This is a genomic window from Agarivorans sp. Z349TD_8 (genome assembly GCF_050870825.2).
Lineage (GTDB): Bacteria > Pseudomonadota > Gammaproteobacteria > Enterobacterales > Celerinatantimonadaceae > Agarivorans.
Map to the genome: position 1 here is coordinate 4091635 of NZ_CP194037.2, position 922746 is coordinate 5014380.

The 922746-nt window shown below is 45.5% G+C and carries 851 protein-coding genes, 8 tRNA genes, 9 rRNA genes, 1 other RNA gene, 7 pseudogenes and 2 riboswitches (1 of these 878 only partly in view); of the genes and pseudogenes, 342 read left to right on the forward strand and 534 right to left on the reverse strand.

The features are described 5' to 3' along the window. Positions 1–534 carry the 5' portion of a transporter substrate-binding domain-containing protein gene (locus ACRRS1_RS18315; RefSeq protein ID WP_432456076.1) on the reverse strand. Its footprint begins 174 nt before the window's first position, so 534 of the gene's 708 nt are visible here — the first part of the coding sequence; the start codon lies at positions 532–534; the stop codon falls past the left edge of the window. Positions 535–722: 188 nt separating this feature from the next. Here ACRRS1_RS18315 and argR point away from each other — a divergent pair, with 188 nt between their 5' ends. Further along, positions 723–1190, forward strand: coding sequence for a transcriptional regulator ArgR (argR, locus tag ACRRS1_RS18320; protein ID WP_432456075.1), 468 nt, complete (start codon positions 723–725; stop codon positions 1188–1190). 23 nt (positions 1191–1213) lie between these two features. On the opposite strand, the gene ACRRS1_RS18325 is transcribed toward argR, so the two are convergent. The 15 genes from ACRRS1_RS18325 to ampD all read right to left on the reverse strand — a co-directional run bounded on the left by ACRRS1_RS18325 (position 1214) and on the right by ampD (position 22937). Further along, positions 1214–2266 carry an ABC transporter ATP-binding protein gene (locus tag ACRRS1_RS18325; RefSeq protein ID WP_432456074.1) on the reverse strand — a complete coding sequence of 351 codons (1053 nt, stop codon included), beginning with the start codon at positions 2264–2266 and terminating at the stop codon, positions 1214–1216. A gap of 15 nt (positions 2267–2281) precedes the next feature. Next, the gene (locus tag ACRRS1_RS18330; RefSeq protein WP_432456073.1) at positions 2282–3958 is read right to left on the reverse strand and encodes an ABC transporter permease; all 1677 of its coding nucleotides are present in this window, start codon (positions 3956–3958) and stop codon (positions 2282–2284) included. A 94-nt stretch (positions 3959–4052) separates the two neighbouring features. After that, positions 4053–5081: an extracellular solute-binding protein gene (locus ACRRS1_RS18335; protein WP_432456072.1), complete on the reverse strand. Its 1029-nt coding sequence runs from the start codon at positions 5079–5081 to the stop codon at positions 4053–4055. A 138-nt stretch (positions 5082–5219) separates the two neighbouring features. Continuing rightward, the gene (locus ACRRS1_RS18340; protein ID WP_432456071.1) at positions 5220–6491 is read right to left on the reverse strand and encodes an ammonium transporter; all 1272 of its coding nucleotides are present in this window, start codon (positions 6489–6491) and stop codon (positions 5220–5222) included. Positions 6492–6539: 48 nt separating this feature from the next. After that, on the reverse strand, positions 6540–6878 hold the full coding sequence (locus ACRRS1_RS18345; RefSeq protein WP_016400812.1) for a P-II family nitrogen regulator: 339 nt from the start codon (positions 6876–6878) through the stop codon (positions 6540–6542). A 596-nt stretch (positions 6879–7474) separates the two neighbouring features. Beyond that, positions 7475–7822, reverse strand: a complete 348-nt coding sequence (locus ACRRS1_RS18350) for a YacL family protein (RefSeq protein WP_432456070.1) — start codon at positions 7820–7822, stop codon at positions 7475–7477. 10 nt (positions 7823–7832) lie between these two features. Next, positions 7833–8651, reverse strand: coding sequence for a winged helix-turn-helix domain-containing protein (locus ACRRS1_RS18355; RefSeq protein WP_432456069.1), 819 nt, complete (start codon positions 8649–8651; stop codon positions 7833–7835). Positions 8652–8890: 239 nt separating this feature from the next. Continuing rightward, positions 8891–11488, reverse strand: a complete 2598-nt coding sequence (gene acnB, locus ACRRS1_RS18360) for a bifunctional aconitate hydratase 2/2-methylisocitrate dehydratase (protein ID WP_432456068.1) — start codon at positions 11486–11488, stop codon at positions 8891–8893. Positions 11489–11720: 232 nt separating this feature from the next. Next, positions 11721–13940, reverse strand: coding sequence for a patatin-like phospholipase family protein (locus tag ACRRS1_RS18365; protein ID WP_432467207.1), 2220 nt, complete (start codon positions 13938–13940; stop codon positions 11721–11723). Positions 13941–14015: 75 nt separating this feature from the next. Beyond that, a complete protein-coding gene (lpdA, locus tag ACRRS1_RS18370; RefSeq protein ID WP_432456066.1) occupies positions 14016–15446 on the reverse strand; it encodes a dihydrolipoyl dehydrogenase in 1431 nt (476 codons plus the stop codon). A 132-nt stretch (positions 15447–15578) separates the two neighbouring features. Beyond that, positions 15579–17444, reverse strand: coding sequence for a pyruvate dehydrogenase complex dihydrolipoyllysine-residue acetyltransferase (gene aceF / locus ACRRS1_RS18375; protein ID WP_432468951.1), 1866 nt, complete (start codon positions 17442–17444; stop codon positions 15579–15581). Positions 17445–17456: 12 nt separating this feature from the next. After that, positions 17457–20114 (reverse strand): pyruvate dehydrogenase (acetyl-transferring), homodimeric type, encoded by a 2658-nt coding sequence (gene aceE, locus ACRRS1_RS18380; protein WP_432468950.1) that lies wholly within the window; start codon positions 20112–20114, stop codon positions 17457–17459. 48 nt (positions 20115–20162) lie between these two features. After that, a complete protein-coding gene (pdhR, locus tag ACRRS1_RS18385; protein ID WP_432468949.1) occupies positions 20163–20927 on the reverse strand; it encodes a pyruvate dehydrogenase complex transcriptional repressor PdhR in 765 nt (254 codons plus the stop codon). Between the two features lie 522 nt (positions 20928–21449). Beyond that, entirely contained in the window at positions 21450–22304 is an 855-nt protein-coding gene (ampE, locus tag ACRRS1_RS18390) for a regulatory signaling modulator protein AmpE (RefSeq protein ID WP_432468948.1), read from the reverse strand. Positions 22305–22379: 75 nt separating this feature from the next. Beyond that, the gene (ampD, locus tag ACRRS1_RS18395; RefSeq protein WP_432468947.1) at positions 22380–22937 is read right to left on the reverse strand and encodes a 1,6-anhydro-N-acetylmuramyl-L-alanine amidase AmpD; all 558 of its coding nucleotides are present in this window, start codon (positions 22935–22937) and stop codon (positions 22380–22382) included. Positions 22938–23082: 145 nt separating this feature from the next. Between ampD and nadC the strand changes: the two genes are divergently transcribed. From nadC to yacG, 8 genes are all read left to right on the forward strand, one after another. Continuing rightward, on the forward strand, positions 23083–23925 hold the full coding sequence (gene nadC, locus ACRRS1_RS18400; protein ID WP_432468946.1) for a carboxylating nicotinate-nucleotide diphosphorylase: 843 nt from the start codon (positions 23083–23085) through the stop codon (positions 23923–23925). Between the two features lie 247 nt (positions 23926–24172). Further along, positions 24173–24631, forward strand: a complete 459-nt coding sequence (locus ACRRS1_RS18405; protein ID WP_432468945.1) for a pilin — start codon at positions 24173–24175, stop codon at positions 24629–24631. An 11-nt stretch (positions 24632–24642) separates the two neighbouring features. Continuing rightward, positions 24643–26346, forward strand: coding sequence for a type IV-A pilus assembly ATPase PilB (gene pilB / locus ACRRS1_RS18410; RefSeq protein ID WP_432468944.1), 1704 nt, complete (start codon positions 24643–24645; stop codon positions 26344–26346). A 74-nt stretch (positions 26347–26420) separates the two neighbouring features. Further along, positions 26421–27665: a type II secretion system F family protein gene (locus tag ACRRS1_RS18415; protein ID WP_432468943.1), complete on the forward strand. Its 1245-nt coding sequence runs from the start codon at positions 26421–26423 to the stop codon at positions 27663–27665. A 1-nt stretch (position 27666) separates the two neighbouring features. Beyond that, positions 27667–28545: a prepilin peptidase gene (locus tag ACRRS1_RS18420; protein WP_432468942.1), complete on the forward strand. Its 879-nt coding sequence runs from the start codon at positions 27667–27669 to the stop codon at positions 28543–28545. 43 nt (positions 28546–28588) lie between these two features. Continuing rightward, positions 28589–29191: a dephospho-CoA kinase gene (gene coaE / locus ACRRS1_RS18425; protein ID WP_432460125.1), complete on the forward strand. Its 603-nt coding sequence runs from the start codon at positions 28589–28591 to the stop codon at positions 29189–29191. A gap of 56 nt (positions 29192–29247) precedes the next feature. Beyond that, positions 29248–29988 carry a cell division protein ZapD gene (gene zapD, locus ACRRS1_RS18430; protein ID WP_432468941.1) on the forward strand — a complete coding sequence of 247 codons (741 nt, stop codon included), beginning with the start codon at positions 29248–29250 and terminating at the stop codon, positions 29986–29988. Further along, entirely contained in the window at positions 29988–30188 is a 201-nt protein-coding gene (gene yacG / locus ACRRS1_RS18435) for a DNA gyrase inhibitor YacG (RefSeq protein WP_432456053.1), read from the forward strand. The genes zapD and yacG overlap by 1 nt, the downstream gene beginning before the upstream one ends. A gap of 5 nt (positions 30189–30193) precedes the next feature. Here yacG and mutT read toward each other — a convergent pair whose 3' ends face one another. The 3 genes from mutT to ACRRS1_RS18450 all read right to left on the reverse strand — a co-directional run bounded on the left by mutT (position 30194) and on the right by ACRRS1_RS18450 (position 34474). After that, complete coding sequence (mutT, locus tag ACRRS1_RS18440; RefSeq protein WP_432460127.1) at positions 30194–30601, reverse strand: 8-oxo-dGTP diphosphatase MutT; 408 nt, start codon at positions 30599–30601, stop codon at positions 30194–30196. Between the two features lie 193 nt (positions 30602–30794). Continuing rightward, positions 30795–33515, reverse strand: coding sequence for a preprotein translocase subunit SecA (gene secA / locus ACRRS1_RS18445; RefSeq protein ID WP_432460128.1), 2721 nt, complete (start codon positions 33513–33515; stop codon positions 30795–30797). 35 nt (positions 33516–33550) lie between these two features. Next, on the reverse strand, positions 33551–34474 hold the full coding sequence (locus tag ACRRS1_RS18450) for a M23 family metallopeptidase (protein WP_432460129.1): 924 nt from the start codon (positions 34472–34474) through the stop codon (positions 33551–33553). Between the two features lie 21 nt (positions 34475–34495). On the opposite strand from ACRRS1_RS18450, the gene ACRRS1_RS18455 reads away from it, so the two are divergent. Beyond that, positions 34496–34951 carry a DUF721 domain-containing protein gene (locus tag ACRRS1_RS18455; RefSeq protein WP_432460130.1) on the forward strand — a complete coding sequence of 152 codons (456 nt, stop codon included), beginning with the start codon at positions 34496–34498 and terminating at the stop codon, positions 34949–34951. Between the two features lie 18 nt (positions 34952–34969). Here the strand turns inward: ACRRS1_RS18455 and lpxC are convergent, their stop codons facing one another. From lpxC to rsmI, 18 genes are all read right to left on the reverse strand, one after another. Then, positions 34970–35887, reverse strand: a complete 918-nt coding sequence (lpxC, locus tag ACRRS1_RS18460) for a UDP-3-O-acyl-N-acetylglucosamine deacetylase (RefSeq protein WP_432468940.1) — start codon at positions 35885–35887, stop codon at positions 34970–34972. A gap of 109 nt (positions 35888–35996) precedes the next feature. Continuing rightward, positions 35997–37145, reverse strand: a complete 1149-nt coding sequence (gene ftsZ / locus ACRRS1_RS18465; RefSeq protein WP_432456047.1) for a cell division protein FtsZ — start codon at positions 37143–37145, stop codon at positions 35997–35999. 38 nt (positions 37146–37183) lie between these two features. Then, a complete protein-coding gene (gene ftsA / locus ACRRS1_RS18470; RefSeq protein WP_432460131.1) occupies positions 37184–38440 on the reverse strand; it encodes a cell division protein FtsA in 1257 nt (418 codons plus the stop codon). Beyond that, positions 38421–39176: a cell division protein FtsQ/DivIB gene (locus tag ACRRS1_RS18475; RefSeq protein WP_432460133.1), complete on the reverse strand. Its 756-nt coding sequence runs from the start codon at positions 39174–39176 to the stop codon at positions 38421–38423. The genes ftsA and ACRRS1_RS18475 overlap by 20 nt, the downstream gene beginning before the upstream one ends. A gap of 2 nt (positions 39177–39178) precedes the next feature. Beyond that, on the reverse strand, positions 39179–40102 hold the full coding sequence (locus ACRRS1_RS18480) for a D-alanine--D-alanine ligase (RefSeq protein WP_432456044.1): 924 nt from the start codon (positions 40100–40102) through the stop codon (positions 39179–39181). Further along, positions 40102–41550, reverse strand: coding sequence for a UDP-N-acetylmuramate--L-alanine ligase (murC, locus tag ACRRS1_RS18485; RefSeq protein ID WP_432468939.1), 1449 nt, complete (start codon positions 41548–41550; stop codon positions 40102–40104). Before murC ends, ACRRS1_RS18480 begins: the two co-directional genes overlap by 1 nt. Next, complete coding sequence (murG, locus tag ACRRS1_RS18490) at positions 41551–42636, reverse strand: undecaprenyldiphospho-muramoylpentapeptide beta-N-acetylglucosaminyltransferase (RefSeq protein WP_432460136.1); 1086 nt, start codon at positions 42634–42636, stop codon at positions 41551–41553. After that, positions 42629–43837: a cell division protein FtsW gene (gene ftsW, locus ACRRS1_RS18495; RefSeq protein WP_432460137.1), complete on the reverse strand. Its 1209-nt coding sequence runs from the start codon at positions 43835–43837 to the stop codon at positions 42629–42631. The genes murG and ftsW overlap by 8 nt, the downstream gene beginning before the upstream one ends. Continuing rightward, complete coding sequence (murD, locus tag ACRRS1_RS18500) at positions 43834–45138, reverse strand: UDP-N-acetylmuramoyl-L-alanine--D-glutamate ligase (RefSeq protein ID WP_432463802.1); 1305 nt, start codon at positions 45136–45138, stop codon at positions 43834–43836. The genes ftsW and murD overlap by 4 nt, the downstream gene beginning before the upstream one ends. Positions 45139–45159: 21 nt before the next feature. Beyond that, positions 45160–46242, reverse strand: coding sequence for a phospho-N-acetylmuramoyl-pentapeptide-transferase (gene mraY / locus ACRRS1_RS18505; protein ID WP_432456039.1), 1083 nt, complete (start codon positions 46240–46242; stop codon positions 45160–45162). Continuing rightward, positions 46236–47615, reverse strand: a complete 1380-nt coding sequence (locus tag ACRRS1_RS18510; protein WP_432456038.1) for a UDP-N-acetylmuramoyl-tripeptide--D-alanyl-D-alanine ligase — start codon at positions 47613–47615, stop codon at positions 46236–46238. Before ACRRS1_RS18510 ends, mraY begins: the two co-directional genes overlap by 7 nt. Next, on the reverse strand, positions 47612–49084 hold the full coding sequence (murE, locus tag ACRRS1_RS18515) for a UDP-N-acetylmuramoyl-L-alanyl-D-glutamate--2,6-diaminopimelate ligase (RefSeq protein ID WP_432460139.1): 1473 nt from the start codon (positions 49082–49084) through the stop codon (positions 47612–47614). Before murE ends, ACRRS1_RS18510 begins: the two co-directional genes overlap by 4 nt. Next, positions 49074–50804 (reverse strand): penicillin-binding transpeptidase domain-containing protein, encoded by a 1731-nt coding sequence (locus tag ACRRS1_RS18520; protein ID WP_432456036.1) that lies wholly within the window; start codon positions 50802–50804, stop codon positions 49074–49076. Before ACRRS1_RS18520 ends, murE begins: the two co-directional genes overlap by 11 nt. Then, positions 50804–51121 (reverse strand): cell division protein FtsL, encoded by a 318-nt coding sequence (ftsL, locus tag ACRRS1_RS18525; protein WP_432456035.1) that lies wholly within the window; start codon positions 51119–51121, stop codon positions 50804–50806. Before ftsL ends, ACRRS1_RS18520 begins: the two co-directional genes overlap by 1 nt. Continuing rightward, the gene (gene rsmH, locus ACRRS1_RS18530) at positions 51121–52056 is read right to left on the reverse strand and encodes a 16S rRNA (cytosine(1402)-N(4))-methyltransferase RsmH (RefSeq protein WP_432456034.1); all 936 of its coding nucleotides are present in this window, start codon (positions 52054–52056) and stop codon (positions 51121–51123) included. Before rsmH ends, ftsL begins: the two co-directional genes overlap by 1 nt. 1 nt (position 52057) lies before the next feature. Continuing rightward, entirely contained in the window at positions 52058–52513 is a 456-nt protein-coding gene (gene mraZ, locus ACRRS1_RS18535; protein ID WP_432456139.1) for a division/cell wall cluster transcriptional repressor MraZ, read from the reverse strand. Positions 52514–52854: 341 nt separating this feature from the next. Further along, positions 52855–53251: RNase P RNA component class A (gene rnpB, locus ACRRS1_RS18540), an RNA gene on the reverse strand. Between the two features lie 52 nt (positions 53252–53303). Next, positions 53304–54143, reverse strand: a complete 840-nt coding sequence (gene rsmI, locus ACRRS1_RS18545) for a 16S rRNA (cytidine(1402)-2'-O)-methyltransferase (protein WP_432456033.1) — start codon at positions 54141–54143, stop codon at positions 53304–53306. A 140-nt stretch (positions 54144–54283) separates the two neighbouring features. On the opposite strand from rsmI, the gene ACRRS1_RS18550 reads away from it, so the two are divergent. Genes ACRRS1_RS18550 through dolP form a run of 4 tightly spaced genes read left to right on the forward strand, consistent with a single transcriptional unit; the run spans position 54284 to position 57643 of the window. Further along, a complete protein-coding gene (locus ACRRS1_RS18550; RefSeq protein WP_432460140.1) occupies positions 54284–56134 on the forward strand; it encodes a penicillin-binding protein activator in 1851 nt (616 codons plus the stop codon). Then, positions 56076–56474, forward strand: a complete 399-nt coding sequence (locus tag ACRRS1_RS18555) for a YraN family protein (RefSeq protein WP_432456031.1) — start codon at positions 56076–56078, stop codon at positions 56472–56474. Before ACRRS1_RS18550 ends, ACRRS1_RS18555 begins: the two co-directional genes overlap by 59 nt. A 2-nt stretch (positions 56475–56476) precedes the next feature. Further along, positions 56477–57067, forward strand: coding sequence for an SIS domain-containing protein (locus ACRRS1_RS18560; protein ID WP_432456030.1), 591 nt, complete (start codon positions 56477–56479; stop codon positions 57065–57067). Between the two features lie 3 nt (positions 57068–57070). Beyond that, entirely contained in the window at positions 57071–57643 is a 573-nt protein-coding gene (dolP, locus tag ACRRS1_RS18565; protein ID WP_432463805.1) for a division/outer membrane stress-associated lipid-binding lipoprotein, read from the forward strand. 41 nt (positions 57644–57684) lie between these two features. On the opposite strand, the gene ACRRS1_RS18570 is transcribed toward dolP, so the two are convergent. The 8 genes from ACRRS1_RS18570 to zapE all read right to left on the reverse strand — a co-directional run bounded on the left by ACRRS1_RS18570 (position 57685) and on the right by zapE (position 63752). Continuing rightward, entirely contained in the window at positions 57685–58095 is a 411-nt protein-coding gene (locus ACRRS1_RS18570; protein ID WP_432461083.1) for a ClpXP protease specificity-enhancing factor, read from the reverse strand. A gap of 11 nt (positions 58096–58106) precedes the next feature. Beyond that, complete coding sequence (gene sspA / locus ACRRS1_RS18575) at positions 58107–58742, reverse strand: stringent starvation protein SspA (protein WP_432456028.1); 636 nt, start codon at positions 58740–58742, stop codon at positions 58107–58109. A gap of 85 nt (positions 58743–58827) precedes the next feature. Beyond that, positions 58828–59562, reverse strand: a complete 735-nt coding sequence (locus tag ACRRS1_RS18580) for a cytochrome c1 (protein ID WP_432456137.1) — start codon at positions 59560–59562, stop codon at positions 58828–58830. Further along, complete coding sequence (locus ACRRS1_RS18585) at positions 59562–60773, reverse strand: cytochrome b (RefSeq protein WP_432456027.1); 1212 nt, start codon at positions 60771–60773, stop codon at positions 59562–59564. Before ACRRS1_RS18585 ends, ACRRS1_RS18580 begins: the two co-directional genes overlap by 1 nt. A 1-nt stretch (position 60774) precedes the next feature. Continuing rightward, entirely contained in the window at positions 60775–61365 is a 591-nt protein-coding gene (petA, locus tag ACRRS1_RS18590) for a ubiquinol-cytochrome c reductase iron-sulfur subunit (RefSeq protein ID WP_432456026.1), read from the reverse strand. Positions 61366–61606: 241 nt separating this feature from the next. Further along, positions 61607–61999 (reverse strand): 30S ribosomal protein S9, encoded by a 393-nt coding sequence (gene rpsI / locus ACRRS1_RS18595; protein ID WP_432456025.1) that lies wholly within the window; start codon positions 61997–61999, stop codon positions 61607–61609. 17 nt (positions 62000–62016) lie between these two features. Then, positions 62017–62445 carry a 50S ribosomal protein L13 gene (gene rplM, locus ACRRS1_RS18600; RefSeq protein ID WP_432456024.1) on the reverse strand — a complete coding sequence of 143 codons (429 nt, stop codon included), beginning with the start codon at positions 62443–62445 and terminating at the stop codon, positions 62017–62019. Between the two features lie 191 nt (positions 62446–62636). Beyond that, positions 62637–63752 (reverse strand): cell division protein ZapE, encoded by a 1116-nt coding sequence (gene zapE / locus ACRRS1_RS18605; RefSeq protein WP_432456023.1) that lies wholly within the window; start codon positions 63750–63752, stop codon positions 62637–62639. 107 nt (positions 63753–63859) lie between these two features. Between zapE and ACRRS1_RS18610 the strand changes: the two genes are divergently transcribed. The 3 genes from ACRRS1_RS18610 (at position 63860) to degS (ending at position 66905) form a co-directional block, all read left to right on the forward strand. After that, entirely contained in the window at positions 63860–64267 is a 408-nt protein-coding gene (locus ACRRS1_RS18610; RefSeq protein ID WP_432460142.1) for a YhcB family protein, read from the forward strand. Positions 64268–64343: 76 nt separating this feature from the next. Further along, positions 64344–65711: a Do family serine endopeptidase gene (locus ACRRS1_RS18615; RefSeq protein WP_432456021.1), complete on the forward strand. Its 1368-nt coding sequence runs from the start codon at positions 64344–64346 to the stop codon at positions 65709–65711. Between the two features lie 99 nt (positions 65712–65810). Continuing rightward, entirely contained in the window at positions 65811–66905 is a 1095-nt protein-coding gene (degS, locus tag ACRRS1_RS18620) for an outer membrane-stress sensor serine endopeptidase DegS (RefSeq protein ID WP_432456020.1), read from the forward strand. Here degS and murA read toward each other — a convergent pair. The 7 genes from murA to ACRRS1_RS18655 are packed head-to-tail and all read right to left on the reverse strand — an operon-like array spanning position 66889 to position 71393. Beyond that, complete coding sequence (gene murA, locus ACRRS1_RS18625; protein WP_432456019.1) at positions 66889–68154, reverse strand: UDP-N-acetylglucosamine 1-carboxyvinyltransferase; 1266 nt, start codon at positions 68152–68154, stop codon at positions 66889–66891. The two genes, degS and murA, sit on opposite strands and share 17 nt — an antisense overlap. 11 nt (positions 68155–68165) lie before the next feature. Then, entirely contained in the window at positions 68166–68420 is a 255-nt protein-coding gene (locus ACRRS1_RS18630) for a BolA family protein (protein ID WP_432468938.1), read from the reverse strand. A gap of 22 nt (positions 68421–68442) precedes the next feature. After that, a complete protein-coding gene (locus tag ACRRS1_RS18635; RefSeq protein WP_432456017.1) occupies positions 68443–68721 on the reverse strand; it encodes an STAS domain-containing protein in 279 nt (92 codons plus the stop codon). Continuing rightward, on the reverse strand, positions 68718–69350 hold the full coding sequence (locus tag ACRRS1_RS18640; RefSeq protein WP_432468937.1) for an MlaC/ttg2D family ABC transporter substrate-binding protein: 633 nt from the start codon (positions 69348–69350) through the stop codon (positions 68718–68720). The genes ACRRS1_RS18635 and ACRRS1_RS18640 overlap by 4 nt, the downstream gene beginning before the upstream one ends. After that, complete coding sequence (gene mlaD / locus ACRRS1_RS18645) at positions 69350–69817, reverse strand: outer membrane lipid asymmetry maintenance protein MlaD (RefSeq protein WP_432456015.1); 468 nt, start codon at positions 69815–69817, stop codon at positions 69350–69352. Before mlaD ends, ACRRS1_RS18640 begins: the two co-directional genes overlap by 1 nt. Before the next feature lie 14 nt (positions 69818–69831). Continuing rightward, positions 69832–70608: a lipid asymmetry maintenance ABC transporter permease subunit MlaE gene (mlaE, locus tag ACRRS1_RS18650; RefSeq protein ID WP_432456014.1), complete on the reverse strand. Its 777-nt coding sequence runs from the start codon at positions 70606–70608 to the stop codon at positions 69832–69834. Beyond that, a complete protein-coding gene (locus ACRRS1_RS18655; RefSeq protein WP_432456013.1) occupies positions 70605–71393 on the reverse strand; it encodes an ATP-binding cassette domain-containing protein in 789 nt (262 codons plus the stop codon). Before ACRRS1_RS18655 ends, mlaE begins: the two co-directional genes overlap by 4 nt. Positions 71394–71554: 161 nt before the next feature. Here ACRRS1_RS18655 and ACRRS1_RS18660 point away from each other — a divergent pair, with 161 nt between their 5' ends. The 12 genes from ACRRS1_RS18660 (at position 71555) to mgtE (ACRRS1_RS18715) (ending at position 80927) form a co-directional block, all read left to right on the forward strand. After that, positions 71555–72526, forward strand: a complete 972-nt coding sequence (locus ACRRS1_RS18660) for a calcium/sodium antiporter (RefSeq protein ID WP_432456012.1) — start codon at positions 71555–71557, stop codon at positions 72524–72526. 38 nt (positions 72527–72564) lie between these two features. Then, positions 72565–73530: a KpsF/GutQ family sugar-phosphate isomerase gene (locus ACRRS1_RS18665; RefSeq protein ID WP_432456011.1), complete on the forward strand. Its 966-nt coding sequence runs from the start codon at positions 72565–72567 to the stop codon at positions 73528–73530. Continuing rightward, a complete protein-coding gene (kdsC, locus tag ACRRS1_RS18670; protein ID WP_432456010.1) occupies positions 73530–74081 on the forward strand; it encodes a 3-deoxy-manno-octulosonate-8-phosphatase KdsC in 552 nt (183 codons plus the stop codon). The genes ACRRS1_RS18665 and kdsC overlap by 1 nt, the downstream gene beginning before the upstream one ends. Beyond that, positions 74078–74635 (forward strand): LPS export ABC transporter periplasmic protein LptC, encoded by a 558-nt coding sequence (gene lptC, locus ACRRS1_RS18675; protein WP_432456009.1) that lies wholly within the window; start codon positions 74078–74080, stop codon positions 74633–74635. Before kdsC ends, lptC begins: the two co-directional genes overlap by 4 nt. Then, a complete protein-coding gene (gene lptA / locus ACRRS1_RS18680) occupies positions 74598–75143 on the forward strand; it encodes a lipopolysaccharide transport periplasmic protein LptA (RefSeq protein WP_432468936.1) in 546 nt (181 codons plus the stop codon). Before lptC ends, lptA begins: the two co-directional genes overlap by 38 nt. After that, the gene (gene lptB, locus ACRRS1_RS18685; RefSeq protein ID WP_432456007.1) at positions 75140–75865 is read left to right on the forward strand and encodes an LPS export ABC transporter ATP-binding protein; all 726 of its coding nucleotides are present in this window, start codon (positions 75140–75142) and stop codon (positions 75863–75865) included. The genes lptA and lptB overlap by 4 nt, the downstream gene beginning before the upstream one ends. A gap of 51 nt (positions 75866–75916) precedes the next feature. Then, on the forward strand, positions 75917–77422 hold the full coding sequence (locus ACRRS1_RS18690; protein ID WP_432456006.1) for an RNA polymerase factor sigma-54: 1506 nt from the start codon (positions 75917–75919) through the stop codon (positions 77420–77422). 26 nt (positions 77423–77448) lie between these two features. Continuing rightward, on the forward strand, positions 77449–77736 hold the full coding sequence (gene hpf / locus ACRRS1_RS18695) for a ribosome hibernation promoting factor (RefSeq protein WP_432456005.1): 288 nt from the start codon (positions 77449–77451) through the stop codon (positions 77734–77736). Between the two features lie 8 nt (positions 77737–77744). Next, positions 77745–78188 (forward strand): PTS IIA-like nitrogen regulatory protein PtsN, encoded by a 444-nt coding sequence (gene ptsN, locus ACRRS1_RS18700; protein WP_432456004.1) that lies wholly within the window; start codon positions 77745–77747, stop codon positions 78186–78188. A 26-nt stretch (positions 78189–78214) separates the two neighbouring features. Further along, positions 78215–79072 (forward strand): RNase adapter RapZ, encoded by an 858-nt coding sequence (gene rapZ / locus ACRRS1_RS18705; protein WP_432456003.1) that lies wholly within the window; start codon positions 78215–78217, stop codon positions 79070–79072. Then, entirely contained in the window at positions 79059–79328 is a 270-nt protein-coding gene (locus ACRRS1_RS18710) for an HPr family phosphocarrier protein (protein ID WP_432463808.1), read from the forward strand. Before rapZ ends, ACRRS1_RS18710 begins: the two co-directional genes overlap by 14 nt. A 237-nt stretch (positions 79329–79565) precedes the next feature. Beyond that, entirely contained in the window at positions 79566–80927 is a 1362-nt protein-coding gene (gene mgtE, locus ACRRS1_RS18715) for a magnesium transporter (RefSeq protein ID WP_432456001.1), read from the forward strand. A 177-nt stretch (positions 80928–81104) separates the two neighbouring features. Here the strand turns inward: mgtE (ACRRS1_RS18715) and pmbA are convergent, their stop codons facing one another. Next, on the reverse strand, positions 81105–82442 hold the full coding sequence (gene pmbA / locus ACRRS1_RS18720) for a metalloprotease PmbA (RefSeq protein WP_432456000.1): 1338 nt from the start codon (positions 82440–82442) through the stop codon (positions 81105–81107). A 374-nt stretch (positions 82443–82816) separates the two neighbouring features. Here pmbA and yjgA point away from each other — a divergent pair, with 374 nt between their 5' ends. Beyond that, positions 82817–83323, forward strand: coding sequence for a ribosome biogenesis factor YjgA (gene yjgA, locus ACRRS1_RS18725; protein WP_432455999.1), 507 nt, complete (start codon positions 82817–82819; stop codon positions 83321–83323). 24 nt (positions 83324–83347) lie between these two features. Here yjgA and tldD read toward each other — a convergent pair whose 3' ends face one another. From tldD to ACRRS1_RS18885, 32 genes are all read right to left on the reverse strand, one after another. Further along, a complete protein-coding gene (tldD, locus tag ACRRS1_RS18730) occupies positions 83348–84793 on the reverse strand; it encodes a metalloprotease TldD (protein WP_432455998.1) in 1446 nt (481 codons plus the stop codon). A gap of 5 nt (positions 84794–84798) precedes the next feature. Next, the gene (locus ACRRS1_RS18735) at positions 84799–85623 is read right to left on the reverse strand and encodes a carbon-nitrogen hydrolase family protein (RefSeq protein ID WP_432460145.1); all 825 of its coding nucleotides are present in this window, start codon (positions 85621–85623) and stop codon (positions 84799–84801) included. Next, a complete protein-coding gene (locus ACRRS1_RS18740; RefSeq protein WP_432455996.1) occupies positions 85623–89486 on the reverse strand; it encodes a YhdP family protein in 3864 nt (1287 codons plus the stop codon). Before ACRRS1_RS18740 ends, ACRRS1_RS18735 begins: the two co-directional genes overlap by 1 nt. Before the next feature lie 4 nt (positions 89487–89490). Beyond that, entirely contained in the window at positions 89491–90960 is a 1470-nt protein-coding gene (rng, locus tag ACRRS1_RS18745; RefSeq protein ID WP_432455995.1) for a ribonuclease G, read from the reverse strand. Between the two features lie 6 nt (positions 90961–90966). Further along, on the reverse strand, positions 90967–91557 hold the full coding sequence (locus tag ACRRS1_RS18750) for a Maf family protein (protein ID WP_432460146.1): 591 nt from the start codon (positions 91555–91557) through the stop codon (positions 90967–90969). Beyond that, on the reverse strand, positions 91542–92027 hold the full coding sequence (mreD, locus tag ACRRS1_RS18755) for a rod shape-determining protein MreD (RefSeq protein WP_432455993.1): 486 nt from the start codon (positions 92025–92027) through the stop codon (positions 91542–91544). Before mreD ends, ACRRS1_RS18750 begins: the two co-directional genes overlap by 16 nt. Before the next feature lie 28 nt (positions 92028–92055). Further along, positions 92056–92871, reverse strand: coding sequence for a rod shape-determining protein MreC (gene mreC, locus ACRRS1_RS18760; protein ID WP_432455992.1), 816 nt, complete (start codon positions 92869–92871; stop codon positions 92056–92058). Between the two features lie 80 nt (positions 92872–92951). Further along, the gene (locus tag ACRRS1_RS18765; RefSeq protein WP_432455991.1) at positions 92952–93995 is read right to left on the reverse strand and encodes a rod shape-determining protein; all 1044 of its coding nucleotides are present in this window, start codon (positions 93993–93995) and stop codon (positions 92952–92954) included. A 596-nt stretch (positions 93996–94591) separates the two neighbouring features. Continuing rightward, on the reverse strand, positions 94592–98164 hold the full coding sequence (locus tag ACRRS1_RS18770) for a DUF6701 domain-containing protein (RefSeq protein ID WP_432468935.1): 3573 nt from the start codon (positions 98162–98164) through the stop codon (positions 94592–94594). After that, on the reverse strand, positions 98161–98628 hold the full coding sequence (locus tag ACRRS1_RS18775) for a hypothetical protein (protein WP_432460148.1): 468 nt from the start codon (positions 98626–98628) through the stop codon (positions 98161–98163). Before ACRRS1_RS18775 ends, ACRRS1_RS18770 begins: the two co-directional genes overlap by 4 nt. Beyond that, positions 98600–99412 carry a PulJ/GspJ family protein gene (locus ACRRS1_RS18780; protein ID WP_432468934.1) on the reverse strand — a complete coding sequence of 271 codons (813 nt, stop codon included), beginning with the start codon at positions 99410–99412 and terminating at the stop codon, positions 98600–98602. Before ACRRS1_RS18780 ends, ACRRS1_RS18775 begins: the two co-directional genes overlap by 29 nt. Next, the gene (locus ACRRS1_RS18785) at positions 99412–99960 is read right to left on the reverse strand and encodes a type IV pilus modification PilV family protein (RefSeq protein WP_432468933.1); all 549 of its coding nucleotides are present in this window, start codon (positions 99958–99960) and stop codon (positions 99412–99414) included. Before ACRRS1_RS18785 ends, ACRRS1_RS18780 begins: the two co-directional genes overlap by 1 nt. Continuing rightward, positions 99950–100432, reverse strand: a complete 483-nt coding sequence (locus ACRRS1_RS18790; protein WP_432468932.1) for a pilus assembly FimT family protein — start codon at positions 100430–100432, stop codon at positions 99950–99952. Before ACRRS1_RS18790 ends, ACRRS1_RS18785 begins: the two co-directional genes overlap by 11 nt. Before the next feature lie 37 nt (positions 100433–100469). Continuing rightward, positions 100470–100949 carry a prepilin-type N-terminal cleavage/methylation domain-containing protein gene (locus tag ACRRS1_RS18795; protein ID WP_432460153.1) on the reverse strand — a complete coding sequence of 160 codons (480 nt, stop codon included), beginning with the start codon at positions 100947–100949 and terminating at the stop codon, positions 100470–100472. Positions 100950–100984: 35 nt separating this feature from the next. Next, positions 100985–101662, reverse strand: coding sequence for a pilus assembly FimT family protein (locus tag ACRRS1_RS18800; RefSeq protein ID WP_432468931.1), 678 nt, complete (start codon positions 101660–101662; stop codon positions 100985–100987). Then, positions 101659–102123, reverse strand: coding sequence for a hypothetical protein (locus ACRRS1_RS18805; protein ID WP_432455983.1), 465 nt, complete (start codon positions 102121–102123; stop codon positions 101659–101661). The genes ACRRS1_RS18800 and ACRRS1_RS18805 overlap by 4 nt, the downstream gene beginning before the upstream one ends. 19 nt (positions 102124–102142) lie before the next feature. Then, on the reverse strand, positions 102143–103372 hold the full coding sequence (locus ACRRS1_RS18810) for a type II secretion system F family protein (protein ID WP_432460155.1): 1230 nt from the start codon (positions 103370–103372) through the stop codon (positions 102143–102145). Then, on the reverse strand, positions 103372–105120 hold the full coding sequence (locus tag ACRRS1_RS18815) for a GspE/PulE family protein (protein ID WP_432468930.1): 1749 nt from the start codon (positions 105118–105120) through the stop codon (positions 103372–103374). The genes ACRRS1_RS18810 and ACRRS1_RS18815 overlap by 1 nt, the downstream gene beginning before the upstream one ends. 2 nt (positions 105121–105122) lie before the next feature. Then, entirely contained in the window at positions 105123–106322 is a 1200-nt protein-coding gene (locus tag ACRRS1_RS18820; RefSeq protein WP_432460157.1) for a tetratricopeptide repeat protein, read from the reverse strand. Next, positions 106319–107224 carry an ExeA family protein gene (locus ACRRS1_RS18825; protein ID WP_432460159.1) on the reverse strand — a complete coding sequence of 302 codons (906 nt, stop codon included), beginning with the start codon at positions 107222–107224 and terminating at the stop codon, positions 106319–106321. Before ACRRS1_RS18825 ends, ACRRS1_RS18820 begins: the two co-directional genes overlap by 4 nt. 9 nt (positions 107225–107233) lie before the next feature. Next, a complete protein-coding gene (mshL, locus tag ACRRS1_RS18830) occupies positions 107234–108928 on the reverse strand; it encodes a pilus (MSHA type) biogenesis protein MshL (RefSeq protein ID WP_432455978.1) in 1695 nt (564 codons plus the stop codon). 3 nt (positions 108929–108931) lie between these two features. After that, entirely contained in the window at positions 108932–109270 is a 339-nt protein-coding gene (locus ACRRS1_RS18835; protein WP_432455977.1) for a hypothetical protein, read from the reverse strand. After that, positions 109263–109916, reverse strand: coding sequence for a hypothetical protein (locus ACRRS1_RS18840; RefSeq protein WP_432468929.1), 654 nt, complete (start codon positions 109914–109916; stop codon positions 109263–109265). Before ACRRS1_RS18840 ends, ACRRS1_RS18835 begins: the two co-directional genes overlap by 8 nt. Next, positions 109909–110520, reverse strand: a complete 612-nt coding sequence (locus ACRRS1_RS18845) for a PilN domain-containing protein (RefSeq protein ID WP_432460161.1) — start codon at positions 110518–110520, stop codon at positions 109909–109911. Before ACRRS1_RS18845 ends, ACRRS1_RS18840 begins: the two co-directional genes overlap by 8 nt. Beyond that, a complete protein-coding gene (locus ACRRS1_RS18850; RefSeq protein WP_432468928.1) occupies positions 110517–111398 on the reverse strand; it encodes a hypothetical protein in 882 nt (293 codons plus the stop codon). The genes ACRRS1_RS18845 and ACRRS1_RS18850 overlap by 4 nt, the downstream gene beginning before the upstream one ends. A gap of 350 nt (positions 111399–111748) precedes the next feature. Continuing rightward, a complete protein-coding gene (locus ACRRS1_RS18855; RefSeq protein ID WP_432460163.1) occupies positions 111749–113641 on the reverse strand; it encodes an EAL domain-containing protein in 1893 nt (630 codons plus the stop codon). Between the two features lie 343 nt (positions 113642–113984). Then, entirely contained in the window at positions 113985–114479 is a 495-nt protein-coding gene (gene ilvN, locus ACRRS1_RS18860) for an acetolactate synthase small subunit (protein WP_432468927.1), read from the reverse strand. Continuing rightward, a complete protein-coding gene (locus ACRRS1_RS18865) occupies positions 114479–116197 on the reverse strand; it encodes an acetolactate synthase 3 large subunit (RefSeq protein ID WP_432455971.1) in 1719 nt (572 codons plus the stop codon). Before ACRRS1_RS18865 ends, ilvN begins: the two co-directional genes overlap by 1 nt. 281 nt (positions 116198–116478) lie before the next feature. Continuing rightward, a complete protein-coding gene (locus ACRRS1_RS18870) occupies positions 116479–116634 on the reverse strand; it encodes a hypothetical protein (protein WP_432455970.1) in 156 nt (51 codons plus the stop codon). 18 nt (positions 116635–116652) lie between these two features. Further along, a complete protein-coding gene (locus tag ACRRS1_RS18875; protein ID WP_432460164.1) occupies positions 116653–117759 on the reverse strand; it encodes an MJ1255/VC2487 family glycosyltransferase in 1107 nt (368 codons plus the stop codon). 18 nt (positions 117760–117777) lie between these two features. Then, the gene (locus tag ACRRS1_RS18880; protein ID WP_432455968.1) at positions 117778–118266 is read right to left on the reverse strand and encodes a phosphatase PAP2 family protein; all 489 of its coding nucleotides are present in this window, start codon (positions 118264–118266) and stop codon (positions 117778–117780) included. 264 nt (positions 118267–118530) lie between these two features. Beyond that, positions 118531–119178, reverse strand: coding sequence for a short chain dehydrogenase (locus ACRRS1_RS18885; RefSeq protein ID WP_432455967.1), 648 nt, complete (start codon positions 119176–119178; stop codon positions 118531–118533). Positions 119179–119362: 184 nt separating this feature from the next. Here ACRRS1_RS18885 and leuA (ACRRS1_RS18890) point away from each other — a divergent pair, with 184 nt between their 5' ends. Next, the gene (leuA, locus tag ACRRS1_RS18890) at positions 119363–120937 is read left to right on the forward strand and encodes a 2-isopropylmalate synthase (RefSeq protein WP_432463823.1); all 1575 of its coding nucleotides are present in this window, start codon (positions 119363–119365) and stop codon (positions 120935–120937) included. A gap of 22 nt (positions 120938–120959) precedes the next feature. Further along, positions 120960–121925 (forward strand): hypothetical protein, encoded by a 966-nt coding sequence (locus ACRRS1_RS18895; RefSeq protein ID WP_432460166.1) that lies wholly within the window; start codon positions 120960–120962, stop codon positions 121923–121925. Here ACRRS1_RS18895 and ACRRS1_RS18900 read toward each other — a convergent pair. From ACRRS1_RS18900 to ACRRS1_RS18925, 6 genes are all read right to left on the reverse strand, one after another. Further along, positions 121909–122181 carry a PilZ domain-containing protein gene (locus ACRRS1_RS18900; protein WP_432455964.1) on the reverse strand — a complete coding sequence of 91 codons (273 nt, stop codon included), beginning with the start codon at positions 122179–122181 and terminating at the stop codon, positions 121909–121911. The genes ACRRS1_RS18895 and ACRRS1_RS18900 overlap by 17 nt on opposite strands. 11 nt (positions 122182–122192) lie before the next feature. Then, the gene (locus ACRRS1_RS18905) at positions 122193–123578 is read right to left on the reverse strand and encodes a PhoH family protein (protein WP_432463824.1); all 1386 of its coding nucleotides are present in this window, start codon (positions 123576–123578) and stop codon (positions 122193–122195) included. Positions 123579–123914: 336 nt separating this feature from the next. Beyond that, positions 123915–124030 (reverse strand): 5S ribosomal RNA (gene rrf / locus ACRRS1_RS18910). 110 nt (positions 124031–124140) lie between these two features. Continuing rightward, a 23S ribosomal RNA gene (locus ACRRS1_RS18915) occupies positions 124141–127028 on the reverse strand. A gap of 242 nt (positions 127029–127270) precedes the next feature. After that, positions 127271–127346, reverse strand: a tRNA-Glu gene (locus ACRRS1_RS18920). A gap of 105 nt (positions 127347–127451) precedes the next feature. Further along, a 16S ribosomal RNA gene (locus ACRRS1_RS18925) occupies positions 127452–128994 on the reverse strand. Together the 16S, 23S and 5S rRNA genes with 1 tRNA gene alongside form the textbook arrangement of a ribosomal RNA operon. Before the next feature lie 598 nt (positions 128995–129592). Here ACRRS1_RS18925 and rapA point away from each other — a divergent pair. From rapA to ACRRS1_RS18945, 4 genes are all read left to right on the forward strand, one after another. Next, entirely contained in the window at positions 129593–132511 is a 2919-nt protein-coding gene (gene rapA / locus ACRRS1_RS18930; protein WP_432468926.1) for an RNA polymerase-associated protein RapA, read from the forward strand. 71 nt (positions 132512–132582) lie between these two features. Beyond that, positions 132583–133233, forward strand: a complete 651-nt coding sequence (locus ACRRS1_RS18935; protein WP_432455960.1) for a pseudouridine synthase — start codon at positions 132583–132585, stop codon at positions 133231–133233. Between the two features lie 64 nt (positions 133234–133297). After that, a complete protein-coding gene (locus tag ACRRS1_RS18940) occupies positions 133298–134065 on the forward strand; it encodes a DUF3530 family protein (protein ID WP_432460173.1) in 768 nt (255 codons plus the stop codon). 65 nt (positions 134066–134130) lie between these two features. Beyond that, positions 134131–135078, forward strand: a complete 948-nt coding sequence (locus ACRRS1_RS18945; protein ID WP_432455958.1) for a D-2-hydroxyacid dehydrogenase — start codon at positions 134131–134133, stop codon at positions 135076–135078. Positions 135079–135084: 6 nt separating this feature from the next. Here ACRRS1_RS18945 and djlA read toward each other — a convergent pair whose 3' ends face one another. The 3 genes from djlA to ACRRS1_RS18960 are packed head-to-tail and all read right to left on the reverse strand — an operon-like array spanning position 135085 to position 137561. Beyond that, positions 135085–135891, reverse strand: coding sequence for a co-chaperone DjlA (djlA, locus tag ACRRS1_RS18950; protein WP_432468925.1), 807 nt, complete (start codon positions 135889–135891; stop codon positions 135085–135087). Positions 135892–135900: 9 nt separating this feature from the next. Next, positions 135901–136575 (reverse strand): N-acetylmuramate alpha-1-phosphate uridylyltransferase MurU, encoded by a 675-nt coding sequence (gene murU, locus ACRRS1_RS18955; RefSeq protein ID WP_432468924.1) that lies wholly within the window; start codon positions 136573–136575, stop codon positions 135901–135903. Then, positions 136572–137561 (reverse strand): aminoglycoside phosphotransferase family protein, encoded by a 990-nt coding sequence (locus tag ACRRS1_RS18960; RefSeq protein WP_432455955.1) that lies wholly within the window; start codon positions 137559–137561, stop codon positions 136572–136574. Before ACRRS1_RS18960 ends, murU begins: the two co-directional genes overlap by 4 nt. A gap of 148 nt (positions 137562–137709) precedes the next feature. Between ACRRS1_RS18960 and lptD the strand changes: the two genes are divergently transcribed. The 6 genes from lptD (at position 137710) to ACRRS1_RS18990 (ending at position 144362) form a co-directional block, all read left to right on the forward strand. Next, complete coding sequence (gene lptD, locus ACRRS1_RS18965; protein WP_432468923.1) at positions 137710–139983, forward strand: LPS assembly protein LptD; 2274 nt, start codon at positions 137710–137712, stop codon at positions 139981–139983. Between the two features lie 61 nt (positions 139984–140044). Next, positions 140045–141322 carry a peptidylprolyl isomerase SurA gene (gene surA / locus ACRRS1_RS18970; RefSeq protein ID WP_432455953.1) on the forward strand — a complete coding sequence of 426 codons (1278 nt, stop codon included), beginning with the start codon at positions 140045–140047 and terminating at the stop codon, positions 141320–141322. Further along, positions 141319–142317, forward strand: coding sequence for a 4-hydroxythreonine-4-phosphate dehydrogenase PdxA (pdxA, locus tag ACRRS1_RS18975; RefSeq protein WP_432455952.1), 999 nt, complete (start codon positions 141319–141321; stop codon positions 142315–142317). The genes surA and pdxA overlap by 4 nt, the downstream gene beginning before the upstream one ends. Then, positions 142310–143140: a 16S rRNA (adenine(1518)-N(6)/adenine(1519)-N(6))-dimethyltransferase RsmA gene (gene rsmA, locus ACRRS1_RS18980; RefSeq protein WP_432468922.1), complete on the forward strand. Its 831-nt coding sequence runs from the start codon at positions 142310–142312 to the stop codon at positions 143138–143140. The genes pdxA and rsmA overlap by 8 nt, the downstream gene beginning before the upstream one ends. Next, positions 143133–143516, forward strand: a complete 384-nt coding sequence (gene apaG, locus ACRRS1_RS18985; protein ID WP_432455950.1) for a Co2+/Mg2+ efflux protein ApaG — start codon at positions 143133–143135, stop codon at positions 143514–143516. The genes rsmA and apaG overlap by 8 nt, the downstream gene beginning before the upstream one ends. Before the next feature lie 15 nt (positions 143517–143531). Beyond that, the gene (locus ACRRS1_RS18990; RefSeq protein WP_432460178.1) at positions 143532–144362 is read left to right on the forward strand and encodes a symmetrical bis(5'-nucleosyl)-tetraphosphatase; all 831 of its coding nucleotides are present in this window, start codon (positions 143532–143534) and stop codon (positions 144360–144362) included. Here ACRRS1_RS18990 and folA read toward each other — a convergent pair. The 6 genes from folA to rplU form a co-directional block, all read right to left on the reverse strand. Next, a complete protein-coding gene (gene folA / locus ACRRS1_RS18995) occupies positions 144359–144847 on the reverse strand; it encodes a type 3 dihydrofolate reductase (protein WP_432455948.1) in 489 nt (162 codons plus the stop codon). The two genes, ACRRS1_RS18990 and folA, sit on opposite strands and share 4 nt — an antisense overlap. 31 nt (positions 144848–144878) lie before the next feature. Further along, positions 144879–145346: a threonine/serine exporter family protein gene (locus tag ACRRS1_RS19000; RefSeq protein WP_432455947.1), complete on the reverse strand. Its 468-nt coding sequence runs from the start codon at positions 145344–145346 to the stop codon at positions 144879–144881. Between the two features lies 1 nt (position 145347). Continuing rightward, positions 145348–146172, reverse strand: coding sequence for a threonine/serine ThrE exporter family protein (locus tag ACRRS1_RS19005; RefSeq protein WP_432455946.1), 825 nt, complete (start codon positions 146170–146172; stop codon positions 145348–145350). A gap of 37 nt (positions 146173–146209) precedes the next feature. Further along, entirely contained in the window at positions 146210–147376 is a 1167-nt protein-coding gene (cgtA, locus tag ACRRS1_RS19010; RefSeq protein ID WP_432455945.1) for an Obg family GTPase CgtA, read from the reverse strand. Between the two features lie 122 nt (positions 147377–147498). Then, a complete protein-coding gene (rpmA, locus tag ACRRS1_RS19015; protein WP_248712985.1) occupies positions 147499–147756 on the reverse strand; it encodes a 50S ribosomal protein L27 in 258 nt (85 codons plus the stop codon). Between the two features lie 18 nt (positions 147757–147774). Then, positions 147775–148086, reverse strand: a complete 312-nt coding sequence (gene rplU / locus ACRRS1_RS19020) for a 50S ribosomal protein L21 (protein WP_248715663.1) — start codon at positions 148084–148086, stop codon at positions 147775–147777. A 243-nt stretch (positions 148087–148329) separates the two neighbouring features. Between rplU and ispB the strand changes: the two genes are divergently transcribed. Beyond that, a complete protein-coding gene (ispB, locus tag ACRRS1_RS19025; protein ID WP_432460181.1) occupies positions 148330–149301 on the forward strand; it encodes an octaprenyl diphosphate synthase in 972 nt (323 codons plus the stop codon). A 67-nt stretch (positions 149302–149368) separates the two neighbouring features. Here ispB and ACRRS1_RS19030 read toward each other — a convergent pair whose 3' ends face one another. The 11 genes from ACRRS1_RS19030 to ACRRS1_RS19080 all read right to left on the reverse strand — a co-directional run bounded on the left by ACRRS1_RS19030 (position 149369) and on the right by ACRRS1_RS19080 (position 160848). Next, positions 149369–150664 (reverse strand): adenylosuccinate synthase, encoded by a 1296-nt coding sequence (locus ACRRS1_RS19030; protein WP_432455943.1) that lies wholly within the window; start codon positions 150662–150664, stop codon positions 149369–149371. Positions 150665–150751: 87 nt separating this feature from the next. Continuing rightward, on the reverse strand, positions 150752–150940 hold the full coding sequence (locus ACRRS1_RS19035) for a DUF2065 domain-containing protein (RefSeq protein WP_432455942.1): 189 nt from the start codon (positions 150938–150940) through the stop codon (positions 150752–150754). 38 nt (positions 150941–150978) lie between these two features. Next, on the reverse strand, positions 150979–151851 hold the full coding sequence (hflC, locus tag ACRRS1_RS19040; RefSeq protein WP_432455941.1) for a protease modulator HflC: 873 nt from the start codon (positions 151849–151851) through the stop codon (positions 150979–150981). A gap of 3 nt (positions 151852–151854) precedes the next feature. Next, the gene (gene hflK, locus ACRRS1_RS19045) at positions 151855–153042 is read right to left on the reverse strand and encodes an FtsH protease activity modulator HflK (protein WP_432455940.1); all 1188 of its coding nucleotides are present in this window, start codon (positions 153040–153042) and stop codon (positions 151855–151857) included. Positions 153043–153070: 28 nt separating this feature from the next. Next, the gene (gene hflX / locus ACRRS1_RS19050; protein WP_432455939.1) at positions 153071–154363 is read right to left on the reverse strand and encodes a ribosome rescue GTPase HflX; all 1293 of its coding nucleotides are present in this window, start codon (positions 154361–154363) and stop codon (positions 153071–153073) included. Between the two features lie 50 nt (positions 154364–154413). Then, the gene (gene hfq / locus ACRRS1_RS19055) at positions 154414–154662 is read right to left on the reverse strand and encodes an RNA chaperone Hfq (protein WP_432455938.1); all 249 of its coding nucleotides are present in this window, start codon (positions 154660–154662) and stop codon (positions 154414–154416) included. 86 nt (positions 154663–154748) lie between these two features. After that, positions 154749–155675: a tRNA (adenosine(37)-N6)-dimethylallyltransferase MiaA gene (gene miaA / locus ACRRS1_RS19060; RefSeq protein ID WP_432463828.1), complete on the reverse strand. Its 927-nt coding sequence runs from the start codon at positions 155673–155675 to the stop codon at positions 154749–154751. After that, entirely contained in the window at positions 155668–157515 is a 1848-nt protein-coding gene (gene mutL / locus ACRRS1_RS19065) for a DNA mismatch repair endonuclease MutL (protein WP_432468921.1), read from the reverse strand. The genes miaA and mutL overlap by 8 nt, the downstream gene beginning before the upstream one ends. A gap of 4 nt (positions 157516–157519) precedes the next feature. Continuing rightward, entirely contained in the window at positions 157520–158869 is a 1350-nt protein-coding gene (locus ACRRS1_RS19070) for an N-acetylmuramoyl-L-alanine amidase (RefSeq protein ID WP_432463830.1), read from the reverse strand. Next, positions 158859–159329, reverse strand: coding sequence for a tRNA (adenosine(37)-N6)-threonylcarbamoyltransferase complex ATPase subunit type 1 TsaE (gene tsaE, locus ACRRS1_RS19075; RefSeq protein ID WP_432463831.1), 471 nt, complete (start codon positions 159327–159329; stop codon positions 158859–158861). Before tsaE ends, ACRRS1_RS19070 begins: the two co-directional genes overlap by 11 nt. Then, on the reverse strand, positions 159310–160848 hold the full coding sequence (locus ACRRS1_RS19080) for an NAD(P)H-hydrate dehydratase (protein ID WP_432468920.1): 1539 nt from the start codon (positions 160846–160848) through the stop codon (positions 159310–159312). Before ACRRS1_RS19080 ends, tsaE begins: the two co-directional genes overlap by 20 nt. On the opposite strand from ACRRS1_RS19080, the gene queG reads away from it, so the two are divergent. Continuing rightward, on the forward strand, positions 160847–161980 hold the full coding sequence (queG, locus tag ACRRS1_RS19085; protein WP_432455932.1) for a tRNA epoxyqueuosine(34) reductase QueG: 1134 nt from the start codon (positions 160847–160849) through the stop codon (positions 161978–161980). The two genes, ACRRS1_RS19080 and queG, sit on opposite strands and share 2 nt — an antisense overlap. 58 nt (positions 161981–162038) lie before the next feature. Continuing rightward, entirely contained in the window at positions 162039–162776 is a 738-nt protein-coding gene (gene ppgK / locus ACRRS1_RS19090) for a polyphosphate--glucose phosphotransferase (protein ID WP_432463833.1), read from the forward strand. A gap of 93 nt (positions 162777–162869) precedes the next feature. Here the strand turns inward: ppgK and ACRRS1_RS19095 are convergent. The 4 genes from ACRRS1_RS19095 to orn form a co-directional block, all read right to left on the reverse strand. Further along, positions 162870–162945, reverse strand: a tRNA-Gly gene (locus ACRRS1_RS19095). A 51-nt stretch (positions 162946–162996) separates the two neighbouring features. Next, positions 162997–163072 (reverse strand) — tRNA-Gly (locus ACRRS1_RS19100). A 51-nt stretch (positions 163073–163123) separates the two neighbouring features. Next, positions 163124–163199 (reverse strand) — tRNA-Gly (locus ACRRS1_RS19105). A gap of 365 nt (positions 163200–163564) precedes the next feature. Next, positions 163565–164119, reverse strand: a complete 555-nt coding sequence (gene orn, locus ACRRS1_RS19110) for an oligoribonuclease (protein ID WP_432455930.1) — start codon at positions 164117–164119, stop codon at positions 163565–163567. A gap of 90 nt (positions 164120–164209) precedes the next feature. Between orn and rsgA the strand changes: the two genes are divergently transcribed. The 4 genes from rsgA to ACRRS1_RS19130 all read left to right on the forward strand — a co-directional run bounded on the left by rsgA (position 164210) and on the right by ACRRS1_RS19130 (position 171270). Next, entirely contained in the window at positions 164210–165259 is a 1050-nt protein-coding gene (gene rsgA, locus ACRRS1_RS19115; protein ID WP_432455929.1) for a small ribosomal subunit biogenesis GTPase RsgA, read from the forward strand. A 12-nt stretch (positions 165260–165271) separates the two neighbouring features. After that, positions 165272–166117, forward strand: a complete 846-nt coding sequence (asd, locus tag ACRRS1_RS19120) for an archaetidylserine decarboxylase (protein WP_432463834.1) — start codon at positions 165272–165274, stop codon at positions 166115–166117. A 115-nt stretch (positions 166118–166232) separates the two neighbouring features. Then, positions 166233–169520: a miniconductance mechanosensitive channel MscM gene (gene mscM, locus ACRRS1_RS19125; protein WP_432468919.1), complete on the forward strand. Its 3288-nt coding sequence runs from the start codon at positions 166233–166235 to the stop codon at positions 169518–169520. 346 nt (positions 169521–169866) lie between these two features. Next, a complete protein-coding gene (locus ACRRS1_RS19130; RefSeq protein ID WP_432468918.1) occupies positions 169867–171270 on the forward strand; it encodes an SLC13 family permease in 1404 nt (467 codons plus the stop codon). Positions 171271–171361: 91 nt separating this feature from the next. On the opposite strand, the gene ACRRS1_RS19135 is transcribed toward ACRRS1_RS19130, so the two are convergent. Next, positions 171362–171709 carry a hypothetical protein gene (locus ACRRS1_RS19135; RefSeq protein ID WP_432463836.1) on the reverse strand — a complete coding sequence of 116 codons (348 nt, stop codon included), beginning with the start codon at positions 171707–171709 and terminating at the stop codon, positions 171362–171364. A gap of 127 nt (positions 171710–171836) precedes the next feature. After that, positions 171837–172811 carry an elongation factor P--(R)-beta-lysine ligase gene (gene epmA / locus ACRRS1_RS19140; RefSeq protein WP_432455924.1) on the reverse strand — a complete coding sequence of 325 codons (975 nt, stop codon included), beginning with the start codon at positions 172809–172811 and terminating at the stop codon, positions 171837–171839. 196 nt (positions 172812–173007) lie between these two features. On the opposite strand from epmA, the gene frdA reads away from it, so the two are divergent. Genes frdA through frdD form a run of 4 tightly spaced genes read left to right on the forward strand, consistent with a single transcriptional unit; the run spans position 173008 to position 176292 of the window. Further along, positions 173008–174801 carry a fumarate reductase (quinol) flavoprotein subunit gene (gene frdA, locus ACRRS1_RS19145; protein WP_432455923.1) on the forward strand — a complete coding sequence of 598 codons (1794 nt, stop codon included), beginning with the start codon at positions 173008–173010 and terminating at the stop codon, positions 174799–174801. Between the two features lies 1 nt (position 174802). Then, a complete protein-coding gene (locus tag ACRRS1_RS19150; protein ID WP_432455922.1) occupies positions 174803–175537 on the forward strand; it encodes a succinate dehydrogenase/fumarate reductase iron-sulfur subunit in 735 nt (244 codons plus the stop codon). A 2-nt stretch (positions 175538–175539) separates the two neighbouring features. Beyond that, positions 175540–175929, forward strand: coding sequence for a fumarate reductase subunit C (locus ACRRS1_RS19155; RefSeq protein ID WP_432455921.1), 390 nt, complete (start codon positions 175540–175542; stop codon positions 175927–175929). Between the two features lie 9 nt (positions 175930–175938). After that, positions 175939–176292 (forward strand): fumarate reductase subunit FrdD, encoded by a 354-nt coding sequence (gene frdD / locus ACRRS1_RS19160; protein WP_432455920.1) that lies wholly within the window; start codon positions 175939–175941, stop codon positions 176290–176292. An 18-nt stretch (positions 176293–176310) separates the two neighbouring features. Here the strand turns inward: frdD and ACRRS1_RS19165 are convergent, their stop codons facing one another. Beyond that, positions 176311–176529: a hypothetical protein gene (locus tag ACRRS1_RS19165; RefSeq protein ID WP_432455919.1), complete on the reverse strand. Its 219-nt coding sequence runs from the start codon at positions 176527–176529 to the stop codon at positions 176311–176313. 355 nt (positions 176530–176884) lie between these two features. Continuing rightward, complete coding sequence (gene efp / locus ACRRS1_RS19170; RefSeq protein ID WP_432455918.1) at positions 176885–177451, reverse strand: elongation factor P; 567 nt, start codon at positions 177449–177451, stop codon at positions 176885–176887. Between the two features lie 34 nt (positions 177452–177485). Here efp and epmB point away from each other — a divergent pair, with 34 nt between their 5' ends. Both epmB and ACRRS1_RS19180 read left to right on the forward strand, forming a co-directional pair. Further along, positions 177486–178508 carry an EF-P beta-lysylation protein EpmB gene (gene epmB / locus ACRRS1_RS19175; protein WP_432463839.1) on the forward strand — a complete coding sequence of 341 codons (1023 nt, stop codon included), beginning with the start codon at positions 177486–177488 and terminating at the stop codon, positions 178506–178508. Positions 178509–178594: 86 nt separating this feature from the next. Further along, a complete protein-coding gene (locus tag ACRRS1_RS19180) occupies positions 178595–178909 on the forward strand; it encodes a hypothetical protein (RefSeq protein WP_432455916.1) in 315 nt (104 codons plus the stop codon). Between the two features lie 219 nt (positions 178910–179128). On the opposite strand, the gene ACRRS1_RS19185 is transcribed toward ACRRS1_RS19180, so the two are convergent. From ACRRS1_RS19185 to ACRRS1_RS19205, 5 genes are all read right to left on the reverse strand, one after another. Beyond that, entirely contained in the window at positions 179129–181033 is a 1905-nt protein-coding gene (locus tag ACRRS1_RS19185) for a putative bifunctional diguanylate cyclase/phosphodiesterase (RefSeq protein ID WP_432468917.1), read from the reverse strand. Positions 181034–181044: 11 nt separating this feature from the next. After that, a complete protein-coding gene (locus ACRRS1_RS19190; RefSeq protein ID WP_432455914.1) occupies positions 181045–181536 on the reverse strand; it encodes a molybdopterin-binding oxidoreductase in 492 nt (163 codons plus the stop codon). A 479-nt stretch (positions 181537–182015) separates the two neighbouring features. Then, positions 182016–182189: an AraC family transcriptional regulator gene (locus tag ACRRS1_RS19195; protein WP_432468916.1), complete on the reverse strand. Its 174-nt coding sequence runs from the start codon at positions 182187–182189 to the stop codon at positions 182016–182018. A gap of 369 nt (positions 182190–182558) precedes the next feature. Further along, a complete protein-coding gene (gene groL, locus ACRRS1_RS19200) occupies positions 182559–184214 on the reverse strand; it encodes a chaperonin GroEL (protein WP_432455913.1) in 1656 nt (551 codons plus the stop codon). Positions 184215–184261: 47 nt separating this feature from the next. Then, positions 184262–184552: a co-chaperone GroES gene (locus tag ACRRS1_RS19205; protein WP_432455912.1), complete on the reverse strand. Its 291-nt coding sequence runs from the start codon at positions 184550–184552 to the stop codon at positions 184262–184264. A gap of 328 nt (positions 184553–184880) precedes the next feature. Here ACRRS1_RS19205 and ACRRS1_RS19210 point away from each other — a divergent pair, with 328 nt between their 5' ends. Continuing rightward, positions 184881–185063 (forward strand): hypothetical protein, encoded by a 183-nt coding sequence (locus ACRRS1_RS19210; RefSeq protein ID WP_432455911.1) that lies wholly within the window; start codon positions 184881–184883, stop codon positions 185061–185063. Positions 185064–185118: 55 nt separating this feature from the next. On the opposite strand, the gene ACRRS1_RS19215 is transcribed toward ACRRS1_RS19210, so the two are convergent. Further along, entirely contained in the window at positions 185119–185601 is a 483-nt protein-coding gene (locus tag ACRRS1_RS19215; protein ID WP_432455910.1) for an FxsA family protein, read from the reverse strand. 408 nt (positions 185602–186009) lie between these two features. On the opposite strand from ACRRS1_RS19215, the gene ACRRS1_RS19220 reads away from it, so the two are divergent. The 6 genes from ACRRS1_RS19220 to ACRRS1_RS19245 all read left to right on the forward strand — a co-directional run bounded on the left by ACRRS1_RS19220 (position 186010) and on the right by ACRRS1_RS19245 (position 191687). Further along, entirely contained in the window at positions 186010–187797 is a 1788-nt protein-coding gene (locus ACRRS1_RS19220) for a protein-disulfide reductase DsbD (RefSeq protein ID WP_432468915.1), read from the forward strand. Positions 187798–187907: 110 nt separating this feature from the next. Then, positions 187908–188684 carry a substrate-binding periplasmic protein gene (locus tag ACRRS1_RS19225; protein WP_432455908.1) on the forward strand — a complete coding sequence of 259 codons (777 nt, stop codon included), beginning with the start codon at positions 187908–187910 and terminating at the stop codon, positions 188682–188684. 175 nt (positions 188685–188859) lie between these two features. After that, positions 188860–189756 (forward strand): LysR family transcriptional regulator, encoded by an 897-nt coding sequence (locus tag ACRRS1_RS19230; RefSeq protein ID WP_432468914.1) that lies wholly within the window; start codon positions 188860–188862, stop codon positions 189754–189756. 70 nt (positions 189757–189826) lie between these two features. Next, positions 189827–190201, forward strand: coding sequence for a DUF5522 domain-containing protein (locus ACRRS1_RS19235; RefSeq protein ID WP_432463844.1), 375 nt, complete (start codon positions 189827–189829; stop codon positions 190199–190201). Between the two features lie 150 nt (positions 190202–190351). Next, on the forward strand, positions 190352–190960 hold the full coding sequence (locus ACRRS1_RS19240; RefSeq protein ID WP_432455905.1) for a LysE family translocator: 609 nt from the start codon (positions 190352–190354) through the stop codon (positions 190958–190960). A gap of 67 nt (positions 190961–191027) precedes the next feature. Beyond that, complete coding sequence (locus ACRRS1_RS19245) at positions 191028–191687, forward strand: response regulator (RefSeq protein WP_432455904.1); 660 nt, start codon at positions 191028–191030, stop codon at positions 191685–191687. 50 nt (positions 191688–191737) lie between these two features. Here ACRRS1_RS19245 and ACRRS1_RS19250 read toward each other — a convergent pair whose 3' ends face one another. After that, positions 191738–195271, reverse strand: coding sequence for a PAS domain-containing hybrid sensor histidine kinase/response regulator (locus ACRRS1_RS19250; RefSeq protein ID WP_432455903.1), 3534 nt, complete (start codon positions 195269–195271; stop codon positions 191738–191740). 306 nt (positions 195272–195577) lie between these two features. Here ACRRS1_RS19250 and ACRRS1_RS19255 point away from each other — a divergent pair, with 306 nt between their 5' ends. The 4 genes from ACRRS1_RS19255 (at position 195578) to ACRRS1_RS19270 (ending at position 200808) form a co-directional block, all read left to right on the forward strand. Then, entirely contained in the window at positions 195578–197377 is a 1800-nt protein-coding gene (locus ACRRS1_RS19255; RefSeq protein WP_432463845.1) for a DUF294 nucleotidyltransferase-like domain-containing protein, read from the forward strand. 8 nt (positions 197378–197385) lie between these two features. After that, the gene (locus ACRRS1_RS19260; RefSeq protein ID WP_432468913.1) at positions 197386–198018 is read left to right on the forward strand and encodes a 3'-5' exonuclease; all 633 of its coding nucleotides are present in this window, start codon (positions 197386–197388) and stop codon (positions 198016–198018) included. 194 nt (positions 198019–198212) lie between these two features. Beyond that, positions 198213–200165 (forward strand): acetate--CoA ligase, encoded by a 1953-nt coding sequence (gene acs, locus ACRRS1_RS19265; RefSeq protein WP_432460222.1) that lies wholly within the window; start codon positions 198213–198215, stop codon positions 200163–200165. 277 nt (positions 200166–200442) lie between these two features. Beyond that, positions 200443–200808 (forward strand): rhodanese-like domain-containing protein, encoded by a 366-nt coding sequence (locus tag ACRRS1_RS19270; protein WP_432455899.1) that lies wholly within the window; start codon positions 200443–200445, stop codon positions 200806–200808. Between the two features lie 174 nt (positions 200809–200982). Here the strand turns inward: ACRRS1_RS19270 and ACRRS1_RS19275 are convergent, their stop codons facing one another. Together ACRRS1_RS19275 and ACRRS1_RS19280 are read right to left on the reverse strand one after the other, a co-directional pair. Further along, on the reverse strand, positions 200983–204162 hold the full coding sequence (locus ACRRS1_RS19275) for an efflux RND transporter permease subunit (RefSeq protein WP_432468912.1): 3180 nt from the start codon (positions 204160–204162) through the stop codon (positions 200983–200985). Positions 204163–204166: 4 nt separating this feature from the next. Beyond that, entirely contained in the window at positions 204167–205405 is a 1239-nt protein-coding gene (locus ACRRS1_RS19280; protein WP_432468911.1) for an efflux RND transporter periplasmic adaptor subunit, read from the reverse strand. 174 nt (positions 205406–205579) lie between these two features. Between ACRRS1_RS19280 and ACRRS1_RS19285 the strand changes: the two genes are divergently transcribed. Continuing rightward, the gene (locus tag ACRRS1_RS19285) at positions 205580–206209 is read left to right on the forward strand and encodes a TetR/AcrR family transcriptional regulator (protein WP_432463849.1); all 630 of its coding nucleotides are present in this window, start codon (positions 205580–205582) and stop codon (positions 206207–206209) included. On the opposite strand, the gene ACRRS1_RS19290 is transcribed toward ACRRS1_RS19285, so the two are convergent. Beyond that, positions 206206–207054: an AraC family transcriptional regulator gene (locus ACRRS1_RS19290; RefSeq protein ID WP_432463850.1), complete on the reverse strand. Its 849-nt coding sequence runs from the start codon at positions 207052–207054 to the stop codon at positions 206206–206208. The two genes, ACRRS1_RS19285 and ACRRS1_RS19290, sit on opposite strands and share 4 nt — an antisense overlap. A 132-nt stretch (positions 207055–207186) precedes the next feature. On the opposite strand from ACRRS1_RS19290, the gene ACRRS1_RS19295 reads away from it, so the two are divergent. The 9 genes from ACRRS1_RS19295 (at position 207187) to fis (ending at position 214673) form a co-directional block, all read left to right on the forward strand. Beyond that, complete coding sequence (locus ACRRS1_RS19295) at positions 207187–208572, forward strand: MATE family efflux transporter (RefSeq protein WP_432468910.1); 1386 nt, start codon at positions 207187–207189, stop codon at positions 208570–208572. Positions 208573–208715: 143 nt separating this feature from the next. Beyond that, the gene (gene aroQ / locus ACRRS1_RS19300) at positions 208716–209162 is read left to right on the forward strand and encodes a type II 3-dehydroquinate dehydratase (protein ID WP_432455893.1); all 447 of its coding nucleotides are present in this window, start codon (positions 208716–208718) and stop codon (positions 209160–209162) included. Positions 209163–209199: 37 nt separating this feature from the next. Next, on the forward strand, positions 209200–209637 hold the full coding sequence (gene accB, locus ACRRS1_RS19305; RefSeq protein ID WP_432468909.1) for an acetyl-CoA carboxylase biotin carboxyl carrier protein: 438 nt from the start codon (positions 209200–209202) through the stop codon (positions 209635–209637). Positions 209638–209649: 12 nt separating this feature from the next. Beyond that, on the forward strand, positions 209650–210993 hold the full coding sequence (gene accC / locus ACRRS1_RS19310; RefSeq protein ID WP_432468908.1) for an acetyl-CoA carboxylase biotin carboxylase subunit: 1344 nt from the start codon (positions 209650–209652) through the stop codon (positions 210991–210993). Positions 210994–211368: 375 nt separating this feature from the next. After that, the gene (locus tag ACRRS1_RS19315) at positions 211369–211776 is read left to right on the forward strand and encodes a hypothetical protein (protein WP_432455890.1); all 408 of its coding nucleotides are present in this window, start codon (positions 211369–211371) and stop codon (positions 211774–211776) included. 98 nt (positions 211777–211874) lie between these two features. Further along, the gene (locus ACRRS1_RS19320) at positions 211875–212255 is read left to right on the forward strand and encodes a hypothetical protein (protein ID WP_432455889.1); all 381 of its coding nucleotides are present in this window, start codon (positions 211875–211877) and stop codon (positions 212253–212255) included. Between the two features lie 83 nt (positions 212256–212338). Further along, complete coding sequence (gene prmA / locus ACRRS1_RS19325; RefSeq protein ID WP_432468907.1) at positions 212339–213217, forward strand: 50S ribosomal protein L11 methyltransferase; 879 nt, start codon at positions 212339–212341, stop codon at positions 213215–213217. A 163-nt stretch (positions 213218–213380) separates the two neighbouring features. Beyond that, entirely contained in the window at positions 213381–214337 is a 957-nt protein-coding gene (gene dusB, locus ACRRS1_RS19330) for a tRNA dihydrouridine synthase DusB (protein ID WP_432455887.1), read from the forward strand. Between the two features lie 36 nt (positions 214338–214373). After that, entirely contained in the window at positions 214374–214673 is a 300-nt protein-coding gene (gene fis, locus ACRRS1_RS19335) for a DNA-binding transcriptional regulator Fis (RefSeq protein WP_016402072.1), read from the forward strand. A 152-nt stretch (positions 214674–214825) separates the two neighbouring features. On the opposite strand, the pseudogene ACRRS1_RS19340 reads toward fis, so the two are convergent. Beyond that, positions 214826–215005: pseudogene (locus ACRRS1_RS19340) on the reverse strand (integrase core domain-containing protein); the annotation flags it as partial. Between the two features lie 63 nt (positions 215006–215068). Here ACRRS1_RS19340 and ACRRS1_RS19345 point away from each other — a divergent pair. The 4 genes and pseudogenes from ACRRS1_RS19345 (at position 215069) to ACRRS1_RS19360 (ending at position 218449) form a co-directional block, all read left to right on the forward strand. Beyond that, positions 215069–216218: pseudogene (locus ACRRS1_RS19345) on the forward strand (IS3 family transposase). An 83-nt stretch (positions 216219–216301) separates the two neighbouring features. Continuing rightward, complete coding sequence (locus ACRRS1_RS19350) at positions 216302–216811, forward strand: type VI secretion system amidase effector protein Tae4 (RefSeq protein WP_432468906.1); 510 nt, start codon at positions 216302–216304, stop codon at positions 216809–216811. A 6-nt stretch (positions 216812–216817) separates the two neighbouring features. Further along, a complete protein-coding gene (locus ACRRS1_RS19355; RefSeq protein ID WP_432468905.1) occupies positions 216818–217045 on the forward strand; it encodes a hypothetical protein in 228 nt (75 codons plus the stop codon). Positions 217046–217296: 251 nt separating this feature from the next. Next, positions 217297–218449, forward strand: a pseudogene (locus ACRRS1_RS19360) (IS3 family transposase). Between the two features lie 12 nt (positions 218450–218461). On the opposite strand, the gene ACRRS1_RS19365 reads toward ACRRS1_RS19360, so the two are convergent. Next, on the reverse strand, positions 218462–218734 hold the full coding sequence (locus ACRRS1_RS19365) for a hypothetical protein (protein WP_432468904.1): 273 nt from the start codon (positions 218732–218734) through the stop codon (positions 218462–218464). A 160-nt stretch (positions 218735–218894) separates the two neighbouring features. On the opposite strand from ACRRS1_RS19365, the gene ACRRS1_RS19370 reads away from it, so the two are divergent. Continuing rightward, positions 218895–219245 carry a hypothetical protein gene (locus tag ACRRS1_RS19370; protein ID WP_432468903.1) on the forward strand — a complete coding sequence of 117 codons (351 nt, stop codon included), beginning with the start codon at positions 218895–218897 and terminating at the stop codon, positions 219243–219245. Here ACRRS1_RS19370 and ACRRS1_RS19375 read toward each other — a convergent pair. Then, a protein-coding gene (locus ACRRS1_RS19375) for an IS3 family transposase (RefSeq protein WP_432468902.1) occupies positions 219228–220336 on the reverse strand; the annotation gives its coding sequence in 2 pieces (ribosomal slippage) (positions 219228–220087 and positions 220087–220336; 1110 coding nt in all). The genes ACRRS1_RS19370 and ACRRS1_RS19375 overlap by 18 nt on opposite strands. 249 nt (positions 220337–220585) lie before the next feature. Here ACRRS1_RS19375 and ACRRS1_RS19380 point away from each other — a divergent pair. After that, positions 220586–220912, forward strand: coding sequence for a hypothetical protein (locus ACRRS1_RS19380; RefSeq protein WP_432468901.1), 327 nt, complete (start codon positions 220586–220588; stop codon positions 220910–220912). Positions 220913–221185: 273 nt separating this feature from the next. On the opposite strand, the gene ACRRS1_RS19385 is transcribed toward ACRRS1_RS19380, so the two are convergent. Then, positions 221186–221926: a hypothetical protein gene (locus tag ACRRS1_RS19385; protein WP_432468900.1), complete on the reverse strand. Its 741-nt coding sequence runs from the start codon at positions 221924–221926 to the stop codon at positions 221186–221188. A gap of 202 nt (positions 221927–222128) precedes the next feature. Here ACRRS1_RS19385 and ACRRS1_RS19390 point away from each other — a divergent pair, with 202 nt between their 5' ends. From ACRRS1_RS19390 to ACRRS1_RS19400, 3 genes are all read left to right on the forward strand, one after another. After that, on the forward strand, positions 222129–222611 hold the full coding sequence (locus tag ACRRS1_RS19390) for a hypothetical protein (RefSeq protein ID WP_432455874.1): 483 nt from the start codon (positions 222129–222131) through the stop codon (positions 222609–222611). A 1-nt stretch (position 222612) separates the two neighbouring features. Further along, on the forward strand, positions 222613–223128 hold the full coding sequence (locus tag ACRRS1_RS19395; RefSeq protein ID WP_432468899.1) for a hypothetical protein: 516 nt from the start codon (positions 222613–222615) through the stop codon (positions 223126–223128). Between the two features lie 268 nt (positions 223129–223396). After that, positions 223397–223978, forward strand: coding sequence for an excalibur calcium-binding domain-containing protein (locus tag ACRRS1_RS19400; RefSeq protein WP_432468898.1), 582 nt, complete (start codon positions 223397–223399; stop codon positions 223976–223978). 56 nt (positions 223979–224034) lie between these two features. Here the strand turns inward: ACRRS1_RS19400 and ACRRS1_RS19405 are convergent, their stop codons facing one another. The 9 genes from ACRRS1_RS19405 to ACRRS1_RS19445 all read right to left on the reverse strand — a co-directional run bounded on the left by ACRRS1_RS19405 (position 224035) and on the right by ACRRS1_RS19445 (position 232069). Next, a complete protein-coding gene (locus ACRRS1_RS19405) occupies positions 224035–224601 on the reverse strand; it encodes a hypothetical protein (RefSeq protein ID WP_432468897.1) in 567 nt (188 codons plus the stop codon). 39 nt (positions 224602–224640) lie between these two features. After that, positions 224641–224868: a hypothetical protein gene (locus ACRRS1_RS19410; RefSeq protein ID WP_432468896.1), complete on the reverse strand. Its 228-nt coding sequence runs from the start codon at positions 224866–224868 to the stop codon at positions 224641–224643. Positions 224869–225047: 179 nt separating this feature from the next. Then, entirely contained in the window at positions 225048–226412 is a 1365-nt protein-coding gene (locus tag ACRRS1_RS19415) for an aminotransferase class III-fold pyridoxal phosphate-dependent enzyme (RefSeq protein ID WP_432455865.1), read from the reverse strand. After that, positions 226413–227180, reverse strand: coding sequence for a carbon-nitrogen hydrolase family protein (locus tag ACRRS1_RS19420; RefSeq protein WP_432455864.1), 768 nt, complete (start codon positions 227178–227180; stop codon positions 226413–226415). A gap of 28 nt (positions 227181–227208) precedes the next feature. After that, positions 227209–228234: an extracellular solute-binding protein gene (locus ACRRS1_RS19425; RefSeq protein WP_432455863.1), complete on the reverse strand. Its 1026-nt coding sequence runs from the start codon at positions 228232–228234 to the stop codon at positions 227209–227211. 16 nt (positions 228235–228250) lie between these two features. Beyond that, a complete protein-coding gene (locus ACRRS1_RS19430) occupies positions 228251–229069 on the reverse strand; it encodes an ABC transporter permease (protein WP_432456136.1) in 819 nt (272 codons plus the stop codon). After that, positions 229069–229992, reverse strand: coding sequence for an ABC transporter permease (locus tag ACRRS1_RS19435; RefSeq protein ID WP_432455862.1), 924 nt, complete (start codon positions 229990–229992; stop codon positions 229069–229071). Before ACRRS1_RS19435 ends, ACRRS1_RS19430 begins: the two co-directional genes overlap by 1 nt. Continuing rightward, entirely contained in the window at positions 229992–231062 is a 1071-nt protein-coding gene (locus ACRRS1_RS19440) for an ABC transporter ATP-binding protein (protein WP_432455861.1), read from the reverse strand. The genes ACRRS1_RS19435 and ACRRS1_RS19440 overlap by 1 nt, the downstream gene beginning before the upstream one ends. 203 nt (positions 231063–231265) lie before the next feature. After that, the gene (locus ACRRS1_RS19445; protein WP_432455860.1) at positions 231266–232069 is read right to left on the reverse strand and encodes a helix-turn-helix transcriptional regulator; all 804 of its coding nucleotides are present in this window, start codon (positions 232067–232069) and stop codon (positions 231266–231268) included. 165 nt (positions 232070–232234) lie between these two features. Here ACRRS1_RS19445 and ACRRS1_RS19450 point away from each other — a divergent pair, with 165 nt between their 5' ends. Next, positions 232235–232444, forward strand: coding sequence for a hypothetical protein (locus ACRRS1_RS19450; RefSeq protein ID WP_432455859.1), 210 nt, complete (start codon positions 232235–232237; stop codon positions 232442–232444). Between the two features lie 266 nt (positions 232445–232710). Here ACRRS1_RS19450 and ACRRS1_RS19455 read toward each other — a convergent pair whose 3' ends face one another. From ACRRS1_RS19455 to udp, 11 genes are all read right to left on the reverse strand, one after another. Beyond that, on the reverse strand, positions 232711–233625 hold the full coding sequence (locus ACRRS1_RS19455) for a LysR family transcriptional regulator (protein ID WP_432455858.1): 915 nt from the start codon (positions 233623–233625) through the stop codon (positions 232711–232713). A gap of 152 nt (positions 233626–233777) precedes the next feature. Further along, positions 233778–234779, reverse strand: a complete 1002-nt coding sequence (locus ACRRS1_RS19460) for an isoaspartyl peptidase/L-asparaginase family protein (RefSeq protein WP_432455857.1) — start codon at positions 234777–234779, stop codon at positions 233778–233780. A gap of 34 nt (positions 234780–234813) precedes the next feature. After that, entirely contained in the window at positions 234814–235635 is an 822-nt protein-coding gene (locus tag ACRRS1_RS19465) for a M55 family metallopeptidase (protein ID WP_432455856.1), read from the reverse strand. Continuing rightward, complete coding sequence (locus ACRRS1_RS19470) at positions 235632–236699, reverse strand: P1 family peptidase (RefSeq protein ID WP_432460237.1); 1068 nt, start codon at positions 236697–236699, stop codon at positions 235632–235634. Before ACRRS1_RS19470 ends, ACRRS1_RS19465 begins: the two co-directional genes overlap by 4 nt. A 99-nt stretch (positions 236700–236798) precedes the next feature. Then, positions 236799–237680, reverse strand: coding sequence for an ABC transporter permease subunit (locus ACRRS1_RS19475; protein WP_432455854.1), 882 nt, complete (start codon positions 237678–237680; stop codon positions 236799–236801). A 9-nt stretch (positions 237681–237689) separates the two neighbouring features. Next, positions 237690–238610: an ABC transporter permease gene (locus tag ACRRS1_RS19480; protein ID WP_432468895.1), complete on the reverse strand. Its 921-nt coding sequence runs from the start codon at positions 238608–238610 to the stop codon at positions 237690–237692. Between the two features lie 19 nt (positions 238611–238629). After that, a complete protein-coding gene (locus ACRRS1_RS19485; RefSeq protein ID WP_432455852.1) occupies positions 238630–240174 on the reverse strand; it encodes a glutathione ABC transporter substrate-binding protein in 1545 nt (514 codons plus the stop codon). Positions 240175–240235: 61 nt separating this feature from the next. After that, a complete protein-coding gene (locus tag ACRRS1_RS19490; RefSeq protein WP_432455851.1) occupies positions 240236–242074 on the reverse strand; it encodes an ABC transporter ATP-binding protein in 1839 nt (612 codons plus the stop codon). A gap of 21 nt (positions 242075–242095) precedes the next feature. Further along, on the reverse strand, positions 242096–243073 hold the full coding sequence (gene dgcA / locus ACRRS1_RS19495) for an N-acetyl-D-Glu racemase DgcA (protein ID WP_432455850.1): 978 nt from the start codon (positions 243071–243073) through the stop codon (positions 242096–242098). Beyond that, complete coding sequence (gene dgcN, locus ACRRS1_RS19500; RefSeq protein ID WP_432460239.1) at positions 243066–244076, reverse strand: N-acetyltransferase DgcN; 1011 nt, start codon at positions 244074–244076, stop codon at positions 243066–243068. The genes dgcA and dgcN overlap by 8 nt, the downstream gene beginning before the upstream one ends. Positions 244077–244737: 661 nt before the next feature. Further along, complete coding sequence (udp, locus tag ACRRS1_RS19505) at positions 244738–245511, reverse strand: uridine phosphorylase (protein ID WP_432455848.1); 774 nt, start codon at positions 245509–245511, stop codon at positions 244738–244740. A gap of 265 nt (positions 245512–245776) precedes the next feature. Here udp and ACRRS1_RS19510 point away from each other — a divergent pair, with 265 nt between their 5' ends. Beyond that, on the forward strand, positions 245777–246187 hold the full coding sequence (locus tag ACRRS1_RS19510) for an META domain-containing protein (protein ID WP_432468894.1): 411 nt from the start codon (positions 245777–245779) through the stop codon (positions 246185–246187). Positions 246188–246221: 34 nt separating this feature from the next. Here ACRRS1_RS19510 and ACRRS1_RS19515 read toward each other — a convergent pair whose 3' ends face one another. From ACRRS1_RS19515 to ACRRS1_RS19525, 3 genes are all read right to left on the reverse strand, one after another. Further along, a complete protein-coding gene (locus ACRRS1_RS19515) occupies positions 246222–247268 on the reverse strand; it encodes an SO_0444 family Cu/Zn efflux transporter (RefSeq protein WP_432455846.1) in 1047 nt (348 codons plus the stop codon). After that, entirely contained in the window at positions 247255–247662 is a 408-nt protein-coding gene (gene zntR, locus ACRRS1_RS19520) for a Zn(2+)-responsive transcriptional regulator (RefSeq protein WP_432455845.1), read from the reverse strand. Before zntR ends, ACRRS1_RS19515 begins: the two co-directional genes overlap by 14 nt. 831 nt (positions 247663–248493) lie before the next feature. After that, a complete protein-coding gene (locus ACRRS1_RS19525; protein WP_432455843.1) occupies positions 248494–248910 on the reverse strand; it encodes a VOC family protein in 417 nt (138 codons plus the stop codon). 147 nt (positions 248911–249057) lie between these two features. Between ACRRS1_RS19525 and soxR the strand changes: the two genes are divergently transcribed. The 10 genes from soxR (at position 249058) to ACRRS1_RS19575 (ending at position 261293) form a co-directional block, all read left to right on the forward strand. After that, positions 249058–249507, forward strand: a complete 450-nt coding sequence (gene soxR / locus ACRRS1_RS19530) for a redox-sensitive transcriptional activator SoxR (RefSeq protein WP_432455842.1) — start codon at positions 249058–249060, stop codon at positions 249505–249507. 122 nt (positions 249508–249629) lie between these two features. Continuing rightward, a complete protein-coding gene (locus tag ACRRS1_RS19535) occupies positions 249630–249830 on the forward strand; it encodes a DUF6435 family protein (RefSeq protein ID WP_432455841.1) in 201 nt (66 codons plus the stop codon). Between the two features lie 116 nt (positions 249831–249946). After that, a complete protein-coding gene (locus ACRRS1_RS19540) occupies positions 249947–251689 on the forward strand; it encodes a diguanylate cyclase (RefSeq protein WP_432468893.1) in 1743 nt (580 codons plus the stop codon). 263 nt (positions 251690–251952) lie between these two features. Next, a complete protein-coding gene (purH, locus tag ACRRS1_RS19545; RefSeq protein ID WP_432455838.1) occupies positions 251953–253545 on the forward strand; it encodes a bifunctional phosphoribosylaminoimidazolecarboxamide formyltransferase/IMP cyclohydrolase in 1593 nt (530 codons plus the stop codon). A gap of 87 nt (positions 253546–253632) precedes the next feature. Continuing rightward, complete coding sequence (purD, locus tag ACRRS1_RS19550; RefSeq protein ID WP_432468892.1) at positions 253633–254928, forward strand: phosphoribosylamine--glycine ligase; 1296 nt, start codon at positions 253633–253635, stop codon at positions 254926–254928. A gap of 148 nt (positions 254929–255076) precedes the next feature. Next, positions 255077–255673, forward strand: a complete 597-nt coding sequence (locus ACRRS1_RS19555; RefSeq protein WP_432455836.1) for a YitT family protein — start codon at positions 255077–255079, stop codon at positions 255671–255673. An 8-nt stretch (positions 255674–255681) separates the two neighbouring features. Next, positions 255682–256899, forward strand: coding sequence for a class I SAM-dependent methyltransferase (locus ACRRS1_RS19560; protein ID WP_432468891.1), 1218 nt, complete (start codon positions 255682–255684; stop codon positions 256897–256899). 173 nt (positions 256900–257072) lie between these two features. Further along, complete coding sequence (locus tag ACRRS1_RS19565; RefSeq protein WP_432468890.1) at positions 257073–258596, forward strand: succinylglutamate desuccinylase/aspartoacylase family protein; 1524 nt, start codon at positions 257073–257075, stop codon at positions 258594–258596. A 54-nt stretch (positions 258597–258650) separates the two neighbouring features. Beyond that, the gene (locus ACRRS1_RS19570; RefSeq protein ID WP_432455833.1) at positions 258651–259244 is read left to right on the forward strand and encodes a DNA-3-methyladenine glycosylase I; all 594 of its coding nucleotides are present in this window, start codon (positions 258651–258653) and stop codon (positions 259242–259244) included. A 1071-nt stretch (positions 259245–260315) separates the two neighbouring features. Further along, a complete protein-coding gene (locus tag ACRRS1_RS19575; RefSeq protein ID WP_432468889.1) occupies positions 260316–261293 on the forward strand; it encodes an NADPH:quinone reductase in 978 nt (325 codons plus the stop codon). Positions 261294–261518: 225 nt separating this feature from the next. Here the strand turns inward: ACRRS1_RS19575 and aqpZ are convergent, their stop codons facing one another. Then, a complete protein-coding gene (aqpZ, locus tag ACRRS1_RS19580) occupies positions 261519–262220 on the reverse strand; it encodes an aquaporin Z (RefSeq protein ID WP_432455831.1) in 702 nt (233 codons plus the stop codon). Between the two features lie 260 nt (positions 262221–262480). Between aqpZ and ACRRS1_RS19585 the strand changes: the two genes are divergently transcribed. Beyond that, positions 262481–263020 (forward strand): YfaZ family outer membrane protein, encoded by a 540-nt coding sequence (locus ACRRS1_RS19585; RefSeq protein WP_432460244.1) that lies wholly within the window; start codon positions 262481–262483, stop codon positions 263018–263020. A gap of 442 nt (positions 263021–263462) precedes the next feature. After that, a complete protein-coding gene (gene leuA, locus ACRRS1_RS19590) occupies positions 263463–265136 on the forward strand; it encodes a 2-isopropylmalate synthase (protein ID WP_432460245.1) in 1674 nt (557 codons plus the stop codon). Positions 265137–265173: 37 nt separating this feature from the next. Here the strand turns inward: leuA (ACRRS1_RS19590) and ACRRS1_RS19595 are convergent, their stop codons facing one another. Beyond that, positions 265174–265653, reverse strand: a complete 480-nt coding sequence (locus tag ACRRS1_RS19595; protein ID WP_432455828.1) for an FKBP-type peptidyl-prolyl cis-trans isomerase — start codon at positions 265651–265653, stop codon at positions 265174–265176. 235 nt (positions 265654–265888) lie between these two features. Here ACRRS1_RS19595 and ACRRS1_RS19600 point away from each other — a divergent pair, with 235 nt between their 5' ends. Continuing rightward, positions 265889–266323, forward strand: a complete 435-nt coding sequence (locus ACRRS1_RS19600) for a hypothetical protein (RefSeq protein ID WP_432455827.1) — start codon at positions 265889–265891, stop codon at positions 266321–266323. On the opposite strand, the gene ACRRS1_RS19605 is transcribed toward ACRRS1_RS19600, so the two are convergent. From ACRRS1_RS19605 to ACRRS1_RS19620, 4 genes are all read right to left on the reverse strand, one after another. Next, positions 266293–266664: a sirohydrochlorin chelatase gene (locus tag ACRRS1_RS19605; RefSeq protein WP_432460246.1), complete on the reverse strand. Its 372-nt coding sequence runs from the start codon at positions 266662–266664 to the stop codon at positions 266293–266295. The two genes, ACRRS1_RS19600 and ACRRS1_RS19605, sit on opposite strands and share 31 nt — an antisense overlap. A gap of 521 nt (positions 266665–267185) precedes the next feature. Next, a complete protein-coding gene (hupA, locus tag ACRRS1_RS19610; protein WP_432455825.1) occupies positions 267186–267458 on the reverse strand; it encodes a nucleoid-associated protein HU-alpha in 273 nt (90 codons plus the stop codon). Between the two features lie 166 nt (positions 267459–267624). Continuing rightward, the gene (locus ACRRS1_RS19615) at positions 267625–268209 is read right to left on the reverse strand and encodes a YjaG family protein (RefSeq protein ID WP_432460247.1); all 585 of its coding nucleotides are present in this window, start codon (positions 268207–268209) and stop codon (positions 267625–267627) included. A gap of 371 nt (positions 268210–268580) precedes the next feature. Beyond that, positions 268581–268820 (reverse strand): TIGR02922 family protein, encoded by a 240-nt coding sequence (locus ACRRS1_RS19620; RefSeq protein ID WP_432455822.1) that lies wholly within the window; start codon positions 268818–268820, stop codon positions 268581–268583. Positions 268821–269061: 241 nt separating this feature from the next. Here ACRRS1_RS19620 and ACRRS1_RS19625 point away from each other — a divergent pair, with 241 nt between their 5' ends. Together ACRRS1_RS19625 and ACRRS1_RS19630 are read left to right on the forward strand one after the other, a co-directional pair. Further along, positions 269062–269274 (forward strand): DUF4177 domain-containing protein, encoded by a 213-nt coding sequence (locus ACRRS1_RS19625; RefSeq protein ID WP_432455821.1) that lies wholly within the window; start codon positions 269062–269064, stop codon positions 269272–269274. A gap of 4 nt (positions 269275–269278) precedes the next feature. Then, positions 269279–269662, forward strand: coding sequence for a TM2 domain-containing protein (locus ACRRS1_RS19630; RefSeq protein ID WP_432460248.1), 384 nt, complete (start codon positions 269279–269281; stop codon positions 269660–269662). Here ACRRS1_RS19630 and ACRRS1_RS19635 read toward each other — a convergent pair. The 5 genes from ACRRS1_RS19635 to nudC all read right to left on the reverse strand — a co-directional run bounded on the left by ACRRS1_RS19635 (position 269659) and on the right by nudC (position 273392). Then, positions 269659–269832, reverse strand: coding sequence for a PLDc N-terminal domain-containing protein (locus ACRRS1_RS19635; protein WP_432455819.1), 174 nt, complete (start codon positions 269830–269832; stop codon positions 269659–269661). The genes ACRRS1_RS19630 and ACRRS1_RS19635 overlap by 4 nt on opposite strands. A gap of 269 nt (positions 269833–270101) precedes the next feature. After that, positions 270102–270887 (reverse strand): sulfite exporter TauE/SafE family protein, encoded by a 786-nt coding sequence (locus ACRRS1_RS19640; protein ID WP_432455818.1) that lies wholly within the window; start codon positions 270885–270887, stop codon positions 270102–270104. A 229-nt stretch (positions 270888–271116) separates the two neighbouring features. Then, complete coding sequence (locus ACRRS1_RS19645) at positions 271117–271263, reverse strand: hypothetical protein (protein WP_432455817.1); 147 nt, start codon at positions 271261–271263, stop codon at positions 271117–271119. A gap of 168 nt (positions 271264–271431) precedes the next feature. Continuing rightward, positions 271432–272496 (reverse strand): uroporphyrinogen decarboxylase, encoded by a 1065-nt coding sequence (hemE, locus tag ACRRS1_RS19650; RefSeq protein ID WP_432460249.1) that lies wholly within the window; start codon positions 272494–272496, stop codon positions 271432–271434. 104 nt (positions 272497–272600) lie between these two features. After that, positions 272601–273392: an NAD(+) diphosphatase gene (gene nudC / locus ACRRS1_RS19655; RefSeq protein ID WP_432468888.1), complete on the reverse strand. Its 792-nt coding sequence runs from the start codon at positions 273390–273392 to the stop codon at positions 272601–272603. Between the two features lie 181 nt (positions 273393–273573). Between nudC and rsd the strand changes: the two genes are divergently transcribed. Beyond that, entirely contained in the window at positions 273574–274053 is a 480-nt protein-coding gene (gene rsd / locus ACRRS1_RS19660; RefSeq protein ID WP_432455814.1) for a sigma D regulator, read from the forward strand. Positions 274054–274153: 100 nt separating this feature from the next. Here rsd and fkpA read toward each other — a convergent pair whose 3' ends face one another. After that, positions 274154–274963: an FKBP-type peptidyl-prolyl cis-trans isomerase gene (gene fkpA / locus ACRRS1_RS19665; RefSeq protein WP_432455813.1), complete on the reverse strand. Its 810-nt coding sequence runs from the start codon at positions 274961–274963 to the stop codon at positions 274154–274156. Positions 274964–275104: 141 nt separating this feature from the next. On the opposite strand from fkpA, the gene ACRRS1_RS19670 reads away from it, so the two are divergent. Genes ACRRS1_RS19670 through ACRRS1_RS19680 form a run of 3 tightly spaced genes read left to right on the forward strand, consistent with a single transcriptional unit; the run spans position 275105 to position 276824 of the window. Continuing rightward, the gene (locus ACRRS1_RS19670) at positions 275105–276082 is read left to right on the forward strand and encodes a WD40 repeat domain-containing protein (RefSeq protein WP_432455812.1); all 978 of its coding nucleotides are present in this window, start codon (positions 275105–275107) and stop codon (positions 276080–276082) included. Positions 276083–276086: 4 nt separating this feature from the next. After that, positions 276087–276308, forward strand: coding sequence for a SlyX family protein (locus tag ACRRS1_RS19675; protein WP_432463879.1), 222 nt, complete (start codon positions 276087–276089; stop codon positions 276306–276308). 21 nt (positions 276309–276329) lie between these two features. After that, positions 276330–276824: a GNAT family N-acetyltransferase gene (locus ACRRS1_RS19680; protein WP_432460250.1), complete on the forward strand. Its 495-nt coding sequence runs from the start codon at positions 276330–276332 to the stop codon at positions 276822–276824. 21 nt (positions 276825–276845) lie between these two features. Here ACRRS1_RS19680 and ACRRS1_RS19685 read toward each other — a convergent pair whose 3' ends face one another. After that, complete coding sequence (locus tag ACRRS1_RS19685) at positions 276846–277046, reverse strand: YheV family putative zinc ribbon protein (RefSeq protein WP_432455809.1); 201 nt, start codon at positions 277044–277046, stop codon at positions 276846–276848. A 101-nt stretch (positions 277047–277147) separates the two neighbouring features. Here ACRRS1_RS19685 and ACRRS1_RS19690 point away from each other — a divergent pair, with 101 nt between their 5' ends. Further along, positions 277148–279067 (forward strand): ABC transporter ATP-binding protein, encoded by a 1920-nt coding sequence (locus tag ACRRS1_RS19690; protein WP_432460252.1) that lies wholly within the window; start codon positions 277148–277150, stop codon positions 279065–279067. Between the two features lie 71 nt (positions 279068–279138). Beyond that, positions 279139–279486: a hypothetical protein gene (locus ACRRS1_RS19695; RefSeq protein ID WP_432460253.1), complete on the forward strand. Its 348-nt coding sequence runs from the start codon at positions 279139–279141 to the stop codon at positions 279484–279486. A gap of 47 nt (positions 279487–279533) precedes the next feature. Here ACRRS1_RS19695 and mgtE (ACRRS1_RS19700) read toward each other — a convergent pair whose 3' ends face one another. From mgtE (ACRRS1_RS19700) to metA, 3 genes are all read right to left on the reverse strand, one after another. Next, a complete protein-coding gene (mgtE, locus tag ACRRS1_RS19700) occupies positions 279534–280871 on the reverse strand; it encodes a magnesium transporter (RefSeq protein ID WP_432455806.1) in 1338 nt (445 codons plus the stop codon). A 231-nt stretch (positions 280872–281102) separates the two neighbouring features. Then, positions 281103–284732: a methionine synthase gene (gene metH / locus ACRRS1_RS19705; RefSeq protein ID WP_439036019.1), complete on the reverse strand. Its 3630-nt coding sequence runs from the start codon at positions 284730–284732 to the stop codon at positions 281103–281105. Positions 284733–284867: 135 nt separating this feature from the next. Next, the gene (metA, locus tag ACRRS1_RS19710) at positions 284868–285809 is read right to left on the reverse strand and encodes a homoserine O-succinyltransferase MetA (protein ID WP_432455805.1); all 942 of its coding nucleotides are present in this window, start codon (positions 285807–285809) and stop codon (positions 284868–284870) included. A gap of 156 nt (positions 285810–285965) precedes the next feature. On the opposite strand from metA, the gene ACRRS1_RS19715 reads away from it, so the two are divergent. After that, the gene (locus ACRRS1_RS19715) at positions 285966–287228 is read left to right on the forward strand and encodes an HD-GYP domain-containing protein (protein ID WP_432455804.1); all 1263 of its coding nucleotides are present in this window, start codon (positions 285966–285968) and stop codon (positions 287226–287228) included. A 425-nt stretch (positions 287229–287653) separates the two neighbouring features. Here the strand turns inward: ACRRS1_RS19715 and rplQ are convergent, their stop codons facing one another. From rplQ to ACRRS1_RS19830, 23 genes are all read right to left on the reverse strand, one after another. Continuing rightward, complete coding sequence (gene rplQ, locus ACRRS1_RS19720) at positions 287654–288046, reverse strand: 50S ribosomal protein L17 (protein ID WP_221075767.1); 393 nt, start codon at positions 288044–288046, stop codon at positions 287654–287656. Positions 288047–288086: 40 nt separating this feature from the next. Further along, positions 288087–289073, reverse strand: a complete 987-nt coding sequence (locus ACRRS1_RS19725; protein ID WP_432455803.1) for a DNA-directed RNA polymerase subunit alpha — start codon at positions 289071–289073, stop codon at positions 288087–288089. A 23-nt stretch (positions 289074–289096) separates the two neighbouring features. Then, on the reverse strand, positions 289097–289717 hold the full coding sequence (rpsD, locus tag ACRRS1_RS19730; protein ID WP_432455802.1) for a 30S ribosomal protein S4: 621 nt from the start codon (positions 289715–289717) through the stop codon (positions 289097–289099). 26 nt (positions 289718–289743) lie between these two features. Further along, on the reverse strand, positions 289744–290133 hold the full coding sequence (gene rpsK, locus ACRRS1_RS19735; protein WP_016402131.1) for a 30S ribosomal protein S11: 390 nt from the start codon (positions 290131–290133) through the stop codon (positions 289744–289746). A 13-nt stretch (positions 290134–290146) separates the two neighbouring features. Continuing rightward, on the reverse strand, positions 290147–290503 hold the full coding sequence (gene rpsM / locus ACRRS1_RS19740) for a 30S ribosomal protein S13 (protein WP_016402132.1): 357 nt from the start codon (positions 290501–290503) through the stop codon (positions 290147–290149). Positions 290504–290610: 107 nt separating this feature from the next. Then, a complete protein-coding gene (gene rpmJ, locus ACRRS1_RS19745; RefSeq protein WP_000868186.1) occupies positions 290611–290724 on the reverse strand; it encodes a 50S ribosomal protein L36 in 114 nt (37 codons plus the stop codon). A 40-nt stretch (positions 290725–290764) separates the two neighbouring features. Then, positions 290765–292090 (reverse strand): preprotein translocase subunit SecY, encoded by a 1326-nt coding sequence (secY, locus tag ACRRS1_RS19750; RefSeq protein WP_432455801.1) that lies wholly within the window; start codon positions 292088–292090, stop codon positions 290765–290767. A 9-nt stretch (positions 292091–292099) separates the two neighbouring features. After that, positions 292100–292534: a 50S ribosomal protein L15 gene (gene rplO, locus ACRRS1_RS19755; protein WP_248713124.1), complete on the reverse strand. Its 435-nt coding sequence runs from the start codon at positions 292532–292534 to the stop codon at positions 292100–292102. 2 nt (positions 292535–292536) lie between these two features. Next, positions 292537–292719 carry a 50S ribosomal protein L30 gene (gene rpmD / locus ACRRS1_RS19760; RefSeq protein ID WP_248713125.1) on the reverse strand — a complete coding sequence of 61 codons (183 nt, stop codon included), beginning with the start codon at positions 292717–292719 and terminating at the stop codon, positions 292537–292539. 7 nt (positions 292720–292726) lie between these two features. Further along, positions 292727–293230: a 30S ribosomal protein S5 gene (gene rpsE, locus ACRRS1_RS19765; protein ID WP_432455800.1), complete on the reverse strand. Its 504-nt coding sequence runs from the start codon at positions 293228–293230 to the stop codon at positions 292727–292729. Positions 293231–293240: 10 nt separating this feature from the next. Continuing rightward, positions 293241–293591, reverse strand: coding sequence for a 50S ribosomal protein L18 (gene rplR / locus ACRRS1_RS19770; protein WP_432455799.1), 351 nt, complete (start codon positions 293589–293591; stop codon positions 293241–293243). A gap of 9 nt (positions 293592–293600) precedes the next feature. After that, positions 293601–294128 carry a 50S ribosomal protein L6 gene (gene rplF, locus ACRRS1_RS19775; protein ID WP_432455798.1) on the reverse strand — a complete coding sequence of 176 codons (528 nt, stop codon included), beginning with the start codon at positions 294126–294128 and terminating at the stop codon, positions 293601–293603. Between the two features lie 15 nt (positions 294129–294143). Further along, entirely contained in the window at positions 294144–294536 is a 393-nt protein-coding gene (rpsH, locus tag ACRRS1_RS19780) for a 30S ribosomal protein S8 (RefSeq protein WP_137673761.1), read from the reverse strand. Positions 294537–294562: 26 nt separating this feature from the next. Then, entirely contained in the window at positions 294563–294868 is a 306-nt protein-coding gene (rpsN, locus tag ACRRS1_RS19785) for a 30S ribosomal protein S14 (protein ID WP_432455797.1), read from the reverse strand. 13 nt (positions 294869–294881) lie between these two features. Next, the gene (gene rplE, locus ACRRS1_RS19790) at positions 294882–295421 is read right to left on the reverse strand and encodes a 50S ribosomal protein L5 (protein WP_432455796.1); all 540 of its coding nucleotides are present in this window, start codon (positions 295419–295421) and stop codon (positions 294882–294884) included. Positions 295422–295433: 12 nt separating this feature from the next. Then, positions 295434–295748: a 50S ribosomal protein L24 gene (rplX, locus tag ACRRS1_RS19795; protein WP_432455795.1), complete on the reverse strand. Its 315-nt coding sequence runs from the start codon at positions 295746–295748 to the stop codon at positions 295434–295436. Between the two features lie 10 nt (positions 295749–295758). Beyond that, entirely contained in the window at positions 295759–296127 is a 369-nt protein-coding gene (gene rplN, locus ACRRS1_RS19800; RefSeq protein WP_137673757.1) for a 50S ribosomal protein L14, read from the reverse strand. Between the two features lie 323 nt (positions 296128–296450). Further along, a tRNA-Thr gene (locus tag ACRRS1_RS19805) sits at positions 296451–296526 on the reverse strand. Between the two features lie 41 nt (positions 296527–296567). Beyond that, positions 296568–296683 (reverse strand): 5S ribosomal RNA (gene rrf, locus ACRRS1_RS19810). A gap of 110 nt (positions 296684–296793) precedes the next feature. After that, positions 296794–299681, reverse strand: a 23S ribosomal RNA gene (locus ACRRS1_RS19815). Positions 299682–299916: 235 nt separating this feature from the next. Next, positions 299917–299992: transfer RNA gene (locus ACRRS1_RS19820), tRNA-Ala, on the reverse strand. Between the two features lie 23 nt (positions 299993–300015). After that, positions 300016–300092 (reverse strand) — tRNA-Ile (locus ACRRS1_RS19825). A gap of 75 nt (positions 300093–300167) precedes the next feature. Then, positions 300168–301710 (reverse strand): 16S ribosomal RNA (locus tag ACRRS1_RS19830). Positions 301711–302340: 630 nt separating this feature from the next. On the opposite strand from ACRRS1_RS19830, the gene ACRRS1_RS19835 reads away from it, so the two are divergent. Then, positions 302341–302802: an RNA recognition motif domain-containing protein gene (locus ACRRS1_RS19835; protein WP_432455794.1), complete on the forward strand. Its 462-nt coding sequence runs from the start codon at positions 302341–302343 to the stop codon at positions 302800–302802. Here ACRRS1_RS19835 and murI read toward each other — a convergent pair. The 3 genes from murI to ACRRS1_RS19850 form a co-directional block, all read right to left on the reverse strand. Continuing rightward, positions 302799–303584, reverse strand: a complete 786-nt coding sequence (murI, locus tag ACRRS1_RS19840; protein WP_432468887.1) for a glutamate racemase — start codon at positions 303582–303584, stop codon at positions 302799–302801. The two genes, ACRRS1_RS19835 and murI, sit on opposite strands and share 4 nt — an antisense overlap. 99 nt (positions 303585–303683) lie before the next feature. Continuing rightward, entirely contained in the window at positions 303684–305513 is a 1830-nt protein-coding gene (locus ACRRS1_RS19845) for a TonB-dependent receptor domain-containing protein (protein WP_432468886.1), read from the reverse strand. A 38-nt stretch (positions 305514–305551) separates the two neighbouring features. Then, a riboswitch (cobalamin riboswitch) is annotated at positions 305552–305779 on the reverse strand. A 55-nt stretch (positions 305780–305834) separates the two neighbouring features. Then, on the reverse strand, positions 305835–307022 hold the full coding sequence (locus tag ACRRS1_RS19850) for a DUF5610 domain-containing protein (RefSeq protein ID WP_432468885.1): 1188 nt from the start codon (positions 307020–307022) through the stop codon (positions 305835–305837). A 145-nt stretch (positions 307023–307167) separates the two neighbouring features. Between ACRRS1_RS19850 and trmA the strand changes: the two genes are divergently transcribed. Together trmA and ACRRS1_RS19860 are read left to right on the forward strand one after the other, a co-directional pair. Next, positions 307168–308271 (forward strand): tRNA (uridine(54)-C5)-methyltransferase TrmA, encoded by a 1104-nt coding sequence (gene trmA, locus ACRRS1_RS19855; protein ID WP_432468884.1) that lies wholly within the window; start codon positions 307168–307170, stop codon positions 308269–308271. Between the two features lie 64 nt (positions 308272–308335). After that, a complete protein-coding gene (locus tag ACRRS1_RS19860) occupies positions 308336–308797 on the forward strand; it encodes a YHS domain-containing (seleno)protein (RefSeq protein ID WP_432455789.1) in 462 nt (153 codons plus the stop codon). Positions 308798–308807: 10 nt separating this feature from the next. Here ACRRS1_RS19860 and ACRRS1_RS19865 read toward each other — a convergent pair whose 3' ends face one another. Next, the gene (locus ACRRS1_RS19865) at positions 308808–309146 is read right to left on the reverse strand and encodes a DUF1422 family protein (RefSeq protein ID WP_432455788.1); all 339 of its coding nucleotides are present in this window, start codon (positions 309144–309146) and stop codon (positions 308808–308810) included. 9 nt (positions 309147–309155) lie between these two features. Continuing rightward, the gene (gene fabR, locus ACRRS1_RS19870; protein ID WP_432455787.1) at positions 309156–309776 is read right to left on the reverse strand and encodes an HTH-type transcriptional repressor FabR; all 621 of its coding nucleotides are present in this window, start codon (positions 309774–309776) and stop codon (positions 309156–309158) included. Positions 309777–310049: 273 nt separating this feature from the next. On the opposite strand from fabR, the gene ACRRS1_RS19875 reads away from it, so the two are divergent. Continuing rightward, positions 310050–311681, forward strand: coding sequence for an alpha-amylase family glycosyl hydrolase (locus ACRRS1_RS19875; protein ID WP_432468883.1), 1632 nt, complete (start codon positions 310050–310052; stop codon positions 311679–311681). A 134-nt stretch (positions 311682–311815) separates the two neighbouring features. On the opposite strand, the gene metL is transcribed toward ACRRS1_RS19875, so the two are convergent. Continuing rightward, positions 311816–314230, reverse strand: coding sequence for a bifunctional aspartate kinase/homoserine dehydrogenase II (metL, locus tag ACRRS1_RS19880; RefSeq protein ID WP_432468882.1), 2415 nt, complete (start codon positions 314228–314230; stop codon positions 311816–311818). Positions 314231–314250: 20 nt separating this feature from the next. After that, positions 314251–315417: a cystathionine gamma-synthase gene (gene metB / locus ACRRS1_RS19885; protein WP_432455784.1), complete on the reverse strand. Its 1167-nt coding sequence runs from the start codon at positions 315415–315417 to the stop codon at positions 314251–314253. 153 nt (positions 315418–315570) lie between these two features. Here metB and metJ point away from each other — a divergent pair, with 153 nt between their 5' ends. Beyond that, the gene (gene metJ / locus ACRRS1_RS19890) at positions 315571–315870 is read left to right on the forward strand and encodes a met regulon transcriptional regulator MetJ (protein WP_432455783.1); all 300 of its coding nucleotides are present in this window, start codon (positions 315571–315573) and stop codon (positions 315868–315870) included. 104 nt (positions 315871–315974) lie between these two features. Here metJ and ACRRS1_RS19895 read toward each other — a convergent pair whose 3' ends face one another. Next, complete coding sequence (locus ACRRS1_RS19895; protein WP_432455782.1) at positions 315975–316652, reverse strand: PEP-CTERM sorting domain-containing protein; 678 nt, start codon at positions 316650–316652, stop codon at positions 315975–315977. 942 nt (positions 316653–317594) lie between these two features. After that, positions 317595–317807 (reverse strand): 50S ribosomal protein L31, encoded by a 213-nt coding sequence (gene rpmE, locus ACRRS1_RS19900; protein WP_432455781.1) that lies wholly within the window; start codon positions 317805–317807, stop codon positions 317595–317597. A 205-nt stretch (positions 317808–318012) separates the two neighbouring features. Here rpmE and priA point away from each other — a divergent pair, with 205 nt between their 5' ends. The 9 genes from priA (at position 318013) to rraA (ending at position 327104) form a co-directional block, all read left to right on the forward strand. Further along, positions 318013–320250, forward strand: a complete 2238-nt coding sequence (priA, locus tag ACRRS1_RS19905; protein ID WP_432460265.1) for a primosomal protein N' — start codon at positions 318013–318015, stop codon at positions 320248–320250. A 173-nt stretch (positions 320251–320423) separates the two neighbouring features. Continuing rightward, on the forward strand, positions 320424–322178 hold the full coding sequence (argS, locus tag ACRRS1_RS19910) for an arginine--tRNA ligase (protein ID WP_432463888.1): 1755 nt from the start codon (positions 320424–320426) through the stop codon (positions 322176–322178). A 2-nt stretch (positions 322179–322180) separates the two neighbouring features. Further along, on the forward strand, positions 322181–322747 hold the full coding sequence (locus ACRRS1_RS19915) for an SPOR domain-containing protein (protein ID WP_432468881.1): 567 nt from the start codon (positions 322181–322183) through the stop codon (positions 322745–322747). Positions 322748–323062: 315 nt separating this feature from the next. Next, positions 323063–323365, forward strand: coding sequence for a PilZ domain-containing protein (locus ACRRS1_RS19920; protein ID WP_432455777.1), 303 nt, complete (start codon positions 323063–323065; stop codon positions 323363–323365). Between the two features lie 108 nt (positions 323366–323473). Beyond that, on the forward strand, positions 323474–324142 hold the full coding sequence (locus ACRRS1_RS19925; RefSeq protein ID WP_432455776.1) for an AAA family ATPase: 669 nt from the start codon (positions 323474–323476) through the stop codon (positions 324140–324142). Then, positions 324129–324452, forward strand: coding sequence for a replication protein RepA (locus ACRRS1_RS19930; RefSeq protein WP_432455775.1), 324 nt, complete (start codon positions 324129–324131; stop codon positions 324450–324452). Before ACRRS1_RS19925 ends, ACRRS1_RS19930 begins: the two co-directional genes overlap by 14 nt. Positions 324453–324560: 108 nt before the next feature. Beyond that, complete coding sequence (gene hslV, locus ACRRS1_RS19935; protein WP_432460268.1) at positions 324561–325091, forward strand: ATP-dependent protease subunit HslV; 531 nt, start codon at positions 324561–324563, stop codon at positions 325089–325091. 19 nt (positions 325092–325110) lie between these two features. After that, the gene (gene hslU, locus ACRRS1_RS19940) at positions 325111–326442 is read left to right on the forward strand and encodes an HslU--HslV peptidase ATPase subunit (RefSeq protein ID WP_432455773.1); all 1332 of its coding nucleotides are present in this window, start codon (positions 325111–325113) and stop codon (positions 326440–326442) included. A gap of 173 nt (positions 326443–326615) precedes the next feature. After that, positions 326616–327104 (forward strand): ribonuclease E activity regulator RraA, encoded by a 489-nt coding sequence (gene rraA, locus ACRRS1_RS19945; RefSeq protein ID WP_432455772.1) that lies wholly within the window; start codon positions 326616–326618, stop codon positions 327102–327104. 19 nt (positions 327105–327123) lie between these two features. On the opposite strand, the gene zapB is transcribed toward rraA, so the two are convergent. Beyond that, positions 327124–327330, reverse strand: coding sequence for a cell division protein ZapB (zapB, locus tag ACRRS1_RS19950; protein ID WP_432455771.1), 207 nt, complete (start codon positions 327328–327330; stop codon positions 327124–327126). A gap of 190 nt (positions 327331–327520) precedes the next feature. On the opposite strand from zapB, the gene ACRRS1_RS19955 reads away from it, so the two are divergent. After that, positions 327521–327739 carry a DUF1653 domain-containing protein gene (locus ACRRS1_RS19955; protein ID WP_432455770.1) on the forward strand — a complete coding sequence of 73 codons (219 nt, stop codon included), beginning with the start codon at positions 327521–327523 and terminating at the stop codon, positions 327737–327739. Position 327740: 1 nt separating this feature from the next. Here ACRRS1_RS19955 and cysE read toward each other — a convergent pair whose 3' ends face one another. The 3 genes from cysE to ACRRS1_RS19970 form a co-directional block, all read right to left on the reverse strand. Beyond that, positions 327741–328466, reverse strand: coding sequence for a serine O-acetyltransferase (gene cysE, locus ACRRS1_RS19960; protein ID WP_432456133.1), 726 nt, complete (start codon positions 328464–328466; stop codon positions 327741–327743). 91 nt (positions 328467–328557) lie between these two features. Beyond that, positions 328558–329460: a cation diffusion facilitator family transporter gene (locus ACRRS1_RS19965; RefSeq protein ID WP_432468879.1), complete on the reverse strand. Its 903-nt coding sequence runs from the start codon at positions 329458–329460 to the stop codon at positions 328558–328560. 46 nt (positions 329461–329506) lie between these two features. Beyond that, entirely contained in the window at positions 329507–330034 is a 528-nt protein-coding gene (locus ACRRS1_RS19970) for a Spy/CpxP family protein refolding chaperone (RefSeq protein WP_432455768.1), read from the reverse strand. 159 nt (positions 330035–330193) lie between these two features. Here ACRRS1_RS19970 and ACRRS1_RS19975 point away from each other — a divergent pair, with 159 nt between their 5' ends. Genes ACRRS1_RS19975 through trmL form a run of 3 tightly spaced genes read left to right on the forward strand, consistent with a single transcriptional unit; the run spans position 330194 to position 332711 of the window. Continuing rightward, on the forward strand, positions 330194–330880 hold the full coding sequence (locus ACRRS1_RS19975; RefSeq protein ID WP_432460270.1) for a response regulator: 687 nt from the start codon (positions 330194–330196) through the stop codon (positions 330878–330880). A gap of 2 nt (positions 330881–330882) precedes the next feature. Then, on the forward strand, positions 330883–332220 hold the full coding sequence (locus ACRRS1_RS19980; protein ID WP_432455766.1) for an ATP-binding protein: 1338 nt from the start codon (positions 330883–330885) through the stop codon (positions 332218–332220). Between the two features lie 26 nt (positions 332221–332246). Next, positions 332247–332711: a tRNA (uridine(34)/cytosine(34)/5-carboxymethylaminomethyluridine(34)-2'-O)-methyltransferase TrmL gene (trmL, locus tag ACRRS1_RS19985; protein ID WP_432455765.1), complete on the forward strand. Its 465-nt coding sequence runs from the start codon at positions 332247–332249 to the stop codon at positions 332709–332711. Between the two features lie 177 nt (positions 332712–332888). On the opposite strand, the gene dinF is transcribed toward trmL, so the two are convergent. From dinF to ACRRS1_RS20015, 6 genes are all read right to left on the reverse strand, one after another. Beyond that, complete coding sequence (gene dinF / locus ACRRS1_RS19990) at positions 332889–334232, reverse strand: MATE family efflux transporter DinF (protein WP_432468878.1); 1344 nt, start codon at positions 334230–334232, stop codon at positions 332889–332891. Positions 334233–334391: 159 nt separating this feature from the next. Continuing rightward, complete coding sequence (gene cyoE, locus ACRRS1_RS19995) at positions 334392–335303, reverse strand: heme o synthase (RefSeq protein WP_432455763.1); 912 nt, start codon at positions 335301–335303, stop codon at positions 334392–334394. Then, entirely contained in the window at positions 335272–336294 is a 1023-nt protein-coding gene (locus tag ACRRS1_RS20000; protein ID WP_432460274.1) for a COX15/CtaA family protein, read from the reverse strand. The genes cyoE and ACRRS1_RS20000 overlap by 32 nt, the downstream gene beginning before the upstream one ends. A gap of 30 nt (positions 336295–336324) precedes the next feature. Continuing rightward, complete coding sequence (locus ACRRS1_RS20005) at positions 336325–336849, reverse strand: hypothetical protein (RefSeq protein ID WP_432468877.1); 525 nt, start codon at positions 336847–336849, stop codon at positions 336325–336327. Continuing rightward, complete coding sequence (locus tag ACRRS1_RS20010; RefSeq protein WP_432460276.1) at positions 336846–336977, reverse strand: hypothetical protein; 132 nt, start codon at positions 336975–336977, stop codon at positions 336846–336848. Before ACRRS1_RS20010 ends, ACRRS1_RS20005 begins: the two co-directional genes overlap by 4 nt. Further along, on the reverse strand, positions 336974–337702 hold the full coding sequence (locus ACRRS1_RS20015) for an SURF1 family protein (RefSeq protein WP_432455759.1): 729 nt from the start codon (positions 337700–337702) through the stop codon (positions 336974–336976). Before ACRRS1_RS20015 ends, ACRRS1_RS20010 begins: the two co-directional genes overlap by 4 nt. Between ACRRS1_RS20015 and ACRRS1_RS20020 the strand changes: the two genes are divergently transcribed. After that, positions 337695–337898, forward strand: a complete 204-nt coding sequence (locus tag ACRRS1_RS20020) for a DUF2909 family protein (RefSeq protein WP_432455758.1) — start codon at positions 337695–337697, stop codon at positions 337896–337898. The two genes, ACRRS1_RS20015 and ACRRS1_RS20020, sit on opposite strands and share 8 nt — an antisense overlap. Before the next feature lie 8 nt (positions 337899–337906). Here the strand turns inward: ACRRS1_RS20020 and ACRRS1_RS20025 are convergent, their stop codons facing one another. The 8 genes from ACRRS1_RS20025 to ACRRS1_RS20060 form a co-directional block, all read right to left on the reverse strand. Next, positions 337907–338782 (reverse strand): cytochrome c oxidase subunit 3, encoded by an 876-nt coding sequence (locus ACRRS1_RS20025; protein WP_432468876.1) that lies wholly within the window; start codon positions 338780–338782, stop codon positions 337907–337909. Next, positions 338766–339347, reverse strand: a complete 582-nt coding sequence (locus ACRRS1_RS20030; protein WP_432463897.1) for a cytochrome c oxidase assembly protein — start codon at positions 339345–339347, stop codon at positions 338766–338768. The genes ACRRS1_RS20025 and ACRRS1_RS20030 overlap by 17 nt, the downstream gene beginning before the upstream one ends. A gap of 1 nt (position 339348) precedes the next feature. Then, positions 339349–340938, reverse strand: coding sequence for a cytochrome c oxidase subunit I (gene ctaD, locus ACRRS1_RS20035; protein ID WP_432455755.1), 1590 nt, complete (start codon positions 340936–340938; stop codon positions 339349–339351). Positions 340939–341041: 103 nt separating this feature from the next. Beyond that, on the reverse strand, positions 341042–342109 hold the full coding sequence (gene coxB, locus ACRRS1_RS20040; RefSeq protein ID WP_432456132.1) for a cytochrome c oxidase subunit II: 1068 nt from the start codon (positions 342107–342109) through the stop codon (positions 341042–341044). Between the two features lie 349 nt (positions 342110–342458). After that, positions 342459–343100 (reverse strand): transcriptional repressor LexA, encoded by a 642-nt coding sequence (gene lexA / locus ACRRS1_RS20045; protein ID WP_432455754.1) that lies wholly within the window; start codon positions 343098–343100, stop codon positions 342459–342461. 146 nt (positions 343101–343246) lie between these two features. After that, positions 343247–344331, reverse strand: a protein-coding gene (locus ACRRS1_RS20050; protein WP_432462919.1) for an IS3 family transposase whose coding sequence is annotated in 2 segments (ribosomal slippage) — positions 343247–344082 and positions 344082–344331 — 1086 coding nt in all. Because the reading frame shifts where the segments join, the coding sequence is not laid out codon by codon here. 376 nt (positions 344332–344707) lie between these two features. Beyond that, on the reverse strand, positions 344708–346057 hold the full coding sequence (locus ACRRS1_RS20055) for a Fic family protein (RefSeq protein ID WP_432468875.1): 1350 nt from the start codon (positions 346055–346057) through the stop codon (positions 344708–344710). Positions 346058–346976: 919 nt separating this feature from the next. Next, positions 346977–348275 (reverse strand): aminotransferase class I/II-fold pyridoxal phosphate-dependent enzyme, encoded by a 1299-nt coding sequence (locus ACRRS1_RS20060; RefSeq protein WP_432468874.1) that lies wholly within the window; start codon positions 348273–348275, stop codon positions 346977–346979. Positions 348276–348412: 137 nt separating this feature from the next. Here ACRRS1_RS20060 and ACRRS1_RS20065 point away from each other — a divergent pair, with 137 nt between their 5' ends. After that, a complete protein-coding gene (locus ACRRS1_RS20065) occupies positions 348413–349306 on the forward strand; it encodes a dihydrodipicolinate synthase family protein (RefSeq protein WP_432468873.1) in 894 nt (297 codons plus the stop codon). Between the two features lie 421 nt (positions 349307–349727). Here ACRRS1_RS20065 and ACRRS1_RS20070 read toward each other — a convergent pair whose 3' ends face one another. The 11 genes and pseudogenes from ACRRS1_RS20070 to ACRRS1_RS20120 all read right to left on the reverse strand — a co-directional run. Next, positions 349728–350237 carry a DUF4844 domain-containing protein gene (locus ACRRS1_RS20070; RefSeq protein ID WP_432468872.1) on the reverse strand — a complete coding sequence of 170 codons (510 nt, stop codon included), beginning with the start codon at positions 350235–350237 and terminating at the stop codon, positions 349728–349730. Positions 350238–350618: 381 nt separating this feature from the next. Continuing rightward, positions 350619–352817, reverse strand: a complete 2199-nt coding sequence (locus ACRRS1_RS20075) for a DEAD/DEAH box helicase (protein WP_432468871.1) — start codon at positions 352815–352817, stop codon at positions 350619–350621. Beyond that, positions 352814–354121: an ATP-binding protein gene (locus ACRRS1_RS20080; RefSeq protein WP_432468870.1), complete on the reverse strand. Its 1308-nt coding sequence runs from the start codon at positions 354119–354121 to the stop codon at positions 352814–352816. Before ACRRS1_RS20080 ends, ACRRS1_RS20075 begins: the two co-directional genes overlap by 4 nt. A gap of 3 nt (positions 354122–354124) precedes the next feature. After that, the gene (locus ACRRS1_RS20085; protein WP_432468869.1) at positions 354125–356443 is read right to left on the reverse strand and encodes a TerB N-terminal domain-containing protein; all 2319 of its coding nucleotides are present in this window, start codon (positions 356441–356443) and stop codon (positions 354125–354127) included. Between the two features lie 240 nt (positions 356444–356683). Continuing rightward, positions 356684–356926 (reverse strand): transposase, encoded by a 243-nt coding sequence (locus ACRRS1_RS20090; protein ID WP_432468987.1) that lies wholly within the window; start codon positions 356924–356926, stop codon positions 356684–356686. A 102-nt stretch (positions 356927–357028) separates the two neighbouring features. Further along, positions 357029–357169: pseudogene (locus ACRRS1_RS20095) on the reverse strand (IS256 family transposase); the annotation flags it as partial. Positions 357170–357256: 87 nt separating this feature from the next. Further along, positions 357257–357718 carry a hypothetical protein gene (locus ACRRS1_RS20100; RefSeq protein WP_432468868.1) on the reverse strand — a complete coding sequence of 154 codons (462 nt, stop codon included), beginning with the start codon at positions 357716–357718 and terminating at the stop codon, positions 357257–357259. A 7-nt stretch (positions 357719–357725) separates the two neighbouring features. Further along, the gene (locus ACRRS1_RS20105; protein WP_432468867.1) at positions 357726–358511 is read right to left on the reverse strand and encodes a hypothetical protein; all 786 of its coding nucleotides are present in this window, start codon (positions 358509–358511) and stop codon (positions 357726–357728) included. Between the two features lie 54 nt (positions 358512–358565). Next, positions 358566–359087, reverse strand: coding sequence for a hypothetical protein (locus ACRRS1_RS20110; protein ID WP_432468866.1), 522 nt, complete (start codon positions 359085–359087; stop codon positions 358566–358568). 488 nt (positions 359088–359575) lie between these two features. Next, positions 359576–360481 (reverse strand): bifunctional helix-turn-helix transcriptional regulator/GNAT family N-acetyltransferase, encoded by a 906-nt coding sequence (locus ACRRS1_RS20115; protein WP_432455737.1) that lies wholly within the window; start codon positions 360479–360481, stop codon positions 359576–359578. Positions 360482–360895: 414 nt separating this feature from the next. After that, positions 360896–361372: pseudogene (locus ACRRS1_RS20120) on the reverse strand (transposase); the annotation flags it as partial. 179 nt (positions 361373–361551) lie between these two features. Here ACRRS1_RS20120 and ACRRS1_RS20125 point away from each other — a divergent pair. From ACRRS1_RS20125 to ACRRS1_RS20135, 3 genes are read left to right on the forward strand one after another with little or no spacing between them, the layout of a single operon-like run. Continuing rightward, complete coding sequence (locus ACRRS1_RS20125) at positions 361552–362439, forward strand: hypothetical protein (protein ID WP_432468865.1); 888 nt, start codon at positions 361552–361554, stop codon at positions 362437–362439. An 8-nt stretch (positions 362440–362447) separates the two neighbouring features. Continuing rightward, complete coding sequence (locus tag ACRRS1_RS20130) at positions 362448–362993, forward strand: hypothetical protein (protein WP_432468864.1); 546 nt, start codon at positions 362448–362450, stop codon at positions 362991–362993. Beyond that, positions 362980–364080 (forward strand): ISAs1 family transposase, encoded by a 1101-nt coding sequence (locus ACRRS1_RS20135; RefSeq protein ID WP_432468863.1) that lies wholly within the window; start codon positions 362980–362982, stop codon positions 364078–364080. Before ACRRS1_RS20130 ends, ACRRS1_RS20135 begins: the two co-directional genes overlap by 14 nt. Before the next feature lie 279 nt (positions 364081–364359). Here ACRRS1_RS20135 and ACRRS1_RS20140 read toward each other — a convergent pair whose 3' ends face one another. From ACRRS1_RS20140 to ACRRS1_RS20175, 8 genes are all read right to left on the reverse strand, one after another. Next, positions 364360–364926, reverse strand: coding sequence for a class I SAM-dependent methyltransferase (locus ACRRS1_RS20140; RefSeq protein WP_432455732.1), 567 nt, complete (start codon positions 364924–364926; stop codon positions 364360–364362). 50 nt (positions 364927–364976) lie between these two features. Continuing rightward, a complete protein-coding gene (locus tag ACRRS1_RS20145; RefSeq protein ID WP_432463907.1) occupies positions 364977–365441 on the reverse strand; it encodes a MarR family winged helix-turn-helix transcriptional regulator in 465 nt (154 codons plus the stop codon). 156 nt (positions 365442–365597) lie between these two features. Next, on the reverse strand, positions 365598–366395 hold the full coding sequence (locus ACRRS1_RS20150; protein ID WP_432463908.1) for an MBL fold metallo-hydrolase: 798 nt from the start codon (positions 366393–366395) through the stop codon (positions 365598–365600). 576 nt (positions 366396–366971) lie between these two features. Further along, positions 366972–367184: a hypothetical protein gene (locus ACRRS1_RS20155; RefSeq protein WP_432463909.1), complete on the reverse strand. Its 213-nt coding sequence runs from the start codon at positions 367182–367184 to the stop codon at positions 366972–366974. Further along, on the reverse strand, positions 367168–367515 hold the full coding sequence (locus tag ACRRS1_RS20160; RefSeq protein WP_432468862.1) for a hypothetical protein: 348 nt from the start codon (positions 367513–367515) through the stop codon (positions 367168–367170). Before ACRRS1_RS20160 ends, ACRRS1_RS20155 begins: the two co-directional genes overlap by 17 nt. Before the next feature lie 311 nt (positions 367516–367826). Continuing rightward, on the reverse strand, positions 367827–368474 hold the full coding sequence (locus ACRRS1_RS20165; RefSeq protein WP_432468861.1) for an START domain-containing protein: 648 nt from the start codon (positions 368472–368474) through the stop codon (positions 367827–367829). 408 nt (positions 368475–368882) lie between these two features. Continuing rightward, on the reverse strand, positions 368883–369443 hold the full coding sequence (locus ACRRS1_RS20170; RefSeq protein WP_432468860.1) for a rhomboid family intramembrane serine protease: 561 nt from the start codon (positions 369441–369443) through the stop codon (positions 368883–368885). Positions 369444–369586: 143 nt separating this feature from the next. Beyond that, positions 369587–369994: a PH domain-containing protein gene (locus ACRRS1_RS20175; protein WP_432455725.1), complete on the reverse strand. Its 408-nt coding sequence runs from the start codon at positions 369992–369994 to the stop codon at positions 369587–369589. Between the two features lie 423 nt (positions 369995–370417). On the opposite strand from ACRRS1_RS20175, the gene ACRRS1_RS20180 reads away from it, so the two are divergent. Together ACRRS1_RS20180 and ACRRS1_RS20185 are read left to right on the forward strand one after the other, a co-directional pair. Next, a complete protein-coding gene (locus tag ACRRS1_RS20180) occupies positions 370418–371437 on the forward strand; it encodes a patatin-like phospholipase family protein (protein ID WP_432468859.1) in 1020 nt (339 codons plus the stop codon). Between the two features lie 337 nt (positions 371438–371774). Further along, positions 371775–372377 carry an alpha/beta hydrolase gene (locus ACRRS1_RS20185; protein WP_432455723.1) on the forward strand — a complete coding sequence of 201 codons (603 nt, stop codon included), beginning with the start codon at positions 371775–371777 and terminating at the stop codon, positions 372375–372377. Between the two features lie 99 nt (positions 372378–372476). On the opposite strand, the gene ACRRS1_RS20190 is transcribed toward ACRRS1_RS20185, so the two are convergent. Then, on the reverse strand, positions 372477–372962 hold the full coding sequence (locus ACRRS1_RS20190) for a MarR family winged helix-turn-helix transcriptional regulator (RefSeq protein WP_432455722.1): 486 nt from the start codon (positions 372960–372962) through the stop codon (positions 372477–372479). A gap of 123 nt (positions 372963–373085) precedes the next feature. On the opposite strand from ACRRS1_RS20190, the gene ACRRS1_RS20195 reads away from it, so the two are divergent. The 7 genes from ACRRS1_RS20195 (at position 373086) to ACRRS1_RS20225 (ending at position 379581) form a co-directional block, all read left to right on the forward strand. Further along, a complete protein-coding gene (locus ACRRS1_RS20195) occupies positions 373086–373991 on the forward strand; it encodes a DMT family transporter (protein WP_432455721.1) in 906 nt (301 codons plus the stop codon). Positions 373992–373993: 2 nt separating this feature from the next. Next, positions 373994–374587, forward strand: a complete 594-nt coding sequence (locus ACRRS1_RS20200; RefSeq protein ID WP_432468858.1) for an NADPH-dependent FMN reductase — start codon at positions 373994–373996, stop codon at positions 374585–374587. Positions 374588–374973: 386 nt separating this feature from the next. Next, positions 374974–375924 (forward strand): LysR family transcriptional regulator, encoded by a 951-nt coding sequence (locus tag ACRRS1_RS20205; RefSeq protein ID WP_432468857.1) that lies wholly within the window; start codon positions 374974–374976, stop codon positions 375922–375924. A 74-nt stretch (positions 375925–375998) separates the two neighbouring features. Continuing rightward, on the forward strand, positions 375999–377024 hold the full coding sequence (locus ACRRS1_RS20210) for a TRAP transporter substrate-binding protein DctP (RefSeq protein ID WP_432455718.1): 1026 nt from the start codon (positions 375999–376001) through the stop codon (positions 377022–377024). Between the two features lie 55 nt (positions 377025–377079). Next, positions 377080–377553, forward strand: coding sequence for a TRAP transporter small permease (locus ACRRS1_RS20215; RefSeq protein ID WP_432455717.1), 474 nt, complete (start codon positions 377080–377082; stop codon positions 377551–377553). Beyond that, complete coding sequence (locus ACRRS1_RS20220; RefSeq protein WP_432468969.1) at positions 377553–378830, forward strand: TRAP transporter large permease; 1278 nt, start codon at positions 377553–377555, stop codon at positions 378828–378830. Before ACRRS1_RS20215 ends, ACRRS1_RS20220 begins: the two co-directional genes overlap by 1 nt. Positions 378831–378834: 4 nt before the next feature. Continuing rightward, a complete protein-coding gene (locus ACRRS1_RS20225; RefSeq protein WP_432455716.1) occupies positions 378835–379581 on the forward strand; it encodes a M15 family metallopeptidase in 747 nt (248 codons plus the stop codon). A 14-nt stretch (positions 379582–379595) separates the two neighbouring features. Here the strand turns inward: ACRRS1_RS20225 and ACRRS1_RS20230 are convergent, their stop codons facing one another. Then, entirely contained in the window at positions 379596–380309 is a 714-nt protein-coding gene (locus tag ACRRS1_RS20230) for a PEP-CTERM sorting domain-containing protein (protein ID WP_432455715.1), read from the reverse strand. 222 nt (positions 380310–380531) lie between these two features. Here ACRRS1_RS20230 and plsB point away from each other — a divergent pair, with 222 nt between their 5' ends. Then, a complete protein-coding gene (gene plsB / locus ACRRS1_RS20235) occupies positions 380532–382925 on the forward strand; it encodes a glycerol-3-phosphate 1-O-acyltransferase PlsB (protein ID WP_432468856.1) in 2394 nt (797 codons plus the stop codon). A 6-nt stretch (positions 382926–382931) separates the two neighbouring features. On the opposite strand, the gene ubiA is transcribed toward plsB, so the two are convergent. Next, positions 382932–383771 carry a 4-hydroxybenzoate octaprenyltransferase gene (ubiA, locus tag ACRRS1_RS20240; RefSeq protein ID WP_439033360.1) on the reverse strand — a complete coding sequence of 280 codons (840 nt, stop codon included), beginning with the start codon at positions 383769–383771 and terminating at the stop codon, positions 382932–382934. Between the two features lie 31 nt (positions 383772–383802). Continuing rightward, positions 383803–384357, reverse strand: a complete 555-nt coding sequence (locus ACRRS1_RS20245) for a chorismate--pyruvate lyase family protein (protein WP_432455713.1) — start codon at positions 384355–384357, stop codon at positions 383803–383805. A 223-nt stretch (positions 384358–384580) separates the two neighbouring features. Between ACRRS1_RS20245 and ACRRS1_RS20250 the strand changes: the two genes are divergently transcribed. Then, positions 384581–384982, forward strand: coding sequence for a flagellar basal body-associated protein FliL (locus ACRRS1_RS20250; protein ID WP_432455712.1), 402 nt, complete (start codon positions 384581–384583; stop codon positions 384980–384982). Here the strand turns inward: ACRRS1_RS20250 and glpG are convergent. From glpG to prlC, 9 genes are all read right to left on the reverse strand, one after another. After that, on the reverse strand, positions 384963–385805 hold the full coding sequence (glpG, locus tag ACRRS1_RS20255) for a rhomboid family intramembrane serine protease GlpG (protein WP_432468855.1): 843 nt from the start codon (positions 385803–385805) through the stop codon (positions 384963–384965). The two genes, ACRRS1_RS20250 and glpG, sit on opposite strands and share 20 nt — an antisense overlap. After that, on the reverse strand, positions 385802–386128 hold the full coding sequence (gene glpE / locus ACRRS1_RS20260; RefSeq protein WP_432455710.1) for a thiosulfate sulfurtransferase GlpE: 327 nt from the start codon (positions 386126–386128) through the stop codon (positions 385802–385804). Before glpE ends, glpG begins: the two co-directional genes overlap by 4 nt. Before the next feature lie 211 nt (positions 386129–386339). After that, positions 386340–387041, reverse strand: a complete 702-nt coding sequence (locus ACRRS1_RS20265; protein WP_432455709.1) for an ABC transporter ATP-binding protein — start codon at positions 387039–387041, stop codon at positions 386340–386342. A 20-nt stretch (positions 387042–387061) separates the two neighbouring features. Beyond that, positions 387062–387826 (reverse strand): high-affinity branched-chain amino acid ABC transporter ATP-binding protein LivG, encoded by a 765-nt coding sequence (gene livG, locus ACRRS1_RS20270; RefSeq protein WP_432455708.1) that lies wholly within the window; start codon positions 387824–387826, stop codon positions 387062–387064. Continuing rightward, positions 387823–389094 (reverse strand): high-affinity branched-chain amino acid ABC transporter permease LivM, encoded by a 1272-nt coding sequence (locus tag ACRRS1_RS20275; protein ID WP_432455707.1) that lies wholly within the window; start codon positions 389092–389094, stop codon positions 387823–387825. The genes livG and ACRRS1_RS20275 overlap by 4 nt, the downstream gene beginning before the upstream one ends. Next, positions 389091–390017 (reverse strand): high-affinity branched-chain amino acid ABC transporter permease LivH, encoded by a 927-nt coding sequence (gene livH / locus ACRRS1_RS20280; protein ID WP_432455706.1) that lies wholly within the window; start codon positions 390015–390017, stop codon positions 389091–389093. The genes ACRRS1_RS20275 and livH overlap by 4 nt, the downstream gene beginning before the upstream one ends. A 101-nt stretch (positions 390018–390118) precedes the next feature. Continuing rightward, positions 390119–391237: a branched-chain amino acid ABC transporter substrate-binding protein gene (locus tag ACRRS1_RS20285; RefSeq protein WP_432468854.1), complete on the reverse strand. Its 1119-nt coding sequence runs from the start codon at positions 391235–391237 to the stop codon at positions 390119–390121. A 498-nt stretch (positions 391238–391735) separates the two neighbouring features. Next, positions 391736–392821, reverse strand: coding sequence for a mechanosensitive ion channel family protein (locus ACRRS1_RS20290; RefSeq protein ID WP_432468853.1), 1086 nt, complete (start codon positions 392819–392821; stop codon positions 391736–391738). Between the two features lie 82 nt (positions 392822–392903). Beyond that, complete coding sequence (gene prlC / locus ACRRS1_RS20295) at positions 392904–394937, reverse strand: oligopeptidase A (RefSeq protein WP_432455703.1); 2034 nt, start codon at positions 394935–394937, stop codon at positions 392904–392906. A gap of 185 nt (positions 394938–395122) precedes the next feature. Between prlC and ACRRS1_RS20300 the strand changes: the two genes are divergently transcribed. Both ACRRS1_RS20300 and gorA read left to right on the forward strand, forming a co-directional pair. Beyond that, positions 395123–397138 carry an ATP-binding protein gene (locus ACRRS1_RS20300; protein ID WP_432468852.1) on the forward strand — a complete coding sequence of 672 codons (2016 nt, stop codon included), beginning with the start codon at positions 395123–395125 and terminating at the stop codon, positions 397136–397138. Between the two features lie 60 nt (positions 397139–397198). Then, positions 397199–398545: a glutathione-disulfide reductase gene (gorA, locus tag ACRRS1_RS20305; RefSeq protein ID WP_432468851.1), complete on the forward strand. Its 1347-nt coding sequence runs from the start codon at positions 397199–397201 to the stop codon at positions 398543–398545. Between the two features lie 549 nt (positions 398546–399094). On the opposite strand, the gene trpS is transcribed toward gorA, so the two are convergent. Both trpS and ACRRS1_RS20315 read right to left on the reverse strand, forming a co-directional pair. Further along, complete coding sequence (trpS, locus tag ACRRS1_RS20310; protein WP_432468850.1) at positions 399095–400117, reverse strand: tryptophan--tRNA ligase; 1023 nt, start codon at positions 400115–400117, stop codon at positions 399095–399097. A gap of 229 nt (positions 400118–400346) precedes the next feature. After that, positions 400347–401555 carry an IS256 family transposase gene (locus ACRRS1_RS20315; RefSeq protein WP_432468849.1) on the reverse strand — a complete coding sequence of 403 codons (1209 nt, stop codon included), beginning with the start codon at positions 401553–401555 and terminating at the stop codon, positions 400347–400349. A gap of 761 nt (positions 401556–402316) precedes the next feature. Here ACRRS1_RS20315 and ACRRS1_RS20320 point away from each other — a divergent pair. After that, positions 402317–402691, forward strand: a complete 375-nt coding sequence (locus ACRRS1_RS20320) for an HNH endonuclease (protein ID WP_432468848.1) — start codon at positions 402317–402319, stop codon at positions 402689–402691. Positions 402692–403087: 396 nt separating this feature from the next. Here ACRRS1_RS20320 and ACRRS1_RS20325 read toward each other — a convergent pair. Then, positions 403088–403270: pseudogene (locus ACRRS1_RS20325) on the reverse strand (group II intron maturase-specific domain-containing protein); the annotation flags it as partial. Between the two features lie 17 nt (positions 403271–403287). Here ACRRS1_RS20325 and ACRRS1_RS20330 point away from each other — a divergent pair. Next, positions 403288–403774 (forward strand): annotated as a pseudogene (locus ACRRS1_RS20330) (IS3 family transposase); the annotation flags it as partial. 900 nt (positions 403775–404674) lie between these two features. On the opposite strand, the gene ACRRS1_RS20335 reads toward ACRRS1_RS20330, so the two are convergent. Both ACRRS1_RS20335 and ACRRS1_RS20340 read right to left on the reverse strand, forming a co-directional pair. Further along, positions 404675–405799 (reverse strand): M14 family metallopeptidase, encoded by a 1125-nt coding sequence (locus ACRRS1_RS20335; protein ID WP_432468847.1) that lies wholly within the window; start codon positions 405797–405799, stop codon positions 404675–404677. 280 nt (positions 405800–406079) lie between these two features. After that, positions 406080–406805, reverse strand: coding sequence for a hypothetical protein (locus ACRRS1_RS20340; protein WP_432460313.1), 726 nt, complete (start codon positions 406803–406805; stop codon positions 406080–406082). Positions 406806–407190: 385 nt separating this feature from the next. Between ACRRS1_RS20340 and ylqF the strand changes: the two genes are divergently transcribed. After that, positions 407191–408123: a ribosome biogenesis GTPase YlqF gene (gene ylqF, locus ACRRS1_RS20345; protein WP_432455698.1), complete on the forward strand. Its 933-nt coding sequence runs from the start codon at positions 407191–407193 to the stop codon at positions 408121–408123. 60 nt (positions 408124–408183) lie between these two features. Here the strand turns inward: ylqF and ACRRS1_RS20350 are convergent, their stop codons facing one another. The 3 genes from ACRRS1_RS20350 to nudE all read right to left on the reverse strand — a co-directional run bounded on the left by ACRRS1_RS20350 (position 408184) and on the right by nudE (position 410113). After that, entirely contained in the window at positions 408184–408594 is a 411-nt protein-coding gene (locus ACRRS1_RS20350) for a c-type cytochrome (protein ID WP_432455697.1), read from the reverse strand. 136 nt (positions 408595–408730) lie between these two features. Continuing rightward, positions 408731–409546 (reverse strand): 3'(2'),5'-bisphosphate nucleotidase CysQ, encoded by an 816-nt coding sequence (gene cysQ, locus ACRRS1_RS20355; protein WP_432455696.1) that lies wholly within the window; start codon positions 409544–409546, stop codon positions 408731–408733. 3 nt (positions 409547–409549) lie between these two features. Next, positions 409550–410113: an ADP compounds hydrolase NudE gene (gene nudE / locus ACRRS1_RS20360; protein ID WP_432468846.1), complete on the reverse strand. Its 564-nt coding sequence runs from the start codon at positions 410111–410113 to the stop codon at positions 409550–409552. A gap of 75 nt (positions 410114–410188) precedes the next feature. On the opposite strand from nudE, the gene yrfG reads away from it, so the two are divergent. Continuing rightward, complete coding sequence (gene yrfG, locus ACRRS1_RS20365) at positions 410189–410872, forward strand: GMP/IMP nucleotidase (RefSeq protein ID WP_432468845.1); 684 nt, start codon at positions 410189–410191, stop codon at positions 410870–410872. On the opposite strand, the gene ACRRS1_RS20370 is transcribed toward yrfG, so the two are convergent. From ACRRS1_RS20370 to gspC, 12 genes are read right to left on the reverse strand one after another with little or no spacing between them, the layout of a single operon-like run. Then, positions 410861–411616, reverse strand: a complete 756-nt coding sequence (locus tag ACRRS1_RS20370) for a type II secretion system protein N (RefSeq protein WP_432468844.1) — start codon at positions 411614–411616, stop codon at positions 410861–410863. The genes yrfG and ACRRS1_RS20370 overlap by 12 nt on opposite strands. Beyond that, on the reverse strand, positions 411613–412086 hold the full coding sequence (locus ACRRS1_RS20375) for a type II secretion system protein M (protein WP_432460316.1): 474 nt from the start codon (positions 412084–412086) through the stop codon (positions 411613–411615). The genes ACRRS1_RS20370 and ACRRS1_RS20375 overlap by 4 nt, the downstream gene beginning before the upstream one ends. After that, positions 412083–413285 (reverse strand): type II secretion system protein GspL, encoded by a 1203-nt coding sequence (gene gspL, locus ACRRS1_RS20380; RefSeq protein WP_432460317.1) that lies wholly within the window; start codon positions 413283–413285, stop codon positions 412083–412085. Before gspL ends, ACRRS1_RS20375 begins: the two co-directional genes overlap by 4 nt. Next, the gene (gene gspK, locus ACRRS1_RS20385; protein ID WP_432460318.1) at positions 413282–414265 is read right to left on the reverse strand and encodes a type II secretion system minor pseudopilin GspK; all 984 of its coding nucleotides are present in this window, start codon (positions 414263–414265) and stop codon (positions 413282–413284) included. The genes gspL and gspK overlap by 4 nt, the downstream gene beginning before the upstream one ends. Continuing rightward, a complete protein-coding gene (gspJ, locus tag ACRRS1_RS20390; RefSeq protein WP_432460319.1) occupies positions 414265–414963 on the reverse strand; it encodes a type II secretion system minor pseudopilin GspJ in 699 nt (232 codons plus the stop codon). Before gspJ ends, gspK begins: the two co-directional genes overlap by 1 nt. After that, the gene (gspI, locus tag ACRRS1_RS20395) at positions 414963–415325 is read right to left on the reverse strand and encodes a type II secretion system minor pseudopilin GspI (RefSeq protein ID WP_432455688.1); all 363 of its coding nucleotides are present in this window, start codon (positions 415323–415325) and stop codon (positions 414963–414965) included. Before gspI ends, gspJ begins: the two co-directional genes overlap by 1 nt. Next, the gene (gene gspH, locus ACRRS1_RS20400; RefSeq protein WP_432468843.1) at positions 415322–415912 is read right to left on the reverse strand and encodes a type II secretion system minor pseudopilin GspH; all 591 of its coding nucleotides are present in this window, start codon (positions 415910–415912) and stop codon (positions 415322–415324) included. The genes gspI and gspH overlap by 4 nt, the downstream gene beginning before the upstream one ends. 2 nt (positions 415913–415914) lie before the next feature. Further along, the gene (gene gspG, locus ACRRS1_RS20405; protein ID WP_432455686.1) at positions 415915–416355 is read right to left on the reverse strand and encodes a type II secretion system major pseudopilin GspG; all 441 of its coding nucleotides are present in this window, start codon (positions 416353–416355) and stop codon (positions 415915–415917) included. 28 nt (positions 416356–416383) lie between these two features. Further along, entirely contained in the window at positions 416384–417601 is a 1218-nt protein-coding gene (gene gspF / locus ACRRS1_RS20410) for a type II secretion system inner membrane protein GspF (RefSeq protein WP_432455685.1), read from the reverse strand. An 8-nt stretch (positions 417602–417609) separates the two neighbouring features. Then, positions 417610–419148, reverse strand: a complete 1539-nt coding sequence (gspE, locus tag ACRRS1_RS20415; protein WP_432463931.1) for a type II secretion system ATPase GspE — start codon at positions 419146–419148, stop codon at positions 417610–417612. Further along, the gene (gene gspD, locus ACRRS1_RS20420) at positions 419148–421268 is read right to left on the reverse strand and encodes a type II secretion system secretin GspD (protein ID WP_432468842.1); all 2121 of its coding nucleotides are present in this window, start codon (positions 421266–421268) and stop codon (positions 419148–419150) included. Before gspD ends, gspE begins: the two co-directional genes overlap by 1 nt. Before the next feature lie 18 nt (positions 421269–421286). Further along, positions 421287–422171: a type II secretion system protein GspC gene (gspC, locus tag ACRRS1_RS20425; protein ID WP_432460322.1), complete on the reverse strand. Its 885-nt coding sequence runs from the start codon at positions 422169–422171 to the stop codon at positions 421287–421289. Positions 422172–422426: 255 nt separating this feature from the next. On the opposite strand from gspC, the gene hslR reads away from it, so the two are divergent. From hslR to pckA, 3 genes are all read left to right on the forward strand, one after another. After that, positions 422427–422822, forward strand: coding sequence for a ribosome-associated heat shock protein Hsp15 (hslR, locus tag ACRRS1_RS20430; RefSeq protein ID WP_432455681.1), 396 nt, complete (start codon positions 422427–422429; stop codon positions 422820–422822). A gap of 12 nt (positions 422823–422834) precedes the next feature. Continuing rightward, the gene (hslO, locus tag ACRRS1_RS20435; protein WP_432455680.1) at positions 422835–423716 is read left to right on the forward strand and encodes an Hsp33 family molecular chaperone HslO; all 882 of its coding nucleotides are present in this window, start codon (positions 422835–422837) and stop codon (positions 423714–423716) included. A 179-nt stretch (positions 423717–423895) separates the two neighbouring features. Next, positions 423896–425521, forward strand: coding sequence for a phosphoenolpyruvate carboxykinase (ATP) (gene pckA / locus ACRRS1_RS20440; protein WP_432460323.1), 1626 nt, complete (start codon positions 423896–423898; stop codon positions 425519–425521). A gap of 157 nt (positions 425522–425678) precedes the next feature. On the opposite strand, the gene ACRRS1_RS20445 is transcribed toward pckA, so the two are convergent. The 15 genes from ACRRS1_RS20445 to ACRRS1_RS20515 form a co-directional block, all read right to left on the reverse strand. Further along, positions 425679–425930 carry a hypothetical protein gene (locus ACRRS1_RS20445; protein ID WP_432455678.1) on the reverse strand — a complete coding sequence of 84 codons (252 nt, stop codon included), beginning with the start codon at positions 425928–425930 and terminating at the stop codon, positions 425679–425681. A 393-nt stretch (positions 425931–426323) separates the two neighbouring features. Beyond that, positions 426324–427733 carry an O-antigen ligase family protein gene (locus ACRRS1_RS20450; protein WP_432468841.1) on the reverse strand — a complete coding sequence of 470 codons (1410 nt, stop codon included), beginning with the start codon at positions 427731–427733 and terminating at the stop codon, positions 426324–426326. 8 nt (positions 427734–427741) lie between these two features. Further along, a complete protein-coding gene (locus tag ACRRS1_RS20455) occupies positions 427742–428530 on the reverse strand; it encodes a tyrosine-protein phosphatase (RefSeq protein ID WP_432455676.1) in 789 nt (262 codons plus the stop codon). Next, positions 428517–428933 (reverse strand): VanZ family protein, encoded by a 417-nt coding sequence (locus tag ACRRS1_RS20460; RefSeq protein WP_432455675.1) that lies wholly within the window; start codon positions 428931–428933, stop codon positions 428517–428519. The genes ACRRS1_RS20455 and ACRRS1_RS20460 overlap by 14 nt, the downstream gene beginning before the upstream one ends. Next, complete coding sequence (locus ACRRS1_RS20465; RefSeq protein WP_432460325.1) at positions 428924–429691, reverse strand: hypothetical protein; 768 nt, start codon at positions 429689–429691, stop codon at positions 428924–428926. Before ACRRS1_RS20465 ends, ACRRS1_RS20460 begins: the two co-directional genes overlap by 10 nt. A 59-nt stretch (positions 429692–429750) precedes the next feature. Next, positions 429751–430824 carry a glycosyltransferase gene (locus tag ACRRS1_RS20470; protein WP_432460326.1) on the reverse strand — a complete coding sequence of 358 codons (1074 nt, stop codon included), beginning with the start codon at positions 430822–430824 and terminating at the stop codon, positions 429751–429753. After that, positions 430821–431897: a hypothetical protein gene (locus ACRRS1_RS20475; protein WP_432468840.1), complete on the reverse strand. Its 1077-nt coding sequence runs from the start codon at positions 431895–431897 to the stop codon at positions 430821–430823. Before ACRRS1_RS20475 ends, ACRRS1_RS20470 begins: the two co-directional genes overlap by 4 nt. Continuing rightward, the gene (locus ACRRS1_RS20480) at positions 431881–432891 is read right to left on the reverse strand and encodes a hypothetical protein (protein ID WP_432468839.1); all 1011 of its coding nucleotides are present in this window, start codon (positions 432889–432891) and stop codon (positions 431881–431883) included. The genes ACRRS1_RS20475 and ACRRS1_RS20480 overlap by 17 nt, the downstream gene beginning before the upstream one ends. After that, the gene (locus ACRRS1_RS20485) at positions 432892–433956 is read right to left on the reverse strand and encodes a polysaccharide pyruvyl transferase family protein (RefSeq protein ID WP_432460329.1); all 1065 of its coding nucleotides are present in this window, start codon (positions 433954–433956) and stop codon (positions 432892–432894) included. It lies immediately after the preceding gene. A 92-nt stretch (positions 433957–434048) separates the two neighbouring features. Continuing rightward, positions 434049–436346, reverse strand: a complete 2298-nt coding sequence (locus tag ACRRS1_RS20490; RefSeq protein WP_432460330.1) for a GumC family protein — start codon at positions 436344–436346, stop codon at positions 434049–434051. A 31-nt stretch (positions 436347–436377) separates the two neighbouring features. After that, positions 436378–436911, reverse strand: a complete 534-nt coding sequence (locus tag ACRRS1_RS20495) for a polysaccharide biosynthesis/export family protein (protein ID WP_432460331.1) — start codon at positions 436909–436911, stop codon at positions 436378–436380. Further along, positions 436912–438108 (reverse strand): outer membrane beta-barrel protein, encoded by a 1197-nt coding sequence (locus tag ACRRS1_RS20500; RefSeq protein ID WP_432460332.1) that lies wholly within the window; start codon positions 438106–438108, stop codon positions 436912–436914. A gap of 41 nt (positions 438109–438149) precedes the next feature. Then, on the reverse strand, positions 438150–439562 hold the full coding sequence (locus ACRRS1_RS20505) for an undecaprenyl-phosphate glucose phosphotransferase (RefSeq protein ID WP_432468838.1): 1413 nt from the start codon (positions 439560–439562) through the stop codon (positions 438150–438152). A 90-nt stretch (positions 439563–439652) separates the two neighbouring features. Then, positions 439653–440240, reverse strand: a complete 588-nt coding sequence (locus tag ACRRS1_RS20510) for a PEP-CTERM sorting domain-containing protein (protein ID WP_432455665.1) — start codon at positions 440238–440240, stop codon at positions 439653–439655. A gap of 728 nt (positions 440241–440968) precedes the next feature. Further along, complete coding sequence (locus ACRRS1_RS20515; RefSeq protein WP_432455664.1) at positions 440969–442066, reverse strand: extracellular solute-binding protein; 1098 nt, start codon at positions 442064–442066, stop codon at positions 440969–440971. A gap of 308 nt (positions 442067–442374) precedes the next feature. On the opposite strand from ACRRS1_RS20515, the gene ACRRS1_RS20520 reads away from it, so the two are divergent. The 4 genes from ACRRS1_RS20520 to ACRRS1_RS20535 all read left to right on the forward strand — a co-directional run bounded on the left by ACRRS1_RS20520 (position 442375) and on the right by ACRRS1_RS20535 (position 445479). Then, a complete protein-coding gene (locus ACRRS1_RS20520) occupies positions 442375–442734 on the forward strand; it encodes a TraR/DksA family transcriptional regulator (protein ID WP_432455663.1) in 360 nt (119 codons plus the stop codon). Positions 442735–442839: 105 nt separating this feature from the next. Then, the gene (gene pyrB, locus ACRRS1_RS20525) at positions 442840–443772 is read left to right on the forward strand and encodes an aspartate carbamoyltransferase (protein WP_432455662.1); all 933 of its coding nucleotides are present in this window, start codon (positions 442840–442842) and stop codon (positions 443770–443772) included. After that, positions 443772–444230 (forward strand): aspartate carbamoyltransferase regulatory subunit, encoded by a 459-nt coding sequence (gene pyrI, locus ACRRS1_RS20530; protein WP_432455661.1) that lies wholly within the window; start codon positions 443772–443774, stop codon positions 444228–444230. Before pyrB ends, pyrI begins: the two co-directional genes overlap by 1 nt. Before the next feature lie 247 nt (positions 444231–444477). Continuing rightward, positions 444478–445479, forward strand: a complete 1002-nt coding sequence (locus ACRRS1_RS20535; protein WP_432460334.1) for a DUF2860 family protein — start codon at positions 444478–444480, stop codon at positions 445477–445479. Positions 445480–445648: 169 nt separating this feature from the next. Here ACRRS1_RS20535 and ACRRS1_RS20540 read toward each other — a convergent pair whose 3' ends face one another. After that, on the reverse strand, positions 445649–446575 hold the full coding sequence (locus ACRRS1_RS20540; RefSeq protein WP_432455659.1) for an exo-alpha-sialidase: 927 nt from the start codon (positions 446573–446575) through the stop codon (positions 445649–445651). Between the two features lie 179 nt (positions 446576–446754). Here ACRRS1_RS20540 and ACRRS1_RS20545 point away from each other — a divergent pair, with 179 nt between their 5' ends. Both ACRRS1_RS20545 and ACRRS1_RS20550 read left to right on the forward strand, forming a co-directional pair. Then, positions 446755–447141, forward strand: a complete 387-nt coding sequence (locus ACRRS1_RS20545) for a DUF3302 domain-containing protein (RefSeq protein ID WP_432468837.1) — start codon at positions 446755–446757, stop codon at positions 447139–447141. Further along, positions 447141–448283, forward strand: coding sequence for an HlyD family secretion protein (locus tag ACRRS1_RS20550; RefSeq protein ID WP_432455657.1), 1143 nt, complete (start codon positions 447141–447143; stop codon positions 448281–448283). Before ACRRS1_RS20545 ends, ACRRS1_RS20550 begins: the two co-directional genes overlap by 1 nt. A 346-nt stretch (positions 448284–448629) precedes the next feature. Here ACRRS1_RS20550 and ACRRS1_RS20555 read toward each other — a convergent pair whose 3' ends face one another. Then, positions 448630–449262 (reverse strand): YceH family protein, encoded by a 633-nt coding sequence (locus ACRRS1_RS20555; RefSeq protein WP_432468836.1) that lies wholly within the window; start codon positions 449260–449262, stop codon positions 448630–448632. Positions 449263–449559: 297 nt separating this feature from the next. Here ACRRS1_RS20555 and ACRRS1_RS20560 point away from each other — a divergent pair, with 297 nt between their 5' ends. Together ACRRS1_RS20560 and ACRRS1_RS20565 are read left to right on the forward strand one after the other, a co-directional pair. Beyond that, positions 449560–450705, forward strand: coding sequence for a GGDEF domain-containing protein (locus tag ACRRS1_RS20560; RefSeq protein ID WP_432468835.1), 1146 nt, complete (start codon positions 449560–449562; stop codon positions 450703–450705). 130 nt (positions 450706–450835) lie between these two features. Beyond that, complete coding sequence (locus ACRRS1_RS20565; protein WP_432455654.1) at positions 450836–451621, forward strand: ABC transporter permease; 786 nt, start codon at positions 450836–450838, stop codon at positions 451619–451621. 15 nt (positions 451622–451636) lie between these two features. Here the strand turns inward: ACRRS1_RS20565 and ACRRS1_RS20570 are convergent, their stop codons facing one another. The 7 genes from ACRRS1_RS20570 to ACRRS1_RS20600 form a co-directional block, all read right to left on the reverse strand. Further along, complete coding sequence (locus ACRRS1_RS20570) at positions 451637–452071, reverse strand: GNAT family N-acetyltransferase (RefSeq protein WP_432463945.1); 435 nt, start codon at positions 452069–452071, stop codon at positions 451637–451639. An 85-nt stretch (positions 452072–452156) separates the two neighbouring features. Beyond that, positions 452157–452363, reverse strand: coding sequence for a hypothetical protein (locus tag ACRRS1_RS20575; protein ID WP_432455652.1), 207 nt, complete (start codon positions 452361–452363; stop codon positions 452157–452159). 210 nt (positions 452364–452573) lie between these two features. Continuing rightward, positions 452574–453773 carry an ABC transporter permease gene (locus ACRRS1_RS20580; protein WP_432455651.1) on the reverse strand — a complete coding sequence of 400 codons (1200 nt, stop codon included), beginning with the start codon at positions 453771–453773 and terminating at the stop codon, positions 452574–452576. Then, positions 453770–454981, reverse strand: a complete 1212-nt coding sequence (locus ACRRS1_RS20585) for an ABC transporter permease (RefSeq protein ID WP_432468834.1) — start codon at positions 454979–454981, stop codon at positions 453770–453772. The genes ACRRS1_RS20580 and ACRRS1_RS20585 overlap by 4 nt, the downstream gene beginning before the upstream one ends. Continuing rightward, positions 454968–455663 (reverse strand): ABC transporter ATP-binding protein, encoded by a 696-nt coding sequence (locus ACRRS1_RS20590; RefSeq protein ID WP_432455649.1) that lies wholly within the window; start codon positions 455661–455663, stop codon positions 454968–454970. The genes ACRRS1_RS20585 and ACRRS1_RS20590 overlap by 14 nt, the downstream gene beginning before the upstream one ends. Then, entirely contained in the window at positions 455656–456780 is a 1125-nt protein-coding gene (locus ACRRS1_RS20595) for an efflux RND transporter periplasmic adaptor subunit (protein ID WP_432455648.1), read from the reverse strand. The genes ACRRS1_RS20590 and ACRRS1_RS20595 overlap by 8 nt, the downstream gene beginning before the upstream one ends. A 398-nt stretch (positions 456781–457178) precedes the next feature. Then, positions 457179–458132, reverse strand: a complete 954-nt coding sequence (locus tag ACRRS1_RS20600; protein ID WP_432468833.1) for a hypothetical protein — start codon at positions 458130–458132, stop codon at positions 457179–457181. A 573-nt stretch (positions 458133–458705) separates the two neighbouring features. On the opposite strand from ACRRS1_RS20600, the gene ACRRS1_RS20605 reads away from it, so the two are divergent. After that, positions 458706–459131: a DoxX family protein gene (locus ACRRS1_RS20605; RefSeq protein ID WP_432455646.1), complete on the forward strand. Its 426-nt coding sequence runs from the start codon at positions 458706–458708 to the stop codon at positions 459129–459131. Between the two features lie 401 nt (positions 459132–459532). On the opposite strand, the gene ACRRS1_RS20610 is transcribed toward ACRRS1_RS20605, so the two are convergent. Further along, the gene (locus ACRRS1_RS20610; protein ID WP_432455645.1) at positions 459533–460324 is read right to left on the reverse strand and encodes a helix-turn-helix transcriptional regulator; all 792 of its coding nucleotides are present in this window, start codon (positions 460322–460324) and stop codon (positions 459533–459535) included. A gap of 3 nt (positions 460325–460327) precedes the next feature. Beyond that, positions 460328–460864 (reverse strand): YbhB/YbcL family Raf kinase inhibitor-like protein, encoded by a 537-nt coding sequence (locus ACRRS1_RS20615; protein WP_432463951.1) that lies wholly within the window; start codon positions 460862–460864, stop codon positions 460328–460330. A gap of 448 nt (positions 460865–461312) precedes the next feature. Between ACRRS1_RS20615 and ACRRS1_RS20620 the strand changes: the two genes are divergently transcribed. Next, positions 461313–462719 carry a PocR ligand-binding domain-containing protein gene (locus ACRRS1_RS20620; protein ID WP_432468832.1) on the forward strand — a complete coding sequence of 469 codons (1407 nt, stop codon included), beginning with the start codon at positions 461313–461315 and terminating at the stop codon, positions 462717–462719. A gap of 70 nt (positions 462720–462789) precedes the next feature. On the opposite strand, the gene ACRRS1_RS20625 is transcribed toward ACRRS1_RS20620, so the two are convergent. Next, positions 462790–463695 (reverse strand): LysR family transcriptional regulator, encoded by a 906-nt coding sequence (locus ACRRS1_RS20625; RefSeq protein WP_432468831.1) that lies wholly within the window; start codon positions 463693–463695, stop codon positions 462790–462792. Between the two features lie 100 nt (positions 463696–463795). Between ACRRS1_RS20625 and ACRRS1_RS20630 the strand changes: the two genes are divergently transcribed. Beyond that, on the forward strand, positions 463796–464590 hold the full coding sequence (locus tag ACRRS1_RS20630; protein ID WP_432455641.1) for a TSUP family transporter: 795 nt from the start codon (positions 463796–463798) through the stop codon (positions 464588–464590). 54 nt (positions 464591–464644) lie between these two features. On the opposite strand, the gene ACRRS1_RS20635 is transcribed toward ACRRS1_RS20630, so the two are convergent. The 3 genes from ACRRS1_RS20635 to ACRRS1_RS20645 all read right to left on the reverse strand — a co-directional run bounded on the left by ACRRS1_RS20635 (position 464645) and on the right by ACRRS1_RS20645 (position 466785). Next, the gene (locus ACRRS1_RS20635; RefSeq protein ID WP_432455640.1) at positions 464645–465190 is read right to left on the reverse strand and encodes a DUF2301 domain-containing membrane protein; all 546 of its coding nucleotides are present in this window, start codon (positions 465188–465190) and stop codon (positions 464645–464647) included. Between the two features lie 21 nt (positions 465191–465211). Beyond that, positions 465212–465742, reverse strand: coding sequence for a hypothetical protein (locus tag ACRRS1_RS20640; RefSeq protein WP_432468830.1), 531 nt, complete (start codon positions 465740–465742; stop codon positions 465212–465214). A gap of 152 nt (positions 465743–465894) precedes the next feature. Then, complete coding sequence (locus ACRRS1_RS20645; protein WP_432455638.1) at positions 465895–466785, reverse strand: LysR family transcriptional regulator; 891 nt, start codon at positions 466783–466785, stop codon at positions 465895–465897. A gap of 96 nt (positions 466786–466881) precedes the next feature. Here ACRRS1_RS20645 and ACRRS1_RS20650 point away from each other — a divergent pair, with 96 nt between their 5' ends. Together ACRRS1_RS20650 and ACRRS1_RS20655 are read left to right on the forward strand one after the other, a co-directional pair. Continuing rightward, positions 466882–467841 (forward strand): nitrilase family protein, encoded by a 960-nt coding sequence (locus ACRRS1_RS20650; protein ID WP_432468829.1) that lies wholly within the window; start codon positions 466882–466884, stop codon positions 467839–467841. Positions 467842–468293: 452 nt separating this feature from the next. Next, complete coding sequence (locus ACRRS1_RS20655; protein ID WP_432468828.1) at positions 468294–468821, forward strand: GNAT family N-acetyltransferase; 528 nt, start codon at positions 468294–468296, stop codon at positions 468819–468821. A gap of 72 nt (positions 468822–468893) precedes the next feature. Here ACRRS1_RS20655 and ACRRS1_RS20660 read toward each other — a convergent pair whose 3' ends face one another. The 12 genes from ACRRS1_RS20660 to ACRRS1_RS20715 all read right to left on the reverse strand — a co-directional run bounded on the left by ACRRS1_RS20660 (position 468894) and on the right by ACRRS1_RS20715 (position 486345). Next, positions 468894–470240: a class II 3-deoxy-7-phosphoheptulonate synthase gene (locus ACRRS1_RS20660; protein ID WP_432468827.1), complete on the reverse strand. Its 1347-nt coding sequence runs from the start codon at positions 470238–470240 to the stop codon at positions 468894–468896. A gap of 276 nt (positions 470241–470516) precedes the next feature. Next, positions 470517–471122 (reverse strand): GNAT family N-acetyltransferase, encoded by a 606-nt coding sequence (locus ACRRS1_RS20665; RefSeq protein WP_432455634.1) that lies wholly within the window; start codon positions 471120–471122, stop codon positions 470517–470519. Positions 471123–471298: 176 nt separating this feature from the next. Further along, a complete protein-coding gene (locus ACRRS1_RS20670; protein ID WP_432455633.1) occupies positions 471299–472435 on the reverse strand; it encodes an ABC transporter ATP-binding protein in 1137 nt (378 codons plus the stop codon). 1 nt (position 472436) lies between these two features. Further along, positions 472437–473777, reverse strand: a complete 1341-nt coding sequence (locus ACRRS1_RS20675; protein WP_432455632.1) for a GH1 family beta-glucosidase — start codon at positions 473775–473777, stop codon at positions 472437–472439. Positions 473778–473781: 4 nt separating this feature from the next. Then, positions 473782–474633 carry a carbohydrate ABC transporter permease gene (locus tag ACRRS1_RS20680; protein ID WP_432455631.1) on the reverse strand — a complete coding sequence of 284 codons (852 nt, stop codon included), beginning with the start codon at positions 474631–474633 and terminating at the stop codon, positions 473782–473784. Position 474634: 1 nt separating this feature from the next. Then, a complete protein-coding gene (locus ACRRS1_RS20685; protein WP_432460341.1) occupies positions 474635–475636 on the reverse strand; it encodes a carbohydrate ABC transporter permease in 1002 nt (333 codons plus the stop codon). A 49-nt stretch (positions 475637–475685) separates the two neighbouring features. Then, positions 475686–476933 (reverse strand): extracellular solute-binding protein, encoded by a 1248-nt coding sequence (locus ACRRS1_RS20690; RefSeq protein ID WP_432455629.1) that lies wholly within the window; start codon positions 476931–476933, stop codon positions 475686–475688. A 24-nt stretch (positions 476934–476957) separates the two neighbouring features. Next, positions 476958–477965: a LacI family DNA-binding transcriptional regulator gene (locus ACRRS1_RS20695; protein WP_432455628.1), complete on the reverse strand. Its 1008-nt coding sequence runs from the start codon at positions 477963–477965 to the stop codon at positions 476958–476960. A gap of 372 nt (positions 477966–478337) precedes the next feature. Continuing rightward, complete coding sequence (locus tag ACRRS1_RS20700; protein WP_432460342.1) at positions 478338–480740, reverse strand: GH36-type glycosyl hydrolase domain-containing protein; 2403 nt, start codon at positions 480738–480740, stop codon at positions 478338–478340. Between the two features lie 47 nt (positions 480741–480787). Further along, positions 480788–483952 carry a GH116 family glycosyl hydrolase gene (locus ACRRS1_RS20705; RefSeq protein ID WP_432468826.1) on the reverse strand — a complete coding sequence of 1055 codons (3165 nt, stop codon included), beginning with the start codon at positions 483950–483952 and terminating at the stop codon, positions 480788–480790. Positions 483953–484192: 240 nt separating this feature from the next. Beyond that, complete coding sequence (locus ACRRS1_RS20710) at positions 484193–485104, reverse strand: MalM family protein (RefSeq protein ID WP_432468825.1); 912 nt, start codon at positions 485102–485104, stop codon at positions 484193–484195. Positions 485105–485163: 59 nt separating this feature from the next. Then, positions 485164–486345, reverse strand: a complete 1182-nt coding sequence (locus ACRRS1_RS20715; RefSeq protein ID WP_432468824.1) for a carbohydrate porin — start codon at positions 486343–486345, stop codon at positions 485164–485166. Positions 486346–486682: 337 nt separating this feature from the next. Here ACRRS1_RS20715 and ACRRS1_RS20720 point away from each other — a divergent pair, with 337 nt between their 5' ends. From ACRRS1_RS20720 to ACRRS1_RS20730, 3 genes are all read left to right on the forward strand, one after another. Next, entirely contained in the window at positions 486683–488692 is a 2010-nt protein-coding gene (locus ACRRS1_RS20720; RefSeq protein WP_432468823.1) for a methyl-accepting chemotaxis protein, read from the forward strand. Positions 488693–488718: 26 nt separating this feature from the next. Further along, on the forward strand, positions 488719–490983 hold the full coding sequence (locus ACRRS1_RS20725; protein ID WP_432468822.1) for a glycoside hydrolase family 9 protein: 2265 nt from the start codon (positions 488719–488721) through the stop codon (positions 490981–490983). 226 nt (positions 490984–491209) lie between these two features. Continuing rightward, positions 491210–491452 carry a GlsB/YeaQ/YmgE family stress response membrane protein gene (locus tag ACRRS1_RS20730; protein ID WP_432455621.1) on the forward strand — a complete coding sequence of 81 codons (243 nt, stop codon included), beginning with the start codon at positions 491210–491212 and terminating at the stop codon, positions 491450–491452. A gap of 55 nt (positions 491453–491507) precedes the next feature. Here the strand turns inward: ACRRS1_RS20730 and ubiK are convergent, their stop codons facing one another. The 3 genes from ubiK to ilvY all read right to left on the reverse strand — a co-directional run bounded on the left by ubiK (position 491508) and on the right by ilvY (position 493433). Further along, positions 491508–491762, reverse strand: coding sequence for a ubiquinone biosynthesis accessory factor UbiK (gene ubiK / locus ACRRS1_RS20735; protein ID WP_432468821.1), 255 nt, complete (start codon positions 491760–491762; stop codon positions 491508–491510). A gap of 302 nt (positions 491763–492064) precedes the next feature. Beyond that, positions 492065–492538: a Cys-tRNA(Pro) deacylase gene (gene ybaK, locus ACRRS1_RS20740; protein ID WP_432460347.1), complete on the reverse strand. Its 474-nt coding sequence runs from the start codon at positions 492536–492538 to the stop codon at positions 492065–492067. Between the two features lie 13 nt (positions 492539–492551). Continuing rightward, a complete protein-coding gene (gene ilvY / locus ACRRS1_RS20745; protein WP_432455617.1) occupies positions 492552–493433 on the reverse strand; it encodes an HTH-type transcriptional activator IlvY in 882 nt (293 codons plus the stop codon). A gap of 201 nt (positions 493434–493634) precedes the next feature. On the opposite strand from ilvY, the gene ilvC reads away from it, so the two are divergent. After that, a complete protein-coding gene (gene ilvC, locus ACRRS1_RS20750; protein ID WP_432460348.1) occupies positions 493635–495116 on the forward strand; it encodes a ketol-acid reductoisomerase in 1482 nt (493 codons plus the stop codon). Positions 495117–496009: 893 nt separating this feature from the next. Here the strand turns inward: ilvC and ACRRS1_RS20755 are convergent. Continuing rightward, on the reverse strand, positions 496010–496810 hold the full coding sequence (locus tag ACRRS1_RS20755) for a helix-turn-helix domain-containing protein (protein ID WP_432468820.1): 801 nt from the start codon (positions 496808–496810) through the stop codon (positions 496010–496012). A gap of 97 nt (positions 496811–496907) precedes the next feature. Here ACRRS1_RS20755 and ACRRS1_RS20760 point away from each other — a divergent pair, with 97 nt between their 5' ends. The 4 genes from ACRRS1_RS20760 to ACRRS1_RS20775 all read left to right on the forward strand — a co-directional run bounded on the left by ACRRS1_RS20760 (position 496908) and on the right by ACRRS1_RS20775 (position 500838). Further along, positions 496908–498302, forward strand: coding sequence for an SLC13 family permease (locus tag ACRRS1_RS20760; RefSeq protein WP_432468819.1), 1395 nt, complete (start codon positions 496908–496910; stop codon positions 498300–498302). Positions 498303–498485: 183 nt separating this feature from the next. Next, positions 498486–499430, forward strand: a complete 945-nt coding sequence (locus ACRRS1_RS20765) for an ADP-ribosylglycohydrolase family protein (RefSeq protein ID WP_432468818.1) — start codon at positions 498486–498488, stop codon at positions 499428–499430. After that, positions 499427–500257: an NAD(+)--dinitrogen-reductase ADP-D-ribosyltransferase gene (locus ACRRS1_RS20770; RefSeq protein ID WP_432468817.1), complete on the forward strand. Its 831-nt coding sequence runs from the start codon at positions 499427–499429 to the stop codon at positions 500255–500257. Before ACRRS1_RS20765 ends, ACRRS1_RS20770 begins: the two co-directional genes overlap by 4 nt. 71 nt (positions 500258–500328) lie before the next feature. After that, positions 500329–500838: a GNAT family N-acetyltransferase gene (locus ACRRS1_RS20775; RefSeq protein ID WP_432468816.1), complete on the forward strand. Its 510-nt coding sequence runs from the start codon at positions 500329–500331 to the stop codon at positions 500836–500838. Positions 500839–501364: 526 nt separating this feature from the next. Here the strand turns inward: ACRRS1_RS20775 and ACRRS1_RS20780 are convergent. Both ACRRS1_RS20780 and ACRRS1_RS20785 read right to left on the reverse strand, forming a co-directional pair. Then, entirely contained in the window at positions 501365–502321 is a 957-nt protein-coding gene (locus tag ACRRS1_RS20780) for a choice-of-anchor A family protein (RefSeq protein WP_432468815.1), read from the reverse strand. 271 nt (positions 502322–502592) lie between these two features. After that, positions 502593–503351, reverse strand: coding sequence for a GNAT family N-acetyltransferase (locus tag ACRRS1_RS20785; RefSeq protein ID WP_432468814.1), 759 nt, complete (start codon positions 503349–503351; stop codon positions 502593–502595). 295 nt (positions 503352–503646) lie between these two features. Between ACRRS1_RS20785 and ACRRS1_RS20790 the strand changes: the two genes are divergently transcribed. Together ACRRS1_RS20790 and ACRRS1_RS20795 are read left to right on the forward strand one after the other, a co-directional pair. Then, positions 503647–504483 carry a phosphate/phosphite/phosphonate ABC transporter substrate-binding protein gene (locus tag ACRRS1_RS20790; RefSeq protein ID WP_432468813.1) on the forward strand — a complete coding sequence of 279 codons (837 nt, stop codon included), beginning with the start codon at positions 503647–503649 and terminating at the stop codon, positions 504481–504483. Further along, the gene (locus ACRRS1_RS20795; protein WP_432468812.1) at positions 504484–506022 is read left to right on the forward strand and encodes a diguanylate cyclase domain-containing protein; all 1539 of its coding nucleotides are present in this window, start codon (positions 504484–504486) and stop codon (positions 506020–506022) included. It begins immediately after the preceding gene. Between the two features lie 52 nt (positions 506023–506074). On the opposite strand, the gene ACRRS1_RS20800 is transcribed toward ACRRS1_RS20795, so the two are convergent. Together ACRRS1_RS20800 and ACRRS1_RS20805 are read right to left on the reverse strand one after the other, a co-directional pair. Further along, the gene (locus tag ACRRS1_RS20800) at positions 506075–507640 is read right to left on the reverse strand and encodes a carboxylesterase/lipase family protein (RefSeq protein ID WP_432460357.1); all 1566 of its coding nucleotides are present in this window, start codon (positions 507638–507640) and stop codon (positions 506075–506077) included. 21 nt (positions 507641–507661) lie between these two features. After that, positions 507662–508162, reverse strand: coding sequence for a phenolic acid decarboxylase (locus ACRRS1_RS20805; protein WP_432455606.1), 501 nt, complete (start codon positions 508160–508162; stop codon positions 507662–507664). Between the two features lie 133 nt (positions 508163–508295). Between ACRRS1_RS20805 and ACRRS1_RS20810 the strand changes: the two genes are divergently transcribed. Next, entirely contained in the window at positions 508296–509159 is an 864-nt protein-coding gene (locus ACRRS1_RS20810) for a LysR family transcriptional regulator (protein WP_432468811.1), read from the forward strand. Between the two features lie 27 nt (positions 509160–509186). Here ACRRS1_RS20810 and ACRRS1_RS20815 read toward each other — a convergent pair whose 3' ends face one another. Genes ACRRS1_RS20815 through ACRRS1_RS20825 form a run of 3 tightly spaced genes read right to left on the reverse strand, consistent with a single transcriptional unit; the run spans position 509187 to position 511855 of the window. Continuing rightward, positions 509187–510302 (reverse strand): DNA alkylation repair protein, encoded by a 1116-nt coding sequence (locus ACRRS1_RS20815; protein WP_432468810.1) that lies wholly within the window; start codon positions 510300–510302, stop codon positions 509187–509189. Positions 510303–510345: 43 nt separating this feature from the next. Next, on the reverse strand, positions 510346–510786 hold the full coding sequence (locus ACRRS1_RS20820) for an HNH endonuclease (protein WP_432468809.1): 441 nt from the start codon (positions 510784–510786) through the stop codon (positions 510346–510348). A 34-nt stretch (positions 510787–510820) separates the two neighbouring features. Then, the gene (locus ACRRS1_RS20825) at positions 510821–511855 is read right to left on the reverse strand and encodes an acyltransferase (RefSeq protein WP_432468808.1); all 1035 of its coding nucleotides are present in this window, start codon (positions 511853–511855) and stop codon (positions 510821–510823) included. A 175-nt stretch (positions 511856–512030) separates the two neighbouring features. On the opposite strand from ACRRS1_RS20825, the gene ACRRS1_RS20830 reads away from it, so the two are divergent. Then, on the forward strand, positions 512031–513494 hold the full coding sequence (locus tag ACRRS1_RS20830) for a sensor domain-containing diguanylate cyclase (RefSeq protein WP_432463971.1): 1464 nt from the start codon (positions 512031–512033) through the stop codon (positions 513492–513494). A 53-nt stretch (positions 513495–513547) separates the two neighbouring features. On the opposite strand, the gene ACRRS1_RS20835 is transcribed toward ACRRS1_RS20830, so the two are convergent. Beyond that, positions 513548–514075: a DUF4136 domain-containing protein gene (locus ACRRS1_RS20835; protein ID WP_432463972.1), complete on the reverse strand. Its 528-nt coding sequence runs from the start codon at positions 514073–514075 to the stop codon at positions 513548–513550. 242 nt (positions 514076–514317) lie between these two features. Between ACRRS1_RS20835 and tcdA the strand changes: the two genes are divergently transcribed. Then, a complete protein-coding gene (gene tcdA, locus ACRRS1_RS20840) occupies positions 514318–515106 on the forward strand; it encodes a tRNA cyclic N6-threonylcarbamoyladenosine(37) synthase TcdA (RefSeq protein WP_432468807.1) in 789 nt (262 codons plus the stop codon). Between the two features lie 298 nt (positions 515107–515404). Here tcdA and ACRRS1_RS20845 read toward each other — a convergent pair whose 3' ends face one another. From ACRRS1_RS20845 to ACRRS1_RS20855, 3 genes are read right to left on the reverse strand one after another with little or no spacing between them, the layout of a single operon-like run. After that, positions 515405–518476 (reverse strand): efflux RND transporter permease subunit, encoded by a 3072-nt coding sequence (locus tag ACRRS1_RS20845; RefSeq protein WP_432468806.1) that lies wholly within the window; start codon positions 518474–518476, stop codon positions 515405–515407. A gap of 11 nt (positions 518477–518487) precedes the next feature. Beyond that, positions 518488–519609: an efflux RND transporter periplasmic adaptor subunit gene (locus ACRRS1_RS20850; RefSeq protein WP_432468805.1), complete on the reverse strand. Its 1122-nt coding sequence runs from the start codon at positions 519607–519609 to the stop codon at positions 518488–518490. A 16-nt stretch (positions 519610–519625) separates the two neighbouring features. Next, the gene (locus ACRRS1_RS20855; protein WP_432460361.1) at positions 519626–520192 is read right to left on the reverse strand and encodes a TetR/AcrR family transcriptional regulator; all 567 of its coding nucleotides are present in this window, start codon (positions 520190–520192) and stop codon (positions 519626–519628) included. A 177-nt stretch (positions 520193–520369) separates the two neighbouring features. On the opposite strand from ACRRS1_RS20855, the gene rep reads away from it, so the two are divergent. Beyond that, on the forward strand, positions 520370–522388 hold the full coding sequence (gene rep, locus ACRRS1_RS20860; RefSeq protein WP_432468804.1) for a DNA helicase Rep: 2019 nt from the start codon (positions 520370–520372) through the stop codon (positions 522386–522388). 207 nt (positions 522389–522595) lie between these two features. After that, the gene (locus ACRRS1_RS20865) at positions 522596–523696 is read left to right on the forward strand and encodes a phosphotransferase (protein ID WP_432468803.1); all 1101 of its coding nucleotides are present in this window, start codon (positions 522596–522598) and stop codon (positions 523694–523696) included. A gap of 17 nt (positions 523697–523713) precedes the next feature. Here the strand turns inward: ACRRS1_RS20865 and ACRRS1_RS20870 are convergent, their stop codons facing one another. Next, positions 523714–524433: a substrate-binding periplasmic protein gene (locus ACRRS1_RS20870; protein ID WP_432468802.1), complete on the reverse strand. Its 720-nt coding sequence runs from the start codon at positions 524431–524433 to the stop codon at positions 523714–523716. Between the two features lie 300 nt (positions 524434–524733). Here ACRRS1_RS20870 and ACRRS1_RS20875 point away from each other — a divergent pair, with 300 nt between their 5' ends. Next, positions 524734–525924 carry an ROK family protein gene (locus ACRRS1_RS20875; RefSeq protein ID WP_432460364.1) on the forward strand — a complete coding sequence of 397 codons (1191 nt, stop codon included), beginning with the start codon at positions 524734–524736 and terminating at the stop codon, positions 525922–525924. A 55-nt stretch (positions 525925–525979) separates the two neighbouring features. Here the strand turns inward: ACRRS1_RS20875 and ACRRS1_RS20880 are convergent, their stop codons facing one another. The 3 genes from ACRRS1_RS20880 to ACRRS1_RS20890 are packed head-to-tail and all read right to left on the reverse strand — an operon-like array spanning position 525980 to position 527174. Continuing rightward, positions 525980–526402 carry a DUF6691 family protein gene (locus ACRRS1_RS20880; RefSeq protein ID WP_432455591.1) on the reverse strand — a complete coding sequence of 141 codons (423 nt, stop codon included), beginning with the start codon at positions 526400–526402 and terminating at the stop codon, positions 525980–525982. After that, positions 526395–526823, reverse strand: coding sequence for a YeeE/YedE family protein (locus ACRRS1_RS20885; protein WP_432468801.1), 429 nt, complete (start codon positions 526821–526823; stop codon positions 526395–526397). Before ACRRS1_RS20885 ends, ACRRS1_RS20880 begins: the two co-directional genes overlap by 8 nt. Before the next feature lie 54 nt (positions 526824–526877). Beyond that, positions 526878–527174, reverse strand: coding sequence for an ArsR/SmtB family transcription factor (locus tag ACRRS1_RS20890; protein ID WP_432455589.1), 297 nt, complete (start codon positions 527172–527174; stop codon positions 526878–526880). A gap of 137 nt (positions 527175–527311) precedes the next feature. Between ACRRS1_RS20890 and ACRRS1_RS20895 the strand changes: the two genes are divergently transcribed. From ACRRS1_RS20895 to ACRRS1_RS20910, 4 genes are all read left to right on the forward strand, one after another. Next, on the forward strand, positions 527312–527497 hold the full coding sequence (locus ACRRS1_RS20895; RefSeq protein WP_432455588.1) for a YgaP family membrane protein: 186 nt from the start codon (positions 527312–527314) through the stop codon (positions 527495–527497). 86 nt (positions 527498–527583) lie between these two features. Then, entirely contained in the window at positions 527584–529272 is a 1689-nt protein-coding gene (locus tag ACRRS1_RS20900; protein ID WP_432463974.1) for an FAD-dependent oxidoreductase, read from the forward strand. Positions 529273–529325: 53 nt separating this feature from the next. Continuing rightward, entirely contained in the window at positions 529326–530348 is a 1023-nt protein-coding gene (locus tag ACRRS1_RS20905; RefSeq protein ID WP_432460366.1) for an efflux RND transporter periplasmic adaptor subunit, read from the forward strand. 2 nt (positions 530349–530350) lie between these two features. Beyond that, complete coding sequence (locus ACRRS1_RS20910; protein ID WP_432468800.1) at positions 530351–533527, forward strand: efflux RND transporter permease subunit; 3177 nt, start codon at positions 530351–530353, stop codon at positions 533525–533527. A gap of 313 nt (positions 533528–533840) precedes the next feature. Here ACRRS1_RS20910 and ACRRS1_RS20915 read toward each other — a convergent pair whose 3' ends face one another. Continuing rightward, positions 533841–535883 (reverse strand): starch-binding protein, encoded by a 2043-nt coding sequence (locus ACRRS1_RS20915; RefSeq protein ID WP_432468799.1) that lies wholly within the window; start codon positions 535881–535883, stop codon positions 533841–533843. Between the two features lie 416 nt (positions 535884–536299). On the opposite strand from ACRRS1_RS20915, the gene ACRRS1_RS20920 reads away from it, so the two are divergent. Beyond that, a complete protein-coding gene (locus tag ACRRS1_RS20920; protein ID WP_432455583.1) occupies positions 536300–537940 on the forward strand; it encodes a glycoside hydrolase family 13 protein in 1641 nt (546 codons plus the stop codon). Positions 537941–538032: 92 nt separating this feature from the next. On the opposite strand, the gene ACRRS1_RS20925 is transcribed toward ACRRS1_RS20920, so the two are convergent. Together ACRRS1_RS20925 and ACRRS1_RS20930 are read right to left on the reverse strand one after the other, a co-directional pair. Next, complete coding sequence (locus tag ACRRS1_RS20925) at positions 538033–538284, reverse strand: DUF2498 family protein (protein WP_432455581.1); 252 nt, start codon at positions 538282–538284, stop codon at positions 538033–538035. A gap of 111 nt (positions 538285–538395) precedes the next feature. Next, entirely contained in the window at positions 538396–539298 is a 903-nt protein-coding gene (locus ACRRS1_RS20930) for a DMT family transporter (RefSeq protein ID WP_432468798.1), read from the reverse strand. A gap of 247 nt (positions 539299–539545) precedes the next feature. Here ACRRS1_RS20930 and yegD point away from each other — a divergent pair, with 247 nt between their 5' ends. Next, a complete protein-coding gene (yegD, locus tag ACRRS1_RS20935) occupies positions 539546–540919 on the forward strand; it encodes a molecular chaperone (RefSeq protein ID WP_432468797.1) in 1374 nt (457 codons plus the stop codon). A gap of 28 nt (positions 540920–540947) precedes the next feature. On the opposite strand, the gene ACRRS1_RS20940 is transcribed toward yegD, so the two are convergent. The 4 genes from ACRRS1_RS20940 to ACRRS1_RS20955 form a co-directional block, all read right to left on the reverse strand. Next, a complete protein-coding gene (locus tag ACRRS1_RS20940; protein WP_432468796.1) occupies positions 540948–542216 on the reverse strand; it encodes a sensor domain-containing diguanylate cyclase in 1269 nt (422 codons plus the stop codon). A 66-nt stretch (positions 542217–542282) separates the two neighbouring features. Continuing rightward, the gene (locus ACRRS1_RS20945) at positions 542283–543227 is read right to left on the reverse strand and encodes a substrate-binding domain-containing protein (RefSeq protein ID WP_432468795.1); all 945 of its coding nucleotides are present in this window, start codon (positions 543225–543227) and stop codon (positions 542283–542285) included. Positions 543228–543475: 248 nt separating this feature from the next. After that, the gene (locus ACRRS1_RS20950; RefSeq protein WP_432468794.1) at positions 543476–545302 is read right to left on the reverse strand and encodes an ABC transporter ATP-binding protein; all 1827 of its coding nucleotides are present in this window, start codon (positions 545300–545302) and stop codon (positions 543476–543478) included. A 155-nt stretch (positions 545303–545457) separates the two neighbouring features. After that, a complete protein-coding gene (locus tag ACRRS1_RS20955; RefSeq protein ID WP_432468793.1) occupies positions 545458–546336 on the reverse strand; it encodes a LysR family transcriptional regulator in 879 nt (292 codons plus the stop codon). Between the two features lie 288 nt (positions 546337–546624). Here ACRRS1_RS20955 and ACRRS1_RS20960 point away from each other — a divergent pair, with 288 nt between their 5' ends. The 8 genes from ACRRS1_RS20960 (at position 546625) to ACRRS1_RS20995 (ending at position 553559) form a co-directional block, all read left to right on the forward strand. After that, a complete protein-coding gene (locus ACRRS1_RS20960; protein ID WP_432468792.1) occupies positions 546625–547929 on the forward strand; it encodes an HD domain-containing phosphohydrolase in 1305 nt (434 codons plus the stop codon). Between the two features lie 64 nt (positions 547930–547993). Beyond that, positions 547994–548143, forward strand: a complete 150-nt coding sequence (locus ACRRS1_RS20965; RefSeq protein ID WP_432460374.1) for a hypothetical protein — start codon at positions 547994–547996, stop codon at positions 548141–548143. Between the two features lie 46 nt (positions 548144–548189). After that, positions 548190–548537: a DUF413 domain-containing protein gene (maoP, locus tag ACRRS1_RS20970; RefSeq protein WP_432468791.1), complete on the forward strand. Its 348-nt coding sequence runs from the start codon at positions 548190–548192 to the stop codon at positions 548535–548537. Positions 548538–548582: 45 nt separating this feature from the next. After that, the gene (rimK, locus tag ACRRS1_RS20975; protein WP_432455573.1) at positions 548583–549488 is read left to right on the forward strand and encodes a 30S ribosomal protein S6--L-glutamate ligase; all 906 of its coding nucleotides are present in this window, start codon (positions 548583–548585) and stop codon (positions 549486–549488) included. Positions 549489–549520: 32 nt separating this feature from the next. Continuing rightward, positions 549521–550555, forward strand: coding sequence for a succinylglutamate desuccinylase/aspartoacylase family protein (locus ACRRS1_RS20980; RefSeq protein WP_432463979.1), 1035 nt, complete (start codon positions 549521–549523; stop codon positions 550553–550555). Between the two features lie 43 nt (positions 550556–550598). Next, complete coding sequence (locus ACRRS1_RS20985) at positions 550599–551030, forward strand: ATP-dependent zinc protease family protein (protein ID WP_432455571.1); 432 nt, start codon at positions 550599–550601, stop codon at positions 551028–551030. 160 nt (positions 551031–551190) lie between these two features. Beyond that, a complete protein-coding gene (locus ACRRS1_RS20990; protein WP_432455570.1) occupies positions 551191–552561 on the forward strand; it encodes a magnesium transporter in 1371 nt (456 codons plus the stop codon). A 26-nt stretch (positions 552562–552587) separates the two neighbouring features. Further along, entirely contained in the window at positions 552588–553559 is a 972-nt protein-coding gene (locus tag ACRRS1_RS20995; protein WP_432460378.1) for a magnesium transporter CorA family protein, read from the forward strand. A gap of 72 nt (positions 553560–553631) precedes the next feature. Here the strand turns inward: ACRRS1_RS20995 and ACRRS1_RS21000 are convergent, their stop codons facing one another. Together ACRRS1_RS21000 and ACRRS1_RS21005 are read right to left on the reverse strand one after the other, a co-directional pair. Then, the gene (locus tag ACRRS1_RS21000; RefSeq protein ID WP_432460379.1) at positions 553632–554522 is read right to left on the reverse strand and encodes an aspartoacylase; all 891 of its coding nucleotides are present in this window, start codon (positions 554520–554522) and stop codon (positions 553632–553634) included. Positions 554523–554651: 129 nt separating this feature from the next. After that, a complete protein-coding gene (locus ACRRS1_RS21005) occupies positions 554652–555830 on the reverse strand; it encodes a XylR family transcriptional regulator (protein ID WP_432455567.1) in 1179 nt (392 codons plus the stop codon). Between the two features lie 238 nt (positions 555831–556068). Here ACRRS1_RS21005 and ACRRS1_RS21010 point away from each other — a divergent pair, with 238 nt between their 5' ends. From ACRRS1_RS21010 to ACRRS1_RS21030, 5 genes are all read left to right on the forward strand, one after another. After that, on the forward strand, positions 556069–556383 hold the full coding sequence (locus tag ACRRS1_RS21010; RefSeq protein WP_432455566.1) for a hypothetical protein: 315 nt from the start codon (positions 556069–556071) through the stop codon (positions 556381–556383). Further along, complete coding sequence (gene xylB / locus ACRRS1_RS21015; RefSeq protein WP_432455564.1) at positions 556362–557813, forward strand: xylulokinase; 1452 nt, start codon at positions 556362–556364, stop codon at positions 557811–557813. The genes ACRRS1_RS21010 and xylB overlap by 22 nt, the downstream gene beginning before the upstream one ends. A gap of 559 nt (positions 557814–558372) precedes the next feature. Continuing rightward, positions 558373–559332, forward strand: a complete 960-nt coding sequence (tal, locus tag ACRRS1_RS21020) for a transaldolase (RefSeq protein ID WP_432455563.1) — start codon at positions 558373–558375, stop codon at positions 559330–559332. Positions 559333–559533: 201 nt separating this feature from the next. Beyond that, positions 559534–560271 (forward strand): substrate-binding periplasmic protein, encoded by a 738-nt coding sequence (locus tag ACRRS1_RS21025; RefSeq protein WP_432468790.1) that lies wholly within the window; start codon positions 559534–559536, stop codon positions 560269–560271. 255 nt (positions 560272–560526) lie between these two features. Then, a complete protein-coding gene (locus tag ACRRS1_RS21030; protein WP_432455561.1) occupies positions 560527–561555 on the forward strand; it encodes a LacI family DNA-binding transcriptional regulator in 1029 nt (342 codons plus the stop codon). 206 nt (positions 561556–561761) lie between these two features. Here ACRRS1_RS21030 and ACRRS1_RS21035 read toward each other — a convergent pair whose 3' ends face one another. Both ACRRS1_RS21035 and ACRRS1_RS21040 read right to left on the reverse strand, forming a co-directional pair. Then, the gene (locus tag ACRRS1_RS21035) at positions 561762–563129 is read right to left on the reverse strand and encodes a sucrose-specific PTS transporter subunit IIBC (RefSeq protein ID WP_432455560.1); all 1368 of its coding nucleotides are present in this window, start codon (positions 563127–563129) and stop codon (positions 561762–561764) included. Positions 563130–563213: 84 nt separating this feature from the next. Further along, positions 563214–564320 carry a carbohydrate porin gene (locus ACRRS1_RS21040; protein ID WP_432455559.1) on the reverse strand — a complete coding sequence of 369 codons (1107 nt, stop codon included), beginning with the start codon at positions 564318–564320 and terminating at the stop codon, positions 563214–563216. A gap of 295 nt (positions 564321–564615) precedes the next feature. On the opposite strand from ACRRS1_RS21040, the gene ACRRS1_RS21045 reads away from it, so the two are divergent. The 3 genes from ACRRS1_RS21045 (at position 564616) to xylA (ending at position 568703) form a co-directional block, all read left to right on the forward strand. Beyond that, positions 564616–566040: a sucrose-6-phosphate hydrolase gene (locus ACRRS1_RS21045; protein WP_432455558.1), complete on the forward strand. Its 1425-nt coding sequence runs from the start codon at positions 564616–564618 to the stop codon at positions 566038–566040. Then, positions 566033–566944 carry an aminoimidazole riboside kinase gene (locus ACRRS1_RS21050; RefSeq protein ID WP_432455557.1) on the forward strand — a complete coding sequence of 304 codons (912 nt, stop codon included), beginning with the start codon at positions 566033–566035 and terminating at the stop codon, positions 566942–566944. Before ACRRS1_RS21045 ends, ACRRS1_RS21050 begins: the two co-directional genes overlap by 8 nt. Positions 566945–567380: 436 nt before the next feature. Beyond that, on the forward strand, positions 567381–568703 hold the full coding sequence (gene xylA, locus ACRRS1_RS21055; RefSeq protein WP_432455556.1) for a xylose isomerase: 1323 nt from the start codon (positions 567381–567383) through the stop codon (positions 568701–568703). Positions 568704–568817: 114 nt separating this feature from the next. Here the strand turns inward: xylA and ACRRS1_RS21060 are convergent, their stop codons facing one another. Further along, positions 568818–569177 (reverse strand): GFA family protein, encoded by a 360-nt coding sequence (locus ACRRS1_RS21060; protein WP_432455555.1) that lies wholly within the window; start codon positions 569175–569177, stop codon positions 568818–568820. 81 nt (positions 569178–569258) lie between these two features. Between ACRRS1_RS21060 and ACRRS1_RS21065 the strand changes: the two genes are divergently transcribed. Then, entirely contained in the window at positions 569259–570104 is an 846-nt protein-coding gene (locus ACRRS1_RS21065; RefSeq protein ID WP_432455554.1) for a DNA ligase, read from the forward strand. A gap of 106 nt (positions 570105–570210) precedes the next feature. Here the strand turns inward: ACRRS1_RS21065 and ACRRS1_RS21070 are convergent, their stop codons facing one another. The 8 genes from ACRRS1_RS21070 to ACRRS1_RS21105 all read right to left on the reverse strand — a co-directional run bounded on the left by ACRRS1_RS21070 (position 570211) and on the right by ACRRS1_RS21105 (position 578524). Next, positions 570211–570747: an ATP-dependent zinc protease family protein gene (locus tag ACRRS1_RS21070; protein WP_432455553.1), complete on the reverse strand. Its 537-nt coding sequence runs from the start codon at positions 570745–570747 to the stop codon at positions 570211–570213. A gap of 147 nt (positions 570748–570894) precedes the next feature. Then, positions 570895–572007 carry a 2-iminoacetate synthase ThiH gene (gene thiH, locus ACRRS1_RS21075; protein WP_432455552.1) on the reverse strand — a complete coding sequence of 371 codons (1113 nt, stop codon included), beginning with the start codon at positions 572005–572007 and terminating at the stop codon, positions 570895–570897. 12 nt (positions 572008–572019) lie between these two features. Then, positions 572020–572787 (reverse strand): thiazole synthase, encoded by a 768-nt coding sequence (locus ACRRS1_RS21080; protein WP_432455551.1) that lies wholly within the window; start codon positions 572785–572787, stop codon positions 572020–572022. A 14-nt stretch (positions 572788–572801) separates the two neighbouring features. Then, positions 572802–573008, reverse strand: a complete 207-nt coding sequence (gene thiS, locus ACRRS1_RS21085) for a sulfur carrier protein ThiS (RefSeq protein ID WP_432455550.1) — start codon at positions 573006–573008, stop codon at positions 572802–572804. Positions 573009–573014: 6 nt separating this feature from the next. Next, entirely contained in the window at positions 573015–573776 is a 762-nt protein-coding gene (locus tag ACRRS1_RS21090) for a HesA/MoeB/ThiF family protein (RefSeq protein ID WP_432463984.1), read from the reverse strand. An 8-nt stretch (positions 573777–573784) separates the two neighbouring features. Further along, a complete protein-coding gene (gene thiE, locus ACRRS1_RS21095; RefSeq protein ID WP_432468789.1) occupies positions 573785–575329 on the reverse strand; it encodes a thiamine phosphate synthase in 1545 nt (514 codons plus the stop codon). Next, a complete protein-coding gene (gene thiC / locus ACRRS1_RS21100) occupies positions 575319–577268 on the reverse strand; it encodes a phosphomethylpyrimidine synthase ThiC (RefSeq protein WP_432463986.1) in 1950 nt (649 codons plus the stop codon). The genes thiE and thiC overlap by 11 nt, the downstream gene beginning before the upstream one ends. A 113-nt stretch (positions 577269–577381) precedes the next feature. After that, a riboswitch (TPP riboswitch) is annotated at positions 577382–577497 on the reverse strand. 115 nt (positions 577498–577612) lie between these two features. After that, on the reverse strand, positions 577613–578524 hold the full coding sequence (locus tag ACRRS1_RS21105; protein ID WP_432468788.1) for a 1,4-dihydroxy-2-naphthoate polyprenyltransferase: 912 nt from the start codon (positions 578522–578524) through the stop codon (positions 577613–577615). A gap of 117 nt (positions 578525–578641) precedes the next feature. Here ACRRS1_RS21105 and ACRRS1_RS21110 point away from each other — a divergent pair, with 117 nt between their 5' ends. The 8 genes from ACRRS1_RS21110 to ACRRS1_RS21145 all read left to right on the forward strand — a co-directional run bounded on the left by ACRRS1_RS21110 (position 578642) and on the right by ACRRS1_RS21145 (position 588467). Next, positions 578642–579967 carry an isochorismate synthase gene (locus ACRRS1_RS21110; protein ID WP_432468787.1) on the forward strand — a complete coding sequence of 442 codons (1326 nt, stop codon included), beginning with the start codon at positions 578642–578644 and terminating at the stop codon, positions 579965–579967. Next, on the forward strand, positions 579954–581687 hold the full coding sequence (gene menD, locus ACRRS1_RS21115; RefSeq protein WP_432468786.1) for a 2-succinyl-5-enolpyruvyl-6-hydroxy-3-cyclohexene-1-carboxylic-acid synthase: 1734 nt from the start codon (positions 579954–579956) through the stop codon (positions 581685–581687). Before ACRRS1_RS21110 ends, menD begins: the two co-directional genes overlap by 14 nt. Beyond that, positions 581677–582456: a 2-succinyl-6-hydroxy-2,4-cyclohexadiene-1-carboxylate synthase gene (menH, locus tag ACRRS1_RS21120; RefSeq protein ID WP_432468785.1), complete on the forward strand. Its 780-nt coding sequence runs from the start codon at positions 581677–581679 to the stop codon at positions 582454–582456. The genes menD and menH overlap by 11 nt, the downstream gene beginning before the upstream one ends. A gap of 9 nt (positions 582457–582465) precedes the next feature. After that, a complete protein-coding gene (gene menB, locus ACRRS1_RS21125) occupies positions 582466–583311 on the forward strand; it encodes a 1,4-dihydroxy-2-naphthoyl-CoA synthase (RefSeq protein ID WP_432460395.1) in 846 nt (281 codons plus the stop codon). 66 nt (positions 583312–583377) lie between these two features. Continuing rightward, on the forward strand, positions 583378–584334 hold the full coding sequence (gene menC / locus ACRRS1_RS21130; RefSeq protein WP_432460396.1) for an o-succinylbenzoate synthase: 957 nt from the start codon (positions 583378–583380) through the stop codon (positions 584332–584334). Positions 584335–584708: 374 nt separating this feature from the next. Then, a complete protein-coding gene (gene xylF, locus ACRRS1_RS21135) occupies positions 584709–585701 on the forward strand; it encodes a D-xylose ABC transporter substrate-binding protein (RefSeq protein ID WP_432460397.1) in 993 nt (330 codons plus the stop codon). A gap of 60 nt (positions 585702–585761) precedes the next feature. Beyond that, on the forward strand, positions 585762–587285 hold the full coding sequence (locus tag ACRRS1_RS21140) for a xylose ABC transporter ATP-binding protein (RefSeq protein ID WP_432455539.1): 1524 nt from the start codon (positions 585762–585764) through the stop codon (positions 587283–587285). A 3-nt stretch (positions 587286–587288) separates the two neighbouring features. Continuing rightward, a complete protein-coding gene (locus tag ACRRS1_RS21145) occupies positions 587289–588467 on the forward strand; it encodes a sugar ABC transporter permease (RefSeq protein ID WP_432455538.1) in 1179 nt (392 codons plus the stop codon). Positions 588468–588511: 44 nt separating this feature from the next. Here the strand turns inward: ACRRS1_RS21145 and ACRRS1_RS21150 are convergent, their stop codons facing one another. The 4 genes from ACRRS1_RS21150 to modF all read right to left on the reverse strand — a co-directional run bounded on the left by ACRRS1_RS21150 (position 588512) and on the right by modF (position 593728). Next, on the reverse strand, positions 588512–590242 hold the full coding sequence (locus tag ACRRS1_RS21150) for a diguanylate cyclase domain-containing protein (RefSeq protein WP_432468784.1): 1731 nt from the start codon (positions 590240–590242) through the stop codon (positions 588512–588514). 2 nt (positions 590243–590244) lie between these two features. Beyond that, on the reverse strand, positions 590245–591279 hold the full coding sequence (locus tag ACRRS1_RS21155; protein ID WP_432468783.1) for an extracellular solute-binding protein: 1035 nt from the start codon (positions 591277–591279) through the stop codon (positions 590245–590247). Positions 591280–591480: 201 nt separating this feature from the next. Continuing rightward, complete coding sequence (locus ACRRS1_RS21160; protein WP_432468782.1) at positions 591481–592290, reverse strand: CLCA_X family protein; 810 nt, start codon at positions 592288–592290, stop codon at positions 591481–591483. Then, positions 592283–593728: a molybdate ABC transporter ATP-binding protein ModF gene (modF, locus tag ACRRS1_RS21165; protein ID WP_432468781.1), complete on the reverse strand. Its 1446-nt coding sequence runs from the start codon at positions 593726–593728 to the stop codon at positions 592283–592285. The genes ACRRS1_RS21160 and modF overlap by 8 nt, the downstream gene beginning before the upstream one ends. A gap of 322 nt (positions 593729–594050) precedes the next feature. Between modF and ACRRS1_RS21170 the strand changes: the two genes are divergently transcribed. From ACRRS1_RS21170 to ACRRS1_RS21195, 6 genes are read left to right on the forward strand one after another with little or no spacing between them, the layout of a single operon-like run. Then, a complete protein-coding gene (locus ACRRS1_RS21170; protein WP_432455533.1) occupies positions 594051–595178 on the forward strand; it encodes a D-alanine--D-alanine ligase in 1128 nt (375 codons plus the stop codon). A 10-nt stretch (positions 595179–595188) separates the two neighbouring features. Beyond that, entirely contained in the window at positions 595189–596970 is a 1782-nt protein-coding gene (locus ACRRS1_RS21175) for a lysophospholipid acyltransferase family protein (RefSeq protein WP_432455532.1), read from the forward strand. Continuing rightward, positions 596954–597466, forward strand: a complete 513-nt coding sequence (locus ACRRS1_RS21180; RefSeq protein ID WP_432455531.1) for a hypothetical protein — start codon at positions 596954–596956, stop codon at positions 597464–597466. Before ACRRS1_RS21175 ends, ACRRS1_RS21180 begins: the two co-directional genes overlap by 17 nt. Continuing rightward, positions 597467–598252, forward strand: coding sequence for an NRDE family protein (locus tag ACRRS1_RS21185; RefSeq protein WP_432455530.1), 786 nt, complete (start codon positions 597467–597469; stop codon positions 598250–598252). Positions 598253–598262: 10 nt separating this feature from the next. Next, positions 598263–598697: a YHS domain-containing (seleno)protein gene (locus ACRRS1_RS21190; protein WP_432455529.1), complete on the forward strand. Its 435-nt coding sequence runs from the start codon at positions 598263–598265 to the stop codon at positions 598695–598697. Beyond that, complete coding sequence (locus tag ACRRS1_RS21195; RefSeq protein ID WP_432455528.1) at positions 598694–599089, forward strand: hypothetical protein; 396 nt, start codon at positions 598694–598696, stop codon at positions 599087–599089. The genes ACRRS1_RS21190 and ACRRS1_RS21195 overlap by 4 nt, the downstream gene beginning before the upstream one ends. Positions 599090–599407: 318 nt before the next feature. Here the strand turns inward: ACRRS1_RS21195 and ACRRS1_RS21200 are convergent, their stop codons facing one another. The 4 genes from ACRRS1_RS21200 to ACRRS1_RS21215 form a co-directional block, all read right to left on the reverse strand. After that, positions 599408–599650, reverse strand: coding sequence for a GNAT family N-acetyltransferase (locus ACRRS1_RS21200; protein WP_432468780.1), 243 nt, complete (start codon positions 599648–599650; stop codon positions 599408–599410). A gap of 335 nt (positions 599651–599985) precedes the next feature. Beyond that, the gene (locus ACRRS1_RS21205) at positions 599986–600477 is read right to left on the reverse strand and encodes a hypothetical protein (protein WP_432455526.1); all 492 of its coding nucleotides are present in this window, start codon (positions 600475–600477) and stop codon (positions 599986–599988) included. Positions 600478–600565: 88 nt separating this feature from the next. After that, positions 600566–602389, reverse strand: a complete 1824-nt coding sequence (locus ACRRS1_RS21210) for a diguanylate cyclase domain-containing protein (RefSeq protein ID WP_432468779.1) — start codon at positions 602387–602389, stop codon at positions 600566–600568. A gap of 7 nt (positions 602390–602396) precedes the next feature. Further along, positions 602397–603428 carry an ABC transporter substrate-binding protein gene (locus ACRRS1_RS21215; protein WP_432468778.1) on the reverse strand — a complete coding sequence of 344 codons (1032 nt, stop codon included), beginning with the start codon at positions 603426–603428 and terminating at the stop codon, positions 602397–602399. Between the two features lie 448 nt (positions 603429–603876). Between ACRRS1_RS21215 and ACRRS1_RS21220 the strand changes: the two genes are divergently transcribed. Next, a complete protein-coding gene (locus ACRRS1_RS21220) occupies positions 603877–605124 on the forward strand; it encodes a methyl-accepting chemotaxis protein (protein ID WP_432455523.1) in 1248 nt (415 codons plus the stop codon). 175 nt (positions 605125–605299) lie between these two features. Beyond that, positions 605300–606739 carry an MBL fold metallo-hydrolase RNA specificity domain-containing protein gene (locus tag ACRRS1_RS21225; RefSeq protein WP_432464003.1) on the forward strand — a complete coding sequence of 480 codons (1440 nt, stop codon included), beginning with the start codon at positions 605300–605302 and terminating at the stop codon, positions 606737–606739. Here the strand turns inward: ACRRS1_RS21225 and trhA are convergent. Further along, on the reverse strand, positions 606736–607368 hold the full coding sequence (trhA, locus tag ACRRS1_RS21230) for a PAQR family membrane homeostasis protein TrhA (protein ID WP_432455521.1): 633 nt from the start codon (positions 607366–607368) through the stop codon (positions 606736–606738). The genes ACRRS1_RS21225 and trhA overlap by 4 nt on opposite strands. Positions 607369–607690: 322 nt before the next feature. Between trhA and ACRRS1_RS21235 the strand changes: the two genes are divergently transcribed. Further along, positions 607691–608866 carry a hypothetical protein gene (locus tag ACRRS1_RS21235; protein WP_432468777.1) on the forward strand — a complete coding sequence of 392 codons (1176 nt, stop codon included), beginning with the start codon at positions 607691–607693 and terminating at the stop codon, positions 608864–608866. A gap of 202 nt (positions 608867–609068) precedes the next feature. On the opposite strand, the gene ACRRS1_RS21240 is transcribed toward ACRRS1_RS21235, so the two are convergent. The 8 genes from ACRRS1_RS21240 to urtA (ACRRS1_RS21275) all read right to left on the reverse strand — a co-directional run bounded on the left by ACRRS1_RS21240 (position 609069) and on the right by urtA (ACRRS1_RS21275) (position 619851). Next, positions 609069–610082 carry a D-alanine--D-alanine ligase gene (locus ACRRS1_RS21240; RefSeq protein WP_432468776.1) on the reverse strand — a complete coding sequence of 338 codons (1014 nt, stop codon included), beginning with the start codon at positions 610080–610082 and terminating at the stop codon, positions 609069–609071. A gap of 429 nt (positions 610083–610511) precedes the next feature. Next, positions 610512–611591, reverse strand: a complete 1080-nt coding sequence (locus ACRRS1_RS21245) for a hypothetical protein (protein WP_432455519.1) — start codon at positions 611589–611591, stop codon at positions 610512–610514. Between the two features lie 258 nt (positions 611592–611849). Next, positions 611850–613733 carry a methyl-accepting chemotaxis protein gene (locus ACRRS1_RS21250; protein ID WP_432468775.1) on the reverse strand — a complete coding sequence of 628 codons (1884 nt, stop codon included), beginning with the start codon at positions 613731–613733 and terminating at the stop codon, positions 611850–611852. Between the two features lie 365 nt (positions 613734–614098). Continuing rightward, on the reverse strand, positions 614099–614794 hold the full coding sequence (gene urtE, locus ACRRS1_RS21255) for an urea ABC transporter ATP-binding subunit UrtE (protein ID WP_432455517.1): 696 nt from the start codon (positions 614792–614794) through the stop codon (positions 614099–614101). An 81-nt stretch (positions 614795–614875) separates the two neighbouring features. After that, positions 614876–615634 (reverse strand): urea ABC transporter ATP-binding protein UrtD, encoded by a 759-nt coding sequence (gene urtD / locus ACRRS1_RS21260; RefSeq protein ID WP_432455516.1) that lies wholly within the window; start codon positions 615632–615634, stop codon positions 614876–614878. Beyond that, positions 615627–616835, reverse strand: a complete 1209-nt coding sequence (urtC, locus tag ACRRS1_RS21265) for an urea ABC transporter permease subunit UrtC (protein WP_432455515.1) — start codon at positions 616833–616835, stop codon at positions 615627–615629. The genes urtD (ACRRS1_RS21260) and urtC (ACRRS1_RS21265) overlap by 8 nt, the downstream gene beginning before the upstream one ends. A 3-nt stretch (positions 616836–616838) precedes the next feature. After that, the gene (gene urtB / locus ACRRS1_RS21270) at positions 616839–618446 is read right to left on the reverse strand and encodes an urea ABC transporter permease subunit UrtB (protein ID WP_432460411.1); all 1608 of its coding nucleotides are present in this window, start codon (positions 618444–618446) and stop codon (positions 616839–616841) included. A 109-nt stretch (positions 618447–618555) separates the two neighbouring features. Next, positions 618556–619851 (reverse strand): urea ABC transporter substrate-binding protein, encoded by a 1296-nt coding sequence (gene urtA / locus ACRRS1_RS21275; protein ID WP_432460412.1) that lies wholly within the window; start codon positions 619849–619851, stop codon positions 618556–618558. Between the two features lie 390 nt (positions 619852–620241). Here urtA (ACRRS1_RS21275) and ACRRS1_RS21280 point away from each other — a divergent pair, with 390 nt between their 5' ends. From ACRRS1_RS21280 to menE, 9 genes are all read left to right on the forward strand, one after another. Next, positions 620242–621126 (forward strand): urease accessory protein UreD, encoded by an 885-nt coding sequence (locus ACRRS1_RS21280; protein WP_432468774.1) that lies wholly within the window; start codon positions 620242–620244, stop codon positions 621124–621126. Positions 621127–621150: 24 nt separating this feature from the next. Then, the gene (gene ureA / locus ACRRS1_RS21285; protein WP_432455511.1) at positions 621151–621453 is read left to right on the forward strand and encodes an urease subunit gamma; all 303 of its coding nucleotides are present in this window, start codon (positions 621151–621153) and stop codon (positions 621451–621453) included. Between the two features lie 35 nt (positions 621454–621488). Further along, positions 621489–621812, forward strand: a complete 324-nt coding sequence (locus ACRRS1_RS21290) for an urease subunit beta (RefSeq protein WP_432455510.1) — start codon at positions 621489–621491, stop codon at positions 621810–621812. Then, entirely contained in the window at positions 621809–623515 is a 1707-nt protein-coding gene (gene ureC, locus ACRRS1_RS21295; protein WP_432455509.1) for an urease subunit alpha, read from the forward strand. Before ACRRS1_RS21290 ends, ureC begins: the two co-directional genes overlap by 4 nt. An 11-nt stretch (positions 623516–623526) precedes the next feature. Then, positions 623527–623973, forward strand: coding sequence for an urease accessory protein UreE (gene ureE, locus ACRRS1_RS21300; RefSeq protein ID WP_432468773.1), 447 nt, complete (start codon positions 623527–623529; stop codon positions 623971–623973). Then, positions 623973–624641, forward strand: a complete 669-nt coding sequence (locus ACRRS1_RS21305; RefSeq protein WP_432460416.1) for an urease accessory protein UreF — start codon at positions 623973–623975, stop codon at positions 624639–624641. Before ureE ends, ACRRS1_RS21305 begins: the two co-directional genes overlap by 1 nt. A gap of 31 nt (positions 624642–624672) precedes the next feature. Beyond that, positions 624673–625317 (forward strand): urease accessory protein UreG, encoded by a 645-nt coding sequence (ureG, locus tag ACRRS1_RS21310; RefSeq protein ID WP_432455506.1) that lies wholly within the window; start codon positions 624673–624675, stop codon positions 625315–625317. A gap of 12 nt (positions 625318–625329) precedes the next feature. After that, complete coding sequence (locus ACRRS1_RS21315) at positions 625330–625893, forward strand: HupE/UreJ family protein (protein WP_432455505.1); 564 nt, start codon at positions 625330–625332, stop codon at positions 625891–625893. Positions 625894–625989: 96 nt separating this feature from the next. Then, on the forward strand, positions 625990–627399 hold the full coding sequence (menE, locus tag ACRRS1_RS21320) for an o-succinylbenzoate--CoA ligase (protein ID WP_432468772.1): 1410 nt from the start codon (positions 625990–625992) through the stop codon (positions 627397–627399). On the opposite strand, the gene ACRRS1_RS21325 is transcribed toward menE, so the two are convergent. Then, positions 627369–627578, reverse strand: a complete 210-nt coding sequence (locus tag ACRRS1_RS21325) for a hypothetical protein (RefSeq protein WP_432455503.1) — start codon at positions 627576–627578, stop codon at positions 627369–627371. The two genes, menE and ACRRS1_RS21325, sit on opposite strands and share 31 nt — an antisense overlap. 281 nt (positions 627579–627859) lie before the next feature. Here ACRRS1_RS21325 and ACRRS1_RS21330 point away from each other — a divergent pair, with 281 nt between their 5' ends. The 4 genes from ACRRS1_RS21330 (at position 627860) to ACRRS1_RS21345 (ending at position 632198) form a co-directional block, all read left to right on the forward strand. Then, positions 627860–628714: a LysR substrate-binding domain-containing protein gene (locus ACRRS1_RS21330; RefSeq protein WP_432460418.1), complete on the forward strand. Its 855-nt coding sequence runs from the start codon at positions 627860–627862 to the stop codon at positions 628712–628714. Next, on the forward strand, positions 628704–629489 hold the full coding sequence (locus tag ACRRS1_RS21335; RefSeq protein WP_432460419.1) for a hypothetical protein: 786 nt from the start codon (positions 628704–628706) through the stop codon (positions 629487–629489). The genes ACRRS1_RS21330 and ACRRS1_RS21335 overlap by 11 nt, the downstream gene beginning before the upstream one ends. Positions 629490–629570: 81 nt before the next feature. After that, complete coding sequence (locus tag ACRRS1_RS21340; protein ID WP_432460420.1) at positions 629571–630194, forward strand: tRNA-uridine aminocarboxypropyltransferase; 624 nt, start codon at positions 629571–629573, stop codon at positions 630192–630194. A gap of 315 nt (positions 630195–630509) precedes the next feature. Continuing rightward, positions 630510–632198, forward strand: coding sequence for an NAD-dependent malic enzyme (locus tag ACRRS1_RS21345; RefSeq protein ID WP_432455499.1), 1689 nt, complete (start codon positions 630510–630512; stop codon positions 632196–632198). 179 nt (positions 632199–632377) lie between these two features. Here ACRRS1_RS21345 and ACRRS1_RS21350 read toward each other — a convergent pair whose 3' ends face one another. The 3 genes from ACRRS1_RS21350 to ACRRS1_RS21360 all read right to left on the reverse strand — a co-directional run bounded on the left by ACRRS1_RS21350 (position 632378) and on the right by ACRRS1_RS21360 (position 635337). After that, entirely contained in the window at positions 632378–633670 is a 1293-nt protein-coding gene (locus ACRRS1_RS21350) for a TRAP transporter large permease (protein ID WP_432455498.1), read from the reverse strand. Positions 633671–633696: 26 nt separating this feature from the next. Further along, positions 633697–634197 carry a TRAP transporter small permease subunit gene (locus ACRRS1_RS21355; RefSeq protein ID WP_432455497.1) on the reverse strand — a complete coding sequence of 167 codons (501 nt, stop codon included), beginning with the start codon at positions 634195–634197 and terminating at the stop codon, positions 633697–633699. Between the two features lie 66 nt (positions 634198–634263). Then, the gene (locus ACRRS1_RS21360) at positions 634264–635337 is read right to left on the reverse strand and encodes a TRAP transporter substrate-binding protein (protein ID WP_432455496.1); all 1074 of its coding nucleotides are present in this window, start codon (positions 635335–635337) and stop codon (positions 634264–634266) included. Positions 635338–635580: 243 nt separating this feature from the next. Between ACRRS1_RS21360 and ACRRS1_RS21365 the strand changes: the two genes are divergently transcribed. The 3 genes from ACRRS1_RS21365 to ACRRS1_RS21375 are packed head-to-tail and all read left to right on the forward strand — an operon-like array spanning position 635581 to position 637862. Beyond that, a complete protein-coding gene (locus tag ACRRS1_RS21365; protein ID WP_432468771.1) occupies positions 635581–637011 on the forward strand; it encodes a cache domain-containing protein in 1431 nt (476 codons plus the stop codon). Next, complete coding sequence (locus ACRRS1_RS21370) at positions 637008–637631, forward strand: response regulator (RefSeq protein ID WP_432468770.1); 624 nt, start codon at positions 637008–637010, stop codon at positions 637629–637631. The genes ACRRS1_RS21365 and ACRRS1_RS21370 overlap by 4 nt, the downstream gene beginning before the upstream one ends. Before the next feature lie 54 nt (positions 637632–637685). After that, on the forward strand, positions 637686–637862 hold the full coding sequence (locus ACRRS1_RS21375; protein ID WP_432468769.1) for a hypothetical protein: 177 nt from the start codon (positions 637686–637688) through the stop codon (positions 637860–637862). Between the two features lie 116 nt (positions 637863–637978). Here the strand turns inward: ACRRS1_RS21375 and ACRRS1_RS21380 are convergent, their stop codons facing one another. After that, positions 637979–639655 (reverse strand): DUF342 domain-containing protein, encoded by a 1677-nt coding sequence (locus ACRRS1_RS21380; protein ID WP_432455492.1) that lies wholly within the window; start codon positions 639653–639655, stop codon positions 637979–637981. A 357-nt stretch (positions 639656–640012) separates the two neighbouring features. Between ACRRS1_RS21380 and ACRRS1_RS21385 the strand changes: the two genes are divergently transcribed. Beyond that, positions 640013–640519, forward strand: a complete 507-nt coding sequence (locus ACRRS1_RS21385) for a hypothetical protein (protein ID WP_432464016.1) — start codon at positions 640013–640015, stop codon at positions 640517–640519. A gap of 57 nt (positions 640520–640576) precedes the next feature. Here the strand turns inward: ACRRS1_RS21385 and ACRRS1_RS21390 are convergent, their stop codons facing one another. The 4 genes from ACRRS1_RS21390 to ACRRS1_RS21405 all read right to left on the reverse strand — a co-directional run bounded on the left by ACRRS1_RS21390 (position 640577) and on the right by ACRRS1_RS21405 (position 646152). Further along, complete coding sequence (locus ACRRS1_RS21390; RefSeq protein ID WP_432455490.1) at positions 640577–643159, reverse strand: S8 family peptidase; 2583 nt, start codon at positions 643157–643159, stop codon at positions 640577–640579. A 285-nt stretch (positions 643160–643444) separates the two neighbouring features. Next, positions 643445–644158, reverse strand: coding sequence for a hypothetical protein (locus tag ACRRS1_RS21395; RefSeq protein WP_432455489.1), 714 nt, complete (start codon positions 644156–644158; stop codon positions 643445–643447). 13 nt (positions 644159–644171) lie between these two features. Further along, the gene (locus ACRRS1_RS21400) at positions 644172–645386 is read right to left on the reverse strand and encodes a flagellar assembly protein T N-terminal domain-containing protein (protein ID WP_432455488.1); all 1215 of its coding nucleotides are present in this window, start codon (positions 645384–645386) and stop codon (positions 644172–644174) included. Between the two features lie 7 nt (positions 645387–645393). Further along, on the reverse strand, positions 645394–646152 hold the full coding sequence (locus tag ACRRS1_RS21405; RefSeq protein WP_432455486.1) for a flagellar basal body L-ring protein FlgH: 759 nt from the start codon (positions 646150–646152) through the stop codon (positions 645394–645396). 1102 nt (positions 646153–647254) lie between these two features. Between ACRRS1_RS21405 and ACRRS1_RS21410 the strand changes: the two genes are divergently transcribed. Further along, positions 647255–648868: a methyl-accepting chemotaxis protein gene (locus tag ACRRS1_RS21410; RefSeq protein WP_432455485.1), complete on the forward strand. Its 1614-nt coding sequence runs from the start codon at positions 647255–647257 to the stop codon at positions 648866–648868. Between the two features lie 392 nt (positions 648869–649260). Here the strand turns inward: ACRRS1_RS21410 and rrf (ACRRS1_RS21415) are convergent. The 4 genes from rrf (ACRRS1_RS21415) to ACRRS1_RS21430 all read right to left on the reverse strand — a co-directional run bounded on the left by rrf (ACRRS1_RS21415) (position 649261) and on the right by ACRRS1_RS21430 (position 654340). Further along, positions 649261–649376, reverse strand: a 5S ribosomal RNA gene (rrf, locus tag ACRRS1_RS21415). 110 nt (positions 649377–649486) lie between these two features. Then, a 23S ribosomal RNA gene (locus ACRRS1_RS21420) occupies positions 649487–652374 on the reverse strand. Positions 652375–652616: 242 nt separating this feature from the next. After that, positions 652617–652692: transfer RNA gene (locus ACRRS1_RS21425), tRNA-Glu, on the reverse strand. Between the two features lie 105 nt (positions 652693–652797). Beyond that, positions 652798–654340, reverse strand: a 16S ribosomal RNA gene (locus tag ACRRS1_RS21430). Positions 654341–654989: 649 nt separating this feature from the next. Between ACRRS1_RS21430 and ACRRS1_RS21435 the strand changes: the two genes are divergently transcribed. Beyond that, complete coding sequence (locus ACRRS1_RS21435; protein ID WP_432460431.1) at positions 654990–655520, forward strand: gamma carbonic anhydrase family protein; 531 nt, start codon at positions 654990–654992, stop codon at positions 655518–655520. Positions 655521–655586: 66 nt separating this feature from the next. Here ACRRS1_RS21435 and ACRRS1_RS21440 read toward each other — a convergent pair whose 3' ends face one another. Beyond that, positions 655587–655847, reverse strand: a complete 261-nt coding sequence (locus tag ACRRS1_RS21440; RefSeq protein WP_432460432.1) for a DUF1488 domain-containing protein — start codon at positions 655845–655847, stop codon at positions 655587–655589. 90 nt (positions 655848–655937) lie between these two features. Between ACRRS1_RS21440 and ACRRS1_RS21445 the strand changes: the two genes are divergently transcribed. Continuing rightward, entirely contained in the window at positions 655938–656387 is a 450-nt protein-coding gene (locus ACRRS1_RS21445) for a GNAT family N-acetyltransferase (RefSeq protein ID WP_432460433.1), read from the forward strand. 33 nt (positions 656388–656420) lie between these two features. On the opposite strand, the gene aroE is transcribed toward ACRRS1_RS21445, so the two are convergent. From aroE to znuC, 6 genes are all read right to left on the reverse strand, one after another. After that, a complete protein-coding gene (aroE, locus tag ACRRS1_RS21450; RefSeq protein ID WP_432455481.1) occupies positions 656421–657239 on the reverse strand; it encodes a shikimate dehydrogenase in 819 nt (272 codons plus the stop codon). 108 nt (positions 657240–657347) lie between these two features. Then, the gene (gene maoP, locus ACRRS1_RS21455) at positions 657348–657734 is read right to left on the reverse strand and encodes a DUF413 domain-containing protein (protein WP_432460434.1); all 387 of its coding nucleotides are present in this window, start codon (positions 657732–657734) and stop codon (positions 657348–657350) included. A 123-nt stretch (positions 657735–657857) separates the two neighbouring features. Continuing rightward, the gene (hemF, locus tag ACRRS1_RS21460; protein WP_432455479.1) at positions 657858–658796 is read right to left on the reverse strand and encodes an oxygen-dependent coproporphyrinogen oxidase; all 939 of its coding nucleotides are present in this window, start codon (positions 658794–658796) and stop codon (positions 657858–657860) included. Positions 658797–658816: 20 nt separating this feature from the next. After that, entirely contained in the window at positions 658817–659398 is a 582-nt protein-coding gene (locus tag ACRRS1_RS21465) for a Sua5/YciO/YrdC/YwlC family protein (RefSeq protein ID WP_432468768.1), read from the reverse strand. Beyond that, positions 659398–660186 (reverse strand): zinc ABC transporter permease subunit ZnuB, encoded by a 789-nt coding sequence (znuB, locus tag ACRRS1_RS21470; protein WP_432455477.1) that lies wholly within the window; start codon positions 660184–660186, stop codon positions 659398–659400. The genes ACRRS1_RS21465 and znuB overlap by 1 nt, the downstream gene beginning before the upstream one ends. A 3-nt stretch (positions 660187–660189) precedes the next feature. Beyond that, a complete protein-coding gene (znuC, locus tag ACRRS1_RS21475; protein ID WP_432455476.1) occupies positions 660190–660939 on the reverse strand; it encodes a zinc ABC transporter ATP-binding protein ZnuC in 750 nt (249 codons plus the stop codon). Positions 660940–661060: 121 nt separating this feature from the next. Between znuC and znuA the strand changes: the two genes are divergently transcribed. Beyond that, a complete protein-coding gene (gene znuA / locus ACRRS1_RS21480) occupies positions 661061–661951 on the forward strand; it encodes a zinc ABC transporter substrate-binding protein ZnuA (RefSeq protein ID WP_432455475.1) in 891 nt (296 codons plus the stop codon). 51 nt (positions 661952–662002) lie between these two features. On the opposite strand, the gene hemN is transcribed toward znuA, so the two are convergent. The 5 genes from hemN to ACRRS1_RS21505 all read right to left on the reverse strand — a co-directional run bounded on the left by hemN (position 662003) and on the right by ACRRS1_RS21505 (position 665732). Next, the gene (gene hemN, locus ACRRS1_RS21485) at positions 662003–663376 is read right to left on the reverse strand and encodes an oxygen-independent coproporphyrinogen III oxidase (RefSeq protein WP_432455474.1); all 1374 of its coding nucleotides are present in this window, start codon (positions 663374–663376) and stop codon (positions 662003–662005) included. 11 nt (positions 663377–663387) lie between these two features. Continuing rightward, positions 663388–663834 (reverse strand): DUF2489 domain-containing protein, encoded by a 447-nt coding sequence (locus ACRRS1_RS21490; protein ID WP_432455473.1) that lies wholly within the window; start codon positions 663832–663834, stop codon positions 663388–663390. A 5-nt stretch (positions 663835–663839) separates the two neighbouring features. Continuing rightward, the gene (gene yihI / locus ACRRS1_RS21495) at positions 663840–664367 is read right to left on the reverse strand and encodes a Der GTPase-activating protein YihI (protein ID WP_432455472.1); all 528 of its coding nucleotides are present in this window, start codon (positions 664365–664367) and stop codon (positions 663840–663842) included. A gap of 12 nt (positions 664368–664379) precedes the next feature. Then, positions 664380–665012 carry a class I SAM-dependent methyltransferase gene (locus tag ACRRS1_RS21500; RefSeq protein WP_432455471.1) on the reverse strand — a complete coding sequence of 211 codons (633 nt, stop codon included), beginning with the start codon at positions 665010–665012 and terminating at the stop codon, positions 664380–664382. A 108-nt stretch (positions 665013–665120) separates the two neighbouring features. Then, positions 665121–665732, reverse strand: a complete 612-nt coding sequence (locus ACRRS1_RS21505; RefSeq protein WP_432464021.1) for a c-type cytochrome — start codon at positions 665730–665732, stop codon at positions 665121–665123. Positions 665733–665876: 144 nt separating this feature from the next. Here ACRRS1_RS21505 and yihA point away from each other — a divergent pair, with 144 nt between their 5' ends. Beyond that, a complete protein-coding gene (gene yihA, locus ACRRS1_RS21510) occupies positions 665877–666497 on the forward strand; it encodes a ribosome biogenesis GTP-binding protein YihA/YsxC (RefSeq protein WP_432468767.1) in 621 nt (206 codons plus the stop codon). 789 nt (positions 666498–667286) lie between these two features. On the opposite strand, the gene polA is transcribed toward yihA, so the two are convergent. From polA to recQ, 4 genes are all read right to left on the reverse strand, one after another. Continuing rightward, positions 667287–670046, reverse strand: a complete 2760-nt coding sequence (gene polA / locus ACRRS1_RS21515; protein WP_432468766.1) for a DNA polymerase I — start codon at positions 670044–670046, stop codon at positions 667287–667289. 385 nt (positions 670047–670431) lie between these two features. Beyond that, complete coding sequence (locus tag ACRRS1_RS21520; protein ID WP_432460440.1) at positions 670432–670740, reverse strand: DUF3630 family protein; 309 nt, start codon at positions 670738–670740, stop codon at positions 670432–670434. Continuing rightward, a complete protein-coding gene (locus tag ACRRS1_RS21525; RefSeq protein WP_432464023.1) occupies positions 670728–672149 on the reverse strand; it encodes a protein adenylyltransferase SelO in 1422 nt (473 codons plus the stop codon). Before ACRRS1_RS21525 ends, ACRRS1_RS21520 begins: the two co-directional genes overlap by 13 nt. Before the next feature lie 30 nt (positions 672150–672179). Next, positions 672180–673967 (reverse strand): DNA helicase RecQ, encoded by a 1788-nt coding sequence (recQ, locus tag ACRRS1_RS21530; RefSeq protein WP_432455465.1) that lies wholly within the window; start codon positions 673965–673967, stop codon positions 672180–672182. Positions 673968–674109: 142 nt separating this feature from the next. On the opposite strand from recQ, the gene ACRRS1_RS21535 reads away from it, so the two are divergent. From ACRRS1_RS21535 to rarD, 3 genes are all read left to right on the forward strand, one after another. Further along, positions 674110–674574, forward strand: coding sequence for a thioesterase family protein (locus tag ACRRS1_RS21535; RefSeq protein ID WP_432455464.1), 465 nt, complete (start codon positions 674110–674112; stop codon positions 674572–674574). 237 nt (positions 674575–674811) lie between these two features. After that, complete coding sequence (locus ACRRS1_RS21540; RefSeq protein ID WP_432455463.1) at positions 674812–675423, forward strand: AbiTii domain-containing protein; 612 nt, start codon at positions 674812–674814, stop codon at positions 675421–675423. Positions 675424–675545: 122 nt separating this feature from the next. Further along, positions 675546–676412, forward strand: a complete 867-nt coding sequence (gene rarD / locus ACRRS1_RS21545; RefSeq protein ID WP_432460443.1) for an EamA family transporter RarD — start codon at positions 675546–675548, stop codon at positions 676410–676412. Between the two features lie 19 nt (positions 676413–676431). Here the strand turns inward: rarD and uvrD are convergent, their stop codons facing one another. Genes uvrD through lptM form a run of 7 tightly spaced genes read right to left on the reverse strand, consistent with a single transcriptional unit; the run spans position 676432 to position 683218 of the window. After that, a complete protein-coding gene (uvrD, locus tag ACRRS1_RS21550) occupies positions 676432–678606 on the reverse strand; it encodes a DNA helicase II (protein WP_432460444.1) in 2175 nt (724 codons plus the stop codon). A 33-nt stretch (positions 678607–678639) separates the two neighbouring features. Next, a complete protein-coding gene (locus tag ACRRS1_RS21555; RefSeq protein ID WP_432468765.1) occupies positions 678640–679347 on the reverse strand; it encodes an HAD-IA family hydrolase in 708 nt (235 codons plus the stop codon). 14 nt (positions 679348–679361) lie between these two features. After that, positions 679362–680255 (reverse strand): tyrosine recombinase XerC, encoded by an 894-nt coding sequence (gene xerC, locus ACRRS1_RS21560; protein ID WP_432464025.1) that lies wholly within the window; start codon positions 680253–680255, stop codon positions 679362–679364. Positions 680256–680263: 8 nt separating this feature from the next. Then, positions 680264–680968 (reverse strand): DUF484 family protein, encoded by a 705-nt coding sequence (locus tag ACRRS1_RS21565; RefSeq protein WP_432455458.1) that lies wholly within the window; start codon positions 680966–680968, stop codon positions 680264–680266. Then, positions 680965–681795, reverse strand: a complete 831-nt coding sequence (dapF, locus tag ACRRS1_RS21570) for a diaminopimelate epimerase (protein WP_432455457.1) — start codon at positions 681793–681795, stop codon at positions 680965–680967. The genes ACRRS1_RS21565 and dapF overlap by 4 nt, the downstream gene beginning before the upstream one ends. A 4-nt stretch (positions 681796–681799) precedes the next feature. Beyond that, entirely contained in the window at positions 681800–683053 is a 1254-nt protein-coding gene (lysA, locus tag ACRRS1_RS21575; protein WP_432460447.1) for a diaminopimelate decarboxylase, read from the reverse strand. Between the two features lie 27 nt (positions 683054–683080). Further along, a complete protein-coding gene (gene lptM / locus ACRRS1_RS21580; protein WP_432455455.1) occupies positions 683081–683218 on the reverse strand; it encodes an LPS translocon maturation chaperone LptM in 138 nt (45 codons plus the stop codon). Positions 683219–683297: 79 nt separating this feature from the next. Between lptM and cyaY the strand changes: the two genes are divergently transcribed. Then, positions 683298–683615, forward strand: coding sequence for an iron donor protein CyaY (cyaY, locus tag ACRRS1_RS21585; RefSeq protein WP_432456128.1), 318 nt, complete (start codon positions 683298–683300; stop codon positions 683613–683615). Between the two features lie 49 nt (positions 683616–683664). Here the strand turns inward: cyaY and ACRRS1_RS21590 are convergent, their stop codons facing one another. Further along, positions 683665–686139, reverse strand: coding sequence for a class I adenylate cyclase (locus ACRRS1_RS21590; RefSeq protein ID WP_432460448.1), 2475 nt, complete (start codon positions 686137–686139; stop codon positions 683665–683667). A 298-nt stretch (positions 686140–686437) separates the two neighbouring features. Here ACRRS1_RS21590 and hemC point away from each other — a divergent pair, with 298 nt between their 5' ends. From hemC to ACRRS1_RS21610, 4 genes are read left to right on the forward strand one after another with little or no spacing between them, the layout of a single operon-like run. Continuing rightward, positions 686438–687319: a hydroxymethylbilane synthase gene (gene hemC / locus ACRRS1_RS21595; RefSeq protein ID WP_439036020.1), complete on the forward strand. Its 882-nt coding sequence runs from the start codon at positions 686438–686440 to the stop codon at positions 687317–687319. 6 nt (positions 687320–687325) lie between these two features. Continuing rightward, positions 687326–688096 (forward strand): uroporphyrinogen-III synthase, encoded by a 771-nt coding sequence (locus tag ACRRS1_RS21600; RefSeq protein WP_432468763.1) that lies wholly within the window; start codon positions 687326–687328, stop codon positions 688094–688096. Next, the gene (locus tag ACRRS1_RS21605) at positions 688083–689246 is read left to right on the forward strand and encodes a uroporphyrinogen-III C-methyltransferase (protein ID WP_432455452.1); all 1164 of its coding nucleotides are present in this window, start codon (positions 688083–688085) and stop codon (positions 689244–689246) included. The genes ACRRS1_RS21600 and ACRRS1_RS21605 overlap by 14 nt, the downstream gene beginning before the upstream one ends. Next, positions 689246–690415, forward strand: coding sequence for a heme biosynthesis HemY N-terminal domain-containing protein (locus ACRRS1_RS21610; protein WP_432455451.1), 1170 nt, complete (start codon positions 689246–689248; stop codon positions 690413–690415). Before ACRRS1_RS21605 ends, ACRRS1_RS21610 begins: the two co-directional genes overlap by 1 nt. A gap of 54 nt (positions 690416–690469) precedes the next feature. Here ACRRS1_RS21610 and fre read toward each other — a convergent pair whose 3' ends face one another. From fre to trxA, 5 genes are all read right to left on the reverse strand, one after another. Continuing rightward, a complete protein-coding gene (gene fre / locus ACRRS1_RS21615; protein ID WP_432455450.1) occupies positions 690470–691165 on the reverse strand; it encodes an NAD(P)H-flavin reductase in 696 nt (231 codons plus the stop codon). A gap of 240 nt (positions 691166–691405) precedes the next feature. Beyond that, positions 691406–692872, reverse strand: a complete 1467-nt coding sequence (ubiD, locus tag ACRRS1_RS21620) for a 4-hydroxy-3-polyprenylbenzoate decarboxylase (protein ID WP_432455449.1) — start codon at positions 692870–692872, stop codon at positions 691406–691408. Between the two features lie 36 nt (positions 692873–692908). Next, the gene (locus ACRRS1_RS21625; protein ID WP_432464029.1) at positions 692909–693811 is read right to left on the reverse strand and encodes a hypothetical protein; all 903 of its coding nucleotides are present in this window, start codon (positions 693809–693811) and stop codon (positions 692909–692911) included. A 38-nt stretch (positions 693812–693849) separates the two neighbouring features. Next, positions 693850–695115 carry a transcription termination factor Rho gene (gene rho, locus ACRRS1_RS21630; protein ID WP_432455447.1) on the reverse strand — a complete coding sequence of 422 codons (1266 nt, stop codon included), beginning with the start codon at positions 695113–695115 and terminating at the stop codon, positions 693850–693852. A gap of 200 nt (positions 695116–695315) precedes the next feature. Further along, positions 695316–695642, reverse strand: a complete 327-nt coding sequence (trxA, locus tag ACRRS1_RS21635; protein ID WP_432455446.1) for a thioredoxin TrxA — start codon at positions 695640–695642, stop codon at positions 695316–695318. 194 nt (positions 695643–695836) lie between these two features. On the opposite strand from trxA, the gene rhlB reads away from it, so the two are divergent. The 5 genes from rhlB (at position 695837) to ACRRS1_RS21660 (ending at position 701607) form a co-directional block, all read left to right on the forward strand. Beyond that, positions 695837–697132 (forward strand): ATP-dependent RNA helicase RhlB, encoded by a 1296-nt coding sequence (rhlB, locus tag ACRRS1_RS21640; protein ID WP_432455445.1) that lies wholly within the window; start codon positions 695837–695839, stop codon positions 697130–697132. A 14-nt stretch (positions 697133–697146) separates the two neighbouring features. Beyond that, positions 697147–698640 (forward strand): guanosine-5'-triphosphate,3'-diphosphate diphosphatase, encoded by a 1494-nt coding sequence (gene gppA / locus ACRRS1_RS21645; protein ID WP_432455444.1) that lies wholly within the window; start codon positions 697147–697149, stop codon positions 698638–698640. 391 nt (positions 698641–699031) lie between these two features. Then, positions 699032–699529 (forward strand): 5-(carboxyamino)imidazole ribonucleotide mutase, encoded by a 498-nt coding sequence (gene purE / locus ACRRS1_RS21650; protein ID WP_432460454.1) that lies wholly within the window; start codon positions 699032–699034, stop codon positions 699527–699529. A 13-nt stretch (positions 699530–699542) separates the two neighbouring features. Then, entirely contained in the window at positions 699543–700619 is a 1077-nt protein-coding gene (gene purK / locus ACRRS1_RS21655) for a 5-(carboxyamino)imidazole ribonucleotide synthase (RefSeq protein ID WP_432460455.1), read from the forward strand. A gap of 88 nt (positions 700620–700707) precedes the next feature. Next, positions 700708–701607: an EamA family transporter gene (locus tag ACRRS1_RS21660; protein WP_432468762.1), complete on the forward strand. Its 900-nt coding sequence runs from the start codon at positions 700708–700710 to the stop codon at positions 701605–701607. Here the strand turns inward: ACRRS1_RS21660 and ACRRS1_RS21665 are convergent. Together ACRRS1_RS21665 and hemB are read right to left on the reverse strand one after the other, a co-directional pair. Next, positions 701604–702914, reverse strand: coding sequence for a hypothetical protein (locus ACRRS1_RS21665; RefSeq protein ID WP_432468761.1), 1311 nt, complete (start codon positions 702912–702914; stop codon positions 701604–701606). The two genes, ACRRS1_RS21660 and ACRRS1_RS21665, sit on opposite strands and share 4 nt — an antisense overlap. A 46-nt stretch (positions 702915–702960) precedes the next feature. After that, on the reverse strand, positions 702961–703929 hold the full coding sequence (gene hemB / locus ACRRS1_RS21670) for a porphobilinogen synthase (protein WP_439033362.1): 969 nt from the start codon (positions 703927–703929) through the stop codon (positions 702961–702963). A 451-nt stretch (positions 703930–704380) separates the two neighbouring features. Between hemB and ACRRS1_RS21675 the strand changes: the two genes are divergently transcribed. Next, positions 704381–705391: a substrate-binding domain-containing protein gene (locus ACRRS1_RS21675; RefSeq protein ID WP_432455438.1), complete on the forward strand. Its 1011-nt coding sequence runs from the start codon at positions 704381–704383 to the stop codon at positions 705389–705391. A 143-nt stretch (positions 705392–705534) separates the two neighbouring features. On the opposite strand, the gene ACRRS1_RS21680 is transcribed toward ACRRS1_RS21675, so the two are convergent. From ACRRS1_RS21680 to ACRRS1_RS21690, 3 genes are all read right to left on the reverse strand, one after another. After that, positions 705535–706812: an NAD(P)/FAD-dependent oxidoreductase gene (locus ACRRS1_RS21680; protein ID WP_432455437.1), complete on the reverse strand. Its 1278-nt coding sequence runs from the start codon at positions 706810–706812 to the stop codon at positions 705535–705537. 14 nt (positions 706813–706826) lie between these two features. Then, positions 706827–707573 carry a gamma-glutamyl-gamma-aminobutyrate hydrolase family protein gene (locus tag ACRRS1_RS21685; protein ID WP_432468760.1) on the reverse strand — a complete coding sequence of 249 codons (747 nt, stop codon included), beginning with the start codon at positions 707571–707573 and terminating at the stop codon, positions 706827–706829. A gap of 371 nt (positions 707574–707944) precedes the next feature. Continuing rightward, the gene (locus ACRRS1_RS21690; RefSeq protein ID WP_432455435.1) at positions 707945–708205 is read right to left on the reverse strand and encodes a hypothetical protein; all 261 of its coding nucleotides are present in this window, start codon (positions 708203–708205) and stop codon (positions 707945–707947) included. A gap of 367 nt (positions 708206–708572) precedes the next feature. Between ACRRS1_RS21690 and ACRRS1_RS21695 the strand changes: the two genes are divergently transcribed. Further along, positions 708573–709631 (forward strand): DUF2914 domain-containing protein, encoded by a 1059-nt coding sequence (locus ACRRS1_RS21695; RefSeq protein ID WP_432468759.1) that lies wholly within the window; start codon positions 708573–708575, stop codon positions 709629–709631. Between the two features lie 244 nt (positions 709632–709875). Next, positions 709876–710121, forward strand: a complete 246-nt coding sequence (locus ACRRS1_RS21700) for a DUF6868 family protein (protein WP_432455433.1) — start codon at positions 709876–709878, stop codon at positions 710119–710121. Here ACRRS1_RS21700 and ACRRS1_RS21705 read toward each other — a convergent pair. The 7 genes from ACRRS1_RS21705 to ACRRS1_RS21735 all read right to left on the reverse strand — a co-directional run bounded on the left by ACRRS1_RS21705 (position 710118) and on the right by ACRRS1_RS21735 (position 714750). Next, positions 710118–710597 (reverse strand): DUF3299 domain-containing protein, encoded by a 480-nt coding sequence (locus ACRRS1_RS21705; RefSeq protein ID WP_432455432.1) that lies wholly within the window; start codon positions 710595–710597, stop codon positions 710118–710120. The genes ACRRS1_RS21700 and ACRRS1_RS21705 overlap by 4 nt on opposite strands. Before the next feature lie 14 nt (positions 710598–710611). Next, positions 710612–711838, reverse strand: coding sequence for an ABC transporter permease (locus ACRRS1_RS21710; protein ID WP_432455431.1), 1227 nt, complete (start codon positions 711836–711838; stop codon positions 710612–710614). Beyond that, entirely contained in the window at positions 711825–712541 is a 717-nt protein-coding gene (locus ACRRS1_RS21715) for an ABC transporter ATP-binding protein (RefSeq protein ID WP_432455430.1), read from the reverse strand. The genes ACRRS1_RS21710 and ACRRS1_RS21715 overlap by 14 nt, the downstream gene beginning before the upstream one ends. Position 712542: 1 nt before the next feature. Further along, positions 712543–713220, reverse strand: coding sequence for a ZrgA family zinc uptake protein (locus ACRRS1_RS21720; protein WP_432468758.1), 678 nt, complete (start codon positions 713218–713220; stop codon positions 712543–712545). A gap of 40 nt (positions 713221–713260) precedes the next feature. Continuing rightward, positions 713261–713551, reverse strand: coding sequence for a hypothetical protein (locus ACRRS1_RS21725; RefSeq protein ID WP_432455428.1), 291 nt, complete (start codon positions 713549–713551; stop codon positions 713261–713263). A gap of 35 nt (positions 713552–713586) precedes the next feature. Next, positions 713587–714408 (reverse strand): DUF2797 domain-containing protein, encoded by an 822-nt coding sequence (locus ACRRS1_RS21730; RefSeq protein ID WP_432455427.1) that lies wholly within the window; start codon positions 714406–714408, stop codon positions 713587–713589. A 69-nt stretch (positions 714409–714477) separates the two neighbouring features. Next, entirely contained in the window at positions 714478–714750 is a 273-nt protein-coding gene (locus ACRRS1_RS21735) for a hypothetical protein (RefSeq protein ID WP_432468757.1), read from the reverse strand. A gap of 122 nt (positions 714751–714872) precedes the next feature. On the opposite strand from ACRRS1_RS21735, the gene ACRRS1_RS21740 reads away from it, so the two are divergent. Next, complete coding sequence (locus ACRRS1_RS21740; RefSeq protein ID WP_432452595.1) at positions 714873–715973, forward strand: ISAs1 family transposase; 1101 nt, start codon at positions 714873–714875, stop codon at positions 715971–715973. On the opposite strand, the gene ACRRS1_RS21745 is transcribed toward ACRRS1_RS21740, so the two are convergent. The 3 genes from ACRRS1_RS21745 to ACRRS1_RS21755 all read right to left on the reverse strand — a co-directional run bounded on the left by ACRRS1_RS21745 (position 715968) and on the right by ACRRS1_RS21755 (position 718353). After that, complete coding sequence (locus ACRRS1_RS21745; protein ID WP_432468756.1) at positions 715968–716423, reverse strand: hypothetical protein; 456 nt, start codon at positions 716421–716423, stop codon at positions 715968–715970. The genes ACRRS1_RS21740 and ACRRS1_RS21745 overlap by 6 nt on opposite strands. A 74-nt stretch (positions 716424–716497) precedes the next feature. Next, positions 716498–717445 carry a chemotaxis protein gene (locus tag ACRRS1_RS21750; RefSeq protein ID WP_432455425.1) on the reverse strand — a complete coding sequence of 316 codons (948 nt, stop codon included), beginning with the start codon at positions 717443–717445 and terminating at the stop codon, positions 716498–716500. A gap of 59 nt (positions 717446–717504) precedes the next feature. Continuing rightward, entirely contained in the window at positions 717505–718353 is an 849-nt protein-coding gene (locus ACRRS1_RS21755) for a LysR substrate-binding domain-containing protein (RefSeq protein WP_432460469.1), read from the reverse strand. Positions 718354–718457: 104 nt separating this feature from the next. Between ACRRS1_RS21755 and ACRRS1_RS21760 the strand changes: the two genes are divergently transcribed. Then, positions 718458–719078, forward strand: coding sequence for a glutathione S-transferase family protein (locus ACRRS1_RS21760; protein WP_432464039.1), 621 nt, complete (start codon positions 718458–718460; stop codon positions 719076–719078). A 39-nt stretch (positions 719079–719117) separates the two neighbouring features. Here the strand turns inward: ACRRS1_RS21760 and ACRRS1_RS21765 are convergent, their stop codons facing one another. After that, the gene (locus ACRRS1_RS21765; RefSeq protein WP_432460471.1) at positions 719118–720113 is read right to left on the reverse strand and encodes an NADP-dependent oxidoreductase; all 996 of its coding nucleotides are present in this window, start codon (positions 720111–720113) and stop codon (positions 719118–719120) included. A gap of 129 nt (positions 720114–720242) precedes the next feature. Between ACRRS1_RS21765 and ACRRS1_RS21770 the strand changes: the two genes are divergently transcribed. From ACRRS1_RS21770 to ACRRS1_RS21810, 9 genes are all read left to right on the forward strand, one after another. Further along, positions 720243–721142, forward strand: coding sequence for a LysR family transcriptional regulator (locus ACRRS1_RS21770; RefSeq protein WP_432455421.1), 900 nt, complete (start codon positions 720243–720245; stop codon positions 721140–721142). 446 nt (positions 721143–721588) lie between these two features. Continuing rightward, positions 721589–722698, forward strand: coding sequence for an ABC transporter ATP-binding protein (locus ACRRS1_RS21775; RefSeq protein ID WP_432455420.1), 1110 nt, complete (start codon positions 721589–721591; stop codon positions 722696–722698). Positions 722699–722721: 23 nt separating this feature from the next. Next, positions 722722–723768, forward strand: coding sequence for an ABC transporter substrate-binding protein (locus tag ACRRS1_RS21780; RefSeq protein ID WP_432455419.1), 1047 nt, complete (start codon positions 722722–722724; stop codon positions 723766–723768). Positions 723769–723820: 52 nt separating this feature from the next. Then, positions 723821–725062, forward strand: coding sequence for an ABC transporter permease (locus tag ACRRS1_RS21785; protein WP_432455418.1), 1242 nt, complete (start codon positions 723821–723823; stop codon positions 725060–725062). 3 nt (positions 725063–725065) lie between these two features. Next, positions 725066–725923, forward strand: a complete 858-nt coding sequence (locus ACRRS1_RS21790; RefSeq protein ID WP_432455417.1) for an ABC transporter permease — start codon at positions 725066–725068, stop codon at positions 725921–725923. A 471-nt stretch (positions 725924–726394) separates the two neighbouring features. Further along, positions 726395–727123 carry a glutathione peroxidase gene (locus ACRRS1_RS21795; RefSeq protein WP_432455416.1) on the forward strand — a complete coding sequence of 243 codons (729 nt, stop codon included), beginning with the start codon at positions 726395–726397 and terminating at the stop codon, positions 727121–727123. A 72-nt stretch (positions 727124–727195) separates the two neighbouring features. Beyond that, positions 727196–728668 carry a dihydrolipoyl dehydrogenase gene (locus tag ACRRS1_RS21800; protein WP_432468755.1) on the forward strand — a complete coding sequence of 491 codons (1473 nt, stop codon included), beginning with the start codon at positions 727196–727198 and terminating at the stop codon, positions 728666–728668. A gap of 163 nt (positions 728669–728831) precedes the next feature. Next, on the forward strand, positions 728832–730478 hold the full coding sequence (locus ACRRS1_RS21805; RefSeq protein WP_432468754.1) for a diguanylate cyclase domain-containing protein: 1647 nt from the start codon (positions 728832–728834) through the stop codon (positions 730476–730478). A 308-nt stretch (positions 730479–730786) separates the two neighbouring features. Next, on the forward strand, positions 730787–731227 hold the full coding sequence (locus ACRRS1_RS21810; protein WP_432468753.1) for a GNAT family N-acetyltransferase: 441 nt from the start codon (positions 730787–730789) through the stop codon (positions 731225–731227). Between the two features lie 384 nt (positions 731228–731611). Here the strand turns inward: ACRRS1_RS21810 and ACRRS1_RS21815 are convergent, their stop codons facing one another. Both ACRRS1_RS21815 and ACRRS1_RS21820 read right to left on the reverse strand, forming a co-directional pair. Then, positions 731612–732304 carry a class I SAM-dependent methyltransferase gene (locus tag ACRRS1_RS21815; RefSeq protein ID WP_432468968.1) on the reverse strand — a complete coding sequence of 231 codons (693 nt, stop codon included), beginning with the start codon at positions 732302–732304 and terminating at the stop codon, positions 731612–731614. 120 nt (positions 732305–732424) lie between these two features. After that, positions 732425–735586 (reverse strand): ABC transporter substrate binding protein, encoded by a 3162-nt coding sequence (locus tag ACRRS1_RS21820; protein ID WP_432468752.1) that lies wholly within the window; start codon positions 735584–735586, stop codon positions 732425–732427. Between the two features lie 133 nt (positions 735587–735719). On the opposite strand from ACRRS1_RS21820, the gene ACRRS1_RS21825 reads away from it, so the two are divergent. The 5 genes from ACRRS1_RS21825 to ACRRS1_RS21845 are packed head-to-tail and all read left to right on the forward strand — an operon-like array spanning position 735720 to position 741056. Then, positions 735720–737522 (forward strand): polysaccharide deacetylase family protein, encoded by a 1803-nt coding sequence (locus ACRRS1_RS21825; RefSeq protein WP_432468751.1) that lies wholly within the window; start codon positions 735720–735722, stop codon positions 737520–737522. Positions 737523–737554: 32 nt separating this feature from the next. After that, a complete protein-coding gene (locus ACRRS1_RS21830; RefSeq protein ID WP_432455410.1) occupies positions 737555–738469 on the forward strand; it encodes a glycosyltransferase family 2 protein in 915 nt (304 codons plus the stop codon). Then, positions 738466–739320: a glycosyltransferase gene (locus tag ACRRS1_RS21835; RefSeq protein WP_432468750.1), complete on the forward strand. Its 855-nt coding sequence runs from the start codon at positions 738466–738468 to the stop codon at positions 739318–739320. Before ACRRS1_RS21830 ends, ACRRS1_RS21835 begins: the two co-directional genes overlap by 4 nt. A gap of 24 nt (positions 739321–739344) precedes the next feature. Next, positions 739345–740127, forward strand: coding sequence for a hypothetical protein (locus ACRRS1_RS21840; RefSeq protein ID WP_432468749.1), 783 nt, complete (start codon positions 739345–739347; stop codon positions 740125–740127). Positions 740128–740129: 2 nt separating this feature from the next. Continuing rightward, complete coding sequence (locus ACRRS1_RS21845; RefSeq protein WP_432468748.1) at positions 740130–741056, forward strand: hypothetical protein; 927 nt, start codon at positions 740130–740132, stop codon at positions 741054–741056. A gap of 237 nt (positions 741057–741293) precedes the next feature. Here ACRRS1_RS21845 and rffA read toward each other — a convergent pair whose 3' ends face one another. From rffA to ACRRS1_RS21870, 5 genes are all read right to left on the reverse strand, one after another. Further along, entirely contained in the window at positions 741294–742445 is a 1152-nt protein-coding gene (rffA, locus tag ACRRS1_RS21850; protein ID WP_432468747.1) for a dTDP-4-amino-4,6-dideoxygalactose transaminase, read from the reverse strand. 32 nt (positions 742446–742477) lie between these two features. Next, entirely contained in the window at positions 742478–743032 is a 555-nt protein-coding gene (locus ACRRS1_RS21855) for an acyltransferase (RefSeq protein WP_432468746.1), read from the reverse strand. Positions 743033–743125: 93 nt separating this feature from the next. Continuing rightward, positions 743126–744172: an L-threonine 3-dehydrogenase gene (gene tdh, locus ACRRS1_RS21860; protein WP_432468967.1), complete on the reverse strand. Its 1047-nt coding sequence runs from the start codon at positions 744170–744172 to the stop codon at positions 743126–743128. Positions 744173–744174: 2 nt separating this feature from the next. Then, positions 744175–745368 carry a glycine C-acetyltransferase gene (locus tag ACRRS1_RS21865; RefSeq protein WP_432468745.1) on the reverse strand — a complete coding sequence of 398 codons (1194 nt, stop codon included), beginning with the start codon at positions 745366–745368 and terminating at the stop codon, positions 744175–744177. Between the two features lie 82 nt (positions 745369–745450). Further along, positions 745451–746095 (reverse strand): TetR/AcrR family transcriptional regulator, encoded by a 645-nt coding sequence (locus ACRRS1_RS21870; protein WP_432455403.1) that lies wholly within the window; start codon positions 746093–746095, stop codon positions 745451–745453. 156 nt (positions 746096–746251) lie between these two features. Here ACRRS1_RS21870 and rfaD point away from each other — a divergent pair, with 156 nt between their 5' ends. From rfaD to waaA, 4 genes are read left to right on the forward strand one after another with little or no spacing between them, the layout of a single operon-like run. After that, on the forward strand, positions 746252–747208 hold the full coding sequence (rfaD, locus tag ACRRS1_RS21875) for an ADP-glyceromanno-heptose 6-epimerase (RefSeq protein ID WP_432455402.1): 957 nt from the start codon (positions 746252–746254) through the stop codon (positions 747206–747208). Between the two features lie 43 nt (positions 747209–747251). Next, positions 747252–748289 carry a lipopolysaccharide heptosyltransferase II gene (gene waaF, locus ACRRS1_RS21880; protein WP_432455401.1) on the forward strand — a complete coding sequence of 346 codons (1038 nt, stop codon included), beginning with the start codon at positions 747252–747254 and terminating at the stop codon, positions 748287–748289. 13 nt (positions 748290–748302) lie between these two features. Then, positions 748303–749346 (forward strand): glycosyltransferase family 9 protein, encoded by a 1044-nt coding sequence (locus tag ACRRS1_RS21885; protein ID WP_432468744.1) that lies wholly within the window; start codon positions 748303–748305, stop codon positions 749344–749346. Between the two features lie 11 nt (positions 749347–749357). Continuing rightward, positions 749358–750614: a lipid IV(A) 3-deoxy-D-manno-octulosonic acid transferase gene (gene waaA / locus ACRRS1_RS21890; protein WP_432468743.1), complete on the forward strand. Its 1257-nt coding sequence runs from the start codon at positions 749358–749360 to the stop codon at positions 750612–750614. Here the strand turns inward: waaA and ACRRS1_RS21895 are convergent. Further along, positions 750611–751330 (reverse strand): 3-deoxy-D-manno-octulosonic acid kinase, encoded by a 720-nt coding sequence (locus tag ACRRS1_RS21895; RefSeq protein ID WP_432468742.1) that lies wholly within the window; start codon positions 751328–751330, stop codon positions 750611–750613. The genes waaA and ACRRS1_RS21895 overlap by 4 nt on opposite strands. Positions 751331–751419: 89 nt before the next feature. Here ACRRS1_RS21895 and ACRRS1_RS21900 point away from each other — a divergent pair, with 89 nt between their 5' ends. Then, positions 751420–752466, forward strand: coding sequence for a glycosyltransferase family 9 protein (locus tag ACRRS1_RS21900; RefSeq protein WP_432464045.1), 1047 nt, complete (start codon positions 751420–751422; stop codon positions 752464–752466). Further along, positions 752463–753242 carry a glycosyltransferase family 2 protein gene (locus ACRRS1_RS21905; protein ID WP_432455396.1) on the forward strand — a complete coding sequence of 260 codons (780 nt, stop codon included), beginning with the start codon at positions 752463–752465 and terminating at the stop codon, positions 753240–753242. Before ACRRS1_RS21900 ends, ACRRS1_RS21905 begins: the two co-directional genes overlap by 4 nt. A gap of 2 nt (positions 753243–753244) precedes the next feature. Here the strand turns inward: ACRRS1_RS21905 and ACRRS1_RS21910 are convergent, their stop codons facing one another. Next, on the reverse strand, positions 753245–754318 hold the full coding sequence (locus ACRRS1_RS21910) for a glycosyltransferase family 9 protein (RefSeq protein WP_432455395.1): 1074 nt from the start codon (positions 754316–754318) through the stop codon (positions 753245–753247). Then, positions 754315–755358 (reverse strand): glycosyltransferase family 9 protein, encoded by a 1044-nt coding sequence (locus ACRRS1_RS21915; RefSeq protein ID WP_432468741.1) that lies wholly within the window; start codon positions 755356–755358, stop codon positions 754315–754317. The genes ACRRS1_RS21910 and ACRRS1_RS21915 overlap by 4 nt, the downstream gene beginning before the upstream one ends. A 121-nt stretch (positions 755359–755479) precedes the next feature. Between ACRRS1_RS21915 and coaD the strand changes: the two genes are divergently transcribed. Continuing rightward, complete coding sequence (gene coaD / locus ACRRS1_RS21920; RefSeq protein WP_432455393.1) at positions 755480–755965, forward strand: pantetheine-phosphate adenylyltransferase; 486 nt, start codon at positions 755480–755482, stop codon at positions 755963–755965. Positions 755966–756002: 37 nt separating this feature from the next. Here the strand turns inward: coaD and mutM are convergent, their stop codons facing one another. From mutM to radC, 5 genes are all read right to left on the reverse strand, one after another. Further along, positions 756003–756815: a bifunctional DNA-formamidopyrimidine glycosylase/DNA-(apurinic or apyrimidinic site) lyase gene (gene mutM, locus ACRRS1_RS21925; protein ID WP_432460480.1), complete on the reverse strand. Its 813-nt coding sequence runs from the start codon at positions 756813–756815 to the stop codon at positions 756003–756005. Continuing rightward, on the reverse strand, positions 756815–757276 hold the full coding sequence (locus tag ACRRS1_RS21930) for a hypothetical protein (RefSeq protein ID WP_432460481.1): 462 nt from the start codon (positions 757274–757276) through the stop codon (positions 756815–756817). Before ACRRS1_RS21930 ends, mutM begins: the two co-directional genes overlap by 1 nt. Before the next feature lie 136 nt (positions 757277–757412). After that, positions 757413–757568 carry a 50S ribosomal protein L33 gene (gene rpmG, locus ACRRS1_RS21935; RefSeq protein ID WP_285762680.1) on the reverse strand — a complete coding sequence of 52 codons (156 nt, stop codon included), beginning with the start codon at positions 757566–757568 and terminating at the stop codon, positions 757413–757415. 23 nt (positions 757569–757591) lie between these two features. After that, on the reverse strand, positions 757592–757828 hold the full coding sequence (gene rpmB / locus ACRRS1_RS21940) for a 50S ribosomal protein L28 (protein WP_432455390.1): 237 nt from the start codon (positions 757826–757828) through the stop codon (positions 757592–757594). A gap of 133 nt (positions 757829–757961) precedes the next feature. Then, positions 757962–758636, reverse strand: coding sequence for a RadC family protein (gene radC / locus ACRRS1_RS21945; RefSeq protein WP_432455389.1), 675 nt, complete (start codon positions 758634–758636; stop codon positions 757962–757964). 119 nt (positions 758637–758755) lie between these two features. Here radC and coaBC point away from each other — a divergent pair, with 119 nt between their 5' ends. From coaBC to mscS, 4 genes are all read left to right on the forward strand, one after another. Beyond that, positions 758756–759979, forward strand: a complete 1224-nt coding sequence (coaBC, locus tag ACRRS1_RS21950) for a bifunctional phosphopantothenoylcysteine decarboxylase/phosphopantothenate--cysteine ligase CoaBC (RefSeq protein WP_432468966.1) — start codon at positions 758756–758758, stop codon at positions 759977–759979. 5 nt (positions 759980–759984) lie between these two features. Next, on the forward strand, positions 759985–760440 hold the full coding sequence (gene dut, locus ACRRS1_RS21955; protein WP_432455388.1) for a dUTP diphosphatase: 456 nt from the start codon (positions 759985–759987) through the stop codon (positions 760438–760440). A 50-nt stretch (positions 760441–760490) separates the two neighbouring features. After that, positions 760491–761084 (forward strand): nucleoid occlusion factor SlmA, encoded by a 594-nt coding sequence (slmA, locus tag ACRRS1_RS21960; RefSeq protein ID WP_432455387.1) that lies wholly within the window; start codon positions 760491–760493, stop codon positions 761082–761084. 294 nt (positions 761085–761378) lie between these two features. Then, positions 761379–762209, forward strand: coding sequence for a small-conductance mechanosensitive channel MscS (gene mscS, locus ACRRS1_RS21965; RefSeq protein ID WP_432460483.1), 831 nt, complete (start codon positions 761379–761381; stop codon positions 762207–762209). 63 nt (positions 762210–762272) lie between these two features. Here mscS and ACRRS1_RS21970 read toward each other — a convergent pair whose 3' ends face one another. Next, positions 762273–762728 carry a hypothetical protein gene (locus ACRRS1_RS21970; RefSeq protein WP_432468740.1) on the reverse strand — a complete coding sequence of 152 codons (456 nt, stop codon included), beginning with the start codon at positions 762726–762728 and terminating at the stop codon, positions 762273–762275. A gap of 211 nt (positions 762729–762939) precedes the next feature. On the opposite strand from ACRRS1_RS21970, the gene ACRRS1_RS21975 reads away from it, so the two are divergent. After that, positions 762940–763608, forward strand: a complete 669-nt coding sequence (locus ACRRS1_RS21975; protein ID WP_432455383.1) for a potassium channel family protein — start codon at positions 762940–762942, stop codon at positions 763606–763608. Positions 763609–763671: 63 nt separating this feature from the next. On the opposite strand, the gene pyrE is transcribed toward ACRRS1_RS21975, so the two are convergent. Continuing rightward, a complete protein-coding gene (gene pyrE / locus ACRRS1_RS21980; RefSeq protein ID WP_432456123.1) occupies positions 763672–764316 on the reverse strand; it encodes an orotate phosphoribosyltransferase in 645 nt (214 codons plus the stop codon). Positions 764317–764330: 14 nt separating this feature from the next. Then, on the reverse strand, positions 764331–765047 hold the full coding sequence (gene rph / locus ACRRS1_RS21985) for a ribonuclease PH (protein ID WP_432460484.1): 717 nt from the start codon (positions 765045–765047) through the stop codon (positions 764331–764333). 125 nt (positions 765048–765172) lie between these two features. Between rph and ACRRS1_RS21990 the strand changes: the two genes are divergently transcribed. The 13 genes from ACRRS1_RS21990 to ACRRS1_RS22050 all read left to right on the forward strand — a co-directional run bounded on the left by ACRRS1_RS21990 (position 765173) and on the right by ACRRS1_RS22050 (position 776331). Next, complete coding sequence (locus ACRRS1_RS21990) at positions 765173–766033, forward strand: YicC/YloC family endoribonuclease (RefSeq protein WP_432468739.1); 861 nt, start codon at positions 765173–765175, stop codon at positions 766031–766033. A 171-nt stretch (positions 766034–766204) separates the two neighbouring features. Next, positions 766205–767431, forward strand: a complete 1227-nt coding sequence (locus ACRRS1_RS21995; protein WP_432468738.1) for a tyrosine-type recombinase/integrase — start codon at positions 766205–766207, stop codon at positions 767429–767431. Further along, positions 767424–768206, forward strand: a complete 783-nt coding sequence (locus ACRRS1_RS22000; protein ID WP_432468737.1) for a DUF6387 family protein — start codon at positions 767424–767426, stop codon at positions 768204–768206. The genes ACRRS1_RS21995 and ACRRS1_RS22000 overlap by 8 nt, the downstream gene beginning before the upstream one ends. Before the next feature lie 96 nt (positions 768207–768302). Next, a complete protein-coding gene (locus ACRRS1_RS22005; protein WP_432468736.1) occupies positions 768303–768605 on the forward strand; it encodes an AlpA family phage regulatory protein in 303 nt (100 codons plus the stop codon). A 252-nt stretch (positions 768606–768857) separates the two neighbouring features. Further along, complete coding sequence (locus tag ACRRS1_RS22010) at positions 768858–769262, forward strand: hypothetical protein (protein ID WP_432468735.1); 405 nt, start codon at positions 768858–768860, stop codon at positions 769260–769262. A gap of 234 nt (positions 769263–769496) precedes the next feature. Then, a complete protein-coding gene (locus tag ACRRS1_RS22015; RefSeq protein ID WP_432468734.1) occupies positions 769497–769697 on the forward strand; it encodes a hypothetical protein in 201 nt (66 codons plus the stop codon). Between the two features lie 11 nt (positions 769698–769708). Continuing rightward, the gene (locus tag ACRRS1_RS22020) at positions 769709–770326 is read left to right on the forward strand and encodes a tyrosine-type recombinase/integrase (protein WP_432468733.1); all 618 of its coding nucleotides are present in this window, start codon (positions 769709–769711) and stop codon (positions 770324–770326) included. Between the two features lie 84 nt (positions 770327–770410). Next, positions 770411–770926 carry a hypothetical protein gene (locus tag ACRRS1_RS22025; RefSeq protein WP_432468732.1) on the forward strand — a complete coding sequence of 172 codons (516 nt, stop codon included), beginning with the start codon at positions 770411–770413 and terminating at the stop codon, positions 770924–770926. Positions 770927–771000: 74 nt separating this feature from the next. Beyond that, the gene (locus ACRRS1_RS22030; protein WP_432468731.1) at positions 771001–771429 is read left to right on the forward strand and encodes a hypothetical protein; all 429 of its coding nucleotides are present in this window, start codon (positions 771001–771003) and stop codon (positions 771427–771429) included. Between the two features lie 1028 nt (positions 771430–772457). Further along, positions 772458–773498: a hypothetical protein gene (locus tag ACRRS1_RS22035; RefSeq protein ID WP_432468730.1), complete on the forward strand. Its 1041-nt coding sequence runs from the start codon at positions 772458–772460 to the stop codon at positions 773496–773498. A 2-nt stretch (positions 773499–773500) separates the two neighbouring features. Beyond that, on the forward strand, positions 773501–773914 hold the full coding sequence (locus ACRRS1_RS22040) for a hypothetical protein (protein WP_432468729.1): 414 nt from the start codon (positions 773501–773503) through the stop codon (positions 773912–773914). A gap of 4 nt (positions 773915–773918) precedes the next feature. After that, positions 773919–774728, forward strand: a complete 810-nt coding sequence (locus ACRRS1_RS22045; protein ID WP_432468728.1) for a hypothetical protein — start codon at positions 773919–773921, stop codon at positions 774726–774728. Between the two features lie 304 nt (positions 774729–775032). Further along, positions 775033–776331, forward strand: coding sequence for a restriction endonuclease (locus tag ACRRS1_RS22050; RefSeq protein WP_432468727.1), 1299 nt, complete (start codon positions 775033–775035; stop codon positions 776329–776331). Between the two features lie 98 nt (positions 776332–776429). On the opposite strand, the gene ACRRS1_RS22055 is transcribed toward ACRRS1_RS22050, so the two are convergent. The 4 genes from ACRRS1_RS22055 to ACRRS1_RS22070 form a co-directional block, all read right to left on the reverse strand. Further along, positions 776430–777638: an IS256 family transposase gene (locus ACRRS1_RS22055; protein WP_432467449.1), complete on the reverse strand. Its 1209-nt coding sequence runs from the start codon at positions 777636–777638 to the stop codon at positions 776430–776432. A 110-nt stretch (positions 777639–777748) separates the two neighbouring features. Continuing rightward, positions 777749–779455 (reverse strand): response regulator receiver domain, encoded by a 1707-nt coding sequence (locus ACRRS1_RS22060; protein ID WP_432468726.1) that lies wholly within the window; start codon positions 779453–779455, stop codon positions 777749–777751. Further along, on the reverse strand, positions 779455–782478 hold the full coding sequence (locus ACRRS1_RS22065) for an ATP-binding protein (RefSeq protein ID WP_432468725.1): 3024 nt from the start codon (positions 782476–782478) through the stop codon (positions 779455–779457). Before ACRRS1_RS22065 ends, ACRRS1_RS22060 begins: the two co-directional genes overlap by 1 nt. Before the next feature lie 59 nt (positions 782479–782537). Then, positions 782538–783710 (reverse strand): DNA cytosine methyltransferase, encoded by a 1173-nt coding sequence (locus tag ACRRS1_RS22070; protein WP_432468724.1) that lies wholly within the window; start codon positions 783708–783710, stop codon positions 782538–782540. A gap of 758 nt (positions 783711–784468) precedes the next feature. On the opposite strand from ACRRS1_RS22070, the gene fic reads away from it, so the two are divergent. Continuing rightward, on the forward strand, positions 784469–785572 hold the full coding sequence (fic, locus tag ACRRS1_RS22075; protein ID WP_432468723.1) for a protein adenylyltransferase Fic: 1104 nt from the start codon (positions 784469–784471) through the stop codon (positions 785570–785572). Between the two features lie 331 nt (positions 785573–785903). On the opposite strand, the gene ACRRS1_RS22080 is transcribed toward fic, so the two are convergent. The 7 genes from ACRRS1_RS22080 to ACRRS1_RS22110 form a co-directional block, all read right to left on the reverse strand. After that, positions 785904–786200: a helix-turn-helix domain-containing protein gene (locus ACRRS1_RS22080; protein ID WP_432468722.1), complete on the reverse strand. Its 297-nt coding sequence runs from the start codon at positions 786198–786200 to the stop codon at positions 785904–785906. 310 nt (positions 786201–786510) lie between these two features. After that, entirely contained in the window at positions 786511–787629 is a 1119-nt protein-coding gene (locus ACRRS1_RS22085) for a hypothetical protein (protein ID WP_432455377.1), read from the reverse strand. Between the two features lie 10 nt (positions 787630–787639). Beyond that, positions 787640–788650 carry a YecA family protein gene (locus ACRRS1_RS22090; RefSeq protein WP_432468965.1) on the reverse strand — a complete coding sequence of 337 codons (1011 nt, stop codon included), beginning with the start codon at positions 788648–788650 and terminating at the stop codon, positions 787640–787642. Between the two features lie 65 nt (positions 788651–788715). Then, entirely contained in the window at positions 788716–790041 is a 1326-nt protein-coding gene (locus tag ACRRS1_RS22095; protein ID WP_432468721.1) for a type II toxin-antitoxin system HipA family toxin, read from the reverse strand. Continuing rightward, positions 790031–790321 (reverse strand): helix-turn-helix domain-containing protein, encoded by a 291-nt coding sequence (locus tag ACRRS1_RS22100; RefSeq protein WP_432455373.1) that lies wholly within the window; start codon positions 790319–790321, stop codon positions 790031–790033. The genes ACRRS1_RS22095 and ACRRS1_RS22100 overlap by 11 nt, the downstream gene beginning before the upstream one ends. 437 nt (positions 790322–790758) lie before the next feature. Then, positions 790759–791181, reverse strand: coding sequence for a helix-turn-helix domain-containing protein (locus ACRRS1_RS22105; protein WP_432468720.1), 423 nt, complete (start codon positions 791179–791181; stop codon positions 790759–790761). 49 nt (positions 791182–791230) lie between these two features. Next, complete coding sequence (locus ACRRS1_RS22110; protein WP_432455370.1) at positions 791231–791503, reverse strand: type II toxin-antitoxin system HigB family toxin; 273 nt, start codon at positions 791501–791503, stop codon at positions 791231–791233. Positions 791504–791889: 386 nt separating this feature from the next. Between ACRRS1_RS22110 and ACRRS1_RS22115 the strand changes: the two genes are divergently transcribed. The 3 genes from ACRRS1_RS22115 to ACRRS1_RS22125 all read left to right on the forward strand — a co-directional run bounded on the left by ACRRS1_RS22115 (position 791890) and on the right by ACRRS1_RS22125 (position 794230). Then, positions 791890–792852, forward strand: coding sequence for a MerR family transcriptional regulator (locus ACRRS1_RS22115; protein ID WP_432468719.1), 963 nt, complete (start codon positions 791890–791892; stop codon positions 792850–792852). A 345-nt stretch (positions 792853–793197) separates the two neighbouring features. After that, positions 793198–793683: a DUF4234 domain-containing protein gene (locus ACRRS1_RS22120; protein WP_432468718.1), complete on the forward strand. Its 486-nt coding sequence runs from the start codon at positions 793198–793200 to the stop codon at positions 793681–793683. 190 nt (positions 793684–793873) lie between these two features. Continuing rightward, a complete protein-coding gene (locus ACRRS1_RS22125) occupies positions 793874–794230 on the forward strand; it encodes a DUF6172 family protein (protein ID WP_432468717.1) in 357 nt (118 codons plus the stop codon). Positions 794231–794309: 79 nt separating this feature from the next. Here the strand turns inward: ACRRS1_RS22125 and uxuA are convergent, their stop codons facing one another. The 6 genes from uxuA to exuR all read right to left on the reverse strand — a co-directional run bounded on the left by uxuA (position 794310) and on the right by exuR (position 801293). Continuing rightward, positions 794310–795374 (reverse strand): mannonate dehydratase, encoded by a 1065-nt coding sequence (gene uxuA / locus ACRRS1_RS22130; protein ID WP_432468716.1) that lies wholly within the window; start codon positions 795372–795374, stop codon positions 794310–794312. A gap of 77 nt (positions 795375–795451) precedes the next feature. Continuing rightward, complete coding sequence (locus ACRRS1_RS22135; protein WP_432468715.1) at positions 795452–796945, reverse strand: mannitol dehydrogenase family protein; 1494 nt, start codon at positions 796943–796945, stop codon at positions 795452–795454. 132 nt (positions 796946–797077) lie between these two features. Continuing rightward, positions 797078–798043, reverse strand: coding sequence for a TRAP transporter substrate-binding protein (locus ACRRS1_RS22140; protein WP_432455360.1), 966 nt, complete (start codon positions 798041–798043; stop codon positions 797078–797080). Positions 798044–798070: 27 nt separating this feature from the next. Then, entirely contained in the window at positions 798071–799384 is a 1314-nt protein-coding gene (locus tag ACRRS1_RS22145) for a TRAP transporter large permease (protein WP_432468964.1), read from the reverse strand. 44 nt (positions 799385–799428) lie between these two features. After that, the gene (locus ACRRS1_RS22150) at positions 799429–799959 is read right to left on the reverse strand and encodes a TRAP transporter small permease (protein WP_432455358.1); all 531 of its coding nucleotides are present in this window, start codon (positions 799957–799959) and stop codon (positions 799429–799431) included. 560 nt (positions 799960–800519) lie between these two features. After that, a complete protein-coding gene (exuR, locus tag ACRRS1_RS22155) occupies positions 800520–801293 on the reverse strand; it encodes a transcriptional regulator ExuR (RefSeq protein WP_432455357.1) in 774 nt (257 codons plus the stop codon). A gap of 545 nt (positions 801294–801838) precedes the next feature. Here exuR and uxaC point away from each other — a divergent pair. Genes uxaC through ACRRS1_RS22170 form a run of 3 tightly spaced genes read left to right on the forward strand, consistent with a single transcriptional unit; the run spans position 801839 to position 806203 of the window. Next, positions 801839–803254, forward strand: coding sequence for a glucuronate isomerase (gene uxaC / locus ACRRS1_RS22160; protein WP_432468714.1), 1416 nt, complete (start codon positions 801839–801841; stop codon positions 803252–803254). Further along, on the forward strand, positions 803254–804711 hold the full coding sequence (locus ACRRS1_RS22165; protein ID WP_432455354.1) for a tagaturonate reductase: 1458 nt from the start codon (positions 803254–803256) through the stop codon (positions 804709–804711). Before uxaC ends, ACRRS1_RS22165 begins: the two co-directional genes overlap by 1 nt. Continuing rightward, on the forward strand, positions 804704–806203 hold the full coding sequence (locus ACRRS1_RS22170; protein ID WP_432455353.1) for a UxaA family hydrolase: 1500 nt from the start codon (positions 804704–804706) through the stop codon (positions 806201–806203). Before ACRRS1_RS22165 ends, ACRRS1_RS22170 begins: the two co-directional genes overlap by 8 nt. Positions 806204–806350: 147 nt before the next feature. Here ACRRS1_RS22170 and ACRRS1_RS22175 read toward each other — a convergent pair whose 3' ends face one another. Both ACRRS1_RS22175 and ACRRS1_RS22180 read right to left on the reverse strand, forming a co-directional pair. Next, positions 806351–807511: an endonuclease/exonuclease/phosphatase family protein gene (locus tag ACRRS1_RS22175; RefSeq protein ID WP_432455352.1), complete on the reverse strand. Its 1161-nt coding sequence runs from the start codon at positions 807509–807511 to the stop codon at positions 806351–806353. A gap of 198 nt (positions 807512–807709) precedes the next feature. Then, positions 807710–809272 carry a M14 family zinc carboxypeptidase gene (locus tag ACRRS1_RS22180; RefSeq protein WP_432455351.1) on the reverse strand — a complete coding sequence of 521 codons (1563 nt, stop codon included), beginning with the start codon at positions 809270–809272 and terminating at the stop codon, positions 807710–807712. A gap of 576 nt (positions 809273–809848) precedes the next feature. On the opposite strand from ACRRS1_RS22180, the gene ACRRS1_RS22185 reads away from it, so the two are divergent. Next, positions 809849–810832 carry an SLAC1 anion channel family protein gene (locus ACRRS1_RS22185; RefSeq protein WP_432455350.1) on the forward strand — a complete coding sequence of 328 codons (984 nt, stop codon included), beginning with the start codon at positions 809849–809851 and terminating at the stop codon, positions 810830–810832. 169 nt (positions 810833–811001) lie between these two features. Next, complete coding sequence (locus ACRRS1_RS22190) at positions 811002–813116, forward strand: methyl-accepting chemotaxis protein (protein ID WP_432455349.1); 2115 nt, start codon at positions 811002–811004, stop codon at positions 813114–813116. Between the two features lie 135 nt (positions 813117–813251). Here the strand turns inward: ACRRS1_RS22190 and ACRRS1_RS22195 are convergent, their stop codons facing one another. Then, entirely contained in the window at positions 813252–814088 is an 837-nt protein-coding gene (locus ACRRS1_RS22195; protein WP_432455348.1) for a mechanosensitive ion channel family protein, read from the reverse strand. A gap of 649 nt (positions 814089–814737) precedes the next feature. Between ACRRS1_RS22195 and ACRRS1_RS22200 the strand changes: the two genes are divergently transcribed. The 3 genes from ACRRS1_RS22200 (at position 814738) to ACRRS1_RS22210 (ending at position 818751) form a co-directional block, all read left to right on the forward strand. Beyond that, positions 814738–816693 (forward strand): PTS mannitol transporter subunit IICBA, encoded by a 1956-nt coding sequence (locus tag ACRRS1_RS22200; protein ID WP_432455347.1) that lies wholly within the window; start codon positions 814738–814740, stop codon positions 816691–816693. Between the two features lie 59 nt (positions 816694–816752). Further along, positions 816753–817913 carry a mannitol-1-phosphate 5-dehydrogenase gene (locus ACRRS1_RS22205; protein ID WP_432455346.1) on the forward strand — a complete coding sequence of 387 codons (1161 nt, stop codon included), beginning with the start codon at positions 816753–816755 and terminating at the stop codon, positions 817911–817913. Positions 817914–818217: 304 nt separating this feature from the next. Beyond that, positions 818218–818751, forward strand: a complete 534-nt coding sequence (locus ACRRS1_RS22210) for an MltR family transcriptional regulator (RefSeq protein WP_432455345.1) — start codon at positions 818218–818220, stop codon at positions 818749–818751. Positions 818752–818783: 32 nt separating this feature from the next. On the opposite strand, the gene ACRRS1_RS22215 is transcribed toward ACRRS1_RS22210, so the two are convergent. Both ACRRS1_RS22215 and ACRRS1_RS22220 read right to left on the reverse strand, forming a co-directional pair. Next, entirely contained in the window at positions 818784–820142 is a 1359-nt protein-coding gene (locus tag ACRRS1_RS22215) for a GGDEF domain-containing protein (RefSeq protein ID WP_432455344.1), read from the reverse strand. A gap of 69 nt (positions 820143–820211) precedes the next feature. After that, positions 820212–821567 carry a GGDEF domain-containing protein gene (locus ACRRS1_RS22220; protein WP_432455343.1) on the reverse strand — a complete coding sequence of 452 codons (1356 nt, stop codon included), beginning with the start codon at positions 821565–821567 and terminating at the stop codon, positions 820212–820214. Between the two features lie 481 nt (positions 821568–822048). On the opposite strand from ACRRS1_RS22220, the gene ACRRS1_RS22225 reads away from it, so the two are divergent. Continuing rightward, on the forward strand, positions 822049–822219 hold the full coding sequence (locus ACRRS1_RS22225) for a hypothetical protein (RefSeq protein ID WP_432455342.1): 171 nt from the start codon (positions 822049–822051) through the stop codon (positions 822217–822219). A 193-nt stretch (positions 822220–822412) separates the two neighbouring features. Here ACRRS1_RS22225 and ACRRS1_RS22230 read toward each other — a convergent pair whose 3' ends face one another. The 4 genes from ACRRS1_RS22230 to ACRRS1_RS22245 all read right to left on the reverse strand — a co-directional run bounded on the left by ACRRS1_RS22230 (position 822413) and on the right by ACRRS1_RS22245 (position 824884). Continuing rightward, the gene (locus ACRRS1_RS22230) at positions 822413–822991 is read right to left on the reverse strand and encodes an HD domain-containing protein (RefSeq protein ID WP_432455341.1); all 579 of its coding nucleotides are present in this window, start codon (positions 822989–822991) and stop codon (positions 822413–822415) included. 167 nt (positions 822992–823158) lie between these two features. After that, on the reverse strand, positions 823159–823947 hold the full coding sequence (locus ACRRS1_RS22235; protein ID WP_432455340.1) for a DUF2971 domain-containing protein: 789 nt from the start codon (positions 823945–823947) through the stop codon (positions 823159–823161). 152 nt (positions 823948–824099) lie between these two features. Then, the gene (locus tag ACRRS1_RS22240; protein WP_432455339.1) at positions 824100–824450 is read right to left on the reverse strand and encodes a hypothetical protein; all 351 of its coding nucleotides are present in this window, start codon (positions 824448–824450) and stop codon (positions 824100–824102) included. Positions 824451–824677: 227 nt separating this feature from the next. After that, positions 824678–824884, reverse strand: coding sequence for a hypothetical protein (locus ACRRS1_RS22245; RefSeq protein WP_432455338.1), 207 nt, complete (start codon positions 824882–824884; stop codon positions 824678–824680). A gap of 229 nt (positions 824885–825113) precedes the next feature. Here ACRRS1_RS22245 and ACRRS1_RS22250 point away from each other — a divergent pair, with 229 nt between their 5' ends. Continuing rightward, positions 825114–825995, forward strand: coding sequence for a site-specific integrase (locus ACRRS1_RS22250; protein WP_432468713.1), 882 nt, complete (start codon positions 825114–825116; stop codon positions 825993–825995). Positions 825996–825997: 2 nt separating this feature from the next. Beyond that, on the forward strand, positions 825998–827038 hold the full coding sequence (locus ACRRS1_RS22255) for an IS91 family transposase (protein WP_432459226.1): 1041 nt from the start codon (positions 825998–826000) through the stop codon (positions 827036–827038). Positions 827039–827294: 256 nt separating this feature from the next. On the opposite strand, the gene ACRRS1_RS22260 is transcribed toward ACRRS1_RS22255, so the two are convergent. The 4 genes from ACRRS1_RS22260 to ACRRS1_RS22275 all read right to left on the reverse strand — a co-directional run bounded on the left by ACRRS1_RS22260 (position 827295) and on the right by ACRRS1_RS22275 (position 832806). Continuing rightward, positions 827295–828449: an MFS transporter gene (locus tag ACRRS1_RS22260; protein ID WP_439022892.1), complete on the reverse strand. Its 1155-nt coding sequence runs from the start codon at positions 828447–828449 to the stop codon at positions 827295–827297. Positions 828450–828679: 230 nt separating this feature from the next. Beyond that, positions 828680–829417, reverse strand: a complete 738-nt coding sequence (locus ACRRS1_RS22265) for a glucose 1-dehydrogenase (protein WP_432468712.1) — start codon at positions 829415–829417, stop codon at positions 828680–828682. 419 nt (positions 829418–829836) lie between these two features. Next, positions 829837–830238, reverse strand: coding sequence for a hypothetical protein (locus ACRRS1_RS22270; protein WP_432468711.1), 402 nt, complete (start codon positions 830236–830238; stop codon positions 829837–829839). A gap of 108 nt (positions 830239–830346) precedes the next feature. Continuing rightward, complete coding sequence (locus ACRRS1_RS22275; RefSeq protein ID WP_432468710.1) at positions 830347–832806, reverse strand: TonB-dependent receptor plug domain-containing protein; 2460 nt, start codon at positions 832804–832806, stop codon at positions 830347–830349. Positions 832807–833201: 395 nt separating this feature from the next. Here ACRRS1_RS22275 and ACRRS1_RS22280 point away from each other — a divergent pair, with 395 nt between their 5' ends. The 6 genes from ACRRS1_RS22280 to ACRRS1_RS22305 all read left to right on the forward strand — a co-directional run bounded on the left by ACRRS1_RS22280 (position 833202) and on the right by ACRRS1_RS22305 (position 839613). After that, on the forward strand, positions 833202–835916 hold the full coding sequence (locus ACRRS1_RS22280) for an insulinase family protein (protein WP_432468709.1): 2715 nt from the start codon (positions 833202–833204) through the stop codon (positions 835914–835916). A gap of 3 nt (positions 835917–835919) precedes the next feature. Further along, on the forward strand, positions 835920–836921 hold the full coding sequence (locus tag ACRRS1_RS22285; protein WP_432468708.1) for a putative transporter: 1002 nt from the start codon (positions 835920–835922) through the stop codon (positions 836919–836921). After that, entirely contained in the window at positions 836911–837528 is a 618-nt protein-coding gene (locus ACRRS1_RS22290; protein ID WP_432468707.1) for a MotA/TolQ/ExbB proton channel family protein, read from the forward strand. The genes ACRRS1_RS22285 and ACRRS1_RS22290 overlap by 11 nt, the downstream gene beginning before the upstream one ends. After that, a complete protein-coding gene (locus ACRRS1_RS22295; RefSeq protein WP_432468706.1) occupies positions 837521–837937 on the forward strand; it encodes an ExbD/TolR family protein in 417 nt (138 codons plus the stop codon). The genes ACRRS1_RS22290 and ACRRS1_RS22295 overlap by 8 nt, the downstream gene beginning before the upstream one ends. A gap of 9 nt (positions 837938–837946) precedes the next feature. Continuing rightward, entirely contained in the window at positions 837947–838756 is an 810-nt protein-coding gene (locus tag ACRRS1_RS22300) for an energy transducer TonB (protein ID WP_432468705.1), read from the forward strand. A gap of 356 nt (positions 838757–839112) precedes the next feature. Further along, complete coding sequence (locus ACRRS1_RS22305; RefSeq protein ID WP_432468704.1) at positions 839113–839613, forward strand: hypothetical protein; 501 nt, start codon at positions 839113–839115, stop codon at positions 839611–839613. A gap of 1160 nt (positions 839614–840773) precedes the next feature. Here the strand turns inward: ACRRS1_RS22305 and ACRRS1_RS22310 are convergent. The 4 genes from ACRRS1_RS22310 to ACRRS1_RS22325 form a co-directional block, all read right to left on the reverse strand. After that, positions 840774–841874: an ISAs1 family transposase gene (locus tag ACRRS1_RS22310; protein WP_432468703.1), complete on the reverse strand. Its 1101-nt coding sequence runs from the start codon at positions 841872–841874 to the stop codon at positions 840774–840776. Between the two features lie 131 nt (positions 841875–842005). Continuing rightward, positions 842006–842779 (reverse strand): hypothetical protein, encoded by a 774-nt coding sequence (locus ACRRS1_RS22315; protein WP_432464069.1) that lies wholly within the window; start codon positions 842777–842779, stop codon positions 842006–842008. A gap of 833 nt (positions 842780–843612) precedes the next feature. Beyond that, positions 843613–845073 (reverse strand): P-loop ATPase, Sll1717 family, encoded by a 1461-nt coding sequence (locus ACRRS1_RS22320; RefSeq protein WP_432468702.1) that lies wholly within the window; start codon positions 845071–845073, stop codon positions 843613–843615. A 278-nt stretch (positions 845074–845351) separates the two neighbouring features. Next, a complete protein-coding gene (locus ACRRS1_RS22325) occupies positions 845352–846581 on the reverse strand; it encodes an ISL3 family transposase (protein ID WP_432467308.1) in 1230 nt (409 codons plus the stop codon). Positions 846582–846695: 114 nt separating this feature from the next. On the opposite strand from ACRRS1_RS22325, the gene ACRRS1_RS22330 reads away from it, so the two are divergent. Then, entirely contained in the window at positions 846696–847322 is a 627-nt protein-coding gene (locus tag ACRRS1_RS22330) for a phage integrase N-terminal SAM-like domain-containing protein (protein WP_432468701.1), read from the forward strand. 725 nt (positions 847323–848047) lie between these two features. On the opposite strand, the gene glmS is transcribed toward ACRRS1_RS22330, so the two are convergent. After that, entirely contained in the window at positions 848048–849880 is a 1833-nt protein-coding gene (gene glmS, locus ACRRS1_RS22335) for a glutamine--fructose-6-phosphate transaminase (isomerizing) (protein ID WP_432455331.1), read from the reverse strand. 22 nt (positions 849881–849902) lie between these two features. Next, complete coding sequence (locus tag ACRRS1_RS22340) at positions 849903–850667, reverse strand: DeoR/GlpR family DNA-binding transcription regulator (protein WP_432468700.1); 765 nt, start codon at positions 850665–850667, stop codon at positions 849903–849905. Positions 850668–851105: 438 nt separating this feature from the next. Here ACRRS1_RS22340 and ACRRS1_RS22345 point away from each other — a divergent pair, with 438 nt between their 5' ends. Beyond that, entirely contained in the window at positions 851106–852467 is a 1362-nt protein-coding gene (locus tag ACRRS1_RS22345) for an MFS transporter (RefSeq protein WP_432455329.1), read from the forward strand. A 67-nt stretch (positions 852468–852534) separates the two neighbouring features. On the opposite strand, the gene ACRRS1_RS22350 is transcribed toward ACRRS1_RS22345, so the two are convergent. From ACRRS1_RS22350 to ACRRS1_RS22370, 5 genes are all read right to left on the reverse strand, one after another. Beyond that, positions 852535–853032, reverse strand: a complete 498-nt coding sequence (locus ACRRS1_RS22350; protein ID WP_432460516.1) for a DUF1456 family protein — start codon at positions 853030–853032, stop codon at positions 852535–852537. Positions 853033–853139: 107 nt separating this feature from the next. Beyond that, a complete protein-coding gene (locus ACRRS1_RS22355) occupies positions 853140–854135 on the reverse strand; it encodes an ABC transporter substrate-binding protein (RefSeq protein WP_432468699.1) in 996 nt (331 codons plus the stop codon). Between the two features lie 70 nt (positions 854136–854205). Next, the gene (locus ACRRS1_RS22360) at positions 854206–855195 is read right to left on the reverse strand and encodes a glutathione S-transferase family protein (protein WP_432455326.1); all 990 of its coding nucleotides are present in this window, start codon (positions 855193–855195) and stop codon (positions 854206–854208) included. 22 nt (positions 855196–855217) lie between these two features. After that, positions 855218–856057 carry a pirin family protein gene (locus ACRRS1_RS22365; protein ID WP_432460519.1) on the reverse strand — a complete coding sequence of 280 codons (840 nt, stop codon included), beginning with the start codon at positions 856055–856057 and terminating at the stop codon, positions 855218–855220. Positions 856058–856118: 61 nt separating this feature from the next. Continuing rightward, the gene (locus ACRRS1_RS22370; protein ID WP_432455324.1) at positions 856119–856502 is read right to left on the reverse strand and encodes a DoxX family protein; all 384 of its coding nucleotides are present in this window, start codon (positions 856500–856502) and stop codon (positions 856119–856121) included. Between the two features lie 157 nt (positions 856503–856659). Here ACRRS1_RS22370 and ACRRS1_RS22375 point away from each other — a divergent pair, with 157 nt between their 5' ends. The 4 genes from ACRRS1_RS22375 (at position 856660) to ACRRS1_RS22390 (ending at position 859867) form a co-directional block, all read left to right on the forward strand. Then, the gene (locus tag ACRRS1_RS22375; protein ID WP_432464075.1) at positions 856660–857604 is read left to right on the forward strand and encodes a LysR family transcriptional regulator; all 945 of its coding nucleotides are present in this window, start codon (positions 856660–856662) and stop codon (positions 857602–857604) included. Between the two features lie 210 nt (positions 857605–857814). Beyond that, positions 857815–858750 carry an SPFH domain-containing protein gene (locus tag ACRRS1_RS22380; RefSeq protein ID WP_432460521.1) on the forward strand — a complete coding sequence of 312 codons (936 nt, stop codon included), beginning with the start codon at positions 857815–857817 and terminating at the stop codon, positions 858748–858750. Positions 858751–858753: 3 nt separating this feature from the next. Next, positions 858754–859212 carry an NfeD family protein gene (locus tag ACRRS1_RS22385; protein WP_432460522.1) on the forward strand — a complete coding sequence of 153 codons (459 nt, stop codon included), beginning with the start codon at positions 858754–858756 and terminating at the stop codon, positions 859210–859212. 169 nt (positions 859213–859381) lie between these two features. Beyond that, positions 859382–859867 carry an LEA type 2 family protein gene (locus tag ACRRS1_RS22390; protein WP_432460523.1) on the forward strand — a complete coding sequence of 162 codons (486 nt, stop codon included), beginning with the start codon at positions 859382–859384 and terminating at the stop codon, positions 859865–859867. Between the two features lie 62 nt (positions 859868–859929). On the opposite strand, the gene ung is transcribed toward ACRRS1_RS22390, so the two are convergent. After that, positions 859930–860616 (reverse strand): uracil-DNA glycosylase, encoded by a 687-nt coding sequence (ung, locus tag ACRRS1_RS22395; RefSeq protein ID WP_432468698.1) that lies wholly within the window; start codon positions 860614–860616, stop codon positions 859930–859932. 55 nt (positions 860617–860671) lie between these two features. Then, a complete protein-coding gene (ppk2, locus tag ACRRS1_RS22400) occupies positions 860672–861451 on the reverse strand; it encodes a polyphosphate kinase 2 (RefSeq protein ID WP_432455318.1) in 780 nt (259 codons plus the stop codon). Between the two features lie 232 nt (positions 861452–861683). On the opposite strand from ppk2, the gene gmk reads away from it, so the two are divergent. The 4 genes from gmk (at position 861684) to trmH (ending at position 865620) form a co-directional block, all read left to right on the forward strand. Further along, complete coding sequence (gmk, locus tag ACRRS1_RS22405) at positions 861684–862310, forward strand: guanylate kinase (protein ID WP_432455317.1); 627 nt, start codon at positions 861684–861686, stop codon at positions 862308–862310. An 83-nt stretch (positions 862311–862393) separates the two neighbouring features. Then, positions 862394–862669 (forward strand): DNA-directed RNA polymerase subunit omega, encoded by a 276-nt coding sequence (gene rpoZ / locus ACRRS1_RS22410; protein ID WP_432455316.1) that lies wholly within the window; start codon positions 862394–862396, stop codon positions 862667–862669. Between the two features lie 107 nt (positions 862670–862776). Next, a complete protein-coding gene (gene spoT, locus ACRRS1_RS22415) occupies positions 862777–864888 on the forward strand; it encodes a bifunctional GTP diphosphokinase/guanosine-3',5'-bis pyrophosphate 3'-pyrophosphohydrolase (RefSeq protein ID WP_432460524.1) in 2112 nt (703 codons plus the stop codon). 15 nt (positions 864889–864903) lie between these two features. Beyond that, positions 864904–865620 (forward strand): tRNA (guanosine(18)-2'-O)-methyltransferase TrmH, encoded by a 717-nt coding sequence (trmH, locus tag ACRRS1_RS22420; protein WP_432455314.1) that lies wholly within the window; start codon positions 864904–864906, stop codon positions 865618–865620. A 101-nt stretch (positions 865621–865721) separates the two neighbouring features. Here the strand turns inward: trmH and ACRRS1_RS22425 are convergent, their stop codons facing one another. Next, positions 865722–865961: a hypothetical protein gene (locus tag ACRRS1_RS22425; RefSeq protein ID WP_432455313.1), complete on the reverse strand. Its 240-nt coding sequence runs from the start codon at positions 865959–865961 to the stop codon at positions 865722–865724. 35 nt (positions 865962–865996) lie between these two features. Continuing rightward, positions 865997–866431 carry an HIT domain-containing protein gene (locus ACRRS1_RS22430; RefSeq protein ID WP_432455312.1) on the reverse strand — a complete coding sequence of 145 codons (435 nt, stop codon included), beginning with the start codon at positions 866429–866431 and terminating at the stop codon, positions 865997–865999. Between the two features lie 418 nt (positions 866432–866849). Between ACRRS1_RS22430 and ACRRS1_RS22435 the strand changes: the two genes are divergently transcribed. Further along, positions 866850–868526 (forward strand): ABC transporter substrate-binding protein, encoded by a 1677-nt coding sequence (locus ACRRS1_RS22435; RefSeq protein WP_432468697.1) that lies wholly within the window; start codon positions 866850–866852, stop codon positions 868524–868526. After that, positions 868514–869245, forward strand: a complete 732-nt coding sequence (locus ACRRS1_RS22440) for a substrate-binding periplasmic protein (protein ID WP_432468696.1) — start codon at positions 868514–868516, stop codon at positions 869243–869245. Before ACRRS1_RS22435 ends, ACRRS1_RS22440 begins: the two co-directional genes overlap by 13 nt. A gap of 177 nt (positions 869246–869422) precedes the next feature. On the opposite strand, the gene ACRRS1_RS22445 is transcribed toward ACRRS1_RS22440, so the two are convergent. The 8 genes from ACRRS1_RS22445 to ACRRS1_RS22480 form a co-directional block, all read right to left on the reverse strand. Beyond that, positions 869423–870031: a thiol:disulfide interchange protein DsbA/DsbL gene (locus ACRRS1_RS22445; RefSeq protein WP_432455309.1), complete on the reverse strand. Its 609-nt coding sequence runs from the start codon at positions 870029–870031 to the stop codon at positions 869423–869425. A 245-nt stretch (positions 870032–870276) separates the two neighbouring features. Continuing rightward, positions 870277–871938 (reverse strand): AMP-binding protein, encoded by a 1662-nt coding sequence (locus tag ACRRS1_RS22450; protein WP_432455308.1) that lies wholly within the window; start codon positions 871936–871938, stop codon positions 870277–870279. 108 nt (positions 871939–872046) lie between these two features. Then, positions 872047–872520, reverse strand: coding sequence for a CYTH domain-containing protein (locus ACRRS1_RS22455; RefSeq protein WP_432455307.1), 474 nt, complete (start codon positions 872518–872520; stop codon positions 872047–872049). A 1-nt stretch (position 872521) separates the two neighbouring features. Further along, entirely contained in the window at positions 872522–873493 is a 972-nt protein-coding gene (locus tag ACRRS1_RS22460) for a serine/threonine protein kinase (protein WP_432460530.1), read from the reverse strand. Between the two features lie 80 nt (positions 873494–873573). Further along, entirely contained in the window at positions 873574–873969 is a 396-nt protein-coding gene (locus ACRRS1_RS22465) for an MAPEG family protein (protein ID WP_432460531.1), read from the reverse strand. Between the two features lie 6 nt (positions 873970–873975). Further along, positions 873976–875391: a cytochrome c oxidase accessory protein CcoG gene (gene ccoG / locus ACRRS1_RS22470; RefSeq protein WP_432460532.1), complete on the reverse strand. Its 1416-nt coding sequence runs from the start codon at positions 875389–875391 to the stop codon at positions 873976–873978. Positions 875392–875472: 81 nt separating this feature from the next. Beyond that, on the reverse strand, positions 875473–875739 hold the full coding sequence (locus ACRRS1_RS22475; RefSeq protein ID WP_432456120.1) for a YihD family protein: 267 nt from the start codon (positions 875737–875739) through the stop codon (positions 875473–875475). Between the two features lie 2 nt (positions 875740–875741). Next, positions 875742–876890 carry a diguanylate cyclase gene (locus tag ACRRS1_RS22480; RefSeq protein ID WP_432455303.1) on the reverse strand — a complete coding sequence of 383 codons (1149 nt, stop codon included), beginning with the start codon at positions 876888–876890 and terminating at the stop codon, positions 875742–875744. A gap of 288 nt (positions 876891–877178) precedes the next feature. Here ACRRS1_RS22480 and pgi point away from each other — a divergent pair, with 288 nt between their 5' ends. From pgi to ACRRS1_RS22505, 5 genes are all read left to right on the forward strand, one after another. Continuing rightward, the gene (gene pgi, locus ACRRS1_RS22485; RefSeq protein ID WP_432455302.1) at positions 877179–878831 is read left to right on the forward strand and encodes a glucose-6-phosphate isomerase; all 1653 of its coding nucleotides are present in this window, start codon (positions 877179–877181) and stop codon (positions 878829–878831) included. A 142-nt stretch (positions 878832–878973) separates the two neighbouring features. Then, positions 878974–879594 (forward strand): acyltransferase family protein, encoded by a 621-nt coding sequence (locus ACRRS1_RS22490; protein WP_432468695.1) that lies wholly within the window; start codon positions 878974–878976, stop codon positions 879592–879594. A gap of 113 nt (positions 879595–879707) precedes the next feature. Continuing rightward, a complete protein-coding gene (locus tag ACRRS1_RS22495; RefSeq protein ID WP_432468694.1) occupies positions 879708–880052 on the forward strand; it encodes an acyltransferase family protein in 345 nt (114 codons plus the stop codon). A gap of 152 nt (positions 880053–880204) precedes the next feature. Continuing rightward, positions 880205–882547, forward strand: a complete 2343-nt coding sequence (locus tag ACRRS1_RS22500) for a DNA polymerase II (RefSeq protein ID WP_432460533.1) — start codon at positions 880205–880207, stop codon at positions 882545–882547. A 173-nt stretch (positions 882548–882720) separates the two neighbouring features. Beyond that, a complete protein-coding gene (locus ACRRS1_RS22505) occupies positions 882721–882858 on the forward strand; it encodes a hypothetical protein (RefSeq protein ID WP_432455299.1) in 138 nt (45 codons plus the stop codon). Here the strand turns inward: ACRRS1_RS22505 and glgX are convergent. The 3 genes from glgX to ACRRS1_RS22520 form a co-directional block, all read right to left on the reverse strand. Beyond that, entirely contained in the window at positions 882855–884945 is a 2091-nt protein-coding gene (gene glgX / locus ACRRS1_RS22510; protein WP_432460534.1) for a glycogen debranching protein GlgX, read from the reverse strand. The two genes, ACRRS1_RS22505 and glgX, sit on opposite strands and share 4 nt — an antisense overlap. A gap of 177 nt (positions 884946–885122) precedes the next feature. Further along, positions 885123–885305 (reverse strand): hypothetical protein, encoded by a 183-nt coding sequence (locus ACRRS1_RS22515; protein ID WP_432455296.1) that lies wholly within the window; start codon positions 885303–885305, stop codon positions 885123–885125. 79 nt (positions 885306–885384) lie between these two features. Further along, positions 885385–886506, reverse strand: a complete 1122-nt coding sequence (locus ACRRS1_RS22520; protein WP_432455295.1) for a 1-acyl-sn-glycerol-3-phosphate acyltransferase — start codon at positions 886504–886506, stop codon at positions 885385–885387. A gap of 168 nt (positions 886507–886674) precedes the next feature. Between ACRRS1_RS22520 and ACRRS1_RS22525 the strand changes: the two genes are divergently transcribed. Continuing rightward, positions 886675–888033: an MATE family efflux transporter gene (locus ACRRS1_RS22525; RefSeq protein ID WP_432460535.1), complete on the forward strand. Its 1359-nt coding sequence runs from the start codon at positions 886675–886677 to the stop codon at positions 888031–888033. 1327 nt (positions 888034–889360) lie between these two features. Here the strand turns inward: ACRRS1_RS22525 and ACRRS1_RS22530 are convergent. Further along, entirely contained in the window at positions 889361–889981 is a 621-nt protein-coding gene (locus ACRRS1_RS22530) for a trimeric intracellular cation channel family protein (RefSeq protein WP_432460536.1), read from the reverse strand. Between the two features lie 104 nt (positions 889982–890085). Beyond that, a complete protein-coding gene (gene nadE, locus ACRRS1_RS22535) occupies positions 890086–890916 on the reverse strand; it encodes an ammonia-dependent NAD(+) synthetase (protein ID WP_432455292.1) in 831 nt (276 codons plus the stop codon). A gap of 623 nt (positions 890917–891539) precedes the next feature. On the opposite strand from nadE, the gene pyk reads away from it, so the two are divergent. Beyond that, positions 891540–892976 carry a pyruvate kinase gene (pyk, locus tag ACRRS1_RS22540; RefSeq protein ID WP_432460537.1) on the forward strand — a complete coding sequence of 479 codons (1437 nt, stop codon included), beginning with the start codon at positions 891540–891542 and terminating at the stop codon, positions 892974–892976. A gap of 161 nt (positions 892977–893137) precedes the next feature. Here the strand turns inward: pyk and ACRRS1_RS22545 are convergent, their stop codons facing one another. Both ACRRS1_RS22545 and ACRRS1_RS22550 read right to left on the reverse strand, forming a co-directional pair. Next, on the reverse strand, positions 893138–893824 hold the full coding sequence (locus ACRRS1_RS22545; RefSeq protein ID WP_432455290.1) for a DUF2786 domain-containing protein: 687 nt from the start codon (positions 893822–893824) through the stop codon (positions 893138–893140). Between the two features lie 217 nt (positions 893825–894041). After that, entirely contained in the window at positions 894042–895739 is a 1698-nt protein-coding gene (locus ACRRS1_RS22550; RefSeq protein WP_432468693.1) for a mechanosensitive ion channel family protein, read from the reverse strand. A gap of 182 nt (positions 895740–895921) precedes the next feature. On the opposite strand from ACRRS1_RS22550, the gene ACRRS1_RS22555 reads away from it, so the two are divergent. Beyond that, positions 895922–896749 (forward strand): hypothetical protein, encoded by an 828-nt coding sequence (locus ACRRS1_RS22555; protein WP_432468691.1) that lies wholly within the window; start codon positions 895922–895924, stop codon positions 896747–896749. A 50-nt stretch (positions 896750–896799) separates the two neighbouring features. Here ACRRS1_RS22555 and trpB read toward each other — a convergent pair whose 3' ends face one another. The 16 genes from trpB to mioC form a co-directional block, all read right to left on the reverse strand. Beyond that, positions 896800–898023 (reverse strand): tryptophan synthase subunit beta, encoded by a 1224-nt coding sequence (gene trpB / locus ACRRS1_RS22560; RefSeq protein ID WP_432468690.1) that lies wholly within the window; start codon positions 898021–898023, stop codon positions 896800–896802. 154 nt (positions 898024–898177) lie between these two features. Beyond that, positions 898178–899539, reverse strand: coding sequence for a bifunctional UDP-N-acetylglucosamine diphosphorylase/glucosamine-1-phosphate N-acetyltransferase GlmU (glmU, locus tag ACRRS1_RS22565; protein WP_432468963.1), 1362 nt, complete (start codon positions 899537–899539; stop codon positions 898178–898180). 157 nt (positions 899540–899696) lie between these two features. Beyond that, the gene (locus ACRRS1_RS22570) at positions 899697–900122 is read right to left on the reverse strand and encodes a F0F1 ATP synthase subunit epsilon (RefSeq protein WP_432455286.1); all 426 of its coding nucleotides are present in this window, start codon (positions 900120–900122) and stop codon (positions 899697–899699) included. Between the two features lie 31 nt (positions 900123–900153). Next, positions 900154–901530 carry a F0F1 ATP synthase subunit beta gene (gene atpD, locus ACRRS1_RS22575; protein ID WP_432455285.1) on the reverse strand — a complete coding sequence of 459 codons (1377 nt, stop codon included), beginning with the start codon at positions 901528–901530 and terminating at the stop codon, positions 900154–900156. A gap of 35 nt (positions 901531–901565) precedes the next feature. Next, positions 901566–902429, reverse strand: a complete 864-nt coding sequence (gene atpG / locus ACRRS1_RS22580; protein ID WP_432455284.1) for a F0F1 ATP synthase subunit gamma — start codon at positions 902427–902429, stop codon at positions 901566–901568. A gap of 29 nt (positions 902430–902458) precedes the next feature. Continuing rightward, positions 902459–904000 (reverse strand): F0F1 ATP synthase subunit alpha, encoded by a 1542-nt coding sequence (gene atpA / locus ACRRS1_RS22585; protein WP_432455283.1) that lies wholly within the window; start codon positions 903998–904000, stop codon positions 902459–902461. A gap of 14 nt (positions 904001–904014) precedes the next feature. Next, positions 904015–904545 carry a F0F1 ATP synthase subunit delta gene (gene atpH / locus ACRRS1_RS22590; RefSeq protein WP_432455282.1) on the reverse strand — a complete coding sequence of 177 codons (531 nt, stop codon included), beginning with the start codon at positions 904543–904545 and terminating at the stop codon, positions 904015–904017. Between the two features lie 20 nt (positions 904546–904565). Beyond that, positions 904566–905039 carry a F0F1 ATP synthase subunit B gene (gene atpF, locus ACRRS1_RS22595; RefSeq protein ID WP_432455281.1) on the reverse strand — a complete coding sequence of 158 codons (474 nt, stop codon included), beginning with the start codon at positions 905037–905039 and terminating at the stop codon, positions 904566–904568. A 33-nt stretch (positions 905040–905072) separates the two neighbouring features. Then, complete coding sequence (atpE, locus tag ACRRS1_RS22600) at positions 905073–905327, reverse strand: F0F1 ATP synthase subunit C (RefSeq protein ID WP_432455280.1); 255 nt, start codon at positions 905325–905327, stop codon at positions 905073–905075. 45 nt (positions 905328–905372) lie between these two features. Further along, positions 905373–906185: a F0F1 ATP synthase subunit A gene (gene atpB / locus ACRRS1_RS22605; protein WP_432455279.1), complete on the reverse strand. Its 813-nt coding sequence runs from the start codon at positions 906183–906185 to the stop codon at positions 905373–905375. Continuing rightward, on the reverse strand, positions 906175–906579 hold the full coding sequence (locus ACRRS1_RS22610) for an ATP synthase subunit I (protein ID WP_432455278.1): 405 nt from the start codon (positions 906577–906579) through the stop codon (positions 906175–906177). Before ACRRS1_RS22610 ends, atpB begins: the two co-directional genes overlap by 11 nt. Positions 906580–906862: 283 nt before the next feature. Beyond that, positions 906863–907783, reverse strand: a complete 921-nt coding sequence (locus tag ACRRS1_RS22615) for a ParB/RepB/Spo0J family partition protein (protein ID WP_432468689.1) — start codon at positions 907781–907783, stop codon at positions 906863–906865. 17 nt (positions 907784–907800) lie between these two features. Beyond that, positions 907801–908592: a ParA family protein gene (locus tag ACRRS1_RS22620; RefSeq protein ID WP_432455276.1), complete on the reverse strand. Its 792-nt coding sequence runs from the start codon at positions 908590–908592 to the stop codon at positions 907801–907803. Positions 908593–908603: 11 nt separating this feature from the next. Next, a complete protein-coding gene (gene rsmG / locus ACRRS1_RS22625) occupies positions 908604–909230 on the reverse strand; it encodes a 16S rRNA (guanine(527)-N(7))-methyltransferase RsmG (RefSeq protein WP_432468688.1) in 627 nt (208 codons plus the stop codon). A 9-nt stretch (positions 909231–909239) separates the two neighbouring features. Then, a complete protein-coding gene (gene mnmG, locus ACRRS1_RS22630) occupies positions 909240–911129 on the reverse strand; it encodes a tRNA uridine-5-carboxymethylaminomethyl(34) synthesis enzyme MnmG (protein WP_432468687.1) in 1890 nt (629 codons plus the stop codon). 373 nt (positions 911130–911502) lie between these two features. Further along, positions 911503–911940, reverse strand: coding sequence for an FMN-binding protein MioC (gene mioC, locus ACRRS1_RS22635; RefSeq protein WP_432455273.1), 438 nt, complete (start codon positions 911938–911940; stop codon positions 911503–911505). A gap of 354 nt (positions 911941–912294) precedes the next feature. Between mioC and ACRRS1_RS22640 the strand changes: the two genes are divergently transcribed. Continuing rightward, entirely contained in the window at positions 912295–912615 is a 321-nt protein-coding gene (locus ACRRS1_RS22640) for a heavy metal-binding domain-containing protein (protein ID WP_432455272.1), read from the forward strand. 96 nt (positions 912616–912711) lie between these two features. On the opposite strand, the gene ACRRS1_RS22645 is transcribed toward ACRRS1_RS22640, so the two are convergent. The 10 genes from ACRRS1_RS22645 to urtA (ACRRS1_RS22690) all read right to left on the reverse strand — a co-directional run bounded on the left by ACRRS1_RS22645 (position 912712) and on the right by urtA (ACRRS1_RS22690) (position 922492). Further along, on the reverse strand, positions 912712–913716 hold the full coding sequence (locus ACRRS1_RS22645; RefSeq protein ID WP_432455271.1) for a cytochrome d ubiquinol oxidase subunit II: 1005 nt from the start codon (positions 913714–913716) through the stop codon (positions 912712–912714). After that, positions 913713–915104 carry a cytochrome ubiquinol oxidase subunit I gene (locus ACRRS1_RS22650; RefSeq protein ID WP_432468686.1) on the reverse strand — a complete coding sequence of 464 codons (1392 nt, stop codon included), beginning with the start codon at positions 915102–915104 and terminating at the stop codon, positions 913713–913715. Before ACRRS1_RS22650 ends, ACRRS1_RS22645 begins: the two co-directional genes overlap by 4 nt. Positions 915105–915130: 26 nt before the next feature. Next, positions 915131–915694 (reverse strand): GbsR/MarR family transcriptional regulator, encoded by a 564-nt coding sequence (locus ACRRS1_RS22655; RefSeq protein WP_432455269.1) that lies wholly within the window; start codon positions 915692–915694, stop codon positions 915131–915133. A 266-nt stretch (positions 915695–915960) separates the two neighbouring features. Beyond that, positions 915961–916317, reverse strand: coding sequence for an FmdB family zinc ribbon protein (locus ACRRS1_RS22660; protein WP_432468685.1), 357 nt, complete (start codon positions 916315–916317; stop codon positions 915961–915963). Positions 916318–916329: 12 nt separating this feature from the next. Then, positions 916330–917565: a formamidase gene (fmdA, locus tag ACRRS1_RS22665; protein ID WP_432455267.1), complete on the reverse strand. Its 1236-nt coding sequence runs from the start codon at positions 917563–917565 to the stop codon at positions 916330–916332. A 38-nt stretch (positions 917566–917603) separates the two neighbouring features. After that, positions 917604–918293 (reverse strand): urea ABC transporter ATP-binding subunit UrtE, encoded by a 690-nt coding sequence (gene urtE, locus ACRRS1_RS22670; protein WP_432468683.1) that lies wholly within the window; start codon positions 918291–918293, stop codon positions 917604–917606. An 11-nt stretch (positions 918294–918304) separates the two neighbouring features. Continuing rightward, positions 918305–919057, reverse strand: coding sequence for an urea ABC transporter ATP-binding protein UrtD (gene urtD / locus ACRRS1_RS22675; RefSeq protein ID WP_432460545.1), 753 nt, complete (start codon positions 919055–919057; stop codon positions 918305–918307). Then, complete coding sequence (gene urtC, locus ACRRS1_RS22680; RefSeq protein ID WP_432468681.1) at positions 919044–920228, reverse strand: urea ABC transporter permease subunit UrtC; 1185 nt, start codon at positions 920226–920228, stop codon at positions 919044–919046. The genes urtD (ACRRS1_RS22675) and urtC (ACRRS1_RS22680) overlap by 14 nt, the downstream gene beginning before the upstream one ends. Positions 920229–920239: 11 nt before the next feature. Further along, complete coding sequence (gene urtB, locus ACRRS1_RS22685; RefSeq protein WP_432460547.1) at positions 920240–921166, reverse strand: urea ABC transporter permease subunit UrtB; 927 nt, start codon at positions 921164–921166, stop codon at positions 920240–920242. 63 nt (positions 921167–921229) lie between these two features. Continuing rightward, the gene (urtA, locus tag ACRRS1_RS22690) at positions 921230–922492 is read right to left on the reverse strand and encodes an urea ABC transporter substrate-binding protein (protein WP_432460548.1); all 1263 of its coding nucleotides are present in this window, start codon (positions 922490–922492) and stop codon (positions 921230–921232) included. Positions 922493–922746: the final 254 nt, after the last annotated feature.

Sequence of the window (922746 nt, forward strand, 5' to 3'; positions counted from 1 at the left end):
CCAATAATGCGCCGCAGCAGAATCCAGCAGCACAGCATCAATACGATCTTGCAGCAAATCCTGCAAAGCCAATTGATAACTAGGGTAAGAAATAGAGAATATGGCTTTACGTTGGCGACGCAAGAAACGCTGGAAACTGGAACCATTCTGTACTGCAACCACCGACTGAGATGTGAGCTTATACTCAGCTTTGGTAATATAGACTGCGATATTGTCAAAATAAGCGTGGCTAAAATTCACTAAACGCTGGCGAGGCTCAGTAATATCCAAGGCTGAAATCGCAAAATCATAGTGCCCGACCGCCACACTGCCCAATAGACTATCGAAGGGTTGGTGATAAAACTGACACTCTCTTTTCATCTGCATACAGAGGGCCTTCGCGAGATCGATATCAAAACCCACCAGCTGCTTATTTTGGTCAAACGACTCAAAAGGCGGATATGAAGCTTCGGTGACAACCCGTAATGGTAGCTCCTCTGCCTGAGCAAAATGTATCAATATTAAGGATAGAAATAACAAAAATTTGCAGCGCATAAGTGATTACTCATCATGTCTTTACAACTATGATAATGCAGCTTTGCTCACTCGAACAACTCATAGCGAGAACTTCACTACCGAATAGTGTGCCAAACTATGCATTTATATGCACAAAAGGGGAATAAAGTTGATATAAGAGTTAAAGTTGGCGACAATAACTGCGGATTTATAAGCTCGGATCACCGATGAAATATAGCGATAAACAAGAACAGTTAATAAAAGCCTTTAAATCACTGTTAAAAGAAGAACGATTTGGTTCGCAAGCTGAAATCGTTACCGCCTTGCAGGAGCAAGGTTTTGAAAACATTAACCAATCTAAAGTCTCACGAATGTTGAGCAAATTTGGGGCGGTTCGCACCCGCAATGCCAAGATGGAAATGGTTTACTGTTTACCTGCCGAATTGGGGGTCCCGACCGTTTCTAGCCAACTTAAAATCTTGGTTTTAGAAATGGACTTCAACGATGCACTAATTGTCATTCATACCAGCCCAGGGGCTGCACAATTAATTGCTCGCCTATTGGATTCTTTAGGTAAGGCCGAAGGGATCCTTGGCACCATTGCCGGAGACGATACCATTTTTATCACCCCTACCCGTCAAATTGACATTGCTGACGTATTTCAATCAGTCAAAGAACTATTCGAAATCAGTTAGCACCTAATGGCCCCTTCCCCAAACTAAGCTTTGGGGAAGACAAAAGCCGCTAAATGTTCCACCGATAACCAAACTTTAACCCCAGGTTCAGCCTGCCAATGATCGCGCATGCGAGCATGTAAAACCTGCTCTGGTAGCGCGGCTAATCGCAGCCTAAAATGGGTTTCGTTACCCATGGGATGAACTGAAATGATAGTTGCTTCAATCATCTCACTATTTTCGAGTTGATGAACCATGACATCTTTGGCCCGCACGATCACTTCAACTGCTTGCTCGTCGGCAAATTGCTCTGCCGCAAATGAGCCCAGAGCCGTCACCACTTTTCCTTGCCGCACCTTGGAGGAAAATCGATTACTCGGGCCAAATAAAGCGGCAACAAAAGCATTCTTTGGCTGATTGTAGAGTTGTTGTGGCGTGTCATCTTGAATGATTTTACCCTGCTCCATCACGACAATTCGATCGGCAATAAACATTGCCTCGAAAGGATCATGGGTGACCATTAACGCCGGCGTATCACTCTTCTTTAAAATATCGAGGGTTTCTTCTCGCACCTGTTGACGTAAATGCTCATCTAAGGCCGAGAATGGTTCGTCAAGTAGCAGCGTACTTGGCTCAGGAGCAAGCGCCCGAAGTAAGGCGACACGTTGCTGCTGACCTCCGGATAAAGTGTGTGGGAAGCGCTCCAGCAAACCGTTCATGCCCATGTTTGCTAAGCTATCTTGAACCCATTGACGTCGTTGCGGTAGGTCTTGACGAGTAGCGAAACCATATTCAATATTAGCGCGAACAGTCATGTGCGGAAAGAGCGCGTAGTCTTGGAACATCATGCCTATCGCACGTTGCTCAGGAGGCAGATGAATCCCTTTAGCGGGCGCTGCCACTAATTTTTGTTGCAAATAAAGCTCACCGCTTTGCAAACGTTCTAAACCTGCAATCAATCTTAGTAAGGTGGTTTTTCCACAACCTGATGGCCCAAGTAAGGCAACAATTTGGTGGCTATCCACCGTTAAACTAACATCTTTTAGTGCTTGCTGCTTACCGTAGTAATGATTAACTTGGCGTAACTCTATACTCATGGAGGCTAAACTTCCTTATCGACGAGGCTCTGATAAACCAATATTGCGACTCATGATGATCACCGGAATAATACCAGCCAGCAAAATGGTGAGTGCCGCCAAAGCACTCTGTTCTAACTGTTCTAATGAGGCTAAGTCCCACACTTGGGTGGACAAAGTATTAAAATTGAATGGTCTTAGAATAAGAGTGATGGGCAGTTCCTTCATGCTATCGACAAAAACCAACAACATCGCCGTCAGTAAGCTTGGTCTGAGCAAAGGGAAGTGAATACGCCATAAGGTTCTTCCCGAACGACTGCCTAATACCCGCGAAGCATCATCCATCTCAGGGGTGATTTTAGTCAAACTGGCATCTAGCGTTCGATAACTTAAGGCGATAAAACGCAAGGCGTAAGCCAATACCAATGCAGCACTGCTGCCAGTAAATATTAATCCAACCGGATGTTCCAGCCAGGCGATCATCAAACCATCGATGGCGTTGTCTAGTAAACCCAAAGGATAGAGGATCCCTACCGCTAATACCGCCCCCGGAATGGCATAACCTAGAGTCGCTAGTTCAGCTAAACTGCGCATCTTATGGCTTTTCGATAGGCGAACACCGTAAGCCAGCAGCAAACCTAAAGCCGTTGTAAACAACGCTGCCATGGCTGCTAAAGAAAAGCTATTCCAAGCATTACTTAAATATTGTTCCAGGCCAGCGTCAAGATTACCCAAAGCATAATGAATCAGCACCGTTACTGGTAATATAAAACCGAGACCGATTGGCAATACACACAGAAAGGTGGCGAGATAGGCTTTACTGCCAGTTAGCGGCTCAGCAAACATGGCAGTGGATTGGCCAGTCAATTTATAAAACTTGCCCGCATGCCGGCTATAACGCTCTAAAGCAAGTAAAATAATCGAAAAACTAACTAACATTAAAGCCAGTTGCGCTGCAGCAGACAAACTACTCATGTTAAGCCAGACATCGAAAATCCCTGCGGTCAATGTTGGCACCGCAAAAAACTCCACCGTGCCAAATTCATTAATAGTTTCCATCAATGCTAAGGTAACCCCGACAATAATCGCGGGTCTGGCTAAGGGCAAAGCGACTCTAAAAAAACTTTGCGTCTGGCTTTTACCCAAACAACGACTCATCTCATACAACTGCGCTGCTTGCTCAACAAAAGCCGCCCGAGCCAATAAATAGACATAGGGATAAAGCACTAAACTTAGTACTGTAATTGCCCCTTCAATAGAGCGGATCTCAGGAAACCAATACTCGCGCGCTGTCTGCCAGCCAAACAGCAGTCTTAAGCTTTTTTGAACAAAGCCTGCGTACTCAAGCTGATCGGTAATCACAAAGGCTAAGATATAACTGGGCACAGCTAGCGGCAGTAATAAAGCCCACACCAGTAACGACTTTAAAGGGAAATCAAAGCGCGTGACTAACCATGCTGCACCAGTTCCAATGACACTAGTGAATAGTGCAACGCCCAGGCACAGTATTAAGGTGTTTTTTAAATAAACCCAAAATACCGTATCCAATAGATGCTGCCAGATCTGCTGATTGCTTGCCCAGGCTAAAGTGAACAAAGTAGCAATAGGCATCAGTGCCAACAATGCGATAACCAAACCACACCAAACCCAAGGATCGGTCAGCACCCATTTTGCCAAAAAACGCCTCTGCGTAAACTTGGTAACGATGTTCATAGTTTCCTAAATACGATGACGGCGGATTGAATCGCAAAAGCTGACCAAGGGCCAGCTTTGATTCACTAACAAGGAGCTAAGGCTTAAACATGCCTTACAGGTCGAAACCCACTCGATCCACGAGACGAGCAGCTGCAGCACGCTGCTCAGCCACGGCTTGTAAAGAAACTTGGTCAATTTTAAACTGACCAAAACTCTCAATATACTCGTCAGTTTGGATCCCTTGACGAACCGGCTCTTCAAAATTAGCAGTTGCGTATAAGGTTTGCGCTTGTTCGCCCACCAAAAATTCCAGCAACTTAATTGCATTTTGTTTGTGTTTAGCGGTTTTCAGTAAACCCGCCCCCGAAATATTGATGTGCTGACCGCGCCCACCCACTTGTTGATCCAGATATACAACTCGCACCTGTTCGGCCCATTCTTGCTGCTCAGGACTCTTAGTGTTGTAGTACATTTTTCCCATATAATAAAGGTTTGCAATAGCCAGATCACATTGACCTTCAAAAATCGCTTTGGCCTGAGCACGGTCATTCCCCTGAGGTTTACGCGCTAAATTGGCCTTTAAGCCACGTAACCAACTTTCCGCAACAGCCTCGCCATCTTCAGCAATCACTGAGGCGATCAGACCAATGTTATAAACATGTTTACCTGAGCGAGTACAGATCCGCCCCTTCCACTTTGGATCGGCTAAATCATTCAAGGACTGGAGTTCACCTGGAGCGACGCGATCTTTGTCGGCATAAACCACCCGAGCCCGGGTAGTAAGCGCAAACCAAAGATTGTCTGGCTGACGTAGATTGGCAGGAACAACCGAATTTAGGATGGGAGAGTCAACCGCGGCAAATAAACCCGCCGCGCGAATTTCTTCTAAACGACCGATATCGACAGTAAGAACCAAGTCAGCTGGATTGTTCGCCCCAGCGGCTTTAATTTTCTCGACTAAGCCTTTTTCAGCATGCACCACGTTCACTTTAATTCCCGTTTGCTGGGTAAAAGCGTCAGTTAAAGGTAGCAATAAACTAGGTTGACGGTAAGAGTAGAGATTGACTTCCTGCGCTGCAAATGAGGGCTGAGCCAGCAGACTAGTCAACATCGTTATAATTAAAAACACTGAATATTTCACAACACCATCCTTGTCATACAGATATTAAATAAAAACGATTTGCATTTAACTTAATGTTAACATGGGTTCGTTAAATCCACCATCTGCAAAAAACAAAAAAGGCTCGCAGATGCGAGCCTTAATGATAGCATTTAGAATTTAGCTAGAAGACTTAACCGTAACAAACTCAGGATAAGCATCGATACCACAGTCATGCATATCCATACCGCTCATCTCTTCTTCTTCAGAAACTCGGATCCCCATGACCGCTTTCAAGATACTCCATACGATGAAGCTCGCTGCGAATACCCAAACAAAGATGGTTAATGCACCCGCTATTTGACCCGTAAAGCTTGTACCATCATTAGTCAATGGAACAATCATCAAACCAAATAGACCAACCACACCATGAACCGAGATAGCTCCGACTGGATCATCAATCTTAACTTTATCAAAGAACACAATTGAAGCAACAACCAATACACCAGCAACCGCACCAAAAATACTTGCTTCAAGCGCTGTTGGCGTAGAAGGCTCAGCAGTAATCGCGACAAGACCAGCCAAGGCACCATTTAATAACATAGTTAGGTCAGCTTTGCCCCAAGTCAATTTGCAGACGATGAGCGCAGAGATAGCACCAGCGGCCGCAGCAGCATTGGTGTTCAAGAATACCATTGCAACTGAGTGAGCGTTGGCAGCATCGGCTAATTTCAACACCGAACCACCGTTGAAACCAAACCAACCCATCCATAAAATGAAGGTACCAACTGTCGCCAATGGCATGTTAGAACCAGGAATTGGGTTAACCGCACCGTTTTTGCTGTATTTCCCCTTACGAGCACCCAGTAATAAAACGCCAGAAAGTGCCGCAGCTGCGCCCGCTAGGTGAACAATACCAGAACCTGCGAAGTCAGAGAAACCAAGGTCGCCTAAGTTGTATAAACCAAATACATCAGCACCGCCCCAAGTCCAGCTACCTTCTAGCGGATAGATGAAACCAGTAAGAACAGCGGCAAATGCTAAGAATGCCCAAAGCTTCATACGCTCAGCTACAGCGCCCGATACGATTGACATTGCGGTTGCCACAAATACCACTTGGAAGAAGAAATCTGAAGCCGCTGAATAGACACTACCACCGTCAAAGCCTGCTTCTTGCTTAGCTGACAAAACACCCGCCAAATCGAAGGCTTCTATACCAGAGAGGAATATACCGCCGCCATACATGATTGAGTAACCACAAATCAAATACATGATACAAGCGATTGCGTAAAGCGCGATATTTTTGGTTAAAATTTCAGTGGTGTTTTTAGCTCGAACCAAGCCAGCTTCTAACATTGAGAAACCAGCAGCCATCCACATCACCAGCGCGCCACACACCAAAAAGTAAAAGGTGTCCATCGCATATTGCAGTTGATAAATTTCGTTTTCCATAATTATTACTTCCCCGTAATCCTTATTAAATAGCTAGTTAAGTTGTACTTAAATAGCCTCTGCATCCATTTCGCCAGTACGAATCCGTACCACATTGCTTAAGTCGTAAACAAAAATCTTACCGTCACCGATCTTGCCGGTGTAAGCCGCGCTAGAAATTGCCTCGATAATGCGATCGACATTTTCAGAGCTGGTTGCGATTTCCAGTTTAACTTTGGGTAGAAAATCTACTTGGTACTCTGCACCGCGGTATAATTCGGTATGACCTTTCTGACGACCAAAGCCTTTCACCTCTGATACAGTCAAACCATCAACACCTACTTCAGCAATGGCTTCTCGCACGTCATCCAATTTGAATGGCTTGATTATCGCGCTTATTAGTTTCATTTGAGCTCCTCCAAAGAGTCATCGATTAACGTTTCTCATATAAGTACTAACAAACGCCATGCCAATACGATTTTAAGCATTAAATTCAATAAGTTAACAATATATTGTATTCGAATGAAATAGTCGTTCGCACCAATTAGGTGCTATTATTTTTCTGCTTGACCCAAGTTGGGTCACACTGTCGCAGGTATCCATTGACAAGCACTAATTAAGTGCACTTGGCTGCCGTTGATGGAAATATGAGCCAAATAACAAGCTCGAATGAAGTCGCTAAGTCAATCAATAGGAAAGGGTCCTAGATGAGGATCTATACAAAGATCTCAAATAGAAGAAAGGTGACAGCTTCTAGCATAAACCCAGGAGAAAACTGAACCGTCGCAGGAACAATTTAGCACCAGAAAGCAAACGGGGGGGTGGCTTGAACGACTCAAGCACCCAAGTTGAAAAACTATCACAATAAAAATTAGCTTTATTGATGTTAAATCGCAGATATAGTTAGTTGAGGGCTCTGAACCTTAAGACAAGCCCTCAAACACCTCATTAGGCAAACCATCTTCTGGCATACCAGTCATAAGATAGTTGCCAGATAACGCCCTTTAATAGCGAATGATGGCCTGTAACAAGGCAATGAAATCTTCATATCCACAGGCACTCTGCGCGGTATCAAGGTTCAATTCATGCTCGAAAGCTTGCGATGACTCGCTGATGCCATCGGTCGATATCGAAATCACGACTTCATCAAGGTTTGCTACAAACCGAAACTCAGCACTATCGATACGCAGTTCATCTAAGGCCTTTAATGATTCAAGCTGTTCAAGCAAATGCTGAACAAAATGCTGATCATGATTAAGCTCACGCTCCAACCACATCGAAAAGCAGCGTTGTTCGTCTCCACAATCAATAAAAAAAACGCCGTCTAAAGAACGACGTATTGTCAATTCCATAAGTTTTAATCTAATTACATATACAGGGTGTCTGTAAGCTTACCTCGACACGACTATGAAGCAAAGTAGGCACTAACTCATAAGCAGCATTTGGCTTCAGTTTAAAACGAGTCAACATAGCTGATTTAATCTGTTTTTCAAGTAACGCACCATTGAATGGCTTTAATACTAAGCCTTGTACGTCCATTAATACATTAAATCCAAGTAGTTGATTATTAGCTTCAGAGGATACAGCTAATATTGCAATATCAGAACTAAGCAAGCTTTGGCCAGTACGGGTAGTTTTAATCAACTGAGGCCCAGCACCTTGCGGTAGATCCATATCAACAATAATGACTTGGTATTCATTAACCATTAAATGTTCTGGTAAGCGAGCAATGTCGGAAAACGTATCGAGGCCTTTCAGCTCGCCTTCACTTTTCATCGTTCGAACCAATTGGCAAGTTTTCAGATCACTAAGCAATAAAGCCTTCGGCTGAGTCACCACCAACTCAGGTTTACTGCTGGCTTGTTTAGCAAGCGTTTCACAACGCGCAATGTAGCCCTTCTTTGGAATCGTTGCGATAGTTAAATCAGTATTATTTAAAGTGGTAATCACCTTACGTAACTGGGATATGTGCTGATTAATCGTATGGTCGGAAACGCTGCGCCCCCATACGGCGTCAGACAAGTCATCTCTTCCTACAACTTGATTCACGTGTTTACACAAATATCCCAACAGGTGGGTTCTTAATGGTCCCAAGTAGGCACTTTTATCCTTAAACGCAATACTATTTTGACTCATATCTACGGTCAAAGGACCGACTATAACAACATCATTAAAGGACATATTGTTTCCCAAAAGCAAGCAAATGAGCTAGTCAAGTCTAGCTCACCCTTTATACCAGTAAATGCTAAAGTTATCCAACATCGGTAGTGTATAATATCGTTTATTATGAAAATTTTATGATTTATCATTAAATGTTTTACAAAAATATACTATTTCGACAGTAAATCTAATGATTTTTTTATAAATTAAGAAAAAAAACGCAGCCTTAAGCTGCGTTTTAGTGAACAACGGCATTTAATTTACACTGCGGTTTGAATAATCACCTCATCCGCCACCTTGGTGTAGTCCCCTATTTGATCAAAGTTTAAATAACGATAAGTGTCAGCAGCCGTTGCATCGATCTGCTTCGCGTAAGTTAAATACTCTTCTGGTGTAGGCAACTTCCCTAAAATAGCTGCAACCGCAGCCAACTCGGCCGATGCCAAGTATACATTGGCCCCGGTGCCAAGACGATTTGGAAAGTTACGAGTAGAGGTTGAAACTACCGTAGAATTATCGGCAACACGAGCCTGATTCCCCATACACAAAGAACAACCCGGTATTTCGGTACGTGCGCCTACACGACCATAAATACCATAGTAACCTTCCTCAGTAAGCTGTTTTTGATCCATCCTTGTCGGTGGCGCAACCCACATCCGAGTTGGCAGCGCACCTTTATGCTTATCGAGCAACTTACCTGCGGCACGGAAATGACCAATGTTAGTCATACACGAACCGAGGAAAACTTCATCGATTTTTTGCCCTGCAACGTCTGATAACAAACGCGCATCATCCGGATCATTAGGCGCACACAGTACTGGCTCAGAGATGTCGGCTAAATCGATTTCAATCACTTCAGCATATTCAGCGTCTTTATCTGCTTCCATCAACTCTGGATTAGCGATCCACTCTTGCATCGCAGTCACACGTCGCTCAATGGTCCGACGATCACCATAACCCTCGGATATCATCCATTTCAGCATCACAATGTTCGAGTTTAAGTACTCTATAATCGGCTCTTTCGCCAATTTAATGGTACAGCCCGCAGCACTGCGCTCTGCTGAAGCGTCAGATAGCTCAAAGGCTTGTTCAACTTTTAAGTTCTCTAAACCTTCAATCTCTAAAATACGACCCGAGAAAGCATTTTTCTTACCTTGCTTCTCAACCGTTAACAAACCAGACTTAATTGCCGCATAAGGGATCGAGTGTACCAAGTCTCGTAAAGTGATCCCCGGTTTCATTTCTCCCTTAAAACGAACCAAAATAGATTCAGGCATATCTAAGGGCATCACGCCAGTCGCGGCCGCAAACGCAACTAAACCAGAACCCGCAGGGAATGAGATACCAATAGGAAAACGAGTATGCGAATCCCCACCAGTTCCCACGGTATCAGGCAACAGCATCCGATTTAGCCAAGAGTGGATCACCCCATCCCCTGGGCGTAACGACACGCCACCACGATTCATAATGAAATCGGGAAGAGTATGGTGAGTGGTCACATCAACTGGTTTTGGATAGGCAGCAGTATGACAAAAAGACTGCATAGTGAGGTCTGCAGAGAAGCCCAAACAAGCCAAATCTTTTAACTCATCGCGGGTCATTGGCCCAGTGGTATCCTGTGACCCAACAGTCGTCATTTTAGGTTCACAATATTGACCGGGACGAATACCGTCAACACCACAGGCTTTACCGACCATTTTCTGCGCTAAGGTGAAACCTTTGCTAGAAGCGACAACATCTTGCGGACGCTTAAATACCTCTGAAGGCGCCAAACCCATTGCTATACGCGCACGATCCGTTAGGCCACGACCAATAATCAGTGGGATCCGACCACCAGCGCGAACTTCATCGAGTAATATGTCGGTTTTCAGTTCAAAAGTCGTAATCAGCTGATCGGTTCCAGCTTTTTTTACTTCTCCAGTGAATGGGTAAATGTCGATCACATCCCCCATATTCAGCGCTTCAACATCAAGCTCAATGGGTAAGGCTCCAGCATCTTCCATGGTGTTAAAGAAGATTGGTGCAATTTTTCCACCTAAACAAAAACCACCCGCTCGTTTATTAGGAACATAAGGAATATCATCCCCCATTAACCACAATACTGAGTTAGTTGCCGATTTACGTGAAGATCCGGTTCCCACAACATCACCCACATAAACTAAAGGATGGCCCTTCTGTTTAAGTGCTTCAATTTGTTTCATCGGACCGATATTACCTGCATCATCGGGCTCAATACCATCACGAGCATTTTTCAGCATCGCCAGCGCATGTAAGGGAATATCAGGGCGCGACCACGCATCGGGGGCTGGAGATAAGTCATCGGTATTGGTTTCGCCAGTCACTTTAAATACCGTTAACGTAGACTTTTCGGCGACTTGAGGACGACTCAGGAACCAATCGGCATCGGCCCAACTTTGCATCACCTGCTGGGCAAAAGAATTCCCCGCTTTGGCTTTTTCTTCCACATCATGAAAGGCATCAAACATTAATAAGGTATGTGATAATGCTTTAGTCGCAATCGGAGCGAGTTGCTTGTTCTCGAGCAAACTAATTAAAGGTTGGATATTATAGCCACCTTGCATAGTGCCTAATAACTCGGTAGCGTAACTCGGAGAAACAATAGGTGAGCTAACTTCCCCGGCAGCTACAGCAGCAAGAAAGCCTGCTTTAACGTAAGCGGCTTCATCAACACCTGGTGGAATTCTATTGGCTAATAAATCTAGTAAGAATGCTTCTTCGCCAGCAGGGGGAGCTTTTAATAACTCGACCAATCCGGCAGTTTGTTCAGCATTGAGGGGGTTAGGTACTATACCTTCAATAGCACGCTCTTCGACGTGTTTACGGTAGCTTTTTAGCACGACTCACTCCTTATTGTAATAATGCCCCTAAGGGATATCCGTATTCATATGCCATAGATATGGCTGGCGAACAGGCTAACATTATAGCCTTTTTAACCATAAATTAAAATATAACGCTCATAGCTAAAACGCCAGTAAAATCATTTAACTCTTATATAACAATAGATTAAGATTAATATTATACTTTAGCCACAGAGCTAAAAGTTACAATTTGTTCACATTTAGTGGATTTTTAGAAGTCATTGCCAATAAATATATATAAGGATTGCTGTTGCCGATTATGCCCATAGGACAAGACCACAGGGCCCAATAAGCTGGTATCTAAGGCGACAAAAACACTACCGGCCCAAATTGAACTCCCCAGAGAGATATCTGCGGACTCGTTCCAAACACCACCATTTTCCAAAGAACCACCAACAAACATCGGTGCCTGCAATATCGGGGATTGATAATCGTGCAACTGATAAAAGTACATCAAACCACTCAAGGCCTTATAACGTCCAGATAAGCGTTCATATTGAAAACCCGATAAACGTAAGAAGCCGCCTAAATCTTGGGCGTCAGTTGGAATAATAAAGTCACTACCGGTACTACCGTATTCACCAAACCAATTAAAATGATGTTGATCTTGACCAAAGGGCAATTTCCAGCGCGCCTCAAAGCTAGGCGCAAAAGCACTGGAGTAGTCATCAATATTTTCGTGATCAATATACAAGCTGGCCTCAAATAATTTACCGTCCGTAGGAAAGGCCCAACTATTTAAGGTATCGAAACTAAAGCTGAAGTAAGGCCCGTACAACCAATAATTGGCCGCTGCATTCACACTTGCAGCTTTAACCTCCCCTCGTGTAACCGCGACCCCCATCACCCATTCCTGCCAAGGTCTTCGATTCCACGCCAGCTCGCTAGCTAAATTGGTGTCGCTAAAGTCTGCATCAAGATACTCACTACCTTCTATCTCGTCATATAGTCGGCGACTGCGTTTTTCATATTCAGCTGAAAGAGCCCAAGAATAACGCAAATTATCACTCATTGGCGTGTAAAACTCAGTAAAGACTCGTTTTATCTCGCCCATCTCGATTTCGCTTCGCCATTCGGCCCCTAAATCATTTAAGTTGCTTAAGCTAAACCCCAAGCCCAAATTAACCTCGGTTCGATCGACAAAGTTCTCTTGTAAAGCAAACTTCATATCGAAATAGCCAGGTCCCCAACTTTTTTCTTGGGTGTCGAGGTAGATGACATTATCGCCATGGTCGCTACTGATCCGGTAATCAACCCGTTCAAAGGTACCCAAAGCATATAGTTGCCGGATCCGCTGTTCCAATTCGGCCTTCGATAACAACTCCCCGGTTTGCAGCTGCAAACGGGTTAATATCACTTGGTCACTTAAAGCTGAATGATTATTTAACTCAACCCGACTGACGAGGAAGCGCTCATGCAGCTTCAATTGTGCCCGTCGCTGAGCCACCTGTTGTTGATACTTAGCATAATCTTTAGCTGGTGCAGATAAGTTTAAACGTTTAGCTAATTGTTCGATGTGATCACGCGCGGTCTGCTTACCGCGTTCGACCGCTAGCGGCATCAAGCCAAAGTCAGCGGTATCGATGCCACTCATGTCCGGACTGATTAACAGATCATCAGGACCAAGCAATGCTATTTGCCGCTCGGTGCCGGAACGAGTCAAGAAGGTCGATAGCTGGTCGACCATCGCCATCGCGGTAGACAATTCACTTTGTGGTTTAAGGTGGTCACCAATGTCTACCGCGATAATAATATCTGCGCCCATCTGCTGCAGCACATCGACTGGCAGGTTATTTACAACCCCACCATCAGATAATAACTTACCATCCAGCTCTACAGGACGAAGCGCCCCTGGTACCGACATACTAGCCTGCATTGCCACCGCCAAATCGCCGCGACCTAAGATATAAGGCTGCATCGTCGCCATATCGGTAGCAACCGCGCGATAGGGAATCGCTAATTGATCGAAACTGCTCAGCGCCTCCAAATTACCACTTGCATCTCTTAATAATTCAGCCATGGTTTGCCCCTGCACTGCCCCCTTAGGCATCTGCAAACCTTGCTTATTCAATCCTATCGGAAGTGGGATCTGATAATTATCTTGCTGTTTCTTGCTGCGTAACGACAGTTCACTGCGCGTCACATCATCCACAAAACCACGTGCCCAATTCAGCGCAAAAGTGCGCTGCTCAATTTCTTGAGCGCTGTAGCCCATTGCTAGCATCGCTCCAAAATACGCCCCCATACTGGTGCCTGCGACATAGTCGATGGGCACATGATATTCTTCAAGTAACTGAATCACACCAAGATGAGCGGCACCTTTTGCACCTCCTCCACTTAAGGCTAAACCGATTTTGGGTCGAGCCATAAGGCTGGACGAGACACTCACCAAAACCAGAAAAACCAAGCTATTGCATAGCGTCCGCATCATTCATTCCTTGAAAATAAAAACAATAAAGGCAGCCGAGGCTGCCTTTATTAAACTATATATTTAGAGGTTTTCGGTCTATTTTTTCTTTTTCTTGGCTTTAGCATTTGGTAAGTCGGTAATACTTCCCTCAAATACTTCAGCAGCCAAGCCAACCGACTCATGTAAAGTTGGGTGAGCATGAATGGTCAAGGCAATATCTTCGGCATCACAACCCATTTCGATTGCTAAACCAATTTCACCGAGTAATTCACCACCGTTAGTCCCCACAACGGCACCACCAATCACTCGACCTGATTCTTTATCAAAAATCATTTTGGTCATCCCATCGGGACAATCAGAAGCAATCGCACGACCAGAAGCGGCCCATGGGAACACCGAGGCTTCGTAGTTAATACCTTGCGCCTTGGCTTCTTTCTCGGTTAAACCAACCCATGCCATCTCTGGCTCGGTGTAAGCAATCGAAGGAATAACTTTAGGATCGAAGAAATGTTTCTTACCAGAAATCACTTCCGCAGCCACGTGGCCTTCGTGCACCCCTTTATGCGCCAACATCGGTTGACCCACAATGTCACCAATCGCATGAATATGTGGTACGTTAGTACGCAACTGTTTATCCACTTCGATAAAGCCCCGCTCCGTCACTTCGATACCGGCTTTTTCCGCATCTAAGCCAAGACCATTTGGAACCCGACCTACTGCAACTAATACAGCGTCGTAACGCACCGGCTCATGTGGCGCTTGCTTACCTTCGTAAGTCACATATAGACCATCGGTCTTCGATTCGACGGCTATCACTTTCGTTTCTAGCATAATGTTGAACTTGCTTTTCACCTTCTTGGTGTATGCCCGCACTACATCTTTATCGGCAGCTGGAACTAGTTGGTCAGCAAATTCTACAACATCAATTGCACTGCCTAAGGCTCCATATACTGTGCCCATTTCTAGACCAATAATACCACCACCTAGCACTAGCAACTTACCCGGAACTTCTTTCAGCTCTAAAGCATCAGTTGAGTCCCATACGCGCGGATCGTTATGCGGGATAAATGGCAACTTCACAGGACGCGAGCCTGCGGCAATAATCGCATTGTCAAAGTTAATGGTAGTGACACCCTCTTCACCTTCAACTTCTAAAGAGTTTGCGCCAGTAAATTTACCCAATCCTTGTACAACTTGAACCTTACGCATTTTAGCCATACCAGAAAGGCCAGTCGTCAACTGGCTAATCACTTTCTCTTTCCAGGTACGGATTTTATTAATGTCAGTCTGAGGCTCACCAAAAACGATGCCATGTTCGGCCAGCGATTTTGCTTCTTCAATCACTTTAGCAACATGCAATAATGCTTTTGATGGAATACAGCCTACGTTTAAACAGACTCCGCCAAGGGTTGCGTAACGTTCTACAATTACAGTTTCCAAACCTAAATCAGCAGCACGGAAGGCGGCAGAGTAACCTGCAGGGCCTGCTCCTAGTACTACCACCTGGGTCTTAATTTCCTTACTCATCGATGACCTCTTGGTATTGTTATGTTGTTAAGCCGCTGTAGGGTATTTGTATTCGTACATACAGCTCAACTGAGTTTACGGTTAATCACGATAAAAAAGAAGAGCTGGATGCAAAACACCCAGCCCAACTGACTAAAGTACTAATCGGCGAATATCGCCCAATAAACCACTCAGCGTAGAGATGAAACGAGCACCATCAGCGCCATCAATCACTCGGTGGTCGTAAGATAATGCCAATGGCAACATCAACTTAGGCACAAAGTCTTTGCCATTCCACTTTGGCTTCATCTCGCTACGCGATACCCCTAATATTGCCACTTCTGGCGCATTCACAATAGGTGTAAATTGCGTTCCGCCAATTCCGCCTAGGCTAGAAATAGTAAAACAGCCGCCTTGCATATCTGAAGCCGTCAACTTACCCGCTCGTGCCTTCTTAGAAATCTCAACCAGCTCTTCAGAGAGTTGATAAATACCTTTCTTATTGACATCACGGACCACCGGTACGACTAAACCGTTTGGCGTATCTACCGCAATACCAATATGAATGTACTTCTTCATAATTAGGCTATTGCCATCATCCGATAAAGCCGAATTAAACTTGGGTAAGCTTTCCAAAGTTTTCGCAGCAGCTTTTAACATGAACACCAACGGGGTAATTTTGAACCCCATTTGTTGCTTCTCAGCAATCACATTTTGCTCTTTACGGAAAGCTTCCATTTCGCTGATATCAGCTTCATCAAACTGAGTAACGTGTGGAATTTTAACCCAGTTACGGTGCAGTGCAGGGCCCGATATTTTCTGAATTCGGGAAAGTGGCACTTCTTCCACTTCACCAAACTTCGAATAATCTACACTTGGCCACGCCATGACGTCCATACCAGAACCGCCGCCAGCCTTGGCGCCCGACTCTAATAGTTTAACGGCTTGCTTAACATAAGCTTGTACGTCTTCTTTAACGATGCGGCCTTTACGGCCCGAGCCTTTAATCTTAGCGAGATCAACGCCAAACTCACGGGCTAAACGGCGGATCACCGGAGAGGCATGGAAGTAAGCGTTATTTTCGACAAATTCGCTGGCCTGCGCCGATGCTGAAGCCGCCACTGGTGCTGGGCTTGGTTTCGCCGCAGGCGCTGCTGCTGGGGCGACTGTTGGAGCTGGAGCCTCAGCAGCGGCCGCTTCTACTTCAAACAGCATGATCAACGAACCCGTTTTCACTTTATCGCCAACAGCAACCTTAAGTGCAGTCACAACGCCAGCAAACGGTGCCGGAACTTCCATCGCCGCTTTGTCGCCTTCAACCGAAATTAAAGTTTGCTCCAGTTCAATGCTGTCACCGACCGCGACCGCAACTTCAGTCACTTCAACTTCATCATCACCAATATCTGGAATAACGACTTGTTGTTCTTGTTTCGCGGCAGGGGCTGCTGGCGCAGAAGCTGCAACAGGAGCGCTAGCCGCAGGTGCACTACCCGCCACTTCAAATTCCATAATCAACGAACCGGTGGTCACCTTATCGCCAACTGCAACACTAATCGACTTCACGGTTCCGGCGATAGGCGCAGGAACTTCCATCGCCGCTTTATCACCTTCAACAGAAATCAGGGTCTGTTCCGCTTCAACCACATCACCCACTTTCACTGCGATTTCAGTAATTTCTACTTCATCATCGCCGATATCGGGAACATGAACAGGCTCAACCGCACTGGCAGCAGGCTCGGCTGCAACTGGAGCAGCCGCCTCAGTTGAGACCTCCGCAGCGGTACTACCTGCCGCTTCAAAAATCATAATCAAGCTGTTGGTGGCAACACTGTCACCCACCGCAACTTTAATTTCTTTCACCACACCAGCCTGCGATGCCGGAACTTCCATCGCAGCTTTGTCGCCTTCAACCGAAATAAGCGATTGCTCTAACTCTACACTGTCGCCTACTTGGACAAGAACTTCGGTCACTTCGACTTCATCGGCACCAATATCAGGTACAAAAATTTCAATACTCATATCACTTCGCCCTTACGCGTAGAGAGGGTTAACTTTGTCAGCATCGATGCCATATTTTTCAATTGCTTCAACAACTAACTTCTTATCAACAGTACCTGCTTTGGCTAGTTCAGCTAGCGAGGCAACCACAATATAATCGGCATTCACTTCAAAGTGACGACGCAAGTTTTCACGGCTATCACTGCGGCCAAAACCGTCAGTTCCCAAAACTTTATAGCTACCCGGCACATAGGCTCGAACTTGCTCAGCGTATTGCTTCATGTAATCGGTAGCCGCAATTGTTGGCAAATCACTTAAAGTTTCGGTGATAAATGGAACTTGCTCAGCAGCTTCAGGGTGCAGCATATTGGAACGCTCAATCGCTTGCCCTTCACGAGTTAACTCGTTGAACGAAGTCACACTAAATACATCAGACGCAATATCGTATTCTTCGCTTAATACCTTAGCCGCTTTTAATACTTGCTGCATGATGGTACCTGAACCCAGTAATTGAACACTGGCTTTACTACCCTGATTACTTTCAAACTTGTAGATACCTTTACGAATACCTTCTTCTGCACCTTCTGGCATCGCAGGTTGATGGTAATTCTCATTCATTAAGGTCAAGTAGTAATAAACATTCTCTTGCTCACCATACATCCGACGTAAACCGTCTTGTAATACAACCGCCACTTCAAAAGCAAAACTTGGGTCGTAAGAAAGACAGTTTGGAATGGTATTCGCTAAAATTAAGCTGTGACCATCTTCATGTTGCAAGCCCTCACCGTTCAAGGTGGTTCTACCTGCCGTGGCACCCAATAAGAAACCACGTGCTTGTTGGTCACCGGCCATCCAACACATATCACCGACACGTTGGAAACCAAACATAGAGTAGTAAATGTAGAACGGGATCATGGGTACATCGTTAGTGCTGTATGACGTTGCAGCTGCAACCCAAGAACTCATCGCCCCCAGTTCGTTAATCCCTTCTTGCAAGACCTGACCGCTGGTATCTTCTTTATAGTAAGACACCTGCTCTCTATCTTGCGGGGTATAAACCTGACCACCTGGATTATAGATACCCACTTGGCGGAACAAACCTTCCATCCCAAAAGTACGCGCTTCATCGGCAATAATTGGTACAATATTTTTGCCAATACCTTTGTTTTTCAACATCACATTCAAGGCTCGAACGTAAGCCATCGTAGTTGAAATTTCGCGTTTTTGTTCACCTAATAAGGCATCAAACTCACTCAACTCTGGAATATCTAAAGCTTGACTAAACTTAGTTAAACGAGTTGGCGTGTAACCTTTCAATTCGCTACGGCGAGCATGCAGATAATCGTGCTCTGGAGTGCCGGGCTGTAACTCAATGTAAGGCAAGCTAGGTAAATCATCATTGCTCACATCAACACCGAGACGATCACGGAATTGCTGAACATAGTTCATATCCATTTTCTTCACGCCGTGCGCAATATTCTTACCTTGTGCAGCTTCACCCATGCCATAACCTTTCACGGTTTTAGCTAAAATAACCGTTGGAACACCTGAAGTTTTACGTGCTTTATCAAAGGCGGCGTAAAGTTTAACTGGATCATGTCCGCCACGACGCAGGGCAAAAATCTCATCGTCAGACATGTCTTTAACTAGCTCAGCGGTTTCGCTGTACTTGCCAAAGAAGTGCTCACGCACATAGGCACCATATTTAGCCTTAAAGGTTTGGTAATCGCCATCAATGGTTTCGTTCATCAATTGCAATAATTTACCGGAGCTATCTTTAGCCAGTAGGCTATCCCATTCGCTCCCCCAAACAACCTTAATCACATTCCAGCCAGCACCTCTGAATAGGCCTTCAAGCTCTTGAATGATTTTACCGTTCCCCATAACCGGACCATCAAGGCGCTGCAAGTTACAGTTAATCAAGAAACATAAGTTGTCTAACTTCTCGCGTGCAGCAAAAGAAATCGCGCCTCGTGATTCTGGCTCATCCATCTCGCCATCACCCAAGAAGGCGTATACCCGTTGTTGGGTACAATCTTTAAGACCACGTCCTGTCAGATATTTTAAGAAACGAGCTTGATAAATCGCAGAAATAGGACCCAGACCCATCGATACTGTTGGGAACTGCCAAAACTCTGGCATTAACTTGGGATGCGGATAAGAGCTCAGGCCATTACCACCCACTTCCTGGCGGAAGTTATCAAGCTGTTCGGCAGTTAAACGCCCCTCAACAAAGGCTCGAGCGTAAATCCCTGGAGAAATATGCCCTTGATAATAAACTAAATCACCACCGTCTTGCTCATTACGCGCACGGAAGAAGTGGTTAAAACAAACTTCATAAAAGGCCGCTGAAGACTGATAAGAAGCCATATGGCCACCAAGGTCTAAGTCTTTTTTAGAAGCACGCAATACGATCATAATCGCATTCCAACGAATGATAGAACGAATCCGACGTTCAATCACGCTGTCACCAGGGTATTCAGGCTGTTCACCAACCGCAATAGTGTTGATGTAATCCGTGGTAATGGCCCCGCCAGCGGCAGATAAACCATCAATCTTAGCGTTAGCGATAACCTGCTCTAACAAAAACTGGGCACGCTCTACGCCTTCTTCTTTGATCACAGATTCTATGGCATCTATCCACTCAGCAGTTTCGACTGAGTCGATATCATGCTTCAGTACCTCTGACATGGCTGTTTCCTTATCAGTAATTTATGATTATCCAAACCGAAGCTTGGGCTAAACTTTCAATTGTTTTAAACGACGATTAGAGCGCTCAACTCGGCTCTCTTCTCGCTCGATTTCCAATAGCGTTTCTTCAATAAACGCCAAATGTTTATGTGAGGCTTCACGGGCATCATCAGGTTTGCTATCGAGTATAGCTTGTAGCATCAAGCCGCGGTGGTAACGGATTTTCTCCGCAACATTTGGACGCCGATACAAAACCTGAAAATTGTCCATGATGTTTTTTTCCAACAGTGGGCTTAAACCTCTAATTAAATGAAACAACACTAAGTTATGTGAAGCTTCGGTAATCGCTTCATAAAAACTTAAGACTGCTTTTGCTTCATTGGTCGTATTTCCATCTTGTTGGGCAAGTTCAATTTTCTCATGGCAAACTTGGATTTTTTCCAAATCGGCTTCAGTGCCGCGTAACGCAGCGTAGTAAGCTGAAATGCCTTCGACGGCGTGACGAAACTCTAGTAAATCAAGTTGGCTTTCATCATGACTCGCCAACAACTCAAACAAAGGGTCGGTTAAGGCTTCGCGCAACTTCTGTTGTACATAAGTCCCGCCGCCTTGTTTACGAACCACTAAACCTTTTGCTTCTAACTGCTGAATCGCCTCACGCAAAGATGGCCGAGACACGTCAAACTGTTTCGCCAGTTCTCGCTCCGCAGGTAAGCGTTCTCCTGGTGGTAAACTACCTTCTAAGATCATTCGCTCCAGTTGCTTTGCAATCACTTCAGCAAGTTTTAGCGGCTTAATTCGTTGGTAGCTCATCTATTCCCATCTAGTTAATGATTGGTATTACCAATTTACCCGAAGCAAATTAACAAATAGGAAACACCTTGTCTAGAAAAATTGATCTACATCAAATAGCCCCACAACAAAGCCAATTCATTGTAAATGCATTTGTCGTACAAATATACTTGGTCAGACCTTTTTTTGTGATATAGATCACTATGATGTAACAACAAAACCAAAGATAGGGGGATAATGTGAAATAAATATGTCGTCGCGTTATGCACCACCAGCAGCCAATCAAAACCTCAGAGAACTTTAACAAGCGCTGGTCGTGTATATTTGTGATTTATTTAAGCACAGCGAGTGCTGCAAATAACCGGATGAAATGTATCCATTGGGATGAACGCCATCGACTTCACAGCTGCTTAATCAGTTTAATTCAATTTGACTTGTTCGCAGTAAAAGCCAATCGACTACGAGCGCTTCGTTGAGGCAAATCAATGCGCTGATCTGCGCCCCCAATCGATAAACAAAATCTACGGCTTGCAGGCTAGAATCCTAAATCAACCATCCACCAATGGTGAGTGCGGCAATCACAGCAATCGCCAATAAGATGCCATGTTTAGCCAGACTCACAAAACGACTGGTGGTTGTCACGCATAACATGTCGCTCACTAAATCGCTGTTGGAGAGCTCAGCGGCAACCGCCACCTTGCTTAACCAGTAACCATTGCTGTGTTGGCGATCGGTTAATGAGCGCAACCAAATCGGCAGCGCGGGATGAGTATGACCAACCGTTAAATAACACAGACTCGCCAAGCGACTTGGCAACCAATCAATATAATGCATAAACACATTCACCGCAGGAGACAAAGCCTGAACTTCAGTGCTCTTATGCAAATATAAGCTACGACAACAGCCATAAAATACCGCGCCTGCGGGCCCCGCCAGTACATAGAAAAATATCACTGCAAAATAATAACGATAATTCAACCACATCAGTTGCGTTCCGGTGGAGACCGCCAAGGGCTGATTCTCCTCTACTTGATGCATGGGATGCATTTGATTGAGCAATAATTGATTAAATTCGAGACAAGCCTGTTGCTTACCAGCGGCAGCTAAACGTAAATAGTCCCGGTAAGCCTGTTGTAAAGGCGGACAACCTAGCGTAAATAGCGGCACAAAGATCCACAACAACAAACTAGGAATACCAAATAACCAACCGCTTAAGCCAAACTGCAAACCCGCAAGCAATCCGGTGGGGAAGATCACCGTCATCATAATTTGCCAAAATGCCGTCTTACTATCGAAGCGCTGCAACCACCAATGAAAGACATGCTGCCACCACCAATTAGCACCAATCCGTCTGGCCCGCTCTAAACTTAATGCTAATAATAGTGATATTAATGACATCTGATTGATTGCTCTCCATAAATGTCTGCCATGCAAACAAATAGTAAGTCAATTCTCATGGCAAACCAAGCGTGCTCATAAAGCCGCGAGATACGCCTCCCAATCAAACGCCTCTCCGGGATCTGATTTTCTTCCCGGCGCTATCTCACTATGCCCAACAATCGCTTGCTTGCTCATTTGTGGATAATGCGCCAATAGTGTTTGAGTCACCGCAACCAAGGCTTGATATTGAGCCTGAGTAAAGGCGCTATGGTCGGTTCCTTCTAATTCAATCCCAATGGAAAAGTCATTGCAAGCTTCCCGCCCACGGTAAGTCGATACCCCAGCATGCCAAGCACGTCGATTAAATGGTACATATTGTTTCAATTGACCGTCACGCTCAATCAACAGGTGCGCAGAGACCTCTAAGCCAGCTAAATCGGCAAAACTCGGCTCTGCACTACTCTCTAAAGTACCGCTAAACAGCTGATCAACATAGCCATTGCCATAAACACCCTGTGGCAAACTGATACAATGCACGACCAATAGGCTGATCTCATCTTCGGGTCGCTGATTATGAAATGGGCTTGGCAGCTGCTGCGCCTGTACCAGTTGATGCTGCTGATTAATCTGCAAAACTCTCTCCTTAGCCATAAAACAATAGCGCCTGACAACTCGCTTATCATAAAGCCAATATTTGCCCATGCAAGCTTAAGCCTTCTAAGTTAGAATGCGCTACATGCTAGGGTATATACTCTACAAACCATCATCACTATCGCAACTATCAGAGAATCGATGCATGAACCTCGAACAATTGCGCGCTAATGTCAGCGCAGCCCTCATTGAAGATTTAAGTCACTTAGACCCGCAGCTAGATATCACCGCGGGGCTGATTCCCGAACAACAAGTCAATAAGGCTAAAATTATCAGCCGCGAAGATGCGGTGTTTGTGGGTCGCCAATTTGCCGATGAAGTGTTTCGCCAACTCGGTGGGCAAGTCAGCATAGAGTGGTTGGTTGAAGATGGCGACAAGGTTGTCGAAAACCAAAGCCTTTGCTATTTAAGTGGTCCTGCACGGATTTTATTAACCGGTGAGCGCTGCGCACTCAACTTTATCCAAACCCTATCCGGAATTGCCACGCAAGTGGCTGCCTATTGTGACTTGCTTACTGGCACCCAATGCCAATTACTGGATACCCGAAAAACGCTACCGGGCTTACGCTTTGCCTCAAAATATGCGGTTCGCTGCGGCGGCGGTCATAATCATCGTTTCGGACTGTTCGATGCTTTTCTCATAAAAGAAAACCACATCATGGCCTGTGGCAGTATTAAAGCTGCAATAGACCAGGCGCGCCAGTTGTCACCAGGGAAAAAAGTGGAAGTGGAAGTAGAAAACCTCGACGAGTTAAACCAAGCGCTTGATGCAGGCAGCGATGTGGTAATGTTAGATAATTTCAGCGTCGAGTTGATGCGTCAAGCGGTTGAGCTCAACCAGGGCCGCGCAAAGTTAGAGGCTTCTGGCAATATGACCCTAAGCACCATTCGTCAGTATGCCGAAACAGGCGTTGATTATATTTCGGTAGGCGCTTTAACCAAACATGTCAAGGCGCTAGACCTAAGTATGCGCTTTGTCGCCGAATAACATCGATTAGTGAAACAAGGCTGTATAAATACATTTACAGCCTCTCAGATCAAAGCCCCCCTAAGATCACGATTTAATTGTCTTTTTCTAAAAATAACTATACTTATAACATTCGTGTGCTTTAATCAGTATAGATTTGCAGCACCGTACAGTAAGGGATGTGGCTGAATTAACGGCGTTAATTTATTGCAACCCGATAATAAAACGGTAGATAAACAACTTAAAACTTGTGTAAAGGAAAGACGCAATGAAAACAGTCCAAAACCTTCAAATCAAAGTAGCCAACAAACAAAGCGGTTTTACGCTCATCGAATTAATGATCGTAGTAGCCATCGTAGCCATCTTAGCGGCGGTCGCGCTGCCTGCTTATCAAAATTATACGAGAAAAGCCCGCTACACAGATATCATTAGCGGAGCTCAAGGAATTAAGACAACCGTTGAAGTTTGTCTGCAAACCGACATAACAACATGTGCTACAACGACCTCTAACGAGGTAAATGATGCAGCAGCAGCTGCTGCTGGACGAGACCTTATCGCTACTGCGACAGCAACTCAAGATGGAACGACTAATGCTGTAACTATTACTCTAACTCCTGACCCTGCAAATGGAATACTTGCTACAGATACATATATTTTAGTCGGAACACCAAATGCTAATGGAGGAGTTGGTTGGACCATCACTTGTTCGAACACAGACCTTTGTTAATTTAGAAATCTATGTCTAATTTAAGTTTAAACGGCCTAGCATCAAGCTTGGCCGTTTCTTTTCCCGACAAAGAACAACGACTCGTCGAACTGTATCAACGCAGTAAGCAAGAGCAACGGGCATTTACCAGCGTATTAGTCGAGAATGAACTGCTCTCCAGCAAACAGCTGGCGGATTTTTGTGAGAGCCAGTTTGGCATTCCACTGCTAGATTTAGATGCCATCGAGCTTAGTGAGATCCCGCAGAAATATCTCAACGAAAAATTGATTTTTAAACACCACGTCTTGCCAGTTTATAGCCAGGGACAGACCCTGTATGTGGCAATGGCCGATCCCAGTAATGTGACTGCCCTCGAAGATTTTGGCTTTAGCTTCGGCCTGCACGTCGAAGCGCTGCTGGTTGAAGAAAACAAGCTATTTAACGCCATTCAATCGCTAGTCGATGACAGCGCCAACCTCGATTTAGGCGAGATTTCTGATGACGATATCAATGATTTAGAAGTTAGTGATGAAGGCTCTCGCCTCGATGAGCAGCAAACCAATAAACAAGACGATGCGCCCATCGTAGTTTATATCAATAAGATCTTGATGGATGCGATCCGCCGCGGCGCTTCCGATTTACACTTTGAGCCCTATGAGCATAAATACCGGATCCGATTTCGCATCGACGGACTGTTACACGAAATCGCCAGCCCACCGATTAACCTGGCCAATCGCTTCTCGGCTCGGCTCAAGGTAATGGCGCGAATGGACATCGCCGAACGTCGACTACCACAGGATGGTCGAATCAAACTCAAGACCGGCCGTAACAAGGCTATCGACATGCGGGTGAATTCTCTGCCCACCATGTGGGGCGAAAAAATCGTGATCCGGATCCTCGACTCTTCGGCGGCCAAGCTAAACATCGACGCGCTTGGCTACGATGAGCAACAAAAAAAGCTATATTTAGACGCCTTAGCTCGCCCGCAAGGGATGATTTTAGTCACCGGCCCCACCGGTTCCGGTAAAACCGTGTCGTTGTATACTGGCTTAAGTATTCTCAATACCAGTGAAATTAATATTTCCACCGCCGAAGATCCGGTGGAGATTAACCTGCCAGGGGTTAACCAAGTACAGATTAATAATCGCGCCGGACTAAGCTTTGCCAGCGCTCTACGCGCCTTTCTACGTCAAGATCCTGATGTGGTAATGGTTGGGGAGATCCGCGATTTAGAAACCGCAGAAATATCGATTAAAGCGGCGCAAACCGGCCACTTAGTGCTGTCGACCCTGCATACTAATTCCGCCGCCGAAACCCTGACCCGAATGCTGAATATGGGGGTCCCGGCCTTTAACATCGCATCCTCGGTCAGCTTGATCATCGCCCAGCGTTTGGCGCGACGACTCTGTGAACACTGTAAAAAATCGAAGATAATCGAGGCGCATTTATTACCCAAGATCGGCTTTAATCAAGACCAAATCAGCGCAGGAGTTCAATTATTTGAACCGGAGGGTTGTGATAAGTGTACCGGCGGTTATAAGGGACGAGTAGGGATTTACGAGGTGATGCCCATGAGCAGTGCAATTGCTAAACTGATTATGGAGCAAGGCAATTCCATTCAAATCGCCGAACAGGCGATTAACGAGGGGATGTATTCGCTGCGCATGTCCGCCTTAGAAAAAGCCCGTTTAGGCGTCACCAGCTTAGCAGAAGTCGAGCGAGTCACAAATGTATGATTCACCCAAACGGCACCGTTAATTATTTGATAAATTAAACCTATGAATTAAGACTCATTGTTTGCAGGGATGTTATGGCCGCCACAAACACCAAGCGTAAAGTCGCCGTTAAAAAAATCAATGCCTTTAGCTGGAGTGGGATTAATCGCCGAGGCGGTAAGGTGAATGGCGAGTATCAAGCCGAGACGATCAGTCAAGTACGAGCCGACCTGCGTCGCCAGGGCATCACCGTTACCAAAATCAAGAAAAAAAGTGAGAGTTTTCTTAGCCAATTGGGTAATAAGATCAAGCCGATGGACATCGCGGTGGTATCTCGGCAAATCGCCACTATGCTGTCGGCTGGCGTGCCACTGGTGCAGAGTTTTAATATTATCGCCAAGAGTGTCGAAAAGCCGGCGATGCGCCAACTGATCGGAGAGATTAGCGCCGAAGTAGAATCAGGCACCGCACTTTCCGAAGCCCTGCGTAAACATCCTCGCTACTTCGATGATCTCTACTGTGACCTGATCGATGCTGGTGAGCAAAGTGGAGCTCTCGAGACGATTTATGATCGGGTGGCCATCTATAAGGAAAAGGCCGAATCGCTGAAGTCCAAAATTAAGAAGGCGATGTTTTATCCAGTCTCGGTAATCATCGTCGCCATCATCGTGACCACCATTTTATTACTATTTGTGATCCCCCAGTTTGAAGAAATTTTTGCCAGCTTTAATGCCGAACTCCCGGCTTTTACACTATTCGTTATCGGGATCTCACGCTTCCTGCAAGATTATTGGCCGTTCCTCTTTGGCGGGATTTTTGCGGCAGGCTTTGGCTATGTGCAAGCCTTTCGCCGCTCGCAGGGGGTGAAAGATGCCACCGACCGCTTTATTTTAAAAATTCCGGTGATTAATCCCATCTTACACAAGGCTGCGATGGCCCGTTTTGCGCGCACCTTGTCTACCACCTTTGCCGCCGGGATCCCGCTAATCGATGCGCTGCGCTCCGCAGCTGGTGCTTCTGGTAACGTAGTCTACCGCAATGCTATCAACGCCATCCGGGTGGAAGTCACCGGTGGGATGCAGATGAATGTGGCGATGCGTACCGTCAACATCTTTCCCGATATGGTGACCCAGATGGTGATGATTGGCGAAGAATCAGGCTCATTGGATAGCATGCTCGATAAAGTCGCCAATATCTATGAACAGCAAGTTGATGATGCGGTTGATGGCCTCACCAGCTTAATCGAACCCTTGATTATGGCTGTGCTTGGGGTATTAGTTGGTGGTATGGTAGTGGCCATGTATTTACCTATTTTCAAACTGGGATCGGTCGTCGGTTAAAATGCAAGAGTTCATTGAATTTTACCCAGCCTTAGCGCTGGGTTTCTGTTTGTTAGTCGCGCTGTGTATCGGCTCTTTTAGTAACGTGGTGATCCATCGCCTACCGGTGATGCTCGAGCGACAATGGAAACAAGAGTGTCGACAGTTTTTAGCCGATGAGCTTAATGACGATACGCCAGTTTCTCCCCAAACTTATAATTTAGCGCTACCGCGCTCAACTTGTCCGCACTGTCATCACTTAATTCTGGCCTGGCAAAATATTCCACTCATCAGTTGGTTGCTACTACGCGGTAAGTGTGCCAACTGCAAAGCGCCAATCAGTATCCGTTATCCATTGGTAGAAGCAGCATGTGCGGCCTTAACCCTAGCCTGCTGGTGGCAGTTTGGTTTTAGCTTGCCATTCATCTTCGCCAGTATCTTTTGCATGCTGCTACTGTGTTTAGCCTTAATCGATTTAGATACCATGTATTTGCCCGACCAACTCACCCTACCCGGCCTGTGGTTTGGCCTGCTGCTGAATCTCGTCGGCGGCTTTGTCAGCCTTGAAAGTGCAGTGCTCGGCGCAGCAATTGGCTATGGTTTCTTATGGTGCTTATTTTGGCTGTTTAAACTACTGACGGGCAAAGAAGGCATGGGCTACGGAGATTTTAAACTATTGGCGATGATTGGCGCATGGTTTGGTTGGCAGGCCCTACCGCTAACCATCCTGTTATCATCACTGATCGGCGCGGGTATTGGCATTGCACTGATCTTGTTCGGCCGACATCAACAACAAAAACCGATTCCCTTTGGTCCCTATTTGGCAATTGCTGCCGTCACCTATCTATTTTTTGGCCAGAGTATTCAAGATTGGTACTTCAACTACATCGGTTTAGCGTGATGGCGGGCCTCATCTCCGAGCATCGCACACGAGGGCACCGTGCATGATCATTGGATTAACTGGCGGCATCGCCAGCGGTAAGAGTCAAGCATCCGCCCTGTTTGAAGCGCTTGGGGTGGCGGTGGTGGATGCTGACGTTGTTGCTCGGCAATTGGTTGAACCCGGCCAGCCAGCACTAAATCAGATCATCAAGCACTTTGGCCCGCAGCTACAGCTTGCGAATGGTCAATTGGACCGAGCCGCATTACGCAAGATTATTTTTAGTGAGCCCGAACAAAAAACTTGGCTGAACCATTTGCTTCATCCACTAATCCGCCAACAAATGCAACAACAGCTTGACGCTGCAGAAGGCCCCTACAAGATCTTGGTTGCCCCGCTACTCCTAGAAAACAAGCTGGATAAACTTGTCGATCGAGTGCTCATGATCGATACGCCAGTTGCCCTACAAATTGCCCGAACCATGGCGCGCGACAAGGTCAATCAAAGCCAAGCCGAGCAAATTATTGGTGCCCAAATGGATCGAGAGGCTAAACTCGCCGCCGCTACAGATATCATCGTAAACGATGGCGAACTGTCGTTATTAGCCGACAAAGTAAAGGAATTTCACCGCATTTACCTTAATCTTGCCAAAAGCCATGACAGTTGAAAGATCAGTGGGTACACTAGTTTAGATAAGTCTTTAACTTAGTGTAATGAATCGTCATGGCCGCACTCATATTCGAGCACCCTTTAAATGAGAAAGTAAGAAACTACTTACGCTTAGAGCAGTTATTTGAGCAACTCATGTTGGCTAAACCCCTGCAACACCCTTTGCAACAACAGCAATTTTTTCGGATTTTGTTTGAAGTTGCCGAAGTTTTAGAACGCTGTGAATGGCGCAGTGATTTACTCAAAGATTTAGCGACTCAAACCGAAAAACTAGATCAATGGGCATCCATGCCAAATGTTGATACCAGCAAAATAGAGCAGCTAATCCTTGAGGTTAAAAGTCTGTCGGTAGCCATCAGTAAACATGTTCGCGTAACCGACCACCTTAAAAATGACCGTTTATTAGCCAGCATTCGCCAACGTTTAGCCTTACCGGGCGGGAATAGTAGTTTTGATCTTCCCTACCTTCACTACAGGCTAAATCAACCACCGTCACAGCTTAGAGCTCAAGTAGAAGGGTGGCTACAACCCTTTCAAATGGTCGTTGAAGCGATTAAGCAGTTGCTCAAACTTGTCCGCGAGCAACATCAAGCCATTGAAGTGATTGCCAACAAGGGCTTCTATCAAGGCGTAGCACAACACTGTGGTCTATTACGGATCGAAGTCGATACCGACTATCAAGCCTATCCAACCGTGAGCGGACATAAACACCGCTTTGCTATCAAATTCATCAGTGCGGCCAATCTAGAAATAGACAATATTCACTGCCGCCTTTATTGCTGTAAGATCAACTAATGAAAAACCAGAATCCCCCAGTAGTTAAATGCCCCACTTGTAACGACGACGTCATCTGGCAAAGCAGTAGCGAGTTCAGACCCTTTTGTAGTGAGCGCTGTAAACTCATCGATTTAGGGGAATGGGCAAACCAAGAGAAGGCCATTCCCGGACAGCATATTGTAGAAGATGAAGATAAACCTGACAGCTGGGAGTTTTAACGGCCTCAGCTCTGATTCGTCTCTAAACGCCCAATCGCCTGCAAAATAGCAAGATTTGCCTCAGGAAAAGTGTAATCACTTAAATTCTTTGCCATCACCCAGCGTATTTCCTGCTGTTCTGCGCCTTGTGCCTCTCCTGTAAAGCGTTCAATGGTATAAACGTGTAAACACACACGTTTATCGACATAATCGTGCTCAATACGAGTCAACGCTTTACAGCTGCTCACATCAATATCGATCAGCAGTTCTTCTTTTAGCTCACGGGCTAAAGCTTCAAGCACCGTTTCTTCAGGCTCAACTTTTCCTCCGGGAAACTCCCACTTTCCTCCCTGATGCTGCGCTTGGTGCCTTAAGCTCAACAAAATTTGTTGTTGCTTGAAGATAACCCCTACCGCCACATTCACTGTTTTCATTGCTACTCCCAAATTTAGCCCTTAACCGTTGACGGCGCGTCTAAACCAAAAACGACACCGAATTTCACTCTCGTGGCGCATATAACCAACCTCCCCCCAAGAGCTGCGCTCACAAGCACAATCTAAACCGCAGCTCACATCAACAAAAAGGAGAGCCAAGGCTCTCCTTCTTTACAGCATAACTATCCTCAAATCAGGATAACTTACCATGGCATTGCTTATATTTCTTACCGGAACCACAGGGACAAGGATCATTGCGCCCCACTTTTTGCCCTTCACGAACAACCGGTTGATTTGATGCCGTTGTTGCTTCATCCTCGAGCTGATTTTGAGCTTGTTGATGACGATATTCCATAGCGCGTTGTTCGGCTTCACGACGTTTCGCTTCCATCGCTTCCACTTCTTCTGGCGCTTGAACCTGCACCCGACTCAAAATACTAATCACATCTAGCTTGAGTGCTTCAAGCATCTGGGTGAATAATTCAAAAGATTCCCGTTTGTATTCTTGCTTAGGATCCTTCTGAGCATAACCACGTAAGTGGATCCCTTGACGCAGATGATCCATCGCTGCGAGATGCTCCTTCCAAAGCTGATCAAGAGTTTGCAACATCACCGATTTCTCAAACTGTTTGATACTATCCGCGCCCACTTTATCAATTTTATCTTGGTACTCTTTCACGGCTGCTTCGATAACTCGCTCACGCAAGCTTTCTTCATGTAACTTATCGTCTTCATCCAGCCATTTTTGAATTGGTAAATCCAGTCCAAAATCACTCTTCAAACGTTGTTCCAACTCAGTGATTTGCCACATTTCGTCGAGAGACTGAGGGGGAATGTATTCATCAAGCACCGCTGAATATACATCTTGACGGATCACTTCGATGGTTTCAGAAATACTTTCACTATCCATAAGATCGTTGCGTTGCTCGTAAACAACCTTGCGCTGATCGTTAGCCACATCATCAAATTGCAGCAAAGACTTACGCACATCAAAGTTACGCCCTTCAACTTTACGCTGAGCATTTTCAATGGCGCGAGTGACCCAAGGATGCTCAATCGCTTCACCCTCTTCCATGCCGAGTTTTTTCATCATTCCGGTCACTCGATCTGATGCAAAAATACGCATCAAGCTATCTTCCATCGAGAGGTAGAAGCGAGTCGAACCGGGATCCCCTTGGCGACCCGAACGACCACGAAGCTGGTTATCAATACGACGGGATTCATGACGCTCGGTGCCAATAATATGTAAACCACCACTGGCTAATACTGCATCATGACGCTGCTGCCACTGGTGTTTAATCTCGGCAATTTGCTGCTCGCTCACTTCCTCACCTAAAGCACTCAGCTCGGCTTGAAGGCTACCGCCCAACACAATATCTGTTCCCCGGCCCGCCATATTCGTGGCGATGGTCACCGCACCAGCCATACCCGCTGAGGCGACAATTTCCGCTTCCTTCTCATGGAACTTAGCGTTCAGCACGTTATGTTTAATTTTTTCTTTGTTTAAAATATTCGACAATAGTTCCGAATTTTCGATCGATACGGTACCGACTAACACTGGACGCTGAGCCTTCACACACTCGCGAATATCCTCGACAATGGCGTGATATTTCTCTTCTGCGGTCAGATAGACTAAATCCCCTTTGTCATCACGAACCATCGGTTTATTGGTTGGTACAACCACCGTATCGAGGCCGTAAATAGATTGAAACTCAAAAGCTTCGGTGTCGGCAGTACCAGTCATTCCAGACAGTTTTTGATATAGGCGGAAATAGTTTTGGAAGGTGATTGACGCTAAGGTTTGGTTTTCATTTTGAATTGCCACCCCTTCTTTCGCTTCCACCGATTGATGTAGCCCTTCGGACCAACGACGCCCTGGCATGGTACGGCCGGTGTGTTCATCAACAATCACGATCTCGCCACTATCACTCACGATATAATCGACGTTACGTTCGAATAAGGTATGCGCGCGTAGACCAGCATTCACATGGTGTAACAGGCTAATATTGGCTGCATTATAAAGTGAATCCCCCTCTTCGAGCATGCCCCGCTCAATCAAGGTTTCTTCGACAAAAATTTGACCAGTTTCGGTCAAATGAACCTGCTTATTTTTTTCGTCGAGGGTGTAGTGACCGTCACCCGTATGTTCTTCAGTATCTTCTTCCTCTTGGCGAACCAAAAGTGGGATCACATCATTAATTTTTTTATAAAGCTCTGAGCTATCTTCCGCTGGACCAGAAATAATCAACGGTGTACGAGCCTCGTCGATGAGGATCGAGTCGACTTCATCCACAACTGCATAATTTAAAGGTCGTTGCACTCGTTGCTCTGGCGCAAAAGCCATATTGTCACGCAGATAATCAAAACCAAATTCGTTGTTAGTACCATAGGTAATATCAGCGGCGTAGGACGCCTTCTTGGCTTCATGGTCCATTCCCGCAATATTCACTGCAACGGATAAACCTAAGTATTCAAATAGAGGGCGATTCCATTCCGCATCACGTTGTGCCAAATAGTCATTCACGGTAATCACATGCACGCCCTTACCGGTAATCCCGTTCAGGTAAGCAGGCAAAGTTGCGGTCAAGGTTTTACCTTCACCAGTGCGCATCTCTGCGATTTTATTATCGTTAAGAACCATGCCACCAATCATCTGGACATCGAAATGACGCATTTCGAATACCCGTTTTGAGGCCTCACGAACCACCGCAAACGCTTCTGGCAAAATTGACTCTAGCGTTTCACCTTGCTCCACCCGCTCTCTAAATTCGACGGCCTTCGCTTTGATGTCTTCTGCTGACAATTTTTCGTATTCGGGCTCTAGGGCGTTAATAGCATTTACTATTTTACGCATCTTCTTGATGGTACGGTCGTTTCGGGTACCAACTATCTTTGTTACTAATTTACTAATCATGAAAAACTACTTCTGCTAAGACGAAATCCAATTTTCTATGCACTGGCTTTGCGATAAATAAATTTACTGGGATTCAGAGGTCGGCCATTTTTAAGCACCTCAAAATGCACATGAGGACCGGTTGAGCGGCCAGTACTGCCCATCAACGCGATCTCGTCCCCTTTATTTACCACATCACCTTCTTTTACTAATACTGCTTTAGCATGCCCGTAACGCGTTACCATTCCGTTACCATGCGCTATTTCAACGAAGTTGCCATAACCAGAACGCGTTCCGGCCCAAACAACCACGCCACTACCCACTGCGTAAATCGCTGTCCCTTCCTTCCCAGCAATATCGACTCCATTATGCACCGACAAGCGCTGCGTAAAAGGATCGAGCCGCGAACCAAAGGGTGAAGAAATCCAAATGCCGGGGCCTTTTGCCGGCCAACCAGAGATAAAACTATTGTCTAATAAATGGAGACTTTGTTGCCAAGATTCAAGCGCGGTAAGAGATTTTTTGTTTTTACCAAGCTGTTGTTCTAGTTGATACAGGCCAAACAACAAATGGCTATCGCGTTCACGACTGCTGTCAATGTCCATCATCGGCCCGCCAATAGGAGGTGTATGAGAAAAATCAAACTCTGCGGCAAGTTCGCTATCTTCCACTAAGCGAGCGCCAAGGGCATTCAAACGGGTCATCTCGACTTGCATTTGCCCCACTCGAAGCGCTAACCCACGATAACGCTCACGTAATTGTTGCTCAAACTGATGTAGCTTTGGTTCCGCTTGTAAACTATCCAACTGACTAATCAACCGCGCCTGTTGCTGTGCTAAGTCTCGATACTGTTGAACACCCCACAAACCAATACTGGACAATAGCAGTGCCAGCAGAAATCCCAGCCATAATAAACGGAAGGGATTTACGCGAATGGTTCTGGTCTCGCCTTTATGGGCGTATACTAAACTTAACTTCATATTGAAAATATACTAATTATTATGTCCAAGCGACAACACCAACCGATTTCGATTAATCGTCTGTTTCATCAGAAACAATTTTCGCAAATCGAACAGCCCTTACAACGCCGACTTCAGCTGCAACAACTGGGCAGCGATATTTTGGCACACTACAAACTACAGCAATGCCGTATCGTTAATATGCGTCAAGGAGTCGCTATTATCGAAGCACCGAGTTCCGCTTGGCTCACTCGACTAAAACAGTTCCGATTTGAACTACTGAGTGACTTACGCAAAGCTATCCCGGGGGTTGTCAGTTTAGAATTAAAAATAAATCCGGAGTTAAAGCACATTAAACCAGAACCTGAAGTAAAAAGCACTGGAAAACGCCAGCTAAGCGCTGAAGCAGCTAGACATATCACAGAATTATCCAAGCATGTGCCTGATGAACTGAAGGAAAAGTTGAAAAAATTAGCGGCGCTGAGCGGAGAGAGTTAGCCAGCGCCGACCAAATAACTAGAAACTGAATACCGGCAGTTGGTATGCAGCAGGCGCTTCGGACTTGTCTTCAAAAGTGACAATTTCCCAAGCATGTTGTTGCTCAAGCATTGCTCGAACCAGATTATTATTCAAGGCATGACCCGATTTATGTGCTCTTAAGTGACCCAAGATGGGTAAACCAGCCATAAACAAATCACCCACCGCATCGAGTAACTTGTGTTTAACAAACTCATCTTCATAACGAAGGCCATCTTCGTTAAGAATCCGGTAATCATCCAGCACAATTGCATTTTCTAATCCGCCACCTAGGGCTAGATTTTTAGATTGCAAATACTCAATATCACGCATAAACCCAAAGGTTCTAGCACGGCTGATTTCTTTCACAAACTTATCGGCAGAAAACATCATCGAAATCGCCTGATTACGGCCTTCCATCGCAGGATGAGCAAAATCAATAGAGAAATCGATTTTAAAGCCGTCGTTGTTCGGCAGTAACTCGGCCCACTTATCTTCATGTTCAACACGAATAGCTTGTTTAATTCGAATAAACTTCTTCGCCGCAGATTGTTCTGTAATACCAGCCGATTGCAATAAAAATACAAAGGGGCTAGCACTACCATCCATCACTGGAAGCTCTGGCGCATCGACATCAATAATTAAATTGTCCAAACCTAGGGCTGCAATTGCCGCCATTAAGTGCTCAACTGTTGAAATACGGTTACCCGCATCATCAATCAGACAAGTACAAAGCATGGTGTCGCGTACCAATTCTGCTTTTGCCGGGATCGTGACAACCGGATCCAAATCGGTACGATTGAACAGGATACCGGTATTCGCTGGCGCGGGACGCAAGACGATCGTGACCTTGTGCCCAGAATGCAAACCGATCCCTGTCGCTTGTACTGACTTTTCAAGAGTCCGTTGTTTAAGCATAAAAATTCCTCTGCTTTACGACCAAATAAATGTTAATGGTCGGACATCTTAGCATAAGTTTGAAATACACCACAAACTTTTGGCTAAATCTCCAGCATTAACCAACAGATTAATCTGCCTGACGACGCAAAAATGCTGGGATGTCTAAATAATCACCATCACTACTCGCCCGACTAGGTTCCGCATTTACCACCGCAGCGGATTCATCCATCATCGGTGCAGAATCGGCTGGTAAGGTACGCGTAACTGGTTCCGCATTCACCGCTTGTTGTGGTTTAACAATAGAAATATCAGGGCGGCGTTCTGCACCAATACCAGTCGCAACCACGGTCACTCTTAATTCATCGCTCATTTCTGGGTCAATCACGGCCCCAACCACAACAGTCGCATTCTCAGAGGCAAAACCTTTCACGGCGTTGCCCACCGTTTCAAACTCTTCAATGCTCATATCGAAACCAGCGGTGATGTTGACCAAAATGCCACGCGCACCAGCTAGATCTACGTCTTCCAACAAGGGGCTAGAAATAGCAAGCTCGGCAGCTTCTTCAGCGCGGTCTTCACCAGAAGCGATCCCGGTCCCCATCATTGCAGTGCCCATTTCACGCATCACCGTGCGAACATCGGCGAAATCCACGTTAATTAAGCCAGGGCGAGTAATCAACTCGGCGATCCCCTGCACGGCACCTAGTAATACGTTATTTGCGGCCTTAAAAGCATCCAGCAGAGACACCCCTCGACCCAATACTTTTAACAGCTTATCGTTAGGGATCGTAATTAATGAATCAACACTCTTACTCAGCTGCTCAATCCCCTGCTGAGCATAACTGGTGCGTTTTTTGCCCTCAAAACCGAAAGGTTTAGTCACTACCGCTACGGTTAGGATCCCTAGCTCTTTAGCCACTTCCGCAACAATCGGAGCGGCACCAGTACCAGTCCCGCCTCCCATTCCGGCAGCAATAAACACCATATCTGCGCCTTGTAATTGGCTCATGATCGCATCTCGATCTTCCATCGCTGCTTCACGACCTACTTCTGGGTTTGCACCCGCCCCTAAACCTTTGGTGATGGCCCCACCAATTTGTAAGGTATTATCGGCACCAGAGTTACGTAGCGCTTGCGCATCGGTATTGATCGTGATGAATTCCACCCCTTCAATCGACTGCGCCACCATGTGCTCAACGGCGTTACCGCCACCACCGCCAACACCAACCACTTTAATAACCGCTTCATCGGTATGACTATCCATAATCTCAAACATAGTTCTCTCTCCGCTTTATTTTCGCCAATTAGCAAAAACTAAAATTCACCTTTAAACCAACTGTGTAAACGCTTCGCGATATTACCAACGCTGCTTATATTTTTCGCTTCAATTGGCTTTTCAGTTTGATTTTCCATTCCGTAATGTAACAAGCCTACAGCTGTTGAGTAGGTAGGCGCTTGTACATATTCGGTAAGACCAGCTACTTTATTGGCAGAACCAACTCGCACCTGACATTGTAAAATTTTCTCGGCGCATTCAACAACGCCCTCTATCTGTGCTGCACCACCGGTTAAAACCACACCGGCACCCAACTGCAATTTAGTACCTTGCGCTTGTAAATCATCCGCAAGCTCATCCAGCTTGACTTTAATCATCGCAAACAGCTCACTATATCGAGGTTCAATCACCTCCGCCAAAGTTTGCCGTTGCAAGCTACGAGACGGACGTCCTCCCACACTGGGGACTTCAATGGTATCGTCTCTACTCACCATACTGCCTAAGGCGCAACCATAACGAACCTTGACGGCCTCAGCATCATTTAATGGCGTACCAAATACGGTCGCTATATCACGAGTCACCGAATTACCAGCAAATGGAACCACTGAGGTATGACGCAAAGCGCCGCTAGTATAAACCGCAATATCCATGGTGCCAGAGCCAATATCAACCACACACACACCAAGCTCTTTCTCGTCTTCAGTAAGCACCGCATAACTTGAAGCCAAGGCAGAAAAAATCAGTTGATCGACTTTAAGATCACAACGCTCAACACACTTCACGATGTTCTTCACCATATCGTTATGGCAAGCAATAAGATGCACCTTGGCTTCCATACGAACTCCCGATAAACCAATCGGGTTTTTGATACCTTCTTGGAAATCGATGGCAAACTCTTGCGGCAATACATGCAAGATGCGGTGTTCATCGGGCAGTTTCACCGATTTAGCAGTGTGGATGGCGTTATCCACATCATCCTGAGTCACCTCTTCATCACTAATCGGCACCATGCCTTTTTCATTTAAACAACGGATGTGGCGTCCCGAGACCCCCAAATACACCGAGCTAATCTTGCAATCGGCCATTAACTCCGCTTCTTGCAGTGCTCGCTGTACGGTTTTAACCACCGAATCAAGGTCGTTAACCCCGCCTTTATCCATACCCTTTGCCGGATGACTGCCTACACCGATAATGCTCATCTCGTTGCTCGGCAAGACCTCACCGATCAATGCGGTGATTTTTGCGCTGCCAATATCGAGGCCAACGATCAGTTTTCTATCCGTTACTTTGGTCATTAATTACCAAACCTTCTTGTTTCTTCCAACCTACGGCAAAGCCGGTGTCATAACGTAAATCAACATAAGCGACTGCCGCATTCTTCAACTGCGGGTAAATATCGACAAAACGTTCAATACGATTGAACTTATCTTCTTTTCCTAAATGCAGTCGCATACCACCAGCCAGTTGTATTTGCCAAGCATGGCGCTCATTTAACGCAAGGCTTACAATATTTAAATTTCGACTCTGCAAACGCTGTTGCAATTGTCGAAAGGTGCTCAATACCATTTCAGCCTGCTCATCCGGACCACTTAAAGATACCAAGGCCGTTTTTACACGTTGCTGTGGCGCATCAAATATCTGACCTTGCTGATTAAGCAAAGCGGCATTATTCCAACGAGCAACGACTTGCTGCTCTTGTAAAGCGATCGATAACTTATCTGGCCACTGCTTACGTACCGTAACCTGCCGTACCCAAGGCAAGTGTTCAATCTGTGCTTTCACTTGCGACACATCCAAGCTAAAAAAATTGCCAGCCTCAGGTAATGCCGCTAAGGCATGCTGTAATTCTTGATCTAATACATACTCGCGCTGACCCGATACCAATAAGCGATTCATCGGGCTAAGCCGTTTATCACTCACCCCTCGATATACCGAGTAAGCCGCATAACTCAATACTAAAATAACCGACACAAAAAAGGTCACTCCCGCCCAATAGGCCCAAAGTTGCTTTTGTTGATGGGTCATTTGCATAATTAATGCGCCAAATCCAAAATACTCGCGACTAACTGATCAAAACTCAGGCCTGCCTGTTCAGCCGCCATCGGTACTAAACTTTTTTCGGTCATTCCCGGGGACGTATTCACTTCGAGTAAATACCAATTCCCTTGTTGATCAGCCATCAAGTCAACTCGTCCCCACCCTTCACAGTCAGTGGCTTTAAAAGCTTGCATCGCAATCTCTGCCAATTGTTGCTCTTGTTGCGCGTCCAAACCGCTTGGGCAAAAATACTCGGTGGAAGCGCTTTGATACTTCGCCTGATAATCGTAAAAGGTATGTGGTGTTTGCATCCTAATCGAAGGTAATACCCGCTCCCCAACAATGGCTACCGTATATTCAGCACCGCTAATCCACTGTTCGATTAGTACTCGAGTATCATATTCAAAAGCACTCACTATCGCTTGTTGCAATTGCTCAACCGTCTCCGCCTTGGCCATTCCAATGCTTGACCCCTCTAAAGCGGGTTTAACAATCACTACTCCCGATAACTGTTGCAAAATATCTTCCGCCTGAGCAGCTTGATAAGAGGCTTGATCAACAATCCGATAAGCAGCCGTAGGCAGACCAAGAGTTTGCCAAATTTGCTTACAACGGATTTTATCCATCGCCAAGGCAGAACCAAGTACCCGACTGCCGGTATACGGAAGCCCCAGATATTCTAAGGCACCTTGCAAAGTACCGTCCTCACCACCTCGTCCATGCAAGGCAATAAACACATGACTATAGTGATTCTGTTTTAGCGTGTTTAGATCAAAACCTTGAGTATCGATACCTTCCGCATGAATACCTGCTCGAAGCAAACCCGATAACACCGCGCGCCCCGATTTAAGTGATACTTCACGCTCGGCTGAATCACCACCAAACAGCACCGCCACTCGTTTCATAACTAAACTACCCATTAATTATTCTTCATTCTATTGATGTTGAGCTGCAGCTCACCCAAGTGCCGCGCCAAGACGCCAATATTACCAGCACCTTGGGTTAATACGACATCACCATCTTCGATCACGTCAGCAAGCAAACTCGCCAATTCATCGGGTTGTTTCACATAAATAGGCTCTAAACCTCGTTGGCGTAGACTACGGCATAATGAACGACTATCCGCACCAGCAATCACATCCTCACCTGCCGAATACACTTCCAAAAGCAATAAGCTGTCCACTTGAGCCAATACATCCACAAAATCTTCGTATAAATCACGCGTACGACTATAACGGTGCGGCTGAAACGCCATCACCAAACGCCGCTCTGGCCAAGCAGCTCGCGCCGCTTTCAGAGTTGCCAATACCTCGGTTGGGTGGTGACCATAATCATCCACCAACAGAGCAGAACCATTGCCGGTGGCAAATTCACCATACTGCTGGAATCGACGACCAATACCTTCAAAACCATTCAAAGCATCAATAATCGCCCGATCTTCGATACCATCTTCGCTCGAGACCGCGATTGCAGCCGCCGCGTTAAGCGCATTATGCTGCCCCGGCATATTAAGCTCAATCTCTAAGGCTGGACGACCAATGCGCTGCACCGTAAACGAGCAACGGTCACCTTGTTGCACAAATGCCTGAACCCGCACATCCGCCTGCTCTGAAAAACCGTAAGTAATAATATGTCGACCAATTTTAGGCAATAGCTCCTGCACGCCAGGATCATCAATACACATCACCGCCACGCCATAGAAAGGCAGGTTATGTAAAAAATCGATGAAGGTGGCATGCAGCTGAGCTTCATCACCACCATAAGTTTCCATATGGTCTGGTTCAACATTGGTGACCACTGCAACCATCGGCTGCAAGTGCAAAAATGAGGCATCACTTTCATCAGCTTCGGCGATAAGGTAACGGCTACTGCCCAAGCGTGCATTGGTACCCGCGCTATTTAGCAAACCACCAATCACAAAGGTGGGGTCACGGTCAGCCTGCGCATAGATACTGGCAAGCAAACTAGTCGTAGTGGTTTTACCATGGGTGCCCGCAACGGCAACGCCATGCCGATAGCGCATCAATTCAGCCAACATTTCTGCGCGACGAACCACCGGAATCCGAGCAGCTCTTGCAGCAACAACTTCTGGGTTATCGTCTCGAATCGCAGTTGACACCACCACCACGTGTGCCCCCGCAATGTTGCTTGCAGCATGACCAACATAAATTTCAGCACCGACCGTCAGCAAACGATCCGTCATTGTATTTTTCGCCTGATCCGAGCCTGAGATTTGATAACCTTCATTAGCCAATACTTCGGCAATCCCCCCCATACCTGCACCTCCAATCCCCACGAAGTGAATCCGCTTCACCTTGCGCATCTCTGGGATCATGGTCCGTAATTTGGCTAATTCAATTTTACTCATCTAACTACTCTTCATTAAGTCTTGGCAAACTGCGGCGACTTTCTCTGTCGCATCAATGGCCGCCTGCTTTCTCGCATTACAACCATAACGATGGCGCAATCCCGGATCAGCAAATTCATTTAATATCGTCGCTATCCGCTGTGACGAAAAATCGCTTTGAGCCAACAATTGGGCAGCCTCTGCATCCACCAAATATTGGGCATTTTTAGTTTGATGATCGTCCACCGCATAGGGAAGCGGAACAAAAATCGCAGCTAAACCCGCGGCCGCCACCTCCGACACCGTGAGCGCGCCAGCGCGACAGAGTATCACATCCGCCCACTGGTAAGCTGCTGCCATATCATCAATAAACTCGACTATTTTCGGCGCTTGACTCAAGTGTTCTTCAAGCTTGGCATCCTGATAAGCTTGTTCGGCACTTGCCAACTTATTTTTACCCGCTTGATGACAAATACGAAGATCTAAACCACTGGCTTTAATTCCAGCAGCCAAATGCTGATTAAAAACTTGCGCCCCTAAACTTCCGCCAATCACTAGCAGATTATAATCGCGACTTTCGCTTAAGCTTTTTTCAGGTAATGCCAATACCGCAGGTCTCACCGGATTACCCACCACTTTGCCCTTAGCGAGAGCACCAGGAAAAGCAATCAAAGTCTTAGTGGCAATTTTGGCCAACATTCTATTGGTTAATCCGGCGGCGGCATTTTGCTCATGTAATACCAGAGGTTTTCTCATCAACCATGCCGCTATTCCACCGGGTCCACTGGCAAAGCCGCCCATGCCAAGCACCACATCAGGTTGCAAACGCAGCATCAGCAACAGCGCCTGCCTTATCGCATTCAACAACTTAAAAGGCGCGGCTAGCTTACGCAACAGGCCATTGCCACGAACCCCCTTGATACTTATAAAATCAATAGCATAGCCATGTTTCGGTACCAACTGAGCTTCCATTCGTTCGGCGGTTCCCAACCACGATATCTGCCAACCTTGCTGACACAGATGATCCGCTACCGCCAAACCAGGAAATACATGACCACCAGTCCCGCCGGCCATAACCAATAACTTGGGACGCTTCTGTTCAGCCATGGGAGTCCCTCGTATAGGCTTGGCAACGAGCCAAACGGAACTCATGGTCAATGCGCAATAACACTGCGACCGCTATCGACATCACCAACAAACTGGAACCACCATAACTCACCAAAGGTAAGGTTAAGCCTTTGGTCGGCACCAAGCCCGATGCAGCCCCCACATTCACCATCGTTTGAAAACTAAACCAAATACCAATGCCGCAAGCTAAGTAACCCGCAAAAGCTTGTTCTGCTAATAAAGCCTGCTTGCCTATTTTCATCGCTCGGCTAACCAATAAAATGAGTAACAGGAGTACCGCACAAACCCCCACAAAACCAAGTTCTTCCGCAAGCACCGCCACCACAAAATCGGTGTGGGCTTCAGGTAAGTATTCAAGTTTTTGAATTGAGTTCCCCAAACCTTCCCCCAACCAATCTCCGCGACCAAAGGCCATCAGAGATTGCGTGAGTTGATAACCGCTACCAAAGGGATCTTGCCAAGGGTCCAAGAACGAAGAAACTCGACGCATTCGATAAGGTTCGGCAATCACCAAAGTCACCACCGAAACCACACCGGTAAACATTAAACCAAAGAACTGGATCAGCTTCGCGCCAGCTAAAAACAACATGCCCACCGTCGTCACAAACATCACAATCACGCTACCCAAATCGGGTTGCGCCAATAGTAAAACAGCCATCAGAAAAAACACCACTAGCGGCTTTAAGAAACCTTTTAAATTCTCTCTTACCTGTTCATGACGGCGAACCAAATAACCAGCCAAGTAGGTAAACAGCGCCAGCTTTGAAAACTCAGCGGGCTGGATATTAATCGGACCAAAACCTATCCAGCGACTACTACCGTTAATATTCCGCCCCACCAATAACACCAACACCAGCGCGAGCCCCGCCAGCAGCAAAAATGTTGCGTTATGTGACTGCCACCAGGCGATCGGGATCTGCACCACCACCGCCATCGTCGCTAAGCAGATCAGTAGGTAGATACCATGACGCTTGGCAAAACGGAACGGATCGTCATTGATGGCAATACCTTCTGGGATAGAAGAAGACGCCACCATCACTAAACCAAATACCATCAAACATAGCGCTAACCACAATAAGTGACGATCGAATAACTGTGGTTCGGCACGCGCTGCAGGCTCCACCTGAAACCGACTGACCAACAGTTGAAATCCTAAGCGTGGTTTAGCAAGTAAATTCATAGCGCCTCCACCAATTGGCAAAAGTGCTCACCGCGCGCTTCAAAATTACGATACATATCCAGACTGGCACAGGCAGGCGATAACAATACCGTATCACCAGCTCTAGCTTGTTCAGCGCACCAATTCAACGCTCCAGATAGGTCATCAACTAAGACGACTTGCGGATCCAATTGTTGAAAACGCAACTTATCTCGACCAAAGGCAACCACCCCTGCCACTTCAGAAAATGCAGACTTAAGCTCACTTAAATCGCCAGCCTTACTATCCCCGCCCACAATCAACCAGAGTTGAGCCGCGCTATCTTTCAGTCCGATGAGCGCCGCCAAAGTGGCGCCAACATTGGTAGCCTTAGAATCATTAATCCACCGGATATCTCTTTTACGAGAAACCAATTGGCAGCGGTGGGTTAAGCCAGCAAACTGCTTTACTGCGGCTAAGCAAGCTTGCATGGGAATGGCGAGCGACTCAGCTAAGGCGAGAGCTGCCAGTATATTGGCATAATTGTGGGTTCCAACTAAGGCCAAATCGCTAATATCAAGCAGTACTTTAGTTCCGCGAAGTAACTGTTTTTGATCGCAGCTAAGACAAAAGTCGGCGGGTTGAGTGACAGAAAAACTAAGTCTATTTTCAGTCGTGGTAATTGGTGTCGATTGAACATCATCCAAGTTCACAACTGCGGTCATCGCGTGCTGATAAACTTTTTGCTTCGCTGCAATATAAGCATCTAAATCATCATAGCGATCCATATGATCTTCGCTAACATTGAGTAGAGTGGCCGCTGCCGTCTGCAAATGTTCGGTGGTCTCTAATTGGAAACTTGATAACTCCAATACATATAGCTGCACCTCATCATTGAGCAAATCCAACGCGGGCACGCCAATATTACCGCCAACCGCCACCTTAAGACCGGCCTGTTTAGCCATTTCGCCTAGCAGTGTAGTAACGGTACTCTTGCCGTTAGAGCCAGTAATCGCCACCACTGGTGCTGCCGCATAATGACTAAACAACTCCACATCACCGATCAAAGCAATGCCTGCTTTGGCAAGGGTTTGTAGAACCGGGTGGGCCAAGGCAACACCAGGACTGACAATCACCACATCACAATCGAGTAATTGAGCCAGAGGCAGCTCGCCACAAATTACTGGCAATTCAGTGGGCAAATTAACCAAACCCGGTGGCTCTGCTCGGGTATCACAAACCAAGGGAGAAATCCCGTGACGCAGCAAAAAACGGACACTACTGAGTCCGCTAGCACCAAGGCCAACCACCGCATATCGCTTTTGTGACTGTAATTTACTCACCAACCCACTCAATCCTATCTGTTATCTTACTTTTAAAGTCGCAAGACCAATCAACACTAAAATCAATGAAATAATCCAAAAACGCACAATCACTCGAGGCTCAGGCCAGCCTTTCAACTCATAATGATGGTGAATTGGAGCCATACGGAAAATCCGCTGACCACGCAGCTTATAAGAGCCAACCTGTAAGATCACCGAAACCGTTTCCATTACGAACACGCCCCCCATAATCACCAACAGCAACTCTTGGCGCACCAGCACCGCAACCGTACCTAAGGCTGCCCCTAAGGCAAGCGAGCCAACATCGCCCATGAATACTTGGGCTGGATAGGTATTAAACCAAAGAAAGGCTAAACCAGCCCCGACCATCGCGGTACACACCACCACCAATTCACTGGCGGCAGGAATATAAGGAATGAACAAATAACTTGAGAAATTAACATGTCCGGTAAGATAAGCGATTAAGGCAAAGGCCGAGGCCACCATCACACTGGGCATAATTGCCAAGCCATCTAAACCATCGGTTAAGTTAACGGCATTACTGCTACCAACTATGACGAGGTAAGTCAGGGGAATAAATAACCAGCCAAGCTGTGGCATCACATTTTTGATAAATGGCAACACCAACTGGGTATGCGCTGCTGAATCTGCGCTCCAAAATAGGTAAAGCGCCACCACTAAAGCAACCACCGATTGCCAAAAATACTTCCAGCGCGCGATTAGGCCAGCTGGATCTTTGCGGATCACTTTGCGATAGTCGTCGATAAAACCAATGGCGCCGTAACTGCCAAACACAAACAGCATCACCCACACGTAAGGATTGTCTAAACGAGCCCACAACAGGGTCGATAAAAATACCGAAGCGATGATCAGAACGCCGCCCATGGTCGGTGTCCCAGATTTACTTAAATGAGATTCAGGACCGTCGTTACGTACCGTTTGTCCAATCTGCAAACGTTGTAAACTACGGATAAGCTTCGGTCCCATCCACAGGCCAAACACTAAGGCAGTTAAGATACTCACAATCGCCCTAAAGGTTAAATAACCAAATAGCGAAAATCCGCTGTAATATTGCTGCAGATATTCAGCTAACCAAACTAACATTCGAAACCCTTCTTATAATATTGTTGTAAGTGCTGGACCACCGTTTCCATTTTGCTTGAACGAGAACCTTTCACCAATATCAAACAAGCCTGATTAGGCGCCTGATTCAAGTCCTCAATCAGCTGCGAAATTAAATGCTCGTGGGAGTCAAAAACCAGCTCTGAACGTCCTAAATCGGCCAGCGCCGACTGAAAAGACGCGCCATAAGAATACAAGCTAATGTTTCTGTCAAGTGCTTGCGCAATTAAGTCTTTGTGCGCCAGTTCCGTTTGCTCGCCCATTTCTCCCATGGCGCCAGCGATAAGCAAGCGCTTACCCTCAAAACTGGCTAAAATATCGACAGCCGCCTTAAATGAAGCGGGATTGGCGTTATAACTATCATCAATCAACTGAAGCTGTGGACTAAGCGTCTGCACATTCACCCGCCCAGGGACTTCCTCCAAGTCGGCCAAGCCTAATTTCACCTCGCTTAAACTCGCCCCCATCGCGATAGCCAAAGCAGACGCAGCCACCGCATTCTTCACATTATGTTGACCCGCAAGGTTTATCTGCACTTGCACTCGACCTTGGGGTGTATTGAGGGTGAACCGACTTCCCGAGAGACCCAATGAGTGGATCTCACTGGCGTAAAAATCAGCATTCGGCTGATCCAAAGAAAATAGTTGAACCTTGGCTGGGCTGGCCGCATCCATCAGCGGCTGCTGATAATCAGCGCCAGCTTCACAGATCGCCACTTGGCCCTTCGCCAAACCAACAAACAACTCTGATTTAGCGCGTAATACCCCCGTTTGATCGCCAAAACCTTCAATATGCGCGGCTGACACATTATTGATCAGTGCTGCCCGCGGTTTCACCAAGGCCACGGTATAGGCAATTTCACCCATATGATTCGCGCCCAGTTCAAGCACGCCCACTTGATGTTGTTCGGTGGCTCGCAATAACGACAGGGGAACACCGATGTCATTGTTAAAATTACCTTGAGTAGCTAACACCGATTTAGCCTGCGCTAAAATCTTTGTCGTCATTTCCTTCACGGTAGTTTTGCCATTACTGCCAGTGATTGCGCAACAAGGCAAGCTCAATTTTTCACGTAAATAACTCGCGAGCAAACCTAGGGCTATTCGGCAGTCAGCGACCACTAATTGCGGTACATCGAGCGGCAGAAGCCGTTCCACAACCAAAGCAATAGCACCTTGTTCGACGGCTTTCCCAGCGAAGTCATGGGCGTCGAAACGTTCACCGCTTAAGGCGACAAACAGACTTTGTGGCATCGGCTTACGAGAATCAGTATCAACCCTCAGTATGGTCTGATCATCACCGATTAGTTTAGTTTGCAAGGGCTTGAGCAGCTCAGACAGCTTCAATGGGATCATTGTGCTCTCCCGACTAAGCTTTGTACGACCGCCCGCTCGTCATAATCGAGAACTTGCGCAGCAATAATTTGATAACTCTCATGGCCTTTTCCTGCCACCAAGATGATGTCTTGTGAACCACTTTGCTGAATGGCCTGTTGAATCGCGACGGTCCGTTGATGTTCAACCGCGACTCGCTCAGGATGACAAAAGCCCGCCATGATATCTTCAACAATCGCCACCGCATCTTCGTAACGAGGATTGTCATCCGTCACGATGACTTGGTCAGCTTTTTGCTCGGCAACCGCCGCCATTAAAGGCCGCTTGCCTTTATCACGGTCGCCGCCACAACCAAAGATACACCACAACTTCCCGCGACAATGTAAACGTAAGGCCGTCAAGGCTTTATCTAATGCATCCGGAGTATGCGCATAATCCACCACTACCGAAGATTTTCCGACAAACAACTCCATCCGACCCGGTACTGCATTTAAACAAGGAAGTAAATCCATTAGTTTTGCTAAATCGACCCCAAAGTGGTGAAGACAAGCAATCGCACTGAGCAAGTTCTCGGCATTGAACCGCCCCAATAGGGGACTGTGTAACGCAACCCGTTCATGGCTTGCCTCGGGACTTAGCAAGTAACCACGAACACCGCGTTCACTAAAGTGTAAATCAGCGATCTGCCATTGTGCTCTGCTATCTTCTAAGGACAAAGCTTGGGCATCAGGGTAATGCTGCAGTAATTGCTTTCCGAAACCATCGTCAGCATTAATCAGACGACACTGCAAACTTGGCCAGTCAAACAAGGCCTGCTTAGCACGGCCATATTCAGCCATACTGCCATGATAATCGAGGTGGTCGCGACTGAGATTGGTAAAAATAGCGACCGAGAAAGGAACACTTGCAACCCGTTGTTGTACCAAACCATGGGAAGATATTTCCATCGCCACTAATTGATAGCCCTGTTGCTGCATCTCACTCAACTGACGTTGAATCGTAATCGCATCAGCGGTGGTATTATGGCTCTGCTCGAGCTGACCAGGCTTACCATTTCCCAAGGTCCCCATCACTGCAGCTTTAATACCGCTTAAATTGGCCAGATTAGCAATCAGATGAGTGACAGTACTCTTACCATTGGTTCCAGTCACTCCGACCAGATTTAAGTGATTCCCCTCAGGAAAGTATCTGGCAGAGGCTAACTGAGAGAGTTGCTGACTTAAACGCCAGAAGGCAATACAGGGGATCTCTCCACGCCATTCAATTTGACCATGCTGTTGTTCAGTATCAGCTTCAACGATCACAGCTACGGCACCCGCAATAATGGCTGCATCGATGTAATCACGACCATCGACCTGATGACCATGAATAGCCACAAATACATCGCCAGAACGAAGCTCACGACTATTCAAGGATAAGTGCTCAAAGCTCAGCTTAGGCGCCTGAGTCACGGCAAATTTTGCGAGTAGTGCTGATAAATCAGGTTTCACTATCAACGCCCCCACTCAACTTCACAATACGACCGTCATCGTCATCTGGCGCGACATTTAAATATTGCAATCCAGCCTGCATCACTTTAGAAAATACTGGTGCCGCAACCACGCCACCGTAATAGCTGTCCGTTTTGGGCTCATTCACAAACACCACGACCGCAAGCTTAGGGTGACTCGCAGGCGCGACTCCAGCAAAGATCGCCACATAATCATCACCATAGCCACCACGAATCGCTTTACGGCTAGTTCCGGTTTTACCGGCGATACGAAATCCAGGCACAGCAGCTTTAAGCCCTGTGCCACCTTCATGGACCACAGACTCCATCATCTGTAACACCGCTTTGGCAGTGGATTCTTTAAAAACCCGTTCACCCGGCGCCGCTTTTTGTAACTTAATAATCGATGCGGGGCGAAATATGCCACCAGCGCCAATCGTGGCATAGGCTTGTGCCAATTGGAGCGGCGTGACCATTAAACCGTAACCAAAGGACAAGGTTGCCAATTCAAAATCAGACCAGCGTCGACGTTGTGGCATCAATCCAGCCGATTCCCCCACCAAGCCTAAGCCTGCACCATTGCCAAAACCGACGCGATAAAATGTATCCAGCAAACCCTCAACACCAACTTTTAGTGCCAACTGGCTGGTTCCAACATTACTCGACTTTTGAATCACTTTAGTAAGACTGATTTCACCATAATTATGAGAATCACGGACTCGACGGCCACCAATGCGCATCCACCCGGGATTGGTATTGATCATACTATTGGTTTTAACATGACCAGCTTCCAATGCTGCAAGTACCGATAAGGGTTTGACCGTCGAACCTGGTTCATAACTGTCGGAGATCGCGCGATTACGATAGCGATAACTTTGAAATTCATTGCGATTGTTCGGATTAAATGAAGGACTATTGACCATTGCCAAGACTTCACCGGTGTCGATATCTAATACCACAACGCTCCCCGAAGTCGCTCGGGTATCAGCCACTGCTTTCTTCAACTCACGATATGCTAGGGCTTGAATACGCTGGTCAATGCTCAAGGCAATATCTTGCGCTTGCTTGGCTTGATGGATAACCGCAAGATCTTCAACCACACGACCCAGTCGATCTTTTCGAACTTGGCGCTTACCCGGTTCACCGGTAAGCCAGTCGTCGTAACTTCCCTCAATCCCTTCCAGACCATGGTCATCAATATTAGTAAAACCAACCAAGTGAGCACTCACTTCGCCAGTAGGGTAGAACCTTCTTGATTCAGGTTTGAGATAAACACCTTTGATTTTGAGTTTATCAACATAATTCGCTACTGCGGAACTTACCTGTCGCTGTAAATATACAAAACGCCGATGCGGATCGCTGACACGGCTCTGTAAACTAGCGACATCGGTCTCTAACACCTTGGCTAAGGCGGCCCAAGCTTCACCATCTGCGAAGCTATTTTGCTCAACCACATGCTTCGGATCCGCCCAAATAGCACGAACAGGTACACTTACCGCAAGTTCGTTACCAAAACGATCGGTAATCACACCTCGTTCCGCATAACCGGTTTTGGTACGAATAGAACGTAAATCCCCTTCGTAGATCAGTTTATCCGGTGCGATCACCTGAATATAAGCGGCACGACTTACTAGGGCAGTAAATACCAAACAAACCACGACCATCACTAGCACAAAGCGCCAATGGATGAACAGTCCTTGTTTATTTGCCTTATTGCTCATTACTTACTAATTACCACTTGTTCTTCTAACTTGGGTCGATGCATCGCCAAACGCTTTCGAGCGATACTCTCTATACGGCTATGTTCTGCAAGTGTATTTTGTTCAATGAGTAGGTGCCGCCACTCCACATTGATTGCATCGCGATTCATCATTAAACGTTCTCTTTGCTCAACAAACATCCGCGTATGATGGGTTGTCCAAACCACTGCAAAAGCAGAGATCACTACCAGTATCAGTAGCCCTAGCTGCTGCTTATGACGCCAAAAATCTTTCAGTATCGCCCGTAACAGATTGGGCTGGCGGTTAACTTCGCTCATTACAAGCGACGAGCTATCCGCAATACCGAGCTACGCGAGCGCGGATTAACTTCAATTTCGGCAGCACTCGGTTTAATCGCTCGCCCAACACTTTTTAAATAACGACCGCTGGCTAACTGTTGTTCAGTTAACGGAAATCCTCGCGGGAATTGCTCACCCTTCTCTTGTTTTCGAATAAAACGTTTGACCATCCGATCTTCTAAAGAATGGAAGCTAATCACAGCCAGACGACCATCGGTGGCTAAGCAGTTCATTGCACCTAATAAGGCCTTTTCGATTTCATCAAGTTCACTATTGATATAAATACGAATCGCCTGAAAACTGCGGGTCGCAGGATGTTTATGTTTATCTTTAACCGGACAAGCTAAATCGATAATTTTGGCGAGCTGCAGGGTACTGGTTAGCGGTTCCAATTGACGCGCGTTAACAATGCCGTGTGCGATCCGCTTGCCAAATTTTTCTTCACCAAAGGTTTTAATCACCCAGGTAATGTCTTCTTCCGCAGCATGGGTGAGCCACTCTCCAGCCGTTTGGCCTCGCGATGTATCCATCCGCATATCCAAGGGACCATCACGTAAAAAGCTGAAACCTCGCTCTGCATCGTCGAGTTGTGGCGACGACACCCCTAAATCCAGCAATACACCATCAATCTTTTTAGCTAAACCTAACTCGCTAATATATTGCTCGATGCCAGAAAAGGGACCATGAACAATCTGAAAACGCGGATCATCGGCAAATTGTTTCGCTGCTTCAATCGCTCGAGGATCTCTATCGATAGCGATCAAACGCCCCTGCGGCCCAAGCGCCTTTAAGATCTCACGGCTATGGCCTCCTCGACCAAAAGTACCATCGACGTAAATACCATCTTTTTTGATGGCTAAACCATCAATACACTCTTGCAAAAGTACCGAGGTATGGGCAAATTCATTACTCATATTAAAGTGAAAAATCTTTTAGGTTATCGGTTAACATATCAACATCCTCATCTAAGGCGATATCGGCAGCAATCTGTTGCTGCCATTGCTCTTCAGACCACAGCTCAAACTTATTGAGTTGGCCGACCAGCATAATTTTTTTCTGCAAACTCGCATGTTGGCGTAGTGGAGGGGGGATCAACAAACGGCCATTTTTATCCATCTCACAATCATCCGCATAACCTAACAACAAGCGCTGTAAGCGACGCTCAGCTGGATTCATACTTGATAATTTCTTCAACTTCCGCTCAATCTCTTCCCACTCGGCCAGTGGATAAAGTAATAAACAGCGATGATTGATATCAATGGTGCACACCAACTGCCCTTGGCACTCTTCAATCAACCACTCACGATAACGCGTGGGCATTGTCATTCGCCCCTTCGCATCGAGATTGATTGAACTTGCGCCGCGTAACATCCGGTGTTGACTCCCCTCACATGCTAATATCAGATTTAAAGGGGTAATAGATCCACTATGATCCACTTTATCCCACAATTCACTAAGTTTAAGGACGAGTCTCCCCCTTTGCAAGCGACCATGAGCAAGAAAATGAACAAAATTCCACCAAGGATTCAAAGACCTCAGCTAAAGGGCTGATATACAAAGCAACCGGGCCTACAAATGAGTAAAAATAAATCGTTTTATTTAGTAAAAAGTTATCAAGACTAGAATCACAAGGGTCAATGTCGGAGGGGATAGCGAGCATTTACTTATCAAAAATTAAAAAAGCCCCGTTTTAGCAACGGGGCTTTTAAAGAAGTAGAAGTTGGCCGATAAGCCGGGTTTTGTCGTGAACAATCATTCGTCTAGGCCGTTAATCGCTTAACGGCTCAAGCAGCCTACCCGCCCCCAACGCGGGTCGCGCCTTAAGGGGGCCTATTTGGCCTTGCTCCGGGTGGAGTTTACCTCGCCACAAAATGTTACCAGTTGTGCGGTGCGCTCTTACCGCACCCTTTCAGCCTTACCTGTATCAACCCTTTCCGAAGAAAGAGTCGCCATCGGCGGTCTTCTCTCTGCTGCACTTGTCGTAGGCTTGCGCCTCCCAGGCGTTACCTGGCACCCTACCCTATAGAGCCCGGACTTTCCTCCCCTTCGCCCGTTTGCCACTCCCGAAAGAGTACACAACGACGAAGCAGCGATTGTCTAGCCAACTCCGGTGGCGGACTATAGCAAACTCCTGCACTTAAGAATAGCGCTTTCTCCGCCCTTACTTCGAGTGATTTAGGCCATGTTCGTAAAGCGCATTTTTCTTTAAACCATAAATTTTAGCAGTGAGAGCGGCGGCTTTTTTTAAAGGGAGTTCTTGTTGTAACAAACTCAAGGTATCTAGCGCTTCCACAGGCAAGCCCTGAGTGGATTTGTCAAAACCGGCCACGATCAAGACCATCTCACCTTTTTGCTGATTTGGATCGGCCTGTACCCATGCCAGTAATTCAGCAGCAGCTAAAGATTTCACCGTCTCAAAGGTTTTCGTCAGCTCACGCGCCATCACGACTTGGCGCTCCTCACCCAAACATTGAACAATATCTTTTAAGCTTTCGACAATACGATGTGGCGACTCATAAAAAACCACGGTACGAACCTCTTGACGTAACTCAGCCAATCGAGCTTGACGCGCATTACTTTTCGCCGGCAAAAATCCTTCATACAAAAAACGGTCGGTGGGTAAACCGGCGACAGATAAAGCTGCAATTGCAGCGCAAGCACCAGGCAACGGCACCACCGTGTAGCCTTTGGCACGAAACGCTGCCACCAGGTGATAACCCGGATCGTTAATCAGTGGTGTGCCTGCATCCGAAACAAGCGCAATGTCTTGCCCTTCCAACAAACATTTCTCCAACCAAGCGATTTTTTGTTGCTCGTTATGATCATGTACTGCCACACAACGAGTACCAATTTCGTAGTGAGCCAACAGACGACCTGTATTACGAGTATCTTCTGCAGCAATCATCGACACGCTCTTGAGTACGTCTAATGCACGCAAAGTAATATCGGCTAAATTGCCAATTGGAGTTGCAACAATATATAAAGTTCCAATTGCGGACATAGGGAGTACCTCTCGTTAATTCGGCCCCTACTTTAATGAAAAGACGGGCTAGCCTCAATCTTTCAACACCGCGATTGTGGATTATTTGTCGCGAGCCTCTTACTATATGCACTATTGAAACGATACTGGTGGTATAGACTTTGAAAACGAACCTGATTTCAGCACTACGTTATGTCAGTTTAACGGTGGTGCTTTTATTAGCGGCTTGTAGTACTGGCCCAACAAAACAACCGATTACAGCTATACCTCTACCGTCCTTAGCTTCAACTTTAGAGCACAATGCTCAATTTTATTTAGACCAGGCGGCTATCGCAGAGTTACAGCATACTTATGATTGGGAATTACTCGCAGCGAAGGCTTACTACCAGCAGGGCTTATACCAAGCTGGTGATGCGATTGTTTCATCGTTAAAGGCTCAAACCAACAGCCCACAACGTATCGCTGCGCTTCGCTTAGTTCAAGGCTACGCTCTGCAGCGTCAAGGCCACTATTCCCAAGCCTTAGAATTATTAGACTTTGACCCGATATGGGATTTGCCTCGTGATTACTGGCAAAGCTATTACCAAACGCGTGGTGATATCTTTAAACAACAAAACAACCCATTAGCCGCTGCAGGCGCTTATATAGAACTGGACCGTTATTTACCAGAAGCGCTGCGCGCCACAAATCATCAAGTGATTTGGCAACAACTCAAACCACTCACCGCATTTACCCTTCGTAGCTTCCAACAGGTCTCTAGTGACTTAAAAAATGGCTGGTTAGAGATTGTGGCTATCAGCAATGAGCCTAAACCATCCCCTGCGGCTCTAATTGCCGCATTGCAGCAGTGGAAACGTGACTATCCTAATCATCCTGCTCTCGATTATATTGATGGAGATCTAGCAAAAGCTTTAAGCATTGAACCCTATTCACCGAAGAAAATTGCGGTGCTCCTCCCCTTGTCTGGAAAATATAAAAATAACGGTTTAGCGCTAAAAGATGGCTTGATTTCGGCTTACTTAGACCAACAGCAAAATAACGCAAGCGATACCCAACTGATATTTTTTGATACGCAAACACAAGCCATGGCAAATTTATATGCACAATTGGAAGAACAGCAAATCAACTTTATCCTCGGTCCGCTGCTTAAATCTCAATTAACCAATCTACTTACGCTACAACCAACTATTCCGCTGCTGGGCTTAAATGATGTGCTCAGTAGTAACACCGAACAACGCTTTTTCTTTCCTTTGTCTCCCGAAACAGAAGCCAAACAGGCTGCACAATTCATGGCTCAGCGAGAAGAAACGAACCCTTTGTTATTAGTCCCTCAAAATAACTTAGGAGAGCGTATGGCAGAAGCATTTAGCCAGCAATGGCAAATGCTTTCTTCCGCGCCTGTTGATGTGGTGTATTACGCCAATCGTAGCCAATTACAGGCGGCCGTAACCAAATTATTGCATACCGACCAAAGCCAACAGCGCATCAATCAATTTAAACAAATAATTGGTCAAAACCTGAAAACCGAACTGCGCTCGCGCAGCGATGCACAAGCCTTATATTTAGTTGGCGATAATACCGAGACTAAACTCATCAAAGCCTTTATTGATGTAACGGTGAGTCCCTTTGCTATGAGCCCACGCTTATATGCAAGCTCTCGCAGCTATAACAAAAATGACCAGACCAGCGAGAACGAACTTGATGGTATGCTAATCAGTGAAATGCCTTGGGCGCTAGATCTACAATCGGTTAACGCAATTCGTTACCAACAGCTTTGGCCCAGTTCAACAGATACTCAAAAACGGCTTTACGCTTTGGGTTATGATGCCTTCAACCTAATTGGTCAATTAGCCCAAATGCGCGGCTATTCCGACTATCAATTTCAGGGACTTACTGGCAACTTAAGTGTTGATCCAAAAGGTCTCGTTGCTCGACAGCTGATCTGGACTCAATATGAAAATGGCAAACTGGTTCCCTTGGACATCCAAGCAAAACCAAAATCCCTTGAATAGTGGGCAACAAGCAGAACAGCAAGCAGCTCGTTACCTAACACAACAAGGTTTAAAGCTGATTGAAAAAAATTATCACTGCCGCCGCGGCGAGATAGATTTAATTTGTAAACAAAACGATATTTGGGTATTTGTCGAAGTAAAGTATCGTAGTGCGAATACTTTTGGAGGGGCGGTCGCGGCCGTTGACCAACATAAGATCCGCCGAATTATACTAAGTGCTCAATACTACTTACAGCAACAAAATTTAAACCAATTTGATACAGCCATGCGTTTCGATGTGATCGCCATACAAGCACAAGCTCCCTATCTAGAATGGTTCCAAAACGCATTTGGGGAATAAACATGCAAGAACGTATTAAAGAGATATTCCGAGAGAGTATTCAAACCAAAATCGCTGCTGCCGAAGCGCTACCAGACGCCATCGAAAAAGCAACCATTATCATTGCTCACGCCCTGCTAAATGGGAATAAATTATTAATTGCTGGCAATGGTTCGGCGGCTGCCTTAGCCCAGCAATTTGCCGCAAGTTTAGTAAACCGTTTTGACACCGAACGCCCAAGCCTCCCAGCCTTAGCCCTCAACACCGATAATTCCTTATTATCAGCAATCGCCAATGATTATTCGTTTGACGAAGTATTTGCCAAACAAATTCGCGCCTTAGGACAACAAGGTGATGTACTGGTTGCTATTTCTGATTCTGGTAACTGTCGTAATGTAATTAAAGCAATGGAAGCTGCGGTGAACCGCGACATGAGCATTATCGCTCTCACCGGAAAAGATGGCGGCGAAATGGCCGGATTACTGAGCGAGCAAGATGTTGAAGTTAGAGTCCCAGCAGAGCAAAGCATAAGAATAAACGAGGTACACCTGCTGGCCTTAAATAGTTTATGTGACTTAATCGACCGAACCTTATTCCCCCAACAAGAGGATTAGAGAATGTTGCGAATTATCGCCATTGTAGTACTAGCAGGCCTATTACAGGCCTGTGCTGGAGCAGTCGTTGTAGGGGCCAGCGTCGCCGCTGGTGCGGCGACCGACCGACGAACCATCGGCACCCAAATCGATGACCAAACCATTGAATTACAAACCCTCAGCGCACTGGGTAAATCAGAAAAAATATGGCAAGAAAGTAAACTTTCGATCGTCTCTTTAAGTGGCCGAGTTTTGATTGTTGGACAGACTCCGAGTCAAGAAAATTACAACCAAATAACTCAAATCGTTCGTGCCACAGAAGGTGTTCAAGAGGTATTGAACGAAGTTCGAATCAAAGATCCTGTGTCGTTAAGCACTCGCAGCAATGACGCTTGGATCACCACTAAAATCAAGCTAAAAATCTATGGTGATAATGAATTAGCACCGGGAAAAATAAAAGTAATTACCGAAGATAGCGAAGTGTTTTTGATTGGATTTGTCACCGAACAAGAACAGAGTTTAGCAATTAATATTGCCCGTAATGAAGCCGGTGTGAGCAAGGTAGTGAAATTATTTGAACTGGTGATAGACGATTAAATAATCGCTAAGCAATAAAAAAGCGCCAATAGGCGCTTTTTTTATTTTACGATGGTTAAGCTTGGCTTTTTAGGTGCGTCGTCAGTCCTTTTTTCAGGCGACTCAGCCTGTTCAGCAGATTCGACTTGCTCCGCCTCATAAGCGGCTTCCGGCTCAAATACCATGCCGGCACCATTTTCACGCGCATAAACCGCAACCACTGCCGACATAGGTACATAAATTTGAAATGGTTTACCGCCAAAGCGGGCATTAAATCCCACATGGTGCAGGTCCATATCAAATGCTACGACTGCCGAAGGTGCAATATTTAACACGATTTGACCATCGTTCACAAACTGAGTAGGGACTGTCACATTCGCCTGTGTCGCGTCCACAACCAAGTGTGGCGTAAGCTCATTGTCTAACAACCAATCAAAAAACGCCCGTAACAAATACGGTCGATTTGGCGTCATTTCAATATTCATTAGCCAAGAAACCCATCGCGTATTTCACGTTCGGAATCAGTCAATGAAGCTTGGAAAGATTCACGATCAAATACCCGGATCATATACGATTTGATTTCTTTCGCACCGATACCTTGTAGTTCAATACCTAAAGTCGGCAAACGCCACAATAAAGGTGCTAAATAACAATCTACGAGGCTAAACTCTTCGCTCATGAAATAAGGCATCTCAGCAAACACCGGAGCGATAGTTAATAGACTTTCAGTTAATTGTTTACGTGCAGCATCCGCATTTTGATCTTTCTCAATTTGCGCCACTAGGCTGTACCAATCATTCTTGATGCGATGCATCATCAAACGACTAGAACCACGAGATACGGGGTAAACAGGCATTAATGGTGGATGAGGAAAGCGCTCGTCCAGATACTCCATGATGATCTGTGATTGGTATAAAACTAATTCACGATCAACCAAAGTAGGAACTGAGCTGTACGGATTCAGATCAATTAAATCTTCCGGCAAGTTATCCGGGTCAACTTGATTAATCTCTACGCTGACGCCTTTTTCGGCTAAAACGATGCGTACCTGATGACTATATAAGTCGTTAGCACCAGAGTATAGCGTCATTACCGAACGCTTATTGGCAGCTACAGCCATTGAACCCTCCAAAAACCATAAAAAAAAATACACAAACGGCAACAGCATAACTGCTGTTGCCGATCACTGAACACTCGCTTACGACTTAATGTATGTCGCGCCAGTATTCTCTCTTCAATAAATAACTAACGATGAAGAAGATAAATAAGAAACCCAACACCCAGTAACCCAAGCGCTTACGTTCAAGTTGAATAGGCTCAGCAGAATAAACTAAAAAGTTAACTAAGTCTAAAACCGCTTGATCATATTCATCATTACTCATCTCGCCGCTACCATCAGATTCGATGCCAACATAGACGTGATGTTCTTCACCATCGATCATTTTCTGCTCATAGACCGCGCTAGGCACCCCTTGCAGCTCTTGCAAAACATGCGGCATGCCGACACTTGGGAAAACTATATTGTTCACCCCAAATGGGCGGCTCTCATCAACATAAAACGAACGTAAATAAGTATAGATCCAATCTGCACCTCTGACTCGAGCAACTAACGTTAAGTCAGGTGGCGCAGCGCCAAACCATTTGGCAGCATCTTTCTCTGGAATAGCATTTTCCATTAATTGGCCCGGTTTTACCCCGGTGAAAATCAAGTTTTCTTGCATTAAATTAATAGGAATACCCAAATCTTCGGCCACTCGATTATATCGTTGGTACTGAGTACTGTGACAGCCGAAACAATAATTCATGAACAATTTGGCGCCATTTTGTAATGAGGCTTTATCGCTTAAATCATAATTGGCTTCATCTAAGTGTTCATTGCCGCCAGATGCAAATGCTAAACTAGGAACAAGTAACACGAATGCTAAAAAAAAGTTCTTCATCATTTGGTCACCCTGTCTGGAAGTGGCTTGGTTTTTTCGTTTTTACTGTAAATCCACAGCAGTAAAAAGTAAGCAAAATAACCAAATGAAGTGACTTGCGCCAATACCGTTAAAGCGGGTGTCGATGGCAAAGCCCCCAGAACGCCCAAAATCACAAAACAAATAATAAACTGAGCAATATTCAATTTATGCAAGGTACTGCGATAACGTATCGATTTCACTTTACAGCGATCTAACCACGGCAACACAAACAGGATCACAATGGATGCCCCCATCAAGCCAACTCCCGCCAACTTGTTCGGCACCGCCCGTAAAATTGCATAAAACGGGGTAAAATACCAAACGGGTGCGATATGAGGCGGCGTTTTCAACGGGTTAGCGGCTTCAAAGTTTGGCGCTTCCAAGAAATAACCTCCGCCATCGGGGAAGAAAAACATCACCCAACAGAAGAAAAATAAGAAACCAACAATGGCGGCTAAATCTTTAACCGTAAAATAAGGATGGAAAGGAATACCATCTTTCGGCCAACCATTCTCATCTTTGTTCGCTTTGATCTCGATACCATCGGGATTATTAGAGCCAACTTCGTGTAAGGCGACAATATGCAAGAACACCAACATCACCAATACTAATGGTAAGGCAATCACATGTAAGGCAAAGAAGCGATTGAGCGTGGCCCCAGAGATTACATAGTCACCTCGGATCCACAGGGTCAAATCGTCGCCAATCACCGGAATTGCGCCAAACAGTGAAATAATCACCTGCGCGCCCCAATAGGACATTTGTCCCCAAGGCAGTAAATAACCCATAAATGCTTCGGCCATCAACACTAAGAAAATTAACATGCCAAACAGCCATATTAATTCACGAGGTTTTTGATAGGAGCCGTAAATCAAACCACGATACATGTGCAGATAAATCACCACAAAGAAAGCCGAAGCCCCGGTGGAGTGCATGTAACGTAATAACCAGCCGTAATCGACATCACGCATGATGTATTCGACCGATGCAAATGCCCCATCACCCGATGGGTTATAGTTCATAGTTAACCATATCCCAGTAAGAATTTGGTTAACTAACACCACCATGGCAATGAAGCCAAAAATATACCAAAAATTAAAGTTTTTCGGTGTTGGATACTGACCTACGTGCTTATTGTAGGTTTTCGTCAACGGGATCCTTTCGTCGATCCAAGCGATAAGTGCTTTCATCTTATGCTTCTCCCTGGTCCAAACCAACTAAAACGGTTGTCTCATCAATGTAATAATGAGGAGGAATAACCAAATTTAGGGGGGCAGGTACGCCTTGAAATACACGTCCAGCCATATCAAATTTAGAGCCATGACAAGGACAGAAGAACCCGTATTCCACGCCTTCTACTTGTTCGGCGAAACTGCCCGGCAAGTAGGTAGGAGAACAACCTAAATGAGTACAAATCCCGACACTAATAAACAACTCGGGCTTAATAGAACGGTACTCGTTGGTGGCATAATCGGGTTGCTGAGGTTCCTCTGATTGAGGATCCCGTAACTTATCACCAATAGTGCTTAAATTATCCAAAACAGCTTGAGGGCGTTTCACCACCCAAACAGGTTTTCCGCGCCATTCAACACGAAGTAACTGTCCTGGTTCTATTTTACTAATATCCACTTCCACTGGTGCACCTGCTGCTTTAGCTTTAGCACTAGGGTTCCATGAACTGATAAAAGGTACTGCGGCAAACGTTGCACCTACACCACCGACAACAGCTGTTGTCCAGGTGAGGAAACGACGTCGGCCAGCGTCGACTGGAGCGTTGCTCATCCAATGTCTCTCCGGTAAGGATCCGCGCAATTATTGTAATTTTCCTTGCGGCTTACTGCACAAGGTAGCGTTTTTCTGCTACTGGTTGCATTTACGTAGTACTACATTATTGCAGATAAATGCGAACAAAATAGTAATAAAAAACACACAAATTGACAAGGGAAATCAAAGATTTTAACGTTTCAGAATGAAGAAAAGCCCGGCATAGCCGAGCTTTTTGTAACATATCGTGTGATAGCAATTAACGTTTAGAGAATTGCGGACGACGACGTGCTTTACGTAGACCCACTTTCTTACGTTCAACTTTACGAGCATCGCGAGTAACGAAGCCAGCTTTACGTAATTCAGGACGTAGACTTTCGTCATATTCCATAAGTGCACGAGTGATACCGTGACGGATAGCACCAGCTTGACCTGTAGTACCACCACCTTTAACAGTGATGAGCAAGTCAATTTTCTCTGACAATTCAGTCAACTCTAGTGGTTGACGAACAACCATACGAGCTGTTTCACGGCCAAAGTAAACTTCTAAAGTGCGGTCGTTTACTGTGATTTTACCACTACCTGCTTTCATAAATACGCGAGCAGTAGAGCTTTTGCGACGGCCAGTGCCGTAGTATTGATTCTCAGCCATTATTAAAATTCCGTAACTTAAATGTCTAATACTTGTGGTTGCTGAGCCGCATGAGTGTGCTCAGGTCCAGCGAATACTTTCAGTTTACGGAACATTGCACGGCCTAGAGGACCTTTTGGCAACATACCTTTCACTGCAGACTGGATAACACGCTCAGGTGCTTTCTCAATCAACTTTTCAAAGCTAATTGATTTCAAACCACCAGGGTAACCAGTGTGCGAGTGGTAAATTTTACCTTTCGCTTTGTTGCCTGTTACGGCTACTTTCTCTGCATTAACAACGATGATGTAATCACCAGTATCAACGTGAGGAGTATATTCAGCTTTATGCTTACCGCGTAGGCGAGAAGCGATTTCAGTTGCGATACGACCCAGAGTTTTACCATCTGCATCAACAACATACCAGTCGCGTTTTACGCTTTCTGGTTTGGCTACAAAAGTTTTCATTTGTATATATAACCCAAAATAACTGTTACACACGTGTTTGTGAAACCACAAACGTGAAAATAGCCACTCATTATATCCCTTCGAATACGGAGTAAGCTGGACTGTTAGTATCACCAAATCGGTGACATGTAACGTGGGGTTGCAAGATTATAGGGGAAGTACAAAAAAAAACCACCCCTAATCGACTTTATTTACGGTAAATGTTCTCTCTCAAGATATTCGTGGGATTGCATTTCTTGTAAGCGAGATAAGCAGCGTTCAAACTCGAAACTTAAGCGTCCCCCCTGATACAGTTTTGACATTTCGACTTCGGCAGAAATAATCAAGGCCACATGACGCTCATAAAACTCATCAACCAGGGCAATAAAACGGCGTGCTGCATCATCATTTTTAGCGTTCATCGAAACCACCCCAGACAACAACACGGTATGATAAAGCTTAGCCAATTCAATATAGTCAAGTTGACTACGAGCCCCTTCACATAGCTCAGCAAATTCCAGATGTATGACGCTGTCGGCTTCGTTGACAAAACCAATCATCCGCTGATTAATTTCAATCTCGCCTAAATGTTGCCTCGGCTCATTGGACAATTGCATAAAGTAATGAGCCAAATTTTGCTCCGCCGCCTCACCTAAAGGGTAGTGATATATCTCTGCTTCGGTAAGCGTACGCATTCGATAATCATGACCGCCATCCACATTAATAACCTGACAATGCTCTTGAATCAGAGTTATCGTTGGGAGAAAGCGCTGACGTTGTAATCCATTTCGATAGAGCTCTTCTGGTGGGATATTAGAGGTTGCGATCAAGGTAACCCCTTGCGCAAACAAGGCCTCAAATAAAGTTCCCAATAACATTGCATCGGTAATATCTGATACAAAAAACTCATCAAAGCAGATCACTTCCGCCTCTGCTCGGATCCCGGCAGCAACCGCTAACAGCGGATCTCGATGGCCAGCAAGTTGCTTTAAGTCTTGATGAATTCGTTGCATAAAACGATGAAAATGCACCCGCATTTTGTTTTCAACAGGCAGACAGTTAAAAAAGGTATCCATTAAATAGGTCTTACCTCTACCAACGCCGCCCCACATATATAAACCCTTGACCCTTGGCTTATTTAGCTTTGGAGGGCTCACAAAACGCTTTTTAAATTTGCCAAATAATGATGGCGACTCGATTTCAAGCTGAGTATTATCAGTTAATTGCTGAAAAATCTGCTGAAGTTGAGCAACTGCATAGGCTTGCGCCTTGTCATGGATAAAATCACTGCGCTGTAAATCTTGTTGGTATTGAAGCTGTGGTGTCATCCTTTCCCTATTCCTAAAACCCACTAAAATTAGAGCAGAATTGATAGTACCATGTGAAAGCATTCTCAAGTATATTGAAAGTTCATCAAGATCAACAAAGGAATAATATGAGCGCAATTAGCAGTATAATTTTTCTTCTTATTGGTGTCGCTATTGGCTTCTTCCTTAGTCGTGTCGCGTCTAAGCCTGTTGTTAACGATGCCAAAATGAAACAAGAATTCGAGAACAATAAAGCCGAATTAGACAGCTATAAGGAACAAGTTCAGCAACATTTTTCTGCCAGTGCCCAGTTATTAGAAGACATGGCCAAGCAATATCAAGGCATGTATGAGCATATGGCGAGTCAATCGAAAGCTTTAATCGGTGATGAAGTCGCTCAACCGCAATTATTTGCCGACTATCAGCAAAAGTTAGAATTAGATGACACGGTGGCGACAGAAACAGAAGCACAACCTAAAGACTACTCTAACGAACCATCAGGTTTATTTACCGAAGCGCAACGTAAAGCGGGCTAATTCGTTGAACTTTATTAGCTAAGCTAGATCTAACAGATCCAGCTTAGCTTAATATATTTGTCTATCGAGGGTATTTATGCACTATCGCACCAAGAAATTCGCTATCTTGTGCTTATCATTAGTTTTTGGATTTAATACACTACCAGCGCAAGCCGCGTTACCCATGGCCGTTGGTGAACAAGAGCTCCCCAGCCTAGCGCCAGTCTTAGAGCAAGTGACCCCAGCAGTAGTCAGCATTTCGGTCGCAGGGACCAAAGTCTCGCAACAACAACTTCCAGAATTATTTAAATATTTCTTTGGTCCAGGAGAAGCCCCAAGCAGTGCAGAACAAAAGCAGCCTTTTCAAGGCCTCGGTTCTGGGGTGGTGCTTAACGCCAGCAAAGGTTATGTGATCACCAACTATCATGTGATCCATCAGGCCGACGAGATTGTCGTCAGCTTAAAAGATGGCCGCAGCTTCGATGCCAAAGTATTAGGCAGTGACCGCCAAACCGATATCGCACTACTGCAAATTGAAGCTGATAACTTAACCGATATGAAACTCGCCGATTCTGATGAATTGCGGGTCGGTGATTTTACCATTGCCATTGGTAATCCCTTCGGCTTAGGACAAACGGCCACCTCAGGTATTGTGAGTGCTTTAGGTCGCAGCGGTTTAAATATTGAACATTTAGAAAACTTTATTCAAACCGATGCTGCAATTAATAGCGGCAACTCTGGCGGAGCTCTCATCAACTTACGTGGTGAACTGATCGGTATTAACACCGCCATCATCGCCCCCAGTGGCGGCAATATTGGGATAGGATTTGCCATTCCCAGTAACATGGTGAGCAACCTTAGCGCTCAGATCATTGAATTCGGAGAAGTACGCCGTGGGATATTAGGCGTGACAGGTGGTGAGCTTAACAGTGATTTAGCAAAAGCCTTTGGTACCGACTCCAAGCATGGCGCCTTTGTGAATCAAGTCATGCACGGTTCAGCAGCCGACAAAGCTGGTGTGAAGGCTGGCGATATTATTATCGCGGTTGATGGTAAAAAAGTGAAAAGTTTCGCTGAATTACGCGCCAAAATTGGCACCATGGGCGCAGGGAAAAGTATCCTGATTGGTGCGATTCGGGATGGTAAACCGATTGACTTCAAAGTCACTTTGCAACAGGCCGAAGAGCAAAATATAAATGCTAAAATTATGCACCCAGCCTTAGATGGTGCAAGTCTTAGCTCTACCGACAAAAACGCACCAATGGCCGGTGTACTGGTCAACAAAGTAGAACGAAATTCGCGGGCTTTCGCCAATGGTTTTGAGCAAGGTGATATCATTATCGGTATCAACAAAACTCGCATTTCCAGTATCGCTGATTTACGCGAATTACTCGAGAGCGAGCCAAGAATCTTGGCGATAAATATCCAGCGCGGTGAAGAAAACCTCTATCGGATCATTCAGTAAGCCTGCTCCACGCAATCAACAAAGGCGACATATTGCTCGCCTTTTCTTTTGTCTGCACAAGTCGCGTGCTATGCTGGGTTGGTCGCTGGAGAAGAACAATTGTTAGCTATAATCAAGTATTTACTCAAACCCGCTATTTTTGGTTTAGCCATGGCTATCGGCATTCTATTTGCTTTCCCTGAATTTAGGGAAAATAGTAAACAGCTGTTAAATGACTATACCGAAACCCCACTCGGTAGTTACGCCCTCGCTTCGAGACGAGCTGCCCCCGCAGTCGTTAACATTTACACCCGTAGCTTTCTACAATCTTACGTGAAGGCCGATACTCAATTGGAATCTCAAGGCTTAGGCTCTGGGGTGATTATGTCTAGTCAAGGTTTCGTACTGACTAATCTCCATGTCATCGCAAATTCCGATCAAATTGTCATCGCTTTACAGGATGGACGCATTTTTAATGCTGAATTAGTCGGAGGTGATGTTGTGACTGACTTAGCGGTGTTAAAAATCGATAACTCTTCTGACTTACCCGTCATCCCACAAGATGATCAACTAACCACTCAAGTCGGCGATATCGTTCTCGCCATCGGCAATCCCTATAATGTAGGTCAAACGATCACTCAAGGGATCATTAGTGCGGCTGGACGCAGCGGCATGAGCTCTACCGGTCGACAAGACTTTTTACAAACCGATGCCGCAATTAACCGTGGAAACTCTGGGGGTGCATTAGTCAATACCCGTGGCGAACTGGTGGGGATTAATACCTCTGCTTACCACCTAAACGATGCTACAGATACCTATGGGATTAGCTTCGCTATTCCTTATTTGCTGGCTAAAAAGATCATGCAGAGTCTGATTAAAGATGGCACTATCGTGCGTGGCTATCTGGGTTTAGACGGACAAAAAATCACCCCACTTCTCGCTTCTCGCTTAAAATTACACGATACCCAAGGGGTCATTGTAAGCGGTGTAGATCCTGTGGGGCCAGCCAGTAAAGCAGGCATCCAAGCCAACGATATTCTAGTCAATATTGCCGGCCAAGAGATTGTCTCAATCAAACAGGCGATGGATATTGTTGCCGAAACCCGACCGGGTAGCGAAATTCGAATACGCCTATATAGAAACGGGGAACAACTAGAGCTCCCCGTGACCGTAACCGAATTGAAATTACCAACCCGGCCTAAGAACGTTCATTAAACCGCGTAATATTGGCTCCTAGCCGCGCAAACTTAGTTTCGATGTCTTGATAGCCCCGGTCGATATGATAAATCCTATCGACCACGCTCTCACCTTCTGCAACTAAGGCTGCTATCACCAAGCTCGCAGAAGCACGTAAATCGGTAGCCATCACCTGTGCACCACTGAGTTGCTCGGTGTGCTTACAAATCGCCGTATTACCCTCCAGCTCTATTTCGGCCCCCATGCGCGTCAATTCAGGCACATGCATAAAACGATTTTCAAAAATCGTCTCGGTGACATGACCAGTTCCCTGAGCGAGAATATTCAATACTGTAAACTGGGCTTGCATATCAGTAGGGAAGGCCGGGTGAGGTGCTGTTTTCACATTCACAGCTTTAAGCTCGCAGCCTTGCATATCCACTTCAATCCAGTCCGAACCACTGCTAAGCTTAGCGCCAGCTTCCGCTAACTTCGCCAATACCGCATCCATTAATGCGGGATCGGTATTGGTACAACGGACTTTTCCACCCGTCACTGCAGCGGCCACCAAGTAGGTCCCCGTTTCAATCCGATCGGGGAGTACACTGTACTCACCGCCATGCAACTGCTCCACACCTTGAATCACAATGGTATCACTTCCGGCACCTTGAATATCCGCCCCAAGAGTGTTTAAGAAGTTAGCCAAATCAACCACTTCAGGTTCGCGGGCTGCATTCTCAATAATCGTTTGACCCTCAGCGAGAGCCGCCGCCATCATCAAGTTCTCGGTGCCTGTAACACTCACCATATCCATAAAGATCCGCGCGCCTTGTAATCGGCCAGAAACTCGCGCTTTTACATAACCATCTTCCACATTCATATCGGCTTGCATCAACTCTAAGCCATGAATATGCAGATTTACCGGACGAGCTCCAATTGCACAACCACCAGGCAAGGATACATCGGCCTCACCATAGCGAGCGACTAAAGGGCCAAGCGCCATGATTGAAGCACGCATAGTTTTGACCAACTCATAAGGCGCAACAAAGTCGTTGGCTTTACCCGCCTTCACTGTGACAGTTTCACCATCGACCAGCACTTCACGGCCCAAATGCTGTAACATCTTACAGGTGGTGCCAATATCTCTTAACTGAGGCACATTGTGTAACACCACTTGCTCTTCACATAACAAGGTAGCAAACAAGATCGGTAGCGCGGCATTTTTTGCCCCAGAAATAACAACTTCGCCTTGTAAACGACAGCCGCCTTGTATTCTAAATTTATCCACTTCAACTCCTACTACAGTTGGCCAAATTTTTGTTGTTTTTGCCATTCATCAGGAGTGAAAGCCTTAATCCCCAAAGCGTGAATTTCGTTACTCGCAATGTAGTCTTTCAATGGTGCATATATCGCTTGTTGCTTTTTAACCCGCGATAATTCCTGAAACATGTTACCCACGGCAATCACCTGAAAGTGATTGCCTTCTCCAGTTACCTGCACATGTTCCAGTTCAAGCGTTTGCATTAATATCTGTTCAATTTGTTCGGCTTGCATAATGACGCTCCGCAAAAGTGCTTTATTTTTCAAACTGCAGCAAAGGATTAAGTTCATAGAGCTCAAAAAGTTGCTTCGCCTGCTCTGGGCAGTGTTCGATTTTTAAAGGATGACTAGGTTCTGGTTTTAAGGCGGTGATAATAGCGGCTATTCCAGCAGAGTCAATCCGCTTTAACTTGGACAAGTCGAGCGTAGCGGCCTGACACTCGGCCAGTAGCGGCCACTGACTAACAACCTGAGAAACCGTCCAGTCACCACGGATCGTTAAGCGTTGCGGGTCAATTTGTAAAATTGCACTCATTTTGACGGCCCAACAGATTCAAAATTCTTTTTCTCTAAGAGTTCAATCACTTCATCCACACTGCTAGAGCGGATCAAACTGTCTATTTCTGATTGTTTGGTCGCCAGCAAACTAACGCCTTCCGCAACCAGATCATAAGCTAACCATTGATCTTTATTTCTCAGCTTTCTAAATTTAAAAGACAAGTTGATCGGAGGCCGCTCACCATCAATAAATTGAGCTTTTACGGTGACCTTAGTTTGCCCCTCGACCGATCGTTCCGGTTCAATGAGTACTTTCTGTTGTTTATACTGAGCTAATGCTTGGGTATAAGTTGCAACTAAATACTCCTGAAATGCCTTAATGAACCTAGCACGCTGTTGTTCATCAGTTTTTTTGAGGTGTTTACTCAATACCACCAACGCGGCGTAGCGATAATCAATATGAGGCATCAGCTGCTGACGCACAATATCTTCGACTTGCTGATCCACGGTAGAGCTATCTCGGTCAATTTTAGCCAAGCGACTAAAAGTTTGCTCAGCAACGTAGTTCATCAAACGGTAAGGGTTTTGATCCACATTTTCCGCTTGGCTTGTGGCACTAAACAAACTCGTCAGCAACAGCAAAAATACTACTCTAATGGTCATCATTACTTCTCCTTGGCTGAATATAAAAATTGGCCAATCAAATCTTCCAACACCAACGCTGATTTAGTATCTTCAATCAACGCACCATCATTGAGGTGCTCAATACCTTCAACGACAAAGCCAGGGGTGAGACCAATGTATTGCTCTCCTAACAAGCCCGCGGTAAGGATCGAAAGAGAACTTGTCTCTGGGTAAAAACCGTATTGGCGATACATATTTAAAGTCACCTTTGGCATATAATCATCAACATCAAGTTCAATCGCTTCAACTCGACCAACCACGACCCCTCCCACTTTTACTGGCGCGCGTACTTTAAGCCCTCCAATATTGTCAAACTTAGCATACAGCGTATACAGATCATTACTGCTACTAAACTGACTATTCGCAATTTTCAACGACAAGATTAATAGCGCAGCGAAACCCAGTAATACAAACAATCCAACCGACAACTCAACTTTATTTACTTTCATGTTATTCCCTAAACCTAGCTGCCAAACATTAGTGCAGTTAATACAAAATCTAAAGCCAAAACCAGCAACGAAGCATGCACCACACTTCGCGTCGTCGCCTGACTAATCCCCTGAGCACTAGGGGTTGAGTCGTAACCATTGAATAATGCTACCCAAACCACCGTAATCGCAAACACCGCACTCTTGATAATCCCATTACCAATATCTTGACCAAACTCTATGGATGCTGCGGTAATCGACCAAAAGCTGCCGTTATCGACCCCCAACCATTCCACGCCAACTAAGAACCCGCCCCAAATACCGACCAAATTAAACATCAGCGTTAATAAGGGCATGGCAATAAACCCAGCCCATAAACGCGGCGCTATCACCCGCTTAAGTGGGTCAACGGCCATCATCTCCATGCTGGATAATTGTTCAGTAGTTTTCATCAAGCCAATTTCTGCGGTGAGCGCAGAGCCAGCCCGCCCAGCAAACAACAAAGCGGTCACCACCGGACCAAGCTCCCGAAGTAGCGATAACGCAACCATAGGACCAAGACTGGTTTCGGCACCAAAATCGACCAAAATATGATAGCCCTGCAGAGCCAGAACCATCCCAATAAATAAACCTGAAACCAAGATAATGGGCAGTGACTGCACCCCCACCACATAGATTTGATAGATCGTATCTTTCAGCAATTGCCGACTTGGCCAGCTCGATAAGGCATGCCATAACATTAAGCTCGCTCGGCCGAGCGAGGCGAAGCGTAATAGGGTCTTACGACCTAATAGCGCAATAACGTCAATCATAAGGCCGCCTTAAGTGCTTGTGCATAATCGTCTGCTGGATAATGAAAAGCCACCGGGCCATCGGCTTGACCATTGAGAAATTGCGCCAAACGCGGATTCGGATTTGACGCAATTGCTTCGACGCTACCTTGGGCTAATACGCTATGGCCATCAATTACAAACACGTAATCAGCGATACTAAGAACTTCACTAACATCATGAGAAACTATCACCGAGGTCAATTGTAAACTTTGGTTCAAGCCTTGGATCAATTTAATCAATACCCCCATTGAGATGGGGTCCTGACCAACAAAGGGCTCATCGTAAAGAATTAGCTCGGGCTCCAAGGCAATCGCTCTTGCTAGCGCCACTCGACGCGCCATTCCGCCCGACAAATCACTCGGCATCAGCTGCGCGGTGCCACGTAGACCCACGGTTTGTAACTTCATCAACACCAAGTTTCGCAATACCACTTCCGGTAACTGAGTATGTTCTCGTAAAGGAAACGCGACATTCTCAAAAACATTAAGATCACTAAACAAAGCACCACTTTGAAATAACATGCCGATCCGTTTACGTAACTTGAATAATTCGCGACGTTTCAGCTGATGCACATTTTGCTGGTCGATCAGCACTTCACCCGACTGCGGCTTTAGCTGCCCAGCAATCAGTTTAAGTAAGGTCGTTTTACCGATCCCGCTAGGCCCCATAATTGCGGTAATTTTACCGCGCTGAATACGCAAATCGAGGCCTTCAAAGATAACTTTGTCACCGCGCTGAAATGCTAATTGTTTTACTTCAATCAAATTTTTAGCCACTCCATCAGCAATCTTGACTGTTCAAGGCTGCCATATTATTGAGATAATTGATGACACTCAAGGTTAAACTCTTCCCTTTTGTCAGGAAAATGTTGACAATGCTTGCTATTTTGTCCGCATCACTGATATTTGTTGATCCAAGGAAACCCATGTTCGTTGAATGTTTATTATTAGTTGTTGGTTTAGCGCTCTTAGTTTGGAGTGCTGATCGTTTTGTTTTTGGCGCTGCCGCTATTGCTAACAATTTTGGTTTACCGCCGATGATTATTGGCCTAACCATCGTCGCGTTGGGCTCCTCCGCCCCAGAAGTTATGGTTTCAGCAACCGCCGCCTTAGAAGGCAAAATGAATACCGCAGTGGGAAATGTAATCGGCTCCAACATTACCAATATCACTTTAGTTCTCGGCGTGACCGCCTTATTCAAACCTTTATTCGTTTCATCATCAACGTTATTTAGAGAATTACCGATGGTGTTAGCCGCCACGGCATTTGCTGGTTGGATATTACATGACCAACATCTTGGATATATAGAAGGTACCTTATTATTGACGATATTTGTAACCATGATGGCCTTTCTCATCATCGGCTCGCTACGTCAACGTAACAACGCCAAACTAGATCCAATGATGGAAGAAGCCGCTTCGGAAGTCCCCAAAGATGTAGCAACCAGCAAAGCTTTGTTGTGGCTTGCGGTTGGTTTAGTATTATTGCCGATAAGTGCTGACATATTAGTCGGTTCAGCCTCAGAAATCGCGCGCTATTTTGGGATCAGTGATTTAGTGATCGGCTTGACCATCATCGCCATCGGCACCAGTCTGCCAGAACTAGCTGCTTGTATCGCAGGGGTCATCAAAAAAGAAGATGACCTGGTTCTGGGTAATATTATCGGCTCAAACCTATTCAATATTTTAGCCGTATTAGCGGTCCCCGCAATGCTCGCCCCCGGTCCAATTGACGCCCTTGCTGCCGAACGTGACTTCTATGTCATGATGGGGGTAACCTTATTACTGTTTGTGATGTCAATGAGCTTCTTTGGCAGAAGTCGCAAAATATCACGTTGGGAAGGCGCAATATTATGCTGCAGCTTTGTTGCCTATCAACTGTTATTATTCTCGGCTTAAGCGACTATTTTTATTCAGCATTATTTGAGGGAAATTGAGTGTCAATTGATTATATCGCCACCGCTAAACAGGTTTTAGAAATCGAAGCTTTGGGCATCGAAAATCTGCACCAATACTTAAACCAAGATTTTAGTGCAGCCTGTGAGTTAATCTTAGCGGGTAAAGGTAAGGTCATTCTTACCGGGATGGGGAAGTCGGGTCATATTGCCAATAAAATAGCCGCGACTTTAGCGTCGACCGGGACCCCAGCTTTTTTTGTGCACCCTGGCGAAGCCTGTCATGGTGATTTGGGCATGATATCCGCCGATGATATTGTTATTGCGCTCTCAAATTCTGGAGAGTCAGAAGAGATCCTCTCCTTATACCCGGTGTTCAACCGTATCGGTGTACGCTCAATTGCACTCACCAGTAACCCTCTCTCAAGTATGGCGAAATTGGCCGACTACCACCTGTGTGTTGCCGTTCCCCGTGAAGCGTGCCCTCTCGGCTTAGCGCCAACCGCGAGCTCTACCGCTACGCTCGTCATGGGAGATGCTTTAGCCGTGGCGCTACTCCAAGCTCGAGGCTTCACTGCCGATGATTTTGCACTATCTCATCCGGGTGGCAGTTTAGGCAAAAAACTGCTATTGAGTGTTCACGACATTATGCTCAGCGGGGAACAAATTCCTTTAGTTGTAGTCGAACAAACTATTCGAGAAGCACTATTTGAAATTACCGCCAAAGGTTTAGGTATGGTTGGCGTCGTCAATCAGCAGCAACATTTAGTCGGAATTTTTACCGATGGAGATTTACGCAGGATCCTAGATCAGCGTATCGATATTCATGAAACGCCTATTGGTCAAGTGATGACACACAACCCTAAAGTAATAGAAGATGATTGGTTAGCCTTTGATGCGCTTAAACTGATGAAGAAAGACTCAATTAACGGTTTATTTGTACTCCATCAACAAACCGTAATTGGCGCTTTTAATATGCACACCTTACTGCAAGCAGGAGTCTATTAGTGAGTGTTGAAACGCCCTACGGGGCGGTCACCCAGCAAAACTATAGTTTAGCCAGAAATATAAAATTGCTCATTTGTGATGTCGATGGCGTATTCTCCGATGGTCGGATCTACCTCGGTAATGATGGCGAAGAATTAAAGGCCTTTCACACCCATGATGGCTTTGGTATTAAAGCATTACTCAATGCAGGTATTGAGGTTGCGATTATTACCGGCCGCCAATCAAATTTAGTCAGCACCCGCATGCAAGCTTTAGGTGTGCAGCATATATTTCAGGGCCAGCAAGATAAAATGCAAGCCTATCGACAATTACAACAAAAGCTAAGCTTAAGCCCCGAATACTGTGCCTATATCGGCGATGACGTGGTCGATGTTCCAGTCATGAATGCCTGTGCCTTAGGGGTTGCTGTATATGACGCCCATCCATTATGTAAACAAGCTGCCAAATTAGTGACTAAAACCGCTGGGGGTTATGGTGCAGTGCGGGAATTATGCGATTTAATTCTTCAGGCACAAGGACAGCTACAAAATGCTCAGGGCATGAGTATATGAATAAACCCACTTGGTTTTTTGCGGTTTTATTTATGGTGGCTTTGGTGCTTTGGCAGCTCAGCCCGTCAGATACCCAACAACTGACCGAAACTCGCGAAATCAATAAACCCAATTTTATTGCCGAACAGCTATACAGTGTTAGTTTTGGCGAACAGGGAAGGCCCCGCTATCGTATTTATGCCGAACAGATGGCGTATTTTGAGCAACTCAAGCACACCACTTTCAGCCAACCAAAAATCTTGGTATATCCCGATCCCAAACAACCTGTATGGCAAATCGTGGCCGATCAAGCTACAGTACAGCAGCAACACACGGTCATGTTAAATGACAATGTAGTAATTAAAAACTTAAGTCGCAGCAAATACGTTCGTGACTTAATTACAGACAGCTTGGAAATCGACCTGCAAAACGAAACCATGCATAGTGATAAACTCGTTACCGTTTATGGCCCATCCTACGAATTATATGGACGCGGAATGAACGGTGATTTAGCCAATGAAATAGTGACTTTATTAAATGATATCGAAGCGGTTTACCACAATCCACAAGAATAAATTAGCCTTTTTAGCAAGCCTGTTACTCATCAGTTGGGGGGCTCAAGCGCTTGAAGACGACTTCAATAAACAAATTGTCGTCGATGCCGACCGTCAACAGGTTAATATCAAAGAAAATCGCGTCACTTTTTATAATAATGTCGTCGTGACTCAAGGCTCGATAAAAATGCGCGCCGAAGAACTGAGCGTTATCGGAAGTGAGCAAAAAGGCAGCGAAGTGATGATAGCAAAAGGCAAACCAGCCACCTTCTATCAGCTCTTAGATAATGGTAAGCCCATTGAAGCAGAGGCGAACGAAGTGCGTTACGATTTGAAGACTCAAACGCTTACGCTTACTAACAATGCACTGCTGAAGCAAGAAGAAAGCTTAGTCAAAGGTCAAATGATTAAATACAGCATTAACAAACAAGAAATGGTTGCTCAGGGCGACCAAAACAATCGGGTGACCACCATTTTCTTACCCCAACAACTCAACAAAGTTGCCCCCAAGGCCACGCCTCAACCATGAGTACCTTAATTGCAGAAAACCTTGCCAAAAGTTACAAAGGGCGCAAGGTCGTTAAAAACGTGAGTCTCAATGTTGAAACTGGAAAAATTGTCGGTTTATTAGGGCCCAATGGCGCTGGAAAAACCACCACTTTTTATATGGTGGTTGGTTTAGTCCCAAGGGACCAAGGGCGGATCCTAATTGACAACGAAGATCTGTCAAGTACCGCCATGCATACCCGGGCTCGCAAAGGCATAGGTTACCTACCGCAAGAAGCATCTATCTTTCGTCGCCTCTCGGTAGAAAAGAATATTTTAGCGGTCTTAGAAACACGTAAAGACCTCGATAAACAACAACAAATGGGCGCGCTCGATGACTTACTTGAAGAGTTTCATATTGGTCATATTCGCAAGAATTTAGGCATGAGTCTGTCGGGCGGTGAACGTCGCCGAGTAGAAATTGCCCGCGCTCTAGCTGCCGCACCTAAGTTTATTTTGCTTGACGAACCCTTCGCAGGCGTGGATCCTATTTCTGTTATCGATATAAAAAAAATCATTGAACATCTTCGTGATCGCGGTCTGGGTGTATTGATCACCGACCACAATGTAAGAGAAACACTAGATGTTTGTGAGCACGCCTATATCGTTAGCCAAGGCGAACTGATAGCCTCAGGAAAACCTGAGGAGATACTTAAAAATGAGCATGTGAAACGAGTTTATCTCGGTGAACAATTCAAGCTATAGTTAAAGTATGTCCTCAAACGCGATAATAAAAAGAAGGAACAGCGGTAATTAATGAAAGCATCTTTGCAGTTGCGTCTTGGTCAGCAATTAACCATGACCCCCCAGTTACAACAGGCCATACGCTTACTCCAGCTTTCGACGCTGGATCTGCAGCAGGAAATCCAAGAAGCTTTGGAGAGTAATCCTCTGCTAGAAGCAGATGAAGCGCAAGCAAATGACGCAGACTCGGCTGAATTTAAATCAGCCAGCGAGCAAAATAGTGATGCAAACAATAGCCAAACGGAGATCGATAGCAGCCAGATGGAAACTGGCGATGCGATTAGTCAAGATACCGTCGCAGACGATCTTCCGGTTGACTCAACTTGGGATGACATTTACAGCGCGAGTTCGGCTCCTGCCAGCTCTTCATCCGGTAGCAGCAGTGATGACAACGACATGTTGTTTCAAGGTGAAACCGTTGACTCCTTACAAGATCACTTGCTCTGGCAAATGCGCCTCACGCCTTTTAGTGAAATAGACCAAGCGATCGCCCTCGCCATCATCGACGCAGTCGACCAATCAGGTTACCTGACCCAAGATTGTGAGCAATTACTTGAGGGACTACGTTCGATTGAAAATAATGATTTAGATGTCGAGTTAGATGAAATTGAAGCAGTACTTAAACGTATTCAGCACTTCGATCCAGTTGGTATTGCTGCCCGCTCTCTACAGGAATGCTTACTCATCCAATTAAGTCGTTTCAGCGAACAAACACCTTGGCTGAATGAAGCGAAAGACATCGTATCGAATCATATTGATGTATTAGCAAATCGAGATTTTCGTTTATTGGCCCGTAAAACCAAGTTAAAAGAGGAGCAGCTACGCGAAGTGATGCGGCTGATTCACACCTTAGAGCCAAGACCTGGTAATGCCGTCGAACCAAATCAAGCCCAATACGTAATTCCCGATGTCTCGGTGATTAAACGTCAAGGTCGCTGGGTGGTTGAACTCAATCCTGACGCGATGCCAAAACTACGCATCAATTCACATTATGCATCGATGACTAAAACCTCGACCAACGCCAACGATACCCAGTTTATTCGCAGCCATCTGCAAGAAGCAAAATGGTTCATCAAGAGTATTGAAAGCCGTAACGAAACCCTACTGAAAGTCTCTAATTGCATCGTGCATCACCAACAAGCTTTCTTTGAATATGGTGAAGAAGCCATGAAACCGATGGTATTGAATGATGTTGCCGAAGCGGTTGAAATGCATGAATCCACGATCTCTAGGGTCACGACTCAAAAATTCATGCATACCCCTCGCGGGATCTTCGAACTCAAATACTTTTTCTCTAGCCATGTGGCTACCGATGGTGGAGGAGAATGCTCCTCAACAGCCATTCGTGCATTAATTAAGAAACTGGTTGCTGCCGAGAATACCAGTAAACCACTCAGCGATAGTAAAATCGCTGATATTTTGGCAGATCAAGGCATCAAGGTGGCTAGGCGTACGATAGCTAAATATCGTGAGTCATTGGCTATTCCACCTTCTAACCAACGTAAGAGCCTTATTTAAAGGCCACTATAAAGGGGACGACATCTATGCAAATTAACCTTACTGGACACCACGTAGAAATCACTGAGTCTTTGAGAGAATATGTCCACACTAAGTTTACTAAGCTACAACGACGATTCGACCAAATTAATAATGTCCATGTTATTCTCAATGTCGAAAAACTGAATCAGATTGCCGAAGCCACTATACACCTAAATGGTGGTGAATTATTCGCCACTTCAGAACACGCTGATATGTACGCGGCCATCGATAGCCTCATCGATAAGCTCGATCGCCAAGTCATTAAGCATAAAGAAAAACTCACCAAACATTAGTCATAGTAATGCAAATAGATAAAGTACTAAGCTTGGACTGCACCCAAAGTGCAGTCCAATGTTCGTCAAAAAAACGAGCATTGGAATTGATCAGTGAACTGGTTGCGAAGCAACTCGACACCACATCTAAAAGTATATTTGAAAGTTTATTAAATCGTGAACGCATGGGCAGTACTGGCATTGGCCAAGGCATCGCGATCCCTCACGGTAGAATAGGCAATCAATACCATGCGACCGCAGTATTATTACGCTGTACTCCGGCGATTTCCTTTGACGCCATTGACAATCAAGCCGTTGATTTAATATTTGCCTTACTGGTTCCCGAAGACCAATGTCAACAACATCTAAATACTCTCGCTCAAGTTGCTGAAAAACTTAACGATAAGCAAATATGCAAACAACTTCGTACAGCACAAAGTGATGACGAATTATACACGATCATGATAGCCTAAGACTCTAATCGTTATTAGGGGTTATCATGGAACTGATTATCGTTAGCGGGCGCTCCGGTTCAGGTAAAACGGTCGCACTACGAGTATTAGAAGATTTAGGTTATTACTGTGTCGACAATTTACCAGTCGTATTATGGCGTCCTTTAATTGAACACCTAAAAAGACAGTACACCAAAGTCGCCATTAGCATCGATGTGCGAAATTTACCTGATGAACCCTCACCCATCGGTCAACTAATTCGCGATGAAGGCTCTGAGCTTAACCTATTAAGTATTTTTCTCGACGCGAAAGATGATGCGCTGATCCGCCGCTACAGTGAAACTCGGCGGGTTCATCCACTGAGTCAAAACGACATGTCTCTAGCCAAGGCCATAGAATCTGAAACCGCCCTGCTCGCCCCCATTTCTCGCAATGCTGACCTAAGAATAGATACCTCGCGTTTATCCGTACATGAATTGAGTCAGCTCATTCGATCGCGAGTGACCGGAGAACAACAACAGCAATTAATTATGGTGTTTGAGTCCTTTGGCTTTAAAAATGGCGTACCCAATGATGCCGATTACCTATTTGATGCTCGCTTTTTACCGAACCCGCACTGGCAAGAAGAACTACGACCTTTATGCGGTCTCGATCAAGCGGTTAAAGATTATTTAGCCAAGCAGCCTCTTGTAGAGCAGTACATCCAGCAAATCGCTGATTTATTAGGATCTTGGCTGCCGCATTTAGAAGCCAATAATCGCGCCTATCTGACCATCGCAATTGGTTGTACTGGCGGACAACATCGTAGTGTTTATGTCGCCGAACAACTGGCTGAACACTTTAGTCAAAAACGTAAGGTGCAGCGGCGCCATCGAACTTTGGAACATAAACTTGAAACTCACTAGACAAGTCGTCGTAAAAAACAAACTGGGCTTACACGCTCGCCCAGCCACCAAACTGGTCGAATTGGTACAAGAATTTGAAGCTGAAGTAAGTATTATTGACGGGGAAAAAACCGCTTCGGCTGCCAGCGTGATGGGATTGCTGGTATTGGCAAGCGCTCAAGGCAATACCCTCACGATAATCTCTGAAGGTAACGATGCAGAGGCTGCTCTCGATGCCATACAACAACTCGTTGAAGCAAACTTCGACGAGGAATAACGCGAATTTATTGATGCAACTGCTACACTAAGTCCTGTTGCATTTTTAGTGAATATTTATATCGTAGCGGACAAGGCAGAGCCTATCGCGTAGAAACAGCACTGATGCAGGTACTCAAGCCGTAAACTGTGACACATGTTACCCAAAGGGTTCCGCTGAAAACCTTTGTACCATCCGCGACAGGTTCACCCGCTCTAAAAGCGTGGTTTAATCTTTACACGACTATAAGGACCGCTTATGCCTGAAGAGATGGAGTTAAATCCTAATCAACACAAACGCCTACAGGAGCTAAACCAAGCGCTCGATAGTGGTATGTTTGTGCATGTTAGGCGAATGCTTCATCAGATGCCGCCTTGTGATGTCGCTCTACTATTAGAATCTAGCCCTCCCGCAGGTCGAAAAGTATTATGGCAACTCACCGATCCGGAAAAGCACGGTGAGATCCTCGAAGAATTAAACGAAGATGTCATGGAAGGGGTACTCCAATTAATGGCCCCCGAAACCCTTGCTGCAGCGACCGAGGGAATGGACACCGATGATATCGCCTACGTGCTTCGCAGCCTACCCGATAGTGTCTATCAAGAGGTATTGTCGCAAATGGATGGCCAAGACCGCCATCGAGTCGAAGCTGCGCTCGCTTATCCAGAAGACACCGCTGGCAGTATCATGAATACCGACACCATCACCCTGCGGGCAGATGTCAGTATTGATGTTGTATTGCGCTATTTGCGGCTTAGGGGCGAACTTCCTGAAGCAACGGATGCACTTTATGTTGTCGATGAGAATGATTTACTACTCGGCGATATCCCACTATCAACCTTGCTCACCGTTAATCCAAGCGTCAACGTCAGAGAGGTAATGGATAGTAATGCTGAAACCATACCGGTCGCCATGGATGAAGATGACGTGGCTTCCCTGTTTGAACGCCACGACTGGATATCTGCCCCAGTAGTTGATGAACAAGGGCGCTTGTTAGGCCGAATTACCATCGATGATGTGGTGGATATTATTCGTGAGCATGCGGAACACTCGATGATGGGGATGGCGGGGATGGACGATGACGAGGATACCTTCGCCCCGGTCTTAAAAAGTACTCAACGGCGCACCGTCTGGCTAGCGGTGAATCTTTGTACGGCTTTAATTGCAGCGTCGATTAGCAATATGTTTGAATCAACGATTGAACAATTGGCAACGCTAGCGATCTTAATGACTATTGTTCCTAGTATGGGTGGCATCGCTGGTAATCAAACTTTAGCGCTCGTGATCCGGGGGCTTGCGGTGGGCCACATTGGCGAGGGCAACTCTCGCTGGTTGATCGGTAAGGAAGCCGCAATCGGTATGTTAAATGGCTTAATTTGGGCGAGTGTTATTTCGGTAGTGATCACCCTATGGAAAGGTGACTGGACTTTAGGCATTATCATCGCTGGGGCGATGTTCATTAATATGTCCTTAGCCGGATTAGCCGGGGTTAGTATTCCCTTATTAATGAAAAAATTTAATATCGACCCCGCTTTAGCGGGGGGAATGGCCTTAACCACCATCACCGATGTGATGGGCTTGTTCTCCTTTTTAGGTATGGCCACCTTAGTATTAGCTTAAGGCAGGAGTATCTAAATCGCAGCTCCTACTAAATATCAATCTGCCTAAGCGCTGACGAAAAATTTATCTTTGAAGCAAGCTTGAGCTGTATTTTCGGAGAAAACAAAGCGGCATACCACAGGCCGCTGTTAAAATGCTTATCTTAAACAGAAATAGACGCTGAAAGAGTAACAAGTACTAGCTACCCGCAATCTTCATCGAAGAAATCAATATTGAACCGGTTTGAATTGAGCTTTCTTTATCGAAGTCATCCGCAATGGCAACTATATTGGCAAACATCTCTGGCAAGGTACTGGCTACCGTAATCTCATGTACCGGAAAAGCAATTTCACCATTTTCAACCCAATAACCAGCCGCGCCTCGAGAATAATCACCGGTGACCAAATTAACGCCTTGGCCCATCAGCTCTGTCACCAATAAACCGGTTCCCATTTGCTTCAGCAAATCAGCCCGATTGATCCCACTGTGCTGCACTAACCAATTATGGATCCCACCAGCATGACCGGTACTTTGCATGCCCAGTTTACGTGCCGAGTAGCTGGTTAACAAATAGCTCTCTAAACGCCCATCAGCAATAATATGGGTCGCTTTCGGGGCCACGCCTTCGCTATCAAAAGGAGTACTTGATAAGCCTTTTTTAATAAAAGGGTCCTCGTAGATCGACAACCAACTAGGGAACAGCTGACTGCCCAAACTATCGAGTAAAAAAGACGAACGGCGATACAAATTACCACCACTAATCGCCCCCACGAGGTGGCCAAATAAGCCACTCGCGACCTCTTGGTCAAACACCACCGGCACCTCACAAGTCGCTATTTTACGACTACCGAGGCGACCTAAGGTTTTACTAATCGCCTTGTCGGCCAGTTGTTGAATACTGTCTAAATCGGCAAAATCACGCGCCACGCTATAGGCGTAATCACGCTGCATCTCTTTATCACCGGCGATCAACATGCAACTAATGCTATGGCGGCTGGTTGGATAGCCTTCAACAAAACCATGGCTGTTTCCATAAACCTTCACCCCGTAGTGACTATTCACATTCGCCCCGTCACTGGCCTTAATCTGCGAATTGCTCAAAGCTAAGCCTTCACATTGCTTGGCTAATTCAATAAATTTTTCAGGCTCCAATGGGTGAGGATGAAATAATTCTAGATCCGCAATATCTGTTGCTAGTAATGCTTTATCTGCAATCCCTGCCGCTTTATCCGCCGATGTATATTGAGAGATATCATAAGCCGCTTTCACCGCATTGGTGATAGCTTCTGGACTCAGATCTGAGGTTGAGGCACTGCCCTTACAATTCGCCGAATACACCGCAATCCCCAGCGCACCGTCATGATTAAACTCAAGGGTTTCCACTTGTTGATCACGAGTCGCAACACAAATTCCCGTTTGTTTCGAAATCGACACTTCGGCTTCATCCGCGCCAAGTTGTTTTGCTTGCTTAATCGCAAACTCAACAGCTTGTTTTAATTGACTGAGTTCTTGGCTCGATTGTTTTTCAGGGCTCATTTTGATTTTTTAATTTCCATGTATGGCCCTCGGGCCTGTTGAACTATAGCGGTCAATTTTCGTTCGAGATCTTAGGATGTTATCCCAGCTCAAGTGATGCAGCTTAGCATTCTAAGCAAACACCTCGCAACAATAAGTAAACGCCTTACAACAAAGAGTCAAAGGTTTTAGCCAAAGCCATGATCCAGCGTTTATAAGCGCTTACTGCTTGGCACAGAGAGACAAGCTAACAACAGCCAAAGCACCGTTCAAAAATCCACCAGCCAAGTCCCAAATGTAAGCATTAAAGATAAACCCTCTTCACCACAAAACTCATCGAGCGGCCATAGCCAAGAACTGGTAAGATATGCGAAAAGTGCTATGAGTAACAGAAAATGAGTAATGACCCGTCCTTTACAGACGAAGATGAGTGGATTAGTAAATCAGAAATCAAGCGTGAAGCCGATAAACTGAAAAAATTGGGCGTCGAATTAGTGGGTTTAACCAACCCACAAATAGAGTCCATCAGCATGAGCGCAACCTTAAGAGAAGCAATTGCCCTTGCCAAACGCTTGAAAGATAAACGAGAAGCGGCACGCCGCCATATGAATTACATCGGTAAAGTACTAAGAACCGAAGACATTGAAAGCATCAATGCTGGCTTAGATAAGATCCGCAACAAACACATTTATCAAGCACAGGCCCAGTTAGCTCTAGAGAAACGGCGAGAGCAGCTAATAGAAGAAGGGGATCCTGCGATTAATGCCTTAGTCGAAAAAAATCCAGCGTTAGAGCGTCAAAAATTGCGCCAGTTGGTCCGCCAAGCCAAAAAAGAATTAGAGCAGCAAAAACCAGCTAAGGCTCACCAGGACTTGCTTAAATATCTCAAATTACACTCTTAAAAAAAGGGCCAAGGCCCTTTTCATTTATGCAGTGCCACCAACGGTAAGCTGATCAAGTTTCAAACTCGGCTGGCCAACCCCCACAGGAATGCTTTGTCCTTCCTTACCACAGACTCCAACCCCTTGATCCAAACACAGGTCATTCGCCACCATCGACACTTGTTGCATCGCTTCAGGGCCACTACCAATTAAGGTTGCCCCTTTTATTGGCGTAGTAATCTTACCATCTTCAATGAGGTACGCTTCCGAAGCCGAAAAGACAAACTTACCCGAGGTTATATCCACCTGACCTCCGCCAAAATTAGGCGCGTAAATGCCTTTTTTCACCGAAGCGATGAGTTCTTCAGGCTCACTTTCACCACCTAACATATAAGTATTGGTCATGCGAGGAAGCGGCAGATGTGCATAAGACTCTCGGCGTCCATTTCCAGTCGACTGAGTATCCATCAGTTGAGCATTATGCTTATCTTGCATATACCCTTTCAGAACACCGTTTTCAATTAATACATTATATTGCCCAGGCGTACCTTCATCATCAATACTCACCGATCCCCGACGGTTGGCAAGCGTACCATCATCAACAATAGTACATAATGGCGAAGCTACCTGTTGTCCGATACAACCAGAAAATGCCGAAGACCCTTTACGATTAAAGTCACCTTCCAGACCATGTCCCACCGCTTCGTGCAGTAACACACCTGGCCAGCCAGCACCGAGTACTACTGGCATCAGTCCGGCTGGGGCATCCACCGCTTCTAAATTCACTAAAGCTTGGCGTACCGCTTCTTTCACATAAACCATCGCCCGTTCACAGCCATCAACTTCTTCAAGGAAATAACTATAATTCTGACGTCCACCACCGCCCGCAGATCCGCGTTCACGGCGCTGTTTACGTTCGACTAAGACACTACAATTGAAACGAATTAATGGCCGAATATCCGCAGCTAAGGTACCGTCACTAGCTGCGATTAATACTTCTTCGTAGACCCCACTCAAGCTCACGATCACTTGGTTAACCGCAGGATCTAAGCTACGAGCATACTTGTCGGCGCGTTCTAATAAGGCAATCTTCTGTTGATTAGATAAACTAACCAAGGGGTTATTGGCCTGATAATACTGTTCCGCTGCGACCCGTTTAAAAGGCTTTAAATTGCCCCTTGAGGCTGGCGAGCTGATCCCTCTGGCCGCCTGACAAGTCTGCATTAAAGCATTGGGATTAATCACATCCGAGTAGGCGAAACCGGTCTGCTCTCCACTGATCGCACGAACCCCAACCCCTTGTTCAATGTTATAGCTGCCTTCTTTCACGATGCCATCTTCTAAAACCCAAGATTCATGTCGACTATGTTGAAAGTACAAATCGGCATAATCTATTTGGTTCTTCGCCACTTCAGCCAGCGCTAAGCTCAACTCTTGTTCGCCAATGCCACTTGGCAAGAGTAAGGATTGACTGACTTTTTCAAACGACATAGTGATTATTTTCTCCACCCTAAATGTAATTGCCCGTGCAACGACACTGGCATACTGCTTCTCACTTGTTGAATTAACTGCGGATTAAATTCGGCTCGCGCCATAGACTCTCCGCTCGCTTGTATATCTAAACAACGTCCCCAAGGGTCAACTACCATCGAATGGCCCCACGTTTGGCGCTGGTTATGGTGGGTGCCAGCTTGATTAGCCGCCACCAAATAAAATTGATTTTCGATCGCTCGGGCCTGTAATAAAGGTCCCCAATGCGCCTCTCCCGTCACTGCGGTGAATGCAGCTGGTAGTAATACAATATCACAGCCCTGTTCGCGCAACAGCTGAAATAAATAAGGGAAACGCAAATCAAAACAAATCGCCATCCCAACTCGATATTCACCAATATCAAACCACGCCAAATTCTGACCCGCGATAAAATAATCTGACTCTCGATAAGCCCCCACATTGTCGGCGACATCAACATCAAATAAATGCAACTTGTGGTAATGCTGAAGTAATTTGCCGTGAGGGGAAAAAGCCAAAGATGAGGTATAGCAACGGGTGTCATCTTCGGCCAGCGTTGGCATACTGCCTGCCACCAAATATATTCCATAGCGCTTAGCTTGCTCGGCGAGCCATTGTTGGATCGGTCCATCGCCTAAAGCTTCCGCCAGCTGCATATATCCCTGCTCCCCTGCCCCATAAGCCGCAAAATTTTCCGGCAAAAGCACTAAATCTCCGCTTTGTGGTTTAGCCTGAGCGAGCAAGCGCTCTGCCTGTTGTAGGTTGTCAGCTAAGTTGGCACTCGAATTCATTTGTAAGGCAAGTAAATTCATTAACGTGCGTTCTCCTTTCTAAACTCATCGGGGACTTCAATTTTTTGTTTCACGCGTTCTAATTCAATTAATTCAGGCTGGCGAATATTACCTTTAAGAGCAAAATCAATTTGAGTCACCACTTCCACCACCGGCTCAAGTAACTTCGATAGCGCAAGTACTGCAACCCCCGTCACAGGGGTAACCAAAAAAGCGGCTAAAACGGGTAAGCTAGAAGTCACTTTAGGTGAATAACTTACTAAATAATCAACTTTACCATCCCCAAAATCAACTTTTCCTTTACCACGCATGGTACCGGCGACCCCATCTAAATAAAAATCTTGGTTATCAGCTACCCCATGTTTTAAATTGATCGAGCCACTCATTGAATCAAAGTGCAGGCCCTTCTCAAACACGTCACTAAAATCAAGTTTCAAACGTCGTCGAATCGTATCGAGACTAGCTAAAGTCAATAAGCGAGTACCTTTATCGCTCATTTCGGTGAGGGCACCACTACCTGTTTTCATCGATAGTTTGCCATCTAGAGACCCTTTTTGAGGCCGATAAAGTGCATCTTGCCAGCTAAGGTCAAAGCTAAAGTTTGCCGGCGTTCTTTTGAGAGGGCTGGTTATGCCCATCGTTTCAATCATCTGCTCCATGCTGTCACTATTCAAAGTTCCAGCCACTCCCGCTTGTTCTCCGTGTTCGCTTTCGGTCCAAAACAACGCAGAAGTGAGCTGACTATGTCCCCAATCAATCCATAAGCGACCATTTTCCAGACGATGATCCACTATTGGCATATCCAGCTTAAGCTTACCCAGACGATAATCTGCAAATTGGCAAGCATCACATTCAAGCACAAAAGGCGGTAATCGTTGCAATAACGAAACTGGCTCAGGGGCGAACAATGATTCCGAATCCGCCGACTCAGAGGCGCGGTTGTCAGGCTCAAGACTAAACTTCAAATTCGGTAATATGGCTTTTTCAATCTTGACCTGTACTGGCATTTCGAGACTGGGCTGAGAGGGCGCAGCAATACTTGCCAACAATTGATCCGAACTAATTTGCAACTGAGTTTTACTCAAAGGAAGATAGGCAAAATCAAAATTATCGAGATCTTGTTCCAATAAATGAGCTTGCTGAACCTTGCCGCGAATAAACATGAGGGGCGGGCGCTCAAAACTCACGTTGCGAAAGTCACTCAGTTTTTCTTGCGGAACAAAATTAGCTTGTTGTTTCATCCACTTCAACCAAGGTTGCAGTTCAAGTTCAGCAAAATCAAAAGACATCGCTAAACCATTGCCCTGCCAAAGCAGATCATTATTGGCGCCCAGATTCAGTAGACCATGAGTGATTTTTTTCTGCTCATTTTGATAACTTAATGTCAGCTCTGCGGAGACCAACTGATTGCTTTCCAAACGAATATCACTGGCTTGATTATTACCACTCACACTTAAGGCTGTCGGCCAGAGCTGCGTTTTAGTTTTCCCCAAGGGCGCGGGAAGCCGTGATGCTAAACCCAGTAATTCAGAGCGAAAATCACCACGATAGTCAAATAAGCCTTGCGGCTTCAACTGAATATTTAGATCACCCTGCCAGGCTAAGTCACCTGTCGCATACTCGCTTAAAGGTAAACCAAAAGCGCGCTCTGCTGCGTTGATTTTCCAACGCCCAGCGAGATCGAAATCAAGCTGATAATGAGCCGCTTGTGCCTCAGTCTTTAATTTTACATCCAGCGGCATGCCACGCCAAATCGCACTGAGTTTATTACTATGCAACTTCTCATTTTGAAAAGACAGCCGTCCTTTGAGTTGGTTAAGCTTCATCCCAGTAGGAATAATGGCCAAATTATTCCCCAAAAAGTCAACATGACCATTCACTTCTACTTCGCCGCCAGATAAGGGGATATGAAGATACACCTGCCCCGCAACATCACCATTGCTTAACGGCAGTTGCTGCAAGCTACTACTTAAGGCTGTGACCGGAGATTGCATCAAATAGTCAGCCACGGCCTTTGCGGGCGCCTTGATATCACCAGTGATAAATAACTCTGAATCATGGTGAAATTCAGGAATACTCGCAGTAATCCGTTGTGCTGGTACCGCTCCCAAGAGCGCTTGGTTGCTTTCCATAAACAAGCCATCATTTTGAAACAGTAGATCAAGCTGCAGCTTCTCTAGGTTTGGCCAATGAGGGTCAAATTTAAAACGGGCATCTTTCAGTGGAACAAAAGCTTGAAAGATACCATCGTGTTGCTGATAGGGGTAATGATTGAGTTGTCCGTACCACAACACCTGACTATGCTTGGCTTGGCCCGCTAATAAGGCTGGTTTAAGGTAATCGAACACCTTACCCGGCATAATTTTGGGGTAATAACGATAGGCTTTTGCCGCATCTTTAACTTCTGCGTTGGCGATTAGGCTGAGTAATGGCCATTGACCCTGCTTTGGCCATTGCAAAGACCACTGGGCGAGCAGATCTAATTCAGGGGTTCGTAACTGAGTATAGGCACTACTTAAGCGAAGCGCTGAATCAGCAAAATCGATATTTACCACTGAATCAAAAGCCTCGATTTCAAAGGTTTCAGAAAATTGAACCGCCAGGCCAAACTTCCCCTGTTGTTTAAAATGCACTTGAGCCCTTTGTTCATCACCCGCTAAGTGAACATTTAACTGCTCAAAACTTGGAATAAAAGACTGCCCTTGAGCGCTTAAATCCGATAGTTGCGCCTGATATTGCCACCGCTTGCTAAGCGGTAAGTATTCAAGCTTCAATTGCTCCAGAGTACCCGCCTGTAGCAATTTCGACCATGCAATATCTTGCTTATCGGCAGCCAACCAATCTATCGCGCCAGACCAGGCTGCAAGATCCAAATGTTGGATCTGCCAAAGTTGCCGCTGTTGACTCACCACAGCCTGTAAGTCAAAGTCACTGTTGGGCTGACCATTCATGTTCAGTACCCACGGCAGTTTATCCACCCGCCATTGTTGACCCACTTGCAGCGCCTGTAACAAACCACCATTAATGTGCAGCTGCTGTAATTCTTCTGCTCCCCAGAATACACTACTCGGCTGCCATTGCATGACCCAACGTTGCTGCTGTTTCGCACCAAAATCGCCCCATAACGAAAGATTTAAGTCACTGCTCAATTGGCTGGAAACTTTCCCAGAAAGTAGCGGGATGGTATTTACATTAAGATGTTCCGCTTCCGCGAAAAAATGCCCGCTCAACTGCTTTATTTGACTGGCATCACCGCTTAAGTCCACTCGAAATTTAACCCGTCCACTCTCCAAACCTTGACCGATCCGCACTTCTCCATCGCCCTGATGGAGGCCATTACTATTCAGCCAATCCAAATTCGCAATATCGAGTTTAAGTTGATGCTCAGGGAAGTTCAGTAGGATGATACTATTGGTGAGGCTAAAACGAGTTAACTGCTCCAAAAAGGTATCAGCAATCGCTTGATAAGAATGTGAGTAATCGATCGTTTCTTCTGATTCAGAAGGTGCTACATCCAGCTGAAAACTCAAGCCATCTAGCACCAAATCTTTAAACACCACCTTTCTCTGTTCCAGTGTTTGCCAAAGATCTAGTTCTAGCATTAAGGCATCAACGTGAAACTGAGTATCACGATCTTTACCGATGGCAATTTGGCTATTTTCAAATACCAACATCGGACGGAAATTATGTAAACGAGCATTAAGCTGACCAATACTCAGGCTAGCGTCCTGCCCTTTAATCAACCAAGCGGCAATGTCATCTTTATAATGGCTGGCAAATGCTAAAATGCCGCGAGCTAAACTTAAGCACACGGCAACAATAACTAATAATAGCGCTAAACCATGCCAACATTGACGAGCACTTCGGGAGAAAGCCTTCAACATAGATCTACATTAAGACCACATCGAATTGTTCTTGGCTATACATCGGTTCAGTTTGGATCTTCACTTGCTTGCCAATAAACACCTCTAGCTCCGCCAAACTATGGGACTCTTCACCCACTAACATCTCCGCAACTTGAGTCGACGCATACACGATGAAATTATCAGCATCATAAGCTCTGTTCACCCGTATAACCTCCCGTAAAACCTCATAACAAACCGTTTCTACTGTTTTCACAGTTCCACGACCACGACAGGTTGGACACTCGCCGCAAAGAATATGTTCAATACTTTCTCGAGTACGCTTACGCGTCATCTCCACCAAACCAAGCTGTGAAAAACCACTGATATTGGTTTTCGCACGATCTTTTGCTAAGGCGAGCTCTAGACTATGCAACACTCGGCGCTGGTGTTCCGTCTCAGACATATCGATGAAGTCGATGATCACAATACCACCTAAATTACGTAAACGTAATTGACGAGCAATTGATTGTGTCGCTTCGATATTGGTATTAAAAATTGTTTCTTCAAGATTTCGGTGGCCGACAAAAGCGCCGGTATTAATATCAATGGTGGTCATCGCTTCAGTTTGATCGATGATCAAATACCCACCCGACTTTAAATCAACTCGGCGTTTTAAGGCACGTTGGATTTCGTTTTCAATATCAAACAAATCAAAAATAGGTTGCTCACCGGCATAGTACTCTAGGATCTCGGTAAACTCGGGCACAAATTCAGCACAAAAAGAAATCAACTGTTCATAGGTTTCCCGAGAATCTACTCGGATCCGATCCAAGTGAGTGCCGACAAAATCACGAATAATACGCAGAGCTAAATTTAGCTCTGCGTACAACTGGCTTTTGCAGGCGGAGCTTTCTTTTCGTTGTAAAACTTTACGCCATACCCGCTTTAAGAAAGCAGCATCTCGCTCTAGCTCTTCTGCGCCAACCCCTTCGGCTGCAGTACGAATGATAAAACCACCCAGTTCGTCCACAAAATCGGCACAAATATCTTTCAGCCGTTCCCGTTCTTCCTCGCTCTCAATACGTTGTGAGACACCAACATGGCTGCTGCCCGGCATAAAAACTAAATAGCGTGAAGGCAGCGTAATATCGGTGGTTAAACGAGCCCCTTTAGTGCCTAAGGGATCTTTCACCACCTGCACCATAATATCTTGACCTTGGCGAACCAATTCGGCGATATTACCCACTTGGAAGTGTTCTTGCTCGGTAACATCCACACATTCGGTATGGGGCACAATATCCGATGCATGCAAGAAAGCCGCTTTATCTAAACCGATATCAACAAATGCTGCTTGCATTCCAGGTAGCACTCGGCTCACTCGCCCTTTATACATGTTGCCAACAATTCCACGACGCGCATCACGCTCAACATGCGTTTCTTGCAAGATCCCGCTATCGACTAAAGCAACACGGGTTTCAGTTGGAGTGACGTTAATCAATAATTCTGCTGACATAGTAACCTAGCAAGTTAAATAACAATGAAGTAAACGATCGGTTTCAACTAAGGGAAGCCCGACCACCGAGCTATAGCTGCCCTCAATCGCTTCAACAAATTTACCACCGATCCCTTGGATCGCATAACTCCCTGCTTTATCGCAGGGTTCGCCGCTGGCCCAATAGTCGCTCATTTGCTGCATAGAAATAGCACAGCACTTCACCTGAGTGGTGACCAATTCGGTATGGGGCTGATCTTGATAATACAAACACACAGCAGTCATCACTCGATGCTGCTTGGCACTTAACAACTGAAGCATTCGTTGACTATCGGCCTGATCTTTTGGTTTCCCTAAAATCTGCCCCTGACAAACTACGATTGTATCCGACCCCAGCACTGCGCTGGTCGCATCCGTTTGCTGACGATATATAACCGCCGCCTTTTGCTCGGCTAAACGCCTCACTAATTGCTCTGGCGTTTCATTTGCTAACACCGCTTCATCAATATCGGCCGCTTGCACACTAAAGGCCCAGCCCAACTGAGTGAGTAACTCGATTCTTCGGGGGGAGGCCGAAGCCAAAATCAGCGGGTAAGCTTGCTTCACGTTATTTTCCATTGGCGACGCAATTTACGTAACAATAAGAATATCCATGGCCAAGCAACCGCAGAAGTAATCACAGGATAGAAATACCCCTCAGGCAGATGTATATCCAGCACTAAATATTCGGCCCAAAATACCACCAACTTCGCAAGGGCAACCATCACAGCTACAACCAAGGCTTGTTGCCACACCGAAAAATTGCGTAAACGGGTAAAATTGGTCGCCGCAAGATAGGCGACGATCGACATCGCAAGCGCCCTAACTCCCAAAGTTGAACCCAGCAGAATATCAAGGATAAATCCGACTAAAAACGCACTCCCCACATTACTGCGATGTGGTAAGGCAATGGTCCAATAAAACACCCCCAGCAATACCCAGTCGGGACGAAAAGCATCGGCGACCAAAGGCAAGGGAATAATCGCCAATATTAAGGCAATTAAATGACAACAGAGAATGGTCCCGCGACCATTAATTTTTTCTAACATGCAAAAGCCTTTGTTGCCGAACCCACTATCACGGCCAAATCAATAATAAATAACGTAAACGATCTAACTGAACCAAGGGCGTCGCAACCACATCAGCATAGGGCTTGCCCTCTTGATAAGCAAAACGACTAATCAGCGCAACCGGATATCCTTCAGGAAATACCCCTCCCAAACCAGATGTGACTAATACATCGCCTTCAACAATATCAGTACTACGCGGAATATGCGGTAACTGTAACCGACCCAGCTCTCCGGTGCCATTCGCCACCGCCCGGATGTCATTACGGGCAATCCGCACCGGAATGCCATGACTGGCATCGGTGATCAATAGTACTCGACTGGTGGTGGTGCCCACATGTAGTACCTGGCCAATCACTCCCACATCGTTAATCACCGGCTGACCTTCGAACACACCATCAAGTTGACCTTTGTCGATCACCACTTGATGAGAAAATGGATCCGAATCCACCGCCATAATTTCGGCCACCAGCTTGCGACTATCGTGACGCACAGGCGAGCCCAGCAAGGCGCGTAAACGAGCATTTTCCTTGGCTAAACTTTCCAACAATAACTGATCCGCCCGATTCAGCAACAGCTGTTCTTTTAAGATGTTATTCTGCTGTTTTAGCTGTTGACGAGTCTCCAACTGATCAGACATTGAATCCATCAACTGACCCGGCATATTGGCAATATATTGCAAAGGACTGACCAATGAATGCAAATAGATCCGCCAAGGCTGAAAGGCCAATAGTTTACTGTCGGCGAAGATAAGAAATAAAGACAAGGCAATCGCCAATAAAAGGCGAAGTTCTATAGATGGACCTGAGCCGAAGATGGGTTTCATCGGTCTTTACCTGAATAATTTTCTGAGTGATTTAGAAGAGAAATGGCGAGGCTAATCAAGCACTCGCCATTGCAGCGGATTTATTCGTAATGAAATAAATCGCCGCCATGCATATCGATCATTTCAATGGCCTTACCACCACCACGAGCAACACACGTGAGCGGATCATCAGCAACAACAACCGGAATACCGGTTTCTTCCATGAGTAAACGATCTAAATCACGCACCAAAGCACCGCCACCGGTCAATACCATGCCACGTTCAGAAATATCTGAAGCTAACTCCGGCGGGCTTTGCTCTAAGGCAACCATCACCGCACTCACAATGCCAGATAAAGGCTCTTGCAGGGCTTCTAAAATTTCATTGCTATTCAAGGTGAAACTTCTTGGCACACCTTCCGCTAAATTACGCCCGCGAACTTCTATTTCGCGCACCTCATCGCCAGGATAGGCAGAACCAATCACGTGTTTAATGCGTTCTGCAGTTGCTTCGCCAATCAAGCTGCCATAATTGCGGCGCACGTAATTAATAATCGCATCGTCGAACTTATCACCGCCGATCCGTACCGAAGATGAATAAACCACTCCATTCAATGAGATAATAGCCACTTCGGTGGTCCCGCCACCAATATCCACGACCATCGATCCGGTCGCTTCCGATACCGGTAAACCTGCACCAATCGCAGCGGCCATTGGCTCATCAATTAAATACACCTCTCGGGCACCTGCACCCATCGCCGATTCACGAATGGCGCGACGCTCAACCTGAGTAGAACCACAAGGCACACACACCAAGACCCGTGGGCTTGGGCGTAAAAAGTTATTATCGTGAACCTGTTTGATGAAATGCTGCAACATTTTTTCGGTCACATAGAAATCGGCAATCACACCGTCTTTCATAGGACGGATCGCTAAAATATTACCGGGAGTACGCCCCAACATTTGCTTGGCGGCATGTCCTACAGCCGCTACACTTTTAGGGCTACCACCACGTTCTTGACGAATCGCGACAACTGAAGGCTCGTTAAGCACGATCCCCTGATCTTTAACATAAATAAGTGTATTAGCTGTTCCTAAGTCAATAGACAAATCGTTAGAAAACAAGCCTCGAAGCTTTTTAAACATAGCTAGGCAAATCCTGAGAAGAAATAGTATCGATGATAAGCGATTAAAACTTGGCTCACTTTACCAATGCAGGCCAAGATGAGCAAGCATACTCTGGTTTCAAACAAAGTATAGTGAGGACTATCACCGAAGATCAGACTTCACCACAGCGGTGTTGCACATTTTATAAACAAAACAGCAGGATCGATAGACTTTCAAGCTGATGAGTAAGGCCGTATATCAATTGAGCCCCATAGCTGCGACTCATCTGGTGATACTGATCGCTCGTTTGGCGAAGCCAAGCCAGTAAAGTGCAACCGCGAATCTGAATTGGCTGATGCCGTATCAATCCACCGAAGCCTCAAGCTTGAGCTCCAATCGCTCTACTTTTGTTATAAAACATGGCTTAAGTCTCGCCTCTTAACAGCCCTTACAACAAGCGACCACTCACTTTGAAACAAAAAAAACCGCAAAAAAATTAAGCGAAGCCTAGCAAATAAAAATAATATAAATCATAAGCTTGCACTAAGAAAGTCCCAACAACTGCATCAAGCTGATTGACCAAAGCGAGACACAGACCTTAAGTTCTGATGCTCACTGAACACAAAACGCTTTATTTAATAGAGCATCCGTCGCTCAATCACGCGCTCACTCTGGCGGAAGATCCCAAAACTCACTTCGCCTGCGCCAGCTTGATCATCACTCACTTTGCCTGCACCAGCTTGATCATCATTGTCATCGTAACGGCCGTTACCATTCCAGTCATCGCGTAACCAAAGATTATCAGGATTGAAATCTAACCAATACTGCACGCTGCCGGTGTTATTTTGCCCCGGAGAAGCAAAGTCAAACCACAAAATGCCCTGATTTATCGCAGACGACCTGACCTTCACACGGCTGGTTCCTTCCCCCACAACAGCAATTGTTTCTAAATTCGGGGGCAGTACCGCCGCTTCGTCCACAACCTGTAGTATATTCTGACTCACATCGGTACAAGTATCCTCAGTATTGGCTTGATAACGGCCATTTAAGAAATATTGCACCTCACCAGTTGCCGCGATCGGCTGCAACTCAGAGCCATAAGCATTGTTCAAACGCAAACGCCCGTGGCGAAACTCCGGCGCTTGACCTAAGGAACAACTACCATCGTCATTACAGTTAAACTGCGCGCCATCTTGGTCGATTAAAACCAGTCCAATCTCCATGTCGCGAATCGGCTCTTCGCCAACCACATCTTCGCGCTTAGTTAAACCGGAACTTACGGGGGAAGAGAGCTCAAACCAGCCCTGCGACCAGCCTTGCGGCACCAGGTCGATGAGCCAGCGTTGATTCACCTGCTCATCACTCAAACCACTTAACTGCCAATGATCCTTGGGCTCCCCGCCCTGAGCCACCACCTGCACCCGATCCCGATAATCGGTAGCTGAATCATAATTCTTAACCAAGTCTCCACCAGTATTATAGGCGCCAATCTTCCAGCTTAACTGTTGTTGCGGTTGACCCAAATAAGTAAAACTGCCACAGCCCGCGCGAATCTCTGAGGAGTCAAGGCCATAATATGCCGGATAAAAGCGGCCTACATCAACGCTGCCTTGCGGCGTAAATACCTCACCATTGGCCGCGGTCAGTGGAAAAGTATAATCGAGATAAGAGACAAGCTGCGCCTTTAAGGCGATACTCCCCACCTCATCCCAGGCTAAACCCTCATAAGTCACCCGCCCATTTCCCCAAGTCACATCGCCAGGAACCGTTAGCTCACCATCAAACACCTCTATCGGGCCACTCTCATCGGGATCAAGTGGAAAAATTAATTTATGGCTGACTTTCACTGGCTGATTCGACTCGGGCTTAAAATTAGCGGTAATACAATATCTAAGCTGGTCAGGAAGCTGGTCATAGCTGCAATGACTCAGCGCCACCAGTTCAGCTTCAAAGGGCGCGCCGGCGGCAGCAAAGCCATCCCCGCTTAAGGCCGTCCCCTGCGGGTTCTCCTTCCCGCTTGGGGAGCGAACATCGCTCCAAACAAAACGCTCTGGCAGCCAATCCAGGTTGACACTGGCCCGTAAGGTCTGCAGACCCTCATCATCTATACTGTCATTTTTATCCCAAAAATTTACCGCAATCTTGCCAGCATCGGGATAAACCAAGGCGATGTTCTCACTTTGACCAGCGGTAAACTGAACCTTCACATCGCTCGCCTCACCCTCTGCTGCGCCCACTAAAGTCCCCTTCACACTCAAGCCCTGCGAGCCCTGACTGGGGTTTAGGTAGTCACTCCAGAAAGATAGCGATTTCTCGCCCGCATAATTGACGATCTGCGCACAGCCCGGGCCATCTTGATTTTTACCCACGGCGGTTAAGCGCAAACGCGCATCGGTATTCGCGATATGCGGGTTCTCCCCATAGCTGCCGCTTAGTTCAGTTTTGAAACCGTAGGCTTTAAAATCAACATTCTGACTATCAAAAATACTGCCATCCTGAGCTTTCAGGCTGGTCTGCCCCTCAAGGGCATGAAAGATACTCAGCTGCACTTGGCCTTGATCATCGGCTGCAAAAGTATACTGAGCCGCACCATTAATACTCGGGCTTAAGCTGCCATAACCGTTGTTGGCCGGATTGAGGATTGCCCATTCGCCATTACCGCTACTGCTGCTTAAATCCACCGAGCCGAGAAAGCTTTGATCAACCGCACCATCCAGCAGCGCGGTTAAAGTAACGGTATGCGCTTCACAACTTAAGCCGATAGAGGCCACTTCCAGTTTTAGCGCCGCCTCCCCCACCGGCGGGTCACCAATACAGGTTTGAAATTGACTCGCAGGAATAATAGTTAAGCGATGCTCACTAGGTTTTTGCCAATACAGATAATAATACTCATTACCTGTATGTTCATGATATCGAAACTCAACTTTGTGCCAACCTTTTGCCAAGTTCAGAGACACTCGATTTTGCGGTTGTTCAGATTTACTATGTAGACCATAGTAGCCAGTGACCACTTGCTCATCAATCAGCAGCTCAACTGCATCATCCCCATCCACCGCAAACTGGTAAGTCCCTGATTCTGGGGCATTCAAATAACCGCTGATAATTCCCAGGTAGTAATCTTGTTGTGAACTGTGAGGATTCACATCTCGGCCGCCACCATTAATCCGAGTTAAAATAGAGCTGCCTAAATAGTATTTCTCTACCGCTTGTTGCTTAACAAGCTTCTGGTACTGCTTAGCATTTTCGGGCGAACGCTGTTTTCGCTCACTATTCCAAGGGCGACTATCATAAGTAGAAAAATTCAAGCCCGCAGGACAAACTGGCGGTGGGGTATATGTGCCTTCACACATCGGCGAAAAATCGACTTCGCCAGCATTTGCAACACCGTAAACTTTGCTGCCTTGGGCTAAGTCTATAATTTTGTGTCGAGAGAATAAGGCTCCGCTGACTTCGGCTTGGTACTCTAGGCGAATATTTTTTCGAGCATAAGCAACAAATGCAGCTTTGGTCTCCTGAGCTAACTCAATTCTGTCTCGCGTATAAATCGCTAATCGTAGTGGATTGCCATTGAAATTAAGTTGCGATTGATAGCCAGTAATAAAGTGTTCTTTAACAAAGATTTTAACGGTACCGCTGTTGCCCAGCACTTCGAGCTTTGCATTACCCCCGAGATCAAAATTTCCATCGATCCAATAGCTTCCTGGTGAAAGGCGCAAAATACTCTGGTAATCCAGAGCAATATTTTTGATGAAATACTCATCGCGTTGGCTTGAAAAAGTAATGACACTTCGCGTGCCGCCTCGAATATCGCCAAAATTATCGGTGTTGTAGGCCTCGCCACCAAGCGTAATGCTCTCTTGATAACCAACATTGACGGACTGGCCTCGACTTTTTTTCTTAACGGCAACATTAGTCCCGTCATTAGCTAACTCACCGCTTACCCGGCACTCTCGGTTGGCGTCAGGACAGGTATATGTGAAAGAACCCTCGTTATCTATATCCGCAACATCCAACTGACCTTGATTGGAACCAAATATTTGCGCTTCATAACCGATGGAAAGTACCGAATTTGGCGCTGAAGACGCGATTGGCCCTGAGAACACTTCACCACATTCCACCGCCCAAACACTGTGTGACACCAATAAGCTTAAGGCCAAACCAGAAGCACCATCAAACAACAAACGAACAACCTGCTTTAAATAGTTCATAAGGAACTCCGGGTCTGTACCCTTTGGCTGCGTTGTACCGCCACCCCACCTGCGCCACAGCTGGCGGTGGCGCTCAAATCAAAAAAGCGCGTATCAGATAACCCCACCGCCGAGACCGCCAGGCGATTACAGCGAAGCTGCACACGACAGTTGGCAAAACCTTCACCGGTCAACGTGGGATTTAAGTTCACGTCGGCACAATCAGCAGGATTAGGCAGATTAAGCGGAAATAACTCGGACAAGGCCTGCTCCAAGCCCGATGCCGCGGCTAGGTTGGCCCGGGTGCCCAAGACCTCCCAGGCGGCATTGCGCGAAGTATCTTGGATCATGCTGCTTAAGCCCGCCCCCAGCAGCGCCATCACCACAATCACAAACAAAGCCACCAGCAAAGCGCTACCGCGCTGGCGGTCGCACCGACTGGGTAAGCGATACAAACTACGGTTGGTTGAGCACCACAATGTCATGATTAAATTCCACTACTTCATTATTTTCAACAAAGGCCAGGCGCAGATTCACTAAACCGTTTCGGGTTAAGCTGGGCTCAACTACCCGAAACGGCTGAACCGAGCTTGGCATCTGTAGTTTACTTGCCATCAACACCCCATTGGTAGCACTCGCTGGCTGGTAACGGATTAAATTGCTGCCTTCGACACAGTAGCGCACCGGCTCACTAAGAATAAACAAACGCTGCGCTGGAGAACCACTGGCAAAATTCACCGGATTAGCAAAATTGAGCGTACTCAGCCCTGAACCCGCATCTGCGCTCATGCTATTTAGACAAAACACTTTGCCGGTCTCTAAATCACAGCCAGCATCGAGCAACTGACCCGCGCCATTTAAAACTTCATTGCTACTTAATACATAAACACTAGCCCAAGCATTGCCCTGCGCCGCGACCACCGGCTGGCTCGGGGAAGTGACCACACTGGCAGAAACTGCACTATTCGGGGCAATGGGCAGGTCAATATAGGTATGACTGGAAAGCGTTGGCACAAAACTCAGGCAATAGTCAGCTTGATTATTCTTATTGGGATCCAAGCGAGCACTATTGGGTAGGCTATTATGCAACTCCCGACTCAAGCGCTGCAGGGCAAAACGAGCCTCGCCGAGCAATACCTGGCGGTCGGCCCCTTGGCGATAAATTAAGCTACCGGTACGAATAAAATCACTGCTGGCGATGGCTAAAATCGCCAGCAGTACCATGGTGAGCACTAATTCGATGAGGGTGAAACCGCTCGGGCGCTTCATCAGTAATTCCACCGATAGGCACTAAAAGCATAGTCTACCGAATTAGGTGCTCTCACCCACAGGTCAATCCGTTTCGCCTGATTTTGCCCATGCTCCGAACTATCAATCGCCACTCGATAACTATAATGACGATACACATCGGCTAAATCGACGCCCAGACTATCGTCGATGGTGATATACCGACCATCGGTCACATAATCATCCACATCGTTATACTGCGCACGGCTCTCGCCATCGGGACCATAATTTGCGCGAGTCGTACAAACTTGAGAAGCGGTTGGTGCAGACGCTTCGCCGCAACGCCAGAGGCCTCCGCCCGTATGATCAGAGCGCTGGTCAAAGGATTTGGTCAAGATCTCATTCATCAGACTGGATCCCAACTCAGCGGCGCGGATCTGATAAACCGGATCGATGCTACGCCGCGCCAAAGGCGCCACAAAAGAGCTAATCACCACCAGTGCTATCGCCATGACCACCATGCCAACCACCAGCTCAATCAGGGTAAACCCGCGCACCACCGCACGACTCACAACATGCTTATTCGGCATGAATGTAACCCTCCGCCTCAATCACAATGGCTTGGCTTTGCTCTCCCTGAATAGTAATGCGGCAAGGCAGGCGACGACACAGGCTGGAGTCGGCGAGAATGACTCGCCCCATGCCATCAAATACCAGCTTTCCCTGACTCACCGTGAGTCGCTCGGAGAACTCGACCGTGGTCGGACCGATGGGCTGGTCACGGCAACGACCACTCGAATCAATTTCACCAGAATAATAGGAGTGGGCATCAATTTGCAGGAAGAAGCAGCGCTGATAGTGATTCATCGCCTGAGTTTGCACCAACTGCAAACGACTCACCAGTTGCTCGCGTAAACTCAGTTCATCAACACCACTACGTAAAAACTTTGGGGCCACCGTCACCGCCAAAATAGCGATTAAGATGAGAGTAATCACCAGTTCAACCAGAGTGAAACCGGTATAACGGCAATGAGGTCTAGCGGGATATGCAAGTGCACCCAAAATTAATAAAGGCTAGCCGAAGCTAGCCCTTAACTCATTAACAGCCATCTGTTGTCGATGTTACATCTGGAGCATCACCAGAGTTTACGGCAGGCGTATAAATCACTTGGCAAGACTTGCCCGTTGGCGGAGTATAATCTGCGGGGACAAAGGTTACTGCGGTATTCACTGCTGGTGTTGAAGGCGTAACAGTCCAATCAGCCAAGGTAACATCTAACCATAAATTTATTTGAGTACTACCAAATGCAGTGCCATCAGGGTAGCCAAAACGGACGGCTACCGCAGGATCTGTCAAGGTTACCGCTGATGATTTCTCTTGTCCTGCAATAGCAGCCTTACTGTATACCAGATTTGCCCCTCCCTTGAGTGCAGCTTCCAAACCTTTGACTGTAGAGGTTCGCGCATCATCAGTGAGATTCAGAAATTTTGGTGCGGCGGTCACCGCCAAGATCCCCAAAATAATAATCACAATCACCAATTCGATGAGCGTAAAGCCTTGTTGTTTCATTGTTTTCATTTCTATATCCTTAGAAAATTATTGATTTAAAATCGTTAGTTAGGAATATTGGTAAATACCCGCCCCGCGGCAGGCTGATAGCTAAAATTATTGGATGATGTTTCATCACTTCCTGGGTTTAAATAACTGCCATCGCCACTTTTTGCCAAGGAATTCACCTGATAAAAGATACAACGGCTGGCTTCTGCTGCACCGGTCACGGTGGCATAATACTTATAGTAATCGCCTTGGGTCGCCACTTCGCTAAAATTGGCGGTAGCTCTTGCTGGATTCTGTAAGATTGCCTCCCATACCTTAATACATTTGCTGCCCGAAATCGTCCCCGGGTCCACCGCCTCATTGTCACTACTCATTGGATAGCCGGGAGCCACACTGCCATTACTAATTTGCGCCGCCGTTGGCGTGGTTAAATACAGTTGCTGGGCGTCATAAATCACTTTATTTTTACCGTTTTCACTGGGACGGCCTTCGGCTTCCCACTGCGCTCGAGCTAAGGAGACCCCTGTCGCAAAACCACCTGCAACGCCCTCTAAACTTGCGATTTTGGCCTCATCGGTAACATCTAAAAATCGGGGTAAAGCAGTCGCCGCCAAAATGCCGAGGATCACAATCACAATCACCAATTCAATAAGCGAGAAACCACTTTGCTGAGTCCGCAGCGCGCCTGCTGTTGAATATTTCGTCACCTGCCATCCACTCCCATCAATCATCATCGATTTGTCACCAAGCCCTGGCTTGCGTGGTAAATAATTTCACCTTGCGGCGCCAAATGGTAATAACAGCGCTGCTGCTGATACTTGGCCTTGGCTTGCGCTTCAAGACTGAATTCAAAACCAATCATATACCGCCACAATTGCAAACACTGTGCAGTTGAACTCACTTGTGGCCAACCAGCATCATTCATCTCCAGCCTAAAACTATCGACGTCTGCCGCTTGCGGATGCTCTAAAGCTTGCTGATATAAATTTAAGCTTAGCTGCTTGGGTCGCGACTGGGCCAACCACAAACCATGAAACACTCCTAACTGAGACTTCCAAGTTTGCGTATACTCTTCTACAAGCTGTTGTTCTGCATGGTTTATTGTCCTCATTAGGCTGGCTAAAAGCAACCATACAAGCAACAAAACAATGGATAGACTCACTAGCCAACGAAAACGAGCCGAGTGAGAAGACATTTTGCGGTTCTCCCGCTGTCTAGCCACCCCTGACAGCTCGCATCATATCCCACATTGGGGTAAAGATCCCCAGCGCTAAAATCAACACCATCACCGCAACAATGCAGATTAAAATAGGTTCGATCCGCGCGGTCAAACTCTTCAAATCATAGTCCACTTCACGTTCGTAAAAATCAGCGGCTTCGGCGAGTAGTTCATCCACTTGACCAGTCTCTTCTCCCACCGAGATCATTTGCAGTACCAATGGCGTAAATAAACCACTCGCGGTGGCGTTACGCAGTAAGCTTTCGCCCCGTTCAATCCCACGCCGCATGTCAACGATCCGCTCAGCCATGAAGGCATTATCTACCGCCGCCGCCACCAGCGATAAGGCTTGGTTAAGCGGAACACCGGCGCCAAGCATCATCGAAAAACTACGCGAGAAACGGGCTAACAATGAACGCTCAATCACCGAACCCACCACCGGTAAACGCAAGCGGGTTTTATCCCAACGCAGCCGCCCCGCTGGCGTGGCTAAATACCCACGAACCGCAAAAATTGCAGCCACCACAGCCACCAATAACCAGGGCCAATAGTTCACAAAAAAGTTCGAGGTGCCAATTAATATTCGGGTTGCCAAAGGCAGCTCCGCATTAAAACGACCAAAAATTTCGGCAAACTTAGGGATCACAAAAATATTAAGGATCACCATTGCGATCACAATTGCTAAGATCACAAAGGTTGGATAACGCATTGCCGTTTTAATCCGTTTACGGGTATCCATCTCCAACTCAAGATATTGGGATAGCTGCAAAAATGCTTGCTCCAACTGACCGGTATTTTCGCCAACATGCACAATACTAACAAACAGCTGCGAGAACACTTTAGGATACTCCGCCATCGCTGTCGAAAGCGTTCGTCCACTACTGAGCGAATCGTAAACGCCAGCCAATGCGAGTTGTAAACTCTTGCTATGCGCGCTCTCGGCTAAGCCATTAATCGCTCGCATAATTGGGATCCCAGCCTTGGTCAGCGAATACATCTGCCGCGTAAATACCACCAGCTCATCTAATTTGATCCGCCCTTGCCATAGGCCACTTAAATCGAGCGTGCTCAAGCCCTGACCCTTGGCTTTTATTTCGGCAATTTTTATCGGCGTCAATCCTCGGCGAAGCAAACTTTCTGCCGCTGAATTTTGCGAACTCGCCTCTAGCTCGCCATCGATTAAGCGACCACTACTATCACGAACTTGATAGTGGAAAATAGCCATTAGTGGGCCTCATCCAAATCGCCCACGACCGAGCCGTAGAGATCAATCTCTTCCACTAAACGTAATACCTCTTCAACCGAGGTAATGCTTTGCTTCGCATAATCTAGCGCCGCCAAAGAGAGCGGACGGTAGGAAGCAGCGGCTTTGGCCACTTTGGAAAATTCGTCAGGGTTTTCCCGTCGTAAACATTCCATCATTGCTTCGTTTAATTCCAGTAATTCAAATACCCCAACACGACCTTTATAACCGGTGTAATTACAACTTTGACAACCGCGCCCATGATAAAATTTGCTCTCTGACAAGTTGTCATTGCTCAAATGTTCTAACCAAACCTTCTGTTCCGAAGTTAATGGCTGCGGGTGTTTACAGTTTTCGCATAAACGGCGCACCAAACGTTGAGCAATCACCGCTCGCAAGGAACTCGCCACCAAATATCCTGCCGCACCCATATCAATTAAGCGTAGCGCACTGGTAATGGCATCGTTGGTATGTAAGGTGGTTAAAACCAAGTGACCGGTTAAGGCGCCACGCAGGCCTATTTCTACGGTTTCTTGGTCACGCATCTCCCCGACTAATAAGATATCGGGATCTTGACGTAAAGTGGTCCGCAGAATGCTCGAAAAATCGAGGCCGATCTTAGTGTTAACTTGCACCTGGTTAATCCGAGGCAATCGATATTCCACCGGATCTTCCACGGTGATAATTTTAGCGCCGGGTTGATTTAATTCGGTTAAGGCTCCGTATAGAGTGGTGGTTTTACCACTCCCGGTTGGCCCCGTCACCACAATCATGCCATGTGGGCGATGCAGCTGACGACGAACTCGCTCCATGATGTCTGTGGGCATGCCCGTTTGTTCTAACGAAAGGATCCCTGTGGACTGATCCAGCAAACGCATCACCACCGATTCTCCGGCTTGAATGGGCATCGTAGATACCCGCACATCGATGGAATGACCCCGAACCTTAATATTAAATCGGCCATCCTGAGGGAGACGTTTTTCCGAAATGTCCAGGCCCGACATCAGCTTCAAACGTAGCACTAAGGCAGAGGCTATTTGTACTTCGTTGAGCACGCTTTCTTGTAAAACTCCATCAACCCGTTGCCGGATCCGCAATACTTTTTCGTCAGGTTCGATATGAATATCAGAGGCCCCGACCTGCACTGCATCTTCAAATAACGACTGCAGCAATTTAACCACCGTGGTTTCGTTGCTCTCATCATTGGCGGTAACCAAACCAATATTGAACTCATCGCTACTGGCATATTCTTCTTTTAATTCTTGAGCAAAACCTTCAATTTCACGGGTTCGACGATAAAAGCGATCAAAAGCCTCTAGTACTTGAGACTCTCGAACCACTACATATTCAAGCTGATGCGGAGACAATAAACCCGCCAGGGTATCGGTCGCCGAGAGATCAGCCGGATCGGAAATAGCCACGGTTAATACATCAGCATCTTTATGGATCACCAATGCTCTTAAACGTCGAGCATGTACTTCACTCAGCAATACCGCAGCATTGGCATCCACCGCAATTTGTCCTAAATCAACAAAGGGGATCCCTAACTGGCGCGCTAAAAATTCTAACAGCTGAATTTCGCTAATCACACCCAACTCAATCAGCGCTGCGCCCAATTTTTGTCCGGTTTGTTTTTGTTTGGCTAAGGCCTGACTTAGTTGTACATCGCTAATCACCAGTTCATTAACTAACAAGTCGCCTAAGCGCATACGTAATTTTGGTTGCGCCATCGTTATTGCTCCAACTGCCGAATACGGCTGGTGACAAAATCACCGGTTTGACTAGAAAGTTGCCCCATTTGTTCGGCTTGATGATAAGCCGCCAACGCTTCTTTATAATGACCCAGTTTATCGTTGGCAATCGCGTAACCCAGCCACCAACGCGCGCGAGAAGGTTGTTGTTTTAGTAACAAGCGATAACTATCAAAGGCTAACTCGGTTTTATTTAAGCGCTGCGCCAAACTCGCTAACATGGCGTAATAATCAACGTTCCCTGCCACCTCTGGCCGCTGCGCATCAAGGTAGAACAAAGCCTGCTGCCAATTCTGTTGTTGAACAAAGATCCGCGCCAACATCAAACGAAATCCACTATGTTGCGGACTCAGTTGAATCCCCGCTTCAAGTAAGCCAACCGCACGACTAACATCGCCACGACCAAACTGTAAGGCAGCCAATTGTTCGCGAACCGAATGCGCACGAGGATCTAATTGCAAGGCCTTACTAAACTCACTGCGTGCTTGCTCTAAACGTTTGTTATCCAAGGCCTCCATAGCGCGTCGGGTGTATAAGTCAACGCGCTGCTCCAAGCTTAAGGTAATGGGGGTGATTTGCAAACTGGCCGTTGTCGATGCCGTGTCTAACGGCTTCGCTTGAACTTGTGTCTTGTGCGGATCATCAAGCGCAGCAACCGAGCGCGGCGCAAACTTTTCGACTGACTTGCGGGGAATGGCAGCGGATGTTTCTTGGCCGACCTCAGTGGCGACGGACCGACTCTGCTCTGCGGGCTGAACCACGGCGCTTGTTTTCACCGAAGCAGCCTTGATCATCGGCTTTGATGGCATCGCTTCACCAGGCGCGACTAGCAATGAAGGCGTCTCGGCGGCAATACTCGGACCCTTTTCAACGATAGGCAAAGTGACAGCCATTGCGCTAGCAACTGTTTGTAAATTTTGTTCTTCTACTGATGGCGTTACAGACGACTGAGGCCCTGAACTATCTGCTTGAGTCAGCACCTTTACATCACTATCAATATGAATGCTCTGAAAATAACGCAGTGCTAACCAGGCAGCAACGGAGAGAGCGAGCAAGACCACCGCCATCAGTAAGTAGGCTCGTAGACTACGCCCCGAATCGTCCACCAAAGGTGACATACTCTGCGGATTGGTCTGCTGTCGTTTATCTAAATCTTTCAGCATTTGATTAATCACACTCATTGCCTGAGCCCCCACCAGAAAGCAGCGGCAATACCAAGTCCAAGAGTGATGACCAAGCCCATCACCCCCAAACTATTGCGCCTAAAGCTTGCATCCTCGGTATCATCAATCGCCTGCTTCACCATTGCCACACTCACTTGCTGAGCACCTTGCCCATAACACAACATCAATACTTTATGGGCGAGGATATTGATCAATCTGGGGATCCCGCGACTGGCGTCGGTTAACATGTTTAAGGAAGCCGCGGTGAATAATGGCCCTCCGCGATAACCACTCAAATGCAGGCGATGTTGAATATAACTGGCCACTTCATCTTTTTGCAACGCTCGTAAACGATATGAAAAAGTGATCCGTTGCCTTAATTGACGTAATTTGGGGCTCGCTAAACGCTCGTCTAGCTCCGGCTGTCCAAATAAAACCACATGTAATAACTTACGCTGTTCGGTCTCTAAATTACCGAGTAAACGGATCACTTCGAGCGCCTCATCGCTGAGTGCTTGGGCCTCATCAATAAGCAATACAACCGGCCGATCTTGGCTGGCGAACTCTATGAGTCGATGATTCAGCAGTTCCAACAACTGATGAGCTGAACGCTCAGTTTCAAGCATCAGACCCAGTTCACTGGCTAAAGCGGCATGGATTTGTTCAGCGGATAAACTGGGGTTAGGCAAATAAGCAAATTGATATTGCTCGGCCATCTCGTTAAGCAGCTTACGGCACAATAAGGTTTTACCGGTGCCGACTTCACCACTCACTTTAATAAAACCTTCCCCCGAAGCAAGTGCCGTTTCTAAGACCTGAATCGCTTCATGGTGGGGCAACAGCGCTTGATACAGGCCGGTGTTTGGCGTTAAACCAAATGGCGCTTGAGAAAGGCCAAAATACTTAAGATATACCGCCACTAAATCCGCCTAATTATCTTCTGGGTACCATGTATTGAGCAGCTTTTGAGACTTCTTCAGCTCATTCTGCCAAGTTTGTTGTTGCACCACCGTAGGCTGGATTAAAATAATCAGTTCAGTTTTAGAGCTTGCCTTAGAGCGGTTGGTAAATAACTCGCCGAGGCCAGGAATAGAACCAATAAACGGAACCTTGGAGACTAATTCTTGCTGCTTACTACGCATCAAACCACCAATCACCACCACATCTCCAGAATGAGCCTTAATCACCGTGTCCGTCTCGCGAATATCACTTTGTGCCAAGGGTAAGTCCAAACTCCCCATTTCGCTGCCAAAGTTAATCTCTTTACGCTGCTCAACCACATCGGTTACCGAGGGGTGAACATGTAACAGTACTTGACCATTATCATCAATTTGTGGTGTCACATCTAAGGCCACGCCAGAAAAGAAGGGGGTCAGCTCTACGGTCGGAGTGGTTACCGTTGAAGTACCACTAATCGTGGTACTGGAGACATCAGTCACAAAATATTCGTCGGTCCCGACTTTAATCACCGCCTTTTGATTGTTCGAGGCCGTAATTCGTGGACTGGAAAGCACATTCACATCACCTTGAGTTTGCAGCAAGTTGACCACTGACTGGAAGTTACCTTCAGTAATCGTGAGCGCCCCTCCTCCCCCAAGAACACTGCTAATCGCATTACCCGGTAGCTGTGACACACTGTTAAATAAAACCTCGGTCGAGCCGATTAAATCACCCGCGTTGGTCCAATCAATGCCCTGTTGGTAACCATCACTTAAGGTCACTTCGATAATTTTTGCTTCGAGGATGACTTGGCGTTGTAAGTTAGTTTCTGACTGATTCAAGAAAGCCTTAATGGTACGTATTTCATCAGGAAAAGCCCGAACCGTGACTAAGCCGGCTTGGGGGCTCACCACGACCATTCTGCCATCCTCCGCATAGGCTGAAGCGCCATCATTACGGCTATTCAAGCCAATCATGCCGCGTAATGAGTCTTCCAACTCTGACCAAAAGCGCGTTTCAGTTGAAGATTCAATGCGAGTACCATCAAAACTATCGCTACGACTCGAATTGCTATTTGAACTATTTGAACTATTCGAATTGCTATTTGAAGAATTGTTCGAATCACCGCTACTAGAGCCATTGTTACTATCTTGATTAGCCGTAATCCCTCCAGAGCTAATCCGAGTTCGCGTATAGCCATAACGCTCGAGCATCAAATAATTTAGCGGTATGGTTTCAATACGCATCCCCGCAGGGTAAACATGTAACACTTTACCGCGTCGTTGAATATCATAACCATACATATCGGCGACCACATCAATGGTCTCTTTGAGCGTCACCTCTTTCAGCTGAAGGCTTATTTTTCCTTCAACTCCGGGATGTATCGCCACACTTAACGGGGACCCCTGAACTAAGGCAGGAAAAAATGCCTTGGCTTCGACATCACGCGCATTCACATCAAAGCGGTGCTCTGTCTGCAATAAATCATCTTGTTGTAAAGCTAACTCAGGCATCAGTTCCGCCTGAACAGCATCGGGCAAATCTAAAGCAGGTTTAGGTATATCACTTTGCTGCTGAGCTTCCGTGATCGCTTGCTTCGCTTCGCTGGGATTGGGGCGAGGAGTTGTTTGACAAGCATTTAATAGAACTGCCGCCAGGCCTACAAAAATCCATTTCATATACATCTATTACTGCCCCTGTACCACGGAATCTTTCACTGAAACTGTATCGAGTTGAATTCGATATGATTGATTTGATTTCACTAAAACGACATAACCTTGGGCAACGCGAACTAAGCTAAACCCATCAATCTTCTGATTTAATGCCACAAAACGCTGATTAAGAACCGCACCAGTTTGAGAACCGCCCACAATCACCGCCTGCAAACTCGGTAACACTAATGTCGCCTTCGCGATTGTCTGACCCAGCTCACGAGGTGGCGCAGTTGGATCACTTAAACTGTTCGCCCAAGCGACACCTTGTATCATTGTCGCTATCATCACAATAGCCATCATTTGCTTAAGCACTAATAAAGTCCTTATGACTACTTAAGGTGTAAATATCGATAGTAATATTGGCCCGCGGATAAGCATCAACCTGATACTCAATTAATTGCCACAAGAATCGTTGCGGTAAGGCTTCTACTTTTTGTAAATATTTTAATAGAGGAAAGTAGCCCCCCGTAAGTTTAAGCCGGATCCCATGACGATAAAAATTCAAGCTATTATCACTCTCTTCCTCGCGAGTTAATACCGGTTCTGGTGCGATGGAATCTAGCGACAACAGTTGCAAACCTTCACTATGTTGCAGTAATTGTTCTAAAACTTCGGCCATTTCCCCAACTGGAATTAAACCCGCTTGCTGAATAGCCAACTGACGGTCAATCTGGCCAGACTGCGCTCTTAGCTGAGCGACTTGGCGCTGAAGCTCTGCATTGGGATCTTCAGCGAGTTTACGCTGACTATAATCGATCTGTATTTGGTTTTCTTTTAACTCGGCACTCAGTCGAATAAACGCTGTCTTAGCCTTAGCTTGCTGCAAGCTCATTGGTTCTAACCAGAAATAATAAGCCGGAAAACTCAATACCACGAAACCCGAGATAAGGATTAAGGCTCGCTCTCGTAAACTTAAGCTGGCAAAGCGCTGTTGCCATTGCTGCCAACGCTCAGTCATGCGCCCCCCTCAAGTCAGGCTGAAGTTCGGCGGAAGCACTCAAACTAAACTGTAATTGCTGTTGCTCATCGCGCTGAATCGTTAAAGCCGAAAATTGTCGTTTAGCCAGTTCCGGATAATCCTGAAACTGCTTTAACCACTTAGGCACGGCATCACTAGTTGCTGACTGACCGCTTAATGCCATGGTGTCACCTTGAATATAAATGCGACTCAACCAAACCTTATTATCATGGATCGAGGCAAGCGCTCGCAGCGTCGCTGAAAATCCTTTATTGGTATCAGTCTGATTTTTTAAACGCTGTTGCAGCAAACGCTTCAATTTTAATTGTTGCTGTTGTAAGGCCGAGTCGCGCTGTAAGTCTGGGTTTAGCGAGCGAGCTTCGAGCGCCTGTTTTAATGTGCTCAATTCCTGACTTTGTAAGGTCACTAATTGTCGCTGCTGGCTCGCCTTATCAATCGCGATTTGAGTTTGCGTTTGCAGCCAAAAACCATACGCTATCAGCACAATCCCAAGCACGAACCAAAGCAGTATGCTTTGTCTTAATGACACTCGCTCCTTTTGTGGGTGAAACTCCTCGGTATAGAAGTTAATTCTGGTTTTCACGACAATACCCCAGCATCAAGTCCGCCAAGCACTGGTAAACGATAGTAATGTTCGCTCTCGCCAATGGCATCCAGAGACAATAAATTCACTTTGGGCCCCAGGTTATGTTGCAATTGAACGGCAATTTCGTCACAGAAACGGCTCGGGATCGCTAATTGAATCAAACTCACTTCAGGCAGTTTGAGAGTCGCACTGATGTAGTCAATGGAACGCTGCAATTCAAGGCTTAAACTATCAAAAAAGTTTTGCGTAAACTCTATCTCCTGCATTCGACCTAAACTAGAAAATGCTCGCAGCTGGCGACTAAAGCAGATCTGACCTTGACGCACCACGCTTAATTCAAGATCACGCCCCTTGGCTTGCCACAGCAACATTTGACAACGTTCATTGGCTTCCAACAAGTTCGCGGTTGCAATGCTTTCGATGGTGATCCCTTGAAGCTTCAGTCCTTGTTCTTTAGCTAAAGCAACTAATTGGCGAATAATCGGTTTACTCACACAAACCACATTCAGCTTTTCTGCAGTCATCGGTGCAACTGGTATTTGGTAGTAATCGACCACTAATTCTTGAACTGGTTCCGCCACCATATCCTTAATGGTCCAAGGAACTGCATCCGCCAGCTCCTCTTGCGCGACATTAGGCTTTTCGACTTGAAACTGCTGATAGTGCTGATTGCCCAAAACAAATACAATTTGATGCTCGTTGCCAATGCCAGCCTCTTTACATAAAGATGCAAAAACTTCAGGCCACTGCTCTATGGAAGTCACCGCCTTCTCAAAAATCTGCTGCTGTTGATTGGCTACCACCACCAGATCAGATCGCATATAGGCGCTGCTACAAAGTTTGCTTTTTTTGCTTCGCCAAAATGCTAAGTCCATCGTATATTCCCATCGCCCGCTTGCGCTTCTATGTCTCAATTTAGTCTAAACTTTTCTTTTATTTTTGAAAGCATTGGCTAACAAATATGTGCTAGTTCTCCAGATAATAAGCCCTTAAGTCCGGTTTCTCTTTCAAGATGTTTACCGAGGATTTAGCAAACCTTGATACAAGACAGAGCTTGGGTAATATTAGCATTCAACTTTAGCTGAACATAAGATCTGGAATATAAAGCCCAAACCTAGCCAGAAAACTAAACGAAGCGTAGTTTATGGCTATTTTATTCCCAGAAACGATTCAATGATATTCACTTCGCTCGGCACTTCAAACTTAACTCAGGGCCTAAAATGAATTAAATCGCTTCCGGTTTGGAAAATAAAAAGCCCTGCACGCAATGAATACCTAGACGTTGTAATACTCGCCACTCTTCGTTGCGTTCAACCCCAACAGCGATCACTTTCACCCGACCCGCACAACTGGCGATAATAGAGCTTACCGCTAATTGATTGACCTGACGAATTTGAATATCACGCACTAAGCTGGTATGTAACTTTAAATACTCCAGTGTAAGCTCACCAAGGTACTGGGTACTAACGACTTGCTGACCAGCCCGCTCTACAGCGAGTTTAATGCCCTTTTTATTGAGCGCTTTGAGCCTAAGCATCTGGGTATCATTTAACTGAGAGAGTTGAATTTCGGTGAACTCTAAAATCAGCTTTTGACACTCTCTAGCTGGGCGGTCAAAAATCCATTGCAATAATTCGCGCATCACCGACTGTTTGATAACCGTTGCAATATTTAGATTCACACTAATCGGATCACTTGAGAACCTCACTTGTTGCATCGCAAAACTGAGCGCATGATGGTCAAACTCGGCCTGTAAACCACTTTTCTCTGCCCAAGGTAAAAATACACCGGCATTAATCACTTCCCCTTGATAATCGGTGATCCTCGACAACAGCTCTTGATAACACACATCACCGTCTTCATCATATACCGCCTGATGATAGTAATGCAGACCATCATTACTCAGGACATGCTGTAACAAGGTTCGCCAGCGAACCGAGCCCTTTCCTGTTTGAGTTGAATTCAACTTACGAGAGATGACATGCCAAGCATTATGACGTTGCATCTGTGCCACACGCAAAGCGTCTTCGGCTTGTTCAATGACCTGTTGTGCACCATCCCCATATTGATAACCAGCAATACCGATATAGAAAAAGTCATCGGCATTAACCACTTCTGGCAACGCAATCCGCTCCAACAATTTTAAAATGCCAGCAGCAGTATCTTCCGCTTCATCCAAAGTCGACAGCGGTAATAACAAAGCAAAGGCATCACCACTATAACGAGCCAAATTCACTTCGATATTGCGTTGCGTATATTGTTTTAAAACCTGGGCGCTTTGCTGCAAAATAGCGTCACCTTCACTACGCGCGTACTGGTAATTTACATCGTCCATACCGCGCAAATAAATCAGCAGCACTGCACCCGTGTGGGCATCAGCGTCGGTAATTTCGGCTTCCAATTGATTATAAAAATGAGTGCGATTAGAGAGTTGGGTGAGTTCATCAACAAAGGCATTATTACGAATAATACAATCAAAACGACTCCGCTCTTGACGCGCCTCTATCAACTCGGTAATTAATTGTTCCAATGCCTTGCTGGCTGCATTCGGCCACTCTTTTGCACTGCCAACTTGCGCATCTCGCAAGCGCCCAGCCAAGATGCGATTACCTCGAGTCTGTAATAACTCTGCGCCATGCATGATATTTTTCAACCAACGAAATACCACAACCAAGCCCAGGGCAACAATCACTAAACCGCCACCAATCCCAAGCATGGCCTCCGGCTCATAAGTCAATTGCTTAAACGGTCGTTCCACCCAGATTTGTACGCTGAAGTCAGGGTGAGCCACTAAAGGATAGCGGTAAGAAATTAAGCGATTACTGTTCCCCGTATAATTTAGTTCACGAAAGGTATAGAGCACACCACCACGATTAGACACTTCTAAAGCCTGAATATTATGCGCTCTTAACCAACTGGGTAACCACTGCGCAAATTCCGGAGTATCGGGTTGTACACTTAACTGACCATCAATCACTTCTACAACGGAGTGCAATTGCTGTTGTTGTTGATTGAAGGCTAACTGACGAAAGGTTAATCCACCACCAAGTAATACCAACAATACTGCAACCACGACGCAGCTAATGGTAAAAATAATAATCCGATTGGAGAATTTCATGCTTGGTGTTCCTCACCATCTAGGCCGTCGATTTACCATCCCTTAACATCAACAAGGCCTGTTGGTCTCTGGAGGTCAGTAATTTTTGTTCAAGTCACTGCTTTTTAAGCATGAAGAAAAGTTTGCCACAGCGTAAACCAAATCAATACTTATCAATTTCCTTTCAATAAGAAAACAGTCGCGCCTTCGGACGGAACTCGTCGCCCATCAATGCAACATTTACGGTGATCCGTATCGATAGAACACATCAGCTTCTAGAGTATATCAGTTATTCATCAAGGAGTTGTCTGTACAAATAAAAAAGACCAGCCAAGGCTGGTCTTCAACCTAGAATTTAAGCAAGCTATGGGCGTAGCATACGCTCACCACGGCTAATACCACATACGCCACTTCGCACCACTTCTAAGATTTCGGTGGATTGAGACAGGGTCTTCAAGCAAGCGTCTAACTTGGCACTGTCACCACTAAGCTGCATTACATACAGACTCGGAGTCACATCGACAATTTGCCCGCGGAAAATATCACAAGTTCGCATCACCTCTTCTCGCAGATTACCTGCGGCTCGAACCTTAACCAACATGATCTCGCGTTCCACATGGTCCGCTTCGGTAAGGACCGATACCTTAAGCACATCAACTAACTTGTTTAGCTGCTTGGTAATTTGCTCAATTGTATTGTCATCACCAAAGCTACAAATACTCATTCGTGACAGAGTGGGATCTTCGGTGGTAGATACCGTAAGTGAATCGATATTAAAACCGCGCTGTGAGAATAAACCAGTTACTCGAGATAAAGCACCGGCTTCATTTTCTAATAAAACTGAAATAATTCGGCGCATTATGTTCTCTCCGTTTTACTTAACCACATATCTTTCATCGCTTCGGTTTTAATTTGCATCGGATAAACATGTTCTTCTGGATCAACTAAAATATCCATGAATACCACCCGATCTTTCATCGAAAAGGCTTTTTCCATTGCAGCATCTAGCTCATCAGGATGGTTCACTTGGATCCCTACATGACCATAAGCCTCGGCCAACTTCACAAAATCAGGCACCGAGTCCATGTAAGAGTGAGATTGGCGACCATCGTAGAACATTTTCTGCCACTGCTTCACCATACCTAAAGAGCGGTTATTAAGAGATACAATTACAACCGGCACATTGTACTGCAAGCAAGTCGACAACTCTTGAATGTTCATTTGAATCGAACCATCTCCCGTCACACAGGCGACGGTGGCGTCAGGGAAGGCAAATTTAACCCCCATTGCCGCAGGAAAGCCAAAGCCCATCGTTCCCAAACCGCCGGAGTTGATCCAACGACGCGGTTTATCAAAAGGATAATAGAGCGCAGCAAACATTTGATGCTGACCAACATCGGAGGCGACATAAGCCTCTCCTTTGGTTACTCGGTACATCGATTCAATCACTTGCTGTGGTTTAATCAAGCTATCGCTTTTTGCATAAGTTAAACATTCACGAGCACGCCACTGTTCAACTTTTACCCACCACTGTTCAATCGCATCCGCATCATTTTTTGCGCCCGTTTCTTCGATCAAATCAAGCATTTGATTGAGTACCGCATCTACCGAACCAACGATTGGAATATCAGCATGCACTGTCTTCGAAATTGAAGTGGGATCAATGTCGATATGCAAAATAGTGGCATTAGGACAAAACTTAGCGACATTGTTGGTCACTCGGTCATCAAAGCGAGCGCCGACGGCAAAAATTACATCGGCATGATGCATGACCATATTCGCTTCATAGGTGCCATGCATCCCCAACATACCCAAAAAGCGAGGATCAGTTGAAGGAAACGCACCTAAACCCATCAATGTTGAAGTGACAGGCACATTCAGCAAATCGACCAGTTTACCGATCTGTTCACCAGCATCGGCAGTAATCGCACCACCACCAATATATAAGACCGGTTGTACGGCCTGATACAGAGCCTTAACGGCTTTCTTAATTTGTCCTTTATGGCCAGTCAGCGTCGGATTATAAGAGCGCATACTCACTGACTTAGGGTATTCATAAGGAAATTTAAGTAATGGATTTTGCACATCTTTTGGCAAATCAATCACCACCGGACCAGGACGCCCTGTGGCAGCGATGTAATAGGCTTTCTTAATTGCCGCTGGAATATCTTCAGCTTTTTTGACTAAAAAGCTATGTTTGACCACTGGTCGAGAGACACCGATCATGTCAGTCTCTTGGAACGCGTCTTGGCCGATCAAAGTGGTTGGCACCTGACCCGATAAAATCACCAACGGAATTGAATCCATGTAGGCTGTGGCAATACCTGTAATCGTATTCGTCGCGCCAGGGCCAGAAGTCACAAGCACGGTACCAACTTCTCCAGTTGCACGTGCGTAACCATCGGCCATATGGACCGCGGCCTGCTCGTGTCTAACCAAAATATGCTCAATATCACTGCTATCGAAGAGTGCGTCGTAAACATCTAGTACTGAGCCGCCAGGGTAACCAAAAATATGTTTAATACCCTGATCTTGCAAACAGCGGACGACCATTTCGGCGCCGGATAACTTCTCCATGTTCAAGCCTCCAGGCTTTATTTATTGTCATTGTGGGATAACTTCATTGTGTTGCGGAAAATGGGACATAAAATCCAGCCTTCCAAGGCTAGCACTGTAACGTTTCTTGCCCCCTAGCGTCTACGCTTTTGTCTGCTCTTTCTGCGGTTTTCGGTGGCAAATCATATAAATTCTTCATCCCTTACTAGGCAACAATAAGTTGATTAACCTAAAATAAAAACAAAAAACCAGACAGTAATCTAATACCATCTGGCCTCTCAGTACGTAACATAAGTTGTTTTTCAATTTATAGCATCATGCTCTTCCGTTAACCATATTTTTTGCTCGGGATCCGTATCCTCACTCAAAGAAATACTGACCCCCATATCATATAATTCTTGAATGGTCATATTATTGGCTAATTCCATGACTTCGCCGTCTTCATTAATGAAACGCATCTCTCTCTCCTCGTAGCACTAACCCCATACTTTTATTTTAGACAATGTATTCTCGCTTGCGGTTTTATCTTGGATAATATTTGTCATCATCTGTTGGCTGCTCGCAGGATAACTCACTTGCCGCCACATGGCGCTAGCCATTGATGACAGTTCAAGCCACTCTCCAGACTGAATATATTCCGCTAAAATGGCCGCAACATTGGGATAATGGACTGGCTCAGCTTGCTCCTGCTGCAACCAAGCATCCAATTGATAAGGGTCTAAGCTATCGGTTACCTGAGCCAAATTTAGGCTTTGTAGAGTATAAGCATTACTCTGCTGCTCAAACTGGCCGATCAGTGGTTTCACTAATAGTTTTTTACCTGCAGCCATTGCTTCAGATGGCAACTCAAACCCTGCATTACAAAATACCCCGGCGCAGGCACTCAAATGAGAGAGAAAAGTCTGCCTAGCGATGGGTTGAAATTGAATATTCTCATCTTCACCTACATGGCTGATATCTGGATGAAAACAAACAAACTGATAAGTACTAAAACGACGCAGTAATAGTTTGATCTGTGCTAAAGATTCAAAGGGTAAATACACCAGTATCTTGCCATGATTACTAATATTGCTTAAAGGCTCGACTAAAGGCGGAATAATAGGCTGCTGGTTATCACACCAATGTACACCAAGGTTATACTCACAAGGTGCAAAGTAGCGGATCAACAATTGATTCCAATAGCTCATTTGTTTACAGGGTACATCGTATAAAAACGCAGCTTGATGAGAGATCGATAAACTCTTCAAGCCTTGTTGCTTCGCAGCCCAAGCACTGACTGGTTCAAAATCATTGATCAGTAGATCATAAGCAGATAAATCTAAGCCCGTGACATCCTTTCTAAATTGCTTGAGCGATAAGTTTTTTAAGGTCTCCCAACGATCAATCTTACCGCCATGGTGATAAAAACTAATCCCTTTCACGGCGCGATAATCATCAAACTCTGGTACTTCTGGCAATGCTCCTACTCGTCCAGACATCAGCACATCGAGCTTAATACCACGCTGCTTCAACGCAGCACAAAGTAGCCTAGCGCGTGTAATATGACCATTACCAGTACCCTGGACACCATAAAGAATTCGCATCGTTGTCATCACCTAATTCTAATTTATGCTACTTACAATCAGCAGACCCAAACCAGCGCCAGCAACCACATCACTAATAAAATGAACGCCAAGCAATACCCGGGAACAGGCGATTAAACTCGCCCAGGTAAATGCAAACATCCCCCATGTAGGGAACACCTGAGCGATACAACTCGCCATCACAAAAGCACCGGCACTATGCCCTGAGGGAAAACTGAAACGATCGGAAGGGCGAATAAACACTGGCAGCGCTTGCGGCCGGTCACGACGAAACACTTGCTTAAGCAATAAATAACACAACAACTCCAAGGCGTAAGCGGGTAGAGATAAACTGATGAATGCTTCGGCGTGGGAGGTGAAAGCAATCACGCCTGCAAATAAGGCGTAGTAATAACCATCTCCGGAATGTGACACAATTTTAGCCAAACTAGCGACTTGCCGATTAAAGCGATGCCCTAAACAGCTAGCTGATATGGCGTAATCCCACTGGTGTAATCGTTGTAACATAGCAAGCTCCATCCATGAGTTTTAACTCCAGACTGAAGATATTGCTTTACCGGGAAATGAACATAGTTTGACAAAACGATGACAAGAGACCTACAGTTGACAATAAGCACAATAAAATAAGCATTCTCTCGGTAGTAACGCGAACAACAAGTTTCTACTGGGGCCATGCTCACAGCAAGAAACGAAAAACGAAGCGATCATTTAGCTGAATAACCCGGCTCGCCCATCCAACCAGTCCGATTGATTCGAATCAACAACCAACGATTAATACAGCGCCTCACCTTGGAAGATCTGCTTTTGCTGCGGTGCTGTATCATTCGCATGACGCAACATACAACGGGCAAGGCTGTTGGCAGAAGTGCCTCGCCACGCCCTAAATGGAGAATACTGAGCACGAAATAGCGGTTGTAACACCGCAACCAGTTGTTCCGAAGTTCTTGGTTCCCGACGTTGACCCAGTAAAGGCCCTGGGCGAAAAATCATTAGCCGTTTAAACAACAAATGCGTGAGCGCTTGTTCTAGTTCGCCTTTGATTCTTAGATAATGAAAAACAGATGCAGGATTCGCCATGCGACTGGAAATTAACAAACAATCTTCAATACCATTGCGCTTCGCCGCAATCGAAAAATCTAGCGGTAACTCGTAATCAATCTGTCGCATTGCCGCTCGGCTCCCTGCTTGACGCAAAGTCGTTCCTAAGCAGATAAACAAGCTATGCCCTTTAATCTGTGATTGCCAGATGGGCAGTTGGGTAAAATCAACTACATGTAGGTCTAGCTTCGACGAATTTAGATCCATCGACCGGCGACTAAATACCTTCACCTTTGCCCATTGCGGATCAGCGAGTAACTGTTTAACCAGCGCCAATCCGACGAGGCCCGTGGCACCGATCACGATAGCAGTTTTATTCAAATTGTTACTCCATACTCAATGCTGCTCAAAGAGATTAGTTGAATTAGATGTTAGCCAGTAAGATGTGGGCTTGCTAAAATAGCAAAACAAGATTGCATGGCCAGCTAAGCGAAAAAAATAATAAACCGTAATAACGGTCCATGCTGTTACGCAAACACCACTAATCATAGACAAGGATTAATGAATGTCAGACCTAGTCAAAATTTTTGATACGACGCTACGTGATGGCGAACAGGCGCTCGCCGCCAGTTTAACCGTGAAAGAAAAGCTACAAATTGCTTTTGCCTTAGAGCGTTTAGGTGTCGACATCATGGAAGTCGGCTTTCCTATATCCTCACCCGGTGATTTTGAATCAGTGCAAACCATTGCGCGCGAAATCAAAAATTCCACGGTATGTGCTCTGTCTCGCGCCCTCCCCAAAGACATTGATGTCGCAGCAGAAGCGTTAAAAGTCGCCGAAGCCTTCCGCATCCACACCTTTATTTCGACTTCAACCGTACACGTCGAAAGCAAACTCAAGCGTAGCTTCGATGACGTATTGGCGATGGCTGTATCCGCAGTCAAGCATGCGCGAAACTATACCAATGATGTTGAGTTCTCCTGCGAAGACGCGGGACGAACCCCGATCGATAATTTATGTCGCATGGTCGAGGCGGCAATTAAAGCCGGTGCCACGACGGTCAATATTCCTGATACCGTGGGCTACACCGTCCCCAGTGAGTTCGGCGGAATCATCAGCAAGCTATTTAACCGAGTCCCCAATATCGACCAAGCCATAATTTCTGTTCACTGCCATGACGATTTAGGGCTCTCGGTAGCCAACTCCATTAGCGCCATTCAACAGGGGGCACGACAAATCGAATGTACCCTAAATGGAATAGGTGAACGAGCAGGTAACTGTTCTCTAGAAGAAGTGGCCATGATCATTAATACCCGAAAAGATCAATTGGACGGCCTTCGCACCAATATTAAGTCACAAGAAATTTACCGTGCAAGCCAACTGGTAAGCCACTTATGCAATATGCCAGTGCAAGCTAATAAGGCCATTGTTGGTAGTAATGCCTTCTCGCACTCTTCCGGGATCCACCAAGATGGTATGTTGAAGAACGAAAATACCTACGAGATCATGACCCCTGAAAGCATCGGCTTAAATAAAAATAGTCTTAACCTGACCTCTCGCTCTGGTCGCCATGTGATAAAACACCGAATGCAAGAGTTAGGATATAACGAAACCGACTACGATCTCGACGAACTCTACGAGAGCTTCTTAGGCTTGGCCGACCGCAAAGGTCAAGTATTTGATTATGATCTTGAAGCTCTCGTCTTTTTTAATAACTTACAAGATGATACCGAGTTCTATCGGTTGGACTACCTAAGCGCTCAAAGCGGCTCAGATGTGGTCTCAACTGCAACAGTGAAACTGGTCGCAGGTGAACACACATTCCTAGAGGCATCCACTGGAAACGGCCCCATTGATGCCGCATATCGTTGCTTACGAAAAATTACCGGTTACGATATAAAAATAGATGACTACACCATCGAAGCGGCGGGAGGCGGTACCACCACTGCAGCCAAAACAGATATAAAAGATGCTTTAGGGAAGGCTGATATTGTTGCGAACTATCAAGGACGTAAATATCATGGCATGGGACTCGCGACCGACATTGTCGAAGCCTCAGCCAAAGCTTTTGTGCATGTTTTGAACCACATTCATCGTGCCGAGCAAGTCGCGAAACAAAAGCAGTCTAGACTAGGCTAATAAAAACCACACTGGAGAAGCAATGCACAAAACTTGGCTATGGCTATTGATCTTCTCCAGTATTTTGACGCCCTTGAGTCAAGCCAAACAATTGCTCTTCGAACGTAAGCAAAGCCATTATCAATATTTATGGCAAGATCACCAAGGCCAAAAACAACAACTACAGTTCGAACTGCTCGGCTACCCGATTCAACTGACTAAATTCATCCAATACCGACCCAAACAGGCACAGCAATATATTTTAAATAAACTCAAACCAGAGTTGGATAAGCTCGATCCTAAGCAGGCAAGGGTTAGCATAAGTAGCAGTCATAACCAGTTCAGTTTTCAAATACAAGGCTATGACCAAGTCTTCATTGACCAGCTAGTGGCGCAGATCAACAGCCACAGTGACAAGTTCTATCAAGACTATCTACAGCAGCAATATTTTATTGAACAAACCATCAGTGATAGTAGCACTGCAATCATGCCTGATCACAATCGATTCGCGAAAGAGAGTGCGAAGTATCTAACAAGTTGGCTCAACAGTAGTCTCAATGCCATCAACAAAGACCCAGTTCCGCTGAGAGAGATAACTAATTACTTACTGAGTTTTGTTCAATCGATCCCCTACAATCAACTCCGTTCGAAAGATAATCTACGCGGAGCTGGTTATCTCACTCCCATTCAAGTGCTGCGGAATAATCAAGGAGACTGTGATAGCAAAACCACGCTACTCGCCAGCGCGTTGAAATATTTATATCCGCGCTTGGGGGTCGCTATTATCTATGTACCGAACCATGCCTTGCTCGCCTTAGGTATTCCCCCACGAGCAAACGATGAAACGGTAAACGTTGCGGGAAAAACCATGGTTTTAGCCGAACCAACAGGCCCAGCCTTGTATCCACTCGGTAAAGTTGCCGACAGCAGTGCGCAAGCCATACGCTCGGGGATCTACAGCTACCAGCGCATGGATTGGGTGCCGCCAAAATTTAAGAGAGAGAAGTAAACTCTATCGCATAATCAGCACTACTATTAGCACGAACCACTTTTCCTTTGGCGGAAAATGGTGCCACACCTTGGCCACTCAGAGCAACTTCCACCTCATCACCAAGTTGCAGTGTGAGGTCTTTGACACTAATCCCCATACCCGTTGCACTTAAGTCTTTACACAGGCCAGCATAACTATGCTGACCCACCCAAATCTTCAGCTCTGCATTAATCAACATACGATGAAATGCGCGCTTCTCCGCTTCTCCGATCATTGCCTTACCTTCTATAGTTTTTCTTCAGCAAACGAGGCTAAACGGCTCCTCACTACACCATTTAAGTAAACGTTCGCGCTCCCTTCAAAATCTTTAAAACGCTCTACGATATAGGTTAAACCGGACGTAACTGCCGATAAATAATTACTATCGATTTGCGCCAGATTACCACAGCATACCAATTTGGTGCCCTCACCGCAGCGGGTAATAATCGTTTTCAGCTGGGAAGCTGTCAAATTTTGACACTCATCCAAAAAAACAAAGGAATTTTGAATGCTGCGTCCGCGCATAAAGTTCACCGACTTGAACTGAATATTAGCCTTTTCCATAATATAACTCATCGAACCTGACATCGATTCATCATGCTTATGTAACACTTCCAGAGTATCCGTGATAGCGGCTAGCCATGGTGCCATTTTCTCCTCTTCAGTACCCGGTAAGAAGCCAATAGACTCGGCGATTTCAGGTGTATTACGAGTCACGATAATCTTATCGTAAATGCCTTTCTCAACAACCATTTCCAAGGCTGCTGCCATTGCCAGTAGAGTTTTACCACAACCAGCTGGCCCAGTCAGAATAACCAAATCTATCGTCGGATCGAGTAGCGCATCAAAAGCCATTCCTTGATATATATTCTTAGGATGAACTCCCCAGGCGTGTTTGCCCATTAAGCGTTCATAGCCCAAATCAAGCAACTCAGTCTTATCTTCGGTCTTACTCATAACCCGCGCTGCGAAGCTTTTCGTATCATCGATCAAGTATTGATTCACATAGCAAGGCCCAACAATTTCTGTATCAATCACATGATGAGTATCACGTCCTTCAGAGCTACTATCACAATCCTTCACTCGTCCCCAGAAACTACCTTCAAATTCAACGAAGCCTTTAGCTAACAAACGAATATCATCAATTAATTGATCCGTACGATAATCTTCAACATGTTCGAGCCCAGCCCCTTTGGCTTTAAGCCGCATATTAATATCTTTGGTGACCAATACAACTTGGCGAGACGCATGTTTTTGTTGCAAATAGATCGCCGCATTAATAATCCGGTTATCCGGCTCATCAGCGGTAAAGTTACGCTGTTCTTTTTCTAAGGTATGATCCGCAAAAATAGAGATCTTACCATTGACTTGATTATCAGCATCATTTTTAAGTTCTACACCATGAATAATCTGTTCTGGAGTAGCTGAAGCGAACACATCTTCCAAGGCCCGGATCGCCACCCGAGCATCACGAGCAACATCTTTTTGGCGATCTTTGATCCGGTCCAACTCTTCTAACACCGTCATCGGGATGACAACGTCATGTTCTTGAAATGAATATATTGCGAGGGGTTCGTGCAGCAGCACATTGGTATCGAGGATGAACAGTTTACTTGAGGAATCATTTTCCATATTTGCCCTCCATAGGCTCATAGGCGATCTAACAATCGTGCAAACCTTCAATCTCAAGTTAAAACATCTTTATCCGCTTTACAAACATTTCGGCATGACAAAAACCTGATCGTTCAAATATCAAACAAATATGGAAAATCCGCTAGCTCTCCATGCATCCCCTCCCCATTTCACATTCAGCATCGGCCTGTCCGCGCTCAATCCCAGACATAAAAAAAGCCTATCCCGTGAGGATAGGCTTTCTCTCAATAGGCGCCTGGCAATATCCAGCCTACTTTCACATGGCAATTTCAGACATAAAAAAACCCAGCACATAGCTGGGTTTTTAAAATAGGCGCCTGGCAGTGACCTACTTTCACATGGGGAGACCCCACACTATCATCGGCGCAGTTGCGTTTCACTTCTGAGTTCGGCATGGGTTCAGGTGGTTCCACAACGCTATTGCCACCAGGCAAAAACTTGTTGTCTTTAACATTCGAAAAAACTGATATATCCCACGAGCATAACAAGCACTCTTGGTTCTAAAATAAAGTATCTATAAGCAACACCCTTTAGGTGTTGTATGGTTAAGCCTCACGGGTAATTAGTACAAGTTAGCTCAATGCCTCACAGCACTTACACACCTTGCCTATCAACGTTGTAGTCTCCAACGGCCCTTCAGAGGACTTAAAGTCCTAGTGAGAATTAATCTCAAGGCCTGCTTCCCGCTTAGATGCTTTCAGCGGTTATCAGTTCCGAACGTAGCTACTGGGCAATGCTATTGGCATAACAACCCAAACACCAGCGGTTCGTCCACTCCGGTCCTCTCGTACTAGGAGCAGCTCCCTTCAATTCTCAAACGCCCACGGCAGATAGGGACCGAACTGTCTCACGACGTTCTAAACCCAGCTCGCGTACCACTTTAAATGGCGAACAGCCATACCCTTGGGACCGACTTCAGCCCCAGGATGTGATGAGCCGACATCGAGGTGCCAAACACCGCCGTCGATATGAACTCTTGGGCGGTATCAGCCTGTTATCCCCGGAGTACCTTTTATCCGTTGAGCGATGGCCCTTCCATACAGAACCACCGGATCACTATGACCTACTTTCGTACCTGCTCGACGTGTCTGTCTCGCAGTTAAGCTGGCTTATGCCATTGCACTAACCGTACGATGTCCGACCGTACTTAGCCAACCTTCGTGCTCCTCCGTTACTCTTTGGGAGGAGACCGCCCCAGTCAAACTACCCACCAGACACTGTCCGCATCCCGGATAACGGGACAACGTTAGAACATCAACACTACAAGGGTGGTATTTCAAGGTCGGCTCCACATCATCTAGCGACAACGCTTCAAAGCCTCCCACCTATCCTACACATGTAGGGTCAATGTTCAGTGTCAAGCTGTAGTAAAGGTTCACGGGGTCTTTCCGTCTAGCCGCGGGTACACCGCATCTTCACGGCAATTTCAATTTCACTGAGTCTCGGGTGGAGACAGCTTGGCCATCATTACGCCATTCGTGCAGGTCGGAACTTACCCGACAAGGAATTTCGCTACCTTAGGACCGTTATAGTTACGGCCGCCGTTTACCGGGGCTTCGATCAATAGCTTCGCTTGCGCTAACCACATCAATTAACCTTCCGGCACCGGGCAGGCGTCACACCGTATACGTCATCTTTCGATTTAGCACAGTGCTGTGTTTTTAATAAACAGTTGCAGCCAACTGGTATCTGCGACTGCCGTCAGCTCAGGGAGCAAGTCCCATCACCAACAGCAGCGTACCTTCTCCCGAAGTTACGGTACCATTTTGCCTAGTTCCTTCACCCGAGTTCTCTCAAGCGCCTTGGTATTCTCTACCCAACCACCTGTGTCGGTTTGGGGTACGGTTTCGTATAATCTGAAGCTTAGAGACTTTTCCTGGAAGCAGGGCATCAACCACTTCATCACCTTAGTGACTCGTCATCAATCCTCAGCCTTAGACACCCGGATTTTCCTAAGTGTCCAGCCTACAACCTTAAACGCGGACAACCAAACGCCGCGCTGGCCTAGCCTTCTCCGTCCTCCCATCGCAATTATACGAAGTACAGGAATATTAACCTGTTTCCCATCGACTACACTTTTCAGTCTCGCCTTAGGGGCCGACTCACCCTGCTCTGATTAACATTGAACAGGAAACCTTGGTCTTTCGGCGAGGGGGCTTTTCACCCCCTTTATCGTTACTCATGTCAACATTCGCACTTCTGATACCTCCAGCAATCCTTACGAATCACCTTCAACGGCTTACAGAACGCTCCTCTACCGCACTTGCAAAGCAAGTACCCGTAGCTTCGGTGCATAGCTTAGCCCCGTTACATCTTCCGCGCAGGCCGACTCGACCAGTGAGCTATTACGCTTTCTTTAAATGATGGCTGCTTCTAAGCCAACATCCTGGCTGTCTAAGCCTTCCCACATCGTTTCCCACTTAGCTATGACTTTGGGACCTTAGCTGACGGTCTGGGTTGTTTCCCTTTTCACGACGGACGTTAGCACCCGCCGTGTGTCTCCCGGATAGTACTTAGTGGTATTCGGAGTTTGCAAAGGGTTGGTAAGTCGGGATGACCCCCTAGCCTTAACAGTGCTCTACCCCCACTAGTATTCGTCCGAGGCGCTACCTAAATAGCTTTCGAGGAGAACCAGCTATCTCCCGGTTTGATTGGCCTTTCACCCCCAGCCACAAGTCATCCGCTAATTTTTCAACATTAGTCGGTTCGGTCCTCCAATTGGTGTTACCCAATCTTCAACCTGCCCATGGCTAGATCACCGGGTTTCGGGTCTAATCCCAGCAACTATGCGCGCAGTTAACACTCGGTTTCCCTACGGCTCCGCTATTCGCTTAACCTTGCTACTGAAATTAAGTCGTTGACCCATTATACAAAAGGTACGCAGTCACCCCACAAAGAGGCTCCCACTGCTTGTACGTATACGGTTTCAGGTTCTATTTCACTCCCCTCACAGGGGTTCTTTTCGCCTTTCCCTCACGGTACTGGTTCACTATCGGTCAGTCAGGAGTATTTAGCCTTGGAGGATGGTCCCCCCATATTCAGACAACATATCACGTGTGCCGTCCTACTCGTTTTCACTTCAAATCACCTTTCGTGTACGGGGCTATCACCCGCTACGGCCAAACTTTCCAGCTTGTTCCACTAAATTATAAGAAGCTTAAGGGCTAATCCGGGTTCGCTCGCCGCTACTACCAGAATCTCGGTTGATTTCTTTTCCTCCGGGTACTTAGATGTTTCAGTTCCCCGGGTTCGCCTCGTAACGCTATGTATTCACGTTACGATACTGCATAAAATGCAGTGGGTTTCCCCATTCGGAAATCCATGTCTATTGCGTCTTTTATCGACTCAACATGGCTTATCGCAGATTAACACGTCCTTCATCGCCTCTGACTGCCAAGGCATCCACCGTATACGCTTAGTCACTTAACCATACAACACCTAAATGTTGTCGCTTAAATCACTTGAATGGTCAGGCTGTATAAATCCTGCCACTCGAGTACGATCACCTTATTTTTTTGAATACCAAAAACACTTGTTATTTAACTCGTATTTTTGAGATATTTTTTATCAGCTTTTCCAAATTGTTAAAGAGCATTCGGCTTCTTAGAAACCAAAGCTAAGCACTGTATCAACATAATGCTTAGCTTTATTTTCTTAAACCAAGAGAGAAATGGTATCCCGTACGAGATTTGAACTCGTGTTACCGCCGTGAAAGGGCGGTGTCCTAGGCCTCTAGACGAACGGGACACTGCGTTAGCTGTTCTCGTTGGTTCTAAACCACACTAGAACTTCTCTCTTTATCTTCTATCAAGCAATCTGTGTGAACACGTCACAAAACATAAACGTTCATAATAAGGAGGTGATCCAGCCCCAGGTTCCCCTAGGGCTACCTTGTTACGACTTCACCCCAGTCATGAACCACAAAGTGGTGAGCGTCCTCCCGAAGGTTAAACTACCCACTTCTTTTGCAGCCCACTCCCATGGTGTGACGGGCGGTGTGTACAAGGCCCGGGAACGTATTCACCGTGGCATTCTGATCCACGATTACTAGCGATTCCGACTTCACGGAGTCGAGTTGCAGACTCCGATCCGGACTACGACATGCTTTCTGGGGTCCGCTTGCTCTCGCGAGTTCGCATCCCTCTGTACATGCCATTGTAGCACGTGTGTAGCCCTGCCCGTAAGGGCCATGATGACTTGACGTCGTCCCCACCTTCCTCCGGTTTATCACCGGCAGTCTCCCTAGAGTTCCCACCATCACGTGCTGGCAAATAAGGATAAGGGTTGCGCTCGTTGCGGGACTTAACCCAACATCTCACGACACGAGCTGACGACAGCCATGCAGCACCTGTATCTAAGCTCCCGAAGGCACCAATCCATCTCTGGAAAGTTCTTAGTATGTCAAGGGCAGGTAAGGTTCTTCGCGTTGCATCGAATTAAACCACATGCTCCACCGCTTGTGCGGGCCCCCGTCAATTCATTTGAGTTTTAACCTTGCGGCCGTACTCCCCAGGCGGTCTACTTAATGCGTTAGCTGCGTTACCCACGGGTTAAACCCACAGACAACTAGTAGACATCGTTTACGGCGTGGACTACCAGGGTATCTAATCCTGTTTGCTCCCCACGCTTTCGTACATGAGCGTCAGTTTTTGTCCAGGTGGCCGCCTTCGCCACTGGTATTCCTTCAGATCTCTACGCATTTCACCGCTACACCTGAAATTCTACCACCCTCTACAAAACTCTAGCTTCCCAGTTCCAAATGCCATTCCCAGGTTGAGCCCGGGGATTTCACATCTGGCTTAAAAAGCCGCCTGCGTACGCTTTACGCCCAGTAATTCCGATTAACGCTCGGACCCTCCGTATTACCGCGGCTGCTGGCACGGAGTTAGCCGGTCCTTCTTCTGTCGCTAACGTCAAACAATATACGTATTAAGCATATTGCCTTCCTCACAACTGAAAGTGCTTTACAACCCGAAGGCCTTCTTCACACACGCGGCATGGCTGCATCAGGCTTTCGCCCATTGTGCAATATTCCCCACTGCTGCCTCCCGTAGGAGTCTGGGCCGTGTCTCAGTCCCAGTGTGGCTGATCATCCTCTCAAACCAGCTAGGGATCGTCGCCTTGGTGAGCCATTACCCCACCAACTAGCTAATCCCACTTGGGCTAATCTCTACGCGAAAGGCTCCGAAGAGTCCCCTCCTTTGGTCCGAAGACATTATGCGGTATTAGCAGTCGTTTCCAACTGTTGTCCCCCACGTAAAGGCATATTCCCAAGCATTACTCACCCGTCCGCCGCTCGTCATCTTCTAGCAAGCTAGAAATGTTACCGCTCGACTTGCATGTGTTAAGCCTGCCGCCAGCGTTCAATCTGAGCCATGATCAAACTCTTCAATCAAAGTTTTTTCGCTCAAAGTAAATACTGAAATTATTACTGTTAAAACAGTGTGTCACTCCAGTCCACTTAAGCTAATTTTTTTCGCTTAGTGCTCTGTGAGTGCTCACACAGATTGCTTGATAAATTGTTAAAGAGCGTTGCTTCTTGCGAAGCGAGGTGCGCATTCTACGCCATCCTCGGTGACTGTCAACCGCTTTCTTCAATCTTTTCCGAAGAACTTTTCTAAGGAAAGTTTGAAGCGTTTAACCGTCGCTAATAAAGACTCAGACCTTACCAACCCTGACCGCTTGCTGCTGCGCTATTGCGTGCTGCCCGCCGTGTCAGTGGAGTCGCATTATAGGGATCCGCGCTTACGGTGCAAGCCTTTTTTGAAGAAAATCACAGTTTTTTGTTTAACTGCTCAAAGCAGCAACAAATTGTGCTCTTTTTAAGCAATTCGCACACCTCAGGGATAATAACTATAGTTAAGTTTTAAGTATTTGCCCCTTTAATCTGTGCTTTCTTTTATATGGAACAGCAGATTAGTTTCATTCTTGGGTTTACTTCACGAATGTATTGGATACCATAGCCGCCCTTTTTCCTTTGGAGTCTCTTGCTGATGTCATTTTCTATCGGCCAACGCTGGATCAGTGATTCAGAATCTGAGTTAGGTTTAGGAACCGTTGTTGCAATCGAGGGCAGAATGGTCACTTTGCTCTTTCCTGCAACCGGTGAAAACCGATTCTATGCAATGGCCGAAGCGCCTATCACTCGAGTTATATTTAATACGGGTGATGAGATCACCAGCACCGATGATTGGTCAATGACCATTACCCAAGTTGAAGAAGCAGATGAGTTGATTGTTTATCACGGTGTCCGCAATGATACCGAAGAACAAGTACAACTCCGCGAGATGTTTCTTAGCCATTTTTTAAAGTTTAATAAGCCGCAAGATCGTTTATTTGCAGGCCAGGTCGACCGCTTCGATAGCTTTGTGATCCGCTACCAAACTCAATTGAAGCGTTTTACTGAACAACAATCAGAGTTGAAAGGATTAATGGGCGGTAAAGTCAGTTTAATCCCCCATCAACTTTATATTGCTAGTGAAGTTGGTCGACGAATTTCTCCTCGTGTCCTGCTTTCAGACGAAGTCGGCTTAGGTAAAACCATTGAAGCTGGTTTGATCATCCACCAACAACTGATTGCAGGTTTAGCCAAACGCGTATTGATTGTCGTGCCCGATGCTTTGCAGTACCAATGGCTAATTGAAATGCTACGCCGTTTTAATATGCACTTTAGTTTATTTGACGAAGATCGTTGTGTAGAAGCCTATGCCGAAGCCGACAACCCTTTCGACACCGAACAATTGGTACTGTGTAGCTTAAATTTCTTACGTAGTCGTAAAAAACGCTTTGAACAGATACTAGCTACCGAATGGGATTTAATGATCGTCGATGAAGCCCATCACTTAAAGTGGGACAAACAATCACCGAGCCGTGAGTATCAAATCATTGAAGCCTTATCTCAGCAAATTGCTGGCGTATTATTACTCACAGCAACCCCCGACCAACTCGGACATCAAAGTCATTTTGCTCGCCTACGGCTACTCGACCCAGATCGCTTCTACGATTATCAAGCATTCATCGAAGAAGAGCAGCATTACCAGCCTGTTGCCACTGCTGCCCAGTCGCTACTCGAACAGTCGCCACTACTCGCCGAACAAGCCAATCATTTAACCGAACTACTCAGCGAAAATGATATTCAACCCTTATTGCTAATAATTAACGACCCGACATCGAGTTACGAACAACAGCAACAAGCACGTGAAGAATTATTACAACACCTACTCGATCGACACGGTACCGGCCGAGTTTTATTTAGAAACACCCGCAGTGCCATGCAAGGTTTTCCGCTACGCCAATTGAGCAGTTACGCCTTAACGCTACCGAGCCAGTATCAAACAGCCCTGAAAGTGCATCAAATGATGCAAAGCAAAGCATCCAATAATGTCATGCAATTAATGTTTCCAGAAGAACTGTACCAACAGTTTGAAGGAGAAGCGGAGGGTGAAGCAAGCTGGACTAAATTTGACCCGCGCATCGATTGGTTACTAGGATTTTTACTGGCACACAAGCAAAAGAAAATCTTGCTGATTTGCGCCAAGGCGGCCACCGCCCTAGCCATTGAAGATGCGGTACGCACCCGAGAAGGGATCCGAGCGACCGTTTTCCATGAAGATATGTCTTTACTGGAACGAGATAAAGCTGCCGCTTACTTCGCGCAAGAGGAGGCGGGAGCCCAACTAATGGTTTGTTCAGAAATTGGTTCTGAAGGCCGTAACTTTCAGTTTGCTCATCATATCGTGTTATTTGATTTACCAATTAACCCTGATTTACTCGAACAACGGATCGGTCGATTAGATCGAATTGGCCAAAAAAATGATATTCAGATCCATGTCCCTTATTTGGCGAAAACGCCTCAGCAAACGCTTTTACGTTGGTATCACGAAGGTTTAAATGCATTCGAGCAAACCTGCCCGGCTGGCGCCGCCATCTATGCCGAATTTGGCGAAAGCTTAAATGCCCTGCTGATACAAAACCAACCGGATGAAGCCGTTCTCGAGCAACTGATTGGTGACTGTGCCAAACGTTATCAAGCAATTAAGCAAAAGCTCGATGCAGGACGAGATCGGCTATTGGAAATTCACTCTGGCGGCGGTAGTAAAGCCAACGATTTAGTCGAGAAGATCCAGGCTGCTGAGCAAGATCCACACTTTGTCACCTTTAGCTTACGGCTGTTTGATACCGTTGGCATCAACCAAGACGATAAAGGCGAGAATGCTTTGGTCTTGCATGCCAGTGAACAGATGATCGTTCCCTCCATCCAAGGTTTACCTGAAGACGGTTGTACCATTACTTATGATAGAGACACAGCCTTAAGTCGCGATGAAATACAACTCATGTCGTGGGAGCATCCTTTATTGCAAAGCTGTATCGATACCATTTTGGGCGCCGACCTAGGTACCACATCAGTCGCCTTATTAAAGAATCGAGCACTACCGGTAGGTAGCTTATTTGTTGAAGGGATCTTCATTATTGAGACCAGCGCACCTGCGCAGTATCAAATCGAACGTTACTTGCCTGCCACGCCAGTGCGAATTTTGCTGGATAAAAATGGCGGTAATCTTTCAGAAAATGTGAGTTTTGATCAGTTTAATAGTCAGCTTTCGGCGGTAAATCGTCATTTGGCGGCCAAACTAGTCAGTGCATCACAAGCTCAGATCCATCCCTTATTGCACCAAGCCAACGAACTGGCTCAGCAACAGCTAGACCGTATTGTGGCGGATGCCAGCAAGACCATGCAACAAAGCTTAAATACTGAACTAGAACGACTCGAAGCATTAAGCGCCGTAAATCCCAGTATTCGTCAAGATGAACTGGATACGCTACGCGAGCTACGCGACACGGCTGATAATTACCTGCAAAAGGCGCAAGTAAAATTAGATGCTTTACGAGTGATTTTAGTGTCACATAACTAAGCATCATTTCACTGATTTATTCCAAACAAGGCCTCAGGTACACTGAGGCCTTATTTTTTAGAGCCCATGTCATGCCAAACTTTGTTTATCGTCCGCCAATGTCTCCTTATATCAGCATCGTCTATCAAGATGATTCGGTCGTAGTATTTAACAAAGCCAGTGGCTTATTGTCAGTACCAGGACGAATAGAAAAGGATAGTTTATGGCAACGAGCTCAGCGTGTATGGCCAGAACTCAAGATAGTTCACCGCCTCGATATGGCCACCTCGGGGCTAATTGTAATGGCCCTCGGTAAACCAGCACAAAGCCATTTAAGTCGACAATTTCAACAACGTAAAACAGCGAAGACTTATTACGCAGAAATATTTGGCCACCCCCATACAACTCAGGGAGAAGTCAATCTGCCTTTACGTTGTGACTGGCCCAATCGCCCCAGACAAATGGTTGATCTTGAGCTGGGCAAAGCAGCCCTTACCAAATGGTTTCTATTGGAAAAACGCCAGCACACCTCTCTGGTGGAGTTACAACCTATTACTGGTCGAACTCATCAACTTCGGGTACACATGCAACAGATCGGCTGTCCAATAGTCGGTGATGGTTTTTATGCCAGTGCTAAGGCTATTGCACTTAGCGAACGCTTACATTTACATGCAGCGAAGCTTGGCTTTTTTCACCCCATCACTGAACATTGGCTAGAATTTGACTGTGAACCGCCTTTTTAACTAAAGCTTCAATGGTTTGCTTCCGATATAGGATCAACTCTGTTCAACCTTGGGCTGCAATCAAGTGCGGATCTACAAACTGTTTTGGTTAATCACTGTACTTAGCACCATGGCGTGGGCACAGCCTCAATCTCTGGATTTTTCGCAATGGCCTGTCAAGGGTGAGCTAAAATCACTCACCGTAGAACAACGCCAATTTGTAAGTCTATGGATAGAACAACAGACCCCACAACAGCGAGGAACGGCGATTTTGCTTCCCGACTGGGGGAACTCTCCCAGTAGCGAGGATATGATCGATAGCTTACGCCAAACGCTTCCCTCCTTAGGCTGGCAAACCGGCGCGATTCTTCCACCAGCCCCCCAAGCCAGTCTGATGCAAGACAGTGAACCGCAAGATCAACAAAACACTTACCAACAACAACTAAGCGAAGTCATCGAAGCCGCTCGACAAACCCAAGCTCAGCCATTTGGATTTCAACTGTTGATCGCGCAAGGGGTGATGGGCGCCTGGCTGGTCGAGTTGCTCGCCGAACAGCAATTAAGCCCACCCGATGGGCTTATCTTAATGAGCGCCTACTACCCCAACCAAGCCCTAAATCAAAGGCTTGCCAAACAGCTCGCGCGGCTGAGCATTCCGGTACTCGACATCTATGATCCAAATTATAATCAATGGCAATTCGAAGCTGCCCAGCAACGCTTGATTGCCAGCAATAAAAGTCAGAAATTAAACTACCGACAAACACAGCTACCGGTCTCTGCCGAAACCGCACCTAACCATGCCTTACTCACGAAAAGCATTTATGGCTGGTTGAACGCCTTAGGTTGGTACTAGCCAAGAGCTTAAACGCTGGTTAAACTGAACAACAGTTTCCCCATTCACAATATGTTGATTTATCGATGAATATTGTATTTTTAGACCGACAGACCCTAACTGACGATGTAAATTTAAGGCGTCCTCGCTTCCCCCATACTTGGCAAGACTATGCCAGTACCAATCCCGAGCAGCGATTAGCCCATGCGCAACATGCTGATATTTTGATAGTCAACAAAGTAAAACTCGATGCTGCTATTCTTAAGCAGCTTCCCCGCTTAAAATTGATTGCGGTGGCCGCAACTGGCACCAACAATGTAGATTTAGCTGCCGCAGCTCAACAACAGATCATCGTTTCAAATATTCAAGATTATGCCGCCCAGAGCATCGCCGAGCATAGTATTGGCTTGATGTTTAATTTACGTCGCAATATAACCGCCTACCATCAGGCCGTTCAACAGGGACGCTGGCAACAGTCACAGCAGTTCTGCTTTTTTGACTATCCCATTGATAATTTGGCAGGTCAAAAATTGGTGATTATTGGCGCAGGCAACTTAGGTCAAGCCACTGCTAAACTTGCGAAAAGTATCGGTATGGAAGTGATATTTGCCGAACGTAAAAATCAAGCTCCCCGAACCGGAAGGGTTGATTTTATGGACGCCTTGGCCTGCGCAGACGTGCTAAGTATCCACTGTCCACTCAGTTCCGAAACGGCAGATCTCATCACTCACACCGAATTAGCGTTAATGAAACCCAGCGCATTATTAATTAACACTGCTCGGGGCGGTATCGTGAACGAGGCCGCCTTACTCGAAGCTCTACGCTCCGGAGGCATTGCCGGCGCCGCTTGTGACGTTGTCAGTCAAGAGCCCCCTTCCAGCGACAACCCTTTATTACAAGCCCAGGCGTTAAGCAACTTTATCCTCACGCCACATGTAGGCTGGGCAAGTAGTCAAAGCATGCAAAGCCTGGCCGACCAACTGATTGACAACATAGAAGCCTTCTCCGCAGGTCAGCCTCGCAACCAAGTATAGAGTTATCTAAGCCACTTTCGCTTTGCGTTGTAGCTTAATCACTTCATAGGCACGTTGAATATCTTGAGTTCGCTGCTTAGCCAGCTCCATCATCTCCGGTGGCAGACCTTTTGCTACCAGCTTATCCGGGTGATGCTGGCTCATCAGTTTACGATAAGCGCGCTTCACTTGTTGCTCGCTGTCTTGGTCCGTGACCCCAAGAATTTGGTAGGCTTCGTCCAACTGTTTTGCACTTGATTGCGTCGATTGCTGTTGACCACCGCGACGATGGAAGTTGAGCTCGGCTTCCCAGCGAGAAATCATCGCGTCTAACTCTTGCGCAGAAAAACCTAAGGCATTTGCAACACGTTGCAACAATGCCCGTTCGCTGTCATCCACCACACCGTCGGCGAACACCCCCTGCAACTGAATTTCCATAAACATTTGCAATAAATCGCGACGCCCCTGTACCACTTTTACGAAGCGGGCTACCTGTTCTTCTAGCGGAAAACTGGCATCTTTGCCTTGCCGAAAAGCATCTTGAGCCTGACGGCGAGCCTCGCCTTGTAGACGCATTTGGTCCATCAAAAAATTGGCGACTTGAATTTCTTGCTGAGTCACCACACCTTTTGACTTAGCGATATGCCCCAACACAGCAAAAGTCGAAAACAAAAACTCTTGTTGTACCACTTGGCTATTCGCGCTAGAAAAAACGAAGCCTTGACCCATCGCCTCGTCAAAACGGTGACCCAACCACAAACCGAGTAAGGCGCCAAACCAACTGCCAAACATCAGACCAAAAAATACTCCTAGGAGTTTTCCCAAAAACCGCATAACTATTCTCTATTTACTTGTTAATTGCTGATCTAACTGCGCCAAACGTTGTGGCGTCCCCACATCAATCCACTGACCAAACTGCTGCTGCCCTGTCACTCGCTTAGCTGCTATTGCCGTCCTCAGTAAAGGAGCAAGCGCATGCCTCCCCGGAACCAGTGTCTCAAAAAAGCGCTGACGATAAACCGCCACCCCACTAAAGGTCAATTCGGGGCGGTCCACCAAACGTATACCATCAATCGCAAAATCCCCCTTGGGATGATGCTCGGGATTCGCCACTAACAACAAATGTGCATCGGCATCACCAATCTGCAACGACGCAAGCCGCTGGTAATCCCAATCATTCCAAATATCACCGTTAATCACCAGAAAAGGATCTGCTTTTATTAAGGGCAAAGCCTGTAAGATCCCTCCTGCCGTTTCAAGCGCTTGAGGCTCATGACTATATAACAACTGAATCTTCCAGCGTTGGCCATCACCCAATGTTGCCTCAATTTGCTCCCCTAAATAGGCGGTATTAATAATGATCCGCTGAAAACCCACAGCCACTAGTTTTTCAATATGCCATTCAATTAAAGCTTTGCCCGCCACCTTTAACAAGGGCTTGGGACAAGCGTCGGTAAGTGGACGCATCCGCTCACCTCGCCCAGCCGCCAAAATCATTGCAGTATCTAAACCACTCATCGATGAAACCCCTTTGCGATGGGAGCCAACCATTGATTAAATGCTGAAAATTCAGAATAAGTAGCGCTCACCCGCTGGATGTAATCCAAAGTTTGCGGAATCGCTTCACGGTAGCCTTGTTTCCCATCACGGTGGGCTAAACGACAAAATATTCCAAGCGCCTTAAGATGACGTTGTAAGCCCGTCAAATCAAACCAGCGTTGCCATTGCGCCATGCTAATATCTTGATTAATGCTTAGACGGGAGAAAAATGACTGACTCAAGTGTTGCACCATCTCTTCAGGCCAAGCGATGTAGCAATCTCTTAGCAACGACACCACGTCATAACTAAGTGGCCCCAAAACCATATCTTGAAAATCGATCATCACCATTTGCTGCTGATGAAGCATCAAATTTCGACAATGAAAATCACGATGCATCGCAACATAAGGTTGTTCTTGGATGGCGACGCTGAGCTCTTCACAAAGACTCTGCCACTGCGCAGCCGCTTGCCATTCAGTTCCACTAAGCTGTAATTCTTTCGCCACAAACCACTCGGCAAAAATATCCAACTCTCGCTGAATAAAAGTCTGGTCAAAATATTCCAAAGAAGGCAGCTCAGAAGGTTTAAGTGCTTGTAATTGAACGATCAGGTCTAAGGCTTGTCTATAGTATTTGTCGGCACTATCAAGACTTAAGCAATCTTCTAACATGGTGGTGCCGAGATCTTCAATCGCCATAAAACCTTGCTTAAGATCTGCGGCTAGGATCTTAGGAACGGGGAGCTGGTGACGGCTTAGTGCCGACGCTAAATCAACAAATTGTTGGTTTTTTTCGGTAAGAGGAGGCGCATCAACCGCAATGGCGGTAGTGCTTAGATCATAATCAAAACGAAAATAGCGGCGAAAGCTTGCATCACCACTGATCATCGTTAACTGAGGAAGTCCCATGGATAAACTATTAGACAACCATTGTTGTAAAGCTGATTCGCGCACTATATTACTCATATTTCTATATTAAATGACGGCCTTTAAATAGCCGCCCACCGATAAATCCAGTATTATAAGCCGCTAACTTTAACCACAGAATTCATAAAGCACAACGTTGATACTCTCGCTTGGAATTTTAATACGTCAGGGAATGGTCCAAATTCATATGTTGTTAATTAAACGGAATCTGCCACGACTAGGATTGGCAATCTTCTTGCTAAGCCCTAACGCCAAGGCAGAAACCCCGTTAGCGCTGGCTCAGTGCCGAGCTTACATACCGGAACGTACTCAGTCAGGTCCCGTCGACCCCACTGCACCATACGTGATAGCGGCCGACTCACTACATGCAAAGCAAGGTGATAAGGCAAGTTTTACCGGTAACGTTGAATTTTCTCAAGGTCCCAGAGTACTCAAAGCTGATAACACAGTACTCGATGAGCAAGCTCAAACACTGAAGGCCGATGGTAAAATTGAGTTTCAAGATAACTTGGTCAGCGTCAAAAGTGATAGCTTCGATGCAAATTTAAAAAATCATCAGGCGAAACTAAATTCAGCTGAATATCAGTTGTTCGAGCAGCAAGGTCATGGTGAAGCGCATAATTTAATCATCAACGATGAGCAAAACTTATCCTTGGAAAACGCCAGCTACACCGCCTGTCCTCCCGGAGATGTGAGCTGGGAGATCCACGCCGAAAAAATAGATATCGACACCGAAAATCAATGGGCGACAACCAAAAACGCAACAGTAAGATTAATGAACGTCCCCGTTCTTTACTTACCTTACTTCTCCTACCCAATTGGTGGCCAGCGTCATAGCGGCTTTTTATTTCCAAGCATATCAACCTCCACCACCAATGGTATGGATATTTCCACGCCCTATTATTGGAACATTGCACCTAATTTTGATGCCACCATAACTCCGCGAGTCATGTCGCGCAGAGGCCTGCAGTTACAATCCGAGTTTCGTTACTTACTTGGCCAGCAAACCGGTATCGTCAACGCTGAGTATATCGCCAACGACCGAGAGTTTGACGACTCGCGTTATTTGTTGCACTGGGATCATCAAGGTCAATGGCGACGCAACTGGCGTTTCAACACTGACTATACCCAGATTAGTGATGACAACTACTTTAACGACTTAGGCGATATTTTAGGTAAGAATAATGAAAATCAACTGCTACAAACTGGGGATGTGGGCTACCACACCCAAAACTGGTACGGCAAACTACGGGTACAAGATTTTCAAGTCTTAGGGGATACCGAGCAGCCGCACACCTTGCTCCCTCAACTGAGTTTTAGTGGCGATTGGGATCTCGACTGGCAAACATTACAATTTGGTTTTGATAGTGAACTAAGTAATTTTTCGCATAGTGATGCTAGCATGTACACCGCCAAGCGACTCCATCTAGAGCCTCATTTGCGCCTGCCTTACGTGGTACCCGAAGGTTTTTTCCAAGCCGACCTTGCCTTAATGCATACCTATTATCAACAAGATAAAGGTAGTAATCCGGACAACAACTACCTAGGTGAAGACATTCGTCGTACCCTACCTAAATTAAGCGTCAAAGCAGGCCTCAATTTTGACCGCAAAACCAGTTGGTACGGTGCGAACTATACTCAAACTCTTGAGCCGGTGGTGAAGTACTTATATATCCCCTATCGAGATCAAAGCGACATTGGTCTATATGACACCGCCAACCTACAACAAGACTATTATGGCCTGTTCCGAGATCAGCGCTATAGCGGGCTAGACCGGATCGCCGATGCCAACCAGTTAACCTTAGGGGTTCATTCTCGGTTCTTATCCGCTGAAAATAAGGAGACCTTACGCTTTAGTCTTGGACAAATCATCTATCTTGATCCAAGCCGCACAACGCTATTACCGGATAGCAAGTCATCCACCAATTCCAGTTCGGCCTTAGCATTTGAAATTGACGCGAATATTCAACAAGACTGGTATGGTCACACCGGCTTACAGATTAATACGCTCGAGGGTAAGCTTAATAAGGCCAATGCCGCTATCGAATGGCGCCCAGAAGTGCAAAAATTAGTTCAATTAAACTACCGCTACTCTCAAGCCGACGAGACAATGCTCAGTGACATAAACCAACTGGGTAGTAAAATTGCGTGGCCACTGCGAGACAATGTTTCTGCTGTTGCCAGCTATTATCGAGACATGAAGCTCGATCGAAGTGTCGAGAGTTATCTAGGACTACAGTTTAATTCCTGCTGCTGGGGGATCCGTCTTACTTACCAACGCAGCTTACAAAGTAATTATGTCGACAATACATCAGGAATTGATCGCGTTGGCGTATTTGACAGCTCCTTCCGCTTAGACTTTGAAATAAAAGGATTAGGTGGCAATGATACTAGCAGTCAAGAAAAAATGTTAGATGGTGGCAACTTTAAATACGGGCGCCCCTTTTACCTCAACAATTAAAACCTTTAGCCCAAATATGATAGAGTAAACGGCGTTTTGCTCGTAGTAATATAGGAACCGAATGAAAAAATTAATTTTGCTTAGCACCTGCATGTTGATGCTCGTGGCTGGCTTAGTTCAGGCGAAAGAACAACTGCTCGATAAGGTTGTTGCTATCGTTAATAATGACGTGATTACTCAAACCCAAGTGGATGAGCTAAGCGCCAAAGTATTACGCAATGCAAAAACCAGCGGACAAACTCTGCCTCCACAAGCAGAATTGCATCAACAAGTGATGGACCGCTTAATTACTGAAAGCTTACAGCTGCAACTCGCAGACAGACTTGGTATCAAGATCAGTGATAGTCAATTAGAAAACACGATTGATAATATTATCCAAGGCGAGAAAAAGACCCGCGACGAGTTTCTACAACAACTCAGCAGTGACGGTGTCAGCTACCAGCAATTTCGCGAAGATATACGCAAAGAAATTATTCTTGGTGAAGTAGGCAGAAGCCAGGTACAACGACGTATCAGCGTCTCTCAACAAGAAATAGATGCCTTAATGAAACTAATTGCCGAGAAAGATAAAGGCAGTATCCGCTACCATGTTGGACACATCCAATTGCGACTTGGAAGTGATGAAGTCAAAACCCAACAGCTGGCGGAAACCATAGTCAAGCAATTAAAAGCTGGAGAAAATTTTAACCAACTAGCAATGACTTATTCTCAAGGTCCAAAAGCTTTAGAAGGCGGTGATTGGGGATGGATGACTCTAGAAGAGATGCCAACTCTGTTTGCAGGCGTGGTTAATAAACAACCTAAAGATACCGTGCTCGGCCCGATCCGTACCGAATCTGGACTACACATTGTGATGGTATTAGATACCGAAGGTCTACAAAAAGTAGAAACCTTAGAGGTAAATGCACGACACATTTTGATTAAGCCATCGATTATTCTAAGTGATAAAAAAGCCCAAAGTTTACTGGCTAAATTACGCCAACAACTAGTAAGCGGAGAAGCTAGTTTTGCCGAATTAGCCAAACAGTATTCAGAAGACCCTGGCTCTGCAGTCCGTGGCGGTGAACTCGGTTGGTCGGACCCAAATGTGTTTGTGCCGGCCTTCCGCGATACAGTCAACCACTTAGCCGTGGGTGAGATTAGCCAACCTTTTCGCTCAACCTTTGGTTGGCATTTATTAGAAGTGCTCGACAAACGCACCACCGATACCACCAATAAAGCCAGCGAAAACCGAGCTTATCAAATGATTTTCAACCGTAAATTCAACGAAGAAACGCAAGCTTGGCAAGATGAGCTTCGTGAAGAAGCCTACGTTGAAATTTTGGATGGTGATTCATGAGCGACGCAATAGCAAGAATTGCGATTACCCCTGGTGAGCCTGCGGGCATTGGCCCTGATTTAGTGCTCGCAATTAGTCAGCGTAGCTGGCCGATGGAGCTAGTCGTTATCGCCGATCCTCGTTTGCTCAAAGAGCGGGCGAAACAATTGGGCATCGAAGTAAGTTTATTGTCCTACCAACCAGAGCAAGCCCCCCAAGCACAGGCGGCTGGAACTTTAACCGTGGCACCCATCGCGATGAGTGTGCCTGCAATTGCCGGCGAACTCAACGAAGCCAATGGACACTATGTATTAAATACCCTTAAATTTGCTTGTGAAGGCAATATGAATAGCCAATTTGCAGCGGTTGTTACCGGCCCGGTGAACAAAGGCATCATTAACAAAGCAGGCGTTTCATTTAGCGGCCATACTGAGTTTTTTGCTCAACAATCAAGTACCGCCGATGTGGTCATGCTGTTGGCCACCGAAGGTTTGCGGGTTGCTCTGGCGACCACTCACCTCCCGCTGGCTTATGTCGCAAAAGCGATAACTCACGAGCGGCTGTACAATATCATCACGATTTTACATCACGATTTACAAACTAAATTTGCGATTAAGCAGCCGAAAATTTTTGTTTGTGGGCTTAATCCGCATGCCGGAGAAGATGGTCATTTAGGTCGTGAAGAATTAGATATCATTATTCCTTTATTAGATGAAATGCGCAGCGAACATGGCATGAATTTAATCGGGCCACTCCCTGCCGATACCTTGTTCCAATCCAAGTATTTGGACGAGGCTGACGCGGTCTTGGCAATGTACCATGACCAAGGCCTACCAGTAATAAAATATAAAGGGTTTGGCAAATCGGTCAACATTACCTTAGGACTCCCCTTTATTCGAACCTCAGTCGATCATGGAACAGCACTTGAGCTGGCGGGCACTGGGCAAGCCGATCATGGAAGTATGCTAACCGCAATCAAACAAGCCATCGATATGGTAGAGCGAGAACATGAATAAACAAGTCCATCAAGGGCACCGCGCCCGTAAACGCTTCGGCCAAAACTTTCTGAATAACGACTCGGTCATCAGCCAAATTGTCGCCACTATCTATCCTCAGCCCGGCGAAAACCTGGTCGAAATTGGTCCTGGCCTAGGCGCCTTAACCGCCCCTGTAGCGAATGCTGCGGGTCAGCTACAAGTGGTAGAGTTGGATCGCGATTTGGCTCAACGCCTGCGCGAGCATCCAACCCTAGCAGAGAAATTGACCATCCATGAAATTGATGCGCTTAAATTCGACTTCATGCAGTTGAGTCGACCCGAGCAAAAGATGCGTATCTTCGGTAACTTGCCCTATAACATTTCTACACCATTAATTTTTCATTTGCTAAGCTTCACTAGCGCCATTTCCGACATGCACTTTATGCTACAAAAAGAAGTGGTAAAACGGATGGCCGCAGGACCTCACTCGAAGGCCTATGGTCGACTCAGTGTTATGACCCAAATACAATGTAAAGTAATGCCTGCCTTAGAAGTACCTCCAGAAGCCTTCATGCCGCCTCCTAAAGTCGACTCGGCGGTCGTTCGCCTAGAGCCTTATGCCAGCACACTTTACCCTCTGAACTCATTAAAAACCCTCGACACAGTCTGTAAAGAGGCCTTTAATCAGCGACGCAAAACAATCCGAAATGCACTCGGCAACCTGTTAAGCCTTGAGCAACTTGAGGCTTTAGGTTTACAACCAAGCTTGCGGCCAGAAAATTTAACTATTCAGCAATTTTGTGATATTGCTAACTACATAGATAAAGAACAATTATTGCAGGCTAACAACGTTAATGAGTAACACACCTGAATACCAATTAGATATTGAAGTTGAATCTGGATTCTTGCCTGAGCACTCTGCTCCTGAGGAACATAAATTTGCCTTCTATTACACCGTTACCATTCGTAATTGTGGTAGCCAAGCACTTCAGTTAATGCGTCGTTACTGGCTGATCACCGATGGCAATGGCGATGAGAATGAAGTAACGGGAGACGGTGTAGTCGGTAAACAACCACACCTACAACCAGAAAAGTCATTTACTTATACCAGCAGTGCACTACTCGCAACCGAGGTGGGGGTGATGCAGGGCTACTATACCTTGGTGGATCCAGAAGGTAATGAGTTTGAAGCTGAGATCCCAGCTTTTCGCCTGTCCTTACCGAATAAATTACATTAACCAAGGTAAGTTGTTATGGCTACCTATTTTGTTGGTGATATTCAAGGCTGCCTTGATGAACTCAAGGCGCTACTTGAACAAGTCAAATTTTCTAAAAAACGTGATCAGCTATGGTTAGCAGGCGACTTAGTGGCCCGCGGACCTCAATCCCTAGCCACGCTGCGTTTTGTGAAACAGCTCGGCGATGCAGCACAAATAGTACTGGGCAACCATGACCTACACTTACTCGCCGTGGCGAACGGTATTCACCGCGCCAAGCGACGAGACAAACTACAAGACTTGCTAGAAGCCCCAGACAAAGACGAGTTACTCGATTGGTTAAGAAAACAACCGCTGATAGTGAAACACCCCGAATTTGACTTAGTCATGGTACATGCAGGCATTTATCCAAAGTGGAAAGTTGCTAAGGCCTTAAAGCTCGGCAAAGAGGTACAAAAGAAACTTTCTGGTGATCACTACCTTGAGTTACTACAAAATATGTATAGTAACGAACCAGCTCACTGGAGCGACGAGCTAGTCGGTTATGATCGACTGCGCTACATCATTAATGTCTTCACCCGCATGCGTTACTGTTTTCCAGATGGCAGCCTCGATTTCGCCCTGAAAATTCCACCAAATAAAAATACTAATCCCAACTTAGTCCCTTGGTTTAATCTTCCAGGAAAGCATCTTAAGCACACCCACATTATCTTTGGTCACTGGGCGGCGTTGATGGGAGAAAGCGCTCACCCCTTGGTTGACGGGCTAGATACTGGTTGTGTTTGGGGGAATCATTTAACGATGCTGCGCTGGGAAGACCAGCGCTTTTTCACCCAAGACTGCTTAAACGAGATAAGCAAAGATTAACGCAAACGATGTAAATTTATAAATTCATAGGGGTGTGGATTTTTATCATCTGCCGGATGCTGTTCGCGAGCCATTTCTTGCCATTGATATTGGGTGTAATCAGGGAAATAAGCATCGCCTTCCAAGTCTTTATCAATCAAAGTTAGATATAACTTATCGGCCAATGCTAGGCATTGTTGATAAATATTCGCGCCACCAATAATCATTACTTCCGCTTGATCGGCCACCAATTGAAGCGCGTCTTCAAGTTGATTGACAACTGTCACGCCCTCGATGCTTAAGTGTGGATTACGACTCACCACTATATTCAAACGTCCTGGTAAAGGGCGCCCAATCGACTCATAAGTTAAACGCCCCATCACGACAGGCTTGCCCATTGTGACGGTCTTAAAGTGCTTTAAATCGGCCGGCAAGTGCCATGGCATTTGATTATCTAAGCCTATCACTCGACCCTTTGCCATCGCAGCTATCATTGCAACTTTCACGACTTAACCTTCTCCAAATCTTATAAAATCATTAAACAATAGGGCGCCCTCGATAAATCACCACCGATGGGATCGCGAGACCAAAACTCAAAGCCATTAAAATAAACATGGTTCGTAAACCATTTTCAAGAATGGTTGCTAATAACGGGTCACTATAACCATTACTATATAAACTAATAATGCCAACCATGGTGGTAAACGCATAACTCCCAGGGATCATCGGAATAATTGAAGCCACGGTAAACACTGGTCGAGGAATGATATAGCGTCGTGACCAGTAAACGCCGAGTAAGCCAACACTGGTTGATGCAACTAATGTCGCCCATTCTAAAGGCACCCCCCAATGAATACACAAAGTACGTAAGCTATGCGCAAAAGCACCACCAATCGCGCAAAAGCCAAGCATTCGTGTGGGCACATTAAAGACCATGGCAAAACCAACTGCAGGCACCGAAGCGAACGCCGCATCTTCAAGCAGTAAGAGTATTAAATCGAGCATCTTATAACCACCCACTCACGCCAGTTGCCCACATCGATAAGGCGATCCCCATTGCAACCCCAAGCGTTAACAAGGACGCAAAAAACCAACGGGATATGCCCATGCTAATGTGACCTTTCACCATATCTGAGACCGCATTAATCAAAGGAAACCCAGGAACCAACAACAACACTGATGCAGCCATCACAGTTTGCGGTTGATTACCAATATCATAACGCACCGCTAAGCCCGCAATTGTGGTAGCAACAAATGCAGTCATACCAAAGTTAAGAATTGGATTATGATGGCGGTGCGCCATCTCTTGACGAAAAGTCATCGCCGCCGCAGAAGCAATAAATGTCATACCAAATACAGACCAATCGCCACCAAATAAATGAGCAAAACAAGCGCAAGAAAGGCCAATCATCAATACAACTAACCAGCGATTATGTTTAAACGGAACCAAGCGTTCTAAACGTTTCACCACATCATCTACATCCAGCAGTTGTTTCTCTGCCATGATGGTAATGCGTTGCACCTCACACACCATATGCATGTTAATGCCCCGATCGTAAACTCGACGCGTGGTCGTGATGCAGCGGCTTTGAGCCAAACCAGTTAAAATCAGGGCATTAGCGGTAATGGCCAACTCAACGCTGTCTAAGCCCAGCGCCTTACCTAAACGAACGATGGTTTCTTCGATCAACTTACTTTCGGCACCATGCTGTTGCATGATCCGGCCAGCCTGCACCGCAACACGACAGATCCTTGTCTGTTGCTCGTGAGTAATAACCCGTTCCGGAGCCTGAACAGGCGCCGGAGGTTTTATAATAAAAGAGCGTAACATCTAACAATCCCAGTAAACCAATTACAAAATGAGTTTACTATGGCTGGTAAATAACCTCTACACCATGATCGTCGTCATCATCATCCCAATCATCATCATCCCAGTCTTCTTGATTAGCCTGGTCAATTTGTTCTTGGTGATAATCATCCCATTGGAACTTCACTTCTTCGCGCTCGGCCATCTCTTCTTCAATCATCGGCAATGTTTCGATGAATTGACCGATAGCTTTACAAAGCTCTTTAGTGCCTTTGCCTTCAAGCGCAGACAAAGAAAACACCTCACCCTGCCAATCAAGTGCTTTAATCACCGACTGACGAATTTCTTCGGCTTCGTCTTCCAACACTAAATCTACTTTGTTGAAGATCAACCAGCGTGGTTTTTCGAATAACTTTTCACTGTATTGCGAGAGCTCATTAATAATGGTTATGGCATTCTCAGCAGGATCACTACCATCGGCCGGCAATACATCAACCATATGCAACAATACCCGACAACGTTCCAAGTGCTTCAGGAAGCGAACCCCTAAACCAGCACCTTCGGCAGCACCTTCGATCAGCCCGGGAATATCGGCAATCACAAATCCGCGATTTTCCGATTGGCGTACCACTCCAAGGTTCGGGATCAGTGTGGTAAATGGATAATCAGCAACTTTAGGTCTTGCCGCAGAGACACTACGAATAAAAGTCGATTTACCAGCATTTGGTAAGCCTAACATCCCCACATCCGCCAACAGCAATAACTCTAATTTGAGGTTGCGAACTTCACCAGGCGTACCGTTGGATTTGCGACGAGGCGCTCGATTGGTACTGCTCTTGAAGCGGGTGTTTCCCAAACCATGAAAACCACCTTTTGCCACCATTAAGCGTTGCTTGTGTTGCGTTAAATCACCTAATAATTCGCCAGTATCTTGATCGCGAGCACGAGAACCAACCGGCACTGGCAATTCTAAATCTTCACCGCGTTTACCGGTACAATTAGAGCCTTGACCATTCTCACCGCGTTCCGCTTTATGAAAACGCTCAAAGCGATAATCGATCAAAGTATTCAAATTTTCGTCAGCGACCAGATAAACACTGCCACCGTCACCACCATCACCACCGTCTGGGCCACCTCGTGGCACATATTTTTCACGGCGAAAACTAATGACGCCATTGCCACCGTCTCCGGCGTCAACCTTGATTACTGCTTCATCTACAAATTTCATAATCTACTCCAGTATTATCGCTAACTATAATGCACCGCATTTAATTCGCGACAGCAATACTTAAGCCTTAGAAAAAAAAAGCCCCGCTTATAGCGGGGCTTTAAAAATATTGAGTTGGTTGTTTATTCAGCTACGATGCTAACAAACTTGCGGCTTTTAGCGCCTTTAACCTCAAATTTCACTTTGCCTTCAGCAGTTGCGAAAAGTGTATGGTCTTTACCAATACCAACATTTGAGCCCGCGTGGAATTTAGTACCACGTTGACGAACAATAATACTACCCGCTAAAACAGACTCGCCACCGAAACGTTTAACACCTAGGCGTTTACTTTCTGAATCACGACCGTTACGAGTACTACCACCAGCCTTTTTATGTGCCATGAGTATATTCCTCTAAAATTAACCGTTAATGCCTGTAATGCGAACTTCAGTGAACCACTGACGGTGGCCCTGTTGCTTACGTGAATGCTTACGACGACGGAACTTAACGATTTTAACTTTATCGCCACGACCATGAGATACAACTTCAGCTGTAACTTTGGTACCATCTACATAAGGTGCGCCAACTTGAACATCATCGCCATTAGCAACTAGTAATACGTTATCAAATTCAACTGTTTCACCAGTCTCAACGTCTAGTTTCTCAAGGCGAAGTGTTTGACCTTCGGCCACACGGTGTTGTTTACCACCACTTTGGATAACCGCGTACATTTTTTTCAAACTCCGCTGTACACCTAGTATTTCAAGGTGTATATAATTCTTAACAATGACGGCGGATTCTACGGAAAAAGATCTGTTCTCGCAAGCGGAAAATCAAAAAAGTTTAAAAATCACGCAAGGCCAAGAATTTTACCCAGCTAAAGCTGTGAATAGGCAGGAATTGCGATACTATTGCAACATTATATTATCATCATAAATTGCTGAATCATCGGCATGACAATCTAATAAGACATTATGCAATTGGATGCGATAAAAAAGCTGTCTGAACAAGACATGGCTGCGGTAAACGCACTTATTTTTAAAGAGCTAGAATCAGATGTAGCGCTGATTAACCAAATTTCATTCTATATCGTAAATAGTGGCGGCAAACGGATCCGTCCTTTACTCACCGTATTAGCGGCTAGAGCACTCGGAGACCAGCAACAGCAACATATAAAGTTGGCGGCTATCATCGAGTTTATACATACTTCTACACTGCTTCACGATGATGTTGTGGACGAATCAGAATTGCGGCGCGGTAAAGATACTGCAAATGCTCGATTTGGTAATGCCGCCAGCGTTTTAGTTGGCGACTTCCTTTACTCGCGCTCATTCCAACTAATGACTCAATTGCAAAACTTACAAGTGATGGACATTCTTGCCGACGCAACCAATGTGATTGCCGAAGGAGAAGTCTTACAGCTAATCAATTGCAATGATCCCGACACTGATGAGGCGCGTTATTTTGAAGTGATCTATTGTAAAACAGCCAAGCTATTTGAAGCTGCAACTCGGCTTGCCGCGGTTATCGGTAACCAAGATTCAACCATAGAACGAGCGATGCAAGACTACGGAAAATATCTTGGTACCGCTTTCCAAATTATGGATGATGTCTTGGACTACACCGCTGACAAAGCAGAGATGGGCAAAAATGTTGGTGACGACTTAGCAGAAGGTAAGCCAACACTGCCACTCATTTATGCAATGGAACACGCCAATCCAGCGGATAGAGAGTTAATCGCGAATGCGATTAAACATGGAGGTTCACGCGATCAACTGGAACCGATTTTGCGGATCCTAGATAAGACCAAAGCCTTAGAATATTGTCACTCTCGTGCAGCTGAAGAAGCTCAGAAAGCTATCGACGCCTTAGTGCATATAAATGACGGCGAATATAAGCAAGCCTTAATTAGCCTCGCCAACATTGCAGCTGATCGCGTCGCATAATAAAAAGGGCGACCCACAAACAAAAAAAGCTGCCAATAGCAGCTTTTTTATTCACGATTTGCCTCAACTAAGCAAACGGGTGACGTAGAATCATCGTTTCCAAACGATCAGGACCAGTAGAGATAATATCAACCGGAACTTCCAGTAATTCTTCAATCCGAGCTATATAAGCTAAAGCCGCTTCAGGAAGTTGTTCACGCGCAGTTAAACCGAAAGTATTTTCCGACCAACCAGGCATCGTTTCATAAACAGGAACAGCCACCTCATAACCTTCGGCTGCCATTGGTGGTACTTTGAGCACATCACCGTTTGGCATCTGATAACCAGTACAAATTTTCAATTCAGCTAAGCCGTCAAGCACATCAAGCTTAGTCAGACATAAACCTGAGAGGCTATTAATTTGCACTGCACGACGCATCGCGACGGCATCTAACCAACCGCAGCGACGTTTACGGCCAGTGGTAGCACCAAACTCATGTCCTTTCACACCAAGGTGCTCACCCACATCATCATCAAGCTCGGTAGGGAATGGCCCTGCCCCAACTCGAGTGGTGTAAGCTTTAGTGATACCTAATACATAATCTAAATGACGAGGACCAAAACCGCTGCCCGTGGCTACACCACCCGCTGTGGTATTAGAAGATGTCACATATGGGTAGGTGCCATGATCCACATCGAGTAAAGTCCCTTGAGCACCTTCGAACATTACCGAATCACCACGACGACGCGCCTGATCTAAGAGATCTGCAACATCGGCAACCATAGCAATCAGCACTGGGGCCATCTGAGTCATTTGCTCAAGCACTTCTTCATAACTCACGCTAGGGGCGTCATAGTAATGATTTAATTGGAAGTTATGGTATTCCATCACTTCTTTAAGCTTGCTAGCAAATTGCTCCATGTTGAACAAATCACCAACTCGCAAACCACGACGCGCCACTTTATCTTCGTAAGCGGGACCAATACCTCGGCCGGTGGTTCCGATAGCGTTTTTACCGCGAGCTTTTTCTCGTGCGATATCTAATGCAACATGGTAAGGCAGGATTAATGGACATGCCTCACTAATCACGAGTCGTTCTTTTACCGGAACGCCACGCTCTTCAAGCATCGCCATTTCTTTAAACAGAGCATCTGGAGCCAATACCACGCCGTTGCCAATTACACAGGTAACGTTGTCGCGCAGCACACCAGAAGGTATCAGGTGGAGGACGGTTTTTTCGCCGTCAATAACCAAGGTATGACCCGCATTGTGACCGCCTTGATAGCGAACCACGTAATTTGCTTTGTCAGTAAGTAGATCAACGATCTTACCTTTTCCTTCGTCTCCCCACTGGGAGCCAAGGATAACTACATTCTTTCCCATTGTCTTTTGTCGTCTCAGTTAAAAAGCGATTCTAGCAGAAATCGGACACTCAAGGGGTGCAAAATATACCGATATTAGCTTATTAGGTCAAAGATTGATCACATATATCAGTACGATTGCGGTCCCAACTAAATACAATCCAATTTTTCGGATACTGCTCGCTGGCGATTCAGAAATCATTTTTAATAGATTTTTCCATCGTTTAGGAAACAGTAATGGACCAAGCCCTTCAATTAAACAAACCAGAGCGAGTGCTAATAAAGTGGAATCTTGCATAAGAAAGCCCAGCAATAAACTGGGCCCCCATTCATAGTCTACTGATTAGGTTCTTTCATGTACTGGAAGAATTCACTATTTGGATCTAATACCATCAAGTCTCCTCCATTATCGAAGCTATTACGGTAGGCAGCCATGCTCCGCCAGAATTTATAAAACTCTGGGTTTTTCTGATAAGCATGAGCATAAATCTTGGCGGCTTTTGCATCACCTTCACCACGCATTTCTCGACCCCGCTTATCTGCATCAGCCAGTAACACGTTCACTCTGCGATCCACGTTAGCCCGAATAATCTCAGACTGCTCTTGACCTTGAGAACGATGTTCTTTTGCCACAGCTAAACGCTCTGCTCGCATCCGTTGGTAAATACTGTTACTCACTTCGTCAGGTAAATTGATTTGCTTAATACGTACGTCCGTCACTTCAATACCAATCTCTGAAGAACGCGCCATTTGTTTCAAAGCATCTTCCATTACTTGACCACGTTCGCCAGACACAATATCGCGAATCGTCCGAGCACCAATTTCACTACGTAAACCATTATTAATTTTACGCTTTAGCAAAGACTCAGCTTGTATCACCGAACCGCCAGTAGAGAGATAAAATTTAGAAAAATCTTCAATTCGCCATTTAACATAGGAATCAATGATTAAATCTTTTTTCTCCGAGGTGACAAAACGGTCAGCATTACCATCCAAAGTTTGGATCCGTGAATCCAATACTCTCACCGAATCAATAAACGGAACTTTGAACTGCAAGCCAGGCTCATACACTTTGGTTGCACCATCGTCAGTACGTTTAACTTTCCCGAACTGAATAACAATGCCTCGTTCACCTTCTTTCACAACAAAAATAGATGAGTACGCTACCAACAAGGCCAAAATCACGCCAAAAATAGTAAACTGTTTCATGGCTTAATTTCTCCCCGAATTACTACGGTCGCTGCTTCGAATTGAAGTAGGGCGAGATGGAATAGAGCTACCAGATTCTGAGTTCATCGTTGATGATTTACTCGTATTACCACTAGTGCCAGTACTGGTCGCCGGCTTTTGATTCTGCTCCATTAGTTTATCGATCGGCAAATACAACATGTTGTTATTATTTGAACCATCAATTAATACCTTGTTAGACTTCGCGTAAACTTGCTCCATCGTTTCAAGGTAGAGGCGATGACGCGTCACATCTGGCGCAGCTTCATACTCTGGGAGCAACTGTTCAAAACGAGCAACCTCACCTTGCGCTCTTAACACGATCTGCTCTTGGTAACCTTGCGCTTCTTGTTCAATACGTTGAACTCGGCCACGTGCACGGGGTTCAATTTCCCGTTGATAAGCTTCCGCCTCACGGATAAAGCGCTGCTCATCTTCTTGGGCTGAAATCGCATCATCGAAAGCATCTTTTACTTCCTCCGGCGGACGAGCTGGCAAAAAGTTAACATCAACCACTTGTATACCCAACTTATAAGGTTCGATGATTTTATCAAGTAAAGCCCAAGTCTCACTTCTCACCACTTCACGACCAGTCGTCAAAATATCATCCATGGTCGTATGCCCAATGACATATCGCAGCGCGCTATCGGTGGCTTGCGCTAAGCTATCATCTGGCGAAGTCACGCTAAACAGATAGTTCTTTGGCTCTACGACTCGATATTGCACGTCCATTTCGACCCGTACAACATTCTCATCTTCAGTCAACATAAATCCAGAAGCAGGCAATGAACGAATCGTTTCCACATCCACTGGCAGCACTTCTTGAACAAAAGTTGCTTTCCAATTCAAACCTGGCTGTACTGGGCCGGCTTCATTGTCATACTTACCGAAAGTAAGCTTTACACCACGCTCGGCTTCAGCAATGGTATAAAAGCCGCTGGCAACCCAAATAATACCAAGTATCACCAGAACTACAGCGATCCCAAAACCGCTCACACCACCACTTCCAATTGATGGTTTTTTATTTCCACCGCCAAAAATACCGCCAAACTTACGTGTAAGTTTAGTGATCACTTCATCTAAATCAGGGGGACCCTGATTACCTTTCTTATTGTTATTACCCCAAGGGTCGCGATCACCGCTACCTTTGTTGCCAGGCTCATTCCAGGCCATCTGTGTCTCCAGAAGTTAAAGTAAATGCCTACTCACATTGAGTAATAAAACTATCTAAACTATGGTCAAATTGTTTATCCAAGCGCTGCCATGAAATGGCATCTAATCGGATATCAACAACGATATTTCCAGTATCGTCTAAACGCTCACCTGCTACGCAGTCTAACTGATATAAGCGACTACGCAAGCGGCCTTCACTGGGTGGCAAACGTAAAGTGTGGTTAACCATGTCACCAACTAAACGTTCACTGATCGCCTTATACAATAAAGGCAAACCCTCTCCCGTTAACGCCGATACCCACACTTTCTGAGGTAAGCCTTTTTCGTCGCGTTCAATACGCGGACTCACATCAGCAAGTTGATCAACTTTATTGTATACCTGTAAGAATGGGATCTCACCAGCACCAATTTCGTCTAATACCAGCTCCACTTGTTCAATATTCTCAGCCACTCGTTCATCACTGCAATCGATCACGTGCAACAATAATTGGGCTTCTCGCGTTTCAGTTAATGTCGCTTTAAAAGCCGCAACCAAATCGTGAGGAAGATGACGAATGAAGCCAACTGTATCCGCTAAAATTACCTTACCAACATCTTCTATCTCAATTTTACGCAATGTTGGGTCAAGCGTCGCAAACAACTGATCTGCTGCATATACCTTAGATTCGGTAATTCGATTAAACAAGGTCGATTTACCAGCATTGGTATAACCCGCCAAAGATACGGTTGGTAGTTCCGCCCGTTGGCGAGCTCGCCGACCTTGCTCACGCTGCTTACCCACTTTATCTAAACGCTGAGTAATTTGTTTAATACGCGCCCGTAGCAAGCGTCGATCAGTTTCAAGTTGCGTTTCACCTGGACCACGCAAACCAATCCCACCTTTTTGACGTTCTAAGTGAGTCCATCCGCGAATCAGACGTGTCGACATATGACGCAATTGGGCCAACTCAACCTGCAACTTACCTTCATGGGTACGTGCTCGCTGAGCAAAAATATCTAAAATGAGGGTGGTACGATCAAGTACCCGAGCCTCGCAAAGATGCTCTAAATTACGTTCTTGTGCGGGCGACAAGGCGTGATTAAAAATAATCACGTCGGCTTGAGCACTTTTTACAATTTCTGCGATTTCTTCGGCTTTCCCCGTCCCCACAAAATATTTGGGATGGGGAGAAACCCGACTACCGGTGATAGTAGCAACCGCATTGACCCCAGCCGAACTGACTAGCATCTTCAGTTCTTCTAGGTCCTCACGCTCATCTTCGTCATTAAAATTAACATGAACTAAGATGGCCTGCTCACCAGCTTCATAACGGTCAAACAAGCTAATTTACTCCTTGGCACTTACCAAGGCTAATAAGCCTCAGCAAATTGCTATTCTTCGTTCTTTGCTTCACTAGGTACAGGACTATGGTGTGGCACTGCGCGTGCAGGAACCACGGTGGAGATAGCATGTTTATATACCATTTGGCTGACAGTGTTTTTCAACAAGATAACAAACTGATCAAATGATTCAACTTGGCCTTGTAACTTAATACCGTTTACTAAATAAATTGAAACGGGAATACGCTCACGTCGTAACGCATTCAAAAATGGGTCTTGTAATGATTGCCCCTTCGCCATGTTATTGTTCCTTTTTTCTTATAAATTAATTGGCACAGATCAAATTCGATTATATACCACTAACTTGGAGCCTTATAGAGACATTTTCAAGTGTCACCGAGTGAATTCGCCATTATTTGGCTATTTTCCGATGTTGCACTTCGTAGCCAAGTTAGAGAAGGCCAGCTTTTTAGCCAGTTCATTTGTTTCTTAGCAAGCTGGCGTGTTGCCACAATACCGCGAAACACCATTTCATCATAATCTATTTCTCCGCTAAGGTATTGCCACATCTGGCGATAACCCACACTACGCATCGACGGCAGACTCAAATCTAAATCGCTTCGTTGCATCAGCCCTTCGACCTCAGCTTCGAAGCCAAGTTCCAACATTAAGTGAAAACGCCGCTCAATGAGTTCGTGCAATTGACTTTTTTCGGTCGGTGCAATGGCAAACTGATGCACCTGAAATGGCAAAGGTGGTAAAGGCATACGATTAATTTCGGTGAGCGACTGACCCGTTAAGCGATAAACCTCAACCGCTCGCATCAAGCGCTGATGGTCATTCACACTAATTCTTGCCGCACTCAGCGGATCATAACTTTGCAACTGTGCATGCAAGGCTTGCCACGAGCTCACCGCAGCCTCTTGTTTAATTTGTTCTCTAAGCTGCAGATCTGCTTCAGGTAAGGGCGCAATACCTTCAACCAATGCTTTGAAATACAACATCGAGCCCCCCACCAATAGCGGAATATTACCGCGTTGATGAATCGCTGCGATCTGAGTCAGAGCATCTTGGCGAAAGTCTGCTGCAGAATAGACTTCGGTAGGATCACAAATATCAATCAAAGCATGAGGTGCCAAGGCTTGCTCGGCCGCCGTAGGCTTCGCCGTACCAATATCCATGCCGCGATAGATAAGTGCCGAATCAACACTGATAAGCTCCATTCCAAACTGTTGATGAAGCTCAATGGCTAAGGCGGTTTTACCGGAAGCCGTTGGCCCCATAAGAGTCACAATCGGTAAACGCTTAATCATGACTAAATCCTGCGATAGTTTTGCTTAAATCAACAGATTGCCAAAATCGCTTCGGTAACCCTTGAGGGTACTCACCGCATAACTGCTGGCAACAGTCCAAGGCTTGTGCCCAAGTAAATTGCTGGGGTTTAAGCTGTAGCTTAATCAAGCCACTCAGTAAGGCTTCTGGCTGTTGCCACTCGTCTTGCGGTAATTGCTGCATCGCTGCCAACAAACGCGGAAGCAACTGAGCAAAATCAGCTTTTCTAAATAACTTGGGAACTTGCGTGACGATAAGCTGAGTACGATTTTGCTGATTTAAGGTAAAGCCTAAACGACCCAATACGCTCTGCTGCTGCACCGCAAGAGCACATAAATCATCGCTCATCGTTAACTTTAAGGGGAGCAATAAAGGTACGCTATCTAAACCTTGTTGCCATTGGCTCAAAGCCTGATTAAAACTGAGGTGCTGTAAACTCGCCCATAAATCAATTAAGCCTAACTGGCTGGCTTGCCGCGCTAATAAATAGCCCTCTTCAATCATATGTAATGGATGAAGGCTTAACTCATTCTGTGGCTTTGTGTTTGTCGCAACAGCGCTGTATTCGGCACTTAACTCAGCGCTACGACTGAGCCAATTCTGATTTGCAGCGACTTGACTCACACTCGGTTTATCGGCTCGTTGTAAATGAGACTGGTAGTAATGGCGGTCTTCAGCGACCCGACTCGAATTTGATTCACGCACTTGAACTGGATCTGCACAGCGCGTATTTTCGCTAGCAACAGGGGCTCCTGATGATCGGTGCTCAGGCGCACTCGCAATGTTAATATCTTGCGGTGATACGGACGAAATTGGGGGGTTCGGAACATGGCTTAAAGCTGAACCCAATACCTGTACAATATAATCATGAACTAAGCGAGCCTGATGAAAACGCACCTCATGTTTAGCCGGGTGCACATTCACATCAACCTGGTCAAGCGGCAATTCAAGATACAACACATAGCAAGCATATTGCTGTTCATCCAGATAACTCGCGAAAGCCTGGCGAATGGCGTGTTGCAATAACTTATCGCGCATCATTCGACCATTTACATAAAAATACTGCTGATCATTTTGGGCTCTCGCAGCCTCAGGTAAACCCAGCCAGCCATGTAAGCGTAGCTGATCATGTTGATTGTCAATATGCAAACAGTGATGACTAAAAGCAGGGCCTATCACCGACGCCACGCGTTTTAATTGTTTATCTAAATTATCAGCGATACGATATTGTCGGGTCAATTTACCGTTGTGCTTCAGGCTTAAAGCAACATCAAAACGGCTCAAAGCTAAGCGTTTTAGTAACTCATCTATGTGCGAAAATTCAGTTTTCTCGGTACGCAAAAACTTCCGACGCGCAGGAGTGTTAAAAAACAAATCTAAAACTTCAACCGAACAGCCCACCGGATGAGCGCAAGGTTGCAAACTAACCTCCATATCACGGCCTGCCGCCTGAGCCTGCCAAGCCTGAGCTTGTTCAGCAGTTCGAGAGCTCAAACTTAAACGTGATACCGAGCTAATACTAGCCAGAGCCTCGCCACGAAAGCCTAAGGTGGCAATGCAACTTAAATCATCCAAACTATCAATTTTACTAGTCGCATGACGGCTTAGCGCTAAACATAACTGTTGTTGCTCAATGCCTGAGCCATTATCACGGATCAAAATCCGTTTCGCCCCCCCTTTATCGATTTCGACCTCGATACGAGTAGCCCCTGCATCTAGGCAGTTCTCGATCAACTCTTTCACGACTGAAGCAGGGCGTTCCACCACTTCTCCAGCCGCAATTTGGTTGGCTAATTGTGCTGGTAATATTTGAATCGGCATCTAATCAACTATTAGGAATGGTCAAAACCTGACCAATTTTGAGCGTATTTGAAGATAACTTATTGGCTTTTTTTAAACCGGCGACGCTAGTCTTATAACGAGAGGCTAATACCGACAAAGATTCACCTTTTTTAACCGTGTGCTTTTTTACACCATAGGTTTTCGCGTACAAAGTTCCAGATAAAGGTTTCATCTGATAATACTTTTTAATCCCAGATACAATGGCCTTAGCAAGTTTTTGTTGATGGTTACCAGAGCGCAATAAGTTCTCTTCTTTGTGATTCGTAATAAAACCAGCTTCAACCAAAATCGATGGAATGTCGGGCGATTTTAACACCGCCAAACTCGCATGTTCTGGCTTTTTCTTATGTAAAGTAGTGACCTTACCGAGTTGGCTTAAGACCTGTGTTGCCACTTGATAAGCGGTATTCATCGAATAATCCATTTGCATGTCAATCAGGGCAAAGTTGAGATGCGCATCATTGTCAGTATTACTCATTAACTCACCAACCCCTCCCAATAAGTCTGATTCTGCTTCGTGATCTTCCAGATGTCTGCCTACCTCACTCTTTGCACGGCGAGTAGATACGACCCATACCGAAGCCCCCTTAGGCTGCGAAGAAGTAAAGCCGTCGGCATGAATAGAGACCAGAAAATCAGCTTTACTCTTACGTGCGATTTGCGAACGTTTATTTAAATTAACGAAGTAGTCCCCTTGGCGAATTAACACGCCCTTCAATCCCGACTCTTTATCAATTAAACGCTGTACTCGCTTAGCAATGGCTAAAGTGACACTTTTTTCATAAGTTTTACGGCGACCAATCGCCCCAGGATCTTCGCCACCATGGCCAGCATCAATCGCAATGATAATGTCTCGATTCCCTTCCAACTGCTGCTGAGTTTTAGTTTTCGAGATCTGCTGTTGTTTCTTTTTTGTGGCCGCGGAACCTACCTTGTCAGGTAAATCAATCACTAAGCGATGGCCATAATTACCCGTTGGTTTAAGCGCAAATACCACTGGCGTAACTGGCTGATTCAGCTCAACAACCAGCCGATAAGCGTCCTTTTCTTTAGGGGTACTCGCTCGAACTTTTTTAACCAATCGACCAGAGATATCGACTTTGCTCAGTTCAACCTTCATTTGGCTATTCTTTAAATCAAGCACCAAACGATCCGGCTTTTTTAAATTAAAGTAGCTAAACTCAGGTGCGGCTGAAAGGTCGAGCACGATCCGAGTATTATCTGGACCACTCCATACCCTAACCCCCGAGACGGAGCTACCTGCGTAGGCCAAGCAACTCACTAAATAGAGACTGAGCCACAACCAGCGACCAGACAAAACATTAAACCGCATCTTGACTCAACTGCTCCACGATACTCTCTCCTTGAACACTGAGGGCCTTCACTTGGGCGCAACGCTGCTCCCCCTGATATGCCAACTCAACTAGCAAATCTGGCTCGGGTAAAAAACCAAGCCCTTTCTCTGGCCACTCAACGATACATAAACAATCTTCACCAAAATAATCGCGGATCCCTATAAATTCTAGCTCCTCTGGATCGGCTAAGCGATATAAATCGAAATGGTTGACTCGCCACTCACCCAGTTGATAAGGCTCAACCAGAGTGTAAGTTGGACTTTTTACCTTACCTTGATGCCCTTTACCTTGGACAAAGCCTCGCGTGAGTGTTGTTTTACCTGCGCCAAGATCACCCGCCAGATAAATCACCAAGGCTTGCTCACAAGCTTTCGCGAGGCGGACACCTAAAGCAACCGTCGCTTGTGCGTCATTTAATTCAGTTTGCCAGATTTTCATTACTATTTGGATTCACCAGTTGTCTTATATAAGGCATCAAATCGGAGGCTAACATGCCTCTTTCACCTTGCTCCGCAACGAAGTCTGCCGCCATGCCATGAATACTAACGCCAAGGCAGGCAATATCAAATAAACCATACTGCCCACTCAATTGCGCAATCAGACCGCCGATGATACCAGACAATACGTCTCCCATCCCCCCCGATGCCATTCCCGGATTACCGAAGGTCGATATTTTTACCTTCTTACCATCACCCGCAATAATAGTACCAGCACCTTTAAGAACACAAACGCCGCCAAAGCGCTGCTGGATCTTCAGTGCTGCAGCAATCCTATCTTGTTCAACCTCCAACACGGAACACTGCAGCAAGCGCGCCGCCTCGCCTGGATGTGGTGTAAGTACCCAGTTGTCCCGCCTTTCAGGCTGCTGTGCTAACAAATTTAAAGCATCTGCATCAACCAATAAATTGCATTTCCGAGCCAAGGCTTCTGTCCATAGAAAACCAGCCCAACGATCTTGCGCGAGGCCCGGTCCAACGACCAAGCTATTTGCTTTGGCTAATAAATCTTTCAGTAATAACCTCTGTTCAAGCTCAACGCCCATCACCATCAATTCGGGTCGCCCCGCCAACATCAACGCAAGATGTTCTGGTTTAGTGAGCACATTGACCAAACCTGCACCAGTGCGCAAACTTGCTTCTGCAGCCAAACGGATTGCCCCCGGCATACCGAGGTTCCCCCCCAGCAGAGCTAAGCGACCACATTGGCCTTTGTGTGCCACGCGACTGCGTTTCGCTAATAAAGTCCACAATGGAGCGGGTAAATTTCGTTCCACTCGACTGCGATTCATTTGGGAAAAATCATCTCCAATCCCCAATCCAGCGAACACCAAATCTCCCACATAATCAGCAGATTGGCCGGTAAATAAGCCCTGTTTTAAACCAACGAAACTAATCGTTGCGCTAGCTTTGAGTGCAACGCCAAAAATACGCCCTGTATTAGCACACAAACCGGAAGGAAGATCTAAGGCTAACACTGGTGCAGATAATTGGTTAATCTTCGTCAGCAAGCCTGCAATAGGTTCACGTATTTCACCGGCAAGCCCAGTTCCGAATATACCATCAACAATCACATCACATGGGCCCTCAAAGGCCGCCATAGAGTCGAGCGTTCCACCGACCGCTAACCATGCCTGTCGAGCCAATCGGGCCTCTTCAGGCAAGCGTTCGGCCAAACCAAGTTCAATCAATTGAATTTGTAAATGGGCTTGCTTCGCGAGTCGCGCTAATACATAGGCATCCCCACCATTATTACCGCCACCAGCAAATACCAATAAACGCCGTGCATTGGGCCAACGATGTTGCAGAAATGCAAAAGCTGCTTGCCCTGCACGCTCCATCAGCGTGAACAAACTAAGCCCTTGTTTTATGGCCAATACTGCTTCTTGAGCTTTCACCGCTTCGGCTGACCACAAACTTTGTGGTAAACTTGCGGTAAATAAACCGTGCTTTTGCCCCATGCCCCTACCATCCGAAATAGACCTGAATCAGCTGGTTCAACATATCAAGCTCACTGCTAAATCGCTAGGTTTTCAGCAAATTGGCATTACAGATGTGGATCTTAGTCAACATCATCAACAGCTGGAACGCTGGTTAGAAAAAGGCTACCACGGCGAGATGGATTATTTAGCGCGCAATGTCGAGCTTCGCAAGCATCCTGAGTTATTGCATGAAGGCACTATGCGCATCATTTCAGTTCGTATGGATTATTTGCCTGAACACGCCCAATTTGCCCAAAGTTTAAACCATACCGAACAAGCCTATATCAGCCGTTATGCTTTAGGCCGAGATTATCATAAATTAATGCGTAAACGACTCAATCAGCTGGGCAAGGCCATTAGCCAATATTGCGATAGTGAGCTAAACATGCGTCCCTTTGTCGACTCAGCCCCAGTTCTAGAACGTCAACTCGCCACCAAAGCGGGTTTAGGTTGGACCGGCAAGCATAGCTTACTCATTAATCAGGATGCTGGTTCTTGGTTTTTTTTGGGAGAACTGTTTATCAACCTCCCCCTGCCTTGCGACCAGGCGGTTGAACATCAGTGTGGTGATTGTGTGGCTTGCTTAACCATCTGTCCAACTCAGGCCATCGTCGCGCCCTATCAAGTTGATGCTCGGCGCTGTATATCTTATCTCACCATCGAATATGACGGCGTGATCGATGAAGACTTGCGCCCTCTTATGGGCAATCGAATTTATGGCTGCGACGACTGCCAGCTGGCATGTCCTTGGAATCGCTATGCTCAGCTAAGCCAAGAACCAGACTTTGCCAAGCGGGAACAACTCAACCAACCAGACCTCTTAGCTCTATTCGCATGGACTGAAGCGGAATTCTTAAGCAAAACTGAAGGCTCTGCCATTCGACGCATCGGCCATCAACAATGGCTACGTAACATTGCAATTGCATTAGGTAACGCGCCTTACTCCGAGCAAATATTGCAACAACTACAAAATAAACAAGGCGTCACCGAGCAAGTACAACAACATATCGACTGGGCCATCAAACAACAACAAAACAGGGCTGCCCAAGCCTCCCGCAAAACGGCCAGATTGATCCGTATTGTAGAGAAAGGATTATCTCGTGATGCCTGATGTTTCGCTTATGCAACTTCTGTTACACTTTTTGTAACCCATAGAATGGAAGCAACTCATGCATATACTTGGCGTAGATATTGGTGGCACAGGCATTAAAGCCGCCATCGTAGATTCAAAAACTGGACAGTTAATTAGCCAACGACACCGAATCACCACACCGCAACCAGCCACACCTCAAGCCGTTGCTGCTTGCATGAAACAAATGGTAGCTTTTTTTAATTGGCAAGGACCCATTGGTTGTGGCTTTCCCGCCACCGTGCATCACGGCGTCGCCCAAACGGCATCAAACATCGACCAGAGCTGGATTGGCACCAATGTTGAGTCGCTATTTACTGAATATACCGATTGCCCCTGCTATGTACTCAACGACGCGGATGCAGCTGGTATGGCTGAAATGGCCTTTGGTGCTGGGATTCAACACCGCGGTGTCGTACTAGTCGTAACGGTAGGCACCGGCATTGGTAGTGCGGTCTTTGTCAATGGTCAGTTACTCCCAAATACTGAATTGGGTCACCTCATTCTCAATCATCAAGTCGCTGAACATTACATCAGTGCACGAGTGCGTGAGACCGAAGATTTGAGCTGGAAAAAATGGGGAAAGCGCTTCGACCTATATTTACAACGCTTAGCATTTTTAATGTCTCCCGATTGCTTCATTATTGGTGGAGGGGCCAGTAAGAAATTTGAAAAATATTCGGCTCAACTCACGGTAAAAGCGGAAGTATTACCGGCCCAAGGACTCAATCAGGCGGGGATTGTAGGAGCTGCAATGTATGCTCTGCATCAACAGTAGCAAACAAGACTGAAACCGACGTTAGCTGAACAACAGAAGCCGTTTTACTCAGGACATAAAAAAGCCCCACATCATCGATGCAGGGCTTTCATTTGGAGCGGCACATCGGGTTCGAACCGATGACCTCAACCTTGGCAAGGTTGCGCTCTACCAACTGAGCTAGTGCCGCTTAAATCTTTCTTACCGCTTCAATTATCTGTAAATAACTAAAACTTTAAATTGGAGCGGCACATCGGGTTCGAACCGATGACCTCAACCTTGGCAAGGTTGCGCTCTACCAACTGAGCTAGTGCCGCTTAAATCTTTCTTACCGCTTCAATTATCTGTAAATAACTAAAACTTTAAATTGGAGCGGCACATCGGGTTCGAACCGATGACCTCAACCTTGGCAAGGTTGCGCTCTACCAACTGAGCTAGTGCCGCTTAAATCTTTATCACTATTTAACATGAGTGAGTATTCAACCAAGGTTGCGCTACTCTTTATTCCCACACTGAGCTAGTGCCGCTTAAATCTTTATCACTATTTAATATGAGAGAGTGTTCAACCAAGGTTGCGCTACTCTTTATTCCCACACTGAGCTAGTGCCGCTTAAATCTTTATCACTATTTAATATGAGTGAGTATTCAACCAAGGTTGCGCTACTCTTTATTCCCACACTGAGCTAGTGCTGCCTACATAAAAACGTGAACCGAAACAGTTCATGTCTTTCAGGGCTGCGAATTATACGAGGAAAATTCGCCTTTGCAATAGTTCCTCGGTAAAAAAACAGCCCGAAGCAACTGTTTGCTTAGTTTTCGCCCAGCTTGAAGAAAGTTTTTTGATAATGACGCATTTCAGCAATCGATTCGCGAATATCATCTAAGGCTAAGTGGGTGCCACTTTTGCTAAAACCATCTAAAATCTCAGGTCGCCAACGACGAGCTAATTCTTTGACCGTACTCACATCAATGTTGCGATAATGAAAAAACTTTTCGAGTTCTGGTAAATAGTGATGCATAAAACGGCGATCCTGACCGATACTATTACCGCACATCGGGGATACCCCCTGAGGCACCCATTGTTTAATAAAATCGATGGTTTGCAAGGCAGCTTGCTGTTCATCAATCGTGCTAGCTCGAACTCGTTTAACCAAACCGGAGCCATTGTGAGTATTAGTGCACCATTCGTCCATCCCCGCCAGTACCGCGTCAGATTGGTAAACAGCTATCACTGGCCCTTCGGCAAGGATATTTAATTGAGCATCGGTCACAATACTCGCAATCTCCAAGACACGATCATTCATGGGCTCGAGACCAGTCATCTCCATGTCCACCCAAATTAAATTCTGTTCACTAACAGTCATGTTGCCCCATTATATTTGGAAATATTTTCCGCAAAGCTTTGTTAAGCGGTATCATAGCGATTTATTACCCTTACTTGAATAGCAGTTTTCGTGACCAAGAGAAAGAAACTGAGCCAAGGACAACTTCGACGTGTACGAAGTAACCAACAAAAGCGCTTAAAAAAAGAAGATAATCACCAATGGTTAGATGAGCAATTAGGCTCTCAACAAGAAGGAACGATCATCAGCCGCTTCGGTCAACATGCCGATGTGGAGGCCAACGACGGAGAAATCTTTCGTTGTAATATGCGCCGCTCAATTGATTCTCTGGTAACTGGTGATGAAGTCGTATGGCGCGCCGGAAACGAAGAACAGTCTGGTATTCGAGGGGTCATTGAAGCCCGCCACGAACGACGCTCGGTACTCACCCGACCTGATTTTTACGACGGTATCAAAGCCATTGCGTCCAATATCGATCAAGTCGTCATCGTCTCCGCGGTACTACCTGAATTTTCAACGAATATCGTCGACCGTTACCTTGTCGCGGTAGAAGATGTCGGTTTAGAACCCGTTATTTTACTGAACAAGATAGATTTATTAGATCCCGAGCAACAAAAAATCATCCATACGCAACTCGAGAACTATCGGCACTTAGGTTACAAAATAATTTATGCCAGTACCAAGCAAGAACAAGGCTTACAAGAGCTAGCCCAACATTTGGTCAACAAAACTAGTATTTTTGTGGGCCAGTCTGGCGTCGGTAAAAGTTCTTTAGTAAATAGTTTACTACCTGAACAAAGTATTGATACCAAAGAAGTATCCGAACAGTCTGGCTTGGGTCAACACACCACCACGACCGCGCGTTTGTATCACTTAAACTGCGGAGGAAGACTCATCGATTCTCCGGGAGTTCGCGAATTTCAACTGTGGCATTTAGAAAAAGAACGAGTGGCATGGGGATTCATCGAATTTCGTCAATGGTTAAATCAATGTCGTTTTCGAGACTGTAAGCACCAAGGAGATCCCGGTTGCGCTATACAAGAAGCCATAGAATCAGGCAAGATCAAACAACAGCGCTTTGACAGTTACCTACGTTTATTAGAAACAATGGAAAATAATAAGCCGCCTCGAACCATTCCCGGAAACAAATTCAATCAATAACGAGAACTCAGAGTGTTAGATAAAATTAAAGTTGCCGCCCAATACTGCTTCCCACAACATGGATTGTCACGTCTAGTCGGCAAGTTGGCTCAAGCTGAAGCTGGCAAATTTAGTCATTGGCTGATTAAAAAATTTATTAGTCGCTATCAAGTTGATATGCAAGACGCCTTAAACCCCGATCCCGCTAGCTATCCAAGTTTTAATGCCTTTTTTACTCGCCCGCTAAAACCTGACGCTCGTCCCATTGTAGATGGAGCGCAAAACCTTGCACATCCAGTCGATGGTGCAGTGAGTCAACTCGGGCCAATTCAGCATGGCCGAATTATTCAAGCGAAGGGTCATGACTATAGTGCCTGCGAACTACTTGGCGGAAATAAAGCCTTAGCGGAAGAATTTTCTGATGGTGATTTTGCAACCATTTACCTCGCACCAAAAGATTATCATCGTATTCACATGCCCTGCGATGGCAAACTGAGAAGTATGATCTACGTCCCTGGTCAGTTATTCTCAGTCAACCCGCTAACTGCCGCCAATGTGCCCAATTTATTCGCCCGTAACGAGCGAGTGGTCGCAATTTTTGACACCGAATTTGGCCCGATGGCGATGGTCTTAGTTGGAGCAACCATTGTTGCCAGCATAGAAACCGTTTGGTCGGGAACCGTCACCCCACCTCGCGGCAAGCAAGTTTTTAGTTGGGATTACCAAGACCTTCACTTCGCTAAAGGCGACGAAATGGGACGATTTAAGCTGGGTTCGACGGTCGTCATGTTGTTCGCTAAAGACGCCATCGAATTTGAATCATCACTGGCAGAAAGTATACCAACGGTCATGGGGCGCCATTTCGCCTCCAAAGCCTAAAATTGAAGCCAAAATATGTTTGACCAGTCATCCCGCATATTTTGGCTTTATCCCATTATTTATTCTGATTAAAAACTTAATGCAAGTTCACTTGCTTTAATCTTGGCGACCAAAAATGAATCTAACTGTTGTCACTCGCAGGCTCATCCTATCGATACTATTATTCAGCGTTAACGTGAGTGCAAATATTGGTGGTGATACTCAACTGCAAGGACTGATTAACTCGATAGACGTTCAGCCAAATAACCTCAATAAGCAACAGCAACAACTCATATACGAAGAATCCTTAGCCCTATTGCATGAGGGAGACAGCTATCGCGAACAGGCCAAGCGATATCGCGATGTGATCAACAATTTTTCAAGCCTACGGTCAGCGCTGCAAAATCAACTCAACCACTATCAAGCGCCCGAACTCGACTTAACGATATTAGATAATAACCAGATTAACCAACAATTAAGTCAATGGCAGAATAAACTCAACCAAACAAATACTCGGATAGACGAACTAAAACAAAATCAGTATCGAATAGATTTAGACGTCAGTGAGAATCACCAGCGTAGTGGACCTCTGAAACAACAGCTTACGAACGTACGCAACAAGTTAGAAAAACTTCAATTTGGTGTACTCAGTGACATTGAAGAAGCACAACGAGTCAAAGCGCAAGTTACCGAGGCCAGTTTAACTGCCCAACTGGCAATGCTTGAATTAGCAGCGCAAAGTGCCAATCACCGCAATGAATTGTTGCAACTTGAAATTACTCTAGCGCAACGTAAACAGGTAGCCGAAAAACGCTTAGTAGAACAGCTCAAGAACCAAATGGCTATCGGGCATCGTGCAGAAACCAAGCGTCTCTCCGCCCAATTAGCTTTTGAAGCACCTGAACTGCTCAAACAGGTTTATGTAAAAGACTTAGTCGCACAAAACCAAAACCTTCAAGCCCAACTGGCCGCACTATTCGAGCAAGGCGAACAAATTGCTCAGCAACAACAAGCCGTGAATGATGAGTTAGAACATATCAAGCTCACCTTCGCCAACTTCAAAGAACAAGTCTCGTGGTTAAAAGTTACCCGTTCCTACGGAGAATATTTACGCGAGCAAATCGCCCGCTTACCCAAGCCAAAGACACTCGCGCCCATAGAGCAACAAATCGTAGACGTGCGGATCAACAAACACCGCCAACAAAATGTCTTGTATAGCCAACGAAATCAAGCAGAGGTAAGCGAACGACAAAAGGTATTAGCGCAGTTGAGCCCTTCCCTACAAGACGTGGTTAATCAACAGCTTCGTCTAAATCAACAGCTATCCGACAAGTATCTCTTAGAATTAGACACTCGCCTATTTGAACTCGCTCGTTTAAAACTCGATTATTCCCGCCTCAATGATGAACTGAGTACCATTCACCAAGAAGCTAACCAAGAACTGTTTTGGACCGCGGATGTCAAAGCCATCGATCTTAGTTTTTTTACCGAGCTGCGAGATGCGGTTTTATGGTTACTTCATCCCCAGCAACGCATGCAAGTGGTTCAGGCAATACAACAATTGTCTTGGCTATGGCTAATTTGGTTAAGCACATTAGCTGCCAGCGCAGTCTATGTGGCCTATTTGAAAAAGCATTGGCTAAAAGGTTACCTGCAACGCATCGACTCAAAAACCGGCAATATTACTCGGGATAAATTTGCCTACACCCTCAGTAATATGCTGTTAAGCGCCGCCGTTGCCACGCCTCTCGCTCTATTGATTGGGAGTGTCGGCTTTGCTTTAAGCTATGACTGGCAATATGCCTTTGCTCGTGATTTTGGTAAAGGCTTAATGAGCGTTGCTACGACGCTTTGGTTATTCCATCTGGTGCAACAATTTTGCCAAAAGAATGGCTTACTTAATACCCACTTTAAGTGGCCACTGGTCAACATCAGCCAAGCGATAAACCTGATCCGTCATGTGACCTATATCAGTTTACCGCTCATATTTGTGCTAAAACTGTGTATCGTGCAAACCAGCCAACCCGCTTATAGCGCCTTGGCTCGCCTAGCTTTCATCAGTCTACTCATTTGGCTTGCTTATGGCTTTCATCGACTCTATCGCATCAAGTTACCCGTCAACTACCGTTTAGATATTTTTAAGGCGCCACAATTAGCTCAGAGGCTAATTTGGGGAGCCGTCATAAGTATTCCCTTACTCGCCGCATTCGCTGCAGCGGCTGGTTTTTTTGCCACTGCATATACCGTCTATTGGCAAGTCCTTGTGAGTACTATTATCGCCAGTGTGTTCCTTCTAGCCTATTTCCTGAGTCATCGCTGGATGTTATTACAGCGTCGCAGAATTGCCTTCGAACGTGCCAAAGCTCGCCGCGCAGAGATGATCGCACAACGCCTAGCGGACCAGGGTGAAGACGAAAACCTGCAGCTATCGAATGAAGGCGCATTCGATGCCATTGAAGAGCCAGAAATCGACTTAGATACAATTAGCGCACAATCCTTAGGCCTATTACGGGCGGTACTATTACTCGCCTTGATTTTAGTGTTGCTGTGGAGTTGGTCTGAAATGACCAGTGCCTTTTCGTTTTTAGATAACATCACCCTATGGGAAAGCAATACCAGTCGTGCGGGCGTAGCGATGGTTGACCCGATCACGCTACGTTCGTTAGGCTCCGCCTTATTAGTATTTTTATTTGCAACTCTATTAATTCGCAACTTGCCTGGCCTACTAGAGCTCATGGTATTACAGCATTTATCGCTCAGCCCCGGAACTGGCTTCGCCATTACCACCGTGATCAATTACTTAGTCATTCTATTCAGTATTTTCACTGGATTTGGATTATTAGGCATCGAATGGGCGAAACTACAATGGTTAGTGGCCGCACTAACCGTTGGCTTAGGTTTTGGTTTACAAGAAATCTTTGCCAATTTTATATCTGGTTTAATCATCTTATTTGAAAAACCAATCCGCATCGGTGATACCGTCACCATTCGTGAACTCACAGGGAATATTTCAAATATTGAAACTCGCGCAACAACCATTGTTGATTGGGACAGAAAGGAAATTATCGTTCCAAATAAGGCATTCATTACCGAGCAATTTGTTAACTGGTCACTCACCGATCCCATCACCCGCGTGGTATTAACGGTGCAAGTCAAACAAGGTAGCGATAATCAATTAGTTACTCAGCTATTACAAGACGCAGTCAATCATAATAGTCTGGTACTGGCTAACCCAGCTCCCGAAGTTCACTTTACCGAGTATACAGATCATGGAATGAAATATGAGATGCGAGTCTACGTAAGTGAGATGCGTTATCGTTTACCAATGGCTCACGAGTTTTACACTTTGATCAACGACAAGTTTACGACAAATAACATCGATATCGCCTACCCACAATTAGATGTATCTCTCAATAAGCCATAGGTTGTTTGGGTAATGTAGATGCTGTTCATGGCTTCTGACACTCGATTATTCTCGGGTCGATTAACCTTTACTGGTTGTTTTTTCAGCCGTAGCTTACTCATTTTAACAAGACCGACCGATGCCAATAAGCACCAGAATGAATCGCAGAAGAACGCAGTATATATGAGCAATAAGCGCTACCCGAAGGGTTCGGCCAAAAGCGTTTGAGATCTTCACTTAAATAAGGAAGATTGAGAGGTGTTCACTTAGCTCGCTAAGTAAATATACCTGTCATTTCAAATAAGACGCTTTTATCTCGAACAAAAATTGACCTAAAAGATCAACGGCCCCGAGAGATATATAAAGTATGACCTCATCTAAAAATATAAAGCTTGTTGTTTGTTTCATCATCCCACTCATTATTTTAGCGCTCCCCACGAGCCTGATCCCACTACCTGAACTCACCGTGGTTCAACACCGTATCATCGCCATATTCGTGCTAGCAGCCTTATTATGGATTTTTGAACCGGTGCCAGTATTTGCCACTTCACTTCTAATTATTACACTAGAATTAGTGTTGATCTCCAATCAGGGGGTCAGTGCCTTCATTACCGATACAGGCCCAAGCCCCATGGGTGATTTATTGCCCTACACAAGCATTTTTGGCGCTTTTTCTTCGCCCATAATCATGTTATTTATGGGCGGATTTTCGCTCGCTATCGCCGCCTCAAAGTTTGAGCTAGATAACAACCTCGCTCGAGTACTACTGAAACCCTTTGGTAAGCGGATCCCTATGATAATGCTTGGGATTATGTTAATCACTGCAGTCTTCAGTATGTTCATGAGCAATACTGCCACTACGGTAATGATGCTTGCGATTGTGGGGCCTATCATTGCCACAGCGCCACGTACCGACTTAGGGATGAAAGGCTTGGTTCTAGCCATTCCTGTTGCCGCTAATACGGGGGGAATAGGCACCCCCATTGGCACACCACCCAATGCCATCGCCCTACAATATATTCCTGAAGGGCAAATCACATTTGCATCTTGGATGGCCTTTGGCATTCCTTTTGTGGTGATCCAGCTGGCAATTGCCTGGGTCATCTTATGTAAACTTTATCCTTCTAAAACAGGGATATTAGAACTCAAGCTAAGCGGTTGTTTTCAACGCAGTGCTCGCGCTTATATTGTTTATAGTACCTTTGCTCTGACCATTTTATTATGGTTAAGCACCGCTTGGCATGGCATGAATAGTTATGTGGTCGCGATTATCCCACTCGCAATATTTACCCTCACCGGTGTGATCGGTAAAGAAGATTTGAAACTGTTCAACTGGGATGTCTTATGGCTGGTTGCAGGCGGTATCGCCATGGGAATGGCCTTGGAAAAAAGTGGTTTAGCATCCAAAATCGCCACCTCTATCGACTTCACGAGTTTGCCAACCTTAGCGGTGATTGTGGTGTTATCACTCATTTGTGTGGTCATGGCCAACTTCATGTCAAATACCGCGACAGCAAACTTAATCATGCCCATTGCTGCAGCAGTAGCCACCAGCTTAAACGGATTAGACGGCGACGCTGGTATTACAACACTGCTAATCATTGTCGCCTTATCAGCCTCACTCGGCATGATGCTTCCGGTTAGTACACCACCAAATGCTTTAGCCTACTCAACTGGCTTTATCGAAACCAAAGACCTAATTAAAGTTGGCGGGATTATTGGAGCAACCGGACTTAGCCTGCTCTACATCGCAATGATGCTGTTCCTGTAATATTAACGCCTCAAACAACGGATTGGTAAAGTTGACGGCTTTTTGGAACAAAAAAGGTGACCGCTTTACCAAGTCCGCGCGCTTTGATTTGTTACATTTTGACCGTAAAACCATTGCAAATTACCTCTAGTTGCCCGTTACCGTTAAAATTGAACTTGAAGTGTTTGCACTCTTCTTGCTCTCCGACTTCACCTTGCTTTATATGCTCAGCCAGCCAAGATGAATCTTTAATCAAATGGCTTCTATCGTATTCTTCGCCTTCGATGAAGGTTTCGATCGTTTGCCATTTAAAGGCAACAACATCAGAAAAGAAAACTTCACGTTGGACTTCTTGCCAATCTTTGAATCTCAGGACTAAATCCCCCTCAACTATATAAATGTCTGGGAATTCAGAATCAGCGGTGGAAAACCCTGAATCGATTATTTCTGCTCGTTCCATGCTCGCTCATTTTTGAAATGTAACAGCATACTTGCACGCTTCTAAAACGCTTAAACAAGTAGATAAGTACCTACCAGAATAAATATTAAACCGATAAGCGGGAATTTAAGTGAATGAGTATATTGAACTAGGCACGCTCAATACTAAAGCTTTGCACCTGCTGGATATGGGTTTGCCCAAACGCTAACATCAACAAACGGTCGATGCCCAGAGCGACACCAGCACAAGCTGGCAAACCAGCTGCTAGGCCCGCTAAAAATCGTTGGTCAAGCTCAGCTTCAGCTAAGCCATTTACTTTTCGATAAGCCTGATCGTTCGCGAAGCGTTCTGCTTGTTCTTGGGCGTCGGTCAACTCATGAAAACCATTGGCTAATTCTATCCCCTTGTAATACAGCTCAAAACGCTCAGCCACTTGCGGATCAGTACTAGATATTTTAGCTAAGGCAGCTTGTGAGGCTGGAAAATGGTATACAAAACAGGGACGCTGCTGCGCAATATGAGGCTCTACGCCGAGACTAAACAACAACTGTAAAATCGTATCGCGTTCAGGTTCTTTAGCCACCAAGTCAGCCACGCCTAATTCTTTCGCCGCCACCATAAATTGAGCGTGCTCAGCCTCCAGAGGATTAAAACCTAAGTGTCGCTCAAAAGCCTGCCGATAGCTTAAGCGCTCACAAGAACCACAGCCTAATACCAACTCCAACAACTGTTCCATTTCATCCATTAACGCGAAATGGTTATAACCAACGCGATACCACTCCAGCATCGTAAATTCAGGGTTATGGTAGCGCCCAGCTTCTTCATTTCGAAATGCCTTGGCAATTTGATAAATACAACCACTCCCCGCAGCCAGCAGACGCTTCATATGAAATTCAGGCGAAGTTTGTAAATATAAAGGCATAGTTTTTGGCGCGGCAGGGCCGCTTAAAGTGGTGCAAAAACTATGTAAATGGATATCACTCACACAGGCTTGACTCAATGCTGGAGTATCCACTTCCATCACCTGACGCTGATAAAAAAAATGTCTTATTTTACTAATAATTTCAGAACGTTGTTTTAATAATTCTACACTTGCAGAGGGTTGCCAAAGAGCTTCAGACATGCAATCTATTCCTAAAATAAGTTATTTTTTGAGCGCCATTTTCTGGCATTTTCGCATCTAAATCGGGAGTTATATCGCAAAAGCCAAATTATCTCCACTGAGCACCCAAAGTAGCGCTACTTTTTGATTTTAGTCAAACGGCAAAAACTCAATAGCTTCACAATCAACTGTAGGCTTATTTCGTATGGAGAAAAGCGTGGAAGTAATCAAAACCGATGTCGCCATTGTTGGCGCTGGGGGAGCAGGCTTAAGAGCTGCGATAGAAGTTGCCGAGCAACACCCCGAATTACAAGTAGCTTTAATTTCTAAAGTATATCCAATGCGCAGTCATACAGTTGCCGCCGAAGGAGGGGCTGCAGGTGTTGCTCAGGATCACGATAGTTTCGATAATCACTTTAACGACACCGTCTCTGGTGGCGATTGGTTATGTGAGCAAGACGTCGTCGATTTTTTCGTTGAACGAGCCCCTAAAGAGCTCACCCAACTGGAACATTGGGGTTGTCCTTGGTCTCGTCGCCCGGATGGGAGCGTCAATGTACGACGTTTCGGTGGCATGAAAATAGAACGCACCTGGTTTGCCGCCGATAAAAGTGGTTTCCATATCCTGCACACCTTATTTCAAACTTCAACCAAATATCCCAGCATTAAACGTTTCGATGAACATTTCGTGCTCGACTTAATTGTTGAAGACGGGCAAGTGAAAGGTGTCATTGCATTGGATATCGCTGAAGGTGTCGCTAAACTCATCCAGGCAAAATCGGTGATCATTGCCACTGGTGGTGCTGGCAGAGTTTATCGTTTCAATACCAATGGCGGGATTGTAACTGGCGACGGTATGGCCTTAGCCTATCGTCATGGCGTGCCGCTACGCGACATGGAATTTGTCCAGTATCACCCAACTGGTTTACCCGGTTCAGGCATCTTAATGACCGAAGGTTGTCGCGGCGAAGGTGGGATCCTTACCAATAAAGATGGTTATCGTTATCTACAAGACTACGGTTTAGGGCCAGAAACACCTGTCGGCGAACCTAAAAACAAGTATATGGAATTAGGCCCTCGAGACCGACTCAGCCAATGTTTTTGGCAAGAAGCACAAAAAGGCCGCACTATCGAAGGACCGAATGGCGACTATGTGAACCTCGATCTCACTCACTTAGGCGAAACTTACCTGCACGAGCGCCTCCCCTTTATCTGTGAACTAGCCAAAGCCTATATGGGTGTTGATCCCGTAAAAGAACCGATCCCGGTTCGCCCAACGGTGCATTACACCATGGGTGGGATTGAAACCAACGGTCGTTGTGCAACCTCCATGAAAGGCCTTTATGCCGCTGGAGAATGTTCTTCGGTTGGTTTACACGGTGCCAATCGTCTGGGCTCAAACTCTCTGACCGAAATCACCGTATTTGGCCAGGTGGCCGGTGAAGAAGCAGCCAAGCATGCAATAAGCAGTGAACATAGCGACAGCAGCAGTTTACTGGTGCAAGCGGAGCAAACGCTCGCCAAGTATCAAGCGCTAAAACAAACTCAAGGAAGTGAAAAACCAACTGATATTCGCAATGAACTAGGCAGAACCATGGAAGCGGGAGTGGGTATTTACCGCACCGAAGAAACCATGCAACAAACTATCGATAAAATTGCAGAATTAAAACAGCGCTACAAAAATATTCAATTAGTGGATGATAGTGAAGTATTTAATACCGAATGGCTGTATGCCATTGAACTGGGTTACTTACTAGACGTAGCTGAAACAATGGCGATATCTGCAATTAATCGGAAAGAAAGTCGTGGATCTCACCAACGGATCGACGGATACGAGCAGCGCGACGATCAAAACTACCTCAAACATACCCTCGCGAAATATCGTGCCGATATGGCACCCGAAATTAGCTATAGCGATGTGAAAATTACCAAGTCAGCTCCCGCGGAACGCGTTTATGGTGCGGCGGCCGATGCCCAAGATGCAGCGAACAAAAAAACGGAGGCAAACTAATATGGCTGAAGTGATGAAAATTAACATTCTTCGGTATCGCCCCGAAACCGATAACGAACCCGTGTGGCAAAGCTATGATGTTCCCTATACTCAGGAAATGTCGGTATTAGAAGCCTTGGCATATATTAAAGATGAATTGGACCCAAGCCTTAGCTATCGCTGGTCTTGCCGAATGGCTATTTGTGGTAGTTGCGGCATGATGGTCAATGGCATTCCAAAGTTAGGCTGCAAAACTTTTTTGCGAGACTACCCCAAAGGAATGAAACTGGAAGCTTTAGCGAACTTCCCAATCGAGCGCGACCTAATCGTTGATATGAGTGACTTCATCGCGAAACTTGAAGCCATTAAACCCTATATTATTAATGACCAAACTCGCGCTATTGAAGATGGTTGCCACAATCAGTCACCCAAACAAGTGGCGCAATATCGTCAATTCTCGATGTGTATCAACTGTGGTTTATGTTATGCCGCCTGCCCTCAATATGGTTTGAATAAATCCTTCACAGGACCTGCCGCTCTAGCGTTATTGCACCGCTATAACCAAGACAGTCGTGATGCAGGTAAAGCTGAACGGATGAAAATTGTAAACGCTGAAGAAGGCGCTTGGGGATGTACTTTTGTGGGTTATTGCTCCCAAGTTTGTCCTAAAGATGTCGATCCCGCAGCAGCCATTCAACTCGGTAAAGTCGACAGTGCGAAAGACTATGTCATTGCCATGTTCAAGCCAGGAGAATAGTCATGACAAAACGTAAACCTTATGAACGTAAGATGGGCGCGACCTGGTGGCTAAAAAATACCTTTCACACTAAATACATCATTCGTGAAGGCTCCAGTTTAGTCATCGCTATCTATAGCTTTGTCTTGTTATTTGGCCTATTTCGCTTAAGCCAAGGCAGCGAAGCCTTCAATGGTTGGTTGGACACCATGAGCCACCCCTTATGGCTAGCATTTCATCTGCTCACGCTGGTATGGACGCTCTACCATAGTGTGACTTGGTTTAGTTTAGCACCTAAAGCTGCAAACCTTTGGCTGGGACAGAAACGAGTACCCGACAGCTGGATCATCTCCAGCTTGTATGCTGGATTAGCCGTCGTCAGCTTAATTGGTTTAATCTTAGTTTTGATATAGGAGACAACAATGAAACGTTCAAACGAACCAGTGTTTTGGGGCATGTTTGGAGCCGGCGGCATGGTTGCAGCTCTGTTCACTCCCATCGCTATTTTAATTACCGGAATACTGGTTCCAATGGGAATCATCCCAGTCGAGCAGTTTTCCTATGAAAGACTACTCGGCTTTTCACAAAACTGGATTGGAGCAGCCGTTATTTGGCTTGTGATTAGTTTACCACTATGGCTATGTATGCACCGCCTCTACCATACCTTACACGACTTTGGTATTCATGCCGGGAACTTGGTTAAGGCGATATTTTACGGAGTGGCTTTTGCTGGCTCGGTAGTCTGTGCAACCTTATTACTACTCGGTTTGTTGTAGAAAAAGCGGGCTAATAATTTAGCCCGCCTTTATATCTCGCTGACAATTGATTTTAAGAGAGGCAATTTCCAAAGCTAACTTTCGTTCTCGCTGCTTGAGCATATCCAACTCAGCTTCCTTACAAGCTAACTGTTCAAATACTCCGGTCGGATAATCACCCGAGTAATTAGCAAAACTGATTTTATTTGAGTACCTTCTATTCACATGGCCAATGGACGAATCAGACACAACTTTCATTAGGTAACCTTTTTATCATTAAAATACCGTGAGTTAATCATTGCAGACAATGCTGAATTACGCAAAGTACAAAATTGATCTAAATCAAAAATATTTTATTCGCAAATTTTTTCAGCTGGCAAAGATAATTTTCTACTAAGAAGCCAGTTTATTTCACTAGATGTATTTATCTTTGAAGGGCATCTAACAGCGCTTAAGGCAAGGTAAATTGTGCGCGGTTCATAAGCTATCAGCAGCAAGCACCACACCGTCCGAAATTTTTTCTAAAGCATTGAATACATTATATTTAAAGAGAAACAAAAAATATAAAAAAAAGGAGCATCAAGCTCCTTTAAATCCAACCTTAAGAAGGCTCTTATTTCACTCGTCCAACATACTCAGCACTACGCGTGTCGACTTTAACCACTTCACCAATTTGAATAAACAAAGGAACTCGCACCACGGCACCCGTACTCAGGGTTGCGGGTTTGCCGCCAGTACCAGCTGTATCGCCTTTAAGGCCAGGATCTGTTTCAGTGACTTCAAGCTCCACAAAATTAGGCGGAGTCACTGCAATAGGGTTTTCATTCCAAGTCGTAATAACGCAAAGATCTTGTTCAACCAACCATTTGGCTGTATCCCCAACCGCTTTTTCGTCAGCCGCAACTTGCTCAAAAGTATCATTATTCATGAAATGCCAAAACTCACCATCGCTGTACAAAAATGCAAGCTCGTGATCCATGACATCGGCGGCTTCCACCGACTCACCTGATTTAAAGGTTTTCTCCAATACTTTTCCGGTTAACAGACGACGCAGTTTAACTCGGTTAAACGCCTGCCCTTTACCGGGTTTGACAAACTCGTTTTCCAAAATTGCATAAGGCTCGCCGTCGAGCATTAATTTTAGCCCGCCGCGGAATTCACTGGTACTATATGACGCCATTTAGTCCTCTACATACAAGGTTATTTCAAATTCAATGCTGCGAATAATAACGCGAAACGACTCAACTGTGCAGGTTAATTGGCAAAAAGAACTTGCAAATGCAGTAACAGATCCCAAACAGCTGTTGCAATACTTAGATCTGGACCCTGAAAATTACCAGCAACACTTCGCTGCACGTAAGTTATTCCCGGTACGAGTCCCCTTGAACTTTGTGAAACGGATGCAAAAAGGTAATCCAGAGGATCCGCTGCTACGTCAGGTTATGCCCTGTAGCGATGAGTTTCTCGACAGTCCAGGATTTAGCATCGATCCTCTCGGAGAACATCAAGCCGCGCTTCCCGGTCTATTACATAAATACACAAGCCGAGTGCTATTTATTGTTCGCGGTGGTTGCGCGATAAACTGCCGCTATTGCTTTCGCCGTCATTTCCCTTATCAAGATAACAGTCCTAACAAAGCAGGTTGGCAACAGGCACTTGAATACATTCGCCAAGATAGCGCAATTAATGAAGTCATTTTTAGTGGGGGCGATCCGCTAATGGCCAACGACCATCAACTGGCTTGGTTAATTAAACAACTAGAACAAATTCCACACCTTAAACGTTTACGGATCCATAGTCGTTTGCCGGTTGTGATCCCTTCTCGCATTACCGATGAATTGGTAACATTACTTGCAAGTTCTCGCTTAAGGTGCATCGTGGTAAGCCACATTAATCACCCCAACGAGCTAAACCAAGAACTCAGCCAAGCATTTTTAAAATTGCACGATGCTGGGATTTGCTTACTCAACCAAGCGGTATTGTTGAACGGGGTGAACAACGATGCGCAAGTCTTAAGTGAGCTAAGCGAAGCCTTATTTGCCGCACATATCATGCCCTACTATTTATTTTTATTGGATAAAGTCTCGGGTGCGGCCCACTTCGACGTTGACCAAGCGCAGGCGATTGCTATTATGCAGCAACTTTATCAAAGACTGCCTGGATTTTTGGTTCCACGACTCGCTCGCGAACAAGCCGGAAAAGCCAGTAAAACACCGATAGACATCGGCTTAGATTAAACAAAAACAGTGCTCGCTTTGTTGAATAGGCACATTTTAGTGCTTCAAGCTAAGCTATATTAAACACCAAGATAGTGATAAAAATCATGGATAAAACCAAGCTCATTAAACAGATCCAGCAAAATTTAAAAGATATTTACCACAAAGCCATTGATGCAGATGAACTGCTTAAGCAACAACAAGAACAAGGAAAAGCAAAGTTTAGCGCCCTCTTTAAAGAAAGTTTATTTAAACTGCAGCATCGGCATTTTCTACCTTATGTTGAAGAGCTTGCCAGTGACTTAGTGTTATTACAAGAATGCGAAGACGACGAACATTTTGTGACTCAGCTTAAACTCATCGTCGCCAAACTCGAACAACTACATAGCTTACTTGCAAAATTTAAATTCCTTACTCATTAGAGCCGTTCGCACTTTTCTGGGCATCATGGTTAGAGACAGAACAAGTTACATGTGCAGCCCCTCGAAATCAGCTAAGTCAGTACTGCTAGTTTTACCTAGGCAAGAAGTTCTAGGGCCACTTAAAATCGCACTTATAACAAGTGGCCCCATAATTTACATGTGATCTGCATGGCTTTAGCTCAATAAACTAGCCATAACAGTAAAACCAATGACCGAGGCTCAACGGTCTGCCCTAAAATCATCACCTAAGTTAGCTTGAAACCGTTCAGCTGGTGCCCAATCCGCGAAAGCCGCACCTAATACAAAAACGTCTTTGGTTATCGCTTTTAGGTGGGCTAAATGTTGTTCATTATCAACTGCCGATACGATCAACTTCACCCCTAAACGATTCGCAAACAACACTGTCGCGGTCAGTAATGGTTGTTCATCGACAGCGCTTAAAAGCTCAGACATCAGAGACTCCGCTCCCCGTAAATATTGCACCGGAAGATGATTCAGTAATTCAAGAGGACACTCTGCACTGCCAAAGTTGTCTAACGACAAACTCACCCCTATACGACGTAATTCACGGATCGCTTCCACACTATCCAATAACATATGTTGATTACTATCGATAATATTGATGATCAAGCGATGGGGTAAGATCCGACTCTCAACCAAGACTTTATTCACCAATACTAAAAAATCGTTATGGAGCGTACTGGATGAAATAGAAACCGCTAGCTGCAAGTTAGCACTATACTCATGTTGCCAAAGTTTCAACTGTTGGGTCGCTTCTCGAAGCACCCATGACTCTAAAGCCACCACACAACCACAGGCTTGTGCAAGCTCGAGCAATTCAGTTTGTTTGACCATCCCATAGACTGGGTGCTGCCAACGCACCTGAACTTCAGCACCAACAACCTGCAATTTAGACAAGTCAACGATCGCTTGATAGAACAAACAAAGCTGATGCTGCTCCAATGCCTCTCGTAGCTGACTCAGCAACAATTGTTCTCGCTCTTGAGCTAATTGCATCTCCCCTGCAAAAAACTGCCAAGAACTCCCACGCGACTGCTGCTTTGCCAAATACATCGCAGTATCGGCCTGACCCAGTATCGTTAACCAATCATAGTCATTCTCTAGCGCTAAACTAATGCCGATACTGGTTCCCACAAAACATTCTCGCCCTTTTAAAGACATCGGTTTTTCAATTACTTCAATTAAGCGCTGGGCAAAACCAGCGCTATCCTCTTGCAAACGCACTCGCGTTTGCACAATCGCAAACTCATCGCCTCCCAAGCGGACCGCAAAATCACACTGGCGCATTTGTCCCTGTAAACGCTGCCCGACCAAATTTAAAATCTGATCGCCGTATTGATGGCCATAGCTATCGTTAATACCTTTGAAGCCATTCAAATCCATCACCATAATGGCGTAATCACGACGATTGTTTTCCAAGCTAGTAATAAATTCGCGTAAACCAGCCCGATTAGGCAAACCCGTTAAGATGTCATGATTCGCTAAATAGCGATTCAAATGATTCTCTCGAACAATCCAAATAATCAAGATCGAGCCACAGATCAGTAAAGCACCAATCGAAAAAGACAGAATTAATTGCAACTGCAGTAAGCGAATATCCGTTTTATAATCAAATTCGCTATTACGTTGAAATTCTTTATTCACAAGAGAGTTGAGAGGTGTTGAATAAGACTTCAGGCGCTCCACCAAGCGTCCAAGTTTGGTATTATCGGGAGTAAAGGCTTGCAATAAAGGCTCAATTCGCTGGATCTCTTTAAATAGCTCTCTGACCAACTGAGTGGCATTTTTATCGCTTTGAAATCCAGCAGTTTCCTCACCTTCCAAAAGCACAGGGATCCGACTCCATAGGATGTCATAACGCAACATCAGCTCATCTTTCTCTATCCCTCCCAAACGATAAAGCCGCAATGCGCTAATAAAGCGCCGGTGTTCGCTTTGCAACTGCACCACTGACCACGAGGTGGTTGATTTAGGGGACTCTAATAAACGAATAATATGGCGTAGCTGGTAAACACAAACCAATGCGCTCACGATAAACAGCATAATCACCAATGATAGTAAAAAGCTCTTATACTGTTTGGGTAATCGAAGTAACCAATTCACAAGTCAGCAACTCACTTAACAATAATTTTGCGTAATTGCCAAATCATAAAATCATTATATGGCATTTGTAACAGCTCTGGATGCTGATCAATCGGTAACATTAACCATAGCGGGCCTTTCTCGCGCACTCGCATAAGATGTTCGTTATCAGACCAAGCTAAGATTGGATCAAACTGACTGATATCGGAGAAATCAATTTCCACCTCATAGTCATTTAAAGCAACCATGATCAAACGAGTCGACTCCGCGCCAACAAGCTCAAGTATGTCCGCCACTCGAGGGCCTCGATAATGGTGACGACTTTCAACCCAAGGATTACGCGTCACGATAGAGTATTGCGGTAAGTCCTGTAACATCTTTAAGTCAAAATCAGCAGCGCCTTGATTGTTACCTTGTGTAATGGCACCAGCCAGAGTCAATACCGGTGGGCCATTCGGTTTGGCTAAATCAGCAGACACCATCACTGAGTACAACAACATACTTAATGCCATCAGATATCGCATAACTCGTCCTCCTTAACGTGCTTGGTAATGCGCTTACAATATGAACTGTTTTAGCCTGACAATCCACACAGGCCGCAGTCATCGTACCATTGAGTATGGATGAACAATACTCAATAAAAAAGGCAAGCCAGCCCCTACTGAAGATTATTCATTGTTTTCCAGCAAGCGGGAGCAATGCACCACGACACAAAGTAAAATTAGCTAAGGTTAGCGCGAGTTAGGTAAACACTTATGTAAAGAGGCCTTTAAGATGAGTGAGTATAGCACTCAAAGCTGATAGGTAAGTTTGATAACTTATTAAACCAGAACTTAAATCTTGTTACAGCTAAGCAAGTTTGGACAGCACAGGATAGGCAAGCTATTTAAGCGCAGATGAAACTTGGATGTCCTCGCTCTGGTCATCTATTTGTATTCCCGCCGTGTCGTTGCTGGGCATATTGATAAACGCATGACGATTGACTTGGTGATCTCCTCCATTTTCATTCTTTAATCATCGCATAGACACTATCGTCAGTTTCCTCCTTGAATAAACGAGTGAAATGGAACTTCGACAAATGGAAATAGCGCGCTACATCTTCTACTTTTAATTCATTCTCAAGGTTATCAACGATGTAATCTATTCCTCTATTTACATATTTGTTTTTAATTTCCACCGGCTCTCCAAGAAAACAGTCTATTAAACTACGACGCACGCGATTAGTGACTTAGCAATATACCGCTAGCAACAAATAGAAAGAAGCGTTTCTTGAAGAAAGCAATACAACAGCAAATAGTATAAAAGAGAGCAAATATAAAAGGCTCCCTCAGCAACTGAGTCAATTTATTTGACTTACTCAACATGCTTTAGGATACCTTCTGTTACCCACAGGCCGCTGGGCATTGCTAGTTCATTCTTAAAGCTTTCACTCCAGGGCACCCAGCCTTTGAAAGAGCAAAGACTTAAGAAACAAAAAAGCCCGTAAAGCAATGCCTTACGGGCTTTCTGAAACTTTATGAGTTTCTATGGATAGCTGGCGCTATGATTACATCATGCCGCCCATACCGCCCATTCCACCCATACCGCCCATGCCACCCATATCAGGTGCACCAGCAGCTTTATCTTCAGGCTTATCAGTGATCATGCACTCAGTGGTGATCATTAAGCCTGCAATCGATGCAGCGAATTGAAGGGCACTACGAGTCACTTTAGTTGGGTCAAGAATACCCATTGCTAACATGTCACCATATTCACCAGTACCAGCATTGTAGCCGTAGTTAGCTTCACCTTCTTTCACGTTGTTACATACCACTGATGATTCATCACCTGCGTTATCAACGATTTGACGAAGTGGGGCTTCCATCGCGCGAAGCGCAACACGAATACCAACGTTTTGCTCTTCATTATCACCTTTAAGGTCAATAATTTTAGCCGCAGCTCGAACCAACGCAACACCACCACCGGCAACCACACCTTCTTCAACCGCAGCGCGAGTCGCATGTAGCGCATCTTCAACACGCGCTTTCTTCTCTTTCATTTCAACTTCAGTCGCAGCGCCCACTTTAATCACGGCAACACCGCCAGCAAGTTTAGCAACACGTTCTTGAAGTTTTTCACGGTCGTAGTCAGAAGAGGTATCTTCAATTTGTTGACGAATTTGTACAACACGTCCTTCAATCGCAGCTTCTTCACCTAAACCATCAATAATGGTGGTGTTATCTTTAGTAATCACTACACGCTTAGCGCTACCAAGATCTTCTAAAGTCGCTTTTTCAAGTTCCAAACCAACTTCTTCTGAAATCACTGTACCGTTGGTTAGGATCGCAATGTCTTGTAACATCGCTTTACGACGGTCACCAAACCCAGGGGCTTTTACTGCTGAAACTTTCACAATACCACGCATGTTGTTAACAACTAGTGTGGCTAAGGCTTCGCCTTCAACATCTTCGGCAATAATCAGTAAAGGTTTGCCCGCTTTCGCCAAAGCTTCTAACAATGGAAGTAACTCACGGATGTTAGAAATTTTCTTATCAGCCAATAAAATGTAAGGGCTATCTAGCTCTACGCTGCCATTTTCTTGGTTATTGATGAAGTAAGGAGACAGGTAACCGCGATCGAACTGCATTCCTTCAACAACGTCTAGCTCATCAGTCAGAGCTTGACCTTCTTCTACAGTAATAACGCCTTCTTTACCTACTTTTTCCATTGCTTCTGCAATGATATTACCCACGGTGGTATCAGAGTTAGCAGAGATAGTCCCAACTTGAGCAATCGCCTTAGTATCGGCACAAGGTGCAGACAAGTTTTTAAGCTCAGCCACAGCTGCAACAACAGCTTTGTCGATACCGCGCTTCAGATCCATTGGATTCATACCTGCGGCAACGGCTTTTAGGCCTTCGTTAACGATACACTGCGCAAGTACAGTTGCAGTAGTTGTTCCATCACCAGCGGCATCATTGGCTTGAGAAGCAACTTCTTTCACCATTTGAGCGCCCATGTTTTCAAACTTATCTTCTAGCTCAATTTCTTTTGCAACCGAAACACCATCTTTAGTGATAGTCGGTGCTCCAAAAGATTTGTCTAAAACAACATTACGACCTTTCGGACCTAAAGTTACTTTTACTGCGTCTGCTAGAATGTTTACGCCCGCTAACATTTTGCCGCGAGAATCATTACCAAATAATACGTCTTTAGCTGCCATGATTTTTTCCTAAAATGAGTTCTGTTTTCTCTATCGAAAAAGGGAGATTATTCTACAATTGCAAGAATGTCTGATTCAGACATAATCAATACTTCTTCACCGTCAACTTTCTCAGTTTTAGTGCCGTAGCCTTCGTTAAATATAACGGTGTCACCCACTTTTACATCTAGGGCAAGTAACTCACCATTTTCTAGCATACGACCTTTACCTACAGCGAGTATTTCGCCACGGCTTGATTTTTCTGCTGCAGATCCTGTAAGCACGATGCCACCAGCTGATTTACTTTCTTGATCTTTACGTTTGATGATAACGCGGTCATGCAACGGACGGATATTCATTGCGATCTCTCCTTTAAAAAAACAATCGTGTTTTGTTCATGTATATGTAACTCAGAGTTACAAACTTAATCTTGCAAATAAGATGGGGGTCGTTAGTTGCGCATACAAGGGGGGGATAGAAAATTTTTTATTTTTTTATCGAAAAAATATAACTGAAATCAATCTGAAAACATTTTCATCGACAAGTTGTACAAAAAACGCTTGAATTTAAGCTAAAATTTGAGCAGGATCACACCGACTGGTCATACAAAACATCATTTAACACAAAACTATAACAACTTAATAACAACCAGTTCAGTTTATTAGCGTAATAACGGGAGCACTAAGCATGCAGCCAATTTATATTGCCTTCGAGCGTTTAAGCGGTTTCTTTTCTAAAGAAAAAACCGTCTATGTACCTTTTCAAGGTAGCGTAGCAGAAGCGGAAGAACATCTTCGCTCCGACGAGTTTGGTAGTTTTTTGTCAACGAGCATGGGGATGAACCCTAGAGTCGTAACCACTAAACACTAACATCGATTGCTCAACCAAGCATACTCAAAAATAAGGGCTATAAGCCCTTATTTTTTTAATCATCTTTTCTTTCGAACTCACCTTCAATCACATTTCCAGACTTGTCGACATCTTTGATATTGGCTGGCCCCGTTTCTTGTTCTTGCCCAAAGTCTGGTGATTGATTTCTCATGGTTTGCATTTTTAATAGTTGCGATTTCAAAAATCGAGCCGCCAAAGCTGCGCGTAGTGGCGGGAACAATAACAATAAACCGAAGAAATCAGTAATAAATCCCGGCATCACCAACATCACGCCAGCAACAATCAGCATCAGGCCTTCAAACATTTGTTGCGCAGGTGTTTCGCCTCGCTCCATCGCCGCTCGTGCTTGGAAGGCGGTTTGTAGGCCTTGACTACGAACTAAAGAAGCTCCGACGACTGCGGTGAGGATCGTCAATCCAATCGCAGGAAGCGCTCCCATCAAACTACCCACCTTAATTAGTACAAAGATTTCAGCGTATGACAGACCCGCAAATAACAAAAAAATATATAAAAACAAGGGAGAAATCCTCTTCAAATGGCAAAGCACTAAACAATGCTTTATCTGCTAAGACTAAAATATGGGGAGCATCAGCGCAAATTTAAAGGCTGTCTGCTTGATATCGTCAGTGCTATTTATCTTGAATGATACACATTATTACGCTAAGAAATGAATACCTCGAAAAATGAACAAGCCACATTTATAAAACCAATCAGCAAAATGCAACGATTTCGAACAAAATCCTCAGCAAGCAAAAAAATCAGGGTTTGTGTTATTATTTTGTCGCAACTGAGGTCTGTCTATCATGAGTCGTAAAAAAGTACTTCCAAGACCGATGCTCTCGTAAGTATTGATTGAACGGCATACTGATTTTCGGATGACCTTTATAGGGTTGTATATTGATTAGGGAGCGAGAAAAGACCTCACATGGCAAAACGAATTTTTATCATCATACTGGCATTTTACTTCAGCTCTACACTGCATGCCGAAAGTCTGCTTAATCAATTACCAGGACTCAAGCCTTCGGTGACGAGTAATGCAGAAGAATTCTTGCCCGTCGATAGTGCCTTTGCCTTTAATTTTCTAGAACAAGATGGTGGCTTGCAACTTAACTGGCAAGTGGCCCCTCACTACTATCTTTATCAGCGGCAATTTAGCGTGAAGGTCAATGATAAGCCAATCGAGCTCAGTCACTACTTACCTCAAGCACAGCCCTATGATGACCCCTATTTTGGCCAAGTGCAGATTTACCCACAGGATGTGAGCTTCACCATCCCACTCGCACAACTCGGCGATGCCTCTCGCATTGAAGTCAGTTATCAAGGCTGTGCAAAAGCCGGTTTATGTTATCCACCGCAAATCAAAGAAGCCTTTCTTAGCAATCATATCGAGCCATCCACCACAGTTCCTGTAGCGCAAGCAACGCCAAGCCCCTCCGGCCTCAAGGTAAGTGAGCCGATTAGCCAGCAATGGGTATTGGCCGAGCGACTCACCAACAACAACATTTGGTTGAATATATTACTCTTCTTTATTTTGGGGCTCGGTTTAGCATTTACCCCCTGCGTTTTCCCCATGTACCCTATTTTAACTGGGATTATTGCTGGCCCGGGTAAACAACTTAGCACTCAGCGCGCTTTTCGCCTATCTTTGGCGTACGTGCAAGGCATGGCGCTCACCTTTACGAGCTTAGGTTTAGTGGTTGCCAGTGCTGGCCTACAGTTTCAAGCCGCGCTACAACATCCTGCTATTTTGGCTAGTTTAGCATTGTTATTTGTACTATTAGCCCTGTCCATGTTTGGCGTTTTTACCCTACAACTCCCCGGTCGCATCCAACAAAAACTCAACCAGCTCAGCCATCAGCAACAAGCTGGCTCTCTCTCCGGTGCTGCTATCATGGGCATGATATCGGGTTTAGTGGCGTCTCCTTGCACTGCTGCGCCCTTATCAGGGGTTCTCATTTATGTGGCACAAACAGGGGATCTCGCGCTCGGGGCTCTGATCCTTTATAGTTTAAGTCTTGGTATGGGCCTGCCCTTACTGTTACTAGGCGCCAGCAGTGGCAAATTATTACCCAAAGTCGGCGCTTGGATGGTACACGTGAAGACCTTCTTTGGAGTGATGTTATTAGCCGTAGCTATTTTGCTATTGGAACGCTTTATTCCCGAATCACTCGTTCAAGGGCTATGGCTGTTGCTGATTCTCGGGGCCAGTGGCTATTACTACCATCAAAATCGGCTGAGCCCGCTCAGCCCTTGGCAAACACTGCGCCAATTACTGCTTCTTGGTTGCATGCTGATTAGCCTATTGTGGGCCAGCCAAACTTGGTGGCATGAAGCGCCCAATATGCCACAGGGGAAATTTATTCAAGTGGCTAATTTGCAGGAAATGCAACAGCAGCTCGATTTAGCCGCGGCCCAGGCAAAACCAGTACTAGTTGATTTTTATGCTGACTGGTGCACCGCCTGTAAGGCCTTTGAAAAAGAGACTTTTAGTGATCCATTGGTCGCTGCACAGCTCAACAACATGGTATTGCTACAAGCCGATGTCACAACAACCGACGCCACTTCGATCAAATTACTCACACATTACCAAGTATTAGGCTTGCCCACTCTGCTATTATTTAATGCAAGCGGAGAAGAGCTACGGCAAGCGCGCATCACTGGATTTATGAACGCCGAAGCTTTTAATGCGCATTTACTGCTAAACGGCTTATAAATTAAGCTAAATGAGCAGCACAACAGCCCCGTAATGATCCGTAATTGCAGTGCAAGGGCTGTGGCGCTGGCGTAAACCAAAAGGCCGGCGCACAAGTAACAGGATGGTATATGCGCATAAAATTACTCCTTTTGATATGGCTATGCTGTAGCAATATTGCGCTGTCTGTCGCCACTGACAAACCAGGCATGCTACTGGTAACCGAGGAATGGGCTCCGTTTAATTACCAAGAAAATGGCAAACTGGTAGGCTTCTCTACCGAAATAGTAGCAGGCATCCTCAAGCTACTGAACGAAGACTATCAGATCCAACTGCTACCAAGCCTGAGGAGCACCCGCGTCCTTAATTCCCGTCCTCAAACCATGATGTTTTCGCTGTTTCGCACCCCCAGCAGGGAACAGCAATACAAATGGATTGGTCCACTCAGTGACGGCAGCATTTACTTCTATAAGCGCAGAGGCCATCGCATTCCTGTAGACAGTTTAGCCGACCTTAAACGCGTTAAACGTATTGCGACTCGCCATCAAGGCATCATCCCCAGTCTGTTATTAGAGCAGGGCTTCGAGAACCTTGATATGACAGCCACCAGCAGCATGCAGGTGTATCAGAAACTCCTGCTAGGGCGCGCAGATATTGCCATAAGCGATACCGACTTAGGGGTAAGCCATAACATGCGTATGCTGGCCGTCGATATGCGGCGCATCGAGAAAATACCGATTCAGGTATTTCGCTCCGACTTATATATCGCCGCTCACAAAGACCTGCCGGATAGTGAAATTCAGCGCTGGCAAGCCGCTCTGGACACCCTAAAAGCCAACGGTAGTTATCAAGCTATTTTTGATAAGTACATGCAAACAAGCTTAGCAACCTCTCGCCCCACTCAGTGACAGGCTGTATATTTATTTTGGCTGATGCCGTCAGGGGGCGGTCAGCTGCTTGCTCGAACAAACCAGGCGCGTGACAAGCAGCCCTAGCGAGCCACTCATTGGCGGAATTCAAGCGCACTATACAGCGAACCGCGAGCCAGTTAAGCTAAGCCCCCATCCCTACTTGAGGCGACCTATGCAACCTGGAAGAATTAATTTAAACCTGCTCAGTGCCTTATATTATCTGTTGCAAGAACAAAGTGTGACTCGTGCAGCCGAAAAAATGCACCTGAGTCAATCAGCCATGAGCAAGCATTTAGCCAAATTACGCGATGTTTTTGGCGATCCCCTATTAGTTCGGGTGCAAGGACAATTACAAACCACGCCTAAGGGCCTCGAATTAAAAGCACAAGTAGCCCCGTTATTAGATTCAGTAGAAAGCCTGTTGCATCAACAAGCCTTTGAGCCCAGCCTTTGCCAACGTACTTTTTGTATTGCAACCTCTGACTATGTCAGCGAACATTTATTACCCAAAGTCTTAAGTAAAATTTACCAGCAAGCCCCCCAACTCAATGTTGAACTATGTAACTGGGACCACACCACCAGCCGTTTATTACATAGCGGTGAAGTTGACCTAGGTTTAACCTTGCCACCACAAGATAGCAGTGAGTTGCACGCCATCACTTTAGGCAGCGATCATCTCGTCTGTTTGATGCATAAACATCATCCTTACCTCGATATCAGTTCGCCCAGCGCAGCCGATTATTGCCGTTATCCACATGCAATCATCACCACTGGCGCCGATAAAAACTCGCAAATCGACCGTTACCTCAATCAACAAGGTTTACAACGGCAAATACAGCTCAAAGCTTCATCGTACTTCGCCACCCTGCAGATCTTAACCGAGACTCGTTTCATTCTAACCATGCCAGCCCAAATTGCTGAGCAGTTAATCAAACAACGTCCGCTATCGATTGTCGACTTACCTTTTACTGCGAGCGGCTTCGACTACTCACTGATTTGGCACCATCGTAACCATCACGATCCCGCCCATAGCTGGTTTAGGCAGCAACTACACCAAGCAATGACTTAGCCCAGAGAAGCCGTTAAGCTAAAACAAGCCACTGGGCCACATTTATAAGTTAATCGAGTAGAGAGCAGATATGAGCCAGCACACTTGTCCCGGCTGTGGACAAGCCCTCAATTGCAGTGCCGACAAAAATTGCTGGTGTATGAAGATGCCCAGTATCTTGCCGGTGAGTGCCGATTTAAGTGAGCAAAGCTGTTATTGCGCCCCTTGTTTGGCTAAAAAACTCAGCCAAAAACTAGACCAATTATGCCAAACCATGCCACACCATGAGTTATTAGCCTTAGCTCAACGCTACCAAAATAATCAAAGCCCGCTACAGCAGCACATCGATTATCAAGAAAAAGACGGATTAATGGTGTTTAGTGCTTGGTATCATCTAAAGCGAGGCAGTTGCTGTGGCAATGGCTGTAGAAACTGTCCCTATCCTAAGCGCCAACGGCCAAAATAAATACCCAGCCAACACCAACCCTCTAAGCCTCACCAAAGAATTCCAAAATGGAATACTTTAGATATCAATAATTCCATTTTAATATTTCACTTAAGTTCTTACACTAGCCGCTGTTTCATCTGTAGCTCTTTAATTGCAAGGATTAATCCGGTGTTCGAAGCCTTAAGTGCATTATTATTAATTAACCTACTCGGCATGCTCAGCCCCGGCCCAGACATGGTGATGGTGCTTCGCCACGCGACCCAAAGTAAGCGCCAAGCCAGTCTATGTGCATGTGGTGTGTTATTAGGCTTTAGCATTCACATTTGCTTCGCTATCGCGGGTTTATCACTGCTCATCCAACAATCCCCGCTACTATTTGAAATCCTGCGTTGGAGTGGCGCAGGTTTCTTGATCTTCATCGGTCTTAAAACCCTACTCAGTCGCCCACAAGGACTTAAAATTGGCAAAGCTTCACAGCCCCAGGCGGGTAAAAAAGTCATCCTGAGTGGCATTGCCTGTAATTTGCTAAATCCTAAAATTCTGGTCTTTGTGGTCAGTGTCTTTAGCCAGTTTATCGGTCGCGAGACCGCGTTTAGCGACAAGTTGATTTTGGCTGCCGCCTTACTACTCGAAACCAGCCTGTTGTGGTGTTTGTTGGTACATTTGTTATCTCATCATCGAGTACAAATGAAACTGCAGCGCTACCAACAATGGGTTAATCGTTTTAGCGGTTCAAGCTTACTCGGGATGGGAACTTTGCTCGGCCTTCACAGTTAACCAGTAAGCAAATTGAATCCACAAGCGCTTGGTGCTATGGTCAAAAAAAAGGCTGAAACACCTGATTATGGACGATACCTACAAGATCATTATTGCGGATGACCACCCCTTGTTTCGTAGTGCGCTGCAGCAGGCGGTGCATACCGCTGTCCCCGATGCACGATTGCTCGAAGCAGAAAACGTAAGTGATTTACTTGAATTGCTCGATAGCCAACGCGAGCCTGACTTATTATTACTCGATTTAAAAATGCCCGGAGCAAATGGTTTTTCGGCATTTACTCATTTACATGGCCAATATCCTGATTTACCGATTGTTGTGATATCTGCCAGTGAAGAAACGAGCGTTGTACAAAAAGCCAAGCAACTTGGGGCGACAGGCTTTATTCCAAAATCGACCCCCTTGCAGCAATTGGTTGCGGCGATCCAACATATTATCGAAGGGGATGATTGGTACCCCGAAGGTATTAGTTTTGCAAAAAGTGCCGAACAAGATCCACTTGCGGAGCGTTTGGCCAGCTTAACGCCTCAGCAATACAAAGTTTTGGTGATGCTCAATGAAGGCTTGCTAAATAAACAAATTGCCTATGAGCTGAATGTCTCTGAAGCGACAATTAAAGCGCACGTGACCGCGATTTTCCGCAAACTCAATGTAAAAAACCGGACTCAAGCCGTGATCGCCCTACAGCAATTAGAACTAGAGCCTAGACCCGAAGATAGCCCTCTTTAAGCCGAAGAGATCACATCCCCCAAATCATCCGACTCGATGATATTCGGGACTTAGGCATTTGGTTTCAGCCAATAGTTGGCTGCGGTTTTACTGTTCAGCAATTGTTGGCATAATTTTTTCAAACGCAAAGGTCGTAGTGGTTTACTTAAGTAAGCAAAGCCTTGAGCGCGCACCCGGTCAATCAAGTCGGTATGACGATCGGCACTAATCACGATGCCATGACAGGACAGCTTCCCTTGATGGATCAGCCGCTGTAGCGCCTCGAGACCCGTTTTATCATGATCAAGATGGTAGTCACTTAGAATCAGCTCAGGGATCCAACCATCGGCAATCAACGCTTCCGCTTCTTCGACCGCTTCACAACACAGCACTTGGTAACCCCAACGACTCAACAAACTTTCCATGCCAACTAAGATCTCGGGCTCATTATCGATGCACAGCACCTTGGCCCCTTGGGTAACATTAATATTGTCATGTTCAACGGGGCTTAATTTGTGGACATTAAGCGCCTCCACAACGGGCACTGTCACATAGAACACCGAGCCTTTGCCGGGGGTTGATTCTACCCCAATCGGAATTTCTAATAATTCAGCAAATCCTTGAGCAATCGCCAAACCAAGACCCAAGCCTTCATCTCTCGCTCGGCCCGATTTATTGAGCTGTTGAAATTCTTCAAAAATTTGCTGCTGCTTGCTTTTCTCGATACCGGGACCGTTATCCCAGACTTCCAAGCGCAGGTAATTACCTTTGCGGCGAGCGCCCAATAGTACTTTCCCTTGAGGGTTGTAACGTAAGGCATTGGTTAAAAAGTTTTGTAAGATCCGCCGCAGCAACTTGCTATCGGTACTCACCGTTAGTCTGCTGGCTTGCAACTTCAACTCAACCCCTTGTTGTTGCGCTAAAGGCAAAAATTCTGCATGAATATGGTCCAGCAAGTGGCCAACCTCAAACTGTTCATTACTCACCTCCACCCGACCCGATTCCAAACGCGAAATATCTAGTAAATCACTAATGATCTCTTCCGCCGAATACAACGACTTATCAATGCTTGCCGCTAAAAATTCAGCTTCTTTACTCATCTCTGATTCCAGTAAGGAACCCACAAATAGTTTGGCCGCGTTCAGCGGTTGCATCAGATCATGGCTGACCGCCGCTAAAAACCGAGACTTGGATTGATTCGCCTGCTCAGCCGACAGTGTTGCCTGTACCAATTGCTGGTTGATCGAAGACAATTGCTGAGTGCGCTGAGCAACTCGCGCCTCCAATATTTCATTGGCCTGCTTGAGCATATCTTCGGCCTGCCTGAAGGTTGTGATATCACTAAAGGTCATCACATAACCACCGTTAGGCATCGGGTTCCCCTGCACCTGAATCACGCGTCCGTCTAAACGGACACGTGAAGAAGTATGGCTGGAGCCACGGCGTAAATGTTCCACCCGCCGCTCAACATGTTCTTCAATATCACCCGGCCCACACAAACCATTAATCGCATTATGACGGATCACCTCTTCAATAGGACGCCCGACCACTAATAGGCCATGAGGAAATTCAAACAATTCGGTATAACGACGATTCCAAGAAACCAACTTCAACTCGATATCAACGATAGCAATCCCTTGGTCGATATGTTCTATCGCCCCCTGCAACAAATGTTTGTTGTATTGCAACAATCCAGATGCTTCTTCAGCGATTGAAGCAAACTCTTCCAGCTGAACTTGCTTCCCCTGTAATACCGAACCAAGCACTAAACGAGCCGAAGAAGAGCCAAATACCCCGCCCAACATCCGCTCCGTTTCAGCAATTAATTCTACTGGGGCCTGTTGGTTAGGGCTCAGTTGCAAGCCTCGAGAAGCCGCGTACTTTTGAAAGCTCTCGTTAACGCGCTGTGTCCCAAGGAAACGAGACGACAGCATGTGCAGCTCTTCAACACTCACCTTCGACTGATAGAGCGCCCCAGCATCATCCGTCTTACCAATTTGCCCCACAAAGCTGCTGGCCTGTAGCCATTCAGAAACCGCCGGACTGGATAATTTAGAGCCGAGTAAATAGGCCAGCAAATTACACACTAAGCTCAGTACAACCCCCCAGTTATTATTCGAGATTAAGGGTTGACCATCCCACTGTGGAGCGGTCAGTCCCTCGACAATACTCTGCATTAGCCACCAATTTGGCCATAGATGCGGCAAACTATCGGTAATATTCAATAAATTGAGCAACCACAACAGCATGCCCACCGATAAACCAGCATACACACCAGTGCGGTTGCCTTCTCGCCAATACAAACCAAAAACCAAGGGGATCGCTAACTGAGCGATTGCGGCAAACGACAAGAAGCCAATATCGGCCAAATTCCCGACCTCTCCAAGGATCAAGAATGCGCCCCAGGCCAATAACAAGATCACTAAGATAGTGGTACGGCGTACGTTTAATAACAACTCACTAAACTGAGCAAAGTTACGTTGACTTAATCCGCCTTGTTTCAGTAATAAGGGCAACACCAGATCGTTGCTTACCATAATCGCTAAGGCGATGGTCGACACCACCACCATACCGCTGGCCGCAGAAGTCCCACCCAAAAAGGCCGCCATCCCAAGGATCTTATGCCCAGCCGCCAGCGGCAGGCTAATCACAAAATTATCGGCAGGAGTTCCCGCAGGCAATAAATAGTCTCCAGCAAAAGCGATCGGCAATACAAAAACCGCCAACAGCAATAAATAAGCGGGAAATAACCAACGTGCGGTCTGTAGGTCGTTCACCTGATTATTTTCAACCACCGTGACATGAAACTGCCTCGGCAGACAAATTACCGCCGACATAGCCAACAATGTCGCCACCACCAAATCGCTCACATTGGCGATACTCAGTTGCTGCCATTTATTGCCCATTGAGGCGCCTACCGCCTGCTGAGCCTCTACAGGTAAATCCCACAGCAGGCTAATAGCCAACAGCCCGACACAAACAAAGGCCAGCAATTTAATCAAAGACTCGAAGGCGATCGCGACAATAACTCCGCGGTGATGCTCCGTCGCATCAATATGGCGGGTTCCAAACAACATGGTAAAAATCGCCAGCGCGATGCTCACAAACAAGGCAATTTGTGAGCTACTGCCCTCGCCGACCGCTTGTCGCATTGGCTCGCCACCAAACAAATCCAAACCCATCACAATAGCCCTCAGCTGCAACGAGATATAGGGCAAAATACCAATGATACAAATTAAGGAAATCACCACAGCCAGAGTTTGCGATTTACCGTAACGGGCAGCAATAAAATCAGCGATGGTGGTAATATGTTCACGCTTGGCAATTAAGATCAGCCGCGCTAACAGCTTCCAGCCAAATAGAAACAACAAGATTGGACCAAGGTAAATAGGAATAAACGATAGCAGGTTTTCGCTAGCTTGCCCCACCGTGCCGTAAAACGTCCAGGAGGTACAGTAGACCGCGATCGAAAAGCTATAAAAAGCCGGTTGCCAACGCAGCCGCTCACTCTGGTTTTTATCGGTATAGTAGGCAATGACAAACAAAGCCCCCAAGTAAACCAACGACAGCGGAATCACTAACCAACCTTCGCTTACCATTTCCATCTTGAATCCGTTCCTTGTGACTCGCAGAGATCCTATCTAGCCCTAAAGCTGGCTATCTTTGGTGGTCGATTTTAATTCGACATAAAAGCACTTTTATCACGGCAAAAATGCGACGGCCTCAAAAACCAAACAAATCCCTCACTCATTCCTAACAAGGGGCAGGGGCTGGCGCAAATCGCTATCGCGCCCCCCTTTCAGGCCGCGCTTTAGCATGATTTAGACTAAAGTCGTCTAGGTAAAACTAACAAAAAAAGACATGCTTATCTGTGACCAAGACATAGAGTTATCCTACCCCATGGTGAGGCGATGAGCACAGATTTCAACTTCCAGCACCCACCTTTTGACCAACTAGAGCCTCAGCAACGGCAACTGGTCAGCAGCAATTTAGATATTCATTATTTTCAAAGTCAGCAGAAAATAGTGACTGCTGGCACCGAAGCAGAAGCGCTGTTTATTATTATTAAGGGGCAGGTTGAAGAGCGAGCGGACAACAATGATGAAGTGTTCGCTCACTATACCCATGAAGATTGGTTCGACGTACGCTCACAGTTTGGTGGTTACGCCAAACATGACTACCTCGCCTTAGAGGAAACCCTCTGTTATGCCTTGCCCAGCCGTATTTTTCGTCAGCTAGTCAGCGAAAACAGTGATTTTGGTGATTACTTTCAGCGCGATTTGGCGACTCGCCATCAATTAGTAGAATCCCGTGAAGGCAATAAAAATCTAGCCGAATTCATTTTAACCTGCATCGATGAGCGTAACGTGCAGCCAGCGGTGGTGATTGAAGGGGAAACCTCACTCCAACAAGCCACTTTTATCATGCGTGAACAAAAACTCGAATCTCTATTAGTTAATCACGATGGTTGCTTCGGTATGTTAACTGGTACTGATTTACTACACGCTGCAGTATTAGTGCAGCAATCGCTGGATACACCAGTTAGCCAGTTAGCTAATTTCAACTTAATTAGTGTCAATAAAGGCGATTTTTTATTTAATGCCATGTTGTTGATGACTCGTAATAACATCGAACGAGTCGTGGTAAAAGATGAGCAAAAAATCATTGGCGTGATGGAAATGTCTCACCTGCTCAGCCTCTTCTCCACTCATTCCCATGTATTAGCCTTACGTATTGCACGAGCCTCAAGCATTGAAGAACTCAGCGAAGCGGCCCTCACTCTCAACCGCCTCGTGGAAAATCTCTGCAATAATGGTATTCGCACCTTATTTGTGATGAAGCTATTGGCCACCATGAATGAACAAATCATTCATCGGGTATTTGATTTATCCATCGACCCAGAGCATCACAGCCATGTGTGTTTAATGGTGATGGGGAGTGAAGGGCGCGCAGAGCAAATCATTAAGACCGACCAAGACAACGGTCTGGTGCTCGAAGATGGTTACGATTGGCCGGAAAAACAACAGCAGCTAGAGCAGTTCAGCGATTACCTGCTACAACTAGGTTATCCGCCTTGTCCTGGCAAGATCATGGTCAACAATCCGCAATGGGTACAAAGTCAAAGTCAATGGAGTGAAACCATCGCCAACTGGGTTGAAATTGGCCACGGTGAAGCCATGATGAACATCGCCATTATCTTGGATGCCCATGCCATTGCTGGCAATAAAAGCCTATTACGGCATATGCGTAAAGATTTAATGGCGCAAATGGCCAAACGCAGCGTGACTCTGGCGTTTTTTGCTCAACCGGCCTTAAAATTTCACACGCCACTAACCCTATTTGGCAAGATCAAATCGAAACACGCTGGTTTAGACATCAAGAAAGGCGGCATCTTCCCCATTGTTCATGGCGTGAGAGCTCTCGCCCTAGAGCAATCAGTCATCCCCACCAATACCCTAGAGCGAATTGAATGTTTGGCTCAACTTAAGATCCTAGAAGCCGACATGGCCGCTAATCTCACCGAAGCTCTCTTATTGTTTTTCAAATTACGTATTCAACAGCTATTCCCGATCGACGAAGAGCATGACTATCACACCCTTAAACTGGAACAATTGAATCATAGTCAACGGGATCTATTGCGCCACGGTTTACATGTGGTGAAAAAGTTTAAGCAGCAATTGGCCTTACACTTCAATATCCGCGATTACTAGGCGAAGTAATGCTGCAACGTTTTCTGTATCAGCGTAAATATAAACACAGCGACTTCGCCGAGTTATTTCAACGTTATCGTGGTCAGCAATATGTCGCGCTCGATCTGGAAACCACCAGCTTAGACACCCGCCAAGCCGACATTGTTTCGATAGGTGCGGTACTGATCGATGAAAATAAAATCTTAACTAGTCAGCCCTTCGAAGCGAAGATCCAAGCCACCGATAAACTGGCTGGTGACTCAATTAAAATTCACCGGCTACGTCATCGTGATTTACAGCAAGGTTGTCGTATCGAAGACGCTCTGCCAGCCTTGCTCAAATTTATTGGCCCACGAGCCATCGTGGGTTACAACATCGGCTATGACCAACGCATTCTCAATCGCCATTGTCGACAATTGTACGGTTTTAAATTACTCAATCCACTCATCGATGTGGGCAGAATGTTTGCCGACAAGGTACATGTCGAGCATGTGGGGATCAGTCCCAACCTCGACCTGGAACATATTTGTAATAGCCTGAATATTCCGCTGTCGGGACGTCATCAAGCGATTGACGATGCAATAACCGCCGCGATGATTTATTTACGTTTAACCTACGGCCCCCGCCCCACCATGGCACTCCCCAAGCTAAGGTCTGGTTAGCACCGTGAGCAGGCTCTCAATTATCACCGATAACAATCAGAAGCACTTTGATTAATAAAACATTTCACTATTCTTTACAAATAATTAACCAAAAGTCTAATTGTCGACACGCGACGTCAGTGCGAATCTTATATCAAAATCCGAAACGTCATTGACGATATCCCGCCTCATCATGAGGAAGCAAGGAGAGGAACATGAGTGAACACAAGCTGTACCCAGTTAAAGCAAATATCGCTGAAGACTGCCTACTAGACAATCAACAATACTTAGACATGTACCAACAATCAATTGAACAGCCCGAACTGTTCTGGGGCAAGTACGGTAAAGAACTGCTGGATTGGATCGAACCCTTCAGCAAAGTGAAAAATAGCAGCTTCGATCCCGGACACGTCAGCATTAAATGGTTCGAAGATGGTCTACTAAATGTCAGCGCTAACTGTATCGACCGTCACTTACAACAACGCGGTAACGAAGTCGCAATTATTTGGGAAGGTGATAGCCCAGACGAAGACAGCAAGCTCACCTACCAAGAACTCTATGAGCAAGTCTGCAAATTTTCCAATGCACTAAAAGCCCAAGGCGTAAAAAAAGGTGAAGTGGTTTGCCTATATATGCCAATGGTTCCCGAAGCCGCGGTGGCCATGCTGGCTTGTACCCGAATTGGCGCAGTACATTCCATCGTGTTTGGTGGTTTCTCTCCAGAAGCGCTTGCAGGACGCATTATCGACTCGAATTCAAAATACGTGATTACTGCCGACGAAGGTTTGCGGGGTGGTCGTGGTGTACCTCTCAAAGCAAACGTTGACCAAGCTTTGGAGCACCCCGAGTGTGAGTTTGTGAAAAGCGTGGTGGTCCTCAAACGAACCGGTGCAGAAGTCGGCTGGCACGACAAGCGCGACGTTTGGTGGCACGAAGCCTGCGAAAATCAAGCCGCCGAGTGTCCACCAGAACCCATGAACGCGGAAGATCCTTTATTTATCTTATATACCTCGGGTTCAACGGGTAAGCCCAAAGGCGTACTGCACACCACTGGCGGCTATTTACTGTATGCCACCATGACCTTTAAGTATGTTTTTGATTATCACCCAGGTGACATCTATTGGTGTACCGCCGACGTTGGCTGGATCACAGGTCACAGCTATTTGGTTTATGGCCCGCTTGCCAATGGCGCAACCACCATTTTGTTTGAAGGGGTGCCAAACTACCCAACTTCGGCACGCATGAGCGAAGTCTGCGACAAACATCAGGTAAGTATTTTATACACCGCTCCCACCGCAATCCGGGCCCTAATGGCTCAGGGCGATGCAGCGATCGAAGGCACCAGCCGCAGTAGCCTACGGATTATGGGCTCGGTGGGTGAGCCCATCAACCCAGAGGCTTGGGAGTGGTATTACCGTACCATTGGCGATCAACGCTGCCCAATTGTTGATACTTGGTGGCAAACCGAAACTGGCGGGATCCTAATTACGCCCCTTCCAGGAGCCACCGAACTCAAACCGGGCTCTGCGACTCGCCCCTTCTTTGGCGTTCAACCTGCTTTGGTCGATAATGAAGGCAATGAGCTGAGCGGTGCCGCCGAAGGAAACTTGATCATCAAAGACAGCTGGCCAGGACAAATGCGCACCGTTTATGGTGATCATGAACGGTTTGAACAAACCTACTTCTCCACATTCCCCGGCTCCTATACCACTGGTGATGGCGCTCGCCGCGACGAAGATGGTTATTATTGGATCACTGGTCGGGTCGATGATGTATTAAACGTGAGTGGACACCGAATGGGCACTGCCGAAATTGAAAGTGCCTTGGTCGCGCATCCGAAGATTTCAGAGGCCGCTGTGGTAGGCGTGCCCCACGAAATCAAAGGACAAGGCATCTATGCCTACATCACCCTCATGGCTGGCGAAGAACCCAGCGCCGAGCTACACAAAGAGGTCAAAGCTTGGGTGCGCAAAGAAATTGGGCCAATTGCCACCCCCGATATCCTGCACTGGGCAGAAGCACTACCAAAAACCCGCTCTGGTAAAATTATGCGTCGTATTTTGCGTAAAATTGCCACCAACGAAACCGACTCTTTGGGGGATACTTCAACCTTGGCGGATCCATCGGTGGTTGATAAGTTAATTCAGGAAAAATCGAACGCAGCTTAAATCTAAGTGCGATATTCAGCCGTTTGCATCGACTGCAAACGGCTTTTTTGTTCATAAGAGAAAACCACAGCGTAGAAACTGGCATTTCTACAAAACAGCCTCCTATTTTTAAACGACTCACCACTATCAACCTAAGGCTTGGGATCAAAATCCAGCGGCCAAGCTAAACCTGCTGTAGTGGAACCAGATCAAACTATCCGCGGTCACTTAAGATTAAACTGAAACCAAATCAAAATTGATGTTTTTATATAGGACTCACTTCATGGTAGGGAAAAATATGAACAAGACTAAAATTGTGGCAATTCTGCTGCTGTTATCCAGTAGCGTTGTAAGCTTTACCAGCTTAGCCACTGAACGAGCCGAGCAGGCCTGGCAATACATCACCGATAAACAGGCATTGCTAATTGATGTCCGTAGCCCTCATGAATTCCAACAAGGACACTTAAACGGCGCCCAAAATATGCCTCATCAAACTGTCGCCGCCCATATTGAACAACTCACCACAGACAGAAACCAAGCGATAGTCGTTTATTGTCGCTCAGGAAATCGGGCCAATTACGCCTTACAGGTATTACAACAAATGGGCTACCAGCAAGTGGTTAATGGCGGCGGCCTACAAGAAATGCTGGCTGAAAAGCCCTAAACGGCGTTGCTCGATAACGGCTGGTTGATACTACTCTGCATCTTAGATGCTTGATTCAGTCTAACTTCAGACAATAAACCCGCTGCGCCAGTAAACCATCCTTAAAGATCAGTCGTCCAGTAATAACAAAGGCAGGCGATTTAGCCTGCCTTTAGTGAATGATACAACAAGCGCTTATTTTGCGATCAAATGAGTCTCATCGAATACTGCCGATTGACTATCCAGGCTTACCTTAGGTACTCGCCGCGCGAGTAAATAGTAAAATAAGGGGGTGAGTAACAAACCAAATACAGTGACCCCAATCATGCCATAAAATACTGCCACACCAATTGCCTGACGCATCTCAGCCCCTTCTCCAGTAGAATAGACCATCGGCACCACCCCCATAATAAAGGCGATGGATGTCATTAATATTGGCCGCAAGCGCAGGTGAGCCGCTTCCAAGATGGCGTCCATCACCGTACGACCTTGATCCTGCAATTCTTTGGCAAATTCGACAATTAGGATCGCGTTTTTGGTGGCTAAAGCAACCAACACAATTAAACCTATTTGAGTAAAGATATTGTTGTCCCCTCCCGATAACAATACCCCACTAATTGCCGAAAGTAAGGTCATCGGAATAATCAAAATAATGGCCATCGGCAAGCGTAAACTTTCGTATTGCGCGGCTAATACCATAAACACCAACAAAATAACCAAGGGATAAACAAACATCGCGGTATTCCCAGAAAGCTGCTGCTGATAACTTAGCTCGGTCCACTCATAACTCATCCCTATCGGTAGCGTCTCCGCTAAGATTTTCTCAATCGCGGCCTGCGCTTCCCCCGAACTGTAACCCGCTGCCGCACTACCGTTGATTTCAGCAGTGGTATAGGCGTTGTAATGCATCACCCGATCGGGGCCCGTAACCGAGTCTATTGACATAAACGATCCAAGGGGGATCATCACACCATCACGATTACGCAACTTAAGCTGGCTAATCTGCTCTGGCGACTGCCGGAACTGCTCATCTGCTTGCATATTTACCTGATAGGTACGTCCAAATTTATTGAAGTCATTCACATAGACCGAGCCCATATAAGCTTGCAAGGTAGTAAAGACCTCATCCAGAGACACTCCCAGCTGCATCGCCTTGGTTCTGTCTAAATCCAACTGTAACTGGGGCACCTTCACCTGATAACTCGAAAATATCCCCGCTAAGGCCGGATCCGCCCAAGCTTTTTGCATCACTTGCATGGTGACATTCGCCAGCGCTTCATAACCTAAGTTGGCGCGATCTTGGATCTGCAACCTAAAACCACCAATGCTGCCTAAACCTTGCACTGGCGGCGGCGGGAAAATCGCAATAAAGGCTTCTTGGATGCCCGCAAATTTTTGATTCAACGCGCCAGCAATCGCATTCGCACTCAAACTCGGATCTTGGCGTTGAGAAAAATCAGTTAAAGGCGTAAACACAATCGCACTATTCGGACTATTGGTGAAACCATTAATACTTAAACCAGGAAAAGCCACCGCGTGCGCAACTCCCGGCTGGGCGAGAACTATGTCTGTCATTTGTTTCACCACGGCTTCGGTGCGCTGTAGTGATGCCGCATCGGGCAATTGAGCAAAGGCAACTAAATATTGCTTATCTTGGCTAGGTACATAACCAGTTGGCGTATTCATAAATTGATAGCCAGTCAACCCGAGCAAAGCCACATAGATAATCCCAACCAGTGCCGCTAAGCGAATGATTTTTTTAATCATCACCGCATAGACGCTGGCGCCTTTATCAAACAGTCGATTAAACGGTGCAAAAATCAATTTACCGAACAGACCGTCCATGATCCGAGTCAAACGGTCTTTAGGCTGATCATGCCCTTTCAATAATAAGGCCGACAAGGCAGGGCTCAAGGTCAATGAGTTTAGCGCGGAAATAAAGGTCGAAATGGTAATGGTCAAGGCAAATTGCCGATAAAACTGTCCTGTTAAACCAGACATAAAGGCCGTCGGAATAAATACCGCCGCCAAAACCAAAGTGGTCGCGACAATCGGGCCCGTCACTTCCTTCATCGCTTGCTGAGTTGCAGCAACCGGGCTTAAGCCATTGGCAATATTTCGCTGGACATTTTCCACCACGACAATCGCGTCATCTACCACAATACCGATGGCCAGCACTAAACCAAATAAAGACAGCGCGTTTAGCGAAAAACCCAGCAAATGCATGAAGGCAAAAGTTCCCACCAGCGATACCGGTACCGCCACCAAAGGAATAATTGAAGCGCGCCAAGTTTGTAAGAACAAGACCACCACAAACACCACCAGCAACAGAGCTTCAAACAGTGTTTTAACCACCGCCTTAATTGAGCCACGAACAAATACCGTGGGATCATAAACCGTGGCGTAGCTTAAACCCTGCGGAAATCCCTTCGCCAATTCGACCATTCTCGCTCGTACATCTTCCGAAATTTGAATCGCATTGGAACCCGAAGCCTGAAATACCCCAATTGCAATAGCATCCTTATTATCCAACATCGACCCCAGCGCATAGCTACTGGCACCTAATTCCACCCGAGCCACATCTCTTAAGCGGCTAATCTCGCCCTGATCGCCTACTTTGATGATGATGTCTTCAAATTCGTCTACATTGTCTAAGCGCCCCTTCACATTGATTAACAACTGAAAGTCAGACTCGCCGCTGGGTTGTGCTCCTAAACTGCCTGCTGCAGCTTGTTGGTTTTGCTGACGAATCGCGGTGATAATTTGGCTGGGGTTTAAACCTAAAGCCGCCACTTTATTGGGATCGAGCCAAACTCTTAAACTGTATTCTCCAGCACCGAATAGACGCACCGCGCCCACTCCTTCGATGCGCGCCAGCTCATCTCGAACATTTAATGCCGCATAATTAGATAAATAGAGTAAGTCATAACGTTCATCCGGCGAAGTCAGGTGAACGACCATGGTCAGATCAGGCGAAGACTTTTCGGTGGTGATCCCTAAACGTTGCACCACTTCTGGCAAACGCGGGGTGGCTCGGTCAACCCGACTTTGCACTTGGGCTTGCGCCTGTTCGACATCACTGCCAATGGCAAAAGTCACAGTGAGGGTCATTCGGCCATCGGAGGTGGCTTGAGAAGACATATACAGCATGTTTTCCACACCGTTAATTTCTTGCTCCAGCGGAGAGGCGACAGTGTCAGCAATCACCTTCGGATTGGCACCAGGATAATTGGCCGTCACCACCACCGTAGGCGGTACAACTTCCGGATATTCAGTAATTGGCAATTGCCACACCGCAATAGCGCCCGCAATAAACACCAATAACGATAACACCGCCGCAAATATCGGTCGTTTGATAAAAAACTGAGAAAACATGGGGCTATCCTTGCTGAGCAGAAATATCAGGATTTGAACTTAAGCGTTGATACTGTTGCTGAAATAAACGCTGAGAGTCATGCAGGGTGGAGAGCACCGCTTCACTAGCCATGCTACGCGCCACCGGAGTGACCTGCATTTGTGGGCGAACTCGTTGTAAACCATTTACCACGATCCGCTCTGAGCCCGACAAACCTTGGCTGACGATTCGTAAGCCATTGATCTCTTCGCCCAGAACCACTGGGCGATACTGCACCACATTGTGCTCATCTAACACCAATACAAACTGATTGTTCAAATCAGTGCCCACCGCTCTATCATCGATCAATATTGCTTGATAACTACTGCTGCCTGCGATCCGTAAACGGGTATACATGCCCGGTAATAACGCGCCATCTGGATTCGCAAAACGAGCTCGCAAACGGATCGTACCAGTGTTTTGACTCAACGCATTATCAATGAAGTCAATCCGCCCTAGATGACTAAATTGAGACTCATTCGCCAAAGCCATTTGCACCACCGCGACACTATCTGCGTTTCCAGCTTGTGGTAAGACACCCGTTAACTGTTGATACTTGAGAAAGCTCTGTTCATCCACATCAAAGTAAGCATACATATGCTGGGTGGAGACAATACGTGTGAGTGACGTTTCACCCAAATTGACATAGTTGCCTGCCGTAATAAGAGCATTCGAAACGCGCCCCGAAATCGGCGCGCGCACATCACAAAAGGCGAGGTCTAGGCGCGCGCTTGATAAAGCAGCATTAATCGAGGCCACCGACGCAGCGCCTTGCTCTTGAGCAGAAAACCGACTGTCGAGCAATTCATCGGCTATCGCTTGTTGACGACTCAAGGCTTGCGCTCGCTGGTAGTTTTTCTTGGCTAAGGCAAAACTACTTTTAGCGCTGGCCAATTCGGCCTCTAAGCGAGCCACTTCTGCAGCAAAGACGCGGGCATCAATTTTAAATAACACCTCGCCCTTTTTCACCACACTACCTTCCGTAAATAACACCTGCTCGATATAGCCAGAAACCCGTGGCATCACCATCACGGTTTGCGGCGCTTGCAGACGACCGGTATATAAGTCTGTTTCGGTAATTTTCTCTAGCAACACCTTAGCCACCTCAACAGAGGGTGGTGGAGGTGCAACATCACCTGCGGCCTCAGACTTTCCACATGCGACGAGGCTAATACTAAGTACGCCCATGCAGAACAATTTGACTAAATCGAAAACAGAAGCCATGGCAGGTCCCTCAAATAATAAATGTGGTGAGATAAATCCATTTTGTACTGCTCGGTATAATAGTATTGAAACGTGACCGGGTTCAAGCTGTTTTTTGTACCGAGTGGTATTTAATTGTTTGAACCGCTTAAAGTGGTAAGATGAGAACGATTAATAAAAACTTAAGGATCATTGATGTCATTGAAATGCTGTGGCAATCCAGGTCGCCCCCGTAATTTTGACCCGGCGAAAGCTTTAGCCGCTGCACTACAAGTGTTCTGGGAAAAAGGTTATGAAGGCGCATCCTTAAATGAATTAACTCAGGCCATGGGGATTAACAAACCCAGTATGTACGCCACTTTTGGTAATAAAGAACAGCTTTTTTTTAAAGCCATCGAACTTTATGAGCAGCGGCCTAACGCCTATTTCTATCCAGCCTTAGCAAAAGCAACAGCTTATCAGGTGGCTGAACATATATTGCAGGGGGCTATTACCAACCTTAGCGACCCCACACAACCTCAGGGTTGCGTTGTCATACAAGCGGCCCTGTCTTGTGGACAATCAGCCAATAGCATTAAAGAAGCCCTCAAAGACCGACGTAACCAAGCAGGAGCAGCCTTATTACAACGCTTTCAACGAGCCCAACAAGAACAAGACCTAAGGGCCGACGCGAGCCCCGAAGCATTAGCGCATTATTTAGCAACAGTACTACAAGGTTTGAACGTACATGCCACCAACGGTGCCAGCATCCAACAACTAGAACTAATTGCAAAGCTCACACTGGCAACCTTTCAAAACGCCACTCGAGATCCTGCTACAGACTAAGTATTCGCTTGTTTATCACGACGATAACGTCCTGGAGAAATAGAAAAGTACTTTTTGAAACGATGTGCAAAGGCAAAACCATCTTGATAGCCCAGTTGACTCGCGATGACCTCTATCGACCAATTACTCTCACGCAATAGATATCGAGCATGCTCCAAACGCAAACGGGTTAAATATTGCTTAGGGCTGGTTTGAAATTCTTGTCGGAACAAACGGTAACAATGGGCTTCTGATACCGACAAACGCTGCGCCATATCAGTCACCGACCAAGGGTAATGTAGCGAAGAACGCAACTGTTGCTCTAAATTATGCAAAGGATTGGGCGCTTCGCCCTTTAGTGGTTTAAGTAACTGCAATAAATAACGTTTGAGTAGCTGGGTTAAGGCTGCCTCAACCAAAGGATCGGCCTGTTGTTTTACTTCTTCATCCAGTAATAGCTTTAAACACTGATCGATACTTTGGCCAGAATCTATTTGTATTACTTTCGCTTGCGGTGGGAAACGATACCAACTCAGATCAGCCGAAAATAATAACCAATTATGTCGCCAAAAGTGACTCGCCAGGCTAATCGAATAATGTGCCCCCGCAGGTAACAACAGCATTTCATTCGGACCGATCCGCTGCTGGCCTTGCGGGGTATGCAGGCGTCCGGCCCCCGCCATCGATAACACCAACAAATGTTCCTTGGGTGCCCGCCGACTCACAAAATATTCCCCACGAAGATAAGAAACCCCCGCTAAACTCACCTGTAATTCAGCCAACTCCGAAAATCGTTCGGTGGTGAGGAAGCGCTCGACACAACGAGGGCCGATGTCGAGCTTGTCTTGCCAATGACGAAGATTCATAAATGATAGTTTTAAACATATTATGGATAGCTTCAATTATGTGTCATGCGGAGCAAATAAGATAGGATCCCGCCGTCTATCGTTACTTGCTAGATAGCTTCAATCAGATGAAGCTCACGTTTTGAGGTTTTTATGCACACATCTTCCAATTCATTAAATCGCGCTTGGTTAGAGCAGTTTTGGCGTCTCGCTTGGCCGATTTCGCTACAAGCTGTATTGCTCAGCTTATTAAGCTTAGTCGATGTGCTCATGGTAGCGACCATCGGAGACGCCGAAGTGGCTGCGGTGGGTTATGCTGGCCGCGCTTTTTTTGTTGCGATTATTATTTTAAACGGTTTCTCTACCGCCTGTGCCACACTCAGTGCCCAGCATTGGGGCTCAAAAAATTGGCCCGCCATTGGCCGTACCGTAGCGCTGTCGTTTTACGCAGGATTACTGTTTACCGCTATCGCTCTTGGCCTCATGCTGCTAAGCCCAACAACCATTATGCAATGGGGAAGCAGCGATGCCCAGCTCATCGCAATTGGTGCCGATTACATTCAAGTCACCGCGCTGATGCTGTTATTTACCTTACCGGTCACTCTCGTTGAATCCGCCTTACGGGCGAGCGGAAACACCAAACTGCCACTGTACATTAGTATGTTTGCGGTCGTGACTAATATCGCATTAAATCAAATACTTATCTTCGGTTTAGGGCCAATTCCAGCAATGGGCGTTGTCGGCGCAGGGATCGCCACAGTTGTCGCTCGAGCATTACAACTATTGATTCTGTCGGTTATTTTAAAGTTACAAGACCACCCGCTACTGAAGGTGAGTTTCATCGGCTTCTGGCAACTCCATAAAACTGAATGGCTCAACTATGCCAAACTGGCGGTCCCCTTAGTTATCAATTTTGGTATTTGGTCGATTGGGGTATTTGTTTATGCCACCTTATATGGGCAACTGGGAACAAATGCTCTAGCAGCGATGAGTTTAATTAGCCCGATTGAAGGGATCGCAATTTCTTGCTTTATTGGCTTTTCAGCTGCCTGCTCGATCATGATTGGCAATAAATTAGGTGTAAACCAATTTACTCAAGCATGGAAAGATGCTCGCGCGTCGCTCATCGTAAGCCCTATTGCAGCGATGGGAATTGGCGTGCTGGTATGGTTACTAAGCTATCCATTACTCAACTTATTTGGAGCCCTAGAAAGTGACACCCTAAACTTGGCTCGACAGTTAATATTAATACTCGCGACAACCACCTGGATCCGTATATTTAATATGGTGTTAATTAATGGGATCCTGCGTAGTGGTGGCGACAATGGATTTTGTCTGATGTCCGATACATTTTGCCAATGGGGCGTGGGCTTAATGGCCACATCTATTGCCATTTTAGTGTTTGATGTTAGCCTGTTAACCGCCTATTGCATCGCTCTAAGTGAAGAAGTTTGTAAGGCTCTCCTGTGTTTTTGGCGGATGAATCAGAAAAAATGGTTGCGCAACCTAACTACCGGTTCATTTGCCGAAACGAACTGATTAGACCAGAAAAATGCTGCCATTTTCTGCGAAAACACTATAATCATCGAAAATTAGAGTTAGTTAGCATATTTATTTTCAAAAAATGTGCTAATCTTTCTTAAATTACCAGTTCCATAACTTAAGTAGAATTTTCAACGAAAATGTCTAACAAATTCTCTATTTTGCTGCTCAATGGCCCAAATCTAAACTTACTCGGAAAACGAGAGCCAGAAATTTATGGTCGACAAACTTTAGACGATATTGTGCAGCTCTTACGTACCCAAGCCGAAGCGCAGGGTGCCAGCCTTGATGATTTTCAGTCCAATACTGAAGGCGAACTAATTAACCGGATCCATCAAGCCATGGGAGAAGTTGATTTTATTTTAATCAACCCTGCGGCGTTTACCCATACCAGTGTAGCACTACGTGATGCCTTGCTCGGTGTAAACATCCCATTTATAGAAATCCATCTATCTAACGTGCATGCACGTGAGCCCTTTCGCCATCATTCTTATCTTGCTGATAAGGCCGAAGGCGTGATCTGTGGTCTAGGTAGCCAAGGATACCAATTTGCTTTAACTGCTGCGCTCGCCCAGTTGCAGCAGTAGCCATTTAATTAACCTAATACGATAAAAGAGAGCCCCTATGGATATTCGCAAGATTAAAAAATTAATCGAATTAGTAGAAGAGTCAGGTGTTGCCGAATTAGAAATTACCGAAGGTGAAGAATCGGTACGCATTAGCCGCAATTTTAGTGGTGCTGCGCAACAAACAATCTATGCGCCAGCCCCCGTAGCTGCGCCAGTTTCCGCACCAAGCGCAGCCCCAGCAGAAAAAGAAGTCTCATCAGGTCATCAACTGCTATCGCCTATGGTTGGCACTTTTTACCGCTCGTCTTCTCCAGAAGCACAACCATTTGTACAAGAAGGTCAGCAAGTGAATGTGGGTGACACACTTTGCATTATTGAAGCGATGAAGATGATGAATCAAATCGACTCTGACAAAGCCGGTGTTGTGAAGGCGATATTAGTTGAAGACGGTAATCCTGTAGAGTTTGATGAACCGCTATTCATCATCGAATAAAGAGGCATTTGTATGCTAGATAAAGTTGTTATCGCTAACCGTGGTGAAATTGCCCTACGGATTTTGCGCGCCTGTAAAGAGCTCGGTATTAAGACTGTTGCCGTACACTCAACCGCAGACCGCGATTTAAAGCACGTCTTATTAGCCGATGAATCCATTTGTATTGGTAAACCCGCTGCAAGTGAAAGTTACTTAGATATTCCACGCATTATTGCCGCAGCTGAAGTCACCGATGCAGTCGCTATTCACCCGGGTTATGGTTTTCTATCAGAGAATGCCGAATTCTCTGAAATCGTCGAGAAAAGTGGTTTCATTTTTATTGGCCCCACAGCTGAGACCATCCGCATGATGGGTGATAAGGTTGAAGCGATTAAGGCGATGAAAAAAGCGGGTGTTCCCTGTGTACCTGGCTCAGACGGCCCGCTTAGTGAAGATGAAAAGAAAAATATTCAAATCGCCAAGCGAATTGGTTACCCAGTAATCATTAAAGCCGCTGGTGGTGGTGGTGGTCGTGGTATGCGCGTGGTTCATCAAGAAAGTGAATTAGTACAAAGCATTGCGATGACCAAAGCTGAAGCCGGAGCGGCCTTTAATAATGATATCGTCTACATGGAAAAATACTTGGAAAATCCTCGCCATGTAGAGGTTCAAGTATTATCCGACGGTCAAGGCAACGCAATTCACTTAGGTGAACGAGACTGTTCGATGCAACGCCGTCACCAGAAAGTCGTAGAAGAAGCACCAGCGCCGGGTATTACCGAAGACATGCGGCGCTACATTGGTGAACGTTGTACCCGTGCTTGTTTAGAAATTAACTATCGTGGTGCTGGTACTTTTGAATTCTTATATGAGAATGGTGAGTTCTACTTCATCGAAATGAATACCCGTATTCAGGTTGAACACCCCGTCACCGAGATGGTGACAGGCATCGACCTAATTAAAGAACAACTGCGGATTGCAGCAGGTCAACCGCTGTCCTTTAGTCAAGATCAGGTGAAAATTGCGGGCCACGCCATCGAATGTCGGATTAATGCCGAAGATCCAGTAAGCTTCATTCCTTCACCGGGTCGCATTAACCGCTTCCATCCTCCGGGTGGCATGGGGATCCGTTGGGACTCTCACGTATATGCCGGTTACTCAGTGCCGCCTTATTACGACTCAATGATTGGTAAGTTGATTACCTACGGCGAGAATCGTGATATTGCGATTGCACGCATGAAAAATGCCTTATCGGAGTTAGTTATCGATGGTATAAAAACCAACGTGCCTTTACAGCAAAAAATCATGCAAGACGAAAATTTCCAATTTGGTGGTGCCAACATCCACTACCTTGAGAAAAAACTCGGTCTTCAGTAAGCGTAAACGAATAGAAAATAACAAGCCCTCGAATTAATACGGGGGCTTTTTTTTGCCCAATTCCCCCTTAAAAACATAAACTTTGATCCCATTAAAAGTCGATTTTCGTTGATTATATGCTGGTTATCCAAGCTTTGAACCATTGACTATTAGCTAAATAAACCAAGCCATTGGGTATACATATCGCGTGGCTAAACCCTCGAGCTGCGTCGCATAAGTGTAAGGCAATTGTTACACTCAGGTTAAGCGTTGTGGCATTTGTAAACGGCGGCATCTATATTTATGGCTTACACTAAGAATGCGGTAACTCAAATTGGGTGGCGCGTTAATTGTTGATGTTTTCATTAGTGAATCAAGGACAGATAGCTTTAGGTCATGATTATTAAGCCAATATACGAAATACTGCCAAGCCTTTACCTGACTGCTGGTTCAGGTTCAGTGATCTGGCTAGACTCTACCCTTGGAATCGCAGGCGGTATATTGCTATTTTGTTTGGGGGCCATCGTTTGGGTAATGCGCTCCAACTGCCGCCGTTTAGATGAGGTAACCACTCTCTCGAAACGCATCACTCTGCCAGAGTCTTTATACGAGTTTACCCCCTTCTTTTTAATTGGGATCGCCTTAAGTCTTATTTCCAGCCAACAGCATATTTGGGCCTATATTCTTGCCGTATTTTGCTTATATCGCGGCACACAACTACTGTATCTGCGACATCGCTATCGCAGCTACGCTTGGCAGAAAGCCCAAAGCAGCTCAGTCGCAAATAAAAGAGCACAACCATAAATGAAGCAAATTTTACAACCAAGAACGACGTACGACCCTTTTCTTTGGGAAGTACTAATATTTAAGTAAGTGTATCAACCAACAGATAGGAGTGTTCAATGCTACCCAAAGTTATATACGAATTACTTCCTAGCGGCTATTTATCTGCTGGTACCGGGTCGATCTTATTGCTAGACCCATGGTTAGCCAATCTTGGCGGTGCAATACTATTTGCCATGGGCGCTCTCATTTGGGTGATACGCTCAAATTATCGGCGAGACGACCGCGACCGCAAATCATTTATTACTAAACATAAAGTACTGCCAGAAGCGCTCTACGAATTCATCCCCTTTGCCTATTTAGCAAGCGCAGTATTGCTACTCAGTCTACTCTCCAATACTCCTTCGCTATTTTTAGCGCTCGTAGCCTGTTATCGGGGCCTGCAATTGCTTTATAAGCGCTCACAGTATCGAAACCATAGACTAAGCAGAGCCAATTAGACTGAGGCACCCGCACAATTTTTAGATGCTAAGCACAATCTAACGCAGTACACTGGCCGGCTAATCGACTAGAGGAGCGGACGATGCCTTGGATCCAGCTAAAAATTAACGCCACAAAAGACAGTGCCGAACAGATCAGCGACTTATTAATGGAGACCGGCTGCCAAGCCGTCACCTTTTTAGACCGTCATGACACCCCTGTATTTGAGCCCCTATTAGGAGAAACACCACTTTGGGGCGATACCGACGTGCAAGGCTTGTACGATGCATCCGCCGACATGGCACCAGTTCTCGACTTTTTGCGTCAAGCCAAAGTCGTGGATGACGACAACTACAAACTCGACCAGCTTGAGGATAAAGATTGGGAGCGCGAGTGGATGAAAGACTTCCACCCGATGCAGTTTGGCGAACGCCTATGGGTATGCCCAAGCTGGACCGATGTGCCCGATCCCAAGGCCGTTAATGTGCTGCTAGACCCTGGACTTGCCTTTGGTACAGGCACCCACCCCACCACTGCTCTCTGTTTAAAATGGCTCGACCAGCTCGATCTCAGTGGTAAAACCGTGGTCGACTTTGGTTGCGGTAGTGGCATCCTCGCCATTGCAGCCATCAAACTAGGTGCCGAGCGGGTGGTTGGCATCGACATTGATCCTCAAGCGCTGCTGGCCAGTAAAGATAACGCCGAGCGTAATGCTGTGGCCGAAAAACTCGAACTTTACCTGCCCAAAGATCAACCCAGCGACTTTAAAGCCGACATAGTGGTGGCTAATATTCTCGCTGGGCCACTCAAAGAACTATCGGATATCATTCTTGCCTACTTAAAACCGAAGGGCAGCATTGCGCTCTCAGGCATCTTAGAAGAACAAAGCGAAGCGGTATTAGCAGCCTACCAAACACAATGTGATATGGATGCCGTTGTTCTTGATCAAGAATGGTGTCGTTTAAGCGGAATAAAGCGCTAAGTTCACCTTTTATGTGGTAGGTTCCTCGTTTTACCGAGCTTCCTGCCATATTATCCAACTAAAAATCCAGCTTTTTTTTTAAGAAATGTTCAAATAATAGCCTTTTCAGCGTGCTCAAAAAGTCGTAAACTACGCCGCCCTGAGATTGAGAAGAACGCGAGTCATGAGAATAGGTCGTTATCAACTGGACAATCCGGTGATATTAGCACCCATGGCTGGCATTACCGATCAACCCTTTAGGCGTTTGTGTTGGCGCCTAGGCGCGGGGCTTACGGTTTCAGAGATGTTGTCGAGTAACCCTCGGGTATGGAACAGCAAAAAATCGCTAAACCGAATGGTTCACCTAGATGAATGCGGCATACGCAGTATTCAGATAGCTGGAGCGGATCCAGAATTGATGGCGCTAGCTGCCCAGCACAATGTGGCAAATGGTGCGCAAATTATTGACATCAACATGGGTTGCCCAGCAAAGAAAGTAAATAAAAAATTAGCTGGCTCGGCGTTGTTACAGCAACCCGAACTAGTCGCAAAAATCCTTAATGCTGTTGTACAGGCCGTTGATGTACCAGTGACCTTAAAAATCCGTACTGGATGGTCACCCGAACATCGCAATGCTTTGGCGATTGCCAAACTTGCAGAGGCGGCGGGAATTCAAGCCCTAGCGATTCATGGTCGGACGCGAGCATGTATGTATAAAGGTTTGGCTGAATACGACACCATAAAAGCAGTAAAACAAGAAGTCTCGATACCTATTGTGGCAAATGGCGACATCACCACACCGGAGCAAGCCAAGCATGTCTTGGATTACACTGGCGCGGACGCCATCATGATCGGTCGTGGAGCTCAAGGTAACCCTTGGCTTTTCAGAGAAATTAACCACTACTTAACCAGTGGCGAGCACTTAAGTGCTCCTGCGGTTGAAGAAGTGAAGGAAGTCATGCTTCACCACTTAGACAACCTATATTCGTTTTATGGGGAGTACCAAGGGGTTCGTATCGCCCGCAAACATGTGGGCTGGTACTTGAAGCAAATCGCGGACACGGACAAGTTTCGTTGTCAGTTTAACCAGCTTGAATCAGCCCTGGCACAAACGTCCGCAATTGAGCAGTTTTTCGAATAATTGTTGATCATTAATTAAATAAAAAGAGCGTCAAGTATGTTTGATTCAAATACCACCACAAACACACTTTCTACTATGACTAGCAGTGCTACGAGTACTGAAGTGAAAGAACGTCCATTGCGCGATTCTGTTGAGCAAGCTTTGCGCAACTACTTTGCCCAGTTAAATGGCGAAGATGTGTCTGAATTGTACGAATTAGTACTATCTGAAGTTGAAGCCCCGTTGCTTGACGTAGTTATGCAATATACCCGCGGCAACCAGACCCGTGCTTCAATCATGTTAGGTATCAACCGCGGTACTTTACGCAAAAAACTAAAAAAATACGGCATGAACTAAACACTAGTTTATAAGCTATTGATTAAAAAGCCAAAGTGGTTAATTTCGCTTTGGCTTTTTTGTGTTTGCTACACACCGCGTTACACATGGGAAAGTGTGTAAAATGGCTGCTATAAGCCAAAACCACCTTAAAAAGATTGTCCACTTCCCCATTAATGAGACAGTTCTAAAGTAGAGTTTTCCAGTTTTGCTCGGTAAGCTGCCGGTGGCAAATTACCGAGACTTTCATGGGTTCGTTCTTCGTTGTAATCCAAACGCCAGAACCAAGCCATTTCTCGGACTTGCTCTAGCGATTCAAATAAATACGCATCTAAAAATTCTCGACGGAATGTTCTGGTCTAATTCCATCGGACACTTAATTTTGAGACAGTATGTTAATGAATTAAGAGGTCTATATGAGTTTGAAAAAATCACACAAGAGTTATCCACAAGAATTTAAAGATGAAGCGGTACTAATGGTGTTGGAGCAAGGTTACAGTGTTGCTGATGCTGCAAAATCTCTAGGGGTTGGCACTAGCCTGCTTTACAAGTGGAAAGAAAGGTACGAAGTCCAACGGCAAGGCATCACCCTAGAAGAGTCTGAGCGTGATGAACTCAAGCGATTACGCAAAGAAAACAAAGAATTACGCATGGAGAAAGAAATACTAAAAAAGGCAAGCGCCTTCTTTGCGAAAGAAATGAAGTAAAATGTCGCTTCATAAAAAAACACTCAAATCAGTTCCCTGTTGCGCAGCTATGCCGAGTCATGAACGTAAGTAAATCAGGCTATTACGATTGGCTTAAACGCCCTGCGAACGTGATAGGCCTTGATACTTTGAAGCTTTATCGCCGTGTTCGCCAGTTATTCAAGAAAAGCCGAGGTAGCCTAGGGGATCGTGAGATGGTGAAGAAATTGCGCAAGGAAGGCTACCAAGTAGGCCGCTATGCTGTCCGTACAATGATGCACTGAAAGTGACCCAACGGCAAGCTTATAAAGTGACAACGCAGCGTAAACACTCTGACGCAGTCGCTGATAACCTGCTAAATATGAACTTTAACCCAAGCGCTGCTAATCAGGTTTGGGCTGGTGATGTGACCTACCTAAAAACAGGCGAGGGTTGGATGTATTTAGCAGTCGTGATGGATTTATACTCTCGCAGAATTGTTGGCTGGCATATTGATAAACGGATGACTACAGACTTAATTTCCAAAGCACTCATTAAAGCCTACAACTTACGGCAACCACCTAAAGGCTTAGTCTTTCACAGTGATAGAGGCTCACAGTACACCAGTAAACAATATCGTAAGCTATTAGTTGGTTTTGATATTCGAGCCAGTATGGGCGATGTAGGAGCGTGTTGGGATAATGCTGTTGTTGAACGATTCTTCGGAAGTTTAAAACACGATTGGCTGTTTAAAGTTAATCAGCCAACACGAGAATTTATGAAGCAAGATGTGGCTGCTTATATGAAGTATTACAACTTAGAGCGGCTTCATTCGGCCAATGGTGATTTATCACCGGTGGCGTTTGAAAATTCTCAACTAAAAGTGTCCAGTTTGGGTTGACCAGTACAAATTGACTTTTAAATAGAAGTCCAACCCCATTAATGATAGATTAATCATTTTATACAGGCGCACAAGGATGATTAATGCCTAGCTTCGATACAATTTGGAAAAGCTTCCCAGACAAAAGCCTCATTAAAGCAAGATGCCAAAACAAACAGGCTACTAGCTCTAAACCTTTCGGAAACTATTGTGCAATAATGTTGAGTGACGCACTGATTAAAGCAGGTGTTTCAACCGTAAATAGCAAAACAAAAACTTGTTGGTCTCATTCAGGTATGAAACATATTCTTCTTGCTGAAGAAATGGCTCACTGGCTAAAGAGATCTCAATTTAGTTGGCTAGGAAAGTTGGAAAAAATCACTCCAGCTACATTCCAAGATGATTTAGATGGCCGAACGGGGATCATTTTCTTCAAAGATTATTGGCAGCGTGGCAATGAGTCTTTTGAAAGACGTAGTGGAGATCATATAGACCTATGGAACAAGGACGAAATAACCAGTTCTTCGATGTTTACAAGAAGCATACTTGAGTTCTTAGGCCGGGTAAGTGACTTTAATGAATCTCGTGAGATTTGGTTTTGGGAGGTTAAGTAAACCAATATGAAAACAGTACTTACCTATATAGCACTAGCGATTCTTAACTTTGTTGCCAACTTTGCTATTTTCAACTATTCGTTTAACTCTCAAGCGACACCTTTCTTACTCGAAGAGCAGAGAGTTGATAGCGCTATGTTGTCATTGCAAACAACGCTACCTGCCTATATCGCTTCTGCGATTATGACTGCCTTAATTTTCTATTGGGTAGCCAAAAAGAAAAAAACTCAGTAGGAGTAATAAGAAAAATTTCCCGACGACGATAGGATGATGTAATAAAGCCCTGCATCATCCTTTTTGCATTTAGCTTTCAGTTAGAGCCCTAACAGGCGAGCTGATCATCTCGCCCGACATTCAAATCACTTAGCAAAAGCGTCAATAATCAAAGAACGCGTATCTTCAAGCTGTTCAGCTAAATGGTAAGGCCTGAAAACACCCGACACTTTTTATGGTAAAAATGTAACTTCACTATAAAAGGTAAAACCATGACCAAAGGCACACGCTATTCAGCAGAGTTCAAACAAGAAGCTGTTAATCAAATTACTGTTCACGGTTATCCCGTTGCAGATGTCGCTGAGCGCTTAGGCGTAAATACTAAAGCCTTGTATAACTGGATGCGTATCTATGCAAAACCGCCTAAACAGCGTGTTCAAGAGCAAGACCTTCAGGCTGAAGTCGCTAGGCTTAAGCGAGAGCTTAAACGCACACAGCAAGAGAGGGACATTTTAAAGGAAGCCGCCGTGTTCTTTGCAAGCGAGTCAAAGAACGCTACCCGTTCATAAAATCTCTTAGCAATCATTATCCCGTTCGGCTGCTGTGTCGGGCTTTGCAGGTGCACCCTAGTGGTTATTATGACTGGCTTAAGCAGCCACTAAGCCAACGAGAAAGTGCAGATAGAAAACTGCTAGGCCAGATAAAACAGTTCTGGATTGAGAGCGGTGGGCATTACGGTTATCGCAATATCCATAAGGATTTACTTGAAGCACGCATTACCTGTGGCCGAGACCGAGTGCTGCGATTAATGCGTCAAGCAGGGTTAAAAGCACAGCGTGGCTATCAGTCACCGAAGGGCTGTTATGGCGGTAAACCAGACATTATTGCAGCTAATACGCTTAATCGTGAATTTGCTGTAGAGGAGCCTAATCAATGGTGGGTCAGCGATATTACTTATATCCATACTCAAGAAGGCTTCCTGTTTCTTGCTGTAGTGATGGACCTCTATGCTCGCAACATCGTTGGGTGGTCTATGGGCGAACGTATGACAGAAGACTTGGTGCTTGATGCCTTAACTGCTGCGTATTGGCGGCGAAAGCCGAACAATACGGTGAACCTACATACTGATCAGGGCTCTCAATACTCCAGCCGTAACTTTAGAAAGCTACTGACTGAATTGGATATAAAGCCCAGTATGAGCCGTAGGGGAAATTGTTGGGATAACGCAGTGGCAGAAAGCTTCTTTAGCAACTTAAAGAAAGAAAAGTACGCAAAACTAAGTACAAAACGAGGGATGAGGCTAGACAAGCTATGTTCCACTATATCGAAATGTTCTACAATCCGAAACGTCGACATACTAACAATGACCGTATGTCTCCTGCGGACTTCGAGCAACAGTATTTTGAGAGCCTAGAAAGTGTCTAGGATTCTCAGGCCTTACCATACATCGCCATAGGCGTTGGTCTTGCATTCGCCCGTTTCGGTATCTACAGTTTGTTGGTAGTACACCCTTAATGGCCGATTGGCTAACTTGCACCACACACCGCCCATTACTTTGGTGAATTCTTTCCAGTTGGCGGTATCAGCGGCTTTAAAGGCTTGTTGGATGATTTCATCAAACTGACAAACTTTCGTAAATCGACGAAGCTCTCGCCATACGGTGACCGATGCCCCGCCCACTTGTTGAAACTGCCTTATGCGCCAGCACACCGGCCATACGTTAACTCTAGTGGCGGCTTCTATGGGCTACGCAATTCAACAACGTAAACGGTCGTTAGCTTGGAGGGGCGCTTAAGATTTTTCATTGCTAGTGCCCCGGCAAAATGCTTTAATGTTAAAAATATTAATAACTTATTTTAAGGAAAACATATTGAAAAGCTCAATCATGGCTTTGACTATGTTGATTTCAACGTTTACTTTCGCTGGTGAGTTGGTTGTTTCACCATCTTTTAAAATTACTTATCCGGAGCCGGAGTTAATTTCTCACAGCGCAGACACTCTGATTCTAAAGTATGGCGATTGGAACTTTTCCCACGCAATCATCAACCCTGAAACCATGTACGCATCAATTGACTTATCAGGGCTTGAACTTGCATTCGTAAAGTCGATTTTTTCTCCAGAAGTAAGAGAAACACAAGCAACATGGTTAGCAGCATTAGCGGCCGAGCAAGCAGCAACATTTGGACTACTGTCCACTTCCCCATTAATGAGACAGTTCTAAAGTAGAGTTTTCCAGTTTTGCTCGGTAAGCTGCCGGTGGCAAATTACCGAGACTTTCATGGGTTCGTTCTTCGTTGTAATCCAAACGCCAGAACCAAGCCATTTCTCGGACTTGCTCTAGCGATTCAAATAAATACGCATCTAAAAATTCTCGACGGAACGAGCCATTGAAGCGTTCCACAAATCCATTTTGCTGAGGCTTACCTGGCTGGATATAAACCAGTTGAATATGGTGCTGTTCACACCAATCGGTCAGCCTTGCCGAGATAAGCTCAGACCCGTTATCGACTCGTAATTGAACCGGTAGACTACGCTCAGCTTTAAGTTGCTCAAGTACGCGTACAACGCGCTCTGCTGGCAATGACGTATCCACCTCAATGGCAAGGCATTCCCGTGTACCTTCATCGACCACATTCAGTGTGCGGAAGCGTTTCCCGCAATACAGTCCGTCATGCATAAAATCTAAGGCCCATTGATAGTCGGCTTTCGCTTCAACCTGTAATGGTTGCGCAATTCGCTTCGGTAATACCCGTTTAACCCGCCGTTTAAGGTTGAGTCCCATTTGGCAATACACGCGATAAACGCGCTTATGATTGAATGGATAACCTTTGTAACGCAGTCGGCCAAAGCACTTCCAAAAGCCCGCTCTCGGGGACTTCTTAAGCTCAGTATTCAGTGCATCAATGACAGCAGCATCCCTTTGTCGCCAATCGACTAATGGCCGGTAATAACTTGAACGGCTGATGTCAGCCAAGGCACAGGCTTTCAGAATGCTCAAGCCTGCATCAACCAATAATTGGGCACTGCTCCGTTTTTCTGCTGTCACCAGCCCTTTTTTGCGAAGAGCTCCTTCATCGCATGATTTTCCAAACTGACTTCGGCAAATAGCTTTTTCAGCTTCAAATTTTCCTCTTCCAACTCTTTGACTCGCTTGAGTTCAGAAGCATCCATGCCACCGTACTTTGATTTCCACTTATAGTACGTAGCGTTACTCATGCCGTGTTTACGACAGATATCTTCGACCTTCATCCCCGCGTCAGCTTCTTTGAGAATGTTGACGATCTGCGTTTCAGTAAAGCGTGATTTTTTCATGGCGTTCTCCTACGTTAATGAGTGTAGAAAACTCCATTTAAATTTGTGTCATTTTAGGGGAAGTGGACACTACCAGCAAATAAAGCGATAGAGAAAACTCTAGGCACCGCAAAAATCTATGCTGTCTATAGCGCTGATGAAGCTATGGGGCATATTTTCTTAGTCGAAGAAGAACAGGCTCACTACCTAACAATGTTAGGCAATAAAAAGCGATTCTCAGAACTATTGTCGGCAATCAAGGAAAGATAAATGGCGCTCGACACAACAGACAAACAACAACTTAAAACCTTTCTTGTTTCAGAGTATGGCCAGCAGGTGAGAGGCTGGGCGGTTAACGATAAGACTTTTGACTTAACTTACAAGCTATTGAGCGAATCTAGAAAATGCTCCGATCTGATGGATTTAGTACCAAGGCCTATGCCCTATGGTCAAGCACCGATCAAGTGGCTATCAAAAGAAGTGCGCAAAGCCATTCTTCGAAAGGTAAATAATAGCCCTAAACACTACTCCGCTTGTGTAAAAACCAGTGCGTTAAAGATGAAAACTCAATTCATCATGATTGCTAATGGTTTATAATAGTCAATTGAGCTAGAACAGAGGGCGTTCAGAATTCTGTGTCAGCTAATTTTTCCTAGATATCTAAGGCATCATCCAAGCGCCTCAAAGCGGATCGCCAGTTTGAATACGGTGCCTGTCAGTTTAGATTGAGCTAAGTTCTTCTCAGCCCAAATCGATTTCCGATCAGTAATGTCGCCAGTGGTGTGCCTTATGCGCCAGCACACCGGCCATACGTTAACTCTAGTAGCGGCTTCCGACAACAATACAAACTTTTCCCAAACAACTCCTTTGTTAGTTCTCTTCATCCGGTTTAGTTCCAAAGCGGATTTCATATTTAAGTCCGTCAGTTGGGAATATTTCCGTAGATTCACCATTCCAAATGGCTATATCAGAAGCTGATTTAGCCAACAGTAACCCTTCAGCAAAAAGCTCATTATCTTTGGACAAGAAAATACATTTCTGTTTTTGACTAAGCTCAGATTGCTCACAACCGTGAAAACTATCCAGATCTCTTTCGGCAGAAGCTTTACCTTGCCACACTCCCGCAGCTGGAAGCAGAAGCAACAACCAAAATAAACAAATTAAGCCATATGGAAAAATGGACCCAAGAAAAGCCCCGATAGCAGGGAAAATAACGTAGCTTTCAAATTGCTCATAAAACCCTTTTCTTTCAATGAAGGAAACCAAAGAGTTTTTCATTGGATTCCGGAACCCATACATGAGAGCAAAAAACGAAATAAACCCCACGCCCCCAGAGATAACCAAGAACCACACATTATTATTAAGATACTTATATGCATTTGAAACAACAATAAACATGAAAACAAACGCACCAACTAAATGGTCTTGAATTGAGCGTGGGAAAAAATCACTGTTAACTCCAAACCCATCTAAGTAGCTATAATGATAAAAATACCCCATCAAATAGAGCACTGGCACTGAAATGGTCATTAGGCCAACAATACGATTTAACGTAAATAGCCTCAAAATAGGATGCTTACCCTGTTCAGCGGCCTTAACTTCAACTTCCATGTATTCGCCTAATCTACAGAACAGCTATTGATATATAAAATGATAAATCATGTTAAGGCATTGAAGCAATTGGACATACCTCGATATGGTTAACAAAAGTAAATTATTCGAACCCTCACGACTTTGTTAACGCTATTTCTTGCACCAAAGCTGCCTCAGCAATATACTGACTTTACTATCAGTAATCAGTCAAGGAATGACGGTGCGAAAACAACTAAAAAATTTCAGTCCAAGTGAAATACTCATCACTGCTGATGATGCCCGACTTATACTCAAGTTTATTTTTAAGCCTTCTGAGCACTCAATAATTGATCAGCTTCCAATGAACCATAGAGAACTGAATCTAGCTCAAGGTCTATTGGTTGAAGCTATTGATGCTTCGTACTCCATTGGATATGTCGAGGCTTTGTTTAGAAGTACCGCAAATCCCTCAGCTAAAGCCTTTAGCATAATGAGAAAGTTTGCTAAATCATCGAAAAAGCATTGGTATAAACATGCTACGTCCACAGACCTACTAAGCATCAAAATTTATGACTTTGTCGTGAACGAATTAGCAAGAAGGTTTAAAAGCTTGCTAGCCATTTACTTAGTAAAAAAAGTAGATACAAACGAAAAAAACCTCCCGTTAACGGCATTTCTCGATTACAAGATTCCTGCTAACCATTTACCAAAACTGTGGAGTTAATATGTCTATAAAATCAAAAATAACTGCACTGGTAACAACGGTTGCATTGTGCTCAATAGGTTTAGCTCTATATTCATTATCGGTGATGAGTACATATCAACTCATCATGTGCTCTACAGGTGAACAAGGATTTCGCGCCCCTCCAAGCGCTTGTGACGTTTACCTAAAGCAATTTAGATACAATGAGCAGGGCGTTAACGATTTAGCCGAAGGTGGATTAGACCCAATACTCAACCTTGATGGAAACCTTAAGTACGATATAGCTCAAGCATTTATCAATGAAGGACTAGAGGTAGATGCCGGTAATAGCTACCTACCCTCACCTCACAACACTCTAACTCCATTACAGATAAATGTAATAACGAAGAATGTCGCTAACCTTAAATTTCTGTTAAGTAATGGCGCAAGCGTAGAGTCGTCACTAGACCTAGTTAACTCATTGATGATGAAAGACTCTGACCCAGCTCTAGTAGAAATAAAGAAACTACTAAGCGATTCAACTAACGTGAACAGCTAGTTGCTTGGTGGGGCGATTAAGAGGCCAATATGAAACAAACAGTTGGCCTTTGACCATTTTTCTTAGCTAAAGCAGAAGTGGATATTTTTTGTGTCATTTGGCAATCCTTAGCATACTTCAACAGACGCAACTGTTTACTTGAGACTCAATTAGATATGCTAACAATATGAAAATAAACAACAAGAGTGAAGCAAGTTGATACAAATCATGATAATTAACTTAAGTATCTATATAGAATGTATTATTGCTCTTAGGATGCGGGGTAAATATGGAAAAAGGCGTACTGAAAAAATGGGATAACATCAAAGGATTTGGTTTCATATCCGTAACTGGTGAACCCAAAGATGTGTTTATCCATATATCATCTTTAAAATTAATGCCCAGAAAACCGCGTGTCGGCGATACGATTCAGTTTCAAATAGAACATCAACCCAATGGAAAAACCAAAGCCTACAACTGCAGTATTCAAGGGCTTCCCCCCACAAGCTCCAATAAGCCTTATAACCATTCACAGCAAAGGAAAATAGATCGCAATAAAAAGCCAAGTGTATTGACAATATTGATCCCTGCTCTTGCGGTTATAGGTGCGATTTTTCTGTATCAAACATTTGCTCCTCAATACTCGACTACTGAGAGCCCATCACTTCTCCCCAATATAGAAAGTTCTGCATTTGAGAACTCTTCAAGCTTTTCTACCAGTAGCAACTTTAGCTGCGAAGGAAAAACACATTGCAGCCAAATGAATTCATGCGAGGAAGCCAAATTTTACTTAGCAAACTGCCCTAATACTAAAATGGACGGTGATGGCGATGGGGTGCCGTGCGAGCGACAGCACTGTACTTCTTTCTAGAATTGAGATTAAGGATAAAATCTATTTGCCTAGTGCTTTCATAATGAGCAGCAGAGCTATAGATTGAGCTGTTTAATAATCGCAAGTAAGTCAAAAGGTTTGTTAAGCTGAGGCTCTTTTAGAAAAGCGATTAACTCTTCAGAATTAAGCGCATCAATATCATTCGCTAGCTCTTCGGGTTTAAAATTCTGTTTTATTTGTAGCCACTCTTCGAGTTGCTTTTTATCTTCAGTTTGAGCCGCATATTCAACGAGTGAAAGGGAGTATCCATCGACCTGCACTTGAGTACAACGCTCCATCGCTTCGTGGCTGGCAATGAGTAGTACGACCTTTTTACTTTCTGATGGTAAGTCTGCAAACCATTTGCTGGTTAGCTTATCTACTTCTATCTGGCTTCTACGGCCTTCTCTGCAAATCTCAGTTTTAGCATTTAAGGCTTGGTACTTAAGCTCCAAATCTTTTGCTAGATCTTCATTGCTTGTAAGCAAAGACGCAGAGGTAGCAGCCGCTGAAAACGTAAGAGTTAAGCACATTGTTAATAATATAAGCCTATAGAGCATTGTATACGCACTCCCAAAAACGCCTTTCTTTACCGTGAGTGTAAATAGATGCGGTGCCTGCAATGTCTTCTAGCTTTTTCCGTTTTATTTCGGGAATACTTTTTAAAGCGTTGGCGTACAACTCCCAGTTGTAATTTGATAACCCGTAGAGCTCAACTCTGCCGTTTTATAGGTGCCTCGACCTGCAAATATCTGAAAAAACGGTACGATGCTAATGAGCTTATCCAACAAACTCGCCATCTCAACGGTATCGTTCATCTGCTCGATGTATCGTAGCGTTCTATCGCTAGGCTCAAAGCCCTGCAAATGACAGTAACGTCTCTTATTCATAAGGCCTCCACAAAATAATTGTCAACCCTATCAGTAGCACACCTCCCAATCAATTTAAATGTGTCTGACGATTTAGTTTTGCTTTATCTTGTGAGTTGGCAGCAAAACGATTGGATATACCTCTATATGGTTAACATAGCAGGGCACCCTATGATGCCCTGCAATTTATTAGCCCCCATCTATATGCTAGAACTCACTTCAATGATGCTTTCTCGCAAGATGTCATAAATGCTAGCAATGATCTTCTCATCAAGAATTAGCGGTGGCGAGAGGATCAGACAATTGCCCAGAGGACGGGCGATAAGACCGCGCTTCTGGGCCGCCTGCGCTACTTTCATTCCCACCATCTCCTGCTCTGCAAATGGCGTTTTATTCGCTTTATCTTTAATAAATTCGATGCCAATCATGAAGTGGCTACCACGAACTTCGCCGACCAGTTCAAGGCTCGCTAATTCTTTTAGTGAATGCTCAAATAGCTTGCCTGTTACTCGAACTTGCTCTGGGATCCGTTGCTGCTCCATCAGTGCGATGTTTGCCAATCCGGCCGCAGCGGCTGCAGGATGACCGGAATATGTCATACCGTGTAAAAAGGTCTCGCCTGGCCGAGAAATCACCTCATGAATTTCATCGGAAATAATCGTCGCCGACAAGGGCTGGTAACCAGACGTTAAACCTTTTGCGGTGGTAATGATGTCTGGCGTAATACCAAACACATCCTTAGATGCGAAAAAGTGACCCAGTCGACCAAAGGCGGTCACCACTTCATCGGAAATATATTTAATATCGTTTGCTGCACATACTTCTGCCATACGCACATGATAACCGTCTGGCGCGGTGATCACCCCCCCCGCCCCCATAATCGGCTCCGCAATAAATGCTGCTATATTTTCGGCGCCGATGTCGTGAATATTCACTTTAAGATCGGTGATCAAGCTGTCAAGGAATTCGGCTTCAGTCATGTCACCGCCTTCCTTCCAAAAATGCGGGCATTTAATATGATGAACTAACTCCGAAGCACTGTCCCAGCCCTTACTGTAAGCGGGCGTGGTCATCGCCATTGATAGGTGCGTAGACCCATGATAGGCACCGATGCGACTGAGTACTTTTTTCTTGTTCGGGCGACCGAGGCGATTATTGTAGTGATGCAGCATCCGAATAGCGGAATCATTGGCAACAGAACCTGAGTTGGCGAAATACACATGGTTAAGATGACCGGGGGCAAGTTCGGCAACTTTCGCGGCTAATTTTGCGGCTGTCGGGTGGGTAAAATTGTAGAAAGTCGAGTAGTAATCCAGGGTATTAAGCTGCTCGCTAATCGCATCGATAATTTCTTTACGCTTGTGCCCAACATTCACACACCACAAGCCGCCGATTCCGTCGATGAGCTGGTTTCCGTCACTTTCTTTAACGTAATACCCTTCTGCCTCAGTAATCACCGTCAACGAGTCTTGGTCTTTTAAGCTATTTAGATCGGCAAAAGACTGGATCAAGTGTTCATCTGCAGCCAGAACTGCCTTTCTGTCTGTCGGTAGATTAATTGTCATTTATATAACCTCTAGGTAATCTTCAAGCTGTGTCGAGTTGGCATTCATCGCAGCTTTAATTGGGCTGAGATCGGTGATAAACAGAGTCTCGGTCGATCCGGCCATCGCTATCGGCTGTGAATCTGAGCCAACAATCAAAGACAGGCCTGCGTACTGCAGTCCCTGCTCGATTCCGCAGTAATTTGCATAAACGATGGTGAGTCCCATTTCTGCCGCTCTGGCTGGAACCAAGGTTCGGGACACGTGTTCGAATCCCATCGGGTTTGCTGTCGGAACTAAAATAAGCGTAACGCCTTGCTCAGCTAAAGCCCGGCAATGCTGTGGAAACTCAATGTCGTAACAAATCAGCAATGCAACTTTTTGTCCGTTCCAGTCAAAAGTTTGATAAGCCTCTCCTGCGGTAAAGCTTTGCTTTTCCATTTCGCCAAACAGCTGAATTTTTCGATAATGAGCCAGAATTTTCCCTTTTTGGTCGAAACAACTGGCTGAGTTATAAACCTTATTTCCGCTGGCTTCGGCCCAACCCAGAGTCAGACCACAACTATATTTTTGGGTCAGTTCAGACAATGTTTCGATCCAGATGCCATCGACCGTTTGTGCCAACGGTCGATGTAAGTCAGGCTGGTTGTAACCGGGGAAATAAAGCTCAGGGAATACAAGCATCTCGGCTCCGCCTTTGGCGGCGACTGAAAGACAATTTTCTACAGTCGAAAATCCTTTTTCGATATCGCCGTTGATAGGTAAACTCTGACAAAGACCAATTCTCATGGTTGATTCCCTTATTACTTTTAATTATTTATTTCTTTAAACGAGTCCAGATAGCGTCGTACATCTCTTGTACTTTTTGATCGCAGACTTGGATAAACACCCCTTTAGAGCCTTTCGGCGGGTTAGATTCGGGTGAGTTTTTCACCGCATCAGAGAGATAAGGCGTGGTCCCTTTTACTCCAGAAGAATATTGCGCATAATTTGTCACAGCGGCCGCGTTTTCCGGCTCAAGTAAGAAGTTCATAAACTTCAGCGCATTGTCGCGATTCGGGGCATCTTTCAGCAGCACGACGTTGTCCATCCAGACAATGTAGCCTTCTTTGGGAAATGCATATTCAATGTTTGCGCCTTCGGCTCTAGCTCTGGCGGAAAATCCAGACCAGATCATACCGACCGCAGCATCACCGGAAACCAGTACATCTTTCGCCACATCGGAACCAAAAGATGCCCAGTCTTTCTTGGCTTTGTTGACTAACTGGCTTAACTGTTTTAACTGGGATTTATCGGTACTACATTGCGGAATACCGAGGTGTAAGGAAGCAAGAGTGAGGGTTTCTCCTGCGGTATCGAGAACATTAATTTTGCCTTTCAGTGCTTCGGGTGGCTCAAAGATAAGTGCCGTTGAATCGATAGGGCCTTGGTAAACATCTCGATTCACTGAAAATGAGGTGGTTCCCCACTGATAAGGAATAGAGCTTTTCCTTCCGGGATCAAAAGAAACCTCAAGCCACTGCTTATCGATATTGCTAAAGTTAGGCAATTCCTCTGGTTTAAAGGTGTCGAGCATCCCTTCACCTTGCATAATTTTAACCATGTAATCGCCTGGTACCGCGACATCATAGCTGCCTAATTTCCCAGCTTTAAGTGAGGCCAATAAGGCTTCATTGCTGTCGAAGGTGTCCATCGTTACTTCGACATCATATTCTTTTGAGAACTTGTCCAATAATTCCTGAGGAATATACTCAAACCAATGGTAAATCGATAATTTTCCGGCTGCTTGCACATTCGCAGAAAGTGCCAGCAATAACATAGATGCAATCGTTGTTTTTTTCATAAGTCTTTCTTCCCTGTTAAGATTTTGATGTTTTTTCTGGTCCTGTGCGTCCAATAAACCAGGACAGAGCAACCAGAATCACCGATACGCCGAGCATGAGTGTGGAAATGGCCATAATATTTGGCTTAATTCCCTGTTTAACCGAGCCAAAAATGGCCGTTGGCAGGGTTTCTACGCCCGCACCTTTTACAAAATTGGTAATCAAAAAGTCGTCTAAAGAGATAATGAAGGCCAGTAGAAATCCAGACAAAATACCGGGCATCATCATCGGCAAAAGTATTTTAGTGAACGCCTCTTTGGGAGTTGCGTATAAATCCATTGCAGCCTGTTCATACATCGAAGGAATACTCTGCATCCGGGCAGAAATAGGCAAATAAGCGAAAGGAATGCAAAACACAATATGAGCGAGAAGGATCGTGAGTAAGCCTCCTTTAAAGCCAATTGCTGAAAAGAAAACCAAGCTAGCCACTGCGGTAACGACTTCTGGCACCATCAGCGGTAGGTTAATCAAAGCAAAACCGGCTATTTTGCCTCTAAATTTGCCTGCTCTTGTCATGGCAACGGCGGCGGCCAATGCAATCATGGTTGCAACACTTGCAGCACAGATAGCAATTACAATTGAATTAATTGCCGCCATTTTGAATTTAGGTGCTTCTGGGCCGGTAAAAACTTCCCGGTACCAATTCAACGACACGCCTCCCCAATTGGTTATGGAAGGGGATGCATTGAACGAATAAATCGCAACGATAACCAGCGGTGCATAAAGAATCACTAGGCAAACAAGGGTGATTTCCCGAAAGCCTGCGAATCGTTTTAAATCCGTCATTCCTTTCATCACTTCTGCTCCTGTTTATACTGACTTCTGGCGTAAATAATAAGAACCACCATCACGATGGTTAATAGAATTATCGAAATTGCTGCACCAAAGGGCCAATTGCCTGCCGCACCTTTGAACTGCTCTTCAATGAGAGAGCCGATCATGAAGTTTTTTGCGCCGCCCAAGAGGTCCGGTGCTAAAAAGGCCCCCAAAGATGGAACAAATACTAGGATGCAACCTGCAATGATCCCCGGTTTTACGACCGGGAGAATGATCAGTCGCAATGTGGTCCAAGCACCGGCATATAGATCTGCTGCGGCTTCGGATAAGCTGAAATCATAACGCTCTACAGACGCGTAAATCGGAAGTACCATAAACGGCAGATAGCTATAAAATAGTCCTAGCTGCACTGCGAAATCGGTGTTGATTAAGCCCAAAGGCTCCGATATCAGCCCACTCCAAAGTAAAAACTCGTTCAAAGGTCCGCTGTCTCTAATCAGAAACTTCATTGATACGGTGCGGATCAGCAAGTTTACCCAGTACGGAATGGTGATTAGAAACAGCCATACCGGTCTCGACTTTTCGTTACGGGTGGCGATAAACCATGCGGTAGGAAAGCCGATGATCAAACACAGAAAGGTGGCTATCGCGGCCTGTTGTATCGAACGGAAAAAGATATTGATATAGGTCCATTCGATGGTGGGTGGTTCATCACCAAACAACCCTCGGTCGAGGAAAAATTGGTCATAGGACGCGATGGAAAAATCCCACAGCACGCCACCGCGAAACTCTTTAGTAAGAAAGGAGTAAACACCGATTAAAATCACTGGGATCAATAAAAAGATACCGATCATCACCCAGCTTGGAAGCATAAGGCGTAAGGCCTTACCTTTATATATATTTGAAGAGAGGTTAGCGCCTAAAGACGCACCAGCAGCCATTAGTCAATCAACAGGCTTGCAGCACCTGCCTCCAGCTTTAAGCCGACCAATTGACCAACCGCAGGAATTGCCAACGCTGCAGAGTTTTGCATTCGAATGGTCATCTCCTCGCCATCAATCAATTTTAGCTGCACATGGGTGTCGGTTCCCAGATAGATTTGAGCCGTAACCGCGCCTTGTAAATCACTTTGCTCTGCTGAACACAAGCTGATTCGCTCCGGCCTAACAGATAAATGTCCGCTCCCCTGACCCACTTTGGCAGCCGCAGGACAAGAAAATGAATGCCCTCCAGGCAGGATGATCTGTGCAGTTCCATTGGTAACCGATTGCACCTCAACATCCAAAAGATTCGTTTCACCGATAAAATCAGCCACAAACCGATTAACGGGTACTTCATAAACCTCTTTTGGTGTTCCGACCTGCTGAACATGTCCGTTCGACATCACAGCAATGCGATCCGACATCGTTAATGCCTCTTCTTGATCATGAGTCACAAACACAAAAGCAATACCAGTTTCCCGTTGGATCTCTTTGAGCTGAACACGCACAGCCTGACGTAACTTCAGATCGAGAGCCGAGAGAGGTTCATCAAGAAGCAATATTTTAGGGCGAGGCGCCAGAGCACGGGCCAAAGCGACCCGTTGCTGTTGGCCACCAGATAATTGGGTAGGTTTACGATCGGCATATTCGGCCAGTTGAACCAGCTTCAACATGTCATCTGCTCGGCGAACGGCCTCTCGTCGATCCCAGCCACTACACAACAGACCAAACATCACATTCTGTTCTACCGTCATATGCGGAAACAGAGCGTATTGTTGAAAAACCGTATTAACCGGGCGTTGATGCGCTTGCAAACCAGTAAGGTCTTTATTATGCAGGCGAATGCTCCCCTCACTGACATCTTCGAAGCCAGCGATACACCTTAATAAAGTTGTTTTTCCGCAGCCGGATGGTCCAAGCAGGGTAAAGAACTCGTTTTCCCGTATATCGAGAGAAACGCCATGTAAAGCAGTGAAGGATCCATAGCGCTTAACCACATTATCAATCCCCACCGATACATTGTGTGCCATCGTTAATTATCCCCTTGATACCCCTTAGATTCATGTTTTAACGATATAGCAACTGAATTTAGGGGTATATAACCCTAGAGGGTTATGAAACATATTGAGCAAACATTAAACAGTGGTAACTCAATGAGGAAAGGACTGACGGATATGGCTAGCAAACGAAGGAACAAGCACCACTCACCATCAAGTGGCATGAATATTGGAGTCTAAAGGGTTGAAATAACCGGCATTAACAATGCAAACAATTCCGCTTGTGAACTAATTTTGCATTTAGAGTACAGTTGTTTACGAAATACTTTCACGGTCTCTTTACTGATACTGAGGTTGAGAGAGATGGATAACGATGAATGCCCCTGTAATATATAGAAGGCAACTTCTGCTTGGCGAGGACTAAGTGTGATGCGATACTGGCTTGTCATTGCATCGCGAAGACGCTCGGTGACAGGAGGTAAGACAACATTTTTACCCTCTTTGGGCTGATAGCCTTTCCAATGTTGTGAACATAGCGCAGACAATACGTTTTCAAGTGATTTTATATACTTTAACTCGACTTTACTATACGGGATCCCTCGTACTTTATCCCTTCCAAAACAAGCCGTTAAAGTCGATTCATGCCCAAGTCGGGCAAGTAAAGCAAATTCATCGATCAGAGTGGTTTGATTATAATATTCACTGAAATAACTAGTATGTTTAAACTGATCTGGCGCAAGATCAAAAATATTATGGATACCCGTTTGAATACCTCTGCATACAACATGATAAAACGGATCCAACATGTAGGCACCGCTTAAATAATGGGTCTGCATTTTTTCGTATACTTGTGGATTATTTGACTCTCTGTAGAGCTCTTCTGGAGTATGGTCCTTGTGGTATACAATGATGATAAGGTTGTCAAAATTAACCAACTTACCTACAAAATGACTCAGCGCCTCAGGAAAACTAGCACTACCTAAAGAACAGACTAAGTCAGCCAGTGCTTTATCATGCTTGGCACCAAATATCTTGCTCATATTTAGTCTTCTCCTGAAATGCCTTCGCCACTATTTAAGCATACTATGCTGGAGTTATATCCCCCCAAGATTGCATGTTTTATGACTTTTTAACGAGTTTACAGCTTATGTAACCAGCAACAAACATAGAGTTGATGTGATTAGCCCTAATCATAGAGCCAAGCGATGGCTGCCAACACTATTGAGTCAAATTCTCAGTTCGGTAGAAAACGCCGCAACAACATCATCGAAGAACTGGCTCAACTTGTCGCTCACAATAGTACTTCTGGCAATCAGAAAGCGGTTCAATCTAACATCAAAAAAGCTTACCAAGCAGTTCTCGGTGTAAATCAAACCATTGCACGAAGCCAAGGAAGTGACGACCTTACGATTTAAACTCAGGAATACAATTAAGCTGACCATCATCGCCATATGATCTCAGCCATTGGTGACCACACGCTTATATTAAAAATCACTGCAATAGATGTGGCTGAATGATTTCCCGCAAGAATATACGACAAGCCCAGCAGTAAATACCGTTGCAAGAAGACCTGCCGGAACACTTCACGGATGATGAGTTGAGCGAAGTAAGTCGGTGACGCCTATGACACGAAAGCCGCTTTCCAGCCAAGCGTCATTTCCACTTGGCAAATTGAAAAACCTTAACTGGCAAGTTCTAATACGCTAGCTAAGGCTTGCTGTGCCACCAATTGGCACTGCATTTTGAGTTGCTGTTTCAACTTAAGCGTAGCGGGAGATTGCGGGCTCCCCACACGGCTAAGAAACATCACTTCAAAGGGTAAGGCTTGCGCTATTGGTACAATCTTTAATTTTTGTTCATAACAGCGGGCAGTGAACACATCCACGATCCCAACCCCTCCGCCTGATAACACCATGTCAGCAATCACCGAATAGGTTTTCACGTGTAGTGCCGAACGCGGGGTAAGTTTTTTATCATCGAGGGCACGATGCAATACTCGACCTAAGGGGTCATCACGTTGCATCATGATTAAGTCATGTTCACACAACCAAGATAAACTGACCACTGGAGGCGAAGGCATCTCCTCTGGCAATACCGCAACCATCACCGACTGAAACAAGGGCTCAGCAAACAGCTTCGGTGCCACATGCTGGCCAAATACCAGCGCAAAATCTAATTCCTTCGAGAGTACCAATTGGCTGAGCGCGGCAAAATGCTCGGTTACTAAGTTAACCTGCACCGCATGATCTTGCTTACAAAAGGCAACCATACTGGGTGCAACCACCATTTGACCAAAAGCATGCGCTGCACCAATTTTGACCGTCTGCACCTTATTTTTGCGCAATGACAGTGCTAATTCAGAAATTGATTGTAGCTTATCGTAAACCTGTTCAATTTCGGGCAACAACATCTGCCCTTCTTCCGTCATGCGCATCCCTTGGGCATGCCGCTCAAACAAGCTGAAGCCCAATTGCTGTTCGGTATGATTCAAGATGCGACTCACATTGGGCTGAGAGACATTAAGTAAACGGGCTGCCCCGCTAATAGTTCCAGCCTGAACAATAGCCTGAAAAATTTCAATTTGGCGTAATCTCATATTGCTTTACCCTCAACGGCAGGGAATACCACTCACAATCAATGGTTTGTTAAAGCAATAATTAGACCGATAAAACGTGATTTTGTTATTAATACGACACGCGATTAAAGGCGGAATATCCGCCTTCGAGATATTCAAGGCCCTTAAATAAGCTAGCTTTCAGGATCGCCATAGATCCCTACTTTCGGTAAGCCACCAACATAACCATAGCCACGATACATCCCCTCACTATTAAACGGTAAGGCGATGTTGCCAGCAGCATCAACCGCGATCATCCCGCCACTTCCATCCAGTTTAAGTAATTTATCCATCACCACTCGCTGCGTTGCCTCAGCCAAAGACAAATCCGCATATTCCATCAAGGCCGACACATCATAGGCGGCAACAGCTCGCATAAATGCTTCTCCGGTACCGGTACTGGAAACCGCCACCGTTTGATTGTTTGCATAACACCCCGCCCCCACGATTGGTGAATCGCCGATCCGCCCAAGCATTTTATTGGTCATGCCCCCAGTGGAGGTTGCCGCTGCGAGATTTCCCTTGGCATCAATCGCCACGGCTCCCACCGTACCGTATTTCTTATCTGGGTCTAAAGGCTCATCATGATCGTCCAAACCACGAATAGGGCTCTCACTGAGGCGCTGACCATCATGATCTAAAGCGATTTGATATGTATCGCTGGCTTGCACTCGAATGAGCTGTTGCAAGCGCTCATCTGTAGAAAAAAAGTTTTCGTCGACCATTGCCAGACCTTGCGCAGCGGCGAAGTCTTCTGCACCTTGAGCGCTCAGCAGCAGGTGAGGACTGTGTTCCATCACCGCCCTCGCGGCTAAAATAGGATGACGAATACGCGCCACACCACACACCGCTCCGGCTTGCAGATTTCGTCCATCCATCACACAAGCGTCTAGTTCATGGGTTTGCTGATGGGTAAACACCGAGCCGTAACCGGCATTAAATAAGGGATCTTCTTCCAGTAAACGCACCGCTTCGGTCACTGCATCGAGCGCGCTACAGCCCGCTGCGAGTATGGCTTGTCCGGCGGCTACTATCTGCGCCAGCGACTGCCGATAGGTTTGCTCTTTTTGCGAGCTCATGCTGTTACGCGATAAAGCGCCTGCGCCACCATGGATAACAATCACTGGTGTTGTCATACCGTCTTCCTCAACCTTGTCATTTCTACTTCAACTAATTTTGGCTGCTTGCCATATACGAAAACGCACTCAGTAAGCTCACTAGCTCGCCCATTGAATCACTGGTAAATGACACCGTGCGCGCATCCAACATTTTAACTCCTGGAACTAAACTAAATAGATCGGCAAATACCGGTCTGCTAGTCGCCAACTCCAAACAATAAGGAGCAGATAGCCGTGAGGTCTGACTTGAATTAGCCTCGATAACCGCTAACCGAGCCTGTTCACGGATCAAGGCTTGGGCGGTTTGCGGGCTCAACGAGTCCGCAGCGGTACTTGAAATCATCCGTTTCACGCAAGCGTAATGGGCCGTGGGATAATACTGTTGGACCCATGTTTGTAGCTGATCATCGCCACTCACTAACCACAGCGGTGTATTATGCTCAGCCGCAGCAGCGGCATAGATATCGGCCTCAGCCATCGCTTCACCGTTGATCTTAAGCTGATAAAAAGCGCGACCATTGATGGTATGCGCCAATACGCCAGCCTGACCTGCGCCGCTATGAAAACCAATGAAAAAAGCGCCATCATAGTGATGCCGTTCCAGTCCGTCAACCATCGAGAGTGGCCGTGGTTTACTCTGCACTAATCGAGCGCGAGCATCGATCTGGGCAGCCCGCAGATTTGTCATACTGGCGTGACTATCAGCCACCACCACTTCGCTGGCCCCACCGTCAAATGCGCCAGCAATCGCCGCATTCACTTCTTGCTCCATCAATGCCCGAGCCAACTCATGCTCGCGATGACCCGGACTACATTGCTCGGGGCTGACCACCCCGGCAATCCCTTCAATATCTGCTGAAATAAAAATTTTCATGACTGCTCCTGAAACTGCGCCGCTAGCTCATCTAAGAGCTGAGCCAGTGCGGGGCGAAAATGCCCCTCAAATCCAACGACTGAAGTGGCCTGCATGAGGGCGTCTAAAACGGCAAACTCAGTGGCATCTGCCGCAGCACACAACATTTGTTCCAGCTCTTGATCGGCGATCGATTCACCAAGCGAATGGGCGGTAGAAAACGCCAATGCAATATCCCCGGAACCATGCCCCCAATAACTGCCTAAACGACCTAAACCTGCTCCAGCTCGTTTTGCCACGCGCTTCAATTGGCGAGCACTGAGCGGCGCATCGGTCGCCATAATAATAATGATTGAACCTGCGTCGCGTTGCGCCGCTAAATCGGGTAAATGCGGGGCAATCGCCTCCCCCATCACAACCCCATCCAGGGTCAGCGAGGATAAGCTACCAAAATTGGCCAATACCAACACCCCCAAAGTGGCCGCCAGCGATTCAAGTCGACGCGAACTGGTGCCGATCCCACCTTTCAGGCCGAAACAGCTCATGCCTCGCCCTGCACCCACACTACCTCTCGCAAATTCGGCACTGGCCTGGTAAATCGCTTGCTCGGCAAATGCCTCACTCACCGCGATGTTTTGAATATCGTTTAAGAAACCATCGTTACATTCGAGCACCACTGGATTCACCGTGGCTTGCTGGCGACCTAATTGCGGATTGGCGCGTTTACAATGCGCCACCAAAGCGCTAAACATCCGCCCCACCGCCAAAGTATTCCCCAGCAAAATTGGGGTTTGTAACTGACCTAACTCTTCTATTTGGGTCAAACCTGCTGGTTTAGCAAAACCATTCAATACCGCCGCGCCACAGGGCAAAGGATGGGTAAATAGATTATCAGAACTGGGGACGATCGCCGTCACCCCGGTTTGCAACTCTGCTTGAGCCAGGGTCTGATGCCCTACACTCACCCCCGGCACATCGCTGATGCGGTTATACTGGCCACAGGGTAAACGCGGATGACCGATGGTCCGCTCCGTTTGCCAACGCTGTAACAATAGTGCGACTCGTTGGGCTTGATATTGATCCATAATTCATTCACTCACTTATTACTTGGCCGCACTCTGCTCTGGCGACGCCACGAGTCGGCCCACTCATCACCCGACGCTCAGATTTAAAGCGATCTCTGGCTAAACCTTCAATTTGGGGTCGAGAGTATCACGCAAGGCATCCCCCAACAGGTTAAATGCTAAAACGCTGAGGAAAATAGCCAGACCAGGGAACATACTCACATGCCATACGCCAGCCATCATCATACTGCGCCCCATCGCCAGAATATTACCCCATTCAGGCACATCTGGTTCGGGCCCTAAACCAATAAAACTCAAGCTAGCTGCAGTTAAAATACTGGAGCCTATGCGCATCGTAAAAAACACAATCACGTTGGCCAGAGTACCCGGTAAGATATGACGTAGCAGGATTAGCCGATCATTGGCTCCTGCACAACGCACCGCTTCAACATAAGGGGCTTCTTTCAAGGCCAGGGTGGAAGCTCGTACAATTCGAGCGAACACTGGCACACTAAACACCGCAACTGCCACAATCACATTATTCAATCCGGGACCTAAAATAGCCACCACCGCTATCGCGAGCAACATCCCAGGAAAAGCAAATAATACATCGGCGCCCCGCATAATAAACATGTCCAGCCAGCCACCATAATACCCCGCAAACAGGCCAAGCAAAATGCCAAAAATCATCCCGAGAGTGACCGACAGCAGGCCAATATAAAGGGAGATCCGAGCCCCATAAATAATCCGGCTGAGCACATCTCTGCCAAGGTCATCGGTGCCCATCCAGTGCTGAAAATTAGGCCCCGTGGATAGAGCCGACCAGTCCGACTGCATCGGATCCCAAGGTGCTAACAGAGGGGCAAACAGAGCAATCAGCACTAAAATTGCGACAAAACCACCCGAAAACAAGGCCATCGGATTGCTAAAAAAGCGTTGCCAAAAATCTCGCCAGGGGGAGCGAATAGGTCCCTGCTGCTCTAGCTCCGTTAATACTTCCATCACTGATTCCTAACGCAAACGAATGACTGGGTTAATCACCGCATAGAGCAGATCAACCAACAAATTAATCACAATAAATTCCAATACAAACAGCATCACCAATGCTTGAATCACCGGTTGGTCTTGGGTCTGGATCGATTGAATCAATAGCCAACCTAAACCAGGCCAGCTAAAAACACTTTCCACCACTATCGAGCCGCCCAGCAAGAATCCAAACTGCAGCCCCAGCATCGTTACCACCGGGATCAAGGCATTACGCATAATATGCTTCCAGGTTACCAAGCGGGCCCGTAGCCCTTTCGATTTCGCAGTACGCACATAGTCTTCTTGGGCCACTTCTAAAAAGGCTGAACGAGTAAAACGCGCCATCACCGAGGCAACCGAGGCACCTAAGGTAAAGGCAGGCAAAATGATATCCGAGGGTTGATTAAAACCACTCACCGAAAAGATCCCAAAGGGCATCGCCACAAATTGGATCAGCAATAAACCCAGCCAAAATGGCGGCAACGAGATCCCGCCAATCGCCAGGCTCATTAAGGTCCAATCTTGCCATTTACCGCGCTTCAGCGCCGACAATACGCCAACCAGCAAGCCCAAGATCACCGACCAAACAAAGCCAGCTAAGGCCAACCATAAGGTAGGCATAAAGCTTCTGCCAATCACTTCGGTCACCGGTTGCTGAGTTCGGAAAGTCACCCCCAGTTCGCCATGGAATAAATCACCCAACCAGTTCACATATTGGGTGACTAAGGGTTTATCTAAACCAAGATGCACCCGAGCCTCTTCAATCGCTTCGATGGGGGCGTCTATCCCGGCATAGATACGTGCCGGGTCGCCAGGCAAGAGCTTAATAAAAGCAAACACCAGAAGGGAGACCACCAGCAGCACAGGGATCATTTCCAGAATTCGGCGGACCACATAAGCTAACATCGTGTTCTCCCTCTATCTCTTACTTATACTGCGCTTGTGCAAACAACAACGAGCCATCGGCTAACATCGACACCCCTTGTAGGTTTTTCTGTTTACCCACTAAATTATCTGGGGTGCCCAAAAAGGCAATTGGCGCATCCTGCCAAATTAGCTGCTGGGCAGACGCATAAGCCTTAGCGCGTAACTCAGGATCAGCGGTCTCTAATCCACCCATGATGGCTTTATCCACAGCGGCATTGCTGTAGTAAGACACGTTATAGGCTGTTGGGACCCAAGATTCTGTGGCAAATAGTGGACGTAATGCCCAATCGGCATCACCCGTTGAAGGCGACCAGCCACCATAGTAGAGGTCGTACTCAGCTTTCTTCGGATCACTCACACTCCATAACTTGTCGTTACGAGTGCCTGAGTCCATCGGAACTACGGTAACTTTAATACCGACTTGGCCTAGCTGCTGTTTTAAGAACTGAGCGCTACGAACCGAGGCAGTGGCATTCGATACCCATAGTTTTAAGTTCAAACCATCCGCGTAACCCGCTTCTTTGAGTAGTTGTTTGGCAGTACTTAATTTATAGCTGTAATCCGGTGAGCTTTGCTTCGCGAAGAACTGCACATTAGGTGCAATCACCGATTGTGCCGCCACACCCATTCCAGCAAAACCAACTTTTAACCACAGTTGACGATCGATTGCATAGTTTATCGCTTGACGTACTTTTAACTTCGCCAACGGTTTATGCTGGGTATTTAGCGCCATGTAGTACATGTAAATACTTGGATCACGCTGTACCGCTAATTGACTATCGTCAGCAACGGTTTTTACCAAATCGGCAGGCAAAGGATAAATCGCATTGACTTGTCCCGATTTAAGCGCTGCGACCCGAGTGGCGTCTTCCGGCGCAGGATAGAAAGTCACACTGTCGACCTTTGGCCAACCCGCCTTCCAGTAATGTTGGTTTTTCACTAACAAAACTTCTTTACCCGGTTGCCAGTCTTTAAACTCAAACGGCCCAGTCCCCACAGGGTGTTTACGCAAATCGGCTTCTTTGTCATATTTAGCCAATACTGCGGGGCTCCACATCACTGCAGACGGGTGAGCCAAGGTATTGATAAAGGCACCAAAGGATTGATTGAGCACCACACTTACGGTATCTGGTGACAGGACATTCACCTGCTTGACCATTTTGAATAGGCTATTTCTTCTCAGCCCAAGCGACTGATCGGCTAAACGCTCCAAGTTAGCCTTAACCGCAGCCGCGTCAAAAACCGTCCCATCCTGAAAGGTCACCCCTTGACGCAAATGCAACACAAACTCAGTTGCATCCTCGTTACTGGTGTAACTGGTCGCCAACTGGGAGACTAACTTCATGCTAGCGTCAAATTGGAAGAGCCGTTCAAAAATACCACTTTGTACCGAGTAACTGACGTTATCAGAGGTATCATGTGGGTCGAGGCCGGTAATATCGGCGTACATTGAAATTTTTAAGTCCTCAGCATGGGCAACAGAGCCTAAACTTAGCGCTAAGCCCAAAGCCACAGCAGTATGGCGAACTAGTGGTGTCATCATATTTCTCCTGATCGTTCATTATTCAAACAAGTAGCAACCTACAATCTCAGTTTTTCCCTCACTAAGATCCTTCAGCCACCCAGTGTTGTGGCACTACCTCTCGGTAGCATAATTTGGCCACTTCCGCGCCCACCGGACGCATCGGGGAAGGGGCCAATTCGGTATCGTCCAACAGACGCAAACCTCGGCGTGCCGGGTCTGCAACTGGAACAGAAGCTAATAAACGTTGGGTATAAGGGTGTTGAGGATTGTTAAATACCGCTTGGCGACTCCCTTGCTCAACAATTTGCCCCAAATACATCACTGCAACTCGGTTGGCGATACGTTCAACCACTGCCATATCGTGAGAAATAAAAATCCACGACACGCCAGTTTGCTGTTGCAAGTCCATCATCAAATTGATCACCTGAGCTTGAATCGAGACATCTAAAGCCGATACCGCCTCGTCTGCTATAATCACCTTCGGCTTCAGCGCCATGGCTCGGGCAATCGCTATCCGTTGCCGCTGTCCACCGGAAAACTCATGTGGGTAACGACGAGCATGTTCAGCCTTAAGGCCAACACTCACCAATAGGGCTTCTACCTGAGGCGTCGCTTCGGCCAATGACTTGACCAAGCCATGAATTAACAGCGGTTCAGCAATCGTAAAACCAACCGTTAAACGAGGATTTAACGAGGCATAGGGATCTTGAAACACCATCTGCATCTCACGACGCAAGGGCTTAAAGGCGGCATCGCTTAGTAAGGAGATCTCTTTCCCCTGAAAATGAATCGTTTCACTATTACCATCCACCAGCCGCAACAAAGCCCGGCCAGTGGTCGACTTCCCACAACCGCTCTCCCCAACGATGGCTAAGGTTTCCCCGGGATATATTTTAAGGTCAATTTGCTCAACAGCATGAATATGGTGAGTCACCGCAGACAACCAGCCATGACGGAGTGGGTAATAGACTTTTAGGCCTCGCACATCCAGTAAGGGTTTTTGCGAATAGTCTGCAGTACGGTGATCTTCCGGGGCCTGCTGCGCGGCATCACCAACTATCGGAAAACGAGCAGGCCAAGCGCGCTTACTCATATCCCCCAATTTGGGCACTGCGGCCAGCAAAGACTGGGTATAAGGATGCTGCGGTGCCTTAAAAATTTGTTCAACCGTACCCGTTTCAACCACTTTACCGCGTAGCATCACCACCACCCGATCAGCGATTTCTGCCACCACCCCCATATCATGGGTAATAAACATCACCGCCATATCTCGCTGCTGCTGTAACTCGCGTAATATCTGTAATATTCTCGCTTGCACCGTGACATCTAAGGCGGTGGTTGGCTCGTCGGCAATTAAGATACTGGGATCACAAGCCAGTGCTTGCGCAATCATCACCCGTTGCCGCATGCCGCCAGAGAGCGATTGCGGATAGCTTTTCATCACCCGTTCCACATCGGCAATCCGTACTCGCTGTAATAACTCACAGGCTTTTTGATAAGCACTGCTTTGATCGCATAGCTGATGATCACGCAGCGCTTCGGTGAGCTGATCCCCCACCTTTAACACGGGATTTAAGGAGGTCATTGGCTCTTGAAAAATCATTGCCAAAGATTGACCTCGTAACTTGCGACGCGGTTCTTCACCGAGGGTCAGTAGATCGTAGCCAGGCTTATCCAGGTGTGGTTGGTAAATCACTTTACCTTGCTCTATCTCGGCGTTATCGGCCAATAAACCCATCAACGATAAGGAGGTCACCGACTTACCGGAGCCACTCTCTCCTACCACAGCCACCACTTCCCCTCGATATAACTCAAAGGAAACGCGGCTCAAAGCTTGCTGATTTCCACTGCGACTGCGAAAGCTAACGCTGAGATCTTGAATACTTAATAGTGGTGGTGTTTGCTTCGCTTGCGGCATCTTCATCACTCCTTGATTGTGTTACGGGTATATACAGCCATTTTGATAAACTAAGTGGGGCGCGCTATCGGCGGCTAACCAAAGCGGGCCATCGAGGTCGACAAATTCAGCATCGGTAGCCACTGGCAATGCAGCTTCCATGGCCAGCGATGATCCCAACATGCATCCCACCATCACCCCCATTTCTCGCCGCTGGGCAACTTTAACCATTGCCAAGGCTTCACTGAGGCCGCCACATTTATCCAGCTTGATATTAATCAGCTCATAACGACCACTAAGCCCCGCAATGTCGTGACGATCATGGCAACTTTCGTCGGCACATAGGGGGATTGGATGCTGAAACTTACTTAAGGCTTGGTCTTGCCCTGCGGGCAATGGTTGTTCAACCATTGCAATCTGATGATATTGAAGCGCCACCAGCAATGGCTCTAAATCCAGGCTGCCCCAAGCTTCGTTAGCATCAATAATTAATACCGTGAGAGGAGCGACCGCTCGAATTGCCGCCACTTTTTCCAAGACCTGTTGAGCATCCAGCTTAATTTTTAGTAGTTTGGCGCCACGAGCCACGGCTTCACGAGCGGCCTCCACCATCGCCTCCAGCGAAGCGAGGCTTAAGGTCTCGGCCGCCACAATCAATCGAGGCTGAGCCCGTTGAGTCAAAGACCATAGGGAAGTGCCAGATTGAGCCGCAGTTAGCCGCCATAATGCACAATCAAGAGCATTTCTCGCCGAACCTCGGGGTAATAAATCGGCTAACTGTTGCCGAGTCGCCCCCGCTTCAATTGCGGCTTGCACTCCTTTTAACTGTGCCACCACGGTTTCTGCCGACTGCTGATAGTGGGCTGTGGGCGTACATTCCCCCAAGCCAATCAGGCCTCCTTCTTCGATGGCGACTCTCACCACCGTGACGGCATTACGAGTTCCGCGTGAAATCGCGAAGGGCTTCGCCAGCGGCAATTCCACGACCTCGATTTGTAGGCTGCGAGTCAATTTATTCATGAGCGTTGCGTAAGTAACAAGCGATATCGTCAATCCCATAACGCACCGGATCGGTCGCAGGCACACCAAAACGTTCACTCAGTTGCTGACAGAACTCTCGAGCTTCCTGGTCCGAAAACTGCGAAGTATTAATCGCAAAACCAGCGAGTTGAATCTCAGGACTGGTGACTTTGGCAACTCGTAGGTTTTCAGCAACACATTCTGCGATGTCGACCAAGGGGTGATGCGGCAGATGACGCGTGTGAGGACGCCCCATTTCATGGCACATCACCAACCACTGTGGTTGAGCGCCATGCAATAAACCGAGGCTCACGCCTGCATAAGAAGGGTGAAACAGCGAGCCCTGCCCTTCGATAATGTCCCAGTGATCCGGCTCGTTCGCGGGTGCGATTTGTTCCACCGCACCGGAAATGAAATCGGCTACCACCGCATCAATCGACAAACCTTCACCAGAAACCAATACCCCGGTTTGACCGGTCGCACGAAATTGCGCCTTCATTCCTAGTTGAAGCATGGCTTTTTCTAAAGCCAACGAGGTATACATCTTGCCAACAGCACAGTCGGTCCCCACGGTGAGTACACGATGACCAGTCCGTGGCAATCCAGTCCCCACCCGGAGCGCCTGTTCACTATGGCGCACATCAAATAACTGCACCTGATGGGTCTTGGCTAGGTCCCGTAATTCAGCAATATCGTTTAAGCGCTGATGTAAACCACTGGCCACATTCATACCGGCACAAATCGCTTGGCGAATCGTCTGTTGCCAGTGCTCAGGCAAAAATCCGCCCGCATTGGCAGTTCCCAGAACTAGGGTTTTGGCGCCTGCGCTCTTCGCTTGTTCGATGCTCACATCGGGAAGGTCTAAGGCGACGGTCGCACTTGCTAAACGCAATTGACCAATACATTGCTCGGGGCGCCAGGCAAAAATACCTCGTGCCGTTTTCGCCGCCAAAGGGTCGGTAACATCACCAATAAATAAAAGATAGGGTTGCGGTATTTGCATTCTCGTTCACTCACAATCACGCTGCTCATTGAATGAATTTGATTGTTCCATAGCCCTCAAGTCCATGACGAATGCTAATATGTGGCAAGGGTATAACCCTTAGGTTATAGCCAACCGACAGCCCCCATAATGACTAACTCCAACTGAAAACCAGAGCTCAATAAAAGAGCTACAAATTATAAAATTGGTTCAGGATCGACGCTTGTTATCGGCATACATAGGAAGATTGATGAGCTAAACCGAGCCATCCAATGAGTGGCCAGAAAACGATTAGGCGAGCATATGCAGACCATTGTTCAAGTCAGCGTGTTGCAAAAATGAGGCTTGTAAACATGTCACGATGGTGAAGAACATACCACTAGCGGTGTTTCTACGGTGGAACTTAGAAGCAAACCAATATGCAGGAACACTCGGCTTAGTGAACATTTAAGCAACAGATGTTGCTCCAGATGAGAGTTTTTTATTGTGGTAACAAATTGCGACTCAGTGAGTGAAGCAAATACAACTTAGCCTTCCACTCAAAGATGAAAGGCCCAAATGATCTGAGCCCACCTTTAAGCCGCATTTGTGGCTCATCGTTTTAACCCCCAATGGATCTCAATCGCATCGGTTCGGCCTTGCTGAATAAGCCGCAAATGACTGTCTTCAAACGGCTGAAGTATTAAACCGTAGCGAGTAACTTACGCGCGGCCTCTACTACAATACTAACCGCTTTATGTTCGGTGTTTTTCATTAAGCTTTCATCGGGAATTTCTTGTTGAGTCCGATTCACAATCACCCCAGCAACACAGCCAGCCTTAAGACCCTGCGAGGCACACATGGTAAATAAGGTCGCACTCTCCATTTCAAAGTTAAGTACCCCCATGGCTTGCCATTCTTCCATCGAACCCTGCAAGGCTTTGGTTACTCGACCAGAAAAAGTGTCGTAGCGCTCTTGGCCCGGGTAAAAGGTATCGCTGGATGCAGTAACCCCCACATGACAGTTTGCCTTGGCTTCTAAGGCTGCACTATGCAAAGCTTGCATACACGAAAAATCGGCCACGGCGGGAAACGTCATCGGCGCAAAATGTTGGCTGGCGCCATCTAAACGAACCGAAGCCGTGGTGACAATGACGTCCCCCACATTGATGTGGTTCTGGATCGCGCCAGTGGTGCCCACACGTAAAAAAGTTCGCACCCCTAATTGTGCTAACTCTTCCACAGCTATAGAGGTAGAAGGCCCACCAATCCCGGTGGAGCATACCACCACGGGGGTTCCATCCAATTCACCCAGATAAGAGGTAAATTCTCGCTGAGAGGCTAATAACTGCGGATTATCTAATAACGAAGCGATCCGCTCGACCCGCTGAGGATCACCGGGAATAATCGCCAAGCTGGCTCCTTTTAACATCTCAGGGTTTAACCCTAAATGAAATACACTTGCGGCTTGATTCATGCTGACTTCCCTAATTGAGTCGAATAATTAATGCCCTGAGCATAGGGGCTGAACTGCTGAATAAGTGTGAAACATCTCGCATTTAGCTGTAAGTGAAGCTAAAAACAGCTCATTATCACCGCTTATGTTGAAATAACTTTCACCTTTGTAACCTGATCTAAAACGCAACAATCCACCGATTTAAACCATAAACAAATGAATCATTAGCATGTCTATAAGCCGCTGTTCTACAATCAGTAGAATTATTTTAGCCAGAGAAGTAACAATGAAAAATCTGCGTGTTATTTATGTAGCGATATTACTGGGTTTAAGTGGCTGTGTCAGTCATCAATCGGAAGGAAATATGAACTTGGCCAATAGCCGCTGGTATATGAGCGCCGACGACTACCAAATAGCCGATATCAAACTGCCCGCCTTTCACTTAGAAGAAACCCAACAAGGCTACAAAATTTCTGGATCCACGGGTTGCAATAACTTTTTTGCCAGCGCAAGTTGGGATGGCAAGCAACTCAGCCTCACCCAACCGATTGCGATGACACGGATGATCTGTGCTGCTCCTCTGAACAAGATTGAAATGGAATTTATGCAAGCCGTAGAGCAGCCAATCATCAGAGATGGCGAAACACTGCGCTTAACTAATGGCGCGGTATTTAAGCGCATTCCAAACAAATCCTAACCACCATCAGTAAGCGAAGCACTTCGCTTACTCGTTAAGCCCTTTTTCTAAACCAGCTTTGCCGTAAGTCTTGCCAACTCGCATAAGCCACCAGTGCCGCAATCATACTACTGCTAGCGAGTACCCAAGTGGTGGCAATGAACTGTTGTTGTTGCCAAGCCACCGGATCCACCGGCCAATGCCAATAGCCAATAGCCCAATCCAGGCTCCAACCAAAGGCCATCGCTGTCACAATCACCCCACTTAAATAGGCGACCAAGGCTCGCATGCCCATCTCCTGGCGCACTAACATCAGCGTTGCAATATTGGTCGCTGGCCCGGCTAACATAAACACCAAAGCTGCCCCCGGTGAAATGCCAGCGATAATCAAGCCCGCGGCTATCGGTGTCGAGGCCGTTGCGCAGATATACATAGGGATCCCGACTAAGACCATCACCACCATGGTGCCCCACCCCTGCCCCCACCGGGTCATAAAGCTTTCTGGCAAATAAGTTTGAATCAATGCAGCAAATGCCAAACCCACAAACAACCATAGGTAGCTATCCCGTACCATCTCAAGCAAGGCATCTGCCCAGCGCCGTAAACTGCTACGCCAGTCTGCTGTGGGAGTCTCGGCGGGCGATGATTGACTAGCGCACTGACCACCGCTGCAGCAACTCTTAACCACAGTTTTTGGCGCTTGACCAGCTTCACTATTACCAACTAAAAGGCCCGCTACGATGGCACTCACAATCGCCGCAATAGGACGAATAATTGCCATCACCGGCCCCAACAGCGCATAGGAAATAGCCACCGAATCAACTCCAGTTTCCGGTGTTGCGATTAGAAAAGAGGTGGTGGCACTATTCGAAGCCCCAGCACGGCGTAGACCCAGCGCAGCGGGGATCACCCCACAAGAGCACAATGGCAAAGGCGCGCCAATAAACGCTGCTTTTATTGTTGTACTCGGTCGGTTATTACCTAAATGCTTAGCCAACCAACGACTCGGTAAGCCCAGTTTCAAGCTGGCGGCAATCACAAAGCCTAGTAATAACCAAGGCGCAGCACTTAGAAATAATCCAATAAAATTAGTCAATAACATCTTCTAAAGCCTTTAATATTGAACACTGGGCAGCACTTTCACTGCCACCACAACAAGTCTCATGTAATTGGCGCAAAGTCGCTTCAAAAGCCTGTAGCTGAGCGAGTTGCTGCTGTACCTTGACCAACTTTTGTTCGATAAGGACGCTCACATCGTGACAACTCACCTGCTCGGCTCGCTCTCGCAGGTTCAGTAATTCAGCGATATCTTTAATTGATAAACCAGATTGCTTTGCCCGCTGCACAAAGCGCAATCGAGCTACATCTGTCTCACTATAAATACGATATTGGTTGGCCTCGCGCGCGGGCGTTTTCAGTAGCCCCTTGCGCTCATAAAAACGCAAGGCCTCGACACTTAAGCCACTTAGCTTGGCTAATTCCCCGATCCGATACATAAATACCTCCCATTCACTACAGGATAAACCCTATAGCTAGGTTTAGGGTCAACCTTTTTTTTCTGGAATGATAAAAATCTCTTGGTTCAATGCAGAGTCTAAGCCTGCTGACGGGATAATTTTATTAGAGTATATGATGCAAGTTGATGACTTTTAGTGCACCAGCTAAAGTGGCACATACAAATATCTGCCAGAGTGACCATGCTCAAGCTGTTACTTTGCTGCCTTCTCTTAATTAAGGGCCACTGCAATTAGTATCAATGCTAAGGCAATCCAAGTATTCAGAGCCACATTTTCGTTAGCAAAGATAACACCGATCAAGACACCGAATGTGGGGACTAGATCGTTGGTGAGTGAGGTACATACTGGCCTGTTTCCGATATGAGAAGCATATAAAGAAAGTAAACAACTCCGGCCCACATAGCCCCAGATAGATAATAAAAAGAATCGTATCTAAAGTTACATGGCTTAGGAGTTGGCTATCAGAAAACAAGAATATAAGTAATATCTGTAGGCTGGCTGCACCCAATACATTCCTTGCCACAATCAGAGGGGGCTCGTCCCCACATTTGAGTGTTCGTGGAAAATCCGGCGAGCATTGCCGAGCTTATTTAAAAAACCATTGATACTAAATAAAGCAATGCCAATACCAAACTCTAGTGTTTAAACAGAGTTCATATTTACGCCACATAGGACGATAGCATTTTATTTCAGTTAGTCTGGGATGTAGGCAATCAACCGAGAATTGCCGCCAGCTAAGCCTACATCTACGGCTAGACAAATCATCCAAATAAACCAAGTGATGAGAGTCTCCGCCCACAGCTGACAGGTTTATAAATATTGATTTCGCTCTGCGGGAATATCGGACAGATATTGTACAAATTCAAGCTCAAAACCATCGGGATCTAGAAAGTATACATTTTTACGATATTGTGTCGCCGCGCCCTGGTTGTGAATCGGAAAACCAGCTTGCAGCAAACGCTGGCTCAAGGCCTCGATATTATCGGTAACAAAAGCGAAATGTGCCAAGCCCAGTTGGTTACTTGTCAAAGACCGATTTTCCCCTCGACCACTATCGTTAAAAGTTAAGTAATGCGTTTCATCACCAAAGTGAACCCAATTCCTTGGGGTTCCATGCCATAACTGATGACCTTGTCCTCTAATATACCAGTGGGGAAAAGCGGCCCCGTAAAACTTAAGCGTAGCATCAAGATCGCTCACCACTAAATTCAAATGTTCTAAATACATTGTGATTTCCTTCGTTATTGATCAGTGCTGTGAACACCAGCGAATCGACGACTCGGTGATATTTGTGTTTAGCATAAAAGCTCAAGTGAACTTGAGGTAAAGGAGTTTTTTTCTTATCCTCAAACAATATTCATTTGAGGAAAAGCGATGACCAGCACTCCACCAAAAGCCCTATCGGTAGGTTTTGTCGCCAAACGCTGTGGCGTGAAAATATCGACACTGCATTTTTACGAAAGTAAAGGGCTGATCCAAAGTTGGCGTAACCAGGGCAACCAACGCCGTTATCGGGCCGATGTACTACGACGGGTCTCGGTGATCAAAGCCGCACAAAAATTGGGGATCAGTTTACAAGACATTAAGCTGGCCCTCGCCAGCCTGCCCGATCAACGCACTCCAACCAAACAAGACTGGCAGCAGCTGTCAAAGGTCTGGCGCCAACAATTAAATCAACGGATCCATCAACTAGAAAAGCTTAGGGATTCTCTCAACGGCTGTATTGGTTGTGGTTGCCTCTCCATGCAGAATTGTCCGCTCTACAATCCCGATGACATCCTAGCTGAACAAGCGCAAGGACCTGTTCTATTAGACCGAGCATAAACTTGCACCATAGCGACCAAAATCGCAGCTTGAATCAAAAGCGCCCTTTATCGATAAAAATAAGCATGCCAAAGAACTTTTTTAATACTTGCAACGTTATTCCTTTTAACCGAGGAGTAACTATGTTTAATTTTTTAAAAGTAAATCCATTGAAACGTAAACGAAAAAAATATGATGTTTTACTGGAATCGGCAATGCTCGCGCAAAGACGAGGCGACATTATGAGCTATTCGATGCTAAGTGCCGATGCGGAGCAACTATGGAAAGAAATCAAAGAGTTAGAGTTGAAAAATCAGTTGCCCAATACACCAAGTGAAAAGTGACAAGTAAATCATTAAAGCATCCAGCTATTGACAGGAAAATTATTAAATATCAGTAATTTGAGCTAAACAGAGTCGGCGTCCATACTTAATGAACGCCGGCCAAATTAGCGACGAACATGCCAAATAAAGTCAGTCAAGTTATCAACAAGCGAACGAAGCCCAACGTGGTTAAGCTCGGCTTGGGTGCTGCCTTATTAGCCTTTTTCAGCCTCGCGATCCTCGCCATTGTATTTACTGCGTTAAACAATGTTGATCGTGAAATTAAAAACAAGGTAAAAAAATCTCTATTAACCACTCTGCATACCACCCAACAAGCTCAGCATATTTGGCTACAACACCGACTGACAGAATTAGATAACATCACCCGCTCTCAATCACTGCGCAGCATTGCGCAGACCTTCACTCGCAGTAAACCTAGTCCCTCGCAATTTGCCAAAGCAGAACAACAGCTGGCACAAAGTCTGCGTTTTATTATGGAAAGTTATCAAGATCAGAACTATTGGCTGACGCGCCGCAATGGTCAAATCCTCAGTTCGAACCTCACCCAGCAAGCCACACGCCACCCTTTATTTGAATTAAGCTCACAAGCGATACAAGAGGTATTAGCTGGTGAAACTCGTTTTATCACAGGCTCAGCCAAAACCGAGCACGACACCCAAAGTCACATTTACTTTTGTTCACCAGTGTTCGATGAACAACGACAGGTGATTGCCGTTCTGATCATCGGTGCCGATCAACATAAACACTTTAATACGATCACCCAACTTGGCAACATCTGGGACAGCGGTGCAACTTATGCCTTTGATCAAAATGGTGTAATGCTTTCAAATTCTCGTTCCGACGAGCAACTTCATCGAGTCGGTTTGTTAGCGCCCGCACAAAGTGCCATCAACACCATTCGAATCACCGATCCCGGTAGCAATATCTTGGAGAGGCGAGACCAAAAACTATCTAAACTACCACTCACACTGATGGCACAAAGCGCCACTCGAGGGCAAACGGACTTCAATATAGAAGGTTACCGAGACTACCGAGGTATATTGGTATTAGGCGCTTGGAGTTGGCAAGCCAACTATGGCTTTGGCCTTGCCACCGAAATCGACAAATCCGAGGCATATAACGTTTATGGTAGAACCAAAAACATCGTATTAATTGGCATCATTAGTTCTTTAGTGGTGACTTTTAGCCTATTTATGTTGCTGTATATCAGCCTCCGTAACGGCAAGCGCAGCTTATATCAAGCCCAACTGGTATTAGAAGATAGGGTTAAACAACGAACCGCCAACCTAGAGGCGGCTCAGCAGCAACTGCGCGCCGCCTACCAAGAACTCGAGCAAGTATCTATCACTGATAGCCTGACCGGCATCCCCAATCGACGCTGCGCCGATACTTTTTTAAATAGTGAGTGGCGCCGCGCACAACGCGATGGATATCCGATTACTATTATGCTGATCGACATCGACCATTTTAAGCAATATAACGATCACTATGGTCATCCCGCGGGCGATATTTGCCTGGAGCTTGTCGCTAGAACCCTAATCGACAGCCAAATTTGTAAACGTCCGGGGGATCTAATTGCACGCTATGGTGGCGAAGAATTTATCGCCATATTAAGTAATAGCGATCAACAATATGCCACACTTGCCGCGAACAACTTACTTGAAGCCATCCGTAAAGCTGCCATCCCCCATAATTTCACTTTAGTTGAAGATCAAACCATGCTGACCATCAGTATTGGGGTATCCATTGCAGAAAACATCGACACCAGCCTGGAAAAAGTTGTGAGTTTAGCTGACCAAGCGCTGTACATCAGTAAACAAACTGGACGTAATCGCTATCACCTGAAACTCCCCCAATAGTGCAACTGAGCGGCTCCCCCAAGCTAAAATAAACCAATCCGTCCATTAATCACCACCTTGAACAGCAATCGAAGTTGCTGTTTTCACATAAATTTCAATAAAAAATAAGGACTAAACAATGCTACCTACGGATGATTAATCTACTAAAAATTGCACATTCTTAAGACTTTTCCTGTAAAATGCGCGCCTCAAACCTAAGTTGTTTATTTTTCGGGCAACTTGTACCGCTAGCGCACATAACTGCTAATGAGGATAAAACCCCAATGGAAAACGCTCGACCGATTCGACGTGCACTGATCAGTGTTTCAGATAAAACAGGCATCATCGAATTCTCTCGATCTTTAGCCCACCAAGGCGTAGAGATCTTATCTACTGGTGGCACCGCTAAATTACTGGCTGATAACGGCATCGCCGTGATTGAAGTCTCAAACTACACAGGCTTCCCAGAAATGATGGATGGACGGGTAAAAACACTCCATCCTAAAGTACACGGTGGCATTTTAGGTCGACGCGGCACCGATGACCAAGTCATGGCTGAACACGACATCAATGCCATTGATATGGTGGTGGTCAACCTTTACCCATTTGCAGCAACCGTGGCAAACCCAGATTGCAGCCTGGCCGATGCGGTAGAAAACATCGACATTGGCGGACCAACCATGGTGCGCAGTGCAGCGAAAAACCATAAAGACGTGACCATCGTGGTGAACGCTTCGGATTACGACCGCGTATTGGCAGAAATGGCTAATAACGATAAATCGTTAACTCAAGCCACTCGATTCGACCTCGCCATTGCCGCTTTCGAACACACCGCCGCCTACGACGGGATGATTGCAAACTACTTCGGTACCATGGTCCCAAGCTACGGCGACAACACCGAAGGTGATGAAGAAAGTAAGTTTCCACGAACATTTAATAGCCAATTCATTAAAAAGCAAGATATGCGCTATGGCGAAAACAGCCACCAAGCAGCCGCTTTCTATGTAGAAAAAAACATTGAAGAAGCCTCGGTATCGACTGCCACTCAGCTGCAGGGTAAAGCCTTGTCATTCAACAACATCGCCGATACAGACGCCGCCCTTGAGTGTGTAAAAGAATTTGCTGAGCCATGTTGTGTCATCGTGAAACACGCCAATCCTTGCGGCGTTGCTTTAGGAGATGACATTCTGCAAGCTTACCAGCGCGCTTATCAAACCGATCCTACTTCAGCCTTTGGTGGCATTATTGCTTTTAACCGAGAACTCGATGCCGATACCGCCGAAGCCATTGTCTCTCGCCAATTTGTGGAAGTGATCATTGCACCTAAAGTTTCTGAAGCAGCAGCACAAATTGTTGCCGCGAAGAAGAATGTGCGTCTGCTGCAATGTGGCGAGTGGTCAACTAAAACCACCGGTTTACAACTGAAACGGGTAAATGGTGGTTTATTGGTGCAAGACCGCGATCAAGGCATGGTCGGTCAAGAAGAGCTAAGCGTCGTCAGCAAACGTCAACCCTCAGCAGAAGAACTACGTGACGCGCTATTCTGCTGGAAAGTGGCTAAATTCGTGAAATCGAATGCCATCGTTTACGCCAAAGGGAACATGACGATTGGGGTCGGTGCTGGCCAAATGAGCCGTGTATACAGTGCTAAAATCGCTGGTATTAAAGCCGCCGATGAAAATCTGGAAGTCGCCGGAAGCGTGATGGCATCCGATGCCTTCTTCCCGTTCCGCGATGGCATCGATGCCGCTGCCGAAGCGGGCATCACCTGCGTCATTCAACCCGGTGGCTCAATGCGTGATGACGAAGTCATCGCGGCTGCGGATGAACACGGCATGGCCATGCTATTCACCGGCATGCGCCACTTCTACCACTAAACGAATAACAGCCAGCCTTACGCTGGCTGTTTTATATTGTGGCTTGGCGTGACCAAGCCAGGTTTGCTCAGTATTGGATAAACAAAAATGAACGTACTTGTGATTGGCGGCGGTGGCCGTGAACATGCGCTGGCTTGGAAGGCCGCCCAGTCTCCTTTAGTTGATAAAGTCTTTGTGGCCCCCGGCAACGCTGGTTCGGCGCTTGAGCCAAAGCTGGAAAATGTTGCAATTAATGTTGAAGATATTGCCGGCCTACTGAGCTTTGCGCAACAGAACCAAGTTGAACTGACCATTGTCGGCCCTGAAGGCCCCTTAGTGATTGGCGTGGTGGATGCTTTTCGCGCTGCGGGTCTAAAGATCTTCGGCCCCACCGAAAAAGCAGCACAGCTTGAAGGCTCTAAATCTTTTACCAAAGATTTTTTAGCCCGTCACAACATCCCAACGGGTTACTACCAAACCTTTACCGAAGTTGAACCTGCCATTGCTTATGTTAAGCAGCAGGGCGCTCCCATCGTGGTAAAAGCCGATGGTTTAGCAGCAGGTAAAGGCGTGATTGTGGCGATGACCGAAGCCGAAGCAATCGCGGCAATCGAAGATATGCTCGCCGATAACGCCTTTGGTGAAGCAGGTTCACGCGTGGTAATTGAAGAGTTCTTAGATGGCGAAGAAGCTAGCTTCATCGTGATGGTGGATGGCAGCAACGTATTAGCCATGGCCACCAGCCAAGATCATAAACGAGTTGGCGACGGTGACAGCGGCTTAAATACCGGCGGCATGGGGGCTTACTCACCCGCACCGGTAGTAACTCCTGAAATTCACCAACGCATTATGGATCAAGTGATCATGCCGACAGTAAAAGGCATGGCTGCTGAAGGCAACGAATACACTGGTTTCTTATATGCTGGTTTGATGATCATGGCTGATGGCATGCCAAAAATCATCGAATATAACTGTCGCTTCGGAGATCCAGAAACCCAACCGATAATGATGCGAATGCAATCTGATATCGTTGAGCTATGTTTAGCCGCCGTTGATCGTAAACTCGATAGCAAAACTGCCGAATTTGACTCTCGTGCAGCCATGGGTGTGGTCCTCGCCGCTGCAGGCTACCCAGGTGATTACCCGAAAGGGGATGTGATTAACCTACCCAGCTTGAGCGAAGAAAGCCTAGACGCCAAAGTATTCCACGCAGGGACTAGCGAAAAAGACGGTCAGCTCCTGACTAGTGGTGGTCGAGTGCTGTGTGCTACCGCCTTAGGCAACAGCGTGACAGAGGCTCAAGCCAATGCCTACGCCTTAGTCAAAAAAGTGTCTTGGAACGGTATGTTCTATCGTCACGACATCGGCTACCGCGCTATCGCCCGAGAAAAAAGCCAAGGCTAAGCCTTAAGCTGAATGCTAATAACATATAAAACCACTAAATGATCGATATTTAGTGGTTTTTTTTGTATTTTTCACATGATGCAAAGCTTAATCTCAATATTACTCAAGCAGTGCTATTATTCACTGTCATCATTGCGAAGAGCGTAACATGGAAAAGCATAATTTATTAGAAGATGGTTTAGCCCTATTAATTGGCAGCCTGATGGTTTCCTTAGGACTATTTTTCTTTAAACAGACTCAATTACTCACTGGTGGTACCGCGGGTTTGGCTCTGTTATCCAGTCAATTTTTTAAGTTAAGCTTTGGTCAAATATTTCTACTCATTAACTTACCCTTTTTTATTTTGGGTTTTGCCAAGATGGGCAAAAGCTTCACTTTTCGCACCGTCGCTTGTGTATTGCTGGTCTCTTTGTTTACCGATTATATGCATCTGGTCCTCAGTGTTTCACATATTGAGAGAAGTTATGCATCACTCTGTGGCGGTTTCTTAATTGGCACTGGTATGCTGATCCTGATCCGCCATAAAGGCAGCTTAGGCGGGGTGAATATTCTAGCCTTATATTTACAACAACGTTTTAATATTCGTGCAGGTCAGGTGCAAATGGGGCTCGATATTATGATTGTTGCTGCCTCTTACTTCCTCGTCCCATTAAGCGTTTTACTATGGTCCATTGTTGGCGCGGTCGCGCTCAATATCGTGATATCATTGAATCACAAAAGTGGACGCTACCAAGGTCTATCTTAATTAAACCAATGACATTTACTTCTGCGTTCATCTCGATAGAACAAACTCAGCGTTTGTTTGCTTGCTATGATCAATGGCTTACAGATTACCAAGACTATTGGCAATTCAGTCCTTTTGCCCATCACACATTCCCTTGGCCAAAGCCCTTACTCAAACACAGCTTAGAACAACTAAGCCTTGAGCAGCTGACCCAATTTGAACAACATCCCACGCTGGCTAGAAGCTATTTTGCTGAGTATTTCCCAGAACTAACGCAAAACCAAGAATCATGGCCCTTAACGGTTCCTCAAACGCGCAGTTTAATCAGCCCATTTTGGTTGAGTAACGGTATTAAAGGCCGTAAATTGGAACAAATTGCAGCCTTTTGCCAACAATTACACGGCGAGACAAGACCAGTATTGGAGTGGTGTGCAGGCAAAGGTCACTTGGGGCGCTTCATTAGTTACCATCACCAGCTGCCCGTCACCAGCCTAGAGTGGCAGGCACAGCTCTGTGAAGAGGGGCAACAGTTGGCCCAAAAATTAAACTTAAGCCAACATTTTGAACACTGTGATGTATTAGCTGAGCCACCCCAAGCCACGCTCAACAAGCAACAACATGTAGTGGCCTTACACGCTTGCGGTGAGTTGCACCTACAGCTACTTCGCTTAGCCAGTCAGCAGCGACCACAACGACTCAGCCTATGCCCCTGCTGCTATCACCTCATTAGCACCCCTTACTATCAGCCGCTCTCCGAGCAGGCTCAACAAAGCTCCCTTCAATTGAGTAAAGCGGACTTACGCTTGGCCGTGGCTCAGTCGGTTACCTCGGGTCAGCGGGTGCAAAACCTACGTCAAACCGAGATCCATTGGCGCTTAAGTTACCAATGTTTACGCGAGCAAGTGACTGGGCAAAGCGACTACCAAGCGTTGCCGTCGGTGGCGAAACACTGGTTTGCTCAAGGGAGTAGCTTTGCCGATTTTGCCCAATGGGCGAGTCAACAACACCAACTGGCGCTGCCAGAGTCCATCGACTGGGCAGATTATTTAAACTTAGGACGAGAGCGCCATCTTCAAGTACGTAAAAGTGAACTGATACAACAACTATTTAGACCCATCTTAGAGCGCTGGCTGATTCTGGACCGTTGCTTATTTTTACAAAAGCATGGCTATCAGCTAAAACTCGTGGAACTTTTCCCCTTTCAAACTAGTCCACGTAATGTACTCATTCAAGCCGAGTTGCCTTAAGGCGCTTCAACCGTAAGGCTCTAATCAATACCTTAAGTACTGTTTATTGGTTTTTAACCCTTACGATATAGCCTCTGCTCTAATAAGCAATAAGGCCTTTTACTGTGATAATTGTTACACTTACCAATATTGGATAGGTATCTATCCTTGACTCATTGATAACTGGAAACTTTATGTTGCTTCGTATCCCGCTATGCTTCACCTTGCTTTGCGTTAGTTCTATGCTGTTTGCCACCGAACAAGAAGAACAATATGAAGAAGCGCTCAATCCCGCACTTATTGAAAACGACACGGCATCGAGTGAACCACAACCAATCCCCGAGCCTAAACCAAACATCCTCCCAGAAACCGAGTCGCAGGGAAAGTCAGTCGAAGCAAACCCTACCGAGCTGGACCTGCAACAAAAGTCAGGCGATGACAAACAAGCTTTGCCGGCCCAACCCGAAAACATTATTCCGATAGTTGTTGGCAACGATCCGCTCTCGAGCAAAACTCAGAAAAATTTAGCCGAGCCGCCCCCAGAGCAAGCGACATGGGGACCGCTTCATTTACTCAATACCGAGCTCTCACCGAACAGCAAAGCCACCCTAGATTGGTTTTCCGGTCACCTGCCTGGTGGCTTCGAAATGGCCACCCCGGTCGTGGTATTGCATGGTAAAGAAGCAGGGCCAACCGTATGTTTAACTGCCGCGATCCATGGTGATGAGGTCAACGGGGTTGAAATTGCCCGCCGAGTCGTACAAAACCTAAAACCAGAAAATCTCAAAGGCAGCATTATCTCGGTTCCAGTGGTCAATATTGACGGACTATGGCGCAAAGATCGCTATATGTCAGACCGACGTGATCTTAACCGCGCCTTTCCTGGTAATGCTAACGGCTCAACCGCCTCTCGCGTCGCTTATAGCTTATTTACCAGCATTATCCGTCACTGTGACAGTGTCATTGATCTGCATTCTGGCTCAATGTTTCGGGAAAATGTGACTCAATTACGGGCCGATATCACTCTAACTTCGGTTGCGGAATTAACCAAACAATTTGGTGCGGTTTCGGTACTACAAAGCATTGCTCCCCCAGGCAGCTTACGTGGCGCAGCAACCGCCGCTGGGATCCCCGCGGTGGTGATGGAAGTGGGAGGTCCTTTCACCGTTGATGTAAAAATGGTTGAAACTGGCGTCAAAGCGCTACGCAGTTATTTAAGTTCCATCGGTATGTTGCCGCGCTCTTTCTTTTGGTCTTCACCACAACCGGTATTTTATGCCTCCGAGTGGCTGCGCTCTCGCCAAGGCGGGATCCTGATAAACAAAGTCAACCTAGGGCAAAAAGTAAACAAGGGGCAACTGTTAGGTGAAATTAGCAACCCGATTAATAATGAAATCGAGAATCTATACGCACCTTTCAATGCCGTCGTTCTTGGCCGTGCTCAGGACCAATTTGTCAGCGCTGGTTACGCTGTGTTTAACCTTGGTGAACGCCGAAGCATAGAAGCTCTTGAACAACAGGGTGAACAAGTGAAGAAAAAAGTTGTCGAGAATAATGCGGAACAGATGGGGCTAACACCCAGCCTAAACCAGAATGATGCCACCCCCCAAGTTACAGATGATGAGGCGACCACGCTGCCACCTAAACCCGAGAGCCCCTCGCGGCCAACACCAACGGGGCATCAAATCCCCGATATGGATGATGTTCCAGAAGATTAGCCAAGCCTTATCAAGGCGAGCAATAGCCAAGAATTCTTTTAAGGAGTAATCACGATGACCCAAGAGGCTTTAATCAAACGCTGCACATGGTGTGGTGACGCCCCAGATTATCAACATTATCACGACCATAGCTGGGGGCGGCCAGTTTATGACTCAAAAGAACTATTTGCTAAGCTCTGTTTAGATGGACAACAAGCCGGTTTGTCATGGATAACCATTCTGCGTAAACAGCAAAACTACTATCAAGCCTTTGCTCAATTCCAACCAGACAAAATCGCTCAATACCAAGACCAAGACTGCGCCCGCTTAATGGAAAACAAAGGGATCGTACGCAATAAGCTTAAGATTAATTCCATTATTAAGAATGCCAGAGCCTATTTAGCGATAGAGGCACAAGGCCAAACTTTTAGCGACTATATTTGGAGCTTTGTAAACGGCAAAACCATTGTAAATCGCTATACCCATATGCAAGACATTCCAGCTGAAAGCCCAGAATCACAAGCAATGTCGAAAGCCTTAAAAAAAGCAGGATTTAATTTTGTTGGACCCACGATTTGTTATGCCTTTATGCAAGCGGTGGGTATGGTGAACGATCACCTGGTGGATTGCCATGTCTATCGAGAGTGTGTCGAGTTAGCCAAACGTTAAGCTGCTTCATACTGGCCAGAAGATGTTATAGCAATCTAATTAATTAGATGAGCAATTTATTACGCAGAATTAATTTACCGATAATCAGCCAGGAAGTGCAGTAGCTAGTGGCTCTAATGACAAGATACATCACGCAGTTAGCGGTGATCTAGGCTAGCAAAAATAAACCAGTAATGGTTAGATTAGTATTCGATGGGCTGCTCATCAGTCATCAATACGGTGAGTCGTAAGTGATTCGACCAAGGGCCTTATTCGCTCGCTGTTGAGCGCATGTGACTGGTTGCAGTCAATCTAAATAGAAGGTGATTTAGGCCACCCTGAACGGGGAAGCTTTCGCCTGATCGGCGATGATCTCTGTGTGACAATTATTGAGTGTTAGTATAACTGAACGAAGTCTTACAAATTAACGAGTTAACTCCGCGAAACGTTGTTCTTCAGTCTTTTTGTTTTGTAAGTAGCTTAATGCCACCAAACCCATTAATTCCATCATAATTTTTCTCTCTTTAGTAAAAGTTTAACTCAGTTGATCAATCAGATTAACGATTCAGTTGCTTAACACTGGCGTCATCGTGTTTTTTGTAACCTAGGTAGCTAAGGGCGACCAATCCAAATAAATCGTACATAATATTTTCCTTTTGCTTGTAAATGACTAGCGATTACGTTGCGCTTGGCTTTGTTGATTATTGTTTGCTTGTGATTGTAATGCGTAAAATAAACCAAATAATTCCATAATATGTTCACCTATTGTTTTGTTTGCTTCAATCTTAAAAGTCGCTAACTATGTAAAGTGTTTTTGTTAGTAACTTTCTCTCTTGGGATTAATATTATGCGACACAGCACACAATTAACATTATGTTTTTTCATTTTGTACTTACTAAATTTCACTTTAAGTAATTAAATTACCAAAAAATCATTTGAAAGGCTTTCCAAACCACAGCGCAGAGCGAATTTGTGAAAATTGTTAACTATTGTTTGATAAAAAATTTCGCAAGTATTTTCTTAAACCGTTACAAATGAGAAAACTGCGGTATGCTAATCCACTAACCGTCACTGCTATATAAGGGAGAAACGATGCAGGCAATACAAGCGCAATTCCATGGCGACCAACTGAAGCTCAATCAACTGCCAGACCTTGTTGCAAATCAACAACAAGTGCTAATCTCAGTCAAGGCTGCTGGGGTCAACCCAGTAGATACTTATATCGTAGCCGGTAGTAATAACTACACCGCCAACTTCCCACACACGCCTGGAAAAGATGCCGCAGGCGTGATCATTGCCGTGGGTGCTGACGTCACAGGCCTAAGTCCCGGACAACGAGTTTATTGCGCAGGAACACTCAGCGGTGCCAGCGCTGAACAATGCTTGGCCAGCCCGCAACAGGTTTATCCTCTATCGAATCACTTAAGCTTCGAACAAGGTGCCTGTTTAGGTACACCATATGCTACAGCTTGGCGAGCTCTGTTTATTCGAGCCCATGCTCAAGCCGCAGAAACGGTGTTTATTCACGGCGCGAGCGGAGGCGTCGGACTCGCCGCAATTCAACTCGCCAAAGCTGCGGGTTGTCGGGTTTTTGCCAGCGCTGGCAGCGAAGCCGGTTTAGCACTACTCAAACAACAAGGTGCCGATGTGGTAGTAAACCACCATCAAACGCAACACTACCAACAACTGCAACAAGCCGGTGGGGTGGATGTAATATTAGAGATGCTAGCGAATCAAAACTTAGGCGATGATCTACCGCTACTCAATGCAAGAGGACGCGTGGTTGTGATCGGTAGCCGAGGCAGTGTAGAGATTAATCCTCGAGATCTCATGGCTCGAGATGCTTGTATTATGGGAATGGCCTTAGCGCACGCCGATAGCGCACAGCTAAAACAGATCCATACGGCCCTTTATGCAGGTGCCGAAGCGGGATTTGTTCGCCCTGTGATAGGACAAAGTTTTGCTTTGGCCGAAACCAGCGCCGCTCATCAAGCCGTGATGCAAGCAGGCGCTCACGGCAATATTGTGATCGACACCCAGCAGACTAAGGATACCGTTAGTCACCAGTAACTCGACGACATAAATAGCCCGTCTCTCAATTGGTCCCGCTGCGACCACTCTCGATGCGCAGCGGCTCTAGAAATAAGATAAACCTTGAGGGCTATTTTATAGACTCGAGGCGTGAGGCGAAAAAGTAAGCCTAAGAAATATTGCTTCCCCTACTCCCTCGACAACCAAAATCTGTTGATCCTTGGAATAACATGAGTGATGAAGGATCAACAGCCCAAATCAAGTTCATTCTTTCTTCGCGGCAATTTGTTTATACATCAAACCAGCACAAACCGCCCCAACGAGTGGTGCAAGCCAAAACAACCATAATTGACTTAAGGCAATCCCCCCTTCGATTAAGGCAGGCGCAGTGCTACGAGCCGGATTCACCGAGGTATTACTCACCGGAATAGATATTAAATGGATTAAAGTTAATCCCAAACCAATCGCCAAGGGGGCGCCCCCCACTGGTGCACGCTGATCAGTAGCCCCTAAAATGATGAATAAAAACATAAAGGTCATCACTATTTCACAAATAAAGGTTGCGACTAAACTATAGCCTCCTGGTGAATGCAGGCCGTAACCATTACTCGCCAAACCATGGCTAGCCAAATCATAATCAGCGCTACCACTGGCAATCAAGTACAAAATAATTGCGCCCACAAATCCGCCAAGTAACTGGGCACAAATATAAGGGAATACATCAAACTTAGAAAAACGCCCTGCCACCATTAAACCGATGGTGACCGCAGGATTAAGGTGACAACCAGAGATATGCCCAATGGCATAAGCCATGGTGAGAACGCTCAGACCAAAGGCTAGTGATACCCCAACCAAGCCAATCCCTACCTCAGGAAAAGTCGCCGCTAATACAGCACTACCACAGCCCCCTAAAACCAACCAAAAAGTACCAATCCCTTCTGCAACTAAACGATTGAATAACGGCATGTTTGCTCTCCTTTTCAAACATAGGCTTCACAGTAGCAACTTGCCACTGTCGCCTAAATATAGGCCACTCCTGCCAAGCCTACCGAGTTTTTACTCCCTTGCCCGTTCAGTTCGATACAGTTTCTCGCTTAACAGATACAAGACGAGAGAAATCGAAATAAATACAAAGAACTAAAAAACACAATAGTAAAGACAAATATAAAAAATATAGCTACCATTGCCACACTTTAATCCGAAAATAATTCATTAATAGGACGTTCATGTTTAGAACTTATATTTTAGCGGTTTACATCACCATACTCACTATTCCTACTGTCTATGCGAGTGAATTTAACTTTGAACTGAATGATGATGCCTTCAGAGCTGGTTTTACCAGCGCGATAGGGCCTGCAGCTGAGGTGTCGGCAAACTATATGTACTCTCGACCTGAAGGCGATTTAGCAGAGCTAGGGATCAAGGCAACCCACCAGCAGGACAATCATAAATTTGCAATTGGCACTAAGTTCAACACATTGTGGGCAAATCATCACGCGAACGCGCATGCCGTAACCATTGGAGGAAACTACGCCATTCTCATTGCCCCAGATTTAACAATTTCAGGAAGTGCTTACTACGCACCTTCGGTGTTAGCCAGTCATGAATTAAGTCGTTACTACAACTTAGATGCAAGAGTGGCTTATTCGCTGATGCCCCATGCTAACGTGTACTTAGGTTACCGTAGCATTCAGTTTCACTATCGTTCTGCAAACGATTTAAGCTTTAATAAAGGTTTCTATATCGGCGCAGTAATTAAGTTCTAGTCCTCAGAGGCCTGTTATGTTCAGCTCTGAGATGAAAAACAGGCCAAGTGCGACGCCATTCCTGATGTTTCTTGATTCACCATCTAGTCCGTATCTATCTAGCCACAGCGCCTAGCTCTTTTCAGCGTCGACAGTGAAGCAGAGCCCCCAAAAACAAATGCCATAGCTTTAAAATTCAATCAAAAGCTTCTAGAAGGGATAATAAAATCAAAAAAGCGTTATAAATTGAAATAAATAACCCTAAATTAACTTTATTAAACCATAACTCGCAAACACTCACTCAGCAGATCTCCTTATACTTTGTTCATCACTCTCCACTTGAGAATTTTAAATGAAATTACCATTTGCCATATTTCGATTAATTAGCCGTCAGCGCACTCTCTTGCCTCGCGCTGGCGGTCCGTTGGGCTAAATTCATTCAATTCAACTGTAGAGATAAATCATGTCCACTTTTAATTATAAAAAATACCAAGCCTTTCAGAAGGTTCACTTACCTAATCGACAATGGCCCAATAACAGTATCAGTCAAGCACCACAGTGGTGTAGTGTGGATCTTCGCGATGGCAATCAGGCCTTGATTGAACCGATGTCGGTGGAACAGAAAAAAACCTTGTTTGCGCTTCTGGTGAAGCTCGGCTTTAAACAGATCGAGGTTGGTTTTCCTGCCGCATCAACCACCGACTACGATTTTGTGCGATGGTTAATCGAGACCAATCAGATCCCGGAAGATGTCTCCATTCAAGTATTAACTCAGGCCCGTTCGGGCTTAATCGAGCGCACATTTGAAGCACTAGCCGGAGCGAAAAACGCGATTGTGCACCTCTATAATTCAACCTCGAGAACACAGCGCGAGAAGGTATTCAAACTGGATAAAGCGGGTATCATTAACATAGCCGTCACTGGTGCAAAAGAACTACAGCGGCAGGCCGAATGTTACCCAGAGACTAATTGGCAATTTCAATATTCACCAGAAAGCTTTACTGGAACCGAACTCGATTTCTCGGTGGAAATTTGTAATGCGGTGGTTGCCCAGTGGCGTCCTTACACCAACAATAAAATAATCATTAATATTCCAGCCACAGTTGAAATGTCGATGCCTAATGTTTACGCCGATCAAATAGAATGGTTTATCCAGCACATCGACCATCGCCAAGATCTCGTGATTAGCCAGCATACCCACAATGACCGCGGCTGTGGGATCGCCGCAGCTGAATTGGGGCAACTTGCCGGAGCCGACCGAGTGGAGGGCACCTTACTCGGCAATGGCGAGCGCACCGGAAATATGGATATCGTGACGATGGCAATGAACCTATACAGTCAAGGGATAAATCCGGAGTTGGACTTGGCCAATATCGATGAAATAGTACAAGTGGTCAAACACTGTACCCAGTTGCCAGTACATCCGCGTCATCCCTATGTTGGTGAATTGGTATTTACCGCTTTCTCTGGCAGCCATCAAGATGCCATTAAGAAATGTTTAGAACAGCAGCAAACTGGCGCGCCTTGGGATGTGGCCTATTTACCGATCGATCCTAGTGACTTAGGTAGAGATTATCAGGAAGTGATCCGTATCAATAGCCAATCAGGCAAAGGCGGGATCGCCTATATCCTTGAGCGAGACTACGGCATTCAACTGCCTCGTTGGGCGCTCATTGAGTTTAGTGCAGTGGTACAACAAGACGCCGAGAAAACGGGTGAAGAAATCACCCCAGAAAAAATATGGCAGCTATTCCAGCAGACTTATTTAAAGCAAAGCCATGCCTATCAACTTGGCCACTACCAAATCAGCTACCAACAGCAAGAACATTTACAGGTTGTATTACAACGGGATGAGCAAACCTGCAGGATTGAAGCCAATGGCAATGGCGCACTGGCCGCCTTTGTCAACGGACTACAGCAGGAATTTGGCTTCACTATCGAGGTTCTCGACTACACTGAACATGCCTTAAGTAGAGGAGCTGAAGCGGAAGCGGTATGTTACATTCAAACTAAGATCGCGAATAAACGCTATCTTGGGGTCGCCATCGATAAAGACATTCTCACCGCAAGCTTAAAAGCGATGTTATGTGCCTTAAATCAAGAGCTGAGCATATCCGCTCAGCTGGAAATGGTCTAGTTAGCTGCGCCATCTGATGTACGCTCAGCCATAAGACTTAATGGTGATGCCCACCCGCACCGTGGGCATGACCATGCGCCAATTCTTCAGCGCTTGCTGGACGAGCCTCAATTAATTTGATAGCAAAGTCGAGATGTTTACCCGCGTAGGGATGGTTGGTATCAACGGTCGCCATAAACTTCCCAACCTTAACCACGGTTACCTGACGAGGGCCTTGCTCAGTTTCCAAGAGCGCAGCCATCCCAGCTTTCCAATGCTTAGCGCCTTGCAAGTGTTTTACCGACACGCGCTGCTCTGCATTTTCATCACGCACACCGTAGCCATCTTCAGGCGCCAAACTTAGCTTGATTTCTGCGCCAGCTTCTAGGCCTTCTAAGGCCTGTTCAATCGCAGGAATCATCGAATTATGGCCGTGCAGGTAAGCGACCGCATCTTGGTCGGTCGCTTCCAATAACGCGCCGTCGGTTTCATGCAGAGTATATTCAAAACGCACCACACTATCTTTTACAACTTTCATGGTCTTCTCTCAAGATGGAAATGTTGCGCTACTACAGCAGAATCGGCGGAGTTTGCCAAGTATTATAGTTATCTTAGGGAAAATGGAAGTAAACAATAGCGAAACGTATTTGTGTACAGCTCAACAAATTAATGTATAACTATTGACCAGCATTCACCGATCAGCCAGTATATTCATAGGAAGCCTATACAATGTCGTAAATCAACAAGGAGGTTACTACCGAGAGAAGTTGATTGTGAGTATAGATAGCAGCATAAACACCCCAGACGATTACAAATTTCAGTGCTCTACATCTAACGAGTTAGCTGAAGCCCTATTTTCTCTACATTCCCTCCCTAGCCAAGCGAATATCGATGAATTGGCTCAACTGAGTTTACAAGTCAAACAATTAAGCCCAGTAAAGCAGCTCAAGCGACTGCATCATGCAGCAGAGCAACAACAACTATTTAAGTGCTTCACTGCTAGTCCTTGGTTTTTTCAAGAAGGTGCCGACTATTTATATCGCCCAGAGCTATTGCTGAATGCGCCACTGACTCAAGTAATTTTGTTGCTTAAAGAAACCTTAGGTCATCGCCATTGGCACAACTTATTACAAATGGCACATCCTCATTATGTTCCGCAGTTACTGGCACGCTTACGTCAATTTGCCACGGATTGTTCTAGGGATTGACACACAAATGTAGCTAAGCCATCAAACCCTCCCAAGTGTGGTAACAAGGTGATGTTTAAGCCCGCATGACTTGCTTCAGCTTGCTGAATAATTCTTGGTAAATCATTCACCACATGCGTACCCGCAGCCAAAAAATGAGGATATAAGGTAATGTTAACAATACCGGCAGCGACACACATATTGATCTGCTGACTAATTGATGGTTCGACTAATTCTAAAAATGCCGCATGAGTTTGCTGATAGCTAGGCAGCTGCCCTGCCATTTGAGCCGCTAAGTCAATCACTTCTTGATTCGATTGCTGACGGCGGCTGCCATGAGCGACAACTAATAACGCTTTCATATACTTCCTTAATTTAGAATTCAACGATGGCAAAGATTCATCACCGCCAGAAAGAGATACCCAATAATACCAATCTGATTCACTATATGAACAACTTATTGCGTAGAATAAATCTGCCGATAACGAGGCATCGAATGCAGTAACTAGTGGCTCTAATTACAAAATACATGACGCAATTAGCGGTGATTTAGGCCAGCAAAAATCAACAGATAATGACTTAGATTGATATAAGCCTTCACTGAAATAAACAGAAATGCCAATGCAGCTAAGACAGCATGACTATATTGGAAAAGGTCGTGGAGAGGAAAGTCTAAAGGAGAGCGGTGAGAAAAGAAACACTAGCCCTTAAAGGGCTAGAGCTAGGGGTTAAACTTTCGAGAACCATAATCAGCACTTAAAGCTTTATGGAGCGCTATTGGCTTAGCGGCCTAAGCTAGATACCGCTCGTCGTGACGAAAATGTTTTTATCTCGAACAAAAATCAAGCACGAAAGCTCAACATGCCCTAGTGTCAAAGCGCTATTATTTAACAGCTTCTTTTAAAGCTTTACCAGCGACGAACGCAGGTACATTAGCAGCAGCAATTTGGATCTCAGCACCAGTCTGAGGATTACGACCGGTACGTGCTGCACGGTGGTTAACTTTGAATGTACCAAAGCCGATTAGCTGAACTTGATCGCCTTCTTTAAGTGCGTCGGTCACAGCACCTAAAGTTGATTCCAAAGCCAATTTAGCTTGAGCTTTTGATAGGTCAGCTTTTTCTGCAATCGCATCAATGAGTTCAGTTTTATTCATAATATCTAAATCCTTTACGTTCGTTTAAATAATCCAGCTTCACTTTAAGAGAAAAAAAAACCCTGCGCAAAGAATTTTTCCACTTTCACGCCTTATTTGACGGGGCTTTAACCAATTTATGCGTAAATAGTCACAAAATCATCCATAATCTTGGCGACGACACCATTTAATTGTCTTCTAAACAGATCCCCAGATTACTCACACCTTGGTTCAACGCGAAGGTTTTCAAAATTTCTACCCCCGATTTCCCTTTCTCTAAATGGTCGATCATATCCAGTAAATCAGTTTGAAATTCTAGCTCTTGTTGGACTAAGTCTTGCCGCAGCATCGCATCTTCATCGAGTTCCCCCAACTGCAATTCTAAGAGGCTCAAAACACTCGCTAAGGAAGTCTGACTAGCTTGTTCTGCTTCCTGGCCTGTCGGCTCAAGTAAACAACTCAATAAGCATTCAACCACCACACAACAATCTAACGCTGGATATACTCCATACATGTCAAACAATTGAGGATCTGGGATCAGCGTTTCGAAGCGCTCTCGCTGAACCGAAAAGTTAATTTTAGTTTGCGGGTGCAAAGCACTTTCCCAAAATAACGCCAGTAAACGACGAAAATCAGCCTCATGAACTTGTTCTGTCGCCTGACAAAACAATAAATAATTAGGCGACATTCGCTGAAGTAGGGCCAAACAATATAAGGATTGCTGCTTAGTCGATAACTTCGCTAAGCGGTCGAGATCACAAGGGGTTAGCATTATTTGCTCCACACTAAGTAAAACGATTAAGGTCATCAAATGCTGATTAGCTTACCATCAACCGCCCTGGTTCACTAAATTTTGAGCCCCCGGTGAGGCTGGATAATACAGATGACAATAAGAAAATATGAGCTGAAAATCATCCGCAGAGGAATTGACCTAGCCACTTCTGAAAGCGTAATTTTTTGCGATGTGCCCCTTATATGCAGCAAGCCCGCTCGTAACTGAACGGAATAAATGGCTAGGAGATTAACTTAACAACTCAGACCAAATATTGAGAGCGACTATTTGGTAAATTGCTAGTTTTTGCAAGAGTATAAAAAACAATGAACCGCGATAGTCACTCGCGGTTCATCTACGGTGGAATAGATTTATTCCCCTCCATCATCAAAGGCAATTTGCTTCTCTAAGTCAAAAGCCGCGAAAGCCCGGTCTCCTAAAGAGTTCAGAACCTTCACCTCACCTTCCAAAATAGCGATAATAATCTTCCCAGCTTTCTTTTCGTTAGGGATAACCACTCGACCTTTTTCACTCTGACCTAAATCAGACAAAACCTGCTGCTGTAACAACAAGGGATTATCTTCGTCGTAATACAGCATCGTTACTTTCATAGCTTATCCCTAACAATTGAGGGTTAATGAATTCAATTTGAAACCCCATATGGCAATCGCAGTATTATATAACAAATATGTAACGTCAACCAAAGTAGTCTCATTCTCTCGCCCTGCTTCACGGCACAAAGGCCCCCTTTCGAGCAAACTTAACCCACACTTGTGATTGAACTATAACTATGGTTTTGACTATAAGCTTAGCTTATAGTCAGCCAATTACTATTTTAGATTAGGAATCATCATGGCTTATCAAGAATACAAAGTTATCGCTATTACCGAAGGTGCCTTAGGGACCTTATTTCTTGGCGCTTCCGGTATGCCCTTGCAAAAAGTAGAGGCAACGCTTAACAAAGAAGCCAGCAATGGCTGGCAATTAGTATTTCAAGTAATTGAAAATAGACGATTTTGGCTATTTTGGTCTAGAGAAACAGTGATCGTCACCTTAGGTCGCTAAACGAATGACCCGACGTGATGATTTAGAAGTACAACAAGAACAACTACGCGCAGAAATACGTCAGCTGCCCGCCCCCTTACGCCAACAATTTTACCAATTGTGGGAAAAACAAGTAAAAGATCCCGACAGCTATGCTGTTCTCAACTATCTATTTATCGCGGGTTTACATCATTTCTATTTGGGTAAATGGCAACGAGGCCTAATCAATTTAACGATATCATTAATGGGACTAAGTATATTGTTTAGTCCCTACTGGATATGGGGGGTGAGTCTATTGTTGCTGGTCAGTCTAATTGAACTTCCAGCATTATTTAGAGCCGAGCTGATCTTATTAGAACATAACAATAAGAGCATGCAGACTCTATTGAAACAAATCGTTAAGCGCTAATCCTTGGGGCCTTTAAACAGCCACAGTAGCAAGCCAAGTATCGGTAATAAGCAAATTAAAAATACCCACAAGTATTTGCGTCCGACTTCGGCGCCACTTTTTAATGTACGAATGATAGCGAACACGTCGCCGATTAAAATCAGCATCGCGATTAGCAATGACAATGACATTGTGATTCCTCTATTTTCAATTTGAAACGTTTATCATAATACTCGCGCTGATTGTGATTGACCCAGCGCATTCTAAATCAATTTGTTGACGTCACTCTATCACGATTTGCGAACATGGGCTGGCCATCATATCTTAGGGATGCAACTGCAATTGCTAGACGAGTAATTACGGCTCACAATAAATCCAACGACAGACAAATACACCATAACGTATCTCTAAACCATTCGTGACTAGGCGGGAATAACGTCATCTGATTGCTCAGCCAAAGCTAAGTACTCAATAGTTTGATTGCCATCAGTAATAATAACACAGCAAAAGCTTGTTTTAATCGCTTCGCTGGCAATCGATACGCCAAGCGACTCCCCACTCGAGCAAACACCGAACTCGTCAATACAATGCCCAACCACGCCGGTAAATAAACATAGCCAATGCTTCCAGGCGGTAGTTCAGCCAGTCCCCAACCGTTGTAGATATAGGCTGAAGCCCCGACCAAGGCAATAGGAATACCACATATCGCAGAAATCGCTACCGCTTTTGGCGCAGCTAAGCCGTACCAGCTTAAGCAAGGAAACAAAATAGTCCCCCCGCCGATGCCAAACATCGCAGAAATGCCGCCAACAAGCGCACCCAGCACACTGGTCCCCCACTGCTGAGGAAGACTTCGTTGTGCCTTCGGTAAACGCCCAAAGCCCATATACCATGCCATGAGTAACAGAAATCCGGCAAAATAATAGCTTAAATGCCGAGCTTGAAGCTGCCCGGCAAGCCACGCCCCCGCGCCAGCACCAAGCAGCAGCCCCAGCATTAAACGGCGAGCGATCAACCAATCAATCGAACCTCGACGATAGTGAGCATAACTAGCGCTACTCGCGGTAAACAAAATCGTCGCCAAGGAGGTGCCTATCGCTAAATGAATTGCCGATTCGCTAGCAAAGCCCATCGCAGCAAAACTACTGATAAGCACTGGCACAATCACCAAGCCACCACCGATCCCAAACAACCCCGACATCAGCCCAGCAACCGCACCAATCAATAAAAAACTAATGAACGTCACGACCTAACCAACACTCCACCTGATAATGCCGCATAGTCTGCTTGAAACAATGCAGTGGCGCAAAGTTTTCTAAAGATTTCGGAGCGAAGTGAGCGTTCGGAATGAATTTTGAGCATCGTTGCCGCGATGTACTCGCTGTTTTGCAACCTTAACCAACTTCATCTTACCCATATTCGTTTGGATAAGTCGCGCATCGCGATCTGCTTTTAATATCAAATCAACCCAGAGCCTATCTCGACAGATCGATAGGTTCCTGATCTAAATATTTTGGTAGGTAAGATAATACTTGAGGCTCACCAATGCTTTTCAGTTTTACCATGGCAATCACGAGTAACACCAGCATCAGTACGACGATTAATTGAAAGGGTGATTTCATAACAACAAATTCTCTATTACGACCTATAAACCACTTCATCCGTAAAGAGTTCCACGACAGCGGCTACTATAGCAAAATCCGTTACTATGGCATAGCGAAACAAAATAGCAGCTGCGCGAAGCGCATCTGCTATTGGCTGATTCATTCCCGCGAATCAAACACAAACCGTTATTGGTGATAACCACGACTCAGTTCGTGTACCGCATCGATAAACGCCCCCGCATGCTCGGGATCAACATCTGGGTGAATACCATGTCCCAAGTTAAATACATGCCCAGAACCTTCACCAAAACCGTCTAAAATATGCTGAACCTCTTGTCTAATACGAGAAACCGGAGCATATAACATCGATGGATCCATATTGCCTTGTAAAGCGACCTTATCTCCCACACGTCGCTTAGCATCGGCGATATTAATCGTCCAGTCTAAACCAACTGCATCACAACCAGTCGCCGCGATCTGCTCTAACCACTGCCCACCATTTTTGGTAAAGAGAGTCACAGGAACCGCCCGGCCGTCGGCTTGACGGGTCAAACCATCGACAATTTTATGCATATAACGCAATGAAAATTCATGGTAGTCGCGCTCCGATAATACGCCGCCCCAAGTATCAAAGATCATTAACGACTGAGCTCCGGCCGCCACTTGGGCATTCAAATACAAGATCACCGAATCGGCTAGTTTGTCGAGTAGCAAATGTAGAGTTTGTGGCTCACTGAAGGCCATCTTTTTAATACCACTGAAAGACTTAGTTGTACCACCTTCCACCATATAAGTGGCGAGCGTCCAAGGGCTACCAGAAAAGCCAATCAACGGCACCTCACCCTTTAGCTCACGCTTAATGGTACGAACTGCATTCATTACATAAACCAGCTCTTGCTCAGGATCGGGGATCGGTAAGGCTTGAACAGCGGCAAGGCTGGTCACTGGCCGTTCAAACTTCGGCCCCTCACCACTGGAAAAATACAAACCTAAACCCATCGCATCAGGAATGGTTAGAATATCGGAGAATAGGATCGCAGCATCCAGCGCAAAACGACGTAAAGGTTGCAACGTCACTTCACAGGCCAAATCTGCATCACGGCAAACCGTCATGAAATCACCAGCATCCGCTCGTACTGCGCGATACTCTGGCAGATAACGACCCGCTTGACGCATCATCCACACAGGGGTGGTATCGACAGGTTGCTTCAACAGAGCTCTTAAATAGCGATCGTTTTTCAATGGCGACATTGGCTTTTCTGATTCCTTATAATTTTTAGCTAGAGCATTGTAACGAGCTACTTTAACAACTCAAGACATTAGTTTAACAATTCAAACACTCCCATGAATCACATTTAAAGTGAAGTTTGGGCTAACCAATGTTCAATCATATCGCGAGCAACCGTTCCAAGAGGCGGCAAATGAGGTAAATCGTTCGCCTCAAACCACTGGGCATCAGCTAATTCTCGGCGATCAATCTTTAGCTCACCATCGGCATATTCTGCAAAATAAGCCGCCATCAATGAATGAGGAAATGCCCAAGGCTGACTCTTCCAATAACGCAAATTTTTAAGTTTAAGCCCGGTTTCCTCATGAGTTTCACGATGTACAGTTTGTTCTAAGGTTTCTCCCGCTTCGACAAAACCTGCAATCGCGGTATACATCGGTTGGGCTTGTTTTTGATGACGACGATGATTAGCCAGTAATAACTGAGAACCATGACTAATTAATACGATAATGCAGGGCGAAACCCGCGGATAGGCGCGAAATCCACACGCCGAGCATAACATGGCTAACTCCCAATCTACTCGTGTCATCGCATGACCACAACAACCGCAAAATTGATGAGTTTTTAAAAACAAAGCAAACTGCTGCGCCTTACCGACGAGGTTAAATAGTTGCGAGTTAAGCAGCGACATGCTGCTACGCAGATCAACCCACTCGCCCATCCCGAGATCCTGAGGATGCTCGAGTTCTAAACGCAAGCAGGGCTCACCTTTATAGCTAGCAAATTGCTCTACTCGACTAAACTCTAATGCAGGTAACGGCAAATCATCAATATCTCCATAGGGCAAGCGTTCACCCTGCGCAATCACCAAAATTTGCTCACCACAAGTGAAAAACCACCAGCCAAATTGCTTACTCACACCACGTTCCTTGCTCTTAAATTTGCTTTATTAGCAAATAATGAACAAGCTTAAACAACTTAACAAGCTTTCCCTGCAGCAAATGTTTAGCCACTCCGCAGTTAAACTAAATATCAGTTGACGAAAGCTTCGATTTTCTTTAGTTATAGAGCTAACGTTAATAGTTTCAGGAGCCATGCCAATGCTAAGAAAACTAGAACAAGCCCAAGCCAAATGGGGCGGTGCGAGTCAAGTCATTGATGCTTGGTTACTCGCCAGAAAGCAATTACTTATCACTTATTGTAATCTCGCGGGGCTACCTCCCTATGAAAGTAAGGAGCGTTCACTGCCGAGTCCCGAAACAATTAGTCATTTTTGCGAACAACTCGTTGATTATGTTTCCACGGGCCACTTCGAAGTTTATGAGCAAATTGTGAGTGGATGTGCTGGTGAAGGCGATAGCCAACCCGCTGAAAAATTACTGCCACAGATCAGCGCAACCACCGAAACCGCGCTCCGTTTTAATGATCAGTATGCCGAGGTCAATGAAGACTTAGAGTTTGCCAGCTTTGATAGAGATTTATCAGAACTTGGGCAGGAAATGGAAGAGCGTTTTGCCATTGAAGACCAATTACTGGACCATTTATATCAGCATAGTCAGCAAAGTGCTGCGGCCAAATAATCAAGTTGCTCACGATTTAAATACGACAAGTTTTAACTCTAAAAACAAAAATGCAGTGCTAGGCACTGCATTTTTAGTATTGCTCAATGCTTAATTAAACTTAACTTGCTGGTTGCTCTTTCGCAGCAGGAGCATCAGCTTTTTCAATATCAAGCAACTCAACTTCAAATATTAAAGTAGAATTTGGCGGGATACTGCCTGCACCATTTTCACCATAACCTAAGTCTGAAGGGATAAAGAACTTGTATTTCGCGCCCTTAGACATCAATTGAACGCCCTCGGTCCAACCAGGAATCACTCGGTTTAATGGGAAGGTTGCTGGCTCGCCACGATCATAAGAGCTATCGAAAGTTGTGCCATCGGTTAGCGTCCCTTTGTAATGCACAGTCACCGTATCTTCTGCGCTCGGTTTATCACCTTCAGCGGCGGTCAAAACTTCATATTGCAAACCAGACTCGGTCACAGTCACGCCTTCACGCGCGGCATTGTCAGCTAAAAACTTATCACTCTCAGCTTTTGCCACAGCAGCGTCTGCTGCCGTCTTCTTCTCGACTAAACCGGCTAGTTTTTCGTCTAATTCTTTTAAAGTAGTTTGAATGTCTTCTTCAGACATCAAAACTTCACCGCCTAAACCATCTTGCATTCCTTTGAGCACTAAAGCGTTATCTAACTCAAGGCCTAGCTCTTTCTGCTGCTCTAAAGTACTCGCAATATAGCGTGATACTGATGCACCGATCGCGTAGGCTTGTCGCTGCTCGGCACTTTCAAAGGCAGCTTTAGCTACCGTGCCCGCGTCAGTTTTCTCGAGGGAAACTTGCTCTACCGCGGGCGCTTCAGCTTTTTCGTCTTGACAACCAGTAACAGCAAAAATAGAGGCGGCCAAAACCGACACGGCAAAATACTTTTTCATTCAATTTCTCCAATAGAATCGCATTAATCTGCGGCTTAGCGAACAAGATCACTATGAATTATTAAACACTTAGCCTACAAAACTCTTATACTAACCCTATTAGTCAACACAACCTAGCGACAGTTCCGTAAAAAACAAAAAATGACATTACTTAAGTGGTTTGTGATTTTCAGCTTTTCTATCCTGACAGCGGCTTGTAGCGAAGAGGCTCCGCCTTCGGCGAGTTGGCAACAAGCGCTGGATGGAGCCTATGCCGCCGATATTTCAGCGGATGGGCAACTGAGCCTAGTGTCTTCAATACACCATGGTTTGACTCTTTGGAATATTAAACAACAACGCCAATTGTTTCAGTGGAACCATCAAAACCAAGAGAATAATCAAGTATTCTTAGTCAAAATCGCCGATGGTAATCGCTATGCGATTAGTGCCAGTCGCGATGATTTTGTGATTTGGGACATCGCCACTGGCCAGGCTCAGGGCTATTGGAAGATCAGTGAATCTAGTATCAGAGATATTGCCCTATCCAGCAACGGCAAGCAGGTCCTGATCGGCCTTGGTGATGGTAAAGTGATTCACCTTGATCTAGTCACTGGCCGACGGTTAGAGTTTCTAGGGCATAGCGAAAAAATCAACTCAGTTGCCTTATCGGCTAACGGCCGCTACGCCTTGACTGGTGGTAACGATTATCAAGCCTTGTTTTGGGATACCCAAACGGCGCAGGTATTACTGCGCTTTCCTCAACAGGGGCGCGTATCGATGGTCGCTCTAGAACCCGATGGAAAATATGCCTTCACCGCAGACAATGGCAAACTTGCCCGAATATGGGCACTTCCCAGCGGTGAGCGAGTCAGCCAACTGAAACTCACCGCCCGACAAAGCCTATTTTCCTATGTTCGTTTTGCCAAACAAGGCGAATGGCTTATCACAGGTTCTGCGGCCCGAAAACTGAGCCTCTGGCATGTAGCCAGCGGCCAAGCCCTGCAGCAATGGTTGGTCACTGCGAAACAAAAAACCCGACCGAAAAGCGCTGTTGTGTATAGCGCGGCGATGCTTGATAATAGCCAGCTGGTGAGCGCAAGCTCTAGTGGTTTCGTTGAAATTTGGGATATAAAGAATTAGCACTATGGATCAGCAAGAACTATTTAGCATGATTGAGCGTCTCGAAACAAAATTGGCCTTTCAGGAAGACACCATTGAACAGCTCAATCTTGCGTTGCAAAGTCAACAACAACAGTTGGATACCCTACAGCACCAATTTAAGCTGATCCGCGGCAAACTCTTCGAGACCGACAATGGCTCGGCGGTGGCACCGCTAGAACAAGAAACTCCGCCGCCTCATTACTAAGCCCTAGGTTTGGATTTGAGCATGTCTTTTCAATTTCGTTTAGCGCTAGAAAGTGACCTTCCCTGTATTGTTGATATCTACAATTCGATCATTGAATCGCGCCAAGTCACCGCCGATACCAAACCACAAACGGTAGCTTCGCGCTTAGACTGGTTTAAGCAACACCAAAAACCTCAACGTCCTTTGTATGTAATAGAACAGCATGGTGAAACCATTGCCTGGTTAAGTTTTAGTGATTTCTATGGCCGCCCCGCCTATCAACACAGCGCCGAAATTAGCCTTTATTTAGCCGAGCAGCATCGCGGTAAAGGCTTAGGAAAAGCCATATTACAAGCCGCCGAACCGATCGCCAAAACATTGGAGATTGAAATTTTACTGGCTTTCATTTTTAGCCATAACACACCAAGCCTGGCTTTATTCGATAAACTCGCTTACCAACTTTGGGGCCAGCTACCCAGCGTCGCGAGGATGGACCAGCAAACCTATAACCTCACAATTTTGGGTAAACAATTATAAATCGGTTTGCCACTAGGATGCTTAGGGCTTAAACAAACCAATTAGCTCAGCATCTGTCGACTCACTCGCTTGCCCTTCTGGACGCTCGGCATGATAGCCACAACTAACACATTCCACCGACTCTAACGTGAGCCCTTGCTGCTCCACGATGATCAGTTTTAAGGAATCGAGTTCTCCGCACTCGGGACATACCGCACCCGCGATAAAACGATGTTTTGCCATAATTCACTCTACTTTGTTCTGCGCTGTCGCTATGCGCCATAAGCTGCATCAGGTATCATAGCGGCATTATTGCACATTTTTAGTAGCGCATAGCAACAACCATGATCGTAGCCAACAGTATTAGCCTTCAACGCGGTAGCAAATTTCTTTTAGAGGAAACCAATCTCACCATCCATCCCGGACAAAAAGTAGGTTTAGTCGGCCAAAATGGTTGCGGTAAATCGTCTTTATTTGCTTTGCTAAAGCAGCAACTGCATGTCGATGCTGGAGAATTGAGTGTCCCCAGCAAATGGCAAATTGCCAGCGTTGCGCAAGAAACCCCTGCGCTAAACCGCAAAGCCATCGATTACGTAATTGATGGTGATTTTGAGTTCCGCAAAGTGGAGCAACAAATTGCCGATGCCGAATCTGCCGGGAATGGTGAACTCATCGCGACCCTACACAATAAATTAGATACTATTGGTGGTTATCAAATCCGCGCCAGAGCGGCCGAATTATTGGCCGGCTTAGGATTTAGCGAAGCAGGACAACAGCAGAGTGTCAGCGATTTCTCCGGTGGATGGCGAATGCGACTCAATTTGGCTCAAGCTTTATTGGTACGCTCAGACTTATTACTACTCGATGAACCAACTAACCACCTTGATCTAGATACCGTTGTCTGGTTAGAACAGTGGTTAAAGCGCTACCCCGGCACCCTCATCTTAATCTCGCATGACCGTGACTTTCTAGACAACATCATTAACCGAATTGTGCACATTGAAAATCGCCAGCTAAATGAATATACCGGCAGTTATTCTGATTTCGAACAAATGCGAGCAACACACTTGGCTCAACAGCAGGCAATGTTTGAAAAGCAACAACGTGAGCGCGCCCACATGCAAAGTTTTGTGGACCGATTCCGTTACAAAGCCAGTAAAGCCAAACAAGCACAGAGCCGACTAAAAGCCTTAGAAAAAATGGAACTGATTAGCCAAGCGCATGTGGATTCACAGTTTAGTTTTCGCTTTAGAGAGCCCGACAGCCTACCTTTACCCTTGTTAACGATGGAAAAAGTAAGTGCCGGTTATGCCGACAAAACCATTCTTGAACAAGTCGAATTCAATTTAGTACCGGGCAGCCGGATCGGCCTACTGGGGCGCAACGGTGCTGGTAAATCCACCTTTATCAAGTTGTTATCCGGTGAGCTTAAAGCTTTAGCTGGCGATGTTGAAATTAACAAAGCAGCTAAAGTGGGTTATTTCGCCCAACACCAATTAGAAACATTGCGCCCCAACGATACCCCAATGCAGCATCTACAACGACTCGCGCCCACCACCACCGAAGCCGATCTGCGTAAATATTTAGGTAGTTTTGGGTTTCAAGGCGACCAAGCCCTAGAGCCTGTAGCTCCCTTTAGCGGCGGCGAAAAAGCCCGCTTGGTTCTCGCTTTAGTCGTATGGCAAAAGCCAAATTTGTTACTACTCGATGAGCCCACCAACCACCTCGATTTAGAGATGCGTTATGCGCTCACCCTCGCCTTACAAGAATTCAATGGGGCAATGATCATCGTCTCTCACGATCGGGCACTACTACGAGCCACAACCGATGAATTTTACTTAGTCGATAGCCAACGAGTTTCTCCTTTTGCTGGCGATTTAAACGATTATCAGCAATGGCTAAGCCAAGCCAACCGCGCAGAGAACACCAGTAGTACCGGCACCGCTGGGACGAATTCGATTGCTCAACGCAAAGAACAAAAACGTAAAGAGGCTGAGTTTCGCCAGCAAACCCGCGGTATTCGCAAACAGTTGGAAGTGCTTGAAAAACGCAGTCATAAAGCCCAGCAAGCCCTAACTGAAATAGAGCAACGGATGGCCGATCCTGAACTGTACACCGCCGACAACAAACAACAACTGCAACAGTGCTTACAACAACAGGCAACACTAAAAATTGAATTAGAAGAAACGGAGCTGCAATGGTTTGATCTACAAGAACAGTTGGAACAGCAACAACAAGCCTTTGGGATCAGTGCCGAGGAATAACTTTACTTGACCGATTACACCACTCAGGTAAGGTTAACAACAATACTATTAATAATAAATCAAGGATGTCTATGAATGCCACGCAAGATCGCCCCAGTTTATTGATTGGTTTATTGCTGATCATTGTCGGTATTGGGGTAATTGCTTACGTACTACCGCAGGCCGTCAACCTCATCACCCTACCGCAAGATGCCCCCTTTATGCAGCATTTCTTTAGCTGGTTAATGGCCGATACAAATGCGATTAACAGTCAAGTGAGTGAAGAGTTTTTCGAAATATTTCAAACATTTATTAAGGTGATTGTGCTCATCGTATTTTTATATGTTTGCTTAAAACTAGTCAGTATTGGCTTATTAATTATAAAAGAAGGGGTGAGCCTGATTCGACCTCAACCGCAAACCAGTAAAGATAAAAACTAAACGGCTTCTCTTTGGCAGGTCATCGTGACCCGCCAGATTTTCTTTTGCTACCAATGCAACAGAACACTGGCTAAGCTAAAGTACACTAATACCCCAGAGACATCGGCAATAGTGGCAACCAATGGCCCAGAAGCGGTGGCAGGGTCTAGCTTCATTTTGTTTAATAAAAACGGCAAACTAAGACCGACCAAAGATCCGACCAATACGATAACCACCATCGACATCGATACTATCAACGCCACTTCTGGGCCGCCACGATATATACCCACCCCATAGACAGCAATCGCCATCGTCATACCAAGCGCCAAGCCAACCAGTAATTCGCGACTAAATAACTTCGCCCAGTCACTTTTATCGACTTCACCAGTAGCTAAGGCTCGCACCATTAAGGCTGCGGCTTGAGAACCGGCGTTACCGCCGCTACCGATTAATAAAGGTAAAAAGAATACTAAGGCCACATGGCTGGCAATGATGTCTTCGAAATGCGCAATTCCTGCGCCGGAAAACATCGCACCAAATACTAATAATACTAACCACAGCACTCGCTTACGGTACAGTTCCCAGATGCTCACTCGGTCGACGGTTTGATCCAGCTTCCCCACTGAAGCACTCTTTTGCGCATCCTCGGTGGCTTCTTCCACAGCCGCATCCATGGCATCGTCATAGGTGACAATACCCACCAGTTTGTGCTGCTCATCTACCACTGGTAATGCCAGCAAATCATAATGACGGATCTGCTGACTGGCGTGCTCTTGACTATCCTCGACCGCCATTGCAACCACTTCGGTACGCATCAACTCACTTACCTGCTTATCTGGCGAGGCTAGAATCAATTCACGTAAGGAGATCGTCCCCAACAAGCGACGTTGCGCATTAATCACGTAGGTTTGATAAATGGTTTCCTTATCGGGCGCTTCTAAACGCAACTGCTTGAGCGCTCGGCTCACTAACCAATGCTCCTTCAGCGTAGCGTAGTCAGAAGTCATAATCGCACCAACCGTTCCCTCCGCATAACTGGCGAGTTGACGTAGATCTTCACGTTCAGCCTGCGCTAAACCAGGAAGCACCATCGCCTGTTGTTCTTCATCTAGATCATTGTACAAATCAGCTCGTTCATCAGCATCCATTCGGGAAAACAAAGCCGCTAATTTATGTCGTTTCATCAAGCCTGCAACTTCAGCTTGCAAATAAGGAGGAAGATAAGAAAAAACTTTGGCTCGATCTGCCAAAGAGAACATCGAAATTAACGGAAGCGCTTCTTTAGGGTCAAATTCAGCGAGTGCTTTACCAATATCGGCAAGGTGGTAATCGTCTAAAGTTGCACGCAAACTTGATTTATCAAGACTAACTAAGGCAAGCTCTAATTTTTGGTGAAGATGTGCCATTAACTGCTCCAGCTATCGCATAGAGCTCGGCGAAAAATGACCGACTACGCGATTAAAAACGGTGATAGAAAATAGGAAAAAGAATTTAAATGTCGACTGTCGGGGTCAGGGGTCATAAACAAATCTCGATGACAAAATCGGCGCAAATTGTAGGAGGGTTATGCTTTTAATACAAGGAATTTATGCCGCTTATCAGGCGAAATAAGCGGCAGGAAAACAAATGACTAAACGCTAGTAACCCAAGTTAGGCGCCAGCCAACGCTCGGCTTGCTCTAAACTCATATTTTTACGTTGCGCATAATCCTCTACCTGATCGCGTTGGATCGAAGCCACTGCAAAATAGCGACTATCAGGGTGAGAGAAATACCAGCCAGACACAGCGGCTCCAGGCCACATCGCATAGCTATCCGTTAACTGCATCCCAATCCGTTGCTCAACCTCTAACAGCTCCCAAATCAAGCCTTTTTCAGTATGTTCCGGACAAGCAGGGTAACCCGGCGCAGGGCGGATCCCTTGATAGTTTTCACGGATTAGCTCTTCATAAGCGAGCCTTTCATCGGCCGCATAGCCCCAAAACCTTTTACGTACCTGAGCATGCAAGTATTCAGCAAATCCCTCCGCCAAACGATCAGCTATCGCCTTCACCATGATCGCGTTGTAATCATCGCCTTCTGCTTTATAAGCCTCCGCCAATTCATCTTCACCAAATCCACCAGTGACCGCAAAACCACCAAAATAATCGGCTTTACCGCTAGATTTAGGTGCGATGAAATCAGCCAAACAATAGTTAGCCGCTTTCGCCTTCTCGGTTTGCTGGCGAAGTTGGCAGCTTAGCCCCAATAACTCAGAGCGAGATTCATCACGGTAAATTTCTATATCATCACCCACACTATTGGCTGGGAACAAACCAAATACACCAGAAACTTTAACCTCACGTTTTTGTTTAAATCGCTCTAACATTGCTTTGGCATCGGCAAATAAGCGTTTGGCCTCTTCGCCAACTACTTTATCTTCTAGAATACGTGGATATTTTCCGGCCAAAGACCAGGTCATGAAGAATGGCGTCCAATCAATGTAAGGTTCAATCTCTGAGATAGCGACGTCTTCGAAATGCTGGATCCCCAATTGCTTCGGCACTGGCGGCGTATAATTTTCCCAATCAAGCTGCAACTTATTGGCGCGGGCGACTTCAAGGCTGACAGGTGGGGTACGCGGACGTTTGCGCGCATGTTGCTCTCGAACAATCTCATAATCTTTGGCTAACTTTTTAACAAAATCCGGCCGCTGTTCATCAGATAATAAACTTGCACATACCCCAACCGCTCGTGAGGCGTTGGAAACATAGACCACCGGATGTTGGTAGTTTTGCTCGATCTTCACCGCTGTATGCGCCTTGGAGGTTGTTGCACCACCAATCAGTAAAGGGATATCCATGCCTGTACGTTGCATTTCTTTAGCGACATGCACCATTTCATCTAGCGACGGAGTGATCAGCCCTGATAGACCGATCATATCCACATTTTCTTCTTTAGCGACTTTTAAGATCTTATCGCAAGGCACCATCACCCCGAGATCAATAACCTCAAAATTATTACACTGCAGCACTACTCCAACAATATTTTTACCAATATCATGCACATCACCTTTTACGGTGGCCATCACAATTTTACCGTTAGAGCGCTTCCCCTCACCTTTCTCCGCTTCAATAAAGGGTTGCAGATAAGCCACCGCTCGTTTCATCACTCGCGCCGATTTAACCACCTGCGGTAAAAACATTTTCCCTTCACCAAACAGATCGCCGACCACATTCATGCCATCCATCAAGGGCCCTTCAATCACATGTAAAGGGCGCTCTGCAGCTTGACGGGCTAATTCGGTATCATCTTCGATGAATTCTGTGATCCCCTTCACCAAGGCGTGCTCAAGACGTTTGTTAACCGGCCAACTCCGCCATTCTTGGTCTTGACTATTCTCTTGCTGACTCCCGTCACCACGATACTTCTCGGCAATTTCGAGTAGTTCTTCAGTCGCATTGTTATGCGTATTAAGAACAACTGCCTCGACTTTATCTTTTAGTTCCTTAGGAATGTCTTCGTAAATGGCCAGTTGACCTGCATTAACAATCCCCATGTCCATGCCATTTTTAATGGCATAATACAAAAACACCGCATGAATCGCTTCTCGAACTGGATTATTCCCGCGGAAGGAGAAACTAACGTTAGACACTCCACCTGAGATCATCGCGTGGGGTAGATTTTGTTTAATATCTTTGACCGCTTCGATAAAATCAACGGCATAGTTATTATGCTCATCAATACCGGTCGCAACCGCAAAAATATTGGGGTCAAAAATGATATCTTCCGGTGGAAAACCCACCTGATTCACCAAAATATCGTAGGACTTGCTACAGATCTCAAACTTACGCTCACGGGTATCTGCCTGGCCCTCTTCATCAAAGGCCATAACAATCACCGCAGCACCGTAGCGACGTAAAATTTTAGCCTGACGAATAAAGGGCTCCACGCCTTCTTTCATGGAAATGGAGTTCACGACGGGTTTGCCCTGGACACACTGCAGACCCGCTTCAAGAATCTCCCACTTAGACGAGTCGATCATCACCGGTACCTTAGCGATATCAGGCTCACCGGCGATCATATTCAAAAAGCGCACCATCGCAGCTTTTGAATCCAACATCCCCTCATCCATGTTGACATCAATGATTTGCGCGCCGTTTTCCACTTGGGTCAGTGCTATTTCAATCGCTTTATCGTAATTTTCCTCGACGATTAACCGTTTAAACATCGCCGAACCGGTCACGTTATTCCGTTCACCAACGTTCACAAATAGTGTTTCAGGCGTGATCGTGAGCGGTTCCAAACCAGACAAACGGCAGGCCACTTCAATTTCAGGTCGTTGACGCGGCGCAACCCCTTCAACAGCCTCAGCCATCGCCTTAATATGCTCCGGCGTGGTCCCACAACATCCACCGACAAGGTTTAGGAAACCGGCACGAGCCCATTCACCAATGTGTTCCGCCATTTCGGTCGCTTCAAGATCGTATTCACCAAAAGCATTCGGCAGGCCGGCATTCGGATGAGCCGATACATAGCTTTCACTCACCCGGCTAAGCTCTTCCACATACTGACGCAGCTCATCAGGCCCCAATGCACAGTTAAGTCCCATACTAATCGGTTCTGCGTGGCGTAAGGCATTATAAAATGCTTCTGTGGTTTGACCGCTCAAGGTTCGACCAGAGGCGTCAGTAATGGTGCCAGAGATCATAATCGGCAGTTCGATAGACAATTCATCAAAGACGGTTTTAACCGCGAATACCGCAGCTTTGGCATTTAAGGTATCAAAGATCGTCTCGATAAGAATTAGGTCACAACCCCCTTCAATTAACGCGATAGTCGATTCCTTATAGGCTTCGACTAACTCATTAAAAGTGACATTACGAAAGCCGGGATCATTCACATCAGGAGAGATAGAACAAGTACGGTTAGTTGGCCCTAATACCCCAGCTACAAAACGTGGGCGCTCAGGCTGAAGGGCCGTCACCTCATCGGCCACCTGCCTAGCTAAACGTGCGGCTTCGCGATTGATTTCAGCAGAATAATCCTGCATATCATAATCAGCCATGGCGATAGTGGTGGCATTAAAGGTATTGGTTTCGAGAATATCGGCGCCCGCTAACAAATACTCACGATGAATATCTGCAATAATCTTCGCTTGGGTCAGCACCAACATGTCGTTGTTGCCTTTTACATCGGTATGCCAATCAGCAAAACGCTCCCCACGATAGTCAGCCTCTTGCAACTTATAAGACTGGATCATGGTGCCCATACCACCATCAATAATCATGATTCGTTGCAATAATTGTTTTTCTAGTTCAAGCCTTACTGACACGGGAACATCCTATTGGTATTGCAGAGATTTAAAAAAAGGCAGTGTAGCACACTGCCTATCGGGGCTTTGCTGGCTTAAAGTTATATGAAATTATTTCAAGATATTATCGGATTTAGGCTGCAGTTCAGCCAAATTGTAAGGGGTGATTTGATAAACACAGTAATTCAACCAGTTGTTATATAAAAGATGCCCATGACTACGCCAAGTCGCACAAGGCGTGGCTTGGCAATCATCATTAGGGTAATAATTTTCTGGTAACATCGGCGCGAGCCCTTCTTGCAAATCTCTCAAATACTCATTATGTAAAGTATCTGCGGCATACTCTGGATGACCCGTAATAAATACTTGACGAAAATCCTCACTGGCAAATAGATAACTTCCCGCCAGCTCACTATCGCCTAACACCTGCAAATCTGTATCTTCGGTGATCCTATTTGAATCAAAATGAGCAAAACGCGATAGCGGGGCGAGAAAAGCATCGTCAAAACCACGAACCAAAGGATTGTGTTTGTGCTTGGTCTGATGCCAATAAACGCCCGATAACTTGTCTTCACGAGTTTGCTTTTCCAAACCATACAAATGATATAAGGCAGCTTGTGCAGCCCAGCATAAAAACAGAGTCGAGGTAACGTGGGTGGTAGACCAATCGATAATCTCCTTGATTTGGTCCCAGTAATATACCTCCTCAAAGGGAACTTGGCCCAAAGGGGCCCCAGTAATAATCAAGCCATCGAAATTACGTTCTCTTAACTTATCAAAATCTCGATAAAACCTATCGATGTGCTCCTGCGGAGTATTCTTAGAGACGCGATGGTCAATACGCAATAACCTTACATTCACTTGCAACGGCGAGTTCGATAACAAACGTAGCAACTGATTTTCAGTCTCAATTTTCTTCGGCATCAAATTAAGTAGGAGCACCTCCAAAGGACGTATATCTTGATGCGCTGCGCGACTCTCTGGCATCACAAAAATATTTTCATTGCGCAACACCTCCGCGGCGGGCAACTGGTCCGGAATGCATATTGGCATGATTTACTCCACTTTAACTACAAGTTTGAATGTCTAGACATCTAGAGGCCTATTGTAATTGGATCTATCTATAAGTCTAGAACTTGTTAAAATCAGCTGCTTTTGTGTTGATATTTATTCATAATGCAATAAGTATTTTTTGAGTTGTAAAGGCAAATGGCCGAAATAAAACTAAGTGTAGAACGTTTACAAACAGGTGTTTTCGTTAAACTTCCCGTAAAATGGGGAGAACACCCTTTCATGTTCACTAGTTTCAAAATAAAAAGCCAAGACCAGATCGAAGTGATTCGAAATCTGGGATTAAAACATGTCATCGTAGTTCCTGAAAAAAGCGATAACGCCCCCTTACCTGTCGACCAGAGTAAAGAGCAGGGAAATAATGATAACAAGGACGCATCAAATAAAGCTCAGGAAGCACTTTGGCAGGAAAAGCGTTCTCGTATCGAGGAGCTGAAAAACTATCGTCGAAATTTAATGAAGGTGGAGAACGAGTTCGACCGTTCTATGGCTCAAGTTCGAGCGGTGATGGGAAAATTAAAAAATAGACCGCTCAATGCGGTGAACGATGCCACCGCGCTTATTGACAATCTAGCGGAAGATCTACTCTCTGGTGAGAACGTCGTCTTACATTTAATGAATGACAGCAAAGATGCTGATAGCTTCTATTATCATAGCCTCAACGTTTCCATTTTATCGATGATGCTAGCTAAAGCTGCGGGTTTTTCTGAGCGAGACATCAAAGTTCTGGGTATAGCAGGCTTATTTCATGATGTCGGGAAAATGAAGATCCCTGATAAAATTCTACGTAAACCCGGGAAACTGACCCCTCAAGAAGCAAATTTATTAAAACTGCATACCAAGTACGGTGCCGATTTTTTAAAACTATCTTCGACCCTTCCTCCGCAAGTAAAAACAATTGCCTTCCAGCATCACGAATATCTCGATGGCAGCGGTTACCCACAGAAATTAAAGGGCGATGAAATCGATCGTCTCGCCCAATTAATCGCGGTCGTCAATGATTACGACAGCCTCTGTCATCCCCGAGATCCGCGACTGTCACGTATTCCATTTACGGTTATTGCTTATATGTATAAGCAACGTAAACAACAACTTAACAACGCTGATTTAGGGGTGTTGATCCGTTTATTAGGGATCTATCCACCAGGCAGTGTTGTGCAATTAAGCTCTGGGCAGTTTGGTCTAGTCATGTCAGTCAATTCAGAACGTTTATTGTATCCAACGGTGCAAGTATATGATGCCAATATTCCTCGTACCGAAGCCCCCATTATCGACTTGGAAGCTGCGGGCCTCACCATCGAAAAAGCGGTAAAACCTAGCGCATTACCCGAAGAAATATTTGAATACTTAAATCCACGTGCTCGGATCTCCTACTTTTTTGACAACAACAAGCACCTATAGAGCAGACACCATGAGATAAGCGATGAAGACGACGCAGCAAATATACACATGGCTTTGCTAAGTCCCTTTGGAGTCTGTAACTAAGCTAACATTTGTCAGCTTACGACTGATACCAGCCCAATCCATTATCTGTTGATTGTTGCTGGCCAAAATCAGTGCGAATAGGGTTATCTATCTTGTAATTAGAGTCACGAACAACTGCACTTTATGTCTGGTTATTGACAGAGCTATTCAGCGCAATAAGTTGAATATATAAGTAATCAATTAGTATGAAATAGATTTGTGATGAATGTCGGCCGTTTAAAATCAATAGCAGACAGAGGCTAAAAAACTGTCAATCGGCAGAGTGACTCGCTCGAGTGTCAGCCATATTTAAGGCAAAAAAAAGCCGGACCTAAGTCCGGCTTTTAAAGCGTTGTCCGAGTTTACTCAGCTGCTTCTTCAGCAACTTCTTCAACTTCTGGACGGTCTAGCAATTCAATGTATGCCATAGGGGCATTGTCGCCAGCACGGAAACCACATTTTAAAATGCGAGTATAACCGCCTGCACGTTCTTTGAATCGTGGACCAATTTCAGCAAATAACTTACCAACCACTTCTGCATCACGAGTACGAGCAAAAGCTAAACGACGGTTGGCAACACTGTCATTCTTAGCCAATGTAATCAATGGCTCAACAACACGACGAAGCTCTTTGGCTTTAGGCAATGTTGTCTTGATAACCTCATGGCGAACCAATGAACTGGCCATATTCCGGAACATAGCCTGACGATGGCTACTATTTCGGTTCAATTGACGACCACTCTGACGATGGCGCATGACCTTATCCTTCTATAATAAGACGTTAAAACTAGTGACTTTACTTATCAGCGATACTAGCTGGCGGCCAATTTTCTAGGCGCATACCTAGAGAAAGACCACGTGATGCTAGAACATCTTTGATTTCTGTAAGCGACTTTTTGCCTAAGTTAGGCGTTTTAAGTAGCTCAACCTCGGTACGCTGTACCAAGTCACCAATGTAATGAATCGCTTCTGCCTTCAAACAGTTAGCAGAGCGAACTGTCAACTCTAGATCATCGACAGGACGAAGCAGGATTGGATCAAACTCTGGCTTCTCTTCTTTTTCTTCTGGTTCACTTACATCACGTAAGTCAACGAAGGCATCCAACTGCTCAGCAAGAATTGTTGCGCTGCGGCGGATGGCTTCTTCTGGATCAAGAGTACCATTGGTTTCCATATCGATAACCAATTTGTCCAAATCAGTACGTTGTTCAACACGAGCAGCTTCCACAGTATAAGCAATACGCTCAACTGGGCTGTAAGCCGCGTCAACAAGCAAACGACCGATAGGACGCTCTTCATCTTCAGAATGAACCCGAACTGAAGCTGGTACGTAACCGCGACCACGTTCTACCTTGATTCGCATGCTGATTTCAGCGTTGCTGCTCAAGTGACAAATAACGTGCTCAGGATTAGTGATTTCGACATCAGCATCATGCTGAATGTCGCCTGCAACCACAGGACCTGCTCCAGACTTGGTAAGACTAAGGGTAACTTCGTCTTTACCTTCTAACTTCACAGCAATACCTTTGAGGTTTAGCAAGATCTCCAAGATGTCTTCTTGAATGCCTTCCTTACTGCTGTACTCATGCAGCACGCCATCGATTTCCACTTCCGTTACCGCACAACCAGGCATAGAAGATAAAAGAATACGACGAAGAGCATTACCTAAAGTGTGGCCAAAGCCACGCTCTAATGGCTCAAGCGTAACCTTTGCACGAGTTGGGCTAACTTGTTCGATCTCAACTAGCCTTGGTTTTAGAAACTCTGTTACAGAACCCTGCATTGTGTCCTCTCTATAATTCAACTTTACTTAGAGTAAAGTTCGACGATCAGCTGTTCGTTAATTTCCGCAGACAGGTCAGCGCGCTCAGGTAAGCGTTTGAAAACACCTTCCATCTTAGTTGCGTCTACTTCTACCCACGTTGCCGCTTCACGTTGTCCGGCGATTTCTAATGAAGCAACAATACGCGCTTGCTTCTTAGATTTTTCACGAACACTAACAACGTCTTCAGCTAATACCTTGTAAGAAGGAATATTAACCACTTTACCATTAACTAGGATAGCTTTATGGCTAACTAGTTGACGAGCTTCAGCGCGAGTTGCACCAAAACCTAAACGATAAACAACGTTGTCTAAACGACTTTCCAACAATTGCAGCAAGTTTTCACCGGTGTTGCCTTTTAAGCGAGCAGCGGCTTTATAGTAATTGCGGAATTGTTTCTCAAGAATGCCGTATAAACGACGAACTTTTTGCTTCTCACGAAGCTGTAAACCGTAGTCTGAAAGACGCGCTTTACGAGCACCATGTTGTCCAGGTGCTGTATCCAGCTTACACTTTGTGTCGATCGCACGGACACCACTTTTCAAAAAAAGATCGGTACCTTCACGACGGCTAAGTTTAAGCTTTGGACCTAAATATCTTGCCATTTTTCTTTCTCCAATCTATCCAGAAACTACACGCGGCGTTTCTTCGGTGGACGACAACCATTGTGTGGAATCGGAGTCACGTCGGTGATGTTAGTCACGCGGAAACCAGCAGCATGTAATGCGCGGATTGAAGACTCTCGACCAGGACCTGGGCCGTTTACAAACACTTCTACGTTCTTAAGGCCGTAGTCTTTAGCTGCTTCCGCAGCACGTTCAGCAGCAACCTGTGCAGCAAACGGAGTAGACTTACGAGAACCACGGAAACCTGAACCACCTGCGGTAGCCCAAGAAAGCGCGTTGCCCTGACGATCAGTGATAGTCACGATAGTATTGTTGAAAGAGGCGTGGATATGAGCCATGCCATCAGCAACTTGTTTTTTTACGCGTTTACGAGCGCGAGTCGGAGTTTTAGCCATTTTCACTCACCCCTTATTTCTTAATAGGTTTGCGAGGACCTTTACGGGTACGCGCATTAGTTTTAGTGCGCTGACCGCGAAGGGGCAAACTGCGACGATGACGGAGTCCGCGGTAACAACCGAGGTCCATCAGGCGCTTAATGTTCATGGAAACTTCACGGCGTAGATCACCTTCAACGGTGAATTTAGCCACTTCGTCACGAAGTTTGTCGATCTGTGTTTCGTCAAGTTCTCTGATCTTAACATCTTCAGCAATACCAGCTGCCGCACAAATTTTTTGTGAACGGGTTAAGCCGATGCCGAAGATTGCAGTTAAAGCGATAACTGCATGCTTCTGATCAGGAATGTTAATGCCGGCTATACGGGCCATTGGCACACTCCTATTTTTTCGTGTAAACGAAGGCCATCTGTGAAAAGCCCGTAAGGATACTCAACAGATGACCACATTGCAAATAATATTGTCTTGAAATCTACTAACTAGCCTTGGCGCTGTTTATGCTTTGGCTCACTGCAAATTACCCGCACAACACCGTTGCGCTTGATAACTTTACAGTTACGGCAGATTTTCTTAACGGATGCACGTACTTTCATTGCTATCTCCGTAAAAGTTAAAGTCCAATCCCAAGGGAGCCTAACGGCCGTAACCTTTAAGATTAGCTTTTTTCAGAACCGAACCATATTGATGAGACATCAAATGGGTCTGGACCTGAGCCATAAAGTCCATGATGACCACTACAACGATAAGTAACGAAGTACCACCGAAGTAAAACTGAACATTAAGTCCAAGCATCATAAACTCAGGAATTAAACATACAAACGTGATGTACAAAGCACCAGCTAGGGTTAAACGAGTCATCACCTTGTCTATGTATCGCGATGTTTGTTCACCAGGGCGAATACCCGGAATAAACGCGCCACTCTTCTTCAAGTTGTCTGCTGTCTCACGAGGGTTAAATACCAACGCAGTATAGAAGAAACAAAAGAAGATAATGGCTGATGCATACAAGAACACATATAACGGTTGCCCGGGTTGTAGCGTCAGTGATATCTCAGACAAAAACGACAAGCTTTCGTTTTGACCAAACCACTGAGCGATAGTTCCAGGGAACAGAATAATACTTGAAGCAAAAATTGCTGGGATAACCCCGGCCATGTTTACCTTAAGTGGTAAATGTGTACTTTGCGCAGCAAACACCTTGCGACCCTGTTGACGTTTAGCGTAGTTAACAACGATACGACGTTGTCCACGTTCGATAAACACCACCAAGAAGGTCACAGCGAACACTAGAGCAATGATTAACAAGAGTAACAATAGGTGTAACTCTCCTTGACGCGCCTGTTCAGCCGTCTTACCGATCGCTGCAGGCAACCCTGCCACAATACCAGCAAAAATCAGAATCGAAATCCCGTTGCCAATACCACGTTCGGTAATTTGCTCACCTAACCACATCAGGAACATTGTTCCTGTTACCAAACTAACCACCGCAGTGAAATAGAATGGTAGACCTGGGTGAATCACCAGACCCGCCATCATATTTGGTAAGCCTGTGGCAATACCAACAGCTTGGAAAGTTGCTAAAACCAGCGTGCTATAACGCGTGTACTGACTAATTTTACGTCGACCCGACTCGCCTTCCTTTTTAAGTTCGGCAAGCGTTGGGTGAACCACAGTCAATAACTGGATAATAATCGATGCCGAAATATATGGCATGATTCCTAACGCGAAAATAGAAGCACGTGAAAGTGCACCACCTGAAAACATGTTAAACATTTCCAGAATGGTACCCTTTTGCTGATCAAACAACGCGGCCAGTACAGCGGCATCAATCCCAGGTAGCGGCACAAAGGAGCCGGTTCGGAACACAATAATGGCCCCGAGCACGAATAGTAAACGACTCTTAAGCTCGCTTAAGCCACCTTGTGCACTTGCTGATGCTGTTCCTGGATTCTTAGCCATGTTTTGTACTTATTCCTCGATTTTACCGCCAGCAGCTTCAATTGCTGCTAGTGCGCCTTTAGTTACACGCAGGCCACGTAAGGTAACTGGTGCTTTTACTTCGCCAGATAGTACTACTTTTGCAAACTTAATGTTGCGAGTAATAAGACCAGCCGCCTTCAAAGCGTCCAAATCTACCACGTCAGCGGTAACTTTAGCTAGCTCACTAGTGCGAACTTCTGCAGTTACCATTGATTTACGTGAAGTAAAACCAAATTTAGGCAAACGTTGTTTCAATGGCATTTGACCGCCTTCGAAACCAGGACGCACACTACCGCCAGAACGAGATTTCTGACCTTTGTGACCACGACCACCGGTTTTACCTAAACCAGAACCAATACCACGTCCTACACGTTTAGCAGCTGGCTTAGAGCCTGCCGCTGGAGAAAGAGTATTCAAACGCATGATTATTCCCCCTCAACCTTAACCATGTAATAAACTTTATTAATCATACCGCGAATACAAGGAGTATCCTCAAGTTCAACAGTATGATTAATACGGCGAAGACCTAAACCAGTTAAGGTTGCGCGGTGCTTAGGCAAACGCCCAATACTGCTTTTAGTCTGTGTTACTTTAATTTTGTTCGACATGGCTTTATTACCCCAGAATTTCTTGGACGCTTAGGCCACGCTTCGCAGCAACGTCTTGTGGAGAATGCATATTCTCAAGAGCGTCGATAGTAGCGCGAACAATGTTGATTGGGTTAGTAGAACCGTATGCTTTTGACAATACGTTCTGCACACCAGCAACTTCTAGAACAGCACGCATCGCACCACCGGCAATAATACCAGTACCCTCTGATGCAGGTTGCATGTAAACACGCGACCCAGAGTGGCGACCCTTAATAGGATGCTGCAGTGTAGTGCCTCTCAGCTGTACACTAGTAAGGTTACGACGCGCTTTTTCCATTGCTTTTTGAATCGCAGCTGGAACTTCACGTGCTTTACCATAACCAAACCCTACGCGACCGTTACCATCACCCACTACGGTTAACGCAGTGAAACTGAAGATACGACCACCTTTAACTACTTTTGACACACGGTTTACGGCGATAAGCTTTTCGTTCAGATCACCACCGGCCTGTGCTTCAAATTTAGACATGACTCACTCCTTAGAACTGAAGACCAGCTTCACGTGCAGCTTCTGCAAGCGCAGCAACGCGGCCGTGATACTTAAAGCCAGAACGGTCGAAAGCTACGCTTGTAATGCCTTTCTCAACAGCACGCTCAGCAATTGCTTTGCCCACTGCTGCAGCGGCAGCTACATTACCTAAACTTTCAAGCCCTTCACGAACGGCTTTATCTACTGTAGATGCTGTGGCAAGAACCTTAGCATCAGGTGCAATCACCTGCGCGTAAATATGGCGCGGAGTACGGTGAATCACCAGGCGGGTTTTACCCAACTCTTGCATAGCTTTGCGAGTGCGTGTTGCACGACGCAGACGAGCAATTTTCTTTTCCATAGTGTTAACCTACTTCTTCTTAGCCTCTTTACGGCGGACATTTTCATCTGAGTAACGAACACCTTTACCTTTATAAGGCTCTGGTGGACGGAACGCACGAATGTCTGCTGCGACCTGACCAACGACTTGCTTATCAGCACCTTTCAGTACGATTTCAGTCTGTGATGGACACTCTGCTGTAACACCTTCTGGTAAGGTGTAATCTACAGGATGAGAAAAACCTAAAGTTAGGTTTACAACGTTGCTTTTAACAGCAGCACGGTAACCTACACCTAATAATGTAAGTTTTTTCTCAAACCCAGTTGTAACGCCAACAACCATGTTGTTGCTTAGAGCACGAGCTGTACCAGCTTGAGCTGTTGAAGCGCCTTCAACAACTGCAAACTTAAGTTCGCTCTCTTCTTTGGTTACAACTACCGCGTCATTAAATACGCGAGTCAATGTACCTTTGCTACCTTTAACCGTTAATTCTTGGCCGTTGAGAGTTACTTCAACGCCAGCAGGAATTGCAACGGGAGCCTTGGCTACGCGAGACATATTACCTACCTCCGGTTAAGCTACGTAACAGACGATTTCACCACCCATGCCGGCTTTACGCGCCGCACGGTCAGTCATCACGCCTTTTGATGTAGAAATGATTGCAACACCAAGGCCACCCATAACTTTAGGTAGGTCTTTAGCACCTTTATAAATGCGTAGACCTGGACGGCTTACACGTTCAATCTTTTCAATAACTTTTTTACCTTCAAAATATTTGAGGGTAACTTCTAATGACTTTTTCACGTCACCAGTCACAGCGTAGCCAGTGATATAACCTTCTTCTTGTAACAAGTTAGCAATCGCCACTTTTACTTTAGATGAAGGCATAACAACAGATACTTTATTTGCCGATTGACCGTTGCGAACGCGAGTCAACATATCCGCAATAGGATCTTGCATGCTCATAATCGTTTACTCCGTAATTAAGTGGATTACCAACTGGCTTTCTTAAGACCAGGAACCTCACCGCGCATCATAGCTTCACGCAATTTAATACGGCTTAAGCCGAATTTGCGTAAGAACCCATGAGGACGACCGGTTACGTTACAGCGGTTACGCTGACGAGACCGACTTGAATCACGAGGTAACGATTGCAATTTTAGAACTGCGTCCCAACGCTCTTCATCTGAGCTGTTCACGCTGCTAATAATCGCTTTAAGCGCTGCGCGCTTTTCTGCGAAACGAGCGACAGTTTCTGTGCGCTTAGCTTCACGAGCTTTCATTGATTTTTTAGCCATAACTAACTCTACCTTACTTACGGAATGGGAAGTTAAAGGCAGCCAGCAGAGCGCGGCCTTCCTCGTTGGTTTCGGCTGTCGTAGTGATAGTAATATCCATACCACGAACCTTATCAACTTTGTCATAGTCAATTTCAGGGAAGATGATTTGCTCACGCACACCCATGCTGTAATTACCACGGCCATCGAATGACTTAGCATTCAAACCACGGAAATCTCGAACACGAGGAATTGCGATTGAAATCAAACGCTCTAAAAACTCCCACATACGCTCACCGCGTAGAGTCACTTTACAACCAATCGGGTATCCATCACGGATCTTAAAGCCTGCTACAGATTTACGAGCTTTGGTAGTAAGTGGTTTTTGACCAGAGATAGCAGCTAGATCAGCAATCGCGTGCTCTAGTACTTTCTTGTCATTCACCGCTTCACCCACACCCATGTTAAGGGTGATTTTCTCAATCCGAGGGACTTGCATGATGGATTTGTAACCGAACTCCTTTACGAGTTCAGGCGTCACACTTTCCTTATATAGGTCATGCAGTTTCGCCATCGTTAACTCCAGTTACTTTACAATTTCATTAGACGATTTGAATACACGAACTTTTTTGTCGTCTTCAAATCGAAAACCAACGCGATCACCCTTGCCTGAGGCTGGGTTAAAAATCGCTACGTTTGATGCATCAAGGGCCGCTTCTTTCTCAACAATACCGCCTGCAACACCCAACTGAGGGTTTGGCTTTTGGTGTTTCTTGATTAAGTTGACGCCTTCAACGAATAGTTTACCGGTTGGTAAAACTTTGGTTACGCTACCGCGTTTGCCTTTGTCTTTACCTGCAATAACTATTACTTCATCGCCTTTTTGGATTTTATTAGCCATTTTGGACTCCTTAAAGTACTTCTGGCGCTAGAGACACAATTTTCATGAACTGTTCGTTGCGCAGTTCACGTGTCACAGGACCAAAGATACGAGTACCAATAGGCTGATTGTTTGCATTCAGAATAACCGCAGCATTGCGGTCAAAACGAATTACAGAACCATCAGGACGACGTACGCCTTTTCTAGTACGCACTACCACTGCATTCATTACGTCACCTTTCTTAACTTTACCGCGTGGAATTGCTTCCTTTACAGTAACTTTAATGATGTCGCCAATTCGTGCATAGCGGCGGTGCGAACCACCTAGGACCTTAATACACTGTACACGGCGCGCGCCGGAATTATCCGCCACGTCCATAGTAGATTGCATTTGGATCATTTCAGTGCTCCGCTATATGTTACAACTGATCCCAACAATTAGCGCTGAGATCTCTGGCTGCCTAATTAAAGGGCGCGAAATTATAACACCCTAGATTTTGAATTGGTAGGATTGTCTAAAATTTGTTTAAAAATATAAATAAACAGATATAAAACAATAGGTTACTAACAAAAAACCCACCTAAAAAAGGTGTTTCATGGGCGTAATTTCACTTGAATCGCTAGATATCCTGTCAAGAAACATTTATCTAACGGCTAAACTCGGTTAATAATTAAACCGATAGAAACAAAAAAGCCCAGCTTAATGCCGGGCTTTTCTGAATATGGTGCTGATAGGCAGATTCGAACTGCCGACCTCACCCTTACCAAGGGTGCGCTCTACCAACTGAGCTATATCAGCGAAATAAAAACCCAGCACATAGCTGGGTTTTTAAAATAGGTGCCTGGCAGTGACCTACTTTCACATGGGGAGACCCCACACTATCATCGGCGCAGTTGCGTTTCACTTCTGAGTTCGGCATGGGTTCAGGTGGTTCCACAACGCTATTGCCACCAGGCAAAAACTTGTTGTCTTTAACATTCGAAAAAACTGATATATCCCACGAGCATAACAAGCACTCTTGGTTCTAAAATAAAGTATCTATAAGCAACACCCTTTAGGTGTTGTATGGTTAAGCCTCACGGGTAATTAGTACAAGTTAGCTCAATGCCTCACAGCACTTACACACCTTGCCTATCAACGTTGTAGTCTCCAACGGCCCTTCAGAGGACTTAAAGTCCTAGTGAGAATTAATCTCAAGGCCTGCTTCCCGCTTAGATGCTTTCAGCGGTTATCAGTTCCGAACGTAGCTACTGGGCAATGCTATTGGCATAACAACCCAAACACCAGCGGTTCGTCCACTCCGGTCCTCTCGTACTAGGAGCAGCTCCCTTCAATTCTCAAACGCCCACGGCAGATAGGGACCGAACTGTCTCACGACGTTCTAAACCCAGCTCGCGTACCACTTTAAATGGCGAACAGCCATACCCTTGGGACCGACTTCAGCCCCAGGATGTGATGAGCCGACATCGAGGTGCCAAACACCGCCGTCGATATGAACTCTTGGGCGGTATCAGCCTGTTATCCCCGGAGTACCTTTTATCCGTTGAGCGATGGCCCTTCCATACAGAACCACCGGATCACTATGACCTACTTTCGTACCTGCTCGACGTGTCTGTCTCGCAGTTAAGCTGGCTTATGCCATTGCACTAACCGTACGATGTCCGACCGTACTTAGCCAACCTTCGTGCTCCTCCGTTACTCTTTGGGAGGAGACCGCCCCAGTCAAACTACCCACCAGACACTGTCCGCATCCCGGATAACGGGACAACGTTAGAACATCAACACTACAAGGGTGGTATTTCAAGGTCGGCTCCACATCATCTAGCGACAACGCTTCAAAGCCTCCCACCTATCCTACACATGTAGGGTCAATGTTCAGTGTCAAGCTGTAGTAAAGGTTCACGGGGTCTTTCCGTCTAGCCGCGGGTACACCGCATCTTCACGGCAATTTCAATTTCACTGAGTCTCGGGTGGAGACAGCTTGGCCATCATTACGCCATTCGTGCAGGTCGGAACTTACCCGACAAGGAATTTCGCTACCTTAGGACCGTTATAGTTACGGCCGCCGTTTACCGGGGCTTCGATCAATAGCTTCGCTTGCGCTAACCACATCAATTAACCTTCCGGCACCGGGCAGGCGTCACACCGTATACGTCATCTTTCGATTTAGCACAGTGCTGTGTTTTTAATAAACAGTTGCAGCCAACTGGTATCTGCGACTGCCGTCAGCTCAGGGAGCAAGTCCCATCACCAACAGCAGCGTACCTTCTCCCGAAGTTACGGTACCATTTTGCCTAGTTCCTTCACCCGAGTTCTCTCAAGCGCCTTGGTATTCTCTACCCAACCACCTGTGTCGGTTTGGGGTACGGTTTCGTATAATCTGAAGCTTAGAGACTTTTCCTGGAAGCAGGGCATCAACCACTTCATCACCTTAGTGACTCGTCATCAATCCTCAGCCTTAGACACCCGGATTTTCCTAAGTGTCCAGCCTACAACCTTAAACGCGGACAACCAAACGCCGCGCTGGCCTAGCCTTCTCCGTCCTCCCATCGCAATTATACGAAGTACAGGAATATTAACCTGTTTCCCATCGACTACACTTTTCAGTCTCGCCTTAGGGGCCGACTCACCCTGCTCTGATTAACATTGAACAGGAAACCTTGGTCTTTCGGCGAGGGGGCTTTTCACCCCCTTTATCGTTACTCATGTCAACATTCGCACTTCTGATACCTCCAGCAATCCTTACGAATCACCTTCAACGGCTTACAGAACGCTCCTCTACCGCACTTGCAAAGCAAGTACCCGTAGCTTCGGTGCATAGCTTAGCCCCGTTACATCTTCCGCGCAGGCCGACTCGACCAGTGAGCTATTACGCTTTCTTTAAATGATGGCTGCTTCTAAGCCAACATCCTGGCTGTCTAAGCCTTCCCACATCGTTTCCCACTTAGCTATGACTTTGGGACCTTAGCTGACGGTCTGGGTTGTTTCCCTTTTCACGACGGACGTTAGCACCCGCCGTGTGTCTCCCGGATAGTACTTAGTGGTATTCGGAGTTTGCAAAGGGTTGGTAAGTCGGGATGACCCCCTAGCCTTAACAGTGCTCTACCCCCACTAGTATTCGTCCGAGGCGCTACCTAAATAGCTTTCGAGGAGAACCAGCTATCTCCCGGTTTGATTGGCCTTTCACCCCCAGCCACAAGTCATCCGCTAATTTTTCAACATTAGTCGGTTCGGTCCTCCAATTGGTGTTACCCAATCTTCAACCTGCCCATGGCTAGATCACCGGGTTTCGGGTCTAATCCCAGCAACTATGCGCGCAGTTAACACTCGGTTTCCCTACGGCTCCGCTATTCGCTTAACCTTGCTACTGAAATTAAGTCGTTGACCCATTATACAAAAGGTACGCAGTCACCCCACAAAGAGGCTCCCACTGCTTGTACGTATACGGTTTCAGGTTCTATTTCACTCCCCTCACAGGGGTTCTTTTCGCCTTTCCCTCACGGTACTGGTTCACTATCGGTCAGTCAGGAGTATTTAGCCTTGGAGGATGGTCCCCCCATATTCAGACAACATATCACGTGTGCCGTCCTACTCGTTTTCACTTCAAATCACCTTTCGTGTACGGGGCTATCACCCGCTACGGCCAAACTTTCCAGCTTGTTCCACTAAATTATAAGAAGCTTAAGGGCTAATCCGGGTTCGCTCGCCGCTACTACCAGAATCTCGGTTGATTTCTTTTCCTCCGGGTACTTAGATGTTTCAGTTCCCCGGGTTCGCCTCGTAACGCTATGTATTCACGTTACGATACTGCATAAAATGCAGTGGGTTTCCCCATTCGGAAATCCATGTCTATTGCGTCTTTTATCGACTCAACATGGCTTATCGCAGATTAACACGTCCTTCATCGCCTCTGACTGCCAAGGCATCCACCGTATACGCTTAGTCACTTAACCATACAACACCTAAATGTTGTCGCTTAAATCACTTGAATGGTCAGGCTGTATAAATCCTGCCACTCGAGTACGATCACCTTATTTTTTTGAATACCAAAAACACTTGTTATTTAACTCGTATTTTTGAGATATTTTTTATCAGCTTTTCCAAATTGTTAAAGAGCATTGGTTCACAAAAAAACCAAAGCTAAATGGCCATCTTTTGGCGACTTATCTTTGGTTTTTAGGTAAGAAGTGGTGGAGCTATGCGGGATCGAACCGCAGACCTCCTGCGTGCAAGGCAGGCGCTCTCCCAGCTGAGCTATAGCCCCATTTCTTACTAAAAGTTGCACCTTGGTAGGTCTGGGCAGACTTGAACTGCCGACCTCACCCTTATCAGGGGTGCGCTCTAACCAGCTGAGCTACAGACCTAAACAGGTGTCAACTTCTCTCTACTTTCTATCAAGCAATCTGTGTGAACACTTCACAAAACATAAACGTTCATAATAAGGAGGTGATCCAGCCCCAGGTTCCCCTAGGGCTACCTTGTTACGACTTCACCCCAGTCATGAACCACAAAGTGGTGAGCGTCCTCCCGAAGGTTAAACTACCCACTTCTTTTGCAGCCCACTCCCATGGTGTGACGGGCGGTGTGTACAAGGCCCGGGAACGTATTCACCGTGGCATTCTGATCCACGATTACTAGCGATTCCGACTTCACGGAGTCGAGTTGCAGACTCCGATCCGGACTACGACATGCTTTCTGGGGTCCGCTTGCTCTCGCGAGTTCGCATCCCTCTGTACATGCCATTGTAGCACGTGTGTAGCCCTGCCCGTAAGGGCCATGATGACTTGACGTCGTCCCCACCTTCCTCCGGTTTATCACCGGCAGTCTCCCTAGAGTTCCCACCATCACGTGCTGGCAAATAAGGATAAGGGTTGCGCTCGTTGCGGGACTTAACCCAACATCTCACGACACGAGCTGACGACAGCCATGCAGCACCTGTATCTAAGCTCCCGAAGGCACCAATCCATCTCTGGAAAGTTCTTAGTATGTCAAGGGCAGGTAAGGTTCTTCGCGTTGCATCGAATTAAACCACATGCTCCACCGCTTGTGCGGGCCCCCGTCAATTCATTTGAGTTTTAACCTTGCGGCCGTACTCCCCAGGCGGTCTACTTAATGCGTTAGCTGCGTTACCCACGGGTTAAACCCACAGACAACTAGTAGACATCGTTTACGGCGTGGACTACCAGGGTATCTAATCCTGTTTGCTCCCCACGCTTTCGTACATGAGCGTCAGTTTTTGTCCAGGTGGCCGCCTTCGCCACTGGTATTCCTTCAGATCTCTACGCATTTCACCGCTACACCTGAAATTCTACCACCCTCTACAAAACTCTAGCTTCCCAGTTCCAAATGCCATTCCCAGGTTGAGCCCGGGGATTTCACATCTGGCTTAAAAAGCCGCCTGCGTACGCTTTACGCCCAGTAATTCCGATTAACGCTCGGACCCTCCGTATTACCGCGGCTGCTGGCACGGAGTTAGCCGGTCCTTCTTCTGTCGCTAACGTCAAACAATATACGTATTAAGCATATTGCCTTCCTCACAACTGAAAGTGCTTTACAACCCGAAGGCCTTCTTCACACACGCGGCATGGCTGCATCAGGCTTTCGCCCATTGTGCAATATTCCCCACTGCTGCCTCCCGTAGGAGTCTGGGCCGTGTCTCAGTCCCAGTGTGGCTGATCATCCTCTCAAACCAGCTAGGGATCGTCGCCTTGGTGAGCCATTACCCCACCAACTAGCTAATCCCACTTGGGCTAATCTCTACGCGAAAGGCTCCGAAGAGTCCCCTCCTTTGGTCCGAAGACATTATGCGGTATTAGCAGTCGTTTCCAACTGTTGTCCCCCACGTAAAGGCATATTCCCAAGCATTACTCACCCGTCCGCCGCTCGTCATCTTCTAGCAAGCTAGAAATGTTACCGCTCGACTTGCATGTGTTAAGCCTGCCGCCAGCGTTCAATCTGAGCCATGATCAAACTCTTCAATCAAAGTTTTTTCGCTCAAAGTAAATACTGAAATTATTACTGTTAAAACAGTGTGTCACTCCAGTCCACTTAAGCTAATTTTTTTCGCTTAGTGCTCTGTGAGTGCTCACACAGATTGCTTGATAAATTGTTAAAGAGCGTTGCTTCTTGCGAAGCGAGGTGCGCATTCTACGCCATCCTCGGTGACTGTCAACCGCTTTTTTCAATCTTTTCCGAAGAACTTATCTAAGGAAAGTTTGAAGCGTTTAACCGCCGCTAATAAAGCCTCAGGCCTTACCAACCCTGACCGCTTGCTGCTGCGCTATTGCGTGCTGCCTGCCGTGTCAGTGGAGTCGCATTATAGGGATCCGCGCTTACGGTGCAAGCCTTTTTTGAAGAAAATTGCAGTTATTTTGAGATATTTTGATTGCCCCCAACAAAGCCACAGAATATCCACAAACTTATCCACAAAACTGCACCTTTTGGGTAAAACAAGGCTATGAATTAATAGTAATTGTGTCATTTAGCATGTTTCTGCTAGAGAAATTGTACATTTTCTAGCTTATCCGATAAAAGCTGGCTAACATGATGTCGCAATTTTGTTAAATTAAGTTGCTTTCCATTATTTCGAATACATTGAGCATTGAATTTATTATGAAAAATCCTAGTCTATCCATCGTGTTTCTAATTGCAGTCGCAATTGCAGCCTATTTCGTCGCTGGCGCGGTAGCACCTCTCCAACCTTTATATTTGTCAGTCGCAGTGATTGTTGGAGGAGCCATTGTATTATTAAGCTCCGCTGGCCCATCAAACAGTGAACCACAAACTGATTCAACTGAAGACAACTTAGGCGAAGCCATTGATACCCAAACGCTATACGTCGGCAATCTGCCTTATCGTGCTAACGAATCAGCTATCCGCAAGTTATTTTCTGAGTATGGTCAAGTAGTCTCAGTTCGATTATTGAAAGATAAACAAACTGGCAAACGTCGTGGCTTTGGTTTTGTGGAAATGGCTAGCGAAGATGCAGGCAAAGCGGTCGCAGCCTTAAACGAATACGAGTTTCAACAACGTACCTTAAAAGTTCGCGAAGCCAACGAACGTAAAGAAGCTTAGTCTATTAACTGTAAAGAATTGATCCCATAAGCAGTTAATTGGTCAACTAGGCCTGTATTAGCGGAAGTTAAAGTGCAGTAAGCACTAACTTCCGCTTTTTTATGGTCGAATACAATGCGATTGCAATCACCAGCTAAGTGTTGCACTCGTTTGGCGATGGCTGGACCAGAATCGATTAATTGAACCTTTTCACCTAATACTTGGCTTAGCTCGTCTTTTAGTAGAGGGAAGTGAGTGCAACCGAGTACCACTGTATCTAAATCTTCCATGGCTAACCATGAAGCAACAATGTCATGCACTGCTCTGCTGTCGATGAACTCTCCCGCTAACTTACGCTCTGCCAATACCACCAATTCAGTGCTGCCAATCAGTTCAACTATACAATTCGCTGCAAAGTCCTGAATTAGCTGTGCCGTATATTGACGCTCTACCGTTCCCGGCGTTGCCAATATGCCAAAGTGTCCCGTTTGACTCCTACTTGCCGCTAATTTTATCGCTGGCACCACCCCAACGATTGGAATGGCATGCTGCGAACGCAATTTGGGTAGCGCTAAGGTACTGGCCGAATTACAGGCGATCACCACCATATCTATCTGTAGTTTCGCCACTGCGACCGCAACTAGCTCACAAACCCGTTCAATTAACTCCGGCTCGCTCAGTTCACCGTAAGGAAAATAATGGTTATCAAACAAATAACTATATTGCAGATGTGGATTAAGTAATTGAACAGACTCAAGGACCGAGAGACCGCCGACTCCGGAATCGAAAACAAGCACATGCATCGCGTAAATAAACCCAATTCGTAAATCACCAGCGCTAGTGTAATCACGCTAACGCTGGCTGGCAATGCGAAGTGTTTAGCAAAGCACTAGTCGTTTACTTTAGAACTGATAGCTTGCTGCTAACTCAAAGCTGCGACCTTGGGCTTGATAATTGCGCACTGTGGCATATTGCTTATTAAATACATTGGCTAACTTGGCATCGAGCTTAAAGCCGTTCGCAAAGCGATAATTCGCACCAATATCCCAAGTACTATAACTATCCAACACAAGCGTATTTGCGTCGTCATTATAAGACTCGCCTCGCCATAGATAATCCACCACCACTTGCAAAGCATGCCACTGCGCATCTAGCTTGTACTTGACTTGCTCCTGTGGACGACGCACCAAGTATTTATCGCTTTGACGATCTTTCGCGTCAAGATGCTCGAGAATAACCCGATGATTCAGCCAGGCGGTCGAAAAATCGCCCTGTACTTCAATGCCCTGGATCCGAGCATCAGAGACATTTCCTGGTTTCCATAAACCACCCTCCCCCGGCGCCCAAGCAATCAAATCGTCAACATCATTACGGAAGATATTAAACTGCCACTGACTTTGAATTAAGTCTAAAGCAAAACCAAATTCCGAATTACTGGAAGTTTCGGCTTTAAGATTGGGGGTTTCACTGCCCGGGTAGTATAGATCGTTAAAGGTTGGCGCTCTAAAGGCAGTGCCATGCAAGGCATTAAAACGTAAATTATCCTGTAACTGCCAAGCCCAAGCCAGGTTATAGGTGGTGTGTTCACCATAGTGCTGATTGTTATCCTGGCGTAAACTGGCTTCCAGTAAATGGCGGATGTAATCGGCACGAACCCCGAGGTAGGCGGCTTTATTATTACGAGTACTTTTTAAATATGTAGTTTTGGAACCTGAGATATCATCTTTTTGATAATCTAAACCACCTTGTAACAACCAGTTGTTGTTCAATTGACGCGCTAACAACCAATTCGCACTATGCCGCTCCGTCACATAACGATAAACCACCGCATATTGATCAGCGGGGCCGTCATTGGAACGGTTTTCGGTATAATTCAGTGCTAGATGGCTAAACCAAGCGTCATCACTGTAATCAAGATTCACAGCATATACTTTCTGCCTTTGTTTGGTTTGCCATTTTTCATCGTAGGGATTATAAGATGAATCGTACTGCGTGGAGATATACTCATTTTCGCCATCATTCATCAATATCATGGCCCCGCCCGACCAAGCTTCACTGAACTGATGCTCGATGCTCAGTAAGCCACCGAAGGATTCATATCCATAAACCTCGTCCAGTTCGCTGCTTGGTCTAAAATTATAACCTTCACTACGCTCACCATTGAGGATCGCATTCAACTGAGTCGACTCACCAATCGGGGTATTAACTCGCCCAGCTAAACGTCGACTCTCATGATTGCCAAGCGCAGCTTTTATCCCAAAATACTGACTACCAAACTCCGGCCGCGTGATAATGTTGATGACCCCACCCACAGCATCTGCGCCATATACTGACGCACGAGCCCCTCGTATAATCTCAATGCGCTCAACGAATTCTAATGGCAGTAATGACATTTGAGCGCCACCACTAGTGGCAGTATTAATACGTACGCCATCGATGAGGTACAAAGATTGTGCAGAGCTTGAGCCGCGAATAAACACACTCTCGTTTTGTCCTTTACCGCCATTACGGTTGACACTAATACCAACCTGTTGGTTGAGAATACCAACAATATCTTGCGCACCACTACTTTCTATTTCACCGCGACTGATCACCGTGAGTGGCGCGATTACGCTCGTAGCACTTTGCTGTATACGATTGGCGGTCACCACCATGGTCGTTTGTTCTTGAGGGGTTTCTTGGGCATAGCCGAAAGCTGGCGCTACTGCGGCCAGTAATATGAACTTCTTCATCGATATAATCCTAATTCTCGCGTCGTAGTTTGCTGCTAAATAGCATGTGCGATGTGGCAGGTATTCGGACTTAGAGGCGGGGGGACTTTATTTACTACGGCTACGACTTCCCGTTTGCGGACAAACAGTGTCTGGAGATCCTTGGAAAAGGCCAATCCTTGAGCTTTCGTTCCTCTTTACCGCTGCGCGTCAGTTCTGGACTTTAACCAGATTCCCTATTAAGCCTGAACTTCGCTAGCTCAAGCACCACAGCGGGCGAGAGTATAAGCCAGCACTTGGTGAATGAACAGCCTATTTCATTTACTTTATGCAAACATGAAATTAACTAATAGTGCCGGATGTCGCTTCATCCGCCGCGCGTTTTTGATTATATTCAGCAAGCACATCGGCCATACGCTCAGCGAAACCTTTAAACCGTTCAACATCGGCTTGTTTCGCTTCTCCTTCCGAAGGGCTAGAAACAGGTAAAACCCCATTAAGTAGGGTTTCGGCCGCGGATTCTGGTTGAGCAAACAAAGCGCTCATTTTGGCTTGAATGTCCTGCCAAGCACCTAAAAACTCACTTAAGTCGGGGACTAGCTCTGAACCAGCAGTGCTATTCTCAGCGCTTTTCTCCGCTGTTTGTTGGTAGGCCTGAGTCACCGCCACCGTTTGTTGTTGCTGGTAGTTCACCGCAAAACCAACTAACTGTTGCTCATCAAACCCAATGTTTAAGGCCTGATCAAACGCCTGATCCAGATTCCCCGAGAAAAACTGCTGCCCCACTTTATCCACTTGTTTCACTAAATCGGCGATCGCAGCCAACTCATCATCATTCAGGTCGCCTTCAACGGAAAAACTAAACTGCTGCTGTGAAGAAAACGATGCCTGAAAAGATGACTGATCTTCTCGGTAACTGGCTGCCAACTGACTCCCATAACTAATGGTAACTTTGTCACCCTCTGCCGTTTCCAACTCCATGCTTGCCGATTGACTATTTCCCATGGCGAGTTGACTAAATATTGGAGAGTTTTGTATCTCGTAGTCACCCGCTTCGATTTTTTCTAAACCGTCTTGGATCAAGTCATAACTCTTATCAATGCCTTTTTCTAACTCTTCATTAAGGATCCCTGAGTCACTAAGGTCTTCACGGGCTCCAGCAAACCCCATATCCACACCCTTACGCGCTTGAGCCATCATTTCTTGCAACTGTTCTTCTGGCATCCCAGCCTGCTTGGCACCATATAAGGTCGTTGCAACAAAATTAAGCACATTCTTCGCCACTTCTTCGGCATCAAATATACTGGGTTGTTGTGGTTTGGCTAAACTAACCCCACCACCAGCAATCGACAAGGTATGCTTTTCAATCGAACTCAACAATACATGGCTGGCCACCAGGTCCTGCTGATTAAAACTAGCCTTATCATTAGCTAATTGATTGCCCTTTGCGATAGTCGGCGTGGACTGCTGCAATAAGCGCTCAGCATATTGCTGGATTGGCGAATTGCCTATGCCTTTAAGTTCGTTCATAACGCCCCCTGGATTTACCCTAGTCACAACTTATCGGCGACTGTATTTAAAACTTTAGAAATAATCTCACTATTATTGTAGATAAACTGGACAAGCAAGCAATGCGCCTTTAAATTGCGCTCCTTGCTAAATTTGAGGAGCGGTCATGAGCGCAATTGCATACTATCCAGAAAAATACCAACAACTGTTGGCCGAAAAGGTCGCTAAACGCCGCGAACAATTTGCTGAATTTAATCCTCCTGAACCTAGCATTTTCAGCTCAGCCAGCAAACATTATCGGATGCGTGCCGAATTTAGAATGTGGCACGAAGGTGATGACCTCTACTACATCATGTTTGATCCAGCAACCAAACAAAAATTCAGAGTCGACAGCTTTCCGCCGGCAAGCGCGTTAATTAACCGCCTAATGCCGCTATTAATCGAACAGCTCAAATCTGAGCAAGTTTTGCGTCATAAACTATTCCAAGTCGACTTTCTTTCCACTCTTAGTGGCGAGGTAATCGTGAGCTTGCTTTACCATAAACCGATTGATGAAGCATGGCGGACCGCTGCCGAGCAACTAAAAGCAGAACTATCGAAGCTATTTTCACTACAACTGATCGGTCGCTCACGTAAGCAAAAAATATGTTTGGAACAAGATAGGGTTAACGAAGTACTTGAAGTTGCCGGTAAGCAGCTCATTTACCAGCAAATTGAAAATAGCTTTACCCAGCCAAATGCCGTCGTCAACCAACATATGTTGGAATGGGCGTTACAGGCAACTGCCAACAGCCAGGGCGATCTGCTCGAACTCTACTGTGGTAACGGCAATTTTTCACTAGCACTTGCGAAAAACTTCCAACGCGTTTTAGCCACCGAGATAGCCAAGCCCTCAGTTGAAGCCGCACAATACAATATCAAAGCCAATCACATTAATAATGTGAAAATTCTTCGTCTATCCGCCGAAGAATTCACTCAGGCCATGTTAGGTGAACGTGAGTTTCGCCGCCTAAAAGAAGCCCAAGTAGACTTAAGTGATTATCAGTGCGACACCATATTAGTTGATCCACCTCGTGCCGGTTTAGATGACGCCACCTTAAGGATGGTGCAAGACTACGACAACATCGTCTACGTATCTTGTAATCCCAATACTCTATATAACAACCTGCAAGTCTTAAGTCGTACCCATCAGATTAGCCATTGGGCTCTATTTGACCAATTTCCTTACACCGATCATATAGAAGTGGGGCTCTATCTGCAGCGTCGTTAGGCATATTAATGAAAGCGCTTCTTAAGCAGCCCGGTCTATCAGATATAGATCTGATAGGGGGCTTATGTTTCATTCAATTATTACTGGAATTATTTTTGTAATTAGCTTGAATTGCTATGCTGGCGAGCCAGTAAGTAAAAGTTTTTGGAGTGATAAGGCTATCGGTGGTGTCGATGTGCTAAGCCAACACCGCGCCCACCAGCTTGGCGCGCGCCGTATTTTACAGGGTAAACAAGATTATTTAGTCCGTTGGAATAATGCCGATTGGTATTTTGCAAGTCAGCAAAGTGCCAATAAATTTGCCGAAGATCCAGAACGATATCGTCCTCGCTACAATGGCTTTTGCGCTAACGCCCTATCAACGGGCGAAGGTTTAGTCGCCACTAATGGGCAAGTCTGGGAATTTTTTGACGACGAACTGCACTTATTTTATGCAGAGAAAGGCCGCCAACGTTGGCTAAAGGGACACTGGCAGACCTATCAAGCCACCGCAGACAAAGCTTGGCAGCAACAATTGAACCATTAGTTGGTGTAGATTAGCGCTTAAAACCGCCCAATCTAAACATCAACCAAAGACCGATCGCAAGACATAAAATCAATACTAACAAGTTACTCCCGATTTCCGGGAATTGAGTTCGTAACATTGCAGAGTAAGCCAACGCCCCCAATAAAAATGCAGCCACACTCGTTAGAGGAGAGTCTTCACTCAGATCTTGATGTAGATAAATCTGGTACAGTTGCGTCACCGCCAATATAAACGCAATAATAGGAAATATCGAAAATGCTTGCTCGGCAACAGTAAACAGAGCAAGACTAGCATTACCACTCACACCAGCAATAAACGACAACAATAATAAAGTTTTACTGACTTGCATATGCACCTCTTAACTCAGTGTTTGAGAACGATTATACAAAGCGGCACCTTTTGCCACAATCCGAAGTTGTTTGATGGTTTTCTCGGCCAATTGTTGGCGATCAAACTCAGCTAAATCTAAAGCTGAAGCCCCAGCATTAAACACAATAATCACCATCGCTTCGGCTTGCATCTGCGCGTCTTCTCTTGGACAGCGATATTGATGTTCTAAATAGTCAGTCAGCTCTGCAATAAAATGCGCTATTTCTCGCGCTACGGCAGCCCGAAATGCTGGCGACGTTCCCGAACGCTCACGTAACAACAAGCGGAATACATTGGGGTTATTGTAGACAAATTCCATGAAAGTCGCGACCGAGGTTCCAATAACACTACCTCCGGTGGCAATAATGCGTTGCCGGGCTTGGCGCATTAACTGGCGTAAGGTTAAGCCCCCCTCATCAACCAGGGTTAAACCCAACTCTTCCATATCAGAGAAATGACGATAGAAAGAAGTCGGTGCAATCCCCGCTTCTCGAGCGACTTCGCGCAGACTTAAACTGGAAAAACTGCGCTGCGCACTTAATTGGCTAAACGCGGCTTCGATAATCGCTCTGCGTGTTTTTTCTTTTTGCTGTGCCCTAACGCCACTCATAGCTTCCCCTCTACTTATATGCTGCATCATACCTAGCACTGAAAAAAACCCAAGTTGAAACTGATTAAAAACATCACATTTCGTCTCCACAGACAAGCGTAACTTGTTTACCTGACATGAAAACCCTTTCAAAAAATTCTTTATTTATCAATAACAAAAAAGATGCGAGCCAGCTCAATTTTCTATTATCTTGAAAACGTTACCGAGTATCTAGTCATGCAAAGCTGTGATTAACTTGCCCTTTCCCCTTATGGTATTTATCAAGGAAGTAAAATGAGTTGGTTAAAAAGCATTTTATCGATCTCTATCATCATCAGCTTAAGTGCTTGTGGTGGTGGCAGTGATGCTGGAAATGGAAATAGCACCACACCAACCAATGACGCCATCAACATCACCAGCTCGGCCGAGAGTGCTCAACAACGCCTGCCCTGTGAAAACGCCACTGGTGAATTTTGTGATTTGCGCATTTATCAAGTCATGACCGAATCCTTTGTTGATGGAGATAGCTCGTTTGATTATGGTGCTGGTTATGGCACCAGCCATCACAACGGCGACTTGCAGGGAATTATTGATTCTCTTGACTACATTAAAGCCTTAGGCATGAATGCCATCTGGCTCACCCCGATCTTTGAGTCTATTGCGACCAACGGCCAAGATGAATGGACAGACAAACTAGATGCTACAGGTTACTTTGCCAGTAACTACTTTAAGATTGATCCTAATTTCGGGACCAAAGCGCTGGCTGAAGAATTAGTGACTAAAGCTCATGAAAAAGGCTTATACGTATTCTTTGACGGTGTTTTTGGCCACCATAAAGGCAACCTTGTCACTTCTCCAAAAGGGCTCAGCCCTGCCGGAGGCTCAAATCCTGTGGATTATTCCAACAGCGATACCCTCGCTTTTTACCAGGAAGTGGCGGAATACTGGACCAGCGAATTATGTTTAGACGGATGGCGTTTAGATCAAGCCTATCAAGTCCCGCTCAGTGCCTGGCAACAAATTCATCAAACCGTCAAAGATGCCAGTGCCAACAATGCCAAGGCCAGCAAGTGCCAGGTCAACGGAAATCAATGGGGCACCCTAGGCTATATGGTTGCCGAGGTATGGAATGGGAATAGTGAAATCGTAGCTAGCGCTTATGGCAGTAATTCGTCTCCAGCCCTGCCCTCGGCCTTCGATTTTAACCGTCGTTATGCGCTCGTACAGACCTTAGCGGTAGAAGAAAGTGGCTCAGGGGATCACGATGCCAGCACCTTAACCGCCAGCTGGAGCGATCATAATTCTTATCCTGATCACGCCCAAGCTAATTTAATGCTCGGCAACCATGATTTAGTTCGCTTCGGCGATCTGATTCAGCGTGGTGGCTTAAGCCATTATTGGGAGAGACATAAAGCGGCTTTCTCTTATATGGCCGCCTATAGCGGACCGATTACCTTGTACTACGGTGATGAGATTGGTGATGAAGTTGCCAACTTTGCCGCGCAAGTAGACAACAGCGTATGCGCAGCACAAGGTTTATGTGACGACCATGTTGCTCGCTCCAGCGCTCATATAAAAGGGGTTACCGATGGTTTCACCCCAAGTCGTGAACAGCAAGCGCTGATGGACTATGTTAGTCAATTGATGGGAGTTCGGCAAAATAATCCAGCACTATATCAAGGTAGCGTACAGAACCTCTACGCCGACAAAGATCTATTAGCCGTATTAAAAACGACTAAAGAACAGCAAGTTGTGTATTTATTAAACGTTTCATCAGATGAAAAAAAGGTCCGTCTGGCCGCTGATTTACTGGATGATACCCGTACCCTTATCGACTTAATCACAGGCGCAGAGATCGTCATTGATATAGACCATTTCGAAATAGCAGTAAGTGGATTGAGTGGGCGCTTGCTGCTAGTTAAATAGCACTTTACCTTCTCACGTTTGTACACCCTTATATACCCTGTTTGGCCTCCTGTTTAGGAGGCCTTTTTTATGTGAGATTTCAATTCTCTAATCTAAGCGAAACAGCTCGAGCAAAGCCACAATGCTAAATTCACTTAAGCCAAATACTGACAAAGACTCACTAAATCGGCTTGCAGCGCTCCTGCGGTCACGGCTCTGCCTGCTCCGGGACCTTGAATGACGAGAGGATTTTGCTGGTACCACTGACTTTCAACCGCAAAAACATTGTCACAGGGTTTGAGGTTGGCAAATGGATGCCGTGCATCTATCGCCTGTAAACCGACCTCAGCCTTGCCCTGATGGTCGACTCTGGCGAGATAGCGGATCACCTTGCCTTGACGCTGGGCATCCTGCACCGCCTGCAACATCGGCTCATCTAAATCACTCAGCTGTTCAATAAACTGCTCAAGTTCTAATTCTGCTAAGGCTTCTGGCACCAGAGAAGCTAATTGAATATCCGCTAACTCAAGCTTGAGACCAGCCTCTCGGGCTAAGATCAGTAATTTTCGCTGCACATCCTTACCCGAAAGATCATCTCGAGGATCGGGCTCGGTCAACCCTTGATTGAGCGCATCCACCAGCAACTCAGAAAATGGACTAGAACCATCATATTGTTGAAATAACCAACTTAAAGTACCGGAAAATATTCCAGAAATAGCAAGGATCTGATCCCCCGCTTGCCGCAACTGCTGAATACTCGACTGGATTGGCAGTCCCGCACCAACCGTGGCATTGGCTAACCATTTGCAGCCATGGTCACGAAAACTCTGACTGAGCTGCTCAAAATTCGCTGAAGCACTGGCTCCGGCAAGTTTATTGGCGGTAATCAGATGCAGACCAAGCTTGGCAAACTCATGATAATACGCGCTTAAGGATTCACTGGCGGTAATATCCAACACCACTAGTTCATTAAAAGGATGCCGCTTCAGTTGCGCCAATACTTCCGGCCATAACAAGGGCTGAGCTAAACTATCATCGAAGGCTTGCGCAAGGCTCAAGCCAGCAAAATCGAGTTGTCCTGATTGGCTAGTAAACACTCCAGCGAGACAAAGCTCGAGTTTATATTGTTGCTCCAACAAACTTTGTTGCTCGTTAAACAAGCTCAGCCACTGAGCCCCAATGTTGCCTTTGCCAAACACCACCACACCAACCTTACGGCGCTGTTTAAATAAGTTACTATGAAGCTCGATTAATACTGGCTCCAAGGTAATTTTACGTACCACCGCACACAGGCTCATTTTATCGGAGCTGGAATGAATAAACTCTAAAGGTTGCTCGGCTAGTTGCTGAAAGAACAAGTAACATTGTTGAGGATTATCACAAACCCCAGCGCCGACTAAGGCCACTAAACAATAACCTTCGGTACGTTCGACTTGTTGCACCTGATACTGCACCGCCAACTGGTCAATCTTGGTCAATGCCTCCGCAACTAGCTCGCGCGTGTAGGCCATCCGTAGCGAGCCAGTTTCAGTATGTTTATGACGCGTGGTCGGGGCCAGCTGCACACTTGCCAACGCACTTAACAGCGCGCTGGCATTTTGCTGGAAATGTTCAGTAAATGTCAGCTCTAACAACACCACGTCATCCACCGAGGTGACTATTTTTGCGGCGGTTTTTTTGGCTTCTTTCCGATGGATTTGAGTTTGTCCATCATTGGGAGCATAACTACAACGTAAGCTTAAGCGTTGCCGAGAGCGAGCCAGCGGCTCTAGCGTTCGAGCATGAAGTACCGAGGTACCAATCCTTGATAATTCAGCGGCTTCATTTAAAGCTAAATGATCTAACAAATGAGCATCTTTCACTAAGCGCGGGTCGGCACTGTAAATTCCCGCAACATCACTCCAAATCGTGGTCGAGACAGCATCGGCTAAAGCCGCCAATTCGGTTGCAGAGTAATCACTGCCATTACGCCCAAGCGTCACCGTGCGTTGTTCGCTATCACTGCAAATAAAACCTGTCACCACAATTCGGCAAGCGGGTTTATCCGCTAAACACGCCGCCAACAAGGGGGTACTGCGCGCAACATCTACCTGCGGTTGGGCCGCTAATTCGGCTTTGAAAAACTGTCGTGAATCCATCCACTCCGCAGCACAGTCTTGTTCGCTTAAAAGGGCGGCCAATAATCTTGCTGACCAACGCTCACCATAAGAGAGTAGTTCGTTAATGATAAAGGCATTAATATCCGCCTCTAGCAAATGAGCAATTTGTCGATGCTCTGCGACAAGCTCTCGCTCGATCACTTGCGCCCTCGATTCACTCAATAAATCCTTAACTAGCTGCGCCTGAAACTGAATCAAAGCGGCTAAAGCTTCCGCAGCGGCATTATCGGCTTGTTTCGCCAAATCAATGATATTCAACAAACGATTGGTGGTTTTACCCGCAGCCGATACCACAATGAGATCTTGCGCTTGCGAATGCTGCGCAACAATACCCGCCACTCGTTTGAAACAGCTAGCGTCAGCGAGGCTACTGCCACCAAATTTATGGACATGTCTATTAACTACCGACATGAAGTTCTCCTGTACAACTTTTAGCCAAACGAAAGATTGGCAAATGCCTGCTGTAAATCATTCACTAAATCTTCCGCTTCTTCTAAACCAACCGATACCCGTAACAATTGCGCCGATATTCCCGCTTCGGCCAATGCCTCAGGCGACATTGCCGCGTGGGTCATAGTTGCTGGATGAGCGATTAAACTCTCTACCCCGCCCAAAGACTCAGCCAAAGAAAACAACTGTAAGCCTTTCAGAAATTTCACCATTTGAGTTTCATCTAGCGCAACTTCAAAGCTTAACATAGCTCCAAAGCCAGATTGTTGTTGTTGGGCTAACGCATGACCGGGGTGCTCTGCTAAGCCGGGATAATAAATCGCAGACACCAAAGGCTGCTGCTGCAGGCATTGAACAATAGTTTGAGCATTGTGTTGGTGAACATTCATCCGAGCTTTCAGAGTTCTTAAGCCCCGCAGAGTTAAATAGGAATCAAAGGCTGAGCCTGTTAAACCTAGACAATTCGCCCACCAGCTCAAGCTTTCTGCCAATAACTCAGTTTTTGCCACAACCATACCCGCCACCACATCAGAGTGACCATTAATATACTTAGTCGCCGAATGCACCACAATATCGGCCCCCAGTAAAATTGGATTCTGTAATACAGGCGACAAAAACGTATTATCCACAACTACCAAAGCCCCCACAGCATGCGCTTGTTGAGCTATTTTTTGAATATCCACAATCCGCAATAACGGGTTGCTGGGAGTTTCTAACCAAATTAACTTTGGTTGCTTGGCGAGGGCGGTTTGCAAGCTCTCGCTATCATTTTGATCGATAAACTCGACTTCAAAGGCCTGCTTCTTCGCCAAACTGTCAAACAGGCGATAACTTCCGCCATAACAATCGTGCGGTGCGATCAACAAATCGCCAGGCGCTAACAAAGCGGTCACTAAATGAACGGCCGACATGCCGGTATTGGTGATCACCGCCCCTGCACCATGCTCTAGGTTGGCAATCGCATCGGCTAATATTTGACGGGTTGGATTACCAGAGCGACTGTAGTCAAACTGCCGCTTTTGCTTAAAATCGGCGAAACTATAATTACTCGACAAATAAATTGGCGGAACCACCGCTCCGTGTTGGCTATCACTCTCAATACCACTGCGAACCGCAATGGTGGCGGCGTGAAGATCTTTTAATGACATGTGTTCACTGACTCCCTCTAATTATGCTGCCACTTTACCACTCCCCGTAAAGACGTCAACACTTCTAGACGTCTAAATGTCTTTGCTCTTGGATTGCTAAGTGGCTTTTCCCCCGTTACAATAGGGTTTCTTTGGTTTGGTGTGTATTCAAGTATGTCGACAGATTGGAATGGTGAGTGGATCAGCCCTTATGCTGAACACGGAAAAAAAAGCGAACAAGTAAAAAAAATAACGGTATCAATACCTTTAAAAGTATTGAAAATACTGACCGATGAGCGTACCCGTAGACAAATTAACAATCTACGACACGCCACCAACAGCGAGTTGCTCTGCGAAGCATTTTTACACGCTTACACTGGGCAACCCCTGCCCGATGATGCCGATCTACAAAAAGATAGACCCGACCCGGCCTTAGAAAAAGCCACCGAAGCTGAATTGGATAAAGAAGATTAAGATTTTGCAAAGCCGCTCATTGAGCGGCTTTTTTGTTAAATACTAGACAAACACTTTTGAATAAGCTCACTTATCTTGCAGGAACAACCGCCCACGGCAGAGAGTTAAGCACTTGCTTGTACTTTATATGACTTTTTATTTCGTCTAAACATACATAAGCCAGCAATACCAAATGCCGCAAGAAATATCGTGGATGGCTCGGGAACAGATGAAACACTAATGTTATCGAAACTTTGACCGAGTCTGTTATTAAACAAGCCAACTTGTCCTTGGCTGTACAAACTGCTGGTTAAGGTAGTGACCAAAGTACCATTCACAAATGCTGAGTAGGTATCTCCGAACACATCGATTTTTAAATGAATATCACTTTTAGATGGGAATAATGCACCAGAATGCTTTAAAGCTGGTGAATTGCCACCATTTACGAATTCGTGCCAGTAAACCCCGGTACCTCCACCACCAAGACCTCCTGTGATTAAGGCTATTCCGTTAAAAAGCCCCCCATTGTATGAACTACGAAGAACTACACCGCCATCCCATACATCATTAATATCCAATTCAACAGAAAAATCCCTTAAATCTGTCGGTAACAAGCTAAATGCTTGATTCCCTGATGTAGACTGGTATGCACCACCTTTATCATTCCAGCTACCCTGTTCATTTCCCCATAAAGGAGATGCGGCAGAATCAAAATCATCTGTAAATATGACTGCCGCAATGCTTGACCCAGCAATCGACCAGATTAAAATAACCTTAACTACAAATTGAAAATATATTTTCATTGCAAAAATTCCTTTTAATTGTTTAATTCTAAATTACGACTGTTGACACTGCTATATAACGTCCCAACACAATCCTTCAAAAATTCAATATGGTTTTCTCCCTCTAAATAAAGAAACTATATCTACAGATTCATTCCGCTTAAACATTCTCAAAAAAAACATAACCTATTGAATTTAAAGTGCATGTCAATAAAAACATTATAATAAGAAAGGTTATGTGAATTTAAAAACATAGAGGCGACTACTTTTACTCAATCACCTTAGATAGAAAGGGCGTTGTTGCAGGGCAAACAGCTTCGTAATAACCCCTGAGCTACAAGGTCGTCTAGACAATGCAATTCAGTAATCCATTCGACATAACTACCAAGTTGCTTATTATTCACTTGCAACTACGGTTCTTAGCGAAAATGGAATTATGTTTTAATAATAAGAATGATACTACTCTACACTGCCCCTGATTTTTCTCTCAGGATGCACGAGCACAGAAACAAGCTCTGAAATCTCTTCAACTATTCTCGATTACGGAATATATGGACAGTCAAGAATTACAAAGGAACGCCCTGAAAAAATATTCCAAATAACGCAGTGCTGTCAGGGAAGAGAGGTAAAGTGACCCTACAAGCAACTGATATTCCCGCACAGATCGGTACAACTTTTTACTACTGTTTCGAAATAAAAGTCTAAGAAAGAGAAATTGAACTGACAAAACTATACCTGCCCAAAAATGGTGGATGGCAACGACAAGCATTATAGATCTAGCTATATGGCAAAACCCTAAAACTCAAAAAAGGTAAAGCGACTTTCTGAAAAACGATTTGAGCGAAAATAAATACAAATCTGCTATGAGCAAAATTGCTTTATATCTCATTCGCATCATGACCAGACACAAAAAAAGCGCCTTTCGGCGCTTTTTCTTTACTGTAAAGCTTAAATAAGGCTGGCTTATTTTTTGCCCAATACAGCGAATTTTTTGTTGAAACGATCAACACGACCACCAGTATCAACGTTACGTTGCTTACCAGTGTAGAATGGGTGACATTTGTCACATACGTCTAGGAACATAGTACCAGTACGAGTCGATTTAGTTTCGATTACGTTACCGCAAGAACAAGTCGCAGTAAGTAGTTCGTAAGTTGGATGGATATCAGTTTTCATGGATTACCTCAATACTTGGGCCGCGTCGCCATTTGATCACCACTATTGGCACCAAACACCACACGAAAGCAACTCTATCAGAGCCTATAAATTTTAGGTGGCGGATCATATAGGATGGCTCCGCGCTTAGCAAGTATTCAAGGTCTATTCGCGGATAAAAAAACACCAGCGACTTCATTTGCCCCATGCATAGTCAAGCTTTAGAATGAGGCAGGTTTTTTCATGGGTTCATAAATTTGTGTTAATTGTTCGTGTTGCTTTAGCAATTCCATTGCGTCGACTATTTGATTATCGAGTATCCGATGACTCGGCAATACCAGTGATCGGTGCCCGGGTCAAAGTCCCCTTTGGTAAAGGTGAAAAAGTTGGCTTGGTGGTGGAGCATCCCGATGATAGTGACATCGATAGCGACAAATTAAAAACCATTAGCCAAATTGTCGATCAACAGGCCTTACTTCCCGCGAGTCTATTTAAACTATTAAATTGGGCCAGCAGCTACTATCACCATAGTTTGGGTGACGTACTGAGCCAGGCCTTGCCCAGCCTGTTACGTAAAGGCGAACCCGCACAGGCCAAAGCGATTGTCGCCTGGCGCCTTAGTGAACAAGGCAAGCAAGCTAAGCTCGCAGAATTTAAGCGTGCTCCCAAGCAAGGTGTAGTCATTGGCGCGCTGCAACAACAAGCCGATTTTCAATTAAACGATGAACAAGCCAAACAACGAGACTTCTCGCGTTCTGCGCTCACCGCCTTACAGCAAAAAGGCTTGCTAGAAAAAGTCACAGCACGCGCAACCGTGCCAGATTGGACTCAACAACAGACCAACAAAAGCCAAGCCTTGCAGCTCAATCCTGAGCAAGCAATTGCGGTAGCGGCCATCAACCAAAGCCTATCGAGCTTTCAGGCCTTTCTCATTGAAGGTATTACCGGATCCGGTAAAACCGAAATCTATCTCAATGTAATTGCCGAAGTTCTGGCGAAGGGCCAGCAGGCTTTAGTTCTGGTTCCCGAAATTGGCCTCACGCCACAAACCTTGGCTCGTTTTGCCGAACGCTTCGAAGTTCCAGTTTATGCGATCCACTCGGGCCTGAATGATAGTGAAAGGCTTAGTGCTTGGCTCAAGGCGAAGCAAGGCGAAGCTGGCATCATCATTGGCACCCGATCGGCGGTGTTCACTCCGATGGCCAAGCCTGGCGTAATCATCATCGATGAAGAGCACGATAGCTCCTTTAAGCAACAAGACAGCTTTCGTTACCACGCCCGCGATTTAGCCATTGTACGCGCTCGATTAGAACAAATTCCTATCATCTTAGGCTCGGCCACACCTTCGTTAGAGAGCCTGCACAATGCCCTGAGCGGCCGTTATGTTCATCTACAACTCAAACAACGAGCAGGTAATGCAGTATTAGCCAAGCAACAATTGCTGGATATTCGCCATCAACCGCTCAACTCGGGGCTTTCTCCCGCCTTAGTGAAAGCAATGCGCATGGAGCTAAAGGCTGGTCGTCAGGTGATGCTGTTTTTAAATCGCCGAGGTTACGCGCCAGCCCTGCTCTGTCATGAGTGCGGGCACGTCTGTGAGTGTGAACGCTGCGAGTCATATTTTACCTACCATCAGCAGCCCCGTCACTTGGCCTGTCATCACTGTGGCAGCCAACAACCGGTGCCACATCAATGCCAACAGTGTGGTTCCACCAATCTGGTCACCACTGGCCTTGGTACCGAACAACTGCAAGAGGCCTTACTGGAGATCTTCCCAGAATATAAAGTGGCACGGATCGACCGAGACAGTACACGACGCAAAGGCAGCTTGGAGCAATTGTTGGAACAGATCCATAACAATCACTATCAAATTTTGCTGGGAACCCAAATGCTGGCCAAGGGACATCACTTCCCTAATGTAACCTTAGTTGCCCTACTCGATATCGACCATGCCTTGTTCTGTTCCGACTTTCGGGCCCCAGAACGCCTGGCCCAACTATATGTGCAGGTAGCTGGCCGAGCAGGGCGCGCCAACTTAGAAGGGAAAGTGATGTTGCAATCTCATCACCCTGAGCATGAACTGCTGCAAGACTTGATTAATAATGGTTACCAACACTTTGCGCGCTTTGCCCTTAATGAACGCAAAGACACCGAACTTCCCCCTTTTAGCTTTCAAGCGCTATTTCGCTTAGAAGCAGTGGATGGTCAGGCGGTGCATGACTTAAGCCAGCAGCTCTATCAACTAGCCCAGCCACTACAGCAGGCGAATAGCTGGGTTTTTCCTCCCTGCCCAGCGCCACAAGCACGTCGCGCAGGAAAATTTCGGATGCAACTATTAATTCAAGCGGAACAGCGCACCAGCCTACATCAGCTTATCCATCGGCTGTTACCACAATTGGAGAACTTAAAACTCAGCCGTAAAGTTCGTTGGTCCTTAGATATAGACCCTTATGATATGCAGTAATCACACGCCTCTTTACGCAAAGCAGCAACATCAACAACCAAGCGCGTAGCGATTTGCTCCAATCAAATCAAATCACACCGAATTAGCCTAGATAAGAGATAGTTTTCAGCGGCAATTGTCGGTAAAATGCCCGCCTTGTACATTTTATTTACGCGAGATTGGTGTCAACCTACATGAAAGAGCTTATTCAACAACTTCTGGAACAAACGGTCATTGCCCTGAAACAACAACAGGTGCTCCCTGAAGGATTCGAACCTCGGATCCAAGTTGACCGAACCAAGGATAAAGCTCACGGCGACTTAGCGACCAACCTTGCCTTAATGGCCGCCAAACCCGCTGGGAAAAATCCTCGTGAACTAGCTCAGTTGATTGTCGATAATTTACCAAGTTCGACACTCATCGATAAAACCAGCATTGCCGGCCCAGGTTTCATTAATTTCTATCTTAATAATGATTGGCTGGTCTCTCAAATTGAAGCCATGTCGAGCTCTCCTTCGGCGAATGTAAAATTGGCAGAACAAGCACAAACCGTTGTGGTTGACTACTCTGCGCCAAACGTTGCGAAAGAAATGCACGTGGGCCACCTGCGTTCTACCATCATTGGTGATGCGGTGGTTCGCACCCTAGAGTTTTTAGGCCACAAGGTGGTTAGAGCCAATCACATCGGCGACTGGGGAACTCAATTTGGCATGTTAATCGCCAACTTGGAAGAAGTTGAAAAACGCGGTACTGACGCAGGCGATATTGAATTAGCCGATTTAGAAGTGTTCTACCGTGAATCTAAAGCGCGTTACGACAGCGATGAAGCTTTTGCCAAGCGCGCGCGCAACTACGTGGTGAAACTGCAAAGTGGCGATGAATACTGTAATACCATGTGGCGCAAATTGGTCGACATCACCTTGAATCATAACCAATCTGTTTACGACCGTTTAAATGTATCGCTAACTAAAAACGACGTGATGGGCGAAAGCATGTATAACCCCATGCTGCATGATGTGGTTCGCGACTTAAAGCAACAAGGTTTAGCAGTTGAAGACAACGGGGCAACCGTGGTTTACCTCGACGAATACAAAAATAAAGATGGCGACCCAATGGGCGTGATCATTCAGAAAAAAGATGGTGGTTTTTTGTACACCACCACCGATATAGCCTGTGCTAAATACCGTTACCAAGACTTAAATGCCGACCGAGTTTTATATTTTATCGACTCCCGTCAGCATCAACATCTAATGCAAGCCTGGAACATTGTGCGCAAAGCTGGTTATGTGCCAGAGTCGGTGCCACTAGAACATCACGCCTTTGGCATGATGCTAGGCAAAGATGGCCGCCCCTTCAAAACCCGCAGTGGCGGTACCGTGAAGCTGGTCGATTTACTAGAAGAAGCGGAACAGCGAGCACAAGTTATTGTGGCTGAAAAGTCTCGAGATCTGGATGCGGAGCAACAACTAGAGGCCGCCAAAGCAATCGCGATGGGCGCGGTGAAATACGCCGATTTATCGAAGAACCGTACCACCGACTACATCTTCGATTGGGAAAACATGTTGGCCTTCAACGGCAATACCGCACCGTACTTACAGTATGCTTATACTCGGATCCAATCTATTCTTCGTCGCTCAGCAATCGACCTCGACAGCCTTGAGCAAAACATTATATTGGCTGAAGACGCCGAAATCGCTCTCGCACAAAAATTAATTCAGTTTAGCGATGCGGTCAACAATGTAGCCGATAAAGGTATGCCACACATGATGTGTAATTACCTCTACGAGCTCGCGGGTGCATTTATGACTTTCTATGAAGCTTGCCCAATCCTTAAGGACGATGTTGAGAGCGAGGTGAAACATAGTCGTCTGCGCTTAGCAGCTTTAACAGCGAAAGTGTTAGATCAAGGTCTTTCATTATTAGGGATCGAGACTTTGGATCGGATGTAAACATGGCAAAGGACTATGTAGGGCGCAGCAAGCCTAAGAAAAAACCCGCGGCTAGATCTAGCCGCGCGGTCAGTCATCAAAAACGCTTCCCCTTCGCCTTAGCTCTCGCGGTGATCGCAGCGATCGTGGGTTTCTCGGTATTGCTATTTAATATTAAAGGTAGCGCGCCCACGCCAGCTCCCGAGCTCAGCGAGTTGGTAAACCCACAACCCATCGCAAAGCCAAAGGCCAAAACAAGTCTGCCAGAGCCACCAAAAGAGCGGAGCTATGTTAAAGAGCTAGAACACAAGCAAGTAGAAGTTGAGCCGGCCGCCAAACCAAGCCAGCCGGCCATCCCTTACCAAATGCAGTGTGCTTCTTTCCGTAGCCGAGACCGCGCCGAAGAGAGTAAAGCCTTAATTGCCTTTGCAGGCCTGGAAAGTCAAATTAAGCGCACCGAAGGGGAAAATGGCGCCTGGTATCGCGTGGTGTTGGGCCCCTATCCCACCAAGCGAGATGCTGAACGAGATCGGCATATATTACAACGCGCCAAAATCAATGGTTGCCAAATTTGGCATTGGAGCTTTTAAGTAGGGAGCTTTTAAGACATCCAAACTATATACAAGCCAACAGAGATGTTGGCTTTGATTGATACTAAAGCATATATGAATAAAGACGCCCTTATCCACCAACAGCCATAACCTTTAACCATAACGTAAAATCTTGTATAAAGGCCTTAAAGTAGCTAATTATTCAATTACTGCCTGTGCTAAGCGCTTAAAAATATTACTTATTTGACTTATATCCCAACTATGTTATAAAAATGTAGCTATTCTAATAAATCAGTTTTGACTAAAAACGGCAAAATAAGACCAAGACCGTGACTCAAATAGGAACGCGATACTATGAACAACACGGAACTACAGCAACTTGAGCGACGAGGCTCAATGCGACTCGATTTGGAAAACGAACCGGTGCAGCTCATTTTGACCAATAACGAAGACGATGAAGCAGTGATTGAAGCCACTTGTATCGACATCTCTCGCCGTGGCATGTTGATTGTTCATGATAAAGATTTAGCGATTGGCACCAAACTTAAAGTTAAATTTACTGCGAAACATTCCGCTGAAGCGGAAATGAAAGTAAAGGTAGCGCGTTGTCATCGTAAGAACTTCTCTAGCTATAATATGTTTTTGTTAATACTGTAAAATTCTCGTCCAGATAAGCAAACATGTCAGTTTGTCTTATACTTAATAAACTTGTACCACAAAGCCAGTAATTATAATTGGTCGCAAGTTGCAGAAGAGGGATGAACCATGTTGATACTTGTTGGTGGGGAAAAGGGTGGTAGTGGTAAAAGTTGCTTAGCACAAAATATTGCCGTTCACCTGAAAACCGAATTTGACGCAAATATCTTAATGGTTGATTGCGACCCGCAGCGCACTACCTCCGATTGGATCCAAGCCCGCAACGAAGATGAATCCCTACCAGGGATTAACTGTATTCAACTCTACGGAAAAATCCGCAAGGACTTACTCAGCCTAGAAAATGGCTACGATTTTGTGATTGTGGACTGTGGTGGTCAAGACAACTTAGCCATGCGTGCAGCAATGTCAGTCGCAAAATATGTATTAATTCCACTACGACCCAAACGCCGTGACCTTAAAACTCTTCCGCATATGGAAGACATGCTCAGTACCTGTAAAATGGTCAACCCTAAAATGGTCGCTAGTTTTGTCATCACCCAATGCCCATCTCTGCCCAACCAAGCAAATCGGATCCTCGACGCCAAAGAAGTTTGTCGCTCCTTCGGCTTACACGTGCTCGACTCCGTGACCTTCGCTCGCAATCTCTACGATGATAGTGAAGAAAGTGGCCGTTCGGTGTTAGAGATAGAGCCCGAAGGTAAAGCTGCCAATGAGATCAAAGCGATAGTGACTGAATTACTCGCCATCCAGCAAGAAGACTCCCATGAGTTTAACTGATTTAAAAAAGCAACCGCATCGCCGCCGCCAAGCCAAAAAGATAAGCGTCGAACAATTCATCGATGATGCCGAAAACTATGCACTAGGAAAACCGAGCCTCAATCCAAAAAAGGCTCCCGCCGACAAGCCTAGCAGCACCTTTCGGCACTGTACTTTCACCTTTGATGCCTCCGCAATAAACCAGTTACAATACGCTTCTCAGCAGCATCAACTGGCAAAATCCAAATTATTACGGGTACTATTGAGTCACTTCGCATCACTCAACGATGAACAACAGCAACAGTTGTTGAAATTATTTAATCACAACTAAAGCACCACAGTTTTTGGCTTATACCTTGAAAAATTATCGACGCCCCCCCACTTCATTGAGATAGCCAAGTTAACTCTTATGGTTAGCTGTATAAACTGAGGAAATATCGTGACTACTATCGTCTCCGTACGCCGCAACGGCAAAGTGATCATTGCTGGCGATGGCCAAGTTTCCCTTGGCAATACCGTGATGAAAGGCAACGCAAAGAAGGTTCGCCGCCTTTATCACGGTCAAGTGTTGGCCGGATTTGCTGGCGGCACTGCCGATGCATTTACCCTATTTGAACGTTTCGAAGCAAAACTAGAAATGCATCAAGGTCACCTTACCAAGGCAGCTGTAGAGCTGGCCAAAGATTGGCGAACCGATCGCATGCTACGTAAACTAGAAGCCCTACTGGCAGTCGCAGACAGCGAAGCATCATTAATCATTACTGGTAACGGTGACGTGGTTCAACCTGAGCACGACTTAATCGCCATCGGTTCTGGAGGGCCTTTTGCTCAGTCTGCGGCTCTCGCCCTATTACAAAACACCGATTTAGGCGCACGTCAAATTGCTGAAAAAAGCCTGAGCATTGCCGGTGACATTTGTGTGTTTACCAACCAGTACCATACTATTGAAGAATTAGACGCGAAAGCTTAAAGCTTTGCAGGAAAAAATTATGTCTGAAATGACCCCCAGAGAAATTGTCTCCGAATTAGATAACCACATCATCGGCCAATCTGAAGCCAAACGCGCAGTGGCGATTGCCTTACGCAACCGCTGGCGCAGAATGCAACTCAATGATGAATTGCGCCATGAAGTTACGCCTAAAAATATCTTAATGATAGGCCCAACAGGCGTCGGTAAAACCGAAATTGCACGGCGCTTGGCGAAACTAGCGCACGCCCCATTCATTAAAGTAGAAGCTACAAAATTCACCGAGGTCGGTTATGTTGGAAAAGAAGTTGAGACGATTATTCGCGATCTCGCCGATGTTGCCTTCAAAATGACCCGCGAGCAAGAAACCGAAAAATTTCGTTTTCGAGCCGAAGACCAAGCAGAAGATCGGATCCTCGATGCTCTACTGCCCCCAGCAAAAGACAGCTTTGGTCATGATGAGAAGAAAGAAGACAACTCGACTCGCCAGGCTTTTCGTAAAAAACTGCGTGAAGGCCAACTTGACGACAAAGAAATTGAAATTGATGTGGCTCAGCCACAGATAGGTGTCGAAATCATGGCCCCTCCGGGCATGGAAGAGATGACCAATCAATTACAAGGTATGTTTCAAAACCTATCTGGCAGCAAAGATAGCAAGAAACGTAAACTCAAAATTAAAGAAGCTTTCAAATTATTGGTGGAAGAAGAAGCCGCTAAAATGGTCAACCCAGAAGAGCTCAAAGAAAAAGCCCTGTACGCGGTTGAAAACCAAGGCATCGTATTCTTAGATGAAATCGATAAAATTTGTAAACGCGGCGATGTTTCAGGCCCAGATGTAAGCCGAGAAGGTGTGCAACGCGACTTACTACCACTGGTTGAAGGCTCAACTGTAAGCACCAAACATGGCATGGTAAAAACCGACCACATCCTGTTTATTGCATCCGGCGCTTTTCAGGTCGCGAAACCTTCCGATCTGATCCCTGAATTACAAGGGCGTTTGCCGATCCGTGTTAGTCTGAATGCACTCAGTGCAGATGATTTTGAGCGGATCCTCACCGAACCTAATGCTTCATTAACCGAACAATACAAGGCGCTAATGGCCACCGAAGGCCTAGACGTTGAGTTCACCAAAGAAGGGATTCGTCGGATTGCCGATGCGGCATGGCAAGTGAATGAACGCACCGAGAATATTGGCGCTCGTCGGCTACACACGGTGATGGAAAAATTAATGGAAGAATTAAGCTTTGTGGCCTCTGATAATTCAGGTCAGAAAGAGATCATCGACGCCGATTACGTCAATAAATCTTTAGACGAATTAGTCGCCGACGAAGATTTAAGTCGTTTCATTTTATAAATACCTCGCAGAGTTATCAATTTGATGACTCTGCTAATCCCCTTTAAGCCCCGTAATGCGGTCTGCAGCCGGGTTATTTTGCTTTTCTAGCTTAGTTATTATTTCTTAATTGAAAACCGCGACTTAGTGTTTATACTGGTAGCGATAACTCGGGCCAATTTAGGATCCAGACCATGGAATATAACACCTCTGAACTTTGTGACCTATACGCAGATACGGTTGATGTCGTCGAACCCATGTTTGCCAGTTATGGTGGCAGAAACTCTTTTGGGGGAGAAATTACCACCATCAAATGTTTTGAAAATTCAGGCTTAATTGCTCAGGTCGTTCAGGAGCCTGGCACCGGTAGGGTATTGTTGATAGACGGCGGCGGCTCATTGCGACGCGCCTTGCTCGATGTAACCATCGCCGAAGCTGCAGCCGAAAATGAATGGGATGGCATTATTGTTTACGGTTGTGTTCGAGATGTGGACGCGCTTGAAGATTTAGATATAGGGATCCAAGCACTGGCTTCCATTCCTGTTGGTGCTGACGCCGAAGACGAAACTGGTGATGTGAATATTCCGGTCAATTTTGGTGGCGTCACTTTTTTACCGGAAGATCATATTTATGCCGACACCACTGGCGTGATTTTATCGCCTGAACCACTCGATATCGAATAAGGTCCAAGCGAATTTAAGCTTACTCGGCTTGAACGTCTTCGATACGCCCTAACAAGGCAGTAAGGCGTTCTTGCCAAGCTTGTTGTTCTTGTAACAGATGACTATTCTCATCACTCAGCTTACTATTTTGTTCTTTGAGTTCTTCAATTTCCATACGTAGTAATTCAATACTATCGACTGCAATTTGAACCTTTGCTTCTAATTTTTCCAATACGTCAAAAGACATCAACCTACTCCCGTTAATCTGTTGTTAACCTCACTCTAGATATTCTATCTACAGTCAGTCCTCATGGATAAATGAACCCTAATCGTGTTCACATATTGATAAAGACTTACTTTAAAGCAGCATACTCTTGTCATCTATGCCCAACAAGGGTAGAACTCTATTTACCTAACTAGTTGTCGAATTTATAAACATGAAATTAAAGAAAGGTCGATACCGACATTACAAAGGTCCGGAATACCAAGTGATCGATACCGTGACCCATTCTGAAACCGAAGAACAGTTGGTACTTTACCGACCTTTATACGGAGAAGGTAAACTGTGGGTTCGGCCCTATCATATGTTTGTTGAAGAGGTCGTTGTGGACGGCCAAACAATGCCGCGCTTCGCCTATATCGCCGCCACCGACTAAATTAGATATTTTGCCCCATATCAATGGCTGGCATCTCACAACTGGGTCTGCCCACCACCTTTGCTGGTACGCCAGCAACCGTGGTATGCGCTGGCACATCCTCGAGAACTACACTACCCGCCCCTACTTTTGCGCCGCGTCCCACTTCAATATTGCCAAGGATCTTTGCACCCGCACCAATCAACACTCCTTGACGAACTTTTGGATGTCGATCGCCTCGGTCTTTCCCGGTTCCCCCTAAAGTCACCGATTGTAAGATTGATACATCATCTTCAATCACCGCGGTTTCACCGACCACGATGCCAGTGGCATGGTCGAACATGATCCCTTTACCGATGGTGGCCGCCGGATGAACATCTACAGCAAACACCGCCGAGATTTGGTTTTGCATATAACGCGCTAATGCCAAGCGCCCACGATGCCACAACCAATTTGCCACACGGTAGCCCTGTAAAGCATGAAAACCTTTCAGATATAACAAGGGGATCGCGTAGTATTTTACTGCCGGGTCACGATCTTTCACTGCCACAATGTCAGCCGCCACTGCTTCCAAAATATTCGGATCAGCCAATAAAGCTTCTTCAATAAATTCACGCAACAAGATCGCCTGTACCGTTGAGCTATCCAACTTACTTGCTAATTGGAAGCTCAAGGCCGAGGCCAGCGTATGGTGGTTCAAAATCGTCGAATAGAAGAAGCTGGATAACATCGGCTCATCTTCAGCCATTCGGTGCGCTTCATCACGAATTTGCAACCAAACGGTTTCGGCTAACGTTTGTTTAATTTGATAATCCCTTAGCTTTGCCACTTACTTCACCTTACAAAAACTGTTGTTTCTTTTCTTCTGGCACCACCGACTGGGGATCCTGATGGATCAAGATATCGGCTTCTGGCCACTGCGCTAACAATGCCGCCTCTACCTTATCGGCAATATCATGAGCTTGGTAAAGGGTGAGTTTATCATCTAGTTCCAGATGGAGTTGAATAAATTTAGTCTGACCCGACTGGCGAGTTCTAACATCATGTACTCCCAACACGCCAGCAAGCTTCAAAGCAATTTGATAAACCTGAACTTGGAAAGCCCGAGGAAGCTCTCTATCCAATAAATTTTGCACTGCATCTGTACCAATTCCAAAAGCACCATAGCAAATATATAGGGCGATCAACACTGCAAACAATCCATCGGCCCAATACCATCCATATTGACTAAGAAATAAGGCTACAAGCACTGCCACATTCATAAAAACATCCATCGCGTAATGCATCGAATCAGCTTTAATTAAACTGTTATTAGTTTTCTTAACGACATATTTTTGGAAAAGTACTAAGGCAATTGTAATCAAAGTAGAAACGATCATGACCCAAATACCTAACTGACTGTGCTGTAAAGCTTGCGGGCGCATTAACTCGGTCGTACCGCTATATAGCAACATGAAAGCCGAACCCACAATGAAGGCAGCTTGCACGATACTCGCGAGATGTTCAGCCTTTCCATGACCAAAACGGTGCTCTTTATCGGGGGGTTGTAGTGCGTAACGCACCGCCAATAAATTAACCAAGGACATGCCAATGTCCATGAGTGAATCAATCAACGACGCCAAAATACTAATTGCGCCAGTATATAAATAGGCACCACTTTTTATCAGTAATAAAAACAACGCTACACAGCTTGCAAGCTGTGTAGCGCGGGTCACTAAACGCTGGTAATTTTGTTTTTCCACTTTACAAATTCACGGGAAAGTTTTGTAAAGTATAGAAGCTGCTCCCTTAAGTGCTAGCTTTAGCGTTTTTGTGTTGCTTTTCACCTTGTTGGTAATTTTGGTGTTTACCATCTTTTTTCATTTGCCCGCGTTTTTCCATACGCTGTTCTGTTAACTGCTGGAACTTCTGTTGTTGTTCCGGAGTCAGTATTTGGTATATCGCATTCTGCGAACGCATCATATGTAAAGCGCGTTGTTGATGCTTCTCTTGCTCTTTTTTAAGTAAGTTTTTGGCTGCGTTTTCATCAAAAGTAGCCGAAGTCACAATCGCCATATGTTGCTGATGCATCATGTTACGCTGAGCTCGCTCACCATCTCGCTGCTTTGTCTCACCGCTTGGCTTATTGGCCTGCATAATTTCTTTAACTTGTGCTTTCTGCGCAGCAGTTAAATCAAGTTCGCGCATTAAATGCATTCGCGGATGGCCATCTCTATCACGCATACCTTCACCATCGTGTCGATTGCCATTGGCAGCAAAAGCAGCAGGGGCAAGAATCAGGGTTCCAAGTAAGGTAGTCACAAGTAGCTTTTTCATTTTTAAATCCTCGTATGTTTCAGACATTTTCAGTATATAGCGGCCAATGCAAACTAATGGCAAGGAAGTGTAAAGCTATGTAAATGAGCCTATGATAGATCCGCAAAGCCAAGGAATTTTTGTACACTTTAGCTATCAATGATCACCTAGGAATCAACTGTGAAGCTGCTTTTAATTGATGACGACAAAGAACTCACCGAATTACTCGGCGAATTATTGGCCTTAGAAGGATTTGACTGTGAAGTATGCAACGATGGTCTGAGCGGCTTAAAGCAACTGCAACAAACAAGTTATGATTTAGTACTACTAGATGTGATGATGCCTGGGAAAAATGGCTTCGAAGTCTTAAAAGAGCTTCGCAAAGACAGCCAACAGCCGGTATTAATGCTCACCGCTAAAGGCGATGAAATTGACCGAGTCCTTGGCTTAGAGCTTGGCGCCGACGACTACCTAGCCAAGCCATTTAGTGAACGGGAATTATTGGCAAGGATCCGAGCCATCTTGCGCCGCACCCAAAACGCGCCCAGCTCTGAAGCACATGGCGATTTAATTTGCCATCAAGACTTAACACTGTCGGTTGCCAAACAACAGGCGCATTGTGAAGATGTTGAACTAGACCTCACCAGCACTGAATTACTGTTGTTGCAGCAACTGCTGGAGCATCCAGGCCAACTATTAGATAAGAATAAGCTGAATCAAACCGTATTAGGTAAACGGCTGCAGGCCTTCGACCGCAGCTTAGATATGCACATCAGCAATCTAAGAAAAAAAATCCCACCAAGAAAAGACCAACTCCCAAGAATAAAAACCGTGCGTGGTAAAGGTTACATGTGGTTGGAGTGGTAAACATGAAACGACTACTCAATAATCTATTTGTCAAAATATTCGTGTCCTTCTGGTTAATTTTGCTGATAACCGCCTTTGTGGCATTTAACATGTCACGACTGGTAAGCACCGATAACTTTGCGGCGCCGGAATGGGCACTGAAAAACTTACAAGACTTCGAACAGCGGATCCAAAACAACCCGAACAAAGCCTTCAATCAACGCCCCGCCCCGCATAGTGGCGGACGTTTTACCATGCCTTTTCTGGTCGATGAACAAGGCCTGGTGGTAAATCATCCGCAAGTAGACCGCGCCATACGCCGCTTTATTGCCAATCACGACCAGGTCAACAATCCACGGATTATGCTCGACCGTGATCGGGTGTTTATCGGACCAAGGGCAATCACCTTGGATGACAAAACCTACTTGCTTTACCTCGAGCGCCGCCGAAGCCCAGAGCTCATGAACAACCTGCTCCCGTTACACGGCTCTTCCCCCTGGGTTCTCGCAGGGGTAGCCATCCTGCTAAGTCTGGCACTGTGTTTCTTGCTGACCCGACATATTGTGAGTCCCCTCAAACGGCTACAGAGCGCTGCCAACAAGCTGTCACGGGGGCAATTAGACACCCAGCTGCCAGAAATTAATCGCGGTGACGAAATTGGTCAGCTCTCAGAAAGTTTACAACGCATGGTCGACACGCTGAATCAGGCGATTAGCAACCAACAACGTTTATTAAGTGATATATCTCACGAGCTGCGTTCACCACTCACCCGTCTCAATATGGCGCTGGCTTTACACAAAAAACGCCAAAGCAGTAGTGCCGAAGTCGAACGCATCGAACGTGAATCACAGCGTTTGGCCGAGATGATTAACGCCTTATTATCCCTATCAAGAATGCAAGTAAACGCGCAACGACAGCAAGCTCAGCTCGATGAACTCATGATTGATTTAGTCGATGATTGCAACTTCGAAGCGGAACAACTGAGTAAGAAATTTAAGGCCACATATCCTGAACATTTAAGTTTGCTTTGTTACCCGCAATTACTCAGCTCCGCCTTAGAAAACATCTGCCGCAATGCGTTAAAGTACGCCGAACAGCAAGTTACGCTTGAGGCCAGCATCGAGCAACAGTACTTAGTCATTGTCATCCGGGATGATGGTCCGGGGATTGACGAGAGTGAATTAGACAATATTTTCCGCCCCTTCTATCGCTGTGGCGAAGCACGCGATCGAGATAGTGGTGGTGTTGGCCTCGGCTTAGCGATTGCCGAATCGGCGATTCGCCAGCATGGTGGCAGTATTAGTGCGCATAATCATTCCGGTAAAGGGCTGGAAGTTAGCCTACGCTTGCCACTACAATAGCGCTTTTGCAACGACTGGGACCGACCATGATTAATATTGTGCTATTTGAACCCGAAATTCCGCAAAACACTGGCGCAATTATCCGTTTAGCGGCCAATAGTGGCTGCAGTTTGCATCTAATCGAGCCCTTGGGTTTCGCCTGGGACGACAAAAAAGTAAAACGCGCAGGGTTGGATTATCACGAATTTGCCGAAGTGAAACGCCATGCCAACTATCAGGCTTTTCTAGAGAGCGAACAACCAGCACGCTTGTTGGCTTGCACCACCAAAGGCAGCGGGTTTCATAGCGACTTTCAATTTGCCGAGAATGACTATCTGATGTTTGGCCCAGAAACGCGGGGCTTGCCCGATGCGATTTTAAGCCAAATTGACAGCACTTATCGATTACGGATCCCGATGTTAGCCAATAGCCGTAGTATGAATTTATCGAATGCGGTTTCAGTATTTGCCTACGAGGCTTGGCGTCAGTTGGGATATCACAACGCGGTTTAGCAAACCACCCCTGCGAAATGAAAATGAATAAACAACAGCAATCAACCAGAGAGTGGTTTATTGCTGTTGTATTCCCCTCAGCAACAGTGCTGCAAAATCCTCGTCTTGCTCACTCATCAATTGATGGCTGGATTAACATTGACCGGTCAAATCCCGTTGTCGCTAGGCCCCGAAGATTCATCCCACTGGCGTGGCTTTAAACCACCAATGTCGATTTAAGGCCAGTCGATAAGTGTAGGCTAAACTTAAGCCCCGGGCAGCCATAAAGCTGCACATGGCGAGCCACAAAGCATGGTTCCCCCAATCTTGGCTCAACCACCATACTGGGAAAAATACCCCAACACTGGCCAACAACATCGAATTACGCATCATTTTGCCTTCCGCTGTCGCAATAAAGATGCCATCAAAAATAAAGCACCATACCGCGGCCACAGGCAGCACGAACATCCAAGCCAAGTATTGATTAGCGGTCGCTCTAATCTCGCTAATATCGGTGAGAAGATTGATTAAGCTGGGACCAAATAAATAGAAACCAAGACTAAACAACAAAGCGAATATTGCGGCTAACAGTAAACAATCGTTTATCACCCCAACAAACTGGGCTCTATCTTGAGCTCCCTTGGCTTTCCCCGCTAAGGCTTCCACCGCATAGGCGACCCCATCGAGAGCAAAAGAGACAAACATCAGAAAATTAAGCAGTACCGCATTGGCCGCCACAATATTTTCACCCAGCCGGCTGCCTTGAAACGTCATAAAAGCAAAACAGAGCTGCAAACTTAAAGAGCGAAAGAAAATATCCAGATTAAGACGCAGTAAACGGCTAAATTGATCGAAGGCTAAGCCCCTGAGTGCCGTAGCAATGTCGGTCATACTCAGCCCCAAGCGGGTTAAGGATTGACGGCACAAATATAAGCCCAGAGCAAGACTAAGGTAGTCGGCGATGACAGTGGCTAAGGCGGCGCCCTGCACCTTCATATCCAAGCCCAAGACCAGCCAAAGGTCTAAGCCAATGTTCAATGAATTCCCGACGATGAGTAATACCATTGGAGCACGGGCATTTTGTAAGCCCAGTAAACAACCTAACAACACCAAATTTAGCAGTGCCGCTGGGGCGCCCCAGATCCGTGTTGAAAAATACTCGGCGGCGTAGTGCAAACTAAGTTCCCCACCACCAGCCAAACTCAAGCCTAGCGACAAAATTGGCTGCTGAAACAACACTAATAAACAACCGAGTAACACAGCCAGTAAGACCGAACTCAACGCGACCTTCAGCAACGCGGTCATATCAGCCAAACCCACTGCCTGAGCAACCAGCCCGGTGGTCGACATTCGCAAAAAGCCACATAGCCAATATACGAGGCTGATCATCATTGAACCCAGCGCAACCCCAGCCAGATAATGCGCTTGGTCTAAATGACCAATTACAGCGGTATCCACCAAGCCTAACAAAGGAATAGTAATGTTCGATAAAATCATTGGTAAAGCGATGGCGGCGATCGCCTTAAGTCGGACAGATCTCATGACTACTTAGCGTTAATAAACCAAAATTCAGTGTAAAAGTTACCCCGCAGTGGAGCAACTCTTAAAACCGAATCAAGACAAATAAGCAATCACTCACCCAATCGTCCTAACACTCAACCAAGATAAATCAAGGCTGGCAGCCTTTGACTTTAGCCCAGACTATAACAAGGAAAATAGCCAATGATCCGCGAGCAGGGCCAAAAACAACAACATCAGATACACGATGGAAAAACCGAATAGGCGCATCGCGTCGGTGTGGTTATCGCCGCCATATAAACGCCAAGCGAGTTGAATAAAGCGCAGGTTCAACAGACAGCTGAAGGCCAAATACAGGCTGCCGCTCATGCCGACCAAAAATGGTAGCCAAGCCACTGCAAACAGCAATACGCTGTACATCAAGATCAACAATTTGGTAAAAGCCACCCCATGGGTCACCGGCAACATCGGAATATTCACCTTAGCATATTCTTTACGCCGAGCGATGGCAAGGGCCCAGAAATGTGGCGGTGTCCAAGTAAAGATCAACATCACCAACAATAAAGGCTCAGCCGAAATACTATTATTAACCGCCGTCCAGCCGAGTAAAGGTGGCATCGCTCCTGCTAAGCCACCAATCACGATATTTTGGGGAGTGGCACGCTTTAACCACAAGGTATAAACCACTGCATAACCCACCAAACTGGCGGCAGTTAACCAAGCGGTCAAGGGATTAACCCCAAAGTACAACAGCACAAAACCCAATACCGACAGAGCCGAAGCCCATAGTAGCGCCAAATAATTGGATACTGCGCCAGTGGGCAGCGGACGTCCCTGAGTTCGCCCCATTTTGGCGTCGGCTTCACTATCGATGTAGTGATTAAAAGCCGCCGCGCCTGCCGCCATTAAACCGATCCCAAGATTCCCCAGCAATAAGGCCTGCCAAGGCGGTAAACCAGAAGTCGCTAAACAGGCTCCGACCACCGCCGTTAATACAATCAGTGCCACCACCTTGGGTTTGGTCAGCTTATACAGCGCTCGCCAATTAATATTGATTAAGGGTTTAGACCAGCTTAGGGTATTCAACTTCGCCATAAAGCCTCTCCTTCTCGCGCGGCGCAGTCACGCCGCCCTTTTGATAACACGCCAATAGCAGACTCAGCGCACTCAATAACAACAACGCGGCCACTAAGTTGTGTGCCACCGCCACCAACAAGGGTAGCTGCCACCAAACATTGGCCAGCCCCAACCCCAACTGAGTGAATAATACCAACAGTAAACGCGAGGCGCGGCGACGCTCTAGCGCGCTGCTCGGGCGTAGCAAATAACTCATGGCGAGCAGCAACCAATATAAGGCGGTAACGCCAGCCCATATTCGGTGACTTACATGCACTGTGACCCGCTCGGGATGACTCAATACACCAAATTCATAATTGCCGGTAGGGGAATGAGGCAGGGGATCGAAGGCCTTTAACTGATAAAGCTGCTGCCAGTCTTCATGGCACAGCGGAAAGCCCTGACAAGAAATAGCTGCATAATTGGCCGAAGTCCAGCCACCAAGGGCCAGTTGCAGCACCAATATTGCCAAGCCCAAAACCAGCGGCCAGATCCGCGATCGCGATTTAGCAGGCGGATATTTAACCCGGTTATACCAGCAAAACAATAGTGCTAACACCGAGAAGCCCCCCAGCAAATGACCCATTACGATTAAGGGCATTAAGCCCTTGGTAACGGTGAGCATCCCCAAAATAGCTTGAAAACCAATCAACAAGCAAACCAACAAAGCGATGCCTCGCTGTTGTTTGCGCCAGCAAGCGCAGCCCGCTAAAGCCAGCACTAATAAACCCAGCGCACCGGCAAAATAACGATGGATCATTTCATGCCAAGCTTTCTGTCTTTCTAAGGGACGCTCGGGGAAATGGACCGCTGCATGCTGTAATTGTGCTTCAGTTTGCGGCACCGCAAAATGCCCGTAGCAACCAGGCCAATCCGGGCAACCCAAACCCGCATCGGTGAGACGGGTAAAAGCGCCAAGGCCAATCACCACTAGGGCCAATAACATTGCAGCCATTAATCCTTTTTGCATTGTCATCCTCCTCTGCTCAGCCCCCCTCTTTTATTGGTAACGGGAGTTTTTAATCAAACGCTGCAGGTCGGAAATAAGCCCCTTTACCTGCGTATAACCTTGCTGTGGCTGATAGCTCATAATGACCCAGCCTGTAGGATCGACCACCAACCAGCGTTGATCGTATTGTGCCCAAGCTTGCTGCTGGTTATTGGCCAAGCTCAATGCAGCAATCTGGGTCTCCTCAACCAAGCTCGAACCTTCATCTAAAGCGGCGGCCTTGGTCAGCAAGGCCAAGCGCTGGGTCTTTTGCTTGGCTATCCCTAAAGCCATCCAAGCCTTGGAGAGCAGCTGGAATTGCTGCAGACAATCCTGCTCACAGGGTTTGGCCACCACCTGCGCAATCGACCACTTCCCCTGCGGATAATCACTCAATTGCACTGGCGGCTCTAGCCATTCGCCATGGCTTAAGGTACCCCGCTCAAACCACCCCATTTTTAGCACTAACCAAGCCAACAGTATCGGCACCAAAAACACCGCCACTAACTTGAGCATAGTTTTCTGTTGGCTGATCATCGCAACTCCTTCACATAACTGCGTTTGATGAAATCAATATTGAACAAGCTGTCAGCCCTGCCATTTACAGGCAGAGGTAACAAGAATACTGCCGCTAACTTGAGCACAGTTTGCGATTGGCTGCTCATCGCGACTCCTTTCCGTAGCTACGTTTAAGGAAGTAAATACTAAAGCCGCACGCCACTACCGCCATCAATAGCCATTGCAAGGCATAGGCCTGATGCTTTTGCACGGGCATTGCAATTAACTGTTGCGGCGAAGTGTCAATTTGGCGATCCAAGATAAACGGCAGTAAGTGAATTCCCCATTGCTGGGCAAGACCCGCGAGGTTGAGCTGCTGAGCGCGTAAACCTTGTGGTAATACCTCTAACCACTGCTGTGAATTGGCCAATATCGGTAAGCTAATATAACGAAGTCGATAAACTTCGGCCTGCTGATCTCCCTCGACTGGCCACAGCAGTTGCTGGCGATCATAACTGGCTGGTTGCCAGCCTTGGCGGATCAAAACCTTACCTTGTGCAGTTTGCGCCAATGAATATAAATCGTAACCCACTCGGCCCTGCTGAATTTGATTGTCTAACCATAGGCGCGGACCAAGCACTTTAAGCTCGCCCGGGGTCACTAATTGAAAAGCCTTGCCGCCCTGCGCCACCGCCTCAGCTAAACTAATAATTTGCTGTGATTGCTGCTGATACTGATCTAACAAAACTTGCTTTTGCTCCGCCCGTTGCCATTGCCATAAGCTAAGCTTGAGCATAAGTGCGATGAGCGCCACCATCAGCACAACAAACGACAGTAGCCGATAAGACACTGGTTTTTTATTCATCGATGAAGAGAGCTTAGTGATGTTCATAAAAATAGTGATTACCGTATTTATCCTAATTGTGATGCTTAATATGCTGATGGCGCTGCGGGTAATGCTTAAAGGCGGTGATAAACCAATGAGTCATTACCTTGGGCGACGTTTGCTATTCAGCGTGCTAATTATCGCCCTGATCTTACTTGCCCTCGCCACTGGCCTTATTCAACCTCATCCTCGCCCCTACTAAACGGACACTTACAACACGTAAACAAATAGAAATAGGCACAACCACACCACATCAACAAAGTGCCAATACCAACTGGCCGCCATAAACGCAAAATGTTTATCGCCACTAAAATGCCCCTTTAAAACCCGCAGCAGCATCACCGTTAACATCAAGGCACCAAGGGTGACGTGTAAACCGTGAAAACCAGTGAGCAAGAAGAAAGTATTACCGTAAATACCGGAGTCTAAACGCAAGTCCAATTCCTGATAGGCATGTAGGTATTCTTCAACTTGAAAAAACAAAAAGGAAAAGCCCAATACCAAGGTGAGGGCTAACCACAACTTCAAGGACGTGCGTTTATCTTTTTCTAAACTGACATGAGCGAAATGCAAGGTAACTGAAGATGTCACCAAAATAAGTGTATTCAACAATGGTAAGCCGTACCAACCCATGGCCTCAGTTTGGATCCCCCCAGGGGTATCGAGTAATGGCCAAATGGCTTCAAACTCAGGCCACAATACCGCTGCGGTCATGGCATTATTGCCGGCACCGCCAAGCCACGGCACCGCAATCATTCGGGCATAAAACAAAGCGCCAAAGAAGGCACCAAAAAACATCACCTCAGAGAAAATAAACCAGCTCATGCCTTGGCGAAACGAGCGATCCATTTGCGCGCTATAGTGGCCTTGCATGCTTTCGCTAATCACATTGCCAAACCAGCCAAACAGCATGCTAATCAGCACCACAAAACCACAGCCTAAGATCCACAAACCATAGTTAAGTTCTGAGCCCATTTGTTGTACTGTAAAGCCCGCCCCCATCGCGGTTAAAAATAAGCCCACAGCCCCCATAATTGGCCACACGCTCTGGGCGGGAACATAATATTTTTCATAAGGCTGCGTCATTGCTCTGCTCTCCATCGGCACGCTGTTGCGCCGTATTGCTCAGCTCCGGCTCATCCGCACTAACCGCAAATAAGGTGTAAGCCAAAGTGATGGTGGTAATGTCTCTGGGTAACTCTGGATCGATATAAAAATTCAGCGGCATCGTTTGCCGCTGCCCCGGGGTAAGCGTTTGCTGTTGAAAACAAAAACAGCTGATCTTTTTAAAATGATTGGCCGCCAAACCGGGGCTGACCGAAGGTACCGCTTGCACCGTGGTAGTCAGGGCACTCTGATTGGTCGCGCTAAAGTCAACCAATAGGCTTTCCCCTGGGTGAACCTTAATTCGATTTACGGTCGCGCCAAATTGCCAATTTAAGGCGCGCGGTACATAGGTGATAAACTCCACCGTGACACTGCGTTTCTGAGGTGCAATAGTGCTTAACTCACTGGCCTGATTGGCGGTTTTACCATTAATCCCTGTCACCTTACAAAACACATCGTAAAGCGGAACCAAAGCAAAACCAAAGCCGAACATCGCCACCACCACCAATAGCAGCCGAAGCACTAAACGGCGGTGGGCAGCCATGTTATTTAATCTCCGGCGGCGTAGTAAAACTATGGTAGGGCGCAGGTGATGGCAAATTATCCCACTCTAAACCTTCCGCGCCTTCCCAAGGCTTCGCTGGCGCAGGCTCACCGCTGCGAATACACTTGATCACCAGATACAGGAAGATAAATTGTGACAAACCAAAGGCGAAGCCACCAATACTGACGATGGCATTCACATCGGCAAATTGCAGCGCATAGTCGGGAATACGCCGCGGCATACCACTTAGACCAAGAAAGTGCATCGGGAAAAACAATACATTCACCGATATCAGCGAGCACCAAAAATGCAGGCGCCCCAGCCCCTCGTCATACATCTTGCCACTCCATTTCGGCAGCCAATAATAGGTGGCCGCCATAATCGAGAAGATAGCCCCCGTCACCAACACATAGTGAAAATGCGCCACCACAAAATAAGTATCATGGTATTGAAAATCCACTGGCGTGATCGCCAGCATCAAACCAGAGAAACCGCCAATGGTAAAAAGTACGATAAAGGCCACGGCAAATAGCATCGGCGTTTCAAACGTCAGGCTGCCGCGCCACATGGTGGCAACCCAATTGAAGACCTTAACCCCGGTTGGCACCGAGATCAGCATGGTACAAAACATAAAGAATAACTCGGCTTCCACCGGCATCCCCGTGGTAAACATATGGTGGGCCCAAACCACAAAACTTAAACCGGCAATCGAGGCAGTGGCATACACCATCGATGCATAACCAAAGAGTTTCTTCCGAGAAAAAGCGGGAATAATCGCCGAAATAATGCCAAATGAAGGCAAAATCATGATGTACACTTCGGGGTGGCCGAAGAACCAGAAAATATGCTGAAACAATACTGGATCGCCCCCGCCTGCGGCATCGAAGAACGAAGTGCCGAAGTATTTATCGGTAAGCACCATGGTCACAGCTCCCGCCAACACCGGCATCACCGCAATCAACAAGAAGGCGGTGATCAACCAAGTCCAAACGAACAAGGGTAATTTCATATAAGTCATACCGGGGGCACGCAAATTCATGATGGTCACAATCACATTAATCGCGCCCATAATGGAGCTGATCCCCATGATATGTACCGAAAACACAAATAAGGCGGTGCTATCGGGACTATATTTGGTGGAAAGTGGCGCGTAAAACGTCCAACCAAAGTTAGGCCCACCCCCCTCCATAAATAACGAGGCTAATAACATGGTAAAAGCGAAGGGTAAGATCCAAAAGCTCCAGTTATTCATACGAGGCAAGGCCATATCGGGAGCGCCAATCATCATCGGTACCAACCAATTAGCTAAGCCAGTAAAGGCGGGCATCACCGCGCCAAACACCATGATTAAGCCGTGCATGGTGGTCATTTGATTAAAAAAGTTTGGCTCCACCAATTGCAGGCCCGGCTGGAATAGCTCTGCACGGATCACCATCGCCATCGCGCCGCCGGTAATAAACATGGCAAAGCTAAACCACAAATACATTGAGCCAATGTCTTTGTGGTTGGTGGTTAATACCCAGCGCAATAAGCCACGCGGTGCGTGGTGATGTTCTACCTGTTGCGGGTTAAGCTCCGTGGTCGCGCTCATCTAACTCTCCCTTCTATTGCCTATTGCGCCGCGTCGTGTCGTACTTGAACATGGCAACGTCCTTAGTCGTTCCGCTATCACCAATCGATTTATCCAACCATGGCTACTTGGCCGCGTCTTGTACTGCCGCGACATCCTTAGCCTGCACCATATCGCCCGTATCATTCCCCCAAGCATTCCGCTCGTAGCTAATAACTGCCGCTAATTCTTTCAGACCGAGTTGCTTACCAAAGGCCTGCATCGCGGTTCCTGCCACCCCATGCACCACCATGTCGATATGTTGGTTCACATCACCGGTCGCAACTGGGCTGCCTTTTAAGGCAGGGAATACCCCTGGCAGGCCTTCTCCATTGGCTTGGTGGCAGGCGGCGCAAGTCTTCTCATAAACGCTTTTGCCTAAGGACATCAGCTCCTCGTTATCCATGGTCAACGCCACCATGGCCAACTCTTGTTGCTGCTTCTCTACGTAAGCGGCTTCGGCCTGAGCCAACCAAGCAAGGTACTCCTCCTGAGGTTTGGCAATCACCACAATCGGCATAAAGCCGTGGTCTTTACCGCAAAGTTCGGCACATTGGCCGCGGTAAATCCCCGGCTGGTCAATTTTGGTCCAGGCCTCGTTAATAAAACCCGGATTAGCATCTTTTTTGACCGCAAAGTCGGGTACCCACCAAGAGTGGATCACATCCTCCGAAGTCATTAAAAAACGAACCTTCTTGCCGACTGGCAGCACCAGTGGATGATCTACTTCCAATAAGTAGTTATCGCGCTTAGCAAGCTTGCCCTGTACTTGCTTCATATCCGAGGCCAAAACGCTGTAGTATTCCAGCTCATGATCAAAATAGCGGTAGTGCCACTTCCACTGCGAACCAGTGACTTGAATAGTGAGATCGGCATCGGAAGGATCTTCCATCGCTAATAAGGTTTTTGTGGCAGGAATCGCCATGCCGATCAAAATGATGAAGGGAATTATCGTCCAGACAATTTCAACTTTGGTGCTCTCATGAAATTGTGCGGCAACGGCTCCCTTGGACTTTCGATGATGAAAAATCGCCCAGAACATCACCCCAAACACCACCAGCCCAATGACACAACATATATAAAAAATAGTCATGTGCAAGCCGTAAACCTGCTCACTAATGGCGGTGACACCAGGGCGTAAATTGAACGACATCGTTTGTTGTGCCCATGCTTGATTCACCCAACATGCCAGCAATACTAGCGGTATCCATCGGCCCACAGCGCTCTCCTTTGCTCGTAGCCAAGGCCGGTCACTTCATTGCAAACATCGCTGCTTACAATAATAAAGTGGCCGCAAAATAAGGGAAAACTCCCTTCCCAAAGCAGCAAGGCTTCGCAATTAAAATACCTTACTGCTTATAAAATAGACGCTTAGTTAAATAATTGTAAAGATAATGTTATAAATATAGACATTTAAAATAAAAGCTGTGAAGTAAACGACAAAAGCCCAAATTGCTATAATTTGGGCTTTAAAAAGAAGGGAACTTAGTTTTAGGGAGTAACTACATCCAGTCTGCGGTACGGATGATCCCCACCGCTAAACCTTCAATATCAACACTTTGATACTCTAAATCAACTTCGATAGTTGAAAGCGCTTCGTTCTCGGGATGCAGGTAGACCATTTTTCCGTCACGTTGAAAGCGCTTCACAGTGACTTCATCGTCTAAGCGCGCCACCACCACCTGACCATTATGCACATCGTTGGTTTTATGCACTGCTAATAAATCGCCATCCATAATTCCGATGTCTTTCATGCTCATGCCCTGCACCCGCAACAGATAATCGGCATGCGGATGAAACAAATTAGCATCGACCGCATAGTGCGACTCAACATGTTGTTGTGCCAAAATAGGGGCACCTGCGGCCACTTGTCCAATCAGCGGCAAGCCGATTTCTTCTGGCTCGTCATTCGCGGCATTAGCAGGTAAATGGTCTTCGCTAATACGGATCCCGCGCGAAGCGCCGGGGATCATCTCAATCACCCCTTTTTTAGCTAAGGCGCGTAAATGTTCTTCGGCAGCATTGGCCGAGCGAAAGCCCAGCTCTTTGGCGATTTCAGCGCGAGTTGGCGGCATGCCTGTGTCTTGAATGTTACGACGGATCAATTCAAACACTTCGGTTTGACGGGGCGTTAAGGGTTTCATAATCTACCTGTAAGTTTATACAGCACACTGTTAGTATATACAGCATGATTAATGAAGCAAGGTTTTATCTCGAATCAACAGCTTAAGTGTAGGTTTCAGTTTCATTGGGTAATCCTCCCATTATTAACCGCATTTATTCGTAGAATTCATGCTGCCGTTTTTAGTGGTGGGAACCCTCCATTTGCAAGGTGTGGTCGTTGATGATTGTAGAACCATAACCATTGGGTCGCCCGATCTTGAACCTCTTCAAGTGTGTCAAACAAATACTTACTCACTAAGCCAAACCTCATAGTACGGTTGAACCTTTCTATATACGCGTTTTGTTGTGGGTTCCCTGGCTGAATATAATCGATTCGAATGTCGTGGTTGTTGGCCCATTTAATAAACGCATGGCTAATGAACTCAGGACCATTGTCGCAGCGGATCGCAACAGGTTTGGTTCGTTGTTCGATGAGCTGCTCTAAGATCCGAGTGACTCGTACTGTGGGCATTGAAAAATCAGGTTCTGACGCCAGACCTTCACGTTTGTAATCATCTATCACATTGAATAAACGGTACTTCCGGCCATCAGATAGCTGATCATGCATAAAGTCCACGGACCAAACTTGGTTTGTTTTAATCGGCTCTTTAAGAGGCTCTGGCGTATGGCGATTCAGGCGTCGTTTTGGCCTAATACGTAAGTTTAGAGCCAATTCGCAGTAGATCCGATAAACCCGCTTATGGTTCCATGTATACCCTTTAACGTTCCGCAAATGGTGAAAACACAGGCCAAAGCCCCAGTCAGAGCAGTCTTCACTGTTGCACAGCGTTACTAACTCTTGAGCTATCAACTCATTCTCAGGTTGAAGCTTCGATTTATAGCGATAGCAGGTCTCGCTGATCCCAAACCAATAGCATGCACTTTTAATGCTGATGTGATAGTTCGCCACCGAACGCTGAGCCATCAATCGACGCTCACAGGGCTTCACCACTTTTTTGCCATCGCCTCTGAGATCACCTCTGCTTTAAGGCGTTCTTCCGCATACATCTTTTTAAGCCGTCGATTTTCATCTTCGAGTTCTTTCATCCGCGCCATAAGGGATGCGTCCATACCACCGTATTTCGAACGCCACTTGTAAAAGGTTGCGTTGCTCATTCCATGCTCACGACAGAGCTCAGGAACAGGTGTACCAGCCTCAGCCTGCTTGAGAATAGATAAGATCTGACTGTCCGTGTAACGTGACTTTTTCATGTTGAATCTCCTGTATTTACTATACGAGAAAATTCTACTTTTGCATGGGATTAATTTTCGGGGGGATTACCATTGGAACTCTTACCGCTACTTTGAAACTACACCCGCTACTTTGAAACTACACCCGATATTTTGTGACGCCATCACAAATAAGCAGAGGTTGGGATAAAGAAGGATACGAAAAGTCTAGCCAACTCATTTTTGGACAGAAGCTTTTCAGTGGCTTTGCTAATTTAGTTGCCATTGAATTAGTTCAGATATCGCAAAGTACCTTAGTGAAGTGTTCAGTATTGCAGATACTGACCAATTCAGATTAAGTGTCTGCTCGACACCTATCTTCTCCTTATTGTTAAGTGTTTTTGCACTGATACCAATTCTAATCAATCTTAAGGCGTGACCTAAGGTTTCTTGGAGCTATATATCCCATTTGACGCCCTTTAATTGGATGTTTAATCAGCAACCCAAGCTTCGACAACTTATCTAAATACGCTCTGGCGGCTGTCGATGATACATTAAACTCTACCTGACACTCCTTTACAGTAAACTCTCGCCCTGCATCTTCTAGAGCTTTTTTTATGATAGTAATATGGGGGAGTTTGAACTCATTAAAGTAAGGCGACTTATGTATATCCAAGCGGGTTTTTTGAATTTCATCAATTTTATTTTGAATATACTTTGTAAAATTCTCTAGCGCGCGAATTATGATATTCATATTGAAATCAATGAAGTGAGTGACATCAAAGTGATCTGTTTCTGTTTTCACAAATGCACGTGCGTATTTATTCTTTGAACTTTTTAGCAACGATGAAATTGACACATATTGGAAATTGTCATAACCACTTTTAAGCAAGAACCAATAAAACAAAGCTCTCGCCGTTCTGCCGTTACCATCACTGAAAGGATGAATATAACCGACCATAAAATGAAGAATTATGGCTTTGACAATTGGATGTATGAATTCATTATCTAGGTGCTCTGTATTTGCGAATTCACATAATCTATAAAGAAGCCCACCCAACTTATCCGCATCTGGTGCTTCATGAATAGTTTCATTATATAAAACGTCTTTTACCGCTATCGGTGTATTCCTGATCATTCCCGCAATATGATCATTCTCACACACATTCTGCGTAGCAACTTGATTAAAACGCTGAATTAGTTCAATCGATAACGGCTCGTCAATTACACTTTTAGCATATGTCATTAGTTGATAATTATTAACAATCATCTTTTCTGAGAAATCTCTAGGCTCTCTACCTGTTGAAAGCATTTCTTTAGCAACAGGTCTTGTTGTCGCTGCCCCTTCTAGCTGTGCGCTAGTTATGGCTTCTTCCATGATAAGACTGGCTGACAAGAACCCTTGTCGATTACCAACACCTAGCTCTAAGTGCTTTAAAGTAGAAAGACGCTCAATCTTATGCATCTTAGCCATGAGAGAAGACGGGCTATAGCGCAAAAGTTCGAGCTTACCATCGGTATCATAAGCAAATAATTTATCAACAGTTTCTAAGTTTCTACGGAGCTTTAGTACAAACCATGCCGCTTGCTTATGCTCTTTGAATTGAGGGGTTCTGGTAATAAACTCATCCCATGATAAGTAATCCCCCTTTGAACTAAATCCGCAAAGTTTTGGCTCTACTAGCGACCACATATCTTGTGGAAGTAAAGCTAATTCATTCTCTCTTTGCGAAGGTGGTACCTCAATACCAAAGATCTTTTTTTTCATAATCTCTAAACAAAGTTTAAAATTAAGTTGGTTTAATCATGGTACACAGAAAAAACAATAGTGCAAGGGATTGATTGGAAAGACTCCTAAGCATTGATATTACTTGGTTGAACAAGAGTTGGAGGGAGATTATTTCAGATAATTATAACTATACCAAGTAAATTGATATGTTCTTTTAACCACCAACTGTAGGGAATTTTTCTAGTGTGAGCTGTGAGTATAAATATTGGTTTGCACCTAACAAATGAAACTAACCTAGTCTTTTACACAGTCGATTAGCTCTCCTAAGCCAAATCAATGTTAACGAAACATGTATGAGCTTTTACTCCAACTCGAAATGGGGCAAAACTGAGTTAGAAAGGGTTTATATGTGCTGTTTTTTGACCGTAAAAAATGACGCTCAAATGTAGGGAAATTTGTAGTTTTTTCGCATCAACGCAAGCAAACATAAGAAATTGAAAATTAAATAAAAATATAAAAAATAGTTACACCTGCACTAAGATTTATTTCACTGTTAAGTGAATTTTTAGTACTAAATTTCGGTGTTAAGCGGAATTTTTCAGCTTTTTTCAATGTGCTTAAACGGAAAACTAAACATGAACCCGCGTAATAACTACAACCGATTTTCTAAATAATTTCACTCTTAAGCGGTCCCTACATAAGTGTAGGTTTCAGTTTCATTGAAATTATTTCCGCTACTTTGAAACTACCCCCCATATTTCGTGACACCATCACAAATAAGCAGAGGTTGGGATAAAGAAGGATACGAAAAGTCTAGCCAACTCATTTTTGGACAAAAGCAATTTAGGAGCGTAAGTCTAAAACTTTCTACCAGATTAGAATGAGTATCTTGAAAATTTAAACGATCATTCTGTAGTCGATACTATGTATCCAAGTGTTTAAATCCACTTACACAAAGTTAGTTATGAGCCTGCACAATATCTTTAGCTAACTGCAAAGCAAGCTCTTGGCTAAGTTTAGTTGTAGTCACTCGTAATCCAAGCGCTTTCCCATCAATGTCAAACTGACTACCAGGTCTCACCAACCAACCATGCTTAGATAGCTCGTATGCGCTGGCTTGAGGGTCACCATTGACCGGAACCCACAAATTTACACCTTCAACAGGACCTTGAATAGATAATCCATTCGCTGCAAGTGCTTCAATCAACCATTGATTCCTTTGTCTACAGTGTTGGCTCATCACTTGAAGCTGCTGGTCGATACTGTCAGATTTCAGTGCGGTGATAACTAAAGATTGCAGGATACGACTCACCCAGTTCATACCAATAGTCAGTCGGCTTTGAAGGCGTTCAGTTGTAACTGGATCAGCCGCTACGAAAGCAAGCCTGAGATCCGGTCCCAGCCCTTTTGAGACTGAGCGAAAAACACCCCAATACAATGAGTTTTCGGGAATTAAATTGTAGTAAGGTTGCTCAGCAAGTAATGCGAAGTGATCATCGATTAACACCAGTACATTTGGATAGCGACTGAGAACTTCTCGAATCGCTTCTGCTCGTTGTTTGCTATAACAGCATCCCGTCGGGTTGTGCGCTCTTGGGGTAATCAGTACCGCACGAGCACCTTTGCTGAGTTTGGATTCAAGTTCATCGGCGACCATCCCATCTGAGTCAATGCTAACCCCGACTGGATGCATACCTGCCAACTTGATTGCCGTCGATGACCCCAGATAACAAGGGTCTTCGACTATAACTTGATCACCAGGTAATAGATGGGCCGACATCAGGCGTTCCAATGAATCAACCGCACCACTTGTTATCGAAAGGCCCATATTGGCCGGACATTCGTCCTTGAACCATTCACGACCAAACTGATCAATTTCAGGCAAAATGGGCGCTTCACCATACACAAATTGTCTTAATTGCGCTTTTGCAGCTAATTGGTCAAGGCTTGGAAACCACTCTTTACGGAGGTTACCGTCAGCAAGATCCATTAATTTCGTTTCTGTTATGCCGTCTTGTTGTTGGGTTGAATGGCGAGATTTCACACGCGTCCCTAAACGGCCTTTAGTCTCGGCGAGACCTGATTTTACAAGGCGCTGATATACGCCTGCAACAGTATTTCTATTAACACCGACTTCTGCTGCGAGCTCTCTTACAGGTGGCAGCGCGTCCCCCTCTTTGAGATGCCCCGACGCAATTGAACAACGGACAGACTCAAATAATTCCTGTCCGGTTTGCCCTTTTATCTTGACCTTCATCTTTGTCCTATGACAATATTTATATCAAACCATGACAATAAAGTTTTATGACTATAACTAAGATATCACTTGTTAGTGGTTTTTTCATTATTGTCTCTTAGCTCTCTATAAACACACGTAATGAAAGGAATTTATCTATGATATTTAATGGAATCAGTGCTTTCCCTATTACCCCAATGCCGGATGAGCGAGTGGATGTTACCGCATATAGTCAGGTTCTAGGTCGATTAATCGATGCACAAGTAGACTCTATATGTGCGTTAGGCTCGACAGGTTTATATCCTTATTTAAACGCACAAGAAAAACATCATGCGATCTCAACTGCTGTCGAAATGGCGGGAGATATTCCCGTCTTGGTCGGCATCGGGTCTTTGCGATTAAGGGATGTGCTCGCGAATGCTGAGCAAGCGGAGCAGCTCGGAGCCAAAGGACTTTTACTCGCGCCAATTTCTTATCAACGGCTATTCGATGAGGAAGTCTATGAACTCTATCGCCGTGTATCTGAAAGTGTTTCGATCCCGATTTGTGTATATGACAACCCAGCCGCCACTCACTTTACCTTTAGTGACCAGCTCCATGCAGAGGTCGCAAAGCTGAAAATGGTGCAGTCAATCAAGTTCCCTGGGATGCAATTTGAAGATCAGGGCCAACGCAGAGTTCAGCAGCTGAAAAAACTTGTGCCAGACAATGTCACGATTGGCATTAGTGGTGACGCCTTTGCTTCTAATGGCATTCAATCCGGATGTGATGTTTGGTATTCCGTTCTAGCCGGTTTGTTCCCAAGAACGGCTCAACATCTGTTTGAGCAAGCGAAACTTTGCAACCCTGAGCAAGCGAAACAACTCTCCCTAAAATATGACCAACTGTGGCAACTGTTCTCAGATAATCTCGGTGGAATGCGCGTAATGGCAAGTGCTGCTGAACTATTGGGCTATGCCGAATCCCCGTGTCTACCAGCTCCTTTGACCGGACTAAACAGTCAATCCAAGCTCGTTGTGCAAAAGCTGATTTCAGAGCTCGAGCTCGCTTAACGCTCACTGTAGGGAAAATATATGGACGATATTTGTAGCACAACAGCAAAGGTTCAAAGTGATTAGACTTTGTTGTATCTGTACTTCAGCCTAGCTTGCTTTGCCAGAACGGCGACAGGTGCTGCGTAGGCTGGAGGCTAGTTGGCACAAGACAACGAAGCCATGTGATCTAACGGCTACCGTATATGATGCAGCAGTGCAGAGAAAAGAGAAAGTGCATATTCTACTTCTTATAAACAAAGAGTGGGGAGATCTGCTTAACAAGCGATCGTTTAACTCACGCTATGGCGATTTAAGCAGACGGCTTTTTTTAGATAAAAAGTCCCAATGCCGTTCTATTGTGTAATGGTTGGGACATGGTGAAGGCCTGAACCTGAAAATCAATGAAGAGCCGCATGCAGGGTGTTGTGGGGGCTGGAGGTTAGATACCTCCGGCTACCCGATTAGGCATGCTTGAAAACCAACCAAATGGTAAGCCATACCGCCAAACATTAAGCAATTCATTAGATGAATCTATTTTCAAAATGACCATTATTTCCTCCATATAATTTAGAATCATATCCTGATCTTCTGAATCAAACTCAGAGCAATGCTTGAGAACTTTTTTAAAGCTCAATAAAACAAATGATTTATTTGGATTAGCTAATAGCCCTACTTCAAGTGTCTTAGACAAAATATTAACAATCTGTTCTAGTTGCAATCGGGAGGCTTCATCCACTGCACCTGGATAATCGTATTTCTGTTCTTCACCGAATTTATACTTAATTCGGAAATGCTCTAATTCCGCTAAAGTATCTTTAGTTACAATTAACTCCTGATCGGGAATAGATGTGGGCCAAATATAGAAGAAAGCACCAGTAACAGCGCCTGTTATAGTCAGTGCTATAAATAGCACAATAGAAATGAAGAAATAGATTACAACTTTAAACACGATACTTCCTTGTATGCCTAACGCCAGCTTCTAGCGAATCCCCTCATAATTCCTCGGAAATTCAATATAGTAGACGCGCACCCCGTTGTTTGATCTAATTAATTTCGCCAAAAACCTTTCCTATCAAACCTGCACAGAGGCAGTCGGGATGCGCGAAATTCAAATTCTACACCAAATGCTTATTGAGCTGTGCCCGAGTATTCACAAAAAACGCCTTAACTCTCTAATGGTTGCCACTACATTCTCAGATCTCAATTAGTTATACCAAATAAAGAGCTTCATTTATTGATTCGATCTATAGTGTGAAATTTGCTCTTAATACCCTCGGGGTACAGGCGAGTTGTATACAAAGCTGACTTTGATCTTCACTCGGTTCACGCTTTAATCTATATCTATTTTTTTGATCCAGGCTTCGGTATTGGTCATGTCAAAAGCTTTTGCTCCATACCCTTTGGATAGAATGCTTTCTGGTAAGAATTCATCAAATTTTTCGATACGCTTTTCCAGTACTTGTTGTGCGAGTTCTGTTTCTGTTGGGAGTTTCGTTGAAGCAAGTTTGACCAATGTTGAGCTAACACTTTCTAATGACGCTTTTTCTACTTCTATGACTCCTGCATATGCTCCAGCTTCAAAGCCATGTCGGATTAGCAAGGCAACAATCGTATTTACCACTTTGTCGCCAAGCCATGGGAATATATAGGTAGTATTTCCAACCTGAAGCAGAGGCTCTCTAGAGAGCTTTGCTTCTTCGAAATATCGGACGCTCTCATGAAATAGTTCTCGTGCAGATGAATCAGCGAAGTCGACTTTGTTATCCTCTACTGGAATTCTGTAATCACCGTCATTTAATACTTGGAACATCTCTTGGCGGACAACATCATGTATGTTCAGGCCCGCACCACCAAATTTAGGTGGTTTACCACCTTTAGTATGCTCGACATAAATAACTTTCTTTTCGCTATCTATGTCGATTACTTTCCAACGCTTTCCACCGAAAACAATATGTTGTCCTTCTAACACTAAGGAATCTACAGGCAGTACTCCGAGTGTTTTGATTCCACATACAATCCGAAACTCTTCGGGGGTTTTAAAAACAGCATAAAACGAATAGTGGCTTGTCAGCTTTTCTCCCAAAAGGCCTAGTGTCAATTCACCACTCTCTAACTGAGTTATGAGTTCTGTTTTGCCCATGTGGACAAGAAGTGTTTTGAAGTTTTCAACATCAACGTTTTGAAAAGGGCCATCTTTACAGAGCAAACTAAATAATTGCTCTGCTCTAATTCCTCCCCATTGTGCAATAACCGCAAGTACTTGATGCAGGAGTGTCGAGAAGTGATAAAGTGATGTATCAGCTGGTTCATACCATTTACAGCCAATAAGAAGCCTGATCATGGCCAGTGACTGAATAAGCTCCAGTCTCAGCTTGTCGATGACACTAGAGTCTGTTGTTAATTCAGCTTCAGCTACGAGCATTCGCAATACTGATGCTCCACCGCGTCTTCCTGAGCGCCCCATCCGTTGACGTAAACTTGAAATAGAGTGGGGGGCTGTTACTTGAATTACAGAGTTTACCTTGCCGATATCAATGCCCAGTTCAAGAGTCATTGTGCAAATCGCTGTGGTAGGGTAATGCTCCTGTTGTAATCGCTTTTCTAAGCTTTCTCGAAGATCTTTAGATAGCGAACCATGGTGAGGGAAAAATTCATTAGGTACAATTTTTTCTTCACAGAAGTCAGATAATGTTGCTGCAATGCTTTCTGTGCGGCTTCTACTATTCGCAAACACAAGGTGATTTCCACCTCGACAAAATTTGAATAGATCTTGGCAGATCGTATATTCGGCATTATTGGAAGAGTCAGTTTCTAAGTTAGCAGGATTTACATATCCTTTTGCTTGAACCTTTAAAGTGGATGTCGAATGTGTATCTTTAATGATTTTACAAGATAAAGAGCGATTAGGGCGAAGCGATAGTGGTACTTTCTCTAACTCACCAAGCGTAGCACTAAGAGCTACTCGCGGGATTGGTGTTTCTAGTCTTCCGAGAAGATGTTCAAGTCGATGAAGTAAAGAAAGTAAATGATGGCCGCGCTCAGAACCAATAAAGGCATGAAACTCGTCAATAACGATATATTTCAAATTAAAAAATGCAGCTTTTATCCACCCAGAGTCTCTGATGAGTAATGACTCCAATGACTCAGGTGTTATTAATACGACACCAGATGGCGATGCTTTTAATTTCTTCTTTCGGCTCTGTGAGCTATCACCATGCCAAGGAGTCACCGGTATTTCTAGTAGGTCAGACAGACTTTCTAAGCGCCTATTTTGATCATTTATAAGGGCTTTTAGAGGGCTAACGTAAAGGATCCCTATACCATTTTCCTGAGCTGCTATTGCACTGAGCGCAGGCAGGAAAAAAGCTTCTGTTTTTCCTGCTGCGGTTGAAGCGCTAATCAGCACATCAGTTTTTTCAGACAATATGGGTTCAATTGCAAGGCATTGTATTTCTCGTAAGCCAGTCCAGCCTTGTTTGAATATCCAGCGCTGAACCCGATGGTCCAACTTTTTATGTTCATCAATCATAGTTTGAAGTCAGCAAATCCATTTTCATTGTCTTCTGTTTCGAGTTCAACATCGGAAGGCTTATCTTCATTTATTGCTACTGATGAGATTAGACTATGCCACGCAATTTGCGGGTTTTGGTCGATTACCGCGAGCATGTCTAAAAATGCTTTAATGGTGTTACGTGGCGTTCGAAAATACGAATCCCCTATAGTTTGGCTGCAATGCTGTAAGAACGCTTTTAGAGATTCGTCTGGAACCAAGTACTTTGCTTCGTCACCTTCAGCATAAACGTGACGCAAGTTTTTAAGCAAAATATATAGTTCTTCAGGGGTTAGGCTAGCGAGGTGAAGGGCCGGTGACGAATAATCAATCACGCCCGCTTGTTTAGCAAAGCTGTTATCTGCCAACCTAGATTGCAGTGCTTCATAGCTATACAAGCCTTTGCGTGGATCTAGAAGAAACTCAGGAGTTCCGCCGAGAAGAAAACCCAAGTTCTCGGCACTTCCTTGCAAGCAATCATTTAGAATTCGGAGTATTTGCTCATAATTAGAAGTTCTCGCTGTGGTGTTGTTTAACTTATACAGGTTTACCATCTCGTCTAGGTTAACTAGGAGTCCTTGGTAACCAGCTTGTCTGACAAATAAGCTCATTAATTTCAACGCATCATAAAAAAATGTATCTGAAATAATTGTTCGAACACCTAGGTCTTTACGGGCATCAGTTTTAGTTGAGTACTCTGCGCGTAACCATTTTATGGCATTAACTTTTAGTAATTCATCACTTTTCTCATGGCCAGTCCAATAAGCCTCTATGACTTTTGCGAAATCATAACCGCCAACGAGTTCAGAAAGTGATGCTAATTTTTCATGGATAATAGCATTCATACTTCTTCCCGATATATCAGCTTCTTTCATCGCTTCTGTGATAAACTTTTCAACCACACTAGTTAGAGCATTACCATCAGGTTTGTTGCGAGTAGCCATGTTACGCATTAGCTCAGAGTAAAGGTTTCTAGCTTGGCCAGCCGATGCATGAACTCGTCTATCAGGAGATAAGTCCGCATTGACGGTGACAAGCTTATTCTCTAGAGCTATAGCGCGTACAACACTTAAAAAAAAAGTTTTACCAGAACCATAATCGCCGATAATGAGCCTGAAAGCTGAACCACCATCTGAAATCCGATCAATGTCTTGGATCAGAGCTTTTAGTTCATTTACTCGACCGACTTGGATATGCTGGATACCAATCTTAGGAGTCACACCAGACTTCAGGGATTGGATAATTGCATCCCTTTCTTTAGCTCGTATTCTTTTTGCAATCATTATTTATCCCTTCAATTCTTCTACGATTTCTAGATCGACATAGATATCACCATTGTCATCTAGAACTGGCGCATCGACTTTGTCATAAGCCCAGTCATTAATAGTTTCTAAAGCGCCATCAACCATTAAGTTCAGTTTGCCGCACAATTCATTAACTTCTTTACGGTGCCACTCTTCTTTGCCTATCAAAGTATCAAACAGCTCTTTGTAAGGGCTATCCAAGCCTCCTTCAGCGGCATCGGTTGTGGTGCTTACTTCCAATTCTGGTTCTTCATCAACGGCAAATATACTTTCCAGCATACTCTTTGCGTCGTCGGTTTCACTTTCATGTATAGCCAGAATACCTTCATCCAACTGAAAGGTACTTTTATTAATTGAAATGTCTTTAGATGTGGCTGAGATAGGTTGTCTACTGGAGGCAAAGGTATGAATGTCACTTGTAACGAGTGATTTGTCTAGGCCTAACGAGGTATATAACTTTTCAATTTGCTTAATCTCAGAAGCATCGATTTTTCCATCTGCAAGAGCGATGGAAAGTATGAATTTTTTCAAAAATTCCACTTGTGGAACTCCGAGTTTATCAATCCTAGCTTTCAATCCCGCATTATTTACAGGGGCATTTAGACGCCAAGTTAAATACGCATTTAACGAATTCTTTTCAGAAGGAGAGAGTTTGTCATCGTGGTTTATCAACGTCTGTAAGACGATTTTCTCATGTTGATCTACAGTACCATCTATAGTTGCAACCATCGCCCCTAACCTAATTGCTAAACTTACTTGGTTGAATGCTGTGCTTGGCTCAAAAAACTCTCCATGGCCCGGCGAGAAAAGCACAATGTTGTCATCGATTTTCAATTTTACATGGTGAAAACGTTGGTCTGGCGCAATACCTATTTCAGCCTTAGCAGCTAAATTAGCAACTAGTTCATTTTCTTTTTTATTAAACGCCTTAGGGAGAGGTGTACCTGTATGAGTCCAGAACTGCTTGACTGTGGTTAGTCCATCATTCGAACTAATTACCTGATTTGCCCAAGATTTAAATGTTTCAATAACTGGTGAGTTTGCTTCGTTTGCCAGTTCATTAGGTAATAGCATCAATGCTGCAATATCATCCCTTGAGGTAACTGCTTTGCCTAAGTAACGGCTATAGCTGCTCAATTCTTCAGTACATTGCTCGGCAATAGGAATTAGTTTTTTCATTGGGCCTTTGAGAATACTTGGATCTGGTAAGTCTCCCAGCTCTAAATCAACACCATGCACACCATTACTTGCCGCATGATATGAAAGTCGCAGTTTAGTTTTATTGGGTTTTACGGATATTCCTTCGCCAAATTTTTCTGAAAATCTAATTTGGAAAAGTTGGCTAAACTCTTCTTTACATCTACGGGCGGGAGTTTTTAGTGAATACTCAAATGTATTTTTAAGCCACTCTAAAGCTATCAGAGCTGTTACAGGGTTCCCATTGGCTACAGTTGTTGCAAGTTTAACTTTGAATGATAATGCATTATTAGTCTCTGGTATGTCTGACAGTCTATCTTCAAATAAAGCGGGTCTCAGAAGTGCCATTAGTTCAAGGAAATTGGCAGAGTATCCTCTAAAAGAACGATTTGCGCTGAAAACGCTATTGAGACGCAACACTTCTTCAAATATTGCTATGTATTCTTTATCAGATATTTGACTATTGGATTTGTTTTCGATGACTCTTCTTTCAAACCCGTAAAAATAGATGAAGGCATAACCAATTGGCGTGTTGGGGTCTGAGCGATCTGAGGAAAGCCAATCTAGATAAGCGCCTCTACAGGCTTTAGACAAGGATGTGTAGGTTGGCCAGTACCCTAGGGATTCATCAGTGTATATTTCTGAATCTTCCGAAGGATTTGAAGCTGGGTGTTTATCATCCACAAGGGATGGCTCAATACCGTAGCCATCTAGTGAGTTCATTACTCCACCAAAGTAGAAAAAGCCTTTCGTTAACTTTCTTCCATTAACGGAAAGCTGTTCATCTTCACTTACCCATCGACCTTTTTGTTTGTTCGTTGTCTTTTCTGGCTCTCGGCCAAAGTTTGTATGAATTGTAAAAGTGGCAAAGTCATCATCGTCGTCCAAAGAAGCATGATTACCCGTACTGGACACACTGATGCTGGAAGAACCTACAGTAATACTGGGCGATGACGTGCTACTTTCTCGGACTTTTGATTTTTCAGTAAAAGGCTGGGGAGTTCTTTTTTTGAGCGGATTTTGTGCTGAAGGACGACTATTTCCCTTACCTTTGAATAATCTATAAACCAAATAAATCACAAATAACCCAATAATAAATCCCATTTCATTCCCTCTTCTTCCAACGCTCTAGACTAGCGAATCCCTCATAATTCCTTGGGAATTCATATAAGTAAACGCGCCCCCCGTTGTTTAAGCTAATTGATTTCGCCAAAAACCTTTTCTATCAAATCCTGCGCGGAGGCTGTCGGGATGTGCGAAATTCAAATTCTACACCAAATGCTTATTGAGCTGTGCCCCAATATTCACAAAAAACGCCTTAACTCTCTAATGGTTGCCACTACATCACTCTTCGAGGGAGCCAACCGCACCGTGATAGGTTTTACCAAAATCATTAGCTAAACGGAGCCATGTTTCGTTATCTAATCCAAGTGAATGAAGCAAAGCTGGCACTTGCACAGGTATCGCTCCGCGCTTATCTGGGCGCATTATTCGCCCTGTCCAATCAACAAGTTCAAGGTAATCTACTAGTGAGAAGTTGATGCCTTGTGGTTGCTTTTTATGCTCAGCACCAATCAACTTAAACAACGGTTTCCGGCTCTCTTTAGACGCCTCCTCAGCATGCTGTGATTTGTTATGAATGCGTTCAAAAACAGTAAAATTATCGGCACAGCCACTTTAAAGCTGTTCAAGATGCTGCTGAAGCTCAGCTTTTAAAGCCGCTTCAGTGATCTGTTTGATGAGAGGAGTTAAAAAGCCATCTGAGCCTGTCAGGTCTTGCCCTGACTGAAGAGCTTTAAAGGCTTGCTCTAGATCGAAGTCTTTGGTCATATGTCATTCCTATTTTATATATACTACTGAAATGACACAGATTTCTAAACACTACCAAAGTAATAATTCTAATAGAATTAACTGTATTCAGGAAATACGCTTTAATTTCTCTAAAAGCCCTTCTTTAAGCATATATCGAGGTATTAACCAACTTTGTGGAGATCTATTTGATACGAGATCAACCCTTGATTTATTCCAAAAGTTATAGCCTGGTAAGTTTTCTGAACAGCAGTGCATCATTGAGCTAATACCTATACTCTCACCGCTAAACATTCTGTTCTCTGAATTAGAACTTTTATCTCCTTCATTTCCCCAGTAATTGTTCTCTATAGTCTCAGTGAACCAAGCTATTGATTCAAAAGGAAACTCTATTTGAGATATTTTATTCTCTTTGGTGAAAAGGCTTTTATATTTCGACCAGAAGACTATGTAGTCTTCATACTGTATAAGTTTGTGTGTTTCATTTTCAAACATAGGGTAATCTATTTCGAATAAAACCCTAGAATTTTTAGGGAGGTATAAAGGGTCTAATATCGGTATTTTTTTCATAATAAACTTACTCGATTGGGCTTAGATTGACAGATTTCACTATGGGGGAACTGCCTGATTTAGAAGACTGTAGTTCAGTCAAAGAAGGTAAGTCTTTCTCTATACTTAAAGTTTCTACAACACCAAAGCTTCCTCCTCCATTCGCTGTATTTGCAGTTAATCCATTTCCTGTAAACTCTGCGTTTGCCCCTATTTCCGTTCTTACTTCATGCCGAGCTAAAAATTTATCAGCCTCATCAGGCGGCATACTTGAAGCGTATTCATTAATTTGCTTAGGGTTAAACTCCTTGCCACCGACTCCCCAAAATCCTTTCATTTTATCTGCATACTCAGCTTGATAAGCCGAATTCATTGTACTTAAAAGTACATCTTTATCATGACCTTCCACATGATTGGTAACAACGCCGTCCATATTGTCCCATGTTGGTACCACTGTATTTTGACCAAAGAGGTCTAAATGTTCACCTCGATCAATAATATGCATTACATAATCTTTATTCGGGTCATACCATGAGCCGTTACCAAGTACTTTATAGATTAATTCAGGGTCTGAATCGGCAGCTTCGAGTTGATCAAAAGAGGTCGTCCAAGTGGGTACTAATCCGCTTTCACGCTGATATGATAACGGAGCGTCAGACGCTCTATTCTTTGGCTGAATACTAACTAAGAACCGATCATTAGCCGTTGCTCCTGAATTCGCCATTTTTACTAGCTCATCATCACTATACTTAGGCTTGTAAGCGGGCTCACCAGCATCCATACGTTTTTTAATATCTCCCCGAGCCTTCTCCAAGCGTTTTTCTGCTTCGGAAAAAGACCTGACCTTTCCATCATCGGGGGACTTAGCTTATGTACCTCTGGGCTGATCCGATTTCGCCTGTTTAATTTCCTTTGTACCGGCTGACTCAGCAATTTGCTGCTCGTTTCTGCCACCTTGACCTAACGGTTCTAGAGTAGGCGTTTTTCGAGTAACGACTTTTTCGGACAAGGTGGCAACCGGAATACTACCTTCCATACTAGAGGGCGGTGGCGGCGCAAAGTTTGCCCCTTTGAGCACCTTAACCTCTCCGCTCACAATACCATTACTTAGCCAGTCAATTTTTTGCTGCTCACTTTTGTGGCTAGCCATGTAATCGCCAGACACTTGAACGTAAAGTTTGTTTAAGTTGAACTGATAACCCCACATAGGGCTATGCTTTTGTAGTAAGGACTGCGCCCAATAAATATCGATGCAGTGATTAACCAGCTCCCCTTGGTTTTCCGTGTGGGCTGCAAGCCTTGGTAGAAACATATAAGACTGACCAAAAGCATCAACTAACAGCGTTCGGTTAAACTTAGATCCCTCGAAAGGATTAGCGTTTGGGTGCATTATAGCCCCCCAGATACGCCATCGATTTTACTGCCTTAAACATGCGGTTCCTTGCTTGCTTACCTGATAAGAATTGACTAGAGACTCAATAAGAGTGTGATGCTATCAGGCTAATAACAAGGGAGTCAATATAGATGTTGAAATACTCATTAAGCTTATCGCTAGTGATGAGAAAAATTTGCTGAAAATACGAAATTTAGTTTGGCTTGTTTAGATGTTGGAACAAACGTATTGGGGCAAAAGCGTGTTTCGCTATAACACGCTTCTGAACAATTTCGATTTATGGATGGAAGCAACAATCTTTCAAGAATCTAGTAAATGTCTAGGATTGTTAGGCCTTACCAATGCCGCCGTTTAAACAGGTAGCATTTTGATAGAGTTAGGATATTTCTGAGCATGGCGATTTTGACATAACAAATTAGCTTCATGTAGTTAAGACGAAAATTTATGCATTGGCTCTTTTGGAAATAGAAGCAGTTCAATAACACTTATATTATTTTTTGCATGATTACTTCACATGCATCATGCCCAGTAGTCCCTCGTGGGCCATCTAAGTATTCAAAACCTAGTTTTTCATACAATTTAATAGCCTCTTTTAAGCATTCGGTCGTCTCCAAATAACACTCTTGATAACCTTGCTCTCTCGCTTGTTTAAGGATAAGTGCGACAAGTTTCTTAGCTAAACCGTGTCCTCGTGTTTGTGGTAAAAAGTACATTTTTTGCAACTCACAGACATATTTTTCGCCGGACAGTGGTGAAAATCCCCCACCACCAACGATTTTGTTATTATGTTCAATTACCCAGTATGAAGCGCCTTCTTGGTCGTACACTGAATATAAATCATCTAGAGTTGGGTCTGAGACACTATAACCTTTGTCGGCGGTAAGGCCATACTCCTCGGACACATTTCGAATCAACTCAGCGACTTCTGAATTATCTGCTTTACAGAGGGGGCGTATGACAAAATTATTTAACCCGCATATTCTCGTCAGTCCTTTGAGGTAAATTTCAAAACCTAATTTCACTTGCTGTTGTTCTTGTTTATCTAAAGAAAATAACAATTGCTCGAAAAATGCATTTTGCTGTCGATCTAATTGTAAGAGCGCTTGGCTACCTTGCTCTGTTATATCAATTAGATGACTACGTTTATCTCTAGGATTATCTAAACATTTTACTAAATTAAGCTTAATAAGTGCTGATACTGTACGACTAGCGTTTGACTTATTGACATTCAGATTTTCAGCAAGTTGACTTATGGTGATTTGAGTTAACCCTATTTCTCCCAGCGCATGGGCTTGAACTGGAGTAAGAGGGACATCGCCACACTGTTTATCTAGCATGCCTAATAAGCGTACGGCGTGACGAGAATAGTGTCTTAGTTGGTTGACGTTCATTACTAACACCTCAATATAGTTGCGTATCGCAATCATATTGGGACCGCTATGTGATTTTGTCAATATAGATTTGGTAATGAGCATATTGCTAATCAATTATAATTTTTGGCTCAACTAACTCGGATTGAAGGGAAAAATTATCGGGACAGCCACTTTAAAACTGCTATGCATTTCTTGCATAAAGCATGAAATGAGTGCTTTGAAGAGTATTTAGACAGCCATGCTAACTATCCAATGAGCATCCGTCGATGTCATCAGCTCAAATCAACGTTGAAGAGCCAACTTGTTCTTAAAAACGCTAAATATTGGGGCTTTAGTCAATGCGAAGCGATTCATGAGGGCGAAAGACTTAGTGATTCGAGATACGCTAAATACCTACTCAGTCGAGAATACATGAAGCCGTAGTTTATTAACCTACATCCAGCCAGCGCTTGGCAGCTGCCATGCCTTTAGCCCATGCTTATAGCGCTCTAGTGAATGCCCAGCCCCAACCACGCTGGCAAAGTGATGCTCTAAACCATTGCTCAAAGCTAACCAGCTTTCCTCATCGATTTGTAGTCGTTGCAGAATAGGCGCGTGTGCATTATCGATATAACCGCGTTTATCTTCTCTGATGACGCGGCCGGTGAGCTCTACCAATTGCAGATAATCTTGTAGCTCAAAGGGTAAACCTTTGGGCATAATTTCTATGGGATTGCCGACAAAAGGCATTAGCGGCTTGGGTTGCTGACCTTGTTTGGCTTGCTGAATGCGCTGTTTGATACTGGTGTGGTCCGAGGTTTCAGGCGTGCTCGCCATATTTGAGCGAACCGGGTTTAAATCCACATAGACCATACATGCGGCAAGGGCGGCTTCATCTAAAAGCGCTTGAGATTTAAAGCAGCCTTCCCAAAGCGACAGTCTTGACCGAGGCATTGCAATAACTCCAAGAACCACTATTGATAGTTTAGGTAACCAATGACTAAATACCAGTTGGATCAATTGGGATGGATGTCTTTTATTCTCTCTGTTATTTACTTTGCTACAACCACTAACTATAATTTTATCAATATTAAGAAAGGGTAAGTTCCATGGTTAAAAATAAATTTCAGTGCTTATCACTACGCAAAAAGCAAACTAGAGATAAATGTCTAACAAAATTGAAAACCTCAGAAATGAGTGAAATTGATTTGTACATACTTCATGGACCAGAGCTTTTCTCACTATGGGTCGCTAAACAAAAGAGCCGAGGATTTTCTCAAAGTGCAATAAGTCAACAATTGGAAGCTTTAGGTTTACCTGAACTAGCACAAAATTTATTCGTGTCCTCAACAAACTTAGTGAACCAGTTTGGTGGACAAATTATTGATATGAAGACTATGGGTATTTTGGCCTTAGATCTGCGTCGAGGTGGTAGCATATTAGGTAAATACGAAATCACTAAAAATGGCGCTAAGAGCTACATCAGCTTTAAAGGCAATCACAAACTAAGAACGGTGATTAAGGGCACCCGCTACTTATCTACTAATACAAAAATACTAACCTTGGGTATCGGTCTGCAAGGACTAAAAGCATCAGCTCGTGGGGGAGTACTATTAACCATCTTATTTTCGGTATCACATCACACTTTGGAGCTCGTTCTCCAAAAAGATTATGTAATGACGAACTGGATCGTGGATGTCTCTTCTGACGTACTAAAAGCATCGATAGCTGCTTGTGCAGGTGTTTTAATCGGAGCGGCATTCATATCAACCCAAGTAGTCATTATTCCAATTGCAATTGGTCTAGCGGTCGTATTCATTGTGCAAAGTACTTTAAACGCAACTGAGAATAGACTTCAAATTAAAGAAAAAATAACGGCCAGCCTCAATCAAGCTGTCGAAGCGTCAGCCGAAAAAGATATACAACATTTGGAACAAAAAATAAATACTATGAAAACTATAAATGAAATTAATTATTCTGCTTATAAATTCTTTTAGGATAAACAATGATAAAGCACTCCCCTCGAACAGCATTAACTAGTTCATTATTTTGTTTCGCTATTTGTCTCATATCTATCGTTATGCTTTTCAGCACCAACATGCTCAATTTTTTTAACCATCAAATCATAAATAATTACCAAGTAATTTATCTCGATGCTAAATACAGCGGCTTTATTGGTAGCTCTATCGTTACTTTATCAGGAGCACTGTTCATGCTTTGGCAATATATTTGCCTAAAACGTTCAAACGAAAGTCTAAGAGCTAAGCACCAATCAGTAAAAGTTCTTACTATAGTCGTGATTATTGGTTTCCTATTTATTTTCCCTGGCCAGTCACTAGAAAAATCCCGTCTAGAATCTCAAGCTGAAGAAAAAGGTTATCAAGCTTGTCCACCATTTACCTTATTAATAAGTTCCGTAAGTATTGATGCATGGGTAAAAGACTTTGAGCTATGTAATGACCCTGAGGTCAGGGCGGGATCGCACTTTGTTAACAGATATGATCTAATACCTCTAAACCCTAAGCTACATAGTTATTTTGAACATAATTGAACATTTATCAGTCGTCGAGGATACTCGATCTGACATCAATCAAAAGCATGACCTTATTGACGTGATTTTCCTTGTTATCAGTGCTATCGCATCAGGATGTGAAGGCTGGCAAGACATTGAATATTATGGAGAAGAGAAGTTGGGCTGGCTGAGGAAATATAGACCATTTGAACACGGGATCCCAAGACGACACACGATTGCACGCATTTTGCGTTCTGTTGTCGCGGAGTCTTTGCTTGAGGCATTAGCTCTGTGGATTAACGAGCAGCGAACGAGTCAAAACAGAGCCATCATCGCATTTGACGGAAAAGTACTGCGTGGCTCGTACCGAAATAACAAGAAAACAGCATTACAATTGGTTACAGCCTATGATACTGAACGTGGTCTCGTTCTGAGTCAGAAACCGACAGCGAACAAGAACGGCGAGATTAGCGTTGTGCGCCAAATGCTTGATGTTATTAACGTAAAAGGCAGTGTTGTCACCGTTGATGCTCTACATTGTCAGCGCGATACACTAGAAAAAATCGCAGAAAAGAAGGCTCATGTTGTCGTTCAAGTAAAAAACAACCAACCAAAGTTGAGAGCGGCTGTTGTTGAGCAGTTTCAAGCCGTCTTTGATGCTGGTAAAGAGAAGGTCGTCACTGAAATTAAAGAAAAACACCATGGTCGTAGCGAAGAGCGATACGTCTTTCAACTAAAGGCCAAGTTGCCCGAAGAGTTAGCAAAGAAATGGCCAACGGTAAGAAGCATCATAGCAGTGGAACGCCACCGCGTGATAAATGGGAGAGGCACTGTAGATACCTCGTATTACATAAGCTCAATGTCACCGAATCACAAATTGTTAGGCCACTATATTCGTCAGCATTGGCGAATTGAAAACAGCCAGCATTACGTATTAGATGTTGTTTTTAAAGAGGATAACTCTCGCATTACTTTAGACGGAGCGGTGGAAAACATAGCTCTATTTAGACGTTTTGTGATGAACATGCTCAAACAATGCGATTGTGGAGCGCCAAGTCACAAAGTGAAGTTGAAGAAAGCGGGATGGAGCGACGATTATCGGGCACGAGTCTTCTTTGGGTTATAAATCCATCAAAGTATGCTCCCGCCCTGACCCTGAGGTAGGTAAACTGGCTAGATATGGTTACCCTGAAGAACCCGAAAAAATAGCTAAACTACTATCTAAACGTAAACTGGAAAAAGCGCTAACGAATTACTAACAAATTATCGAGACAGCCAGCGCTTGGCAGCTGCCATGCTTTTAATTCGTTGTTGATTGTGCCCACGCTTATAGCGCTCTAGTGAATGCCCAGCCCCAACCACGCTGGCAAAGTGATGCTCTAAACCAAGCCTCCTTCAAATTCATCTATTTCGTGAGTAACACACTCATCCCGCCCTTTTTTCGAGGAGACTCAATTGCCTTCAAACCTACATCTTCCGCAATCGATAGATATTGCATAAAAGCTGACTTTTTGACATGAAAAAATGGCTCTACTATTAGAAATTGGCCATCATCGCTAAGTGTATTGGCGACCTCTTCAAAAAGACTTCTCTGGTTGGGAACCTCATGAACCATGTAATAAGCTAGAACAAAATCCGCTTTAACTTCAGATTTAAGTGCCAGACTTGATGGTTCACACTGATGCAGTTCAACACGTTCATTCAAAATAGAGCCATCCAGCTTTTTCTTTAGTTTAGCGAGCATTTGAGGTTGTAGATCCACCGCAATAACTTGACCAGTCTCTCCAACGAGTTCCGCCATTGGAATTGTAAAAAAACCTGGGCCACACCCAATATCTATAACAGTATTCCCTGGTCGAATATAATCTGATGTTATCTTTTTGGGTGATTGAAATAAGCGGCGAGCCACATTATCGAGTGCAAAAGAGTGCCTGTGATTACAAATATGTAGCTCATTTCTTAACAAGTTCATCTTTTTTCCTTTAAGTGTTTAGCTGGTATACACATTACTTAAAAAAAGGGTTACTCCGGAGAGTTAACCCTGCGAATGAGGAAATCTTCCGTTCTTTCGAGAAACTCAGAAATCACTTTAATATCCTCTTTATCTAATTCTTGTATGTAGTTAGCAAACCCGCCATCCATCTTTTCATGCCACTCTTTATGAGCAACAAAAGCAATTTCCCCTTTACTCGTTAATCGAACAATGGCTCTCGAAAGATTGTCTGGAGCAGGGCTTTTCTCGGTAAAACCTTTCTTCTCCAGTTTTTTTAGAGCTTGAGAAACCGCGCCTTTTGTTATCCCCAATGCGTTAGCAATGTCTGTGACACTTAAGTCCCGATGATCACCGATAATCTCTATTAAGTGGATCTCTGAGTTCGAAAGTATTTCGTCGGTACCAAACTTTCTTGGCGCCTTTTCCATCTGCTGAGCAAGCTTCATTAAAGACTGAAACTTACCATTTAAAAATAACATTGATTCTTTGTTCATACCCTAAGCGTATAGCAACTTAACACTTGATTCAAATAAAATTTGCGATTCAGCCACTTTAAACCTATTCGCTAAGATGGATGCTTTAGTTTTCCTCACCGTCACACCAGCTGATGTAATAACTCAAACAGGTCCAATTTAAATGCATTCTACTACTTAAACTTTAACCGTCAGCGTTGCTCCATCTTCTGGGATGATCACCTTGTCAGTTAGCCCTTCAAAATCTAGAGTACGTCTCAGTACATTTCTATCTATTGAGCAGTGATTTAATGCTTCCATATGGTTTGCGATAACTTTACTAGGTGATAAACGAATAAACTCCAGAACTTCATCCTTCGACATCAACAGTGGCTGACCAACATCCATTTGAGCCTGACCAGCCGCCACCACAGTGATATCTGGTTTCAGATCTCTCAAGGCTTTTTTGACATCTGCGGTTAAGACCGTATCGCCACTAATATAAATGCTTGGTTCATTAGGTAATGCTAGGAAAAAGCCACAACCGTTAGCCATTACTTTATTAATCCAACCATGCCCGTGTTGAGCGGGAATTGCCGTAATTTCCCCACCTAAATATGCCGTAGGCTGCCAAGGCAACAAGCCATTAGATACCGTCATTCCATACTTTTCCAAATAAGCTTTATCTTTATTAATCGTGGTTACAGGAACCGATTTCTCGACTAAGAAACCCTCACCTTTTCGATCTAAATGATCAACGTGTTGCAGTGGCTTAAAACCGAACGTTTGACTATGAGTGATTAATGCATGAGTTACTTTCTTTAGAATAATCTTGGCATTTGAAGGTAAATCTACGGTTGGATTGTTTTGGGCTTTGAATCGGAATACCGAAAATGGCGGCAATGAACCTTTTTCACCGAGCATAGGATCAACCAATATATGATATTCACCAGACTCAATGACAAAGGTTGCGCTTCTCAAGTGGTGGATTTTCATTCTTATTTTTTACTCTTATACATAACAAGTATGCCAAATTATACAATACTAGCCCAATAGACAACGACCGCTTAATTAGGAGTATTTTGACAGACATTCTAACTAGCAAGTACTGCTTCATCGAGTAATGCTTACGATTTAAAGCGGCCTTCCCAAAAGCGACTGTCTTAACCGAGGCATGGCAATAACTCCAAGAAAACACTACTGACAGTTCAGGCAACTAATGACTGAATACCAGTTGGGATCAATTGGGATGGATGTCTTTTATTCTTGTTTATTCTCTGTTGGCCTGAGCAACGACAACCTAATGAGACTTGCGTGCTTCGATACTTATCCACGGCAAGCCTTCAGACTATCACCTTCATTTCGTATCTTTTGTGCTCACGGGCTCTACAGAAGATTGTTCTTTAAGTTGATCCTTAAGCTTAGCAATTTTCTCATAGGCAAAGAAAATCCCAATTTGCGAACTTATAAAAAAGACGTAAAATAACCCATCCTTTTTCGAGGGTTCACTATTACTCCAATACCAAAATACTAACAATGCAATTAATATGTTTACGATAATTCTAATGACCATCAATATAGTTCCGAAGTAAGCATTACAGTTCTATTATTAATTTCTTTTCTGACTTTATTTAACTCAGATTTATTAAATGCAACTGTCCCCCAAATGACTAACATTACAATTCCACCTTTAGCCAACTTTTGGTTACTTCTCGCACTATCAATTAACTCTTTGACGCCTAATCCTGAGGCACTAAGTCCAATGTAACTAGCAAATGAATTCATGAAAGTCTTTATCTGCTTGTAATTCATCATTAGTCATCGACCATATCCCCCATTGCGGATTTAAATATGTAGCATCCAGAGCTTTTGTGATTAACTTACTTTTTAAAATGGGGCTAGAGAGTGACCTAATTAAAACCATCGCATCGACTCGTTGCTTCTGAGTCAAATGTCGATATAAAATTGTTGCACAGATAGAGTCAATTTCCAGCTGCCCTCCTTTTTTAAGAAGTTCTTTTTTAATTCCAATAATTTCTGATAGAACTGATATCTGAGCGGCTCTACTAGCAGATAAATTATATGACAAGTTGGCTATTGAAATTAATTTAGTCATAATTCACCTTGTTAATGATTAACCTATACAGCCACGAACAAAACTGAACGGATGGTATGCACTTCAAATTCAATGAAAATACTTTCAATCACAAACAATGATATCACTTCAAATATGATGTTTAATTAATACTACTTTGCTAGTGTACGCTCTATCCTGCACCTTAATATCTTTTCAATCAATAGCGGTGGGTATTTTTTATAACTAAAAGAAGAGACTCGCCTAACTTGATAACAAATATGTTATATATCAGAAACTTTCACCATTAAAGCAAACTCAACATGACTCCGACACGCAATAATAACAAGCTATTAATAGGCATACTGCTGTAATGAAGAGCTTTCGATCAGCTTGATTAGTTGATGCAGAGAAGCAGTCGTTGAAGCAATCAGTTGTTGGTTATAAAATAACGCCGGAACATTGCCATTGGGATCGAGCCAAGCCTTATAATTCACCAGCACTGTACCCGATGCTTGTTGCTGCAAGGTCCAAGTGGCATTGGTTGCGCTCACACGAACCCACTGAGGATTCGGCGGGTAACGGTCTGAACAAGCGCTCACCCGAATTTGAATGCGCTTCGGTTCAAAGTCGGTGGCAACACAGGTAATGAGTTCTCGATCCGTAAACGGCCAAGGACTTTTGATGATAGTGCGTAACAAAAACTGTTGATTGGAATATATTTCCAAGGTTTCAATTGCTTGTAAGTGTTCGAACCATTGAGCGGTTCGCTGCAGATCAGACAAGACTCTAAATACCAATTGTAAATTTTGCTCAGTAGTAAATTGGGCTTCGACCTGTTTATAGGGACTATGTTGGTATTGGCTTAACTCGATCTTAAAGTCCGCATTGATTAAGCTTTGGTCTGCCGCTTCTCGCTGGGAGACAGAGCAACTGAATAAACCCAACAACGCCAACATGATGGTTAAACGCTGTACGCTTACAAATAGCTCTCTACCCATTATTCATCCATTATTGTGTACGTCCTGATTGGCCACTATAGCAGTTTAAACGCACACTCGGTGCCATCAACGTTCAGCAATTTTTAAGCCTCGCACTTTCAACCCATTTGGCAAAAACACGCTTATATTAATTATGGTGCTGAAGAACTTGTGATTGGCTTTTTTGATAGTCATCTACGGTAAGCAGCACAACTCTGCAAAAAAATCTGGCAGTCTAGTAACATGCGTTTAGAAAATATCGAGAAGCTGCTGTCAAAAGCTGACGCATAATTATACATCGCCAAACACCAGAGAAGATAACGGATCATGCCAACCGTAATTTTTGTATCTTAAAATAAAGTTGGCCGTTCAATCGTGTAAAACATTCACCAAAAAATAACACTAAGCACGTTTTTAGGTGCTTTCCATTTAACCGCTCTCGGCTTGCTTACCCATTGCTCTTGGCTTTAACCGACAATAGATAATCGCACCCATAGCCCCCATCGCATGTCCTAGATGGTCAATGTTCAAATCCAAGCTCACACTGGAATGACGGTAAAATGTTGATTGCAGAGAAAACAACGCCATCAGAAATACAAATAGCAATATTGCACTCCCCCACTCCTTAAAACTTAAGCCATCTTCATCAGTAAAATATGCCGCAGCCAAACCAAATATCCCGCCAGATATTCCACATACTGAAACGGGTTCGGAAAAGAATAAAATCGATGGAATAGACGCCACGCTTGCCACACATAACACGGCAAAAAATCGTCTAGCCCCCACCCTTCTTTGGTAGACAGAAGCAACGCCCAAGCCAAGCACATTTGAAAAAAGATGTAAAAGATCAACGTGGATCAACAAGTGAGTCATCGCTTGTATCGGCCAAATTTTATTGTGTTGAAAATCGTTATTAAGTGAGAGTAAGCGATAAAGATTGTCGTTAACCGTGATAAAACCAAAATCGCTTGTCACCAGAAATATCAACATCAATAATAGGCCTGAAAACATCGCCGCCCAAACAAGGCCAAAATGTTCCCTGTAGGATATGGGCTTCGCTTTCAAGCTATTCGGCGATGGTTTTAGCGCCAGTAATCCACCCCCATAAATAAGGCTGGATACAAGAAATAAAATCATGATATTACGGGGATATTTCCTTCGATATACTGCTGTACCTCGGGCGTTATTTTGGCAATTTTTTCGACGCCTTTTAACTGAGCCTTCACGGTAATTTTTCGGTTATTTTTAAATTTGAATTTAATGGGCCGCTGCAGTAAACCCTTTCCAATTTTTACATTCTCAATGTCGTCGTAGGTAAAGAAGTCATAGCCATTAAACTTTCCGAGTAGACTCAACTTATGAAAATAGATACCCGCTTCGGTCACGGCTAAAAAATAGCTTTTCATGCTAAATACAGCCAAGGGACCAATCAAAAAGAACAACCAGATCTTTGGTGGCTCTATGGCTTGAAAGAAACCAATGAATGAATCACTTTCTTGCAAACACGATTCTATATGCTGCTGCGCCTGTTCTTTGTTCACTCGATTACCTCCAATTTTATATGCGCTTCAAAACATCTGACAATGTATAAATCCATTATTGACAGCAAATTTGTCTGACAACACTCCACTAACCATCTCAAATAAGCATTCTAACTTTAACATAAAATCACTACTTATCAGACAATTAAAAGCTATGTTACGTCCCTCATCAACCGTAAACATCCGCCCCCTCTGCAGCTGTATAAAGATAGTTCTCACTTCACGTCATTCTTTAATGGCAAATAGCTCATTAATAGCTAGGCTTTTAGGAGGACGAACCCTCTACTGAATGTACACACTCGCCCCCATGCAAGAACACCAATAGGGGCCAAGGATTGGGATTTAATTAGACCCTAACCGTGCTTGGGGTATCGCCCTAAACAGCAAGATATTTAATGGCATCAACCATCGGGAGATAACAGCATGAACTATCACTTTAAAAACTTCGTTTTTGAAGGAGGTGGTGTGAAGGGCATCGCCTACCTTGGCGCACTCGAAGTGTTTTCAGAGAGAGCCATTATTCAAGATATTCAGCGGGTAGGCGGAACGTCTGCCGGAGCAATCAATGCGGTGCTGGTGGGCTTGGGTTACACCAACGAAGAAATGAAGCAGGTCCTGTGGTCTTTAGATTTTAACAATTTTATGGATGATTCCTGGGGCGTGGTTCGAGATACCGAACGTTTAATAGAGCAATTTGGTTGGTATAAAGGCGACTTCTTTCGCAATTGGATAGGCCAATTGATTAAACAAAAAACTGGCAATAGCGAGAGCACTTTCGCAGATATTGAAGCGATGAAAGACAGTAAAGGCTTCAAATCTATGTACTTTATGGGAACCAACCTATCAACATCGTTTTCTGAAGTATTCTCAGCACAGCATACGCCAAGGATCTGCGTTGCCGATGCAGCGAGGATTTCGATGTCGATCCCACTATTTTTTGCCGCTAAGCGTAGTATCCGTGGCGATGTTTATGTAGATGGCGGAGTACTCGACAACTACCCCATCAAGCTGTTTGATCGCCAGAAATATGTAAACCACAACTACCATGAACCCGATTACTACAAATCAATCAATTCACAAATCACCACCCTGCAACGGCCTATCTCTAACTATGTGTATAACCGGGAAACTCTTGGCTTCAGGCTCGATTCAAAACAAGAGATTGCGGTATTTCGCGATCACGCAGCGCCTAGTCAGCAAAAAATCGATAATTTCTTCGATTATAGCTGGGCACTGATCCATACCATATTAGAAGCACAGCAAAATGCGCACTTACATAGTGATGATTGGGCTCGCACCGTGTACATCGACACCCTAGGTGTTAGCACCACCGATTTTGATCTATCCGATGAGAAGAAAAAAGCCTTAGTCGAATCGGGTCAGGTGGGTGCGAGTCAATACCTTGATTGGTACGACGGCAACGAAAACAAACCGAATAAATAAGTTCTAGTGATACTCATTCCACTTAGAAAGGCACGCTTTAACGCTGAAGGGCGTCAATATAACAAGGCTCTAAGGCGAAATAAATGAGACCTGTTCATCGAATTGCCAGAGACCGTTAGCCTCCAATCTCTAGCGTTCGATGGATAGGCCTCACCCCAAGTAAAACAAGCGAAGGCCAAAAAGTCTTAAAATACTGCTCCCACTTCTAGCGACCAAGCCAAATTCGCGAAAGATTATCGCCATAGCGTTAATAATCACTCCCATTTTTGAAGACTAATCATCAAGGAGAAGATAGTTTAAGCTAAACACCATTATTTAATTCAAGGTGTGTCAGCAGATGAGTAAACAAGCAGTTATCATGTTACATGGCGTCGGCAGCAGCGGCGAAAACCTGCAAGGCCTGGTCAATTATTGGACCGAAAGCCTACCCAATACCCTAGTCATTGCTCCCAATGCTCCCTTTCCTTTTGACCAGGGCCCTGGCTACCAATGGTTTAGTGTGACAGGGATCAGTGACGAAACCCGTCCATTACGGATTACCCAAGCACGAAAAAGCTTCGATCTGAGCATTCAAGCCGTACTAGAAGAACATCAACTAGATCCACAACATGACCAAATCATCCTTGCTGGATTCTCTCAAGGATCAATTATGGCCTTGGATTTACTGGTAAGTTCCCGCCTACCAATTGCTGGCGTGGTGGCCTTTTCTGGCCGATTATCTTCCCCCGAGCCTTATTCTAAGAGCCAAGAGCAAGCGGTATTGCTGATCCATGGGCAAAAAGATCCGGTAATCGCCTGCTCCGAAAGCCAAATTGCCGCACAACGCTTAAGCGACTTAGGCTACAAAGTAGAAACCCAATACGAACCCGACACCCTACATAGCATTTCTAACGAGGGTGCAGCGAAAGCCGCCAAATTTATTGCTCAGCGTTTTAGCTAAGCAAAATCGAAAAACCAAAGTATCGCACTTCACTATGCTGAAAATAAAACGGAGCGTTGACCACAAGCCGGCACCGTTTTTAAGCGTTGTTCAGGCTGCTTATAAACCCTCTGAGAGCAGTAGCTTTTTAAGTAAACCAGCGAGTTGTTGTTGCTCTTTTGGATCCAGCGGACTCAGCATTTTGTTCATATTGGCAACATGAGCGTTAAGTGCTTGGTCGAGCAAGACTTGGCCCTGTTCAGTGAGTCTCACCTTGCAACTACGTCGATCCTGCTCACTGGCAATCCGCTGCACCAAGTTACGTTGCACCAGCTCTTCAATACGTTTGCTTACCGCACCAGACGAGATCATCAGCGTTTGATAAAGCTGAGTCGGCGTCACGGCTTCGCCACTGCGGCGCATCGTTGCCATAATATCGAACTCAATATTGCTTAATCCATACTGGTTAAATATCTGGTCTAGCTGGTGTCGCCACTGACCGTGAGTTCTACCTAAGCGTCCCACCACTCCCATGACCGAACAATCTAAATCAGGTCTCGCCACTCGCCATTGAGCGAGGATCTTATCAACTTTGTCTTCCGGCATATTTATCTCTCTGGTAAAAATCTTTTGTAAAAGATACTTGATTAAATCAACGGCATCCATTACTTTTAAGAAAGTATCTTCCAAGGAAGATAATTAACCCTATTATTGCTATCGAGGTCCATCATGAGCCCCAGTCAATCACTGAAGAATATTATTTTATCCGCCATAGCACCCATTATTTGGGGCAGTACCTATATTGTGACCACAGAGTTACTTCCCCCGCACAGCCCACTGATTGCAGCCTCTCTGCGGGCACTTCCCGCTGGCATTTTGTTAGTACTGTTTAGCCGAGCCTGGCCTAAGACGGGCTGGTGGTGGCGCATTGCCAGCCTCGGCTTGTTAAATATTGGTCTATTTTTCTATTGCCTATTTTTTGCCGCGACTTATTTACCCGGTGGTATGGCGGCTTTGGTGATGTCAATTCAGCCACTATTGGTGATTGGTTTAAGTTGCTTACTATTAGGCAACCGGATCTCATCGGCGCAACTTTTTGCTTGCGGATTAGCCATTGGCGGGGTCGCACTACTCGTTCTCAATAACCAGGCTCAGCTTAATTTGGCTGGCATTTTGGTGGCGACTCTTGGCACCATCAGCATGGCTTTAGGCGTGGTGATGACCAAGAAATGGGGGCGCCCCAGCGGTATGACCATGCTTGGATTCACTGGCTGGCAACTCTTATTTGGCGGTTTAATGTTATTCCCTATCGCGCTTTGGCAAGAAGGTTTTCCCAGCCAACTCTCGACGAACAATTATCTAGGCTATAGCTATCTAAGTTTATTCGGTGCCATGATCGCTTACTCACTTTGGTTTCGTGGGATTGAAAAACTGCCAACGGTAACGCTGTCATTTATCGGTTTTTTAAGTAGTGTATCGGCCTGTTTTCTAGGTTACTTACTGCTCGACCAAACGCTAAGCTGGCCACAGCTGGTTGGCGCATTCGCGATTTTGTTATCCATTGTATTGGCGACGCCTCGTGCACCTCGCCAAGCAAATCCTCTCAAGTTTCAATCTCAAATATGTAAGGAGTAACAATGAAAATTTGTATTATTTCTGGTAGCCAACGTGCTCACTCATACAGTTTAAAGGTGGCTAATTACCTGGAAAAACTAAGCCTCAGTCATTTTGAACAGGCCAGTGTTTTCGATTTACATCAGCTCAACTTGCCGTTTTGGAATGAAGGCTTTTGGAGTGGTAGTGAAGAATGGCAAGCTTGGCGACCCATTGCCGAATCCCTGAAACAGGCCGATGCTTTTATTTTCATCACGCCAGAGTGGCATGGCATGGCAACGCCCGCACTCAAGAATTTTTTACTATTATGTAGCGACCAAGAGCTAGCCCATAAACCTGCACTGCTCGCCAGTGTATCGGCCAGTATTAATGGTGTTTACCCAATTAGTGAACTTCGCATGACCGGTAACAAAAATAATCATGTTTGCTTTTTGCCGGACCAGCTAATATTTCGCAACTGCGAAACGCTATTTAAGTCTGATTTATGTTGCGAAGATGCTCAGTTGCACCAGCGTAGCCAATATAGCATGCAACTACTTGCGGCATACGCCCAAGCGCTCGCTCCGGTGCATCGAGAGATGCTAAAGCTTGGTGAAACATTTCGTTATGGGATGTAGTGAATGAATCACCTCGCGACCATGCCTTACTTTGAGTGCCGTTTTTGCAGCGTTTTGTTCATATCTGATTAAACACCAAACAGTCCTGTTTATCTTACTTGGTCAACCAAACCATTCATGGTATCGATAAACAGGCTCGCCTCACTGATACCTTCTCACCTTCCACCAGCACTGGCTTTACCTGCTTACCCGTCCCCTTTGGCTGCTCAAGTAAGCAGAACCATGATTTAGCGATCTCACTTTTAATGATTTTAATCACTTATTAAAGCGGTGTATGGTGAGATGGCAAAACCATATGCTGATGCGCCAAACAACATGGCCACAGAAAATAGAATGGCTCAATCGACACGCAAAAAACAACATCACTCAAAGAAGAAAGTACCGCGATGAAACAACTAAACCCTAGAGCACTTGAATTTTTAAATGCAATCGAGCGCTACGGTTCGCTGCGAAAGGCAGCTGTCAAACTCAATGTTGATCCGTCGGCGATTAGCCGAGCACTCAGCCAACAAGAAGAGAAACTCGGTGTCAGTATTTGGGATCGTGCCAATAACAACAATTTAATTACTCCTTCTGGCCAAGAGCTACTGCACTACTTTAGAAGAATGCAAGCCAGCGAGGCCGTCACTATCTCCAAAATTCATGACTTACTCGGCTTACGCGCTGGCGAGGTAAGGCTCGCCATTGGCGAAGGTTTTATCACCGACCTCATATCAACCTCACTGCAAAGCTTTCTCAATCAATATCCAGGAATTCAACTGAGCGTGCAAATGGCTGGTGCCAAGGAAGCCATTCAACTGCTAGAAGACGACCAAATCGACTTTGCGGTTACTTATGCCTCGGTGAATCAACCCAGCTTTTTATGCCATATCGAAACGATTCACCCCTTAGATATTATTGCCCCAATCCACCACCCTTTAAGTCAACTCAAACGCAAAATTGACATTCGTGAAGTGGTCAACTTTCCCCTAGCCCTAATCGATCAATCTACAGGCATGGGTCGCTTAGTGAATATTGCTGAAGAGACTGGCGGGATTTCTCTAGTGCCTCGTTTACGAACTAACTCGGTCGCGGTGTTAAAAAACTTTGTCTCTTCTGGGGCAGGGATCACTTTTATGCCTCGCTTAACCGTTCAATCAGAAGTCAACGAGGGCACTATTGCGGTTGTCGAGACCAATCACGATATTTTGTCACAAGCCAAAGCACGGGTACTCAGTAAAAAAGAGCGTGAGCTTACCTTACCGGCAAAAGCCTTGCTCACCCATTTACAAAACTCAACTCAGTTTCTTAATCACGATGCGCCGCAAGATATGTTGAGTTTTTTGCAACACGAATGATATTGATTGATCAACAACACAACATATAAGGTGCTTATACACCCATAAATTGCAATATGAAAAAAGGAATCGACATGTTTAGCAGTTTAACTACTCCGGTAACAAAGCGTTTGTGGTCAGCCAGTGCCGCGTTAGGTATTGGTCTTCTATTCAGCAGCGTACTGTCTGCTCAAACCATTAATTTAAGCTATAACGGTGCGCCCGATGCAGACAAAAATGCAGTACACCTATTTGCGAGTAACTTAAAACAAATTCTCGCAGACAAAACCCAGGGAGAACTTCAATTAAAGCTTTATCCCAATAGTATGCTCGGCGAAGAAGAAGAACGCATGGAACAGGTGATGAATACCCCCAGCCTGAACATTGCTTCTTTTGGCGGGATCTCACCTCAGTTCCCTGAAATCTTTGTCAGCGCCATCCCTTTTATGTTTGGCACTTTCGAGCAGGCTCATCAGTTTTTTGATCAAGGTGAATACTGGAAAAGCGCCCAACAAGAATTTTACAAGCGCACCAATACTCACCTGTTAGCCGTCGTTGAAGAAGGAGGGTTCTTAGCCTTTACCAACAATAAACGTCCAATCCACTCTCCTGCTGATTTCAAAGGCTTACGCTTCCGAGCCATGGACAAAAGCCAGGTCGCATTATACGAATCATTTGGCGCTTCTGGCACACCGATCCCATGGACCGAAGTCTATATGGGCTTACGTACCGGCGTTGCCGATGGTCAAATGAACCCACCAATGTATATCATTTTGGGGAGTCTGTTCGAAGTACAACAGTACTTAACACTGGCCAACATTCAATACTCCGATCAGTTCTTAGTGGCCAACGATGCACTACTCAAAAGCCTTAGCCCTAAGCAACGTAAAGCTTTAGAAGAAGCGGTAAACCAAGCCAATGGCATGAACCGCGAAGCTGTTGAATCACAAGTCGAACAGCGAATTCAATTCTTGGCAGATAAGGGGATGCAAGTCTATCGTCCTAGCGCACAAGAACTGGCCGCATTTAAAGAAATTGGTCAGCCCTCTTATTTAGCTTGGCTTAAAGAACAAAACATCGATACAAAATGGATCGATATGGCCCTAAAAGACGCCCAATAAGGTCTCCCTTCCCCAGTAGATGAGACGCCTTAGGGCGTCTATATCGGATATAAATATGAAACACGCTATTCTTGAACGCTTCGCCAACTTGATGTTAGCCATTGCGGTCATCGCTTTTAGTTTAAATTTACTCACATTATTCTACGGCGTTTGTGCACGTTACCTGCTAAATAGTGCGCCAATATGGACCGATGAATTCTCACGGTTTGTCATTATAGCAACGGTTATGCTGGCTGCAGGAGCTGTGTACTTAAGAGATGAACACATGCGAGTCTCCATCATTGAGCGCTATCTTCCCGTAAAATTAAATCGAGTTTTGCATTGGTATCGGTGGTTACTGATATTGACGATTGCAGGCTTTTTTAGCTACACCAGCGCCCACTATGCCATCTCTCTATCTCGTTTTCATACGATGGGCCTAGGCATTAGCAAGACGATTCCTTCGTTAAGCCTTCCAATTGGTTTTGCCGTACTTTTTGTTTTGGCGCTACTTCGTGGCCCCTACCCAAATAAAGGAGCGCTCTCGTGATGCTCGTGGCCATGTTATTGGTTTTTTTGATCCACGTATTACTGGGTCTGCCGCTGTTCATTAGTCTGATATTGACGGCGATTACTGGCTTTTACTTTGTTGACCTGAGTTTATTGCCACGCATGCTACCCCAACAATTTTTTAGCGGAATTAATGTGTTCTCCTTAATGGCGATCCCCTTATTTATTCTCGCGGGTAATTTAATGAATGCCGCAGGTCTGACGCCGAAGTTGATGGATTTTGCTAAATCTTTAGTCGGCCATTTACGGGGCGGTTTAGGCTATGTAAATGTGGTCTCTAGCATTTTCTTTGCTGGCGTCAATGGCTCGGCCGTAGCAGATACCTCTGCCCTCGGGTCACTGTTAGTCCCCGCAATGAAAAAAGACGGCTACTCAACCGCTTATGCTGCAGGTTTAACTGCCGGTAGCTCCTTAATCGGACCGATCATTCCCCCTAGTATCTTTATGATCCTTTATTCATCGGTGACCAATACCTCGGTGGGGGATTTATTCTTGGCTGGGGTGATTCCAGGCATTTTATTGGGATGTGCGTTTTTGGTAATTAATTATTTTTACGCCAAAAAAGCCAATTTAAGTATTTCATCGCAGCGCCCTTCGGTGAGCCGAGTGTTTAAAGCCTTAGTTGCTGCAGGCCCAGCCCTCATTGCCCCACTGATCATAGTAGCCAGCATTGTATTTGGCTTTGTCACCCCGACCGAATCTGGGGTCTTGATTGTGGTTTATGCCCTGCTAATCGGCCTGATCAGCCGACAACTCACGATCAGCGGGGCGATGCTGGCCTTAAAAGAGACCGTGATATTAAGCTGCGCTATTTTCATCATCATTGGCGCATCATCGGTGGTTAGCTGGTTACTCGCCTATGCGCAGGTTCCCAATCAATTTGCCAGCGCATTACAACCCTTTGCTGAAAACCCGACATTGGTACTATTGCTGATTAGCTTAATCACGTTTATCACGGGAATGTTAATGGAAGAAGTTTCGGCATTAATGCTACTGACGCCTGTATTTACTCCCATCGCACTACAAGCTGGGGTTGACCCGATCCACTTGGGGATCATCATTACCATGAATATTACAATTGCTTTAATCACCCCCCCCATGGGTGCTTGCGTTTATGTTGCAGCAGCCGTCAGCAAATTAGATTTACATGAAATGTTTAAATCCATTTGGCCCTTCGTGTTAATTGCGCTAATGGTGTTATTGCTGTTAATTTTCATTCCGTCGCTAACTCTTTTCCTTCCCAGTTTATTTAAGTAATCTCATGAATCATTTCGTTACCAGAACTATTCCAGAGCAAGCGCTACCGGATTGGAAAGCGCTCCAAGAAATCCAAATTTGTGACAATAACGAGCCACTCGAGCCAATGAGTTTGTCTTCATCGATCAAGGTTTATCCGGCCTATCATAAAATGCAAATTCGCCATGCAATTTCAGAGTGTTTTGTTCGCGCTTCAGTCTTCGAACGTCTGATAGAAGCTGAGAAATTACTCCCAACTGGTATTCATTTGGTGATATTAGATGCTTGGCGTCCATTTCCAGTTCAACAATACTTATTTGATACGCTAATGAACTTGATGGAGCATGCGAATCCCGAACTCAGTCCGCAACAATGCAATGATAAAGCGAGAAATCTAGTATCGCCCCCCAGCACCGATCCCAAGGCTCCAAGTCCGCATCTAACAGGCGGATCGGTAGATGTGACCTTGTGTGACCAACATGGTCGTTTGTTAAACATGGGAACTCTGTTCGACGAAGCCAGTGACGACTCATGGACCGCTGCACTCGAACGGCCAGCTTTAAGTAAAGCGCTACAGTTGGCACAGCAAAACCGACGTTTACTTTACCACGCGATGACTAACGCTGGTTTTAGCAATTTAGCCAGTGAGTGGTGGCATTATGACTATGGAAACCAGTTGTGGGCTCTAGCCACACAGCAAAGTTGTGCCTTTTTTGGAGCCACTCGACCCAGTGGTATCGAGCGGCTCTGGCAGCAACAACTACAACGATAAATCGATTTTAATCCCTATGCTGCGATGCCCTGCCTGCAACAGAACGCATCGCTTAACTTTAAGGGCTTCATTCGCTGACGACGAAGCCGATAAAACATGCCTCCGACAAGCATAAATAATAGCAGGCTGGCGGGCTCATCCACCGTGGTGGCGGCAGCCACAATTAATACCGGATTGATATCGATCCAATAATAATCATTTTCATTTTGCACCAAAGGGCTTAAGAAAATAGTTGTGATTTCTGCTGGGGTTAATAAGGTAGAGCGATTCAAGCTTGGATTCATGAGGTAATTACCCGAAAGATGAGGTAAACCTAGGTTATGCCCTAATTCGTGCGCCAGCAGCTCGGCGCCACTCCAACCCGCAGCAAATGTAGATTCAACCACAAAGTCATTTCCTCGGTATTCACCGCAGCCAACGATACTTGCCGAGGTGAAACTGCCACAGGCGCTAATCGTATCAATGAAATAGAAGTTCACCACATTGGCGGGGCCTTGGTGCAAACTAAATAACTGGTTCACTTCGCTACTAGCCGTGATATCCAAAAACTCAGGATACACCAGCTCGGTGGCAGTACCGATACGAATATCGATGATTTTGCTACCAAAATTGGCTTGCGAATAGATGGCATCTAACTGCGCCTCTTTCGTCGTAATAAAGGCCGCATGCACCATATTTGGCAAGACAGCGAGAAAAAAAACAGCAATGACTCTAAGGGAAACGCTCATGACAATCCTTTGACTGATATATCGAGTTAATAAAATGTTAACGGCATTACACATAATAGTGCTGCTGACCGCATTAAGCCAATCATACGGAGCTTTTAAACAAAGCTCTAGCGCACAAAACACTTGACTTAGGTCAACAGATTTCACAGCTAGTTGCAGCCAATTTTTAAGAAGTCTGCTACCCTGCAAGGTGTATCCATTCACCAACATAAGTTCTTTTAAATGTTACACTTGCCCTCTCCAATTTTGGCGATTTTACGTTCAAGCATTCGCTTTTTTACCCGCGGGAAATTTATTCCTGAAAATCCAATCGACGAGTTTTCTTTAGACTTGAGCCAACCGATCATTTATGTGATCCCCAGCGCATCTTTAGCTGATGTACTCACCTTGCAGCTCGCCTGTAAAGTACTAGGGCTACCAGATCCCTTGACGCCAGTCAGTTTCGCAGGGGAAATTCATCAGCGAGTGGCCTTTTTATGCGATCGACAGGGCGAGACCTCGGAAGCGACTATCAAGCAATTCACTCAGGCATTACGCGCTCATCACAGTGAACAAAACCACGATGTGCAATTAATGCCTGTAAAATTATTTTGGGATCGCTACCCTGGTCGGGAAAGCGTTGATGATTTAATGAGTGGCAAATCCAAGCGGCCCGCGGGTCCAATCAAGAAAGCTTGGCAAGTGGTGTTTAAAGGTCGCGAGAATTTAGTTCGCTTTAGTCACCCGGTTTCCTTGAAACAAATGGCACAACGCCATGGTGCCGACCAAAGAATTGGCCACAAGCTGGCAAGAGTGGCACGGATCCACTTTAGCCGTATGCAGATGATTGCCACTGGTCCGAAGTTGCCCATCCGTCGTCATATGTTTGAACAATTACTCGCCTCGCCGACCATTCGCGCCGCGATCAGCGACGAAGCCAAAAACAACCACAAAAGCCAAGCTGAAGCCAAACAAACGGCTCTCAGATATCTTGAAGAAATTGCCGCCGATTTTTCCTATCGTAACCTGCGTATGGCTGATTCAGTGCTAAGTTGGGTATGGAATAAAATCTATTCAGGAATCGAAGTAAACCACGCCGAAAAGCTTCGCCAGCTGGCACAAGAGGGTCATGAAATTGTGTATGCCCCTTGTCATCGCAGCCACATGGACTATTTACTGCTCTCCTATGTGCTGTACCACCAAGGCATGGTGCCGCCACACATCGCCGCCGGGGTAAATCTAAACTTTTGGCCTGCGGGGCCCTTTTTCCGCCGAGCGGGCGCATTTTTTATTCGACGCAGCTTTAAGGGCAACAAACTATATTCAACCGTATTTCGTGAATACCTTAGCCAACTATTTAGTCGCGGCTACTCGGTGGAATACTTTACCGAAGGAGGCCGCAGTCGAACGGGTCGCTTATTACCCCCCAAAACCGGAATGCTCGCCATGACCGTACAAGCCATGATGCGTGGTTTGGAGCGCCCGGTCACCATCGTACCGGTTTATTTTGGTTATGAACACGTGATGGAAGTAGGCACTTACTACAAGGAACTCAAGGGAAAAACCAAAGATAAGGAATCCTTGCTTTCGCTATTTGGCATGTTAAGCAAGCTGCGTAATTTTGGCCATGGTTACGTCAATTTTGGTGAGCCAATTAACCTCAATCAACAACTCAATCAAATTGCACCACAGTGGCGAGAGAGCCATGAAGAGGGCTTGAAACCGCAATGGTTGGTTCCGGCAGTGAATCAAGTGTCTAAGCAACTCATGGAAAACATTAACAGCGCCGCAGCGGTGAACGGTTTGTGCTTAAGTGCCATTATTTTACTGGCTGCAGAAAATCGCGCTCTGCCGCGTAATCAACTAGCTAAACAAATCAGCCTTTGTAGCAGCCTGATCCGTAATGTGCCCTATAGCACTCATGTTACATTGCCAGACTTAGATGCGGATTCCCTATTGGAACAAGCCATTAGTTTGAACAAATTTGAGATCCGGGAAGACGATTTAGGCAGCATCATTGGTTTGGATGAAAAGCAGCAGGTTTTGTTAAACTTCTATCGCAATAACATCATTCACCTATTGATCATCCCAGCCTTTATTGCCGCCGTGTTATTACAGCATCGCAGCATTGGCCGATCTCAACTAGTCAGCCTACTCGAAGAACTTTATCCGCTACTTAAAGGAGAGCTGTTTTTACACTATCAAGTAGATGATATTAGCCAGTTATGCGAGCGTTATTTAGCTGAATTTGTCGCTTTAAAGTTAATCAGTGAAAACGGAGAGTGTTTTAAAATAGACAGCCACCGTCGTGGCCGTTTGCTACTACTGGCGCAGATTGCCCAAGAAAGCTTACATCGCTATGCCATTGTGGCGGCTTTATTGGCAAAACGACCGCACCTGACTCGTAGCGAGCTGGAACAACAAGCTTTAGCCGCCGCTCAGCGCTTAGCCAAGCTGCACCATATCAATGCACCGGAATACTACGACAAACGCATCACCAGTAGTCTGTTGGCTCTATTCCGCGAACATGGCTATAACCAAGTGGAGGTGGCTGAGAACCTATTTGGCAAACTAGCGCCACTGTTAGCCGATGGCGTCTATGATTCGATCAGTGAATTACTCGATCTCGAGACTTAATTTAGTCTAAGCGGCAAACCACGCCAGCCATCCATAGTGGCTGGCAATACCAATAAATATCACCAAACCAACATAATTATTATTGAGAAACGCACTAAAGCAGGCTTCCCGTTGCCGATAACGGATTAATTTCTGTTGATAGACAAACAAAGCCGCCGCCGCTAACAAACCAATATCGAAGGCTAAGCCTAATTGCTTTAAATAGGCGATCGCGGCAAAACAGCACAAACAAGCCAACTGTAATAAACCGATTATTAGTTTGTCAAAACGACCAAATAAAATCGCGGTCGACTTTACCCCTATCTTCAAGTCATCTTCACGATCCACCATTGCATACTTAGTATCATAAGCAATCGTCCAACAAATGTTGGCTAATAATAACAACCATGCCTCAGGTGCAATCTGACCACTTTGGGCGGCATAGGCCATCGGAATACACCAACCAAAAGCCACCCCCAAAAATAGCTGTGGTAGATGAGTAATCCGCTTCATAAAAGGGTAAATTGCCGCCAATGCTAAAGCCACAACCGATAAGGCAATGGTCAGCAAATTTTGGGTCAGAACCAATAGAAATGCCAAAGCCACCAGGCCAATAAACAAGCCAAGTGCCTCGCGTTCAGAAACCAGCCCTTTAACTAAAGGGCGCTGAGCGGTGCGTTTAACGTGACCATCGACCTCACGATCGGCATAATCATTCATCACACAGCCAGCCGATCGCATTAAAAACACGCCTAATACAAAGACCAGCAACACCGACAGTTTAGGTGGTCCTTCAGCCGCCAACCACAAAGCCCACAAGGCAGGCCACAATAACAATAAGGTACCGATGGGTTTATCGGCGCGCATCAGCTGCCAGTATGGGTGTACTTTGATCAAATCAAGCACGATCGACTCCTTGATAAGCTAGGCTGGCGGGTAAAAAAAACTCAGCTACGAGTAGCGGCGCACCAGCTAATAGAAAGCGAGAGCGTCGCCCCCACAGCGGCTGCTTTGGCCCAACACTTTGCTGAAGCGCAGAATGCGCATCAACTTGGCACAGCTCTAAAGTTTGTCGCTGACCTTTGTCGGTAAACAATAACTCTCCTAAAGAGTTGTTTTGCAAATAACTCACCGCTGCAGCCTCTCCCGCTAAAGAATCCTGCGGAACGACGCTACGTGCATATACCCAAGGTAAGTCATCACAGCACAGTAAGACCTCTCTGACCCAGTAAGGCCCCTCACAATCCAAAGCCTGCCGTTCAGCCTCGGTAATTTCCAAATAGCCTTCAAATAACACCTGGATGGAAAAATGCTGGCAATGCTGGCGCAAACGTGCGGTGAGCGAACCAGGATAAAGTAACCAATCAGCTAAAGCAGTTGATTCTAATTCAACATTTTGTGGCTGTTGCCAACGACCATCGGCCTGATAAGGATAAGGCTGTTTTGAGTTCACTGGTATTACTATTGTTGAATAATGGCCTTATTATCCGGCAATTGACAGATTAAAGTAAACTCCCGATTCGCCCATTATGCTATTCTTGCGCGGTCACGATTGCATTTGCTTTAGGCTCTTTTCAGCAACGATAAATTATTGACTAAATTTAACTGCGCAGCTTGACCAAACGCTCGATAGCACAAACAATAAAGCTAGGACTATCAAGGAATCAAAGGATCGTATGAAATTTAGCCAAGCATTGCTTATAACATTTAGTTTGTTATTCTCCACCGTCATCAAGGCCGAAGAAGCGGGTAATCCTAGCTATGCCTATTTTGCGCTAGAACCGGATATTATTACGAACTACATTAGCACAGGGAAGAAGCTAGGCTACGTGCGAATTACCGCCGACATCATGGTAGAAAACGCAGGGGATTTAGCCAACATTGAGCATCACGCCCCACTGATCCGCGACGCGATCATTGAAATTTTAGGCCATCAAGCCGAAGAAGATGTAAAGTCCTTAACTGGCCGAGAACAAATTCGACAGATGTGTGAAGAGGCAGTGAATGACCTCTTAGTGCAAGAAACCGGTAAAAAGCTGGTCAATAAGTTACTGTTTACTAAATATCTTTATCAGTAAACTTATCAAATACCGCCTGAGCACAACCCACGAATAAGCCAAACAGATGGGCCAGATTCGCCGTAGATGGCCCAATTACATCCATAAAGCCAATCACCAACCAGACCAACATAAAGCCCACAATTGAAGGGCTTAACTGCAGCCCAGCTTTAGGACGTAGCCACCCCGTAAACCAGCAATACCCCAACAATGCATACACCACCCCAGATAAGCCCCCAAAATACGGTCCGGAAGCCAGTAGCTGTGCTACATTGGGGATCACTGCTGCGACAATCGTAATCAATAATAACTTAGAGCTTCCTAATTGACGCTCGATCTCTCCACCTAATTGCCACCACCACAGGCCATTAAACACGATATGAACAATTGAAAAATGTAAAAAAATCGGTGTGATGACCCGCCAAAACTGGGTTGAAGCGAGCATACTCAGCTGAGGAGTAATAGTCAGGTGTTCAATAAAATAACGATTAAAACCGAAGCTCATTAGTGCATAAATCACGGCTGATATCAGCAATACCAGCAGTGTCACCGGACCCGCATGAGCCAAAAAGGAGTTTTTAATCACCCCCGAGCCACCATAAGAAAATGAGGCTTTGCGACTGTCGGCCATAGTCCATGAAGCCGCATGATATTTTTCAGCATTCGGATTAGCTAAAAACTGCTCTAATTCAATTTCCGCACGTTCAAGCTGAGACTCATCGTTCAGCATAATCGCCACCCCTCGCTCCGCGGGTGCGAGTTGACACTCAATATGCAATACTGCCATATAGTCTACATAGGCCTGTGCCGCGCGAGGATTCGCCAGGACGATTAATTGCTTCACTCTGCTTCACCACTGGTGATCGGAGCCTTTACACGCCATGCTTCAAAGCCTCCCTGCAAGCTATAGACTTCTTCAAATCCTTGCTCTAATAAATACTGTGCCGCCCCCTGACTAGAAATACCGTGATAACACATCACAATTAGCGGCGTATCGTAGTCGGTATTTGCTAATAATTGATTAAGGCTACCGTCGTGAAGGTGAAAAGCATTCACTGGGTGCGCTTGAGCAAAGGACTGCGGATCACGCATATCTAATAGTAGCGCCCCAGCATTGCAAATTTTATCTTGAGCGCCATTTACGTCGATTTGTTCAAATTGTTCCATGATGATCCACTGCGAGCTATTTTGCCCACTTTAACTGGTTTACGCACAAAGAAAAAGAGACAAAACGAAGGGGATATAATGCCAACCGTTTGCTTGGGGCGCTGCAGATTCGGCATTCAGAATAATCAGTACTCATCTTTGTCACTAGCATGTTCTCGCATAAAAAAAGCAACCCGAAGGCTGCTTTAGCTTTGTGTATGAACAACCGAGCCTAGGCACCTAGATACGCCTTACGCACCTCTTCGTTCACCAATAAATTATCGCCAGTGTCTTCTAACACAATACGACCATTTTCCAGAACATAGCCTCTATCAGCCAGCCGCAGCGCTTGGTTGGCATTTTGCTCCACTAAAAACACCGTCATCCCACGTTGGCGTAATTGTTCCACGATATCGAAAATATGTTGAATAATAATCGGGGCCAAACCTAAAGAAGGCTCGTCCAATAACAGCAAGCGAGGGTTACTCATTAAAGCACGACCAATCGCCAACATCTGCTGCTCCCCTCCCGACATGGTGCCCGCCCGTTGATTGACTCGTTCCAATAAACGCGGAAACAAGACATACATTTCTTGGATCCGTTGCTCGGTTTCCTGTTTACTCGCAAAAAAGGCCCCCATTCGAAGATTTTCTTCAACGGTGAGGCGCGAGAATATTCGTCGTCCCTCAGGAACCACCGCAATATCACCACGCATAATGTCATGGGTTTGGCGGTGGGTAATATCTTTACCATCAAACCATATCTGACCACTGCTAGCTCGAGGATCACCACACAAAGTCATCAATAAAGTGGTTTTACCCGCGCCATTGGCGCCGATCAGACTGACAATTTCGCCTTCATTTACCTTCACACTAACATCATGTAAAGCTTGAATCGGGCCATAGTGAGTCGATACATTTTTTAACTCTAACATTCGTCGTCTTTGCCTCGCCCTTAAAACTCACCCAGATAGGCTTTAATGACCTCAGGGTTGTTGCGGATCTCTTCCGGTGTCCCATTCGCTAAGGGACAACCTTGGTTAACCACGTAAATCCGATCTGAAATACCCATCACCAATTTCATATCGTGCTCAATCAGCAATACCGAGACCGATTCATTGGCCCGCAGATCCATGATCAGCCGATCCAAATCATCAGTCTCCTTAGGGTTAAGGCCTGCCGCAGGCTCATCTAGCATCAAGATTTCGGGACGGGTTACCATACAACGAGCTATCTCTAAACGACGCTGTTGGCCATAGGCCAGATTACCCGCCTTACGGTTGGCGAATTCAGTCAACTGAACTTTGTCTAACCAGTATTCAGCAAACGCTAAGGCCTCCGCTTCACTCTTCTTAAAATTTGGAGTTTTTAATAAACCGGCAATAAAGTTGGTATTCAAGTGACGATGTTGGGCCACCAACAGATTTTCTACCACCGTCATATCTTTGAAAAGACGTACATGCTGGAAGGTACGCACAATGCCTTTACGGGCGATTTGGTGTCCGGCCAAACCTTGTAAGGCTTCGCCTCGATATAAAATTTGTCCACTGGTGGGTTTGTAGAAACCGGTTAAGCAGTTAAATACCGTGGTTTTCCCCGCACCATTGGGACCAATCACCGATACAACTTCTTTCTCTTTGAGCTTCAGCGCGACATTATTCACCGCCAATAAACCACCAAAACGCATGGTGAGGCCATTCACCTCAAGCAACTGACTCATGCCTTAGCTCCCTCTTTTAACTGAATATGAGGTCGAGACATTGGCAATAAACCTTGGGGGCGCCACACCATCATAAATACCATCATTAAACCAAACATCAGCATTCGGTACTCATTAAACTCACGCGCCATTTCTGGTAACACCGTCATGATAATCGCGGCTAAAATCACTCCAACTTGTGATCCCATTCCCCCTAAAACCACAATTGCTAAAATAATCGCAGATTCGATGAAGGTGAACGACTCAGGGCTAATAAAGCCCTGACGGGCCGCGAAAAAACTACCAGCAAAACCGGCAAAAGCAGCACCAATGGTAAATGCGCTGAGCTTAACCACCGTTGGATTTAAGCCTAAAGAACGGCAGGCAATTTCATCTTCACGTAGTGCTTCCCAAGCCCGACCAATCGGCATTCTTAACAAGCGATTGATCACAATCACCGTAAGCACGACCAAAAGTAGCGCCATCAAGTATAAGAAAATCACCTTATATTCTGAGTTATAACTAATACCAAAGAAGTTATGGAACGTATCAAAACCTTCACCTTTTAGGCGACGGTTAAATTCCAAACCAAACAAAGTTGGCTTCGGTACACCGCTAATACCGTTAGGTCCGCCAGTTAACTCGGTAAGGTTATTCAGCAATAAACGAATAATTTCTCCAAAGCCGAGGGTCACAATGGCTAGATAATCACCGCGTAAACGCAATACCGGAAAACCTAATAAGAAACCAAACAGTGCCGCCATGCCGCCGGCAATTGGTAGGCAAGTCCAAAAACCAAAACCATCGGCACTCAGTAAGGCATAGGTATAGGCTCCTACCGCATAAAAACCGACATAACCTAAATCGAGCAGACCGGCTAAGCCCACCACGACATTCAGTCCCAAACCCAACATCACATAGATGAGGGTTAAAGTCGCTAAATCCACCGAACCACGGCTAACAATAAAGGGCCAGATGATCGCCCCAGCTAAGGCGAACGAGACCAACAAACGATAAGCCTTAGGACTTTGCTCGGGACTCGGCAATTTAAAATTAAACTTATTCGCCGAGCGTCTTAACTTTGCTTTACCAAACAGCATGGGGTGAAATAGCTGACTAAAAAATACCACCGCCGAACCAATAAATAGCCACTTTAGATGTTGTGGCTCGGCCAACGCCAGATTAAGTCCACTGCTACTAGGTTCCATTCGGATCCCTAACAGCCATCCAGCCAACAACATAAAGGTAATGGTGGAGATTAATGCTCCGGGGAGATTGAGCTTACTCATACTTTCTCAACCTCCGGTCTTCCTAACAGGCCCGTTGGCATGAACAGTAACACCAGGCACAGCAAACCAAAGGAAACCACATCTTTATACTCGGTACTAAAGTAACCAGCGGTAATCGCTTCAGTAATGCCTAACAACAAGCCTCCAACAACCGCTCCGGGTATCGAACCAATACCGCCTAATACCGCCGCAGTAAAGGCTTTTAAGCCAGCCATAAAACCGATATAGGGATTGATAACACCGTAATAAATCCCCAACAACACTCCTGCCACCGCCGCTAAGGCTGCCCCAATCACAAAGGTTAAGGAAATCACTTTATTGGTGTCGATCCCCAATAAATTGGCCATACCAATATCTTCAGAACAAGCACGGCAGGCACGTCCCATTCGCGAATGGGTAATAAAGGCCGTTAATCCGATCATCGTGAGGAAAGTCACCACAAAGATCACCACTTGCATGTAGGAAATGGTTAAATTGAAGCCGTCGTCAGGGCCAAATGTCCAGCCGCCAGTAATCAGACTCGGCATCGCGATATCACGACTTCCCTGAGATAAACGCACCAGATTTTGCAAGAAAATAGACATCCCAATCGCCGAAATCAAAGCGATCAAGCGGTTACCACCACGCACTGGCCGATAAGCCACTTTCTCGATGGTCCAACCATAGGCGCTGGTAATAATGATGCTAATGGCAAAAGCACCAAATAATAAAATCGGCAGGGAATCCAAGCCCATCAGCGATAAGGCAGCCAATACGATGAAGGCAACATAACTGCCTATCATATACACTTCACCATGGGCGAAGTTAATCATGCCGATAATGCCATACACCATCGTGTAACCAATGGCGATTAAGGCATAGGTACTACCAACCGTTAGTCCATTGACTAACTGTTGAAAAAAATAGAAAAATTGCTCAGACATAACGATCCCAATCTAATGGCTTGAAGCCATTAATTAAGTGTCTTTTAAAACAGAAGAGACCAGCTAGCGCCGATGACACTAGCCGGTCTGATATTCACAAATTACTTAGCGATAGACGATGTGCCGTCGGCATGCCATGTGAATACACCAAAATCGAAACCTTTAAGATCGCCTTTGCTATCCCACTGCAGTGGTCCCATGACCGTGTCAACAGTATTAGCGCGAAGATAAGCCGCCACAGCGTCTGGCTCATCACCCGCACCATTCACACCAGCAACAATAGATTGCATTGCCGCATAAGCAGTCCAAACGAAAGGACCGGTAGGATCTTCTCCTTTCGCCACCAAGGCGTCCACGATTGGTTTGTTGGTCGGTTCTAAGTCATATTTTTTCGGTAAGGTAACTAACAAGCCCTCAGAAGCTGCGCCAGCAATAGCAGAAATATCTTTGTTTCCAACGCCTTCAGGCCCCATGAAAGTGGCATCTAGGCCTTTTTCTGAGGACTGACGCAGGATCAAACCAAGTTCTGGGTGGTAACCACCGTAGTAGACAAAATCGACTTTTTCTTTCTTCAGCTTAGCAATCAGCGCTGAGAAATCTTTATCACCCGCAGTCACACCTTCAAAAGCAACCACATTCACACCCGCCGCTTCTAACTCGGTTTTCACTGAGGTGGCGATCCCTTCACCATATTGTTGTTTATCATGGATCACTGCGACTCGTTGTGGTTTAACGCTAGTCGCGATATAACGTGCGGCCGTTGGTCCTTGGTCACTATCGAGACCGATGGTTCGAAAAACCAACTGATAGTCGCGAGTGGTAATGTCTGGGTTAGTCGAAGCGGGCGTAATCATTAATACACCTTCATCTTCATAGACATCTGAAGCAGGTTGAGTCGCGCCAGAACACAAATGACCCACTACATATTTAATGCCGTCGTTAATAATTTTGTTGGCAACCGCCACCGCTTGCTTCGGCTCACATGCGTCATCGTAGACAACAGCTTCAATTTTTTTACCTTTTAAGGCCCCCGCTTGGTTAAGTAAATCAACCGCAACGCCAACACCGGTAAATTGCATATCGCCATATTGTGCCACAGGCCCAGTTACAGGCCCCGCAACCGCTATCTTAATTGTGTCGGCAGCATGCGCTACTGATACCGCGCCAAATAGGGCTAGCGAAACTGCCAAGCCGGAAGCTGATTTTGTCCATTTAGTCATTAGAAACTCCATGTTAGCTTTTTTGTTATCTATTGTGTGTTTGCAGGAGTTCGGCGCATCAACCCTTGGATGCTATTCTCACCCCGTTGGCTGATGTTTTACCCTATACACAAGGCCTTTAACAAGTCGACGTTCCTGTAGCCCCCCTAGCGGCAGAGGATTTGACAACTTATTCAACCACAGCTATCAATTCATCCAGACCACATGCAGATAGTTTTGCTACATAAGCAGTAAAATGAGCTACAAATAGATCTAAATTAAGCATTTTAGTCTTATTTTTTCTAAATATACTGCAAGCCTGCTAAATAACTAATTTTTGAAGAGCTTTATTGGATTTTTACAGCATAAAAATACCGTCAGAGTGTTTATCACCACTAGATTAGGCTATTTTGCCGTTCTGCTTATTGAAGATTTAGGCTAGTAAAAAGAATAACTATGCAGCCGAATGACACATAAATGAATGCAGCTGCATTCATTTATGAAGCAAGATGACTGAATTTACTTTGAATTAAGTGGTTCATTATTCGCAAGGTGCAGGGTTCGCGTAGGAAAAGCAAACTCGGCACCGTTGGCAAGCACAATATCAACCACCTTATTCAACACATCTTGTTTTACCTGATGATAAAAAACCCAATCGGTAGTTTTAGTAAAAGTATAGATAAAAAAGTCGAGAGAAGACGCGTTAAAACTATCGAAGTTCACCATCAAAGTTTGATTGGTATCAATCTCCGGATGTTGACGTAACATCGCTTCGACATCACTCACCACTTTGCCTAGCTTCGCCGCATCAGCATAACGCAAACCGATGGTTTCTTTAATTCGACGATGGCTCATCCGGCTGGGGTTTTCTACCGCGATACTAGAAAATACCGAATTAGGCACATATAAGGGACGCTTATCGAAGGTACGGATCTGCGTCACCCGCCAACCTATTTTTTCAACCGTTCCTTCAATGCTGCGATCTGGTGAGCGGATCCAATCACCGACCTTAAAGGGCCGATCAAAATACACCAACAAGGCCCCAAAAAAGTTAGCGAGTAAATCTTTAGCGGCCATACCGACAATCAAACCGCCCATACCGCCGAAGGCTAGCACCCCGGAAATACTGAAGCCTAGGGTTTGAAAAACGGCTAGCAGCAATATAATAATCACACTGGCACGACACAACTTCGCCACCGCCTGTACCGTCGTTTTATCCTTACCTTCGCTGATCAACTGCTGCTCTGCACAACCCACAAAGCGCATCGCGACCCAAGCCAATAGAAACACCATCATCACTTGGCGCAGCACCGGGATCATCGGCAGTAAGTCCGATCCTAGAGCCTTGGCAAACGCGGTTGCCACTAAAGACAAGCCCACCACCGCGATCATCCAGTTAATCGGCTTCCATAATGAAAACCAAATTGCATCGTCCCACACGGTCTTGGTTTTAGTGGTTAAACGGCTTAAACGTCCCGCAAAAATACGCCAAATAACAAAAGCAACTAAGGTCAGTCCCAACACAACCAATACGTCAAACCACCAATTCGAGGTCGCTAATACGGCTTGTTCGTGTTCTAACCACAGCGCGATATCTTCAAACATAGCTTCATCCAGTTCTAATCTCAGACAAACAAAACGCGGCCTAAGCCGCGTCATAAAACTAACTTAAAACATCAAAATGAGGCTAAGCAGCAATCCCCGAATGACGAAGTAAGGCATCTACCTTAGGTTCTCGCCCTCTAAAGGCCTTAAACAGTTCCATCGGTTGCTGCGAACCACCTTTCTCCAGAATGTTATGCAAGAATTGTAAACCCGTTTCAGCATTGAAAATGCCTTCATCTTCAAATTTTGCAAATGCGTCAGCAGATAAGACCTCGGCCCATTTATAGCTGTAATAACCCGCGCTATAACCACCAGCAAAAATATGGCTAAAGCTATTTTGGAAACGATTGAAACTCGGAGGATTGATCACCGAAACCTGTTGGCGCACTTCATCCAGACGCTGCTGCACACTGCGACCCTCTGCGAGTTCATAATGTAAACGGAAATCAAACAATGAAAATTCGAGTTGGCGCACCATCGTCATCGCCGACTGGAAATTACGTGCCGCTAACATTTTATCTAACATCTGCTGCGGCAAGGGCTCGCCCGTCTCATAATGCCCAGAAATAAAGGCTAAAGCCTCACTCTGCCAACACCAATTTTCCAAAAACTGGCTCGGTAACTCAACCGCATCCCAAGCCACGCCATTAATACCCGATACCGCCGCTTCATCCACCTTGGTCAGCATATGGTGAATGCCGTGACCAAACTCATGGAATAAAGTAATCACTTCATCGTGCGTGAATAAGGCTGGTTTATCGCCCACAGGCTTATTAAAGTTACAGGTTAAATAAGCGACTGGCTTAACCAACTGTCCATCTACATCCACTCGGCGGTCGATACAACCATCCATCCAAGCACCGCCACGTTTATGTTCGCGTGCATATAAATCTAAATAGAAAGAACCGCGCAGCGTTCCACTATCATCACTAATGTCAAAAAAACGAACGTCTGGGTGCCAAGTATCAACTCCCTGCCGTTCACTCACTGTCACCTTAAATAGGCGATTCACCACCTCAAACAGACCACTCAATACTCGATTTTCGGGGAAATAAGGGCGTAACTGTTCATCGGAAATAGCGTAGGTATGCTGTTTTAATTTTTCTGAATAGTAGGCTATATCCCAAGCCGCTAACTCATCAACCCCATGATACTGTTTGGCAAAAGCTTGCAACTCGGCTAACTCTCGCTCCGCCTGCGGCTTAGAGCGTGCAGCCAAGTCTTCTAAAAAGCCTAATACCTGCGCTGGAGATTCAGCCATTTTAGTGGCGAGTGACTTATCCGCGTAACTGGCAAAGCCAAGCAGCTGGGCTAACTCATGACGTAGTGCCAATTCTTCATCAATTAGTCCGCTATTATCAAATTTCTGCTCAGTGCTTGCTTGTTCAGAAGCGCGAGTACTAAAGGCTCGATACATTTCTTCACGTAGCGAACGATTGTCGGCGTAAGTCATCACCGGTAAGTAACTCGGGAACTCCAGCGTGAGTAGATAACCCTCTAAATCTTTTGCTGCAGCGGCTTGTTTGGCGGCAGCCAAGGCCGAATCCGGTAGCCCGACTAATTCGCTAGATTCGGTAATATGTTTTTGCCAAGCCAGAGTAGCGTCTAATACATGATTGGAAAATTGTGATGAGAGTTCCGACAAGCGTTTCACTATTTCACCGTAACGCTGTTGCTGCTCAGCCTCCAATCCAATACCAGATAATTCAAAGTCTCGTAGTGCATCTGTAACCGATTTTTGCTGGGCTAAATTATAATCAGCAAACGCTTGGCTGTCGGCTAAGCTTTTATAGGCTTGATAAAGCCCCTTGTGTTGGCCAACAAAGGTGCTGTACTCAGACAGTAGCGGGAGGCAGGACTCATAAGCTTCGCGTAGCTCCTGACTATTGACTACCGAATTACAGTGGCTAACCGGTGACCACAAACGACCTAAGCGGTCATTCACTTCATCGAGAGGCAAAATAAAATTTTGCCAAGTAGGCGTGGCTTCTTTTAACACCGAATCGATCGTCGCTCGGCATTCTTCAATCACTTGCTCTACCGCAGGCTGCACATGCGCTGGCTTAATCTTGCTAAACGGGGGTAATCCGGGTAAATCAAGTAAAGGGTTACTCATAAAAGATCCTTAAAACTGAAGATATATTAGCTATAAATAACATATTTTGGGGTTAATTATTTGTAAATCAACCCACCCTCACGATTTGGACGTTTCACATAGCCTCGATTTAGACTATGATTTCTCAAAGGAATAATATGCTTTCTTGGTTTAACGATACTTAGACCAACAGGACTCGCTTATACATGGATAATAACTCTCAATCCACAGAGACTAGTGATCACGGGCTGTGGAAAAAGTTAGCTTTAAATAAAGGAGCCAACAGCCTTTCCTTGCGCATGTTATCCTACATTCTTATTTGCTCCACCCTGCTTGCTCTGATCATCACCCTGATTCAACTTTATTACGATTACAAGCAAGATGTGAAAGTCATTGAAGAAAGTATCGATCAGATTGAAGTCAGTTTTCTACAACCAATTGCAGCCAGCTTATGGAACCTTGATGAAGAACAAGTCGAGGTACAAATTGAAGGCATTATGAACTTGCCTAATATGCAATATGTATTGGTCAAAGAAATCTTAGGTTCTTCTGAAGTCCCACTATTAGCACGTGGACGTTCAACCAACCAATATGATCTATCTCAGGAATTTGATCTTATTTATCAAGACGAGATGGTTGGAAAGCTGTTTGTCGCCGCCTCTTTGGAACAGGTGTATGAGCGCTTATGGCAAAAAGCGATGCTGATCCTCATTAGCCAAACCGTGAAAACCCTCGTGGTATCCATCGGTATTTTATTCATCATTTATTACGTGATTGTTCGCCACATCAATACCATTGTGGATTACACCCGCAACCTAGACCTCGACAATCTAGGCGCACCACTAAAAATTAATGCTAAGGGTAAACAACGCAACGATGAGCTGGGCGAATTGGTCAATACTCTCAACCAAATGACCCGAAAAATTGACCACGAATTTGCCCAAAAATTAAAAGCCACCGAGCAATTAGCTCATGAGCGAGACTTCTCCGCAACCGTCATCAACTCAAGTAATGCGGTGATTGTGACCTTAGACAATCAGCTCAATGTATTAACCGTAAACCCTGCTGGTGTGCTACTCACCGGCTTTCATCAAGAAGAACTAATCGGCCAAAACTGGCTGAGTGTATTTGTCGACAACGACCGGCGCGACAAAATTGAAGCCGATCTCCGACAGTTAAGGGTGATCCAAGATCAAGAATTAACGCTCACCGATCAGGTGAACAATCAATATACTTTACTATGGACCTTTGTTCCCTTTTACGAAGGCAACCATGTCTCTCGCATGATCGCCTTTGGCGATGATGTGACTCCACTAAAACGGGTTGAAAAAGAAATAAAAACCCTCAACGATGAGTTGGAACAAAAAGTAAAGTCACGAACCGAGCGTTTAGAGGAGAGTAATCTCCAGCTTGCTAGTGCTTTCGATAAACTTAAAAATGCACAACAATCCTTAGTGGAAGCCGAGAAAATGGCCTCCTTAGGTGGCTTGGTGGCAGGGGTCGCTCACGAGATTAATACCCCAATAGGCATTAGTGTCACTGCCGCATCTTACTTACAAGAGCAAGGCAAACAACTCGAAAAGAACATTGAAACTGGCAAGTTAAGCCGTCGCTATATGGAAGAGCTAATCAGTAACTTACAGCAATCGACTGAGTTATTGCTGAACAATTTACGTCGTGCCTCTGATTTGATTAGTAGCTTCAAGCAAGTTGCCGTCGACCAAAGCTCCGAAGCCTGCTACACCTTTAATCTCAACGAAAATGTTAATCAGGTGATCACCTCTTTAGGCCATAAAATTCGTCGTTCTGGTTGCACGATCAAAGTGGATTGTCCCAGCGATTTAGAACTTTATAGCTTCCCAGGCAGCTTTACCCAGATCTACTCAAACTTAATCCTCAACTCGATTAAACATGGCTTTGAGGAATGGGACGGCGAAAAACAAATCAATATTCACATCTACCGGGAAGGTGAACAACTCCATCTCGATTATCAAGACACTGGTCGTGGGGTGGAGAGTAGTATTGTAAATCGTATTTTCGACCCCTTTGTCACGTCTAAACGCGGTCAAGGTGGTAGCGGCTTAGGTACTCACATCGTTTATAATCTCGTGGTGCAGTTACTGAAAGGCCATATTTCCTTCGATAGTAAGGAAAATGAAGGGGTTAAGTTCTTCATTCGTTTGCCTTATCAATCGCAAAAACAGGTCACAAAAGCTGATTAACATCTGATACAGCTACAGGCTATACTGCTGCAACATATCTGTCCTACACGGAGTTTCTCAATGAAAGAATATGATTACCTATGCATTGGCGCAGGCAGCGGCGGTATTGCCTCAGCCAATCGCGCCTCAATGTACGGCCAAAAAGTGGCGCTGATTGAAGCTCGTCATGTAGGTGGTACTTGCGTGAACGTAGGTTGTGTCCCTAAAAAAGCCATGTGGTTTGGTGCCCAAGTCGCGGAAGCTATTCACCGCTATGCACCTGATTACGGCTTTGATTTACAAGTGAATCAATTTGATTGGGCAACCTTGGTTGCCAGCAGAGAAGCCTACATCAAACGAATTCATGGTTCCTATGACCGCGTATTGGGTAACAATGGGATCACACTTATCAATGGCTTTGCAAAGTTTGTGGATGCGAATACCGTGGAAGTGAATGGCGAACAAATCCGTGCCAAACACATTCTCATCGCCACTGGCGGTCGTCCTTCAATCCCCGCAATCCCTGGCGCCGAACTCGGCATCGATTCCGATGGATTTTTTGCTTTAACAGAGCAACCTAAACGAGTCTTGGTACTCGGAGCAGGTTACATCGCGGTTGAATTGGCAGGTGTTTTACACTCACTGGGTAGCGACACTCATTTAGCGGTGCGTAAGCACGCGCCCTTACGTAACTTTGACCCAATGCTAAGTGAAACGCTGGTCGAAATCATGGCGGAGGACGGCCCAACGCTGCACACCGATAGCGTACCACAATCCATCGAAAAACAAGCTGATGGCAGCTTGAATGTTAAATTTGAGAATGGCAACAACATCGAAGTGGATTGCGTTATATGGGCGATTGGCCGTGAACCCGCCACCGATAATATCAACCTAGCCGCGGCTGGCGTTGAAGTTGATCAACGCGGTTACATTCAGGTCGATGACTACTCAAATACCACCGCAGCGGGCGTCTACGCAGTCGGCGATAATATCGGTAAGGTAGAACTCACCCCAGTTGCCGTCAAAGCCGGACGTTTGCTCTCGGAACGTTTATTTAACGGAAAAACTGAAGCTAAAATGGATTATCAACTAATCCCTACTGTGGTCTTTAGTCACCCAGCCATCGGCACTTTGGGTTTAACCGAACCTGAAGCGATTGCTGAATACGGTGCGGATAATGTCAAAGTCTACAACTCAAGCTTTGCCGCGATGTACACAGCGGTCACTCAGCATCGTCAAATGACCAAGATGAAACTGATTTGTGCCGGTGAAGAACAAAAAGTGGTTGGTCTGCATGGGATAGGTCTAGGCATGGACGAAATTTTACAAGGATTTGGTGTTGCCATGAAGATGGGCGCAACCAAAGCCGACTTTGATGCCTGTGTCGCGATCCACCCCACCAGCGCAGAAGAATTTGTTACTATGTAGATCAGGGTCTGGAAACAGTACCCTGTAGAATTGACGATTCTGGAAAACCTACTAATACTTAGACCTATAGAAATATCTATTGGTTTGGGGCTAGTATGGTTTTCGTCGTTAATTCTTTTGATTTTGAAATTCCCAACTGTAGTGGCATAGTGAATTTGGCCACCTGATTAAAGGTGGTTGCCCATCGTGAAGCAAATGGAAATTAACCTTGGTTAAAAGTAAATTTGAATAGCCTGATATACTTTTACCAATCCACAAAAATCAAGAAAAATAAAAAGTAATGCAACGTACGACGCCTCCCCAGCACAAACTAAAACATGACTACCTTTAAAATACACCTCGCCAGTATGATATCGAATGCATTTCGCAAGTTGCGAAACGCACCTTGCGTAATTGTCATTTCTTTAAATTTTCAGTGTCTTACAGTAAAAGTTTATGCAAATCACAAGCTGGCTTTTGCTGCTGTATATAACTCTAAATCACGAAAAACGTCGCCAGCTACAAAGTAGAGAAAACCAACCTTTACATCGTTACTCATTACGCCTGTGACTAAAATAGATTTAGGCCAAATATGTCTTTGATATCAAAGAGCACTTTATCTGTCTTTTCTCGAGAAAGCTGACTTCCTGCCTTCAAAATGTCGATTAGTTGTGCCTTATCATTTAAATACATAGCTCTTCTCTCTCGAATAGACCGGAGCATTTCTTGTAAGCATTCTTCTAATATTCGTTTTGTCACGCCGTCACCCAGTCCCCCTCGTTGATAGTGTTGCTTTAATTGTTGGACATAGCTTTCATCTGGATAAAAAGCATCTAAATAGGTAAACACCACATTCCCTTCTATCTTGCCGGGGTCTTCAACTCTTACATGGTGAGGGTCGGTATACATAGACTTAACCGCTGCGGTGATTTCCTTTTCACTCGCTCCTAGATTGATAGTGTTTCCCATGGATTTAGACATCTTATTTTTTCCATCGGTGCTGGGTAAGCGTGGCGCTTTACTTAACAATGGCTGACATACATTGAGAACATTGCGCCCGGCTAATGCGTTTATCTTCCGAACGATTTCATTGGTTTGTTCAAGCATTGGTAATTGGTCATCACCAACGGGGACTAATGTTGCGTTAAACCCAGTGATATCCGCGGCCTGAGAGATGGGATACGTTAAGAAACCTGCGGGGATGGAGCGCTCAAATCCTTTGTTTTGAATTTCACTTTTAACTGTAGGATTACGCTCTAGTCGACTAATAGTAACTAGGTTACTGTAATACATAGTGAGTTCGGCAAGCGCTGGTAATTGTGACTGAAGGCATATAGTCGTTGCTGATGGGTCTATCCCTACAGCGAGGTAGTCCGCCACCACATTTAGAATATTCGATGACACTTTTTGAGGGTGAAGGGCATTGTCTGTCAGGCCTTGCATATCAGCAACAAGAATGGTTTGTTCATGGTGAGCCTGTAAAGCGACACGCTGCTTTAAAGAACCAACGTAATGGCCTAGGTGTAATGGGCCCGTCGCCCTATCACCGGTTAAAATAACCTTTGATTTATCCGTTTTCGGTTGTGTATTCATCGGTATATCTCCTCGTCAAATAAATTGGCCACTGGAGATACAAAAGAGATGACAATCTTAGCTACCTACCAGCAGCATAAGAATGTAAGAATTCCGTGCCGCTCTAATGAGAGCGCCACCAAAGGATGGATAATGTAGGCATTGAAATATTTTTCATGACAAGAATCTAACAATAATCATGTTAGGAGACAAGTTGACCCTGTAAATAATTCTGTGTAACTGCTTTGGGTTACAAGTAATCAGTAAGTCGGTCTTCAAACATAATCATAAAGCGATTGAGAGCCTGTCGCCAGTTTCTTATTGGCATCGACCAGCGTTTCGATGCATCCATAATTGCAAGATAGACAACTTTCCTCGCTGATTCATCCGTGGGGAATAGCTTACGCTTCTTTGTCGCTTTGCGTATCACACTGTTCAAGGACTCTATCGCATTCGTCGTGTAAATGGCTTTACGAATGTCCTGAGGGTAGCTGAACAATGTATTTAAATTATCCCAATGCGCTGTCCAAGAGCGGCTTATCTGTGGGTATTTATCATCCCACTGGTCACCAAATTGTTCGAGGGCCAGAAGCGCTTCTTCCTCGGTATTCGACTGGTAAATACCTTTGAGATCTGCCGTTACAGCCTTGTAGTCTTTCCAAGGAACATACTTCATTGAATTGCGCACCATGTGGACGATACAGAGCTGTATTTGGGTTTTTGGGAATACGGCGTTAATAGCATCTGGAAAGCCCTTCAAGCCATCAACACAAGCGATAAGAATGTCGTTGATACCTCGAGTCTGGAGTTCAGTGAGAACGCTGAGCCAGAACTTCGCACCTTCCGTTTCAGATATCCACATCCCTAAAAGTTCTTTCTGACCTTCGATATTTACGCCCAGAGCCAAGTAAATCGCCTTATTGACGAGCTGTTTGTTTTGGCGGATTTTCACCACGATGCAATCAAGGTAGACGATGGGATAGACTGCATCCAGTGGCCGTGATTGCCATTCAACAACCTGCTCTAGAACTGAGTCGGTAACTTTAGATATGAGGCTTGCAGAGACATCAGCATCGTACATTTCTTTGAACGTAGCGACGATTTCACGAGTTGTCATGCCTTTGGCGTAAAGGCTTAATATCTTGTCATCCATCGATTGAAATCGAGTTTGATGCTTACGAACAAGCTTCGGTTCAAACGAGGCATCTCGGTCTCGAGGTACATCCAGTTCAATCTCACCATCGTCGGTGATCAAGGTCTTGGATGAATAACCATTACGACTATTCTTATCGGGCTTTTCAGCGTGTTTCTGATAATCGAGGTGGTCATCAAGCTCAGCATTTAACGCTGTCTCAACAGTCACCTTGGTTAACATTTTACGAAAGTCATCTAGATCTGAAGGGGTCTTGATTGACTTAGCGGCTTCACGAGCAAATGCTTCGAGAGCTTTCTTATCCATGTTGCTTATCCTTAGCCTGTTCAGGCCTAATTATAAGCAATTACACAATTTAATTTACAGGCCCTGAAAACGGTTAAAATACAACGGCCGATTAGCTCCTTTGCATTCCAATGATGGCTTCTGTTTTTGCGCCATGACTCCTCAGTCCGGTCGGGTACGGAGACAATGAGCTGCACAGGCTCCTCATTGATTTTCAGGTTCAGGTCTTCACCATGTCCCAACCATTACGATGGACGTTGGGCTCTTTATCTAAAAACGCCGTCTGCTGATAACCGCCATGGAGTGAGTTAAACGATCGCTTGTTAAGCAGATCTCCCCACTCTTTGTTTATAAGAAGTAGAACATGCACTTTCTCTTTTTCTTTTCTCTGCACTGCTGCATCATTTACGGTGGCCGTTAGATCACATGGCTTCGTTGTCTTGTGCCAACTCGCCTCCAGCCTACGCCTCATATGATGTTCTTGTTCATCAGCTCGCAGATTTGCGTCCGGCTTCCTTCAGACATTCCCTCGCGGCAATGCCCTTGCCATTCGCTAGTAGTTAGCGTTTAATAATCAAAGTGTTATTAAACGGTGACCTTCCTACAGAGGACTTTCACCTCATTAGTTCATGCCCATGCAGGGCGTACACAATCTGTTTAAGAATGATATGCAACGCGTGGCATTTTTACTATGCGTTGATTTTAGTGTTTAAAGTGGTATGCAGGAGCTTCGGTATTGCGTTGCTCACGCCTTAACAGGGCTAGCTTAACAAGGAAATACGATGACTGATATCTATAACCAACTAATGGCTACAGGACAGTGGGGCGACAGAGAAATTAAACTGGGTATTGAATTTGATTTTAAGTGTGCATATTGCGACAAAGACATGTTTGAGTCAGTTGATTCCTATAAAGAGTGGCAAACAGATCATTTGGTGCCTTTTTCAAAAAGCAACGATGATACCTATGAGAATTGTGTGCTCAGTTGCCGAACATGCAATTTTATCAAAGGTACTTGGAACCCAGAGCAAGACCAAGCTGAACCCTTGAGTAGAATTGAGCTGATAGGACGAGCTAGAAAGTATATTTTTGAGAAAAGATCGCTGACACAATCTCAAATCAATGAATATAAGCGTATTACTCGCCAGTTAAGCTAACACATATGAGCCTCCGGGTAGTCAATAGGCGAGCCTAACTTATTTGACTGCTCTTGCAGTCAAATTAAAATCAATCAACAAATGCATCTACTTCGTCTGTCAGTTAGCTGTCAAATCATCGTTTACAGCAAACACATATAGAGGCTCTCTTAGTGCGATCTTATCGCTGCCTGAGGCTATCCAGTCCTTTGGAATGTCAGGGGCACTAGACATTTATCGGTTAACCCTAAAATGGCACTATTCAAGTCACAGGGGCTTTATGCACAGTTAGTGTCAGGCTCATTTAAGGTGTAAACGATTTTGTTGATTGTACTTAATGCGCGCCAATAAGGTGTCTAATCAAGTCGGCGTAGCTTAAATAGCCTTTGGCATAGTTCTAGGCTTACGCCATTGTCACCAATAGGTCATTCGTACTCTGCGTCTTACCCAATGATCAAGATCGACACACAGTTGATAGCAATTAGCGATCCCAAAGTAGTTTATCCAGCCTCGGAGGTATTGACTCACTTTAGCGAGTTGATAAATCATCGAGACGCCCCAGTTTCGGTTGGTGAGACGCCTAATTTGTTGTTTAAAACGTTATAGGGTTTTGGCATGTCACGTTTATTTGGGTTGGTACACGCTGGGCTTATTTAGCCGTGGTTATAGATCTCTTTGCAAGAAAACCCATCGGTTGGGCAATGTCGTTTTCACCCGATACAAACTTAACGGGCAAAGCTTTATCAATGGCTTTTGAGGCAAGAGGAAAGCCGAAAAATGTAATGTTCCATAGTGATCAAGGTACGCATTACACCAGTCTTAAATATCGGCAACTACTCTGGCGATATCTGATTGAGCAAAGCATGAGTCGGCGGGGAAACTGTTGGGATATAGCCCGATAGAGCGATTCTTCCGAAGCTTAAAAACAGAATAGGTGTCATCAATAGGGTATGAGAGTTTTGCCCAGGCACAGCGTTCAATCACACAGTACATCACAGGATATTACAGCGAGGTCAGGCGCATCAATATAACGGCGGTCTAACACCAAATGAGTCAGAGCTACGCTATTGGCTTGAATACAAAACCGTGGCCAATTTAACTTAACCACTACACTAGGTGCTGAGGTGCACCTGAAAAATTTAGAATTAGAAAAAGTAGACAAAATGAAGAGTGGGTTATCAACGTAGATCATTGATACCCAATTTTGTCCAACGGCCTATTGGACAAATTATTCCTATGGAGGTTTGCTCAATCTAAAAACGTTCCGAGGCAACTTCGAGCGAGAAGAAAAATTTCAAGCAATTTCGTCTAGCCTTCCTGTGCAAACAACCTTGTCCTCTGGAAAATTCTTTCCAGAATCTTGCTTCTCAACAAAATTTTTGTCATTTTTGCTATATTTCTGGAAAAGTCCTAGAAGCCTCGTCGACTCCAGCTTTACAGAACTTTTCCAGAATATAAACTACAGAGTATATTGGTACTATGTAAATTCAAGGGACTAAAACACCGATTAGCCTTTGATTCGAAGACCCTTCAACGAATCAAGGCTAATCTGGCTTGTATCGTCAAGTCGCGAACCTTTATAGAACCTTAGTGAGTGACTCTGATATCTTAGCTCAAAGATAAAACATCAAGTTTCGCTAAATCACTGAGACTGCTCCTCTGCACGACTTCCATGTCGTCGGCTCTTGATTGATTCATGATTGCGCTCACTTTACCGACGAGACTTCGCCTCGGAAGCGGATGAAAAGCGGCCAACGGCTACCTGTAACGTGTGAATCACAACATACTAAAAGTGGCGAAATGCCCCCTTAAACAATGGCGATCATCGACTAGGAGGATGATTCCAATAACCGAACACATCAAATAAAAAAATCTAACCGATAGACTAAAAAAGAAAAAGCAAGTCTAGCGACTTCTCTTGTAGCCACAACGAATCAGGAGGTCATCCATCATAACCTCCTTTTTGTATGCTCAAAATTAAGCGCTAAATAGCTAAATAGGACACTACAAACGCGCTAAGCTCTGCTTAATTGGAAACAACACATCTGCACCCAATTGCATTGCCCGCTCCGGTGACCAGCCGTAATCCTCATCAGGCAAATCAGCGTTATCTTTAAATGGCATTTCGATGGTATAAGACAATGTCTTAAACTGTTCGCCCAACCATGCGGCGCCAATCTTTAAGTTAGCCTCTCCCGGCTTGTTCTTGGCATAACCATGTTGATCTTGGAAGTCTGGTGAAATCGCCATATACGCTTGCTTAAAGGTTTCTTCTAGCAACTGATGCCGCGCATCATATGAAGGGACCCCTTCACACCCTGCCACAAAATTGTAAGGCACAGATTCATCTCCATGAATATCAAGAAACAGATCGCCCCCCAATTCCAACATCTTTTGTCTTGCTAAAAACACCTCAGGGCTATGTTCCATGCTTGGATTTTGCCATTCACGGTTCAAATTTATACCAGCGGCATTAGTACGCAAATGACCTCGCACTGAACCATCTGGATTCATATTCGGCAAGACATAGAATACGGTTTCTTCCAATAACTTTTTAGCCAAGGGATTATCTTCGTCCAATAACGTGGCGAGCATCCCCTCAACAAACCATTCTGCCATGGTCTCACCTGGGTGCTGCCTCGCCATCACCCAAACTTTGTGCTTGGCCTGCTCGGCATCACCAATTTGCAATAAACTCATATCCCGACCATCCAAGGTTTGCCCTAGGGTACTAAGTCTCACCCGAGGATCTTGTTGTATGGTTTGTAATAGATCCAGATGGCGCTCGTAGCTATAAGGTGCAAAATAAGCGAAATAGACACTCGATTGCTCAAGCGCCAAAGAAAATTTTAATTGCTCACCATCATAATCGGTATCGATGCGAAACCATTGTTGGCGATCATAAGATGCGACGACCTGATAACCTTGCCAACCCTGTGGATAAGCCGACTGACTGGCGTTGATAATATGGAATTGATAAGACTGCGCTTGCTCAGCTTCAAAACGAAAATGAAACCACTGAAAAAACTCAGATTGGTTGTCATGTTTGATTTCAAGTTGGATATCTTGCGGATCTTGTAAAGCGATAACTCGAATGTTACCACTATCAAAATTATCAGTAATGTACATCTCTACACCTTCATGCTGAATAGGGTCCTAGGAGTTGCCCAGTATAACTGGCAATGCCTAGAGGCTGTTTATCTTTTGAGATTATTTTTACAAGGAACCGTCATTTTTTATATCAGGAACAGCACTATGGCATCACCTGACGAGAATAACTAAAAGGCTCGTCTAGGGTCTTTTGATTTTCATCACCAAGAATAGATCAGCAATGATGCCAAATATATTTAATACCAGTCCTTTTGACGAAACCATATGAGTTAGTAGCCTTCTGAACAAAGGCCACAGATTAGCGGCTGAGGTCTTTATTTTTGGTAGCGTCCATCTCCTGAACTTCGATCCTAAAGTAGCGAATATCCAATTGTTTCGCATAAGACATGCTGCCATCAAGCGTGACCAACTGTCCCTGAGATACCACTCGCTGATTAAAGTCGATCCCCTGTCGAAACACTTCTTCACCGCCTTGATCAATAAATATCATCACCAAGGCTTGCTCAATCGGCCCTTCAACCAACAACTGGTAACTCACGCCAATCTGTTTCCCTTGGTTTTCCGACTCAACAAAAAAAGCCGAACGAACATGTTGTTGATCGATGGCGATCAAACTATCAAAGGCAAATACACGTAATTCGGGGTGATTCTCTTTATTTAGTTCGAAGTTATATTTTCGTTCTAATTGTAAAGCTTGGTTCAATTTCAAGTTTTGCTGTTCAACCACATTAAAATCACTTAACAAGCCTTCATAATCGTGTCTCAAATCATGGTAAGTCGGTAATAGAGCGACTAAATAAAATACCGACGCAAAACTAATGACCACCAGCGCGGCACTAATCCAACGATACTTTCTAACATGTCGATAGGCTTTCTTATAATGTTGATGGCGCGCCTTATGGTGCTCATATCGAACTTGCAGACTCACCTCTGAACGGTGACTGCGTTGCTTTGGAGAATGAAAATCGACACTATCAGCTGCGTGAATAATCTCAGCCTGCTGCTTTAGCTCATTGGTAGACATGATCTCTTCCCTAAGATTGCCTAAAAGTGGCTTATGAATACTAACAAATATTGTTAGCCTTAATTTATATCTCAAAAATAACGGCGAGATACGGATCCTGATTAATTTTAACACTTAAAATTAACAAGCTAAACACTCCCGCTAGGGCAACCACCAGAGCATTCAGCCTCAAAGTAATTGATACCAGAAAGCGCCCCTTTAACATAGCAGTTAAAATAAGAATTATCAGTAATAAACCGACATCCGTGACAACTGCTTACATTTGCTCTTGATTTTCTTTTATCCTTTCGCCACATGTTGGTACAGCTATCGGCACAAAGCACTACACTTTATAGCTTGAGTGAGTACAATGAGCGCCAAATTGATGAAATGGTAAGGGGATAGGATGGCAATTCAATGGTATCCAGGGCATATGCACAAAGCCCAGAAACAAATCAAAGAAGTGATGCCAAATATCGATTTGATCATCGAAGTATTGGATGCTCGGATCCCCTATAGCAGTGAGAACCCGTTGGTTGCCACCCTACGTGGTGATAAACCCTGTATCAAAGTGTTAAACAAGAGTGATTTAGCCGATCCCGAGATCACCCGCCAATGGCAGCAATACTTTGAACAAGAGCAAGGGGTGAAAGCGATTCCCTTGTGTACTATTCAGGGGAATCAGACGCAAGAATTACTAAGCTTATGTCGTAGTATGTTACCCAATAAAGGGGGCGTTGATAAGCCAATCCATACTATGATTTGTGGGATCCCTAATGTCGGTAAATCGACTTTAATTAACGCCTTAGCGGGACGAACCATCGCTAAAACCGGCAACGAACCGGCGGTAACCAAGGCTCAACAAAGGATCCGTCTAGAGGGCAACATCATCCTCTCAGATACGCCAGGGATCCTTTGGCCAAAGTTCGACAATGTCGCCAGCGGCTACCGCTTGGCAACAACCGGAGCGGTCAAAGATACCGCCATGGATTATGATGATGTCGCAGCCTTTGCTTGCGAATATCTATTAGAAGCCTATCCCGAACAGTTAAAAGCCCGTTATAAGCTTGAAGATTTACCTGAGTCAGAAATTGTCTTGATGGAAGAGATTGGTCGCCGCCGAGGCTGTTTGGTTCGTGGTGGTCAGGTCGACTACGTGAAGGTTGCCACCATCATTCTTAACGAACTACGCGATGCAACTATCGGTCGAATTAGCTTGGAAACGCCAGCGATGGTGGCAGTTGAAAAAGTTGAAACGGCCAAGCTAGTCGCCGAAAAAGAAGAAAAAAAGAAAATGATTGCCGAACTACAAAAGAAAAAACGCCGTAAACGACGCTAATTATTCTGGCAATAAAAAACCACCGTTCACGGTGGTTTTTTATTGCTTAACAGGCTGGCCTTATTGGGTTAAATAGGCAATCGCGTCTTTAATTTCATCTTCACTACAATCACCACAAGTGCCCTTGGCTGGCATCACACCATTAAACCCATTCCAAGCGTGGTTAAATAAGGTCTCGTTACCTTGAGCAATACGAGGCTCCCAAGCGGCTGCATCACCTTTTTTAGGTGCTCCGGCAACACCAGTGCTATGACAAGCCGTACAATAAGTATTAAAAACAGTGGCCCCATCTCGAGGACCGCTTGCGGCAGCAGGGGCTTTAGTCACGGCAAGCTCGCCATCTAAATAAACGGAGCCGACAGGTTTAATCCGCTCGATTATCGCTTCATCAGACATATCAGCCGCAAACGCACTGGGTAATATGCTTAAGCACAGTGATACCAGCAATGTTTTCCAATTCAAAAGCTTCACCTTTATCTCTCCTCATTGTGCCTACTGTCTGCAGTATTAGGCATCCTTGTCATTATTGGCAAAATTATACCCGCTATTCCCCTGAGGTTAAACCATTGTAAAAACGAATATAAGAACTATGTATCTTAGATGTTACTTAGCTGGGGTTTTTCAGAATATCTCGCCACGGCAGTTGTCGGTCACCCAAAGAAATAAAATTAGGATTCTCTAAAGATTCGCGCTGGTTATAGCTTAGGTCGCGTAAATGTAAATCCAACAATCCGCCACCCGCTTCTTCTAAGATGATCTGCGGCGCGCCGGTATCCCATTCGCCAGTTGGGCCGACTCGAATATAACAATCAGCAACGCCCTCGGCGACCAAGCAACTTTTTAAGCTAGCGCTACCTAAAGGATAAAGTTTGTAATGATAGTTACAATTTAAAATCGCTTGCAATAAAGCAGGGCGTTGCACTCGACTGGTGGCAACCCGGATTTGCTCGGGCGGACTATCGTAATGACGACTACGGATTTTGGTTCGTTTACCCGCCTGCTCTTTAAACGCACCATGCCCCTTGACTGCTGCATACAATATTTGCACGATAGGCCCATAAACCACCCCCAATACCGGTTGGTTATCGTGGATCAAGGCAATTTCGGTAGCAAAGTCACCACTCCCAGAAACAAACTCCTGAGTACCATCTAAAGGGTCGACTAGCCAATAGGTTTGCCAAGTTTGACGCTCTTCTAGAGGAATATTCGCCTGTTCTTCAGACAAAATGGGGATTTCTGGAGTTAAGCTGGAAAGCTTATTCATAATAAAATGATGGGCTGCGTAATCAGCTGAGGTCACGGGTGTTTTATCTTGTTTCACCTCGCTGACATAATCACCTTTCTCATAAATGCTACGGATTAACTCACCAGCACCACGTGCAATTTCAATCACTTCTGATAACACACTGACAGGCTCAAACATCCTCTAGCAATCCACCTTATTTTTCTTCAACCATTTTTCTAATAACAACAATGATGCAACACTACGCGCTTCAGAAAAGTCTTCACGGCTATATACACTGTCTAAGTCTTGCAAAGAAACTTTAATCATGTGCAACGGTTCTGGTTCATCGCCAGGTAAAATACTCGGACGAAGCCCCTGTGCCACATAAACCGACATATGACTGGAGAAATAACTCGGCGCCACCGAGAGTTCGGTAAGCAGCTGAAATTCACTCGCTATCAGGCCGACTTCTTCTTGTAACTCACGATTGGCGGCAACCAGTGCGGTCTCTCCTGGATCGATCAAGCCTTTTACAAAGCCTAGCTCATAACGCTCTGTTCCGGCGGCGTATTCACTCACCAATAACAGCTCACCTTGCTCAGTGATAGGCAGTACCATGACCGCGCCGCGCCCCGAGCCAACCAAGCGCTCATAGGTCCGGTGTTCGCCATTACTAAACTCAAGGTGTAATTCTTCAATTTTGAAATAACGACTTTCAGCAGTGATGGCACTGTCTACTAATCGGGGCGGATGATGCTTACTCATCGCGGTTCCTGCTATCATTGACGTAGTATCATTGTTACATTGCTGTTAGAAGCACTCAAGGATTTGCGAACAAGAATGTTTAACTGGAGCCAAATAGATACCGTTTTGCTGGATATGGATGGCACTTTGCTAGACCTCCATTACGATAATTATTTTTGGATGCATTATCTACCGATCGCAATTGCTCAGCAAAATAAGCTCAGTATAGAACAGGCCCGTGAACAACTAATGGCTGATTACGAAACCGTTGCAGGCACCTTAGATTGGTATTGTTTCGATTACTGGAGCAACAAAACCAACATCGATATACGCCAGCTTAAAACCGAGGTAGAGCATAAAATAGCATGGCGCAATAACGTAAAACCCTTTTTAAACGCTTTAGCACAAGCAGGCAAACAACGTATTTTACTCACCAATTGCCATCCCGATGGTCTCGCCACCAAGGTGAGGGGGACGGGTTTAGATCAATACTTGGACCAACAGTTTAGCGTGCATCAATTTGGTTATCCCAAAGAAAAACCTGAACTATGGCAAGCACTGCTTGAGCATCACCCCTTCGAGCCGGAACGCACCCTGTTTATTGATGATAATGAGAAATTGCTTGAGCAAGCCAGCCGCTTTGGCATTAAATTTCTATTAGGGATCCGCAACCCCGATTCACAGCAAGCGAGCAAGTCTTTTAAACACTTCCCATCCGTTGACGATTACCAGCCGCTCACCCAACAATTGGTAAACTCAGGCCCGATGTTAACGAGGTAAACGCCCTTGCTCTTTGAACCGATAATATCCCTGTGGATCGACTCTTCCAATATATTTAAGATTGTTACTTAAACCACTGGGCATTTCCGCTCCGGCTTTAATTTTGCCTTCGGCAGCCCAACTCGAGGAAGTCAGTGAAGCGAACCACTCAAGTTCGACTTGCGAGTCACGATGATTCAACTGAATTGTCGGCTGTCCTTGCTTACAAGCAAGCTCAGCCTTCGCATTTGCTAGCTGTAATTCACCTAAGGGCGAATTGATCAATGGTGCCAACCAACGCAGCTGTCCCTGTAATTGTTCACACCATGGACTACCTTGGCTTGCTTCTGTCAATTGCAGTTGAAGTTCGCCGTCAACCGAAACTGGAAGCCCCAACGGTAACTGTTGCATCAGCCAGCTTGCTGGCGCGTTAAGCTGCCAATCTTTGACAAACCATCCCGACAGACCAAGCCCAACTAAACCCTGTCCTGCGAGCTCATGATCGTTCCCCAAACTCAACTCAGCCATGAGTCGGCCACTCAATAAGGCACTCGGTTTCACCTGCCAATGGACTTGTTTTAAACTCAACTGAGGTAAGTTAATACTCGCTAACTGACCATGCCACACGGAACCGCGAGGCTGATTCAAGACCACTTGTTTGGGAATTGGAAGATAATTGAGGACCACCGACAAAGGCATGGTGACCACCAAACTAACCAAATAAACAGAAATCAATAACAGCGCTAATCCAAAATACTTCTTCATTCTGCCTTACCTAAACGTAAGCGGCGCACACCAACCATACCGGCTTGCTTCCCTTCATCTAAATCGATACTTTCAACAACGACACCGTAACGTTGACTAAGCATATTCAACCACCCCAACAATTGATTAAAAGGGACATTTTCAATCCATACTTCAACTTCACTATCGCCCTTAGGTTGAATTCGACTAATGCTAATACGCTGTTGACGGGCGCTACTACTGACCGCTTGATTCACTTTAATTGTGCCAGCATTGGCTTGCGTATGGCCATTCGCTAAAATCACCGCACCTTGCTGTTGCGCCCACAATAGGGTTTGCTGTTGTGTCGCTAAACGCTGTTTCGCAGCTTGGTTTGCTTGCGCCACCGGCGACCAAACACCCCAATATAAAACGGCGACAAAACACAAGATGCTAGCCAGCATCACTAAGTTTTGCTCACGCTTATTTAAACTTTGCCACCATTGTTTCATAAAGCCTTCCTTATGATCAGCGTTCCAACAACCCCACCCGCCTTGTTACTTAACGTACCTTGCTCGCTCGCATAGGGCTTTAAAGCTTGGCGAAACTGTTCGAAACTTTGGAACGATGGTGCCTGGGCTTGTAAACGGATTTCGCCCTTCTTTTGCTCATAACGCAAACTCAATGGCTTAAAATTATCAGTATTACCGAAGGCTGATGACAGCTGAGTCATCATCATTAAAAAGTCTTGCTGAGGCGCTTGATCAAGTGCAGCTATAGCTTTGCGAAAGTCACTGCGGATCCGACTATCTCGGATCCGTGAGACCTGAGGAAATACCTTCTTATAAACCTGACGAAGATTGGCATCGACAGTGGCTAATTGTTGTTCGGTATTGTAGGTATCAAGCAGCTGATAAGTGAGCGCTAGCGCAAAACAAAGCCCAGCGGCTATCGCAGCTTTCTTCCACTGTGCCCATAACTTGGTCACTGGATTTTCGGTAGCGTAGCGGCCTTGTAATAAATTGAAACTTGCCTTTTTTGCACCGTCGGCCAACAGCTTCATCGGTAATTCTGGTGAAGCGGCCTGCCACTCAATGCCCGCAACTTCGATATCGGGTGCCGGACTATAGTGCTTAATCAGCAATTGTTGGTCATCTTTGACTAACAATGGTAAAGCAACACTTAACCAGGCTTGGTCAATACACATGCCACGCCCATCGGCAAAGCGAAATAACCACTGCTGATTAATCTGCAACGCACTGGCTTGCTCCGTCTCTGGCTGAGGTAAACAAAAGCTATCCACATGCCACGCCTGACTAGAGATATTCGCATCTTCCAGCATCTCCAGCCAATCCGACATTTGCTGCTGACTCACACAAGCAACGTCAACCCCATCTTTAGCTTTAGCCAAAATACAAATATGTAAATCGTCGGGATCTTGAGCGAGTTGCTCTTCCAACATAAATGGGACGACTTGTTGCCAAGAACGCTGCGCCGACTTCGGCAAAATTAAATGATGTTGTGTCACATCACAGGCTGGCACCAACACCGTGACTCGCCGATGTTCGGCTTTTTCTTGTAATGAACTCAACGCCGCACTTCCGCTAAGCTCTCCAGCGGCAATCACTTCTTGTTCGTTATCAGACCAAACCATCCAGTTGATGACATCTTGGTCGCTACTGGGTAAGCGGATTAACAGTTGCTCGTTCACTGTGCGCCTCCGTAAGTTCTGCGGATCGACTTAAGATCGGCCTTGCCACTGCGCTGAATAACGCTGGTCATCTGTGCTTGTCCTTGTTCATTTTCTATTTGCAGTTGTGCCATAAAATAATTTGAATTTAATGTTAGCGACGACTTAAGCCCTGACGCACTCAGAGAAATGCCTGATAAAGCATTATGTGCCATCATTTCATCTAAACTACGATAGCCTTCATCTGGTCGGTCATTCAAGACCTGTTGCGCGCTACTGTTATCTAAATCCGGGTAAAACAGCGCTTCGAGCAATTGCGGTTGATCGAGTGCAATTGTGTTCACATTAATCGCCAAAGTCGACTGCGGCAAAGCGCAAATATAAGGTGAGACTTTGCGATAAATCGCAGCATTTACGCCATATACCGCTCGAAATTCGCTGCGCTCAACCATCGGCATATTCGCCGGTAAATAAGGCGGAATTAAACCTTCATATACACCGTCTTCGGCGCCCTGCGCCAAAGGAATTGTATCCGCATCAATCCAATCCCGAGTGGCATCCGTGATCTGCTCAGCGAGATAAGCGTCCACGCCCAAGGCCACTAATAAACCGGTAAATTGCGCAGCCACCTTGGGCGGCTGTCCATCCGTTTTATTCGGTTGCCCTAGAGCATTTAAATTAAAGCAGGCCTGTAAATCATGAATACTGCCCTTAATCACCGAATCTTCGACAGGGAACACCATTCCCTCAGTGGCCCAGTATTGCCCCAGATGCACCCTATCATCATCTTTTAGATCTTGTTTTAAGACTTTAATGGCAAACGCTTCCGCCCCCGATAATAGCCAATGAGCACGTATAGATTGTTGTAAGTTGCTGGCTCGCGCTAGGTCGAGCTGCAAGCGCTGACTAAACTGTGCAGCCACCACCACCATCACCGCCAAAATAAGCATGACGGTTAATAATGCGACCCCGCGCTGGCGCTGAGCAGAGAACCCTTGCATTATTCGGCACCCTTACTGGATTGATCGTTAGATGAACCGTTATCGCCAGTCTTGCCATCATTGGTATTGGTATTTTCTTGTGCTTTGCTCGCCACAGCGGCTCGACTACCTGCTGCGGTGATATAAACCCTGCGTAATTCACCATAGTCTTTCAATCGCAGTGTCACTTCCACACCACTGGGCAACTGACTCCCTTCTGGCGGCTGCTCGCTCCACCCCTTAGAACCATAGAAACGAAAACTCAAACCCTCGACATCGTCCAGCAATACCATTTCTCGCGGCTCGTAGCCCACAACAACATCGGGATATTGATAAAAACGCTTAATTAACTTTTGATCTTTTATCAAATATGCAACTCGCTGCAAATGAGAGCGATTGAGCACCGAAGAGGGGTTCCGCCAGCCTAAGCTGACCATTTCAATCCCCATATCATCGCTATCCAGCAGATACTTACCAACCACAAGCAGCGCTCGCTGTTCTTCCGTTTCATCCCGAACAGAGCGCGGCGCGATTTGGCTAAAATCACGCTGCATCAAGAACATAGCTCGCTGTAGTAGCCTTAATCGTTCACCATGGCGTTGCGAAATCTGATCACTATGCAAAACCCCTTGCAAGACTTGATAGGCCGCTATCGATAACATGGCAAAAATAGCGATAGCCACCAACATCTCTAATAGCGTAAATCCACGTTGCTTCATTAGCGGCTCAAATAACTAGTGACTTCAGCCAGCGCTGATTTTTCTTCGGCGCTGCGATAAACCGACAGAGTTACCGCGATAAAATCACTATCACTGGTTGCAACCCCTTGCGAGCGCCAATACCATTGCTGACCAGCAAACTCGGTGTTGCCCTTTCGGCTCGAGGTGCCCGGCCAGGTCCCGCTGAGTTTCAGTTCGGCCATTTGATTGTCGGCCACCCATAGGGCGAAGGTCTTATCTTGAATATAATTCAGACTAAGCAGATTCTCTGAAGCACTTTTCATGACCGCTGTGCCAGCGATGGCCAATACGGCCAACGCAACCATCACTTCGAGCAGCGTCATCCCTCGTTGCGCTTTCATTGGCTTGACTGCCGATCAATACTTAATTGGCCCAAATCATCACTCTTTACCTGCCAAGTAGATGGACTTTCGCCAAATATAAATTGCAAACTAAAAGGCGTGACTTCACCACTACTCAATAACAATATTTGTGGCACGATTTTTTGCTCAACGTCTTCGGTGATGAAGTTTTCTTCAAACAAAGGATTATCGGTAAAACCCAATTTTCCGCTACCATAACCCTGATTTAACTGCTGCTCGTCTTCTAAACTCAGTGCTAAGGCGTAGGGCTCTTCAAATTTCTCTTTTTTAAAGATCTTATCGTCCAGTGCCACCCAGCGTTGCTTTTCCATTCTCACGAACTGGTAATGCTCAACATCAGTGTAGATCCCATAATCGTAACCCGTTAACAGGGCCTGTTCTTGAGCATATTGCACTAAAGCAGCCAAATGCTTGGCTTTTTGTTCGAGTATTTTCTGCTCACTGGAACCCGACACCGACATCACCACCGTATAAATACCAATCGACATCAGCAGCAATACCAAGATCACTTCCAGCAAGGTAAAACCTTGCTGGCGGGTTTGAGGATTGCAAGCAGAAGCAGCCAAAATTACTTATCGAGATCCCAGTTACCGATATCGTCTTCGGTCCCTTCTTCACCATCTAAGCCAGCACTAAAGATATCAATACGACCATGCTCACCGGGACTCACAATAATGTATTCATTGCCCCAAGGGTCTTTCTGTAAACGGCGTAAGTAACCATCTTCTGGGTAATTACGAGGTTCCGGAGATGATGTCGGTTTGCTTACCAAAGCTTCTAAGCCCTGTTCCGTTGTCGGGTAGCGGGAGTTATCGAGACGATACATATCGAGAGCATTTTCCAGAGCCACGATATCCGTTTTCGCCTTTTGGATATCGGCCTTTTCTTTATTCCCTAATAAATTAGGGACAATCAAGCCGGCTAAGATCCCTAAAATAACAATCACTACCATGACTTCTAGCAAAGTAAAGCCTCGGCTAGTTCGCGGTAAGCACATCGATTTTTGCATTCTATTTACTCCGAAAAACGGGTAGGTTCTAAAGCCCTACCATATTATTAAGTTCCAAAATTGGCATTAAGATAGCCATCACAATAAATAGCACGATACCCGCCATGCTAACGATCAAGGCGGGCTCAAATATCCCTAAAGCTATGTTTACTTGAGTTTCAAACTGACGGTCTTGGTTGTCAGCGGCACGCTCCAGCATTCCTTCTAACTCACCGGAGCGTTCACCGCTGGCGATCATGTGTAACATCATCGGCGGGAACAGCTTCGTTGCCTCTAACGACTGATGCAGGCTCTCTCCTTCACGTACTTTGGCAGCAGCATCAAGTACCTGCGCACGCGCAAAATCGTTAGTCAATACTTCGCCTGCAATGCCCATCCCCTCAAGTAAGGGAACCGCGCTGGCGTTAAGAATACTCAGTGTTCGAGCAAAACGCGCCGTATTTAGACCTTTAGTGACTTTACCAAGCACTGGTATCGACAGTAAGCGATGGTGCCAGTTCATTCTAATTTTATCCTTCTGCAACATCCGCTGCCAAAGGACCATTGCCAAAACAATAACAATCACAAAAACTAAACCGTAATCTCTCACCAAGTCGCTGATATAAATTAAGAAACGGGTTGCCGCTGGCAGCGTTTGCCCCATATGCTCGAACTGCGCGACGACTTTAGGCACCACCGAAACCAGTAAGATGGCAATCACCGATATACACACCAGCGTTAATACCGCCGGGTAGATTAAAGCCTGCATGGTTTTCATGCGCATCGCTTGGCGTTGCTCGGTATAATCGGCCAACCTTTCTAGAACCTTATCCAGGTGACCCGACTTTTCTCCCGCCGCCACCATGGCGCAATACAGTTTTTCAAAGACCTCTGGGAAATCGCCCATACTGTCGGCGAGGCTATAGCCCTCTACAACTTTAGAGCGAACCCCTAAAATAACACTCTTTAATTTGGGTTTGTCAGCCTGTTGCGCCACCGCTTTCAAGGATTCCTCAATCGGCATTGCCGCCGCAACTAAGGTGGCTAACTGTCTCGTCAACAAGGCCAAATCGCTGGTGCTAATTTTCCGTTTGAAGCGAAATCCAGCAGCTTTAGCCGTAGATTTTTCGGCGACTTGTTCGATCTTTAGGGGGGTAAGTCCTTGCTCACGCAAATAAGCGCGCACTTGACGCGCGGTATCGGCTTCATGTACTCCGTTAGCTTTTTTACCTTTCTGATTAAAGGCTTGATATTCAAATGCCGGCATAACCCTAACTATCCTTCGCGGGTGACCCGCAATACTTCTTCTAAGCTAGTAATCCCCTGCAGCACTTTGGCAACCCCATCTTGGCGAATACTTGGGCAACTCTCTCTAACCGCAGTTTCAATTTCCTGCTCACTGCTACCCGCATGGATCATATCGCGTACCTCGTCAGTGATCGGCAACAACTCATGGATCCCAGTTCGACCGCGGTAGCCAGTATGATTACAATGCTCACAACCCACTGGACGATATACGGTCGCATCTTTTGCTACGCCTAATAACTGGTGCTCTCGCTCACTCACCACATGCGCTTCACGGCATTCGACACAAAGCGTTCGAACCAAGCGCTGGGCTAACACCGCTAATAAACTAGAAGATAATAAGAAAGGTTCCACCCCCATGTCTCGTAAACGGGTTACCGAACCAATCGCGGTATTGGTGTGCAAAGTAGACAACACTAAGTGGCCGGTTAAGCTGGCCTGCACTGCTATTTGCGCGGTCTCTAAATCACGGATCTCACCAATCATCACCACATCGGGATCTTGACGTAAAATCGCCCGCAGCCCCCGAGCAAAGGTCATATCTACCTTAGTATTCACCTGAGTTTGGCCAATGCCCTCAATATTATATTCAATGGGATCTTCTACGGTTAGGATATTACGGTCTTTACTGTTAATTTCACTTAAACCTGCATACAGCGTGGTACTTTTCCCCGAACCAGTTGGCCCCGTCACGAGAATGATCCCGTGAGGTTTTAACAATAATTCACTAATAATCTCTCGATGTGGTGCCATTAAACCTAAATTGGCTAAATTCAGGCGTGCATTATTTTTATCCAGCAGTCGTAATACCACCCGTTCACCATGGCTTGATGGCATGGTTGAAACCCTAACATCCACTGCTCGGCCAGCGATTCTCAAGGAGATTCGACCATCTTGGGGCACCCGCTTTTCGGCAATGTCTAAACGCGCCATGACCTTGATCCGTGAAACCAATAAAGCGGCCAACTTACGATGTGGTCGCAAAATTTCACGCAACACGCCATCGATACGAAAGCGGATCACTAAGATGGTTTCGAAGGTTTCAATATGAATATCACTGGCCCCTTCCTTAATTGCCTCACCTAACATCGCGTTAATTAGTTTAATAATCGGCGCATCGTCTTCGGTTTCTAGTAAGTCTTCATTTTCGGGTAATTCTTCGGCCAAGGTGTAAAAGTCCATATCGTTGCCGATATCTTCCATTAACTGGCGAGCTTGTGAAGAATCACGCTGATAAGCTTCGGTCAGATGCTGCTCAAACTGTTCGTCCGATAGGGCTTCACAGACAAATTCTTGCTTTAAGACCCGACGAATTTCCTGCAAAGCAGCTAACTCAATTTTAGAATGATGAAATACCCGCCAACCACTTACGGTTTTTTCTAACATCACGCCGAAGTTTTTGGCAAACATATAAGGTAACTGCCAACCCTCAATCCCCTGCAAGTGCGGAGTATCGGAGACCAAGGCTTTTTCATCTTCGACATAATTAAGTTCAGCTTTTACATCCATTACTCAGCACTCACCTTCGTAGACTCTTCGCTATCTGAAGTTGCTGCGCCGCTCGCTTCACCCGCTTTCTTTTGCTCGCGTAATTGTTTCTCTTTTAGATAATCAATATATTCTTGAACTTCTGGAGAAACGTCGTCCACTGAATTAAATTCAGGTAAAAGCGGCACTTTTGTTTCGGGCATTAAGGCTACACCCAACTCTTCACGTAACAATTGTTGCGCTCGAATTTGGCTATATTTGCGAGAGCTAATATTTTGCATGGTTGCCGCATCACGAATGATGGTCGGACGAATAAAAATCATCAGATTACGTTTGGTCTTCTTGGAATTGGTAGAGCGGAATAAATGTCCCAATACAGGAATATCCCCCAGCAAAGGCACCTTCGACTCACTTTCTTCGATTTGGTCGTCTAATAGACCCCCTAAGATAATGGTATCGCCACTGTCTACCAATACCGTGGTCGAAAGTTGACGTTTGGCAAACACGATGTCCACCGAAGTTTGCCCTTGCACCTTAGAGACTTCTTGCTCAATGGTTAGCTGTACCGCATTGCCCTCATTGATTTGTGGCGTGACTTTCAATTTCACCCCGACCTCTTTACGATCCACCGTAGTGAAGGGATTATCATTTCCACTACTTGAGGCAGAACCGGTAAGCACCGGAACTTCTTCACCCACGGTAAAGTAGGCTTCCTGATTATCAAGGGTGGTGATCGATGGTGTCGCGAGTAAATTAGAACGAGAATCGGTCGCAGCCGCTTGTAGTAAAACTCCCCAATCGGTGCCATAGAAACCAAAGGCAGCCCCGGTGACCTTAGATAAGGCGCTAGCCAAAGTAGAAACATCACCAGGTGTATCGTCAGTTGTAACCGTAACGGGGTCACCTTTAGAATCATACGAAATAGTCGTGGTACCCTTAGTTGGTTGGGCGTCATAGATACCCGCGCCAAGCTCAGAAATAGACATGCCTACATTATTAAACTGGGTCCCACCGGCAGCAGTGGCCCATTGAACCCCAAGACTCACGCCATCTCCTTCCGCCACTTCTACAATAATCGCCTCTACATTGACTTGCGCGCGACGAATATCAAGCTGGTTAATCACCCCTTCGAGGGTGCGCATAGTATCGGGTTGGGCGGTGATCACTAAGGCATTGGTATCCTCGTGAGCTTCAATCGAAAAATTACCACGAGCATTATTGGCAGAGGCCTTTTTACTGCCCCCCGCAGCTTCGGCGGCCACCGTCTCACTAACCCCTTTCAGCACATCCACTAAGTCGGAGGCTTTGGCATACTTCAAATAAAATACGCGAGTATTGCCATAGGTTTCGAGTTCACTATCTAACTTACTCACTAAGCTGACCACCCGCGCACGCGCGCCTGGCTCTCCAGATACAACAATGCTATTGGTTCGCTCATCGGCAACCACTTTGGGAATCAATAAACTAGCCGCTGCCCCCTTACCACTTTTATTGGTGGTCAAGGATTCAATAATGCGTACTAACTCACCGGCAGATGCAAATTTCAGGCGAATAATATCCACTTCCTGATCACCCGCTTTATCCACCCGACGAATAATTTCAACTAAACGATTCACCACCGCGGCGCGACCGGTTAGCATAATCACGTTGGAAGGGTCATAGTGCACAACGTTACCGCCACCAGCGTTATCATTCAGCTGGCGCAACAAGGGGGCAAGTTCTCGAACCGAAACATTTTTAACAGCAACCACCCGAGTCACCATTTCATCACCCGCGGCTTGACCATCCTGGTCCACCACAGGGATCGCCCCAGCCTTGGCATCTTTAGAGCGAACAACCTTCACCACGCCATTAGGCATATCAATAGCGGCAAAGCCATAAACTTCTAAGACATTGAGGAAAAACTGATAATACTGCTTCTCATCCAGTAAATCGTAACTCCGAACATTCACCTTACCGCGTACAGCAGGATCGACAATGATGGTTTTATTGAGATTACGCCCCACCGTGGTAATTAACTCATTAATATCGGCGTCTTTAAAATTAGCCGAGAACTCGGTGGCACTCACCACTGTGCATAGCCCTAATCCAATCAGGCCAATCAATATGTGGTGAATATAGCGTAACGCTTGCAACTTCATCTAAAAATATCTCCGGTACTATTCATTCGGCAGGCTGAAGAAAATATCCTGTAGCTGGCCATCTCGTTCTACGGTTATCGTAATATCCGTGAGATCCGCCATTTCTTGCATCACTTGCATTGCTTGCGCGTTATCGCGCAGATCAAATCCATTTAGCGCAACCGCTAAATCCCCCGCTTTTAATCCAACTTGCTCAAACACTCCCTTATTTTTACCTGGATTCACTCGATAGCCAGTTAAAGCACCATCTCGTCGCACCGGGGAAATTCTGATGTAATCAGTTAACTTAGAAGGATCTTTCAAGACTTCTTTCACGTCCACTTTAAGCTGTTTTGCTGTTGCGGTACTAGAGCCAGTTGCTTTAAAGCGAAGATTAGTGCGAGCAGATGCAACTTTATTGTCGGGATCTAATAACAGACTTTCGTAAACCCCACGGTGCAACAAAATAACCCGATCGACTTGGATTTCTTTAATCACCGCTTGCGTACCTTGGATCGACTCATCTAAACCATAGGTTTGTTGCTTACCTTTATTTTCAATAATCGCCAGCGATTTGGCAGGGTCACTACTCGCAACCAAACCGGAAAGTGTTAATTTTAAAGAGGTCTTCGGTGCTTCGGTCGAAGCTGGTCGAGCAATCACTTTAGAGGCTTTTTTAGCCTGATATTCACCAAACAAATTCAGTTTAAGCAAGCGAGTCAAATCGACTTGTTGATGGTTACCAAGGGTATCTACTGCTTGTGGAACCCAGCGAAAAGACGGCGCCTGTCGAGGGAATAACAACCAAGTAATCGTGGCTAACTGATAGGCCGCAATACATAACAAAAGCACAGTGACGACGACACTACTCTTTCGTGATGGAACATAGCGAACAAGCTGAGCTGAGAGAGATTTAATATCCATTTATTCTTATAATACATCTGACATCGCTATACGATTATCCAGGTTCCTTATGAAATATCCAAGGTAAGCCGCCAAGCACGGAAGTTATTCATTCTAAAGACACTTGGCAACAGAACAAGTGCTGTAAGAACAAAAGTTGCGTTGTTTTGCACTTTTATTACTTTTATGTTGTATAACGCACTAAACTGGGCGATAGCGAGCGTCCATAAAGCTGATATAATTTAACAACTAATAGACCAGCAAGCTAAACTTTTTATGAAACCTCAAACATCTAAAGACTCAGCAACGCGCATCGACAAATGGTTGTGGGCCGCTCGTTTTTATAAAACTCGTGGACTCGCTCGCGAAATGGTGATGGGCGGAAAAGTCCACTACAACCAACAACGCTGTAAACCAAGTCGCAACGTTGAAATTGGTGCCACCATGAGTCTATGGCAAGGCCAGCAATATATTGAACTGGTAATATTACAAGTCAGTGACAAACGCGGCCCAGCATCTCAGGCTCAACAACTCTATCAAGAAACCGAGGACAGCCTCAAGAAACGCGAACAACAAACATTACAACGTAAGCTGTTAGCACAAAATACTAGTCCAGAACGACGCCCCGATAAAAAGCAGCGTCGTCAAATAATTCAGTTTAAACAAAAATAGTCAGGTCTAAACATGAAGCAAGACATTCTAAACCGTTATATATTCGAAGATTATAATCTGCGTGGTGAGTTAGTTCAGCTACAGCAAAGCTACCAAGAAATCGTCGGACAAAAAAACTACCCAAGCCCCATCCAAAACTTATTAGGTGAGTTGCTTGCCGCAACTTGCTTACTGACCGCGACGCTAAAATTTGAAGGTGACATCACCGTGCAAATTCAAGGCGATGGCCCGGTTAGCATGGTTGCCGTGAGTGGCACCGAACAACAACAAATGCGCGGCGTAGCGAATTGGAAAGGAGCCATCGACCCTCAAATCAGCTTTAGCGAACTGGTGGGTAAAGGGCACATTGTAATTACCATTACCCCAACCCAAGGCGAACGCTACCAAGGGATCGTGAATATTGATCCTGCAGGAGTGGCAGCCAGTATCGAAAGCTACTTTCAGCAGTCAGAACAACTCAATACCCGCATTTGGTTATTTACTGGGATCCATCAACAACAGCCTTACGCGAGTGGCTTATTCCTACAAGCTCTGCCAGCCAGCCAAGCAGAAGATAAGGAACACTTTCAACTAATCGCCACTTTAAGCGATACCACCACGGCGGCAGAGAGCTTTGAATTGGACGCGGAGCAATTACTCTACCGTCTATATCATGAGCATCAAGTTAGATTGTATGAGCCACAACAAGTCAGTTTCAAATGTAGTTGCTCAACACAGCGCTGTGAAACTGCATTAATGAACATAGACCATCAAGAATTGTTAGATATTTGTCATGAACGTGGACATATTTCCATGCATTGCGACTATTGCGGGCATGAGTATCAATTCAACGAAGCCGACATAGAAAACTTTTCTCAAGACAAACTATCGACAAACCCAAGCAACCTTCACTAAACTAGGCCAAGGGAATGCGTGTTTCATCGCATTTCCTGATCACAATAAATATAACCATAATAAAATGTGCTGGTAATTTGACGCCCTTCTCTTTTTACACCCGTTAAAGAGCTAGAATCAAAACCATTACTAACAAAAATATAATATAAATCTTACCTCTCTACCTACAGGAGACTGCTATGCTAGACGTTGCAGAAAAGGATCAGGTGATCAACCTGACGCAATACGGCATCAAAGACGTGTCGGAAATTATTTACAACCCTTCTTATGAAACACTCTACCAAGAAGAAACCCGACCCGAATTAACTGGTTACGAAAAAGGAATTGTAACTCAGTCTGGAGCCGTTGCGGTTGACACCGGGATCTTTACCGGACGTTCCCCCAAAGATAAATACATCGTGTTAGATGATTCCACCCGAGACAGTATGTGGTGGACTTCTGAGCAAGCTAAAAATGATAACAAACCGATCGATCCGGCAGTCTGGACCGATCTCAAAAAAATAGTAGCCGACCAACTCTCTGGTAAACGCCTGTTTGTGGTCGACACCTTTTGTGGTGCCAACCCCGATACGCGTTTAAAAGTGCGTTTCATTGTAGAAGTGGCTTGGCAAGCCCACTTTGTGACCAATATGTTTATTCGTCCAAGCGCAGAAGAGCTGGTCGATTATGAGCCAGACTTCGTAGTGATGAACGGCTCTAAAACCACCAATCCTAACTGGCAAAAACAAGGTCTTAACTCCGAGAACTTTACGGTTTTCAATATGACCGAAAAAATGCAAGTCATTGGTGGTACTTGGTACGGCGGCGAAATGAAGAAAGGCATGTTCGCCATGATGAACTACTATTTGCCACTTAATGGCGTGGCCTCGATGCATTGCTCTGCCAACGTGGGTGAAAAAGGTGATACAGCGATTTTCTTTGGTCTATCAGGCACTGGGAAAACCACTCTGTCAACCGATCCGAAACGCCAACTCATTGGGGATGACGAGCACGGCTGGGACGATGAAGGCATATTTAACTTTGAAGGTGGCTGCTACGCAAAAACCATCAAATTGAGTAAAGAAGCTGAGCCTGATATTTATCATGCGATTAAACGGGATGCCTTGTTAGAAAACGTAACCGTGCGCAATGATGGCAGCGTAAACTATGACGATGGGTCGAAAACCGAAAATACTCGCGTTTCTTACCCGATTTACCACATTGAAAATATCGTGAAGCCAGTATCTAAGGCCGGACCTGCGCAAAAAGTAATTTTCTTAACTGCCGATGCATTTGGCGTGCTACCACCAGTTGCCAAACTCACCGCAGAACAAACCAAGTATCATTTCCTATCTGGCTTTACCGCCAAATTAGCGGGTACAGAACGTGGGATTACTGAGCCAACACCAACCTTCTCTGCCTGTTTTGGAGCGGCGTTTCTAACTTTACACCCCACCCAATATGCTGAAGTACTGGTCAAACGGATGGAAGCGGCTGGCGCAGAAGCTTACTTGGTGAACACCGGTTGGAACGGTACTGGTAAACGGATCTCGATTAAAGATACACGAGCAATCATCGATGCAATTCTCGATGGTTCTATTGAACAGCAAACCACTAAAATCTTGCCGATCTTCAATCTAGAAGTCCCCACAGCATTGCCGGGGGCAGATAGTGAGATCTTAGATCCACGAGATACCTATCAGGATCCATTGCAATGGCAAAGTAAAGCTGAAGATTTGGCCCAGCGTTTTATCAAAAACTTTGATAAATATACTGATAATGCCGAAGGAAAAGCTTTAGTCGCAGCGGGTCCACAACTCGACTAATCAATTCACATTGATTGAACGATAAAATGCCAGATGGTGATACCAGCTGGCATTTTTATTTCCGTCAGTTGGAACGGGTTTATCGCTCTGGCGGCAAGACGAAAAAAGGCTAGTGAAAGCTAGCCTTTGATTATTTTCATAGCGTACAACGACTCATTTAACTAGCAGACGCAAAACCACTCCCACCAGAACCTGCACCACCACTACCAACACCAGGCATACTCGGTGGCGGTGGTGGCGTCAATAAACCTACAGGATTCAGCGCAGCAGGAAAAAATGGTGCCGAAAGCCCAGCAGGCGGTGCGGGTAAAGGCTGAGGCGGATCGGCAGCAAGCGCTAGTCCTGCCGCCATCATTTGCCCTGCCGAGACTAAGATCAGTAGCCATTTTGTTAACCGTATTTGCCTCATAAGTCCTCCTTGAACTAGCGTGGCATAACTACAAATTTACTTACTGTTGAAATAGCATCAAGCTCAAAAAAGCTCTACGGTCACGATTTCAACACCAAATACACTTCTTTTACAAAATCCATGCAAATAACAATCCAAATAATTTGCACAGAAAAATCAATACGTTATTAAAATAAATTTTTCTGTTTTGTGAGCCATGTAAAATAAATTGACAAACTTAGCTGCGGTTATTTCTAAGGGCTAACCGCCTCACTCTGATCGACGTAATAAATGCAGCATAAATCGTTCATCCATTCTGAGAGGCTCGACTGATAACAGTCATTACCACCATTGATCCTCCGTTTTCCAGTGACTCATAACATTTTCCTCGACTGTATAAACAGCGAACAGCGCCTATACATCCCTTAAATGCCCTTCTGTCGGCATCGTCGCTGCAACCATTCCCAGGCATAATACAATAATGAAACTAGCGGCATTGGCAGGGGCCTGAAGATTAAAATCGACACTAATGTGGATCAACATCGCCACAATCGCCATCATGCATCCCAACGCTGTGGCCCGCATGAGTGGGTCCATTCTTTTTCTGATTGCGATCAAACATCTAATTAGAGTCCAAAGCACCGCTGCGCCTAAAACTGCCGTAGCAAACACACCGTACTCAATACTAAACTGCAGATAGTCGTTGTGTGCATGATCGTAAAATTGAGCTAAAGGCTGAGGCGCGTAGTTTTGAAACAAGGCATAAAAACTACCGGCACCGCTGCCCGTGATAAAGAAGTCTTGAAGCATGTTCAAACTCCAATCAAACACCGCGACCCGCTCTTCTTCTGCCAATACTGTCGAACTTAGTCGCTCTCTTAGATTGTCTAAACCAAATAAGGAACTCACAATCAATACATCGATCAACAAGATACTCACAAAGAAGACAGTTAACGTACGTGGCCGCTTCCGAAACAAAACCAGAGCAAAACAAGCGCCAATAATCGTACTCACAAAAAAAGCACTATTGCCCATCCGCGAACGCGACATAACCAAACCAATTACCATAATCACCATGCAGAGCCTGATCAACATTTTACGACTCATGAATGCTTCAAGAATGCGTTTTAAGAACTGCTGCCAGCTGCTACTTTGTTGGGAATTCAGCTCCGACACGACGAGGCTTAAACTCATGCACAAACATAAAATAAGATAATTCGCAAAGTGGTTTTTATACACAAAGGAACCCGTCGCATGGCTTGCCGTAGGGATCTCAAATACTGGAGATGCCGCAACATCACTTAAAATGAGCATGGTGCCGTAAAAAGCTTGAAAGGTCCCACTCACGACAAAAGCTAGCATCAGCACTTGCATGCGTTCGCGACAATTCAATAACAAACAACAATTGACCGCGAGTAAGAGATAACTGCAGCCCATCACTAAATTAACCAAGGTCCGATTGGGATCCAGTGACAACGGTGCCTCGCTGAGCGGCTCAACGCTAACGCTTGCAAGTTCACGAAAGCTGGCGGCAGCACCGCTCAACAAGCTAAGCATATCAATAGACAAGGGAAGTAACTGAGCCAAAGCCACCAACTGCAAGATCCCTAAACCGAGTAACAAAAATCGGTTGGTTTTTAGCCACCCCCAAGGAAGGGCCTGGCGCCAACAGTAAACCAGTATCAAACTTTGCAGAGCAATCAATCCTTCCATAATCGACCAAGCCCAAGGTCGATTGCTGGCCAATGGAATTGGCAGCCACACCACTAACAACAGTAATAGGCCAAAAGCAAATCGCTCTGTTTTGGGAGAAAACATGTCCATCAAGGCTCCTAGGCTTTACGACTAAAAATATCAGGCTCAATCAGTGATGTGACGGTCGTTGCCAGTGTTCCTTGACAGCTAGCCGCAATCATTCCGGGGGTATCAATAAACAAACGTTGCGCTCGCGGCTGCCCACAAAGCAAACTCACCTTATCGTAAGCTTGACTCAAATTTGGCTGACGCTTCTCCAATCCATGGCAATCACTCGCGACCACGTCAACCAAATCATCCTCTAGCATTTGAAATGCTGTTTGTTGAGCCGTCTGGCGAAATTCTCCCAACAATGCACCGGCTGTCACTTGAAATAAACAGCCTAAACGACGCCATTGGCTGACCAGATTAATTTCATTCCATACCCCACGATTTCGCTCGGGATGAGCGATTAAGGGAGTGATATTTCTCGCCGTTAACCACTTAATAAAATTATTAAACCCTTGTGGAACATGTCCATGGGGAAGCTCCAGTAGCAATACATCTTTATCTTTAAAGCGTCCCAATAAAGGCAACTTTCCCTGTTTATGCCAAAGCATAATTTCTGGGCACAGGTGCACTTCGGCAGCGTAATATAGTTGCAAAGGAAGTTGCTGAGCATGAAGCTCTCGATTTAATAGCTTGTAGCTATGGCGGATCGATTGTGGGGTATTATCAAAAACTCCCGGTAAGATATGGGGGGTAGCCAGCATCACTTCTATGCCATCATCTACTGCAGCACAGAGCATTTTTATACTTTGTCTTAAGTCTTTTGCCCCATCATCAATTCCGGGTAGAATGTGACAGTGAATATCAACGAAGCCCATGTTGCTGCTCCTTTTTTTGCTTAAGAAGAAAGAGGTAATGAAGCAATAACCAGCTGGTCAGCGCGCATAAAATACCAAACAAGTTACTGATTAAATCGGTCCACGAAAACTCTCGCGTAGGGATAAAACGCTGTAAATTTTCATCCACTGCAAAAACCAATATGAGCAGTAAAATAAAACGACGAACGCGCTCTCGGTGCGCTTTTCCAAAACGACAAAAACCAAATAACAAAGCAATGGTACACAGGTAGGAAAAAATAAGATGAGTCATCTTGTCGCCACCTAAAGCTATTTCCAGTCGCCAAAGGGACAAAGAAAACCAGCCAAGAGATTTAAGCACACTGCCTAAAACCACCAGCGAAACAACCGTTACTGCTACCACTTTTAAATTAATTACTGCCATGACGATTGCGCCTTACAAAATTCGGCTTGAGCAATCGAACCTTGATAAGTCAGTAGGTAACAAATCCGATCTCTCACCAGTGCCGAAGGTATCTCTCGCTTTAGTTTGCGATTGATCGCTGGATTCTCGAGTAAACTCACTAGCGAGCTTTCTACCACTTGCTGCTGAAGCGGATCCAATCGCTCCCAATTAGCAATCCCTAAATTAACCATACCGAGCAAACTTGCCTTGGTTTTTGGCGCCACCGCTACACCTTGCGCCAAGTAAGCAAACCAAACCGCTGCTGGCTCTCCCATCGCTTGGCGGTTACTCGCAAGCGCAACATAAGTATCTGGCCACGTCGGCCTTAGATTCGCCGCTTGCTGATAAAAAGAGTAAGCCTTAGCCAAATTTTGAACTCGCTGTTGCGCTTTATTATCTTCACTTGAGATCACTAATTGATAAAAATTGCGCCACTCGACCTGCTTGGCAGCAAGGGTTAAATAAAGTGGATCATCATGACGCCATGCCAACATTTGTTGAGACACGAGCTCTGCAATCAGAACGTTTTGTTCGCTAAGTGAATGGCTATAGTCTTGCAGCCATCGCTCATGCCAGTTACGTAACGCATAGGAATAAACGTTGGCCAAACCTAACTGAAACGCCAATACCAACACCGTTAGCGAAATCGCGACCATTGTCGCCAAACCGAAATAACGCCATAACATTCGCCCAAAATAAACTGCGCTTCTTGCTTGCATTTCAATAGATGCTTCCATTGCATCTCCTTAAATCATTAACTCCCGCGTACATCGTTCGCTCACCTGAAACCATACGATTAACTGAGTGTTTGCTCTGATAGCGCTAAGGTGTCAGCCGCAATTTGCCGATATAGACTTAATAATCCGGCATAATTTGCTAAAGAAAAATGTTTGCGGATATGCGCTTTGGCATTGTGAGACAGCCGTTGGTATTCACTCGCATCGGAGAGTAACTGCTGACAACGTTGATACAGTTCTTCTATGCTGTCACATAGATAACCCGTTTCGCCATCTACGACGCAGTCCACCACGCCATGAGTTCTGATTGCGACCACTGGTAATCCAAAATACTGGGCCTCAATGGGAGCCACCGGCATTCCTTCCCAATGCGCAGTTGAAACATACAATCGAGCCGAGCTGTAATATTGAAACAAAGCCTCACGCGATAACCAGCCAGAGACATAATCAATCCCATCGGGTTTCGGTCCACCAAGCCAAACGAGACTATATTGATGACTGGCTAAAGCATACAGCGCCTTAAAGTCGTCAAAGCCCTTTTGTTTACAGATCCGGCCCACCGAGATAATGTCAGCCTGCGAGCTGGTCACCGAGGAAGTTAGATCCGAGAAATTCACCCCATTAGAGATAGTATGCACCCGCACCTTAGTGCTGAATCCCTTGGCCAGTTTTGCTTCAGATCCGCCACAAGCAACGATACAGCCAATCAGACTGAGTCGTTTTTCTATCCAATAGAATACTTTTTGTTTTAAGGGAGAAAACTCCTCCGATAAAAAGGCAAAGCAATGGGGGGTGTAACAGAGCTTGTGCGCGCTCAAGCCAAATGCGATCCGTCCCAAGAAACCAGAGAACGAAGAATGCAGGTGGATCACCGAATAATTCTTGGTCTTCACACGAAATAGCAGATAGCAAAAGACTTTCAGTAAAAAGAAACGCTCTCCCCGCTCGTAAGGTATCTCAATTAAACCCACATCAGGGAAACGCTGTGCAAGATCCTTCGGAGTTTCATCCTTTTTGCTATACAACAAATCAAACTGGAGTTGCTTATCCTCAGCGGCTAAATATTGAATTTGGTCAGAAATAACAGAGCATACCCCGCCGGCAAGGCATTCAGTAAAAATAAGCACTTTCATGATATTAAGGTCCTTTTACTCATCCAATAAAAAATCCCGCAACGCAGTATGTAACTCAAACAAACCACCACCAAAGGAGCATAACTCTGAGAAAGATGAACCGACAAACCAGTCACCATCACTAACATGCAAAGCACCACAAGATTGGGCAAATAGAATTTAATTTTGTTCTCTTTTAAACCACCAATGTAAAAAGACAGCTCAATAAATACGCAGGCAAAAATAACCAGTAGCAACAGGAAGTCGCTGCCACTAGGGGGCAAAATTAAATAGATATATTGAAACACTAAATAAATAGAAGGGATCGCTAGCAGAGCGGCCAGCACAAAAAATATCTTAAATACCGTAGCACTGAAAATTTTGGTATTAAATTGGGCAAATGCTGCCTGTATAAAAATCGACCAGAACACAACAAACTGTAATAGAAGACTATAAAAGCCAAGCGCTTCCATAGAAGAAACCGCAGCAATAAAATAACGCTGAAAGAACATCAAAAAAGTCGATGAGAACTGATAGCTTACCGAGTTAAGCGCCGATTTAATCACTGGCAAAGAAACATATGCTGCGGGCCGATGGTTCAAATAAAACATCAATAGGAACAAAAACAAAAAAATACCAACAAAATAATCAAAGGCAACAAGCGGATGATTAATTGATAAGCAGACCATAAGAATGGCAATAATAAGAGCAAAAAGCTGGTACTTTTGGTAACGCTCTTGTTTCGAAAACGACACCATTGAATCCAAGTAGACATCAACAAACTTCACAAAAAATATAATTTTAAAAATATCCCAAGCGAATAACAAACAAAGTAAATAAGCGAATAACAAAACGACTAATAGACTAAATCGAATACTCTTATGCACCTGATAGGCACTCTGATTTTCGCGACTCGAAAAATATCCCGCTAAAGAGAAATTCTTACTTGATAACATCAATACAATCACAATTGATGAAGCAAAGCTTAAAAATAAAGAGTACTGTCCAACATAACTTAAGTCGTAATGCCGAATCAGCATCAGCGGGATCAGCCACTGAATAATTGGATTCATAAAACTAATTAGTGCGTTCATATTTCATCCAAGAAAAATACATCATGATATAAATTGAAACAGAAGATAGATGACGCATGTAACTACCGAGATCGGGTTCAAATAAGAGTAGAACCAGTAAATGACTTATAAATAATAATCCAAATAGACGCAACTCTATGCTCTCGATTTGAGAGAATTTAAAAAAAGACACGAGTAAAATAAGGATATAAATCTGAAGGTAGAGCGAGTTTCCGGTGAAAACAAAAAAAATCGGAAAATTAAAATAAACCAAGCTAGAAAAATAATTCCCCATAAAAGCCTGCGCTGAATCGGGAGTCAAAGGGTTAAAATAGATCGTTTCGTGTCCTGCTCCTCCCATCGGTCTTAAGGAATTAAAAATATCTCGGGTACCTTGCACCTTAAAAAAGAAATCCTCTGGAAGCAAAAATAAAGAGAATAAGACAAGCAATACCACGAGCGCTTTATATTCAAAATTCAAGCGTTCCATTAATAACAATAAAGCAAATACGGCGATGATCAGTAAGTAATAATTACGAACCAAGCCATAGCTAAGGTACAAAGCAAAGATCAGTAACAAGGTATAAGAGAGATTCTTAGATTTGCGATACACAAAGAAACAAGCAATAACTAAAATAGAAACCAAGGTTTCTTTTTGGGGCCGAGATAAGCCAAGAACCAAATGAGGCATCAATAGCACAGAGCCATAGGCTAATTCGTCCCAGCGCCGAACAAAAAATGACATGGTGGCAATATAGGCAATGCCTGTAACAAACACTAATAGGCTAGATAAATGCTCACCAAGGAACTCAAACACCAAAGTCGTATAATAATAGGAACCATCTTGTGAAGACGGAGACGCGCTACCACTCGCCATCTCCATAATCAATTCAGAATCGCGAAAATATTTTTCGGGCAAAATAGCCTCTCCCCAGAGGAAGACCACTAAAAAAGCCACCAACCATAGTGAGAAGAATAGATACTTGTAGTATTTACTCTCTTTACGAATATACATTTATAAACTGGCTCGAATCTGATTAAAAAAATCCATTTCATTCATTGCTCTCAGCTTAGCGACTCGCTCTTCTACCGCTACACTATTAAAATTGTATGCGTTATCAACGTACTCTGAGATATTCAAATCTTGATATGCACCAAACCCCTTCCTCTCATAACTGAGATGAAAGGTTTTAAAGCCTGCTAATAGCGATTCAATGGCACCATGCAAACGAACTGAAATCACTAGCGCTTGCGGGTATTTTGTTAAGGCCTCCTTCACCGAAATAAAATCACTAATCCCGTGTTGTTGGTAAAAATCACCATCGTTATTAGAATTGACCTCACTTTGCACCGCATAAACAACGCTCTCGAATTGCGCCAATACTGGCTCTAACTCTTTTAAAAACTTATGGTTAACCGCTTTGCCACGGCGTAAATCCCTTAAGATCAAGATACAAGTGGAAGAGTGAGGCAATGTTGAAACTTCTAGCGAGTCAAATTTACGGATCAACTCCGAAACGGCCATATCTTTCACACGCGTGCTTTGGAGATTAATATTTTTAAGCTCTGCGACGGTTTTATCATCGCGAACAAACACTTGCTCAGTATTGGCCAGTAAGCGACTCAACCACGCAGAATAGACATAGCGCAGCGGACCAATACTCTGCGAGAGTAGAATATGCGGCTGATTAATGTTGCTTTTAACCCAAGCAATTTGTGAGCAGTGCACAATCAGCGTTTTTAGGGCTTCGCTGAGGGAACCAAACCTTAAATATCCGCCACCGACGGAGTAGAAACGATCACAATGTTGTAAGGACTGGTATTGTTTTGCTGAATAGCGCCCAAACAGCAGAAAGCCAATCACTTTCAATAATACCGCGACGTGCCCCAGTATGCCGCTACGGGAAAATTCATTACCAAGCACCTGGTAATCGCCGTTAAAACTATCGGGATCACTACAAACAATGATGATCTCGGTATCTTGGCCATGTTGCTTCTTTATATATTGGCAAGCTAGCTCAACCAGCAAACCATCACCCGAGTTTTTAGACGAATAGCAATTCATCAAAGCGACTTTCATTCGGCTTTCCTTCCCTTTAAAGCTAAGGATGCGCTAAACCAGCGAACCTCAATTGTTGTTTACATCCATAGCGCGAGGCTAAAACTAAGTTCTTATGACTGTGTGGCCTTACCGCTCTGATTTTGATATCCGTAGTATTGGTACTCCCCATATTCATTTTTCTGTTTAGGACTGGCTTTATTAATCACCACACCATCGATGGCAATATCATGTTTTATAAGACTTTCTAAACTACTATTCAGTTGCTTTATATTGGTGCTTCCGGCTTGAACCACCAACAATGCGGCTCCTGCTAAGCGGCTGAGTAATAAACCATCGCTCACCGCCAATAGCGGGGGCGAATCAATAACAATCTTGTCATAGCGCTGCTCTAACTGTTCAATCAACATCGCAAACTTATTTGAGGCTAATAGCTCCTGAGGATTCGGGATCAACATGCCACCAAATAAGGTATCAAGACCCGATTTTTTATGATGATAAATACAATCACTCAGCTCTGCGCCCATCACCAGATGATTAGTGAGGCCCAACGGATTTTGATTAAAACCAAAACGCTCAGACAAGCTAGGTTTGCGTAAATCAGCTTCAATCAGCAATACTTTTTCCATGCCCGCCATTGCCATCGCTAGGTTCATGGCCGTAGTGCTCTTACCTTCGCCAGGTACCGAAGAAGTAATGCACACCCGTTTACGCTGGTTGTTGACCAAATTAAATAACAGGGAAGTTCGAATAGTGCGGATCGATTCACTAAAATATCGCTGCTTTTCATCAAAAAACACCTGACTATCCATCAGTTTATTCTTATATTTTTTAGCGTTTATTTTTGGGATTGCACCGAGCGGATGTAAGCCCAGCTTTTCTTGGATGTCGGATGACTTCTCGATAGTGTTATGAAAAGCATCCGTAATTAACACTAAGACCATGGAAAACAGCAAACTGGCCAAAGCAACTAAGGCAATGATGAGACCTTTATTCGGCTTCGCTGGATCTAAAGGGATGACCGCGCGATCGCTAAACCGCGCCACTGCCGACTGAAAATCATTGGTCGCTGCAGTCTCTTTCTGTCGATTCAAGAACAGATCATAGAGCTTACGATTACTATCAACCTCACGTTTAAGAGCGTCGTAGGTCGCGCGCTTCACCGCAATCGCTTGGAACTGAGTTTTCTTACTGGCTAATTCTGCTTGAATTGAATTTTCTTGCTTAACAGCCCCTCTTAACTCTTTTTCTATCCCCGTGGCCAAATCGTTAAGCACCCGACCAGCTCTCTCTCGCACTGCCGCTAACTGTGCTTGGGCTTGGATCATTTTGTCATGTTTCGGACCATAACGCTTACTCAATTCAGAAACCAAACGTTCCGCTTCAATCTCAGCGACACGAACATCACGCAATTGCGGGTGATTGGAAATGACAGAAATCGAAGACAGTTCAGCTAAACCGGCGTTCCGGTTATCTTGTAGTACATAGTAGAGTGACTCTGCGGCCACTCGGCGATCTCTGGCATCGCTGAGCCGGCGACTTAAATCATTTAACTCATTCGAAGCCAAACTATCGACACCGCTCACATCAACCAGTCCTTCCGACGTTAAAAAAGCGGCTTGGCGACTCTCTGATTGCTCGACCAATGCTCTCAGTTTATCTAAACGAGTCTCTAACCATGTGCTCGCCTCTTGATTGGCATACAATCGAGATTCTCGGTTATTTTCGATATAGGCTTCCCCAACAGCATTTGCAACTTGCGCAGCCAATTGAGGATCCTCGGATTCAAAGATGATTTTTACCAACTGAGTTTTTCGTAGTGGGCTAATACTTAAACGCTTACGAAAATTCTCCATCACCGTTTGCTGCCTTTTTTGGAGCAGCATCTGTTCACTGAGCGGCTCTCGTAATGGCAATAAACTCAGCAACAAAGGCGAATGAGCGCCAAGATTATACAGCGTCTCGAGAGGATTCTTCAGTTGCATCCAGCCACTGTCGGCTTGCTCTCCATTTAATTCAGGGTACTGCTCTAGCTGTAACCCTTGGATCACTTTTTGCGCAATGGTACGGGATTTTAATAGTTCAAACTGGGTGAGATAGTATTCTTGTTTAGAGGTATCAACCCCAATCACGTCTTCAATCGAGACCGCTTTTCTTTGCTCCGCTTCGATCAATAGCACCGCCGAAGCTCGATAAACCGGGGTAATCGAAAATGTAATCAAGGCGGCAAGTAAGGCAGCCAAAAAAGTAAAACCAATAATCATCCAAGCCCGTCGACGTATTACCGAAAAGTACTGGCTCAAATCAATAAACTCATCTTTATTCACTGGTCGCTGCAAAGAATTAAGTCCGAGCCTGGAAGCTGGGTTGTCTATATGCAGGACGTTGCGTTGGGCTGTGTGATTCACCATTAGACTTCCTTGTTAATCCAGTATCTTGTCGTTAAAAAAAGCTAGCCTTGACGACGATAATATCTCCGGGCTCAACCTTGGTATTGAGACTGACCTTATTTTGAGGGCTGCCACCATTTCCAGTCGTCACATTAATATTTGATTTAGACGCTCGCTGGGTAAATCCACCCGCTAAAGCCACCGCCTTTTCTATGGTTAAACCTGGCTGATAGGCGTAACCACCGGGTTTCTCGACTTCTCCATTAATAAAAACTTGTCGGTACTGGACAATATTCACCGAAACTTTAGGTTGAATTAAATAGTCACCTTTTAAGCCCGACTCAATGGTTTGTTTCAAGGTTTGAGTGGTTGCATCACTCACCGTCAAACGACCTAGGTAGGGATAATCAATTTTGCCACTATTGTTAATCAGCACTTGCATACTGAGATCGTCTTCGCCATAAACATGAATATTAATTACATCACCTGGCCCAAGTCTGTAGGAATCATCATTGGCCGCCTGACTCACTAGGCTAGGTAGCAGCAACATTAAAAACAATAGGTAAGCAGCGAACCGATTCATCATCTAAAGAGTCCCCGAGAAGTGAATAAACATGACATTTTGCTGGTAACTTAAGCCTGCTACCGAGGAAGACTTGTCTTCTCTTTGGTAACTAACATTCAGCTTCAACCAGTGGCGTAACTCATATTCGATAGCCACTTTCGCCAGCGTAATCTGCTCATCACGATCGACACCTGTATAAGCGAGGTCGGTATCGCGATAACTTAGCTCCGTGGAGAGCCGATCCAGCCAGTAATGCTGCCAACTCGTCTGATAAATAGTTTCATCAATATAGTTGCCTAATTGATCGGGATCTTTCGCAATTTTGCTAGTAAAAACATTGAACTGTGAGTATTCCACTGGCAAATAATTAAATGACAATAACCAACTCAAACCCGAGAAGTGCTCGCGTTGGGCTGACTGGTAGCCTTTATCCTCATAACCGATCCGAGCAGAACCGCTAGACTTACCGCTAATGTCCCACTCGGCTCCAGCATAAATAAAACTATCATCGTTATTTCGACTGGCCTGATCGCTTGCGTTCAGCCGATAACGTCTTGCGAGTTGCTTAGCCTCCAACAACAATTCGGTGGCATTGGAGACTCGGTAGAAAAAGGTGGCACCATAACTGAGCTGTCGCCAGTTCCGATATTGAGTTAGCGACTCCAGATTTTGATACTGCTTGGTTTCCCAGGCCAATTGCAAGTCGACACGCCCGTAGGCCTGCGGCGCACCATAGGAATAAACACTCTGCAATTTATTACTTTGAAAATAAATCAGCTCTTGGATATCACTCCCCAAGCCTTGCGATAATCCTCGCCCTCTTTGCTCATGCTGATGAGCGAACCGATAAGCCAACTTGAGCCGATGCCTAAGCGCTAACTCAAGCTCAGCTTTAGCGGCAAGCTGGTGATCGAGATAGTCATCCACATGACTCTCGAAATACTCAGCCGCAGAAATTTTGTAGCCAAGCTCATAAGAAGCAAGATCACGTTCTGCAAGGACCTTGAGCGCTGCATCCAAGACCAAAATATTAGATGAGGATGAGTCTTTTTCCGCGAGTGTAATATTGTCATCATATTTATAGCCGAGCCCTAACATTGGAACCAGTGCCAAGCCAGACTCGGTCATATAGGGCTGCGGGGCCAACTTTGCATTCACAACATGACTCAGCATAAATAAAGTCCCCATTAAAACCATAAAGGCTCGAAAAATTACCATGAACTTCCTTGTAAAATCATTGCTGGCGAGGCTTGAATTCCCTAGTACGCCTGCTCACTACGAAAACCTTTAAAAATAGTGAGGTAAACAATTTTTATGTCCATCCACAAACTCCATAATTGGATGTACTCCAAGTCGTAAGCGATACGGCGCTCCATTTTGTCGAGGGTATCCGTTTCACCTCTGCAGCCATTAATTTGCGCCCAACCAGTAATCCCAGGTTTTACCTTATGGCGCAGCATGTAACGGTCAACCACTTGGCGATATTCCTCATTATGAGCAACCGCATGGGGACGCGGGCCAACGATCGACATAGAACCCATCAGTACGTTAAAGAACTGGGGCAATTCATCTAAAGAAGTTCGACGAATAAACGAACCAAAACGAGTCACTCGTGGATCATTCTGAGTGGCCTGAGTCACCTTACCGCCATTTTCCATTACCTTCATCGACCGAAACTTCCATACCCGAATTCTCCGACCATCTAAGCCGTAACGATCTTGCTTGAACAGGATTGGACCAGGCGAGCTGAGCTTGACGCCAATCGCCAACGCGATTAACACAGGACTAATCAGCAACAGAATGATGCTGGCTAAGATAATGTCTTGCACTCGTTTAGTGAATACACTGGCCAGCCCACGAAAAGGGCTGTCAAATACACTCACCGTTTGAATGTTTCCCAAACTACTCCAGCGGGAATGAATGAGATTATAAGTAAAGAAATCAGGCACAATGAAAGTGGTACAGGTGGTATCGGACAGCTGCTTCAAATAGCCGCTAATCCGACCCTTAGCATGCATTGGTAGTGCCACGTAGACATGATCTACTTGACCACTTTTTGCCAAATCGAGGGCTTGGGAAACCCGCCCAACCGGACCAAAATATTTGGAATCATCTGCCAAGCGAGCGCAATCTCGGTCATCAAAGAATCCCATGAAAACCAAACCTAAATCCGGGTTAGCAATTAACTCTTGCTGAAGCCTGAGACCTGTTTCCGAGACGCCAATAATCAACGCCTTACGCGTGTTATAGCCAGTTTGGCGTAACAGCGCCAAAATTTCCCGAAACACGATACGCCAAACGATCAATGCGATAGGCGTGACTAATAGCCAGCCCCCGAGAACCAAACGTGAATAGTTATCGGAAACCTTCAAGAAATAGTTACTTGCGAGGATCACTGCAACCGTCACCAACCAGACACTCAAAGTCACCTTCGCTTGTTCTTTTACCGAGGCTATTCGCCACGAACGATACAGCGTGAATGACTCTGCAACAATTAAGAAGACGATGCCTAAACCAATGGCCAACATCTGGAAGTCATCATCAACCTGACCCGTTCTCCACCACGCGAATCCAGCCAGAGTGGCAAAGATAATCACAAGATCTGTAATACGATAGACCAACGCCAGTTCGAATTCATGGCTGCGAACCAATCCATTTCTCTCGTTTCCCATAACACATCCTTGTGCCAATCAATTGACCGAAAAGAATTTTATATCAAGAGATTCATGCTGCAGATGACTCTGCAGCGCTCGGTAAACCACTTAATTTTGAAAAGGAAGTCCCCGACGTGTAAATAGCCCAACCATCACCAGCGCAAACAACACTAACGAGCCAGGTTCAGGGACAGAAGTCACGCTAAAGGTCGTTCCGCCAACATAGGTCTGTTCTGCATAGGCATAAACCGTCCATTCGCCGACTTCTAAAATATCGTTGCTAGCAATATAGTCATCACTCCAGTAACTCAATAAACCAGAACCCGAAGCCTGCCAAGTTTCAATATCATCCCAAGCGCTATACATGTAACTGAAAGCTTGCTCGAACCCGCCAAAATACCAATAGAAGGTAATATCGAATAAACCATTAGCAAAACCGCCAGTTCCCTCATCGCTTAAGCGATTTAAGGATTGGAGATCGAAACTCACGGCAGCGCGAATATCATCATCAATGTCGATAACACTTGCCGGACTAGGAACAGCGCCACTACTCGGATCTTGCTGAGGAGTGGGATATCCTCCCAAATACACCACCGGTCCTGCCGGTACACTGGGGTTCTCTGAGGCCGTTATAATCGTGGCCGAAGTATTAAATGTAGTTAAACTGATAAGTAAAAATAAGATGGAAGCCTTCATCGCGGTTTTCCTTTACCAAATAGTGAAAAGCAACAACTCTCATTTGTAATTAGGCAAACATTAAGCCATAAATGATAAGCTCGTCACACTTTTTGTTAACGTGATGTTTTTTAAAGCTTTTACTTCCACACTATTATTAATTTGATTACTTATATAAAATTAAGTTTGTAAATTAATTCGACACTATGTTACTTAAACAATATTCCTGTATTTTTTATGACCTATCGCTGTATGTAATTTGCCCTCATTAATGAACTAAAAAAGACTAAACTTTGTCGCAAATTCCTCAGTTTTATCTAGTTAGAATTAAATATTCAGGATATCAATAAAATATCGATACACTGTAAAGTTGGCTGACATCGGCACAGTGCCCCCCAACAACACTCGATTAAATACCAAGTTGTTGTTATATAAGAGCATTCATAACTAATACCTTGATTTATATCCACCAACTACTTGCCGTATTCTGCTCAGCAAAAAATATATTGTTCGAGTGACGAGTAACGGTTTAGCTGGCGAGGTCAATTTAGCGTAAAAAAATAATATAAATTGCGATGAAAGAGGAGCGTCAGAGCAACCAAGCGAATAACGGCAACCACGCGCTCAGAGAGGATAAGCATATTGCAATATGCTCGAGTCAACCTTCTGGCTGTAACCCTTCGCAGGATAAACCACAAAAAATGCCAGCATTTCGCTGGCATAATTTCAATACGGAGTGTTCTGTTTAGTTAACGTCCCGACTTAAACTTGGTCCATAAGCGAGTACGAACCCGTTCAACCTTCGGTGGAACATTGGTAAATCCATAGAGATTTTTAGCCGCGGCTTCGCTTGGGTAAATTCCCTGATGCTGAGCAATTTCAGGATTGATTAAAGCGGTCGCCTTAGTATTTGGATTGGCAAACCACACAAAATCGGTCACCTTGGCGATCACTTCGGGACGTAATATATAGTTGATAAAAGTATGAGCGTTATTGGGGTGACTCGCATCTTTGGGAATAGCAAACATATCAAACCACACACCTGCCCCTTCTTTAGGGATGATATATTCAAGTTCAACGCCATTTTTGGCTTCTTCGGCACGCTCATCCGCCATTAACACATCGCCCGACCAGCCGATCGCGACACAAATATCGCCACTGGCTAAGTCATTAATATACTGAGAGCTATGAAAATAACGAATACTCGGCCGCAGTTGCGCCATTAGTGTTTCAATCTCCCCTTTATAGTCTGCCATATTGCTGCTACCGGGATCCTTCCCCATATAATTCAGCATCGCCGCAACCACTTCACTGGGCGCATCCAAAAAGGCTATGCCACACTCGCTCAATTTCGCTGCGATCTGTGGATCAAACACCAGCGACCAACTATTTAAATCAGCATCATCACCTAAAATTTGTTTTACTTTATTCACGTTATAACCAATACCCGTGGTGCCCCACATATAAGGGATGCCATACAGGTTACCCGGATCATAATGTTGTAGCGTGGCTAGAAGTGTCGGATCCAGATTGCCCCAGTTACTCAGTTTGCTGCGGTCCAGCTTTTGATAAACACCCGCTGTAATTTGCCGACCATAGAAGTCATGAGAGGGGGCGACAATATCAAAGCCGGTGCTTCCCGACAGCAATTTAGCCTCCAACATTTCATTAGAATCAAATACGTCATAAATCACTTTAATACCCGTTTCTTTTTCAAACTCGGAAATTGTGTCCTCGGCAATGTATTCGGTCCAATTGTAAACATTCAGTACTTTCTCTTCTTGAGCCATTACTACATTGGTCACTACAGCAAGTAGTCCAACCAACAGCATGTTTATTTTATTCACTCATGCAATCCTCAATATACGGTGATGCTGACATCACACGTTTGTTTATTCTATAAATGTAGTCTATAAACTGCTTTGATAACTGGCAGAGCCATTTAATCACAGCCTGCCAGATTAAAGCCGCGAGATAGTACTCGTTAATTAATCGAAACCCAAGTGCTAGCTGGCTAACAATTATCCAAAAAAGCGCTTTGAAAAGCCTTTACTAGTCGTTAAAATCGACGATTAACTAAATTTTTGGGTTATATACGTACTAAGTTCGCTTACGTACTCGCGTTTAACACACTAGGAAGAAGACATTCAAAACAATGATTAACGACCAACAAATTGAGACGATTCGTCAACAACTCAGCCAGAAACTAGAGGAAATTCAACTTCGTCTTGAACAAGATAACGAGTTGATTAAAGACAAAAGTGATCTAGGGGATGACGTTGATCGAGCCAATCAAGAAGAGTCTCAACAAATGCAGCTTAATCGTCGCCAACACGACCTTGCTCAAGTAAAAAGCATTAAGGATGCATTACGTCGTATTGAGGAACAAGACTATGGTTTTTGTGAAAGCTGCGGTGAAGACATCAATGCCGCACGACTCAACGCTCGCCCAGAGTCACGCTACTGCATCGACTGCCAAGATTACCGCGAACGTAAAAGTAGCCAATATGCTTAAACAACTACAAATTAATCTTAGAATTAGTCACTAAGATCATATTCACTTGCTCTGCTCGCTGTTATAATTCCGTTCCGATTTCACATCGGATTAGGATCTGCGAGCATGAACAACCCGCTTTATCAAAAGCACATTATCTCCATCCCTGATTTATCCCGTCAGGAACTCGAGTTAATTGTCGACACCGCACAAAACATAAAACAACAACCCCGTCCTGAGTTACTCAAAAATAAAGTTGTTGCTAGCTGTTTTTTTGAAGCCTCAACCCGTACTCGTTTGTCTTTTGAAACCGCAGTGCAACGTTTAGGCGGGAGTGTGATTGGCTTTGCCGATGGTGGTAATACTTCGCTGGGCAAAAAAGGCGAAACCTTAGCGGATTCGGTGAAAGTGATCTCTTCTTATAGCGATGCGTTTTTTATGCGCCACCCCCAAGAGGGAGCCGCTCGCTTAGCCAGTGAATTCTCCAGTGTGCCAGTGGTGAATGGCGGCGATGGTTCTAACCAACACCCCACCCAGACCTTACTCGACTTATTTACCATTTATGAAACGCAAGGGAGTTTAGAAGGCCTTAAAATTGCGTTTGTTGGTGACCTTAAATACGGACGCACGGTACATTCGCTTACCCAAGCCCTGTCCTTATTTGGTTGCGAATTTTACTTTATCGCACCGAAAGCATTGGCCATGCCTGATTACATTACCGAAGAGCTAAATGAGCGCAAAATAAAATATCATTTATATGACAGCATCGAAGAGGTCGTTGGAGAACTGGATATTTTGTATATGACTCGCGTGCAAAAAGAGCGCTTCGATGAGACAGAATACCAGCATATCAAATCCAGCTTTATTCTTCGGGCCAACATGCTTGAACAAGTGCAAGACAACCTCAAGATCTTACACCCGCTGCCCCGAGTCGACGAAATCACCACCGATGTAGATAGTACGCCCTACGCCTACTACTTCCAGCAGGCTGAAAATGGTGTTTATGCTCGCCAAGCTTTACTCGCGCTAATCATGACCAATGAATTTGGAGTTCAATAATGAAGAAAAAACTGCAAGTTGAAGCGATTGCTCACGGCACAGTGATTGACCATGTACCTGCGGGGCAAGGAATTAAAATCCTTAAATTTTTTCAGTTATCGGCGGCCCAAGAACGGATCACGGTGGGCTTAAACTTACCCAGCGGAGAACAACAAAAGAAAGACCTAATTAAAGTTGAAAACACCGTTTTTGATGAAAACCAAGCCAATCAACTAGCCTTATTTGCCCCTCATGCCACCATCAACTTGATTGAAGACTTTGAAGTAGTGCGTAAGTTCCATGTCTCCACTCCGGAACAAATCAAAGCTGTATTTGCCTGCCCGAACAGCAATTGTATCAGCCACAACGAGCCTATCGATAGTCACTTTTATGTTCGTCATAAACAAACAGACATCAAGCTAAAATGTCATTACTGCGAAAAATCCTTCGATCTAAGCCTATTCCCTGAACTCGACTAGATTCAAACCAACCCAGCCACAACATGCGCTAAACCCGGTGTTGTGGCTCGGAATCAGAACACTTTACAAACAACAGCTTATTCGACTAAATATTAAGAAATCCTCAACATACTGCTGTTAATTTACCCAATACCTAAGTTATGCTGTGCTTTGTTTAATCACTGTCAATCGCTCACTTATCAAAAGTTGGCGTCATGAACATAACAAAATGAATTTCTTAAAATTATTTAGCACAAGGACGTAAGCGATGTTGAATCGAGTTAGCAGTATTTTATGCTGTAGTCTGTTACTGAGTTTCGCCGCTGGCGCTCGTCCACTCGCAGAACAAGCTGGATGGTCGGCCACCCTTAATCTCAACTTGGGTTATGTTGGCGGGCAAAGTCAATTTTCCACTGATGATGACAACCAAGTCACTCATGATCTAAATAATAGTGGCCAGAGCACCAATACGCTGATTGCCTATCCTTTGTTACGAGCCTCTTACACCACTGCCGACCTAAAAAATCAGTTTTTTGTGGGTAACAGTAAAGAGAACTTAGGCCGAGCCCAGTTTCAATACGAGTTGGGTTATCGCCGCGCGATCAGCAATAAAAGTCAGTTAACCGTTGCTTATTTCCCAGAGTTGCCATTGATGAATGATACCTGGAGTGATCCTTATATCACTAATGTGGCTCGACAAGAAACTGATGAAAATGTCCAAGGGGGACGACTGCGTTATCAATCCATTGCCGATAGTCCATTTACCCTTGAATATGTTTATGCCAAACGTAGCATTGACAACGAACAAAGTGGGGTCGCCATATTTGGCCAAGGTTCCAGCCAAGCCCAAGCGCTAAATCGCAATGCCAATTTACACCGAGTCATTGGCGAAATGTTTGTGCCACTTTCCAAACAATGGTTTCTGTCTCCAGCCCTGGTCTACACGACGAGCAAAGCGGATGGTAGCGCCAACGATTTTAATAGCTATACCCTGCGTCTAAACAGTGTTTATAAAATTGAGCGTCATTTATTAACGGTCAACCTAGAGTTAGGTCAAACTAAGTATTCTGATGGCAACCCGGTATTTAATATGCAAACTCAAGAGGATGACCGACTCTCCTTATTTGCAATTTACCTCTACCAACGTCCATTTGCTTGGAAGAATGCAATGTTTAATGTCACCGCTGGCTATCAAAATAGCGACTCAAACATTAACTTCTACGACAGTAAAGGCTTCATCACCACCTTTGGTTTTGGTTATACTTTTTAGTGGTACAGCATTGAATCAAGGGCAGCGTTAGCTGCCCTTTGCGATAAGGTTTGCTCATTACTTAGATTCGCAATAAGAACTTTTTATCATGCCGATTGGTACGCCGCCTGGCGTACCAGCAAATACAGCTCAAGTCACTGCTGCAAACATTTACCAAGGGTCTTGGATGTTAGTCTTCGCTTAAATCCAATTCCGCTAAGTAAATTGCGGTCTTATCCTCATGACTGGAGTAATAACTGCAATACAAGGTATTACCTCGCTGTACTAAACCTGGATAACTGGTATCGCCACCGGAAGGTAAAACTTGCACTTCTTTTAAGCGCCCCTGATCTGCATCAAGCCAACACAAACTGGTACGCACCGGTTGGTATAAACGTAGTGCACAGAGCAACCGCCCATCGTCCAGCTTAAGCATTACCGGACCACCAATTTGTAATGCTAAGTCCTGCCATGTCCATTCCAAATAAGGCGGCTTCGCATAACCCAGTTGAGCGCTTGCGCTATCTTTATCGCGCCTTAATAAACATAGCGCCGAGCCATCATCAAGCAAACTCAAGTCATGCTCATTGGGGTAAGCGAGGCCATTTTGTTTAAGGCTAAACAAGGGATCTAAATGAAGCTGATAGTTCCCTTTCGCGTCCATCCGATATAGATCTACCTTATCCAAGCGATAACTATAAGCCACTGCATAGGCGCTATCGGCTAAATAACGGCTACGCCACAACCACATCCCGGCTTCCCCTTGTGGGCTCAACTCCGACCAAATTAACCCGTCATCAGACCAAGCAATATAGCTTTGTAACTGCGATGATAGCTCGTGACGCGTTACACCAGCGCAAGTCAATAACATACGTCCATCCGGGCTCACAACCAATTTAGGGTCTCGTAAATCCAAACCATCCACATGCAGGAAAGCCGCCGGTTCAAAATCGGTTTGCTCAAAACCACGACGTAAGATCCGAATGTCTCCTTGTTCACTCACATGTGCACTGGCTTCGCGAAAACACAGCCACAGCGAAGCGGCAAATTCACACATATCAGTAAACGCATTATGCTCAGCCTTATCCCAGACTTGTTCCACCGAAGATAATCTCATGTTGACCTCACCGCGATTAATTCAATATTGAGTAAAAATGAGCCTATGATTTTTAGTGTGAATGCAGCTTTTACTTGCAAATTAACCATAGTCTACACAGTTAGTTCAGTTATCGGCTATGATCGTTTAAGCTAAATCAATAGTTTAAGTTGCTCGCAAAAATATCCCGAGGGGGGACTATGTTTTTGGATTTTTTCGCTTTAGGTTTACTGCTTTTTGTCGCGCTTACCCTGTTTTACGGAATTATAGCCATTCATGATATTCCCTATGAAATATCAAAACATCGCAATCACCCCCACCAAGATGCGATCCATGTTGCCGGTTGGGTGAGCCTATTCACGTTGCATGTATTGTGGCCATTTTTATGGATTTGGGCCACGCTGTATCGCGAAGACCGAGGTTGGGGCTTTCAACAAATCGAGCAACGCCAACAAGACTTAGAAAATCAAGAACAGCTACTCGCCTCACGAGAACAGGTGATGGAAGCCGAAATCAGTAAACTCAAACGCCAAGTCGCCATCATCAGTAAGCATGTGCAACAACTAGAACAAGGAGAGAGTCAATAATGGATTTATTGCTTATTCTCACCTATGCGGGCCTATGTATCGCTATTTTTAAGATATTTCGTATTCCGCTCACCAAGTGGACGGTGCCAACCGCAGTATTAGGTGGCATCTTCATCGTTGGGGTATTGATAGTATTGATGAACTATAACCATCCCTACACTGCCAACGCCCGACAAATATATACCTCGGTCCCTATCATGCCTCTAGTTCGCGGTAAGGTGATTGAGGTTCCAGTGGAAGTTAATCAGCCGATACAAGCCGGTGAAATCTTATTTAAACTGGACCCAACACCATTTCAAGCCATCGTTGAACAACGTCAGGCCGAATTGGCCAGTGCCCAACAATTAGTGCCCCAACTCATGGCGCAATGGGCCAGCGCCAAAGCAAATACCACCGCGGCTATCGCCGAGCGAGATCGCAACTTAAAGTCTTATCAACGTTATGCCGAAGGACGAAAGAAAGGCGGAGCAAATAGCCCCTTCACCGAATTAGAAGTCGAAAACCGCCAACAAGCCTACCTTGCTGCTGAAGCTAAACTACAAGCGGCACAAGCCAACGAAACCATTGCAAAACTCGCCTATGATTCGCAAATCAACGGCGTGAATACTAACGTGGCACGCATTCAGGGGCAGCTCGATAGTGCTTTGTTCGATCTAGAGCAGACCGTGGTCCACGCACCGAGTGATGGCTTTGTTACCCAGGTCGCATTGCGCAAAGGCATGGTGGCCGTACCAATGCCGCTGCGCCCTGTCATGACTTTTATACCCAAGGAACAATCAATGTTTGTCGGCGCCTTTTGGGAAAACTCTATCAAGCGCCTGAAAGCGGGTGATCAAGCTGAGTTTATTGTTACCGCGCTGCCTGGCGTAGTATTTAAAGGCACCGTAAGACAAGTGATGCCAAGCATTGCCGAAGGTGAATTTCAAGCCAACGGAAACTTAAGTGGTGCAGCGGTATTTTTTAAACATAGTCGCAGTTTGGTGATCATCGATCCCGAACCTCGATTCGATGAATATCAACTGCCAATGGGCATTAGCGGCCAAGTCGCCATCTATACCGAGCATTTCCATCATCTCTCAGTGATGCGCAAAGTGCTACTCAGAATGCAAGGTTGGATTAACTACATTTTCCCCTTTCATTAATCGCCAAGGCGTCGCGAACCAAAAGGCCAGCAATATGCTTGGCCTTTCTTATGCCGACGCAGGTAAAGTTCTAGTTTATCGCCCTTTACCAATCTAACTCATTACCGGTTCACTCTTGCTGGCCTTAATCACCACTAACGGCGTTATATATCTTGTTATTAGAGCCACGAGTTACTGCACTTCATGCCTGGTTATCGGCAGATTTATGCTGCGCAATACGTTGATCGTATAATGAATCAGATTGGTATTACATGCCGTCGCCGTTGAGCATTCAATCCTTCCGTTGTTTTCCAAACTAAAGCTGTTTGAATTCCCAAAAACGAGTCAATGGCAATATAAAGAAGCATTACTCTAAGTCTTCAACTCTTCGCTTTAGGGCTGCTAACTCTTGTTTAAGCGCATTTATTTGTTGTTGTAGCTCGCCCTCTGATGAAGTTTCTCGCGTAAGGTCTGGGCTCACCGCCAAGCTAGATTCTCCAGAAAACAAATGCATATAACGCGATTCACGTTTCCCTGGCTCGCGCTCTAATTTGGAGATAAATTTGCCACTCTCATGTTCACTCAACGCCTGTAAATTTTGCTCCACTTCTTGAACACTACTAAAGTTTGCTAAACGCTGGCTGCGAGTACGTAATTCTCCAGGGGTTTGCGGCCCGCGCAAAAACAATAAACAAATAATCGCTCGTTGTTGCTCGCTGAGTTGTAAACCACCAAACTGAGAATTGCAAAAGCGATGTTGGTAACGAACCACCCGTCCAGCCATCGGAGCCTCGGTCACTAAACGCAATTGTTGTAATTGAACCACTGCATCTTGCACCTCAGCTTCAGACAAACTCATCACTGGCTCTCGATTACTCTTTTGATTACAAGCTAAGGTTAAAGCATTTAGCGACAGCGGATATTGGTCTGGCGTCGTTGTTTCTTTTTCGAGTAAAGCGCCAATCACACGAGTTTGTTCTAAAGATAAATTTTGTTCCACAGCTCACCTCAATAACATGTTACAGCAGTAGCTTAATGCACTACCGACCCCAGAATACGCCAAACTGAATTGCCAAGCAGCTTAACATGATGCGTTTCGTGGATAACTTCAACTAAACTGAAAAAACTGAAATAGAAAAAGTGCTTTAAAAGTGCTCATTTTTCACGTTTTATTGATATAGATTAGCGTTATCGCCTAGATTCATCGGTATGGTAGCTCTCCGCTTCATATCGAATAATCATGGCTACACTGCTATATCATCGAGCAGTCAATGACAGATAGGCTGGAAAGCAACAAATGGAACCGTTTCGTTGGACCTCTGATTTTGAAACCGGCTTGGAGGAAATTGACAAGCAACATCACCAATTAATTGACCTGATTAATAAAATTGGCAATTTACTCACTCAAAAACAGATGTCAACCGAAGAACTAAGACCATTTACCTTAGAGCTGAATCACTATGTGGTAGAGCACTTCCAAGAAGAAGAACAATTAATGACATTATGCCGAGTCGACCCTCGACATAAAAAAATTCACATTAAAGCTCACCGCGAATTTCTTGACGAAATAAATAAATTTGAACATCTAGACAATAGCAACCAGCATGCCCAAATTAAGCAGCTATTGGACTACCTGATTCAATGGCTGGCTTACCATATTCTCGGCATTGACCAAGAATTCGCAAAACAAGTGCGATATATCGAAAGCGGTGAATCGCCTATAACTGCCTACAGCAAAGCCGCGCAGCCTAAAGATTTGGCAACCCAACCCTTAATTACCGCATTACATGGTTTATTTCATCAAGTTAGCGTACGCAATCATGAGTTACTCGATCTCAATCAAAACTTAGAAAAAAAAGTACAAGAACGCACCCTCGCCTTGCAAAAAACCAATCAACATTTGCAATCTTTGGCCCATACCGATGTACTCACGGGTCTGCCCAATCGACGCCATGCAATGATTCAACTCAAAGAGTTATGGCAACAATCCTTAACACAACAAAGTCCCTTAGTCTGCATGATGATAGACGCCGACCATTTCAAACAGATTAATGACCAAAAAGGCCATGATGCTGGCGATACAGTATTGATGTTACTCGCGCGCAGTTTACGCGAATCGGTCAGAAGTGATGATGTGGTGGCTCGCCTAGGGGGCGATGAGTTCCTGCTCATTTGTCCAGACACCGATCAAGACGGCGCCTTAAGGCTCGGGTCTGCGATTCGTCAGCGGGTCGCCAATTTGTCCATCAACCAACAATATAAAATTAGCGTGAGTGTAGGCATCGCCAATCGCAGCTCAGAAATGACCCATCACGAAGCGATGATCAAGGCTGCCGACAAAGCAGTTTATCAAGCCAAAGCAGACGGTAAAAATTGTGTGCGCATGTTCCAACCCAAGCAAGATGAACCTGCAAGCAAGGCGCTAAAACAGCAAGCCCAGTAAACCATTCAGCAACCTGAGCCGTCACTATTTCGAGGTAACTCGGCAACGCTACAACATGGATTAAAGGTTGCAGCGAACACCAAGCCGTGTTGAACTTCAATTTTCTCTTGAAGTCTATTTGGGAGCACCCATGACCATTGATATAAGCTGGCCTGCACTCGCTTTTTTTTCACTGATATTGCTGGTCCCATTGCTCATTAACTGGCATTTTCACTTAGCTTTGGGCAAAGATATGCTCTTGAGCATCTTCAGAATGGTGGCACAGCTCGCTTTACTCGGCGTTTATCTGCAGTTTCTATTTGATTTAGATAAACTTTGGATCAACCTACTCTGGTTAGCGCTGATGCTCATGGTTGGAGCCAGCGCCATCATTGATAAAGCCAAGCTGCCTAAACGAGGTTTATTTTTAGCGGTCACTTGCGGCCTGCTACTCGGTTTAAGCCCAGTGTTATTCATTTTGCTGTTTGGCCTGCTCAAGCCGGATCCCAGCTACAGCGCCCAATACCTGATCCCCCTCGCCGGTATGTTATTAGGCAATAGCCTCAGCGGTAATATTATCGCTCTACAGCGCCTATTTAACCGCCTCAGCGAAGCCAAACAAGAATATTATGGCTACCTTGCGCTAGGAGCCAATCGCAGCCAAGCCACTCAAAGCTTTGTGCAATCGGCAATGCAGCAATCCTTCGCCCCCTTGCTAGCCTCCATGAGCACAGTTGGTATCGTGACCCTACCAGGTATGATGACTGGACAAATTTTGGCTGGCAGTGACCCATTGGTCGCGGTGAAATATCAGCTGGTGATTTTAATTGCGATCTTAGTCATGCTCAGTATTTCCGTCTCGACCACCTTAAGTCTGAGCATTCGAACCACCATCAGCCCCTGTGGCCGAGTCAACATCCCCAGTCCCCACGCTTAATCAGCGAGCCAGACTTCACACCTCTGGATTGCTCGAGGCATTAAAGGAAAACATCCGCACCTCGTCACGGGGGAACCAATTCAGGCTTTGATAAAACTGCTGAGCATGTAAGTTATCCAGATGCACAAACAGGTGGGTTTTCGCAATGCCCTGGCACTTGAAGGCCGCAACCACTTGCGCCACTAACTGACGCCCCAAGCCCTGCGAGCGATACGCTTTCGCCACGACTAAGTGTTGTAAATAACCTCTTCTGCCGTCGGTGCCTGCCAATACCGCCCCAACCAACTGCTGCTGCGCCACAGCCACAAAACTTAACCCCGGATTCCGCTGTAAATAAGCCGCAATACTTTGCTCCGAATCAGCATCACGCAAGGTCATCCCTTCGGCCTGCCTCCAAAGCGCCATCACTGCTTGATAATCCGCGGCTCGCATTTCTCGTAATACTGCCATTCAAGCCTCCGTCAACTAAATGAGCATCAATTTAAGCCAAAGTCGCCACTGCAGCCAAAGTGATAAGATAAAAAAGCGGCCAACACTACCAGCGGATAAAATAAGGGAGCACTGCCAGTAATAAGCCAACCAGCAATAACATACTCAGGCTGGACACAAAATAAGGCACAATACACAAGGCAATACCAACACATAGCGGCACGATTGCCTGCTGCTTTCTGCCATAACTAAAATAGCCGATACCGATAGCGCCAAACAGCACCCCCCATATCATCATCGCGCTACTATCCATCAAATCTCCTAATGGCTAATCATAAAGCGAGCAACCAAAACGAATAGCTGAAAGCTAAAATACTGCTTTTAGCAATGCACAGCAATCTCGAATGCCATACAAATCAACTGAACGGGTGACCGATTAATCAATCATATGCAAAGCACAAACTCACCAGCGCTAGCGGTGCGTCCAATTTTTTATTGAATGCGCCAAAGCAGCAACCAATACTTATTCGTTACGCAGCGCTTCCACCGGATCTTGCTGCATGGCCCGCCAAGCGGGCAGTACTCCAGCTATCAGACCAACCCATACACATAGCAACAATGCGAGCAGCAAATAAAGAGGATGAACCACCAAAGGAAGCTCTGGAGCCAAGGCATGAACACTTAGTTGCACGGTAAGCAACAGCGCCAGGCCAACCAGCCCTCCGCTTAATGCCAAAGCGATCGCCTCGGCCAAGAACAACAGTAAGATCGTAGCACGCCGAGCCCCAAGCGCACGCAGTAAACCCACCTCTGGGATCCGTTCTTGTTGAGCAATACTCATGATGGTGAAGATCCCCACTGCACCAATGAATAAAGAAATTGCCCCCAGACCTCCGATGGCAGCCTTAATGATGCTGAGGATCTTATCCAGGCTCGCCAGCATGTCTTGCTGAGTATACAGAGTAAAATCTTCGCGACCATGGCGCCGAAACAACCGCTCAAAAATCCGCTGTTGCATGACTGTGGCAGGGATATCGGGGCGGTAAACCACATCCACCTCCATTAAGCTCTCGCGATTGAAGATAGCCAGCGCATGCGCGGCCGGAATATACACCACATCATCCAAATCAAAGCCAAGAAATTGCCCCTTTGGCTGCATCACACCAACAATGCGAAAACGGCGCTCACCCACCCGCAGAAACTGCCCCAACGGCGCAGCGTTAGGAAACAACTCCACAGCTAGCTTACTGCCCAATACGGCCAAGTTTCGCGGGCGCTGACTCTCATCCGGCGGCAAGAAACGCCCCTGTTCGATACTAAAATGCCAAGCTTCGGCGGCTTGATAACCCACCCCCAGGATGTCGCTGTTACGGCTCAGCTTGCCCGCTTTTAGCTCCCCAGTACCCGAGGTGACAGGCACCACGGCTACCACGCCTGCCAGCCGTCGCAAACTTTGCGCATCGGCCAAGGTTAAGGGACGCACGGTACTGATCACCCCACCAGACAGCCCCTGAGTGGTCACTTTTCCGGGCGTAACGGCGATCAGGTGCGAACCAAACTGAGAGAAGCTGTCTAAAAGGTAGAGACGCAAGCCTTCGCCAATCCCGGTTAAAGTGGTAACGGCAGCTATCCCAATAGCAATACCAAGCGCACTAAGCAGATTACGTAGACGCCCTGACAAGAGGCTGCGCAATAACCAAAAAAACCAATCCCCCACTCTCATTGATGACTCCCCTTCAAACTTTCCACTGGCTTCTGGCGGGCGGCTTGATTTGCCGGCAACAACGCAAACAGTAGGCCGATCACCACGGCGCTGAGCAAGGCGCTGGCGGAAGCCCACAGCGGAACCTGTACCGGAAAGTCCGGGTAATACCAAGCCAACAAGACCACCGCCGAATATCCCACTAGCAGACCGACGATGCCCCCACCCAATGAGAGAAGCATTGCTTCGCAGAGGAACAGGCTACGCACCGTGCCATTACTGGCTCCTAAAGCTTTTAGCAGACCAATTTCGGCACAACGCTGATGGGTACTAATCAGCATAATATTCATCATCATGATACCGGCAACAATTAAGCTAATAGCGCCAATCCCAGTCACGGCTAGCGTGAGCGTAAACAAAATTTCGTTGAAAGTGGCGAGTAACGAATCGGGACGCAGCAGAGTCACATCGGCCACCCCTTGATGCCGTTCGGCGATCACTTGCAGTAGTAAAGATCCCAGCGCGGCTAAGTCCTGCGGTGTGAGCGTTTGAACAAACAGACGATACAGACCGGGAGCATTAAATAAGGATTGAGCAGAAGCCACTGGGATCAGTACCGTCTCGTCAAATTTAAGCCCCATATTGCTACTCTCGCTAGTAAAGGTGCCAATGACTCGAAAGCGGCGATTATCCAAGCGGATCCATTGTCCCAAAGGATTCGCTTGAGCAAACAATTCTTGCGCCAGAGTCGCGCCGAGTACACACACCGGACGAGCACTTTCAAGCGGAATATCGGGCAGCGTTTTACCACGCAACAAGCGCAAACGGTGAGTGGCGAAGATCTCGGTAGTGCTCCCCAGAATCATCGATTGACGATTGCGACTAGCAAATTTTACTTCACTAGCGCCCAGCACCAGAGGCGCAACTCGCAGATGAGGGATGCGACGCTGGATATGCGCCATATCAGCCAGCGTCAGATCTCGCAGACTAGTGCCCGTCACAGGCGGCATACCACCCGTTGTCTCCTTACGCCCAGGTAAGATGATCAGCACATCTTTGCCTAAAAATGAGAATTCCTGCTCTACGAAATTACGCGCCCCTTGCCCCAGGGCGGTCATCATCACCACAGAGCCAACACTGATGGCTATCGCTGCCAATAACATTACCGCCCGTAGCTGCTGCCGCAACAAAGCAGCGAGCGCATAGCCGATGGCGTCAAGCAAGCGCATGCGGAGTCACACCCGAGTCTTGAATAATCGCACCATCGGCCATTTGCAGCATTCGCCTCGCTCGCTCACCAAGGCTAAGATCGTGAGTCACTACGACCAAAGTGATCCCGGTCTCTCGATTTAAGCGTTCCAGCAGCTCAATCACCTCACCACCGGCGTGACTGTCGAGGTTACCAGTCGGTTCGTCAGCCAATAATAGGGCCGGGTTCATCACCATGGCGCGCGCAATTGCCACGCGTTGCCGCTGACCACCAGAGAGTTGCTCGGGTCGATGCTCAGCACGGGCAGTTAAATCTAACTGACTGAGCAGCTGGCTCACCTTTTGTTGGCGAATATGGGGAGTAATCCCCGCCAATATCAAGGGTAGTTCGATGTTTTCCATCGCCGTGAGACGAGGAACTAAATGAAAGGATTGGAAAATGAACCCGATCGCGGTACTTCTAAGATAAGCCAGTTGACGCTCGTTCATCGCGGCGGTGTCTTGCCCTTGCAGTTGATATTGCCCACTATCAGGACGATCCAATAAACCAAGCACATTCAGCAAAGTGGATTTTCCGGAACCCGATGGTCCCATCACTGCCACATACTCCTGCGCTTGAATGGTCAAGTTGATTTGCTTAAGACCATTGATCAACTGCTCTCCCAATTTGAATCTGCGATCTACCTGAGTCAATTTAATCATCGCCGCTGACCTGCATTCCCGGCTGATATTCAACCCGAGCCGCTTGACGAACAATCTGCTGACCCTCGTGCAACCCCGAAAAGATCTCCTGCCAACTCCAGTTGCTCAGTCCAAGCTCAGGTTTAAGCGGCTTCAGGCTATTATTTTCAAACAGATAGACCACGCCTTCAGCAGTGATGGCTTCCGTCGGAATGCGCAGTACCTGTTCGCGGCGCTGGATCTCGATCTCCAAGTCAGCGCTATAACCAATCAGTAACTGAATATCGCTCGGCAATGCCCCTAGCTCCACTTCCACCTCCACGGTGCGAGCCTGTTTCTCCAAATCGAGAACATAGGGAGCAATACGACTTAGGCGAGCAGGAAAAACTTGCTTTGGTAAGGCATCGAGCAGCACATTCACCGCTTGTCCGACCCGTAATTTGGCTGCGTCGACCTCGTCAATGGGAGCTGAGACATACAGGCAACTAACATCAATCAGATCGATAGCAGGCAAGGTCGCGACCCCCGGCGGAGAAGGCGTAAGATACTCGCCTAGCTCGCCATTCACTTCCGCCACAATGCCACTGAAGGGTGCAAATAAATGGGTTTGTTGCAACTGAGCCTCGGCCAGCTTAAGCTGAGCGCGCGCTATCAGCAGCTCCGTTTCACTCGCCTCACAGTTTAAGGCACTGGTAGCAGCCAAGGTATCGGCCCGATCAATACTCGTTTCCGAGGTCAGCGCATGCTTTTGTAGCGGTTGTAAACGCCGTGACTCTCGTTGCTCGAAGCGAGCCTGCAAGCAAGCTAACTGGGCGTGTTGCTGGGCCAAGGTAACACGAGCCTGAGCTTGCTCTTGCTGCGCCTGCAGATCTTGATCCCAGAGTGCCAGCAAAGGCTCGCCTCGCTTGACCCGATCCCCCTCTCGAACATGCAACTCAGCGATCACGCCACCCACCGACAAAGCTAAACGCGCTCGCTGGCAAGAGTTAATGGTACCGGCGCGCGTATTAACCACCGTTTCGATCACATCGCCAACTTCCACCCGAACCAAAACCACTGACAGTGGTTTACTGCGCAACCACCAAGCAGTGAAGATGAGCAGTGCGACAATCAGCAAGAGCGTGATAATTTTCTTCATCAGCGGTGCGAAACCCTCTGCATAAAACCATGTAATAAGTGTGGTCAATAAACGCCAGAAGTTCGAGTGTCCTGTGAACATAAGTGACACGAGAGGGTGTGATATTTGGTAAATAAAGACAGGCAACAATAGAGAAACCCAAAAGGCCTCAAAACTTATCGGTTTGCACAGCACTGGCATGTGCTATCACCAAATTAGATAAATTCAAAACGACCCGGCTGCAACCAGCATGATCAAATACGGATTTAAAGTTCCAAATTCTATTTTCGCTTGGATATGGATGATTCGACTTCACGATTATAAGTAAAACGCTCTGCGAGGAATCGCGTGCCAGATATTGTGGTACCGGAAGCCAGAGAAGAGCCGGCTAGCCGACGATACGTGCCACCTTTATATAACTACTTTCTTTCTCTTCTTGGCCGCTTAGATCGCCTATCCACTATCGATTCAGCTGCCACTGTCGGCCGATTTGGGCTGGGTTGGTTTAATCTGGCAACGACCCCCACAGTGGAAAAAAGGCCATACTTTTTCTCAAAGTGATTTAAGCTTGAGACCTGTCCCGAAGTCTTACTAAACTGATCAGACATATTCTGTGGGTTAAACACGACGCTGCCGAGTGAGCTCGGCAGTATTCCCTTAAATAGATGCTGCTTGCCTTTGCCTGAAACCCCAACCTGATTAGCGGCTTTATTTTGGTCGACATTAATCACTTCGGAACGTGTCGCTTTTTTATCTTCCTCCACCACCGATGACATTAAAATTTCACGAGTAGTTTTATTCTCTACGTCAAAACCACGAATGACCGGGCCAGCATCCCCCCATGCATTCATTCTTTGACTAGCGATTTTTTCCCGTGTAGCAGTTTGGCTGTTGATAAATAACGAAGGGGCCTGTAATTGAAATTGATTACGATTTTTACGTGCTTTATGAGCTTCCAGTGCTGTTTTCATCGAACTAAAGCCGGAACTTTTACCTTTTGCTTTTTTTCGTTCTTGCATAATTCTACCAACATCAGCCGCCTGCTGTGCAATATTGAATGATTGCTTAAGATCCGATTTAATGTGCTGTTCAGAGTAGCTGGCTACATAGTATTGCGCTCTTTGAGCATCCCCAAAATTGATCCAGGTTTGCTTCGTGCTCCCTTCAACAGGAGTAATTTTCCCCCCTAGACCTTCATGAATGTCTTTATAGGCTGAACCCGGTTTTGCTGGTGCAAATACCGTGGTAAAGGCGCGTTGCGAGCCTTCCTTATTCCCAGGAGTTAAATGACGGTCATCAACATTAACAAGCTTTTTATTGGCGACAATCCTGCCATCAATTGCGTGGGCAAAAGGTCTAATCGGCTTATCCATTTATATCTATTCCTCGCTATATTCATGCTTTATATAGACATCATTCCCCTAGGTAAAAGCGTCGACCGACTGCATATCTTAAGGGTTGGTAAAACCAGAACCACCCTGTTGGTTCTATAGCCATAACAGAACCGACGATCACATATTTAAAGCTAGCACACTTTTTATAGGACTCAGGTTCACAAACAACCACCGAGGCCGTTTATTGCGCTGACGACGCTAAAGAGCAGCCGACTTCCCATGACAGCATTTCTGCGATAAACAAAACATACAAGCTCCCAAAGAACAGCTAGCCACATGTGGGATGATCAGACCTTCGCAATCACCAAGGCGTGATATGCGGTACTGTTGCTCCCTCCCCAAACAGTCGCCAGCTCCATTTTAAATCAGACCATAGCCCTTCAGCAGTGCGAAACTAACGCTCACGGCCCCTTGATCGCTATCTAATTTGAGAAAGATCTAGATCAAGATTCAAACAAATATCATTGGCATTAGTATTTTTATATTAAATAAACATAAAAAACCGTGGTATAACAATACGATATGTTTTTGTTAGAGACACATTAGGAGTAAATGATGTACCTTTTAGATAAACTTGAGTCTTGGTTCGATTTTCCAAACTTAGGAAAATTGGTGTTGCGTGTCAGTTTCAGTGGCATGCTTTTGCTTCACGGCATCCATAAAATAATTGCAGGCACCGGATTTATTCAAGGACTGTTCGTTAACTTAGGCTTACCAGGCTATTTTGCTTACGCCGTATTTTTAGGTGAAGTTGTCGCGCCAATCCTTATTATTTTAGGGATTTATACACGCGTCTGCGCAGGCATAACGATAGGAACCTGTCTAGTGATCATCGGCCTGATGCATATAGATGACTTTTTCACTCTCACTCGTACAGGCGCTTGGTCAGTCGAAAGTATTGCCACATATTTATTTGCTGCAATAACCCTACTGCTAATCGGCCCCGGCAAATATGCGCTGCGTCCTGACGCTAGATAATATGCTCTGTCAATTCGCTCGTCTTAGGCGAGCGAATCAAAACCCCCGCTTATCGCATGAGTAAACTAAACATTTCGACAATGCTGCATACTCAACAACTAAATTTAAGAAAAAAGCGAACCACGTTGTAGTTTCCAAACCAAATGCGTGGCCTCGCTAGGTAAGTCTCTGGTGGTATGACTTGCGGCTCACGATATTGCATTTTGCTTTGTCCACGATGCGAGCTATCGGTTTCGCGGTAAGCATCCAATAACTGAAAGCGCAAAAGATTGATTCTGATTTAGGCAACGATACCAACCACATATAGTCATCAAGAGTCGTGGCAAATAAGATTCTTTTGAAGCCAATGTTCCCTAAACGTTGACACACTCCCACCATCATCTAAAGCGCGCAGTGCCAGGTTATTCAATAAGCGCTAAGGTGTCTCGATATTGCTTTGGGCTTAAACCAAAATGTTCGGTAAAGCGCTGGCTAAAACGACTCTGCGAGAGATAACCACAAGCAATAGCTAGCTCTAATTGATTGGCAAGACCAGCTTGCATTAAGCCAAGCGCATGATTCATTCGTAGCTCGCGCAATAATACTCCAAACTGAGTATTTTCCGCTTTTAAGCGGCGGATTAAAGTCGCCCGACTGATCGCAAAATGCAGACAAGCATCGTCGATCAGGCTTGGCGCTGCCAGATTTGGTTGCAAGAACCGACATAGCTGCTGGCTAAAACTGAGCACAGCAGTGGGAAATAGCAAATGCAGCGCCCCCTCCTCGGCTAACTGCTGGTATACGCCAGCAACCCAATGACTCTGCACCGCATCACTGATTAAACTGAGATCGATCGCACTCAGTGACAATAATGTTTGCTGCATCGCAGGACTAAGGGTGACCACAGGGATGAAACGCTTGGATACCGCCAAGCTACGCTTTAACATCGACGCTTCGGGGGCAATATGAAAACAAAACTGCGTCGAGTGAAAGCACTGCTCAAGGGGCAGATTGACAAAGGTAAAGCGCTCATGGGCCGCCACAATGAACAGATGACTAGCATCCAAATCCAACGCGCCTTGGCGATAACTCAGCTGCTTAGTGCCCTTACGTACCCAGATAATACTGGGTACTAATAAGGAGACATTACGTAAACGCTGCTGATAAACGCCCTGATAATACACCACCTCCAAGGCCTTACTCGCTTTCACCATCTGTTATTCACGCACATAAGTCGCAGTTAACTTGGCCTTTGCTAAGGCCGAAGCATTAAGCTTGTAGCCAGCAACAGCCTGACTAGCATTCACATCAAGTTTAAGCGATTCGGTCGGCAAGGCCCATAGGGTAAACACATAGCGGTGCATACCGTGCCCCTTGGGCGGACAGGCACCTCCAAAACTGGCACTGCCATAGTCATTGTTCAATTCAAGACCACCCAATTTTTTAATATCAACCCCCGCAGCGAGTTGTCGAGTGCTAGCTGGAATATCGATAGCGATCCAATGCCACCAACCACTGCCCGTTGGCGCGTCAGGATCATAAACGGTCAGAGCAAAACTTTTGGTGCCTTCGGGAACGTCTCGCCAATTCAGCTGAGGCGACTGATTTCCCCCATTACAACCAAAACCCTGATACTCAAATTTGGCATCCATTTTTTGCCCTTCCGCAATATCTGGGCTACTCAGCTGTAAGGCTTGACTACTCATCGAAAGCAAACTCGCCCATCCCAATAAAGCTAAACTGATATATTTCATCGCTTACTCCTGTATGAATGATTAACAACCTGAATAAGCATAGCCCAGCCGAAGGGATATTAATGGCCAATAAGTTTCAAATTTAACCAAAAATCAGACGAAGTTGATACTTTTAGTTAATAGGACTATTTCGCTTGATAGCGTGCTAGAAATACCAAGCTTTTAAAGCTTTAGAAACCATTTCACACCGCTTTTAGTTCAATAAAAACACCTTTATCTTGCGCCAATATCAAATAGCTTTCGCCTTAATTGTAAAAATTAGTCTTTTTTGACAAAAATAATTGTAAAAAATAATCCTATGTTTTTTATTGTGCGGCAAGCACTTGATTTTCATTAACATGATCAACAATCTACGACATCAGTATCTAAATTTACTATCACCGATCCGTGCTCTGCTGCGCATGATATGAGTCCGGATAATACTTTAAAGAAGAGTTAGGGTAAGCTAATGTCGAATGCACAAATGATATTTTTTGGTCTTTTTTTTATTGTTGCAAGCTCTGTTGTCCGCTACTTTTACAAGAATAAAATTGCCTCCGCTAAAGAATCGATGCATGCCAATAAAATCCCTCCACATGCCTCTTTATCGATCGAAATAAAAACCATCGATGAACAATTAAAACACGTGAATATTCAACCGAAAACCGCATCGACTCAAAATAACGCAAAGTATTCAGTGAAAGACCTAATTGATGTTGAATTATTGCAGCAAGTTCAAGATGCCTTTTCCAATGCCTTTGGTGTCGCCAGTATCACCGTTGATGATCAAGGTGCTCCAATCACAAAGCCAAGTAACTTTATGTCATTTTGCATGGAATTAAACCGCGGTAATCCTGAAGGTTTAAAATTATGTTGCCAGTGTGATGCGGGGGGTGGAACCTTAGCGGCAAACCTGTCGAAACCTGCGATATACCGTTGCCATAGTGGGCTGGTCGATTTTGCGGTGCCAATTATCATTGAAGATAAACAAGTGGGCAGTATCGTCGGAGGGCAAGTTCTCACCGAAGCCCCCGATCTCGATAAATTTCGAGCGCATGCTAGAAAACTGAATATTGACGAAGATAAATATCTTGAAGCCTTAAGTAAAGTGTCTATTATTTCACCCGATAAACTGATCTCTGCAGCCCAGCTACTTGAACTCATTGCCAAGGCTTTTTCTCAAACGGGATTAAAAACAAGAAAATTGCTCGATGCCTCCTTATCAGGCTTAAGTGAAATGACCAGCAGCATTACGCTGGTATCTAATTCTTCAAACCAAATAAAGGGAAGTTTGCAACAAGTCGCCACAAAATCCACTGCGATGTCGAACACCGTAAAAGAAATTTCCGACAATGCCAGTAAAAGCCGAACCATTGTTTTGCAAGCAGTGGAAAAGGTGAAACACTCGACCAAACAAATGGATAATCTAGAATCCGCGGCACAAGAAATCGGCATGGTATTAGAGACAATTAGTAAGATCTCCAGCCAGGTCGATCTCCTCTCTTTAAATGCCGCGATTGAAGCCGCTCGGGCTGGAGACGCTGGCCGAGGATTTGCGGTCGTAGCCAATGAAGTGAAGCACCTCGCTGGCCAAACTCAGGATGCGTCTATTGATATTGGTACTAAAATACACGACATCCAACAAGCATCAAGCGATGCTCAAGCCAATATTTCACTGATTAATCAAGTCATCAAACAAGTTGATGATACGGTACTCGCCATTGAAAGTGCAGTTAAAACCCAAGCCAATATGGCAGAAGAAATGTCAGAGAATATTTTGCAGACCTCCACCGAAATGGAAACCGTAGATAACGACATGCAACATGCAGCCAGCGTGGCACAGAAGTTAACCACGAGTCTGGAACAGAGCTTATGATGACAGTGGCATGGCTATAAGCAAATATAAACACCGCCTGATGCCACCAGTCAGAAAACAGAGGCCCGCGCTAAGCAAGCCTTTGCCTAAGCTTTTCTTTTAAAAAATCGAGAAAAATGGTCACTTTTTTAGCTCGATGATCGCTATCGGCGGAAAGCAGGGCAACGATATCCGCCGCAGCTAAGCTGTAATCGGGCAATAGCGGCAACAGTTGCCCTTGGGCCAACTCTTTATTCACATCCCAGCCTGAGCGCAACATCAGCCCTCGTCCAGCAAGACACCAGTCTTTCGTCACCTGACCCACATTACTCGCCAGATGAGGTTCAACTCTGACCGAATGGGGCGTCCTGGTGGCGGTTTCAGTAAAACGCCACATGCTGGCATCCTCATCGTTTTCTCTGAGCACAATACAGCGATGCTGGGCTAAATCGGCTGGCTTGACGAGGGCCGGAGCCGTGGCGAGGTAGCTTGGAGATGCCAGCAATAATCTTTGATTTTGCGCCAAGACCACACGCTTTAATGATGAATCCTGCAGCGCGCCAATATACAACAGCAAGTCAGGACTCTGATGCACCGACCATTTTGGGGCATCAGACAGAATTAATTCAATCTCGGTTAAGGGATAAAGTTGTTGAAATTCGCCAATAATTGGCCCGATATGCTTTGTCCCTAGTCCCAGTGGTGCCACCAGCCGAAGATGGCCGGAAACGGTCAGTTTGTTGGTTGAAATATCCTCACTAATCGCTGCCAGATGAGTTAACAGCAAACGGCCTCTTTCCGCCAACAGCTGCCCTTCACTGGTCAGCGATATCGCTCGGGCGGTTCGCTCCACCAAGCTAACCCCCAGCTTTTGTTCAATCGTTTTGAGGCGTTGCGACACACTCGGCGGAGTCACATTCATTGTTCGCGCGGCCGCAGCCAAAGACCGACTGGCCGCGATAACGACAAAAAATTGCAGATCCTGAGAATTAAGCATTAAGTTTCATCTTAATGATGGAATAAAGATCTGTTAATTTAACTACATGCTTAGCCATGTTACAACTATTGCCAGTTATTCAATTACCATGGAAAAATCGATGCAAACCAGTCTACTTGCCGAGCTGAACAGCAATATTTATCTGATCTTGTTTGTGGTCGCGATTGTCGCGGGCGTGGTGGATGCAATTGCCGGCGGAGGCGGACTGATTGCCGTGCCAGGCTTGATGCTCGCCGGACTTCCTGCGATGACAGTGCTAGGAACCAACCGCTTTCAGGCGGTGATCGGAGAGCTCACCACCGCCCTCAGTTTTTTATTGCACAAGCAATTGAACCTGAAGGGGCTAGGTCTGGGGATCGCCACTACTGCCGCGGGAGCCTTAGCGGGATCCTACTGCGTCAGTCTGTTTAATAAAGAGCTATTGGAAGTGCTGTTACCTGTTTTAATGTTGGCGATCACCGTTTATTCGATCCTGTCCAAACAATTAAAAACCAGTGCGGCCTCACCAGCCAAGCTCTCCATCACCCAATTTATGCTGATATGCGGGCCGATCATTGGCTTCTACAATGGATTCTTTGGACCCGGTACTGGCTCAATCTGGATGATAGCCTTTGTCATGTTATTAGGTCATACCCTCAAACAAGCCACCATGATGACCAAGCCCCTCAATTTAATGGGGAATATCATCTCGCTAGTGTTTTTCATTCATCTGGGAAGTATTGATTATGCTATCGGACTCACCATGGGGGTAGGACAAGTCTTAGGCTCACTACTGGGCAGTCGACTAGTGATGTCGCAAGGAAATCGACTGATAAGACCGGTATTTATCTCGGTTACGCTACTGATGAGCGCCAAGCTACTGTACGAGCAACTACCGCTCAATCTACTCGCCTAAGCGCAGTAAACCGCTTGTGCTTGGCAATACCAGCGCTGCGCTTGTTCACAGCGGCTACAATTGGTAATTGCTGCGCTTGCCAATATCAAAGTGCAGCGGCTGCTTGAGTTTCTGATAGGCAATAATCACGCAGCCAATGCTGATGAAACATAGCAAAGGCAGCCGCAATTGACTCCAGGGACTTAAATAAATTAACCAATCCGCCAGTAATACCGTGGGCAACCAACGCAGTAGACCTAAATCGAAGCAAAAGCTCTCTTTATAGACCAAGGCCGATACCACCACATAAAAAGCCCCCATCGCGAGGCTTGCCAGTAGCGGCCAATGCCATAGATAGAAAAGTAAACTTAACCAAAGTGCCGCCCATCCACAGGCTTGCACTAAGTAACGGATCGATTTGCTGTAAATATGTAAATTGTGTGCCAACAAACTACAAGCCGCGGCTAATAGCCATAAGGGCTGCCTAATGGCATGCTGATAAATACCGCTGTAAGCGGCCCAGGCAAAGGCAAAAGCCAGCACTAGCCAGCCTAAGCGATAAGACAAGACACTCAATTTATCGATACTATCTAAGTTTTCCTGATGTTCGGTGTTGGCCACAATACTGCCCTTATTTGCTTATCAATGACGACTTAAGTCGCGTGCTAAAATCAGCGCCAAGCCAATAATTTGTAGAAATAATGCTAAATTTCTCAAAGCTGAAATGGTCGCCATTTGCTCAGTATAACGACTGCTTAAATCGATATTCTGCAAATACCAATGATCAATGCGCTGGCGCAAACTATTTTGAATTTTATCAATAAAAAAGTCCAGACTCGCCAGATTATCCAAACTTATGGCCGGAATTTCCCCTTGCTCCAACCAATACTGCAAATCTTTAGCGACCAGCTGCTGTACATGAACGGGGATCGAGCGCTGAGTCTGAGCTTCACTCGCCAGCAGGCTATAGATCAGTTCTCGTTTGCGCTCTAATCCGTCAACTTGTTGCCAGGTTTGTCCGATTAATTTGTCATGCTGCTGCTGGCGTTGCACCATTCCATGGGCATCTTGACTGACCCGGTCAATATAAAAATTGGTCATTAAGGCGGCCACAATATTAAACAGCAAACCGATTAATACCACCCATTGGGTTCGCGTCAAAGCCCAGGCCATCTTCACTATCCTTAATCATTGAACGATGCTTAAGTTTAGCGACAGATTAACTAAAAGATCGGTCTTGCAGATAAATTGCTCACAAGCACGGTCGCGATCAAAATCACCACAGAGCCCAATAAACCCCGACCCAAGCTTTCATCCAGAAACATCTAATGACCGCCCAGCGGGATCATTTCATTGATAGAGACTGCATTGATAAACTGATCACGCACCCCGTCCTGTTGGCTATCGTTCCAAATTAAACCGACATCCCAAACAGCATCAGGACCATGAATCGGGATTAAACGGATATTATCTTGGCAGATGGTACTGGTACTTTGAGGAACAATGGTATAGCCGAGATCCGCAGAAACTAAAGTCAGCAAGGTCAGGATATCATTCGCCTCTTGCGTCGCTCTTACGCTAAGTTGGTTTGCACTAAAATAGCGCTCAATTTGAGTCGCTAAACCCTGTCCACGAGAAGGGCGCAGTTGTAGATAATTTAGCTTAGCCAATGACGCCAAAATATTAGATTCGTCGACCCTTTGACTGCTGTTCACCGCAATAGCCAAACCATCGGAAAACAGCTGCATGCCTTTTAAAGGCGGCTTAATATCCGGCAAACGGTTAAAGCTCAAGTGCAAGTCACCATCGAGCAAAGCCTCCACTTGGTCCGATGAAGGGAGGTCATTTAGCGTGATATGAACATGGGGAAATTGCTGCTTAAATTTAGCGATCAGTAAAGGAGCCTGAAGATAAGTTGAAATACCAAAACCAACCTTTAAATGGCCATACTCACCTGCAGCAACACAACTGGCCAAACGCTCGAAACTTACAAATCGAGCGGTGAGGCTTACAGCTTCCGGCAAAAGGCTTGCGCCCGCTTGAGTCAACTCGGCACCATTCCTTCCGCGAGTAAACAATGCCACCCCAATGCTCTCTTCTAAGCGTTTAATTTTTTTAGTCAATGCTGATTGACTGATAAAAAGGCGAGCCGCAGCGAGCGTGTAATTTCTATCTTTTGCAAGCTGACAGAAAGCCTGAATAAGATCGATATCCATTCCATTTACTCATCAATAGTTGAGAATTATTCATTATACGGAATGAAATGAAATTTCTACACTTACTCATCCCGTTTGTTTTAGAAAGAGGTCAACATGAAAGATCTACGCGTCGCTTCCGTCCAGTTTAATCATAAAGCCGATGATAAATCCTTCAATCTATCGGTGATACAAAACTATGTCATCTCGGCAGCAGCACAAGCTGTAAAAATCATCGTCTTTCCAGAAATGTGCATTACTGGCTACTGGCATGTTTCTCAGTTGAGTGAAGACGCGATCAGAGGGCTAGCAGAACCCGTTCCGCAAGGACCAAGCTGCCAACATTTATTAGATTTAGCCAAGCGATATCAGATGACTATTGGCGCAGGCTTAATTGAGTTAGCCGACAATAACCAACTATTTAATACCTATGTGATGGCAATGCCCGATGGTCGCCTAGAGAAACATCGAAAACTACATACCTTTATTAGCCAATACATGTCGAGTGGCGATCGTTATACTGTTTTCGACACTCCGCACGGTTGCCGTGTCGGTATCTTGATCTGCTGGGACAATAACTTGGTTGAGAATGCTCGAATCACGGCCCTGATGGGCGCTGACATTCTCATTGCGCCCCACCAAACTGGCGGCTGTAACTCGCGCAGCCCTCAAGCCATGGGGCTCATCGACCCACAACTTTGGCATCAACGTAAACAAAATCCACATGCGCTACGGGCTGAAATGCAAGGCCAAAAAGGACGTCAATGGCTGATGCGTTGGTTACCTGCTCGGGCGCACGACAATGGAATGTTCCTGATATTTAGTAATGGCGTTGGTTTAGATTTAGATGAAGTACGGACCGGCAATGCCATGGTACTGAACCCATATGGAGAAGTGATTGTTGAATCTGACAAGATCGACAATGACATGGTTGTAGCCGATCTAAAAGGCGATGAATTGGAAATGTGCACCGGTCGACGATGGATCCGCGGACGTCGCCCAAGCTTATATCATCCCATCTGCGAAACCACTGATGACCAACTAAATCCATATGCAGCGAGGTTTCAGGAAAACTAACGAAACAGAACCGTGGATCGGCGCTTGCGTCAGCCGCTCCACTGGTATTCAGTGCCCATAGAAAACCACTCGCGCAACCCCATATGGCTGGTTTCCACCAGATATGTCAAGTTGACAAACTTCGTCCATTTAGGAAACATGTGCAACTTAAAACATGACGCGCAAGATCAGTATTTTTCTACTTTTAACCTCTGTTTGAATCAGCGATTCATCTCAAATAATTCGCCTTTACAGAAAGCCATAACAATTAAAACGGGACACACAAAAACAGGTCATCGTTTGGTGCAAAAAAACGGCATCGATGAAATTTTTGAAGCTTAACTGCAATTTGTAGAGCCGACTGATTCGCCCAACCAGTCCATCTTCAGCAGTTAAATAACCTTGCTACTATCGTCGTGCCCCACGACCAACCCAGCGCTCTTTTGCGAGCCTTAAAAATTAGGAGTTAGACGGTGTTATTTTTAAGAAAACCAAAGCCAGAGGATGCTGAATCGATCAAAGCGCTCTATCAAGCAAGCACTTCGCTTCATCAGCCATGGAGCTATCCACCAAGCAACTATGCAGGTTATCTGGCAGATGAATATCGCTATTTTCTCTGTCTCACAGAGAGAGGTGATATTGTAGGAACCTTCAATATTTCTGGCGTGGTAAGAGGCTATTTTCAATCTGCATATTTAGGCTACGAAGTATTCATGCCCTATCAAGGAAAAGGGTATATGACGATTGGTATAAGACTATTACTAGAAGAAGCTTTTTTCCAACTGAAGCTACATCGCTTGGAAGCCAATATTCAGCCCGAAAATACAAGCTCAATTAAACTGGTATCAAAAGCGGGATTTGAGAACGAAGGGTATTCGAAGCATTACTTAAACATTGGCGGATTCGGCTGGAAAGATCACCAGCGCTGGGCCATCGTTAATCATCAATGGTCAAGCAGCGAATCTAAAAGCGACAGAGCAATCAATCACCATCGAGGCTAAAACGGCGCATCTAAAATCATTCAAAGCAGACAAAAAAGCCACCCATAGGTGGCTTAGTCTAGCATCGCTGGTTTAGCGAGCCGCTTTAATATGATCCGCAATTAAAAACGCCAGCTCCAAAGCCTGATCGGCATTTAAGCGGGGATCACAATAAGTATGGTAGCGCTGCGCCAAGTCGTGTTCGGTGATTTGGAAAGCACCACCAACACATTCGGTGACATTACGACCAGTCATTTCAAAATGCACGCCGCCCGCGTAAGACCCTTCGGATTTGTGGATCTGGAAGAACTGTTGCACTTCGCGTAATACATCATCGACTCGACGCGTTTTGTAACCATTCGGAGCTTTAATGGTATTGCCATGCATTGGGTCACAGCTCCAGACCACATTTTTACCTTCGCGTTCTACCGCTTGAATTAGTCCTGGAAGATGATCCGCTACCTTGTCGGCCCCCATCCGAACAATCAGGTTTAAACGGCCTGCTTCGTTCTCTGGGTTAATAATGTCGATAATTCGTAATAACTCTTCAGGATCGGTGGTTGGCCCTGCTTTTAGGCCAATTGCATTTTCCACACCGCGCAAGAATTCGATATGAGCATGATCGATTTGACGAGTACGGTCGCCGATCCACAACATATGCGCCGAACAATCGTACCACTTACCAGTTAAGCTATCACAACGGGTTAAAGCTTGCTCATAGGGCAGAAGTAAAGCTTCGTGCGAAGTATACAAAGTAGTTTCACGCAGCTGCGGAGCGGTCGCCGGATTAATACCACAGGCATTCATAAAGGCTAAAGACTCTTCGATGCTACTCGCAATACTTTCGTAACGCTCTCCTAAGGGACTTTTTTTGATGAAATCCAAGTTCCACTTGTGAACTTTATTCAAGTCAGCCAAACCGCCTTGAGCGAAGGCTCGTAGCAAGTTGAGCGTTGACGTTGATTGATTGTAGGCGCGTAACATCCGCTCTGGATCCGGCACCCGGCTCTGTTCACTAAAACCGATTTCATTAATGATATCGCCTCGGTAAGAAGGCCAGCTCACCCCATCTATGGTTTCCATATCGTCACTACGCGGCTTGGCAAATTGCCCGGCAATACGACCAATTTTCACCACCGGTTTTTGACCACCAAAGGTCAAAACTACTGCCATTTGCATTAAGGCTTTAAAAGTATCGCGAATATGACTGGTTCTAAATTCGTCAAAACTTTCGGCGCAATCGCCCCCTTGCAACAAAAACGCTTCACCCTGAGCTACTTTTGCTAAATCTTTACGTAGCGCTCGCGCTTCACCTGCAAATACCAACGGTGGCTGGTCGGCCAAATATTGCTCGGTCTGTTGTAGCTTGTGTTGATCAGGGTAGGTGGGTAATTGTTTTACTGGTTTATCTCTCCAGCTTGAGGGTGTCCATTGCGTCATTACTGTTCCCGAGGATGTACTAAAAATACCCATAATAGGCATTATCCCGCACATGAAAAGCGCTAATTTCATTTTTTTTAATCATAGAAGTGAGTATCTATGCCGATGATTGAATAAAAAACCTCACAACACAGCAGTTATCAACAAAAACTGAATGATTGTTAGTTTAATTCTCTAATCTTTTTAGATAATACCACAGCTAGCGCTGATTAGCCGCGCATATCAAGCCGTTTCACTGTGGCTATAGAAAAACCGTCGCCTCACCCAATACGGCCACTACCCCTGATAAACACCCAGTTTATACTGCAAAGATTGCTTTACCGTTGGCCATTCTTGTTGAGTAATCGAAAATACCACGGTATCGCGATAACGACCTTGGGCATCGATACTATGCTGTCGCAACACGCCATCTTGTTTTGCTCCAAGCCGAGCAATCGCATTACGTGAAGCATGATTATGCCAGTGAGTTCGAAACTCGACCGCAATCGAGTCTAAGAGCTCAAAAGCATAAGTTAGCAATAACAACTTACATTGGGTATTGACTGCCGAACGTTGATAGCTTTTGGCATACCAGGTGTAACCAATTTCTAAGCGGCGGTTGCTGGCATCCGCATTACAAAATCGAGTCGTCCCAATCACCTGCTTGCGGTGTTTATCAATCACCACAAAAGGCAAGGCTCGCCCTGCCTGTTGTTCGCCAAAGGCAGTTTCAAGATAATCATCGATCGATTCAGCGTTGGGTACCGAGGTATACCATAATTGGCTCAACTGGCCATCCGCTTCAGCGGCCAATAAGCCTGCTTTATGTTCAGCCTGCAACGGTAACAATAAGACATCTTCGGCGGTTAATTCCGTTTCAGTCAAATACTCGGTATTGCTCATGATTGGGTCCCTTCATCATGTTATCCACAAGACAAGCATATTAAAGTAAATAGCCGATGATACAACCCACCAAGGTAGGGCAAAGTAGATACATCAAGGGAAGCACGAATGCTTCCCTTGGTAAATTCATTACTCCTCACGGCCTGCTAAACTCAACTCAGCAGACAGGTACAACATTAACCAACTGAAGCAAGGCCCGCTCCGGCAGTGTTTGGAAATACAGCCAAGCTGTGTCCCTGTTTTAAATCAAACAGGTGTAGCGAGGTCATATCCACCACAAGATCCAGTTTATCGCCCTCGAGAACAAAGCTTTCGCTGGCAATTTCCGCCTGCATTGGACAGCCCGCAAACTCGCAGTTGAGTAGCATACTGGCACCTAATAGCTCTTTGTCTAGCAGCGTCACTGGCAACTTACTGATGTCAGTATGCCCGACTCGCTCAGCCCGAACATGCAAATCGGTTGGTCGTAAGCCCAGCTCCACCGCCTGACCAACGCTTGCTTTCTCTTTGAAACGTTCCGGTAACGGTAGGTAGTGACCACTGCATTGGATCTGCAGCTGCCCTTCATGCTGCTCTATGGTCGCCGCAAAAAAGTTCATCGTTGGATTACCAATAAAACCGGCTACAAATCGGTTATTCGGTTTACAGAATACCTCTTCTGGGCTACCAATTTGCGAGATCACCCCCTTATCCATAATCACGATACGATCGGCCAAGGTCATTGCCTCAATTTGATCGTGTGTGACATATAAGGTGGTAACACCTAACTCGCGGTGCAAAGCTTTAATTTCGGAGCGCATTTTGCCGCGTAACTTAGCGTCGAGGTTCGACAAGGGTTCATCAAACAAGAATAGCTTAGGAGTCCTCACCATGGCACGTCCCATTGCGACCCTTTGTCGCTGCCCACCCGAGAGCGCCTTAGGTTTGCGCTGGAGTAAGGTTTCAAGATTGAGCATCTTCGACGCCCATTGCACCCGTTCGTCAATGTCTTGCTGACTCATGCCTGATAATTTCAAGGCAAAAGCAATATTTTGATAGACCGTCATATGTGGATATAAGGCATAACTTTGAAAAACCATGGCAAGGTCACGGTCTTTAGGATTCACCTTATTAATCACTCGCCCACCCAAGACCACCTCACCGGAGCTAATATCTTCTAAACCTGCAACCATGCGTAAGGTTGTCGACTTACCACAACCCGAAGCACCGAGCAAAACCACAAACTCGCCATCGGCAATATGCAGGTCAAAGCCTTTTACCACCTCAACGTCACCATAATTCTTTTTCACATTCTTAAAATTTAAAGTACTCATCTCATAATCCTTTACGCTGCGCGAGGAATTGCGCAAATTGCAATCCACTCTGCTTAATCGTGCGTTGCTGAGTCTGATAGTCGACATGGATCAATCCAAAACGTTTGTCGTAACCAAAAGACCACTCAAAGTTATCCATCAGACTCCAGGCATAATAGGCACATACTGGAACGCCTTGGCGAACCGCATGATCAACCGCTTGTAGATGACTTTGGAAATAGTCGCAACGCTGCTGATCGTTGACCTTGCCATCAATCACCTGGTCGTCAGATGCCATGCCGTTCTCGGTAATGATCACTGGTGGCAGCGAATAGCGTTGATGCAATGCAAGCAATAGATCGCTTAAACCTTCGGGGTAAACTTCCCAACCCATAGCGGTGCGTTCCACATCATCTAATTTGACCCAGCGATAAAGCGTTTCAGGGTCGCTCGTAACAACTCTGCGGGTATAGTAATTAATGCCAATGAAATCCAAGGGTTGATGGATCAGCGCCAAATCGCCAGGCAGAATTAACGGCCACCACTGTGGCCGTAGCTGACGCATTAATTCTGGGTAAGTCCCTTCCAGAAGCGGTTGAATAAACCAATGGGTATCCTCTGCATCAGCGATGACCACCGCCGCTTCATCACTCGGCTTAAGTGGGTAAGCCGGTGAAAAATTAAGCACAATGCCATGTTTGGCGTGAGGCGCATTAGCGCGCATTTTGGGCAAAGCTAAACCATGAGCTAACAGCAGATGATGCACCGCCTGAAAACCACAACGATCATCTTTTACACCCGGCGCATGGATACCAATGCGATAGCCTAAAAATGCACTACATAGAGGTTCGTTAAAGGTGGTAAAACTGTCGACCAACTCCCCCAGCTCTTGGGTTACCACTGCCGCATATTCGGCAAATTTGTAAGCGGTTTCCCGATTTAACCAACCACCTCTGTCTTCTAAATACTGCGGAAGATCCCAGTGATAAAGGGTAACGTTGGCTTTAATCCCAAGTCGTTTCAGCGCCTCTAATTGCTCTCGATAGAAAGCTAAGCCAGCGGGATTCACCTTGCCATCGGGCTGGGGGATAATCCGCGGCCAAGAAATCGACAAACGGTAACAATCTAAATTGAGTTGCGAAATTAACTCGAAATCTTCAGGCCAACGCTCATAGTGTTGGCAAGCGATATCGCCTGTATCACCATTAGCGACCTTACCGGGGGTTGCGCAAAAGGTATCCCATATCGAGTCACTCTTACCATCACGATGTCTCGCCCCTTCAATTTGAAAGGCAGCAGTCGCGGCACCAAATTCAAATTCAGGGCGATACAGCACACTGTCTGGAGCAAACTTAAAACTCATCTAATTATCCTTTTACTGCGCCACTTGTCATACCACTAATCATCTGCTTAGACGCAAATAGATAGACCAATACAATCGGTAATATCGACAAGGTGGTCCCTAACATCACCGCGCCCCAAGGGGTATTCGGCAGGCCCTGTACACTGCGCAAGGCGGTGGTCAACACGAAATTTTCACTGCTGTTGAGCGCAATCAACGGCTGCAAGAACATATTCCAGAACATCACAAATTGAACAATACCCACCGTTGCCAATGCCGGACGCATCAGCGGTAACACCACCGACCAATAGGTCCGAAATTCACCAGCACCATCTAACTTCGCCGCTTCCAATAGCTCTTTGGGGATCGAGGCCACCACATATTGGCGGACCATGAAAATACAAAAAGGTGTCGCTGTGAAGGGCAGCCAAATTGCCACGTGGGTGTCCAGCAGTCCAAGGAACTTGATGGTCAGGAAGTAAGGAATAATCCCCACCACTGGTGGCACCATCATTGAGCCTATCAGCATTGCAAACAGAACATTTTTACCCTTGAAGCGATATACCCCAAAGGCGTAACCGCCCATGCTACAAAATAGTAAAGAGATCGTCGTTCCCAGTACCGAAACATAGATGCTGTTAAACATCGCCGACCAGAAAGGCATCACCTCTATCATTCGCTGGTAGTTGTAACCGAGACTATCGCCGATGCTCATGATCAGCTCGGTGCTAAAAATAGTGCTGCGATCATGGGTTGATAATAGTGCCGACCAAATGAACGGAAACACCGTAAAAAAGGCTGAAATACTCAGCACGGTGACGAGTAAATACAGACTAAATTTCTTCAACCAATAGAAAAAAATATCACGCTTATCCATGTTAGTTGTCTCCCATACCCTGTTTACCAAAGAAGAAAAAGTGGACTAGGGTAAAACCACCAATTAGCAGGAACAATAACCATGAAATCGCCGATGCAGTGCCCATTTCCAGCCATTCCCAACCGACTCGATACAGATACATAGCAATCGTTTGACCCGATTGCCCCACGCCGCCGGTACCACGGGTAAGGATGAAGGGTTCTTCAAACAACTGCAGATTCCCGATGATAGTCAGGGTAGTGGCAAAGAAGATGAAAGGACGCAACATGGGCAAAGAGATATACCAAAATTGTTGGGTCGCATTCGCGCCATCGATCCGAGCTGCCTCATACAGGTCTTTGGGAATGGTCATCAAACCCGTGGTGTAGAGCACAATATTGAAGCCGGTGTACTTCCAAAACACCACAAAAGCAATTGCCGGTTTCAAGGTGGCTTTTTCTTCCAACCAACGGATCGGCATGTACTGCTCTATCCAGCCAAAGGCCCAAGAAAACATATCTGACTGAGCTAAGGCTAATAAGGCCTTGTTGATGATCCCCGAGTTAGGCGAATACATGTTGAAAAAGATCAACGAGACCGCCACCGTGGAGGTGATAAAAGGTAAAAAGAACGCCGATGTGAGCAAATGACGCGCCCGACTGCCCAAAGAGACCAAAATACAAGCCACCGGGATCGCCACCAAATGCTGAGCAAAACCGGAGGTTAATGCCAACCAAAAGGTGTTCTTTAAGGAACGCCATAACCATGGGTCGTCCAAGGCTAAAACGTAGTTCTCTAAGCCATTAAATTTCATGGAATCCAAGCCTGCCACCGGATTCCATTGGTGAAAGGAGAGAAACATAGAGAACAGTAAAGGGAATAAGCCAAATACCAAAAATAAAACCAGATAAGGGGCTAAAAATAGATAGGGAGCCAGCCGCTCTCGGCCCCCCTGTTCAAACCAATGTCGCAAAGTGCCAGTCCTAGGCTCAAAGCGAGTTGCATCTTTCGTTGTTGACGACATAACAATATCCCTAACAGCTTGGCCTGGAGTAGCTCCAGGCCAGATAGACTTACATTGCTTTTAAGCGACGTTGCAGAATACGATCAGCTTCGGCAAGTGCCGTCTTCACGTCTTTACCTTCATCCAAAACTTCGCCTAGAGCGGCATCTAAGATGATTGAGCGAGCCACTTGATCGCCCTTCGCTGGCTTAACGGGTTTCACGTTTTTAGCCACTTCAGCGAACAACAAACGAGCTTTTTGTCCATTGAGGAAGTCGATTTTTTCGTCAAACATGGGGTCGTCGTAAGTCGCAACTAATGAAGGGAAGGCAGCAATCGTTTTAAAGGCCTCTAGCTCCACATCAGGACGAGTCGCCATATACTTAATCAATGTCCAAGCTTGATCCTGCTTGTTACTTTGTTTGGGGATCACTAAGAATGAACCACCCCAGCTACCGTAGATGCCATCAGGCAGATTCGACACGCCCCATTTACCAGCGGTATCTGGTGCCATCCAATTTTTTAAGTGGCCAAGCAACCAAGCCCCAGAAAGTTGGGTCGCCAAGGTGCCTTGTTTAAAGCCTTCATACCACTCGTTACTCCAAGCAGTAATTTTGGCATCCAGACCTAGATCACGAATTTTTTTCGCAGTTTCAAAGGCTTTTACAAAGCGAGGTGATTGCAGTAAGGATTTACCCTGGGCATCAAAGTAAAGCCCATTACCATCTTCAACCGTGGTGTAAATAATCGCTTCAGCAACATCGGCAGCCGACGCAATCAAGTAAACACCTTTCGGTTTTAACTTCTTACCGTATTCAATGTAACTATCCCAATCGTGGATCACCTTATTGATATCGGCACCCACAGAATCAGCTACATCACGACGGTAATACAATACCCCTGGGCCCAAATCCACCGGTATACCATATTGTGCTCCGTCCACGCCCTGACCCTGAGTCCACGCATAAGGTGCGTATTGGTCAGCTAAACTGTCGACATCATATTTTTCAGAGAGGTTTACAAACCCGCCCTTGTTTACGAAGGCGCCAATCCGACCCACATCGACCACCACCACATCACCAGCACCCGAGCCAGTTGCGAGATTGGTGGTTAACTTATTGTGATGGTCTCCCCAGTTGTTCATCACATAATCAACTTTCAGATCCGGATTTTCTTGATAGAACTTTGGCAATATTTGTTTTAAGCTACTATCGAAATCTGGAAAACCGTCGAAGCGGATTTCAGTTTGAGCCGCATTAGCCGTGCATGCCAAACCGAGTCCAAACAAAGCAGAGACTAGCAGTTTTTTCTTTGTCATCTTTCAATTTCCTTTTGTGATTTATCACTCCGTTGAAAGAGGCTGGGCGGTCGATTCTCGAACCACTAATTCGGGAGTCAACTCAATTGCTTCCATGTCGCCTTTTCCGGAGATCTTTTTCAAAACTAAACGTGCTGCCGCTTTCCCCATTTCCACTACGGGAAAGTGGACAGTCGTTAGTTTTGGCCTTAAATAACGAGATAACAGAACATCATCGTAGCCGACCACCGAGACATCTTTGCCTACCTGCTTACGCTGTTCTGCTAATACGTCATAAACGCCCAAGGCAATGTTGTCATTTCCACAAAAAACCGCGGTAAAATTCACATCACGTTGGATTAATTTTCTAGCGGGAGCAAGGCCCCCGTCTTCGTCATAACTGCCCTCAGCCACCAGATTGGGATCAAAAGCCACCTTCTGCTCTGCCAGCGCAATCCGATAGCCTTGCACCCGATCACGACTATCTTGCTTATTCATTGGTCCGCAAATACAAGCGACAGAGCGGTGTCCAAGGTCTAATAAATGTTTGGTGGCTAAGTAACCACCCAATTCGTTATCGAGAAAAATGCAGCTGTTCGCCAACTCAGGCACAAACCGGTTGATCAATACCAGCGGCCGACCCTGTTTGGAAATTTCGATCAATTCATCGTCGCCGATCATCGTCACATGCAGAATGAGGGCATCAACCTGTCGCGATAGCAAAAAACCAATCGCCTCGCGCTCGCGCTCCTCAATATCATCACCGCTGGTCGCCACTAAATGGTGGCCGTTGGCACGCAGTTCTTGTTCGACTTCATGCATGATTGGCCCAAAGAATGGGCCTGATAAACTACTTACAACCATACCAATGCTGGTTGAACGACTTGAGGCAAGGGCTTGGGCAAAACTATTGGGACGATAGCCCAAATCACGCATCGCAGCTTCCACCCGAACACGAGTCGTTTCTGACACTTTCTTATTGCCATTAATGACTCGCGACACGGTGGCTTGAGATACATTTGCCAATTCTGATACTTCTCTGATGGTGGCCATCAATCACTCCCTATGTAAGCGCTTACATTCAATTTGATTAAAAAACCCTATTCAGGGTTAATGTAAGCGCTTTCCTAAATAGTGCTTCGCCAGCCAACAATTGTCAATTCTTTGCAAAATATGACTGGTAGAACTGTGAACAGACGCATAACTTACACTCAATGAAACAACAATGAAATTATGAAACAAAAAAACTAGTTTATATTCAATAAATTAAAAAACATAATGTCAAATCACATATTTAACATTAATATCCTAAGTGTGCGCGACTTCAATCGCTCGCAAGCCCAGTATTCCTCGCCTTAAATCCGTGGCGGTGCAGCAATACGCGGGTTAAGCGCATTACTGTTTACCACGCGTATTACCGCTGATTTATCGAGCAAGTTCCAAGCGAACTTGATAAACCCCTGGTGCCTGCTCTGGGATCAAATCTCCAACAATCGCTTCCCCTTCCAAATAGAGTTGACTCGTGGTCAAAGCGGAGCGAAGCACTTCGATGTGATAACTCGCACCGCGATACTTACGCACCACTTTAAAGCCCGGCCACGCGTCCGGAATACAAGGCTGGATCCGCAAACCAGTCATTTCCGGACGGATCCCTAAAATATACTGGGTTGCAGCAACATACATCCAGCTAGCGGTGCCCGATAACCAAGCATTACGCGCCAGACCAAACTGTGGATGTTCATCACCTAACACATTTTGTGGATAGCAATAGGGCTCCGATTGAAAACAATCCAAATCATCATTTCGTGAAGCCGGATTAATCTGACGATAATACTGGTAAGCCTGATCGGCGCGGCCAAGCTTGGTTTCAGCAATCACCACCCAAGGGTTAGAGTGCAAGAAAATACCACCATTTTCTTTCGCGCCAGGGGGATAAGTAGAGACCCCTCCCAGCTTTTCGTCGTAGCCAGTATAACCCGGCCAAGATAATTTAATGCCGCGTTCGGTATTCAGTAAACGCTTAACAGCATCAAGCCCCATGGTTGCTCGCGACACATCGGCAAACTCAGAGATCACCGGCCAAGATTGAGCATTGGCATAAATCTTCCCCTGCTGGTTTTGGGTCGATCCTAAGGCTTGAGTCTGCTCATCAAAATAGCGCAACCACCACTCACCGTCCCAAGCATGTTGATTCACCTGAGACTGCATCTGTTGATAATAATTATCTAAACGAGTCACTAAGTCTTGCTCACCACAGAAGCTAAGCACTTCTTTTAGTTCAATAATCGCTTTGCCATAAAGGTTTGCCACAAACAAGGACTCAGCGCCTAGCGGTAGATTCACCGTATCATTCCAGTCCGCAAAACCCAGCAACGGCAAACCATGGGCACCGATGTTACTGCGAGTAAACTCAATCCCTCTCAGTAAGTGCTCTAATACCGTCGCCTGCTCTCGCTCTGCTTCCGCAATCCCCGTTTGATAGAAGCTCACCGGCTGCTGCAAAAACTCCAAATTACCGGTTTCTTTCAGGTATTGCACCACCGTTAAGATGATCCATAGATGATCATCACCATAATAGCTGGCGCGATCCAACTCTTCTCGAGAATCGCCTTCGGTGGCTTCCATGGTCATCGGAAAATATTGATGCATCGCCGAGCCATCAGGCTTTTGCACCGATAACAAACGCTCCATAAATGGTTTCGCTTGCTCCGGCATATGGCTCATCACCCCCAGTAGATCCTGTGAAGAGTCTCGAAAACCAATGCCTCGAGCACCGTACCCTAATTGATATAGCGACAGATAACGCGACCAGTTCTTGGTGGTATGGCATTGCCGAGGGTTATGAATATTAAGCATGCTGTTGAGTGAAGTATCGGGTGTATCTACCTGCATCACTGACAAATAGTCTTGCCAAAATTCAGCTAAGCCAGAAAAAGCCTCAGCCACGCTTTCGGTATCTCGATAACGTTCGATGCTCGTACACGCGTCCTCTAGCGAAGCCGCTTGACCAATTTGAACAATGCTTTGCTCACTCTGCCCCGACGCCAAACTGCCTAATTTGATCATCAAGGCAGCCATGGTATCGCCACGCACACATTCTGAGTTGCTCAATTGCGGTGCAAGTAGAGCTCCGGGATTGGCCCAACTGCCGTATTCATTGTCGCCAAGAAAGGCCCGCCGATCGCCTTCCCAAGAATCCACCGGGCGGTTCGCCGTTACATAATTCACACAACTATCACGTTTCATGTAAGCATACTGCTCCAATACCACCTGTCCGCCCGCCTGTTGATGGGCTTTTAGCTGCATGGTTTGCGGTACCCAATCTGCATTGGTGAGCTGTTTTAAGGCATCGAAATGACTAAATTCGAAGGCGGGGATCAAATCAATTTCCAGCGCTTCACCACCAATGTTAGTCAACCGAATATCCTGCAACATCACCTTACTGCCGGGTGGCACAAAATAGCACACTTCCACTCTCACACCGTGTGCTTCTGCTAGCCAACGGGTGTAAGACAAACCCACTCGGCATTCGTAACGATCTAACTCGTTCAGGGTTGGTGTATAGAAAGGTGAAAACAGCAAGTATTCACCATCTTTACGGATCCGAACATACAGCGTACTACCTTTAAATTCAGAAGCTGGCTGCTGAGCGATATACTTGGTGATCCGATTTAAGGCCGGATCTTCACTACATAACAAGGCGCCGCCCGAACAATCGACGATGCCACCAAAATCAAGTGTCCCCACATAGTTAATCCACTTGATCGGCGTTTTTGGCGTGGTGACCACATATTCCTTATGCTGGTCATCAAAATATCCATACTTCATAATCACTAACCTTTAATTCAAAAAAAATTCGATAAATACTGCATCGCTCAGCCTTGGTGCTGGTCGGCAAGGGCAAAAATCATCCCCGGTCGCAGGTAACGACCGGCGGTATATTTCAAGGCGGTCGCATGCAATAGGCGAAAAATTTCGCCGCAATCTAACAACCACTCCGCGAATAAACTGGCGTAATCTTGGCTAAATTGGCCAAAGTCTTCGCTTAAGTCTCCGGCAACTCGACCATCGGCTTGCAGCAAACCATGCTGCTTTAAGGCTGCGAGTAAGTCATCTCGCTCAGATGCACTCAACCATGTGGGCAAGTCTTGGGCTTGCAAACGCACCGTGGCGTTAAAGCCCTCTGGTGCCGCGAAGGGGATCTGTGCGCTTTGATATAGCAGCCGATATACCGACGCAAGCAGTTCTTCGGATTGCGGCTGGTGATGCTGCTGCATCGCCAAAGCAAGCGAATACTGCACGCCAATCCACACATCGTGAGCTTGAAAATTATCCCAGGCCTTTGGCGCACCATTGTGCTTGACCAAATTTGCCGCTCCCACTCGCGGGCTGTTGAGCCGATAGTTGTATTGATAAACGTGCTGCAATACCCGCTGGCAACGCGCCTGCTCAAATAAAGCCTCTTGCCCCAACCAACGCAGGTAGCTATCGGCTAAAAGTTGATCGGCAAAAATATCATCGCTATCCAACACCAGCCATTGCTCGCCCTGCAGGCACCAATCACCACCGCCATTTAACAGCAATAGTTTTTTCAGCCGCCGTTGCGCCAATTTTCCTGCCTGCTCTGGCCATGGACAATTCCAGTGCTGCTGCCACAAGGCTTGCTGGTCCTCGGTCAATGATGGGAACAATAACGGTTGGTTCAACCAGTGATTAATCGCGACGACTAATTCACTCAAGCTAGTCTGTTGATAAGCTTGCTGGCTGAGTAAGGAAAAATGCTCAGCCAATTGTGGTAGTTGTTGTCGATCCACCTGACTAGCACGCAAAGGAGTCACATAGAACAGGTAATAACCCTGTTGTTCGTCCCATAGACTATCGTCAAACTGCTGCTTAGCCACCGCTAAACGCTGCCGATACTGTTCGGCCAACAATTCCGCACCGCGTAACTTCGCTAAGCTGGCACAAGCCTGTAAACCGGCCAGCCACAACGAACCGCTATAACAAGAAATGCCATGTGAGCGCAAATTATCGAAGGTATCATCGGTCCCATTGGTCAACGGAAATTGCTGACCCGGTTCGATCATTTTCTCTAGATAATTCATCGCCTGCTGCACCGCTGGCCAACAATCTTCAAGCAATGTTGGATCGTCAAATAAGCTCACATGACGCAATACCATCAACACAAATTTTGGAGCCAGATCCTTCCATTCCTTCACGTTATGCCAATCATAGGCATCGGGACGACAATCGAAGGGACTCCCTAAATCGTGACAAACCGCCCCTCTAATCGCGCGTTCAGCCTGATATTTCGGATGACTGAGTTCGGCATAGGGTTCTTCGGTATAGATATGATGGCGTCGTTGCCGAAAATCGTCAGCCAATACTGCGTCGGCAAAACGCCGCATCACCTCACCATCGAGCCGAGGTAACAAGCTCAATAGACTAAACGAACCGTAAAAGTACACATCTAAGGAATTGAAGAACGGGTAATCAACACATTCACGGATCAAAAAGCGGTCCTGCTTATCCCAAACCGTCGCCTCGGCTAGAAAAGATAAGCTATTCAAAGCCATTGTTGTCAACTGTTGGCGTAATTGAGGATCTTCCTGCTGACTAAACTGAGCGCGCTTCCAAAGCCCGGCAAAGGCCTGTTGCAAATAGTCTTGCTGCTTCGACCAGGCAAAGCGCGCAATCGCCAGGGCACGCTGTTTCGCTTGTGGAAACTGACGCACATAAGCCTTCTCACTACTTAAGCCATTCATTTCAACTTGCGGTAAATCTAATACGGTCATAAAACAGAATTGCAGCGTTTCGCCGGGGGCGAGCGTAGCCGTCAACTGCAAGGCCGAAGAGCAGAGTTCGCGACCGCTATAGATCCCGCGTTTGCTTTGACCACTCAAGCCGCCGCCAGCTAAAGCCTGAGCCACCACCTTATCGGCATGGGCGGTGTAAAAACAATGATTGGCACTCAACTGACACTGCGCTGGCGCTTGTAGCGAGAGCGCCATCTCGCCCAAACAATCTTGGTAAGACTCTCCACTCATTAATAGCGATATTCGCTGCCCTTGCTCACAACGCTCACTAAAGAGTTCTCCCTGCTGCTGCCTGGCTTGACGAACCAACATAAACGACGCGTCCTGACTCCCAACTCGCTCCTTAGTGACCTGAAAACCAATTAGATTTTCCTGAACCTGAACCAGATTAAAGCGCTGAGTTCGCTGGCTCGGATTATGAACGCAAAATTGAGTAAGCGAGACCGGCAGACGGCACAAAGCTTCATTATCTGCTTCAATAAAGCTGTAATGGGTCTTGCTCAGCTGTAACACCGCCCCCGAATAGTCGCTCTGCGCCACCGGGTATAAACCTTGATATTGAATCTGCTCTGCAGGCCAAGCCGGTTGCTTAAGGTAACTATCGGCCTCACAATCGGCGATCAGCGAGCGCTGAAAACACTGTTCTTGAACACAGCCACCAAAATACTTAAGGAGTAACTGGCAATTGGCACGACGATCCACTTGCCCAGTACTCAGCGCCAGCTTTAAGTTTCGATCTAAATGAATTTTCCAATCCGCCAATCGTTGCTTATTCCAAGCATATAGTTGAGGTTCATCGAGCAAACGCTGTAAACCAGCTAACCATTGCGCTTGACTTTGATCGGGACTAAATAACTCTTGCCCTTGATCATCGAGCAAGGGATACAAAGAAATTTGTTGAATAAAGTCGGCAGGCTCAATAATACGAAGCTCGCCAACCCGTAACTCATCCTGCTCACTAAAATAAAAATCTGCCATCCGCAAACTGTCGTTACGTTCAGCGCGCACTTGGATCCCTGGCAAAAAATTGAACACAGGACTACAACCACTGATCGACAAACTATAAGTATTGCCAATTCCGCCCATCGCCATCCCTGTCGTTAAGGGGGTAGTTGGCAAGGGTTGATACCAAGGCTGAACAAACTCCGAAGCCAAACCCGGGGCCATCAGCTCGGCAACACTGCCACGGAGCGAAGAAGCCGCTAAATACTGTTCAATCTTCATAAGCAGCCCTCATTTTAATCACATCAACAACTGTTGGGCACATTAGTAACTCCTTGTACAAGAAATAAAATCTATTCACTGACCATTAAATTTAACAACCTTCAAAAACCTTAATTCCCCCCACTCTCGGTGCTTCCATGACCGAGCTACGCACACATTTTGGTGGCAAAAAAAAACGGCTCCTTAGGAGCCGTATGCCAATACGACAAGGAATAAAGAATTTAAGGATTACACGATGAACTAGGGTATTTTCTCCTTGATTGCTTCGGTGAAGGTATGTTGGGCAGTATCTGAACCTGCAGCTTCTGCCTCTTTAAGAAACAGTAACGCTTGCTCAATATTACCCTCGGCTATCGCTAGCCGAATTTGTTGCTGGTAAAACTGCTCCGTGGCCGGTTGTAAAACCGTAACGGCTTGAACCTTGCTTGGTTCGACCAACGATGTAGCGGCTGCAGTTGCAAGTACCGTAGCACCCGCACTATTCGAAGTCGTCGCCTTAAATTGTGACCCAAATTGCACTTTATTCAGCCGTATATTGATCTGACCAATTGGTGAGTGTTTCGCATACACCTTACGCGCAGCGGGGCGATCGATGCCCATTTTGAGTTCATAGGCCACTTTGGGATCAATGAGTTCGGTCTTACCAAATAACTGCTCGTGGGCGGTATAAACCAATATATAGCGGGCCTTTCTCGCTAAAGTAGGACTAAATTGTTGTTTAATGGTTAAGAAACCCTCGGCGCTGAGTGTCGTTTGATTAAACTTAGCTAAGGGTTGTAGCTGTTTGTCATATACTGCAATCGTTGGGACAAACACCATGTTGGTAATCAGACTATCAACTTCAACTTCAACTTGCTCAAGATGCTCAGGGAGTGCTAATGCCGCCACATAGGAGCGTCCTTCGGCAAACTCAACGACCGATGAGTTTAGTCCTATATCCACACGGTTGGTGCGATCGGCCGATAGTAAACGATAAGATAATTGTTCAATTTGCACACTCGGTTGCTGCGCATCTAAACGATTACGCAACTCGGTTTGGTCACTAAATTGTGAGCCCCAGCCACGAAAAGGGTCTTCGACATCCACCGCCTGAGTGCTCGAACAAGCAACCAGACATGCACTTATCAGTAACAAACTATAGTGTTTATTCACTTTATTTCTCCCTGTTTTGGGTGCTAGCAAACTAGCACCCAAAACACTGCCCTCTGGGTTTACCACCAAGCCTCAACCATGGCTCCCACCTTGGTTAAATCGGTGGTACCCGCATTTTTACCCGTATTTTTCTTCTCACCGGTAACGACATAAAAACGTACGACTGGACGAGACCACATAAAGTGACCAATCTGGAAGTTTTGTGACAAGGTTAACTTCCAAGCATCCGATTGATTCGAATCTTCCTTGGTATTATGAAAACCAGCTTCTACAGCAGTCGCCATATAATCGTTCCAATGGTGTTGCGGACGAACCGCCACCCCGTACTCTTCTTTCTCATCGAAAGAACAACCGGTTTCAGTACAATCGACCTTCAAATAGTTGGCGTTGTATTCCATGGCTGTCATTTCACCAAGCGTAATCGCACCATCAACAAAGGCGCCGTAACTACGTGCGGTTTTATCCTCATAACCCGCCCAGCTAGTCCCCGAAGAGTTAGCGGTGGTAAATGCTGCACCATCGGTTTCATAACGACCCGCCAACTGTACCCAGTTGTCACCAAAAGTGTGTCGATAGGCCGCAAACAACTGCATTGCCGTATCATTTTCTAAGTTGTCTTTAATATCGGCTAAGGCAAATGCATAGTTGGCTCTAAATTTTAAAGTACCTTGCTTGCCAATTTTCATGTCATGCAAGTGCAACATCAGCATGTTGACCGTGCCTTGGGTGGTATTTGCAGCCCCTGCACCGTCTCCAGCCTGAGTCCAACCTAAGTCGAGCTTACCAAACCCTACATTCAAGTTATCCACACCTGCGCCACTGCCATCGGCACTCAGCATGTAGTAATCACTCAAACCACCTTGCTCACGCCCATAAAATCGCTTACCCGCCCATACATAGGCATCGGGTTGCGAAGGAAAAATGCCTGAACCGCCACCATAGAATTGTTGTAAGTAAAACAACTTACCCCAATCATCATGGCCCGGAGTACCGATCATCACATTCAAGTTAAATTTGGATTGATCCATTTCGAAGTCTTGGGTCAACATCCACTCCATCCAGTTACCTTCGTTACCTAAACGGCCAGCGGCATTAATTTCGCCGTAATCCCCTTTTAGATAAATCATTTCGTCACCCGATGCTTCTTGCGCATAACGGCCATAGCCAGAAAAATTAGGTGTTCCAGCAACTGAACCGAGTGAAACTAACATCAAAGATAATGTAAGCGCTTTCATTTTCATGGTAAAAAAATCCTTTTCTGTTTTAGGTATTATGGGTGAATTCGCTACTACTCCAAACAACGTAAACACCACCTATTTCGAATATACACAGATAAAAACGCTATTTTTGTGATCAAAAGCGCAAATGCAAGCGCTTACATAACCAAAAATAGCAAATGTGATCCCTGTTCAATATTTAGCCTAGACGATCCAATATATTGTGTCCAGCTAACGAAACAATGAAAGCACTTACATTTATTGTAATGATCCAACAAAAAATACCAATAGACAAGGGGGTTAAAACAAAAATACAACAAACCGCAGGTAAGCGCTTACACCTAAAACACGGATTGCAAAGATGAGAATTTTTAGAACGTTATCGATCATTCAACTGACGAGCCTAAGCTTTACTATTTTGGGCTTATGTTTACTGGCTATGGCTGGACTTTCTTGGCAGTTAAGCATGCCGCTGGAAAACAGCCTCAAACAATTAAATCAGCGAGATCTGCCAAGGCTGGCGAGCAGCCAAGCATTGATCCAAGCCCTGACCCAAAGCGCTCAAACCATAAGCCAGGCAGAAAATAGCCACCAAGCTGGTGAACTCGAAGCCTTGAACAAGCAAATTCAGCGACAGGCTCAGGTTTATTTTGAGCAACTTAAGGCGCTTAGCGCCCTCAGTACTGACACGAATAGCGCACAACTGCAGCAACAAAGTGAGCTTTGGTTTACCCGTGCCAGCCAAGTTCTAAGCGCTCAAGCCCCTTTACTCAAGCAACAACAACAACTCGCCGAACACAGCGCGCAATATCAACTATTAAGTATTCAGCTTAACCAAGCCCTAGGGCAACTTCGCGCTTCGGTAAAAAAAGACTACCCCAAGATGCTGCTCACTAATGTTGATACCGCGCTTTCCTTGATGCAGGCTCAAGCTGCCCGAGCGCTCAACGGCCAAGATCTGGCGCAAGTAAAAACAGCCCTTCGCTCAGCCAAAGCAAAACTCGACCTAGTCGAAGCCGATTTTTCGGAGCTCATCACTCGCTTAGGCTTAAGCCATCAAGACATTTCTCGCCAGCTGCCGCTATTGCTCAGCGAATTAACTGGCGAACGAGGGATCGTCAGCCAATACTCAGCCTACTTACAGTCTCACTTTCACCAGCAACAACAACGCTTAGCCTTACAACAGCAAAGCCGTATTTTGAGCCAACAATTGAGTGACTGGCAACAAGCCAGGCAAACTCAAACCGCCCAACAACTGGTGAATAGTCTCAGTAAACTGAGCCAACTCAGACAGGGGCAAGTCAGCGCCTCCGCGATTGCGATAGGCTTTTGTTTGAGCCTAGGACTATTGCTATTTATCGCCATCCGTCAACCCTTAAAACAATTGCTTGCCACTTTGAGCGCTCTCGCCAAAGGCGAGTTGCAACAGCAATGCCACTATCGAGCCAACAACGAATTTGGTCTACTCAGCAAAAAAATCAATCAAGTGATCCAGCAACAACGCGAAGTAGTTCTCGAGCTACAACAGAAAAGCCAGCAGCTAGAGAGCGCCGCCAGTAGTAACCAACACCATGGCCTCGACATCCAACAGCAACTAAACCAACAGCGTCACGAGTGCCTCAACGTGGCCTCTGCAATGAGCGAGATGGAACAAGCAATCCAAGATGTCGCTGGCCGCGCCGAGCATGTCAGTCAAAACATGCAACAGATCCAGCAGCTCAGCGAACAAGGCGCCAATTTGACCACTCAGACGAACCATAGTAATCACCAGTTAATCAGCCACCTAAGTCGCTCTGGTAAAAACATTGAACAGCTCGCCGAACAAAGCCAAGTTATTGGCAGCATCCTTGAAGTGATTGATGGTATCACTCAACAAACTAACTTATTGGCACTTAATGCCGCCATCGAAGCGGCTCGAGCCGGTGAACAAGGGCGTGGCTTTGCGATCGTGGCAGACGAAGTACGACAGCTTGCACAACGCAGCGCCAGCTCAACCAAACAGATCCAGGGAATGATCGAACAACTACAACAAGTCGCCCATTCTGCGGTATCAGACATGCGAACTTGCACCCAGGCTATGGATGATAATCAAATTTACTATCAGGGACTTAGCCAGCATATACAACAAGTCAGTGAATCGGTCAGTTGCCTCGCGGGGCTCAATCACGAAATAAGTATTGCCACCGGGCAACAGCGTAATAGCAGCCTCGAGGTCTCACGAAGCATGGAACAGATCTCACAGTCGGCACAGCACAACTATGCCGTGGTATCCCGGCTTCATCAAGCCAGCGAACAACTGGAAGACTTTGCTCAGCAACAACTGAGACTATGCTTGCGCTTTCATATTGATGCCCAAGTCTCAAACATTTAACTTGCCATCTGGCAATAGGAGAGAACATGAAAATACCCGCAATGCTGTGTATCGTGCTCGCTATATTCAGCCCTCAGCTTATGGCGATGATGTCTCCCTCATTAACAGGTGCGACCACACTCTCCTTGCGCTTTGAACAAGCCCCTCAAGCCCAATGGAATAAGCAACGAATCAGCGCTCGACTGACTGCAGATCAGCGCGCTTTTATACTGCAAGATCAACAACAACATGCTTTTAATGATGCAGAGCTATTTAAGCTTAGCATCTCTCAAACCCTGCCCTACGGTCGAAAGTTATTGTATTTTAAGTTGCATTTAGTTGATGACTTTAAGCCTTTATGGGGCCAAAAAATCCTACAGCTAAAAGTCGATGGTAAAGAACTAGAACCCGCCAAGGCTGCCAATGGCAAGGCGCTATGGCATAAAGTGCTTGAAGAAGACAACAAAGGGTTTATTCCAGCGGGGCTCAGCGAACTGTGGTTTGAGTTGCCCAGTGACAGCACAGAGATTAAATTCATGACGATGATGACGGCCGGTGCCGAGCGCTTTCAAGCTGAATTAAGTGATTTCATCATTTATTCTTGGCCCGAATCCGACCAACGGACACAGGCCTACCAGGTGCGTTTCAACCACGATGGTTATCTCAAACACACTGCCAGCCCAGTATTAATAGAATTGCCAGACTGGATAGAACAAAGCCAGCTGCCGGTAAGCATTAATGCCGTCGGCGTCGAACCACAAGAACTCATGCTCACGATCCCTTCACAGAGCGATCCGGGCTCGGGCATGAAAGTCGTAGGCTTGGATCTAGCAAACCTCAATACTCGCTTTACAGGCAAGCCGCTGACGCTACAAATTGACTCGATCCATCCTCAACTGACAAACACCCGTATCAGCCTAAAACAAGGTCTTGATCTCTCCAGCCTACAACGCCATCGAGACCAAGCTTTAGCCGCTTTTTATTACTTTGACAGCAGTGATTTAGGCCCCTATTCGGGGACCCACCACCAAGATAGTCGAGCCAAACGGCTGGATAGCGAGAGCACGCTCGATGTGCGCGGCGGCTGGTTTGATGCGGGAGACTATGGCAAATATTCGGTCAATGCCGCCTATTCACTGATGACGCTATTGATGGCCGAGCAATTACAACCCGCCGCCTTTGCCGTGAACATTTCACCAATTGCCAGCGACCAAGGTTCGGACTTACTGGCACTGCTCAGCAGCGAACTCAACTTGTTACTCAAGCTGCAAGCCGACAATGGTGGGGTTTATCACAAAGCAGCATCGGCTCAATGGCCACCATTGGCGCAAGCGCCACAACAGGATCACCAAATTAAAACCGTACTACCAATCACCACGACCGCAACAGCTCACAGTGCAGCTGCGTTTGCCATGGCCGCCAACAGTTTTGCTCAATCCCGCCAATTAACGCATCAACAACAGGCCCTGCAATATCGCCAAGCTGCCTTGCGCGCATGGGCTTATCTAGAGGCCCATCCGCAATTGGAGATGATAAAACAACGTTATCATCAATTCGAATACGGAGGTCCTTACGATGATGTGGACGACCGAGATGAGCGACTACTCGCGGCACTTGCGCTCTACCAGATGACTGGCGAAGTACACTACCTCAATCACAGCAAACAATACCTCGTAAGTTTACTGGAGTTACCGCGTTTAGGTGATCCTTCCCCCAGCTGGCGAGATAACCGCAGCCGCTCAGCGCTGCTGTATTTAAAAGCTGCGCCGAAAAACGACGATTTATATCCAAGTGTCCACCAAGCTCTGAGCCACTATTTAGAACATATTTTAAGCTTGCAACAAAACAATCCATATGGCATCGCCTTTGCTGGCCATCAACAACAATTCGATTGGGGCTCCAATGGCATTATCGCTAGCACAGGTTTCCAATTACTATACGGTGGATACCTTTTGGATAAACCAGCATGGCAGGCAGCAGCGATGCAGCTGAGCCACTGGTTTTTTGGTCTCAACCCTCACGGCAAAATATTTGTGGTCGGCGACACGCCCAATCATGTGCAACACCCACACTTTCGCCCCTATGTATCAAAAGCCTCACCACTGCCAGTTGGCCTGCTCATTGGTGGCGCAAACTCGGTCGAACTGAAGGGCGATATGATGGCTGCCACCCGAGAAAATATGGCACCAATGCAGGTCTACATTGACCATCAGGATTCTTGGGCCAGCAATGAAGTGGCCATTAACTGGCAAGCGCTGTGGGCAGCTTACTTATGTTTGTTGAATCAGAGCCTAGCCAATAACCTCCAGTGACGCCACGCAAGCGGAGTTCAGGTGAGTGCTAGTTAGAGTCATCCAAACCAGCCAACTGATGGCGTAAACAGCGGATTAAAATTTGTATTTAAACAACGAGACCAAGCAATCTTTGAGGATTGTCAGTAAACTTAAGTTGAAATGAGGCTTTCGGGGCTGAATGCAGCAATCATCAGCCGCCTCCAGTTCAGTTGCACGACTTTGAGTAAAGCATACAGGGGAAGACATGATGGGAATTTTGATCTGGTTGCTAATTGGCGCAGCCGCAGGCTGGTTAGCGGGACAAATCACCAAAGGAAAAAGCTTTGGCCTACTTGGCAATATCGGGGTAGGTATCGTCGGCTCAATGCTCGGCGGTTTTATTTTTCGCTTACTCGGTTTTCACAGTGCCAGCCTTGTGGCATCGCTGATTACCGCAACTGTCGGCGCGGTATTATTGCTCTATCTAGTGAGTCGATTTAAAAGCTAAAGTACATCAAAAAGCACAGCCGAAGCTGTGCTTTATCAATCAAACAGGGAGCGACTCAAGACTCTTGGTTTAAGCGTTTTTCTAAATCAGCGACTTTCTGCTCTAAGGCACTCAATTTTTCTCGGGTGCGCAACAAGACTTGTGTCTGCACGTCAAAATCTTCGCGATTCACCACATCCAGCTGGTTCAACTTGGCTTGAATCACTTGTTTCACCTTGCGCTCAAACTCATCACCAACATTCTTTAAGCCAGGTGGCACCATCTCACTCACTTGTTTGGCGATCTCTTCGATTTTGGCTGGGTTAATCATCTCTCTCTCCTTTAAGTTGAACTCATTGTATAGAAGCTCTGCTAAGGGCTCAAGCGGCTCTGGTTTTAGTATGACCGAGCTAAGCGAGCATCAATTTGAAAGATACGACCCACAACACCCTGCAGCAGCAGACCCTACAGTGCGGCGCATGAACGCTCGGCTTGCGCGCCTTGAGTCGAAGCTTTCGACCAATACAAATGCCGCTGTTGGCTAGCCCGTTGATAAATCGAAGCTCTCGCTGAAAAACCACACCAACAAAACAAACCCACAGTCAGTCTCATAACCAGCGCTATAATGAACGACTAATGACTAAGTTTAGCAAACTGAGCACCAAGCACCCGCTGCAGCACATCCGCCTTAAGCTGCAAAGACAAACCACGTTTACCGCCACTCACCACAATAGCAGGCAAGGCTTGAGCGCTCTCATCCACAAATGTCGCTAAACGTTTTTTTTGGCCAAAAGGGCTGATCCCCCCTTTAACATAACCAGTGGTACGCTCAGCAACGGGCACCTCGGCCATCCGCATTTTTTTGATTTTTGCGGCCTTGGCCAGTGCTTTTAAATCCAGTTGGCCGGTCACTGGCACCACTGCCACCACCATTTTTTTGGGATCGTGTTCATCACAGGCCACCAACGTTTTAAAGACTAGCTCTGCGGCCAAACCCAGTTTTTCGGCGCTATCTAGACCAAAGTTGCCCTGCTGAGGATCACTTTTATATTCCAGTAATAAATAATCCTGTTTGGCTTTTTTAAGCTGCTGTACTGCCGGCGTCATAAATCTTCACTCCTTAATTTCGCGCTGCCACTTGCCAGAATCGCTGCAGCAATGGTTCATGTAACCTTCTTGATAACATGCAGATCCCCAAATCGAAAGGCTCCAGCTCCACCCCGACCGGAATACTTTGGATCCGCTCACGCATTGGGCTGTTATCCACCACCACTTGCGGAGCGATCCCCACACCGCTGCCAAGCGCCACCATGCTAACAATAGCCTCGTGACCCGCCACCTTGGCATAAACATGAGGTTGAATACGCATCCCTTTAAACCAATGATCAATCCGAGCACGCGCTGGGCCATGTTCTGGCAAAATAAAGGGAATTTGATCCCAAGGAATTGGATTTCGCTCTAATAGTTTACGAACCGCACAGGGAACAGTGGGGCCAATAATCGACAGGGGCACCTTACTAATACTGGCAAAAGCCATGTTCAGCGGTAATTGCTCGGGGCGGGCGGCAATCGCGATATCGACTTCCCCATCGGCGACCTTACTCACCGCCAACGCCACATCGCCGGTGGCTAATTTAATATCGGCATTTGGGCAGGTAAGACGATACTTATCCAAAATATCTGGCAGGTGACTATAACTCGCGGTCACCGAACAATACAGGGTTAACTCCCCCGCCAATTCGCTAGATTGCAAAGATAAATCCATTTGCAGTTGTCGCCATTGTTGTAACCAATTTTCGGCAAAACTGCGAAATCGCACTCCCGCCTGAGTCAGATGTACGCTGCGTTTATCACGACTAAACAAACGACTGCCAAGCTCTTCCTCTAGCCGCTGGATCACCCGACTTAAGGTAGAGGGGCTAACATGCATCGCCTGACTGGTTTTCGTAAAATGCAGGCTGTGGCTTAAGTGTAAAAACAGCTCAACACTTCGAACATCCATTGCTTTTCCTTGATAAAGCCTGTTTCACTTTATGCAATACAATATCCCAAAATCATCATTTTACGCAATATTAGTTTAGGTTTATATTAAATCCATCACGAGACAGGATAAGAAACGCGCTCAAGAAAAGAAGTGCATTGGGATCTCGTAAACACAACAACACCATCATCATTTGATTAACGCTATTTTACGGAGTCGAACATGGCTAATTATTTCAACACCCTAAGTTTGCGCGAGAAACTAGAGCAATTGGGTAAATGTCGTTTTATGGATCGCAGCGAATTTGCTGATGGTTGTAACTTTATTAAAGACTGGAACATCGTAGTAATTGGTTGTGGTGCACAAGGCCTAAACCAAGGTTTAAACATGCGTGATTCTGGGCTCAACATTTCTTACGCTTTGCGTGACGCGGCAATTCAAGAGAAGCGCGCTTCTTTTGTACAAGCGACCGACAACGGCTTTAAAGTTGGGACTTACCAAGAGCTAATCCCACAAGCTGATATGGTGCTTAACCTCACCCCAGACAAGCAACACAGCAACGTGGTTGAAGCGGTTATGCCGTTAATGAAGCAAGGTTCTACCCTCGCTTACTCGCATGGCTTCAACATTGTTGAAGAAGGCATGCAAGTGCGTGAAGACATCACCGTAGTGATGGTGGCGCCAAAATGCCCAGGCACTGAGGTTCGTGAAGAATACAAACGTGGTTTTGGGGTACCAACCCTAATCGCAGTGCATCCAGAAAATGATCCTCAAGGCAACGGTCTTGCGATTGCAAAAGCTTATGCTTCTGCAACCGGTGGTGACCGTGCCGGTGTACTTCAGTCTTCTTTTGTTGCGGAAGTTAAATCTGACCTAATGGGTGAGCAAACCATTTTATGTGGTGTGTTACAAACCGGTGCAATCTTAGCCTATGACAAAATGGTTGCCGAAGGTATTGAACCCGGCTACGCCGCTAAACTCATTCAATTTGGTTGGGAAACGGTTACCGAAGCATTGAAGCACGGTGGCATCACCAACATGGTCGACCGTCTATCTAACCCAGCTAAAATCAAATGTTTTGACCTAGCCGACGAGCTTAAAGACTTAATGCGTCCGCTATTTGAAAAACACATGGACGACATCATCGAGGGCGAATTCTCATCAACCATGATGAAAGATTGGGCCAACGATGACGTAAACCTACTAAAATGGCGTGAAGAAACTGGCCAAAGCGGTTTTGAAAAAGCGCCAGTATCTGAGGTAGAAATTACCGAGCAAGAGTTCTTCGACAAAGGCATCATTTTAGTCGCCCTAGTCAAAGCTGGTGTTGAGCTCGCCTTCGAAACCATGGTTGCTGCTGGCATCATCGAAGAAAGTGCTTACTACGAGTCACTACACGAAACGCCACTCATCGCCAACACCATCGCTCGTAAACGTTTATACGAAATGAACGTGGTTATCTCTGATACTGCAGAATACGGTTGTTACCTATTTTCGCACGCTGCCGTGCCCCTATTGCGCGATACCGTGAACAACATCAGCTTAGAGTACATCGGTAAAGGCTTCGAAGAGCAAGATAACGGCGTGGATAACGCGCGCCTCATCGAAGTAAACGAAGCACTACGCAGCCATCCGGTCGAAGTAGTTGGTAAGAAACTTCGTGGCTACATGAAAGACATGAAGAAAATTGCCGTTGGCGGTTAATCTTCTCGCTTTTGGCTAATGACGATTAGCTAACTGTGAAATTGAAAGCCCTGAGCAATGCTCGGGGCTTTTTTTGTCGGACTTATCCCCACGGCAAAACAGCACTGCCAACACGCCATTACGACCAATCAGAATCACTCGTAAAAAGCAGCGCTTTCGCCTACGGCGCCGTCATAAGCTTTGTCCAGCTAAAGCTTACCAGCAAAAGAAAGGCTGCCCTGCATCTTCTTAAATCCTGTGTTGCGCACTCACTAGGGCGTCGAAGTAACTCGCTACGCTCAAACAGACTTCAACGAATCTCCCTAGTTCATTTACGCTACTCGGAGAAGATGATGGGGAAGCCCCACTTGGATAGTTGTTGAGCTTTCTTTTATTAAATCGGTTTGCGATTAATAGTTCTTAATTTCAAATGAGTGCCTGTAGCGATTTTGATTTCACGAAGCTGAATATAGCTTAAGTGTCTGTTATCAAAGCGCCACAACACAAAGCGTCATCTCTTTTCATACCTTCATTATCGCCGAGTAGCGCAAGTGTCTAAGTGATAAAGTCGAAACCTGTTTGAGCGTAGCGAGTTTTTCGACGCACTTAGATACGAGCAACGCAGGAGGAAGATAATGCAGGGCGAGTTTTCTTTTTGCTTCGTTTTTCTTTGCTCGTCAAAGAAAAATGACGTCGCCGTCCAGGCGAAATCTACATAACCAGCTCACCTAAAAATCCAATTAAAATAGTAGACTAAAAACAAGAGCTTTCGCCTACGGCGCCGTCCAGGCGAAACCCAAACTGACCACTCGTGCCACAGCCACTAAGAAGCAAAAATATAAACCCTTCATCTTCGCCGAATCGGCAAACACCCCAAGCAACGTTCTCTACAATAAAAACGGGATCACAATAGCTTATCGTTGCTTCGCATAATCCTGAGGCGTGCAGCCAAATTGCAAGCGAAAGGCCTGCACAAAACTACTGACACTTTTATAGCCTAAGGAATGTGCAACCAAGCTGGAGCTTTCCCCTCGGCTCAAGAGCTCCAGTGAGTTCATCAAACGAAAGCGGCTGCGCCATTGGCGAAAAGTCATCCCGGTTTCGGCTTTAAATAAACGTTCGATGGTACGCACACTCGCACCCACTCGTTTTGCTAAGTCCAACAAGGGTAAATTCTGATTGGGATTTTGCACCATATGATGGATCAGTTTCGCCAATCGCGGGTCATTGCCAGCCGGGATCCGCACTTCAAAGGCCGATAAATTCTCCAGCTCGTCAATCGCTACCAGTCCCAAACGCTGGATACTCGTTTGGTTCATGCTTGGAGGATCTTGATTAAGCCGCAGTGCAATTTCGCGCATCAAGGGACTCATGCTTAACATCACCACCGCTTGTTCATGTTGACGAATTGGGAATGACGGGTCGATGTACAGATTACGAATTTGAACGGCAGTTTCACTACTCACCTGATGATAGGTGTTCATCGGGATCCAAACCGAATGAGTCGATGGCACCACCCACACGGCTTGTTCGCTGGTCACTCGCAATACCCCTTCCATGGCCCAAAGTAGTTGGCCTCGCGGATGGGAATGCGGTGAAATATTGACTTCGGCGAGCATATCTCGGCCATTGCTCAATACTGGTCGGCTCGCATCAATCGTGAATGCTGCATCACTAGGCGGTAACATTGTCGTATTAGGAATAAGTTTTGTCATATTTACACCTTAAAACGACAAAGAGGATTCGCTATCTTAGAAAGACAAGCACAGTCATTTCAAGTCTTTTTTCACTCTTCCAGGAGAAGCGAACGATATGGATAGCAAACTCAACTTTAAAAATGTGATTCTATTGACGGCGGTGGCTCTCGCCCTATGGTTCACGCTGTTTCCTATCGAGGGTCATGCAGATGGATTTTCGCATAGCGCGGCGGTGGTCTTCATTACTCTGATTTTTTGGAGTACTGGTGCTCTCCCCCCTTTCCTCACTGGTTTGCTATTTTTTGCTTTAGTTGCAGTATTTAAACTCATCGCACCCAACATCTTGTTCTCTGGATTTGGCTCAACCGCGGTGTGGTTGATTATCTCAGGCTTTGTTATTGGTTCCGCGATCTCAGTTTCCGGTTTGGGTAAAAAGCTCGCCTTCAGCATTGCTCCCTATTTAACCGCTAGTTATCCTCGCTTAATCGGCGGCCTAGTCGCCAGTGCCATGTTGCTGGGCTTTGTGATGCCCTCTTCTGTTGGGCGTTCAGTCGTATTAATTCCAATCGGAATGGCATTGGCCGAACAGGTGGGCTTTAACCTAGGCAGCAACGGGCGTCGCGGGATCGCAACAGCACTGGCGCTAGCTTGTAATATGCCAAGCTTTGCAATCTTACCGTCCAACATTCCCAACATGATTTTAGCGGGCTCGAGCGAAACCCTGTTTAACATTCACTATCACTATACCGAATACCTGCTGTTGCATTTTCCTGTCTTGGGGATCCTGAAGTCGCTATTGATCGTATTGCTGGTCCTGTGGATCTTTCCAGCAAAAATTTCATCCACCACGGGAAACCATTCGCCCAAACCAGATGAACCATTTGATAGTAAAATTCAAAAACGAGTTGGCATTATTTTGGGCATTACCTTGTTGTTCTGGATCAGCGACTCACTACATGGAGTAAACCCTGCTTGGGTCGGTCTAGTGGCCGCGATTATCCTACTGATGCCCAAATGGGGCGTGCTGGCAGCGAAGTCCTTTAACAGTTCCATCGACTTTGGCACCGTCATCTTTGTTGCCGCAGCCTTAGGCCTAGGCGCTTTGGTCAATGCGTCCGGGCTAGGCGAGTATGTAGGACAGGCTTTTAGTCACTTGCTACCCAATACCATAGAAAATACTTTCTTAAACTTTATGTCACTATCACTGATTTCAACCTTCACCGGACTCATTACCACCATTCCCGGAGTACCAACGGTGCTCTCTCCGATGGCAGCAAATTTTGCTGAGGCCACCGGCTTTAGCCTACCCGCGGTGTTAATGACCCAAGTGATTGGTTTCTCAACGGTGCTGTTTCCTTATCAGGTTGCTCCATTAATCGTCGCGATGCAGCTGTCTGGCGAGCGCCTGGCCGATCTGCTTAAAATAACCCTTCCACTGGCATTACTGACCATTGTGGTACTGATGCCTCTGGACTATTTGTGGTGGAGACTACTGGGCTGGATAGCTTAGACCAACGAGTAACAGCTGCAGGCAAATAAGCCACGCGCGATCTGAACCACGGTTTGGCACAGAGCAAGGCCTTGGCATCAGCCTGAAATAAACCCACAAAATATAAAAGGAATTGGCGTCAACTCATGACAACTCAGACAATAAGGTTTAAGTTAAAGCATCAGCATACACAAGGGAGCTGTTATGCCTGTACCCTACGAGAATCTCGCTCAGGATAAGTCCAGAGGATGCCTGGTTGGTCTAGCGGTAGGGGATGCCATTGGCACCACCCTCGAGTTTCAGATACCGGGGAGCTTTAAACCCCTCACCGATATGGTGGGTGGCGGTCACTTTTGTTTAAAGAAGGGCCACTGGACCGACGATACCTCGATGGCTCTGTGCCTCGGACATAGCTTGCTGGAAAGCGACGGATTTGACCCAGAGGATCAAATGCAGCGCTACTGCAATTGGCTGGATAAAGGCTACATGAGTAGTATTGGTGTTTGCTTTGATGTGGGGGTTACGGTCTCCTCCGCCCTGCGTCGTTATCAAAAAACCGGCCAAGCCTTTGCTGGCTCCAAGGCACGCCGGAGCTCTGGCAATGGTTCGATCATGCGCCTGGCGCCGATCCCGATTTTTTACCAGCAACAGCCACTTGCTGCGGTTCATTATGGCGGAGAAAGCTCACGCACCACTCATGCCTCACCGCTGTGCATCGATGCCTGTCGCTATTTATCGCTGCTATTACTGAGCTTGATTGAAGGTGGCGACAAACAGAGTTTTCATCACATCGCCTACACCCCACAAAGCGATGAACTAAGCCGCATCAAGGCGGGTGAGTTTCTCGAAAAACCTTACGCTGCGCTCACCGGCAGCGGCTATGTGATTGAGAGCCTCGAATCGGCACTGTGGTGTTTTGTCAATAGTGACGATTTTGAATCCTGCGTGCTGGCGGCGGCCAACTTGGGCAACGATGCCGATACCACCGCCGCCATTGCCGGTCAGTTAGCCGGAGCTTATTACGGCCATCAAAATATTCGTCAGGACTGGCGGCAGGCCTTGCATCAACACCAACAGATTGCCAGCTTGGCCGATGGGCTGTTCGCGGCTTCACAAAACCAGCCAGAACACGTCATCGCAGCCCGATGAATTCGCAGCTCTACAGCCCCGGCGCCAGCGAAACGCAGTTATTGCAGCAGATCTGCCTGCCGCTGAATCATTGCAATCTGCCTTCCTGGTTACTGGCCAGCTTGGCCTATCAGCAACAGCCGATCCCTTTGCAACTGGATTTAATTAGCACCTGGTATCCCAAATTATTTGCGGGTTTAAAGCGGGCCGAAACTGCCGAACAACGCGCCGCACAGTTTAAAGACTTTATGAATTTTCGCTTTCACTTAGCGCAGGGGCGCAGCCAAGCAAACCCAAACGACCAACCTCCGCCGCGGCCGAAGGTCAACTATCGACGGCTATTGCTGGGGTGGTTATTTGACTCCGATAATCAACAGGGAGCGGCGTGGCGCAGCTGGGTGGAGTCACGCTTTGGCCTGCTCACTTGTTTTCACCATGAAACGCTGGCCGATCCAGACGGCCCGGCCTATTTGCGCTTTCGCCAACAGTGTAGCCAAGCGACCTACAATACCAATGAACTCTATGACCAGTTAGATCTACTCTACTGCTTTTGCCAACAGGAGCTGCGGCTGCGTCACCCCAATGGCGAGCACCTCAGCCTCTATCGAGGTTGCACCGCCTTGCCGGAATATCACCTCGAAGGACAAGCGGTAAAACTGTTCAATAACCTCAGCTCCTTCACCGCCGATCCCGAGGCGGCATTACGCTTCGGCTCAAAAGTGTTTGCGGTGCAGGTACCTTTGAGCAAAATCGTCTGTTTCGAGTCGCTACTGCCCCGCAGCCTGCAAGGCGAGCAAGAATTCATGGTCTTGGGTGGCTTATATCGCGTCGAACCTTTCAAGTTTTAAAGACCAGCAGTTGACAGAATATCAATGAGTGATGCACGTTGGTCTAAGTATATTGCTATTTGGAGCATTCAATGATTAAAACCAAACAATTAAAACTAAGAAAACCCGATACAAACGACATCGACATTATTACAGAGATTTTATCTTGTCCGCTGCAAACTAAATATCTTCCTCACGAAAAACCATATTCAACACAGCAACAACGCAGTTATCTAGAAAATCGAATACAGCATTGGCAAGAGCATAAATTTGGAACCTTTATTATTGAACTTACCCATCAAGCCTCTAAAAAAATCGGCTTTATCGGCTTTGAATATGCACCGAACCCAGCGTTTATCGATATCCGAATGGGCCTGGTCCATGCCTGTGGGGGTTATGGTTATGCGACTGAATCGGCACATGCAGTCCTAAAATGGGCTTTTAATCAAAACATAGCCAATGCGCTCTATGGGGTTGCTGTACAAGAAAATATTGCCTCTCAACGCGTGCTTACAAAGATCGGAATGAAACCCGTGCAAGACGTAGATCTATACCATCGACCGGGTTTGATGAACTTTGTCATTGAGTCGCCAAAGTCATAACACCATCATCAAATCCACCTGAAATGAACTCACAGAGGATCCAGACAAGCATGCAAATAGTCACCGCAGAAAAACAAGAAAAGGAACAAAATATTCAGCGCCACACTCTCAAATTGATAATTCGGTAAAATATGAGTCAACGCCTCCGAACAGAGCAGATTTTGTATTAACTAGAGATGAGAAACAGCAATTCCCATCCAATGAAGCAAAGCTCTCTGACCGCGAGGCCATAATCTACATTCATAAACTGATTCAATATAATTGCTTGTTAACGACGCTTCGAGGCAGCAACTAAGCATTTGTTTTTAAACCGAATATTACTAATATTGAGCGCTAACAGGTGAATCACATTATCAATACTCAAATTTGCAAAATAGCAAATGATAAACACAACCATTGGGCCATCTGAAGGCGTTTAATACTCGCCTCAAAAAGTACGGCCAAACCGTTCGAAATGGCACTAAAAAAGCCCCATGCAAGGCATGGGGCTGTTCACAGGCGCACAGGAAAATAGCTAAAGCTTATTTTAGATGCAATTACGGCGGCGCGATAACACCACAAAGCCTAAGCCAAGGGCAAATAAAATAGAACTCGAACCTTCACTCACCGTCGCAGGAATTTGCGGCTCTTGCCAGTTAAAGCCGGTATTGTGGAATTCTCTGGCACCGGTGAAACTCTCCGCCGCAACACTGCCATCAAACACTGCACCACCAACCAAATCGGCATCCATTGCCAATACCGCGCCGACAAAGGCGATACTGTTAAAATCGATAGTTTCTGCTTCGTAGAAGTTCCACAAAATATTCGCCGCGCCAATGTTCAGGCCATCATCTAAGATCCCAAAACCGCTGGTAAGGTTGACCCCTCCGGCTACCGATACCGCAGAGCCGGCTACGTTAATGACCACCGTTTTAGCCGAGCCAGCCGCTAATGACAAAGAGTTATTTTGGGCAAACACCTCACTGAAGTTGACATTAAATACCGCCATATCATCGCTACCACTATAAGACAAGTGACTAGCGCTAAAGCTACCATTTGCAGTTAAACCGGAAAAATATGCGGAATCGGCACGTAGTTGCGACTCAAGACCAGCCATATTACTGGCCATGGCAGCTTGATCGCCTGCCGTCACTTTTTGCACACTGGAGCCGCCACCATTTAGGTTTACGTTGCTCACATTTAAGTTGCCACCGTAAGTCAGGCTGCCAGCATTCAGGTTAATATTCGAAGCATTGATATTGCCTGCAACTGTAACCGTATCTTCAAAAGGGACGGTGGTTTCACGAATCGCAAAAGTTGGCGATTGCCCAGCGGCATTTAAGTCACCACCAATAATGGTTCGTCCTTCGACTTCTCCACCTTGGTAGTTATAGTCACCAGTGAGGATTAAATTGTAATCACTTAAAGGCGTTGCTTGGCTAGCTGCTGAGTACAATAAGGCAACACCGATCACTGCTGCTTGGCCAAATTTTTCATAAAACATATAACTTTTCCTGATACTGCTAAGTCGCCTAAATTTATTCAATGTTTTCAAAGTGAAACCGTGATAAGCGATGGTTTCTCGACCGCTCAGTCTGCGCATCAAGAGCAAAAATTAAGCCAACAAGTAAATAACCATTTAATTCAATGCCTTACGAATAAGTAAATAAAACTGTACATGAGGAATGATGCAAATGTGTAAAAAAACTCGACAACTGCTCAATATTAGCATTTCAGCAACAAGCTTTAGATTCGCCTCATCATACGATACGAGCTTAAGCTTGAATGAATTTGTCAAACCGACTATCCATACATGCACTAATATCTGTCGTCACAAACCGACCGTTGTAAAACAAACTAAAGATGGTTGCCGGAGAAGGGCAGTTTTGCGCCTGCTGACAAGTATCAAGCTTAATAACGGTCAATGGAATATGACGTTTTTCACAACTTTCTCTTAAAGATTGAGTCGCATGATATTCAGCAAAAGGGCAGCGATTAGAAAAATAGACGACACAGCCTTGCGGTACAAGCCCCGGGCTTTTAAGCTGAGCAGCGAAGCTAGGGAGTACCGGCTCCTCGTCGAAGGCTAAACAGAGTAAAACGAAGCCATCCGCAGTTTCATCGCACACCACAAAACCCTGTTTAATTAACCATTTGCTATCGCTCATAAAATGATTTTTGTTGCGACCCGCCACCGCAACTAAACCTAGTTTGGCCTGCTGCTTGGCATCTTCAATCGCTTGGTTTAAAAGATATAGACCATGCCCATGGCCTTTATATTTTCCCGACACCCAAAAACAACCAAGCGCCAAGTAATTAGGCGCCACGATCGGCAACCATGCGGTTTCGGCAGGACCATATTCAATAAACACCTTTGCCCGTTGATTGAGGCGTTTGAATACATAGCCTTGCTCAAATTGTTGGGTTAACCAGTCTTTTTTTGCCTGATAACTTTGTTGACACTTTTTATCCGAAAATGCACAGCAGATATGCTCAGTTGCAATATTCGACGGACTTAAACTGATGTATTCCACTTTTCAACTCCTTGCTCCTTAACCTTCATCCATTAACTCCAATCAAGCGCTTGGTTCGCCAATAAATAAAGACCACTTTCTACACAAACGCCACTTTCATGCGCCTTAAAACCACACATGATAATGGTACTCACTCATAACAAGCGTTTATAAGTTGAGCCATGCAAGAAGCCACGATCTTGTTTGCCAAAAGTGACATACTCACCAGAAATAACCAGAAATCTCGATGACACGACTCATTGTGACTATATTGTAAAATAAGCTGATAATGCCCCCCAATTAAAGTAGGTGCCCGATGAAGCAACTGACTGCCCTTATTTTATTTATTTTAAGTACGACCAGTACCACTGGTTACACAGCGCAAACAGAGCGAGTTTACTCTGTGGGGATTGTGCCTCAATTTGAAACCAATAAACTGCATCAAATTTGGCATCCAATACTGCTGCAGCTAACCGCTAAAACAGGCTACAAATTTAAATTGTTGGGCTCCACCTCTATCCCTGATTTCGAGCAAGACTTGGCCGCTGCCAAATACGACTTCGCTTACATGAATCCTTACCACCTGCTGATTGCCAATCAGCAAGCTGGTTATCTTCCTTTAGTTCGCGATCATGGCCGTAAGCTTTATGGCGTATTAGTTGTAAAAAAAGACAGCAATATCACAAGCCCTACACAACTAGATGGCAAGACCTTGGTTTTTCCGTCGCCTAATGCACTGGGCGCATCGCTACTGATGCGACAAGAACTGAAAGACCAATATGACCTCAACTTTAACGCTCGCTATGTCAAAACTCACGACTCTGTTTACCTCAATGTATTATTAGATGAAGCAGACGCAGGCGGTGGAGTGCAAAAAACCCTGAATCGCCAAAAGAAACAATATAAAGAACTACTAAACATCATTCACAGCACCGCAAAAGTAGCGCCTCACCCCTTTACTGCACGACCTCAAGTTCCAATTGAAGTAAGAGAGCGAGTACGTGATGCTTTATTAGAGATGGGCAGCTCAAAAAAGGGGCAGTTACTATTATCCAAGATCCCCATTAACAGTATAGGACCGGCAAACCTAGATGATTATTTACCACTCAAAACAATGGACCTTGAACGTTTCTATGTGGCGCCAAATAAATAGATGAAAATTAATTTAAAGCTCGCGATACCACCTTTGATAGGCCTGATTCTGATAAGCCTGATTATTCAGTTGTACTGGATCCCGCTGCAATTGGAAAACGCCAAGACAGAATATAAGAAACATACTTATGAATTGCTCACTTTGGGAGAATCATCAATTGCCAAGAGCCTACTACAGCGAGACTTGGGCGCGTTATACGTTCACCTCGAATATTTAGAAGAAACCTATAAGTCTCGCTGGCAGAACATCGCGCTATATAACTATAACAACAAGCGTTATTACCCCATCGTAAAACCATCGCTAAATGACAAGCAGAGCAAGCAACTAATTCATATTGTTCATGAACTAAGTTCAGGAGAGAAATATCTAGGTCGTATTGAGTTAGACGTAAACTGGAGTGATAAGCGACAAACCGTTATCTCGGATATTAATAAGGTGAGAAACATGGTGATAGGCTTGGTTTTATTAAGCCAACTCATTGCCCTATTAAGCCAATATAAAATTATCTATAGGCCACTTAAAAAGCTAAGCCTCGCCACCCAGAAAGTCGTCGAGGGTAATTTTAGACCGGCACTCCCATCACTAACGGAAGACGAAATTGGCGATCTAAGCAAAGCATTTAAAACCATGGTAGAAGAACTGGCATTCCGTAAAAATGCGCTTGACGAACATGCGATTATTAGCGCCGTAGATCGCTCCGGTCGGATCACCTACGTCAACACCAAGTTTTTACAAATATCCGGTTATTCTGAAGAAGAACTGCTCGGCAAAACTCACCGAGTGATTAAATCAAAAGTGCATTCACCAGAATTTTATAAGAGCATGTGGTCAACCATCACTCAAGGCAAGGTGTGGCAAGGAGAAATTTGTAATTTGACGAAAAACGGTGAGCACTATTGGGTCAGCTCAACCATTGTCCCCTTTTTAAATGAACACGGTGTGCCGCAACGTTATATCTCGTTACGCACCGATATCACCGAGCAAAAATCCGCTGAAGAACGGCTTCGGCACATGGCCAACCATGATGCCCTCACAGGTCTAGCCACTCGACGACTCTGTCGGGAGAAGTTGTCTACCGCCATCGCGATGGCACATCGTCACAAAAAATGCGCAGCTGTTTTATTTATTGACCTCGATGGTTTTAAAACAATCAACGACAGCTATGGTCATGATGCTGGTGATGCAGTGCTGATAAATGTTGGCAAAAGACTTTGCGCCACGGTACGTGAAATGGATACCGTGGCACGGATTGGCGGGGATGAGTTTATGGTGGTATTGAGCGACATTAGCGATCCTGACGATATCAAATTAATTGCGCAAAAGCTGATTAACAATTTGAAGGCTCCTTTTCATTTCAACGAGCAGCCTCTTCAGATCGGAGCCAGCATCGGTATCGCACTGTATCCAGACCATGCTCAAGATGCAGAAAGGCTGATTAATCGAGCCGATGAAGCCATGTATACGGTAAAATCTAATGGCAAAAACAATTATGCTTTTGCCGAAAAAGATTCACCGCCTCATACTGAACACCCGCATTGACGCTCAAATTCCCCAGTTATTTTAGTGGGGTATTTGAGCTTGAAGCGAAGCGCTAGAAAGAATAGCCATCCCATAACAAGCGTCGCGACTTTTCTGGATCGCGCTGTTGCTTTGACTGGGCGTCAAAACGCATGCTATAGCGTTGATTAAGCTGATACTGGCTCCAACTAACTTGACCTGTTTTCGCAAAATCAAGCCACTGACGATGCATCGAATCGGCCAGTGATTGTGGTGCATCACTACCAACAAACGCTTTGGCTTGCTCCGTTGCTAAGGTATTGAAAGAGAAAGGAACATCCACAAAATGGGCGGCCCCTAACTGACCTCCAAATGCTTTTGAACGCCAGGAAAAATTATAATGCCAAACTGGATTACCATTGTTGACCAGTGTCTCTGCAATATGTAAGGCCGGCATTCTAAAGGTGTAGTCCGATTGAATATCGGCGAAGATATCCCCCTGAGTTGCTTGCCCATCCTCGGAATACACCTGCATTGGTTTTCCCGCTAACTTTAAGTCCCCTAAAAATAGCGACACCTCGGCATTCGTCATGCGGTCTAGTTGGCCACCAGGAACAAGATACAATCTCGCTTCCTGATCGGTGCTACCAACAATGACCGGAATGCTCGGATCGGCATTTTTAGCAAGGTTCACCATTGGCGTATCAACAATCAGATTCCCGTCCATAACAGGCAGAAAAGCCGTTCCACCCCAAGACAACTCGCCCCATTGCTCACGGTCTTGGATCTGCTGCCCCAGCGCGACTACCCCAGCAACTAGCTCAGGATAAGGCACACTCGCAATTCCTTCAATTGAGGCTGCAACCTTGAATCGTTCAGCAAATGCCTCGCTTAGGCGCGTGGCTTGCGCTGTGCTTACCGCCTGCATTGGCGGGCTTTGCATAATCGCTTTATGAAATAGACCTTTCGCCGCCGGAGTGCCGAGTAAAATTGCAACACTTTCGGCCCCAGCCGATTGTCCAAATAAAGTCACCTGTTTAGGATCACCACCGAAGGCAGCAATATGCTGTTGCACCCATTGCAAGGCGAGAATTTGATCCAAGATCCCGCGATTATCGGGTGCGCCTTGCAAATGCATAAAACCATCCACGCCAACCCGATAATTAACCGTGACCACAATCGCCCCCTGCTTGGCATAGCTACTACCGTTGTATACCGATTCGCCAGCATCTTCACGAATAAAAGCGCCACCCGGGATCCATACCATCACCGGTAGTTTTCCCGGCAACTTGCCCATCTCAGCAGGAGCCCAAATATTTAAGGTAAGATCTCCTGGAGCGCCAACTAACTCGGTTTTAACACCACGACTCGGCTGCGGAGTTGGTGCGCCCAAAGCGCTAGCATCTAACACCCCACTCCAAGCTTGCTTGGCTTGCGGAGCCTGAAAGCGGCGCCCTTCAACAAAGGGGTTTTCGGCATAGGGCACACCATAGAAGCTGACGATATCATCTTTCACCACACCCGCCACTTGGCCCAAACCCGTAGTCACCATCAGCTGGTTATTAGGGGGAATAGGAGACGCGGCAAAGGCTGAGCTCACAAACATCGAAAGTAGGCTCACAGCACTCAACAATAAGGTTTTAAATGGATAGTTTTTCATGATTAAATCTCTGCTATTGCACTAGTTCGGAAAAGATTCGGGAAGCTCAGCAGGTGCACAGGCGATAATATCATCTCGATCCGCACCACAATCTTCCATGAAGGTTATTTTAGCAAACTCATCAACCACCTCTTTCGGGTAGGTTGGTCCAGCGTCGCGGTATTGCTGCATTAATTCTAGATGTTCATTTTGATAACAAACGGTTTTTTTCGGGTCATTAAATACCCAACGCGGAAAGAAGATCACTCCATGTAACTCTAGTCGCGCTAAATTAATAGTTAAACTTACGCAGGTACCCGTGGGTTCATCCCAAGAAATTTTATAGACGTGCTGCGCGATCGGGTGAATATGGGCGACCTGATCGGTGACCCAGCGACCGCCAACAATACCACTGTGGATCCGGTAGTCAAACACGGTGTCAGACTTCACATAGATTTCGTATTTCCAACCATTTTCATAAGTATAAACAAGATGTTTTCCGACTAACGGGTCCAAAGCTAATTCATTTTTTTCGCTGTTCATAAAATTGCTCTCCTAAGAATGCTTGAGAATAATTTCTCGCATTGAGTTAATTTCGAACAACATTATCATTTGAAATATAAATCTAAAAACGCTATTTTTCATTCACAACAATCTAAAAATTAGATGGATAGTCATGCATCGCTCTACTTTGGAACAATGGTACATCCTGCAAACCGTGATCGATGTCGGTGGATTCACCGCAGCGGCAAAACAAGTGCACCGCAGTCAATCCTCGGTAAGTTATGCGATCAAAAACTTACAACAGCAGCTCGACGTAGAATTGCTGCGGATCCACGGCAAAAAAGTACAGTTAACACCACTCGGGGCAACCTTATTGGAAGACGTTCGACCCTTATTAAAAGAATTCGCCAACATTGAGCTTCGAGCCAAACTGCTCACCGCTGGCGCGCCTGCCAACATTAAGTTAGAAGTCGACAGTATCTACCCTAAGTCATTGCTGTTTAGAGCTTTAAGTGCATTTAAACAAACCTTTCCCCACACTCAGGTAGAACTCAAAGAAATCGTCCGTCTCGCCCCAACCAATAGTCTGGCAAATTGCGATTTATCGATTGGGCTTCCTTTCAATGGCAAGTTAATGGCCCAAAAACTTTTAGATGTAGAATTGGTAGCCGTGGCACACCCCGCACATCCCTTGCATCACCTTAAGAAAACGCGTTTAACTGAAGCCGACTTGAATCATTACATTCAAGTTCATTTGGATAATAACCATCAATATGCCAGTGCAACAATTGAGCGTTCAAGTCAACGCTGGACAGTCAATACCGTTGATGCCGCTATCGAAGCGGTGCGCAGTAATCTTTGTTTTGGCTGGCTACCGGCACATCGTATTGAAGACTTAATCAACCAAGGCGAATTAACGGCACTCCCCTTAGATATGGGAAGAGTTAGAAGCATTCCTTTATACCTAATCTATATGGACTATGATCGACGTAATCCCGCCATACAGGCCTTAGCCGAACTGATTTGCGAGGTGTAAGCGAGCAGAGCAAACCAGTTTAAAAACTTAACTTTCGACGATAAAACTTAAACGAGCTAACTCTCGCCCATTAATATGCAACGCGACATAATGTTTGCCGGGATAGTATTTTCGGGTAGAAATCGCTTTAAAAGAGTGGTTTTTCTCCATCGCAAAAGTCTCCCCCCGATTTAAACAGAGATTTTTTAATTTAAAGACCTTGGCCGCAGTTTTGCCATTAGCTTTCATAAAATGCAACGCGTAGTCCAAAACAAACTTTTGTTGGCTTTTTTCAGCGCTTATTGCCAAGGCAAAAGTGAGCACATCGCCTAATTTAAACCGAGCATTGAGCAGCGCAAATTCCTGCAGCTGCAGCTTTGGCTTCGCGGTATAACCGAGTAAGGGGAAACTCAAGGGATGGCCTTGTTTCACCAAGCTGCGAGTCGCGTGTTTAATCACCCAATCAAGCTGTGGGTCATGGTTCTTTTGCCAAGCCTGACATAAGTCTAAAACTCGCTCTGGATGATCTTTACTGATGTCATTGAGGTTATTCGCCACCGAGCGCCGCACATACAAACTGGGATCATTCTTGAGTTGTTCCAGCAAAGGAATAATTGGCGATGGATCACGGATCAGAGACTTTAACTGCGCTCCCCAAGGCAAACGCGGACGGCAACCCTCACTCACCAGACGCCGCAGATGTTCATCTTGGTGCGCCAGCCAGCGATGCAACTGTGCCCAGGTTTGCTCCGGATGCAGCTCAAGAAAGGGGCGGATCGCAAACTCCGCACTAAATAGGGGGCTCAGCTTCGCCAGCACAGGTAGGGCCAGCAGAGGATGCTCGATACCTGCCACCGCCACGTAATCGGTGACTGGCCATATCGCAAAACCACGTAAGCTATCCTTTGGATCACCACCATCCCAATACTTTGGTAAGTTGCTCAACAGCTTCGCTGTTTGGCCAAAATCTTGCGGTAGCGTTTGTTGCAACGCCGCAATAATATGCTGCACCCGTTGCTTCAGTTCTAATTGCTCTAAGCCTGCCTGTGCCAACTCCGTAAAACCTAAGGCATCAAATTGCGGATACACCGCCACCAAACCCTTTGCGATCCGTTGCAAGGCAGGTTCGGCTAAAGCATTTTTCATCAACATTTGTTCGGCCATATTCTCTTAAAATCCTATGTAATAAATTGAATCTCACGATTCATCATCTGGATCGCCATTGATACGTTGATAGATTGGATTTGCCGACATTACAATGCTCACAGAGGATCTGCAGATTATCAATATCATATGCTAACTCTGGATGCGTCGATCTCGGCCGAATGTGGTCGACGTGCATCACCGCGCCAGTGGCCGGAGAAGCACCACAACATGAACAAGTATTGCCGTATAACTCAAAGGCTTTGCTTCGTAAACGTAACCACTTAGCAGACGAATAAAAATTGAATGTTTTCGGCTCACGATAGGGGACCTGTTCAAAGTGACTGAAATCTTGAGGGGTTTCACCTGGCGCATAAAAAGTTACTTTTGGGTTAGCCTCTTGATTCACTTTAAGCCATTTAAAAACCGCTCTTAAAGCGCCAGCTTCGGTCTTATAGTCGCTCCGCTTCATGTTGCCATTCAAATAATAACTAACGAGGTACATTTATTCTGCTCCTTCACGACAAAATAACGGCTTATTAAGGCACTAACCACCGGGTAAATACAGAACGAGTGAATAACCAACTTAAACCCAAAGCTAACAGTAAGACAATCGCCATAAGCACTGGCAGGGCGATACTCGAATGGCCAAACCATTGGTAAATCCCATAGTCTAGGTGACGAACCGGGATCAGGAACAAAGGGTGGACTAAATAGATCCCAAAACTATATTTAGAGACGGTTTTAATCATCGGTCTCCAACCATTGGGCACCTTTTCTGCGTAGGCTTTCACCAATACAAATAACGACATGGCAATCACTACAGTATTGAGGCTCTTATAGCCCATAAATACACTACTATATTCCCCTTGCTGCCAAATGTAATAAACACTGCCCAATACATTGAAACCTAAAGTCGCAAGGCCAGTCATCAACCAAAACCTCAAGTAAGGTTTCTGTTCATGATTAAACAAATACCAACCCACAACTAAATAACCACTATATAAAATGATGTTTTGCCGCAATGGCGTTTCTACCTTTAACCAATGCATTAAAGTGAGCAATAACCACGCCGCCAATAACAATAAAACCCGCTGATGATCCATTTTATGCAGCAACGGGGCTAACAAGGGGATCACAAAATACAGGGGGATGAAATCGTAAAAAAACCAAAGGTGATACCAAGTATGCTGATTGTTGGCATGTGCTAACAGACTTTCGGTTATCGTCCACGACCAACGCCCATCATGAAATCCCGCAACAACTGCATAAATCACCGTCCAAGCAATAAATGGCAATAATACCTTCGCTAAACGCCGTGACAAATAATAACCACAGTCAAAAGGCCGCCTATCTGACAGCAATAAGGCGCCACTAATCATCATAAAAATCGGCACTGCCCAACGACTCATCGCATTCAATGAGACCGCAGGCAACCACTGATGCCAGGCAAGGCTGGGAATTAACTCCCGATAAGGCCCCAAAACATGGATCCCCACCACCGCAATCACTGCAATAAAACGCAGGCACTCGATATAAAATAAAGAAGGACGAGTCACTTGAGTATCGCTCATAAAAATTCATGTACCTTTATAGAAGTGTTCGCTCACTTAAAAATTATTCCCCCGCTATACTTACCGCCACATGAGCGCCGACAAGCAAGCAAGAAAGGGCTTTCGTTAATTGCCTTAACCCACCTTTAACCTTACACTAAGAGATTGAATAATCGTTAATTTGCAAGGAATGCAAGTGTCTATATCTCAGTTCGGGGGCAGCAAACAGAAGTTTATTTTAGTATTATCTATATTGCTACTCTGTTCCTTTTGTTTAACTTCATGGTTAAGCTACCAAGTTGCCTACCACTCGATGAGTCAACAAATCGAAACCAACCATTTACCGCTCACCAGCGATACCGTTTATTCAGAGATTCAACAAGATTTACTACAACCCATTTTCATCTCTTCCTTAATGGCCCAAGATACCTTTTTACGCGATTGGGCATTACACCAAGAAACCGAAGTTGAGCCTATCGTTCGTTACCTCAGCACCATTCAGCACCGCTATCACACCGTCACCACTTTTTTTGTATCTAATCAAACCCTACGTTACTATCATCCCAAAGGTGTCATTAAAACGCTCTCGCCAGATGAAGCAAATGATGCTTGGTATTTTCGAGTGCAGCAACTGCCAAAGACCCAAGACTACGAAACCAACATTGATTATGACACCGCCGACCCAACCCGCACGACCGTGTTTGTCAACTACAAGGTCTATGACTACAAGCACAATTTGATTGGGGTGACAGGGGTTGGTCTGAATGTAACCTTAGTCAAAAAACTAATTTCACTTTATCAACAACGCTATCAACGTAGCGTTTATTTCATCGACCCTGAGGGTAATGTAGCGCTTAGTGATGAACACTACCGTGGTCCGCGAAATATCTATCAACGCCCCGGTTTATCGGAGCAGGCCAAGACCTTACTATCCAGCCCCAGTGGACGCTACCAGTTCAAGCAAGACAATCTTCAATTTTACCTAAATGCGCGCTACATTCCCGAATTCAATTGGTATTTAATGGTTGAACAACAAGATGCGCCAGCTACGAAGCAACTCAAACAGATTCTATGGATTAATCTACTGATTAGCCTGCTGGTGACTTTCATTGTGTTAATAGTGGCTAATTTTACGATTGGAAATTACCAACGTCGTCTGGAAAAACTGGCGTCTACCGATAAACTCACCGGCGCGTTTAATCGACAAAGTTTTGAAATACAGCTAGAACAGGTGATCGACATTCAACATCGCTCCAACAGCCCTTGCTCCTTAGTTATCTTTGATGTTGACCATTTCAAAGCAATTAATGACCAATATGGCCATCTGGTTGGTGATGAAGCACTCAAGCACATTGCTGCACTAGCCACGGAACAGCTGCGCGGCTCAGATATTATCTGCCGTTGGGGAGGCGAAGAATTTATCGTTCTATTGCCAAATTGTGATGCCTCAGCCGCATTTGAGGTGGCCGAAAAAATACGCCTAGCAATCAAACATACCACGGTCTGCGTGAATGGAAATGAACTGCAGTTAAGCATTAGCTGCGGGATTGCGCAGGCCAAAAGCCATGAAGTTTTTGTTAATTTACTAATTAACCGTGCCGATCAAGCGATGTACAGCGCCAAGAGAAACGGTCGTAATTGTAGTGAAATAGCCCCATAAAGTTCACTCGTTGGCGAGCTCACAATGAAAACTTGGGGCATTTCAGCACTAGGTTACCTTGGTTGCGGCGGGTATTGAGCTAACATTAAGGTAATCTGTTCCGCAATAAATTTTGCGCGACTCTCTGGTCCCATCGTCTCTTTTAACTGGCTTTGAGAAATAGAGCGCCAAACTATGGTTTGATTCTGTTGGTCTAGCAGCTCCACAACTAATTTGCCATATTTACGCTCTTTATAACGGTCGGGAGAACTCATCCCAATTGCGCTATGCCGACTGCCAAAACCAACCGAAAAGCTACCACCAAGAGCTTCTAGTTCGCTAGCCGAATCAACGCGATAGTCAACCAATAAGTCAGCCTGTTCTGCTGCAACCATTTGCAAGCCCTTTTGCTCCAATTGAGCCGCTAACTCAGCTTTGATACGCTGTTCGTCGAGACTTTGCACCGCATCATCTGCACCAGCAACAAATGCGTAATGATGATATTGCGAAAAGTCTTGACCCACTTGGTAATCAGTTGCAGGCTGAATCGTACAAGCCACCGAAAGCAAAGTGAATAAGGCAATACTGAAGACTCGATACATGGCGGAACTCCTGCTGCAAGCAGCATTAAAAATATTTCCCTAAATCTACCATAATTTAAGATAAATAGATCTCTGCAAGTGGCCTTTGCTGTTTAGATTTATTTCGCGGCTCAGTAGACTAAACCGCTGCGAGTAGGATGTTTTACTAACCAGGCTCATCAGGCTGCTCAACAAGTCGTCAGTGCTTACCCAGAGTGAATCGCTTTGCTATAATCGCCACGTAATTTTAGCAATGGTTTATTATGTCTCAATTTGAACAACGCTTTGGTGGGATCGCCCGCCTTTATGGCCGCCGCGCGCTCAGTAAATTTCAGCACTCTCACGTCTGTGTTATCGGCATCGGCGGAGTCGGTTCATGGGCCGCGGAAGCATTGGCAAGAAGTGGGATCGGAAAAATTACCCTGATCGATTTAGACGACATTTGCACCACCAATACCAACCGCCAAGTACATGCAACTCGCGCGACCGTTGGCCTGTCAAAAACAGCGGTCATGTGCGAACGTATTCAACAGATTAATCCCGAGTGCATTTGTCAGGAAATCGAAGACTTCGTCACCCGAGATAACCTATACCAATACCTAACCCAAGACTTCGATTATGTGATTGATGCCATCGACAGCGTCAAAGCAAAAGCGGCGCTAATCGCTTATTGTAAGCGTAATAAAATCAAACTAATTAGCGTCGGCGGTGCTGGTGGACAGATAGACCCCACTCAAATAACCATAAGCGATTTGGCAAAAACGGTTCAAGATCCTCTCGCGGCCAAGGTGCGTAATGAGCTGCGTCGTTTTTACAACTTCAGTAAAAATACAAAACGTAAATTCGGCATCGATTGTGTCTATTCTACCGAACAGCTGATTTACCCCAGTGATGACGGAGGCACCTGTATGGCCAAACCCGATAGTACTGGCAGTATGCGCATGGATTGTAGCAGTGGTTTTGGGGCGGTGACGCATGTAACGGCAAGCTTTGGCTTCGCCGCTGTCTCACGTGTACTAAAAAAACTCGCCGAACAAACAAATGCGGCTTGAACATGTTTAGCGCGTAGTGACATTGTGGCGCAGAACAAACAACCAGCACTCAATGCAACTCTCCCCCAGAATGGTGCCAAGCTTATACACCCGATGTTTTAGGCTCACTTTAAAATCATCTTTCTATGCTGAGCATCGCCCAACATCGTTAGTATCGGCATCAACAATACAGCCCTGGATCTCAAATAGACTGTCAGATTGGTAGCATAATACGAAGCTCTCGACGCCATGAACAACTGACACAAAAAAGCCCAGCAGTGCTGGGCTTTTATCCATTGTTCACATCAACGATGAGAGCTTAATCCGCAACAGTTTCCCCTTGCAGATGTTCCACGCTTGGGATTTGCTTATGATTTGCACCTAAGTAAGAGTAAATCACCGGTAATACAAACAAGGTGAATACCGTACCGATGGACAAGCCAGCACAAATCACCATCCCAATATCAAAACGAGCCGCTGCGCCCGGACCCACCGCCAATAACAAGGGGATGAGGCCAGACACCATCGAAATGGTCGTCATCAAAATGGCCCGTAGACGAATTCGAGCAGCATGACGAATCGCGGTAATTTTATCTTCACCACGCAATATTTGCCGTTCTTTGGCGACTTCACACATCAAAATACCGTGCTTAGTAATCAAACCTACCAGCGTAATCATACCAATTTGAGTATAGATATTCAGGGTCGCCAAGCCCCAGCCCATCATCAACAAGGCACCACAAATCGCCAAAGGTACCGAGACCATGATCACCAAAGGATCACGGAGACTCTCAAACTGAGCCGCCAAAACCAGGAAGATGATCGCCAAAGCTAAACCAAAGGTGGAAAACAGCGCCGAACCTTCTTGCTTAAACTGACGGGATTCACCTTTATAGTTAAAGCTATAGCCCTTAGGCAATAATTCGGCTGATTTCTGCTCTAGGAAATTAAGAGCATCCCCCATGGTTTGACCCGGCATTAACGCCGCATTCAGTGTCACCGAGTTGGTCTGATTCATTTGCAACAAGGCTTCCGGTTGGCCTTTGAGCTTCCAATCAATCAAATTCACTAATGGAACCAAACTGCTATCAACAGTTTTCACATAAAACTGACCAATCGCTTCTGGGCTAAGACGGTCTTCACGTTTCACCTGTGGGATCACCTCATAAGAGCGACCATCAAAGTTAATGTGATTGACATAACCATCCCCCATTAAAGTGCCTAAGGTACTGGCAATATCGGCCATTTTCACCCCATAAGCCCCAGCTTTATCTCGGTTCACCTTAATATCTAAAGTCCCAGTTTCGAACTTAGTATCTAGGTCACTAAACACAAAGAAACCACTCTGCATCGCCGCTTGTTGTAATTCCTGCGCAAGGCTAACTAAGCTACGATAGTCGCCAGTTCCCTGCAATACAAACTGCACAGGGAAACCGCCACTAGAGCCCGGTAATACCGGTAGCGGGAATGAAGCGACCGATACTCCGGCCATATCCGCGGTTTTTGCTTGAATCGTTTTCACCAAGGTATCTTGATCCATAGTACGGTCGTCCCATACCACGGTTCGTAAGAATCCTAAACCTTGGGTAGAGCTCGGGATCCCCGCTAAGGTGAACGAACCAGCAATATCATCTAACTTCAAGGCCCGACGACCAATCTCAGTGGTGTATTGATCAACGTAATCGAGGTTTGCCCCGGCGGGTCCAGTTGCCATAATCATCGCCGCACCTTTATCTTCGGCTGGCGCCAATTCGGTAGGGATAATTTTTAGCAAAGGATACAAAGAACCCATCACGATCAACGCAAAGATGACTACCACAGGGCGACGAGCCAGTACCGCGCCCACCATGCGATCGTAACCACTGTCTAAGCGATTCAAGAAACGATGAACACCGGCTTCAAAACGCCCAGGGTGAGGGTTATGTTTTAGCAATACCGAACACATCACTGGCGATAGAGTTAAGGCAACAAAGCCCGACACCACCACCGCACCAGCAAGAGTTAAGGCAAATTCGGCAAATAACACCCCTGTTAAACCTTCGACCATGGCAATCGGTGAGTAAACGGCGGCCAGAGTAATGGTCATCGAAATCACTGGAAGGGCAATTTCTCGAGTCCCCACGATCGCCGCATCGAAGGGTTTCATTCCCAGTCGAATGTGCCGGTCGACGTTCTCCACCACCACAATTGCGTCATCCACCACCAAACCAATTGCCAGTACCATGGCCAACAGGGTTAATAAGTTAAGCGAAAAACCAAGCGCTTGCATCGCTAAACAGACACCAACCAAAGACAGTGGGATGGCAATCACCGGGATCAATACCGCACGGAAATTCCCCATAAATAGGAAAATAACCACTACCACAATCACCGTTGCCTCGACAATGGTATGTAATACTTCATCGATCGAAGACTCGATATATTCGGTCGAGTCATAGAGTACTTCCATCTTCATGCTATCTGGAAGATTAACCTGAATATTGGGTAGCATCTCGTTAATCAGTGTTGCCACGGTAAGTGGATTTGCGGTTGGCGTCGGATCGATGGCGACCACCACCGCGGTGGTTGCATCGGCTTTGGCACGAACCGTTTCCCGGGCAGAATCAAGCTCTAACTCAGCCACATCGCCTAAACGCACAATCCCCGAAGCACTACGCGAAACAATCAACTGTTGGAACTCTTCACGCGTCTTCAGATCAGTATCCGCTTCAACGTTATATACCGCGAAGCGACTCTTGGCCTGACCAGGCGCCGATCTAAAGTTATTATTTTGCAATGCACTCACAACTTCCGCGGCAGTCAGTTTGTGGTTCGCCAATTTCACCGGATCTAACCACACCCGCATCGACAACTGTGGACCATAAACATTGGCCTTGGCAACACCTGTCACCGTCACCATTTGCGGCTGTACGTTTCGATTCACGTAATCCACCAGCTGAGCTGATTTTAAATCCTCACTGCTAAAGGAAATATACATAATCGAGGTACTAGAACCGGTAGAACGGGCAATATTTGGATCTAAAGCTTCACTCGGTAACTGCGCACGAACCGCGTTAACTTTAGCCATCACCTCAGATAAAGCTGCATCGGGATCGGCACCAGTTTTCATATACGCAGTGATCGTACTGCTACCCATCGCCGATTTAGACTCTAAGAAATCGAGGTTATCGGCTTCCGCAATCGACTGTTGTAAAGGTTGGGTAATAAAACCCTGAATCACTTCTGCTGGCGCACCATAATATGAGGTGGTAACAGTAATCACCGTATTGGTTAACTCTGGGTACTCACGAATTTGCAGCTTAAATATGGATTGCATACCCACAATTAATAGCAACAAACTCAAAGACAGAGCCAATACGGGTCGCCGAATAAAAATATCGGTAAATTTCATGACCTAAGCTCCTAGTCTTTTGGCAAAGTTTGATCGCGCTGAACGAAGTTGTCTTCGACAAGTTTCACCCGAGCACCATTACGCAAACGAACCTGTCCAGACACCACAACCTGCTCATCCGCTTTAATACCCGAGGTCACCACCGCAACATCGCCACGACGCTCACCGATGGTGACCGTACGTTGTTTAGCAACTAAGAGCTCGCTGCCATCCTCTGCGGTTTGTGGTTCAATCACATAAATAGACTCACCATACAAGGAGAAGGTAATTGCTTGCTGCGGAACTACCACTTGATTGGCTTGTACCGGTTGCCAAATACGAACGCTGGCATACATACCGGAACGCAGTAAGGCTTCATCGTTAGGTAAGGTCGCCTGTACTTGAATCACCCCACTTTGCGAATCAACCGTAGGTTCGATAGTGGTAATTTTTCCTTTAAACCACTGTTCAGGGTAAGCGTCGGTATTCAGCTCAACTTCAGTCCCCACATCAATCAGCGAAATCTCTTTTTGTGGAACAATAAAGCGTAACAACATGCGATTCAGGTTTTCTAAGCGCGCGATGTCATTCCCTGGCTGCAAATACTCACCAAGGTTGATTTGGCGGATCCCCATCACCCCATCAAAGGGAGCGCGAATTTCACGAAGTTCAATGGTCGCTTTTAAAGATGCTATCTCACTCACCAAAGCTAAATAAGTCGCTTCCGAGTCATCGAACTGGGTTTGCGACACCGAACCTTTGGTTAACAACGTTTTATTACGCTCCATTTGTCGCTTAATCGCAGGTAATTTCGCTTCGGCACTGGCTAAGTTAGCTCTTTCTACATCAGCTTCTAAGCTCACCAAGCGTTGGCCCGATTTTACGGTATCACCCGATGAAAAATGAATGTCAGTTACCAAGCCTGATACCGAGCTAGAAATATTAACGCCCTGATAAGGTTCAATAAAACCGATCGATTCAATTGCTGGATGCCAATCTTGCGCCTTAGCTGAAGCCACCTCAACGGGCAATTCAGGTATCGGTCTATTCGCCATAAATTGAGCAATCATTTTTTGTTTAAACAAGTAAAAACCAAACACACTACCAAACAGTACCACTGCGATAAGTAGCATGATCGCCATCCATTTCTTCATTTCCCAACTCCAGTCACTAAGGATGTAAAATAATAGCGTCCCAGCTAGCTAATTGAGCAGCATCCATATCTTGCTCACTAAATTGCACTTGCCGAAGCATCATAAAACGACAGATTTCATTAATTTGACCAAAGGCCAAAGCGTATAACAACTCTCCAGGTAAAGGTTTAAAGTAGCCTTGTTCGACACCTGAACTTAAAAAATGTTTTACCGGCTGAAACAAATCTTCAACCAATTGTTGATGACGATGACCCCTGGGTAAGGTCTCTAAGTGAACCCATAAACGATGTATCGTTGGATTCAGCTTATGATAATTTAGCGCATTTCGCCAAAGACGACGATGCTGACCCAGCAAGTCAGACTCATCTTCAACCCCCGCAACAAAAGCTTCGGCATACAAACGTAAGTTACGTTCATGCAGTTCAGCCATCAGGGTTTCTTTATTTTTGAAGTATAAATAAATCGTTCCGGTAGCCACCCCCGCCTGCTTTGCCACGCGATGGATAGAACAAGCGTCAACCCCAGAGCGACTAATTAAGACGCCAGCTGCGCTCAAAATACGCACACGTTTATCACTAGTCATAAAATGAACACTGATTCATAAAGTCGAAAAGTATAAAACAATGAACAATTTAATCAATGAATATGTGTTCAGTTCACAGTTTTTTCGTTCTCAATTCTAAAAACCACACGAACAGCAGCATAGATTGCCTTACGTCAATCAGCTAAAATAGTCGGCCAATTATTGAAGGACCTCCTTGTGAAGTTAAACCCCGCTCAATCAAAAGCTGTCAGTTATGTCTCGGGCCCCTGTTTAGTATTAGCTGGCGCAGGTAGCGGAAAAACACGAGTCATTACCAACAAAATTGCCCATTTAATTCAAAACTGTGGCTATAAGCCGAAACACATTGCAGCGGTGACATTCACCAATAAAGCGGCGAGAGAGATGAAGGAGCGAGTGGGACAGACCCTAGGACGCAAAGAAAGCCGCGGCTTACGAGTGTCGACTTTTCATACCTTAGGTTTAGATATTATTCGTCGTGAATATAAAAGTTTAAAACTAAAACCCAACTTCTCGCTATTTGATGACCAAGACCAAATGTCTTTACTCAAAGAGTTAACGGAACAACAGCTAGAAGGCGATAAAGATTTACTTAAACAGCTGATTACCAGCATTTCCAACTGGAAAAATGACCTCATTTTGCCCACTCAGGCGCTACGCCACGCGCAAGGCGAACAACAGCAATTATTTGCCAGTCTATATGAAGCTTACCAACGCCAACTCACCGCTTATAATGCCTTGGATTTTGATGACTTAATTTTAATGCCAACTCTGCTACTCACCCACGATTCGGCAGTTCGCCAACGTTGGCAAGACAGCATTCAATACCTACTGGTAGATGAGTACCAAGATACCAATACCAGCCAGTATCAACTGGTCAAGCTACTCGCCGGCAGCCGGGCTTGTTTTACCGTGGTTGGAGATGATGACCAGAGCATTTATTCTTGGCGCGGTGCACAACCGAAAAACTTGATGCAACTGCAAACCGACTTCCCGGCATTACAGGTCATCAAGTTAGAGCAAAACTATCGTTCAACTCAGCGGATCCTAAAATGTGCCAATATTCTGATCGAAAATAACGAACATATATTTGATAAAACCTTATTCTCCGAACTCGATTATGGTGAAGCGGTCAAAATATTGTTCGCCAAGAACGAAGAGCAAGAAGCTGAGCGTGTGGTCGCCGAATTAATCGGCCATCGCTTTATGAATGGTGCCAGCCATAAAGACTACGCGATTCTCTATCGAGGCAATCACCAGTCACGCTTATTAGAAAAGGTTCTGATGAACAACCGCGTGCCCTACAAAATTAGTGGTGGCACGTCATTTTTCTCTCGCGCCGAAATCAAAGATATCATGGCCTACCTACGCGTTTTAGTAAATCAGGAGGATGACAATGCCTTGCTGCGAGTGATTAATACCCCCCGCCGTGAAATTGGCCCAAGCACCTTGGAAAAAGTAGGCAGCTTTGCCAACCAGCAACAAATCAGTTTGTTTGCTGCAGCAAAACATTCTGAAATGGAAGGCATTTTACCCACCCGAGCACTCAAATCTGTCGGCCAGTTCAGCCACTGGTTACTCAGCCTCGCACAGCGGGTAGAACAGGGAGATGCACTGCAAGCGGTGCGTGATTTAATCCGTGATATTCACTACGAAGACTTCCTTTACGAAACCAGTCCCAGCCCTAAAGCCGCAGAAATGCGGATGAAAAACGTGTCTGAGCTGTTTCGCTGGGTGAGCGGAATGTTAGAAGGAGATGACGACAACGAGGCGATGAACCTGCCGCAAGTTGTGAATCGCTTAATGTTACGAGACATGATGGAACGAGGCGAAGACGATGAAGAAAGTGATCAAGTGCAATTGATGACCTTACATGCCTCAAAAGGTTTGGAATTTCCTTATGTTTACTTAATCGGAATGGAAGAAGGTCTGCTCCCCCACCAAAGCAGTATCGATGAGGAAAATGTTGATGAAGAGCGGCGCCTAGCTTATGTGGGGATCACTCGAGCGCAACGAGAACTCACCTTTACCTTAACCAAAGAACGCCGTCAGTTTGGTGAATTAATTAAGCCTGAGCCAAGCCGCTTTCTCTATGAATTACCTCAAAACGATCTCATTTGGGAACAAAGACGCCAAAAAGAAAGTATAGAGCAACGCCAAGAAAAAGGCTCAATTGGTATTGCGGCACTTCGTGCAGCGCTCAACAAAGATAAATAAATCTTTATTTTTTAATCAATTAAAGGTCACTTATTGGACAAACCTCAAGCCTAAATTAGGTCGTAGATGTGATCCCAAGCGAATAATTTCGGCTGCTAGTGGAAGTTCTGTGACCGAAAAGGTTTTCATCTCTAAATTTTACCTTACTTGCTTCTGCGATCGGCATAGACTCAGCAAATTAGGATCAATGGATGTGAGGTCAATACGATGAACCCACTCGTGAAGCAACGCCAACAGACGCAGTTAAACTTTCAGCAGGGTGAAGCAAACATTATTGTTGGGCAAGCAGAGGCCTGCCCATTGCCCGTCGAAGAGTTAGCAAGCTTAAGGCTTGATTCCCCCTATGTCGTCGAAACCTTTGAAGACGGCTTAACCGCCATTGTGCTCCACTTGTATATTCATGGCCGTCACTACAATCTAAAGCGAAAGCGAGCGCAGGCTTTAGTGCATAATGTGGATGGTGAAACTTCATTTTTAAATGAAGTGCAACGCCGCCGAGATATCCAAGCCTTAAAAGATTCCCCCCGAACCGCTAAAGCTTTTGCACCTCTGGTAACTACGCTCTACGCAAATTATCGGCTAGGATTCATTTTATCACCGTGGATCGACGGTAAACCTCTCGCCAGTTTTAGCCGGGAGATATTCCGTCAGATATTTGCCACGCTGTTCGCTCTGGAGCAAGCAGGTCTGATGGAATGGGATCTATGCCCAGGGAATATTTTATACGATGGCCGTAATATTCACTTATTCGATTTTGGCTATATGTATGCTTATAACCCCCTCGAACACTACAATAGTGACGGTCTCGCCTCACCCGCTTTTCATGCGGCAGAACGTCTAGAAACCCGTAACGTATTCGGTTACTTATTGCGTTATCAGGATGTGATGAGCCCAGCCGATCAACTGGCGCTATTTCGTGAATTGAAGGAAACCGCTCTCGACAGCTATACCCAAAAGCTCATTTGGCTAAAGCAAAACTACGCACAACCGCTTATTATTCAATGGCAAACTGAAATTATCGAGCGCTGGGAATATGCCTTAGATAACGAACGCTCCTTAAAAAACTTATTTATTAGCGAAAGTTTTCGCTCGCATTGTCTTGATATTGCCGATGACATTCACGGTAAGAGCTGCACGACAATGACCTTAAAGCGGATCGACAAAGTCATTACCATGTTAGCGACGGTGTTTCTGCAACTAGAAAACAACGGTGCCTTACTATTCGATAATGCCACACTCAGCCAAATCGAATTGATCAAAAAATATCAAGCTTATCGGCATTTAGCGAAGCAGTACCAACAGTCATAGCAGATCCAATGAAATGCTCAGCGCTCTGCTGGTTTACTGTTAGTTTTTTTGCAAATTTGCAAATGTTGATTAAAAGCAGCCATAAACCCAGGATGCTCTGCCAACCAAGTGTGACTGATATACACACCGATCGGTATGTATTTCATTAATTTGCTATATAACTTCTGACGAATATGCTGATCCGATAGCTCTTGCTGATATACATCTTCTGGTGCTAATACCGAATCGATACGCCCACGATCTAACATTTCAAACAAAATATGGTAGTTATAACGTGATTTAATATGAGGAAACTGCTGATCTAACAACCAGCGGTGCATCGCCGAACCATGCAATACACCCACCGTTAATTGTCTTATTTGAGCATCATTCATCGTTGGCAAGTGTTCATTGAGACCATATAACATCCGTCTGGCATAGGCAACTGGCTGACTAAACGCCGCCACCGCACTCCTTGCCGAAGTTTCACTTGCGATAAAAAACATGTCCATCAGTCCTAGCTCCAGCTGCTGTTCAGCGCGAGACACTGGACGAACAGTCACCGAATAAGGTTGATTGAGAGAATTTAAAGTGCAATAAACCAAATCGACAGATGAACCACTAAGCCGTTGGTCTTCCAACACAGTGTAAGGGGGTAATACATGGGTGACCACCCGTAATTCATCAGCCAACAAGCAAGGGGTTAGATTCAAAAGAATAAGACTGAGCCATAACCGCAGCCAAACATAAAATTGCAAACAGCCTCCAATCTAAATCCAACAGGTCGTGGTTAAACTATAGTCAAGTCCCAGCAAACAACTAAATCTTGGCAGTCAAGTTATCTTTTCTGGCTGTCTACCCGTCGTTTAATACACAAGCGACAATTGGAGCAATTCGCTGCAGATTTTCTACAGCGAAGCCCACAATGAAAGCCAGCCAGCAACTGACCCTTTGTATTGAATGCGTGACTCAATTAACAATTCGCTAAAATTTGCTGACGAGTTAATAGATAAGTGACTATTTTTAATACATAAATTATTATTGCAGGCCATCATTGCATGAAGAAAGTGACTGAAACTGAGTTGATCCGAGCCGCTAACCGTCGAGATATTTTGCGGACACTTCGCCAACATCAGGAACTAGCAAGAGTTGATATAGGTTCTTACAGTAAGCTAAGTCCAGCGACCATCACCGCCATCACTGCCGAATTACTTCAACAAGGTTTACTCAGCGAACAAAGAAGCGAATTAGATCCATCCGCAAGCCGGGGTCGCCCCAAAGTTAAACTAAAAATTGTAAGTGATGCTGCTTTTTATATTGGTCTTAAGCTATCCATCAATGAAGTCCGACTATTCCTCGGTGACGCAACTGGAAAAATTGTGGGGCAAACAAAGTTGAATCCAGCCACTCTAGAATTCAATCAAATACAACTTCTTAACTGGTTGCATGATGTGGTTGAAGACTTCATTCAACAACAAGGTCTCGACCGCAGTAAGATCCGTGGACTCGGCATTGCTCAGCAAGGCGTCGTAAGAAGTGATGCTCGGGGAATTTTATGGAGCCCAGCGGTATGTGGTGAACATCCACAACTACTCGATCAACTCGAACAACGCTTGGAACTCCCTGTTTTTATGGCAAATGACGCCTATTGCTTAGCCGTTGCCATCAAGAATCAAGAGCAATACCGAGCAACAGATAACTTAGTTGCTATTCAACTCGGCTACGGGGTTGGCATGGGACTAATTGTGAACAATCCAAGCTATCAACCATCGATGATCGCTTCAACGGAATTTGGCCACACCAAATTCAGTCTCAATGGGCCACAATGCCGTTGCGGTAAACGCGGCTGTATCGAGGCTTACCTAGGCGATTACGCCATCTATCGAGATGCTTGCGCTATCTATAAATTACCACAAGATGATTTACTCCATCCTAGCGAACAACAAATGCAGCATTTAAATCAGTTAGCCAGCAATCCCAATGAGCCCATGACCCAAATATTTAATCAAGCAGGCATGGTGTTAGGTCTAGGTTTAGCCAATATCATGGCGCTATTTAACCCACAGAAAATTGTTATCTCTGGCCCTGGAATCAGAGCATTTAGCCACATGCAAAGCGCCATGAATAACACTTTAGAAGCCAGTGTATTGCCTTATCATCATGTTGAAAACGTGGTTGAAACTTGCAATTGGAATGAAGACTTATCGGGGCTAGGGATCATTGCCATCATTCAGCAACACACCGACTAATCCCGCTCACCGAGCAAGCCATAAGAGGAAGCCCTGCTTCCTCCTGGTTTCTGGTTTAAGTCTTAGCAAAAATCCACTGACTCGCGTAATGGCCAAACAACATGCTGGCAATAAACCAATAAATCATCATATCTCCACGTAACAGACCCGCGACAGCAGGACCCGGACAGATACCAACCATGCCCCAGCCAATACCAAATAACACGGAGCCTACAACCAGACGCCCAGTAATCGCTTGTTTAACCGATACACAGCGATACTCATCGCCATTTATAGCCAGCCGGCGAGGCTTGATAATTAAATGGTAAAAAGGAATGAAGACCAGCAAAGCACCGCCAATCACAAAGGCTAAACTCGGATCCCAAGCGCCAAATATATCTAAAAAATTAAGCACCTTATTCGGGTCAACCATTTGCGATATATTCATCCCCAGACCAAATAATAAACCGGTGACTAAACCCACGATAACTTTATACATGGACGAGTCCAAAATGGGCATTCAAGCCCACCACCAACACCGCAGTAAACATAAATATCGATGTGGCTAAAATAGACCGAGTGGAAAATCGGCCAATCCCACAGATCCCATGGCCACTTGTACAGCCATTAGCCAATTGTGTCCCCACGCCCACCGCCAAGCCAGCGATAATGGTCCAAGCCAAGGAATAATTAGGCAGCATCGGTAAACTCACCCCCAATGGCTGGGTAATCAACACGCTGACTGCCATCGCTGCAATGAAAGCAACCCGCCATGGCCATTCACTCTTAGCCGCGCCCAAAATGCCACCTAATACACCGCTAATCCCTGCAGTTCTACCCGTCAACAGTAATAACAAAGACGCAGACAGGCCCAATAACATGCCCCCCAACAGGGCGCTCCAAGGGGTAAAGTGACTCATAAATAACTCCAAGAAAAGAATAGAAAATGATGGCTGTAGGTGGGCTGTTAAAAATTAACCGCAGAAATTTTGTCGTAAACTACTAAGTAACTGCTTAATCCGAGGATCGGCTAAAGAGTAATAAACATTTTGAGACTCTTTACGCACCGACACCAACTGACTTTCTCTTAATACCTTTAAATGTTGAGAAAACGCAGACTGACTATTTTGACTATATTGGCGTAGTTCTGTCACCCCCATTTCACCATCACTAAGCAAACAAAGTACGACTAGGCGATCGGGATGAGCAATAGTTTTAAGCAACTCACTGACTAATAAAACATTGTTACGTAGCGCCAATACATCTTGCATAGTTCCCCCTATCAACATGGCGAAATTATACAAAACCACCTTGTTTAGTCAAATCTAATTTAGAATATTTTAATTTAGACCATTGCGAATTAGATAAAGCTAATATAAAGTTACTACAGTTTTTCAGGAGGTCGATTATGTCTTTAGAAAATGTGGTTCGGATTTTTGCTGGCAGTATGGTGTTGTGCTCACTGCTATTAACTTACTGGGTTCATCCTAACTTTGTTTGGTTTACCGTATTCATCGGAGTGAACCTAATCCAAAGTGCAGTGACTGGCTTTTGCCCAGCGGCAATGGTGTTTAAACGTCTAGGTTTTAAATAAACGGCGTTTGATATTTATCAATTTAGTCTTGAGTTTCAAGAGCGGTATTTGCCGATACCGCTATAGTTTAATTTTTGGAGAGAGTTATGCGTAAGATTGTTATTGTGGGGGGAGTTGCAGGCGGCGCTTCAGCTGCAGCGAGGGCGCGGCGTTTAAGTGAAAGCGCTGAAATTATTATGTTGGAACGCGGCCCCTATATTTCTTTTGCAAACTGTGGCCTGCCCTATCATATTGGTGGCGACATCGAACAACGTGATGCGCTGTTATTGCAAACTCCCGCAAGCTTTAAAGCCCGCTTCAATGTTGATGTCAGAGTGATGCATGAAGTACTGAGCATTGACCGAGAACACAAAACGGTAACGATCCGCGACTTACTGACTCAGCAAGATTACCAAGAAAGTTACGATGCTCTGGTGCTTAGCCCAGGAGCCGCACCAATTGTCCCCCCATTACCCGGTATTGATAATCAGCGCACCTTTTCACTGCGCAATATTCCTGATATGGACAAAATCATCGCCAGTATCGATATCAATCAACCCAAACATGCCACCGTAGTTGGCGGTGGCTTTATTGGCATAGAAATGGCTGAAGCATTGGTGCAACGTGGAATCAATACCAGCCTGATTGAACTTTCTTCTCAGATCATGGCACCGGTCGACCCAGAAATGGCCAGCCCACTTCACCAAGAGCTACGCCATCACGGTGTTGATTTACATTTAGGCGTCGCCTTAGAAGCGGTATTCCCCCCCGCTGCGGAACAAAAAGAAGAGCTGGCAAACCTCAATTCCGACGCGCTTTCTTTGCGCCTCAGCAATGGTGAGATGCTCGAAACAGAACTCCTCATCATGGCTATCGGGGTAAAACCAGAAACGAGCTTAGCCAAGCTTGCAGGGCTTGAGTTAGGAAAACTCGGCGGGATTCAAGTGAATAGCCAACTACAAACTTCCGACCCATCTATTTATGCGGTGGGGGATGCCATAGAAGACCCTGAATTTGTCACCGGAGATGCCGCATTAATCCCACTTGCGGGGCCAGCGAATCGTCAAGGACGAATGGTTGCAAATAACATCTTTGGTGCCAACGAGCACTACCAACGCAGCCAGGGTACGGCTATCTGTAAAGTCTTCGATTTAGCCGTAGCTTCCACCGGCTTAAATGAAAAAAACTTGCAAGCTAAGGGGCTTGAGTATCAAAAAGTATACCTGCACGCAGCAAGCCACGCCGGCTATTATCCGGGCGCTCAGCCAATAAATTTAAAACTATTATTTCATCCTCAAAGTGGCTTGATCTATGGCGCACAAGCGATAGGTAAAGAGGGAGTCGACAAGCGAATTGATATCCTTGCGGTCGCCCAGCGAGCCGGTATGACCGTCTTCGACTTACAACACCTTGAGCTAACTTATGCGCCACCTTTTGGCAGCGCGAAGGATATCATTAACCAAGCAGGCTTTGTCGCAGCGAATAGTATTGAAGGGCATACCCACCTGTGTCATAGCGCTGAAATCAATCAAGCCTCCGAGCAACAACTTATCTTAGACGTGCGCAATCCCAACGAATTAGAGCAACTCGGTAGGATCCCCGGAGCAATCAACATTCCAGTGGATCAACTTCGTGAACGCATTGATGAGCTCCCTAAAGACAAGGAAATACTCATTTATTGCATGGTTGGTTTACGTGGCAACGTTGCCTATCGCCAGTTAGCCAATCTTGGTTTTAAGGCCAAAAATCTTACCGGAGGCTATAAAACTTGGCTCGCAGAGCAAGCTTGTCTTTAGCAGACTAGGACTACGGCGCTAGTACTAGCGCCTTTTTACAAGGGAGATGTCAGATGCAAAGCTTAGCCACTGTTTTTTTCACTGGACTGCTAACGTTTGCAGCCAACACGGTTGATGCCGCCCCTGCAGACCTAGAAACGGTTACGGTCAGCTCGGCAATGACCCCCATTCATGTTGAACTCGACGCGGTCATCGAAGCTGTCGATGCGGCAACCTTAGCTGCACAGACCTCGGGGCGAGTATTAAGCCTTTATTATGATGTGAATGATTTTGTCGAGAAAGACGCCATCATTCTCGAAATCACCAGCACTCAGCAATCGGCCGCCTACGCCGCGGCAAACGCCCAACTCAGCAGTGCCATTGCGCAAAACAACGAAGCGCAACGCCAATGGTTACGCCTGCAAAAGCTCTATCCCCAAGGCGCGGTCTCTAAGGGTCAACTGGATCTGGCCGAAACAGAGGCAAAGGCAGCAACCAGTGCAGTAAAAGCCGCCAAGGCCGCCCTAGTACAAGCAAAAGAAACGCTTGATTACACCGTTGTTAAAGCACCTTTCTCTGGCGTTGTAACCGAACGCCATGTGCAATTGGGTGAGACCATTTCACAAGGCCAGGCACTTTATTCTGGCTACTCACTCGAACATATGCGTGCGGTGGCCAATGTGCCACAGCGTTATTTAGATGTGATTAATAATCAAACTTTGTTCTCGCTGATTATCGATGGCCAAAATCCGATACAGTCCAAGGACTTTATTCTGTTTAGCCACGCCGATCAACAATCTCACACTTTCAAGATCCGGCTTAATCTGCCCACTGAACGCGCCAACATTTATCCCGGTAGCTGGGCGAAATTGAGTTTTAGTTACGGCTGGCGAGAGCAAATCTGGATCCCTCAGTCTGCGGTATTACAGCTCAATGAACTCAGTGCGGTCTATTTAAAAACTGCCAAGGGCTTTAGCCTGAACCAAGTTCGCCTTGGAGAACGCAAACAACAACAGGTACAAGTGCTTTCTGGCTTACAAGAAAATGACCAAATCGCACTATCGGCTTACCAAGCGATGTTAGATGGGGAGCAGTAGTCATGGGAATTGCAGGACGCATTGGCGAGCGCTTCTTAAACTCACCGATTACCCCTTTATTAGCCTTAATTGGTCTATTACTTGGGATATTTTCGGTACTGATCACCCCCAAAGAAGAAGAACCACAAATTGATGTGACCTTTGCTGATGTCTATATTCCCTTCCCCGGTGCAAGTCCCAAAGAAGTCGAGAATTTAGTTACGCTACCAGCAGAAAAAATCATCTCCGAGCTGAATGGTATCGATACTCTGTATTCATTCTCACAACCCAATGGTGCGATGATTATTGTGGTGTTTGATGTCGGTGTAAAACGCAATGACGCCATCGTAAACTTATACAACCAAATCTATGCAAACTTAGACAAGCTCCCCAGTGGTGCGGGCGTCGGACAACCCTTAATTAAACCCAGAGCAATTGACGATGTGCCCATCGTAAGCCTGTCCTTATGGGACGAGAGTCTCACACTGAGTCCCTTCGACCTAACTAAAATCGCCCGCACTTTAGAAACTGAATTAAAACGGATCCCCGGCACCAAAGATGTCTATACCTTAGGTGAGCAAGCGATGGTCGCTTCAGTCCGAGTTGATCCAGTGAAACTCAACGCCTATGGGGTCGAATTTGACCAGATCGCCCTGCAGTTACAAAGCAATAACCAACAATCAGGATTAGCCGATCTGATCCAAGATAACCGAGTCATCAAGGTGCAAAGCGGGCAATTCTTACGATCCGCCAGCGAATTAGAGAACTTGGTGATAGCAACCCACAATCAAAAACCGGTATTCTTGGCTGACGTTGCCAGCATCAAGGTTGGAGCTGAATTACCCAGTCAAAGCGTGTGGCTGGTCAACCAGCAAGGTAAATTTCCTTCCGTCACGATTGCTATCGCCAAACAAGCGGGTGAAAACGCGGTACAACTGGCGGAACGTATCGAACAACGGCTAAGCCAACTGGATAATGTACTCATTCCACATCAGGTGAAACACCAACTGAGCCGTAATTATGGCGCCACTGCCGCTGACAAAGCCAATACCCTGATTGGCAAACTGGTGTTTGCCACAATCGCCGTTGTACTGTTGGTGCTGCTGGCCATGGGCTGGCGAGAAGCTATTGTGGTGGGGATCGCGATTGTCATCACCCTCGCGATGACTTTATTTGCTTCCTGGGCTTGGGGCTTTACCCTTAATCGAGTCTCTCTCTTTGCACTGATTTTTTCCATCGGCATTCTAGTCGATGACGCAATTGTGGTGGTCGAAAACATCCACCGACATATGCGGCTGGCAGCCAAGCATGCCGAACCCGCCAAGCTAAGCCAAATTATCCCTCAAGCGGTAGATGAAGTGGGGGGGCCAACTATTTTGGCAACGTTTACCGTGATTGCCGCACTGCTTCCGATGGCCTTTGTTTCCGGTTTGATGGGGCCCTACATGAGCCCCATTCCAATTAATGCCAGCCTTGGCATGTTAATCTCTTTGTCGGTGGCCTTTATCCTGTCACCTTGGCTAAGCGCTAAACTACTCAAAAATACCCCTGATCATCCAGCCGAATCGAGCCAAGGCTCGAAATTACACCGTTTATTCGAACAACTAATGCGGCCGTTTCTAGACCCTCACCGAGGCGGCAAGAACCGGATCTGGTTGTGGTTAGTCGTACTATTGATGATTATTGCCGCCGTCGCCTTACCCATTAATAAATTGGTGGTTATGAAAATGCTTCCCTTCGACAACAAGTCAGAGTTTCAGGTGATGGTTGATCTACCTGAAGGGCGCAGTTTAGAGCAAAATCAAAGACTTCTCTTTGAGCTGAGCGATTACTTGCTCACCATCCCCGAAGTTGCTGACTTACAACTATATGCCGGCACCACCGCCCCGATTAACTTCAATGGCTTAGTCCGTCACTACTATACACGCAGTAGCCAAGAGCTCGGTGATATCCAGGTAAACTTAGTTGATAAAGCCCATCGGCAACGTGATAGTCACAGTATTGCCAGTTCGGTGCGACAACAACTGCAAGCGATCGGCGCCCCCTATCAGGCCAACATCAAAATCGTTGAAGTCCCGCCAGGGCCACCAGTTTGGTCACCAATTGTGGCAGAGGTCTATGGCCCCAGCGATGAAATACGCCAACAAGCCGCAAGTGCTTTAATGCAGCATTTTCATCATACCAACGACATCGTTGATATCGACATCATGCAACCCAGCCCACAAACTCAATGGCGAATTACGATTGATCGTAGTAAGAGTGCTCAGCTTGGGATTAGCTATGGGAACATTGTTACCCTCATTACCACCGCGATTGGCGGAAAAGATGTCAGCTTCTTACATCGAGAACAACAACTCTATCCGGTCCCGATCCGCTTACAGCTGGCAGAAAAAGACAAGTTTGATTTAGAGCAGCTGCTCAATTTACGACTGCATAACCCACAAGGCGATGCGATCCCCCTGAGTGAATTGGTAAGCATCAATCAAGGCAGCACTAACCTGCCGATTATGCATAAAAACGCCATTCCTATGATTATGGTCGTTGCCGACATGGCTGGTGATTTAGACAGTCCCTTATACGGCATGTTTGAGATGGCCTTCAGTGCCAAAGATGCCGGCTTGCCTTTTGCGCAACACTATATCGACCAACCTGATGGGCTGAGCGAGATTGCCATTTTATGGGATGGTGAATGGAAAATAACCTACGAAACTTTCCGCGACATGGGACTCGCCTATGCGGTGGGGATGATCATGATTTACCTATTAGTGGTTGCCCAGTTTCGTTCTTATTTGGTCCCCTTGATCATCATGGCTCCGATCCCGTTAACCATCATCGGGGTCATGCCGGGACACGCCCTATTAGGCGCCCAGTTCACTGCCACATCGATGATCGGTATGATAGCCCTCGCGGGGATCATTGTGCGTAACTCTATTTTGCTGGTGGATTTTATCAATCAGCAGGCAAGCGCTGGTATACCTTTTTCCAAAGCCGTAATAAGTTCGGGGGCGGTACGAGCCAAACCCATCGTGTTAACCGGACTAGCCGCGATGATCGGGGCTTTATTCATCCTCGATGACCCAATCTTTAATGGCTTAGCCATCAGCCTTATCTTTGGAATTCTGGTTTCTACGCTACTGACCTTAGTGGTTATACCAGTATTATATTTTGCCTTAATGCGTAAGCACTATCCTCAAGGATAATCACAATCCGTGGATGCCCGCTATCGCCTGCTTACAATCTTAAGATCGGGCCTATCTGGATCTGCAAAGGTGGGCCTGTTTCATTCATCCTGCAGTGTACGGCAATGATGCACGGACGCCACCGAAGCGCGGAGCCTGACTCGCTTCGCTCTCACAAAGCCCTATGTGGTGCCGCTAAGAGTCCCTCACCGCGCCCAGCATAAAAAAGCCCGGCACAAGCCGGGCACAATCGAGACGCATGAATAAATGAAGGTTTGCTATGCGGTTAGTACAATCGTTTTACCGCCACGATTAAAGGTAACCCGCAAGCAAATTAGTCGCTGCAATTGCTTGACGCAACCCAGCTTCCAGAGGCGTAACAAAGCGCATCACCATCGGTACTCAAGTCACTACTTTGATTGGCGCCATTATCACTAAAAATCACATTTAAATGACTCAAGGGGGTGCCAAAATCATAACAATAGTAATTCCCTTTTTGCTGCATCGCAGTACCAGGCCATTGGGCATCGTTCACAACCGTTTCAGCTTGAACTGACCAGTAATAAATGCTTGGATTAGTAAAGCCAACTTGGTTGTCATAACACACTTCACTGCCACCCACCGGCTGATCCGTGACGATAAAACCACAGTCGGTCAAACTCTTCCATTGTCCGCCTTGGTAACAGCTGGCACCTGCTACGGTTAAATCGGCAGTTTGCTTAGCACCATTATCACTAAAGATAACATTCACACGACTGAGGCTTGCCCCAAGATCATGACAGTAAAAACTACCATTTTTCTGCATGCTCACACCAGGCCAATTGGCATCGGCTAAGCTGCCCAAAGGTTGAGCCCCCCAATAGTAAAGGCTTGGCGAATTAAATTGAGCCGCGTTGTCATAACAAATGGTGCTGGCGGTCACAGGAGTCAGGCAAGCACTTCCGCTACAACCACAATCATCCCCAGTACAAGGCTCAATTTTTGCGCCAACATGGATCGCCGCAGCATTATCGCCACTCACGCTGAAGTGGGCCATTCCACCACTCACGGTAATCACTCCAGGACCTTTCGCATCCGCCGAAACGATACACTCACCGCTCGTCTCATCGAAGTTAGCCTCAATAATATTACAGTAGTCACCGTCCGCCATACCAGTATTCAGATCTTGCTCTAGAGTACCGTCTGCGCGCTTGTTGATCACAACGAAACCTAGGCCGCCGCGACCAAAAGCAATTTGGTCGTTACCATTATCCCACCAATTGGTTAATTGCCACTGTGCCGCAGTGTGGTTACGGAATGCCACCATATTCGCGACACCACGCCACTTATGCTCACAAACCCAGTCCCCACCATCGAAACCACAGGCATTGCCAGTATGCACACCAGTACTTGGTGGACCCGCATCAAAGTCGCCATTAAAGTAATAACCCGACATGATTTTTGGATAACCATAAGGATAAGCAAGGGTGAAAATATTCGCTAAGAAGTAACCATCACCCGCTGTACCATGCCAAATCGGTCCGTTAGGATTATGTCGTTCCTCATCATGATTGGTAACAAAAGTCACGGCGTCAGCACTGGCTAGCTCCATCGAAGACGATAGATTTCTCAACCAGGCAATGTTGCTATTACGAAATGCCGGACCAATTTGGCGCGCAAAGGCAAATTCCGTCACGTTACCATTATAAGTATATTCGGTTGGACGAATCGGCTCGCCACCAGCACCGATCACTTCTTGGAAAAGATATGGATTGCCATTCAGTTTAGATTTTATCGCCGCGATATCTTCCGCAGGGATATGTTTTGCCGCATCAATTCGAAAACCAGCCACCCCCATACTCGTGGCATCATTCATATAATCGGCAATTTTTTGTCGTACGTAATCAGAACTGGTTTTTAAATCATTGAGGCCCACTAGATCACAATACTGTACCTGCCAACGATTGCCATAATCTATTTCGCGAGTACAAGAGTTGAAATCATTGGTGCCATAGGGAACATCGGGGAAATATCGGTCCCATGCTGCCATATGGTTAATCACCGCATCGACATAAATATCGACACCCGAAGCCTTACAGCGTTGTACCATATCTTGAAACTGCTCGCGGTTGCCACTGCGGCTATTGAAGCGATAACTCACTGGCTGATAACGAGCCCACCAAGCGGGATTGTCTACCCCCTCATTTGGTGGGGAGACTTGTACCGCAGCGAAGCCCTTAGGCCCTAAAAAGGTTTCACATTCGGTGGCAACATCTTGCCAACTCCACTCAAACAAATGAACAAAAGCAGTGCGAGGCACTGCCGTGGCGCTAGAGGCATAGCTCAGCGCCGCACCAGCTAGCAAGGCGCTAGTGGCGATTTTACTAAATTTTCTCATTGCTACTTTCCCGTGTAATCTTTGAGCGTCTCTTTAGACTAATGTTTCACCGCCACTCTTTGGTGGTCTATGGTGAGAAGGTAAATAAACCGCAGGAAAGAACCACAAGTAAAATCCAAACTTACCCATCCTTGGCGATATACCTCGACGCTCAATTTACGCCGATTCAGCAAAGCATGCTGTAGTGAAACCGTGATTTGAGCAAACCGTCACAATAAATAATTAACCCGATAGTTACGGCATGAAGCGGATCATATTTTAGTAAAAAATTCTTAATTTTATGAGACGAAATGCGCCACATCAGCTACTGCTAACAAATAAATCACTATGAAAACGTTATCAAGCCAACAGCAAGCTAGGTCAGCATTTTTTAAAGCAGTACAATAGCGTCTACACGCTTTATTTCGGAGACCAAGATGGAAAAGCAGTGGTGGCATTCGGCAGTGGTTTATCAGGTTTACCCTCGTAGTTTTTGTGATAGCAGTGGGGATGGTAATGGTGATCTGCGTGGTATCATCAGCAAACTAGCTTATCTTGAAAAATTAGGGATTAACCTGATTTGGTTATCCCCGGTTTACCTTTCTCCGATGAAAGATAACGGCTACGACATCGCTGACTATCAAGCCATCGATCCCCGTTTTGGCAGCCTAAATGACTTACGAGAATTAATCGCCACTGCACGCCAACATCATATTGGCATCATCATGGACTTGGTTCTTAACCATAGTTCCGACCAACACCACTGGTTCCAACAAGCGAAGCAAAGCCTAGATAACCCTTATCGCGATTATTATATTTGGCGCGATCAGCCTAACTCTCTTCGTTCGATCTTTGGTGGGCCCGCTTGGAACTATGATGCCACCACCGATCAGTACTATTTTCACTTGTTTGCCGATTCTCAGCCCGATTTAAATTGGGAAAATCCTCAGGTAGAGAAAGAAATTCAACAAATGATCAGTTGGTGGGTTGCTCAAGGAGTGGCAGGGTTTCGCTTAGACGTAATCGATCTTATTGGCAAACAGATTGACCAGGGGATCACCGAGAATGGTCCTCGATTGCATCCTTTGTTACAGCAACTACATCAGGCCTGTTTCGCCAATCACAATTTAGTCACCGTTGGAGAAACTTGGGGGGCCACACCTGAAATAGCTAAACGTTACTCTGATCCTGCTCGCGAAGAACTATCGATGGTGTTTCAATTTGAACACGCCGCTTTAGACTGGCATCCACAACATGGTAAATGGCAAACTCAAAAATTTGATCTGGTGGCTTTGAAAAGAGTATTGAGCAAGTGGCAAACCGCCTTTCAAGGCGATGGTTGGAATGCACTGTTCTGGAATAATCACGACCTACCACGCATCGTGAGTCGCTGGGGGAATGACCGACAATATCGCCAACGCAGCGCCAAATTATTTGCCACCTTATTACATGGCATGCAAGGCACGCCCTATATTTATCAAGGTGAAGAAATTGGCATGACCAACGTCCGCTTTGAACATTTGGATGACTACCAAGACATCGAAATCAAAAATAGTTATCAGGAAAAAGTACTTGAACAGCAAAGCTTAAGTCATCAACAATTTATGCAGGGTGTATATGCCAGCGCCCGCGACAACGCAAGAACACCAATGCAATGGGATAATTTACCGCATGCTGGTTTCAGCAAGGTTCAGCCATGGCTTGCCGTGAATCCAAACTATCCAGAAGTGAATGTGAGTAAGGCCTTACAAAACCCTCACTCGGTGTTCTACCACTACCAGCGCCTAATTGCCTTGCGTAAGTCCGCCGACTACGGAGAGATCTTGATATATGGCAGCTTTGAACTACTACTCCCCGAGCATCCACAAGTATTCGCTTACCTGCGACGCTACCAACAACAAGCTTTGTTAGTCGTCACTAACTTAAGTGAACAAGCGGTCGCTGTGAGTCTGGATTATCAGATAAAGGCACTGATTCTAAATAATCTACAACAAGACGAAGCGCAAATTAGTCATTTACAAGGACTCAGCTTAGCGCCTTACCAAGCCTTGTTATACGCCTTGGACACAACTAACTAGGCCACGAATGTCATTCACCGGGGAGAGTGCGCTGAACACCAGCAACACACGGTGAGTGCTCATACTGAAGTCAAGCTTAGCCCGAGTATGTGCTAGGCCGATTCGCTAAGACTGTACTGTTCCGACAAGCGATGGCATAACCATTTATACAAATTAAAAGCAGTTGGGCTATTCACCGTGGGTAACAGCTCCTCATCCAGAAAAGCTTCGCCCTTAAAAGTGAGAACATCGTGATACTGAGTCACGTCACGGACTTCAATACCGGGAATGTAGTCATCATGTTCACGCAACATTTGATTAGCAATATCAATCAAGGCTTGTTTAGTTATCGTTTGTTTGCTCATTACAGTAAGTTTGTTCCGATCCAAAGATAAACCTTAGCATACACACTTGGTCCACTACACCCTAATTTTTAGATCAAAACTTGTGGTGTTTTTCGCACCCTTAACGGTAAATCAGGGCCGCGCTTCGATGACTGTTTTTTTCGGCCGCCACTGCTGGATCAGTAAGCCTGCGATGATCAATAACAAGCCGAGGTAAGTTGCTGGTTCAATTTGTTCTGCCAGAAAATAGGAGATGAAAAACAACGACAGAAACGGCGAAATAAAAATTAAATTACTGATCCGTGCAGTACTGTCAGTCAATTTTAGCGCCAAAACCCAACAAACAAAAGCAACCCCCATCTCAAATAAACCCACATAGGCAGCGCCTAACCAAGCTTTAAAATGCCAGCTGGGTAAACCGTCGCTGAACCAGCAATAAGCGAATACCATTGGTAGGCTAAAACTAAAGGCCACCAATAAACTCGCCACTGCATCACCATGATTGCGAGTATTAATGATCCAATAACCTGCCCATAGCAGGGTGCTGAATAAGGCTAACAATACACCTGCCACGCTATCGAACTGCATCGCTAAAATGTCACCACGAGTGGCAATCACCAATACCCCAAAATAACCTAAAGCCATGGCAAGCAGGTCCTGACGCCGCAATTGCTGCTGCAAAAAAGGCACTGCCAACAAGGCCAAGGTAATCGCCCAAGTATAATTCAGCGATTGAGCCTGCTGAGCGGGGAGCAAGTCGTAAGCCTTAAACAATACCAAGTAATAGGCAAAGGGGTTAATCGCTCCGACCAATAGGAAATACCCCGGGCGCTGGCGCGCATAACGAAAGGCCAAATGTAATTTTTGTTGCCAAAGCAATATCCCAGTCAACAGCAGCATCGAGCTGAAAGAAGCCAATAACACCAGTTGAATCGGACTCAGCCACTGTAACGCCAACTTAAATGCAGTCGCCACCGTTGACCACATCAACACGGCGCTAAGGCCAAATAAGTAAGCTCTAGTCTGGTTTTTCATTTTCGGTTCTATTGCAAGCACTCAAGCCTTCCAGTGTAAGGCCCCCCCGCCGCTATCACAAGCCTCAACGCCATTTCCAATAAACCCCTTGCCAAACCAAAGTGAGCAGCTCTCCCGCGAGCTTACGCCGCGAAACCAATTGGAAGAAATAAAGCACGCTATGAACCAAAGACCAAGCAAGGGTACTGTACCCTTGGCGCTTAATTTGCTAACCTGCGCGGCCTTTTCTATCCGTGAGGCATGTTTTGTGAATCAATCAATCGCCGGTTTCGATTTTGGCACCTCTAACTGTGCTGTCGGTATCATGCAGGGGCAACAAGCCCATTTGGTAAGGTTACCAGCACATGGTCATTACATGCCCTCCACTCTGTTTGCCCCACAATCAGAGATGATTTGCGGTTGGCTCTATCAACAACTGGACGCCCAAGGCCAAGCCGAAGCCTATAAACATGCTCGCTCTCATCAGCTATCTGCCAGCTTACGAGCCTTACGCGAATTAAAACTAGACGGTTACGATGAACATTTAAGTTTTGGCCAACAAGCATTGCATGAATACCTCATCGATCCCGCCGACTGTTATTACGTGCGATCTCCGAAGTCATTCTTAGGCGCCAGTGGCATTCGCGAACGCCAACAACAACAATTTGAAGACATTGCAGCAGCGATGATGTGGCACATCGCCGAGCAAGTGAAGCAAACCGGTTTAGCTAACTTGGAAAAAGTGGTGATTGGTCGACCGGTCAACTTTCAAGGTTTAAATAGTGAGCTAAGCAACCAACAAGCACTCAGCATCTTGCGCAATGCGGCTAAATACGTTGGTTTTAAGCATGTTGAGTTTTTGTATGAGCCAATGGCGGCGGGCCTCAGTTATCAACAACAACTCCACCAAGAGCAACGCGTTTTAGTCATCGATATTGGCGGCGGCACCAGTGATATATCGATGCTCACCATGGGACCAAACTACTTAGCAGAACGCGACCATCAAAGCTTAGTACTGGGATATAACGGCGAACGGATCGGCGGCAATGATTTTGATATCGCACTAAACTTTGAAACACTAATGCCTTGTTTAGGCGCCAAACTTCAATTGGCCAGTGGCCAACCAATGCCGATTAAACCCTTTTGGGATGCCGCTGCGATCAACGATTTCCCCGCGCAGGCTCGCTTCTATCATCAAGACACCAGCTTATTGTTGCAAAGACTACTCAAAGAACCACAACTCGCGCCTTTAAAAGCCTTAGTGCGACTAAGCCAAGGACGCTTAACCTACCAAATGAGCGCCTCGGCAGAGCAAGCCAAAATAGCCCTTAGTGAACAGTCTGAAACCGTGGTCGACCTAGGTTATTTAAGTGAACAACTACAGGCCGAAGTCAGCCAGACAAGCTACCGTCAAGCCGCAGAACGCTTGCTCACTAATATTGCCAAGTTAAGTGATGAAGTACTTGCCCAAGCAGCTTGCCAACCCGAAGTTATTTTCTTAACTGGTGGTAGCGCCAATTCTCCGATGATAAAAGACTTCTTAGCGAAACGTTACCAAGCGCCGCTGATTTGTGGAGATAACTTCGGCAGCGTGACCAGCGGCCTTACCCTGTGGGCTAATCATATTTTTCAGGCCACTTAAAGCAACAACCAACAAGCCGTCGCTTGAATTACAATTGATAAAATTGCGGCGCTAAGGCAACTTGGTTCTTGCCTCGCTGTTTCGCGATATAGAGCGCACTATCGGCACGCACAATCAGCGATTCAGGGCTAGCGTCGTTCTCGGTCAACATCGCTAAACCAATACTAACCGACCAAAAATGATGCTGTCCATTGACCGTGATTGGTGATTGTTCCAGATGTTGACGCACCCGCTGTGCAATCAGCATCGCTGATGATTGAGCAGTATTGGGGAGTAACAGTAGAAACTCTTCGCCTCCCCAGCGAGCCAAAAAGTCACCATCACGTAATACCTTGAGGCTTTCAATAGCAAACATCCGCAATACGTCATCTCCAATGGCATGTCCATACTGATCGTTAATTTGCTTAAAATCATCAATATCTAATATCAAACAGCACAAAGGATTATCGCTGCGCTTACTCATTGCAAATTCAGTCACTAAAACTTGGTTCATCGAGCGTCGATTCATTAAGCCCGTTAGCACATCATGATTCGCCTGAAACTCCAAACGTTGTTGCTGCCGATGTAACTGAGTCACGTCCATCATCACCGACTGCACCGCAGGTTCACCTTCCCAACTGACTAAGCTTTCGCTAATATTTAGCCACACCGAGTCGCCATCTTGTCGCAAATACTCTGTCACTACGGAATGTGATTCCATCTCTCCAAGCAGCAAGCGCTCATGTAATTCAATAGCTTGTTGCTGGTTATCTTCAGGGATCAAGGCTAACAAACTTGGCAGAGCGAGAAGCGGTTCAACATGACTAAATCCCACTAAATCGGCTAGTGCTTGATTGCCATACAGCGGTTTAAAAAAGCGATGAACTAAAATACCTTGCAAGGAAGACTCGACCAACGAACGATAGCGTTGCTCGCTTTGTTGCAGTGCTTGTTTCGCGGCGACTTGCTGGGAAACATCAATTAGCGTAATTTGCAGCGCTGGTGCGCCCTGCCACTGGCAAAGATGATCAATACTAATCACCGAACAGAGCTGGCCAAATCTGTCTCTATTCTGATACCCCGCCACTTTGGGACGCATTTTGCCAGCCATTATCGCCGCGTAATTTTGTAGGGCTTGCTGGCGATCATGTTCGCAAAACAACGTCAGTAACGATGGCAATGCCATCACCTGCGCTGCATTATCATAACCAAACATATGTGCATAATAATCATCAACAAACAACGGAACAAAATCACGATGAATAGCGGTACCATAATTGCCGCAAATATTATTCTGCTTGCGCATAATTCGCTTCATCAGCATGCCATCTATATAGCTTAGTCAGACGGTTTCACTTACTCAAATCAGGCGGTTTAATTTCAACTAATCAAGCCCCAACACCTGCTTAACTTTAGCTTGATTAATATTTGAATGATCCACAAATAGAACCCCTGTATCCCATAACAAAGGCTGATCTTGCAATTCTGGTTGGTGACCTAACATGGCTTGATACGCCGCGTATACTGCGAGATACCCCATAGCAAAAGGCTGTTGTATCACCACCCCATAGATATCTTTATTGACAATCGCGGCATTAATACTTCGATTGGAATCAAAACCGATATGCACCATCGAGCCCTGCCGCTCCAATTGCCGAAGAGAAACCACGGTGGCAAGAGTCGTCAGCTCATTCGGAGTAAAAATGCCCTGCACATCTTGCATATGATTCAGTATCGATAAAGCTTTAAAGCGCGCCGACCCAACTGTGGTCCCAAGATACACATCAACCACGACCTCTAACCCGCCTTTCACTGCCTCATCAATGAACCCTTGCTCTCTCGCCGCGGTCGTCACCACACTTTTATCGAGTCGGAAAAGTGCAACTTTACCTTTCCCCCCCAGCGCTTTCGCCATTTTTCTTCCAGCCAAAGCACCTGCCATATAATTATCGGTTTTAATGATCAACATCGGTGCGCCACCAACATCTCTGTCGATATACACCGTGGCAATATTGATACTTTTTAATAAAGCGACATCCACAGCTCGCTCTGGACTATTTGGAGCTAACACTAAAGCACCACAACCGCGATCTAATACCGTATTAATTAATGCCCCTTGACCTTCAACATTTAGTTCATTATTTGCGCCACGAACATAAACTTCAGTGCCAATTTTTGCGGCCGCACTTCTCGCCCCCCGCTCAACTAATTTCCAAAAATCAGCGCCACCACCAGCGGTCACCACACCGATACATTCGGCCGTAACAGAGCCCATTCCCAGGCAAAGACTGAATAACAGCATACTCGTCAGACTAAAAAATCTACGCATAGACAGGCTTCAACAACGTTAATCGCATAAGTGTAACCTTAGAAAAAACAGTCATAATCAAGCTTATTGTTATCAATGGATTGCCCCTTTTACCTTTAACAATAGTCAAAAAATATGGGTTCGTGCGCTTATCAGCCGCGGCCTCGCCCTTATTAGTTGACTTCAGCGGAACCTCCGAGCCCCATACAACACCCAATAAAAAAGGCCTGCGTGAATGCAGGCCTTAGGATGAAGAAAAGGTTCAGGCTTTATTCACCGAGGAAACCGCCCGTTTGATGCGCCCATAATTGACTATAGATCCCATCACCTTGAATCAACTCGGCATGACTACCCTGTTCAATAATTTTTCCCTTATCTAATACAATGAGGCGATCCATCGCAGCGATGGTGGATAAACGGTGAGCAATGGCGATCACTGTTTTACCATGCATCAAGCGATTTAAACTGGTTTGGATCGCCGCTTCAACTTCCGAATCCAAGGCTGAAGTGGCTTCATCTAAGACTAAAACAGGAGCATCTTTTAATAATACTCGAGTGATTGCGATACGTTGACGTTGCCCACCGGAGAGTTTCACCCCTCGCTCACCGACATGAGCGTCATAACCGCAACGACCATCTTGATCACTCAAACCTAAAATGAATTCATGGGCTTTGGCTTGTTTAGCCGCAGCAATCATTTGCTCTTCACTGGCATCGGGACGACCATATAAAATATTGTCACGCACCGAACGATGCAATAGGGAAGTATCTTGCGTCACCATCCCAATTTGAGCCCGCAAGCTATCTTGAGTCACTTGACTAATATTTTGACCATCGATCTCGATTGAGCCGCCCTCAACATCATGAAAGCGCAATAATAAATTCACCAGAGTGGTTTTCCCTGCACCAGAACGCCCCACTAAACCAATCTTTTCGCCAGCCTTAATACGCAGATTGAGGTGTTCGATAACCCCACTTTTCTCACCATAATGAAAACGGATGTCACGATAATCAATCTGACCTTGATCCACCCGCAAAGGCTTAGCATCATGCTCATCAACCACCGTCTGTGGGCTTGTTAAGGTCGTCATCCCGTCGGCTACGGTGCCTATGTTTTCAAATAAAGAGCCTATTTCCCACATGATCCACTGAGCCATACCATTCAAGCGCAGCACCAAAGCAATAGAAATAGCAATTGCCCCTACCGAGATGTCACCTAACATCCATAAGTAAATAGACAGGGCCGCAATACTAAATGTAAGCAAATAATTTGACAGTTGCACACACACATTGAGCCCGGTCACCAAACGCATCTGTTGATGAACGGTTTGTAAAAATCCTTGCATGCCTTCTTGAGCGTAATCGGCCTCGCGTTGATTATGCGAAAATAACTTCACGGTTGCGATGTTGGTATAGCTATCCACAATTCGACCACTCATTAAAGAACGAGCATCCGCTTGTTCGGTCGACACTCGCTTTAATTTCGGCACAAAACGGAACTGAATTGCGATGTAAACCACCAGCCATAGCAGCATCGGCCAAATGAGGCGTATATCAGCCTGTGCCACCAACAGCACCATGGAAGTGAAATAGACCAATACATAAACCATTAAGTCGAGTAATTTCATCACCGTTTCACGTACCGACAAGGCCGTTTGCATGACTTTAGTCGCGACACGCCCAGCAAAATCGTTAGCAAAGAAGGAAACACTCTGCCGCAATAAATAGCGATGCGCCGACCAACGGATCGCCATCGGAAAATTACCGAGCAAAGCTTGGTGAATTAACAGCGAATCGAGTAGGGTAAGCAGTGGCATCACCACCAACAGCGTGATGCCCATCAGCCACAAGGTGGAAGATTCTTCACTTAATATCGTATTTGGATCTTTGCTGCCTAACCAATCAACCAACTGCCCCATAAAGCCAAATAAAGCAACTTCACAGATAGCGATCAATGCTGCGATGACGGCCATGCATAACAGCGGTACCATCATCCCCTGACAATAATGGAGACAAAACTGATATAAGCCCTTAGGGGGTTGCTCAGGCTCTTGCGTGGGGAAAGGCGCAGTTAAGCGCTCAAAAAAACCAAACATTTGAAATTCCTTGCGATAAAACCAGTGTTTCGAACGATCAACAAACCATTATACTTCACGAAATTTATTAAAAATTGTGCAACATTGAGCGCCATACCAAGACCATTCAGGCCTCAATGCCAGTTAACATAGTGATCCGTTTGAATACGCAGCGCTCATTCAGCCGCTTGCTGCAAACTATAGGGAGTAGAGGGTTCGGTAATCCCTAATAGGCTTTCCACTTGACGGATCTGCTGCAATGCCGCCGAATCCTTCCGATAACTAAGATATACCGGACGTAACCAAGGCTCTGAACATTCCACCAAATGAAGTTGCTGCGATTCGAGAAAAGGCTCAACCATCGATACTGGCAAATAACAGGCGCCACCTTTTTCTAAGATGAAATCCAAAGCAATTCGTCCCGTCGAGGTGCGCAAAAATGGCGGTGGCATTTTACTATGACGAAGCGCGTGCTCGGAAGCAAAACGGGTGCCCCAGTCAACATAAATATACGAGTTTTCTAGCGCTAATTGCTGAGTTTGGTGGCGAGTAGAAACAAATACAAGCTCTAAGTCGACAACTTTTTTACAGGCCAACTCTTCAGATTTTAAAGGGTCAACGCCCACCCCAATGTCTAGCGTTCGCTCGATTAAGGCGCGATGCATTTGTTCACGGCTTAAGGTCTCAGCACGAAAGGCATAACCGCTAAATGCTTCGGTCACCACACTCAAACAATGCTGCAAATAAGCATCCCAAACGTTAGGCGTGCCAGCAACGGTCAATTGAATGGCATGCGCTTTGGTGAGTAATAACTCAGCCTTCGCTTGCTCAAGAGTACGCACCATATTTTCAGCATAGGAGGTTAAACGTTCGCCAGAACTAGTCAACTTAATGGCATTCCGGTCACGAATAAATAACTGAGCGTCAAAGAAGCTCTCTAATTGCTTAATGCGTGCACTAACCGCCGCTTGAGTGATATATAAATTTTCTGCCGCTCGCCCAAAGTGCTTCTCTTTTGCCACTTCTAAAAACGTTCGAAATACTTTTACGTCCATTCTCTCACCCCTATAACAGCAGCAACGAGAGTAACAAACAATTTTTACGCTTACGACAAATAATATTTTTAACGTCGTCAAGAAAGAGGCTCAAAAAAACCACAAAAAACACCCGCAAAACTTCCACTGTAAAGTCTTCGTAAGGGTTTATCTGAAACTAACAGCGTAAACTAAACACCAAGCAGCAAAAAATTCAACACGCTTACTCTATTGCAGCACCTCTGATTGAAGCACCTCTGAACCTTGTCTACACTTTTAACTATAATCAAAAATATGGTTAGGCGTGTCATGTCACCAACAATCGGCTCCGAACAGATTATTCAGATTAATATGCGTCACGCCTTACTCGCAATTGCCAAAGCGCTCGATTTTGTCGGCGTCGATGACATGCATCATGGGCAACGCGTAGCCTATATGGCTTACGAGTGTGCAAAACGCATGACTTGGACCGAAGCAGAACAACAATTTACCTATTTCTCAGGTTTGATCCACGACTGTGGAGTCTCTTCCACTGAGCAGCATTTAGCACTACTTGACTTATTCCAACCCGAATCGACTGAAGTTCATTGTCTGCACGGATATCAAGCCTTGTTAAAGTGCCCGGTGATTCACCAATTCGCCAACGTTGTTCGCTATCATCATACTCCCTGGGAACAATTGGCAGCACTGAACATTGCTGAATTAGACAAACGAGTCGCAGCGCTAGTGTTTGTCGCCGACCGACTCGACTTCTTACGAGCGCAATACACCTTAGATATCGGTGAAGAACAAATTATTTTGCACGAAACCGCCATTGCCGAAATATTACAGAGTAATCGTGGTCGCCTGTTCCACCCGCAAATAGTGGACAGTATGTGTGAGCTCGTTGCTATCGATGGTTTTTGGTACAACATGAACATTAGTCACATTGAAAAAATGGGCTTAAGCTTTCAACAAGATCAACTCTATGACCAACAACTAAGTCTCCAAGAGGCCGCTGAGTTAGCGCGCTTCTTAGCCAGAATTGTTGATGCCAAAAGCCCTTTTACCTTTCAACATTCAGACAAAGTCGCGATATTAGCCCAGCAGTTGGCACTGGCATCTGGCATTTCGGCACGAACTGCCGAGATGATCTACATCGCAGGCTTATTACATGATGTTGGCAAACTGCGAACTCCTGATGGGCTATTACACAAATCCGCTTCTTTCAGCGAAGAAGAATACGCACAAATTAAACGTCACACCGTTGATACCAGTGAAATATTAGTTAACTTTTTTCCTAAGTCGCCGATTGGCGCATGGGCCTCAAATCATCATGAACGGCTCGATGGTTCTGGCTACCCTTTTCGAAAAACAGCCAATGATCTTGATATTCCTTCACGGGTCATAGCCATTGCTGACGTATTTCAAGCACTCACCCAACAACGCCCTTACCGAGATGCTCTCGATTTACAACAAGTGTTCAATATCATGGGGCCACTGGTGCAAACCGGAAAACTTGATAAAGACATCTATAATTTACTCCAGCAAAATGCTGAATTCTATTTTCAACTCTCGCAAAACAACCACCATGAGTCATTCAGTGAAATAAAAGCTAAGCACTTTTCTGCTTAAATATCACACACGGATAACAGCACCAACCCAGTAACTCTCATCCAGAATCTTTAAGGAGAAAATCATGCATGAAACCGCATATGAGACGAAGCAGGCTTGGAGTGAGGTTTTGGGAAAAAATCGACAAAACCGACAACAAACAATATTTATTCTAACGACAAAAACAATTCGTTTTCATATTCAACGAATACTCTCTACCTTGCCGCCAAGCTAACCGCAAGCGCCGATTAGTCTTTTTCGCATCACCAGGAGTCGTTGCAATGAATACTGAGTTTCGCTTTGGAAAAAAACGTTTCTACGATGACCAAAAATTTAAACGTGGTTTTAGTAAATCAGGCAATTTCACTTTATTAGAAGCGGAGTTATTGAGCCTTTATGGCGAAACCATGAAAGCGATAAATAATGGCGAATTACTTCCCGAAAACAATCAAGAGCAGCGCTTTCTTTTAGTTTGTAGCCAACAACTCGAAGCCAGCACTAAACTAGAAAAAGTTTGGCTTAAATATAAGACTTTAACTAATGCTCGACGCCGTTTCCATACGCTCCATAGCAGCCATGGCAACAAATCAAATCCGAGTGAAGATGAAATCTTCATTCATGACGAGTAGCCCAATAAAGCAAGATCTCAGCACTTTTATTCTAGGAACATAACAATGCGTATAGCCATTTTATCTCGTGGTGAAAACCTCTACTCAACTCGTCGCTTAAAAGAAGCAGGTGAGGCTCACGGTCACGAGATTGATATTATCGATACCCTACACTGCTACATGGATATTACCAGCAGTAATCCAACCGTGCGTTACATGGGTAAAGTATTACCCAGTTATGATGCGGTTATCCCTCGGATCGGCTCCTCAATTACTTTTTATGGTACGGCGGTCGTGCGTCAATTTGAAATGATGGGCACCTTTTGTGTCAACGAGTCGGTCGCGATTAGTCGTTCACGCGATAAACTGCGTTCGCTACAACTATTATCGCGGAAAGGCATTGGCTTGCCACGTACAGGGTTTGCCAACAAACCGGATAAAATTCAAGATGTGATTAAAAACGTCGGTGGCGCACCTTTAGTCATTAAGTTATTAGAGGGGACACAAGGTATTGGGGTGGTTTTGGCCGAAACCAATAAGGCAGCAGAAAGCGTCATTGAAGCTTTTATGGGCTTAAAAGCGAACATTTTAGTACAGGAGTTCATCAAGGAAGCGGGGGGGGCCGATATCCGTTGTTTAGTGGTAGGCGGTAAAGTGGTCGCGGCAATGAAACGTCAGGCTGCGGAAGGTGAGTTTCGCTCTAATTTGCATCGCGGAGGGGCCGCACAGTTAGTACGTTTAACCAAGGAAGAGCGCGCGACCGCCGTCAATGCAGCTAAAATCATGGGGCTGAATTTGTGTGGCGTTGATATTCTACAATCACATAATGGCCCTGTTGTAATGGAAGTCAATTCTTCCCCGGGTCTAGAAGGCATCGAAAATGCCACGGGTAAAGATGTGGCTGGCATGGTGTTCGAATTCATCGAAAAAAATGCCAAACCCTTTGCAACCAAAACCCGTGGTAAAGGCTAAGTCCGAGTACAAGAACCAAGCAAAGGCGAACCATGAAGATAGGTGGAATAGAAATTAAAGCTGGCGAACAAAAGCAAATAAAAATACCGGTAGCAAAATTATACACCGATACTGAGATTTCGATCCCGGTGCATATCACTCGAGCCCGCAAGGCTGGGCCAACAGTATTCATTAGCGCTGCGGTACATGGTGATGAGTTAAATGGTATTGAAATAATTCGCCGAGTAACACGTTCACCAAGCTTTAAGCTCACTAAGGGCTGTTTAATTGCAGTGCCAATGGTAAACATTTATGGGGTACTCAACCAAAGCCGTTATATGCCAGATCGACGCGACTTAAATCGTTGCTTCCCCGGCTCCCCTAAAGGCTCGCTTGCCGGAAGACTGGCCTACACCTTTTTGAATCAAATTGTAGAACATTGCGATTATGGTATCGATTTACATACTGGAGCAATTCATCGCTCCAACCTACCGCAAATTAGAGCAAACTTAGAGGATCCTGAGACCAAACTCTTAGCCGAGGCCTTTGCGGTTCCGGTTCTCATCAATGCGAACCTACGAGATGGTTCATTACGCGAAGCTGCGGTGAATAAAGGGACCAAAATTTTGCTTTATGAAGCAGGTGAAGCGCTACGCTTTGATGAGCTTTCAATCCAGACCGGGGTACGCGGAATCCTCAAGGTACTGTCGCATTTAGGGATGATCAAGAAACGTCGTAGTAAGAAAAAATTTGAACCTTATGTTGCCTATAGCAGTGCTTGGCTACGGGCTTCGGCCAGCGGGATTGTGAATGAATATACAAGGTTAGGCGATCACGTAGAAGCGGGGGATTTATTGGCGGATATTAATAGTCCGTTTGGTGAGTTAATTAATCAAGTGAAGGCGCAACGCTCTGGTATCGTGATCGGTAAACAAAATATTCCCTTGGTTCAAGAGGGAGATGCGATGTATCACCTGGCGCATTTTGGTGCTGAACAAGAAGAAGTTGCGGAAAACATTGGGGCGATGCAAGAGTCGATAAAACTTATCGAACCTGCTGCAAACATTGCGGAGAATAGCCAAGGATGAAGTCCTCTTCGAGCATAAATTTATTGACGAGTGAGCGAAGCCTATGAGCAAAATGATTATTGGTAACTTGGAAACTTGCCATTTGCCAGATTTAGGGATCCATGATTTACCGATCCGAGTGGATACAGGTGCACAAACCTCTTCCTTGCATGTGGATAATGTCGAGCGAATTAAGGTGAATGGGAAACCCCACATCAGTTTCGACTTACACCCAGACATCTATAACCTAAAACAAGTATGCCGCTGTACCGCGCCAATATTCGATACTCGACGGATCAAATCATCCAATGGCGTGGTGGAACAGCGCTATGTTATCCAAACCAATTTTCAACTGGGTGACTTAACTTGGCCAATAGAAATCACCCTTACCAACCGTCAAGACATGAGTTATTTGATGTTATTTGGCCGCCAAGGAATGGCAGATAAGGTCTTAGTCGACCCTTCACAAAGTTTTTTGGTCAACTCCATTAGTTAAACCTAAGCGAGCGAAGCAATATGCTAAGCTCGCTGTTCACTGATAGCTAAATACGCAGCAGATAGCGCAATAAGTTCAAGTAAATCTAATGAATTAAATTGAAATCAATAGAGTATTCGACGCGCTAAATATTGACCCTAAAATTTAAAAGGAAAGTCATATGACATCTGAGCCAATATTAAGCTCCAACCAGCAAGTTTTTGATGGTCATCATGACGAAGTACTAAGCGCAGTATTGCTGGCCATTGCCGAAAATGCTGAACAGGCCGATTTAAGTTTTGTTAGCCAATATGATAATGCGGTACTTGCCAATCTCATCGAATCCTTACCCGATGCTTACCGCCAGCAAATATGGCCCCTGGTCGACAACGAGCGCTACTGGGACATCTTACATCTACTACAATATGAAACCGTTAAACATCTTTTCGGCTATTTCTCAGCCGAGCATTTAGCCGAGTTACAGCGCCATATTAGCGAAACAGACATTGTTGAATGGGCCGATATTCTGCCAGAGCAGATGGTCGATGCCTATTTAGATCAACAAGATGAACTGACCACCAGCCAAATCCAGCATGCCCTGAGTTACGAAGAAGAGCAAATAGGGCGCTACCTCACACCGCATATCCTGCGAGCGAGGCCTAGCGCTACCGTTCAACGAATTAAGCAACGACTCAACACCAAAAGCGAGAAGCAAGTAGCCATCTATTTAGTTGATGCCAACGGGCAATTTCAGGGTGCCTGCAGTATGACCGACATCATCAACGCCGATGACACGACTCGGCTCAGTGAATTCGCTCAGGCTATCGAAGTATTTGACCACCAGCAGCTACTCGCCGATATTGCGCTTTCATTTAATGTCGTGGCTGGACATGCTTGGCACCCGATCCAAAAAGACGGCAAAATTATTGGTGCGATCCCACTGGCGGTGATCATCGAGTGGTTACAAGAGAAGAGCCTTGAGGTGGTCATCAACGATGCCCCCTCTGATGAAGAAGACTTATTCACCCCAGTGCCCACAGCGGCAAAAATGCGGGCAATTTGGCTAACCACTAACTTAGCCACCGCATTTTTAGCCTCTTGGGTCATCGGTTTATTTGAGGGTGCCTTACAACAGTTGGTCGCCTTAGCGATCTTAATGCCAGTGGTCGCCAGTATGGGCGGTATTGCTGGCAGCCAAACCTTAGCGGTGGCGCTACGCGGTATTGCTCTAAATCACTTACAGCAGAGTAACCTTAAGTTACTACTCAACAAGGAGCTCAAGATCGCAGTCTTTAACGGACTGATGCTCGGCTTAGTAATCGCAGCGGTTGTGAGTTATTGGTTTAATTCTTGGTCCTTGGGTTTAGTGATCTGCATTGCCATAGTATTAAATAGCCTCGCTGCCGCTGCCTCGGCAACCATGATCCCATTTATGCTCAAGAAAATGAAAATCGACCCGGCGGTTGCAGGTTCAGTGATCTTAACCACCGTGACTGATATCGTCGGTTTTGTCGCATTTTTGGGCCTCGCCTCGCTATTCTTAATCAACTAGTCATAGACTTGCCAAAGGAATACTCAATGATTAGAACCTGGTTATCAAACAAACAACTCAGCGCACATCCTGGCGATGAGAGCCAAATAACCTGCTGGTCGGCTGATCCCGACAGCTATATTTGGATCGATATTGACCTTGCCCACAGCAAACAAGTCGAAGCAGCCATGTTACTGGAGCAGTTTCAATGTCACCCCTTAACTATTGTGGATGCATTTCGCGAGCGACACCCACCTAAAATAGAAGTCTTCGATGATCAGATATTTATGATTTACCGCGGGATTGAACAGATCCTTGGTGAGCTCAAATTTGCTCATATGCAACTGGTCATATTAGTAGGTAAAAACTATTTGATTACCCTACACAAAGGACGCTCCCAAGGCATCGAATCATTACTAAAGGATAGCTTTAGCAAGGACTTACTGGCACCACTGAACTTAGCCTGTCGGATCATGCATACCGCCTCTGGCTTATACCTCAACCAATTACTCGAATTCGAGACCCAACTCAGCGAAGTAGAAGAACAGATTAGCGTTCACGGTGATGACCAACTACTTGCCGATATCACCCGCAAAAAAGCCAATATTGTGCGCCTCAGCAGAGTGTTCAATTACCATCTCAGCCTCAGCAGTAAATTACTACATCTTTGCCAACAAAATGCATTTCAGCAAATTGCCGTCGATCCACCGGTGATCCAAGACTTACAGGACCGTTTTGAACGCTTGCACAGCTTAAATCAAATGTACTACAACATTTGCGGCGATCTGGTCGATGGCTACCTATCCATTAGCTCGCACAAACTCAACAATACCATGCGCATGCTCACTTTAATTACCGCGATATTTGTGCCCTTAAGTTTTTTAGCTGGGATCTACGGAATGAATTTTGAATTCATTCCGGAATTGCATTATCGCAATGCTTATTTCATCTTACTTGGCACGATGTTAAGCATCGCTTTGTCCTTAATCGCTATATTTAAATGGAAGAAGTGGTTCTAAAAACAAAAAGCAGAGTCCTTTCACTCTGCTTTTTTATCGATTGACTTTGTTTCTCATACGCTCAAGTTTGGCTCAACTCAGCTCGATGAACACTTTTTCTAACAGCGACATAGCCAAATTATTATCATAATAAGCGGCTTCGTTAATAAACGCGGGATAAACCGTGGTGTCGCCTTGATAGAAAATATCTTCACCATCGAAACTACGGAAGATCGGATCTCCAGGCTTGATTGGTTTGAAATCTTGATCCTGAACATGGCTGTGCACCATGGCGACTCGCTCACCTTGTTCATTCAAGGGTAAACTAATGGTATCCAAATATTGGAAGGCTTCCACTTGCTGAGGTAGCACTGGCAAGCACTGTTGATTATACAACTCGACAAAGTCCAAAATATGCCCAGTCATGCTTTCCATTTGTTCCAATACATCTTGTCGTAGTACTGATTGCGGCTGTGGCCCAACCTCGATCAATACACCATACTTTCCGCAGCTTGCCAAAAACATGTGCTCGGCCATATCTTCCTCAACTTCATCGAGAAAAATCACCGCCTCAGGCATTTTCATTTTTACGTAAGCCGCTAAGTGATTATAGAAAGCGTTCTGCTCCAAGAGGATCAGACAAGGCCCCATATTGGAAGTGGTATTGTGTAAATCAATCACTAAGTCAGTTTTTGGTGCCGACTTTGGACCCAGCTGTTGGTGTAATACTTTGGCTCGAGACTGCTCATAATTACTCAGCTGAAAATCGGCTAAGTCTTTACAGGCAAACTGACGGTTAAGATCGACGTCAATATAACGTTGGTTTTCTGCATGGGCCTTCGGATTGGCAAACACGGTGCTCACCTCGAGGCTAGGGCGAGCCACCAACTGTGGCTGTTGCTGCCACTTGTTCAGCAGATAAATACCGCTAAATTCATTTCCGTGAGTACCACCAACAATGGCGACTTTAGTGAGCTTTGACAACTGCATTCTCCTTAAGCGCAAACTAATATAAGCAGCTGCGAGCTTAAAAGGAAAGTAACTCAAACTCAAGCTTGGCGACAGTTGACCTTCTGCCGCTTCACTGTCGTTTAGCGCGAATGATATTGATCGTTAATCCGCGATATCTTGTTTGCTCAAGCGGTAAGCCTTTGGCGTTAATTCTAAATCCTTTTTAAATACCGCATACATGTATTGCAGCGAAGGATAACCGCACAATTCGGCAATATCGCTGGTCGAAAGCTCAGTATTTCTCAGTAAACTCATCGCTTGACCTAACTTAGCATGATGGATTTCTTGATGAACCGAATGGCCAATATCATCTTTAAAACGGGTTTCTAAATTCGAACGAGATACCTTCACGTAATCCAAAACTTGATCCACCTTGATGCCCTTACAAGCGTTATGCCGAATAAAGTGCATCGCCTGGATCACAAAGGGGTCTTTTAAGGCTTTAAAATCCGTTGATTGCCGTTCGACTACCTGTTCTGGCCCCACCAACTGGCGTGTATGACTCAACTCTTGTCCTTGGAGTTGGCGATGTAACAACTTGGCAGCCTGAAAACCCATTTTGCGACAGCCCTGGGCCACCGAACTCAAAGATACGCGGCTCAAATAGCGAGTTAAATCTTCATCATCGATGCCAATCACCGACACCTTATCCGGTACAATAATCCCCAAATGATCACATACCTGCAACAAATGGCGGGCTCGTGCATCTGAAACCGCTAAGATCCCCACCGGTTTAGGAACCGACTGCAACCAATCGGCCAAACGATTCATGGCATATTGCCAAGACTCTGGTTGGGTATGTAAACCGCGATATAAAGCGCACTCATAACCATCGGCAGCCACTAATTGCTGAAATATCTGCTCCCGCTCGCTGGCCCAACGATTACTCGGGTCGGGCGGCATGCCATAGCAAGCAAAGTATTCCAAACCTTTAGCTTTTAAGTGTTCGTAGGCAGCGCTAACCAAGGCACGATTATCAGTGGCCACGTAAGGACACGCTGGGTACTGTTGCGGGTTATCATAAGAACTCCCCACCGCCACCACTGGCACCTGAATACCGCTTAAAGCTTGTTCGATTTGCGGGTCATCAAAATCCGCAATGATGCCATCCCCAACCCAATGTTGAAGTTTATCGATTCGGCAACGAAAGTCTTCCTCAAGGAAGATATCCCAGTCGCATTGCGAAGCCTGCAAATAGTCCCCGATGCCCTTAATAATTTGTCGGTCATATACCTTATTCGCGTTAAACAATAGAGTAATTTTGAAGCGCTTATCAAACATTCCGGTTCCCATAGAGCAATCGCAAATACATTAAATTTACTATCTAAAAAAAGCGGCCTAAACGCCACCACTATAAATTGTAATGTGACTGCGATCATCCATGGCACCAAGCAAACTGTGAACTTAAGCACGCAGCAGAAAAACGCTACCCAGCAAGCAGTTTTCGTAATTGAGGCCCGCTTAAAAATAACGGCAGGATCGAGAAGATGATTTACCCAAATACCAAGGTCAATTGAACTTGGCTAGTTATTTTTACAAGCGCGAGTTGTTTATTAAAATGAGTCAGACCCAATGCAGTGACGTCATCGACATCAATCATCAGACAACAAACAATAAATCAACCAGCGTTAAGACCCGCAGCGTCGACTCAAAGGTGTTACGCCTGCAGCTTTATCTTAAGGATTCAGGCGTATCGGCTTCGCGAACCAAACGGCAGACTGCTGACTGTAATTTAAAAGCGATTATTTTGAATAAACCGACCGTCAACGTTCCATCAGTTTTATTTAGCGGCAAAACGCATAAGGAAAAGCCATGTATATCGGAATTGATTTAGGTACCTCGGGAGTAAAGGTTGTTTTGCTTGGAGAACAAGGTGAGCTGTTAAGCCAAGCCAGCGCCAGTTTAGAAGTATCACGACCGCAAGCGCTTTGGTCTGAACAAGCCCCGCAAGACTGGTGGCAAGCGTGTCAGCAGGCTCTGGACAACTTAAGCCAGCAACACGATCTCGCAACCGTCAAAGCGATAGGCCTGAGTGGTCAAATGCATGGTGCCACCCTACTCGATAAAAACGCACAAGTATTACGACCAGCGATCCTATGGAACGATGGCCGTAGCGCTCGCCAATGTACTGCCATCGAACACAGCGTGGAAAATTCGCGAAGCATCGTTGGCAATCTAATGATGCCCGGCTTTACCGCACCCAAACTGCTTTGGGTGCGCCAACATGAACCGGAAATTTTTGCCCAAATCTATAAAGTTCTGCTACCCAAAGACTACCTCCGTTATTTACTTTCGGGCAACTTTGCCTCTGATATGTCCGATGCCGCAGGTACGATGTGGTTAGACGTGGCAAAACGAGATTGGAGTGATGTCATGCTGGCTGCAACTGGCTTAAACCGTAGCCAAATGCCAAAACTATTTGAAGGCTGTGAAATCACCGGCCAGTTAAAAGCTGAGTTGGCAGAACGCTGGGGCATGGGATCGGTCCCCTTAGTGGCTGGCGGGGGCGACAATGCCGCGGGAGCCATCGGAGTCGGGATCACTAAACCCGGCCAGGCCATGTTGTCGTTGGGCACCTCTGGAGTCTATTTCGCGGTGAGTGATGGTTATCTCAGTAATCCTGAGTCGGCGCTACATAGCTTCTGTCATGCTCTGCCCAATACTTGGCATAATATGTCGGTCATTTTAAGTGCCGCTTCCTGCCTTGATTGGGTTGTTAAACTCACCGGGCAAAGCGATGTCGCTAGTATGCTCGCCGCTGTAGAGGCAGCGCCACCCGTAGACAATAAGCTTATCTTCTTACCCTATCTCAGTGGCGAACGCACGCCTCACAACAACCCCGAGGCAAGCGGCGTATTCTTTGGGCTCACTCATAGTAGTGGCCCACTCGATCTTTGCCGCGCAGTCTTGGAAGGCGTAGCATTTGCCTTCGCCGACGGCTTAGACGCCCTGCATGCGACCGGATTAAAAGCCAATGACATCACCCTCATTGGTGGTGGTGCTCGCAGCCCTTATTGGCGGCAAATGCTGGCCGATATCCTCGGACAAAAACTTAGCTATCGCTTAGGGGGAGAGGTGGGGCCCGCCTTGGGTGCCGCTCGCTTGGCGCAATTGGGAGTGAGTCACAAGGCAGATTTAGATGTTATCTGCCCGGTTCCGGAATTAGTCGAAGTGCATCATGTAGATGCCAAACGACAAGCCTACTACGCCCAGCGACGCGAAACCTTTAAGGCCCTATACCAGCAGCTAAAACCCATATTTTAAAAGCTTGTAAATAACTGAGCACAAAATCTAAACCGAATGGCGAAAAACCATTTATCTGGCCCTTATTCGCCACGTGAACTAGCAACGATGATCGAATAGCTATGTACGACATGAAGCCATCGCCTGGTGATGGCTTCAGTTCCTGGTCATGCTAACCAGACCGAAAATAGCCAATAAAACTTGATATTGTCTTCGCTGCTTTAGCTATCGACCTTGAGAACAACATATAAGGTAAGCATAGATGGACATTTTCGCTGTTGTTTTCACTCCACGCGCTAAGCATATTTATTTCTTTAACAAATCGGCGCACCATGCTTAAGGAGTGTTTACCAAGACTTGATAGCCGACTTTTGTAGCAAAAAAAAATTCTGCAAATGTGAGCTGGGTCGAGGCAATGAAAATTCAGCATTTCTACGCGAAAAACAGTAATTGCACTCAACTGCCGATATGGCATTTTAATAAGGACAAAAGCTTCGCTTTGGTCTTCGAGCCTCAAGCAATCATGAGGAATCAAGGCCATTCTCAACTTAAGCTTGAATGACAAGGGTATATGCATCTTATGAGTTCTCTACTAAGCCAATTAAAACAATACACTACCGTTGTCGCCGATACCGGCGATTTAGAAACCATGCGTAAATTCTCCCCTGAAGACGCGACGACTAATCCTTCGCTGATTGTTAAAGCGCTTGGTTTAACAGAGTATTCGAGTTTACTAAAAGACGTTGCCACATGGGCAAAGACCCAAAGTGAACAACTCAATGAGCAGGTCAATCTGGCTGCAGATAAATTAGTCGTCACCATTGGTTGCAAAGTTCTAGAATTGGTTCCTGGCCGCATTTCTACAGAGGTTGATGCACGTTTATCTTTTGACACCGAAGCGACGATTAACAAGGCTCGTCGACTCATCGAATTGTATCAAGCCGCCGGCATCGATAAGCAACGAGTACTGATCAAAGTCGCCGCTACTTGGCAAGGGATCCGCGCAGCCGAAGTATTAGAAAAAGAAGGCATCAACTGTAATTTAACCTTGTTGTTTTCCTTTGCCCAGGCCCGAGCTTGTGCCGAAGCGGGAGTATTTTTAATCTCTCCCTTTGTCGGCCGTATCTTGGACTGGTACAAAGCCAAACAACCGGAAGCGGACTTCAGCGGCACAAGCGATCCTGGAGTGATCTCGGTCACCGAGATTTACAACTACTACAAACAGCACGGCTATTCGACCGTGGTGATGGGTGCCAGTTTTCGCAATACCAGTGAAATCCTTGAACTCGCGGGTTGTGACCGACTCACCATTGGCCCAGCCTTATTGGAAGAGTTGGCCCAGAGTGAAGCCAATCTCAGCCCTCGCTTAGTCGATAAAGGCGTCAGCGCCGTTCGCCCAGAGCCACTAAACGAAGCCGCGTTTTACTGGGGACATAACCAAGATGCAATGGCCACCGAGAAACTTGCCGAAGGGATCCGTACCTTCGCTCTTGATCAAGAAAAACTCGACAAGATGCTGATTGAAGCGCTTCAGGCTTAAGCCTTTGCAAGCAAATTAAAACCACAGGGCAATCAAACTTAGTAAGTTTGATTGCCCTGCCTCTATTCAATAAAAACGAAGCATCGCGTCCTATTTACAGAAAACAGAATAAAAACACTCACATTCTGTCTCCAAAGCCCATTCCAAATATTAACTCACGGTCTATACTCGTAGGCATAACCATCTAAAAAGGAATGCTAAGTGAGAGATATTTGGAAGCTGATATTCTGGCTAAGCATCAGCAGTCTGAATAATGTTCAAGCGCATGAGCTGCGCCTAATTTACCCCGACTTCCCTCCTTTTACTTATGCCAAGAGTGGAGAGCCAGCCGCGGGAAATTTTTTGCTCCATCAAATCATGAAAAAGCTCAAGCAACCTTATCATAGTCGTCAAGTACCTAACTATAAACGAGCACTTAACGATATCGAGAGAAACTTAGCCGACGGTTTTTTCTTTGCTTCGCAAAACCAAAAACGCGATCAAGTTGCCCAATTCTCCAAACCGCTATTAGTCAATAACTGGAGTTGGTTTTTCCGCCAAGAAAATTTTCTAGACCCACACTCTAAAGACTTTAAAGCGAAGGCCAAAATAGCTTCCCTTGAAGGAACCAACACCTTGACCTGGCTAAAAAACAACCACTACAAAGTGGTCGGCAAACAAAACGATGTAGTCAAGTTAGCCCAGTTACTCTTTGATTTAAAAAGAATTGATGCGGCTTTCTTGTCTGCAGAGGTATTTAAATATAAGGCCATTCACAGCAACATGCGCAATGGCCAGTACATCGAGGTCGTGCAGCGTTCCGCCCCCTTTGGGATCTATATTTCCAAAGCCTACATAGAGGAACACCCTCAATTTATGCCAAGGCTCAATCAAGCGATTGACCAAGTACAAAAACAATATTTGCCTAAAACCCACACCCTGTCAGAACTAAAACGCTAAAACGATCGCCAACAAACACACTACATCACTCGCTTGGTGCTACCGTATTACGCCAAACTCGATTACAATCGAAGCAAGCTTTAAGCTTGCTAAAGCTACATACTCATGACAGTAAGCACTTATTCTAAATACAATTTATGCTCACTATTACTGACATAGCTCAGCAAGTATATTCAAATGGTAATAATAATTGATATCATGTGAGCAACACTGTCCAATCAAACCCCGTCGCGCTCACAACAAGGAGTTAAGTCGTTGAAAACCATCTCCGATATTGCGGAAATAGCCGGCGTATCGAAATCTACCGTTTCCCGGGTATTAAACAAACGACCAGGCGTTAATGCTGTGGTGAGGGCCAAAGTACAAGCTTTAATCGACGAAACCAATTTCACCGCCAATATCGCCGCCAAAAACTTAAAGGCCCGCAACTCTGATACGATTGGCGTGATCGTCCCCTTGCTTACCTCTAAGTCAGTCGCCGCGATGGTACAAGGTTTGAGCGAGGTGATTGAAACAGAAGGTATGCAAACCCTGTTAATGAATGCGGGCATGCAGATAGAGAAAACCAATAACCATATCAAAACCCTGAATTCAAAGGGGGTCGACGGTATTATTGTATTCATGGCTGGCTACAATCAGGAGTTACTCTCTACCCTAAAACAATCTGCGGCGCCGGTGGTGATCGTTGGCCAGGATCTTTCTTTACATGGTCTCACCAGTGTATTTTTCGATGATTATCGCAGCGGATTTATTGCTGGCAGTCAATTACTCAAACTAGGCTGTAAACAGTTAATGTTTGTTGGCGTGCCTCAGAGTGATGTGGCGGTGGGTCGACAGCGTTTACGAGGATTTGTCGATGCGCTCGATCTTGCAGATGTTGATTGCCGCTATCAAACCGATTGTGATTTTAACCTGGAGTCTGGTTACCAACAGGCCAAACTGGCACTCAGCACTGGATATCGACCCGATGGTGTGTTTGCAGTGACCGACCGCCTCGCTGCAGGTAGTATTAGAGCCTTACGCGAACAGGGCTTACTCATCGGTCAAGATGTGGCAGTAATTGGTGTCGGCGATGACGAGCTATGTACTGTCTTAGAGCCACCCTTGGCATCCCTGCATTATGACTACCAGCTGGTGGGCCAAGAAGCGGCCTCGGTATTAATCAAGCAATTGCGAGAGAAGCCCTTAGCTGATGTAGCTTTTTCCTACCAAGGGCTTTTTACTGAAAGAGAATCCTACGCATTAAAAAAGCAGCCAAAGAAGCAGGCTGCTAAAAGCGAGTAAAACTTGAGGTAACGGCGACTCATCACCGCTCCCCTTATTATTCTGCTACCAATCTCAATCGATAAAAACCAATGCTCTTGGTATCAAATTACCTCATTGCATCGCCACCAAGGTAGGGAATTGTTTACCTTAATCGTGGCGGCACAATGAGGTAGGCCTCACAGGAAAAACCAAAAACTGACGGCGGGCGTTGCCGCCATCCTCAATTAAGCATCTGCTTTTTCAGTCGTGCTAAAGTAAGAACCCGCAAAGGCCACACCAAAGGCTAAGGCAAAGCCAATCATATAGTGAACCACAGAGCCCGTCTGAACAATTGCAATTCCTGGAATACCAGTTAAACCAACCGCAGTCATACCCACTTTAGCAAATACCACATAAGCACCACCCACCGCACCACCGGCTAAGCCAGCGAAAAATGGGGTCATGTAGCGTAAGTTAATCCCAAAGATTGCCGCTTCGGTAATCCCAAACAAAGCCGATACACCCGATGGCATCGCCAAAGCCTTGGTTTTAATATTCTTAAATTTCAGACCAATTGCTAAACAAGCTGCGCCTTGGGCAACATTCGCCATCGACCAGATAGGAAGTAAGAAGTTAACCCCGATGTTAGGGTCACCCAGTAAACCCGCTTCAATGGCATGGAAACTGTGGTGAATACCGGTAATCACAATGGCTGAATAAGTACCACCAAATAGTAAACCAGCTAAAATACCCACATTTTCATACAAGTAGAGTAGTAGAGTTGAGATCCCATCACCCAGCATCCGTCCGCCGGGGCCAATCGCGACCAAAGAAACAAAACCAGTGACCACTAAGATAATAAACGGACTCAAAATCACATCTAAGGAGTTAGGCACCCATTGGCGAACTCGTTTTTCTACTTTACACATGAACCAAGTCGCAATCAGCATCGGGAAAACCGTTCCCTGGTAGCCAACTAAACCCACTTCCATGCCGAATAGTTCGGTCGATTGAAAACCGCTGGCAACTGTCCAAGCATTAGTTAAAGCGGGGTGGGTTAATACGCCACCAAGCGTCGCCCCCAGGATCGGCGTTCCGCCAAAAGTTTTGGCCGCCACAAAACCAATCAAAATCGGCAGAATAATGAATGCTGAACTGGATACCATGTCTAAGATTAAGTACCAGATACTGTCGGTGGCAATCATTTCATTGGTACGTAAGAAGCCAAGTAGCCCCATGCATAAACCACTGGCCACAATCGCCGGAATGATCGGTACGAATACATTGGATAAAGTACGCGCTAAAGCTTGGAAAGGGTTCTGCTTAGCACCCTGCGCGGCAACTTCAGCAGTTGACGCTTCACTAATGCCTGCCAATTCAGCCAAGGCACTAAAGACTCGGTTTACGATACCAGAGCCAATAATAATTTGGTATTGGCCACTGTTGGTGAACACACCTTTGACCAGATCGAGCTCTTTGATTGCAGCGGTATCTGCAAGCTCGGTATCATTGAGAACTAATCGTAGGCGAGTTGCACAATGCGCCGCACTTGCGATATTTGATTTGCCGCCAATCAGCTCTAAAATCTTCTTGGCTGTATCTTGTTCAGACATTTTGGATCCCTCTATTCCACTTCGTCATAAAACGGTTCCTCGCATTCAACATAGCGCATGGAACCGTTTGCAGTTTAGTTCAAATTAAAACAAGTATTTAAAGCGTACTCGGCCACCGAAGTTATTATCATCTTCAGTTGTTTTCGGATTATCGAGTTTACTTATATAAGCGCCAAGATAAATCGAGAACTCTGGGACAACCACGTTATCAAACTGATACGAGCTATAGATAGTGCTAACTTTTTTCTTATAAGCGGTAACGCCTGAATTGTCAGTACCTTTAAGAGTAACGTTTGACACATCGTTGATACCATGGATATAACCTAGACCGAACTTATGCCAAAGCACATTCGCACCATAGGTGGTATCCGTTTCATCTAAAGCATCCATTCTGGCAACATTTAAGTTCACCGCCAGACCATCTTGATTATAGCCAGCGGTTAAGCCATAACCGGTACGCTCGGATACATCGTTACCATTGGCATCTAGAGTTGAGTCGCTAACCAAGTTCGTTTCCAGGGCTGCGGCCACTTTAAAGGCGCCCTGCTGGTAGGCCACCACTGGACGAACGATAAAGACATTTTTATTGTTCTTCTTCGTTAACTCAACGCCATGGTATTTATTACTCTCGAAGAAACCACTGTTATCACCAAAGAGAGTCGAAACTTCTACATAAACGTTACCAAATGTCTGGTTGTACATCGCTTGGCCAGCACTGCCAGAACGACCGCGAGCTTCTAACATCCGGTAAATATATACGCCATCATCTTTGAATTGACCGTCAGCAGTATCACCCGAGTGATTCACAAATACATCTTGACCCAGAGGGTTCATGTCATAAGCTTCATAACGACCGAGACGTAGGGTCCAACTGTCATTCTTAGCAACTTCAAACCAAACATCATCGGTGCTCACGCCACCATCGGTGCCGTAGGTTGGTTGTGCTAAGGCGCGGATCATATAATCGCCTTGCTGACGCTCGCCCAAAAATGAAATCAAGAAACGACCGTCCTGATCCCAAGATTTATCATCAGAGGTAGTATTCACATCATTGTCGACATAGTTGACGTTGAATTCGACGTCACCACCGATAGTCAGCTTGCCTTGCTCACCTTCGATAGTCACCGCAGCCTGTGCTTGGCTGGCGGCTGCGAGTGCAGTTGTAATAGTAAGTGCAGCGAATTTATTCATGGTTATTCCTTCCATTTTTATATTCCGTAGTTGAACCATTATATTTTTCGGAGTTAAACCAAACTGAAATCGGTTCCATTTGGTTCGAAATAAGAATAGATGCAAAACCGATACATACAAGTAACAATCTCGCTATATGTGAGCAAAATCTAACAAAAATAGAGATTAATGGCCTATTTACGTGATTTCGATCACGTATAAAGCATAACAAACGTGGAACCGTTTGCGGTTTTACGCTCTTCATTCATAGAATGAATATTATCGAATCAGCATTATCAAATTACTTGGAGTAAGCATGCCAAAATCATGTGGATGGACGACGAAACAATTTACCGCAGATCCTTGGCGTCCTTACTACCATATCGCCGCCAAAACGGGCTTGATTAACGATCCCAATGGCTTTAGCTTCCATCAAGGACGCTTTCAACTGTTTTACCAATGGAACCCCTTTGGCTGCGAACATAAAAACAAACACTGGGGCCACTTCAGCAGCAGCGACCTGATACATTGGCAAGCACATCCAGCCGCTTTAGCCCCTACGGATTGGTTCGACAAAAATGGCTGCTATTCCGGCACAGCAGTGAGTGAGGGCGAGATCCTTAACCTTTATTACACTGGCAATGTCCGCCAAGGTGAGCAACGCCTCAGTTACCAATGTAAAGCGGTGCTGCATCCTGATGGGCATGTTGAAAAACTGGGGCCGATGAATATCGAAGCACTCAGAAATTACACTGGCCACGTCCGTGACCCGAAGTATTTATCTTGGCAAGATCAATCTTGGCTCATTCTGGGAGCTCAAACGCTGGGTCAACGGGGTGGAATCTGTCTACTACAGCAGCAACAAGAGCAATGGCTTGAACGTCGCTTCATCAGCCAAGAAATTAATCTCGGTCGCCCACAGCAAGCCTATATGTGGGAATGTCCTGATTTATTTGAGCTCGACCAACAATGGTTATTATTGGCCTGCCCGCAGGGCATCGAACTTGATCAAGCCGAATACACCACCACCAATCTGAGTGGTTACTTCACCGTTGACATGAGCGCTGGCCCGGCAGAACTGACCATCAACAGTGAATTTAATTTACTCGATCATGGTTTCGAATTTTATGCGCCGCAAACCCTGCAACATCAAGGCACCACCCTGTTAATCGGTTGGCTTGGGCTACCCGATGATGGTGAGCACCCAAGCGTTCGCCACAATTGGACACAAATGCTCGGCTTACCTCGTAGCCTAAGTTGGGAAAACGGCTGCTTACGGCAGCGCCCCATCCCAGCGTTCAAGGCGCTCGCCCAAGCTCAACAAGGCGACTCTTATGGCAGTGGAGAGCATCAACTTAAGGGTTTCAGCAGAAGCTGTATGCTAGACATTGAATTCACCGAGTGCAGCGCTTTTCAACTCAGTCTACCCAGTGCGGACGATAGTTTCAGCCTCCATTGGAGCAAAGGAACACTCGTGGTTGAGCGAGGCGAACTCGGTCCGCTCAACAGTGATACCAAGCGAACTTATCAAAGTCGTAATGGCAACTTAAGGCAGCTACAATTATTTATCGACAGCTCCAGCTTTGAACTATTTGTCAATGATGGCGAAGCCGTGTTATCGGGCCGACTATTTCCTCAGCAAGCCTGGCACACAGGGCAATTCAAGTTGGAAAGTGGGCAAGCCAAGCTTCAGCTGACTCAGCTGAGCAATAGCTGGATCGAGGAGGATCTAGATGCATAAAGTACAAGTATGGAATTTGGGCGATGCCGTTATCGACCTGCTCCCAGAAGACAATGGTCTACTCAAAATGTGCCCCGGTGGTGCGCCTGCCAATGTCGCTGTCGCCTTGGCACGCCTCGGCATCAATAGTGGTTTCATTGGCCGAGTGGGTAACGACCCCATGGGCAAGATGGTCAGCGCCACTCTGGCAGACGAAGGCGTTGATATCAGTAGTTTAAGCTTCGATCAACAGCAGCGAACCTCTACCGTATTAGTCTCTTTAGATGCCAGTGGAGAGCGTGAATTTACCTTTCTGGTACAACCCAGTGCCGATCAGTTTTTAAGCACTGAGCAGCTCCCCGCCTTCCAAACAGAACAATGGTTGCAATTAAGTTCCATCGCCCTTGCCGCAGCGCGCTGTCGCGAAACCGCCATCGAAGCGGCTAAACGCTGCCGCACTGCTGGTGGTTGGGTATTCTTCGACCTCAATTTACGACCTATGTTATGGTCTAGCCCCGAGCAAATGCGTCAGCAGATTGAAGCATTTTTACCCTTGTGCGATTTAGTTAAATTTTCCGAAGAAGAAGCATTATGGCTTAGCAATTGTGAACAAATTGAGCAAGCGGTCGAGTATTTACAAGCGCAACTTCAGGTTCCTTTTATCTTATCGCTAGGCGAATTAGGGAGTGAATTAGTCTATGCGGGGAAAATCCAGCGAGTCCTTGCCGAGCCCGTAGCCAAGGTGGTGGATACCACCGGCGCTGGTGATGCTTTTGTAGGAGGGGTCTTGGCTTACTTGAGCCAGTTTAGCCAATGGCAAGACCAAGCCTTATTACTCGAGGCCTTGGCCCGTGGTAATAAAAGTGGCGGTTTGGCGGTTGGCGAAAAAGGGGCGATGTCGGCCCTACCCTATATACATCGTTAATCACAACGCAACCCAGAGCGCGCCGAGAGCTCTGGGTTGTGGATTTCTAAATTATCCAAAGCCTTGAGCCAAGCTTGGCCGAATGTTTCCCTCCACTTTTTATCTCACTTTACTCACATCAGCGTCTCAACGTGGTCTTGAATGCCCAAGGAAATGGCAAACCGCTGTTATGAAATTTATTATTGCTAGCCACTTATCGACTATTTTGTTAAAAAACCTAAAAAATACCTTTTTAAAACGAGATTTAGCGCACGAAAAGCAAATTGCTGAAAATCGTCCGCATTTTTCGTAATTGAGTCATCCCAGAAGCAGACTAACAATGAACTTAGGATCGGAAGATTGGCACTGTGACGCTTTGGCAATGCAACCCATTGACTCGCTCAAGCCCAACGGACACTAATTCTTCGATAAATATGCTTTCTTAAGGAGTAATGCCATGGCTCAGTATTTTGATCAAATTGAAAAAATCACTTTCCAAGGACCAGAATCTAATGACCCTTTAGCCTTTCGTCACTATGACGCCAATCAGCTGATCTTAGGTAAGACCATGGCAGAACATCTGCGCTTTGGTGCCTGCTATTGGCACAATCTCTGCTGGGATGGCTCTGACATATTTGGTTCAGGTACCTTTGATCGCCCTTGGCAGCAAGCAGGCAACGCCTTAGAAATGGCCAAAGTGAAAGCCGACGTCGCCTTCGAACTATTTACAAAATTAACCATTCCTTACTATTCCTTCCATGACATCGACGTTGCGCCGCAAGGCAACTCGCTCAAAGAATATAGCGAGAACATGAAGGTGATGATGGACGTGCTTGCCGAGAAGCAACAACAAACGGGGATGAAGTTACTCTGGGGTACCGCCAACGTATTCTCTCATCCACGTTTCATGTCAGGCGCAGCTTCAAATCCCAATCCCGAAGTATTTGCCTATGCGGCGACCCAAGTATTTAGCGCGATGAACGCCACCAAAATGCTGGGCGGTGAAAACTATGTATTGTGGGGAGGTCGAGAAGGTTACGAAACCTTACTCAATACCGATTTACGCCAAGAGCGTGAGCAATTGGGTCGTTTCTTCCAAATGGTGGTAGAACATAAACACAAAATCGGCTTTAACGGCACCTTATTGATCGAGCCTAAACCTGCTGAACCCACCAAACATCAGTACGACTACGACACCGCCACTGTCTATGGCTTTCTCAAGCAATTTGGCTTAGAAAATGAAGTCAAAGTAAATATTGAAGTAAATCACGCAACTTTGGCGGGGCACTCCTTCCATCACGAAATCGCCACCGCGATCTCACTGGGCTTATTTGGTTCGATTGATGCGAACCGCGGTGACCCGCAACTGGGTTGGGATACCGACCAATTCCCCAATAGTGTGGAAGAATGGACACCGGTGATGCACGATATCTTAAAATCAGGAGGGTTCTCTACCGGAGGTTTGATGTTTGATACCAAATTGCGTCGTCAAAGCATCGCCAAGGCGGATTACTTCCACGGTCACATTGGAGCCATGGATACTTGCGCCCTCGCCCTGAAAAAAGCCGCCAGTTTACTGGAAAGCCAAGAACTCAACAAAATAGTGGCCGAACGTTACGCGGGTTGGAGTGGTGATCTTGGCAAAGCGATTATGACCGGAGACTACAGTCTTGAGTCCTTAGCCAAACAAGCGCTGAGTGACAACATCCAGCCAACTCATGTCTCGGGTCGCCAAGAACAATTGGAAAACATCATCAATAAACACATCTTCAGCAGATAAGGATAAAGTTTCAGCAAGCCATAAAACCGACGCTTGAGCGTCGGTTTTTGTAACTCAAACAGCCGTCGTGGATAACACCGTCAACCCAGACTCGCTATCATGATTTGCATCTGATTAAGACTCCAGCGATAGCGCTGCCCCATTCACAACTTGATATTCCATCGTCAAAGGATCAAGCCCCTCCAAACAACCAGCGTTTACCCGAGTCAATTCAGGCGCGCTTCGCGGACGATGGAAGGTATAAATACCACAATGTTTACAAAAATAATGCTTGGCCACATGACTGTTCCACTGATACAAGGTCAACGCATCCTGGCCAGTGAGTAGCTCAAAGCTATCATCTTCGGCGGTGACCATCATAATTCCCTTGCGCTGGCATAGGCTACAATTACAGCGCACCGCCGGCACTAGGCTGGACTTTAATGAAAATGTTACCGCGCCACAATGACAACTTCCCTGATGAACTTGACTCATTTGCACTCTCCTTGACGATTGATTCGACCTTGGGCCGATTTGCACTATCATTAATAATATTTATATCATTAATGGTGATTTATGAATGCCTCATTTAATAAGACCTTAAGCCTAAGTCTACTGTTATTCAATAGTGTTGAGCATGAGGTCTACGCCGCCCCGCCGCCGCCTTTGGTATTAGCCAGCGAATACCAGCAAGGCTTGCAACTCGAACGCTACTGGGTTTGTGAAAAATATGACGGCGTTCGGGCCTATTGGAACGGACAGCAATTACTGAGCCGCAGTGGCCGAACCATTTCCATCCCTCACGAGTTACAACAGCAACTCCCGGCCTTTGCACTAGATGGCGAACTATGGCTTGGTCGGGGCAAGTTTAGCGAATTGGTGGGCTTAATACATCGACAGCAGAGCAAGTTCGAGCAATGGCAAAAGGTACAGTTTATGGTCTTTGACCTTCCCCATCATCCGGGTAACTATCGAAGCCGCTATCAACAACTACAAGGCTTAGCCAAGCAGGCTAATTTTATTCGAATACCTGAATATCATAACTATCCCGGCCGAACTCAATTAGCGCAAGAGCTACAAAAAATCAGCGCCGAAGGCGGCGAAGGCTTAATGTTACGCGATCCAAACTCGTTTTATCTGGCGACCCGTAGTCACGCCTTAATCAAATATAAAGCTTACCAAGACGGAGAAGCCGAAGTTGTGGCTTATAGCGCTGGAAAAGGTAAGTATCAAGGTATGCTGGGTGCCTTAGTGGTACAAGATCGACAAGGACAACGATTCAAAATAGGCAGCGGCTTAACAGATCAGCTCCGAGTTTCACCACCGCCGCTTGGTAGTCTGATTGAATACCGCTACAACGGTTTGAGCAGTCATGGTAAGCCACGTTTCGCACGCTTTATACGGCTTCATCAAACGCTCTAACAGCTAAGTATTGGTATCACTAAGCTGACTGCGGGATCCCGAGCTCAAACCTGAGCAGTAAGGGCAAACGGCTCTAGTATCCCAACTTAAGCTCTAGCCAAAGAGTTTAAGGCAGCTGTTTATTTCGCTCAACATCCACCAGATAATCACCTTCCAGCCAATCCCTGCCGATCAGCAACTTATAGTCCATTTTGCTGCGATCGCGTAAGTTAACATCAACTGTTTTCTGTTGGCCCTGCCATTCAATGGCCAGCGCCACTTTATAACGGATCTCTAAGCCTTGAGAATTACGTACCGCCACCACATCGCTGATCCGTGCCTTGCCCTGATGCTGCTCACCCTGCTCATTAATGGTGGTGAATTCCAGATACTTACCAATGTTGGCACGCATTTTAGGTTTCACCAGCGATTTTTGCTCGGCTTCTGAGTAATCCGCTGGCAGAATATTATTACCATCGATAACCCGTATATGGTCGGCATGCAATGAGGTGCTGGCCGCGCCGGTATCAATCCGGGTTAAATAACGAAGATCAGCTTCCACGACACGAATATATTCTAAGGCTCCCACCGTTGCTTTCTCGGCCCAACAGCTGCTGGCGGAAGCCAGCGTAAACACCATCGCGAACAATATCTTCTTCAACACCTAACTTTCTCCAACTTGGTCGCAGGGGAGCTCTACCATCAGCCTTGTCTGATCACGACAGACTCAGCTTCCCCATAAATTTACTGTAGTTTAGCTGATGCTCGCTCAGGTCGAAACCTGCTGCCATTCGATAATCCTCAAATTCGTTTAACCGAGCACCCGATCCCAATCCTTCCATACCACTTGATAACCAGCTTTTTGCACCGCTGCGGCAACTACTTCAGGTCGGCGCTCATCGCTAATTTCAAACTGCTCCAGCGCTGTCTGACTAGTTTTAGCATAACCGCCCGGCTGGGTGCTGGAAAAGGCACTCATGGTGGTGATCCCCAGGGGAATCGCATGATTACGAAAATGTTCTGACTCACGAGTTGATAACGACAACTCCACATCGGGATTAAACAAACGATAGGCGCAAATCAACTGAACTAACTGCTTGTCCGTCATCACCGATACCGGCTGAAAACCGCCTTCACAGGGCCGCAAGCGCGGAAAGGAAATAGAAAACTTACTCTGCCAATAGCGACGCTCTAAATACTGCAAATGCGCAGCCGCGTAAAAACAATCGTTACGCCATTGATCCAGACCAATTAAAGCCCCTATACCAATCTTACGAACCCCGGCGGCACCGAGACGTTCAGGGGTAGCTAAACGATAATCAAAATCACGCTTCCGTCCCTTGGGATGCACCTCGGCATAACGCTGCCGATTATAAGTTTCTTGATAAACCATCACCGCATCTAAACCGAGTGGAATCAGCTCTCGGTAGTCCGCTTCATCCAAGGGTTGAACTTCCATCGACACATGTGAGAACCGCGCCTTAATTAAGGGCATCACTTGACGAAAGTAGGCCATGCCGACCTTGCGTTCCGACTCACCAGTCACTAACAAGATGTGGTCAAAACCAAGGGCTTTAATGGCATCTAATTCTGCATCGATTTGTGCCATATCTAAGGTGAGGCGACGGATCTTATTACCCATCGAGAAACCGCAATATTGACAAACATTACTGCACATATTGCTCAGATATAAAGGTATGTAAAACTGCTGTGTCTTACCAAAACGCTGCTGAGTTAAACGCATGCTGCGCTGGGCCATCGGTTCCAAATAGGCTTCGGCTGCGGGCGAAATGAGCGCCTGAAAATCGTCCAAATCTAACTTATCTTTGGCCAGTGCTCGCTCGACATCAACAGTGGTTTTACTGTAAATCGACAAATGTACTGCTGCGTGATCATAAGTCGCTAAGTGCTCGGCAAAACTCATTCGCTTGCCCTCCTATAAATTATCTAAAAACGCCGTTAAAGGACTCGATGCTTCCGCATGGCGTAATTCGCGACCTAAACCAGCAAGATAAGCATTGCGCCCCGCTTCAACGGCCATCGCAAAAGCTTGGGCCATCGCCACCGGATCTCTGGCCACGGCCATCGCGGTGTTGACCAATACCGCATCGGCGCCCAACTCCATCGCCAACGCCGCATCGGAGGGGGCTCCAATGCCCGCATCCACCACCACCGGCACGCTGGCTTGCTCAATAATAATTTCTAAGAAATCGCGACTGCGCAGGCCTTTATTAGTACCAATTGGAGCGCCCAGCGGCATCACCGCAGCACAACCCACATCTTCCAATCGTTTACACAACACCGGATCTGCATGCACATAAGGCAGCACCACAAAACCTTGTTGCACCAGGGTTTCGGCGGCGGCAAGCGTTTCGATAGGATCCGGCATGAGATATTTCGGATCGGGATGAATTTCCAGCTTCAACCAATTGGTTGCCAACGCCTCACGCGCCAGATGAGCAGCAAAAACTGCCTCCTCAGCGTTGCGTGCCCCAGAGGTATTGGGCAGCAGCTGCACCCCCGCTTTGAGTAAGGGAGCTAAAATATCATCCTGTTGATCGCTGGCATCAATCCGTTTCATCGCCATGGTCACCAGCTGACTAGCACTGGCTTGAATACTGGCAGTCATTAACTCCGCACTGGCAAATTTGCCGGTCCCGGTAAATAAACGACTGGTAAAACTCTTATCTGCAATCTGTAACACAGGAACTCCTTAATTTATCCACCGGCAATCGCCCGAAAAATTCGCACCTTCGTGCCATTCACCAGCTGGGTTACCGGCCAATGAGTTCGCGGCACAATCCGACCATCGACGACCACCGCAACCCCATTCAACGATTGCTGCTGTTGCTCTAGTAACTGAGTAATGTTCAAGGGCTCAACTAGCGCGGTACTCAAGCCATTCAACTCAATTGTTATGTACATTATTTTTCACCCTTCAGCGCATACCGGACAGGCCGGATCGGCCTGTATGCTTAAATGAAACCACTCGAGGCTGTGCGCATCGAAGCTGGAGAAGCGCCCAAGCTGAGCGGAAGCAAGGCCCACCAGCAACTTAATGGTTTCCAAGGCTTGCAGGCTACCGATGGTGCCCACCACTGGCCCAAGGACCCCGGCATTACTGCAATTAAGTTGCTGCTCACTGGCATTCGGAAATAAGCAGTGATAACAGCCCTGAGCTGAACGGCGAAAATCAAACACCATCAACTGCCCGTCAAAGGCGACTGCTGCACCACTCACCAAAGGCACTTTGGCTTTTACACAGGCCTGATTCACCGCATAACGGGTGCTGATGTTATCGCTGCAATCCAGCACCACATCGGCTTGCGCCACCTCCATCGCCAGTAACAAATCATCCATCTTGCGATTCACGGTTCGCACTTGGATCTGACTGTTAAGCTGCTGCAGGCGCTGTTTCGCGGCAGTGACTTTGGCACTGCCAATATCCGCTTCGGTGTATAGCACCTGGCGCTGTAAATTGCTGCTATCGAGCTGGTCAAAATCGGCTAAAACCAATTTCCCGACACCTGCCGCGGCTAAGTACATACTCGCCGGCGCGCCCAAGCCCCCCACCCCAATCAACAACACCTGAGCCTGCTTGAGCTTTAATTGCCCGACTTCCCCAAGCTCTTTGAGTAATAGGTGGCGACTATAGCGTTGGTATTCTTGGTCCGTTAATTGGTTGAAGTTCATGTTGACTCCTATCTGCTCATTTCAGTTGATTGACTGACAATCGCTTCGAGCTCGGCCAGCGCATTCGCGGGATCGGCTGCCTCGGTAATCGCTCGGACCACCGCCACACTGCCCACGCCACACTGCCACACCTGCTTGGCTCGCGACAAATCGATGCCACCAATCGCGACTAAGGGATAATCGCTCATTAAGCTCGCGTAACGACTTAATTTCGCCAAACCTTGCGGCTTGGACGGCATATCCTTAGTAGTCGTGGGAAAAATATGCCCCAGTGCAATATAACTAGGGCCTAGCTGACTGGCACGTAATAATTCGTAATAGCCATGGGTGCTAATGCCTAAACGCAAACCAGCAGCGGCAATTTGTGGTAAATCGGCCAAGGCCAGATCTTCTTGCCCCAAATGCACCCCATAGGCACCATGTTTTAGCGCCAATTGCCAGTAGTCATTAATAAACAAACGCGCCTGATATTGACGACCCAGTTGGATGGCTTGACGCACATCGCTTTCCACTTCCGCATTACTTTTATCTTTGATCCGCAGCTGTAGGGTTTTCACCCCCATCGCTAATAGACGCTCTATCCATGCCACGCTATCCACCACTGGGTAAACGCCAAGTTGATAGCTATCACAGCTCGCGAAGGACTGCTGCTCTGGCCAACTTTCGCTGAGGCCAAACAGCTTTCCTAGCGGCGTTTGTGCCGACTCAACCCGTGGAAAATATTGCCGCTGACTGGGCCAGCCCAAGTGCGCCAGATTGCCACAACCCTGCTGCTGCGAAAGTCCCTGATAGACATAAGCTTTAGCCAGCACCAGTGCATCTTCCATGGCAAAATCGAGCGCTAAACCAGCCGCCAGGGCGGAGGCCAGAGTACAACCAGTGCCGTGGGTATGCGAGGCTTCCAGTAACGGACTGGAGAGCAATATCTCGCGCTGCCCATCACAATAAAAATCCACCGCTTGTCCGGGCGTGAAATCTAAGTGTCCCCCCTTGGCCCACACGGCTTTGACGCCCTTGGCTAGCAACGCTGCGCAGGCTTGTTTCACGGCACCGGGACTGCTGAGCCCAATGCCCGTCAAGCTGGCTAACTCACTGGCATTGGGCGTGAGCACATCAACTTGAGCCAATAGCTTGGGTAAAGCCGCCAGCAGATCGTCAGCCGCCAGCTTCGCCCCAGAACTCGCGACCAGTACAGGGTCGTACACCACCAACGGTGGTTCCGACCAAGTCGCCTTATAGCGGGCTAACTTCTCTGCCACCAAAGTCACTAACTCGGCACAGCCTAACATGCCAATTTTTATCACCTTGGCCGGATTCGTTGCAGCCAAAGCATCCAACTGCGCGGCCAACATCGCGTCCGTGACCGTCTCCATGGCGCTCACCCCGCGAATATTTTGCGCAGTCAACGCGGTCACCGCAGTGGCACACTCAACGGCCAAATCATGGGCGCTCAGTAAATCGGCCTGCAAACCCGCTCCTGCACAGCTGTCGCTTCCCGCGATCGTCCAAATTTGTGGGCGTAAGGCCGCGTCAAGGCAAGCACTAGGCTTCATGGCTAGTCTCGGCAGTTAACGGGGAGTGGTAAATTTCGGCCCCCTTACGACGAAACTCAGCAGACTTTTCCGCCATCCCTTCAACCACTGCGGCGGGCTGATACCCAAGATCGGCAAGCGGTTCATCTAATAACTTAATCTCTAAGTCATTGGCATAATCGCGCACCTCTTGAGAGATCTTCATTGAACAAAATTTCGGGCCACACATCGAACAGAAGTGCGCCACCTTGGCAGATTCTTGAGGCAGCGCCTCATCATGGTAGGCACGGGCAGTATCGGGATCTAAAGCAAGATTGAATTGATCTTCCCAGCGGAATTCAAAACGCGCTCGACTCATGGCGTTATCTCGAATTTGCGCGCCAGCATGACCTTTTGCCAAATCGGCGGCGTGAGCGGCGATTTTATAGGTAATCATGCCCTGTTTTACGTCATCTTTGTTGGGTAGACCCAGATGCTCTTTGGGCGTCACATAACACAACATGGCGCAGCCAAACCAACCAATCATCGCCGCGCCAATGCCCGAAGAAAAGTGGTCGTACCCCGGAGAAATATCGGTAATTAGCGGTCCTAAAGTATAAAATGGGGCCTCGTCACAAACTTCGAGCTGCTTCTCCATATTCTCTTTGATCAGCTGCATCGGGACGTGGCCCGGGCCTTCGATAATCACCTGTACATCGTATTCCCAGGCAACTTTGGCCAACTCGCCAAGGGTTTCCAATTCGGCAAACTGCGCCTCGTCGTTGGCATCGGCAATCGAGCCCGGACGCATTCCATCCCCCAGGGACAACGACACATCATAGGCGGCACAAATTTCACAAATATCACGAAAACGCTCGTAAAGGAAACTCTCCTGGTGGTGGGCCAAACACCACTTGGCCATGATCGAGCCGCCACGCGAAACGATGCCAGTAATCCGCTTGGCGGTCATTGGCACATAACGCAGCAATACGCCAGCATGAATAGTGAAGTAGTCCACGCCCTGTTCTGCCTGCTCGATCAAAGTGTCGCGAAAGACTTCCCAGTTGAGATCTTCAGCCACTCCATTTACCTTTTCCAGAGCTTGATAAATGGGCACGGTGCCGATCGGCACAGGCGAGTTACGGATCACCCATTCACGGGTCTCGTGAATATAACGGCCAGTCGACAAGTCCATCACCGTATCGGCACCCCAACGGGTCGCCCAAACTAACTTCTCAACTTCTTCTTCTATCGAAGAGGTCACCGCCGAATTCCCAATATTGGCGTTCACTTTGACCAAGAAATTACGACCAATGATCATCGGCTCGGTTTCGGCATGGTTAATATTGGCAGGAATAATCGCCCGACCTCGCGCGACCTCATCGCGAACGAACTCACCAGTAATATGCGCCGGCAAGGAAGCACCAAAGGAATGACCCGCTTGTTGTTCGGCCAGTAAATCTTCACGGATCTTGTCCCGTCCCATGTTTTCGCGGATCGCGATATATTCCATTTCCGGGGTGATAATACCTTGGCGAGCATAGTGTAATTGAGTCACTCGTTTACCAGGCTTGGCTTTTCGTGGTGTTGGCAGGCTGTCGAAACGAATATGATCGAGACCTTCATCGGCCAAACGTTGCTGAGAAAAGTTTGAGCTGTGTCCGGCTAAAGCCTCGGTATCGCCGCGCTCTTCGATCCAAGCCTGACGCTGTTGGGGCAAGCCCTTACGCACATCCAAATCGGCTTGTTGGTCACTATAAATTCCGGAGGTATCATAGACCCGAACCGGTTCATTGGCGGCAAACTTCGGATTTTCTTTACTACCGCCCACCAGGCTATCGGCTAAGTTAATTTGGCGCATCGCAACTTGAATATCGTCACGACTACCTTGAATATAAATTTTTTCTGAATTTGGAAAAGCTTGACCCTGCAGATTATTAATATATTGCTCTGCAGCAGCTCTGGTTTCGCGTCTTGACATGACTTGCCTCTCAATAAAGTTATTAACAATGAGGCTTGTCGGATGTAGGAAAAGTAAGCAAAGCTAAGGGCTCAATATACGCCGTCGCAACGGTCCATTGGCACTTTCACAAAAAACTTACTCATCTTGTTCCCTGCGCAGGCATTATCCTGATCAGGTCATACGGATCCCACACAACAGTAGTAATACTACCCGTGGTCTCAGCCTTTCGGCACTCCGACAAGAGAGCCGAGTATAGGGCTGATAATTACAAATCACAAGCGGCAGATCAAAAACCAAACTGAGCTACACCGATCAATACCCGCCAAGTAAGGTTGAGAAGGATGACAACCACAACTGATGGACTAAAGCTGAAATTGCAGACCGAGACTAAACAGGACACTCAACAAGAAACTCCATTTCGCCGTCGCTTGCAGTTGTTGATCTAAAACTTGGTGTTGGTACTGACAAAACACCGTAGCACTCACCTTGAGCAAGGCGAGCGCGGCCAACAGGTACAACCAAGCAAAACTGCTGGCAGCATTCAGCAATAGGTAGCTGGCGAACAGTCCCAAGGCGACCAATATTAATAACAGGTGATAATAGCGCGCTCGGCGCTCCCCAAGACGCACCGCCAGAGTCAGCTTTCCAGCCGACAAATCGGGTTTAAAATCGCGAATATTATTGATATTAAGCACCGCAGTCGCCAGTAAACCACTCCCGGCGCCTACCAACCATACTGCAGGATCGAGCTGCTGAGTATGTAAATAATGACTGCCCACCACCCCTAGCAGACCAAAGAACACAAACACACTGAGATCGCCCAAACCGCGATAACCGTAGGGTTTCTCTCCCATGGTGTAGGCAATAGCGGCAACAATCGCCAGAGCCCCCAGACCTATGAAACCAAGCCAAGCCAGCCAATGATCGCCGATGCTCACCCACAACAACAGCAAACCACTCGCCACCGATAACAAGGCCATTAGCACTATCGCCCGCAACATTTGCGATGCGCTCAGCAAACCAGCCTGAATCGCCCGCGTCGGTCCCACCCGGGTCTCATCATCGAGGCCCTTCAGCGCATCACCATAGTCATTAGCTAAATTGGATAAAATTTGTAACAACACCGCCGTCAATAACGACAGTACAAATACTGGCCAACTAAACTGCTGCTGTTTCAGCGCCAGACAAGAACCTAAAAGAACCGACGAGCTCGCCAAAGGCAGCGTTCGCAAGCGGGCAGCATGCAACCAGGATTTCACAGTAATACTCAACATAAAAATAACAACTCGGCGCCTATTATTGCTCAGCATCAAAGCAGAACCAAATCTGACTATGATGTTATAAAAAAAACCGCTACATTGAGACGGTCGTCGATAGCAGGAATCGTAAAGGTGCAGCTCTCTTATAGTCAATTTAAACTGCTGATGCAGCAACTAAAAAAGGCGCCACAGCATGGTTTTCAGCAAGCCTGCATCCGCTTGCCTAAATTAGATTTATTAGCCTGGTTAAATCAACAGCAACAACATACTCGTGGCTACTGGCGGGATAAACATCAGCAACAAGTGGCTTTTGTCGGTGCCGCAAAATCACTGATTGGTCAGGAACAACTACAAGCTCAGTGTGAACAACTCAACGCCCAAAACAATCAACTACGATTCTATGGTGGTATTGCCTTTGCGGAACAAGCCGCATCGTGGCCCAGTTTCCCACAACAGCGCTTTATTTTGCCGCGCTTTGAGATCCGAGGCAATGGCGAAGATTTTCAATTCCTCATTAATGCCAATTTTGAACAACAAATCGACTTAGAATATCAACGGATCGAACAAGCTTTTTCATCGCTCCAAGCCACTCAAACCATCGAACCAAACCAGCTCACAGTGCTAAGTCGTCACGACCAGCCCAGTCAAGTCCAATGGCAGCAACTGGTGACACAGGTCACCAGCAGTGAATTTCAGCAGCATACCGCAAAAGTGGTCTTATCCAGGCAGACAAGTCTGAGCTTAAGTGCTGATATTAATGCTTTTTCACTGTTGCAACAATGGCAACAAAAAGAGCCGCAGTGCTATAGCTTCTTATTTCAGTTTGATGGCTTTCACTGCTTCGTTGGCTGTAGCCCAGAGCGCCTGTATTCTCGGGAAGGAAGCCAACTAAGCAGTGAAGCCCTAGCGGGCACAGCCCCAAGAGGCACAACTCCAGAACAAGATTTACAACTTGGGCAGGCCTTATTAGATGACGCAAAAAACCAACGAGAAAATCAATTGGTGGCCGATGACTTAAGCTGTCGTCTCGGCGAACTCAGCTTACATGTACAAACCTTGGCTGAGCCAGAGCTCGTCAAGCTAGCTCAGGTGCAACATCTAAAGCGACGGATCATTGCTCAAATCAGTCCCGATTTGGATGATAGTACTCTGTTACAGGCCTTGCATCCAACCCCCGCCGTCGGCGGTCTACCGCGCAGTTCGGCGATCCAATATATCTTAAAGCATGAAGGATACGCTCGCGGCTGGTATGCCGGTGCCGTCGGCTGGTTTAGTGGCGCGCAAAGTGAGTTTTCGGTCGCGATCCGTAGCGCCTTGGTCGGTGCTCAACAACTGACTATTTTTGCTGGCGCGGGGATCCTCGCCGGCTCAGATCCTGAGCTAGAATGGCAAGAACTCAACCACAAAATCGCCACCGTATTACAATTAGTCGATGAGGACGCCCTTGAACAAAAGTAACCCCAAAAATATTAATATCGCTTGGGCGGAACTGTTGATTGAAGACTGTCTGCGCCATGGTATTCGCCAGTTTTGTATCGCGCCGGGCTCTCGCTCTACCCCCTTAACCTTGGCCGTCGCTAATCATCCTGGCTGCCAAAGTCTGGTTCACTTTGACGAACGTGGTCTTGGCTTTTTCGCCCTCGGTCTAGCCAAGGCTAGCCGACAAACGGTGGCAATTATCACCACCTCTGGTACTGCCGTCGCAAACTTATATCCGGCGGTAATTGAAGCACGGCAAACTGGCGTGCCACTATTGATCCTCAGTGCCGACCGCCCCCAAGAGTTGCTTGCGGTGGGAGCCAATCAAGCCATTGATCAGCGTAGGATTTTTTCCGACTACCCGATTTACCAAGCCAGTTTAGCCGAACCCAACCTCGCCATGTCACCCAGTAGCATGCTCACGGAACTAGGTCAGGCCTTGGCCATGCAACAACAAACAGCTGGCCCGGTACATCTTAATTGCCCCTATCGAGAACCCTTTTACCCACAGCAGGCGCGACAAGATTTATCCAGCCACCTAGCTGACTTAGCCGTTTGGCACGACAGTGACCAACCCTATTACCAAGTAGTCATCAGCCCTCAGAGCCCCACCTGCTCGGCGGCTTGGTCAAGCTTGGATCGCAACAGCAAAGTGTTAGTGGTAGTTGGTAAACAACTGCCCGAACAGACTCAGGCGATTATCGCTTGGGCTGAGCAACACCATTGGCCAGTGGTAGTCGATTGTCAGAGCCATTGGCAAGTAGTCGATAGCAAAGTCATCACTCAAGCAGACTTATTACTGGCCAACCAGCACTTTGCCACGGCTAATCAACCGGATTTAGTGATCCAGTTTGGCGCGCATCTGGTCGCCAAACGTCTCAGCCAATGGTTGGCCAAGATCTCGACACAGCAGTGGCTAATTGATCCCGCACAGCAGCGACTAAATCCCAAGCATCAACAACAAATTCGCTGGCAGTGCCAGCCCAGTACTTGGCTCAAGAGCCATCTGGCGAAGCAGCCAAGTAGTGGCGTTTACTTAGAGCGATGGCTCCAGGCACAGCAACAAATTCAGCCCATCGTGCAGCAGCATCTGCAAGACTATTCAGAGCTATCGATCAGTGCTCAAATCAGCGCCTTACAAGCACCTGGCTCAAGCCTCTTTATGGGCAATAGTATGGTGATACGGATCTTCGAACTCTTAGGCCAGAGCTGCGCTGCCACAAATTATTTTGCCAACCGCGGAGCCTCGGGCATCGACGGTCTGCTGGCAACCAGTGTCGGAATTAGTCAGGCTTTGGCTGGATCAACCAGCTTAGTGATTGGCGATACCTCGCTACTGCATGACTTGAATTCACTGGCGCTGGCGAGTCGCAACCAACATAAGCTAGTGATCATCTTATTGAATAATCAAGGCGGCGAGATCTTTAGTTTACTGCCTGAACTGGCTGAGCCCGAGCAGCACCAGCAACTGGCCGAGGACTATTACCAATTGCCCCAACAAACCAACTTCGCCGCAGCCGCACAGTTATTTAACTTGCCCTTCCACAGAGTCTCGAGCAAGCAGCAATTCGAGCAAGCCTTTAAGCAAGCACAGCAACATCAAGGCGCGAGTTTGATTGAGGTTTGTTTTTCCGCCGGTGATGCCAGTCGGCGTTATCAGGCCTTACTCAGCGAGGTCAGTCAACAGCATGCACTTTAGTGTTTATGGACAAAGTCAACATCCCTGCTTGGTGCTGTTACATGGTTTCTTGGGGAATGGCAGCGACTGGCAGGCGGTCATCGCCGAATTAAGCGCTGATTATTACTGCGTCGCCATCGACATTCCTGGTCATGGTTTGAGCGGGCAGCAACGGTTGAAACCGCGCGCAGCATTCAAAGACTTTAGTCATCGCTTGAGCGCCTGCCTCAAACGCCTGAAAGTACGCCAATACCGATTACTCGGTTACAGCCTCGGAGGCCGCTTAGCTTTACATCACGCACTACTCGCTCCCAAAGGCTTGCAGCAGCTGATTATTGAATCGGCTCACCCAGGTTTATGCGACGCTCAAGCTCGCCAACAACGTTTAGTACAGGATCACCGTTGGGCCGACCGTTGCTTAAACGAGCCGCTGGAAGAGCTATTAAACGATTGGTATCAACAGGCGGTGTTTAGCAATTTATCGAACTTACAACGCCAGCAACTGATACGAAAACGCAGCCACCAAGATCGTCAAGGCCTAGCTGCAACCTTAACCGCCTGTAGTTTAGGTTTACAAGATGACCTCTCAAAGCAGCTAAGACGCTTAAAAATGCCGCTCGATTTTATCGGCGGAAGTTTAGACCATAACTACCAGCGCCTAGCCAAGCAGCTACAGCAAGATTATCCGCAACAGCATTGGCATCACATTGCCAATGCTGGGCACAATTGCCACTTTGAACAACCGGCGCTGTTTTCCCAACAACTCACTCAGTGTCTTAAAAATATATAAGAGAAAAACATGACTACAATTGAACGCACCCCAGTAAATTGGCAAAACGTCAACCATGACTACCAAGATATTTACTACCATAAATCGAAATGCGGTATCGCCAAAATCACCATTAATCGTCCGCAGGTTCGCAATGCTTTTCGACCGTTAACGGTGCAAGAGATGATGCATGCTTTGCACGATGCGCGAATTGATCCTGAAGTCGGGGTGATTATTTTAACTGGTGAAGGAGAGCTCGCCTTCTGCTCTGGTGGTGACCAATCGGTACGGGGGGATTATGGCGGTTATCAAGACGATCAGGGCACTCATCATCTGAATGTCCTCGATTTTCAACGACAAATTCGGACCTGTCCTAAGCCCGTGGTCGCGATGGTAGCTGGTTATGCTGTTGGTGGCGGTCATGTCTTACACATGATGTGCGACCTAACCATTGCCGCCGATAATGCTAAGTTTGGCCAAACTGGGCCTAAAGTTGGCTCCTTCGATGGTGGCTGGGGAGCCAGCTACATGGCACGCATCGTCGGTCAGAAAAAAGCCCGCGAAATTTGGTTTCTCTGTCGGATGTATGATGCCCAAGAGGCGCTCGACATGGGCTTGGTCAACACCGTGGTGCCCTACGCTCAATTGGAAGCCGAAACCGTACAGTGGTGTCGTGAAATGCTGCAAAACAGCCCAATGGCGCTACGTTGCCTGAAGGCCGCATTGAATGCCGACTGTGATGGACAAGCAGGCCTGCAAGAGCTCGCGGGTAATGCCACCATGCTATTTTATATGACCGAAGAAGGCCAAGAAGGACGCAACGCCTTTAACGAGAAGCGCCCTCCGGAATTCAATAAATTTAAAAGGAACCCTTAGGCAAATAACAAATTAATCATCTAATATTAGTAAGTTAACTTGCTGTGATTAATTTAAGGGATGAAAATGTCTTTCATCCCGCCTGCGAATAAGGAACTCGGTATGCTCTGTAATTGGCAAAGCGCAAAGATCTCTCGCTATACTCTGCAACTTCGTCACCCAATTAACCTTGGTCCACAGCAAATCAGCCAACGGCAAGGTCTCTATCTGGACGTCTGTTTTAACGATGGACGAAGAGGTCGTGGGGAAGTTGCCCCGCTGCCGGGCTTTAGCGAAGAAACACTCGACCAAGCAGAGCAACAACTACTGGATTATTTACAGGGCCATAGTATTCGCAAGTTCTATCCCAGTGTCGCCTTTGCCATCGACTGCTGTGTCGCGGGTATGCCCCCAGAAGTACCGATCAAGGTCGCGTACCCCCTATTAGACGGTGACTTCGCCCAGTGCCAGCAAACCTTAGACCGGAGTCATGCAACTTTAGCCAAACTCAAAGTGGCTCGTAACTCCCCTAAAAGTGATCTAGAGCTAATTACCCAATTGCAACAACATTATCCTCAACTGCGTTTACGTTTAGATGCCAATCAAAGTTGGCTCTGGAACCAAGCAATTTATGTATTAGAAAATATCGATTTAAATCGTATTGATTACATCGAAGAACCGCTTGTCAACAGCCAACAGTGCGCGATGCTCGCCAAGCGAACCCAAGTCGGAATAGCTCTAGATGAAACCCTACAAGATAGCAGTTATCGCTACCACTACTTCGACGGTTTACGCAGCTTAGTACTCAAGCCGAGTCTAATCGGAACATGGCATCGCTGTACCAGCTTAATTGATCAAGCGCATGCCGACCAGGTTAGCTGTGTACTCAGCTCAGCCTACGAAAGTGAAATAGGTTTACAATGGATCCAGAACATGGCGAAAGACTTTACTCCCGAGCAAGCGCCAGGACTGGACACACTTAAAGCATTTAGCGACCAAACCATTCAACTTGAGCTGATCCAACAACTTCAAAATAACCACTAATTCGCTCAGCGGTGACCCTAAATAAATCAATAACGGCACCGCCAGCTCAACTTTTGAGCAGCTAATTCATAGCATCTTGCCGCGTTTTCGATGAAACCACAGATCTCATTCAAGCATCGGTCATCACTTAAAAAGCGTTTTCTAGAGCCTTGTCACACTCTCACTACGTTTGTGAATAAACGTCATAAGCGTACAAAAAAGCGTCATTGGTTGTTTACCAATATCGACTTAGGCTGATTGCTGAGGAGTGCCTTATTGGGATGACCTCTACACCCTACAACTAGAGCAGATTGGCCGAACGATGTAATTCTCGCCAGGCACAATCGCCCTAAATAAAAACATAATAAAACAAGCTATCAAGCAAGGAGCCATATATGAAAAAGCTGATCATGTTAATCTGTACAGCCGTATTAGCCCTATCCACACCAGCCTTTGCCAAAACCGTAAAAATCGGTTTAGCCATCGATGATTTACGTCTAGAGCGCTGGCAGAAAGACCGCGATTTTTTTGTTGAGAAAGCTGAGGCGCTTGGTGCCAAAGTATTCGTACAGTCTTCAAATAGCAACGAGACTGCACAAATTTCTCAAATTGAAAACATGATTTCTCGCGGTGTCGATGTATTAGTAATTATCCCTTACAACGGCAAGGTTTTGTCGAATGTTATCGCTGAAGCAAAATCTGAGGGCATTAAAGTGCTCGCCTATGACCGCTTAATCAATAATGCAGACATCGATTTTTATCTATCTTTTGACAATGAAAAAGTAGGTGAATTACAGGCCAAAGCGTTGATCCAACATAAAGCCAATGGCAACTTCTTTTTGATGGGAGGCTCACCTGTCGACAACAACGCGAAATTATTCCGTCAAGGACAAATGAATATCCTGCAACCGCTGATCGACAAAGGCGATATTAAAGTGGTTGGCGATCAATGGGTCGATGGCTGGCTCGCTGAAAACGCATTAAAAATCATGGAAAATGCACTCACCGCCAATAACAACAATATCGATGTTGTTGTTGCCTCCAACGACTCCACCGCTGGTGGTGCAATTCAAGCGCTTGAAGCGCAAGGTTTAGCCGGGAAAGTCTTTATTTCCGGTCAAGATGCCGACTTAGCAGCAACTCGTCGGGTCCTTGCTGGCACGCAAACCATGACGATTTACAAACCCATAAAGCTATTAGCCACCACCGCAGCCGAATTAGCGGTTGAAATGGGCGAAGGCAAAATGCCCAAAGCCAACTCGAGCTTAAACAACGGCACTAAAGATGTGCCCGCTTACTTGTTAACTCCGATCCCCGTAGACAAAGACAACATCGACAGCACGATTATTGCCGATGGTTTCCACACCAAAGCAGACGTTTACCAATAACCTTCTGTTCATCCAGCGGTATTGAAAGGCGGGGCCTTCCCCGCCTTTTGAGGAGCACTTATGAGTCAAACCAGCTTATTAACAATGTCTAACATTGTTAAGAAATTTTCCGGCGTGGTGGCCTTAAATGGAGTCAATTTTAATCTTGAGCGCGGTGAGGTGGTATCACTTTGCGGCGAAAACGGTTCGGGTAAATCAACCTTAATGAAGGTGCTCACCGGGGTGCACCCCTACGGATCTTATCAAGGTCAAATCCATTACAAAGGCCAACCCTTAATTTCACACAATGTCAGAGATAGTGAGGAAAAAGGCATTGCGATTATTCACCAAGAACTCACCTTGGTGAAAGAACTATCGATCTTGGAGAACATTTTTCTGGGCGCCGAGCTCAGCCATTATGGCGTGCTGGATCACAGCGCAATGTTTCAGCAAACCAAAGCCCTGTTGCAACGGGTGAACTTAGATATTTCGCCGGATACACCGATCCGCGAGTTAGGCGTCGGCCAGCAACAACTAGTGGAAATAGCCAAGGCCTTATCCAAACAAGCCGAAGTTTTGGTCTTAGATGAACCCAGCGCCCCACTCACCGAGTCGGAAACTCGGATACTGTTAGACATCGTCAAACAGCTGCGCAGTGAAGGCGTTAGCTGTGTGTATATTTCTCACAAGCTCACCGAAGTCAAAGAAATCTCTGACCGCATCTGCATTATTCGCGATGGTGAGCATATTGGGACTCAGTCAGCCAAACAAATGAGCACCGACGATATTATCAGCATGATGGTTGGCCGCGAACTCAAACAACTGTTCCCTCGGGAAGAACATCCGATCGGTGACGTGGTATTAAAAGTTGGGCCAGTGAATGCCAAGCTCACCAAAGGCTCGCCCTTAAAGCAAGTGGACCAAGTCAATTTTAGCCTACATAAGGGCGAAATATTAGCGGTCGCCGGTTTAGTGGGGTCGGGCCGCACCGAACTGATGCAATGCTTGTTTGGTTCCTATGCGGGCATTTATCAATGTCCGATCGAACTAGACGGTCAGCCAATTAAGATCCGTCATAATCGGGATGCTCTCAAATATGGCATTGCCATGGTACCTGAAGATCGCAAGCGTCACGGGATTGTTCCGATCATGGGCGTTGGCCATAACATTACCTTGGCAGGATTAAATATGTTTACTGGCCCCGCTCAAGCCTTAAACGAATCGGCGGAACAGGCCTCAATAGACCAATCCATCGCACGACTCAAAGTCAAAACCGCTTCTGCCGACTTGGCGATTAAAAGCCTTAGTGGCGGTAATCAGCAAAAAGCAATTTTGGCGAAGTTTCTGCTACTAAAACCGCGTATTTTAATTCTCGATGAACCAACACGAGGGATCGATGTGGGGGCTAAATATGAGATCTATAAACTTATTTTTCAGCTTGTTAAACAAGGAATTAGCATCATTATGGTGTCTTCAGAATTACCCGAAGTATTAGGGATCAGTGACCGAGTCTTGGTGATGCACGAAGGTAAATTAAAAGGCCTATTAGACAATCAAAACCTGAGCCAGGAAATGGTGATGGATTGTGCATTGGCCGAGGAGTAAAACATGTCTAGTCAAGAAACCACCATCACCCCCCCTGCAGTCAAGGGCAACTTGATGGATAAACTGAAAAAAATGCAGCTACAGGTATTAGTAATGTTTGCCGCTATTGCTTTGATCATGCTGTTTTTCTATTTTGCTACTGACGGTAGTTATCTCACCCCTCGTAATATTTCAAACCTGTTACGACAAACTGCAATTACAGGGATCCTCGCCATCGGTATGGTCTTTGTCATCATTTCTGCTGAGATTGATTTATCAGTAGGCTCTATGATGGGACTACTCGGCGGCGCTGCTGCAATTATGGATGTATGGTGGCAACTGCCCTTGCCTCTCACCATTGTTCTCACCTTATGTGCTGGCTTACTGCTCGGGCTTTGGAATGGCTGGTGGGTTGCCTATCGCAGAGTGCCTTCTTTCATCGTCACTCTCGCCGGTTTATTGGCCTTTCGAGGTATTCTGATCGGTATTACTGGTGGCAGTACCGTGGCGCCCACCAGCCCCAGTATGGCGATTATTGGCCAAAGCTATCTCCCCGATCTGTTTTCGCTTATGACCACTGTTGGCGCATTGATCGTATTCTTTGCCTGGCAAGGCAAACGACGTAAAAACCGTAGTGCCCACCAGCTAGATAACAGTCCCATTGCCGGGGATATACTGAAATTTGGTTTTATCGCAATTTTTGCCTTAGCGGCAATATTGTTGCTCAACGATTATCGCGGCGTCCCCACCCCGGTACTACTATTGGTAGTTTTGATGTTTATCGCCGCATTCATGGCCAAAAAAACCGCTTTTGGACGGCGTATTTATGCCATTGGCGGTAATCTCGAAGCCAGCCGCCTATCAGGGATCAATGTAGAAAAAACTAAACTCAGTGTATTCGCCATTAATGGTTTATTAGTTGGGGTCGCAGGTTTAATTTTGGCCTCCCGCTTAGGTGCGGGTTCCCCCTCGGCGGGTAATATCGCCGAACTGGATGCAATTGCCGCCTGTGTGATTGGCGGTACCAGCTTAGCGGGTGGGGTCGGTACCGTATTCGGAGCTGTTTTAGGTGCCTTTATCATGGCCAGTCTGGACAACGGAATGAGCATGATGGATGTACCGACCTATTGGCAATCGATCATTAAGGGCAGTATTTTGCTACTCGCAGTATGGATGGATGTTGCCAGTAAAAAACGCGCTTAAAACAGCACGCTGTGCAAGCCGACAATGATCGCACACCAGGCTGCTTAATTGTTGGACTGAGCTGATTTAAGGTCGTAAAAGCAAAAGCAATTACGACCTTTTTCCTTGGCTTTATACATCGCGGCATCAGCATTTCGGATCAACATTTCGGCATTAATGCCATCACCCGGATAAATACTGATGCCAACACTGGCGTACACCGGATGAACCTGAGTATCCAAATATATTTCTTCGGCTAAACGACTCAAAACCTTATTCACCACCGACGATGCATCCTGATGCTGGTCTATCGAAGTCAATGCGAGCATAAACTCATCTCCCGCAAAACGAGCCACCGAATCTTCCGCTCGAATGGTGTCTCGCACCACCTGCGCAACTTGCTGCAATAATTGATCACCCGCAGCATGACCAAAACTATCATTCACCTGTTTAAAATCATCTAAATCAATAAACACGACTGCCAATTGAGTCTCACTAAGTTGTGCTTGACGCATCGAGGCATTTAACTGCTCCAAGAACAGCGCTCGATTTGGCAGGCCAGTCAAACCGTCGTGACTGGCGAGATGACGTAGATTAGTCTCATTGTCTTTCAGTATTTTAATCTGCAGGTTAATTTGCTGCGACATGGCATAGAAGCTATTCGCAAGTAAACCAATCTCATCATTACGGTCGCTTGGTAATAAACGCTGATCCAACGACTGGCCCGCAGAAAAATCTTTCACTGCCGCCACCATATTACGGATCGGCATCGACAAAATCCGAGCAAACAACAGTGAGGTCAATAATCCCAATAGGCTCAAACCCAAACACACCTTAATCATTGAACCAGCCAAGACATCCATAATCGCACTCAAGCTTGGTAAAGGGCTAGCCAAACCCAATACCGCCATTTTTTGATTGGTGATAGAACCATAAAACAACGCAGTAAATGATACCGCCCGTTGGTAATTCACGCCAACAGAGGAGGGCAATACATAGGTCAGCGGTTGATGGTTACTAAATAACGCTTCCATTTCGGGAAAATCTTGTTGAATTAAATAGCGGTGGCCAAAATGAAAACCAAACTGCTTATCAGAATCTGGATTCACTAAATAATCACCGTGCTGATTACTCAGATAAATATCAACACCTTTTGGTAAATCCGCCTGTAATAAACTAAACAATTGGGTCAAACTTACATTAATCACCACCAAACCGAGCGTCTGACCATCAACATACACTGGCGAAGCAACCTTTAAAGTTGGATGATGCAAATCCACTTCCAAGCCCTGCTCGGTATGAATTTCAATATCCGATAGATAAACTTCATCCGGACTAAGCCGCAACGTTCGAAAAACATAAGGATAATGAGCTTTTTCTTCTAACTCAGAAGGGCTGCGAGAAACCACACCAGAACTTAAACGGTCCACCCGAATCAACTCTCGACCAAAATCGGCGGCACCAATAAAACGGATCTGAAAATAAGAAGAGTTTAACTTCAGTTTTTGGGAAAATATTGAATTCAGTTGCTCGGCAAATTCAGCGGGTTGAAGCGTACTAAAATAACCGACAGTCTGTGGTATAGCACTCAAAAAACGTGCATCTTTGGCAATTTCATCGATGGTTCGACTAAACTCACGGGTTAATATTTGAGTGGTTGTGGCTAGTTCTCGTTCGGCGCTTTGGCTGAGCAAACCGCGGCTTTCGTGATAACTGATGGTCGCCGTCACGATCGAGGCTAAGATCCCAAACATTGAAAACCATAAGCCAAGACGAAGTGAGATGGAATTACTCATGGTCATTCCATCGTGGCCATATTTTTGCCACTTAGAATAAGCTGCCAAACTTGACTACGACGTTGCTGATCCTCTACCGCTTGTAGCCAGATAATTTTATCTTCGGTAACACTTCGCGGATCTTGTACAATCGTATTCGCCAGCCCTTGGCGCTGAGTTAAACGCTCACTCACCCAAGGCTCTAAAGTGTAATTAATCCATTGATGGGCTAACTCTGAGTTTTTCATGCCTGCCGAAAGAACCCAACAATCAAGCCAGGCTAAGGCTCCTTCTCTTGGGATCACGTAACCAACCTGAGCGCCAGCATCGGTGAGCATTTTGACCTGCTGCGCGCCATAGTTAGCAAACATCAGCGCTATATTTTCCTGAGTAAAATAATCTAGCGCCTCCTCGGGGGAAGCATAAAAGGTCAATACATTCCGTCGCAAAGCCACTAAACGTTCGGTGGCTTGCCTGAATTGCGTCTCATCCAATTGAAACGGATTAGCAACCCCCTCGACCATCGCCGCCAAAGAGTAATTATGCGAACTGCCGTTATAAGCCAAAATTTGAGCACGATAACGGGGATCCCATAATACCTGCCAACTAGTAGGAGGCTGTTTAAACATGGCTAAATTATAAATAAGCCCCATTTCAGAGTAGGTATAAGGTACCGCATACACGGCATCGCCGCGAGTCGCTCCCGGGATCGATTGCAATGCCTTAAAGCGAGACCGTTGATGAAGCACATTCGGCAGTAGTTTTGGATTGAGCGGCTGGGTCAAATTAGCGTTGATGTAACGCTGCAATTCGGCGCTATTCACCGCAAATACATCAAAATCAGCCCCCTGCTGATGACCGATCCGTAGCCACATATCATCATCGTTAGTCACATAACTAACTTTAACTTTTACTTGATAGCGTTTCTCGAACACGCTCACAATATCGCTGTCAGCATAACCGGGCCAAGCCAGTACCCGCAAATCGACCTGCTCTGCAACCGCTGGCAAAATAGCTAACCAAGCAACCAGCAAACCTGCTGATATAACTCGCAACATTCCTTGTTCCTTGATGTTTACTTAGAGCTAAGCTATAAAACGTAAAATAACAATAGAGTGATTAAGTATACGAATAATGTCCATAATGTGAATTAAAAGTTAAGCGCATTCAACAAACCATCGCTATAAAGCTTAGCTTACTCTTCAGCGCTTATACAAAATCCATGTGTGAACGATTGATTGCTACAAGAAAAATGAATATTAGAGTTCAGTTTGGGTTAACGCTTGACCCAGTGATTCAAAATAAGCCAGTAGCGCAACGCCAATCCGCTGCAGATGTTCGGAATCTGGGTAAGCCCCTGCTTGAGCAAGCTCACTTTGCTTGGTTCCACTCACCAAATAGGCATTTTTGAGTTCCTCGCGACTTTGCACCCAAGCTTCGAAAGCACGAGCCATCATCTCCGTTGGCAGACTAAAATAACTTTGCTTAAACTGCCTATCTAAGGCCAGCGAACGTCGCACATAAGAGTTTAGATCTTGTCCATCTGAGCTTAATAGAGCCACAACAAACAAGCGGTTGAGGCGTTGATTCAATGGATGCTGGCGTTGCCGATCATCAGACAACCAGCGACTTGAAGCAAAATCATGGATAGCCGCGGGCTCAACAAATAACTTATCGGCCATATAATGATCGAAGGCATGCCACCATTCATGGGCCAAAGCACCTGCCCCTGCATTTTTTGCTAAGGCAAGGGTTCGTGAATTGAGTGCGTAATGGGCTTGCGCTAAACGCTGCCCGCCATGCCCAAAGGCCAAGTTTAAATGACCGCGTAACCCCAAGGCCTGAGGCGGCAAATTTAATAGAAAAGCAAGATCAGCCAAAGCATCAAATAATAAGTTTGCGGCCAGCACCTTTTCTTGCGCAGTCACCCAAGCGCCAATGCTTAAGCCCGCAAAACCAAAAGTATTTTTAATGTCAGCAAAATCCACTTCATCACCATGACGGTAATCGGGCCCTCGCCGATAGTAATCACGATATAAACCTGATTGACCCGGTTCCGACTTATCCAAACTCAGATCCTAGCGAACGACTGATCTGAATTTTACCATCCACAAAGTCGATGAAATGGTGAATACTGGGTAATGCATCTTGCTGATGGTGCGTCACATACACCAGATGACTCAGTTGATATTTTGCGACTCGCTCAAGGGCATTCAGCACCAAACGACGCTGTAAAAAATCTAAGCCTTGGCATGGTTCATCAAGTAATAACAAAGCGGGGCCTTTCACTAAGGCTCTAGCAATCAGCAGTAGCCGTTGTTGTCCGTAGGATAAAGATTTAAAACCACAGTTAGCCAGCTCAGTTAAACCAAATAGTTCCAACCACAACTTGGCTTGTTGTCGTTCCAGCTCCGAAACTTGTTGATAGATACCGATGGAATCATAAAGACCTGACAACACCACTTCCAGAGCACTGCAGTTAACCCGATACTGCAAATGTAAACTCGAGGAAACCATGCCAATTTGCCGTTTAATTTCCCAAATGCTTTCGCCACTTCCCCGAGAATAACCCAAGACTTCAATTTGATTACTATAACACTGGGGATGGTCGCCAAAGATCAGGTTAAGTAAAGTGCTCTTACCACAGCCATTCGGCCCCCGAATTTGCCAATGCTGACCTGCTTCAATACTCCAAGTTAGGCTCTCAAATAGAGTTTCACCGGCATAGGCCACTTGCCCATCGCGGATCGAAAACAAGGGACCCGATGGCGGCGATTGGCACTGTTGGCGTAAACCTTCAACAATCGCGAATGACTGCAGCTCAGCCTGTTGCTCTAACAAACGACGCTCTGGGTGCTCGCGCCATTGCTCGATGGTGAGTTGTTGACTCAAAGCCTGATCGTCGAGCACCGCAACATGACTGATCGCCGCAGGTAGCTCTTCGTCACGCGAACTAATCAGCATCAGTTGGCACTGCTGGGCAAGCGAGGCCAGTAAATCCAGTAACTGTTGTTGGTGCGCCAGATCTAAACCGGCAAAGGGTTCATCGAGCACCAATAACTGCGGCTGGCGAAGTAAGGCCAAGGCCAGCATCACTCGGCGAGTTTCTCCCGTAGAGAGCAGCTTAAAACCACGCGCCAACAAACCACTTACATCACACTGTTCGATCACTGCTTGTCGTTGCGCTGGCTCATGGTTAACCCGCAGCAATAATTCAGCCACACTATGTCCGGGGTCGAATTGGTCACTAAAATCGCTGTCATCTTCGGCTAACTCGCGCTCTAACAATGCTTGTTGCTGCTCTAGGGAGACCAAAGCCACTCGCTCCGGCGCACCGCAACACTCGCCAGCTTGAGCAATTAATTCACCATTCAACCACGCCCCCAACAAAGATTTACCACTGCCACTGTGGCCTAAAATGGCCCAGTGCTCAGTTGCTGCTATCGACCAATGTTTGATTGCTAAACGCCGCTCACCGGCGAGCAGTACCAAGTCTTGTATGATCATCGAAATACTTCCTAGAGCCTTAGGGGATACTTGTTGGAGATGAAACACGATTCATCCCTGGCCGCAATAGCATAAATTAAACGTCCCTTATCTTCATCTAAATCCCTCATGACGATTGGTCAACACTGGCATTTCACTGCCCACTACGACCAATCTAGCCGAGACATAAAGTCAGCTTAAGAAGCCCTTTTATTGCCATATTCAGCATAATTTGAAAATCCTTACCCACTTGTCAGCGGACTAAATTTGAAGACCTTGAATTATTTATTGGGTTTCTCAGGTCTGATAGGGCAGAACAAATATAATTGGACGCCTCTATACCGTGACTCAAGCATCAAATCATAAACCCTCCACACCCTATGTCTCTCCCGGTATGCCCGCCTTAGATATGAGTGGCAAAGCCACCTCATTCTTTGAGTTTTGGCCAACTTGGGCAGTCTACATTCCAGTCGTGGTACAGTGCTTACTGTTAAGCCTACGGCATCGCTCGCTCACTTTACCACTACTCGCCAACCCCAAGTTGCCGTTAGCGGGCATGGTTGGTGTTGGCAAGAGTGAATTACTCTGTCAAGCGCAAGGACACTGCGAACAAGCCGTGCTGCGTTGGTTAAAAGTGACTCGCAGTGGCGCTCCACTAGAACGCCAAGTTGAAGACTTAATATCCTTAATGGCGCAACGTGACTTGCAATTTCCCTTGGTTGGAAAACCCGATATCGGCTGTCGAGGTGCAGGAGTCAAGTTACTGCACAACACCAAACAATTACGCGAATGTTTAGCCAGCTACCCACTCAATGCCGTGATGTTGCTCCAAAAACTGGCCAGTTATGAAGCGGAAGCGGGCGTGTTTTTTGTTCGTCACCCTGAACAAGCCGAGGGGAAAATTATCTCATTGGCACTCAAGTACACCCCCTATGTACTCGGCGATGGAACCAGTACCTTAAGGCAACTCATTCAAGCTGATCCCCGCGCCAGCCAATTACAGCACCTATATCTATCTCGTCACCAAGACAAATTAGATGAAGTGCTCCGCCTCGACCAACCTTATAAGCTGGTATTCTCTGCCAGCCACTGTCGTGGCGCTATTTTCCGCGATGCTCAGCATCTGATCACGCCACAACTGAATGCTGCAATCAATCGGATCATGGCTGATCTACCAGAGTTTTATTACGGCCGCATGGATATAAAATTTGCCGATATAGAGCAGTTACAACAGGGCAAAAACTTAGAAATAGTGGAGATCAATAGCGCCAGTTCTGAATCACTACATATTTGGGATCGCAATACCTCTTTTCGAGAAGCAATCCGCTCATTGCTGTTTCAATATAAAACCCTGTTCGAACTCGGCGCTGCAAATCGTAAACGAGGCTATCAACCACCAAAATTTAAAGAACTGCTGGTTCGCTGGAAACACGAGCGCGAACTAAGCGCTAGCTACCCAGAAACAGACTAAGGAGCAGTCCATGCAAAAATTCGATAACCCATTTAAGCTAAAGCTGCGTCCCCAATGGCTGGCACGCATCCTTGAGCAGGTACTGGCTCTTTCGCCCTTGGCCAAGCACTATGCAAGTCGGCCACGGCACGCCGATAAGCAGCACATCGCCGCTACGTTTTTACGTCATACTATGCGCAGCCTGGATTTCTCATTATTGGTCAACAATCCTGAAATCTTTCAAACTATCCCGCAACAAGGCCCACTATTGATTGTGGCGAATCATCCTTTAGGCGGTTTAGAAGGCGTCGCGATGAGTGAGCAACTGCTACAAGTGAGGCCAGACTTAAAGGTGCTCACCAATCAACTATTGGCCAATATTCCCGAGTTTAACCAGCTATTCATTGGGGTGGATGTATTATCAAAAAATGCTACCAAAGCTAACGCCAAAGGGATCAGAGCGGCTTGCCAGCACCTCGCCAAGGGCGGCGCGCTGATGATTTATCCTGCGGGCATGGTCTCGGCCATCAATACCGACACCGGCAAAATTGAAGACCGTCAATGGCATACTTTGGTTGGTCGTTTGGCGCTGCGTTATCAGGCGACGGTACTACCCTGTTTTGTCTCAGGCCGCAACTCGAAGCTGTTTTATTTAGCCGGCCTCGTACATCGTCGACTCAGAACTCTATTGCTGCCCCGAGAACTGGTGAATAAACGTGGCCGTGAATTTACCCTGCAGCTAGGTCAAACGATTGCCCCTAAGGACTATCAAGACTTAGCCGATGAGCAAGCCGTGACTGATTATTTTCGAGTCGCCACCGACCTACTGAGTTTATCGCCACTCACCACTCCCAAGCTGGTGTCGAAATATCCCCCGCTACACTTGGTTGAAAGCCTGCCCCATGGCCGCCAACAATTACGTCAGCAATTACAAGCGCTCGAAGATTGCATGTTACTCGAACGACGCAACTTTGCAGTCTATTGTGCCCCATACTCACGATTAGGCCCGATGATGGATGAAATAGCTCTCGCCAGAGAAGTCACCTTCAGAGCCGCTGGCGAAGGCACCGGAAAACCACTCGATAGTGATCAGTTTGACCCTCACTACCTGCACCTGTTTGTTTGGGATAAACAAGCCAATTGCTTAGTTGGCGGTTATCGTTTAGGTCAAGCCAATGAGATTGTGAAACAACATGGCATTAAAGCCTTATATAGCCGCTCTCTGTATGATTTTGAACCACAATATCTGCAACGCATGGGTGACTGTCTGGAGATGGGGCGGTCGTTTGTGGTTCCTAAGTATCAACGCCATCCGCGGGCTCTCGACTTGCTTTGGCAGGGGATTGGTCACTATGTTGCCAAACATCCGCAATATCACACCTTATTTGGCTGTGTCAGTATCTCTCAAGAGCATTCTGAGCTCGCCCAAGCTTTTATATCTGACTCTATGATTTCTGCCTTTCGGGCTGAACAACGTTACTTAAATGACGTCAAGCCAATGGTGCCTCTCAAGGTTAAAGGCAAGGTATGGACTACCAAGGTACTCGCATCCTTAAGTAATATCGCCATCTTAAACAAACTGATTGGGCAATGCGAACCGGGGAAATCGATCCCAATTTTATTACGTCATTATTTAGCGCTAAACGGTCGTTTTGTTTGTTTCTCGGTGAACAACCGCTTCAATCAATCACTCGATGGGTTAATTATTGTTGATCTTAGAAAGACCCCTCAGAAATATTTACGGCGTTATCTCGGTCAAACGGGTAGTGAAATATTTTTAACTAAATGGAGACATAATGAAGCCGCTGCATAAGGCAACCATCGGGGCATTGCAACAAGTACAACACTTAGTCGAAGCCAGTGATAGACAACGCTACAATCAACCCTCACGACACAGTGAATCTGGGATAGGACGCCATGTGCGACATATTTTGGACCACTTTTTAGCACTACAACAAGGTATTAAACAAGGCTGTATCGACTACAATCAGCGTCATCGCGACAGTCAGTTAGAACAGGACCCAATGATTGCATTACAACTCATTCACCAACTGAACCATTGGTTTTCGGTAAGCGAGACTACGCTCGCAGACGCGCCCATTCGAGTTGAATCTGAAATTTCCAGTGTGCAGCAGTGTAGCCAGCAATTTGACAGCAGCATCGACCGAGAACTTTGTTATCTAATTAATCATACGGTGCACCATGTCGCCTACGCCAAGCTGGTAGCTAAAGAACTCGGGCTGCTGGTAAATGCCAAAATTGGGATAGCACCAAGTACCGCCAGTTATCTGCGTCAGCAGGCCAATTAAATGTGTACTTTAAGCCTGATACGCCTGCCACAGCAGCTAGTCATCACCATGAATCGTGATGAGGCAAGAACTCGTCATGAAGCCGGACTCATCCAGCACAGCATATGCAACACTCAGCTCTTATATCCACGCGATGCTCAAGCGGGTGGCAGCTGGTTTGGAGTGAACAATCATGGGGTAACGCTGGCCTTACTCAATCGTTATCAAGATCCACAGCACAGCGATGCGCCAAGCCGCGGAACCATCATTCCACAGGCGCTCAATGTTGGCGCAGCCGAAGCACTTGAAGAACATTTAACCAACCAAGATTACCGTGACTATAATCCTTTCGATTTATTGATGATGTCACCACACTTATGTCAACACTACCGCTGGAATGGCCAACAACTCAGCACCAGTCCAGTCACTCAAAAAGCGCTGCTATTCAGTTCTTCGGCGCTAGATACCAAGCGGATTATCGCCAAGCGCCAACAGTACTTTGCGCAATGGTGGCAAAGTCAGGAGGAAAATCTCAAACAGAATGCAGAACAGTTGGCCAACGGTGTACTGCAAGCCGTTCACCTCCAACAAGGCAAGCAGCCGAATGAATCCGTATTAATGGATCGCCAAGATGCTCACAGCAAAAGCATATGCCAAGTGGTCCTCGGTAGGAAAAATCTTAATTTTAACTACTACCCCGAAAACAGTTTAGCGCACTGGCGCAACCAAGCGGCAAATCCAAAAAGAGACTGGCAGTCATTGCATAGACAGCAGCGCCAGTTAATCCGCCTTACCCCCAGTCAATGAGAGAGGAACCATGATGAAAAAGCTCCTATTTAGTTTGCTACTACTATCTGGCACCAGCTACGCCGCCGATGCTATTTATACGCCTTGGTATAACAATTTAGCAATTAAAGGCTACGACAGCGTCGCCTACTTCACCGACAATGCGCCGATAGAAGGCAGCAAGCAATACCAATATCAGTGGCAGGGTGCGATCTGGCAATTTAGTAATGCCGAACATCTCGCCATGTTTAAGGCGCAACCGGAAAAATATGCCCCACAGTATGGCGGCTATTGCGCCTATGCCGTCGCCAACAATAGCACCGCCAGTATTGAGCCAGAGCAATTCACCGTGAACCAAGGTAAGCTCTATCTCAATTACGATGCCGAAATACAAAAAAAATGGCTCGCGCAACGCGATAACTATATTGCAGACGCCGATAAAAACTGGCCCAGTGTACTGAAATGATACAGCGCTACAGCAAGTTAGTGAATGGCCTCAGCCCTTGGCAAATAGCCATCTTAGCGGCACTGGGATACGGCGCTTGGGCCGCTTTGGTTAATCGGGAATATGGGCCAGTTGTCAGCTTAAGAGCCGGACTGGTACAAGGCAGCTACGCGTTTGTTTCAACGGCCTTGATTAGTTATGTCGCTCGAGCAGTATTGCAACGCTGGGGGTATCACCAGCACATCCGTTACTTAGCAATGCTGCTAAGTTGGTTGGTAATGCTGAGCATTCCCAGCCTGTTACACCTGTGGCAACATACCCCAAATTGGCAGCAAGCGATGCTACCCGGCGTATTATTCGGAAGCCTCTATTTATGGAGCTACTGCCAACAGCTGCAACCAAGCAAATCATGACTCAAAGGGATTTTAATCCTCAGCGAAGTAATGTCTTAAAAGTATTTCACATCAAATAAATCACGGATTTCAGAAGTGAGGGGCATGAGGCTTGGCGAAGTCTCAAAATGCCAAAGCGAGCCCCATCAACGACCATGGTTTAAAGCTTCAACGGAACATCTATCCGCTGATTTCGCCTGCAATAGCCAGTGATCTATCACTGCCCTCTCAGCACCTCGTAGAAAATTGAAACACGCTCTACAACATGTCTTGGCAACACTATCGTTGTTTCACCATGAAGTACTGACAGCCCGTTTTGGGGTAACCTTCTTGCACCCACTACACTTGATAACCCTGCGGTTTATAAAAGGGCATGGCTTGAAAATCTAGTGAGTGCAAGAAGCACTTAAGACAAGCCCGAAATTTCCCCACTTGCTCTACTTTATTTAAAATTTGACGACCAATATCTTGACCGGGTAATGCTTCACAAACCCCTAGCGTATCCAATAACAAGCAATCACCAAAAGAGCGAGTGATCGCACCAGCAATCACCTCACCGGTATTACTTTTCAGTTGAACCACGAGCGGAATTCTTTCGGTAATTTCCCAATTGGCGAGTTAAAGTCCTTGATTTGTTTATCGAGATAATCAATCGGCTGTTGAGTAGGATTGTCTAATACTTCAATGTTTATTTAAACTCCGTAATGCTCAGTAGGACTGACGACATGCCAAGCTTGGCTGCTTTCAGGCCTTTCATTGTTTGCTGAAGGTGCTGACATTTCTAGTGCTATCGTGAGTGACTCACGCTAAGCACGCTCATCTTCGATGATGACTCTGATGTTGAGAGCCGCTAGTTGCAGCTAATCTTGTCACTAAAAAAGATGCCCTTAAACAGGGTTTCTCTTGGCTTCCCAGCATTACTCAGGGCGATGTGGTTTGTGCTGTGACTCATTTTGTGGCTTAGGTTGGAGCTCGGCTTGCGATTGGATGCTTTTACCTTTTACTTGCTGATGCTGGTATGCCTGTAAGCGTTTCACCTTATCAGCCAAAGTATTGGTCCAAGCGATATACAATAAAACAAACAAGGCAAGCATGCTCAGTACATCAAGCGAAGAGACCAACGAGGACTGTACCAAGGGATTGGTAAATATCATATTAAGCAAATCAATCAAGGCAAGGCCAGACAATAGCAAACGGCCGTGAATACTGCCGTAGCGTAAGGAGTAAGCAGCCAATAAACTGAACAATAATACAACTAAGGTCAATTCAAAATTGAGTGGAAAAATCCATAGCTTCGGGCCTGATTCAGCCTCCGTAAGTACTCCACTGAAAACCGCAACAAGCCACGCCAATAATGCGCAACCCACATAAGCGTTAATCGTCCATTTCATCATTCGAGTATGAGTCATATACAACCTCGCAAATGAGGTATCCAAAACAATGCACAGCGATAAGTTTACTATGGATATTTCTGACTAAAAAGCAAACAACATCGACTCAGTCACTCACTAAATCAAGTACCGCGCGATTACGCCCTTGGTGTTTGGCATCGTATAAACAATTGTCGGCCATCTGGAGTATCTCGTTGTTATCATCAACCGACATCGAGTTCAGCAATACCCCGCCTAAACTAATCGTCAACACTGGACTCACTTGCGAATCCTGATGCTCAACTTGAAGAGCCGCCACCTGTTCTACGATTCGCCTGGCCATCAAAGGTAGTTCATCTTGATTCACGTCGGTTAATAGCAACGCAAATTCCTCACCACCGACTCGCGCAACACAATCTTCGCTACGCTGAACCACCGAAGTTAAAGCCTTCGCCACCAGCTTTAAGGCTTCGTCCCCCTGTAAATGCCCATAGCGATCGTTATAAGCCTTGAAATAGTCGATGTCTGCCATCATTACGGCAAGCTTAGATTTGTGACGACGAGCACTCGCAATTGCTCGAGTGAGTTCACGCTTAAAGGGACGGCGATTCAATAAGCCGGTTAACTCATCGGTTTCGGCTAATACCAATAAGCGCTGATTTGCTTGTAGTAATTCAGACTGCAATCGCACCAGTGCCAGCTCTTTCTTTTCTTTGACCAGCAAACTAGTAATCGCGGTCGCAAATTGGCTCAACAGCGTTACCTGATGATCATGCCATATCGATCGATAATTCAGACTCGCACAGCTCAGCAAACCAAAAGTCTGCTTGCCATCGTGTAAAGGAAAACCAGCAAAAGACTTAATACCACGCTCGCGCAACAATTCATATTCAGGCTCCGCCTGTTGCTTAACCGTTTCAATATCATTCACGGTAAAGGGGGTCGTATCGCGCAAATATGCATTCAGCAATCTCAATGGCTCTAAATCAATCGGATCGAGTCGGACCTCTTGCTCAAAAAGCGTCCAAACATTTCGATAAACCGCCAACGGGCCTTCAAAAGTAAAGACACAGACCCGTTCCACCGCAAATAAACGACCAATGATAGCAAGCGCACGTTGTAATAACTCATCCGTGGAGCCTTGAGTAAGAAAGGACAGTGATATCTCGGATAACAGTTTATTGGCTTCGGTTTGCCAATTCAGCAAAGCCGTTCGCTGTTCAACGGTAGCTTCCAGCTCCTCTCGATGTTGATGTAACTGTAATTCGGCAGCTAAACGCGCATCCAACCCCCGCTGAAAACGATGTTGCAATTGCTGCATTGAACTCGCAACCAAGCCAATTTCATCGTTACGTTGCAATAGCTGATCTGGCAATTGCACGATTTGCTGCTGCTTGGTGAAAATTTGATCCGCCACCTTGGCTAAACGGTGTAGGTCGTGAGTGACCAGACGCGTCACCAATAGCAAAATAATAAGAGTCATCAACAACGTCTTAAAGCCGTTAGTCAGAAAGATAACCAAAGCTTGATTTACAATATCACGTTTCACCACCGATAAGTCTAAACCGACACTTAATTGACCAAGGTTTTGCTGTTGATAAACCAAGGGATAAACGTAAATTTTCTCACTCAGCTCAGCCACACCGATAGCAATATTCAGCTCATCGTTAACTTCTAACTTAAGCATTCCCACATATTGTTGTTTGAGCAAAGCCTGCAGCAAATCATCAACCAAGTTGTAGTCGATATACCATAAGGCTTGTTCAAGTGCGGTAATATTGGCCTGGTTATACTCATCAACGCTTTGTTCGATGTGTCTTACCGCACCAGTGAAATGAAACGCTAACTGCACCACAACCGAGACCAACGCAAACACCGTGCTAGCACCAACAATCAGCAACACCATTTTTTTAGCAATTGGAGATCGCGATTTCAACAAGGCTTTTAGCATGGCATCCTCAATGGACAAACTCGAGTGTTAGCTTATTATGCTCATCCAAAAATAGTCGTTCAAAGGCGATCCCAGACCAGTCTTGCGCTTTCAGCTGTTGATAAAATTCTGTATTTGGTTGTACTAGTCTGAACATCGGTAGCGTCACATTTGACGGCAGTGCGTAACCCAGATAGTGCAGATGAATTAGGCGTAAACCCCAACCTGCAGCCATAAAGTGTCCTCCCCCGAGCGCGCTGAGTTGTCCCTGCTCTCTTAATTTGAGTGCTTCTAGTGAAACATTCACGCTACTTAAAAAAATATCTTTTCCAGCGCTTTTACCAATGTCTTGTATCGCTTGCAAACTGCCAAAAGCCATATGATCATTGGCCGTCCAAATATATTTGAGTTGGGGATATCGACGCAGCAAAGATTTACTTTGTTGATAACTGCGAGCCTGTTCCCAATCACCATATATCACTGGTTTCACGCTTAAATTAGTTTGCTGATGAAAAAAGCTAAGAGCACCCGCTTCCCTTTCCTTGGAGGCCGGAGTGGCTCGATCACCGGATATCAGCACCACTCCGCCAGGCTGCCCGCCCGCTTGCTGATACATCGCTTTAGCCGTTTGTTCGCCAATCCAATAATTATTCGGCACCAAACGGCTAATAATATACTGTTGCCAATGCGTATTTAGCGCATATTTTGAGCGCAGCACTGCTTCTAAATCGTTAAGTAATATCAAGACATAAACTGGCTGGTCTTCCAACAAATGAAGCATTCGTGGCAAGCTTTGTTTCTCGTTAACCAACATCAAGTAATCGGGCAATTGCTGTTGCTGAATCATCTTCTCGAGATACTTAATCATTGAATACTGATCACGTTTCGCGTGGAAAATTGTCAATTTTAAATCTAAACGTTGTGCCGCCGCGAGGGCAAACAAATCGACGTGTGCCCAAAAATTCTCCGTCGGCTTACCTGGATTAAGAAACACCACCGAAGGTTGCGCAAATACGCAAGCACTCAAAAAAATAAAGATTAAAGCGATGACTTTAAGCAAAGTCTAAACCTAGGAAAATAATCACTATCTAAAACTATAAACCACCTGACAAATTTAGCTTCTTTAGTTAGCATTCAGCCCTGTATTTACAAAATGAAAGCCAACCTTAGCGAACAAAAACCACAGCTAGACCAGCGGCACCAATTCAGTGACTCATGATATGACAAACCATGAGTGATAAAGCCCCATGCTCAGGTCTATTTTTAGATCAAGCAAAACCCGGTTCGTCGAAACCAAAACAGCCATGATACTTTGACCAAGCAGGTGGTTCGATGAAGCACGGCGCTCTGGCCAGCAATCAACAAATCCACGAATAATTTACTCGGCTCACAAGATCTTCGCAACGAGACCATTAATTTGCTAATTATTCTTCAATTCTCGATAAAAATTGAGCACTTAGAGCAAAAGTATGCGATCTTAGAAGACTAGTTATTTACGGAGAAATATAATGGCGCAGTTGTCGTTTAAACTAAAATTACTAATCAGTATTACGGTACTATTTTGTTGTTTGTTAGTGACAATGCTGATTTTTGGGAACGCATCACTCAGTACCGAGCAGGCTGCTGCTGCCACCCAATTAAATGCCAATCAAATTCAGGCATTATTTGCCGAAACGACAGCTCAGGCAAAAGCTAAAATGTTGTTAATTTCAGCGCTTGGTGGCCTTGTGATATTAGTGGTGGTGACCATGATATTACAAAACTTCTTAGCCTCTTTAGCTCGAATGACCCGCCACATGGGTTATCTCGCAGGAAAAGATGGTGACTTAAGATTGAAACTGGAGGCTCAACAGAGCCAAGAGTTAACCGACATGGCGCTGCAATTTAATGCCTTTACCGAAAAACTTCGCCAAATAATGCTACAGCTACAACAGCAGGCCAATCAGCTCACTCAAAGTTCACAGCAACTGGCAAAAAATGCTCAAACCTCTGGTAGCTTAAGTCGCCGCCAACATAATGAAACGGACAATGTCGCCACCGCGGTCAATCAGATGTCATCCAGCGCCGGAGAAGTCGCCGAACTGGCCAATGGTACTGCCAGTAACGCCCAAAAAGCCGAGCAACAGCTCAGTCAAACTCAGCAAGAGTTTCAATATTCTGTGGAACAGATCCGCGACGTATCATCAAGTATGGAAGGAATTAGTGAGCGAATCACCAAGGTTGCCGGACGCAGCCAAGATATTAACAGTATTTTAGAAACCATTCGCGGTATCGCCGAGCAAACCAACTTATTAGCTTTAAATGCCGCCATTGAAGCCGCTCGAGCTGGTGAACAAGGACGCGGCTTTGCGGTTGTAGCCGATGAGGTTCGTAATCTTGCAGGAAGAACCCAAAGCTCCACCGAAGAAATTAACCAGTTGATTCAAGCCTTACAAAGCGATGTGAATGCAACCGTAGATTTAATATCCACCAGTCGAGAACAAGTCAACAAAACAGCTTTAGATACCGAAGGTAGCTACGAACAGTTGCATAGCGTGGTCGCTAGTATTTCGGCCATCAACGACAATGCCGCTCAAGTTGCGACCGCAGCGGAGGAGCAAAGCCATGTCAGCGGCGATATCAATAATAATATTAGCGGCATGGGTGAAGCGGCTGAGCAGCAAAATGCCTTAACTCATGATATTGAAAATCTCAGCACCGAATTATCTCAATTGGCCCTGTTACTCAATGACCAACTGGCGACTTTGAAGGCCTAAGTTATCGTTAATGAGTACCAGTTTACTTTTTGCCAGCTGGTACTCATCCTTCCGATGAGCGGTTTAATTCAGTTCCCGTTCTCAATCATCCATCCCTTCATCCCGTGAGCCAACTCGCGAGTAACTTCATTAAACTAGCCTATCCTTAGAAGAAACAAGTCATTGGAGTTGGTTTATGGACATGACACTCACCTTTTTAGGAGCCACCGAAGAAGTCACGGGGTCTTGTCACTTACTCACCATCAATGATCGCCAGATCCTATTAGATTGCGGGTTGATCCAAGGCAGCAAAACTGATGCCCTACGCAATCATCAAGACTTCGATTTTGATCCGAGTCGCATCGATGCTGTCATTCTTAGTCATGCCCACATCGACCATTCCGGGCGGATCCCACAACTGGTGAAATCAGGTTTTAGCGGGCCGATCTACACTCATAAGGCCTCGGCAGAACTATCCGAAATCATGCTCAAAGATGCCGCCATGTTGCAGCAACGCGACACCGAACGAGTCAATAAGAAGCGATTGAAAAACAATCTTCCCACGATCGATATACTTTATGACGAACGCGATGTCGAACAAGCAATAAAGCAGTTCTTACCCATTACCTACGGACAAAGAGTCAGCATTTTCCCCGGTATTGAACTGCGCCTCTCCGATGCGGGGCACATCCTTGGCTCTGCTTTGGTCGAACTATGGTTAACCGACCCCACCGGTCAGAAAAAAATTGTCTTTAGTGGTGACCTAGGCCGAGAGGGCATGCCAATTCTTAACGATCCGGTTGCCATTGATGATGCCGATTTAGTATTAATGGAAAGCACCTACGGCGATCGTTTTCACCGCTCTTGGGAAGAAACCATCACCGAACTGGAACAAATATTTGCCGCTGCGATCAGCCATAGTCAAGGTAATATTTTACTCCCCGCTTTTTCGGTGGGCCGAGCCCAAGAATTGCTCTACCTATTTCATCTTTATGCCAAACAATGGGATTTATCTCGTTGGAAGGTTTGCTTAGATAGCCCAATGGCGATAGAAGCAACCAAGGTATACATTAATAATTATCCGGTAATGGATGATGACTTTAAGCGCTTTACTCGGCAACACCCTGGCGAGCATCCCTTATTGTCTAATGTTGAATTTATAGAAAGCACCGAAGAGTCGATGGCGCTCAACGATATCAATCACGGTTTGATCATCATCGCTGGCAGCGGCATGTGTAATGGCGGCCGGATCCGTTGCCACCTAGAGCATAATCTTTGGCGCAGCGAATGTGATGTCATTATATGCGGCTATCAAGCAATTAGCACTCCCGGAAGGCTACTGGTTGATGGGGCAGATTACCTCACCATTCATGGTAAACCAGTGAAAGTGGCGGCTAAACTACATACCGTGGGCGGTTTATCTGCCCATGCAGACCAAGCGGAACTCATCGCTTGGTATCACCAATTTAAAGCGAGCCCTCCCTTAATTTTAGTACATGGCGAACCACTAGCTCAACAAGGTTTAATCGCCGCTATCAATGAGCAACTCAGTCCACCCCCCAGAGCCTTAGTCGCCGCAAAACGCGGCGATAAACTAGACTTAAGCGCCTTGCCAAAGCTGGTTTGGCTGCCCTAAACAATATAATGATATATCGCCGCGAAATGGCAAGCGCAGCCCGCCACCACAAATACATGCCATATCGCATGGCTGTAGACTCGATGTTTAGCGACATAAAAAAGCGCGCCAATACTAAACAACAAACCGCCAACAGCTAACCAGACGAGACCTAGGGTGGCGATATTCAAGTACATAGGATAAGCGAGCACTAACGATAACCATCCCATAATGAGATAAGTGCTCAAGGAAATTTTAGGAAAGCGAGTGCCAGTGAGTAGCTTAAAAGCGACCCCAAAAATCGCGAGGCCCCATATGATCAACATCGATCCCCACGATAGCATCCCCTCAAAGCGAAGCAACAAAATAGGGGTATAAGTTCCGGCAATTAACAAGTAAATAGCAGAATGATCAAACAGTTTTAAGCCTGCCTTCCAAGTGACATTGCGACACCCGTGATACCAAGACGAAGCCAGGAATAATAGGATCAATGCGCTTCCATAGATTGTCACCGCGCTCACCGCCATCAAACCATTAGCCTTAATGATTAACATGACTAAACCGATGATCGCAATCAACAAAGCAATCCCATGAGAAGCAACATTCAGTTTCTCTTCACGCTCACTGTAGCCACTGGTCAATACGCTCATTTCGCAACCCATTTATCATCAACTGAATCAGCTTAAACTTTCAGCGTACAGTTGTACACTGAAAATAATATGAATTTTTATTGTCGTCGGACAGACATCATCACCGCATCTATAATGTGATTGATCATTAGTTTTTAAGTGCTTGAAATATTGAGTCTCACCGGCCGTTCAAGCGCTAAATCCTTCCCACCAAGAGTTCAAATTTCCGCCATAACGTATCGCAAAAAATTAACAAAGCGCCCGAGAGAGCCTGCATCATAAGCGTATTCAACTATAATTAAGGCACCAAACATCAATCACTTGCAGAGTTATGGAGAATGCGATGCGGCAACAACTTCCGCTGGCTTGGGCTCAATCGATAGCACTATGCCAAGACGTGAGCCAGCTAAACTTTGAACATCTGCTAAAGAACATTAGCAATGATCCTCAATTGCAAAAATTTGCGCCCGATGGGATCTGCCAAATCGACCCGCGCAACGGCAATTTAATTATCTATAATTCAGCGCGCGCCAAACGGATCCATACAACCAGCCCGCCGATAAACGTAAATACCAACCAAGCGTGCCCTATCTGTGAAGGTAAAAGCGCCGATATTTTAGATATTGCCGAACACAGTCAAGGTTTTACCTTTATCAATAAAAACCTGTACCCTATCTTTCATCCGATCAAGGAATTACCTCAAGAAGCCGCAGACTACTTTCAGCATCAAGATCCTTACCACAATGGTCGCGCCTCCTATGGCTTTCACCTCTTACAGTGGACCTCGTCGATCCACGAACTCGACTGGCATAACTTGCCCTATGCTGACGCCATGATTAGCTTTCAGCGATTGGCAGCTTTAGAGCAAAGCTTGCTGCATCAACCCACCGATTTTATGTCTCGTTCCGAAAGCAAAGTGGAACAACAGGTGGTCAGCGGATATGTCTCAATTATAAAAAACTATGGTGCCACCGCTGGGGCCTCACTGAGCCATGGTCATCAACAGATCGCTTATAGCAATATTTTGCCACAGCATTTTTTTAATAACCTACGTTTTAGAAAACGTCACAACCGCCCCTTCAGTCAATACATGATTGACGAAAACCCTAAAAAGCTATTAGTAAAAGACTATGGCGAGGTACAACTAATCGTGCCTTACTTCATGAAAAGACCACTAGACATGCTTTTGATCTTGAAAGACAACGAAAAACGCTACCTACACCAACTCAATCAACAACAGCAACAGCAATTAGTGCTGGGTATACAACAGGCGATTCGAGCAATCATGCACCTGATGGAACAGATGGGGATGAGCCCTGCCTATAATATGATTGTGAATAACGGGCCTGGCTGTGGTTTATACATCGAGTTTCTGCCCAAAACTCAGATGATGGGAGGCTATGAGCAAATCGGCTTATTCGTTTGCCAAGCCAACGCTTCTGATTCGGCCAAATTAATACGTCAACATATCGCAGCAGAATCCAACACCAAACAATTTTGCGCTGCAGACAGTGGCTAACGATAACGGTTTAAACCATAGTCTAAACACCACTCAAGCAAAATCCCCAGCAAACTGTGCGCAACGGAGAAATCATCCGTTCCGCAATATTTTATATCCCCGATGCTGCTACCTGAGCTTTTCAAGTGTTTGCGTAATTCTGGCAAAAAAAGAAAAGAAGTAATGCTGATATCCATCGCTATATTTCACGGCAAGGACTTGGTTACACTGCGCAGCTTAGGGCATGTGGTTTGACAAGGGGGCTTAATGCTTTGTCTAAGCTCGCCCTGGCGACACACTCATCGAGCATCATGCAGATCACCTCATCGTACGGCATCTGATTCGCAATTTCGCAAGCTCTTGGGAAATAACTAGTCCCATGATTCATTCCCGGAACTAAATTGGCTTCCATAAAATAACATAAGCCCTGTGCATCCATTTTGATATCTATTCGCCCAAAACCTCGCACACCTAAACCTACAAAAGCGGCAGCGGCCAAAGCCTTAACGGCACCAATATCATTCACTTCGATTTCCTGCAGCATTTCGCTATCCGATGTTTTAACTATCGCACCAAGGATCCGAAGCCCATTCGAAGATACTGGAGGAATGATTTCAATCGCCGATACCGTCATTTTATCGAGGCTGCTCTTAATAACAGCGACCGTATACTCCTTGCCAGCTAAATACTCTTCTACCAATACAGGCTGCTGGTATTGACCATATAAAGACATGACTTTTAACTCAAATTCTGCAAAGCTTTCCACAAAAGAATGATCATCAATGCCATTCCCATTGGCGGCATCCATTGGCTTAAGGAACAAGGGAAATGAAAACGGCAGATCTTCTTCTATCCGATATTGACCCGGTATTGCCATAAAATGCTTCGCTGTTTTAATACCGAGGCTCGCTAAACGCGCTTTCGCCGACACTTTGTTTGAATCATACCGTAGTGTTTCTCGATCCGAGCCGGAACAAATGATGTGATGCTGTTCAAAATACTCAGAAAACCACACATCGTTTTCACCGTCAATCGGCATATATTTTGCCGCTAAAACAAGCAAATCAGGCTTGCGGCTCACCACTCTCGCGAGATCATCTAAGGTTTCACATACTGTGAGTAAAACTGAATGCCCAATATTGATTAAAGAGGCTGACACATCCTCACAAGCGAACAACGAACCAAAGCCAGTTTCCTTCAGTTTTATATTTCTAGTGCTAATAATTTCTATGTTCATTTCCGATTTCCATTGGATTAGACCCAAGTTGGATCAATAGTCGTTGTTATGAAATAAATTCAAAGAAGATGGATTGAAATCACAACATCGACAGATGCGAATATCTGCTTATCAGGGTGAAAGGGGGGAGGGAGAAAAAGATAAGTCGTACAAAATAGCACAATTACCGATTTGTATATATCAAAGAAGCTGGAACCCTGAACAGTTTAGCAATCGTGAACGGACCCGCTTTAGCTAAACGCCATAAACCAGTAATAACCATCAACTATCAATTAAGACAAATCACTTATAGCTAGCTGCCATCACCAAGAGTAGTTAGACGCTCTTTGTAAAACCATGAAATAGACAGCGCTTTCGGTGCTGTCTATTTCACTTGATAAGGGAATCATGCCTTGCTTCAGGCTGCAACAAACAAGCTCGTAGCTTAGACTATTTGTGTCCAGTCAAATCTGTCGACTGAGAGCGGGTCCTGCTGGTGTTCTGCACCGAACTCTGTAAGTCCCGCTGAAAAGACGACTTATACATTTCGCGGTTATCCTGTTTTAAGCGACTAAAGGTATTCGGCGCCGAATGCTGTAAGTCCATGCTGTCTTTTATACTCTGCCCGACGCCTGTCAGCGCACCATAAGTCAATAAGGCTAAGGACAAACGAGGGTTACCAACCACCCTTGAGAGAGGCTTGGTGAACATCATCCGGGTCGGTAGGAAGCGGGCCGTTTTACCCACGCGGGTTTGCCGAGGAAACATTCGGTCCATCGCCTGATTGGTATTTTGCCGCTGTTGGTAACGATGGTAGAGCGAGAATGCCAATAAACTAGAGCCTAACACCGGTGCAATTTTTTCCTGAGTATAATCGACAGCGGCTCGACCACCGTGGGCCAGCTTGTTTCCAGAGTCCAACTCCTGATACCGCTCATGCATATTCCAAAAAGTACGTTTAGCTTCCCCCATTTTCTGCTTACCAAACTTAGTTGGACTCTGATACAGCTCCCACGGCTGCAACAACTGGGCTTTACGCTGCTGTAAATAGCGCATTGACTGATCCGGCTGAGTAAAGAGCCTTGCAATATTGCCAGGATGATAACGTTCCATTGTTTTAGAAGGCATTTTATCGCCCACACCACTGGCATAACCTTTCCCGTATCGAAGCAAACGTTCGCTATTATCGGCCAATACATCAACGCCCTTATTAAACACCGCTTTTTGGATACGTTGAGGTAGCCAGTCATCCTGGCTGCTCTTAAACTTAAGCATTTCTCTGCCTTTATTGTTGGCGACGACGGCAGATTCCTGAACGCTTGAATCTAACTGTTGGTGAAAGGTGTTACGACGTTGTTGGGTCCAGTCCTTCACGGAATCCAGATGCTGCCCGAAGGGCGAGGACTGTAAAAACGATTGCTGATAAGAGGATAATTGGCTCTGTAGCCGATTAACATTGCGGCTGAAAAACCGAGTGGTGTCGAATAAAGGTTTAAAAGGGACTGAACTTCCCTTTGCTTGCTCGTCCATAACTCACTCCGTAGAAGACTCTTGTTTAATTCACTGAAACAATTTTCGGGCCACAAGGTAGTAAGTTATTTTTAACTTATAAATCAAATGATTACATCTTTACTTATTGTCCACTAAAACGCTCTGGGTAAATTATCACCCGGCCAATCTCGAAACACACCCGCTCGATACCGATAACAATGTCTATCGCTGCACAGGACAGTCACACTCCCTAAATCAAAGGGACGCAATGCGTCCCTTTAAACACACTATCACGGCTTACAATTTAAAAGTTTTAACATCGCTATTGAGTTCTTCGGCATGCGTTTGTAAGGCTTGTGATTGTTTTAAGCTATTATTCGCTCTCGAGATCAGGTTTTCAGTCACATCTTGGATCGCCACTACATTTTGTGAAATTTCATTTGAAACATGAGTTTGCTCTTCTGCGGCGGTCGCAATTTGAGTAGCCATGTCTCGAATTAACGTCACCGAAGCAGTGATTTCTTCCAAGGCATCACTCGCCTTATCGGCATCATCCACCGATCCGCTAGCTAGCTCAGAGCTACTAGCCATCAGCGAGACAGCGCGCTCGCTAGTTTTTTGTAGCAGATCGATGGTGGCTTTAATCTCTTCGGTAGAAGTATGCGTGCGTTGCGATAATACTCGAACCTCGTCGGCAACCACTGCGAAACCACGCCCCTGTTCTCCAGCTCTAGCTGCCTCAATCGCCGCATTTAAAGCCAGTAAGTTGGTCTGCTCGGCAATCCCTTGGATTGTGGTTAATACAGTACTGATTTCCATGGCATGTTGACTTAAATCGGCGATCACCGAACTTGCTTCCGTCACCTCGTTGGCCAGCCGGTTGATCGAAGCCTTGCTATTCACCACCAACTCATGACCATGGTTTGTGCTACTTGCCGAATCGTGAGTGGCCTGTGCTGTTCTATCCGCATGCGAGGCGATCTCGACTGTGGCCGAGGCCATCTCGGTCACAGCAGTCGCAACCATAACAATTTCTTGCTGCTGGCCTTCAATTTCTGCAACCGTCTCATTGGCGCTACGAATACCTAATTCTGATTGCTGTGTTAACTGGATCGACTGCTGCTGCACATGGCTGATCAGCTGCTGCAGACTTGAGACAAAAATATTAAAGTTATTGGCCAGCTCACCCACTTCATCTTGATTATCGATATCGATCCGCTGAGTTAAATCACCACTGCCTTGAGCAAACTCGGCTAAGGCACTCGACACTCGCCCCAATGGTTTGAATAAGATGTTACACAACAAATTGAATAAAATGACACACACAACCACAACCGCCAGAGTCGCCATCACTTGTCCCCAAACTGCTGCAAACAAGGGCTTAACCAACGAATCGTGATTCACCACAATCACCGTCGCCAAATTAGTACCGACGATAGCTTTAGCAAATAAAACAAACTGCTCACCCTGGATATTCACCGAGGCAGTTTTACCGACACGCAATGCATTTTGGATATCTGCGTAGTTTAAACCCCGCTCTGCCACCGATTTATTTAATAACTTAGTGTCTGAATACACGAAAAACTGGCCTTGCTGGTTCACGATGAACATGTCCCCTTGGCCCGGTAAAATCACTTTATCCAGAGTATTCATAATATCGGTAATTTCAACATCTGCGCCCAAGACTACTTGTTGACCATTCAGCCTTAAAGCTTTACCCAATGACACCACATTGGCCCCAGTGGCCGCGGCTACGGTTGGGTTATCCATAAAAACTTCACTCGGCTTGACCTTCGCATTGATATACCACCCCCACTGACGCGGGTCATTGTTGCCGGCTGGCAATACCACGCCATTGGCATTTTTTTGCGAACCATCGGGATATGCGAGGAACACATTATCGAAGGCTCCCGAATCACGAATTTGTTGTAAATGCAGTACCAGTTGTTGCTCTTGAGCGGCTTCACTCAAAGATGTCAAAGCCCGTTCTTTAGATAGCAACCAATTGCTTACGTATTGATTATAAGCAGTCGAAGAGCTAAGTAGTCGCTGCTCCACATCATAATCGAGGCGCGACAAAGATGCCCTGAATGATAAAGCTTCTACTAGTAATCCACCCAAAATAATCGCCAAGCTAGCAGAAATGGCGAGTTTATTTTTCAGGGATATTTTTTTAAACATTCATAACCTCTATTGGGAAAAAGAAACAGCTATGCCCGCCTAACGGCGGTCGACACGATGTCACGGTGGGCATTGAACAATATGATCATCGACAAAGTCAATCGATGAGAATTCTTGGCTTGATTCTCCATCACAGCCCAAGATATTGAGCATTATAACTTTAAATATTTAACAACGCAGGTTTATCATCTACCAGCGTGAGCAAGATTGAATTAAACGTGATCTTTGACTAAATCATACCTCTGACCCGCAGCCTCATGAAACGCAACGATCAAGCTCCAAGCGTAACGTTAGGCCAAACAATAGCGACAAAAAAACCACTCAATAGAGCGGCTTGATCAGTGTCGCTTAAAGTGGCTAAAAACTTAAACACTCATCCAACGTTTTACATCCGCCTCATCGACGTCCTCTTTACGACCTTGCAAGACCACATTACCTCGATCGAGTACGGTGTAATGGTCGGCCAAAGCCACCGCAAAATCAAAGTACTGCTCTACCAATACAATCGCCATTTCACCGCGATCGCGCAGCAGCGCCAGTACTTTTTGAATATCTTTAATAATTGAAGGCTGAATGCCTTCAGTAGGTTCATCGAGCATCAACAACTTTGGCTGCATAATTAAGGCCCGAGCAATCGCCAGTTGTTGTTGCTGCCCGCCCGATAAATCACCGCCGCGACGGCTGAGCATTTGCTTCAATACTGGAAACAAACGAAAAATTTCATCGGGAATAAAACGTTCCGACTTCGGCAGCACCGAAAAACCAGTTTTCAAGTTTTCCAGAACCGTTAACTGACCAAATATTTCGCGCCCCTGCGGCACAATGGCAATGCCTTGCTTGGCACGCTGTGCGGCCGACAGTTTACTAATATCTTTACCGTTAAACATGATGCGACCGGCACTAATTGCTTGTTGGCCCGCCAGCGCCTTCAGCAAGGTGGTTTTGCCCACCCCATTACGACCCAGTACACAGCTGATCTTGCCCGCTTCAGCGTTCAAATCCACACTGTATAGCGCCTGACTAGCGCCATAGTGACTATTCACTTGAGAAAGTTCTAACATTTATCCACCTTACATAACGCTTGGCTGGCGGCACTGTGATGGCAGCCTGATTGACAAAATTCCAACATCAATTACGACCTCCTAGCGCCCTAAATAAACTTCAATCACTTGCTGGTTTTGCTGTACCTGCTCAAGAGTGCCTTGAGCTAATACCGAACCTTCATGTAATACCGTAACCGGACAATCGAGGGCTTTTACAAAATCCATGTCATGTTCAACCACCACCAGCGAGTGCTTCTTGGCCAGTTGTTTAAATAACTCGGCGGTTAAAGCGGTTTCTTCATCGGTCATCCCAGCAGCCGGTTCATCGATAAGTAACAACTGCGGTTCCTGCATAATTAACATGCCAATTTCCAACCACTGTTTTTGTCCATGCGACAGCGAGCCTGCCTGCCAATCTTGTTTATCGGCTAAGCGGATTAAGGCCAGCGTATCGTCAATGGTTTTATGAGCACGCCTGGAGAGTTTATGCAACAAGGATTCAAACACCCCTCGATGCCCAGCGAGGGCTAATTCAAGATTTTCAAAGACCGAGAGATTTTCAATCACCGACGGTTTTTGAAACTTACGACCAATTCCCAAATTAGCAATTTCAGCTTCATCATATTGAGTCAGGTCCACATCATTATTAAAAAATACCGAGCCTTCATCGGGACGCAACTTGCCAGTAATCACATCCATCATGGTGGTTTTACCCGCGCCATTGGGGCCAATAATCGCCCGCATTTGACCCGGCTCAAGGATCAACGACAAACTATTCAAGGCTTTAAAGCCGTCGAAGCTTTTGCTGACACCGTCCACATATAAGATTGTGTCTTGAGGAATATGTACGCTACGCATTCACCACTCCTTCACTTTTTTTGCCCGATTTAGCTGTTGGGCTAGCTTGTGCGTTTGCTTGACTATCGGAAGTTGTCATTACAGGCTTTCGCGCAGAATGAGCGGCGAACTTGGCCTTAATACTGGCATATAAGCCCACGACGCCCTTGGGAAGCCACAAAGTCGTCACCACAAATAAACCGCCTAAGAAAAACAACCACAGCTCGGGGAAAGCGCCCGTAAACCAAGACTTACCAAAGTTCACCAACAGTGCGCCAAAGATGGCGCCAAATAAAGTGCCGCGACCACCTACTGCCACCCAAACAATGCTCTCAATCGAGTTGAGCGGTGCAAATTCGCCAGGGTTAATAATACCAACCTGTGGCACATACAGCGCCCCCGCAACCCCCGCTAACATCGCCGAAACCACAAATACAAACAATTTGAAACGTTCCACCCGGTAACCGATAAAGCGCGTCCGGCTTTCACTATCGCGCACCGCAATTAATACTCGCCCCAGCTTGGAATTAACAATCCAGCGACAAAGCAGATAAGCCAGCGCTAATGCCAACGCACTCAAAGCAAACAATACCGCACGGGTACTCTCCGCCTGCAAACTAAAACCAAGAATATCTTTAAAATCGGTTAAGCCGTTGTTACCACCAAAACCCATGTCGTTGCGGAAAAATGCCAACATCAGGGCGTAGGTCAGGGCCTGGGTAATAATCGACAAATACACGCCGGTCACTCGGGAGCGAAAAGCCAGGTAACCAAAAATAAAGGCCAAAATACCCGGTGCTAAAAACACCATTAACATGGCAAAGGGAAACCAATCAAAACCAAACCAGTACCAAGGCAACGCCGACCAATCGAGAAATACCATAAAATCTGGTAGCTCTGGGTTGGCGTATACCCCACGGTCGCCAATTTGTCGCATCAAGTACATACCCATGGCGTAGCCACCCAAGGCAAAAAATGCACCGTGCCCCAAACTTAAGATGCCGCAATAGCCCCACACTAAATCCACCGCCAGCGCGAGCAAGGCATAACACAGATACTTGCCTAACAGGGTAACCCAATAAGAGCTAAGATGGAGTGGGTTTTCCGGGCTAAGTGCCAGGCTCATGAAGGGCACTAAAACCGCCGACAATAACAAGGCCAGCAACATGGCGTTGCCAACTTTGTCTTTCACTAAAAATCGAACTAATACTGACTTCGGCATGAACTAGTCCTCCACCGTACGACCTTTCAAGGCAAATAAACCTCGAGGACGCTTTTGAATAAACAGAATGATGAAAACCAGCACCAAAATCTTGGCTAAGACTGCGCCAGCAAAAGGTTCCATTAACTTGTTCGCAACCCCTAAGGTCAGAGCTCCAATCACCGTACCAAACAGGTTACCCACACCGCCAAATACCACCACCATAAAGGAATCGATAATGTAATTTTGCCCCAAATTCGGGCCAACATTGGTCAACTGACTTAAGGCCACTCCAGCAATACCAGCAATGCCCGAGCCCAAGCCAAAGGTCATGGCATCCACCCAACTCGAGCGGATCCCCATTGAATTGGCCATCGCTCGGTTTTGCGTCACCGCCCGCATTTGCAGACCGAAAAAGGTCTTGCGCAAAATGGTCCATAACAGGGCAACCACCATAAAACTGAAAATAATGATGTACAGGCGGTTATAAGTCAGCGACAACACGCCGTTAATTTCCAACGAACCGCTCATCCATTGTGGGGTAATCACCGCTTGGTTCAAAGGGCCAAAGATACTGCGCACCGCCTGCTGTAGAACCAAACTTAAACCAAAGGTCGCCAACAAAGTTTCTAGCGGACGACCATATAAGAAACGGATCACCCCGCGTTCGATCAAAATCCCCACCAGCCCCGAAACCACAAAAGCCGCTGGGATCGCCACCAACAGCGACCATTCGATATGATGAGGCATCAACTGTTGCACCACATAGGTGGTATAGGCGCCGAGCATGATCATTTCGCCATGGGCCATGTTAATCACGCCCATCACCCCAAAGGTAATCGCCAGGCCAACCGCAGCCAGCAATAACACCGCCCCCAAACTCAAGCCAAAATAGATATTTTCAGCGACGCTATTCAGTTGCAATAACTGCTGGTTGGTCGCTATCGACTCGTTAATCGCGGCCAGCACCTTGGCGTCTTTTTCAATTGTTTGTTGTTTTACCAGTACATTACGTGAGGCAGGATCTAACTGACCAGACAATAGTTCGGCAGCCTCGGCACGCGCCGATAGATCGGCAAATTGCAGGTTAATGATCGCCTGCATTTCTTTAAGTTTGGCGATCACCGCCGGATCTTGCTCCAGCACCATACGCTTTTCGATGAGCCCAGAATATGAGCTATCTGCGTCATTCATTAGCGAGCGGATCGCCGCAATGCGCTGCTCGCTGGTCTCTGCATTCAAGCCGACCAACGCCAAACCATTGCGCAGTTGACGGCGAATTTTGTTATTCACGGTAATTTTCTTAATTGCCGTTTTTTTCAGGGAGCCTAAATCACTGCCATCAATTACCGAAGTAATGGCATATTGCTTACCTTTCTGCTTAGCGATAACCACTTGTTTGCTTGATTTGATGTAGTACAAGTTAGCGTCTAACAGACTTTGAAAAATTAAACTATTCCGTGGATCGGTAGTTTCTATAAGCTGTTCAATCGCTTGCTGCTTCTGGGTGTTTTTTTTGGTGGTTAAAGTCTGCACGGTCTGTGACCAATCGCTGGCTGGTGCTGCAAACAAAGCACTACTGAATAAAAGAGCCAACAACAGTGCGGAGAAACGAGATATGTATATGCTCAAAACAATCCCTACTTTCTATGGATAACAATTAAAAAAGGCGCAACCGAAGCAATTCAGTCGCGCCTTTCATTTAAGCACCGGAGGCGCTTAGCTGTTCAGGCGAACCGACTTAATAGTTCTGGCCTGAACATTGGCCGGTCTTAATATTGAAGTTGCCACAGCTAATTGGCGCGGTCCAATCAGCAACTAACAGGGCACTTTCAGGAAGATGGTTCGTCCAGGCATCGCCAATCACACCACCCATGGTTTGCCATACGATATCGAACTGACCATCGGCTTGAATTTCACCAATTAGCACTGGTTTGGTCAGATGATGGTTGGTATTCATCACGGCATATCCACCAGTGAGATTCGGTACGGTAATACCATACATCGCTTCTCGGACTTCATCGGTATCGGTCGTGCCAGCTTTTTCAACCGCTTCTGCCCACATTTGGAAACCGATATAAGTCGCTTCCATAGGATCATTGGTCACGCGTTTGTCATCACCGGTATAGGCTTTCCACGCGGCAATAAACTCATCGTTGGCTTCACTCTCAGCACTTTGGAAGTAATTCCATGCCGCTAGGTGACCCACCAAAGGAGTGGTATCAAAACCAGACAGCTCTTCTTCACCCACCGAGAAAGCCACCACAGGGATATCTTCAGCCGATATCCCCTGGTTGGCTAACTCTTTATAGAATGGCACGTTGGCGTCACCATTAATGGTTGAAACCACCGCGGTTTTTTTACCTGCGCCACCAAATTTCTTAATATCAGAAACGATAGTTTGCCAATCGGAATGACCAAAAGGCGTGTAGTTAATCATGATGTCAGCAGGCGCGACCCCTTTAGACTTGAGGTAAGCTTCTAGAATTTTGTTGGTGGTGCGTGGGTAAACATAGTCGGTACCGGCCAATACCCAACGTTGAACTCCTTCTTCACTCATCAAGTAATCCACGGCAGGGATTGCTTGCTGGTTAGGCGCGGCCCCTGTATAAAATACGTTTTTAGAGCTTTCTTCGCCCTCATATTGTACCGGGTAGAATAACATGCCATTCAATTCTTCAATCACAGGCAACACCGACTTACGCGACACTGAAGTCCAGCAGCCAAAAATTACATCCACTTTATCCTTGTCCAGTAATTCGCGTGCTTTTTCGGCAAACAACGGCCAGTTAGATGCAGGGTCAACCACCACCGGTTCCAGTTTTTTGCCTAACAAGCCACCTTTTTTGTTTTGTTGGTCAATCATCATCAGCACGGTATCTTTCAGTGTGGTTTCACTGATCGCCATGGTGCCTGACAAGGAGTGCAAGACTCCGACCTTGATAGTATCTGCTGCCTGAGCTGCGCTCATTGAAAAAGCTAAAGCTACGCCACTGGCGACTGTGGCTATTTTCTTCCATGTATTGTGTTGTGTCATTGCTATATTCCCTATTTTTGTTGCTTTTAAAGCATGCGATACCTCATGCATTGCTAGTCGAACTGCAGCACTGACCATGCCAACCAACCAAAATCATTATAAAACAATCAGTTAATCCCAGAGACAAAGCGAAACACAAGATCCTAATGCACAAGAATCGAACATTTGCCTCAAAAACATGCACCAGAATATTTTAGTGACTAATAAGTATTCATCTATTGCACCAAAAAAATGCGCTCGCACCATAAAGATCCACAATCAGGATAAGAATTTGTGACCAATACGCATTCAAGCTAGTGCTGCTTAGTACAAGAAAAGCTGGTTTGGTTCTTGCTGTATTTATCTAAATAAATAAGGTCAAAAACAACTAGTTAGCTAAAAAGGAATGATGTGAGTCAGCTTACTCAAGTCAAGCACAGCAGTACTCCGGCGCCAATTAAGCAAGGCTGGCTAGCCAAACTCGAGCTAGGTTTTGCGCCAATTGCGGCCAAGACTCGCTTAACCTTAAACCAGAGTATTGGCCCATTACGGGTGCAACGACCGTTTCACCCTGAGCGGCAAGCAAACGATTGTTGCCACGTTTACTTATTGCACCCACCTGGGGGCTTAGTGGCTGGTGACCAGTTACATATGAACGTAGCATGTGCCGAAGGCAGTAAGGTCTTACTCACCACTCCCGCCTCTGGCAAACTGTATCGCTCCAATCTTGCTCGCCAGCAACAGAGTCAACAACAGTTGTTTCACCTACAAACCAATAGCAGTTTGGAATGGCTACCACCGGAAACCATCGTGTTTAATGGCGCTCAAGGCCGTTTAGACAGTCACTTTAAGCTACATGGCAATGCCCAATTAATTGCCTGGGAAATCACCTGTTTAGGCCGTAAAGCCAGCGATGAAGACTTTGATCATGGTGAATTATTGCAATCGATTAAGGTTTATCGCGAGCAGCGTCCACTATTAATCGAGAATACTCGTATTCATAACGCAGTGAGTGCCAACAATCCAGCGGCGCTGGCAAGCAAACATGTCTATGCTTGTATGCTAGCCACCGTTGACCAGCTCAGTGAGGCCAAGCAAACCGAACTATTAGAACTTTTACGGGAGCATCTTAGCTGTCCACAGCTGGGGATCACCCTCGTCAGAGGCCTAATTATCTTGCGTTATTTAGGCGATCAGGCCGAAACCGTGCGTCAGCAATTTGAAGCAGCATGGGCGCTGATCCGCCCATGTACCCTAGGCCGAGAAGCCATAGCACCACGCATTTGGAATACCTAATTACTCACAAATTACGAGGCAAATATGGAATTAACACCAAGAGAGAAAGACAAGCTACTGCTGTTCACCGCATTTTTGGTTGCCGAGCGACGCAAAGACAAAGGCCTAAAACTCAATTATCCAGAGACCGTTGCCTATCTTTCAGCGCAAATCGTCGAAGGTGCCCGCGAAGGCCGAACCGTCGCCGAATTAATGAGTTGGGGAAGAACCCTGCTCAGCCGCGATGAAGTGATGGATGGCATCGCAGAAATGGTCCCTGAAGTGCAGGTTGAGGCCACCTTTCCCGATGGCACCAAACTTGTCACTGTGCATAACCCGATCCCTTAGGCATGGCCTCTAGCACCAACAACAAGGAACGACAGATGATACCTGGAGAACTAATTATTGAAGATGGTTGGATAGAGCTCAATCAAGGCTTAGCCACCACTAGCATCGATGTTGCCAATAGCGGCGATCGCCCGGTACAAGTGGGTTCACATTACCACTTCGCCGAGACCAATCCAGCCCTGCATTTTGACCGTAAGGCCGCCTTTGGCATGCGACTAAATATTGCAGCAGGCACCGCAGTCCGTTTTGAACCCGGACAAAGTCGCCAAGTAGAACTGGTTGCTTTAAGTGGTAAACGCGAAGTCTACGGTTTTCGTGGTGAAGTAATGGGTGCCTTAGATACCAAGGAGCAAGCATGAGCAAGATGGATAAACGCGCCTACGCCGAGATGTTTGGCCCAACGCTAGGTGACAAGGTGCGTCTAGGCGATACCGAACTCATCATTCAAGTCGAAAAAGATTACGCCCAATATGGTAGCGAAGTGAAATTTGGCGGCGGTAAGGTGATCCGCGACGGCATGGGGCAAAGCCAAGCCAGCTGTGCGATGGTACCCGATACGGTGATTACCAATGCCTTGATCCTTGATCATTGGGGCATTGTTAAAGCCGATATCGCGATTAAAGAAGGTCGCATTCAGGCCATTGGTAAAGCTGGCAATCCGGATATTCAAGATAATATTGATATCGAAATTGGTGCCGGTACCGAGGTGATCGCCGGTGAAGGACAAATTATAACTGCTGGCGGAGTCGACTCTCATATTCACTTTATTTGCCCGCAGCAAATCGAAGAAGCCTTAATGTCTGGCACCACCACCATGTTAGGTGGCGGCACCGGACCAGCCACAGGTACCAATGCCACTACCTGTACTCCGGGGCCTTTCCACTTAGGTAAAATGCTGCAAGCGGCTGACAGCTTTCCCATGAACCTAGGCTTTTTAGGTAAAGGTAACGCCAGTTTACCGCGCCCGCTAGAAGAACAACTGGTTGCCGGTGCCATGGGGCTCAAACTTCACGAAGACTGGGGCACCACCCCGATGTCTATCGACAACTGTTTAACCGTGGCCGAAAACTACGATGTGCAGGTGGCCATTCATACCGATACCCTAAACGAGTCGGGTTTTGTAGAGGATACCCTCGCCGCTTTTAAAGGCCGAGTGATCCATACCTACCACACCGAAGGCGCCGGTGGCGGTCACGCCCCCGATATCATTACCGCTTGTGGTTTAGACAATGTATTACCCTCGTCAACTAATCCAACTCGCCCCTACACGGTAAATACCGTGGATGAGCACCTGGACATGTTAATGGTATGCCATCACCTCGACCCGTCAATCCCAGAGGACGTGGCGTTTGCCGATTCACGGATCCGCAAAGAAACTATTGCTGCTGAAGATATTTTGCACGATTTAGGTGCCTTCTCGATGATTGCTTCCGATTCACAGGCCATGGGGCGGGTCGGCGAAGTGATTACCCGAACCTGGCAAACCGCGCATAAAATGAAGCAGCAACGCGGCTTACTCGAAGAAGATAAAGCTATAGGCTGCGACAACTTCCGCGCTAAACGCTACGTCGCCAAGTACACCATCAACCCAGCGATTACTCATGGTATTGCCCACGAAGTCGGCTCGGTGGAGGTGGGTAAGTTAGCCGACTTGGTGTTATGGAAACCAGCCTTCTTTGGCGCAAAGCCTTCACTCATCATCAAAGGTGGGGCAATTGCTGCGGCACCGATGGGCGATCCCAATGCTTCAATCCCCACTCCGCAACCGGTTCATTACCGGCCGATGTTTGGCGCCTATGGCAAGGCCATGAGCGAAACGAGGGTCACCTTTGTCAGTCAAGCGGCGCTGGACGCCAAGGTACAGGATACCCTCGGGTTACAGAGTCGCTTGGTAGCTTGCAAAAATACCCGCAACATCACCAAGAAAGACATGGTGCATAACCACTATCAACCCCATATGGAAGTAGATTCACAAACCTATGAAGTTCGTGCCGACGGCCAATTACTGGAATGTGAACCTGCAACCGAACTGCCACTGGCGCAGCGCTACTTTTTATTTTAAGGAGAGAATGAATGTTAAAGGTGTATCAAACCCTCCATCACTACCATGGTCCGGTCCATCACCGTGTGGTATTGAGCTACGAGTTACGCAAAAAGGCCCGGTTCAAGGCGCAAACCGAGGCCCAGCAAGACATTGGCTTCTTCTTAGAACGCGGTCAGGTGCTACAAAATGGTCAACTGCTGGAAGCCGACAATGGTGAAGTGGTTGAAATTAGAAGTGCCGATGAACTGGTCACCACCGCTTATAGCGATGACCCATTGATGTTCGCCAAAGTCTGTTACCACCTAGGCAACCGCCATACCCCTCTGCAAATTGGCGAGGGTTGGGTTCGTTTTCAACCCGACCATGTATTGCAAGATTTAGTGGAATTGTACGGTTTGCGGGTGGAGCAACACCAAGGCCCCTTTGATCCCGAGACAGGAGCCTATCACAGCCACTTACCAGGACACAGTCACTAATGGCCAGTATGGCGCAACTGCAACTCATGCGACTGGTAAGCCCCAGCTTACCAGTGGGAGGGTTTGCCTACTCGCAAGGTTTGGAGTACGCCATCGAAAATGCTTGGGTGACTAACCCCGCCGCGCTAAAAGCTTGGGTCCAGGGCTGTTTGGAAGCAGGCCTTGCCTGCCTGGATATCCCAATGCTCGCGGCCTTATACCAAGCTTGGTCGATACAAGATTACCGCCGCTTTGAACAGCTTAATCTGGAACTCATCGCCAGCCGAGAGACTCGGGAATTAGAGTTAGAAGACGTTCAAATGGGCAATGCGCTGCGCGTTTTATTACAACAGCTCGACGCCGACATCATCGCGCCATTAAGTGATGAACCGATGAGCTGGACCAGTATGTTTGCGGTTGCTGGTGAACATTGGCAGATCCCACTCAACGACTTGGCAGATGGCTACCTATGGACATGGTTAGAAAACCAACTAGCGGTGGCGGGTAAAACGCTACCGCTCGGGCAAACCGCCTGCCAAAAGCTACTTAGCGAGTTGCTACCCTTGTTGCCGCCCGCACGCGCCTATGGCCTGGCTTTGCCCTTTGAACAAATTACCGGGTCGCTGCCCGCCTTAAGTTTGGCCAGCACCCTTCACGAAACCCAATACTGCCGCTTGTTCCGCTCTTAATCGGCGAAACTGAGCCAATCGAGGATATAAAATGACCATTAAACAAACTTTACGCGTCGGGGTCGGTGGCCCTGTCGGTTCGGGGAAGACCGCCTTACTGACCGCCCTTTGTCGTGAACTGAAAGACCGCTTTAACCTAGCGGTGGTAACCAACGACATTTACACCAAAGAAGATGCCCAGTTTCTGTTGCGTCACAACGCACTGGCCGAAGATCGGATCTTAGGGGTTGAAACTGGTGGCTGTCCCCATACCGCGATCCGTGAAGATGCCTCGATGAACCTTGCTGCAATCGCCGAGTTAAACCGTCGGCATCAAGGCCTAGATTTAGTGCTGGTAGAAAGTGGCGGCGATAATCTCAGTGCCACCTTTAGTCCAGAGCTGAGCGACTTAACCCTGTATGTGATTGACGTTAGCGCTGGCGATAAAATTCCCCGCAAGGGCGGCCCAGGGATCACCAAATCTGACCTACTGATCATCAACAAGACCGATCTGGCCCCTTATGTAGGTGCCTCGCTGGACGTGATGGATCGCGATGCAAAAAAAATGCGCGGCGAACGCCCCTTTGTTTTTAGCAATCTCAAAACCAACCAAGGTTTACAAGACATCATCAACTTTATTATCGAGCAAGGCATGTTAGAAGAAAGCTCTGCAAACCTCGCCAATTCAACCCTTTAACGGAGATCTCCCATGAAAAAATTACTTAGTATTGGTTTACTCGCCCTGGTCAGCTTCCCCAGCTTGGCCCATGAAGGCGTTCATAATGGCTTGAGCGCGGGGATCTTACATCCACTGACTGGTCTTGACCACCTGCTCGCCTTAAGCCTTATTGGTCTATTAGCCAGTCAAACGGGCAAACTCAAGCTCAGCTTAATGCAAAGCCTGTTCGCCTTAGTTTTAGCCGCCGTTGTCGCCAGCTTTGGTTTTGTGCCACCGATGCTGGAAACGGGTCTCGCCATTTCACTGTTAGTGATGGCGCTATTAGTGGCCAAGCTACTGCCCAGTTCGGCGAGTGCAGTGACCGCTGCGGTTTGTATTGTCGCCGCACTTCATGGTGCAGCGCATGGTAATGAGGTGCCAGCAAGCGCCGATGTGAAGCTATTTTTTGCCGGCTTTATTGCCAGCTCGATAGCCATCATTTGTGGGGGGTATCTGCTTGGAAACTTGGTTCAACGTTCACCCTATGGTCTAAAGTTGATGCGCGGCTATGCCAGCGTAGCGGCCTTCTTTGGCATCTCAGCCTTAATCGCTTAAACCTTACCCAGTGCAGCAAACCTGCTGCACTGGGTACTCGCCGCCAAGCATCGACTTAGCGGCGACAAAGCTCACCAAGTACGGCATAATGCCGCCATGAATTGCGATCCCCTACAGCAACATCCGCTGCATCAGACTTGCCAACAACACCCGAACCGGGTGGCCCTGAGTATTGGCGAACAGCACTATAGTTATCAACAGTTACAGGCAATGGTGGGCGTTACCGCAGCACAACTGCGTCGGCAAGGCCTTAGCCGAGGCGACCGACTCAGCTGTTTTGGTGATGACCAGCTACGCATGTTGCTACTACAGTTAGCCAGTTTAGAACTAGGCTATATTTTTTGCCCACTCAACCACCATCACCCAGTGAGTCAACTGCAAAGCCTTAGCGAGCGAATTGATGCCAAGTTCTATTGGACTGATAGCCAAGCAACACTGAGCGGTCGCCAAAGAGTTGAATTTAATCCTCAGCAAAGAGATTTAAAGGCAATTTCGCCAGACCAAATCCAAGCCAGCCAAGCGATAAGCATAGTGTTTACTTCAGGTAGCAGTGGCCCAGCAAAGGCGGTGGTGCACAGTTGGACAAATCATTACTTCAGTGCCTTGGGTTCGCACAGCATGCTCCCGCTGGTGCCCCAATCTCAATGGTTATTATCCTTGCCGCTTTATCACATTGGTGGACAGGCCATTGTATGGCGTTGCCTATTAGCGGGGGCCGGGATCGTCGTGGCACAGAACAAGGGCCAACTGTATGCCGACTTAGTGAGCAGCGCCACCAGCCATGTCTCCTTAGTACCAACGCAACTTTACCGGCTATTACAGCGCCCCGATTTTAACGCTGCCAATTTGCAGCTAAGCACGCTCTTAATTGGCGGCGCAGCCTGCAATGATAGACTCATCGATGCAGCGCTCGAGCGGGGATTTCAGGTCTATAGCTCCTATGGTAGTAGCGAAATGAGTTCACAGGTGGCCACCCGCAACCATCGATTAGGCCAGCGAGGCTATCAATTACTGCCCTACCGACAAGCCAAAATAGAGGCACAACAAATCCTGCTACGGGGCGAAACACTATTTCTCGGCTATTGGCAGAATGGTAGGATTTGCCCAGTCGTCGACCAAGAGGGCTGGTTTAACAGCGGTGATCATGGGCGAATGCAGCAAGATAATCTTTATCCCTTAGGTCGCAGTAATCATATGTTTATCTGTGCAGGTGAAAACATCCAGCCAGAAGAAATCGAACAGGCCTTGTTGCAGCACCCGCAAATTAGGCAGGCGATTGTGGTGGCACAAGATAGCGCCGAGTACGGCCAGCGACCAGTAGCGTTTATCGCCGGTCCAAACGGCTTGACAAGCCACCGCTTAAATCAATTCTTACGGCGGCAACTAGCGGCTATCAAACTGCCGATAGCCTATTATGCTTTGCCAGAAACCAATTCGCTGAAACCCTCGCGCAGCGAATTAACCAAGATAGCGAATCACAAATCCAGTTGTTGTGACCAGTGTTGATACTCAAAAATTGTAATCCAAGATTGTTGATAAGCATGTTGCAGCGCGCTGTGCTGCTGTTCTTTCAAGTTAATCTCACTGTCGGGAACAAAACAACAAGTCCCTTTCAAAAATTGCTCTCGTTCAGCTAAATAACGATTTAATAAACCGGTTTTTGCAAAATCGATTTCACTTTTCATAAGCACTCCTTACAACCAAATTAATCGCTAGCGCTTGGTGCCCGCGCCCGCCAAACAGCGGCGCTGCACTCGACTTAGATTTATCACGCTTGGCGATCCCCGACAAGCTTTATTCAACAGACAAGCGAGCAAATCAGCTTACCGGTCACGAATAACAGCTTCACCGCCTTCCAGATACAAACAAAAACCAGCGTTCAAAAATGATGAAAGCTTATCCTAACAGCTTACTCTGCAATCATTTTCTGCTAGCCTTATACAAGGCTTCCCAATCATAACGAGTAATGATGGCCCTCCCCAACATCCAATTACTGCGTCAGTTTGTACAATATTACGAACAAAGCCACCATTTTCCTGAACGAACCAGCGCAACTCAACGCAAGCAACTATTTATAGAACTTGAGCGCCAGCTTAACTGCCAGTTGTTTAATCGCGATTACCAGAACCTAAATTCGCAAGGGCAGCTACTTTATCAACGAGCGAAACAACTACATTCTCAGCTAAACAACTTACTCAGTGACCAACAACACCCGATTCAGCCACAACAAATCATCATTGGAATAGATGAGTTTGTACCTTGTCAAAGTCTATTGCACTACTATCCACGCTTTATTAGCGAACTATCGCTGCAACAGTTAAAACTAGTGCAACTTGGCTCACAACAGCTATCTGAACAATTAATCCAAGGGGAAATTGATATTGCCTTACGAGTTGCCCGTCAGCAAAAACCTGTAAAAACCCATTCGCGCCGTTACTGCAATCTTAGCTTAGCCCTCGCCTGCGCTGCACGGCATAGTTTGAGTAAACACCAACAACTTAGTGTCGAACAATTACAAGGCCATCGCCAGCTTTGCTTACCTCATCTTCCCATCGAACTGCAACTCAACCGAGTCAATTGTTGGCAACTGGAACATCGCGAGATCCTTCATGATCTATTGGTATTAGGTATGGGATGGGCCTTTGCCCCACGGCATTGGTTAGAAGCGAGCTTTCGTAATGGCAGCTTAATTGAATTACATCTGAGTAATTATTTTTCACCAACCAAATTAGAGATAGAAATACTATGGTTAAGCAGCCAACGAGACAGCCAGGTCGCCCATTGCTTAAACCTGTTAGGACTGAGCGCTTATGATGGATGAACACGCCACCCTTGCCGCTTTACAAAGCTTTGTTTGTTTAGCCAAGCAAGCCGACCTCAATGCTTGTTCCGAGCAGCTGGCTTTGCCCGCAGAGCGGATCCTAGAGCAACTGGAACAACTGCAGCAGCAACTGGCCTGTAGTCTATTTGTACAAACCGGTCAGTTCTATCAATTAAGCCACGCAGGCCTAGCCTTAGTTGAACAAGCCGAGCTAATTGTGGGTCGTTACGCCGAGCTCCAGCGACACTGTCAGCACTTGCAACAGGCCAAAAGTTTACAACTCAGTATCAGTTATCAAGCCTGGTTTCCCAGCCCTTGGTTAACTTTACTCGCACAGCAGTTACATCGTTATGATCCGCTATTGGAGCTCCGCTTTAGCGGTTCTCAACAACACTCGGTACACTTTAGTTTTTCAGCGAACAAGCAACATGCAGCAGCTGAAGTATTCCCCTGGAAACAAGCGCAGCTCGTAAAAGTGGCACATCCCAAACTAGTGAATCATCGCCAGCAGTTCGACGCACATTTAAAGCTTTTCGATATGAGGGAGCCACAGCAAAGCAATCTGTTTATGGGTGAAACCTTGCTACTCGATGCGCTACAAGCGGGCCTCGGGTGGGCAATATTGCCACAGATCAGTGTCGAATCACGCTTAGCCGAAGGAACCCTCAAAGCCTGGCCAAATCTGCTAGGCGAACAAGCAACATACATTCATCTATCGGCGCACTGTCCGAGCGACCTCCGTCACTTTTTGATGCAGCAGAAAGATGTCGCTTAAACGGGCCGTCACTAACGGACAATGCCAATTGAAGCCGAGATAGGTATAATTAACCATTTCCAACATTCATCAATCGAGATCATGAGTCGACCCCATTGCGCCCGCTGTTTACGCCCACAAAGTCACTGCTTATGCTCATACATTCAACACTGTCGGCATCAGCATCCGCTTATTATCTTACAGCACCCAAGTGAACAGAAGCAGGCCAAAGGTACTGCTCACTTAGCTTGTTTAGCCTTAGAGCAAGCGCAATTGATATCTGGTGAGCAGCCCGAGGATTTCGCCGCCTTACGCCAAGCAGTAGAGCAACAACCACAACAGTATTGGCTAATTTACCCCAGTGAGCACAGTCAAAGCCTCGAACAACAGGCGTGTCTGGCGCTCACTCAGCAGACCACTCTCCATACGCCTGCGCTTTATCCCACGTTGATATTTTTAGATGGCACCTGGCGTAAAGCGCAAAAACTCTGGCACCTCAACCCTTGGTTACATGCTCTGCCCCAGTTTCACTTTACCAGCCCGCCTCAAGGCCAATATAAAATACGTAAAACCGCCATTGCACAGGGACTCTCCACTATCGAAGCCATCGGCTATGCCTTACAGCAAGTCGAAGCATTCAACCCTAGACCACTCTCCGCAATATTGGAAGCGCTGGTGACTCAACAACTCAAGGCGATGCCTCAGCAAGTTCAAGCCCGTTACTAAATCCTGAGGAACGGATAGCCAAGCGACAAATAGTGACAAGCATCATTAAATTAACATATTCGCAACATTGGACTGGCGATTTAGCGGCTGTGATTTATAATTACATTAGTCGGTTGTCGCTTTTAGATGCTCAGGCTGTAATACTTGGTTTACCAAGCGTTATGCCTTCCCAATCTACTAGCGGTGCCGGCTCGCCTATATTAAGCCCACATTCGATCAACATTAAGCTAACATTCGATACAAATAACCATGACCTAGCGTGCAGAATGTGAAAAAATAACCATTCCTCTGTGCTTAGCGAAAGACCTTGTCGATATGGATGATAAAAAACGCCCACTTTACTTACCCTATGCCGGACCGGCACTGTTAGAAACCCCACTACTGAACAAAGGCAGCGCCTTCAGCCAAGAAGAGCGGATTTTCTTTAACTTAGAGGGACTACTGCCCGAAGCCATCGAAAGTATCGATGAACAAAGTGAACGAGCCTACAAACAATACCAAAGTTTCACCAATGATCTTGATCGACATATTTACCTACGCAATATTCAAGATACCAACGAGACTTTGTTTTACCGACTCGTCGAAGACCATATCAGCGAGATGATGCCAATTATCTACACTCCCACCGTAGGCGCGGCCTGTGAGCAATTCTCTAATATTTATCGTCGCTCTCGGGGGCTATTTATTTCTTACCCCAATCGCCACCGTATCGATGAACTACTGAACAATGCCACCCGTCACAACGTAAAGATTATCGTGGTGACCGATGGCGAACGGATCTTAGGCTTGGGCGATCAAGGCATCGGAGGCATGGGGATCCCAATTGGTAAATTGTCGCTGTACACTGCGTGTGGCGGGATCAGCCCAGCCTACACCTTACCCATCGTATTGGACGTGGGCACCGACAACCAGCAGCTATTGAATGACCCAATGTATATGGGATGGCGTCATCAACGGATCGGCGGCGAAGAATACGCTCAGTTCATTGAGTTATTTATGCAAGCCGTGATGGTGCGCTGGCCGGAGGCTCTGATCCAATTTGAAGACTTCGCCCAAAAAAATGCCATGCCACTCTTACAACGCTATAAAGATCAATTGTGCTGCTTCAATGACGATATTCAGGGAACTGCAGCAGTCGTCGTCGGTTCATTATTAGCCGCCTGTAAAGCCGCCGACTCGGCGTTAAGCGAACAAAGGATCACCTTTGTAGGCTCAGGGTCAGCCGGTTGTGGGATCGCCGAAGCGATTGTGCGCGCCATGATCGAAGAAGGGATCAGTGAACAACAAGCCCGCAGCCAAGTTTTCATGGTCGATCGCTGGGGTTTACTGCAAAGCAACATGCCCAACCTGTTAGACTTTCAACAGCGCCTGGCACAACCCGCCGAGCTGCAGCAACTATGGGGCTTGAGCAGTGACAGTCTATCCTTACTCGATGTGGTCGAACACGCAAAACCGACCGTGCTGATCGGCGTCTCTGGCGCCCCGGGAGTATTCAATCAAGCGATCATAGAAACCATGCATCGGCACTGTGAAAAACCCATCGTATTACCCTTATCAAACCCTACCAGCCGAGTTGAAGCACTTCCCGAAGACATCCTTCGTTGGACCCAAGGGCAAGCGCTAGTGGCGACCGGAAGCCCCTTTTCTCCAGTAAAACTAGGAGAGCAGAGCTACCCCATCGCCCAATGTAACAATAGTTACATTTTCCCCGGCATTGGCCTTGGCGTCTTAGCGAGTCAAGCGACTCGAGTCAGTGATGAGATGTTAATTGCCAGCAGCCGAGCCTTAGCCGAATGCTCACCGTTGGCCAATGACGGCGAGGGGGCTTTGCTGCCTCCCCTCGAAGAAATTCGCATCGTTAGCAAACACATCGCTTATGCGGTCGCCAAAACGGCCATGCAACAGGGTTTAGCAATCCCCATCTCTGATGAAGTATTAAGTCAGACGATTGAAACCAGCTTTTGGCGCCCAGAATACCGTCACTACAAGCGCACTTCGTTCTAAACTTTGCAAGCACTCAACAGTCTCTAAAGCTGTTGAGTGCTCGCACTTGGTTTGAGTTAAACTAAATCTTCCTGAGCCTTTCGGATGATTGATTCAGCATGTTTCCAAGGATTGTTATCACTTTATTCCCAATAAAATACCACCAAAGATTAATCGCCGCCCAATCATCTCAAACTCAGCTAAACCGAAAAACCATAAAACTCGGGGAAAATAAGTAGCGATACCAACACTAAAATTTGTAGCGCGATAAACGGAATAACACCTTTGTAAATATCGGTGGTTTTAATCGCTGGGGGAGCCACACCTTTTAAATAAAACAAGCTAAAACCAAAGGGCGGGGTAAGAAAAGAAGTTTGTAAGTTCATGGCGATCAAAATCGCAAACCAAGTTAAGTTAATCCCCATCAGGTCGGCAACCGGATATAACATCGGCACCACGATAAACGATATTTCTACAAAATCGATAAAGAAACCCAGCACCAATATGACTAACATCGTTAAGATCAAGAATCCCCATTTATCTCCAGGAAGGCTGGTCATCACTTGCTCAATGACCTCTTCGCCACCGGTGTAGGAAAACACCATCGAGAAAGCCGTCGCACCAATGAAAATAGCGAACACCATCGCAGTAACGTTAACCGTTTCCAAGGCCGACTGATAAATAATTTTCCAAGAGAACTGACGATATAACAAAGACAACAAAACAGCGCCAACACCACCAATCGCCGAAGATTCAGTGGGCGTAGCAATGCCATAGAAGATAGAGCCCAATACCGCAATCATTAAGCTTAAGGGGGGAGCTATCGCCTTAAAGGCCTTCCAACAAGGCTTGAGACCATGCCCAGCAACTTGATCCTTAGGTAAAGCGGGGGCCATTTCAGGCTTGAGAAAGGCAATCAGCAACACATATAAAATGAATGCCCCAACGAGCACCCCTCCCGGCATTAATGCGGCCTTGAATAGGTCGCCAACCGGAACTCCCATCACATCCCCTAGAATAATCAAAATAATCGACGGCGGAATAATTTGACCAAGGGTGCCCGAGGCACAGATCACGCCAGTAGCAAGCCCCTTGTTATATTTATATTTCAGCATCACCGGCAAGGAAATAACCCCCATCGCCACCACCGAAGCGCCCACCACGCCTGTTGATGCAGCCAACAACGCGCCAACTAGAATGGTGGATACCGCTAAACCACCGCGTACGCCTCCAAATAGCTGGCCCATCGCTTCCAATAGCTGTTCAGCAAGACGTGTTTTTTGCAACACGATCCCCATAAAGATGAACAACGGTACCGCCATTAATACTGAGTTTTGCATGATGCTCATGATACGAAAGGGCATAAATGCAAATAGCTCGAAGCCTTCGGAAAGAACCCCAAATACCAGCGCCACGCCGCCAAAAACAAAGGCCACCGGAAAACCAGTTAATAGCATGCATAAGGCTACGAAAAACATGACAATCCCAATCATGAAAACTTCCTTTTAGCGACGACGAGTTAGTGCTGATTTCGCAGCTGAATTAAATTTTTGAGTAACATGCCTAGGCCGCTTAACGCGACACATAGCGCTGAAATAGGGATCATCGCTTTAATTAGCCAGCGATAAGCCAAGCCACCTGGGTCACCACTAATTTCACCAAGATGATAAGACTCCAAGGCGAAGTCATATCCGTACCAAACCATCAACCCACAGAATGGTAACAGCAATAGCAGCACCCCCAAGCTGTCTATCCAAGCCTTTTTACGACGAGATAACTTGTCATAGATAATGTCCACTCGCACGTGTCCTTCGGCCTGTAAGGTCGAGGCAATTCCCAATAAAAACATCGCCGAGAATAAGTGCCATTCCAGCTCCTGCATACCAATTGAACTGGAGCGAAAAAAGTAACGCATCACCACGTCATAAAAGATATTTACCAGCATCAACAGCATCAATACCGCAGTGAGAGACGCAATTCCTTTAGAAAAACCATCAATAGCTCGTTGCCAACGCAACATCTTTCACCTCCCCTTTAATTTGTCGATGGAGGCGCTAGCCGCCACTGCCGCCAGCGCCTTAAGCCACTACAAATCTTGGGTACTATTTAAGTAACCTTGCTCAGAAATGGCAGTATAAGCTCGTATTTGCTGCATAAATTGCTGCTGCGATTGAATTATCTTAGCGGCCATCGGGTCGCTCGCAGCCTTCTCTTGGAGCAATGCATCATTGGCTTCCTTCAAGGCTTTAATCACCGTCACCGGGAAGGTCTTCACTTGAATATTTGGATACTCCTGCAACATGGTTTGCCAGTTCTTGGCACTTTCAGCATAGGAATGAATAAACATGTCGTAAGCCGCCTTACGCATCGCGACCACAAGGATCGCTTGCAAATCTTTCGGTAAACTTTCAAGCTTTTTCTTATTCGCGATAAACATTAACTCAGTGGCTGGTTCATGCCATCCCATGTAGTAGTAGGGCGCGATTTTATGGAAGCCCATTCGCAGATCCAATGATGGCCCCACCCACTCCAGCGCATCGATAGTATTCCGCTCTAAGGCGGTATATAACTCACCGGGCGGAATATTCACTGGTGTTGCGCCAAGCTTAGCCAATACTTCACCTGCAAATCCAGGAATACGCATTTTAAGATTCTTTAAATCGTCTACCGAGTTAATTTCTTTGCGGAACCATCCCCCCATCTGTACTCCAGTATTCCCGCCAGGAAAGGGCAGCAAGTTATGCTCAGCGTAAACCTGATCCATCAAGGCTTGACCGCCACCATATTGCAACCAGGCATGTTGCTCAGGGGCATTCATACCAAAGGGCATCGTAGTGAAGTAGAGAGTATTCGGGACCTTACCTTTATAGTAATAAGAGGCGGAATGACCTAAATCGTATTGACCACTTTTCACCAAATCAAACACGCCAAACGGCGCTTTGTGTTTGTTGGCGGAGTCGACCCGAATTTTTAAACGCCCATTGGACATCTCGTCGGCCATTTTCACCATGTTTTTCACAGCGTCACCAAATACTGGAAAATTGGGCCCCCAGCTTTCGGCGAGTTTTAATTTATAAACTTTCTCTGCGGCCAAAGCCGTGGAACTAAAGGCAATAATGACCGAAGCCAATAATGTTTTACTGCAGAGGGACTTAAGCATGTGATTCACCCTTTCCTTATCATCCGTTGATTATTTTAGGTATGACCAGTATTCGCTGCTCACGAATTGAGCACCAACAATGTTATCATATTGTTAACGGGACGCTATCCGCTAAACTACGGTTTTCGATTACGTAAAATCACGTAGCCTTATACTTTGGTATAAGTTCGTACGATTTCACTATTTTAGCTCAGGCAACAGACTTAACATTAAATTAACATGAAATAATGAGACGCTTCGGTCATGTGGTCGCTTAAAATTAAAATTATTCTACTGTCGGTGGTTCCCCTGATTTTCGTTACAGCCTTAATTGCTAGCTTGGTCTTTAAGCAATCATCAACGCTGGCAAAGCAACAGCTTAAGCTGATCAAAACCAATATCATGCACAGCAAAACCCTGGAACTGCAAAATCATATCGCGCAAGCCTTTGCGAGCATTCGCAATATTTATGAGCCAGCGTCTGCCAACGATCAATACGCGAAACAGCAAGTTCGAGACATCCTCACTCGACTACGCTTTAGTGAAGATGGTTATTTTTTTGCGTACACCTTAGATGGACTAAATTTAGTACACCCGATATTGCCCGAATTAGTCGGAGAAAACCTTTGGAATTACCAAGATGCGGAAGGCACCATGTTAATTCAGGATCTGATTACTCAGGCGAAAGCTGGCGGCGGTTTCAGCCATTACTTATGGGAAAAACCCAGTACCGGAAAACGGGTGAAAAAGCTGGCTTATGTGGTCCTGCTCGACAAGTGGCAATGGATGCTAGGCACTGGCGTCTATCTCGATGATGTGGATGCAGAACTGGCTCGAATCAAGCTGCAAACCGAGCAAAATATTGATCATAATTTTATATGGCTATTCATCGTCACCAGCATTTCAGGCATTGTGATCGCTTTACTAGGCACCTCTCTCAACATTTCCGAACACAAGCTGGCCGATAAAAAACTGAAAGCGCTCACCCAACGAATCATCGACTCCCAGGAACAAGAGCGACAGCGCGTGAGTCGTGAATTACATGACGGTATTAATCAACTGCTTGTCTCTATTAAGTATCGCCTAGAAAGCGCAACCGAATGCAGCAACACCCCAACAACCATCAGCGTTAACTTGCACCAAGGACTCCACACCATTAATCAAGCAATCGGTGAAATAAGACGTATTTCCAAAGATCTACACCCAAGTATATTGGATGATCTTGGCCTCGGCGCGGCTTTAACCAGTCTCAGCCAAGAATTTGAACAACGCACCGCTATCGACGTATTCTTCGAATGCGACATCAATGCCATTCACATACCAGCAATGATCCAAACCACCTTATATCGGATCACTCAGGAAGCTCTACAAAATATAGAAAAACATGCTGCTGCTGATACTGTCGATATTCTATTAACGCATCGTAAACAACAACTCCAGATGTCCATTCGCGACAATGGTTGTGGTTTTGAAATCGAAAACAAATCAACTCAAGCAAACTTCAAACAATTTGATCTAGGCTCCGAGTTCGCCAGTAGCGGCTTGGGTTTACGCAATATATTTGAACGAATTTCCCACATCGATGGCCAAGTGAGTATCCATAGCCAACTTGCGAAAGGGACTCAAATTACCATCAAACTCCCGTTACAAAAGTGCTCAACATTCAACCAAATACCCTTGGAGCAAATTACATGACCTCAGTTTTACTCGTCGATGATCATCCCTTGGTACAAGATGGTTTGAAGATGCGATTAGACACCACGGAAGAATTTGAAGTCGTAGGCACCGCTGCAGATGGGCAACAAGCCTTAGATTTAGTCATCCGCTTAAAACCCCAAATTGTGCTCACTGATATTAATATGCCCAAGCTCAATGGGATTCAGCTGCTAGAATTACTAGCAGTACAATCCCCCGAGACGAAAGTAATTATGTTAAGCATGCACAACAACAAAGTATACGTGCAAAATGCAATGTGTCATGGTGCCAAAGGCTACCTTTTAAAAGACATTACCTCTTGCGAGCTGGTCAACGCCTTACAAGCCGTTGCCAATGGCGGATGTTATATCAGTGCAGGGGTCTCTAACCAACTGTTCGAATCAGGCAAAACCAGCGCGGCCCTCAGTAAACGAGAGCAACAGGTATTGCAACGACTCGCTTCTGGCTGTAGTAACAAAAAAATTGCAGATAAATTATCGATTAGTATCCGTACCGTAGAAACCCATACCTTAAAGATCAGACGTAAACTGAAACTCGATAGTAGTGCGGCAATGATTAAATATGCGATAGATAACTATGGTTCTGGCATCGAATGTTGATTAAGATGTTTTATTCAACAATAACGAATCACTACTCGCAACTAGAGGCTGAATTTGAAGCGTTCTGACCTGAGTAAATCGAACAAACCGAATAAACAAAAACGCCCAAAAACCCAAGTTCGCTTGGTGAGTGGCTCAATGCAAACAAATGCCAATCAGCAGCTCGAAAGTGATTTTATTGCGGCCTTCGAATATGCCCTAGAACTCTTAGAAAAACCTAAAAATAATTAGTGGGTTATAACAGTGCTGTTGGACGCATTTCTACCAGAATACATGGCTTAAACTAACAGCTTGTGTCACTGGTCGATTCACGCCACACTCGACACCTTAGTCATTCAAGCTCGGTCTTACTTTTTACCCACTAGAGGCGTGAAGCTGATTTTACCCTCTTCATATTTGGTTTCGGTGGGGCCGTACTCCCGATTAGTAAATAATTTCTGACCCACAATATCTAAACGAACATTAGGGTGTAACTCTCGGCGCACCGTCAGCTTCGCCTTAGCAAAAAATTCTTGCTCTAATTGCTGATTATAATCGAGGGCAAAGTCAATTTGTACCAACTCCTGACGAGTATGATGTAAGGTTGCCGCAAGTTTATCGGCAGTATCGGGCTCCCGTTCTTCTTTTTTTACAGAACTCAACTTCATCTGGGCATCAAGCACCTTACCCAACTTTTGGTGGAGAGTTTGCTTCACATTATTTAAGCTTCGACGCTCTTCTTGGATTTCATCAAAATCACCAGAGATAGTCAGCTGCGTTGCGGTGCCCGCAGTGGCGCCAAGTACTACAGTCGATATTTCATCACCAGCCTCGACAGAGCCACCAATTAAGGTTCCGCGCAAACCACCCGCATCACTCACCGTCACCTTTCCCTTACTCTCTATTTTACTATGCAGTAACTGGCTGGTCACGGTCACATCTTTTTCCGCTTGGACATGAGAGTACTGTATAAAAGTGGCATGCACTTCGCCTTGGGCTTGAATCGAACAGGAGTAGTTTTCGTCCCCTTCCTTGAGTCGGTGGCCTATCACCCCTTTACCAACCACTACATCACCACCCGCAACAATATTCGCCGATTCGACAAAACCATTAATATGTACATCGCCAGTCGCGGACACCTTCATACCTTCGGCAACGTTACCCGTGATTAATATGCTACCGCTAAAATCGACATGGCCATAGCTGACATCCACTTCTTTAATCGACAACACATCGTCAACTTTCATGCCATTTTCGATTTCCAAAGGCAGGCCGATACAGGTCGCCAGTAACAGGTTTTGATCATCATTTGCTATACGCGAACCCTCGCCCACGGTAAAAGGAATCTCTCGGCCTTGCTTAAAAGGTAAGGAATCGCCACAAACACTCATCCCCTGACGACCGACAGTGAAGGGATGGCGGCGCATCAAGGGCTTATCTGGCTCAACCGTTTCGAGGCTACCAAGGTCACGCATATCAACCCTACCATCACTGGTTTCCTGAGGTTGTAACAAACGTTCTTTAGGAGTGGCGACTAAGCGCTCGAAACGACTATCTTGACCATCAACCGCTGCACGACCTAAGGCCACAACCTTCTCCAATTTCATCCCCGGATCGGCAGTTCTGGCGGCGTTAAGCAATGCTAAAGCGCGTTGTTTTTGTAGACCGAAGCTCACCCCCGCTTCTTGCATAGCATTTACCAGATCCCCCTGAGAGATTGGCCTACCGCCATAGGCGGCGGTAATAGTGGCTCGAGCCACCATCTTATCCTCTGAAATTCGAATACTAATCTCAGCATTGCGAATACTGGCAATTTTTATAAAAGTATCGCCCCACTTCTTAATCAGTTCAGGAGACTCCCTCAACTCGGCAAACTTAGCAACAGCGTCTTGAATCGCCTCCTCATCAAATAAGTAGTGACTATATTCAGAACGATGCAACAGTGCTTGAACATCGGTGACGCTAACATGGCTGTCTTGCGGTGTGATTTCGATTAACGCAGCCAACTTATCTTGCGATAAACGTAAACAACTCAATTCCAGCATTTAGCCCCCTTTCTCGTTTGGCGTTCACCATAACAAAACATACTTAAGCGATATTTTTCTATTATGCCTGTTCACATCCTGTTAACCAATAGTCGAGCAAGCTCTAGTCACCAACTAATTGAACTAGATCTTCATTTAGTATGATGAATAATAAAATTTATGTAACTTTACAAGATATTGATCAATAAAATCAGCAATCAAATATAAAATTCATCGCAAAACTAAGTGCCTTAATTTTGCCACAATACCGCTATTTTTAGTTGTACTTTCAACAACACATCACTACCTTGATAAGACGATGCGGGTCTGGCTCTCAAATCGCCTCACCACAATTTATTTTGAGGAAATGAGAACATTATGAAACTTTCCAAGCACAAGTTTAGCTATCTTCAACAAATCGCGATTGTACATATTATCGCTGGCCTCATCACCATGCTATTGGCTTATTATGTAGGGACCTTTAGTGCCATCGTTTTAGGCTTATCGATCATTGCTTATGCCGCTGTAGGCTTATGGTTCAACCAACGACTACGCAAACAACTCGTCAAGCCAATCGATCATAGTAGTTACTGGTTGTTTTTAGCCGTGGGACTATTACTAACGCTGTTTCCTGGAATCACTTTAGGTCTAGCCGCCCTGTGTTTAGGCGGCGGTTTGATCATCTACGGTATCCAAAGTTTCAAAGGCTCACGACTAAACGCGGGGCAGCTTATTTGGGCGAAGTGCCGAGCGCTGTTTAGCATCTTACTCGGTCTAGTGATTATCTTATCGGGAGCCGCTGGACTGGCGTGGTTAATCGGCATGTTGTTTGGATTACATATCTTCTTCTACGGCATCAACTTATGGATGCTCAGCAAAGCATAGGGTATTGGCTAAAAGCACTCTCCCACTTCAGCCAATACCCGACGTCATATCTCGCGATTATTCCTTTAAAATAGCGATATTTTGTGCGCTGCTAAACTGTGAGCTAATGGGTTCGATATCTAGGGTCAAGCCAATGATATTTCCATCAACGATGATGGAGGTAATATCATTACGCACCGGGTAAGCACCACACAGCTCTCCTTCATCACAAATACTCTCGTCCCTGTCGAGATCAGAAGTCACATAAAGACGATATTCACCGGCCTTCACTTGCGCAAAACTAAACGGGAACACTCCCCCAGTCATTGTCACCTGCTGTTGATAAGCTAGATTTTCTGTCACGGGATCAACCAAAAACACATAAACTAAACCACTATCATCGGCTTGCTGTTTGCTCACCGTCATCGATAAGCTGACTGGATATTCTCGACCATCGGAAGCGCTTAGAGTGATGGTGGTACTATAAGTACCATCGCTCAAATCAGTACGACTCACTTCAACCACATAGCGACCTAAGCCGTTACTATCGGCTTCACTGGAGTCAATGGTTAACCACCCAGCGTCTTTGGCCACACTTTGTACCGACAGGCCGCTATTCCCCACTAATGTTACAGTGAATTCAGCAGAACTTTCTGAAGAACTGAGGCTAATCTGACGAGTGCTTAAACGGAGATAACTAGAGATATTACCACTGCTATCAATTTGACTTTGCACCGCCTTCTCGGCATTTAATAAGCCATAACCATATTTATCATCTCGACCCACAGCACCAATATCATCACTGAGGCTCTCGCTGGCCAGTAAGTTCAAAAAATCTGCCGTGTTAAGGTTGGGATTAAGTTGTTTCATCAGCGCAACAACCCCAGCAACATGCGGACTAGCCATGCTGGTGCCATTTAAGTATTGGTAACTTGCAGTGAGACTAGCGCCCCTTTGATTCACATAAGTACTGTAGACCCCATCACCATAACCATCCCCATCTAAATCAACGCTACTATTGCCGCCCGGCGCAGCAATATCAATGTAACTGCCATAATTAGAATAAGAGGTAATCGTTTGGCTCGCGTCCACCGCACTAACACCAATAACATTGGCTAAGGCCGCAGGATAGCTTGCTTGAGAGGAGCTCTCGTTACCCGCTGCTGCGACCACAATAACGCCCTGAGCCACCGCAGCTTGTACGGCATCGTTTAATACTGAAGAACTACTGGTTCCGCCTAGGCTCATATTAATGACACTGGCAGCTTGTTTCGGCAAAAGACCCGAGGCATTGCTCAGGCCCGCCGCATATAAAATCGCCTGAGAAATATCATACAGCGTTCCGCCACCATAACCCAAGGCTCGTAAATTCATAATTTTCACATTAGGAGCGACACCTGCAACACCTATCGCATTGTCGGTTTGTGCCGCGATGGTGCCTGCCACGTGGGTGCCATGCCAAGATGAGCTACCATTGGTACCGCTCTGGTCGCCGGGGTCTTCAGGGTTACTATCAATGCCATCGCCATCAAGAGACATATCGCTATCAAGAATAAAATCGACACCATCATCGCTCAGTTGAGCTTGCAAATCAGGATGACTTTGGAACATGCCGGTGTCGATTACCGCCACCACAACATCGTTCAAGGTTTGCCCTTGCATTACCTGCCAAGCTGCCGCTAAATTAATTTGCTGATAATGCCATTGGCGAGCCACTAAGGGATCGTTAGATAATGCACTGGGCCGATAAAGATAATTAGGCGTCACCTTATCACTTCCCAGCCGATGGGCCATTTGCTTCACTTTCAGCAAACTGCGTTTCTTCACGCTATATTCGGCGGAAGCGTTATCGGAAAATCCAGCCACCTCAAGCGCGCTAGTGCTAGTCCCCAATGAGCGGACCCGAGCACCACTCTGCTGCAGATACAAGCTCATGCTTGGGCCAGCGCTCAGTAGCGATAACTCATCATCGGTGGTAGTCATGGCACGCGCCAAAGTTTGTGCTTGCTTGACTACGATTTGATCGTTCACAAAATCCTGTTGGGTGCTCAAGTACTGCCCAGCCGCCGTACTTTGCTGGTTTTGTGCAATCAAACGTAGAGTATAATTACCACGAGAGAGAGTTTGATTGGCATCCGTATAAGTGGTCACGAGTACATAGTAACTGTCGGCTGCATCGACACTGAGGTATTCAGTTTGATTCACGCCAATAGAGCTCGCCACCTCCGCATTCAGATCACTAACTCGATACAAAACCAGATCAAAATCACTGTTCGCTGCGCTTCCCTGTTGCCAGTCGGCGATTTCTAAGAATATCGACTGGCCCTGCTCTAAATCTACTTTATAAACATCAATATCATCATTCTCGTCGGCAAACCGATCATCGGCCACCCCCGTCGCTTCACTCGTTAAATAGCCACTAACTACGGCAATCGGTGGGAGTTGTTGCGCGGTACTGCTGGTATTGTTGGTTACATAAGGCGCATTAAAATCATTTACATCACTATCAATGACAGTATTCGATAATACGTTTGCGGTCCCTGAAAGCAGATAGCTTGGGAGTTCTTCTGTGACATTACCGTCACTACTACCATTACTCTCCCCACCCCCACCACAGGCAAACAAGCTTAATGCAAGTAACCAAAGCACAATAATTTTCATATATTCCCTTACCTAAACCGACACATTCTTCATGCCATCATATTCAATCTTCATCAAAAGAACATGTGAAGATATAATATCACTTAGTTTTTTTACATTTATGCTATGTAAAACAAAGGGTATTAAATTGTAAAGAATTGTCATGAGTCCGATCTTACTGCGCGGTGAACTCACTTGAAAACGACTGACGCGCTTTCACTCAGCGATGTAATACGCAGCAACATTAGCGGGTCTTGAAGAGAAGTGAAATACCAAGACTCCTCTCAATCAAAGAACAGCCAGCGATTAACTATTCTCTTCTATACCTTTTTGTTGATTAATTTTGGCTGCTTGAGCATCGAGAATGGCTTGAGGAATTGTCCCCTTGGTTTTAATTGCCCCGGTGAGGTTGGCTGCGGTTTTCGCTTCCGCCGATTCGGTCACTCCTGCAATTTTAGACCCGACCGCCTCTACTAAATCGCTGACACCTGCAATTTTGGACTCTGCACCAAGCGCCTGCTCTCCGATAGCTTTCACTTGGTCCAAGGCCGTTTGTTGGCCGACACTTTCCACGCTTGATGTCACTGCCGTGGCAATTGGGTTACCTGATAAACCAGCAACCAAAGCTGCCGCAAGCGTTTGCCCGAGTTGAGTAAATTGTGCTTCGATATCAGTTTTTAAGCCACTTTGTAATAAATCAGTTCCCGCTAAACCCGCAGCGATAGGATTTCCAGAGGCTAAACCTAAACCTAAATCCAAAGCTTTAGGCGCCAATTCTTCAAGACTTAGATCCTTCGGCTCAGCCTTTGCGGTTTGTTCCTCGGTGGTGAGCTTATCAGCCGCTTGCCCTAAGGACTCCGTAGCACTTGAATCACCTAACTGAAGCACTTGCTTTAGGGTTTCAGCAAAACCACCATTACTACTTTCTTCCGCGGTCTGTTGAGCGTTTACCTCGATAAGCTTAGGTTTATAAGCGATATCTTGGGTTGCGAGTGGCGTCGAGTTATAAGTGCTGCTCATTGTATCTTCCTTGCTAATTAATTGAGTCGTCTAGGGCAAAAGGGTCTTGATTAACCGCGACCAACACATCCCTAATTTGAATATTTGCCATTTCCGAGTAGCGCTGTGTGCTTAACACGGCTCGATCTGACTGTACCGATACAACCGTGAGTTGAGTATTGTCGGCATTAAAGATCGGGCCTTTTAAACCACCATCAAGATGCATCAGATATTGCTGACGAACCAGTTCAAATTTATCCCCTTTACGCACGCCGTTTACTCGTCCGATATTAATCACAACCTGACCATTATAGATACCAACAACTTTGGCGAGGCTTTGTCGGCAATACAACGAATCTTCAACATCTTGAACTGACTGATCTATATAGGAATCAATCAGTTTGCCATAATCCGAAGACCAAAACGTTTCACCAGTTACATCAAACTTCATAGTGACATCAAACGGCCACTCTCGATTCGAGCCATAATTTTTACGTAAAACAGTCTCTCCATTGATTCCATCAATCACAAACAACTTCATCTGAAAGTTTCGTTGTTTCACCGTATCACTGATGCCCAGCAGATTGGTGGAAGTCTCGTTATAACTGGACATATCGACGATTTGACCAAACAGGATGTATTGCACATCGAATTTTTCCGATAACGAACGAGCGAACGTGAGCATTTGCGATTCTAAATCATGCGAGTAACGACCATCCAAAGCAATTTGCTGAGTCATTAAATGACGCGCATCCACCCGCTTGCTGTTTTGCTTGAAACGATGAAAAACTCTTCGTGATACCTCTTCCGGTGTACGATAAATTCCGCCCAACTGAGCATGCTCACGCTTTTGTAGCTGAAAAGGACCAACAAATAAGGTCTTCGCATAACTGTCCTTTTCACAGCTATTAAGGGGAAAGATATCAGCCGCGACTTTCACCACAATCTGGTCTTCCTTGATCGTCTCAACTAACAGCTTCATGTCATACACTTCGCCATTAGTGCGAACCGTTAGTTCATCGGTTTCCAGCACTCCAGATTTAACAACCTGCAAAGACTTAACACTCGCCCCACCCCGATACATTAATGTGATCAACGCAGCTTGGATCGCTTGCTGGCGAGCAGTATCGACTTGACCATCAATAATCCGCGCCTGTCCTTCTCCCTCCAGCCACACGCCGTAACAAGGAACAACCAATAGCGCATACAAAAAAGCACTAGAGTAAATCAATCTCAATAGGTACATCATCAACTTCCTATAAAGGCCACATACTTCCACCTAGGAACGAAGACAACCAACCTTGAGTTTGCACGTCGGCATGATCCCCTGTACCACTAAACTCGATCCGTGCATCGGCCACTTGATAAGAGCCGATCGTATTATTTTCCGCAACATCTAGAGGCCGAACAATACCGGTAAACCGCATATACTCTTTCCCGTTATTAATTACCAGCCACTTCTCTCCGCGTACCACCAGGTTGCCATTGTTAAGAATGTCGACCACCGATACCGTAATTCTCCCAGATAAACGATGTCGTTGATTGGCGTCTGAAGAACCATCAAAATCTTGCTTCTGATTCATTTCTAGTTGCACTTCTCGACCATTAATAGTCAAGGTGCCACCAGGTACCGAAATCGGATCCAACTTATAGCTATTTTCTTTCCCCAGAGTTGAACTAGCCGACTTAGTCGCAGTTGCTTCCTCATCAAGTAAAATGGTGATGGTATCGCCTAAAGCGAAAGGAGGTGTATAACTATATAAACTCCGCGAAGTGTTGCTGTTAAACATCGAGCCGGTCACAATCACTGGTGCCGCCGCAGGGCCGGGTTCAATAGGCGCATAGTAAGGGTCATCTGGAATTGGTGAACGATGATCGGTACTCACCGTGACTTGTCGCTGACTACTGTCTTCATGCTCTTGGACGCTTTCCACAACATCTTCTACGCCCTCTTTAATAGTCGAACATGCAGCTAACAAGGCTATACTGCACATCACCATCATCCTAGTTATCATTGATCTATTCCCACTTCCGCTAGTTCCGTTTATTACTCTTTCATATACTTTACTGAAGAGGACTGAACGCCCCTTTTAATTAGCTGCTTAAATAAAACATAAACAACTTATAGCAAAGCAAATGCCACTAACGTCATTAGAAACACATCCTTACGAAGATCTAATCGACACAAACGTGTAATCACCGACAACAATCCGTCGCTTAGGTCATTCACCAATGATTTAATGCAAATTAAATGCCACTAAATTCATATATTTCAGCATTTTATGTTAATTTTGAAATTTGATGTAAATTTTTATTTAGCGCTGCCGATAAACAATATGACTGTTGTTTATTAACTAAACAGTAAAATCCATGTAGAATCGGCAAATCTTGCCTGTGAACGGCAAAAAATTGTCATAAAAAAATGAAACTGCGGAAAAACATTTCCCATAAGCTTATGATTTATAAATAGGAATTGTTCAATCCAAGAGCATATAATGTAATATTCGAAGTAGTCCCCTCCCACACATAACGGCTTCTTAACAGATGTTCTTCCAAAACTATTTTTACAGTGCTTGATTACTTCTTGATTCAGAGACTGTACTGCTAAACTCGATAACCCCCGCTAAAAGAGCCCGCTTATTAAACTCTTATCGATATGACTTAGGAATATTTTTGCAGCAGAAAATGCCAAGACCATCGACGCCATTTATTCAAGCTCATAGCGTTCACCAGCCAGTTTTAGATCTGAAGCAAATCAAAAGATAAACCAGCCCTTAAAGCACTCGATCAATATGCCGAGCAACTAATGTCAAAAGACCTTATAAATTAAATCGTCAAATAATTTGAAACTATTAATGCGGAAACTACTATTAAGTTGAGTTGCTTACTTTATAACCTTAAAAACCGAAGTTGATTTCTATGTCCCATAAATTGGTTTAGCTACTAAATTTTTCTAGGAAAGAAAGTACGTCTCGATTACGGTGAATTGCTTTTCATAGACTAACAAGATCAAATTTATCCAATGATGATAATTCAAGCATAGGGTAATAATTGATCGCATGACTGGTAACTAGACCCCAAGTAACACCGTTGCTGGGCCAAAATGGTAATAGACAAATGTTAAAACTTAAAGATATTAGAGTCAGTATTAAACTTAGCATCCTTATTAGTGTCGCAATCATAGGCTTTATAAGTCTGTCGCTAATTTCGGCAAACACCCTCAGCCGTAACTTAACCTTTGAACGAGAATCACGCCTCAAGGCAGTGGTTAATGCGGCTCTCAGCCAAATAGCCGACTTCAATCAACGATATTCTAAAGAAGAAGCTCAAGCTCGAACCAAGGAGTTGATCGAAGCAACTCGTTTTGATGGTAATAACTACCTATATATTATTGATACTTCACGCCGAATATTAGCTCATCCGATACGGGCCGATCTGATTGGTCAGCAAATGGGCGACGCAAGCAAAGGCTCCAAAGAACACTATTGGTACGACATGGTTAATGCTGGGCAGAGGCCAAATGGTGGCATCGTTACCTACCCTTGGACTAATGGCAACATGCAAGCCTCGAATAAAATCGCCTATCTTCGAAATTTTCAAGCTTGGGGCTGGATCGTCGGTGCAGGAATGCTAACCGACGACATTGCTCAAGAAGTGAACAATCAGGTATTAAAAATGGCGGGAGCCACCTTGCTGATTATCGTTATTATGATCCTGTTGGGTTATATCATTAGCTCTTCCGTAGTGAAACCGCTTGAAGACATTAAGCAAGCGATGAAATCAGTCGCCGATGGCGATCTCACGGCCAAAATTCCAGTTCATGGCCAAGATGAAATTGGTATTGTTGCCATGCGAATTAACGAAAGTATTCGCTCGGTTCGTAAAGCTTTACTTGAGTCGGTGAACTCAGCGAAACAACTAGCAGATGCTGCAACACGCATCGCCTCTTCTGCAGAAGAAACAAGTCAAGCTGTGACCAATCAACGAGACCAACTAAACCAACTAGCAACAGCGATGAATCAAATGTCGGCAACCGTTGCCGAAGTGGCAGGTTATGCTGAATCTACTGCAACTGACACAATTAATGCCAGTAAAGAGGCAAAACTTGGTAATAACGACGTAAGTTTAAGTGTTGATAGCATTAAAACTTTATCCGTTGAACTAGAATCGGCCACCGATCAAGTGAATAAGTTAAAAGAAGGAGTGATGGAGATCAGTGATGTCACCTCAGTGATCAGTAGTATTTCTGAACAAACCAACTTGCTCGCATTAAACGCTGCCATTGAAGCCGCTCGAGCCGGAGAACAAGGTCGAGGATTTGCGGTCGTCGCCGATGAAGTTAGAAATTTAGCAGCAAGGACTAATCAATCAACCGAAGAGATCCAAAGCACAATTAATCGCCTACAAAAACTCGCCGTTGATACCGCCAGTGTGATGCAAAAAAGTAAAGACTTAGCGCATGTTAGCGTTCAATCCGCAGAAAGTTGCGGCAGCGATCTAGGAACCATTGTCAGTCATATTGAACATGTAAGTGACCAATCGACCCAAATCGCAACGGCTGCCGAAGAACAGAGTGCGGTTGCAGAAGATATGAATCGTAATGTGTCAGGAATTAATGACGCTGCCTTAGAAATGACTCAAGCATCCGGTTATCTTGCTTCAGAAAGCGAAACCTTAGCCAGTATGTCACAACAATTGGATGAGAGATTATCGCTTTTTAAACTTCAATGACAGGCTATACATGACAAACAAAGCTTTGTTGAATAAAAATAGAGCTTCACATTAAAACCTTAAACCGCAGCGCTTCCGACCTACGGAGGCGCTAGCAACACGCAACAGGTCGTTTTTAGCGAAACATCGTATGTGTAAGGCATAAAAAAGCCTATCCGTGAGGATAGGCTTTCTCTAAATAGGTGTCTGGCGATATCCAGCCAACTTTCACATGGTTTGTTCATGAACATCGGTTCGCCTTGGCTGCCCTTGCTAAATCCCAGACATAAAAAAAAGCCTATCCGTAAGGATAGGCTTTCTCTAAATAGGTGTCTGGCGATATCCAGCCTACTTTTACATGGCAATTTCAGACATAAAAAAACCCAGCACATAGCTGGGTTTTTAAAATAGGTGCCTGGCAGTGACCTACTTTCACATGGGGAGACCCCACACTATCATCGGCGCAGTTGCGTTTCACTTCTGAGTTCGGCATGGGTTCAGGTGGTTCCACAACGCTATTGCCACCAGGCAAAAACTTGTTGTCTTTAACATTCGAAAAAACTGATATATCCCACGAGCATAACAAGCACTCTTGGTTCTAAAATAAAGTATCTATAAGCAACACCCTTTAGGTGTTGTATGGTTAAGCCTCACGGGTAATTAGTACAAGTTAGCTCAATGCCTCACAGCACTTACACACCTTGCCTATCAACGTTGTAGTCTCCAACGGCCCTTCAGAGGACTTTAAGTCCTAGTGAGAATTAATCTCAAGGCCTGCTTCCCGCTTAGATGCTTTCAGCGGTTATCAGTTCCGAACGTAGCTACTGGGCAATGCTATTGGCATAACAACCCAAACACCAGCGGTTCGTCCACTCCGGTCCTCTCGTACTAGGAGCAGCTCCCTTCAATTCTCAAACGCCCACGGCAGATAGGGACCGAACTGTCTCACGACGTTCTAAACCCAGCTCGCGTACCACTTTAAATGGCGAACAGCCATACCCTTGGGACCGACTTCAGCCCCAGGATGTGATGAGCCGACATCGAGGTGCCAAACACCGCCGTCGATATGAACTCTTGGGCGGTATCAGCCTGTTATCCCCGGAGTACCTTTTATCCGTTGAGCGATGGCCCTTCCATACAGAACCACCGGATCACTATGACCTACTTTCGTACCTGCTCGACGTGTCTGTCTCGCAGTTAAGCTGGCTTATGCCATTGCACTAACCGTACGATGTCCGACCGTACTTAGCCAACCTTCGTGCTCCTCCGTTACTCTTTGGGAGGAGACCGCCCCAGTCAAACTACCCACCAGACACTGTCCGCATCCCGGATAACGGGACAACGTTAGAACATCAACACTACAAGGGTGGTATTTCAAGGTCGGCTCCACATCATCTAGCGACAACGCTTCAAAGCCTCCCACCTATCCTACACATGTAGGGTCAATGTTCAGTGTCAAGCTGTAGTAAAGGTTCACGGGGTCTTTCCGTCTAGCCGCGGGTACACCGCATCTTCACGGCAATTTCAATTTCACTGAGTCTCGGGTGGAGACAGCTTGGCCATCATTACGCCATTCGTGCAGGTCGGAACTTACCCGACAAGGAATTTCGCTACCTTAGGACCGTTATAGTTACGGCCGCCGTTTACCGGGGCTTCGATCAATAGCTTCGCTTGCGCTAACCACATCAATTAACCTTCCGGCACCGGGCAGGCGTCACACCGTATACGTCATCTTTCGATTTAGCACAGTGCTGTGTTTTTAATAAACAGTTGCAGCCAACTGGTATCTGCGACTGCCGTCAGCTCAGGGAGCAAGTCCCATCACCAACAGCAGCGTACCTTCTCCCGAAGTTACGGTACCATTTTGCCTAGTTCCTTCACCCGAGTTCTCTCAAGCGCCTTGGTATTCTCTACCCAACCACCTGTGTCGGTTTGGGGTACGGTTTCGTATAATCTGAAGCTTAGAGACTTTTCCTGGAAGCAGGGCATCAACCACTTCATCACCTTAGTGACTCGTCATCAATCCTCAGCCTTAGACACCCGGATTTTCCTAAGTGTCCAGCCTACAACCTTAAACGCGGACAACCAAACGCCGCGCTGGCCTAGCCTTCTCCGTCCTCCCATCGCAATTATACGAAGTACAGGAATATTAACCTGTTTCCCATCGACTACACTTTTCAGTCTCGCCTTAGGGGCCGACTCACCCTGCTCTGATTAACATTGAACAGGAAACCTTGGTCTTTCGGCGAGGGGGCTTTTCACCCCCTTTATCGTTACTCATGTCAACATTCGCACTTCTGATACCTCCAGCAATCCTTACGAATCACCTTCAACGGCTTACAGAACGCTCCTCTACCGCACTTGCAAAGCAAGTACCCGTAGCTTCGGTGCATAGCTTAGCCCCGTTACATCTTCCGCGCAGGCCGACTCGACCAGTGAGCTATTACGCTTTCTTTAAATGATGGCTGCTTCTAAGCCAACATCCTGGCTGTCTAAGCCTTCCCACATCGTTTCCCACTTAGCTATGACTTTGGGACCTTAGCTGACGGTCTGGGTTGTTTCCCTTTTCACGACGGACGTTAGCACCCGCCGTGTGTCTCCCGGATAGTACTTAGTGGTATTCGGAGTTTGCAAAGGGTTGGTAAGTCGGGATGACCCCCTAGCCTTAACAGTGCTCTACCCCCACTAGTATTCGTCCGAGGCGCTACCTAAATAGCTTTCGAGGAGAACCAGCTATCTCCCGGTTTGATTGGCCTTTCACCCCCAGCCACAAGTCATCCGCTAATTTTTCAACATTAGTCGGTTCGGTCCTCCAATTGGTGTTACCCAATCTTCAACCTGCCCATGGCTAGATCACCGGGTTTCGGGTCTAATCCCAGCAACTATGCGCGCAGTTAACACTCGGTTTCCCTACGGCTCCGCTATTCGCTTAACCTTGCTACTGAAATTAAGTCGTTGACCCATTATACAAAAGGTACGCAGTCACCCCACAAAGAGGCTCCCACTGCTTGTACGTATACGGTTTCAGGTTCTATTTCACTCCCCTCACAGGGGTTCTTTTCGCCTTTCCCTCACGGTACTGGTTCACTATCGGTCAGTCAGGAGTATTTAGCCTTGGAGGATGGTCCCCCCATATTCAGACAACATATCACGTGTGCCGTCCTACTCGTTTTCACTTCAAATCACCTTTCGTGTACGGGGCTATCACCCGCTACGGCCAAACTTTCCAGCTTGTTCCACTAAATTATAAGAAGCTTAAGGGCTAATCCGGGTTCGCTCGCCGCTACTACCAGAATCTCGGTTGATTTCTTTTCCTCCGGGTACTTAGATGTTTCAGTTCCCCGGGTTCGCCTCGTAACGCTATGTATTCACGTTACGATACTGCATAAAATGCAGTGGGTTTCCCCATTCGGAAATCCATGTCTATTGCGTCTTTTATCGACTCAACATGGCTTATCGCAGATTAACACGTCCTTCATCGCCTCTGACTGCCAAGGCATCCACCGTATACGCTTAGTCACTTAACCATACAACACCTAAATGTTGTCGCTTAAATCACTTGAATGGTCAGGCTGTATAAATCCTGCCACTCGAGTACGATCACCTTATTTTTTTGAATACCAAAAACACTTGTTATTTAACTCGTATTTTTGAGATATTTTTTATCAGCTTTTCCAAATTGTTAAAGAGCATTCGGCTTCTTAGAAACCAAAGCTAAGCACTGTATCAACATAATGCTTAGCTTTATTTTCTTAAACCAAGAGAGAAATGGTATCCCGTACGAGATTTGAACTCGTGTTACCGCCGTGAAAGGGCGGTGTCCTAGGCCTCTAGACGAACGGGACACTGCGTTAGCTGTTCTCGTTGGTTCTAAACCACACTAGAACTTCTCTCTTTATCTTCTATCAAGCAATCTGTGTGAACACGTCACAAAACATAAACGTTCATAATAAGGAGGTGATCCAGCCCCAGGTTCCCCTAGGGCTACCTTGTTACGACTTCACCCCAGTCATGAACCACAAAGTGGTGAGCGTCCTCCCGAAGGTTAAACTACCCACTTCTTTTGCAGCCCACTCCCATGGTGTGACGGGCGGTGTGTACAAGGCCCGGGAACGTATTCACCGTGGCATTCTGATCCACGATTACTAGCGATTCCGACTTCACGGAGTCGAGTTGCAGACTCCGATCCGGACTACGACATGCTTTCTGGGGTCCGCTTGCTCTCGCGAGTTCGCATCCCTCTGTACATGCCATTGTAGCACGTGTGTAGCCCTGCCCGTAAGGGCCATGATGACTTGACGTCGTCCCCACCTTCCTCCGGTTTATCACCGGCAGTCTCCCTAGAGTTCCCACCATCACGTGCTGGCAAATAAGGATAAGGGTTGCGCTCGTTGCGGGACTTAACCCAACATCTCACGACACGAGCTGACGACAGCCATGCAGCACCTGTATCTAAGTTCCCGAAGGCACCAATCCATCTCTGGAAAGTTCTTAGTATGTCAAGGGCAGGTAAGGTTCTTCGCGTTGCATCGAATTAAACCACATGCTCCACCGCTTGTGCGGGCCCCCGTCAATTCATTTGAGTTTTAACCTTGCGGCCGTACTCCCCAGGCGGTCTACTTAATGCGTTAGCTGCGTTACCCACGGGTTAAACCCACAGACAACTAGTAGACATCGTTTACGGCGTGGACTACCAGGGTATCTAATCCTGTTTGCTCCCCACGCTTTCGTACATGAGCGTCAGTTTTTGTCCAGGTGGCCGCCTTCGCCACTGGTATTCCTTCAGATCTCTACGCATTTCACCGCTACACCTGAAATTCTACCACCCTCTACAAAACTCTAGCTTCCCAGTTCCAAATGCCATTCCCAGGTTGAGCCCGGGGATTTCACATCTGGCTTAAAAAGCCGCCTGCGTACGCTTTACGCCCAGTAATTCCGATTAACGCTCGGACCCTCCGTATTACCGCGGCTGCTGGCACGGAGTTAGCCGGTCCTTCTTCTGTCGCTAACGTCAAACAATATACGTATTAAGCATATTGCCTTCCTCACAACTGAAAGTGCTTTACAACCCGAAGGCCTTCTTCACACACGCGGCATGGCTGCATCAGGCTTTCGCCCATTGTGCAATATTCCCCACTGCTGCCTCCCGTAGGAGTCTGGGCCGTGTCTCAGTCCCAGTGTGGCTGATCATCCTCTCAAACCAGCTAGGGATCGTCGCCTTGGTGAGCCATTACCCCACCAACTAGCTAATCCCACTTGGGCTAATCTCTACGCGAAAGGCTCCGAAGAGTCCCCTCCTTTGGTCCGAAGACATTATGCGGTATTAGCAGTCGTTTCCAACTGTTGTCCCCCACGTAAAGGCATATTCCCAAGCATTACTCACCCGTCCGCCGCTCGTCATCTTCTAGCAAGCTAGAAATGTTACCGCTCGACTTGCATGTGTTAAGCCTGCCGCCAGCGTTCAATCTGAGCCATGATCAAACTCTTCAATCAAAGTTTTTTCGCTCAAAGTAAATACTGAAATTATTACTGTTAAAACAGTGTGTCACTCCAGTCCACTTAAGCTAATTTTTTTCGCTTAGTGCTCTGTGAGTGCTCACACAGATTGCTTGATAAATTGTTAAAGAGCGTTGCTTCTTGCGAAGCGAGGTGCGCATTCTACGCCATCCTCGGTGACTGTCAACCGCTTTTTTCAATCTTTTCCGAAGAACTTTTCTAAGGAAAGTTTGAAGCGTTTAACCGTCGCTGATAAAGCCTCAGGCCTTACCAACCCTGACCGCTTGCTGCTGCGCTATTGCGTGCTGCCCGCCGTGTCAGTGGAGTCGCATTATAGGGATCCGAGTTTTTAGCGCAAGTGTTTTTTGAATAAAAACGTAAAAATGTGACTTTATGGCGAAAAAAGGCACGAAGAGCTTATTATTCATACTTTGAAGGCCGAAATGAGCTAATTTGGACACTACAATTAGATACTGTGATATCTGTTTATCTTAACTTCGACATCGGTATTCACTATTGGCTTTCTTGGCGACGCTCATCCATTAGTCTTAAATTTCCTTTCTGATACAGTGCAACACTTTGTATTCAACGAGGGATAACGTAAGCTGGGAGCCAATCGTAATGGCAACAATGAGTGGAGATTGCAATGACCATTAAATCCTTTTCAGGCTATAGCCCGATTCTCGGCAAAGAAGTCTGGGTCGATCCTAGCGCTGTCCTATATGGTGAGATCAAACTTGGTGATGACGTAAGTATCTGGCCCTTGGTCGCCGCTCGAGGTGATGTGAACCATATTCATATAGGTGCTCGCTCGAATATACAGGATGGCAGTGTTTTACATGTCACCCGAAAAACTGAGAACCCACCCGATGGTTTCCCTCTACTCATCGGAGAAGATGTCACAGTAGGCCATAAAGCAATGTTACATGGTTGTACTATTGGTAATCGAGTATTAGTTGGGATGGGTGCCATCGTATTAGATGGGGTCGTAGTAGAAGACGAGGTAATGATCGGTGCCGGCAGTTTAGTCCCGCCAAATAAACGTTTAAGCTCTGGTTATCTTTATATGGGAAGTCCAGCCAAACAAGCTCGCCCCCTGAGTGAAAAAGAGAAAGCTTTTTTAGGCGAATCCGCACAAAACTACGTACGCTTAAAACAGCAATATCTTGAGAGTTAAACTTAACGGATCCTAAGCTTGGGAGACGTTGCATGATTGTACACAGCGAACAATCCCGAGCTCAGGCTAAATAACAAGGTCGCCGTTGGGTTCGAAATCTTCTTGTTGTAATTTCTGCTCTAGCAGATCTTCAATATCAAACTGAACACTGTGATAAGCCTCCAACATTTTCGCATCATTATTCAAGGGTAAACCGACCAGGTGCTCTAAAGTACTTTTACGCACCGCGCACATTATCTTCGCCCCCATCACTTGAGCCGTAAACTCTACTCGCTGATTGACCGACTGCCAGTGCTGGTCATCACTAATAATAATTGCTTGATTCATAAATCGCTTACTCCTAGTAACACTTGTCTTGTTTTATCGATTTGTTTTAAAGTGTTGTCATTGTTAACACAAACTGCAAGTGAATATTAAATGATTAGATGGCAATGGCTGAGCTTCGAACAATTAACTAATCAGCAACTCTATCAGGTACTGGAGCTCAGAGAGTCGGTGTTTGTGGTCGAACAAAATTGTCCCTATCAAGACGCCGATGGCAAAGATCCGGAAGCTTGGCACCTATTGGGCAGCACCCCCCAGCAACAGTTACTTTGTTATGCTCGAGTATTTGAGCCTAGCCCATTAACGGCTAGTATTGGCCGAGTGGTCATCGCAGCCTCTGCCCGAGGGGACGGCCTAGGGCAGCAATTGATGCAACAAGCGATTGATTTTTGTCAGCAGCGTTGGCCACAAGCGCAGATTGCTATTTCGGCGCAACGCTATTTGGAAGATTTCTATCAAAAACTTGGTTTTGAAATCTGTAGCGAACCCTATCTAGAAGATGATATTCCTCACATCGGTATGCAATTTAGCGCAACCGCTTAGTGGTTTTTCTTCTTGGTTCTCACCTATCGTTGACTAACAACTTAAATTTCGTCTAAGTTCACGTAATACTTGGCGTGCTCCAGGTCGGATACCACGCCAAATAACAAAACTCTCGGCGGCTTGTCCCACTAGCATGCCTAAACCGTCCACCACCTTAGCTGCGCCATGGCGAATCGCCCAAGCATTAAATGCAGTCATTTGCGCAGAATAAGTCATGTCATAACACAACAGTTTGGAATGAATGAGCTCAGCGCTTACCGCTGGTAGCTCTCCAGCAAGACCCGCTGAGGTTGAATTAATGATAATATCAAACTTCCCACTGAGCTGCTCAAATGAGCAAGCCCGAACTTCACCAAACTCCGCAAAGCGCTGCGCCAAAGTTTCAGCCTTACTCAAAGTACGGTTAGCAATAAGCACTTCATTGGGTTGCTCTAACAGCAAGGGATGTAGCACGCCACGCGCCGCTCCACCTGCGCCTAACAATAAGATGCGTTTATATTTGAGCTCACCGAAGTTGGACAGTAAATCCGCCACCAAGCCCGCGCCATCGGTATTATCTCCCAAAATCACACCATCGTCGGTCCGTTTGAGGGTATTCACCGCGCCCGCTAATAAGGCTCGTTGGGAATATTGCTCAGCCGCTTGATAAGCTTGCTCCTTAAAAGGGGCCGTGATATTGCAACCTTTACCGCCATCTAACCAAAATTGCTGAAGCGCGACGGCAAAACCATCAAGGGCTGGTTCAATCGCCTTATAAACCAGAGCTTGCTGAGTTTGTTGAGCAAATAAAGTATGAATGAAGGGAGATTTTGACTGACGGATTGGATTGCCAAATACTGCGTATAAATCCATGTTGAACGCTACTTAAAGAAAACATAATTGCACCTTAACAAGGCTACACAGAAATGCCAAAGTGCAATGGTTTAAAATAACAAAAAAAGCAGCTTACGCTGCTTTATTTTAGTCTTCACCGTCTAGATCGGCAGTGCTAACATCCTCCACATCATCATCGCCATCGTCAACGTCACTATCTACCACTCTAGCCTGAGCTTTCGGTGGATTACTGACTAAACCATGAAAGGCTTTACGCCCAGTAAGCTTTTTATACTTCAACCATAGTTTTTGCTCTGCTGTTTCCGGCTCAGCTTCGCTACGACATACCGCGATAAAGGCTTGTTCAACTTCGTCTTGTGGTTCCCGAAGAGACTCATCCAACTCTTTGAAAGCGTAACCACAACGCTCTAACAACTCAGCTTCTTTAATGGTAAAAGCACCACTACGAGAAAAACCACGGCGAAAATGTTTATCATCTGAAAATCGACGTTTTGCTAAAAACGATCCATTCATAGCTTAAAATCCAACTAATAAAAAAATCATTAAAGTTAACTTGATGGGGACCACCCAACAGTTAAAATAATTAATCTAAAGTCGGCATTCTTGCAAGAATTTAAATCATTTTTTTAAGATAAATTATGCTTTTAGTCTGAGCCAATCTCTGGCAACCAAATAACGTTGGTATAATTGCTGTTCAGCACTCCCCGGCGAAGGCTGCCAGTTGTAACGCCATCGAACCAAAGGCGGTAAAGACATCAAAATGGATTCAGTACGGCCCCCCGATTGCAAGCCAAACAAAGTGCCACGATCATAGACTAAGTTAAACTCAACATAGCGTCCCCGTCGATACAGCTGGAAATCTCGTTGTTGTTCAGTAAATGGAAGCGCTTTACGACGCTCAACTATCGGCAAATAAGCCTTGAGAAATCCTTCGCCGACCGCTCGAGTAAAGGCAAAACTTTGCTCAAAGCTGGGAGTATTTAAGTCATCAAAAAACAAACCGCCAATTCCACGTGTTTCATTTCGATGTTTCAAAAAGAAATAACGATCACACCAAGCCTTATATTTCGGATAAACATCATCCCCAAAGGGTTGGCACAAATCCGCCGCTGTTTGGTGCCAGCTAATACAGTCTTCATCGAAACCATAGTAAGGCGTTAAATCAAAACCACCACCAAACCACCAGATCGGCGCCTCGCCCTCTTTTTCAGCAACAAAAAAGCGTACGTTGGCATGAGAAGTGGGCAACATGGGGTTGTTCGGGTGAATGACTAACGAAACCCCCATCGCCTCAAAGTGTCGACCCGCCAGTTCTGGCCGCTGGGCAGTGGCCGAAGCTGGCATTTGTTGCCCACAAACATGAGAAAAGTTAACGCCTGCTTGCTCAAACACCGCACCGTCACTCAATACGCGAGTTCGACCCTCCCCCGTTAAGCCTTGATGTTCAGCTGGATCGCGTTGCCAATCATCGTGAAGGAAAACAGCCTCACCATCTTGCAACTCTAATTGTTGACATATAGTTTGTTGTAGTTGCAGCAGAAACTGACGTACCGCTTCAATATTCACATCTTGCATCGTACTTCCTTACACGAGTCCTAAGGGCGTAACAGCGCACCAGTTTTAATGTCTAAAATTTGGCTCGTTTGTTCAGCACCGCCTAAGGCACCATCTAAGACCAAATCAACACCTTGTAAATGAGCCGCATTAACCGCTGTTAAGGCAGGAGGTTCACCACTATAGTTGGCTGAAGTTGAGACCAGAGGCTTGTCCCATTGCTGGCATAAGCTTTCAACCACTGGATGACGAGTTATCCGCACCGCGACCGTATTAAATTGTCCACAGATCCAAGCAGGTGTCTTGTCCGATACCGGGACCAACCAAGTCGTAGGGCGAGCCTGTCGGCTTAACAACTTCTGCCGCTGTGACGAGCTTAGCCCTGCGTAGTCAATATAGGGTAACAAAGGCGCTAAGCTAGCAGCCAACAAAATAAGGCCCTTCTCAACAGGTCGACACTTAATCTCTAAAATTTTCTGTACTGCGACTTGATTATCGGGATCGCACCCCAAACCAAACACCGCTTCGGTAGGATAAGCAATCACAGCGCCTTGCTGTAGGGCGAGCACAGCTTGGTTGACATCGAAACTGATGGCTGCTGGAAGTAGGGGTTCTGTTGTCATTACTCTTTTACTTTCACTAGGCTATGAATTAATAAAAATTGTAAGGCGGCGCAAACCACCACCGAAGGCCCTGCTGGGGTATCTTGATACCAAGATAAACATAAGCCAAACAGCACTGAAATCGCCCCAAACAAGATAGCTAAGAGCGCCATTTGCTCGGGAGAGCGACTTAAACGTCTTGCCGTAGCAGCCGGAATCAACAACAAAGAGCTAATAATTAGAGCACCAACGATCTTCATCGCAATGGCAATGACCAACGCTAACAACAGCAATAATAAAGCCCGCATTAATCCGATATTAACACCTTCTACTTCAGCTATTTGCTCATTCACCGTCGCCGACAATAAGTTGTTCCACTGACTGAGTAACAGCGCAAGAACTAACGCGCCGCCACCCCAAATCCATAATAAATCTTGGTGGGTGACCGCAAGCAAATCACCGAACAAATAGGCCATTAAATCGACTCGCACATTATCCATCAAAGCCACCACGACTAAGCCCAAAGATAATGCCGAATGCGCCATAATACCCAGCAAAGTATCACTGGCGAGTTGCTTGTAGCGCTGCAAGGATAATAAGATAATCGCCAATGTCACTCCGCTAATCACCACCGCGAAGACCGGATTAATCTGCAACCATAGACCTAAAGCCAAACCCAACAGAGAAGCATGCGCTAAAGTATCACCAAAATAAGCAAGTCTGCGCCACACCATAAACGAGCCTAAAGGGCCTGCTAATACCGCAATACCTAAGCCTGCGAGCAGGGCATTAATTAAAAAATCGTCCATGGTTTAACTATTCTCTTCGGTCGATGCGTGGTGCTGATGATCTTGTTCATCACACACATGATGATGAGTATAAACGGCCAATTGCTGGCGTTCATTGTGGGCAAATAAGCGGGCAAACTCGGGATGTTGAGCGACACTTTCCGGCTCTCCATGACAACAAACATGGTGATTTAAGCAAATCACATGGTCAGTTCCGGCCATCACTAAATGTAGATCATGCGACACCAGCAATACACCACAGTTAATTTGTTGTGCGATATCAGCAATCAACTGATAGAGTTCAATTTGCCCACTAATATCAACCCCTTGTACGGGTTCATCCAATACCAACAATTGTGGTTCGCCTAACAGCGCGCGCGCCAACAATACCCGTTGTAACTCACCGCCCGACAAACGAACAATTTGTCGGGTCAACAAACCATCAATACCCAACTGTCGAATGACTCGACTCAAATCTTGTTTAGAATAATGTCGAGCCAATTTTAAAAAGCGCTCAACCGTTAACGGAAAGGATTCATCAAGATTAATCTTTTGCGGTACATACCCAATGCGCAACTTAGTCGCTTTAGTTATATTGCCAGAATCGGCCCGCAACAAACCTAAAATCACTTTCACCAGCGTACTTTTACCGGCGCCATTTGGACCAATCAGCGTCGTAATCTGGCCGCGATTGAGCTCCAGCGAGACATGATCTAATACCAGCCGCTGATCAAAACTAACGCATACATTGCTTAATGAAAGTAAGGTGGTCAATACCAAAATCCTATGATTAAATCTAACGTAAAACCCCAATGGGGTTTCATCAAGGGCGCGCTATTCTACACTAGATGTTACACTATCGTATTATTTTACTAAATCATCTCGAATAGCCTACATGCGTAAACTGATCTTTGCTTTATTGTTAATCGCCACGCCCACATGGGCAACCAACGCGAATATTTTAGTCAGTATTAAACCCTTGCAACTATTGATTAGTAGCCTGACCGAAGGCGAACAGACAGTAGAGTATTTAATTAGCCCTAACGTGTCACCACATGACTACGCATTACGTCCCTCGGATGTAAGACGGATCCGTCAAGCCGACTTAGTGATATGGGTGGGCGACGAACTGGAACCTTTCTTAAGTAAACCGCTAAGCCAGACCCAACGTGCTCAACTGGCATTACTTGAACTAAAGGATTTACAACTAATTAGTGGTGAAAAGGCCCACCAACAGCATCAACACGCGGAACATCACCATGAGGTTGACCCACATATTTGGCTTGGCCCCGCCGAAAGTCGCGTCATAGCAAAAGCAATAACTGAACAACTGATCAAATTCAATCCTGAGCAACGTATCCATCTACAGCAGCAATTACAGCGCTTTAACCAACGCTTAGATCAGCTCAACAAGAAAATTGACCAGCAGCTAAGGCCCGTCAAGCAACAGGGTTACTTTGTGTTTCACGATGGCTACAGTTACTTCGAGCGACAGTTTAAATTAAACCGTTTAGGAGAGTTCACCATTAACCCACAACGTAGACCCGGTGCCAAAACGCTACAATACATACGCCAAAATCTAGAGCAAGGTTCAGCTCAGTGTATTTTTGCCGAGCCGCAATTTGATGGTGCGCTACTGCATACTATTAGCGAAGATAGCGGTGCAAAGATCGGCCTGTTGGATCCCTTAGGCATCGCCGTTGTACCAAACGCTCAGAGCTACTTTCAATTACTGCAAAATATGGCCGATGCATACCGCAATTGCTTAAGCAGCGAACAAGCGTAATTTACCAGCATCAAAAAGGAGTCTCGGCTCCTTTTTGATTCAAATCGTTATTTATATCACTCGAGAAAACTGCTGGCGCCGTGCCTGACTGCGGAAGTAGACATCAAAACACATACAAATATTTCGAATTAATAAGCGCCCCTTATCGGTAACGACTAAGATTTGTCCATTTAGCTGTACTAAATCATCATCCAAAAATCCCTGCAATAACTTCAAGTCTTCTGCAAAATACTGCTCAAACTTCAAATCAAACAGTCGCTCAATCTCAGCAAAATCCAATTTAAAATTACAAATCAGTTTTTTAATCAACTCGCGACGGATCAAATCATCTTGCGTCAAAGCAATACCTTTCCACTGAGCATGGCCTAAACGATCCATTTGAGCGTAGTAAGTCTTCAACTCTTTTTGATTTTGGCTGTAAGCATCCCCTAACATTGAAATCGAAGAAACGCCTAAACCCAATAAATCAGCTTCGCCTTGGGTCGTATAACCTTGAAAGTTACGATGTAAATTACCTTTGCTCTGAGCGATTGCCAGCTCATCATCAGGCTTGGCAAAATGATCCATTCCAATAAATTGATAACCATGCTTTACAAGAAACTCAATACTGTCACGTAAAATGCCTAAACGCTCATCACTACTCGGAAGTGCCGTTTCATCGATCTTTCTTTGGGCCGCAAAACGACTCGGCAGATGCGCATAGTTAAATACCGATAAACGGTCGGGATCTAACTCGATCACCCGCGCTAAAGTCTGATTAAAACTGTGGCGAGTCTGATGGGGTAAGCCATAAATTAAATCAATATTAACCGAACGAAAACCAAGCTGTTTAGCACGCGCCACTAAGGCAAAAATAAAACGCTCATCTTGCTCTCGATTCACCGCTTGCTGTACCTGCTTATTGAAGTCTTGCACGCCTAAGCTAATCCGGTTAAAACCTAGTTCAGCGAGTAAATCAATGGTCGACAGTTCGATTTCCCGAGGATCAACTTCAATGCTAATTTCAGCGTCTTCAGCAAATTGAAACTGTTTATGTAAGATGGCCGTCAAGCGTTTCAGTTGTTCAGCTTGAAGATAGGTCGGCGTACCTCCTCCCCAATGCATTTGACTCACCAAACGCTGTTGGAAACGTGGTGCGCGTAGCAAAATCTCTTGCTCTAAATAATCGAGATAAATATCAGCCTTATGCTGGTGGCGAGTAATCAGCTTATTACAACCACAGTAATAACAAAGCTTATGGCAGAACGGGATATGTAAATAGAGTGATAAATTTCGATTTGGAAACTTTTCGCAGGCAATATTAAACTGTGCCTCTGCGAAGTCTTCACTAAACTCTAAGGCCGTAGGATAAGAGGTATAACGCGGCCCAGAATAATTATACTTTTCAATGAGTGACTGATCCCAGTCAACACCTAATATGGCCATCCGATCTTCTCCTAGAGCGTATCTATGTTAAGTTGGGCGATTACTTTAGCTTCTTGTAAGATCTGTTGCTCTAAAGCTTGTTCGTGAGCTTCGCGATGCTGATCTTGACGTTTGCGCTGCGGCAAAGGTAAGCGATTTCGAGCCTCATGAGTGGGTAACTCATTGATCGCATCATACAATTGAAACACCGCAGGAAAGCGCTGCGACCAATCGATCAGCTTAGGCGTTTGCAGCGCCACTAACAGATTACACAGACGAATTACGCCTTCCGATAAGCCACAGCGTTGCTGCTGCATCGCGATTGCAATATAACTAATATCGCTCAATAAGCGTTGGTTGCGTTTAACAACGGCTTGTTTAATCACTTTATTTTGACCAAATAAACGTCCAACCAACAAAGCGGCATACACCGCCAAGGCCACAATAATAAGCGCCGCAATCAGCAACAGCCAAAACATCGTTGTTAATCCTTATATTGATCCAAGGACGCGCTATTTAGCGAACGCCATAACTGCTCATCTTCGTCTAAAGCGTCCGCCTCTTCGGCATCTTCAACCAGACCCAATTCGGCCAATAATTCAGCATGGCGAGCCAGCTGTAAATCAAGCCACTGCTGATCTTGTTTACTAATACTCCCCCCCTCATCCAAGATATCGATGAGGCTTTCTAAGCGGGGATCCGCTTCTAAGTTTGCCAATTCTTTTTCTGGGCTTAAAACCACTTTTTTCTTGGTAGGTTTCGCGGCCGGCTTACGCGCCTGAGGAGCCTCAACACCTAAGGCGACTGGCGTCTTACTGCCAAGCCGTGCGTCTTGCTTTTCGACCGCTTGACTTTGATGACTGCTCGCCTCAGCGATCTGCTGACGACTCCCAGAAGCCTTACCCTTACCAATGGTGACCCGATCGGGAACAGCCACACGCTTAGCTTTAAAGTCAGGATCTTTACGCATCCCAATTAAGCCGCCTTTACGATTTTTTTTACCTCTAGCCATCTTCTTTACCTTTTAAACGGTCTGAAATAGGGCCACATCTGGGCCGACTATTTGCAATTGAAACTGATAGTGTTCCGCCAACCAGCACAACGTATTATCACTATAAAACGCAAGGTGCGTGGGATCATTCTTGTAATGCCACTGCGGGAACACCTCGGTTCCCCAATGACGTTTTGTCATTACCGCTAACAATCCCGGTTTATCCACTAACGACAGCAGTTGTTTCCAAGCACTTGCTGGAAAATTGAAATGTTCAACAACTTCGGTACAGGTCACAAAGCGATAACGTTGCTGTAAATACTGTGCCTCTGGATAGTATATAGGATCATAGTTGAGTAAGTGATGACCCGCCTGCGCCAACAATAACGATAGAGCCGGACCCGGCCCACAGCCAAAATCTAGCCCGACGGCCGAGTCATCTAAGGCCGCAATGACTGGCTCACTCACTCGCCGCAAAAAAGATAAATATCCAGCATCCTGAGGATCGTTATGATGCAAGTCATACTGAGCTTTTTCCGCCAAAGGACTTAAGTGATCATTAGGATCGACAAAAATGAGATCACAACGTGAGCAATGCCAATATTGGCGGCGTTTATCACGATAAAAATCGTTCGCAGAAACAGCACTGCAGAGTGGACATTTCACCGCTTAACACCTCGCCTATTTTTTAGGGGCGCAAGTGTAACACTTAGAATTAAGATGGCGAATAATAAATCAGGAAGAACGGAGTAGCGCCAGCTACTCCTTGTGGGATTAGTGCAAACCACCCAGATATTGCGACAAAATTTCGATATCTTTATCCGTCAGTTTGGTTGCGATATCACGCATCATACCATTCGGGTCGTTATTACGCGTACCACTTCGGAAACTTTCTAACTGGGTCTTCAAGTAAGTCGCATATTGTGATGAGATACGCGGAAACTTAGCTAAGTCATGACCAACACCACGAGGACCGTGACAGGCCGTACAGGCTGTAATACCACGCTCCAAATCACCTCCCATATATAGCTTTTTACCAGCATCCACATATTCTGGAGCTGTGGTATTGGGGCTCATCGGCTGGCTCGAGAAATAAGCGGCCAAATCTTGCATATCTTGCTCGGAAAGCGGCATCGCCATACCACCCATCACCGGGTTACTACGCCCTTCTCCACCAGTTGCCGCAGCCTTAAAGTTTTCTAACTGCTTCACAATGTATCCAGCGTGCTGGCCTTCTAATTTGGGGTAGCCTAAGGCCTCGCCCTGATCATTATGACAAGCTTTACAGGTCGCAGCCTTTTGCTCCCCAGCCGTAGCATCTCCCTTGGCCCATACCGGACTGGCTACACCCGCCACTAACATTAACACTAAGGTAAGTTTTTTCATGACATTCCATTTATTAGTATTATTCCAAACCACACACACTGGCGCCCGTGATACACTTAGCTAGCCCAGTAACGGCATATTTTACACAATTTTACCAAAAACGTAATGTATTACCCCAAATTCCTGTGAGAGCTTAACTTAACCATGGCGCAATATCATTTTCAAAACACCCACTTCATTACCAGCGCTCCTAACATTCAGGCAATGCCTGAGGACAGCGGAATTGAAATCGCCTTTGCTGGCCGCTCCAATGCGGGAAAATCCAGTGCGCTGAATGCCCTCTCCCGACAAAAAAGCTTAGCCCGAACCAGTAAAACCCCAGGGCGAACCCAACTCATCAATGTATTTGAACTGAGTGAAGGCGTTCGTTTAATCGATTTACCTGGCTATGGATTTGCCCAAGTGCCCGAAGAAGTGAAGAGACAATGGCAAAAATCTTTGTCTGAGTATTTGCAAGAACGGCAAAGCCTGAAAGGGATCGTGGTATTAATGGATATTCGCCATCCCTTCAAAGATACCGACCGCAGCTTAATACAATGGGCAGTTGAGTCTAACATTCCGGTACTCGCACTCTTAACCAAATCGGACAAACTTAAACAAGGTGCACGCAAAGCAGCGGTATTACAAGGCCGAGCAATCGCAGCAGAGTTTGGTGGAGAGGTGCGAGTTGAAGCTTTTTCTTCTCTGAAAAAACAGGGTCTAGATTTACTGCAAAACAGCCTAGTGACTTGGTTCGACCAACATAGCCAAGAACAAGCCGAATAAAAATACTCAGGCACCTTTATTGACGCTTCAGTAGGGTGCGTCTTATACCCAACAATCAGATACAAGATAGGCCAATAGCTCTAAGACTGGCGGCCTATCTTCATTTATTCGCGACGAACAAGCAGCCAGCAAAAATCTACAGCATCAAATTTCGCTCAAAAAAAAGCCCCATCATCTGATGAGGCATACTAAGAAAAGAATTCTTAAAAACTGAAAGCACTATTCCAATTGCATAAATTAAGACTGCGCCAAAAATAATAAGTTCACACTAATTCATAAAAACTTTCCATTTCTTTCTTTTTAACCCTCTGAGTAGCCAGAGATAAACATCCATTTGTCGCCAATACATCACAACGACCACTTAATTTTATAAATCAGCAGTTTCATGCCATCAGCAAAAACTCAAGGAAATATGTAATTTAGCAACGAATAATAAGGAATTTATAAACAAACAATGGGAATAAAAGAATAAATGGTAAAAATCTGAAGTCGGTTCACGTTTTAGATAAAAAAACGCCTCGACATAAACTGTCGAGGCGGCAAAATAGCCTTTTTCAACTACGTGAAATAAAGGTCTGAAAGATAGAACATCTTACCTCTGTACCCTACGACTCTTACTCTAGAGCAATGCCGCCGAAAAATAAAGCACTTTTTGTAATGAAATTTCATATTTACACAAATAGAAGTGATTTAATTACCTGAAAACGTTTTCTGAATTACAAAAAATCAATGCCGCCAAATTTCAAAAAAAAGGAGGCCTAGGCCTCCTTAATCAAATATTTCTATAATTTAGTGTGCTTCATCCCAATTATCCCCCACCCCCGCTTCGGCAATCAAAGGTAAGTCGAGGGTCACCGCCTGCTCCATTAACTGGGTTAACTTCGGAACGACCCGCTCCAATTCACTTTCTAGAACCTCGAATACCAATTCATCATGAACCTGCATCAACATTTTGCAATGTTCGCTCGCTTGAGTTGTTAACCACTGGGCGACCGCTATCATTGCCTTTTTAATAATGTCAGCGGCGGTGCCTTGCATCGGTGCATTCACAGCGGCTCGCTCAGCAGCCTTCTTACGCATACCGTTACGCGAGTTAATTTCAGGCAGGTATAAACGTCGACCAAATAGGGTTTCGACATAACCATGCGCTTGGCAGAAATCACGGGTGGTATCCATATAGACCAATACTCCAGGATAACGCTCGAAATAGCGGTCCATATAGGCTTGCGCATCACCGCGAGCAATCCCGAGCTGCTTGGCGAGGCCAAAAGCACTCATGCCATAAATCAACCCAAAATTAATTGCTTTAGCACTGCGTCGTTCATCGGCGCTGACCGATTCCAAAGCCTTACCGAAAACTTCGGCCGCAGTCGCCCGGTGAATATCTTCGCCGGCAGCAAAGGCCTTGAGTAAACCTTTATCTTGAGAAAGATGGGCCATAATTCGCAGCTCAATTTGCGAATAATCGATAGCCACCAGCTTATAACCCTCGGCAGGGATAAAGGCCTGACGAACTTTACGCCCCTCTTCATGACGGATCGGAATATTCTGTAAATTAGGGTCGGTGGATGAGAAACGTCCAGTGGCCGTTACAGCTTGATGATAAGAAGTGTGCACACGACCGGTACTTGGTTCCACCATTTTTGGTAGTTTGTCGGTGTAAGTGGACTTCAATTTGGACAAGCTACGATATTCCAAAATAACCTTGGGTAGTGCATAGTCCAGCGCCAGTTCCTGCAATACCTCTTCGGCGGTTGAGGGCGCACCTTTGGGGGTTTTCTTCACCACCGGTAACTGCATCTTGTCGAATAAGATGGTTTGTAATTGCTTCGGAGACCCTAGATTAAACGCTTCCCCAGCCAAGTCATGAGCCTGCTTTTCGAGACTATCAATGCGCGCAGCCAGTGATAAACTGTGCTTGGCCAAAAGCGCGCTATCAATCCGCACCCCTTGCCGCTCGGTTTGTGAAAGAATCGACACCAGGGGAACTTCCACTTCCTCAAACAACTGCTTCAACTTTGGTAACTGCTCTAACTGGGGCCATAAAGCCTGATGCAGACGCAAGGTAATATCGGCATCTTCTGCGGCATAGGGAGCAGCCACATCTAATTCAATCTGGTTAAAGGTTAGTTGTTTGGCACCTTTACCAGCAATATCTTCAAACTTAATGGTTTTATGCTGCAAGTATTGCAACGATAAGGAGTCCATATCGTGGCGAGTAATGGTGCTGTTGAGCACATAGGATTCCAACATCGTGTCGAACCGGATCCCCTGTAAATTGATGTCGTAGCGGGCCAAAACACTGGCATCATATTTTAAATTTTGCCCAACTTTAGATTTATTGGGATCTTCCAATAAAGGTTTTAACTGGGCCAATACCCAGCCACGATCCAATTGCGCCGGTGCATCTAAGTAGTCGTGGGCCAAAGGTAAATATGCAGCACAGCCTGCTTCCACCGCAAACGATAAACCAACCAGTTCTGCCTGCATATAATTGAGTGAGGTAGTCTCGGTATCAAGCGAAATCAGCTCGGCCTGTTCCAGCTTGCTCAGCCAATCACTAAACTGCTGTTCACTGAGAATGGTTTGATAATCCCCAATAAGAGGCTTTACCACCGCTTGGTTTGCCACATCACTCGCTTGAGCCACCCCAGAGCCAGCACTGTCTTTATCTAAAACTTCACTAAGCCAACGTTTAAATTCTAGCTGGCCAAATAGAGCAATCAGCGCATCTTTATCTTCCGGGCTGCGACTCATATCATCCATGCTGAAGCCAACCTCAACATCGCACTTAATGGTTGCCAATAAATAAGATAAACGCGCCTCTTCAGCATGCTCGCGCAGTTTTTTGGGCATGCTTTTAGAGCCCCTAAAACCTAAGGGGGCCACCGCGTCTGGGTCAGCTAGCAAAGCTTCGACACCGCCAATGCCTTGTAACATGGCCAGCGCGGTTTTCTCGCCAACCCCAGGTAAACCGGGAATGTTATCGACTTTATCGCCCATCAGCGCCAAATAGTCGATAATGAGCTCTGGCGCGACCCCAAATTTTTCAATCACTCCCTCTCGATCCATCACAGTATCGGTCATGGTATTAATCAGAGTGATATTTTGATCGACCAGCTGAGCCATATCTTTATCACCGGTACTAATCAATACGGCTTTGTTTTCAGCGGAGGCCTGTTTGGCTAAGGTTCCAATGACATCGTCTGCTTCCACCCCAGAAATCGCCAAAAGAGGCAAACCCATAGCTTTAATCACCGCATGTAAAGGCTCAATTTGGCTACGTAAATCGTCAGGCATTGATGGGCGATTTGCTTTATAGTCGCTATAGATCTCATCGCGAAAAGTCTTACCCTTAGCGTCAAAAACCACCACGATGTGTTCAGGCTGAAACTGCCTCAGCAAGCTACGCAGCATATTAATCACACCATAGACCGCGCCGGTTGCTTCACCTTTAGAGTTCGTCAGATGAGGGGGTGAATAATATGCACGGTACAAATAAGAAGAGCCATCTACTAATACCAGAGGCTGCTCAGGGAGGGTCGCCATAAGCTTGATCCATAGTTCAATTTTTAATTGCGCACGATGATGCCACAGCCACCTAAAATGCACCAGAGCTAAGCCCTTAGCCAGAGAATAAATTGTGGATAAGTCTGTTGACAAACAGCAATAATTCTCTCGCAAAAATAGAAGCAAGATAAAGGTTATAAAAATAAACCACTATTAACAACAGGTTATGTAAAAACAAACAGGAAGATCTGGAGCGGTGAATACTTTTCCTAATGTGGAAAACATCATTCCATGACGCTGTTTTTGCAAACTAACTGAGCAATAATTAAACAAGCTAAGCTAGGCAGGTGGGTAAATATAGAAGATTACTCTCGGGCAAACCTTGGATTAGATCACAATTTGACCAGCTAAAAATATTATTTTTTTAAGTTAAGTTGGCATGCTCTAAGGCGACCAATAATGGTGCGCAACTTGCGGAAAATTGCGATAAATTGGCGCATTCAAACCAACAACTGTCACTCAAAAGATCATAGCGCCACCACCACAATTGCTGTTCAAGATAAAACCCTAGTACTTGCCAATCGGCACCCTGTTCGTTAAACGACTCAGCCCATCCCTGCTGTTCAATAAATTGACGAGCAAAAGCCATGAAGTTCTGCTCAGTTAGCTGATGTTGCAGATTAATCGCACCATGTTCACTCAGTATCTGGTATGCCTTGATCAACTGCTGCATGAGATTTCCAGACACTTCCCCCAATGTGGTGGCGGGGCTGCAAAACGCTCGGCGTTTTTCTGAGGATTAAAGGGTTGGCTTAAGATTTGATGCAGCGTTTGCAACTCCGAATAATCTCCAGCTTCGGCAGCTGTGATCGCTTGTTGCGCGAGATAATTACGCAATACATATAAAGGCACATGTTGTTGGATAGCCTCACAGCGCTGTGTTTCGTCTCGCTCCGCCTCGGCGCAGCGCGCCCGATAAGTCGCTAACCAAGCTTGCCAAGGTTCGCCCAGTAAAGCTGGCAACTCAGCCATCGGTTGGGCTAAACTGCGTAAACTGGAATGATAATCCAAACCTTGCTGCGCCATTAAACTGAGCACACCGGAAAGCAAAGATTCGTCTTGATCTTGCCACTGTGACAAACCCAACTTATTGAGCATAAACATCTGATAATGTTGATTAATCACTCGCTGATAACGTAACCACAGAGCCTCACTTTGGTGACTGGGAACATAATCCGACAAGGCTTGAGCTAAACGCTGCAAGTTCCACAAGCCTACCGCAGGCTGCTGATCGAAGGCATAACGGCCATGATGATCACTGTGATTACAAATATGCCGCGGATTAAAATCATCCAGAAAACCGTAAGGACCATAATCGATGGTTAAACCCAAGATCGACATGTTATCGGTATTCATCACGCCATGACAAAAACCTTCAGCCTGCCATTTAGCGATCATTAGAGCAGTGCTATCAACCACCTGCTGCAACATCGCCAACACTGGATTAGACTGCTTTAAACAATCACTAAAATAATGCTCTAAACAAAAGTCGATCAGCCGTTTGAGTAGGCCGGATTGCTGCTGATAATAAAGGTATTCGAAATGACCAAAGCGAATATGACTAGGCGCGAAGCGCAGCAACATAGCTTCTTTTTCCAAACGCTCTCGGCGCACTTCGCCTCCACCAACTCCGAGGCTTAGCGCTCGGGTGGTGGCGATCCCCAAGGCCGCCATGGCTTCACTGGCCAAAAACTCGCGGATACTGGAACGCAATACCGCTTTGCCATCACCTTGTCGTGAGAAAGGGGTTAAACCCGAGCCCTTCAGTTGCAGCTCCCAGTGCTCTCCCTGTGGCGTTTTCAGTTCACCCAATAATAAAGCGCGACCATCACCCAATTGTGGAGAATACCCCCCGAACTGATGGCCCGCATACACCGTAGAAACCGGGTCCATCCCGTCAACCAGTAATTGTCCTGCCGTTAATCCCAAACCCTGTTCACTAGCCATAAAGTTCGCATCCAAAGCTAACAACTGGCAACTCTGTTGACTAACGATCACCATCTCTGGCTCACTCAAAGCTGTTGGCTGTTGCTGATGGCATAGCTCGGGAAGCGCTTGGGCAAAGCGATTTACAAACTCCATATAGCTCCTTCTCTATGACTTTGCACGGACTTACCCCGGCTGGTATTGGCCAATCAGCGCTAAGAATTGATGGCCATAGCGCTCCAATTTTTTTAAGCCTACACCACTGATGCTTAACATCTCATGCTGTGTCTGCGGCAGACGCTGGGCCATTTCGATCAAAGTCGCATCATTAAACACCACAAACGGCGGTACCGATTCTTGATCGGCTAAACGCTTTCTTAAATTACGTAACAAAGCGAACAAACGTTTATCATAAACCCCATAGGCCGCATTTTTTTTACTTTGTTTGGTGGTATTTAGGCGCGGAACCGCCAAAGATAAGCCTTGCTCCCCCTTTAAAAAGGGTCGAGCGGCTTCGGTCAATTGCAGTACCGAACTACGAGCAATATTTTGCTGTAACAAACCGAGATGGATCAATTGGCGCAAAACACTCATCCAATGTTCATGCCCAGACTGTTTACCAATCCCATGAGTCGAAAGCTTATCATGACCCTGCTCTAAAACACGTTGGCTCATGCTACCACGTAACACTTCGATAACATAACCAATCCCAAAGCGCTGACCCAAACGATACACACAGGAAAGCGCCTTCTGCGCATCTTCTAAGCCATCATATTGTTTCGGCGGATCGAGACAAATATCGCAGTTACCACAAGGCTTGGCTAAGTACTCACCAAAATAATTGAGTAATACCTGGCGACGACAAGTTTGCGCCTCGGCAAAAGCCACAATAGCGTTAAACTTGTGACTCTCTACTCGGCGTTGCTGTTCATTGTCGTTTTCTTCAATCATCCGCCGCACCCAATTGGCATCAGCCGGATCGTATAAAAACACCGCTTCAGCTTCGGTACCATCACGCCCCGCACGACCAGTTTCCTGATAATAAGCTTCAATATTACGTGGGATGTCGTAATGAAATACATAACGTACATTGGGCTTATCAATCCCCATACCAAAGGCAACCGTGGCCACCACGACTTCTAATTCGTCACGTTGGAATTGCTCTTGCACCAGCTGACGCTGCTCGATTGGCAAACCGGCATGATAAGCCGCACAACGCAAACCCTCAGCGCCGAGTTTGAGAGCCAACTCTTCCACCCGTTTTCGGCTACTACAGTAGACAATGCCGCTGTCTTCTCGGCGACGTTTCACATAATCACTCAACTGCTGCCAGGGGCGATACTTTTCCTGCAAGGTATAACGAATATTCGGTCGGTCGAAGCTGGAAATATGCGTGAAAGCCTCAGTCAAATTCAAACGCTGCAAAATATCTAAACGAGTCGTATCGTCGGCGGTCGCGGTTAAAGCCACGACCGGCACATTTGGAAAACTTTCCTTTAAGCAACCCAGCGCACTGTATTCCGGCCTAAAATCATGCCCCCATTGGGAAATGCAATGGGCTTCATCGATGGCAAACATGGCTAAAGACCATTGCTGCAGGCGTTCGATGAAGTCACCATTAATCAAACGCTCGGGTGAAATATATAGTAGCTTCAACTCACCCTGTTGTAAGCGGCGATAAATCTCATATTGTTGCTCTCGGGCTAAACTGGAGTTTAGATAAGCCGCATTTACCCCATTGTGCAACAAGCTATCAACCTGATCCTTCATCAAGGAAATCAAAGGGGAAATCACCACGGTTAAACCCGGTTTCACTAAGGCAGGTATTTGATAACACAATGACTTACCACCACCGGTGGGCATAATAGCTAAGCAATCTCGATGATTCAGCAAACGCTCGATCACCGCCGCTTGTCCGGCTCTAAATTCGGCAAAACCAAACACATCTTGTAGAATTTTTTGAGCGCGTTGCATGAAAGGTAAGGATCCCTAAATTCAGTCGAGAAACAATCAGTCGGTCATTGTAATCAAGCCTAAGGGTCTTGTCTTGGTTTGCCTTTATTCTTTTAAAGCTTTACAGTATTCAAACGTGCGTTTAAATTCTCTAGGACGGATCATGAGCAGCTCTCGACAACATAAATGGCGACAAGCGATAGCCGACACTTTCATCAATCGGATGCCATTTAATCAACTGCTTGGAATTGAATTACTCGAATACAGCGCCACTGGCGTGAAACTTAAATTACCCATGTCCCCCAAATTGGTCGGTAATCCCATTCATGGCATTTTACATGGCGGGGTCACCGCGACTATTTTAGATGTTGCCGGAGGAATGACGGCTGCGGCTGCAGCACTGGAACGTCTCGCCGACTTAAGCAGTCAACAACTCTCGGAGCAACTAAGTAAAACCGGCACCATCGATCTGCGCATCGATTACCTACGTCCTGGTGTCGGCGAACTATTTTACGCCTCGGCAGAAGTGATCCGCTCAGGGAATAAAGTCACTGTCACCCGTATGGAATTACATAATCAACTCGGCACCCATATCGCCTTTGGTACTGGCACCTATATGGTTGGTTAAATAAAGAAAACACTCTAAGAAACTGATATTCCGATTTCGGTGAGCGGTAGTTGTTCTGTTCACCCTACGCGATAGTGTCACTGTGATTACACGGCTTTTATTTCCACCAAGATTAATCGATAAAAATTCACCGCCATTACAAAATATTGATAATTATTCAGTTCACTTCGCTGAATTTTCTCAGTTGGAGCTATACTGTAACTAAGGATAGACTTCATAAGGTGGGCTAGAATAGCGATGAGTGCGGTAAGTTGTTCTCCAAAGTTGATCACTTTACTGGAAGCTGTTTTACAAACAGCACTGCAGCAGGCCCGCACGCTCAATATTGATGACTTAGCACAATGGAGCGAGCATGAGCTAAATGGCTATGGTGATTTCGCTCATTTCCCTGATTACCGCATCGTAGAATGCAAACAATTTGGCATATTCGAAAAAGCGCAACAAAGCTTACAACACTTTGAACAGATCCATGACGACTGTCTGAATGAACGGGATCGCTGTCGATTACGCTATTTACACATTCAACCAGCACTCAGCCAGTGTTTAAACAATCAAGAAGAAACCCAGCGAGCTTGGCCAACTCTGATACTCGCGAATTATGCGGAAGGCATTATCCCTGGTTACCGTTGTGTAAGAGCTTGGCAAAGCTATCACAAGCCCTTACAGGAGCGGCTGATCAATGGTGTCCTCGGCCATTTGTTGCACCTAATCCAATTGAGCGACTGTCCTGAACAAAAACCACTGTTAAATGAGATTAAACAATTATGTGAACAAGAGAATAACTTACGAGATACATGGCAAAAATTGTATACCGACTGCCACGCACCTTCGACAATACAAGGCGATTAAATGACTGAATGCAAAAGCTACCATTGAAAATATGGTGACCAACCTAAGCCCCTGCTACACTAACTTGCCTTTTCTCTTGTTTACCTAATTTTATGCCAATTCAATCCACTAAACATGGTGTTATGTTTGCGCTTGGCGCTTACATCATGTGGGGCATTGCACCCGTCTATTTTAAGAGCCTTACCGAAGTACCCGCCTACGAAATCTTAGCTCATCGGATTATTTGGTCTTGCCTATTTGTCGCCTTATTGCTCACTTTTAGTAAGCAGTGGCGGGCAGTAAGAGCTGTACTCAAACATCCTAAACAACTTTCGGTCTTAGCACTCACTTCGCTGTTAATTGGCGGAAACTGGCTAATTTTCATTTGGTCGATCAATAATAATCGGATGTTAGATGCAAGCTTGGGCTATTACATTAACCCGCTATTTAATGTGCTGCTGGGCATGCTATTTTTGGGCGAGCGTTTTCGCAGCGCTCAGTGGGTGGCGATCGTATTGGCACTCATTGGGGTGTTGATCCAGCTGCTGAGTTACGGCTCACTACCGTGGATAGCATTGAGCCTTGCCATAAGCTTTAGTATTTATGGCTTATTACGTAAACAAATTAACCTAGCAGCACTGCCGGGTCTGTTTGTCGAAACTTTGTGGTTAGTGCCGTTGGCACTGACTTACTTATTTATTCTTGCTGACTCCAGCACGAGCCATTTTACCAACAACAGCAGCACACTAAATGTGCTGTTACTCAGCGCAGGTGTGGTCACCACCCTACCACTACTGTGCTTTGTGGCAGCCGCGACTCGGCTGCGCTTATCCACCATCGGCTTCTTTCAGTATATCGGTCCCTCATTGATGTTTATCCTAGCGACCAGTATTTATGAGGAACCATTAGAACCGATGAAACTATTAACTTTTAGCTTTATTTGGCTAGGTTTAGCAATTTTCACTTGGGACGCATTGCGCCAACGCCGTAAACCCAAAACGGCCACTTAGCTTGTTTTTAAAGCAGCGACTAAATGGCCTCCAACCTTGCATAGGCTAATACTAACCACTTCGCCCCGGCTTCTTCAAACTGCACCTGAACCCGGCTCTGTTGCCCAGAACCTTCGTAATTTAGCACGATGCCAGCACCAAATTTAGGGTGGGAAACTCGCTGACCAAGGTTAAAGCCACTGTCATCAAACGCCGCTTGCTGTAACTGATGAGAAAAACGCCCTTGCGGCACGGGTCGACTCACGGCGGTATTTAAACGCACCTCATCAACACAATCACCCGGCAGCTCACGCAAGAATCGCGACGGTGGATGGAACACCTCTTTCCCCCATAGCCGACGACTTTCGGCATGACAAAGATAGAGTTTGACCATGGCCCGAGTCATCCCAACATAACAAAGCCGTCGTTCTTCTTCGAGACGCCCCGACTCTTCAGCCGATTGCTGGCTAGGAAACATGCCTTCTTCCATTCCCACTAAAAACACCATGGGAAACTCTAAGCCCTTAGCGCTATGCAGTGTCATTAGCTGCACCGCCGCTTCGTCGGCCTCGGCCTGATTATCACCAGCCTCTAGTGCTGCATGCGACAAAAATGCCACCAATGGAGAAAGATCTTGGTCAGCTTCCATCTGAGTAAATTGCTGAGTCGCGGTCACCAGTTCGTCTAAGTTTTCGACCCGTGCTTGGGCCTTTTCGCCTTTCTCCGCTTGATACATCGCCAACAAACCGGAGCCTTTGATCACATAGTTGGTTTGCTCGCTCAACAACATTTCTTGGGTTTGCAGCTTGAGTTGCTCCAACAATTGAACAAATTGTTTCACTGCATTCGCCGCTCTGCCCGACAGCGCGTTTTGTTGCAAACAATAATCCACCGCTTGCCATAAACTCAACTGCTGTTCCCGAGCAGCCTGACGCAATAACTCGATGGTACGCTGGCCAATGCCACGGGTCGGCGTATTTACGACCCGCTCAAAGGAGGCGTCATCATGAGGGTTACTGAGTAAACGTAAATAAGCCAGCGCATCCTTAATTTCCTGACGTTCGAAGAAGCGTAAACCACCATAAATCCGGTAAGCTAAGCGCTCCTGCATTAAGGCATCTTCAAGTACCCGAGACTGGGCATTATTACGATATAAAATCGCACAGTCAGATAAACTGACGCCATGTTCTTCGACGCGCTGCTGGATCCGAGCCACCACAAAACGAGCTTCATCAATATCGTTGAAGGCGGTATAGATGGAGATCAGTTCGCCTTCTTTATCTTCGGTCCACAGACTCTTGCCCATCCGTCCCTGATTGTTTTCAATCAGTTGATTCGAAGCTTTCAGAATATTGGCGCTACTACGATAGTTTTGTTCCAAACGTATGGTATTAACTTGCGGCACTTCCATTTCGAAACGCTGAATATTTTCAATCTTCGCTCCGCGCCAACCATAAATCGATTGATCATCATCCCCCACAATAGTGATGTGATTGGCATCGGTGACTAACAGCCGTAACCAAGCGTATTGTATGGTGTTGGTATCTTGGAATTCGTCCACCAAGATATGCCGGAAGCGCTGCTGATAGTGCTGTAAGATATGCGGTTGTTTCAACCATAACTCATGAGCACGCAACAAGAGCTCGGCAAAATCGACTAAACCCGAGCGATCACAGGCCTGCTGATAGGCCTTATAGATTTCAAGATATTGACGCTCAATGGGATTATGACTGTAATCCACATGCTCGGGGCGCTGCCCCTCATCTTTACGTCCGTTGATATACCATTGAATTTGCTTGGCTGGCCATTGTTTTTCATCTAAGTTCATCGCTTTAATCAAGCGCCGCAATAAACGGTATTGATCATCAGAATCGATGATTTGAAAATCGTCAGGCAAATTTGCATCACGATAATGAGCACGTAACAAGCGGTGTGCCAAGGAATGAAAGGTTCCCAACCACATACCTTGGAAGCGACTGCCCACCAGACTCTCCACCCGCGAACGCATTTCAGCTGCCGCCTTATTGGTAAAAGTTACCGATAGAATAGACAAAGGAGATACATTCTCGACCTGCATCAGCCAGGCAATGCGATGCACCAATACACGAGTCTTACCGCTGCCAGCGCCTGCCAGAATTAGCATATTACTTGGGGCAGCAGCGACGGCTTCGCGCTGCTTATCATTGAGGCCGTCTAACAGCTCAGAAATATCCATGGTGCTCTCTTTAGGGGGAAAAACACCTGTATATTATAACAGGTGTTGCAGTTGTGCCAGTTGGCTTATCTCGATATCCGGTAAAGTACTCAATCGGCTTGATGCTTGACCCGCTTGATTGAGCCAAATCGAACGATAACCAGCCTGTACTGCGCCAACAACATCGGTGACAGCATGATCACCCACATGGGCAATTTGGCTCGGCTTGAGTTGTAAAAGCTGACTCGCGCGCTGATACATATCCAATGCAGGTTTGGCTCGAAGGCCTGAGCCCGCTTTCAGGGTCACTTCAAATACCGCCGCTAAACCAATCCGCTCGATATCAACATTTCCATTGGTGATAGCCACTAAGCGGTAACGTTTAGCCAAACGCTGCAATAAAACAAGATTGTCATGCGGTACCACAAAATCACTGCGCACCGCTAAAAACTGCTGAAAAATTTGTTCACTTAACAACTCGGCCTCCCTCAAACTGAGTCCGTGCTCCTGAAAAGCCAAGCATAACCAAGCTTTACGGCAAGCGCTGACATCTTCCATTAAGTGAGGCGCGTCTTTTAGCACCCGGCGCCTGTATTGCTGCCATTGGCCCGTCGTTAAATGAGCCGTGGCATGAACCTGCGCTTTAAGATAAGCCATCAACCATTGTTCAGCGCGTTGGATATGCGGCCCATTGAGATAAAGTGTATCGTCCAGATCGAAAGACAAGGCCTGAACAGGGGACCAACTACGGTAAAAAATCATCGCCTCTCTCTCACTTAAGATTTGCGTTTGGCGCGAGGGTGAGCGGCATCATAACTACTCGCTAAATGAGCAAAGTCCAAATGAGTATACACTTGGGTGGTGGACAAATTGGCATGGCCCAGCAACTCTTGAACCACTCTTAAATCACCGCTGCTTTCTAATAAATGCGTCGCGAAGGAATGGCGTAACTTATGCGGATGGAGGGTACTGCTTAACTGCATTTGTTGCGCCCAATGCTGCAAACGCTTTTGTACTGTACGATGCCCAATCCGTTGTTGACGAACACTCACAAACAAAGCCGGCTCTTCTTCATCCATGACCAACAAGCGCCGTTGACGTAACCACTGTTTCAGTGCCTGCTCGGCCTTGCCACCAAAAGGCACTAAGCGCTGTTTATTGCCCTTGCCCGTCACTAATAGCTGGCGTTGCTTAAAATCAACGTCGCCAATGTTTAAATTAACTAATTCGGCCAAACGGATCCCGCTCGCATAGAGCAGTTCCATCATCGCCAAATCGCGACAACTGACCAAATCGTCGCCTTTCATCGATAATAGTTGAGTGAGCGAATCCACATCGAGGTTTTTCGGTAAGGGCTTCCCCTGTTTCGGCGCAGAGATACCAACCACCGGATTCAAATCGACTTTATGTTGCTGTAAGAGGTAGTGAAAGAAGCTACGCAAGGCCGATAGTTTATTGGCCATAGAACGTGCGGAAAGACCAGAGGACTTCAATTTCAGTAAAACAGCACGAATAATTTTACCATCCACCGTTTGCCACGAGGGACAACCCAAATTTTGTATCAATTTAAGCTGCTGCAGTAGACTACGCTGATAACTACTAATCGTCGCAGGGCTATAGCGGCGCTCCACCTCAAGATGGCGAAGAAAAGCGCTGATATCATCCTGCATATCGATACTTACTCCACTTGCTGCAACGGAACTAAGCGCTGCAACAAACTGGCAATCACCTGGCATAATTGAGTGAGTAACAAACTATCCATACCCGCGATATAGTGATCAGCATCACGACTGGCAGCAATAAAGAACCCCAACTCAGCATTGTGACCCAATGGCATCAGCGCCACCGAGGCTATATCCTCGCTCTCATCAAACAATAACTGCAACTCTCCCTGGGTCAAACGACCAAAATAATGGGGATGTTGAGTCAGTCTAGTAACCCGGACTCGTTCAATCTGTTCCTGTTCAATGCCATATTCAGCGGGTAATTCATCCAAAGAGAAACGCTGTTGACTTAAACGTAGTGAAACACTTTCCACCCCAAGATCATCAACTAAAGCACGACTTAAGCGATGCTGTAACTCAGCAAAGGAATCGCAAGCCATCAAGTCGGGCAACAGATCGACATAAACATGAAAAATCCGTTCGTTGAGACTCGCCACCGCCATTAAATCGGTGATTTCCTGCTCTAAATCCAAGACTTTATCGCGTAAGCGTTGTACCTGTAATTCGACCAGAGACACCGCCCCTTTTTCTTTATGCGGTAAGCGTAATTGTTTGACTAAGCTGGGATGACGGACGAAAAAATCGGGATTGTCGAGCAGGAATTCCACCACTAAACTTTCGTCAATCAATAGCGGTTGTGAAAGATCGAACTCACTCATATATGCACCTGACCATCAAACACCATCACTGCGGGCCCGGTCATCTTGACTGGTTTACCCTCTCCCTGCCAATGAATACGTAAACGCCCCCCAGGAAGATCGACATTCACCGTGTCGGCTAATTTCCCCTGTAAACGTCCCACAACCATCGCCGCACAGGCACCTGTACCGCAGGCTAGCGTTTCGCCAACGCCACGTTCAAAGACTCGCAGTTTAATGTTGTTCTCATCGATAATTTGACTAAAACCGACATTCACTTTCTGCGGGAAGCGCTCATGACTCTCCATGCGCCGACCCAGCGTGTCTAAGGGCGCTTGTTCAATGTCATCCACTTCAATCACGCAATGCGGATTACCCATAGACACCACGCCAGCAAATACGGTTTGCTGTTGATCACGTAAAATATAGGTTTTCTCGGCCTTCTTGGCTTTAAATGGCACTTGACTAGGTTCCAATATCGGCTCACCCATATTGACCGTCACCTGCCCATCAGCTTCCACATGAAGAATGATCTTACCCGACTTCGTGCTCACCCCAATACTACGTTTATTCGTCAGGCCTTTGCTCACCACAAAACGAGCAAAACAACGCGCCCCATTGCCACATTGTTCAACTTCACTGCCATCGGCATTAAAAATGCGATAATGAAAATCCAAGTCAGGATCATAGGGAGGCTCAACCACTAAGAACTGGTCAAAACCAATCCCAAAGTTACGGTCGGCCAAGCGACTAATAACATCTTGATTAAAAAAAACGTTTTGAGTGACATTGTCGATCACCACAAAATCATTCCCCAAACCTTGCATTTTAGTGAAGTTGACTAACATTCGCTTATCCTTCAGGCAACAGTGATTCACCAGCCCAAAGAGATACCAGAGCCTCACGCTCACGTATCAAATGGGATTGCTCACCATCAACCATCACCTCTGCTGCCCGACAACGCGAATTATAATTTGAACTCATGGTAAAGCCATAAGCTCCTGCAGAGCGCACCGCAATATAGTCACCCGCTTCAATGGCTAACTCTCTTTCTTTGCCAAGAAAATCACCGGTTTCACAAACGGGTCCAACCACATCATAACAAACGCTGCTTAGGCCCGGACGTTGCAGCACTGGCACTATCCGCTGCCAAGCACTATATAAAGATGGACGAATTAAGTCGTTCATTGCGGCATCAATAATCGCAAAATTTTTACTAGCCGCCATTTTCAAGAATTCAACCTTCGACACCAAAATACCAGCATTGGCCATAATCGCACGACCCGGTTCAAATAGTAATTTTAGCTGACGTTCGCCAAGACGTTCAACCAAAGCACTGGCGTAAGCGGCTGGCTCTGGGGGCGTTTCATCATCATAATTGACACCTAAACCGCCACCAACATCGAGGTGCTCAATCACAATACCTTGCTCAGCCAAGCTGTCGATCAATGCCAACAACTTATCGATAGCTTCTACAAAAGGTGAGATTTCAGTTAACTGAGAACCAATATGGCAATCCACACCCACCACATTTAACGCAGGCAAGCTTGCCGCATAAGCATAGGCCTGAGGTGCTTGCTCAATGGCAATCCCAAATTTATTTTCTTTTAAACCGGTAGAAATATAAGGGTGAGTCCCAGCATCGATATCGGGATTAATCCGTAAAGAAATGGGTGCCACTTTACCCAAGCGCTGAGCAACCTTGCTGATCCGAGCTAACTCAGGCTCAGATTCAACATTAAAACAGTAAATACCATGTTCCAGCGCGTCCGTAATTTCTTGCTCGGTTTTTCCTACGCCAGAAAAGACTACCTTACTTGGGTCACCACCGGCTTCGATAACCCGAGCTAACTCGCCACCGGAAACGATATCAAAGCCAGACCCCATCCGAGCCATCAAGTTCAACACTGCTAAATTAGAATTAGCCTTTACTGCATAGCAAATCAAATGAGGCCGTTCACCAGCAGCCTTATCAAAGGCTTGCCAATGACGTTCAATCGTCGCCCGCGAATAAACATAAAGTGGCGTCCCATAATGTTCTGCTAAATCAGCTACCGAGCATTGTTCAGCTGTTAATTGCTCGTTTTGATAACTAAAAAAATCCAATGATCTGTCCTTATTGTGTTGCAGTGTTTAGTCTGCTGGTGTTGCTTGCTCGACGGTATTCGGCGTCGTCTCGTCTACCGTTTGCGGATGCGTTAACGGTCCTTTTTGACCGCAACCGCTAAGCCCGATGCTCAGCAAAATTACAGCAATTGCCAGTTTATTCATGATAAAGCCATGATTCTTTTTTGAATGCCCTCTATAATCCGCATTCGAAGCAAGAAAAGCAATAGGACAGACGATAGTGATGAATGATAGCCAGTATCACCAACGAGTCGATGAGGCCTTTGAGCGCATCGAGCAGACCATGGATAGCGATAACTTCGATATTGAGTGTGATATTAACGGTGGAGTACTCAACCTAGAGTTTGAAAATCGCAGTAAAATGGTGATTAACAAACAAGAACCTCTACATCAACTATGGTTAGCCACCAAGTTTGGCGGTTACCATTTTGAATGGCGCGAAACAGAGCAACAGTGGATTTGTAATCGGAGTGGTGTGGAGTTTTGGTCGTTTTTAGTTGAGTCGATTGCCAAACAAAGTGGTGAGCAACTCAGCTTTTAAGGCTTAGCGGCCGCTGTCAAAAACGCGGCTAGCCATCCAAGCCGGAGAGTTAATTGCTCCGATAAGATGCAACTTGCCATTGTTCATTGACCATGACGATGTCGTAGAACTGTGGCAAGTTAAAATTGACAACCTCATGGCGAGTCCCGTATTGCTCACGCGAAGAAGTATAGAAACGATTAATCCCTTGGATCAACTCTTCCTTGCTGCCTTCAAAGTCTTGGTACATTTCTATTTGGTTATGCTCATCAACAATATAGATATTAAAACCAACATCCAGATTTTCGAAAAAGTATTGCACTAAACCTTCACTGGCGTGGGCTTCTACGACGTTCGGTACTTTCTTAGTATTACCGGCATTTAACTGCAGCGGAAGACGTTGGAGCTTGTTATTCGACAGCTGACGATAAAACTCGACCCCGTTTTCCAATTTTTTAACCGAGACTCCGCGATCTTCAATAAATAAACCGTACTTTTCGTTTCCTAACACAATCGTTTTAACAATCCGTTTATCCTGCGGTTGCAAACGGCTCTTAATACTTTCCACTAATAGCTGTTTAAAATTACTACCAATTTGCTCTCGTAGGTTGGCGCTGTAACAAAATACGTCGATGTGCTCGGGGATATTTGCATCACGATGCATTTTACCTAACACGGTAGTCAAGGCATCGACCACGGCACTATCACCAACAAAGTGTAGGGTTCGGATTTCGTTCCAAGTATTGCGATAAACCAAATCAACCGAGCCCACCAAACAATCTGAGTCTCGGCCAAAACTGAACACATCGGTGGCGGTCGCATCAAACTCAATTACCTTGCCGCCCCAATTCGCAGTGGGGTCTTTCTCCAGATTAATAAACACCCCTAAGTGACGGATTTCACAGGGACGAGTCAGTGCTAAATTACTAGCAGCTTCAACATTCACCGGAAAAGCTCGGCGTAAGTCATAAGCAAAACTGGTTAATGTATCCAGCGTTAAATCGCCTTCAAGCTGATGTAAACTCAATTCCGTTTGATCAGTTTTCAGTTGGTTAAAATAGCTCCATGCCACCAGTTTAGAAATATAACTGGCATGCTCTAGCGACGCCTGACCGACAATAGCGAGTCCCTGCAGCGGCTGTTTATACAAATACCAACCTTCCGCACAACTATGCCCCTTGGGCACGTGGATAAAACTAAGGTTAGCTTCAGAGAGGTCGGGAGAAATTTGCGGATTAATGAGAGTAACTTTGCCCGGTAAACTTTCAAAGGCAGCATACAGCTTACGTGACAGAATGCCGATATCTTCGGGGTTAATCGACTCACTAATGTCATTACGTCGCGCAAAACGAATCAAGTTACGATAACTCAGCATTAAAGCATCCAGCAACTCGCTGTGCGCCTGTCTTACATCTTGCACCTTCCAGGCACGACGTAAATTAAGATGTTCAATTTTTTGCTGAGACCAAGCCCATTGTTTGACCAGCTGGGCCATAAAACGCTGCTGCCAAGTCAACGAGCTCACATCCATGAGAGCGCTCGGTAAAGGATTACATTCACTGTTTTTTAGATAGAAACAGCGCCGTACTAAATCAAGACGGGCCTCATCTTCAATCGACTCTAAATAATTAGTCACCTTATTCAGCATCAAGTAATAAGCGTCATGTTCTAGAACAAATGCTTTGCAGTGTTGCATCAAGCATTTCGCTTCAACAGCCAACAAGCTTGGTCTTGGATAGTCTGCGGAATAAGCTTCCATCAATAAGGTTTTTAATACGGCTTTATAAGGAGAGTCGATCCCCTTGTATAACTGCCACAAGCCTGAACCAAAATACTCTTCGGCAGGAATGGTATCTAAGCCACCCAAATCCAACCATTGTTGATGGTTAAATACACCGCTCTCAAATTGCTGTTGTACGAAACTGTCGTAACTTTGCTCGATATCACATGGCACAGCAAACCAGACTAATTGCTTCCCCGCCAAGGGCAGAGCCGTGCGATAAAATTCGTCGAGTAATAACAAGTGCTGGGCGCTACCACAATTATCCTTGGATAACTCACTAATCGAACCAGTTTTAAACTGATTGTCCTTCACCATGAAAAAGTTAAGCTCAACCCCTTGATGCGCAGCCCAAGCCGATATTTGACTGCACTTCTCCGCCAATAAACGAACTCGCTCACTCGCCAACTGATGTGCATGGCACACCCAAATATCTAAATCACTGGATTCTGTTTGGCCCACCGTAGCGGTGCTACCCATGGAGTAAATACCCAAAATTTCATGTTGTTGGGGTTCTGCCGGTCGACAAAGGAAATGTTGCTGGAGATAAATAAAATGGCGAGCGCTCGACTCAAATTGACAGATACCACTCGGCACTTCACCTTCAATATAGCCCGGTATGCAAGGATCCGAGTAATGCAGCATTAACGGCAACAGTTCAAATATCTGCTGCGCGGCAGCAGGCATAGTCTGGAGTGCCAGCTGCTTACGATGCTGATTAGATCGGGTAACCTTCTCTAAGAGAGAGGCAATGGTGTCTTGCAAAGTAAAATTTACCTATCGATTAATGAATAATTATTAGATGAAATATAGGCACAATAAAGTGTGATCATCTTAACAGTTAGTATAATAGCGGTAAACATAAACGCACAATTTGTGTGCGTTTATCATGACATATATTACGCATTGCTAATTTTATGCTGAACCCTGCGGTTATTGGTAGATATTGATGCTAAAGGCGACTTGGGCAGATGCTTAAGTGGTGATACTATCGTCAGCTAAAATAATGAGGTAAGTGTTTGTGAAAATAGTCAGAATCGCGACTCGCAAGAGTCCTCTCGCGATGTGGCAAGCCCACTTTGTAAAAGCTGAGTTGGAACGCCATCACCCTACGCTGCAAGTAGAACTTGTACCCATGAGCACCCGAGGCGACAAGATCCTTGACACCCCTCTGGCTAAAATCGGTGGCAAAGGGCTGTTTATTAAAGAATTGGAAGTGGCTATGCTAGAAGGCCTTGCGGACATTGCGGTACATTCGATGAAAGATGTCCCCATGGAATTTCCTGAAGGCTTAGGTCTGCACTGTATTTGTCAACGAGAAGATCCTCGAGATGCCTTTGTTAGCAACCACTTTACCAATATCGATGCTTTACCTAAAGGCGCGATCGTCGGTACCTCCAGTCTACGCCGCCAATGTCAACTGAAGGCGCAACGTCCAGACCTCATCATTAAAGACTTACGTGGTAACGTGAATACTCGTTTAGCGAAATTAGATGCGGGTGAGTTTGACGCTATCATTCTTGCTAGCGCGGGACTATTACGACTCAAAATGGTAGAACGGATCCAGGCGTATATTGAACCAGAGCAAATACTCCCAGCTGGAGGGCAAGGGGCTGTAGGCATCGAATGTCGCAGTAATGATCGTGAATTGCTAGACTTGTTGGCTCCCCTCAATCATCCCGAAACGGCCCTCCGTGTCGAAGCAGAGCGAGCGATGAATCGACGCCTAGAAGGCGGTTGCCAAGTCCCTATTGGTTGCTACGCGGAGTTGGCAGATGGACAATTATATATCCGTGGTTTAGTTGGTGCTATTGACGGTTCTGAGATCATAGAAAAAGAACTTCGAGGCAAAGCTAGCGAAGCTGAGCAACTCGGTCTAGCCCTTGCCGAGCAATTACTCGATGCTGGTGCCGCTGCTATTTTAAGGGCCGTCTATCAACCATAAGGAACGATGGTGCCATTACTCATTACCCGGCCGCAGCCACATAATCAACGCTGTGTTGAAACCCTCGGCGAACATGGCTTTTCAGCCATCGCTGCACCGATGGTTGAAATTATTAGCAGCCCCGAGCTAGCGCGGCTAAAACAAGTACTGAGCTCTACAACGCCGAACGGGCTGATCGTGGCTGTCAGCCAATATGCGGTAGAAGCCTGTCAACAATGGTTAGAACAACAACAATTAAGCTGGCCAAGATCATTACAATACTTAGCCGTGGGCAAAGCCACTGCGGAATGCTGGCAACAATATGGGGTGAAGGCATCAGTGCCAAGTCGCCAAGACAGTGAAGGCATGCTACAACTCATCGAACAGCAATTTCCCGGATTAGATCAAGCGACCATTTTGCGCGGCCAGCAAGGACGAGATTGGCTCGCGCAACAGCTCCAAACCCGAGGTGTTAAAGTCACTTATTTGAGTTGTTATCAACGAAAATTAATCACTTATCCACAGCAACAACTTGAACAATGGCGCTTGCAGATCAACACTATTGTTGCTACTAGTGGTGAAATATTGAAACATCTGACTACCCTTATGAGTAAAGCAGAGCAACTTGAGTGGCTGCGAGAGTGCCATTTATTAGTCCCAAGTCAACGCTTGCTTAAATACGCTCAAAGTTTGGGTTTTATGCACATTGTACTGTGCGACGGCGCATCGGATAAAGCATGTATCGAAGCTTTAAAGCAAATACTGCCATCTGCAAGGAATGAAAATGACCAAAGATAAACAATCAGAGAACCAAAATCAGGTTCCATCCCCTAGCGATACAGTGAAACACGCCAAGCAAACGGCGGCGGAAAAAATGCCTAAAACAACCAGCCAAGCAACGCCGAACAATAAATCAACCAAGCTATTGGCCATCGCGGCGATCCTGATCAGCATCGGCCTAAGCGCGGGTGTTTATTGGCAAACTCAACAACAGTTACAACACGCAGATAGCCAAATACAACTCTTAAAAACTAGCCTCTCAGCCAAAGAGCAAAGTTTAGTCAGTGCCGTCGCAACCAACAGCAGTCAATTTGAAACATTGAAGCAACAATATGGCAGCCAGCAACAGTCTCTGGTGAGCCTAAAAACCCAGTTGGAACTCACTGAACAACATCGTAAAACCATTGAACATCAACTGGCCTTGCTCAACATTAAAGATGCCAATCATTGGCGACTCAACGAAGCGAATTATCTATTACAACTGGCGGCCTATAAACTATGGCTGGAACATGATCCCAGCACCGCCATCGCACTTCTTATCGAAGCTGATAGTAGTGTCAACCATGCCAACGATCCTCACCTGTTAGCTCTGCGCCGCGCGATAAACAATGATGTGCAAACGCTCAAAGCAATTCCATTGGTCGATAAAGAGGGCATTGCTTTTACCTTAGAAAGTCTACTGCAACAAACCGAGACCTTACAGTTGGCTGAAATCGAGTTACCCGCTGCGCTGCAAGAACAAAATAATCAGCTCAGCAGTGATAGTACTGACTGGCGTGACAATCTAGCTAAAAGTTGGCGTAAATTCAGCGAAAATTTCATCACTGTGCGTCGTCGCGATGGTCAAGTCGAAGCGCTCATCGAACCCAAACACGCATGGTACCTGAAAGAAAATCTTAAGTTACAATTACAGCAGGCCGAACAGGCCTTATTCCGAGGACAAGGAGAGTTGTTTAAGGCCAAGTTACAACGCACTGCACAATGGGTCGGCAACTACTTCATGCAAAACCAACAAGCCCAGGCCATGTTGGTTGATTTGAAGCGCTTACAAGGGCTGGAGATTGTGGATCAGTTACCGGAAAAATTATCCAGTTTAGATGCCGCTGAACAAGCCATTAAAGATCGCCAACAACGGCTACAGCCTTCTCTAGCAGAAGGAGCTGAATAATGTTTAAAGTTCTGATTTTATTGGCCTGCTTAGCGTTAGGTTTAGCTCTGGGGCCACAACTTGCGGGCAACAAAGGCTATGTACTAATCGCTTTTGATAGTTACACCGTTGAGATGTCGGTGACCAGTGCACTATTTGTCAGCTTTATCTGTTTCTGTATTTTATTATTCACAATTTGGCTACTTCGCTGGCTATGGCTAAGCTTTTCTCGCAGTACTAACTGGTGGGGCGATCGACGCAAACAAAAAGCGATTAGTCATACTCAGCAAGGCATGTTAGCAATGATGCGCGGCGACTATCAGCACGCCGAAAAATTGGTCAGTAAAGCGGCCACTTATAGCAGCGCTCCAGCGTTGAATTATCTAACAGCCGCAGAAGCGGCACAAGAACAAGGACAAGATAAGAAACGCGATCAGTACTTGGAGCAAGCCACCCGCATGACCAACAATGATAGCGCGGTCCTGATCACCCAAGCCCGTTTACAAATTAAACAACAGAACTTTAGCGCGGCGCTGAATAGCATTGAACAGCTCCCTGCCGAAAGTCGTAAACAGGCTCCAGTAAGACGCATGCTATTGCAGATTTTACCCGAATTAGGTCAGTGGCAAGCTTATGTTGAATTGCTTCCTATCGCATATAAGGCCCAGTTGCTTGAAGACTCGCATTACCAAGTTGAATTATCACGTAGTTATCAGGCTCTATTTCTAGAGCTCGCCAATACCCAAGGCGCCGATAAAGTGGCCGCATATTGGAATGCAATGCCACGTAAACAAAAAAAATCGATGACGATTGCTGCTGCTGCCTGCCAAGCTTTAGTCTTATCCGGCGATAGCGCTGCGGCTTACCAATTACTCGGTGACTTACTCAACAAACATCACGATCCCGAGCTACTCGCAGTCGCAGCAAAATTACAGCTCAGCGACCCTTATCCGCTATTACAGCAACTGAAAGGCTTATTACGTAAATCGCCAAATAACGCAGCCTTATTAAACTTGATCGCACAATTACATCTGCAGCAACAACAATGGCCTGAAGCGAAAGATTACTTTGAGCAAAGTATTAATATTGTCGCCAGTCGCGAATCTTACCAAGGCCTCGCCGAAACCTATCGACAACTGGAAGAGCCGCAACAAGCGATGGATTACTATCGTCAAGCCTTGACGATGTAGTTTCGTCAACCTAAAAAGGCGAGCATGTGCTCGCCGCTTATGCCCAACAAACCACTAAATAAATTCGTAGGCATCGCCATGCAATTGTGCCAAGGGTAAGCCTTGTTCAACAAAGGCGCTCCGGGCTACATCGGCCATTTCAAAACGGCCAGCAATATACACTTCTAAATTGCTCATATCCGAAAAGTCTTCTAAAACAGCTTGGTGCACCAGGCCTTTTTTTCCGGTCCATTGTGGCACAGCATGCTCTAATACCGGCACAAAGGTCACCTGATCTAATTCTGCCCACTGATAAGCCAACTCATGTAAGTACAGCCCCCCTAAATTGCGGCCACCCCAATATAAGTAAATTTGCCGCTCTTGCTCACTGTCGATCAGATGCTCAATAATAGACTTCGCATAGGAGAAGCCCGTTCCGCCAACCATGATCAAGACCGGACGTTGGCAATTATCATCGAAACCAGCATGCCCAAAGGGCATTTCAATTTCTATTTCACCACTGCTTTTGAGCTTATCGATGACTTGTCGGGCGTAAGGGTTTCCTTCAGGCGCACCGATGTGTAGCTCATACACTTCACTCTGCTCTGGCGAACTGGCTAATGAAAAGGGTCGCTTATCATCTTCCGCCATCACAATTTGTAAGTACTGACCAGCGATAAAACTTTGCGATTCTTCTGGATGTAATTCGACATTAAAAATGTCATCTAAAATCGGTGCCACCGATGCAACCTTACAGCTAATGCGCTTCATATTTTCCCCTTTTAATCTTCTCGATCTCATGTATCGCCTACTTCACCAACGATACAACCGGTTAGCCTAACAGATATAAATCCCCTTCCCTGGGTACTAAACGGAAACGTTTAGTACGACAACCGAAGCTAAGCAAGTCAATGACGGGTTGGCTGCAAAATTTAAGCAGGCAGGAAATTAATTTGCAATGACTCAGTATAACCCTTTACGCCATCAATGTAGTGTCCGTATATTTAACAATTAGTCTATGCCTAATTGTTGCCAAATACTATCCACGCGCTGTTTCACTTCTGGCGTCATTTCAATTACTTCCCCCCACTCTCGAGTTGTTTCACCGGGCCATTTATTGGTCGCATCGAGACCCATTTTTGATCCTAAACCGGAGATGGGCGAAGCAAAATCTAAATAATCAATAGGCGTGTGATCGATCAAAGTGGTATCGCGACTCGGGTCCATGCGCGTGGTGATCGCCCAAATCACATCCTGCCAGCAGCGTGCGTTCACATCATCATCACAAACAATTACAAACTTGGTGTACATGAATTGACGCAAATAAGACCATACCCCTAACATCACTCGTTTGGCATGCCCCGGATACTGTTTCTTAATGGTAATCACTGCCATACGGTAGGAGCAACCTTCTGGCGGAAGGTAGAAATCAACAATCTCTGGAAATTGCTTTTGTAAAATCGGCACAAACACTTCGTTCAAGGCGAGCCCAAGTACAGCGGGCTCATCTGGCGGGCGTCCAGTGTAGGTACTATGATAGATCGGCTCCTGACGCATGGTGATGTGGGTGATGGTGAACACCGGAAACTCATCCACTTCATTGTAATAACCAGTATGGTCACCATAGGGCCCTTCCAGTGCATTGTCCCCCGGCATCAGGTAGCCTTCTAAAACAATCTCTGCACTCGCGGGCACCTCTAAGTCATTACTAATACATTGCACTGTTTCGGTTCGACTACCACGTAATAAACCCGCAAAAGCATATTCTGAAAGCGTATCCGGTACCGGTGTCACAGCACCTAAAATCGTCGCCGGATCGGCTCCCAAAGCAACCGCCACCGGATAGGGCTTGCCCGGATTCAGTTCTTGAAACTCACGAAAATCGATAGCGCCTCCGCGATGAGAAAGCCAACGCATAATCAACTTATTTTTGGCTAACTTTTGCTGACGATAGATACCCAGATTTTGTCGTTTTTTATAGGGACCGCGGGTAATGGTTAAACCCCAGGTAACCAAAGGTGCCACATCACCCGGCCAACAATGTTGGATCGGCAATTTATCTAAATCAACCTCATCGCCACTCCAGACCACTTCCTGACAAGGTGCGCTGCGTAGCTTCTTGGTGGGCATGTTGAGTACTTGCTTAAAAATCGGCAACTTTTCCCAAAGTTCTTTCAGCCCTTTAGGTGGCTCAGGTTCTTTCAAATAAGACAGCCAGGTTCCCACTTCACGCAAGGCTGATACCGACTCTTGCCCCATGCCTAAAGCAACCCGCTCCGGAGTACCAAATAGATTGCCTAATACCGGCATACTATGGCCCTTCACATTTTCAAATAACAAGGCTGGACCGCCGGCTTTTAAGGTACGGTCACAAATTTCGGTCATTTCGAATTCAGTCGACACTTCAACGGTAATCCGTTTCAGCTCGCCGCGCTGCTCGAGCAAACCAATAAAATCTCGTAAATCTTTATATTTCATTCAATTAACCTAGTGATGCAAGCCAAAACTGGCCCACTACTGTGATTGCATTTCAATCATAACCATTGCCGCGAGTTCTTGATATTCAGGATCCCGATACTGAGTCAAAATGAACTGCGCAGCTGGAGGGTAATTCTGACCTAAGCGAGCTATCGCACTATAAGAGAAATACAATAATTCAGGATTCTCGGCAGCACCTTTCAACAGCTCAAAAGCCTGTTCCGCTGGCCATTGGGTGCGTAACTTTTCTAATAAAGACACACTGTATTGATCCATCGGTAAACCTAGCACCTCGCGAATCGCTTGGCTAGAACCGGAACCAACGGCCAAAGCAACCACCACGTGATTATCCGGAAAATACAACTGGCTGGGCATCGTTTTGCGAACATGCAGTAATTGTGGAGCATCCAACTGGGATAAGGCACGGATCAAATCTAATTGCTGTTCCAGCAACAATGGATTGTTCTTACGGAATACCAAAGACCATTGAAATTGATCGTGTAATAACTCACTTAAGTAGAATTGTGAACGCTCAGCGGAGAGCTGATTCAAAATAAGACTACGCGCTAGCGCTGGGTAATCATAAGTCGGTCGAATCACCTCGTAACCATCAATCACCGCCGATTCTCGAGTCAACGGGCGCTCCGCAGCAAGCTTTAATAACCAATTTTTTAAGGTTTGATTGGGTACATGGTGGTTTTGATGTAAATAACGCAAGCTTTCATACAATAAAGCTTCACGATGTTCAGGAAGTAATTGAGGTAATAAATCAATCACCCAAGCGGGCTGATTTTGCATCAAAGCATCAACGCTTCGAAGTAAAATAGTTAACGGTACTTGAGGGTGAATAGCTGAAGAAGGAGGATTCGGACCTTGCTGTTCGGCATGGGCAAGTAGCGGGTAACTAAGGATTAAAACAAACAGTAAGCGTTTTATCATCGGAAATGAAACTGGCCGCGGTTGCGGCCAGTTTACGCCTATTTTTTCTGGGCTTTCATCGCATCGAAAAACTCATCATTAGTCTTAGACATTGAGAGCTTATCAATCAAGAACTCCATCGCGCCTGTTTCGTCCATTGGATGCACAATCTTCCGTAGGATCCACATCTTCTGCAGTTCATCACCACTAGCAAGTAACTCTTCACGACGAGTACCAGAACGATTGATATCAATCGCTGGATAAACACGTTTTTCGGCAATCTTACGGCTTAAGTGTAATTCCATATTACCGGTACCCTTAAACTCTTCGTAGATGACTTCATCCATTTTTGAGCCGGTATCAACCAGGGCGGTGGCAATAATAGTTAAGCTGCCACCTTCTTCAACGTTACGCGCAGCACCAAAGAAGCGCTTCGGACGATGGAGCGCGTTGGCATCCACACCACCGGTAAGTACCTTGCCTGAAGAAGGAATCACGGTATTGTAGGCTCGCGCTAAACGAGTGATAGAATCAAGCAGAATAATCACGTCTTTCTTGTGCTCAACCAAACGCTTGGCTTTCTCAATCACCATATCGGCAACCTGTACATGACGGCTTGCAGGTTCATCAAAGGTAGAAGCAATCACTTCTCCGCGAACCAAGCGTCGCATCTCGGTAACTTCTTCTGGACGCTCATCGATCAACAACACAATCAGCTCACACTCGGGATGATTAAAAGCCACATTTTGTGCAATATTTTGCAGCAACATGGTTTTACCCGCTTTAGGAGGCGCAACAATCAAACCACGCTGCCCTTTCCCTATCGGAGAGGCCAAATCTAAAACTCGTGCAGTAATATCTTCTGTGGAACCATTACCGCGTTCCATGCGCATCCGTTTAGTGGCATGTAAAGGCGTAAGGTTTTCAAAGAGGATTTTGTTACGAGAGTTTTCAGGTTTATCGTGGTTTACTTGACCAATCTTTAGCAAAGCAAAATAACGCTCACCTTCTTTCGGCGGTCGAATCTTACCTTCCACGGTATCACCAGTTCGCAGGTTAAAACGGCGAATTTGGCTAGGCGAAACGTAAATATCATCAGGGCCAGCCAGGTAAGAACTGTCTGCACTGCGCAAAAAGCCAAAGCCATCCTGCAGAATTTCGAGAACACCATGTCCAAAAATGGCTTCCCCGCTTTTCGCGTGAGCCTTGAGGATCGAGAAGATAATATCTTGCTTACGCAGACGGGCCAGATTTTCTAAGCCCATCGATTCGCCTAGCGTAATCAGTTCATGGACCGGGGTATTTTTTAGCTCAGTTAAATTCATAATGGTGAGTATTCAGTTTTGTCGAAATAGACTGACGGCAGAGTGAGTTAGATATAGTAGAGATGCTTACTCGACTGTTCAGTCGGCCAAGAGATAGCCTTAAATAACAGGCGTAGGAAAATTCGAAAGTAAAATTAGCACTATTGTGAAGAAAGATCCAGCAAAAGCAGGCAACGAATGTCGACCTGCTCACATAGTTACTACAGGTTTTCGTCTAAAAACGCTGTTAATTGTGCTTTAGACAGCGCACCAACTTTAGTCGCAGCCACTTTGCCATCTTTAAATAACAATAAAGTAGGGATCCCGCGAATACCAAACTTGGGCGGAGTCGCCGCATTTTGATCAATATTCAACTTACCTACGGTAACTTTGCCTGCGTATTCTTCAGCAACTTCATCGAGGATCGGTGCAATCATTTTGCACGGTCCACACCATTCAGCCCAAAAGTCTACTAATACAGGTGTGCTTGCATTTAGTACGTCTGCCTCGAAACTATCGTCACTCAGCTGAACTAATTTGTCGCTCATGTATTACTCCAAATATTCTCTGCTATCTATATAGATAATGTACCCGACTATTTGAAATGATCCGACTAATGAATGCAAGCCCAAGCTCATTCCAAGGCAATCTAAGCTACTACCAATTAACATAAGTAAATCACCAGCACAATAAAAGTAAATGTGGTGCTGGTAGTGCCAGATAGCTGTGATATGCTTACGCCATGAGCAAAGCACACTTAACTGAACTACGATTCGCCGACTTAGAGCTAGACGCTGGGGTATTAGAAGCCTTAGAACAGCACGGCTATCACAATTGCACCCCTATCCAAGCGCAAAGTCTACCGATCCTGCTGAAAGGCAAGGATATTGCGGGCCAAGCACAAACCGGTACGGGGAAAACCTTAGCCTTTTTAGTTGCCACCTTTAACCACTTGCTAACCACGCCAGTGCCTGAAGGTCGCCAACAAAATCAACCACGCGCCTTAATCTTAGCGCCCACCCGTGAATTAGCAATTCAAATTCACAACGATGCCCGTTTATTAGCCAAAGCAACTGGCTTAAAATTGGGTTTAGTGTATGGGGGTGAAGGTTATGCCAGTCAACGGGCAACCCTTGATGAAGGTGTTGATATCCTGATCGGCACCACCGGTCGGATGATTGACTATTTCAAACAAGGTGCCTTTAGCCTCAATAGTCTACAAGCCATGGTACTAGATGAAGCCGACCGCATGTTCGATCTCGGTTTCATTAAAGATATTCGTTATTTAATGCGCCGCATGCCAGAGCCCAAGCTGCGCCTGAACATGCTGTTTTCGGCTACCCTTTCATTTAAGGTGAAAGAGCTTGCCTTTGAACACATGAACGAACCGGAACACGTGATTGTAGAGCCAGAACAAATGACTGGCGTACGCATCCAGGAAGAGCTGTTTTACCCGTCCAATGACGACAAAATGGCATTACTACAAACCTTAATCGAAGAAGAATGGCCTGAACGGGCGATTATTTTCGCCAATACCAAACACCGCTGCGAAGACATTTGGGGACACTTGGTTGCCGACCAACACCGCGTTGGTTTGTTAACCGGAGATGTACCACAGCGTAAGCGGGTACAAATACTTGAACAATTTACCGATGGTAAATTAGACATCTTAGTTGCCACCGATGTCGCCGCACGAGGCCTACATATTCCCTCGGTAACCCACGTATTTAATTACGATCTTCCCGACGACGCAGAAGATTACGTTCACCGCATTGGTCGAACTGGGCGTGCCGGTTTAAGTGGTCACGCGATTAGCCTGGCCTGTGAAGAATATGTTTTCAACTTACCGGCGATCGAAGAGTACATCAAACATCCGGTGCCATTGAGTCAATATGACAGTGAAGCTTTACTACGCGATTTACCGCGAGCCCAGCGAGTTCATCGACCTAAAAGTGTCAATAGTCGCGGCGGCGCACGGGGAAGTAATCGAAGTAGCAGTAGCGGCCACTCCAAACCAAGACGCAGTCGCCACTCATAACTGAGCGCTCAAGGATGAACGAGTCAAAATCTTCGCCCCTCTATGCAGCCATTGATTTAGGTTCTAACAGCTTCCACATGTTAATCGTGCGGGAGCTCAGTGGCTGCGTACAGACCATTGCCAAGGTTAAGCGAAAGGTTCGACTCGCTGAAGGCTTAGATAAAAATAATCAACTCGATCAGGCAGCGATGGTCCGCGGTTGGCAATGCCTGAGTTTATTTTCTGAGCAATTACGCGATATCCCCGAACAACAGATCAAAATTGTGGCCACCGCAGCCCTGCGTAAGGCCGTCAACGCCCAAGTATTTTTAACTCAAGCAGAAAAAATACTCGCAAATAAAATCAATATCATTAGCGGTGAAACCGAAGCCAAAATCATTTACCGTGGAGTGGCTCACACCAGCGGCGGCCATGGTAAACGTTTGGTGATCGATATTGGAGGGGCAAGTACCGAATTAGTGATTGGTGAACAAAGCGAAACTCGGCTATTAAATAGCCTCGATATGGGCTGTGTCACCTGGCTGAAGCGTTATTTTTCAGACTCACTGAGTGAGGGTAACTTCGCCCAAGCCATTGAAGCAGCCAAAGCAGTGATTGAGCCGGTACTCAGTGATTATCGACGTCTCGGTTGGAAAAGCGCTTTAGGAGCCTCTGGCACCATTCAAGCCGTATTAGAAATTATCACCGCTCAAGGCCTCGATGAACGGATCACCTATCCCAAACTGAAAGCGATTCAACAACAAGTGATCGCTTGTGGCAAACTTGAAACACTCAATATCGAGGGGCTCAACGAAGAACGTAAACCAGTATTTGCATCTGGATTAGCAATTTTAATCGCCTTGTTCGAAAGCTTGCAAATTGAAGGACTCACCCTCGCGGGCGGCGCACTACGCGAGGGTTTAGTCTATGGTCTACTGAGTCAACAAGAAACCAGTAGCGTCCGCGCACGCACCGCTGAAAGCTTCATCAAACGCCATCACATCGATGTACAACAAGCAGAGCGAGTCGCTCATTGTGCGATTACGCTTTGCCAACAAGTTACTCCTCGTCTCAGCGATCGAGCTTTAAGCTTATTAAAGTGGGCAGCTATGTTTCATGAGGTTGGCTTGAATATCGAATTTAAAAAAGCCCCCGAGCATGCAGCTTATATTATCGATCATTCTGATTTACCCGGCTTTACTAGCGCTCAAAAGCATTTTGTCTCCAGCCTAATGCTCAATCAGCGAGGTCAGTGGCAAGCCCAGCTATTAAGCCAACAACATGCTTTAGAAAAACCAGAAGCCCTGATATTAACCCGTATGCTGCGGATCGCTATCATCGTCTGTATGCGTCGCACCGAAGGTAGCGTACCAAACATCAGCTTGTTACAGAATGAAAATGACTGGCAACTTTGTTTTCCTCCCACCTGGAGTGAGCAACACCCCTTACGCGCAGCAGAACTAGAACTAGAAGCCAAAGTACAAAGCGAAGTTGGTTATCCATTGCGGGTAATTGAGGCGCTCTGTTAAAATTCGTTACATGCTGTAGGTTAAGCTGAGAGTGCTTAAAAGGCAGCCAGCATTGATTTTAAGCAAGCCCCTTCTACTTGTTTGCCTACCGGCAAGATAGCACCGACTGAAGCGTGGCTTCCCTCGATGTACTCAGCACTATAGATAGCGGAATCATAAGACCGAATCCCGAGATCAACTCAAGCTTTAGTGCTCCGGCAATCCGATCAGATGGTCAGCAAAGCTAAGCTCACCTAAACATTCTTCTTTACCCAACGAATATCACTACAAGTACTGCGCTAATATTGACCTAAGCCGATGAGGCTGGCACTATGCGCCGCAAACCAGCAACATTTAGATCGTTGTCTCAAAAAACGTGTTACCACTGTGCTATTAAGTCGAGGAGAATACAATGCCACAACCACTCGTTGCCATCGTCATGGGATCCAAAAGTGATTGGCCAACCATGGAAAACGCCGCCGAAATACTGAGCCAACTAGGCGTAGAATTTGAAGTGGAAGTGGTTTCAGCGCACCGCACTCCCGACAAATTAATGAGTTTTTCAGCCAATGCAGCTGAACGGGGTATTCGCGTCATCATCGGTGGGGCAGGCGGAGCAGCGCACTTGCCCGGCATGATCGCTTCCAAAACCCGTCTTCCAGTACTTGGTGTGCCCGTACAAAGTAAGGCGCTTAGCGGTATGGATAGCCTGCTGTCAATCGCTCAAATGCCTAAGGGCGTCGCCGTTGGCACCTTAGCTATCGGTACCGCAGGAGCCTATAACGCAGGTCTCTTGGCGGCCCAAATTTTAGCAACCACCGATCCTCAACTAGCGCAACGCATCGAAGCATTCCGCACCGCGCAAACCGAATCGGTATTGGCGCACCCCGACCCACGTATCGCCGAGTAGTTAGGTTAACAGAATGAACAAAATTTGGATCCTCGGCGCAGGCCAACTTGGCGCCATGCTCAAACATGCCGCCCAACCACTTTGTCTGGAAGTTCGTCCGGTGGAGACCGACGAGCTTGAGCAATTTGCCATTGGCGATGACGACGTGGTCACCGTTGAGCGGGAACATTGGCCTGTCACGCCTGCCACCGAACAACTCACCCAACATCCACGATTTTTAAATGGCCCCGCTCTGGCGCAATTAGCCGACCGAGCCAGCCAGAAACGTCTACTCGATTCGCTCTCTTTGGCGACCGCGCCTTGGGTCGATGTGAAAACACAGCATAGTGCCGAGCAACTGTTCGCTGAATTAGGCGAACGAGTGTTACTCAAACAGCGCTCAGGTGGTTACGATGGAAAGGGCCAACATTGGTTAAAACAACAAGGCAACGCTGAGCAACGCGCGATTCCGCAAACTTGGTTAGATCATTGTATTGCCGAACAGGCAATCAATTTCGAAGAAGAAGTCTCATTAATCGGCATGCGTCATGCCAACGGCGAGACGGCCTTCTACCCACTAGCGATTAATCAGCATCATCAAGGCATTTTATTAGCCACCGTTTCACCTGTCGCCAGTAAAGCACCGCTGCAAAGCCAAGCCGAAGCGATGCTGGGCAAGCTCATGGAAGCCTTAAATTATGTTGGCGTAATGACCATGGAATGCTTCCAAGTGGGACAACAACTGTTAATCAACGAAATTGCGCCGCGGGTCCACAACAGCGGCCATTGGACCCAGGCAGGAGCAAGCTTAAGCCAGTTTGAAGCGCATTTGCGTGCTGTCGCCAACTTACCCTTAGTGCAGCCGTTGGTGAAAACTCAAAGCGTGATGCTTAACCTAATCGGTGTCGACTATGACCAACGCTGGCTCAGCGTACCGGGCGTAGAAATATTCTGGTATGGCAAAGAGGTTCGTCCCGGACGAAAAGTCGGCCATATCAACATCAGTATCGCCGAGCGCCAGCAGCTACTCAACAGCCTCGCCCAACTACAACCGCTGATGAGCCCGGTCTATAGTGATGCCATCGCCTGGTTAATCGGTCACCTCGACTAAAGCACGAACTAAGCCTTGTGGCTGCGCTAGCAGCTTCGCCACAAGGCTTGGGTTCATTGAATATTACAAGATTTCTGGAGTAAGCTCCTTGAGCTACGAATGGCTCGCGCTATTAGCAGCGGCCCTATGGGCCCTCACCAGCTTAATTTCGGTCACTCCCAGCCGTCAACTTGGCGCCTTCGCCTATAGTCGCTGGCGGATGGGTTTAGTCAGCCTAATGTTGGCCACTGCAACTTTAGTTAATAACAACTGGCAGAACATCAGCTTCGAACAAGCAGCCTTGTTTGCCCTCTCGGGATTTATTGGGGTATTTGTTGGTGACACCGCCCTGTTTGCCTGTATGAATCGACTCGGGCCGCGTCGGGCCAGCCTATTATTTGCCTGCCATGCCGCTTTTTCCGCTTTCTTAGGAGTTTACTTATTTAACGAACAGCTATCGGGTTGGCCCTTAGTGGGGGCTGCAAGTTTATTTCTCGGGGTTATTCTGGCGGTAAGCTTCGGCCGTAAAGCCAATCAACATAGCTGGGAAAAGATCAATGGTCCGGTGAGTATCGCGCTATTGCTGGGTTTGAGTGCGGCGCTTTGTCAAAGCATCGGCACCGTGATGCTAAAGCCGCTATTAAGCGCCAGCGCGGCCCACCCGGTCGACCCCATCGCCGCCTCAACGCTACGGATGCTCAGCGCTTTTACTGCGCATATGTTGTTATACTTTGCAGCCTATAAACTGGCGCGCGCCCATAAGCCACTCACCCCAAGATTATTTATGATGATTGCCAGCAATGGTTTTCTCGCCATGGCAGTAGGCATGACCCTGATGCTGTTTGCGCTACGCAATGGCGATGTTTCTGTGGTGGCGCTCTTGTCCTCCAGCTCGCCAATCTTAGTCTTGCCGCTACTCTGGATCTACACCAAACAAGCCCCCACCTATTCGGCATGGGCGAGCGCCGCACTGTGTGTGGTAGGTAGTAGTTTACTGATTTTTGGCTAGTGATTGGCTACCGAAAACACCGGCAAATGGGCGATCCGCTGCCGAATAAAAAATACCTGCTGCTGATATAGTGCAGAATCACTCGACTGATAAATTTTCAGGAATTGTTGTTCGCTGAGTCCCTCGCTTAAGTCATCGACCCGAGGAAATAAATCTTGCTCGGCGCTGGCTTGGCGCATTGCCTGCAAAAATGCTTGAGTCTTGGCTAAGCTAGTAGCCGTTTGCGCAAACTGAATGCCGGTAAAATCGGCCGCCAAATCAGCAAAACTAAAGCCACTGCCACCAGCCACAGAATCAAATAGCTCTTTAAATTCCCCTATCGAGGCACTAAAACCTTGCTCTGCCGCCATCCGCAGGCCTGCCGAATAGCTAAAGTGCAATAGCAAATCACGGCGTCCCGCTAAACGAACATTACTGGGCGCAGGCACAAACGGCAGCTCAAGCGAAAAACGTTTCAGCAATAAACTTCGCAAGCTTCCTTCACTAAAAAACAGGCTTACCGCCCAAATCATCGCTTGTTGCTCGACTAACAGCGAACCTCTCTGCCCGCGCAAGGCGACGTCAAAGCTTAAAGGATAGAGATAATCAAACAATGAAACCTCCATCTGCCCCGCATACTGCTGACCTAACAAGGCCAACTTATGATAGTAGTAGGCAATTGGCAGGCCAATGGTTTGTGGTTGTTGCCATTGACTGAATGATTGATAGGCCTTGATGAGCGTTTGGCGAACATTCGCCTGTGCAGTCACCTGTAAGCGCAATGCATGCTGATCAATCTGCGGGACACTCATGTGACTGACTAGCGCCTTCAAAGGCAGCTCAGGAAAGTAGCGCTCACTTAGCCACAATAAAGCCACAAACACTGGCTGTGCAGGCAAGCTTAAGTCCCCTAGAGTTAGCTCAGCCAATTGCAAACCTTGGCTGGATGGGAGCAGACTAACTTGAAGATTCAAATAACGGCCAAACCACTGTGCGGGTAGAGTAATCGTTGCCCGCAGTCGCAATTGTTCTGCTTGAAGTTGTGTCTCAACATTGATCTGGCTAAAAGCACGTGAGCTTAATCGGCTTAGCGCCTGCAGTTGCTGTGAAGATAACAAAATATCAACTGGCTGGCTGGCATCGCCGAGTCGCTGCATATTCTCTTGCAATAAATGCTTAACATCCGCCACTTGCTGTGGGCTCGGCGCTGGTGGAGCAGGAACGCTAGCCAGTGTTGACAGGGCCAACTTCAAGCCAAGCAAACCACTCAACGCTACCAGCAGCAATAAGCTTAATCCCCAGGCCAGCAGCTTCGCCAAGACGGTCATTTAAGCTACCCAGCTTTGCCCAAGGTAAAAGCTGGGCTGCGGCAGCCTATTCGGCTAACCATTGGGCCACATCTTTGGCAAAATAAGTTAAAATACCATCGGCACCAGCGCGCTTAAAGGCCAGCAAAGATTCCAAAACCACTGGACGCTCCTCCAACCAGCCATTGGCAAAAGCAGCCTTATGCATGGCGTATTCACCACTCACCTGATAAGCAAAGGTGGGCAGCGAAAAAGTATCCTTCACCTGACGCACCACATCAAGATAGGGCATGCCCGGCTTCACCATCACCATGTCGGCACCTTCCTCGATATCCAGCGCTACTTCGTGCAAGGCTTCCTGAGTATTGGCGGGATCCATTTGATAGGTCTTCTTATTACCACCTTTTAAGTTGCTGGCGCTACCGAGTGCATCGCGGAACGGGCCATAGTAACCCGAGGCATATTTAGCAGAATAAGCCATGATCATGGTGTTGTGGTAACCCGCTTCTTCCAAGGCTTCGCGGATTGCCCCAATTCGTCCATCCATCATATCCGAAGGTGCCACCACATCAGCCCCCGCGGCGGCTTGGGAAAGCGCCTGCTTGACTAAAACTTCAGTGGTAATGTCATTTTGCACATAGCCCTGCGAATCAATGATCCCGTCTTGTCCATGAGTGGTGAACGGATCAAGCGCCACATCGATCATCACTCCCAGCTCGGGAAAGGCCGCCTTCAAGGCGACAATCGCTCGTTGCGCTATGCCATCTTCGGCATAAGCCTGCTCCGCCAGCAGCGACTTCTGCGCCAGTGGCGTCACCGGAAATAGTGCTACCATCGGCACCCCCAGAGCCACCAGCTGCTCGGCCTCTTTTAATAATAAATCAATCGTAAATCGCTGTACGCCGGGCATCGACGCCACCGCCTCGGTTTGATTTTCACCCTCGATAACAAACATCGGGTAAATCAAATCATCAACCGTTAGTTGATTTTCTGCCACTAAACGGCGGGAAAATTCATGGCGTCGAAGACGACGCATCCGGGTAGCGGGAAAGACTCTTGATACGCTCACTCAGCACTCCTATTTGCTCTGATGATCAAGCGTTACTTTAAGCCCAACTTAGCCGTTCGGCAAGTATGGATTGCATTTACAATCAGCAATGCTTAGCCAGCAATAGCAAACGTCTTCAAGAAAGATAAATCGACCATCCTGCGTAGTTTACTCGATAAATCTGAATCGAAGTTGTGCGGGTCACACATCCTACACCGACCTTAATTAAGATATGCAATAATAAAAATGGTTCACTAAATCGACACACCCGCGAGTGAATTGCAGATCCTGATCGCGAACTATTGGGAAAACGTTTCCACTAAAAAGAATAATTTGCTAAATTGACCGCAAATATGAGCAGCTACGACTTATATTTGGTATTTGGCGATGCTTTGTAACGAAGAGCAGCCTTCGTTATTCAGTTATTTTTGGAGTACAAATGGCCACTATTAAAGACGTCGCCGCCGCAGCCGGTGTTTCTGTTGCCACGGTTTCACGGGTGGTCAACAATGGACCCAAGGTGAGCGCCAAAAATCGTGAGTTAGTAAAAAAAGTGATGCTCGAATTAGGCTATCGACCCAATGCCAATGCCCGAGCGCTAGTCACCCAAACCAACCCCACACTAGGTTTGGTCTTTAGTGAATTAACCGATCCATTTTTTGCTACCTTGGCTGGTGGCGTAGAAAAAATCACCCGTAACCATAACATCCAGCTGTTGATCAGCAATGGTTTAGTCAGTGCCGAGACCGAGAAGCAGGCCATCGAAACGCTTTTAGAACAGCGTTGCCAAGCATTGGTGGTTCATGCCAAGGCCTTGAGTAACCAAACGCTCATCGACTACGCCAACGCTATTCCCGCAATGGTACTGATTAACCGATTCATTCCAGAAATTGCCCATCGCTGTGTCTGGTTAGACAATCAGGCTGGCGGTGAAGCTGCGGCACGTCATTTATTGTCTTTGGGTCATCGCAATATCGCCTGTATCAGCAGTAACTACGATATTGAAGATCCTCGACTTCGTCTTGAAGGGGTAAAAAGTATTCTTGCCGAAAGCAACACGCCCTTAGCAGAGCATGCAATTGCCACGGCAGAACCCAATGAAATCGGCGGTGAAATCGCCGCTCAGAACCTGTTAGCTCGTGGTTTAGATTTGAGCGCCGTGATCGTCTATAACGATGCGATGGCTTCGGGCGTGATCAGCGTATTATGCGATAACGGCTATCGAGTCCCCGAGGATATATCGGTGATTGGTTTCGATGATGTCTTACTGTCCCGCTATCTACGCCCCAAGCTTACTACCATGCGCTATCCGATCGAGATGATGGCAATGGAAGCGGCCGAAATGTCGCTAGCGTTGGCCAATGGCGAGAATGTCGCAGACTTACACAAGTACGTACCAACCCTCGTCAAACGAGACTCGGTTGCGCCACCCCGGACAAACCAAACTTAGCTCGAACTCGGCAACTAACGTGGCTAACCACGCTTAAATCCCTAATTTTCTCGCAGATGATAGTAAACCCTGGCGAAGGCAGTAAACGGCAGCCTTCACCAATAAGTGACGACTGCCAAGAAAACAGTGCAGGCTAACCACGCTTAGATCCCTAATTTGTCACGCAGATTATAGTAAACCGCGCCCAAGGCAGTAAACGGTACCTGTAAATGACGACCGCCAGGAAAACGGTAGTGGCTCAGCGAGGCAAACACATCAAAACGCTGCGCTTGTTCGCTCAGCACTTCTGCCAATAGTTTACCCGCTAAGTGGGTACAACTCAGGCCATGGCCACTGTAACCCTGTAGATAATAAATATTGCTGTCTAAGCGACCGAATTGTGGCATCCGTGAATAGGTCAGTAAGAAGTTACCGGTCCACGCATAGTCAATTTTAAGCCCACGCAACTGCGGAAATAAAGCTTCAAACTTGGGGCGTATTTGCCGCTCGATAGAAGCCAAAGGCTTGGCGCCATATACCACACCGCCACCAAACAATAAGCGTCGATCGGCGGTCAGCCGATAATAATCCAACAAATAATTGCAGTCTTCCACGCAGTAATTTTGCGGCAGTAATTGCTGACACTGCGCTTCACTCAGCGGTTCAGTCGCCACCACCTGAGTGCCACACCGAATCGCCTTATCACTGAGTTTAGGCTCTAATTCCCCGAGGTAAGCATTGCCCGCAAATAACAGATAATTGGCACTCACGCTGCCATGTGTGGTCAACACCTTAGTGACTTCCCCCCTTTGATAAGATATTACTGGCGACTGCTCGTATATTTCACCGCCCAAACTTAATAGGGCTTCAGCCTCACCTAAAGCAAGATTCAAAGGATGAATATGCCCGCCCTTCCTGTCTAATAAACCGCCCACATAGGCCTCGGTCCCCACCACCTGAGCTAACTGCGCTTTATCCAGAAGTTCCAGTTGATGGTTACCAAAGCGTTCCCAATTGGCTTTTTGTTCAATTAAGCCTCTCAATTGCTTGGCGTTATAGGCCGCGAATACCCCACCTTGTTGATAATCACAGGCAATTTGGTAGTCCTGAATACGGGAACGAATAATTTCGCCGCCTTCAAAAATCATCTCATTCAGGGCCTGAGCGGTTTTTTGATCATAGCGCTGTTCAATGACATCCACATCGCGGCTATAGCTATTCACAATTTGTCCGCCATTACGGCCAGTCGCGCCAAAGCCGACCCGAGCAGCTTCTAGCACCACCACATGGAAGCCTTTCTCGGCAAGATGCAGGGCCGAAGACAAGCCACTAAATCCTGCGCCAATGATGCAAACGTCACAGCGAATATCCCGTTGTAACTGAGCAAACTGGCGCGAATGATTAGCCGTTGCTGCATAGTAAGAATCGGTATGTTGTTGCATAGGATCTCCTTAAATCAGGCTTGCTGATGCCGTTCTGCTGCCGCCACGAACTGACTAAATAGGACCTGCGACAAGGGATTTTGCGCCGCTTGCCACTCGGGATGCCATTGCACCGCATAAAAAAACGGGTGCTCAGCTAAGCAATAGGCTTCGATCAGACCGTCTTCGGCAATTGCCTCCAGCTGTAAACCCTCGGCCAACTGGTCAATGCCTTGATTATGTAAAGAATTAACCTCAATTTGCTCAGTGTCGAGCCATTGCGCCAGCTTACCTTGTGGATTTAATTTGAGGGGATGCTGGCTGGCATACTTTACTGCGAAGTCTTTAGTTTCTGGCTCACGATGCTCAATTGCTCCTTCCCGCAGGTAGACCTGGTGATGCAAACTCCCCCCCAGCGCAACATTCATTTCCTGGAAGCCACGACAAATACCAAACACTGGCAAGCCCTGCTGCCGAGAGTAGTCAACAATAGCAAAGGCTAAACGATCGCGCCCCGGGTCGAGCCTTGGTTCATGATGGCTGGCCGCATAAAGTTGCGGATCAACATTAGAGTGACTACCAGTCAGCAAGACCCCATCCAGTTGACTCAGCACGCGATTTAAGGCCGACGCACTTAAATGATGGGGCAGTAAAATTGCACCCGCGCCATACGCGGCTAAGGCATTTAGATAAAACTCATTGACGCTTTGTATTTGATAGGCGTCCTGTTGTTTATGGCAACAAATCACTCCGATTAAAGCTTGTTTTTGATTCGCTTCCACTGCGCACTCCGTTCAGTATTCATTCAATATTTAGCTACAAACTGCCACGAAATAGATTAAATGTAAATTATATTTAACAAATGATAATTTGGCGTGCGAAGTTCCATGCTCCGACTGAGACGAAATTGAGCCCTCAGCCATTCAAAACAAACACCAGCATCTAGGCTTATGGCGTCAACGAGACTTGCTGCTTATGTGCCTCAATAACCGAGTGGCTTAAACCCAGTACGACTTTTTTAACCGCATACGCGCGCATCCCAGCCAACACAAGTGTCGCCACCATCGGGACATTCAGGAAAAGCGAGCATGCGCTGTGAAAAGCTGACACCGTCAATATTCCCCTTAAGCGTTTGGATAATAATCGGCTGTCACTATGGGTTCTCGGCTTGCGTATAGTTGATAAATTCATCGGTATGCTGATCACATTCCACCAACTCCCAAATCGGGCCTCGAAATATGTTTCCTGCTCGGAGCCAATATTGCATATTCAGATAAGTGACAAAATGAGTAACGGTTAACTGTTTGCTATCAGGCAATTGTTGGCTAATGCTGCGCGCCAAGTAATCAACTTTATTGGGCGTCACCCATTCATCGCCTAAACGGTCAATACCATACTGGCAACTCGTCACCAAGTACGAGAGTCCTCGGTTTCACTCTCACTTGCATCCCGCAAATTTTGAGTTGCTAAGTGCCCGCTACCGGTTGCCAGTAAGAGAAGTTGAGCAGAGTTTAAACTTGCACAGGCGTTCAGGCCTAAGCCCATCAGTCAGCTGAATATTTTTTTCATGGTACATTTGGTCCTTCAATGCATATCTCCGTCATCCCTAATGGCTGGGCCTTAGCGCTATAGTTCTGCGGCCAAGCATCCATAAGCCCTGCACTTAAGGCCACAAATCATGCTATTAATCACACAGTCCGCGAGCCAATCAATAGCGACCTAAAGCATTACAAGGTAGAATTAGCTGGCGAAATACCACGAGCAAGAGGCTCTTCTCAACGATGACAGAACAAGTCAGTATCACCATCAGTATTGGCGCTTCGGCTACGCCAGCTCAAAATCAAGCTCACAAGGTCCTGACCCCCAAACCGCCCTTCGATTTACGTAAGATATTCGCCGCCTTCGTGGTACTGGTGGCACTGCTGTTACTGATATGCACGCTGATTTATCGATATTGGCCTCGTGCGCCCGAGGCGCATGCCGGAGCGGCGAGCACGGCACTCATTCAAAGGCCAAACCAAGAAGGTAGCCAGCAAGATCTCAAGTCAGCGGCCACACCACCATCTTCTGCCAATAGTCAGCAGGTTAGCGCAGCAGCAAGCCTCACTGAGCGAACATCCGAATCCGCGCCACAAGCGTCGGTTCAGCTCGAAAGCGTCTCACCACAACTCAAATTAAATCCAGATAACCCAGCCAGCCTTGCCGAGATAAATCATGAGCATGCCGCAGCTCCGCCAGTCGTTGTAACACCAGCGCCAAGCACCAGCCAGCGAGCAACCGGCAAGCCGTCTGCTGCAACAGGACAAATGCCACCCCAGCCAGAGGCCCCTGCGAGCGAGACAGCAGATTTAGCACTGCGAGCAAAGCAAGCGCCAAGCGACGAGCCGACAACCCCACCGCTGACCCACGCTGAGCACCCACCAGCTACGGCTGGCACACCGCCACGGCCGCAGTCAGACAAACGGCTTCGCGCAAACCTGAGTCCAAGCCAGATACCAATGCCCGGCCCTCAGATTGTCGATCTACGAGTCAAACGCGGCCAACTCACCAACGGCATCCGCGCTCGCGAGCCCATCGATCAAGTGCGAGGCGTCTCGCTGGCCCAGCAGCAACAAATTTTCTTATTTCTGGAGCTCTTGAATATGCAAGGGCAAACGCTTGAGGTACGCTGGTATCATCAGCAGCAATTGCAAGCCACGGTAAACTTGGCCATTGGCGGGCAGCGTTGGCGCACCAAGGCCAGTAAACGCTTTGACTCATTCAGTCTGGGACAATGGCAAGTAGTGGTATTTGCACAACAGAAATTACTCTACGAGCAAGACTTCATGGTAGGACCATAATCACACCAGCTATCGGCCACTTTCATTCGATGGTTTAATGCATCCTTCGATTGAAACCCAAAGTGAGTCAATGAAGGCCAATACTTATCATATTAACTCGTTGTTAATATTGAAAAACAACTAAAAATTCAGGTCTTCCTTTAAAGCGAGCTAAAGCAACTGTTCATAAAAGGATTTGTTATAAGCTTGCACTTCCTGAAAGTGCTGATTAAATTAATAACAGAGTCAACGGACAGGACGAACAATGGAACTAGCGCTCATACGTAGTGCCCTCGGCTGGGGTGCAGTGATCAACATCGCAGTACTTATTTATTGGTTTGCTTTTTTAACCCTTGCCCACGATTGGACTTATCAGCTGCATGCCAAGTGGTTTAAGCTTAGTGTCGAAAAATTTGACCGTTTTCACTACCTAGGCTTGGCACTCTATAAAGTCGCCATCATCGCCTTTTATATCGTGCCTTACATCGCCTTAGGTATCGTTTTAGATTAGTCGCTATACAGCACTATCGATTGCGGCTCACTGATCGAATAACCGACCGTGGCCACCCCTTCTACATCCTGAATTTTGGTATGAATGGTACCTTCGACCCACACCGGATCCCAGATATCTTCCAGCTGCACTCCTTGCTTGTAAGTGACATAAACAATCTGGTTCGGTGGTGGTGGTGGATAATGTAAACAAGCGCCGAAATAAGGCACCAATAAGAATGCTTTGATCAACTCACCATCACTCTCTAGAGGCACAATAAATCCAGGAATACGCAGCGTTTTGCCATCCAAGGCCTTATTTACACTCACGTTTAAGTTCTGCTGAACCGGCTGATCTAAAGGCGCATTATGGTCAATCGCTGCGGGAGCAGCTTGTCGCTCACTCTCGGGAATTAATTGCTCCCAAACATCAATGTCTTCGCCATACGCAGCGCTACTCAATAACAGGCCAGCAATAAGCCAATGGTATATTCTCATGTTGTTGCTCCTGACTAAATTTTAATACTCATGCCATCGCTGAGTGAATAACGATAAGCGCGCCATGCCGGTAACAGCCCAGCGATAAAACCAACTCCCATCACTAGCAGCAACAAGTAAGCTTGTTGTAAAGTCGGCCAGCTGAGTACCATATAAAAGCCAAACTGATTGAGTAAAATCGGCTTCGCCAGCGCTAATAATCCATACATACTTACCAAACCCAGCAAGGACCCCAGCACACTCAGTAACAGCGCTTCGATCAATAATAAGGTGAAAATATGCCTTGGCTTCGCGCCCACCGAGCGTAAGATCGCCATTTCACGGCGGCGCTCTTTTAGACTAACCATCAAGGTGGTTAACATGCTCATTAAGCCAGTGATCACCACACAAATCGAGACCGCAAGTAAGGCCGTCTCGGCGATGCTTAAAATACCCCATAACTCTTGCAAAGCCACACCAGGCAAGATCGCGAGTAAAGCCTCTTGTTTCGACTGATTGATTTGCCGTTGCAGACTAAATATTTGCAACTTGGATTTGGTGCCGAGCATCATCGCAGTAATACTGGAAGGCGTTAGTTGTTGTTTGGTAAAAGGCTGTTTTTGCGCGGGCAAATGGATCGCTTCGATGCCAGCCAAAGAAGTAATCACGGTGCGATCGACTGGCGTCCCCGTGGCTTGTAAAATGCCACTCACCACAAAAGGAAATTGCTCGTGATTCACAAAACTCACCGCGGCAATGCCATGCGCGACGACAATTTTATCCCCCAGCCGATACCCCAGCTTTCTAGCAACCTCGGCCCCTAATACCACATCATAAGTATTGCTCAATTCACCGCCTTGCTTAAATTTCAAGGCTTGCTTATTGGCATATTGATAGTGTTCAAAAAAACTATTACTGGTGCCCATCACGCGATAGCCCCGGTGGGAATCGCCCAGAGAGATGGGGATCGCCCACTTGACTGAGGCATTTTGTTGGATATCTAAGTAACTTTGCCAAGATATATTATTGGTAGCATTACCAATACGAAATACCGAATACAACAACAATTGGGTGGGGCCACTGCGAGCACCCACGATCAAGTCAGTGCCAGAGATGGTCGATGCAAAGCTGGACTTGGCCTGAGTTCGTAAATTCTCGACCCCCAGCAACAGGGCCACACTTAAGGCAATGGTGAGCAAGCTCAGCAATACCGTCCCACGCCTCGCCCAAAGGCTATGCCAAGCTAAATTAAGCAGACTCATGTCGACCTCCTAAATTAACCGCAGGCAAGTCAACGACTTGAGTAAAACGCTGCGCTAAATCATGATCATGACTCACCAATAACAGGCTGCTATCACAGTGCTCTAACTCAGCCATCAACAAGTTCATGAAATGTTCTCGATTCACTTTATCAAGCGCCGAAGTGGGTTCATCGGCAATGATTAAGGCTGGTGAACCAATCATCGCTCGTGCCGCTGCCACCCGTTGCTGCTGACCGATACTCAATTGGCCCACCGCTTGATGTAATTGTTTGTCGGGCAATTGCAGGTGGGACAATAAGCGTCGTGCTTCTTCGATAACGCTGGAAGAACGGCTTAAAGCGCGCTGTTTGCGCAACTTCGAAAACTGGCAGGCTAAGGCTACGTTTTCCAAAACTGATAAGTAAGGCAACAAATTGAACTGCTGAAACACATAACCGATATGATCAGCTCGTAATTGATCTCGACCCGCAGAACTGAGGCTATCGCAGTCTTGACCCATAAATCGCAACTGGCCTTGTTGAGGGCTAATCACTCCAGCAATCAAACTCAGCAAGGTCGATTTCCCACAGCCGCTAGGCCCATGAATAAAGGTATGACTCGCAGGCGCAATGCTTAAATGGGGAATATGGATAGCCGGGTGAGTCTCACCCGGCCAAGCAAATACCACCTCATCTAAACACAATAGAGAAGCAGATTCAGGCATCTTATAGGGCTACCTTGTGTTGCTCTGCAGTCACCTCAATCGCAATTTGACCGCGATCGCTAGCGCCTTGAACCAGAATTTTCTGCATCCGAGGGAAGCGCTCAAACCAGTGCAAATTAAAGCTTTGCAACTCCGATAACTGGTGACAGTGAAAATGATAACTGAAAGTCACATCCTGATGACCACTGTGTTCGTGGTCATGGTCATGATCCGCCGCTTCATGTTCGTGCTCGTGCTCATGATCCGCCGCGTCATGTTCGTGCTCATGCTCGTGATCCGCCGCTTCATGTTCGTGCTCATGCTCGTGATCCGCCGCTTCATGTTCGTGCTCATGCTCATGATCCGCCGCTTCATGTTCGTGCTCGTGGTCACTTTGCTGCAAAGCCCCCCACTCTTGACTCAAGCTTTCTAATTCGCAATCGCCGCCATTAAAACTGAACAGTTGCGGAGCATTTTCAATTTGCAGCTTAGCCGCAGCTAAAGCCTGTTGTTCCGCCGCTGTGACAGGGGCGTGCTCAAAACCTAATAAATTATCCGCAGGCGAATGAATTTCAATCGCCAATTCTTCATCACCGGCAGCAAAAAATAATTCAGCAACACCGTGCTGGTGGGCAGATTGCGCATACGTCACGCCACTCAACAGGCCAAAGCCTGCTAACAAAACAGATCTTAATTTCATTGTATATATCCATGGTTAACTAAAAATAAATGTTATTAAATTAGTACCATAGAACAGGTGGCGCGCGCGCAATTGCGCGTAGGGTATGCAGCCAAGTATAACGATAGTTTACCGTTTGATAAGTAATGCCAACCACCGCAAAGGCGATAAATAGAGCACTACTACAAATTGCTGTCGATAATTGGCCAAGGTGAAAACATAGCGGGCAGTGATGCTCGGAATGATGCGGGTTGAGTTTCTCGACTTGGTGTTCGCCCCAGACGAAGGCAAAGGCAAAAACTGACAGGATCAGTAGCCAAGAAACCCTTTGCTGCCAACGACGAATACGCATCACTCTACCTTGTATTCCTTCGCTTCTCGACAAGCTTAAATGCCATCGAGAAGCTTAATTTCATAAGAACTATACTTTCTTATATTTATCACGCCATTGTTAAAGATTAAATACTGACCTTTAATTCCTTGTAATATTCCTGTAACTAATGGATTTTTATCTAAGTTAAAACTACTTATTTTACTCGGGAATTGTTCAACCGGATAACTTAACTCCGTCATCGGCTGGTCATTCAAGGCGGTGATTGAATCGAGTCCATAACGCTCGGCCAAGTCGCTAAGAACGTTGCTAATCTGCGGTAATAAACGCTCTCGTTCGGCAAACAAGTCTAATCGACTCGCGTTTCCTTTCAACATCGTACGCCAATTGGTTTTATCGGCCACTAATTTGGCTAATTCAACTTCCACTAAACCTGATAACTGGCGAGTCGCCACTTGGAAAATAGCCAAAGCCTGAGTCGCACCTTGATCGATCCAACGTGTGGGAATTTGATTATGCCGAGTAATTCCCACCTTCAGCCCAGAGGTATTGGCTAAATAAACATAGTGCGGGATCATACAATTATTTTCGCCCCACTCCGGCTCACGGCAAGTCCCTGCAGCATAGTGACAGGTTTCCGGCTTCATAATGCACATGTCACAGCTGGCCAATTTACGCATACATACAAAACAGTGGCCTTGCGAGTAACTCTTCTTAGTGCCCTTACCGCAATTTCGACACTGAATTTTCCCAGTGAATTCAAACGCGAGAGGCTTACCAATCAGGGGATTTAGGTGTAATTCTTGTTCGCCTAACGGCAAATAATATTGTATCTGCTCGGCCAATACGCCGCGCATTTTTGATAAGTGGCCCTGCATTTCAGAAGTACTCAGATTGGCTCAAAGGTTGAGCAGTGTAATGCAAAGTGAAGGCTTTGTGTAGCGAGCTTAGTAAGGGTAGTTCTCATCACTGCCGAGCAGCTCTATCATCAATTGTCGTAATTCTCCATTGGCGATCAACTGACTCATGCCTAAATCAAAAAGTTTTAGTAAGTCACGCCCTTTTTCATTCGCGACAAAACAAAACTGAGAATTATTCTCTAACACACTATCAATAAAAATAAAATTTGAAGGCTTTGGCATTTTGGTCAATAGCAGTTCTATGTCTTCTCGATACTCGATCACGGCATCCACTCGGCCCAAATTAAGTAAATTTAGCATCTGAACTAAATTAGAATACTCTCGATAAACAACCCCGCGAGGTAATAGCTCCCCCAGGGCGGGATCGCACTTTGTTAACAGATATGATCTAATACCTCTAAACCCTAAGCTACATAGTTATTTTGAACATAATTGAACATTTATCAGTCGTCGAGGATACTCGATCTGACATCAATCAAAAGCATGACCTTATTGACGTAATTTTCCTTGTTATCAGTGCTATCGCATCAGGATGTGAAGGCTGGCAAGACATTGAATATTATGGAGAAGAGAAGTTGGGCTGGCTGAGGAAATATAGACCATTTGAACACGGGATCCCAAGACGACACACGATTGCACGCATTTTGCGTTCTGTTGTCGCGGAGTCTTTGCTTGAGGCATTAGCTCTGTGGATTAACGAGCAGCGAACGAGTCAAAACAGAGCCATCATCGCATTTGACGGAAAAGTACTGCGTGGCTCGTACCGAAATAACAAGAAAACAGCATTACAATTGGTTACAGCCTATGATACTGAACGTGGTCTCGTTCTGAGTCAGAAACCGACAGCGAACAAGAACGGCGAGATTAGCGTTGTGCGCCAAATGCTTGATGTTATTAACGTAAAAGGCAGTGTTGTCACCGTTGATGCTCTACATTGTCAGCGCGATACACTAGAGAAAATCGCAGAAAAGAAGGCTCATGTTGTCGTTCAAGTAAAAAACAACCAACCAAAGTTGAGAGCGGCTGTTGTTGAGCAGTTTCAAGCCGTCTTTGATGCTGGTAAAGAGAAGGTCGTCACTGAAATTAAAGAAAAACACCATGGTCGTAGCGAAGAGCGATACGTCTTTCAACTAAAGGCCAAGTTGCCCGAAGAGTTAGCAAAGAAATGGCCAACGGTAAGAAGCATCATAGCAGTGGAACGCCACCGCGTGATAAATGGGAAAGGCACTGTAGATACCTCGTATTACATAAGCTCAATGTCACCGAATCACAAATTGTTAGGCCACTATATTCGTCAGCATTGGCGAATTGAAAACAGCCAGCATTACGTATTAGATGTTGTTTTTAAAGAGGATAACTCTCGCATTACTTTAGACGGAGCGGTGGAAAACATAGCTCTATTTAGACGTTTTGTGATGAACATGCTCAAACAATGCGATTGTGGAGCGCCAAGTCACAAAGTGAAGTTGAAGAAAGCGGGATGGAGCGACGATTATCGGGCACGAGTCTTCTTTGGGTTATAAATCCATCAAAGTATGCTCCCGCCCTGATAGCTCCCCCCAATTGTAACCCAAACGAGAGATCACTTTTTTACCCACTAAGTCCTGATTGCTTTGATAAGAGCCTGCAAATTGTGATGTTGTCAGCATATCAACTCGATCGACTTCAACCGCATACAGAGAACAATAGGCCGATGAAAAATCATCACTGGAACCACCGAGAGCAATATCAACAAGCTGATGATCTAATAAAGCAATGCTACGAGGGAAAGGCACAAAATGAGGGGATATCGATGTATCCGGAAAAATTCGTTGTAATAAGCTAAAATAATAGCCCGTGCCGTCACGATGGGCGTAATTAGTCCATTCACCAGTCGCAATATTAATTGAATGCACCGCCGCCAGCGACACCGACCACCAGCAACATAACAGAATCAATAAGATCCGCACCACATCCCCGCTAAGCTCTCTCATTTAGCTTAGCAAAGGAACCACAAACCGCCCTTTAATATGAAGGTTATTATTCAGTCTGTCTAGTAAGCTTTGGTTTAGAATCCCATGCCTTCAAGGAGCCCATTCTTTTTCGCCAAAGAACTTGGTGTATCATCGTCGGAGACCCGATCAGCACCGCGTAACATCGCATCAATAAGCTCACCTGCATCAAACTTAGTTAAGGCCTCATCGGCACCGACTTGGTGGGCACGATCAACACTAATCTCGCTGGACAACGAAGTATGCAAAATAATATAGGCATCGGCAACTTGTGGATCACTGCGAACTTCAAAGGTTAATTCATAGCCATCTAAACCCGGCATTTCAATATCACTCACTAGGATATCAATCGCTTGTTTGCTTACCGCTGCCTGTTGCATCATCTTCAGCGCGGTCGCGCCATCACTGGCCATTTGGTAGTCAATTTCGATACTATCCAAAGCGCTCGACAGCTGCTTACGCGCAGTTGCAGAATCGTCCACTAATAAGATCCGCAACTGACTCAAGATGGCTTGATCAGGTAAGCTCACAGAAACTCGGATCCGATCTTCATCATCAGGGAACACCGTAGCAATCAGCTTTTCAATGTCGAGCAACTGAACCAATTTATCATCGACCCGAGTGACCCCTGTTACAAATGCATCTTTACCTAAAGAGCTAGGCGGTGGATCAATGTCACGCCAGCGACATTCGGTAATACGTTCAATCCCGCGCACTAAAAAGCCAATAGTTTGGCGGCTCACATCGGTAATAATAATTGAGCAGCTGGCTCGTTCTTCTTCGGTAATTGGCCGATACCCCACTGCAGCCGCCATATCTACCACCGAGATGGTTTGACCGCGCAATGAAGCAGATCCCAACACAAATGGATGAGACTGTGGCAGGGCGGTAAGACGTGTATAGGGAACGATCTCACGCACTTTCAAAGTACCAATTGCAAATAGTTGATTTAACGACAACCGAAAATGCAACAAACCTTGGGTTTGACTGGTGGCGCTGCTCATAAGACATCCTTCGTAATTTGATTCATGAACAATAAAATTTAAGCGCTGAGCCTAACCCTTCAACCTTGGTCGGCCAGTCGAAACTGCTCACATACTTGTTTGATTATAGCGTTACTACAAACTAAGTGTGGTTGAGTAGCGCAAACGACTACAATATCAATTGCTGGTAATGACGGCATTGTTTTAGCGCACAATTCTAACAAATCTCCTTTGCTAGAACGAGCCATCGTTGCAACTGCCAACCCCTGCGCCACCAAACCATATAAACCACTGTGATTGGCGCTAGTTGCAATCAGTCGATAGGGTATCTCAGCCTTATCTAAACCGTCGATGGCACTACGATGAAACTTACAATCCGCTTCGTAAAGTGCTATCGCCAAGGGACTTTGAAGATGAGGGTTAATTTCAGCTGAACTCACCCAAACTCCTTGATCATGACGCAATAGATAACCTTCATCGCTATTTGGCGTACGAGTTAACACCGCTATATCCAGTTCACCCTGATCCAACTGCTGGCGTAAGCGATAACTTGGGGCAGAACTCAAACGTAAACATACATTAGGGATCTGTTGTTGTAATAGCTGAACCAGTAACGGCATCACCGATCGGCTGTAATCGTCTGGACAACCCAATCGTAATTCCACCTGCGTCTGCGGTTCTTTTAGCTCCTTCAGCGCCAAATCGTGCAAGCTGACAATACGTCGAGCATAACTGGCCAAGGCCTGCCCCGCGAGAGTCAAAACCAAGCCGCGGCCCTCTTTTTCAAACAAAGGACGATCACTCTCTTGCTGCAGCTTTTTCATTTGTGCACTAATCGCCGACTGCGTACGAAAAGTCTGGCTGGCCGCTCGCGTAAAACTGCCAGTGTCCATGATTGCCACTAAACTACGCAGCGCATCAATATCCATCTTCAACCCATCAACAGCATTTATCAGTGCCATCAAAAATAATCGTTATTCATTACACAAGCAACTTGCGACACTCATCCTAAGCCACACAACAAGGAAATAACATGATATTGCACGATTATTTGCCATCGGGAAATGGCTATAAAATTAGATTATTACTGAGCCTGCTCGGCCAAGATTATCAACTAAAGTGCTACGACATTGTACAGGGGGAGACCCACACCGAAGCATTTCTAAAACTTAACGCTAACGGTAAGATCCCAGTGTTAGAGTTCGACGATGGCCGCAGTTTAACCGAATCAAATGCCATCTTGTATTACCTTGCTCAAGGAACACCCTATTGGCCTGAGGAATTGTGGCAGCAAAGCCAAGTACTACGCTGGATGAACTTTGAACAATATAGCCATGAGCCAAATATCGCGACGTTGCGATTCTGGTTAGGCCATGCAGGGATGAATCAACAACGCCAAGCACAATGGGCCGATAAAAAAGCGGCAGGCTATGCCGCCTTAAAGGTCATGGAGCAACACTTAAGCGAGCATCGTTATTTTGTGGGCGAGCAATTCAGCATCGCCGACATCGCGCTATATGCTTATACCCATGTGGCCGAAGAAGCTGAATTTGACTTGTCCACCTTTCCTGCGATTCAAGCTTGGTGCTATGCCATTACACAAACCACAAACTATGTGGACATCACCGATGATTCTGCGCGACTCAAGCCGTAAGTAAAGCAAAGCCGAGATCACTCGGCTTTGCTTTCGCCCTCACAACTTCACAAGCAGCTTGCCCTGGTTTTCCCCATTAAACAGCAAATTAATTCCATCGATAGCTGAAACTAAACCTTCTAATACATGAACTCGGTATTGCAGTTGGCCCGCTTGTAAATACCCAGCCACCTGTTGCATCAGTTGCGGTGCACGATGTAAATGATCGGGCATGGTAAAACCTTGAATGGTTAAACGCTTCTTAATAATCGTCATCCAGTTAGGGCCAGCTGAAGGGGTTGTTGCGTTATAGTCCGAGATCATCCCACAAACCACGATTCTACCGAAGGCATTCATGTTATCCATTGCCGCTTGTTGGATCGCGCCACCGGTATTTTCAAAATAAATATCAACGCCGGCTGGCGTTAACGCAGCCACCCGTTGCGCAACATCTTCGATTTTATAGTTAATCGCGCCATCAAAGCCCAAATCTTCCACTAACCAACGACATTTTTCATCACTACCTGCAACACCTATCACTCGTAAACCCTCGGCTTTAGCAAGTTGCCCAACCAATGAACCCACCGAGCCCGCAGCACCGCTCACTAATAGGGTTTCTCCCGACTTGGGCTTAGCAATTTCTAATAGACCCTGCGCAGCGGTCATCCCTGGCAGCGCTAATACCGCTAATACTGCTTCTGCCGACAAACCTGAAGGAATAATATTCACCCCCTTGCCTTGACTAACCGTCTGTTCAGTCCAGCCAAACATGCCCATCACCATCGCCCCCACCGGAAAATCAGGGTGCAAGGACTCAAGCACTTCACCAATCCCACTGGCACGCATCACCTCACCCAAACCAACGGGTGGAATGTAACTCTCAGTATCGGCACTCATCCAACCACGCATCGCAGGATCTAAAGACATATGAGTTTGTTTGACTCGAAACTCGCCGGCTTGCAGCGGCTGAGCTTGATGTTCGCGAAGCTCAAAACAGTTTGCTTCTATCGTTGCAGAAGGACGTTTTACCAAATGAATCGACTGATAGTTAGTCATAAAAGCTCCTAAATGAATAAATGACGTTCATACTATATTGTTATCAAGAATGATTATAAATAATCCTTAGCATTGGAATAAACAGCTACTTAAGCTAAACTTTATTGTCTTTCCGACAACAATAAACCAATGAATAAGCTCAGAGCACTACAGTATTTCGCCCATATTGCCGAATCGACCAGTTTCACCAAAACAGCGGAGGCCTTCTCAGTCCCCCCTTCTTCGGTCTCTCGACGAATTAGCGATTTAGAAGCCATGCTTCAGCAACAGCTGTTACAGCGTAGCACCCGGCAAGTAAAGCTGACGGAATTGGGGGCGCTGTATTACCAACAAATAAAACCTGCCCTGCTGCAACTGAATGACGCCGAAGATCTGATCCAGCAACAGAATCAGCATCCCAGTGGCCTACTATCCATTAGTGCAATGCCGAGCTACGGTGAGCAGTGTTTAACACCAATATTAAGCAAGTTCTCGCAACTTTATCCCGACATTATTCTGGATCTACACTTTAGCGACCAATTAGCAAATTTAAGCCGCGACCAGATAGATATTGCTATCCGCAGTGGTCTCGCCCCCGACGAGCGGGTTGTCGCGAAAAAGCTGTCGAATAATGATTTTGTATTGTGCGCAGCACCACACTACCTCGCCACAAAAGGTCAACCCACCAGCCCGCAAGATCTCAACCAACATCCTAGTTTGCGTTATCGTAGCCCCGAGCGAGTTCTCCCTTGGATGTATATCGACGCCCAGCAAGCGTGGCAGACATTGCAGCCCCCCATCCGCTTAATTAGCAATCATGGCAAAAGCATCGTTAATGCGGCGATCCAAGGCGAAGGTATTGCACTATTGCCAGAATGGGGGATCAGCAAACAACTGGCTGAGGGTAGCTTGATGAGCTTCAGTGTTGGCCCCAAAATTTGTCTTACTCCGGCTAAATCCACCGGTATATATTTGTTATATCAAGGGCTTAAGTATCAAATACCTAAAATACGAGTTGCGGTGGATTTCCTACTTCATCATCTTCGCTAAAGAGGATTAATTTAGGGTGACTATATCGATGAAGCCAGCAAGGCCCATGAAGTATCCTCATTGACATGAATCATCAACAGTCCTGCAGCAATCAATCGCTGGCGCTGCCCAAAAATTTCCGCCGTCAACATTGATGACTAAAATTGGCTTTATTCAAGCCCGTTTACAGTTTTCTAACACCTCTCAAAGGTGTTCATTTCGAACAATTATTAGGCGCTAAAAATAAATCACGTCTGGACAAAAGTTTAGTATTGGCCTATCAATAGATAACACAAAGTAATTAACTGTCTTTTTACTCAAATGCAGATAAAAACTTCAACTTTGAGAGTCAAGTGACGAAAATTTGCACTTTTATTTAGGCGATTATTTGTTACGCTTGTGTTAAGGGTAAAGCTTGATTGATAGGTTTTATCTAAGCAATAAGCTCTTAGCAAAAGGATCTGTGTATGAGCGAGCCGGTCAACGACCAACAATATGTGCGCTTTGTCGATGTGAAAAAAAGCTACGATCAACGTAGTTTAGTGGTTAAAAACTTTAATTTAGATATCCGTAAAGGTGAGTTTGTCACCCTCCTAGGCCCCTCAGGCTCTGGTAAAACTACCTGCTTAATGATGCTCGCTGGCTTTGAAGATGTCACCAGTGGACAAATTTTAGTGAATGGTGAAGCCATCACCAACGTCGCCCCCTACAATCGCAATATAGGCATGGTGTTTCAACATTATGCGCTGTTCCCTCACATGACCGTTGCTGAAAATCTAGCCTATCCTTTGATGGTGCGAAAATTACCCAGTGAAGAAATCAAGCGCCGGGTGGCCGATTCTTTAGCGTTGGTTGAACTAGAAAGTTTTGGTAAGCGCTACCCAGGGCATCTTTCTGGAGGTCAAAAACAACGAGTAGCCTTGGCCCGCTCGCTAATTTTTGAACCGTCCATCGTTTTAATGGACGAACCTTTAGGAGCCTTAGATAAAAACCTACGAGAGCAGATGCAGTTTGAGATTAAACGTTTGCACGAATCCATTGGTTTTACTGCAATCTATGTCACCCATGATCAAACCGAAGCGCTCACCATGTCAGATCGCATTGCAGTATTCAACGATGGCGTGGTGCAACAATGTGCCTCTCCCGATATCCTTTATGAACGTCCTAGCAACGCCTTTGTTGCCGACTTCATTGGTGAAAATAACCACTTAGCAGGAACCGTGTTAGAACGCAGCCAAGACTTAGCCAAAGTAAAACTAAGTGATGGTACAGTGGTTTCAGGCAGAGCGATGGATTGCCCAGCAATTGGAGAAGATTGCATACTCGCGGTTCGCCCAGAAAACCTATTCATCCTCAGTGAGAAGCATCAATTCGACAATCTCATTGAAGCTGAATTTATCACCCTATTATACGTCGGTGACTTTATTCGTTACTTCTTCAAACTCAGCGATAAAACTGAGCTGATGGTAAAAGTATTGAATGATCACGACGCCCCCAAAATAGCGACTGGCAGCATGACCAAACTCACTTGGTCGGTCAATGACGGTTTAGCTTTTGATACACCCCCAAGCACTTAACGAATGGTAAAAGGATAGTACCTATGAAACGTTTACTCCCCGCACTCGCGCTAGCTTCGGTTTGTCAGTTTGCCAGTGCAGACCAACTCACTGTGGTGTCTTTTGGTGGTGCCTATGGCGCCGCTCAGCAAAAGCACATGTTAGACCCCTATATGGCTAAAACTGGAAACAAACTATTATTTGAAAACTACTCGGGTGGTATTGCAGAAATTAAAGCCCAAGTCGAAAGTGGTAATATCCTTTGGGATGTTGTCGACATCGAAGTGATCGACTTAGAACGAGCCTGTTCCGAAGGTTTATTAGAGGTCATTCCTCAAGACAAACTCCCTCCAGGTGATGACGGTACACCCGCAGCGCAAGACTTTAGCAAAGCGGCCTTAGCCAACGAGTGTGGTGTGGGTAACATTGTTTGGACCGTACTCTACGCCTACAGTGACGACACCATCAAGGGCGGTACACCAAGTACCATCGCTGATTTATTTGATACCAAGAAATTCCCAGGTAAACGCGCCCTACGTAAACGTCCTCAGGTGAATCTTGAGTGGGCTTTGATTGCCGATGGCGTGCCTAAAGACAAAGTCTACGACGTTCTAGAAACTGAAGAAGGACAAGCAAGAGCCTTCGCCAAACTGGCAACGATTGCCGATGATATCGTCTGGTTCGACAGCTGGTCACAAGCGCCACAACTCCTCAATGACGGCGGCGCGGTCATGGTGCAATCAGCAAATGGCCGGATCTTCGATGCCATTCAAAGTGAAGGGAAACCCTTTGAAATGGTTTGGGATGGCCACCTCTACGATCTAGATGTCTGGGCCATTGTGAAAGGCACCAAGAAAAAAGATCTCGCGCTAGACTTCGTGAGTTTTGCCACTAGTTCTAAACCGCTCAGTGGTATGCCAGAAGTAGCCTACGGTCCAACCCGTAACTCCTCTTATGCCTATGTTGATAAGGCAGTGATCCCTAAACTACCCTCTTCTCACCTCGATGAAGGTTTGAAAGCGTCAGGCGATTTCTGGGCTGACTACGGTGAGTCTTTAGGCGAAAAATTCAATGAGTGGCTGTTGAAGTAATCACTAGATTGACGAAGGCTTTTAGCCTTCGTCTCTTATCATAGAGGTACAGATGGAAACAAACAGTCTCAGCGTGGAAGAGATCTTAGCCGGTAAGAAAATGCTCAAGCGTAAAAAACGCTTGTTGCTAGCCTTTACCATGCCTTTATTAATATTTATCTTTATCACCTTTATCGCACCAATAGCTTCGATGCTCTATCGCAGTGTTTATCATCCTGCGGTCAGCCAATTGGTGCCACTCACCTTGAGTGAGATGAAACATTGGGATGAAACCAGTGAAGAATTACCGAAGCCAGAAATCATCCAACAATTTGCCATCGAATTGCAAGACTTAGCCAATCAACGCTTATCAGGAAAATTAGCGGAAGAAATCAATCGGCTTAAACCCGGCAGCTCCAGTTTAATTAAATCAACCGCGCGTAAACTCAAGAAAAAAGACTTGAGTGAGCTACAACAGCACGGTGCCGAATTCCTATTATCCAGTTCCAAAAAATGGCACGACATTTATTTATGGCGAGCAGTCAAAAAAGCCGGACAACCTTTTACCGACAGCTACTACCTCACCGCTTTCGACTTAAAACGCGACTCAGCGGGAGAAATTGCACAACGAGACACTCAGATTTACCTAAAGCTTTATTGGAAAAGCCTAAAAATTTCGCTGATTATTACCTTATTAACAGCATTATTAGCCTATCCTTTGGCCTATTACTTGGCCAATGCACCCAGTAAAATAGCCAACCGCTTAATGGTGTTTGTACTCCTGCCATTTTGGACCTCGCTATTAGTGCGTACTACCTCATGGATTGCGATTTTACAAACCAATGGGGTACTGAACTCAATCCTACAAACTTTAGGCATTATCGATGAACCCTTGGAGTTGCTGTATACCCAATCAGCAACAATCATAGCGATGACTCATATCTTGCTGCCCTTTATGATTTTGCCTCTATATAGCGTGATGAAAAATATTGACCCAAGCTATTATAGAGCGGCGCTTTCTTTGGGCTCTAAACCACTACCAGCTTTCATTAAAATTTACTTACCGATGACCGTGCCCGGAGTCAGCGCGGGAGCCTTACTGGTATTTATCATTTCAATTGGCTACTACATTACCCCTGCAATTGTCGGTGGTACCGAAGGACAAATGATCTCCAATATCATTGCCTTCCATATGCAATCGTCAAATAACTGGGAACTCGCCGCAGCCTTGGGCTCGTTATTATTAGCGTTAATTTTGGCGCTGTATTGGATCTATGACCGCCTGATCGGGGTCAGTAACATTAAGTTGGGCTAAACTATGAGTCGTTACCCGAAATACTTTACCTTTTGGCATATCTCGGCACATTATGGTCTGCGTCTCAGCTCACTGCTGGTATTAGCTTTCTTAATGTTGCCGATTATGGTGATCATTCCCTTATCATTTAATGTGGAGCCTTTTTTCACCTTTACTGAAGGCATGTTAGCCCTCGACCCCGAGGCCTATTCATTGAAGTGGTACGCCGAGATTTTACACGATGACAAATGGCTATTAGCGATTAAGAATAGCTTTGTGATCGGTATTTTTGCCACCCTTATCGCGACCGTATTAGGCACTTTTGCCGCCATCGGTTTAAGTAATCCAGCGATGCCTTGGCAACGACTTTGGATGGCGATTTTACTATCGCCAATGATTGTGCCGCTGATCATCACCGCGGCTGGCATGTACTTCTTCTATAGCCAGCTTAATCTGGCTGGTTCCTATATGGGCGTGATCTTGGCGCATGCAGCCTTGGGGACGCCCTTTGTGGTGATTACGGTGAACGCTGCCCTATCCGGTTTTGATTATTCGCTAGTGAACGCGTCTTTAGGTTTAGGCGCCAAACCCATGTTTACCTTCTTCAAAGTCATCATGCCGCTGATCCGCCCTGGCGTCATCTCGGGTGCTTTGTTCGCCTTCATCACCTCCTTCGATGAAGTGGTCGTGGTCCTGTTTTTAGCTGGCCCCGAGCAACGCACCATTCCAAGGCAAATGTTTTCTGGTCTGCGAGAACAGATCAATCCAACCATCCTCGCGGTGGCAACCTTGTTGATCGTTATTTCCGCGATGCTACTGTTCACCATTGAATACCTGCGCGCGCGCAGCGAACGTATTCAAAGCGGTGACTTAGACAACTAAGCCATTTTACTTCGGTTCCGCCCCACCACATTGTTCGGTGGGGCGTCCTTATCGAACACTCGATAAGGCTTTTCATCTCAAGTACAACTTGCTCATCCTAATGATGCGCATCGTTTATCGAGCAAAGTCATCTAAAAAAGCTTGATGGCTTGCTTCTGAGCGATCAATAGAATCCGCTCGTCATGAATGTTACTTACAACATTCATGACGAGTTGCCTGCGTCCTACCAGCCCGCATGACTAGATAAAATAATGCCGAAAAATCAACGCGCCTGACCATCTTCGATAATTGAAATAATTACCCCAAAAACTAAGTATCTACAAACAAACTTGTTAAGCTGATTAATCAAACACAAGACGATAGCTAATAGCTATCATAAGGATAGATCTAATCGTTTTTACTTATTAACCCTGAAGCTTGATACTAAACCTATCAAACGAACACACTTATTCATCAAATTTGGAGAGACCCATGTTAGAGAATCGCGAAGGCCAAACTATTCCCAGCGTTACTTTTCACACCCGTCAAAACGACGCTTGGGTAGACATTAGCACCGAGCAACTGTTTAAAGATAAAACAGTGGTGGTATTCGCTTTACCGGGTGCCTTTACCCCGACTTGTTCTTCAACTCATCTACCTCGTTACAACGAGCTAGCGAGTGTACTCAAAGACAATGGTGTGGATGATATTATCTGCCTCAGTGTCAACGATACTTTTGTGATGAATGCTTGGTTAGCCGACCAAGAAGCAGAAAACATCACCGTCATTCCCGATGGCAACGGTGAATTCAGTGCAGGCATGGGCATGTTAGTCGACAAAACAGCCCTCGGTTTTGGTCAACGCAGCTGGCGCTACTCAATGCTGGTTAAGAATGGAGTGATCGAAAAAATGTTCATTGAAGCTGACGTTCCTGGCGACCCCTTTGAAGTCTCAGATGCCGATACCATGTTGCATTACATTAACTGTGATGCCAAAAAACCCGCGGCGATTAGTATCATCACCAAACCGGGGTGTCCATTCTGCATCAAGGCTAAACAGCTCTTGCAGCAACAAGGCTTAAGCTATGAAGAAGTGGTACTTGGCGCGGATGCGACCAGCGTTAGTCTGAAGGCCCTCAGTGGACGTAGCACCGTTCCACAAATATTCGTCGATGGCCAACACATTGGCGGTAGCGAAGAGTTAGAAGCCTACTTGGCCTAAGCCTTATCCGCAGGCGTGTCTCGTAACTCGTCTGCATTTTCTTCCATTATCAGTGATTTATAGGTCGTGAAGATGTCCCAATTAAAACCCAACAAAACCGTTGATGTCGCCATTATCGGCGGAGGTACTGCTGGCCTAGCTGCCTACCGTGCCGCTAAAGAACATACCAGCTCGGTAGTGATGATTGAGGCTGGTCCCTACGGCACGACCTGCGCGCGTGTCGGTTGCATGCCTAGTAAATTATTAATCGCGGCCGCAGAAAATGCTCACCAGTACCACAAATCGGCCCAATTTGGCGTCAACTTAGGAAAACCCAAGATCGATGGTTTTGCCGTCATGCAAAGAGTAAAAGCCGAACGAGACCGCTTTGTTAGTTTTGTCTTAGAATCGGTCGACGGCATCGAAGCGGAACACAAAATCGATGGCTATGCAGAATTTGTCGACCAACATCACCTGAGGGTGAGCCATAGCAACGGCGACACTCTGATTATTAAAGCCAAACGAATTGTTATCGCGAGCGGCTCTCGCCCCGCTTATCCGGCGGCATGGCAGGCCTTGGGCGATCGTTTACTAATTAATGATGACATCTTTGAATGGGACCGCCTCCCAAAATCAGTGGCAGTATTCGGCCCAGGTGTGATTGGTTTAGAATTAGGCCAAGCGCTGCATCGCTTAGGAGTAAAGGTTCTCATGTTCGGTGTTGGTGGTGCGGTCGGTCCGCTCAGCGACCCCGCGCTCACTGAGTATGCGAATATAGTTTATGGTAATGAATTCTATTTAGATAGCGATGCAAAAGTAAGCTTAATTGAACGCAGTGAGCAGGGAGTAAAGTTACGTTATCAAGACCAACAAGGTCAAAGCGTAGAGACCGAGGTCGACTATTTAATCGCCGCGACGGGTCGCCGACCCAACACCGATAAGCTGGGCTTGGACAAACTAAATATTGAATTGGATACCCGTGGCGTCCCAGTAGCCGACCACTACACTTTGCAGACCTCTGTTAGCAATATATTTATTGCGGGTGATGCCAGTAATCAAATTCCACTGCTGCATGAGGCCGCAGACCAAGGAAAAATTGCTGGCGATAACGCAGGCCGTGGTAAAAATATCAGAGCAGGCTTACGTCGTAGTCCAATTGCAGCAGTATTTAGCGATCCGCAAATCGCCATGGTGGGTGAAAGCTATCGCGATATTGAACAACGCTTGGGTAACTGCGGCTGCTTTGAGATCGGCAGTGTCAGCTTTGAAAACCAAGGGCGTAGCCGAGTGATGTTGGTCAATCAGGGACTCGCTCACTTATATGGTGAACAAGGCACTGGCCGTTTTTTAGGCGCAGAAATCATCGGCCCCAACGCTGAACACTTAGCGCATTTACTCGCCTGGGCACATCAAGCAAAAATGACGGTATCACAGATGCTAGACATGCCCTTCTATCACCCGGTCATCGAAGAAGGTTTACGCACCGCCTTACGTGACCTCAATGCCAAATTACACCTTGGCCCAGAAATGATCGATGCCTGTATGGAGTGCGGCGTAGGCAGTTAAATCGCGAACCACCACCGCAACGAAACTGAACAAATTCTATCAACAAAAAGTTAATAGAATTTGTTTATATAGCGACAATATGCATCAGGGCTTACCATCTCGCGCTGTTTGCTCTATGCTACTTATAGTTTTGTTGGTACAGGGATCGTCGACGCAAACATTTATGCCTATTTTTCGCCTATTCGCCACGTTGGGTTTAGTGATCGTGTTGTTATCTGATTACGCCAATGCTGCCACAGCACTCAAGAGCAGTGCTCAACATATTTATATTGCCGAAGATCAGCAAGTATTGCCGCATCGCTACGCAAATATTCCCCATTGGCTTGATAGTTTAACCGAGGTGAATCGGGTCGCCTTAACGGGTGGCAGCTACTGGTTAGTTAAGCAACTCAATATCCAGCAAGCAGATCAATGGCTCGCCAGCGTCGATGGTCCCAATATCGAGAATATAGATTATTATCTTTACTCTGAAGGTAACCAGCTCCGCCATCTTAGCAGCGGCTATTTGCACCCTTACGAATATCTGTTCAGCTATGCCCGACATATTGACACGCCAACTTTGGGAGGTTATTGGCTCATCGCCCGTGTATCAAGTCACTATTATACCGAGCAGCCGCAACTTAATTTCGCGCCCAAAGCAGAACTAGGCCAGTTATACCACCAACGGGCGAGTTTAATTACCCTCTGCTTAGGGGCCTTACTGATTTTGGCAATCTATAACGGCGCTGTCAGTATTGTTCAGCAAGACAAAGTATTTGCCCTTTTTAGCGCTTACTTGCTAGCGATAACTATTTCTTTAGCCTTGGTTTTTCAAGTCACCGTTCACTTATTTAATCTACGAGCACTGAGCATACAATTGTTACCACTGCTCACAATTCCAGTTTTCAGCGTATTGTTTTATAGTCGTTTTCTTGATCTCCAACGATACTCGCCGCGGTTATGGTTAATCAGTCGGTATTTAATCGCGCTTTGCCTACTGGCAATCCCCGCCACCACAATTTGGCTGAACTATACCGTCGTGATCATTTTCAACTTAATCCTACTATGGATAACGCTCACGCTGGTCAGTGCGATGGTCTGTTGGCGAAAAGGTTCTGAGCAGGCAAGATCATTCATTTTACCAACCCTATTATTAATCGTACCTGCACTGCTAATCGTGTTATCAGTGATCCCCAAAGACACCACGACCTTACTCGCTACCGATATTTTATTATTACTTTGCTGTACCTTAAGCGGCTTAAGCATGTCGCTGGCATTACACTATAAATTTAAACGCTTAGTGCTTGAGTCATTGAAAGTGAACCAACAACTCAACCTGGAGCGTGACGCAGCCAGACTAGACGCCTTAACAGGCTTACAAAATCGCTATGCCTTTAACGAATATGTGAGTCAACAACTCACATTTACTGGCGAGCAAAACTGCTGCCTAGCCCTAATTGATATCGATTATTTAAAAATTGTGAATGACCAATCGGGACATCAAGAAGGAGATCGCTTAATCAAACTGGCCGCCGAAGCTTTAAATATGGTGTTAACTGATCGAGTTGAACTATTTAGGATCGGCGGGGATGAATTTGCGGTTTTTTCCAGCCAGCTTTCTGCGAGCGAACTTCAAGAGAAACTCAGTATCGTAGACAAGGTTATTCAACTCAATGGTGCGGCACATAGTGGGATAAGCTTTGGCTGTGCCAACACCAATAGCTGTCGCGACGCCGAGCAACTTTTTTATCGCGCCGATATGACCATGTACCAACAAAAAGCACAGCGTAAAAGTAAGGCCAAATTGGTTGTCGCTCCCAGTTATCCTTAAAGCTTACTCGCATTAATATGCTTAAAGGAGTCATCGATGCCACTGCAAGCAAACCAGACAAACCATTCAATGAACGACGCAACGGCGATATCCTTGCCAATAGTGGACTGATCAATAAAGTCATGAGAAAACAAGGTTCACCAGAACCAAGTATTAAGCCGTATAATTGCCAACGCGGTAGGCATTTATACCCGCATCGTTTTGGCCCGCCAGCCATCCAGACTTGATAAGCTTGAATGAGATCCAGAGCTACAGTATTAGATCATGAGTGAAAAATTAAGGGGGACTCATTTGAGTCGACTAAAACGATGATTGTAATTAAAGCGATTACCAGTGAACAAACGCTGGCCATTCGCCAGCAAGTATTATGGCCTCAACATGATATCAACTTCTGTCGTGTCGCCGAAGATCAACAAGGGCTGCACTTTGGTGGTTGGCTTGAACAAAAATTAGTCATTGTAGCCTCGCTATTTGTTAGTCAACGAGAAGTTCGCTTACGTAAATTTGCTTGCTTAGAGCAATATCAAAACCGCGGATTTGGAAGCACCATGCTCCGTTACCTAATCGAACAACAACAAAACCAAGCGCAATTCAATACGTTTTGGTTTGACGCCCGCTATACAGCCATCACCTTTTATCAAAGTTTTGGCTTTCACGTCGACAGCGAAGTATTCTACAAGCACCAAATTGCCTACGTTAAAATGTCCCGCGACCTTGTTGCAGCAAGAACTGAAGAGGCAAACACATAAAAAAGACGAAAAAAAGGAGAAGCTAATAGCCTCTCCCATTTTCTGTCGGTCAACAAAGGTCAGATCTTATTTCTTTATCGCGCCAATCCTTAGCGCGATGTATTTAGAGTAATGATAGCGTTTTCTTGATGCAAGTTTTTTCCCCTAAAATCATAAGAAACTAGATCAAGCTCACTTAAAGTTGCCATTAAAGTGACCTAGATCAATGAAGCTAATTTAATATCTATTAACCGTACAAACCTTGCACTCAAGAGCACTGAGCTCATCGTCAACTGGAAACATCCCTTCCAAAAAACAAGCAAAATGACATTTAAAAATGCATAAATATCATAAATAAGCAGCATGTAAGCCATCGCTACAGCCAAGCTAAATGGACCTCTGCCCTTAGGACAAAGCGTAAATATCGAAACGGTGAGTCTTGGTTGTTAGCTGATGATGGCTAGCCTTTCCCGCTAAAGGCTCCGCATAGCTCGGACGTTTCACTACCACTCGCTTGCTGGCAACCGCCAATGCTTGATCTAACAACAAATCGGCATCGAGATCGGCCCCAACGAGTTGCTGAAATACTCGCATTTCTTTCTTAACTTGCGCCGATTTTTTACGATGGGGATACATCGGATCAAGATAAACCACCTCGGCTTCTAGGCCAAGTTGTTGCAACTCATCAATACTACTCGCGTGTACCAACTGCATCCGCTCTGCGACCCAAGCGCCGATTTCAGGATCAGCTTTTGCTCTGCGTAAGCCATCTGCCAGCAAAGCGGCAACCCAAGGAGAGCGCTCAACCATGGTGACTCGGCATCCTAAGTTAGCCAAAACAAAAGCATCCCGACCTAAGCCCGCTGTCGCATCAATCACCGTAGGCCGCAGCCCCTTCTTCACGCCCACAGCTTTACTCACGGCTTCGGCGCCGCCATAGTGACGACGATGGGCCGCTCGCCCTGCCAAAAAATCGACCGAAATGTCTCCTAATTTGGCTTCATCACACCAGCGTAAATACAAGGTCTGTTGATCCAAGATCAAACAAAACCCCTGCTCTGGTTGTTGCGAACAAACTTGTAAGTTAAAACCGTCAATTAAACGCTGAGCATATCCACCATCAGCAGATGCTTCACAAAAAATACGAGGCTGAATTTGACTCACCTAACACTCTCCCAAACTCGGCAATAGACCTAGTTTAACAGCCTTATGGTCATTTTAGTTAAGCACGAACATCTCGATGGGCACCGGCCGACCAAAATGATAGCCTTGGGCATAGTCCACGCCAATCTCGAGTAAGATTTGATTGATTGCTTCATTTTCAACAAATTCAGCAATCGTTTTTTTACCCATCTCATGCGCAACTTGATTAATACTCTTAACAATCGCGGCATCCATACTATCGTTTTCTAGATCGCGAATGAAAATACCATCAATTTTTAGATAATCGATCGGCAGATTTTTTAAATAACCGAAGGAAGAGAGACCGGAGCCAAAATCATCCAGGGCAATTTTGCAACCTAACTGACGAACTTTATTGAAGAACTCTGTCGCAACATTAAAATTAGAAATAGCGACCGTTTCAGTGGTTTCAAAACACAGTTTATTCATTGGTAAAGCACACTCTTCCAACGTTGCTAGTAACCACTCAACAAACTCGCGATTCCCTAAAGACTGACCCGAGAGGTTCATCGAACACATCGTTAAACGAGTGAGATGACCAGGATTAACCGCCAACCATTGCAAACTTTTCGCAATCACCAAACGGTCTATTTGTTCTGCTAGATTATAATTCTCAGCCGCGGGTAAAAACGCACTCGGAGGCACAACTCGGCCATCTTCATCAATCATGCGAATTAAGACTTCATAATGTAGATAGTCTTCATCAACAGCTGAGACCGGAACAATCGGCTGGGCATAAAGTAAAAAACGCTCCTCTCGCAAGGCTTTTTGAATACGCGTGACCCATTCCATCTGCCCTTGACGCTCCAACAACATCTGGTCACCCATTTGATATAAGTAAGCTCGGTTGCGCCCTAAAGACTTAGCGGTAAAACAGGCTTTATCTGCTTGAGTTAAGATCTGTTGTGCAGAAGCTTGGTAGTGCCCAAATAAAGTCAAACCGATGCTACAGCCAAAACTAAACATACGCTCATCACACACATAGTGAGTATCATTCAGGCTCTTAATCAACAAGTTAGCAAAATCGAGACAGCTCTGCTGATCGGTCTGTTCAAGCAAAATAGCAAACTCATCACTGCCCAAGCGAGCCACAATTGCTGACCCTGTCAGCAATTGTTCCAGTACGCCAGCAACCTGTTTTAATGCCTGATCGCCAGAATTATGGCCGAAGGTATCGTTAATCACTTTAAACTGGGCTAAATCTATCACCAATAGTGCATGTTGACACGAATCAGATTGCTGCAACAACGTACTTAACCTGCGTTCAAAAAACGTGCGGTTATAAACATCCGTGAGTGAATCATAGTTGGTGTAATAATCAAGTTTCTGAGTCAGATCACGAGTGGTGGTAATATCCTCACAACAGACAATAAAGCTATCTTCATTGGCTATTTTGAGGATGGATTCCTTAAACCACAAACCTTGCTCATTTCGAGTTCGATAGCGGACTTCTCGTACCTGAATATGGTCCGAAATCCCATCTAAATAGCGAAGCAATGAGGTTTGTAAATCGGCGTCACCATACAAACTACGTAATTGAGACAACTCTAATTGCTTGCGAGAAAAGCCTAAGTGATCGGCGAGCATTCTGTTACAAAAAACAATCACCCCCAAACGATTCAACAGCATTAACATCGCAGGGTTATGCTCAAACATCGCTCGATAATGACGTTCACTGGAAGTGAGCTGCTGATATTGCAACTCCATTAAATGAAGGCTTCTCAGCTCTAAGACCATTTGTTCGACCTGCTGCGCCGCTTTAAACTGAGGACTAATCACAAAATCGTATAATAGGTTTTCACTGGCGAGTAATAGAGTTGCATTAAAATGAACGACATTGCCTTGTAAACACTGAGCAAAGCCTTCTCGCAAACGTTGCGCTAGGGCCTGCTGATGCTGCCAAAACTGGCTGGAGAGCAAGGGATTCCCCACTAAATACTTCGCTCTCTCACCTAATAAAGTCATCAATGCCGGATTCATCATGAGCACGACACCCTGCTCATCCAGTAAAGCGCAAGCCTGCTCAGTATTAATAAATGCAGAGCAGAGTTGCTGCTGCTTTGCCTGCAAAGATTGCTTACTCTGGAGCCGGCGACGCATCACCCAAATCAGCAACAGCAACAGCAACAACACCACACTACTAAGAATAACACTCGCTTGATAACGTGGTAACCAAGCCTGGAAAGCGGGTCGATTGATAAAAATTGCATCGCTTGCCAGATTCGATTTAGACATCTGCCAACGAGTTAATTGGGCATAATCAAAAAGATAGAGCTGCGGACTACGAGCCCGAATCGGGATCTCTTTTACATCACTTCCTTGTAAAGCTCGCCCAACCATCACACCAACCGCTTCACCGAGCTGATCTGGTAAAGAGACCATTCCACCAACGACGCCATCACCAATCGCATAATCCCATAAACTAAAAATAGGCGCCCGAGAAGCCAATGATAAAGCTTGCAGATTCTGCTGACTAAGTTTGCTGTTTCCGGTAAGCGAGGACGGCAACATCCCAAGTAGCAGGGCATGTTTAGGGGTTAACTGCGAGGTTTTTGCTTTGAGTTCCTCATAATCCATATCTTGCCAAATGGTATAGGAAATACCAAATTGTTCGGCTAAGCGCTTAAAACGTTCCGCAATACGTTGGCTAATGGCACTTTTGTCGAGCACTAAGTGCAAAGATTCAAGTTCGGGGAGCAATTGCCTGATCAACAATAGATTTTCACGTACCGCTTGCTGTTCGTGGATCCCAGTCAACATCGCCTTACGAGGTCCGGTGTAGGCGTCCAAATCGGCACCCGCGGCAACCAATGGCGCTTGCAGCGTACCTTCATTTTGTAAGGCTAAGGCCAACTTTAAAGCTTGCTCACCAACACTCACAACCAAATCAAACTGATAATAAAGAATGACTTGCTTAAGCATATTGAGCTGCGCTGCGCTGTATGAAGATTGATTGGGATTCAGCTCCGCTTCTACACGCTGATTAAAAAACCATATGGAACGTTCCGCTAATTGATCACGCAAACCTTGCTCAAAGCTTGCATCCCACTGCAAACCCGCCGGATAAGAATTCAGTAATAATACTCGTTCAGTCCGAGCCAAGGCAGCTTGTGAAATAAGCAGTAAACTCAACACAGCCGCATAGCAAAGTTGATTCAGCCTTGCTATCAACCCTATTCGTTTTAGTAACGTACTCACAAAAATAAACAACCGTCCTTCTCTGTTTTGGTTGACTCACTAGGCGTAGAAAGAGCCTTTAATACTACCACTAGGCGTAAGCAAATCAGTTCTGTAGAATATGCGTCAATTCACCATAAGGTTTCACGCATTTATGAATATTTTGATGGCTCTTTCACAGCTCGAAGTGACTGGAGCCGAAGTCTACGCAACTCAAGTTGGTAATACTCTAGCGCAACGAGGGCATAAAGTATTCTATGTTTCTGACACCTTAAATTCTCCCCATCAAGGGCAATATTTCAAGTTACGTTTCAATAAACGCAGTCTACCTAGAAGAGTATGGCATGTATTTTATCTTATCTATTTAATTTTTAGATATAAAATACAGTTAGTTCACGCACATAGTCGCGCTTCGGGTTGGTCTGCTTATGTTGCCTGCCGACTCACCAATACGCCAATGATCACCACCGTTCATGGACGACAGCCGGTACATCGCTCACGCAAAAAGTTCCATGCCTTGGGATATCATGCTGTCGCGGTGTGTGAAAATATCGCCCGACAAATCGTCCGTGATTTGGGTGTCGCCGAGTCACAGGTCAGCGTGCTGCGCAATGGCGTCGATAGTCAAGTATTCAAACCCTTAGCAGCGAATCACGGGGCCAAACCGGTAATTCAGATTATTGGTCGTTTAACCGGCCCCAAGGGCCAATTGGTCTATCAACTACTGGAACAATGCATTGATTTAGCGGCAAACCAAGTTCAAGTGATCAGCGGTAGTCAAATCGATCCAATCTTCGATAAATTTAAAACTAAAGTAAAATTTTGCGGCTATAGCGCCAATATTCGCCAAACCATCAGCCAAGCAGACTTAGTCATCGGGGCAGGACGGGTGGCCATGGAAGCCTTAATGTGCCAAAAACCAGTTTTTGCGGTCGGCGAAGCAAATGCCATCGGTTTAATCTCGGTAGACAATCTAGCATCGGCCATGGCCAGCAATTTTGGTGATGTTGCCGACGGAGGGAAAACCGAACTCGATATCGACTACCCTCAATTAGCCAAGCAACTACGAAGTGCGCTCAAACAACCCAAAGTTGATGAAGAAGTTTACCAAATAATCACCGAACAATATTCCTTAGAGAAAATGACTCAACGACTGCTTGAGTTGTATCAAAGTGCTTATGTATACACCAAGAAACGCGAAATCCCGATCATCATGTATCACCGGGTGATTCACAACGATCCAAGCCAACACGGGGTGTATGGCACTTATGTGACTTTGGAGCGTTTGGAGCAACACTTTCAAACGATTCAGCGCATGGGTTTAAGCCCGATCACTTTCCAGCAATTAGATGAAATCGGTTTAGACCATCGTTTCGACCACGGCAAACGCTACATCATTCTTACCTTTGACGATGGTTTTAAAGACAACTACGATTTATTACTACCACTGCTCAAAAAGTATCAATTTAAGGCAATGATCTACGCTGTCACCGGCACCGATCATAATCGCTGGGATGTAGAACATCCCAGTAAGCCCGACCAACGCTTTGAACTGATGAGTCCACAACAACTGCGCGACATCGACCGCAGCGGTTATGTTGAGATCGGCGGACATACCGTGAACCATCCCAAATTGGCCAGTCTCAGTCATGCCGAACAACAGCATGAGATCGCGTACAACAAGGCACAACTCGAAAGCTTACTTGAGCGCCCCCTTTATAGCTTTGCCTACCCCTATGGCGACCATAACGAGCAAACAAAACGACTGGCGAAACAAGCGGGCTATACCTACACTGTCGCCACCGACTCTGGACCGGTAGCCCTACATGAAGATTTACAACAGATTCGACGAATCGTGATGTTCCCCAGTACCACCAAATTCGGTTTGTGGCGTAAAATTAAAGGCAACTACACCATCAAAAAAGCGGCTAAACCTCAAACTAAGAACTTGAGTTAAGCAATCAATTGAAAATCTAAGGTCACTCAACAATGAATATTTCGATTGTGATGATTAACTACAATTCGACCCGACATACACTCGAGTGTTTGCAGTCTATTGCTGACTCTCAACCCAAGGTAAGTTTTGAAGTTATTGTGGTAGACAATGCTTCTCAAGCTGAGCAACTTGAAAACTTACAACAAGAAATTGGTGCTTATCCGTGGGCAAAGCTCATCATCAATCCCCTTAATCTTGGTTTTTCCGGGGGCAACATGTCTGGTTACCCTCACGCCACTGGTGACTACTTATTTTTTCTCAATAATGATACTCAGGTCAGTCCGCACTGCTTAGATGTATTACACCATTTCATGGAAAACCACCCAGAAGTAGCCCTTTGCAGTCCGACCATCTTCAGCGAAACCAATCAGCATACAGCCTCTTTTGAGTTCATCCCTAGCGTCGCCAATAAACTATTCGGAGCATCGCTATTAAGACTACTGCAGCCGAGCAACTATCCTCAGCGCAAACAGCAGCATCAACAACCGATTAAAGTGCCAGTGATCAGTGGTGCCACCATGTTTTTCAGACGCCAGGACTTTGAGCAACTGGGTGGCTACGACACCAAATATTTCTTGTATTGTGAAGAAGAAGATTTTGCCATCCGTCTACGTGATGCCAATAAAGCCATCTACTTACTGAATGAGGCAAAGGTGGTCCACTCCGGCGGCGGCAGCACAGAACGGGATCTTGCGATTGAAAAAGAGTTCTATATCTCATTTTATCGTCTACTCGATAAACACTATTCGCGCTTATCAAAAATCATTATTAAGGCCTTATATATCATTAAGGAATGTAAGCGAGTACTAAAAAAACCAGAAAGAAAACCCTTGCTAGCTTTCTTACTTAAAGGGGCTCCGGAGTCAGAATCTCTTCGATACCAACAATCAAGTCAGGATATGCAATGAGTCACTCAACCTTAAAAGCCAGTGTCATTATTTCGATTTATCAAGATGTTGAGGCTCTCCATGCAATTTTGTACGCTTTAAGCCGTCAAATCGAGCAACGCTTTGAGGTCATCATCGCTGAAGACTGTGAATGTAAAGCCGTAAGGGAATACCTCGCTCAGCACACATTTCCTTTCGCCATCAATCACCTCACCCAAGAAGATAAAGGTTTTCGTAAGACCAAAGCCGTAAACCGAGCGGTCGCCGCAGCAAAAACCGAGTATTTGATGTTTTTAGATGGCGATTGCCTGCCCCATAGCCAATACGTCGCCGAGCATTTGAATCAACGTGAAAACAATCGCGTCTGCACTGGGCGTCGCGTGCATCTTGGCCCCACAATGTCCAGGTGGTTTAGGAAGAAACCCTCATTAATAAAGCTAATTGAAAATCGGCTGGTGTATACCTTGCTAGGACTTCCCTTAGTGTTTGATCACACCAAAAACTATGAGATTGGCTTTCGCTCAACTACGCTACACAAACGCCAAGCAAAAAAATACCTAACGATCGTAGGTTGCAACTGGTCAGTATCAAGAGCCGATATGTTGAAAATAAACGGCTATAATGAAGATTTGCCGGGTGTGGGAGGAGAAGATGACGATCTGGGATGGCGTTTTAATGGCAAGGGCATTCACGAAAAAAGTGTTAAATTTGTAATTCCCGTTTATCACCTTCACCATGTTGAACGCCGCGCAGATGTCAGCACCAACTTACAGATCATCAAGCAAAATACCGCCCAAAAGCGCTACTACTGTAAAAATGGTGTCGACAAATATCTTTCTGAGACTCACGAAAAACTTAAATCAAACGCATAAATCATGACGCATCAATTCACACCAGTGGAAATCGACCAAGTTAGCTATAGCCACCAATTTGCTATATGCACCCTTGTCACCGATCACGCAGAATACCAAGGTATGCTAGACTCCTTCGCTCGCGCTGGTTTTAGCCCACAAAACTCTCAATTCATTTTTGCTGACAATAGTACGCATAATAAATTGGATGCTTATCAGGCAGTCAAAAAATTTATTAATCATGCCGACGCCGAATACATCATTATTTGCCATCAGGACATCTTGTTAGATTTTGATGATAAAGCAGTTTTAGAACAGCGCATAGCAGCGCTTGATGCCATCGATCCGAACTGGGGGATATGTGGCAATGCGGGATATATCAACTTTAAAAATTATGCCATGAGAATTAGTGACCCGCATGAAGAAAACATAAATGTGGGGCCATTCCCCGCCAAAGTAAAAAGCTTAGATGAAAACTTTTTAGTATTAAGAAAACATGCCGCACTGTCTGTTTCTAGCGACCTATCTGGGTTTCACTTGTATGCCACCGATATGTGTATCTTAGCTGACATATTAGGCCACAATAGCTACGTGATCGATTTTCATCTGCGCCATAACAGTGGCGGAAATATCGAGCAAAGCTTTGAACAGAGTAAGCGTGCATTACTCAATAAATATGCCAATGCATTAAGCAATAAATATATAAGAAGTACCTGCACCAAAATGATAATAACCAGCAATCGTGCTTTAAATAGAATATTCAATAGAAATCTATTTTATAGCATTCGAAAAAGAATAGAGATAATAACCAATCTATTCAGGAATTAAGCATGCGAAAATTTATAATATTTACCCCGTCATATGACGAAACCGTGGGGGGCGCAATCGTACTTCACAAGCTTTGTCATGTGATCAACAAATTAGGCTTTAAAGCTTATCTCTTCCCTAGCTTTGATTCTGAGTTAACGAATAAATATCACTTTTTCAAGCCTACCAAGCAAATTTTCAACTCTCTTTTCCATAAAAGAGGCCGGAAATTTAAAGTCAATCCTAGCTTTTTAACGCCCATCTATACTGGGCAATTATCAGCTTTAAATGACGACTACGTCGTGGTTTACCCTGAAACTGTATTAGGGAATCCTCTGCAAGCTAAAAATATCGTTCGCTGGCTTTTGCATAATCCCGGCTATCATACGGGTCAATTCTGCTTTAACAGACACGAACTCATATTCAAGTTCAATAGTGGAATCAAAGATCTAAACATCGACAGTTTATATACATCATCACTTGATCTGAAAGTCATCCACTACCCTCTCGAACACTATAACAACAAAAATATGGCTCCAAATCGCCATGGCACAGCATATTGCTTACGAAAGGGGCATAATAAAACTATCGTTCACAATCTAAGTAACTCAATACTTATTGATGATAAATCTCACCAAGAAATATCGAATATATTTAAGTCCGTCGATACATTCATATCTTACGATACGGTAACCGCGTACTCAGTGTTTGCTGTGCTATGTGGATGTAAATCGGTAGTTATTCCTGATCAAGGTGTTCTAGAATCTGAATGGTATCCAAACAAAACAGATAGATACGGATTATCATACGGGTTGGAAAACTTAGCCAAAGCTAAAGAAACAGCACATCTTGTATTACCCAGAGTACTTGAAGAAGAAAAAAACGTAGAAAACCTTGTCACAAGGTTCGCTCAAGAAACGAACAACTATTTTAATAAAAAATCATACTGATAGTTCTTAAATATAAGCGAAAGGTCAACGTAATATCTATGGATACTGAATTTAATACCCCCTATCTCAGGAACAGAGCGCGACAAAATATCCAAGCTTTAATGGGAGGCTATTCTGCGGAAGACAGCCCCTTAGGGAGAAATATGAAGGCCTGCTAAATCAGGTGCCTAGCGTAGATCAAAAAGTACTCATAGCCTCTTGTAGCGCTGTTCTAATGATAGCGGCGCAATATTAATTTCAATTACATTCAACCGCTTTTACAATAAAGAACTCACGAATCTTAGAGATAACCATATCAACTTCAACATCAGTGATATTAAAAAACATCGGTAATCTAAGTAAACGTTCACTTTCAATGGTTGTATTCATATCTTCGCCATGAAACACACCCAACCGCTTTCCAGCAACAGAAGAATGCAGTGGAATATAGTGAAATACAGCACAGATACCACCATCAGCTAAAAACTGAATTAACTCAAATCTAAGACTCGTATTTGCTACTTTTATGTAAAACATATGCGCATTATGCTGACAATCAATGGGGATCTCAGGCAGAACGATGAGACCTTTGTTTGAAAATTCTTTTAGCGCTTGATAGTAACGCTGCCAAACTTGTAATCGCCTTTGATTTATCTCATCCGCAGACTCTAGCTGAGCCCAAAGATAAGCCGCTTGCAACTCAGATGGCAAATAACTACTACCAATATCAACCCATGAATACTTCGCAACCATCCCTCTAAAAAACTGATTTCGATTGGTGCCTTTTTCTCTGATAATTTCAGCTCGCTCAATAAACTGAGGATCATTAAGTATCAACAATCCACCTTCACCACCACTCGTATAATTTTTGGTTTCGTGAAAACTGTAAGCCCCCATATGACCAATCGAGCCCAAAGGTCGCCCCTTATAACAGCTCATCATTGCTTGAGCAGCATCTTCAACCACAAACAACTTGTTGCGCTCAGCGATCGACATAATTTCGTCCATCGCGCAAGAAACGCCAGCATAATGAACAACCACAATAGCCTTAGTCTTTGGCGAAATTGCTGACTCAATAAGCCGCTCATCGATGTTCATCGTGTCTTTACGCACATCGACAAAAACGATTTTTGCTCCACGTAAGGTAAAAGCATTAGCGGTTGATACGAAAGTGTAAGAGGGCATGATAATTTCGTCACCAGCTTGCACATCCAGCAAGATCGCTGCCATTTCTAAGGCTTGAGTGCAATTGGGTGTTAACAGTGCTTTATCACAAGCCAATTGACGCTCAAACCAATCATGGCAACGTTGGCTAAATTCACCATCTCCTGATATTTTTGAGCTGGCAATAGCTGTACTGAGATACTTAATCTCATTACCTGTGACGGTCGGACGGTTAAATGGGATCATGGCTACCTTTTTCTTCTGCAAAGAGTTCGCGACTATAATTCTAAGTATTGCTTTTCAAGTGCAAGTAATTTTTTGCTTCGAGCCTTAAATTTTTTTGCTGGATTACCCAAATAGATAAACCACGGCGCAGTAGTTTTTCGGACCAAACTCATAGCACCAATCGCGCACCCTTCAGCTAACTGAACACCTGGAAAAATAATACTACCAGCACCAATAATAACGTGTTTACCCACGATTACTTTTCGCTTTATTTCCCGCTTAAATTGAGCTGGTACAGTTGGATTAGTTAGAGTTTCACCACTGTAATCATCTGATTGAGAAAAAACTTGCACATGGTACGCACAACCTGAAAAATCACCAAACTCAACGCCTTCAGAACCTCCAGCAATTAAACAAAAAGGAGCTAAATGCACGTTTCTGCCCAAAATTACTCGGCCAGAAATAACGCAGAAGTCATCGATACGGCTATAGTCACCAACTACTATGCTGGCGCAATCGTAAATACTGGCTTTTTTGCTGATTTTTACCTCGCAGCCAATATGTTTAAAGCCCATCGCCAGTAATTCTTGTCGAGAGTAATAAGACATAATTTCCTTCAAAAAATACCAACAAGGCCTAACGAAAGGCATAAATAGATACATAATTAATCTATTTACGCATACTTAGTTCAGTAACATTATTTAATGATTTTCATAGTATAGTTGACGCCAATCCAAAATCACCTTACCACTTTGCCCGGAGCGCATCGCGTCAAAGCCTTGTTGAAAATCATCAACATGATAATGGTGAGTAATGATAGGGCTTAAATCAAGACCTGATTGTACCAAAGATGCCATTTTGTACCACGTTTCAAACATCTCTCGCCCGTAGATGCCTTTAATCACCAGGCCTTTAAAAATCACTTGACTCCAATCGATGCTCATGTCGCTGGGAGGGATCCCCAACATCGCCACTTTACCGCCATGATTCATCAATTCTAACATCGAGCAAAAAGCGGTCGGCACGCCTGACATTTCCAGGCCAACATCAAAGCCTTCGGTCATTTTAAGTTCGCTCATGGTATCGCTCAGTGCTTGCTTAGCGACATTCACCACTCGCGTTGCGCCCATTTTCTTGGCTAAATCGAGGCGGTAATCATTCACATCGGTCACCACCACATGCCGCGCACCAACATGTCTACAAATTGCAGCGGCCATGACCCCAATGGGGCCTGCGCCGGTAATCAGTACATCTTCACCCACCAGATCAAAGGATAAAGCACTGTGTACCGCGTTGCCAAAAGGGTCAAAAATGGCGGCTAGGTCATCGCTAATTTCATCGGGTAACTTAAAGGCATTCACCGCAGGGATCACTAAGTATTCGGAGAAACAACCGGTGCGGTTCACCCCCACACCGACGGTATTACGACACAAATGAGTACGCCCACCGCGACAGTTACGGCAATGGCCACAGGTAATATGACCCTCACCGGAGACCCGATCACCAACCGAAAAACCACGCACTTCCTGACCAATGTCGACCACCTCTCCGGCATATTCATGGCCAATTACCATGGGGACAGGAATGGTTTTTTGGGACCACTCATCCCAGTTGTAAATGTGGACATCGGTACCACAAATAGCGGTTTTATTGATTTTGATTAACAGATCGTTATGACCAAGCTCTGGCATTTCCACTTGGGTCATCCAAATGCCGGGCTCCGCCTTCAGTTTTGCTAAGGCCTTAATAGTCATGCAATCACTCCTAGTTCTTTACCCACCTCAGTGAAGGCTGCTACTGCATGTGCTAACTGCTCGCGCGTGTGCGCAGCAGAAATCTGAGTGCGGATCCGCGCTTGGCCTTTTGGCACCACCGGAAAAGAAAAACCAATCACGTAAATGCCGCGCTCTAACAACTTATCAGCAAAGCAACTCGCCAATTTGGCGTCACCCAACATCACCGGAATAATCGCATGGTCGGCACCACCTAGCGCAAAACCCACCTTGCTCATTTCCTCTCTAAAATACCCGACGTTGTCCCACAGCTGTTTGCGCAAAGCATCGCCTTCGGCCAATAGTTCCAGCACTTTAAGTGAAGCACTCACAATGGCTGGGGCCAGTGAGTTGGAAAATAAATAAGGGCGTGAACGTTGGCGCAACCAATCAATCACTTCTTTTTTAGCTGCGGTAAAACCACCCGATGCGCCGCCCATGGCTTTACCCAAGGTACCGGTAATAATATCCACTCGACCCATCACCTGATGATACTCATGGGTGCCACGCCCCCCTGCGCCAACAAAACCAACCGCGTGGGAATCATCCACCATCACCATCGCATTATATTTGTCGGCTAAATCACAAATGCCAGGCAGGTTAGCAATTACCCCATCCATAGAAAACACCCCATCAGTGGCGATCAGCTTAAAGCGCGCACCAGCGGCATCGGCATCCTTTAAGCATTGCTCTAATTCGGTGAGATCATTATTGGCATAACGGAAGCGTTTCGCTTTACATAAACGCACCCCATCAATGATCGATGCATGATTGAGCGCATCGGAGATAATCGCATCTTCAGGGCCTAACAAAGTTTCAAACAAACCTGCATTGGCATCAAAGCAAGAAGAGTAAAGGATGGTATCTTCCATCCCAAGGAATTCACTCAAGCCCCGTTCTAACTGTTTATGAATATCTTGGGTGCCACAAATAAAGCGCACCGAAGCGGCGCCAAAGCCATGGCTATCTAGGCCCGTTTTGGCGGCTTCAATCAAGGCTGGAGAGTTTGCTAAACCCAAATAGTTGTTGGCACAGAAGTTAATTACTGGGCCCTGCGCCACCGTAATATTGGCTTGCTGCTGAGAACTAATTACCCGTTCCTGTTTGTACAGGCCATCGTCTTTAACTTGTTGCAATTGCTGCTGAATATAAGAAGAAAAAGAAGCCGTCATAACACACCTAATTAAAAGCCAGAATTCTGGCTGAATTATAGTGATTTGTTTGGCAAATTCAGCTTATATTCTAAATAAAATGCTATTTTTTGCGCTGTGCACACTCTGAATAGTGTTGGTGCAATCGCTGATAAATACTCATCGACTGTTCTGTAAAATAAGGTCGTAGAATAAACAGTATTTTTAACACCCCCTCATAGAGTCGCGGTTTAGTGATTAGTCCGCCTTTTAGTTGCGCACTCTGGTAGCCGATCCAAGCACCAATGATGAATTTAATGCTATCCGCCAATTCGACTAGGCTGGCATCATCACCCGTAATAAAGCGACTATCTCGAAACTGCACCAGTATATCCCGGCTCCATTTTTCCAGCTCGGTTTGTAAGGCCTGATATTTGGCTTCAAGCAAGGGATCTCGGGCCAATAACTCTAATAAATTGGCGTACATAAAACGGAAGCGCCACATCAGTTCAAAGCTTGCATCCAAATATTGCATCACATGATCGAGCGTTAATAGTTGATCGGCATGCGGGCGAAAACTACTATCAAGCTGCTCAGCATAAAGCTCAAAAATGCTACGAATAATCTCCTGTTTATTACTAAAATGGTAATACAGGTTTCCCGGGCTAATGCCTAACTCAGCAGCAATATGATTAGTGCTCACTTGGCGCTCGCCACGCTCATTAAATAACTTCAAAGAAGCATGAATAATTTTGTCTTTGGTTTTCATTTAGCTGTTACGTTGCCAGTTATATTATTGTGATACCTGTAAACGCCTCCAAAATCCAGTTTTTATTCACTGTTTTCCACTGGTCACGCAATTGCTATTCGGCGCATCACAGCATAAAATCCGTGCACTCATGGCAAATTTTAGAATGGTAGAATTATGATTATTGTAACCGGCGGAGCTGGCTTTATTGGCGCCAACATAGTGAAGAGCTTAAATGAGCTAGGCCATAACGACATCATCGTGGTTGACGACCTAAAAGACGGCACCAAATTTGTCAACTTAGTCGATCTGGATATCGCCGATTATCTCGACAAAGATGATTTTATCGCTCGTATCGTCTCCGGTGAAGACCTTGGCGCAGAATACGGCCAAGAGATCGAAGCCATATTCCACGAAGGTGCCTGCTCTGCCACCACCGAGTGGGATGGCAAATACATGATGGAAAACAATTATGAGTACTCTAAAGAATTACTTCATTATTGTTTAGAACGTCGTATTCCCTTCCTGTATGCCTCATCGGCGGCCACTTACGGTGATACCGAAACCTTCATCGAAGAAAAACAATACGAAGGCCCACTCAACGTTTACGGCTATTCAAAACTGCAATTCGACAATTACGTACGCCGTTTACTACCAGAGATAGAGTCACAAGTGGTTGGCTTTCGTTACTTCAATGTTTACGGCCCACGAGAGCAACACAAAGGCAGTATGGCCAGTGTGGCTTTCCACCTGAACAACCAAGTCAACGATGGGCAAAACCCCAAACTATTTGAAGGCTATGATGGTTACGGTAACGGCGGACAGAGCCGCGATTTTGTGTATGTAGGCGATGTAGCTAAAGTTAACTTATGGTTTTGGCAAAATCCCGAACAAAGCGGTATTTTTAATTTGGGGACAGGTCAGGCGGAACCGTTCCGTTCAGTGGCCGAAGCGGTGATTAAACATCACCAAAAAGGTGAAATTGAATACATTCCCTTCCCCGACCACCTCAAAGGTCGCTACCAGAGCTTTACTCAAGCCAATATCGATAAGCTACGCGCCGCAGGTTATAGCGAAGATTTTAAAACCGTCGCCGAGGGCGTTGCTGAATACATGACTTGGTTGAATAAATAAATCTCCCGCGACAAAAGGGGCGATAGGCCCCTTCAGGTAAAACATGAAGATATTGGTGGTCGGCCCGTCTTGGGTGGGTGACATGGTGATGTCACAAAGTTTATATAAAAGCTTAAAACAACTACACCCGCAGGCGCAATTAGACGTATTGGCCCCCGATTGGTGTCGTCCGATGTTGGAGCGCATGCCGGAGGTAGACAATGCCTTACGGATGCCGCTGGGCCATGGTGATCTGCAACTCGCGGTGCGCTGGAAGCTCGCCAGAGCCATCAAAGCTAAAGGCTATGATTGGGCCATCACTCAACCAAATTCGCTCAAAGCAGCACTGGTTCCTTGGTTTGCAGGCATTAAACGCCGTACCGGCTGGAAGGGAGAGAGCCGTTATGGTGTACTCAACGACCTGCGCAGCAATAAACAAGCCTTCCCACTGATGGTGGAACGTTATGTGTCTTTGGCCTACCCAAAGCAGACGATGACTTCTGCCGCTAAGCTTCCGAGCTACCAGCATCCGGCCTTAAGCGCCAACTCAAACAACCAGCAACAGGCACTCAGCCAATTAAACTTAAGCGACTCTCAACCCATTTTGGCACTTTGCCCCGGCGCAGAATTTGGCCCCGCCAAGCGCTGGCCAGAGCAACATTATGCAACAGTTGCTCAGCACTGGATTGAACAACGTAACGGTCAAGTGTGGATTTTCGGTTCGGATAAAGATCAAGCGGTAGGCGAGCAAATCATCGCTCATTTAGCGGAAGCCTCGCAAAGCGCTTGTTATAATCTCGCAGGTAAAACCAAACTAGCCGAAGCAATCGACTTAATGGCGCTGGCCAGCTTAGCCATTAGCAACGACTCCGGCCTAATGCACATCGCCGCCGCGCTAAAGCTCCCCTTAATCGCAGTGTATGGCTCATCGTCCCCACAATACACCCCGCCACTGACAGATACGGCAGAAATTTTACACACCGATATCGAATGCCGCCCTTGCTTTAAGAAAACCTGTCAGTTTGGCCATTTAAAATGCTTAAGCGAATTAGCGCCCGAGCGAGCTATCTTGCTCATCAACAACTTACTCACAACATCATGATCATAGGAAACTTATGCTACGAATTTTAATTATTCGTTCAGGCGCGCTAGGCGATACTATTTTTGCGAGTGCCGTGATGGAGGTACTTCATCAGGCATACCCTCAAGCGAGTTTTGATTGGATAGTCAGTAGCAAATCCATCGGTTTATTTGAACATGATCCGCGAGTGACTCAGTGCTTTAGCCTAAAACACCGTAAACTGCCGATTTTTATAAGCTTAGAAAAGCAAGCGATCATTCGTCACAGCAAACAACAACCTTATGATTTAGTGGTCAATCTAGAACATCACCCAACCTTTTGTGCTTTGGCAAAAGCCATACAAACCAGAGCCCGCCTCGAAATTAACGATCACCCGATAACCAGCAACAAGGTGCCGCACGCTGTAGAAACCATGAAACAGCCTCTTTACGCCTTGCTAAGGAATGAGTCCTCAGCAAGCAGCCTTAATCAGCTGAATATTGCAGACATTGGCCCACGGATCATGGGTGAGCCGCTTGCTAAAATTGAGGCTAAATTTAAACTCCCGAAGCATTACATCGTCTTATGTCCAGGGAATAGCCATTCCAAAAAGAGTAAAATTAACCACAGGGCATGGCCAGAAGCACATTGGATTCAACTGATTAAGGAATTCGCAAGCAGTCAGACGATCGTGCTATTGGGGAGCCAGGCAGACCGCCAGCAAATCGAACTTTGGGATCTGCCTAAAAGCTCGTCAATCTTAAACCTTGCAGGCAAAACCAATCTCAGTGAGTTAGTCGCGCTCATAGAACATGCAGTGGTAGCCGTCACCACAGATTCGGGCCCAACTCATATCGCATCCGCGGTACAAACCCCAAACATTGCACTGATCGGCCCAACCGATCCAGATAGTACCGGTCCCTATCAAACCCAAGATAATCATTCGCAGATACTGCTATCCAATTTGGATTGTCAGCCTTGTTATGGCACCGATATCCAGCGTCAATGTACAAATAATGAATGTATGAACCAACTCACTCCAGAGTTAGTTAAGCATACCATCAACAAATATCTTCACGCTTCAATGAGTGAGCAATAAAAGGCACAATCATGCTTGGTGGTTTATATCAGCTACTATTACTAATATTTTTACCTTTCGCCATGTATAAATTGTATTGGCCAAAACGAGGTAAACCAGCGGTGGGTAAACGCTGGCCAGAACACTTTGGTTTAGGTAAAAAAATCGCTCCGGTCGACCTGTGGTTGCATACCGTATCGGTGGGCGAAGTGATTGCCGCCACCCCTTTTATTCAGCAGCTAAAACAGCAGCAACCACAGCTGAACATTTTACTCACCACCACCACCACCACGGGTGCTAAGCAAGCACAGCAGCGGCTCTCAGAGCTGGTGACTCACCGTTATGCGCCCTTTGACCTTTGGCCCTGTATTACCTTGTTTTTGGCGAAATACCAGCCTAAGCAGCTGTGGATCATGGAAACCGAGTTATGGCCCAACTGGCTTAGCCTATGCCACGCCAAAAACATCCCGGTGGCCCTAATAAACGCCCGCATGTCCCAACGCTCCTGTCGCCGTTATCAAAAATTATCTGCATTCTCTCGGCCGCTGTTCGCCAAACTCAAACTGGTGTTAGCGCAACATCAAGACGATGCACAGCGCTTCAATCAACTTGGCGTCGATGCGGCAAAGCTGGTGGTCACAGGTTCGATTAAATACGATTTACCCGATTGTCAGCACATTCAAGCACAAGCCATCCAGTTACGAGCGCTGCTATTTGGCCAACGCCCAGTGTGGATAGCAGCCAGCACCCATAAGGGAGAAGACGAGCGGGTGCTTGAGATCATGCAACAAGTGCAGCAGCAACACCCCACGAGTCTACTTATTTTGGTACCTCGTCACCCCGAGCGCTTCGAGCAAGTGGCTGAGTTATTAAATCAACAACAGGTCAAATTTGCTCGACGCAGTAAACACAATCATGTCGAACCGCAACAACAGGTGTATTTAGCCGATAGCATGGGAGAAATGATGTTGATGTACGGCTGCGCAGATATCGCCTTTGTAGGAGGATCACTGGTTCCCATTGGCGGGCACAATTATTTGGAGGCGGCAGCCATGGGGCTGCCTTGTATCGCCGGAGAATTTGATTTCAACTTCTCCGACATCAGCCAACAGCTACAAAGTTGTGGGGCGCTGAAACTAAGCGCCGATAGCAGCCAACTGGCAACTTGGCTAAACCAATGGCTGAGTCAGCCACAGCTGGCCGCGGAGGCGGGGGCTGCAGGCTTAACGGTGGTCAAACAAAACCAAGGCGCACTCCAGCGAAGTTTAAAGGCACTCAAAACACTTTAAAGCGCTTTTTGGTATGCATCCACTAAGTTTAGCCAATCAGATTCTAACCAATGACAATAGCCAGGCTTGGCTTGTTCTTTCACCAAGGAGCGGAGTAGCCGGCTTATATTTTCTTGCCGCCAGCGTTTACGAGGACGGCAAATCGCCCCATTATCGAAGTCGATCAGCCACACTTTGCCATTGGTATCAATCATGATATTACGTAGATTTAGATCGGCGTGATTTACTCCCGCCTTATGAAACGCGGCAATGGTTTCCCCCATTTGACGCCATAAAGAAACTGGCAAACGTTTCTCACTCAATAGCTGTGCCAGATCTCGAGCGCCATGGATCCGTTCTATAATCAAGTCGGCTTGAAAACTGAACCCCTGTCGTTTAATACGTCCAGCAATCGGCGTTGGTGCGGGCAATCCCAACGTTTGCAATTGCATCAATAACACAAACTCTCGCCACACTCGGCTACGCTTCAAACTAACATAAAAGTAACGATCATTACTCACCTTGGAGACGAGGCCACCTCGATGGTAATGGCGCAATACAAACTCCCGATGGAGATAACGAAAAAACAAAGTCTTACCACGGCCCATGGCTTGTCCAACCACCGCTCGATTTTGTTGCCAATGGCGTGCTTCAAAGTAAACGTCACTTACCTCTTGCCATTCAGCGGGGTTGTAGAACAACCATCCTTCATTTGTGCGTTGCTTTTCTATCTGCATAACTATCGCTTATGGAATATATCTGGGCGATTTTACATCGCAGGCTGCAAAAAGCATAATACTTAAGAAAATTCGCCAGCTTAGCCAAGATGAACTCAATTCAACCCGCACAAAAAGTTTGTATCTTACGCCTTTCGGCAATCGGTGATGTTTGCAATGCATTAGCAGTCGTACAGCAACTGCAGCAAGCTTGGCCACAAGCACAAATCACCTGGGTTTGCGGTAAAGCCGAAGCGCAAATGTTAGCACTTTTCGATAACATAAATATTATTATTTATGATAAAAAACAGGGTATTAAAGGACTAATCCAACTCAGAAAACAACTACGCGATACACAATTTGATGTTCTTTTACATATGCAGGCTGCCCTACGAGCCAGCCTTGTGAGTTGTTGCATTAACGCAAAACGTCGGATCGGTTTCGATCGCAGTCGCGCCAAAGATGGTCAATGGATATTCACTAATGAAAAAATAGCCAAAGCCCCCTCGCCCCACGTGTTAGACGGATTTTTACAATTCTTAAATCAACTAGATATCCAAGCTCAGCCGCCCCGTTGGCACGTCCCATTAAGTGCTACATTACACAATAAAGCCAAGCACTTACTGGGGGAAGGGCGACATCTATTAATTTGCCCCGCGGCCAGTAAACCCTATAAAAACTGGACTATTGAAGGTTATGCGGCATTCGCCCAATTTGCCCAAGCCAAAGGCTACAAAGTCAGTTTAATCGGCAGTCCCGCCCCCCAGGAGATGACTTTAGCCGAACAAGTGAACCTCGCCAGCCAAGGGCAACTCAATAATCTTTGTGGGCAAACATCCTTGCTCGAATTGTGGGCCTTGGTGGCCGAAGCAACACTGCTAGTTTCTCCCGATACGGGTCCCGCTCATATGGCAGTGGCGGTGAATACCCCAGTGCTCGGCCTGTATGCACATCACAACCCGCAACGCACCGGGCCTTATCACTATCGCAACTACGTGGTGAGTGTTTGGCAACAGTGTATTGAACAAGAGCAAGGCAAGTCCGTTGCGCAGCTTAACTGGCGCAGCCGCGTAAAAGATCCCAATGCAATGCAACAGATCACACTAGAATCAGTTATTCATATGTTTGAAATATTAGAAAAAGAGCAGCTATCATGAGTCAAGCAAGAGCTACCATATCGGCAATTATCATTACTAAAAATGAACAAGAAAGCTTAAAGGATTGTCTGGAAAGTTTAACTTGGGTTGACCAAATAGTGGTGCTTGATTCAGGCAGCAACGATGGCACGATTGAACTGGCAAAGCAATATACTCAAGACGTGTATAGCAATCATGAATGGCCTGGCTTTGGCAAACAAAAACAGCTCGCTCAAAGCTACGCCACCGGCGATTGGATCTTAGCAGTAGATGCCGATGAACGTATCGATTCGACCTTACGTAGCAGCATTGAAAATATGCTAAACGCTCCTCCCAGCCATACTGTATTCAACTTAAATGAACTCACTTGGGTATTTGGTCGGTTTCTTAAACATTCGGGCTGGTATTACCGACATATTCGACTTTATCCACGTCATTTAACCCAATACAACGATAATCTAGTGCATGAATCGGTGATTGTTCCTGCGAACTGCCAGATCGCCGAATTAGACGGTGATATCCTGCATTATTCCTACCGAAATCTTGAACACTACTTGGTAAAATCGGCGGGTTACGCTAAGGCATGGGCCGACCAGCGAGAAGCCAAAGGTAAAAAAGCATCTCTCGGCCAAGGCTTATTACACGCGCTCGGTTGCTTCACCAAAATGTACCTACTCAAACGTGGCTTTTTAGACGGGAAACAAGGTTTATTAATTGCACTCCTGTCGGCCCACTCTACTTTCGTAAAATATGCCGACCTGTGGGCAAGGCAACATGATCACCACTATCGTAAATAAGCTTAACTCAAGCCTAGCTGCCTCAGCACGGGTTGGGGCTGCAGCGCATCTAAATCGCAAATATTCACAACATGCTCACCCAAGCAGCCATATTGCATCACATTGGTCATGGTAAACAAACCAACACAACGCGCACCAGCAGCGCTGGCCAGATGTAAAGGGCCAGTATCGCCACAAATGAATAAGGAAACTTGCTGTAAAAATGCAGCCAGTTGCCGTAAGTCACGATTCAGATAAGTAAAATGAGTGTGGCTCAAAGGCTCCGCAATATCAGGGCTCAAAATTTCAATCACATTTAATTCACCCGCGTAGTATTGTTTAAACTTAGCCAACAATACCTGCCATTTTTCATCGTCAACTATTTTGCTACCACGCGCCCCTCTAAAATAGGCAAGGCAAGGCTTATGATGATGTTCACCGAGCATTTGCTTAAGTTGCTCTGCCGCATACTGTTGCTCGCTATGACTGAGCTTTAGGCACGCACTGGCGTGTGCTACCGGGGGTAAACCTAAATACTCTAATAGCTCCAAACATCCCAAAGCATAGTGCGAGTATTTATGTTGGTACTTAACCGTATGACTGCATACCGCAGCATCGGCCGGACCGTCAAAAGCATGCACATTCTTCCCTTCCGTTAAGGCCGCAACAATCCGGTCGCTGGAGCCGCCGTAAGGCAACAAAATTAAATCATAAGAATGTTTTCGTAGTTGATGTATGGAGCGAATAAAGGCGGGAATGGTTTTTAGACCAAATTGCGAGAAATGAATATTTTTTAATCCCAGGTTTTCAAAGACTTTCCCCTGCCAAGGGTCACTGAGTAATAACTCAACTTCTGCGTCTGGGTACAAGGCTTGAACATAATTAACAAAAGGCAATAAGAAGAACATATTCCCAATTCGCTTGTTATTTCGAATAATCAATACCCGTTTAATTTGTGACTTCTGGAGGCGTTCAGTTAATCGACCCTTACGCCCCCCGAGTAACTTTAAAAAGGCGACTTCAAGGCCAATGGAGCGCTCACGCCGTTTACTATCAAATTGACGTAAAGCAGTGCGAATCCGCTTGATTAGGCTCATGATAGCCTAACACCTTGCGATAACTGCAGCTTACGCCACCAACGATTAATTTTTAGGGCTGAATCACTCACATTAATCAAACTCATATCTTCTTGGGTTAACTCTCCTTCTGGCGGAGAAAAACATAGGTGGCGTCCTTCACTATTAGGCGGACGCCAGCGTAACGGAGTGGCGCTGGTTCGATTTGGAAAAAAACCTGCGGTGGGCACATCAATGGCACCGGCAATATGTAAAGGGCCTGTAGAGCCAGCAATAAACAAGTCTGCACAGGCTAATACTTCACAAAAAGCCGCTAATCCATCTTCAGAGAAGTACAAACAATATGCCACGTCTAAATGTTCCAGCTCACTCACCAACTCTTGCGCTGCTACCAATTCGCCAGGGCCTGCGGTGATCACAAAATACAATTCTGCATTGAGTTTCGCCAAACAATCAATCAAACTCACATACTGCTCTAAACTAAGGTTATTAGCCGACCCACCGCTGCCAATATGTACCATCACCAGTGAGTCTTTATCAGCAAATAGCTGCTGTTTGCGCTGTGTTAATACTTCAGTCGCGAACTGCAGATATGGCCCCGAAGGCTGTTGCGCAGAATAGCCATGCAGCTCTAGAAATGCCTTGGTCAAATCCAGATTATACTGATACTCGGGTTTTAGCGAGCGAGAACGGCGCTGTACCACGCGCTGAGTATAAAGGAATTGCGCCAACTTAGTCGCCGGAGCACAACGGTTTGAGATCTTGGCACGAAAACCAAGCCAAGCATTGCGAAGATTAGAAAATAAACACAAATAACCGTCGAATTTTTGCTGTTTCACCTGCTTAAGCAAACTCGCTTGAGCCGCCGAATTTGCGGTGCTACCGCAATCAATGATCACCTTGTCGATCCAAGGGCATAATTCCGCCAAAGGCGCGGTATAGTTCGGCACCAAGGCCGTAATTTCACAATTAGGCATCGACAATTTCAACATGGCAAAACTGGGCCAAGCCAGCATAAAATCACCAATTTTGTCATTTCGTACCACCAACAACTTTTGCATTATTTAACCTTTATCTTCAAGCTTGCGCATTGTGACGAATCTTTATGACAGGCTCAAGAATTTTCCCCCAGCCCTGTGAGCAGGTTATAATCCCGCTAACATTTATCATTAGCAGATATTCATGACTACTCGAGTTATTTACCCCGGCACCTTCGATCCCGTGACTCACGGCCATAGCGATCTCATTCAACGAGCCGCTCGCATGTTCGACAAAGTTATCGTCGCGGTTGCTGCCAGCCCAAGTAAACAACCGCTGTTCAGCTTAACCGAGCGGGTTCAATTACTTGAGCAAAGCATCGGCACAAGCAGCAACATTGAAGTGATTGGTTTTACAGGCCTATTAGTTAACTTAGCGAAACAACAAAATGCCAGCGTCCTGTTACGAGGCCTGCGCACCGGTTCTGACTTTGAATACGAATTACAACTAGCCGACATGAATCGACAGCTAGATCCCAACCTGGAAAGTGTTTTTTTAACGCCTGGCGAAGGCGTCTCCTTCATCTCTTCCAGCTTGATTAAAGAAGTCGCTAAACATGGCGGCGATATCAACCGCTTTGTTGCGCCGCATGTCGCCGAAGCCGTGGCCCAAAAGCTTGCAACTAATTAACCACCGAAGGGCAGCATCGCTTGCTGCTTAACTTCAATTAGCGCTGGCAATGTGGGCAGAAAAAAGTATTACGCTGCCCTATTCGTAGTGCCTTAATCAGCTCACCACAGCAATCACAGCACTCACCTTCACGGCCATATACCGCCAAAGTTTGTTTAAAATAGCCTGGCTTACCATCCACATTGGTAAAATCTTTTAAGCTGGTGCCGCCTTGCTCAATGGCCTCGGCTAATACTTGTTTAATATTTTCGGTCAGTTGTTTTAAACGAACTTTACTAACCTTGTTGGCGGCGCGTTTGGGATGGATCCCGGTTCGAAATAGGGCTTCATTGGCATAGATATTCCCCACGCCCACCACCACCTTGTTATCCATAATAAACTGCTTAATCGCCACACTACGTGTTGCCGCCTTAGCAATTAAATAAGCACTCGAGAAATCCTCTTCTAAAGGTTCCGGGCCTAAGTTTACGAACAACTGATGCTCCTCTAAAGGAAGCGGAGTAAACAATACGCAGCCAAACCGTCGAGGATCATTAAAACGCAGCACCTTTCCATTGGCAAATTGCATATCGAGGTGATCATGTTTTCCCGCTGCAACCGCTTGTTCCAGTACCCTTAGGCTGCCCGACATCCCCAGATGAATGATAATGTAGCCCGCTTCGGTTTCAATCAGCAGATACTTGGCTCGGCGGCGAATGCTTAACACGGACAAACCCACATTACACTGGATCAATTCGGGTACTGGCCAACGTAACTGCGGCTGGCGAACCACAATCGCGCTAATCGTTTGCTGCAGCAAGTGTGGACTAATGCCGCGGCGGCTGGTCTCTACCTCGGGTAACTCAGGCATCAGCTTTCACTTAAATGAGGGAACAAGGCACTGTAGCTGGCTTGATCAAGTTGAAATAACTGCCCCTGCCAATTGGTGATCATCCGTTGATCGCCCAATTCAAACAAGGTGAGTTGTAAAGGACTCGCTAAATTAGCCAAATAAACTTGAATAATGTGACTCCGAGCCGCACCGCCTACGGCGTTTGGCCAAGGTTCGAGTTGCACATGCAGCCATGCATCAACCACCGCAATAGGGTGGTCAATTACGGGCTTACTGCGCCATTCGGTGCCTAAGCGTTCAATTAGCAAATCTGGCAGCTCTATCCGCAAAATCGTGGCGCCAACAGGCAACAGCTGCTGAGCTGCATTTGCCTCAACACTCACCGGCTTATCGTTAATCTCGACATACTTAAACACCAAAATCATCGCCGCAACGGCAAAGATAATAATGTTATTCCAGCCTCGGCGGCTCATTTTCATCGGATATCTCCCTTTTATCCATTCATCATAAGCGGGAAGTAATTCACGAGTAAACCCTCTGACTCATTCAGCGGGGCGAAAAAAAGCCAAAAAAAAGCCCAGCCTAAGCTGAGCTTCTTTACATCAAAGCCAAAATCTATTTGATTTTGCCTTCTTTGTACATAACGTGCTTACGAACAACGGGATCAAATTTTTTGATTTCCATTTTTTCAGGCATGTTACGTTTGTTCTTATCAGTGGTATAGAAGTGACCAGTGCCAGCTGATGAGTTCAAACGAATTTTCTCGCGAATACCTTTAGCCATTTTTTAGTTCCTTATACCTTCTCACCACGACCACGCATCTCGGCTAAAATAGCGTCGATACCTTTTTTGTCGATGATGCGCATACCTTTAGTCGATACACGTAATTTAACAAAACGTTTTTCACTCTCTACCCAAAAACGGTGAGATTGAAGGTTAGGCAAAAAACGACGACGAGTGCGGTTTTTTGCGTGCGATACGTTGTTACCAACAGCTGGCTTCTTACCAGTAACTTGGCATACTCTAGACATGTCAGTCTTCTCCAAATAAATACTTCTGCTCGAGCATCTGTTCATGCCCCGTTAGGCCGTCGCCCGGGACGACAGAAAGGCCGCATTTTATACAGGAAATAGAACCCTAGATCAACTAAAAATTGAACAAAGATCAGATCCAACCTCGCTCGGCGAAAGACATTGTCTCTCCACAGCCGACAACAACATGGTCTAAAACTCGCACATCAATCAGTGCTAAGGCCTTGATTAATTTAGTAGTAATTTGCCTATCGGCCAAACTTGGTTCGGCCACACCCGAAGGATGGTTATGGGCAAATATTACCGCAGCGGCATTTTTTTCTAATACACGCTGTACCACTACCCGTGGATAAACACTGGCAGCATCAATCGTTCCGAAAAATAACGGCGCGAATTGTAACACTCGATGCTGATTATCCAATAGCAATATTGCAAATACTTCACGTTGTTGGTGAGATAATTCCATAGAAAGGTAATTTTTGGCCGATTCAGCGCTATCCAGCACACTTTTTTCACTGATCTCGGCCAACAAATAACGACGGCTCATTTCAATTGTTGCACGTAATTGTGCATATTTTGCGCTTCCCATGCCTCGCTCGGCACAAAAAGTTGCCTGATCCGCCGACAAAATCGCCCGTAACGAACCAAATTGTTGGAGTAAATGCTGCGCTAAACTCACCGCATCCATTCCAGCGCAACCAATCCGCAAAAAAATGGCTAATAACTCTGCGTCACTTAAACTCGCTGCGCCTTGCGCCAATAATTTTTCTCTAGGCCGCTGCTCGGCAGGCCAATCAGATATAGCCATTATTTTAATTACAAAAAAGTCAATATAATAAAGGTAGCCGAATCTGCAGTCTTGTCTATGCGGAGAACTTAAGTTTTATGGTAGGCTTGCCGATACTAGACGGTGATTATTATTTCGGTATCAGCATGTTAACGGGAAAGAAAATTCTGCTCGCAATCTCTGGTGGGATTGCAGCCTATAAAATACCAGAGTTGGTGCGGCGCTTAAAAGACCAAGGCGCGCAAGTCAAAGTAGTGATGACCGAACACGCCACCCACTTTATCACTCCCTTAACTTTGCAAGCTGTCTCTGGCGAAGCGGTCGGCCTTAAAGTGGTTGACCCAAGTCAAGAAGGCTCTATGGGCCACATTGCCTACGCCAAGTGGCCGGATTTAGTATTGGTGGCCCCCGGCACAGCCAATGTGATTGCAAAGTTTTGCCATGGCATCGCCGATGATTTGGTGAGTACCTTATTACAAGCCACCAGCGCACCAGTCGCCCTCGCGCCAGCCATGAATCAACAAATGTATCTCGCAGCGGCCACTCAAGCAAACCTAGCGGTCCTTCGGCAACGCGGCGTCCCTATCTGGGGGCCTGCTCAAGGCGAACAAGCCTGTGGCGATGTAGGGCCAGGCAGAATGCTTGAACCAGCTCAACTGCTAACACATATTCAGCAACATTTCGCGGCCTTAGACCAGCCGCAAAGTTTAGCTGGGCGAAGAGTTGTGATTACCGCCGGGCCAACCCGTGAGGCCATTGATCCGGTGCGTTATATCAGTAATCATAGCTCAGGAAAAATGGGCTTTGCTTTAGCGCGAGCCGCTCAACAACTAGGTGCCGAAGTCAGCTTGATCGCCGGGCCAGTCAACTTAGCCACCCCAGCAGGGGTACGCAAAGTCGCCGTAGAAAGCGCTCAGCAAATGCTCGAAGCGGCCTTAGCTGAGACCGCGAGCAGCGACATCTTCATCGCTTGCGCAGCAGTCGCTGATTATCGAGTGGCTACCGTTGCCGAACAAAAGATCAAAAAAACTGACGACCAACAACTGCAGCTACAGCTGGTTAAAAATCCAGACATTGTGGCCACCATCGCCGGCCAAAAAGAGAAGCCGTTTACGGTAGGCTTCGCCGCCGAAACCCAAGATGTCGCCAGTTACGCTAAAGACAAATTAAAGCGCAAAAACTTAGATATGATTGCGGCCAACGACGTATCTAATCCCGAACAGGGCTTTAATAGTGAACAGAATGCCTTAACGGTATTTTGGCCAAATGGACAACAGCAATTAGACCTCGCTGACAAGACCTTATTGGCCGAACAACTACTCGCGTTGATCGCCGAGCACTACTCTTTACAACAAATAAAATAATAAGCATGAAACAAATAGCACTTAAAATACTAGACCCTCGAATTGGCAGTACGTTTCCGCTGCCTGAATACGCGACTCCCGGCTCGGCAGGCATGGATCTGCGGGCCTGTCTGGATCAAGCCCTAGAACTAGCCCCTGGTCAAACAGAGCTAATTCCTACTGGTTTGGCAATTCATATTGCCGATCCCGGCTTAGCGGCCACCATCTTGCCACGTTCCGGCTTAGGCCATAAACACGGCATCGTCTTAGGCAATCTGGTGGGTTTAATCGACTCCGATTACCAAGGGCAGTTGATGGTGTCTTGCTGGAATCGCGGACAAAGCACTTTCACCATCGAACCCGGTGAGCGGATCGCCCAGCTGGTCTTTGTCCCCGTGGTGCAAGCCAGCTTCGAGATTGTGGAAGACTTCGATGCAAGCCAACGCGGAGAAGGTGGGTTTGGCCATTCAGGTAAACATTAAATTGGTTCAGATGCAGTACGCTAATAAATAATAAAAGGATAATTATAACAATGGCGGGAAAACCAAAAAGCAATCGCCGCGAACAGATCCTCCAAGCCTTGGCAAGAATGTTAGAGACCAGCCATGGCCAACGGATTACCACCGCGAATTTAGCCAAAGAAGTCGGTGTTTCAGAAGCCGCACTCTATCGACACTTTCCAAGCAAAGCACGCATGTTTGAAGGTTTGATAGAATTTATTGAAGAAACCTTATTGTCTCGGATCAATCTGATTCAAGAAGAGCAAAAAGATACCCTAAATCGCTGTCAGCACATCCTGATGCTACTGCTGGGGTTTGCTGAACGTAACCCCGGTTTAAGCCGCATTCTTACTGGTGATGCCTTACAGGGCGAACACGAGCGTTTACGTGCCCGAGTGAGTGTGCTGTTTGACAAAATAGAAGTTCAGCTGAAGCAAGTGCTACGAGAGCGGCGACTGCGAGAAGGACAGGGCTTCTTAATTGAAGAAAACAGCCTTGCCACCTTACTCCTCGCCTATAGCGAAGGGCGCATTAGCCAATATGTACGTAGTGAATTTAAACTCGCCCCCACCGAACAATTTGACATCCACTGGGGCTTTCTAAAGCAACAACTGATGCGCGCTTAGATCTTTAATTCCCAGATGAAGCCGACAAATTTTCGCGAGAAGTGAGGGTCTGCCCAAACTCTCGCTCGGCTTTCATACACCGCGCGCTCACCATAAATTAACTCCCCACCATCAAACTAGACAAGTGGCTTTGCAGACTGCAGCAACGCGCTACGAAGCAAAGTGCTTAGCAGCGGATTTCAATCCGGGCAAAAACCTGCAGCACTTCGTAAAAACTAAACGAAACATAATCTTGTTTGTCATGAAAAAACTGCTAAATTTGTAACAACTTTAATTCATCACGGGTCTCAACACATGGATGTACTTCATCAAGGAACCAATTGGTTCGAAAACAACCAAGAAATGCTAGTTCAATACGCCATCAATATTGCTGCGGCAATCATTATTCTGATTGTGGGTATGTTGGTCGCGCGAATTCTCGCGGCAAGCATCGAGAAACTAATGAATGCACGCAAATTAGATAACACCATCAGCCACTTTGTCGGCTCCATGGTGAAATACACCATTATCGCCTTTGTGATTATTGCTGCACTGTCACGCATTGGCATTCAAACAGCCTCGTTTGTCGCGATTATCGGTGCCGCAGGCTTAGCAGTTGGTTTAGCGCTACAAGGTTCACTCTCTAACTTTGCGGCAGGCGTACTGATTATTGGTTTTCGCCCATTCAAAGCCGGTGACTTCGTAGAAATTGCAGGTACTGCTGGCTCGGTAGCCTCGGTGCAAATTTTTACCACGGTATTAAAAACCCCAGACAACAAACAAATTGTGGTGCCTAACTCGGCAGTTTTAGGCGGCAATATTGTTAACTACTCGACTCACCCAACGCGTCGTGTCGACTTGGTGGTTGGCGTCAGCTACGCAGCCGACTTGGCCAAAACCAAACAAGTATTGCGCGCCGTATGTGAAGCCGATAGCCGGGTATTGAAAGATCCTGATATTACCGTTGCGGTATTAGAGCTGGCAGACAGCTCGGTGAACTTTGTGGTTCGCCCTTGGGTAAATTCTGCAGATTACTGGCCAGCACGTTTCGACTTGATGGAAAACATCAAGAATGCCCTAGACGAAGCGGGTATCGAAATTCCATTCCCACAAATGGATGTGCACTTAGAAAAAGTCGCCAGCTAAATTCGGCTTCTTAAAACAACAAAAGCACAGCCACTAGGCTGTGCTTTTTTATTGAATAGCAATTTAAATATCATCCAAACGATGAGTGGCATGCACCATTTGTTGCTGACGCTTCTCTTGATGCTCGATCAAGTTGGCTAAAAATTGCTGCTCTGCCAGCATGCTAAAACCATCCTTCGCCTGCCTGAGCAAGTCTAAAGACTGCTCACTTAAATCCAAGGCCAGACTCATCACATCATCACTACTCATGTTCGCTGGCAAGCTCACTTTGGCCATTTTATCCACCAAGTCGTGCTCGGCTCGAATATCGGTCCAGGTATCTAATAACTCAGGTTTAGCCTGACTAATAAATTCTTTTACATGAGCGGTATTTTCTTTTTCTTGATGTTGTAAATAATTTAACAGCATTCTCACACGTTCCGCATCCGCATTCATCTCTAAGCGTCGATACACCACCCGCATCTCTTCTCGACAATTCACAAAATGTTCGAGCAATAGTCTTAACTGATTAAATCGCATGATGAGCACTCCCACTAATCGTCTCTCTCTTTATAGTAGAGTGTGCCTAAAAAATCTGCTTTAGCTAAGCGATTATGGCTTGATGTATATCAACTGATATCATTCACCTTCAGTCTATCTTGCGATGCTGCGCAAATGAATGATCCAGAGTAACGGCTTGCCTTTGCTAAAATAAACACCAACTCAAGAAGCTTTATATTAGGTTATCACAATGAAAAAACTGCTGATTTGGAGCGAGAAAAATAATTTTATTTTTTTAACTCTGGCCTTGATTGGCTACATTTTTTTAGCCGCCTGTGTTGACCAATTTTGGCAAGGAGACGGCTTTAAGTTTCTACAGGCCGCCATGGTGTTAGTGCTCGCCGCAGGCGTATGGCAAGCCAAGGGCAAAAAACTTTGGTTTGCCATCGGCTTAGGATTTTTACTCGCTACCACATTAATCGCCATTTTTAATTTGTGGTTTGAAGCCGAAAGCTTAGCGGGTATCTATCTCGGCTTTGTATTTTGTTATCTAGTGATCAGCACTTGGACCGCACTTAAGCAGGTCTTATTCACGGGCGAAATCGACACCAATAAGCTGGTAGGAGCTATCTGTATTTTCCTGCTGGTCGGTTTAGGCTGGGCCCACCTCTATACCATCTTAAACAGCTACCTCCCCGAAGCCTTTAGCGGCGTTTCCGCAGAGCATTGGAGCAGCCAGATAAACGCTTTCATCTACTTCAGCTTTGTCACGCTCACCACTTTGGGCTACGGCGAGATCACCCCCAAGGTGCCAATTACTCGCTTCTTTACCTTCAGCGAAGCCATTTTCGGGGTATTTTATATGGCAATATTAGTGGCAAGCCTAGTGGGCGCTCGCATGTCTAAGCGCGAACGCTAAGCAACAAAAAAGGCGACCCAATGGTCACCTTTTATTCAACTGAACGCGCAACAGTCCGCTTGCTTAAGCGATCCCGTATTGCTCACGGTAAGCACTCACCGCCGCCAACGCAGTTTGATTATCGCCTTGCTCTTCTAAATAAGTGATTAAATCTGCCAGCTTAACAATAGAAATCACCGTGGCATTGTAGTCACGCTCTACTTCTTGAATCGCCGACAACTCACCTTTACCTTTCTCTTGGCGATCCAGCGCAATTAGCACACCAGCTAACTCCGCATCATGGGCATTAATAATGTCCATCGACTCGCGAATCGCGGTGCCCGCGGTAATCACATCATCCACCAGCATCACCTTGCCAGCCAGCTCAGAGCCCACCAAGCTACCACCTTCACCGTGGGTTTTAGCTTCTTTACGGTTAAAGCAGTAAGGCACATCTTTTTGGTAATGCTCGTCTAAGGCCACCACGGTAGTGGTGGCAATGGGGATCCCCTTGTACGCGGGGCCAAACACTAAGTCGTACTCAATGTTTGAGTCTTGCAGCGCTGCGGCGTAAAACTTACCTAAACGGTTTAAATCACGGCCAGTATTAAACAAACCCGCGTTAAAAAAGTAAGGGCTGGTTCGGCCCGACTTTAAGGTAAATTCGCCAAACTTTAGTACGCCTTTGGCTAAAGCAAATTCAATAAACTCGCGTTGATAAGCTTTCATCATTCTCTCTCAAATTAACCCGCAAGGGCTTCACGTTGGGCCGCATTAATTTGGGCAATACCTTGTTTGGCAAAGGCCAGCATGTCTAGTAGCTCTTGATGGCTAAATGGCGCGCCCTCGGCCGTGCCTTGCACTTCAATCATGTTGCCGTCTTCACACATCACCACGTTCATGTCGGTCTCAGCAACGCTGTCTTCGGTGTACTCAAGGTCGCAGACAACCTCACCACCAACCACTCCCACCGAAACCGCAGCAATCAGCTGCTTCAATGGGCTAACTTTCAATTTTTTCTGCTCAATCATCCACCAGATGGCATCTTGTAGTGCCACGCAAGCACCGGTAATCGCTGCCGTGCGGGTGCCACCGTCGGCTTGAATCACATCACAATCCACCACAATGGTATATTCACCCAGCGCGCTCAAATCAACCGCAGCACGCAACGAGCGACCAATTAAACGTTGGATTTCTTGAGTACGGCCACTCTGCTTGCCGCGCGCCGCTTCACGACCCATACGGCTATGAGTAGAACGAGGTAACATGCCGTATTCCGCCGTAATCCAACCCTGGCCCTTACCTTTTAAAAAGCGTGGTACACCATCGTCTACCGAGGCAGTACATAATACTTTGGTATCGCCAAACTCAACCAATACCGATCCCTCGGCATGAGCCGTATAGTTTCGAGTAATGGTGATTGGACGCATTTGTTCGACAGCTCTTCCGTTAGGACGCATGCTAGTAACCTTTAATAGAAAATTCGCGGCTATTATATAGGCTTTTGTCGCACTTGGTCACGCCCAGACTGACGAACCAGCGAATAGCCGCTATAATCGGGCAAATTTTTTGAGGATATTCAACTATGATCCACAGCATGACAGGCTACGCACGCCACCAACTTAAAGCCGATTGGGGCAGTGCCACATGGGAAATTCGCAGCGTAAACCAACGTTATTTAGAAACCTACTGGCGCATGCCAGAGCAGTTTCGCGCCCTAGAGCCGGTATTGCGAGATAAGATCAGAAAAGCCCTACAACGTGGCAAAGTTGAATGTAACCTGCGCTTCGACGCCGACCAGGCTAGCCGTGGCGAACTACAGCTTAACCAAGCCCTCGCCGAACAACTCATCAAAAATGCCGAATGGGTACAGCAACAAGCTGGCGGACAAATTAACCCCGTCGACATACTGCGCTGGCCGGGCGTGATGGAAACCCCGGAGCAAGACGCCGATGCCATTAGCAAAGAACTTTTAGCGGGCTGGTTAGTGGCCCTAGAAGCCTTTATTGAAAGCCGCGCCAGCGAAGGTGCCAACACCGCCACCATGATCACCAGCCGCCTCGATAAAATTACCCAGCAAGTGGCCTTTGTACGCGAGCAAATGCCCGCCGTAATGCAATGGCAGCGTGACCGCTTAAAAACCCGCCTAGCCGACGTCATTGATGAGCTAGATCCGCAGCGCATCGAGCAAGAAATGATCATGGTCGCGCAGAAGATAGACGTCGCCGAAGAGCTAGACCGCCTCGACTCGCACGTAAGCGAAACCCGCAAAATCATTAAAAAAGGCGGCGCCTGTGGCCGACGCCTCGATTTTATGATGCAAGAGTTTAACCGCGAAGCCAACACCCTCGCCTCTAAATCGATTAACGCCGAGATCACTCAAGCTGCGGTAGAGCTTAAGGTATTAATTGAGCAGATGCGCGAGCAGATCCAAAACATAGAATAATGTTCACATTTGTTTTCAATTAATAAAAACAACCTATAAAGCATCCAGTTAGGATGCTTTTTTCTTTCTCATTCGTTTGCATTTGTTCTCATAAGTTGCGATATTTGTGGTGGGCATAGTGGTGGGCAACATTACCACCTCACAACAAGAATGGTGGGCAAAGAGGATTTCATGTCAACAATTACAGCTAAGCAGATCCAATCTTTGGTTAAGGGAGCACCCAAACGCCACCCTATAGGCTATGGGCTTTATTTGGTTGTCAGAAATAACGCCACACCATACTGGATGCTTCGTTATTCCACTGCAGGGAAAAGGAAAGAATTAACCTTAGGGCAATACCCTCACCAATCACTTGCAGACGCGCAGGCAGAAGCAGCCATTAAAAAAAGGGAAGTAAAATCGGGTTCAGACCCTCTCTTGGAGCGTAAAAGAATCAAAGAGCAATCAATTAAGGTTGTTGATGACCTCTTTTGTGATTGGTTTGAAACTGATTTATCTAAACGACTTAAACACCCCGGCATACCTAGACGGGTTTACACCAAAGACATAAAACCCTCTATTGGTGATATTCCCCTTGACCAAGTAAACGCAAGAGATGTGCGGGCGATTATTCAGCGCATTGCGACAGAAAGGCCAAGCATTGCCAATGACTCTCTGATGTATATGAAACAACTATTTCGTCACGGGATTAAACTCGACTTAATTGCTCATAATCCAGCGAGTGCTTTTACCGTATCTGATGCCGGAGGCGTCGAACTAAGTAAAGATAGGGCGTTAAGTATAGAGGAGTTGGAAAAGGCATTTAGTTTATTTAGAAAACATAGCGCTAGTTTTACTAGAGACAACTACCTTGCTTGCGCGTTATTAGTGACACTCGGCTTACGAAAAAGCGAGCTATGTTGTGCGATGTGGAGCGAATTTGAGTTAGACAAGTCACTATGGCACCTTCCAGCAGGACGCAGTAAAACAGGAGCACCAATAACTATCCCCATACCTCCGCAGGCCATGGCTTGGATAGAAGAGTTAAAAGTAAGGGCTTGCGGCTCAGAATATGTTTTCCCTTCTAGACGGATTTCCAAAAAACCTCACATGGGCAACGATACGCTTAACCGAGCCATTAGTAAGTTGTTTGGCCGAGAGCCGGGTAGAGCAAAACCTTCTCCAAATTTAATGGGTGACATGCTGCATTTCACCCCTCACGATTTAAGACGAACCTTTAGAACGCTGGCCGCACAACAAGGCATCCCCGGCCACGTCGCAGAAAGATGTTTGAACCACAAATTAAAAGGTGTGGAAGGCATTTACGACCGACACGATTACATCGAAGAGCGTAAAGAAGCTCACTGTAAAGTAGCTAACTTGATTGCTCCCATCGTTAATAAGAGCCGAAATGACTAAAATAAGATATAAAAACCAGCTTCCTTCTTGGTTTAATGCGAGCCGTTATCTCTTTATAAAAACGAAGGCAACTAACGAACAGCTGGACTACGAATTGACACTAAGAAGATGTATAAACATCCAGCTAAATAACGGAGAAATAGGCACAGGAGAACAAGAAGAGTTATTTCAAGAATACGTCTTTGAAGAACCTCAAGCTCCATGTACTGATGATTATGATGATCGCTTCGAAACGATTTATGTTGGGAACATCGAATTAATTGCCGAAGAGATTCATAGACAAGCTAATAACCTCATAAACGTTGAATGCTATAGCCAAGATAATTGGTTCAACAAAAGCCAAGAACATTGGTTCAACAAAGAGCACTGGCGTACTCCATTACATCTACTCGAAGACCCGGTTTGGTTGGGAGGTAATGCGGATGTTCTGGGAGGAATAAATCTAAGAAATACTACAGATAAAGAGCTCATAGCCGCTTTTCAAAAATGGTTACCTAAAATACGCAAAGAAATGGGCATACCGGAACCTAAACGATTCCGGTTTGATGAAAAAATAGAACTCGTCTTTTCTTGCGGCGTCTTGGAGTACTTAGACTTGACGCTATGGGCAAGGTCAAGAAACACAACCATTTCCAACAAACTCCTAGCAACCGTCATTCTGAATGGAAAATTTACAGAAAAAGAAATATCAAACAAAGTAAGAAAACATGCCTATGACGCAATTTCCTCTAAGTTTTTAATGCAACTCAGCCACTTCATAAAAGACGCTCTGTAAAAATCCCTAACTTCCTGCCCCTAGAAGATGAGGACAAATTAAAAGCATTACGATTCATTATATTCCAGAACATATGAACGCAAATGAGGAATGATAATGAACAAGTACACTCAACCCACTATGGAGCAACGCCAAATACTCCTCGATATTTTAGGTGAGTCAGAACGCTGGGTTAGAGAGGCAGAACGTAAAAACATTACCAGCTTATCTCGCACTCAAACGTGGTTATTAGAGCGCAGCAAAAAACACCCTCCAAGGATACAACTTGGCAATAAATCTGTAGCGTGGCTGCTTTCAGATCTGCTGTGGTTTATTTACCAGCCTGCTTTTTCTTCTAACAGTCACCCGCTAACTAAATCTGCACATACACGGGGGGAAAGAAATGAAAACTCTCTATAGAAATGGTCTAACTCTCCCCATCAATGACGCGCATGTATATCAACGGCGTGGAGTAATACTGGCATATAGAAATGGCGAACCTTTACATTTTACGGTGCTTAAATGCGTAGATGATCTGCGAATGCGCTGCTACTTCGGAGCTGCGAGAGCCGACAATCTCCAAGACTTTGAAGCCATTATGGATTACGGAGACAACTTTGCTCTTGTCACCAACTGGTTAAAACAATCATCGCTGTAACAGGATAAACCAGCATGGTTCGGAAAAAAAAGCCAAGAACTAGAAAACGCTTCGTAGGGATACCTCACGAAGTAGTTAAGTCAGCAAGCTATGCAAAGATCAATGGAAGCGCGGCGAAATTACTCACTCTTATAGCAATGCAATATAACGGCAAAAATAACGGTGATTTCACCTGTACTTGGGATCAAATGAAACCTTACTTTGGAGGCCAAGACACAATGAGAAAAGCGCTAAAAGCACTTCGTCACCATAGACTAATCGAGGTAACAGGTACGGGGACTACTCAACGAAAAGGACGAATGCCCCCCACGTTATACGCCATAACTTGGGAAGCAATAGATGACTATTCTAAAAAAGGACACATGACAGCCACTCCGACAATCACCCCAATTCGTAATGACTGGGCTCCACATAATTAAAATTTTAGCTTCACCATAAACTGGTACATACGGTAGACCAGTTTCTGGTGTAACCGAACAAAAAATCGCGATTCACCTTCACCAGAAACGAGTGTAGGTAAGAAGATGATAAATTTATATTTTTCATGCACTTAACTAAGAAAATAGCATTTTACACATGATGTATAGCCAAACCAGATTCTGGTATGCCTTATATACAGCCATATATACCCTAAATAAAGGAACAGATGAGCAATGCAAACCACTACTTTACAACAAGATGATTTAGAAAATATTGAAGCCAATACCAGCCAAATTATTGCTATATCGCATTTGGCTTTAACTGAGCAAATAACCGAATTACCAGCAGAAGATTTAACTCATCTGTTTCGACTGATTAGTGACCTAGGACAAGAGATCTTAGCCCACGTCACCAAAGCAACATCTGCGAGCTGAGGAGAGCATACGTGTCTAGAGTTCATTCAGCGAGAAACAAGGATGAATTTAACGTTATTTTAAATGCCCTTGAAAGGAACCATGGCTTACAAGCGAGATGGTTAGCAGAGCTTACCGCCCTTTGGGCCTTGAGGATCAGCGATTTGTTAGCCATCAAAACACAACAAATTGATGAATCCTTCGCTACAGGTGAGTTTTCCATCATCGAAAGCAAGACACAAAAGATTAAGGTCATCACCTTAACTCCCCATGCTATTAAGTTATTAAGCCAAATGAGGGAGCTTAATCCAACGGCGATCTATTTATTTGAGAGCCGCTATGGCGGAAAAAGAAGAGCGCTGAGTAGAAAAACGGCTTGGCGATGGATGAGCCAAGTCGAACCCGATGTGATTAAATGGCGGCGCTCCTGTGGCCGCTTGGGTGGAGTCAACCTAGGCACCCACTCTTTACGCAAGTCAGGCTCGCGTTTAAGACAACAAGCAGGAGTGACTCTGGAAGAGTTACAACAACTGCTTAATCACAGTAAACCTGAAACGACCATTAACTATCTCGATAACAATGAGCAAGATCTTGTCGACACCTTTGTTGCTGGCGACCGCGCCCTATTCGGCTCCGAAAATACCAATTGAGACAGTTTATAAGTTGCGTCCCAATAGCACCTTAACTAACTGATTTTTAAAGATTCATAAAACAAGCAAAAACAGGCGGATTAAATGAGAAATATAAGTGCAAATAATTGGCTAGAAATAGTCGCTATGTGGCAAAGCCATCGAGTACCTGAAATAAAAATCATGACTTTTGATAAAGACAAACACAACCCCACAACGGCTTGGTTCAGCTTAACGAACAACACACCCTTAAACTATCTTAGTAATCCCATCAATAGAACGGCTAGCCACATAATTGAATTAGAAAAACGTGAACAACCAATAAAGATAGCGCATAAGTTAATGGGCTTTACCTTGGGTTTAGACTCTGAGCTAATTGATGATCTTCGAAACATTATTTACTCCCCTTCACTCTTTAGAAATGAAGCCCGATGTTGGTGGTATTGCTCTTCAAAATATGCTTTGCCTGAACCCTATTCTCGATATGAGAGAAATACATGCCCTCGATATGCAATCCCCATGATTACTGATATGGAAACCTTAGTTAAACATGCTGCTCACACATGGACCGCCATTGCAGAAGCTGCAGCGGTAATCAAACACCCTAGCATTCATTCCTGATAATATTGATAATTATTTCAACCGGTTGTAGATTATGATTTTGTTTCCACTGATCTCTGTCTAGGTAATCAAAATTGAAATCTAGTATTCCATTACCCACAGATAACATCTATAAGTTCTATGCGTTATTTGGTTTGCTTCTACTTATCAGTAGTATGACACTGTTTTTAATAAACTATTCTGGAGTTCAACAACGAGCATCTGATCGATTTCTAGAATTAAGAGTATTGGAAGAGCTCAAAGAGCCATCGGTCGAGCAATTAGCGAAGATAGAGTTATTAACTATTCAAGCGAAGGTCGATAAGTCAAATAATGCTTGGTACTCTAAGTTCATCGGAGCCTTTATCGGCACTTCCATCACACTCATTGTTTTTGGCTTTTGGAAATGGCATATCGTTATACAGCCCAAGCAAGATAAGCTGCTAGACAAACAGATTGAGAAATTGGAGCTTGAAATTGCAGATCTAAAAAAGCCATCACGCAAAATGCCGACTAGAAATTGATCATTTAGTACAAGAAGGAGTTGTTGTGGATTGGGAAGTTGTAAGCGGCATAACAGGCATAATCAGCGCTGCTTGTGCCCTCATTAGCTTAATCTATTTTAGCTCTAATACAGCAAAATCAAAGTACGACATAAACACTCCGATTCTAAATCAGCATCTTATCTTTTCATTTTTGCTGGCAAGCTCCGGGTGGGCGTTATGCTGTACCTGCTACATGTGGATAGCTGAACCCTATGGACGTTATCCTCGCCCATACGAGTATTTACAAATGCTTGGCATTATATTGGCTTTACCCTCAGTTATTATTTTGCTCTTCGGCTTAAAGCGCCTTAACAAGCATGTAACATAAAGCGTTTTTTATTCGTGTTTTATCATAAAAAACCAAGGTTTGTGGCAGAAAAGATGCGACTTACAAGCAAAAATAAACCAAAAAGGCCTTAAAATTTGCAGTTTTTTGCAATAAAAAGGGTAAAAACTAGTGCTTTTTTAGAAAGCTTTTGAACATTCTACTCGCACAATAGCGTTACCTTAGTGCTCTAGTTAGTCGATGCCGCTTCGGGTGTACCTGGCGAAAAAGTACAAGCATGAAGCTAGGCTTTATAAGGTCCTGAAAGAGAATTAATCAAATTGTATAGGTAGGGGGGAGGGGTAAATCTCAGCGGCCTTTAGGCTAAGTACCGTAGCTATAGCCATATTTTTATGCGTGAATATTTAAAACTTTTTTCTGGATCATTTCTTTAACATTATATTTAGAGCTTCTATTTTAGCCTGTATAGAGAAGACTCCAAAAATGATGATTTAGAATCATTCTTTAAAGGCTAGTAAAGAGGCTATCGCTAGCAATTTAACCCTCAATCAATAAGCATATAGCGCACAGTTAGTCTGCTCTTCTCAAAGCTCCCTTCCCACATCAATAACATCAATAACATTAATAACATTAATAACATTATTGTGATTAATGTGATGGGACGGAGCAGTAGACTGTGAGATACTCCATATACGAATAGAAAGTTTAATTGGATAAGTACATGCCTTCAGTAGTAACATTGCCACACACACTTCCCAGTAATCAACAGCAACTATTACAGGGCTTGGAAGACAGCGGCGAACAAGTTTTTGCTCGCACTGTGGCAGCAAATTATGGCTTTCGTATTTCTAATCGTTGGGATAGAACAGCAAAAAATGTAGCTGAGGACCTTGCTTCTACAGGTAAGGACTTCCAAAACTGTACAATTGATAGTTTAGAACAGTTGGTTGACCGAGTAATTATCTCAGCCAACCATCATTATTCAGTTTACGAACTATCACAGATTGATGCAGTATCAGTGAGGCAAGCACTATCAGCTATCGTAGGGCAGCCACAAAACAATCAGTACTCACAACATTATCCAGCCAAAGTAGATTTCGACTCAACTCCAAACACCCCTACAGGGCATTTCCTGTGTAAAGTTGTGGATATGGGAGATGGGTTCGCATGTATCTTTTCTTCCGTAGAGAAAGAAGCTCCGATTGGGTTCCGCTCTTCAGTTAACAGCATGATTCTTTCGCAGTTTTTTCATACAGTGTTTGTTCCACACAAAAAAGATAGATATGAAGTACGAATCTCGGATAAGGCTCCTGCTCGATACCTCGAAGAGCATGCCACATCAATTAATAATGAGTTCATTAATACTATTGGAGAACAAGGGGTTAAGTTTCGCAGAACATCGATAAACTTCTATAATTGTATAAAATCTTATTTTAGTGATCAGGCTTCTGGCCGGATTGCACATGCTGTTTTGACTACAGATCAAGATAGCAAAGACGCTGAGTTAAAAAGTTTACGCAATAGGGATTATTGCGCTAGATCTCAGCAAGTAGTCGATACCAAAAACAACTTCGACTATATCTGCCGAGCTATACTAATAAGAAAGCCATATTTAGGTAATACTTTGGGTGAAATAGATATCAGCTTTTTTCCACACAAAAATGTATGGGAAGCAAATCAATGTTGGACTATTCAAGTCAAGAAACCTCAAACAAGCACGGCTTTGAACTCAATAATTACTGATGCTATAACGAGAAGCTAATAATGAGTATCAAAAGTAAGATTAAGAAGTATTCAGCTAGGCTTGACCGCATAACAGAAAGGCTCATAGATGAAGATTCATCTAATGTTGAACTGTACAAAAACTTCTTAAATTATGTCTCTAATAATCTAGGGCATACTTACTACCCAATAACTAAGTTGCTTACTGCTGCAGAATGTCAGAATGCTAACGAAGCTTTGGATGTAGCAAACTACTTTTCACTAGGTGAAGAGCCACTCCTAGTGGTAACTTTCTGTTATTTTGATTTCGATGGTACTGATATTAAGATTGATAGAGACTGTTTTATTGAGAGCCTTACCAATGGAACTCCTCCTATCGAAGAGGATACCGGAAATCCAATACAACACTTCAATCCTTCTCGCCTAGGGTTCTATTGTAACTTGGTCAGTGAATAGTAGAGTGAACGCGACAGATCAAACAGAAATAAAAGAATTGATGAGTACCGAAGCAGGACTCTCTAAGCTGATACAATTCGCGAAGTTCAACCATAAAAATGTTAGCTATCAGTATTTTATTGAAGTTCTATATGAGAAGCTGGATAATATATTTGCTAAGTTAGAGAATTCTAGAGATAAAATTTTTTCACATGATGAAGATGCTATTACAGGCTTAATTGCAGCTAGACTCGAAGAAATAGGGTTCAATACAAGCGAACAAACAAAGCAAAACGGATCTGTAGATTTAACAGTCGAGCTAGGTGGGCATAAATGGATTGCTGAAGCTAAGATCGCGTACTCAAACAGCAAGATACTAGAAGGGCTATTACAGTTACTAACACGCTATGTAACCAGAGATGAGAAAGCTGGCTTGTTGATTTATATAAAAAAACCTAAAAGTATAGATGTGGTTAAGAACTGGGATGGTTTCCTTAAAAATAGTAAAAGCCTAGAATCATACATAGCAAAAAAAAATCCTGAACTACAAGATGACCTAAACTGTATCTTTAGCAATGTAAAAACCACCAGCCATACTCCCATGATTCTCAGTTCTAGACACAATCTTGTTAGAGGTACTGAAATAAACATACGCCACTTTTGTGCAGATCTTTACTATAACCCTGCAGATTCCAGTGGGAACAGTTGTAAGAAACAGAGAAAAGACAATGCGTTAAATAATTTGGCCAACTTGTATTTTTCGCATTTAGAGTCCAAAAATAATTTTGACACAGATAAATGTATAGAGTATTTAGAACGATTATTTAGAGATTGAGATCTGACGACAAGTAACTTGAAGATGACTTAACCAATAGGTGGGCAAAGTGGTGGGTAAAAATATAAAATCCAATTCCAGTTACACTAATTCATTGAATTTCAATACTTTTTACCATACATCCAACAAGCAGATCCAGAATCTAGAATAAATTTTCCCCATACAGAACATCTAAGGCTTAGGCTACTAAATTGTTTACCGCTTTCTCACTATTTGAGAAAGCGGTAAACAACATTGTATTATCAACGACCTCATGTAATATTATCATACATAACAACTTGTTTTTTATCGATAATAGGCATTTATGGAAATTCAAATTGGCGACATTCTTAGATATAAAAAGCCAGCTTGTGCGAAAAATACCTATGAAGACGACTACTTAAATTTCCACTTCTTGACCAAATCTGTTTACGCTAAAAATCTACAGTTAGAGAAGGGAATTAATCCTAGCGCTAAAATCAAAACAAGCGCAGGTGAACTTGTTCGCCCTGCTATTCTCATTTCTAGTAGCCCGAATAAAAAAGGCTCTGCAGAAACGCCGTGGGAAGATTTCTATGATGTTGACAATGGTCATATTCGCTACTTTGGTGATAACAAAGAACCGGGAAAAGATCCGGCGACAGCAGCAGGAAACAAAGCACTACTTGAAGCTTTTAGGCTAGCACACTCTCACTCTATCGAAGAGAGGCTGTTAACCCCTCCCATTTTGTTTTTCAAACGAGCAGCCGTTAATGGCGTAACAAAGGGTTATCCACAATTCCATGGTTTAGGGGTTATAAACAGCGTAGAGCTAGTAACCCAATGGGACAACAAACTTCAGCGAACATTTACCAATTATGCTTTCGATTTCACCGTTCTTTGCATTGCTGCTGAACATGAAAAATTTGAATGGGATTGGATCAACAATCGACGCATAAAAGATTTTTCACTCACTTTTACTAATAAAATGTCTCCACAAAGTTGGAGAAAATGGTTAGATGAAGGGAGCAACGCACTCAATAAATTACGGCGGCGAGTATCCAAGCTAAGTCTTGAAAAAATGGTGAATCAAAAGCCCATTCCTGGTTCTGAATCAGCCTGTATTTTAAACGAAATATATACCCATTATGCTAATAAGAGACACAAATTCGAGGCCTTAGCTGAAGAGGTCGCCGCTAGAGTCATCGACAGGGATTACGGTATTTATCAAAAAGGCTGGGTGACTCAAGGCTCAGGAGACGGCGGGGCTGATTTCATTGGCAAAGTCACTCTAGGGAGTCGCTTTTCTAGAGTTGAACTAATTGTTTTGGGCCAAGCTAAGTGTGAGGCATTAAATACCCCAACGGGTGGCAACCATATTGCGCGAACAGTAGCACGGCTAAAGCGTGGCTGGTTGGGCGTATATGTGACAACCAGCTATTTTTCTGACTCTGTTCAGCGCGAAGTGATAGAAGATAAGTATCCTATTATTCTGATCCATGGGCACAGAGTTGCCGAGGAAGTAGCTAAAATTGTGTACGAAAGCGAAGAGTTTAACAGCGTGAGTAGCTTTTTAGTTGCGATGGATAAAGACTATCCATCGCGATTAAAACAAAGGCAAGCAGAAGAGATATTGAATACCTGACATAAAATGTATTAGTTGTGGTAGCTCAGATCTTACAGTTGCCCGATTTTTAGGATGGCTTGTCGACCCTGTAAATAATTCTGTGTAACTGCTTTGGGTTACAAGTAATCAGTAAGTCGGTCTTCAAACATAATCATAAAGCGATTGAGAGCCTGTCGCCAGTTTCTTATTGGCATCGACCAGCGTTTCGATGCATCCATAATTGCAAGATAGACAACTTTCCTCGCTGATTCATCCGTGGGGAATAGCTTACGCTTCTTTGTCGCTTTGCGTATCACACTGTTCAAGGACTCTATCGCATTCGTCGTGTAAATGGCTTTACGAATGTCCTGAGGGTAGCTGAACAATGTATTTAAATTATCCCAATGCGCTGTCCAAGAGCGGCTTATCTGTGGGTATTTATCATCCCACTGGTCACCAAATTGTTCGAGGGCCAGAAGCGCTTCTTCCTCGGTATTCGACTGGTAAATACCTTTGAGATCTGCCGTTACAGCCTTGTAGTCTTTCCAAGGGACATACTTCATTGAATTGCGCACCATGTGGACGATACAGAGCTGTATTTGGGTTTTTGGGAATACGGCGTTAATAGCATCTGGAAAGCCCTTCAAGCCATCAACACAAGCGATAAGAATGTCGTTGATACCTCGAGTCTGGAGTTCAGTGAGAACGCTGAGCCAGAACTTCGCACCTTCCGTTTCAGATATCCACATCCCCAAAAGTTCTTTCTGACCTTCGATATTTACGCCCAGAGCCAAGTAAATCGCCTTATTGACGACCTGTTTGTTTTGGCGGATTTTCACCACGATGCAATCAAGGTAGACGATGGGATAGACTACATCCAGTGGCCGTGATTGCCATTCAACAACCTGCTCTAGAACTGAGTCGGTAACTTTAGATATGAGGCTTGCAGAGACATCAGCATCGTACATTTCTTTGAACGTAGCGACGATTTCACGAGTTGTCATGCCTTTGGCGTAAAGGCTTAATATCTTGTCATCCATCGATTGAAATCGAGTTTGATGCTTACGAACAAGCTTCGGTTCAAACGAGGCATCTCGGTCTCGAGGTACATCCAGTTCAATCTCACCATCGTCGGTGATCAAGGTCTTGGATGAATAACCATTACGACTATTCTTATCGGGCTTTTCAGCGTGTTTCTGATAACCGAGGTGGTCATCAAGCTCAGCATTTAACGCTGTCTCAACAGTCACCTTGGTTAACATTTTACGAAAGTCATCTAGATCTGAAGGGGTCTTGATTGACTTAGCGGCTTCACGAGCAAATGCTTCGAGAGCTTTCTTATCCATGTTGCTTATCCTTAGCCTGTTCAGGCCTAATTATAAGCAATTACACAATTTAATTTACAGGCTCGGCTTGTCCGCTTAAATTGGAGCTACTAAAGCTTACAGCCAATTTTTTAGTTAGTTTGTACCTTTCGTCGCCTTACCCATTCAATTTCATCAACTCCGACGCGATTAAAGTCGCCAACGATTGATGCTACTTTAGTTTGAACATCTAAGTCTTCAAGGTCTCCAATCCACTGATATTTTTTACGGTCTTCTGATTCAAATACAATGCTGTCTTGATCCTTAAACGCTTCTACTTTAGGACCATTTTTGGCCTTAAACTCAATATTTTCTAACTCATAAAATTTTAAACTAGTACGCAGATGAATATAATCACCCTCGTTGTCTATATCTGGTACAACTAAATCAAACACACCATCGTGAATAACCAACTGCGCAAATAAGAAGTTACGAGGTCTGTTCACTCTTGCTGTATCGCACTTTGGCATAACACATAGTAGATAAGAGTTATCTTCAGTTGATTTTATTATTGTGCCTTGGGTCAAATACGGAAAACCAACCATCAAATCACAAAATGTTCGGCGAAAAGCTGTAATACAGGAGAGTGCCTGAGAAGATTTTTGAGTTTCTCCATCAGATCTACCAAATGCGCCAACAACACGCTCTAAATTGGCTAATACCTTTACAATTTTCTTTGCTCTTTTGGAGCTTGTTTGATCCTGAACAGCCTTAAATAAGCCATTTCTACCCTCAGTAAAGCCGTGTTCCAAGGACTTTAGAAAACCTTCTTTACTAAGGGTTATTTCATTGCAAGGAGTTCCATCACCCGTTATTTTTGATTTTTTGTATCGACTATCGTAGTTTGATTCAACCCATATTTTTAAGGTGTCATAACCAAGGGTCTCACGATCAATCTGAGCAAGCGCCAGCACATTCCTCAAATAAGATGAGTAGTTTTCTAGCATTAGAACTTCGGAGTCTTCAGGATCTGGCAAAAGAGCACGGTGAGCTAAATATCCAGAGTCTAAACCAGAGCTAAACTTGGCTAGTAAAGCTCCGGTATATTGCCTTACTGTCGTCGTCGCTTTCATCGCAAAAGCAGGAATTAAACCATCTACAAGTATGGCAAATTCTTCTAGCGCTTTAGCTGGTAATTCTTCTTCGTATACTGCTCTAGGGCCATCAATTATATTTTTCTTATGATAAAAAATGATGTTTAAGTGTTTTGAACTAATCTGACATACACCAGATTTATCTAAGTTTTCGTCACCTAAGTGCTCCCATAGATCATCACGTAACTTATGAAGATCTGTTTCCCCTGTATATACAACTATGGTACGCAACCTTCCGCCATTTTTCTTATCATGCAAAAGCATCTGCTTTACTATTTCTAGGCTATAGTCGGCGTCATGATCCACCAACATCCAATCCAAAATTATCACATCTGCTGTGGCTGATACTTTCATCGCTTTTAAAGCGAAATCAATAGCAGGCTCCCCTTCCTCAATCTGTGGTTGATATAAGCCAGCCACAATTCCACGTTCATAGAATGCATTAGTAAGAGATAGCGTATTTAAAGGATGTGTTATTAGCTCGTTCTCAGCCTTGGGGTCTGCTGTCTGAAGTCCCGCAGGGTCTTCTGCTCGAGGATCTGCTGGCTCTACTAGTGGGTTAAAAGCTTCTGTTGGTTCTTCAACAGCCTCAGCTGCTTCTACAACCTCTGAAAAGTTTTTTAATCCAGCCCCATCATCAATAATCAGAACAGTTTGAACATATTCATCAACCACCTCTCGGCAGTATTGATTAAATGCAGACATTACTCTTGCTCCATAGTTTTTTCGCTAATAACAAAACATGGAGAGGCATCTGCACTTCCACTAGCTAACTGAATATCAAACCCTTCATGATTAAGAGATTCTTTACTTATAAATAAACCCATACCACGACCGCTGGATTTTCTAGAGAAGGTAAATTCGAAAATCCTATCTCTATCAATTATCGGGATTGTAGGGCCATTATTGCTGATTAATAATTGGTCGCCATTAACGTCCAACTTGATTTCTTTACTGCTGTTTTGGCTATCAAGTTGAGTGTTGAGCCAGTAGATAGCATTATCTACCACATTAATGAATACGGGTAAAAATGATGATGGGAATACATTGGTCGTCTTCATCATAAACGCTTTAGTCGATGTTAATACGATGTTGTGTCGTTTTAAGCGCTCATCGAAAATATCTCTTAGGTAGTTGTCTATTTCTTTGCCTGAAAGATCTACCTTGCTTCGATATAACCGGCGATTTAACGGGGTAAACATCTTCAAATACCCATCTAAGTGCGCGAAGCTGTGGCTAATGTTGTTATACAAGCCGTTTAACTTAGGGTTTTTATCTGCCCAAGGTTTGAGTGACCGAATTGAACTTCTTACGTTACGAGCAGTACTGCTAAACTCGTGCTGGATAATGCCCAGTGACATCCCTAGTTGAGCAAACTCATAATATTGATTGAGGGACTCTTTAACCTGTTCGTTTTCACTTTCCAAGGCAACGATAACATCTACTGAACTTGATTCATCATCATTAATGTCATTAATAACAAGCTCTACAGTATCTCGCATTTTTCTGAAATACTGTTCCGTTTGCTCGTTAATCTCTTCTAGCTGCTTCTCCCAAGACGAAACAACCTTTAACGACTCATCATCAGAAAAAGTGTCTATAGGAGTTGAATTTATGGATGTCATAACCTCTGCTAACGCCTGAGTATATTCGGCTGACTTGCTTCGAGCCTTTTCTTTAATAACAGCGTCTATTTCACCGACATTGCTCTTAAGCTCGTTACGGTAGCTGGATATTGTCTTGGTCAGTGTTTTCCTCTCTTCTTCGATAAATTCACTGACGCGATCTCTGAGTGTGAATGACAAACTATTGGAGGTGACATACTCAGAAATTTGTAGCTCTATGCTCTTTTGGGCAGGGCTAACAATATCCTCATAGAACTTCTCACGAGTCGCTAAATAAGTTGTCCAATTTTGCTTATCTTCGTTACTCAAACCAATCTTTGGCATGGTTATCTTTAATTCTTTATCAAAAGATTTCCATTTAGCGGATATGTCACTACGAAGGCTTGATATGAAGCGATACTTTTCTTGTTCGTTCCAAGTATCAGTCGTTTTTTCAAATTCGACTTTAACGTGACTTTTTAATGCCTCGACTTTAGCTAAGTATGAGCCATCACTATAAGCATCAAAAAAATCCGTAAGTTGAACCCTGAAGGTTTCTTTTTTAGTTTTAACTAGTTCTTTCCGTTTTTTCTCTGCTTCACTTTGTTGCTTTGCTTGCTCTTTAAATTTATTTTTAATCTCAGAGAATCGATCATTAGCTGAAGAATCCCTAAAAAAGTCAGCTGCTAGTTGTTCGAAAAAGTGTTCTAGTAACTTAACGAACTCCTTGTAAGCAACATTTTCTATTAAGCCTTCTCGTCCGGCTTTTTCTTCTAGTCGTGTATTTACGTCATGCTTTATTTCAATAGCACCGAACATAAGACGGTGAGAGAAAAATGCGGTAGCAGCCTTCCTAGTTCTTTTCTCTTCAAACTTTAAAAAGTCAAACTCTTGCTTACCATAAGGCAGTACGCGAACCCCATCTTTGTACAAGTAAAGGCCTCCATACATTTTAAGCTTAGTTTGAAGTTCTATATACCGATCACTAGACACCATGCTGTCCGACGGCGTTCCTTGAAGGTAGGTGAACTTAATTTTGAACGGTCCACACCGAGTCTGTGCACCAAAACTTTTATTCCAGTTTATAATGTGTTGTTGAGGTTTTCCCTTATAAACGGTGACCTTACCTTTAAACTGTCCATATTCATCAAATTCACCTTCAACTATATGGTCACCATCAGCGGCATCTTTTTTAGTAAAGAACCCATCTTCAATTAGTTCTTGAGCTTCAGCTGTACCTTGATGCAAACGGAATTTTGTTTTTAGCCTTTCTTTTTTTTTCGAGTCAAACGTATTAGAAAAGCCGACCAAGATTTTTTGTAGATCGGTCGTGCCTTTTTCATCTGTTTTCACATCAAGTGCTAATGTTTCATCATTAGGCATGATGATGAAATGAGTGCCTTTACCGATACCATCTAACTGAGGGGCTGAGTCTGACGTTCTTAGCTCTTTTGGAATTTTTTCCCAGTCGTCTTGAGTTTTGTTTTGTAAGTTTTTAAACAGAACTTCTGGTGAGAAAGAGAGTAGCTCGGCATCTGCGATAATGAGGTCTAGGTAATTAGCAGGAATAGCATCACCTAAGCTCTCAAGGTGTGAAATCAGTTCGCTTGCCATTGATTTCAAGTCTGCCGCTGTTGGCAACTTACCTTCGGGAAAAATTCGCGTAGGGATAACGATGTCTGAAATACCGATATCTGGGATTTCAAATTGGCTCCAGTGGATTAATGCTACGACCATATCGTGCATCCCATCTGCTCGCTCAGCACGGCTTAATGCTACAACTTGTCGGCCAATGGAAGCGATAGCTAGCCGGCCAATTCCTTTCTCACCCATTAAAGGGCGGGGAGCCATTCCATCTGGAATATAAACAGATTTTCGATTTGCTCCAAGTTTGCTGGAAGTGCCGATCGTCAGCCACTTTTTAACAAAATCGTCCTCGGTCATCCCTACGCCATTGTCTCGAAGGGTAACTAGATTTTGATCTTGGAAGTAGTCAATCTCGGCATTATTAGCATACGCATCATGCGCATTTTTGAATAGTTCGTGTATCGCTGTCGGGATACCTGCTATTTGCTGGCGACCTAGCATGTCTACAGCTCTAGCGCTGACATTCATTTGAGCCATTTGTAACCAAATCTCAGTATGTTAGATATAAAAAGCTCCTAGCATTCTAGGCACTTTTTCTACTTCAATCCATTTAAAATCGCAGATATCAGCTGATAACCGAGAATATTGGGAACTGCGTTGCCAATTTGCTTGGCTTGAGCGGTACTACTGCCCGTGAATATAAAATCATCAGGAAACGATTGAAGGCGTGCTGCATGGCGTAACGTAATACCGTGATTTTTCCACGGATGTACAAATCGGCCTTTAGATGGATTATGGCAACCCGTAGTTATTGTATTTGTTGGTGTGTGGATAATCACTCTTCCATACACGTCTTTATGACCGCCGTAGCCATTAGCATGACACTTTAATTCAAACTCTGGGCCTGCATCTATTCTGCTGCCATTTAAGCGAGTCGACTTAAAACGCCTCTGCATTTTTTCAGTAGGTTGCATGTGAACATTACAAGGATCATTTTCATCGACAGGTTCACCAAATTCTAAATCCTGCAGTAGCTTTCTCGCTGCCTGGTCGCTCATTAGCGTATGCGGCCGAAAATGCTGTTCAATATATTCTTCGATTTGCTGAGGGGTCAGTGGTTCAAACACAGCTGAAGCCGTTCTCCAAGTTGATAACCCTTGCTTTGCTTCTTTTGATGTAGGCGAAAAATATCCTGGCGGCGGCGGGAAAACTAACTCATCACTTCCAACATCTTTGCGTACACCAAGTATAAATGCACGCTTACGGTTTTGTGGCACACCGTAATCTTTTGCATTTAACGTATCGCAAAAATGAATAATGTAGCCGTTAGCTTGTGCAAGTTGTTTAAACTTTTCTAGATACGAAGCATGCTTTTTCCAGAACAAGCCTGCTACGTTTTCAACGAGGAAAGCTTTAGGCTGAAACTCTTCTACGAAATCATAGTAACGTAACAATAGTTGATTTCGAGGGTCGTCTACACCAGCATCGTTAATTCGATGGCTAGAGAATCCTTGGCAAGGAGGCCCGCCAAGAATTAGCTGTAACTCGCCTTGTTTAAGGCCGAGTTCTCGTCTCAATTCTAACGGTGATACTTTTAATATATCTCCATTGATTAAATGAGTGTTTTGCTGCAGCCTCTCAATGATGTTCTTACGGTATGTTTGGGCCGCAGATGCATCTAGCTCTATAGCCGCCAACACTTCAAGACCCGCTTGATGTGCAGCTAAGCTAAAGCCACCTGCTCCTGCAAATAAATCAATTACACCCATACACCACAAAACCTAACAATATTCTGACTGGCGCATTCTACCTGTATATATGTAGAAAGCGAAACGAAGCAAAGCCTCACACCTCTCTATTTCTCATCTTCACGCAAGATTGTTCAAATTAGTGGCACCGGAAGCAATAACTAGACATCCCTCCCAATTGGCGATCACTCATCAATTATCTTAATTACTTTTGAGGGGAGGCTCCGCTATGCTCGGTCAAGGCGCTCACAAGTGAGCTAGTCGAACACACCTTACAGCCACTACGTTTCCCGTTGTATTCGCCATTGATGGCTGTGCTGATGCGTTGGCCGCAATTGCATAAAGGTACCTAGATCCAGATTTACGCCCGCAGTTGGATAAAGTCCAACTTAGCTTGGTCGCAGATACGGCATACAGCATGCCCAGATAGTGCAGCTTTCTGAGTGTACCAGTAACGACCTGCCCAGTTTTTACATAATGCCCCAAGTAATTAATGCCATGTGGGCAGGGTTGGTGTCTGGCTAAATGGCGTGAATTAAGGCTTTGCCCATACCGCCCCAGATGCCCAAGGGATGGCGTATTACTTTGAAACGTCCTACCCAAAACTCAGTTTTGGTGAGTCGTATTGATTAAGTCTTGATATGTCGAGTGTATCGACATACAAGAAAGTCATGTCGAAAAAACAGCAAAAAATCGACATATAAAATTGATATGTCGATCTAATCGACATAAACTGACCCAGTAGTTCATTTATGTCGATATAAACTGGAAATTTAAACATGACCTGGCAAGCAGAGCAGCCTTACAACCAATTACCCACATTGCCGCCAAATCTAGATTTCATAGAAACGAAGGCCGTTCTGAAAGCCTGTATTTCTGCACGCGCCGCTGTAGCAGAATTAAAAAAGGCAGGGGAACTCATACCTAACCAAAGCATGCTAATTAACTTATTGCCTTTGCTGGAAGCAAAAGACAGTTCAGAAATTGAAAATATTGTCACCACTACCGATAAGCTTTTTCAGTATGCGCTAGAAGATAAAGGCGCTGATCATGCAACAAAGGAAGCTTTACGCTACAGAACAGCGTTATATCAAGGTTATATACAACTTGAAAGAAAGCCGCTTTGCACAGCGACTGCCATTGAAGTATGTAGTACGTTAAAGCACTCCGAAATGGATATTCGTAAAGTACCGGGGACTTTTATAGGCAACCAGACGACTGGAGAAATTATCTATACCCCGCCTGCGGGAGAGAACGTTATCCGCGACTTGTTAACTAACTGGGAGCGATTTCTTCATGATGACGATGATATAGATCCATTAATAAAGATGGCTGTTAGCCATTATCAATTTGAAGCTATACACCCATTTTATGATGGGAATGGTCGAACAGGACGTATTTTAAATGTTTTGTATCTTATTGAATGCGGTCTTTTAACGCTACCTATTTTGTACTTAAGCCGTTTCATCGTTCATAACAAACAAGACTATTATCGCTTATTGAACCAAGTGACCAAAGATCAGAATTGGGAAGATTGGCTGTTATTTATGCTAAAAGGTGTCGAGCAAACTGCCATTTGGACTAGTGATAAAATCACAGCGATTAGGGCACTTATGGAAAGTACAACCGATTACATAAAAGCACAGCTACCTAAAATATATAGCTATGAGCTTGTTCAGCTTATTTTTGAACAACCCTACTGCCGTATCAATAATCTAGTTGAACGTGACATTGCAAAACGCCAAACTGCTTCAACGTATTTAAAGCAGTTAGCGGATATTGGTGTGCTGCAAGAAATAAATTCCGGTAAGGAAAAATTATTTGTACACCCGCGATTGGTGACGTTAATGACAAAAGATAGTAATAGTCTCAACGCTTTTTGAGCGTAAAAATGTCCTTCCGTCTCCCGCAAAGTAGGACAGATGGCGAGGAGAATAGGTCCGAGCCAAAATGTGGGCAGAGTTTTTCTGCCTGACTAACACCCATGTCACATAGAACAAGCGAAAAATGGCCAAGCTATGTTGACGGAAATCGTGCTCGATAAAGCCTTTCAAAACTGCTATGTTTTAACATTAACAGCAGCATAAAAACGGCACTGTTTTTCCATTGCTAACCACTAAGATTTAGTAAAAGCCAGAGGCAAGTGGTGGGCAAACAGGCATTTTTGAACGGTTTATTTTCGGTAAGTTATAGAGTTTGTTAGGGTCTAGGTCGCTACTCAATGAGCAGATCCAAAACATAGAATAAGTGTTTTTCGTCGTGAGCGGCCATTTCCGCAAAGTTGCTCTCCATACCAAGTACCGCCATTACCTTTAAGTAAGTGCCTATGGCAACGCCCGGATCACCTGTGAAGAGTTTGTTCACGGTTTTCTGATCAAAGCCAGTGCGCTCACACAGCAGCTTTTTTGTAAAACCACGTCGTTTCATCGCCAACAACAAGTCTTCACCAAAATGAGTCAGGGTTTTACGCTGCTTTGGAAACAGCACATTGTGTAAATCACGCTTAGTCATTGCACCAACCAATGGGACTGTATTCCCATTTTAATGACCATAATTGGATTAATATCCTACTTTTAGGTTTAGTTTGCGCGATGGCTAAGGCGATGATACGAGGCCCTGAATACCAAAAGCCACCAAACTACACTTTTATGCGCGTAAAAGTGTGAGATGGTAGAAAAACCTTAACTAGGATCCCGAGGTCTACTCAACCTTACTTTATAGGTAACAATCTATAGACCTAAAGGTGGGCATACAACCTTTCAGGTAATCCATGCTGAGCGAGTTTTTCTAACACTCTATGACCGTTCTATAACCTGATCGTTTAAAGTAAATCACTTAACCGGTTTAACAGCGCTTTACGGCTATTATTCGCCACAACAAAGCGCTTAAAGCGTTGCTCAAACGCCGCTTCATCCGCTTTAAACTGGTAGGCTTCGAACAGTTGATGCAGATAGCGTGAAGCCTCATCGTAACCACTGGCGCAGGTTCGATTCGCTTGCTCTTGTACTTGCTGCCAGTAGTGCTCACGCTGGCGATAAATCTCTGTCTGCGCTTTTTCTTTTTCCGCTTTTTCGATAGCTAATTTTTTAGCGAATGCTTCGGCTTGTTCTTGCTGTAATTGGTTTTTTGCTTGTTCAATATAAGGGGCAATTACGTCGGGCGTTAACCAATACTGATAGCTTTCATCGTTATTGGCAGATTCTTTTCGCGTCATGGCTAAGGCTTGGTGACGGGTTAACTGGCCTTGTTCAAATATTGCGCTTATTAACGCGTTTTTGTCTGCCTCTGTGAGATTATTTAGCCATGTGTCCAACTGAAACTGGCTTTGTTTGGCTTGGTGACTTGGCTTAGCCTTAAGCATCATAGAAAGCGCTTTAACCAGAGTGAAAGGGATACTGTAAAGTGCAGCAAAAGCCAATAATCCCTCATTGATATTCTGAAAATCGAACTGAATTAAAGGTATTGCTTCAAGTTCGCTATTCGAGTCAAACTCTTTAAGCCACATAAAATACAAAAGACGCCAATCACCTTGAATTAACGCACTGCGTAAGCCTGCTAAATGTTGGAAAAAATCTTCTGCACTTTCATCATCAAAATACTCGTAATACTCCTCAATGGAGAAAACAAGTAGTTGCCACTCGTCAGTTTGATGAAGATAAAGTTCGTCGCTTGAAAACTCAAACATCGCATCCCGTATCGTCCCTGCGGGCAGTTTAATGTAAACATAGATAGAGCCCCAGTCGGCGTAATAAAAACCGATATCAAAGTACTTTAGCATCAGCTCATTCGGCTCTGCTTTTAAATCACTGTAGTTATAATGTACTTGAAAAGACCTTGCCGTGATGTTGGCACGGCTTGAAATAACGTTGAGCGCTTGGAGCGCTTTACTGTCTAAGTGCCCATCCAGACACTCAAATCGATAGTATTGATATTCGCTCACGATAACCTTTTTATGAATTAATGGTGAATTGAAAGGTTTGCTTTAACAAAGGCTGAACCTGAACCACTCTGGCGACAAGTTCACCGTTTAAATAACATCTCGGATCGATGATAATAAATCCCCAAAACTGTAAAAATCGCTCAATAAACCGATTTTCGATGAGCATGTTTAAGTTTCTTTCTGGCGAGAAGTAATCATCCGTAGAGAAAGCCTGTTGCAAATCAGGAAAAGCTGTCATCACCTCTTTAACAAGCTGCTCCAAACTGTTGTGGCTTTGTATTCGCCACAGCATAAACAACCAGAAGGTTCTTAGGTCAATATCGTGCTCCCAGCCATCTAGGTAGCCCCAATTGTACTGAGAGCTTGCCGCTTCGAGCATGGGGATAAAGAACGCCTGTATACCATGCGTTAGGTACTGCTTTTGAGCTGCTTTTTTAACATGATAGCGCCCACTTCGACGATAGATGATACCTGCAATCTCTGCTAGCACTCGGGTGTAATGCAATGCATTAAACTTATCTTCGTTACTGCCCGCAAACTCGCTGATACTGATGTCACGTTCGAATTGAGCAACGGCAAACTCTGGCAACAATTCACTGGCTTGTTTAACGACTTTTGTTGGCAAGTTGCCTTTGGTGGTGGCTTTAAACGAGCCATCGTTTTGCATCGCTTCATCTAATATCAATGTTAAGTAACGCATCACAGGACAGGCCTTAAGGTCGTCTGGCGTGTGTATTAGTACCCCTTCCAACTCACTGAAAGGCGCATATAACCAATTACTCATTTGTGTTGGCGAAAGGCCACAAAAGTCAGGATGAGGCCGTTCATTAGCCGCCTTCATTTTTTGTTCTGCAACGATATTGAGTTCTTCTAAAGATAAGTTAGGGTTCATTGCGACTACTTGCTCAATATCATCCAGCATAGATGCGTGCTGCTTAGAGAGACTGTTCATGCAACAACGTTTGTATTTTTTACCGCTGCCACAAGGGCAAGGTTCATTTCGACCTGTTTCATGTTTTATCTACTCGTCTTATTTATCTTAATGCTACGTCACGTTAAAAAACGTCACCTCAAACCAACATCATCTCAAGCTAAAAGTGCCGAATTTTCTTGCTTACGCTCTGCGAGTGTTTTTTCTATCGCTAACACAGTGGCCTTACTCACCCCGTGTGGCTCAGCAAGCTGCCTAAACAGACTAATGGCATCCACTACCTCTTGAATACATTGCTGCGCTTCCTTCCAATTAGCAAAGCCAGCACTGGCCGCTAGCTTTTGCATCACTTTGAGTGGTGGCGCTTTTCCGTACCCAGCAAAGGCGGTGGCATGTTCATTAAAAGGGTGAGGGCTAAAGGTTACATCGTAAAATGGTGCGAGCTGCCAACTGCCATCATCGGCTTGTAAAAAGCCCCAATTTTTACTGTGATCGTCTTGGTTCGCGGCCAATAAGTTAAACATTGCGCGTCGAAATTGAAGTTGCCCGGCAGCAGGTGACTTACACAGTTGACGACTGGCTTTAATTAGATCGCTGTAGTCTAAGCTCGGGCTTCGAAAGTCGGCATCCAATAAGCCGCAGGCACTGTGCATATGTAAACGCCCAGCCTTCTCCTGCGCGGGTAAATAATCGAAACGCTTTAACGCAAGCCATGCTTTAGCGCCGCTACTTGCTGGCGCTTCAATTAACTGCCAAGTCGGTGGCTGACATTTTGCCAGCTCAGCCATTTGTAAATAGGCCGCTTCACATAAACCTTCTTCATGGCCCAACGCTAAGTTCTTCGAAGTAAACTTAACTAACCATGCTTCATCACGAGGCTGTGCATAGGTGCGGCATTGCGTCGCGTCTCCAGCAGGCATATAAATTTGCGCTTTTGGTCTTGCCCCACCCGAACTACCACCAGCGACTAATGCGGCGAACACTTGCTGAGTGCTACCGTCTAAATCATCAGTCTCTTTGTAGTCAAGAGTGGACTGGTCAAATAAGGTTTGCGCTTCTAAGCCCAGTGTTGCTAAATCAATATCTGTTCGCTGATCGAATGAGAACTCAGATACAGGGGTAAAAGACAATGCCCCCATTCCTTGCTGGCCAACAAACGCCAGTCTATCCATTGCTGTTACTTGTGCAGGTATTATACCTTGTTGGCGAAACACACGATCTTGCAACAGCAACCCCCAACCATCGGGAAGACTATCACCAAACACGCCGTGAATGCCTTGGTGAGGCTCTTTCGGTGCTTGCTGTAATCGCGCATCACCTTGAAGCGCAAAAGGAGATAAATTGCCAAACCTGCTTAGATAATTTTCATTGTACTGAAAGAAAACACCTTGGCGATTTTGCGCTAATATACCCACCAATACAGTTTCGCCCGTTGTGAGAGTGCGCTCCACATTCAACTTTTGAATGGATTTAAAGCTCATCTTTAAGCACCTCTTCTATACTGGTCGGTAAAGCGGTACGGTCAGTCGTGGTTTGTGTCAGTTGATAAAACCTGTCTAGTGAATCCAACGACTGCCACAAAAGCAGCAGCTGACGAAATGAGATTTGTCCGGTGAGTTCAAACTTTTTTATGGTCGAAGCAGGTACACAACTGCGCAGTGCCAGTGCCTCTCGCGATAGCTTCGCTTGTTTGCGTAAGCCCCGCAGATGAGTAGCAAAAGCTTGGCTTACATCGGTGTCATCTAAAAGTGAAAAGTTCATGCGCAGCCTAAATGGATACAATGATGTCTATTATAGCTATACCTTCTTATTTATGGATACAGTAATATCCATAAAAATATGGATGATAATCACATGACTGGAGAAGGATAGTAAAAGCTGATACTTTGCGTTAGGCAAGAGGTTGAGTTAAAGCGATTAATCGCCTAATAGGCTTGTATCTAAGAGGCGAATTACAAGTGGTTAAATTGATGGTTGTTTGATTTTAAATTATTAATCAATGAGAAGATCCAAACCTAGATTAAGCGAATTATTCAAACTAAAAAGGGTGGTGATTTAGTGTTTTGAGGCTTAAGTATTCACTTGCCAGGAATTCAAACTACCCTTAAATCGTCACCTATAGGCGAATGAGTGAGGCACTAAAAATCGCTAGTGATTTTAAAATGACTCTGACCCCTTTTATACTCTTCAAACGGCCACTAACCGATAAACAATGAAGCTGGCACACCAAAACGCGCCGATAGTGCCTTAATGTGGTTGAGTGTTAGAGAGCGCTTCCCATTCAAGATCATTGATACCGTCGATTTTGCACCAATCTCTTCTTTCAAGTCACTTAAGGTCAATTGATGCTGATCGATGATAACTCTTAGCATGGCGATGCCGGGCTCTAGTTTTTCGATAGCTTGATTAAATTCACTAAACTGTTCCGCTTCTGCTTCATACCTTTCAATCACCGGAAACATCAAGTCGATCACTGGCTGATGAGCATCATAATCTTCGATAAGTACTTCCATCGTGGCAATCAGCTCTTGATATTGCTCTGGTGAAGAGATACCACTCACCCAAGGCATGACTTGGCTCAGTTGGTTAGCGGCTTTGTCTAAAACTGCGATATCTAACATAGGGTTACCTTTTCAGCTTCTTTTCACGGTATTGCTTTGTAATGTAGTCTTACTCGGCATGGCTGACAATGTTCTTAATGAAGCATCGACTTCCTACAAATTCGATAAATGCAATAAGCCTAAGGTTGTTACCACCAATATCAATCACCCACCACTTATCAACATATTTAAAGTTGTCTAATGAGGGAAATACTTTTCGTAGCTCATCCGGGCTTTTTGCTTTACTCTCTTTTAACACCTTGTACGTTGCATCTAGTGCATCGGAATCGTTTGGATAGCGTTTTTTCGCATTTTCAAAAGGTTGCTTACTTATAACGTGCATGTACTATCCAGCCTGTTCACTATATGTGAACACTATACCTAAGCCAAGTTTAGTTCACCATATGTGAACATCAAGAAATTATTCAAATTTGAAGCAAAGTAACTAGTGGTGGTTAACAATGAGCAGCAAAGATAATTAGCGTTGCAAGCTTTTGGTTTACAAAGGGTTTATTATTTAAATCTACATTCAGATCCAAACCTAGATTAAGCGAATTATTCAAACTAAAAAGGGTGGTGATTTAGTGTTTTGAGGCTTAAGTATTCACTTGCTAGGAATTCAGACTACCCTTAAATCGTCACTTATAGGTGAATGAGTGAGGCACTAAAAGGCGCTAGTGATTTTAAAATGACTCTGACCCATTTTATAAGGCCTGCTTAGAAGCCAAAGTGGAACGCTCGCGGTTGGAGCAACGCTTACGCCAGTTGGATGAAGACATCGCTCAAAAGCAGCAAGCACGAGGCTTATTAGCGGCCCTACTGGGTGAAGGCTCACTGCGAGCTTGGCATCAACAGACCAATCAACTAGCGCCAGATGCTCATCTGGATTGGTTAAGGCAGCAAGGCTTTAATGAAAAACAGGCTTTGCATTTGAAATGGTTGTCAAAAGATATGAACGCACACGAGCAATACATGGCCGACTTTATGACGGTGTTCCAAAATTTAGAGCACTGGGGGCCCGGTACCGATGATGACTCGCTTAAGGCTTTGTTATCACTCCCCACCGAGCCGCAAAGCATCATTGATATTGGCTGTGGTAAAGGCTTTTCTACCCGGTTATTGGGGCAACATACCAACGCACAGATTGTCGCGGTAGATAACGAACAAAGCGCCCTCGATGAACTTGGCGAGCGCCTTGCGGAGCAGCAATTAGGCTCGCGGGTTACCCTGAGCTGCGCCAGCATGACCGAACTGCCGTTTTCAGCTTCGAGCTTTGATTGTGTTTGGTCAGAGGGCTCGGCTTACATTATGGGGGTCGAACAAGCGTTAACACAGTGGCGACCGTTACTTACAGAGAATGGCTGTATGGTACTCAGTGACTTGGTTTGGTTAACCGACAACCCAAGCCCTGAGGCCTTGGCATTCTGGCAACAAGAATACCCGGATATGCAAAGAGTCCCAAAACGCTTGGCGCAAATGCGCCAAGCAGGCTTTAAAGTAATTGACCATTTCACTCTAAGTGAACAAGCCTGGCTCAATTATTATCAACCACTTAAAGCACGTGTTGCGCAACTCAAATCGAGCCTGCCGGACTCAGCGGCCATTGCCGATATAGAGCGAGAGATTACGATTTATGAGCGCTACTTAAGCGAGTTTGCTTACCACATGTTTGTGCTACAGAAAGGGGCGTAATGCGACGCCTCTTATAGCAAACCCTGCACGGCTGGAAAGAACAGACACCATGACATCCATTTCCAGCCAATCCCTATAAAATTGGACACCATAATACCCATATAAATAAGCGCGCCTTTCTGCGTTGGCAGATGACTATTACAAAGAACACTAGAAAATCGGCAAACTCTACTCGATAAAATCCTTCAAACTGCTATTTCTTAGCGCTAACAGCAGAATACGCAGCGCGCTCTTCAAACATGCAATCTTTCCATTTACTTCCAAATAGTTAAACTTTAAGCTCACAAGCCGTCACTCTAAGATGACTTGCATCATTTAACCGCTTTATTTAGATAGGAATTGTTTGTGACCAAAGATGATTTTTTAAAACTGCAAATGATCAGTACATGGCGCTTATTTTTCTATTCTGCGATTACTTTAGGGGTTTATTCGGGCTACTACATCAAAGCCTTAAGCCACAAAGTGAACCAACTAGACAATAACTTGCCCGCCATTCATAACACTCTGGTCGAAACTCTGTTTGTATTGTGCTGGCTCGGCCCATTGAGCCTAGTCAAAGAGATTTGGTTTAAGGATCAGCCTATCTTTATTTTGGCCGATGCACTGCTTAACTGGCTAGGTTTCATTTTAGTTGTTGTTTGGGCCTTTAAAGTGCGCAACCGCATCAACCTTACCTTCGACTTTGCAAAAACAGATCACCAGTTTTGGTTCCATGGTTTCTGGTGCTTTGTGTTTAACTCGTTCTATATCAACTATCAACTCAATCACGTCTGTTTGTGGGTACGCGCGGACCGAGACCAAGACACAGCTGCGCCCCCCGAAGATCGATAAACACCTGCTAAGACAGAGCAACAATACCAGCCCTTCACTGGTTCGCAATGCTTACCCCATCGTGAATCCGTGAGGCGGCCCTTGCAAATTAAGTGCTACTTTTAAACTAAACTCGATTAAACCTTGCGCTATAGCCTAGAATCATTACAGTATCTGCCCCCGAGCCTGAAGCTCACGTCCTAGGATTGTCATGAAAAAAACCTACCTGTTAAGTCACCCCAAACGTAATCTGGCACGCATTATTGAAGCCGCAAAACATGATGCTAAAAAGTACATTAAGCGAGAGAAGGGTAAAACCTTGCCAGCGGGTGATGACTTTTGGGATTTTGATTGCAAATACGGCATCAATGAAGCCGAGGCAGAGGTAATTCATGTCTCACAAATTAATGCCTGCATGGATAAAGCAGAGCAGCAGCAACTGCCTTCGTTCTACCTAGAAATTATCGCCAGAGGCGCACAACGTCCACCAAAACCCTTGTTCAGCGAAACCGATGAGGCTGCAGAAGACGTCGCACAAGAAACAAAAGAAGATGAAGCCGAAAGATAAAGAGACTGCTAGCGCACTCTCCAATAAAAAGCCTTAATGGAAGCTCCATTAAGGCCTTGTTCAGAACAGAGCGGTGCGTTTAAGTCTCGTGGTTTAACGCATCCCATAAGCCATTGATATACATGATGCCAAGGGCACGGTCATACAAACCATAACCAGGGCGAGCCCACTTTTCTTCTCCCCAAATATGTCGACCATGGTCCGGACGCACATAACCCTGATAGTTATGTTTGTAGAGCATTTTCACCACTTGTACAATATCAATCGAACCATCGCAGGCACGGTGAGAACTTTCGATAAAATCACCATTTTCAAAACGCTTCACATTACGAATATGCATGAAGTGGATCCGCTCGTGGAAAGTATCGATTAGATCGGGAATATCATTATTCACCGATCCTAAAGAACCAGAGCACAGGGTTAAGCCGTTATAAGGGTTGTCCACCAAGCCTAGAAAACGTTGGATGTTTTCTTTATTAATAATAATTCGCGGTAAACCAAAGATCGGGAAGGCCGGGTCGTCGGGATGGATAGCCATCTTGATACCGCACTCTTCCGCCACCGGAATAATTTGCTCAAGGAAGTACTGCAGGTTTTTCCAGAGATCTTCCGCCGTAAAATCTTTATATAGCTTAAAGGTTTCTTTTAAATTGGCTAAGCGTTCTGGCTCCCAGCCCGGCATGGTCACGTCGGTATTTTTAGAAATCGTTTCAATCAGCTCGATGGGGTCAATTTCGCTAATCTTACTTTTCTCAAAGAATAAGGCATTCGAGCCATCAGGTAAGCTTTTATAAAGCTCGGTACGAGTCCAGTCAAACACCGGCATAAAGTTATAACACACCACCTTCACGCCAAATCGGCCCAGCGCTCGCAGGGTTTGTTTGTAGTTTTCGATGTATTGGTCACGGCTCTCTAGCCCCAACTTGATATCTTCATGCACATTGACACTTTCAACCACATCAATATTAAAGCCAGATTTTTTGATCTGCTGTTCAACTTCAGCAATCCGCTGCTCGTCCCACAACACCCCCGCAGGCATGTCGTGTAAAGACCAAACGATGCCTTCCACACCAGGGATTTGCTTAATTTGGTCAAGGGTGATTTGATCGTTGCCCTCACCGTACCATCTAAATGTCATTTTCATTGCGAATATTCCTGACAGGTTTAATTCACTCGCGTAGATCAAACCTTGATCGTTATTTAGCTCATCAATTCAACAAGCTAACATTTAAAATCGTAGACTGACTGCTTAGCGCCTTTTTCAAGGAGCAACTCTAATGCATGCAGTAAGTTCGCCTTAAAGGCGGCTTGTTTGGCCAATTTAGGTGGAAAAATTGCACTTAACTGCAAAAACACCTCGACCACTTCTTCGACCGATTCATTGGTCAGCCAAATGTCGGCAAACTGTTCTGCCATGGGGTCACGAACATCAATCACGGCACCACGTTCATCCACCCCTCGGGTATACTTCATCCAAGCGGCCAAAGCCAAATACAAACCCGGAGTCTCAATATTGTGCTGTAAGCCATAGGCAATCGTTTGTAAGAAACGTGGCGGGATCTTTTGTGAACCATCCATGGCAATTTGCCAAGTACGGTGTTTTAAGGCGCTATTTTTATAACGGGCGATCAGTGAGTCTTTGTAATGCCCAAGGTTGATCCCCTCAACGTTCAGCGATGGGCTGATTTCAATATCCATTAAGTAACGAATGAAGCGTTCATAAGCCTCATCTTGAATGGTTTGGTTAATGGTTTGATAACCCGCCAAATAGCCAAGATAAGCCATGGCCGAATGGGTGCCATTCAGTAAGCGCAGCTTCATCTTTTCGAAGGGCGTCACGTCATCGGTAATAATAACATTGTCGATTGAGGTTTTTTCCCAAGCGGGTCTTTCATTACAGAACTTGTCTTCAATCACCCACTGTAAGAAGGGTTCGGTAACCAGAGATTGCTGGTCTTCAAGGCCGAGAGCCTGATTAACACGCTGCTGATCTGCGGCGCTGGTTTGCGGCACGATACGGTCAACCATGGTTGACGGGAAACTCACCTCGGCGGCAATCCAATCATGGAGTTTTGGGTCCAGCTGCTTGGCAAAATCTAATATGATATTTTGCAACACCACACCGTTGTGCGGCAAGTTATCGCAAGATAAGGGAGTAAAAGGCGCAATTTTATCTTCGCGGCGTTTTTTGAGTGCTGCCACTAAAAAGCCAATCGCGGTATGCGGTTCATCTAGATGCGCCAAATCATGCTGGATCTGTGGATGCTCTAGATTCAAACGCCCCGTCGCAGGATGATGACAATAGCCTTTTTCGGTAATCGTTAAACTCACCACCTTCACCGAAGGCTGAGTCATATAACCAAGGATCGCATCCACTTGGTTACTAAAAAGTACTTGTTCTACCGCACCAACAATCGCCAGCGAAAGTGTCTCGTCTTGGCCGACCGCTACGGTATAAAGATTATCTTGGTTAGCAAAGCTGGCTTCAGGGCCGGTTTGTTCGATTGACTGACCTGCCGCTCCCCAATTACACACCCCAACAATTTTCCAATCGCCACCATGCTCTTTGAGCAAAGTATCCGTGATTAAAGCTTGGTGGGCTCGATGAAATGCGCCAAAACCAAGATGAACCATGCCCACCCCAGCATTCATGCTCTGTTCCGTAGGTTTACTTGCTGCGTTCGCGCTCGGCATAGAGCTTTTATTTAGTTTCATTAAAACCTCAATAGTAGCAGCGTTAAAGGCAAAGCTTTGCTGGCTTAGGTCCGTATATAAACAAATAAAGCAATACTCAAGCGCAGTGTTGAGTATTGCTTCGAAGTAATTTAGCTAAAAAAGCCTAAATCATTATTTGGTGTTTTGAATATCATTCAACATACCAACAAGCTCTGGGTTTTCAGTTTTAAATTTCTCATAAACTGATTGAACCGCTTTTTGGAATGCAGGCGTATCACTCTCAACAAAGGTAATCCCTTGTGATTCTAAGTCAGTGCGAGCTTTAGCAACGTAATCGCTCCAGTTTTTCTCTTGCACTGCAACTGTGGCTTGCGCATCTTTACGTACTGCTTCTTGCTCTGCTTTTGACAAGCTATCCCATACGCTGGTAGAAATAACCAATACGTCAGGCACCATGGTGTGACGGTCGTAAGAGTAAACTTTTTTCACTTCAAAGTGACGTGAAGAGTAGTAAGACGGAATGTTGTTTTCCGCACCATCAACCACACCTTGTTGTAAAGCAGAGTACAACTCACCATAAGGAAGTGGCACCGGCGTCGCACCTAGCGCTTTGATGATATCAATCGCTAATGGTGAGTTTTGCACACGAATCTTCATGCCTTTCAAGTCTGCAGGAGTCACAATCGCTTTATCTGTGTAGAAGCTACGAGCACCAGCATCTAAGAACGCTAAACCAACAAAACCTTGGTCACGAGAAGAAGCTAAAATACCTTGGCCAATTGGTCCATTTAACACTTTGTTGTAATGGTCAAGATCACGATACAAATAAGGCAATGACAAAATTTTGTAAGCCTTTGAGAAAGACTCTAGTGGCGCAGCACTTACTTTGGTAAATGCAATGGTGCCATTTTGAACCATTTGCAATAACGCTGTTTCATTCCCTAAGGTTCCATTTGGATAAACCTTCACTCGCAAGTCACTATCTTTGGTCACACTTTTCGCGAACCAATCCAAAGATTGGTGAACAGGGTGCTCAGTTGGTAATGCGTGAGCCAATTTCAAAGTTTTTGCATATACAGCCGAGCTACAAGACATCCCTGCAATCACACCAGCCAGTAAGAGTTTTTTAAATTTCATAATTTCACGTCCTTAATCAATTTATTATTAGGATTTATATCCTGCCAAGTGAGGCAGCCACATGGTTAGTGAAGGAAATACCACTATCAATCCGAGTGTTATTACCATAATTAAGAAAAGGGGCAGTAACTTAGGCACCACTTCTCCCAGTTTATTTCCAGATACACTACAGCCTACAAATAAAGCTGTACCCACTGGAGGTGTACAAATACCGATACATAGATTAAATACCAAGATAATACCGAAGTGAATTGGATCCACGCCTAATAGCACCGCTATCGGTAAGAATATCGGGGTAAAAATCAATACCGCTGGTGACATATCCATGAACGTGCCCACAACCAGTAAAATCAAGTTCATGAGCAACATAATCACAATTGGATTGGTCGAGTAATTCAACACAAACTCAGCAATCGCAGTTGGAATGTCTGCATTCGCCATTCCCCATGACATGGCCGAAGAAGTTGCAATCATCAGTAATACAATCGAAGTGGTTAACACGCTATCAATTAAGATTGAAGGTAAATCTTTGACTTTTAATTCACGATAAGCAAAACCGAGGATCAAGCTGTAAACCACCGCGATGGCTGAAGCTTCGGTCGCGGTGAAAGCACCACCCAAGATACCGCCCATAATAATCACGACTAAGAATAAGCTCGGCAGTGCATCGAGAATAACTTTAGAAGTTTTTTCGGTTTGAACAATTTTTTCTTGAGGAATACCATTGCGTTTACCCAAGAGGAAAATACCAAGAATGATACCTAAGCCCATCATTAAACCTGGGACATATCCGGCAATAAATAGGTATTGAACAGAAGTACTGCTCACCAGTGCATACAGAATAAGAATGTTTGACGGCGGAATTAACAAGCCAGTCGGGCATGACGCTACGTTCACAGCTGTCGAAAATGCCCGTGGATATTTATGTTCTTTCTGCATTGGCCCCATAATGCCACCAACAGCAGCGGCAGCAGCGGCGGCTGATCCAGACAAAGAACCAAACATCATGTTGGCAATCACATTCACATGGGATAAAGAGCCAGGTAAGCGACCACCAAGTAACATCGCAAAGTTAATTAAGCGTACCGCTAAACCTCCCCGGTTCATTAAATTACCGGCCACAATAAAGAACGGTAAGGCTAATAAACCAAAGCTATTTAAACCATTTGCTAACTGCTGCGAGACGAGTATCGAGGCTTTATCGATAGGGAAATCGAGAAAAATCGTCAATAATGCAGCACTACCAATCGCGAAGGCAATTGGCATACCGATGATAAGAAAGATTGCCAAGGTGCCAAACAAGACAATAATAGGCAATAGGTCAAAAAGATAATCAGGCATAACGCTGATATATTCTTGAGTGAAAATAAGATCAATTAAAGTCATTACTTATCACCTTTCTTGCCAGAGGCGATATTCGCGATAGAAGCGAATATATCTAACAAACCGTAATAGTTAATAAGAACACCGGACAAAGGCAATACCACGTATACGTAGCCGATAAGTAGATGATTTCCACCAATAGCAAGTCCAGGCGATATTTGATGATGCTGTAAGGTTGTTGCCACAACCATGCTGCCACCATAGATAAGCGCAATCGATGAAAAGGTTATCACCAATATATTAATAAAAATGCTCAGTAAATTTCTATTTCTAAAATTCAACTTCGGCATCACTAATTCTAAAGCGAGGTGCCGTTTTACTGAATAGGTATACGCCCCACCTAAAATACCTATCCAAATAAGTAGGTATCTAGATAGCTCATCGGTAAAGACTGAAGGATCGTTGATAATAAAACGGGTAAAGACTTGCCAAACCACCGTTAAAATCATCGCCCCCATAAATATAATCAGAACCGTAGCCAACACGCGATTGACGATCTGATTCAAGGTAGAAATAATCATTGTTAATTCCATGTATCCTACTTACCATTTTGAAGAAATAGCCAAGACTCCTTCAAAAACTCAACACCAAAGCCGCAAAGCTAACATAAACCGCTGGGAGGATATGAGCTTAAGCTCACACCAAATGTTAAATTTGAACTATAGTTTCAAAATTTGTGACCCAGCGAGTCATAATTGGTATCACTACATATAGGAGAACACCACTCACAAGCTTGACGTGTCACTCCAATACCCGCTCATGTTATACCAATTACCCTAAATAGAAGAGTGCCTATGTCTCATTTTGGAAAGTGGTATGATCAATTTTGCGATGAAATACACGAAATGGGAGAGAAATGGATGCAGGACTTAGTAAAACTTAGTTGAGTTTTGTTATTTTGCAAGCAAGACAGAGTCCCGCATGCCAAGAGGACGACTCGCCACCAATAAAACCACATACTTCCTTGTATGTAGACTCACTTAAACAATAGAAGAGCAACCCAGTAGATTGATTAAAGACGGGGAATAACAACAAACATATAGCCGAAATACAGCTCACAAGCTATCTGGACGCCAATATAGCAGCGGCTTTGTTAGGCTAAACCAATATTGAGCGGTTGAAACTCAACCACCGGATTATCAGTGAATAAGTAACGGTCATCACCGTCAAATATGGTGGCGTTAAATAACATTTGCTTGGTGTTCTCAAGATGCTGCCACATCGCTAACTTAGCCGCTTGCGGGTCTTTACGGATCAGCGCATCTAGAATTTGTTCATGATCACAACACCAGCTATTAAGACAACTTTCATCAATGTGCTCATGTAATTTGAGCCAATAAGGATTCTGCTCTCGATGCTCCCACAATTGCTCTACCATAATCAGCAATACTGAGTTTTGCGTCGCTTTGGCAATCTGAATATGAAATAGCTTATCCCACTTAGAATCACGGAGACGATCTTCTTTTAGAGCTTTGGCCTGAATTTTTTTCAGCTCAATAATATCTTGTTTGGTCACCTGAGAGGCAGCAAACTCAGCGATATTGCTCTCTAATAGCTGCCTTGCCTGCAGCAGTTCAAAAGGACCGGAGAACAATAAGGTTTCACTCGCTTTATCGGCACTCTGGTTATTGCTTGGCATGTCCGTGGCAATCACGTGAATGCCCGAGCCCTTACGCACTTCAACAAAACCTTCAATTTCCAGCATAATGATCGCCTCACGCACCACCGTACGGCTCACTTCCATGGTTTCGCCGATCACGCGCTCCGAAGGCAAACGCTCACCAACCTTATATTTACCACTCACCAACTGCGCTTTTAAATCTGCGGCAATCTTCTGATAAAGGCGTTTTATTTCAAATTCAGACATCAATTTACCCAAAATGTGCACAATGACCGATACAGCCACATTGACAAGGCTATCGTACCAAAACAGCCTGATCGCGACAATGCCTGCAGCGGTTCAAAAAAACTAAAAACCACGCTTCAGCCCATTTATTCTAAATCACCTTAAACCGACTCAAGATAGGGTTCTGAGCTTAGCCTGAGCCATCTTGCTCCAGAAAAGGGCACAAATCGAAAATCTAAGACTAAACCCAAATACAATCGGTCTAACCAATTAATTTTAGCTCAGTCCCCCTTAACAGAGTAAAAAAAGTGCTCAAAATACTCAAAACAGCTGATAAAAAACAATGAGCGATAAGCAAGTAACTGTTTTTACTTTAAAAAATTTAATTTACAACTTCCATAAATAATACTATTTAAGTCAATAAGGTCTAGTGTAATTTTGCTGCAAACACGATTAGTGGGATCAAACTCTCAAGATCAAACTTTCTTTATGGGATAAATTTGTTATACCAGTTGAATAGGGTGTATTTTAATAGAGTTAAAATAACCAAATTTGAGAGAACCTGTATGTCGACATTTTTAAGCGAAGATTTCTTACTGACCACAGACGTAGCTAAAGAGCTTTACCACAATGTGGCAGCACAGCAACCAATCATTGATTACCACTGTCATTTGCCCCCGACACAAATCTCTCAAGATTACCGCTTTAATAACCTCACCGACATTTGGTTACGTGGCGACCATTACAAATGGCGAGCCATGCGAACCAACGGCATTGACGAGCGCTTCATTACTGGAGACGCCAGTGACCAAGAAAAGTTTCAGGCTTGGGCGAGAACGGTGCCTCAAACCATTGGTAATCCGTTGTTTCATTGGACTCATCTAGAATTACGTCGACCTTTTGGAATTACCCAACGGATCCTCAACGCCGAAAGTGCAGAGGGCATCTGGAATGATTGTAATGCGATGCTAGCCACTCCCGAATTTTCGGCAAGAAGCATTATGCAAAAAATGAACGTTCGTATGGTGGGCACCACCGACGACCCTATTGATGATTTAGCCGCCCACAAAGCGGTTGCCGACGACAAATCCTTTCATGTAAAAATGCTCCCCAGCTGGCGCCCAGACAAAGCCTTTAATATTAATGCCGAAGATTACCTAAGTTATATCGCCACCTTAGGCGAATTAACCAATATCGAAATCTCTCGCTTTCATCAGTTATGTGACGCGCTGTTTATTCGTCTTGACCATTTTGCCGCTCACGGTTGTAGTATCGCTGACCATGCTTTAGACACGGTTGAATATGAAGAAGCAAGTGAACAAGAGCTTGATCAAATCTTAGCCAGCCGCCTGAACAACAAAACCGTCTCGGCAACACAAGCTGCGCAACTCAAAACCGCAGTGCTGGTTTACCTCGGTAAAGAATACGCGCGTCGCGGCTGGGTTCAGCAATACCACATCGGAGCCCTGCGCAATAACAATCAACGCATGTTACAACTGCTTGGTCCCGATACAGGTTTTGATTCCATCAACGATGGCTTAGTGGCAGCACCATTATCAAAGTTAATGAATGCTCTCGCGCTTGAAGATGCCTTACCTAAAACCATCTTATATTGCCTCAACCCACGCGATAACGAAGTTCTGGCTACCATGTGCGGTAACTTCCAGGGCGATGGTATTGAAGGCAAGATCCAATTTGGTTCTGGGTGGTGGTTTAATGACCAAAAAGACGGCATGTTACGCCAAATGGAACAGCTCTCTCAGTTGGGCCTACTCAGTCGCTTTGTAGGCATGCTAACCGACAGCCGTAGCTTTGTTTCTTATACTCGTCATGAATATTTCCGCCGCTTAGTCTGTCGCCTATTAGGCCAATGGGTTGCCGACGGCGAAGCCCCACACGACATGGCACTACTCTCAAAAATGGTTGAAGACATCAGCTTCAACAATGCTAATAAATACTTCAACTTGAATCTGGAGAAATAATGAACACCCTTAATCGCGCTCAATTTGAAGCTAAACAATACACCACCCGAGTTCTTCAGTTTGGAGAAGGTAATTTCTTGCGGGCCTTTGTTGATTGGCAATTAGATATTTTAAATCATCAAACCGATCTCGATGCTGGCGTTGCCATTGTCCGCCCCATCGATACCGATTTCCCACCGCTACTGAACCAACAAGACGGCCTTTATACCACAGTGATCCGCGGTTTGAATGAAGACAATCAAGCGGTAGAAGAAACCCGAATTATTAGTTCGGTGAATCAAGAATTATCGGTTTACCAAAACTACGATGAATATTTGGCACTCGCCAAAGATCCCAATATTCAGTTTATCTTTTCGAATACCACTGAAGCCGGGATTGCCTATAACCAACAAGATAAATTTACCGATACACCGGCAAGCACCTTCCCGGCGAAGCTCACCTGCTGGTTACACGCTCGTTACCTCGCGTTTTCTGGTGCAAGCGACAAGGGCTTGTTCATCATTCCTTGTGAGTTAATTGACTACAATGGCGATAAGCTAAAAGAAATAATTAATCAATACATTGAGTTATGGGATCTCGGTAGCGAATTCAGCAGCTGGGTGAATGAAGCAAATACTTTTTGCTCCACCTTGGTTGATCGCATTGTGACGGGTCATCCACGTGACGAACTAGCTAGCTTGGAACAAAAATTGGGTTATCACGACCAATTTATGGTCACCGCGGAGTACTTCCATCTGTTTGTTATCCAAGGACCACAAGCGCTAGCCGAAGCTTTAAAACTAGAAGGGCAAGCTCTCAACATTAAAATTGTGGATGACATCAAACCCTATAAAGAGCGTAAGGTTGCGATTCTGAATGGGGCCCACACCGCCATGGTGCCAGTTGCCTACATGAGTGGCATCGATACGGTTGGCGAAGCAATGCAAGATCAACAATTAAGCAAGTTTGTTGAATCGCTACTCTCAGAAGAAGTGATCCCAGCCTTATCACTGGAAAAAGATGAACTGCAAGCCTTTGCTGATGCGGTTATCAATCGCTTTAAAAATCCTTACATTCAACATCAGCTCACGTCCATCGCACTCAATAGCATGACCAAGTGGCAAACTCGCCTGCTGCCACAATTGCTGACCAACGCCGAGCGTAACGGTAAAGCGCCCAAGTTAATGAGTTTCGCTTTTGCTGCTCAGCTATTGTTCTATCGCGGGCTTCGTGACGGTCAAAGCATTCCACTCAATGACGACCAACATTGGTTAGATTTGTTTAGTGAGCAATGGCAAGCCGTTGACTCGGGGCAAAGTACACCAGCCGAACTGGTCAGCAAAGTATTAGCGAAAGAAAAAAGTTGGGGCCAAGATCTCAATCAAGTGCCTCAATTCGCGCAACAGGTGACCGCCTATTTAACAGCGATGCTAACTGCTGGAACATCAGCAGCACTCAGTAAAGAGTTGGATGGATAAAATGAAGACTTGGATCCAAATACACCCACGAGATAACGTGATTATTGCCTTGGAGCCAATGCTTAAAGGCACCGAGATCAGCATTGCTGACCAGCATGTTTATCTGCAGCAAGACATCGACAAAGGCCATAAAGTTGCCATTGCAGAAATTGCGCCCAATGGGTTATTGGTAAAGTACGGTGAACCTTTTGGTCATGCGACAGAGGCGATCAATTGCGGAGAGTGGATACATAGCCATAACGCTAAAACGAACTTAAATGATAAAAGTAGTTACCAATATACACCAAGCGCAGCAGTTGAATTACTGAGCAAAACCGACCGTGAAGTACAGCTCTATCGTCGCAGCAACGGTGAAGTAGCTGTGCGCAACGAAATTTGGATTATTCCAACGGTGGGTTGTGTGAATGGCATCGCTCAGCAAATTGCCAAGCGATTTCTGGCTAAAAATGACACCTCGATGATCGATGGGGTACATGTGTTTACCCATCAATTTGGTTGCTCACAACTTGGCGATGACCATCAAACCACCAAGAAATTGTTACAAAGCATGGCCACTCACCCCAATGCGGGTGGTACCTTGGTGATTGGTCTTGGTTGTGAAAACAATCAAATCGTCCCCTTTAGGCAAGGCTTAGCAGCACACGATCCAGAACGCATCGAGTTTATGGTGGCGCAGCACAGCGACGATGAAGTGGAGCAAGGGCTGGTTCATCTGCAACGGCTGTTTGATAAAATGCAGCAGGACCGACGCGAGCCCGGCAAGCTTTCTGAAGTTCGCTTCGGCTTGGAATGTGGCGGCAGTGATGGCTTATCGGGAATTACCGCCAACCCAATGCTGGGTTTATTCTCCGACACCATGGTGGCGCATGGTGGCACCACGGTGCTGACCGAAGTTCCTGAAATGTTTGGCGCAGAAACGATTTTGATGAATCGCGCTAAAGACCAAGTGGTCTTCGATAAAATCGTTGACATGGTGAACAATTTTAAAGAGTACTACCTCAGCCACGACTTACCCGTGTACGAAAACCCATCTCCAGGTAATAAAGCTGGTGGGATCACCACCCTAGAAGATAAATCTTTGGGTTGTACTCAAAAAGCTGGCTCTAGCCAGGTGATTGACGTGATTGATTACACTGAAAAACTCAGTAAACCGGGGCTTAACCTCTTAAATGCGCCGGGTAATGACGCCATTGCCACCAGCGCCTTAGGTGCGTCGGGTTGTCATATGGTGCTCTTTACCACCGGACGAGGCACGCCTTACGGAGGCTTTGTGCCAACGGTGAAGATTGCCACTAACAGTGACTTAGCAAGCCGCAAACCGCACTGGATAGACTTTAATGCTGGGGCTCTAATCACCGACAACTTGTTAATGCCAGAGCTACTCGACCGATTCTTAGATCTCTTAGCCAAATTGGTGAGCGGCGAGCTCACCAAAAATGAGTACAATGATATTCGTGAGTTAGCCATCTGGAAAAACGGCGTCACTCTGTAACTGCCGCACTAAAAAGTAAACAGCACTATCACCGCTCTCGGTGATAGTGCTGACTCTCCCTCTTCAAGAGATAAGGCCCGCTAAGCGACGCCTCGACCAACATTTAAACAAAACATCACCCTGCAACCCTCATCCGCAAACGCGCTGCTATGCTTGGTAATCACTAAGGTACTCCAGATATTTATCTGAAAAATCAATTTCCAATTCTACCCAGAGCGGTAAATGGTCACTCATTTGGAAGGTTCGCCATTCCTGATAGTAGTCAAATAAAGACTCATCAGAGACCAGTACCGCTTGAAGGCTCGCTAACTTATCTTCGGCTTTTTTTAACTTTTTATTGGTGCTTGCGCAATCAACTTGCTGCTTAGCGAGCTGCAGTTTTGTCTGTATATGCTGCTTCAATAGCGGCTTATACAGGTTAAAATCACTTAAGCGAAATACACTATCGAAGAATTGGAATACCCGATCTTGACGCTCGGCTTGTTTCAATTGCAACTCGTCACGGCGCGAGATAAATGAAATTTGATCGTAAAATTTAGTCTGATCACGATTGCTGCCTTTGCGATTTTTTACGATAGTAAAACCATTCTGCTGCAAAGCATTAAATCCAGCGCTCCCATGCGCCTTGATGTTAAAGTCGCCCACCAGCACTTGGTTCAGGTCACTCACTTTCGCCTGTTTCGCCAAATACTTAGCTACCGCCGCGATCTCTTTAACCCGTCGCTCGTAGCTAGGTGAACGAGGAGAGTTACTCCCATAGAAAATGTGTACCGTTGAAAATAAAAACTTAAACCAACCCGATTGAAACTGCGCACCAAAGGGAGTTCGAGAAAATTGCCGTTTTTTATTTGAAGCATCACTAATAAGCATTTTATCGGGAAGGACTAATTCACCGGCAACCCCTTTAAAAAACACCTTGTTCTTGTCATAGATAAAGCCTAAACGCTCCTTATTACCACCGAGGCTACTATGGGTTACGTCGGTTAAAATATAACGATATTGCCGACCTAATATATCCATTAAAGCATCTAATGGTGCCAGATCCTGACACACCTCCTGCACTGCAATCACATCGAAGCGCGAGATGATTTCCGCCAGATAATACAAGGATTCTTGCAAGCGAGGCCCATAGTTAAAACGGTCATCATCAAAATTACGAATATTCCAAGAGCCAAGGATCAACGATTCTGCAGTCTTCTTTTCAGGAAACGCCTGCGCCTTAAACTGCTGCCGTAAACCTTGAATACCGGCCACGATTCGTTTTCGTTCTGGTTCGGGTAACTGTTTCAACGGTTTATAGTATGGCATGGCTGTCCCTCCGATTACGCAGCGACAAACACGAGCTGCTGTCTCCTCAGAGAATAGTCCAGCGCGGTTCATTATTCATTGACATAAGAATCAAAAATATTCTAGTAAGCCATCTTGACTAAACTCTGATTCAAGAAAAAAGGCATCCATAGGATGCCTTTTGTATCATCGAGCGTCGCGACCCAAATTGGCAAATCGCTATTTGGTTGACTCTGGATTATCGGGACAATTGCCACTCACGTAGAGCGGCAATCCAATACCCGGCGCAATCGGGATCAACTTCTCACCATCAGTTGCCTGCGGTCCCCAATATTTTGCTGGCAAGTTGGCTCTTAAGCCCTGCGCGAGTGGATAATCACAAAAGTCGCCACCACTGGTCGGTGCTTGCTGAGCAAACTCGGCTAAGCTACTCAGCGCTTCAAATAAGGCAATTCGGTTGAGCCAAATCTGTTTCTTCAATAATTCGGGTTGAGGTAAACCAAGATTCACCCCAATCACTGGCTTACCAGCGGCCACCGCCACCACATCAGCGCGCAGATCTTTACTAAAATTCACCGTTTCCCAACCCGCAACCGCAACCCCCAGTTGTTGATAATGACCCGTAGCCCCAGTGCTCACATGCCCAGCATCCAATTGAAGTTGTGAAAAACGACCAACCGATCCCTGAAATACACTGGCAATTTTCGCCATCACATTAACCGCCAAGCTCTGCACCACAAATTCATGCTCACTCCCCGGTTCGGCATCGGCATAGGGGCTAAGTAAACGAAAATCATCGGCCTCATCCTCAGCTAAACAGGCCACTGTCGGCAAACTACCCAACACAGCACCCGCTTGAATGCTGCTCATGTCGAGCTGACAATCGGTTTTTTGCAAATCACCATGTAAATCAAGCACAACTTCCGGGCGAAAAGCCAACACAGCGGCGACCATTGCTTGTGTTTCTACTGGCCGGATCGGTTGTTCGAGACCCGCATAGTGGTAACGGTTCAGATCATAACCACGACCCACGACCCCCACAAAATCAGCTTCGGAATTTTCAGTGAAGGCCCCGCCCGCAGAGGGGTCAACATTCTGTCGAGTCAACGCACAATCTTTGTCTAATACCATCCCAGGCTCAGGATCAATCGCACAAGCCCGCGGATCAGGTTCCCCACCATCGGGATTAGCGCGTAATAACATCACAATATCGAGGCGCCGCAGGATTTGTTGGACACTTTGACCAAATCCCATAGCGAGCCAACGCGCCACACTTAAGGCCGCTTCTGTCGCCGCAGGTTCATTCCCATGTTGCTGAGTAATCACCATCACTCGATAGCCATTTGGATTACCTAAACGCAAAGCCATCAGCTCTCGTCCCTGAGTCGAGAATCCCACTTGATTGGGATCGGTGTTGCCGCGCCCTCCATCATTCACGGTGCAGGCCACCGCCTGACGAATACTGGGGCCTGGTAAGTCTTCGCCACAGACCTGATAATCAATGTCTAAGCCAGCCGGTAACGGAACATCAATATCGAGGATCCCATAATGATGCGCCTGACGGATCAATGGCCCAGCACGCATCGGTCGCAACGCATAGAAAGGCAGAGAAATAACTTGATGACGTAATTGCTGGTAGCTCGAAAGCCCCCATAAGCCATGCGAATGAACCCGGAGCTTCCCAAAATCGTGCGCGCTCACCGGAATACAAAGCAGTAAACTCAAAAATAGGAGCCGGTAATTAAAGTACCGTTTGATACCTGTTGTAATACATATATTCATAATTCTTCCTTGATAAATGACCAAGGGCGAACAACATTTATAGTTGATTTTGTACAAAGATAGTCAACGTTAACACAACCACAATAACCGCTTAATAAGCTAGGCAAACATCGTTTTTACGCCCTTCGACAAACAAACTTTAAAATACCTTCGCCACAGCCTAAACGGCGTTTAGGCACTTGATGAATGAATAACAAAAATATAACTAACTGCTAATAATAGAAGCCTCAAGTATTATTACAACATTTATTAATTAGAGTTCAATCGAGTATTCATTAAGACAATCTACCGCCAACATAAGCGATCCACATTGCCAACAATCACGATAGTTCAGTTCAACTAGACGCTAACGCTCTGCGCAGGCAGCCCTTCCATAAATACCGGCTCAGGCTCAAAATGGCATCGGAGCCAATACATAAATTAGGCTTTGCTAAAGATAGCCAATTCACTTTTGCTAACCAACGCCTACACTTACTTAAAACGGCAACACGACTCACATGATGCCAACAGCAAGTGCGCCAACCAGCGAGAATCAACAAGTCCAATGAACGTCCATTCATAACTATGAGAACGTCTATGAGCACCACACCACGACCAAAACCACAGCCCTCCCCCTGGCAACATCGATTCCGCTATTTTTCAATTTCTTTCTTCGCCATTATTATGGGTTTTACTGGCTGGAGCATCTCTTGGAAAGTATCTGCACTAAGCATATCTGATCATATCGCGATGGTATTAGGCACGATTAGCTCGGTGATGATGCTGGTGATGACGCTACTCTACTGTATTAAACTCCGCTACTTTCCTGAAGAGGTATTTGCCGAGCTAAGACATCCCGTAAAACTCAATTTCTTCCCCGCCTTCTCGATTAGCTTGCTGTTGTTGTCGGTCATTTGGAATCAATACCCCAGCTTATCTGCCAATCTATGGGTCATGGGTACCGTTACTCAATTGGGTTTGACGCTTTACATCGTCAGCAGTTGGATAAATCATTCCCATTACTGTTTGTTACACGCCAATCCGAGCTGGTTTATCCCGGTGGTGGGTAATATGTTTGTGCCAATATCGGGTAATAGCCTCGGTTACATTGAACTCGGTTGGTTCTTTTTCAGCATTGGCTTATTGTTTTGGTTGAGCTTATTAACCATTATTCTGCACCGATTATTTTTTCATGAGTCCTTATCGGAGCAATTAATGCCGATGCTATTTATTTTTCTAACACCGCCTTCAATTGCTTTTGTGGCCTACACCAGTTTAATTGACGGCCTCGATACCTTTGCCCGAATCCTCTTTTATGTGGCGCTATTTTTTGGCCTACTGCTGTTCGTCAATATTTACCGACTAATCCATTTACCCTTCTTTATGTCTTCATGGGCTTATGCTTTTCCCTTGGCCGCGTTCACCATCGCCAGCAGCAAAATGGCCCATTTAAGCCACAGCCAAGGCTTAGCAGCATTAGCATTCGGTTTACTCATCGCTTTATCACTGCTGCTATTCGCACTGGTATTACGCACCTTAAAGGCAATCGTGAACCGTGAACTTTGCCAACCAGAACCCTAATCACGAAAAGTGATATTCACTTCATCGCAGACGCTTTGCGCCTAGCTATCGGGTCATTCATCGCAAAGAAAATGCTCATAAGCTAGAGATTTAGCTTAGCTAAGCTATTTTTAGTGTATATCCATTCATGATGTTCATACGCCATCACATCTTGGCTTGGGAGCAATACATGCGTCAATTATCAATATCGACCAAATTACTTTGGATCACTTCTGCACTGTTTCTGATCATTGTAAGTGTTTTATCTGCTAGCTTATGGTGGTCATTAAGCAGCAAAAATGCACAATTAGCAGCGCAGGTACAAGCGGCCCTGCAACAAGAAACCCAACAAGAACTTAGCGCCGAAGCAGGAGAGTATGGGGAACAAATCGCCGGATTTATCAATGAGGCCTACCGCATTCCGTATTCCTTTAGTGGAATAATCGAAACCACGACACAACAACCCCTCAGCAGAGAAACCATCGAAACGGCGGTCGCTGCGGTGTTACAAAAAAACAGCCAAATATCCTCCATGTATGCCCAATTTGAAGCCAACGGTTACGATGGTCGAGACCGGGAGTACACAGGCAAGTTTAGCCACAGTGTCCCCGGTACAGGCACTCTGGAAATCTATTACACCCGCAACAACGATGGCAGTGTAGAACACCATCAAGTCACCGATGCGGCTCCCAAATATGCCACTACGCTGAATGAGTTTGGCCAGCGAGAAGCCGAATGGTACTTATGTGCCAAAGACAGCAAAAAGCCGTGTTTAATGGAACCCTACCTCTATGAAATATCTCCCGGTAACGAAGAGCTCATGACCTCGTTAACGGTGCCCGTGATCGTCGCTCGGCAATTTAGAGGGGTGGTCGGGGTGGATTTGAATCTACCAGTGTTTCAAAAATTGATTGATGAATTATCGAATAAACTCTACCAAGGTCAGGCCAAGGTTACTCTATTAAGTGATAAGGGTTTAGTGGTTGCCGCTAGTCATTATAATAAACTGGCCCGCCCCCTCGCGGAATCAATCGACCCAAGCCTAGCTACTCAATATCAAAATTTGGACAAAAATGGCGCCTATCTAGAAACTAACGATCACATCATTGTCGCTTATCCTGTCAGCATCCCTATCGCCGATGCTCAGTGGTCGTTAATCATCGAAGTGGCCAAAGCCGACGCCCTAAAGGCCGCAATGGAAATGGATAAGGCCATGAATGATATGGAGACCGCCTTAGGCAGCCTATTGCTGATTATAGGCGGTATTGTCTCGGTCATTGCAGTTACCACCATTAGCATTGTGATCCGCTCCATTATTGCACCACTCAAGATGATCCAGAGTCGAGTTGAAAACCTCGCCAGTGCTGAGGGCGATTTGACGCAATCAATATCGATAGCATCTCACGCCGAGTTAATCGCTCTAGGCAGTGGGATTAACGGTTTTATCACCAAACTACGCTTATTAATTAGTGAACTTAAAGATCTAGCCTCTCGCTCGCAGAACGAAAGTAAAACCGCAACCAATATTGCCGAGCAGACCCGTGATAATGTTAATCGTCAGCATCAAGAAATTGAAAGTGTCGTGACCGCAGTTAACCAAATGAGCTCAACCGCCCTGCAAGTTGCCAAAGCATCAGAACAAACTGCCACAGAAACCGACGCAATGACCGCCAATGTAAAAACTGGCGAAGACAGTCTTAGTCAGGCGATGAACTATGTAAACAATATGGAACAAGAGTCACAATTAGCTAGGCAGGCTGTCGCTAAAGTAGCCGATAGTAGCACCAATATTAGTAAGATTTTGGAGGTCATCAGCGCAATTGCCGCTCAAACTAACTTACTCGCCTTAAACGCAGCGATCGAAGCCGCTAGAGCTGGAGAGCAAGGCCGCGGTTTTGCGGTGGTGGCCGATGAAGTTCGCTCTCTGGCCTCAAAAACCCAGAGCTCGACCGACGAAATCAGTAAACTGATTGATTCGCTACAACAAGAAGTCAACAGTGCGTCGAAGATCATCGAACAAGGCGCTGAAGGGGCTAAATTAGCGGTTGGACAAACCGAAATGGCGCTAGATTCACTCAATACCATCGTGAGCCAAATTGAAGAAGTCTCAAGCCAAGTCACTCATATCGCAACTGCAGCCGAAGAACAAAGCGCGGTCACCGAAGAAGTGAATCGAAACATGACCAGCATCTCGGATTCCGCTTCAGATCTGGCTCGCCTTGCCGATGAAGCCCAACAAAGCAGTAGTAGCCTGGCCGATCTGGTTTCTCAGCAACATCAACAACTGAGCAAACTCAAAACCTAAATCAGCCACAATCGATGCGACCTTGGCCATCGTCGGCCATGTCGCATTGTATTGCATCTTTTCACTCACTCGATAATCACGATTCCTCAGCCCAAGCTGACTTTATACCTGCCAGCATAACTAGGACATAAGCGTTTAACCTGCATCCTTGGTAGAAAGCAAACGAACTTCTCGTTGTGGAAAAGGGATCTCAATACCAGCCTGTTGCAGCGCCTTAAACACCGCTAAGTTAGCGGCAAACTTGGTTTGATGAAATTGTGGCGTCGGCACCCAAAAGCGATAACAAATCGTAATACCACTGTCGGCAAAGGCTCCTATCCCAACTTTCATCGCGGGTTGTTGCTGTACATCTGCGATGGCCATTAAAGTCACTTCTATTAATGCAATTGCCTGCTCCGGATCACAGCCATAGGCAACTCCAACCTCGCCCTCTACTAGGCTGCTCTGATTGGTATTCTTGAGTATTTCACCCACAATATGGCGATTAGGGATAGTAATTCGTTCATCGTCCTCATTCATCAACACCGTCGTCGCCAAGTTTATTTCTTCAACGATACCGGTATACCCTTTAACGGTAATGGTATTTTTAAGCACAAAGGGACGTGTCAAAATAATCGCCAAACCGGCACCATAGTTAGATAAGGTTCCTTGTATTGCCAAACCTGCGCCAAGAGAAACGGCACCTAACGCGGCCACAAAAGGGGTAATGCTAATCCCCAACTTACCTAAGGCAATCATCACCGTGATGGCAACAAACATGATCTTCACGAGATTCGCGATAAAATGGGCGAGCGTGATATCCAAGCCCTTTAACTCAAGCGCCTTAAATAGATACTTGCCGATCCTCCCGGCCACCCAAAGACCCAGTAACAAAATAATAAAGGCGCCAACCAGCTGAAAGCTATAACGCACCAAAAAGTCGATTATGGTTTGATACACAGATTCAAGTTGGGCTAGTTCTTGGTCAATCATCGATATTCCTTACTGAGCAATCATTTAAACGAATAAGGTAACTTTACAAAGCTTAGTTGATTTGAGCGATAGCTTCGTTCCACAGAACAACAAAAAATACGTCAACGCAAAGCAGTTTATCTTTTGCAGACAATGTTGTTCCCAATAAAAACATTTTAATTGCGTTGAAAACGGCAAAGCCGAGTCAACGAAATAGTTCCCTTTCAACCTTCCATTCAAAGGCAAATGGCCAAGCCGCAACCCCCACAGTTATTAACAAGCAACCAAACTCGACCCAAAGCCATTAACACACAAACAAAAAACGTGAGCAGAATCACCTATGCTCATTAAAATGCGCTATCTTTTTAACCAGTTAGCGATCTAGGTCACAAAAAACTAAAACCACACAGACAATAAAAACGCGAGGTTGATCACGTTAAATACTATTGACAAGCTAAATCTTGTTTGGATTTGGTTTTTTAGTGTGTATTTTCTTTAGCTGGATCACTAAATTTTGAGGGAAATGTTACGAGATTAAGAACTAAATCACAAAAACTCCGTTATCAGCTTCGCATACACCCCAATGTGGTAGATTGGACTTGAACAAGAGACCAAACGGTTTTGACGAACCGTCCACTAGAATCTAGCAAAGCATCAAACGGAGTTTGTTATGTTATCACCAGACGCAAAGGTAAGGGTACAAAATTTTGGCCGCTTTCTCTCGAACATGGTTATGCCCAACATCGGCGCTTTCATCGCCTGGGGTGTAATTACCGCACTATTCATTCCTACAGGTTGGTTGCCAAACGAAAAATTGGCCAGCTTAGTTGGCCCGATGATCACCTATCTGCTGCCATTATTAATTGGCTATACCGGAGGTAAACTGGTCGCCGGCGAACGTGGCGCGGTGGTTGGAGCGGTGACCACTCTCGGGGTCATTGTCGGAACCGACATTCCAATGTTTATGGGAGCGATGATCGTCGGTCCAATGGGTGGCTGGGCAATCAAAAAATTTGATGACGCAGTTGAGGGCAAAGTTAAAAGCGGCTTCGAAATGCTGGTGAATAACTTCTCGGCAGGCATTATCGGTATGTTATGCGCGATCCTCGCTTATTTGATGATCGGGCCGTTTGTTAAAGTCCTATCCACTGGTTTAGCTGCTGGCGTAGGCTTTTTAGTTGATGCTGGTTTATTGCCTCTTACCTCTATTTTTGTAGAACCGGCAAAAATTCTATTCTTAAACAATGCCATTAATCACGGTATTTTCTCTCCCTTAGGGATCCAACAAGCCAGCGAAGCTGGTAAATCAATCTTCTTCTTGATTGAAGCCAATCCTGGCCCAGGTTTAGGCTTATTATTGGCTTATATGGCTTTTGGCCAAGGCAATGCAAAACAATCAGCGGCAGGGGCGTCGATCATTCATTTCTTTGGCGGCATCCATGAGATCTATTTTCCCTATGTGCTAATGAATCCTCGGCTCATTTTAGCGGTGATAGCTGGCGGCATGACTGGCGTATTTACCCTTACGCTGTTTAATGCAGGTTTAGTCTCTCCCGCTTCGCCAGGCTCCATATTTGCAGTATTATTGATGACTCCTAAAGCCTCAATAATAGGCGTACTGTGCTCGATCATTGCCTCCGCTGGCGTTTCCTTTACGGTGGCTTCGCTGCTGCTTAAAACGCAGAAAAATACTAACAATGATGACGACGACTCACTCAGTAAAGCGCATTTACAGATGCAATCGATGAAGAATGAAGCAAAAGCAAATATCACCGCCAACAAGCCCGCGGTAAACATCGACCTGTCGCAAGTTAAAAAGATTATTGTCGCTTGTGATGCCGGCATGGGCTCAAGCGCAATGGGCGCCAGCTTATTACGCAAGAAATTTGCTGCCAGCCAATTGGACGTCAGCGTAACCAACACCGCCATTAATAACCTGCCCAGCGATGTAGATATAGTGATCACTCATAAAGATTTAACTGAACGAGCAAAACAGCATGCACCAAACGCGCATCACATTTCACTAACCAACTTTCTCGATAGTGAACTTTACAATCAACTTGTCGCAAATATGGTGGCTGCCAATACCCCGACGGCCGCCAATGATGACAGCTATCTCTCACTGTCTCCAGCAGTGTCCCCGTTGGCTGCCAACGACGATGTCTATGATCCAGCGACTCCTGTGTTTCAACTCAGTGCCAGCGACATTCACCTCGGTTTGCAAGCTCACACGAAACAACAAGCGATTCAATTCGCAGGTGAGCAATTGGTTAAAGCGGGATATGTTGAGCCCGATTATGTGGCTGCAATGTTTGAACGTGAAAAACTAGTCTCGACTTATTTAGGGGAGTCGATCGCCGTCCCCCATGGTACCGTTGATGCCAAAGATAAGGTGCTCAAAACAGGCATAGCACTATGCCAATACCCCCAAGGCGTTCGCTTTGGTGAAGATCCGGATGATGTTGCGCGCTTGGTGATTGCTATCGCCGCAAAAAATGACGAGCACATCCAAGTGATTACCGCTATCACCAACGCACTTGATGATCCCAATGCGATTGAACAACTGGCAAACACCCAAGACGTTCAAGATGTATTAACACTCTTAGCTGGCAAATCAGCCGCTTAAACGATCATCATCAAGCCGAACCAGGTTCGGCTTAAACGCTATTTTTAGAGGTAATCAATATGAAAGCAGTACATTTTGGCGCAGGAAATATCGGTCGAGGATTTATTGGTAAAGTCTTGGCCGATGCCGATGTCAACGTTACCTTCGCCGACGTCAACAAACCCCTAGTCGACCAACTCAGCCACCAGCAATCCTATAATGTAAAGGTTGTTGGTAGCGACAGTCACATTGAAAAAGTCACTCGGATCAACGCCGTTAATTCAAATAGCGCAGCCTTGATCGAACAAATGACCTACACCGACTTAGTCACCACTGCTGTGGGGCCAGCTATTTTAGATAAAATTGCGCAAACTATCGCTCAAGGGATCGAAGCAAGATTTAAGGCAGACAACCTCAAACCACTCAATATTATCGCTTGTGAGAACATGGTTCGAGGTACCACCCACTTAAAACAAGAAGTGTTTAAATACCTAGCGGCCAGCTATCACGACTTGGCCGAAGACAAGATAGGTTTTGTTGATTCCGCGGTTGACCGAATCGTACCACCGGCGGATGCGGCCAATGATGACCCGCTCGATGTCACCGTAGAAACCTTTAGTGAATGGATTGTCGATGAAACCCAGTTTAAGGGCGATATTCCCAGTATTGAAGGCATGGAAACCACCGCAAACTTGATGGCATTTGTAGAGCGTAAATTATTTACCTTAAATACCGGACACATTATCACTGCCTATCTAGGCGCTCTTGCGGGTTATAAGACCGTCCGAGAAGCCATCGAAGATCCCGACATTCGCCAGCAAGTCAAGGCAGCGATGCAACAAAGCGGAGCGGTATTAATTCGTCGCTATGGCTTTGATAGCCAACTTCACCAATCTTACATTGATAAAATCATCGAGCGTTTTGCTAATCCCTTTTTAGTCGATGATATCGAACGAGTCGGCCGCCAACCAATTCGTAAACTGGGCGCGAACGATCGCCTACTCAAACCGCTACTCGGAACCCTGGAATATAACCTAGACAATCAGTATTTAGTCAAAGGGATTGCCGCGGCGCTGTTTTACAACAACCCTGCAGACCCTCAAGCCCTGGAGTTACAGGACTATTTAAAACAACATGGGGTACGTGCTTGCTTGATAAAATACACCGGCTTAGGAGAAAATGATGCAATACTCGATAACATCGAAACCACTTATCTAGCACTGCAAAAGCAATATGTTTAGGAGGCATTAATCTTGGTGATTATTTTGGCCGCCAAGGGTGGTTTATTGAAACAAAGTATATCCGATGAAATTTCTTTGTCGGGACAGGCAACGTCAATGAACCACAACCCCAGCCCGAAGGGTTCGGCTAAAAGTCTCTTAAGACTTTTCTTTGACTGGAAAATTAGCCAGTATTTGCCGCTGAAACGAGGTCTTACACGATTCGCCAGCATTAAGATGCTGCTATGTCTAATAAATAGACAACAAAGGTCCACAGCCTCGCGGCCATATCATCCATTACTGAATGAGTGAATACGACAAAACTATGGATAAATACCAGCAAGAATTAGACAATATTGAGCAACTGAGTGAGGCTGTAACCCCGCGCAGCTTTTTCATTAGCTCAGTAGATATTTTTGAAGCAAGTATTGAAGACTTAGTGCAACGCGTGTTTCGTAAAGATGACCACGCCGTTAAGTATGCCGTTGAACCACTATTAAATAATAGTGGTCCCTTAGGCGAACTGGATGTTCGCCTAAAACTACTGTACGCCTTAGGAATTATCTCGCAGGATATCTATCAAGATATCGATAAATTTATTCAACTTAGAAATTTTCTAAATCAAGAGGCTAGTGAGTATCATTTCACCGATAGTGAAATTATAGAGCCAATTAAGACCTTGCACGAAGTCAAAAACATGGGGGTGGTCCAGCTAGATATCGCACCTCCGGCAGACGATGCCGAATTAAGCTTCTACCGCATGCAAATAGCCAGACAAGAGCAAGTGGTCCGCTCAACCTTAAGCTTAGTTGTCGCCGCCATTTGCCGTGCCCTTCATGCGGATAACCCCTTACTATAACCCTTTGCTCCGCCTCGGCTACCGGTTTAACTTTAAGCGCTTTGAACGCGATTACGACCGCCAGATTTCGCTAAATAGAGTGCCTGATCGGCACGTTTAAACATCGACTCCTCGCTATCGTCATCACAGAACTCGGTGACGCCAACGCTAATTGTATAAGTTGGTAAATCAGATTCTGTCAGCTGTTCTACTATTCTTCTCAACTGCTCAGCAACTTGACTAGCAGCCGCGACCCCTTGCATTGGTAACAGGATCGCAAACTCTTCACCGCCGACCCGAAACAGCAAGTCAACACTTCTCAATCTAGCCTTAAAGGTCGCGACCAAATGTTGCAGGATCTGATCGCCAACCTGATGACCATGTTGGTCATTGATACCTTTAAAATGATCAATGTCGAGCAACAGCAGACTAAATTTACTACCCCGTCTCGCTAAATCGAGGTGAATTGTAAGCTGCTCGTCCCACTTATGCCGATTGTAGGCACCGGTCAGTTTATCTTGTGTTGCCAGCACCAACAGCTGTTGTTCCACTTGCTCTCGATTGATGATCTCTTTGGTTAGGCGTCGCATCATCAACTTTAAATCTTGCTCGAGCTCAACCAGCTCATCCTGAGAAGAGCGAACCGCCCCTCCCACCTCTAAACCCGAATTATCGTCACGAAAAGACGATTCAAAGGCTCGTATTTGTTGTTTGATCCGAACGATACGGTAATCAAATATCCGGATAATATAAGTGGTGAGAATCAGCCCTAAAATGAGGGCGCTGAAACCCAAGGCAATATTAACCAACTTAAATTCTTGTTCATGTTTTTCGGTGTAACGGCCCGCTTCCAGTGTTAAAGTTTCAATCCGTCGCAAAATAACCGAGACACTGGCTTCCAACTCACTCGCCATGAGCTCCAATTGGCGTTGTTTCTCATCACTGATGTGCGTTGTCGATATCATTGCTAATAACTGTTGTTCAAAAACGTTACTTTTTTGATGATAAGTCTCAATATCCAACATAATTTGCTGATGAGATTTCAAATCATATCGAATCTCATGAGAAGACAAGCTATCGGCAATCACCTTAACGGCTTTATCCAGTAGCAGCCTCAACTGCTGCTTTTGATAAGCAAACTGTTTATTTTTCGGAGGCTTACTCTCTTTAGCTTGTTCTTTTAGCCGAAATTTTTCTAATAAGATATGCTGCTCAAGCTGCAACATCTCAATCTCATTCATAATTTGGCTTAGAGGTATGTCAACATAGGCAACCTCTTTCATCTCATTATCAATCATATTCAGTTTATAAATTGAATAGATAATTACCACCAATAAAAATGACAGCAACAATACAAACAAGCTACTCACTTTCTTACTAATAGAGGCGTTTAAAAATTTGAATGACAACATTACTTAATCTATTTCCATAAAAACTAGCGATCACAGTAAACGAACGCTCAACCTTTTCTTAGTACAATATTAGTCGGTGTATACGCGGTTGCGACCTTCTGACTTGGCCCGATACAGCGCTTTATCGACTCGTTTAATGATCGACTCTTCATTGTCATTCTTAAGATACTCTGTCACCCCAATACTAATGGTATAGCGAGGTAGGTCTTCATGATTAATTTGTTCTATCATCTCTCTTAATACTTCAGCCAAATGGGTCGCTGCTGCCGCATCTTGTAGGGGCAATAGAATTGCAAATTCTTCGCCACCCAGCCGAAACAATTGATCCACATTTCTAAGTCTTTCCTTCAACGCGGCCACCATATGAATCAGCACTTGATCGCCCACTTGATGACCATGTTGATCATTAATCAACTTAAAGAAATCGATATCCAACAAGATCAAACTAAATTGACCACCTCGTTTTGCCAAATTGAGCTGTACCTGTAGCTGTTCATCCCATTTATGTCGATTATAAGCACCCGTCAACTTATCCTGCGTAGCCAACACAAGCAACTGTTGCTCAACTTGCTCTCGATTGGTGATTTCTTTAGTTAAACGCCGCATCATCAACTTTAACTCTTGCTCTAACTCAACCAACTCATCCTGAGATGAACGCAACCCTTCTTTCTCTAGACTACGTTCTTCATCACTTAAAGATGATTCGAAAGTCTGTATTTGCTGCTTAATGCGAACAATACGATAGTGGAATAGTCTGATGATATAAGTGGTAAGAATAAGGCCCAAAATTAACGCACAACAGCCTAAAGCAACATTCACTAATTTAAATTCTTGTTCGTGTTTTTCGGTATAACGACCGGCTTCAAGAGTCATCGTTTCAATCCGCTCTAAAATCGACGTCACTCCGGCTTCTAAGTCATTCGCCATATCTTCCAACTGCTTCAACTTTGCAGCACTGTGGAGCGGCGAGGATGAGAGCGACTGCAACACCTGCTCAAAAAGATCACTCTTTTGATGATAGACCTCGATCTTCGCCATTAGTTGTTGATGGGCCATCAGATCGTATCTTATTTCGTGCGTAGACAAGCTGTTGGCAATCACCTTAACCGCTTTATCCAACAAGGACTTAAACTGCTTTTTTTGATAAGTAAACTGCTGCTCTATCGAAAAATCTTCACTTTTACGCTGTTCTCTTAACTCGAATTTCTCTAATAGAATATGTTGCTCTAATTGCAACATTTCAATTTCACTCATAATTTCATTCAAAGGAATATCAACATAAGCGACTTCCTTCATTTCACTATCAATCAGGTTTAATTTATATATTGAATAAATAATCACCACCAGTAAAAACGACAATAGCAAGGCAAACAGGCTGCTAATCTTTTTACTTATGGATGCGTTGATAAAATTGAATGGCAACATAACTTAAGCATTTCCGTTAAAAAGAGCGCATAAATAGGGTAAATTCGCATAAATGACGCGCTTTATTATTTGGTCATCTAAAAGCAAAGGCCGACTTTACACCAAACCCCCCCACAAATGCCCACAAACTCGATAAGATATTTCAGTGTAGACTGTAAAGATAAGCTTCTACACCTCGATGACTTTTTGTTGACCTTAAGAGGGAAACGTCTCAACGATGGTTTTTTGAGCAACTCAATGCTAATGAAAGCAAATTTTGTGGAATACAAGGCTCAACAGGATCACGAAGAAGTGCTGCGTTAAGGGGCCACAAAGTCATTGCAGACAAGTAACTCCGACTTTTCTCTTTGGAAGGAAGCTTAAGCGATATTTGCTTAAAGAAGCAAACAAGCCAACTCTCAGCGTAATTTAAACCGGCTAGTTCGGTGCCAGCCGCGACCCACCGTCGCCGCAGTCGCTCAATGTAAGAGAATTATTCATTATGGCACGCAAGCAAGGGATTGGGATTGCACCAGGGCATATTTTTTCCACCGACCATCGCTATGATCACTGTTTTCGCCTCAATGCTGGCTTTGGTTGGAACGCGGATGTGGAAAATGCCATCAAAATACTGGCGCAGTGGTGTACACAATCGCGGATAAGCGCCAAGTAAAAATGTGTAAGACGTTTCAGCTTATAGTGCTCGTCCTGAGTTCAAATACCCCTGAGGCTCACTACGCTGGAAAGTCCTTATTGACCAATAAGCACTGATCATGGGATGCACGGGGAAGACCTCATTTTATTTAAACAAAGCATCTGCAGCATCAAGGCAATGGTATTTTCCGCTCAAGTATCTTGTTTGATTGCTATTTTAAAATCCCCTCTTCCACGGCTTGATTGAGTTTCTTTTCGAGTAATGACCAAAGCGACTGACTACCTTCAGCAATTCGACGATTCACAGCGAAAACTTTTTCTTTAGGGACCTTATTTTCTTTCCAACTATGTCCGTCACCGTGTAAGTTATGAAGCAGCGGTGGCACACGATCAATTGCTTTCGCAAATTTAGAATCGGCGGTTTCCCCAGCTTCAAATTCAAGCCATAAAGATACATATTGTTCCGCTTGTCCTTCAGGAAGCAAAGCAAAAATGCGCGCCAAACCCGCTTGTTCTTTCTTTTTGAGTTCTGGTGTTTCACTTGCGTAAATAATGGTGTCACCGGCATCTACTTCACCCAAATCATGGATCAATAGCATCTTGATAACACGATCGATATTCACAGGCTGATTCGCAGAATCTTTCAGCATTAAAGCCGCAAGACAGACATGCCAAGAATGTTCTGCTGAGTTTTCATATCGTTCAAGACCAACGGGGCGTGTTTTTCGATGTACATCTTTTAACTTTTCAATTTCGACAATGAAGTCCAGTACTTTTTGAATATCACTCATCTCATACTCCGGGAAGGAAAATCTAAAGCCGTGTTCTCGTAACTATTCATGACGCGACGGGGATCATATGCTGCGAAATAACGGGGAAGCGTATATCAAGGCCTTCGCTTGTTTAAATAAAGTGTCTGCTGAATCGAAAGAACAACACAGCCCGCGAAGCCTCTTACTTAGCGTTCAATAGTGCGTAATGTTGAGACTTGGACTGTCACATCTAATTGAGCCTGTTTTAGGCGTTCTTCAACTTTTAAAAAATCGTCTTTAGAGGCGGATGGATGCAACCTTATCTGCTTGATTATTCGGTTCAAGTCATAGGCTATTACATAACCATCGCCCTTTGTTTTGATGACGCGGTGGCTTTGCCGCTTCCCTTGTTCACTCATACAGCACGTGAATAAGTCGTTCTCATATGATGGTTTGCCATCTGCGTATACAGTCCCAAATTGCTCTCGATCAAATCCAGTCAGCTTAGAATACTGATTCATATCAACAACTAACCTGAACTCTTTTTCATGCCGATATTTTTCTTCTTTAAACTTTAGAGGTTCATTCATTGCAATTGATTTTTTCTGATCGCTATATGCTATCTCATAAAAACTTGAAGCATTTGTAATAGGTTCCGGTAGCAAACGAATAAGAAGCTGCTCGTCGCTAATGAGAGCAACGCCATCAGAACCATATTCATTCCACATTTCTGCTGTTTCAGTGACACCGGCGTACCAAGATGAAAGATAGTTATCTTTTCTATTTAGCTGCATTAGATTTTCATTCAGGTCGTCGAGGCGACTAAAAAGATCTTGGTTAACATCCCCCATTCTATGTTTCACTGCTTTAGTGATTGTCGAGCTATCATATAGACCTTCTTTGGGATCACTTTGACCAGCAGCAGACCCAATATACAAACCATGATCGGAGAGCAACCACTCAAATTTTTCTTTGCTGAGATATCGAATTAACACGCAGTGTTTCCTTAGAAATTAACGTCCACTTAAGCAGACAAAAATGCTTGGCAATCATTGTGGAGTGAAGCAAAACGTTATTTTAAATAATGAAACGCCATCATCGAACAATGAGCGACAGCCAAAAATTTACCTCCCTTTGAACACTCTCGCTAGGTTCTGCGACGCGCCAATTGAACCGTCGATATAACAAATATGACAGGAAGCAACCACATTGCGATCACCGCTAACAACGCTACCGGCTTAAAAATAACCCAAAACGGCATGTATAAATGATACCAAGGGAAATTTAGAGCCAGTGCAAATAGCTTAAAGCCGACAAATCCTTGGCATTCGAAGCCAATAAGCATCGCGTCATAGGCATAACATCCGACATATTCGGTAGTCTTCACGCCATATTCAACAAAACCCAGTATCGCCAAGTCTAACGCAAATAAACCAGCAACAATAATCATGTAGATTGCAGCTATTTTTTGAAGTCGCTTCCAATATATAATTTTCAATTAAGTCCCTAACGTAAATTAAAATCGAAAATACCAAACATGACACATCACTGTTAAGCATCTTTTTATGTTCTTATCTACAGCGCTACGACGGCCGCTACTTCTATTTGTAAGTCGGGATGAATTAACCCACAAGAGAACAGGCAGATAACCTTCATAGAAGTGACATCGTTGTTCTCGAATTGAGGGTAACAAGCTAATTTGCGAACCAAGATGGTGAGTTTTACTCAATCAATTTTTGACCGCCGTTCATACTCAAGGATCGCTGACTCCTGACCAAGAATGTCCGAACGTTGCCCACTCATATCAAATGATTGATCCTTAGTTCCATAAACAGTAAGCCCCGATATATAAAACGTTTTATTATGTTTAGTCGCATCAACATAAGGACCTGCAACTTGAGGTAAACCTTGGTCATTAACCCTTTCAACCACTGAATGCCTCCTTAGCACATGATGCATCTATCCAACAAATCGACTGATAATCACTTGATAATTTAATGCAGTAGATATGCCGCTAACTCGTTATACAGACCGCTATTGGTAAAATTCTAATTTTATTGCCTTGTTGAACGAAGCCGCTCTGCGGCAGAGTGCATAGCACCTGATATCTCATACTCAATGTGACACGGCCAATCGGTCGTGATGAACCGGAGTATGCAGCATGAACCCTACCCAACAACATCGTTATCATGTTTTATATAAACAACACCTTACCAATTTAACCTTACAAGGGAAACGACCAGCCACCATTGATGCGTACTCGCGTGCGGTACGTCGGATTTCTGCCCACTTTGACCGCTCCCCCGATACCTTAAGCACCGCTGATTTAAAGGCCTATTTTGCTCAACTCATTCGTACCCATTCTTGGAGCACCGTGAAGCTAGACCGCAATGGCTTGCAATTTTTTTATCGCTACACCCTCGAGAAACAATGGCAGTGGTTAAACATTGTGAAGCCTCCTCAAGTGAAGCGCTTACCCGATATCTTAAGCCCTGCGCAAGTCGGCTTCGTGATTAGCATGACGTCGCAACCGCGCTATCAAGTCTTCTTCTTGGTGTTGTATTCCATGGGGCTGCGATTGAGCGAGGGCTTACACTTAAGTATTCATGATATTGATAGTCAGGCCATGCAAATCCATGTGCGGGATGCTAAAGGCGGCAAAGACCGCTTCGTGCCCATGCCGCGTCGCACCCTTCAGGTTTTACGTCACCATTGGCAAAGCCATCGCCATGCTCGTCTGCTGTTTCCACGCCAAGGTAAACAGGTGGATGTGCCTATGGATAAAGGCGGCGTACAAAAAGCCTTGAAGCGGGTATTGCGCGATTGCGGTATTCATAAACCTATTAGCCCGCATTCGCTGCGCCATTGTTATGCCACCCATCTGCTTGAACAAGGCTTGGATTTACGCTCCTTGCAACACTTGCTGGGACACGCCAGTTTAAATACCACTGCACGTTATACCCAGTTGACCCAAGTGAAGCAATTAGATGCCGTAAAGGCAGTGAATAAACTCACTGACTCTCTCACACTCATGTGGCCGTAACCATGAGCACCTTTATTGATTTACTTCACCAACATGAGGCCGAGCTTGCACCGCTTTTAAGGGCGGATGCTAAACGGGCAATGTATGCCATGCTGCGTTGTAAAACTGAGCAACAAGGTCACAGCCTTTGGCAGTGTGAACATTGCCCGCATCAAGACCAATTGACGCTGTCTTGCGGCCATAGGCATTGCCCGCAGTGCCAACACCATTGCACCACTGGCTGGTTAACTCGCCAACAACACAAGCTGCTACCCACGACTTACTTTATGGTGACCTTCACCCTGCCTCATGAGCTAAGGGCTTTAGCCCGCGTGCAGCCTAAAGCCTTATACCAAATCATGTTCAAGGTGGTATCAAGCCTGTTAAAGGACTTTGCCAAACGCCAGAACCAGGGGGAATTAGGGTTTACCGCCGTACTGCATACCCATAGCCGCCAGCGTAATCTGCATCCCCACTTACATGTATTGGTGGCCGGTGGGCGCTATCACCGTGCGAAGCAGCAGTGGCATCACTGCAACAAGAAGTACTTGTTTAACGCCTTTGCGCTGGCCAAGGTATGGCGAGGGAGAATGCTAGATGCGCTCAATCAACACCCAAACATCAAGTTGCCCCCGCATATCCCCACCAAATGGGTGGTCGATTGTCGCAACGTAGGTTTTGGGCTGCCCGCGCTACAGTACTTATCTCGCTACTTGTATCGCGGGATCTTATCCGATAACGACATCATCAGTACCGATAATGACCAAGTGAGTTTTAGGTATCTAGATAGCCAAAGCCACACCACCAAAATCCGCACCTTGCCTACCTTAAGGTTCTTAAGGCTTATCTTGGCGCATGTATTGCCCAAGGGATTACAGCGGGTGAGAGATTATGGTTTTTTACGGGGCAACGCCAAACACATATTGCGGCGCATTCAGTTACTCCTGCGAGTGCCGCAACGCGTGAACCTCGCCGCGCTCCAAACCGACAACCACAGCGCGACCCGGCCATGCCCTTGCTGCCAGCACCCCATGCACTGCACAGGCGTGAGTCGAACGAGCTAGCCGAAAGGCGAACAGGATAAGGAGAATGGCAGGGCTTAACATGAGGATGAATACATAAAAAAAATAACAGCTTAGCATCATGTATGACAGGTAAAGGCTTAACGCCATTCACCCAGTCTTAGCCAAACTCGCCTTGTAAAAAGTAACAAGGCCTTGGCCCCGCCAACATCAATACCGTTATTTACTATAGAAGGGAGCATCGGGCTTGTTCAACACCCGAATAAGGTGGCGGCTACGCGACACCTATTCTTATTTGTTATGAGTATTTTTCAATAACCAGCGATGCCTGTTTGCTGTTGTTGGCATTCATAAAGTAAAACCCAATCGCTGCAAATATAGAAATAGCGATCACACTGAACCAAGTAAAACGATAACCATAATTATCAATTAAATAGCCGATCACAATAAAACTTGGCATCAACAAAACATTTCTGAGCGTCACAAGTACCCCCTGAATTCTCCCCCGGTGACTAGATGGAGAGTTATTCGCGAGATATACCCCTTCTTTCGTCGACAGCAAAACTTCTCCGGCGGATAAAAATAACCACGCTAAAAAGTGTATCGGAATTGTTGGATACAACATGACAAGCAAATACCCGAATGCAAACATTAAACCTGCATATGCCAAGCTAATTGTTTCTGTCTTACTGGAAGTTAATTTCATTAATAGCGGGGTAATAAGTACAACCAATACACACGCATAAGTCATTAACTGTCCAAATAAAACGGGGCCCGTTTCTCCAAAAATATGACTCAAATATAATGGGCTTGCCATCGTCATTTGGTTAAGTGAGTAACACAGCAGACCGCAAAGAAAGGTGAAAAATAATAGTCGTGGTCTTGCTTGCAGAACGGTCCAAACTGAGCCCGAAACCGCTTGCTCTAACTCACTTTCGTTTGTCGCTTCCGTTTCTGGTTGCACTTGAATAAAAATGGCAATAATCAAAACGCCAAATAATGCAGCCAAACCATTACCAAAAAATATCCACTCAGTATGCTTCCAGAATAAGTACCCTGCGATGATAGGGCCTAAAGCAGAGCCAAAATTATATGCAAGGTAGCTCAGTGACATCACCGCATCACGATTCTTAACATGAGAAAGGTCGGCAACCAAAGCGTTACTGGCTGGTAATGCCAAGCCAATAAAGAAGTAAGCACCGCACAAAAATGCAGGGACTAAAACGGGAGAATCAGAAACGAAACCACAGTAAATAAGTAGCAGAGCCCCTATCAACTCACCGACAACCATGACCCGTTTATGACCCAGGATATCTGATAACTTCCCACCTAAAAAGCTACCCAAAAGATAAGTTCCTGTAACACCCATCGCAAGGGAGCCTGCGACTGTGACTGAATAACCTAGCTTGTCAGTGAGTAGTAAGACTAAAAACGGAATAATGAAATTACCCATTCCTAGAATCATCCTCGCTATCGCCAAGTAATATATATTTTTCGGTAAACCGCGATAAATCGATATCGCAGATAAAAACTTGTGAATGACAAAACCCTCAATGAATTGAATTTACCTGAAGAAGTGAGCGCCGCTAGCGTCGAAGCGAAATCATTGAACCAAAAACATAAAACCCAAGCTTGAACAGAGACACCAAGCCTTAGAAATCACTCTTAATGTTTGATTATTGGCTATCTCCCACCAGCCAAGTCGATAAAAGAACCGGTAACATAAGAAGCTTCATCAGATAGTAACCAGACAATTGCATTGGCGACTTCATCAGGGGTGCCACCCCGTTGCAAAGGAATCTGGGGAGACAAACGCTCAACTCTATTTGGCTCACCGCCATCGGCATGCATGTCGGTATAGATAAAACCAGGTCTTACCGAATTAACTCGGACCCCCTTTGGAGCTAGTTCCAATGAAAGACCTTTAGTCAAAGAATCCATTGCACCTTTCGATGTCGCATAATCGACGTACTCAAATGGAGCGCCACTTCGAGAAGCTGCAGATGAAACATTAACGATAGAGCCTGTCGCTATAGGGTCTATGCGCCTAATAAACTCACGAGAACAAAGAAAGCAGCTAGTCACATTAGACATCATCACTTTATTGAATCGTTCTAGATCAATCTCAGAGAAAGTCATTTGCGAAAACAAAACGCCTGCGTTATTGACTAAATGAGTCACAGGGCCAAACGCTTTCTCCGTTGCGTCAAATAAAGAGATGACATCACTTTCATTGGAAACATCCGCTTGAAACGAAAATGCTGAACCACCTAACTCTCTTATTTCACAAACCACTGCTTCCGCAGCTTGAGCATTTGCAAGATAGTTTACACAAACTTGATATCCTTTTGCGGCCAATAACTTTGAGGTAGCCGCTCCAATTCCTCGACCACCGCCAGTGACAATGACAACTTTATTCATGCAAATACTCCTTATGAATTTTTACGCTCTGGTGTAGAGAATGCCCTCATCATCCATCGGAAATTTCATAAAGTAAATACGCTAGCTTGGTTTGATTAAGTAAATATCGCCAAAAAAAATCCTATTAACCCTCTGGACTAAAGCACTCAGAATGCGCAAAATCCCCCGCGCCCAAAAATACTGCTTAAATATTGACCACCAAATAAAACTTTTTATTTCAGACTGTTACATGCACACTTTTGCTCAACTGGCGTATCAAAAGGTATATCGCACAAAATCAAAACATTGAACAAGTGATAAAAACGGCCATTGAAAGCTGCAATCAAGCGAGTTGGGGTGAGTGTTTCAATAGTTTATTCTTTTGTAAGGAGACCAAGGTGTCAGCTACGCGACACCTTTGACTAAATTAGACCTTTTTTCTACCGACTCGCAGTAAGGCCAAAAAGACCCAAAATCATTAAACATGCAGAACTAGGCTCTGGTACTTGCATATCACCAGGGACATCAGATGCCACAATTCTTATACTATCCAAAGCAGCATAACCGCCTGCTAGCAAGTCAATCCGCTGCGTAACATTGCCATTCGTATTACCCAAAGTGTCAAGAGGGATCTGAACGGTTGTCCAGTCAAAGGTATCGGCCGCAGAGATAGATCCTGAGACAATTTCTTTATCGAGAATACTACCTGAGCCAAGTCCGTTGATGCCCGTAGGATTATCATATAGTGTAAATTCAAATATTGGGGTTACGCCAATAAAACCCAACGCAGTTCGAAATGCGCTTCCTCGATTTGCTCCACCGACCAAACCTACGCGTCTCATTTATGCGATCACAAGTGTATGATGGTTTCTTCAGATGCGAGCCTTGTCTGAAAAGCAACCACCCACAGCAAAATAATCGCCTTTGCTGCAGATGGTTTGTCAGTGAAATTACATTGAGTAATTCAAACCAAGCCAGAAAGAACGACCAATTTGGTAGTTTGATTCGCTACCTTCGACGTTATCAAGCAGGTTCTTAATGCGTAAGTCAATCGACGCGTTATGTTGCTTGTACTTCAAGAAGCGATAAGTTGCATTTAGATCAACCGTCGTTTTAGCCTTTTTCTCTTGTTCGCCATAAATGTCGTACTTATTACCATCTGCATCTACGTAATTTGCTCGAGTATCGGTTAAATACTCATATTTGCCTCGGTGGTACACTGTTGCACTAGTCATTAGAGCATCGTCAAACCATAATGTAGACCAAGAAACCGACGCACGGAAAGGCGCCGCATAATTCTGTCTTGCGTCATCCTCATACATGTCAGACATTGTCATGATTTGTCCCTTGTAATAGACGAGCTCTGCTTCATCTTCTGGATCCGTACTGTAATCAATAAGGCCATTATTTTTAGTTTCAGACCAAGTAACATTGGCATTAAAAAAGTGTTTCTTATAATGACCAGACCATTCGATAGAGTAACCCTCATAGTCGGTTGAACCGTTATTGGTCATCTCGTAGTAATCGTCACCATTGGCATTCGTCAATTCTTCACTTCTAGCGAACTGGTCTCGATTTTGACGATAAACTGTCTTAAATCTTGCGTGGCCATCGAGGAATGTAGGTATCGTTATCACCGCCGTTAACTCGTCACTGTATGGCGTATCTAAGTCAGAATTACTGTATTGTTTAACACTTGGTTGGTTTGAACATTCGTACCACTCCCCTGGAGCGCCGCCATAATTGCTGTCACTACCATTTTTCAGATCACGTTGATAACAAGTGTACGCGGGTGTTTGCTCTTGGATTGCATAGCCAATCATCTTGTTTGCATAGTAACGGTTAGCGCCTAGGGTTAGGTAAGTTTCTTCAATGAGTTCCCAACTTGCTGTTAAACGTGGTGCAAAATTGTGATTTCCGGAGAAATCATCGTATGAGTAACGGGTACCGACTCTCATTTCAACAGGACCAAGCTGAGTCAAATACTCCCCCCAAAATGCGTGGCTGTATACGCCAACATCAGCGTCAAAAGCGCTATATGTTAAGCGTCTCTTGTTAGCCATGTCTGGTGTACATGACTTGTCATTAGGAGCACAAATGTAGTTGTCTGTTTTCGCCTTCTGCGCACTGTAAAAGTAGTGAGTATCTTCTGGTCGTGATTTTGTGGCGTCGGTATATTTAAATTCTGAGCCATAGCTAAGTGTGCCACTATTTAATCCCGTTGAGAACGATGTTGTCCAAGTGTAGTCCGTTTGTGTTTGGTCTAAATCACCGATACCACCGTCGTTACAGTTGGTAGCTGTACACCAATCCAGGAACTCTCCTCTTAACTGATAGCGCTCATTTGATGACTCACGAGATGCGTCGTTGTGCATAACAGAGAGTTTACTGTTCCAATCAGTTTCGCCAAAGAAACCGGTAGCACTTAAATAACCTTGAGTACCTGATGATTTACTTATCATCAGATCGTTTCGAGCCTTGGCTTGATCGCGTTCGCTTTCATAAGGACTATGAATGACCTGGCCTTCAAATGTCAGGTTATCTTTATATTCATAAAGCCCTTTGAGGAGGAAGTTTTTAGAGGTGTCACCATTATTGCCAGTAGTGCCACCGTAATCTTTATCTTGAGTGTATTCCACTGACGATTGACTAAGACTGTATGAGGCCAATACGCTCAATTTTTCAGTAAGCGGTAAATCAAAGCTTAAGCTTGTCTTTTGTTTAGTAAATTCAGGTGGCGGGATAACGGTCTTATCTGAGTCAGACTCTGTTGGATCATGGTATTCAACCATACTATCGTTTTGGAAGCTGGTACTTAAGTTAAAGCCAAACTCTTTTTTTGGCTTGCGAATTTTATAATTCACAACACCGCCAACAAAATCGCCGTACTCTGCGGATATGTTCGAGTCCATTATTTCAACTGAACCAATTAAATCGGGACTGACATAAAGGGTTTGACTCGTTTGACCAACAACATTGTTCCAGTCCAAATCACCGCTTGGAGCGGTGACATCGTGAATCGAAGTTGCTGAAACGCCATCGACCTGAATGTTGTTATCGTAGTAATTACCGCCTGAGATGGAGAAGTCCTGCGGACGAATCGATTGAACATTTTCTTGTGTCGCATCATCTAAGCTGTTGTCCATTTGAATAAATGGTGAAGACTTCAAAAGATCGGTAGTGTCGCTCCCTCCAGGCTTATTGTTTTGAACACTCGTTTCACTCATGACCGAAGTGCCCGAATCAACTGGATCGTAGCTTTCGTAAATTGTGTCCGCGTTTACCAGATTATCGTTACTGCTGTTTCCATCCGATATTTCGATATCACCTAAATCCACAGGCTCATTTGCATAGGAGATAGGACTTCCCAAGGCTGACAATATAGCCAGCGCAATAACATTATTATTCATTTATATATCTTTCTTAAGTTCAATTATTATTCGAATTTTTTCAAATCCATCCACTACTCATAAAGGCAGTTAGTCCATTGAGTCGTATTCATATACCAACAACCATACGGTTGTTGCTTTTAGTCCAGAAAGAGAGTTCTTCCCCATTTTTTCTTGGCTTCTTAACACTCTCAAATGGTGTGATTTTATAAGAAAGCATTTTGAAGTCCGTCACATAATATAGTAGGATTGGCAACGCTTTCAATACAAATGAGAAAGCAAATGAGAGTTATTACCAATAGAGTTGTTGGATTTTAACTCTATCCTCTAATTATTAATTCGTTGATTTTATGTTTATTTACAGATTTTTTTCTATCTGTGTCATGGCATCCAGTTTGCTATTTGCAAGCTTTGGCATGGACGCAAAAGAGCTTCAATGGAGTCCACAGCTCACGAACGGTCATTTAGATAATGGTTTCCAATATGTTTTCTATAACAGTCACAATTCTAAAGATCCTTTCAACCTCCGACTAATCGTGAATGTCGGTTCTATCGATGATGAGCATCGTGGTATGGCTCATATTGTCGAACATATGGTTTTTCGAGCGAATCGAGCGCATAAGATTGATATGCATCATATGTTTAACCAAATAGGTTGGAGGACAGGAACTCAAATCAATGCGCTTACTCGTCAAACCGAAACCCAATACATGGTTCGCACTCGTCCGAATGATGCGCTCAATGCTAGTGAGTCTGTTCAATTACTGAGTGACTTAGCCTTCGGAGCAAAATTAATTGACCGCGAGTGGCAATTAGAAAGAGGCGTTATTTTAGAAGAAATGCGCAGAGATGCTGGGGTTGCAAAGCGTGTTAATACTGCAAAAAAATTGGTAGTTCGTAATGGCTCTCGTTATGTAGATCGTCCAACAATTGGTACAAAACAGGATATAAAAGACGTAAAGATTGAAGATATTCGTACATTTTATAATCGGTATTATGTACCGGGTAATATGACTTTAGTTGCCAGTGGTTATTTCAATGATGCCGAGCTCATCGAAGCGATTGAAAATAGCTTCGGCTCAGAAAATGCGGCGCAGGTGCCTAACCGAGATTATGTAAAATTACCACTCAAAGATGGTTTAGTGATTGGAAAGGTTCAAGATCCTAAAGGAACGACATCTGCCGTAGTCTATGGCTTTAGAAGTAAAATGGAGCCAAGAATTACTGAGTCAGGTGCTTATCAATGGCTACAAAACTACTTTATCAAAAAACTGGTTAAACCTGCCGTACGAGCCTCTAAAACTGAGTATGGAGACCAAGTGTCCTCAGTTCATATTTCATTTAGTGAACCAACACCTGAACGACAGATCGTGGCTATAACAGCCAAAACAATGAATCATTCATTAGGCTTGGAAGTTGTACTTAAAGAGATTGAAAGACTTAAGCAACACGGCGTTCAAGAGGCGGATCTAATTGCTCTTAAAGCAGAGGCAAAGAGCTCCGTCCTGCGAAATCGCAAGGTTATTCCTCAGCGTGATATTGCCAAGTGGGAAGACAAACTAACGTCGGCCATCATACAAGAGAGTATTGAAGAAGACTATGCGATCAAATCCGCACGTACATTAAAATGGATTGATGAGTTGACGGTTGCGGAGTTAAATCAGCAATTGAGTCAGATGTTAAGTGCGCCTGACCAATTCATGTTTTACCAAATTCCAGGAGACCAAGAGCAAACACTGCCAACGAATGAGCAAGTTAATCGGCTTGCCAGTCTTATTTCCCACCAAGAGTTAGAAGCTATTGAAGTTGTGCCAGCAAAACCTCAGAGCTCAAATGAAGCGGCCACCACAAGACCAGCTATTTCGCTAGCCAAGCCTAAACTTTCAAATCCAAAAATACAAATTAAAAACAAGCAGTTATCTACTAACATCATTCACTGGGAACTGGCAAATGGTGATAAAGTGACTTGGTTAGACAGAAAAAATTCTGACGGCCAAATTTATATCAAGGCACTCTCTAACGCTGGTTATTACAGTGAGATGCACCCACTATGGTTATTACAAGCAGCTCAACAAGTTTGGCAACAAAGTGATTATGGGCCGATATCTAACCAAGAGTTACTGCAATGGCAGTCGGCCAATCACGCTAAGTGGAGCTGGGCACAAAAGGGAAGTGAGTTAGATCTCTCTGCAATAATCACCGCTTCAAATCTTGAGCCATTAATGCGTTCATACTGGGTTATGCAAACCGGTTGGCAATTAAATGATGAGCAGTTTATTAAGGCTCGCGAAGCGATTCAGCGGTCGGTGCAAAATAAATCTGAGGATATGCGAGCGCGTGACGCTCTTTGGGGGACACCTGCAGGTACGTCGCCAACTCTCAAAGCCGTTCATGAATTAACCCTTGCCAATTTTTCTTCTGTGATCCGAACACTTAGCCAACAGCCCGTATCAATGTTTATTGTGGGCGAGAGTAGTGAACAGCAAATTGAGACTATGCTACTTCCTTATTTGGCAGCAGTGAAACGCCAACGAAATTTCGTTACTCAGCAACCGGTTCTGCCTAGTGGTTACCACTCTTTACAGCAAGCTATGCACGATGAGCAGAAATCAACCGTCACGATAAAAAGTGAAAGTGATATGCAGTGGAGTCCTGAAGCAAGCTTTTTGGTCTCAACGCTTAACCCTATTGCTCAGAAAGCATTAAAAAATAAACTTCGCCATGAATTGGGAGGCGTGTATTCCATCCGTTTTGAAATGACACTGAACAAAGACAACAAAGTTCGTATGTTAACTGAATTTACGACAGCACCAGAAAAGGCTGACATGTTAGTGAAAGCTCACAACGACGTAATAAGTACGCTTGCGACTCAATTATCTGGCGAGAATTATCATCGGATACAACAAGATATAAAGTTTGCTGAAGCTCTGAGACTAAAGAATGCAAATACATGGTTACGTCGTCTCGCACTGAGTTACCAAAAGTATCATGGTCCTGATTATTTAAAGTCTATGAAAACACTTGAGCAACAGGTCACTAAGCAGAAACTTGCTGACATCTTAGAACAAATCATCCCTGTGTCCAAACAAGCAATCTTGATTGGCACCCCCCTATCACCAGAAGGCACCTAAGTTATGTTTCGCAGTTTTTTCCTTGATAAGCAATGGATTACATGGTCATGGCTAGGCGCCGCCGTCATCCTTTTTGCGACTTGGTATAAAGTACAATTAGATTTGAAAGTGAATACATGGTTTGGTGATTTTTACGACGCGATTCAGCAAGCTTTAACCACCCCAGGTTCAATTCAAGCGCAAGATATTTATGAACATTTAGGCACATTCATGAAAATATCGACGATGTTTATTGTTATAGCAGTACTGCTTGAGTTCTTTATGCGCCACTACGTATTCCGCTGGCGTACCGCGATGCATAATTACTACACGGCGCATTGGGATAAAGTGCGCCATCTTGAGGGTGCATCACAACGTGTACAAGAAGACACCATGCGTTTCGCCAATATTGTGGAACGTTTAGGCGTCTCTTTCTTGCATTCATTGATGACCTTGCTTGCCTTTCAACCCCTACTTTGGGAACTGAGCAAACAAGTAAAGGCTGTACCTTTTTTCGGCGAAGTCGAACACGTTCTTATCTATGTGGCTATATTGTCAGCTCTATTTGGTACGGTACTGTTGGCTTTAGTCGGAGTAAAACTGCCAGGTCTTGAGTTCAATAATCAAAAAGCTGAAGCGGCATTGAGAAAAGAGTTGGTTCTTGGTGAAGATGACAATACCAGAGCTCAACCACCGTCGATGAAGGAGCTGTTTCAGCATGTGCGTACCAACTATGTCACCATGTATCGCCATTACCTTTACTTCGATCTATTCAAAATCAGTTACTTGCAGCTGTCATCAATTCTGCCCTACATCATGCTGGTACCCACAATTATTGTTGGACTGATTACATTTGGCACAATGCAACAGATAATCCGAGCATTTAACAAGGTTGAAGATTCGCTGCATTATCTGGTGTTTAGCTGGTCAACTATTGTTGAGCTGATTTCGGTGTACAAGCGATTGAAAGCCTTTGAAAGACACATTCATGCCACGCCAAAAGAAGATGTAGATTATGCTTATTGATTCTTGGACCGTAGCCACTGGCACCCCATTGGCCCTATGCTCTGCTTTTACACTTGCTCTTGTCATGGAGCGTATGTTTGTTGTGCTACGAAAACGCGGACTTTCTAAAGATAATAATAGTGCTATTTTTGATGCCCTTCATAAACATGAAATGCAGAACGCATTGAAGATTCTTGAACATTCAGGGACTGGTTATCAATTTGTGATTGATGAACTCATTCATCATAAATTAAGCACAAAGGAAGTGCGTGATGAAGCTATAAAGATCATGTTAGTCCGTTATTCAAATCGGCTAAAACGCCGCTTATCTGGCTTAACAACGATAGCGTCTCTAGCTCCTATGTTAGGTCTTCTCGGCACTATCATCGGCTTGATGCGTTCATTCCGCGATATAGGCTTAACTGACGGTCCCGTGAATCCATCAATGGTTGCTGATGGTTTATGGCAAGCTTTATCTACGACAGCGGCAGGTATGGTGATCGCGGTTGTGTGCGTGCTTTGTCACGCTTTGATTAAATCTCGTATTCGCAGTCATTTAGCTGAAGCCGCTGATGTACTCAATCATTTCTCCCACTGTATTCAATTAGAAGAAACAGAAAATGATTGATTTAGAAGACGATGATAATTCGAATACCTTGCAAGATGCCATGACACCAATGATTGATGTTATTTTCGTGATCATCGCGTTCATGATGTTGATGATCAACGTACCGTTAATCACCATGGAAGTTGATTTACCGAAAGCTATTGAGAACCCCAAAATCACCCATACGGGGAAAAACGTCGTCACGATAGGAGTCTTCGAAAATGACGACTCATGGTTAATCAATGACTCGAAAGTGAACTCAATGGAAGCGCTCAAAGCTCGATTGAAAGAACAAAAGCAGCAATATCCAGATCAACTCAGTGTGGTTATTCATAGTGATAAGCAAGTGCCAATGGCGCGTGTTGTTGCTTTATTTGGTGCTCTACAAGAACTAGAACTTAATGTGTCGCATTTGGCGTTACAACAGTAAGGGCACATCATGAACGTCAGATGTTCAGTCTTTACAAGGTTTGTATTACTTTCATTGCTTATCCACTGCATCGTGGCGATTTGGGTGTACTTCCAACCTCAGGAAAAGTTGATTCTTGCGAAGAAAACGAACACATTAAAAATCAGCGTGGGACTTCAAGCTGCAATGATGGGTGTAAACATAGTGACACCAGCGAGTACAGCAAAAACCAAAGTTGAACCTGTGATTGAAATGGATGAGCCTGAACCTGAGCCTGAGCCTGTAAAGAAAGCCCTATCTCAACAAAAACCCAAAGAGCAATTACCTAAAAAACATAAGCCTAAACCGAAGAAAGAAATCAACCGGCCAGTTAAGAAGAAAATAGAAACTCGGAAGCTAGAGGCTAAAACATTACCAAAGAAAAACAAAGTGCTGCCGTCACCAGAAGTGTTAGCTCAAAAATCAGATGGCGCACAGGGGGTTGAAGGTTCAAAGCATGATAACCATCTACAGAAAGAGACAGGATCTGGTGAACAAGCGGGCGGCATTGTCAATGAAGCCCAGTTCGACTTCTATATCCGCCAACATCTTCTAGCTAAAAAAATAACACCTCGCCTATTAAAATCAGGTCGAAAAAAAGGCGTCGTGGTTATCGTTTTCACTCTCGATAGACTCGGTAATATTATGCATTACAAGATAGCCAAACCATCTCGAGTACGAGAGTTTGATCGCGCTGCAATCAAACTAGTACGTAAGGCTGAACCTTTCCCCAAAGCACCAGACTTTGTGACTTGGCAACAGCGCAAATACAGTATCGATATTTCGTACAGTGTGAAATAAATACACAGTTGCTTGTCTGCCAAAAAATACGCTATTTATGATGAAGACTAGCTCGGTTCCAATTGTTCAGACGTTCAATGTTTAATACCCACGCAGATCTCATTAAGCATGTCGTGATTAATTCAACAGGCCTAAAACCGTTTAATGCTGAGCACATGAAATAGTAAGTATGATGGCATCACTCAATTTTGTGCGTGATAGCGAAGCCCTATGGTAATCCCCCCGAAAACTGTTGGTAAAGTATAACTGTGCTAGTCAGGCCTATATGGAACAACGCATTCCCCTCAACTGTATTGACAAAAGAATCATTAATAATGGTATCTATGAACGCTATTTAATGATTTATAAGGATTATAGTGAAACAAGCACTATTAGCAGCGCTGCTGTTTATAAGCTTCTCAAGTCTAGCTTTTGAAGAGGTAATATTTAATGGTTATAAGTTTCCAGTTAGCTCAGATTGGTCTTCTGTACGTTTAATGGAAGACGACAACGGGTTCTATATCATTGAGCAAGGTACTGTTGTACTAATTGTTAAACAGCATGATAAATTTCAGTCCCCGCTTACACTTGAAGATGGTACTAAAACCTCAGTACTAGAAGTTCAATTAGACAGGCTTCATGGCGTCACTAAAGAGTCTAAAAGCGCTATTTATAAGGGCTTATATGCTAGTTTTTCGCCTTCTAAAGTCTTTAAAGGCAGTGATATTGATTTCTTCCTAGAAGTTAATGGCGCAGTTGAAGGAATGCACTTCGCTTTTATCTCCCCCGATACAAAATCACCGATAATGGACATCTCTACGTCGGTTATAACTGAAGCTGAATTCATTACATATTTAAAATCGATAACTGTTCACTAGGTACACAACCGCCGCGGAGCGGTTTTTAGCGGACATGAACTGCTTTGGTTTGTTATAGCTTTTGTATTTCATAGGCAGTCACCATTTACACACGCGGTGTAGAAGCCAGCGAAAAAAATTATTAGCAGCACAGTCGGTGCGTAAGTAGCCCATGCTAATGCCGATTTAGTTTTGTTAGGGAATTCTTGCTGAGCAAAAAACCAAGCACCACCGCTACTTGCGACAAGCATTGATATATATGTTGGGAAATAGGAACTTGAAATTGTCCCAGCCCAGTAAGCGCTTTGTGTACCTAAACTCACCACTAGAGCTGGCAATATAAAAGCACCTAAAAGTGCCACTGTCCTTGTCATGGTATTCCTCTTATCGACTATAACGCCGCAATAAGCGGACTAAACCAGTGGGTTAAAATGTGGAGCGAAGCGAAACTGAGCCAACTGTTTTAGTTCCGTTTAAAGCTCTTGTGTACGCCCAGCATGGGCATGAACTAATGAGGTGAAAGTCCTCTGTAGGAAGGTCACCGTTTAATAACATTCTGATTATTAAACGCTAACTACTAGCGAATGGCAAGGGCATTGCCGCGAGGGAATGTCTGAAGGAAGCCGGACGCAAATCTGCGAGCTGATGAACAAGAACATCATATGAGGCGTAGGCTGGAGGCGAGTTGGCACAAGACAACGAAGCCATGTGATCTAACGGCCACCGTAAATGATGCAGCAGTGCAGAGACAGTGCATGTTCTTATCTGGGGAGGTCTGCTTAACAGGCGATCGTTAAACTCACTAGCTTGGCCGCTAGCTCAAACAGGCCTGGCACTTAAGTCTCATCAACTTAAGTGAGCAAATACGATGAACAACGATAGCGCTATTTGGGGTAACTCAAACGGTGATTAAGCAGAAGTCAGCAGACGGCATAGTAGCCCAACGCCCATCGTAATGGTTGGGACATGGTGAAGGCCTGAACCTGAAAATCAATGAGGAGCCTGTGCAGCTCATTGTCTCCGTATCCGACCGGACTGAGGAGTCATGGCGCAAAAAACAGAAGCCATCATTGGAATGCAAAGGAGCTAATCGGCCGTTGTATTTTAACCGTTTTCAGGAAACGCCCTGTGCGGAGCCGCATGCAGGGTGTTGTGCAGGGCGGGAGCATACTTTGATGGATTTATAACCCAAAGAAGACTCGTGCCCGATAATCGTCGCTCCATCCCGCTTTCTTCAACTTCACTTTGTGACTTGGCGCTCCACAATCGCATTGTTTGAGCATGTTCATCACAAAACGTCTAAATAGAGCTATGTTTTCCACCGATCCGTCTAAAGTAATGCGAGAGTTATCCTCTTTAAAAACAACATCTAATACGTAATGCTGGCTGTTTTCAATTCGCCAATGCTGACGAATATAGTGGCCTAACAATTTGTGATTCGGTGACATTGAGCTTATGTAATACGAGGTATCTACAGTGCCTTTCCCATTTATCACGCGGTGGCGTTCCACTGCTATGATGCTTCTTACCGTTGGCCATTTCTTTGCTAACTCTTCGGGCAACTTGGCCTTTAGTTGAAAGACGTATCGCTCTTCGCTACGACCATGGTGTTTTTCTTTAATTTCAGTGACGACCTTCTCTTTACCAGCATCAAAGACGGCTTGAAACTGCTCAACAACAGCCGCTCTCAACTTTGGTTGGTTGTTTTTTACTTGAACGACAACATGAGCCTTCTTTTCTGCGATTTTCTCTAGTGTATCGCGCTGACAATGTAGAGCATCAACGGTGACAACACTGCCTTTTACGTTAATAACATCAAGCATTTGGCGCACAACGCTAATCTCGCCGTTCTTGTTCGCTGTCGGTTTCTGACTCAGAACGAGACCACGTTCAGTATCATAGGCTGTAACCAATTGTAATGCTGTTTTCTTGTTATTTCGGTACGAGCCACGCAGTACTTTTCCGTCAAATGCGATGATGGCTCTGTTTTGACTCGTTCGCTGCTCGTTAATCCACAGAGCTAATGCCTCAAGCAAAGACTCCGCGACAACAGAACGCAAAATGCGTGCAATCGTGTGTCGTCTTGGGATCCCGTGTTCAAATGGTCTATATTTCCTCAGCCAGCCCAACTTCTCTTCTCCATAATATTCAATGTCTTGCCAGCCTTCACATCCTGATGCGATAGCACTGATAACAAGGAAAATTACGTCAATAAGGTCATGCTTTTGATTGATGTCAGATCGAGTATCCTCGACGACTGATAAATGTTCAATTATGTTCAAAATAACTATGTAGCTTAGGGTTTAGAGGTATTAGATCATATCTGTTAACAAAGTGCGATCCCGCCCTGGGGGTGTTGTGGGGGCTAGAGGTTAGATACCTCCGGCTACCCGATTAGCTGTATTTAACGAGATCAAGCAACTACTGGCGGTTCATTTTCATTTTCTAAATTCTTACTTGCTATAATTATCTTATCAATAATATTATCGATAAGATGGTCAGCAGCAGAGAAATCTGTGCCTTCTACTTTAACCTTATAGTTTGTCAATAGTTGCTTACAAGTCCAAAAATCCCTTAAACCACAATATTTAGCTAGCAATAAAATATCGCAATCTAAGTCTTTAACTAGCTCTGTTATAGATTCTTCTAATAAGTTATTTGAACTATTAAATATGACATTTTTAAACGAAGTTTCTGCTACTTGCAATTCAATTTCACTTTTATAGTTTTCTACGTAATTCTGTGAGTGAGAAATGACTTTTTCTAGTTTTTCCTTTCCTCGCAATCTATATGCCAGAATAGGATTAATAGTTGCAAACTCAGCTAAAGAATCATCGTAAGGTTCAAGAAGCTTTGTGTGCATATCTTCTTTTAACGTAGTAGATAAATTTTCAAAATGAGTTGTAATCATTTTATGTAGTGGGTTATCTGCACTAATATCCCCCATTGGATACCCTCGATCTTCCACTTTTGTAGATATATATTCTAAGTAATTTTTTGTTGCATTTTTGGGGTCAAACATTGACCTTATAGTTTGGTGGCGTATTTCGAGAAGAATAAACAACACTTTCCGGGCACTTTTTTTAATTTCTAATCTACTTTTAAAAAAGAACCCTACATAACCTAATAGTGCGGCGAAAAAAATACCTACACTACCTATCAATGCAGCAATGATTTTAGGATCCATATTACACTCCATGTATAAATTAAGACTACAGCTAACGCCAGCTTAAGCGGACTAAAATAGTTGGCTAAAATGAGAAGCGAAGCGAAACTGAGCCAACTGTTTTAGTTCCGTTTAAAGCTCTTGTGTACGCCCAGCATGGGCATGAACTAATGAGGTGAAAGTCCTCTGTAGGAAGGTCACCGTTTAATAACATTCTGATTATTAAACGCTAACTACTAGCGAATGGCAAGGGCATTGCCGCGAGGGAATGTCTGAAGGAAGCCGGACGCAAATCTGCGAGCTGATGAACAAGAACATCATATGAGGCGTAGGCTGGAGGCGAGTTGGCACAAGACAACGAAGCCATGTGATCTAACGGCCACCGTAAATGATGCAGCAGTGCAGAGACAGTGCATGTTCTTATCTGGGGAGGTCTGCTTAACAGGCGATCGTTAAACTCACTAGCTTGGCCGCTAGCTCAAACAGGCCTGGCACTTAAGTCTCATCAACTTAAGTGAGCAAATACGATGAACAACGATAGCGCTATTTGGGGTAACTCAAACGGTGATTAAGCAGAAGTCAGCAGACGGCATAGTAGCCCAACGCCCATCGTAATGGTTGGGACATGGTGAAGGCCTGAACCTGAAAATCAATGAGGAGCCTGTGCAGCTCATTGTCTCCGTATCCGACCGGACTGAGGAGTCATGGCGCAAAAAACAGAAGCCATCATTGGAATGCAAAGGAGCTAATCGGCCGTTGTATTTTAACCGTTTTCAGGAAACGCCCTGTGCGGAGCCGCATGCAGGGTGTTGTGGGGGCTGGAGGTTAGATACCTCCGGCTACCCGATTAGTTTTCATTTTATATTTAAGAATGTTCTATATGCTGGGTGTATTGACCAGACAATGTTGTCTTTTTTATTTTCTATTGAGCGATATAAATCTGGATCGTCATTATAGTGGGTGAATGTTTTACCGTCTTCATGAACTCGTGATATCAATCCTAATTTAAATAAGAAATCCCCTAAATCCTCATGTTCAACATACTGCTTTCCATCAACTTTCGATATGTTTTCAACAGGTCTCCCACGTACAAAGTTTTCTTCTAGAGTCAAATGCAATTCTGTATATGTAAACTCTTTTTGAGTTGCTCTAAGAGAATCAATTAAGTTTGATAATTCATCAAATTGATGATTATGCTCTTTAATTAAATCGTCTCTTCGCAATGCGCCAAATTCTGCGAGTATAAAATTAATGTGGTCAAGATTTACTCTCTTTATTCTTAAATTTTCCCCAGCTTTCTTGCTTGCCATTTTACATAGCTGCCCCATCCATCTCGGTCGTCTATTCGAAAAAGCACTAATAGCATCAAACAGTCGAGCATCTCGACTACCATGCCATTCTATAGGGGAATTGAATACTATATCTAATATTTTATTGTAGTCACCTTTAAGCTTGTACTTTGCTTCATTTGAATCAGGAAATTTCTTCGTAACATAAACCAATATTTTTTGAGCAAGCATATCCCTCATATATTTCTTGCTCCAAAATATTTCAACTATATATTGTTGTAACTTATCTAAATCTTCCAAATGACGAAGGCATGACCATACATCACTTCTGACCGTAGCTCTGATATTTAAACTTTCTGTATCAAAAGAAAGGGCTCTAATAGCACTAAAAAAAGAGCCTACTCGAGCTTGATTTTCTGCTGTGTTTTGGAATTTAGCATCAATATCATCAATTAAAATCCAAACATTGGGTGAGTTTTTATTATCTTGGTAACGTTGTAAAAGTTTATCTAAATTTTCAGGAACACTACTTTGTACTTCAACACCAGCTAAAGGCAATTTACCTTTAACTCTAGCAATTAAAGCTCCAATAATATTTTTACTTTTTAAACCCTCTAATTCAGATAACTCAACAAAAGACATATCATCACTATTTAGAGCAAATCCAATTTGTCTTCCTATTTCAACAATCACTCTCTTACATATAATTTGTTTCCAGTAATTCTCTAAATAAGAGTGATCATCTCCTTTAAAGTCCCCAAGTCCCAATAAATCATTGCCTTTTACTCTAATAACAAGTGGATTTTCATATTTTGCTTCATTAATTAGTTTGTATTGTAATCTTGATAATAAAGCTGATTTCCCCATTCCTTTTCTAGCAGCGACAATCGAAAGCCTTTCTTCTAAATCGAAGAAATCATCAAAATCACTATGCTCAATATAATATGAATTTAGAACCGAAAGCTTTTCATCTTCCCCTGCTTCATTACCAAATATTTTCTTATCTTTTAAATTTACCTTTATCATTTTGTTTAGAAATCCTTTATTCGATATACAAGCAAGATCGCGATGAAAACTAACGCTAAGTAGGCCGCACGTGCGGTCTATCCCATTCAATGAGCGCGCGTCCTATCACAAAAAACATGATCTTCATCACGTTCGCTCATCAATTTATGATTTGATATTAACCCATTGTCTACCTTAGTTTTTTACTCGGAATCAATCAATCATCGATCCATTTCTATCACTGATTACTTTGACAAATGACGCCAACGAAACTAAAAATACTGTATATATATGGCTCTTCACCGTTCTTGGTGGAAAGTCATATCAAGCCCTCCAAAGTGAAATAAAATAGCTCGCTTAAAGCGTTCTTTATTTCTAAAACCCATCGAACGTATTTTTAGGCGCTGAATGTTTCCATTTATCGCTTCCGCTAAGCCATTTGATACCTTATAACGCATCGCATTGATGATGCCCTTTAAGTGCGTTTTCACGGTTTCTGCTGCTGTCATCATCGGCCTGATTTGACTGACCTTTATGAGTGCTAACCAATCATTCCAAGCCGCTTTGGCGTTAGCTGCATCGCCATACCAAATGGCTCTTGCTTGCTCTTTAAATATCCAGCTCAAGCCTGTGTTTTGCATCATTTTGGCCAGCGCACTCACTCTTTCTCTCAATGTCCCATGTAGGTGGCTGTTTCGTTTTAACCATCCATACCGTGTTTGGTGGCACTCTCTTTTTAAATGCTGGGGCAACGCCATGAGTTCGCTTTTTCTCACTTCATTAACCGCTTTAGTGAGGACCTTTGCGATATGAAAATGGTCTATGGCTATCATTTGCTTAGCCCGCTCACCGAAGTAGTCATATGCTGCGTTTATATATGCTCTGCTCATGTCCATCGATATGGAACGTGTAACCATTGTTGACTCAGGGGGCAATGCCTTAAAGCAAGCAGATAAGCTCAGGCCTGTTCGACCGTCTTCAACCGATATCACCTGACCATCACGATTGGATAATACCGTGACATAGTCATGGCCTTTCTTAAATGCCGTTTCATCGACCAACAGGTCTTGGTAGTTGATGGTGGTTCTGGCTGTCAGACCACGTTGAACGGCCCGAGTCATCATCCGGTCAATGGCTCCCCAGCTAAGCCGATAGGTTTTACTCACCGCGTATAATGAACTGACTTTAAGCATCTCTATAACGCGAGCCTCAAACAGCTCTGTGTAGCGGCTCTTACTCGTGGCCCAAGGCACTTGAAGTGTTTGTACCCCATGCTCGGGGCAATCAGCCCTAGGTACTTCAGCCTCAATACGTGTTTCAAACTGACAGGTATCTAAATGTCGCCAAACCCGCCGCCGAGTATCGTGTCGACGAACAGCCTTACCGCAAGAGGGGCAAGCCGTTAATGAACCTCGGTCATAGTCAACGCGTACGGTGATGGTTTGGGTTGACTCATTGAGTTCAACAGATGAAACAGCCCAAGGATGAGTTAATCCAAGAATAGATTGATAAAGCGTCGTGTCTTGCATGGTCGCGAGGTATTCATGAACGTTTACTTATTATCTCGCTCATTAATGTTTGTTGAAAGTGTTTCCACTACATTCGGTGAAGAGCCATATATATACAGATAAAAAGTGCGCAACATGTCAAACACACCATTGCGGCTCCAGCAGCGATTTAGAAATACGATTTATCAGCACCATTACAGTATTCGCACCGAGCAAACCTATTGGCATTGGATAAAACGTTTTTTGTATTTTAATCACAAGCAGCACCCAGCAAAGCTCAGAGCTGCTGATATTGAACGATTTCTAACTCATCTAGCGGTCGATAGGCAAGTCGCTCCGGCGACTCAAAACATCGCATTTAATGCCTTAATGTTTCTCTATAACAAAGTACTACGTATCGAAATGATTGGAATTCAGGCGAAACGCGCGAAAAAACGAGTCAACATTCCCGTAGTTTTTACTCGAGCTGAAGTGAGCCAAGTGATTGCGAATTTACCCGCGGATTATCAGATCATGGCTTCACTGCTTTACGGTTCGGGACTAAGACTCAGTGAATGCTTGAGATTACGGATTAAAGACTTAGATTTTGATCAAAATACAATCACCGTACGGCAAGGCAAAGGAAATAAAGATCGCGTGACTTTGTTACCCCCTAACTTGATCCCAAAGCTTCGCGATAACATTCTCGTGAGCAAAAGTGTTTTTGCTCACGATATTGCTGGAACGACGATGTCTTACGCGTTAGCCCGAATAATAAACTAGACACCCATTCTAAAAACAAAAACCTTTCTCACTCTCGATAGCCAAGATTACGCTTTTAAATCCCTTCATCTTCGCCGAGTAGCGCAAATGAACAAGGGAGCAAAGTTGAAGTCTGTTTGAGCGTAGTGTTTACTTCAACGCCCTTGTGAGTGAGCAACGGAGGAGCTAAGAAGATGCAGGGTGGCCTTTCTTTTGTATACTTTTCTTTGGCCAGCAAAGAAAAGTATATCGCCGTCAGGGCGAAACCCTCACTAGCAGATCTATCCAAAACTAAATGATAAAAACGAGACTAACAGCTCCCACAATAGAATAAACTGAATAAACTAGACACCCATTCTAAAAACAAAAACCTTTCACACTCTCGATAGCCAAGATTACGCTTTTAAATCCCATCATCTTCGCCGAGTAGCGCAAATGAACAAGGGAGCAAAGTTGAAGTCTGTTTGAGTGTAGTGTTTACTTCAACGCCCTTGAGAATGAGCAACACAGGGTTTAAGAAGATGCAGGGCGAGCTTTCTTTTTGCTTAGCTAAGCTTTGCTCGTTGAAGCTTAATGACGTCGCCGTAGGCGAAAGCTTTTACCCCGTTGCTAACACAGAACGGGGCAAAAACGTTTTAGAAATGGCAGCGTCCACATCGTGAGCGCTGCCATTTTAATATGACACTTTAATACTTGGTGCGAGACTTTATTGTCCGCCGACAGCTCGAACCATCACCGCCGAGTCGCTATTCCACAGTGACCGACTTGGCCAAGTTACGTGGTTGGTCTACATCGGTGCCTTTAATTAATGCGACATGATAAGACAAGAGCTGCATCGGAATGGTGTAAACAATAGGCGCGATCAGTTCATCAACATGAGGCACATTAATCACCCGCATGGTTTCATCGCTGCTAAACTTGGCGTCTTTATCGGCAAACACATATAAAATGCCACCTCGAGCCCGAACTTCTTCAACATTAGATTTAAGCTTTTCTAATAACTCATTGTTCGGCGCCACCACAATAATTGGCATTTCTGCATCAATCAGGGCTAAGGGGCCGTGTTTAAGCTCACCCGCCGCGTATGCTTCGGCGTGAATGTAAGAAATTTCTTTTAACTTCAACGCACCTTCCATGGCTATCGGATATTGAGTTCCGCGGCCGAGGAACAAACTATGATGTTTGTCGGCAAAGTCTTCGGCTAATTCTTCAATCGCACCATCTAAAGTTAAAGCTTGCTCGATTTTCGCGGGTAAAGCCAACAAAGCACTCACGATCCGCTGCTCCATTTCTGCACTTAGCCCTTGATTACGACCAATGGCTGCTACCAACATCAATAAACCCGCCAATTGCACGGTAAAGGCTTTAGTGGAAGCGACTCCAATTTCGGCACCCGCTTTCATGATGTAGGCCATGTCGGATTCACGTACTAATGATGAGCCTTCCACATTACAAATCGTTAAGCTGGCGGTATAGCCTTGCTCTTTCGCCAGACGCAGCGCCGCTAAGGTATCGGCCGTTTCACCACTTTGTGACAAAGTGACTAACAAGCTATTTTTCGGAGTGCAGGACTTGCGATAACGAAACTCAGAAGCGATCTCAACATTACAAGGAATGCCAGCCAACTCTTCAAACCAATAACGAGCCACCATGCCCGAATTATAAGAGGTTCCACAGGCAATAATTTGCACATGCTCAATGCTCGGCAAAATAGCAGCGGCTTTTTCACCAAAGGCGCTGTCGAGCACCTTACCCGCTTTTAAGCGACCTTCTAAGGTTCGCTGAATAGCAATCGGTTGCTCATAAGTTTCTTTAAGCATGTAGTGACGGTATTGACCTTTATCACCGGCATCGTGTGCCGCGGTTGACTCGGTAACTTCGCGCTCAACCGATTGACCATTGGCATCAAAAATAGTCACCGAATGACGTGTCACTTCGGCAACATCACCTTCTTCTAGGAAGCTAAAACGGCGAGTGACGGGTAACAAGGCTAATTGATCGGAAGCAATAAAGTTTTCACCCACCCCATAACCAATCACCAAAGGACTGCCAGAACGAGCGACCACCAAACGAGAGGGGTCGCGTTTATCCATAATCACCATCCCGTAAGCGCCTTCCAGCTCCGCCACTGCAGACTGAACCGCCTCTAACAAACTTTGGTGATGCTTTAATTTATGCTCCACTAGGTGAGCAATCACCTCGGTATCCGTTTCAGAAGAAAATAGATAGCCTTTCGCCTGGAGTTGTTCGCGCAGCGGCTCATGGTTTTCAATAATACCGTTATGTACCACCGCAATGGTTTCACATGAAACATGCGGGTGAGCATTGCGTTCGCTTGGCTCGCCATGAGTCGCCCAACGGGTATGAGCGATGCCAGTGCCGCCCAATACCGGGGATTTGACTAAGGCATCGGCTAATTCTTGCACCTTGCCTAAACAGCGCACTCGGCTTAATACGCCATCGGGAGTCAACGTTGCAACACCAGATGAATCATATCCGCGATATTCCAAACGACGTAAACCTTCCACTAAAATATCGGCAACATCTCGTTGAGCAACAGCTCCTACAATTCCACACATATTTATGTCCTTGTGATAGATACTATGGTGCTATCACCAAGTTGACGCCTTGAGCCCGTATTTGCTCTGCAACTTTGGTTTCTAGCTGATTGTCTGTAACTAAAGTTGAAATATTTGACCAAGCCAACTCTAGATTGTGAATTTTTCTGCCTACTTTATTCGATTCGACTAAGACCACGACTTCACGAGCAACCTCTGCCATCACTTGGCTAAGACCCACCAGCTCATTAAAGGTAGTTGAACCCCGCAGTACGTCGATCCCATCTGCACCAATAAACAATTGATCAAAATCGTAGGCCCTTAAGACCTGCTCCGCGACCTGCCCTTGAAATGCCTCTGAATGACGGTCCCAAGTTCCTCCCGTCATCAAAAGTGTAGGTTCGTTTTCCAACTCACGCAGCGCAGCAGCAATGCTTAAAGAATTGGTCATCACCACTAAACCTTCTTTATCTGATAACTCAGGTAACAGTGCAGCGGTCGTGCTACCACTATCGATAATGATACGATTATGATCTCGAATTAAACCCGCCGCAGACTTAGCAATAGCTTGTTTTTGAGTAGAAATTAGCTCATCACCATGCTCATGAATTAACTCGCTAGGGATCGGTACCGCACCGCCGTAGCGTCGCAATAACAAACCATTTGCTTCTAAGCTCGCCAAATCTTTTCGGATGGTCACTTCTGAAGTTGCACAAAACTGAGCGAGTTCGTCAACCTTCACCTCACCTTGCTCGGTCAGCCTTTCCAATATTAAACGACGTCGTTGTTGAGTATTTCTTTTGATCATATCTTTCGACTTAAGTTTCGAATCGAAAGATATTATATTTAAGTGAAACTTAATATCAACCCTTGTCGTAAATATAGACAAGCTTGATTGCGAAAACTGCAACTTTAATCATATAAAAAGCGTAGCTGGGCTGACCGTAAATACCAGTCCAGCGACTCTATTCCCAAGCAAGAATAATGAACCTCGGGCATAGACATCCCCTAACCAAGATTATTTTTCAATCCAAAGATCACAAAAAATTTGCGCACGCCATACAGCAATTTAACAAGCACTAACATAAATAAGCATTTTTGTGAGCGTGGTAACGCTTTCAGATGATACTGCGATCGGCGTCACGCAGTTATCGTGGAAAAGGAAAGCTTTTACTGTGAAAATCACCCCGATTAAGCGGCTGATCATCAAGGTCAGATAAACTCTCCCCAACGAATAAGCATCGCGATGAACACAAACAAACCCAAATTACGTTTTTGGCAGATCTGGAACATGAGTTTCGGATTTCTTGGTATTCAATTTGGCTTTGGTTTACAAAATGCCAATGTCAGTCGAATTTTCGAAACGCTTGGTGCAAGCATCGATCAAATACCTATTTTGTGGCTGGCAGCGCCAGTGACTGGTTTATTGGTCCAGCCTATTATTGGCTATATGAGTGACCGCACCTGGAACGGACTAGGTCGCCGCCGTCCGTATTTCTTGGTGGGTGCGATTATGTCGTCCATAGCGCTATTGGTTATGCCCAACTCTCCTCATCTTTGGATTGCAGCGGGCATGTTGTGGATCCTCGATGCGTCAATCAATATTTCAATGGAACCTTTCCGTGCCTTAGTCGCAGATAATCTCCCCTCGGAACAGCGCACCCAGGGTTTTGCAGTACAAACCTTCTTCATTGGTGTCGGTTCAGTAATTGCCTCAGCCATGCCTTACATGCTGTCGAATTGGCTTGGTATCGCCAATACCGCACCAGAAGGTATGATCCCGCCTTCGGTTAAAATTTCATTTTATGCCGGTGCAGCCGTATTCCTTTGTGCAGTATTATGGACGGTGTTTAAAACCAAAGAATATAGCCCACAAGAGATGGAACGCTTTGAACCCTCCCCAGAAGAAGCTGAACCAGAGAATCGTTCAGGATTCGCTACCGTTATCGCCGACCTAAAAAAAATGCCAGCGACCATGCGCCGCCTAGCTATCGTTCAATTTTTCTCATGGTTTGCCTTGTTTGCAATGTGGATCTATACCACCTCGGCAGTCACCAGTAGTATCTACGGCACCAACGATACTGCTTCAAGCTTATATAACGAAGGAGCTGACTGGGTAGGCTTATGTTTTGCGATGTATAACGGTATTAGCGCCCTTGCCGCTTTTGCACTGCCTTGGTTGGCTCATCGAACTAGTCGAAAATTTGTTCATGCCGTTTGCTTATTGATTGGTGGTATTAGTTTAGCTGGCATGCACTTTATCGCCGATCCAAAGATGTTACTGTTAAATATGGTCGGTATTGGTTTCGCCTGGGCCAGCATTCTTTGTATGCCTTATGCCATCTTAGCCGGTTCATTACCAAGCAAAAAAATGGGTTTCTTCATGGGGGTATTTAACTTCTTCATCGTTATCCCACAAATTTTAGCCGCTGGCTTGCTAGGCTATATTACTCGTGAAATATTTGGCGGAGATTCGATGATGGCCTTGGTATTAGGGGGCGCGTCAATGGCTATCGCCGCTGTAATCACTCTCACCATCAATGATCAAGATGACCCCAGCTTAGTCAGCGAACCAGACTCAAACACAGCAACAGCACAGCCAGCCTAAACAGGGTGAGGTTTAATTAAACACCAAAAAGCCGAGCATGCGCTCGGCTTTTTACATGCCGGATGAGCTATTCAGCATCCCATTCAAAATCTGGCAATTCCTCTGGCTCTGCTCGGTATTTAAGCTGCAAACCGTGTAAAAAATTGCGCATCACCTGATCTTTACAAAGACGATAATGTTTATGATCAGGCTTGCGGAAAAAGGCGCTCAATTCATGTTTACCCAACTGAAACCCAGTTAAGCCTAATACCGCTAACATATCTTCCGCTTTTAAATTTAAAGCTATTTTTAGCTTCATTAATATCTGATTGTTATTTAAACGTTTTTCAGGCTCTGGCTGAGCCCCTTCCCGCTTGCCCCGTCGCTCGTTAATAAAACCATTCAGAAACGTTGCCAAAGTTTTATCGGTGCAATTTTTATAAGCCGGATCATCGTCTTTCTTGAGCCAGTCACTCACTTCAGCGCGACTCACTTCAACATCAGCTTGAGCAAAAATGGCAATCATCTTGTTATCATTCAAGTTAAAACAATAGCGAAGGCGACGAAGAATATCGTTATTAGTCATGTAAACATCCTAAATCAAACAAAAACGGCAAGCCGAGAGCGAAAAATCTGCAGAATTCTACTTCAATGGCGTTAAAGTAGATACTCTCTCAAAGCTTATTATTGCGTTTAGTCAACATAGTTTGCCTTGCTCGCAATGGCTTCAGGCAGTTGAATTTGATAACGAGCCAACTGTGAGCGACTAAATAAATAACGTCCTTTGGCGGCCGTAAGCGGACCTAAACTGCGGGGAACCACAGGCTCTCCTTCAAGTATTGTTTTCGCTAAGCCCGCAGCTAAGCGCCCTTGTTCAAAACCATCCACCACCAGACCGCCAATGGCTTTATTTTCACCAACGGCAAAATCCCAAAAACTAAAGGGAGGCACTGGTGAATGAGCCACTGACCAAGTTAACACTTGTTCGGTGGTCACATATTGATTGGCACTATCACGGATCCCCTCAAGCGAGCCAAAAATTACCGCATCAAACCCCTGTTGTTGCATGCTTTCAACGTTTGCTTGCCAAGCTTGCCAATGATTAAGCAAGCGTAATTCCAGTTCGACACCCGCCACCTGCATGCTTGTTTGATTTGCAAAGAGCTCTTGCTGAATAATTTTTGACGCATGACTGTCGTCAAACAATAATAATACACGCTTAGCTTTACTGGCTAATAACTGACTAATCATTGCCACCGACGGTTCAAGCAATGGTCGTTCTAATACACCTGTGATATTCACTCGCCGATCAACATGGTAGGTACGAGGGCTATGATTAATTCCCAAATAAACCACTGGTAGTTTTGTTTTGGCAAAACGAGGACCCAGATATTGCAGGGCCTCATCGTCGCCTAGAATGACGAGTTCAGGCCGTACATCCAAATAATATTGCCAAGCGATTTCACCTCGACCGCGATGCTGTTTTGCGGGTAAATTTTTGGTATTCATTTGAAAATATTCGAGCTGATAATCGGCTGCGAGCAGCGATTTCAAACCCGCGATATACTGGCTGTCCCATAATTCTTGCTGCTGATAGCTTTCAATCACCAAGATCTTTGGTTTTGCTTGAATCGTCCAACAGCAAAATAGCGCCATGATGCAGAATAATCGAGCGTAAAGTTTGTTCACGAGCCAACTTAACTAAATGATGAAGTGCTTACAGTATAACCAATGCCCCTGCAAGCGCCTCAGTGGTATATCACGGAATGAGCGTTAGCTGTTCTCGCCCATGCGGCTGGTCTAAACCCAAATCAGGTCCTTTCGGCACCACCCCTGTTGGGTTAATCATCCGATGACTCTGATAATAGTGTTGCTTAATATGCGCTAAATTGATGGTCTCACGAATACCTTCCATTTGATACAAATCCAGCATGTAAGCATGCAAATGAGGATAGTCGGCTATGCGCCTTAAATTACATTTAAAGTGCCCGACATAGACCGCATCAAAGCGGATCAAGGTGGTAAATAAACGCCAATCCGCCTCGGTTAATTCAGAACCCAACAAATAACGCTGAGCGCTCAAGACCTGCTCTAAAAAATCTAAACTTGCAAATAAGGGGACCACAGCCTCTTCGTAAGCCGCTTGGCTGGTGGCAAAACCAGCCCGATAAACGCCATTATTCACCGTCTCATAAATCCGTAGATTAAGTGCGTCGATGTCTTCGCGCAATGCTTGCGGATAGTAATCACCGAGTTTAGCGCCGAGTGAATCAAAAGCAGAATTAAACATACGAATAATGTCCGCCGATTCATTAGACACTATGGTTTGCCGCTGTTTGTCCCAGAGCACTGGCACGGTGACTCGCCCCGAGTAATCTGGAGCGGCAGCAGTATAGATTTGATGCATAAATTCAGCATGATGAAGCGGGTCTTTCACCACCCCTTCGCCCTCAGCGAAGGTCCAGCCATTTTCAGCCATGTACCAATGTACCACCGAATAATCGATGAATTCTTCCAGTCCCTTAAGCTTACGAAAAATTAAAGTCCGATTCGCCCAAGGACAAGCCAAAGACACATACAAATGATAACGGCCCACTTCGGCTTTAAAACCCGCCTCTCCAGTCGGGCCTGCGGAACCATCGGCGGTAACCCAATGGCGAAACTGAGCTTCACTGCGCTGAAAGCGTCCTTGATGCTTCGCCGTGTCGTACCACTGATCTTGCCATTCACCGTCAACCAATAAACCCATACCCGTTCCTCGTTGTTCAAGCTTAAAATCGATTATTTTGAAAATCGTCGAAGGCCTGCAGTACTTCTTCACGCGAATTCATCACAAACGGGCCTCCCCAGGCCACAGGCTCGTTCAAGGGCTCGGCACCAACTAACAATAGTCGACAAGCTGAATGACTGCTTAATTGCAACGCCTCACCAAAGTCTAGTACCGCTAACTGGTAAGCATTTAAAGGTTCTGGGTCATCCGCCACCTGAAGTTGCCCTTCAATCACGTAGATAAAAGCTTGTTGAGATTGTACCAAATCCAGCTGCAACTGCCCGCCCGCCACCATGCTAATATCCAAATAAGTCGCCGTTTGGTGCACCACTTGCACAGGGCCTTGAGTACCATCTGCCAACTCACCCGCAATGACCCGAATCAGATTACCTTGTAAATCTCGGCTTTGCGGGATCTGCTCGGCACTAAACTCTTGATAGCTTGGTGCCGACATTTTCTGCGCGGCCGGCAAATTAATCCAAAGCTGAAAGCCCTTTAATAAGCCGTCTTGCTGCTCTGGCATTTCGGAGTGAATAACCCCTCTGCCAGCACTCATCCATTGCACCCCACCAGCTTCAATCACCCCCTCATTACCGACGCTATCTTTATGTCGCATTTTGCCATTAAGAATATAAGAGACGGTTTGAAAACCACGATGCGGGTGTTCGGGAAAACCAGCCAAATAATCATCTGGCTGATCTGACTCAAAACAATCCAACATTAAAAAGGGATCCAGCATGGGTAATTGCTGACTACCAAGAATCCGAGTTAACTTAACACCAGCCCCATCCTGGGTGGCTTGGCCTGTCACTCGCTTAATCACGGTTCGGCGATGTTTCATTTTTAACTCCTAGCACTGAGAATCTTGAGCACAATTGATGTTTGTTTAGCACAAGCAAGCGCTATGCTTTTCGATTATCCAAGGAATAAGCACCAGCACCATGAGCAACTAATAATAGAAAGCCGCCCGCAACCGAAATATTTTTCATAAATAGAATCATCTGCATCTGGTCATCCACATTGCCGTGGAACAACAGCGCCGCCACGACACTAAAGCCTGCCAACAAAAAGGCCACGATACGGGTATTCCAGCCCACAACAATGGCCAAGCCACCGACCAATTCAAGGGCAATCACTAAGGGTAATAAAGCACCCGGCACTCCCATTGCCTCCATATAACCTTGAGTACCAGCATAAGCGCCAATTTTTCCAAAACCAGAAAGGACAAACATTAATGCTAAAAGTAAACGGCCAAGCGGTTGAGCCAATAATTGTATTTGTTTCATCTTCATTTCCTAATTGATGTGATATCGACTGGGTCTCCCCAACTATTAGACTCAGCATAACCATCAATATTGGTTCAATAAATAGTGTGTTTAGCAAATTATTGTTCCTATAATGGCAACAATAGAACGATTCAAAAGTTCAACTCGCGAGGTAAAGATGGGCCAGTTAGAAGACATGCAGATTTTTGTACGGGTGGTAGAAGCCGGTAGCATTACTCGCGCCGCCGAGCAGTTGGGAATGGCGAAGTCTGTGGTTAGTCGACGCCTAAGTGGGTTAGAGCAACGCTTGGGGATCAGCTTAATACAGCGTAGTACGCGCCGTTTAAAACTAAATGATCATGGCCAAAGCTATTACCAACGCAGCCTCGCCATTCTGGATGACATTAACCAACTCAATCACCAAACAAGCCAACAAAATACCGCACTCAGTGGTTCCTTACATGTCGCCGTTCCTTTGTCATTTGGCCTCAGTCATCTCAATTCAGCCTTCGATGCTTTTATGCAGTTACACCCGCAGCTACAGTTAAAGATCAGCCTGACCGATAGCCAACAAGATTTAGTCGCCGAAGGAATCGACCTCGCATTGCGCATCGCCGAGCTAAAAGATTCGAGCCTCAAGGCACGAAAAATCACCCCAATCAACTTCCTTCTGGTTGCTTCAGCGAGCTATTTACAGCGGCATGGCACCCCCCAACACCCTGAAGATCTGAAGCAACATCAAATATTGCATTACAGCAATCTACCCACGACCAACTTTATTTTGTTCGATAGCAAAGGACTGCGTCATCAGGTGAATTATCAACCGCATATCTCCGCGAACAATGGTGACTTCTTAAAAGACATGAGTATTGCTGGTCATGGAATTAGCTTTAGCCCTAGTTTTATCGCCTGGCGTAGTATTGCCACTGGTGACTTAGTACCAGTATTGCCACAATATCGAACACCAAGTTTATACGCCTGGGCTATCTACCCGAATACTCGTTATTTATCACAACGAGCACGCTTACTAATTGATTTTTTATGTCAGCGCTTTGGCAATAACCCCTACTGGGATCAGGCGATTGCTCAGCATTTAAAACAGCCCGCAGAACCACATTCGTGAGTCTCGACAAACTTTGAAGCAAGCTTTACTCATTTAATCACATGACTATCAAAAAGCGCTGTATTCTCAAGAGATTTTATGTTTATCTTGCAGCTTAAAAATTATAATAGGCACGGCGAATCAAGCCAAATTTTGCTGAATTCAGCTTAGCCCGCTCAACCACTATTTCGCAGCATCCATCATTTTTAACTCATCGTTAAGGAAAGTCATATGCCGATCGTTTTTGATTATGTTCTCACTGTTCAAGTCGCGCTGCTGATTTTTGCACTATTTGTGCTGAAATCATCGATTAAATTTGTGCCACAAAATGAAGCCTGGGTCGTCGAGCGCTTCGGTAAATACCAATCCACCAAAGAAGCCGGGCTGAACTTTCTATTACCGATGGTCGATCAGGTTGCAGCGCGTCGAACCCTAAAAGAACAAGCCTTCGATATTCCGAGCCAAGCCGCGATTACCAAAGATAATATTTCACTCACGGTTGACGGCGTATTGTACTTTCGAGTCCTTGAGCCTTACAAAGCCACCTATGGTGTAGAAGACTATGTTTTCGCAATTACCCAGCTCGCACAAACCACCATGCGCTCAGAAATCGGTAAAATTGAATTGGATAAAACCTTTGAGGAACGTGACACCCTCAACGCAGAGATTGTCAATTCAATCAATGAAGCATCCGCCTCTTGGGGCGTCGCAGTCATGCGTTATGAAATTAAAGATATTACGCCACCAGCATCAATTATGGATGCGATGGAATCGCAAATGCGTGCCGAACGTGAACGTCGCGCTAAAATTCTCGAATCGGAAGGTGAAAAAGCCGCCGCGATTAATATTGCCGAAGGTCAAAAACAATCGCGTGTTTTAGCTGCCGAAGCTGAAAAACAAGAACAAGTATTAAAAGCTCAAGGCGAAGCGCAAGCATTAATAGCGGTTGCCGACGCACAAGCACAGGCGATTAATACCATTGGTGCCTCTGCTGCAACCGAACAAGGCCAAAAAGCGGTACAACTAGACTTAGCGACTAAAGCCATTGAAGCGAAATTGGCAATAGCCAAAGAATCAACCGTGGTATTATTACCTGATAGCAGCAGTGAGGCAGGCTCTATAGTCGCCCAGGCAACTAGTATTTTAAATACCCTAAATCGAGGTTAAATCATGACTGAGCTGTTTGCCAATCACATTCCACAAACCATGGTTGCGCTAGGCTTGATCTTGCTGACCATTGAAGTTGGCCTGATCGGCTTTGCCACCTTTATTTTATTTTTTGTTGGTTTGTCGTTGGTGCTGACAGGCTCTTTGATTTGGTTAGATATACTGGCTGATAGCTGGAATAGCATCTTGCTGTCGAATGCGATTGCCAGCAGCGTATTAGCCGGTTTGCTGTGGAAACCGATGCGCAAACTACAAAATCATTCCGATGATAAAACAGTAAGCAGTGACTTTGACGGTCACCGTTTCTTTTGTGAGCAAGCCATCGATAGACGCGGTCAAAGTAGCTATAAACATTCAGGGATTAGCTGGGTGTTAAAAAGCGAACAAGCCATTGCCGCCGATACTGAAGTAGAAGTGATTAAAGTGGAAGTGGGAACCTTTTGGGTCAAGCCAGTTGATTAAATGCTTTCACTGGTGAGAGCGATTGCTCTCACCAGTCCCTTTCAGTATACGCCATCACTTCTCAGTAGAATGCTCTGTTAGCGAACAGGCGCTTGATTCAGCATGCAAAACCCAAACAATTATGCTTAACTTAAGCCTATTCTCCGCTCACTCTCGTAGGCTAAAATGGATGCTTAAATTGTTCACTAAACCCACTGTTTTATTGCTTATTATTGCTTTGAACGGCTGTAGTAGTATCGCCCCCACCGAAGCTCCCAAGGTTAATTTAGTCTCGGTTGTACCAGTCAGCAGTGATGGTATGGCTCCTAATTTCAAGATTAATCTGCGGGTGGTCAACCCCAACCAACAAGCCCTCAGCCTCGCTGGCGCCGTCTATTCCTTATCCTTGAATGGCCATGAGGTGGTCAACGGTGCCACCAGCGATTTACCCAGTGTTCCCGGCTATGGAGAAGCAAATTTTAGCCTGCCCGCCCAAGCCAACCTGATTGCCAGTTTTCGCTTGCTTAGCTCCTTAATGCAACAGTCGCGTCCGGAGTTAGCATATCAGGTCAAAGTGAAACTAGATCTCGGCAGCTTTTGGCCCGACATTACACTCAATGAGGAGGGCAAACTGAAATTGGAAGATCTCGGCGATACTCTCAACTCAAGCCTATAGCTCGATGTCTCGCAACCGTTAAAAATGATGCTAGCGCTGCGACGCAACACCGAACCGTTGAGTTAAACTTGCCAATTAATCGGCTTTTGCCCCTGCTCACTCAGTAAACGATTGGTTTGGGAGAAATGTTGACAGCCAAAAAATCCTCGGTGCGCCGACAAAGGTGATGGGTGCACCGCCGTTAAGCAATGATGCCGCGAGTTATCGATGGCTCGCCCCTTTTGTTGTGCATGCGCGCCCCACAATAAAAAGACCACACCAGAACAGTGCTGATTAATTTGAGCGATCACCGTATCGGTAAATTGCTCCCAACCATATTTGGCATGAGAATGAGCCTTGCCCTGTTCTACACTCAATACGGTATTTAGCAGCAATACCCCTTGTTCAGCCCAAGCCAGCAGGTCGCCATGCTCGGGGATCTCAAAGCCACTGATATCGGTCGCCAATTCTTTATAGATATTACGCAAAGAAGGCGGGATCTTAATGCCCGGCGGCACACTAAAACTTAAACCGTGGGCTTGGTCTGGCCCGTGATAAGGATCTTGACCCAAAATCACCACCTTTAGTTTAGCCAAGGGCGTCGCTTCAAAGGCGGCAAATAACTGCGTATCGGCAGGATAAATCAGCTTCCCGGCCTGACGCTCATCTTTAATTCGTTTCATCAGAGTCTGAAAGTAAGCTTGTTGCTTCTCAGCCTCCAGTAATCTGTCCCATGTCAACGCTTTGGTCACGGTTTGCTCTCTATTCATCACACGCCAACATCATAACTGATCGCCCAACAGATCGATATGCTGTGGGCTTCAGCTAATAAGACTCCGGCACAAAACTTTGCTCATGCAACGGCACTCTGACATAACCTTGGCGATCAATCGTCGGTAATTCGATTGCTGGATGCGGTAACTCTTGATAATCAATTTGCGATAACAGATGACGAATACAGTTGAGTCGCGCACGTTTCTTGTCATCCGAATTCACCACCCACCACGGAGAATGTTTGGTATCGGTATGCGCGAACATTTCATCTTTGGCTTGAGAATAGGCCACCCAACGAGAGCGAGACTCAAGATCCATCGGACTAAATTTCCAGCGTTTTAAGGGATTGTTAATTCGCTCGAGAAAACGCTTTTCTTGCTCTTCATCGGAAACCGAAAACCAATACTTCAATACAATAATACCGGAGCGGATCAACATCCGTTCAAATTCAGGACAGGCGCGAAGAAAATCTTGATGTTGCAGCTCATCACAAAAGCCCATCACCTTTTCCACGCCAGCACGGTTATACCAAGAACGATCAAACAGCACCATTTCTCCGGCCGCAGGCAAATGCGCCACATAACGCTGAAAATACCATTGGGTTTTCTCGCGCTCACTCGGCGCAGGCAAGGCGGCAATCCGACAAACGCGAGGATTAAGCTTTTCCGCAATACGTTTAATCACTCCCCCTTTACCAGCCGCATCCCTACCTTCAAAAATCACCACCACTTTCAAGCCAGTTTCCACTATCCAGCGCTGTAGTTTCACCAACTCAACCTGCAATTCGGTTAAACACTGCTCATACTCTCGTTTACTCAATTTATCAGCCATAGACTCGCTCACCTTGTTTGTTCAACTGCATTGAAAATAAAACCAATGAATACAAAGAGTTAAATTAATAGATCGTAAAACTAATAATGCTTCACACTAAGCATAACGATTTAAGCTTAGTAAATCCGTTCAGCAGAGTGAGCACTTGGTATGAATTTTCACTGACAATACTTTAAAAAAAAACTTAAAATGGTAACCTTAGGCGCCTTTATACACTCGCTAAGAACTCAGCATGGCAATCACAGGCACTCTTTATATCGTATCGGCCCCCAGCGGCGCAGGTAAATCAAGCATGATTAATGCTTATCTTTCGCGCCATCGCGCTTATCCCGCTCAAGTGTCTGTCTCGCATACCACCCGATCGGTCCGTCCCGGTGAGATCGATGGTAATCACTACCATTTTGTAGACCATCATCAGTTTAAACAGCTCATCGATGAACAAGCCTTCTTCGAATACGCCGAAGTATTTGGCAACTTTTATGGAACCTCTCGGCATAGCATTGAGCAAACCCTCGCCGAAGGGATCGATGTATTTTTAGATATCGATTGGCAGGGCGCTCGCCAAGTGAAAATGATGATGCCAGAAGCGGTATCGGTATTTATTCTGCCTCCCAGTCGTGAGGAGCTGGAAAACCGCTTGCACATGCGTGGCCAAGACAGCCCTGAAGTAATTAAAAAACGAATGAATGAAGCCGAAAGCGAAATGTCCCACTACGATGAATACGATTATCTAATCATCAATGGCAATTTTGATGAGGCGCTCAGTGAATTAACCGCCATCATTACGAGCCAAAGGTTACAAACTCGACAGCAAGCAGCAAAACACCAAGCCTTGCTAAATGAACTTTTATCGAAATAAATACCGTAAGTTCTAGCAAATCTTGCTAAGATCGGCTAGGATCTTGCGTCATTTTTAGTCAACATACATCAACGGAGCTGTGCATGGCACGAGTAACAGTAGAAGATGCAGTAGAACAAGTCGGCAACCGCTTTGACCTTGTCCTTATCGCCGCACGTCGCGCGCGTCAGATCGCAGTAGAAGGTAAAGAGCCTCTAGTTGACGCAGATAACGACAAACCCACAGTTATCGCTTTACGTGAAATTGAAGAAGGTTTGATCACCACCGAAACCATGGATGCTCAAGACCGTCAAGAACGTCAAGAACGTGAAGCAGCCGAATTGGCAGCTGTTGCAGCTATCGCCGATAAACGCATCTAGATCTTCCCGCTATAAAATTACCGTGCTGGGTTTACTCCGCACGGTAAAACTCCCATAATTCATTCAATCATATCTATCACTGCGATCCTCTGCTACTGAGGTACTGTTTGTATTTATTCGAAAGCTTGCGCGAAGTCGCTTCTAGTTATTTAAGTGAAGAACACGTGATCCTGTTACGTGATGCTTATTTATTAGGTCGAGATGCCCATGAAGGCCAGTTCCGTTCTAGCGGAGAGCCTTATATTACCCACCCACTAGCGGTGGCGCGGATTTTAGCCGAGGTGAGGATGGACCATCAAACCCTCGCGGCCGCGATATTGCACGACACCATCGAAGATACACCGGTAACTTATGAACAACTCAGTGAACAGTTTGGCAGTGAAATTGCCGACTTGGTGGAGGGCGTAAGTAAGCTCGATAAAATTAAGTTTCGCGACAAAAAAGAAGCCCAAGTCGAAAACTTTCGCAAAATGATGATGGCGATGGTTCAAGATATTCGGGTGATTTTAATCAAGCTCGCCGACCGCACCCATAATATGCGAACCTTGGGTTCGCTGCGCCCAGACAAACGGCGCAGAATTGCCCGGGAAACCCTCGAAATTTACGCGCCCATCGCCAATCGGTTGGGGATCCACAGCATCAAAACTGAACTAGAAGAACTCGGTTTTGAAGCGCTCTATCCAATGCGTTATCGCGTCTTAAAAGAGTGTGTAAAAAATGCCCGTGGCAATCGTAAAGAATTAATCAACGGGATCCATCAAGAGCTACAAGGGCGGATCGAAGATGCAGGGATCGAAGCATCGGTGACTGGCCGCGAAAAAAACCTCTATAGCATCTATAAGAAGATGGTCAGCAAAGAGCTTCAATTCCATGAAGTGATGGACATTTATGCCTTTCGAATCATCGTTGACCAACTTGATACCTGTTATCGCGCCTTAGGTATTAGCCATAGCCTCTACAAACCTCGCCCAGGCCGATTTAAAGACTATGTCGCGATTCCTAAGGCTAATGGCTATCAAAGCCTGCATACCTCGTTGGTTGGCCCTCACGGCGTCCCTGTCGAAGTGCAAATTCGTACCGAGCACATGGACCAAATGGCCGATAAAGGTGTGGCCGCACACTGGACATACAAACAAGCAGGAGAAAGCCCTGGCACCACCGCACAAATTAGAGCCCAGCGTTGGATGCAGAGCTTGTTAGAACTACAGCAAAGTGCTGGCAGCTCCTTCGAATTTATCGAAAATGTGAAAACCGATCTGTTCCCCGATGAAATTTATGTCTTTACCCCAGAAGGGAAAATTATCGAACTACCAGCCGGCGCCACTCCGGTAGACTTCGCCTATGCGGTCCATACCGATGTCGGCCACGCCTGTGTTGGCGCAAGGGTAAACCGTCACCCTTTCCCTCTTAGCAAAGCCTTAAGTAATGGTCAAACCATCGAAGTCATCACCGCTCCGGGCGCTCGACCCAATGCCGCCTGGTTAAACTTTGTGGTGACCGGTAAGGCACGCGGTAAAATTCGCCAATTGTTAAAAAATCAACGCCGCGAAGAATCGGTTAGCTTAGGCCGCCGCCTGTTAAATCATGCGCTAGGCAGTACCAAACTCGCCAACATCGATCCGACACACCTGGAGCAGGTATTACAAGATCTAAAAGCGGAGTCTATCGACGATCTGTTAGCCGAAATCGGCTTAGGCAATGCCATGAGCATTGTGGTCGGTAGACGATTATTGGGCAATACCGAAGAACTTGGCCAACACAAGGGCAAAGGGATTATCGCGATTCAAGGCGCCGAGGGTTTGTTACTCACTTATGCCAACTGCTGTCGACCTATTCCCGGCGATCCGGTCGTGGCACATATAAGCCAAGGCAAAGGCTTAGTGGTGCATCTCGAATCCTGTAAAAATATCAGCGGCTATCAAAAAGAGCCCGATCGCTACATCAATGTCGATTGGTCAAAAGATGCCGAGAATACCAGCGAATACAAAACCGAAATGCGTATCGACATGGTTAATCACCAAGGGATCCTAGCCAGTTTAACCAATGTCGTAGCCTCGACTGGTGCCAATATCGTGAACATTGTCACCGAAGAAAAAGAAGGACGGGTTTATACCGTCGACTTGCTCATTACCACCCATAGCCGTATCCACCTAGCCAACATCATGCGAAAAATCCGAGTCATGCCAGAGGTATTACGGGTGGTTCGCTTAAGAAATTAAATAAACGAGAAACCAATGACACCTGAACGCCATCAGCGCATTCGCGCTATGTTAGACGCCCGCCAAACAGACTTAACCGTTTGTATGGAGAACGTACACAAGCCACATAACTTATCGGCGATTGTGCGTACCTGTGATGCCGTGGGTGTCGACCATGTACATGCCATTTGGGAAAACTATAAAGACGAACTTCGTCGTGGCACCGCCACCGGCAGTCAAAACTGGGTGAAAGTGCATAACCACGACAAGATCGAAGATGCAGTGGCTCAGTTACGCAACAGCGGCATGCAGATTTTAGCCACTAATTTGTCAGATAGTGCGGTAGACTTTCGTGAGATTGACTATACCAAACCTACCGCAATCTTAATGGGCCAGGAAAAATACGGGATCTCTGATACTGCGCTTGCCTTAGCCGATCAAGACATTATTATCCCCATGGTTGGGATGGTGCAGTCACTGAATGTTTCGGTGGCTAGTGCACTGATTCTTTATGAAGCGCAGCGACAACGCCAACTGGCGGGGATGTATCAGGGTCCTTGCTTGGTCAGCCCAGAAGAGCAAAACAGGATTATGTTTGAAGGCGGCCACCCGATTTTTGCCGACGTCTGCAAACGCAAGGGTTTACCCATCCCACAGATAGATGAACATGGCCAAATTGCCGCCGATGATACTTGGTGGGCCAAGGTACAAATGAACAAAGAAGCCTGGGATCATCTGGACGACGAGTCATAAGCGTCGCCAATCAACAGCCATTGACCTTATTGGTCAGTGGCTATGAGTCCATCGGCCGCTATTAACATCGCAACACCAGGCTACACTTATTCAAGTGAGGACTACTCGCTGTCACTCGAATATAGCTTAAATTGATAATCATCATCCCAAGGCAAATGATAACCCCATACCATCGGCTGGCCCACTTGCTTATCCACCCAAACAAACGGGGTAGCTAAGAATCGAGGGATCTCTAATCGGATGCCATTACTTTCTGCCTGATATAAAGACGCATGAGTTTCACAACGCACCAATAACATCACCACAATGATAATCAATAACCAACGCCAAAAACCTTCCATTGTTTATCCTATTTAGCTTAAGTCCAATTGTTACATCATGATTCGGCGACCACCTGCCAATGCGCTTGCAGAGCCTGTTGGATCTGGCTCACCTGCTTCGCACGCTGCTCAGGGCTGTAGGCTTTGAGCGGCAATTGTCCCCAAATGGCTTGCGGCCACAACGGATCATCATGAAACCTCACCACATGATGCACATGTAGCTGCGGCACCACATTTCCCAAAGCAGCAAGATTTAATTTATCCCCTTGATAGAGGTCCATTAAGGCTTCACTGACCCGTTTAGATTCTCGCCAAAACTGCGCTTGTTGACAATTATCCAACTGGTAAATATCAGCAATATTATCTTCCATTGGTACTAATACTAACCATGGAAATTGACTATCATTGATTAATAATACTCGGCATAGTTCAAAATCGCCGAGCCAAATGCCGTCTTTTGCCAATTGCGGATGTAACACAAAATCAGTCATCGTATTTCCTAAGATGTGGGTTTTTAGGCTCACCAATACAAACCTTCAGTGCTTAAACCTTTGCCGATTCCTTAGCTCGCCCTCACAACATCAGAAACCAAGAAATAAACACCAATCAAAAGATGATTATACGGCGAGCTTCAGCACAATGTTACGCTTTTATACTAGAACATAAATCATTCGATACTAGCACCAAAAAACAAAGACTAAGGGGATGTCACAACGCTTTTCAAACGACTTGAGCATGCGCACAACAAGCCCCATGATTTAAGTAGAGTTCTTATGTTATTTAATATAAAAATCAATCACTAATATCCAGGATTCAAGTTCAAAACCCAGCTCATCCCAGAAAGTCTTAGGCTTCAATTTTTAAACATCTGCTATTTTTAGTAGGAGGATATAACAATCGGTGGATAACATGCGAACAATACTATTGTGCTGCGCTCTCAGTAGCGTGAGTCTCGCCGAAGAATGGGATCCATGGTTAGATGAATTTAGCCCGTCAACCCTCAGTCGCCAGCAACAAATCGAAGAATTAATCTGGTTTAAACAAGCCGCCAAACCCTATCAGGGAATGACCATTCGTGTTGCAACCGAGCGTATAAGCACACATTGGTATGAAGCAACCGTTATCGCACCATTATTTCAAGATCTCACCGGTATTAGGGTGATCCATGAAGTCATTAATGAAAATGACGTGGTCAAAAAATTACATAATCAAATCGATTTAGGCATCAACCATTACGACATTTATGTGAGTGACAGCGATCTCATTGGTGGCCATTACCGCTCCAATAAAATACTCAATTTGAGTCATTTTATGCAGGAAGAAGGCAAAGCCGTTACCCTGCCAAATTTAGACTTAAGCGACTTTATGGGACTTGCCTTCACCACCGATCCATATGGCAACTTATTACAGTTGCCGGATCAACAATTTGCAAACCTCTATTGGTATCGACAAGACTGGTTTGAGCGCCCAGAACTGCAACAACGATTTGCTCAACTATATGGCTATCCACTGGCAGTACCTCAGAACTGGTCAGCTTATGAAGACATCGCTGAGTTTTTCACCATTCACGTCAAAGAGCTTGATGGACAAAAAGTATATGGTCATATGGACTTTGGTAAAAACGACCCTTCATTGGGTTGGCGGATCTCCGATAGTTGGTTATCGATGGCAGGGGTGGGGGATGTTGGTCTACCAAACGGTCTACCAGTCGATGAATGGGGGATCCGTAACCAAGATTGCCACCCTGTAGGCGCAACTGTAAAACGAGGCGGGGCTCTCGACTCACCCGCGGCCATTTACGCGATAGAAAAATATGCCGATTGGCTGAAACGTTTCGCCCCCCCCGAGGCTATCAATTTAGATTTATATCAAGCCCAAACCGAACTAAAAAAGGGACACATTGCCCAACAGATATTTTGGTATACCGCCTTTATCCCCGATTTAAGCCATCCCAACCTACCATTGACTGACTCCCAAGGATTACCGCTTTGGCGGGTTGCACCTGCACCACGCGGCGCTTACTGGCAACAGGGAATGAAATCGGGTTATCAAGACGTGGGCGGTTGGACCTTATTAAAATCAACAAGCTTAAAAAAACAGCAAGCGGCTTGGCTGTATGCTCAATTTAATGTTGCTAAAACCGTGTCTCTGAAAAAAACCATGGTCGGCCTCACGCCGATCCGACTCAGTGATGTCAACTCAGACAATTTCAGCGCACGCTCTGCAGAATTGGGAGGCTTAGTCGAGTTTTACCAAAGTGAGGCTCGTAACGAATGGACTCCCACGGGCTTTAATGTCCCCCACTACCCAAGCTTATCGGAGCTTTGGTGGCAATACATTGGTCGAGTGAATCAACCGGGAGCCAACATTCCACTCATCATGAATGAACTCGCCGAACACATGGATAGGGGTTTAGCAAAACTCAATCAACACAGCCAAACTCAATGCAACCCTCAACTCAATCCCATCGAAGATAAACAGTATTGGTTAAATCAACCCGGTTCACCTAAACCGCCCCTGAGCAATGAGAAACCGCAAGGTAAAACAATCAACTACTCAGACTTGTTACAATCATGGAAAAAGTAATCATCGCACTTTATTTGGGGCTGATGGCACTGACCGCAAATGCCAGCCCCTTGATTTTTTATACTCATGTCAACCCACCCTATGTAATTCAAGAGCAACAACAACTCTCGGGGCTTAATATTGATATATTTCAATTACTCAAACAAAAAAGTGGACTCGATCTCCAACTCAGGGTTTTGTCTCCTAAACGAGCCTACAAGCTCACTCTCTACTCCCCCAATAGCTGCGTATTTACGATTGAACGAACTGAATCAAGAGAAAGCTTATTTACTTGGATAAGTCCACTATTCGCCAATCGTTTCGCCCTGTATCAACGACATAAGAATGCCAAAAACTTACGTAGTTTGGCTGATTTTAATGGTATAAAAATAGGCAGCTACCTCGGTAGTAGCGTGAGCGAGTACTTAAGTAGTTTTAATTTGAAACTAGACTTAACAACAACCAACCTAAACAGCGCCGAAAAACTCCACCGAGAACGAATCGATGCCTGGGCCAGTGATACATTATTAACCGCCTATATACTGGAAAATAATAATTTAGATATTAACCCGCAAGGATTTGAGTTTTATAGCTCATTAGAAGCCATCGCCTGTAATAAACAAAGTAATCCAGCTATATTGCAGCGCCTACAAGAGCACTTAAACCAACTACAACGCTCCGGAGAGATAAACAAACTGATACAGCACTATCAACGACTATATGGGATAAACACAGATTGATAGAGCCATTGAGCGCAGTTAGCGATGATTTAGGCCCGCCAACATGAATAAATAATGAGTTAGATTAGTACTAAAAGCGCGAAATTATCACCGATAATACATATCAATATCTAGCCAATGAAGACAAACAAAAAAACAGCCTAAAGAGACTGTTTTCTTATAAGGAATTGTGAAGGATTAGACTTTTAAGTTAACCAAGTAAGTCACTAATTGATTGAGCTCTTCAAGAGATTTAACCGATCCAGTGTTCACTTGATATTTACCATTAATCACTAAAGCGGGTACTCCACGAATTTTATAGTTAATGGTATTTTTATCCATCTGCGACACCATGCCATTGACCACAAAACTGTTGGCAGCACTGTCAAATTTCTTGGCATCCACACCATTAGCAACAAAAATATCGCGAATATCATCACGACTAGAAAAACGCTGGCGCTTAACATGGATTGCATCAAAAATAGCGCTGCTTACTTGCGAATCCACATTTAGCATTTCTGCCACAGCATAGGCACGAACCATTTCTTCGCCCATGACTTTACCACCGAGAAAACTCACATGGTTCTTCTTAAATGCAACTCCAGCAGGCAAAGAGGATTGAATGCTTTTCGCTACCGGTTCAAACTTATAACAATGGGGACAGTAGTAAGAGAAAAACTCCATAACTTCGGGCTTTGCGGTGGCGGTTTGCTTAATCACTTCATAATGTGTGCCTTGCTTAAAGTCTGTCGCCAATGCCATCGGTATAACCAACAGCGCCATGAGAGCAATCAGTATTTTTTTCATCAATCTAAAATTCCTTCAATGTACCCATAAAAAACCGAGCATAAAGATAAGCAAGTACTCGGTCAATCGCTTTACCATGACTTTATCACCCCCTCCGCGAGAGCGAAGGGATGATAATAAGAGTCATTAGCTTCCATTTATATATAAAATAAAAATAAAAACAAATACTTAAGTTTATCTAGGTAAGCATTAACGCCTACAACCTACAACAAGATGAATAGCAGCGTTCAACAATCCCGCGCGACTTAAGTGTACCAGTGTCCGTTTTCAAACATCACTTCGGCCTCTGCAGGCTGGTGAATTAAGCTTGCATAACAGTGCTCAATTTCACTGCGCCTAATTTTTAATGTGGGCGTGAGCAAGGCATTATCAACATTCCAATCCTGCTCTACCACTATCAAATGAGACAGCTTGGCATGGCTTTCCAGATGCTGATTTACCTGAGTTAGTGTACGGCCTAAGCTGGTTTCGATTTGCTGCTGCGAATGCTGCTTCAGCTCAGCAGCTAACACAACTAAGGCGCAGGGCTGAGTCAATGCACTACCAACCACACACACCTGTTCTATCATCGAATTTTCCGCAAGGCGCTGTTCAATAGGAACTGGCGCAACATACTTTCCTTTCGCCGTTTTAAAACTTTCTTTAAGCCGGCCTATAATTTTTAGATAACCGTCGCTATCGATGGTTCCCTTATCACCAGTGTGCAGCCAACCATCGACCAACGCCTCGGCGCTCAACTCTGGGTGTTTATAATAGCCTCGCATCATCGCTTTGCCTTTCACCAGAATTTCACCTTGATTGGACAGCTTCAATTCTACCCCAGGGCCAACTTTACCGATGGTTCCTATCTTATCGGCTCTAAAAGGCACATTTAAACTGCCATAGGCTAAGTTTTCGGTCATCCCCCACGCTTCTGAGATGTTAAGACCGAGTGTTTGATACCAGTGTAATAAGGCGGGGGCAATCGGTGCGCTGCCACAACCTAAAATACGCGCCTTATTCAACCCCAAAGCCTTTCTTATTTTTAATTTGATCAAACTCGACAACAGCGGAACCGTCAGTAACAACTTAAGCTTCTTAGGGGGGATTTTTTCAAATACGCCTTGCTGAAAACGTGCCCATAGCCGCGGTACCGAAATAAATAAGGTTGGTTGAACACTGCGTAAATTGTCGGCAAAAGCGGCTAACGATTCAACAAAAGATACCGTAGGTTGACCGCTAAAAATACTCGTGCCTTGTATATAAACACGCTCAGTAATGTGGGCTAAGGGGAGGTAGGAAATCATCCGGTCATCACGATTGGCCTCTAATACCACAATCAGGCGCTCGCAGGCATAGCGATAAGCAGCAAAACTAATTTCAGCACCTTTCGGCTCACCAGTACTACCAGAGGTATAAATAATGGTCATAATGTCTTGCGCCGACCAAAGATGATGTTTGTCGATGGCCGACAAACGGTCTAACCAGTCTTGCCATTGAATATCGCAAGCCATAGTGTGGTAAGGCATTGCCACCGTAGTTAAACCATCAGGAATTGCGGCCGCTTGCTTATCCCAATCATCTAACTTACCAACAAACAATAACTTTGCTTCACTATGCTGCAACACAAAGCGGATGGTATCGACACTGGCGGTGGCATAAATAGGCACACTAATACAACCGGCCATGATAATAGCCAAATCAGCGATAAACCATTCTGCGCTATTTTTGGCCAAAATCGCCACTTTGTCACCCGGCGCTAAATTTTGTTGTCGCAGCCCTTGAGCAATTTGCCCAGCTTCACGAGCCACCATTGCCCAAGTTTTTTCATGAAATACACCATCAATCGGCTGGCGTAAATAGACCTGTTGTGGTTGTATGCGTTGCCAATGCATCAAAGCGTCCACTGGTGTCACAAACTTTTTCATAACAAACCCCTTACAAAAAACCAACCTTTACAGTTAATCCTATATCGATAACTACAGGATGCCAGCTAAATCAAAATATTAGCCTAGGGAATGTGACAAACACTCGGTTTAAAGCCAAGTTTTAAAGGGCGTTTTCGCTAACATACTATTGTAATATTGCCGCTGTCCGGTGACTTCTTCTGCTAACCAATCGGGCTTTTCAAAATGCTCTTGTTCGCTGTTTAATTCAACTTCTGCTACGATCAGCCCCTGATTATTTCCAGTAAAAACATCTACTTCATAGGTATGTTGACCCACTGGTACCAAATAACGCAACTTATCGATAGCCCCCGGCTCACACAAATTTAATAATTGCTCGGCTTCGGCCAAAGCCAAAGGCTGTTCCCATTCGAAACGACTCAAACCAGCGGCATTACTCACGCCTTTAATCGTTAAGTAGCCCTGCTCTCCCTGGATCCGCACCCGAACCGTACGCTGCTTATCGCTGTTGAGATAGGCCTGCACTATCCGCAAAGAGGCTGTCGCTTGGGCAACAAAATCCATATTTTTCACTAAAAACTTACGCTCAATTTCGAGGCTCATATTAATACCCTGGCGTTAATGACAATGGCGGCTGCTGCAAGGCAGATAATTGCTCTTTAAGCGCCAGAATCTGATCTTCCCAATAACGCTGTGAATTAAACCAAGGAAAGGCACGTTGAAAAGCAGGATCTTCCCAGCGACGTGCCAACCACCCCATATAATGGATCATCCGCATCGCCCGCAGTGGCTCAATCAGCGCCAACTCTCGCTTATCAAATTCACAAAATGATTCATAACCTTCAAGAAAAACCTCTAATTGCAAACGACGCTCGTTATCATCGCCCGCCAACATCATCCAAATATCTTGCACAGCTGGACCATTACGCGCGTCATCCAAATCCACCAGCATCGGCCCATCACGCCACAAAATATTGCTGGGGTGACAATCGCCATGTAAGCGAATAATTTTATTGGGCTTGTAGGCCACTTTCGCCGCATCCGCAACTTGTTCGGCAATAGTAAAAAAGGGTAAGGCGAGGCCCTTAGGTAACCAATCCTTAAGCAAGGCAATAGGTTGCTCTAACATCTCTTCGGTATTGATCGATAAACGATGTTCAAATAACTGACGCCCCACACGTTGGTGCATCCGTCCCAAATATTGACCAACCCGTTCCAGTTGATCAAGATTATCCACTTCAAAGCCTCGCCCACCCACACTAAGAAAAAGGGCAAACCACCAACCTTGATACGCAAACAAGCTTTGACCATCGCGAACAATCGGAGCAACAACAGGAATGTCAGACGCAGCCATCGCTAAACTAAATAGATGCTCTTCGATAATCTGTGCTTCGCTCCAACGCTCAGGACGATAAAATTTAACCACATAACGCAAGTCATCTTCAGCCATAAACTGATAGACCCGGTTTTCATAGGAATTTAAGGCAAGTAAACCACTACTGGGGTAGATCCCCTGTGATTCAATGGCATCTAAAATTAGATCGGGATGCAATTCGGCAAATAGGAAGGCGCTCATAGAATGACTTCAGCACTATGGGTAAGTTATCCGCGCAGTGTAACAGTAAAACGATCAGCCTAGCCAGCCGACAAGGAGGCTTAGCTTTGCTGAAAAGCCAAAACGACAATGTAAATACAGCTTAACCAGCCCACCGCGGCTAAGGCTGAACGCAAATAAGCTTGGCCCAAAAGATAAACCAAGGGATGTAAGATCCTGACCAACAAATATACAACGGCAGGCACATCGAGCAATTGCGGATCTAAACCAGAAAAGTAAGCAATCACGATAACAGCGATGAATAAAACTAAGGCTTCCCAGGAGTTTTGTTGGGCAGCGTAGATCCGCTGCCCGCGTTTATCCAATTGTAGCGCTTGCTGGCGAGGGTCCTGATTATCCACTCGTCCCAGCTGCCGTTTACGCATCCAAGAGCCAAATGCAGCCAATAAATAGGGCAGCATTAACAATAAAGCCAAGCAGCTTAACGCCACGCTCATGCGACGTTAACCACCACTAATGAAACGACTATGTTGCGTGACCTGCTGGCCATTACTTTGCATGACAAACTCAATATCGGTGATCGGTCGCGGTAGTAAATAAGGGTCACTCACCAGAGTTACCGGTAAATTAAGCACTTCGCCACCCTTAACCTCTACTTGCTGAGCACCCAGCCATTCAACCTCTTCTAGACCGAGCACACTCAACTGAAACGCTTGCGCTTCAGAGGACTTATTAATCACCTTGAGGGTGTAAGTATTTTCGATTAAGCCCTCGGCATTTTCATTGTATAAAGATGAGCGATCACGCAATACATCCAGTTGCATCGGTTTAATATTAATCAAAGTCATCACAAAGGCGACTAACATCACCGTTAAAACCACGCCATAACCAATCAGTTTGGGTCGCAGGATTGCGGTTTTCTGACCCGCTAAATTATGTTCGGTTGTATAACGGATCAAACCTTTCGGATAGTGCATACGCTCCATGGTTTGGTCACAAGCATCGATACAAGCACCACAGTTAATACACTCATACTGCAAACCTTCACGAATATCGATCCCCGCGGGACAGACTTGTACGCAGAGATCGCAATCCACACAATCACCTAAACCAAGCGCTTTGGGATCGGCATTACGTTTACGCGGTCCTCGCGTTTCGCCGCGTTGAGTATCGTAACCCACGATGAAGGTATCTTTATCAAACATCGCTGATTGAAAACGCGCATAGGGGCACATATGAGTACATACAATGGTGCGCATCCAACCTGCATTGGCGTAAGTGGCAACCGCGAAGAAAATAATAGAGAAGGTCACGCCGCTGGTTGCGTTGAACGTAAAAAAATCCCACCACAACTGTTTAACGGGTACAAAATAGGCGGCAAAAGATAGTGCCGTAAACACCGATACAGCGCCCCAAGCGGCATGCTTAGCGGTTTTACGCCAAATTTTATTCACATTCCAGGCAGATTGATCTAACTTACGCCGCTTATTAGCACTGCCTTCAATTCTTTCTTCAAACCAGATAAAAATAAAAGTCCACACCGTTTGCGGACAAAGATAGCCACACCAAACCCGCCCTAAGAAGGTGGTTATAAAAAATAGAGCGAAGGCGGCAATAATGAAAAAGCCAGCCAGTAGTAATAAATCTTGCGGCCACAGAGTAAGACTAAAAAAGTGATATTGCCGAGCTGCGATATCAAACAAAATCGCTTGGCGATCGCCGTAGGGGATAAATGGCACAAGCACAAAAGCGGCAATAAATAACCACCCCATATATTTGCGTACACGTTGGAACAAGCCTTTTTGTTCACGTACATAAATCTGTTCTTGAGGGTTGTATCGATCGACCGGCGCACGTTTCTTGGCATTTGTTTTTCTAGCGGGTGGACTCACGTCTTTAACGGGAATTCGTTCACTCATCACTCAATCCTTTTGAGGGGCATCAATCGTTTACAGGCTTACCTATAAAACAAGTAAGCCCTAACAAACTGGCGGGCAATACTAAGCTTTAATACCTCGAGCTTTTAGTAACGCAGTTTTAAAATCATCTTCGCAATCTTTAGCTAGACCAGGGATCATCTCATCCTTGGCTAGATTCAACATTTTCAATTGATAAATTAAAACATCGTCAGTTAACTCACTCAAAGGTTGTTTAAACCCTGCTTGGTCGGCGATTTGGGTGAGCATTTCGACTAAATTTAACTCCGGCTGTTGACGCCAAACCGGCTTGAGTAAATCGATTAGCTCTTCAATACGATGTAACTGCATACTCATTCTATTTCTCCACGAGCGGCCACTACAGCTTGGTTTCTACCTAACTGCTTGGCTCTATATAGGGCTATATCAGCCTTGTTTACGAAGTCTTTAGCATTCTGTTGCGCCACAGGAATAAGACAGGCTATTCCAATGCTCACGGTCACATAGCTAGCCACCGTGGAGTACTCGTGCCGCAACTTTGCCTCTGCAAGTAGTGTTCTGATTCGTTCCGCAACTTGCAATGCGCCTTTAGTATCGGTATTGGGCAAGATCATTACAAACTCTTCGCCGCCATAGCGCGCAACGATATCATCTTCACGCTGTAAGGCTTGTGTAAACAGACTCGCAACCAAGCTTAAACACTGATCTCCAGCGACGTGCCCGTAATGATCGTTATATGGCTTAAAGAAATCAACGTCGATCAATAATAAACTTAAGGAAGTTTTAGCTCGGCCACTTAAACGCCAATGCTGAGCCAAGGATTGCTCAAATATCGCCCGATTATATAAACCGGTCAGCGCATCTCGCTCGCTTTGTTCACGCATCAAGGCATGACTATCGGCCAACTCTAAAACTTTAAGCCGATTACGCGCACCCTCGGTAAAATTTGCCTGAACCAAGGCTTCAGCGCGCTTCAAAACTAAATTTAGCTGCACCCAGCTCAACCACAGCACTAAACAGGCCACCAATTCGACTTGACTACGATCCACCGAAACTACCGTTAGCGCCAATAAAATGGGCAAACAAAAACCATTGAAGCTACTAATGCTTAATAAATTGGGAACCACCACCAAGGATAACAGTGACCCGAGTAAAATCATTAACAACAGGCGCTCTGCGCCACCTAAGTCTGGGGCAAATAGCAAGATACCAACCCCCCATAAGATCCCACTACTAGTCGATAAACTAAAGTAACGAACGAGCTGTGAAGCAGGCGCTGAATGCGCCGAAAAGTCACGATTTAGGCGCAAGAAAAAATAAAATGCCGCCGCTAAAAGCAACATGCACAGTAACCAAATGAAACCCGGTACAAAACGATAATCAGGAGAAAATAGCCACCACCATAACAAACTATACAGCGCGGTCATTAATGCCACCAAACGACCACTATTCAGTAAATAATGGGCATTATCAGACTTTATTTGAAGCTGTACATTGCGCAAACATCGATCCTTGTTAGCAACATTAGTGAACAATTTGTGGTCATTGTAACAACAACTCGAACAGCCCGCACACCAAAACAAGAGTTAAAAACTAGACAAAAAACTTAAAAAATAATGAATTTTCGATAAATGTGCCACATTTGGCAAATACAAAACACAGGCTTTCATAGTATTTTGATCTGATTGCTTGCGTCTTTTTTCCCAGAAAGGGTAAAGTGCTAGCCGCAAGTTACGGTCAATAAACTTGCAACTCGGTCAATTAGGTTAAGTATCTAAGGAACAAGGTCAATGCTGGACAATATCAATCCAACTCATACACAAGCGTGGAAAGCGCTACAAGCGCATTTCGAGGCACAGAAAGATGTTCAACTGAGCGAATTATTCGCCGCTGACGCTGAGCGTTTCAAGCGTTTTTCAGTTTCGTTTAACGAGCAAATTTTACTCGATTACTCGAAAAACCTGATCACTAACGACACAATGCAACAGCTGTTTGCACTCGCCAAAGAAACCAAGCTCGATGGCGCGATTAAGGCAATGTTCTCTGGTGAGAAAATCAACCAAACAGAAGGGCGTTCTGTATTACATACCGCCTTACGAAATCGTAGCAATACCCCGGTCATCGTAGACGGCGAAGACGTCATGCCTGCGGTTAATGCGGTATTGGAAAAAATGCAAGGCTTCTGTCAAAAAATCCACTCCGGTGAATGGAAAGGTTATACAGGCAAAGCCATTCGCAGCATTGTAAATATTGGGATTGGTGGTTCAGACTTGGGTCCAGTGATGCTTACTGAAGCGTTGGGTGCTTACAAAATTGAACATATCAAAACCTACTTTGTTTCGAATGTAGATGGCACTCATATTGCCGAAATTCTAAAACAAGTCGACCCCGAAACCACCTTATTCCTAGTGGCATCAAAAACCTTTACCACCCAAGAAACCATGACTAATGCGCATAGCGCACGCGATTGGTTCCTAGCTGCGGCGAACGATCAAGCCCACGTGGCTAAACATTTTGCAGCCCTGTCAACCAACGGCCCTGCAGTTGCCGAATTTGGTATCGACACCGACAACATGTTTGAATTTTGGGATTGGGTTGGCGGTCGTTACTCTTCTTGGTCGGCGATTGGTTTATCAGTCGCGTTAACGGTAGGTTACGATAACTTCATCGAATTGCTCGAAGGCGCGCATGCCATGGACAAGCACTTTGCTGAAACCGATTTTGAACAAAACTTACCGGTAATCCTTGCCTTGCTTGGCATTTGGTACAATAACTTCTTCGGTGCGGAAAGCGTTTCGATTCTGCCTTACGACCAATACATGCACCGCTTTGCAGCTTACTTCCAACAAGGTGACATGGAGTCCAACGGTAAAAATGTCGACCGTAATGGCAACCCGGTTGATTACCAAACCGGCCCAATTATTTGGGGTGAGCCGGGAACTAACGGTCAGCACGCCTTCTACCAATTAATTCACCAAGGCAGCAAGTTAATCCCATGTGATTTTATCGCACCAGCAGTGAGCCACAATCCTTTGTCTGATCATCATCAGAAATTAATGTCTAACTTCTTTGCCCAAACCGAAGCCTTAGCCTTTGGTAAGTCTCGCGATACCGTTGAAGCAGAGTTAGTGGCCGCAGGTAAATCAGCTGAAGAAATTGCTGAACTGGCACCGTTTAAAGTATTCACTGGTAACAAACCAACCAACTCTATTTTGCTTAAGAAAATCACCCCTTACTCTTTAGGTGCACTGGTTGCGATGTACGAGCACAAAATCTTCGTACAAGGCGTTATCTGGAACATCTTTAGCTTCGACCAGTGGGGCGTAGAGCTTGGCAAACAGTTGGCCAACCAAATTTTGCCCGAACTAAAAAGCCAGCAAGCCGTCACCGCTCACGACAGTTCAACCAACGGTTTAATTAATACCTTTAAAGCCTGGAGCTAAACTTTAGCTTTTAAACGTAAAACTAAATGCAAAGAGCTGGCCCAGGCCAGCTTTTTTTTATGCCCACCATTCCAACAACGAGCAATAAATAATCAACTAATATAAACAAGCCTATACTCAAAATATAAATATTGGCCAATCAATGCAGCTACAAGAATTACTGAAAACCAAAGATAATAACTTCAAGCTAATAAGGATGTTAGCGGCATGTTTAGTGGTATACAGCCACAGCTTTTGCTTGGCGACAGGTAATGAACACAGTGAGCCCATCGCCCAATATCTAGGCTTATCCTTAGGCTATATTGCGGTGGATATTTTCTTCATTACCAGTGGTTTGCTAGTTTGTAAAAGTTTACTTACCGCAAGATCTTTAACTATTTTTGTATTATCCCGATGCCTCAGGATCTACCCTGCACTGATCACCTCTGTTATTTTTTGTTGCTTACTCGGTTTACAACTTTCTAAATTAAGCCTAGGCCAATATTTGAGCCATAACGAGACCCAAAATTTTCTGATCTACAATAGCTCTATTATTGTTGGCGACTACCAAATGCTACCCGATGTATTTACCAGTGCTCCCTACAACCGCAGTGTGAATGGTTCGCTATGGACCCTGCCATGGGAACTAAAGATGTATTTAATATTAACTGGGTTTGGAGTGACTTATCAGTTTGCTAGAAAACTAAAAGTTGCCGTAAACTGGCTACCGACAGTGATCGTCCTCACCGCCCTTATCTGCCTAATGTTATTCATGACCAGCTAAGTGGTCGCGAGCCGCATTGGTTTTATAGTAAATTCTATCGTTTCGCGAGCGCCTTCTTTATCGGCGGTAATCTCTACGTTTTTAGGGCTTGGATTGGCATCAACTACAAAGGCATGTTAGCCGCCATACTGATACTGCTGTTGGCATTCTTCAGCCTCAACCAGAGTTTGTTTTTTATTAGCTACCTAATCATCACTCCCTACTTAATCATGTGTTTTGCTTATCTACCTAAAGGAAAAATTCTGCATTACAATCACTTGGGCGACTATTCTTACGGCATGTACATTTATGCATGGCCAATACAGCAACTGATAGCCACCACAATCCCGAAAGTGACAGCGATTCATATGTTTGTGATGGCTTTCTGTTTAACCCTGCTACTCGCTTATTGCTCTTGGAATTACATAGAAAAACCCGCTTTGGCACTCAAGAGACATTTATACCAGCCGTCGTCCTAAAGCAGATTAATTTTATTCATTCCATTATTGTTCAAGCGAATCCAACGAAGCACGAAACACTCTAGAAATAGCCATTGGCTAAAGCAATTAGTTGTATGCTAAGTTCCTTTAGTACATTCGCCGCTAAACCTATAATATAGACCGAGCCAATCGTGACCAGCCAAGCAATTCAAGGATTTCTACTCACAGCCAATAGCTATGACCGTCAAGGTCAGGCTCATATTCAGCTGTGGTTGGCCAGCGAACAAGGTGCTATTTGCCTCGAGATAGATGATCAACAGCCAGTTTTTTTTGTTCTCAACCATCAGTTAAATGCGGTGCTCGCCCTGCTGGGATCACAGCTAAACCGTCATGCTTCGGTGTCCCTAAAAACCTTCCAACACCAGCCGGTAAGCGCACTCTATTTTTCTAGTATCAAAAACCACAGCCAAGCTGCGCAACAGTTAAAACAGGCAGGATTAAGCTGTTTTGAGAGCGATATAAAACTGCATGAGCGTTTTCTCACGGAACGCTTTTGTTATGGCAGCATGCTGTTTACTGGCCTGCAGAGTCATGACTCTCGTTACCCCGCCTTGCAGCAGGCAAAAATTAAAGCGGCGCAATATACGCCCCAACTGTCGGTATTATCGCTAGATATTGAGTGCAGTGAAAAAGGTCAGCTATATTCAATTGGTTTATATAGTGACAACTACCAACGGGTACTGATGATCGGCCCAGAGCAAGCCGCCGACACGCCAATCACTTGGCTAGCCAATGAGTACGCACTATTAAAACAATTAGAAGTAGAGTTTCAAAACCTCGACCCAGACATCATCATTGGTTGGAATGTCATCAATTTTGATTTTCGACTGCTGGTTAAACGCGCTGCCGTGCATGGGATTAAATTGGCCATTGGTCGCCATCATGGCATTGCCAGATGGCGTGAACGTCACGATATGCCTCACATCGGTTTTATTAGTATCCCCGGGCGAGTGGTGATCGATGGCATCGACTCGCTAAAATCAGCGACCTACCACTTTGATAGCTTTAGCCTAGAAAATGTGGCTCGGCAGCTATTAAACCGAGGCAAATTGGTAGCCGAAGTTGAAGATAGAATGGCCGAAATAAACCACAATTTTGCCCATGATAAGCCACAGCTAGCCGCTTACAATTTAGAAGACTGTAAGTTAGTACTCGATATTTTCAAGCATACCCAACTCCTTGAATTTCTTTGCTTACGCGCACAACTCACCGGTTTAATGCTGGATAGAAGTGGCGGTAGTGTTGCAGCTTTCACCAATGTTTACTTACCCAAGCTGCATCGCGCGGGTTATATCGCGCCTAACTTAAGCCATGACTTTGTCGCCGACAGCCCTGGCGGCTTTGTGATGAACTCTAAGCCTGGGCTATATAAAAATGTACTGGTACTCGATTTTAAGAGCCTCTACCCCTCTATTATTCGCACTTTTAAAATTGATCCCTTAGGCTTAATTGAAGGCCTAGCAAGCCCAGACAATGCCATTGAGGGCTTTAGAGGCGGCGTATTTAGCCGCGACAAACATTTCTTACCCGATATTATTAATCAGCTGTGGTTACAGCGCGATCAAGCCAAAGCGAATCAAGACAAAGCCCGTTCGCAGGCGATCAAAATTTTGATGAATAGCTTCTATGGAGTGCTTGGCTCTACCGGTTGTCGCTTTCACGATCCCCGCTTGGCAAGCTCAATTACCATGCGCGGCCACCAGCTGATGCAACAAACCGCAGACTGGATCACCGAACACGGCTACCAAGTGATTTATGGTGATACCGACTCTACCTTTGTCTGGCTCAATCAAGAACTAAGTCCAGAACAAGCGAGTGCCATTGGTCAACAACTAGCCAAAGAAATCAACCTTTTTTGGCGCAATAAGCTCAGCCAAGAAATGCAGCTAGAGAGCTACCTAGAAATTGAATTTGAAACTCACTTTTCACGCTTCTTAATGCCGACTATACGCGGCTCAGAAACTGGCAGTAAAAAACGCTATGCGGGTTTAACTGCGCACAACCAAATGGTGATTAAAGGACTAGAAACGGTACGTTCTGACTGGAGCGAACTGGCGAAGATTTTTCAAACGGGATTGTTAGAGCGGCTATTCTCCGACCAAGACCCACGCCAATTTGTTCTAGATACCGTCGCTAAGCTGTTAGCGGGTGAATACGACCCACAACTGATCTACCACAAGCGCTTACGCCGCAAGCTCGATGAGTACGTAAAAAACGTGCCACCACAGGTTCGGGCTGCACGCCTCGCCGACCAACATAATCAGGCTTTAGGTAAACCACAGCAATATCAAAATAAAGGGACTATTAATTATTGGATGACCGTAAATGGGCCTGAACCTGTTGCTTATTGCCGCAGTCAAATCGATTATCAACATTACTTAGATAAGCAATTGCAACCCATTGCTGATGCAATATTACCTTTCATTAACTTAGATTTTGAGCAAATAATTAGTGCTCAACTGGGCTTGTTTTAAGCTTGGAAGCTGCTGAGACCTTTGCCCTGAGAATTAGGGAAACATCACAGTAATTAAATATAAACCCAAAAAATATCAACTACTTGAAACTTTTACTTAGTTTACCCTTCCAATAACTAAAGACTTAAATCATCTGAGGCCATAGGGAAGGGCAAACTAAAGAGGTAAAACTAGTGGCTATTTTTTCTATGAGTATTCGTATATTGGTATTAATGGTGATGCTGGGGAGTGTATTTCACGACCAACACTCCCCCTCGTGTTTTTTAACTCAGCTGACTATTGCTGCATCTCAGCAAACGACCTCTAGTTAAACAAAGCAATTTTCAATACGTTTATCAATTTGTGGATTCGCCACAAACACTTTTACCGAGTGAGCCGCCACTTTAAACGAAGAATTTTGTAACATTGGAGCCGATTTAAAATCGTAAATATCGTTAGGCGGTTTAGCCGCTGTATCCACTAACATCACCCAATACCCTTCAATATCGGGAGCCACAAACTCTAAGTCTTCCCAGTAAGCATTAAACACCATATACATACGATCTTTTGAATAAGGGTCTAAGAAGGTCACCGCGATAGAATGGCTATCTTCAGACCAATCCGGTTCAGCTTGTTGCACACCATGCCATTCAATGTTCGCATCATGGATCACATCCGATAAACTGAGGTGGATTTTTTCCTCTAACACGTCATCGTAACAGCGTAATTTAATTAAATTTTGCACAAAATTTAGGAGATCACTGTTTTCATCCACCAGATTCCAATCAAACCAAGAGATTTCATTATCTTGGCAGTAAGCATTGTTATTCCCATTCTGACTACGCTTCACCTCATCACCCATAGTGATCATTGGCGTTCCTAGAGATAACAGCAAGGTGGTAAAGAAATTCTTCATTTGCTGTTCACGTAATTGATTAATCTTGGGATTTAAAGTTGGCCCCTCTACCCCATGGTTATAGCTCACATTATGATTATCACCGTCTCGATTATTCTCCCCATTTTCTAAATTGTGCTTTTCGTTATAACTGACTAAATCATTGAGGGTAAAACCATCATGTGCGGTGACTAAGTTCACGGAACGCTGAGGTGAATGATGATCTTTATAGTAAATATCAGGACTACCTAATAAACGACCAGAGAACTTACTCACAACAGCACGATCGCCACGGAAGAAGGCTCGAACATCATCGCGAAACTGACCATTCCATTCATTCCAACGATCACCAACAAATTCACCCACTTGATACAGTCCCGCGGCATCCCAAGCCTCTGCGATAATTTTAGTGCCTGCAAGCGAGGGATCTGAATCAATCGACCACAATAAAGGCGGCTCTTTCATCACATTTCCCTGTGAATCTCGAGCCAATACCGAGGCCAAATCAAAACGAAAACCATCAACATGCATATCATTGACCCAAAAACGCAACGAGTCTCGGATCATCCTGCGCATGACCGAATGATTTGCATTACAAGTATTGCCACATCCAGAGTAATTTCCATACCAACGTTTCTCTGGCTGCAGCATGTAGTAACTATCATTTTGTAAGCCTTTTAAACTCAAGGTTGGGCCATCATGCCCTCCCTCTGCGGTATGATTAAAGACCACATCCAGAATCACCTCGATGCCAGCTTTGTGGAGCTCTCGCACCATGATCCGGAATTCATTAAAAGCGCCACAAACACTTTTATCTGAGCTATAAGCATTATGCGGAGAAAAGAAAGCGATGGGACTATAACCCCAATAGTTTTGCTTACCCAGCGGAGCATCTTGCAAATCAAATTGTTGCACAGGCATCAGCTCAACAGCGGTAATGCCAAGCGCCTTTAAATATGGGATTTTTTCGATAACTCCCGCATAGGTGCCACGTTTATGGGCCGCTACCCCCGAAGAAGGATGCTTGGTAAAACCAGCAACATGTAGTTCATAAATAATGGTATCTTGCAATGAACGCTTAATTGGCTGAGTGCCTTGCCAATCAAAGCCACGCAAATCAACCACCGCCCCTTTAATGCACTGATCAACATTATTGTGGCCATGGCGCGCAGCCACCAAACGTAAATAATTATCCGGAAAGTGGGTCACCTTGGCATAGGGATCCAATAAAACCTTACTTGGATCAAAACGTAAGCCGAGTTCCGGTAACCATGGACCATCGACCTGAAAGCCATAAAGAGTCCCGACATCAAGGTCTTCAACATAAATATGCCAATAATGATCGGTACGATTAATAGTTGGGTTTAGTGGGATATTCGCGAACGGTTTACGTGAATTAATCTCTTTAAATAGTAATAGATTAACTGCCGTTGCGCTTTTTGAAAAAATACTGAAATTAACGCCAGTGCCTTTGTAACTGGCACCCAGAGGAAATGAGCTCCCCGCTTGTATATTTAGATCCATAATTTGTGCTGTCTTATTAAAGTTTAAATGCAAATAACCTGAGATGACGAGCCTATAATTGGCTCTTCAGTATAGTTTAGCAGCATCAGAACTTTAGACAGCACAGATAGATCGACTAATTAAGCCTCAGTCGTGCGAATAGGTAACTTCGTGATTAGGTCCAACTTTTGTTATAGCTCAGAACTTTGCCGATATAGAATGTGAACGACCACCACATTGACGCTTTCTACGACAATGTTGCGAACCAAGTTGATCCAATTCCGAAACTTCATCGGGCAACATCAAAGAAAGCAATTGCTCAAGTTTATCGCCATTGGCTAAAACGTTTGCGATGGTTTGGCTAGTTTTACTACGGAACATAACATACCCTTTTAAATAATACCTATAAGGGGGTATGCAGCTAAAGTGCCAATTGTATTATTTTATAAAAATTTGATTATTAATCATATAGTTGCATTCTAGCTTTGACTGGATTTGCATACATGGCATACAACTGAGTTTGGACCTCTGCACTAATATCGCGAGACTTCGCCTCAAAATAGCGCTTCGCTTCTGCCAACTCATTCGCGGAAACGTCTTCAGGTATAGCATCACCCAGAGCAAGCCAGTTAGTCGGCATCAATTGATAGTTACCAATAATGGCCTTATCTAAGGCTTGAGCAACTTGTTTTGCCGACTCAAACTCCCCTTGCAAGGTCTCGGAAAAATGCACATGCACCCGGCCTTTTTGACCAACAATCCCTCGAGAAATACTCGAAATATCTTCATGTTCTTGTTTTAAATATTCGCCATGCTGATTTTGTGAAACCAGTTCATTTGCCTTGGCCACGTCACAGGGGTCAAATTCATAGGAAATAGAAACGGGCACAATGTTTAACTGATTGATGTAATCCGCAAAACTTTGTTGTTTCGGTTTATTTAAGGCCAACATAGAAATTAATGCTGAATTAGTCACATCTAAACCGTCTTTGGCTCGTCCTTCACGTTGCGCAATCCATATGTGATCACTAGTATGACTTAAGGTGTGCTGAATATAGGCGGATAGCTGTTTTGAGTTCTCTAATTTTTCACGTTTTGTGGTCGCCGAACGTTTAACAATAAAACTACGATTTAAACGCATCAGGTCAGAAACCCAAGGCTTGGTTAACAAATTATCACCGATGGCATTTTGCACGGTATCTTGGCCATTATTATGTAAGATGTAATTAATAAATGCCGAATCCAGTGCGATATCCCGATGATTAGAAATAAATAGATGTGGTTTAGTTAAATCTAAATGATCCAAGCCGCTAGAGCTCAATTGACTGGTGGTAGTTTTGATCATATGCGCCATATAAGTTTCAACCATCACTTGAAAATCATATACCGAGCGAATATTCCTGACCTTAAATTTAAGTATCTTTCGCAAAATAAAAGAAGTCAGCCAAAGAAAAACGCCCTTCGCCTTGGCAAAGCGAAATTTAATCAGTGTAGTAATCAATTCAGGATCATTGATAAGACGTTTAAGTATTTGTTCTACTTCAGAATCTTGATAAGGGCGAATACTGTCAAACTCAGACATAACTTCTCTCGCAATTTAGGAAGGCGCAATTTACCGCTTTCCCACCCTAAAAACAACCGAAGCGGTTAAAAAACAAGCAGCTCACAGTTGTTTCAAGCGCTATCCTGCGACTTTCACTGTGCTTATTTGCCAAGTATACTGATAACAAGTTTTCCCAATCCAATGTGAATGGAACAACAACGCCAACAATTGCTTGATGCCCCCATCACGCCTCTCATTATTCATAAAGCCCTCCCCAGTTTAGTGGGCATCTTTTCGATCATTTTTTTTAATTTAGTCGACACATTTTTTGTCGCTATGTTGGGCACAGATCCGCTGGCAGGAGTCTCTTTTACTTTCCCTATAACCTTTGCAATTACCAGCATCGCCATGGGCTTAGGCATCGCCCTTTCGTCTCATGTTGGACGACTATTAGGGGCCGAGAAAAAACAACAAGCGGCCCAATTAACCAGCCATAGTTTATTGTTTAGTTTACTATTAATTACTACCCTAGCCGCTTTAGGCTATTTCAATATTGAACGATTATTTTTATCCCTCGGTGCGGAATTACCAGTTATGCCCTATATCGAACAATATATGCAGATCTGGTACCTTTCGATCCCTCTATTAGTTATCCCCATGGTCGGCAACAGTGCAATCCGAGCCAGTGGCGATAGCAAAACGCCAAGCCTCATGATGCTAGTCGCCGGGATAATGAATGGTCTTTTAGACCCAATTCTAATATTTGGTTGGGGCCCGATACCCACTTTAGGTGTGAAAGGTGCGGCATTAGCGACCGCCATCGCTTGGCTACTCACTTTTTGCATGGCGATTTACTTACTCAAATACAAACTACAACTGCTCAAATTTGAAACCTGTTCCCTTCAGCAGTTAATGAACTCTTGGAACAAACTATTAAGTATTGCAATACCGGCTGTATTTTCCCAATTGCTCACCCCTATCGCCACCACCATTACAATGGCTATATTGGCAACCGCCGGAACCGCAACCGTGGCCGCTTATGGCTTTGCCACACGAGTAGAAGCCTTACTATTTATCGGAGTGATGGCGATAAACTCAGTGATCCCAATGCTCGTGGGACAAAATGTCGGGGCAGGGAACTTAAATCGAGCGCAGCAAATTGTGCATCAAGCCATTCGTTTAGCGGTTATTTGGCAATTACTGTTAGCCATACTCATGTATTACCTGGCACCGCTGATCAGTCGCAGTTTCAATCAAGATCTCGAAGTCGCCAGATTAAGCCAATATTACCTACAACTGGTGCCTTTTTGCTACGGAATGATGGCGGTTCCCTTATTACTCGCACAAACACTCAACGCCTTGGCTCTACCGATGATGGCAGTGATGATTAACCTCATTCGTTTGTTTGTCTTTATGTTGCCAGCCATTTACCTAGGCGCCTTAGCTGCGAACAGTCAAGTGATCTTCTTAGCAATCATTGTCGCCCATACGGTGGCTGGCCTCTGCAGTTTAATTCTATTGACCTACCTCATGAAAAAAGCAAGTTGGTGGCAAGCCCAGCATTAAAAAGACAACATCGATCTCATGATGTTTAATCGAATAAAAAATTAAGGGCGATACCGAAGTATCGCCCTTAAGCTAGTCATATCGCTCAAATCCATGAACGTTAATCGCTCCCTGCAATCCTTTTGACTGTAGCACACCATTCCTTAGTGTTTCCCCTTGCTCCTTCCCTAGCGCTATCCTTTAGCCTTCTGTGGCCTAACTGCTCATCCTAAGCGGTTGCTCGCTCCATCCTGGAGGTGTCCTGAAAATCATCCTTAAGCTCTTGTGTCACCAAGGCTAATCGCACTCCTGTGCTCACATCCCTAGCTCATCGATCCTGACAAGCCGCTCATCCTAAGCGTTCCTATAATGCCGCTAGCTTCATGCTTTGGCTGCTTTCCCTGCCCGTCCTTGTATGAGCTACTTTACGCTTTGGTTCAATAAAACCTAGATGAGCCCGTGAAATAATTTTTGAATTGATTCAATCAAGAATCATCGAATTTAATTAATTATTTGAATTTAAAGCATTTAAATAATTTTTACGCAATATAGAGCAGCCATATCAGCGCTCAAGCGTAGTCGATCTCTCACAGCACCTCGGGGCTTATCGTCAAGCCTAGAAACCTTAATTTTGGCTTACTAATGTTTGTTCAAGATAAAAGCGAAGAGGAATAAAAAAAACGCTGTTGGTAGACGACATAAACCTAAATCACCGCTAACAGCGTTATCTGGTAATTAGAGCCACTAGTTACTGCACTTCATGCCTATTTATCGGCAGATTTATACGACACAATAAGTTGGTCATATAATGAATCAGATTGGCATAGCATAAATTGTAGTCACAAAAAAACCAGCATTAAGCTGGCCTAAAAAGTCGGGGCGACACTTACGTGTCGCCCCTAGTAGTCATATCGCTCAAATCCGTGAACGGGTAATTGCTCCCTGCAATCCTTTTTGACTGTTTTACTACATCCTGTAGTTGTCCTTTTCTCAAATCCTTTGAGCTGTCCTTTAGCCTTCATTGGCATAACCGGTTGTCCATACCAGTTGCACGTCTCCTTCCTAGGAGGTGTCCCTTACTACATCCTGTAGTTGTCCTTTCAGCTCCTGCTACGTTTCTCATCCTGATAAACGTCAGTGCCTCCGTGCAGAACTAACTATACGGCATTAATACTTGAGAAAAAGCTCCAGAACAAAAAAAACTCATCTTTTTTTACATAAACAGCATCAAAAATAAATAAGCAATTGATGTATATGGATATTGTTATTATCTATCTGCAAGATTTACTGCCTTTAACTTACAACCTTGTAAGAGATCTCTCACAAGGAGTGCAGTCTTTAGACTAAGCTAACGATTTTTTGAAAGCTTAGGTAAAGATAGATGATAACGAATTGCAACTAAACGGATGACTAAAGCACTAATAATACAACTGCTAGTTGCAATGGTCGTGGAAAAACCTAAGTTCTCTGTAATCGCCCACACACAACCCCCGACAATACAAGCCGTTGCATAGATCTCGCGCTGCAGTACTAAAGGAACCTGGTTGGCCAGTACATCACGGATCATCCCCCCACCACAGGCCGTAATCACCCCCATAGTGATCGAAACAATCACCGGAGCGCCCATTTGTAAGGCCTTATTCGCACCAATAGCCATAAATACAGCCATACCAATAGCATCGGCAACTGGTAATAACCAACGAGGAGGACTAGGAAAATTATTGAGCAAAACAATTGCCCCCAGACTAGCCGCTAAGATCACCCACAAATATAAACCATTTTCCACCCAAAAAACTGGGCTAGCTCCTAATGCCATATCACGAATGGTGCCCCCACCAATCGCGGTCACGCAGGCAAGTACTAGGGCTCCAAATAGATCCATACGTCGCCGACTAGCGATCAATACCCCAGAAATGGCGAATACCGCCGTACCAAAAAGATCGAGACTAAAAATAATGGTGTTGCCCAATGTCGGCTCCTCAAAAAAATAGGCTGCAATGAGGCAACATGTTTGCTGAACAATATAAGAGACCGATCAAACAACACCGAACCCGGGTGGGTCCGGTAAATAAATCAATCATAAATAGTCGGAATGGCTTGCCGTTTATGTTGGGTCCGTAAATAAATACCTATTAATTTTTCTTCTACCCCAGCATCAACCAATTTACCTTCTAAAAAGTCATCAATTTGATCGTAAGTTAAACCAAGCGCCACTTCATCTGGCAGCTGCGGGCGATCTTCCTCTAAATCAGCTGTTGGCGCTTTACCAATCAACTTCTCTGGCGCACCCAAGTAACTCGCCACTTGGCGAACCTGACGCTTATTTAAACCAAAGATAGGCGTTAAATCGCAGGCACCATCCCCATGCTTAGTGTAAAAACCGGTAATATTCTCAGCCGAGTGATCGGTACCAATCACCAATGCACCGGTTAGTCCCGCAATTTCATACTGAGCAATCATTCGCATCCGCGCCTTTACGTTGCCCTTAGCAAAATCGATCCCAGCTTGTTGCGGTAAGGCTAAACCCGCGTTCTGCAAACCTAACAGTGCGCTTGAGTGTGCCCCTTCGGTGCCATCTTTAATATTTGTGGTCACGATATAGGAGGGTTTAATAAAATCTAAAGCTAATTGCGCATCTGCTTCATCTTTCTGCTCTCCATAAGGGAGGCGCATCGCAATGAAACGATAGTCTTGAGTCGAGTGCTCTTGATTAAGCTGTTCTACAGCCAACTGAGCGAGCCGTCCGGTGGTCGTAGAATCAACACCACCACTAATACCTAAGATTAAGGTTTTTAAGTTCGCCTGTTGTAAACACTGTTTGATAAAGTCTATGCGACGTTTTACTTCAAACCCCGGGTCAATTTCAGGTAGAACCTTCATCTCCGCTAATATTGCTTGTTTCATCTCATCCCCCACAACAAATGTAATCCTCATCAGGCAATGTACTTGAGAGATAAAAAAAAACCAAGAGACAAGCTGATTTACATACAATTAATCACTAAACAGATTAATATAATTAGGGGCTGTTAATCTTTGGTGATGACTTTTACAGCTGTTTGTGACTCATTTAGGCAAGTCATGTGAAATATCGCTAGCGGTATAGCTCATAACAATACACTGCAGTAATGCACCACAAATACTGCCTAAACAATTTGACTAGAAGCGTTTTACCGTTGATTAGAGGTATCTGCTTAGCACTCTAAGCGAGACACCTCTCGCCACGATAAAAATGCTTTTTTCTCGAAAAAGTAGCTCACAAAAGAACCGCCTCTAGCCATCTAAGGTATGCTATTGGTCAAACAACAGAGCCATTTGGCAAGGAAAGAGAATAACTTTAGTTTTTCTATTTGAGTGAGCAACCCAAAATGGGAATTTTAGCGCTAAAGATGCGCATTATTTTTTCAGATAAGTTGTCAAATATTCATCTAGAGTCTCTAGAATTTATTTTCCCTAGCTGTTGGATATAAATCAATTGGCGCCAAGGAGCGACAGCTTCTGATTGAATATTTCATTTTAAGGATAAAACTATGCTACGACGCACCAAAATTGTGACAACTTTAGGCCCAGCCACCGATAAAGACGACATTTTAGAACAACTGCTGCTCAGCGGCGCAAATATGGTGCGACTCAACTTTTCTCACGGCAGCGCCGACGACCATATCGCTCGCGCCAATAAGGTCAGAGAACTTGCAGCCAAACATAAACTACACGTGGCTATTTTGGGTGACCTACAAGGTCCCAAAATACGCGTATCCACCTTTAAAGAAGGTAAGGTTAAATTGCAAGTTGGGGATAGCTTTTTACTCGATAGTGATTTAGCAAAAGGCTTGGGAGATCAACAACAAGTTGGCCTCGATTATAAATACTTGCCTAAAGACGTGGCCCCTGGCGATACCCTGTTACTTGATGACGGTAGAATTCAATTGAGAGTCACCGCCGTAGAAGGCAATAAAGTCACCACCGAAGTGACCATTGGCGGATTTTTATCCAACAACAAAGGGATTAATAAACTCGGTGGTGGTTTATCTGCCGCAGCCTTAACCGATAAAGACAAAGCCGATATCCTCACCGCAGCCAAAATCAATGTCGACTATTTAGCTGTATCCTTCCCAAATAGCGGTGAAGATATGCACTATGCCAGACGTCTGACTCAACAAGCTGGACTCGCAACAAAACTAGTGGCAAAAGTTGAACGAGCAGAAACAGTTGCCACCGAAGAAGCGATGATAGATATCATTACCGCTTCCGACGCAGTGATGGTGGCTCGTGGCGATCTCGGTGTTGAAATTGGCGATGCCGAATTAGTGGGAGTGCAAAAGACTCTTATTCGTCTGACTCGAAAATACAATCGCGCGGTGATTACCGCAACTCAGATGATGGAATCAATGATTAGTGCGCCGATGCCAACTCGCGCTGAGGTCATGGATGTAGCCAACGCAGTATTGGACGGTACCGATGCGGTGATGTTATCCGGCGAAACAGCCGCTGGCCAGTACCCTGTAGAAACCGTCCAGGCCATGGCTTCGGTTTGCCTAGGTGCTGAAAAACAACGCAGCATTAACGTATCCAAATATCGAATCAATGAAACCTTTGAGAGTATTTCGGAAACAGTGGCGATGAGTACCATGTTTGCGGCCAATCACATGCAAGGTATGACCGCCATTATTGCACTCACCGAATCAGGCAGCACGCCTTTATTAATGTCACGCCTCAGTAGTGGCTTACCCATTTTTTCTTTATCTCGCCACCAAGCAACCTTGAGTCGTTGCGCCTTATACCGAGGCGTATACCCGATTTACTTCGACGAAACCAATCACGATATCATCCAAGTATCACATAGCGCGATTAATTTATTGAAACAACAAGGCTATTTGAATAAAGGTGATTTAGTGATTTTGACCCATGGTGATGTATTCGACCAAACCGGGCATACCAATACCAGTAAGATATTAAAAGTCGGTTAAGCGCTAAACATGAGCGCTTAGTTAGCTCGGTGTATACACCGAGCTAACCATCGAAAAATAATGACCAGAGCATTCAAACGAAGATCAATTTAAATCACTAAAGCAATACAGGATCACATCCGAAACAGCAAAAATACCCAATGTGTGCGTATCAATGAATATTAATTGTGGTTTAACTGCGGACTTGCTCGAGTACCTTCCACAGGACGATTCACCGATAGTTTGCGTCCCTTGGTGATCCCGGTTTGAAAATCTGGGGTAAGCTGACCCATTGAGGCCTTAATTTTCGCCTTAAAGGTTTCACGGTCTAACTTCTCAAACATCTCATCCAAGTAGTCATCCATATGTTCATTGCGTCCATCGCTTGTTAGATCGGGGAGTTTTTCTAAAGCCCCCTCCAACCAACCGGCAGTAAAAGAAGTCACCCGTCGTGCCACAGTGACATTATCCGTACCGGAACCGGCAAAGCTATTTCGAAATGAACCCACCTGTTGGTTCATTTCTCGATAAACAATATCAAATGCAAAGGCGGCAAATACGGCACGCTCGGCCATGCCAACAAATTCAGCTCTTTTTAAACCTTTATGATTAACCAGTACCGCTTCCACACCAAAACGTGAGTTAATACCACGAATAATGCGTAAGATATTTTCGTTTACATTGGCGGGTAACAAGGTTTGAGTAGAGGTTTTCCCCATTTGAATTAAATCAATATCGGCTTGCTCTAAGCCGTGTTTAAGCATTAAGCGATGCGCCATACGGATCGCTTGAGCAGCCTCATGAACATTAGAGGAGTTACCCAACTCTAAGCACTTTGCAATTTTTTCTAGGGCTCGTTGACGACTCACGAAATTGCTACAACCTCTGTTCAAAAATGAAGCGTCATTTTACTGGTTTTAGCCAAATTTTCCAGTAATACCGAGCCCAGAGCCAGCGCTTCGTTTAGAATTTAGACTCAATTTTCCACTTGAAACACCAAAAAGAAAACCCTCTGGCAATGCAATGGGGTCACTTTCCAGTCGTGCCAGCGTCGAATACAGCTCGCTTTAGAAGCAAACGAGGCTCTTATCCATTCGAATGTCCCTCACCACCATTGCCTGTAGAATAAACATGAACATCGCGCTGTGGGAAAGGGATCGAGATACCATCTTGATCGAAGCGCATTTTCACTTGTCGAGTAATATCCCAATAAACGTTCCAATAATCATCGGTTTTTACCCAAGGACGCACAATAAAATCTACCGAAGATTCATTTAAAATATGTAGTTTAACCATAGGAGCAGGTTCGGCTAACACCAATGGGTGCTTGGCTAATAATTCATTCAACACGGCTTCCGTTTTATCGATATCATCGCTATAGCCAATCCCAAAAACTAAATCAACGCGACGCAGTTTTTGTGCGGTTACATTTTTAATCACATCCCCCCAAATTTTACCATTTGGGATCACTAAGGTTTGGTTATCGATGGTTAAAATAGTGGTCGAAACTAAATTCATACTTTTCACTTTGCCAAAGACGCCACCGCCCACTTCCACCATATCGCCCACATCATAGGGACGATAAATAAGAATCATCATCCCAGCAGCAAAATTACTCAAGGTATCTTGCAAGGCAAACCCAATAATGAAACCAGCGACGCCTAACCCCGCTAAAACCGGTGCCAGTGATATACCAACTTGGGCCAAAGCAAATAAAATTCCAACAATAACCACGACCCGAGTCACCGAGGACACTATCATCTCTTTCATCAACGAAGATAACCGTAGCTTGGAAGAATCTAAACTTTTAATCAGTAACTTACGGGTTAAACGAGCAAGAGCACGAAATACAAAATAAATGAGTAACAACAAAAATATTTTGAAGATCCACTCTCCGCCGTGCTCAACAAAATACTCACTAAGTCGAACGACCCAACGTTTAGCAATACCGTTCAATACGTTGATATCCAACACATCGGTGGTGATTTGCCCACCTAATTTAAGCAATGTCTGTTGATAAAATCCGGTATTAAAACCAAGCTGAGTGAGTAATTCAACGGTTAATTTGAAGCTTAACCCTGCGAACGATAATTGCTCTTTGACCACGGCTAATTGGTCTTTTAGTGCTTGATCATCGGGAGTCAATTTAATAAATTGACTAAGCTCCCTGGTTTTATTTTCGAGTAAGCCAACCATCCCAGAAAATGATTCAGCCCGCAGATAAAGCAAATCGATCAGATGATGATTTTGATCCGTTACCTCAAAGCCAAGGGCTTGAAGATTATTAATTTGCTGAACCAAGGCCGAAAAAATCACATCAGATCGATTCAAGTAATCAATATATAACTGAAAAGACTTAATATTATCCGAAGGTTGTTGTGCGTAGGCTTTATTGAACAACTGCTGCTGTTGCTCGATCCTCTGAATTAAACTTTGATAATTATCGACGATAATTTGCTTAATTTGATGGTTTATAGCAGGTTCCGTAAAACCCAGAGCTTGTTGTTTAATTAAGTATTGGGTGAGCTGATTAATCGTTTCAAAGGAACTTAAATGACGCTCAACTAAACGATAATCGATGGCCGCTTGCTCGATAGCAGAGACCGTATTTATATTGGCTTGTATCTTTTCAATCCGCTGCTGTTGACGCTGATATTTTTCCAATAATAGCTGCGCTTGGTCGCTGCCAGAATCAGCCGCATGCAAGCAAAAAACAGCGCTCGAAAAAAATAGTAAAGCCCACTTCGTCAAACTCTGATACCACCGAACAAATTCCGTTTTCATCTCTGCCTCCTAAATAAACTACAAATAACTATAAAAAAACAAGCCAACAACTAATGATTAAATTATGTTTTATGATCGAAAGGGGCCGCTTAATCCTAAATCATAAGCCACAATGAATAGAACATGGCTCGGTTTGCAATCATGATTACGGATATCACAGAGCACTCAACTAAGGAAAGTATATGAATATAGCGCGTTGGCTAAGTAAACTTTGGTTAGTGAGTTTAGTCAGTTTTCCTATCAGTGCTGGAGAATGGATCTTCAAAACTGGAGCGTTTTGGTCACAAACAGACTCATCAGTCACAACTAAAAGCTTCGATAACCAAGATATTACCTTAGATTTTGAAGATAGTTTACAGCTAGAAAAACATCTGTTGTTACCCTTTTTCGAGCTGGGTTACAAATTTAATCAACGCCACCACGTCTACGCCGATTGGCGTCGTTTACATCGAAGCGCATCGAGCAAAACCAATTTTGGGTTTACCTTACCGAATCATCCCGATTCTGGCGTAATCGCTGGCGCAAATCTAAATACCCGGATGGATATTGATATTCTGAGTGCTGGTTATGGCTATTCATTTTATCAAAATGCTAAAACTGAAATTGGTGGCTCACTTGGTTTGCATGTGATGTTTATTGAAATGGGTTTTAGCGGCGATATCTCAGCTTGTGTCAATAATGCTGGGAGTATTATTTGTGATTCAACCGCGACCAATGGTGAAGTGGTTGATGAATCGGCCACCGCACCGCTACCAGATATCGGCTTATGGACCCATTATCAATTAACCGACGATTGGACACTGAATGCTCATAGTCAATTTTTTTATTTAAAAATTGACCAAGTGAAGGGTTATTTAGCCGATCTGAATGCCTCCGTTAGTTACCAGATCAATCCCAATTGGGATATAGAGTTTGGCTATAACTACTACATTGTTGAAGCAGAGTGGGATGAGATCCAACTTAAATATAATTATCGAGGGCCGATGGTAAACCTCGCTTATCGATTCTAGCCATCACTTATAGGCTACCAACGGGCTGGTAGCCTATAAGTTCACTTGCTTCAAATCAGTTCAGCAATCCCATATTGTTTACCATATTGTTCAATGACAAAGTCGATGTCTTTATCACCACGCCCCGATAAGTTAATTAAGATACGACCATTAAGCCCCTGTTTAGCAAGCTTAATCGCATGTGCAACCGCATGCGCCGATTCTATCGCTGGAATAATGCCTTCTAATCGCGATAGTTCAAAAAACGCATCAATCGCTTCTTGATCGCTCACAACCCCATACTGAACTCGACCTAAATCTTTTAAATAGGCATGCTGAGGTCCCACCGAAGGATAATCTAAACCACTGGCGACCGAATACACCTGTTGCGGTTCCCCTTGCTCATCCTTCAGCATATATGAATGGAATCCATGCATGGTCCCCGGCTCCCCTTTGGTTAAAGTGGCAGCGTGTTCACCCACTTGCTCCAAACTTCGTCCCGCAGGCTCACAACCATGCATCGCCACTGTTTCATCCTCCAAAAAGGCACTAAATAAACCCATTGCATTGGAACCACCGCCAATACAAGCGACTAAGTGATCAGGCAATTCACCGGTCATCTCTTGAAACTGCTGACGCGCCTCAATACCAATAATCGATTGAAAGTCTCTCACCATCATTGGAAAAGGATGCGGCCCAACCACCGAGCCGATGGCGTACAATTGACTATGAGGATCGGCCATATAAGCCTCAAATGCGCTGTCTACAGCCTCCTTAAGAGTTTTTCGACCATGAGTGGCGGGAATCACATTAGCGCCGAGAATTCGCATTCTCACCACGTTAGGATGCTCTTTGGCAATATCCACTTCCCCCATATGAATATCACATTCAAGACCAAGCAACGCGGCAGCTGTGGCCAGTGCTACCCCATGTTGGCCAGCACCAGTTTCGGCGATCACTTTACTCTTGCCCATTTTTTTCGCCAGCAGCACCTCACCCAAGCAATGGTTAATCTTGTGAGCACCGGTGTGATTTAGATCTTCGCGTTTGAGATAAATCTCACAACCATAAGCCTTGGACAAATTTTCCGCATGAAAAATGGGACTAGGCCGACCCACATAGTGTTGGTAAAGACGGCTTAGTTCCGCAATAAAACTCGGATCTTGGCGGATCGCATGATAAGACTTGGTAATGTCGTCCATGACCCGTTGTAGCTCCGGAGGAATAAAGCTTCCGCCGTATTCTCCAAAATAGCCTTGTGGGTTTGGCAAAGCATGCTCAAATTGATTTTGCATTATAAATTCCGATTAGAAAAAGCTTAGTTATACCGAATCTTATCAAGGAAATATGTGCGCTAGTTAGAGCTTCGATCGATAGCTTTCTTGAATAAATAGAGACTAAAACATAAAAAACGACCTAAGGTCGCTTTTTATAATAACATCAGTAAAGTCAGGCTTTTTTCACTGGCCGCTGCCAACCAGAAATAGTTCGTTGTTTGGTCCGAGAAAGAGCCAGCATTTCAGCATCCACATTACTGGTAATGGTTGAACCTGCACCAATGGTGGCATTTTTACCCACAGTAACCGGTGCAACTAACTGGGTATCACTGCCAATGAAGGCACCATCTTCAATAATTGTTTGAAACTTATTCACGCCATCATAGTTACAGGTAATTGTCCCTGCACCAATATTCACACCAGCACCAACAATAGTATCCCCAAGATAAGTTAAATGCCCAGCCTTGGAGCCTTGACCTAAGGTTGATTTTTTCATTTCAACAAAATTACCAACATGCGCATCTTGTTTTAATTTTGCACCAGGACGTAGCCGCGCAAATGGTCCCGCTGAAGCATCTTCGGCAAGGCTCGCTTGCTCAATAATACTGTTGGCTTTAATGGTGACGTTATCACCGATTTCACAATCAATTAAAATACAATTTGACTCAATGGTGACATTGTTACCCAAGCTAACTTTACCCTTGATAATCACATTAATATCGATGAAGCAATCATGACCCATGCTCAATTCACCCCGCAAATCAAATCGATTGGCATCGGCCAAACTAAGACCTTCAGCTAATAAACGCTCCGCTTGAGCAAACTGATAAGCCCGCTCTAAACGATTCAGCTGTACCCGATCATTTACCCCTTGAACTTCAACTTCAGAGTCCGGTTGTACCGCTTGTACCAAATGTCCTTCTTGAGTCGCCATTTCGATAATATCAGTCACATAGTACTCACCTTGCGCATTATCATTACTCAATTGCGCTAACCAACGATTAAAGTCATCACTATTAGCAACTAACACACCAGTGTTCACCTCAGTAATCTCCAGCTGCTCTGGGCTGGCATCTTTATGTTCAACAATCGCGGCAACACTTCCATTTTGCCGAACAATTCGACCATAGCCAGTGGGGTCAGCAAGATCCACCGTTAATAAGCCAATTCCGCCTTTTGGCTGAGCTTCAATTAAACGTTGGATGGTTTGTTGGCTAATCAGCGGAGTATCACCATATAACATCACCACCGCCTGGTTGGCGGCAAAATGCGGCGCTGCCTGCTGCATCGCATGACCCGTTCCTAACTGCTCTGCCTGCTCCACCCAATTTAGCTGAGGATCTTGGATCTGCTGTTGAATCAACTCACCACCATGACCATAGATTAAATGAATCGTTTGCGGCTCTAGTTGTTTAGCGGTATCAATAACATGTTGTACCATTGGTTTATCAGCAAGTTTATGCAAAACCTTAGGCAAGCTTGAGCGCATCCGTGTGCCTTTTCCTGCGGCTAATATCACTACACTAAAATTCATCATCTATCCTTCATAACGGTAAGCTTTGCTCAATTTAAACGAGTCTTTTCAAAAGTAGTGTAAGCCAAACCACTTTACTTTGGAATTCACCCTTGATATTGCATCTTTAAAATACAAAAAAGGCGCTCAATGAGCGCCTTTTTATACTTAAACTAAACTATCTAACGTTTTTACCGAGAATTTCGATAACCCGTAATTGCGCCATTGCTTTGGCTAATTCAACCTGCGCTTTGGCAAAATCGATATCGCTGCTAGGATTGCTAATGCTTTCCTCTGCCGCGTGTTTAGCTTGTTGGGCCTTGGCTTTATCGAGTTCGCTGCCTCGAATCGCGGTATCAGCTAAGACGATCACGTTTCCTGGTTGTACTTCCAAAAAACCACCCGAGATATAAATGACCTCTTCGTGTCCGTGCTGTTTTACCATGCGAACCATACCAGGCTTAATTGGAGTCAGTAATGGGGCGTGACCAAACATCACCCCTAACTCACCCTCTTCACCGGTTACTCGTAAGTGTTCAACGCGACCAGAAAAAATTTTCTTTTCCGCGCTTACCACATCCAAGTGAACTGTCATCGCTGCCATTTTAGCCTCCTGTTACGCCAATTGGCGATGCTTACATATTTTTGGCGCGCTCAAGCACGTCATCAATATCGCCAGCATACAAGAACGCTTGCTCTGGGATATCATCGTAATCGCCAGCCAATAGGCCTTTAAAGCTACGAATCGTATCTTTAAGCGGAATAAGCTTACCCGGGTTACCGGTAAATACTTCGGCTACGTGATAATCTTGCGTTAAGAATTTTTCAATTTTACGCGCTCGAGCTACGGTCTGTTTGTCTTCTTCAGACAATTCGTCCATACCTAGAATTGCAATAATATCTTTTAATTCTTTATAACGTTGCAGTACACCTTGCACGCCACGAGCAACTTCATAGTGCTCTTGACCAACCACTAAAGGATCTAACTGACGAGAGTTTGAATCCAATGGGTCAATCGCAGGGTACAGACCCATGGCCGCAATGCTACGGTTGAGTGTCACCGTTGCATCCAAGTGAGCAAAAGTGGTAGCAGGCGATGGATCGGTCAAGTCATCTGCAGGTACATAAACCGCTTGGATCGAAGTAATCGAACCAGTCTTGGTTGATGTAATACGCTCTTGAAGAACACCCATTTCTTCCGCCAAAGTAGGCTGATAACCTACCGCAGAAGGCATACGACCCAGCAGTGCAGATACTTCGGTACCAGCTAGGGTATAACGGTAAATGTTGTCAATAAACAACAGTACGTCTTTCCCTTCGTCACGGAACTTCTCAGCCATCGTTAGACCAGTTAACGCAACCCGTAGGCGGTTTCCTGGTGGCTCGTTCATCTGACCGTAAACCATGGCTACTTTATCAAGTACCCCGGCTTCTTCCATCTCGTAGTAGAAGTCATTACCTTCACGAGTCCGCTCACCAACACCCGCAAACACAGATAAACCTGAGTGTGCTTTAGCAATGTTGTTGATTAACTCCATCATGTTTACGGTTTTACCGACACCGGCACCGCCAAACAGACCAATTTTACCACCCTTAGCGAATGGACAAATTAAGTCGATAACTTTTACGCCGGTTTCTAATAATTCATTAGAACTTGACTGCTCTTCGTAACTAGGAGCAGCTCGGTGAATTCTGTAGCGCTCTTCTGTCGCAACTTCACCTTTACCGTCGATGGTATGACCAAGAACGTTCATAATACGACCTAAGGTGGCTTCACCTACAGGTACTTTAATCGCGTCACCAGTATCAACCACTTCTAGGCCGCGGCGAATACCTTCCGATGCACCCATACAGATACAACGTACTACGCCACCACCAATTTGCTGTTGAACTTCAAGGACTAAGTCTTCACCTTGAACTTCTAGAGCATTGTATACCTTCGGTACACTGTCATGTGGAAATTCAACGTCCACAACAGCGCCAATTACTTGGACGATGTTACCGTTACTCATGTTGATTCCTCTAAATATTGTGCTTATGCCTTGCCTTAAACGGCTGCAGCCCCCGCAGAAATTTCAGTCAATTCTTGAGTAATTGCTGCTTGACGTTCTTTGTTGTAAATCAACTGTAGTTCGTCAATCAGGTTACCCGAGTTATCGGTTGCCGCTTTCATTGCAACCATTCGTGCAGCTTGTTCACAGGCGAGGTTTTCAACCACCGCTTGATAAACTTGAGACTCGATATAACGAACCAACAAACCGTCGAGAATTTCTTCGGCGCCTGGCTCATATAAATAGTCCCAACTGCGAGACGCAATTTCTGGGTCATCTGCTTTAGGCAGCGGCAATAATTGGTCAATTTTGGGCTCTTGCACCATGGTATTAACAAACTTGTTATATACCACATAGATGCGATCTAACTTACCTTCGTTGTAAGCTTCAAGCATCACTTGTACGGTACCGACCAACTCATCGACAGTTGGGTGATCGCCCAAACCTGAGTTTTGAGCCAATACATTCCCACCATGGCTGTTAAAGAAAGAAGTTGCTTTACCGCCAATAACGGCCAAATCAGCACTCACACCTTTCTCTTTCCACTGCTTAATCTCAGTAACGGCATTCTTAAACAAGTTAATGTTTAAGCCGCCACAAAGACCACGGTCTGTAGACACCACGATATAACCAACACGTTTGGTTTCTCTTTCTATAACATAAGGATGTTTATATTCGAGTTTACCTAACGCGATATGACCAATAACTTTGCGCATAGCTACTGCGTAAGGTCGGCTACCTCGCATGCTGTCTTGAGAACGACGCATTTTACTAGCAGCAACCATTTCCATCGCTTTGGTAATTTTTTGAGTGTTTTTAACACTGGCAATCTTACCTTTAATTTCTTTAGCGCCGGCCATATCTATTCGCTCCTATTCGTCAGCTTAGATTACCAAGTTTGAGTCGATTTAAAGCTTTCAATTAATGACTTAATTGAAGCATCGATTTCATCGTTGTAATCGCCTTTCTGGTTAATAGACGCCAATAGATCGGCATATTCATTGTTGGCATAAGCTAACAATGCGCCTTCAAAATCAACAATCTTATTGATTTCAATATCAGCCAAGAAACCTTTCTCTGCAGCATATAAACCTAAGGCTTGCTCAGCAACAGTCAATGGGCTGAACTGCTTCTGCTTCATTAACTCAGTTACTTTCTGACCATGGTCTAACTGCTTACGCGTTGCATCATCTAAATCAGATGCAAACTGAGCAAAGGCTGCTAGTTCACGATACTGTGCAAGCGCAGTACGAATACCACCTGACAGTTTCTTGATAATCTTAGTTTGTGCTGCACCACCCACACGAGATACCGAAATACCAGGATCAACCGCCGGACGAGTACCAGAGTTGAATAGCTGGCCAGTCAAGAAGATTTGTCCATCGGTAATCGAAATTACGTTGGTTGGTACGAAGGCTGATACGTCACCGGCTTGAGTTTCAATAATCGGCAAAGCCGTTAATGAACCCGATTGACCTTTAACTTCACCTTTAGTGAACTCTTCCACATATTTTTCATTAACCTGAGCTGCGCGCTCTAGCAAACGAGAGTGTAGATAGAATACATCACCAGGATAAGCTTCACGGCCAGGTGGACGACGCAATAACAATGAAATTTGACGATAAGCAACCGCTTGTTTCGACAAATCATCATAGATGATCAAAGCATCTTCACCGCGATCTCGGTAGTATTCACCCATTGCACAACCTGCATAAGGTGCTAGGTATTGTAATGCAGCTGAATCAGACGCTGAGGCTGCAACAATGGTAGTGTATTCCATGGCGCCAAACTCTTCTAACTTACGCACAACGTTAGAGATAGTTGAAGCTTTTTGGCCAATCGCCACATAAACACATTTAATACCGGAGTGTTTTTGGTTAATGATGGCATCAACCGCAATTGCCGTTTTACCAATTTGACGGTCACCAATGATCAATTCACGTTGACCACGACCAATTGGGATCATTGAATCAATCGCTTTAATACCAGTTTGAACTGGTTTATCGACCGACTTACGTTCCATCACCCCAGGTGCAATCACTTCGATAGGTGAGAATCCATCATGTTCGACAGGTCCTTTACCATCAATTGGTTCACCTAGTGTATTCAGGACTCGTCCTTGTAGGCCACGACCTACAGGTACTTCCAAAATACGACCAGAACTTTTAACTTTGTCACCTTCTGCTAAATCAGCATAAGGTCCCATCACAACCGCACCTACAGAGTCACGCTCTAGGTTTAATGCGATGGCATAACGACTACCAGGAAGCTCAATCATTTCGCCTTGCATTACATCAGCAAGACCATTAATACGAATAATACCGTCACTAACAGATACGATAGTACCTTCGTTACGAGCTTCACTGACAACTTCGAACTGTTCAATACGTTGCTTGATCAGATCGCTTATTTCAGTGGAATTCAGTTGCATGCTCTATTCCCCAATTACGCTTGTAGTGTATTAGATAGTTTTGCCAATTGCCCTTTTACGGAGCCATCAATCACCAGATCACCAGCTTGAATATACAAGCCAGCCAACAGTGAGGCATCGACACTACAGTTAAGCTTCACTTTGCGCGACAAGCGCTGCTCTAAGGAAGCACTAATTTGCGCTTGCTGCGCGGCATCTAACTCAGAAGCAGAAACAACCTCAGCGGTTATCTCTTTAGCCAATTCGGCTTTATATCCTAAGAACAGCGCTAACACAGCAGGCAACGCCTGTAAACGGCCATTTTGTGCCATTAACTTCAAGAAGTTAAGGCCATGCTCATCAAGCTGCCCAGCACAAACAGTGGTAAATAAATCTACCAAGGTCTCTACCGATTGCCTTTTTAACTGAACAGATACATGTTCATTCACCGCCACTTCGGCGACAAAAGCTAACATATTCGTCCACTCTTCTAAGGCTTTATGCTCAATGGCAAAATCAAACGCAGCTTTAGCGTAGGGACGAGCAATGGTGGTTAAATCAGCCATAAGCTCTACCTTTTATCCCTTTATTTCAGCTCAGCGACTAGTTTGTCAACAATCTGCTTGCTAACTTCTTTGTCGATAGAATGCTGAATAATTTTTTCAGCACCAGCGATGGCCAAAGCAGCCACTTGCGCACGTAATTCTTCACGAGCACGATTGCGTTCAGCTTCAACTTCAGCGTTTCCATGAGCGATAATTTTCTCACGCTCAACGTTAGCTAACTCTTTTGCTTCGTCGATAATTTGAACTTTACGTTTGTTAGCTCTGTCGATAATACCTGCGGCCTCAACCTTTGCTTCTTTCATTTGTTCAGAAGCATTAGCTTGCGCTAATTTAAGATCTTTACCCGCACGATCAGCATCAGCTAATCCATCCGCAATTTTCTTCTGACGAGCTTCAATCGCATCAATTAATGGCGGCCATACGTATTTAACGCAAAACCAACAAAAAAATGCGAATGCGATCGCTTGTCCAAGTAATGTTGCATTGATATTCACAACGACACCTCCCTAAGTTAAGGAATCGAAGGATTAACCCAATAAGCCAATAAACGGGTTAGCGAAAACGAAGAATAGCGCGATACCTACACCAATCATTGCGATCGCATCAAGAAGACCGGCAACAATAAACATTTTGGTTTGTAGGGTAGACGCTAGCTCAGGTTGACGAGCCGCTGCTTCAAGGAATTTACCACCAAGCAGACCAAAACCAATCGCAGTACCCAAAGCACCTAAACCGATTAGTAGTGCAGCCGCTATAGCAGTTAAACCAACAACAGTTTCCATAATTATCTCCAATATATATGTGTTAGGTAGTTCTAATTTAATTAATTAATGATCTTCATGAGCTAAAGCTAAGTAAACAATGGTTAGCATCATGAAAATAAACGCTTGAAGCACAATGATCAAAATATGGAATATTGCCCATGGAACTGACAAAGCCCACTGAGCCCAAAATGGAACAAGGGCGGCAATAATAATAAAGATCAATTCACCCGCATACAGGTTACCGAACAAACGCAGCGCCAGCGAAAATGGCTTAGCCAACAAAGTGACCGATTCCAATAAAAAGTTAAAAGGAATAAAAGCCCAGTGATTAAATGGTTGTAAAGTAAGTTCTTTTACAAATCCACTCACACCTTTCACTTTAATACTGTAAAAAAGTATCAATACAAACACTACCAAGGCCATGCCAAGAGTAATGTTTAAATCAGTAGTGGGTACAATTTTAGAGTATGGTATGCCTGCTTGAGCGGCGGCTTGAGGAAGAAAATCAACAGGGATTAAGTCCATCAGGTTCATGAGGAAAACCCAAACGAAGATGGTTAAACCAATTGGCGCAATGACTTTATCGCTACGATGAAAAGCATCTCGTACCGAGCCATCAACAAATTCCACGAGAATTTCGATAAAACATTGAAACTTTCCGGGAACGCCAGATGTTGCTTTTTGTCCCGTTCTATAAAAAACAAATAAGAACAGAACCCCCAAGACAACTGATATTAGGAGTGAATCAACGTTAAATGTCCAGAACCCTGCTTCATGACACCCATGGTTAAACGCGAGGCCACCAGTTTCGGCCACGCACATTTGTGCATTAGTCAGGTGATGCTGGATATAACCTGTAACAGATTCAGCAGCCATTTATCATCCTATTTTTCTTAGTCAAAAAAATAGAGGCGGTCCATTGCGTTAAACTACTGAGAACAAAACCGAGCAGTAGAGCGAGGGGCTCCACCTTAAGCAGGGTAAAGACCAGTACAAACAATATGGCAATAAGAGATAGTTTTACGACTTCCCCTAGATAAAAACTTGTTACTACTTGTTTTTGCTTAGTTGCACCGACAAACCGAAACGCCATCAGCGTAAATAAGCTATTGGGTAGTAAGAAGATTATACCTCCGAGTAACACAGAAATAGCAATATCCTTATTAAAAAAGAAACCACTGTTTAGCGTTAGTAATACGACAAAACTCGTCTGAAAAATAACATAATAAAGCGCCTTGCGACGAATTGCAGATGTTAAAGAACCAGACATTCTCGACCTCTACTAGTGTTTTACGTTAAACCTAAAGCCCAGACTAGGGCGAATAGGCTTGCTAAAAAGCCTAATGATTATACGTTGAAAGTCTGGTTTTGCAATCAGAAGCCGCGTTCAATTCACTAATTCGTAACAGCTTATATAAACAAAATATGGTTATTGTTAATTTTTATGTTACAAACCAGATAGTTTGGTCAGCTAAAGGTGAAATATAGTGTTTTAAATATGCAACATAGGTAACCAAGATCAAAGACTTGTGGCACAAATTAGTTTATAAAAACTAAAGTGTTTCATCCGAGTCGATGAAAAGCCCCAAAATAGCATCTAACTCATCTAAGCTAGCATAGTCGATCACTAATTTTCCTTGGCCTTTTTTATTTTGCTGGATCTTTACCCCTGCCCCCAAACGCTCACTAATTCGTTGTTCTAAACGACTAATATCGGGATCGACCTTAGCAGGTGCCTTTGGTTCTTTGGGATTGAGAACCGCCTTCACTAATTTTTCTGTATCACGAACTGTTAAACCTTTAGCAGCAACACTACGCGCGGTTTCAGCCTGAACTTCTCCCGTTAAGGCTAATAGCGCACGAGCATGGCCCATTTCTATATCGCCATGCTCTAACAGAATTTTCACATCGGCATCGAGACTATTTAAACGTAATAAATTGGTCACTGTGGTACGAGATTTACCAACCGCATCAGCCACTTGTTGATGAGTCAGTTCAAACTCATTCATTAAACGGTCTAAGGCCACTGCTTCTTCCATAGCATTCAGATCTTCACGTTGAATATTTTCAATTAAGGAAATAGCAACCGCGTTTTCATCACTCACATTTTTAATTAAACATGGAACTTCATGTAAATGAATTTGTTGCGAGGCTCGCCAGCGGCGCTCACCGGCGATAATTTCAAACTGATTGTCACCGACTGCACGAACTACAATCGGTTGAATCACCCCTTGCGCTTCGATGGAATGCGCTAATTCTTCCAGGGCTTCCGCTGACATATCTTTACGAGGTTGATATTTACCTGGCCGCAACAATTCGATGGGTAAACGACGTAAATCACCACGATTATCATCGACAGTTTGTTGGTTAGTATCGGCTTTCGTATCTTCTTCAACCTGACGTTGACGAGCATTATTACTGGTACTTAGTAATAAATCTAAACCTTTACCTAAACCGCGTTTTCTCGCTGACATGTCTTTATCCATACTCATTAATCCAGGGCCATCGTTTGTGCTTCTTCTTCATGGCGACGAATAATCTCTCCGGCCAATGCAAGGTAAGCCTTAGAACCACTTGATGTTTTATCATAATACATGGCTGGTTTACCAAAGCTAGGCGCTTCGGCTAAACGTACGTTTCGAGGGATCACTGTACGGTAAACTTTTTTACCAAAATGTTGTTTAAGCTGATCACTAACATCAGAACCTAAGCGATTACGTGGATCAAACATGGTACGTAGAATACCTTCTACTTTTAAATCAGGATTCACTACCGAGGCCAACTTACTGATAGTGTCAACCAGGGCAGTTAAACCTTCTAATGCGTAATATTCGCATTGCATTGGGACTAATACTGAATCAGCAGCTGCCATTGCATTCACGGTGAGCATGTTTAATGAAGGCGGACAATCGATAAAAATATAGTCGTAATAATCACGCACAGGAGCTAATGCATTACGTAAACGGACTTCCCGGGCAAAAAATTCCATGAGTTTAATTTCAGTGGCGGTCACATCTGAATTCGCGGCAATTAAATCGAAAAAACCACTGGTTTCTTTAATTACGACCTGTTCGATCGGCTCTTCGTCAATCAACAATTCATAGGCTGTTTTTGGTGCATCATATTTATCAACACCGCTGCCCATGGTTGCATTGCCTTGTGGGTCAAGGTCGATTAACAATACTTTACGTTTAGTGGCTGCCATTGAGGCTGCTAAATTCACGCTAGTGGTTGTTTTCCCTACGCCACCTTTTTGGTTGGCTACCGCAATCACTCTACCCACAATATTTTCGCCTAAAAATTGGTTTTATCAATAATAACTAGATGTCGCTGACCTTCAAGTTCGGGAACCGTTAAACTTTCAATACGGTGTAAATGGCAACCTTCAGGTAAACTTTCTAGCTCTTGTTTGGGCACTAAGCCCTTTAAGGCATAGAATTTACCATTATTTGCAGGTAAGTGAGAACACCAGTTCAACATATCGTGCAAAGAAGCAAAGGCTCTGCTTATTACACCATCAAATTCTAGGTTTTGTTGATAATTTTCGACCCGGCTTTGCACCGCAGTCACATTTTTTAGCTTCAGTAAATGGCATACCTGACGAATAAAGGTGATTCGCTTACCTAAACTGTCGAGTAAAACAAACTGCTTATCTGGATTAATGATTGCCAAGGGTAAGCCTGGTAAGCCCGGACCGGTCCCTACATCAATAAAGCGTTTCCCCTGTAAGTGAGGACTAACCACTAAACTATCTAAGATGTGTTTAACTAACATTTCCATGGGATCTCTCACTGAAGTGAGATTATAAGCCTTATTCCACTTATCGAGTTGTTCAACCAAACAAACCAATTGTTCTATTTGTAATTCTGTCAGTTGTAACTGAGTTTGGGCCAATAGGCCTACAAGACGTGATTTTAGCACCCGATCATCCTAAGCCGACTTACGCGCTAAGTCGTGTTTTTTCAAATAAACTAATAATAATGAAACCGCCGCCGGTGTAACCCCCGAAATTCGCGCTGCTTTGCCAATGGTTTCAGGTCGTGCATTGGTCAATTTAGCAACAACTTCATTGGATAGCCCACTAATTTTTGAAAAATCGAGATCGAGCGGTAAAAGCGTATTTTCGTGTTTTTGGGTTTTCTTAATTTCTTCAAGTTGACGCTTGATGTATCCCGCATACTTGATTTGAATTTCTACTTGCTCGGCCGCATCTTGTTGGGCTAAACCGGGACCAAAACCTTCAATCCCCATTAATTTCTCATAACTGAGTTCAGGGCGACGGATCAATTCTTCTAAAGAATGTTCACGAGTAATCGGATTTTTCAATAAAGGGTTTAATTGATCTAATTGGATTGAATTAGTATGTACCCAAGTATCTTTTAATCGTTGGCGTTCTAATTCAACGGCTTCCATTTTGATATTAAATAACTGCCAACGATGTTCATCAACCAAGCCGAGTTGATGGCCCTGTTCGGTTAAACGTACATCTGCATTATCTTCGCGCAATAATAAACGATATTCGGCTCGGCTGGTAAACATCCGGTAAGGTTCTTTGGTGCCTAAAGTTGCTAAGTCGTCAATTAGTACGCCCATATAAGCTTGATCGCGACGTGGCGCCCAACTATCTAAACCTTGAGCAAATAATGCAGCATTTGCGCCAGCAATTAAGCCTTGCGCACCAGCTTCTTCATAACCAGTTGTCCCATTAATTTGACCGGCAAAGAATAATCCTTTTAAGTATTTGTTTTCTAAGCTTTGTTTTAAATCTCGAGGATCAAAAAAGTCATATTCAATGGCGTATCCTGGACGGGTGATATGGGCATTTTCTAAACCTTTCATTGAATGGACTAAATCAACCTGTATATCGAAAGGTAAGCTGGTTGAGATCCCATTAGGATAAACTTCATGGGTGGTTAGTCCTTCTGGTTCAATAAAGATCTGATGAGAATTTTTATCGGCAAAACGAGTTACTTTATCTTCAATTGAAGGACAGTAACGTGGCCCTACGCCTTCAATTACGCCAGTAAACATTGGGCTACGGTCAAGACCACCACGGATAATGTCATGCGTTGCTTGATTGGTATGGGTGATATAACAAGGGATCTGTTGCGGATGATCGCTGGCTTGACCAATGAACGAAAATACCGGAGTCGGGTTATCGCCTGGTTGAGGTTGCATGACCGAGAAGTCAATGCTACGAGCGTCAATACGAGGAGGTGTACCGGTTTTTAGACGATCGACTCGGAGAGGTAATTCACGTAAGCGTTGTGCTAGTGCAATCGATGGTGGATCGCCTGCACGACCACCGGAGTGATGATTTAGGCCAATGTGGATCATACCACCTAAAAAAGTACCTACGGTTAGCACGACACTGCGAGCACGCAAGTGCAACCCCATTTGGGTAACAACACCAACCACTTGATCGTTTTCTACGATCAAATCATCACAAGCTTGTTGGAAGATCGTCAGATTTTTTTGGTTTTCTAAGCGATGTCGGATCGCGGCTCGATAAAGCATTCGATCAGCTTGAGCACGAGTCGCTCGAACTGCTGGTCCTTTGGAAGAATTAAGTGTTCTAAATTGGATCCCGGCTAAATCGCTTGCTTGAGCCATTAAACCACCTAAGGCATCTATTTCTTTCACCAGATGGCCTTTACCAATCCCCCCAATAGCGGGATTACAAGACATTTGACCCAGAGTTTCAATGTTGTGAGTAAGTAATAAAGTGTTTTGTCCCATACGGGCTGCAGCTGCAGCAGCTTCGGTACCAGCATGACCACCACCGATTACTATTACGTCGTATTGTTGTTTATAGAACATTTCTTAATACCTCAAACCTGCCAGATCCCCAAAGGGTGCAGCATTTTACTGGTTAAGCGTCGATAAGGGAATGCTTAGATCAGAATTAGATCTATAAGGGATCTCTATAAATATATATATAAGATCTTTCTTTAAAGATCTTTTATTAGATCTACTATTAGGATCACCTTGATCTGTAGATAAGTCATTTTTTATGAATTGGATCATTCACTTAGATCAGATCAGATCTTGTTAGCAGAACCCGATCTAAACAGGGGACAAGCTGGGATCTAAAATGCTAGTTATCCACAAATAAAATCATTCAAAAGTTATCCATAGGAATAAGTGTAGTTAATTAAGAGCTAATCACTATGCTTATCCACAGGAAATAATTTTAGATCAGTTCGTTTTTCCAGCAGTTTAGCCACTCAACAGCGGGTTCTTCAGGCACAGGATCGACATCGACATCGATTTCTAAGCGATCTTTTAAGCGTTTTGCGCCTAATTTTTCCAGTTGTTGATCAAGTTCTTTTCCCGCTCCACAAAAGGTATCGTAACTACGACTGCCGATCGCGATAACAGCATAGCTAATTTCGGAAAGATCTGGCTGTTGTTCGAGTAAATATTGATAAAAGGGTTGTAAATTGTCTGGAATATCGCCAGCACCATGAGTCGAGCTACAAATAAGCCACAGCGCGTGAGGCTTTAATTCAGAAAACTCTGCATTTAGATGGATGATGACCTTATGTTGTTCACTTAATAAGGCTTCTAATTCATCGGCGACGTATTCAGCTGAACCTAAGGTTGATCCCACGATTATTTCTATATCCATTTTACATCCTGTTTATCCACAACGGTTTGGCTATTGTAACTTGATCTTTGGTTGATTAACTAGTTGCGGATTAGTTGTGAGTGAGTTGTTGATAGTTTTTATCATTTTAAAGTTATTGAGTATTAGATATAAGCGCTATAAGGGATGATCCCTTTTATTGTTTGTGGGTAAGTATTATTCACAATTTAGTGATCCTTACTTTTTATACTGTTTTAAGGAAGGTATTTGGGTGACAAATGCGGATGTTGATCTTTTAGAAAAGTGATAACAGATACCAATAGCATGCTGCATTACTCGCATCATTACGCTTTATGCTTTAGCTTTATTAAGTGGGGTCGAATGAAAGGAGGGTAAATGATCTATTCAACGACGGAAACCATTCCTGGCCGTGAAATTGAGGTCATACTTGGTATTGTTACGGGCAATGTAGTGCAGGCGAAACATATTGGTCGCGATATTATGGCGGGCCTTAAAAGTATTGTTGGAGGAGAAATTAAGGGCTATACCGAGATGCTGAGTGAAGCGCGAGACTTAGCTGTACAACGCTTAGTGGCAAGCGCTCAGCAAAAAGACGCAGATGCAGTGGTGGGGATCCGTTTTACTACGAGCGCTATCATGGATGGTTCTTCAGAAATCATGGTATTTGGTACGGCGGTGAAACTTAAGGCTGAATAGTTCGCTTGTTGGTCGTGAGTATCGATGATTTATTTGGATATAAAAATAGAGCGCCATTGGCGCTCTTTACATCATTGAAGGTATAAATTTTTATGGTTAATGGTAGTTAAGTGAGGTGGCTTTACCTCTAAACACCCAATAAGAAAACGCGGTATAGGCTAAAATAATCGGCACGACTACGACCGCACCCAGTAAAATCACGGTTAAAGATTCGGGGGCCGAAGCGGCCTGCCAAATCGTCATTTGTCCCGGAACCACATAGGGGAAGAAGCTAAAGCCAAGTGCGCTGAAACACAGCAAGAAGATTAACATGACCAGCATAAATGGTAGCCAGCAGTGGCGATCATTGGCTTTGGGTAAGCGGTTTAGCAAGATATCGTTGAAGATAAAGGCAGCGAAGCATACGACCGGGATCAATAATACAAACATGACCAAGGGGAAGTCGAACCAACGATCAAATACCCCTGGATTGACCAGCGGATTCACCAGCGAAACCGCTAGAACGCCAATAAAGCAAAGTCGGCCAGTGATTTTTGCCCATCTTACCGCGCGCTGCTGTAATTCACCTTCTGTTTTCATTACCAACCACGCTGAGCCTATGTAGCTATAAGCTGCGGTGACGCCAAGGCCACTCAATAAGGCAAACAGATGAGCACTGATACTATTTTCAAACCCCATCACATAGAGGCCTAACATATAACCTTGGGCAATGGTGGTGAGAATTGAGCCGGCTTTAAAGGTTCTATCCCAAGCGAGCTTATAATCGATGGCTGCCTTGGCTCTAAAGTCGAAGGCGACACCACGCATAATAAGTCCGATCAACATAATTGCGACCGGTATATAAAGGTGATAAAGCACGATGCTATGTGCCGCCGGAAAAGCAATCAGCAAAATGCCGATTGCCAATACCAACCAGGTTTCATTGGCATCCCAGAATGGACCAATCGAAGCTATCATGGTATCGCGTTGGGCTTCGTCGGTTTCGCCTAATGGCAGTAAAATACCAACTCCAAGATCGTAGCCATCCAAGATGGCGTAGACCAATACCGAGAGCCCCATCAGGCCAATAAAGATAATGGCTAACCAGTATGCATCAATCATGCTTTGCTACTCCCTTTGTGATTCTCTAAATTTGACTCGATATGGCTAAGACTGGCATCGGCCTGCGGTGAGCTAGTTTCAAACTCTTCTACTTTGACAGCCTTACGTGCCATCGATAATAGGGTATGGATGTAGGCCCACAACAAGAAGGCGTAAACCACTAAATACATGATTAATGAAAAACCTACATTTGCCGCAGGTAGGCTGGTGACAGCGTCTTCGGTGCGAAGTACTCCGGTGACCAACCACGGTTGGCGACCTATTTCAGTGACATACCAACCAGCGAGGGTGGCGACCCAACCACAGAAGGTGGTAGCAACTAAGATCTTTAAGGTCCAGTTGGGGAGTTTGCCTCGGCGGAGCAAGCAATAACTACTAAACCAGCTGAGGGCGATCATCAATAAGCCCATGCCGACCATGACCCGGAAGCTCCAGAACACTGGGGCTACTGGGGGATGGTTATTTTCAAACTCATTTAGCCCTTTAATTTCACCCTCTAAGTCATGGGTTAAAATGAGGCTGGCTAAATTGGGAATAGCGATGGCATATTTGTTGGTTTGGGTTTCTTTATCGGGCAGTGCAAATAGCAGTAGTGGTGCGCCTTTCTCGGTATGCCAAATACCTTCCATCGCGGCAATTTTTGCTGGTTGATGTTCTAGGGTGTTTAAACCGTGAAAATCACCAACCACAGCCTGAGTTGGTGCTAACACCGCGGCCACCAGTAAACTTACTTTTAAGGTGAGTCGAGGGGCTTTTTTCACATCCCCTTTGAGGATCCGGTAAGCAGAAATACCAGCTATAAAGAAAGATGCGGTGAGTCCCGAAGCTATCAACATATGGGTGAGTCGATAGGGGAATGATGGGTTGAAAATAATCGCCAACCAATCGGTGGGGTGAGCGACGCCATCACGCATTTCAAAGCCTGCTGGGGTTTGCATCCAGGAATCCAGCGCTAAAATCCAAAATGCCGATAGGCTGGTGCCAATCGCCACCAGCACGGTGGCTAAGGTATGAATTTTATTGGGAACCCGTTTAATACCAAATAGCATGATACCGAGGAAAGTTGCTTCTAAGAAGAAGGCGGTTAGTACCTCATAGCCAAGCAGTGGTCCGGCAATATTGCCCACGGTTTCCATATAACCTGGCCAGTTGGTGCCAAATTGAAAAGACATGGTGATCCCGCTGACCACACCAATGGCGAAGGATAAGGCAAAAACCTTCACCCAAAAACGGTAGGCTCGCATCCAAATTGGCTTACCAGTCATATCGTGGCGAACTTTAAAAAATACTAAAAACCAACACATCGCAATGGTGATGGTTGGAAATAGGATGTGAAAGCTAATATTGGCTGCAAATTGCATCCTGGATAATATCAGGGCATCAAACATGGTTTGCCTCATCGAAGGTTAATAATTTACGGGTTGGTGCCAGTTCCATTGTTACCAACGATTTTGTCTTTTAATTCAATAATCTTGCTAATTCCTGAACCCATTTTCATCAAACTTTGTAGAGTCTCGGGGCTCATGTTGTTTAAGGTATTCGACCATTGCGTGATTAATTCCAACAAGTCATGGATTTCAGCCATTTTTTGTTGGGTATAGCGATCCGCTTCATTTTCTGGTGGGTCGATTAAATTAGAACGTAACAGCGACAGGGTTGGATCTACTTCTCGCTTAGTTCTTTCTTCAAATACTGTTTTAGCCATCTCCCAAATTGAACCCGCAGCGGTAAAAAACTCTCGGCGCTGGCCTGCTTGATGGCTTAATTTAACTAGGCGCCATGATTGCAGTTCTTTTAAGGCCATGCTTACATTGCCTCGGCTAATCCCAAGTTGTTCCATAATTTGTTCGGCATGCAAGGGCTGTTGGTTGATCACCAATAAGGCGAGAATTTGTCCAACGGTGCGGTTAAAGCCCCAGCGACTGCCCATTTCGCCAAAATGAAGTACAAAAGCCTGGCTCTTCTCTGATAATTGCATCGGGCCGATTCCTTATTATTGAACTTTCAGAAAACGCTGAAACCTTATATTAAAATTGATTTAAGTCAATCTTTTTGGTTTTAAATGAGTGTCTATTATAAAATTTGCGCTGGGTTAAAGATTTTTGAGGGAAATTGTTGTTGCTGATTTTTATTTGAGGTTTTTCGGCTACTGATTTGAATCGTTGAAGAAAAACCCTAAAAGATAATTTAGGGTTTTATGCGGTTTCAGCGATTAAGTGCGAATGTTTAGTATCTTCTGCTTATTTAATGGCTGATCATCCAGGGACGCATGGAAGGAAACATTTTTTCTCCCTTGGCGGTATAAAATAGTTTTGAAGCACCTCGTTTGTGATGCTGACAGCCGCAGCCTTTTTTTAAGCGTTCAGTATTTTCTGCTCGGCTATCAACGCTTGAATGTTGCGGTTCATGTCTTGCTTGTTCGTTGCGGGCGATCGCCTGCTTGGTTTCTGCGGCCATATCTAATACTGTTGGCGGCAAAATAATTACCCTTGGTGCTAACTGATTGCACTGTGGACAAGCGGCCGGTTTAGCGCAGTCGTCTAAGGCAGCAAGTTGGTAAAATGCGCCATGTTCGGCACATTTATAGTCGTAAACAGGCATGGTTCACCTCTCTTATTTATCTAGATCTGGGGCTAAAGGCATATCGACACTGCCATCTAAATATTTTGTTGGACCTTCGGCGTTGGGTTTTATATCGAACTCGAAGATGTCGGTAGGTAACCAGAGGGTTGCGCAAGAGTTTGGCACATCTACCACGCCACTGAGATGTCCTTGTACTGGTGCTGTGCCGAGTAAAGAGTAGGCCTGAGCACCACTGTAACCAAATTTCTTCAGGTATTCGATGGCGTTTAAGCAAGCTTGACGATAAGCCACATTGGCATCTAAATAATGTTGTTTGCCATGTTCATCTACCGAGATGCCTTCGAAAATCAGATAGTCATCGTAGCGAGGTGTAATTGGACTGGGTTTAAAAATGGGGTTTTTTATCGCGTATTTTGCCATGCCATCTTTGATTAAATTGACGCGAAGATGGATCCAACCCGCCATTTCAATGGCCCCACAGAAAGTGATTTCACCATCGCCTTGGCTAAAGTGTAAATCACCTACCGATAAACCCGCATCTTTAACATAAACTGGGAAGTAGATTTTTGAGCCGCGTGATAAGTCCTTAATATCACAGTTACCACCATGTTCACGGGGGGGCACGGTTCTGGCTGCTTCTTCGGCGGCGACTTTTGCCTGATCGGGTTTCATTTTTCCCATGTGAGCCGTTGGTGCATAGGGAAGGGCGGCTAGCATTGGTACCCGCTCGGGGTTGGTATCAAATAGTTCTTTTTCCCGTTTGTTCCAGACGTCTAACATCTCTTTCGAGGGTAAACAGCCAATCAGGCCCGGGTGGATTAAGCCTGCAAATTCAACTCCTGGAATGTGCCGAGACTTGGTAAACATGCCGTTGAAATCCCAGATAGATTTTTGTGCTTCAGGGAAGTGTTCATCAAGGAAACCTCCACCATTTTGTTTCGAGAAAAAGCCGTTGAAACCCCATTGTGAATCATCAAAGGTGCCAATATCGAGAATATCAACTTCTAAGAGATCGCCAGGCTCGGCACCCGTAACCCCCACAGGACCCGATAAAAAGTGAACCTGAGATAAGTCGACATCTCGAACATCGGAAGCATCATCATTGTTTTTTATTTGCCCGCCAGTCCAGTCGATACATTCTAAAATAAAGTCGTCACCGGGTTTTACCATTGCCGCCATGGGAATATCTGGATGCCAGCGATTATGCAGTTTTTCATTGTCGTAGGCGGATTGTTTTAGATCTATTTTAATGATTGTTTGTGCCATGGTTATTCTCCTTGAGTATCAATTTCCATGTATTGCCTTTACACCGACAAATAGGCGGCGACTTGGTTTTCATCTACTTCATCACGCTGAACGTCGTGAACGATTTTTCCTTTTTCGATAACTAAGATGCGATCCGCAACATCAAGGGCAAAGCTCAGTACCTGTTCCGAGACTACGATTGATAAGCCGCGTTGATCACGGATCTGTTTGAGGGTTTTAGCCATATCTTTAATGATTGAAGGTTGGATCCCTTCAGTCGGTTCATCCAATAGCAATACGCTGGGATTACTGGCTAAGGCGCGGGCAATCGCCAGTTGCTGTTGCTGTCCTCCTGATAAATTGCCGCCGCGTCGATGGCGCATTTCCCATAACACCGGAAAGGTACTATAGAGGTCGTCTGGTACCCGTTTTGCATTGCTGGTGGTTAAACCCGTTTCGATATTCTCTTGTACCGTCATCGTGGAAAAAATCATTCGTCCCTGGGGCACAAAACCTAAACCAGCAGCCACCCGCTGGTGACTCTTTTTATGACACAGTTCTTTGCCAGCCAGCTTTAGCTGACCGCTGCGACTGGGGATGATTCCGATCAGTGATTTCATGAGGGTGGTTTTGCCCATGCCATTACGGCCTAAAATAGCGACAATTTCATTCGCCTTGAGTGAAAAGTTCAAATCGGATATCACTTCACTTTGGCCATAGGCAACGTGGTAATTAGTTAGCTTGAGCATGCTTGTTCTCCTTAATGGCCAAGGTAGACTTCAATAACTTTGGGATCATTTTTTACCCGCTGCATTGAGCCTTCCGATAAGACCTTGCCTTGGTGCAATACGGTGACTCGGTCAGCAATGTCTTCGACAAATTGCATATCGTGTTCGATCACCAATACCGAACGATTCTTGGTGATGCTTTGCAGTAGTTCGGCAGTTTGTTTACGCTCGGCCACCGACATGCCTGCGACGGGTTCGTCGAGCATCAATAGTTCTGGATCTTGGATCAGCAACATGCCTATTTCTAACCATTGTTTTTGGCCATGGCTGAGTAAGTCGGCTTGCTGGTGGAGTTTGTCGCTGAGGTATACCATTTCGGCAATTTCTGTAATTTTGTCTGTTACCGCTTGGTCTCGTTTAAAGGTTAATGCTCCCCATACATTGCGACCCCGTGGATAAGATATCTCTAAGTTTTCGAATACGCTGAGATCTTCATAGATGGAAGGATTTTGAAATTTGCGACCAACTCCCGCATGGACAATTTGATGCTCTTTCAGTTTGGTTAACTCTTGTTGCTTAAATTTAATCGAGCCCTCGGTGGCTTTAGTTCTGCCACAGATTAAATCTAAAACGGTGGTTTTTCCGGCACCATTGGGGCCAATAATCACCCGAATTTCTTGCTCTTCTACATATAGCGATAGGTCATCGACAGCCTTAAATCCATCAAAGGAAACGCTGAGGCCTTCAACACTGAGAACAAAGTCTTTCTTATTAGGCTGAGACATTTCGACGCTCCTCTATATCTGTAGGCTCAGAGCTTGGCGGAGCAGGCTCAATCAACTCAAGTGCAACAGGTTGACGTTGACGAAAGCGGCTTAACCAAGGATGGATGTAACTTTGATAGAGTCCTGCCAAACCATCGGGAAAGGCTAACACCACGCCGATAAATAAAGCGCCCATGGCAAATAACCACAGCTCTGGGAAGGATTCAGAGAAAGTGGTTTTGGCTAAGTTCACTACAAGCGTGCCGTAAATCGCTCCCAGTAGTGATAAGCGTCCACCCACCGCACAGAAAATCACCATTTCAATCGAGGGCACAATGCCAACGAAGGAAGGCGACATAAAACCGACTTGAAGGGTGAACATGGCGCCACCAATTGCCGAGAAAGCCGCAGCGATACAGAAGATAAAAATTTTGAAATTAGCCACGTTATAACCAGAGAAACGAACTCGATCTTCTTTCTCTCGCATCGCAACCAGTAAGCGGCCCAACTTACAATTTTTGATGTATAAGGCGATAAATAAACACGCGAGTAACAAAGCTGCATTCACGAAATACAACAGGGTCTGTGCTGATTCACTGCGAATATCCCAAGTCAAAAATGTCCGTAGATCGGTGATCCCATTCACTCCGCCGGTATAACCCTGTTGGCCAATAATTAATATGCTGAGGATGGCGGCAATAGCCTGAGTGATAATCGCAAAGTACACCCCACCGACTCGGCGGGTAAACATTGCAAGTCCAATGATAAAAGCAAATAACATCGGTACTGCAATTACGGCTAGCAGGGTAAAGCTTAAGCTGTGGAAGGGTTGCCAAAACCATGGCAATTCCGTGAGCTGGTTCCAATCCATAAAATCTGGAATACCCGGTGTAGATTGGATGGCCGTAGCTTCCGGGTTGGAGGCTTCTAGTTTTAAGAACATGGCCATGCAATAACCGCCTAAGCCAAAAAACACCCCTTGGCCAAGGCTTAAAATACCGCCACAACCCCAGCATAAAACTAGGCCCAGTGCGACAAAGGCATAGGTGAGGTATTTACCGACTAAATTTAACCGAAATGCATCTAAACATAGCGGTAGGATAATCAAGATAAGCGCAGCCAGTAGCAGGTATTGCCACCATGCGATACGGTTTCGACTGTGCTCGGTTTGAGCTTCTATTGGAGTGAACATGGTGACTCTCCCTAGCGACGAATTTTCAATGAAAACAGACCTTGGGGACGGAGCATCAGAATGCCAACCACGGTCAATAAGGTGAGAACTTTAGCCATCGAACCACTGAGGAAAAACTCCATGGTGGATTGGGCTTGAGAGATGGTAAATGCTGAAGCAACAGTGCCGAGCAGGCTGGAAGCGCCACCAAATACCACGACAAGGAAGGTATCAACAATATACTGTTGTCCAGCGGTTGGGCCTGTCGATCCGACCATGGTGAAGGCTGAGCCAGCAATACCAGCAATACCGCAGCCTAGGGCAAAGGTATAACGATCTACTTTTTCGGTATTAATCCCGACGGCACCCGCCATGGCTCGATTTTGGACCACGGCTCGGGTTTGTTTACCTAAACGTGATTTTTGCATTAGTAGGTAAACGCAAAAGGTAATCACGATAGTTAGACCCATCACGAAGATCCCATTAATCGGAACTTCGATGATGTCGGTAATGGCATAAGAGCCCATCAGCCAATCGGGTAGACTCACACCGACTTCTCGGGCGCCGAATACGGTGCGATAAACTTGTTGTAGGATCAGGCTTAAGCCCCAGGTGGCAAGTAAGGTATCTAATGGGCGTTTGTATAAGTGGCGGATCATGGCCCATTCCACCAGCGCACCTAAGGCGGCTGTGCAAATAAAGGCGAACAGCATCGCGACCAAGAAATAGCCGTCGTATAGTCCGGGAAAATAGTGAGTAAACAGTTGCGAAGTTAAATAGGTGATGTAGGCGCCTAGGATCATAAATTCGCCATGTGCCATATTAATCACACCCATTTGACCGAATATGATGGCAAGGCCTAAGGCCATAAGAACAAAAACAGAAAAGAGAATTAGACCGGCAAATCCTTGCATAGCAAAAATAGCGGTGAGTTCTGCACTGGTATAATCGGCAAACATAGCAAATCCCTCGTGAACGCTTGCGAAAACAGAAGTTGGCCTGTTAACACAGGCCATGAGTTTTTACTGATAACCTTCAGGGAATGGATTGGGTTCAATCAGCTCATCGGTCTCATAAACGATGTCATACTGGCCATCTGCTTTGGCATGACCAATTCGGGTTTTTGACCAAAGGTGATGGTTAGGGTGAACTCGTACATAACCTTCTGGGGCGGTGGTAAGCTCGATCCCTGGTGAAGCTTCACGTACTTTATCGATATCGAAAGACCCTGCTTTTTCTACGGCGGCCTTCCATAACCAAGGGCCTAGATAAGCGGCTTGAGTCACATCGCCAATGACAATGTCATCTCCCCAGCGTTTTTTAAAGGCGGCAACAAATTGTTGGTTGTTTTGATTGGTGAGGCTTTGGAAGTATTTCATTGCGGCATAAGCGCCTTGAATGTTTTCACCGCCAATTCCCAGGATTTCATCTTCGGTGACTGAAATTGTGAGAACCAATGGTTTTTCCTTGGTCATATCGATCCCGGCGGCTTTCAATTGTTTATAGAAAGCGACATTGGATCCACCCACGACGATGGCATAAATCACATCGGGTTTTTTCAGCTTAATTTTGTTTATCACTGAGTTAAATTGGGTATGACCGAGCGGATAGTACTCTTCGCCTACGACTTTTAGGCCGAGTTTTTCGATGTGTTTGCGGGCTATTTTGTTGGAAGTGCGTGGCCAGATATAGTCAGAGCCGAGTAGGAAGAAGCTTTTCGCGCCCTTGGTTTTTGTTACCCAGTCAATTCCTGCGATAATTTGTTGCGTGGCTTCTTGGCCCGTATAAATGACATTGGGTGACTGCTCTAAACCTTCGTAAAAAGTCGGGTAGTAAAGCATGCCGTTATATTGCTCAAATACGGGTAATACAGCTTTACGTGAGGCTGATGTCCAACAGCCAAATACAGCCGCCGCTTTGTCTCTTACCAGTAGTTTTTTAGATTTTTCAGCAAAGGTTGGCCAATCACTAGCTCCATCTTCTTGAATATATTCAATCTTTCTGCCGAGTATGCCGCCCATGGCATTAATTTGTTCGATCGCAAGCATTTCAGCCTGAACCGATCCGGTTTCACTGATCGCCATAGTGCCGGTGACCGAATGTAAGATCCCAACCTTTACCGTGTCATCGGTCACGGCGAGCCCCGTGGTATTAATGACATCGGTAGCGGGGTTTGCCGCTAAGCTGAGCTGAGAAACCAGCATCGCAGCGGGCAGCGCCAGCATTCCCTTGAGTAGTTGGCGACGTAAGCGTGTACGTAGGCCTGTGTTGGTGGTTTTTTGCATAATGATATCCCTATATGTGGTGGATGCTTTACCGAGACTTGGCGGTAGAGCCATCATGCAAAACTTATTGCGGGAGGGTAATGAGCTAATCACCCTAGGCAACTACGTCATTTAACGCATGGTTATGCGGAGCGCATCGGGTTAGGGTCAGAGTGACAGCCAAGGCGCAAATAATATTTATAGAGAACATAATAACTTACTGATTTTGTTGATTATTTAAATATTAAGATAAGATGTATAGGCTTGATTCGTGC

Coding starts and splice junctions, on each gene's coding strand:
- ACRRS1_RS20285 (WP_432468854.1), bottom strand. CDS start 391,237: ATGACTAAATGGACAAAATCAGCTTCCGGCTTGGCAGTTTCGCTAGCC.
- ACRRS1_RS22170 (WP_432455353.1), top strand. CDS start 804,704: ATGGATAAAATGAAGACTTGGATCCAAATACACCCACGAGATAACGTG.
- ACRRS1_RS22125 (WP_432468717.1), top strand. CDS start 793,874: ATGAAAAAAACCTACCTGTTAAGTCACCCCAAACGTAATCTGGCACGC.
- nadC (WP_432468946.1), top strand. CDS start 23,083: ATGAACCTCGAACAATTGCGCGCTAATGTCAGCGCAGCCCTCATTGAA.
- ACRRS1_RS20500 (WP_432460332.1), bottom strand. CDS start 438,108: ATGGTAATTTTTCGAGCCTTTATGGTTTTAATGGGGACTTTATTTATG.
- ACRRS1_RS19575 (WP_432468889.1), top strand. CDS start 260,316: ATGCAGGCAATACAAGCGCAATTCCATGGCGACCAACTGAAGCTCAAT.
- ACRRS1_RS21445 (WP_432460433.1), top strand. CDS start 655,938: ATGATTAGATGGCAATGGCTGAGCTTCGAACAATTAACTAATCAGCAA.
- rplM (WP_432456024.1), bottom strand. CDS start 62,445: ATGAAAACTTTTGTAGCCAAACCAGAAAGCGTAAAACGCGACTGGTAT.
- rapA (WP_432468926.1), top strand. CDS start 129,593: ATGTCATTTTCTATCGGCCAACGCTGGATCAGTGATTCAGAATCTGAG.
- lptB (WP_432456007.1), top strand. CDS start 75,140: ATGAGTACCTTAATTGCAGAAAACCTTGCCAAAAGTTACAAAGGGCGC.
- ACRRS1_RS21385 (WP_432464016.1), top strand. CDS start 640,013: ATGAAACTTTCCAAGCACAAGTTTAGCTATCTTCAACAAATCGCGATT.
- ACRRS1_RS18365 (WP_432467207.1), bottom strand. CDS start 13,940: ATGATGCGGACGCTATGCAATAGCTTGGTTTTTCTGGTTTTGGTGAGT.
- ACRRS1_RS18510 (WP_432456038.1), bottom strand. CDS start 47,615: ATGATCCCATTGAAGCTGTCTGAGCTGCTCAAGCCCTTGCAAACTAAA.
- ureG (WP_432455506.1), top strand. CDS start 624,673: ATGACCATTAAACAAACTTTACGCGTCGGGGTCGGTGGCCCTGTCGGT.
- xylB (WP_432455564.1), top strand. CDS start 556,362: ATGTATATCGGAATTGATTTAGGTACCTCGGGAGTAAAGGTTGTTTTG.
- ACRRS1_RS21315 (WP_432455505.1), top strand. CDS start 625,330: ATGAAAAAATTACTTAGTATTGGTTTACTCGCCCTGGTCAGCTTCCCC.
- ACRRS1_RS18850 (WP_432468928.1), bottom strand. CDS start 111,398: ATGGACTTAGCATTTTGGCGAAGCAAAAAAAGCAAACTTTGTAGCAGC.
- rho (WP_432455447.1), bottom strand. CDS start 695,115: ATGAATTTAACTGAGCTAAAAAATACCCCGGTCCATGAACTGATTACG.
- ACRRS1_RS22655 (WP_432455269.1), bottom strand. CDS start 915,694: ATGCAATTATCAGAGAAGAGCCAGGCTTTTGTACTTCATTTTGGCGAA.
- purK (WP_432460455.1), top strand. CDS start 699,543: ATGAACAAAATTTGGATCCTCGGCGCAGGCCAACTTGGCGCCATGCTC.
- ACRRS1_RS21525 (WP_432464023.1), bottom strand. CDS start 672,149: ATGGAGTTTGTAAATCGCTTTGCCCAAGCGCTTCCCGAGCTATGCCAT.
- ACRRS1_RS19350 (WP_432468906.1), top strand. CDS start 216,302: ATGCCTAGCTTCGATACAATTTGGAAAAGCTTCCCAGACAAAAGCCTC.
- ACRRS1_RS21240 (WP_432468776.1), bottom strand. CDS start 610,082: ATGAACATAGAAATTATTAGCACTAGAAATATAAAACTGAAGGAAACT.
- ACRRS1_RS19930 (WP_432455775.1), top strand. CDS start 324,129: ATGAGTTTAACTGATTTAAAAAAGCAACCGCATCGCCGCCGCCAAGCC.
- ACRRS1_RS21700 (WP_432455433.1), top strand. CDS start 709,876: ATGGAACTAGCGCTCATACGTAGTGCCCTCGGCTGGGGTGCAGTGATC.
- pyrB (WP_432455662.1), top strand. CDS start 442,840: ATGAACAACCCGCTTTATCAAAAGCACATTATCTCCATCCCTGATTTA.
- ACRRS1_RS22100 (WP_432455373.1), bottom strand. CDS start 790,321: ATGAACTTTTCACTTTTAGATGACACCGATGTAAGCCAAGCTTTTGCT.
- ACRRS1_RS18635 (WP_432456017.1), bottom strand. CDS start 68,721: ATGAGTGCAATTTTACAAATTGACCCGCAACGCTTAACGATCCGTGGT.
- rarD (WP_432460443.1), top strand. CDS start 675,546: ATGTTTGCGCTTGGCGCTTACATCATGTGGGGCATTGCACCCGTCTAT.
- ACRRS1_RS20995 (WP_432460378.1), top strand. CDS start 552,588: ATGATTAGAACCTGGTTATCAAACAAACAACTCAGCGCACATCCTGGC.
- ACRRS1_RS21780 (WP_432455419.1), top strand. CDS start 722,722: ATGAAACGTTTACTCCCCGCACTCGCGCTAGCTTCGGTTTGTCAGTTT.
- hpf (WP_432456005.1), top strand. CDS start 77,449: ATGCAAATTAACCTTACTGGACACCACGTAGAAATCACTGAGTCTTTG.
- ACRRS1_RS22110 (WP_432455370.1), bottom strand. CDS start 791,503: ATGCACGTTATAAGTAAGCAACCTTTTGAAAATGCGAAAAAACGCTAT.
- ACRRS1_RS20160 (WP_432468862.1), bottom strand. CDS start 367,515: ATGACTAAATTAATTTCAATAGCCAACTTGTCATATAATTTATCTGCT.
- ACRRS1_RS19675 (WP_432463879.1), top strand. CDS start 276,087: ATGGATCAGCAAGAACTATTTAGCATGATTGAGCGTCTCGAAACAAAA.
- ACRRS1_RS22290 (WP_432468707.1), top strand. CDS start 836,911: ATGCTTATTGATTCTTGGACCGTAGCCACTGGCACCCCATTGGCCCTA.
- ACRRS1_RS19695 (WP_432460253.1), top strand. CDS start 279,139: ATGAATGCCACGCAAGATCGCCCCAGTTTATTGATTGGTTTATTGCTG.
- ACRRS1_RS22035 (WP_432468730.1), top strand. CDS start 772,458: ATGCCTTCAGTAGTAACATTGCCACACACACTTCCCAGTAATCAACAG.
- hslU (WP_432455773.1), top strand. CDS start 325,111: ATGTCTGAAATGACCCCCAGAGAAATTGTCTCCGAATTAGATAACCAC.
- atpB (WP_432455279.1), bottom strand. CDS start 906,185: ATGGCTGCTGAATCTGTTACAGGTTATATCCAGCATCACCTGACTAAT.
- ACRRS1_RS18865 (WP_432455971.1), bottom strand. CDS start 116,197: ATGGAGAAGTTATCCGGCGCCGAAATGGTCGTCCGCTGTTTGCAAGAT.
- ACRRS1_RS21975 (WP_432455383.1), top strand. CDS start 762,940: ATGAAAAAACTGCTGATTTGGAGCGAGAAAAATAATTTTATTTTTTTA.
- ACRRS1_RS19450 (WP_432455859.1), top strand. CDS start 232,235: ATGGCTGCCAACACTATTGAGTCAAATTCTCAGTTCGGTAGAAAACGC.
- recQ (WP_432455465.1), bottom strand. CDS start 673,967: ATGCAACGCGCTCAAAAAATTCTACAAGATGTGTTTGGTTTTGCCGAA.
- hemN (WP_432455474.1), bottom strand. CDS start 663,376: ATGGCCATATTAGGTGTTGACTGGGATCAGTCACTCATTGAAAAGTAT.
- hslO (WP_432455680.1), top strand. CDS start 422,835: ATGAAGCAAGACATTCTAAACCGTTATATATTCGAAGATTATAATCTG.
- purE (WP_432460454.1), top strand. CDS start 699,032: ATGCCACAACCACTCGTTGCCATCGTCATGGGATCCAAAAGTGATTGG.
- ACRRS1_RS18945 (WP_432455958.1), top strand. CDS start 134,131: ATGAATATTGTATTTTTAGACCGACAGACCCTAACTGACGATGTAAAT.
- rffA (WP_432468747.1), bottom strand. CDS start 742,445: ATGATCCCATTTAACCGTCCGACCGTCACAGGTAATGAGATTAAGTAT.
- ACRRS1_RS20755 (WP_432468820.1), bottom strand. CDS start 496,810: ATGACAAAACTTATTCCTAATACGACAATGTTACCGCCTAGTGATGCA.
- ACRRS1_RS20055 (WP_432468875.1), bottom strand. CDS start 346,057: ATGAAAAAAAAGATCTTTGGTATTGAGGTACCACCTTCGCAAAGAGAG.
- pyk (WP_432460537.1), top strand. CDS start 891,540: ATGCTACGACGCACCAAAATTGTGACAACTTTAGGCCCAGCCACCGAT.
- ACRRS1_RS18405 (WP_432468945.1), top strand. CDS start 24,173: ATGAAAACAGTCCAAAACCTTCAAATCAAAGTAGCCAACAAACAAAGC.
- ACRRS1_RS20065 (WP_432468873.1), top strand. CDS start 348,413: ATGATATTTAATGGAATCAGTGCTTTCCCTATTACCCCAATGCCGGAT.
- ACRRS1_RS20460 (WP_432455675.1), bottom strand. CDS start 428,933: ATGGCAGTAATTAATTTAAAAGTGGTAGCAGTAACGGTTGTTTCGCTG.
- gppA (WP_432455444.1), top strand. CDS start 697,147: ATGAACGAGTCAAAATCTTCGCCCCTCTATGCAGCCATTGATTTAGGT.
- ACRRS1_RS20210 (WP_432455718.1), top strand. CDS start 375,999: ATGTTTAGCAGTTTAACTACTCCGGTAACAAAGCGTTTGTGGTCAGCC.
- gspJ (WP_432460319.1), bottom strand. CDS start 414,963: ATGAAGCAACGTGGATTTACGCTATTAGAGATGTTGGTGGCTATCGCT.
- ACRRS1_RS22180 (WP_432455351.1), bottom strand. CDS start 809,272: ATGAATATATGTATTACAACAGGTATCAAACGGTACTTTAATTACCGG.
- ACRRS1_RS22380 (WP_432460521.1), top strand. CDS start 857,815: ATGCCGATCGTTTTTGATTATGTTCTCACTGTTCAAGTCGCGCTGCTG.
- modF (WP_432468781.1), bottom strand. CDS start 593,728: ATGATCATACAAGACTTGGTACTGCTCGCCGGTGAGCGGCGTTTAGCA.
- ACRRS1_RS22525 (WP_432460535.1), top strand. CDS start 886,675: ATGGAACAACAACGCCAACAATTGCTTGATGCCCCCATCACGCCTCTC.
- ACRRS1_RS22385 (WP_432460522.1), top strand. CDS start 858,754: ATGACTGAGCTGTTTGCCAATCACATTCCACAAACCATGGTTGCGCTA.
- ACRRS1_RS20205 (WP_432468857.1), top strand. CDS start 374,974: ATGAAACAACTAAACCCTAGAGCACTTGAATTTTTAAATGCAATCGAG.
- ACRRS1_RS21845 (WP_432468748.1), top strand. CDS start 740,130: ATGCGAAAATTTATAATATTTACCCCGTCATATGACGAAACCGTGGGG.
- ACRRS1_RS21175 (WP_432455532.1), top strand. CDS start 595,189: ATGCAAAAATTCGATAACCCATTTAAGCTAAAGCTGCGTCCCCAATGG.
- urtB (WP_432460547.1), bottom strand. CDS start 921,166: ATGTTTGCCGATTATACCAGTGCAGAACTCACCGCTATTTTTGCTATG.
- mgtE (WP_432456001.1), top strand. CDS start 79,566: ATGCCTGAAGAGATGGAGTTAAATCCTAATCAACACAAACGCCTACAG.
- ACRRS1_RS20965 (WP_432460374.1), top strand. CDS start 547,994: ATGCATGAAACCGCATATGAGACGAAGCAGGCTTGGAGTGAGGTTTTG.
- ACRRS1_RS21870 (WP_432455403.1), bottom strand. CDS start 746,095: ATGAAAACCAAAGACAAAATTATTCATGCTTCTTTGAAGTTATTTAAT.
- rpmE (WP_432455781.1), bottom strand. CDS start 317,807: ATGAAAACTGATATCCATCCAACTTACGAACTACTTACTGCGACTTGT.
- ACRRS1_RS22000 (WP_432468737.1), top strand. CDS start 767,424: ATGACTAAAATAAGATATAAAAACCAGCTTCCTTCTTGGTTTAATGCG.
- ACRRS1_RS18855 (WP_432460163.1), bottom strand. CDS start 113,641: ATGAAATTCTCCAATCGGATTATTATTTTTACCATTAGCTGCGTCGTG.
- ACRRS1_RS19565 (WP_432468890.1), top strand. CDS start 257,073: ATGTTGCTTCGTATCCCGCTATGCTTCACCTTGCTTTGCGTTAGTTCT.
- uxaC (WP_432468714.1), top strand. CDS start 801,839: ATGTCGACATTTTTAAGCGAAGATTTCTTACTGACCACAGACGTAGCT.
- rimK (WP_432455573.1), top strand. CDS start 548,583: ATGCGTATAGCCATTTTATCTCGTGGTGAAAACCTCTACTCAACTCGT.
- ACRRS1_RS21400 (WP_432455488.1), bottom strand. CDS start 645,386: ATGATGTACCTATTGAGATTGATTTACTCTAGTGCTTTTTTGTATGCG.
- ilvC (WP_432460348.1), top strand. CDS start 493,635: ATGGCTAATTATTTCAACACCCTAAGTTTGCGCGAGAAACTAGAGCAA.
- ACRRS1_RS20705 (WP_432468826.1), bottom strand. CDS start 483,952: ATGAAGATTGAACAGTATTTAGCGGCTTCTTCGCTCCGTGGCAGTGTT.
- ACRRS1_RS22315 (WP_432464069.1), bottom strand. CDS start 842,779: ATGGATCCTAAAATCATTGCTGCATTGATAGGTAGTGTAGGTATTTTT.
- rpmB (WP_432455390.1), bottom strand. CDS start 757,828: ATGTCTAGAGTATGCCAAGTTACTGGTAAGAAGCCAGCTGTTGGTAAC.
- ACRRS1_RS21435 (WP_432460431.1), top strand. CDS start 654,990: ATGACCATTAAATCCTTTTCAGGCTATAGCCCGATTCTCGGCAAAGAA.
- ACRRS1_RS20620 (WP_432468832.1), top strand. CDS start 461,313: ATGTCGAATGCACAAATGATATTTTTTGGTCTTTTTTTTATTGTTGCA.
- ung (WP_432468698.1), bottom strand. CDS start 860,616: ATGAATAGAGAGCAAACCGTGACCAAAGCGTTGACATGGGACAGATTA.
- ACRRS1_RS21790 (WP_432455417.1), top strand. CDS start 725,066: ATGAGTCGTTACCCGAAATACTTTACCTTTTGGCATATCTCGGCACAT.
- secA (WP_432460128.1), bottom strand. CDS start 33,515: ATGATTAGTAAATTAGTAACAAAGATAGTTGGTACCCGAAACGACCGT.
- ACRRS1_RS22165 (WP_432455354.1), top strand. CDS start 803,254: ATGAACACCCTTAATCGCGCTCAATTTGAAGCTAAACAATACACCACC.
- ACRRS1_RS19920 (WP_432455777.1), top strand. CDS start 323,063: ATGAACAACACGGAACTACAGCAACTTGAGCGACGAGGCTCAATGCGA.
- ACRRS1_RS20170 (WP_432468860.1), bottom strand. CDS start 369,443: ATGTTGATATTTCTGGTGACAAGCGATTTTGGTTTTATCACGGTTAAC.
- livG (WP_432455708.1), bottom strand. CDS start 387,826: ATGAGTCAGTTGCTTGAGGTGAATGGCCTCACCATGCGTTTTGGTGGT.
- pdhR (WP_432468949.1), bottom strand. CDS start 20,927: ATGAGCTACCAACGAATTAAGCCGCTAAAACTTGCTGAAGTGATTGCA.
- ACRRS1_RS18325 (WP_432456074.1), bottom strand. CDS start 2,266: ATGAGTATAGAGTTACGCCAAGTTAATCATTACTACGGTAAGCAGCAA.
- gspI (WP_432455688.1), bottom strand. CDS start 415,325: ATGAAAGCGCAACGAGGGATGACGCTGCTCGAAGTGATGGTTGCGTTG.
- ACRRS1_RS22145 (WP_432468964.1), bottom strand. CDS start 799,384: ATGCCTGATTATCTTTTTGACCTATTGCCTATTATTGTCTTGTTTGGC.
- ACRRS1_RS22490 (WP_432468695.1), top strand. CDS start 878,974: ATGCAGCTACAAGAATTACTGAAAACCAAAGATAATAACTTCAAGCTA.
- ACRRS1_RS22370 (WP_432455324.1), bottom strand. CDS start 856,502: ATGAAACAAATACAATTATTGGCTCAACCGCTTGGCCGTTTACTTTTA.
- argS (WP_432463888.1), top strand. CDS start 320,424: ATGAAAGAGCTTATTCAACAACTTCTGGAACAAACGGTCATTGCCCTG.
- ACRRS1_RS19605 (WP_432460246.1), bottom strand. CDS start 266,664: ATGAAAGCGTTATTAGTTGTCGCTCATGGCAGCCGCCGTCAGCAATCG.
- ACRRS1_RS19535 (WP_432455841.1), top strand. CDS start 249,630: ATGTTTAATTTTTTAAAAGTAAATCCATTGAAACGTAAACGAAAAAAA.
- ACRRS1_RS21705 (WP_432455432.1), bottom strand. CDS start 710,597: ATGAGAATATACCATTGGCTTATTGCTGGCCTGTTATTGAGTAGCGCT.
- ACRRS1_RS19685 (WP_432455809.1), bottom strand. CDS start 277,046: ATGGCAAAACATCGTTTTATCGCGGGTGCGGTATGTCCCGAGTGCGGA.
- ACRRS1_RS22070 (WP_432468724.1), bottom strand. CDS start 783,710: ATGGGTGTAATTGATTTATTTGCAGGAGCAGGTGGCTTTAGCTTAGCT.
- ACRRS1_RS21520 (WP_432460440.1), bottom strand. CDS start 670,740: ATGCAGCAGTTGATCAAGGCATACCAGATACTGAGTGAACATGGTGCG.
- mreD (WP_432455993.1), bottom strand. CDS start 92,027: ATGTTAGAAAAAATTAATGGTCGCGGGACCATTCTCTGTTGTCATTTA.
- ACRRS1_RS22645 (WP_432455271.1), bottom strand. CDS start 913,716: ATGATTGATGCATACTGGTTAGCCATTATCTTTATTGGCCTGATGGGG.
- ACRRS1_RS20930 (WP_432468798.1), bottom strand. CDS start 539,298: ATGAAAAACCAGACTAGAGCTTACTTATTTGGCCTTAGCGCCGTGTTG.
- ACRRS1_RS22260 (WP_439022892.1), bottom strand. CDS start 828,449: ATGGGTAATTTCATTATTCCGTTTTTAGTCTTACTACTCACTGACAAG.
- ACRRS1_RS21185 (WP_432455530.1), top strand. CDS start 597,467: ATGTGTACTTTAAGCCTGATACGCCTGCCACAGCAGCTAGTCATCACC.
- radC (WP_432455389.1), bottom strand. CDS start 758,636: ATGGCTATATCTGATTGGCCTGCCGAGCAGCGGCCTAGAGAAAAATTA.
- ACRRS1_RS22650 (WP_432468686.1), bottom strand. CDS start 915,104: ATGTTTGATGCCCTGATATTATCCAGGATGCAATTTGCAGCCAATATT.
- ACRRS1_RS18870 (WP_432455970.1), bottom strand. CDS start 116,634: ATGCGTTTCATTAATGAAGACGGCGAAGTCATGGAATTAGCCAATAAT.
- ACRRS1_RS18750 (WP_432460146.1), bottom strand. CDS start 91,557: ATGGAAAATAACGTGAAGCAAGCTTACCCGCTGATTTTGGCTTCGGCC.
- ACRRS1_RS20700 (WP_432460342.1), bottom strand. CDS start 480,740: ATGAAGTATGGATATTTTGATGACCAGCATAAGGAATATGTGGTCACC.
- ACRRS1_RS20815 (WP_432468810.1), bottom strand. CDS start 510,302: ATGGCCGAACAAATGTTGATGAAAAATGCTTTAGCCGAACCTGCCTTG.
- gspD (WP_432468842.1), bottom strand. CDS start 421,268: ATGAAGTTGCAAGCGTTACGCTATATTCACCACATATTGATTGGCCTG.
- ACRRS1_RS19135 (WP_432463836.1), bottom strand. CDS start 171,709: ATGGAACGAGCAGAAATAATCGATTCAGGGTTTTCCACCGCTGATTCT.
- ACRRS1_RS19080 (WP_432468920.1), bottom strand. CDS start 160,848: ATGGGGCAAAAGCACGGTTTATTTACCGCAAGTTTACCACAAAGTTTG.
- ACRRS1_RS21665 (WP_432468761.1), bottom strand. CDS start 702,914: ATGACCGTCTTGGCGAAGCTGCTGGCCTGGGGATTAAGCTTATTGCTG.
- ACRRS1_RS21905 (WP_432455396.1), top strand. CDS start 752,463: ATGAGTCAAGCAAGAGCTACCATATCGGCAATTATCATTACTAAAAAT.
- ACRRS1_RS22105 (WP_432468720.1), bottom strand. CDS start 791,181: ATGTTAGATATCGCAGTTTTAGACAAAGCCGCTAACCAACTGAGCCAA.
- miaA (WP_432463828.1), bottom strand. CDS start 155,675: ATGATTAAGCGTTTACCGATTGTGACTCTTATGGGGCCAACGGCTTCC.
- yjgA (WP_432455999.1), top strand. CDS start 82,817: ATGAGTAATGACCCGTCCTTTACAGACGAAGATGAGTGGATTAGTAAA.
- ACRRS1_RS20615 (WP_432463951.1), bottom strand. CDS start 460,864: ATGAAATATATCAGTTTAGCTTTATTGGGATGGGCGAGTTTGCTTTCG.
- ACRRS1_RS20480 (WP_432468839.1), bottom strand. CDS start 432,891: ATGTATATTCGTAAAGAGAGTAAATACTACAAGTATCTATTCTTCTCA.
- ACRRS1_RS20905 (WP_432460366.1), top strand. CDS start 529,326: ATGCAAAGCTTAGCCACTGTTTTTTTCACTGGACTGCTAACGTTTGCA.
- ACRRS1_RS19385 (WP_432468900.1), bottom strand. CDS start 221,926: ATGGAAGTTGAAGTTAAGGCCGCTGAACAGGGTAAGCATCCTATTTTG.
- ACRRS1_RS20880 (WP_432455591.1), bottom strand. CDS start 526,402: ATGTATAAAGTTATCGTGGGTTTAGTCACCGGTTTATTATTTGGTCTG.
- ACRRS1_RS21490 (WP_432455473.1), bottom strand. CDS start 663,834: ATGTTTTGGCTGTTGCTGATTGCGGCGCTTATTATTGTGGCCTTGGCG.
- ACRRS1_RS20945 (WP_432468795.1), bottom strand. CDS start 543,227: ATGCGTAGATTTTTTAGTCTGACGAGTATGCTGTTATTCAGTCTTTGC.
- ACRRS1_RS19560 (WP_432468891.1), top strand. CDS start 255,682: ATGACATTTACTTCTGCGTTCATCTCGATAGAACAAACTCAGCGTTTG.
- ACRRS1_RS22225 (WP_432455342.1), top strand. CDS start 822,049: ATGGCACGCAAGCAAGGGATTGGGATTGCACCAGGGCATATTTTTTCC.
- fabR (WP_432455787.1), bottom strand. CDS start 309,776: ATGAGTGGCGTTAGGGCACAGCAAAAAGAAAAAACACGCAGAGCGATT.
- ACRRS1_RS19420 (WP_432455864.1), bottom strand. CDS start 227,180: ATGAGAATTGGTCTTTGTCAGAGTTTACCTATCAACGGCGATATCGAA.
- ACRRS1_RS19380 (WP_432468901.1), top strand. CDS start 220,586: ATGGCGCTCGACACAACAGACAAACAACAACTTAAAACCTTTCTTGTT.
- ACRRS1_RS21825 (WP_432468751.1), top strand. CDS start 735,720: ATGAATATTTTGATGGCTCTTTCACAGCTCGAAGTGACTGGAGCCGAA.
- dapF (WP_432455457.1), bottom strand. CDS start 681,795: ATGTTAGTCAACTTCACTAAAATGCAAGGTTTGGGGAATGATTTTGTG.
- ACRRS1_RS19295 (WP_432468910.1), top strand. CDS start 207,187: ATGCACACATCTTCCAATTCATTAAATCGCGCTTGGTTAGAGCAGTTT.
- ACRRS1_RS22570 (WP_432455286.1), bottom strand. CDS start 900,122: ATGGCAGCGATGACAGTTCACTTGGATGTGGTAAGCGCGGAAAAGAAA.
- ACRRS1_RS21555 (WP_432468765.1), bottom strand. CDS start 679,347: ATGATTTTTTACCGTAGTTGGTCCCCTGTTCAGGCCTTGTCTTTCGAT.
- ACRRS1_RS19490 (WP_432455851.1), bottom strand. CDS start 242,074: ATGCCGCAAGCGAAGCAAACACCACCACTATTAAGTATTCAAGATCTC.
- ACRRS1_RS20850 (WP_432468805.1), bottom strand. CDS start 519,609: ATGAAGAAATGGATGGCGATCATGCTACTTATCGCAGTGGTACTGTTT.
- ACRRS1_RS22465 (WP_432460531.1), bottom strand. CDS start 873,969: ATGAGCGTGGCGTTAAGCTGCTTGGCTTTATTGTTAATGCTGCCCTAT.
- menH (WP_432468785.1), top strand. CDS start 581,677: ATGCACTTTAGTGTTTATGGACAAAGTCAACATCCCTGCTTGGTGCTG.
- mutM (WP_432460480.1), bottom strand. CDS start 756,815: ATGCCTGAGTTACCCGAGGTAGAGACCAGCCGCCGCGGCATTAGTCCA.
- ACRRS1_RS22080 (WP_432468722.1), bottom strand. CDS start 786,200: ATGACTAAGCGTGATTTACACAATGTGCTGTTTCCAAAGCAGCGTAAA.
- ACRRS1_RS22095 (WP_432468721.1), bottom strand. CDS start 790,041: ATGAGCTTTAAATCCATTCAAAAGTTGAATGTGGAGCGCACTCTCACA.
- ACRRS1_RS19715 (WP_432455804.1), top strand. CDS start 285,966: ATGGCCGAAATAAAACTAAGTGTAGAACGTTTACAAACAGGTGTTTTC.
- uxuA (WP_432468716.1), bottom strand. CDS start 795,374: ATGAAAATGACATTTAGATGGTACGGTGAGGGCAACGATCAAATCACC.
- rng (WP_432455995.1), bottom strand. CDS start 90,960: ATGTCAGCAGAATTATTGATTAACGTCACTCCAACTGAAACCCGTGTT.
- ACRRS1_RS22515 (WP_432455296.1), bottom strand. CDS start 885,305: ATGTTCCGTAGTAAAACTAGCCAAACCATCGCAAACGTTTTAGCCAAT.
- ACRRS1_RS21910 (WP_432455395.1), bottom strand. CDS start 754,318: ATGAGCCTAATCAAGCGGATTCGCACTGCTTTACGTCAATTTGATAGT.
- ACRRS1_RS19245 (WP_432455904.1), top strand. CDS start 191,028: ATGGACGATACCTACAAGATCATTATTGCGGATGACCACCCCTTGTTT.
- ACRRS1_RS18415 (WP_432468943.1), top strand. CDS start 26,421: ATGGCCGCCACAAACACCAAGCGTAAAGTCGCCGTTAAAAAAATCAAT.
- ACRRS1_RS20335 (WP_432468847.1), bottom strand. CDS start 405,799: ATGTACATTACTGATAATTTTGATAGTGGTAACATTCGAGTTATCGCT.
- ACRRS1_RS20960 (WP_432468792.1), top strand. CDS start 546,625: ATGTCACCAACAATCGGCTCCGAACAGATTATTCAGATTAATATGCGT.
- waaA (WP_432468743.1), top strand. CDS start 749,358: ATGCTTGGTGGTTTATATCAGCTACTATTACTAATATTTTTACCTTTC.
- ACRRS1_RS18895 (WP_432460166.1), top strand. CDS start 120,960: ATGCACAAAACTTGGCTATGGCTATTGATCTTCTCCAGTATTTTGACG.
- zntR (WP_432455845.1), bottom strand. CDS start 247,662: ATGTATCGGATCGGGGAATTAGCCAAGCTAAGTGGCTTAAGTGTCGAG.
- ACRRS1_RS22220 (WP_432455343.1), bottom strand. CDS start 821,567: ATGTTGCCATTCAATTTTATCAACGCATCCATAAGTAAAAAGATTAGC.
- djlA (WP_432468925.1), bottom strand. CDS start 135,891: ATGCGGTTTTTGGGAAAACTCCTAGGAGTATTTTTTGGTCTGATGTTT.
- ACRRS1_RS21695 (WP_432468759.1), top strand. CDS start 708,573: ATGACAGAACAAGTCAGTATCACCATCAGTATTGGCGCTTCGGCTACG.
- ACRRS1_RS20490 (WP_432460330.1), bottom strand. CDS start 436,346: ATGGTGAATCACACAGCCCAACGCAACGTCCTGCATATAGACAACCCA.
- ACRRS1_RS21140 (WP_432455539.1), top strand. CDS start 585,762: ATGAGTCAAACCAGCTTATTAACAATGTCTAACATTGTTAAGAAATTT.
- ACRRS1_RS20550 (WP_432455657.1), top strand. CDS start 447,141: ATGGATTTATTGCTTATTCTCACCTATGCGGGCCTATGTATCGCTATT.
- ACRRS1_RS19555 (WP_432455836.1), top strand. CDS start 255,077: ATGGAAAAGCATAATTTATTAGAAGATGGTTTAGCCCTATTAATTGGC.
- ACRRS1_RS21720 (WP_432468758.1), bottom strand. CDS start 713,220: ATGAAATTAAGATCTGTTTTGTTAGCAGGCTTTGGCCTGTTGAGTGGC.
- ACRRS1_RS21050 (WP_432455557.1), top strand. CDS start 566,033: ATGCATAAAGTACAAGTATGGAATTTGGGCGATGCCGTTATCGACCTG.
- ACRRS1_RS22255 (WP_432459226.1), top strand. CDS start 825,998: ATGAGCACCTTTATTGATTTACTTCACCAACATGAGGCCGAGCTTGCA.
- ACRRS1_RS20640 (WP_432468830.1), bottom strand. CDS start 465,742: ATGGCCTGGGCTTTGACGCGAACCCAATGGGTGGTATTAATCGGTTTG.
- ACRRS1_RS20075 (WP_432468871.1), bottom strand. CDS start 352,817: ATGATTGATGAACATAAAAAGTTGGACCATCGGGTTCAGCGCTGGATA.
- ACRRS1_RS20570 (WP_432463945.1), bottom strand. CDS start 452,071: ATGGCAGTATTACGAGAAATGCGAGCCGCGGATTATCAAGCAGTGATG.
- ACRRS1_RS20595 (WP_432455648.1), bottom strand. CDS start 456,780: ATGAAGAAAATTATCACGCTCTTGCTGATTGTCGCACTGCTCATCTTC.
- ACRRS1_RS21830 (WP_432455410.1), top strand. CDS start 737,555: ATGAATATTTCGATTGTGATGATTAACTACAATTCGACCCGACATACA.
- epmA (WP_432455924.1), bottom strand. CDS start 172,811: ATGTCTGAAGCTCTTTGGCAACCCTCTGCAAGTGTAGAATTATTAAAA.
- ACRRS1_RS20980 (WP_432463979.1), top strand. CDS start 549,521: ATGAAGATAGGTGGAATAGAAATTAAAGCTGGCGAACAAAAGCAAATA.
- ACRRS1_RS20505 (WP_432468838.1), bottom strand. CDS start 439,562: ATGGGAAACGAGAGAAATGGATTGGTTCGCAGCCATGAATTCGAACTG.
- ACRRS1_RS21675 (WP_432455438.1), top strand. CDS start 704,381: ATGGCCACTATTAAAGACGTCGCCGCCGCAGCCGGTGTTTCTGTTGCC.
- rpsI (WP_432456025.1), bottom strand. CDS start 61,999: ATGGCTGAGAATCAATACTACGGCACTGGCCGTCGCAAAAGCTCTACT.
- ACRRS1_RS19425 (WP_432455863.1), bottom strand. CDS start 228,234: ATGAAAAAAACAACGATTGCATCTATGTTATTGCTGGCACTTTCTGCG.
- ACRRS1_RS20540 (WP_432455659.1), bottom strand. CDS start 446,575: ATGAGATTATCTTCGGTGGAACAAGTCTGGGATAAGGCTGAGCATAAT.
- ACRRS1_RS21970 (WP_432468740.1), bottom strand. CDS start 762,728: ATGCGATTTAATCAGTTAAGACTATTGCTCGAACATTTTGTGAATTGT.
- ACRRS1_RS18615 (WP_432456021.1), top strand. CDS start 64,344: ATGCACTATCGCACCAAGAAATTCGCTATCTTGTGCTTATCATTAGTT.
- surA (WP_432455953.1), top strand. CDS start 140,045: ATGAAAAAATTAATTTTGCTTAGCACCTGCATGTTGATGCTCGTGGCT.
- atpD (WP_432455285.1), bottom strand. CDS start 901,530: ATGAGTAACGGTAACATCGTCCAAGTAATTGGCGCTGTTGTGGACGTT.
- ACRRS1_RS22175 (WP_432455352.1), bottom strand. CDS start 807,511: ATGCCATACTATAAACCGTTGAAACAGTTACCCGAACCAGAACGAAAA.
- urtE (WP_432455517.1), bottom strand. CDS start 614,794: ATGTTAGAACTTTCTCAAGTGAATAGTCACTATGGCGCTAGTCAGGCG.
- ACRRS1_RS20340 (WP_432460313.1), bottom strand. CDS start 406,805: ATGTCTACCAATGAGCTAAAGCAGCAGGCTGAGATTATTCACGCAGCT.
- ubiK (WP_432468821.1), bottom strand. CDS start 491,762: ATGATTAACCCAGCCAAAATCGAAGAGATCGCCAAACAAGTGAGTGAG.
- ACRRS1_RS20020 (WP_432455758.1), top strand. CDS start 337,695: ATGTTCATAAAAATAGTGATTACCGTATTTATCCTAATTGTGATGCTT.
- ACRRS1_RS22295 (WP_432468706.1), top strand. CDS start 837,521: ATGATTGATTTAGAAGACGATGATAATTCGAATACCTTGCAAGATGCC.
- ACRRS1_RS21625 (WP_432464029.1), bottom strand. CDS start 693,811: ATGATAAAACGCTTACTGTTTGTTTTAATCCTTAGTTACCCGCTACTT.
- rplN (WP_137673757.1), bottom strand. CDS start 296,127: ATGATCCAAATGCAATCTACTATGGACGTGGCGGATAATTCCGGCGCG.
- ACRRS1_RS20720 (WP_432468823.1), top strand. CDS start 486,683: ATGAGAATTTTTAGAACGTTATCGATCATTCAACTGACGAGCCTAAGC.
- ACRRS1_RS20800 (WP_432460357.1), bottom strand. CDS start 507,640: ATGAAAAACTATCCATTTAAAACCTTATTGTTGAGTGCTGTGAGCCTA.
- ACRRS1_RS22065 (WP_432468725.1), bottom strand. CDS start 782,478: ATGGCTCAAATGAATGTCAGCGCTAGAGCTGTAGACATGCTAGGTCGC.
- ACRRS1_RS20085 (WP_432468869.1), bottom strand. CDS start 356,443: ATGGGATTTATTATTGGGTTATTTGTGATTTATTTGGTTTATAGATTA.
- ACRRS1_RS22520 (WP_432455295.1), bottom strand. CDS start 886,506: ATGTCTGAGTTTGACAGTATTCGCCCTTATCAAGATTCTGAAGTAGAA.
- ACRRS1_RS19155 (WP_432455921.1), top strand. CDS start 175,540: ATGACAAAACGTAAACCTTATGAACGTAAGATGGGCGCGACCTGGTGG.
- ACRRS1_RS20510 (WP_432455665.1), bottom strand. CDS start 440,240: ATGAAGGCTTCCATCTTATTTTTACTTATCAGTTTAACTACATTTAAT.
- ACRRS1_RS18815 (WP_432468930.1), bottom strand. CDS start 105,120: ATGGCGCAACCAAAATTACGTATGCGCTTAGGCGACTTGTTAGTTAAT.
- rpoZ (WP_432455316.1), top strand. CDS start 862,394: ATGGCACGAGTAACAGTAGAAGATGCAGTAGAACAAGTCGGCAACCGC.
- ACRRS1_RS18660 (WP_432456012.1), top strand. CDS start 71,555: ATGTTCGTTGAATGTTTATTATTAGTTGTTGGTTTAGCGCTCTTAGTT.
- ACRRS1_RS22425 (WP_432455313.1), bottom strand. CDS start 865,961: ATGGAAGGTTTTTGGCGTTGGTTATTGATTATCATTGTGGTGATGTTA.
- trmA (WP_432468884.1), top strand. CDS start 307,168: ATGAGCGCAATTGCATACTATCCAGAAAAATACCAACAACTGTTGGCC.
- ACRRS1_RS19860 (WP_432455789.1), top strand. CDS start 308,336: ATGTTTCATTCAATTATTACTGGAATTATTTTTGTAATTAGCTTGAAT.
- rsmA (WP_432468922.1), top strand. CDS start 142,310: ATGAATAAACAAGTCCATCAAGGGCACCGCGCCCGTAAACGCTTCGGC.
- rplE (WP_432455796.1), bottom strand. CDS start 295,421: ATGGCGAAACTGCATGACCTATATAAGGAAAGTGTGACGCCTGAACTC.
- urtD (WP_432455516.1), bottom strand. CDS start 615,634: ATGCGTAGCGTACATATTCCTCAAGACACAATCTTATATGTGGACGGT.
- rplQ (WP_221075767.1), bottom strand. CDS start 288,046: ATGCGCCATCGTCAGAGTGGTCGTCAATTGAACCGAAATAGTAGCCAT.
- urtE (WP_432468683.1), bottom strand. CDS start 918,293: ATGCTCAAGCTAACTAATTACCACGTTGCCTATGGCCAAAGTGAAGTG.
- pmbA (WP_432456000.1), bottom strand. CDS start 82,442: ATGAGCCCTGAAAAACAATCGAGCCAAGAACTCAGTCAATTAAAACAA.
- ACRRS1_RS18450 (WP_432460129.1), bottom strand. CDS start 34,474: ATGAAGTTAAGTTTAGTATACGCCCATAAAGGCGAGACCAGAACCATT.
- lpxC (WP_432468940.1), bottom strand. CDS start 35,887: ATGCTTAAACAACGGACTCTTGAAAAGTCAGTACAAGCGACAGGGATC.
- atpH (WP_432455282.1), bottom strand. CDS start 904,545: ATGGCTGATTTAACCACCATTGCTCGTCCCTACGCTAAAGCTGCGTTT.
- ACRRS1_RS20855 (WP_432460361.1), bottom strand. CDS start 520,192: ATGACTAGTGATAAACGTGTGCGTATTTTGAGCGCAGCTGGCGTCTTA.
- ACRRS1_RS19270 (WP_432455899.1), top strand. CDS start 200,443: ATGAACAAGACTAAAATTGTGGCAATTCTGCTGCTGTTATCCAGTAGC.
- znuB (WP_432455477.1), bottom strand. CDS start 660,186: ATGGACGATTTTTTAATTAATGCCCTGCTCGCAGGCTTAGGTATTGCG.
- menB (WP_432460395.1), top strand. CDS start 582,466: ATGACTACAATTGAACGCACCCCAGTAAATTGGCAAAACGTCAACCAT.
- ACRRS1_RS22430 (WP_432455312.1), bottom strand. CDS start 866,431: ATGACTGATTTTGTGTTACATCCGCAATTGGCAAAAGACGGCATTTGG.
- ACRRS1_RS21805 (WP_432468754.1), top strand. CDS start 728,832: ATGCCTATTTTTCGCCTATTCGCCACGTTGGGTTTAGTGATCGTGTTG.
- ACRRS1_RS21355 (WP_432455497.1), bottom strand. CDS start 634,197: ATGTTGCGTTGGCAACGAGCTATTGATGGTTTTTCTAAAGGAATTGCG.
- dgcA (WP_432455850.1), bottom strand. CDS start 243,073: ATGAATAAATTGACTCGCAGCCTACAAATCGAGGTCGTGGAATTGCCG.
- petA (WP_432456026.1), bottom strand. CDS start 61,365: ATGAGCAACGCTCCAGTCGACGCTGGCCGACGTCGTTTCCTCACCTGG.
- ACRRS1_RS20180 (WP_432468859.1), top strand. CDS start 370,418: ATGAACTATCACTTTAAAAACTTCGTTTTTGAAGGAGGTGGTGTGAAG.
- ACRRS1_RS18345 (WP_016400812.1), bottom strand. CDS start 6,878: ATGAAACTAATAAGCGCGATAATCAAGCCATTCAAATTGGATGACGTG.
- aceF (WP_432468951.1), bottom strand. CDS start 17,444: ATGAGTATTGAAATTTTTGTACCTGATATTGGTGCCGATGAAGTCGAA.
- ACRRS1_RS18690 (WP_432456006.1), top strand. CDS start 75,917: ATGAAAGCATCTTTGCAGTTGCGTCTTGGTCAGCAATTAACCATGACC.
- ACRRS1_RS21195 (WP_432455528.1), top strand. CDS start 598,694: ATGATACAGCGCTACAGCAAGTTAGTGAATGGCCTCAGCCCTTGGCAA.
- rsd (WP_432455814.1), top strand. CDS start 273,574: ATGCTAAGAAAACTAGAACAAGCCCAAGCCAAATGGGGCGGTGCGAGT.
- ampE (WP_432468948.1), bottom strand. CDS start 22,304: ATGTCATTAATATCACTATTATTAGCATTAAGTTTAGAGCGGGCCAGA.
- hfq (WP_432455938.1), bottom strand. CDS start 154,662: ATGGCGAAGGGGCAATCATTACAAGACCCATTTTTGAATGCGTTACGA.
- ACRRS1_RS20585 (WP_432468834.1), bottom strand. CDS start 454,981: ATGCGCTTGCTTGACGCCATCGGCTATGCGCTCGCTGCTTTGTTGCGG.
- ACRRS1_RS21150 (WP_432468784.1), bottom strand. CDS start 590,242: ATGAGTAATTCCATCTCACTTCGTCTTGGCTTATGGTTTTCAATGTTT.
- ACRRS1_RS18905 (WP_432463824.1), bottom strand. CDS start 123,578: ATGGAAAATGATTCCTCAAGTAAACTGTTCATCCTCGATACCAATGTG.
- ACRRS1_RS19515 (WP_432455846.1), bottom strand. CDS start 247,268: ATGTTATTGACTAATTTTATTGGATTATTTCTAAGTGCTGCGCCTTGG.
- ACRRS1_RS20780 (WP_432468815.1), bottom strand. CDS start 502,321: ATGTTTTATGAAAAATTTGGCCAAGCAGCAGTGATCGGTGTTGCCTTA.
- gorA (WP_432468851.1), top strand. CDS start 397,199: ATGAAAGAATATGATTACCTATGCATTGGCGCAGGCAGCGGCGGTATT.
- urtD (WP_432460545.1), bottom strand. CDS start 919,057: ATGTCTCAGCCTAATAAGAAAGACTTTGTTCTCAGTGTTGAAGGCCTC.
- mutT (WP_432460127.1), bottom strand. CDS start 30,601: ATGAAAACAGTGAATGTGGCGGTAGGGGTTATCTTCAAGCAACAACAA.
- ACRRS1_RS22275 (WP_432468710.1), bottom strand. CDS start 832,806: ATGAATAATAATGTTATTGCGCTGGCTATATTGTCAGCCTTGGGAAGT.
- ftsZ (WP_432456047.1), bottom strand. CDS start 37,145: ATGTTTGAGATTATGGATAGTCATACCGATGAAGCGGTTATTAAAGTG.
- gspC (WP_432460322.1), bottom strand. CDS start 422,171: ATGGATATTAAATCTCTCTCAGCTCAGCTTGTTCGCTATGTTCCATCA.
- yacG (WP_432456053.1), top strand. CDS start 29,988: ATGAAAAACCAGAATCCCCCAGTAGTTAAATGCCCCACTTGTAACGAC.
- trmH (WP_432455314.1), top strand. CDS start 864,904: ATGACACCTGAACGCCATCAGCGCATTCGCGCTATGTTAGACGCCCGC.
- ACRRS1_RS22375 (WP_432464075.1), top strand. CDS start 856,660: ATGGGCCAGTTAGAAGACATGCAGATTTTTGTACGGGTGGTAGAAGCC.
- ACRRS1_RS18475 (WP_432460133.1), bottom strand. CDS start 39,176: ATGCAAATGACCCATCAACAAAAGCAACTTTGGGCCTATTGGGCGGGA.
- ACRRS1_RS19510 (WP_432468894.1), top strand. CDS start 245,777: ATGAAAAATCTGCGTGTTATTTATGTAGCGATATTACTGGGTTTAAGT.
- groL (WP_432455913.1), bottom strand. CDS start 184,214: ATGGCAGCTAAAGACGTATTATTTGGTAATGATTCTCGCGGCAAAATG.
- efp (WP_432455918.1), bottom strand. CDS start 177,451: ATGGCGTCATATAGTACCAGTGAATTCCGCGGCGGGCTAAAATTAATG.
- ACRRS1_RS20375 (WP_432460316.1), bottom strand. CDS start 412,086: ATGAAACAATGGTGGCAAAGTTTAAATAAGCGTGAGCAAAACTTAGTG.
- ACRRS1_RS19190 (WP_432455914.1), bottom strand. CDS start 181,536: ATGCGATATCTGATGGCATTAAGTATGTTGTTGTACTCAGTGATGGTG.
- ACRRS1_RS20985 (WP_432455571.1), top strand. CDS start 550,599: ATGAGCAAAATGATTATTGGTAACTTGGAAACTTGCCATTTGCCAGAT.
- ybaK (WP_432460347.1), bottom strand. CDS start 492,538: ATGACGCCGGCAGTACAGCAGCTTAAAAAAGCCAAACAGGATTATTTA.
- ACRRS1_RS19280 (WP_432468911.1), bottom strand. CDS start 205,405: ATGGCTTCTGTTTTCGATTTAGTCAAATTGTTCTGCATGGGCGTACTT.
- ACRRS1_RS20895 (WP_432455588.1), top strand. CDS start 527,312: ATGTCTTTAGAAAATGTGGTTCGGATTTTTGCTGGCAGTATGGTGTTG.
- ACRRS1_RS22190 (WP_432455349.1), top strand. CDS start 811,002: ATGCGTCAATTATCAATATCGACCAAATTACTTTGGATCACTTCTGCA.
- coxB (WP_432456132.1), bottom strand. CDS start 342,109: ATGTCGTTCAATTTACGCCCTGGTGTCACCGCCATTAGTGAGCAGGTT.
- ACRRS1_RS18570 (WP_432461083.1), bottom strand. CDS start 58,095: ATGACGCCAAATCGACCGTATTTGTTACGGGCGTTTTTTGATTGGTTG.
- ptsN (WP_432456004.1), top strand. CDS start 77,745: ATGCAAATAGATAAAGTACTAAGCTTGGACTGCACCCAAAGTGCAGTC.
- ACRRS1_RS22025 (WP_432468732.1), top strand. CDS start 770,411: ATGAGAAATATAAGTGCAAATAATTGGCTAGAAATAGTCGCTATGTGG.
- ACRRS1_RS19260 (WP_432468913.1), top strand. CDS start 197,386: ATGCTGCAACGTTTTCTGTATCAGCGTAAATATAAACACAGCGACTTC.
- metH (WP_439036019.1), bottom strand. CDS start 284,732: ATGATTATTGATGGTGGTATGGGCACCATGATCCAGTCTTATAAGTTG.
- ubiD (WP_432455449.1), bottom strand. CDS start 692,872: ATGAAATATAAAGATTTACGAGATTTTATTGGTTTGCTCGAGCAGCGC.
- ACRRS1_RS20630 (WP_432455641.1), top strand. CDS start 463,796: ATGCAAACCAGTCTACTTGCCGAGCTGAACAGCAATATTTATCTGATC.
- ACRRS1_RS21105 (WP_432468788.1), bottom strand. CDS start 578,524: ATGTTGAGTATTACTGTGAAATCCTGGTTGCATGCTGCCCGCTTGCGA.
- ACRRS1_RS19210 (WP_432455911.1), top strand. CDS start 184,881: ATGCAGCCAATTTATATTGCCTTCGAGCGTTTAAGCGGTTTCTTTTCT.
- yrfG (WP_432468845.1), top strand. CDS start 410,189: ATGTTTAACTGGAGCCAAATAGATACCGTTTTGCTGGATATGGATGGC.
- ACRRS1_RS20775 (WP_432468816.1), top strand. CDS start 500,329: ATGATTAAAACCAAACAATTAAAACTAAGAAAACCCGATACAAACGAC.
- metJ (WP_432455783.1), top strand. CDS start 315,571: ATGTCGACAGATTGGAATGGTGAGTGGATCAGCCCTTATGCTGAACAC.
- plsB (WP_432468856.1), top strand. CDS start 380,532: ATGTTACACTTGCCCTCTCCAATTTTGGCGATTTTACGTTCAAGCATT.
- ACRRS1_RS22445 (WP_432455309.1), bottom strand. CDS start 870,031: ATGAAAAAAATACTGATTGCTCTCATGGCGCTGTTGGTTATACCGATG.
- ACRRS1_RS18820 (WP_432460157.1), bottom strand. CDS start 106,322: ATGAGTGTGATTAATCAAATGCTGAAAGATTTAGATAAACGACAGCAG.
- ACRRS1_RS20320 (WP_432468848.1), top strand. CDS start 402,317: ATGACTGATATCTATAACCAACTAATGGCTACAGGACAGTGGGGCGAC.
- rraA (WP_432455772.1), top strand. CDS start 326,616: ATGGAATATAACACCTCTGAACTTTGTGACCTATACGCAGATACGGTT.
- ACRRS1_RS19475 (WP_432455854.1), bottom strand. CDS start 237,680: ATGGAAGTATTAACGGAGCTAGAGCAGCAGGGACCTATTCGCTCCCCC.
- ACRRS1_RS22325 (WP_432467308.1), bottom strand. CDS start 846,581: ATGCAAGACACGACGCTTTATCAATCTATTCTTGGATTAACTCATCCT.
- ACRRS1_RS18880 (WP_432455968.1), bottom strand. CDS start 118,266: ATGTTACAACGATTACACCAGTGGGATTACGCCATATCAGCTAGCTGT.
- ACRRS1_RS21405 (WP_432455486.1), bottom strand. CDS start 646,152: ATGATAACTAGGATGATGGTGATGTGCAGTATAGCCTTGTTAGCTGCA.
- zapE (WP_432456023.1), bottom strand. CDS start 63,752: ATGACACCACAGCTTCAATACCAACAAGATTTACAGCGCAGTGATTTT.
- ACRRS1_RS21090 (WP_432463984.1), bottom strand. CDS start 573,776: ATGAACTTCAACCAATTAACGGACCAAGAATACCAACGCTATAGTCGC.
- ACRRS1_RS18775 (WP_432460148.1), bottom strand. CDS start 98,628: ATGACATTGTGGTGCTCAACCAACCGTAGTTTGTATCGCTTACCCAGT.
- ACRRS1_RS18330 (WP_432456073.1), bottom strand. CDS start 3,958: ATGAACATCGTTACCAAGTTTACGCAGAGGCGTTTTTTGGCAAAATGG.
- ACRRS1_RS21750 (WP_432455425.1), bottom strand. CDS start 717,445: ATGAGCAGCGCCACCAGTCAAACCCAAGGTTTGTTGCATTTTCGGTTG.
- ACRRS1_RS18990 (WP_432460178.1), top strand. CDS start 143,532: ATGGCTACCTATTTTGTTGGTGATATTCAAGGCTGCCTTGATGAACTC.
- ACRRS1_RS18480 (WP_432456044.1), bottom strand. CDS start 40,102: ATGGGTAGTTTAGTTATGAAACGAGTGGCGGTGCTGTTTGGTGGTGAT.
- atpG (WP_432455284.1), bottom strand. CDS start 902,429: ATGGCCGGCGCTAAAGAAATTAAAGGTAAGATTGCCAGTGTTAAAAAC.
- nudE (WP_432468846.1), bottom strand. CDS start 410,113: ATGAGTAAGCATCATCCGCCCCGATTAGTAGACAGTGCCATCACTGCT.
- ACRRS1_RS19035 (WP_432455942.1), bottom strand. CDS start 150,940: ATGCAAGATTCCACTTTATTAGCACTCGCTCTGGTTTGTTTAATTGAA.
- gspG (WP_432455686.1), bottom strand. CDS start 416,355: ATGCAAAAATCGATGTGCTTACCGCGAACTAGCCGAGGCTTTACTTTG.
- rapZ (WP_432456003.1), top strand. CDS start 78,215: ATGGAACTGATTATCGTTAGCGGGCGCTCCGGTTCAGGTAAAACGGTC.
- pyrE (WP_432456123.1), bottom strand. CDS start 764,316: ATGAAAGCTTATCAACGCGAGTTTATTGAATTTGCTTTAGCCAAAGGC.
- dinF (WP_432468878.1), bottom strand. CDS start 334,232: ATGAGATCTGTCCGACTTAAGGCGATCGCCGCCATCGCTTTACCAATG.
- ACRRS1_RS21915 (WP_432468741.1), bottom strand. CDS start 755,358: ATGCAAAAGTTGTTGGTGGTACGAAATGACAAAATTGGTGATTTTATG.
- ACRRS1_RS19485 (WP_432455852.1), bottom strand. CDS start 240,174: ATGATGACACCACTAGTTCGCCATACTGCTGTGGCTTTGGGCTTAGCG.
- ACRRS1_RS19070 (WP_432463830.1), bottom strand. CDS start 158,869: ATGCGGTTTAATGTTTTGTCTGGTCGCTGGTTGTGGCTCAGTCTCTAT.
- urtA (WP_432460548.1), bottom strand. CDS start 922,492: ATGCAAAAAACCACCAACACAGGCCTACGTACACGCTTACGTCGCCAA.
- soxR (WP_432455842.1), top strand. CDS start 249,058: ATGACCAGCACTCCACCAAAAGCCCTATCGGTAGGTTTTGTCGCCAAA.
- ACRRS1_RS19400 (WP_432468898.1), top strand. CDS start 223,397: ATGGAAAAAGGCGTACTGAAAAAATGGGATAACATCAAAGGATTTGGT.
- ACRRS1_RS20690 (WP_432455629.1), bottom strand. CDS start 476,933: ATGACAAAGAAAAAACTGCTAGTCTCTGCTTTGTTTGGACTCGGTTTG.
- ACRRS1_RS21505 (WP_432464021.1), bottom strand. CDS start 665,732: ATGAAAAAACTTACCTTAGTGTTAATGTTAGTGGCGGGTGTAGCCAGT.
- ACRRS1_RS20605 (WP_432455646.1), top strand. CDS start 458,706: ATGATGTACCTTTTAGATAAACTTGAGTCTTGGTTCGATTTTCCAAAC.
- ACRRS1_RS22345 (WP_432455329.1), top strand. CDS start 851,106: ATGAACACAAACAAACCCAAATTACGTTTTTGGCAGATCTGGAACATG.
- acs (WP_432460222.1), top strand. CDS start 198,213: ATGAGTGAACACAAGCTGTACCCAGTTAAAGCAAATATCGCTGAAGAC.
- ACRRS1_RS20080 (WP_432468870.1), bottom strand. CDS start 354,121: ATGATTGCAAAAAGAATACGAGCTAAAGAAAGGGATGCAATTATCCAA.
- ACRRS1_RS18795 (WP_432460153.1), bottom strand. CDS start 100,949: ATGAAAACAATGAAACAACAAGGCTTTACGCTCATCGAATTGGTGATT.
- ACRRS1_RS20650 (WP_432468829.1), top strand. CDS start 466,882: ATGAAAGATCTACGCGTCGCTTCCGTCCAGTTTAATCATAAAGCCGAT.
- ACRRS1_RS20845 (WP_432468806.1), bottom strand. CDS start 518,476: ATGAAATTTACCGATATTTTTATTCGGCGACCCGTATTGGCTCTGTCT.
- ACRRS1_RS19480 (WP_432468895.1), bottom strand. CDS start 238,610: ATGTTAGCTTATGTGGTCCGCCGAATTCTGGAAATGATCCCTGTGCTG.
- ACRRS1_RS22040 (WP_432468729.1), top strand. CDS start 773,501: ATGAGTATCAAAAGTAAGATTAAGAAGTATTCAGCTAGGCTTGACCGC.
- ACRRS1_RS19690 (WP_432460252.1), top strand. CDS start 277,148: ATGATCGTAGCCAACAGTATTAGCCTTCAACGCGGTAGCAAATTTCTT.
- ACRRS1_RS22550 (WP_432468693.1), bottom strand. CDS start 895,739: ATGAAAACGGAATTTGTTCGGTGGTATCAGAGTTTGACGAAGTGGGCT.
- exuR (WP_432455357.1), bottom strand. CDS start 801,293: ATGTCTGAATTTGAAATAAAACGCCTTTATCAGAAGATTGCCGCAGAT.
- ACRRS1_RS20665 (WP_432455634.1), bottom strand. CDS start 471,122: ATGAGCAATACCGAGTATTTGACTGAAACGGAATTAACCGCCGAAGAT.
- ACRRS1_RS18340 (WP_432456071.1), bottom strand. CDS start 6,491: ATGGAAAACGAAATTTATCAACTGCAATATGCGATGGACACCTTTTAC.
- ACRRS1_RS21900 (WP_432464045.1), top strand. CDS start 751,420: ATGAACTCAATTCAACCCGCACAAAAAGTTTGTATCTTACGCCTTTCG.
- tcdA (WP_432468807.1), top strand. CDS start 514,318: ATGTCTCAATTTGAACAACGCTTTGGTGGGATCGCCCGCCTTTATGGC.
- aceE (WP_432468950.1), bottom strand. CDS start 20,114: ATGTCAGAGGTACTGAAGCATGATATCGACTCAGTCGAAACTGCTGAG.
- murC (WP_432468939.1), bottom strand. CDS start 41,550: ATGAGTAAAATTGAATTAGCCAAATTACGGACCATGATCCCAGAGATG.
- ACRRS1_RS22360 (WP_432455326.1), bottom strand. CDS start 855,195: ATGGGTTTATTGGTTGACGGTGAATGGCAAGATCAGTGGTACGACACG.
- ACRRS1_RS22005 (WP_432468736.1), top strand. CDS start 768,303: ATGAACAAGTACACTCAACCCACTATGGAGCAACGCCAAATACTCCTC.
- ureE (WP_432468773.1), top strand. CDS start 623,527: ATGTTAAAGGTGTATCAAACCCTCCATCACTACCATGGTCCGGTCCAT.
- ACRRS1_RS21145 (WP_432455538.1), top strand. CDS start 587,289: ATGTCTAGTCAAGAAACCACCATCACCCCCCCTGCAGTCAAGGGCAAC.
- ACRRS1_RS18520 (WP_432456036.1), bottom strand. CDS start 50,804: ATGAGCAATAAGGCAAATAAACAAGGACTGTTCATCCATTGGCGCTTT.
- ubiA (WP_439033360.1), bottom strand. CDS start 383,771: ATGCGCGCCGATAAACCCATCGGTACCTTATTGTTATTGTGGCCTGCC.
- ACRRS1_RS21735 (WP_432468757.1), bottom strand. CDS start 714,750: ATGCTAAATTTACTTAATTTGGGCCGAGTGGATGCCGTGATCGAGTAT.
- ACRRS1_RS21770 (WP_432455421.1), top strand. CDS start 720,243: ATGAATAAGCTCAGAGCACTACAGTATTTCGCCCATATTGCCGAATCG.
- lptA (WP_432468936.1), top strand. CDS start 74,598: ATGATATCGAAGCGGTTTACCACAATCCACAAGAATAAATTAGCCTTT.
- ACRRS1_RS21060 (WP_432455555.1), bottom strand. CDS start 569,177: ATGAGTCAAGTTCATCAGGGAAGTTGTCATTGTGGCGCGGTAACATTT.
- ACRRS1_RS20470 (WP_432460326.1), bottom strand. CDS start 430,824: ATGAAAGTGCTTATTTTTACTGAATGCCTTGCCGGCGGGGTATGCTCT.
- ACRRS1_RS22250 (WP_432468713.1), top strand. CDS start 825,114: ATGAACCCTACCCAACAACATCGTTATCATGTTTTATATAAACAACAC.
- lptC (WP_432456009.1), top strand. CDS start 74,078: ATGAATAAACCCACTTGGTTTTTTGCGGTTTTATTTATGGTGGCTTTG.
- ACRRS1_RS22615 (WP_432468689.1), bottom strand. CDS start 907,783: ATGTCAGCGAGAAAACGCGGTTTAGGTAAAGGTTTAGATTTATTACTA.
- ACRRS1_RS21390 (WP_432455490.1), bottom strand. CDS start 643,159: ATGAAAATTATTGTGCTTTGGTTACTTGCATTAAGCTTGTTTGCCTGT.
- ACRRS1_RS18900 (WP_432455964.1), bottom strand. CDS start 122,181: ATGATCGGAGAAGCGGAGAAGCGCGCATTTCATCGTATGTTGATTAAT.
- ACRRS1_RS20445 (WP_432455678.1), bottom strand. CDS start 425,930: ATGAGGCAAATACGGTTAACAAAATGGCTACTGATCTTAGTCTCGGCA.
- fic (WP_432468723.1), top strand. CDS start 784,469: ATGACCTGGCAAGCAGAGCAGCCTTACAACCAATTACCCACATTGCCG.
- thiE (WP_432468789.1), bottom strand. CDS start 575,329: ATGAAGCCTAGTGCTTGCCTTGACGCGGCCTTACGCCCACAAATTTGG.
- lptM (WP_432455455.1), bottom strand. CDS start 683,218: ATGAATAAACTGGCAATTGCTGTAATTTTGCTGAGCATCGGGCTTAGC.
- ACRRS1_RS19225 (WP_432455908.1), top strand. CDS start 187,908: ATGCGCATAAAATTACTCCTTTTGATATGGCTATGCTGTAGCAATATT.
- ACRRS1_RS22265 (WP_432468712.1), bottom strand. CDS start 829,417: ATGAATAAAGTTGTCATTGTCACTGGCGGTGGTCGAGGAATTGGAGCG.
- ACRRS1_RS20455 (WP_432455676.1), bottom strand. CDS start 428,530: ATGGGCTTCGTTGATATTCACTGTCACATTCTACCCGGAATTGATGAT.
- aroE (WP_432455481.1), bottom strand. CDS start 657,239: ATGGATTTATACGCAGTATTTGGCAATCCAATCCGTCAGTCAAAATCT.
- ccoG (WP_432460532.1), bottom strand. CDS start 875,391: ATGAGTGAACGAATTCCCGTTAAAGACGTGAGTCCACCCGCTAGAAAA.
- ACRRS1_RS20475 (WP_432468840.1), bottom strand. CDS start 431,897: ATGAACGCACTAATTAGTTTTATGAATCCAATTATTCAGTGGCTGATC.
- urtC (WP_432468681.1), bottom strand. CDS start 920,228: ATGTTCACTCCAATAGAAGCTCAAACCGAGCACAGTCGAAACCGTATC.
- ACRRS1_RS19255 (WP_432463845.1), top strand. CDS start 195,578: ATGAGCACAGATTTCAACTTCCAGCACCCACCTTTTGACCAACTAGAG.
- mraZ (WP_432456139.1), bottom strand. CDS start 52,513: ATGTTACGCGGCGCAAGTTCAATCAATCTCGATGCGAAGGGGCGAATG.
- ACRRS1_RS22135 (WP_432468715.1), bottom strand. CDS start 796,945: ATGAAACTAAATAAAAGCTCTATGCCGAGCGCGAACGCAGCAAGTAAA.
- apaG (WP_432455950.1), top strand. CDS start 143,133: ATGAGTAACACACCTGAATACCAATTAGATATTGAAGTTGAATCTGGA.
- rpsM (WP_016402132.1), bottom strand. CDS start 290,503: ATGGCCCGTATAGCCGGCATTAACATTCCTGATCAGAAGCATGCAGTT.
- ACRRS1_RS19875 (WP_432468883.1), top strand. CDS start 310,050: ATGAGTTGGTTAAAAAGCATTTTATCGATCTCTATCATCATCAGCTTA.
- ACRRS1_RS20370 (WP_432468844.1), bottom strand. CDS start 411,616: ATGAAGAAGTATTTTGGATTAGCGCTGTTATTGATTTCTGTTTATTTG.
- ACRRS1_RS19680 (WP_432460250.1), top strand. CDS start 276,330: ATGTCTTTTCAATTTCGTTTAGCGCTAGAAAGTGACCTTCCCTGTATT.
- ACRRS1_RS22320 (WP_432468702.1), bottom strand. CDS start 845,073: ATGATAAAGGTAAATTTAAAAGATAAGAAAATATTTGGTAATGAAGCA.
- ACRRS1_RS19320 (WP_432455889.1), top strand. CDS start 211,875: ATGCTACCCAAAGTTATATACGAATTACTTCCTAGCGGCTATTTATCT.
- ppk2 (WP_432455318.1), bottom strand. CDS start 861,451: ATGGCTGATAAATTGAGTAAACGAGAGTATGAGCAGTGTTTAACCGAA.
- ACRRS1_RS20730 (WP_432455621.1), top strand. CDS start 491,210: ATGATGGGAATTTTGATCTGGTTGCTAATTGGCGCAGCCGCAGGCTGG.
- ACRRS1_RS21465 (WP_432468768.1), bottom strand. CDS start 659,398: ATGACAACAGAACCCCTACTTCCAGCAGCCATCAGTTTCGATGTCAAC.
- queG (WP_432455932.1), top strand. CDS start 160,847: ATGCCCCTACCATCCGAAATAGACCTGAATCAGCTGGTTCAACATATC.
- ACRRS1_RS22610 (WP_432455278.1), bottom strand. CDS start 906,579: ATGTCTGGTTCTTTAACATCTGCAATTCGTCGCAAGGCGCTTTATTAT.
- ACRRS1_RS20225 (WP_432455716.1), top strand. CDS start 378,835: ATGAATCATTTCGTTACCAGAACTATTCCAGAGCAAGCGCTACCGGAT.
- ACRRS1_RS19290 (WP_432463850.1), bottom strand. CDS start 207,054: ATGAATCTTCGTCATTGGCAAGACAAGCTCGACATCGGCCCTCGTTGT.
- ACRRS1_RS22150 (WP_432455358.1), bottom strand. CDS start 799,959: ATGGAATTAACAATGATTATTTCTACCTTGAATCAGATCGTCAATCGC.
- ACRRS1_RS18875 (WP_432460164.1), bottom strand. CDS start 117,759: ATGCGAATTCTTTATGGTGTCCAGGGTACTGGTAATGGTCATATTACA.
- ACRRS1_RS21995 (WP_432468738.1), top strand. CDS start 766,205: ATGTCAACAATTACAGCTAAGCAGATCCAATCTTTGGTTAAGGGAGCA.
- ACRRS1_RS22195 (WP_432455348.1), bottom strand. CDS start 814,088: ATGATTGACCAAGAACTAGCCCAACTTGAATCTGTGTATCAAACCATA.
- ftsL (WP_432456035.1), bottom strand. CDS start 51,121: ATGAGCGAAGTTAACCGCCAGCCCAATCTGTTACGGGCGATACTGAAA.
- ACRRS1_RS21755 (WP_432460469.1), bottom strand. CDS start 718,353: ATGGATATTGATGCGCTGCGTAGTTTAGTGGCAATCATGGACACTGGC.
- mutL (WP_432468921.1), bottom strand. CDS start 157,515: ATGCCGATTCAAATATTACCAGCACAATTAGCCAACCAAATTGCGGCT.
- ACRRS1_RS19000 (WP_432455947.1), bottom strand. CDS start 145,346: ATGCTCGATTTAATACTCTTACTGCTTGAAGATGCGGCGTTCGCTTCG.
- ACRRS1_RS21930 (WP_432460481.1), bottom strand. CDS start 757,276: ATGAAAATGAGCCGCCGAGGCTGGAATAACATTATTATCTTTGCCGTT.
- glmU (WP_432468963.1), bottom strand. CDS start 899,539: ATGAATTTTAGTGTAGTGATATTAGCCGCAGGAAAAGGCACACGGATG.
- ACRRS1_RS18455 (WP_432460130.1), top strand. CDS start 34,496: ATGTCCAAGCGACAACACCAACCGATTTCGATTAATCGTCTGTTTCAT.
- mscS (WP_432460483.1), top strand. CDS start 761,379: ATGGATGTACTTCATCAAGGAACCAATTGGTTCGAAAACAACCAAGAA.
- leuA (WP_432463823.1), top strand. CDS start 119,363: ATGTCAGACCTAGTCAAAATTTTTGATACGACGCTACGTGATGGCGAA.
- ACRRS1_RS21540 (WP_432455463.1), top strand. CDS start 674,812: ATGAGTGCGGTAAGTTGTTCTCCAAAGTTGATCACTTTACTGGAAGCT.
- hupA (WP_432455825.1), bottom strand. CDS start 267,458: ATGAATAAAACTGAACTCATTGATGCGATTGCAGAAAAAGCTGACCTA.
- ACRRS1_RS19440 (WP_432455861.1), bottom strand. CDS start 231,062: ATGGCACACAATGTATCGGTGGGGATTGATAATGTGGTTAAGCGCTAT.
- ftsA (WP_432460131.1), bottom strand. CDS start 38,440: ATGACCAAAGTAACGGATAGAAAACTGATCGTTGGCCTCGATATTGGC.
- ACRRS1_RS20125 (WP_432468865.1), top strand. CDS start 361,552: ATGGTTAAAAATAAATTTCAGTGCTTATCACTACGCAAAAAGCAAACT.
- glmS (WP_432455331.1), bottom strand. CDS start 849,880: ATGTGTGGAATTGTAGGAGCTGTTGCTCAACGAGATGTTGCCGATATT.
- ACRRS1_RS20805 (WP_432455606.1), bottom strand. CDS start 508,162: ATGAACAGCGAAAAAAATGAATTAGCTTTGGACCCGTTAGTCGGAAAA.
- mscM (WP_432468919.1), top strand. CDS start 166,233: ATGAATCTAACTGTTGTCACTCGCAGGCTCATCCTATCGATACTATTA.
- argR (WP_432456075.1), top strand. CDS start 723: ATGAAATATAGCGATAAACAAGAACAGTTAATAAAAGCCTTTAAATCA.
- ACRRS1_RS22660 (WP_432468685.1), bottom strand. CDS start 916,317: ATGCCTGTTTACGACTATAAATGTGCCGAACATGGCGCATTTTACCAA.
- ACRRS1_RS21610 (WP_432455451.1), top strand. CDS start 689,246: ATGTTTAAAGTTCTGATTTTATTGGCCTGCTTAGCGTTAGGTTTAGCT.
- ACRRS1_RS20660 (WP_432468827.1), bottom strand. CDS start 470,240: ATGACGCAATGGACACCCTCAAGCTGGAGAGATAAACCAGTAAAACAA.
- znuA (WP_432455475.1), top strand. CDS start 661,061: ATGCGTAAACTGATCTTTGCTTTATTGTTAATCGCCACGCCCACATGG.
- ACRRS1_RS20265 (WP_432455709.1), bottom strand. CDS start 387,041: ATGTTAGAGTTAAAAAATGTATCGACTCACTATGGCCCGATTCAAGCT.
- ACRRS1_RS18350 (WP_432456070.1), bottom strand. CDS start 7,822: ATGGAATTGACAATACGTCGTTCTTTAGACGGCGTTTTTTTTATTGAT.
- urtA (WP_432460412.1), bottom strand. CDS start 619,851: ATGACACAACACAATACATGGAAGAAAATAGCCACAGTCGCCAGTGGC.
- mshL (WP_432455978.1), bottom strand. CDS start 108,928: ATGTATATGAAATGGATTTTTGTAGGCCTGGCGGCAGTTCTATTAAAT.
- yihA (WP_432468767.1), top strand. CDS start 665,877: ATGGCGCAATATCATTTTCAAAACACCCACTTCATTACCAGCGCTCCT.
- ACRRS1_RS20900 (WP_432463974.1), top strand. CDS start 527,584: ATGCGTAAGATTGTTATTGTGGGGGGAGTTGCAGGCGGCGCTTCAGCT.
- ACRRS1_RS20250 (WP_432455712.1), top strand. CDS start 384,581: ATGAAATTTAGCCAAGCATTGCTTATAACATTTAGTTTGTTATTCTCC.
- ACRRS1_RS20230 (WP_432455715.1), bottom strand. CDS start 380,309: ATGAGCGTTTCCCTTAGAGTCATTGCTGTTTTTTTTCTCGCTGTCTTG.
- ACRRS1_RS20795 (WP_432468812.1), top strand. CDS start 504,484: ATGAAAATTAATTTAAAGCTCGCGATACCACCTTTGATAGGCCTGATT.
- ACRRS1_RS20925 (WP_432455581.1), bottom strand. CDS start 538,284: ATGAGCAAACAAACGATAACTAAACAAGCCTTGATTGATATTGCTAAT.
- rph (WP_432460484.1), bottom strand. CDS start 765,047: ATGCGTCCTAACGGAAGAGCTGTCGAACAAATGCGTCCAATCACCATT.
- ACRRS1_RS19455 (WP_432455858.1), bottom strand. CDS start 233,625: ATGAGATTACGCCAAATTGAAATTTTTCAGGCTATTGTTCAGGCTGGA.
- ACRRS1_RS22640 (WP_432455272.1), top strand. CDS start 912,295: ATGATCTATTCAACGACGGAAACCATTCCTGGCCGTGAAATTGAGGTC.
- ACRRS1_RS20835 (WP_432463972.1), bottom strand. CDS start 514,075: ATGTATCGAGTCTTCAGTATTGCCTTATTCACTTTGCTTTCGGTGGCT.
- ACRRS1_RS18960 (WP_432455955.1), bottom strand. CDS start 137,561: ATGAGTAATATAGTGCGCGAATCAGCTTTACAACAATGGTTGTCTAAT.
- ACRRS1_RS19460 (WP_432455857.1), bottom strand. CDS start 234,779: ATGACAACACCAGTGATTGTTATCCATGGTGGCGCAGGCGCTTTATCG.
- ACRRS1_RS22555 (WP_432468691.1), top strand. CDS start 895,922: ATGAATATAGCGCGTTGGCTAAGTAAACTTTGGTTAGTGAGTTTAGTC.
- ACRRS1_RS21305 (WP_432460416.1), top strand. CDS start 623,973: ATGGCCAGTATGGCGCAACTGCAACTCATGCGACTGGTAAGCCCCAGC.
- ACRRS1_RS21605 (WP_432455452.1), top strand. CDS start 688,083: ATGACCAAAGATAAACAATCAGAGAACCAAAATCAGGTTCCATCCCCT.
- ACRRS1_RS21225 (WP_432464003.1), top strand. CDS start 605,300: ATGGACATGACACTCACCTTTTTAGGAGCCACCGAAGAAGTCACGGGG.
- prlC (WP_432455703.1), bottom strand. CDS start 394,937: ATGAGTAACCCTTTACTTGATTTACCCGGATTACCCCCGTTTAGCAAG.
- ACRRS1_RS21190 (WP_432455529.1), top strand. CDS start 598,263: ATGATGAAAAAGCTCCTATTTAGTTTGCTACTACTATCTGGCACCAGC.
- ACRRS1_RS20115 (WP_432455737.1), bottom strand. CDS start 360,481: ATGAACGTCAACCAACTAAGACACTATTCTCGTCACGCCGTACGCTTA.
- ACRRS1_RS18765 (WP_432455991.1), bottom strand. CDS start 93,995: ATGTTTAAAAAGCTTCGAGGCTTGTTTTCTAACGATTTGTCTATTGAC.
- rpsE (WP_432455800.1), bottom strand. CDS start 293,230: ATGTCTAAATTTGAAGCACAGGCCGGTGGTGATCTGAACGAAAAGCTT.
- ACRRS1_RS21865 (WP_432468745.1), bottom strand. CDS start 745,368: ATGACGGCTTCTTTTTCTTCTTATATTCAGCAGCAATTGCAACAAGTT.
- ACRRS1_RS20130 (WP_432468864.1), top strand. CDS start 362,448: ATGATAAAGCACTCCCCTCGAACAGCATTAACTAGTTCATTATTTTGT.
- ACRRS1_RS21725 (WP_432455428.1), bottom strand. CDS start 713,551: ATGCGTATTCGTCGTTGGCAGCAAAGGGTTTCTTGGCTACTGATCCTG.
- mioC (WP_432455273.1), bottom strand. CDS start 911,940: ATGGATATAGAAATAATCGTGGGATCAACCTTAGGTTCAGCTGAATAC.
- ACRRS1_RS21330 (WP_432460418.1), top strand. CDS start 627,860: ATGATGGCCCTCCCCAACATCCAATTACTGCGTCAGTTTGTACAATAT.
- rfaD (WP_432455402.1), top strand. CDS start 746,252: ATGATTATTGTAACCGGCGGAGCTGGCTTTATTGGCGCCAACATAGTG.
- cgtA (WP_432455945.1), bottom strand. CDS start 147,376: ATGAAATTTGTAGATGAAGCAGTAATCAAGGTTGACGCCGGAGACGGT.
- trpB (WP_432468690.1), bottom strand. CDS start 898,023: ATGCAAAATCAATTTGAGCATGCTTTGCCAAACCCACAAGGCTATTTT.
- thiH (WP_432455552.1), bottom strand. CDS start 572,007: ATGAGTTTTGCCGAGCACTTAGCGACTTATGATCACGCAGCAGTACAT.
- ACRRS1_RS19670 (WP_432455812.1), top strand. CDS start 275,105: ATGACATTACTTAAGTGGTTTGTGATTTTCAGCTTTTCTATCCTGACA.
- coaD (WP_432455393.1), top strand. CDS start 755,480: ATGACTACTCGAGTTATTTACCCCGGCACCTTCGATCCCGTGACTCAC.
- mreC (WP_432455992.1), bottom strand. CDS start 92,871: ATGAAACCCATCTTCGGCTCAGGTCCATCTATAGAACTTCGCCTTTTA.
- ACRRS1_RS22185 (WP_432455350.1), top strand. CDS start 809,849: ATGAGCACCACACCACGACCAAAACCACAGCCCTCCCCCTGGCAACAT.
- ACRRS1_RS22200 (WP_432455347.1), top strand. CDS start 814,738: ATGTTATCACCAGACGCAAAGGTAAGGGTACAAAATTTTGGCCGCTTT.
- livH (WP_432455706.1), bottom strand. CDS start 390,017: ATGTCTGAGCAATTTTTCTATTTTTTTCAACAGTTAGTCAATGGACTA.
- ACRRS1_RS19165 (WP_432455919.1), bottom strand. CDS start 176,529: ATGAAAGTTGTGTCTGATTCGTCCATTGGCCATGTGAATAGAAGGTAC.
- ACRRS1_RS20865 (WP_432468803.1), top strand. CDS start 522,596: ATGAACCCACTCGTGAAGCAACGCCAACAGACGCAGTTAAACTTTCAG.
- ACRRS1_RS20220 (WP_432468969.1), top strand. CDS start 377,553: ATGCTCGTGGCCATGTTATTGGTTTTTTTGATCCACGTATTACTGGGT.
- priA (WP_432460265.1), top strand. CDS start 318,013: ATGAGGCAGGTTTTTTCATGGGTTCATAAATTTGTGTTAATTGTTCGT.
- ACRRS1_RS21335 (WP_432460419.1), top strand. CDS start 628,704: ATGATGGATGAACACGCCACCCTTGCCGCTTTACAAAGCTTTGTTTGT.
- gspF (WP_432455685.1), bottom strand. CDS start 417,601: ATGCCGGCATTTGAATATCAAGCCTTTAATCAGAAAGGTAAAAAAGCT.
- ACRRS1_RS19150 (WP_432455922.1), top strand. CDS start 174,803: ATGGCTGAAGTGATGAAAATTAACATTCTTCGGTATCGCCCCGAAACC.
- waaF (WP_432455401.1), top strand. CDS start 747,252: ATGAAGATATTGGTGGTCGGCCCGTCTTGGGTGGGTGACATGGTGATG.
- accC (WP_432468908.1), top strand. CDS start 209,650: ATGCTAGATAAAGTTGTTATCGCTAACCGTGGTGAAATTGCCCTACGG.
- aroQ (WP_432455893.1), top strand. CDS start 208,716: ATGTCTAACAAATTCTCTATTTTGCTGCTCAATGGCCCAAATCTAAAC.
- ACRRS1_RS20215 (WP_432455717.1), top strand. CDS start 377,080: ATGAAACACGCTATTCTTGAACGCTTCGCCAACTTGATGTTAGCCATT.
- ACRRS1_RS22055 (WP_432467449.1), bottom strand. CDS start 777,638: ATGGATAAGAAAGCTCTCGAAGCATTTGCTCGTGAAGCCGCTAAGTCA.
- ACRRS1_RS20185 (WP_432455723.1), top strand. CDS start 371,775: ATGAGTAAACAAGCAGTTATCATGTTACATGGCGTCGGCAGCAGCGGC.
- ACRRS1_RS21745 (WP_432468756.1), bottom strand. CDS start 716,423: ATGAGAGAGCTTAGCGGGGATGTGGTGCGGATCTTATTGATTCTGTTA.
- hflC (WP_432455941.1), bottom strand. CDS start 151,851: ATGAAACAGTTTACTATTTTTGGCGTGATTTTGGCCTTGTTGGTAGCG.
- ACRRS1_RS20820 (WP_432468809.1), bottom strand. CDS start 510,786: ATGTACCTCGTTAGTTATTATTTGAATGGCAACATGAAGCGGAGCGAC.
- ACRRS1_RS19235 (WP_432463844.1), top strand. CDS start 189,827: ATGAGCCAGCACACTTGTCCCGGCTGTGGACAAGCCCTCAATTGCAGT.
- ACRRS1_RS20825 (WP_432468808.1), bottom strand. CDS start 511,855: ATGAGCGATACTCAAGTGACTCGTCCTTCTTTATTTTATATCGAGTGC.
- ACRRS1_RS19130 (WP_432468918.1), top strand. CDS start 169,867: ATGACCTCATCTAAAAATATAAAGCTTGTTGTTTGTTTCATCATCCCA.
- ppgK (WP_432463833.1), top strand. CDS start 162,039: ATGCATATACTTGGCGTAGATATTGGTGGCACAGGCATTAAAGCCGCC.
- ACRRS1_RS21035 (WP_432455560.1), bottom strand. CDS start 563,129: ATGTCTGAACAAGATACAGCCAAGAAGATTTTAGAGCTGATTGGCGGC.
- ACRRS1_RS21765 (WP_432460471.1), bottom strand. CDS start 720,113: ATGACTAACTATCAGTCGATTCATTTGGTAAAACGTCCTTCTGCAACG.
- ACRRS1_RS21360 (WP_432455496.1), bottom strand. CDS start 635,337: ATGCTTAAGTCCCTCTGCAGTAAAACATTATTGGCTTCGGTCATTATT.
- lptD (WP_432468923.1), top strand. CDS start 137,710: ATGTTGTTAATTAAACGGAATCTGCCACGACTAGGATTGGCAATCTTC.
- ACRRS1_RS21370 (WP_432468770.1), top strand. CDS start 637,008: ATGACCTCAGTTTTACTCGTCGATGATCATCCCTTGGTACAAGATGGT.
- ACRRS1_RS20560 (WP_432468835.1), top strand. CDS start 449,560: ATGGAACCGTTTCGTTGGACCTCTGATTTTGAAACCGGCTTGGAGGAA.
- ACRRS1_RS20610 (WP_432455645.1), bottom strand. CDS start 460,324: ATGGTGAAAGCGAGTAAGGCCTTGGAGGTGGTGTATTATCAGGGCGTT.
- maoP (WP_432460434.1), bottom strand. CDS start 657,734: ATGAATGGATCGTTTTTAGCAAAACGTCGATTTTCAGATGATAAACAT.
- ACRRS1_RS19445 (WP_432455860.1), bottom strand. CDS start 232,069: ATGAGCAAGATATTTGGTGCCAAGCATGATAAAGCACTGGCTGACTTA.
- ACRRS1_RS19415 (WP_432455865.1), bottom strand. CDS start 226,412: ATGACAATTAATCTACCGACAGACAGAAAGGCAGTTCTGGCTGCAGAT.
- ACRRS1_RS19865 (WP_432455788.1), bottom strand. CDS start 309,146: ATGCAAGTCAGTAAAACTTTATTATTGTTGTCGTTTATTGCTGGTGTG.
- ACRRS1_RS21600 (WP_432468763.1), top strand. CDS start 687,326: ATGGTGCCATTACTCATTACCCGGCCGCAGCCACATAATCAACGCTGT.
- ACRRS1_RS18610 (WP_432460142.1), top strand. CDS start 63,860: ATGAGCGCAATTAGCAGTATAATTTTTCTTCTTATTGGTGTCGCTATT.
- tsaE (WP_432463831.1), bottom strand. CDS start 159,329: ATGAAAATCTGGCAAACTGAATTAAATGACGCACAAGCGACGGTTGCT.
- mlaE (WP_432456014.1), bottom strand. CDS start 70,608: ATGATTGACGTTATTGCGCTATTAGGTCGTAAGACCCTATTACGCTTC.
- gspE (WP_432463931.1), bottom strand. CDS start 419,148: ATGGATGTAAAAGCTGAACTTAATTATGTCGAAGATGAAAAAGCCTTG.
- yihI (WP_432455472.1), bottom strand. CDS start 664,367: ATGGCTAGAGGTAAAAAAAATCGTAAAGGCGGCTTAATTGGGATGCGT.
- pilB (WP_432468944.1), top strand. CDS start 24,643: ATGTCTAATTTAAGTTTAAACGGCCTAGCATCAAGCTTGGCCGTTTCT.
- fkpA (WP_432455813.1), bottom strand. CDS start 274,963: ATGAAAAAGTATTTTGCCGTGTCGGTTTTGGCCGCCTCTATTTTTGCT.
- pdxA (WP_432455952.1), top strand. CDS start 141,319: ATGAGCGACGCAATAGCAAGAATTGCGATTACCCCTGGTGAGCCTGCG.
- ACRRS1_RS21680 (WP_432455437.1), bottom strand. CDS start 706,812: ATGCAACAACATACCGATTCTTACTATGCAGCAACGGCTAATCATTCG.
- ACRRS1_RS21760 (WP_432464039.1), top strand. CDS start 718,458: ATGATATTGCACGATTATTTGCCATCGGGAAATGGCTATAAAATTAGA.
- ACRRS1_RS20025 (WP_432468876.1), bottom strand. CDS start 338,782: ATGACGCAGCCTTATGAAAAATATTATGTTCCCGCCCAGAGCGTGTGG.
- cyoE (WP_432455763.1), bottom strand. CDS start 335,303: ATGGCGAAGTTGAATACCCTAAGCTGGTCTAAACCCTTAATCAATATT.
- ACRRS1_RS21895 (WP_432468742.1), bottom strand. CDS start 751,330: ATGCAGATAGAAAAGCAACGCACAAATGAAGGATGGTTGTTCTACAAC.
- ACRRS1_RS20765 (WP_432468818.1), top strand. CDS start 498,486: ATGCCTGTACCCTACGAGAATCTCGCTCAGGATAAGTCCAGAGGATGC.
- ACRRS1_RS19845 (WP_432468886.1), bottom strand. CDS start 305,513: ATGAAGAAGTTCATATTACTGGCCGCAGTAGCGCCAGCTTTCGGCTAT.
- nadE (WP_432455292.1), bottom strand. CDS start 890,916: ATGAAACAAGCAATATTAGCGGAGATGAAGGTTCTACCTGAAATTGAC.
- ACRRS1_RS21990 (WP_432468739.1), top strand. CDS start 765,173: ATGATCCACAGCATGACAGGCTACGCACGCCACCAACTTAAAGCCGAT.
- ACRRS1_RS20275 (WP_432455707.1), bottom strand. CDS start 389,094: ATGAGTAAGCTCAATCTCCCCGGAGCATTAATCTCCACCATTACCTTT.
- ACRRS1_RS18780 (WP_432468934.1), bottom strand. CDS start 99,412: ATGAAGCGCCCGAGCGGTTTCACCCTCATCGAATTAGTGCTCACCATG.
- ACRRS1_RS20810 (WP_432468811.1), top strand. CDS start 508,296: ATGCATCGCTCTACTTTGGAACAATGGTACATCCTGCAAACCGTGATC.
- ACRRS1_RS20315 (WP_432468849.1), bottom strand. CDS start 401,555: ATGGATAAGAAAGCTCTCGAAGCATTTGCTCGTGAAGCCGCTAAGTCA.
- ACRRS1_RS20485 (WP_432460329.1), bottom strand. CDS start 433,956: ATGAAAGTCGCTTTGATGAATTGCTATTCGTCTAAAAACTCGGGTGAT.
- ACRRS1_RS19625 (WP_432455821.1), top strand. CDS start 269,062: ATGGCTTATCAAGAATACAAAGTTATCGCTATTACCGAAGGTGCCTTA.
- ACRRS1_RS20005 (WP_432468877.1), bottom strand. CDS start 336,849: ATGATCAGCCAACAGAAAACTATGCTCAAGTTAGTGGCGGTGTTTTTG.
- ACRRS1_RS21855 (WP_432468746.1), bottom strand. CDS start 743,032: ATGTCTTATTACTCTCGACAAGAATTACTGGCGATGGGCTTTAAACAT.
- ACRRS1_RS20915 (WP_432468799.1), bottom strand. CDS start 535,883: ATGAGAAAATTTAGTAAAATCGCCACTAGCGCCTTGCTAGCTGGTGCG.
- ACRRS1_RS21715 (WP_432455430.1), bottom strand. CDS start 712,541: ATGCCTGAATCTGCTTCTCTATTGTGTTTAGATGAGGTGGTATTTGCT.
- thiC (WP_432463986.1), bottom strand. CDS start 577,268: ATGTCAAGACGCGAAACCAGAGCTGCTGCAGAGCAATATATTAATAAT.
- ACRRS1_RS19005 (WP_432455946.1), bottom strand. CDS start 146,172: ATGTTACGCTCTTTTATTATAAAACCTCCGGCGCCTGTTCAGGCTCCG.
- ACRRS1_RS20030 (WP_432463897.1), bottom strand. CDS start 339,347: ATGGCTGCCCACCGCCGTTTAGTGCTTCGGCTGCTATTGGTGGTGGTG.
- polA (WP_432468766.1), bottom strand. CDS start 670,046: ATGGCGACCCTCCCTGAGCAGCCTCTGGTATTAGTAGATGGCTCTTCT.
- rsmH (WP_432456034.1), bottom strand. CDS start 52,056: ATGAGTAATGAATTTGCCCATACCTCGGTACTTTTGCAAGAGTGTATT.
- cysQ (WP_432455696.1), bottom strand. CDS start 409,546: ATGTTTGAGCCTGTCAGTGTGTTATCAGAAGTGATTGAAATTGCACGT.
- maoP (WP_432468791.1), top strand. CDS start 548,190: ATGAATACTGAGTTTCGCTTTGGAAAAAAACGTTTCTACGATGACCAA.
- ACRRS1_RS20590 (WP_432455649.1), bottom strand. CDS start 455,663: ATGATTAAATTGACTCAGGTAGATCGCAGATTCAAATTGGGAGAGCAG.
- ctaD (WP_432455755.1), bottom strand. CDS start 340,938: ATGAGCGCGACCACGGAGCTTAACCCGCAACAGGTAGAACATCACCAC.
- ACRRS1_RS18770 (WP_432468935.1), bottom strand. CDS start 98,164: ATGAACTATTTAAAGCAGGTTGTTCGTTTGTTGTTTGATGGTGCTTCT.
- frdD (WP_432455920.1), top strand. CDS start 175,939: ATGAAACGTTCAAACGAACCAGTGTTTTGGGGCATGTTTGGAGCCGGC.
- ACRRS1_RS19205 (WP_432455912.1), bottom strand. CDS start 184,552: ATGAATATCCGTCCGTTGCATGACCGCGTTATCATCAAACGTAAAGAT.
- ACRRS1_RS19435 (WP_432455862.1), bottom strand. CDS start 229,992: ATGGCTGCTGGTGCGTCTTTAGGCGCTAACCTCTCTTCAAATATATAT.
- atpE (WP_432455280.1), bottom strand. CDS start 905,327: ATGGAAACTGTTGTTGGTTTAACTGCTATAGCGGCTGCACTACTAATC.
- ACRRS1_RS22340 (WP_432468700.1), bottom strand. CDS start 850,667: ATGATCAAAAGAAATACTCAACAACGACGTCGTTTAATATTGGAAAGG.
- ACRRS1_RS20200 (WP_432468858.1), top strand. CDS start 373,994: ATGAAAATTTGTATTATTTCTGGTAGCCAACGTGCTCACTCATACAGT.
- ACRRS1_RS18800 (WP_432468931.1), bottom strand. CDS start 101,662: ATGATGATTGATGGGAGTGGATGGCAGGTGACGAAATATTCAACAGCA.
- ACRRS1_RS19395 (WP_432468899.1), top strand. CDS start 222,613: ATGTCTATAAAATCAAAAATAACTGCACTGGTAACAACGGTTGCATTG.
- ACRRS1_RS20725 (WP_432468822.1), top strand. CDS start 488,719: ATGAAAATACCCGCAATGCTGTGTATCGTGCTCGCTATATTCAGCCCT.
- ACRRS1_RS19620 (WP_432455822.1), bottom strand. CDS start 268,820: ATGAAAGTAACGATGCTGTATTACGACGAAGATAATCCCTTGTTGTTA.
- ACRRS1_RS22460 (WP_432460530.1), bottom strand. CDS start 873,493: ATGAGCGCCTTCCTATTTGCCGAATTGCATCCCGATCTAATTTTAGAT.
- ACRRS1_RS20300 (WP_432468852.1), top strand. CDS start 395,123: ATGGATAATAACTCTCAATCCACAGAGACTAGTGATCACGGGCTGTGG.
- ACRRS1_RS19635 (WP_432455819.1), bottom strand. CDS start 269,832: ATGTCATTGTCATTGCTAATCGCGATGCTGATTTTAATCGGCGACGTG.
- dusB (WP_432455887.1), top strand. CDS start 213,381: ATGAGAATAGGTCGTTATCAACTGGACAATCCGGTGATATTAGCACCC.
- ACRRS1_RS20910 (WP_432468800.1), top strand. CDS start 530,351: ATGGGAATTGCAGGACGCATTGGCGAGCGCTTCTTAAACTCACCGATT.
- ACRRS1_RS21005 (WP_432455567.1), bottom strand. CDS start 555,830: ATGTTTGATAAGCGCTTCAAAATTACTCTATTGTTTAACGCGAATAAG.
- ACRRS1_RS21245 (WP_432455519.1), bottom strand. CDS start 611,591: ATGGACGAGCAAGCAAAGGGAAGTTCAGTCCCTTTTAAACCTTTATTC.
- rpsD (WP_432455802.1), bottom strand. CDS start 289,717: ATGGCAAGATATTTAGGTCCAAAGCTTAAACTTAGCCGTCGTGAAGGT.
- ACRRS1_RS21045 (WP_432455558.1), top strand. CDS start 564,616: ATGCCAAAATCATGTGGATGGACGACGAAACAATTTACCGCAGATCCT.
- ACRRS1_RS20100 (WP_432468868.1), bottom strand. CDS start 357,718: ATGAAAAAAATACCGATATTAGACCCTTTATACCTCCCTAAAAATTCT.
- ACRRS1_RS21710 (WP_432455431.1), bottom strand. CDS start 711,838: ATGAGTCTGCTTAATTTAGCTTGGCATAGCCTTTGGGCGAGGCGTGGG.
- ACRRS1_RS22285 (WP_432468708.1), top strand. CDS start 835,920: ATGTTTCGCAGTTTTTTCCTTGATAAGCAATGGATTACATGGTCATGG.
- accB (WP_432468909.1), top strand. CDS start 209,200: ATGGATATTCGCAAGATTAAAAAATTAATCGAATTAGTAGAAGAGTCA.
- ACRRS1_RS20060 (WP_432468874.1), bottom strand. CDS start 348,275: ATGAAGGTCAAGATAAAAGGGCAAACCGGACAGGAATTATTTGAGTCT.
- ACRRS1_RS21040 (WP_432455559.1), bottom strand. CDS start 564,320: ATGAATAAATTCGCTGCACTTACTATTACAACTGCACTCGCAGCCGCC.
- ACRRS1_RS20195 (WP_432455721.1), top strand. CDS start 373,086: ATGAGCCCCAGTCAATCACTGAAGAATATTATTTTATCCGCCATAGCA.
- metB (WP_432455784.1), bottom strand. CDS start 315,417: ATGTCATTAAAAGATCTTCACGCCGCCACCATTGCGGTTCGCAGTGGT.
- ACRRS1_RS21885 (WP_432468744.1), top strand. CDS start 748,303: ATGCTACGAATTTTAATTATTCGTTCAGGCGCGCTAGGCGATACTATT.
- purH (WP_432455838.1), top strand. CDS start 251,953: ATGGAAAACGCTCGACCGATTCGACGTGCACTGATCAGTGTTTCAGAT.
- ACRRS1_RS22300 (WP_432468705.1), top strand. CDS start 837,947: ATGAACGTCAGATGTTCAGTCTTTACAAGGTTTGTATTACTTTCATTG.
- ACRRS1_RS20290 (WP_432468853.1), bottom strand. CDS start 392,821: ATGTTTGAAGATATCGCGCTGTGGTTAGAACACGAACAAGCCGTATTA.
- pgi (WP_432455302.1), top strand. CDS start 877,179: ATGCTGGACAATATCAATCCAACTCATACACAAGCGTGGAAAGCGCTA.
- ACRRS1_RS20625 (WP_432468831.1), bottom strand. CDS start 463,695: ATGCTTAATTCTCAGGATCTGCAATTTTTTGTCGTTATCGCGGCCAGT.
- ACRRS1_RS21065 (WP_432455554.1), top strand. CDS start 569,259: ATGAATGCCTCATTTAATAAGACCTTAAGCCTAAGTCTACTGTTATTC.
- rplO (WP_248713124.1), bottom strand. CDS start 292,534: ATGCGTTTGAATACTCTTTCTCCAGCGGCAGGCTCTAAGCCAGCTGCT.
- ACRRS1_RS21210 (WP_432468779.1), bottom strand. CDS start 602,389: ATGCTAAAAGCCTTGTTGAAATCGCGATCTCCAATTGCTAAAAAAATG.
- uvrD (WP_432460444.1), bottom strand. CDS start 678,606: ATGGATATTTCTGAGCTGTTAGACGGCCTCAATGATAAGCAGCGCGAA.
- rsmI (WP_432456033.1), bottom strand. CDS start 54,143: ATGTCCGCAATTGGAACTTTATATATTGTTGCAACTCCAATTGGCAAT.
- ACRRS1_RS18585 (WP_432456027.1), bottom strand. CDS start 60,773: ATGAAAGCACTTATCGCTTGGATCGACGAAAGGATCCCGTTGACGAAA.
- ACRRS1_RS19030 (WP_432455943.1), bottom strand. CDS start 150,664: ATGGGAAAGAATGTAGTTATCCTTGGCTCCCAGTGGGGAGACGAAGGA.
- ACRRS1_RS19285 (WP_432463849.1), top strand. CDS start 205,580: ATGTCATTGAAATGCTGTGGCAATCCAGGTCGCCCCCGTAATTTTGAC.
- ACRRS1_RS22350 (WP_432460516.1), bottom strand. CDS start 853,032: ATGACTAATAACGATATTCTTCGTCGCCTTCGCTATTGTTTTAACTTG.
- menC (WP_432460396.1), top strand. CDS start 583,378: ATGTCTTTCATCCCGCCTGCGAATAAGGAACTCGGTATGCTCTGTAAT.
- ACRRS1_RS21290 (WP_432455510.1), top strand. CDS start 621,489: ATGATACCTGGAGAACTAATTATTGAAGATGGTTGGATAGAGCTCAAT.
- mnmG (WP_432468687.1), bottom strand. CDS start 911,129: ATGTTCTATAAACAACAATACGACGTAATAGTAATCGGTGGTGGTCAT.
- leuA (WP_432460245.1), top strand. CDS start 263,463: ATGTCCACTTTTAATTATAAAAAATACCAAGCCTTTCAGAAGGTTCAC.
- ACRRS1_RS20150 (WP_432463908.1), bottom strand. CDS start 366,395: ATGAAAATCCACCACTTGAGAAGCGCAACCTTTGTCATTGAGTCTGGT.
- ACRRS1_RS19915 (WP_432468881.1), top strand. CDS start 322,181: ATGGCAAAGGACTATGTAGGGCGCAGCAAGCCTAAGAAAAAACCCGCG.
- ACRRS1_RS21775 (WP_432455420.1), top strand. CDS start 721,589: ATGAGCGAGCCGGTCAACGACCAACAATATGTGCGCTTTGTCGATGTG.
- rhlB (WP_432455445.1), top strand. CDS start 695,837: ATGAGCAAAGCACACTTAACTGAACTACGATTCGCCGACTTAGAGCTA.
- murU (WP_432468924.1), bottom strand. CDS start 136,575: ATGAGTGGTTTAGATACTGCAATGATTTTGGCGGCTGGGCGAGGTGAG.
- ylqF (WP_432455698.1), top strand. CDS start 407,191: ATGGCAATTCAATGGTATCCAGGGCATATGCACAAAGCCCAGAAACAA.
- ACRRS1_RS19540 (WP_432468893.1), top strand. CDS start 249,947: ATGCCAAATAAAGTCAGTCAAGTTATCAACAAGCGAACGAAGCCCAAC.
- rpmD (WP_248713125.1), bottom strand. CDS start 292,719: ATGTCGAACAAAATTAAAGTAACACAGACTAAAAGCAGTATTGGGCGT.
- ACRRS1_RS19970 (WP_432455768.1), bottom strand. CDS start 330,034: ATGAAAAAGCTACTTGTGACTACCTTACTTGGAACCCTGATTCTTGCC.
- ACRRS1_RS18630 (WP_432468938.1), bottom strand. CDS start 68,420: ATGCAAGCCGAACAAATTGAACAGATATTAATGCAAACGCTTGAACTG.
- ACRRS1_RS19630 (WP_432460248.1), top strand. CDS start 269,279: ATGACCCGACGTGATGATTTAGAAGTACAACAAGAACAACTACGCGCA.
- hemB (WP_439033362.1), bottom strand. CDS start 703,929: ATGCGTCGTCTTCGACGCCATGAATTTTCCCGCCGTTTAGTGGCAGAA.
- hemE (WP_432460249.1), bottom strand. CDS start 272,496: ATGTCGCCATTGAAAAACGATCGCTATTTAAGAGCTCTGTTGAAGCAA.
- ACRRS1_RS22015 (WP_432468734.1), top strand. CDS start 769,497: ATGCAAACCACTACTTTACAACAAGATGATTTAGAAAATATTGAAGCC.
- ACRRS1_RS20535 (WP_432460334.1), top strand. CDS start 444,478: ATGTTGAATCGAGTTAGCAGTATTTTATGCTGTAGTCTGTTACTGAGT.
- ACRRS1_RS19835 (WP_432455794.1), top strand. CDS start 302,341: ATGAAAAATCCTAGTCTATCCATCGTGTTTCTAATTGCAGTCGCAATT.
- ACRRS1_RS20010 (WP_432460276.1), bottom strand. CDS start 336,977: ATGAGCAGCCAATCGCAAACTGTGCTCAAGTTAGCGGCAGTATTCTTG.
- ACRRS1_RS21410 (WP_432455485.1), top strand. CDS start 647,255: ATGTTAAAACTTAAAGATATTAGAGTCAGTATTAAACTTAGCATCCTT.
- hflK (WP_432455940.1), bottom strand. CDS start 153,042: ATGGCCTGGAATGAGCCTGGCAACAAAGGTAGCGGTGATCGCGACCCT.
- ACRRS1_RS21835 (WP_432468750.1), top strand. CDS start 738,466: ATGAGTCACTCAACCTTAAAAGCCAGTGTCATTATTTCGATTTATCAA.
- ACRRS1_RS22140 (WP_432455360.1), bottom strand. CDS start 798,043: ATGAAATTTAAAAAACTCTTACTGGCTGGTGTGATTGCAGGGATGTCT.
- ACRRS1_RS20140 (WP_432455732.1), bottom strand. CDS start 364,926: ATGAACTTGTTAAGAAATGAGCTACATATTTGTAATCACAGGCACTCT.
- ACRRS1_RS19250 (WP_432455903.1), bottom strand. CDS start 195,271: ATGGAAATGGTAAGCGAAGGTTGGTTAGTGATTCCGCTGTCGTTGGTT.
- murI (WP_432468887.1), bottom strand. CDS start 303,584: ATGCATGTGCTTGTTTTCGATTCCGGAGTCGGCGGTCTCTCGGTCCTT.
- rpmA (WP_248712985.1), bottom strand. CDS start 147,756: ATGGCACATAAAAAGGCTGGTGGTAGTACTCGTAACGGTCGTGATTCA.
- ACRRS1_RS18785 (WP_432468933.1), bottom strand. CDS start 99,960: ATGCCGAATAAGCATGTTGTGAGTCGTGCGGTGGTGCGCGGGTTTACC.
- fre (WP_432455450.1), bottom strand. CDS start 691,165: ATGAAGCGCATTAGCTGTAAGGTTGCATCGGTGGCACCGATTTTAGAT.
- urtC (WP_432455515.1), bottom strand. CDS start 616,835: ATGCCGAAGTCAGTATTAGTTCGATTTTTAGTGAAAGACAAAGTTGGC.
- lexA (WP_432455754.1), bottom strand. CDS start 343,100: ATGAAACCCTTAACGCCCCGTCAAACCGAAGTGTTTGAATTGATCCGT.
- ACRRS1_RS21250 (WP_432468775.1), bottom strand. CDS start 613,733: ATGTTTAAAAAAATATCCCTGAAAAATAAACTCGCCATTTCTGCTAGC.
- ACRRS1_RS19615 (WP_432460247.1), bottom strand. CDS start 268,209: ATGCTAACCCCTTGTGATCTCGACCGCTTAGCGAAGTTATCGACTAAG.
- hemF (WP_432455479.1), bottom strand. CDS start 658,796: ATGCAAGATGTGAATATTGAAGCGGTACGTCAGTTTCTGCTGCAACTA.
- ACRRS1_RS20940 (WP_432468796.1), bottom strand. CDS start 542,216: ATGAAGCGAATTATGCGCAAGCAGAATAATATTTGCGGCAATTATGGT.
- ACRRS1_RS21785 (WP_432455418.1), top strand. CDS start 723,821: ATGGAAACAAACAGTCTCAGCGTGGAAGAGATCTTAGCCGGTAAGAAA.
- ACRRS1_RS22495 (WP_432468694.1), top strand. CDS start 879,708: ATGTTAGCCGCCATACTGATACTGCTGTTGGCATTCTTCAGCCTCAAC.
- prmA (WP_432468907.1), top strand. CDS start 212,339: ATGCCTTGGATCCAGCTAAAAATTAACGCCACAAAAGACAGTGCCGAA.
- ACRRS1_RS19980 (WP_432455766.1), top strand. CDS start 330,883: ATGAAACGACTACTCAATAATCTATTTGTCAAAATATTCGTGTCCTTC.
- ftsW (WP_432460137.1), bottom strand. CDS start 43,837: ATGAATTTACTTGCTAAACCACGCTTAGGATTTCAACTGTTGGTCAGT.
- metA (WP_432455805.1), bottom strand. CDS start 285,809: ATGCCAATATGCATTCCGGACCAGTTGCCCGCCGCGGAGGTGTTGCGC.
- ACRRS1_RS18740 (WP_432455996.1), bottom strand. CDS start 89,486: ATGTTGAAGGCTTTCTCCCGAAGTGCTCGTCAATGTTGGCATGGTTTA.
- ACRRS1_RS19230 (WP_432468914.1), top strand. CDS start 188,860: ATGCAACCTGGAAGAATTAATTTAAACCTGCTCAGTGCCTTATATTAT.
- ACRRS1_RS19595 (WP_432455828.1), bottom strand. CDS start 265,653: ATGAAAGTTGTAAAAGATAGTGTGGTGCGTTTTGAATATACTCTGCAT.
- ACRRS1_RS19220 (WP_432468915.1), top strand. CDS start 186,010: ATGGCAAAACGAATTTTTATCATCATACTGGCATTTTACTTCAGCTCT.
- xylF (WP_432460397.1), top strand. CDS start 584,709: ATGAAAAAGCTGATCATGTTAATCTGTACAGCCGTATTAGCCCTATCC.
- ACRRS1_RS20545 (WP_432468837.1), top strand. CDS start 446,755: ATGTTTTTGGATTTTTTCGCTTTAGGTTTACTGCTTTTTGTCGCGCTT.
- ACRRS1_RS20600 (WP_432468833.1), bottom strand. CDS start 458,132: ATGGATAAGCCGATTAGACCTTTTGCCCACGCAATTGATGGCAGGATT.
- glpE (WP_432455710.1), bottom strand. CDS start 386,128: ATGGAACAATTTGAACAAATCGACGTAAATGGCGCTCAAGATAAAATT.
- ACRRS1_RS19470 (WP_432460237.1), bottom strand. CDS start 236,699: ATGGATCAATATCAAGCCCAACGAGTCGCACTATTGTTACAGCGTTGG.
- ACRRS1_RS20885 (WP_432468801.1), bottom strand. CDS start 526,823: ATGAGTCACTTTACCCCTTGGAGCGCCCTGTTGGGGGGCATGTTATTG.
- ACRRS1_RS20110 (WP_432468866.1), bottom strand. CDS start 359,087: ATGCACCCAAACGCTAATCCTTTCGAGGGATCTAAGTTTAACCGAACG.
- tldD (WP_432455998.1), bottom strand. CDS start 84,793: ATGTCGTTTGAAAAAGTCAGTCAATCCTTACTCTTGCCAAGTGGCATT.
- ACRRS1_RS21380 (WP_432455492.1), bottom strand. CDS start 639,655: ATGCTGGAATTGAGTTGTTTACGTTTATCGCAAGATAAGTTGGCTGCG.
- ACRRS1_RS19180 (WP_432455916.1), top strand. CDS start 178,595: ATGGATAAAACCAAGCTCATTAAACAGATCCAGCAAAATTTAAAAGAT.
- ampD (WP_432468947.1), bottom strand. CDS start 22,937: ATGGCTAAGGAGAGAGTTTTGCAGATTAATCAGCAGCATCAACTGGTA.
- thiS (WP_432455550.1), bottom strand. CDS start 573,008: ATGTACATAACAATTGAGTTGAATGGCTTGAGTACCGCGCTAGTTGAG.
- rplU (WP_248715663.1), bottom strand. CDS start 148,086: ATGTACGCGGTTATCCAAAGTGGTGGTAAACAACACCGTGTGGCCGAA.
- rpmJ (WP_000868186.1), bottom strand. CDS start 290,724: ATGAAAGTACGTGCATCCGTTAAGAAAATCTGCCGTAACTGTAAAGTT.
- ACRRS1_RS22455 (WP_432455307.1), bottom strand. CDS start 872,520: ATGAGCCTCGAAATTGAGCGTAAGTTTTTAGTGAAAAATATGGATTTT.
- ureA (WP_432455511.1), top strand. CDS start 621,151: ATGGAATTAACACCAAGAGAGAAAGACAAGCTACTGCTGTTCACCGCA.
- ACRRS1_RS21800 (WP_432468755.1), top strand. CDS start 727,196: ATGTCCCAATTAAAACCCAACAAAACCGTTGATGTCGCCATTATCGGC.
- dgcN (WP_432460239.1), bottom strand. CDS start 244,076: ATGCAAATACCGCAACCCTATCTTTTATTTATTGGTGATGTTACCGAC.
- ACRRS1_RS21795 (WP_432455416.1), top strand. CDS start 726,395: ATGTTAGAGAATCGCGAAGGCCAAACTATTCCCAGCGTTACTTTTCAC.
- ACRRS1_RS20920 (WP_432455583.1), top strand. CDS start 536,300: ATGGAAAAGCAGTGGTGGCATTCGGCAGTGGTTTATCAGGTTTACCCT.
- ACRRS1_RS20015 (WP_432455759.1), bottom strand. CDS start 337,702: ATGAACATCACTAAGCTCTCTTCATCGATGAATAAAAAACCAGTGTCT.
- rpsK (WP_016402131.1), bottom strand. CDS start 290,133: ATGGCTAAAACTCCGACTCGCGCTCGTAAACGCGTAAAAAAACAAGTT.
- ACRRS1_RS19645 (WP_432455817.1), bottom strand. CDS start 271,263: ATGAAATCACCCTTTCAATTAATCGTCGTACTGATGCTGGTGTTACTC.
- ACRRS1_RS19525 (WP_432455843.1), bottom strand. CDS start 248,910: ATGTATTTAGAACATTTGAATTTAGTGGTGAGCGATCTTGATGCTACG.
- dolP (WP_432463805.1), top strand. CDS start 57,071: ATGTTGCGAATTATCGCCATTGTAGTACTAGCAGGCCTATTACAGGCC.
- ACRRS1_RS22365 (WP_432460519.1), bottom strand. CDS start 856,057: ATGAAACATCGCCGAACCGTGATTAAGCGAGTGACAGGCCAAGCCACC.
- murG (WP_432460136.1), bottom strand. CDS start 42,636: ATGGCTGAACAGAAGCGTCCCAAGTTATTGGTTATGGCCGGCGGGACT.
- ACRRS1_RS20790 (WP_432468813.1), top strand. CDS start 503,647: ATGAAGCAACTGACTGCCCTTATTTTATTTATTTTAAGTACGACCAGT.
- ispB (WP_432460181.1), top strand. CDS start 148,330: ATGCAATTGGATGCGATAAAAAAGCTGTCTGAACAAGACATGGCTGCG.
- ACRRS1_RS19315 (WP_432455890.1), top strand. CDS start 211,369: ATGATTATTAAGCCAATATACGAAATACTGCCAAGCCTTTACCTGACT.
- ACRRS1_RS22435 (WP_432468697.1), top strand. CDS start 866,850: ATGCGAACAATACTATTGTGCTGCGCTCTCAGTAGCGTGAGTCTCGCC.
- rplF (WP_432455798.1), bottom strand. CDS start 294,128: ATGTCTCGCGTAGCCAAGGCTCCCGTTGCAATTCCTGCTGGCGTTGAA.
- ACRRS1_RS18355 (WP_432456069.1), bottom strand. CDS start 8,651: ATGTCCTTTAATGATGTTGTTATAGTCGGTCCTTTGACCGTAGATATG.
- ACRRS1_RS21810 (WP_432468753.1), top strand. CDS start 730,787: ATGATTGTAATTAAAGCGATTACCAGTGAACAAACGCTGGCCATTCGC.
- ACRRS1_RS19465 (WP_432455856.1), bottom strand. CDS start 235,635: ATGAAAATTTTTATTTCAGCAGATATTGAAGGGATTGCCGGGGTGGTC.
- ACRRS1_RS21365 (WP_432468771.1), top strand. CDS start 635,581: ATGTGGTCGCTTAAAATTAAAATTATTCTACTGTCGGTGGTTCCCCTG.
- ACRRS1_RS20670 (WP_432455633.1), bottom strand. CDS start 472,435: ATGAGTACTTTAAATTTTAAGAATGTGAAAAAGAATTATGGTGACGTT.
- ACRRS1_RS19275 (WP_432468912.1), bottom strand. CDS start 204,162: ATGTTTTCTCAGTTTTTTATCAAACGACCGATATTTGCGGCGGTGTTA.
- ACRRS1_RS22280 (WP_432468709.1), top strand. CDS start 833,202: ATGGACGCAAAAGAGCTTCAATGGAGTCCACAGCTCACGAACGGTCAT.
- ACRRS1_RS21535 (WP_432455464.1), top strand. CDS start 674,110: ATGAGCAGCTCTCGACAACATAAATGGCGACAAGCGATAGCCGACACT.
- coaE (WP_432460125.1), top strand. CDS start 28,589: ATGATCATTGGATTAACTGGCGGCATCGCCAGCGGTAAGAGTCAAGCA.
- ACRRS1_RS18560 (WP_432456030.1), top strand. CDS start 56,477: ATGCAAGAACGTATTAAAGAGATATTCCGAGAGAGTATTCAAACCAAA.
- ACRRS1_RS20165 (WP_432468861.1), bottom strand. CDS start 368,474: ATGGGTAGAGAGCTATTTGTAAGCGTACAGCGTTTAACCATCATGTTG.
- secY (WP_432455801.1), bottom strand. CDS start 292,090: ATGGCTAAGAATCCAGGAACAGCATCAGCAAGTGCACAAGGTGGCTTA.
- ACRRS1_RS21350 (WP_432455498.1), bottom strand. CDS start 633,670: ATGATTGGGATTGTCATGTTTTTCGTAGCCTTATGCATGCTATTAACT.
- ACRRS1_RS21180 (WP_432455531.1), top strand. CDS start 596,954: ATGAAGCCGCTGCATAAGGCAACCATCGGGGCATTGCAACAAGTACAA.
- ACRRS1_RS20495 (WP_432460331.1), bottom strand. CDS start 436,911: ATGATGAATCGGTTCGCTGCTTACCTATTGTTTTTAATGTTGCTGCTA.
- ACRRS1_RS21730 (WP_432455427.1), bottom strand. CDS start 714,408: ATGCAGGGCCACTTATCAAAAATGCGCGGCGTATTGGCCGAGCAGATA.
- lpdA (WP_432456066.1), bottom strand. CDS start 15,446: ATGAGTAAGGAAATTAAGACCCAGGTGGTAGTACTAGGAGCAGGCCCT.
- ACRRS1_RS21205 (WP_432455526.1), bottom strand. CDS start 600,477: ATGACTCATACTCGAATGATGAAATGGACGATTAACGCTTATGTGGGT.
- hslR (WP_432455681.1), top strand. CDS start 422,427: ATGAAACCTCAAACATCTAAAGACTCAGCAACGCGCATCGACAAATGG.
- ACRRS1_RS20875 (WP_432460364.1), top strand. CDS start 524,734: ATGAAGAAAGTGACTGAAACTGAGTTGATCCGAGCCGCTAACCGTCGA.
- ilvY (WP_432455617.1), bottom strand. CDS start 493,433: ATGGATGTTCGAAGTGTTGAGCTGTTTTTACACTTAAGCCACAGCCTG.
- zapD (WP_432468941.1), top strand. CDS start 29,248: ATGGCCGCACTCATATTCGAGCACCCTTTAAATGAGAAAGTAAGAAAC.
- ACRRS1_RS22330 (WP_432468701.1), top strand. CDS start 846,696: ATGTCAAACACACCATTGCGGCTCCAGCAGCGATTTAGAAATACGATT.
- aqpZ (WP_432455831.1), bottom strand. CDS start 262,220: ATGCCGTTATTCAATCGTTTAGTTGCAGAAGGGATTGGTACTTTTTGG.
- ACRRS1_RS22440 (WP_432468696.1), top strand. CDS start 868,514: ATGGAAAAAGTAATCATCGCACTTTATTTGGGGCTGATGGCACTGACC.
- mlaD (WP_432456015.1), bottom strand. CDS start 69,817: ATGAAAGTAAATAAAGTTGAGTTGTCGGTTGGATTGTTTGTATTACTG.
- ACRRS1_RS20950 (WP_432468794.1), bottom strand. CDS start 545,302: ATGTTTGGTTTTTTTGAGCGCTTAACTGCGCCTTTCCCCACGCAAGAG.
- ACRRS1_RS21235 (WP_432468777.1), top strand. CDS start 607,691: ATGCGGCAACAACTTCCGCTGGCTTGGGCTCAATCGATAGCACTATGC.
- trmL (WP_432455765.1), top strand. CDS start 332,247: ATGATTAATATTGTGCTATTTGAACCCGAAATTCCGCAAAACACTGGC.
- ACRRS1_RS18640 (WP_432468937.1), bottom strand. CDS start 69,350: ATGATGACCATTAGAGTAGTATTTTTGCTGTTGCTGACGAGTTTGTTT.
- xerC (WP_432464025.1), bottom strand. CDS start 680,255: ATGCAGGATGATATCAGCGCTTTTCTTCGCCATCTTGAGGTGGAGCGC.
- pyrI (WP_432455661.1), top strand. CDS start 443,772: ATGAAGAAAAAACTGCAAGTTGAAGCGATTGCTCACGGCACAGTGATT.
- ACRRS1_RS20450 (WP_432468841.1), bottom strand. CDS start 427,733: ATGGACATGTTTTCTCCCAAAACAGAGCGATTTGCTTTTGGCCTATTA.
- ACRRS1_RS19570 (WP_432455833.1), top strand. CDS start 258,651: ATGACCCAAGAGGCTTTAATCAAACGCTGCACATGGTGTGGTGACGCC.
- ACRRS1_RS19850 (WP_432468885.1), bottom strand. CDS start 307,022: ATGAACGAACTTAAAGGCATAGGCAATTCGCCAATCCAGCAATATGCT.
- ACRRS1_RS18840 (WP_432468929.1), bottom strand. CDS start 109,916: ATGACTGAGCGTTGGCAGCAATGGCAACAGCGCTTTGCCAGCTTAAGT.
- ACRRS1_RS21340 (WP_432460420.1), top strand. CDS start 629,571: ATGAGTCGACCCCATTGCGCCCGCTGTTTACGCCCACAAAGTCACTGC.
- ACRRS1_RS18810 (WP_432460155.1), bottom strand. CDS start 103,372: ATGGCTATTTTCCACTATCAAGTTCGTGATAGTAGTGGTCGCTTAATC.
- ACRRS1_RS19410 (WP_432468896.1), bottom strand. CDS start 224,868: ATGAATAAGAGACGTTACTGTCATTTGCAGGGCTTTGAGCCTAGCGAT.
- rpsH (WP_137673761.1), bottom strand. CDS start 294,536: ATGAGCATGCAAGATCCTATTGCGGATATGTTGACTCGCGTTCGCAAC.
- ACRRS1_RS20465 (WP_432460325.1), bottom strand. CDS start 429,691: ATGGAAGCATCTATTGAAATGCAAGCAAGAAGCGCAGTTTATTTTGGG.
- ACRRS1_RS18555 (WP_432456031.1), top strand. CDS start 56,076: ATGAAAATGGCAAACTGGTTCCCTTGGACATCCAAGCAAAACCAAAAT.
- ACRRS1_RS18935 (WP_432455960.1), top strand. CDS start 132,583: ATGCCAAACTTTGTTTATCGTCCGCCAATGTCTCCTTATATCAGCATC.
- ACRRS1_RS22210 (WP_432455345.1), top strand. CDS start 818,218: ATGGATAAATACCAGCAAGAATTAGACAATATTGAGCAACTGAGTGAG.
- slmA (WP_432455387.1), top strand. CDS start 760,491: ATGGCGGGAAAACCAAAAAGCAATCGCCGCGAACAGATCCTCCAAGCC.
- ACRRS1_RS21440 (WP_432460432.1), bottom strand. CDS start 655,847: ATGAATCAAGCAATTATTATTAGTGATGACCAGCACTGGCAGTCGGTC.
- ACRRS1_RS20520 (WP_432455663.1), top strand. CDS start 442,375: ATGATTAACGACCAACAAATTGAGACGATTCGTCAACAACTCAGCCAG.
- ACRRS1_RS20565 (WP_432455654.1), top strand. CDS start 450,836: ATGACCATTGATATAAGCTGGCCTGCACTCGCTTTTTTTTCACTGATA.
- ACRRS1_RS22060 (WP_432468726.1), bottom strand. CDS start 779,455: ATGTCTGCATTTAATCAATACTGCCGAGAGGTGGTTGATGAATATGTT.
- ACRRS1_RS20990 (WP_432455570.1), top strand. CDS start 551,191: ATGACATCTGAGCCAATATTAAGCTCCAACCAGCAAGTTTTTGATGGT.
- rpsN (WP_432455797.1), bottom strand. CDS start 294,868: ATGGCTAAAAAATCAATGAAAGCTCGTGAAGCTAAGCGCACAGAAACT.
- ACRRS1_RS21155 (WP_432468783.1), bottom strand. CDS start 591,279: ATGTTGCGAGTTATATCAGCAGGTTTGCTGGTTGCTTGGTTAGCTATT.
- ACRRS1_RS22390 (WP_432460523.1), top strand. CDS start 859,382: ATGCTTAAATTGTTCACTAAACCCACTGTTTTATTGCTTATTATTGCT.
- ACRRS1_RS20645 (WP_432455638.1), bottom strand. CDS start 466,785: ATGGATATCGATCTTATTCAGGCTTTCTGTCAGCTTGCAAAAGATAGA.
- atpA (WP_432455283.1), bottom strand. CDS start 904,000: ATGCAACTGAATTCCACTGAAATAAGCGATCTGATCAAGCAACGTATT.
- ACRRS1_RS21565 (WP_432455458.1), bottom strand. CDS start 680,968: ATGAGTGAGTTCGATCTTTCACAACCGCTATTGATTGACGAAAGTTTA.
- ACRRS1_RS21345 (WP_432455499.1), top strand. CDS start 630,510: ATGGATGATAAAAAACGCCCACTTTACTTACCCTATGCCGGACCGGCA.
- purD (WP_432468892.1), top strand. CDS start 253,633: ATGAACGTACTTGTGATTGGCGGCGGTGGCCGTGAACATGCGCTGGCT.
- ACRRS1_RS21220 (WP_432455523.1), top strand. CDS start 603,877: ATGGCGCAGTTGTCGTTTAAACTAAAATTACTAATCAGTATTACGGTA.
- udp (WP_432455848.1), bottom strand. CDS start 245,511: ATGAATCAAGCCGCAAGTGTATTTCATTTAGGGTTAAACCCTGAGATG.
- ACRRS1_RS22050 (WP_432468727.1), top strand. CDS start 775,033: ATGGAAATTCAAATTGGCGACATTCTTAGATATAAAAAGCCAGCTTGT.
- ACRRS1_RS20760 (WP_432468819.1), top strand. CDS start 496,908: ATGGATAGCAAACTCAACTTTAAAAATGTGATTCTATTGACGGCGGTG.
- cysE (WP_432456133.1), bottom strand. CDS start 328,466: ATGGCTGAAGATGAGCCGATGTTATCCAGCTTCTTCTATTCGACGATT.
- ACRRS1_RS21325 (WP_432455503.1), bottom strand. CDS start 627,578: ATGAAAAGTGAAATCGATTTTGCAAAAACCGGTTTATTAAATCGTTAT.
- ACRRS1_RS18805 (WP_432455983.1), bottom strand. CDS start 102,123: ATGTCTTCTCACTCGGCTCGTTTTCGTTGGCTAGTGAGTCTATCCATT.
- orn (WP_432455930.1), bottom strand. CDS start 164,119: ATGACTGTTAGTGAACAGAATTTAATTTGGGTGGACATGGAGATGACT.
- ACRRS1_RS20155 (WP_432463909.1), bottom strand. CDS start 367,184: ATGAATTCATTTGCTAGTTACATTGGACTTAGTGCCTCAGGATTAGGC.
- ACRRS1_RS20190 (WP_432455722.1), bottom strand. CDS start 372,962: ATGCCGGAAGACAAAGTTGATAAGATCCTCGCTCAATGGCGAGTGGCG.
- ACRRS1_RS20715 (WP_432468824.1), bottom strand. CDS start 486,345: ATGAAAATGAAAGCGCTTACATTATCTTTGATGTTAGTTTCACTCGGT.
- menE (WP_432468772.1), top strand. CDS start 625,990: ATGAATTGCGATCCCCTACAGCAACATCCGCTGCATCAGACTTGCCAA.
- hemC (WP_439036020.1), top strand. CDS start 686,438: ATGTGGCAAGCCCACTTTGTAAAAGCTGAGTTGGAACGCCATCACCCT.
- trhA (WP_432455521.1), bottom strand. CDS start 607,368: ATGAGCGTATTGACCAGTGGCTACAGTGAGCGTGAAGAGAAACTGAAT.
- ACRRS1_RS20685 (WP_432460341.1), bottom strand. CDS start 475,636: ATGTCGTCAACAACGAAAGATGCAACTCGCTTTGAGCCTAGGACTGGC.
- ACRRS1_RS20890 (WP_432455589.1), bottom strand. CDS start 527,174: ATGCAAGATGTATTGGCGCTACGTAACAATGTTTTATTAGTCAGTGAG.
- ACRRS1_RS20000 (WP_432460274.1), bottom strand. CDS start 336,294: ATGCAAAAAGGATTAATGGCTGCAATGTTATTGGCCCTAGTGGTGATT.
- ACRRS1_RS19585 (WP_432460244.1), top strand. CDS start 262,481: ATGTTTAGAACTTATATTTTAGCGGTTTACATCACCATACTCACTATT.
- ACRRS1_RS22205 (WP_432455346.1), top strand. CDS start 816,753: ATGAAAGCAGTACATTTTGGCGCAGGAAATATCGGTCGAGGATTTATT.
- trpS (WP_432468850.1), bottom strand. CDS start 400,117: ATGAATACACAACCGAAAACGGATAAATCAAAGGTTATTTTAACCGGT.
- ACRRS1_RS20680 (WP_432455631.1), bottom strand. CDS start 474,633: ATGGATAAGCGTGATATTTTTTTCTATTGGTTGAAGAAATTTAGTCTG.
- rplX (WP_432455795.1), bottom strand. CDS start 295,748: ATGGCTAATAAAATCCAAAAAGGCGATGAAGTAATAGTTATTGCAGGT.
- ilvN (WP_432468927.1), bottom strand. CDS start 114,479: ATGCGCCGAATTATTTCAGTTTTATTAGAAAATGAAGCCGGTGCTTTA.
- zapB (WP_432455771.1), bottom strand. CDS start 327,330: ATGTCTTTTGACGTATTGGAAAAATTAGAAGCAAAGGTTCAAATTGCA.
- ACRRS1_RS22230 (WP_432455341.1), bottom strand. CDS start 822,991: ATGAGTGATATTCAAAAAGTACTGGACTTCATTGTCGAAATTGAAAAG.
- ACRRS1_RS19955 (WP_432455770.1), top strand. CDS start 327,521: ATGAAATTAAAGAAAGGTCGATACCGACATTACAAAGGTCCGGAATAC.
- ACRRS1_RS18735 (WP_432460145.1), bottom strand. CDS start 85,623: ATGAATTTACTTGCCTTACAAATGAATTCGAGTGCCAACTTAGCTGAC.
- ACRRS1_RS22010 (WP_432468735.1), top strand. CDS start 768,858: ATGGTTCGGAAAAAAAAGCCAAGAACTAGAAAACGCTTCGTAGGGATA.
- ACRRS1_RS22450 (WP_432455308.1), bottom strand. CDS start 871,938: ATGAAAAAGTTTGTGACACCAGTGGACGCTTTGATGCATTGGCAACGC.
- gmk (WP_432455317.1), top strand. CDS start 861,684: ATGGCAATCACAGGCACTCTTTATATCGTATCGGCCCCCAGCGGCGCA.
- ACRRS1_RS20675 (WP_432455632.1), bottom strand. CDS start 473,777: ATGAGTTTTAAGTTTGCTCCAGACAGTGTGCTGTATCGCCCTGAATTT.
- ACRRS1_RS20695 (WP_432455628.1), bottom strand. CDS start 477,965: ATGGCCACCATCAGAGAAGTATCAGAATTGGCAAATGTATCTCAAGCC.
- ACRRS1_RS19430 (WP_432456136.1), bottom strand. CDS start 229,069: ATGAAAGGAATGACGGATTTAAAACGATTCGCAGGCTTTCGGGAAATC.
- rplR (WP_432455799.1), bottom strand. CDS start 293,591: ATGGAAAAGAAAATTGCTCGTCTGCGTCGTGCAACACGCACTCGCAAA.
- ACRRS1_RS19725 (WP_432455803.1), bottom strand. CDS start 289,073: ATGCAGGGTTCTGTAACAGAGTTTCTAAAACCAAGGCTAGTTGAGATC.
- ACRRS1_RS22270 (WP_432468711.1), bottom strand. CDS start 830,238: ATGAGACGCGTAGGTTTGGTCGGTGGAGCAAATCGAGGAAGCGCATTT.
- ACRRS1_RS18580 (WP_432456137.1), bottom strand. CDS start 59,562: ATGAAGAACTTTTTTTTAGCATTCGTGTTACTTGTTCCTAGTTTAGCA.
- mgtE (WP_432455806.1), bottom strand. CDS start 280,871: ATGGCACATCTTCACCAAAAATTAGAGCTTGCCTTAGTTAGTCTTGAT.
- mraY (WP_432456039.1), bottom strand. CDS start 46,242: ATGTTAGTTTGGTTAGCTGAATATCTGCAGCAATATTACAGCGGATTT.
- xylA (WP_432455556.1), top strand. CDS start 567,381: ATGGCTCAGTATTTTGATCAAATTGAAAAAATCACTTTCCAAGGACCA.
- ACRRS1_RS22475 (WP_432456120.1), bottom strand. CDS start 875,739: ATGCAGTTACATCGTATTGAAGAGCTAATCGATTTACTCAAGCCGGTT.
- ACRRS1_RS21395 (WP_432455489.1), bottom strand. CDS start 644,158: ATGAGCAGCACTTATAACTCGACGCCACTCGCAACCCAAGATATCGCT.
- ureC (WP_432455509.1), top strand. CDS start 621,809: ATGAGCAAGATGGATAAACGCGCCTACGCCGAGATGTTTGGCCCAACG.
- sspA (WP_432456028.1), bottom strand. CDS start 58,742: ATGGCTGTAGCTGCCAATAAGCGTTCGGTAATGACGCTATACTCTGGT.
- ACRRS1_RS19355 (WP_432468905.1), top strand. CDS start 216,818: ATGAAAACAGTACTTACCTATATAGCACTAGCGATTCTTAACTTTGTT.
- fmdA (WP_432455267.1), bottom strand. CDS start 917,565: ATGGCACAAACAATCATTAAAATAGATCTAAAACAATCCGCCTACGAC.
- ACRRS1_RS22215 (WP_432455344.1), bottom strand. CDS start 820,142: ATGTTGTCATTCAAATTTTTAAACGCCTCTATTAGTAAGAAAGTGAGT.
- ACRRS1_RS20145 (WP_432463907.1), bottom strand. CDS start 365,441: ATGAACAAAGAATCAATGTTATTTTTAAATGGTAAGTTTCAGTCTTTA.
- ACRRS1_RS20770 (WP_432468817.1), top strand. CDS start 499,427: ATGAATTCGCAGCTCTACAGCCCCGGCGCCAGCGAAACGCAGTTATTG.
- dut (WP_432455388.1), top strand. CDS start 759,985: ATGAAACAAATAGCACTTAAAATACTAGACCCTCGAATTGGCAGTACG.
- ACRRS1_RS20955 (WP_432468793.1), bottom strand. CDS start 546,336: ATGGACGTAAAAGTATTTCGAACGTTTTTAGAAGTGGCAAAAGAGAAG.
- ACRRS1_RS19925 (WP_432455776.1), top strand. CDS start 323,474: ATGTTGATACTTGTTGGTGGGGAAAAGGGTGGTAGTGGTAAAAGTTGC.
- glgX (WP_432460534.1), bottom strand. CDS start 884,945: ATGGATCTAAATATACAAGCGGGGAGCTCATTTCCTCTGGGTGCCAGT.
- gspK (WP_432460318.1), bottom strand. CDS start 414,265: ATGCAAGGGTTCTCTGCTCAGCGCCAGCGCGGGGTCGCATTATTAACC.
- ACRRS1_RS18420 (WP_432468942.1), top strand. CDS start 27,667: ATGCAAGAGTTCATTGAATTTTACCCAGCCTTAGCGCTGGGTTTCTGT.
- cyaY (WP_432456128.1), top strand. CDS start 683,298: ATGAATGATAGCCAGTATCACCAACGAGTCGATGAGGCCTTTGAGCGC.
- trxA (WP_432455446.1), bottom strand. CDS start 695,642: ATGAGCGACAAATTAGTTCAGCTGAGTGACGATAGTTTCGAGGCAGAC.
- ACRRS1_RS20575 (WP_432455652.1), bottom strand. CDS start 452,363: ATGGATAGTAGCGCGATGATGATATGGGGGGTGCTGTTTGGCGCTATC.
- ACRRS1_RS19895 (WP_432455782.1), bottom strand. CDS start 316,652: ATGAAAATATATTTTCAATTTGTAGTTAAGGTTATTTTAATCTGGTCG.
- fis (WP_016402072.1), top strand. CDS start 214,374: ATGTTTGATTCAAATACCACCACAAACACACTTTCTACTATGACTAGC.
- tal (WP_432455563.1), top strand. CDS start 558,373: ATGAGTTCTCTACTAAGCCAATTAAAACAATACACTACCGTTGTCGCC.
- epmB (WP_432463839.1), top strand. CDS start 177,486: ATGCTGCGAATAATAACGCGAAACGACTCAACTGTGCAGGTTAATTGG.
- pckA (WP_432460323.1), top strand. CDS start 423,896: ATGCTAGACGTTGCAGAAAAGGATCAGGTGATCAACCTGACGCAATAC.
- ACRRS1_RS20580 (WP_432455651.1), bottom strand. CDS start 453,773: ATGAGAGTGGGGGATTGGTTTTTTTGGTTATTGCGCAGCCTCTTGTCA.
- metL (WP_432468882.1), bottom strand. CDS start 314,230: ATGTCGGTAGTTAATAGACATGTCCATAAATTTGGTGGCAGTAGCCTC.